Origin of the sequence: Thalassospira profundimaris, assembly GCF_003326795.1 — a bacterium.
Classification (GTDB): domain Bacteria; phylum Pseudomonadota; class Alphaproteobacteria; order Rhodospirillales; family Thalassospiraceae; genus Thalassospira; species Thalassospira profundimaris_C.
This window is the reverse complement of sequence record NZ_JPWI01000001.1, coordinates 115,344-945,821: the sequence shown is the minus strand read 5'-3', so window position 1 is coordinate 945,821 and position 830,478 is coordinate 115,344. Positions and strand designations below refer to the sequence as shown.

Genomic DNA, 830,478 nt, shown 5'->3' with positions numbered 1-830,478 from the left:
CAACCTTGACGGGCCGCTTTTCCATATCAACCTAAAGTATGATATCTTTAACACTTCCCTATAGTGATAAACTGGACCAAATCAAACGCAGAAGCCTGAGAAATCTCAACAAAACAGGCCCAATAGCCTTTCCAGGGGAAAAGGGAGAGACGTTCATGAATCACGCCTCCGCAATGTCAGAAAAAACAATCTATGCGCGAATAGGCGAAACAAAAGTTCTCTTTGATCAGCATGCAGATCGCATTGCCGAAAGCCTGATCACGGAGCTACTTGGAACAGGACAAAGCAGCGCGGATAAAACAGCGCCGCAAAGCCTTGTGCCTGACCTTGCCCAGCGTTTCCGTACCATGGCGACCACAACCTCGGCAGATGCGTTTAACCAGTGCTTTGGCGATCACGTATTGGCGCAGGTATCCGGAGACCTGACACCGGACATCATTGTTCTTGCCTATCACAAGGCAGCTGCAAACTGCACTTCGCTGGCAGCGGCCACGAAGGGAATTCGCGCGACACCGGCACTCACTGATGCGGCACACAGCCTGTTGATGGCCGATATGGCGTCCCTGATGGCAGCCCAGCAAAGACAGATTTCTCAACAACGGGCATCTTCGGAAATACAGTCAATGTCCGAAATCATCGAACGTGAAACGGACAATATCATCTCCGAAGTCGGTTTTCAGGCCGGGCGCACCAATGACGTTGCGCAAACCATGGAAAAAGATGCCAGCGAATTGTCACAGCTGGTCGAACGGATCACGTCAACTACTGAAATTGCCAGCAGCAATGTCGCTACTGTGGCCTCGGCAACCGAAGAATTGCAGGCATCCAGCCACGGAATTGCGGATCGCATTCATAAAACCAATGACATTGCGGGTCAGGCCGTTATCCGCGCACAGGAAACATCCCAAACGATGAACAGCCTGTCGGAAACGGCAAGCGAGATCGGCAAGGTTGTCGATATCGTCAAACGCATTTCTGACCAGACCAAGATGCTTGCGCTTAATGCCACCATCGAGGCCGCACGTGCCGGTGATGCGGGCAAGGGATTTGCCGTTGTCGCAAACGAGGTCAAGAACCTTGCGACCCAGACCGAAAAGGCAATTCTGGATATCAACTCCCAGATCACCGCAATCCAGGGGGCAACTTCGGAGGCCGTAACCGCGATCGAGGGTATTGGCGGTGCAATTGACGAAGTCAGTCAGCTGTCTGCGGATATCTCGGCTTCTGTTGAACAGCAAACAGCTGCAATTGCCGAGATCTCGACCAGTGCACAGGAAGTGTCGACGCATATGCGCGGCATCTCCAGCGATATCGAGCTTGCCAGTGAAAAATCACAGAACGCCAGTGAAACTGCGGAAAACCTGCGCGTTCTGGCGTCAAACATTCGCAATGATATCAACGAAATGGAAAGCCGGTTCCGTACGGTGCTGCGCAACACAGAAAGTGCCAGCCGTCGCCACGAGGAACGTGTCCCGATTGCGGTTGATATCAAGGTGGATTTCGGTAGCGGCGATATCCGAAACGGCGTTACCGCTGACATGTCGCTGGCCGGGCTTCTGGCCCGCATTGACGCGAGCGAGAAAGATCGCAACAAATCGATCACGATCACCATGGCCGATGGTACGACCCTGCATGGTATCGTAAAGGCCGTTTCGGCCCTTGGCACCCATGTTCAGTTTACCGAACTTGATGATCAGGCCAATCAGGTCATCCTGAGCCACCTTAAGAAAACCCACGATCACGACAACAAGATTGCCGACCTTGGCAAACAACTGGCACTTGATCTGGCAAAGGTTCTTGAGACCGGCCTTCGCAATAACGAGATCAGGCACGAAGACCTGTTCAACCCGCACTACGAACCGGTTGACGGCAGTGACCCGAAACAGTTCATGACACCGTATATTCCGTTCACGGATCGGAACTTCACACCGCTTCAGGAAGCGATTCTTGAAAAAGACAAGCATATCGTCTTTGCTGCGGGTGTGGATTCAAACGGCTATCTTCCAACCCACAACAAGATTTACAGCCAACCTCAAAAACCCGGAGAAGCGGCTTGGAACATGGGCAATTGTCGCAACCGGCGAATCTTTGATGACCGCGCCGGTCTGATGGCCGCACGTAATACCAAGCCACATCTGCTTCAGACCTATTTCCGCGACATGGGGGATTCTGTGGTCTTTATGAAGGAATGCGATGTCCCGATCATTGTTAATGGCGAACAATGGGGGAATCTTCGCATCGGATACCGCGCGTAAACTGAACACCGTTCAAGATGCGAGCAAACAAACGGGCGGCCTGATAATGGGCCGCCCGTAAAATTTTGTGCATCACGTCACAACGCAGTGATCTAGCGGAAGTCAAACAGTTCCTGATGAAAGGCCCGTCTGTTCAAACCGGCTGCGACAAGATCATTCTTTATCGCCAAACCAAACGCGCTTGGTCCACAGAACCAGACATGGGCCTGCTTCCATTCCGGCACTTCACCACGCAGTTTTTCACCGGTCAGGAAACCATCCTGGGCATCGCGCCACTGATGCAGGCGAACACCCGCCTTACTGGCCAGGGATTCTATTGATGCCATCAATTCGGCGTCACATTCCGGGGCAACCTGAAAGAAATCAATCTCAAAGGATTCCGGTTTTTCTGCCAGGGCTTCCAGCCATGCAACAAAGGGGGTCAGACCGATCCCGCCCGAAATCCATATCTGACGTGCATGTTTGCGATCAAGAGTGAAGGTTCCATAGGGTCCTTCAAGGACCACTGCATCACCAGATTTCAGTGTATCGGGCAGCTTTTTTGTATAATCGCCCAGTTCCTTGGCAATAATGGTCAGGCGAGGGTCATCCTTGTGCCATGCAGATGCAATGGTAAATGGATGTATCTCGTCACTGGCGCCAAAACGGGCAAAGGCAAACTGACCAGCCCGATGCCCCTTCCAGCCACCATCTGTTTTGATCCTGATTTCGAGCGATCTCATTTGCGGGAAGTAATTCAGCTCTGTGACTTCGCCACCAGATTTCCGGTCCCTGCCAATCCGGCCTGTTAGAACGATAATCGCGCAAACCGTTCCGACTGCGAGCATTCCTGCCATGACATATCCGACAGGTGTCGCCCAGTTGGCAAAGTCAAGCAGCACCACGCCATGATAGACAAGAACCAGATAAACCGGCGCAAGGAGCGTGTGTGTTTTTGCAAACCAGCGATACGGGACCCACTTGATCAGCGCGACAATGATCAGCACCACCGCGATGTAAAACGCCCACTCGCCAACACTTTCAGCCAGACCGCGTTGTGCCCCGAAAAAGGACTGCCCCCAGTGCAGGGTCCCTTCATCCGGTCTTGGGCCACGGGGGCCGCGCTCATAAAGACCAAGCGCCGAAGCCCATTTGGGTGCCATCCGCCAGATCCAGTGGATGATGGATAAGGCCAGGGCAGTGATCCCCAGCCATTTGTGCAATCGATATGCCTTGTCCAGCCCGCCCAGCCGCTGGGACAGCAAAACCGGGCGTACCGCAAGCAACATGATCAGGCTCATCAACCCGATCGCCAGCACACCGGTATATTGCACCATATAACCGCGCAAACCGATAAAGGTCGTCGCCTGGAAGACATCGGGATTCGAAACAAACCAGACACCGGTCAGCACCAGCAGGAAAGTACCAAACGCCGTTTCAATTCGCCTCATTACCGACCTCCATCCACCGGTTCGCGTGCTGAACGCAGGAACAGGCGCACCGTGAAACACCAACAAGCCTGATTTTATCACGCTTGTTGGGTCTCAACCTTGCGATGTATCACTTTTGGGTCGGCAAGACAGAAGCAGGATCAGCTATGTGAGTGCAGGATCGCCTCGGCAATTTCGCGTTCAATTTCAGCGGGATAATCATAGAATCCCGGCTTGAACGACGCTGCCCCGCCCGATGCCAGCCAGTCAATGCCCCGGATCAGAATGGCCGAGAACGGATCAAACAGATCCTTGCCCGATCCGCCCATGCCAGGAGCAAGATTGAGCAGGCTGCCACGGTTCAGCAGATAAACCTCGCGGCTGTTATCAAGCTCGAACCGTTCGATATAACGGCGCATCTTCGTCTGTTTCTGGGTATCAAGCCACGCCACATCGATCTCGGTATTTGAATGACCGACATTGACCAGAATGGCACCACGACGGCACTGTTTGATCTGTTTTTCGCCGAGAATGCCTGAAAGTCCGGTCGCTGTTACAATGATCGCACATTCCTTGATACCGTCTTCAAGGCTGACCACGCGGCATCCGTGATGCTGGGCTTCAAGGGCGCGCACCGGATCACGTTCGGCGACCGAAACCACCGCACCAAGATTGCGTGCACGTTCGGCCACACCACGCCCGACCGGACCAAAACCGATGACAAGAACCGACCGCCCATAAAGCGCCAGACCCGTCACGTTGGAAAAGACCGGCCACATTTCCTGCGCCACATGGTGACGGTTATGCAGACGATCCTTGATCGCGATATCGTTCCAGTTAAAGACCGGGAAGGAATAATCAAGTTTCTCGACGCGATGCACACCGGTCGTGGTGGCTTCAAGCGCGCCGTCAACCTTATGACCCTTTTGCACAAAGGCCTCGATCAGCTCGCCGCCCATATCAGCAACAATGTCTGCCGGTTCAGACGACAGGATATCGATACTTTTGGCATATTCATCGGGCGTCATGCCCGAAAATGCATGAACCTCGACCCCGTTGGCCGCCAGATAGGCTGCGGCCACATCATCGGTGCTGTCCGGGTTGCACGCACCCACCTTGACTTTCGCACCCGCCTTCACGAAGGGCAGCAAGGTCGGGATGGTGTCTTCAAGCACATGCTGGAAACTGACGATTGTCTTGTCGCGCAGATCACGTTTGGCGACATAGTTTCCATATTTTGCTGTTACCGGGCAGATGACTTCACGCCATGCAAGCGTTTCGTCATTGATCTGCTGGGCAAGGGTAGCGTCCTTGATGCGACTGGTCATTATTGTATCTCTTGAAACTTCGTGGGCGATAAAACTTCCCACTAGTTAATAGCAGCCTGACCGGATGGAAAGCATTTCTGACCATCCGGTCAAACTTCGATACAGTTTGTCGCAAACAGGCCGATTAATCGCGGGCCGGAATATTCAGTCCGCGCTGTACCGCCGGTCGTGCAAGGCCACGTTCAAGCCATGCCGGAACATTTGAAAGCGTGTCATATTCGACCAGATCACCGGCCTCATAAAATCCGGTCAGGTTGCGCACCCAGCCCAGAATCGCGATATCGGCAATGGTATATTCATCGCCCATGATCCAGTTGCGCCCTTCAAGACGGGTTTCGAGCACACCAAGAAGACGCTTTGACTCATTCACATAGCGGGTAAGCGGTCGCTTGTCCTCGATCTCCTTACCGGCAAATTTGTGGAAGAAACCAAGCTGTCCAAAGATCGGCCCGATTGCCGCCATCTGGAAATAGACCCACTGGATCGTCTCGATCCGTTTGACCGGATCAGATGGCAAAAACTTGCCCGTCTTTTCCGCAAGATATTGCAAGATCGCGCCGGATTCAAAAAGACCGATCGGTGTACCGTCAGGCCCATCAGGATCAATGATTGCCGGGATTTTACCGTTCGGGTTCAAGGACAGGAATTCAGGCGTCCATGTCTCGTTCTCGCCGATATTGATCAGGTGGGGTTCATATTCAAGACCGGTTTCCTCAAGCATGATGGAAACCTTGACCCCGTTCGGGGTCGGCAATGAATAGAGCTGAATGATATCGGAATTCTTCGCAGGCCAGCGTTTGGTGATGTCGAATGCGGAAAGGTCAGCCATCTGATGTTGATCCCTTTTTGGTTTCGCTTGCAAGCCATCGAACGTCAAAACGGTCCGGCTAACAAGCAATTACATATGATCAGGATTTAGCAGATCATGTCCTTTTCGCCAGCCCCTACCGGGTATTTTGGAACATTTCAAAACGGATCAGGCCCGTTTGAATACACAAACGGGCCTGGCCGGATTGCGACATCGCGACGATTACCGCGTCACGGTCGAAAATCGGAATCCTCGATCACACCTTACCAGGCGCGATATTTCAGGAATTTGCCATCCAGGGTGATAACGACGCGATCGCCTTTGGGATCTTCCTTGCGCTCGATATACATTTCGTAATCAATCGCGCTCATGATGCCGTCACCAAACTTCTCATGGATGATTTCCTTGATCGTTTCGCCGTAAACACCAACGATTTCATACAGTCGATAAATCGCCGGATCAGTCGGAACGGCCTGATCCCAGATTTTCATCGGGCATTCCTGAATGACTGCCGATGCTTCTGGTGGCAGGTTGAACAAGGCCACAAGCATATCCGCCTTGTCCTTTGGTGCGGAATTCATGCCAAAGCAGACCGAAGTGGTCCAGACCGGCGACATGCCGATCTTGCTTGCAATCTCTTCCCAACCAAGGCCTTTGGCTTTCTTGGCTTCAAGGATCATTTCTTTGACGTCAGCTTTTTTCATGGCTTTTCTCCACTTCTGATACAGCAGGTTGTTTTGATTAATCGGCACTGTTGACCGCACGCTTGCGCGCACCGGATTTGCTGCCTGTTTCTGATGAAATGACTGCCCCGGCATTTGCTCCGAAACGGACAGTTTTGGGTGCAGCTTGCTCGTCACCATCCTGTTTTCCGGCAAGTTCGCGCGACCGCGTCGCCAGGAACTCCACCAGATGATTTCGGATATCGTAGTAATCCGGATGATGAATGATATTTGCCCGTTCGCGCGGGCGTTCGATTTCGACCTGAACGGACTCTGCCACCCGTGCATAGGGACCGTTGGTCATCAAAAGGATGCGGTCCGCAAGCAGGATGGCTTCATCGACATCATGCGTGATCATGAAGACCGTCTGATCAGACCCCGACCAGATCCGGATCAGCTCATCCTGAATGCTGCCACGTGTCAGCGCATCTAGTGCGCCGAACGGTTCATCAAGCAAAAGCAATTCCGGCTGGATGGCAAAGGCACGGGCAATCGAGACGCGCTGACGCATCCCGCCCGACAATTGCGACGGCTTGCGAAGCTCCGCCCCGCCTGCCAGACCGACCATCTCAAGATATTTCATGGAATGATCGTGAACCTGTTTCTTGCTCCAGGATTTGTAGCGGGCCTGTACGGCAAAGGTCACGTTCTTGAGGGCCGAAAGCCATGGCAACAGGGAATAGTTCTGAAATACGATCCCGCGATCCAGACTGGGGCCCGCGACCTCTTTGCCATTCATGATGACAGCGCCGTCGCTGGGTTCGTCCAGACCTGCAAGGATATTGAGGATCGTTGATTTGCCACAGCCGGAATGGCCGATGATGCAAACAAACTCGCCCTTTTTGATGCCAAGATTGACGTTTTCAAATACGGTCAGGCCTTCACCACCTTTGGGTGCCTGAAAACGTTTGGTAAGGTTCTGGACGCTCAGGAATGGTGTCGACATATCAGGTCTCCTTATTCCTGGTACTGCACAAGACGTGCGCAATAGGCGAAGGCGGTATCAAGCAACATGCCGACAAGGCCGATCATGAGGATCGAGAACACCACACTGGTCAGATCAAGGTTGTTCCATTCGTTCCAGACGTAGTAGCCAATGCCGGTCCCACCGACGAGCATCTCGGCTGCCACAATCACCAGCCATGCGATCCCGATTGAAATGCGCATACCGGTCAGAATGGTCGGTGCAGCCGCTGGAAGAATGACAATCCATGCGGTTTTAAGTGCGCCAAGCTCATGGGTTCGCGCCACATTCACCCAGTCCTTGCGCACGCCCGCCACACCAAAGGCGGTGTTGATCAGCATCGGCCAGATCGAACAGATGAAGATGACGAAGATCGCCGACGCCTGACTGTCCTGAATGACAAACAGGGCCAGAGGCATCCACGCCAGTGGCGAGATGGGCCGTAGAACCTGAATGAAGGGATCAAGCGCCTTGTACATCAAGGGCGACATCCCGATCAAAAAGCCGATCGGAATGGCCAGTGCTGCGGCAAGGAAATAACCGGTCAGAACCCGATAAAGCGAATAGCCGATCTGGATGCCGATCCCCTTGTCGTTGGGGCCTGCATCATAGAAAGGATTGCTGAGTTCTTCCCAGGCCTTGCCAATCACTGCCGAGGGCGGTGGCACAGCTGCCTTCGGCTCTGCCCCACCCATCAGAAGTTCATATTCTGTCAGTTCGCCAGAAAGATTTTGTTTCGGGCTGGCGGCCTCCCAAAGGCCGAGGAAGACCGCCAATAGCACGAGTGACAAAACCAAAGCCCTGGCATTCAAGGATGCCAGCATATCAGCTTACCCCTTTGCCAATCGCAAAGCTGTTGACGTAGGCTTCGGGCTGATCGGGATCAAAGGTCTTGCCCATGATCGTGTAGCTTTTGTAGGTCGAAGTCGGCGCTTCATACCCAAGGTCTTTCATCACCTTGGCGCAATCGGTTGCGACATAGACCTCTTCGGCGATTTTCTTGTAATCAATATCGCCTTCGATATAACCCCAGCGCTTCATCTGGGTCAGGATCCAGACACCCATCGAATGCCATGGGAACGGATCGAAATCGATGCGATCAGGAACGTTTTTAACCTCGCCCAGACCGTCGGCATAACGCCCGGTCAGGACCTGTTCGATCACCGGAACCGGCTGGTTCAGATAGTTGGCCGGTGCGATTGCAGCCGAGATTTCCTTGCGGTTTTCCGACTTGGCTGCGTATTGGGTCGCATCGACGATGGATTTCAAAAGCGCGCCATAGGTATTTGGCAGTTCTTCTGAAAACGCCTTGGAGCATGCGAATGCGCAGCACGGATGGCCTTCCCAGATATCCTTGGTCAGGGTATGCAGGAAGCCGATTTTTTCCCAGACGGCTCGCTGGTTGAACGGATCAGGCGACAGGTAGCCGTCAAGGTTACCGGCACGCAGGTTCGCAACCATCTCGGGCGGCGGAACAACGCGGATCTGAATGTCTTTGTCCGGGTCCAGACCATGTTCGGCGACATAATAGCGCAGCAGGAAGTTGTGCATCGAATATTCGAACGGCACACCGAACTTGAAGCCCTTCCACTGTTTGGGATCGCGCTTGTCAAGATGGTCATTGTGCAGAACGATGGCCTGACCGTTGATGTTTTCAACAGCGGGCATCAGGAACGGGGTTGCGGTCGACCCCGCCCCCATCGAAATCGCCAGCGGCATCGGGGTCAGCATGTGCGACGCGTCATATTCATTGTTCAATGACTTGTCGCGGGCAACGGCCCATCCGGCCGTCTTGATGACATCAACATCAAGACCGTATTTTTCATAGAAGCCCATCGGCTGCGCCATGATGATCGGTGTGGCACAGGTGATCGGAACAAAACCGATATTGAGCTTGGATTTCTCGGGCGTACCAAGATCATCAAGGATCGCTGCCTTGACCTTGTCGATCGGCAGAACCGATGCCAATGCTGCCATCATGGTGCTGCCACCAACCATCTTGGCAAAGGAACGACGCGAAATTTCGTTATGCCCGAAGACCGAACGCACAATTGCGCTGTCAATTGCGCGGTCCAGAATTTCTTCGCTGCTTTCCGGCGATTTGGCCGCCATGTCGCTATGCGCTGGCATGGTCGCCAGATCGTGTTTTACGCCATGATCATGATCAGCATGTTTATGCCCGCCGGACGCGCATGCCTCACAGCCGCAAGATTTGCTATGACGCAGGTCGCTATCGCCACTAAATGGATCACCCAGACTTTTAACTGACATTTTGATCACCCCCTGTGTTGTTAAGCTGCCCACATCAGACAGCACCAGACATTCAATCGGGGTAACAGCAATCACTGTGCCAGTTTGCTGCGGCGCGGCATTCTTGTTGAAAACACTGGACTCGCGGGAGAATCGCGGGCAATCTCAACACATACGAAAAATCGTAATTTACGATAATTCGTAGATTAATTACGAATTATCGTAGGAAATTCGTATGACCCTCGACATAAACCAGTCAGTCTCAATGTCTTTGGAGCCACTGCATCTGCATGCTCTGCTGGCGCATACACATCCGACAATTCTGGTTCATCCGAAAACCGACAGCATCGTTTTTGCCAATGAGGCTGCGGCAAAATTGCTGGGACGCAGCATTGACGAGCTGAAGTCATCACGAATGAGCGCACTGCACAAAGGTCAGGTGCCAAGTCTGGTCGTCTTTAGTCAGGCAGCGCTCTATCACGGTTTCGCCTGGACCCGCGGGCTGGACCTGACCCGACCGGATGGCACCGAGCTCAAACTTGAACATGAAGCCCGCGCCATCATGCTTGGTGACGAGGAATATCTGACCGTAACCATTTCCGATCTTGATGCGCGCCATCGCCGCGATGTCGATTCCGAGGCGGATGACTATCTTCGTGAAGGCATATCTGAATGGCGTCGGGCAGAACGCTTTTTCCGCGAGATCGAACGTGAAAACCAGCTGATCCTCGGGGCTGCTGGCGAGGGTATCTATGGTGTCAATTCAGACGGTGTCACAACCTTTGTGAATCCCGCAGCCGAGCGCATGCTGGGATGGACAGCAGAGGAACTTGTCGGCAAGGAAATCCATTCGATCATTCACCATTCCCATATGGATGGCGAACCCTATCACGCGCAACACTGCCCGATTTACAATGCATTCCGTGAAGGCATTGTCCGCCGGGTTGATGATGAAGTGTTCTGGCGCAGCGACGGAAAACCGATCCGGGTTGAATATACATCGACCCCTATTCGTGATCATGGGCTTGTGATTGGCGCCGTGATTGTGTTCCGCGACATTACTGAACGTAAAATCGCCGAAGAAAAACTGCATGCCGCCCTGGCCGAGGTCGACCGGCTGCGCGAACGGCTTGAGCTCGAAAACGCCTATCTTCAGGAAGAAATCCTGTCGACCAACAACCACCATGAAATCATCGGACAGTCAGATGCCATTCAGGGCGCGCTCAAGCAGATTGATCTGGTCGCCCCGACCGACGCCAACGTTCTGATCACCGGCGAATCCGGCACTGGTAAGGAGCTGATCGCGCGCGCCATCCATCAGGCAAGCACACGGTCTGATCGCGTTCTGGTGCGCGTCAACTGTGCGGCCATTCCCCATGAACTGTTTGAAAGCGAGTTTTTCGGCCATGTCCGCGGTGCCTTTACCGGGGCCATTCGCGACCGCGTCGGGCGATTCGAACTGGCAGACGGCGGGACACTGTTTCTTGACGAGGTTGGCGAAATCCCGCTGGAGCTACAGGGAAAGCTACTTCGCGTTCTGCAAGACCAGAAATTCGAACGCATCGGCGAGGAACGCACCCGCGAGGTCAATGTCCGCCTGATTGCCGCCACCAACCGCGACCTTAAGGAAGAAGTGAGACAGGGACGTTTCCGCGAAGACCTTTATTTCCGGCTGAACGTCTTCCCGATTGAATGCCGTCCGTTACGCGAACGCCCCGACGACATCCCGCCACTTGCCGCCCACTTCCTGCGCAATATCTGTCAGCGCCTGAATATCGCCCAGCCAACCCTGACCAAGGGACAGGTTCATGTCTTGCAAAATTATGGCTGGCCGGGAAATGCGCGCGAACTTGAAAATGTTATCGAGCGCGCCGCCATTCTGGCCCATGATGGCAAGCTGCATTTTGACCTGCCCGACGTCACCTCACGGGATGGCAGAAAACCGCCCTCCTCGCCCAAGGCGGACAAGGATGCGACGCCCGAGAAGACCATTATGACGCGTGAGGACCTGCGGCAAACCGAATATCACAATATCATCCGCGCCCTGACCGAGACGCGCGGCAAGATTTTCGGGACAAACGGGGCCGCCGCCTTGCTGGACATTAAACCGACCACGCTGGCATCGCGTATCAAGAAATTCAAAATTGATCGCCGCGACTTTGCCCCGACTGAAAATGATCCTGCCAGGTAATTACGAAAACTTCCGATCCGCCGGTTGCCAGCACAACCGGTTTGGCGCAGCATGTCGCCACCCAAGATACAAGATCAATAAATCCGGCTGGTGGACATTGCCCCTTAAGACAACCGGACAAACCGGTTTCCGGCAAAAATCCGCAGGCAAAGACAGGGAAGAACAAAAATGACAGCATTTTTGCAGATTGGTGCGCTGCTTGCGATGGCTGCAGTCGCAGGCGTTCTGGTGATGGGCATCATTTCGATGGCACGGGGCAAGGATGCACGCAAATCAAATAAACTGATGCAGCTTCGCGTCCTGCTTCAGGCGGTTGCCTTGCTGCTTTTGTTCATCCTGTCATTGATGGCGCTTGGCAAATAGGCATCTGCCATTCACGACTTATCCACCCACAAACGATACGAATATAACGGACAGCACATGGTTCAATTGACACGCATCTACACAAAATCCGGCGACAAGGGCAAAACGGCCCTTGGCAACGGCACGCGGGTTCCCAAAAACTCCGTCCGGGTTGAGGCCTATGGCACCGTTGACGAAACCAATTCCGTGATCGGTGTTGCCCGCCTGCATGCCGACGGCGAGATTGATGCCATGCTGGCGCGAATCCAGAACGATCTGTTTGATCTGGGTGCCGATCTTTGCACGCCGGGCGATGGCAGCGATGATAACCCCGAACAGCCTGCCTTGCGGATCATCGCCAGACAGACCGAACGCCTTGAAAACGAGATCGACCAGATCAATGCCGAACTGGATCCGTTGAAATCGTTCGTTCTGCCCGGGGGCAGTGCGCTTTCGGCACAGCTTCACGTCGCGCGGACAGTTTCACGGCGTGCGGAACGGCTTATTGTCGAACTTGCCGGAATCGAGACCATCAATCCGGAGTGTGTGCGCTATATCAACCGGCTTTCGGACCACATGTTTGTCCTGGCCCGCCATGCCAATAACGGTGGCAAGGATGATATTTTGTGGCAACCCGGACTGACGCGCTGACGATTTTTTTTGGATAAATCCCTGTTAATCGGCGGATTTGTGCCGTATCAAGGTCGCGAAGGGCATCAAAAATTCAGTGAAGAAGTTGTCGTTAACGTCAACACCTTTACGTAAATTGACAACCTGCGTAGCACCCCCTATTGTGCATCGCGGGGAAAACAGTAACATGCGGGCCCGCAGCGAACTGCCCCGGCAGGGCGCCAAAGCCCATAGTTTCGACAACAAAACGAACAGGTCTGTCATGAAGGTTCTTGTCGCCGTTAAGCGCGTTGTGGATTACAACGTCAAGATCCGAGTCAAACAGGACCAGTCTGGCGTTGAATTGAACAACGTCAAAATGTCCATGAACCCGTTTGACGAAATCGCCGTTGAAGAGGCTGTCCGCCTCAAGGAGGCAGGTACTGCGACCGAAGTGGTTGCTGTATCGCTCGGCGTTAAACAGTGCCAGGAGACCCTGCGCACCGCCCTTGCCATGGGTGCCGATCGCGGCATTCTGGTCGAAACCGAGGATGAGCTTCAGCCGCTTGCCGTCGCAAAACTCCTGAAGGAAGTCGTTGCCAAGGAAAGCCCGGATCTTGTGATCCTCGGCAAACAGGCAATTGACGACGACGCCAACCAGACTGGCCAGATGCTGGCTGCTTTGCTGGATTGGCCGCAGGGCACTTTCGCATCCAAGGTTGCCGTTGCTGACGGCAAACTCGACGTTACCCGTGAAGTTGATGGCGGTCTTGAAACCGTCAAGCTTGATCTTCCGGCAATCGTCACCACCGACCTGCGTCTCAACGAGCCGCGTTATGCGTCGCTGCCAAACATCATGAAAGCCAAGAAAAAGCCGCTCGACACCCTGAGCCCGGCCGACCTTGGTGTTGATACCGCGCCGCGCCTGAAAACCCTGAAAGTGACGGAACCGCCGGCACGTCAGGCAGGTGTCAAAGTTGCCGACGTCGCAGAGCTTGTCGACAAGCTCCGCAACGAAGCAAAAGTAATCTAAGCGGGGATCAATCAAATGAGCATTCTTGTTATTGCCGAACACGACAATACCGAACTTAAGGGTGGCACGCTGAACACCGTTGCCGCAGCCCAGAAGATCGGTGGCGACATTGCCATCCTCGTTGCTGGTGAAAACTGCCGCGGTGTAGCCGAAGCAGCCGCAAAGGTTGCCGGTGTCTCCAAGGTTCTGGTTGCAGATAACGCCGCCTATGGCCATTTCCTGGCTGAAAACATGGCCGGTCTTGTGACCGAACTTGCCGAAGGTTACAGCCACATTCTGGTTCCGGCTTCGACCTCGGGCAAAAACTTCATGCCGCGCGTTGCAGCATTGAAGGACGTCGCGCAGATTTCCGACATCACCGATGTCGAAAGTGCCGATACCTTTGTCCGTCCGATCTATGCCGGTAACGCGATGGCGACCGTTCAGTCGTCTGACCCGCTGAAACTGATCACTGTTCGTACCACGGGCTTTGATCCGGTTGCAGCCGAGGGCGGCTCTGCTGCCATCGAAGACGTTGCTGTTGTTGCCGATGCCGGTAAATCCAGCTTCGTTGGTCAGGAACTGACCGAGTCGGAACGTCCGGAACTGACCGCAGCCAGCGTTGTCATTTCTGGCGGTCGCGGCATGGGTTCAGGTGAAAACTTCCACCTGATCGAGCCGATTGCCGACAAACTCGGCGCTGCCATTGGCGCTTCGCGCGCTGCGGTTGATGCCGGATACGCTCCGAACGACTGGCAGGTCGGTCAGACCGGCAAAGTTGTTGCACCGCAGCTATACATTGCTGTAGGCATTTCAGGTGCTATTCAGCACCTTGCCGGCATGAAGGACAGCAAGGTCATTGTCGCGATCAACAAGGACGAAGAAGCGCCGATCTTCTCGGTAGCTGATTACGGACTTGTCGCTGACCTGTTCGAAGCCCTTCCCGCTCTGGCGAGTGAACTCGACAAATAATCTGATCCCAATTAGGGTCAAAACAGTGAATTCTATTGTTTTGACCCTAGGGGACGAGTGGGGAACAAATGGCTTCGTTGGAAGATATCAAAACCATTGGCGTGATCGGCGCCGGTCAAATGGGCAATGGCATTGCACATGTGATCGCGATTGCCGGTTACGACGTCCGAATTCTCGACATCTCGCAAGATGCCCTTGATAAGGCCATCGGCGTGATGGACAAGAACATGGACCGCCAGGTCAAAAAAGAGCTGATTACCGCAGCGCAAAAAGACGCAGCTCTTGCCCGCGTCTCAACCGGAACGGAATACAGCTTCCTTTCGGATTGCGATCTGGTGATCGAAGCGGCAACCGAGAATGAAGAAATCAAGAAACAGATCTTCAAGGCTCTTTGCCCGGTTCTTGGCCCGGAAGCCATCATCGCGACCAACACTTCCTCGATCTCGGTGACCCGTCTGGCGTCCTATACCGACCGCCCAGCGAAATTCATGGGTATGCACTTCATGAACCCGGTGCCGCTGATGAAGCTGGTGGAGCTGATCCGTGGTATTGCCACCGATGAGACCACCTATCGCACCATTCATGAACTGACCAAGAAACTGGGCAAAGACACGGCAAGTGCGGAAGATTTCCCGGCTTTCATCGTCAACCGTATCCTTCTGCCGATGATCAACGAGGCGATCTACACCCTTTATGAAGGTGTGGGTAACGTCGAATCCATCGACACGGCAATGCGTCTGGGTGCGAACCATCCGATGGGTCCGCTGCAACTGGCTGACTTTATTGGTCTGGATACCTGTCTTTCGATCATGCATGTCCTGCATGACGGTCTGGCAGATACCAAGTATCGCCCTTGCCCGCTGCTGGTCAAATATGTCGAAGCCGGATGGCTTGGCCGCAAGGTTGGCCGTGGCTTCTATGACTATAGCGGTGATGAGCCGGTCCCGACCCGCTAGGGACTGCTTTAAAACATTCGCATTTTCAAATTAAAAGCCGTTGTGAAAATCAGCGGCTTTTTTTGTTGCAATCGATCCGTCAAGCCACTGGAATACAGCTCTTGCAACCCGCACAGATGTGATGCCGGGATCAAATGACAAAAGAAGTCTGGAGGCAGTCCAAGCATGTTTCTCGGGATTGATGTTGGTACATCAGCCGTCAAGGCACTGCTGATCGACGAAAACTCGGCAACCGTCGCCGAGACTGATATCCCTTTGTCCGTTTCCAACCCGCACCCGTTCTGGAGCGAACAGAACCCGGCGGACTGGTGGGACGCGACCCTGCGTGCCATCGACGCATTGCATCGCCAAAATCCCGGTGCGCTTGCCGTGACACGCGCCATTGGCCTGTCAGGGCAAATGCATGGTGCAACATTGCTTGGCGAAGACGATATGCCGCTTCGTCCTGCGATCCTGTGGAATGACGGGCGCGCCAAGAAGGAATGTGACGCGCTTGATGCTGCCCTGCCCGATCTGGGGCTTCGGGCCGGTGTTGCCACCATGCCCGGCATGACTGCCCCCAAGATGATCTGGCTTCAAAAGCACGAACCCGAGCTGTTTGCAAAGGTCAGAACCATTCTGCTGCCCAAGGACTATATCCGGTTTTGCCTTTCGGGTGACAAGGTCACCGAAATGTCCGATGCCGCAGGTACGCTTTGGCTTGATGAAGAAAGCCGCAGCTGGAACGAAGCCGCTATCGAGGCTTGCGGGCTTTTAATGGACCAATTGCCCAAACTTGTCGAAGGATCGGATGTCACCGGCACATTGCGCCGTGACCTTGCAGATCGTTGGGGCATGACTGCCGGGGTGATCATTGCCGGTGGCGGCGGCGATGCCGCAACCGGGGGGATCGGTGTCGGTGCTGTGCGTCACGGGGATGGCTTTATCTCGCTTGGGACGTCATCGCAGATCTTTGTCGCCTCGGACAGATACCGACCCAAACCCGAAGAACTCCTGCACAGCTTCACCCATGCCATTCCGGGTCACTGGTTCCAGATGGCGGTCCTGCTTAATGGAGCCAGCTGCCTGCAATGGGTGGCAAGGCTTCTGGGTGAAAGCGATATTGGCGCTTTGCTTGCAAGGGTCGAGGCCCAGCACAACGCACCATCGGATATTCTGTTTTTGCCTTACCTCAACGGTGAACGTACACCGCACAATAATCCCTATGCCCGTGGCGTGTTTTTCGGACTGGGCAGTGACACAAACCGCGAAGCCATGGTGCAATCGGTGCTTGAGGGCGTTGCCTTTGCGCTCAGCGATGCGCAATCACGGCTGCATGCTGCCGGAACCCGTTGTGAATTGCCCGGTGTGATCGGTGGTGGCGCACGCAGCCGATACTGGATTCAGCTGATTTCGGACATTATGGGCACCCCGCTCGCACGTTACGAGGGTGCGGCAAAGGGCCCGGCATTTGGTGCAGCACGTCTTGCCCGACTGGCTTTGACACAGGAACCTGTCGAAGATGTTTGCAAGAAACCGGCGATCGAGGAAGTGATTGAGCCCGATCCGGCGCGGCATGCCTCCTATCAGCCCCGCTTTGCCAAATTCCGCCGTCTTTATGCCGCACTGGCAAGTGAATTTACGCCATCCTGACAATAGGGATCCTATATGAAATTGCACTTCTTGCGGAGATCTGTCGCTGCAGTTGACGTTTTTACCTGCAAAACAACCAATTTAATCCGCAAGCTTCTTTAAACCAATGATCTAGTGCCAATATCATTGTGAGGTATTAGTTTTCTACCATTTGGATAGACCATGAGTATTGTCGTTGTTGGAAGCTCAAACATTGATTTTGCTGCGCGCGTTGCAAAATTTCCACAACCCGGCCAGACCGTTGCAGCAAAGGAATACATATCCGGCCCGGGTGGCAAAGGATGCAATCAGGCACTTGCCGTTGCGCGGCTGGGGGTTTCCCCTGTTTTCATATCCAAAATCGGCGACGACGCACTGGGCCGACAACTGATTGAAACGCTTGCCGCCGAAGGGCTCGATACCAATCATCTGATCATGGCTGACGCAGCTCAGACCGGGATAGCATTGATTTCAATTGATGAGTCCGGTGAAAACATGATCACTGTGGTCGGCGGTGCCAATATGACCATGACCCGTGCGGACCTGCATGACAAACAGGAGTCTCTGCGCGATTGTAACTATCTGCTTTTACAGCTGGAATGCCCGGTGGTGGCAGTGGATTGCGCAATCAAATATGCCCGCGAAGGACGCGCGAAGGTCATTCTTGATCCGGCTCCGGTGCAGGATCACATGGTGATGCGCGACCTGCTGGCATTGACCGATATTGTCACCCCCAATAGCAGCGAATGCCGCGTCATGACCGGTATTGATCCGGTTGACACCAAAAGCGCACAGCAGGCAGCCAACGCACTTCATGAAATGGGCCCAAAGACCGTCATCATCAAAATGGGCGGCGATGGCGCATTCTATTCCGCCGATGGTCAATCTGGAGATGGCCAGTCTGGAAATAGTCAGTCAGGAATGGTGCCGTCCTTTTCGGTCAACGCCATAGACACGGTGGGTGCAGGTGATTGCTTTAACGCGGGACTTGCGGTTGCCCTGCATGGTGGTCAGTCATTACCCGATGCCGTGCGTTTCGCCTGTGCGACCGGCGCACTTGCCACCACGCGCAACGGTGCGGCCGATGCCGCACCAAATATCGAACAGGTCCTTGCCCTGCTTGAAAACAGGGCGTAAGGCCTGTGGTCAACACGCGTTACGAGGTCTGATCAATCAGGTCATTGAAATAGGAAATGACATCGGGTGCATCCCATTGCGCGATGCCTTCGAGTTTACCGCGAATAACACCGTTGCCATCAATCACAAAGCTGGTCGGAAGACCGCGTGCCCCCATCTTGCGCGCGGTCGCACCGCGCGGATCAAGCACCACATCAAGATTGTCGATTCCATTCTTTTCAAAGAATTCCGTAACGGCAGCGGCACCACCGCGGTCCTGACTGAGTGCCAGAACACGGAACGCCTTGCCATCCATCTGCGCAGCAAGACTGTCGAGTTCTGGCATTTCCTTGACGCATGGAACACACCATGTCGCCCACAGATTAACCAGAACAACCTTTCCCTTCAGGCTGTTAAGCGGGATTTCCCCATCTTTTTGATCGACAAATGTGATCCCGTCGGGCAAAGAACCGTCATCAGACGGGGCAACCATCTTTGAAAGTTCTTGCGGGAATTGCGTATCTGCAAAGGCAGGGGTTGCATAAATGCCCGATATGGCGACAATCACGCCAAGTTTTACGTAACGAAGCAATGTCTTCACAACACTCACCTTTCCAAGACTGCGGATCAAGATGACCGACCAAAACGCCACCGACCAGAAAAACGCCAACTCCCTGTGGGGAGGTCGCTTTGAAGCAGGCCCGTCAGCCATCATGGAAGAAATCAATGCTTCCATCGGTTTTGACAAACGCCTTTATGCCCAGGACATTCAGGGCTCCAAAGCCCACTGCGCGATGCTGGTCAAGCAGAACATCATCCCCGCAGAAGATGGCGAAAAGATTACCAATGGTCTAGACCAGATCCTTCAGGAAATCGAGAGCGGGCAGTTCAAATTCTCGAGCGCGCTTGAAGATATTCACATGAATGTCGAAAGCCGCCTGCGCGATCTGATCGGTCCGGCAGCAGGTCGTCTTCATACCGCACGCTCGCGCAATGATCAGGTCGCAACCGACTTCAAACTCTGGGTTCGCGATGTTGCACTTGCCGATCTTGAGGCCGGTCTCAAGGGCCTTCAGGAAGCGCTGATTACGCAGGCCGAAACCCATGCCGAAACCATCATGCCGGGCTTTACCCATCTGCAGGCAGCCCAGCCGGTGACCTTTGGCCATCATCTTCTGGCCTATGTGGAAATGTTTGGCCGTGACCGTGGCCGTGTCGCCGATTGCCGGACGCGCGTAAATGAAAACCCGTTGGGTTCAGCCGCCCTTGCAGGCACACCTTATCCGATTGACCGTCACATGACGGCAAGCGCGCTTGGCTTTGATCGTCCGACGGCGAACTCGCTTGATGCGGTATCGGATCGTGACTTTGCACTCGAATATCTTAACGCAGCCTCGATTGCTGCGATGCATCTGTCGCGTCTGGCCGAGGAAATGGTCATCTGGTGTTCGGCACAGTTCCGCTTTATCGGCATGTCCGACAAGTTCTCGACCGGCTCCTCGATCATGCCGCAGAAACGTAACCCGGACGCCGCCGAACTGATCCGTTCGAAAATCGGACGTATCGTTGGTTGCTATAATTCCCTGATGTTGTCGATGAAGGGCCTTCCGCTGGCCTATTCCAAAGACATGCAAGAAGACAAGGAACCGGTTTTCGAGGCCCACGACCATCTGGGTCTGTGCGTTGCTGCCATGACCGGCATGGTCGCTGACATGAAAGTCTTTGCCGATAACATGCGCGCCGCTGCCGGTGCCGGTTACACCACTGCAACCGACCTTGCCGACTGGCTGGTGGCCGAGCTTGGCATGCCGTTCCGCGATGCCCATCATGTGGTTGGCGCAACTGTGAAGCTGGCCGAGTCCAAGGGATGCGATCTTGATCAGCTGCCCCTTGAAGACCTTCAGGGGATCGAACCAAAGATCACCAATGCAGTTTATGACGTCCTGACCGTCGAGGCATCTGTTGCCGCCCGCCAGAGCTTTGGCGGCACCGCACCGGTGCGCGTCAAGGAATCGGTCAAGGCTGCAAAGGAAAGGTTTATGAAATGACCCCTGCTTTGCTTAAACGCGGCATCGTGATCACACTGGCAGTCATGCTGGGTCTTTCGGTGGTAGCTTGCGGCAAAAAAGGCCCGCTTGAACCGCCGACCGAAAAAGGCAACGAATATCCAAGGGACTACCCCGCCAAATGAACCATTTTGAATATATTGATGGCGTGCTTCACGCCGAAGGCGTTTCGATCCCCGAAATGGCGGATAAAGTTGGTACGCCGTTTTTCTGCTATTCGACGGCAACGCTTGAGCGCCACTACAAGGTTTATGCCGACGCGTTCGAGGGGCTTGATGCCACTGTATGCTTTGCTGTGAAGGCAAACTCCAATCAGGCTGTGCTGAAAACACTGGGCAATCTTGGTGCCGGTGCCGACGTGGTATCGGTTGGTGAAATGCGCCGCGCCCTGCGTGCAGGAATTGATCCCGCCAAGATCATCTTTTCGGGCGTTGGCAAGGCAGACGCAGAAATGCGCGAAGCTCTTGAGGCCGACATTGCGCAAATCAATGTCGAAAGCATCCCGGAACTGGTTGAACTGAACCGTGTTGCCATCGAAATGGGCAAAAAGGCGCGCATTGCGCTACGCATCAATCCGCATGTCGATGCCAAAACCCACGAAAAGATCGCGACCGGCAAGGCCGAAAACAAATTCGGCATCGACTGGACCCGCGCGATCGAGGTTTACCGTGATGCCGCAGCCATGGATGGTATCGAGGTTACCGGCATTGCGATGCATATCGGCTCACAGTTGACCGATCTGACCCCGTTCCGCGAGGCATTCACCCGTCTGGCGGGGCTGGTCGAGCAACTTCGTTCCGAAGGCATCCATATCCGCAATCTTGATCTGGGTGGCGGCCTTGGCATCGCCTATCAGGGCGAAACGCCGCCGCTTCCCGATGCCTATGGCCAGATGGTGCGCGAAACGGTCGGTCATCTTGGGTGTCACATCACCCTTGAGCCCGGTCGTCTGATTGCCGGCAATGCCGGGATCATGGTGTCGCGTGTCATGTATATCAAAGACGGCGAAGCAAAGCGTTTCGTCATTCTTGATGCCGCGATGAATGACCTGATCCGTCCGACGCTTTACAGCGCCTATCACGAAATCATCCCGGTTGAAGAACAGGGCGAAGAAGACGTGCAGGCAACTGTCGACGTCGTCGGCCCGGTTTGCGAAACCGGCGACACATTCGGCAAAGACCGCAAATTGCCAGATGATCTCAAGGCCGGTGATCTGGTCGCAGTGATGTCAGCAGGTGCCTATGGCGCGGTGATGTCCTCGACCTATAACACCCGTGCATTGACGCCCGAGGTACTGGTCAAGGGCAACAATTTTGCGATTGTCCGCCCCCGTCAGGAAATCGATCAGCTGATCAATATGGATCAAATCCCTGCATGGCTCGGTAACGAGTAAGCTTGCGCCATTCCATATGAATGATTTTCAGGTGGCCCGTATGATGCGGGCCACCTTTTTATTTCCACGCATCCGATGGAATAGCTTGACCCGCACCTGTGAAACCCCAAGTTTTAAAGGGAAAGCGTTGCAATCAGATTTGCAACATGTCGGCAATCACGGACAACCAGACGCATGTCGTTGATACCACCCTATCCCGAGATCGAAAGTCATGTGCGCAAAACGCGCATGATCCTGATTTGGGAATCCGTGTGGCCATGCCTGATACCGGCACTTTCGATTGTGCTTCTGACAGTCGGACTTACCCTTACCGGCGCGTTCGAGTTCCTGCCTGCGACCGGGCACATCATCTTGCTGTCTGTACTGTCGGTCGCAACCATGGTCGCCGTGGTAGCACCCTGGCGAAATTTCCGCTGGCCAACCCGCCGCGATATCCTGCACCGGCTCGAAGTCGAAAACAGGCTGGAGAACAATCCGCTCCAGAGTCTCGAAGATCATATCCACGAAACCGATGATCCGCTGACCAGCTTCCTTTGGCAGCGCCAGTTGGGTTTGCATGAAGCGGCCCTTAAACATTTGCGCCTGCCCCGTCCTGTCCCCGCTGTTACACGGATTGACCGGTTCGGGCTGACCGCCATTCCCGTACTGGTGCTCTTTGTTGGCCTGTTCGCCGGACATAATCATTTCCCGGAACGGTTTTCAAAGGCCTTTAGTCCGTTGCAACGCCTTGGTGCAGCTGATTTCAGCGCGACCCTTTGGGTGACGCCGCCAGCCTATACCGGACAGGTTCCAAGGGTCCTGCGCTTTGCGGCAATTGGTACGGAGAATGGCACGGTTCCATCAAACGATGGCAACATCACAGGAAACACGACCACGAGTGACGTGATGTCTGTGCAGGTGCCCGCCGGGTCAACACTTGATGGCAGCATATCAAGCATCTGGCAGCCGACCCTGAGCGCGCCGGATGGAGAACGCGCATTCACCGAAAGCAGCGAAAACAGCTATGTGCTGTCGACTGCCATAGAACAATCGGGGGAGTGGCGCATATCGGTCTGGGGCAATGATCGTCTGACGCTGAATATTGAACTGGTGCCCGACAACGCCCCAAGCCTGTCTTTTGTCAGTTCCCCCGTCGTGACGCGCCGCGATCATGTGCGTCTGGATTATCTTGCCAATGATGATTATGGACTGGCGAAGCTTGATCTTGTGATCACCCCGGCACCGGATGACGGATCACTTGATCAATATGGCCCGATTGATCAGATCGTCATCGACATCCGTGGCGAAGGTATCAGCGAAACCGCAATGCCGACCCGTATTGAAGGTCCGCGTTTTCTTGATCTGGTTGCCCATCCCTGGGCCGGTCTTCCGGTCAATATCCAGATGGTGTCCCGCGACAATGCCGGTCAGACCGGGCAAAGCGATATCCGGTCTTTGATGTTGCCCGAACGTGAATTCAACCATCCGGTCGCGCAGAAACTGATTGCGATCCGGCGCGGCTTGTTGCGCCACCCGGATCGCGCCCTTGAAATGCATCAGGCAATACTGCCGGTTCTTTATGCTCCACAGGCATTCAACGGTCATATTGGCGTCTTCCTTGCGCTGTCGGTTGCCGAAAACCGGCTGTCTGCAAATCTGGGGAACCGCGACGTTCATCAGGATGTCGCCGGGCTTTTGTGGCATATCGCCGAGGAAGTCGAACGCGGAAGTTACGGGATTGCGGAACGCAACCTGATGGAGGCCGAGGAACGCCTGCTTGAAGCCTTACAAAATCCCGACATTACCGAAGGCGAAATTGCCCGGTTGATCGAGGAATATCGTCAGGCGCTAAATGAATATCTGGCCGCCCTGACCCGCGAAAGCACGCAATCACCAGAAGAGCAGCCACAGGCCTCCGCCGCCCTGGAGCAACAGGACCTGTCGCGCATCATTGATCAGATTGATGCCCTGATGCGTGCAGGGGCGCGTGATCAGGCCCGTCAGCTTATTGATCGTCTGCGCGAGCTGATTGAAAATATGCAGGTCACGACCGGCGAAGGCGGAATGGACATCACATCCACCCTGCGCGAGATGCTTGACGGTATGCGCGACCTGGCCCGCCGACAACAGGACCTGATGAACGAAGGCGACAATTCATCGACGCAGAATGGCCCCGCCCCGCGCGCCAATCAGCAACAGGGCCTTGCCAATGACGCCAGCGAGATCATGAACAGCCCCGGCATCGATCAGTTTGGTGAGGTCAGCGGCATGAACACCGTCATAGACGCCATGCGCGGCGCGGCAGAGGCCCTTGGGCACAATCGGTCCCATGAGGCCCTGCAACTCCAGCGACAGGCCATGGAGGCCCTTCAACAGGGCATTGGCGAGATCAGCCGTGCCCTTGAGGGCCTAAGCCAGTTGGCCCCGATGCTCGAAGACCTAGAAGGAACCGGGCGTCGCGATCCACTGGGCCGTCCGGTGGGTGGTGATGGCACCACCATTATTCCGGATGTGAATACCCTTGAACGGGCCTGGCGGATTTTGCAGGAACTTCGTCGTCGATCTGGCGACCCGGATCGTCCGCAGATCGAACAGGAATATATCGACCGGTTGCTCAAACGGTTCTGATTCCCGAAACCCGGTCTTCGAGGACAATCGATTTCGCACAAAAAAGGCAGCGATGAAACGCTGCCTTTTTTCATTTTAACGGGTCGCTGTCCTTACGGTTCGACCGCTTCACGCGGATCAAGGAAGGTGACCTGCAATCGGGTGGCCGTCGGGTTCGGACGACGGATTTTGGTTTCGACCGTCATGCTTTCGCCAACGGGCAGCATTTGCTGTTCCATCGGCATCTCGGCCCCGGCCGTCACCTTTGTCTCGTCATAGATCAGCGGAACCTTTTTGCGCTGTACCACACGGTCCAGCGGATCAAGAAGTTCGATCAAAAGATACGGTAACGGACGCGGTTCTTCTGCGATATTGACGATCTCGGCGCGGACGACAAGAACATCAATCCCGTCTTCATCTTCACGGGTCGGCGGCAATTCGCGAATATCAAGTCCTTCGCCCACATGCGGCACATCAAGGCCGATCATGTCATAGACCTTGGCTATCGGCGGCCACATATTGATGACGTAGTCCTTGGCAAAATAACCACCCGCGCCGATCCCACCGATCAGCAACAGGAAGATGATCCAGCCAATAATACCCTTCTTCTTTTTCGGTTCCGGCTTGGGATTGTTCCGAATCAGTTGCTGGGGAATGGGGGGCGGATCAGGAATTCTGTCAGCATTTTCAAAGCCCGGATCAACCTGACCACTTCCCATCTGATCAGCATTGAAATCAGCACCGAGTGCGCCTTCCTGATTGAAGGGTGGCGGAAGATCATTTTCCGGCGCGCTCGCAGCCTGGGGAGCAGGCTTCTTTGCCCCCGGGGGGTCCTGATGCCAGCTGTTGCCGCAGCTTTTACAGCGCACGGTTCGGCCCTTGGGACCGATTGCTTCTGTCTTAACTGAGTATTTCTTTGAACACTCTGGGCAAGTAATGATCATTGCAAACCTGGCATTTCGATGACAGCGGCATCAAACATGGGGGGCAACAAGACGTACGCAACTGACGATCCCCCAAGCACGTCAGCGGTGACTTACACTATATGTAAATAGCCGCGATTTAACAGACTGTTAAGTACAGATAACAGAAGCTGCCCGGATTTGGGTGTCTAATCGTTGCGTAACGGCGGTGAACATGGCATCCGAAATCATGAGAAAACCGGGTAAACCGGATCAGTCATTTTCGATATTGTCAGGTCCGATTGGCATTTCGCGCTTGTCAGAACCTAGAGAAACCCTTGATCAAATGCCATGGCACAGGCCAAGGTAGACCGTCATTCTGCCATATGGAGCACCGATTTTGACCGAGGTTGTCAGTTTCAGGAATGTCGGGGTCCGATACGAATCCGGACCGGAAATTTTGCGCGACCTGAATTTTTCTTTGGGTCGCGGCAGTTTCCATTTCCTGACCGGCGCATCCGGTGCAGGCAAATCGACACTGATGCGCCTTTTATATCTTGCCCTTCGGCAGACCCGGGGTGAAATCAATATTTTCGGACGCGACAATATCCGCATCCCGCGTGAAGACCTTCCTGCGATTCGCCGCAAGATCGGCGTGGTCTTTCAGGATTTCCGCCTGATCAATCACCTGACGACATTCGAAAACGTTGCCTTGCCGTTGCGAGTTGCCGGGGTCGAGGATTTGCAAATCCGCAAGAATGTCACCGAGCTTCTCGAATGGGTCGGGCTTGGTGACCACATCAATGCACAGCCATCGCGTCTTTCGGGCGGCCAGCAACAGCGTGTGGCGATTGCGCGCGCGGTCATCGGTCGTCCGGCATTGCTTCTGGCCGATGAACCGACCGGGAACGTTGATGACCGAATCGCCATGCGTTTGCTGTATCTGTTTGAAGAACTCAACAAACTGGGCACCACCGTCCTGATCGCCACCCATAACCGCCAACTGGTCAGACGTTTCGGTCATACGCAATGGTTGCTCGAAGGCGGTACACTGCATGACGTAACGCATAGCGGCTGACCACCATCACGACAAGATCAACCAGATCAACAGGACCAAACCACGATCATGGCATTTCGCGCACCCCCATCGCATCTTCCACTTGAAAGCGACTCTTCCTCGCGCTTTTTGCCGAGCATCGTCGCTTTGATGGTTGCGCTGCTGACCTTTTCGATTGTGGGCCTGGCAGCCCTGCATGACAGTGTCGGTCAATGGTCCGGCCAGATCGAAGGCAGCCTGTCCATTCAGGTTCCCCCGACCGAACTTGCAAACCGGACACCGGAAGAACGCGAAGAAGCGCTTCAGAAAACTGTTGATGCCATCATCGACGATGTTTCCAACCTTCCAGGCATTGCCCGGATCGAGGAGCTGAGCCCCGACACCATGGCGGCCCTCCTTGAACCATGGCTTGGCCCCGATGAAGTGGTGAGCGAACTTCCCATTCCGCGTATTATCGAAATCACTCCGGAAACCGGTTTCAACTACGATGCGCTTGAAATGCGTTTGGGGGAAATCGCGCCTGAAGCTGTGCTTGATGATCACCGCATATGGATCGAAAGAATTGCCGACGTCGCCTTTTCGGTCGAACTGGCCCTGTCGCTTCTGATCGTGGTGCTGTTTGGCGCGACCATGCTTTCGGTTGTATTTGCGACCCGTTCGGGCCTTTCGATCCATCATCGCATCATCGAATTGCTGCATCTGATCGGAGCCCAGGATAGCTATATCGCCAAACAGTTCGGTCGCCACAATCAGCGACTGGCATTTTTCGGTGCGCTGATCGGCTTGTTGATAGCGCTTCCTGTTTCTGCATTGATTGCCTGGCTTGGATTGCGTGCAGGCTGGCCAATCCCGTCACTTGTCCTGAGCCCGATCTTTATCGCCCTGATCGTGGCCATTCCGTTTATTGTTGCGATGATCGCCGGGATCACCGCAACCCGCACCGTTTTGCGTGTTTTACACCGGATGTTGTAACGGATCACAAGGCTCCGTATAGTCCGGTGACTGACCTGCTTCTTGTTTGAGATCATGGCCTTGGCCATCTCAGGAGATCCGAATACATGCCCGCGCATCGCTACCGAGGCACCCATTGATGAGCAAGCCCCCGCTTAGTGTGCAGCACCGTCGCCGTTTTCGACGGTTTCGCTTTTTGCTTTCGACGCTGATCTTGTGCGGGCTTGTCTGGGCCGCAGGATTTGTCTGGTATGTCAATTCGATCCCGGTTTCTGTTGAAAATCCAAATCAGCGTACCGACGCAATTGTCGTTCTGACCGGTGGCAGTGAACGCCTTTCGGAAGGACGCCGGTTACTGACCCATGGCCTGGCAGAAAAACTGTTCATTTCCGGGGTCTATCGCGGGGTCGAGGTGGACGAGCTTTTATCCGTCGGCAAATCCGATCCGCGCCTGATTGCCTGCTGTGTGGTTTTGGGGCATGTCGCCGAAAACACGCGGGGAAATGCGATTGAAACCGCTGTGTGGGTCTATGAGGAAGGCTTTAAAAGCCTTCGGATTGTTACCGCCAACTATCACATGCCACGATCACTTCTGGAATTCAGAAGCCTGATGCCGGACGTGGATATCATCCCCCATCCGGTCTTCCCCGATAACGTCAAAATTGAAAACTGGTGGCGTTTCCCGGGCAGCACAGCGTTGATCGCCAGTGAATTCAACAAATACATGTTTGCAAGCCTCAGGAACTCGTTACTGCATTGGCTGCCTGATGGTGACCGGCCGTCTTTGCGCAACCTTGAAGGTGATCCCCCCGGACCGCAGGAATACTCCGCTTCGAATGCTTCGGGCAAAAACGGTTGAACAATCGGCATTTTCCAATTGCAATATAGCTGTTACAAAACAGCAAATATCAAGATCATGTGAGTGGGTTAAAGCCCAAGGCGTATGAAGGACTTTTCTGAATGAGAACCCTCCGCGCGTTATTGTTTAACGTGTTGTTTTTCGGCGGCACCGCGATTTTATGCCTCAGCCTGATTCCGCTGATGCTGTTTGGGCGCAAAGCCAACCAGTTTGTCGGCCATGCATGGTGCCGACTGGTGCAGTTCATGCTGCGCTATTCCGTTGGCATGCGCAAACGCATCACCGGGCTTGAAAATCTGCCGGAAGGGCCCTGTATTCTGGTCGCCAAGCATCAATCGGCTTGGGAAACCCTGACGTTCCATACTGTGGTGACGGACCCGGCCTATATTCTGAAAAAAGAACTGACCCGAATTCCTGTTTTCGGCCAGTTTCTGACCCTTTCAGGTCAGATTGCCGTTGATCGCTCGGCAGGTGGTTCAGCCCTTAAGGACATGATCAAGGGGGCTGAGAAGGCACTTAAAGAAAACCGTCAGGTCGTGATTTTCCCGGAAGGCACGCGAACCCCACCCGGTTCAAGTCGCCCTTATCATCCGGGCATCTATGCCCTTTATAAAGCCTTCCCCGAAACCAAGGTCATTCCGGTCGCACTGAATTCCGGCATGTTCTGGGGGCGTCACAGCTTCATGAAGTATGGCGGTCTGGTCACGATGGAATTCATGAAACCGATTGAGCCCGATCTTGATCGCAAGACCTTCATGAAGGAAATCAAAACCCGCATCGACACCCGCACGCGCGAGCTTGAAACCGAGGCACAGCGGGAATTCAATCTGCCAATGCTGACATCCGACGATATCGCCGCCGAGGAAGCAGAACAGCAAGCAGCCATTCAGAAAGAAGCTGATCCGGACAAGGTTTCCTGACAGCTGTTCTGTTTAGAAAGCGGATATCAAAATTCAAAAAGGCCGGTGATGCATTGAGCATCCCGGCCTTTTTATTACTCAGATGACAGGCTCCTAAGTGCGCTTTTTGCGCGTCGCCTGCCAGATACCGAAGGCAATCAGAACAATCCCGCCCAGATGATACATATGCAATTCTTCACCAAGGAAGATGATTGCAAGCACGCTGGCAAAGACCGGCATCAAATACAGGAACACGCCGGCATTGGCCGGGCCAACAACCGAAACGCCCTTGTTCCAGAACAGATAGCCAAGGAATGCAGGACCGGCACCGATATAGAAGATCTTGAGCATGTCAGGCCATGCCGGATCAAGATGGGTAAAGAACGGTTCACCATCGACCACAAGCGACCAGACATAAAGCGGGGTCAGGAAACACAAACCGATCAGTGCAGAGACGAAAACAAGGCTGAGCGGATGCACCCCCTTGGGGGCGCGTTTGAGCAACATCGAATAGGCCGCCCATACCATGGCCGAAATCATTGCGAAGACATCGCCCGAGACAAAGTCCATCCGCGCAAAAACCGACAGATCGCCCTTGGCAATAATGGTTGCTGTCCCGGCCCCGGCGACAAGCACACCGACCCACTGCCCCAATTTGGGTTTGTCTGCACTCAGCACCGATGCAAACAGCAACACCCATACCGGTGTTGTCGCGTTCAGAAGACCGGTATTAACCGCCGTCGTATTATAGGCCGCCAGATAAATCACGACCGAAAACAGGAATACGCCCGTAAAGCCGATCAGGAACATCGACATCTTGTGCTGTGCCATCAGTCTGAGGTCACGGCCAAGATATTTGTAGCACACTGGAAACAGCATGACCGCCGCCACCACCCAGCGCCAGAATGAAAGTGCCTCGAACGGGACTGTTGCGTTCACGCCACGCGCGACAACATGGTTTGACCCCCACATCATTGCGCATGCGATCAGCATCAGATAGGCGACTGTCATCGGCGTCTGGTCACCGGCCGAGCCGGTTGTTACCGTCGTTGCATTACCCTGTGCCATCAGATACCTGCACCCATATTGATTTCGCCATATTCGCGGCGAACAAGATCCATCAGGTCATGCAGGGGTGGATCAACAATCCCCATTTCATCAAGATGCAGCACGGTATTTTCCAGATATTCAAGGTTGGGGCCAACTCTTCCATGTGCCGCAACAATGATCTCGACCGCTGTACGCACCGGAAGGTTCCCGGCATATTGCTGATGGGTCGGATCGGCTACATAGGTATGAGCAATCACTGTGCGACCGTCTTGGAGTTCGACTTCGACATCGGCCGGAATATAGGTGTTGGTGACAAGCTCGCGCTCATCAAGATAGGCCTTCACCGCATTCCAGTTGTCCGGCGCAATACAAAATGCATTGCCCACACATTCCCCACCGGAATTCAGCCCAAGAACAAGCCCCGGATTTTCCGGTGTGCCACGATAATGGTGGGAATAAATACAGAATGACCGGTGATAACCGCGCAGAAGCGCGCGCGAGCGTTCCGTGAAGTCAAATCCCGGTCGCCATAACAATGATCCGTATCCAAACACCCATTTTTCGGTGGCGTCGCTCACCATTTCCTCCGGTCGCGTTTCTTTGTGGTTTCTCGGGTTACGTGAAACTAGCGCTTCATGATCACCAATGCCACCCCAAGTGCCGCAATTCCAAACCCGGTAAAGCCAAGCATGCCAAGATGCTCGTCAAACAGAACCCAGGCAAAGAAAGCAGCGGTTGGCGGCACCAGATAAAACATGCTGGCAACCCGGGTTGCTTCGCCCTGCTTGATCAGAACCATCAGCAACATGATCGCACCAATCGACAGAACAAGCACAAGCCATGCCATCGCCAGAATGAAATTCATGCTCCATTCAACGGTCAGATCATCCTTGAACAGGGCAACAACACCAACGAACGAGGCGGCAGCCATATACTGGATGACAGTGCCACTCATCAAATCCATGCCGGTGCAGAAACGCTTCTGATAAAGCGTCCCCGCCGTCATCCCGAACAGGGCCAGAACGGCAAGACCGATGCCCAATGGCGTAATGCCGATCCCGTCGCCGATCTTGGGCAACAGAACAAGTGCAACACCGATCAGACCAAGAACAAGACCGCCCCACTGGCGCGCTGAAACCCGTTCGCCCAGAAGACTGCCGACAACCGATGCGGTTACAACCGGCTGCAGCCCGACAATCAGGGCCGCAAGGCCGGATGGCAAACCGGTATCAATTGCCCAGAACACACCGCCAAGATAAATGCCGTGCACCAGCATGCCCGCGGTTGCGATGTGGGATGCCTCGCGCAGCGATTTTGGCCATTTGGCCTTCATCAGCATGACAACCGGCACCATCAGCACAATGACAATGGCAAATCGGACGAAAAGGAAAACAAACGGGTCGGCGTAAGGAAGGCCGAATTTCGCACCGACAAATCCCGTGCTCCAGAGAAACACAAAGACAAACGGCATGATCCGGCCGAACGCCGGATGATTGGTGGCAGACATGACTATCCCCTTTAACCGGCAGGCGGTGCTATTTGGGGCGCATCACCAACCGAATGACAGTCTGCGGGCCGCGGACCGTCGGTATCTTATTCTGTGGTCTTTTTCTTGCCCTTCTCATCGCTTTGGCGGCTTTCGCCCTCGGCAGAGAAGTTGGTGAAATACTGACCGGCATCAACGATCCCGCGGCGAATCTCGCGCGTCCGGGTAAACAGATCAAACAGCTTCTCGCCTTCGCCCCAGCGAATGGCGCGTTGCAACGCCATCAGGTCTTCCTGAAAACGGCCAAGCACTTCAAGAACGGCTTCACGGTTGTTCAGAAACACGTCACGCCACATGGTCGGATCGGATGCCGCAATACGGGTGAAGTCACGGAAACCGGTTGCCGAAAACTTGATGACTTCCTGACGCAGGGCATCTTCAAGATCGGTCGCAGTCCCGACAATGGTATAGGCAATCAGGTGCGGCAAATGTGACGTAATGCCAAGAATGCGGTCATGATGGTCTGCATCCATGCATTCGACATACATGCCACATGCTTCCCAAAGGGCTTTGACCTTTTCTTTGGCAGCGTCACTTTCTCCCGGGATCGGGGTCAGGATGCACCAACGTTCTTCGAACAGCTCCGGAAAACCCGAGTCCGGACCGGAATGCTCGGTCCCTGCAAGGGGATGTCCCGGAACGAAATGGACACCCTCGTCAAGATGCGGAGCGATGTCACGAATGACTGATTGCTTGACGGACCCGACATCAGAAACAATCGCGCCCTTCTTCAATGCACCGGTAAGCTGTGCGCCAATGGTCTCGTTGGCACCAACCGGCGCACAGATCATCACCAGATCCGCATCACCAACCGCGTCCTTGATGTCGCAATAGGCCTCGTCGGCAATGCCAAGTTCAAGAACCCGGTCGCGGGTCGCCTCAGAGCGAACCGCACAGGTAATCTTGTTGGCAAGGCCGTCACGCTTGATGCGACGGGCCATGGACGAGCCGATAAGGCCCATGCCGATAAAAGCGACAGTTTCAAACAACGGTTGGGATGCAGTTTTGGTCATTTTACTGGTTCACAAAGTCTTTGATGGTCTGAAGGCAGATTTCCATTTCTTCCTTCGTGCCAATGGAGACACGAAGCATCTGCGACAAACCATAGGCACCGATTTTGCGCGGGATCACGCCACGGGCCATCATGAAATCATTTGCGGCATCGGCATCCTTGCCTTCAACCGTCGGGAATTCGATCATCACGAAGTTGCCGTAGCTCGGATGGGCCTTAAGACCGCTGATCGCATTGATTTCATCACGGAACCACGCAAGCGTTTCCGCGTTGTGACGGACGCACTCATTAACGAAATCATCGTCCTCAAGCGCCGCGACACCGGCTTCCTGGGTCGGAAGCGGTACGTTGAACGGGTTGCGCAAACGCTGAAGGACATCGGCGATTGCCGGCGGTGCATAGCACCAGCCAAGGCGAATGCCACCAAGACCATAAATCTTGGAGAATGTCCGGGTCATGACGGTGTTATTGCCAGCTTTTACAAGCTCTTCACCCGCGCTGTAATCTTCCTGACCGGTCATGAATTCGGCATAGGCCGCATCAACCACCAGAACGATGTCTTCGCGAAGACCGTCACGCAGACGCTTCATCTCGGCATCGGTGATATAGGTTCCGGTCGGGTTGTTCGGGTTGGCAACAAACACGATCTTGGTCTTGTCGGTTACCGCTGCCAGCAAGGCATCAACATCGGTGGTCATGTTGGTTTCCGGTGCCGTTACCGGCGTTGCGCCAACACCCATGGCGGCAATCGGATACATCAGGAAACCGTGCTGCGAATACAATACTTCATCACCCGGACCGGCATAGGCACGGATCAGAAGGGTCAGCAATTCATCAGAACCCGCACCACAGACGAGCTGGTCAAACTCAAGACCGTATTTCTCTGCCAGCTTATGACGCAGCAGATCACAGCCACCATCCGGATAGCGATGCAGACGGCTTGCCGTGTTGCGCAGGGCTTCCATTGCTTTGGGGCTTGGGCCAAGGGCACCTTCGTTAGACGACAGCTTGATCACGCGCTGATCACTGTCAGCACTGGATTTGCCGCCCTTGTAAGGCGCAATATCAAGAATACCGGGGCGTGGGGTGGGCGCAGACATAACGTTTATTCTCCCAGAGGAAGCAGCAGCCATGATCGGCCTGCCAAAAATTGTTAACTCAGTGCGTCTTCTGATATCGGCACCGCATAGGCGCCAACCACATGCAGACTTTCGGGTGCAAGTCCCCGTTCATCCAGTGTGGTCTGAAACGCATCAGCGCGATTACAAAAGAATCCCGGCACATCAACAAGAACAAAACGCCGATCTGCAATCGTATCGTCAGAAAAGCCAAGGATTGTCGCCCCGTCGATGCCATCCGCAATTTTTTTGCGCACTGTATCCATCGAGATTTCCTTGGACAGGCTGACCACGAACAGAGTCCGGTCATCACCGCTGTCTTCAAGATCGATTGCCGCCAGAACAAAGCCCTCGGTCTGTTCGCCGCGCCCGACAGGACGTCCACCAAAGGGCAGTTTCGAAACAACCTTGACGGCGGTTTCGTCCGTCAGAAGCGTCCACCATGGCATCGGCTCGCCAAATTCGGGCTTCGGGAACACACCGACAGCTGCCCGTCCGTCTTCAAGCGCACCAAATGCTTCGCGCGGGGTGTCATATTCAATGATCTCGTTCAGGCAACCGAAATTCAGACGTGCAAGTTCCCAGCAATCCTGCCCATCTGCATTGCGACACAGGGCCACCGTATAAGGCGCTTCAAGACGCGTACCTGCAGCAATCATTTCACGCCATATCTGTATCAGTGCCGTTTTGGGAAACGCACCATCGTGACGATCAACCAGCGTACGCATGATCCGGGCTTCACGGGCCGGACGATAAGGCACTTTGACTTTGCCACCGGCAGCAATCACCCGATCCTTATAGGCCCCGACAGCCTGGACAACTTTGGTGCGCCGAATGATCAGGGATTGCAGGGCCTGATCGATCTCGTCGATCTCGCCACGCAACCCGTCAAGGTCAAGATTTGCCAAATTTTCGTCGTTACACGCCATGATTCACTCTTTTGTAAAACGGCGCACAGTATTAGGACAGGGCCGCAGAAATGCAAAGAAAAGATTGACTAAACCGGGCCCGCTTCATAGCTAGAACAGGCGAATTTTCCGCAAACCGGGCAACAAATGCAAAAACACCAACCCGATTATGCGAAAAATCATGATTTAAAGGGAAACCAACGTCCATGAGCACCGCCGCCAACAAAGACAAGCGCCCGCCGCTTCCCGGCCATCACATGGTTCTGGGCGAGACGGACAAGCTGCGCCTTGATAGCGGCATTGAATTTGGTCCCTTTACACTGGCCTATCAAACCTATGGCGCATTGAATGCCGACAAATCGAACGCGATTCTGGTCTGCCATGCCCTGACGGGTGACCAGTATGTTGCCGATGACGTTCACCCGATCACGGGCAAGGAAGGCTGGTGGCGCGAGATTGTCGGCCCCGGCAAGATCATCGACACAGACAAGTATTTCGTCATCTGCAGCAATGTCATTGGCGGTTGCCTTGGCAGTACCGGCCCCAAGGACATCAATCCGGAAACCGGCAAACCCTGGGGGCTTGATTTCCCGGTGATTACGATTGCCGATATGGTGCGTGCCCAGACCATGCTGATTGATGCGCTTGGCATCGACACGCTGTTTGCGGTGATTGGCGGGTCGATGGGCGGCATGCAGGTTCTGGAATGGTGCAAAAGCTATCCGGAGCGCGTTTTTGCCGCAGCGCCGATTGCCACATCGTTCCGCCATTCGGCACAGAATATCGCCTTCCACGAAGTCGGGCGTCAGGCTGTCATGGCCGATCCGGACTGGTGCGGGGGCAATTACCTGCTGGAAGGCAAGAAACCGGCGCGTGGTTTGGCAGTTGCGCGCATGACGGCACATATCACCTATCTGTCGCAACCTGCCCTACATCGCAAATTTGGTCGCAAGCTTCAAAATCGCGGTGCGATCACCTATAGCTTTGATCATGATTTTCAGGTCGAAAGCTATTTGCGCCATCAGGGCAAAAGCTTTGTCGACCGGTTTGATGCCAACAGCTATCTCTATATCACGCGTGCGATGGACTATTTCGACCTGTCAATCGAACATGACGGACGATTGGCTGATGCTTTTACCGGCTGCAAGACGCGCTTTTGTATCATCTCGTTCTCAAGCGACTGGTGCTTTACCACCGCCGAAAGCAGAACCCTTGCCCATGCATTGAATGCAGCATCTTGTAATGTCAGTTGTGTCGAAATTGAAAGCGACAAGGGTCATGACGCCTTCCTGCTTGATGAACCCGATTTCCACATGGTTCTTGCCGGCTTCATCGAAGGTGCCGCCGAAAGCCGGGGGCTGAAATAATCATGAACCACACCGTATCAAACGCCAACGCTGCCACAACGCATAACGATCGCATTCGCGTTGACCTGCAATTGATTGCCGACATGGTTGAACCGGGAACCCGCGTTCTTGATATCGGGTGCAGTGACGGTGAACTGCTTGGCTATCTGACCCGGACAAAGAATGTCGATGGTCGCGGGTTGGAAATTTCAAACGAGGGCGTGCGCAATTGCGTTGCCCAGGGACTTCCCGTGATGCAGGGCGATGCCGACCGTGATCTTGGCGATTATCCGGACGGGGCATTTGACTATGCTATCCTCAGCCAGACATTGCAGGCGACCCACCGCCCCAAAGAAGTCCTGTCCGAACTTCTGCGCATCGGCAACAAGGCAATTGTGTCTTTCCCGAATTTCGGCCACTGGCGGGCACGGTTTGATCTGATGTTCCGTGGAAGAATGCCGCAGAACCCGAACCTTCCGATCATGTGGTATGAAACACCCAACATCCATTTTTGCACCGTGCGCGACTTTGTCGCCCTGTGTGCGGAAATGAATCTGAAGATCGAAAGATCGATGGTTCTCAATGAAAGCGGGTCTCGCGTTTCAATGGACAGCCATTCGGGCTTTGCCAATTTCTTTGGCAATCAGGCCCTGTTCATGCTGAGCAAGTGATGCTTGCCCGGTAGCCACGCCAATCAACGCCGTGACGCAGGTTTCGGCGTTTTCTTTTGCCATCACAATCGCCGCCCATCCCCGTCTGATGATGATCACGCTTCATCGATGGGGACAGAAGATGTTTTGCACATTCAAACGCGTCATTCGGAACGGTGCCCTTATCACCGTGATCGGCCTGCTTGCCGCCTGCAGCCAAAAGGCCGAAACACTGAAACTTTCGGTCACTCAATTTGGAACTGCGACCGAAGCCGCCTTTGATGAATATGATGCGGCCTATAGCACGCAGTTTGCAGCCTTCCCGAAATCCGAAAACGCACAGCGCAACGAATTCGTGAGCAATATGGCGGCCTTCACCGGGCAAGTCACGCCAGCCAATATCGATACGCTGCTTGACCCTGATGCAGTGAAAATCTCCCCGAATATTCAGGATGAATGGAACGCAACGCTTCGCCAACTGCGATCCCAGTATCAGCAATTCGTCGCCATTTTCGATAATATCGAGGCCGGTTCAGCGCTTGGTGCATCGGCCGTTACCCAATCAGGTCCCATACTGGAAAAGCTGCGCGCGCAACTGGCAACCATCACCGGCGATTTCGCCCGTAATCCGCCGAAATTCCTGTCACGACGCAGTACCCTGATTGCCGAACTTAATACAATCCGCAAGGACGACGTGAACGAGCCCGAGGCACAAAACCTGTATTACCAGATTTGGTGGCAGAAATGGCGCGACCTGATCGCAGCCGAGAAAATCATGCAAACAGAAACCCTGCGCGAGTTTCTGACCGCCACCAAACTTGGCAACAGCTTGCAAGTCCAGATCGACAATTACGCAAAGCTTGACGTCGCAGCCCTTCTTGGTGCCGTCGAACAGGGCATCACCCTTGCCGATCATATTCACAAGTTAAGCCCGCAAGAACTGATCGCCGAGGGCACGGGTCTTGTCGAAACCGCAACGCAGTGAAACCGGGGGAACATCAAATGACAGATAATATCAGCACACTGATCACCACGGCCGAGCAGGCCTGTCAGCAGGCACTGATCACCTATCAATCAGCAAGCATCGATCAGAAGGTCGCGACCAAGCCAAAGCTTGATCAGGCCGCCGAACTGATCGTTACGCTGCAAGCCAAGCAGCTGCAGGGTGCAATTGTGGTCAGTGATCAGGATGTCGCAGACATGCAGGAGCTTCGCCAGAAGGTCAATGATGCCGCAACGCTTCAAACGGCACTCTCGTCATTGGTGTCACTGCTGTTGAAATTTGTCTAGGCATTCCGCGCAAACAGGCACGAAGGATCAGTTCCACCGATCCGCATCGGCATCGTCAGATGCCTTGGCCTCAACCCATTTATCACCGCCGTCTGGCGTTTCTTCACGCTTCCAGAACGGCGCACGGGTTTTCAGAAAATCCATGATGAAGTCACAGGCTTCAAACGCCGCCCGACGATGCGCCGATAAAACAATCACCAGCACAATGCGTTCACCGGGCATCATTTTGCCGAACCGGTGGACAATGCGAATACCATCAAGCGGCCAGCGACGGGCGGCCTCGTCGGCGATCTTTTCAAGTTCGCGCTCGGTCATGCCCGGATAGTGATCCAGCGTCAGGCTTGATACCTGATCCCCGCCATGAATATCGCGCACCAGACCAACAAAGCTGACAGCAGCCCCGATATCGGCCCGGCCATCCGTCAGCGCAGAAAGTTCGGCGCCCGGATCGAAATCATGTTGTTGAACAGACACGCGTGACATGGCCATGGCCCTGATTTGCGAAGATTAATCGAGATGCTTGAGCCCGGTACGCAGATAGATATAGCCGGTCTGAACCGTCACAATCCCGGCGATCCACAGCAGCACATCACCAATCATGATCGACGGGATCATGTCAGGCGATGCATCCCCGACCAGAAGGAAACCGATCGCCAGAATCTGGGCGGTTGTTTTCCATTTCGCAAGCACCGTGACCGGAAGCGGCACCTTGAGTTCGGCCAGATGTTCGCGCAAACCCGAGACCATGATCTCGCGGCACATGATCACAACAGCTGGTAAAACAGCCAGACCGGCAATCCGTTCAAACGACACCATCATCATCAGGGCTGCGGCAACCAGAAGCTTGTCGGCAATCGGATCAAGAAAACGACCGAGAGGCGAAACCACATTCATGCTGCGCGCAAGATAACCGTCAAAGAAGTCCGTCACACCGGCAAAGGCAAACAGCACAAAGCCGATCCAGTTCCCGACCGGGCCGTCGATGTAAAAAGATGCCACCAATGCCGGGATCACAATGATGCGCGACAAAGTCAGCAGATTGGGAATCTGGGTTTTCATGGACGGGCCTGTTTGCGGGTATATGGTCGACAATTTCCACTAAGGGGTCTGTTTCAACCCCAAAGCCGCGCAATTATTAAAGCCTTGGGTCCGGAACGACAAGGGCCGTGTTCAATTGCAATAAAACTGAGACACGGCCCCTGGTCGATCACCTAGTCGGTGATCGCATCTTTGTTTTCACGTCCGATGCTCAGGACCTGATACAGAATGATCGCCGCCAATGTTGCCGTTCCAATCCCGCCAATGGCAAACCCGCCAAAGGTCACCGTAAAGTCGCCACCACCGAAAATCAGGGTAATGCCAACCGTAAAGAGATTGCGCGGATCAGAAAAATCAACCTGGTTATCGACCCAGAGACGCACCATTGCCGCAGCAATCAATCCGAAGACCGCAACACCGAGCCCCCCCAGGACCGGTCCCGGAATAGTGTGCAAAAGGGCCCCGAATTTGGGTGAGAAACCAAGCAGAATGGCGATTGCCGCGGCAATGACAAAAATCAGGGTCGAGAAAACACGCGTGACAGCCATAACCCCCATATTTTCAACATAGGTGGTCACACCTGTTCCACCGCCCGACCCGGCCAGCATGGTCGCCAGACCATCACCAACAAAACCGCGACCGATATAACGATCCATGTTCTGTTTGGTCATGCCCCCGATTGCCTTGATATGACCAAGGTTTTCCGCAACCAGAATGAAGGCCACCGGCGCAATCATGACCATGGCCGAACTTTCAAAACGCGGCGCGACAAAATCTGGCATGCCAAACCACGAGGCCTGTGACAGTTCGCTGAAATCGACTGCTGGCATCAGTCCGAGGCCATTCCCCAGAACCAGAACAAGCCCGTATCCGGCCAAAATACCGACCAGAATCGAAATTCGGCGCAAGGCAATCGGTGCATAGACCGAAACAAGCGCCACGGACAACAGGGTCAGAAGTGCGACCAGCATATGCATATTGTCGCCCGTGATGCCTTTAATCCCGACCGGTGCAAGGTTAAGGCCGATGGCCGCCCCGACTGCCCCTGTGACCGCAGGTGGCATCAGTCTTTCAACCCAGCCTGTTCCGGTTGCCATGACGATCAGGCCGATGACAACATAAAGCGCACCGGCTGCAATGATCCCGCCCAAAGCCCCGCCAATATCAGGGTTGGGCCCGGTTCCGGCATAGCCGGTCGCAGCAATTACCACTGCGATAAAAGCAAAGGACGAACCCAGATAACTCGGCACACGACCCGCAGTGCAGATAAAGAAAATCAGGGTTCCGATACCGGAAAACAGGATAGCCAGATTTGGATCAAACCCCATCAGAAGCGGACCGAGAATTGTCGCACCCGACATGGCAACAAGGTGCTGCAAGCCCATCGGGAACATCACCCCCCACGGCAGGCGTTCATCAGGCATGACTGTAGAAGACCGGGTCAAAGACCAGGAAGGAAAGTATCGCATCTGTTTCCTTAATCTGAGATCGTTAATCGCACGAAGCGTGCTGTCGATGTGGCAATATGCACGCGGTATTACCCGGCTGCTGCCAAAAAGCAACATCTCCGCAGCAGGTTTTATTTATTTTCGTGGAAATGATCGTAAATCTTTCGCGCCAAAGCCGCACTGATGCCTTCGACCGCTTCCAGATCCGAAAGCCCGGCATCGGCAACACCGCGCGCTGATCCGAAATGATGCAACAGTGCCTTCTTGCGCGCCCCCCCGACGCCCGGCACCGAATCCAGAACGCTTTTGCCAATCTGCTTGGCGCGCTTGGCGCGATGGGTGCCAATCGCCCAGCGATGCGCCTCGTCGCGCAGGCGCTGAATGAAATAAAGCACCGGGTCTTTCATATCGAGACGTACGGGGGCCTTGCCCGGAATATGAAGAACTTCCTTGCCGGCATTGCGATCAACGCCCTTGGCGACACCGACCAACATGACGTCCTCGATCCCGAGGTCTTCGAGCACTTCACGCGCCACACCAAGCTGGCCCAGACCACCATCAATCAAACACAGGTCCGGCCAAGTGCCGTTTTCGCGGTCCGGGTCTTCTTTTTGGGCGCGGGCAAAACGACGGGTTAAGACTTCGCGCATCATGGCAAAGTCATCACCGGGCGCAATATCGCCCTTGATGTTGAATTTGCGATAGGCGTTTTTCATAAACCCTTCGGGTCCGGCGACAATCATGCCCCCGACCATATTGGTGCCCTGGGTGTGGGAGTTATCGTAAACCTCGACCCGCTCGGGCGTGCTTTCAAGATCAAGCTTGTCAGCAAGATCTTCAAGCAGCTTGCGCTGGGTTGCACTTTCGGCCATGCGACGACCCAAGGCGTCCTTGGCATTGGTCATGGCGTGTTCGACCAGTTTGCGCTTGCCGCCCCGCTTGGGCACAAGAAGCTCGATCTTGCGGTTGTTATTAATGCCCAGTGCATTTTCGACCAGTTCCTGCCCTTCGATTTCGTGGGACAGGAAAATCTGTTTCGGGGCCGGTTTGTCGGCATAGAACTGCCCGACAAAGGCCGACAGGATTTCCGGGATTTCGGCGGACTGTTCATGACGCGGAAAATAGGACCGGTTGCCATAGTTCGATCCCGAGCGGAAGAAGAAGACCTGCACACAGCTTTGCCCGCCTTCCTGATGCAAGGCGATGACATCTGCCTCTTCAACCCCTTCGAGATTGATGTCCTGATGGGACCGGATCTGGCTAAGCGCGCGGATACGGTCACGATACATCGCTGCCTGCTCGAACTCCATACGTTCGGAGGCCGCCATCATGTCGGCTTCAAGCTGCTTGAGAATTTTCTGACTGCGACCGGTCAGAAAATCGCGGCAGATATCAACAAGACCGTCATATTCCGGCTTCGAGATACGATCAACGCACGGGGCCGCACAGCGTTTGATTTGATACAGCAAACAGGGGCGCGAGCGGTTTGAAAAAACCGCGTCCGTACAGGACCGCAAAAGAAACGCGCGCTGCAGATGGTTGATCGTATTGTTTACCGCCCAAGCCGACGCAAAGGGACCAAAACAGCTGCCATCCTTGGCACGTGCGCCACGATGTTTAACGATACGCGGATAATCGTGATCCTCGGTGATCAGGATATAGGGAAAGCTTTTGTCATCGCGCAAAAGGATGTTGTAGCGCGGCTTGAGCTTTTTGATCAGGTTGGATTCAAGAAGAAGGGCTTCGGCCTCGGTATGGGTGGTGATGATTTCCATCCGGACCGTCTGGGCGACCATGCGCGCAATCCGGATAGGCAATTGCATGATCCGGGTATAGGCCACCACCCGTTTCTTGAGGTTCTTGGCCTTGCCGACATAAAGGACGCGATCCTTGTCATCAAGCATCCGGTATACGCCCGGGGCACCCGGCATGGTTTTAAGCGCATATTTGATTGCATCAACGCCGCGCGCCGCCCCGCCCTGGATTTTGTCGCCATCAAGGGACAAACCGATTTCCCGTTTCGGGGTCTCATCCCCGGTCGGGTTTTCGGAGGGAACTGGTGGCTTCATAAAGGCACTCCGCAATCACACAAATACATCCAAAGTTGTGACGGTCGTCACAATCAGGCCGGGCCTTGGAACATACCTCAAAAGATTAACATCGCAACAGCGCGACAGGGAATCGCCCCGGAAAAAAGATGTCCACCAAGACTGTGGATAACTATGTGGGTAATAGGGGGGCTACTTCCTGCACCCCTTGAGAGTCTTAACGTTCTATGAAGTGCCCAAATATTGAGCAAAACAACTAAGTTATTGATTTATTTCACTAAAATTACTGTCAACCTGAAATCATTCGGTAATAGAGTCGTAAAAATCGAATATTTTCCTTTGAATCCCGCTCCCCAGATGCTTGTGCATAAGGACAGATGCGATTCGCCCCAAGGGAATCACAGAGTCCCTTGTCCTTACCGTCTGAAAAAGTAAATTTTTTGCTGGAAATCGGCGTTAATTAGCGCGCGATATTGTGCCGTTCGATTTCGACCCCGACAGCCGCGACGTCTTCAAAAACATCGAGCTTTTCAACCCGAACGATCACCTTGCGCACCCGTGGATCAGCAAGACACATATCCGCAAGTTTTTCCCCAAGAGTTTCCACAAGGTTCACATGGCCATCCTGACAAATACGTCGGGTGCCAACCACCAGATCCTCGTAACTCAGTACGGTTGTAATATCGTCATTCTGAACGCCGTCGCCTTCAAGCACGGCCAGATCAAGATTGATCCGCACACGTTGCGGGGCTTCCTTTTCGTGATCATAAACCCCGATCGAGGTATGGATCACCATATCGCGGACAAAGACACGGCGCAGGTTGCCTGCCCGGTCTGCATGGGGCAGATCGGCAAATGGCAATGTCGTAATCTTGGCATCCTGTTTCAGGCCTGCGGTCATATTCCGGTCTTCCTTGTGCTGCTTTCGGGCATGGAAACTGTGTCCACTCCCTGCCCGTCCGGCCGATATCGGGCATCCACACCAGATATCATTCTATTGGCTTGTCATCTTTGCCACTGGGCGCCCAATCAAGATGCTGCCCGCCGTCAAGGGCTAACATTTGCCCGGTGATGGCGGGCGCGGCAAGGAAAAATCGAACCGCATCGCAAATCTCTTGCGGGTTTGTCCCGACTTGAAGGGGGGTTTTCGCGCATTGCTGATCGAAAACTTCCTGTGTTTGCCGACGACTAGGCAATGCCGGACCCGGTCCGATGCCATTAACACGAATTTTTGGCGCAAGTGCCAGTGCAAGCGTCTGGGTCAAGGTCCAAAGCCCGGCCTTGGACAGTGTATAGGTCATGAAATGCGGGTTCAGGTTCCAGACCCGCTGGTCAAGAATATTGATGATCGCGCCCTGTGCATCGTCGGGAAGACGCCTGGCAAATTCCTGCGACAGCACAAATGGCGCACGCAGGTTGGCCTCCATATGAAGGTCCCAGCTTTCACGGGTCGCACTGTGCACGTCATCATATTCAAAGGTTGATGCATTATTGATCAGGACACCAACGGGACCAAGTGACGCCTGTGCTTCACGGACAACGCGATGGGTATCTTCCTCGCGGCCAAGATCAGCAGAGATGACACAGGCACGCTGACCAAGGGCACGGATTTCATCGGCAAGGGTTTCGGCATCCTTGCGCGAGTGGTGACAATGCAGCGCCACATCATACCCGTCTTTGGCAAGATCAAGCGTCAGCGCACGCCCGATCCGTTTTGCCGCCCCCGTAATCAAAACCGTTTTGGGCATCTGTGCGCTCATGGCTGTGCTGATCCCTTTATCGTCCCGTCATATTGTTCAAACTGGTGACCTATGCCGCGACAAGCTGGAAGACATAGACCAGATAGGCAATCACAAATGCAACACCGGTGATGCGCGAAATCTTGCGAAACGCATATGCAATCCCGATCAAACCAACCGTCACCGCCAGCATGATCCAGATATCGGAATTCAAGATTTGCTCGGGAACCGGGATTGGTGCAATCAGAGACACGCCACCGATGATCACCAGAAGGTTCAAAAGGTTGGACCCCAGCACGTTACCAAGCGCCACATCCGAATGCCCGCGGAATGCCGCCACAACCGATGCCGCAAATTCGGGCAGAGACGTTCCGAATGCAACAAGCGTCAGGCCGATCACGGCTTCGGAAACGCCGAACTGACGCGCGACGGACACACCACCGTCGACAAGCCATTCCGCCCCGAACATCAGGGCAACAATACCGACAACCGTCGCAATGATCGGTTTGAGCCAACCAGTCGGAACCTCTCCGACTTCGTCAACTTCTTCTTCGTGCAGCTGGCTGGCATCGCTTGGCATGTTCTTGTCATGCTTGTAGGTGAAGTACCAGATCGCCACCAGAACGCAGAGCATCAAAGCCCCCGCCCAGCGATCAATGGCGCCAAACATGCAAAGACCAATAAACAGAACAGTCCCAAGCAGCATCGCCCCGCCATCGCGGACCACGGTTACCCGGCTTGCCGCCACGGGCTTGAGAACTGCCACCGCACCAAGAATGAGCAATATATTGGCAATATTGGACCCGACCACGTTGCCCATCGCAATGTCGGCCGTTCCCTTAAGCGACGCATTCAGTGACACGACAAATTCCGGTGCGGACGTTCCGGCTGCAACGATTGTCAGCCCCACAATCACTTTTGACACGCCCAGCAACAGGGCAAGCCCAACCGCACCACGAACGATAAACTCACCGCCAACGGTCAGAAGGACAAGACCCGCAATGATCTGAATGTAGGGAATGAACTGTTCCAAGATACGTTTGCTCTTATTGACTGTCGTTTACATTGGCCCGGATCAGGCCCGCGGAACATGGCATTTGACATCACGAATAGCAAGTGATCTGGCCATGACAATTGTCACACAATTTACTCGCCCGGCCCGGCGCGCCCTAGAGAAAACCAGTCACTGCTGCCTTGAAACAGATCAATCCGGTACGGGTTAATTGCCATTGAACCGGCAAATTTCCACAGGACTGTGTGTGCTATTTCAGTTATCCTGTTAATCTCGTTATTTTCAAATATTTATCTGCTTTGCCGGATTGATTCTGACCATGCATCACAGCGTCCTGTTCGAGCTGTTTCTGATCCTGACTGCGGCTGTGGTTGCCGTGCCTATTGCGCACCGCCTGCGCGCCAATTCGATCATCGGATTTCTGATTGGCGGCTTTTGTATCGGGCCGTTCGGTTTGGGTCTGATTACCGAACGCGAAGACATTTCGACCGTTGCCGAACTTGGTGTCGTGTTCCTGCTCTTCATGATCGGGCTTGAACTCTCACGCGAACGGTTGCGGGTCATTGGTGGCAGGTTTGCTGCCCTTGGCCTTTTCCAGATTCTGGTATCGATGGCAGCCATCATGGCTGTGCTGGCCCTGATTGATTTGCCGCTGGCTGCATCGCTTGTGATTGCAGGTGCGCTGGCTTTGTCCTCAACGGCAATCATCCTCAAACAGCTTTCTGATGACCGGCAATTAAATACGCGTTTTGGACGCGCAGCCCTTGCAATCCTTCTGGTACAGGATGTTGCGGTTGGTCCGTTCCTGATCATGGTTCAGGCAGCCGGTGATGCCGGAACAGAAACCAGCCCCTGGATCAGTATCCTTTCAGGCTTTGGCTCTGTCGCATTGCTGCTGGTTGTCGGGCGGTATCTGTTGCCACGCCTCTTTCGCTATATCGCATCTCTCAAGAACCCGGAACTGTTTGCGATTGGGACCCTGTTTGTCGTTCTCGCCGCCAGTACGCTGACCGAGCTTTCCGGGCTTTCAATGGCACTTGGCGCCTTTATCGCGGGCGTGATGCTCGCCGAAACGGAATTCCGTCATCAGATCGAAGCCGACATCGCGCCGTTTCGCGGTGTGTTCCTGTCGCTGTTTTTCATGTCGGTCGGCATGTCGGTCAATGCCAATGTCGTCTATGAGCAGTTTGGCAGCGTCATTTTGTGGCTGATCGGGCTGCTGATCATCAAGACGGCCGTTCTGTTTGTCCTGTCCCTTGCCATTCGGTTTGAACGCGGATCCGCACTTCGTGTTGCCATGAGCCTGGCGGCTGGTGGCGAGTTTGCCTTTGTGATGTTCTCTCTTGCAGCGCAAAACGGTGCGATCCCGCGTGATTTGGCGGCCATATTGATCCCGGTGGTCGCCATTTCCATGGCGCTCACCCCGACTTTGATTAACCTTGGGCACCGGATTGAGGAAAAGCTTCATCCCAAGGAAGACGACCAGCTTGGTCCGATTTCGGATGAAACAGACGGAATTCATCAACATGTTTTGGTGATTGGCAGTGGCCGTGTTGGTCGCGTTCTGGCGCGCCTTCTTAAAACCCGTAACATTCCCTTTATCGTTCTTGATAGCGACGCCCAACAGGTCTCACGGGGTCGTGCCGAGGGACTACCTGTCTTCTTTGCCGATGGATCACGCCCGGAAACATTCAGGGCAGCCCACACCGACGAGGCCCGCATTGCCGTTGTTGCCATGGGTAATCCGCATGCGACTGAAAAGACCGTTGCGCTTTTGCGGCAACATTATCCGCATCTGAAAATCTTTGCCCGTGCCCAGGACATCACCCATATCGGCCCCCTGTCACGTAGCGGTGCAGATGCGGCCATCCCGGAAGTACTTGAAACCGGCCTTCGGCTTTCGGATCACGTCTTGTCGGCCTGTGATGTGCCACAGGAAGATATCGACGCCGAAATCGCCAAGTTCCGCCGTGCCGACATGTTGTTGATGAACGAACTGGCCCCACGGACCCAGCGGAAAAAGGTTCCTGAGGCCCCCGCGGCGGCAGAACCGGCATCAGTTGCGGAAACCAGCCCCAAAGCAGATGCCAGGTCGGAAAACAAACCCGAACCGGCATCACAGCCCCCGGCAAAGAAAACGGGACCGCGCAGGGTTGCCGCCAAGAAGACCCCGACGCGTAAAACACCGGTAAAGTCCACAACGGCCAAGAAAACAACCTCGACAAGTTCAGGTCGGGCACCCAAGACAAAGCCCGAAAACGATCATTAAAGGCAAAACCCCCGCTGCCATTGGCAACGGGGGTTTTGTTTTTTCTGAAACCGGATAGATGATCTTTGCTCAGATCAGAGATCAGGCTGCGGTTTCTGAATCCAGCGCATAACCGGCGGCACGAACCGTACGAATGATATCGCGGGTGCCTTTGACATCATTGAGCGCCTTGCGCAGACGACGGATATGAACGTCAACCGTGCGGGTTTCGACATAAATGTTCGGTCCCCAAACAGCATTCAAAAGCTGCTCGCGGGAGAACACACGCCCCGGATGCTCAAGGAAATAGCGCAGAAGACGGAATTCGGTCGGGCCAAGATGGATGGCCTTGCCGTTGCGGCTGACACGGTGTGCTGCGAGATCCATTTCGATATCGGAATAGACCAACTGCCCTTGTGGTTGCGCCGGACCGGACCGACGCAGCAGCGCACGAATACGGGCAAGCAACTCGCCAATTGCGAACGGCTTGGTGACATAGTCGTCAGCACCGGTATCAAGACCACGGATACGATCGCCTTCTTCGCCACGTGCGGTCACCATGATGACCGGCAAATCGCGGCTTTCGGGCTTGCGACGGATCTGGCGGCAGACTTCAATCCCCGACATTACCGGCAACATCCAGTCCAGAAGGACAAGATCGACATGCGTTTCCGCAAGGATTTTCAACGCTTCGTCACCGTCACCGGCTTCGACTACCTGCATCCCCTCACGTTCGAGGTTGTAGCGCAACATGGTTACGATTGCAGCTTCGTCCTCGACGATAAGAACCGTTGGGTCCATCTTCCTATGCTCCAGTGTCACTCATTCGGTTCGACGACAGCAAAGTTCGCTGCATCATTTTTTGGCCGGTCAATTGCCGGCAGGTCTTCGCCTTTGATCCGGTAATAGATCGTCTCGGCGATATTGGTTGCATGATCGCCAATACGTTCGATGTTCTTGGCGATGAAAAGCATGTGGGTCGATGCCGTGATGTTGCGCGGATCTTCCATCATGTAGGTCAGCAATTCGCGGAACAGCGAATTGTACATATCGTCGACTTCCTGATCGCGGGCCCAGACACGCTCGGCCTTTTCGGCATCGCCTTCGATATAGGCGTCCAGAACGTCCTTGATGATTTCCTGCGCCAGCTTGCCCATGTTCGGGATCACCTGAACCGGACGGATCGGCGGAATCTGGTTAAGAACCTGCGCGCGTTTGGCGATGTTTTTCGCCAGATCACCGATACGCTCCAGATCGTTTGACAGCTTGAGTGCGGTCACGACCTGACGCAGGTCATCGGCCATCGGCTGGCGCAAGGCCAGAAGACGCACGGCGAAATCCTGAACTTCCTGTTCGAGAATATCGATACGGTGATCCGACAGAATGACTTTTTCAGCCAGTTCGGAATCCCGTTTGACAATCGAACGGATCGCAGAGATCAGCTGACTTTCTGCAAGCCCGCCCATCTGCGAGATGATGTTGTTCAGACGGGTCAGTTCCTCGTCGAACGAACTTACGATATGTGTTTTGTCGTCAGCCATTTATGCGTGCTCCTCGTGTCGCTGCTTAACCGAAGCGACCGGTAATGTAACCCTTGGTGCGTTCGTCTTTCGGGTTGGTGAATATCTGATCTGTTTCACCAACCTCGACCAGCTTGCCAAGGTGGAAGAATGCGGTCCGCTGCGATACACGTGCAGCCTGCTGCATGGAGTGTGTCACGATCACGATGGTGTAGTTCGAACGCAGCTCGTCAATCAGCTCTTCGACCTTTGCCGTAGCAATCGGATCAAGTGCCGAGCACGGCTCATCCATCAGGATGACTTCAGGGCTGACCGCAACCGCACGCGCGATGCAAAGGCGTTGCTGCTGACCACCGGAAAGGCCGGTTGCCGGTGACTGCAGACGATCTTTGACTTCCTTGAGCAGGCCCGCACGTTCAAGCGAGGTCATGACGATTTCGTCAAGTTCGTCACGCGAATTGACCAGACCATGGATACGCGGTCCATAAGCAACGTTGTCATAGATCGATTTCGGGAACGGGTTCGGCTTCTGGAACACCATCCCGATACGTGCACGCAGCTGAACAACGTCGATGCGCTTGTCATAGATGTCACGACCATCAAGGGTCACTTCACCATTGATGGTGACACCATCAATGGTGTCATTCATGCGGTTCATGCACCGCAGGAAGGTTGACTTGCCACAGCCCGACGGACCGATCAGCGCGGTTACCTGGCGTTCAACGATATCAAGATTGACGTCAAACAGGGCCTGGTTATCGCTATAGAAAAGATTAAGGTCACGTGCCGTCATTTTCGGGCTTGAGACCGACGGCTCTGCCGTCATTGCGCTCTGGGATACAGCAGCCATTTTACCACTTCCGTTCAAATTTTTTGCGCAGATACACAGCCAATCCATTCATCAGGATCAGGAAGGCCAGCAACACCATAATCGCAGCCGAGGTTTTCTCGACAAAGGCACGTTCCGGGCTGTCGGCCCACAGATAGATCTGGACCGGCAGAACCGTCGCCGGATCAAGTGCACCACCCGGAATGTCGACGATAAACGCCACCATACCAATCATCAGAAGCGGTGCTGTTTCACCAAGTGCCTGTGCCATACCAATGATGGTACCGGTCAGGATGCCGGGCATTGCCAGCGGCAGGACATGGTGGGTAACGGTCTGAACCGGTGATGCACCAAGACCAAGGGCCGCCTGACGGATCGATGGCGGAACCGCCTTGATCGCCGCACGCGATGCAATGATGATCGTTGGCAAGGTCATCAGGGCCAGCGTCAGACCACCAACAACCGGTGCCGAACGCGGCAGATGCATGACGTTAAGATAAACCTCAAGCCCCAGCAGACCGAACACGATCGACGGAACAGCTGCAAGGTTGTTGATATTGACCTCGACAATTGTCGTGAAGCGGTTTTTCGGTGCAAATTCTTCAAGATAAACCGCTGCAAGAACCCCGATCGGGAACGACAGGGCAAGCGTGACAAGCAACGTATAGAACGAACCGACCGCAGCCCCCCAGATACCGGCAAGTTCCGGTTCACGGGAATCCCCGCTGGTAAAGAAGCGGGCATGGAACTGCTTTTCAACAGCACCGGATGAAACCAGTGTGTTGTACCAGCTGATTTCCTTGTCATTCAGGCGACGGCTGCCTTCATCAACATCGGCATCGATATAGCCTTTGTTGAGCATGTCGAAATCATCGCCCGAAATCAGCCAGACCTTGCGCGTCTGACCAATCAGGTTCGGATTTGCCAGAACCCGTTCACGCAGATCATAGGATGCGCCACCCGAAACGACGTCATACAGGTCGCGCTTGTCGCGACGGCTGGTGACTTCCGGGAAGCGGTCACGCAATGCCTGTTTGATCAGACCATCGAAGTTGGCCTTGCCGATCACTGCGGGGTCGCCGGTACCTTGCGGATCGATTTCAGCCGGGTCGAAATGAATTTCAAGCTGAACATAGGTCTGGAAGAACGCACTATAGCCCTTCGAGCCAATAGAGAACCCCAGAACGAACAGGGCCAGAAGCGCAATACCGATTGCGCTTAGTCCATAAATCTTGAAACGGCGTTCAGCTGCGTAACGCTTTTTGATGTTCCGCGCGATCTTCGGACTATCCCAGTCAACGGGCTTGTGCATTTTATCCGAAATCACCTTTGCAGCGGCTCTGTCTTCCATGAGGGATGCCATATCAGTCATATTTCTCGCGATACTTCTGAACTACCTTAAGGGCAAATACGTTCAGGCCCAAGGTGACAAGGAAAAGAACCAGCCCCAACGCAAAGGCCGAGAGGGTTTTTGCACTGTCAAATTCCTGGTCACCGACCAGAAGCGTGACAATCTGGACAGTCACAGTGGTCACAGCCTGAAGCGGGTTCACAGTCATGTTCGCGGCAAGACCGGCTGCCATCACAACAATCATGGTTTCACCAATCGCACGCGAAACCGCCAGCAGAACCGCCCCGACAATCCCCGGCAGCGCCGCCGGGAAAATGACATGACGGATGGTTTCAGATTTGGTTGCGCCCAAACCATAAGACCCGTCACGCAAGGATTGCGGCACCTGTGACATCACATCATCAGACAGCGACGATACGAACGGAATGATCATGACACCCATGACAAGGCCCGCTGCCAAGGCACTTTCCGAGCTGACATCAAGACCAAGGATCGCACCGTTATTGCGAAGGAACGGCGCAACGGTCAGGGCAGCAAAGAAGCCATAAACAACCGTCGGAACACCCGCAAGAATTTCAAGCGCCGGCTTGGCAACCGCACGGAATTTCGACGATGCATATTCGCCCATATAAATGGCAGAGAACAAACCGACCGGCACCGCAACGCACATGGCGATGATCGTGATCAGTAGTGTACCGACAAAAAGCGGGATCGCGCCGAACGCACCGTCGGATGCAACCTGATCTGCACGGATCGCCGTTTGCGGGCTCCATTCCAGACCAAACAGGAAGTCAACCGGGTTGATCTTGCTAAAGAAGTGCAGGGCTTCGAACAGCAACGAGAAAACGATACCGACCGTCGACAGGATCGCAATCGCCGAGCAGGCAATCATCACCCAGCGGGAAATGCGTTCGACATTGTTACGTGCCCGCAAATCCGGCGAGATTTTACGATAGGAAAGCGACACCCCGATCGACGCACCGGTCAGCATTACAACGACCAGTGCCGCATTTGCAATCGACTGCAGATTTGCCAGACGATGCCCGGCATCGATGACTTCGGGTGAGACAGTCAGATGCTGGCCATTATCCGCTGCGATCAGTGAAATACTGTTCAGGGCAAGCGACAGCTGTCCGGAGTCACCGGTAATTTCAGAAGGCAGTTCGGCAATGATCATCGCTTCGATGATCGATCCCTGGAAGATATGCCAGACAAGCAGCAGCAACAATGCAGGCAGGCCGCACCACAGGGCCACATAGGTCCCGTAATGAGCCGGAAGAGAATGAAGATTGCTGTACCGTCCGCCCGAAAGGGCCACGGCCCGCTGGCGTCCGAAATAGAAGGACAATGCACAAAGTGCAGCAACCGCGAGCAACAGGAAAGACAGGGACATTACGTTAAATCCGTTTGCCAGATGAACCTGTAGGAATCAGATGAGAGGCCAATAGGACAAAAACAATAAATTAATCAAGCGCGGAAACAAAGAAACCGATGGCAGCATTAGCCGCCATCGGTTGAAAGATCACGTTACATGCTCAGCGGCGAAAGGTTCGTCGCAGCATTACGGACAGCTTCACGCTCGCTCGCGGCCATCGGGATCAGGCCACGGTCAGCAAGGTAACCTTCGTCACCGAATGCTTTTTCCGAGGTGAATTCAGCCAGATATTCTTTGATGCCCGGGATGGTGCCGACATGTGCGTTCTTTACGTAGAAGTAAAGCGAACGCGATACCGGATAGTCACCAGCCGAGATTGCTTCGAAGGTCGGTGCAACACCAGCAATCAGGGAACCCTGAAGCTTGTCGCCGTTCTGGTCAAGGAACGAGAAACCGAAGATGCCAAGTGCATCATGGTTTGCTTCGAGCTTCTGAACGATCAGGTTGTCGTTCTCACCAGCTTCGACATAGGCACCGTCTTCACGCACACCAGCGCAAACTGCTTTGTGCTGATCTTTGTTGGATTTCTTGAGGTCGGCAATAACAGCGAACTCGTCGCAAGCTTCTTCAAGTACCAGCTCGGTGAAGGCATCACGGGTACCGGAGGTCGGCGGCGGGCCGAGAACTTCGATTTTCACGTTCGGAAGGCTCGGATCAATTTCCGACCAGGTGCTGTAGAAGTTATCAACCAGCGACTTGCCGTCTTTGGAAGGAACGGTTTTAGCCAGAGCCAGGAAGATCTGTTCTTTGGTCAGATCCAGCAGCGGAGCTTCGTTCGAGTTCGACAGAACGATACCGTCGAAGCCGACTTTGACTTCGGTAACTTCAGAAATGCCGTTCTTGGCGCAAGTTTCAACTTCGGACTTCTTGATGCGACGCGAAGCGTTGGTGATGTCCGGATGCTGTTCGCCAACACCTGCACAGAAAAGCTTCAGACCACCGCCAGAACCGGTCGATTCAATAACCGGGGTTTTGAACGAGGTGGTTTTACCGAATTCTTCTGCAACTGCGGTTGCAAACGGGAAAACGGTGGACGAACCAACGATACGAATCTGGTCGCGTGCCTGGGCAGCGCCAGCAAAGGCAACGCTCATCAGCGCCGCAACAGCAAGAGTCTTCTTCATGGTATATTCCCCAATGGTTGTTCCACTTCGGAACGGTGCAACGATCTGCGAGGCGGACTCTAACGCTGGGTGCTTACGGTATTGTGTCGCTTTTGTTAACGTTATGTGACAACGTATCAACGCGGTCAAAATTCGATATATAATCAATATAAAACAATGACTTGTATGATTTCGCCCGACACCCTGAAACGCCGGTTTCTTGACCTTCCCCGGCTCTTTTCTGTTGTTTTACGACAGACTGTAACAAAAACTGTCACAATCGCTCATCCCGAGGTCGGCCTGCCCGGTCGCTGCTGCCGTGCGATGGATAAAATCCCGCCAGCCTCTTTACATGTCCGCCATTCCAAGCAACTGTGCATTCAGGGACAACAAATACGTCGTGCCCGTTTCTGGTGCGGCCATAACAGGAGAACGACATGAGCAATGCCTCGATTGACGAGATTCAGGAACTGATCCAGAAACTGTCCGGTGAACTCGGCGAAATGTCCGAAGCGGCTTCTCGGCATATCGATGATCTGCATGTCGCTGTAAATAATGTGGCATCCCACGTTCTTGCGATTGAGGCGATCCTCGCCCTTGTCGCCAAGAAAGTCGAAATTGATGATGCTGCCGCCATCGAGTGGATTCGCGAGAAGACCGCGGCCTATGCCGAAGACAGCAGCGAAGGTTCCGCGGCCGAGGGCATCGCGCAAAGCCTGTTGGGCAAAGACGTCTAGGCACGTCGCGCCACAAGAAATACCCGCGAAAATAAAAAGACGACAGGTTGGCCTGTCGTCTTTTCTGTTTTTGGACCCGAATACCGCCGGTCTTTATAATGCCGGTGTAACTTCCGCAAAACGGTCCTGAAGCTTTGCAGGAACCGGCCCACCTGCTGCCCAGTCAAGAAGCTGGACGGTGTGAATGACTTTCAGATCGTCTGTTTCGATCTGAACCATACATCCGATATTACCGGTCGCAACCAGATCAGGCCGGGTTGCACGGATATTGCCGCGCTTGCGTTCCTGAAGCTTGCCCGCGATTTCAGGCTGCAACAGGTTGTAAACACCAGCAGACCCGCAGCAAAGATGGCCTTCGGCAATCTCGACCACATCATATCCGGCCTTTTTCAAAAGATCGCGCGGCGGACGCGTGATGTTTTGGCCATGTTGCATCGAACAGGCCGAATGATAGGCCACCCGCGGACTTCCATGCGATGCCTTGGCAAACACAGCACCATCAACATCAAGCTCTGCCAGATATTCGGTGATGTCCTTGGCCAGTTCCGACACCTTGGCCGCCTTGGCTGCATAGGCCTTATCAAGGCGCAGCATATGACCGTAATCCTTGACTGTCGTGCCACAGCCCGAAGCCGTAATCACAATTGCATCAAGGCCTTCGCCTGCGATTTCCGCACTCCAGGCATCAATATTGCCCTTGGCCTGATGATGCGATTTATCTTCCTTGCCCATATGATGCACAAGCGACCCGCAGCATCCGGCACCCTTGGCAACAACGACTTCGATCCCGAGGCGCGTCAATAGACGAACTGTCGATTCGTTGATCTCGGTTTCAAGGACCTGTTGCGCACATCCCGTCAGGATTGCGACCCGGCCCTTGCGCGTTCCAATGGCCGGAATGATCTGTGGCTTGTCGACCCAGCTTGGCGGCGGCATATGTCGCGCCCCCATTTTCACCATGCCCTTGAGACGTCCGGGCATGAGGCCCGCAAACGGTGCCGCCAGCTTCGCCCCGATCATTGAAAGACGGAACAGGGTCGGGTTTGGCACAACAAGCGCAAGTAATTTGCGCAGCAACCGGTCCCCAAGGGGACGCTGATAGTTTTCTTCGATATGGGCCCGCGCATTATCGATCAGATGCATGTAATCGACACCGGACGGACAGGTGCTGGTGCAGGAAAGACAGGACAGGCAACGATCAAGATGTTTGACCACCCGATCTGTTGCCGGTTTGTCATTTTCCAGCATATCCTTGATCAGATAGATCCGCCCGCGCGGACTATCGAGTTCGTCCCCAAGGGTCACAAAGGTCGGGCATGTTGCCGTACAGAACCCGCAATGCACACATTTGCGCAGGATCTGCTCGCTTTCGGCAATCATCGGGTCCGCAAGACGGGCGGCGCTAAAATTGGTCTGCATTATACCTGCCCCCCTTCCGTAATATTCAGGTGCATCCGTCCCGGATTAAGGATACCGACGGGATCGAAATTATCCCGAATTTTGCGGTTAATCCGCGCCAGTGCAGGGTCTTCGGGATGGAAAACCGGCACCTCTGCACGCAGATCGGCAGGTGCGCGAACAAGAACAGCCTGACCATTTTGTGATTGGGCAATCTGACGCACTGTACCGGCCATCGCATCCGATCCGTCCAGACGCAGCCATATTTGCGCCCCCGCCCAGTCCATCATCACCTTGCCGCCAGTCCGGGCGGCAAGCTTTGCGGCAAGAACACCACCGGATGCTGGCGGGCCTGATACGCGCCACAGCATCCCTGACGAACCGCCATAGGGTGCAACATCCGCAACCACCTTCCAGAACGTTGCGCTATTTGTCGTATGCAACTCTTCGCTGGCACCAAATTCGGCCAACAGTTTGCGCAGGGCTTCGCAGCGCCAAGCAACAGACGGCGCCGGTCCCTCGACCCGAAGTGCAACAAGGCCGGTGCCCATTGCAGACGCGACATCAATGCCGAACCTCGCCACATCTTCGGCCGCAACCCATGCCGCCGCCGAGACTTCGTTTTCACTGCCCATCGCACGGTTCATTGCCATTCCGGCACGCTCAGGATCATTGCAGGCAATCAGAACAGTCCGAGCTTTCTCGTCGCACGGCATCACCTTCATGGTGATGGTATGCATCACACCAAGTGTCCCGAACGATCCCGACATAAGTTTTGAAAGATCAAAACCGGTGACGTTTTTCATCACCCGTCCGCCGGATTTGAAATCCTCGCCGCGACCACTGACGGCCTCAAACCCCAACAGGTGATCGCGTGCGGCTCCAACCTTGATCCGGCGCGGTCCCGACAGATTGGTTGCGATCAGACCGCCAATCGTCCCGGCATTCTGCGCGACATCATCGGCAAGGAGGGCTGGAAAATTTCCGGTCTCAAAGTGGAATTGCTGATTCTTTTCGCGCAGGATCGCCTGAATTTCGGCAAGCGACGTTCCTGCACGGACAGAAAGCACCAGTTCTTCGGGCTCGTAAAACAGGACCCCGGTCAATTTTGACAGATCCAGAACATGGTCGGCAGCAACCGCATGCCCATATGCCCGTTTGCTACCCGATCCGATCACTTCCAGCGGCTTTTTGGCATCAACAGCCCAACCAATGGCATCACGCAGCTGTTCTGGCGTGGTGGGGGATATGACTTCCGTCATTGTGGTTCTCTCTCTTCCTCTCTTGATCCTTGCCGACCGGACTGCGGGAACCGGTGACAGGATTTTTCTTGTTGTTTATCGGCCGGGCCTAGAAGCGCGGAATATCGGGGAACTTGTTTGCAACTTCACGCGCATGCAGGGTTTTGAGTTCGCCGCAACCATGCAGGGTCGGGAATACCTTGCCGGGGTTCAGAAGCTCATCCTCATCAAACGCCAGTTTCAGACGTTCCTGATGCTTCATGTCATCTTCAGTGAACATTTCGGGCATCAGATCGCGCTTCTCGACACCAATGCCGTGCTCGCCAGACAAAACGCCCCCCACTTCAACGCAAAGCTTCAGGATATCTGCGCCGAATTCTTCGGCACGTTCCAGTTCACCGGGCTGATTGGCATCAAACATGATCAGCGGATGCAAATTGCCGTCACCGGCATGGAAAACATTGGCAACGCGCAGGCCGTGGCGCTGCGACAGGACCTGCATACCGGTCAGAACTTCGGCAAGGCGGGCACGCGGGATGGTACCGTCCATGCACATATAATCGGGCGAAATACGGCCAATCGCGGGAAAGGCGTTCTTGCGGCCTGACCAGAACAGAAGGCGTTCTTCCTCGCTTTCGGAAATACGCGAATAGACAGCACCGCAATCCCTGGCGATCGCGCCGACCTTTTCGATCAGGTAATCGACTTCGACTTTTGGTCCGTCAAGTTCAACAAGCAGCAATGCCTCGACATCAAGCGGGTAACCCGCATGAACAAAGTCCTCGGTCGCCTTGATCGCCGGGGCATCCATCATTTCAAGACCGCCAGGAATAATGCCATCCGCAATGATCTTGGCAACGCAATTGCCACCGGCCTCGCTGCTATTAAAGCCCAGAAGCAATGCACGCGCGGTTTCCGGTTTGCGCAAGATGCGTACCGTCACTTCGGTCACGATCCCCAAAAGGCCTTCGGAACCGGTGATGATCCCCAAAAGGTCATATCCGCTCTGATCAAGGCCCTTGCCACCGATGCGAAGGATTTCACCTTCGATCGTGACCATCTCAAGACCAAGGACATTATTGGTCGTAAGGCCGTATTTCAGGGAATGCACACCACCTGAATTCTCGGCAATATTTCCGCCAATTGAACAGGCAATCTGGCTGGACGGATCGGGTGCGTAATAGAACCCTTTATGTTCAACTGCACGCGTGATGCCCAGATTGGTCACGCCGGGCTGCACCACAGCCGCGCGATTATCCCAGTCGATCTCGAGCACGCGATTGAATTTCATCATACTAATGGTAATCGCATCCGCCATCGGCAATGCCCCACCAGACAAACCGGTACCGGCACCCCGCGGAACAACGCGAATTTTATTTGTATGACAATATTTCAGAATGGCTGCGACCTGCCCGGTATTCTCGGGCAGGACCACAATCATGGGCAGCTGGCGATAGGCCATCAACCCGTCACATTCATAGGGCCTGAGCTGATCCTCATCGACGATCACGCCACCAGTTGCCGGAACAATTTCGCGCATGGCGGCAATAATGTCCTTGCGTCGCGCAAGTGTGTTCGGGTTCGGCTCAGGCATCCTAAGCATCGGTCGTTTACTCCTTCAATTCGACCAGCAAGTCCTTGCTGTCGACCTGTGTACCGGCCGGTGCGTGGATTTTTGCCACCACACCGTCCTTTTCCGCATGAACTGCGGTTTCCATTTTCATGGCTTCAAGCGAGCACATCACATCCCCAGCCTTGACCTTCTGGCCTTCGGCAACATGCACCTCGACCACAAGACCCGGCATCGGGGCCGCAATGTGAAGTTTGTTGCCATCTTCGGCTTTTGGTCGCGCCTTGCCGGACGCAGCCAGTGTCTTGTCGGCAACCTTGACCGTCCGCGGCTGGCCGTTCAGCTCGAAGAACACCGTACGATGGCCTTCCTCGTCACCGAATTCCGACGTCGCCAGATAACGGATCACAAGGGTTTTGCCCTTTTCCAGATCAACCGAAATTTCCTGGTTCTGGGTCATCCCGTAGAAAAAGACCGGGGTCGGCAGAATAGAAACGTCGGCGTGGTGGCTTCGGTATTCGGCATAGTCAAGGAACACCTTGGGATACATCACATAGGATGCAACCTCGGCATCGCTGATATTGCGGTGTGTTTTCTTTTCGACTTCCTTGCGGGTCGCTTCGAAGTCGATCGGCGGCAATGACTTGCCCGGGCGATCCGTAAGGGCCTCGGCACCTTTAAGAACCTTGCGCTGCAGGGCAGGCGGGAAACCACCAACCGGCTGACCAATTTCACCGCGGAAGAAGGAAATCACGCTATCGGGGAAGGCAATGTCCTTTTTAGGATCAAGAACGTCTTCCTCGGACAAACCGGACGTCACCATCATCAGCGCCATATCGCCAACAACCTTGGAGCTTGGCGTGACCTTGACGACATCGCCGAACATCTTGTTGACTGCGGCATAGGCCTTCGACACTTCGGGCCAGCGATCCTCGATCCCCAATGCACGGGCCTGCTGACGCAGGTTGGTATATTGGCCACCGGGCATTTCATGGACATAGACGTCCGAAGTACCGCTGCGGATATCGCTTTCAAAGCCGGCATAGTAACGACGAACCTGTTCCCAATAGGTGGAAACTTCCTTGAGCGCCTCGGTCTTGAGGCCCGGATCGCGTGGCTGACCGATATAGTTATTGGCAATCGAACCAAGGCTGGGCTGTGATGTCAGACCCGACATGGAATCCATCGCCGCATCCACCGCATCAACGCCTGCATCAATCGCGGCAATCACGGTTGCAGCCGAAATACCACTGGTGTCATGGGTGTGGAAATGGATCGGGATATTGACCGTGTCCTTAAGTGCCTTGATCAGTTCGGTCGCCGCCGCCGGACGCAAGACCCCTGCCATATCCTTAAGACCCAGAATATGCGCACCTGATTTTTCAAGCTCGCGCGCCATATTCACATAGTAATCAAGATTATATTTCGGGCGGTTCTTGTCATAGATATCGCCCGTATAACAGATGGTCGCTTCGCACAGCTTGTCGGTTTTCAGAACCGATTCCATGGCGACTTTCATGTTCTCGACCCAGTTCAAGCTGTCAAAGACACGGAAGACATCCATGCCATGTTCAGCCGCCTGCTTGACGAAATAATCAACCGCATTGTCGGGATAGTTCGTATAGCCAACCGCGTTTGATGCGCGCAGCAACATCTGGGTCAGGATGTTGGGAACCCGTTCACGCAGCTTGACCAAGCGATCCCACGGGTCTTCCTTCAGGAAGCGCATGGCAACATCAAACGTCGCCCCGCCCCAGCATTCCAGCGAAAACAGTTCCGGCAGGCCATGCGCATAATAGGGCGCAATTTCGAGCATGTCGTAAGTACGCATACGCGTAGCAAGCAGTGACTGATGCGCATCACGCATCGTGGTATCGGTAATCAGGACACGTTCCTGATCCTTCATCCAGCGCGAGAACCCCTCTGCCCCCAGCTGATCAAGCTTTTGCTTGGTACCGGGCCGGATTTCGCCAAGATCGATGGATTTCGGCATCACCGGATCATGCAGATTGGTCGGAACAATGCGGCCTTCAACTTCCGGGTTGCCGTTCACAGCAACTTCACCGATGAAACGCAGAAGTCGGGTCGCACGGTCACGACGGCGCACGAACTTGAACAGGTCGGGCGTTTCGTCAATGAAGCGCGTGGTATATTCACCCGCACGGAATTTCGGGTGATTGATCAGGTTTTCAAGGAAGGCCAGGTTGGTTGCCACACCGCGAATACGGAATTCACGAAGGGCACGGTCCATGCGATCCACGGCCTCACGCGGGGTGCTGCCCCAGGCGGTGACCTTTTCGAGCATGCTGTCATAGAACGGTGTGATCACAGCACCGGAATAAGCCGTACCGCCATCAAGACGAATACCAAAACCGTTGGCCCCGCGATAAACCTTGATGATCCCGTAATCGGGAACAAAGTTGTTTTCCGGGTTTTCGGTGGTGATACGACACTGAAGCGCATGGTCACGCAGCTTGATCTTGTCCTGCCAGGGAATGCCGGTTTCCGACGGGAAACCAATGCGTCCGCCCTGCGCAATCAGGATCTGCGCCTTGACCAGATCAAAACCGGTTACGCATTCGGTCACAGTATGTTCGACCTGAATACGCGGATTGACCTCGATGAAATAGAATTTGGATGTATCAACATCCATCAGGAATTCGACGGTCCCGGCATTCACGTAATTGGCAGCCGTCCCCAACCGGATAGCGGCATCACAGATTTCCTGACGCTGTTCATCATTGAGGTATGGCGCGGGTGCGCGTTCAACAACCTTCTGGTTACGGCGCTGAACCGAGCAATCACGTTCATACAGATGAACAAGGGTTCCATGCGTATCGCCCAGAAGCTGAACTTCAACATGGCGGGCGCGACGGATCAGCTTTTCAAAATAGACCTCGCCATTGCCAAAGGCGGCTTCGGCTTCGCGCCGCGCGGCAAGGACCTGATTGGAAAGATCCTTGCCATTTTCGATGACGCGCATGCCACGACCACCACCGCCCCAGCTTGCCTTAAGCATCAGCGGATAGCCGATTTTTTCGGCAATCCGGGTTACTTCCTTCATGTCTTCGGGCAAGGCGCTTGATGCCGGCATGACCGGAACACCCGCACTTTCGGCCAGATTACGCGCAGAAACCTTGTTACCAAGGAGACGCATCACATCGGAATCAGGGCCGATAAACTGAATCCCGGCCTCGGCACAGGCATCGGCGAATTCCGGGTTTTCCGAAAGGAAGCCGTATCCGGGATGGATCGCATCCACATCGGCGTCACGTGCAACCCGAAGAATGTCTTCGATATCGAGATAGGCGCGAATGGGTTTGTTACCCTTGCCCACCGCATAGCTTTCATCAGCCTTGAAACGGTGAAGGGCAAAACGGTCTTCGTCCGAGAAGATCGCAACGGTGCGAATGCCAAGCTCGTTGGCAGCTCGCAAAACACGAATCGCTATCTCGCCACGGTTGGCGACCAGAAGTTTACGGATACGCTTAGGTGCAGAACGCGTCATTGACACCGGGCTCCTACCACATTTTCCTGGCAGGAACGTGCCTGTGCGCGCCTGCCAAAACCAAGTGAAACGCCACGATATGGTCCCGGAATGCGCTGCGGTGCGGGATGCCTGCAACGCCATACCTTTTGTGGCGGAACAAGATGCCTGCACGTTGAGATCTTGTGCAATGCATCCAGAGCTTTTGGCGCCCGGTGGGCAGGCGTCGGTTCTGGTATATGCGCATTGCCCTCTCCCTGTCAAAGCATGATCTCTGAAATTGGTAATACCAATTGAACAAAAACAAGACCAGTCGCTTTTCACCATGTGGAACGAAAAACACTGCCACAACACCCATGCGGCCTGAAAAACCGTGATCTTTCGGGGACTTTTGTGACAGATATGCTATTGTCCGCCCCACGAAAAAGACCCCAACCCTGAAACGGTTACGCCCATGCCGAAGCTGAATCTTCGACTAAAGTTCCTGCTGCTTTCCATTTTGCCGCTGGTGCTTGCTGCATCCGCCATCTCATGGCTGGTCTTTGCGCAGGCCGAAAGACTGGCAGAAGCAGAAATCAGAACCTTTGAACGCAATATCCTTGAAGCCCGCAAGGAAGAGCTCAAAAGTTATCTCGAACTGGCGATGGCATCGATTGACCACATCTATTCGGTGGCAAGCCCGCTTGATGCGGTTTCCAAGGAACGGGTCAAGGCCATCATCGAAGACCTGTCCTATGGCAAGGATGGCTATTTCTTTATTTATGACCGTGATGGAACGGCACTTGTCGAACCGCCCCAACCCTGGCGGGTTGGCCGGACCTATTGGAATTTGCGCGACATTAACGGCAACAGCGTCATTCAGGGTTTGATATTCAACGCCGAAAAGGGCGGCGATTTCATGCGCCATGTCTGGGAAAAACCATCGACTGGCGAACCCACCGAAAAGATCACCTATTCCCTGATGCTCGACAAATGGGACTGGATGATCGGCACAGGCATCTATATCGACGACATTGCCGAACAGGTCACCGAAATCGAGACCGAAGTTTCCACCCATATTCGTGAAACCACGATTTCGATCATCGGCGTGACAATCCTTGCCGTCCTTCTGGTTGGCATATCAGGCACAGTTGTGACCCTTTCGGAACGCAAACTTGCTGATGCCAAGCTCAAGGAACTGACCCATCGCGTGGTTGATGTTCAGGAACAGGAACGCCTTCGGGTCTCGCGTGAACTGCATGACGGCATCAGCCAGATACTGGTATCGGTCAAATATTCAGTCGAAACCGCCATCGCACGCATTGGGCAAGCACGTGAAAACGCGGTCGAACCGATGGAAAAAGCCGCCAAACGATTGCAGGACGCCATTCACGAAGTCCGGCGAATTTCGCGCGACCTGCGTCCGGCGGTTCTTGACGATCTTGGTCTGAAACCGGCCATCGAAAGCATGTGTGCAGAGCTTCAGGATCGGTCCGGTATCCTGATGGAAGTGAAAATCGACAATATCGACAACCAGCTTGATATCGCCAAGAAGACCACCCTTTACCGTGTATTGCAGGAAACCCTGACCAATATCGAACGTCATGCCGACGCAACCGTGATCAAAATATCGATCAAACGCGAAGGCCCCAGCGTGGTGATGCGCATTACCGATAACGGCGTCGGCTTTGAAACCAATCGCTATATCCGTAACCGTGATCCGCGCGCCGGGATCGGCTTGCGCAACATGCGCGAACGCATGGAATTCCATGGCGGCGGGCTTTCGGTACGCTCAGAACCCGATGACGGAACCAAAATCACTGCATTTATTCCGGCATCCAGCCAGAATGGTCTACCCGAGAGATCAATCACCGGTTAATCTGGCCTTGCAATCACCGTTACGCGACAGGACCAAGTTTCGATCAATGAACAGTGCCAATCAAATCTATTCCCCGGATCGCCCATTACGCATTCTGCTATGTGATGATCATGCCCTTGTGATGGACGGAATTCGTTCGCGACTGGAATGTTTTGACCATATCAATATCATTGGCGAAGCCAGCAACGGTGTTGAAGCCTTGTCACTCGCGGCCGAACTTCGTCCTGATATCGTGCTTATGGATATTTCCATGCCGGTAATGAACGGCCTCGAAGCGGCCGAGAAATTCCGTGAAACCCTGCCCGATGCCAAGGTCGTCATTCTTTCGATGCACGAAAACCCCGAATATCTGCGTACGGCCCAGCAGGCAGGTGCTAAGGGCTTTATCCTGAAAGACGTATCGTCAAATGACATGGTCCGGGCGATTGAAACCATCGCCAATGGCGGCGAAGCCTATAGCTCGACCTTTGACGGCATCAGTGCGGGCGAAGGAAGCAGCAATGACGGTGTGCCGCTGACAACACGCGAACGAACGGTTCTGCGCCTTCTTGCCAAGGGAGCGAGCAACAAGCATGTTGCGCGCGAACTTGATATCAGTGTCCGCACTGTCGAAACACATCGCAGGAACATCAAGCGCAAGCTTGATATCGACAGCTCTGCCGGTCTTGTGCGCTATGCCATCGAAAAAGGTCTGGTGACGCTCGATACCAATCCCTGAGTCCTTGACTTTACAGGCACAATTGGACGCTGGTCGACTTTAGATTGATTTCACAACGAGATACGGTACATTTAAGACTGGTTTTGATTGATTATATTTTTCAATCATCAACCAGTCCGGGTACAGACCCCGTTTAAAAGGGTGGTGTTTGTGAACCATACAGCAAACCATGTTTTCCGACCCGACCTTGCCCGTTGTCGCGACTGCGGTGTGCGCAAATTTGCCCTGTTCAACAATCTGACAGACGAGGATTTCAAGCTCGTCCACATGCCTGTTGAAGATATCGCCCTTGCCAAACGTGACATCCTATACAACGCAGGGGATCTGGCACAGTCGATCTACACACTGCGTAGCGGGTTGATCAAACTGGTCCATTATCTGCCCGACGGAAATCAAAGGGTGGTGCGACTTGTCCGTCCGGGGGGCACCATCGGCCTTGAGGCCATTGTCAGTGAATGCTTCACTCATCATGCCGAAGCCATTCAGGACAGCCGTCTTTGTCGTATTCCGATCGCTGTTATTGAAAAACTCGATAGTGAAAGCCCGAGACTGCATAAACAGGTCCTTAACCGCTGGCATCAGGCTGTCATGGATTCAGACAACTGGCTCACCCAGATGTCGACCGGTACGGCGCGCGAACGTGTTGCGCGCCTTTGCCTGTTTTTAAATGATTCGGAAACCGGTAACTGCCAATTGCCCGGACGCGAAGATATCGGCGCGATGCTTGGTATCACCACCGAAACAGCCAGCCGGATCATTGCTGATTTCCGGCGCATTGAGCTGCTCGACTTCCAGGCGCGCAACATCTTCCATCTTGATGTGGACGGGCTAAGAGATGTTGCAGGAATGGATGAAGACGGCTCTGCAAATCAGGTTTGATCATCCATCAGATCACCGAACAGCCTGCTGCAATACCGTCTGAAATGCCGAATTCGGGCCACAGGACAATGAAAGTCTTTGATATTCTTCCGGGGTATCGATCCGGCGTTGCTCTTCGCGACGACGGCGGTCAATGTCGCGTAACCGGCGTTTGAAATCCCGACCATATTCCGACAAAAGCCGCCTGATCGCCGATTGTACGTTTTCGGCAGGCATCGGGAACATCGCGCCCACCTTGCCGACAACATCATTCACCAGATCATCAAGCGCAGCACGGATGTCAGCCTCCATGCCGCGATTGACTTTTACATGCTCGCCCTCGTGGGCGTAGACGGCATTATATTCGCATGATCCGCGTTCAAGTTCCGATGCGATATAAACCAGATGCTTGACGACATTGACCTTCGGGTTGACCCGCACCGGATCAAGACAATAGCGCCCCAACCCGACCTCACGCGGTTCAATGCGCATATCAAAAGATGCCTGCATTTCATATTCGGTCAGCCCCGCGACAACATATTTCGAACCACCCCCGGCACGACTGTTTAGCCATCGCACCGACCGGTGCCGGTCGAGCATCGGGTCCTTGTGGTTAAACTCAAGTGTCGCCTGTGGTGCGCGGACAGGCGCACAAGATCCTTGCGCCCTTGCCGATGACATGCTTGCCCATATGGTCAAACATACAATCAGCCCCCAAAGCCAGCAGCCTGGCCAATAAAGGCTCTTTTGACAGCAAACCGTCAAACAGCATCCCCGTTTTCAAACAAAATGACGGTCATCGCAAACTCAGCCATGTCGCGTGATATCAGACATGACTGACACGGTCGGCACAACCGACGCAAAGCGGCGTGGTCGGATCAAATTCCAGGCGTTTCTTCTCGATATCTTCGCCGCAATTATGACAATGACCATATTTGTCATCATCCATCCGCTTAAGAGTCTTTTCAATCCGGTCCAGTTCCGCAGCCCGGCGACGTTCCTGTTCCAGATGCATTTGCTGGTTTTGAAGCGCATCCATTCGCGACAACCGCCCGACCGCCTGTTGATCAAGTTCAACCGGCTTTCGGTAATCTTCGGAATGGGTTGAATGCGCCAGAATATCTGCGCGCCTTTCTTCAAGACGCACACGCAACGCAGCCAGATCAATATCTTTACGGTCCGTCATGCGAAACCTCGTGAACTGTTGTTGTTCTTCTTTTGATATATGGGGATCGCCGGGGCCGTTTCGCCATTCCCATATGCAGAATTGCCCCGTTATCCAGCCAGCCTCAGGTGCAATTCCCGCACGCATCGACCAGTTTTTCCATGGCGGCCTTTGCTTCGTCATCATCAAGCCCTTCGGCCTTGATGTTTTTCTGGATTTTACAGCAAAGAGCCGGGCCGCCCGGAAACGGTTTGTCTATCCAGAACGGCGCCGTGGTGCCAAAATATCCCGCCTGATCGAGGAAGGAGACACCATAATAATAGGCAGCCCCGACCGAGTTATAGAAGGTCGGATCATCAATGAAACCGCCATCGGGTGTCATGGATTTCGTAAGGCACCAGTCCAGAACCAGACCGATATCGGCAGAGGCGGCTTTTTGAGTATCGGCATCAACACTCGACCAGCCCAGATCGAAAATTTTGGTCACATCGTAATTGTTGTGATTGTTGAAATCGCCATTGTGTTTCCAGCCAAAAGGATAGGCATCATCGCGGATCGCAAGGGTGGTCTGGAAAATCTCTGTCCACAAATCCACCTTGCCGTGCTGATAGGAAATATTATGGAAGGTCAGGCTAAGGTCGCTGCTTTTCAGGACACCCTGATCAAGGGTGTCAAACCATCCCCCCCAATATCCGCTTTCTCTGTCCTGCCAGTCATCGAGCCACTTTTTATAGGTATCGATATATTCCTGTGTCAGATCAAAGCCCTTCACATTGCTTTGAAAATAGTCACGAATTTCGCTTTTGAAACACATCTGCGACAAGGCGGCAGTAACAGCGCCAAGCGCATCACGCCGGTCCAGACCATCGGCATAGATCTTTGACGTCTTCTGACCTTCAAGCCACGCCACCATCTTGGACGGCGTTCCAATGGGTGCCAAAAATGTCAAAGGATATTCGGGGGCCTGTCCGGCATCTGCCAGTGTATTGACCGCATCAATCATCGCATCGACCTTAAGGAACCACTGATCGTAACAGGGGCCCCAGGAACCATCACTTGCGACCTGTTGCTCTGCCCAATCCTGATCCGGATTTTCAAGGGATTGCGCAAAGGCATCTATCTTGTTTGAAAGCGTTTCCCAGTCGGCGGTGTACATCAGATACCATTTGCATTCGATCATCTGCTGATCAGATGCCGCCATGCTGTTACCAGTCTGCTGAATTTCGATCAGCTTGTCCTGCAACGGCGCAAGCTTTGTCGCAAAGGCTTCTTGCTGCGCGAGATAATCCGGATCGAACGCACAGAATTGTTCTTCGATCAGTTTGGTAAAATCGGTCATGGGCTTTTTGCGCCTCCCCTTTACGCATCGAGCCCTCAGCATGACAAAAAATCACTCAATGCCAAGGAATTATACCACCCCTGCGACAAGGAAGGTTCTTTGGCCTGACTGATTTTGATCTTGAGAGACGCACCGAGCGCATCATCATTCTTGAAGGAGCCAGTTTCGAATGATGCGCAATGCCTGATCGGGATCCGTATCGACAATCTTTGCCGCAACATTTGCCTTCTTACGATCAATCATCCCCTCGATCCCGGCAACATTGATGCCATCGGCATCAATATCGACCGGAGCAAAAGAAGACGTTGCAGATGTTGAATTCAGACGGTCACGCAAAGCATCATCTGATCCCGGCTCATATCGCGGGATGGGAGCCAGAGGCTTGGGCCCTTTCATAAAAGATGCCCCATGATCCTGCCGATTTTTTTTGTCACTTTGTGCCATGGCACATCTTTTACCAGATCAGTTCAAACTGCCTTACATCAGATATATGGCGACTCGCTTAAGGAATTAAGCCGTTCATTCTCGAAATTTCACGGCGCAAACGCCAGATACCTAATTTAGATGTAATTAAACTTTGGTAGAATATGTATGTTCCAGACAAGACAACAGCGCTTACAGGCTCAACCACAGGCACCAAAGAAACCGACCCTCTGGTTTTTTCGATTTCGCATGAAAACCTCTCAAACCTGCGGCATTTCGGACCAAGGGAACTTCCCGGGATCGATACAACCCATTGCAAGAAATAAAAAGAACCAATCAAACTTGTAAATTGTCTTCATAGGGGAATGTTCAGATTCTGTCATTTTGGGGTTTATCAAGCGCATTGGTGTATTTACCTTCTTATCCACTCAGGGTATTCACCACCTTTGAATAGCTTTATCGATACCTTTGATCAAAGGCAGGCAACGCCACGGGGGCTAAGGGTTTTTTGAAACAGTTTACGTACATTTTGATCGCTGCACTGGGAGCTTTGTTCATCAATCTCCCCGAAACGCGCGCTGTCGAATTTGGCGAGTCCCCTACCCTTGCAAAGCGGGTTGCCGAGGGCAAGCTTCCCCCCGTTAATGATCGTCTGCCAACCACTCCGATGATTGTCACCCCGAATGACAAAATTGGCGTCTATGGCGGCACTTGGCAAATGGCCCAGCGAAGCCAGCGCGATCAGGCACTTCTGATCCGCAATATCGGATATGAGCCCCTTCTGCGCTGGACACCGCAATGGACTTCGACCATTCCGAATGTTGCTCTCTCATTCCAGCCAAGCAGTGATGCGACTGAATTCTTTTTCCGTCTGCGTCCGGGTATGCGCTGGTCTGATGGTGCCCCCTTCACTGCCAAAGACATTATTTTCTGGTATGAAGATATCCTGCTGAATCCGGCCTTTCCGAACGCCGTGCCCGAGTGGCTGACAGCCGGTGGAAACGCCGTGAAAATTGACGAAGTTGACGAAAACACCGTCGCATTTCGTTTCAGTACCCCTTATGGCCTGTTTCCGACAGCCCTTGCGCGCCCCGAAGGGGTGGAGCCGGTAAGCTATCCGGCCCATTTTCTCAAACCGCTTTTGCCGAAATACAATCAGAACGCAGACGCGGAAGCGCGCGCACTTGGCTTTGACGGATGGAAAGAACGCTTTGTCAGTGTGTTTGGTAATCCGGGCACGATTGACGATCCGTCTCGCTGGCTCAATCCGGATGTCCCCACATTAAATGCCTGGGTCCTCACGGGCGTGTACGGAACGGATGATCCCCTGATTGCCAAGCGCAATCCCTACTACTGGAAAATTGATCCTACCGGTCGTCAGCTTCCCTATATCGACGAGGTATCATTTACACTTGTTCCGTCAAAAAGTGCCGCAGGCGACGCGGCAATTGCGGGCAAAGTGAATATGCAGGAACGCCATGTCAGCACGCGTGCAGACGAGGTGCTTTCTGCCAATGAGAACCTGCAGCCTTTCACGCTGATTGAAAGCGATATGAACACCCTGACCTTGTCTTTGAACCTCAATGACAAGGATCCGGTATTACGCAATATCTTCCAGGACAAGAATTTCCGGATTGCGCTTTCGCATGCCATTGATCGCGACGACATCATTGCACGCTTTGTGCCCGAGGCGCTGCCTCATCAGGCGGCACCACGCCCGGAAAGCCCGCTTTATCACACAGTTCTGGCACGTCAGTATATTCACTATGACCCTGCCCTTGCCGCGGACTACATTGCACGAACAGGTTTGCGCCACAAAGATGAGGACGGCTTCCTGCTGAGACCGGATGGCAAGCGCCTGTCATTTACCATCGACACCGAGGGGGCTGACCGTTTTGCAATCCTTGATGCAGTGATCCAGTATTGGCGTGAACTTGGTATAGATGTGAGGGCGCGCAACCTTCCGCGTGAAGAGTTTGTGTCTCTGCGCGAACTCAATGATCATCAGGCAAGCGCCTGGGGTGGCGATGGTGGTCTGGATGCGATGGTGATCCCCATTAACTATCTGCCGATGTCCCCGGATTCTTCCTGGTTCGCAACCGGCTGGGCCAACTGGTACGTCAATCCGGAAAGCCCTGATGCCATCACGCCCCCCGAGACCGTTCAAAGGCAACTTGCACTCTATAATCAACTCAAAGAAACCGCGAACGCTCAAAAACAAACTCAACTGATGCGTGACATCCTCGACATCAGCGTAGATCAGTTTTACGTTATGGGAATTGCTCTTCCGCCGAACCGGAAAGGCGTGGTTGCAAAAAACTTCCACAACGTTCCCAAAGTCATTCCGGCGGCCTGGAGCTATGCGACGCCGGCACCGACCAACCCGAGCCAATATTATATTGAGCCAAACTAACGGGATGCGCGGGGCCGGGTTCTCGGTCAGGGGAGACGACTACGCGTGAAGAAGCTGTTAGACCGACTGATCGGCAGCCTGGTATTCAAGATCGCACTCGCGATCGTCATCGTGGAAACCATTCTGCTCGGATTGTTCGGTGGCTATTATATCCAGTATTTCGGCGCCGAGATTGATCGCCGCATCGCGGAACAAATCAGTACGCCCGGCCGCCTGATTCAGGATGAACAGCTTAAGGTCTCGATCCTGAGTGATGCCAGTCAGATGAAGCTTCTTCTGGGTGATCACTTGCTGCAGGCCATGGCGGTCGGCTTTGACGGCACGATTTATCACGCCATTGATCCCTTTGTGATTGGCAGTTCCATTTCGACTATTCCGGGATTTCCGGCGGAACAACTGCGCGCCGATATGTCGAAGCCGGCATTGTTCACAACCGATGACAGAGACGGTCACAGCATCGTCTCGATCACACCGCTTTTCAGTCTGAACGCCAATCAGCCCTTTATGTATGTCTATCTCAAGGTCTCGACCAAGGGGCTTGAGGCAAGCCAGCGACAGATGCAATCCGTGCTTCTGATCGGTTCGGCGCTGTGCATTTTGCTGACCTCGGCTTTGATCTTTCTGTTTACGCAACAAACCGTTCTGCGACGTCTGATTACGGCTGCACAATTCGTCAACAAGATCCAGCTGGGTAAGCTGAGCTCACGCCTGACACCGATGGGCCGTGACGAAATCGGTACGCTTGAACGTGGCCTGAATGCCATGGCCGAAAGTCTTGAACGCCGTACCCAGCAACATCAGATTGCACAGGATGCACTGCGCGACAGCGAAGAACGCTTCCGTGACTTCACCCTGTCTTCGGCAGACTGGTATTGGGAAATGGGTGCAGACCTCAAGATCGCATTTGCATCCTACAAGTTTTATCAGCTGATCGAAGAAATCAACGGGTCCCCGCAAGGGCAGTCATTTGACCGGCTTGGCCTGACATCCGAACACCCGGAAGGCTGGCATTACCTGCAACGCAGACTTGATGCCCATATGGCATTCCAGAATGTCGAATTTTCATGGACCTCGCGCAAAGGCGAAAAGCACTATGGACGCATCAACGGCGTTCCGGTCTTTTCGCTTGATGGACGTTTCAATGGCTATCGTGGCACAGGCAGCAACATCACAGCCCAGCATCGCGCGAGTGAAGAACAGCAAGCCCTTCAGCGCCAGCTCGCAACGTCCCAGAAGCTTGAAGCTGTCGGTCAGATGGCTGGCGGGGTTGCCCATGAATTCAACAACTGCCTTGCCGGCATCCTGAGCTTTGCCGAAGTTGCCCGCGCAAAAATCGATGACAAGGAACGGGTGAAAGAATATCTCGATCACGTGATTTCACTGGGCGAACGTGCAACCAGTGTCGCTGATCAGCTTTTGATGTTTTCACGCCGCCGGATTGATCAGCCGACAAATATTCGGGTCCAAAACATCTTCTCGGAAATGGAGAAGTTGCTTCTTACCCTGCTCGAACACCGGATCGAATTGCAGATCTGGACGGACAAACCGGACCTTTATACCCGTGTCGATCCGACTCAGCTTTCTGCCTGTATCCTCAACCTTGCGATCAATGCCCGCGACGCAATGCCAGATGGCGGCACATTGCAGATCTCATCGCGCAGTGTTGATATCCCGCCCTTTGCCGAACGCAATCCCGACGAGGACGAGGACAGCTATCCCGAAGACGTCGCAGGCGAATTTGTTGTCATAACGGTTCAGGATACCGGGACCGGCATTCCCGATGACATTATCGGCAATATCTTTGAGCCCTTCTTCTCGACCAAGGAGCCCGGCAAGGGCACGGGACTTGGGCTTTCGATTGTTCATAGCTGGGTCGAAGAATCCCACGGCTTCATCAATGTCGAAAGCGTCGAGGGCGAAGGTACGACCTTCTCTGTTTATCTGCCACGCTCTGAACCGGGGGTCGAGACAACCCTTCTGGTCGATGATGCCGCCGGGATGCCCGGCAACGGGGAGCGCATCCTGATCGTTGATGACGAACAGGCACTTCGGACAACCGCACGCATCATTCTTGAAGATGCGGGTTTCAGAACTGAAACGGCAAAAAGCACGGAAGAGGCGCTTGAAGTTCTTGGCAAGGCCGAACAGGACGATCCGTTTGACGTTATTCTGACCGATGTTGTCATGTCTGGTCGCTCCGGTCCCCAGCTGATTATGGAAGCCCTGCGCACGAATCCCAGATACAGCGTTGTATTCATGTCGGGCTATCCCGCACGGTCTCGCAAGGAACTCGACAATCTGCTGGGCAACTACATCTTTATCAAAAAGCCTTTCCGCCCGACCCAGTTGCAAAAAGCCATTCATGACGCCATTGCGCTGCGTTCCGAACGCCAGCGTAGCTAGACGTCCAGTCGCCCGGGATATGTTCCGATATCCCGGCATTCGGGATGGCATGCCCGAGTCCACAACCGACAGACCCCTGAAGACACCCCGATCATCACCCGAAGGTTAAAAAAATCTTTACGGGGATATTCGATCTAAACACTTGCATTACATACGGTTACAGGTGCCCGGGACAGCCTGCACCTTGGCGCTGTGACAACCGTCACTTTTCCGGACGCAATTAATCCCTACCTTTAGATCAGACAGAATTAATGATGTTCTCTTCGATGGGCGATCTGCCCTTTTGGAAAGGATGACGAGGTCAAGATGATCGGTTCGGTACAAGGTTCAGGGCTCGGCACAGCCGCACAGGCCGTCAATGATGCCATCACCCCCAATGGCGGAGCCGATCCGTCGTTGCCATTTGCCGCCGCCGAAGGCGCGATCAACAAGGCAACCGGTCTGGCCAAGGTTATCGGTTCCATCGTCACAGAACATCAGCCGCTTCAGACCAGTGGTCATCGCGGCACCAGAGTTAATATCCTAACGTGATTTTTCCCTCTCGTTAGCTTCCTCCAGGGGTGGTCAAAAGCCACCCCTTTTTGTGCCTGCACCTCCTGAGCCCCCAACTCTCGCAAACATGACAAATCCTGTACCGCATGCTAATGTCATGACCGGCTTTAGATTTGGACGGTACAATGGTCGCCAACAGAATTGGTACTGGCTCTTCCCAAACGGGACTTCATGATGCGCGTGCCCGCCCTCAGGGCGCTCCGGGTGTCGGTGGTCGTGTGTCGGCGAATGCAGAACAGCCATCGTCTGAAAGCTTCATCGCATCCCAGCTTGCCCGCCTGCGCAACCTGATCGCCACAGACCAGATTGACCACAATGCGCGGCGTGGCACATATCTGAACATCCTGCTCTAAACTTGCCGGGAAACGCGGCAGCCACGTGATCTTGATGAACAAATTTAAAAGGCGGACCAGATGGCCCGCCTTTTTTGCTGCTCGTATGTCGCAACACCGACAAAGAAAAGTGCCCCGTACCGAAGTACGGGGCCAGTTCAATTGTCCAGGTGTGTTGGACAAGGGAGCTTGCGCAAAAGCGTGATCAGATCACGCAGTTGCCTGGTTTTCGCTCTCGGAGCGAATAGGATGTTCCAGCTTGTCGACGATCTCTTTCGGCACGATCTGCCAGAAGTGGCCGCGTTCACGATCCCAGTTATCAAGGATCGTACGTGCATAACCGCTTTCGGTTTCTGCAACATGCTCTTCGATGAGCGAACGGCACTGTTCGTCCCAATACTGGGTTTCAATGCGCTGGTAGAGGATGGAACCATCATTAACGACATCGGCAAAGGTACCATTGACGTCATAGATGAAGGCCATGCCACCGGTCATACCGGCACCAAAGTTTTCACCAACCGAACCCAGGATGACTGCGGTACCGCCGGTCATGTATTCACAACCGTTCGAACCACACCCTTCGACCACAACGGTCGCACCGGAGTTACGGACACAGAAACGTTCACCAGCCTGACCGGCAGCAAACAGCTTGCCGGCAGTCGCACCATAAAGAATGGTGTTCCCGATGATGGTGTTTTCGTTGGTCTTGAGCGGGCTGGAAGGACGCGGACGCAGAACAATCGTCCCGCCCGACAGACCCTTGCCAACATAGTCGTTGGCATCGCCCTGAACTTCGATCTTCAGACCCTGAACTGCAAAGGCACCAAGCGACTGACCAGCCGAACCACGCAGACGTACATGCAGATGGCCCGGTTTCAGACCGGTCATGCCGTATTTCTGCGTGATCAGTGACGACATCCGGGTCCCGATCGCACGCTGGGTGTTCTGGATGTTGTACTGAAGCTGCATCTTCTCGCCGTCTTCAAGAAGCGGACGGGCATCCTTGATCATCTGTGCATCAAGGGTATCCGGCACTTCATTGCGACCTTCGATGGTGCAGAAGCGAGCATGATCACCGGCATCTGCCTGTGCAAGCAGCGGGTTGAGGTCAAGGTCAACAAGGTCTTTCGCGCCACGGTGAACCTGCTGAAGCAGGTCCGAGCGACCAATCACGTCTTCAAGCTTGTCATAGCCAAGCTCGGCCAGAACGTCTTTGACTTCCTCGGCCATGAAGGTGAACAGGTTGACCAGCTTGTCTGCCGTACCAACGAACTTGGCACGCAGTGCCGGATCCTGGGTACAGACACCAACCGGACAGGTGTTGGAATGACACTGACGGACCATGATGCAACCAAGTGCGATCAGGGACGCGGTCCCGATACCGAATTCCTCGGCACCAAGCATCGCACCAATCACAACGTCACGACCGGTTTTGAAACCACCGTCAACGCGGAGTTTGACCTTGTCACGCAGGTTGTTGAGCGTCAGGACCTGGTTGACTTCCGACAGGCCCATTTCCCACGGAACGCCTGCATATTTGATCGAGGTCTGCGGGCTTGCACCCGTACCACCGTCATAGCCGGAAATCAGGATCACGTCGGCTTTTGCCTTGGCAACACCGGCAGCAATCGTACCAACACCCGAACGCGACACCAGTTTCACGCAAACACGGCAACGCGGGTTGATCTGTTTAAGGTCATAGATCAGCTGTGCGAGATCTTCGATCGAATAGATGTCGTGGTGCGGCGGCGGCGAAATCAGGGTCACACCCGGCGTCGCATGACGCAGCTGTGCGATTTCAACCGTAACCTTGAAGCCCGGAAGCTGACCACCTTCGCCCGGCTTTGCCCCCTGTGCGACCTTGATCTGAATTTCTTCGCAGTTATTCAGATATTCAGCCGTCACACCAAAGCGACCGGACGCAACCTGCTTGATCGAGGAACGCGCATTGTCGCCGTTCGCACGCGGACGGAAACGTTCACGCGATTCACCACCTTCACCGGAGTTCGACTTTGCGCCGATACGGTTCATGGCAATCGCCAGTGCTTCGTGGGCTTCGGTCGAAAGTGCACCATGGGACATGCCCGGGGTCACGAAACGCTTGCGGATTTCGGTAATGCTTTCGACCTTGTCCTGATGAAGCGGATTACGGTCACTGCGGAAATCCAGAAGATCGCGGAGATGCAGCGGTTCACGCGAACGCAGACCTTCCGAGAACTTGCGGAACGTGTTGTAGCTGCCCGTAGTCACAGAGGACTGCAACGTATGGATCAGCGGACCGGTCCAGACGTGGCGCTCGCCACTGCGACGGTATTTGTAAAGGCCACCAACCGGAAGGGTAACGACATTGCCGTTAAACGCTTCCTTGTGCTGGGCAATCGTGCGACGCTGGATACCCTGAAGACCGATACCTGAAATACGCGACGGCATGCCCGGGAAGAATTCAGCCACCAGCGAACGCGACAGGCCGATACTTTCAAAGTTATAGCCACCGCGATAGGAACTGATGATCGAGATGCCCATCTTTGACATGATCTTGAGAAGACCCGCATCGATTGCAGCCTTGAAGCGCTGCATGACTTCGGCAGTGCTGACCACATTCGGGAACAGACCGCGTGCATAACGGTCAAGCAGACCTTCCTGCGCCAGATAGGCGTTAACCGTCGTCGCGCCGACACCGATCAGAACGGCGAAGTAATGCACGTCCATGCATTCTGCCGAACGAACGTTCAGCGAGATATAGGTGCGCAGCGACGTCTTCACGAGATGGCTGTGAACGCCACCGGTCGCAAGGATCATCGGAATGGCAGCACGCTCTTCGGAAATCGCTTCATCGGTCAGGATGATATGCAGTGCGCCACCACGAACGGCTTCTTCTGCTTCACGCTGGATCCGCGAAATCGCATCACGCAGGGCAGACTGGCCACCGGTAATATCAAAGGTGGTATCAATCTCGACTGCCGTATCACCCATATATCCGCGCATCGCCTCATATTCGGCGTTGGTCAGAACCGGGCTTTCAAGTTGAAGCAGATCGCACTGGCTTTCGTCTTCTTCCAGAACGTTGCCAAGGTTGCCCAGACGGGTTTTCAGGCTCATGACGCGCGCTTCACGAAGGGAATCGATCGGCGGGTTGGTCACCTGCGAGAAGTTCTGGCGGAAGAAGTGATGCAGCCCGCGATAACGATCCGACAGGATCGCAAGCGGAGTGTCATCGCCCATCGAACCGATGGCTTCCTTGCCTTCTTCGCCCATCGGATGAAGGATCAGTTCAAGATCTTCATGGGTCAGACCCATCGCCTTTTGCAGACGCAGCAGACGTTCCTTGTCGATATGGGACGGTTCGGTTTTTTCCGGTGAAATCAGGTCATCAAGCACCTTGGTGCGACCAACCCATTTCGACCAGTCACGGCGATTTGCCAGTTTGTCCTTAAGCTCGCCATCGTGATACAGCTTGCCCTCGGCAAGGTTCACCGCAATCATCTGACCCGGGCCGAGGCGGCCTTTTTCGACACAGCTTTCCTCGTCGATATGAACCATACCGGCTTCGGAACCTGCAATCAGAAGACCATTGCCGGTAACCGCATAACGCAGCGGACGCAGACCGTTACGGTCCGTACCACCCATAAGCCACTCACCACCATATGCCGCAAGTGCAGCAGGGCCGTCCCACGGTTCCATGACCGCGTTGCAATAGGCATAAAGGTTTTTATAGCTGTCTGGCGTAGATGCCTTTTTCGACCATGCTTCCGGAACCATCATGGTTTTCACCATCGGGAGGTCACGGCCCGCACGGATCATCAGCTCGAACACGGCATCAAGGGCTGCCGAGTCAGACGAACCGGGCTGAATAACCGGCTTCAGGTCATCGATGCTGTCGGCAAACACTTCGTGCGCCATACGTGCTTCGTGACTTTTCATCCAGTTGACGTTACCGCGCAGCGTGTTGATCTCGCCGTTGTGGGCAAGAACACGGAACGGCTGTGCCAGCGGCCAGCTCGGGAAAGTGTTGGTAGAATAACGCTGATGATAGACGCAGAAGCTTGAAATAAAGCGTTCGTCACGAAGATCCGGATAGAAGGTATCAACGTCTTCTGCAAGGAACATGCCCTTGTAGATGATCGAACGGCAGGACATCGAACAGATATAGAAGTCCTTGATCGCTTCGGACAGCACGGCCTTTTCGATACGGCGGCGGATCGCATACAGGTCGATCTCGAACTTTTCTTCATCGACGTCATCACGAACACCAATCAGGACCTGTTCGATTTCCGGACGGGTCTGGTTTGCCTTTTCACCGATGACCGACACATCAACCGGCACCTGACGCCAGCCAAGAATACCGTAACCCTGTTTGAGGATTTCGGTTTCAACGATTGCACGGCAACGTTCCTGGGCCGACATGTCGATACGCGGCAGGAAGACCTGACCAACGGCAATCAGGCTTTCCGGGGCTTCCTGGTTGATCACCTTAAGGTAAGCCTTGAAGAAATCCTGCGGGATCTGAAGATGGATGCCTGCGCCATCGCCGGTCTTGCCATCAGCATCAACAGCACCACGGTGCCAGATTGCCTTCAGGGCTTCGATACCGGCTTCGACGACCTCGCGGCGCGGTTTGCCGTCAATAGCACCGACAAGACCCACACCACAGTTGGCATGTTCTTCGGCCGGGTCATACATGCCACTGGCTTCGAGATGGGCCGCGTTTTTCTCAAAACGGGCGATATCTGCGGCACCGCGGCTCTGAACCATTTTGTCCTGAACGATCTTGTTCATAACTTCTCTCTCCTAATGCGGCAGCGGGCTTAAGCAGCAGCTTCTTTGCGCGCCAGCAAATACTCATCAATCCGGTCAGCCGCATCGCGGCCATCGCGGATAGCCCAGACCACAAGCGAAGCACCACGGGCGATATCGCCAGCAGCAAATACGCCATCAAGATTGGTCATCATGGTGCGGAAGTCGATTTTGACTGTCCCCCAACGCGACACACCGAGTTCCGGTGCATCAAACAATGTTGGCAGATCTTCCGGTTCAAAGCCGAGCGCAAGAATGACCATATCGGCATCCATGGTGTAGCTCGAACCTTCGATGATTTCCGGGCTCTGACGGCCACCGGCATCGGGTGCACCAAGACGCATCTTCACTGCGCGAACACCGGTAACGGTATCATCACCGACAAAGGCTTCCGGGTTGGTCAACCAGACAAACTCGACACCTTCTTCCTCGGCATTGGCAACTTCACGCTGGGAACCGGGCATGTTGGCGCGGTCACGGCGATAGAGACATTTAACCGATTTGGCACCCTGACGGATCGCGGTACGAACACAATCCATCGCGGTATCGCCGCCGCCAATCACAACAACATTCTTGTCCTTGGCATTAAGCGTGCCGTCTTCATAAGCCGGAACCGTGTCGCCAAGACCATGACGGTTGGACGTGGTCAGATATTCAAGTGCGGGATAGACATTGCCCAGACCGGCGCCCGGCAGCTTGAGTTCGCGGGCCTTGTAAACACCGGTCGCGATCAGAACGCTGTCATGTTTCTTGCGCAGGTCATCAAGGGTTGCATCACGGCCAACCTCGAATTCGGTGTGCATGATAACACCACCTTCTTCAAGAAGCTTGACCCGGCGTTCAACGACGTCCTTTTCCAGTTTGAAGCCCGGAATACCATAAACCAGCAACCCGCCCATGCGGTCATAGCGATCATAGATATGGACTTCATATCCCTTGAGACGCAGCTGCTCGGCTGCAGCCATGCCACCTGGACCACCACCGATGATGCCGACCGACATACCATTTTCCTTGGCCGGCTTCGGGGCTTTGACCCAACCGTTCGCAAAGGCGGTATCGGTAATGTATTTCTCGACCGAGCCGATCGTGACCGCACCATGGGTTGACTGCTCAATTACGCAATTGCCTTCGCACAGACGATCCTGCGGACAAATGCGGCCCGTAACTTCCGGCATGTTGTTGGTTGCCGACGAGATAGCGTAAGCCTCTTCAAGGCGACCTTCGGTGGTCAGGCGCAACCAGTCAGGGATGTTGTTGTAAAGCGGGCAATGGGCCTGGCAGAACGGCACACCGCATTGGGAACAACGCGACGCCTGATCGGCGGCATTGGTATCCTCGAATGCTTCATAAATTTCGTTGAAGTCTGTCCGACGTTCGGACGCCTCTCTTTTGTGCGGATATTTTTGTTCAAGATGAACAAACTTCAGCATCTTTTCTGTCATGACGGCCCTCTGGAAGGGTTTTATGTTGCGGGTTTCGGACTGTATACGTGCCAAACACGCAAGAATCTAGCACAAAATGCATCATAGGTCAGTTTTACTGACATAAATATCCGTACATTTTTTCGGGTCTTCCAGAATTCGCCACCGGAATGCCCTGAAATAAAGTTTCAATAGTACCGAAATGGTACTATTTATGCATTTCGCCGAATCAGGCTAAACTGCTATAAGCGATCAGTTTTTGAAGCGAACAGGCACAGAGGCCGGCGTGACCCTACAGCACATTATTCTTCTGGCAGTCGTTCAGGGGATCACCGAATTTCTTCCCATCAGCTCATCAGGTCATCTTATTCTGGCACCGGCCCTGACCGGCAGCCCGGATCAGGGTTTGTTGGTAGATGTGGCTGTCCATGTCGGCACCCTGGCAGCCGTTTTGATGTATTTCTGGCGCGATGTCTTTGCCATGCTCGGCGGATTCGTTCGGCTGTTTACCGGGCGGATCAATGCCGGTGCGCGCCTTGCAATCCACATTGTGCTCGCCACCATCCCGGTTGTCGCTGTCGGCTTTTATCTCAAGGTCTCCGGCATCGAGGAACAGTTGCGTTCGGTCGAAATCATTGCCTGGACCACGCTTGGCTTCGGGATTTTGCTCTGGATTGCCGACAAGGTCGGCATGACGATCAATCGTCTTGAACATATGCGCTGGGGCGGTGCGTTATTTATCGGTCTCGCACAGGTTCTTGCGCTGATTCCGGGTACCAGCCGTTCCGGCATCACCATGACAGCCGCACGTTTCATGGGGTATGAGCGCTCAGACGCTGCACAGTTTTCGATGCTGATGTCGATACCTGTGATTTTGGGTGCCGGACTTCTGGCCGGGATTGACCTTCAGCAAGCAGGTAATATCGCCCTCAATGAAGACATCCTTCTGGCCGCCGGTCTTTCGTTCCTGACAGCTCTTATCGCGATTGCCGTTTTGATGAACTGGCTCAAGCGGTCAAGCTTCACACCCTTTGCAATCTACCGCGTCCTGCTTGGGGGCGGTCTGCTGGTCTGGATTTACCTTTATAACGGCGCACCGTTGCCATTCATCGGCTGACGGTAAAATCCGGCATTGTCAGATCATCCCGTCTGGCTTGATCAGTCTTGCCAGATAGGACCACCTGACAGGACGATCTGCGCACGTGCCGGGTCTTCTGGTGCGTAGTCACTATCGTCAACAAAGCGCATCAGGAACGGTTCGTGGGATAACAGGAATTCAAGCGCGCCAAGCTGAACCTCGTTTGAGGCGATACCTGCGCGCAGATCATCAAGCCCCATGCCTGTTTGGGCAACAAGCCCCTGAAGCAGTTCATCATCGCCCGCAATATGGGCAATGGCGCGAATGGCCAGTGTTTCAGCAGCTTCCTTGTTCATTTTGTTCAGGCCCGATAACTATTTAAACCATTTTGCCTTGGCCATTGCCCGCCAGACCACCAGTCCGGCCACAACAATCACACCAGCAGCAATTCCGCCAAGACCGTTTCCGGCCACCAAAACCAGCCCCCAAAATCCGACCGTGCCAAATCCGATGGCAAGGCTGAGAAATGCCGATTTGGTCAAGGTGTCCTGACTCTTCTGGGCGGCTTCTGCGCGTTTGATTTCATCAACGATTTCATACCAGGCAAGTTGTTGCCAGCGGGAATATTTCAATCCCTTCCGCGGCCCTTTGCGCAGGAATTCGTCGAGCTGCTTGACGATATTGGCAGCACGCTCTTCGGGGGCAACATATTTGCCGATCCGTTCTTTTTTGCGCGGGGCATCGTCTTCATTCTCGATCATATTCACTGCTTCTCTTCCGTCCTGATCTGCGAAACCGCACCATGCCCAAAGGCAAAACCTATCCTTAACCGATTTAAATCAGGTAAACCCCGTTTCCCCTGTGGCGACCGTCACATCGGTCTTCACTTTCGGGCGATAAACGCAGCGGAAACCATATTGATCGCCGCAGCCCGAAGCTGGCAGCAAATTTCTGCGTATCGATATCCCGATCAACTGACGTGATATCAATAACTTCGCAAACATCGGATCGAACATCCCGCACTTCCGGGCAGGCAAACCCTGTAAACAGGCGGACACCCTTCACACATAAAAGATTACTCATGTAAACTGGACAAACAGATGCTGCGAAAGCTTGTGATTGGCGGATGCCTGCTTGTTATGTTGTCGATCCCGCCCTCAGCCGGATTTGCCGCTGGTGATCGCGATGTGGAAATCGTTGCATCCTGCAGTTCGTGGCCTCCTTATGTTGTGGAAGGCACACGCCCAGGCGGGATTCTGGTCGAATATGTCGAGGATTTGCTGGGTTCGTTCGGTTATAGCCCGAAGATCGAGGTATATCCCTGGAAACGGGCGATTGACGCCGCCCGAAGCGGCAAGGTTGATGTCATATTCTGCGCCGAGGCCGGTCAGGCCAAGAATTATGAACTGGAATATGAATTTCCGATCCTGATCAGCGACACGGTTTTACTTTCTCACCGCGACTACCCGCTTGAAGCCGGTCAGCTTTGGGATCACCGTATCGCGGTTGGCGCAGGGTACTGGTATGGCGACGTATTTGAAAGTCGCCGTCAGGATGTTGACGCCATCGAAGTCGTCGATGATCTGTCGATCCTTCGCATGGTTGCAAACAAACGCGCCGATGGCGGACTGATGGAAAAGGCCGTCGCCGATACGCTCATGCATACCTATCCGGAAATCGGGGAACTGCTTGAAATCAGTTCCCGGCCGGTTGCGACCCAGACCTTTTATTTTGCGATATCACCGGCCACAAAAATAGACACACGTCGCCTGCGTCGCCATCTGGCAATCACGAAACCGCGACCCATCCTGCAACAGATTAAAACAGATACGAATTAGGATCAGGACCATCCGGCTATGCAAGCAGGATGGTTAGGCACATGGCACTCAGGCAACGACCAGTGCAGTAACGGCAATAATGCCAAATGCGATCAGATGGATCATTTTCAATCTCCTGAATTTGCGTAGCGCAAATATCGCCCAAACAGGGCTTTAAGCCCTTCAAAGGACGGCGAGCATCGGGTTTACAACCCAAAACAGGTTATTTGATGGCACAATCAAGTCCGTTTGATGCCCAACAGCCAGTCTTCGCAGTGCTATTTCATTCCGGGAGATGGTGCGGGCGGCCGGACTTGAACCGGCAAAGCCTTTAGGGCCGGCGGATTTTAAGTCCGCTGCGTTTACCAATTTCGCCACGCCCGCAAAGCGTGTCGCATCCGGTTTGCAACCGGTGAAACAGGGTTCTAGCGCGGCTTTTGAAATGGTGCAACATCCTATTACCGCTTTCTCTGACACCCGCCGATTTACCTACGGTGCGCTCTGTTCATGCAAGGAATAGGGCAGGATTGCCCGCCTTGCTCCTTATTCCTTGCACTTTTGCAGCGCATCATGAGTGATCTTCAGCAATCACCGCGCTGCGTTTTATGCACTGGCACCTGAAAACGGCCCTTGCCGCCACGGTATGCATCGCAACGGCAGCCTTGTATCACTACCGTGGTCAGCTTCCCCGATTTGTGACACTGGCTTTTGCCGGTGAAACCGGTGCGCGCCCCGATTCCGTGATCTTGCGCAGTGAAACCCTGAACCGCGCGGACAATCGCCGCCGTCACATGAACCGTCTTTATAACAAGATGGATAACGACCTGTATGAAAGCACGATTTCGCCGCTGCTGTTTGACGATTTTGTCGATCCGGCGGACGAAACTTCGCCCTCTCTTTATCTGGACACAGACGAAAACCCGACAGTCGAAGTGTTTGGGGGGCGCGCGGCACTCAAATCACTTGCAGGTAAAATCGATTTCGACAGCGCAGCGGGAACATTCCCCACCCAGTCACGCACCGTGCGCGTCCCGATCAGCATCTGGGTTGTTGGCAATCACACCGATCTGGAAAACCGCATCACCCGTTCGGGCTACGATCCGGGGCTGAGCGGCGATTCTGTCTCGATTGATAGCGGGGTGGATTATCTCGTCGATGAGGGTCTGGTTGTCGGGCTTGGTGTCGGGTGGGGAAACACCCTGGGTGAGTCAGGCTCCCGCCAGTTACGCTATCGCGAAAGCAATCTGGCCCTTTCCCCCTATTTCGTGGCCCGCATGACTGACTGGTTGAACCTTAGGGGCAGCTTCAGCTTTGGCAAAAGCATGATCAGCCAATCGGCGATCGAAAGCCCGCCCGTCAATATTCGATATGCCGAAAGTCTCGAAAGCAGCACAATCTCGAACTCGATCGGCTTTGCATCAAAATATGATTTTGGCGGCCTGCCCTTTAGTCTGCAGCTTGATGGCGACATGATCACCGCCCATGAATATGTCGAAGCCGCCCGCGCAACAGATGGCAGCATGATCGCTGCGAATACGGCGACCACCCGCTTGTTTGATGCGGCATTGGAAGCGCGTTATCGCTTTGATCTGGGCAATCACAGGATCACCCCCTTTGCCGGGCAGGAAGAAACCATTTCGTTGCTCAATCAGGATTACGGCCGCAGCGGATCGACACGCTATTATGGCGGGTCGGACTATCGATATGATCCCCTGAACCTTGATCTTAGCCTTACCGGCTTTCGCGAGATGGCAACAGATAACCAGCCACTGGAAGGCATTCGGTCCGAACTCGCCCTGACCCGGGATCTGCCGCACAGCTACGTCACGCTTCAACCCTATGTCACAGTTGAAAGCACCAATCTGTATCTTGATACAGGGGGTGGCATCACCCAAAGCTGGGGGGCGATGCCCGGACAGCTCAGCTTTGAGGTCCGCCGCAAATTCACCTACGAAGTCCGCCACAGTGACTATACCGGACTGCTTACCATCGACTTTCCTTTCTAGATCTACTGTTTTCACCGGTATTCTGCGCCAAACCGCATCTTGCTATTGGCGTTCCCCCTTGTCACAGGTAGGGTGCAAACAGAAACACTGATAACGCCATTTCCAGCAGGTTTGCGCCATGAACAAGCCCGATCGCACCAACCAGTCCGTCGCGGATGACAAAACCATTACCCCGCCGGTCTTTGATCGGGATTTCCAGAAACAGTTCATCGACCTTTTGCTGTGGCGGCGCGATGTGCGACGGTTCCGCACCGATCCGATCCCGCAAGACGATATTAATGATCTGATCAAGGAAGCTTGCCTGGCACCATCGGTTGGCAATTGTCAGCCTTGGCGCTTTGTAAAGGTCAACGACCCGGAACGCCGCAAGGCCATTCGCGACAGTTTCGAACGTGCCAATAATGAAGCCTTGAACGATTATCATGGCGAACGCGCCAAGATGTATGCCTCCCTTAAACTGCAGGGCATGGATCAGGCCCCGGTACAGCTTGCCGTCTTTGCCGACGAAGAAACCGAAGCCGGTATGGGGCTTGGCCGCAAGACCATGCCTGAAATGCTTGATTATTCAGCTGTGGCCGCGGTGCAGTTGCTCTGGCTGGCGGCGCGCGTCAAGGGTATCGGGGTTGGCTGGGTTTCCATTCTGGAGCCAGAAGTGGTTGGCAAGACACTTGACGTTCCGCAACACTGGCGTCTGATCGCCTATCTTTGCATCGGCTATCCGGAAGAAGACCACATCGTTCCGGAGCTTGTTCGCGAAGGTTGGCAGGATCGCATTGATCCGGATGCCCTGACCCTTGAACGTTAACTCTGCCAAAGCTCAAACCATCAATACCGAAATCAGAATTCCCAAAACAAGGATATCAGGATGTCTGCCGATAAAGGCCAACCCAATGCCCCCGAACAGCCCGCAAAAAAGGGCCTGTCAAACGGCGTCTATTTCAAGATCATGGGCTACTTGCTGACCGCAGGATGGGTTGGCTTCATTCTGGCGGCATCGGGCGGCGACACCAGTCATCCGCTGTTTGACTATATCTTTGTTGTGCCGCTTGCTGGCTGGATCATCGGCATGATCGTCGCCCGCATCATCGCGAAGAAAACCGGTGCAGATCGCCCGTAGAATGCTTTATGCGCCCTATCAAGAATAACAAAAGGCGCCCGTTTGTGGCGCCTTTTAACATGATCAGTCATCGTGCCTTTGATGATTGTGACGCTCGTCGCGGTATCGATCATCATCGGAAAACCCGCCAAGGGTCATAATTCCAATCCCCAGACTGATCCCGCCAAAAGTGATGAACAGCCCGAAGAACAGCAGGAATATAAAGATCGGCGCATCACGCGACGACATTGCAAGACTATAGATACCGCCAGTATCGAAAAACAGAACCAGCCCGCCAAACACCAGCGCCCCGAACCCGCCATAGGCCGTATGCTCAATCATAAAGCGCACAATTGAGCGGGCTTCGCGTGCGGCCTTGCTGTTGCGTAGATCGTCTTCGGGCCCGTGATCAGGCTCGTTTTGAATTCCAGCCATGTTCTTTCCCTTATCAAGGTCAGAACAATTCTAGACAAACTTCCCCGATGAAACTTTGACCAAACGCAATTGGGCGGCAGTCAATCTGCCGATGCGTTGACATGCCCGGTATCTTCGATGACGTCGCGACCACTTTCAATGATCACAAGGCGGATGCGCTCGGATGCCTGATTGACGTCGTCGGGATTTTCACCACGTACCACCAGTGTCGTCCCGAGCCTTCCTTCACGCAGGAAAGGATAGGAACCGATATCGGTATGCGGGAAGTCCCCCTGAATCTCTGCCAGAACCTTGGCGATTGTGCCTTCGGGGATATAGCCGCCGACAGAACGCGACACCATCGGCTTGCCACCGATCAGCTGGTGTTTGATCCCCTGGAACATGGCCTGCATGATCATGGGTACACCAGCCATGACATAGACATTTTCCATTCTGAATCCCGGCGCCTTGGAAATCGGGTTTTGCACAAGCTCCGCGCCAACCGGAACATGCGCCATGCGAAGACGCGCCTCGTTGAGGTCCTCGGGCTTTTCATAATGGCTTTTAAGAAGCGCGTGCGCCTCGGCATTCAGTTCGTTTGCCACACCAAAGGCCTTGGCAACACATTCAGACGTAATGTCATCATGGGTCGGGCCAATGCCACCAGTGGTAAAGACATAATCAAACCTGGCCCGGCATTCATTGACGGTTTCAATGATGGTGTCCTCGATGTCAGGAATGACACGGGTTTCGGCCAGACGCACACCGATCTTGTTCAGCTCCTCTGCCAGATAAGGCAGGTTCTTGTCATGGGTACGGCCAGAAAGAATTTCATTGCCGATAATAATCAAACAGGCACGGACCGGATCAGACATCACTTCCCCACAACTTCAATCTTGTTTTCCGACAACAAACGTTACGTCACCGTATGGCGCAAGGTTCACAGAAAATCGCGTAACATCGCAACCAGCGGCACATCCGCAGGCGGCATTGGATAATCCCCCAGACGCACCGGGCGCACCCACTTCACCTGCTGACCTTCCATCGGCGTGATTTCGCCTTTCCAGACGCGGCACAGATAAAGCGGCATCATCAAATGGAAATCGTCATAGGTAAACGAGGCAAAGGTAAAGGGCGCAAGGCAGCTTTCGGTGATATCAATACCGAGCTCTTCTTTAAGCTCGCGCACAAGAGCCATCTCCGGGGTTTCACCCGGCTCGACCTTGCCACCGGGAAATTCCCACAGGCCCGCCATGGACTTGCCTTCCGGGCGCTGCGCAATCAGCACACGATGATCAATATCGACCAGCGCAACCGCACTGACGAACACTGTTTTTTCGGGTGTTTTACCCTGGCGCAAGTCAACCGACATGCAGCCTTTATCTGGTTGTTGTATTGTCATGGCACTGTTGTATCGCGGGCTTTGGTCTTCGCCAAGTATAGAAAAAGTCGCACCGCGAACTTTGATAAAAAGCAAAAAACGTCAAACTGTTATCTTTCAGCTACCGTACAAGAGTTACATGCTTGCCCACCCATCAAACAGGTATCTGAATGTCTCCATCCGTCCCTGCCAGCAAACCGCGCAAACCTGCTCCGCGCCGGATTCTGGGATTTGCCGCCAATTCCATTGTCGCCGTTCTGTTGCTGGCGGGCTGTGACAAGCTGGGTGCCTATAACAAATGGCAGGCAGGCGACTTTGCCCCCGACATTGCTGATCTGGCTTATGGTTCCGGGGACCGTCAGGTGCTTGATCTTTACCTGCCTGCGACGACGACAGGCCCGGCACCACTTGTGATCTGGTTTTATGGCGGGTCGTGGGATTCAGGCGACAAGGCGAAATATGCCTTCATCGCCAAACGCTTCACCGATCTGGGATATGCGGTTGCCATTCCCGACTATCGATTGGTTCCCGATGTGCATTTCCCCGCCTTTGTCGAGGATGCAGCCGCCGCCATCGCCTTCATGAAAAACTATGCCGTTTCCCACCCGGAACGGTTGCGAGATCGCCCTGTCATCCTCGCAGGCCATTCTGCCGGTGCATATAATGCCGTTCAGGTGGTTGCAGATCGCACCTATCTTGAAAATGTCGGGCTTGATGAAAACCATATTGCCGGGATCATCGGCCTGTCTGGACCTTATGATTTCTATCCCTATGACGTTGAAGCAACGCAAAAGGCCTTTGGCCAAACGCCTGCCACTGTCAGTCAGCCCGTCGAGATGAACCTTGCAAAAATGCCGCCGCTATTGCTGATCACCGGCAATCGCGATCATACGGTGTTTCCGCGCAACTCGCGCAAACTGGCTGAACTTGCCCCCGACGCCAAGCTGGTTGAAGTCGACGAAACCGGCCATGCCGGCACACTGATCGCGCTGGGATTTTATCTGACAACCAATGTCTCGGTTCTTGATCCGGTCAAACAGTTCCTTTCCGATCACTTGCCGACATCGAAGTGATGAAAATTCGAATTTAACGCGGCATCACGTCAATATCGGCTGGCGCCTGATCACTGAAATAACGGTCATACGCAGCTTCATACCCGGCTTCAAGTGCACGCGTGTAACTTTTGGTATCAAACAACGGGCAGGCTTTGAGTTGCACTTGCAGCTTTTGTTTAAGTGCAGCTGTCTTCTCCGGGTTCAGTGCAAGATCAAGAGCAATTGCCTCGTATTCTTCTTCGGTTTGAGCAACCAATTCAGGCAAATTTGCAGCAGTCAGAATACTGGCTGCAACCCGCGCGGCGAACTGCTTACCCGGCAAGGTTACAATCGGCAGGCCAGCCCAAAGCGCATCACTTGCCGTGGTATGGGCGTTGACGTTGAATGTATCGAGAAAGAGGTCCGCGTGCTTTTGACGAGCAAGATGTTCTTCCTCGGAAACCATTCCCGCAAAGATCAGACGATCCGGGTTAACCCCACGCAGTTGCGCCTCTTTCTTAAGGTTATGGACCGCTTCGTCACTGCCTTTAAACAGCCACAACACGGAACCATCAACCTTCTGAAGCAAGCGCATCCAGATATCAAACTCACGCGGAGAAATCTTGTAACAGGCATTGAACGAACTAAAGACAAAACCAGTATCCGGCAGGCCGAGATCACCACGGGATTGCGTGTTTTCATCGAACTTGCGTTCGTTGTCATTTGGCTGATAGCAATGGGGCATATAAATGAGTTTCTCGACGTAGGCGTCTCGATACTGATCGGGAATAACAGTATGATCGGCAATCATATAATCAATGAAATCGGCCGCCAACGTACCCGGATAGCCAAGATAATTGATCTGGACGGGTGCAAGACGATGGGCAAACAACCGGGTTCGCCCATGATCGGTATATCCCTTCAGATCAACTGCAATATCAAACTGTTGTTCCCTGGCATGACGCACAATCTCTTCGTCCGAAGCACCATGAACTTCCCAGTTTTTATCGATCATTTTTTGAAGTTTATCCCGCCGCCAGCCACTCTTGACCGCCCCATAGCTATAGGCATGAATTTCAAATCTGTTTTTGTCATGCGCTGCCATAACTCCCATCATCAGTGAAAGAGTCGCATGATTGTGGAAGTCTGCTGAAAAATAGGCGACCTTCAGTCGTGCCGGACGATTGGCGGGACGCTGTATTGCCGGGAAACGATTGAGAACAGACAGCTCCAAGGCATGAACTTCCGAGCGTTTTCTCTGAGCATAGGGATCATCTTCGCAATGAAGCATTGAGAACGGCGACATGGAGTTTCCAACTTCACCAACAGGTTGCTTGTCCTTGAGCTCAATCTCTGACGCCGACCAGTCACACAACTTCGCCCGAATGTACAAATACTCCCCCAAGGCCCGCAAATTGTTCGGCATCAGTTGCAAGACTTTTACATATGCCTGTTTTGCAAGATGCAGTTTTTCCCTGCGATAAAACAGAATGGCCAGATTGTTATATGCATCTGCAAAATTGGGGGCGTGTTTGATCGCGCGCACGCAGAACTGCTCTGCCTCTTCAAACCGCTGCAAAGATATCAGAATGCCGCCAATGCTATTGCACAGACCGCCATTGTTCGGATCAAGCAAACTGGCATTCTGAAAAGCAGTTAGCGCCTGCTCCAATCTGTTCTGCGCATGGAAAAGTGTCCCGATATTGATCCATGCCGGACCCTGGTTTTTATCAATTTCGAGAGCGTTGCGCAGACACCGCTCTGAATCCGCCGGATTGTTGGATCTGAAATACGCCAGTCCCAAAAGATTCCACACCGCAGCATTGCCGGGAATCTCCTTAACAAGCTGCTCGGCCTTGGCGATGCCTTGCGCATATTCCCCTTTTTCGATCAGGTTCTTTGCAGCCACATAGGATATTTGCGCTGCGCTAGAATTCCCCGAAACATTCGATTGCAGTTTTTGAAGCGCAGCTTTTGCCCGCGTGTTTTTGGGGAAATCCTGAAGAAACAATTCGTAAAGCTTGATCGCTTCGCCAATCTGGCCTTCAGCAGCCAGTTTCTTGGCACGCCTGGATACCTGATCGAATGAAGACACGTTATTTACCTCTCTACGAATTTACCATCACGGTAGAGCCTAGGCGGCTGGGTGTTAAGGAACAATAAGCGTCCGCTAGAACAACCTGCTGAGCAAAATACACCTTTAAAACAAAAAAAGACGCGCAACCAAACAGAAGCGCGTCTTTTAAATGCTTATTTATTCGCAATCAGGCGAGCTGACCGTGGCAATGCTTGTATTTCTTGCCAGAACCACACGGGCACGCCTGATTGCGTGCAACGCGGCCCCAGGTTGACGGATCGTTCGGATTTACAGTGCCCGATGCCTGACGCGACTGAACTGTCGCATTTTCGCCGTCCTGTGCGTCACCTTCAAGCTCGTCTCGGTTTTCATGCATTTCCGGCTGCGGGCGGCGGGCTTCAAGGTCTTCGGGACGTGGTGTCGACTGCAATTCAACATGCGACAACATCTGGGTTACACGTTCACGCAGATTTGCCAGCATGCCCTCAAACATGTTGAAGGCTTCACGCTTGAACTCGTTAAGCGGATCACGCTGGCCATAGGCACGAAGACCAATGCCCTGACGCAAATGATCAAGTGCCAGAAGGTGTTCTTTCCACGACTGATCAAGAAGCTGAAGCACAAGGCTTTTTTCAACCTGGCGCATGATATCGGCACCATAATTGGCAACCTTGGCCGCCATCTTTTCGGAAGCAGCACGCTCAAGACGTTCACGCATCACTTCCTGATCGATGCCCTCTTCCTTGACCCATTCGGCAATCGGAAGATTAACACCAAGAAGACGCGTGGTTTCTTCGTGCAGGCTCGCGACTTCCCACTGTTCCGGGTAAACTTTTGCCGGGCAGAATTTTTCGACCAGTCCCTCGATGACTTCGGCGCGCATGTCTGCAACGTCTTCGGCAACATGTTTGGCCTGCATAAGATCTCGGCGCTGTTCATAAACGACCTTGCGCTGATCATTCATGACATCGTCAAATTTAAGGACATTCTTACGAATATCGAAGTTACGTGCTTCGACTTTCTGCTGGGCTTTCTCAAGCGCCTTGTTGATCCAGGGATGGTAAATCGCTTCACCTTCCTTGAGACCGAGTTTCTGAAGCATGCCATCCATCCGCTCGGACCCGAAGATACGCATCAGGTCATCTTCAAGCGACAGATAGAATTTCGAACCACCCGGGTCCCCCTGACGACCGGAACGGCCGCGCAGCTGGTTATCCACTCGGCGGGATTCATGGCGCTCGGTCCCGATCACAAACAGACCACCTGCCGCCAGAACCTTTTCCTGATCGGCTTTGACTTCGGCTTTGATCTTTTCAATCGCCGCAGAACGCTTGGCTTCGTCGGTGACATCCGCCAGCTCGTTCTCGACGCGCATTTCAACGTTACCGCCAAGTTTGATGTCGGTACCACGACCAGCCATATTGGTGGCAATCGTGATCGCACCGGGTGCACCGGCCTGTGCAACGATCAGGGCTTCGCGTTCATGCTGCTTGGCATTGAGAACTTCGTGCGGAATTTTCTTCTTTTTCAGAAGATCGGACAGAATTTCCGATTTCTCGATCGACACAGTACCAACAAGGGCCGGTTGACCGCGTTCATGGCAATCGGCGAGCTGTTCGGAGATCGCAATCCACTTTTCTTTGGCCGTCCGGTAAATCTCGTCATCGGCATCCTTACGGGCAATCGGGCGATGAGTCGGAATTTCAACAACTTTCAGGTTGTAGATTTCCTCGAATTCCTCGGCCTCGGTCATTGCCGTACCGGTCATGCCGGCAAGGGTCGGATACAGGCGGAAATAGTTCTGGAACGTGATCGACGCCAGCGTCTGGTTCTCGTTCTGGATCTTGACCTTTTCCTTGGCTTCCAGTGCCTGATGCAGGCCATCGGAATAACGGCGACCTTCCATCATACGACCGGTAAATTCGTCAATGATGACAACCTTGTCGTCCTTGACGATATAGTCGGTATCTTTCTGGAACAGCTTGTGAGCACGAAGCGCCTGATTGACGTGATGGACAAGGTGAACGTTGGCAACATCATAAAGTGTGCCTTCGGTCAGAATACCCATTTCCATCAGAAGCTGTTCGGCGTGCTCTGTCCCGTCTTCGGTCAGGGTCACGGCACGTGCTTTTTCGTCTTTTTCAAAATCTTCTGCGGTCAGTCTCGGGATCAGAACATCAATCGCACGATACAGTTCCGAGCTGTCTTCGGCCGGGCCGGAAATGATCAGCGGGGTACGTGCTTCGTCAATCAGGATCGAGTCGACTTCATCGACGATCGCAAAATTGAACGGACGCTGAACCATATCTTCAAGGCGGAACTTCATGTTATCGCGCAGATAATCAAAGCCCAGCTCGTTATTGGTCGCATAGGTAATGTCGCATGCATAGGCCGCACGGCGCTGATCATCGGTCATGCCATGCATGATCACGCCAACACTCAACCCAAGGAAGCCATAGACCTCGCCCATCCATTCCGCATCACGGCGGGCCAGATAGTCGTTGACCGTCACCACATGAACGCCCTTGCCTTCAAGCGCATTCAAATAAACCGGCAAGGTTGAAACAAGCGTTTTACCTTCACCGGTTTTCATTTCGGCAATTTTGCCCAGACACAGCACCATCCCGCCAAGAAGCTGTACGTCATAATGACGTTCACCGCGAACGCGCTTGGATGCCTCGCGGATGGTGGCAAAAGTGTCGGGCAGGATGTCGTTCAAAGTCTCGCCATTCTTGAGACGTTCGCGCAGCCAGTCCGTGCGGGCGCGCAGTTCATCATCAGACAGCTTCTCGACATCGGGTTCCAGGGCATTGATTTGCTCGACCGTGGCCCGCAGGGCTTTGACTTCACGATCGTTAGCTGAACCGAAAATTTTCCGGGCAATGGCGCCGAGCATTAATACGTTCCTGAACAAATGAATAAAGACACGAATGAGCAGCGGCAGAAAGCCGAGCCCGATCACAGATAGAACCCTGTCTGCCATCTGTCAACGGAACGAACCAATATCACTAATGTTGGGTCGGAAATTACCGTCCCACGGCAATGAATTCGCCCGATGATGTAACCTGCCCCTTGCGAATACCGCGCTCCCTGCACCTTCTGGCTTGAGAAACGCACAAAAAAAACGTACTATTTTCCCTGTTATTTTAAACTTCAAAGAGCATGTAGCTCAGTTTTGGCAATCAGGAGTGACCTGATCACCCTGCCAAAGACATCCTCAGGAGGAGGAAATGGTAGATTTCTCCGCGCTTAATCCGTTTCGACAGGGCCAATCGGCCCTTGGCGACGCGCGTCAGGCTCATGGCAAAGCCGCCCCGGCAACCGGTCAGGATTCAGCGCCGACCAATGGTGATGCGCGTACGCGCATTGATCCGGTCGCCCTTTCCGACGATGCACTGGCCGCACATAACAATAGCCAGCAACTGACACCTGCCAGCGGCAAGGCGCTTTCGGGTAAAGCACTGACAACCGAAGAGCTGTTTGAACGCGCCCTTGATGTGTCGCTTGAAATGATCCGCGGCAGCGTGCAGGAAATGTTTGCCCTTTCCGGCATGAGCGAAGAAGACGCAATTGCTGCGACTGATGCCATGTTTGATGGCATTCGCGACGCCGCCAAGGGTCAGGACCAGTTCGAGTTTTCTTTTGACCAGGCCATTGCAAGCCATAGCAAAACCGCCATTTCCTATGCCGGTGCAAATGGTGCGGCAGTGGGCGTTTCTGAATCGGCCATGATGGCCGTTCAGTCACTTGATATCAGTATTGATAATGAAACCGGCGAATTCTCGTTCAATTATCAGGCCGCCAAGATCGAAGTGGTTCGCACCGAAGCCGTCGCAATTGGCAACAGCATGGGTGCCGCCCTTGGCGCACTGGGTGCGGTCATGGATGGACTGGGTGGCGGATCGCTTGTCGATATGCTTGGCAACCCGGCCAATGCGGAGAATGGCGGTCTTCTGTTTGATATCAACGACAACGGAGTCGCCGAGTTCATCCGCGAATTGATGAACGCAACCACTGGCACGACTGATCAGGAAAACGACGGCACGACCCCGTCGGCCAATCCGTCGACAGGTCAGTCGATTGCCGCCGAACGGCTGGCAGCACTTAATGCCCAGATCACCGAACAGTTTATGGAACAGGCAACCCTGATCGTTCGCAGCATCAGTCAGGCCACCCCGGATGAGGGCGCTGGCAACAATCAGCTGAAGCTGACCGTCGACATGATGATGCCGATGGGCCTGTTTGGTCAGGGTGGCAATAACGCGACCTTCACTTTCCCGACAGGTGAAACCGTGCCGGTGATTGATCCGTCACAGGAACAGGATGTTCTGATTTAACTGCAACGGGATGTCAGGATCTGGCATCCCGCAGCCCTTCAGGAAGGAGGCGCTGAATGTTTGACCACGCACCCCTTACAAATCCGACTGCACATCAAAATGCAGCGACAATAGCCACGTCTCAGGCCGCGGCCCAAAGTGCCGTGTCAGACGCAATGTCGGCTGACAATCGGGCGACAGATAACACCAACCTTTCCAGCCAGCGCTCCATTGTCGATCAGATTGACCTTAGCATCGAGGCCAACCGTCGCCTTGAACAAGCCCTTGGCGCGTTCCAGCGACCGGTGTTCGAGATCCAGACCAGCGCCCTTGATGTCGTCAATGCCATCAAACCGGCAATGGACGAGGCCCAAACGCGAATGAACCGCGAAGCCTTTATTGTGCTTGCCATGATGGGGGTTCCGCCCGCCAAGGCCCGCGCAATGGCAAATGCCATGACTGGTGGCGCGCCAGAGGACATGGCCGTTATAAGCGGCAATGGATCACGCGGTTCGGTTCAGGAACTGGCTCTGAATATCACCAAGGGTGCTGCACAGATCAATTTTGGCGCGTTATCTGTGTCATCTCGCAGTATCGAAATAGATATCAGCGCCTTCGAAGCAAAATTTTCCAAGGTTGCCGGTCAGGCCAGTATCTCGATCTCTGAATTCGAAGCTCATATCGAAATGGTCCGTATTGAAATTGCCCAGGCATTTCAAAAGGACCCGCTGATCCTTGATCTCGATGGCAACGGCATCGAGATCACAAGCCTTCAGGACGGACAGAAATTTGACATTGATGGAGACGGCACGGCTGAACAAACCGCATGGATACGCGGTGCTGATGCGCTTATTGCCCTTGATCGCAATGGTGATGGCAAAATCAATGATGGCCGTGAACTGTTTGGTGACCAGAATGGTGCCAAGGACGGATTTGCCGAGCTTGCGAAATACGATGACAATCTTGATGGTCTGATCGATCAGCAGGACAGCGTATTTTCGTCGCTTGTTCTGCTCCGTGCTGATGGAAGTCAGCAAAAACTGTCCGATGCGGGAATCAGGTCCATATCGCTTTCCATGATCACGCCGCTTGATCAGCGTCTGATTGGCGGCGATCTGGTCGCAGGCTCGCAGTTTGAACGTGATGACGGATCAGTCGGGCAGGTTGGCGAAGTCTTCTTTGACGTAAAAATCTGAACCATTCCGATCAAACTTCATAAATCGGTTACAGCACCGCGACAGCGAAATCCGAGCCGGGAAGAATGCCGCAAAGCAGGCTGTTCGCGACGGCTTGCTATATTTCTGCATTTGAATGTTAGGCTTTCACATTTTAGACAGAATGCTTTGCGAAAAAGCCCGACTTCCACGGCGAAGCCTTGTGTATCACCCGCTTATGTGATTTACCCGTGGAGAGAGGCACTGGGCGAGAAGCCCGCGAAATCAAAGTCTGGAGAAACTATGCTGCGCAATACCCTTCTTGCCGCGTCGCTGGCATCCGTCATTTTTGCTTCCCCTGTCATGGCACAGGACGCTGCACCGAAAGAAGATCCGGTTCTGGCGACAGTTAATGGCGAAGAAATCCTGGAATCTGAAGTCCGCGCGACCCAACAGGGCCTGCCGCAACAGTATCGCCAGCTTCCTTTCGAGATGCTCAAAGCTGATCTGTTAACCCGCGAAATCAACCAGCGCCTGCTGATGATTGCAGGCAGTGATGCCGGTCTAGCCGATGACGCAGAAGTAAAGGAACGCGTCGAAGCACTTGAGCGCCGTGTGATTGCAGAAACCTATCTTGATCGCGCACTTGATGATGCCGTCACCGAAGACGCCATCAAAGCAAAGTATGACGAATTCATCGCAAGCAACACGCCGGAACCACAGGTTCATGCGCGCCACATCCTGCTTGAGAACGAAGAAGACGCCAAAGCAATCATCGCTGAACTTGACGATGGTGCAGACTTCGCCGAACTCGCCAAGGAAAAATCGACAGGCCCGTCCGGCCCGAACGGTGGCGACCTTGGTTTCTTCAACCGTGCTGACATGGTTGAACCGTTTGCCGATGCTGCATTCTCGATGGAAGCAGGCACCTATTCCAAGGAACCGGTTCAGACCCAGTTCGGCTGGCATGTGATCAAGGTTGAAGAGAAAAAAGAAGGCACCCAGCCGACGCTTGACGAAGTACGTCCGCAGCTGACCGCCGAAGTTACCCGTGATGCCATCAACAAGATCGTTGACGGCCTTCGTGAAGATGCCGACATCGTCAACAATGTCGAAATCGAAGCGGCCAAAGCAGCAGAAGAAGCTGCAAAGAATGCTCCGGCTGAAGAAAAGAAGAACTGATCAGTTCGGTTTGACATCGACTGATCTGCAATTCACTTGAACCAAACGGGGTGTGGCCAATGGCTTCACCCCGTTTGCGTTACCGATACTGATCGGCATTAATGCATTCTGCTGCTTGCTTTTCGTCACCATTGCGGCAGGATGAAACAAACTCGTCCATTTAAGGAACTTGCACTGATGGTTGCGACTTCGCTTTCACCGCTTGCCCCCGCAGCATTCCCCGAACTTCCCGCCATTGCCGGTGTCAAATTGCACACTGCAACACTTGGCATTCGTTACAAGGGCCGCCCGGATGTTCTGTTCGCAGAACTTGAAACCGGCACCCAGGTTGCAGGTGTTTTCACCACATCGACCACCGCATCTGCGGCTGTGCGATGGGGACGTGAAGCACTTAAGGGCGGAACGGCGCGTGCATTCTTTGTCAATGCGGGCAACTCGGTCGCCTTTACTGGCAAGGCAGGCGAAAAGTTCGTCGCTGACAAGGTTGAATGTGCATCCAGGGCGCTTGATTGTGCAAAGAACGAAATCTTTACCGCATCGACCGGTGTGATTGGTGAACCGACGACAGCCACCCGCATTACCGATGCGATGGATGATCTTCTGGCAAATGATGCGAGCTGGCTTGATGCGGCCAAGGCGATCATGACCACTGACACCTTCCCCAAAGGTGCGTCTGCAACCGCAATGATCAATGGCACCAAAGTCACCATCGCCGGTATTGCCAAGGGTTCGGGCATGATTGAACCGAACATGGCGACCATGCTGAGCTTTGTTTTCACCGATGCCGCCCTGCCGCACAGCGTTCTTCAGGCGCTGCTGTCTGATTGCAATAATCGCAGCTTCAACGCAATCACGGTTGATAGCGACACCTCGACCTCGGACACCCTGTTGCTTGCTGCAACCGGCAAGGCGGGGAACGGGTCGGTATCTGATGCAAATGATCCGGCAATTGCCGAATTCAAGAACGCGCTTGAAGGTGTGTTGCGCGACCTTGCCCATCAGATCGTTCGGGATGGTGAAGGCGCGACCAAATTCATCACCGTCAATGTCACCGGTGCCGTAAACGAAAAAGAAGCCAAAATTGCCGCCAAGGCGATTGCCAACTCGCCGCTGGTCAAAACAGCCATCGCGGGCGAAGACGCCAACTGGGGTCGTATCGTTATGGCCGTTGGCAAATGCGGCGTAACGGCAGACCCGAACAAGCTGACCATTTCCATCGGTGGCATTGCACTTGCCAAAAATGGTGAACGCGTTGCCGATTATGACGAAGGCCCGGTCGAAGCCCATATCAAAGGCCAGTATATCGATATCGAAGCTGATCTTGGCTTTGGCGATGGGGCGGCCACTGTATGGACCTGTGATTTGACCCATGGCTATATTTCGATCAACGCGGATTACCGCAGCTGATCAAAGGAAGTCCGGAACAGAAACCAGAACGCCGCCCCAAATCCGGGCGGCGTTTTGCGTCTTGAGGCATTGCTGGTTGTCCCGACAATCACTTCCGGCGGGGAATATTTCCGTTCAGAACCAGTCCCACATTCGCACCTTCAAGCTCAACCTCGCTCAGATCGGTATCACCAAAGGCAACACCGGCGACATTGGCCTTGGTAAGGTTCGCGCCCTTCATTTGGGCTTCCTCAAAGACCGAGTTCCGCAGATCCGCCTGCTCAAAGATCGTGTTGGTCAAATCCGCGCGCCAAACAGTTCCGGTCTTGGCCCCCTTTTTATCGCGCTGATCAACACCGCCAAATTTCACGCCCTGAAATACGGCTTCCGTACAGTCGGAATTGGTCATACGAACACCATCCAGAGCCGCACCATTCATACGGACCTTTTGCATGTTTGCATCGCGCATCGAACACATCGCCAGGATCGTATCAACGAACAGGGCGCCACGCAGAATGCATTTGTCAAAACACGCACCCGACAAATCCAGCCCTGAAAAATCCAGACCGGTCAGATCACGGCCAATCGCGATCATGGGTTCACCGCTTTTGCCACCGGTGGCAAGCCATTCACTATGACCATTTACCAGATCACGAATATCGTCGGCCAAAGGCGCTGTCGGAGTGCCCCCACCAATCGAATAGGATGTATTGGCCTGACTAAGGTCAACACCGGTCATATCCACATTGCGCAGGTTCGCACCGCTCAGATCGGCACCGACAAGCTCGCACCCTTTGAGCTTGGCCCCTTTGAGGTTCGCATTACGCAGCTTTGCCCCGTTAAGGTTACAGCCCGTCAGGTCGGCCCCTTCAAGGTTGACCGCAAACATGTTGGCATCACTCATATCAGTATGTGCAAGCCGTGATCCCGACATGTTTGTGCCTGAAAGATTGGCCCCCCACATCATGGCACCTTCAAGGTCCGCGTTGGTCATATCGGTCGTCCGTTTGACCGGACGTTCCTGGGAACCTTCAATGACCACCATAATGCCGGCCCGCAGATCAATACCGGTCAGATTGGCATTGCGCAGTTTGGCCCGCGCCATGTTTGCACCGCGCAGATCGGCACGCAGGAAACTTGATCCTTCCAGATCGGCTTCGACAAAGTTGGAGCCAAACAGATCACAATAATCAAAACAGACATTATGTGCGGTCGCCTGGATGAAGTTCGCCCCCGGAAGAACGGCCTCCTGCAAACTGATTTTGCTCATTTTGATGCGGGACAAATTGCCGTTACGCACTTGCATGCGCTGACCGCCCGGCTTTTGGTTCAGATAAAGCTGATGCAACTTGATCGCATTAATCAGCTCGGCACGTTCTGTCATGTGACCGATATTCCCCCTTAGCGAGATCACATTGCTTTGTATCTTTCTAATAAACTTCAACAACTGATCCCAACGCAACGCAAATCGCATGGCGCTAATACTTAAAGTCGTTCTAGCGAAGGATATTGGATTTTGCATCCCCCCCTGATGGTCAGGAGCCTTTGGCAGGTTTCGATATCTGATCAGGAACCGTTGGGCGGGGCGCCCTTAATTCCGGCCTCAGTCAGATCAACTTCGTCCAACACGGTTTCCGCTGGCCCCTTTGAACCGGGTTCACTCAAATCAGAGCTCCAAAGACCGGCATGCGAAAAATCTGCTGTGGTCAGATCAGCCTGCCAGACATCCCTGTTTTCTGCCCTTTGGCATCGCATTGATCATCCCGCATTGCCGCAAACAGACCGTTTGCACACGGTTTTTCTTCTCTGCTTCCTTTGAATTGCAGCCGTAATCTTGTTCTGAGCGGCAAAAGCGCCCATCTGCAAGACAGCAAATGATATGAATTGGCCGCATGCATCAGATCCTTTTTGTCGATGACGACGCAAACATCCTGAGCGCACTCAGACGTCGGCTGCGCAGTGCGCGACCGGATTGGGATTTGCATTTCGCTGCAAGCGGTGCAGAAGCCCTGTCTCTTGCCAAAGACCGGAATTTTGACGTTATCGTTTCCGACATACAGATGCCGGAAATGGACGGAATTACGCTTCTGGAAAAGCTTCAGGATACCCATCCTGATGCCGTCCGGATCATTCTGACGGGACATGCCGACAACGCGTCCTACCTGCGAACCATTGGTCCGGCGCATCAGTTCCTCAGCAAGCCCTGTGACAATGAAAGCCTGATTGAAAGCATTGAAAACGCACTTGGTCTGCGCCAGCTGCTTCAAAGTCCGGAGCTCAGGACACTGGTTGCGGAATCCAAAAGTCTGGCATCACCGCCCGACACCTATATCCGGCTCGAAAGTGCATTTTCCAATCCGGATTATTCCCTTGAAAGCATTTCAAAGATCGTTGAATCCGATATCGCACTGACGACGGAAGTTCTCAAGCTGACCAATTCGTCCTACTTCGCCGTGACCCAGAATGTTGCATCTGTTTCCCACGCTGTCCGCATGCTGGGCATGGAAACGCTCAAGGCGCTTGCACTGTTTGTCGGTCTCTATCGCGGTTTTGATGGCCCGCCCGGTCAGGCAGCCAACCTGAAACGCCTGTGCCATCGCAGCCAGCAAATAGGCGTCACTGCCGCCCTGATTGCCGAATATGAAAAACTTCCCCGCGAAATTTGCCATGCCGTTCCAAGCATCGGGATGCTAAGCCACATTGGCACCCTGATCTTGTATACGAACCGGGCAAATGAAATGGATGCCGTAACCAAACGGGTCGAGGCCGAAGGCATTTCCATTGATCAGGCCGAAACTGAGCAATTCGGTGCCGGACACGCCGAAATCGGGGCTTACCTTCTTGGTCTTTGGGGTTTTCCTGCACCGGTCGTTCAGGCTGTTGCTTATCATCATCGACCGATGGATCTCCCACACAAGGAGATGAATGCACTGACATCAATCTATGTCGCGCAACATCTGGCACGTGAGATCGCCGATCAGGACAAGGGGCGTGCTGTCGAAAACCTCATCGACATGGACTATCTTTCCCTTATCGGCAAGGCAGACCGTCTCGAAGAATGGAAAAATATCGCCCGTATTGTGTCCCTGAAATATAGTGAACTGACCAACAACTAGAAAATAAATTCACCCTACGGTTGCGCCCTGTTTTCTGGGGATTCCATGTAAATGCCGAAGACCCTCCTCATATGCGGACTATGATTTGGGTAGATTTCACCCCATCTATCATTCATGGAACACGCATAAGAGGCATATCATGAGCATCATCCTTTTTGTTGATGATGAAACAAACATTCTGGAAGGCTTGCGCCGTCGGCTTCATTCAATTCGGCCGGACTGGAAGCTGACCTTTGCCCAGAACGCAGAAAGTGCAATTGCACAAGCCGATGAAATGGAACCTGATGTTGTCATTTCGGATATGCGTATGCCCGGAACAGACGGCGCAGAACTCCTGACCGTGATGCAGAAAAAGCATCCCCATACAGCACGGATCATTCTTTCCGGCTTTAGCGAACAGGAAGCCATCCTGCGCACAGTCGGCCCTGCTCACCAGTATCTGGCGAAACCGTGCGACGACCGTCTGCTGCTTGAAACCATCGACAATGCGCTGGATTTACGCAACTTGCTGACCAATCCGGATTTGCGTGCGCTGGTTGGGGGGATTGATACACTTGCCTCACCGCCAACGACATACAGCAATCTGGTGCGCGCACTTGAAGACCCGCTTGTCAGCAATGACACCCTGACATCAATTGTGTCCTCCGATATCGCACTGACAGCCGAGGTCCTGAAACTCACCAATTCGGCCTATTTTGCCATTCGTCAGAATATCACGTCGGTTTCGCAGGCAATCCGCATGATCGGGATTGACACACTCAAGGCCCTGGCACTTTTTACCGGCCTGTTTCGCAGCTATGACGGCCCGAAAAGCGATGCAACGCGGATGATGCAACTGTGCCAGCGCAGTCAGCAACTTGGCGTTCTGGCCACATTGATCGCCGAACAGGAAAAACTTGATCGCGAAATCATCAGCGTGATGGCCGCCATCGGCATGCTAAGCCATACCGGCAGCCTGATCCTTTATGCATTTCGCGCGCGCGAAATGACCGAAGTCATCAAGCGTGTCGAAACCGAAGATATCCCGATCTATGTCGCTGAATATGAGCAGTTTGGTGCCGCACACCCTGAAATCGGAGCCTATCTTCTTGGCCTGTGGGGGTTCCCCAGTGCAATGGTTCAGACCGTGGCTTATCACCATCGCCCGCAAGACACCCCGCACCGTGAAATGAACGCGCTGACGACAATCTATGTTGCGCAACATCTTGCCCGCGAGGTCGCCGTCGAACTCAGAACCGGCAAGGCCCCCGAAAGCCGGATCGACCTTGAATATCTTGACCGTCTGGGTAAGACCGACCGCCTGCCCGCATGGCGCGAAACCGCGCTAAAGGTCGAGCAAAAGTACTGCGAACTTGCGAAATAGGGGAGGCAGACATCATGGAAGATCCCGTTGTCCTTTTCGTCGATGATGATGAAAACTTGCTGATGGGTTTGAAGCGCAGGTTACGCGGCAAGTTCAATTTTGACACGGCTATCGGCCCCCTTGAAGCCATCGCCAAGATCAAGGACGGCGCCCGGTATGCTGTTTGTGTGGCCGACATGCGCATGCCGGAAATGGACGGTGTGCAATTATTGGCCGAGGTCGCAAAACTGAGCCCCGATACCGTCGGTATGATGCTGACTGGCAATGCCGATCAGAAAACCGCTGTTGAAGCCATCAATCAGGGCCGCATATTCCGTTTCTTCAACAAGCCCTGTGAAGATGACGAACTGATTACCGGTGTGAGCGCCGGGTTACGGCAATATCAGTTGATCACCGCTGAAAAGGCCCTGATCGAACAAACCCTTGCCGGCAGCGTCAAGGTCCTGACCGAAGTTCTGGCACAGCTTAATCCCACAATCTTTGGCAAGGCCATGCGCGCCAAAAGATGGTGTGACAGAATTGCCGGGCCGATCGGTTATCCCCATCCGTGGGAATTGGGGTTGGCCGCCCTGCTTGCCCCGATTGGTTATGTTTCGCTGCCGCCTGATATTCTCGCACGCCTTGGCGAGGACAAGGCACTTCAACCCCTTGAACGCGACGTCGTTCGCCGAACCCCGGAAGTTGCCCGCAACCTGATTTCCCATATCCCCCGTCTGGAACAGGTCGCACAGATCGTCTATCTGCAATATCGCGACTATGACGGTTCGGGCTTCCCTGCAGATGGGCCACAGGGACAGGATATTCCGCTTGGGTCCCGCATTCTGCGTATCTTGAATGATCTTGGCAAAATTGTTGAAAGTGATCTGGTCGTTCAACAGCATTTCGAAGAATTACGCCAGAAGCCCAAGCGCTATGATCTGGCATTGCTCGATAAAATCGAACTGGCATTGGCCGATATCGATCCATCCTACGACCAATCCACCTTCCCCGAAGGAACAGAGCACGACATCTATCTCAAACATCTTCGGATGGGGGATTTTCTGATGACGGACATCGAAACCCGCGACGGTCACGTTTTACTGACGCATGGAAACTATGTTTCCGAGGTTCAGCTCCAGCGCCTGCGCGTTTTCCAGAAGCTCCATCAGTTTCATGAACCGATCCGCATTCGTCGTGGCGGTGGCGGTACAGGTGCCGAAGAATGATCCTGCAGCACATGCGCGATGAGAAACACCATGACCGATGATCAGGGCAATATCGAACCACCCAAAATTCTCAGCGGCGGCGACGAGGTGGTCACAAATGATGGCCTGCTTGAAGAAGCCCTGAAAATTCAGGCCCCTGCCGAAATACAAAAGCGGTATATGACCCTGTTCAACGAACAGCGCCGCCGCAAAAAGGAAATCACCCAGCGCCTGAAAACCATTCTCGACACGGTGGTCGAAGGGATTCTGATCGTTGATGCCACCGGCATCATTCAGGATTTCAATAAATCCGCAGAAGAAATTCTGCGCGCGCAAGGCAACGAACTTCACGGCACATCGGTCGATGTGATCTTTATTGATCGCAAAATGACGGTCCGCCACAGGTTGCTGAACCGCTGCATCAATATCAGTTCCGGCGTTCTGAAATATGACTATACCGAAACCATGGCCCAGCGCCTTGATGGCGACAGCTTCCCGATGGAAATCATCGTAAGCCCGGCCAATTTCAGCTCGGAAATGAGCTATCTCTATATCTTCCGCGACATCACCCGGCGCAAGCAGGCCGAAGAATCCCAAAAGAAGCTTGAAGAAGATCTGCGTGAAGCTCTCAAGCTTGAGGCGATTGGCCATCTTGCAGGCGGCATCGCCCATGAAATCAATACGCCAAGCCAGTATATCCGCGACAATCTGAAATTCCTTAATGACAGTTACGGTGCCTTGTCGCGGGTTCTGGGACTGGCCTTGCAGACATTGTGGAAAAACCGCGACCGCCTGCCCGCCAACACCTTCGAGGAATTTGCCAGACAATTGCGTGATTCCGATCTGGAATTCCTGCTTGAAGAAATTCCCCACGCCACACAGCAATCCCTTGATGGCATCAATCAGGTCGCACGCATTGTCTTGTCGATGAAGGAGTTTTCGCACCCCGGCGGAACCGAAAAAACCACAACCGACATCAATCGCGTTCTTTCAAATGTCATCGTAATTTCGCGCAACGAATGGAAGCATTACGCCGACGTCATCGAGAAGTTTGATCCCGAAATTCCTCATATCCCGTGCTATATCAACGAGGTCAACCAGGTCTTTCTCAATCTGATCGTCAATGCGGTTCAAGCCATTCAGGAAGCCGGGCGCAAGCCGTCAGAAGGCATCATTACGGTCAAAACGACCTCGCTTGATGACAGTATCCTGATCAGCATTTCTGATAATGGCACCGGCATTCCCAAGGAAAACAGATCCAAAATATTCAATCCGTTCTTTACCACCAAGGAAGTTGGCAAAGGCACGGGACAGGGATTGTCGATCACGCACGACATCGTCACCGTACGTCACGGTGGTCGCATCTGGTTTGAAACCGAAATGGGCAAAGGAACAACATTCCATGTCCTGCTTCCGGCCGAAGATCGCAGTGGAAAACCGGCGACCGAATAGCGCCGAGCCCCGAAACCGGCGCCTAGCGCGGTGCAAACAGGATAATTCCCGCACCAAGCAAACAGACAACAAGCCCTGTCACATCCCATCGGTCCGGGCTGGTCCGTTCCACCGCCCACATCCAGAAGACCGACGCCGTAATATAAACGCCGCCATAGGCCGCAAAGGCCCGCCCGGCAAACTCCGCCTCAACCCGGGTCAGAAGCCAGGCAAAGACGACAAGCGACGCAATACCGGGCACAATCCACCAGACAGACTTTCCGGATCGCAACCACGCCCAAAAGGCAAAGCACCCGGCAATTTCCGCAAAGGCTGCAAAGATATAGGCCGCAATGCTGTGCATTGATTTTCCTGTTTGATCTGAAAATCAGAATGCCGGGCGCAAATCACCGGCATATTTGCCCGCCCAGTTGGTCAGGACAGGTGTCAGATAGTTCTTAAGGATTTCTGCCTTGGCATCGTCAATCACGCCATGTTTGCGCAAAAGTGCCCCCATCGCAACCTCGGCCCCGCGCTGGGTACCATCATCGATCTTAAGGGCAACACCCAGCCCCTGTTTGGGGAAAGCCGCACAATAAACGCCTTCGGCACCAACCTTGACCAGCGCATCCTCGCCGCATTCTTCCATGATACCGGTACAGAACCGACCGGTCCCCGCCACCATGAAGGGGGCATTTGCACATCCCTTGCGGATGCGTTTGATTGCAGCAATGCGTTTTTCATCAAGTCCGGCCGGATCAGCCATGCGTGCCATCGCAAGACCAAGATCACGCAAACGCATCCCGATCACCGGAATACCACAGCCATCAATACCGCGCGGGGTCGATGACAGATCACAATCCCCCATTTCCTCAAGCACCCTGATCAGGCGCTGCTGTGCCGGATGGGCTTCCTCGATATAGCCTTTGGGGTCCTCACCCATCTGCACAATGGTGCTCAGGAAACCCGAATGTTTACCTGAACAGTTGTTGTGCGCCTTGGTCAGGGTGACGTGATCCGATGCCTGTTTGATCCCGGCCGCTGCACTTAGCGAATAATGCGGTGCGCATTCCAGCGTATCGACCGAAAGCCCCAATTTCTCAAGCCAGGCCTTGACCGTCTGCGCATGTTCTTCTTCACCATTATGGGACGAGCAGGCCAAGGCAACGTGCTTGTCTTCAAGCCCGAATGCCTCAACCGCACCGCTTTCAACAAACGGAATTGCCAGCAACGGTTTGATCGCAGATCGCGGATACATCAGGGCATCAATATCCCCACCCTGATCCACCACGGTCCCGTCCGCTTTCATCACGACATAACGGCCGCGGTGGAAACTTTCGACCATTTCGCCACGGGTGGCTTCGACAAGGATCGGGTTGGCAGCAATTGACTGGGTCATCGGGATGCTCCGGCAGATGTGGGACTGTTCTTCCTATGCCTGAAACTTGGGGTCAAAAGCAAGCATCGCCAATCCGGCATCTGGAAACGCACCCGCGCCCATAAGACGGATCACGGCACTTTGGGCATCGGAATGGCCGTGTGATTCTTGTATTCCTTTAAAACCAGACTGGATTGAACATCGCGCACATTTGGCATTGAAAGTAACTTGTGAGTTACGAAATCACCGAAACTTTCGATATCGCGCGCCACCGCCACAAGAAGAAAATCCTGCCGTCCGGTCATCGCCCAGCAGGATAGAACTTCTGGCAGATCATTCATCGCACGGGCAAAATCCTCGGCACCGGCTTCGGTGTGGCTTTGCAAACGGACCTGAATTGTTGCCAGCACGCCGAATCCCAATTTCTTGCGATCGACAAGGGCGACCTGCCCCTTGATAATCCCGGATGCCTCAAGCTGTTTGACACGGCGCAAACACGGAGATGGCGACATACCGACCAATTCGGCCAGTTGCACATTGCTGATCCCGGCATCCTTTTGCAGGGCTTGCAAGATGCGAATGTCGGTCGCATTCAAAACAACATCGGTCATTTTAAACCTCAAATCATATCAATCAGGTCATGATATGACGATCATAGCGCATATCAACACCCTATTGGCCATAAAATGACATTAAAATTGATGTAAAATGATTCTCATAAACGGCACAAGAACCCGAATGAGGACGGCCATGGATCAGGGAAAAAATCTTCGTGGCGATTACAGCCACATCAATAATGACTACACCATACAGCAGGACTGGGGCACATATACCGAAGCCGAACACGATCTTTGGCGTCGTCTTTATGCCCGTCAGTTACGCATCCTGCCCGGCTATGCGGCAGAAGACTATATCAGCAATCTCGCACGTCTGGATGCCGCCGATCAGATTCCGCATTTCAACCGCGTAAGCGAACAGCTTCATGCCGCAACCGGTTGGCATCTGGTCGCTGTTCCGGGCCTTGTTCCCGATGATGTATTCTTTGACCATCTTGCAAACCGGCGTTTTCCGGTCACGGTCTGGCTGCGCAAACCCGAAGAAATGGACTATCTGGTGGAGCCGGACATCTTCCATGACTTCTTTGGTCATGTACCGATGCTGTATGATCCGGTCTTTGCCGATTATCTGGCCGCTTATGGCGCAAAAGGCCCCGAGGCCATTGCCATGGGGGGTCTTAAGAACCTGGCGCGCATGTACTGGTACATGGTCGAGTTCGGCCTGATCATGACCGATCATGGATTGCGGGCCTATGGCGCAGGGATGCTGTCATCCCAGACCGAGACCATTTATTCCGTCACCGATCCGACCCCCAACCGCGTGGCCTTTGATCTCGAACGGGTCATGGCGACCGACTATGCAATTGATGATTTCCAGAAAACCTATTTCGTTCTGGAAAGCTACGATCAGCTGTTTGATGCGATGAAAGTCCCCATGGCACCTGTCTATGAACGGCTGGTCGATAAACCCGCCATTGATCCGGCAACAATACTGCCCACCGACCGGCTCTATCATGTGCATGGCAATGCCGACAGCATCATTGCACTTGGGCAGGAACCCCGCAAACAGGAACCCCGGAGACAACAACGCCCTGCATAAGGCAGGGCGTGGCAGTCAGATCAATTTAAACGGACAGATGCCTAGCAAGCACTCATGGAATGACCCAGCACCCGATTAAGCTGTTCAAGCACCACAGTCGGGCTGGCATCCTTGCTGATGAAGTCAGCCGCGCCCAATGCATCCGCCTGGGCGCGCGTATCTGCGTCATAATGGGCTGAAAAGAAGAATACAGGCACATTCACCGCATCAGGATAACGGCGACGAATTTCGCAAAATGCCTCAAAGCCGCTCATGCCCGGCATTTCAATATCAAGAATGATGGCACGGGGATAAAGCCCGTCAAGTTGATCGATCAGATCGTCGGCACAATCAAAACCGGCCACGTCATATCCGGCCCGACGCAACACTGTTTCGAGTGCGGCCTTGGCACTGGGGCTGTCGTCAGCAAATGCAACCAGTCCATCAGGACCAATTTGCGACGGCATGGCGCTAAGCGCGTTCATGGATGGCGATACTCCGAGATTTGGGACAGCCCCAAACTGACAGATGAAAATGTCAAATTGGTTAAACCTGCCGATTTTTTGCCACATAGCTTTGCGATCAGGCATCGTGCCGCCAAAGTATAAGACGACTTGTCGCGGCAGCACAGGACACCGCAAAGGGTGTGCACTGCGGAAAAATCGAATGAATTCTGACACATGACGTTACGGAAACATCACCTTTGATCTGGTATCTAAGTCGAAATAGGTATTTCCATGCCTATTTACGGAATTAATGTCAGATGCTATAAACCGGCCTGTCGCGAATGTGACCGGGAAATATCGTCGGGAATCCGGTGCGGCCAGACGTTAATGCGTTATTGCCAAACCCGGAACTGCCCCCGCAACTGTAAGTGCATAAGGCGGTCAGCCCTTTGCACGAGTCAGAATACCGATAATGTTTCCCTGGTTTGAAATGGGCCGGGCGGGGTGTACCGGGTACTGGGAATCCGTAGTAAAATAATATTTGGGAACGTTCCGTCATCTGGCAGTCATCCCCATATAACGCCAACCAGACGGAAAGAAACCAAGCCGGGAGAAACCATGTCCGACCCGCTTAAACTTGCATCCGAGTTTCCATCTGCTGATTACGCAAGCTGGCGCAAACTTGCCGAAGAGGCCCTTAAAGGTGCCCCCTTCGAGAAAAAGCTTGTGACCCAGACGCTTGACGGATTCGCCGTACAGCCGATCTACACCAATGACGATCAGGATGATGCAACCCGGCTGATCCACGAAGTTCTTAATGCCTCGGTCGAGCCGCGCGAAACGGTGACCGGTTGGGACATCCGCCAACTGCATGCCCATCCCGACCCCAAACTGACCAATGCCGCCATTCTCGAAGATCTTGAAAATGGCGCGACTTCTATCACACTCAAACTTGATGCCGCTGCCCGTCAGGGGCGCGAAATTTCGTCGGGTGAAGTCGGCGTTGACGGGGTTGCCATTCATTGTCTGGCGGACCTTCAACTGACCCTTGATGACGTTTACACCAATCTTGCGACCATCGGTCTTGATGCGGGTGCGGCTGGCGTTCCCGCTGCGGCCCTTCTGGCCGCCCACATCGCCAATGCCGAGGGCGCGGATGAAGCAGCCCCGGCCTTTAATATTGATCCGATTGGCACTCTTGCGGCAACCGGCGCCCTGCCCTGCAACGCAGAGGATGCCATCAATCATGCGGCGTCTGTTGCCTGCGAACTGATTGATCTTTTCCCGCTGGCAACCGCGATTTCGGTCAATGGAGCACCCTATTACAATGCAGGCGCCACCGATGGTCAGGAACTGGCATGTTTGCTTGCCTCGGGTGTGACATATCTGCGTGCCCTGACCGATGCCGGTATGGCCGTTGATCAGGCCGCCGGTGCCATGGTCTTTAATGTCGCAATCGGCACCGACTTCTTTGCCGGGATTGCCAAACTGCGTGCGCTTCGCATGATGTTGAGCCGCGTGCTTTCCGCATCCGGCGCACAGGACGCAACGATTTCCATCAATGCGGTGTCTGCCGAAATGTCGCTTAGCAAGGTGGATCCCTGGGTCAATATGCTGCGCACCACCGTCACCAGCTTTGCTGCCGGTCTTGGCGGTGCGGACAGTGTTACCTGCCTGCCCTATGACCACCTGATCGGTTTGCCCGATGGTTTTGCACGGCGTATCGCGCGCAATACCCAACTGATCTTGCAGGAAGAAAGCAATGTTCATCGCGTCATTGATCCGGCTGGCGGATCATGGTTCATCGAAAATCTGACCAAGGAACTGGCGCAAACGGCGTGGAGCAAGTTCCAGTCGCTTGAAGCAGCCGGTGGCATCATCAAGGTCCTTGCCAGCGGTTCGCTGAAATCTGAAATCGAGACTGTCTGGCAAACGCGCGAAAAACGTCTGGCAACGAGACGCGATCCGCTGACCGGCGTTTCGGAATTCCCCAACATCGCCGAAGCAAAGGTCAAATGTGATCTGCCCGACCTTGAGACCATCCGGGCTGAGGCCAAGGCACGCCAGACCAAATATGACGGCACGGTTGGCAAAGACCTTGCATCCATGATGGAGGCCGCCCGTTCCGGTGCGACCATCGGTCATATCTTTACCGACCTTTATGGTACCAGCGCCGCGGCGCGCGTTGCGGCACTGACGCCTCATCGTCTGTCGGAAAGTTTTGAAGCGCTGCGCAAACGTGCTGATACGCACAAGGCAAAATCAGGCAGCTTCCCGCAAGTCTTCCTTGCCAATCTGGGCAAGGTTGCCCAGCACACCGCACGCGCAACCTTTGCCCGTAACTTCTTTGAAGCAGGCGGGATCGAAGCCATCACCAATAACGGCTTTGAAGACGCCGATGCGGCCGCAAGTGCATTTGCCAATAGTGGCGCAAAGATCGCCGTGATCTGCGGATCTGATCCGCAATATGGCGAAATCGCCGGTAACGTTGCCAGGGCCCTGAAATCGGCCGGTGCAACATATGTCTATCTTGCCGGTCATCCGGGCGAGGCGCGCGCTGATTACGAAGCCGCCGGAATTGATGAATTCATCTATGTCGGCGCAGACGTTCTGGCGATCTGTGGCACGGCCCTTGATCACCTTCTTGGCAAACGGGGGGAGAAATAACCATGTCCCGCATTCCTGATTTCTCCGACCTTCCGCTGTTTGACGGCGCATCTGCCGGGGCCAAGGACCCGTTCCAGTCCGCCCCCTGGACAACGCCAGAAGGCATTGACGTCAAACCGGTTTACGGCCCCAAGGATCTTGATGGCATTGATCATCTTGCCACCATGCCGGGCATGCCGCCATTTTTGCGCGGTCCCTATCCGACCATGTATGTGCAGCGCCCCTGGACCATCCGCCAGTATGCCGGTTTCTCGACCGCCGAAGAATCCAACGCCTTCTATCGCCGCAACCTTGCCGCCGGTCAAAAGGGCCTGTCGATTGCCTTCGACCTTGCCACCCATCGCGGCTATGACAGCGATCATCCCCGCGTAACCGGCGATGTCGGCATGGCCGGTGTTGCGATTGACAGCATCTATGACATGCGGACGCTCTTTGATGGCATCCCGCTTGATCAGATGTCGGTTTCCATGACGATGAATGGTGCGGTTCTTCCGGTGATGGCGCTTTATATTGCGGCCGCCGAAGAACAGGGTGTGAAGCACGAACAGCTTTCGGGCACCATCCAGAACGACATCCTCAAAGAATTCATGGTGCGCAACACCTATATCTATCCGCCGAAACCATCGATGCGGATCATTTCGGACATCTTTGCCTTTACCTCGCAAAACATGCCGAAATTCAACTCGATCTCGATTTCCGGCTATCACATGCAAGAAGCGGGTGCGACCGCTGATCTTGAACTGGCCTATACCCTGGCCGATGGCATCGAATATGCCCGTGCGGGTCAGGCTGCGGGTCTTCCGATTGATAAATTCGCGCCGCGCCTGTCATTCTTCTGGGCGATTGGCATGAATTTCTTCATGGAAATTGCCAAGATGCGCGCAGCCCGCATGATCTGGGCAAAACTGATCAAACAGTTTGATCCGCAAAACCCCAAGTCGCTTTCGCTGCGTACTCATAGCCAGACTTCTGGCTGGTCGCTGACCGCGCAGGACGTATTTAACAACGTCATCCGCACCTGTGTCGAAGCCATGGCTTCCACACAGGGCCATACACAGTCGCTGCATACCAATGCACTGGACGAGGCACTGGCATTGCCGACTGATTTCTCGGCCCGGATTGCGCGTAACACCCAGCTGTTCCTGCAACAGGAAAGCGGCACCACCAATGTTATCGATCCGTGGGGTGGTTCATATTACGTCGAACGCCTGACCCGCGATCTGGCGGAAAAGGCATGGGCCCACATCGCCGAGGTAGAGGAACAGGGCGGCATGGCCAAGGCGATCGAAGCCGGCATTCCCAAAATGCGCATCGAAGAAGCCGCCGCCCGCACACAGGCCCGGATTGATAGCGGCCGTCAGACACTGGTTGGTGTGAACAAATACCGTGTGACCGATGATCGCCCGGTTGACGTGCTTCAGGTCGACAACGCCGAAGTCCGCCGCCAGCAGATCGCAAAACTGGAACGCCTGCGGGCTGAACGTGACAATGGCGTGGTTGAAAATGCGCTGACCGCACTGACCAATGCCGCAGATAGCGGCACGGGCAACCTGCTTGAACTTGCCGTTCAGGCCGCACGTGCAAAATGCACTGTGGGCGAGATTTCCGATGCGCTTGAAAAGGTCTATGGCCGTCATCAGGCTGTTATTCGCTCGATCTCTGGCGTTTACAAAACCGAAGTCGGCGCTAATAACGAAGCACTGGCCAAGGTTGATCGCCTGATCACGGAATTTGAGGCCAATGAAGGTCGCCGTCCGCGCATCCTGATTGCCAAGATGGGACAGGACGGGCATGACCGCGGCCAGAAAGTCATCGCCACGGCCTTTGCCGATCTTGGCTTTGATGTGGATATCGGCCCGCTGTTCCAGACCCCTGAAGAAGCCGCCAAACAGGCCGTTGAAAACGACGTGCATATCGTTGGTGCAAGTTCATTGGCCGCTGGCCACCTGACCCTTGTGCCGCAGCTTCGCGCCGAACTCGACAAGCTCGGTCGTGACGACATCATGATCGTTGCTGGCGGCGTGATCCCGCCACAGGATTTCGACAAGCTTTATGAAGCCGGTGCCGAGGCGATCTTCCCGCCCGGAACGGTCATTGCCGAAGCTGCTGGCGACCTGCTAGAAAAGCTGAACCAAGCGGGCGAGGAAGCAGCCTGATCTGGTTGCTTCTTCCTGCATCTGCCCATACCCTGACGGGTATATGGCATTGATTTGGCATTCATGAAGGAAGCATCGGTGAAAGAAACACTGCGCACCATACCCGCAGGCACGGGCGGCAATATCAGCCCGCGCAAGGCCTTGCGCAGACGTGTTCTGTCCACCGATGAACTGGTGGATGGTGTTCTTGCCGGTGATCGTACCATCCTGTCTCGGGCGATCACACTGGTCGAAAGCCGCAACCCAGGCCATTTCGAACAGGCCCAAGCGGTTCTTGCCCGCCTGATGCCCCATACCGGCGGCGCCCATCGCATTGGCATCACGGGTGTTCCCGGTGTAGGCAAATCCACCTTTATTGAGGCCTTTGGCAAGAACCTGACCCGCGCAGGCAAAAAGGTCGCGGTTCTGGCGGTTGACCCGACCAGTGCGCGATCAGGTGGCTCTATTCTGGGCGACAAGACCCGGATGAACGAGCTTTCGATTGATCCCAATGCCTATATCCGCCCGTCCCCCAGCAGTGGCTATCTGGGCGGGGTCAATCGCATGACCCGCGAAACCATCTTGCTGTGCGAGGCGGCCGGATTTGATGTTGTTCTGGTCGAAACCGTCGGAGCCGGACAAAGCGAAACCATGGTCGCGCAGATGACCGATTTCTTTCTGGTGCTGATGCTTCCCGGCGCCGGGGATGAGCTGCAGGGCATCAAGAAAGGCGTACTTGAAATCGCCGATCTGATTGCGGTTAACAAGGCCGATGCAGATCCGGCAAAGGCCCGCGAAGCAAAACGTGAGTATTCCTCAGCTTTGCGAATTCTGCAGCCCACCAGCAAACACTGGCGTCCGCAATCAGTGATGGTTTCCGCCCTGATCAATGACGGGCTTGATAACATCTGGGACCTGATCAACCAGCACCGCGTGGTGATGGAAAAGGAAGGCGAGTTTGCTGCCAAGCGCGCCCGTCAACAGCGCGACTGGATGTGGACCATGCTGCGCGACCGGTTGCTTGAAACCTTTACCCACCGCGATGACGTTGCATCACGCCTGTCCGCACTGGAAACTGACGTCCTTGCCGGTACCACCAATCCGACCGCCGCGGTCGAGGAATTGCTGGGCCTGATTAAAACCAATCCCGCACAGACAAAATAAAAGGCCGCACCACTTCCTGTACGGCCTTTGAAAATCTGACAGCAGCTCAGCGCTATTTCTGATCTGCTTCTTCCTTGAGCTTGTCCTTGAGGATTTTAAGCTTTTCGACCGCGTCATTGATTTCGCGATCAAGGTGAGCAAGGCCTTCGCGTTTTTCACGCGGCATTGCTTCAAGTTCGTCCAATGCTTTTTCAACGATATAGAGCATAGTCAATCCTCCTGCTGGCTTCTCGGCACATCCCGAAAAGCTGACTTGCATCTTGTCGGGCTGACACGCTTTGATTATAGCACCAAGCATGTGCCAACCGGGATTTCATTTCAAAGACATAGATCAATCCGGCGCAAACCTGATGCCTGCGCTTGTGATCATTTCCCTTGAAATATCGCGATACGGAATAACCCCTTAACGGGTCAGGAGGCAGTCTGTTCCAGACGATCTTTGAGAACCTGAAGACTTTCTGCAGTCGATTTCAAAACCGCTTCAAGGCCGGAAAGTTTCTCGCGGGCTTCGCGCGAAACGGCTTCGACTTCATCAAAGGCACTTTCAAAAATATACAGCATGCTTTTCACTCCTGCCCGATGCGATCATCGGGCGCTTCATTGTTGTTTTTGATGCTGTAAATTTACTGCGCAAATTCGCTGGAAAGGTGTCAGCAATGCGCTTTTTCCGCCTTATTTTGCCAATCCTCCCCCGCATGGTTCAATGCTGATCTGTGATTTTTCACCGGCACGCTTGACCCATATATGATAAAAGCCGCCATCCGATTTCATGAAACAGGACATCCTGACGATGACGCATCTGGTGCTTGCACCAATGGAAGGACTTGTTGACTGGCGCGTGCGGCAATTGCTGAGCACGACCGGCGGGTTCGACCTGTGCGTGACCGAATTTATCCGCGTATCGCAAAACCTGTTTCCGGCCCATGTGTTTCATCGCTATTGCCCGGAATTGCTAAATGGCGGCAAAACGCTGTCTGGTGTGCCTGTTCTGGTTCAGTTGATGGGCCACGATCCGGAACTGATGGGTGAAAATGCGGCCTTTGCGACCACACTTGGCGCGCCGGGCATTGATATCAATTTCGGCTGTCCGTCCAAAACCGTGAACAAACGCGAAGCCGGTGCATCTCTTTTGAAATGTCCGGACAATCTGTTTCACATTGTCTCAGCCGTTCGTCGTGCCGTTCCCGCCGACATTCCCGTCAGTGCAAAGGTCCGGTTGGGCTTTAGCGACAAGGAACTGTTTCTTGATATCGCACGCGCGGTTGAGGCCGGTGGTGCACAACACCTGACGGTGCATGCGCGGACCAAGCTTGAAGGTTACAAACCACCCGCCCATTGGGAATATCTGGCGCGTATTCGCGAAGCCATTTCCATTGGCATGACCGGGAATGGTGAAATCTGGGACGTTGCGGATTATGAAAAATGCCGCGACATATCGGGCTGCGACAGCTTTATGATTGGCCGGGGGGCCATTGCCGCCCCTGATCTTGCCAACCGGATCAAGGCCTTTGAAGGCGGGGCACATGTCCCCAAGCAAAGCTGGGCGGATGTGTTGGCGATGTTGCTGGCCTATTGTGATCTGATGGATTTGGACGGGGCGCCCGAACACCATCAGGCCGGTCGTATCAAGCAATGGATGGCGCTGATCCGCAAAAGCCATGCCCAAGGGGCGACCTGCTTTGACGAAATCAAACGCATCAATGCCATTGATGACCTGCGCGCCAAGCTGTGCCACGACATGTCGCTTCCGGAAAATCAGCAGCAAGACGTTCCAATCGCTGCGGAATAGAGGTCCGGCTTAATCTGGCTGAAAAGCAAAACGGGGTAGTCACAAACCACCCCGTTTTTTTGTTAGCGTAAAATTGCGTTCGATCAGCTGCCAAATCCGAAATCATCGGCATCAAGTTCATCCGGGTCGTTAATCCCCATCAGGGTCACAGACGCATCATTGCCAAGTTCGATGACAACATTGCCGTCAACATCGAGATGCATGTCGTCCTGGATCTGGTTGAAGTTATTGTAGTTCCATTCAGACAGATCAATGATGTCTTCGCCCGGCGTGAAGTCGGTGATGATGTCATGACCGTCGGTTTTACCGATCTGGAACGTATCCCAACCCGTTCCACCGGTCAGGGTGTCATCCCCGGCACTGCCATAAAGATGGTCATTACCGGCACCACCAAGCAACAGATCATCCCCGGCATTAGACCAGAGCGTATCGTTACCATCGCCGCCATCAAGGGTGACATCGCCATAGCTTTCGATCTCGCTGGTCAGATCAATGATGTCATTGCCATCACCGGCCTCGATCACCTCGATACCGCTGATGCGGACATTCGAAGCACCATCACTGACAGAGTCACGCAGGAACAAGGCATCATCGCCGCTGGTCATCTTAAGGGTGTCGACACCCTCGCCACCGATAAAGACATCATTGGACTGGTTGTAACCGCCCAGATTGACATATTCGCCGGTACCATCGTCGCCACCTTCATCATGGCCCCAGCCGTTGCCATTGTGGTTGTCATGACCCCAGCCATTGTCGTGCTGATGACCGTCTTCGCTTGGCGAACCGTCATTGAGCGCGTACCAGCTGTTGCCCCAGGTATCATCGGCATTGTATTGCAGAACGTCATCACCGGCCCCGCCATTGAGAACGTCCGTACCATCGCCACCGATCAGGGTATCTGCACCCGATCCGCCCCACAGGCTGTCGTTCCCTGCGCCGCCGTCGATAACGTCATCGCCCGCATTGCTCCAGACAATATCGTCACCGGTACCACCAAGGATCGTCACATCACCATAGCTGTGGGTCTCGCTGGTCAGATCGATGATGTCATCGCCGTTACCGGCATCAATCACTTCGACATTCGAAATGCGCGGGCTGGTGCCCGGATCGGTAAAGGTGTCATCAAGGAACAGGGCATCATTGCCGCTGGTCATCGACAGGGTATCGGTACCGTCGCCACCATCAATGATATCTTGCGAACGGTTATAGCCCGAAAGGTTAACCTGTTCGTTGGAACCCGCCATATTCGGATCGCCAACATTCTTGGCAGCGTAGCTGCTGCTCCAGGTCGCATCTTTCTGATATTCGATGGTGTCATTACCGGCACCGGCATCAATCAGGTCCGAACCGGTGCCGCCATTGATCGTATCATTGCCTGCACCACCCCAGATGGTGTCATCCCCGGCGTCCCCGCCAAGCACGTCATTGCCATCCAGACCCGACAGCAGGTTCGAACCATCATCACCAAACAGGTAATCATTAAAGTTAGAGCCAATCAGGTCTTCGATCGAGGACAGGATATCATTGCCTGCACCGCCGACAGCCGAGCCACTTTCAAGACTGACCGCCACCGCCGAGGTCGCATCGGCATAGCTTGCGGTATCGCGACCAGCCCCACCGACAAGCGTGTCATGCCCGGCCCCACCAATCAGGGTGTCATTCCCGGCATCGCCATACAGCTTGTCATCGCCATTGCCGCCGATGAGCGTATCGGCATCATCACCGCCATAGAGCCTGTCATTGTTCTCGCCGCCCTCAAGGACGTCAGAACCCGCACCGCCATACAGGGTATCGTCGCCGGTACCGCCCGAAATGGTATCGTTACCTGCTTCGCCATACAGCTTGTCCTGACCCTGTCCACCGATGATGGTGTCATTGCCGTCACCACCCCAGACCCGGTCATCACCCGAACCACCGTCAAGCGTATCGTTGCCCGTACCGCCAGTAATGGTGTCCTGACCGCTGCCGCCTTCGACAAGGTCATCGCCCTCGTCACCGCCAAGAACGTCATCACCATCGCCACCATAAAGGCTGTCATTGCCTTCCATGCCGGTCAGCGTGTCCTGACCATTCAGGCCATAGACCGTGTCATCACCCGAAAGGGCCGCGATCGTGTCATTGTTGCTGGTGCCATAAAGCAGGTCATCATACGGGGTCGGGCCACTTGAAGCCTCGATACCGACAAATACGTCTGCATTGAGCTGGCTGATCGTGATGCCGACAAGGGTAAGCGTCCCCTGACCATTGAGATCAATGACCGTGTTGCCATTCACCTCGGTCATCAGCCCCTGAAGTTCGGCCCAGTCATCAACATCAAGTGCTGCCAGGTTGATCTGATCTTCGTTCGGGTTGAAGCCGTGTACGACCTTGTCGCCGGAATTATTGGATACAAGGATCTGATCCGCGCCATTGCCGCCGGTATAGGTGTCATCACCTGCACCGCCATCAAGCGTATCATTGCCATCACCACCCAAAAGGGTATCGGCACCATCGGTTCCGGTCAGGGTATCGTTACCGGCACCACCATCCATAAGGTCGTTGCCAGCACCGCCCGACAGAACGTCGTCACCATCACCACCGCGCAGCGTATCGTCGCCGTCACCGCCCAAAAGCGTATCGTTGCCAATGCCGCCATCAAGCGTGTCATTACCGGCATCACCCGACAGAAGGTCATTGCCTGCACCACCTGCAATGCTGTCACTGTCATCGCCACCATAAATGACGTCGTCGCCGCCTTCACCGTCAAGGCTGTCATTCCCGGCCGAGCCATAAATGGTATCGGTTTCATCGCCACCGGTGATGGTGTCATCACCTTCCATGCCGTCGATGTAATCGTCACCGCCGCCGCCATCCATGACGTCGTTGCCGCTGCCACCAACAAGGGTATCGTCACCAGCACCGCCCGAAATCACATCGTGGCCTTCGTTACCATCAAGGGTATCGTTGCCATCACCACCCGAAACAACGTCATTGCCGCTGCCACCGGTGATGGTGTCATCGCCCGTACCACCCGAAAGGTTGTCGTCACCTTCCATGCCATTGATGGTGTCATTCCCGGCACCGCCATCAACAACGTCATTCCCGGCAAGGGCGTCGATATAGTCGTCTTCGCTGGTGCCGATCAGGACATCGTCAAACGGCGTTGCGCCACCGTCATTTTCGATGCCGACAAACATATCCGCCGAAACATCATTCAGGCGCACGCCCAGCAGCGTGACCGAGCCTTCTGCGCCCAGATCAATGACCGTGTTGCCATTCACTTCGGACAGAAGCGGTGCCAGTTCCGACCATGTGCTGATATCCAGTGCATCAAGCGAAATCTGGTCAACGCTGGTGTTGAAGTCGGTTACCACCTTGTCACCGATCAGGCTGCTGACTTCAATAAGGTCAGCCCCCGAACCACCGGTCAGGGTGTCGTCGCCTTCGCCGCCGTCAAGCGTGTCATTGCCTTCGCCACCGATCAGGCGGTCCGTACCGGCACCACCATCAAGGACGTCATCACCTTTTTCGCCGTTCAGGTAATCGTTGCCGTCGCCACCCATCAGGGTATCGGCACCGTCACCGGCCCAGATGGTGTCATTACCCAGACCGCCATCAATGGTGTCTTCACTGACATCGGCTTCGACGTTATCGAACGTATCGTTACCGTCGCCCAGATCAACTTCGTTGTTCTGGCTGTTGCCATAGACATAGTCGTCATGGGCCGAGGCGATAACTTTTTCGAAGTTGGCAAGGATATCACCCGCGGCATCGCCGCCATATGCACGACCGGCTTCACCCGGTGTCTGGGCATTGGCATCGGTTTCGCCAAGGTAAATCTCAACGCCCGCGTCCGAACCTTCGTAGCTCAGCGTATCGCGGCCTTCACCACCATCAAGGTAGTCGCCACCGGCACCGCCTTCGATGGTGTCGTCGCCTGCGCCACCCAGAATGGTGTTGTCACCACTCGAACCGGTCAGAACATCATTACCATCCGATCCGATGACATTCTCGATGCTGCTGATGCTGTCTGTTCCGGTTTCAGCCGAGGTCGCGGTACCGGCACCCAGATCAACCGTGGCACCGTTTGCGCCACTCATATCCAGGGTGTCTTCACCTGCACCGCCCGAAAGGGTGTCGTCGCCAGCTGCCGCGATCAGGGTATCATTGCCGGCCCCGGCATTGACAACGTCATTGCCTGCACCGTCATCAATAATGTCAGCACCGTCGCCAGCAGAAATGGTGTTCACACCATCGCTGCCGGTGATCGTGTCATTCGCCGCCGAGCCGATAACATTTTCAAAGCCCGAAATCGTGTCATTACCGGTTTCGGTCGAACTTGCAGTACCAGCACCAAGATCAACAGTCGCGCCGCTGGTCGCCTCGGTCAGATCAAGGGTATCGTCCCCTTCGCCACCGGCAAGGGTATCATCGCCCGCACCGGCAAAGACGGTATCGTTGCCTGCACCACCATCAACAATGTCGGCACCCTCACCCGCATTGATGACATCGCTGCCATCACCGCCATCAAGGGTGTCATCGCCCAGACCACCTTCAAGGCTGTCGTCGCCTGCGCCACCTTCAAGAAGGTCATCACCGCCATTACCGACAAGGATGTCATTGCCCAGACCACCGGTCAGGGTGTTGGTGTCATCAGAACCGGTCAGGGTATCGTTACCGCTTGAGCCGATCAGGTTTTCAATGCTTGAAAGCTTGTCGGTTTCGGTTGCTCCGACGTTGGCTGTGCCGGTCAACAGGTTGGCATTTACCGCACCGGTTGCGTTGCTGTAATCGGCAGTATCGTTGCCGTCGCCACCGCGAAGCGTATCATTGCCCGCACCACCTGCCAGCGTGTCGTCACCCGCACCACCGTCAAGGATGTTGGCCTTGCTATCACCGGTGATGGTGTCGTCGTAATCCGAGCCGGTGACATTTTCGACCTGATAGATCGCATCGTTACCGGCACCACCTGTTGCGGTGTAACTGCCCAGATCGACGTTAACGCCTTCAGTCGCGTCGTCATAGATAACCGTATCAACATCAGCACCACCGACGATGGTGTCGTCACCGGCACCGCCACGAAGTTCGTCTTCGCCCGTACCGCCAAGCAGCGTGTCATTGCCAACACCGCCATTGATCACGTCATCGCCATAGCCGCCATCAAGGAAGTCGTCGCCAGCACCACCGTGGATGTTGTCATCGCCCAGTTCACCGCTGATGGTGTCGTTGCCTGCGTTACCCCACAGGGTATCGGTGCCCGCACCGCCATTGATGGTGACATCGCCATAGGAAATCGTATCGCTGGTCAGATCGACAACGTCATTGCCGTCACCGGCATTAATGACCTCAACCCCGTCAAGGCGTGCGCCATCGGTGGTCGTCTCATCAACAATGGTGTCAAAGCTGATGGAACGGACGAAGAAGTCGCTGCTGTCCGAACCGCTGGTGCCATCGGCATAAGGTTCGCTTTCAAACGCGATGTAACGGAATTCAACCGGGTTGCCCGCAGTGTCGGTGACCGAAATGGTTGCCGTGCCAAGGCCGCCGCTGGTGTAATCGATGGTCGATGCATCAAGCGTACCCGAAGCAACCAGATTGCCCTGGGCATCAAAGGCCTGCCAGGAACCGACTTCACCGCTGGCTTCGTTGGCGTAAAGGTTGGAAATCTGGACCGTTGCCGTGGTGGCATCTGCACCAAGATCGACAACAACCGCTTCGCTTTCGCCGGTCGTGCCGTCGTGGTTGATCTGGCTGCCTGCCGGGCTGCCGCCATCATTGCCGATGCCGTTGCCGTTAAAGGTCACGGTGTCATCGGCCGCAGCAAGGTTCAGCTTGCCGTTTTCATCAACAAACGACGTTCCGAAATCAAAGGCATAAAGGTTGGCATCCGACCATGCGGCCTGAACGTCTGCAGTACTTGCCGATTCTGTCAGACCGAGCGTGCGGGTTTCAACCGTCGGCGTGGTGGTCTGGCCATCACCAAGTTTCGAACCATCAAGGATCAGCGCATCGCTGCCACCGGTCATGTTGAGGGTATCCTGACCCTCGCCCCCGATGAAGGTATCGTCGGAGATATTCTTGCCGCTGATACCGGCCAGATCACCCGTACCGTCAACACCCGGGCTTCCGGTGTTTTCGGTGGTATCACCCGTGCTTGCCGCACCGTCGGCTTCGAAGTTCAGAACGTCGTTACCGGCACCGCCATCAAGGGTGTCATCACCGGCACCGCCCGAAAGCGTGTCATTATCAGCCCCGCCCGTGATCGCATCATCACCGGCACCACCTTCAAGGGTATCGTTGCCCGCACCGCCGTCGATGCTGTCGCTGCCGGTACCGCCATCAATGGTGTCCGAACCGTCATTACCCAACAGGGTATCGTCGCCTGCACCACCGGTAACGGTATCATTACCTGCCAGCGCATCGATGGTGTCGTCGCCATCCGTGCCTTCAAGCACATCATCATACGGCGTTGCGCCATCGGTGATGTTGGTAAAGTCATCTGCGCTCAGATCGCTCAGGCCCACACCGACGAGGGTCACAGTCCCGCCCGCTGGCAGGTTCAGAACCGCGTCCCCATTGCCGTTTTCACTGAGCAATGGAACAAGATCGGCCCAACGTTCGATGCCAAGATCATCGATTGAAAGCTTGTCTTCACCACGGGTGAAATCGCTGACAACATCATCATCGGTGCCATCGGCAAAGACAAATGTGTCCGCACCCGCGCCACCCCAAACAGTGTCATCGCCTGCACCACCATCAATGGTGTCACTGCCCGCACCGGCATTGATCACGTTATCGGCGTTCGAACCTGTGATCTGGTCATCACCGGCACCGGTGGTGACATTTTCAAAGTTCGAAATCTGGTCATTTCCGGTTTCGGCCGACGTTGCCGTACCTGCCCCCAGATCGACAACCGCATCACCCGATGCACCCGACATATCAAGGGTATCGACACCGTCGCCACCATCAAGGCTGTCATTGCCCGAACCGGCGACAACCGTATCATTTCCGGAACCTGCCATGACAAGGTCACTACCGGCACCATCGGAAATCACGTCATTTCCGGCACCACCGTCAATCAGGTCGATGCCGTCGCCGCCATCAATCGTATCGGCACCATCGCCGGTCGTGATGGTATCGTTCGCCGCACTGCCCGTAACGGTATCATCGCCCGAACCGGTGATCAGGTTTTCAAAGCCCGAAACAATATCCGATCCGGTTTCACTGCTATCGGCTGTACCATTTTCAAGGTTAACCGCAACATCCACACCAACATCGGACATGTCCAGGGTATCAGTACCCTCGCCACCGATCAGGGTGTCATTACCGGCATCACCGACAACCGTGTCATTGCCTGCACCGGCATCAACGATATCGTTACCTGCACCTGCATTGATGTGGTCGTTGCCGTCACCGGCATTGATTTCGTCATTGCCCGCACTGGTCCAGACGGTGTCATCGCCGGTTCCGGCATTGACCGTCACATCGCCATAGGCATGAACCTGACTGGTCAGATCGACCACGTCATCACCGTCACCGGTATTGATGACTTCAACATCAACGATGGACGGATTGGCGGCACCATTCGCATGGTCGCTATCAAGGATGATGGCATCGCCACCACTCGTCCCGACCAGCGTATCAACGCCCGCACCACCGTCATAGACATCGTCACTGACGCCAAGACCTTCGAGACCGGCAACATCACCGGTGCCATCAACGCCCGGGCTTCCGACATGGTCGGTGCTGTCGCCTGCCTGACCGGTGCCATCGGCACCGAATTCAAGCACGTCATCACCATCGCCGCCGTCAAGGGTGTCGGTGCCGTCGCCACCGCTTAGCGTGTCATTTCCGGTGCCACCATCAATGGTGTCATCACCTTCGCCACCGCCCAGCGTATCATTGCCACCGCCGCCCGACAGGGTGTCATCGCCGCCACCGCCATCAACGGTATCGTCGCCACCCGAACCACCAAGGCTGTCATTGCCTTCGGTCGGAACGTTGTCGATGCCTTCAAAGTCGCCCGGCCCAAGGTCTTCGACCGCAACACCGGCAAGCGTCACCGTACCACCAGATGGTAGCGTAATCACCGCGCCATCCGGACCGTTCGACAGCATGTCGCGCAATTCGGTCCAGCTGGTCACACCGCTATCGGGCAGGGCAATCTGGTCTTCACCGACGGTGAAATCACTGACCAGATCATCATCCGTACCATCGGCAAAGCTGAAGGTATCTGCGCCTGCACCACCGGTCAGGGTATCATCGCCAAGACCGGCATCAATCCGGTCGTCGCCCGCACCGCCATCAATGGTGTCATTGCCAGCGCCGCCAAGCAGACTGTCATTGCCGGCACCACCATCAATGACGTCATCCCCGGCACCGCCATCGACAACATCGTCACCGGCACCCGATGCTATGGTATTTGCACCGTCGCTGCCCGTGATGGTGTCGGCACTGTCACTGCCTGTTACATTTTCAAAGCCTGAAATGGTGTCATTGCCGGTCTCGGTCGAGGATGCTGTGCCCGCAGCAAGATCAACAACCGCGCCGTCGGCGCCCGCCATATCGAGGGTATCGATACCGTCATCCCCGGCAAGGGTATCATCGCCCGCACCGGCCAGAACCGTATCGTCACCTGCACCGGCAATAACGGTGTCATTGCCCGCACCACCATCAAGGGTGTCATTTCCTGCGCCACCGTCAATGACGTTGACCGCGTCCGAACCGGTGATGATGTCATCACCACCAGAACCCGCCACATTTTCAATATTCGCGACACTGTCAGAGCCAAATGCATCGGACTGTGCCGTGCCTGCACCCAGATCGACATTCACACCATCGGCATCGGACAGATCAAGAAGGTCAATGCCATCGCCACCATCAATGGTGTCGTTGCCAAGGCTGCCTTCGATGATGTCATTGCCCGCACCGGCATCAACAACGTCGTTGCCCGCACCATCATGGATCACGTCATCGCCGTCACCGGCATTGATTTCATCATTGCCCGCACTGGTCCAGACCGTGTCATTACCGGTCCCGGCATTCACCGTCACATCGCCATAACCATCGGTCTGGCTGGTCAGGTCAACAACATCGTCACCCGCCCCCGTATCAATGACTTCGATGTCGCTGATCGCTGGGGCGTTGGAACCATCTGCATGGTCGGCATCAAGGATAATCGCGTCTGCGCCCGATGTGCCAAGAAGCGTATCAACGCCTTCACCGCCATTGAACTGGTCATCGCTGATTCCAAGACCTTCAAGACCGGCAACGTCGCCGGTGCCATCGACACCCGGGCTGCCCACGTGATCGGTGCTGTCACCGGCATGACCGGTACGGTCGGCTTCGAACTGCAGAACATCGTCGCCGTCGCCACCATCAAGCGTATCGGAACCGCCACCACCGCTGAGCGTGTCATTGCCACTGCCGCCACCGACGGTGTCATCACCATCGCCACCGCCAACAGTGTCGTCGCCATCGCCACCATCGATGGAATCATTGCCGTCACCGCCATCAACCGTGTCGCTGCCGCCACCGCCCTGAAGCGTGTCGTCACCACCGCCACCGTCAACGGTATCGTCGCCATCACCGGCATCAACCGAGTCATCACCGTCGCCGCCACCCAGGGTGTCTTCACCCGGTGTTCCGACATTATCGATGCCTTCGAAATGATCCGGTGTCAGATCATCAACCGCGACACCCGCAAGGGTCACCGTGCCGCCAGATGGCAGAGAAATAACCACACCATCCGCACCATCAGACAGAAGCGGCTGCAACTCGGTCCAGGTCGAAATCCCCAGATCCGGCAGCGAAATCACATCCGCGCCAAGATCAAAGTCACTGACCAGATCGCTGTCTGTTCCGTCTTCAAAGACAAAGGTATCCGAACCGGCACCGCCCGAAAGCGTGTCATTGCCATCACCCGCAGCAAGGGTGTCGTCCCCGGCACCACCGGCAAGAACATCATCCCCGGCGCCACCATCAATGACGTCGTTACCTGCGCCACCGTCGATAACGTTGTCGCCATCCGAACCGGTAAGGGTATCGGCATCATCCGACCCGGTAACATTTTCAAAGTTGGCAATCGTGTCCGAACCGGTATTGGCACCACTTGCGGTGCCTGCGGCCAGATCAACCGTGACGCCACCAGTCGTGCCCGACAGATCAAGGGTATCGACACCCTCGCCACCATCAAGATTGTCGTTCCCGGCATCAAGGGTCACGGTATCGTTGCCTGCACCGGCATCAATGGTGTTGTTGGCGTCCGATCCGGAAATGGTGTCATCGCCATCAGTCGCGATGACGTTTTCAAATCCGTCGATGCTGTCTGTACCGGTTGCATCGCTGCTTGCCGTGCCTGCGCCCAGATCAATGGTCGCGCCATCAGCACCAGAAAGATCAAGGGTATCGTCGCCGTCGCCACCGATCAGGATATCGTCGCCTGCACCGGCTGCAATCGTGTCATTACCAGCACCACCGTCGATGGTGTCTGTGCCTTCGCCGCCATTGATGATGTCGTCATCGGCACCGCCATCGATAACATCGTTACCGGCACCACCATTGATGTTATCGGCACCTTCGCCACCGGAAATGACGTCATCGCCGTCATTTGACCAGATGGTGTCGTCCCCGGCACCACCATCAATGGTGACATCGCCATAGGAATGAACATTGCTGGTCAGGTCGACCACATCGTTGCCATCACCGGCATCAATGTTTTCGATATCGACGATGGCCGGATTGGCCGCGCCATTTTCGTGATCGCGATCAAGGATGATGGCATCGTCACCGGCACCTGCAACCAGCGTGTCATTGCCTTCGCCACCGACAAAGCTGTCATCAGAAAGGTTCTTGCCGGAAATATCGGCGACTTCGCCCGTACCATCCGTGGTCGGGCTGCCGACATGGTCGGTGGTCTCGCCGTCTGCAGCAACGCTGTCACCTTCGAACGACAGAACGTCGTCACCTGCACCGCCATCAATGAGGTCGGCACCTTCGCCGCCAGCAAGGGTATCATTGCCTGCACCGCCCGAAAGCGTATCGTTACCCGCACCACCAGCAAGAATATTGTCACCGGTCGAACCGGTCAGGGTGTCATCCCCTGCACCACCGGTCGCGCCTTCGATACCATCAAGGGTATCAGTGCCGTCGGTTGCGGCACCCGTGCCGTTTTCAAGATCAACAACAACGCCATCTGTCTGGTCGGAATAATCGACCATATCGTTGCCTGCGCCACCGATCAGGGTGTCGTCACCGGCGCCGCCCGAAAGCGTGTCATTGCCTGCACCGCCATCAATGACGTTATTGGCATCATTGCCTGCAAGCGTATCGTCGTGATCCGACCCGATCAGGGTCTCAAATCCGTCAATGACGTCATTCCCCGCACCACCGGTCGCGGTTCCGGCATCAAGATCGACAGTCACGCCGCTTTCTGCCCCTTCATAGGACAGAACGTCTTCGCCTTCGCCACCGATCAGGGTGTCGTCACCGCCATTGCCATAGACGGTGTCATTGCCTTCGCCGCCATCAAGAATGTTGGCATTTTCATCGCCAATCAGGACGTCATCACCGTCACCACCGGTGACGTTTTCGATGCTTTCAAGGGTGTCATTGCCTGCTTCACCGGTCGCGGTGCCCGCGCCCAGATCAACAGTCACGCCTTCGGTCGTATCGGAATAATCGGCCGTATCACTGCCATCGCCGCCGCGCAGCGTGTCATCGCCTGCGCCACCGATCAGCGTGTCATTGCCTTCATTACCGTAAATGTCGTCATTGCCCGCCTTGCCATCGACAATGTCGTCGCTTTCAAGGGCGTGGATCTCGTCGCTGATCTGGCTGCCGGTAATGTTGTCTTCGAACTCGGTGCCGTAAATTACGTCATAGCCAAAGAAGTTCTCGGGCCCAAGATCATCAACCGACACACCTTCAAGCGTGATGCTGTCATCGCCAACCGTGATGACGGCATTGCCGTTCTCGTCGTCAAACATCTGATCACGCAGGGTTGCGTAATCCTCGATGCCATAAGCCGACAGGTCGATCATGTCTTTTTGGACGTCAAAGTCGGTTGCGGTGTCATGTCCGCCGCCCGGCTTCAGAACGATCATGTCTTCGCCAGCACCGGTGATGATCACGTCATCGCCCGCCCCGCCAAACAGGGTATCGTTGCCCGAACCACCATCAAGGGTATTGATGCCGTCACTACCGATCAGGGTATCGGCATAATCGGTCCCGATAACACGTTCGAAGTTGCGAACAATGTCATCGCCCGCTGCACCGGTCGCATATTCCTTGACCAGATCGACGGTGACGCCGCCATCCACATTGGAATAATCGACCGTATCGAGATCGCCATCGCCACCATCAAGGATATCGTCACCGGCATCGCCATAGACCCAGTCGTCGCCCGTGCCGCCTTCGACAATGTCATCGCCGTCGCCACTGCTGATGGTGTCGTCGCCTGCTTCACCCAGAAGGATGTCGCCACCGGCACCACCATCAATGATGTCATTGCCGTCGCCGCCACTGACTTCATCGACACCGTCGCCAGCATCAATCACGTCATCGCCTGCGCCCGCGTCAATCGCGTCGCCACCTGCACCCGAGGAAATGGTATTGCTTGCCGCGTCGCCCTTGATGACGTCGTTGTAGTCCGAGCCAACAACATTCTCGATGTCATTAAGGCTATCGGTGCCCTGACCGGTTGCGGTCCCGGCATTAAGGTCAATCTGGACGCCCTGGGTCGCGGTGCTGTAATCAACGGTGTCAGAACCTTCGCCACCGTCGATCACGTCATCGCCACTGCCACCAACAAGGGTGTCATCGCCGTCAAGGCCGGACAGCGTATTGTTCTGATCGTTGCCGATCAGCGTATCGTCATGAAGCGTGCCAATGACATTTTCAACGCCATCAAGAACGTCATTGCCGTCGCCACCGGTCACCGTCCCGTTTTCGAGGTCGGCAACAATGCCGGCACCCTCGGTCGAATAATCGACCGTATCGTTGCCATCGCCACCGACAAGGATGTCTGACCCGGCACCGCCAACCAGCGTGTCGTTTCCTGCGCCCCCATCAAGGGTGTCATTGCCGTCACCACCGATCAGGCGATCATTGCCAAGACCGCCGTCGACCGTATCGTCACCACCCTGCGCATTGATGATGTCATCGCCGTCGCCACCGATCATTTCATCGGCATCATCCGTACCAAGACGAACATCCACACCGATGAAGTTATCGGCACTCAGTTGCGATGCGCTCACGCCCTTGAGCGTGATGGTGTCGCCACTTTCAAGATTGATGGTCAGATCGCCATTGGCATCGGTGCCAAACAGTTCTTCAAGCGCGTCATAACCGGCAATATTGAAGCTGGTCAGGTCAATGGCATCCTGACCGACATTGAAGTCGGTAATGGTGTCATTGCCATCGCCCGGATTAAAGATGACCTGATCGGAACCGCTGCCAAGGGTCAGCGTGTCATTCCCCGCACCGGCATCAAAGGTGTCATCACCCGCACCGCCGATGAAGGTGTCGCTTTGGCCGCCACCAATAAAGGTATCGTTGAACTCGGACCCACGGACAATCTCGATCCCGTCAAGGGTATCTGTTCCGGTGGAAGTTCCGCTGACGGTGTCATTGCTGGTGTCGACGGTCACACCCGATTCAGAATCGATATAGCTTGCGGTATCAAGGCCGTCGCCACCGATAATGGTGTCATCGCCCGCACCTGACAGAATGGTGTCGTTTCCGGCACCGCCATCAATGATGTCAGAACCGCTTCCGGCCGAGATGGTGTCATTACCAGCACCACCTTCGATCAGGTCATCACCACTCCCCGACGAAATGACATCATTGCCATCACCGCCCTGGATGGTGTCGGCACCCGCACCGGTGCTGATGGTGTCATTACCGGCACCACCATCGACCAGATCGGCGCCATCCCCTGTGGTGATCGTATCGGCACCTGCCCCACCATCAACGGTATTGTCGCCATCACCGGCATCAATAACATTGCCGTTATCATCGCCAAGGATCAGGTCATTACCATCACCAGTGGTGACATTTTCAATATTGGTGAAGGTATCGGTATCGGTGCCATCGGTCGCGGTACCGGCATTGAAATCGACGGTCTGATCACCATCAAGATCAGACAGATCAAGGGTATCAACACCTTCGCCACCATCAATGGTGTCGCTGCCTGCACCGCCGCGCAGCGTATCATCACCCGCACCACCAAGCAGCACGTCATCACCGGCACGACCATCAAGAAGGTCGTTGCCCTGACCACCCTTCAGGGTGTTGCGATTACCATCCCCGCGCAACGTGTCGTCACCGACCGAGCCGTCGATATTTTCAAAATTGGAAATCGTATCACCAGTGCTGGTGACCCCGGTTTGCAGATCAACGGAAACACCGCCTTCATCCGCAAAGGAAAGCGTATCTTCACCCGCGCCACCATCAAGGATGTCGCGCCCTGAACCGCCAGCAATCCTGTCGTTTCCGTCGCCACCAGACAGGATGTCATCACCTGCACCGCCAGTGAGGGTGTCATCGCCGGCACCAGCCAGAACCGTATCGTTACCCGATCCACCGGTAACAACGTCATCATGGTCTGACCCGATGATCTGTTCGATGCCGCTAAAGGTATCTGTACCGGTGTCGTCACCCGTCGCGATATTCGTCTGCAGATTGATATTCAGGCCGGACTGCGCATCCGAGTAATCAAGCGTATCTGCGCCTTCGCCACCAATATAGGTGTCATCGCCAAGTTCACCGACAAAGCTGTCATCACCGGCACCGCCATTCAGGACGTCATTGCCAGCGCCACCGATCAGCATATCGTTCCCGGCACCGCCAAGAATAACGTTTGCCGCCTCGTCACCGGTAATGGTGTCGGCATATTCGGTGCCGGTTACATTTTCGAAACCGGAAATCGTATCATCGCCATCGGCACCGCTTGCCGTGCCGGATGCAAGGTCGATGGTCTGGCCGCCGGTCGCATCGGAATAATCAAGCGTATCGGTACCATCGCCGCCCGAAAGGGTATCGTTGCCTTCTCCACCGGCAATCAAATCATCGCCGCCCCGACCATCAATGATGTCGTCACCCGCCCCACCGGTCAGGGTGTTGGCACTGTCTGAACCAGCAATACTGTCATTGGCATCGGAGCCGGTAACATCTTCGACATTGCTGATCAGGTCAGTACCGTCAGCTTTTTGCGTGGTTCCGGCCTCAAGGTCGACATCAACACCTGTGGTGCTGTCGCTGTAATCAATGACATCCTGACCGGCACCACCGTCGATGACATCGTCACCTGCGCTGCCTCTGAGAACGTCATCGCCACTGCCAGACAAAATAGTGTTGTTTGCGTCCGAACCGGTGATGGTGTCTGCGCGCGCAGAACCAATAACGTTCTCGACATTAAGGACCGTATCACCGGTTTCAGCGTCTGTTTCACCAGTGCCGAGATTGATCTCAACACCGTGTTGTTCTTCGCTATAGTCAACCGTATCGATACCGTCGCCGCCATCAATCAGGTCACTACCCTTGCCACCGTCAAGAAGGTCATTGCCTGCACCACCAAGAAGCGTATCGTCGCCGTTGCCACCTGATAGTGTATCGTCGCCATCCTCACCAGACAGAACGTTGTTAAACTGGTTACCCGTGATGGTGTCATTAAAATCGGAACCAGTAAGGTTCTCGATATTTTCAACCTTGTCGGTGCCAAGACCGGTTACCGTACCTGCCTCAAGGTCCGCGACGATGCCGCCCGTCGCATTACCATAATCCACCGTATCAATACCTGCGTGGCCACGCAGAATATCGTCCCCACCAGTTGCAATGATAGTATCATTGCCTGCACCGGCATTGATGTTGTTATCACCACTATCCCCGGCAAGCGTATCATCATGCGCAGAACCGACGATATTCTCGATACCAGACAGGGTATCGTCACCCGCGGCACCGGTTGCGGTCTGTTCTTCAAGATTGACCGAAACACCACCTTCGGCGTTGGCATAGCTGACCGTGTCGCTGCCTGCACCACCAACCAGGGTGTCATCGCCGTCCAGGCCTTCGAGAACGTCGTCGCCCTCGCCCCCGACAAGCAGGTTGTCACCACTTGAGCCCGTCAGGTGATCGTTGCCTGCACCCGACACAATATTTTCAATGTTACGGAGACTATCGCTTCCACCACTGCCTGTCGCGGCACCGGCATTCAGATCAACATTAACCTGTCCGGTCTCGTCACTGTAGTCAGCGGTGTCAATGCCATCACCACCGTCAAGGATATCATTGCCATCGCCGCCGATCAGCGTGTCATCACCAGCACCGCCGAAAATACTGTCGTTATCTTCCAGACCATAGATCGTATCGTTACCGTCAAGGCCCGACAGCGTATCCTGACCATCGGTGCCAAACATGGTGTCATCACCACTGGTCCCGACGATATCGCGCACGCCAATAAAGTTGTCGGCGGTGATATCATCCAGACCGACACCCTGAAGAACCATGGACGTGCCTTCACCGAAATCGATGACAAGGTCACCGTTTTCGTTTTCAGACATCATTTCATAGAGTTCACCATAGGTATCAATACCAAGTCCGGTGATATCGATCTGGTCTTCGCCAACCGCAAAATCGGTAACGGTATCGGCGCCATCATTCGGTCTGACAACGTAAACATCGGCCCCCGCACCACCGGTCAGCGTGTCATCGCCCGCACCACCGGTAATGGTGTCCGCACCACCACCCGCCTTGATGATGTTATTGCCATCATCACCAGTGATCGTGTCGGCAAAATTCGAACCGGTTACGTTTTCAACACCACTGATGGTATCGGTACCATCTGCACGCGTCGCCGTTCCTTCGGACAGATCAACGCTAACCGCATCACCTTTTTCGTAGCTAACGGTATCAACACCATCGCCGCCTTGGATGATGTCGTCGCCTGCGCCGCCGATCAGAAGGTCGTTGCCCGCACCACCATCAAGTACATCATCGCCTGCACCGCCACTCAGCGTGTTATTGGCATCATCACCAATCAGCGTGTCATCGTGGTCAGAACCGGTAACATTTTCGATGCTGGCAAGGGTATCATTGCCATCAGCGCCAGAAGCCGTACCAGAAGAAAGATCAACCGTTACCCCGCCTTCGGCAGCACTGTAATCTGCAAGATCGATCCCGTCGCCGCCGACAAGCGCGTCGTCTCCGGCGCCACCGACAAGCTTGTCATTTCCGACACCGCCAAGAAGGACGTCATCGCCTGCGCCACCAGCAATCGTATCATCGCCAGCATTACCGCTTAACGTGTTTGCGCCATCATTACCCGTGATGATGTCTTTCTGGTTTGACCCGCTGACATTCTCGATATCGATAAGCGTGTCTTCACCGGCAATACCGCCCGTACCGGTTTCCAGATTGACTGTGACCGCGCCGGTTCCTTTGTAGTCAACTGTATCCTGACCGTCGCCACCATCGATGACGTCGCTGCCCTGACCACCCGAAAGTGTGTCATCGCCATTATTGCCATAGATGGTGTCATCGCCCGCACCACCGTTGATGGTGTCGTTGCCACCAAGACCATCAATGATTTCCTCGTGCGAGGTTCCCTGCAGAACATCATCGCCGTCGGTTGCACCAAGACTGTCAATATCAACGAAATTGTCTGCACCGAGATCATCTGGCGAAACACCGGTCAGGACCATTGTGCTGTCATTGACAGTGATAACGGCATCGCCATTTTCATTGGTCGAGATCAGTTTCTTCAGCGCTTCAAAGTTCGGGATTCCAAATCCGCTAAGATCAATCTTGTCTTCAGCCGGATCAAAGTCGGTTACGACCACCTCGTCACTGATATTGCTCAGAACAAAGGTATCTGCACCTTCGCCACCGGTTACAACGTCACTGCCTGCACCGGAATCGATGATGTCATCACCGGCACCACCATCAATCGAGTTGGCAAGCACGGAACCTGTCAGAACATCGTCATGTCCGGACCCGATCAGGTTTTCAATATCAATAAGCGTGTCGTCGCCATCGGCACCCGTTGCAGTGCCTGCAGCAAGGTCGACAGTTACACCACCTGATGCATCCTCATAGGTAACGGTGTCATCACCGGTTTCACCATTAAGGATGTCATTGCCTTCGCCACCAGCCAGCGTATCTTCGCCAACACCGCCAAGAAGTTCGTCATCACCACCGCGCCCTTCGAGCACGTCATCACCCACGCCACCGCGCAGAGTATTGGCGTTTTCATCCCCCGAAATCGTATCGTTGTAGGAAGAGCCTGTTACGTTTTCAAAGTTTGAAACAATGTCGGTATCCGTACCGGCTGTCGCCTGATTGGCTTCCAGATCGACAGTCACACCGGTGGCCAGGTCCTGATAGCTCAGCGTATCGGTACCTTCACCACCATCAAGAACATCACTGCCCGTACCGCCAGTGATCGCATCATTACCATCACCACCGGTGATGGTGTCAGAGCCGCTGCCACCCGAAATGACGTCATTGCCCGATCCACCATCGATCGTGTCATTTCCGGCACCACCGGTGACGGTGTCATGACCAGCCTTGGCATTGATCACATCACTGCGGCTTGTGCCTTCAAGAATATCTTTCTGTTCGGTCCCTTCAAGCGACCGGATACCGGCAAAATTGGCATAGGTCAGACTGTTTGGATCAACACCTTCAAGGGTGATGACCGCATCGCCAACCGTAATGGTCGCATTGCCTGCGGCGTCTTCACCAATGAAGTCGGCAATATCGGAAAACAGCTCAAGCCCGTCGATGCCCTGGATATCAATGACATCGAAAGCCGGATCAAAATCGGTAACGACATCATTGCCGCTATCTGGCGAAACGACAAAAGTATCCGCACCCGAACCACCGGTCAGTGTGTCATCACCGGCACGACCATCAAGCGTGTCATTCCCGGCACCGCCGACAAAGATATCATCGCCATCACTGCCCAGCATCGTGTCGGCACCGGACGATCCCTCGATTTCCTCGAACCCGGAAATCAAATCGACAAAATTGCTGCCGGTAACCGTTCCTGCTTCAAGATCGACAGAAATTCCCGGGTTCAGCGTATCGTCCACGCCGGAATTATAGCTTAGGGTGTCCGTACCTTCGCCGCCGATCAGGGTATCAATACCACCACTGCCATAAACGGTATCGTCGCCAGCGCCGGTATCAATGATATTCCCCTGGCTGTTCCCATAGACAACGTCATTTCCCGAACCTGAAACAACATTTTCGATGCTCGACAGTGTGTCCGTACCGTCACCAGTTGCCGCACCGTTGACAAGGTCGACCTGCACACCGCCGTCAACATTCGAGTAGTCAACGGTATCAAATCCGTCACCCCCCAAAAGGGTGTCATCCCCGCCACCGCCAGCCAGCGTATCGTCACCGTTTTGGCCAGACAGGATGTTGTTGCCATCATCACCGGTGATGATGTCGACGTTCCCGGTGCCGACAACATTCTCGAAATTCGAGATTTCCGAGACCCCGGAATCAGTCACCGCCGTGCCGGTTGCAAGATTGACATTCAACCCGTTCTGACTGCCAAAGCTGATTGTGTCGTTACCTTCGCCACCGTCAACCGTGTCATTGCCACCGATTGCGCGCACAGAATCATCGCCTGCGCCGGTTGAAATGACGTTGTCATCAGAACTGCCAATAACCGTATCGTCGCCAGCCCCGGTAATGACATTCTCGATGCTGGAAATGCTGTCTGTTTCGCCTGTACCGGTATCGCGTGCGGTCCCCGACGTAAGGTGAACTTCCTGAGCGGCATCGAACGCGCTCAGGTCAAGCGTATCGGATCCTTCACCACCAATAATCGTGTCGTAACCGTCTTCACCGACAAACAGGTCATCGCCTGCGCCACCATCGAGGGTGTCGTTACCGCCGCGTCCGACAAGCGTGTCATTACCGTCACCGCCGCTCAGGACGTTTACGCCGCTATCGCCATAAATTTCGTCGTCATAGCCCGACCCGATGGCATTTTCGATACGATCAAGAACGTCATTGCCATCAGCACCGGTTGCGGTCCCGGCTTCAAGATCGACCTGAACACCGCCCGTCGCACCGGAATAGTCGACGGTATCGATACCTTCCTGGCCACGCAGGGTATCGTTCCCCGCACCACCCGATACCGTATCATCGCCATAGCCGCCCGAAACAACGTCGTCGCCGTCGCCACCGCCAAGGGTGTCGTTACCGCCATACCCGTAAATGGCATCGCTGCCATCGGTACCGCCTTCAACATCGTCATTTTCGGATTCAAAGATGCGACCGAAACCGCGGAAATCATCTGCGACAAGGCTGTCACTGCTGACACCTTCAAGGGTCAGCACACCCTGATCACCGAAATCGATAACCGTATTACCGTTACCATCATCGGACATCATGGTTTGCAGGGTCGCGAAATCCTGAATGCCGAGCCGCGACAAATCGATAATGTCTTCAGAACCTGAGAAATCGGTAATGGTGTCATTGCCGAAATTCTCGGTCAGTTCAAAGTCATCATTGCCAGAACCACCGGTCAGGGTGTCATCCCCGGCCCCGCCCGTCAGCGTGTCGATGCCCGCTCCACCTTCAAGAACGTTATTGGCATCATCACCGGTAAGGTGATCGTCGTAATCGGAACCAACAACATTCTCGACCATCTGGACGACGTCATTGCCCGCGCCACCAGTCGCGGTTTCACTGGACAGATCGACCGTGACCGCACTTGTGGCATCGCTATAGCTGACCGTGTCGGTTCCGCTACCACCCTGAATGTGGTCATCACCGGCACCACCGCGCAGGAAATCATTTCCCGACCCGCCAGCCATGACATCATTGCCGTCACCACCGATCAGAAGATCGTTGCCCGAGCCCCCTTGAAGCACATCATTGCCGTCACCGCCATCAAGGCTGTCATCCCCGTCACCGCCCTGAAGCACGTCATTCCCGGCTTCGCCGCGCAGAACGTCATTGCCCTCTGCCCCCTGCAGAAGGTCGTCGCCGACATTGCCTTCAAGCGTATCATCGCCGCCATTGCCCTGAAGAGTGTCGTTTCCGGCACCGCCCCCGAAGACATCGGCCTCATCGCCGCCCTGAACCAGGTCATCGCCCGCAGTCGGTGTATTATCAAAGGCCGTCGCACCGGTATCTTCGCCACCATCGGTTGCTGAAGAACCGTCATTGCTTTCGGAAGCCGTCTCGCCGCCTTCCGATGTGGCACCGGTATCCGTACCGGCACCGTCACCCTCAGTGGTTTCACTTTGTGCTGTTGTGTCTGTTCCGCCGGTCTGATCCGTGCCGCTTTCGGCGTCTGCGCCACCGGATGCAGAACCATCGGACGCACCCGTTTCATCAATTCCGCCAGGCGACGTATCACCGGATCCGGAATCGGCATTGCTTTCCGAACTGCTGCCATCGGTGGCACCTGTGCCGGTGGTATCTGCACCAGCCTGCGCACCAGACGTGCTGTTGTCTTCTTGCGCGGTCGCGCCATCACCACCGGAACTTTCCGTCCCGGAAGATGTGGTATCCGACCCATCGCCACCAGCCGTCGTATCCGATCCGGACGCACCATCCGTACCGGTATCACTGCCGCCTGTTGTGCCTTCGCCCGCGCCCAATGTATCTGAACCATCAGAGCCGGATGTCGTATCTGATCCGCTTGCGCTATCCGTTTCGGTTTCGGAAGCGCCAGTATCAGAAGTCTCTGTGCCGGAACTGTCGGTGCCAGACGTCTCTGTCCCCGAAGTGTCCACACCGCTGCTGCCACCCGTGGTATCGGTCCGGGTGTCGGAACTGTTATCCGACCCGTCCGAACCGGTCCCGGTTTCTGCCGCGGCACCACCATTCGTGCTGTCTGTGCCGGTATCACCTGCATCGGTATCACCGGATGTGGTATCGCCAGAACCCGTCTCGCCGGCAGATGAACCGGAATCACCTGTCGATGAACCATCGGTCGCCGTGGAACCATCCGAACCCGCGCCACCGGTCGTATCGGTGCCGTCCGATCCGGTCACACTGTCCGAACCACTTCCACCTGCTGTCGTATCGCTACCAGACGAACCTGACGCCGAATCACCGGCGCTCCCATCCGTCGCACCCGCGTCAGAGGAACTGCTGCCCCCGGTCGTATCGCCAGAAGACGTATCGGTTCCCGATGTTGCGCCCGAATCCGTGCTGCTGTCACCAGTGGTGCTGTCTGTTCCGCCGGACGCCTCACCACCCGTGTTGCTGTCACCTGATGTCGTATCGCCCGTGCTGCTCGAACCATCAGATCCGCTGCCATCCGCGCCAGTTCCGGAACCTGTATCCGACCCGCTATTGCTTTCGCCCGTGCTGCCAGAATTCGTCGTGTCGGTCTGATCCGACGCCCCGCCATCGGCTGCACCCGTTTCCGAACCACCAGCACCTGAATCACTAGTGTCAGAGCCATCGGTTTCAGAACCGGTTGTTCCGGTATCGGTGGTGTCCGTGCCCGTCGATCCGCTGGTCGTATCGGTTGAGCCTGCACCTGTATCGGTGTTGCTGGTATCCGTTCCGCTATCCGTTGCACCACTATCTGTGTTGCCCGTATCGGATACACCACCACTGGCACCACCATTCTCAGCATCATCGGCGCTCGGCGTTGTGCTGTCTGACGTATTTTCCTGAGCGGCACCGGAATCGAGATCAACCCTGACACCCTGTTCGGAGCCGCTGTAGTCAATGGTGTTTTCGCCAGTTCCACCATCAATGACGTCATTCCCGTCACTGGCTTTGAATGTGTCGTCGCCAGCACCGCCACCTAGCGTGTTATTGCCCGCATCCCCGACCAGAACATCATTGCCCGATGTTCCCTGAACATTTTCGATAGCGTCAAAGGAAACGCGGTTTGCTCCGAAATCATCGGTCGCAAGGCCCTGACCAAGATCGACACGCATGCCATCCGTGGCACCATCAAGCGACAGGGTGTCTTCACCTGCACCACCGTCAATGCTGTCGACACCACCGCCAGACGAAATCACATCGTCGCCATCCGATCCGACAATCGTGTCGTCACCAGACGTTCCGTCAATGACATTACTGGTGTCTTCTGCGGCTGCGTCACTACCGGTATCAGCAGTGGCACTGTCATCGGAAACGACAGTTACCGGGGAAATCTGCGGTGCTTCGACAATGGTTGCGCCTGCAAGCTGCGCCTTGCTGACACCCTGCAAAATCAGGACATCACCGCTCGCAAAGGTCACGACCACATTGCCAGCACCATCATCAGCAGCCAGCAACATCAGGTCATTGATGCTGTTCACGCCAAGGTCGGTAAAGGCCAGTTCGTCTTCTTCAACATTGAAATCGGTGATGGTGGTTTTTTCAAAGCCGCTTTCAAGCACAAAAGTGTCGCGTCCTGCGCCACCTGTAACAACATCCTCGCCTTCGCCCGACTCAAGGATATCGTCGCCTTCGCCACCGATCAGGGTGTTGTTCGAACCATCGCCAACCAGAACATCGTCATAGGCACTGCCGATGACGTTCTGCACATTGGTAAAAATCTGATTGGCAGAGGAAGGGGAATTGCCATCGCCCTGTGAACCGGACCCGGAATCAGAATTAGCCGCCGCAGATTCATCCTCTGCGCGGCTATCAAGGACCTGTTCAATATCCGTACCGGTGATACCGGTACCATCATCTTGATTGGCGGGCGAAGCCAAGACACGTACTCCCTACATGGGAATTTTGATTTACCTGATCCCGAAACAGCGTATAGGGCCACGGAATCGATTTATACAGTAGTATAAATAACTCCTCACAGGCCATCAACTGCTGATAGCTTGAAAATCAAACTATTTTAGTTTTTTTTCATGTTTTCTCGGGATTTGGAAGCCCAAAATACAACCTGTCAGATTCTGTCAGGTTGTATAGGTCACCCGACACACCTGTCCGGCGTACCGAAAAACTCATTGCTCGCGGAAAGCGCGCTCGAAACTGGTCGTAATCGGGGAGAACAGATAGGCAAGGATCGTTCGCGAGCCTGTTACGATCTCAAGCTGGGCGGGCATGCCAGGGGACAGGATCATGCCTTCATGCTCGGCAAGACTGTCTGCATCGATCTCGACCATGGCCTGAAAATACGATCTTCCTTCCGAATCGGTCAGCCGGTCCGGGGACACATCGGTCACCACACCCTTGACCGGCGCGAACCAGCGCTGGCTGAATGCGGTCACACGGATATTCACCGAAAGCCCCGTAGAAACCACATCAATATCATTGGGTGAAACGCGGGCCTCAATGACCAGCCGGTCATCAAGCGGCACAATTTCAAGAACCTGTGCTCCGGGCGGAATGACCCCGCCAACCGTGGTGAATTGCATATTGGTTACGGTCCCGTTGCGCGGGGCCTTGATATCGGACCGCACCAGAACATCCTCGGCCGAACGCAGACGCTCATTCAGATCGGAAATCTCGCTTTGCACATCGCGCAGTTCGGTATTGATCGACTGCAAATGATCACGCATCAACTGCGACTGACTGGCTTTAACCTGCTGGATTTGCTGCTCGATCCTTGCGATATCAGCCGAAAACCGTCCGATATTGCCAAGCGTTTCAACCAGCCGGCTTTCGAGCTGAAGCAACCGTGTTCGCCGGGCATAGCCAAGATCGACCATCGGCTTGACCATGGCGAGCTCTTCCTTGACGATCCCGACTTGCTGCTCGGACGCGGTTTTTTGCTCACGCGTGCCAACGATCTCGCGGCGCAATTCCTTGATCCGCTCGTCATAAAGTTCGAGCTCGCCCTTGAAGGCACTGCGACGACTTTCAAACAGGGTACGTTGCGAGTCGGTAATCGAGAAATAGCGCGGATCTTCAAGCGCAGGCGGGAATACCAGATGGTCTTTCTGTTCGCGCTCTGCGATCAGTCTGGTTTGCGTCGCCAGGGAATTGAGATACCGGTTATTGAGCAGATCAAAGCTTGCACGTGACCGGGTATCATCAAGGCGAATCAGAACATCACCGGCCTTTACCCGCGCACCGTTGCGCACCAGAATTTCGCTGATGATGCCTCCTTCAAGATGCTGCACGCTCTGGCGTCCGGAAAATGGCGCGACCACGCCACTTGCAGTCGCGGCAGAATTGACCTCGGCGGTTGCCGCCCAAAACATCACCGATCCCATACCCAGAAACAGAATCAGGAAACCAAGCCGGACAAGCGGTTTGACATCGGTATCAAGTTCACGTGCGGTTGGTAGCTGAACCCCGGACATCAGGCACCACCCTGTCGACGTTTGGCCGATCCTTCAACCACGCGCAATTGCGGCCGTCCCCGACGCGGTGCATCAGGTGTATCGCCAGCGGGATTTTCCGTCACTCTGGCCCGGCGTGCTGCTGCCCGCTCGGCTGCTGCGCGTTCGGCATCTTCGCGCACCTTGCGCATGCGCATCGCGGCCTCTTCACGGGCACGCGCGATGGCTTCGGCCTCGGTCATTTTGCGTTTGGGGGCTGCTGCCTTGCGATTTGCTGTATCGGGGCGTGCGGCCTTTGGTTTCGCGGTCTCCTGACGGCGCGGACGCCCCTTGCCTTCAGGGACCTTGGCTTCAGGGACCTTGGCTTCAGGGGGCCTGGTGGTTTTGGGGACTTCGGCGGCTTCAGGCTTCGCCTCATCCGTCCAGCTCACCGACTTTTTCTCAAGCCCGGCTTTGGCCGGTTTATCTGCCTTGGGCATGACCGGTCGCATGGTCATCATCGTGCCGCCCGGAGTTGGTTGCGGTTTCATTTCGGGCTTGATCCCGGCGGCCTGTTTGGCTTCCTGGGCACGCCCCGATCCGACTTCACTGCGCCCGCCGAAATCTTCGATTTCGGGCATTTCCGGTTCTTCAAGACCAAGCTTGTCCATCGCACTTGCCGGATGCTGACCGGCGGCCGAATTCTTTTCGACAATCGGTCGAGGTGCATCGGGATTGGGAACTTCGATCTGTTTGGGCGTGATACGCATCTGACCATCTTGCAAGGCTGCGGCCTGAACCGGTGCGGCATCCGCCAATGGATCAGGCAGGTCGGAACTGCGCCGCATCGGTGGCAAGCCACGGGCAATATCCTCGGTCTGGACCGCCGGTTTGCCCGGTTGCGCCTGAGCCTTTACCGGGACAACCTGGATTTGCCCGTCGGCAAGCGCAAGGATCGCATCCGCGCGCGCCAGAATCGCGCGTTCATGACTGACGATAAAGGTCGTAATGCCGTTGCGACGCAGAACATCAATCAGATTGCTGATATGCTGAACCCCGATGTCATCAAGGGCCGTTGTCGGCTCATCAAGCAGCAACATCCGGGGCCGTGAGAAAAGAGCCGCTGCCAGAGCAATCAGTTGCCGTTGCCCGCCTGAAAGGTTACGCCCGCCACGATCAACGCGCGTGTCATATCCATCGGGCAGATCAAGGATAAACTGATGCGCCCCGGCCAGTTCGGCGGCCTGAATGATGTCCCGCATCTCTGCATTGCCAAGCCGGGCAATATTTTCGGCAATCGTCCCGGGGAACAGGAACGGGTTTTGCGCCAGATAGCCAATCTGGGCGCCGATTTCCGAACGATCCGCGCGCGATGCCTCGACATCGTCAAGCTTGACCGATCCCGATCCGGGCAACCAGATGCCCATGATCAGCTTCAAAAGGGCTGTCTTTCCGACGCCATTAAACCCGGCAATCGAGATGATTTGTCCGGGCCCGGCCTTGAACGAGAATCCCTTGAACAGGACGTTGCGGCTATTGGGTGGTGCGAAAACAAGACGATCGACACTGACCGCCATCCCCCGTCCACGCGGCATTGGTGCCGGGACGGTCGGGCGTTTTTCAAGCAGGATTTTGTTTAACCGTTCAAACGAATTGCGCGCTGCATTCCAGCTGCGCCAGGCATTCACAGCCCCGTCAAAGGGCGCAAGCCCGCGCATGCCAAGGATCATGGATGCAACCATGATCCCGATCGTGATGCTTTCGGACAGAACCAGATAGGCCCCGACCCCGATAAAGCACACCTGCATGGCAAGCCGGATAAAATGCGAAAGCGTGGTCGATGTCCCGACCCGACGGCTGGCCTGCCCTTCCCAGTATAAAGAATCTGACTGATCGGCCTGCCAGCGCTGGCGGGCCGACTGGGTCATGCCCATGGCTTCCATCGCCTCGGCATTGCGGACATAGGTTTCTTCCTGCGCAATACCGCGGTTCTGGCTTTCTTCGGACCGGTCGACGGAAATCTTTGCTGCGGCTTCGTTGGCAATCGCAATCGCGATCAAAAGCACCGCCCCGCCACAGGCCACCAGACCAAGACGGGTATCAAAAATAAAGACCACCCCGATATAGACCGGTGCCCACATGAAATCAATCAGTGCAAAGGGCCCGCTTCCTGTCAGGAAGCCGCGCAATCCATAAAGATCGCGCAATGGACGCTGGCGCATCGGGGCACCGCGTGCGGATTGCTGGACCACATGGGCAAACAGGTCCCCGCCCAGACGCAAATCCAGTGCCGTACCAACCCGGATCAGTACCCGCGACCTGAGCTGTTCCATCGAGGCAATGAACAAAAGAACAAGCCCGATACCCACCGTCAAAAGGGCCAGCGTATCAACACTTCGGCTTGAAAGGACGCGGTCGAATACCTGCATGGAATAGATCGGGATCACCATGTTAAGCATGTTGATCACCATCGAGAATCCGCCCACGAGCGCGATCGACCGCCAGAACAACCGTTCAAGCGGGGTGCGATCCCCCTCACGCCCCGCATCCGCTTTGCGGGTTGGCCGGATTTTATCGAACAGGCCCATTCAATCCTTCCGTTTTGCCATCCTTGGCACTGACTTTATCATAGCATGACACCGGTTTCCGGCATCTGGCTATCACGCATGGCAAACGCCCCGCGCAACAAAGATACGACGGGCAACCTAGCCAATGGCATACTGCCACTATTCTAGTGGAATATATAAGGATGTGTTAAAATTTCGCCGCAAATCCCTTTATTTCATTGCTTTATCGTCAATCAGTAACAGTTTGCAATCGTGTTTTCGGCATGGCGAAATGACCCTTCGGGATTCCGCAGTATTGCCTGTCATAGATCAATACTCTCAACGCTTTATCTGCAATAATCGACGAACGGATCAACACGGCCCGATTTGCGCAAGGACCGGTAACATCCCTATCTATAGATCAGAACGCTATTCCCGCGTTGAACGCAAACGGTAACCGGATCAGTCCGATACCCGCCACAGATATCCAAGACTCGCAACATGCGGAGAAACCATGTCAGATGATACCCCGCAGCTTCCTGATTTCATTCAGCGATTTCTCGCCATTCAACCGGGCGGGATGTCCCATGCCGGGACATTGATGGCCTGCATGATCGGCGTTCTTGCCGCCTGTGCCTGGATGCTTGGCGGATTATCAATGATGATATCGGCCGGAATTGCGGTTGCGATGATGCTCGCCCTGACCCCGATGATCTCGCCCGATATCCTGATGAAAATCCTGCGCGCCAGCCCCCTTCCGGCAAAGGATTATCTGGCCATTCACGAAATGAACCATCTGCTTTCGGATCGTGCAGGACTGGATCACAGACCGAACCTGTTCATTCTGCCCGGCAAGGGGGTCAATGCGATCACGACCGGCACGGATGATCACACCACAATTGCCATTTCAAGTGACGCCTTGCACAACCTTTCCCCGCGCCAGATGCGTGCCATTCTGGCCCATGAGGTCGCACATGCATGGCATGGCGATACCCGCATCCTTCTGATCACCGACGTCCTGTATCGTGCGACATGGACAATCGCACTGTTTGGTCTGGCGATTTTCATCTTTGGTGATTTCAATCCGCCGGCATGGATGATTGTCGTGTTTGGTGCCGTTCCGACCATCAGCTTTCTTCTGCAACGTGCGGTCATTCGGGATCGCGAATTTGCCGCCGACCATGGGGCAAGCGACCTTCTGAATGGTCCCGAAGACATGATTGATGCGCTGTTGCACATTGATCAGATCAACCGCACCCGCCTGCGCATCATCCCCTATCGCAGCACCCAGCCCCCCAGCCTGCTTGATACCCATCCGTCGGTCACCGCCCGGATCAAGGCACTGCGCGCACTCAAGCCCGGCACATGGCAGAAATTCTTTGAAAACCGGAAGATGCCCGAACAATAATTCCGCTATGCAAGCATCCAATGACATAGAAGCAACCGACCTTGGCCCCTGCCCGGTCTGTGGCCGTCCGATGATTGCCGGGCCAAGTGTTGATCGCCATCACTGGCGTCCGAAATCCAAGGGCGGCACCGAGACAGAGTGGCTGCACCGGGTCTGTCATCGCATGATCCACCGCCTGTTTGATGAAGCGACCATTGCGCGCGATTATGATGATCCCGCAAAGCTCAAAGCCCATCCCGACATCATCAAATTCATCACATGGGTCCGCAAAAAGCCCGCCGATTACGTGGACTGGCCCGAAAATGCCGGGCGCTATGGGCGCAATCGCGGCAAGCGACGATAGCTTCGATCTTCCATTGGCAAAAGAAATGCCAATTTAATCATTTACCTGCCAGACTGCGCGCTATACACGACCCGATCTTCGGGCTGGCAATGACATTGCCCGCACTCGATTAACTGTGCTTTCAGGAAAAACCGATGCCAAGCTTTGACATGCTCAATGAACTGATCCCGGTCTTTGTCACGCTGTTCGTGATCATTGACCCATTGGGCCTTGTTCCGGTTTTCATTGTCCTGACACAGGGCACAAGTGCCGCCCATCGTCGCCGCATGGCAATCCGCGCCTGTCTGACCAGCTTCTTTATCCTCGCGGCCTTTGCCCTGATTGGCGAAGGATTGCTGGGTATTTTCGGCATTCACATGCCAGCCTTCCGGATTGCCGGGGGTACGCTTCTGTTTTTGATCGCGCTTGAAATGCTGTTTGAAAAGCGCAGCCAGAAACGCAATCAGCGCGCAGAACAGGTTCAACAGGAACTTGAAGAAGATCACGACGCGGAAAAAACCGAAAAGACCAAATCAAAGGCCAGCGCCAACGCGTCAACATCCGGCCACACGATACCGGATGACGAAGCGGACGATATCTCGATTTTCCCGATGTCGATCCCGTTCCTGTCGGGGCCCGGTGCGATTGCATCGGTCATGCTTTTGATGGGCAAATTCGAAGACAATATCGCCATGCAGGCAAGTGTCATTGGCGTGGTTGCCGTGGTGATGGCAATTGCCTTTGTCTTCTTCCTGGCTTCAAACGTCGTTGCCAAACGCCTTAGCCCGACGGTCGCGACCGTGGTTTCACGCCTGCTTGGCATGATCCTTGCCGCCCTTGCCGTGCAGTTCATCATTGATGGTGTGAAGCAGGCATTTTTCTGATTTCAGATACCTGCTGCACACCGGATTCAGGCTGCGGCCAGTCCTGCATGGGCCAATGCGGCAATCAGGTCGGTTCGCGTTACGATGCCGATGATCTTGCCATATTCAACAACCGGCACGGCATCACATGCCCCATCGGCCATCAATGGCAACAGAGCCGCAATCGGTGTGCTGGCCGTGGCGCGGGGTTCGGTCACCGACATTATTTCGATGGCCGTTACCGGCGCACCGCGTTTCCGGTCAATCAGGCGTGCCATTGCCGACATAAGGCCACGATCAAGACGCAGCGCGTCTTCGCGGGCACGGCGGATCAGATGTATCTGAAAGATAACCCCCAAATATCGCCCGTCTTTTTCGACCACCGGCAAGGAGGTAAAACTGTGACGCCGGAAAAGATCGGCAACATCGCCAAGGGACGTATCGGACTTAACCGTTACCAGATCGCGCGACATGATATCGCCAGCAGTCAATGGCCCGGTCCGATGCGACGCAACCTGTAGCTCTGCTGCCCCGATCAGGCGCGCCAGATCTTCAACACCAAGGTTCAGGCTTTGGCGATATTGCTGCAAAATGGCATTCAGCTCCCCCTCATTGAGCCCAAGCCGTTCAATCGGCGGGCGGTCGGATGTTTGGTGAATGCTTTTGTCATCGAAATGACGCAGCGGATATGACCGCCCCGTTGCGCGCGCATAGATCATCGCAATCACGACCAGTGCTGTCGTAATCGCCGCGACCGGCGTCAGGGCAAACCGGAAACCCAATTCGCTTGCGATATCAGGGCCAAGGGCTGCGACCATTGCAACGGCCCCGCCGGGCGGATGGACTGCACGTACCAAAATCATCGCCGAAATGGCAAGTGCAACAGCCAGCGCCACACACAGGACCGCATCATCAACGACCATACAAACGGCAATTCCGGCCAGTGCCGACACACTATTGCCGACAATGGCCGACCATGGCTGGGCCAGCGGACTGTTGGGCACTGCAAACAGCAGCACCGATGTCGCCCCGAATGGGGCAATCAGGTACAACCCGGCATCGTGCAGATCGAAGAATGACAGCAGAAATCCTGCCACCCCCAAACCGATCAGGGCGCCAATTCCGGCACGGACGACCTCGAAAGGTGTGCTAAAAGGCATCGCGGGCATAAAACCGCGAAGGTAATTGTGTTTCATCGGAACGTTTCACAACCCGGCCAAAAATTGAACAGGTCTGTAGTGTTTAATTATTATAAATAGCGTTCTGTCCTCGTACTTAGAAACACCCTGCCCGTCAATCGCTACACCACGTCACAAACCACTCCCGAAAAAAAAGGAGGGTACATAACCCTCCTCCATTGACGACCTGAGTGTCTTTAATGTTGATCAGTCCCAGCGTTTTGCAGCACGCAGGATGGCATCGGTTCCGATCTGGTAATGGTCATAAAGCGCGATACTATCGCCGCACTGGCCAAAGCCGTTCACGCCAAGCGGTGCAACCGCATGCCCACGGACCGAACCCAGCCATGCAAGGGCAGCCGGATGACCATCAATCACTGTGACAAGACGGGCATCAGATGCCAGCGGCTTGAGAAGGTTTTCCACATGGGACATCTCGCCCGTTGACTTGCCTTCAAGCCGCGCACGTTCCAGGTCCTGCCATTCATTGTAAAGCCGGTCGGTAGACGTCACCGCCAACAAGCCCAAGCCCGGATGATCTTCCGAAAGCTTTTCCCACGCCGCCATGGCTTCGGGTGCCATCGCCCCGCAATAGGCGATTGCCATCTTGCAATCCTTGCCCGGCGCGCGGAGCCAGTAACCGCCTGAAACGATTTCCGATTTGGTGGCATCGGAAAGTTCGCGTTCGGGCTGTGCCAGCGGCTTGGTCGATAGCCGCAGATACACCGATCCGCCCTTCGGGGCCTGCATATGATCAAAGGACCACCCCATGATGGTTGCAAGCTCGTCGCCAAAGCTTGGCTCAAAGCTGGTCAGGCCCGGCTGCCCCATCCCGATCATCGGGGTTGAAATCGACTGATGCGCGCCACCCTCGGGGGCCAGCGTGATACCACTTGGTGTTGCCACGACCATGAACCGCGCATCCTGATAGCAGGCATAGTTGAGCGCATCCAGACCACGCGCAATGAAAGGATCATAAAGGGTGCCAATCGGGAACAGGCGCTGCCCGAACAGACTGTGCGACAGACCAAGGGCCGCCAGATTCAAGAACAGGTTGTTTTCGGCAATGCCAAGTTCAACATGCTGACCTTCGGGCGATCTGATCCATTTCTGGGCTGAGGGCACCTTGCGTTCACGGAACTCATCGGCCAGTTCTTCGCGCCCAAACAGGCCACGCTGGTTCACAAAACCACCAAGGTTGGTCGACACCGTCACGTCGGGTGATGTGGTGACAATGCGATCAGCAAGGGCAGAGTCTTTCATCTTGGCAAGTTCATTAAGGATTTTGCCAAATACTTCCTGGGTGCTGGATGTTTCCACCCGCGCATAAGGCATTTCCGGAATGGTGATGACTTCGGCCATCTTGTGGCGCGGGGCGCGATCATTGAACGGCGCGTTCTTGATATAATCGCGCACACGATCAGCACTGACATCAAGGCCCGCCGCCATATCCCATTCCTGTCCGTCGGCGATCTTGTTCTGAAGCTTGAAGGCATCCATCTGCGCGACATTCATAAGCCCGGCATGGTTGTCCTTGTGGCCCTGAAGCGGGGTGGCATAGCCCTTGACGGTATAGGCAATGAACACGGTCGGTTTGTCATTGGGAACGGCATCAAAGGCATTAAGAACCGCCTCCATGCAATGGCCGCCCAGATTGGTCATCAGATCATGCAGGGCATCATCATCATAATCGCCAAGCAGGCTTGCCAGTGCATTATCACCGGGCATGTCAGACAGGATTTGCTTGCGCCATGCCGCCCCACCCTGGAAGGTCAGGGCCGAATAGATGTCGTTTGGCGCATCATTAAGCCATTTCTTCAATGACTTGCCGCCCGGCTTGGCAAAGGCATCGTGAAGCTTGCGACCATATTTGATGGTGATCACGTTCCAGCCAACGGCCCGGAAGAACCGGCCGATCACGCGGAACAGATGGGCATCAATCATGCCATCAAGGCTTTGACGGTTATAGTCAATCACCCACCAGACATTGCGAATGTCATGCTTCCAGGTATCAAGAAGCGCCTCATAGATATTGCCTTCATCAAGTTCGGCATCGCCGACAAGGGCAACCATGCGGCCGGGCACTTCGCCCTTGGGCAGCATGTTTTTGTAACGCAGGTAATCCTGCGTCAGGGCTGCGAAGTTGGTGACCGCCGCGCCAAGACCAACCGAGCCAGTGGAAAAATCAACCTGATCGCCATCCTTGGTCCGCGAAGGATAGGACTGCGCGCCGCCGAATGACCGGAAATTCTCGAGCTTCTCCCTGGTCTGGCGGCCAAACAGATAATTGATTGCATGGAAAACCGGACTTGCATGCGGCTTGACCGCAACCCGGTCCTGCGGACGCAGAATATTGAAATAAAGGGCCGTCATAAGGGTTGTCATGGATGCACAACTGGCCTGATGACCACCAACCTTGATGCCGTCACGTTTCGGACGCAGATGGTTGGCATTATGGATCGTCCAGCTTGATAGCCAGCGCACCTTTTTCTCGATCTGACCGAGCATCTCCAGATCTTCGGCCTTCACGTTGCCGGTGCTGGTTGCTTCGATAATTTCACCGATTTCCGGGGCGGCATCCTGTGCTGACATTTTCCTGATCCCTTTTTCACGCCTGATGTTCCGGGTCTCTTTCGGGCTCGTCTCTGAACCCGCAATATTCCGGTATTGAATTACCGATTTTTAAGTCACCACTGCGGAAATCAAGGGATACCAACATCATTTCACACAAGATTCGTCACTTTTGGTTCAAATGTGGAATCGGCTGCGACATTCCCGGTCAAACATTCGAATTTCCCGTCTGAAACAATATTTCGTGGTCGCGAATCGCCGATATCAACAGTGCGATTCGTCTCTCTGCAGCCTGCGCGTAACGAGCTCTGGGACACAGGGCATCGGGGGATATCCACCCCCGGCAAGCTTGACCTGACCGGTATGGTGCCCATTCCTGAGGATTGCCTGCGGTCATCTCGCCTGCCGTCGGGATATTGCGGAGATACCGTCCCACCCGCAAGAAATGGCCAGGGCTGAACATCCCCCGATTGTGTAGTGATCGAACCATCCGTATAGTCCTGTCCTCAATTCACTCCATACCACTCTGTTGTCCCGGATTTCTCTTGGCTTTTTCCACTTTCATTACTGCATTACCCGACGCGTTCAGACACGGTGTGCTCACAGCACTGCTTGCCGCTTTGCTGAATGCGTTATCCGGGTTTGGTCCGGCACGGGCTGATGAAAGGGCCCCGCAACAAGCACGCCCGGTTCTTGAGATCAGACTTCCCATAGATCAGCGGTCAGACTATTGCAAAGGGGTCACACCATGGGACAGACATTCGGAATATCATGTTGAATTGTTGCGCCTTGCAATACGGCTAAGCGGCAGGGACATCACAATCACACCGGTTTGCATGGATTATCCGACCGAGGAACGCCGGGTATCAATGCTGCTTGCCAACGATCCGATCAATACCGTCCATTTTGGCACCTCTCAGGATCGCGAAGACAAGTTGCTAGCAGCCTATGTCCCGATTTATCTGGGGACGACGGGGCTGCGGCTTTTCATGGTGCTCAATGAAAATCTGCCTGCCCTTGAATCCGTCAGATCAATGGATGACCTTCGGAAATTTTCGATGGGTCAGGGGCTTGGCTGGCCGGACACGAAAATCCTGATCGAAAACGGCTTTTCGGTCTCGGACGGACGCTATAACACCTTGCACAAGATGCTTGATGCCAAGCGGTTTGATCTTTACCCCCGCGCCTTCTGGCAAATTCTCGGGGAATGGCGCTGGATGAAGGAACAGGCACCAAACATCAAGGTCTCACCGGAAATCGGGCTTTATTATTCCCAGCCGATCTATTTCTTTTTCGCCCCGGGGGAACCGGAATTGCGCGATGCCATTCAAACCGGACTTGAACGCGTTTATTCGAACGGCTTGATGTTTGAACTTTTGAAGAACCATCCCGAAACCGCCCCGTCCTTTCATCTGATTGATCTGAGAAAACTCCGCGTCATTCTAGGCACAAACAAAAATTTGCCGGAGAAATCAAAAGAAGTCCTGAAAACATACGGCCTCTTTGACTAGCCCCCTGCACCAGACACCCCGAGAACGGCAAGGATGCCCCTGACGCCACGGGGGATACTCATCTGGTCAAAGAGCCAGCCTGCCATCGGGCAGACCGGCTCTCATTTCCTTTCCGGGCGTCTGATCGGGAAGTCGGGCCCGCGGCCTTATTCAGCGGCAATCGCCATTTCGCCGCCATCAAGCGCATTGGCAAGATCAGCCAGAATATCGTCAATGCTTTCAAGTCCGGCCGAAAGGCGGATCAGGCCATCAGTGATCTGATATTGCGCACGCTCTTCGGCAGTATAGGTCGAATGGGTCATGGATGCCGGATGCTGGATCAGGGTTTCGGCATCGCCCAGGCTAACCGCACGGGTGATCATGTTAAGGCCGTTCATCAGCTTGCGGCCTTCTTCGATCCCGCCTTTAAGCTCAAAGGCAATCATGCCGCCGAAACGATCCATCTGCTTTTTCGCAAGGTCGTGCTGCGCAAAGCTTTCAAGGCCCGGATAAAACACGCGATCAACCTTCGGATGGGAATCAAGGAACGCTGCGATCTTCTCGGCATTGTCGCAATGGCGCTCCATACGCAGCTCAAGCGTCTTAAGCCCGCGCATCACAAGATTGGCATCCTGTGCCGACAGAACCGCACCGGTCATGTCCTTAAGCCCAACCAGACGGACTTGCGTCATATCTTCAAGCGAGCCAATTACCGCACCGGCCATAAGATCACCATGACCGCCCAGATATTTGGTGGCCGAATGCACCACAATATCAGCACCCAGTTCAATCGGGCGCTGCAGATAGGGGGTGCAATAGGTGTTATCGACAACCACCTTTGCACCGTGTTTATGGGCAATTTCGGAAATGGCTTCGATGTCGACCAGACGCATATTCGGGTTGGCAGGCGTCTCGAAATAAACAATCCTGGTCTTGTCCGAGATCGCCTTCTCCAGTTCAGCCGGATCGGTCAGATCAACATGGGTATGCTTGATGCCGAACTTTTCCAGACCATGACGGAAATAGGCAAATGTGCAGCCATAAAGAGTGCGATCAACAATGATCTCGTCACCCGGCGCGATAAAGGTCCAGAAGACCGAGGTGATCGCCCCCATGCCCGATGCGGTCGCAAGCGCTGCTTCACCGCCCTCAAGCACCGCCAGACGCTTTTCGAGAAGATCAAGGGTCGGGTTGGCAATGCGCGAATAGATGAAGCCCTGCTCGTCACCGGCAAAGAACCGCCCGCCCTGCTCGGCTGTTTCGAACGCAAAGGTCGAAGACATATATACTGGCGGGTTCAGCGCACCATTGTGGCTTTGCGGATCATAACCATGATGAATCGCACGGGTGGCAAAACCGGTTTTGGCGACATTGCTGTGGCGGCTGTCATTGGCAGACATGTGAGGCTCCTGAAAATGCGTTTATTCTGCCCTCACATCCGCAATCCCCGTGCCAGATTGCAAAATCCCCGATTTTCAAGGCTTTGCACCATCAGCGCAAAAATTTAGTGTAAATAATTATTTACACATCTCATTCCCAATTCGCACTTTACGGCAAATACACTGGAAATCAGACGCTTGATCACGTATACTTTTCGTTACAGTGTAAACATATCGGTACAGACATGCGATTTGAAATACGCGGCGAAAACAGACTGGGCATCACACGTGACGTGGTCAATGTCCTGACCGATCAGGGGCTGGATATCCGCGCGTTTGAAGTCACCACCCACTACATCTATGCCGATATTCCGGCCATTCAACCGGGTCGTTTTCCGCTTTTATCCCATGCGCTTAAACAGATCCCCGGAATATCCGACATTCACGAGATCGACCGCCTGCCGACCGAACGCCGCCGCGCACAGCTTCACGCGACCCTTGCCGCCCTTGGCGATCCGGTGATTGCCGTTGATGCCAATGGCTTGATCGCACAGGCCAATCCGGCTGCACAATCCATTGCAGGCACCAATGACAAGCCTCTTCGGGATCAGGATATTTCCAACATCCTTGCCGAACCATCAATTGAAGATTTACGCCAAAGCGGTTTTCACCTTCCTGAACATGAAGTCACTTTAGGCGGTCAGACCTATTTGCTTCAGGTCGAACCGATTGGTCATGTCGATGATGGATCGGACACAGGAGATGACGAACCCTGGGGCGGGGTGATGGTGTTTCACCGCGCTGCACGGCTCGGCCGGGTCATCACCGCCCTTCAGGATCGCAGCCATACCGGCTTTGACGACATCATCGGCACCAGCCGTGCTATGACACGGGTAAAATCGCAGGCCCAAAGGCTTGCCAATATTGATGCCCCCCTTCTGATCCTTGGCGAAACCGGTACGGGCAAGGAGCTTTTTGCCCGCGCCTGCCACCGCGCAAGCGCGCGTGCCGACCAACCGTTCCTTGCCCTTAACTGTGCCGCCATGCCCGAAGGTCTGGCTGAAAGCGAACTGTTTGGCTATGCCGCAGGCGCCTTTACCTCGGCGCGCCGTGGTGGCAAGCCGGGCCTTCTCGAGCTGGCCGATGGCGGCACGCTGTTTTTGGATGAAATCGGTGAACTGACCCCCTATTTGCAGGCCAAGCTTCTGCGCGTTTTGCAGGATGGCCGGTTCCGGCGCGTTGGCGGGACCGACGAAATTTCCGTTGATGTCCGCATCATCAGCGCCACCAACCGCGATCTTGAAGCCATGTCCCATGACGGCACCTTCCGCGAGGATCTTTATTTCCGCATCAACGTCCTTGGCATCACCCTGCCCCCGCTCCGCGACCGGGTCGAGGACATTGATGATCTTGCCAAATTCTTCATGGCCCGCACGGCCCAGCAAACCGAACGACCGACCCCGCATCTTGCCCGGGACGGGCTTGACTGGCTGCGCGCCCATGACTGGCCGGGCAATGTGCGCGAACTGGAAAACACCCTTTTTCGCGCCGTCGCCCTGCTGGATGGCGATGTGCTTGGTGCGCGCGATCTGACCAGTGCGGCCACCGGCACCATGACGATACCCGATACAGCGGCACATTCCGAAAGTACTGCCCCGTCTGACGCTCAAACTGCCCCGGCCCATGGGCCCGACCTGATCACCCAGGCCTTGGCGCAGGATGACTTCAATGCCGGACTGAACATGCTGGAACGCGAAATGCTGATGCGGCTTTATCCGGATTATCCAAGCTCGCGCAAGCTTGCAGAGCGGCTTGGCGTTTCGCACACATCAATTGCCAATAAACTCCGCAAATACGGCATTGGCCCCTAAAAACCCGGCAGATTACTTGCCCGCATATTTCAGATGAATAAGCGGATAGGGCCGCCCCTGCCCGTCAAGGGCCGAACGCCCGGTGCGCACAAAGCCCAACTTTTCATAAAAGCCGATGGCCTGCGGATTTTGCTCATTCACGTCGGTTGTCATGGCAGGATGAAGCGCAAGACCATGGTGCACAAGTGCTGCACCAATACCCTTGCCACGACAGGCCGGGTCGATAAACAGCGCCTCCATATGACCGCCATCAATCAGCATGAAACCAAGTGGATAATCACGCGCATCAACGGCAAGCCAAAGCGGCGCATCAGGCAAAAATCCGCACACAAGATCGTCAATCGCAAGACGATCCTCTGGCGTCAGGAAATCATGGGTGGCATCGACGGCCCCCCGCCAGATTTCAACAATGCGGTCACCCTCACCGGGTCTGGAAGCTCTGATATTCATCATTGCGGCACTTTAATTCGGCATTTGTCACCCCACAAGCAAACCTTTGAGGCAACACGTATTTTACTCCCCACCAACGCCTGCAACGATCATTGATCACACCTCTTCTTGCCAGTTTGGTTGCAGTGCGGCATGATCCTTCCAACTTAACAAGAGGAACAAACTCCTCACCCACAGGGAGAAGAAATATGCTGACAGGAAAACGCGCACTCGTGACCGGATCGACCAGCGGCATCGGCCTTGCCATGGCAAAGGCACTTGCCGGTGCGGGCGCGGATGTGATGCTCAATGGCTTTGGCGATGCCGATGCGATTGAAGCCACCCGCAAATCGCTTGAAACAGAATATGGCGTGACCGCCTTCTACAACGGTGCCGATTTGTCCAAGCCTGATGAAATCGAAGCCATGATGCAGGATGCCGAGGCCAAATTTGGCGGCGTTGATATCCTGATCAACAATGCCGGCATTCAATACACTGCCAATGTCGAGGATTTCCCGGTCGAGAAATGGGATGCGGTGATTGCGATCAACCTGACATCGGTTTTCCACACCACCCGCCTTGCCGTGCCCTATATGCGCAAGAAAAACTGGGGCCGGATCATCAATACCGCGTCTGCCCACGGCCTTGTCGCCTCGGTCCAGAAGGCAGCTTACGTTGCCGCCAAGCATGGCGTGATTGGCCTGACCAAGGTCACCGCCCTTGAAACAGCCGAAACCGGGATCACGGCAAATGCCATCTGCCCGGGCTGGGTGCGCACCGAACTGGTCGAACGCCAGATCGAAGCCCGCGCCAAGGAAGCCAACATCTCCATCGAGGAATCCGCAACCCGGCTGGTTTCGGACAAACACCCGTCAAAACAGTTCGTCAGCCCCGAACAGATCGGCCAGACCGCGCTGTTCCTGTGCTCGGACGCCGCATCGCAGATGACCGGCACGCATCTGTCGGTTGATGGTGGCTGGACCGCACAATAAGCCTTTTCCTTACACCCATCAAAAAGCCCCTCGGCACCTAATGCCAGAGGGGCTTTTCATCTTCTGCCATGGCGAAAGGATCAATCCTTTGGCGTGCAGGTCATGCCATTGCGTTCAGCATTGGCGAGGCAATCGGTTTTCTTGGTATAGCCCTGCGTTGATGCCCCGACAATATTGCCGTTCCGGGCCGTCCGCCGCCACCGCCAGCCATCCTTGCCTTCATAAATTTCCCAGCGGTCCCCGCGTTGATCGGTACATTCAGACATGCGTCACCTCGTTTGCTGCGTTTTACCCGTTGCAAGGATGACGCCCGACCAGATGGCTTGTGACGCAAAAACTTACTGCCCCAAATACCGCCCCAGATGCTCGACCAGCATCCTGATCTTGGGGCTGAGGTGGCGGTTGGTTGGATAGATCGCCCAGATGCCTTCATCTGACGGCTGATATTTGGTCAGGACCGGGATCAGATCGCCACTGGCGATCCAGGGATCGACGTAATAATCGGGCAATTGCACGATGCCGATACCTTTAAGGGCAGCATCCAAAAGCGCCTGCCCGCTATTGGCATGGATGGAGCCATGAATGCGGATGGTGCGCTCGCGTCCATCTTCTTCAAAACGCCAGTAATCCAGCGTCCCGACAAGACAGTTATGGTGATTGAGCTCCGAAAGGGAGTGCGGTTCCCCGCGCTTGGCGATGTAGCCGGGTGCGGCACAGGCATAAAGACGGCGGGTGGATAACTGCTGGGTCATCAGGCTGCCGGTCGTGCCTTCCAAACGGCCCAGACGGATCGCCATGTCATAGCCCTCAAGCACCAGATCAAGCTTCTGGTTGGTAAAGCGGCACTGGACTTCAAGATCGGGATAGCGCGCCACAAAATCATTCACCAGCGGCGCGATCACCGTTTCCCCATAGGTTGTCGGCGCGGTCAGCTTCAGCTTGCCGCGTGGTACTTCGGTCAGGTTGCCAATGGCGCGCTCCGCCTCGCCCAGACCATCAAGCAACTGACGGCAATGCTGGTAGTAAATCTGTCCGGCCTCGGTCACGCTGACCTTGCGCGTGGTACGGTAAAAAAGCTGGGTGCCCAGCTTTTCCTCAAGGGCGGTGACCTGTCGGCTGACCTGGGCCACCGAAATACCAAGCTGCCTGGCCGCCGCTGTAAAGCTTTGGCGTTCCGATACGGCGATAAATTCGCTGATCCCGTCCCAGGCATTCATGGCAATCGGCCCATATTATTACAACACAGTAAAAGTCATTTACCAAAATACCGGATTATCAGGATAGGAGAAATAAATAGACTGATGCCATTATCATTTCTTTTGCCGGAGGAGCGTCATGAGCGCCGAAACCATTACCTGTAAAGCCGCCATCGCATGGGAAGCGGGCAAGCCGCTGTCGATCGAAGAAGTTCAGGTCGCCCCGCCCAAGGCTGGCGAAGTGCGCATCAAGATCGTTGCCACCGGCGTTTGCCACACCGATGCCTTTACCCTGTCGGGTGACGATCCCGAAGGCATCTTCCCGGCCATCCTTGGCCATGAAGGCGGCGGCATTGTTGAATCCATCGGCGAAGGTGTCACCAGCGTTGCCGTGGGTGATCACGTGATCCCGCTTTACACCCCGGAATGTGGCGAGTGCAAATTCTGCAAATCGGGCAAAACCAACCTGTGCCAGAAAATCCGCGTCACCCAGGGCAAGGGCCTGATGCCTGATGGCACCACCCGCTTCTCGCAGAATGGCAAGCCGATCTATCACTATATGGGCTGCTCGACCTTCTCGGAATACACTGTATTGCCGGAAATCTCGCTTGCGAAAATCAACAAGGCCGCCCCGCTTGAAGAAGTCTGCCTTCTGGGTTGCGGGGTCACCACCGGCATGGGTGCCACCGTGAATGCGGCAAAGGTTCAGCCAGGTGATTCGGTTGCGGTCTTTGGCCTTGGTGGCATCGGTCTTTCGGCCATCATCGGCGCCCAGATGGCCGGTGCCGGTCGCATCCTTGCCATTGATCTGAACGAAAAGAAATTCGAACTTGCCAAGCAGCTTGGCGCAACCGATTGCATCAACCCGAAAGACCATGACAAGCCGATCCAGGACGTCATTGTCGAAATGACCGATGGTGGTGTCGAGTGGTCGTTTGAATGTATCGGCAATGTCAATGTCATGCGTTCGGCGCTTGAATGCTGCCACAAGGGTTGGGGGGAGTCTGTCATTATCGGTGTTGCCGGTGCCGGTCAGGAAATCTCGACCCGTCCGTTCCAGCTGGTCACCGGTCGCGTCTGGCGCGGCACCGCATTTGGCGGCGTCAAAGGCCGTTCGCAACTGCCGGATTATGTTGAACGCTACCTTGCCGGTGAGTTCAAACTGTCTGATTTCATCACCCATACCATGAAGCTTGAAGACATCAACGAAGCGTTCGACCTGATGCACGAAGGCGAAAGCATTCGTTCGGTTATCCATTACTGATCATCGATACTTTGATTGAAAAACTGCGCCATTGCCGGAAATCATCCGGCAATGGCCGATCAGAAGGAGGCCCGAATGGGTATTGAAAACGCGTCAAGCAACAAGGTGTTTGGTGGCTGGCAAAAGCAATATACCCACCCGTCTGCGGTGCTGGGCTGCGACATGCGCTTTGCCATCTACCTGCCGCCGCAAGCCGGTAACGGCACCAAGGTCCCGGTCATGTACTGGCTTTCGGGCCTGACCTGCACCGATGAAAACTTCATGCATAAGGCAGGTGCGTTTCGCGTGGCTGCTGAACTCGGCATCGCCATCGTTGCCCCGGACACCAGCCCGCGTGGCGATCATGTCCCCGATGACGAGAACGAGGCCTATGATTTCGGCAAGGGTGCGGGCTTTTACGTCAATGCCACCCAGGAACCCTGGGCACGCAATTACCGCATGTATGATTACGTGACCAAGGAACTGCCCGCCCTGATCAGGGATCACTTCCCGGTCAGTGACGATGCGGTGATTTCCGGTCATTCGATGGGCGGTCATGGTGCATTGATGATTGCCCTTCGCAATCCCGGCACGTTCAAATCCGTCACCGCCTTTTCGCCGATCACCAACCCGATCAATTGCCCGTGGGGCCAAAAGGCACTTGGCAATTATCTGGGTGATGACAAATCGGCCTGGAAGGCATGGGACAGCTCGGAACTGATGAAGGCCGCCAGTGCTAGCGACGCCCAGACACCGGCACTGGTTGATCAGGGCGATGCCGACGGCTTCCTTGCCGAACAGCTTAAACCAGAGGCGCTTGAAGCTGCGGCCAAGGCATCAAACTATCCACTGACCCTTCGGATGCAGGATGGCTATGACCATAGCTATTACTTCATCTCGACCTTTATCGAAGATCATATACGCTTCCACGCCAAGCATCTTGGTCTGAGCTGATTGCACCCCGATCTTCGGTTTCCCCGGCACGTCGCCAGATACCGTTCTCCCCCCCTTGACGTGTCGGGGGCCTTATTCAGGCTCATGAAGTTAATCGAAACTGCGTGCTTCAATCGCGTCGGCAACATCATCGGCCATTTTAAGGGTCCGGATGATCAAGGGCACGATCATCGCAAGGATGGATCGATCAAGGCCGCGCGCGCGCTGGGCATCGCGGATTTCCGATGCCACCGTGGCGATGACCGGGATAAAACGCAGCACCATTGAAATCGCCAGACTGACCTTTTCCGGGTTCACGCCCAGCGGTTTAAGCGGACGCATGGCACGCTCAAGGGATGCCAGCATGTCGGATGTTTTGGTGGTCAGCGTCACAAGCGATGCAAACATCACAATGGCGGCAATCCGGGTAATGACCAACAATCCCGCCTGCCAGTCATTCAGCCAAAGCTGCACGGCAAAAAAGATCGCAAGCAGCCAAAACATCGGCTTGATCTGGGCTGTCATGGTCGCCCAACCGAACCCCGAAATGCGATAAAGCACAATCACACTGACCAGAACAAGGCTGACCACCGGCCAGTCGGGGATCAGGAACACACCCGTACCAAGGGCAACCATGGCAAGGATCTTTGCCCCGGCCTGTGCGCGATGGAGCACAGAGTTCCCGTCCCTGTAAAGGCCTGCGATCATGCCATCATCTCGCGATATTTCGAAATGGCGTTGGCCGGAATGTCATCAATAACGATCCTGCCGTTTTCAAACACCAACACCCGGTCATAACCGGCAATCAGATCAAGATCATGGGAAACCGTGATCACCGTCTGATCCAGATCGGCAATGGCGTGTTCAACCCGGTTGCGATTGCGCAGGTCAAGCAAGGTGGTCGGCTCGTCCAGCACAATATAGCGCGGCTCCATTACCAGAACGCCGGAAATGGCCAGAAGCTGTTTCTGCCCGCCGCTAAGCAGATGGCTCGGATGGGTTTTGAAATCCGACAGATCATAACGCGCAAGGATTTCATCAATGCGCCGGTTGATCTCGTCCTTGGGCAGTTTCAGGGCCTTGAGCCCGAAGGCCAGATCTTCTTCAACCACCGGATAGACGATCTGGTTATCGGGGTTCTGGAAAACAAAGCCAACATGGCGGCGGACCTTGCGGCCATCCTTGACCGGATCAAGGTCATCAATCAACACCCGTCCGCTGGTTGCTGTCTGAAGCCCGTTCAGAAGCCGCACGAAGGTGCTTTTGCCCGATCCGTTGGCCCCGATGATCCCGATGCGCTTTTGGCTAAGCGTGAGGTCGATATCCTCAAGGGCGCGACGTGCATCAAATTGCACAGATACATTTTCAAAACGGATCATGGGGTTGGCTGTCCGGCGTTCTTCGGGAAAGGGTGCTGGTTTAAAATGAGCGGAGAACGGGCGCAAGCAGACCGCAACGGCGATCTCTGCTTGCGCCCATAAGATGTCAGGCTGATTTCGAAATCAAGGGATACGAGCGACGCACCGCAAGACATGCAGCGGTTGCAATCGCCACCTTGATCGCATCACCGATCAGGAAGGGTGCTGCGCCAACTGTTGCCTGCCAATAGCTGATATCTGCGGCCACCGCGACCCAGGCATTGCCAATGGCATAAAGGACAACGATCCCGCCAAAGGCAATCGAAACCGCCGCGTTAACGACATTCAGCCGGTTCCAGAATTTTTCGATCAGAAGGCCGATGACAAAGGCCGAAATGGCCCAGCCAAAAATAAACCCGCCGGTCACCCCGACCATCACGCCAAAGCCGCCACGGCCACCCGAAAGCAGTGGCAAACCAAGTGCCACCAGCACAAGGAACAGCACAATCGAAAGCCCGCCGCGACGTGCGCCCAAAATGGCACCTGCCAACATCGGCCCCAGTGACTGGGCGGTTACCGGCACACCGGTAATCGGAAGTGTGATTGGCGGAAACAGGCCAAGAACAGCGGTCAGTGCCGCAAACAAGGCGATATAGACGATATCTTTGGTCTTCATGTAACGGTTCCCATTCCCGTTATAAAGCATCCCTGCATCAACCCCTTGCGCAAGGACGCCTTTCGTTAACCGGTCCGCCCGACCGGCTCAACGCGATATGGGATAACCGCAAATCTGAACGACGCCAAGCAAAATGACATCGCCATCACCGGGATCGGCACACCCGTCCCGGTGATAAGCAATGGAATTCAAATGCTTAGTCCTGATCGCCTTCGACAAAGGTTTTAAGCCGCATAAGCGCGGATTCCCACCGTCCGGCAACCTGATCAAGATAGGCGCGCGCCTGCGCAAGCTGTTCGGGGCAAAAGGCATACTGGCTTTCGCGCCCGACCTTTTGACTTTGCACAAGACCCGCCGTTTCAAGAACACGCAGATGCTTGGTCACCGCCTGACGCGTCATATCGGCATCGTCAGACAGTGCCGAGATCGAACGCGGCTTGCCATCCGCCAGACGATCAAAGATCGCCAACCGTGTCGGATCGCCCAAAGCGGCAAACATGACCGAAAAACCACGGTCATGCTTGCCATATGCAGGATTATGTTCAGTTTTCGACATGTTTCTTGATGTTTTCCAACTGGGCGCCCCAGCCATGTGTATTGGCCCGCAACGCATCAGCAATGCGATGGGGTGGCAGATTGTCAAATCCGGTTTCGCGCACCCGAACCGATGTCTGACCATCAGATTCTTCAAGCCAGAATTCGACAAGTGTTTCGGGTTCACCGCTGTAATCCACATCCGGATCAACCGCATATGGATGCCATGTATAGGCGAAATAGGATGGTTCCTCCATCGCCTTGATCGTGGAGTTCCACGGTACGTGGGTAAAACCTTCGATGGTGATCTTGCCCGAAGATACCTTGCCCACCTTAAACGGTCCCTCGATATTGATCCCGAACCAAGCGCCGAATTCCTTTGAATCGGTCAGGGCCTTCCAGACACGTGAACGGGACGCTTTGATTTCAATCGACTTCTCAATGGTATTTGACATAACGCAACCTCCTGGTTGCATTTAACCTGCCAGAAGACTTCCAGTTATGCAACCGAAAAGTTGCATTTAAATTTTGAACCCAAAATGCACAAACGCCCGACCGTCTCCGGCCGGGCGATGCGTGCTCCCGTCATCCTTGGGTCAGTGCCGCTGTCAATGCAACTGGCAAGCCCGTGCAGCTTTCCTTATATCCCCATATCAGGATGCTGCGGATTGGCGGAGCCCCCCTGTCTCGATGATGAAATTCTTGACGTCTTCAAGACCGTCCATGGCCTTGAGATTGGTAAACAGGAACGGACGATCGCCGCGCATTTTCCTGGCATCGCGGTCCATCACGCCCAGATCGGCCCCGACCAGTGGTGCCAGATCGGTCTTGTTGATCACCAGCAAATCGGATCGCGTAATGCCCGGCCCGCCCTTGCGCGGGATTTTGTCGCCTGCCGAGACGTCGATGACGTAAATCGTGATATCGGCAAGCTCCGGCGAGAAGGTGGCCGACAGGTTATCCCCGCCAGACTCGATAAAGATCGCCTCAAGCCCGGCATGCTTGGCCGCCATGTCTTCGACCGCTGCCAGATTGATCGACGCGTCTTCGCGAATGGCCGTATGCGGGCAGCCACCGGTTTCAACACCGGCAATACGATCTGCTGCCAGTGCACCCGAACGGGTCATGAATTCGGCGTCTTCGCGGGTATAGATATCATTGGTGATGGCCGCGATATTGAATTCATCGCGCATGGCCTTGCACAGGCGCTCCAGAAGTGCGGTTTTGCCCGAGCCAACCGGCCCACCAATTCCGATACGAAGGGGAGAGCTCATGATCTAAATAGCCTCGTATATTGGGTTTCGTGTTTCATCGATGTCCAGTCAACAAGCGGCGCCGCAGCACCGAGATCAGACAGATCAGCGCTCATCGCATGATCAACGGCAATCGAAACTGCCTGATCAAGGGATGACAGGGACCGGACACCATCGGTCTGACCAAGCGGCACAAGACGCACCGCACTGGAAACAAGGTTTGCCGCCATGGCATGCAAATAGGCGGTCAAGGCATCCTGCAATGGCACTTTGACCTCTGCGGCCGCAATGCCCACGGCCACCGGATAGGACGGTAAGCGATCATCGCCACGCATGCGGCTGGCCCAGCGCGTCAGAACACCCTCGCCCCAGACCTTTTCAACGGTCGAGACAAAGGCACGCCCCTGCGCGGTTGCCTCCAACGCCATTTCAGATGTGCCGCGCCAGCAATCGGCCTCAACGCCGATGTCAAACAGGGCTTCTTCCTCGCCTGCAAGGGCCGCACGCCATGCTGCACAGAACAGCACCGCATCAATCCGCCCGGCCCCGAATTCCAATACCCCTTCAACCCAGTGGATCAGCGTATTGGCCGAGCTGACCCGACCGTCTTCCACCGCATATTCCACACCATGGGAATAGGTATAGGCACCGACCGGAAATGACGGACTAAGCCATGTCATCAACCGCATCAATCCAGCGGGGTTAAGGGTCAGGGTTTCAGTGGTCATGCGGTTTCCCTGCGGTATGGACGTGGGAATGGCTGTGATCACCGTGGCTGTGGGAGTGGTTGTGTCCATGACCATGCGAATGACTATGGCCATGCTTGTGATCACGACCATGATCTTCATGATCGAAGTGATCGTTGCCATGGCTGTGACCATGTGCGCCGCCAAGCCCGTGATAGGCCCCGTTCAGCGGATTGAACGGGGCGATTTCCTGGTCGACCACCCCGCCGAGCCCGGTAATCATGTCACGCATCACATGATCATCGATAATGCGCAACCGCCCGTCTTTAAGGACCTCGACCGGGGTATGACGGTTGCCGATATGCCAGGCCAGCTTGGCCGCGGCAATCGGACCGGATGCGGTAATGGTCAATACCGGCTCGTCGGCGGCGCGCACCACAATCACCCCGCCATCGACAAGGCGCAAACGATCCCCGTCCGCCAGACGCACCGCATGCGGCAAATCAAGCAGGAAGGGTTCGCCCGCATCATCCATCAGACGAATGCGCCGGCGGTGCCGATCCGAAAAGGCCAGGGTTACCGTCCCGCGTACCTCCATCAGTTCAGGGGCCGCATCGGAACGATCAACCGGGATATGTTCAATGGCGTGACGCATAAAGCTTATCCGATCAGAACAGGAAGTAACGCTGTGCCATCGGCACAACATCAACCGGCTGACAGGTCAGAAGTTCCCCGTCTGCGGTCACCTGATAGGTTTCCGGATCGACTTCCATGACCGGAAGCGCATCATTAAGCTTCATGTCCTTCTTACCGATATTGCGCGTATTCGATACGGCCAGCAATTCCTTGGAAAGGCCGAATTCGGCGGCAATTCCGGCATCAATGCCAGCCTGTGACACGAACGAGAAACTCGACTTCGCAAGCGCATTGCCATAGGCCCCGAACATCGGGCGGTAATGGACCGGCTGCGGCGTCGGGATCGAGGCGTTCGGATCGCCCATGGCCGCAGCAATAATCATCCCGGCCTTGACCACCATATCGGGCTTGGTGCCAAAGAACATCGGCTTCCAGACGACAAGATCGGCGATCTTGCCAACTTCGATGGAGCCCACATGTGCCCCGATGCCCTGCGCAATTGCCGGGTTGATGGTGTATTTGGCGACATAGCGCTTGGCGCGGAAGTTATCATTCCCCTTGCCCGCATCTTCGGGCAAGGCACCGCGCTGTTTCTTCATCTTGTCGGCTGTCTGCCAGGTACGCGTGATGACTTCACCCACACGGCCCATGGCCTGACTGTCTGACGAGATAATCGAAAACGCGCCAAGATCATGCAGAATATCTTCGGCGGCGATGGTTTCGCGGCGAATACGGCTTTCGGCAAAGGCCACGTCTTCTGGGATTTTCGGATCAAGGTGATGGCAGACCATCAGCATGTCCAGATGCTCGTCAATGGTATTGACTGTAAACGGACGGGTCGGGTTGGTCGAACTTGGCAGAACGTTGGCCTCGCCGCAAAGCTTGATGATGTCTGGTGCGTGCCCGCCACCGGCACCTTCGGTATGGAAGGTGTGAATGGTGCGGCCCTTGAACGATGCGCGGGTATGCTCAACAAAGCCGCTTTCATTGAGCGTATCGGTATGGATCATGACCTGAACATCAAGGTCATCGGCAACCGACAGGCATGTATCAATGGCGGCTGGTGTCGTACCCCAGTCTTCATGAAGCTTAAGGCCACAGGCGCCTGCCTTGATCTGTTCGATCAGCGATCCCGGAAGGGTCGCATTGCCCTTGCCAAAGAAACCGATATTCATCGGAATCCCGTCTGCAGCCTGCAACATCCGGGCAATATGCCAGGGACCGGGCGTACAGGTAGTTGCGTTGGTCCCGGCAGCCGGGCCAGTGCCACCGCCCAGCATGCTGGTCACGCCGGAATAAAGGGCATCTTCAACCTGCTGCGGGCAAATCCAGTGAATGTGGGCATCAATACCGCCAGCGGTAATGATATTGCCTTCGCCCGCGATGATCTCGGTGCCCGGACCGATGATGATATCGACACCGGGCTGCACATCGGGGTTCCCGGCCTTGCCGATCCCGGAGATACGACCACCGGTGATGCCGATGTCAGCTTTGACGATGCCGGTATAATCAAGGATCAGCGCATTGGTGATCACGGTATCAACCGCACCTTCGGCGCGCGTTGCCTGCGACTGGCCCATGCCATCACGGATGACCTTGCCACCACCGAATTTGACTTCCTCGCCAAGGGTGGTGAAGTCCTTTTCGACCTCGATGATCAGGTCGGTATCAGCCAGACGGACCTTATCGCCAACGGTCGGGCCAAACATGGCCGCATAGGATGGACGATCAATTTCATATGCCATGTATCGTTCCCCCGCTTAGAGCTTGCCGTTGATTTTGGCGTTAAAGCCATAGACCGTGCCGGACCCGGCATATTTCACCAGATTGACCTCGCGCGACTGACCCGGCTCAAAGCGCACCGCCGTCCCGGCCGGGATATCAAGGCGAAAACCGCGTGCGGCCTCGCGGTCAAAATCAAGCCCCGGATTGGTTTCATAGAAATGATAATGCGATCCGACCTGCACCGGACGATCACCGGTATTGGCAACCATGATGGTCTTGGTTTCGCGCCCCTCGTTAAGAATGAGGCTGCCTTCCTTGGTAATGATTTCACCTGGAATCATGATAGCGCCTCCTTAGCGAATGGGTTCATGAACGGTCACAAGCTTCGTCCCGTCGGGGAAGGTTGCTTCGACCTGGATTTCGTGGATCATCTCGGCAATGCCATCCATGACCTGATCACGCGAAATCACGGTGGCCCCGTCGCGCATCAGATCGGCAACAGATTTGCCATCACGCGCGCCTTCAACGACATAGTCGGTGATGATCGCGATCGATTCCGGGTAATTAAGCTTTACCCCCCGTGCAAGGCGGTTGCGTGCGACCATGGCCGCAACCGAAACCAGCAGTTTGTCCTTTTCGCGTGGCGTCAAATTCATGCCTGGCTACTCCTTGGATCCACCGTTCTAAATCTCCCACAAACGCGGCAAACGTTCGGGAAGCCCCCTTGTTTTATGGCGGAACTGCTTCCACCATCCGCCATATACCCGGCGCAAATACATCGGATCACGTGCCATAAAGCGCGTGATCACAATTCCCTTCATCGCGGTCGCGGCACACAGGACTTCGCCCTTTGCCAGCCCCGTGGATGCCTGTTCAAGACAGTCGCGCGCCGCATCAAGATGATCTTCTGCCCCATGCCCGACCAGAATGGCCGTGGCATTGGCGCGTGCCCCGTCAAAACCCGCCCCGTGATCCAGAATGCGCAACACATCACCTTCAAGATGAAGCGCGTCACGCCACACCGGGCGCCCTTCAATCGACACATCCCATGCGTCGCGCGCCAATCCGGTTTTGAACACTTCACCCCGTGCCAGACGCCCGAAAACCATCATTTCACCGGACATAACCATGCCTGATCCCGATGCGGCAATGGTTGTCTTGCGACGAAGCCGCGCCTGATCAAACAGGATGCTTTCGTGAGGCAACCATTCAAGCCAGCCCCCATCTTCAACCGTCAGATCAACCGACATCTCGCAATCGGGCCCGACCGAGCGGTAAATCTTTTCGGCGGCCTGTGCGGTAAAAAGTGCGGATGCGCCAGCCTCGACCTTGCCGGCAAATGCCAGTTTGTCGCCGCCGACCATGCCGCCAGATGTCGTTACCAGCACCGCCGTCGAAAGGTCCCCGGCCACCGGGCGCGGAAACAGGATTTTCATCGGGTCGCGGTAATAAAGATGATCAAGGGCGGCATGCCCGCCCTGATGGGCAGGACCGGAACCCTGACGGAATGTCACCTCTGCGCGGCCATCAGTAATGATGCGCGCGGGCGTTCCGGTCATTTGGGCATCTGCATTTTGGGCTGCAGATATCGGGGTTTCGAGTTTACGAAGCTGCACTAGGCCACCTGATCAATGAGGTCCCGTTATTGGGCCTGATACCGTTTTCCGGTAATTCCAAGGGGCGTAACAGCAAGATACGGGCCAACCATCAAATCCATGCCGGAACACGGATTTTGATGGCTATTGGTCTGATCAATCACGTGAAAGTTGCGCAAATTTTTGGCAAATGCTGATCAAACAGTCAGATAGGCCCGCACTTTTTCACGATCAAGCGTGTCCTTGGCACCGGACAGAACGACCTCGCCGCGCTCAAGAACAACAATCTCGTCGGCCAGTTCGTGGGCGAATTCGAAATATTGCTCGACCAGCAGGATCGCCATGTCACCGCGATCGGCCAGCTGTTTGATAACGCGCTGAATATCCTTGATGATCGAGGGCTGAATACCCTCGGTCGGCTCATCCAGAACCAGCAACCGGGGGCGCGTCACAAGCGCGCGCCCGATAGCGAGTTGCTGTTGCTGTCCCCCTGAAAGGTCACCACCACGCCGGCCCAGCATGTCACGCAGAACCGGGAACAGTTCAAAAATCTCGTCGGGGATATGGCGCATGGCACGCGGAAGTGCAGCAAACCCGGTTTCAAGATTTTCCTTCACGGTCAAAAGCGGAAAGATTTCGCGACCCTGCGGGACAATGGCAATCCCGTTGGCCGACCGCCGCCATGACGGATCGCGCGAGATATCCTTGCCTTCCCATTTGATATTGCCTTCGGTAATCGGATGCTGGCCGACAACCGCGCGCATCAACGACGTTTTGCCAACCCCGTTACGACCAAGAACAGCGGTTACCTTGCCGGTTTCGGCACTGAGCGACACTTTACGCAGGGCATGGGACGCGCCATAGAACAGATCAATATTGCTGACATCGAGCATGTTTTGGCTCCCCTAGCGACCGAGATAAACTTCAATGACCCGCGGGTCTTTCTGCACATGATCAAGCCGCCCTTCGGCCAGAACCGACCCTTCGTGCAGAACAGTTACCTTGCAATCAAGGTCGCGGACAAATTCCATGTCATGCTCGACCACAACGACTGAATATTCCTTGGCAATCGTGCGCAGAAGCTTTGCCGTTTCCTCGGTTTCGGAATCGGTCATCCCGGCAACCGGCTCATCGACCAGAAGCAATTCAGGCTCCTGCATCAAAAGCATCCCGATCTCAAGCCACTGTTTCTGGCCATGCGAAAGGTTGGCGGCCATTTCATCGCGCTTGTCTTCAAGCATGATGGTGATCAGGGTCTTTTCGATCTTGGTTTTTTCGGCTGCGCTTAAGCGATGGAACAGTGCCTGAAACACGCCGCGCCCGCCGGAACAGGCCAGAAGCAGATTGTCAAAAACCGTATGACTTTCAAACACGGTCGGCTTCTGGAACTTGCGCCCGATCCCCAGATTGGCAATCTCGGCCTCGTCGAGCTTGGTCAAATCGATCTCGCTTTTAAATAAAACATCGCCGGTATCAGGGCGTGTTTTACCCGTGATGATATCCATCATCGTCGTCTTGCCCGCCCCGTTCGGGCCAATGATCGCGCGAAGCTCGCCCGGTTCGACATAGAATGACAGGTTGTTCAGGGCACGGAACCCGTCAAAGGTCACCGAAACCCCGTCGACATAAAGAATGGTTTCCGCCCGTGCCGATTTGACCTGCGGCTCGTCCGAGGCATTTGTTTCCATGACAGCTGCTTCGCTCATGCCTTGCCTCCTTCATTTGCGCGGCGTTTTCGCCAGGTCGTTAACAACGATTGCCGGTCCGCCGCCCCGAATGCCGGAACCGCACCGATCACCCCTTTTGGCAGGAACAGGGTCACAGCAATGAACAAACCACCCAGGAAGAACAGCCAGAAGTCCGGCATAACCCCGGTAAAGAAGGTCTTGGCATAGTTGACGATAAAGGCACCAAGTACTGCACCATAAAGCGTGCCGCGCCCGCCAACCGCGACCCAGATGACGATTTCAATCGACAATGCCGGGGCAAATTCACCCGGATTGATGATACCAACCTGCGGAACATAAAGTGCACCGGCAATGCCCGCCATCACGGCCGACACGGTAAAGACAAACAGCTTGTAATATTCAACCCGGTAACCGGTGAAACGCACCCGGCTTTCCGCATCGCGAATGGCAATCAGAACCTTGCCCAGACGCGACTGGGTAATACCGCGCGCCACGATATAACACGCCCCGAGAAACACACAGGACGCCACAAACAAGCCGGCACGCGTGCCATCCGATTGCAACGAGAAACCAAGCAAATCCTTGAAATCGGTCAGACCGTTATTCCCGCCAAAGCCCATGTCATTGCGGAAGAAGGCCAGCAGAAGCGCATAGGTCATCGCCTGTGTGATGATCGAAAGATAAACCCCCGTCACGCGCGAACGGAATGCAAGGAAACCAAACACAAAGGCCAGAAGTCCCGGTACAAACATCGCCATGACAATGGCAAACCAGAACATGTCAAAGCCGTACCAGTACCAGGGCAGTTCCTTCCAGTTCAGGAACACCATGAAGTCCGGCAGGATCGGATCGCCATAAACCCCGCGATCCCCGATCTGACGCATCAGATACATCCCCATCGAATAGCCACCCAGCGCAAAGAACGCGCCATGCCCCAGCGACAGGATGCCACAGAAACCCCAGATCAGATCAACGCTGAGCGCCAGAAGCGCATAGCACAGATATTTCCCCAAAAGGCTGAGCATCCAGGTCGGCACATGGAAGGCCGATCCTTCGGGCACCAGAAGATTGCCCATCGGCACAAGGATCGCCGCAGCAATCAGGATGGCCAGAAGGATCATGCCGCCACGATCTTGCAGGAGCCAGCCAACAACCGGCGTCATTTTGTATTTTTGACGATAATCGGTCATGGATCAGGCCTCCACCGCGCGGCCCTTAAGGGCAAAGAGCCCCTTGGGTCGTTTCTGGATAAACAGGATCAGCGCAATCAGGACAAAGATCTTGGCAAGAACTGCACCCGCCACCGGCTCAAGGAACTTGTTGACGATACCAAGGCTGAATGCGCCAAGCACCGTCCCCCAAAGGTTCCCGACCCCGCCAAACACGACCACCATGAAACTGTCGATGATATAGGTCTGACCAAGGTTCGGACTGACGTTTGAAATCTGGCTGAGTGCCACACCGGCAATCCCGGCAATTCCCGAGCCCAGACCAAAAGTCAGTGCATCGACATATCCGGTACGAATGCCGACCGATCCGGCCATGCGACGGTTCTGGGTGACCGCGCGCATCTGAAGCCCGAAGGCAGTATATCGCAGCACCGCGGCAATGCCCGCCACCACGATCACACTGAACAGGATAATCCAAAGCCGGTTATAGGTCAGAACGAGACCGGTCGAGAATTCAATCGCCCCGCTCATGAAATCGGGTGCGGTAACCTGCTGGTTGGTTGCCCCGAAAATCGAACGAATGGCCTGTTGCAACACAAGACTGACGCCCCATGTCGCAAGCAGCGTCTCAAGCGGCCGACCATACAGGAAGCGGATCACACAGCGTTCGATTACAACACCTACCGCACCCGCGACCAAAAAGGCCGCAGGCACCGAAATTGCCAGTGACCAGGCCGAACCAGATGGCAGGAACGGTGCCAGTGCCTGCTGCACCACAAAGGTGGTATAGGCGCCAATCATGATCATTTCGCCGTGCGCCATATTGATGACACCCATCACACCAAATGTGATGGCAAGCCCGACCGCGGCCAGCAACAGAACAGAACCAAGGCTGATACCGCGATAAACATCGCCGACCGTCTGCCATGTCGACAGACGCCGCTCGACAGATTCAAGTGCATCCTTTGCCGCTTCGACGACTTCCGGCTGATACCCTTCGGCTTCGGCACTGGCGACAAACTGCGACAGAACAGCACGAATTTGCGGTGTGGTTTCACTGGCAAGAACAAGGATCGCCGCCAGACGTTCATCCGTTGTTTCCCCGGCTGCCAAGGCCATGGTGGCCTCGGCCAGTTGCATCCTGGCCAACAGGGTTTCATCTTCTTCACGGTCAATGGCGCGCAAAAGCAGCGGCAACATCGCCGGGTCCCGGGCATCCATGATCTGCTCGACTGCTGCGGTTCGCACCGCAAGGTCCGGGCTAAACAGGTTCAGGGTCGCCAAGGCGTCGCGCAGCGCACCGCGCAAACGGTTATTCACCTTGATCTTGGAAAGTTCCTTGGAACTGCTTTCACCGGATTCTTCGCCACTGACGATGTCGATATGGGTGTAAACCTTGCCCTTTTTGGTGGCGATGACGACATGCTCGTCACTGTCACGCACATAAAGATCACCATCAAGCATCGCCTTAAGGATCGGAGCGACGCGCGGATCGCCATCAGCGGCCATCTGTTCGATCACGGCAACCTTTGTGGTCGCACTTTTATCATTAAGCTGTTCGGCAATATTTCGAAGTTCTTCGTCGCTGAATGCCTGCGCCATGTTGGGTGCGACAGTCACAAACGCCATCAGGCATGCAAGCACAGCAATCATTTGGACCGCCGCACATCTTGCCTTGCTCGCGAAGAACGGAGAACGGCGCAGCACTGAAAAAATGTCATTGCGCATGATCACCAAACCTTTGAATTCAAACTGGAAAATTAGCTAAAGAAAGGATCAGGCATAAAAGTCGCCTGATAAAGAACGGGCCGGTCGCGCAAGCACGACCGGCCCATCCGGAACCAATTAGTACATCGGTTTTTCACAGTTGCCGCAGACCCACGGATAGGTCCAGTCGGCGGTCAGCTTTGCGCTTTCCGGAAGGAAGTCCGACCATGCATCGCCAACGACGGTGCCTTCGGTTTCCCAAACGATGTCAAACTGGCCATCATCCTGGACTTCACCGATCAGAACCGGCTTGGACAGGTGATGGTTGGTGTTCATGACAGCAACACCGCCGGTCAGGTTGGCAACTTCCTGGCCATACATTGCCTGGCGAACGGCATCAACATCGGTGGTACCAGCCTGTTCGACAGCCTGTTTCCACATGTTGAAGCCGATATAGGTTGCTTCCATCGGGTCGTTGGTTACGCGTTTTTCATCGCCGATGAATGCATGCCATTTTTCGATGAAGGCAGCATTGGCATCGGACTCGACCGACTGGAAGTAGTTCCAGGCAGCAAGGTGACCAACGAGCGGCGCGGTATCAATACCAGCCAGTTCTTCTTCACCGACCGAGAATGCAACAACCGGAATGTCTTCGGCCTTGATGCCCTGGTTGGCGAGTTCCTTGTAGAACGGAACGTTCGCATCACCGTTAATGGTCGAAACAACGGCGGTTTTCTTGCCAGCAGACGCGAATGCTTTTACATCAGCAACAATCGACTGCCAGTCGGAGTGACCGAACGGGGTGTAGTTCTCCATGATGTCTTCATCGGAGATACCCTTGCCGTTCAGATACGAACGCAGGATTTTGTTGGTCGTACGCGGGTAGACATAGTCAGTGCCCAGAAGAACGATACGCTCTGCACCACCACCATCTTCGCTCATCAGGTAATCAACAGCCGGAATGGCCTGCTGGTTCGGAGCGGCACCGGTATAGAATACGTTGCGCGAGCTTTCCTCGCCTTCATACTGAACCGGATAGAACAGCATGCTGTTCAATTCTTCAAAGACCGGCAGAACCGATTTACGCGAAACCGACGTCCAGCAACCGAAAACAACCGAAACCTGATCTTTTTCGATCAGTTCGCGTGCTTTTTCAGCAAACAGCGGCCAATCGGAAGCCGGGTCAACAACAACAGCTTCAACCTGCTTGCCCAGCAGACCGCCATTCTTGTTCAGATCGTCAACCAGCATCAGGACAGTGTCCTTCAGCGTGGTTTCGGAAATCGCCATCGTACCGGAGAGAGAATGCAGCACACCAACTTTGATGGTATCTGCTGCCTGTGCGGCTGACATGGCCATTGCCGACCATGCCATGGCCCCAGCGCCAACGAGCGCTTGAAGCTTCTTATTCATTTATAGCCTCCACTGCGAGTTTATTGCACCGCAGTGATACTTGCTAAAACCGTGCCAGATTCTTTCGGCAGTAGAATAAAATCAAGAATCGCCGGTTTTCCACGCAATATGCGTCTATTTTACAGCCGGTTTAGGGAGAATATTTGCGCAAACTGCATTTTGTATGATTATTTTTCAATCATAGATTAAATAATGAACATTTTTTAATCACATTGACGCCGCAATCTTTGCCGCTTATCTGAGGGACAGAAGTTTTGCTGCCACTGCGATTATTGCACCACAATTCTCCCCGTCGGGAGCAGCTTCTCGCCTCGCCGGTTTTCCGGCGAGGCGTTATTATTCCGCAGCCAGCGTGACACGATCCGGGGCAATCGAATCAATCACGGTCCGGATCTGATCGCGCAACCACACAAGTCCGGCATCCTTGTCCGTCCAGATCGCCCAGTTCATGGTCACAGGCGGGAACATGACATCAATCGGCATCGGACAGAAAGACAACCCGAATAACGGCGCATACTGATTGGCGATCCGGCATGGTACGGTTGCAACAACCGGGCTGTTGCGGGCCGCGGCAAGAAGCGGCATGAAATCGGGTGCTGCCAAAACCACATTCAGATCAATGCCAAGCCCCTGCAAGGCAACACCAACACATCCGGCAACATTTTCGGTCTGCGACAGCACCGCATGGCGCGATGCCAGATATTCCGCACGCGATACCGGAGCACTCAAACCGGTCAACTCCGGATTGAAACAGCATGCGACCTCGGAATTAAACAGCACTTCGCCGTGATATCCCGATTGCAATTGGCTTTTGCAGCCAATTGCCAGATCAATCTCGCCATTATTGATCATGTTATCAACATTGTCCGACGTGATCGGCCGGCTCAGGATCTTGATTCCCGGTGACACGCCCTGCAAATGACGGAGCAATTCCGGCAAAAGGATCATTTCCATTTCGCCGGTTACACCCAGACGAAAAAGCCGTTCGGCCTTGGCCGGATCAAAACAATCCGTTGCCTGAAGCGCATTTTGCGCCTGAGACAGCGCCGTGCGTACTGGTCCTGCCAGCGCCCGCGCCTTCGCCGTCGGTTGCATTTTTTGTCCGACACGCACAAACAATTCATCGGCCAGCAACATGCGCAGGGTCGACAAATTGTGGCTCATCGCCGATTGACCAATGCGCAGCTTCTCTGCCGCCTTGGTCACGCTCATCTCTTGCATCATTGCGTCAAACGCAATCATGAGATTGAGATCAAAAGACCTTAAATTGAAATGATCAATATTATCCATGACTGGCATCGATTTGATTACTGACTGAGCCCACTATAGCTTTTCCCCAGAAGCTTACAACCCGCTGGTTCCCCACCAGCATGATTTGAGGGAAAAGAAAATGTTATCACGTCGCGAAATACTTAAAGGGACGCTTGCCGCTGGTGCCGTCGGTGCAATCGGCAGCACGGTTTTCATCCCGCTTGCCGCCAAGGCAAAAGCCCCGCTTGTCGGCACACAGGCCCCCGGCTATTACCGCCTGATGGTCGGCGATATCGAAGTCACGGCCCTTTCTGATGGCACCGGCCTGTTTCCGATGGCCGATCTTTACGTCAACACCACGCCCGAACAGGCACGCCTTGCCCTTGCCAATGCATTTCAGGGCACGCCAACCCGTCTTTCGGTCAATGCCTATTTGCTGAATTTCGGTGATCGGCTGGTACTCCTTGATGCCGGCAGCAGCGATCTGATGGGGCCGGCACTGGGCAAGCTTCCGGCCAACATGATCGCATCGGGCTATCATCCCGATCAGGTTGATGATGTCGTGATCACCCATATTCACCCCGATCACACGGGTGGCCTGATGCTGGGTGGCAACAAGGTCTTTCCCAATGCAACAGTTCACGTGCCCGAAGCCGACAAGGCCTTCTGGCTGAGTGCCGAGAACAAGGCAAATGCCCCCGAGGACACCAAGGGCTTCTTTGATCAGGCGGTCGCCGCCCTGACACCCTACATCGATAGCGGCAAACTCGAACAGTTCGCAGCCGATGCCCCGGCCATTCCGGGCATGGTCAATACAACGTCCCGTCCCGGCCACACGCCGGGTCACAGCGCACTCTGGATCGAAAGCAAGGGCGAGAAGTTTGTCTATTGGGGCGACATCACCCATGGCGATGTGGTGCAATTTGACGATCCCAATGTTGCCATTGCCTTTGATGGCGATACCAACATGGCCATCAAATCCCGCGAGGCTGCCTTTGCCGAAGCGGTAAAGGAAAAGTATCTGGTGGCCGGATGTCACATTGCTTTCCCGGGTATCGGTCACGTCCGCGAGGACGAAACCATGTATGACTGGGTGCCAATGAATTACCGCGCGGACGTCTAGGGCCACAAACTGATCCCCCAGCCCCGCTGGCCCTGATCAGCACGGTACGCAAAAGGGCGGCCGCATCACGCGACCGCCCTTTCTGCTGAATAACCGGGAAAGGAAAGAACCTATTCCGGCATGCCCGCACGGATCCACTGCCCAAGCTGGGCACGCTCCTCGTCGGTCATTTCTGTCATATTGCCAAGTGGCATGGCGCGTCCGATGACAGCCTGCGCCAGAATGCGCTGCGCATTGGCTTCGATCTGGGCAATATCATCAAACATCACCCCCGCCGGAGCTTCGTCAAACCCTTCATCGCGCGGATTGGCCGAATGACAGCTGGTGCAACGGGTTTGCACAATTGCCAATGCGTGATCCCGGCTAATGATGTCCTCATCTGCAAGCTTGATCGCTTTCGGATCATAAGATGCAAACATCGCAAGAATGGCCATGCCTAGGGCTGCTGCTGGCAACTGCCAGACAATCGCCTTGCCCGTCCCGCCAGCATTGCGCGTGTTAAAGAAATGCCGCACCAGCCCACCAATAATCAGGATCAAGCCGACAATCACCCATGACTGATCATGGGAAAACAGCATCGAATAATGGTTGCTGATCATCATCAGCAAAACCGGCAGTGTCAGATAGTTGTTATGGGTTGAGCGCTGCTTGGCCTGAAGTCCCAGTTTCGGATCGGGCTTCTCGCCCGCCATCAGGCTTGCGACCACCTTTTTCTGGTTCGGGATGATGATGCGAAACACGTTGGCAGCCATGATTGTACCAATCATCGCCCCCACATGGATAAAGGCACCACGACCGCTAAACACGTGGGTAAACAGATAGCTTGCGACCATGATCAGAATGAAAAGGGCGACCGCAAGTGTATCGGTGCGCTTGCCGATCGAACTTTTGCAGATAATGTCGTAAATCACCCAACCGGCAAACAGGCTGCCAAGACCAATCAGGATCGCATCCATCTTGCTCAGCGCCAGAACGCTCGGGTCAATCAGATAGCTTTCCGCACTCCAGTAATACATCGTCACCAAAAGTGCGAAGCCGGTAATCCAGGTAAAATAGGCCTCGTATTTGAACCAGTGCAGTTCGGGTGGCATGGTGCTAGGTGCGACCATCCATTTATTGACATGGTAAAACCCGCCGCCATGGACCATCCATGCTTCGCCATAGACGCCTTCATCCATGCCCGGACGCTTGCGCAAGCTCAGATCAAGCCAGACGAAATAGAACGAAGACCCGATCCAGGCGATGCCCGTAATCAGATGCGCCCAGCGCAGGATCAGATTGATCCAGTCCTGAAACAGAATATCCACGGTGTCTGAAACCTCCGTCTCGCCCGGCAGCAGGTCATGTTTCGCTGCGCGCGGGCCGCCCCTCTGATGGTCGTAATCCGGTCCGCATATCCCCATGCAGTCCGGAACCATTCAAATCAATCTCTTATCTTCTCCTAACATAGGCGTCCCACCGCCTCTATTATTAAGGGGTCGAGCATAATCGAAATGACTTTCAAACCATTCTTTAAAATGGCACAGTCCCAACTCTGAAATTGAATATAGAACGATAATAAACGCCAGAATTCACGTCACGTCAGGAGCTTCCCGCACCATGTCCGACTTTGAGGACATCCAGATTTTTGTCCGCGTTGCCGAACTGGGCAACCTTTCTGCTGCAGGCCGCGAGCTTCGCCATTCAGCAGCCGTCGTCTCGAACCGGATTGCCCGCCTTGAAGAACGCCTTGGTGTAAGGCTCCTTAACCGCACCACGCGCCGCGTCAATCTGACAACAGAAGGCGACGTTTATTACCGCCATTGCCTGCGCATTCTCAGTGAAATGCAGGAGGCCGAAAACGCCATTGCCAATCAGAAAAACACCACACGCGGTCCCGTAACGCTGACCTGCCCGGTGGCATTTGGCAATAAATATGTCGCGCCGATTATTCCGAAATTCGTCGAAAAGAACCCGGATGTGCAGATACGCCTGCATCTTTCCGACCGGCTTCTTGATCTGTTGCAAGACAAGGTCGACCTTGCCATCCGCATTGCCGAGCTTAAGGAAAGCTCGCTGATCGTGCGCAAACTTGCCAGCAATAAACGCATGCTGGTCGCAAGCCCGGATTATCTTGAAAAGAACGGCACGCCAAAGGTTCCCTCTGACCTGATGAACCACAATTGCCTGCTTCTGCGTTTTCCGGGCTCGCGTCAATATCAATGGACACTAACCGGCCCCGGTGCGGATGACGCCCCAGCAACCCTTGCTGTTTCCGGCTCGATGGATTCAGACAATGGCGAAGTCCTGACCCGCTGGTGCCTTGATGGCCATGGCATTTCCCTGAAATCACACTGGGAAGTCGGCGATTATATTCGCGAAGGCAGGCTTAAGGTCGTCTTGCCCGACTATCAGCCACCGTCACATGCGGTCTATACGCTTTATCCGGAAAACCGGTATTTGCCGACCCGCGTGCGCGCCTTTGTTGATTTTCTGGTATCCGAATTCGGTGGCACGCCACCGTGGGAGCGATAACACCCAAAACAAAACGCCCCGGCAATTTGCACGGGGCGTTTTCGATTTGGTCACGATCCGGGGAATCAGCGTTTGGCCTGATCCAGATATCCCGACAGAACGGCTGCAACATTCAGCCCGATGACGTCATGGGCATAACCGCCTTCCATGACGAAAACGGTCTTAAGTCCCAACCGCCCGATCATCTGACCGATCCGGTTGAAATCATCGGTCTGGAGTTTGAAGTCACAGATCGGCTCTGCTTCATGGGCATCGACACCCAGCGCAATCACAAGGGCTTCTGGCTGCCAGGTGACGATCTTTTGCATCGCCTTGGCAAAACCCTGTCCCCAGGCCCCGAAATCACTGCCACCGGAAAGCGGGATATTCAGGTTCGCGCCCTGCCCGTCATTGCGACCGGTTTCATTGGCATAGCCCATGAAGAACGGGAACTGGTGGGTCGGATCGGCATGGATCGAAATCGTCAGAACGTCGCCACGCTCATAGAAAATATCCTGCGTACCGTTGCCGTGATGGTAATCGATATCAAGGATCGCGACCTTTTTTGCGCCCTTGGTAATCATCTGCTGGGCAGCAATGGCGGAATTATTCAGGAAGCAATAACCGCCATAACGGTTGGCATGGGCATGATGCCCCGGCGGGCGGGTCAGGGCAAAGGATGCTTCGCCATCATTCCATGTGGCATCCGCCGCCGAGGTGACGGTCTGCGCCCCCCAATAGGCCGCCTTCCACGTACCTGAGGTGATCGGGGTGTCGCTTGAAATGGCAAACTGCCCCAGACGCGCACTGATATGTTTGGGATGACCACCGGAAAAACCTGCCGTCGGCCAGACATAGGGAAAGGCATCACCGCTTTTTCCGGCCTTAGTCCATTCGTCCCAGGCCGTTTCGATGAAATCAAGATAATCAATGTCGTGAATGGCGCGGATGGGGTCCATGCCGTGGTCGGCCGGATCAACCAGCTGCGCCTTGACCGCATGGGCAACCGCATCTCGAATAATCGGAATGCGCCGGGCATTTTCAAAACAGGGCACCATCCGTCCATGATGCATTTCGCCTGCCCCGTCATGGGCATCATGACGGGAATTAAAGAAGACGCGCATGGCCCCGTTTCCTTGTCTCAAGAAGACCGCAAGGCGTCAGGATTGACCCCCTGCCTATGTGTTGCCCCGCGAAAGCGGCTATTTCTTGGCGGTGTAAAGAAGCTTCTCGATGGTATCAAGAAAGCCGCCCAGATGCTTGCGCAGATTTTCCGATTGCTCTGCCAGACGCCCGGCCATATCGCGCGTGGTATCGGCAGCAACACCGGTGCGCCCGGCCATATCCGAAACGACGGTGATATTATCGGTGACTTCCTGCGCACCGCTTGATGCCTGCTCGACATTGCGCGTGATGTTTGACGACAGGTTGGCCTGCGTTTCGACATTGCCCGAAATCGTATCGGAACGAACGGCAAGATCATCAATCACGCCGGCAATTTCGCGGATCGCGCCAACCGATTGCTCGATCGCGTTCTGGATATCCTGAACTTTTTCCTCGATGCTTTCAGTTGCCTTGCTGGTCTGGTTGGCAAGACCCTTGACCTCGTTGGCAACAACGGCAAAGCCCTTGCCCGCTTCACCGGCTCGCGCAGCTTCGATGGTCGCGTTCAGCGCCAGAAGGTTGGTCTGGGCCGCAATATCACGAATGAAGCTGACAACTTCGACAATCTCGCCTGCGGCTGCTTCCAACTCGCCGATACGGCCATCGGTTTCCTGGGCAAGACCATTTGCACGATTGGCAATTTCAACCGACTCCCGGGCCTGCTCCGACACTTCGCGGATCGACCGGTTAAGTTCTTCGGACGCCGACGAAACCTCGGTCACGTTGCTTGCTGTCTGGCGCGCAGCCGCCGCGACATTGGTCGAACGTGTGCTGGTTTCATGGGCAATGGTATTGGCTTCGCCCGATGCATCGGCAAGGGCGGAAGCCGCATGGGCGATATCATCAACAGCCGCGAACGAGCCACTTTTGAATTCACCAAGGATTTCCGAGAAACCGGAAAGCTTCTGTTCAATCGAGGCGGTTGCCGCATTGATGCGCTTGGCTGATGACAGATATTCACCAACAAGGCCGGTCTCGACAATACGGCGATAGTAACGGTTTTCCGACACAGCGCCCATTGATGCCGCACTTTCGCGCAGGAAAGCATCATTGCGGTCGATTAACCGGTTGATCGCGATAAACAGGTCACGCATGTCGGGATGACTGTCGACATTGGTAATACGGGCTTCGTAATTACCATCAGCGGCTGCCAGAACAACGTCCAGCGCCTTTTTGATACCTGTTTTCGAACCACCAAATATCGCCATTGCGAACCTCTAACCTTCGATTTGGGATGCGCCCCTAGAGACCTTGAATATATTGATCATATGCCACACCGGCATCCGAGAGTTTCCGGGCAAGCGCGTCATAGGCGGCATTCATGCCTTCCTTGCGATTGCTGGTGCTCTCCTCGATCTTGCGGAGCTCCGCATAAAGCGGAATAATTTTGTCACTCAGAACCTTGGGATCGGCGACCCGGCGGTTCGAATGGTATCCGATCACCTTGTGATTGGCGTCGAATGTCGGCGTTACGTGGGCATAGACCCAGTAATGGTCGCCCTTCTTACCCATATTCAGCACATAGGCAAAGATCTCTTTGCCCGAACTGATATGATCCCAAAGCAACTTGAAAATGCAGCGCGGCATATCCGGATGGCGGATCATTGAGTGCGGTTGACCAAGAACTTCTTTCTCGGTGTAGTCCGACAACCGAAGAAACACCTCGTTAGCATAGGTAATATGACCTTTAAGGTCGGTTTTGCTAACAATCAGCTCTTCTGGCTTGAAATGGCGCTCCTTTCCGGATGGTTGCACGCCCGAACGCTTCTCGCTCACCTTGTCACCCCGTATGGTCTTTTTTCTGCTGCACTCACGCCTGACATGCAATCAGACTCGGCAGTTCCATTATCATGCAAGCATAGTTCAGCGAAGAAAAAATGTAAATTTTTCATACTCTTCAATCAGAAGTACCGGTCTTGCTTCTAACAATAATTACAAACTGATCTGAGCTGACCGTCCAATTGCCAAGGCTGAAACCATTCGAATATCTTAAAATCATTACATATCGAACCAATATATTAAGCCCGCCCTCCACAAAATTAGCAGGCCGGCACAGAACCACAAGATCCACCAGGGTGATATGCATCTCAGCCTGCAACTGAAAAAAAACAGGACAAAGTGATCCGCCCATCGCAAAATTGCGAAACGACTCGGTCTATTGTCTTGTTATCAGTGGCGACTTCAGGAAAAACACATGCCGCAAGATCTTCGGAACTTTCCGTTTCGCGTGGTCATTCACGAGCGACATTCCGCCCAGGGGGTGCTGGACTGGCTCGACAAGAATGTCCGAAGCGATATGTGGACCATGGGCATTCGCAATATCGAACTGCCCCGGTCAGACCAGTCGGCCCCCTTTGTCGATATGGTGATCTATTTTGCCCGTCGCGATGACATGGAACTGTTTCGCGAACGCTGGGCAGGCAAGGCGCGCGAAAACAAGGTCAAGCTGCATGGCTGGCGTGCGGCGATCTATGCCCTGCTTCATCCCCGCACGGAAATGGTCGCCTATGAGAAGTCCGAAGCACCAAGCCGTATCCGCCCGAAAAAAACCTCATAAGAAAAGCCCCGCGCAAGCAAATGCACGGGGCTTCGTCTCAGCCGATCTGTAAAGATCGGTAATCCGGCTTATTTCGGCAGTTCGGCATCAATGCCCTTGATGTACCAGTCCATGCCAAGCAGCATGCCATCATCAGCAACTTCGCCTTCTTTCACACGCAGTTCGCCTGCCTGATCATAGATCGGGCCGGTGAACGGGTGGAATTCACCCGAAGAAATTTTGGCTTCGGTTGCTTCTGCCAGTGCTTTTACGTCGTCAGGCATGTTGGTGTACGGTGCCATGTCGACCATACCGCTGTCGATGCCGCCCCAAGTGTCGATCGACGTCCAGGTGCCGTCAGCAACGGCCTTGGCGCGTTCGACATAATATTTGTCCCAGTTATCAACAATCGCGGTCAGCTGAGCTTTCGGCGCGAACTTGATCATGTCAGAAGCCTGACCGAAACCAAGAACGCCACGGTTTTCAGCAACCTGAAGCGGTGCCGGGCTGTCGGTGTGCTGAACCATGATGTCAGCACCCTGGTCGATCAGCGCCTTGGCAGCGTCGCCTTCCTTGCCCGGATCATACCAGGTGTTCGCCCAGACGATTTTCACTTTGACGTCCGGGTTCACCGACCATGCGCCCATCATGAACGAGTTAATGCCACGGACAACTTCCGGAATCGGGAAGGAACCGACATAACCAACGATGTTCGACTTGGTCATTTTACCGGCGATAACGCCAGCAACATAACGGCCTTCATAGAAACGTGCAGCATAGGTCGACAGGTTGTCGGCACGCTTGTAGCCGGTTGCATGTTCGAACTTCACGTTCGGGAACTGCTTGGCAACCTTTTCGGTCGGGTTCATGTAACCGAACGAGGTGGTGAAGATCAGGTTATGGCCGGTCTGGGCCATCTGACGGATCACGCGCTCGGCATCGGCACCTTCCGGAACGCTTTCGACATAGCTGGTCGAAGCGGCATCGCCAAGCTCGGCTTCGATGGCCTGACGACCGATGTCATGGCGATAGGACCAGCCATGGTCACCAATCGGACCAACATAGACAAAACCGACTTTAACGTCTTCGGCCTGGGCGGTACCCATGCCGGTTGCGAGGGCACCAACAGCTGCAACAGCAGCAATCGTGCGCTTCATGAACTTTGCATTCATTCGTAGAGGTCTCCCTGTTAATCAGCAGATCAGGATTTAAACACAATCCACTAAGCAATCAATGACACGTTCACACCGAAACCAAGACTCAGTCAAACCGATCACACTTCTGATCGATTAGCTTCAATCGACTTGTGTGAGTTTTGGTCCGGTATGATCTTTCCTCCCGATGGGCCGGAACATCATTTGGCGTGTTCCGGTCCCCCAAGCAGACCGGCCCTAATGGGCCGGCCGGAACGCCTGACCGATACAGGCAGGCGCATTCAGTCTGATTTTCGCACGGTCACTGGAAATAATCACCAGCACGATAATCGTCGCAAGATATGGCAGCATCGACATGAACTGGCTGGGCACATGAATGCCCGCACCCTGTGCATGAAGCTGCATCACCGAAATCAGGCCAAACATATAAGCCCCGGCCAGCAAACGGCCCGGACGCCAGGTCGCAAACACCACAAGTGCCAAAGCAATCCAGCCACGACCGGCTGTCATGTTTTCAGCCCACATCGGCGTATAGGACAGCGAAAGATACGCACCGCCAAGACCGGCCATCGCCCCGCCAAACATCGTGGCAAGGTAACGGATCTTGATCACGGAATAGCCGATGGCATGGGCCGAATGATGCGAATCCCCGACCGCCTTAAGGACAAGACCCGCGCGCGATTTTGCAAGGAACCAGCCAACCCCGATCACAACCGCGATCGAAAGATAGACCAGAAAATCCTGCCCGAACAGGATCGGACCGATGATCGGAATGGCGCTAATACCCGGAATCGAAAGACCCGGCAGCGGCTCAATCGCAAAACCGACGAATTTCGACCCGACCAGGGCCGAAAACCCGATCCCGAAAATGGTCAGCGCCAAGCCCGTCGCCACCTGATTGGCCATCAGCGTCAGGGTCAGAAACGCAAAGATCAGCGACATCAAAACACCGGCAATGACGGCGGCAGCAATCCCAAGGATCGCCGATCCACTTGAGGCAGTCACCGCAAAACCGGCAATCGCACCGACCAGCATCATGCCTTCAACGCCAAGGTTCAGAACCCCGGATTTTTCGGTGATCAATTCACCTGACGCCGCAAGCAAAAGCGGGGTCGATGCGGTAATCACTGTCAGAGTAAAGGGAACAAGCCATTCCATTATGCGGTTCTCCCTTTGGCCGCGATTGAACCGAAACGAATGCGATATTTGGTCAGAACGTCACAAGCCAGCAGGAAGAACAGCAAAATCCCCTGGAAAAGACCTGTGACCGCATTGGGCAGACCAAGCGTAATCTGGGCAAGCTCGCCGCCAAGATAGGTCAGCGCCATGATCAGCCCCCCGAACAGAATTCCCACCGGATGCAACCGGCCAAGGAAGGCGACAATGATCGCAGTAAAGCCATAACCGGGCGAAATGGACGGCTGCAACTGACCAATCGGACCGGAAACCTCGAACAAACCGGCCAGACCGGCAAGTGCACCGCCCAGCAAAAGGGTAAACCAAACCATGCGTTTCTGACGGAAACCGACATGGCGGGCAGCCTGCGGGGCCTTGCCGACAACCCGCAGCTGGAACCCGATCACGGATTTTGACAGCAACAGCCATCCGGCAATCACGACAAACACCGCAACCGCCGTACCAAGATGGACACGCGTGCCGTCATAAATGATCGGAAGCAGCCCGGCATCCGGGAACGGACGTGATTCCGGGAAGTTGAACCCTTCGGGGTTACGCCAGGGCCCATGCACAAGGAAGCTCAGGAACAGTGTTGCGACATAGGTCAGCATCAGGCTGGTCAAAATTTCATTGGCATTGAATTTGGTGCGCAGCAATGCCGGGATTGATGCCCAGAACGCCCCGCCAATCGCGCCAAGCACAAACATCGCCGGCAGCAAAAGCAGGCTTTCACTGTCATGGAAATAAAGGGCAAGACCACCACCAAAGATCGCCCCCATGGTCAGCTGGCCTTCGGCACCGATGTTCCAGACATTGGCCCGGAACCCCATGGCAAGACCAACCGCAATGATCACAAGCGGCGTTGCCTTCACAAACAGCTCGGAAATCCCATAGCTGTTATTGATCGGCAGGATGAAGAACGTATAAAGCGCGTCGAACGGGTTCTTGCCCAGAAAGGCAAAAATGATCCCGCCAACGACCAGCGTCATGAAAATTGCCAGAACCGGCGACAGATAAACCATCGCCTGTGAATGCTGACGACGGGGTTCAAGCCTGACCAACGCGACCTCCTTCTAATGCAGTGTCGTTCGCCGGGGTGGCGTTGCCATCAAGATCATGAAGGCCCCCCATCAACAGACCAATTTCTTCGATGCTGACATCGGCCATCGGGCGCGGTTTGGACATCTTGCCTTCTGACATCACCACGACCGAATCACAAATGGCAAAAATCTCGTCCAGATCCTGCGAAATCACCAGAACCGCAGTTCCCTTCGCCGCCAGATCAAGCAACGCCTGATGAATGGCGCTGGCTGCACCGGCATCCACACCCCAGGTCGGCTGGGAAATCACCAGAACGCCCGGATCCTGAAGGATCTCGCGACCGACGATGAATTTCTGAAGGTTGCCGCCCGAAAGCGATCCGGCCTCGGCCCCCGAACCGGTGGTGCGGACATCAAATGTCTTGATGATGTTATCGGCAAAGGACCTTGTCGGGACTTCGCGGATCAGGCCGCGTGCGGCAAGCGCCATACGGCGAAACGCCGTCAGGAACCCGTTTTCCGAAAGACTCATATCCGGAACGGCACCGTGACCATTACGTTCTTCGGGAACGAATGCCGCGCCAAGGCGACGACGGCGACGCGGACCGAAATGGGCAACCGACGTGCCATCAATCTTGATGCTGTCAGGTGCGGCTTCATGTTCGGTTTCACCGGCCAGTGCCTGAAACAGTTCGTTCTGACCATTACCGGCGACACCGGCAACACCCATGATCTCGCCACCACGCACCTTGAGACTGATATTCTTAAGATGCGTGCCAAATTGCTCGTCACTGATCAATGACAGGTCGGAAACTTCAAGTCTGACATCGCCAAATTCGCGATCCTTGCCCCGGTCAGGTGCCGTCAGTTTCTGGCCGATCATCATTTCAGCCATCGATTTCGCGGTTTCCTCGCGCGGGTCACATCCGCCGACCACCTTGCCGCCGCGCAAAACCGTCGCGCGCTGGCACAGGGCTTTCACTTCATGCAGCTTGTGGCTGATATAAAGGATCGCACAGCCTTCATCGGCCAGACGACGCAGCGTCTCAAACAGCTTTTCGACTTCCTGCGGGGTGAGAACCGAGGTCGGCTCATCAAGAATAAGCAGCTTGGGATTCTGCAACAGACAGCGCACGATTTCGATGCGCTGACGTTCACCGACCGAAAGCGTATAGACATGACGATCAGGATCAAGCGGCAGGCCATAGGTCTTTTCGACCTCAATCACTTTCTGACGCAGCACGGCCATATCGCGCACATCATTCATCGCAAGCGCGATGTTCTCGAGCACGGTCATGGTTTCAAACAGTGAGAAATGCTGGAACACCAGACCAACGCCCATTTCACGCGCATCATGCGGACTATGGATCGTAACCGGCTTGCCTTCCCAAAGCAGTTCGCCCTGATCGGCCTGAAGCACGCCATAAATGATTTTCACAAGCGTACTTTTGCCTGCGCCGTTTTCACCGAGCAGCGCATGGATTTCGCCAGGCTCGATACGGAAACTGATATCGTCATTGGCCAGACAGCCCGGAAAGGCCTTGGTCACACCGCGCACTTCCAACTGCGCAGGTGCCGCCCCCTTCATTGCTTCTGCCCCGGCATCACCGGTCATTGACGTCACTGTTGCCACCCCTATTTAGCGATATGATTTACAAGGCATTTGCGGTTTTACCGCAGAACGGATTGCAATCAAACGGTCTCAATATGCGATCTTGTCGGTTTTGGCATCCCACGCGGCGAATACTTCGCGCGCCTCGGGTAAATCGACATGAACAATTGGCAAGGAACGATCATGGATCGGCTTTGCCACTTCATCATACAGGAACTGATCATCAAAACCGATGGCAGCAGCATCTTCGCGGCCATTGGCATAATAGATCTTGTCAAGACGGGCCCAATAGATCGCCGAAAGGCACATCGGGCAGGGTTCGCAACTGGTATAGATTTCACAACCCGCAAGATTGAATGTGCCCAGTTTTGCACAGGCCGCACGAATGGCGCTGACCTCTGCATGGGCAGTCGGGTCGTTGTTGGATGTGACATTGTTCCATCCCTCGGCAATCACTTCGCCATTGCGAACAATGATTGCGCCGAACGGACCACCGCATCCCTCTTCCATTTTTTGCCGCGACAAATCCACGGCGTGGCGCATATGGCCTTTGGCGTCACACACAGCCAAATCTCCTTTACGAAACCCCTGATCTGGTCACCAGATCACCTGATTGGGCCGTCATTTCGCGGCCCTTTATCATTAAAAACACCTTCAATGAAGGTTTTAAAATCAACCGACCCCGTCTGATGCGGCTTTGGTCGTCTGATTTTGGGTCATCTGTGCTTCGCGCACAGACAACAATTGCGCGGCAACGGATGCCGCAATCACCACCGGCTGTTTTCCGGTAATGCCTTGAATCCCAATCGGGCAAGTCAAACGACCGATTTCAACTGGACCCAACCCCCGATCAGAAAGCCGTCGAATGAAGCGCGCGCGTTTGGTTTGGCTGCCAATCATGCCAACAAAACCAAGGTCATCGCGCATCAATGCCGCCCGGCAGATGTCAAAATCCAGCGCATGGTTATGGGTCAGGATCAGAACATGCCCGCCTGCCGGTATGTCGGCAACGTCAAGTTCGGGCCTATCACTTTGGCAAATATGAAGGTTTTTACCCTCGATCCCCGCCAGATAGTCTTCGCGCGAATCGACAAGATGGATGTCAAACGGCAAGGGCGAAAGTGCCGCAACCACCGCCTTGCCAACATGCCCCGCCCCGAAAACCCAAAGCGGGGACAGCGCATCATCAAGGCGCAGACATAATGTTTTAACGCCGTTGATGGCAACCATCCCGCCGCGCTCGGTCCCGAACCCGCCCGAAAGCATCGCGGCCTGTGCGCTTTCTGCCCCGGCAATCTGCCATGCACCAACAGCTGTCGAAACCGGCATCATCAACCAGCGCCCCGATTGCGAAACCGGCTGGTCGGCAACCGCTGCCAATGCCGCGCAAAGTGCTTCTTTCTTGGTTTCATCAAGCAGATGAAAACCAACCTCGACCGATCCGCCACAGCACTGCCCAAGCCCCGGCCCCAACGGAAAACGGACAATCTCGGCCGTCGGGATCGACGTCATGTCACCCGCAAGGCATTGGCGCACCCGCAAGGTCACCTGATGTTCAAGATTACCGCCGCCAATCGTGCCCGCAAGGCCATCGCTTGCAATCAGCATGAAGGCACCAACTTCGCGCGGCGTCGATCCCCTGATCGCAGCAACGGATACCAGCATCACCGGGCCGGGCGCAGACAGAAGGTTGATATGATCACGCAGCGACAGGGTCATGACCTTATTCCCCTGCAACCGAAACCGGCTGACCTGATTGCTCGATCATGCGTTTGGCAATATCGGCCACGGCATACAGAACCGCTTCGGGTGTTGCCGGGGTATCAAGGTTCGGCACCACCTTGTGTCCGGCAACCGACGCCACCGCATCGGCAATCGCACGATGCACTGAAATAGCCAGCATCAGGGGCGGCTCACCAACCGCCTTGGACCGGTGAATGGTTTTTTCGACGTTTCGTCCGGACGACCAAATATCAAGCCGGAAATCTTCCGGACGATCCGAACATGCCGGGATTTTATAGGTCGATGGCGCATGGGTCCGGAGGTTGCCCTTGTCATCCCACCAGAGTTCCTCGGATGTCAGCCACCCCATGCCCTGAATGAAGCCACCTTCAATCTGGCCACGGTCAATTGCCGGGTTCAATGAGCGCCCGACATCGTGAATGATATCAACCCTTGTGACCTTGTATTCACCGGTCAGGGTATCAATCAGAACCTCGGAACAGGCCATGCCATAGGCAAAGTAATAGAATGGCCGACCCGACGCGGTTTCACGGTCATAATGGATTTTCGGTGTTGCGTAATAGCCGGTCGCCGATAGCGATACACGCGCCAGATAGGCCTGTTTGATCAGATCGGCAAAGGCAAGCTCGGCCGCATCCCCGACAATAATTTTGCCCGGCACAAAGCGCACAGCCGCCTCGGCGACACTAAATTTCTCGGCAGCAAAGGCAATCAGCCGGTTCTTGATCGTCATTGCCGCATCGCGTGCTGCCATGCCGTTCATATCCGCCCCGCTTGATGCCGCGGTTGCGGACGTATTTGGCACCTTTCCGGTATTGGTGGCTGTGATTTTGATCTGATCAAGATCGATCTGGAATTCTTCAGCGACGACCTGGGCAACCTTGATGAAAAGGCCCTGTCCCATTTCCGTCCCGCCATGGTTCAGATGCACCGATCCATCCTGATAGACATGGATCAGCGCGCCTGCCTGATTAAGGAAAGTGGTGGTAAAGGAAATCCCGAATTTCACCGGCGTCAGCGACAAGCCCTTTTTCAGGACCGGGCTTTGTTCGTTGAACACTTCGATCTCTGCCCGACGTTTACGATAGTCACTGGCTTTGAGGATATCGTCGGTCAGTTCGGGCAACACATTGTCTTCGACCACCATGTGATATGGCGTCGTATTACGATCCGTCGTGCCGTAATAGTTGGCAATACGCACATCCATCGGATCGCGTCCGACCAGCATGGCAATTTCGTCGATGATGCGTTCGATTGCGACCATGCCCTGCGGTCCGCCAAACCCGCGAAACGCGGTATTGGACACAAGGTTGGTCTTGCAGCGGTAGGATCTGATTTCGACATCGCCAAGGTAATAGGCATTGTCGGTATGGAACATCGCGCGGTCAGCAATGGCGGCTGACAAATCAGCCGAAAAACCGCAATTGGTCGCATACTGGATATCAAGACCGCAAATCCGTCCGTCATCATCAAAGCCGACATCATAATCGACAATGAAGTCATGGCGTTTGCCGGTCATGACCATGTCATCATCCCGGTCCAGACGGAACTTGGCCGGACGTCCGGTTTTGACCGCAACGATCGCCGCCAGTGCCGCCCATTGCGATGCCTGCGTTTCCTTGCCACCAAACCCGCCGCCCATACGGCGGACTTCGACCGTTACCGCATTGGCCGGACGACCAAGCACATTGGCAATATTGTGCTGCACCTCCGACGGATGCTGGGTCGAGCAATGCAAAAGAACATCACCGTCTTCCTGCGGAATGGCAAAGGTGATCTGCCCTTCCAGATAGAAATGATCCTGCCCGCCAATCTCCATCCGCCCGGCCCGGCGATGCTTGGCCTTGGCAAGGGCCGATTTGGCGTCTCCCTGCTTCATCACATGCGGGGGTGCTACGAATTGCTGTTTTTCAAGCGCCTCTTCAATCGACAGAACCGCTGGCAGTTCTTCATATTCAATATCGGCAAGCTTGGCCGCCGCACGGGCCTGCGCACGGGTTTCGGCCGCGACACAAAATACCGGCTGACCATAAAACTGCACGATACCATCGGGTAAAACCGGATCGTCATGGGTATGGGCCGGGGACACGTCATTGACACCGGGAACATCTTCGGCGGTCAATACGCACACAACACCGGGTGCCGAACGCACCTTGGACAGGTCCATGCGCACAATCTTGCCGTGCGCGATGGTCGCAGCACCGGGTGCCAGATGAAGCGTGCCATAGGGCTCGATGATGTCATCGATATAGACCGCTTCGCCCGCCACATGTTTCGGACCGCTGTCATGTTTGGAACTGGACCGCACCCCGCCCGACAAACCGGCGGTCGGCGCTATCACCTCATCCATATCGGTTTTGGTAATCTGATCAGACATGGGCTGCCTCCTTGCCAACAAGGCGGGTGGCAATTTCGGGCGCTGTGGTTTCAATGAACAGCTTGGTCAAAAGGTTCTGCGCGACCAGCATGCGATATTCTTTTGAGGCCCGCATATCGCTCATTGGTGCGAAATCCTTGGCCAATGCCAGTTGGGCCGCGTTCAGGCTGGCTTCGTTCCAGTCCTGCCCGATCAGGGCCGCTTCGCATTTGGCAGCCCGCATCGGGGTTCCGGCCATACCGCCAAAGGCCGCCCGGAATTCTGCTACCTTGCCTTCAACAATCTTGATGGCAAACGCCCCAAGAACTGCGGTGATATCCTGATCAAAGCGCTTGGAGATTTTGTAGGCCTTGAACGCAACACCCTCTGCCGGTTTGGGCACAATCACGCTTTCGACAAACTCGCCCGCCTGACGGTCCTGCTTGCCATAGGTGATAAAGAAATCTTCCAGTGCGACTTCGCGTCTCACATCGCCCATACGCAGAACAATCTTTGCCCCCAGCGCAATCAGGGCGGGCGGGGTATCGCCAATCGGCGACCCATTGGCGATATTGCCGCCCACAGTTCCGGCATTGCGGATTTGCCGGGATCCGATCCGGCGCACCAGTTCCCCAATATCAGCAGCAACCTTGCCCAGCGCATCATGCGCGCGGCTATAGGTCACACCGGCCCCGATGATCAGGGCATCTTCGGTTTCCGTAACCGATTTCAGGTCGCCGACATCGCCAATATAAATGATCGGGTCCAGCCGTTTGAGCATCTTGGTCACCCAAAGCCCGACATCCGTGCCACCGGCCAGAACCGTTGCATCGGGATGGGCAACCAGAAGACCGGCCAACTCATCAGATGTGCGCGGCGCATAATAGCGCCCGGCAGCATGTTCGACAGCAAGCGTCCCGGCATCATCAACCATGGCACTTAGCCGAGTTGCAATGTCTGCACGGCGCTTTTGCTCAACCGCGTCATTGGCTGCAATGCCGCCTGCCTTGCGGGCTGCCTCGATAATCGGACCATAGCCGGTGCAACGGCACAGGTTCCCGGCCAGCGCATCATTAATCGCACCCCGGTCATCCTCGCCACCATCCAGCCACAACTGATAAAGGCTCATGACAAAGCCCGGTGTGCAGAACCCGCATTGCGACCCGTGGGTGTCAACCATGGCCTGCTGCACGGGATGAAGGCTGCCATCTTCGGATTTCAGATGTTCGACCGTCAAAAGCTGTTTGCCATCAAGGGTCGGCACAAACTGGATGCAGGCATTGACCGTGCGATAAGCCATCCCACCCTTGCCATCGGGCTCACCCAAAACAACCGTACAGGCGCCACAATCGCCCTCGGCACAGCCTTCCTTGGTACCCGGTTTGCGCTCGGCCAGACGAAGATACTCAAGCACCGTCATCTGCGGATCGACGTCACGCAAACTGCGCTCTTCATCACCCAGAAGAAAACGGATATCAGAACGGAAAGATCCGGTCGCGTTCGCCATGGTCAACCTCAGCTTCCACGATATGTGGAATAGCCAAATGGCGACAGCAACAGCGGCACATGATAATGCGCCTGCCCGTCGGAAATGCCGAACCGGATCACCACCTGATCCAGGAATTTGGGCTCGGGAAGCTTTTCGCCAATGGCGTCGAAATAGTCACCTGCGTGGAACACCAGCTGATATTCACCAGGTTTGAAAGAGGCACCGTCAAGCATCGGCGCTTCGGTGCGGCCATCAACATTGGTCACAGCTTCGGCAACCAGATCATCATGACCATTGCCAAATCTGTGCAGCTCAATGCGGATTCCAGCAGCCGGACAGCCTTTTGCCGTATCCAGTACATGGGTAGTCAGTCGTCCCATGCCGGGCCTCCTCTCTCTTATTCTTAATTTTGTGGTCGATCGCTTCTCCCCGTGGTCGGCATTCTGGTTATGAATTTCTGTGCCGAACCAATTTTGAGCGATTTAAAAAGGGTCGCATTACCACCCGCCCGGGGGAAAGAGGCGATAAAGTGAAACTATATCAATAATTCTTTGAAAAACGAATGTAACTGTTTCAGGCACTATAGTATGTAACAAAGGCAGAAGCCTTGGAAGACCGCGTAAAACGTGGCCCACACCACCTTCCGTCCAGGAACATTATCAAAACAGCCTTGATAGTGCGGCACTTATCCGGTCCGGCCAGCATAAGGTTTATCCCTTGCTGCCCGGTGACCTATGGTTAATGCTACACCAAACGTTCCGCAGGACAAAGCCGGGCGTACAAGAATTCAGGAGAAGGTTCAGATGAACGACCAGACATATGCGCGTGACTTGATCGGTTATGGTGAAAACCCGCCCAAGGCCAATTGGCCCAACGGTGCACGCGTGGCCGTCCAGTTCGTCCTGAACTACGAAGAAGGCGGTGAAAACTGCGTGTTGCATGGTGACAAGGCCTCCGAGGCATTTCTGTCGGAAATCGTCGGTGCCGACATGCGCGAGGGTGTCCGCCATATGAGCATGGAGTCGATCTATGAATATGGATCGCGCGTTGGCGTCTGGCGCATTCTGAACCTGTTCCGCGAACGCCAGATCCCGATCACCATCTTTGCCGTTGCCATGGCCCTTGCCCGCCACCCGAAAGTCGGCGAAGTCGCCATGAAGGACGGTCACGAAATCTGCTCGCACGGTTATCGCTGGATTGACTATCAATATGTCCCCGAAGACATTGAACGCGACCATCTTCACAAGGCGATTGATATCATCAAGGATGTCACCGGCGAACGTCCGCTTGGCTGGTACACCGGCCGCACCAGCCCCAACACCCGTCGCATCGTCGCCGAAGAAGGCGGTTTCCTGTATGATGCCGACGATTACAGTGACGAACTGCCGTTCTGGAGCACCCAGACCGAAAAGCCGCACCTGATCGTGCCCTATACCCTTGATGCCAACGACATGCGCTTTGCCGCCCTTCAGGGGTTCAATTCCGGCGAACAGTATTTCCAGTATCTCAAGGACAGCTTCGATACGCTGTACGAAGAAGGCGCGCATACGCCGCGCATGCTGTCTCTGGGCCTTCATTGCCGACTGGTAGGCCGTCCGGGTCGCTTCGCCGCTCTGAAACGCTTTGTCGACTATGTCCAAAGCCACGACAATGTCTGGTTCGCCCGCCGGATTGATATCGCCCGTCACTGGCGCGAACATCATCCGTTTGGCGGCTAGGAACCGGGACTGAAAGCCAAGATCAAAATGACAGACACCAGTCAATCACAGTTCACCACCCGCCCGCCAAGCACATTGGCCGAAAGCGCCTTTGTCTCGCTTTATGGCTGGGTCTATGAACATTCACCATGGGTTGCCCATCAGCTTTATGAGCGCGGCATCACCGAGGCACTTGATACACCCGCGAACCTTGCCGATGCCATGGCCGCCGTGGTCAATGGCGCGGTTGATCGCGACAAGCTTGCGCTTTTGCGCGCCCATCCCGATCTTGCCGGGAAACTCGCCCTTGCCGATCTGACCGCATCCTCGCAAAGCGAACAGACGGGGGCCGGACTTGATCAATGCAGCGCAGACGAACTGGCCCGTTTCACTGAACTGAACGACCAATATAAACAGAAGTTCGGCTTTCCGTTCATCTTTGCCGTCAAGGGGTTCCACCGGACCGATATTCTTGCGGCCTTTGAACGGCGGGTCAAAAACGATGTCGAAACCGAATTTAACGAGGCGATCAATCAGGTTCATCGCATTGCCAGACTGCGGCTCGAAGCCCTGTAGGCCCGACCCGATCCAGCCCGGCACGCCCGACCGCCCGACCGATTGATTGATTGATAACCGTATAATAAACGACCATTTCAGGATTTTACGACCATGAGCCATCAGGAAAATCACGACGCACCGGAATTTGCACGGAAGTTCGTCAACCTTGCCGATGAACGTCTGGGTGCAGAAGCCATTTTTGCGACAGATGATTTCTTTGCCGACAAGCAGCGCATGCTGCAAACCGCCGATGCGGTGTTTTATCCTGATCGCTATGACGATCACGGCAAATGGATGGACGGCTGGGAAAGCCGCCGCAAACGCGTCGAAGGCCATGATTACTGTGTGGTGCGCCTTGCAACATCGGGCCGCATTTATGGTGTTGATATCGACACCAGCCACTTTACCGGCAACTTCCCGCCAGCTGGCTCGCTTGAAGGCTGCTATTGCCCGAATGGCGATCCGGCAGATGACGCCAAATGGGATGAAATCGTCGCCCCGATGGGTCTCGGTGCCAGTGCCCATCACTATGCCGATGTAACCTCGGATGCGATCTATACCCATGTGCGTCTGCACATCTATCCCGATGGCGGTGTCGCCCGTCTGCGCGTTTACGGTCGTCCGAACCGCGACTGGACAGAAATGGCCACCAAGGGCGAACAGGTCGATCTGGCAGCGATGATCAATGGCGGTGTTGTTGTCGGCTGGTCCGATGCCCATTACGGTAATCCGAACGCCATTCTGGCACCGGGCCGCGGGGTCAATATGGGCGATGGCTGGGAAACCCGCCGCCGTCGTGAACCGGGCAATGAATGGCTGATTATCGAGCTTGGGCATCCCGGCGAGATCGAAAAAATCATCGTCGATACCTGTCACTTCAAAGGCAACTATCCTGACCGTGTGTCGATCCAGGGGGCCTATGTTGACGGCGAAAAGGACAAGTCGCTGCGCGCGCGTTCCATGTTCTGGTCGACCATCCTGCCCGAAAGCAAGATGCAGGCAGACCATATCCATGAATTTGATGCCGCCAGCCTGACCGTCAATGGTCCGGTGACCCATCTGCGTGTCAATTCGATCCCCGATGGCGGTATCAGCCGTCTGCGCATCCTTGGCAAGCCCACCACCAAATAAGGATCGCACAACGATGAAGCTCTCAGTCGAACATCTGACGCCAGATGCCTTCGCCCCGTTTGGCGAGGTGATTTCGATTGCCACCGCACGCGACAGCTATCCGATCAATCTGGGCACCACCACGCGCTTTCACGACATTTCACGTGTCGATGTCGCTGACGAAGGCGGTGCCCCGATCATCAGCATCTTTCGCGGAACGCCCCGGCCCAAGCCGATTGAAATCAAAATGATGGAACGCCATCCGCTGGGATCACAGGCCTTCATGCCGCTTGCGGGTCAGAAGTTCCTGATTGTCGTGGCGTCGGGGACCGATACCCCCAAACCGGAAAACCTGCGCGCCTTTCTGTCGGATGGGACACAGGGGGTGACCTATGCCAAGAATGTCTGGCATCACCCGCTTCTGGTGCTCGAAGAAGACAGCGATTTTCTGATCGTCGATCGTTCGGGTCCGGGCAACAACCTTAACGAAGTTGACCTGCCACTGGTCGACGGCGAAGTCATCACGCTGGATTGGGCATAGGCCCGAAACATCACGTTGCCAGGTGATCAAATCCACCGGCAACGCAAAATTCAATGACGCAGGGCATGACGTGCCCTGCGTTTATTTTTATCCGTCAGTTGATTGGCGAAAGCAGATCCGGGTTGGTGACAAGGTTCCGCACCCCATGGGCGTGGCCTTCGTCAAACGGGTTATCTTTCAACCATGTATCAACCGATGCAATGCCCAGCTTGACGACATCGGGGCGCACACTCCAGGTTACCTGAAAGGGCGATCCCTTTTCGTTATAGCCAGGCCCGGTGGTTGATCCGGCATAGATCACCGGATCGCCAAGGTCGGTCGGCAGACCGGGCACCTGATTAAGGCCATCGACCTCCCTGATTTCAGCCATCCTGGCGAAATCGGCACCCCCTTCTGATACCAGCACGGCAACAACGGCCTCGACCCGCAATTGCGGATTATTGACCGCGTCACTCAGGCAGGTGCCAAGACCATTGCCAAGACTTGCCTGTGCGGTCGAATAGACAAAGTGGATTTCGATGGTATCACCCGGTTCGAGATCACCATGTTCACTGGCTCCAACCGCCATGCCAATCGGGGCCAACTCCGCCTCGGTCAGTTTGCCATCGTATTTGAAGCCCGTGCCAAAGCCATGCCCGTCACCATTACCGGCAAAGGTGGTATATGAACCTCCCTTATGCTCGGCATTTTCATGGAAATGGATATCACACAGCGTCATTTTGCTGACATCGGGTGCGGTGCCAAATACGCGGTGGTTGCTACCTGCCATCATACCAATATCGCGTGGTGACTGGGGCCCAAATCCCTTGCCCTGCGTTGCCGCAGCCAGAGCCGCGCGCTGTCTGGCAATGACATCGTCAGATACAGCATGATGGCTGGAATCCGCGAATGCTGCGAAGGACACCAGTGCAGCAGTCACACCAGTCAAAAGAAACGTCCTGAACATTGTTTTTCTCTCTCCAGAGGGCGCTGGCAAATAGGTAAGGGCCGCTGGCAGGGTTACAATAGACGGAAACCTGAATGGGAGAAGGATAGTACTGCTCAGTCTATATTTTTTACTAATATTAAATTGCAAATTATAGCTGACAATCGGTCCATCATGGATCGATCCGATCCGGGCAATAACCTTAACGAGGTCGATTTGCCACTGGTCGAAGGTGAGGTCATTACGCTGGACCGGGCATAAACCTAGCCCCTGATCTGGCCCACCCCGATCAAACCAAGATCACGCAGATAATAGTGCAAATCGGAACTGTTGCCTGCGACATATTCGGCACCGGCGTCAAGCAAACCATCACCATCACGCTCGGATCGATGGGCCCCACCAAGAAATCCAACCGCCCGCATACCTGCGGCCTTTGCGGCAATCACACCTGACGGGCTGTCTTCAATCACAAGGCAGCTTTCCGGTGACCACCGGCATGTCTCCGCTGCCAGCAGGAAAACGTCCGGCGCAGGTTTGCCCCGTGCCACTTGCTCGGCCGAAAAAATCCGGTTTTGGAAAAATCCATCAAGCCCGGTCAGGCCAAGACACAGATCAAGCCGTGCGAGATCACTGCCCGAGGCAAGTGCAAAGGGCACAGAAAGATTTTCCAGCAGATCTGGCATGCCCGCGACAACCTCAAGATCGGTCTCGAATATGCGGGCAAGTTCAGCTTCACAACGTTCCTGATAAGCAACCGGATCAATATTCACGCCAAAGCGTGCATTAAGCTCTGCCACCATCTCGCGATAGGCAACACCGCCAAAGCTGCGCGCAATTTCCGTCGCATTCAGGGTGATACCATATTCCGGCAACATCCGTTCATCGACCGCAAAAGACAGAATTTCACTGTCAATCAGGACACCGTCACAATCAAAAATGATATTGCCGATCATTGTGCCGGCTGCACATTTCCTGCGCCATTCAGATCAAGGGCCAGCAACCGTTTCTGAATGGTTTGCGAAAGCACCGGCCCCGCCCCGGCCTGAAGGGCACGCTGATAGGCCGCACGCGCCATCTCGGCCTTGCCCATGGCAAGGGCATTATCGGCAAAATGTGCAATATGCTCGGCCGTCGGCATCGCCTTGTTCACCCGGATAAACACCTCTTCGGCTTCCTGATAACGTCCCTGCCGATACAGGATCAGCCCATAGGTATCAAGTGCACCGGGATCATCGGGGGCCACCGACAATGCCTGTTTTGAAAGACGTTCTGCCTCGGTCAGGTTTTCACCGAGCACCGCATAATGATAGGCAAGCCAGTTCGCGGCCCCCATATTGCCCTGTCCGGCAGCATGATAAGCCTCGGCCGTCATGGTATCGTTATAGGACTGAATAACGCTTTCAATCGCGACCTGATCAAGACCATCCACCCAGGTCAGACCGACCCGAACCGCCTTGCAGCCTTGCGCATTGGCCTGACTGCACATGGCAACGGCCTCTTCCACCGCGCCCAGCACGGTTGCCTTGGGGCCCGCAGCATATTCCTTGCCATTGGCATCACGCGCCATGGCCTTGAAATCAATCATCGCCCGATAGCGATCATCAAGCTTCTGTTCGGTCGGCGCGGCAAACATGTCCTGGGGTTCCCAGTTCGAACCGGTATCGCCACAGGCCGCGAGACCAAGCATCAAACCAACCCCCGTCAGGGCACGAATGGATGAAACACGAAACTGGCAACGCGTGAACAAGACAGTCATTCCCTATATTTCAGCAAGAAAGCCGGTCACCATCATACCCCAATTGCGTAATTACGGGGTTAACATCCTGATGACAGACGAAAAAGCCGCCGGGATCATCCGATCTCCGGCGGCTTTAACATATTGGCGTAAAACGCCATTTTCAGAGCAACACACCCAAAGGCTTAGGCGCGGCGTTCTGCGATCATCTTTTTGATTTCGGTGATCGCAAGGGCCGGGTTCAGGCCTTTCGGGCAGGTGTTGGTGCAGTTCATGATCGTGTGGCAACGATACAGGCGGAACGGATCTTCGAGTGCATCGAGACGTTCACCGGTATATTCGTCACGCGAATCAGCCAGCCAGCGATATGCCTGAAGCAGAACAGCCGGGCCGAGGTAACGGTCAGAGTTCCACCAGTAAGACGGGCACGCGGTCGAGCAGGAGAAGCACAGAATGCATTCCCAAAGACCGTCAAGCTTGGCACGTTCTTCACGCGACTGCAGACGTTCACCATCCGGCGGGGTCGGGCTGTCGGCTTTAAGCCACGGCTCGATGGAAGCGAGCTGTGCATAAGGCTGCGACAGATCCGGCACCAGATCCTTGACCACCGGCATATGCGGCAGCGGATAGATTTTTACTTCGCCCTTGATGTCTTCGATCGGCTTGAGACACGCAAGCGTGTTACGGCCATCGATATTCATCGCGCACGAACCGCAAATGCCTTCACGGCACGAACGGCGGAAAGTCAGGGTCGCGTCGATCTCGTTTTTAATCTTGATCAGCGCGTCCAGAACCATCGGACCACATTTGTCGAGATCAATATCGTAGGTATCGGTACGCGGGTTATCGCCGCTATCCGGATCAAAACGATAGATCTTGAACGAACGGACATTCTTCGCGTCAGCCGGAGCAGAGAACGATTTGCCCTCTTTCACGACCGAATTGGCGGGAAGATTGAATTCTACCATCTCTCAAATCCTCTCTTGCCGCGCCTTAATAGACGCGCTCTTTCGGCTCGATATACGACACTTCATCGGTCAGGGTGAAGTTGTTGACCGGACGATAGGTCAGATCAACGCCATAACCCTTCTCGGTGTCGACAGTGGCGATCGTGTGCTTCATCCAAACTTCGTCATCGCGCTTCGGATAATCTTCGTGGGCATGTGCACCACGCGATTCATGACGCGCTTCTGCCGAATTCATGGTTGCTGCGGCACAGGTCATCAGGTTCTCAAGTTCGAGAGTCTCGACCAGGTCCGAGTTCCAGATGAGCGAACGATCCGAAACGCCGACGTCGGGAAGCGTCTTTGCGGTCTCGGAAAGTTTGCCAACGCCCTCTTTGAGGATTTCCGAGGTACGGAACACGCCGCAGTTGCCCTGCATGACGCGCTGCATTTCCAGACGGATATCCGCAGTCGGACGCGAACCTTTTGCCCAGCGCAGACGGTCGAAACGTGCAATCGCCTCGTCGCCATCGGTGGTTTTGAGTTCCTTGAACGGTGCCTTGGTATCGACCACTTCGGCGGCATGAAGACCACATGCACGGCCAAAGACAACAAGATCGAGCAGCGAGTTGGTGCCCAGACGGTTTGCACCATGGACCGACACGCAAGCTGCTTCACCAGCCGCCATCAGGCCCGGAACGATTGCGTTCGGGTTGTCAGCGGTCGGACGCAGAACTTCGCCCTTATAGTTGGTCGGAATACCGCCCATGTTGTAATGGACCGTCGGAAGAACCGGAATCGGTTCCTTGGTCGCATCAACACCGGCAAAGATTTTCGCGGTTTCGGTAATACCCGGCAGACGTTCCCACAGCACTTCCGAACCAAGATGTTCAAGATGCAGGTGGATATATTCGCCGTGCTCGCCAACACCACGACCGTCACGGATTTCCTGTGCCATACCACGCGACACGACGTCACGCGATGCAAGGTCCTTAACGGTCGGCGCATAACGTTCCATGAAACGTTCGCCTTCGGAGTTGGTCAGGTACCCACCTTCGCCACGTGCGCCTTCGGTGATCAGGCAGCCCGAACCGTAAATGCCGGTCGGGTGGAACTGAACGAATTCCATGTCCTGAAGACCAAGACCCGCACGGGCCACCATGCCATGACCGTCACCGGTACAGGTATGTGCCGAGGTGCAGCTAAAGAATGCACGGCCATAACCGCCAGATGCCAGAATGACCATCTTGGCATTGAAGCGGTGCAGCTCGCCGGAATCCAGATCCCAGGCAACCAGACCTTTGCACGAACCGTCTTCATCCATGATCAGATCAAGGGCGATATATTCGACAAAGAATTCTGCTTTGTGCTTCAGGCACTGCTGATACAGGGTATGCAGCATCGCGTGACCGGTACGGTCAGCAGCAGCACAGGCACGTTCAACCGGCGCCTTGCCGTGGTCGCGGGTGTGACCACCGAACGGGCGCTGATAGATTTTACCGTCTTCGGTACGCGAGAACGGCATGCCGTAATGTTCAAGTTCATGAACCGCCGGAACGGCGTTACGGCACATATATTCGATCGCGTCCTGGTCACCAAGCCAGTCGGAACCCTTGACGGTGTCATACATATGCCACTGCCAGTGATCCTCGGACATGTTGCCAAGCGATGCACCGATACCGCCCTGGGCAGCAACGGTGTGCGAACGGGTCGGGAAGACCTTGGTGATACATGCAGTTTTCAGGCCGGCTTCAACCGTACCGAGCGTCGCGCGAAGACCCGCGCCGCCTGCACCCATAACGACGACGTCGTAGTTATGGTCGATAATTTTATATGATTCAGTCATTGGCTCAGGCTCCGGCAAAAACGATACGCAGGACTGATACGATGGCTGCCACAGACAGGAAGGCTGCGACGGCTTTGATCAGCATCAGCGAAATCACTTCTGCTTTACGGTTATGCACATAATCTTCGATCACGACCTGCAGGCCATGCGTGAAATGCACAGCAACGCTGACGATCATCAGGATCATCATGGTCGAATGGAAGTACGAGCTCAACCAGGCGTGAACGGCATCATAATCGGCCGTGTGCCCTGCAAGAATCGAAAGAATGAACCAGATACCGAGCGGAAGGTTTGCAGCAGCGGTTACGCGCTGGGTCCACCAGTGCGAAGAGCCACTTTTAGCAGAACCGAGACCGCGAACACGGCCTAGATCGGATTGCATCTTCATGACAAGTTTGTCCCCTCTTGCCCGGCCTTAGGCCAGACCGATGATCCAGGTGATGATGGTCAGCACAACTGCCGCGCCAAGGACGATCGGGTTGCCTTTGGCGGCACCCTCATTCGTCAGGCCGCGACCAGTATCCCAGACAAGGTGACGGATACCGTTGCAAGCGTGGTAATAAAACGCCGCTGTCCAACCGAACAGCAGCAGCAGACCAAACCACGAGGTGAAAAATCCGTGATAGCCGTTAAAGGCTTCACGACCAGCGCCGGCACCAATCAGCCAGGACGCCAAAAATACGAAACCAATGGCAAGGCCGACACCCATCGCACGGAACGTGATGGACATCTTTGCCGTCATCGGAAGCCGGTACACCTGCAAGTGCGGAGACAGCGGCCGATTGGCTTTGCTCATAGCGGAATTGCCTCTTCTCAAAGTAGCTGGCGGGAAAGCAGGGTTTATTTACCCATGCAGCGGGTTTGAGTCAATCTGAACCCCTTTAAAATCCAAAGAATTCAGAACCAAAACGCCGTTTTGCCTCCGTTAAACTACGTAGGTTGACCTCTCAGACGCCGTAAACGCCCTGCGGGAAGGGCATGATGTGTGACACAGGATCACGCATCAGACGTGTGTACGACGTAACGTGGATTTAGCAATCGCACAATTAGACCTTCTTACGCAAGGAAACTGCCCCTGGATCGGGTCTATTTTATTGCAAACACATATGGATGCACGAACGCCCGATCAAGATCAGCACGCCCGACGCAGCGAAATTAGCCCCGACATCACAAACGAACGGTTAAGCAAGCGCGCATGCCAGGATCGCGCAACGCCCCGATCAACGCGGCATCAGAACCGTATAGTCGAAATCAAGCAGCACATCAGGATGATATTTCCCGTCCCCGGTACGCAGCGGAAAATCGCTTGCTTGCCGGTCACGCACCGCCACAAGACGCAGACGCAACGCACCAAGATCGCGACGCCCGGGCAGTTCGAATTTCCCCAGCACTTCGGACCAGGCAAAGACCGTATTCCCGGCAAAGGCCGGATTGGCATGCGTCCCGGCATTGATCGCGGCAATCCTGAAGGCATTGCCAAGCCCGTTAAATGAAAGCGCGCGCGCCAGCGAAATGATATGGCCGCCATAAATCAGGCGCTTACCAAACCGGCCGTCATTTGCTGCGATCTGATCGAAATGGACCTTGGCGGTATTTTGATAGAGTCGCGTGGCAATCTGATGCTCGGATTCTTCAAGCGTCATACCATCGACATGGTCGATTTTTTCACCGACATAATAGTCATCCCAACGATGCGGTGACCCGGCCAGCCGGGTTTCATAGGATGTCATATCCAGACCAACCGGAATCTGGAATGCCTCGGGGGCGACCACACCGGGCAGTTCGGGCAAAACGGCTTGCGGTGCCGGGGCTGCTTCATCGCGTTTGCGCACCATGACCCAGCGATTGTAATCCAGAACCATCTCGCCGCGCTGATTGCGCCCGACCGAATTGACATAGACAACACCGGTCTTACCGTTGGAATTCTCTTTAAGCCCCGTCACGGTCGAAACCGACGTGACCGTATCGCCCGGATAAACCGGTACGCCAAACACACCCCCGGCATAGCCAAGATTGGCCACCGCATTGAGCGACACATCAGGCACGGTTTTGCCAAACACCATGTGAAAGGCCAGAAGGTCATCAACCGGGGCTGACCGGAACCCGATGGCGCGCGCAAATTCATCAGACGACTGCACTGCAAAACGCGGCCCGTAAAGCCCGGTATAAAGCGCGACATCACCGCTTGTGATCGTGCGCGGGGTCGCGTGGCGGATTTCCTGTCCGATCTGGAAATCCTCAAAGTAATTTCCCGGATTGGTCTTTGACATTCCTGGGCCTCCCTGAAAGGCGAAAGTTCCTTGAAGTTCCGGTTCGCGCCGCCTTGCTGGTCTTTGTCGACCTGTTTTCTTTATCGGGCGCGAACCCCGGATATCCTGCGCTTAGGCAGCGTCCATTTCTGCAATCAGATCGGCCATCACCACCAGCTTCTTGGCCGATACAACATGCAGGTTTTCAATCAGCTTGCCATCCACCACGACAACGCCCTTGCCTTCGGCAGCCGCTTCTTCATGGGCAGCAATGATCTTGCGGGCCCAGGCGATTTCGCTTTCGGCCGGGGCAAAGGCCGCATTGGCTGATGCAATGGTTTTGGGATGGATCAGGGTTTTGCCATCAAAGCCAAGCTCGCGCCCCTGTCTGCAGGATGCGTCAAACCCGTCATCATCGGACAGATCAAGATGCACACCATCAAGGATCGCCAATCCGTAGGCCCGTGCCGCCAACAGGCAAAGACCAAGGCTTGTGATCATCGGCAAACGGTCTGGCGTATGCGCACAGTTCAAATCCTTGGCCAGATCGGATGTCCCCATCACAAACCCGCCCAGACGCGGATGCGCACCGGCAATTTCCTTGGCATTGAGCATCGCAAGCGGCGTTTCCATCATGCACCAGATGGTCATGCCTTCATGCGCACCTTCGGCCTCCATGATATTGGCGACCTGACGGACGGTATCGGCACTTTCGACCTTGGGAAGCAGGATGGCATCGGCGGCGGTTTTTGATGCCGCCACAATATCGGCATAACCCCACGGGGTGTTCAGGCCATTGGTTCTGATCTGGATTTCACGTTTGCCATAGCCGCCTTCGGCAAGGGCAGCGACAATCTGATCGCGCGCCACATCCTTGGCATCAGGCGCAACCGCATCCTCAAGATCAAGAATAAGACCATCCGCCGGAAGGCTCCTGCCCTTTTCAAGGGCACGGGCATTCGATCCCGGCATATAAAGAACAGAACGGCGCGGACGTGGGGCAGCAGCCATCAGGTTTCTCCCGTTTGATAATATTCGTTCAATATTTCAGTTTAATTTTTACGAAAATTACCCAAACTTGTTTTGCACTGCAAGTCACTTTTTGCACTGCATCATGACAAAATCCCGGCCCGCCCTCAGAACAGTAGACCGACATTAAGCCCGCTGCCGCCATGTGAGGCATCCTGATCAATCGTCACAACCGCACTGCGCCCGGCCACCAGCTTTACGCCTTCGGGTATGTGATCAAGGGCAACACGCACTGGCACACGCTGGGCCAGACGGACCCAGCTAAAGGTTGGTTTGACCTGTGCCAGTCCGGCGGAACTGCCTGAGCGTTCACTGTCCTGAATGCCGCTTGCGATGCTGACAACATGGCCGTCAATCGGGCGGTCCTCGCCCATCAGACTGACTTTTACACGATCCCCGATGGCAATGCGCGGCAGCTTGTTTTCTTCGAAATAACCCGCAACATAGAACGAGCTGCTATCGACAAGGGCGGCAATCGCGGTCCCGACACCAACATAGTTACCCGGACGCAACGAGAAGTTGGTCACGATCCCGTTGACCGGGGCAACAACACTTGTCCGCGACAGGTTAAGCTGCGCCAGATCAAGGTCCGCCTTGGCCAGATCAAGATCGGCCTGCGCGGTTGCAAGGCTGGTTTTGACCTGTTCCTTTTTCTGGATCGAGACAACATCACTATCAAGGCCACTATAACGTTTGACTTCACGGGCAGCCTGATCGCGGGCAGCCTTGGCACTTTCATGTTTGGCGCGCGCCTGATCGACCGCGACCTGATAGCGGCCTGCATCTATGGTAAACAGAATGTCGCCTGCCTTGACCTGCTGGTTATCTGATACCTTCACCTCGGCGACCAGACCTGCAATATCAGGCGCGATCGAGACAACATCCGCACTGACACGCCCGTCACGGGTCCAGGGTTCGTTCATATAGTAATCATAAAGATGCACACCGCCTGCGACGGCCGCAACAACCAGGACAAGCGTGAAACCGGCACGCAGGGTTTTGGTTATGATGGTTTTCATATCGTCACCTATTGAATAAAAAGCGCCGAAAATCCGGTCAGGATCAGCACATAAAGCGCAAGGTCGGTAAGCGCAGGATGAACGGTTATCTTGTAAAAACCGATCCGCGTCAGACCGATACGGGCCACAGAAAGACAGGCCCATGCTGCCAGTGCCAGACCCAGCAATGCCGGGACAAACAGGCCATAGATATTAAGGGTCGGAGTGATCATGCGATTTCTCCCATTCTTGGGGACAGGGACGTGGTCGAAGCCACCTGCCCTGCCATGCGATCAAGCGTCGGCGCATCCGTTTTCGAAAGCATCCGGCGCAGCGCGACAAGCGGGATCAACAGTTTCTGACGTTGGGTTGCGTCGACCAGGTCATTGGCAAGACGCAGAATGCTATCAACCTCGGACAAAATCCTGGGGTCCGGGGCGCGGTCGAAATCATCAAACCGGGCTTCGAAATGCCGCGCGATATTGCGCAACAGAACGTCAAGCCGCGCCCTGATCATCGGATCAACAAACAGCCGGATACGACGCAGATCATAAAGACTTGCCGCAATCGAGACTTCCGGCATCACCCGGATCAGGGTTTCACGCTGGCTTGCCGCCATCGCAAGACGCGGCAGGATCAATCCCTGACGGTCCAGAAGACGGCGGATCATCACCATACGCGCAATATTCAACGTCCCGCGGGCAATCCCGGCAATATCGCGCCAGTTGGCATGGACCAGACCACGGATAAAGCTATCCACCGGCACCACGCGTACAAAGGCTGTAACAATTGCCGCAACCCCGAAGCCTGCCAGCGACGCAATCCCACCGCCCAGCAGTAATGAAACATCACTGCTATAGGCCGTATCGACATTCAGGATCATCACCACATTGACCAGCATCGCCAGACCAAAACCATAGGTCTGCTGCGTTGCCATCAGCACACCAAGCAAGATGAAGTAAGGTGCAAATGCCATTACCAGCAACGCAAAGCCGTCAATACCGGGCAGGATGACAAGGCTATAGACCAGCACCACTGCCACCGCCAAAGCGGTATAGCGAATGAAGCCCTTAAGGGCCGACACCGGGTTATCAAGAAACGACATGATGCTGGAACCAACAGCCGCCATCATGGCGGCCGTAGCCCCGCTTGGCCAACCCGACAGGATCCAGAAACCACAGACAATCAATGTTGCGATAACCGCCGTCAGGCCACTGCGAAAGGCTGCGTCATAATCCCGGTGCAATGCCCCGGCGCGCGCACTTTCCTGCCAGCGATCCAGAACATCTGCCGGAACATCACCGGCGCGAATACCATCCCAAAGGGTACGGCAATCATCATGAAAATCGATCAGACGATGCAGCCGGTTGGCAAGATTGATCTGAAGCAGCCCGGCCCAGTCCCGCGATCCCGCAACCCGGTCGGCAAAGGCATCAATTTCGCGATGAAGCTGCCAGATACGGGCGCGATCATGGGTCGGGGCGGAAATATGGGCCGAAATACCCGCAAGGATGCCTTTGACATCGTCGGGCAGATCGCCCTGTTCGGTCTTGAGCGCCACCAGCCGGTCATGAATGGCATATAAAACCGGCAACAATGCCGCGACCACACTTTGCAGCGCCTGCAACTGGCGGGTCCGTCCTGAAAAACCGGATTTCTCATAGCCAAGATGCAGGGCCAGACCATGCAACTCGCCAAGGTCAGCCGCAATGCGTGCGCGGTCATTTTGCAATGCCTCTGCATCGGTTTGGGGATCAAAGCTCTGATCGGCAAGCTTGGCGACATCGCCCATCCAGCCATCAATACGCGCGGCAATCACCGGCCCGATATGACGGGGGAAAACGGTGTGGCTGACCACGGTGGCACAGACGATGCCAAGGCTGATTTCCTGAAAACGGGCAATCGCGGTTGCAAACACCGCTGTCGGATCGCCAACACATGGAAAGCCGACAATGGCCGCCGTGTACCCTGCCAGCATGAAAACATAGCTGCGCGGTGTACGATCCAGACGCGACAGGAACAGACATCCCCCGACCCAGATCGCCAGAACCAGTGACAACAGGATCGGCGCACTGACAAGATTGGGAACAAGGACCACAGCCGCAACCGCACCAAGAACGGTGCCCAGCACGCGGTAGATCGCCTTGGAGGCCAGAACACCTGACAGCGGATGGGCAACAATATAAACCGTCGCCATCGCCCAGACCGGACGGTCAAAATCAAAGGCAAGTGCGATATAAAGGGCCAGGATCGATGCGGCAAAGGTCTTGACCGAAAACAGCCAGTCCGATGCCTTGGGCCGCAGTGAAAGGATCGTGCCTAACATGCGTCATCCTCCCTGCGGCACCTTGTCGCGCAGTGCCAGCTGATCAAGCAGCGCACGCATGACATCAAGTGTGATGCCCAGATTTTCCGATGGAATATTGGCCGTCAACTCCCCGCGCAGCTCGCCCAGCAATTTTTCAATCTCGGCGGCTTTCTGCTTTCCATCCTCGGTCAGGGCCACCATTTTCGCCCGACGATCGGTCGGATCGCAAACACGCGAAATCAGACCATCACGTTCAAGCTGATCAATCACCCGGACAAGTGACGGACCTTCGACACCGATTTCCTCGGCAATGATGCCCTGGCGCACCGCACCGCGGCTGCGATGCAGAACAATCAGCGGCATGACCATCGTTTGTGACAAGCCATGGGCAACAAGCGTGCGGTTGACTTCGCGCTGCCAGCAACGGGCCACACGCATCAGCGCACTGCCAAGGGTCAGATAAGGGGTTTCAAGGTCAATGTTTTCCATGACCCGGATGATAACAGAAAATTAGATAGGATTCTAACTATTATCATTCTATCAGTTATGCAACACAGTCATGGCTTGCCCTGTGCAACAGGCACAGCACATTTAACCACTTGAATTAAAATGATTTAATTCCTGGGATTACCGAAAATGCCGGTCATGAGAAGCCCCGTAACATTGGGCACCTCGTTCAGGGCCCGCCCGTTTGACAGGAACACCACCACCGTATCCTGATCGGGGAACCATGAAAATTCGGCGGAATAACCAAAATAAATCCCGTCATGCCCCCAGACCGGACCCCAGTCGCTTGACCCGATCATCAACCCATAGCCATAAGACCCGCTTCCGGCAAAGGCCGTATCGGTCGTGGCACGTTTAAGGGCATTTGGCCCCAGCAAGACCCCGTCGACAAACAGGGCACGGGCAAATTTCACCATATCCCCGGCGGTCGAAATCACCCCGCCATCAGCAAGCTGATCACCAACATCATAATCGGTCACATCTTCAAGTTTGCCATCACCATTGGCATCATCAAAGCCATGCGCCAGAAGATCCGGGCGCGGAAACCGGCCAAAGGATGTATTGGCCATTTCGGCGGGCTCAAAGATGCGGCGGTTAAACACGCGCTCGATATGGTCCCCCTCGACCGCCTCGATCATCACGCCAAGCAAAATGAAATTGCTGTTTGACGGCGCATAGCTTTTTCCCGGCTCGAAATAGGCATCCCGATCCGCCATCAGGGCCAGAACATCCTTGTTGCGCCAGCCATGCTGGGGATCGCGCCCGACCAGCTGGAAAAAGAACTCGCCATCCAGATAATCAGGAATGCCCGAACTGTTGCGCAAAAGATCGCGAATGGTTGCCCTGTCCGCATTGGCAATCCGGCCCTGATATTCCTTGGGCAACCATTTGCCGATGGTATCGGCCAGATCAATGCGCTTTTCCGATGCCAGTTGCAGGGTCACAACCGCTGTCATCATCTTGGTCAGCGAGCCGATATAAAACTGCCGATCCACGGTCATGCCGATATCGGGCGCCACGGTCGCATAGCCACTTGCCGCATAGCGCACCTGTCCGGTGCCATAGCCGATACCAATCACCCCGCCGGGCAAACCGGCATGTTCAAGATATTGATGCAGGAAAATTTCAAGCGTATCAGCCGGATTCTTGCCGCGATCCTGCGCTTCTTGCGCATCGGCAAATACAGGCACCCCGATCATCAGGACCATTGCGGCAAACCCGGCAATCGCGCGTTGCGCGCGCGCAAATGCCCGACCCATATGCCCGGTCCCCTTGATCCCTCTCATTCGCCCTATCGCTCTAAGCATCCCGATCCATCTTTGCAATCCATGCCACAAGGGCGGCTTTCAAATCCCCGGTTTGCACCGAAATACTGTCTTCGCATTCGCCTTCTTCTGGCCCGTCATGGCTTGCGGCGATCTCGCAACGGGTTTTACCCACAGTGAGGATATGGGCATTCATCGCCATTTCCCAACCACTTGACGCGCCCGACATCACGTCTTCGACCTCGCCAAGCACCCGCCTTGCCCATTGCGGCGCATTCTGGATATCAAGCACGATCAATGCGGCAATCCGGTCATGACCGGCATCACCGGCCTTGCGCCCCGGCCAGTCGGGCACCATTGGCATCGGCAAACGGTCGTTTTGTGTGCTCATCCTTTGATCCCCTGTCGCCCCTACCGCAACGGAAAGGCCGTGTTGATCCGGCCATCGCGCAGCAACCCTATGGCAATCGTGAATGTCTGGTCGGGATCATCCCCGACACAGAAAATCTCATGCGCCCCGTTTGTGTCCGGGCGGTTCGGGCCACATTGCCACCAGCCGGGCGATCCGGCCGGACAATCCATACGATTGGCATGGGCATGCAGGATCGATGTCACGATCTGATCGTGCGAACAGCTATCGGGAAAGATGCTGGAAAATTTAACCGGCTCGCGGCCGGACAGACTGGCAAAACGGACCATCCCGGCATAGATGCCATTGTCATTGGCAGGCTGGGTGATCTCGATCCCGGTAATCGAGGGGGGATTGATCCCGTTTGGCCGCGCATGAAACCCCGACGCCTTGCCGTTTGATTTCACTTCGCCGCAAAACACATGATCAAGATTGATCGCCGGGTCCGTCTTGCTCCAGTGCGGATTGCTCGGGCAAAGCTGCCCTGCCCCGGCACCATCTTGCAAGATGACCAGAAACAGCATGGCCATCATCAAACCCGTGATCTGGCGACCTGAAATCAGCATGGTAACAGCCCCTCGCCCGGTTAAATGCCTTTTCAAAGCTGCGAGAATTCAAGCCCGATCCGCAGCGCAAGCACACTGGCGGGCTCAAAGCGCATCGGCACCCCGCCAAGCTTGCCCCCGTGCCATTGCGCCTTGGTCAGAACAAACGCGCCCAACGGCAAGGGATGGCTGCCCCGGAAATTCACCAGTGCACGGATTTCCTTGGGCTTCCTGATTGCCTCATCGCGCCACAGGCAATGATAGGCAAAAAGCGGCGTTCCCGACCGGCGATCAAGGAACACAAATGGCACCTCGTAATGGCCCCAGCGCGCGTAATAAAGGCTTTCCATCCCGACACTGGATGTCAAAAACTGGGTCTGGATTGCGGTTTCGGCCAGCCGGGTAATGGTTGCACTATCGGATGCCCGTCCGCCAATCAGGCCACTGCGCAATCCCGGATGGATCAGATGGACCTTGAACGCCACCGCACGCTGGAACGGTTTGGCATCCTGGTCCACCCGTTCAAGGCGCCGGACCAGCCAGGCACTTTCAAGATATTCAAGGTAGCGGCGCAACGTGTTTTTCGCGATATCAAGCTCACGCGCCAATGTCTCGATCGAAAATTCCGACCCGGTATTATAAGCCAAAAGCGCAAAAAGCCGATGCAGGTCCGACGGGCTTGAAATGCCATGCAGCCCGGGCAAATCGGAATGAAGCGATCGGTGAATGGCCCCGGCTTCGCCATTGGCATCGTGGAAGCCGCCTTCATTGATGTAATCTTCAAACAGGTCATTAAGCGCGATAAGCCCGTCTGGCACATCGGCAGTATAGCGCCCGACATTGGGCGTTTCGGGCAAAACATCGCTGGGCGCAATGCCCTTTTGTTCAAGATATTCGGCAAAACTGAAGGGCGGCAAAAACAGGCTTTGAATATGTCCGGCACTGCCTGCACCGGGTGCCAGCGCACTGACCGCAACAACGCGCAACATCGGATCAGCGACAATAAGGCGCGCAAGGCGATCTTCCCAATCGCGCTGATAGGACACCTCGTCAATAAACAGCCATAATGGATGATCGGCCGAAATCCCGCGCATGGATCGCAAAAGCTTTGGCAGACGCGGCAGATCAATTTCAAGAAACAGCGGATGTTCAAGCGAGATATAGCAAACATGACGGCGCGGGGTGTCGGCATTCAAAAGGGCCGCCACTGCCTGACGCATCATCACGGTTTTTCCAACCCCGCGCGGGCCGGTCAGAACCACGGCCTTTTGCCCGTCATGCTTTTCAAGCGCCAACCAGAACCGCTTGAAAAAGGCGCGCTGCGGAAGTCCCTGCACCAGATCATCGGTCACACCATCCCACCATGGATTATCCAGCACCAGTCTGTGCAGAAAATCCTGTTCTCCCGGATGCTCGATCATGGTCGCCATGTGCAATTCCCCAAAAGCCACGCCCGAATATATGGGCATTTTTCCCGACTTTGCCGGGAAAACCTTTAAATTAGGTATAGCGATAAACGCTATTTGGGGAATTTTCCGCAACGAACTGCAAATAAAAGAAAAACCGGACCACACAAGTGATCCGGTTTTCTGTTTGACGGCGATTTCATACCGTTAGGGTCGAAACCCTGACGCGAGGGGGGATTGGGGAAAGCTGAAACCGCCGTCAATCTTTTGAACCTTCAGAACAAGGGATCAGGCCCTTGGTACGTCGGGTTTATCTGCATCATCATCGTCCTTTTTGGCCGCTTCCGATGCATCATCCTTTTTCATCTTTGCCAGTTCAGAGGCGACGTCATAATCGCCAGACGCCACAAACCCCTCCATCGAACCGGTGCGACGTTCCAGATCATCAAACTGCGCGCGCAGTTCTTCCATCCAGCTTTCTTCGTAATCAACACCCACAGTCGGATTGTCATTTACGTCCTCGCCTTTGGTCGCACGGGCTTGTGCCTGATAACGGCGCGATGACCCGCGCAACTTGCCGCGCAATCCGTCAAACCATTCCGGGTGATGCACATAGGCCCACGCAAGGCCAAACAACAGCAAACCAACCGGGAAACTGAAAATCAGGATCAGAATAAACGCAGCCAGAACACCCTTGCGCGGAATACCAAATGCTTCGGAAATTCCCCGTGTGGTACGGCCGATCACGCCATGACACTTTTTGCCTTCGTGACTGTGGTTTGCGAACCGGCATCCACCATGCGAGCGCTTCTTGTGACCGCGCTCAAATCCGTTTCCGGCAGCAGCTTGCTGGGCAGTCATATCCTGTTCCTCCATTCGGCAACCTCGGCATCTAACAGGCGTTCAAGTGTTTCGACACGGGATTCAAGCTTCTCTGCCCGTTTTTTGAGCCCCGCTACCATTTCCTGTTCACGGGCAATCTGTTCCGGGCTTTGTGCGCGCTGCTCTGCCTTAATCCGCTTCCAGACCGTGATGTAATGAAACACCACCCAGACCGGGCCAACAACGGCAACGAATACAATCAAGGGTACGGCAATCGCCCACATATCTGACAGCTTTTTCCTGGTGCTGGCTTATGCGCCGAAACACATAAACCGATGATTATTTATCTTTCTTCACACGTGCCTTGAGTTCCTTGAGATCATCCTCGATCCCGAGCTCGGCCTCAAGGTCTTCGAACTGTTCTTCAAGGCTCTGCCCGCGACCAAGGTCCCAGGAGTCTGCACTTGCTTCAAGCTCGTCAATCCGGCGTTCCATCTGCTCATAGCGCAGCAGGGCCTCGTCGATCTGACCGGAATGAAGCTTCTCTTTCATTTTTACACGCTTTTCGGCCGTCTGCATGCGGATTTCGACCGTACGCTGCTTGCCCTTGGCTTCATTCAGCTTGTTCTGCAGCTTGTTCAGATCCTCGTCAAATTTGCCAAGGGTCTCTTCAATCACTTCAAGCTCGCGCTCAAGAACAAGGCTCTGATCGGCCAGACGACGGCGCGCCATCAGTGCCCCCTTGGCAAGATCATCACGGCCCTTGGACACCGCAAACTCTGCCTTGGTGTCCCATTCAACCTGACCGTCATGAAGCTTCTTGAGCTTGCGCTCAACTTCTTTCTTGTCAGCAATCGCCTTGACCGCAGCCGAACGAACTTCGACCAGGGTATCTTCCATTTCCTGAATCATCAGGCGCACCATTTTCTCCGGATCTTCGGCACGATCCAGAAGCGCGTTGATGTTGGCATTTACGATATCGGACAAACGCGAAAACACGCCCATTGTCTGATCTCCTTGATTAATCGGGGGACGCAAAAATTCTGTTCTCTCTATTTCAAAAGCCGTGCCAGTTTTGAAATGCATTAAAATCAATAACTTACAAATTCCTCGCTTTGGAATATTACTTTTATCGCGACATTAATAGCGTTTTTCGATAACGTTTTTCGCGAAATGGATAATTTGCAACCCATTCTGGGCGAAGACCCCGTTTTCCTGGCGGCCCTTGAACATGTTTCGCGTCTGGCGCCGATTGACCGGCCATGCCTTGTTATTGGCGAACGCGGCTCGGGCAAGGAACTGATAGCGGCCCGCCTGCATTACCTGTCACGTCGCTGGGGCGGCCCGCTGGTCAAGGTCAATTGCGCCGCCCTGTCCGAGACCCTGCTTGATACCGAATTGTTTGGTCACGAAGCCGGGGCCTTTACAGGAGCAACCAAACGCCATATCGGGCGCTTTGAACGCGCGCACGGCGGCACCATCATTCTTGATGAAATCGCCACTGCCAGCCCGGTGGTTCAGGAAAAGCTTCTGCGGGTTGTCGAATATGGCGAGATCGAACGTGTTGGCGGATCAGACGTCATTGATGTCGACACAAGGGTCATTGGTGTGACAAATGAAAATCTGCGCGAACTGGCCAAAACCGGGAAGTTCCGCGCCGATCTGCTTGATCGTCTGGCCTTTGACGTCATCGCCGTACCACCGCTCCGCCAAAGGTCTGATGATATATTATTGCTCGCCGAACAGTTCGCGCTCGATATGACCAAACGCCTTGGCCGCACGGTTTTCGCGGGTTTCTCCCGTCCTGCCGCCGAACAGCTTTTGCGTTACGACTGGCCGGGCAATATCCGTGAACTGCGCAACGCGGTCGAACGCAGCATCTATTTGGCCGAGGACGAAGAAACGCCGCTTGCCACCATCACCCTTGATCCGTTTGACGGCATCTGGACCGAGACTGACCGCGAAACGCCGACATCCGAAACAGATATCGACCTTCCGGAACCAGACCCGAATGTTGATTTCAAAACGCAGGTCGCCAAATTCGAAATCAGGCTGCTGAAACAGGCCCTTGCCAGAAACGCCAATAACCAAACCGAAGCCGCCAAAGCACTTGATCTGAACTATCACCAGTTCCGCCGGTTACTGGAAAAGCACGACCTGATACCCGCAAAGTAACCCAACCAAGGACCAGCGGGATAGCGGCCCTACCCTTAATCTGCCAACGACCGTGCAATCACCATGCGCTGAATGTCGGATGTACCTTCGTAAATCTGACAAACCCTCACATCCCGGTAAATACGTTCGACCGGGAAGTCTTTAAGATAGCCATAGCCACCGTGAATCTGGATCGCGGCCGAGCAGACTTCCTCGGCGATTTCGGATGCAAACATCTTGGCCATGCAGGCCTCGGTCAGACAGGGTTTGTGATCATCGCGCAGCTCGGCCGCCCGATGGACCAGAAGCCGTGCGGCATCGATCTTGGTTGCCATATCGGCAAGACGGAATGCCACGGCCTGATGTTCGATGATCTTTTTGCCGAATGTTTCGCGTTCATTGGCGTAATCGCGCGCGGCTTCAAACGCCGCACGCGCCATGCCGACCGACTGGGCCGCAATACCGATACGCCCGCCTTCAAGATTGGCCAGCGCGATTTTATAGCCCTGCCCTTCTTCACCCAGCATATTTTCGCCGGGCACCCGGCATTCGACAAAGGTGATCTGGCAGGTATCCGATGCGTTTTGGCCCAGCTTTTCCTCAACCCGTGACACCACATAGCCCGGTGTGTCGGTTGGCACGATAAAGGCCGAAATGCCCCGCTTGCCCGCATCCGGGTCAGTCACGGCAAAGACTATTGCCAAATCGCCCTCGGAACCCGAGGTGATGAATTGCTTGGATCCGTTGATGATCCAGTCATTGCCATCACGCACGGCACGTGTCTTGAGCGCACTGGCATCCGATCCGGCCTGCGGTTCGGTCAGGCAGAACGCCCCGATCTTTTCGCCCTGCGCCATCGGGACCAGGAATTTCTGTTTCTGTTCTTCGGTACCGAATTTCAGGATCGGCATACAGCCGACCGAATTATGCACCGACATGATGGTGGACGTGGCCCCGTCACCGGCGGCAATTTCTTCGAGCGCCAGGGCATAGGCGACATGATCCATGCCCGCCCCGCCATATTCATCAGGGACCAGCATGCCCAGAAAGCCAAGCTCGCCCAGCCCGGCAATGGCCTCGGCCGGGAAGGTATGATGGGCATCCCATTTTGCGGCATTGGGTTTGAGTTCATTTTCGGCGAACTCGCGCGCGGTATCGCGCACCATGATCTGATGTTCTTCCAACCGCATGGCGGCACTCCTCCCATTTGGGCGATGCACCGGCCATGCGATCAGATCAGATTTTGATCCCGTGGATCAGGCCGGGCTTATTCTTCGCCCTGAACAAACTTGTCCTGTTTTGCGTCGAAACGCCACAGGATGCCTTCTTTCATGCCGTACCACCAACCATGCAGGTTGAGATCGCCGGCCTCGACCCGTTCCTTGATGAACGGGAACGTCATCAGGTTTTCAAGCGAATTACGGATCGAATGACGCGACACCTTGTCAACATCCGGTCCGTGATGCAGGCAGCATTTCGCCATGCTGACCCATTCACCGATAAAGTCGCGCTCCGGCACCTTGCCAGCCTCGCCATGCTCGACCAGCGCCTGAATACCACCACAGGCCGAATGCCCCAGAATGACGATATCCTTGACCTTGAGATCACGAACCGCGAATTCGATTGCCGCCGACGTGCCGTGATAGTTTTCATCGGGCTCATAGGGCGGCACAAGGTTTGCGACGTTACGCACCACAAACATCTCGCCCGGTTCTGCATTGGTCAGGATGGCCGGATCGACACGAGAATCCGAACATGCAATCAGCAGAACTTCCGGCCTCTGACCCATATTGACCAGATCTTCCACCCGTTCAGGACGCTGTTCGTAATACATCGCCTTGAAGCTTTTAAACCCGGCAAGCATCCGGTCGACTGTCGGTTTGGACATCAGCGAATTCCCTTATCCTCGTCAATCACTCTGGCGACAAAATAAGGTGAATTCGCACAAGTTGGTAGTTCTCATTTGATCCAATTTGAATCGCTCTAAACAACCTGTTTTCGCGTCCGCAACCAGTGTGCAACATGCCTTCCTGAACCTTGCGCAACAGGCAACGGCACAGCATCATGCCCAAGCAGCCCGTAAACACCCCTGATCAAAACTCTGCCTGTTTCGGAAATCCCTCCCCGATTATTTGGTCAAAAGCGCTGGAACTAGAAGCGATCTGCGCGCAGAACCTGACAATCACTGATCGCGACAACGCCGATATGACGGTCAACCACCTCAAAGGCGGCTTCGAGCATGGCGTCAAGTTTCTCGGCACGGATGATACAAACAACCTGCACCATGCCGCCACCGCGCGTCACGGTGTCATCGCGGCGCCAACTCCCCGAACGCCCCGAACCACCAAGAACGGGCAGAACCGAATATCCGGTCACCCCTGCCCCCTCAAGCGCCTGACGCAACCTGCTTTCCATAATGGCCTCGATAATGATCGCCACGCGCTTGGCATCATGTTTTTCCATATTTTCAGCCTCCGTGAATAGCGCTGGCCATCGCAAGGTAAAGCGGAATGCCAAGCGTCAGGTTGAAGGGGAAGGTGACGCCAAGCGACAGCGTAAGATAGACAGACGGATTGGCTTCGGGCAGGGCCACACGCATGGCAGCTGGAACAGCTATGTAGCTGGCCGACGCCGCCAGCACCATCATAAGCACGGCACCACCAAGCGACAGGCCGATCATCAGGGCAAAGGCCAGACCAAGGCAGGAACCGATCACCGGCATCAAAACTCCGAACGCCAGCGGCCCCGGGCGCAAGACCGCCCGCCCCTGTTTGAGCCCACGCCCCGCAACCAATCCCATATCAAGCAGAAACAGACAAAGGACACCCTGAAATGGCGAGACAATCAGGGCTTCGATCTTGGCCATGCCTTCGGCCCCGGTGATCCAGCCGATCACAAAGCTGCCCACCAGAAGAACGATGGAGCCGTTAAGCAGGATTTCGCGGATCAGTGTTGCGTCCATCCGGCCCTTGCCACCCGATGATACAAGCCACAGTGCCGAGAAAATCGCAGGCGCTTCCATCGCCGCGGCAACCGCAACCATATAGCCCTCAGCAGCGATCCCGGAACTTTGAAGAACGGAGGTCGCGGCAACAAAGGTCACAATCGAGATCGAACCATAATGCCCGGCAACTGCTGCCGCATCAGTCCGGCTGAGTTGCGATATCCATCGCAACAGGGCAAAGGCAATAAAGGGCAGCACAAAGGAAAGGATGACGCCTGCCATCAGTGACATGCCCAGTGTCAGATCGATGCCGTTGTTTGATACCGCGACACCGCCCTTAAAGCCGATCGCAAACAGCAGATAAAGGGAGATCCCCTTGGCTACGGCTTCGGGGATTGTCAGATCGGATCGTGCGAGGGCGGCAAATACCCCCAGAACGAAGAAAAGCACGATGGGCGACAAAAGGTTCTGCGCCGCCAAGCTCAGCACGTCTTGCATGGCTGTTCCTTACGTATGAAAACCCGATGCATCGCAAGCAGAACCGATCTTGCAGCTGAGCCTGCGATAAAATCGCGATCCCGATAACAGAATCGCGATTTTATGTCACCCGAAAGGCCTATGATCCTCAATCTTCTGTTTGATCTGGTTCACATCTGCTCAAAGAAGCTCAACCGCCACAGCAGTTGCTTCGCCCCCACCGATGCAAAGCGACGCAACACCCTTGGTCCCGCCATGGGTTTTAAGGGCATGGATCAGGGTGACCAGCAACCGCGCACCGGTTGCGCCAATCGGATGACCCAGCGCACAGGCACCGCCATGCACATTGACCTTGCCGTGATCAAGCTCCAGATCACGCATGGCCGCCATGGCAACAACCGCAAAGGCCTCGTTGATTTCCCAAAGATCGACATCGTCCTTCGACCAGCCTGCCTTTGCCAGCACCTTCTTGATTGAATCAATCGGGGCCGTCGTGAACCAGCACGGTTCCTGGGCATGGGTCGCCTGACCAACAATCTTTGCAAGCGGCTTGAGCCCGCGTTTTTCGGCTTCAGACGCGCGCATCATGACAAGGGCGGCTGCACCATCGGAAATTGATGCGGAATGGGCTGCTGTGACCGTGCCATCCTTGGCGAAAGCCGGACGCAGGGTCGGGATTTTTTCCGGCTTGGCTTTTGGCGGCTGTTCGTCGGCATCAATCGTCACTTCGCCCTTGCGGGTGGTGAAGCTTACCGGGGTGATTTCATCGGCAAAATAACCGGCAGTGGCCGCATTCTGCGCCCGGGTCAGCGAGGTGACGGCATAATCATCCTGGGCTTCGCGGGTAAAGCCGTATTTTTCGGCTGTCGCCTCGGCAAAGGTGCCCATGGAACGGCCTTTTTCATAGGCATCTTCAAGCCCATCAAGCGCCATGTGATCATAGACCATGTCATGACCATATTTATGACCGGACCGCATTTTCGGCAAAAGGAACGGCGCATTGGTCATGCTTTCCATGCCACCAACCACCATGACGTCGGCACCACCGGCAACCAGCGCGTCATGGGCAAACATCACGGCTTTCATGCCTGATCCGCACATCTTGTTGATCGTGGTTGCACCGGCCGACCGCGGAATGCCGGCATTCCATGCGGCCTGACGCGCCGGTGCCTGCCCCTGACCAGCAGGAAGCACGTTCCCCATGATGACTTCATCAATGTCATCAGGCGAAACACCGCCGCGCTCAAGCGCTGCTTTAATCGCAACACCGCCAAGTTCGGCGGCAGTCACAGTGGCGAAGTCACCCTGCAAACCGCCCATGGCGGTACGGGCGCACGATACGATAACAATCGGATCAGAAGTGGTCATGATGGGGGTCCTTGAAGTCTTTCGGGGGATCTTTGACTTGAATATGTGAGGCCGGGGTAAAACCGCAATTACGCGGTTTCACCAAACAGTTCACGGCCAATCAGCATACGGCGGATTTCGCTCGTACCGGCGCCGATTTCATAAAGCTTGGCATCACGCAGCAACCGGCCCGTCGGATATTCGTTGATATAGCCATTGCCGCCAAGGGTCTGAATGGCTTCAAGCGCCATCCAGGTGGCCTTTTCCGCCGCGTAAAGGATCACACCAGCCGCATCCTTGCGCGATGTTTCACCGCGATCACAGGCTTTGGCGACCTCATAGACATAAGCGCGGCAGGCATTCATGGTCGTATACATATCGGCGATCTTGCCCTGCATCAACTGGAACTCGCCAATCGCCTTGCCGAACTGTTTGCGTTCATGGATATAGGGCACAACCACATCCATGCAGGCCCGCATGATCCCGGTCGGGCCAGCAGCCAGAACTGCACGTTCGTAGTCAAGGCCGCTCATCAGAACGCGCACGCCGCCATGCAGCTGACCCAGGATATTTTCTTCGGGCACTTCGCAATCTTCAAACACCAGCTCGCAGGTGTTTGAGCCCCGCATGCCCAGCTTGTCGAGCTTTTGCGCAGTCGAGAAACCCTTGAAGGTCTTTTCAATGATAAAGGCCGTAATGCCCTTGGGACCGGCATCAAGATCGGTTTTGGCATAAACCACCAGCGTGTCGGCATCCGGGCCGTTGGTGATCCACATCTTGTTGCCATTGAGGATGAAACGATCCCCCTTTTTCTCAGCGCGAAGCTTCATGGATACAACGTCCGAACCAGCCCCCGGCTCGCTCATCGCAAGTGCGCCGATATGTTCACCGCTGATCAATTTGGGCAGATATTTGGCCTTTTGTTCGGCCGTGGCGTTGCGCTTGATCTGGTTGACGCAAAGGTTGGAATGCGCGCCGTAAGAAAGGGCAACCGAGGCAGAAGCACGGCTGATTTCTTCCATGGCGATCACATGTTCAAGATAACCAAGGCCGGTACCGCCATCTTCTTCGGGAACGGTCATGCCCAGAAGACCCAGATCACCGAATTTGCGCCACAAATCATTGGGGAACTGGTTGGTTTGATCGATCTCGGCAGCGCGCGGGGCGATTTCGGCCTCGGCAAATGAGGAAACGGTTTCGCGGATCGCATCTGCGGTCTCGCCAAGATCAAATTTCAATCCGGGAAATTCGAAAAATGCCATGGTGACGTTCCTGCCCTGACTAGGTTTGATTATTAAGTAAAATTGATCAATCTTTGGAATTATGCAGCGCTATCCAATAATTCCGGCGGCAGCTTCATGACCTTGAGCGTCTGAAGCGAGGTGGCGCACAGAACCGGTTCGTTATTCCTCATACCAAAGATATCGATGCGGGTAACAATGATCGACCGACCGCGCGAGACGACCTCGCCGACCGCACGCAACTGGTCACCCTGACCGGGTGCGACGATATTGAGCTTGTATTCGATGGTCAGCATCCCCTGATCGGCCTCGACCAGACTCCAGCCGGCAAATCCACCGGCGATATCGGCCAGACCGGCAATCAGCCCGCCATGAAAATAGCCATTATGCTGGATCAGGTCGGCCCGCGACGGCACAACGACTTCAACCCGGCCCGGTTTGACATCGGTGACACGTGCCCCGATCGACAGATTATAGGGCTGCTGGGCAAAGCGCTTGCGCACTTCGGCATCAAAATCGGGATTTTGCGGTTCGAACTGAGCCATGTCGCGGTCCTGACAATAAAGCAATCCACCCGTCTCCGGGGGCACCTGAGGGATGCGACTCTCTTGTAGTTAACGTTAACGTTAACGTCAAATCAAATCCGCATAGCTCTACCAATTTATCCGGGACCGAAGTCATCCGGCATCAAGCGTCAGGTTCAATGAGCCGGGCATCATAACACCGGGCACCGGGCCCGGGCATCGGGCGTCGGGCGTCGGGTGGCTGGTGCCAAGTGGCGGACGGTCGGATACAGAGTGCTGAGTGCTGAGTGCTGAGTGTGAGTGACGAGTGGTGAGTGGTGAGTGGCGAGTGGTGAGTGGTGAGTGTTGCGTATCGACTGTTGAGTATCGAGTGCCAAGAACAGAGTGTTGAATACCGGTTGCTGAGTGTCCGGTACTACCATGGCGGCGCGTGCCGAGTGCCGAGCGACCGACGCCCCGCCCTGTGCCGGGTACCCAATACCAAGGGATATGGGTATTGAGCGTTGGGTCCTGCATGCCGGAGCCGGTTGGTTGGGGCTCGGGCGGAAAGATGGAAGGCTTCGGATGTTTGCGGCACGCGGATAATAGAGGATCGCTGGCAGCTGACGGTTGACATGGTCTGCGCACGAAGGGTTTTTAGCGGAACCAGCCTATGATCGACGGCTAACGGCGGGAGGTGTGTGGCGGCTTACTGACGGCTGAGGATTGTCGGCTGGCAGCTGGTCGCCCGTATCACAAACCTGTTGGCGCGGACATTGCCCGTCAAACCAAGACGTTTGTCTTGCAGACGCAATTGCACCACCGACCAAAGTCCGGTCGGGCGATAGCAGCGCGGAAAAGCTGGATTAATTGGTGCTCTCGCCCCAGCGCTGGATGCTGGCTTCGAGCATGTCTTTCATCGCATCTTCGGTAACCAGTTTGAGAACGGCCCGGTTAATGCGTCCCCGCAAGGCGCCGGTATTGCAGGCGGATTTATGGGACATGGTCAGATAGAGATTCTCGGTACTGACCGGGGTATCGTAACTGCGGATATTGGTGATGCGCTGACGCGCAGCAAATGCCTTGCCGGGGAATTCTTCATAGATCAGATATTCACCGCGATTATAGGTCAGCATCTTGAGCCCCTGTTCAAGGCTGGGGACTTTGGTGATGCTGAGATTTTCGACCGCATAGGCATCAAATTCCTGACCGAAACTGTTATCGATCACAGTCAGACCTTCGAGTCCCTGAAGATCGGACCATTGCCGATAGTTGAGATCAAGATTGTCCAGCGTCCAGATGACGGTTCGCGTCCCCTGAAAGGCGGGGAAAAAATAGTCCATATATTCAAGACGCGCCGCCGTCAGGAAAGCACCGGCAATCATATCAAGCGTGCCTTCCTGCATATTGTGCTGTACCCGGCTCCAGCTTCCGGCCTGAATGACGTCGATCTCCACGCCTGCGAGTTCGCCAACCCGTTTCAGGAAGTCTGCGGCAGCACCATCAAGTGTGCGGCCATCCCCGGATTTCCAGAGATAGGGCGGATAGTCCGGATTGCCCGACGCAATAAGGCGAGTGCAATCGCGCGAGCCATCCGCATTCAAGGCATAGTGTCCGGCCTGATCATCTGCATAAGCGGCATCAATCCCGGATATCCAGGTCAATGCTGTGGTCAGGATAACCAGGATCCTTCTCATGCAGGGTCAACTCCTTGTTGCCTCGGCTGTCGCAACTCGAACTATACATATGTGGGTATACGCTACGTAAATTTCCCCACTAAGGATAGGTTCTTTGACAAAATTCTATATCTGTCGGGTCCGAAAACTCAATCAAAAGTAAAAAAGCCGACTGAAAACAGCCGACTTTTCCACAATCTGAAATCCTGATTCCGATGCAGGTTCTACATCAGAGCAGGCAAAATTACGCCGAACGGCGTTTCATGCCCTGGCTGCCACCGCGGCCTTCGGAACGGCGCGGGCGATCACCAAAATCGCGGCGAGCACCATCACGGGCACCGGCACCATCACGACCGCCTTCACGCGGACGGAAGTTGCCGCCACGATCACCGCCACGCGGCTTGTCAGCAAAACGACGTTCTTCACGGTTGCCACCTTCGCCACGGCCTTCGCCGCGCGGACGGAAGTTGCCACCACGATTGCCACCGCGTTCTTCGCGATCACCGCGCGGCGCACGATCATCATTGTCAAAACGCGGTTTGCGATCATTGCGGAAGTCACGGTCATCACGACGCGGACGATCCGCGAAATCACGACGGGCACCATCACGACCAGCATCACGACCAGCATCACGCGGTGCGCCATCACGGCCACCAAAGCCGCGTGCTGCGCGTTCGCCTTCGCCACGGAAACCACCGTCGCGGAAGCCGCCATCACGGGCACCGTCACGACCGCCGCCGAAACCACGACCGCGACCAGCATCACGACCACCTTCACGGGCGCCATCACGACCACCGCCAAAGCCACCGCGACCACGGCCGCCATCACGACCGCCGCCAAAGCCGCCGCGACCGCCACCGCCACCGAAACCACGGCCACGACCACCGTCACGGCCACCACGACCACCTGCGCCAGCACCGCTTGAACGCGGCGGCGGGGCAGCATGGAATTCGTGATCTTCGTCGATGTCGACTTCCTGTTTGATCAGGCGTTCGATGTTGCGAAGCAGACGAATGTCACGCGGCTCGCAGAACGAAATTGCAGTACCTTCGGCGCTGCCACGACCGGTACGACCGATACGGTGAACATAGCTTTCCGCATCCTGCGGCAAGTCATAGTTCACAACATGGGTGATACCCGGAACGTCGATACCACGTGCAGCAACGTCGGTTGCAATCAGAACCGGGAACTGACCATTACGGAAGTTGCGCAGGATCTTTTGACGGATGCGCTGCTGCTTGTCGCCATGGATGGCATCGCTGTCGATGTCTTCATCGCGCAGCTGGAAGGACAGCTCGTCGGCATCTGCCTTGGTTTTGGTGAAGACCAGAACACGTTCTGCATCATCACGCTTGAGCAGCTGTACCAGCAGTTTGGTTTTGTCGTGACGTTTCACGAACATGCCAACCTGGGTCACGCGCTCGGTCACGCTGGACTGCGGAGCGGTTTCGACCTTGACCGGATCCTTGAGAAGACGGTCGGTCAGGTGTTTGACTTCCGGCGGCATGGTTGCCGAGAACATCACCGTCTGGTGTTTGTTCGGCAGCAGTTCAGCCACGGTCAGAACGTCTTCGGAGAAGCCCATGTCAAGCATACGGTCGGCTTCATCAAGGATGAAGACTTCGACATCGTCGAAACGAACCGTGTTGCGCGACATGTGGTCAAGAAGACGACCCGGGGTCGCAACCAGGATATCAACGCCACGGCGCAGTTCCTGAATCTGCGGGCCCATCGGCGAACCACCATAGACAACAGAAGAAAACAGGCGGATGCCTTTTTTGAAATCACGCAGGCACTGGCCGATCTGGGTTGCAAGTTCGCGGGTCGGCGCAAGAATAACAGCGCGCGGCTGACCCGGTTTCGGGCGCAGCGGATTTTCAGCAAGACGCTGCAGCAATGGCAGGCAGAATGCGGCAGTTTTACCACCACCCGTATGGGAGATCCCCATAAGGTCATGCCCTTCGAGAAGTGCAGGAATCGTCGCAGCCTGGATTTCGGTCGGCGCGGAGAAACCGGCAGCTTCAACATTGCGCAGCAGGGGCTCGATGAGTTTGAGCCCTTCAAAATTCGTCATAAAGGATAGCCCTTCGTTTATCCGGTCGGCGCCATGTTCACGCCTATGGTGCCTGCTCAAACGCAGTCGAGACCGGTGCATGGCAAAGCAGCCACTGCGTCGGACCTGCATGAGAGGCAAATGATGTGAGGCCACGACGTCATCACGTCGTAACCGCCCTCGCCTTTTTCATACAGTTCCTGACAGCTGATTCTGTCTTTGCAAGCGAAGGAATGAGCCGGGTGATACAGGTGTCTGGATCAGAAGTCAATCAAAGCCCGCGCCGGGCAGCCATGCAAAAACGCGCAGTAAAAAAAAGCAGATCACAAAAACGTCACGCCCGACTTACGGTTTCGTTTACATTTTAGCGCCAATAATTCAATCGCCACAATCGCTTGTAAGGGGAAAGTTATGCGGTTCCGGGTTGTTACGGGAATTTTTTCCATTCCCGCTATTTGTCTTCTTGTGCTGCTTGCGATCATCGCGACAGTCGCGCTGAATTATCAAACCAGCCTTCGAAACGGCAAGTTCGAACAGATTTCGCATCTGACCGAAGGTGCAGTGACCATCGTTAACAGTTATGTCGCCAAAGCCAAAAGCGGCGAAATGACTGAAGACGAGGCAAAGACCGCGGCACTCGCCATCCTGAACGCCTATCGGTTTGACGGGGCCAACTATATCTATGCGTCTGATTACAGCCACTGCATGGTGCTTGATCCGCTCAGCCCCGAAGATGTCGGAAAATGTAATCCCGACAGCAAGGTGCGTAACATGATCGTCGATACTGCCAAGGCAGGCGGCGGCATTATCACCTATGAAACCAAGAAACCCGGTGAAGGTGACAAGCTGATCGAAAAGGCCGCTTACGTCCGCCCGATCAAGGACTGGAACTGGGCGCTTGGTGCCGGTGTCTATATGGATGACGTCCAGACCGAATTCCTGCGCATCATTCAGCATATTGCGATTATTTCCGTGATCGCCATCGTGATTGCCGGTGTTCTGTCCTGGTTTGTCGGCACCCGGATCACCAAAAGCATCGTCGGACTGAACAGCGCCATCCGCACGATTGCCGAAGGCGATTACAAGGCCCCGGTCGAAACCGAGTCCCGGTTTGTCGAGATCGGTGACATGGCAGCCGGTGTTCTGGCATTGCGTGACAAATCCGCTCAGGCCCAGCAGCTTGAGGCGGATGCTGCGATCCAGAAAGACCGCGCCGAACAGGAACGGCGCAGCAATATCCGCGAGATTGCCCAGAAACTTGAAAGCGAAGTCGGCGGGATTGCCGGTGCTGTTGACCATTCGGTTCAGCGCAGCAATGAACTGGCGATCAGCATGGCGCACAATGCCGACGGCATTCTGGGACAAAGCCAGCAGGTGGCATCTGCGGCCGCAAACGTATCGCAGAATGTCGATGCCGTTGCTGCCGCGACCGAGGAACTTTCATCCTCGATCACGGAAATCAACGTTCAGATTTCCCAGATGTCGCACACGGTCGAACGGGCAACCGATGAAAGCCAGAGCGCATCGAACGATGTTGCCGGCCTGTCCGAGACGGTCGACAAGATCAAGGAGATCATTGGCCTGATCAACGATATTGCCGGTCAGACCAACCTGCTTGCGCTGAACGCCACCATCGAGGCTGCGCGTGCGGGTGAAGCCGGAAAAGGCTTTGCGGTTGTGGCAAACGAGGTCAAAAACCTTGCCACCCAGACGGCAAAGGCGACGGATGAAATCGCCGCCCAGATCAATGACATTGTTGACGGCACCGAACGTGCGGTAACCGGCATTTCGCGGGTATCTGAGACCATCGAACAGGTCCGCACGGCCTCGACCGCCATTGCAGCCGCCATCGAGGAACAGGGGGCGGCAACACAGGAAATCTCGGGCAATGCAAACCGCAGTGCGGATGGCGTCAAACAGATTTCCTACAGCGTTGATGAAACCATGAAGAACGCGCAAAGCACGACCGATGATGCCGAGGAACTGAAATCGGCATCGGCAGAACTTTCCAGCCGTTCTGCCGAACTGACCCAGATCATCAAGCGGTTTTCTGGCGATCTTCTGAAACAGGCCGGGGATTGATCCCGCCCGACATCAAAAGACTTGTCGTAGAAGAAGGGCCGGACGATTTTTCGTCCGGCCCTTTTCATGTCCGATATTGTCCGGAATCCCGGGCACGCCCGATGATCATTCCGCCGGAAGGTCATTTTCCTTTCGGAACGGGTGGGCCGGATAAACACCGAGAATACGGACTTCGTGCGAGAAGAATTGCAGTTCTTCAAGCGCGTGGCGCAGACCAAGCTGTTCGGGATGGGCTTCGACCTCGGCAAAGAACTGGGTCGCGGTGAAATGGCCTTCGACCATATAGCTTTCAAGCTTGGTCATGTTGATGCCATTGGTGGCAAAACCGCCCAATGCCTTGTAAAGGGCGGCGGCAACGTTGCGAACCCGGAAGACAAAGCTTGTCACGACCGGCGAGCCGTCATTGGGGAGTTCAAGCGGTTCGCGGGCCAGAATGATAAAGCGCGTCGTGTTATGGGCGGCGTCTTCGACCTCGGTGCGCAGAACATCAAGGCCGTAAATTTCAGCAGCCAGAACCGGTGCAATGGCGGCAATCGATTTGTCGCCGCGATCGGCGACTTCCTTGGCACAACCGGCCGTATCAGGGCCGACCACCGCATTGACGCCCAGCTCCTTGCGCAGCTTGCGGCATTGACCAAGGGCGTGAACGTGGCTGTGGATTTCCTTGATGTCTTCGATCTTCGCACCGGGTACTGCGACCAGCGCATGGTTAATGCGCAGGAAGGTTTCACCGATGATATGCACACCCGATTCCGGCAGGATGTGGTGAACATCGGCCACGCGTCCGGCAAGGGTGTTATCAATCGGAATCACCGCCAGTTCGACGTCGCCTTCTTCCAATGCGCTAAAGGCGCCTTCAAAGGTCCTGTAGGGTACTGTCGTTGCACCCGGAAAGGCACGACGGGCTGCCTGATCTGAATAGGCACCGTGCATTCCCTGAAAAGCGATCCTTTGTTGCGCAGTCATCTGGCTGTTTCCTGAAGTGATATTAAAGACTTGTTTTGGCCGCCCTCAACAGACGGCGGCCTGATAGAAAACCCCAATTGGGGCCCAAACTCAATTCAATGTTTAGGCCTTGCCACCCAGAACCTGCCGGGCACGTTCAAGGTCTTCGGGGGTATCAACACCCAGCGGCACACCATCGACCAGCGCCACCGCAATCACCATGCCGTTTTCAAGGGCGCGCAGCTGTTCAAGCTTTTCGCGACTTTCAAGTTCGGCGGGCGGCAGGGATACGAAACGGTCAAGGGCCGCACGGCGATAGGTATAAAGACCGATGTGATGATAAAGCGGACCATCGCCATAGGGTGCGGTTGCGCGCGTGAAATAAAGCGCGCGCGCCACACGGCCGTTGCCAAAGGCCGCGACCGCCTTGACCACATTTGGATTGGTGCGTTCTACATCGCGGGTGATTTCAGCAGCCAGCGTTGCAATATCGACCGCCGGATCATTGAGCGGTTCGAACACGGCACGAATATCCGCCGCATCAATGGTCGGCAGATCACCCTGCACATTGACGACTGCATCATATTTGCCTTCGGGGTCGAAGGTCTGAAGGGCCTGATGAACACGATCCGAACCGCTTGGCAAATCCGGGTCGGTCAGAACCGCGATGCCGCCAGCGGCTTCGACCGCATCGGCAATTTCCTGTTCAGCACAGGCAACAAGGACCGGGCCGATTCCGGCCTCGGTTGCGCGACGCCAGACCTGAACGATCATGGGTTCACCGCAAATATCAGCCAGCGGTTTGTTCGGCAGGCGCACAGAGGCCATACGGGCAGGAATTACAACAACGGGATTGCGCGGCGTCGACATTTTGGAGCTCCGGTCAGGCATAATTTCCGTGTGTTTGATCTTGCGCAAAGCATGCCGTAACGGCGCGATGGCAAAACACGGCTGAGAATCGGCCCGACATTAGCCGGTTTTTGGGGGATGGCGAAAGACGGAATCGCTTTTCGAAGGTCACTAGACGAAAGTTTTAAAGCATCCGTTTTCGCCTTGGTGTTTAAGAAAGGTTGATGCAAATCTCTGAAACGTATAGTTTCCCACCGACCAGTTTTGCCTGCGGTGACGTTTGTGATTCTCAAAATTGAGGATTGTCAGGGAGTGCATGGGCGAACTGACCAAGATTATAATTAGAAACCTGAGAGTGATTAGGCTGTAACGGGGTCCCGTCATGAACACGATGGAAATCAACAAGATCGTCGCCGGAGTCATCTGTGCCGTACTTCTGGTAATAGTTGTCGGCAAAATTGGGGGCGCGCTGGTTCATCCCGATGAACTGGAAGCACCGGTTTATCCCTTCTCCGAGGATCTGATGGCGGGTGCGAGTCCCAATGCCGCAGCAGCATCGGCCGAGCCGGCCGGACCGGAGCCAATTCTTGCCATGTTGGCATCGGCTGATCTTGCCGAAGGCGAGAAGGTCTTCAAGAAATGCGCATCCTGCCACGATGTCGAAAAAGATGGCCCGAATAAAACCGGCCCGAATCTTTATGGAATTGTCGGTGCGGCCTTTGCGCATAAAGGCGACTTCGCCTATTCGGATAGCATGGCGAACCATGGCGGTTCCTGGGGCTTTGAGGAGCTGAACGAGTTCCTTTACAAGCCGCGCGATTACATTGACGGCACCAAAATGAGCTTTGGCGGCCTGAAAAAGGCATCGGACCGTGCTGCGGTCATTGCCTGGCTGAACAGCAAGTCTGACAGCCCGCTGCCATTCCCTGATCCGGCAGCTGCTGCTGAACAGGGTGCTGCAGAGGAAGCAGCTGCGCCTGCTGAAGGCGAAGCCACCGCGCAGTAACGGCACGGTCAAAAGTTTGAAACTGACAGATTTATCTGATCAGAGATTGATTTTTCACAGGGGACAGGTAACTGTCCCCTGTTTGCTTTTTATGGCCCGTTGCAGGCCATGAGCGACAGCATCCCTTTATGGCGGGCCAGTTGATGGCGCGCATTCTCAGGCCAAACTCACACAGGACTGCGCTTTGATGGAAAATCTCGACCGCTTTCTGGAAATCGCCCACAAACTGGCAGATGCTGCCCGCCCGGTTGTGCGCAAATATTATCGCACCCCGGTTGCGGTTGATGTGAAAGCAGATGACAGCCCGGTGACGATTGCCGATCGCGAAGTCGAACGGACCATGCGCGATATCCTGAATGCGGAATTGCCCGATCATGGCATTTTGGGCGAGGAACATGGGCGCGAGAATGTCGATGCCGAATATGTCTGGGTGCTTGATCCGATTGACGGCACCAAGTCATTTATTTCCGGCAAGCCGAGCTTTGCGACCCTGATTGCGCTTTGCCACAATGGCAAGCCGGTCATGGGCCTTATTGATCAGGCGATTACCGATGAACGCTGGGTCGGTGTGATGGGACAGCCAAGCACCATGAACGGAACGGAAATCAGCGCGCGTGAATGCGAAACGCTGGCCAGTGCGACCTTCTTTACCACCGCACCCGAACTGTTCCGCGACAAGGCTTTTGATGCCTATCAGGCGGTTTCAAAACAAAGCCGGGTCGCAATGTATGGCGTTGATGCCTATGCCTATGGACTAACCGCACTTGGACTTGCCGATACGGTGGTTGAGATCGGTCTTCAGGCCTATGATTTCTGTGCGCTGGTGCCGGTTGTCGAGGGTGCTGGCGGTGTCATGACCGACTGGTCAGGCAAGGAGCTTACGATTGAAAGTGCCGGTGACGTGGTTGCCAGTGGCGATGCGCGCTGTCACGCCGAGGTTCTTGCCACCATCAAATCCGCGATGGCCTGATCATCTTCTGCCCCGGACATCGGCCAGACAGCAGGGGAAACCGTCGGAGTAATTGTTATTTCACGGTTTTTCGGGCACACTTGCGCGATGCAACAACCAGTCGGATCGGGCGATGTTTGAGTGGGTGATCATCCTTTTTCTGGGATCGGGTCTGGTTTACGGGCTTTTTTCGCGCCGCTTGCAACGGCGTAATATCTCGTCCCCGATGATGATGGTTTTGTCCGGTGCGATCATCGCATTGCCGCTTGGCATCTGGCATGAAGCACCGATGACGGCACTGAGTGGCAGCATTCATTTTGCCACGACATTCGCCGAGATGACCCTTGCGATCATTCTGTTTCTTGATGCTGCGGTTCTGAATTTCCGCAAGGAACGGGCGGCCCAGACCCTTGCGACACGTCTTTTGCTGGTCGGGTTGCCACTGACCATTGTTGCGACCTGGGCCTTTATCGTTGGCATTGATCCGACCATCGGTCTGATCCCCGCCCTTATTCTTGCACTGATTGTCAGCCCGACCGATGCCGCCCTTGGCCGTCCGGTGCTTGAAAATACGGATGTACCCGAAGCGGTGCGCCAGGGGATCAATATTGAAAGCGGGCTGAATGACGGGCTGGTGCTGCCGGTTTTTACCACGGCGGTTTTGCTTGAAGCCAATCTCTTGAGCAACGGGCATCAGGGCTGGGTCAAGGATGCCTTGCTTGAAATTTCCATCGGGGCGGGCATTGGCATTGCCTGCGGCTTTGTGCTTGGCAAGATCGTCAACCGGGCCGTGACGAAAGACACAATCATTGACCGGTTTGAACGCCTGCTTGGCGTTCTTGCCGCCCTTTTGATCTATCTTCTGGCTGAACAGCTTGGCGGGAACGGGTTTGTCGCGGCCTTTGCCGGGGGGCTTGCGCTTAATATCTCGAGCGACCGGGTGCGCGACACGATTGAAAGCTTTGGCGAGGCCGAGGCAGAGCTTCTGACCATGCTGACCTTCTTTGTCTTCGGGATGATTGTTGTCCCTGCGGTCTATGAAAACTGGACCTGGACGATGCTGATCTTTTCAATCGCAAGTCTTGTCATCCTGCGGCCGCTTTGTGTGTGGATCTGCATGATCGGATCGCCCTATAGCCTTGGCGAGAAGCTTTATATCGGCTGGTTCGGGCCGCGTGGCATTGCGTCCGTGATCTATATGCTGATCATGGCGACACTGGTCAGTCCGGCCCATTTCATGCCGCTATTTGCCGCAGGCACCATGATCATTTGCATCAGCGTTGTCGCCCATGGCATCAGCGCCGCACCGGCATCAAATGCGCTTGTGCGCTATCTGTCGCGCAAATCCTGATCCGGGCAAGTGGGGCGGCGGGCAATCGGGCCCCTTGCCTATAACCTCTCACATTCACGTTTGACGCCCAAGCCCTTCGCCGGTTCTGGATCGATGGCCTGGCTATTGCTGGCTCAGGGCCAAACGTGCGCCAAGGGCGATGAACATCGTGCCCAAGGCGCGTTGCAGCCACATGCCAAGTGCATGCATCTTTTGCGCCTTTCGCCCTTTGCGTGCCTTTATCCGCATGGCGGCGGCTGCCACCATCAGAACAATGGTGCTTTCAACCAGAAGCCCGATCAGATTGACCATGCTGCCGAGCACCAGAAACTGCAGGGCCCCGTCGCCCTGCGCCGGATCGACAAATTGCGGCAGGAAGGCCATGAAGAAAATCGCGACCTTGGGATTAAGCACATCAATCATCACGCCCTGCCGCCATGCCTGAAAGGCGGTCATTGGTCTGGTGGAAATCGTGATTTCGGGGGGCGTTTCAGCATCCCCGCCGCCCGATGACTTGCGGGCAAAGCTTGCGCGCAGCGCCCCGATGCCCAGCCACACCAGATAGGCCACCCCCACCCATTTGACGATGGCAAAGGCAAGGGCCGAAGTTGCAAGGATCGCCGACAGGCCAAGGGCCGCAGCCAGCACATGAACAAAGGCCCCCGATACCACGCCAAAGGTCGAAAACAGCCCGATCTTACGCCCATGCACAGCCGTTTGCCCGACGATATAGGCCATATCAGGCCCGGGCGAGATATTGAGCAAAAAGGCCGCAATCAGAAACGGCGTATATTGCACCAGAAGATCGGTCATCAAAGCTGCTCACGGGCGTAATAGATCAGATCAATCTCAAGCACCTTGCCACCGGCCTCAAGCACCATGTTTGAAACCTGTCCGCGATGGTGGGTCTGATGGTTGAACATATGCCCCAGAATCAGATCGCGCGGCATGGTATAGGCTCCGGCCAAAACGGACTGATAGGTCAGATCGGATGCGATGATATCCGCAGTCAGACCATCGGTGAAATCAAGGATTGCCTGATCCTGTGTGATGCGCGCTTCGCGCAATTCATCGAAATCGTCAAACAGGATGGTATCAAGCGGCATGGCAACCGGATCGCCAACCAGACGCGACAACCACAAACGATCACCGACCAGAATGTGGTTTAACGTGCGCATGATCGATGGAAAGAACGCCCGGCGCGGCGCATCAAGTTCGGATGCAGGCAGGGCTGCACAGGCCTCATAAACATGCCGGTTGGCCCAGGCGTTATAGCTGGCCAGTCGCTGAAAATAGGCGACACTGTTCATTCTGATCTCCGCTTGCGGGCGCATATGACGCGCTCAGGGCTTCACACTGCCAGGATTGGTGGCCGGGTTGATCGCCGGTTTGGTCGCCGGGGCGACGGCAACCTGTTCAAGAACGGTGGCTGCCGGTTTTGGAACACGTTTGGTCAGAATAACCACATTGCCGACCAGTGTCAGGCCAACACCCCAGATGATATGCGACGTCCAGTGGAAATCCTCAAACCAGGTCGAGAGCAACAATGCGACAACCGGGAACATCACCGAACTGTAAGCCGCCCGGTCCGGACCGATCCGGCCCAGAAGTGTAAGATAGAAACCAAAGGCCAGAACAGAACCAAACAGCGCCAGATAGACCAGTGCGGCGATGAAGCCCGGGCTGGTGTCAAAGGTGACCGGAATACCGGCAAGCCCGATATAGGCAAAGAGCAGGATCGAGCCATAAAGCATTCCGAAGGCATTGGCCTGCATAACCGGCACACCGCGTGCATGGTTGCGTGCGGACGCCATATTGCCAAGGGACGCGATATAGGCCCCGACCAGCGACACCAGAAGGCCGATGCTGCCGCCACTTGCCAGATCAAAGGCAGCAAGATCATCGGCAAAGACCAGCGCAATCCCCGAAAGCCCGATCATCGCCCCGATCAGGGTGCGGGTTTCGGGACGGCGGCGGAAAAAGATCACGCCATTGATCATGTTCATGATGACAATGGTCGAAAACACCACGGCCAGCAGACCTGATGTCAAATGCACACTGGCGACATAGATCAGAACATAGTTCAGTGAAAACAGGCAAACGCCCAGAACAGCCATGAAGAAATGGTCACGCAGGGAAAAGCGCATCGGCAAACGACGGACCAGACACCATGCCATCAAAATCAGTGTCGCCAGCGCAAAGCGCAGGGCCACTGCAACTTCGGGCGCAACAGAAAGCTGATACTGAATGGCAATCCAGGTCGAACCCCAGATCAAGACGACTGCCGCATAAAGACCGAACATGGCCATGGTGCTCCAAAAGAATTGAAGCGGCAATTTAGGCCATATTTCAATCCGCACCAAACCAGCTTTTTTGATCCATGCATTAGGTGAGCTAATCCAAACTCACCCAAATTAATGCATGGGGCGTCAGGTTTTGGCGACCTTGTCTTTCGGATTGTCCGGTTCGGTCTTTTTGCCGGATTTTCGGGTTTTTCGGGCTTCGCCGGTTTTGGCAGTTTCGGTAGTTTCAGCAGGTTCCGCAATTTCGGCTGCTTCGGCTTTTTCAGCAGCTTGCGTAGTTTCGACGGCATCTGCGGTATCAGCGGCTTTTCCGGTTTCGGCCAGGTCGTCAGGAGCGGCCTTGTCGCTGACAGACGGAGCGCGTTGTTGGGCATCATCTTCGCCATGGGTCGCGGGGGTTGGTTCCGCCGGATCGGAATTGTCATCGTGGCTCAGGGATTTGACGGTGCTTTCACCGCGCAGTGCCAGGTTCTTTTCCGCGCGCTTGCGCTTCTGCCAGTCCTTCCAGATTTCAAGAAGTTCCGAACGCGACTGGAAGATCGGAATACGGCGTTTGGGTTTGGCTTTTTGCTGCTCGACCGCAAGGCCGACCTCGATCACGCCATGTTCGTCATCGGTCCGGCGTACGATCAGCTCGACCGTGCCATAGGCAACGCGATCGCCCAGTTCGACATCCCCGGCAAGATCACGTTTCAGGATATCGGCCACGGTCAGTCCGGCATCGTCTTCATCGACCGCAAAACCGTAAAGGCGACCGATATCGGAAATATGGGTATCGGGCGGGAAGCTGAAATCCCCGAACAGCTCGACATCATTGGCCCCTTCGGCCGGACCGGCAAACAGCTGATCGAGCAGTTCGACATGACGGGGCGGGGTGATGATATAGACCTGATCACCGGCCTGAACAGGGCCCGCACTGTGCGGGCGCAGCGACGCCCCGTCACGCAAGATCAGACTGGGCCGTGCCCAGCGCGGAATGCGATGGCCGGTGGCAACCGCACTGGCTTCATGCACGCGATACACAACGATTTCCTGATTGGCATTGCCCGGCAATTCAAGATCGATACGATCCACCGGCCCGTGGCGCGGCGGCACGATGATGCCAAGCCACTTGGCAACGGACCGGATTGTCCAGCCCTGCAACAAAAGCGATGTGATCACGACAATGAAGGCGGTGTTGAATAGAAGCTGCCCTTCGGGCACCCCTTCGACCATCGGCACAATCGCAAGCAGGATCGAGACCGCCCCACGCAAACCGACCCACGAAATAAACGCCGTGTCATTGCGCGAGAAATTGAAAAACATCAGGCACAGCCACACCGCCACAGGCCGCGCAATAAAGACAAGAACAAGGGCCAGAACCACACCGGGAATGATCACCGCGCCAAATTCGGACGGGGTTGCCAAAAGGCCGAGCGTGACAAACATCGCGATCTGGGCAAGCCAGGTGGTGACATGCTGAAAACGCCGGACGCCGACGCTCATATTCATCTTGCTGTTTCCGGCAAACAGACCGGCGACATAAACCGCCAAAAAGCCGCTGCCGCCCAGAATACTGGTCGCGCCAAACAGGCTTAGCGCACAGGCCATGGTAATGATCGGCACCAGTCCCGGTTCAAGCTTGATGCGGTTGATCATCTGAACCAGTGCATATCCACCTGCCAGACCAAACACCGCGCCAAGGCCGATCTGAAGAACAAAACGTTGCAGCAGTTCAAGGGCAATATTTTCGCCCCCGCCAAGAATGATCAGCTCGACCAGTGAAATGGTCAGAAAGACTGCCATCGGGTCGTTCGAGCCCGACTCAACTTCGAGCGTGCTGCGCGTGCGATCACGCAGATTGATGCCCCCGACCCGAAGCAGGAAAAACACCGCTGCCGCATCCGTCGAACTGACAATCGCGCCAAACAGAAGGGCCACCAACCATGGCACATCAAGCACCAGCCAGGTTACCGCCCCGATCACGCCCGTGGTAATCATCACCCCGAAGGTGGCCAGCACCAGTGATGGCCAGGCGGCTATTTTTAACGTTCTGAGCTGGGTTTCAAAACCGCTGTCAAAAAGGATCAGGGCCAGCGCAATCGAACCGATAAAATAGGCCAATGGCGCATTGTCAAACATGATGCCGCCAATGCCGTCTTCGCCCGCGCCAAGACCGACAAACAGGAACACCAACAGCAAAGGCGCACCGACCCGGAAACTGACAAGGCTGGTAAAGACTGCGACCACAACCAGAATCGATGCAATCAGGATTACCAGATTCATCGATTCAATCATGTTGGGGGCTCCTTGATCAGGTGTCTGGGACTGGGTTCGGCTGGCTACTCACAAAACAATCATCGCATCAGATATTTAGGAAATTATGACTGCGTAACCCCATAAGCGGTTTTTTCGCAAAATAAATCAATTTCCCGCCATGTGATCAGTCTGTTTCCAGTTGCGCCGGAACAAACATTGTTTCTTTTGCCGTAGACAGGGCAATTTCCGGCAAAACTTCGACAACGCCGGGCATTTCCTTGATCGTGTCAGAAACAAAACTTTCGAGATGTGCCGTGTCACGCAGGCGAAGCTTGACCAGAAAATCAAACCGCCCGGTCATATGATGGCATTCAAGTACCTCGTCAGCCTTGATGAGGGATTTGACCAGTTTCTTGTTTCCCTTGGCCGGATCGGTCCTGAGCCAGACCATCGCGGTCAGCGAACGGCCAATGGCGTTCGTATCAACCGCAATCTTGTAGGCTTGGATAATCCCCTGTTCGCGCAGTTTGCGCACACGATCATTCACCGCAGAAACCGACAATCCGACCTTCGTTCCCAGTACCGAATAGGATAGCGATGCATCTTCCTGCAGGATGTCGATCAATTTGCGATCAATGGCATCCATGTAATTTCCCCCTGATGGATTATTGTCGACGGCCTTGAGCTTACACGAAAACCCGTCTTGCGCGAACTGTTCGCCAAATCTGCAAGGTCTGCCATGCACAAATAGTATGACAAATCGCAGCCCGCAGACTGGATTTTTTCTAAAATCGCGCTTATTCGTTGAGGATAATGGTTTTTTCACGCGCCACCTCAGACAATGCGGCCTTAACGGGCGCCCTGTTGATGATTTCTGCCGCACTCTGTTTTGCGGCCATGGCGGTGCTTATTCGATATGTCACCCGTGATGTTCATCCTTTCGAGGCCGCATTTTTCCGCAACTTTTTCGGCCTGATCCCGATGTTGCCCTGGCTGTTTAGCAACGGTCCGGGCGGATTGAGAACCGAACGGTTCAAACTACATTTCCTGCGCGGGGCGCTTGGTTTTGGGGCCATGTCCTGCCTGTTTACAGCACTTGCCATCACGCCCGCAGCCCAAGTGATTGCCATCAACTTTACCCTGCCGATCCTGACCACGGTGCTGGCCGCGATCATTGTGCGCGAAACCGTTCGTGCGCGTCGCTGGAGTGCTGTTGCCATCGGCTTTGTCGGAGCAATGATCATCATCCGGCCCTTTGGACAGGATTTTGAAACCGGCGCGATTCTGGCATTGCTGGCAACACTGTTCATGGCAGCAGCAATGACGACGGTCAAAATGCTGTCTCGAACCGACAGTGCCAATGCCATTGTCACGTGGATGGGGCTGGTCATGACGCCGCTGTCGTTGCCGCCAGCGATCTATTTCTGGGAAACGCCCAGCCTGTGGCAGTTATTCGTCATGCTTCTGATTGCGATAGCGGGCACCGCAGGCCAGCAGTTACTGGTGCGCGCCTATCGCACCGCCGATCAGTCCTATGTGATGATTTTCGACTTCCTGCGCCTGCCCTTTGTTGCGGCCATGGCCTTTGTGATGTTTGGCGAGGTCGTCGATTTCTGGACCTGGGCCGGGGCAGCATTGATCATTGGATCGGCACTTTATATCGCGCGGCGCGAGGCGGTTCTGGCCAAGCGGGCAAAAACAGCCACGCGACTGCCAACCACAGCGCCCGCCGACCCGCAAGCCATCCCCGCAACCAAGATTGATCTCGCCGATCCAGCCACATCGCAAACGGGGGAAAAACCCGATGCGTGATCGGTTCAACGCCCTTCCCCCCTATTTGCAGGCCACTGTCTTTGGGTTGATGGCATCAATCAGTGCAGCAATCTTTTCGGTGTTTGTCCGTCTGGCCACGGAACATATTGATCCGCTTCAGGCGGTGTTTTTCCGAAATCTGTTCGGCCTGATCCTGATTGCGCCGCTGGCATTGCGTAGCGGTATCGCGCCGCTCAAGACCAAGCGTCTGCCGATGTTTGTGCTCCGTGCAGTTTTGTCGATGGGGGCGATGAGCTTCTGGTTTTCGGCAATCGCGATCATGCCGCTGGCCGAGGCCACAACACTGAACTTTACCGTGCCGCTGTTCGGGACTGTCCTTGCCGCGATCTTTCTGGGCGAGAAAGTTCGCAAGTATCGGGTGGCCGCCCTGTTGGCCGGTTTTTGCGGGGTATTGATCATTATCCGCCCGGGCAGCGAGACCATGCAGCTTGCCAGCCTGTTGCCAATTGCCGCTGCCATCTGCATGGCCAGTGCCGGACTTACGATCAAGTCACTTTCGCGCACGGAAAACCCGACCACCATCATCCTTTATATGATGGCCCTGACCACACCGATGACATTGATCCCGGCCCTGTTTGTCTGGGAAACGCCAAGCTGGACGGCAATCGGCCTGATGGCGGCAGGTGCGTTCATGGCCAATATCACCCAGATCTGTAACACCAATGCATTCCGGGTTTACGATTACGGCTTTGTCATCGGGTTCAATTATTTGCGCCTGCCCTTTGTTCTGGTCATCGCGCTTGTGATGTTTGGCGAAGTGCCTGAAATCTGGCTTTTGCCCGGTGCGGGACTGATTATCGGATCGGCCCTGTTCATTGCGCGCCGCGAAGCCAAGCTTAATCGTGAAGCCAACCGGATCAAACGCGGCCCGTCTTCTGCGGCCAGTGATCTTGACCCGCCGCCGTCGCGCAACTAGGCGCCCATATCCCAAGCACAAAGGTCCCCAAAGATGCCAAGTCCGGTCACAGCATGGTTTGAACGCCAACCTGCATCAATCCGGGCCAGTTTCTTTGCTCTTGCAGCGGCGATCCTTGCGGCCTGCTTTACCCTGACCATCCGGTTTGCCACCGCGGAAATTCATCCCTATCAGGCGGTATTCTTACGCTTTGCCTTTGGCCTGATCATGATCGCACCGATGGTGATGAAATCCGGTTTATCCAGCCTGCGAACCACACGCCTGCCCCTGTTCGGTTTGCGGGGCATCTTGTCGGCAGCCGAGATGAGTTTGTGGTTCATGGCAGTGCTTTATCTGCCACTGGCCGAGGCAACCACACTTAATTTCACCGTTCCGCTGTTTGGGACCATTCTGGCCGCCCTTGTCCTGCGCGAAACGGTGCGTGTTCACCGCTGGCTGGCAGTTGTGGTGGGTTTTGTCGGTGTCGGATTGATCATTCAACCCGGATCAGATGCCATGCAACCGGCAAGCCTTTTGCCGATTGCAGCGGCCATGTGCATGGCCTGTGCGGGGATGATCACCAAACAGCTGGTCAGCACGGAAAGCACCACGTCACTTCTGTTCTATCTGATGATCATTACGACACCGGTATCGCTGATCCCGGCCCTGTTTGTCTGGCAAGTGCCCAGCTGGACGGCTATCGGCCTGATGGCGGTTGCCGCTTTGATGATGAATGTGATGCAAATCTGTAACGTCAAGGCATTGCAACTGGCTGATTACAGCTTCTTTGTCGGGTTTTCCTATTTGCGCCTGCCGATCATTGCGATCCTTGCCCTGATCCTGTTTGGCGAGGTGCCCGATATCTGGATTATACCGGGTGGTGCACTGATTATCGGGGCCGCAATCTATGTCGCGCTACGTGAACGCAAACTTGCCAAATCCTGATCAGGTTTGCGTTCACAACCCTGACCTAGCCATCATAGCCGCGAAGCTTGTTGTACCGTTCTATCTGTGCCGGGCTTAGAATGGCTGGCGTTTTGAGATGCGTGGCAAGATGAATGAAGCGAAGTCTGCTTTGGCGGTCTGCAATCGCCTGCAAAAGCGCCTTTAGCACGGGTTCCGTCAATCCACCCACCTTAAAGGCATCATCAAGTGCACGTTCTGCCGCGATCAGATTGGCACCTTCTTTGATGGCATCCATTTTCATCTGCTCATACAGCGCCACAATGGCGGCCTTCTGATCTGCTGAAAGCGAAATGTCGTCAGACAGTTCCAACAGATGCGCAGGCCCGGGTATGCCATTCAGCTCCGCGGCCTTTGCCATCCCCCATCCGCCGCCTTTTTGCAGCTCTGAAATGTCGTCAGCTGACAGGCTTTTAATCGAGCGATCCTGCTGTCCGGCATAGGGGGATGCCGGTGCCGCAGCATTTGCATGGTCGCTTTGACGCTGGCCATGACCATGGGCGGATTCTTGTGATTGGGCAGATAACGGAACGGTCAGGCCCAAAACGATCAAAGCAGTTCGGGCCTGTCGGGAAAGGATAAACATGGCATCACCTGTTAATTTCTGAGTGCCTCAAGCTTGACCTGCGCGCCGCGATCTATACATGATATATATCATGTCAGTATCGATTTTTGATCTTCTCAACCGCTTTGAGGGCAGGTTGTCCGATTTCGCCGCAACCGAGGTCCTGTTTCGCAAGGGCGATCCGGTCGAGCATCTTTTCCTTGTTCTTAGGGGCGAAGTGCGACTGGCACGTTTTCTTGAAAATGGTGACGAGATCGTCCTGCAGCGCGCAGGGCCCGACAATGTTCTGGCCGAGGCATCCCTGTTTTCACAACATTATCATTGCGACGCCATCTGCCATCAGGATGCGCAGGTCAAGCGGATCCGCAAATACGACGTCGAATCCCATCTTTCCCAAAACAATCAGATGGCTGTATCGCTTGCAACGCATCTGGCCCGTGAAGTACAGGCAACCCGCCTGCGCGCGGAGATTCTGCGGCTGCGCACGGTCGCCGAACGGCTTGATGCCTGGATCGCCTGGCATGACGACGTCCTTCCCGAAAAGGGAACCTGGCGCATGATCGCCCTTGAAATCGGCGTCAGTCCCGAGGCGCTGTATCGCGAACTTGCGCGCAGAAGATAACCATCCCCACCCCATAGTCTGGTGCAACGAGCAGCAGGAAATCGACGCTTGCCCGTTAAAGATATAATTTGGTATATAAATACCAATTAATTGCACATGCGCTGAACAAGGGAGACACCAAGCCATGCAGATCAAGGGTTCCATCGCCATTGTAACCGGGGCCGCATCAGGACTTGGGGCCGCGACAGCCGAAACTTTGGCCGGGGCTGGCGCACGGATTGTTGCCTTTGATCTGAATGAAGACGGCGCAAAAGCCACGGCTGAAAAGCTGGGCGGTGTCGGATTTGGCGTGGATGTTTCAAACGGTGCCAGCGTCGAAGGTGCTGTTTCCGAAGTGGTACGTTCCGTTGGTATCCCGTCCATTCTGGTCAATTGCGCCGGGATCTTGCAGGGCGAGCGCATTGTCGGACGCGAAGGCCCGGCCGATCTGGACGCCTTTGCGCGCGTGATCAATGTCAATCTGATCGGCACATTCAACATGATGCGTGTGACCGCCACCGCCATGAGCCGCAACGACCCGTCGCCCAGTGGCGAACGCGGGGTGATCATTAACACCGCCTCCATTGCCGCCTTTGAAGGCCAGATCGGACAGGCTGCCTATTCCGCATCAAAAGGCGGGGTTGCGTCCATGACCCTTCCGGCCGCGCGCGAGCTTGCCCGTCATGGTATCCGCGTTGTTGCCATTGCACCGGGCATGTTTGGCACCCCGATGGTCACGGCCCTTCCCGACGAGATGCAGCAGGCCCTTGCGGCCAATATTCCGTTCCCCAAACGGCTCGGCGATCCGGCTGAATATGGCCGACTGGCCATGCATGTCTGTGAAAATGAAATGATCAATGGCGAGACCATCCGGATAGATGGCGCGGTTCGCCTCGAGCCGAAATAATCCCACACCCACGGCCCGATTTCACCGCAGCCATAGACACCCTGCCGTCCCCTACCGGCAGGGTGTTTTTTTTGATGCTAGCTGGAGGATGCCTTGTCGCAGAAGGTCGCAAGATCGATATCCTTCTGCGTGACACCCCCGGCATCATGGGTGGTCAGGGTCACATTTACCTTGTTGTAAACATTGAACCATTCGGGATGGTGATCCATTTTGTCTGCCATCAGGGCGACACGGGTCATGAAACCGAACGCGGCATTGAAATCCCCGAACATATAGACCCGGCCAATAGACAGGCCATCATCGGCAAGTTCCCAGTTCGGCAGGGACTTCAGGGCAGTTTCAATGGCGGATTTTTCAAGTTTGCTCATTCTGGTTTGCCTCGTATTTCTTGGGGTGGCGAAAGATCATTGGACCACAAAAGAGACCCTAGCCCAACAGGCGGTGTACCCGTTGGCGAAGGACCGGCAAAAGATCGGCTTCAAACCACGGATTCTTTTTCATCCATGCGGTGTTGCGCCAGCTTGGATGGGGCATCGGCAACAGGTTGTCAGACAGATAATCGGCAAAGCGATGCACGGTTTCTGTCATGGTTTTGGCCCGACGCGGACCAAGATAGCGTTGTTGCGCATATTGCCCGATCAGAAGGGTCAGTTCGATATCGGGCAGATGGGCCAAAAGCGCATCATGCCAGGCCGGGGCACATTCTGGCCGGGGCGGCAAATCCCCGCCGCGTTCAAACCGGCCGGGATAGCAAAAGCCCATCGGCATGATGGCAAGTTTGGCCGGGTCATAGAAATCATCCACCGACAGATCCAGCCAGTCGCGCAGACGATCACCCGATGCATCATTCCAGGGAAGCCCGGTTTCATGGACCTTGGTGCCCGGCGCCTGTCCGATGATCAGAATACGCGCGCCCTTGGCCATGCGCACGACCGGACGCGGGCCAAGCGGCAATGTATCGGCACAGATGCGGCAGGCCCGGACATCGCCCAGAAGGCTATCAAGTGCCGCATCCCCGGCCGGCGGGTCAATTTCGGGAAGATCTCCACGCAAACCCGTCATGGGTTACTTCACCTCGGAATCGTCGATCACCCATTCTTCGGTGGCCGCCGCCGCATACCATTCCTTCATGGCGGGCAATTCAAGGATGGCCTGCATATAGGCATTGCCAACCGGATCAAGATCCACGCCATAGGTCTTGAAACGCGTCACCACCGGCGCATACATGGCGTCCGCAATCGAAAAATCGCCAAACAGGAAATCACCGCCCTGCCCGTACCGGGTGCGGCACATTTTGAAGATTTCACCGATGCGGGCGATGTCCTTGTCCACGCCGTCCTTGCGACCAAGGCCGGGCAGGCTTTTGCGGCAATTCATCGGCATGTGCGTGCGAAGGGGCCCAAACCCGCCATGCATTTCAAGCGACACGGAACGCGCAATCGCCCGTACATCCATATCAAGCGGCCAAAGCAGCGTATCGGGGCGGCTATCGGCGATATATTCAAGGATGCCCAATGCCTCCCAGATGGTTTTGCTGCCATCAAAATATACCGGGACCTTGGCGGTTGGCGAAAAGACCGGCGCCTTGGCCGCCCATTCATCGCTGCGCAACGCGATCAGGCGTTCTTCGAAATCAATCCCGGCGACTTTCAGGCCAAGCCAGGCGCGGAGCGACCAGGAAGAATAGTTTTTATTGCCGATATAAAGAACGGGGCGCGTTTCCATGCGGGTGTCTTTCATGTTGGGGGGGCTATGACACTGGGTCAAACACTATCAGCGGTTTAAAAGCCGGGTTCAAGTCCGCTTTGATGAAATTGACCTACCGGTTCCAGTGCCCCGAACGTCCTTATTATCCGGGGAAATTTCATATCCGTCTTGCCCCGGATCGATCTTTCAGGATCGGGGGCCATATACTGATCCTGTTTGCGGCTATTTGTTTTCCGGAATTGCTCTGGACCGGTGGCAGCCGTAAGATCAATCATCAAATCCTGTCCGGGGGCGGATGTTTAACCCCGCCTCCTCGACACAACACCATCCCACGTCACCAGCAGGGAAGACTTAAATTGTTCGATCACATCATCGCACGCGACAGTTCCACCAACCCGATCACCATCACCCCGATTGTCGAAAGCGAGTTTGAAAGCTGGCTTGCCGATCAGTCCGAAACGACCAAGGCATGGGTGGCGGCAAACGGTTACGAGGCAAAGCGCGGAACGCAGCTTGCCCTGCCGGGATCGAATGGAGCGTTCGGATCGGTCCTGATCGGCTATGTTGATGATGCCAAGGCGATCTGGGATTTCGCCGGACTGCCGACCAGCCTTCCCGAAGGGGTCTATGGCCTTTCTGATAGCATCAGCGACAATGCCGCCCTTTATGAAAAGGCAGCGCTTGGGCTTTATCTTGGGGGCTATCGTTTTGATCGCTATCGCAAGGATGACGGCAAGAAGGACAAACGCGCAAAGATCGCCCTTCACGACATCGAAGCCGCCAAGCGCGCAGAAAACACTGCACGCGGCATCGGACTTGCGCGTGATCTGATCAATATTCCGGCCAATGACATGGGCCCGGCAGAGCTTGAAGCCGCCGCACGCGCCCTTGGCGAGGAATTCGGCGCCAGGGTCAGCGCGATTGTTGGCGATGACCTTTTGAAACAGAATTATCCGGCCATTCACACGGTCGGGTATGGCAGTGACCGCGATCCGCGCCTGATTGATCTGGTATGGGGCGATGCGGACGCACCGAAAATCACGCTGGTCGGCAAGGGTGTGTGTTTTGACACCGGTGGCTATGACCTTAAACCGTCAAGCAACATGCTTTTGATGAAAAAGGACATGGGTGGCTCGGCACAGGTTCTTGGCCTTGCGCGCATGATCATGGCGGCCAACCTGCCGGTGCGGTTGCGCGTTCTGATCCCCGCAGTTGAGAATATGGTATCGGGTCGTGCCTATCGCCCGAGTGACATTCTCAAAACCCGCAAGGGTCTGACTGTTGAAGTCGGCAATACCGATGCCGAAGGCCGTATTGTGCTGTCTGATGCCCTGACCGAGGCCGCGTCGGAGAACCCGGAACTGATCCTTGATTTCGCGACCCTGACCGGGGCGGCGCGTGTGGCCCTTGGTCTTGGTCTGCCTGCCCTGTTTTCCAATGATGATGATCTGGCCAATGGCCTGATGGAAAATGGTCTGGCGCTTCATGATCCGCTGTGGCGCTTGCCGCTGTGGGATGAATATCGCCCGCAGCTTGATAGCAAGGCAGCGGACATGAACAACATTTCCGGTTCGCCCTTTGGCGGGGCGATCATTGCCGCCCTGTTCCTTGACCGCTTTGTCGAAGGGGCAAAAAGCTGGGCACATATCGACCTGATGGCCTGGAACCCGACGGATCGTCCGGGACGTCCGACCGGTGGCGAAGCACAGGGAATCCGCGCAGCCTTCAAGCTGATCGAGGATCGTTTCGGTAAGTAAACCAAACCGTAAATTGCATATTTTCCAATAAGACCTTTGACATATGCACAGGGGTCAGGTAGACAGATTACGTATTCGTAACAAATTAATTGTTGGGCACAAGCATGTCGATCGAGATCAAACCGTCTCAGGCACTCGACCTTTGGCGTATCGCGATTGTAGAAAGTGTGCGTCGGGATTCTCCCGATCTTTCTGCCCGACAGATGGCTTTGTTGCTGAATGTTTACCTGACCCCGGCCCCGCATACGGTACGCGGCCTGTCAGAAGCGCTTAACATCTCCAAACCTGCCATTACCCGCGCCCTTGATCGCCTGAGCTCGCTTGGCATGGTCAAACGCAAGGTCGATGAAGAAGACCGCCGTTCGGTTCTGATCCAGCGGACGGTCAAGGGATCTGTCTTCCTGCGTGAATTTGGCGATATCATCGTATCGGCTGGCCTCGAGACCGAATAAACGGATCGCAAAAGACGGGTTTCGCCGCCCGCAAAACGATCAAAATGCCCCGATCAGCGCAGTCTGGTCGCCCAGAAAATACAAAATCTGGCAGTTAGGGCAGCAATTCTTCCCCATTTTGAATTCAAAAAATCTGATATGGCAAAAATCTGCTATATACAGACCAGTCGGTTTGTAAGCGCAGCAAATGTCAGATGTGCCACATCCAGATATTTTATTTTTCTTTCAGATAGTTAGGCCGGATTACGCATATTAGGAATGCAAAATTTCCGACCTTTCCGCCCCTGAAAGGTCGAAAGCGCATCCTACCTAGAAACGGGAAGCTGCAACGCTTACCGGCATCTCGATCAGCGATAAAAGGCCTGCCGCAACGATCAAAATGGCCCCGGATACACGTGCAACCACGTTATTGCCGCCGCGTTTGATCAGCCAGGGCATGATGCGTGCAGCGCCCATCGCGTAAATCATTACGAAACTGTAATCAAGAACAACAAAGGTAGCCCCGAGAGTCAGCAACTGTGGTGCAAGTGGTGCCGCCGGATTGACAAATTGCGGAAACAGCGCCCCGAAAAAGGCAATCGCCTTGGGATTTCCCGCCGCAACAAGGAAGCCTTCGCGGAAAAGTTTTCGATGGCTGACGACTTCACAGGCACCGGAAATATTCATTTCGATATCGTTCTTATCGTTTGATTTCTTGGGCTTACGGAAGAATGACAGCAATCCGATCACCAGCAAGAACACCACCCCGCACCATTTGACCACCCCGAACGCCACCGTCGATGTCGCCAGAACCGCACCCAATCCGACGGCCGCAATCACCATCTGGATCATGTTGGCGGTGACATCACCAAGAGCGGTCATCAGGGTCGGTCGCGCGCCATAACGCAACGCATGGGACATGCCGATCAGAATGCTCGGCCCCGGTGTGAGGACCAGCAAAAAGACAAGGAGGGTGAAACTCAGCCAGACTTCGAACGACATGGAGATGCTCCGGGACTTTGACCGAACCGGAATATCACAGACATGCCATGGCACAATTGCGTCCTGCGCAACTGGCCCATGCGTCATCGGTCAGGGACGGGTCAGGCAGAAAGATCAGCGCGGCTTGGCGTCGCCCGGCCAGAAATCATAGAACATGCGCACCTGGACCGAACGGAGTGTATCGGGCGGCAGAAAAGTCTGCCCTGTTTGCAGAAGCTTGTTCTGAAGGGCCGCGAAATAACGGTTGGGTACAGGCGCAAACGGGCTGAATGGCAGTTCGGGAACGATTTCCTCGCCTTTTTCCTTAGCGGCTTCGACTGCTTCGGCCTCGGCTGCAAGTTCTTCTTCGGTCTTGGGGGGCGGAGGTGGCAGCAGACCTGGTGCCGCATATTTGAAGGACCGTTTGCCCGGCTCACGGGTTTCAAAACGCTGTTGGGTATCGCGATACATCAAGCGCTGCAGATCGACCAGAAAGCCGTTAATAATCTTGGGCAGGTTATGTTCAATCACCGGCACAGCCTGTTTGGACTGCGCTTCAAGCCAGATATTGAGCACAATCTGGCGAATGGCACCGGATTTCGGCAGTACAATGGTCAGCGATACAGGATCGGGAATAATGACCGTCTCGGGGATTTCCGGCTTGGCGTTCTTTGCCGGTTCCTCGGTCGCCGGTTCGGTCTTTTTGCTGCTGGCATGGGCAGGACCAGACAGGGGTGCGACCACAAGGATCGCCAGAAGCATGGTCAAAAACATGACCTTGCCCCAGAAACACACACTGTTTGACCATTTGCTCATAGGCGACAGCATATTCACTTTACTACCCTGTTTTCATTCCCTTTTCCGATCCTGTTCTAACAGGTTTGATGGCGCTTTGTCGTTATCAGTTACTGACAAAATCTGTCCCGGCGGCCTTAAGATCAAGGGCCGCCGCCAAAAGCGCCTTGGTATAGGGCTGTTGCGGGTTATCAAAGACATCCGTCGCGGCACCGCTTTCGACCAGTTTTCCACCCTGCATGACCATCACGCGATGAGACAATGCCCGCACAACCCGCAAATCATGACTGATAAACAGATAGGCCATCTTGTGGCGGGCCTGCAAATCACGCAGCAATTCGACAATCTGCGCCTGCACGGACATATCAAGCGCCGATGTCGGTTCATCCAGTACGATAAAGCGTGGTTTCAAAACCAGTGCCCGGGCGATTGAAATGCGCTGTCGCTGGCCACCGGAAAATTCATGCGGGTAACGATCCATGGCATTTTGCGGCAGATCGACTTCGTTGAGGGCCTCGGCAATACGGGCTTCGCGTTCGGCAGGTGTCAGGTCAGGCTCGTGAATTTCAAGCCCCTCACCGACAATCTGGGCGATCGACATGCGCGGGCTAAGCGAGCCGAACGGATCCTGAAACACGACCTGCATGTCACGGCGCAGCTTGCGCAAATCGGCACCGGCATATTTGCGGATATCCTCGCCCGCAAACTTTATATCACCCTCAGATTTCAACAGACGCAGGATGGCCATGGCAAGGGTTGTCTTGCCCGATCCGCTTTCGCCCACAATCCCAAGGGTTTCCCCCTGTTTAAGCGACAGGGAAATGTTGTCGACTGCATCAAGATAGCGTTCCGGACGGCCCAGAATCCCCTTGCGGCCAATCGGAAAGCGCACCTGAATATTGCTGGTTTCGAGCAGCTCCGTGGCATTTTCCGGCAGTTCCGGCGCGTTGCCGCTGGGAACGGCTGCAAGCAGCTTTTGGGTATAGGGATGTCTGGGATGTTCAAAAAGACCATGTCCGACACCGCGTTCAACGATCTCGCCATCCTTCATCACGCAGACGCTTCTGGCCATTTTCTGAACAATTTGCAGATCATGGGTGATCAGCAGCAACGCCATGCCAAGCTTGTTCTGCAGGTCCTGAAGCAATTCAAGAATCTGGGCCTGAATGGTGACATCAAGGGCCGTGGTCGGCTCGTCAGCAATCAGCAGTTCCGGTTCATTGGCAAGCGCCATGGCGATCATGACACGCTGGCGCTGACCGCCGGAAAGCTCATGTGGAAGCGCCTTGAGCCGTGACGCCGGATCAGGAATACCGACCAGATCAAGCAATTCCAGAATACGCGCACGCGCCTTGGCCCCACGCAGGCCCTTGTGGAGAAGCAAGACTTCGCCGATCTGCTTTTCAATATTGTGCAGCGGATTAAGCGACGTCATCGGTTCCTGAAAGATCATCGAAATCCGGTTGCCACGGATCTTGCGCAAGGTCCGCTCTTCGGCACCGACCATTTCCTGACCGTCAAATGTGATCGAGCCCGATGGATGGGTCGCGCGTGGATAGGGCAGCAATTGCAGGATCGAAAGGGCGGTGACCGATTTGCCCGATCCGCTTTCGCCGACCAGTGCCATGGTTTCGCCGCGCCCTATCGAAAATGACACCCCCTTGACGGCATGCACATCGCCGAAATTGACCGAAAGATTGCTGACATCAAGGAGCAGCTGGTTGGCTGATTGCTCTGTCATTTTACAGGTTCCTTAGGGTCAGGGCCTATGAATTTGGCTTGAATGGTCGATAAGATTTGTGCGGATACGCGAAGCGAAACCGCCGACAGATAAGTATCTTTCAAGGTTTTGCGACAACGTAGCCCGTGCAAATCTGATCGATCTGAATGACAAAGTTTATATTTGCAAACTCCGACGTCAAATCCCTTGTACGGGATACCAACCCGCCCGGCGGGATTTTTCTTGGATTTCACAAATATAAACTTTGCCATTCCAATCAAATTCATAGGCCCTGACCCTAAAATGTCTTGCGCGGATCGAACGCGTCACGGACAGCTTCGCCGATAAAGATCAGAAGACTGAGCATCACCGCGATGGCAAAGAAGGCCGTCATGCCAAGCCAGGGGGCTTGCAGGTTGTTCTTGCCCTGCGAAAGCAATTCACCAAGTGATGGCGATCCCGGTGGCAAGCCAAGCGACAGGAAGTCGAGCGAGGTCAGAGCAACGATTGAGCCATTCAACACAAATGGCAGGAAGGTAATGGTCGCGACCATCGCGTTGGGCAGAACATGGCGATACATGATCCGGTAATCGGTCATGCCAAGCGCCCTTGCCGCACGAACATATTCAAAATTGCGCGCACGCAGGAATTCCGCACGTACAAGCCCGGTCAAACTCATCCAGCTAAACAGCACCAGAATGAACAAAAGCGTCCAGAAACCCGGCGCAAACAGGCTGGCAAGGATGATCAGAATAAAGAGTTGCGGCAGGCCACCCCAGATTTCGATCACGCGCTGGAAGCCAAGATCGACCCAGCCCCCGAAATAGCCCTGTACCGCACCTGCGGCGATGCCGATCACGGAACTGATCGCAGTCAGTGCAAGACCAAACAGGATCGATATCCGGAAGCCATAGATCAGACGCGCCAACACATCACGCCCCAATTCATCCGTGCCGAGCAGATGGCGCGAAGACGGTGGCGCTGGTTGCGGTTCGCGCATTTCAAAATCGATGGTGTCATAGGAAAACGGGATCAGTGGCCAGATGGCAAAGCCATGATGGTCGATCTTGCCCTGAATATAGGGGTCATAAAAGTCGGTCTCGACATCGAAATCGCCGCCATAGGTGGTTTCCGGATGGTCGGAAAAGATCGGCATATACCAGTTATCGTCATATTTGACGAAGATTGGCTTGTCATTGGCGATCAGTTCGGCAAACAGGCAAATCACAAATAGCACGGTAAAGATCACAAGTGACCAGTAGCCGCGCTTGTTGGACTTGAAGTTTGCCACGCGACGACGGTTAAGTGGCGAAAGAACAGCACCAAACATGATCAATTCCCCCGCGCATCAAAGTCGATCCGCGGATCAACAAGGTGGTAACTCAGATCACTGATCAGGTTCATGATCAGACCAAACAGCGTGAAGAAATAAAGTGTGGCAAACATCACAGGATAATCGCGCGTCATCACCGCGTTAAAGCCAAGCAAGCCTATCCCGTCGAGCGAGAAGATTACCTCAATCAGGACCGATCCGGTAAACAGCATCCCGACCAGCGCACTGGGGAAACCGGCAATGATCAGCAGCATGGCGTTGCGGAAAACATGGCCATACAGCACACGCTTTTCCGTCAGACCCTTCGCACGGGCGGTAACGACATATTGCTTGTTGATTTCATCAAGGAACGAATTCTTGGTGAGCATGGTCAGCGTGGCAAAACCCGAAATCGTCAGTGCAACGATCGGCAATGTCAGGTGCCAGAAATAGTCAACGATCTTGCCCCACAAGGATAGCTGTTCCCAGTTTGTCGATGTCAGTCCGCGTAACGGGAACCAGTCCAGATATGTCCCACCGGCAAAGATCACGATCAGCATGACGGCAAACAAAAAGCCCGGAATGGCAAAGCCGACAATGATCGCCGCCGACGACCAGATATCGAAATTGGAGCCATCGCGCACCGCCTTGGTAATGCCAAGCGGGATCGAGATGATGTAAATGATCAGCGTCGACCAGATGCCCAGCGATATCGAAACCGGCATTTTGTCCAACACCAGATCGACAACGTCACGGTCCTGAAAATAGCTTTGGCCGAAATCAAAGGTCAGATAGTTTTTCATCATCATCCAGAACCGTTCATGTGCAGGCTTGTCAAAGCCAAATTGCACTTCAAGTTGCTTGATGATTTCGGGATCAAGCCCCTGCGCCCCGCGATAATTCGATGTCGATGAGAAATTGTTGCCTGATTCCGATGATGATGCGGAACCACCGCTATCACCACCCTGATTGGTGATACGCGCTGTTGATGAAACAGCCGTTCCCTGAAGCTGGGCAATGACCTGCTCGACCGGGCCGCCCGGTGCAAACTGGATGATCGCGAAGTTCAACAACATGATGCCAAACAATGTGACCGGGATCAGAAGAAGACGCCGCAGAATGTAGTTCAGCATGGCCTAGTTCCCCCCCATCGGCAATTTCGCAGCCTTGTCCGGGTCAATCCACCAGCGCATGACCGATTCCCCTTTCAGCGGCACCGTATCGGGATGACCAAAGATGTTCCACCAGGCGAGACGTTCGCCACCAAGGTAATATTGCGGGATCACGTAATAGCCCCACAAAAGGACACGATCGAGCGCATGGGTCGCTGTGACCAGCTCTTCCCAACTGTTTGCCGATGCAACCTTGTCGACCATGGCATCAACAACCGGGTTTTTAATCCCGGCGAAATTGCGCGAACCTGGTTGATCGGCGGCTTCGGAACTCCAGAAAACGCGCTGTTCATTGCCCGGCGTCAGGGATTGTTGCCACCAGAAGGTGATGGCTTCGAAATCGAAGGCTTGAATACGGTTGACCCACTGACCGGTATCAATCAGACGGATGTCCATCTGAACCCCGAGCTGTTTGAGACGGGCTTTCATGACCAGAGCGATCTTTTCAATCCCCGGTTGGCGAATGACCAGCTCAAACCGGAAGGGCTGCCCGGTTTCCTTGTTGACCAGAACCTTGTCGCGGACTTCCCATCCGGCTTCGTTGAGAAGCGTCATGGAATCGCGCAGCGCCTTGCGGCGACCATCGGGTTCATCGAAGTTTGGCAGCTTGAAGGGCTGGGTAAACAGTTCCGGTGGCAACTGATCGCGATAAGGTTCAAGCAATGCCAGTTCGTCACCGGTCGGAATGCCGCTTGAAGCCAGATCCGAATTGACAAAATAACTGTCAGTCCGCTTGTAGGCACCATAGAACATCGCCTGACTCAGCCATTGAAAATCAAAGCCATATTGAAGCGCCTTGCGCACACGCCAGTCGGAAAACAGAGGCAGGCGATTGTTCATGACATAGGCTTGCATACCAACAGGCAGATGATCGGGCATGAATTTTTTCTGAATATCACCGCGTTCGACCGCTGGCGTGTCATAGGCCGTACTCCAGTCGCGCGATGAATGTTCGGAACGCACCATATATTCACCGGCCAGAAAGGCCTGACGCTGCACCTCGGGGTCGAGATAGGTGTCATAACGGATGGTGTCGAAATTACTCTGGCCGCGATTGACCGGCAAATCCGCCGCCCAGTAATCCTTGACCCGTTCATAGGTAATGCGGCGGCCTGCCTCGATGCTTGCGACCTTATAGGCACCACTTCCGACCGGGATTTCAAAGGTGGTTTTCGAGAAATCCTTACCTTCCCAGAACTTCTTGGGCATGATCGAGATGCCCGCCGCCGTCATCGGTGTTTCGCGGTTGTTGCCGGGCTTGAAGGTGAATTTGACCGTCAGGTCGTCAATCGCCTCGGCCCCCTCGATCTGGGAGAAATACTGCCGATAGACGGGGCTGCCTTTTTCAACAAGGACTTCATAGGAAAACACAACATCATCAGCAGTGATTTCGCTGCCATCCTGAAAACGCGCACGCGGATCAAGATGGAAGATGGCAAAGGAGCGGTCCTGGGGCACTTCGATGCTGCGCGCGATCAGGCCATACATCGCATAGGGTTCATCGGCACTGGCCACCATCAGGCTGTCATAGATCAGACCAAGCCCCGCCGCCGAGGTTCCCTTGAGCGTGAAGGGATTGAGCGTATCAAAGGCAACGATGGATGACTGGATCAGGGTGCCACCCTTGGGCGCATCGGGATTTACATAATCAAAATGCTGGAAATCCGGGCCGTATTTCAGATCACCATATAGCGATATGCCATGATACGTGGTGGTCAGGGGATCAAGTTCGGCTTCCTGGACTTCAACCGTTGGTGCCGGATTGATAACTGGCTTGTCGGCATCTTGTGCCTGGACGGGTGCGAACGGTATTCCGGCCGAAAATGCCATGACACCAATTGCAACAAGCATTGATGAAACCACCCGGCGAACAGAATACATGCGCGACGGTTTCGTGTTGGCGACATACGCGATCATGTGACGAATCGTCTTTCCCCTGAAGCAAACTGGTTGCGAATCTTGTCACTATCTGAGACGCAGCAGGCAGACTTTCCCGGACATAATGACCATCAGAAAAGCACCACCCGACTGTATTATTTTTTTCTACTCCTCATAATGAGGAATAAAATGGTTCAATTTCAAGGCATCATGATGATTGTGATGCCTTTTGCGCCAGTTTTCGCCGTTCGGTTTCAATTTTGATTTCACCCATCAACCAATTGCGAAAGGCCCGGACCTTGCGCCTTTCCAGTCGCCCCTGCGGATAACAGAGTGAATAGGCATAGGGACTGTCGACCGGCAAATCGAACGGCACGGTCAAACGGTTGGTCACAACATATTCCCCGATCATTGCCGGGTCGGAAATGACCACACCGAACCCGCTTGCCGCAGCCTCCATCGCCATATCGAGGGTGGCAAAGACCGGCCCGTGATCCGCATCGACCCCGGCAACCCCGGTCCCGTCCAGCCAGATATGCCAGTCTTCACGCTGTGCCGAACAATGCAAAAGGGTTACTCCGGCAAGGTCTTCGGGGGTTTTGAGTTGTCTGGCCAGATCGGGATGACAGACCGGCAAAAGCCGCTCGCCGGTCAGGAATTCATGGACCAGTTGTTCATCCTGGGTGTCGGCAAAGCGCACGGCAATGTCGACCTCGTTGAAATCCACCGGGGCCTTGTCATCATTATAGGTGCCCAGTTGTACCTGAAGATCGGGATGCTCCATCTGAAAACGCCCCAGCCGTGGCACAATCCAGCGCATCGAAAAAGTCAGCGGGGCAAGAACGGAAAGCTGTGTGTCGTCCGCCCGGTCTTCGACCTTGGCCACCGCATTTTCAATCGCGTCAAAGGCCGGGGTCAACCCGTCAAGAAGGTTCCGCCCGGCGCGTGTAAGTTTCAGGCTTCGATGATGGCGCTCAAAAAGTTTACGCCCCAAAACGTCTTCAAGATGCTGCACCTGTCGACTGATTGCACCTTGGGTCACGTTAAGCTCATGTGACGCTTTGGTGAAACTTTCAAGACGACCGGCAACTTCAAAGGCACGGAGCGCATTTAGCGGCAATGGACGGCGTTTCATGACAACGACTTTGCATGATAAAAACTCATGTAATGATGACAAAAGATGGTTTGAGCGCAAGTATTTTTCGGCGTAACTCTGGGTTCAAGGAAATCAGACACACGCATGACAGATGCAAGGCCGCTGAAATACCGAGAGCAGGCCTCGATTGAAAAGGAACAGAATCATGGTCGCGATCACCAAAGAAGCAGGCGCATTTGTCGCAACCCGTCGTCATCACAATACCGTCAGCCTGATGGATTTGCCGCGCGAATGGTACAAACGCCATGACCTGCGCAAGAAGCTTGGCCTGATGGATGCCCGTATGCTGCGCGATATCGGCTGGAACGTCTATGACGCCCGTCGCGAAGCTGCAAAACCGTTCTGGAAAGCGTAAGTCGCGTAAGTACGGAACAAACCCCGCGCCCCGGCGCATAACAGAGTATGTATCATGTCTGCCCCCGTTTTCCGCTTGCAGGGGTCCCTTTCATTCCCCCTGCAGGTGCTTGATGCTCTTCTGAGCATTCTGAAGGTCCCGAGCCCGAAATAAGGTTTGGAATTCTTCTTCTCCCTGAACGCAATGACCAACACCCCCCGTTGGCAACCGCGTATGAGATTGCCGGTCACTCCCCTGGTGACCGGCAATTCTTTTTTGGAGTCTGTTTTCGGTGCACGCGCGTTCTGCGGCTGACCTATTTCTTGTCCGGGTAGCGCAGATACATCAGGTTCGCCGCATTCAGGACCGAATACATCACGGCAAATTGCGCGTTGAACTCGAACTTTTCCGGTTTTGGATCAAACATCTCGTAAATATCCCGGATGGATCGCTTGCCATCAATGCGCGACAGGATCGCCGGTGATGCGGCAGGCATGGTGCGGGTCACCGAAAGCCCGGTAAAGGTGATCTTGATATTGCCCGATTTGGCAACCGATCGCGCAAGGGCAGCACCATCCACACGGGTAAAGAACGGAATGGCATCTTCGTCCGGGACCGGCGGTTTGACCTTGTTCTTTGCCTTGACCACATAAAAGATGTGCTTGGTGATATTGCCTGCCATCAGTTCGGCAAGGGCTGCGCGTTCACGGAACGGCACATGGACGGCCTTTTCCAGAACATCATGGCGCGAACAATAGGTGGTCGGGTCATAGCGCATCGGCTCGATAAAGCTTTGCAGGCGCAAACCGGCCTGTTCAACAAAATCAAACACCTCGTCAACGCGATAGGCACGATCCTGCTGATGGAGCAACAGGTCATAGAAACCGGCATCACCGCCATGGATATGATCGCCGATAAACGGATTGCGTTTAAGCCAGTTGGTGCCAGGCAATGAATTGAAAAGCGCCTTGCCGAAATGAAGTCGGCGTGCGCCGCCAGCCTCGGCATTGAGGCGCTCCATCATTTCCTGCATGTGATAGACGCCCTGACGGCCAAGCTCGCCATAGACCATAAGCCCCATACCGCCATTGGGTTTGAGCGCATCGGTCAGCGTACGCAACCCCGCATCGGGATCAGGCAGATGATGCAGCACCCCGCAGCAATCAATATAGTCAAACGGACCATATTCCTTGGCCAGATCGACGAAGGAGCCCGTAACAAAGGTAACATTCTTTTCAAGGTTGCGGCGCTTGATGCGGGCTTCGGCAATCTCGCGCGAGCTTTCGGACAGATCGATATAGACGATTTCGGCCTTTGCCTTGCGGTCCCGGGCCTGCTGGGCCAGCATGACAAGCGCATCCCCCGTTCCGCCACCAGCAACCAGAATCTTGATCTTGCCCTTCGATGACGGATCGCGCCCGCCAAAGACGAAATGAACAACCTCGTCCCAGTTGCCGGGCGATCCGGTGACCAGCCTTTTGTCTTCGTCTTCCGGGTTGCGTGCCGGATAGGGATATGTCTCGTACTGGTCACGCGTCTTTTCAGACGATTGCACAGCATCGGCGCTCTTTTTGTCGTCGGGCATTACCGCAAATTCCAGCAGAGAAGTGGTTGGGACGTCACCATCCTATACCAAGGAATTAATTAATAAAATCCGCCAGTTCACTTGGCATCGGGCATCATGATGACAAGTTTGCCGGTCGCGGTGCGATTGCGGATCGCCTCAAGGGCCAGCATGGCCTCTTCAAGCGGGTATCTGGCCGAAATCATTGGTGCGATTTTCCCGCTTCGCAGGAGTTCCAGCAGTTCACTCATACCCTTGCGCGCGGTGTCGGGATTTTGGTCAAGATAGGCCCCGAAATAGAACCCGATGGCCGAGACATTCTTGACCAGAAGGATATTGGCCGGGATTTGTGGCACCGTGCCACTGGCAAAACCGATCAGCAACATCCGCGCCCCCGGCGCAACACAGCGCAGGCTTTGATCAAACACATCGCCGCCAACCGGATCATAGACCACATCCACCCCGGCAGGTTGGCCAAGGCTTGCGGCGATCTCGCGCACCCGATCACGGATATTCTCGACCTTGTAATCAATTACGTGATCAGCGCCATGATCCCGCGCGATCTGGCATTTATCGGCCCCGCCCGCCGTTGCAATCACCCTGGCACCAAGCAATTTGGCGCATTCGACTGCCGTCAGACCAACGCCCCCCGCCGCACCGTGGACAAGAACAATATCGCCCGGCACGATGTTGGCGCGATATTTCAATACAAACCAGCTTGTTCCATAGGCAATCTGAAATGCTGCCGCCGCATCAAAATCAACATCATCAGATAACGGGATCACGGTTGCGGCATCGGCAATCACACATTGGGCGAAACCACCCCAATCGGGCAGCGCCATGACCCGGTCCCCAACCGCAATACCGCGAACATCGGGGCCAATCGCCCGGATGGTTCCGCTGACTTCAAAGCCGGGTGAAAACGGGCCATCGGGGCGCTTTTGATATTTGCCTTGCAGGATCAGGGTATCGGCGAAATTGACACCACAGGCCGCAACATCAATCACCACCTGCCCCGGACCGGGGACCGGATCGGGACAGTCGATCAAATGTGGTTCTTCGCCAAATGCCTTGCAAATCCATGCCTTCATGCCGGTTCCCTGTCTTTTGCCTATTGCGCGCAACAGTTTGACGCGCACCATCCGCACAGACAAGCCGACATTGGGCTAAATCGCTTATTAAGAACCCATTCGGGATAAGCGAGAGTACGCATGCACCCCGAAGGCGGGGCAACGTTAAATCCGTAAATGGAAGGACAGGATTGGACAGATACGTCCGCAAAAATGCCGGGATCAGAAAATCCGCTGGCGTTTACGTTTGCGGGTCAGCAACAAAAGGATGAAGGACGGCACGATCAGAACCACCAGTGCAGGGGCCAGCAGAACCGGAACAAATATATTGTCCCATACCCAGGAAGAAATGTAGCGCTGGACGACGGATTGCAACAGGTTCAGGCTTCCGGCATCGAGGCGATACCAGAGCTCGCCGGCCGCAACCAGACGAAAGCTACCTGTTTGAAGTGCCGTAATGGAATCGTCTACCAGCACCGCAAGGCTGGCAAACAGCAAGACCCATCCCAACACTCTAAAAACCCACATTGTCCTCTCCAGACGCCCGCGCACGGGGTTTATATTAGCATACACTGTCCACAGCCTAGCTTCTCTGCCCCATGGACGTAAAGGGGTGAGACGTCGCGTGCAAAGACAGTGCAAACCAAAATCCTAACGTGAAACCTTACGGCCCAGAGATCAACAAGAAGTAAAGATCACGCCAAAGCCCGGCTTACCAAGGGTTTGCACCGGTCAATCCACCATTACTCGCCCGGTTTTGCCTTTGGAATCAGACGGATTTCACGAAAGTGAAAAAAGAGGCTTATTGGGCCTTGTCAAGCAAGGTCGGGTCGGCTAATGTCCGCCCGCTTTCGCGATATATACAAGATCGCATGTGGAGAGGTGGCCGAGTGGTTTAAGGCGCACGCCTGGAAAGCGTGTTGGGGTGTAAGCCCCTCAGGGGTTCGAATCCCCTCCTCTCTGCCACTGACCAAAATCCCCGAAAATTTCAGACCTGAACACGCGCATGACATCCTGCGAGATAATGTTGTTTGTCTATTGCTCTGACACGTCCTTGTCGGAAACGGCGGCCAGCCATTTCCGCAAAAGCCCGTCAAGCTGGCCCATTTCATCGGAACTCAGACCTTCAAGCAAGCGGTGCTGATTGGCAACGTGGTCGGTGACCGCGGCATCAATCATCTCAAACCCGAGTGGTGTGAGGGCAACAACAAAGCCACGACCGTCTTCCGGGTTGCGCTGACGCGTGATCAGACCAGCCTCTTCCAGCTTGTCGAGCCGATTGGTCATGGTGCCCGATGTCACCATCGTCCATTCGATCAGTTGCGACGGGCTTAGCGCATAGGGCGGACCGGACCGGCGAAGGGTGGCGAGCACATCAAAGCTTGCGCCATTGAGATCGTGTTGCCTGAACACACGATCAAGCTCCATCATCAGGATATTGCGCAACCGCCCCAGACGACCAATGACCCCCATCTGGGTGACGTCAAGGTCGGGGCGTTCGCGGCGCCATTGCGCAAGAATACGGTCAATTTTGTCGGTGCTGCTTTCCATGGCTTGAGGATATGCCGAAAATTTATCTTGACGTCAAGATTTCTGAATATATCTTGACGTCAAGATAAATGGAGATGCCACCATGAATAGAACAACTGACTTATTGCTTACGGCGATTGCCCCGGTGATCTGGGGCAGCAGCTATATCGTTGCGACGGAAATGCTGCCGCATGGCTATCCGTTGACCGTTTCGCTTTTGCGCGCATTGCCCGCCGGATTGATCCTGTTGCTGGTGGTGCGCCAGCTTCCCGGTGCGGGATGGCGGGGCCGGGTTTTCATCCTTGGCGCCCTGAACTTTGCGGTTTTCTGGGCCATGCTGTTTGTTGCGGCCTATCGCCTGCCGGGCGGGGTTGCGGCAACCCTTGGTGCCATTCAGCCACTGCTTGTACTGTTTCTTGCGCGCTATACGCTGGGCAACACCATCACGATGCTGGGCATTCTTGCCGCAGTTTCAGGCCTGATCGGGGTTGCGATGCTGGTCCTTGGTCCGTCGGCAAGCCTTGATCCGATTGGCATTATAGCAGCCCTTCTGGGTGCGCTTTCGATGGCGGCGGGCACAGTCCTGACCCGGAAATGGCAGCCGCCGGTTTCACCCCTGACCTTTACGGCATGGCAATTGACTGCGGGCGGTATCCTTTTGATCCCGGTTGTCCTGATTGTCGAGCCGGGCTTCCCGATGCCGACGCCCACCAATATTGCCGGTCTGGTATGGCTGGGACTGATCGGGGCGGCACTGACCTATTTCCTGTGGTTCCGCGGCATTGCCCGGCTTGGTCCGACCACGGTGACAAGCTTTGGCTTCCTGAGCCCGACCAGTGCGGTTCTTCTGGGCTGGATCATTCTGGGCGAACAGTTATCGCCGCTTCAGATTGCCGGTGTTGTTGTTGTCCTGATCAGTATCTGGCTTGGACAGCGTGCGGCACGACCCAAAACGGATAGCGTCCCGAATACACGCCCCCTTGCTGCCACCCCCAAATCATAACGCACCACCAAAACACCATTCAGAAAAGGAACGCCCCATGACCAACACCGCCCCACATAATCGTAAAATCGTTGTTTTTGGCGCCACCGGCGATGTCGGCCGCGAAGTCGTGACCGAAGCCCTTTTGCGCGGATATCAGGTCACGGCCATTGCGCGTGATGCCGCAAAACTTTCAGCCCTGCCCGAAACGGTTATCCGTCAAAGCATCGATATCCTTGCCGATCCCCAACAGGTGACAAAGGTATTGGCCGAACATGATGTTGCGGTCAGTTCACTGCGCCCCGCCCCCGGTCAGGAAAGGCTGTTGCCGGAAATGACCAAGGTGCTGCTGGATGCGGCGCGTCAAAGCCGGAAGCCGATCTTTGTGACCGGCGGGGCGGCAACCCTGAAACTTGCCGATGGCAGCGGCCATACGGTTCTGACCGCGCCGGACTTCCTGCCCGACAGCGTCCGTCCGATTGCCGAGGCCTGCGAACAGGTTGATGCCCTGTTTGATCAGTATGACGATGTACAATGGACCTGCCTGCGTCCACCCGCCATGCTGATTCCCGGCGAGAAAACCCGTCATTATGTGCGCGGCACCGACACGCTGGTCCCCGATCATGATGGCGTTGCGCGGATATCCTATGCCGATTTTGGTGTGGCGATGGTGGATCTGGTCGATACCAATGACAGCCCGCAACAACGCCTGACAGTTGGCTACCAGAATAAGGCAAAAGCCGCCTGATCAACTTGGCGTGGTCCTTATATAAACATCAATGCAAAACGGGCGGTTCGATGGAACTGCCCGTTTTCAATTCCGGTCAGCCGGATTTCGACGCTGCCTTGATCCGGGCAAAGACTTCATCAAGGGCGGCATGAATCGCAGATGTCCCGTTTTCGCGTACGAAGGCCCTGGCGACCTGTTCGTTCAGACCGCCCGGTGTGGAGTGACCATCGACCAGTTGGGCAAAGCTTTGATCCGGTGATCTGGTGGTATTTTCAGCAAGACCGGCAAACAATGCGGCCAGATAACGTCTGGCATCGGCATCATCCGATCCCTGCCCAACCATCCAGTCGGCCGCACTTTCAAGCACCGTGAAATAGGTCGCCATCAGCGCACTTCCGGCCGCATAGCCGTCAAAGGCATCGATGGTTTTGGCGGCAACCGCCCCGCCAAGCTTTTCAAACAGCTCGATGACGTCGGGTGATCCCGGATAGACCGCCGTCACACAGGCATGATGTTCGACCGACGGCAGGGGAATCGCGCGATCAATTTGCGCATCGGTGCCAAGCCAGATTTTGATATCATCAATCGGGATGGTGGCGATCAGACTGACGAGCTTTTTGTCATCTGGCACATGCAGCTTTTCAAGCACATCGCGCGCAATTTGTGGCAGGACGGCAAGGAAGATCAGATCAGACTGATCAATGATCGCCTGATTATCTTCAAGTACACGGACGATATCAAAGTCGTCGGCAAGCTTGCGCGAGACGGCAGCGCTTCGGTGCGAAACGATAATTTCCGTCACCGTATAGTCCGAGGACAGCAATCCGCGGATCAAGGCATCACTGATGGCACCGGTGCCAATAAATCCGAGCTTCATCTGAAATCCCCTTTATGAAAATCCACGTCAAAGTCACCTGTGGCAAAGTCGTCGATCAGCTCAGGGGTTCGGGGCCGCGCACCTGTTCCGTCATAGGCGGCAATCACCCGGAATTCAGGCCCGTCCGAGGTCGAATGGCTTTCATAAAGGCAGAACCGGTCGATGGTGAAAACCCGCGAACTCAGATCAACGTGATCGGCAACCGCCTGTTCGATGGTGGCGCGCGCCGCATCGCGGTTTCGGCCCAGCGTGATATGCGGGGTGAATTTGCGAGCATCGAGTTCCGGACAATCATCAAGGGCCAGAAGGGCATTTTCAACCCGATGGGCCAGACGGCGCATCACTGGCTGATCTTTCACACCCGCCCAGAAGATGCGGATTTTGCGGCTTGAGGCAAAGACATTGAGCCCGTCGACCTGAAGATCAAACGGTTCAAAGGCCACATCGGAAAGGGCCTGATCAATCTCGGCGGCCAGACCGGGATCCACATTGCCGATGAATTTAAGGGTGATATGCATGTTTTCCGGGGTCTGGGCATCCAGCCCCTTGATCCCGCGCGCAAGCGGATAAAGCTCGGCTGCGATATCGCCGGGAATTTCCACGCCGACAAACAAACGCATGATGGGGTATCCAATTCTATTCTGGTGGCACGGCGAGAACGGAAACCGATGCTAGCCGGTGGAACGGCCGGGCAGCGGAAGAATATCATCCTCGCCATCGATCTGCGGGAAATTGCCCGACGCCCAGTCGGCCTTGGCCTTTTCGATCCGTTCCCTGGTGCTGGCAACAAAGTTCCACCACAGGAAGCGATGCCCAAGCGGCAATCCGCCCAGCAACATCACCCGGCAATCATTTTGGGCAACGATATCGGGGATTTCTTCGGGGGCGATATAGACAAAGCTTTCCGGACCATAGGTCTCGCCATCAATGGCGAGACTGCCCGAAACGACATAGACCGCCCCTTCCTGATTTTCGCCGGGAAGCAGCAATTGCGCGCCTTCATCCATGTGAACATCAAGATAGTAAAGCTTGGACTTGACCGGCACCGGTGCGGTTTTTCCAAAGGCCTCACCGGCGATCAGGCGCATGTGAAGTCCGGCATCCTCGATGATCGGAAGGTCTTTTTTTGCGACATGATAGAAGGCCGGATCAGACTCTTCCTCTTCCTCGGGCACAGCGACCCAAAGCTGCAATCCGTCAAGTTCATGGACGGAATTGCGGACGGCTGGCGTTTCACGTTCGGAATGGGTGATACCACTGCCGGCATTCATCCAATTGAGGTCACCCGGGGTGATTTCAAGATTGCTGCCCAGACTGTCGCGATGAAGGACCGCTCCCTTGAACAGATAGGTCACAGTTGCAAGACAGATATGAGGATGCGGGGGAACGTCGATGCCCTGACCGGGCTGAAATTCGGCCGGGCCCATATGATCGAAAAACACAAACGGGCCAACTGACCTTACATCACGATGAGGCAGAACGCGGCGCACGGAAAACGCACCAAGATCGGCTTCCTTGCCAGTGATAAGCTTAACCATGCGCCGCCTCCTTATATATGGATTGGGAACAGCCCGAAACGGGCTGCCCCGATTAGTGTTCTGTTCGGATCGTGCTGATCACGGGCACGGATAGGGCCATTTCTGATGGATGGCTTCGATTTCGCTCAGAACATCTTCTGACAGCGTAATCTTTGCCGACCCGATATTGGTCTTGAGATGTTCCATGCTGGTCGCGCCAATGATATTTGCGGTCAGGAACGGGCGCGAATTGACATAGGCCAGCGCCATCTGGCAAGGATCAAGACCGTTATCCTTGGCAAGTTTCACATAGGCCTCGGTCGATTTGATGCCGTTTTCTGTCTGGTAACGCGTGAAATATTCGGGCCATTTGGCTACGCGGGTCCCTGCGGGACGGGCTCCGCCCAGATACTTACCCGAAAGCGCCCCGCCACCGAGCGGTGAATAGGCCAGAAGACCGGCATTTTCGCGGATCGAGCATTCGGCCATACCGACTTCATAATGACGGGTCAGAAGGCTATAGGGGTTCTGAACCGAAACCACACGTGGCCAGCCATTTTTTTCGGCCAGCTCAAGGAACTTCATCAGACCCCACGGGTTTTCGTTCGAAAGCCCGATATGACGCACCTTGCCCGCCTTGACCAGCCCGTCGAGGGCTTCGAGGGTTTCCTCGATCGGGGTGAATTCCTCATCGGCGTCATGGACATAGCCAAGCTTGCCAAAGAAGTTGGAATTACGATCCGGCCAATGGAGCTGATAAAGATCGACATAATCGGTTTTCAGGCGCGACAGCGATCCGTCAATCGCCTCATTGATCTGTGCACGGGTCAGACGCGGCCCGTTTCGGACATAGGAAAAACGATCCGCCGGACCAACGATCTTGGTGGCAATCACCAGATCATCCCGACGCCCGCGTTTTTCGAGCCAGTTGCCAATGATGGTCTCAGTACGGGTAAAGGTCTCCTCCATTGCCGGAACCGGATACATTTCGGCGGTATCAATGAAATTGACTTCGTTTGACGTGGCGTAATCAAGCTGTTCGAAGGCTTCGTCCTGCGTATTCTGCTGGCCCCAGGTCATCGTACCCAGGCAAATAACACTGACATCAATGTCAGTACGTCCCAATCGACGGAATTCCATAGATCAATCCCCTTTTGCATCCCGACGCCAAACGGCTGCACATCTTGTGTCTGACGGGATGCGACTTTTCACAATGGTATGAATATATCCCGTCAAAGACGTGATGAAACCGCCTGACGCAAAAAATCTTTATTGCGTATGGATTTAACGCGCAGTTTACAAGGATGTGAGGCCAACACGCGCCTAGACAAACAGGGTCAGAACCCCGGTATAGCCATAAAAGCGGTCATTGCAGATTTCGCCATTGCCATAAAATCCGGTCAATGGCAGGTCACCCAGTTCATCGCGGATGATCATCATCTCGCGGCTTTCGGTGCCAAACAGGTGCGGCCCACGGGCGACACAGCTGCAATAAAGGGCACCGCGCGGTTTGCCCGGCAGGCGCTTTTGCAGTTCCGAAAGCATCCGTCGCAGATCCTGTTCGGCCGCCGCCCCGTCGCGACGGACAAAGCGGATGGCGTCACCTGCCTGCACATCGCCACTAATCGCGATCATATTGTTATGGGGATCAATCCCCATCAGATTGCGGACGACAAAATCACCGGTATCGGATCCCGGCACCATCAGGGCTGCGTGATAGCGCCCCGAGACAATAGAATGTTCACTGCCATCGGCATCAAGTTCTTCTTTAAGCACATCAAGGGCGGGACGATCATCAAGGGTGGCAACAATCCCTTCGCGTCCCTCGGTGACGCGATGCACCGGGCCAACCGGGGTGCAGGCCTGACTGATGCCGACCTGAACTGTCGTTTTGCCATCAAACAGAACACCTGAAAGGCCGCCATCAACAACCCGGCCTGCAATCTGTGGCGCGCCGCGTTCACCCGACGCAATCCCGCCGACCAGATAGGTCGAGCCCATCCTTGCCAGTTCCGAGAGTGTGGCAAGGCTTGCAGGCGCAGACGGATCTCCATGCACCAGACCAAAGATCGGCTGCAGGCGATCAATCGCCCTTTGCAATTCCGGTGCATCCAGGTCGCTATCCGTTTTAAGCGGCTCAAAAATATGAAACTCGTCATTGGCAAAGGGCGCAATCATCACCGATGCAGCCGGAACCCCGAAATAGGCCCGCCCCGATCCACACACTCCGACACCGGCGGTACCGACCCAGTGTTCAATAGAAAGCCGCGACCGAAGAAAGGTCAGAATACTGCCGATATCGTCGGAAAGGGCTTCGGAGACATACAAAAAAGCCAGGGCCTGAGACGGCAATGGCTCTTTTTCCAAGAGTTCGGCCAGCTCGGAGGCGACAGAGGCCCAGTTTTCCCCGCTGGCATGTGCAGCCCGAAATTCCGCCGTCATGCATTCTCCCGCTTTTGACTGATCAGATGATCCGGGTCTTGCGCCCGCTTTCTCCGGTTACGGCATATGCCGTGTGATATGGCTTTTCTATATCTAAGCATTGGCCCAACTCTTCGACAAGGGCCATGCTTGGAGAAGACCCGAACCATCGGCATCAATGATCAGGAAATGTGTTTGCGCAGCAAGTCCATAGCCGCATTAAGCTGTGTCATCCGCTGATGGGAACCATAATTACTGTCGGGATGGTGGATGGCGGCAAGAACACGGTATTTGGCCCGAACGGCGCGCATATCAGGCCGGGCATTTGGTGCAAACCCCATGACATGCAGCGCTTCGTTAAAGGTCGTCACCCCGCGATCAAGCGGATCAAAGGCAAGGTTATCGACGATCTGACGCAGTCGTTCGAGTTCCTCGCGCGATTGCAAAAGTTCGACGGGGGGTTCTGCCTGACGTTTCTTAAGGGCGCGCGCTTCTTCAAGGGCCGCGCGTTCCGCAGCCAGAACATCGGATTTCTCGACGCGCATATTCACATCACCCGCATCGAAATCAATGGCCATTTTCAAAGCCTTGCGCACCGTGACCACGGCAAATCCCGGTGGCAGGCGCAATTGCAGACGCGGCTTGCGACGCCAGGGGCGGCCTTCGGCCGGGCCGGATTTCAGGACAATGGTTTCGCGGTCGCCCTTTGGCGGGTCGCCCGGATCTTCGTAATCATCAATCGCCTTTTGCGGCACGATCAGCATGACCGAACGGGCCAGATCGGCGGCATTGACCCCGCGGCGCTCGGCCAGTTGCAAGACAGCATCACGAAAAATCGACGAACAGGGGATGGTGTAGGATTGTTTGACGCCAGATGATGCGGTCACGCCGGATGCCTCTGATAAATTATTGATTTAATTCAATAAAGCGTAGATCCTTTGCAGGATACCCGCCCGGTTTTTCATCGTTTTGCCCATGAAAAACATCCTGTATCGCAAAGTGTATCTGTCGGTTCTGCTTGCTGCAACTGCATTTGCAGTCAAATTCGAATCGCTTCCGATTCATCCACAGGAGAAATTGCGACTCGAAACAGGGCCCCGGAGTCGGAAAAAATGATTCAAGTCCCTGATATTGCGCCATTCTCGCCGAATCACCAGAGAATCCAACGGCCGACTCGGTAAAAACTTATTCAACAAACTTATCCACAGGAGATGGTGCATAACAGATCACAGCACTTGGTTAAATTGTTGAATCAAATGGGTAATTCATATGAATCACCGGTTTGGCATGCCGTCCGGAATGGAACCTTCTGGTTCCGGTCATCCGAAATCCGGGACCCGAAAATACAATGCCCGATCAGAAAACAACATACGCAGTTATGAGGCGACCAATTCGAAACATAACCGAAAGTAAATGGTATGTTAATTTTACAGTAATCGGGGTGTTTTTGGCCGTAAAACGGCCTGTTCGGCGGATTTTTCAGTGAATCAGCATCCTGGAAAATTCTCCGTAACCAATTGTTATTATTTATATTTATGGCCATAGACCTACAATATATCGCGCACCTCCCATCAGCCCGCATATTCATTTCGGGTTGTTGATGGTTTTTGCCTACATATGCAGTTTTTAATCACCCCGCACGGCCAAAATTGCGTGTGACGAAGGTGAGTGCGCACATAAAATCCGGCGCAAAGCCGCACAAACCCTTGGAATACCGCAAATCCCGATCACGGCTGGTTTGACGACCTTGGAACGATCCGAATTTCAGAGCATGGACTAAACGTTAAGCAGACGACTGCCGCACAAGACGGAAATCCAGCCTTTGCAAATCAGCACACAAGTCAATCAGGCCATATTCATTGGCAGCAGACATGAAAAAGCCCCGTCACATCAAGGGTGACAGGGCGTTCCGGGTATCTGGGTTCCTTAGGATGCACCATCAAGCAGATTGATAATGTCTGGCAGGATACGTTCGACAATCACGCCCACCCCATCGGCATTGGGATGCATCCCGTCATCCTGATTAAGCGCAGGGTCGGCTGCTACGCCATCAAGGAAAAATGGATATAAATCAATATCATATTGCCCGGCAAGATCCGGATAGATGCTATTGAACTCATCACCATAGGCCGTCCCCATATTGGGTGGCGCCATCATGCCCGCCAGCAGGATATCAATATCCTGGGCGCGCAGCTTTTCGATAATACGGGCCAGATTGTCGCGCGTTTGGGATGGCTCCACGCCGCGCAAGGCATCATTGGCGCCAAGTTCAAGCAGCACCGCATCGGGCTTATCGACCAGCGCCCAGTCAAGGCGGGCCAACCCCGCCGCCGAGGTATCTCCGGAAACCGAACTGTTGATCACCCGGACATCCTGCCCGGTATCCTTCAAGGCATCCTTCAGGGCTGCTTCGAGTCTGGGTGCAAAGCCCTCTTCATGGGAAAGCCCATAACCCGCCATAAGGCTATCCCCAAATAAAACAATGGTTTGCGGCTGATTGTCCGCTGCAGATACAGATGAGGATGCAGCAAAGGTGGCAGCAGCAGCAAGGAAGGCCGCCATCAGAGCGGCGCTTAAGCGACGTGCGACGGCCTTGATCGCAGTGAACTCGATTACAGTGTGATCTTGCCCGAAAGCCAAATTCATAACAAATCTCACCCCATATGCTGTCATCATAGCGGCACCTTGCCGCACCGGTTACCAACCGGTTACCCTGTGACAGCGCATTCAGATCATTAGAAATCTGAACCAGAAACGTCCTGATCCGTAAGCTTATGTAACCTGCTTTGATGATCTTGCAACGGACAAGCCCGATAGGACCCGAAATGACTGTGACCGAAACCACCGCGATCCCGGAACAAAATGATGTTTCTTCGGGCAGCAACCCTCAACAGACAATTGATGTGCGTAACCTGAAGCTTCGGCTGCAGGGGCCCGCAGGGATTGTCGAGATTCTGAAGGGCGTTGACCTGTCGCTGAATGCCGGAGAACGTGTCAGTCTGGTCGGGCCATCCGGATCGGGCAAGACATCGCTTTTGATGGTTATTGCGGGATTGGAACAAGCGCAGGAAGGTGTGGTCAATGTGTGCGGCAACGATTTACGCGCGCTTGATGAAGACGGGCTTGCCCTTTATCGCCGCCACCATGTCGGCATCGTGTTTCAGGACTTCCACCTGATCCCGACAATGAGCGCACTTGAAAACGTTGCACTTCCGATGGAATTCGCCGGACGCAAGGATGCCTTTGAAAAGGCCCGTGCCGAGCTTGAACTCGTCGGGCTTGGTCATCGCACCGATCATTATCCCGGCCAATTGTCGGGCGGCGAGCAACAGCGTGTTGCCCTTGCCCGTGCCCTTGCCACCGATCCGGAACTTTTGCTGGCCGATGAACCGACCGGCAACCTTGATGGTGCGACCGGTGAAACGATTATCGAATTGCTGTTTGATCTGACCAAACGCCGCGGATCGACATTGCTTTTAATCACCCATGATCCGAGCCTTGCCGAGCGCTGCGACCGGACGGTGATGCTGCGTGATGGCGAAATCGTTTCGCAACTGGAATCGCGGGCATGAGCAACAATCAGTCTTTATCTCCAAGCGATGACCGCCTTTGGTCGATTGCCTGGCGGGTTTGTCGTCGGGAATTGCGGGGAGGTCTTTCGGGCTTTCGCATTTTCCTTGCCTGTCTGGCACTGGGTGTCGGGGCGATTGCGGCGGTTGGAAACGTTTCGGAATCCGTTCTTTCGGCGCTGGAGCGCGACGGGCGCAAGCTTTTGGGCGGCGATGTTGAACTGCGCCTGACCCATATGGAAGCAACAGGCGAACAGCTTGACTGGCTTCGGGAAAATAGCGAACGCATTGGTGAACTTGCCACCATGCGCACCACGGCCTATGGCCCAGATCAGCGTCGACTGGTTGAGCTCAAGGCCGTTGATGATGCCTACCCGCTGTTTGGCGAGATGGAACTTGCTGACGGGATTGCCTTTAAAGGTGTCCTCGACAAACAGGACGGACTTTGGGGTGCCGTGACCGAGGCCGGTTTGCTTGAACGGCTGAAAATCCAGATCGGCGACACCGTCAAGCTTGGCGATATCGATGTTCAGATCCGTGGCGTCATTGCCAAGGAACCTGACAAGGCCGTCGGATTTTTCAATTTCGGCCCGCGTCTGATGGTGTCCAAAGCTGCCCTGATGGAGACCGGTCTGGTCCAGCCCGGAAGCCTGATCCGCTATTATTACGCTTTGGATTTGAACGATAATGACACGCCAACCGCCTTTCGTGAACGGATTGAAGACCGCTTTGAAGATGCCGGATGGCGTATCCGTGATACTGCCAATGCCAATCCGGGATTGCGTCGTTTCATTGAACGTCTGACCCTGTTTCTGACGCTGGTGGGCCTGTCGGCCCTTCTGGTCGGCGGCATTGGTGTCGCCAATGCGGTGCGCAGCCATATCGAAAGCAAAACATCCGTGATCGCCACCCTGAAATCAATCGGGGCATCACACGGACTGGTGTTGCGGATCTACTTCCTGCAAATCCTTGTTCTGGCCCTGATCGGGATCGGCATCGGGCTTTTGATCGGGGCAATCACCCCGGCAATTGTCGCCCCGCTTCTGGCCGGGCGTCTGCCGATTGACGTGACCCTTGGCCCGGCTTTGCCGTCGCTGATCATCGCAACCAGCTTTGGCGTACTGACCACCTTGGTCTTTGCCCTGCCATCGCTGTTACGCGCCCGCGAAATCCCGGCGGCCCGACTGTTCCGCGCCAGTGCCGGACTGTTTAACGGAAGCCCGGTGCGCAAGCGTGACCTGCCCTATATCGGCATACCACTGGTGCTGTTGCTTGTCCTGACGGTGCTTACCGCGACAGACAAGGTGATTGCCCTTGGCTTTATTGCCGGGTCAGCTGCCGCCGTGGTGATTTTCACCTATGCCGGGCGCAGCATTGTATCTCTTTCGAAACGGTTTATTGCCGGGCGCGATGCGTTTTCGCGGCTGGCACTAGCCAACCTGCATCGGCCGGGGGCCAGCACGGTTCCGGTTGCCCTTTCACTTGGACTGGGGTTGACCTTGCTGGTGACCATTTCCGGGATCGAAGGCAACCTTGATAACGAGATCAATGAGAACCTGCCTGAATCTGCGCCGGCCTTTTTCTTCCTTGATATCCGGCCCGACCAGATTGATCAGTTCCGCTCCGAGCTGCTCGAGCAGAAAAATGTTTCGGATATCGAACAAACGCCGATGCTGCGCGGACGTGTTACCGCGATTGACGGGGTGGATGCCAATGATGTCGGACCGGGCGATGATCGCTGGTTCCTGCGCGGGGACCGTGGCCTGACCTTTGCCGCGACCCCGCCCCCCGAAACCAAGCTGGTGCGCGGGGAATGGTGGCCGTCTGATTATGATGATGCCAGCAAGCCGCTGGTGTCGATCAGTGCCGATATTGGCAATGCATTTGCCCTTGAGCCCGGTGATACCATCACGGTCAATATTCTGGGCCGCGACATCACCGCCGAAATCGCCAACTGGCGCGAGGTTGAATGGCAAAGCCTGCGCATGAATTTTGCGATGGTGTTTTCACCGGGCCTGATCGACAAGGCACCCTATAGCCTGATTGCGACGGCTCATATGCCGCGCGAAATGGAAGAACCGGTTGATCGCCTGATCGGGCTGGACTTCCCGAATGTGTCGGCCATCCGCGTGCGTGAGGCGCTTGAAGCCGCCAACGCCATTCTGGCCGGGATCGGAACCGCGCTTAATGCAACGAGCATGATTGCAATTGTCGCCGGTGTTCTGGTGCTGGCAGGAGCCGTTGCCGCCGGGCGTCGCAAACGCATCTATGATGCTGTGGTGCTTAAGACCCTTGGCGCAACCCGGGCCAACATTCTTTATGCCTATGCGCTGGAATACGGGATTTTGGGCCTTGCGACCGGGGTAATTGCCGCCCTTGTCGGATCGGTTGCGGCATGGTCGGTACTGGTTCTGGTGATGGGGGCCAACTGGGTTCTGTTGCCAATGACCATCTTTGGGCCGATCGGCATCGGGTTGTTTGCCACCCTTGCGGCTGGCTTTGTCGGCACCTGGCAGGCCCTGCGCGTTCCGGCAGCCCCGCTTTTGCGTAACGAATAATCCGGACAGATCCGCACACATACGAAAACAGGGCCGATCTGATGTGATCGGCCCTGTTTTCATTTTAAAATCATTTTGATACCAAACCAAAATCCGGCTCAGTCCTGCATCATGCCAGATCGCGCAACGCGCGCCGGACGACCTTGCCGGTTGTTGTCATTGGCAATTGATCAAGGAAGGCAATCTCGCGCGGATATTCATGGGCCGCCAGACGGGTTTTGACGAAATCCTTGATGTCGCTTTCAAGCTCGGCCGTCTGGGCATAGCCATCGGCAAGCACCACAAAGGCCTTTACGATCTGGCCGCGCTGGTCATCAGGCTTGCCAATCACACCTGCCATGCGGATTGCAGGATGGGCGATCAGACAGTCTTCGATCTCGCCCGGTCCGATGCGATAGCCCGCCGAGCTGATGACATCGTCATCGCGCCCGACAAAGCGAATATAGCCATCGGCATCGACACAGCCCATGTCACCTGTCAGAAGCCATTCACCGACAAATTTGTCGCGGGTGGCTTCGGGATTGCGCCAATATTCAAGAAACATCACCGGATCAGGCGCGCGTACTGCAATGCGGCCCATTTCACCGGGTGCCAGAACATTTCCACCCAGATCAATCACTGCCACATTGTGGCCTGGCACCGGACGCCCCATGACACCGGGTTTGGGCGCCATGATCGACTGACAGGAACTGACAACCATATTGCATTCGGTCTGACCATAGAATTCATTGATCGTGACATCGAAAACCCGACGCCCCCAATCAAGAAGTTCAGAACCCAATGTTTCACCACCGCTTGCAATAGAGCGAAGATTACAATTGAATTTTTGCGCCAGTTCGTCACCCGCGGCCCGCATCATCTTTAACGCGGTCGGCGGCAGGAACGTATTGCGCACGCCGTATTGCGCAATCAGTTCTAAGGCAGCTTCGGGCGTGAACTTTTCAAACCGGTGGGCAACGACCGGAACGCCGTGATGCCAGGCTGGCAGCAACACATCAAGCAACCCGCCAATCCATGCCCAGTCGGCGGGCGTCCACATCACATCGCCGTCCTGGGGGAAGAAATCGTGCGACATTTCAACACCGGGCAGATGCCCCAGCAATACACGGTGGGCGTGAAGTGCACCTTTGGGCTGACCGGTAGTGCCCGATGTATAGATAATCAGGGCCGGTTCATCAGCACGGGTTTTGACAACATCGAACGCGTCACTGGCCTCTGCCGAAAGTGCCTTGAAGTCAAAGCAGCCATCAGGCGCACCATCAATGACATAGACATATTCAAGTGCGGGCAGCAGATCGCGGATTTCAGCGATCTTTGCAGCCCCTTCCTTGTCCGTCACAAGAGCCTTGGCCGCACAGTTGCCCAGACGATATTCCAGCGCATCCACCCCGAACAGGGTAAAGAGCGGCACGGCAATCCCGCCCATTTTATAGGTTGCAATATGGGCAATCGCCGTTTCGGGACTTTGTGGCAACAAGATGCCCACCCGGTCCCCGCGTCGTATGCCATGACGACGCATGACATTGGCAAAGCGATTTGAAAGACGTTTGAACTGGGCGAAGGTGTAATCGCGACGCGATCCATCGCGCCTGCGGTGCATCAATGCCAGGCGATCCGGGTCATCGGCCCATTTATCGCAAACATCGACGCCAATATTAAAGTGAGACGGCACATCCCAGACAAAATCCGAGCATACCGTCGCGTAGTCATTACGACTGGCCAGCATGTTTCCTCCCTGAATTTACCGCTGTTCTTTGTTTTTGGCTGCGGCAAATGTTGGGCAACATGATAGTGCTTTTTCCATCCAGATTGCACCGATTTTGTTTGCATCTGGCGATCTGGTCAGGATGGCGGATCCAGAAGGAAGGTAAAGTTCGACACCTGTCCGCTATCGGTCCGCGCACGGGTGTGACAGCCCAGACAGGTGGCATCCGCCTGATCCTGCATAAAGCTTTCAAGCGTACTGTTGGTCAGATAGCGCGGCACTTCGCCAACCCCGAATGTTGCTCCGCCCGGATTACCGATCCATTGCGTGCCCAGCAGCATGTAATTTTGCCAGACCGTGCCTTCGAGTTTACGTTGCCAGATAAAGTTGGCCTCGGCCGTTCCTGAAAACAGTCGCCAGCACCGTACAATGTCGGGGCCTTTTACCGGTTCCCCGGATGCCATGCGCGCAAAGGGTTGCTGATCAGCCCATTTCACATTTCCGCGGGTCGGCTGATTGGCAGCCATGCCTTTTTGCGTCTGGTGACCGTAAAACGCGTAGGCCTGATCGTCTTCCTGGATATCCGGGGCAAGGCACCCGTCCGCAAAGGGATTATCGGTAATAATACTGTTGGGACGACGGGCATTTGCCGCCAGGGGTACATTATTGACATGCTCGAAACTCGACCAGATCCAGCGATCACCATTGCCACTGGCCACGCGCTGTACCAGATGCAAACCGACAAGCGCGACCGTCACATCCAGACATTGGGGTTTCCCGTCAAGCGTCTGATCCATCCCCAATGAAATGCGGGCCGGACGGGTGTAATAACCCTGCCCGGACGGGGATACGGCATTTGCCCCGTCAGGCAGCACCCGCCAGGCAAATTTCAGCAGTTGTGCGCCCATATCGCCCGGTGCGGACGGGGGAATGACGCTATCCTTGGCATCTGCGGGCTGGCCGACTTTTGCCGGTTCGACCCGCGCAAGGGTTGTTGATGCAGGGTCAAACAGCTTGCCTTTGGGAAATTCGATAGCATTGCCCGACTTGGCAAAGGCGGCACGACCAGTTTTCTGATCAAGGTCGTTGTCCTGGATATAACGGGCAGCAACCGGATTTATGCGGGTTTCAAACAGCACGAAATTTCCAGCCTGATCGACCAATGCATCACCGGTCGTTTGCAGATAGCTTGCCAGCAACAGGGTTCCTTCGGGCAGATCATCTGCACAAGTCGGGTTCGGATAGGGAACCTCGGAAAACAGGTCGCGCCTTGTGGGGAAGCTTTCCCACAAGGCGGGCTGATCGGGCTTATCAAGCGGCGTCATCAGCGCGGTAAAGCCCTGCCATGAAAACCGGTCAAACGGTCGCTGGGCGTGATAAGCCAGAAAGCGATATACGAAGCTTGCATCAAATTCCGGCACATCGACCGGGGCAACATCGCAAGGCGCGTCAATGGTACCGCTGGCACAAAATTCCGCACCGTCGTAGTTTTCAGCAAAAACAGGGATATCGCCGCGCGCAGAACTTGCGGTGAATTTGGAATTCTGGGCCTGGGCAGGCAACAATATCGCTGTCTGGCCGAATGCCAGCCCCAGCAACAATGATATGTATTTTACCGCCTTGGTGGTCTTTGACATGCCAGATCGGACCTTTTCCATGTCGGGGGTGCATATCAATGTCCCCATTGCCGGACCATCATAGACCCGTTTGCCTGCCTTGTCCTGATTATGGATTTTCACGATCTTGTCAAATGCAGGGTGAACAAGATCACATGTGGATAGCTGTGACGATTGCACTTTCCGCCAAACCGTTGCTTTTCACGGAAATCCTGCCATATTTTGACCATCGCAGAATTGTAGAAATGATTCTGCCCACAATTGGATCAAAGAGGGATTTCAATGGCTTTTGAAACGCGTCAACGCGGCTATGACGTCTCGGTTGGCCGGTCGGCGGCCGAGATCGATGAAGGTCTCCGCGCCTATATGCTGCGTGTCTATAACTACATGGCATCCGCACTTGCCTTGACCGGTATCGTGGCAATGGCTGTGTCGACCAGCCCGGCCCTGATGCAGGCAATTTTCGGCACCGGACTTATGTGGATTGTCATGCTGGCCCCGATCGGGCTGGTGTTCTTCCTGAGCGCACGTATTCATAAAATGAGCTTCGGCGCAGCACAGGCGACTTTCTGGGTCTATGCCGGACTGATGGGCTTGTCCCTTGCTTCGATCTTCCTGGTCTATACCGGTGAGTCGATTGCTCGTACCTTCTTCATCACAGCAGGTACCTTCGGTGCGATGAGCCTTTATGGCTACACCACCAAGAAAGACCTGTCGGGCTGGGGTAGCTTCCTGTTCATGGGCCTGATCGGCATTATCATTGCCAGCGTGGTCAATATCTTCCTTGGCAGCAGCATGTTGCAGTTCGTCATTTCGGCTGCTGGTGTTCTGATCTTCACCGGTCTGACCGCCTATGACACCCAGCGCATCAAGGAAGCGTATCACGAGCATGATGACGCAACCACCGCAGGCAAAAAAGCTCTGTTCGGTGCCCTGCAGCTCTATCTCGACTTCGTGAACCTGTTCATTATGCTTCTGCACTTCTTCGGTAATCGCGAATAGAAGTGCCACGGCATTCGCAGTCAAACCCCCCGCAGACAGCAGCTGCGGGGGTTTCTTTTTGTCTGATCCGAGCTGACCATGACGGGGCGCATCGCAATATGATCAGGAGGCGATTTCTTTTTCCGGTCCCTCGCCGCCGGTCGCATCCATGATCGCCTTGCGATGACCAAGCTGGGAAATGATGTTTTCGGTACGGGTAAAGCCACCCGATGCCGCCCGTGCAGCGCCCTTGGCCCCGGCATCCATGAATGCCTCATAGGATTGCGAGAAGCCCATTCTTGCGCTTGAAAGCATCTGGACGTCCTTATGCACGGTTCCGTTGGTCAGATAGACCGTCGACAGTGCAAACATCGTCCGTCCCCAGATATAGGGATTGTCACGTCGCGCACAGATTTTTAGGGCCGCCTGGAATACCGGCACGACCTGGGTATCGGGGATGGTGACATCATTAATGATGGCGGCCGATACAATGGCCTCGGCCAGACCATAGGCCGTAATTGCATAAAGTGGCGCGTGGGCCCGGTTATTGACCATGGTCAGCGCCCGGCGATATTGCGCTGCCCCGCTTTCAATCATTTTGGCGTCTTCGCTATCCTTGCCGCTTGCCACCATGGCCTCGGCAAGTTTGCAGATCGCAAGCGCCCGGTCGACCGGAGACCCCAAAGACAGTTCAAAGCGCCGTTCAAGCATCTTCCAGATACCGATCGCAAGGGCGGGCGAGCGGGCTTTGAGATTGGCAATCAGCGACCAGTTCACCAATCCGGCATACATCGCCAGAAGGGCTGTGGATTTTGCATCGACTCTGGCAAAGTCACTGATCTGGGCAACAAGATCCTCGGTGCGCAATTCCCTGACAACCGCCACTCCCTTTTGTTGCGGAAGTGCCTCGCCCAAAAGTCCCGAGGAACTCCGTGCTTTGGCCTGTGGCACATCACCTGGACTGTCACCGGCATCGCTCAAAATCTTGCGGATGTGGGGTTCAAGCACGCGAAGCGCGCTGGCGCAGTAACTTCGATCCCCGGTTTCCGTCAGAACAAAAGCCCCGAAGGCATAAGCTGTTGCGACACCTTGCCCCCCGGCTTCGAAATATTCGCCACGATTGATGCGTTCCTGAAAATCCTCGAGGTAGCTGGTCAGGCGCGCAATCTGCAACAGACGCTGTTCCCCGCCCCGCGATTTAAAAAGCAGTTGTGCGGCAAGAAGGATGCGAAGCGCATCACTAACATCACGATGATCAACCTGCCGGAAACTGTGGGTCAGTGGCAGCATCAGATCATAAAGCGATGAGGTCAGCGCATCACTGACCAGATGCAGGTCAAAACCGCCAAACGCGTTTTGCTGCCCCCAGAAAATGGCATCTGCATCAACCCTGCGACCCATATTCAGGACATTGAGCTGGGCTTCGCGCATGGCCTGAAAGCCGTCAACGGTATCCGGATTGGGGGAGAAGAACTGATCAAGCATGACCGAATTGCTTTCAGGCACATCGACCAGACTGCGCGCAACCATTTCGGCAAAAGGATCAGAGGGCTGAAAACCCCCTTCGGTACTGGCGTCCGGGCGGCCAAATCGGGCAATCGCATACAGACATAAAGGCTCGGCACCCGGCGCGTTTTCATACGCAGAATCGGTGACGTCCCCTGAAGTTTCATTACCGGTGATCAGCGACTTGATCACCAGGCCAACCATTGACCAGAAACCAGCCATTATTGCCCTTTTTCGCACCGCATAAAGTTGATCGACAACTTTAATAGATACCTGAGTTTCTTAATTGACCATTGTCATCGCTGTGACGCGAATGGTCAATGCCGCAGCCTGGTTTTTCGGACATACCCAAGTATAGATTTGGCGATTTTCAAGGGATAACCCCTTACGTCATCAAGTCAGATTTTCTAGTTCCAGGGACGATTTTTACGACGTGTCGTGCGCGATGACCGGACAGAGGTGCCCGCCGGTCCCCATGGCCCCTTCTTGGGGCCGGGTTGCGCTACCGGTGACTGCTGACGCGGGCTCGCGCCATTGACCATGGCCTGCAACCGGGCGATGCGATTGGCCATATTGGGATGGGTCGAAAACAGATTGTCCACGCCCTTACCCGACAGCGGGTTGGCAATATACATATGTGCGGTCGCCGGGTTGCGTTCAGCCTGCATGTTCGGAATGGTGTGCACGCCTTTATCGAGCTTGGCAAGCGCACTTGCCAGCCACAAAGGATGACCGCAAATCTCGGCTCCGATACGGTCGGCGTCATATTCGCGGGTCCGCGAGATTGCCATCTGCACGATCATCGCCCCCATCGGGGCCAGAATGGCAATCAGGATCATGCCGATCCCGCCCAGAGGATTGTTATTTTCACTGCGGTTGCCGCCAAACATGCCCGCAAACATTGCGAAATTGGCAAGGGCCGAAATGGCACCGGCGATGGTGGCCGTGATGGTCATGGTCAGGGTGTCACGATTTTTGACATGGGCGAGTTCATGAGCCATCACACCGGCGATTTCGTTACGATCAAGATGCTGTAACAAACCGGTCGTGGCCGCCACCGCCGCATTTTCCGGATTGCGACCGGTTGCAAAGGCATTGGGCTGGGGATTTTCAATCACATAGACCTTGGGCATCGGCAGTCCGGCATTGCGCGCCAGATCACGCACCATGGAAACAAGTTCGGGCGCAGATTGATCATCGACCTGACGGGCATTGCGCATCCGAAGCAACATGGCATCGGAATTCCAATAGGCGAACACATTCATCGCACCGGCAAACAAAAGTGCAATGATCATGCCCTGTTGCCCGCCGATCATCATGCCAACAGCACCAAACAGCGCGGTCAAACCCGCCAGCAACAAACCTGTACGCACATAGTTCATGGTCGAACACCCTTTTTGGCAAACCTTTCGAACGACAGATAAGGCAAAGTTTGGCAATGGCAAGCACCCGGCAAACTTGTTCTGTTTGTTTGCCGTCGCATCGAAAACTTATTCGTTAGTGTGGGAAGATTATTCCCGCCAACCCTTTGAACAAGCAAAATGATTATGGCGTTTTCACCTGCGTGACCAACATCACAGAACGAATACCGCAGATATTCAGGGAGTCCCCTGATTACACCCATAAGTGGTCTTTTTATTGCATACGCAATTTAAGATCTCATTGCAGGAGGTGTCTTATGGTCGAGTTTCAAGGAAAGATGTCCATCGTTGGCGCACGGTTTCTGACCATGCCCAGACCGATTGATCCACAAACCGGTGAATACAGTACCAAATTCTCGCTTGAGGAATGGAAAGCTCTTCAAACCAAACATCAGGAAGACTTTGAAACCTATCAGTCCAAAGCTGAAAGCCAACTGAATACCTGGCTGGACGATAACGGCGACGCAAAGGTCACACGCGCCTATTATCTTGATGATCAGCTGGTCGCTGTATTTGGCGAAGATAACATCAATGTCTCGAATGGCATGAATTACGCCTTGGAATACGGATACGCGCAGAGCGACGGCGAAAATCTTGGATATTCCGGGGACCAGTTAGCCAGATATGCCGAAAATCGCGTCGAATTTGCGATGCGTCGTGAATATGGCGACAGACTGACCGTCAAGGAAGGCCCGGCAGGAACGCTCGGCACACTGGCCGATTATCGCGAAGACCTGTTTGGCGGGGACCGCTGGCCATCAGCAGACAATATGCCACCACCGCGTGAAATTGACTGGGATGCTCCATCACCGGCACAGGCCGGTACATGGCAGGGCCCCCTGGCCCTGATTGATACCCAGGCATTTCTCGACATGCGTACGATGCGGATTGAGGCCTAACAGGAAAGTAAAACAGCCGGACCGGCGGGGTCGGGGGAAAAAGACGGTCCGGCTGTTTCTGCAACGATGTCGTTTACTCCGCAGGCTGGTGTGCGTCAGCCTCATTGAGTGAACGAACTTCGTTGCGCCGGCCAATCATGCGTACAAGGACATAAAAGACCGGGGTCAGGATCAGGCCAAATATCGTCACGCCCAGCATGCCCGAGAACACGGCAATACCGATGGCGTGGCGCATCTCGGCACCGGCACCACTGGACAGAACCAGCGGCACGACACCCATGATGAAGGCCAGAGACGTCATAAGGATCGGGCGCAGGCGCAGACGGCTGGCCTCGATTGCGGCCTGAACGGTGCCACGTCCCTGATGTTCCAGTTCGCGGGCGAACTCGACAATCAGGATGGCGTTCTTGGATGCCAGTCCGGCAAGCACAAACAGGCTGATCTGGGTGAAGATGTTATTGTCCCCACCAAACAGATAGACACCAAAAACAGCCGACAGGATGCTCATCGGAACGATCAGGATCACCGCAAGCGGCATGGTCAGGCTTTCGTACTGGGCAGCCAGAACCAGGAACACCAGAAGGATACAGATCGGGAAGATGAAGATCGCTGTATTGCCCGCCAGAATCTGCTGATAGGTCAGTTCTGTCCATTCATAGGACATGCCCGGCGGCAATGTTTCATCAAGGATCTTGGTGATTGCTGCCTGTGCCTCGCCACTCGAATAACCCGGGGCGGCGTTACCATTCAGATCAGCCGAACGAAACGCGTTATAGCGCATCGCTGTATCCGGCCCGAACGTTTCCGAAACGGAAAGAACTGATCCAAGCGGCACCATATCCCCATCCGCATTGCGCGTTTGCAGACGCAGGATGTCCTCGGGGCTTGACCGATAGGGTTTGTCAGCCTGTGCGATGACCTGATAGGTCCGCCCGAACGCGTTGAAGTCATTGACATACATCGAACCCAGATAGACCTGCATGGTCCGGAAGATTTCATCGACCGGCACGCCAAGCTGCTGGACCTTGGTACGATCAAGGGTCGCCTGAAGCTGGGGCACATTGATGTTGTAGCTTGAAAACACACCGGTCAGTTCCGGTGCTGCCCATGCCTTGGCAAGGACCTGTTTCATGGCATCATCAAGGGCGCGATAACCCTGATCGGAACGATCCTGCACCTGAAGCTTGAAGCCACCGACGGTTCCAAGACCCTGAACCGGCGGGGCCGGGAAGATGGCGACAAAGGCCTCGTCAATCGCCGCGAATTTCTGTTGCAGCTTGCCCGCGATGGCAAGCCCGGACAGATCATCGCTTTTGCGTTCGTCAAAATCGGTCAGCGTGACAAACACGATGCCCGCACTGGAACTGTTGACGAACCCGTTGATCGAAAGCCCCGGGAAGGCCACGGCACTTTCGACACCGGGTTCCTTAAGCGCGATATCAGACATCTCGCGAATGACATCTTCGGTCCGGTCCAGCGTCGAACCCTGCGGAAGCTGGGCGAAACTGACCAGATATTGCTTGTCCTGAAGGGGGACAAAGCCTGTTGGCAGGATCTGGAAACCCTGATAGGTCAGGGCGAGCAGGCCGACATAAAGCGCCATCATGATGGTCTTCATGCCCAGCAGGCGTTTGACACCACCAGCATACATTTCGGTACTGCGGTTAAAGAAACGGTTGAACCCACGGAAAAACCAGCCAAAGACAAAGTCCATACCGCGCGTCAGCCAGTCTTTGGGCGCGTCATGACTGCGCAGAAGTACTGCCGACAAAGCCGGGCTGAGTGTGAGTGAGTTGATGGTTGAAATGATGGTGGCAATGGCGATAGTCAGGGCAAATTGCTGATAGAACTGGCCGGTCAGGCCGGAAATAAAGGCAATCGGCACAAACACACCGGTAATCACCAACGACGTCGCAATGATCGGTCCGGTAACTTCGCGCATGGCCGCAACCGTCGCATCGCGCGGAGACAGACCACGTTCGATGTTACGTTCAACGTTCTCGACCACCACAATCGCATCATCGACCACGATCCCGATGGCCAGAATCAGACCAAACAGCGACAGCACGTTGATCGAGAAGCCCATCAACAGCATCAGGGCAAAGGTCCCGATGATCGAAACCGGCACAGCAAGTAACGGGATGATCGATGCACGCCATGTTTGCAGGAAGATCGTCACCACGATCACCACAAGCGCAATGGCTTCAAGCAGGGTCTTGATAACCGATTTGATCGAACCACGCACAAACACGGTCGGGTCATAGACAATCGAGTAATCCAGATCGTCAGGGAAGTTTTGCTTAAGCTCTTCCATGGTTGCGCGCACATTGCTTGAAATATCAAGCGCATTTGAGCCGGGCGATGCAAAGATCGGAATCGCCACCGCAGGCTTGTTATCGAGCAGGGAGCGCAGCGCATATTGCTGGGCTTCCATTTCGACACGGGCCACATCGCCAAGACGCGTGATGGTGCCATCATTTTCACGCTTGATGATGATATTTTCGAATTCCTCGGGGGATTCCAGACGGCCGCTGATATTGATCGGCAACTGGAACTGCACACCACTGTCATAGGGCGCACCACCAATAATCCCGGCAGCGACCTGAACGTTCTGGCTCTGGATTGCAGAAACAACCTCACCAGCAGTCAGGTTGCGTTCGGCCACCTTGTCAGGGTTGAGCCAGACACGCATGGCGTAATCACCCGACCCGAACAGGCCGACCTGCCCGACACCACTGATACGTGCCAGACGGTCACGCACATTAAGCGTCGCATAGTTGCGCAAATACAGCATGTCATAGCGTTCATTGGGTGAACGCAAATGCACGACCATGGTCAGATCCGGCGACCGTTTGGACACCGTCACACCAAGCTGGCGCACGATATCGGGCAAACGCGGTTCGGCCTGCGACACACGGTTCTGGACTTTTTGCTGGGCCAGATCGGGATCGGTTCCGATTTCAAATGTCACGGTCAGCGACAGGTTGCCATCGGTTGTGGCCAGCGAGTTGACATACAGCATCCCCTCGACCCCGTTGATTTGCTCTTCAAGCGGGGATGCAACGGTTTCAGCAATCTCGGCGGGGTTTGCGCCGGGAAACTTCGCTTCGACCACGATCGACGGCGGCACGACTTCGGGATATTCCGAAATCGGCAAACGCCACATGGCAATCAGACCGCCCAGCAATATCAGCACGGAAAGAACGCCGGCGAAGATCGGACGGTCGACAAAAAATCTTGATAGGTTCTGCATGAAAGTCAGCCTTGCTTAAAGCGCCAGCACACATCCGTCAGGATGCAGCGGCCTGCAGAATTTCGGGAACGACCGGCACGCCCGGACGGACCTTCATGATGCCATTGACAATCACAAGGTCGCCTTCGTTCAGACCCGATGTCACAATGCGCATGCCATTGATTTCAGAGCCCAGAGTAACCTGACGATAGGCAACCGTATTGTCGGGTTCGACGACATAGACGAACTTGCGGTCCTGATCGGTGCTGATGGCTTCGGGCGAAATCATGATGACATCCTGTTTGGCAAGGGTACCGACCTCAAGGGCGGCAAAGGTGCCTGGCAAAAGATCGCCATCAAGGTTGTCAAACAGGGCACGGGTCCGGATCGTGCCGGTGCGCGGATCGATGCGGTTGTCAAAGCTGTGAACAAATCCCGACACCTGACGCCCGTTGGACAGGGTCATGTTGACCGGGATGCTGTGGGCGGCTTCAGCGATTTTGCCGCCATCACCGATGCTGTCAAAGAAGGTCTGCTCATCAAGGTCAAAATCGGCATAGATTTTACCGGTTGAAACAATCGTGGTCAGGACCGGGGCATTCGGCCCGGCATTGACCTGATTGCCAATGGTCAGTTCGACCCGGCTGACCCGGCCGCTGATCGGGGCTTTGACATAGGCGTGATCAAGTTCGATCTCGGCCAGTTCAAGATTGGCCTTCGCACGCGTCACCTGACTTTGTGCGACGCGATGGGTGTTGAGGCGTTCGTCATAGACGCGCTTGGACACTGTGCCATTGGCAACGAGCTTTTCTGCACGCGCCTTTTCCTTGGCAGCCAGCGACAGGTTCTGTTCGGCAGCGGCCAGTTCGGCACGTGCCTCGTTAACGGTTGCCTGATAACTGCGCGGATCAATCACCGCCAGAATATCGTCCTTTTGAACCAGCTGTCCGTCTTCAAAGCGGATTTCGACAATCGCACCACTGACCTGCGGGCGCAGCTGGACTTCCTCGACCGCGCTCAGGCGGCCGGAAAAGTTATTCCAAAGCCGCACAGAGCTGCTTTTGACGTGAGAAACAGTAACCGGGGTTGCCATCGGGGCGGACTGAACCGCCACTTCATCGGCAAAGGAGCCCGAGACATGCAAGCCATATCCACCGGCGGCAGCGACCAGCGCCAATGCGGCAACTGGCAGCAGAATTCTGCGTTTTGATCGAGACTGCATCTTTTCTTCTTCCAAATGGGTTGCGCCGCACACACGCGGCCCGTTTGAAGGGTAGATGCATACCGTTCGGTTTGTTCGCAAGGGGAAGAAGGCAAAAAAATGGCTATTTTTTATTTTTATACTGTTTTGTCAGGAGACATCAACTGACATGAATTGCAATTAACTATCTGAATTTACATTGCAAATTTAGAATTCGGCAGATCCCTTCACGCAGATCAGACCGAACAGTATCCAGATCATTAAATACCTTGCCATAGGTCAGCAAACCATGGACATACTGGAAAACAAGGCGGGCCAACAGGGTGACATCACCGTCTTCGCCCAGCATGCCCTCGCCTTTCAGCCCGCGCACCATCGAGGCCAGATATTTGACCTGTTCGCCTGCAAGTTCGCGGGAGCAATCCTGGATTTCCACATCTTCCGGACCGACTTGGCCGCCTGCGGTAAAGATCGGGCACACACAGACTTCACTTTCGCCCGGAACGGCATGTCTTTTCTGTTTGTCGCAGACCAGCTCGATATAACGATTAAGCTGTTCAATCGGGGGAACTTCCGGGGAAAAGACTGCGCGAAGCTCGTCTTTGCCTTTTTCCCAATGATGGCGTGCGGCGGTCGCAAACAGCGCGGCCTTGCTGTCAAAGTGATGATAGAACGCGCCTTTTGTCACCCCGGCATGCTTGCAGACATCGCTGACACCGATGTCGTGATAACTGCGTGTTGACAGCAATTCGATGGCTGTCTCAAGCAGCTTGATCCGGGTTTCCGCGGCGTTCCTCATGGCTTTTACCTGTATATTGATTATGTGTCACATATACGTACCGGTTGGTATTTTTCAAGGAATCCCGTCCGGAACATTGCAAGATCATCATATAATCATGGCAGGAGGATGACAGGAATGTTCGTAAATTCAAATATTTAAGTGGCTACATGAACCAGACACATAGCAGCCATCGCTGGCGGTATTTTATTATGCTCCCTGTCTCAATCTCCGCCCCGAAGAGTTATTCAAAGGCCCCGCAAAACAAAAAGAGGGCGCAAAAAGCGCCCTCTTTGTTACGTTCTCAACGACAGGCTTGTCAGGGTTCAAGCCCCGATCAGCGCCCTGATCTGACGGTTGGCCACGGTGATCATCGAAAGATCAATCTGCCCGGCCGCACGCAACTCGTTGATCAGTTCATCACAACGCGCACAGCCGCGCTGATGAGCATCGGCCCATTTATCAACAAGATCCGAACCCGAACTGCCTTTTTTGCCATCGGCAAGAACCGCACGGGTCAGTTCGCGCTGATGCCCGAACAGATCATCAATCACAGCTGCACGTGCCATTTTCTGCCAATAGGTTTCGGCTTCGATGGACTCGGCTGCGGCGCGCATCAGACCAAGCTGGAAACGTGTTCCAACGGCGAAATAGGTCGATGCGACCTCAATCACGTCACGACCGGTTGCCTCGGCGATCCGGACCACGTCACAGATCGCAACCATCTGGGCAACAGATGCAATGCGACGTGCGAGTTCTTCGGGAACGCCCTGTGCCATCAAAGACTGGGCTTTCTGTTCGAGTGCGGTTCTGAAACCGGCATCCTCCGGGACAATTTCGTCAAAGGCCGAAATCACCTTGGATACCGCAGGACGGAACATCTCGATCTTGGCACCAACGTTAAGTTCCTCGCAATTGCGCAGGAACCACTGGGTGACGTCATTGACCATGCGGTTGATGTCACGGAACATGCTGATCTGCAACTTGGCCAGCACCACGTTATCAAGCGCCTCGATCCCGGCCCAAAGTTCCCGCAGACCAAAGACGGCGCGCGTAATCAGATAGCCACGTGACACATCCACCGCCGAAAGACCGGTCGCCTCCATCATGTCATGAACAAACGTGCCGCCAACGCGGTTAACCAGACTGTTGGTCGCCACGGTGGCAATGATTTCACGTTTCAGACGATGACCCGAAATCGCATCCGCATATTTCTTGCGAAGCGGTGTCGGGAAATACCGCACCAGTTCCTCGACCAGGATCGGGTCATCCGGAAGATCGGACTCCAGCACCTCGTCATAAAGCCAAAGTTTGGCATAAGGCATCAACACCGAAACTTCGGGACGCGTCAGACCTTCATGCGCACTGGCACGACGGGCAAGTTCCTCGTCATCGGGAAGATATTCGATCTCGCGGTTAAGACGCCCTTCGCGTTCCAGCATCCGGATCAGACGCACCTGCGCATCAAGCAGGTCCGAGCTTGCCGCATGGGCATTGGAAATGGCCTGACTTTGCAGATAGTTATCGCGAAGAACCAGATCACCAACTTCGTCGGTCATTTCGACCAGAAGCTTGTTACGCTGTTTTTCGGTCATATCGCCCGCAGCAACCACTTCGCCGACAAGAATCTTGATATTGACCTCGTGATCCGAGCAGTTAACGCCTGCTGCGTTATCAATGGCATCCGTATTCAAACGGCCACCGGCATGGGCATATTCGATACGCCCGCGCTGGGTTGCACCAAGGTTTGCCCCTTCACCGACGACCTTGGCGCGAAGTTCGCGACCATTGATGCGGATGGCATCATTGGCTCGGTCACCGGCATCGGCATTGGTTTCGTGACTTGATTTGATATAGGTTCCGATACCGCCAAACCACATCAGCTCCACATCAGCTTTCAGGATCGCCTTCATCATGTCGGCTGGCGTGACCTTGCCGCTATCAAGACCAAGAAGCTTGCGAACTTCGGGTGACGGATCAAGGGTCTTGGCCTTGCGGTCAAAGATATCGCCGCCCTTGGACAGGAGCTTTTTGTCATAGTCGGTCCAGCTTGACCGCGGCATATCAAACAGGCGTTTGCGCTCGGCAAAGCTTTTGGCCGTATCCGGGTCCGGATCGACAAAGATATGCATGTGGTTAAAGGCAGCGACCAGCTTGATCTGTTCAGACAGAAGCATGCCATTGCCAAACACGTCGCCGGACATGTCACCGACACCTGCCACGGTAAATGGTGTGGTCTGGATATCCTTGCCCATTTCGCGGAAGTGACGTTTGACCGATTCCCACGCGCCCCGGGCGGTAATGCCCATTTTCTTGTGGTCATAGCCCTGCGAGCCACCCGATGCGAAAGCATCATCAAGCCAGAAGCCGTAATCACGGGCCACACCATTGGCAATATCCGAGAAGGTTGCCGTGCCCTTGTCGGCCGCAACGACCAGATAAGGATCATCTTCATCGAGACGGCGAACACGTTCTGGCGGAATGATGTCGCCACCAACGATATTGTCGGTGATGTCGAGCATGCCGCTCATCAGGATTTTGTAGCAGGCAATACCTTCTTCGAGGAATGCCTCGCGCGAGCCATCGGTCGGCGGGCGTTTCACAACAAAACCGCCCTTGGAACCAACCGGAACAATGACTGCATTCTTGACCATCTGGGCCTTGACCAGACCCAGAATTTCGGTGCGGAAATCTTCCTGGCGATCCGACCAGCGGATACCGCCACGGGCCACCGGACCACCACGCAGATGGACGGCTTCGACCCGCGGGGAATAGACAAAGATTTCACGCCATGGACGGGGCAACGGCAAATCCTCAATCATGCCGGAATTGAATTTGACCGACAGATAGGGTTTGGGATTTCCATCCGCTCCGTACTGGAAGAAGTTGGTGCGCAGGGTCGACTGAACCAGATTGAGGAAGGCCCGCAAAATGCGGTCCTCATCCGGGTTCATCACATCTTCAAGGCGCGACACGATATCGCCTTCGATGGCTTCGACTTCCAGTGCCATGCCCGGATCGCGATCCGGGTCGAACTTTGCAACAAACAGCGACACGATGGCAGACGCCAGTGCCGGGTTGTTGGCAAGTGTGCGCGCCATGTAATTCTGCGAGAAGGCAGATCCCATCTGACGGGTATAACGGGCATAGGCCCGCAGGATCACGACTTCGCGCCAATGCAGGTTGCCCAGCAGAACCAGACGGTTAAAGGCGTCGTTTTCCACTTCGCCATGCCACATGCGGACAAACAGTTCCTGGAACTTGTCGCGCACATCATGCAGGCTGAATTCACCATCGACAACCACACCGAAATCGTGAATGCGGACATTGGTTTCCACATCGCGCGGACGGACTGTAAACGGGTTCTCGGTGATGACCTTAAGCCCCATATTTTCAAGCATGGGCAAAACATCAGACAGCGGAACCGGCGCACCGGGATTGTAGATTTTGAAGCGCAGTTCGTTTTCGGCGGCCTCGATCGGACGATAGAGGTTCACGCGAAGGTCATTGGCCTTGATCACATCTTCGATGCGTTCGATATCAAGTGCAGCACTTTCGACCGTGAAGCGTTCGCGATAGTCGCTTGAGAAGCTTTCACCATAGCGACGATAGAGCGCAAGACCGCGTTCCTCGCCCATTTCACGAACAAGGACCTGACGAAGCGTATCCGTCCAGTCGCGCGCCACCTCAACCAGCTGACGTTCGATTTCGGCAACGTTATATTCCGGCAATTCACCCGGATTGGTTTTGACCAGCAGATGCAGACGCGCAAGCGGGCTGTCCCCGATCAGGGTGTAGTGTGCTGTCACCTTGCCGTCAAAGGCATCTTCGATGACCTTCTGGAACTTGAACCGCAGCTTGGTCGAGAAACGATCGCGCGGGCAGAACAGCTGACAGGAAACGAACCGTTCAAACGCATCGCGACGGACAAACAGGGCAATGCGCTGACGTTCCTGCAAATGCAGGATGCCCATGCAGATGTGATAGAGGTCATCAAGCTCGACCTGGAACAGTTCGTCGCGCGGGAAGGTTTCAAGGATATTGACCAGCGCCTTGCCATCATGGCTGGCAGGCGGGAAGCCGGCGCGCTTGACCGTTTCGGCAAGTTTCATGCGCAAAAGCGGTATCAGGCGCGGGCTCAGGTTATAGGCGACCGAGGTAAACAGGCCGACAAAAAGGTGCTGACCAACGACCTTGCCCTTGGCGTCGAACTGTTTGACGACGATGGTATCAAGATGCACCGGACGATGGACGGTCGATTGCTTGTTGGCCTTGGTCACCATCAAAAGGTTGGGGCTGGTGACGAAGTCCTGAACTTCAGGCGACAGATTTCCGATCTGGCGCAGTTCATCGAAAATATGCGTTCCTTCGCGCGACAGGATGCCGAGCTGATTTTTGACTTCGACATCAGCAGCCGTTTTCTTGCCCGACGTCTTGAAGCGGTATTCGCGATAGCCAAGGAAGGTGAAGTGATCATTATGGAGCCAGCCAAGGAAATCCTTGACCTCCCGACGGTCTTCTTCGGCACCACCACCGGTGGTTTCACCGATTTCATCAAGAACTTCGGAAACCTTTTTAAGCATCGGCTGCCAGTCACGCACGGCAAGAGCCACATCGGTCAGGGCATTTTCCAGACGCTCGTGGATCTTGTCGAGAACCGCCTGATCGGTCTGCTCGTCGATCTCGACATGCATCACCGATTCACGCGGGTCTTCTGAATCCTCAACCCCTGCAACCGATTGGAGTTCGCCGTTCTGATCACGTGCGATGCGCATGATCGGATGGATCACCAGATGCACCGTCAGATCAAGTTCATGAAGAACCGACGTTACGGAATCGACAAGGAACGGCATGTCGGTATTGCTGATCTCGATCACGGTGTGATCGGACTTCCAGCCGTGCTCTTCAAGATCGGGGTTATAGACCCGGATTTTGGCGGCATCGGCCGACGGGCGCTTTTGCGTGAATTTATAAAGCGTCAACGCCGCGCCATAAAGCGAGTCGACCGAGCGACCCGCCATGTCGTCAGGCGGAACATCCTTATAAAAAAGGCGAACGAATGCTTCTGCATCCTTCGCCATCTTGCCTTTTATGCGTTGCTGGATTTGTTCGACAACTTTGTCGATGACTTCCCGTTTCGGGTCGTCTTTGCGGGCTTTCATGTCCAATTTCCCTTTTTCTCAGTTCTGTTTGCCAGAACCGAAACACCGACCTTTGCGGACGGCATCACACACCACGGATGTCACATTTTATTATTTGGGCCGAAACCCGAAAGAAATCGGCGGAAACCGCTATTGGATGACACAGGATTCCAAAGACTTCTTCCAAGGCTACACATAGCTGATCAAGTGCCTAAAAACTATGCTTCTGCACAAAAAAAATTCATTTAACCAACAAGCTAGACTGGGCAAGTCTGATTAACTGTTAGGCATTCCCGTCACAGAATTTTGTCCTTTATTGCGTCGCAAAATGACCTAAACTCATAGAAACAGCCCCACACAAAAGAATCCTTCGCACACGCACACCACCAGGCCGGAGACACACCATGCTTGAAGGCAAAAAGGGACTTATCGTTGGAATTGCCAATGACCTATCCATTGCCTGGGGATGCGCACGTATTTTCCGGCGTGAAGGGGCCGATCTTGCCGTTACCTATCTCAATGACAAGGCCGAAGCGCATGTGCGTCCGCTTGCCGAACAAGTCAACGCGCCAATCATCGCCAAACTTGATGTCCGCGATGAACAGCATTGTGACATGTTGTTTGCCGAGATCGAAAAACAATGGGGAAAGCTTGATTTTCTGTTGCATTCCATTGCCTTTGCCCCGACCGAGGACCTCCATGGACGGGTCGTGGATTGTTCGCGCGACGGGTTTCTGGCGGCAATGGATATTTCCTGCCACTCCTTTGCCCGGCTGGCCAAACGTGCCGAACCATTGATGCAGGATGGCGGCACACTTTTGACCGTGACATATATGGGATCGGAACGGGTTGTCGATCATTACGGCGTCATGGGACCGGTGAAAGCCGCCCTTGAAAGCATGACCCGCTATATGGCAGCCGAACTGGGCGCTAAAAATATCCGCTGCCACGCCATTTCGCCCGGCCCCCTTTTAACCCGCGCCGCATCAGGCATCGCCGAGTTTCAGCATCTGATGGATGAAACAGCATTACGTGCGCCATCAAGGCGACTGGTGACCATTGATGAAATCGGTGAACTGGCCGCCTTTCTGGTCAGTGACCGTGCGCAGTCGCTGACCGGCGATGTGGTTCATATTGATGGCGGCTATAACATCATGGGCTAAGCGATCGCAAAGCGCCTGTAAGGAGGCCTAGCGGCGCTTTATCGCATCATCTGCCATCGGGGCGACCCGCTTGATCTGACGGGCCAGTGCCAGTTTGTAATCCGCATCGCGGTCATTTGCCGCTGAAGCAAACAGATCGGGCACATCACCCCCATTGATCGCGACCATCCGGCTTTCGGTATCACTTTGGGTTTCGATCCGGCCCTCGACCAGATGGCGCAGGTCAAACCCGGCCTGTTTCAGGGCTGGTGCGATCAATAAGGTCCGATGGCAATCAAGCGGGTCCTTTTCCGCACACATCAGGCAGATACGGTATTTCGCAGCCCCGGCAACAAGCCGTTCGATCCCGGTTTTGAAATCCGGCGTCTTTGCCATCAGATCATAGTCAAGCTGGCCATCGGGATAGAGTTCCGGCACTTGCGGCTTGCCGCCCATCACATCGCCCATGAAAACATAGGCAATACCGTTTTCGCGCAGGAACGGCCCGAAACTGTCGGCATCAAACGCCGTCCAGTAACTGGATCGCCTGAAGGTTCTGATATCGGCAACCGCCGTTATGCCATGCGCCTTGAACAGCGCAAGCAAACTGTCACGGTCATGCCCGGCATAACCGACCGTAAAAATGATCTGATCGCGCTCAGCGATGTCATGTGGATTGGGCCCTGTCATCACACCAAGACACCCGATTGACGGACAAAAGACAACCCTTATCAGCCCTTCTAGTTCGCATTCGAGGCAACCCGCCTTGCATGCACAAGCTGATCAACCAGATGGGCATCAATCGGACGGGAATAGTAGAAGCCCTGCACATTGTCACAGCCGATCAAGCGCAGACAATCAAGCTGCGATGCGTTTTCAACACCTTCGGCTGTGGCCTCCATCCCGGCCATATGAGCAAATTCAATAATCGCCCGAACCAGTTCGCGGTCCCGCATCGAAATGTCGATCTGGTCAATGAAGATGCGATCAATCTTGATGATATCGACCTCAAGATTGCGCAGCCGCCCAAGCGATGAAAATCCGGTACCAAAATCATCGATCGCAATCATCACACCGATGTCCTTGAGCTCGCCCAATATGCGTTCGCTGGACTCACCACTGGCCATGACGGTTTCGGTGACTTCCAGAACCAGCCGCGCCGGATCAAAACCGGTTTCGTTCAGAATGGCCCGCACACGCTCGACATAATCGGGATCATCAAACTCAAGAACCGACACATTGACACTGATGCCGACACCGGGCCAATGCAGGGCAGCCTCGCAGGCCGAACGCAAGGCCCATGCACCGATTTCTCGAATCATGCCGGTTTCTTCGGCGATCGGAATGAACAGATCAGGTCGCACATCACCAAGTTCGGGATGCTCCCAGCGTGCCAGAGCCTCAAAGCCCAAAAGCGTCTCGTCCGGAAGAGCATAAAGCGGCTGGAACTGTAATCTGAGCTGCCCTGCACCGGCATCAAGGGCCGCACGCAGATCATGCTCAATCCGTCTTTTTTCCCGGTTGGCAGCATCCATTTCCGGATCGAAGGCGACATAACAGTTCCGCCCTTTGGCCTTGGCGCGATAAAGCGCCACATCGGCACGACGGATGAGTTCGTCACGCCCGAGATTACCATCCGGATCAAAGGCCACACCGATACTCATCCGTACCGGGATCAGACGCCCGTTGACCTCGACCGGGGCATTGCCCGAAGCAAACAGATTTTCGCAGAAGGCCTCGGCATCAGGCAAATCCGCAATGTTGGTCAGTAACAGGGTGAACTCATCCCCGCCAACCCGTGCGATAATGCTGCCCGGCAGTACTGCAGCACGGAGACGACCTGCGACCGCACGGATCATGACATCGCCCCCGGGATGCCCCATGGTGTCATTGACCTGTTTGAAATGATCAAGATCGATGAATAACAGCGCAATGCCCGGTACATCGCGATCATCACGCATCAAAACGTCATCAACGACATCGTTAAAGCAGGACCGGTTGGGCAGCCCGGTCAGGGAGTCATGACGGGCCATGTGATACATCTGACGTTCGGCCAGACGCTGTTTGCGATAGCGAACCCGAAGCTGAAGCGCAAAAAAACCGATCAGGATCAGCAGCAACAAACCCAATGCCGCCAGCATCGGCAGAAGATAGGAAAAGACTGCACTTCCGGGCCGATAGGGTGACCAGAAAAAATGACCTATGGTCTGGCTGTTCATATCGACCAGACGGTTGGAGGCTTCATGGTCCTGGGTGCGATCAATGACCGAGAACCGCAATCCGTCAAAAAGGAATTTCCGGCCCGTCTCTGTCAGGAATTTGCCATCAAGATAACGCACCGAGACGAACACATATTCCTCACCGGGCACCTGCGCAATGTCACCGGAGTCCGAAACAATTGCCTTGGCACTGACAATAGTTGGTCGACCATCAACAAGCGCAACATCGACCGCACCGGGGGTCTGCAAATAGGCCCCTGCATCAAGCTGGCCATCATTCTCGCGCATACGGGTACGCAGGATATCGACCAGGTGCAGGATGGTCGTTTCCGCCTTGGAATAATCGAGCGCATATTGCGGGTCATCGACAATATAGGCATGAAGCAGGCGATCATCCGGGGCGAGAACAAACAGCGCGTTGTGATCGAAATATTCCTGCATCCAGATGCCAAGATTCCATTCAATCCATTCTTCGTCACCGGCCCGCACGGCATTGAGGGCATCATCCCAAACCGTGACACTTTCCTGATCATGGGCAATCTGGTTGCGCAGATCGGCGATCACGCGCTCAAACAGGTGATTCTGCCGCTCATAAGCGACGCGGTCGGCTTCCTGGGTTGTCCAGTACAAAAGACCAAGACCGCCAAGGTTAAGCAACAACGCACAAATGACTGCGGGCAAAGTCCGCGTCAAAACGAAATTCTTGTTTGAAAAGAAACCGTGAAACTGCACCAATAATCCTTCATCAAGCGCAGAGAAAAAGCCTACCCTTTTGGATAATATCTGCTTCTTTTCAAGTTTGCGATGACGGACTGGTTTTCAATAGCACAAAGCGTTCCAGCGGGCAGAAATTCGCGATTTACCAGAAAATACTTACCGGAAATGGCCCAACGAATCGGCAATAAAAAAGGCCGCCCTTGCGGACAGCCTTTTTAGAACTTTCATCATGGAGCGGGCGAAGAGATTCGAACTCTCGACCCTAACCTTGGCAAGGTTATGCTCTACCCCTGAGCTACGCCCGCATCATCATGAAAGCGATGTGCAAAGAAACCGTCTGATGGAGCGGGCGAAGAGATTCGAACTCTCGACCCTAACCTTGGCAAGGTTATGCTCTACCCCTGAGCTACGCCCGCATCATCATGAAAGCGATGTGCAAAGAAACCGTCTGATGGAGCGGGCGAAGAGATTCGAACTCTCGACCCTAACCTTGGCAAGGTTATGCTCTACCCCTGAGCTACGCCCGCATTCATCAGTTTGTTTCCTGCCCCTGTGGAGCGGCGCGGATAATAGCCCAACAAAGAGCGATTGCAACCCTTTTTTCCACGAAATCGTAACATTGCAAATTTTGGCAGTTTTCCTTGACTTTATGAGGTCGAATTGCCGAAATCCGACCGGCCTCGCGCAAATTTGCGTCAGGTTTTGAAGTTGGGTATCTTCGCGCGTCACATCCACAAGAGAAACAGCATGAGCAATCCATCAACCGTACTTTTCGATCAGCTGGCAAAACTGGGAATCGAAACGACGACTCATGAGCATGTTCCGCTTTTCACGGTCGAGGATTCGCAAAATCTCCGCGGCGATCTTCCCGGGCTTCATTCCAAGAACCTGTTTGTCAAAGACAAGAAAGGTGAATTGTGGCTGGTCGTCGCCGAGGAAGAGACCGAGATTCGCATGAACCACTTGCATAAGCGGCTGGGGTGTGCGCGTCTGTCATTTGGCAAACCTGAATTGCTGATTGCAACACTTGGCGTCAAACCGGGTTCGGTAACGCCCTTTGCGCTGATCAACGACACGGACAGAAAAGTCAGACTTGCCCTTGATGCCAAATTGGCCAACGGCAATGTTTTGAACTTTCACCCCTTGCGCAATGACAGAACCACGACAATTTCGTCAGCAGACCTGTTGAAATTCATCACATCTCTGGGGTACGAAGCTTTGATCATTGATTTCGAAGCCGATCTGGAATCAGCGGGCGCTAACTGAATCGCGGACATCCGGGGTAAGTCCTTATAAATACAAACATTTGATTATAGTAATAAATCTATTTCACATCTATGCCTCTTGTCGTCCGGGCAACGCGGCATCATCTAGAAATCAGTTTTAGTGAGTGAACAATAATGTCGATTATTCTTGACGCGAATGCGCCTGAAACGGCCACCAATCCGAACCAGGCATCCGATCTGATCAAGGACAGCAGTGTCGAAACTTTTGTCCAGGATGTTATCGAGCCTTCAATGGAAGTGCCTGTCGTCGTCGATTTCTGGGCCCCCTGGTGCGGCCCGTGCAAAAGCCTGACGCCGGTGATCGAAAAGGTTACCCGAGAAGCTGGCGGTCGCGTCAAACTTGTCAAAATCAACATCGATGAAAATCAGGAACTGGCGATGCAATTGCGCATCCAGTCAGTTCCGACTGTTTATGCCTTTAAGGGCGGTCGTCCCGTTGACGGCTTCCAGGGAGCACAGCCCGAAAGCGAAGTCCGTGCATTCTATGAACGCCTTGCCGGTGGTCCGATTGAAAGCCCGATCGAGGCCCTTCTTGAACAGGCCGCCGCAGCCCTGACCGAGAGTAATTTCGAAGATGCCCACGGGCTCTATGTCAGCGTTCTCGAACGCGAGCAGGAAAACGAAACTGCAATTGGCGGCATGATCCGCTGCATGGTGGGCATGGGTGAGACCGAAGAAGCCCGTCACTTCGTCGACAACATGTCTGAAGTTGATCGACTGAAAGCGCCAATTTCGGCCGCAATCAGCGCGCTTGAACTGGCTGAAACCGGTTACAGCAGCGAAGATCTTGATGCCGCACGAGCCAAGGTTGCAGCAGACCCGACCGATTTGCAGGCCCTGTATGACCTTGGCATGGCATGCTTTGCGACCAACAAACGCGAAGAAGCCGTCGACGCCATGATCAAAATCATTCGTACCAATCGCGAATGGAATGAAGATGCAGGACGCACTCAGCTCCTGAAGTTTTTTGAAGCCTGGGGTCCGATGGATCCCGCCAGCGTCGCCGGACGCCGTGCCCTATCGACGGTCTTGTTTTCATGAGCATATGCGGTCCTTTTGATCCTGCGTTTTCGGATCTTCCTGATGTCATGCCGGTTTTCCCGCTTAGCGGTGCGCTTTTGCTGCCGCGTGGCCATTTGCCGCTGAATATTTTCGAGCCGCGCTATATCAATATGGTGACGGACGCATTGGGTCAGGACCGCATCATTGGCATGATTCAGCCCCGCCCTGACCAGCATAACAGCTATTTCATGGACCCTGATCACCCGGCCATCTTTTCAACCGGGTGCGCCGGGCGTATCACCGCCTTCAGCGAAACCGACGATGGTCGTTTTTTGATCACATTGACTGGCGTCTGCCGTTTTAATGTTGTTGAAGAACTGCCCAACAATGATGGCGGCTATCGCGCTGTACGCGGCGATTTTGCCCCGTGGAAGGACGATCTCGACATTCCGGCAGATGACATGCCGATCAATCGTGATCGCCTGCGCATGGCGCTTGAGGCCTATTTTGCCCAGCATTCCCTGCGGTCCTGTTGGGATACACTGGCCGATAGCGACGATGAAATGCTGATCACCACCATTTCGATGGGCTGCCGGCTCAGCCCGCTTGAAAAACAGGCTTTGCTCGAATGCACAACCCTGTATGATCGCGGCGATATGCTGACTACGTTGCTTGAAATGGCGGTCCATGCGGGCCCGAAACATATGCATGGCAGCACCAACTGATTGTTAAAGGCCGTTGCATTACGGCGTTATAACCCAAAGGCCGAATTGATGACTGCGACTCACAGCCCGGTAGACCCGAAACTGCTTGAAATCCTTGTCTGCCCGGTGACCAAGCAGGCGCTTGAATATGATCGTGAAAATAACGAGCTGATCAGCCCGAAGGCCGGTCTGGCCTATCCGATCCGTGACGGTATCCCGATCATGCTGCCCGACGAAGCTCGTCCGATCGAAGATTAAGGCGGTATCTGTCCATCATGTCACAGGACGGCTTCACTCCGGAATTCACCCCCGTCGAGATTAATTATCTGCGTGATGACCGTATTCTTGAGGTCATATGGGATGATGGCGTATCAACACGTCTGAGCGCCGAGCTGCTCCGCGTTGAAAGCCCGTCGGCCGAAGTTCAGGGCCATCATCCGTCCGAGAAAAAGATCATCGCCGGACGCCGTCATGTCGGCATCATCGACATCTCCCCGGTCGGTAATTACGCGGTACGGATCAGCTTTGATGACCTGCATGATAGCGGGCTTTACAGCTGGCACTATCTGCGCGAATTGCATGAAAAGCAGGACACGCTCTGGTCGGACTATCTTGCGGCTCTTGAAGCCCGCGGCCTGTCCCGCGACCCCTGATCATCCCCTAATCGATCATTCCCGAATTTTGCATATAAAAACGGCCCCGTCGGGCAGGACGGAGCCGTTTTAAATCTGGCGGTTTCCGGCAAACCGGCGCCGTCAGACGATATCAGAAGCGATAGCCAATACCGACACCAAAGACCCACGGATCAAGGTGCGCTTTTGATGTATTGGCACCGTTATTGATGCTGATATCCGTATCGAGGAAGATTTTCTTCACATCGAGGTTCACTGACCAAGGGCCGGAAATCGCGTAGTCAAAACCTGCCTGGAAGGCATAGCCGAAGCCATCTTCATATTTGACCGAGTTGAACTGCCCCGGTTTGGAATCATAGAAGAAGGTATAGTTGATACCGGCACCGACATACGGGCTCCAACGGCTTTCGGGCATGAAGTGATATTGCAGCGTCAGGGTCGGCGGCAGCAGACGAACCGAGCCGGCGTCAAGGTTCGGGTTCTGCCAGGTCAGGTCATGCTTGGTGGTTGCTGCGATCAGCTCAAGCGCAAGATTGTCGGTCAAGAAGTAGGAAAAGTCGACCTCCGGAACCACATCGTTGTTCAGATGACCTTCGCCTGTATTGAGGGTGTCATCATAGGTATCCTCGTCCGGAACAAGCGCAATCCCGCGGGCACGGATGACAATGTCACCAGCCTGCTTGGATTTGAATTCTGCGGTCTGCGCATGGGCTACATTGCCAGCAAGCAGGGCCGCCGCCATAAGCCCACCCAGTGCGGTTGCACCAATCGTTTTCTTCAAGAATGACATCGTCTGTCCCCTTTTGCGTGTATCAGATCGGAGGGGACATTGCGCCTTTCCAATTGCTGACTTGTTGACACAAATCAACATTCGCACATAAAAAACGACAGTATTTTGAACGATTATAACTGAATGGGGATCAGTAAATCAGTTTAAAGCGATTTACCCTGCATCAATTTTGGCAAGGTTCCGGCATAGCCCATCGCATGAGACATGAAGGTTTTCTTGAGCGGCGGGATTTTCTGAACCACAGCCAGACCAATATCGCGCGCCCAACGGATCGGGGCGATATCGTTTGAAAACAGCCGGTTGGTCAGATCGGTCACTGCCAGCATCACCGTGTTGTCAAACCGGCGCCATTGTTCATAGTCACCAAGCACATCGGCACTTCCAATATCACGGCCCAAACGACGGGCATTGACCAGAATTTCGGCAAGCACCGCCACATCGCGAATACCCATATTAAGGCCCTGCCCGGCAATCGGGTGCATGCCATGCGCCGCATCCCCGATCAGGGCGATCCGGTAATCGGTATAGTGATAGGCATGCTGAAGACCGAGCGGATAGCAAAAACGCGGGCCGACAACTTCAAGATCACCAAGATAACCGTCAAAGCGCCGATGCAATTCATCAACAAAGGTCTCTTCATCGAGATTGACCAGATAATTGCCAAGCTCCGTACTTTCCGTCCAGACAATGGAACAGCGATTATCGGTCATCGGCAGAATGGCAAAAGGACCGGCTGGCAGGAAATGCTCGACGGCCAGACCGTTGTGCGGCTGCTTGTGCTTTACGGTGCAAACCACGGCACTTTGCTTGTAACTCCATTCATAGGTCTTGATACCTGCCCATTTACGCAGCATCGAGTTACGCCCCTCTGCCCCGACAGCAAGCGGCGCACGAACCTGACGACCATCTGCCAGCGAAATGGTCATGCCGCCCTGATCACGCGCAATCCCGGTGACACGCGCCGGTGCGATCATTTCAATCAGGTCGCTTTTTGCAATCGCTCGATATAACGCACCGCGGGTGACAAGATTTTCTACGATATAGCCCAGCGGTTCGTCACCGACATCATGGTGATCATAATGCAGGAAAAGCGGGCTTTGGCCGTCGGCAATGCGGATATCAAGGATCGGCTCGGCCTCGTCAGCCATGTGTTCCCAGGCACCGACCACTTCGAGCACCGCCTTTGAAGCCGCTGCAATCGCGCAGGTCCTGCCGTCATAATTGGCACTGAGGATGGTTTTCGGGTCAGCATAGTCAATCACTACCGAATTCATCCCGCCATGGGCAAGTGCCAGCGCCATGGCAGCACCATTAAGGCCCCCGCCCAGAATGACGACATCGGTATGAAGTACCTGTTGATCATGCATCTTGAATATCCTGCTTCAGCCAGCCTCGCCCGTCCCGCTTTCATACGACCTTTGATCACATGCCAGCGTTGACCTGACGCAACATCTGTAACCGCCATCGGTTACAGCCATATTTACCCCGGCCACTACCGGCCCACAACCCACCCCGTCCTGTTGTGGTCGCAAATTGTCATCCGATAAGCATTACGGAGATCTGCGCCGCTACGGATCACAAGCAAATTTGACCTGGATAATCGCAGAAACCCGCCCGGTTTCATGCTGCTGATCCGATGGCACTCCTGATTGCCGGAATGGCGTGGGTCACTCATCACCTTGAGCCACAACAGCTTTTTGCTGTGCTATCTCTTTGATTAAAAAATATGCACATTTTTTAAACAGAAACAGATTCTGTGCATATTTTAATCCTGCATTTTCATTACATCACTGCCGGGAAATCCGGAAAACACTCTATTTTATCATTATAAAACAAATACTTAGAAGTTTTATTTTGAGTCTGGCACGATTCTTGGTTTGGAAGCTGTGACTGCGAAATCGTGATTACCACGTTGGTACTCAACGGATATGCCGGGAGGTCGCAATATTATGAAACTTGTTACTGCTGTCATTAAGCCGTTCAAACTCGATGAAGTCCGCGAAGCGCTCAGCGCGCTTGGCGTTCAGGGTCTGACGGTCACCGAAGTAAAAGGTTTTGGCCGTCAGAAAGGCCAGACCGAAATTTATCGTGGTGCTGAATACATGGTCAGCTTCCTGCCGAAAGTGAAGCTGGAAGTCGCCATCACGGATAATCTGGTCGATCAGGTTGTCGAAGCTATCACCAAAACTGCTCAAACCGGGAAAATCGGGGACGGTAAGATTTTCGTTCTTGATGTAAGCCAGGCGGTCCGTATCCGTACTGGTGAAACCGGCGACGACGCCCTGTAAGTCCAGAGACAAGGGGAGACATTATGACTATTTCCATGAAGAAAACCGGCCTTGCTGCTGTGGCAGCTACCGCCCTTCTGGCAATCGCTTCTCCGGCCTTTGCTCAGGACGCAGGCGTTTCGGCCGAAACCCAATATATTCTTAACAGCTTCAGCTTCCTGTTCAGCGGCGCGCTGGTCATGTGGATGGCTGCTGGCTTTGCGATGCTGGAATCCGGCCTCGTTCGTACCAAGAACGTATCCACCATTCTGTTCAAGAACATCGGTCTGTTCTCGGTTGCAGGTATCATGTACTACCTCATCGGCTACAACCTGATGTATATGGATGTTTCCGGCTGGATCGGTTCGCTGAGCCTCTGGAGTGCTGATGATGCCGCTGCTTTGGGCGGCGATTTCTCTGGCGGTTATTCCGCAACGTCTGACTGGTTCTTCCAGATGGTCTTCGTTGCAACCGCAGCTTCGATCGTTTCGGGCACTGTTGCCGAGCGTATCAAACTGTGGCCATTCATGATCTTCGTCGTTGTTCTGACTGGCGTTCTCTATCCGATCACCGGTGCATGGACCTGGGGTGGCGGCTGGCTCTCTGAAATGGGCTTTGCTGACTTCGCCGGTTCGACCATCGTTCACTCGGTTGGCGGCTGGGCTGCTCTGACCGGTGCGATCATCCTTGGTGCACGTAAAGGCAAATATGGCGCAGACGGTTCGGTTCACCCGATGCCGGGCTCCAACCTTCCGCTTGCAACCCTTGGTACCTTCGTCCTTTGGCTCGGCTGGTTCGGCTTCAACGGTGGTTCCCAGCTTGCTATGGGTTCTGGTGCTGATGTCATCGCGATTGCCAACATCTATGGCAACACCACGATGGCTGCTGCCGGTGGCGTTGTTGCCGCAGCGATCCTGACCCAGATCCTTTACAAAAAGGTCGACCTTACCATGGCACTTAACGGTGCACTGGCTGGTCTGGTCTCGATCACGGCTGGTCCGGACACCCCGACCATCGGTTCTGCCATCATCATCGGCGCAATCGGCGGCATTCTGGTTGTCATCGCAGTTCCGCTGCTCGACAAACTGAAAATCGACGACGTTGTTGGTGCGGTTTCGGTTCACCTTGTCTGCGGCATCTGGGGCACGCTTGCTGTTCCGTTCACCAATGACGGTGCATCATTTGGCGTACAGCTGACCGGTATCGTCGCAATGGGTGCCTTCACCATCATTGCCTCGGCCATTGTCTGGCTCATCCTGAAGTTCACCGTTGGTATCCGTCTCTCGGAAGAAGACGAAGCCATGGGTTCGGATGCTGCTGAACTCGGTCTGGAAGCTTACCCGGAATTCGGCAAGGGTTCCCAGCGCTTCTAAGCGATTTGATTTCCTGACGGGTATCGGGCTTGCCCGGTACCCAGCCTGTCAGACCAACTGGCCCGCCCTGGATTTTCCCACGGCGGGCTTTTTGTGTATTGCTGCCTTTTTGGGCAGCCTTTTGTTCATTGCGAAGGCAGAACCCCTTTTTCTGCCCAAACTCGCCTTCCATTCCCTGACGATCAAAATACCTCCCAAGACCTTGCTGCTGCTGGCTTGCATCCCCCTTGTGCATCCGTTGGCACGAAAATTGATCTTGGCAGCTCCGAACCAGAGTCCGGCGGCCCCGACAAGACCGGACCGAGAGGAAACGCTATAAAGGGGGATGCCTGATGGAGGCTTTCCAGACTGCCTCGGACGTATTTTTCGTCCTGATGGGCGCTATTATGGTGCTCGCAATGCATGCCGGTTTTGCTTTTCTTGAAGTCGGCACAGTGCGCAAGAAGAACCAGGTCAACGCCCTGGTTAAGATCATTGTCGATTTTGCGGTTTCGACGATTGCCTATTTCTTTGTCGGCTACAGTATCGCCTATGGTGTTGATTTTCTTACAAGTGCATCGGTTCTGAGCGGCCATACTGCAAGTGACGGCGTCCCGGCCTTTGCATCAAGCGGCTATGATCTGGTCAAATTCTTTTTCCTGCTGACCTTTGCAGCAGCAATTCCGGCGATCATTTCCGGAGGCATTGCCGAACGTGCACGCTTCTATCCGCAGCTTTTTGCCACTGCCATTCTGGTCGGCCTGTGCTATCCGCTGTTTGAAGGCATGGTCTGGAACAATAATTTTGGTTTCCAGGACATGATCGAAACAGCATTTGGCGCGCCCTTCCATGACTTCGCCGGATCAATTGTTGTCCATGCGGTTGGCGGCTGGATTGCACTGGGTGCGGTTATCAGCCTTGGTGTCCGGCGTGGCCGCTATACCAAATCCGGCGGCTTGATCGGGATTCCACCATCAAACATTCCGTTCCTGGCCCTTGGATCATGGGTTCTGTGTGTTGGCTGGTTCGGCTTTAATGTCATGTCGGCCCAGTCGGTTTCGGGCATCACCGGACTTGTTGCCGTCAACTCGCTGATGGCAATGGTTGGCGGCATCCTGACAGCCCTTATTGCAGGACGAAACGATCCGGGCTTTGTCCATAACGGCGCCCTTGCCGGTCTTGTTGCGGTCTGTGCCGGATCAGACGTCATGCATCCGATCGGTGCGCTTGTCACCGGCGGGTTGGCAGGTGTCCTGTTTGTCTGGGGCTTTAACCAGTGTCAGGCGAAATGGAAAATCGATGACGTTCTTGGTGTCTGGCCCCTGCATGGCATGTGCGGACTGATGGGCGGTATCGCTTGTGGTATCTTTGGTCTTGAAGCCCTTGGCGGCATGGGTGGCGTTTCTTTTGCAGCCCAACTTGCCGGATCGCTGAGCGGTGTTGTCTTTGCCACCATTGCAGGCTTTGTCGTTTACGGCGTGATCAAGAAAACCATCGGCATTCGTCTTTCCGAAGAAGACGAGTTTGACGGTGCTGATATCTCGATTCACAAGATCGGGGCCTATCCCGAGGATGACCTCCGCGCGAGCTAGGACCGCACAAAACATCATCCCCAAATTTCCCGAAGCCCGGAAAGCCCGTCTTTCCGGGCTTTTTGCACCTTCGTGCCCTGTCTCTTAAATCTTTCTTTGCACTTTTGGCATAGGGGTAAAGTCAGGGGAATTTACCCATATTCTGCATAACGGCTCCGTGGATCATGACGGGGCACAGATCAAGCTGGAATGACGACGACCATGTTTAACGAACGCCTCGATCAATTGCCTGCCTATCCGTTCCCGCGATTGGCAGCCCTGCTTGACGGTATTGAACCCGGTCAATCCCCGCTGGTGATGTCAATTGGCGAACCTCAGCACGAGCCGCCCGCCATGATCACCGAGGCGATGGTTAAATATGCCAGCCTTTGGCACAAATATCCGCCCGGTTCCGGCACGCCCGAACTGCGCGACGCCATCAAGAACTGGCTTGATCGCCGCTATAACCTGCCGACGGGCATGATTGATCGTGATGATCATGTTTTGCCCGTCGCCGGTACACGCGAAGCCCTGTACCTGATCGCCACCACTGTCATTCCACAGGATCAGCCGGGCCCGAAGCCCAAGGTCTTGCTGCCCAACCCGTTCTATCAGGTCTATTGTGGCGCAGCCGTTTTGAATGATGCCGAAATGGTACCGCTTGCCGCGGGCCCGGAGACCGGCTTCCTGCCCGATCTTGATCTAATTGACGACGCAACCCTTGATGCCTGCCGTCTGTTTTTCCTGTGTTCGCCCGCCAATCCACAAGGATCGATTGCCTCGCCGGCCTATCTTGAACGGATTATTGGTCTTGCACGCAAGCATGACTTCGTTCTGGCGATGGATGAATGCTACGCCGATATCTATGACAGCGAGGCACCGGTTGGGGCCCTTGAAATCTGTGCAAGTCAGGGTGGAAACATGGACAACATTCTTGTGTTCCACAGCCTGTCGAAACGATCAAGCGCGCCGGGCCTGCGGTCGGGGTTTGTTGCCGGTGATGCCAAAATCGTCAAACGCTTTACCGCACTTCGCAGCTATTGTTCGGCAACCATTCCGATGCCGATCATGGCGGCATCAACCGCGCTTTGGAATGACGATGTCCATGCCGAGGAAAACCGCGATCTTTACCGCGCCAAGATTGATGTTGCCGCCGAAGTCTTTGGCAACCGGTTTGGTTTCTATCGCCCGCCGGGGGGATTCTTCCTGTGGCTTGACGTGGGCGATGACGAAGCCGCAACCAAAAAGATCTGGAAAGAGGCCGGGGTAAAGGTCATTCCGGGCAGTTATCTTTCGATCACGGACAAGGATGGCAACAATCCGGGCAAGCAGTTCATCCGCATTGCCCTTGTTCATGATCTTGCAACTACACGCGATGGGCTTACGCGGATTGCCGCGGCGCTGGAAAGCTAAGCCTTTCGCGCCAAAGCAGTCATTAAACCCAAACAGGACCTAACCAGAACGGATACCCAGATGAGCAGTCAGTCGAACATTCTTGGAACCGCCTTCATGCCCGGCAGTCTTGTGACCTGGCTAAAGCGCAGCGGTTTGCGGATTTGCGGCCTTGGTCTGGTGTTTCTGGCCATTGCCCTGTTCATCATGCTGATTGGCTTCCATCCGGGCGATCCGTCCTTTAATCATGCAACCGACCGCGGCCCCATTTTCAACCCGCTGGGTGTTATTGGCGCTTATGGCGCGGATCTGATGTTGCGCACCCTTGGTCTGGCGTCGGCCCTTCTGAGTGTTCTGATGCTTGGTTGGGGCTTGCGTCTGATTGCGGTCAAACCGTTTAGCTGGATGTGGGTACGGTTTCTGGTATTGCCGTTGGCCTTGCTTTTGGTGGCGATTTCGGCGGCGGCTATTCATCCGGGCATGCACTGGCCGCTGACCGTGGGACTTGGCGGTTTTGCCGGTGATCTTCTTCTTGCGAAACTGCAGACCGGATTTGCCATGATCGGCGTACCGGGTGCACGCGCAATCATTGCCTTGGCGTCAATGCTTCTTGGCATGGCCCTGACCATCTTTTGCATGGCCTATTCGCTTTCGGATTGGGCTCGTCTGGGCGGTGCTCTGTCCTTTACCGCAGGCAAGGTGATTGCGGGTATCCGTGCCGTCATTCCGACCGGCAGCAACGATGAACCGGTTGCCAAACGTGCACCGGGATCACGGCAGGAACCGTCGCTTGATAAATCGAAATCCAAACTGGGTTCTGTTATCTCCACCCGTCGTTCCGAGCCGAACATGGAACCGGACGATGACGGAGACGACGCGTTTGACGATGATGATGGTATCGATCACGAACCACCTGTTCACATTGTCGCCGCCCCGGCAGCCAAGCTGCAGCCGAGCCCGAAGGCCGCAGCCCAACGTCAGGCATCCTTTGATCTGGGATCGGACGAATATCGTTTCCCGCCGCTTGATCTGCTTGGTGAACCCGATCCCACCGATGCCAATCAGATCGATCAGGAAGCCTTGGCACAGAATGCCCGTCTGCTTGAAACTGTGCTTCAGGATTTCGGCGTAAAGGGCGAGATCGTTCAGGTTCGCCCGGGCCCGGTTGTAACACTCTACGAGCTTGAACCGGCAGCCGGTGTTAAGTCTTCACGCGTCATTGGCCTTGCCGATGATATCGCCCGCTCCATGAGTGCGATTGCCGCCCGTGTTGCCGTAGTGCCCGGGCGCAACGTTATTGGCATTGAGCTCCCAAATGCACGGCGCGAAACCGTACATCTGCATGAAATCCTGGCCTCCAGCGATTTTGAAAAGAATACCGGCAAACTGAATATGAGCCTTGGCAAGGATATTGGCGGCACCCCGGTGATTGCCGATCTTGCCAAGATGCCGCACTTGCTGATTGCCGGTACGACCGGCTCGGGTAAGTCGGTCGGTGTGAACGCAATGATCCTGTCATTGCTCTATCGCCTGAAGCCCGAAGAATGCCGCTTCATCATGATTGATCCGAAGATGCTCGAACTGTCGATTTATGACGGCATCCCGCATCTTCTGACCCCGGTTGTGACCGATCCGCACAAGGCAGTTGTTGCCCTGAAATGGGCGGTGCGCGAAATGGAAGACCGGTATCGTGCCATGAGCCAGGTCGGCGTGCGTAACATTGCAGGCTATAACAAGCGCATCAAGGAAGCCTCCGCCAAGGGCGAGCAGCTTACCCGTCGTGTTCAGACCGGCTTTGACCCGGAAACCGGCAAACCGATCTTTGAAGATCAGGAATTGCCGATGGAGCCGTTACCATTCATCGTCATCATCGTGGACGAGATGGCCGACCTGATGCTGGTGGCAGGCAAGGATGTCGAAGCATCGATCCAGCGTCTGGCACAGATGGCCCGTGCGGCGGGTCTGCATCTTATTATGGCTACCCAGCGCCCGTCGGTTGACGTGATCACCGGTACGATCAAGGCCAACTTCCCGACACGTATTTCCTATTCCGTGACCTCGAAAATTGACTCGCGCACCATCCTTGGTGAAATGGGTGCCGAACAGCTTCTGGGTCAGGGGGATATGCTTTACATGGGTCAGGGTGGTCGTTTGCAACGTGTCCACGGCCCGTTCGTCTCGGACGAGGAAGTCGAAAGCATCGTCAAGCATCTGCGCGATCAGGGCGACCCGTCCTATCTTGAAACCGTCACCGAAGAACCCGAAGAAGACCCGATGGCCGCCTATATGGGTGGCGGCAATGCAGGTGCAGGCGGCGGATCGGATGATGATCTTTATAATCAGGCCGTCGGCATTGTCCTGCGCGAGAAAAAGGCATCTACAAGCTTCATCCAGCGCAAACTTTCAATCGGCTATAACCGTGCCGCGCGCATCATCGAACAGATGGAAGAAAACGGTGTGGTTTCCGCCGCCAACCATGTCGGCAAGCGTGAAGTGCTGATGGAAAATATGGATGGCAGTCCTTACGAATATTGATCGGGATAAATCCCGTTTTCCATGGACGCACCAACAATAAAAGGCAGGCTGAAATTCAGCCTGCCTTTTAATAATGTGTATCTTCCGATATTCAATATACGAAACCGGTTAAGTGACCAGAAAATTTGCACCCCCGAACAAGTCGCGGCCCTTATTTCCCGATCAGTTAATGGTTATCCGCAACGAAGTCCCATTCCCAAAGACCCTGCAGCCGCACTGATTTCAAGATCAGAACGAGGTACTTCGTGACACAGTCCCATACTATTTGATCCGGCAGCCGCAAGGATATCTGAATCACCATTCGACACGCCGCAAGCCCCGCCGCCATAGGTGAATGCCGCTGCTTCCATGCCGGAATCTTCGTTTATCCCCGCCTCCATGGACAGAGCAATTGCCCCACCGTGGGCCATCCATGCCGCCATCGAGCTCCGGCTCACATCTTCCATCCGTTCCATGTTCACTATCCCTGAATATTGTGAATAAAAATCGCCTCAGGATTGAATATTAACAAATACAAATTGTCAACGAGTACAGATCAAACCAGAGAATTTGTTTCATTTTCAACAAACTGGTTATCGCCTGAAGTTGTATCCCATCAATAGGAAGGAAGGCAGGCCATTGCGGACCTGCCTTCCTGATACCGGACATGTAACCGTGGGTATTGCGAACCCCGAATTCTTCATGCGTGGCACATCTCATAGCCACTACGCACGCCTTTATCAAAGGAGTGCGATTGCCGTTAAATGCAACTGTGTAGCTTGCCGAAGCTGTTACTGACCAATGCTGTAACAGGTTTGTGGTGAGCGCGTCAGCATGGCAGACTGCAATTCCTGACCCTGATCAATGCAAACCGGGAATTGCTGCGAATACTGGGCAGCCTGAATTTCATGCTCGATACAGAACGGAAAATGACCGGAATATTGTCCATTCGCCATTTCCTGATCGATGCTGTAGCAGGTCTGAGGCGAGCGCGTCAGCATAGCTGACTGCATTTCTTGGCCCTGATGATCATCGGCATTGGCAACCGGCGTCGCAATCGCACCTCCGGTTTGGGCCCAGATATCCATCGGACCTGTCGTCACGTTTTCCATACGGCTCATACTCGTGTTCCCTGTTTTTTTCGAAAGCAGACGTGCATTTTGATTGAATGGCAATTCCGGAAATTAGTCAAATGGTTGCGGCAACTTCTGGTGATAAAACTGACAATATCCCCAACTTTGTGACGCAACAGCACACGGGATGGTTTCCTGATCACGGGGATCGATGCAACAGTCAACACATCCTGAATGGAAAAAGGCGGGCTCAAAGTGACCCGCCTTCTCTATCATTTCAAAACTGTCCGGCGCTGACTACCAGCCCTATGTGCCGGGCCCAAGACCACCGACAGGGATTGCAACAGCTTGAAGCTCGACTCAACACCTGCAAGAAGGCCAACTACCAACCGTAAATGTCGTAGCCTAACGTTCGATGGAACAAGCTATGCGAATACCCATAGTCAGCGCAGCCGAACTCAGTTCTGCACCCAGACCCAAACAAACTGTGCCAATTGTAATGGCGGCAGCATTCATTTCCAGAGCCGGTTCGTGCGAGAAAATTGCATCAGCGGTATAGGCCACAGCATACAATCCCTCGTCGGTGGCAATCGCTGTTTCCGTCATGCCGACAATAGCACCACCCGATTGTGCCCAGGCATCAAGGGACGTTGTTGCAGCAATATTCATCTGCGTCATTTTATGTTCTCCCAAAGGAACTCGTTAAACACAACGAGGGAAATTAGAGATTTGCAACCGAACAAAGTCAACCGGGGATTTAACTCTCACACTCCGGACAAACACCAAAACCAATACGAAAAATTTATAAATCAGCAACTTGCAGAGGGAACCTAAATAGAAGGGCAGATCAATCTGCCTGCCTTTTCTGAAATCTTTCCGCCGAAAGCACCGCCCGTAACCAGGGGGCTTCATGCGGAAAAATCCCAGTTTCAGGCTTGATGTCACGATATGGTTTTGAAACTTGGAACAAAAAACGGGCTCAAACGAAGAGCCCGTTTTAAACGCAATTTCAGACCACGGGTCCGCTCTCAGGTATCCTGCAGGAATGGCACCAAAAGTAACGAAGTCACCTGTGCCAGTTTCTGCCAGCTGCTGTTAGTTACCAGCCGCCACGGCACTGAATCGAATGGGTATATGCTGCCGACTGCAGCTCGGGCTCCCAACCGCCACCGCCGCGACACACAGCAATCGAAGGTCCTGCTGCGTTCAGTTCAGGTTCCCAGCCACCACATGTAAAACCAACGGTAACCATAGCTGCATTTAATTCTGTCTCGGTTGCCGGTGCACAAACCCGGGCGAAGCTTGGCTGCGCACTTGCAAGGGTTGCGTCTGTTGAGCCGGAAATATCTGTCATCGCACCGTTGAAAGCACCACCTGACTGTGCCCAGACATCAAGTGACGTGCCCGTCGAAACTTGGTTCATGGTCATTGACCGTTCTCCCGTAGAAATTCAATAAAGTCAGCCCATTGAATTAGCTACCCGCCGCAGCCCAATGTCAATTAAAGATTTAATTGCATCTATACACATCACCCAAAGGGAACATCATGCAAGCAGAAGAACCGGCCTGACCTTTGGCGGTGAACCAATTTCCAGCAAAGCCTGTCCGATCCCCGAAAGACCCTGCATCAGACCGTGCTGAAGCATGACATCGCTGGCTGCCAATCCGATCTGCCCGCTATCAAGCCTTGAAATCCATGCCAACAGACGTTGATTAAACACCGTCTCAAGATTATCGGGGCCCAATCCCATATCCATTGCATAGGCCAGCATGGAAAAACGTCCGGCATGGCCACAACACAGATTATCGCGCCCACCGTCGGGTACCGACAATGTCGCAGCAATCGCCATATCAATTTCAGCCCGGATCATCGGATCATCAAGGATATGCAAGGTCGCCATTCTGGCAAAACCGATGCCAACTGCACCATGGCACCATTGCACCGGATCAACCCGATTTGCATCATCCCGAAGATCCGGCCAGCCTTTCAGGTCAGGATCAAACAACCCTCTTTCATAGGCCAAGCCACTGTTGGCAAGATCAAGGAAAGCTTTGTCGCCTGTCGCCTGATAAAGTTTCAAAAGAGCATAAACGACGCCCGCAGCCCCATGCGACATCCCCGCAAGTGTGGTTGATGAAACGCTTTTCCACATCGTCGGATTTTCGGGGAAATGCCGGCCACACCGGACAGCACGTTCAAGCACCCCGGAATTCCCCGTCGCATCATAAAGTGCCAACAAAACAAGGATAGCCCCGGCCGAGCCACTAATCACATCCAACGCCTTGTCTGATGCAATTGCCTGATCATCAAGCCGTGCACATAGTCGAACCGCGTCTTCAAGCAGGTCCGGCATTTCAAGAAGATCCGCACATCGCGTCAGAACATAAACAAGTCCGGCAACACCTTCGAATCCGCCGATTGCCGTGACCGGCCTTGGCATTGTACTGGCATTTCCCAAGGCCATTTGACGCGGGGCTTCCAGTGTCGCCACGGCCAGATCGCGCCATTTCCCCACAGGATCAACACCGTAACATTCAGCAAAAAACAGTGCCTGTCCCGCTGTCCCGCCATAGAGCCCCTCATCCATGACCCGTGCTTCAAGGCCCTTGCCATCACCGGTAATATCAGCCGTTATCCAGCTGGCACTTCCATCCATCATGATGGCCTGAGATGCCACAATATCGGCAATTTGAAATGCCTTGGTTCGGGCCACATCCTTGATGTTCTCGACCGTCTTGTCATTTTGCCAGGGACGGCGCGATGGCAGGAAAGCTTGTGAGGTTGCCAGGAAAGATTGCCGAATAATTGCCCGTTCCTGCGCAGCATTGCCGGTCACCAGATCAATACGCGTTTCGATGGTTGGCAAAACCGACCGTTGCGTCAGTTGATCGGTCAGAAATCGGCCATCAGCCCAGATACCATCCTGATCGGTTTTTCCGGTAAATAGCGGAACGTCCAGACGGGCCAGAGCTGTTCGTTCAGCCCCAAGCAATGCCCATCCCGGATAATTTTCCAGATCCCAGCGCGCCTTGCGACACAGCCGTTCGAAATTCAGGCTCCAGACAAACCCGTCCTGCTGGTTTTGTGGCTGGCGCGATGCCCGTTCAAGCTCCTGATAATAGGCTGTCGGGCGCAAGACATGACGGATTGTTGCCCCGGCAAAAGCGGCAAGCGGACCATCACTGGCAACCAGTTCGTCCTTGTGAGCACTCAAAAAGGCAACCGCATCATCAAAACCCGACAAAACATCGTCAAGGAAGTCGGCTATATCGGGGGCTTTGCCACCAATGGTCAGTGCGATCCCCGAAAGCAATTCTTCACGTTCGACCTGATCAAGGACCATCTGATCCTGATTGATGTGACGCAGGGTGGGAACTTTGACCATGCATGTTTGCGCCACCGCCAGTCCGCCATCGTCAATCCAGTGGCCCGCAATATTTTTACGTTTGGGTAACAGGCCGACCGCATTCACGCCACCATCAAGGCGATGTTGTGCCAGTTCCTTGGCGTGCAAGGCGTGATCGGCCCCGTAAAACAACCGCAGTTCCGGCTGAAACAGGGTTTCAAGGTCAATAACAACCGGGCGCCCATCCGCAATCAGGAAATTTTCATGATGCATGTCACTGCCCTTAAGACAGTACATCAATGCCAGTAATTGCCCGGCCGCCCGATAGAAACCCGATCCCTGATCCTGTGAAAGATCGGCATTGGCTTTGACAAAGCCCATCCAGCCATACCCGTCGCGCGCCCAGGTCTTCGGGGCGCAAAGACGAATATCGGAACCGGCCTTTTCAAACCAGTCTGACAGCTCCTTCCATGCGCATTCTGCGTCAACCGGGCGGGGCTTATAGACAATTTTGGCATCATTTTCGAAGGTCAGGATAAGAACCGTACGACCATGATTATGCGGATCAGAAATACCCGCCGTAATTTTGGCAACCTTCCGGGCATCCGCCAGCTCAGGGAATTGTCCGGCCAATGCAGGAAGATCGTTTTCAAGCCGTTCAAGGAATTCGCGCGTTGCCCCGATCCAGTGATCCGTCACGGTTGCCAGAATCCGGATCAGAACCGGACGCGCCGCAATCAGGTTACGCAACGGACCACTGCATAACGCCGTTTTGAATGCACCATATACGCCGGTTCCCGCCGCCTGATCGGGTGCGATACCGACTGCCTGACGATAGCTTGTGAAACTTTCGAAAAAGGCACCTTCGGCAAATTTCGACAGACGACTGACAAGCCCGAGGGTCAGGTCATCCTGTGCCTGTAATGTCAGGGGACTTGGTGCCCGGTCACCAAGCATTCTTTGCGCTTGCACCACCGCAGGCCAGATCAGATCAGCAAATGGTACTGTTTCAGCGATATCGCTTGGGCATTCTGTATCCGTGCCCTGCCCGCCTGCCATCATTGCATCGAGAAACCAAATTGCCGTCGGAACCCAATCTGGTAACGCTTCGCCGTCCCTTAGACGAACATTGCCCAGAAACGGTGTAACATCACGTTCACTCAGCCCATCGCGCGCAAGCCTGCGTGTAAACAGATCATGGTCACCATTGCTGGCAAATTCACACCATCTTTTCAGATATTCAGCCTGAGTTTGATCTGTCGTGACTGACGAACCGTCCGTCATCGAATTGTCTGCAGGAACCGGAACGTATTTTCCCGACAACCTTTCATCAATCGTTGCCGCCCGTGCAACGATTGTGGTCCAAAACGGATCGGTTTCCATCAGTTCCCCTTGACCTTTACGCGATTTAACGCCCTGATAGTTCAAGCTTAAGTCCAAATGACCCGCAAGAAAAGTTTTGTGAAACATGTACTTGGTTCCGATCACAAAAGAAAACATTGAACGCTATATCGCGTTCCGCCTTGCAATCTCGGATGAGGAACAAAGGAACTATTTCGCCAGTATCGATTTGGCAGCTGTCATTTTAGCCAATGGCAATGAATACGCCTTGCAGGACGAAAGCGGACGGATCCATGCATCGGTCATCATCTCGCGAAAACCGGGCCCCGGAGATAGTCTTCTGGTACTGTTTTCGATCGAGATTGCCGAAAAGGATTCTCGGAAACTGACCGAATGTCTCCATCAGGTTTTGGAAAAAGAAAACGGCCGCCTTGCCAGTCACGACACCCGCTATCGCATCTATAACCCGCCCGAAACCGTGTATGTTAAAGCCGATATGGAAAACTGGGGATTTGCTGAAGTTCCCGGAAGTTTCCGATATGAACGTGCCCCGGGCGCCCCGCGCGCTGGCGAGTTTCCCCATACAGATCGGGCAGTCGAAAAAGGCTATGAGACGATCCTGCTTGATGATGCCTATATCAAAAAGCATCCCGATATTTTCGAAACCCTTGCGGCCATTTTCAACCGGGCTTTCGAGAACCGGGCTTCGGTCAACCAAACCACCGCAGAGCGATTCGAAACCAACTACAACAAGGAAAATAACGGCATGATCATCGCCAAGCTTGGCGATGAAGTCACTGGCTGTATTACCTTGACCCATATGGGAAATTCGGTGCTTTCACCGCAATATTGCTGTCTGCGCCGTCATTGGGGTACGGGATCGGTTGACCTGATGTGTCGCCATCTTGCCGAGTATGTTGCGAAACGGTGGAATGTTCCGATCATTGGCTATGCCGAAGTAAACAATGCCGCGTCATGGAAGGCACTTGAACGCTTTGGCCTGACACGGGTTGAACAATATATGGTGTGGGAACGGGTCGTTGCAGCCGGTGAACGTTTCAAGATTTGATCGTCTGAACGACCCGGGAAATAGCAATTTTTCCCTTCTCCATCCCGGAAACAAGACCTTTCATATCGCCAGAATCAAGGATTTTCGCAGGCTTGAAAGGTGATCTTCTTTTTCCTCACTTTAATAATTTTTATTTTAAGTATTTGGCATAGATCAGTGCAACCATTCCCCGAATCCGCGAAATAACCTGCAACTTTTCAATTTTGTTCCGTGCATTTCACCAGAAATGCGACACATCGCCATTGGAATAGGTGCCAAATGAAGTTGTCTGATTATTCGTTCGCGTGGAAGTTGCGCGGTGTAATTATACTGGTTGCCATCGCACTGGTCGTAATGGCGGTCATTAATCTGATGTCCTTGCATGGTACCATGCTCGGCGACCGACAGGTCACACTGCGCTACACAGTGGATCAGTCGGCCAGTATTCTTGAAGATTTCGCCAAGCGCGCAAAATCTGGCGAGCTTTCAGACGACGAAGCCCGCACACGCGCCCTTGAGATCATCTCTGCCCAGCGATTTGACGGCGACAATTACGTATTTGTCACCGATCTTGATGGCACGATGGTCATGCATCCGATCAATCCGAAACTTGCCGGGAAAAGTGCGGGGACAGTCAAGGACCCGACGGGCGCAACACCGGTTGCCGACCTTGCCAAAGCCGCCAAAAACCCGGATGGTGGCTTTGTTTCCTATGTCTGGCCGCATCCAAGCACCAAAAACAACGAACCCAAGCTGGCCTTTGCCAAAAAAGTTGATGGTTGGGACCTTGTTGTCGCAGCGGGCATCTACACCGATGATGTCGAAGCCGCATTCTGGTCACGGGCCCAGACCGATATCCTTACGCTGGTCGCGATGATGATCGTCATTGGTGGCCTTGGTTTTGCGGTTGAACGCAGTACGACCGAGCCAATGCGCAACATCACTGCAGCCCTGTCACGTCTGGCCGATGGTGACTTGTCAGTTGAAAACAACGCCATCGAACGCAAGGACGAGATTGGGGATCTTGCCCGCGCACTTGAAGTATTCCGCGCCAACCGTGAAGAAGCCGACCGCCTGCAGAAGCAACAGGATGCAGCAAACGCAGCCCAACTCGCTCGGGCCAAAAATGTCGATAGCCGGATTGCGCTGTTTGAACACGAAGTTGAAAGCAACCTGACCACAGTGAATGCCGCGCTTGATCAGCTGCGCAGCACAGCCACCAGCATGGCCGCACAGTCCGATCAGACCACGGCTCAGGCAGCCAATGTTGCCGCCGCAACCGAAGAAGCCGCAACCAATGTTGATACCGTGGCGTCGGCTGCCCAACAGCTTGCCGCCGCGATTGATGAAATCACCATCCAGGTTGCGCGCAGTTCCGATATTGCCCAGTCCGGTGCGAACGAGGCCGATGACGCCAGCGCCATTTTTGCCGAACTGGCCAGTGCATCGGACAAAATCGGTGAAGTCGTCGAACTGATTCAATCAATTGCTGAACAGACCAACCTGCTGGCCCTGAACGCCACCATAGAAGCAGCACGCGCGGGTGAAGCCGGCAAAGGCTTTGCAGTGGTCGCCGCCGAGGTCAAAAACCTTGCGAACCAGACAACCCGTGCAACCGAAGACATTGCCGGTCATATCAATGGCATTCAGGACAGCACCCAGGGTGCCTTGGGCGCAATCGAACATCTGTCATCGCGGATGAAAGAACTCAATGAAGTTGCGGGCGGGATTGCTGCTGCCGTAAGCCAGCAGGATGCTGCGACCGGCGAAATTGCCCGCAACGTTTCCGAGGCCGCATCTGGTACCAAGGAAGTTGCCATCAACGTGGACGGCCTGCGTCAATCAGCAGAGGATGAGCGTCATGCATCGACCGATGTTCTTACCGCATCCAACAGCCTGAGCGACAAATCACAAACGCTTCTGGTTCAAATCAAGCAGTTCCTTGAAGACATCAGGGCAGCCTGATCACCTGTGAAGGCATTAAACCGGCTTAATATGAAAAGCGGTCTGAAAATCCAGACCGCTTTTCTGCTGTAATCAGAAGTCAATACCGTCCGAACTGTCCCTGAGCTCGCACGGATTAAGGGTGAAAGCAACTCGGTACACGGGTTGGAAGCGCTGCAGAAATTTCATAATCCTGCATATCGTCTTGATCCCCACGAGAAGAAGTATCCTCAAGTGACTTGGCACCACCTGATGCCTGCCATCCCGCCAATTTCTCAGGCTCCAAAGACGTTACGTTTTTCATCTGTTCAATCCCTAATAAACGCGGTGAGAGTGCCGCAATTGATGGATAACTGGTCAATTTTGATAATTAATGATTGATAAGTAAAGAGCACAGAGAAATCATAAATACTCACATCACCGTAACGAACTGACGTCCGCCTTATACTGTGATTCGTGATGGGCACCGATCTGTTGTGCAACAACGGAAAGCATCATTTACCCCGACAAACATTATGACAAACGACCTTCCGAAACGGTATTTCCTGATCGTGCTGTCCTTGACCTTTTGGCAGATTACCGCCCAGATATCCTGCAAGTTTGTTGTAAACAGGAACTGGAAAAACCAAGCATCATGCAGTTTGTTGCTGTCACGAAAGACAATATAACGCCTTATGTCACGTTACGTCGCGAAATCGCCGGCGAAGAAGAGCAGCAGCAGTTCCAAACAACTGATTTGGCTGCGGCCATTCTTGATAAAGGCGAGGAATATGCTCTTCTTGATGACGATGGCGTGATGCAGGCTGCTGTTTCAATCCGGAACGGAAACGCCCTCGTTAACGACCGTTGCATCATGATTTCGGTCGAAGCCAGAGACAAGACACCAAAGACAGAGTTCAGAATGCTGTGCAAAGTTCTTGCCGCGACTGCACAAGATATTGTCGAATCTGACACGCTCTATCGCGTTTACGACCCGATAGGATCAGCCTTTCCAAAAACGGATATGATGGAAATAGGGTTTTGCGAAAACGTGGCGAGCTTTCGCTATGAAAGAAAACCGGGACCACCTCAGCCCGGCGAGTTTCCTCATGCCGACCGCGCGACAAGGCGTGGATACCGATCAGTCCTGATAGACGACGATTATGTCGCATCTGATCCCGATATCTTTGAAAAGCTTGCCGATATTTATAATCGTGCCTTTTCCGGTTGCGATCTCGTGCGCCCAACAACACCGGAACGGATGCGCAAAAGTTATGACACCGAGGCCAACAAGACAATCATCGCCAAACTTGGGGATGAAGTAACAGGAAGCATTATGCTCACCAATCTGGGGAGTTATGTTCTATCCCCCCAATATTACAGCCTGCGTCGTCACTGGGGGACAGGATCGGTTGATCTGATGTGCCGACACACCGCCGAGTTTGTTGCGGAACACTGGAACCTACCCATCGTTGGATATGCCGAAGCCACAAATGCAGCATCCTGGAAAGCACTTGAACGGTTCGGACTGTCCAGGGTCGCCGAATATTGCGTCTGGGAGCGCAAGGTCCTAGCAGGAGAACGACTGACTGTCTGAACCGTTGTTACCGTCGAGGTCAAAAACCTTGCCAGCCATAGCAACGGCCTTCAGGACAGTACCCAAAGAGCCTTGGGCACAATCGAACATCTGTCATCGCGGATAAAAAACGTAACAAGGTTGCGGGTGGGAATGCTGCAACTGGCGAGATCGCCCGCAATGTAGTCGGCCTGCTTCAATCAGCAGAGGATGCGCGTCATGCAACAACCGATATTCTCACCATATCCAACAGCCTGAGCGACAAATCACAGGCATTGCTGACCCAGATCAGGCTATTTTTTGAAGACATCCGGGCTACCTGATCGCATTGGCTCAGAGCAGGCCAAATTTGAAGGAGGGCTGATCAAGTCCGCCTTTTCCATGACTTTCACTTGACCTCGAAACCCGTTAACGTCTTGATAGATAATCACTGATTCCATTTTCATCAAAAGAGTACATCCGTGACCCGTACGCTTCTTCCAGTCTCTCCGGACAATGTAAAACGCTTTGCCGATCTGCGCCGGACGGTCAGCACGGAAGAAGTCCGGAATTACATGGCCACTATTGATTATGAGGCCGTCGTCCTGCGTGAAGGCACAGATTACTTCTTTGAAGATGATGCGGGACAAATGACGGCGGCCGTCTCGATTGTCCGCAACAATGACAAGACCGACACCCCGAATATTCTGATTTCGGTTGATGTGCTGCAAAAGGATCCCCGCACCCTGACTGATGCGGCTTGCGACGCCTTGCGATCTGTCGAGGACACCTACGAACAATCGACAATCATCAAACTGATCCCGCCTGAAGATGTAGCGTTTGTCGAACAGGACCTTCAGGCACTTGGTTTTGAAAAAAAAGCCAGCAACTACCGATATATTCGACCGGCAGGACCGGTAGAACCCGATCAGTTTCCCCATGCGCAACGCGCCCTGGACAAGGGATACACATCCATCATTCTTGATGATGATTTTATCAAGAAAACGCCCGATATCTTTGAACAACTCACCGACATCCATAACCGTGCTTTCGCCAGTTGGGAAACAACGGTACCGACCGCACCGGAACGCATCCGTGCCCTTTATGAAGGTGGTGCGAATGTGTTTTTCATCGGCATGCTTGGTGATGAGATCGTTGCCAATGTCGTCAGCTTGAATCTCGGCTCGCATGTTCTTTCGCCGCGTCTTGCGACCTTGCGCAAGCATTGGGGCAGCGGCGTTACCGACCTTGTATCACGTCATCTGATTAACGATGCTGCCAAACGCTGGAATCTTCCGGTTTTGGCCTATGTTGATGCACGTAATGCCGCATCATGGAAGGCGCTTGAACGATTTGGATTCGAGCGCGTCCATGAAACGATCCAATGGGAACGACACATTCCAGCAGGCAACCCGTTTCGAATTTGACTGGAACGTGACCATAAAAAAAGGCGGGCCATATCAGCCCGCCTTTTTGAATTCTGTGATCTGAGGATCAGATCGACTGGTTGATCCAGTCAACAAGTGCGCTTTTCGGCAACGCGCCGACTTTCATCGCCGCAACTTCGCCGCCCTTGAAGATCATCAGGGTCGGGATGCCACGAACACCGTATTTCGCCGGGGTGTTCGGGTTTTCGTCGATATTCACCTTGGCGATCTTGAGCTTGCCGCCCAGTTCACCGGCGATTTCATCGAGATACGGCGCAATCTGTTTACACGGACCGCACCATTCAGCCCAGAAATCGACCAATACCGGGTCGTTGGAACCCAGAACGTCGGAATCGAACGAACCGTCGGAAACTTTAATCGTGGTCATACTTTCAGATCCTAGTTGTTACGAGGCAAGGGGTATTCCCCGTTAACCTCGATCCGCTGTATGAGGCCAAGGTAGGCAGCACGAATGCAAACGTCAAGCGCATTGGGTGATCAGCGGTCATGTCACCCGCGCTATGCCTTGTGTTCTGCAGAGTCGATTAGATTAGCTAAATGTCAGAATATGATCGGGAAGTTCGACCATCCATGGTCCGTTTGTCCAAAGAATGAAACAACGCACCTTTTTTCCCGGATACATTTGCGCCAGTGCCGCACGGTAAATCGACATCTGTCGACGATAGGCGCGTGGCGTTCCTTCGACATCACGCGGCGGCGGACGATTGGTTTTATAATCCACAATCATCACATCATCATCCCGCACGACAAGCCGGTCAATCTGGGCTGAAACAACATCCCCGCCGACAATCCCGACCAGTGGCACCTCGGCCCGTGATCCGGATGCAAAGACCGGGGCGAAGTCCGGATTGTTGAAAATGGCGATGGTTTCATCGGCAATCTCGGCTTGCTGATCGGCTTCAAGTGCGTGAACGGGTTGGGCCAAAAAACGCTCCGCAGCTATACGGCGCGCATCAATGGGCAAGTCTGGCAACAATTCCAGAAGCTTGTGAATTAAAATTCCACGCTTGAAGCTTTGCCCCTGATCCCCGCCCAATGGCGATTGAACAGCGGGTTCTTCCTCAAGCGGGCGACTTGGTGCCAGTGGTTTGGGCGGAAAGGCCTCTTCGGGGGCAATATTGCGGATCAGGCTGCGCCTGAGTTTTTGTTGACTATCCGAAACGATATCGACTTTATCCGGCTTTGGCAGCTCGGACTGATCGGTTTCCCAAATCCAGCCTTCCCCGTCCCAACCAGACCCTGAATAGGTTGCCAGATCAATCCGGGCGGGTTTGGCGTAGCCTTCCATCGCCTGCTGGCACAGATTGTACCAGCAATGTTCGGGTGCCTTGCGCCGTCCTTGCCAGCCACAGATATAAAGCCGATCTTCCGCACGGGTCAGGGCGACATAGAGCAGGCGGTTATATTCCTGATCGCGCTTGACCGCGATGGCATCGCGCAGACGTGACACTACATCGGTTTCCAGTGCCACGCGCGGCAACCAGAACATCAGATTCTTGTCTTCCTGCCAGAACAGGTTCGGGGCCTGTGTCGGGACCTGCATGGTATCGGGCAGGAACACAATCGGCGCCTGAAGGCCCTTTGCCCCATGCACCGTCATGATGCGGACTTCATCACGTCCGCTTTGTTCAAGGTCACGCTTGATTTCCGCATCACCGGCCATCAGCCAGTGCAGGAAACCTTGCAAGGTCGGGGCATGATCGGCCTCATAGCCCATGGCAAGGTTCAGGAATTCGTCAATCGGGTCATTGGCCTCGATCCCCAAACGCCCGACCAGACGGGCACGGGCACCGCGCGCATCCTCGCCACGACCACCCAGCAATTCGGCATAAAGCTCAAACGGGCGCTCGTAATCCACCCGGCCAAGCCATTTGAACAGAAACGCGTAAGCACGGGCAAAGATTGAACCCTCATCCACCGCGCCTGCCTTTTCACGCAACGCATGCCAAAGGGTTCTGGGACGGTTATGGGCGATTTCAAACAACTGATCATCATCAAGCCCGACCAGCGGACTTTTAAGCAATTCCGCCAATGTCAGATCATCTTCGGGCATCAACAGGAAGCGGCCAAATGCCACAAGGTCCATCACTGCAAGCTGATCGGTGATCTGCATACGGTCGACACCTGCGACCGGAACGTTGCGCTCCTTAAGCGCCTTGACGACCTCGTCAACGAAGGCAGTACGACGGCGCACCAGGATCATGAAATCGCCCGCCCTCACCGGGCGACCACGCGATGTCAGGATTTCCTTTTCATCAATCGCATGACGAATACGCCCAGCAATCACCCGCGCCAGACGGATTTCCGGGTCTTCGAGACGCACGATCCGGGTTGGTGGCGTCCAGGGGTCTTCGGATGCACGTTCCTGTGGTTCCACGGCGGGCCAAAGCTCAATCCGGCCGGCCTGCCCGACACGAAACGGACTATGGGCGACATCCGCACCATCATCGCCAACGCCCTGCCTTGCCACCGGTCCGGCAAAGACACGGTCGACCGTGCCCAACACCGCATCGGTAGAACGGAACGAGATATTCATTGGAACTTCGCGCCAAACGGCGGCGATTTCAGTTGCCCGCTCCCGGAAATAACGACGCATTTCGGCGAACTTTTCCGGATCAGCGCGCTGGAAGCTGTAAATAGATTGTTTCGTATCCCCAACGGCAAAGATAGTGCGCGGTTTTTCGGCGTGACGCGCAGCATCTTCAAAGAAAACATCTGCCAGAATACTGACGACTTTCCACTGCTCCGGGTTGGTATCCTGCGCCTCGTCAATCAGGATGTGATCAAGGCCTTCGTCGAGTTTGAACAACACCCAACTGGCCATTTTACTGTGCTGTTCAAGCAGTCCCAGACTGGTCAGGATCAGGTCATCATAATCAAGACGGGCATGAAGCGCCTTTTTGGTGGCATAGCGATCAAGCATCGCATTGCCGATGGTGATCAGGGCCGATGTCGCGCCTGCCATGGCCGCGGCCTTGCGTTGACGGTCAATTTCGATCAGACGTGCGCATTCCTGTTCAAGTGCATCAGCCCCCATCGGATGATTTTCAGCCGCTGTCTTGGTGATCAGTTTGGCGCGCGGTTCGCCCGCGGTAGTGAAGAACACGCTGCGATAATCACTAAACACCGCAAGCCGGTCTTCGACCGTGGTTTTTTCCAGAAACTGCGCGAGCGCAGGCACACGGGCCTGATCGGTTTTGGTTCCGGCTTCAAGCGCGGCAAGACCGCGCATCAGACCATCGCGATCAAAGGCATCATCAGACAGCGCCTTGGCAAGAATCGCTTCCTCGCTCAATCCGACCGGCACGCCAAGCGCCTTATAGACCGCATCGCGCATCCGGTTTGCGCCGCCCAGATTGGCCAGCATCCGTTTAAGACGCCCGCGTTCACGGGCCAGTTCGCCCATCACTTCACCAAAGGCACCTTCGCGCACCTGACCGGTCACCACCGACAGCGCCTTGGCCAGATCTTCATCGCGCCCGGTTCGGGCAAAGGCCAGAACTTCTTCCTGCACATCGGCCATGGTTTCGGCCGCTGTGCGGTCATCCATGATTTCGAAATGCGGGGCAAGCCCCGCTTCGAGCGGAAAACGACGCAACAGCGACTGACAGAACGCGTGGATGGTCTGGATTTTCATCCCGCCCGGCGCATCCAGAACGCGGGCAAAGAGCTGACGCGCACGAATGGTTTCATCTGAACCGGGCGATGCCCCGGCGAGATTGGCAAGATCGTCATGAAGTTCGCGATCTTCCATCGTCGCCCAACGGCCCAGCCGTTCATTGACACGGTTGGCCATCTCGGCCGCGGCGGCCTTGGTAAAGGTCAGACACAAAATCCGGTGGGGTTCGGTGCCCGAAAGCATCAAACGCAACACCCGGTCCGAAAGCACCTTGGTCTTGCCCGCACCCGCCGACGCCGACACCCAAACCGATGCATTGGGATCAGATGCGTCGCGTTGCAGGATATTGGGATCAGTACCGCGCATTTCGGTCATGACGGATCCCCTTCCCCAGCATCATGCATATCATCAGTTTCATCGGCATCTTCGCTGCCCATCCATTCCCGCAGGCGCGACAGATGCACATAATCCGAATATTTCGGCGCGTGGTCGGGATGCGGCACGCTGAGGTACGGCGTATCGGGATCGGCGAAGGCCGCCGCCAGACCATTCACCCCGTCAATCGCCTCATGGGCCAGTGCCGCCGGGGTGGTTTTCATGCGTACTGTATTGATCTCGACAATCTCGCCGGCCGGATCACCGCCGGACAGCTTCCAGAATGCCATGCTGGCCGGCGGTCCGGCCGGCACATCGCCAAAGCCACCCTTTTCGGCAATGGCGGCCTCAAGTGGCAATTGCGGGGCAAAGCCATTGGCAACGTCACCCTGACTGGGCGGCGCACCGGTTTTATAGTCAATGATCGCAATCCCGCCATCGCGAAGCTGATCAATGCGGTCGGCACGAGCATAGACCTGAAAACCACTGCTGGTATCAAGGGTGCCTGCCTGTTCAGTATAGGACCTGCGCACCGCATCGCGCCTTGTGGCTTCGGTCTGGATAAACCATTTGGCGATACGTTCAAAACGTGGCCACCAGAATGCCCAAAGCCCCGGACGGGCTGCCAGCGGCTTGAAGACTTCGCGCCCGATGATCAGCAATTCATGTTCCCCATCGGGCGGCAGATGATCGGGATGACGCGCAATGAACTGATCCAGTGCATCATGGATCAGATTACCGTAATCGGCCGCACCGGGATCTTCATCCACCCCGTCAAGCTTGCGCAGGCCCAGAATATGACGGGCATAAATCGCATAGGGGTCACGCATCCATGTTTCGATCTGGGTCACCGACAGGCGTTGCGGACGGGCAGAAACAGGTGGCTTGGGTGCTGGTCGTCCGATCCGGATTTTCATGTCATCGGTCGGCTCATCAAGGGTCTCGGCCAAGGCACGCCAGTCGCTCGCATCGGGTTTTTCCATCAAAACGCCCGATTTCCGAAGAATGTTTTCAATCCGTAACAACCACCGTGACGGCACGGTCGGCGTGCCTTCGATACGCAATGCGCGGGTCATCACCACATCGGGCGAACAGAACAGCTGCTGGAAATCATGGGCCGATTGCCCGACCCGGTGTTCGGGGGCGGGCAGGCCGAATTTGGTCCGCATGGGGCGGCTCATCCATGGATCGGCACCGGCTTCGGGTGGCCAGACACCTTCATTCAGGCCGCCCAGAATGGTCAGATCGGCCTGCTGCATCTGGGCTTCGACCGTTCCCCAGATAAACAGGCGCGGATGTTTGCCATAACGCGGGCGTACCGCGCGATCAGCCATCAATGCATCAAGAAACGCGCCATAACGATTGCCAGGCATCGGCACGAACTCGCCAAGCGCATTAAGCAATTCATGGACGAAATCCGCCAGTGCCTCGCCCGCTTCGCCACGCCACAGACGATCTGCACCGGATTGGGTGTCGCTTGCCGCCAATGCCTCGGCAGCCGTGATATGGCAGCGCAGGGCATGAACCGGTGACAGGGCCTTGTCCGCATTCAGGTCCGAAAGACTTTCAAGACAGGCCGCACAACGCGCCACCAGATCAGATAGCCGATCATGATCATCGCGCAGACGTTCAATTCGGGCGGGTGCACTTTCCGACCCGCTTGCTGTCAGGCGTTCGATCCCCTCGTCACGCCAGCCATCAAGGGCGGTTTGCAAACCATCCAGTCCGGGTCCCGGACGCGCCCCACGCAAGACCTCTTTTTCCAGAAGCCGGGTCAGAACACGGAAGGTTTCTGGCGACAGACCCGCGGCCGACAATGGGTGTTTCAGCAATTCCAGCAACGGAACCGGTGCGAATTCTTCCTGAACCGCACGCACGACAAGACGCAGATAAATGGCAGGCGCCGTGTCATGGAGCGGGATACCCGCCGAGTCATCAATTTCAACTTCCCACCGCCGAAGCTCGGTCGCGACACGGCGCGCCAAACCACGATCCGGGGTTACCAGCGCACAGGTCTTGCCCGGATGTTCAAGGGCCTCGCGCATCATAAGGGCGATTGTGGTTGCCTCTTCACGGGCACCCGAACAGTCCACGCGCAACACACCATCCAGTACATCCGGGCCAAAGCCCGTAATATGACGCCAGTGATGCGTGGTTTTGGCCGGACGCAGGGCTTCGCGGGCCAAACGGCGGCGTTCGATGGTGGCCTCGGTTTCATCTGTCACAGCCGGCCAAAGCAGAACACTGTCGGCGTGTCGTCCGATATGGCGCAATGTCTTGCCCAGCAAATGCTGCGGATGGGTGGCGTCTTCGCGGATGGCGGCCCAGTCTTCGTGCGTAAGTCCCTTCATCAGGCCGGGCAGAACCACCCGCCCCATCGGCATCCCGAGAACCGCACGCATCAAATCGCGCAATGCCGGGAACGGACCGGTCGACCCGACAATCAGCACCGGAGTTTGCGGCGGATTGGCCGCCCAAAGATCAATCTGCGCCTTGATCAGGGCATTTCGACGCATCGCCCGGTCACTAACATCCTGTGACGCCAGAATACCCGGCCAGTGCAGGGTCAGGATTTGCAGGAACTCAAGGGTCAGTTGCCAGTGTTCGGCGAATTCTTCGGGCACCAGTCCTTCGAGGTCATCAAAGGCACAGTTTTCCGTCTGTACCTGATCGAGAAAACGAGCAAGCTCGCCTGCCAACCGGGCTGCCTGATCGGCGGTCGGTTTTTCACCGCGATGATCGGGCCGGTTCATGATCAAACGAGTCAAAAGCAGTTTTCGTTGCAGATCCGGAATGGCAGGTTGGAGGTCAAGAGCCGCCTGCTCCCCACCCGCGCCATAGATCGCCAGTTCATCCTCATCCGCCTCGCCAAGTGGCCGGATGGTCGGAAGCAACGTGACCGCCCCGTTTGATTGCCGCAGGAAGGCATCGCGCATGACCTTGGCCGAACGACGGTTGGGCACCATCAAAACATAATCAGGCAACGCATCAGGCTGATCAGCCGTTTCAGCCATCAGCTGTTTGGCAATCAGATCGGCAAAGGCTTCGCCAGGCGGGATAAAGAACAGATTTTGACGGAGCGCATCTTGGACGCCAAACGGGTCCGCGCCATCGTCGGGATATTCCGGTGCGTCCATGTAATCAAACAGGTCCGCCATTACTTGCCCCCGGATGTGGCTTGTTTGCTGCGCTCAATTTCAAGCGCCTTGGCTATCACCGGTTCGGATTCCGAAACCGCTTCGGGCGTGCCGATATGGAAATACCCGCCATCATGGACAAGCCCGTAACACCGCCCGCACGCCAGCGCCTTGTCATAGATAACATTCAGCGAAAAGGCCCCGTCGGGCGTGTTTTCAAACAGACGCGGCGACAGGACCTGCACGCCGGTAAAGAAATAGGGCGCGCTTGCTGCTTCCCCGCGACGTTTCAACCGCCCGTCGACTTGCCAAAAGAAATCACCAGCACCGTCATAGCCATACCCGTCCGCCACCGGATGAATTGCCAGAAGCGCATCCATATGGTCGGGATCAAAGGCGCTGATCATACGATCAAACAAGGCATCCCGCCCCTCGGTCCAGAAGACATCGGCATTGGCAATCAGGATGGCATCACGGTCCAGCATCGGCAGGGCCTTTTTGACCCCGCCGCCGGTTTCCAGAAGGTCGGCTTCGGGCGATGTGATGACCATGGGTGCTGCCCGTGTCGCGACGTGATCGACAATCATCTGGCCAAGGTAATGACAATTCACTACCGCCTGATCAAATCCGGACGCGGCAAGCTTATCAAGCACATGATCAAGCATCGGCTTGCCCGCCACCGGCACCAGTGGTTTGGGCATATTATCGGTAATCGGGCGCATCCGTTTGCCAAGTCCGGCGGCCAGTACCATTGCCTGTGCGCTTTTTGGGGTGCCGGTCATGAATGCGCCTCGCGGGTTAAATCTGTTGTGGTCTTTGCAAGATCTGGGGCCTTGCGCGCCGGATCGGGGATATGGGTTTGCACCCATTCTTCGAGTGCGGGCAAATGATCGGCTGCCCCGCGCAGGATTAATTCCCAGCAACGCGGGATATAATCAAAATAACGGGTTTTCCCCGCCTTGACCGCAAGCCAGCCGAACCGGCCCAAAATGCGGAAATTGCGCACCATCGAGGTCGCGACATAAGACATTTCGAATCCAGAACGATCAATGTCGGGGAAAGCCGCCAGATAGAACTGCTTCATCCGGGCTTCAAGGTCCGGGCCGATATCATGGCGGACATCGCGCAGAAGCGAGACCAGATCATAGGGCCGCGTGGCAATTGCCGCGTCCTGAAAATCAATGATGCCGCAATCATCCCCACCATCGCCATTTTCAACCAGCATCAGGTTATCGACATGATAATCGCGATGAATGATCACCTCGCCCGCCTGCCAGCACATTGGCAGCACTTCATCAAGCAACCGGTCAAATGCCGTAATCGCCGCAATACGCTTGCCCTCGTCACCGATGATCAGTGGCAAATAGTCGTTCTTGAAACTGGCCAGCATCTTGCGGAAATTATCCGGGCCATATTGCACCAGCCCGCAATTCGCCATCCCGCCTTCATCACAAAACCGGTGCAGGGTGATCAGTTGTTCGACCGCACGCAGGTAAAGCCCGTCCTGACCTGTGCCATCCATGATGCCACCCGCCTGAAGCGCACGGGTAAAGGTGATATCACCAAAATCCTCGATCAGGACCAGACCGCGTTTTTCATCCGAGGCGTGGATTTCCGGCACCCGCCAGCCCGCACGTTCAAACAGCGCCGTTGTGTGAAGAACCGGGGCAACCGATGCCTGGCGTTCGGGATCATCATAAATCCCGTGCGGATCGACATGAATCTCGTATGGCGGGAAATCCATCAAAAGGGCCGTGTCATGACGGCGTTCAAGACGGAAATATTTGCGCGCCGACGCATCATCGACAAGGGGCGAGACCTGTGCATTCTGCCAGCCACAGGACACCAGAAAATCCTGGCGTTCGAAATTGCGACGTTCCTGATCGGGGGTTGCGCGGCTCATGCCTGATCCCTTGACAACTGATCAATGCGTTTAATCCAGTCATCCCCGCTTGGCTCAAGGATAAACACCCGCCCATCAGGGTTCGATCCGGGTTCGATATGAATATCAAGCCGGTTTTCCGGGGTCAGATATTCCAGCCGGTCGGGCCATTCAATCAGGCTGACGGCGTCGGCAAAGGCATCCTCGATATCCAGTTCATGGATTTCTTCGGGATCGGACAGGCGATAGAGATCAAAATGCCAGACCGGCAGACGATCAAGCTCGTAAATCTGGACCAGCGTGAAGGTCGGGCTTGGGACTTCTTCATGGGGGTTATTGGCAACCGCACGGATAAAGGCCCGGCAAAACGCACTTTTCCCCATCCCCAATGTGCCATGCATCAGGATGACATCGCCGGGTTTGGCGACGGCTGCAAGTTGGGCGGCAAGGGCTTCGGTCCCGGTTTGATCGCTGACAGTGACTGTCTTGCTCATGATGTCCGTTTATCGATTTGGCGACAGGATGCGTTTATGTCCTCTTTTGTAGGGTGTGAAGCCCACCATTCGCAATGATTTTACGTGGTCGTGATCAGGCACACAGCATTTCCAGCCAAACAACCCGAATTCGCCCGGTTTACATTGCGATATATGCCCCCAGATGTTATTTCGCGATGAACAGATTTCCCGCACACCGCCGGGCCGAAGATCGAACCGAGCCCAAATTTGATTTTATTTGGATGGAATGAATATGTCAGACGCATCACACAGCACAGATATTGCCATTATTGGCGCAGGCCCGGTTGGGCTTTTTGCGGTTTTCGAAGCCGGTATGCTGGGGCTTAAATCCCATGTGGTTGATGCGCTTGAAATGGTCGGCGGCCAGTGCAGCGCGCTCTATCCGGAAAAGCCGATTTTTGACATCCCGGCCCATCCGCACATTGCCGGTCAGGACCTGATTGACCAGCTTGCCAAACAGGCGGAACCGTTTGAACCGACCTATCATCTGGGCCAGCAGGTCATCAAACTTGAAAAACGCGATGATGGCCGTTTCACGCTTGAAACCAATACCGGCACGGTCATTGATGCGGGTGCGGTTGTAATTGCCGCAGGCTGCGGGGCCTTTGGCCCGAACAAGCCCCCGATGGAGGGCCTCGAAGATTACGAAGGGTCGGGTGGCGTTCAGTATTACGTCAAACGTCGTGCCGATTTCGCAGGCAAGAAAGTCGTGATTGCCGGTGGCGGTGATTCGGCCGTTGACTGGGCATTGTCGCTTCATGACGTGGCTGAAAAAGTCATGGTCGTGCACCGTCGCCCGAAATTCCGTGCAGCACCCGATAGCAGCGCAAAGCTTCAGGCACTGGCAGAAGCTGGCAAGATCGAAATGGTCATCCCCTATCAGCTTAAGGGCCTTAAGGGCGAAAATGGACAGCTTTCCCACGTTGTTGTCGCAACGCTTAAGGGCGAAGAGCTCGAACTTGAAGCCGACCATCTTCTGCCGTTCTTTGGCCTTGCCATGGAGCTTGGCCCGATTGCCGATTGGGGACTGAACCTTGATAAAAACCATATCGGTGTGACCCAGGCGACCATGCAGACGTCGGTTCCCGGCATCTTTGCGATTGGCGATATCGCGACCTATGAGCACAAACTGAAACTGATCCTGTCGGGCTTTGCCGAAGGGGCCAGCGCGATCCATGCCGCACGTTCCTATCTGTTCCCGGACAAGGAATTCCACTTCGAATATTCGACCACCACGGGTGTTCCCAACGAATAATCGAAGCCCGTCATAGCCTGTATTTAAGGAAAGCGCACCATGACCACAAACAAACCGACCCATTCCGGCGGATGTCTTTGTGGCGCGGTGCGCTTTGTTGCTTCCGGTGATCCAATTGGCGGCAATCATTGCCATTGCGGCATGTGCCGCAAGGATAGCGGTTCGGGTGTTTCAAGCTTTGTCTGCTTTCCGACCAGTGCCGTCACATGGAATGGCATGCCAACCGATTATGAAAGCTCGCCCGGTAAGTTCCGTGGATTTTGCCCGAAATGCGGATCAAGCCTGACCTGGCGGAATGGTGCCAAAGACAGCGAGATTGATTTCCGCCTTGGCAGTTTTGATGACCCCCGTCCGTTCAAGGCCCGCAAACATCTGTGGATGAGCACCGCCCTTGAAAGCTTTGCCGGAATTGATCCCGACATCGAACATCTCGACTGAGTTCGATCAGATCGAAACGCCAAGATGTTTGGTCAGAACATCGACAATCATGCCGTGATCTTCGTGTGATGCCAGCCCCGAAACTGTAATGGCGCCAATCACCCCGACACCGGCAACCCGGATCGGAAAGCTGCCGCCATGATCGGCAAAATCGGCGAAATCAACCCCGTGATCGGCAAGGGTTTTGCCCTTGGCCTTAAGCGCCAGCCCGAAACGCATCGAACTTTCATGTTCGCGCAAGGTCAGATTGCTTTTGCGCCGCGCCCAAGAATCATTGGCCGGCTTGGCACCCGGAAGGGCTGCATGAAACAGTGTGCGGTCCGGGGTGCGGATATCAATTACCACCGGGGCGTTTTGCGTCTTTGCCACCGCAAAGAGTTTGGTACCAATCGCCCAAGCTGTATCCTCATCAAAGCGATCAAAGATCAGTTTTGCTTCCTGTCTGGCGAGAAGGTCGAGATCCATGGAAGGCTCCTTGGGCAGATATGTCGCAAAGTGTCGGTTTGAACCATCCATACCCCAGCAAAAGGGATACTGGAAACAGCAAAGAAAAAAGGCTGCATCAACAATATGATACAGCCTTTGTTTCGATATCGTAATTTCGGTCTATTTTTCGTCGCCCATCTTGAGCGCATTGATAAAGGCCGACTGCGGAATTTCGACCTTGCCGAACTGACGCATCTTTTTCTTACCGGCCTTCTGTTTTTCCAGAAGTTTACGTTTACGCGAAACGTCACCGCCGTAACATTTTGCCGTCACGTCCTTACGGAGTGCTGATACGGTTTCACGGGCAATCACCTTGCCACCGATGGCGGCCTGAATGGCGATACGGAACATCTGACGCGGGATCAGGTCTTTGAGACGCTTGCAGATCTCGCGACCACGATATTCAGCCGCCGACCGGTGCACCATCAGCGCCAGCGCATCGACCGGTTCCTCGTTCACAAGGATGGAAACCTTGACCAGATCGCTTTCGTCATAACCGGCAATCTCGTAATCGAAGCTTGCATAGCCGCGCGAAATCGATTTCAGACGGTCATAGAAGTCAAAGACAACTTCGTTAAGCGGCAGTTTGTAAACCGCCATTGCACGGTTACCGACATAGGTCAGATCAAGCTGGATACCACGACGTTCGGTGCAAAGGGTCAGAATACCGCCAAGATATTCGTCCGGAACCATGATCGATGCCTTGATCCACGGTTCTTCAATCGTCTTGACCTTGGTGACGTCGGGGAAATCTGCCGGGTTATGCAGCAGGATTTCTTCGCCCTTGGTCATGGTGATCTTGTAGGAAACCGACGGTGCCGTCGTGATCAGATCAAGCTCGAACTCGCGTTCCAGGCGTTCCTGAATGATTTCAAGATGCAGAAGACCAAGGAAACCACAGCGGAAACCAAGTCCAAGTGCGGTCGAGTTTTCCGGTTCGAACTGGAAGGACGCGTCATTGAGATGCAGCTTTTCAAGCGCATCGCGCAGCACTTCATATTCGCTGGTATCAACCGGGAAAATACCACAGAACACCACCGGAATGGACGGTTTGAAACCGGCCAGCGGCTTGGCGCAGGGGCGTTTTTCTTCGGTAATGGTGTCACCGACTTCGCATTCGGCAACGGTTTTCATACCGCAGTTGATAAAGCCAACCTCGCCCGGGCCCAGTTCATCAAGCGCCAGCGGTTTTGGCGTAAAGACACCAACACGTTCAATCGTGTGGCTGACCTTGGCGTTCATGAAGCGGACTTTCTGCCCTTTTTTGAGCGTCCCTTCCTTCACACGCACCAGAATCATCACGCCGAGATAGGTGTCATACCAGCTATCAACCAGCAAAACTTCAAGCGGCGCGGTCGCATCACCGGTCGGTGCCGGCAGACGATGAACCAGTGCTTCGAGCACATCGGGAACGCCAAGACCAGTCTTGGCTGAAATCATCACCGCATCTGACGCATCAATGCCGATCACTTCCTCGATCTGTTCCTTGACCTGGTCGGGTTCGGCCGCCGGAAGGTCAACCTTGTTCAGGACCGGAACGATTTCGTGGTTATTTTCAATCGCCTGATAAACGTTGGCCAGTGTCTGTGCTTCTACGCCTTGCGCAGCATCGACCACCAGAAGCGATCCTTCGCACGCGGCAAGCGAGCGCGACACTTCATAGGCAAAGTCAACGTGGCCGGGCGTATCCATCAGATTGAGCGTATATTCCTGCCCATCCTTGGCGGTATATTTGAGACGCACGGCCTGCGATTTGATGGTGATGCCACGTTCACGTTCGATATCCATCGAATCGAGAACCTGATCGGCCATTTCACGTTCGGTCAGGCCACCGGTCAACTGGATCAGACGATCGGCCAGGGTCGATTTACCGTGGTCAATATGCGCGATGATCGAAAAGTTACGAATGTTCTTAAGGTCAGTCATTTTGGCTGCTTCTGGCACTAAAATTGGCTGGCATTTCGCCGCGTGGCACATTTGTTTCGAAACGGTGTGATCACCCGAACCGGGCTGATACGTTCGGCGCAATCAGCAAGCTGTCCTGTTGCGTTCCGCCCCGGTCTGCGCACCCAAAGGCCGCGACTCAGAGGCCGGATCACATCCGATTGCCGGACTGGCATGAACAGGAAAACCCGCCTTGCGTGATCGCCATATCATTCGGAAAACTGTCTTTTCAATTTCCCGGATCAATCACCAGCGGGTTTATAGGGGTTTTTGCCCGGAATTAGAAGCGTTGTGTTGTGTTTCGCCCCCAACGAATTCACATGTCTGGCACGCAGGCCTTTTGATCAAACCGGTGCCGATTGGTACCAAACACATCAAAGAACTGCCAAACTGGCGTGGATAAACACTTTTTCTTGGTTTGCCCCCATGAATTCATCTGTTTGTCATCTTTTCAACCACACGAAAAGAACATAGGTTTCAAGGGTGGAAACCGGAAACCATCCTGACAGGGATACGCTGAAAACATGTTCATGACATCCATCGAGCCATCCCTGTCCCAGCGCAGTCTGGTTAAACTGCGCAAAAGGCTCGCAGCCCTGACCCTGACGGGCGTGTTTGTCTTGCTGTTTTCGTTCTTCTTTATTCAGAAAACGCTTTATGACAGTGCAGTTGATCACGCCCGCGCCGAGCTTGAGGCAACGGCATATCGGCTTGGTCTGATGCTGTTTCAGCATCAGGATATCGATCTGCAACAGATTGTTGATGACAATTCCACCATCACCATCGGCGTCCTTGATGAAGAATTTCATCAGATCAAGGGCTTTATCCCGCCACATCTGATTGGTGATCTGTCGGACTTTATTCGCGAACAAAAAGCTGATCGTGCGTCCCTGCTATGTGTTCACAATCAGCAGGTCATGATCTTGGCTTACAGCAAGCTTCATGACATTGACCGTATTGTTGTTGCCTATACCCCGCGCAGTGTGATGATGGAAAACTGGCGTCAGGCCATCATTTTGCATGCCCTGATGTTTGTCATGGCGCTGGTCATCATGAGCGGCCTGTCATTCTGGCTGTGGCAGCGCCTGAAACGCCAGCATCTGCGTGCGATCAATCTGACCGAGCATTTCAGCGAAACCGAAAACACCCTGTCACAATGCGGCTGTGCGGTGATCAGCTGGCCGGTTGACAGCAAGGATGGAAAGCTCAGCACCCAGTTGAACTGGCCGGAAATCCTTGGCCCGACTGACGAGACAGTGCGTCCGTTAATGACCGACTTCCTTGATCGTCTTTCACCGTCATCGCGCGCGAAGCTCAAAGGCCCACTGATTGATAACAACTGGCCGACCGAACGGATCGGAGCAATGGTCGATCTTCGGGTTACCGCCCAGCAGTCACAGCGTTTTTATCTGATGGCGCAACGCCTTAAGGATAATGACGCCGACATCATTTCCGTGCTGCTTCTGGAAACTGCCGAGCAACAGGAATTATGCCATCCGTTTGAGACCTATCTTCGGCATACACCGGAACCATCAATTGCCGTTGATCAGGATGGCATTTTGCGTGGATTCAGCCCGGCACTTGAAGAGCTGATTGGTCCGAAACTTCATGACCTGACCGGCATGAATTTCTTTAACCTGTTCGAACACGAAGACCAGCAATCGGCGATGACAGCCTTTGGCCAGAGCGGCGGGCCCATCATGATCGGGGATGGGCAAACAATCTTGCGGGTACGCCATCATGACGGATCGGTACGCTGGCTGGCCTGGCGGGGTATTGGGCCGATTGACGGCATGACCTTTGCCAGTGCACGTGACGTGACCGAGTTTGTCGAGAATGCCAACAAGCTACGCGATACCCTTGATCAGCTTAAACGCAGCAACGAGGATCTTGAACAATTCGCCTATGTCGCGTCTCACGACTTGCAACAACCCCTTCGCATGGTGGCAAGCTATACCCAGCTTCTCAAACGTCGTTATGGCGGCACGCTTGATCAGGAAGCTGACGAATATATCGATTATGCGGTTGATGGCGCCAAACGGATGCACAAGCTGATCAGCCATCTGCTTGAATATGCCAAAACCGGCACCAGCGAAGACCTTACCGAGATTGATTGCAACCTTGTTCTCAACGAGGCACAGGCAGACCTTAAGGCCGTGATCAGCCAGGAACACGCGACAATCACCCATGATGATCTGCCCACGATCAAGGGGGACCGGATCGCCCTTTCGCGCCTGTTCCAGAATCTTCTATCCAACGCCATCAAATATCGCCGCCCGGGAGTCCCCCCGCATATTGAAATTACGGTCGAACCCGATCCGGTACTGGGCGACTTCTGGCGGTTTTCGGTTCGGGACAACGGGATTGGCATCCATCCGGAACATGCACAACGCATTTTCCGCCTGTTCCAGCGCCTGCATAAAGACGAGTTTTCCGGAACCGGGCTTGGATTATCGCTGTGTCGCAAGATTGTCGAACAGCATGGCGGACGCATCTGGCTTGATACCAGCCGCCCGGTCAGCGATCCGGGCACAACCATCATTTTTACCCTGCGTGTCAATCGACCCGAATAACCCCCGACCATAACACCCGACCGATCACATCTCGCAGGCAAAGGATCCGTGCACCTTTTGCGAGTCCTGAGTGGCAAGCATATTGCTTGGATAAGCTGGTATCGGAGCAGCCGGGTAAAAGCTGCCCTGTGGTGGCCAAAGGAGTAATGCATGTTCACAATACCCGCCCTATCACGGTCGCGAATATCCGTTCTTGTCACCATGCTGGGCGTGCTCACGCTGGGCGCGTGTGGTTCTGACATGCGGACCATGAATGACAGCCACATGCAAAAGCTGGCCTACTTCTTTGCCAATCACGAACCGGGTGAGCCCTTGCCACGCGGTTGGAGACGCCTTGATGGCGCAGAAATCAATTACCGTTTTGCAAACGAAACATATGCCGTCTATTCCATTGACGAAGACGAACAGCTTCTGGTCATGCATCTTTATGACAATGGCGAAGGCCGCCTTGAAGCCAATGATGATCGCGAAAGGTGCGTGTGGAACACCATGATGGATCAGCTGGCCATCGAATGCGATGACACCGATATGGAATGGCACATCTTTACCAATGGCCCGGACCTGATCGCACTTGATCTTGATGAAGATGAATATGCCATCTTGCGAAAACGCCCCGGTCGGTAAATTTGACCCGGTCGGGCCAGATATATGACCAACCCGTAACTCATCCCAAACAAAAGCGGGCTGCCCCTGGATAGGCTGCCCCTGGATAAGGGCAGCCCGCTTTGTTATCGGGGATGTGGAAGACGCCTAGGCGCGCAACGATCCACCTGTTGCCTTTTCAACCGCATCAACAACCTTTTTGCTGACCGCTTCAATTTCTTCGTCGGTCAGGGTTGCCTTGGTCGGCTGCAAGGTGATCGAGAAAGCGAGTGATTTCTTGCCATCTTCGATACCTTTGCCTGCATAAAGGTCAAAGATTGTAACCTCGGTGATCAGGTTACGGTCTGCACCACGCGCAGCCTTGATGATCGCCTCGGCCTTGACGTCGCTATCAAGCAGGAAGGCAAAGTCACGCTCGACCGACTGGAAGCTTGATGCGTTCAGGGATGGGCGGGCAGTGCCTTTTTTCTTTGGCATCGGAATGTTTTCAACAAACAGTTCGAACGCCACGACACGGCCTTTGACACCCAGCGCCTTGAGCACTTTGGGGTGCAGTTCACCGAAATAGCCAAGAACGTTTTTCGGACCCAGCTGCAGGGCCGCCGAACGACCCGGATGATACCAGGCCGGTGCACCTTCGGTGTTGACCTGAAGGTTTGCGGCATTGGTCCCAAGTGCATCAACCAGTGCTTCGACATCGGCCTTGACGTCAAAGACGTCAACGTCACGACGCGAACCGGTCCAGCTGCGCTGGGTGGTCGAACCTGCACGAAGGCCCGCCGCCACCAGACGCTGATCACCCGGCTGGTCACCAAAGAATTCCGGACCAACCTCAAACAGTGAAAGATCGGCAAAACCGCGAGCCTGATTGCGGCCGGCTGCTGCGATCATGTTGATCAGGGCGTTCGGACGCATGACATCCAGATCGGAACTGATCGGGTTGGCAAGGAACAGGCCTTCCTTGAGTTCGCCAAACAGTTTTGCCCAGCGTGAATCGGTGAAGGACCAGGTCACGGTTTCATAAAGACCACGCGACGCCAGAATGCGACGGGTCAGACCAACACGTTTCTGCATCGGTGACAGAGCCGGGACCGGAAGACTCGTTTCACGTTCAAGCGGAACAGTCGGGATTTTGTCATAACCGACGATACGCAGAACTTCCTCGACCAGATCGGCTTCACCGATGATGTCCGGACGCCAGGTCGGGGCAACAGCGGTAATGACCGGTGCCGAACCACTGACCTCAAAGCCAAGAGCGGTGAGGATTTCAATCGCGCGGTCGGCATCAACAGCAACACCGCCCAGCTCAAGAATCCGGTCGATCCGCAAATCAAAGGCATTGCGCGGATTGGGAACGTCGCCTGCCTTGACGACGTGGGAGACTTCACCCCCACAGATCTCGGTGATCAGATGGGTGGCAACTTCCATGCCCCATGCGACCGACTGCGGATCAACGCCACGCTCGAAACGATAGCGCGCATCGGAATTGACCTGAAGCTTGCGACCGGTTTTGGCGATGCTGATCGGGTCAAACAGTGCGCATTCGACGAAGACATTGACGGTTTCTTGAAGGCAACCGGTTTCTTCACCACCAATGATGCCACCGATGCCAAGTGCCTTTGCCTGATCGGCAATGACAACCATGGAATCGGAAAGCTCGTATTCCTTGTTATCAAGGGCAGCAAGCTTTTCACCGTCGGTCGCGTAACGAACATTGATGTCACCCGACAGTTTGTCGGCATCAAAAACGTGCAGCGGACGGCCAAGATCGTGGGTCACAAGATTAGTGATATCAACCAGCGCCGAAATCGGACGCAGGCCGATGGCCTCAAGACGGGCTTTGAGCCAATCCGGGCTTTCGCCATTTTTCACGCCACGAATATAGCGACCGTAGAATGCTGGAACTGCATTGTTTTCAGCGATCTCGCCGGAAATGGTGACGCCAATCGGGCTGTCAAACGAACCGGCAACCGCTTCCTGACGCGGATCGGCCTTAAGCGTGCCGATGCCTGCTGCTGCCAGATCGCGGGCAATACCGCGCACACCGGTGCAATCGGGACGGTTCGGGGTCAGGCCGATTTCAATGATCGGATCATCAGCACCGAGAACGCCTGCAACCGGCGCACCGATTTCTGCATCTTCGGGCAGTTCGATGATGCCGTCATGGTCTTCACCCAGGCAAAGCTCACGGGTGGAGCACATCATACCCTGGCTTTCGATGCCACGGATCTTGCCCGGCTTCAGCTTGGAACCATCAATCGGAATGATCGCGCCCGGCTGTGCCAAAGCAACCTTAAGACCCGTGCGCGCATTCGGCGCACCACAGACGACCTGGATGATCTTGTCACCGGTATTGACCCGGCACAGTTTCAGGCGGTCGGCATCCGGGTGCTGACCTGCTTCTTCGATATAGGCGACACGAATGTCAGCAAGAGCTGCTGCACGATCAGTGACATTTTCGATTTCAAGACCGATATCGGTCAGTTTTTCGGCAACCACCTTGATCGAAGCATCGGTATCAAGGTGCTGTTTCAGCCAATCAAGTGTGAATTTCATAATCTCAGCCCCTTACCATGTTCGGTACATCCAGCGGCACGAAACCATAATGTTTCAGCCAGCGCAGATCGGTATCGAAGAAGGTGCGAAGATCAGGAATGCCGTATTTCAGCATGGCGATACGTTCGATTCCCATACCAAAGGCAAAGCCCTGATATTCATTGGGGTCCAGACCACAAGCCGCCAAGACGCGCGGATGAACCATGCCGCAGCCCAGAATTTCGAGCCAGTCATCGCCTTCACCAATTTTCAGCTCGCCGCCCTTGCGCGAACAGCCGATATCCATTTCGGCACTCGGCTCGGTGAACGGGAAGAAGCTCGGGCGATAGCGCACCGGCACATCATCAAGTTCGAAATAGGTTTTGACGAACTCAAGCAGGCAGCCCTTCAGATGACCCATATGGGTTTTCTTGTCGATCACCAGACCTTCGACCTGATGGAACATCGGGGTATGTGTCATATCGCTATCGGAACGATAGGTGCGACCCGGCGCGATGATGCGGATCGGCGGAGTTTTGCTCTGCATGGTTCTGATCTGCACCGGCGAGGTATGGGTACGCAGCACAAGGCGCGAGCCATCTTCCTGTTCGGGCAGATAGAAGGTGTCCTGCATTTCACGCGCCGGATGTTCCGGCGGAATGTTAAGCGCAGTAAAGTTATGGAAGTCGTCTTCAACATCCGGCCCTTCGGCCAGAGCAAAGCCCATCTCGCCAAAGATCGAGACAATTTCATCAATCGTCTGGCTGATCGGATGAATACGGCCCGCCGTTTCATCCGGGCGCGATGACAGGGTGACGTCGATCCGTTCACCCGAAAGGCGTGCCTCAAGGGCCGCATCTTCGAGGGCGGTTTTGCGGGTGTCGATTGCGCCTGCTACCTGGTCTTTGACAAGGTTCAGCGTCTGACCAAATTCACGACGCTGATCCGGGTCCATCTTGCCAAGGTTTTTCATAAGGCCGGTAATACGGCCTTTCTTGCCAAGGGCGCTGATGCGGACTTCTTCAAGGGCAGCAAGATCAACTGCCTTTTCGACTTCCGACAGAACCTCTTCGCGCAATGCTTCGATGTTTTCCATAACTTCCGACGCTTTGGCTTGGGTTTAAAAATTACAAAAAGAAAGGGGACGGCCAATATGGCCGCCCCCGATCAAATCAGGCAAGTGCCGATTAAACCTTTTAACAAAGGTTTATTAGCCGAGTGCAGCCTGCGCCTGGGAAACCAGAGCTTTGAAAGCTTCCGGCTCACGTACTGCGATGTCAGCAAGCACCTTGCGGTCCAGTTCAACGCCAGCCTTTTTGAGGCCATTCATGAACTGCGAATAGCTCAGACCGTTCTCACGTGCGCCAGCGTTGATACGCTGGATCCAGAGCGAGCGGAACTGGCGTTTCTTAACGCGACGATCGCGGTATGCATACTGCAGACCTTTTTCCACAGCCTGAACGGCGGTGCGGAAAGTATTGTTGCGGCGACCGCGGTAACCCTTGGCAGCCTTAATAACCTTGCGGTGACGAGCGTGAGAAGTCACGCCCCCTTTTACACGAGCCATTTAACTCTCCTTCAACCTTAACCGTACGGCAGGAATTTTTTGACGATGCGGGCATCTGCGTCACAGAGGATCTCCGTGCCACGAGCCTGGCGCTTCATCTTGGTCGGTTTCGCAGTCAGAAGGTGGCGCTTGTTTGCCACGTTGTGACGGACCTTCCCGCTTGCAGTCAGGCGAAAGCGTTTTTTCGCACTCGATTTAGTCTTCATCTTGGGCATTTTTCTATCCTTGCATAAGCAATGAAAACGAAATCCCCTTCGGCGGCTGGGCATGCCCTGAAGGACCATTACAGTTCTTCCAGCCTCACCACCTGTTTTGGGGACGGGTGGTTATAGACTCCGGGATAGCCTTTTTCAAGGGCCAATTCGCCCCTTTCCCCTTGCATTTTGCGGCCCAGACCCGCCATTGTGCCTTTGTCTGGCATATTTGCCTGTCCGCCCGCATCCCGGTTTCAGCTATCTGACTGATCACATGTCACAAATTACGTCTATCATTCTGCCATTCTTTGCCCTGATCGGCCTTGGCTGGCTCGGCGGGAAATTCAGGATCGTCACGCCTGAAGGCATGCGTGGCATCAATGGGTTCGTCTTTTATTTTGCCCTGCCCGCCCTGTTATTCCGCGCCCTTGCCACCCGTACACCGTCTGAAATCTGGCAACCTGACATCCTTTTGGCCTATGGCGGGGCAACACTGGTTGTTTATGGCCTGACCCGACTGGTTGCAGCCAAATTCTTTGATCTCGACCCAACCAGTCAGACACTGTTTTCCTTTGCCGGAACCATGTCCAATGTCGGCTTTATGGGCTTGCCGCTGATTATCGGTTTGCTGGGCCCCGAGGCCACCGTGCCCCTGATTGTGGCCCTTGCCTTTGACTTGATTGTGATGCTGTCACTTTCGCTTCTTTTACTTGAGGGTGCAAAACATGCGCAGGGCAGAAACTCCCTTGGCAAAATCATTCGCGGAACGCTGACCAATCCGGTCGTTCTGGCCATTATTGCAGGCGTGATTGCCAGTTTGCTTGACCTCAGCTGGCCCGAGGGCGTCGACTATCTGCTTGAATTGCTTGGTCGAAGTGCGGGACCGGCGGCACTCTTTGCCATTGGCGTTGCCCTTGTCGGTCGCCCGATTGCCGAAAAACGGGCAGAGCTTGCTGCAATGTCGATTGCCAAACTAGTGATCCATCCGCTGATTGTTTTTATCGGATTCTATCTGGTCGGGACCGTGACCGGCCTTGAAGCCAAAGCTGTTTTCCTGCTTGCGGCCCTGCCAACAGCGGGCAATGTCTTTGTCGTTGCGACGACTTATGACCGGTATATCGTACGCAGTTCATCGATTGTGCTGGTAACGACAGCCCTTGGTGTCATCACCTTTTCGATCTTCTCGCTGTATATCGATCCGATTATTGCATTGCTTGACAGCGTTGCCCCCTGAACCACAGAAAAGGCGCGACGCTCAAAACTGTCACGACCCGCTCCGCTTGGTCTCGGCGCAATTTTATTTTGCTGATCGCATCGGAAATTGTCGCTTGGCCGTGAAAAACAGCTAAACAGCCGTTTTGATGGTATGTGCGCGGCCGATCCATTTCTCGATTCGGCTCATCAGTTTTTCACGGTTAATCGGCTTGAGAACGAAGTCATTGCCACCTGCGGCCACACCGCCACGCAAGTCTTCTTCGCCCTGACGGGCGGTGACATAAATGATCGCACAGGCCAGATCGGGGAAATGGGTCCGCACATTAAGTGCGGTTTCAAACCCGTTCATGTCAGGCATCATGATATCCATCAAAATGATGCGCGGACGTTTGGTCTTCAAAAGTTTGAGAAGATCCTTGCCAGAGGAAACACCCTGAAACGTGAACCCGCCGCTCTCGACGATTCGTTTCAGCAAGACCAGACTTTTCGGGTCATCGTCGACACCAACGATCAGAAGATCATTTCCTGCTGGCATGGCATTCCCTCTTTGGCTTGGACCTTTTGGGGCAGAACGGCAAAACGCCGCGTCTTAACGCGGCGCCAGCACCATAATCATAATACGGCCTTCCATCTTTGGCATCATTTCCGGTTTTGCGAGGTCTTCAAGATCCCCCGAAAAACGCTGCAACATGCCAAGACCGAGATCCTGGTGAGCCATTTCACGTCCGCGGAAGCGCAACGTAACTTTCACCTTATCTCCACCGCCAAGAAACTTCTGCGCAGCACGCAGTTTGACATTGTAGTCATGGGTATCGATGTTCGGACGGAGCTTGATCTCCTTGACCTCGATAACCTTCTGTTTCTTTTTGGCCTCGTTCTGCTTCTTGCTTTGTTCGTATTTGAACTTGCCGTAGTCGATCAGCTTGCACACAGGCGGTTCGGCATTGGGCGCAACTTCGACCAGGTCGAGTCCGACTTCCGCTGCCATTTCAATGCCTTCACGCACCGTCATCGGCTCCGACATATTGCCTTCGGCGTCGACAACACAGATGGAACGGGCTTTGATATCCTCATTGACGCGCGGACCTTCCTTGGTCGGCTGCATCGGTTTGCGTGGTCGTGCTATGGATAATCTCCTATGGTAATCAAACAAATCGGTCAGAAACAGAAACGACGAAAGACACTGCTTGATCAAACAGTGTTTTCGTTCCAACCTGACCTAGCATATCCGCATGCGTTCAGAAAGCAATGTTTTTAGGCAATTACACTGGTCGCAAAGCGCCATTTTCCGGGCCTTTCATTCAGGAGCACCGATAACGCCACCCGCACCGATTTCCTAATCGGTCAGATCAAGGCGGCGCCGGACTTCATCCATCACCCGATTTACGGTCAACTGCCGCAGATCGCTCTCGCGAATAACGCTTACCGCGTCTTTTCCGATCCCGCGTGGCGCGCTGAGTTTCGGATCGGACTCGTTCGAAAACAGCACGATCGAAGGTGCAGCTGCGGCGGCTGCGATATGCATCGGCCCGGTATCATTCCCGATTGCCAGAACCGACCGCGCTGCAAGTGATGCAATCTCTAGAAAACCGGTACGCCCCATCAGATTGCGGGCCTTTGGGCACATCTGATCAATCTTGTTGAGCACCTCGGCTTCCTTATCGGTTCCAATCAGAACCGGCGTCAGACGATAATCGGCAAGTTTCTTGGCCAGAAGACCAAAACGTTCGGCAGGCCAGCGTTTTGCCGGACGATGTGGTGCACCGCCCGGACAAATCAAAACAAACGGGCTTCGAATGCCGAACCGTTCCAGATCAATATCCGGTCCTTCAAGGTAAGGAGCAGGCACATCCTTGATACCTGCATCCAGAAGTTGCTCCGCCATGCGGTCAATTGAATGCATGGAATCACGATGCGGATTGGCATGGGGATGCGAACATCCCCGGGCAATACCCGACCATTCCGGCTTCGGGCCCGGCCAGAACAGTTTGTAATAAAAGCCGCTGCGATCTGACGTTTGAAGATCATACACCCGGTCAAACTTGCCATTCCGCAGAAACCGCCGCAGCGCAAGAACTTCGCGCGGCTGGCTCAACTTCGGACGACGATCAATCGCAATCGAATCAAAATAACCACTCGCCTTCATCAGATCGACATAGGGACGCGTGGTCAGAACGGTAATATGCGCATCCGGATGGGCGGCACGAATTGCCGCAAACGGCCCCATCGCCAGAACAACGTCGCCAAGCGCGGACAGTTTGATCACAAGGATACGCTGGCGGGGCAGGTCTGCAGCTTGGAGAGAGCTTTCATCTTCGATGACCGACATCGGAGTTTCCTGTTCGCTTTCGATTTTCTGGTCGGTCATACCGCGTTCCTGATAACGCGCTTGAGCGCCTTGGCATAAACACGCAAGGTTCTTTCTGCCATTTGTTCGAGCGAGAATTCCTCGATCACGTGATTGCGGCCCTTGGTCGCAAGGATCGCCCGTTTTTCCGGAGTCAGGCTAAGAACCTGAATAAGGGCACGCGACAGCTGATCAACTTCATTCGGGCTCACCAGCCAGCCGGTTTCACCGGGCAGCACCGTTTCCATCGCACCACCATGTGCGGTTGAAACCACCGGTCGTCCCATTGCCTGTGCTTCGGATGGAATGCGCCCGAATGCTTCCGGCTCAATTGACGGACAAGCCACCACATCGGCCAGCATATAAGCTGCAGGCATATCAGCACAGTGATCGACGATATGGACAACATCCTCGAGACCAAGTTTGCGGGTAAGCTGCAACAGTTCTTCTCGATACGCCGTACGCCCCTGATCCGATCCGACAATCAGACAACGCACCTTGCGGTGTCCCAGTTCTTCAAGAACGGCCGGTAATGCCTGAATAAGGAAGCTGTGCCCTTTCCAGCGCGTAATTCGACCGGGCAGCATGATCACATACTCTTCACCGTCCAGACGCCATTGGGTCGAAAGGGCTATCAACCGTTCCTGGCTGACATTTTCCGGATTGAAAAGATCGATATTCGTACCGCGTGGAACGATGTTAAGGCGCTCCGGGTCAACCTTGTAATATTTGTTGATGTGATTGGCGATATGCTTGGAAATCGCAATCACCTGATCACCCATGGTCATGATTGCGTTGTAGCGACGCTTGAACGGGTTGTTGTGTCCTGAATAGGTACCATGGAAGGTTGTCACAAACGGAATACCCGTCTTGCGCGCAGCGAAATAGGCGCTCCAGGCCGGAGCACGTGACCGGGCGTGAATAATATCAACGCCTTCTTCGCGAATCAGCTTGACCAGCGCATCGATATTACGGCGCATGACCAGAATATTCTTGGATTTTAACGGCAGAGTGATGTGTTTAGCACCAAAACGCGCCAGCTCGCGTTCCAGACGGCCGCCCTGGGACGCCACAAGTGCCTTGCCACCGCCATCAACAATGGCACGTGCAATATCGACAGTTCCGCGTTCCACACCACCGGCATCAAGTTCGGGCAGCACCTGCAAGATCACGGCAGGACGATAGTCCCCGTCTTGCGCTTGGGGCTCGGTTCGATAGACTGTTTCTGTCATTACTTCTGACGCGCTCATGCAACTCCAACCATCAACACCCAAGGATTCCGCCCCGGATGACCCATGACATGCCGACGCCACAGCGTAAAAAGCCCGAATATCTTAACCGGACTGACGGTTTGAAAATCGCATACCATCACGTACCGGGCAAGCCATCTGACGTACAGGCGCCTGATACTCCCGGGGTTATGTTCCTTGGTGGCTTCATGTCGGACATGACCGGCACCAAGGCAACCCATCTTGAAGCGCACTGCATTCGGCAGGGGGTGGCTTATACCCGCTTTGACTATTCCGGTCACGGACAATCGTCGGGTAAATTTGCCGATGGAACAATTGGTAAATGGGCCAGTGATGCCATTGCCGTTCTTGACGAAATCACATCCGGACCACAAATCCTTGTCGGTTCATCCATGGGTGGATGGATCATGCTTTTGGCAGCCCTTGCCCGCAAAGAACGGATAGCAGGACTTGTTGGCATCGCAGCCGCACCTGATTTCACCGAAGACCTGATGTGGGCGCAATTTAGCGACGATCAGAAAAAAGTGATCATGGAAAAAGGGGCATTGATCGAGCCAACCGAATATGGCGACGATCCCTATACCATCACCCGCGCCCTGATCGAAGACGGGCGCGAGCAGCTGTTATTGCGCAAACCGATTGATCTTGCCTGCCCGGTACGCTTGGTACAGGGAATGCAGGATCCTGATGTCCCCTGGCAAACAGCCATTCGCCTGACAGAGGCGCTGGCAACAGATGACGTTCGGGTCGATCTGATCAAGTCAGGAGATCACCGCCTGTCTGAACCCGACCAGCTTGATGTCATCACCAAGCATCTTGATGAAATGATTGCAAAGACAGCAGGCTAGCCTGCTGTCCTCTCAGATTGAAAGTGTTTGGCAACCAGATCAGGCGAGAACAACGTTCTCGTCCCTGATTTCCACCGCGACCGGTTCAAGTGCATCCCCCGTGCAAGGACCAGACACACATTCCCCGTCTTCGATCCGGAACCGCGCACCGTGGGTGGAACAGATGATTTCCTCACCGAAATCGCTGATGAATTCATCAGGCTCCATATCAAGCGGTACACCGATATGCGGGCAACTGTTTACATAGCCGAAAACATCACTCCCGCTTCGAACCACAAAAATGCCGGTTCCGCCAAGATTGATGCCCTTGGCACCGGTGGCATCAAGATCACGCAACGCACATAAAACCGTGCCGGATTCCGCAAGACTGGTCACGGTGCAACCCCGCCCATTTCACAAATCGCAGCCCATGACGCATCATCAATCGGCATCACAGAGAGACGCGATTGTTTAAGCAATGACAATTCGGCAAAACGCGGATCAGCCTTGATATCGGCAAGGCTGACCGGCGTCTTCAGCGGCTCGACCGTCTTGAAATCGACCTGAACAAATTTGCCGGTGGCATCGCTTGGATCGGGATAGAATTCGCGCACCACTTCAACAATGCCGACAATGCGTTTTTCATTTACCGAATGATAAAAGAACGCCTTGTCTCCGATCTTCATGGTGCGCAAGTTCTTGGCAGCCTGATGATTGCGAACTCCATCCCAGCCTTCGACATCTTTCCTGACCTGGTCGTCCCACGACCAGCTTCCCGGTTCGGTTTTAACCAGCCAGTATGCCATGGATCAGAACACCTTCTTGAACGGGCGAATGACTACGGATTCAAACAGACCCGCCTTGGCATAGGGATCATTGGCTGCAAATTCGCGAGCATCCTCGATTTTATCAAACTCGATGATAAAGACCGAACCGTTCATGCCTTCCATATCAGGATCAAGGGTCGGACCGGCCGCCACGATACGTTCGGCAAAACCGCCTTTGATATAGGCCAGATGGTCTTCGCGATTGGCTTTGCGAACATCAAGATGACCGGGCTTATCAACACAACGGATATAGAAATGCATGGACTGTTTCCTGCTTCTTTATGGGATCAATGACCATAAAGTGACAGAACAACACGACATTCTCAAGCCGAACCAATCGGCAATAACCTGCTTATGAACAAGGGGCTGACAGAAATCAGCCGTTACTTTCAAGCTCGTCACGGAACGGACGCTGCAAGAGGGCATTAATCGTGCTGCGCAGATCAGCATCATGGTTTGCCACCTGATCAACAGCCGCACAAATCGGCATCTCCACACCATATTTGGCGGCCACTGCAGTAATCGAGGCTGCGGTATGAACACCTTCGGTCACAGATCGGCGTTCCGAGAGAATATCCTGCGCTTTACGACCTTCGCCAAGTGCGACACCAAAAGTGTAATTGCGCGAAAGTGTCCCCGTACAGGTCAGGGTCAGGTCACCAAGGCCTGCCAGCCCCATCATGGTTTCAACCCGACCACCCATGGCGACAGCCAGACGTGACATTTCGGCAATCCCGCGGGTAATCAGGGCCGCACGCGCATTATCGCCAAGCTTCAGGCCCGCCACAACGCCACTTGCAATCGCAAGAACGTTCTTGATCGCGCCTGCCACTTCAACACCGGCCACATCGGTACTGAAATAGGGACGGAATTCCGGCGTACCAATCAGATCGACCAGACGTTTGCCCAAAACACGATCCTCACAGGCAAGTGTAATGGCCGCTGGCAACCCGACTGCAACTTCCTGGGCAAATGTCGGGCCCGACAAAACAGCAACCGGCACATTGCCAAGCGTCTCATTGACCACCTGCGCCATCAGCGCACCGGTTTCCTTTTCAATTCCCTTGCAGCAAATCACCGCCGGAAGTTCGTCTGGCCAATGGGCGGCAAAGCGTGTCAGGGTTTCGCGCAAATGCTGCGCCGGGGTTACCAGAAGTACCGCATCGGAGTCCCGAATGCCGTCATAGTTTGTGGTTGCACGCAGTGCACCGGGCAACTGGACACCGGGCAAATAAAGATCATTCTCGCCGTTTTTGTTGATCCGGTCGGCAAGATCAGGATTACGCAAAATCAGTTCGACATCTTCGCCAGCCCGCACTGCCTGTACGGCAAGGGCCGTTCCCCAGGCACCGCCACCAACAACTGTAATGCGCTTTTTCATGATCATTGTTCCGGCAAAAGTGAAGTCGTTCTGGATGGTCGCAGACTTGCGCGATTGTCCCTATGCCTTGACCCCCGCACCGGGACGCTTGGGTGCCTCGGGGTCGAGCGGCCAGCGCGGACGTGGTTTGAAATCAAGATCGTCGCGCTCGCCCAGACGGAACCGTTCCAACCCGGCCCAGGCAATCATCGCGGCATTATCGGTACAAAGATCAAGCGGTGGGGCAACAAGCGTCATCCCTGCCTGATCTGTGAGTTCGGTCAGGCGTGTGCGCAGATATTTGTTCGCAGCAACCCCGCCCGCAAGAACCATGGTCTTGCCTGCCGGATAGTCGCGCATGAATTCAAACACCGCATTGCGCGCCCGATCAATAAGGGTATCGCCGACTGCGCGCTGGAAGGATGCGGCAAGATCGGCTTTGACTTCTTCGGTCTGTTGTTCGACCGGGAAACCGTCAAGATAGGTCCGGACTGCCGTTTTCAGGCCCGAGAACGAGAAATCACATCCCCGACGACCACGTAACGGACGCGGCAAGCCAAACCGGTTCGGATCACCTTTCGCAGCAATCTTTTCCAGTGCCGGTCCACCGGGATAACCCAATCCCATCATCTTGGCGGTTTTATCAAATGCCTCGCCAACCGCGTCATCAATGGTGGTGCCGATACGCTTGTATTTGCCAACACCCTCGACAATCAGAACCTGACAATGCCCTCCTGAAACCAGAAGCAGCAGATACGGGAAAGCCACATCATCGGTCAGACGAACCGTAAGCGCATGACCTTCAAGATGATTAACCGCAAGGAACGGTTTCTGCGCGGCAAAGGCAATCGCCTTGGCGGTCATGGTGCCAACCATCACCCCGCCAATCAGGCCCGGACCACCGGTACAGGCCACCGCATCAAGATCATCAAATTCGACACCGGCATCATCCATCGCCTCGGCAACCAGACGATCAAGATGTTCAAGATGGGCGCGTGCGGCAATTTCGGGCACAACCCCGCCATAGGGACGATGATCGTCAAGCTGGGACAAAACACGGTTTGCCAGAATTTCGCGCTTGTCATTGACGACAGCAGCGGCCGTTTCATCACAGCTTGTTTCGATACCAAGTACGATCATGTGTTTGATCCGCTTATGCAGGTCTGCCGACAGGTTCGGCAATCGGAATCCATAATATGTCTGGCGATGATGTAGCGGAAACTTTGTGTTCTTTCCACCCCCGACGGGCGCAAGTGCCATATGCAGTTATCGCGCTTCACGCATGACCAGACCAATTGTTCCCGACAATCATCCTTTGGCATCCTTTGCCCGCACTGGACATAAGTCAATGAAACCGCCGGGAAATGCACTAGGATCAACCGTATCACATATGTGATTTTCGGGGTTTGAACCACCGCCAACCCTTGTTTTTAAACGATTTTAAGACTAAGACTTCAGCCATGACAGATACAGCTAAACTTTGCATCGGTACCCGTGGTTCTCCCTTGGCACTCGCCCAGGCACACGAGGTACGTGACAAACTCGCAAAGGCCCATCCGGAACTTTCCGCCGAGGGGGCCATTGCCATTACCGTGATCACCACGACTGGCGACAAGATACTTGACCGGGCCTTGTCTGAAATCGGTGGCAAGGGCCTGTTCACCAAGGAAATCGATGACGCCCTGATGGGCGGCGAAATTGATCTGGCCGTGCACAGCATGAAGGACGTTCCGACAGTTCTTCCTGATGGCATGATCCTGCCAACCATTCTGCCACGTGAAGATGTCCGCGATGCGTTTATTTCGCTGAAATATAAAAGCTTTGCTGAAATGCCGGCCGGATCTGTTATCGGATCGGCGTCGCTGCGCCGTCAGGCGATGATCCTCAATAAATATCCCGATCTGAAAGTCGTGACATTCCGTGGCAATGTTCAGACCCGTTTGCGCAAACTGGGCGAGGAACAGGTTGATGCCACCCTGCTTGCAATGGCTGGCCTGAACCGGTTGGGACAGCCCGAAATTGCCACCGCACCAATTGCCGAAGACGATATGCTGCCCGCCGTCGCACAGGGCGCCATCGGCATCACCATTCGCCAAACCGATACGCAAACCAGAGAATGGCTTGACGCATTACATTGCGAAAAATCTGCCATCCGCGTTGCTGCCGAACGTGCAGCCCTTAAGGCCCTTGATGGTTCGTGCCGCACCCCTATTGCAGCACTGGCAGAGTTTAATGATGATGGCAGCCTGCGTTTGCGTGTTGCAATTGTCCGTCCCGATGGTAGCGAACGACTTGATACCGAACGCCTGATCGCCAAGCCGGATATGGACAGTGCCGCCGCGGCCGGAACTGATGCCGGTGAAGAACTGAAACAGCGTGGTGGGCCAGACTTTATTTCGGCCTGACCCCGGCAATGACGGGAAAGCAGATGGGACCCTTGGTGTTAAATACCCGGCCCGAAACCGATTCTGCCGACCTTCTGGCCGCGCTTGAAACACGCGGCTTTCGTCATTTATCGGCACCGATGCTTGCCATCTCTTTTCCGGCAACCGACACGCCGTTTGATATCAGCCCCTATCAGGCACTGATATTCACCTCCGCGAATGGCGTTCGTGCCTTTGACCGGCTGACCAATGATCGCAGCCTGCCTGCGCTTTGCGTCGGGGATGCAACCGCGCGCATGTGTCGGGAACTTGGCTTTGCCACGGTTCAATCCGCCAATGGTGACATTCACGATCTGGCTGCACTCATTCGCCAAAAAATTGATCCGTCATCCGGGCCGCTTTTTCATCCAGCCGCTCGCAAGACTGCCGGTGATCTGGGCGAGATGTTGCGCAATGACGGATTTCAGATCGACCGGCAGACCGTCTATGAAGCAATCGCCAGTGACGAACTTTCGCCTGATGTGCTGACTGCACTTCGCCATCATCATATTGACGTCATTTTATTTTTCTCTCCCCGCACTGCGGAAACCTTTGTTAAGCTTGTGCACAGCTATAAGCTTGAAGATGATTTGTCAGGCGTGAGTGCAATTTGCCTCAGTCCGGCGGTGCAATCGAAGATCTCAGACCTTACATGGCATAGAACGTACGTTGCATCACAACCGACACAAGAATACCTTCTTTCCTTATTAGGGTCCGTCGTAACGGCTTGCCGTACCTGACGCCGTTCTGGGAATAACCGCAAACTGCAATGGTCCGATCGTGAAAACACCAGAAACGCCAAAAACCAACGCTTCCACCAAATCGACCGAAACGGAAAAGCCGTCCGAAACCATTTCCGTTGATAGCAAGGGAAATGCCAGCCCGGACCCCAAAAAGGCGGATGCAGCCCCCGCAGCAAAGCCCGGCATGTCGACTGATGCCGGTGCAAAAAAGCCCGATACGGATAAAAAACCGGCCTCTGATCCAAAACAGGATGGCGCAAAATCCGCAGCGGAACCGGTAGCACCTGTGAAACGCAAGGGTGCTGGCGGCAAGGCGCTGGTTCTGTTCGTTCTGATCATTGTCGGGGCTTTGGCAGCAGGCTGGCTTACACGCGCAATCTGGTGGCGCGATGCCCAGCCGCATCTGGCGCAATATGTGCCTGATGAAATTCTTGCTGAAATTGCCCCGGACGGCTTTGATACAGATAATCCGTCAAACAATGACGTCACCGTCACCAACGCACCGGTACCCGAAAGCAATCAGGACACTTCAAACGCCATTCCGGCACCAAGTGAAGATGCCACCATGGCAGAAAAGGGCGACGGCGAAGTCACGACGGGCGATACGCTTCCCGACGTTACGGAAACGGATTCCCAAATCGCGGACAGTACAACACTCCCCGATGGTGCCGTTGTCCTTGACCCGGACCTGACCGAACGTCTGTCGCGCCTTGAAGGCACGATCAATGCCCTGCGCGAACGCCTTAACAGCGAACGTGGCGATACGCTGAACAATACGGTCGCCCGCCGCATGGCCGAAATCGAAACCCGTACGGCACCGATTGAAGAACTGGCCCGCGTTGAAAGCGAACTTGCCGGTGTCGCCAATGAAATGCGCGAACTCTCGGCCCGCCTTTCGACCATGGAAGAAGAAGTCCGTGCAACCACAGGCCTGCGTGTTGAAAGCCGCGGACAGGCAATTGCCATGGCTGTGACCATCCTGCGTGATGCGCTTCAGCGCGGTGGACCATTCATGATTGCCCTTAATCAGCTTGAACGCAGTGCCGGGGATGACGCGCTCATTCTCGAACAGATCGAAACCCTGAAACCGCTAGCCGAACAGGGCGCACCGACCATCGAAAAACTGCGTCAGTCCTTCCCGGTCATGGCACAGGATGCGGTTGCAGCCGCAACTGATGATCATTCGGGCAGTGTTCTGGATGCGACATGGGCCAATATCAAGAAACTGGTCCCGATCCGTCGCGTTGACGCCGCCGGGGAAGAATCCCTTGAAGGCCGTCTTGTTCTGGCAGAAAACGCCCTGGCACAGGATGACCTTGATGGCGCAGTCGCAGCCCTTCAGGGTGTTGAGGGCGAACATGCCCAGGCCGCTGTCAGCGACTGGCTGAGTGCGGCGGAACATCGTCAAACCCTGAACGCGGCCATCGCGACCTTAAGCGCCCACGCCATCGGCCTTCTGACCGGGGCGGAGGGCAGCCAATGATCCGTCTTCTGACCTTTATCCTCATCACCGCTGCGCTGGTTTTCTGCACCGTCTGGTTTGCTGATAATCCCGGCAATATGACGATTGTCTGGCTGGGTTATCGCTTTGACGGGTCAATCGGCATGGTTGCACTCGGCCTTCTTGCCCTGACTGTTGTGCTGGTTCTGGCATGGCGCGGCTGGACGATGATTGCCAATTCGCCGGGCTGGATCGGGCGTCTTCTGGGCAGTCGCCGCCGCAAAAAAGGCCAGCAGGCATTGACCATGGGCCTGCTTGAACTGGCATCGGGTGATGTGCGTCAGGCGCTTAAACATACCCGTGCGGTTGATCGTTACCTTGAAGACGATACGCTGACGCGCCTGTTGACCGCACAGGCCGCCGAGCTTGATGGCAATAACGATGCCGCCAAACGCCAGTTCGAAGCGATGCTTGAAAAACCGGACTCGGCATTCTTTGGCCTGCGCGGTCTGTTGCAACTGGCCCTTAAGGCCGATGATCGCGAAGCCGCCCTTGATTATGCCGAACGCGCCCATCGTTTGCGCCCGCGCAACCCGGCTGTGATAGTCACGCTGTTTGATCTGCTGCTGACATCGCGTCGGTGGGATCGAGCGCTTAGCCTTCTGGTTGATGCACAAAAGGCATCTGTTTTCGGTGAACAGGAACTCACCCGCCGCCGTGCGCTATTGATCACGGCCAAGGCCGAAGACGCAATTGCGGCCAGTGAAAATGCCGAGGCCATCAAACTTCTGCGCAAGGCACTGAATGCTTCGGCGGATTTTACCGGGGCTGCCGTGTTGCTGGCCGGTCTTTATCGCGATATCAAACAGGATGCCAAGGCCCGCGAAGTCGTCACGCAAAGCTGGCGGGTTGCCCCGTCGGCCGCACTTGGCGCGATTTACCGTGAAACCCTGACCGGCAATCCGCTGGCACAGGTGAAATCGGTCGAAAAGCTGGTTGCGACCAATCCCGACCATGTCGAAAGCCAGATCGTTCTGGCCGAAGCTGCCCTTGAAGCCGACCTTTGGGGAATTGCCCGCAGCAATCTTGAAAAGGCCATGGCAAGCAAGGCCGAAGCCCGCCATTACCGTCTTCTGGCCGATCTGGAATTGCGCGAAAATCAGGATGGTGCGAAGGCCCGTGACCTTCTGATCAAGGCAAGCCACGCCAACCCCGATCCCGATTGGCGGTGCGGAGCCTGTGGTGCGGAAACAGATCGCTGGGTGGTGTCCTGCCCGTCCTGTCATTCATTTGGCAGTGTCGATTGGCGTGCACCACTGCGCGTCCATCAGGACCCGGCAGCCAAGCCTGCAACTGACGCAACAAATTCCAAAGAACCTGTTGCGATTGAGCAGGATGGTACCCTTATTGATCATAGTAACGATGATGACGCCGCGACAACCGGGCAGCCATCAAAGGGCAGTCAACCCGCGCTATAATCATCGCAAACCGACCTAAAACAAAACCCCGGGGAAATCCCCGGGGTTTTTCAGTTTGGTCTCAAGCGCGCCTAGTGGCGGAAGTGACGCATGCCGGTAAAGACCATGGCAATGTCATGTTCATCCGCTGCGGCAATGACTTCTTCATCCCGCATGGAACCACCCGGCTGGATCACTGCCGTTGCACCGGCCTTGACCGCAGCCAGAAGACCATCGGCAAACGGGAAGAACGCATCGGACGATACGACCGAACCCTTGGTCCGCAGTTCAGCTTCACCGGCATTCTTGCCAGCTTCTTCTGCTTTCCAGGCGGCAATGCGCGAGCTGTCAACGCGGCTCATCTGACCGGCACCAACACCAACCGTCTTGCCGTCTTTGACATAGACGATGGCGTTTGATTTGACGTGCTTGCCAACGCGGAAGGCAAACAGAAGATCATCAAGCTCCGCCTCAGTCGGCTTGCGCTTGGTGACAACTTTCAGCTCGTCACGTTTAACACGACCGGCATCGCGGTTCTGAAGCAGGTAGCCGCCCGCCAGCGAACGCAGGGTCATGTCTTCGCCTTCCGGATCGGCCATGCCACCGGTCACCAGCAAACGCAGGTTTTTCTTGGCGGCCAGAACTTCCTTGGCCGCATCATCTGCGTCCGGGCAAATCACGACTTCAGCAAACAGCTTGGCGATTTCTTCGGCAGTTTCTTTGTCCAGGGTACGGTTAACCGCGATGATGCCACCAAATGCTGAAACCGGATCACAAGACAGCGCCTTGTTATAGGCTTCGATCAGGGTCGCACCCTCGGCAACGCCGCACGGGTTGGCGTGCTTGATGATCGCCACCGCCGGTTTTTCGTCAAACTCGGAAACCAGTTCAAACGCGGCATCGGTGTCGTTCAGGTTGTTGAACGACAGTTCCTTGCCCTGAAGCTGGGTCGCGGTTGCCACACCCGGACGGTTTTTACCGTTGGTATAGAACGCGGCCTGCTGATGGGGGTTTTCACCATAACGCAGGGTCTGTTTCAGTTCGGCTGAAACATTAAGACGCTGCGGGAAGGTTTCACCAAGCTGACCGGCAAACCAGGTTGAAATGGCCGAGTCATAGGCACCAGTCCGGGCAAAGGCCTTGGCAGCCAGAACACGGCGGGTTTCTGCGGTGGTTGCACCGTTATTTTCTGACATTTCCGCAACAACGCGGGCGTAATCAGACGGGTCAACAACAACCGTGACCGATTCATGGTTTTTGGCCGCCGAGCGGATCATGCTCGGTCCGCCGATATCGATATTTTCGATGCAGGTGTCAAAATCGGCACCCTTGGCAACGGTTTCTTCGAACGGATAAAGGTTCACGCAAACCAGATCGATCGGGGAAATGTCGTTATCTTTCATCGCCTGCATGTGGCTGGAAAGAGAACGGCGGCCCAGAAGGCCGCCGTGAATCTTCGGATGAAGAGTCTTGACACGACCGTCCATGATTTCGGGAAAACCGGTGTGATCGGCAACTTCCTTGACCGGAATACCAGCAGCTTCAATCGCCTTGGCGGAGCCGCCAGTCGACAGGATTTCAACGCCCTGTTCATGAAGGGATTTGGCAAATTCGACCAGACCGGTCTTGTCGGAAACGGAAATAAGCGCGCGCGCAATACGAGCAGTCATTGGGTTCGCTTTCATGCATCAATGTGATGAAGGTTGCGGACCCATTGATGATATATCGGCCCTCAAAGCATCATCTTGCATGGCTGCTCGTGCATGCGAATGTGACAATGTTGCGGGCAAGACCGGCCTTTTAACGGGACCAGAATGATGTCATTCCGGTCCGGGCCGACACATGATCAATGAGTCCGAACCATGTTTCGCGCGGAGCTTTACCATGTGCAGCGCAAAATGTGGACCCCGAATTCTTGCATGGCGGCTTTTAACAAAGCCGCCACCTGAGCCAAGTACCCGTAACGAAAACGGGGTGGCACTCTGGCCACCCCGCTTCATTCTTGCCAAGTTCAGGATCAGGCAACGTTTTTCTGAACCCCAAGGGTTTCAAGGGCTGCTTCAAGCGATGCCTTCTCGTGGGCGGCATAAAGGGCCAGCTCATCGGCAACCGGCGCGCCAAGACATTGCTCGAACACGTCCTGATTGGATTGTTCGGCATAGTTTTTCTGTTCGTCACTGCCAAGATTCGACTGGAAGATGCCCGCCGCACTGACCGGCAGGAAGTCTTCGTAAATGATCGGATCGGCACGCAGATATCCCTGATCGACCAGATCATTCACCGACGCTTCAAGATCGACATTTTCCACCGCATTGCGACCAGCCTTGGTCACGCTATAGCGGAAGAATGCAAGTTTCTCGACGCGGAGTGTCTCGTAATCATCCGGGAAGGCCGCAAAACGTTCTGCCAGTTCGGTCTCATAATCGCGCGCATTCGATCCGCCCGCACTGACCTGAACCGCATGACGGACAGATGCCAAAAGGGTGTCATAAAGCTTGCGTCCCTCGGCGGTCAGGGCAATCCCGCGCTGCTCGATCTCGCCAAAACGTGCGGTATGGGTACCAGCCGTCCCCTTTGCGCTGCCGCCGACAAAATAGACCTGTTCTTCAAGCGCCTTGAAGCTGGTCTGTCGCAGAAGGATCGGGCAGTTACGGGTGGGCGGGCCTTCAACAATGGCCTTGGGCGAAATGCCGCGTTTGGGCATATCACGCTGAACCGCATCGATATCAAGGGTTCGCGGGGTCAGGTGATTGATATGCGGCCCCTTGAAGCAGACAACATCGGCAATCAGACGATGGGCATCATGAAGCTTCTGATAGGTTTCAAGCGAAACCGTCGCATCACTGTGCCAGCGGAATGTTTCCAGTGCCTCGGCAACAAACTGTTCGGCCTGAATGCGATCAAGACCGCCATTCTTTTCTGCCAGATAAATCAGTTTCAGCGCGTCCGGGGTAAAGATTTCGCGCTCCGCTAGGATCGCTTCGGCCTCGGTGCGAAGGCCTTCATCCTCGATCAGTTCAAGACGCAGAAGGGATGTGAAAACACGAAACGGATTACGGCGCAGGGCTTCGTCATCAATCGGGCGAAAGGCCGTTGAATGCACCGGAACACCTGCCACCGACAGATCGTAATAGCCAACCGGATGCATGCCCATCACCGCAAACAGGCGGCGCATGTTAAACAGCTCTTCGGGTTTACCCAGACGGATCGCGCCATGACGTTCAAGATCAATGCGACCAAGCTCGTCATTATGTGCAAGACCGTCTCGGAGCTCCGGATCGGCTGAGAGCTTTTGCCGATTGATGTCAGAAACCAGCTCCATCAGCGTGCCATATTGCGGCACCTCTGCGCGATACATGTCCGACATCGCACTGGAAAACATCGAACGGATTTCATCAGGATGGACAAATGCGTTTGCCGACATGTGGGCCTCCAAAAGACGGATCGTGCAAGAAACCGGAATGGCCAAACGCCTCGGTCATTCCAATTTGTCATTCTGAACGCAAGATATTGTCCACTTTTGGCAATGACAAACGACAATTCCGCACGAGTTCATTCGCCCACGGAATGAATATCACACCAGTCGACGTCACATGAATTTGGGAATGTGGAAGCAGCGACCCTAAACGGAACCGCTGGCCTGTTCGGTACCGCTATCGTCCGATGCATCGGCAAAGATCGACTTTACGCCGATTTCCGGTGGCTGGAATTCCGGAACAAGCTGACTGATCAGCTCAAGGGTTTTGTGGGTGTTGCGATTGGTTGCGCTGTCTTCCAGTGCGTCAAACACCTGCCGGATCAGGGCATAATCGACAACACGCGGGCTTGCCAGCATCACACCGTCAGTCTCGGTCGGTGCGGGTGGTTCGCTGTCATGAAACAGTTCTTCATAAAGCTTTTCCCCCGGACGCAGGCCGGTCACCCTGATCTCGACATCCTTGCCCGGTTGCAGCCCTGACAACAGGATCATCTGACGTGCCAGATCAATGATTTTGACCGGCCGCCCCATATCAAGAACAAAGATTTTCCCGCCATCGGTCACACCATGACGTCCCAGCTCGGCTGATTGCAGAACAAGCTCGACCGCCTCGGCAATCGTCATGAAATATCGCGTAATACCTTCGTGGGTCACGGTCAGCGGCCCGCCAGCTTCAAGCTGGCGACGGAACAACGGTACAACCGATCCGGTCGAGCCAAGAACATTGCCGAACCGTACCGTGACAAAGCGCGTTGGTCCGCGCTGATCCGCCGGAAGGGTTTCAAGCGCCTGGCAGTAACATTCGGCCAGACGTTTCGATGCCCCCATCACATTGGCGGGGTTCACAGCCTTGTCAGTCGAAATCAGGACCATGGTCGAAACACCTGCCGCCCGGCAGGCTTCGGCAACATTTCGTGTGCCAAGCGTGTTGGTCAGAATGCCTTCATTGGGGTTATGTTCGACCAGTGGCACATGCTTGTAGGCCGCAGCATGGAACACGATTTCCGGGTGATAGCGATCAAAAACCTGACCGATCCGGGTCCGGTCACGGACATCACCCAGAATGCTTTCGCGCGGCAAATCGGGGTATTTTTCCGCCATCTCCATATCGATGGCATAAAGATTATATTCCCCGGCATCGACAAGTGTGACGCTGGCCGGACCGTAAGATGCGATCTGGCGCACCAGTTCCGACCCGATAGAACCACCCGCACCGGTAATCAGAACCCGCTTGCCGCCAATCATCTCGCGCACACGGTCGCGATCAAGGCGGGCCTGCGGACGCCCCAAAAGGTCTTCGATGGCAACAGGGCGAATTTGCAGCGGATCAGCCAAACCTTCGCGCAAATCACCAAGCTTTGGCAGGCGGGCCAACGTCATGCCAAAACGTTCGGCAATCTCGACCCATTTGACATTGTCTTCATGGCGCAGCGCATCACCGGTCAGAACCAGTCGGCGCGGCAGGCCATGCTTGCTGATTTCAAGCTTGTTGATGACCTCTTCAAGCTTGTCGACCGTTGCAAGAACATCCACGCCATGCATGTTACGCCCGACACGCCCCTCGGTCAGTGACACAATACCGACAACCTTGAACGGCGTGTCTGAGGAACGCTCGGTTTCACGAATAAAGGCCTCGGCCTCGTCACCTGCGCCAATCAACAGGACCGGCAGACGCGTCGTTCCCTGACGCACCAGTGCCCGCGCAGTCGATTTATCCTTGGCAATTCGATAGGTCAGGCGCGCCCCGCCCAGCAACGCCATCAACAGAAACCATTGAATGATCGGGGCCGAACGCGGCATCCAGTCAAGGCGCGTGGTCAAAAACAGCACAAGGAACAGGACCGCAACTGCGACCGAAACGGCCTTGGCAATACGGGTCAGATCATTGAGTGACGCATAGCGCCAGATGCCGCGATAAAGACCGAAATACCAGAATGATGCCGCCGCAATCAGTGTAAACAGGCCTGCCGAAAACAGAATGTTTTCCGTCGCATAGAAACGCACGCCATCGCCAACCCGCAGATACAGGGCCAGCGGAAATGAAATTGCAGCCATGAAAACATCATGGGCAAAGGCAATATGGCTTCGCTGTAAAATGCGCGACATGCGGTTCCTAAACGGCAGTTTTCTATTTAGTCAAAGGATATACCCGCTTGATACCGCGCGGATAAGGCTTTCTTTTCGCGCCCGCCCGGAAACAAGTCAAGCAATGCGCATCCGCGTCACCGCAATCACGGCTCCGACCGGCCTTTGACCGGCATGCGAACCATCATGCCAACCAGTGACAGGACAATGATCATCGCGGCAATTACCCGCATCCAGTCGGGTGTTTCACTTTGCGCAAAACACACCCCGATCAGGATCAGGTTGCTGATCGCGATCATGGTGGAAACCCGTGCATGGGAAAATCCGCGCTGGGTGGCTAACTGATAGAAATGTTCGCGATGGGCCTGCCAGATTTTTTCGCGACGTAACGCTCGCTTGATCAGGGTAAAGGTCGCATCAAACAGGTAATAGGACGGCAGGATAAGCGCCACCACCCACGCCCCCTGGGATGCCAGATCCAAAAGCATCCAGCCCAGAACAAAGCCAAGCGGCACCGATCCGACATCGCCAAGAAACAGCTTCGCCGGATGCCAGTTCCAGATCAGGAACCCGATCATGATCGCAAGGATGCCAAGCCCGATATAGCCAAGCCCGATAAACTGCGGCAGCGGCACCAAAAGTGCGAGAATGAAAACGCCAAGTCCTATTGATCCGGCCTCAACACCGGAAATGCCGTCAATCCCGTCCATGAAATTAAACAGATTGATGAACCAGACCCAGGCAAACACCACCAGAACATGATCAAGCCATATCGGCACAATCCCGCCCAGAACCGGCTTGTCGATGGCAAAGACACCAATAATCACCGCAACGAATTGCAGGGCAAAACGTACCGCCGCCGACAGATCATGGCGATCATCAAGCCAGCTTAACAAACCAAGACCGGCTGCTGCGGCCAGCATCAGCCAGTGGCTGATCGCCGTAACGCCGGTATGGATAAAGACAACAGCAACCAGAATGATCAGAAGCGGGGTAACCGCCAATCCGCCACCGCGCGGGGTTGGCACCGCGTGACTGGACCGATGGTTGGGCATATCAAGGATCGCCTTGCGCCGCAGATAGTTCAGAACCACCCAGGTCAGCAACATCGAGCCAATCAGAAAGATGCTCGAAAAGGTCGCAAGTCCGGCGAAAGTCATCGTTTGGGCGCCCCTGTCCCTGATCGGTGTAAACTGATCCGTCTGGATTAGCCGGACAGCCCCCTGATCGCAAGGTTTTTCACCCTCAAATCAGGGCCGGATACAGGTTAATATGACCTGTCACACAAGGCTGCCATGCCGTTCAAACACACGCTTGATGCTTTACACTTGGCCATGGCGGCCTTAACTACACGAGACAACACGAAACCGGAGATATCCCTTTGACAGAACGTCGTTCCCGTCCAGCACTACGCAATGCCCCGCGCAAACAGCCGGTCGAGGCACCCGATCCGCGTATGCTTGCACTTAAAACATTGCAGGAATTGCGTGGCGGCGAAGTGACCCTGGACGAACTTCTGTCAAAGCATGGCTATGGCATGCCATCACTTGATCGCAATTTCCTGCGTCAGTTGCTTGGGACCACGCTGCGCCATCTGGGCGAAATCGATGCTGTTCTGGCCCCGCGCTATCAGCCGCCGCAAGACCGCGTTGCTGCGCGCCTGACCAACATCCTGCGTCTTGGTGTGGCACAGCTGTTCTTTATGGACACGTCTGATTACGGTGCGGTCGACAGTACGGTCAATCTGGCCCGTGATGCGGGACTGCACAAATACACCAAACTGATCAACGCAGTCCTGCGCGGATTGCAGCGTGACGGCTTTGAATGGCCCGAAGGTGTCGAAGACTGGCAACTTAACATCCCGGCATGGCTGCGCGGATCGTGGAAGAAAGCCTATGGCGCCGAAACCGCACAGGCCATTGCCGAGGCAAGCCTTGGCCACGCCATGCTCGACCTGTCGATCAAGGATCGCAGCACCTCTGCCGAGTGGGCCGAAAAGATGGATGGCCTTGTTCTTCCGACCGGTTCGGTCCGCCTTGAAAGCGGTCGTCGTATTCGCGACCTTCCGGGTTATCGCGATGGCGACTGGTGGGTGCAGGATGCCGCCGCTGCCATCCCGGCAACCCTGTTTTCGGCCTATAAGGGCAAGACGATCTATGATCTTTGCGCCGCACCGGGCGGCAAAACCATGCAGTTGGCATCGCTTGGTGCCAGTGCGATTGCGGTTGATAAATCCGAAGGCCGCCTGAAACGCGTTTTTGAAAATCTTGAACGCGTTGCATTGGGGGCGGCAGTTGTCACCGGGGATGCCACCGATCTGGCCCCCGACACCCCGCGTGCTGATGCAGTTCTTCTGGATGCGCCCTGTTCGGCAACCGGCACCATTCGCCGCCATCCTGATATTTTGTTGCGTCAGAATGACAAACTGATGCGCTCGCTTTTGCCAATTCAGACCAAACTGCTTAATCAGGCCGACAAGCTTCTGAATGTTGGTGGGGAGCTGATCTATTGTACCTGTTCGCTGCAACCCGAAGAAGGCGAACATCAGGTCAAATCATTCCTGGCCGATCATCCGAATTATGAACGCAAACCCATCACCGCCACGGAACTTGGCGGCTGGGACGAGGCCATCAACGATGCCGGGGAACTGCGTGTTCTGCCAATCCATATGCAGGATTTTGGCGGCATGGACGGCTTTTTCTGTGCCCGGCTTGTCAAAAAGGCCTGATTTCGAGTCAGAATAACCGCCAAACGCGCAAACAAGGCAGCCATGAGTCCCATTCGGGTGACAGGGCGTCCGATTTGGGTTATGAGAAGCCCGAATTTCCCATATCCCGCATTGCTTCAGGACCCGTGACGCATGACCACGTCGAATATCAAAATCGCACCTTCGATCCTTTCGGCCGATTTCGCCCAGTTGGGCGTTGATGTCCGCGCTGTTGACGCAGCTGGCGCCGACTATATCCACATTGATGTGATGGATGGCCATTATGTGCCCAACATCACCATCGGCCCGGACGTGGTCAAGGCACTGCGCCCGCATTCCGACAAGGTGTTTGACGTGCATCTGATGATTGCGCCGGTCGATCCCTATATCGAAGCCTTCGCCAATGCCGGTTCCGATATCATCACCATCCACGCCGAAGCAGGCCCGCACCTGCATCGTTCGCTTCAGCTGATCAAGTCACTGGGCAAAAAGGCCGGTGTGTCGCTGAACCCGTCGACGCCGGAAAGTGTCATTGAATATGTCATGGACATGGTTGATCTGGTTCTGGTCATGACCGTGAACCCGGGCTTTGGTGGTCAGAAATTCATTCCGAGCCAGCTTGAGAAAATCAAGCGCATCCGCAAGATGATCGACGCGACCGGGCGTGATATCGACCTTGAAGTCGATGGCGGTGTGAACCCGGAAATCGCCCCGCAGGTCATCGCTGCTGGTGCAAACGTTCTGGTCGCAGGATCGGCAACCTTCAAAGGCGGCCCGTCCGAATATGCCAACAACATCAAGGCAATCCGCGGCGCGTAAATCGTAGAACGCTGATCGCCTGAAATGACAAAAGGCCGGAGCATGATGCTCCGGCCTTTTTCATATCTTGATATGGACCATCGCCGATCAGAAATCGATACAGCGGCCCTTGTTTTCCCAATCGCCAAAGCGTGTTGGTTCCGGGCCTTTGGGACCACCGATTTCCCGGGCCTTGGCAGCGGCTTCCTTGAACGCCTTTGCTTCGGCCAGTGCATTGATCGCATCTTGCGACAATTGCGGGGCAACGTCGGCACCAGCGATCTCGCCTGCCTGATCTGCCGGATTGGCATCGGCTTGCGGTTCGGCCTTTTCTTTGGGCGCGACATTATGAATGACGGTCTCGCGGAACTTTCCGGCCATCCGGTTTCTCCTGCTTTGCACGCTTGCGCGCTCTTGAATTCACATTTGCCAAAGAAATAGCGTCATCAGTCCCGGCCCGCAAGCTTTGGTCCGGCGCATCCGAACCGCACAAAACGCATGGGATTTCAGTCCTTTGGAATCAAACACTGAATCGCGATCCGCGCTTTGGCAAAATTTTGGGGAAAACAGACTCTTTCCGTGGGAGCCCAAAGCCGCTATTTCAGGCAGACGAGCAAAACAAGGAGAAACCATGCGTCCAATTCCCCAGCGTATCGCCGAAGAACTTTCGGTTCGTCCGGAACAGGTCATTGCCACCATCGAGATGCTTAATGAAGGCTCGACCGTTCCGTTTATCGCCCGTTACCGCAAGGAAAAAACCGGCGGGCTTGATGATACTCAGTTGCGTACGCTGGAAGAACGTCTTCGCTATTTGACCGAGCTTGAAGAACGTCGCGCATCGGTTCTTGAAAGCATCCGCGAGCAGGAAAAACTGACCCCGGAACTGGAAGCCGCGATTAACGAGGCTGACACCAAGACCCGCCTTGAAGACCTTTATCTTCCATACAAGAAAAAGCGTCGGACCAAAGCCCAGATCGCCCGCGAAGCAGGTCTGGAACCGCTGGCCGACAGCCTGTTCAATGACCCGACCCTTGATCCGGAAACCGAGGCTGCGAAATTCGTCGATGCTGAAAAAGGCGTCGAAGATAGCAAAGCCGCCCTTGATGGTGCCCGTCAGATTCTGATGGAACGCTTTGCCGAGGATGCCGATCTGGTCGCCAAGCTGCGTAACCATCTGTGGAACGAAGGCGAAATCACCGCATCGGTCGTCGAAGGCAAACAGGCCGAGGGCGCAAAGTTTTCCGACTATTTCGAGCATTCCGAAAAAATCAAAACCTGCCCGTCGCACCGTGCGCTGGCCCTTTTCCGGGGTCGCAACGAAGATATCCTTCAGCTGAAACTGACCCTTGGCAAAGAGGATGAAGATCGTCCGCGCAGCCAGCCGGGCCGGGCCGAAATCATGATCGCTGCCCATGTCGGCATTGCCGATAAGGGCCGTGCGGCGGATAAGTGGCTGGTTGATACGGTGCGCTGGACCTGGCGTGTCAAATTGTCGCTGTCGATCGAGCTTGATCTGTTTGGCACCCTTCGCGATAGCGCCGAAGAAGGTGCGATCAAGGTCTTTGCCGACAACCTCAAGGACCTTCTTCTGGCGGCACCTGCGGGTCAGAAAGCCACCATGGGTCTTGATCCGGGCGTTCGCACCGGGGTTAAGGTTGCCGTTGTCGATGCCACCGGCAAGCTGGTGGATACCGCTACTGTCTATCCGTTCCAGCCGCGCAATGACGTCGAAGGTGCGATCAACACGATGGCGGCCCTTGCCGCGCGCCATCAGATCGAACTGATCGCCATTGGCAATGGTACGTTCTCGCGCGAGACCGATGAACTTGCCGGTCAGATGCTGAAACGTTTCCCGGCCCTTAAGGCCACCAAGGTCATCGTCAACGAGGCCGGGGCGTCGGTTTATTCCGCATCCCAGTTCGCCGCCGAAGAATTCCCTGATCTTGATGTGTCGCTACGTGGTGCGGCCTCGATTGCGCGCCGTTTGCAGGACCCGCTGGCCGAACTGGTCAAGATCGAACCGAAATCCATCGGTGTCGGTCAGTATCAGCACGATGTGTCTGAAACCAAACTGGCACGATCCCTTGATGCCGTGGTCGAGGATTGCGTGAACGGGGTTGGTGTTGACCTTAACACCGCATCCATCCCGCTTTTGACCCGCGTGGCGGGTCTGACCGAAACGCTGGCCCGCAATATTGTCGGCTATCGCGATTCAAACGGGGCGTTCCAGTCGCGTGCCGATCTAAAAAAGGTCGAACGTCTGGGGCCAAAGGCGTTTGAACAGTGCGCAGGCTTCTTGCGTATTCGCGGGGCACAGAACCCGCTTGATGCATCGGCCGTACACCCGGAAGCCTATCCGCTGGTCGAAAAGATCAGTGCCAAGGCATCCCGGCCGCTGGCAAGCCTGATTGGCGACTCGGCCTTTATCAAAACGCTGCGTCCCGAAGATTTCGCCGACGAGACTTTCGGTGTGCCAACCATCCGCGACATCATTGCCGAGCTTGATAAACCCGGTCGTGACCCGCGTCCGGAATTCAAGACCGCCAAATTCGCCGAGGGCGTAAATGAAATCAAGGATCTGCGCACCGGCATGAAGCTTGAAGGTACGGTGACCAACGTTACCAATTTTGGTGCCTTTGTTGATATCGGCGTGCATCAGGATGGCCTTGTCCATATCTCGCAGCTGGCCGATAAATTCGTCGATGACCCGCGTCAGGTGGTCAAGGCCGGTCAGATCGTTTCGGTCACCGTCATGGAAGTCGACGCACCGCGCAAACGTATCGGTCTTTCGATGAAATCGGCCCCGGATTACGAAGGCACGCGTGAACGCCGCAATGACACTGCCGGGGGTGCCCCGCGCGGTGGCCATGGTGGCGGACGCCCGCAACAATCATCGGGCCCGCGCAACAACACAGGCAATGCAAATCGCGGCAATGGCGGAAATTCCGGCGGTGATGCCGGAGGCGCGATGGCAGCTGCCCTTAAGGCCGCGATGGAACGTCGCAAATAACTGCAATCAACCATCGGGATGATCTTTCAAATGGCGGGATGGCCTGGGCTGTCTCGCCATTTTCATATTCAGGCACCAGGACCAACGGGATGAATTGACAGAAAGCGGATTAAAACCCATTTTGAGCACTCACCAAGGGGAGCCCCGTCAGGGGGCTGAGAAACTGCCGTGAGCCATCAGCGCAGTGACCCGTTGAACCTGATCCAGTTCATACTGGCGTAGGGACGGTGTGAACGCGATTTTCCGGCGTTCTCCATCTTTCCGACTTCGAACTGGGTCTCCAAACGCACTTGAATTTGCTGCATTGGAGCCTCGACATGACGACTGATCTTTCCTCAACCGCCACCGCCCTGTTTGAAAAGATGCGTGCGACCAATCCGCTGGTCCATTGCATCACCAACTATGTCGCAATGAACTATGCCGCCAATGTCCTGCTGGCAGCCGGTGCATCGCCCGCGATGGTGCATACCCCCGAAGAATCCGGTGAATTTGCCGCAATTGCCGGTGCATTGACGGTCAATATCGGCACCCTGTCACCCCACTGGGTCGAAGGCATGATTGCCGCGGCCCAATCCGCCAATGCGGCCGGAAAGCCCTGGGTGCTTGACCCGGTGGCGCATTTCGCGACCCGGTATCGCCGCGACGTTGTCGCAGAATTGCTGAAACTGAACCCGACCGTCATTCGCGGCAACGCGTCCGAAATCATCGCCCTTGCTGGCGGACAAAGTGCTGGACAGGGGGTCGATAGTGGCGATCCCGTTGAACAGGCCGAAGGCGCTGCACGCGCCCTTGCCACAGCACAGAAGGCCGTTGTCGCAGTAACCGGCGAGATCGATTTTGTCACCGATGGCACCCGTGCGGTTCGTATTGCCGGTGGTTCGCCGCTGATGCCGAAAATCACCGCCATGGGCTGTGCGTTGACCGGACTTGTTGGGGCCTATGTCGCAATTGCCAAAGATCAGGCGTTTGAGGCCACTATTGCCGCCCTGACCAATTTTGCCGTTGCCGGAAGCTTTGCCTCACAATCCGCAAACGGCCCGGCATCTTTCATGACGGCCTTTGTTGACGGGCTTCATAGTCTTGACGCCACAACCTTTAACGACACTGCACGCATTGAGGCCCTATGAAATCCTTTGATCTGTCGCTTTATCTGGTGCTTGATCCCGATCTGTGCCGCACCCATTCGATGGTTGAAACCACCATGGCGGCCATCGCGGGCGGTGCAACCATCGTTCAGCTTCGCGATAAAAAGGCCGGGACCGAGGGGCTTATTCGCATTGGCCGGGAACTGATCAAAGCCATGGCTGGCACCGGAGTCCCGCTTATCGTCAATGACGATATCGAAGCCGCAATTGCGATTGGCGCAGACGGGCTGCATGTCGGTCAGGATGATTTGCCATCACAAATGGCCCGTGAACGACTGGGACGTGACAAGATCATCGGCCTTTCGATCGAGGATGAAACGGTCGCACGCAAGGTCGACCCGGGCATTGTCGACTATGTCGGCATCGGCCCGGTCTTTGCCACATCAACCAAACCCGACCATAAACCCGCCATCGGATTTGATGGTCTGGCCGATCTGGTAAAGATCGCCGGTCTGCCTTCTGTTGCGATTGGCGGCCTGAAAAAAAATCATGTCGAACCGGTCTTTGGCGCCGGGGCCAATGGCATTGCGGTTGTATCGGCCATTTGCGGCCAACCCGACCCCGAAGGTGCTACCCGTGCCATCGCCGATGCGATTGCAGCACTGAAATAGCCCATCGATATCAATATCCTAAAGACAGGGTCGCGATTGCGCCGACGATCCTGAACGCTTTCACCCCCTGCCCGATCACCCCGTCTGGCAGGGGGTGATTTTGGGGTACGCGCATGGCTGCCCCTCGCGACTTGCACGAAACCGCACGGAAATGCCTCAATTGCGCCGCTAATTCTCCGGCTTCGGGGTGCATCTTGGTTTCATGAGAACGATGCACACAAGCGCGAGGGATGTCATGTTGAAATCTATGCGCAGCAAAAAGCCGGTTGCGATTGCCCTGATCTGTATCCTGACAGGAACAACAGCCGCTGTGGCTGCAATCCGGATTGCGCCGAAACCGACAACTGATAGCGTTACAATCAATTCTGAAAAACCGGCCGGTGAAGTCATCCTGACCCATCAGGACGGGACAATCGCGCTTGATCGGGACTGCCATACCTTTCCATGCAAGCTTGATATCTCGTCGCTGCCAACCGGCGAATATGCCGTCATGATTCGCAATGGCACCGATATCGAGCATCGCAATGCACTTTATAAGGAATAGGATGTCACGCCTTAACGGCGTAACCGGGCCCATGTGACTCGACACCCGAAATTTTTCGACAAATACCCGGAACGTTTCGGTCGCCCGACTGTTTAGCCTTCAGAAGGCGCAACACCATAGCCCTGCTTCTGCGACCTTGTTCCGTGTAATTACCCCTCAGTTTCCCTGCAATTTCCAAGGGGTGCATTGCATAAACGGCCCATCGACCTAGATAAAGGCCCAGAGGCATCCTCCCTGCCCGGGGAAATGATCCCTGCAACAAAGGTTTCCAACAGGTTGCACGGGATTTTCACTTTCACCCAAGGTGCAAAAAGGGATATGTTGCGTTACCGCACAGACCAATAATGAAAGTCGAGGAACTGTATCATGGCATTTGAACTCCCAGCACTTCCGTATGCATATGACGCGCTTGCACCGGTCATGTCGTCTGAAACCCTTGAGTTTCACCATGACAAGCACCACAACGCATACGTTGTGAACGGCAACAAGCTGCTCGAAGGTTCGGGCCTTGAAGGCAAGTCGCTCGAAGAAGTCGTTGTTGCATCCTATGGCGACGCTTCCAAAGCAGGCCTGTTCAACAACGCTGCCCAGCACTGGAACCATATCGAGTTCTGGCAGATGATGAAGAAAAACGGCGGCGGTAACATTCCGGGCGAACTGGAAAAGAAAATCGTCGAAGATTTCGGCTCTGTTGATGCCTTCAAGGAAGCCTTCATTCAGGCTGGCGTTACCCAGTTCGGTTCGGGCTGGTGCTGGCTGGCAATGGACAAGTCGGGCAAACTGGTTGTGACCAAAACCCCGAACGCGGAAAACCCGCTGGTTCATGGTCAGACCCCGCTGCTCGGTTGTGATGTTTGGGAACATTCCTACTACATCGATTACCGCAACGCGCGTCCGGACTATGTCAAAGCCTTCCTCGACAGCCTGGTTAACTGGGAATATGTCGCAGAGCGCTTCTCCAAAGCTGGCTAATCAGCCCCCGCTTTGAGACAGAATTAAAGAAAACGGCTCCTTCGGGGGCCGTTTTTTTTCACCAGTTAGAGCATCCACCCCAAACGTGACCGACGAAAATACCCTGAACTGTAAATAAGGACAGCCGTTGAAACGGCATAAACCTTAAACCCGGATTATCCGGGAAGGAGTCCTTAAAAATGAAAGGCAACAAAAACGGATTTTGGCAAACAATCCTCTGGCTGACACGAACCGCTATCCGAGCATTCAAGTATTTTCACCTTGCCGACAGTCTGGTCGATTTCTATTGGCGAGAATTGCTGATGTTACTGATCGATTGCATACTGTAAGCAATCGGCGGATTACAAAGAAACCCCGCCGGTGAACCGACGGGGTTTGAAGCGAACTTGATCAAACGCGTGATCAGATGTCGAATTTTATGCCCTGAGCCAGCGGCAGCTCTCGGGAATAGTTGATCGTGTTGGTTGCACGGCGCATATAGCCTTTCCAGGCGTCCGAACCGGATTCACGACCGCCACCGGTTTCTTTCTCGCCGCCGAACGCGCCGCCGATTTCTGCACCCGACGGGCCGATATTGACGTTGGCAATGCCACAATCGGAACCAACAGCCGACAGGAACAGTTCGGTTTCACGCACATCGGTCGAGAAGATGCAAGATGACAGACCCTGTGGCACACCGTTCTGAAGCGCAATGGCTTCTTCAAGGGTTTCATAGGTCATGACATACAGGATCGGTGCAAAGGTCTCGTTGCGAACGGTCTCGGTCTGAGCCGGCATTTCAACCACAGACGGGCTGACATAGAAGGCGTTCGGATATTCGGATTCCAGCACGCGTTCGCCACCATGAACAACGCCACCGTCTTTCTTGGCATTGGCAAGGGCAGTCTGCATGTTGTTGAAGCTGTCTTCATCGATCAGCGGACCAACAAGGGTGCCATCGGCAAGCGGATCACCGATTTTGACCGACTTGTAGGCAGCAACGATTTTCGGAAGCAGCTGATCCTTGATGTCCTTGTGAACGATCAGACGACGAAGCGAGGTGCAACGCTGACCACAGGTACCAACAGCGGAGAACACAACCGCGCGAACGGTCATATCAAGATCGGCCGACGGGGTTACGATCATGGCGTTGTTGCCGCCAAGTTCCAGAATGGTGCGGCCAAAACGTTCGGCAACACGCGGGGCAACTTCGCGGCCCATGCGGGTCGAACCGGTTGCCGAAACCAGTGCCACGTCGTGGCTGTCGGTCATGGCTTCGCCGATCTTGCGATCACCGATGACGATCTGATGCAGGCCTTCTGGCGCATCACCGAATTTCGCCAGTGCCTTTTCAAAGATTTTCTGGCAGGCAAGGGCGGTCAGCGGGGTCTTTTCCGACGGTTTCCAGATCACGGCGTTACCGCAAACCAGCGCAAGCGCGGTGTTCCAGGACCAGACCGCAACCGGGAAGTTGAACGCCGAAATCACGCCAACGACACCCAGCGGATGCCAGGTTTCCATCATCTTGTGGCCCGGACGTTCGGATGCGATGGTCAGACCATAAAGCTGACGCGACAGACCGACTGCGAAATCGCAGATATCAATCATTTCCTGAACTTCGCCGAGACCTTCCTGATAGATCTTGCCGCATTCAAGCGACACCAGACGGCCCAGCGGTTCCTTGGCAGCGCGCAGTTCTTCACCCAGAAGACGGGCCAGTTCACCGCGACGCGGACCCGGAACCTGACGCCATGCACCGAATGCCTTTTTGGCATTGCTGATGATGTCGGTCATCTCCGCCGGATCGGTTTCAGCAACAACCGCAATCTCGGACCCGTCAACCGGGGTCTGAACCTTAAGGGTGCCATTGGCGATCTCGGCGTCAGTCAGACCAAGCTCGGTCAGGATGGATTTGAAACTCACAGTAAAACTCCCTTCTTTTTAAACTTTCCGGTGATCACCACCGGCCATTCCGTTTGATATCGTTCCGCGATCTATGTGACTTGCGCCACCTTGGGCAGAAGCTTGGCAATGATGGCAAAGGCCTCATCAACCTGATCGAACGGAATGGTCAAAGGTGCCAGCAGGCGCACCACATTGGCGTGTTCACCACTTGGCATTAACAATAGCCCGCTTTCACGCGCCAGTTGCAACAGGCTTTGCAGACGATTGGGCGACGGTTTGCCGTCATCTGCAATCATCTCGAAGGCGCGCATTGCGCCAATTCCGCGCATATTGCCGATCACATGCCCGCCGGGCAGATCGCGCAACCATGCGATATGGGTCGCGTATTTTTCGCCAAGCTGCTTGGCACGACCCAGAATGTTTTCAGCTTCGAGCACCTCGAACACACCGGTTGCCGCCGCACAGGCAACCGGGTTGCCCGAATAGGTCCCGCCAAGACCGCCCGGTGCAAGTGCGTTCATCACATCCTCGGCCCCGGTGATCGCCGCCAGCGGGAAACCACCGCCAATCCCCTTGCCCATGACAAGGATATCGGGGGCCACACCGGCATGCTCGATGGCAAACATCTTGCCCGAGCGCGCAAACCCAGACTGGATTTCATCGGCAATCAGAACCATGCCGTTTTCATCACACAGACGACGCAACGCCACAAGGAATTCGCCGTCACAGGCGCGGAAACCGCCCTCACCCTGAACCGGTTCGATGACGATGGCCCCGACCGATTTCGGATCGGCAGAAACCGCAAACAGTTTGGCGATGGCATTCATCGCATCCTCAACCGATACACCGGTTTCCGGGCAAGGATATGGCAGATGCCAGACCGGCCCCGGAAGCGGCCCAAGACCGGTTTTATAGGGCTTTGTCTTGCCGGTCAGTGCAAGGGTCGCAAGGGTTCTGCCATGAAACGCCCCTTCAAAGGCGATCACCCCGGTCCGGCCGGTAAAGGCACGGGCCAGTTTCAGGGCGTTTTCCATGGCCTCGGCCCCGGAATTGGTCAGCATCGACTTTGCCGGGCCTTCAATCGGGCAGTTTTTCGCCAGCCAGTCGGTGACCGCGACATAGGGTTCATGGGGCAGCGCGTTAAAGCAGCTATGGGTAAAACGGTCGCACTGGGCGATCACACGATCCATCACAACCGGGTTGCGATGGCCGACAGTCAAAACACCGATCCCGCCAACGAAATCGATATAGCGATTGCCTTCGCTATCCCAGGCTTCAGCATTCAGTGCGCAGTCAAGATAGACAGGATGCACATTACGCACCCCGCTCGAAACCGAGACGGTCTGACGATCACGAATGGAAGCGCCAAGAGTTCCAGCAGTTTTGTTAGCATCATCACGGGGCATTGGGGCCTGCTCCGACCATTGGTTTAAGTATCTGATTTCGCATATTCGTTACGAAATCGAATTAAATAACGTTAAGTTCGAGAACCGGGGCATTATCCCGGATACGCTCATAGCCGAAGACCGACAGATCAAGGGTCTGATAGCCGCCCGTGGTGACGAGCTCGGCAATCCCGCGACCAACCGCCGGGCTTTGCTGCAACCCGTGGCCCGAGAAACCATTGGCAAAGACAAAGTTCTTCACATCGGTATGACGGCCAAGGATCGCGTTCTGATCAAGCAGGTTATAGGAATAGTGACCGGCCCAGGCATTGACGACCTTGATCGCCTCAAACCGTTCACAACGCTCATACAGGCCCGGCCAGATGATGTCGTCAAACAGGCTGTGATCGACTTCGAAATCCCAGCATTCCGGATCACGATCCTTGGGCGGGGCGATCCCGGTGATGAAAAACTCACCTTCAGGACGGACATAAAGCCCGCTCGGATCGATCAGCATCGGACAGGTCGCGGTAATGTCGGCAGCATCGCGGCAGTTAAATACGAAAATGCAGCGTTTGCGCGGTTCGACCGGAATTTCAAGACCAGCCATTTTTGCAACCCTGGACCCGCCGGTTCCGGCCGCATTGATCAGGGTGCCACAGCCAAACCGACGCCCGTCTTTCAGGACAACACCGGTAATCTGATCGCCTTCGCGGGTGACTTCAACGACTTCGCCGTCGATATATTCGGCACCGCGACTGCGGGCCTGTTTGCGGAAAGACTGCATCAGGGAATAGGCATCAAACCAGCCTTCGCCCGTGCGGCCCCAGCAGCCAGCCGACAGATCGGATGTATTCATCCACGGATATTTGGCGGCCAGTTCATCGGGTTCCATCCAGACGATATCAGCACCAAATTCGGTCTGGGTCGCGTGGTTCTGCTTGAGGATGTCACGGCCCTGATCGGTTGCCAGAATAAGATAGCCCTTTTCATGCAGGGCAATGTCGACTTCGGGATCAAGGTCGCGCTTCAGATTGCGCAAGAACTCGATGCCATAAGCCGACATTTCGATATTGACCGGGGTCGAAAATTGCTGACGGATCGACGCCGCCGAAAGGGTCGTCGAACAGAATTCGTAATTGGGATCTTTTTCGATCACCAGAACCCGGCCCTTGAAATCATCCCGGCCGGTCAAATGCCATGCGATGGAGCTGCCAATAACCGCACCACCGACAATGATCACATCATAATTTGCGTCAACAGAACCCATTCTCGCCTTCTACCCGATAAATTGTTGAAGCCTTCCGGCCACTTTCATCCCGGACATTTTATGGTTGGTGCGCTGGATGCAATCCCTGTCCGGAACGGGGAGACATCCTTCCGAAACATTACAAACTGATCACATTCCAGCGCGATGGCCCTTGGCCTGAACGCTTCATATGGTGGCGCGAGGAGGCTTGGAACCGTTTAAAACGTTACGCCTTGGCTGAACAGCAAACAAACGATATATTCGCACCATATCATTCCATTTTGTTATGAACCGGAATTTCCATGCGCCGCTTCCTGCCATCCCTGACTGCCTTGCAATTCTTTGAAAGTTCGGCCCGTCATCTATCCTTTACCCGGGCAGCCGAGGAACTTAACGTCACGCAAAGCGCGATCAGCCGTCAGATCAGAACGCTTGAGGAATATCTGGGACGCGATCTGTTTCGCCGGGTCAAAAAGCGCCTGAAACTGACTGCTGCGGGCGAAGCCTATGCCGCACAGGTGCGCGATCTTTTGGACCGGGCAGAGGCCGCAACGCTTCAGGTCATGGCCTATTCCGATGCGGGCGGGATGCTCAATGTCGGGACGTTGCCAACATTTGGTGCGCGCTGGCTTGTGCCACGTCTTGGCGATTTCAAGGCAACCTGGCCGGATATCCAGCTTAATCTGATCACCCAGACGCGCGAGTTCAATTTCGACCGCGAAGGCATCGATATCGCGATCCATTTCGGCGATGACAATCTGCCCGGATGCGTGTTTCACCGCCTGATGGGTGAAACCCTGATTGCGGTTTGCGCGCCCAAACTGCTTAAGGAAAATGATGATCTGCCGATTGCGCGCGAACGCGTGCGCAACTGCACGCTTTTGCAACATTCCACCCGTCCACGCGCCTGGCAGGACTGGCTGGCAGCAACCGGCGTTGCCGTGGTCGACGAGCTTGCCGGACCAAGGTTTGAACATTTCCACATGGTCATTCAGGCCGCCGTCGCCGGGCTTGGATTGGCGCTATTGCCGGAATTTCTGGTGCGCGAAGAGCTTGAAAACGGGCGGCTCGTTGCCCCCTTTGATGTCTCGATCCCCAATCATCACGCCTATTACGTTGTCTATCCCAAGGAAAAGGAAAACAACTTTGCCGTCCGCGCCTTTCGCGACTGGCTGGTTGCGACCTGCAAGGCCGAACAGGAAGAACGCGGATCATCATCAGGCAACGCCGCCTGATCAGACCGCCTGACTGACCAGAACATGTCCGCCCTTGGGATCATCAATCGCGCGGATCGGACTTTTGAACACCGCTGACAGCAAGTCGGGCTGCATGACGTCTGCAACTTCTCCCTGTGCCACGATCTCGCCGGACTGCAAAACAGCGACCCGGTCGGCATAGGCCGTGACCTGATTGAAATCATGCAGGATCATCAAGACCCCGACATTGTTGTCGTGGGCTTCACGTCGTGCAACAGCCAGCAATGCGTGTTGATGGGAAACATCAAGCCCCGCTGTGGGCTCATCAAGCAAAAGGAACCGGTCAGAACCACACTGCGGGTCATGCACGGCATCTGATGTCACATCAAATCCACCCATTCCCCAGATTTGCACCAGGGCACGGGCCAGATGGACCCGCTGTTTTTCCCCGCCGGACAAGGCCGGATAGGGCCGATCTGCAAGATGATTGATATCGGCAACAGCAATCGCACCGGCCACCAGTTTCTGATCAAGCTGGCGCGTCGAGATTTTCCGAAACGGCGCACGGCCCAAGGCAACCACATCACGCACACCGAACGGGAATGTCATTGAGGCGGCTTGCGGCATTACCGCCCGCCTTTGCGCAAGGTTCAGGGCCGACAAGCTGGATATATCCTGCCCATTTTGCATGACGCACCCTTTGGCTGGTTGGTATTCACCTGCCAGCACACGCAGCAATGTGGATTTCCCGGCACCATTGGGGCCCAGAATTGCCAATACTTCCCCCGGCGCCAAAGCCAGCGAAATATCACGCAGCAAATGGCGGCCACGCGCCACAAAGCTCACGTCCTTTGCCATCAGGCTCATAATCTGCGCCTTTTCTTTTCACGCATCAGCAATCCAAGGAAGAACGGCCCGCCAACGATCCCCGTTACCAGACCAATCGGCAATTCTGCCGGCAATACAATGATACGGGCCACAGCATCCGCCCCGGTCAGCATGATCGCCCCGCAAATTGCAGATGCAGGCAACACATACCGGTTATCCGGCCCGGTCACCAGCCGCACCAGATGCGGGGCCACCAACCCGACAAACCCGATAATGCCTGACACAGCAACCGCTGCACCCACAACCAATGCCGTGGCAACGGTTGCCCGGCGTTTAAGATGTTCGACCTCGACACCAAGATGGCGTGCCTCGGCCTCGCCCAGCAAAAACAGATTAAGCGGTGTTCCCAGCGTCAGCAAATAGACGATGCCCAGGGTCATAATGATCATGGCGGGCATATCGGTCGGGCCGTTTCCGGCAAGCGCCCCCATCTGCCAGAATGTCAGACTGCGCAACTGCGCATCATCGGCCATATAGGTAAAGACACCAACACCGGCAAATGCCATGGCATTGATCGCCACCCCGATCAGCAACATGATTGCGGCATCGGTTTGTCCATCCTGGCGGGACAGAACCCGAATAACCGCCGTTGCAATGACCGCACCGCCAAATGCGGCAACCGGCACACCATAAGGCCCGATCACCGTATAGAAACTGCCCAAAATGATGTGACCGGCAACAATCATGGCCACCGCCCCCAGAGCAGCGCTGGCAGACACCCCAATGATACCCGGATCGGCAATGGGATTGCGAAACAGGCTTTGCATCACCGCCCCGGCAAGACCAAGCCCGCCGCCAATCACAATGGCCCGCAGAATACGGGGCAAGCGCAAGGTATCAAGAACACGGGCATCAAATGCATCAATACCAATGCCGGAAATACCGATACGATGGGCCAGATGCGCAAGCACATCGCCCGACGCGATCGGCGCACCACCAATCCCGAGTGAAATCAGGACCGCACTTGCCAGCACCAACATCATGAGGACAAGAACCACCACAGGTCGACGAACCGGCCCGAACTGCCGCAGCGATGATGCCATCAGCTTCACCGTTTTCATCGACCTTGTTCTTGCTTGTGCAGAAATGCCGCCACATCGCGGATTTCAGACGCGGATTCCGGCCCGAACCCAAGTATCGTTGACGATGAAACTGTCAGAACCCTGCCATTTGCCACGGCCTTGTTCAGCCCCAGAACCGGATCGGTTTTAAGGCCTTCGAAGCCGCCATATTGATCAACGGTCGATTGCGGCAGCAATACATAATCAGACTGATCTGCGGCGATGACTTCGGCTGATACCGGTTTGAAGCCGTCAAATTCTGCCATCGGATTTCGACCGCCAACCAGATCAATGATTTCTGCAGCTGTCGTATGGTTCCCGGCCGAAAGCGGCTTACCATGACCAACCGCCATCAGGAATATGATACTTGGGCGGTTCGGCTCGACTACGGCCCCCAGATCGGCAATATCGGCACGAATCTTTTGTGTAAGTGTTTGCGCCTCGACAACACGCCCCAGCGCCGCGCCCGCAATGGCAATCGCATCGGGCAGATTTTTCATCTCGTCGAGTGATGGCAGTTTGACAATCGGTATCCCCAGATCGCCCAGTTCCTGCAACACATTTTCCGGACCTGATTTCTCGACTGCGACAATCAGATCGGGCTTCAGGCTGATGATCCCCTCGGACGCCAGTTGGCGCATATAACCAACCTTTGGCAGGGCTTCGACCACCTCCGGTCGGGTACTGGTGGTATCGGTCGCAATAACGCTGTCACCGGCACCAAGCGCAAAGACAATTTCGGTCGCCGGGGCCCCGACCGTGATTACACGGCCGGGACGCTCGGTGCCATGGGCATTCGCACCAAGCATGGCGAAGCTGAAAATGGCACATAGAATTGTGGTAAAGCTGCGCATCATCTACCCCGCAAGAGCATGCTCTTTGGCGTTAAAACGCGGCAGCTCTTCTGCAAGCTTCTGCCATTCCGGATTCTCGGGATCCTTGGGTGCACGTTCGCCGCAGAAGATCGCAAAGTTGTTGAGATCTGCGTCATAAAGCTCGACCGTGGTGATCACACCTTCGCGGACAGGTTTACGGACAATCCATGCCTCGGCAATCATGTCCATACGCAGATGCAGGGTGAAACGCGGGTCCATGACATTGATCCAGTCCCCCATCTCGCGGATGGTTTTGACCGGACCGGTATGGATCTGGATGGCACCGGCATTGCCAACAAACACCATGATCGGCAAACCGCTTTCCGATGCTGATTCCAGCATGGTTTTAAGCGCATCATTGCTCAGCCGTTCGGCAAATTCTGTCCCGACAAGACGCAGTCCCTGCTGTCGTCCGACATTGAAATCTTTCAGCAACCCGTGGAACTGATGCACATCGGTCATCTTGCGCCAATGGGCTCGAAGATTATCCACATCGACCTCTTCATCCTTGCGCGTCACGGCTTTGGGCAACGGCGGCAGGGTTTCGATCCCCGGTTCCTGATTTTCCGCGCGGAATTCATCGACCAGCGCGTCATATCCGGCTTCGTTCGATTTGGCGGTCAGGAAAATCTTGTGGATCGCCTGGCCTTCATGATCAAAAAACTGCAGGCTGCGACGACGTCCTGCGCGCGGATTGTTGGTTTCTACCGCAAATCCATGGCCCCAACGCCCCAGAAACAGGCGAAGGTCTACATCACCATTCAGCACCAGTCCCATTTCACCATTGATGCTGACCGCCCCGAACGTTCCGATCTTTTCATGAACCACACTTGGATTGCGGGTCAGAATCTTGACCTCGCCCAGTTCTTCAAGACGTTTGATCAGGTCACCCCAATCCACATCCAGACGAATAACGTTTTTCCCGGTACCGGCTGCAACCAGTTCACCCTCGGTCAAACCAAGTTCTGATGCGATATCGACGGCATATCCTTTGGCTTCTCCGGCAGAAAAGGCCGCCCAGGCTTCCTGTGGTGTTTTGAAATTGTTTTCATTCATGGCGTTTTTATACCTCCTGAAAGATCAGACGATGCAAGACACGCATCGTCTGATCCTCGTGCGTTAGAATTTCATGCTTGCGGAAATTTTGAAGTTGCGGCCCGGCTCATAAAGCCCCTGATCAGCAACCTGATAATTGTGATCAAACAGGTTATCGATCCCGGCATTGACCGTCAGACCCGGAACGGTTTCGCTTGCATCCCAGCGGGCAAACAGATCGAAGGTTGCATAACCGGGAACTTCGCTGCCCGAAGCAATGCGGGTCAGGCGATCAACCATATTGGCGCGGCCGCCAAGTTCGACACCGTAATCCTCGAAGCGATACCCGCCCGATACAGCAACCTTGTCGGCCGGAATATTGGCAAGATTTTCACCGGTACGGGTGTTTTCCCCACGCAAACGCGATGCGGCCAAACCGGCAAAGACAACACCGGTGTCATAACTTAGCTCTGCTTCGAAACCTTTGATTTCAGCTTCGGGAACGTTGACACTTTTGGTTTCGGAACTACCGAAAGTCGCACCTTGCTGTTCGATGTAGTCTTCGATTTCGTTATGGAAATAGGCAACTTTGGCGCGGAAAGCGTCGCCCGCCGTCAGAAGGTTGTCAGACTTGAAGTTTGTCCCGAATTCCCAGGTCTTGGCCTTTTCAGCTTCCAGATCGGGGTTGGCGACAAAATTGTTGCCCGGGAAGTGATAACCGCTGGCATACATTTCGGTCATGGCCGGAGCACGGAACGCTTCGGCATAACTGACATAGGGCTGCATCCAGGACGTCACACGGTAGCTTGCCGAGAAGCGCGGGGAAATCGCGCTGTCCTCACGCGACCGCTGACCTTCCGCCGACAGGTCATAGGAGTCAAACCGCACACCTACGGTCAGATCAAGCGCGTCGGTAACTGCAAAGGCATTATCGACATAAACGCCATAGATAGTCATTTCCGCATCGGGAAACAGGTTGGCTACAGCAACGCCGTTACGACGGCCTTCCTGTGAATCCTGATAAAGCTCCCCGCCAACCGTTACTGCCAGTTCACGACCGGCCAGATCAAAGCGCGACGTGTTGTTGCCATCAATGCCGATGGTATCAAGTGTGCGTTCATCATGACGACCGTCGCTGACACGCTTTTCATCCAGATCCGTACGCATGCCATAGGCATTTACGTTTGCATCAATCCAGTCGTTACCCAAATCGTGATAGCTGTATCTCAGGACCAGCGAGGATTCTTCGCTTTCGCGATCCACAAGATAGTTGCTGGTGCTGTTTACAGCTGCACCACTATCCGGGGCAGCAGGCAACTGGTGATCATCGCTATAGCGCTGAACGCTCAGGGTCAGACGGCTCGCATCATTGATGTCGATCCCGCCCTTGAACATGCCATTGATGTAATCATCATCGGTATATTGCTGCTTTACGCCATCACCGGATTCAAAATTACCCGTGCTTTCGCGGGTGACGCTGACCAGAATGTCGGTATTGTCGGTCGGGCGACCATAGGCCATGCCATTTGTCGTCAAACCGTGATCAACAGACGCATATCCAACCTTGACCCGCGCACCAATTTTCTGGCCCGGATCAAGCAGATCATTGGCGTCCTTGGTAGTGAGTGCAATGACACCCCCCAATGCACCGGTGCCCTGCATGGTCGATGCCGCACCACGATAGACTTCGACCGATTTAAGGACTTCCGGATCGAAGAAGAAACGACCTTTGTGGCCCACACTCATATTGGCGCGGGCACCGTCAACACGCACAACCACACGGTCACCGGTCAAACCGCGAATGATCGGCTCCTGAACCGTGCTGCGCGGGCCACCATAAATCTCGACGCCGGGCATTCCGCGCAAGATGTCGCTCAGATCGGATGGCTGACGTCGTTCCAGTTCTTCTTCATCGACAACCGAAATTGATGCCGGTGCGTCGATGACCGATGTTTCAAGCTTGTTGGCGGTAATCGTGATTGCATCAAGTGCAATGCTGTTTTCGGCAATCAGGACCGGTTGGTCGGTGGTTGCAGATACATCTGCGGCATCGGTGCCCGATATATTCGTAGCATCTTGCGCATATGCAGCAGTGCCAAGCGCAAATGTTGATACTGTCGCCATAAGCAAGCGCACAGACTTGTTGAAAGCCATAATTTTCCCCTGTAAGGCAGCTTTGGTACCGATTTCGGCTGGCTGGCTGGCTTGTGCGGGGCACTGGCGCGCTGGCTGGCAAATCTGGTCAGATTTGATTGTGTGGCGTTAGTTAGACGCCTTATTTCGTCAGGATTAGCTTGTTGTTCGACGTCATACGAAGGCGGTATTCGTCTCCCTGATGGATAATAATGACCTCGCGGTCAGTTCCCATCAGTTCTTCCACCTGAATATGTTTCGCCTGAGCTGGAACGCCCGGTTTTTCAATCCTGCCTGTGATGTCAGGCATCACAAACTCCTTGTTTATGCACCGACTATATTAATAATGATTTGCATTCCTATATGCAATTGCGAATGAAAGTCAACTGCGCAGTTGCGCCAAAACATGAATGCGGGTCAATTACCGTCCCATTATGTGACAAAGGCCACATTTCCGGGTTGGAAATATGGCCTTTTGCATAAGAACCCTGAACTGATGGCGGTGAGGGAATACTACCTAGTTGCTGACGCCGATCTTCTCGGACGAACCGGCACGCATTGCAGCGACAAGCTGGACTGCAACCACGATGAACAGGAAATAAAGCGCGACCTGCCAGTCGCCCAGAAGATCATGAAGGGCGCCAAACAATACCGGACCAATCGCCGCAAACAGATAGCCGACGGATTGCGCCATCCCTGAAAGACGGGCGGAAGTTTGCGGATCAGCCCCGCGCATCCCCACCAGCGTCAAGGCAATGCTGATCATGCTGCCCTGACCCAGACCAAGGCATACTGCCCAAAGATAGGGAAGCTCGGTCGTGGCAAACACAAAGCCCGGAATCGCAATGATCAGCGGGATGTGCAGCACCAGCATCGCCAGTTTCTTGTTGGCAATTTTCGAATAGATCAGCGGTGCCGCAAAGGCCGCAGGAATACCAAAGACGTTAAAGATCGACAAAAGTGTTGCGGCCTCGGCCTCGGTAATGCCGTGATCGATGAAAACCTTCGCAAGCCAGGCAACCCCTGTGTAAAACATCAGGGACTGACAGCCAAAGAACAGCGCCAGCCACCATGCTTCTGTATTTTTCCAAAGCGATATTTTGGCATTCATCGCCGGTGCCGGGGCCTTGTGGCGGTAGCGCAACATCGGCAACCAGCAGACAAAGGCAATGGCTGCAAACACCGCCCACACACCCAGTGACCAGCGCCAGTCCCCATCTACGGCATTCCGTATCGGAATAGAAATGAATGCGGCAATGGTCGCGCCACTCGACATGGTAAAGGTGTAAAGGGCGGTCACAAAGGCAACATGGGTCGGGAAGCTGCGCCGCACCAGCGACGGAGTCAGCACATTCATCACGGCAATCGCAGCACCCAGAATGATCGTCCCGATCACCATGATGTCATAGGCTCCGCTGGCACGAAGCCCCTGCCCAAGGGCAATAAACAGCAACATCGTAAGAAGCGTTGCCTCAAGCCCGAATTTTTGTCCCAGTCGCGGTGCAAAAATCGACAGAACCCCGAAACTCAGAACCGGCAATGTGGTCAAAAGACCAAGCTGGGTTCCCGACAGCGACAAATCCGTTCCGATGATCTCAGCCAACGGACCAAGCCCGACAATACTGCCACGCATATTTGCGGCCAGAAGCAAAATGGCAAACAAAAAGCCGATATGCGCGCCAAGCCGGTGAAATCCGCGCCCGGCGTCGCTGTGCTGGTCGGTTGATGGGGCCGTCTTGTCAGTCATCGGAAAACTCCGTCTGGATCAGTCATGATCCGGGTTACGTCGTGATGGTGGCACGATCAGAATACGTAAATTCAGGAATGCATCAGACCGCCCTTATACAAAAGCGGTCACCCCCCACAGAACCCGAAGGGCAATCAGAACAAACAGAATGGCAATGATACGCTCGATCCAGGACGCGTGATCGCGCAACCAGGGCAAGACCGCCCCGTGCGATAACCCGATCGCCACAAGGCAATACCACGCCGCATCAATTGCTGCGGCGGTAAAGGCCAGAATGAACTTGCCGCTCCATTCAAATTCAGGCGACACGAACTGGCTGAACAGCGCCAGAAAGAACAGGGCAATCTTGGGATTAAGGAAGGCGATCATAAAGCCGTCACGTGCGGCCTGCCCGACCGAGCCGGAAAGCGCACCGGCACCCTCGACATTGAACTTCTCGCCCGATCCCGCTGCCCGCCATGCCTTGATCGCAAGCCAGATCAGATAAAGCGCGCCAAGGATACTGACCGCATTGTGAAAGACCGGCACTGTCTGAAACAGGATGCCAAGGCCGGTCATGGTGATCACGGCATAAAAGCCGATGCCCAGTCCATGTGCCAATGCACAGGCAAAACCCGCCTGACGCGATTGCCCGACAGAATAGCGCAGAACAACTGCCAGGCTTGGACCCGGCGTCATCGCACCCAGAACGCAAATGGTTGCAACAGACAACCAGGCGGCAAAGCTCATGACGTTTCCCTTTGGTGGCGCAGGTTTCAAACCCGCCTCGTTTAGCTGCAAAGCTAGCGGCTTGCCAGAACCGTTTCAACGGAAATGAACTATCGCTATGATGGCGCCCTGCGTCACCGCGCATATGGTTGAACAATTCCCGCAAATCACGGTTTTAAATGATGTTTCTGCTGCTCAAGAACGCCAATATTTTCGCCCCTGCCCCGATGGGCATCAATGATATCCTGATCTGTAACGATAAAATCATCGCCATCGCCCCGGATCTGGTTGTGTCGGTTCCGGGCGAAATCAAAACCATTGATCTTGGCGGCAAGCTAACAGTTCCGGGCTTTATTGACGGTCACGCCCATCTGATCGGGGGTGGCGGCGAAGGCGGATTTGCGACCAGAACCCCCGAAGTCGCGATTGGCAACCTGATCGAAGCGGGCATTACATCAATCTGTGGCCTGCTGGGCACTGATGCCGCCACCCGTCATATCGCATCGCTTTATGCCAAAACCAAAGCCCTTCAAACCGAGGGCATCTCGGCTTGGTTCTTTACCGGGGGCTATCGGGTGCCGTCCCCGACCCTGACCGGGAATATCGGCGATGACGTGACTTTCCTTGATGCCTGTATCGGTCTTAAGACCGCGATTTCCGATCATCGCAGCAGCCAAAGCACCATCGAGGAGCTTGCCCGGATCGCATCACAGTCGCGCATCGGCGGCATGACGTCGGGCAAGGCCGGGTCGGTTGTGGTCCATCTTGGCGATGGTGACGGGCATTTTGATCCTTTGATTGGCGTGATTGAAAATACTGAAATCCCGATTGCCCAGTTCATCCCGACCCATGTCAACCGCAAGCGCGCCTTGCTTGATGCCGCCAGGGACTGGGCAAAGCGGGGTGGCAACATCGATTTCACCACCGGGATTGATGCTGAACCCGATCCGGCCGGATCCGTTAAAACATCGACCGGCATTGCCGAATGCCTTGCCGATGGCGTGCCCCTTGATCGCATTTCGATGACCTCGGATGGCAATGGATCGCTTCCCGATTTTGATGCGCAAGGCAATATGATCGGCCTGACCGTTGCCGGATTTGATACCATACCGCGCGAATTTGCCGATCTTGTCGAACGCGAAAAGCTTGATATCACCACCGCACTTGCACCGATCACGCTCAATCCAGCCCGCATGCTGGGGCTCGATGGCTTCAAGGGACAGCTCAAGACCGGCTTTGATGCCGACATTCTTGTTCTCGACGATGCCCTGGCACCTGAGACGGTGATTGCACGTGGCAAACCGGCAATGATCAGCAAGGAACGCCTGATCAAGGGCACGTTCGAGGCTTAAACACTGATATTTCATTGAATTTGACTGTAAAAAGGCATCGAAACCGGCATATCCCCCCCGGAGCGGTGCCTTTTTCTTGTCATATATGCCCGAATTAACGCGCAATAAGGTCAAACCCCGCTCGTATTTACCCGTCAAGCTTTTGCCAAGACACAGGCAAACCAATGACCTGTGCCAAAATGACGGAAAGGACACGAGAGATGCGACAGACAGCCGTTACTCTGGCCGTTGCAAGCGCATTGGGGCTTTCAGCTTGTAGCGGATTGAATGACCGTAATCAGAAGATGCTCAGCGGTGCTGCAATTGGCGCCGGTGTTGGTGCTGTTGGCACCGTCATTACAGGTGGCTGCGTCACCTGTGGTGCCGTGATCGGCGGTGCCATCGGCACAGGTGCCGGTTACATCATGCATGAAAACGAGCAGGCCCGAAAATGATCAGAAAAACTATCCTTTTGACCGCAGCGCTCGGTCTTGCAGCGCCAATCGGCATTTCCACCCCGGCAAAGGCCGATCCACCACCATGGGCACCAGCCCATGGTTATCGCGCCAAGCAACATAAACACCATGGCGACAAGCACCGCTATAACTACCGGCCACGCGAAGATATCTTTGTCTCGAATGGAAGCTTCCTGCGCTGCAACCGTGACACAATCGGCGCACTGATCGGTGCCGGATCGGGTGCTGCACTCGGTTCGACCATCGGCAAAGGTGATGGACGGACTGCGGCGATGATCGGTGGTGCCATTCTGGGCATGCTGGGTGGCTATAGTATCGGCCAAAGCCTTGATCAAAGTGATCTGGCCTGTACCGGTTATACCTTGCAAAATGTACCGGACGGACGGTCTGTGCGCTGGATCAATCCGGATTCGGGCAACAGCTATAATGTTATGCCCACCCGCAGCTGGCAAAACACCAGCGGACGCTATTGCCGTGAATATAGCGCAACCGCCGATATCGGCGGAAGACAGCGCGAAACATACGGCACCGCATGCCGTCAGCCCGATGGATCCTGGCAAATTGTGTCATAAAGACGCGTCTTTACGTCGATAGATCAATTGGGAATTTCTCCCGTGAAAGCCCGGCACAGCCGGGCTTTTTTCATACTTTTCATCCAATTTTTGCATCTTAAAGTCACTTGAAATCAATGCCTTATTCGTCGTGCATATACCCTTTTCGTAATTTGATTTACGTTAACGTCACTTTGTATTACAGTCAGACAACAAACATAAAAAAATACAATCAAATATGAGGGAGGCGTTCGTGGATGACATCCTCGACACCGTAAAGGAAAAGCTGCCACAGCTGCGCGGTCTTAATGCCGTTGTTGCGTTTGACTGCGGCGATGACGGACATATCGTTGTCGATGCCACCGGTGATGAGCCGGTGATCAGCGACGATGATCTGTCGGATGCGGACTGCATTCTGAAAATCAAGAAAGCCAACCTCGAAAAACTGATCGCCGGAAAACTCGATCCGATGCTTGCCTTCACTTTGGGCAAACTCAAGATCAAGGGATCCATGGGAGTAGCGGCAAAACTGTCATCCATGCTGGACTGACAAGGGCCGAAACGATCCGTTCTGCGGGGGAAACATGCGGCAACGCATCTGGAAACGTAGCGTATCAGCTTTGATCACGGGTATTTTCACCCAATGTGCCGTTCTTTCGATGGCATCTGCGGGGGAAGTCCTGAATTTCCGCGTTCTCAAGGACGGGGAACCCATCGGCTATGAAAAAGTCGAAATCACGCCGACAGCATCTGGTCGCACCGTCAGGGTTGAGACTCTGACCGACGTCAGCGTGCTGTTTCTGAAATTCCATTATGACCACCAGCGCACCGAGCAATGGCACGATGACAAGCTGGTTTCGGTCGAAATCACCACCAATGATGACGGCACACACTACACCTGGCAGGCAAGCTATGATGAAGACTGCTATCAGCTCGCTGGCAAAGGTGTCGGGAAACGGAATGCCTGTGATGGTGCCTGGCCACTCAGCCTGTGGTCCGAGGACATCACGGTAAAAACCGATCTCTATAGCGTCATCAATGCCGAACCTTACGGGGTTCAAACCCGAAAGGTCGGTACAGAAAATGTGACGGTCGAAAACCGGGAAACACCGGCGACCCATTACATCATGTCGGGCGATATCGAGCGTGACCTTTGGTATGGTCCCGACGGGAAACTTCTGAAAACAAGCTTTAAAAGAAAGGGTTACGACATCGACTTTATCCGGGTTGATGCGATGACCCTTCAACAATAAAAGCGGGCGTTTTGAATCAAGAATTTGAAGCGTTAAAAGATTAAGGGAGAAACAGATGTCTAAGCTCAAGATGAGCTGCCTTGCGGGGGCAGCTTCGGGTACAGCAATTCTTTGTGCACTGGCGACCATCGGTACTGCACATGCATCGGGTTTTCAGGTCCGCGAAACCAGCGGCACCCTGCAAGGCTCAAGCTTTGCAGGCATGACAACCCTGTCAACCGATGCCTCGACCATGTCCTACAATCCCGGCACCGTCGGCCAGTATGATGAAACGACCTATAGCGCCGGTGTCACGGTTATCCGCCCGGTTGCCAAGGCGAAAAACACCCTTGCAACTGACGGGTCAAGAACAAGCATTGCCCAGACAGGTGGCGGCTACAAGGATATGGCACAGGATGCCGCAGTGCCAAACGCACATGCCGTCTGGAAACTGAATGAGAATATCAATCTTGGTGTTTCCATTACCTCTCCCTGGGGGTTGGTCACTGACAACGATTCCGATTTCAGCGGACGTTTCTTTGGGACAACTTCGAAGATCAAGACCGTCAATATCAAGCCCGTCGTCGCATACCGGTTTGACAATGGCCTGAGCATCGGTGCCGGTCCGCAAATCCAGCGTTTCGAAGCCCGTTTGGACAAGGCTGTTGCCTCACTTGCTGGTGCAAAAACAGAAGGCAACTCATCACTTAAGGGCGATGATGTCGGCTATGGCTGGACAGCTGGTTTGAACTGGGAACTGACCGAAGCCACCCGTCTTGGCCTGTCCTATAACTCCGAGGTCGAGCACAAGCTTGAAGGCACGATCAAGTTTGACAGTGCCGCCAAGGGTCTTTTGACCCCCTATACGGACCGTAATGCCACAGCCAAAATCACAACCCCGGAAGCCGTCGCATTCGGGATGTCTCACGATCTCAATGATCAGTGGACTTTGATGGGTGATGTACAATGGACCAACTGGAACTCGGTCGGCGAACTGGTGTTCAACTATGATGGTCTGATCAACAGCAACCTCGCCACAAGCGGCAGCACCACCGAATATTACAACTGGGGTACGTCCTGGTTCGGGGCACTTGGTGCGCGGTACCAGTATGATGAAAACTGGGCCTTTACCGGCGGTGTTGCCTATGACGAAACCCCGATCAAGACCCGCAACCGCAATGTGCGCCTGCCGGATTCCAATCGCTACTGGGTATCGTTTGGCACCAGCTACAAGGTTGCTGACTGGGTCGCTTTCAATCTTGGCTACACGCATATCTTCGCTGATACGGCACGCGTCGATCATACCTCGGCAGCACTTGGTAATTATGCAGCCGATTACGAGGCCAGCGTCGATATCATCGCTCTGCAGGCGAATTTCAAATTCTGATCTGCTATAATGCTTGGCACGGGGTGGCAGTTGCCACCCCGACCGGGCTGCTTTTTTTTGCCCGCAAAGTGACGTTAACGTAATGGAGTTAACGCAAGTGAACAAAGTAAACGTCCAAGAAGCTCCCATCCTGATGAATGGCGTTGATATCAGCACGCCAGTTCACACACGTCGGGTCCACGAAATTTTTGATAGTGCCGCGGCGCGTTTTCCGCTGCGGCCCTGCCTGGATTTTTTGGGCCGGATTTATGATTACAAAACCATCGCCGATCAGATTGATCGCGCTGCCGAAGGTTTCAAGCAGCTCGGCGTGCGCAAGGGGGACAAGGTTGGTCTTTGTCTGCCCAACACGCCTTATTATGTCGTGTGCTATTATGCGATCCTGAAATGCGGCGGCGTGGTGGTAAATTTCAATCCGCTTTATGCCAAACGCGAGATTGCCTATCAGATCGAGGATTCCGGCTGTCGCCTGATGGTGACGCTGAACCTTAAACAGATCTATCCCAAGGTCGCGGCATGCCTTGATGAAACCTGCCTCAAACGCATCGTTGTTTGCGAAATGAGCAGCATCCTGCCACCGGTTAAAAGCGTTCTGTTTTCACTGTTCAAACGCAGTGAACTGGCCGACGTACCGACCGACTTGCGTCACATCCCCTATGACCGGGTGATTGGCTGCAAGCCGATTGATACGGTGGTTGACGTCGCAGTCAATGACCTGGCTGTTCTGCAATATACCGGCGGCACCACCGGACGCCCCAAGGGCGCGATGCTGACCCACGCCAATCTCAGTGCCAATGTCGATCAGCTGACACGCTGGATGCCGGACGCCAATCCGGGACATGAAGTCACCCTGTGTGTTTTGCCGTTCTTCCATGTTTTTGCCATGACCGTGGCGCTGAATACATCAATCAATCTAGGGGCAGAGCTTGTTCTGCATCCCCGGTTTGAACTGGGAGCCCTTCTGAAATCGCTTGATAAAAAAAGAGCGACAATCTTTCCCGGCGTGCCAACCATCTATACCGCGATCAATAATTCGCCCGAGACCCCAAAGCACGATCTGTCTCATATTCGTTGTTGTATCTCAGGGGGTGCGCCCCTTCCGGTCGAGGTCAAACACCGGTTTGAAGAAATCACCGGGTCAAAGGTGGTCGAGGGATATGGCTTGTCTGAAGCAAGCCCGGTTTGCAGCTGTAACCCGGTCAAAGGGGAAAACAAGGAAGGCTCTATCGGGCTTCCAATGCCCTGCACCGAGATCGAAATCCGTTCTCTTTCCAACCCGGAACTGGCCATGCCTTTTGGTGAAAAAGGCGAGGTTTGCATCCGCGGACCACAGGTCATGCCCGGTTACTGGCAAAACGAAACAGCAACCCGTGAAACCTTTATCGATGGCTGGTTGCGGACCGGTGATGTCGGTTATCAGGATGATCAGGGATATACATTCCTTGTTGATCGCCTGAAGGATGTCATTCTGTGCAGCGGATACAATGTCTATCCGCGCGCCATCGAAGAAGCACTTTATCTGCATGACCAGATTGCCGAAGTCACCTGCATCGGCGTGCCAGACAAATATCGCGGACAAGCCCCCAAGGCTTTTGTTCGCCTGAAAGACGGTGTCACCGGGATTACCCCCGATGATCTCCGCGCGTTTCTGGACGACAAGATTTCAAGAATCGAAATGCCACGCGAAATCGAAATTCGCGAAGAGCTTCCAAAAACCATGGTCGGCAAACTGTCGAAAAAGGAACTGGTCGAGGAAGAACGTCTGAAGAGAGAGGGGAAAACGTCTTGAAAAAACAGTGCGTTAACGTCGCATCACACACAACGGAAAAAATCCAAGTGACGTTAACGTAAACCAATTGACGTTAAGATAAAAATATATACGATAAGGGGCGAAAGATGACCAAACTTGATGACCGGTTTTATACCGTTCCCGAACTGGCGAAGGATTTGGGGATTACGCCGCGCACCATCCGGTTTTACGAGCAAAAAGGCCTTGTAAATCCGCAACGTGCAGGTGCCACCCGGATCTATACCCGCCAGGACCGCGCAAAACTGTTGATCATTCTGCGTGGCAAGCGACTGGGCTTCAGCCTCAATGAGATCGCTGATTACCTTGATCTCTACGGGGCAGACCCGACACAGGCAGAACAGATCAAAATGCTGCTTGGGCGCGTCCGGGAACGGATTTCTGATCTGGAAGAACAACGCCAGGCACTGGACATCACGTTGGATGAATTGCGCGATATCGAACAACAATCGATTGATGCGCTTGAAGAAAAAGGAATCGATCCGGTTTCGTAACAAGTTCCCCGGATCAGAGGACAGCTCAGGAAGGAAGACATAGCCATGACCAACGCCGTTATTGCCGGATATGTCCGGTCGCCCTTTACCCCGGCCCGCAAAGGGGCCCTTGCCAAGGTTCGTCCCGATGACCTGGCGGCACAGGTCGTTAAAGGTCTGGTGGAAAAGACCGGCATTGATCCCAATGCCATCGAGGACCTCATTCTTGGCTGTGCTTTCCCCGAAGGCGAACAGGGTTTCAACGTTGCCCGCCTGATTACCTTTATTGCCGGTCTTCCGCGCTCGGTCGCGGGTGTCACCGTCAACCGTTTCTGCGGGTCATCCATGCAGTCGATCCATCAGGCCACCGGAGCGATCGCCATCGGTGCCGGTGATGCATTTATCTGTGCCGGTGTCGAAAGTATGACACGCGTTCCGATGATGGGCTTCAACCCGCTGCCGAACCCTGAACTTTATAAAGCCATGCCAGAAGCCTATATGGGCATGGGCGATACGGCTGAAAATGTCGCGGCAAAATACAGCCTGACACGCGCCGATCAGGAAGCCTTCGCCGTTGAAAGCCACAAGCGCGCCGCAGCGGCACAGGCTGCTGGCAAGTTCGTTGATGAAATCATCCCGATTCAGACCAGGGACGGTGTTGTCTCTGAAGACGGCTGTATTCGTGGTGAAACCACCGCCGAAAGCCTTGCCGATCTGAAACCGGCTTTCCGTGCCGATGGTATCGTCACTGCGGGCACATCTTCGCCGCTGACCGATGGTGCATCTGCGGTGCTGGTATGCTCCGAAGAATTCGCTGCCAAAAACGGCCTGACCCCGATTACACGTATCAAATCGGTTGCCGTTGACGGCTGCCTGCCAGAAATCATGGGGATCGGCCCGGTGGGTGCGTCGAAAAAGGCACTGGCACGCGCCGGTCTGACGGCGGCCGACATTGATGTCACCGAACTGAACGAAGCATTTTCGTCCCAGGCAATAGCAAGCATTTCCGATCTCGGTCTTGATGCTGCCAAGGTCAATATTGATGGCGGTGCGCTGGCCATCGGTCATCCGCTGGGTGCTACCGGTGCACGTATTGTCGGCAAGGCCGCAGCCATCCTGAAACGTGATGGCGGCAAATATGCGCTGGCCTCGCAATGCATTGGCGGGGGTCAGGGGATCGCGACCATTCTGGAGGCGATGTAATGACCACCATCAAACAGGTCGCCGTTATCGGCGCCGGCGTGATGGGCGCGGGGATCGCTGCCCATATCGCCAATTCAGGAACTCCTGTCCTGTTGCTTGATATCGTTCCCGAAGGTGCCAAAAACCGCAATGCGGTTGCCGAGGGTGCGGTTGCCAAGATGCTTAAAACCGATCCGGCACCGTTCATGTCCAAACGGGTCGCCAAGCTGATCACCTGCGGCAATATCGAGGATGACCTTGATAAGATCGCCAAATGTGACTGGATCATCGAAGCCGTCATCGAACGCCTTGATATCAAGCAGGACCTTTATCGCAAGATTGATGCGGTCCGTGCCCGTGGATCGGTTGTGTCGTCGAACACCTCGACCATTCCGCTGGCCACCCTGATTGGCGGCATGGATGACAGCTTTGCGCAGGATTTCATCATCACCCATTTCTTCAATCCGCCGCGCTATATGCGTCTGCTGGAACTGGTTGGATCGGGAGTCACCCGTGATGGCGTGATTGACATGGTTGCCGATTTTGCTGATCGCAAACTGGGCAAGACCTGTGTCACCTGCCATGACGAACCGGGCTTCATTGCCAACCGTCTGGGCGTTTACTGGATTCAGGCCGCCATGGTCGAGGCCATGGACCGCCAACTGACCGTCGAAGAAGCCGACAGCGTGATCGGTCGCCCGTTTGGTATTCCCAAGACCGGCGTGTTTGGCCTGATGGATCTGGTTGGTCTTGATCTGATGCCCCATGTGCAATCAAGCATGGCGGGCCTTCTTGATAAGTCCGATCCATTCCACGCCATTTATCGCGAAAGCGCGCTGGTCAGCAAACTGATCGCCGATGGCTATACCGGTCGCAAGGGCAAAGGTGGTTTTTACCGCCTGAACCGTGAAGGCGGGGAAAAGATCAAGGAATCGGTTGATCTTCAGTCTGGTGAATTCTCCAGGTCCGAAAAGGCCCGCTTGGGTAGCGTTCGTGCCGCTGGCAAGGACCCGCGCAAGATGATGGAAGCCGATGACAAGGGCGGCCAGTATGGGCGCGCTGTCATGGGCAAGACCCTTGCTTATGCAGCTTTCATTGCCGAGGCAGCAGCCAATTCCATCGTCGATGTCGATGATGCGATGAAGCTGGGTTATGCATGGAAAACCGGCCCGTTCGAACTGATCGACGCCATTGGGGTTGATGCCCTGATTTCGATGCTTGAAGAAGACGGTGTTGAAGTCCCGGCATTGCTCAAAAAGGCTTCTGGCAAATCGTTCTACAAGGTCGAGGATGGTGATCTTTACTATCTTGGCTTTGATGGCAACTACGCCAAGGTTACCCGCCCGGATGGGGTTCTTCTGCTTGAAGACATCAAACGCAAATCCGAACCGGTTGCCGGTAACCGTGCTGCATCGCTTTGGGATATTGGCGATGGCGTCGCCTGCCTTGAATTCCATACCAAGATGAATGCCCTTGATGCCGATGTTCTGGGCGCCATCAAAACGTCTATCCGGACTGTCAAAAAGCAGTTCAAGGCGATGGTGATCTATAACGAGGCCAGCAATTTCTCGGCCGGTGCAAATCTTGGTCTGGCCTTGTTTGCGGCCAATATCGCCGCATGGCCGGAGATCGAGAACCTTGTTGAAACCGGTCAGGAAACCTACAAGGCGCTGAAATATTCGCCGTTCCCGGTCGTGGGCGCACCAAGTGGTCTTGCCCTTGGCGGCGGATGTGAAGTTCTGCTTCATTGCGATGCAGTTCAGGCACATGGTGAAACCTATATCGGGCTGGTTGAACCCGGTGTCGGTCTGATCCCGGCTTGGGGCGGATGCAAGGAAATGATCCGTCGCTGGGCCGAGAACCCGAAATTCGTCAAGGGTCCGATGGCCCCGAGCGCCAAGGCATTCGAGATCATCTCGGTTGCAACCGTTGCCAAATCGGCGATGGAAGCCAAGGAAAACCTGTTCTTCCGCGAAACGGACGGCATCACCATGAACCGCAACCGTTTGCTGGCTGATGCCAAGGAACGGGCACTTTCGATGGTCGATGGTTACGAAGCCCCCGAAGAATTCACCTATCGCCTGCCGGGCGAAGCAGCCCGTGTCGCCTTTGAAATGGCGGTCGATGGTTTCCATCGTCTGGGCAAGGCAACCGATTATGACCGTGTGGTTGCCGGTGAACTGGCGCGGGTTCTTGCCGGTGGTGACACCGACGTAACCGAAGAACTTTCCGAAGACGATATTCTTGAACTGGAACGCGAAGGCTTCATGCGTCTGGTCCGTAACGAAGGCACCATGGCCCGGGTAGAGCATATGCTTCTGACCGGCAAGCCGTTGCGCAACTAGGCAGGTCCAGGAGGAAACAGAAATGGCTGAATATAAAGCACCCCTGCGCGATATGCGCTTCGTCCTGACCGAGCTGTTTGATTACAACGACATCAATCAGATGCCCGGTTGCGAGGATTTCACCCCCGACGTCGTTGACGCGGTTCTCCAGGAGGCCGCCAAGGTCTGCGAGGAGGTCCTGTTCCCGATCAACCGGTCGGGCGACGAGGAAGGCTGCACCTGGGATGACGGGGTTGTCACCACCCCCAAAGGTTTCAAGGAAGCCTATCAGACCTTTGCCGAAGGCGGCTGGACCGGTATTGCCTGTGATCCATCCTATGGCGGTCAGGGCGCACCAAAATCCATCAATGCCTTGGTCGAGGAAATGATCTGTTCGACCAACCTGTCCTTCGGGATGTATCCGGGCCTGTCGTTTGGTGCCTATGCCGCCCTGCATAGCCACGCTTCGGACGAACTCAAGAACAAGTATCTTCCAAAAATGGTCGAAGGCACCTGGTCGGGCACCATGTGTCTGACTGAACCGCATTGCGGTACCGATCTTGGCATCATCAAGACCAAGGCCGAACCGCTTGATGACGGGTCCTATGCGATTTCCGGCACCAAGATCTTCATCTCGGCGGGTGAACACGACCTGACCGAAAACATCATCCATCTGGTTCTGGCAAAACTGCCCGACGCCCCCAAGGGCACCAAGGGTATTTCCCTGTTCCTTGTCCCGAAATTCATGGTGGGCGATGACGGATCGCTGGGGGATCGCAACGCGGTGAAATGCGGTTCCATCGAACACAAGATGGGCATCAAGGCATCATCGACCTGTGTCATGAACTTTGACGGTGCCATCGGTTATCTGGTCGGCGAACCCCACCAAGGGATGCCCGCCATGTTCACCATGATGAACCAGGAACGTTTGTCGGTTGGCATTCAGGGTCTTGGACTTGGCGAGGCGGCCTATCAGGGCGCACGCGCCTATGCCAAGGATCGCCTTCAGGGCCGCGCACTTACCGGTGCGAAATCCCCCGACAAGGCAGCGGACCCGATCATCGTGCATCCCGATGTGCGTCGCATGCTTCTGACCGCCAAAGCCACCAATGAAGGCTGTCGCGCGATGGGCATGTGGGTTGCCCGCGCCCTTGATACGGCCAAGCATCACGCCGACCCGGTCAAACGTGAAGAGGCCGACGAGTTCGTTCAGCTGATGACGCCAATCGTCAAGGCACTGTTCACCGATTGGGGCTTTGATAACACCAACCTTGGTGTGCAGGTCTTTGGCGGTCACGGTTACATCCGTGAATGGGGCATGGAACAATATGTTCGCGACGCCCGCATTGCCCAGATTTACGAAGGCACGAACGGCATTCAGGCCCTTGACCTTGTCGGTCGCAAAATGCCGACCAAGGCCGGTCGTTACCTGCGCCGCTTCTTCCATCCGGTTCAGGAATATATCGAAGCCAATGTTTCCAAGGACGGGCTTGGCGACTTTGTCCAGCCACTGGCAAAGGCCTTCATGCGTCTGCAACAGGCCACTGGCGAACTGGCGCAACGCGGCATGAAAAACCCGAATGAAGCCGGTGCCGCTGCAACCGAATTCCTGCGTCTGTTCGGTCTGGTGGCCGTCGGCTTTATGTGGGCCCGCATGGCCGAGATCGCATTGGCCAAGCAGGATGACGACCCGGAAGGTTTCTATAAGGCCAAGCTGATCACGGCAAAGTTCTATATGGAACGCATTTTGCCGCAATCAGGTGCCCTGTTCAGTCAGATGATGTCGGGTTCCTCGACCATGATGGCATTGGACGAGGAGCTGTTCTGATCATGGCACCGGGCCGCACATATCGTCAGATCGCATCACTGGACGGAGCAGCGTCGTGAACCTGATTTTCCGACTAATCCGTGTTGTGATCCTGTCCTTGTTGCGGCCCCGCCTTTATCCGCTTGATCCGTCGAGCTTGCAGTTTCGCGCCTGGCCGCTGGACCTTGATATCAATGTCCATATGACCAATTCGCGGTATTTCGCCCTGATGGATCTGGGCCGGACCGAACTGATTGTGCGCAATGGTATCGCCAAGCAGGTGTTCAAACACAAATGGCAACCGGTTGTTTCGGGCACCACCATGCGGTTCAAACGCGCGATCAAGCCGTTTCAGAAATTCTCGCTCGAAACCCGGGCACTCTATTGGGATGACAAGGGTTTCTATCTGGAACAACGCTTTGTCGCCAAGGGCAAGACACTCGCCCTTGGTGTCGTAAAGGCCGTCTTTGTTGGCCCCCAGGGCATCATCCCGCCCGAGGAAGTCTGTCGTCGGGTCGGTGCGGATCAAACCTCACCGATCATGCCCGACTGGCTATCCGGATGGCCGGATATGGAAAGTGCAATCGAAGCCCGACTTGCGATCTAGGGCACGCGATCAATAAAGCGGAAAACACCGCGGGAGGAAGTCACATGACGTCAAATGAAGCTGTATTGCTGAATATGTCCGACGAGATCGCAACGATCACACTGAACCGGCCGGACCGGATGAATGCCCTTGATCAGTCGATGGTCCAAGGATTGTCCGACGCCCTTGATCAGATCGAAGCCGGGATTTCGCAAATCGGTGCGGTGATCATCGAAGGATCGGGGGGCACCTTCATGGCGGGCGGTGATGTGAAATTCTTCCATCAGATGTCCCAATCCCCCGCCAACGAAGCCCGGCCAGTCATCGAAGCCATGATCAATCGCGTTCATGACATCATCACCCGCATCAACGCCCTTCCCTGCCCGGTTATTGCCAAGCTTGAAGGGGCGGTTGCCGGATTTGGCATCAGCCTGATGAATGCCTGTGATCTTGCGGTCGCCGCCGAGGAAACGGTTTTCACCCTTGCCTATATCCATATCGGCACCTCGCCCGACGGCGGATCGACCCATTCACTGACCCGTCTGGTCGGCATGAAAAAGGCCAAGGAAATTGCCCTTCTTGGGGATCGTTTCAGTGCAGACGAAGCCCATGATTGCGGCCTGATCAACAAGGTTGTGCCCGCCGATCTGCTGGCATCGGCAACAGCAAAATATGCAGCCCGTCTGGCATCCGGCCCGCGTGGTGCGATTGCCCGGACCAAGGCACTTCTTAATGCCGCCCCCGAGGCCGGTCTTTCCGATCAGCTCGCAGCCGAAGCCAAAGCCTTCGCCGATTGCGCCATAAGCAACGATTTCCGCGAAGGCGTCACCGCCTTTGTCGAAAAACGTCAGCCCCGCTTTGGCAAATCATAAAAAGAATTCAGGGAACAGAAGTAATGGCCACACTTAAAGGCAAAACACTTTTCATCACCGGCGCATCGCGTGGCATCGGCAAGGAAATCGCCCTTCGTGCAGCGCGCGACGGGGCCAATGTCGCCATCATTGCCAAAACCGATGAACCGCATCCGAAACTGCCCGGCACCATCCATAGTGCTGCCGCCGAGATCGAGGAAGCCGGTGGCAAGGCGCTCCCGCTTAAGACCGATATCCGCGAAGAAGACCAGATCGCCGAGGCCGTTGCCAAAACTGTCGAAACATTCGGCGGCATCGATATCCTGATCAACAATGCCAGCGCGATCAATCTGACGCCGACTTTGCAGACACCGATGAAACGCTTTGACCTGATGCATCAGGTCAATACGCGGGCAACCTTTGCCTGCGCGCAGGCCTGCCTGCCGCATCTTTTGAAATCGGATAACCCGCATATCCTGACCATGTCGCCACCGCCGAACCTGTCACCGCAATGGTTTGCCAATCACACGGCCTATACCATTTCGAAATACGGCATGAGTCTGGTCACCCTGGGTCTGGCTGCCGAATTTGCCGATGAAGGGGTTGCTGTGAACTCGCTTTGGCCCGTCACGGTGATTGAAACCGCGGCGCTAAACATGATCCCCGGTCTGGAACAGGGCCGCGCACGCACGCCGCAAATTCTGGCCGATGCGGCGCATGCGATCCTGACGGCACCGTCACGGGATGTGACTGGCGGGTTCTTTACCGATGAGTCCGTCCTTGAAGCCATCGGCATTACCGATTTTGAACCCTACAACCTGACGCCGGGCAAAGCGCCCTATCCGGACTTCTTCCTTGAGCTTGATCGCAATGGAAAGAACGACCCGCAGGTTGCCAGGCTTCTTACGAAACTGGGCAGTTTTCACAAGGCTGCCTGACGATTTGGCGTCGGGGAAGTGTGTGCCCCGACGTCTGGTAGGGGCCTGATTTGACGAACGTGGATGATCCACACGGAAAATCGGGCTCTCTCGCCCGCTGAACTAAACCCGCCCTTTGGGCGGGTTCTTTTTTGGGAAAATGCCGTCAGCCACACATAAAGACACCGCCACATGACGGGCGGTGCCTACCTTCGCAGAAACGCATTAACGTTGAGGGTAAAGATGAAAAAGCGTAAGGCGCGAAGGATTTACCGGGTTACGAAGCCCGGCGTTCAAGTGCCCGCTTTTCCAGAGATTGGCGCGGCATCTCGCAAGCCTTAAGACTTGGTGTCGGCAACATCATCTGTACCGAAAGAGCCATGGCAAGGTCACGATGATCACTGTCCTGATCAAGGAACCGGCTTGACCAGATGCCATCACGGTTGGCCGAAAGAAACGCACAGCGCAACATCGAAAACGACGCCGAACCATAGCAATCCTGCTGACCGGTCACACGTGCCAGCCAGTCGGCAATCGCGTCATGTGCTGCCTGATCAAGAATATCCTGCATATTTGCCCGATCATGGGCCGCAACGCTGTCAGCCGCCAGTGCTTCGCGCAAGGCATTGATCATGCGCTGATTGGCCTGTGCGTCGGACAATCCGAAAGACCGAAGCCAGGCGCGCGCGGTGTCTTCAATCAGACGGGTCATCGCCGCCGACTCAAATGCGGCATAGGAAAAACCCTGTGATGCAACGGTCATGTCGGTCATGTATTCGGCCCTCCGGGCAGTAAACGATCATCGGCAATTAACGCTTCGTTAAGAATAAGCTTCGCCGAAAAAACGCGGGATAATTTGCTCGAATCTGGGCGTTTTTGTGGCGCACAAGATTCCATTAAAACAATTACTTGGTCGGACTGTTGGTCCGTTCAGGGCCCGTTGACATCCCGCCCTGCCATGATCTGGTCCAACGGCTTGACCGGCCAGGACAGGATCAGGATTTTTTCATCCCGGGTCAGGCTTTCAATCCCCAGACGCGCAAGTTTTTCATAGATGATCCCGATTTCAATCGTCGTGCGCGCATCCGGTTTGCGCACCGGAAGCAATGCCGAATGCAGCGCATTGGCATAAGGATCCTCGATCAGGCGCATCAGGCCGTCCTTGACGTCACCCCCGGCAAGCTCCGAACCGATCCGGGCAAGTGCGCGCAGCTCATCTGGGCTGTCATATTCTTCCGGTGTCAGGAAAAGCTTCATCCGGCGTGCCAGCTTGCCAATCGCAAGGCTGCTTGAATAATGGGTCAGCCAGGGCGACAGAACCAGACCGGCCAGAATGGGCGACAGCCACCAGAAAAACGCCGTGTCGACAAATACCGCGATCGCCCCCCAGATGAGACCGATCACAATGATCGTCCGATGGGTTTTAAGGGCCGCCTTGAATGGCACACCGGCATCATCGCGTTCCTGCGCATCCCAGCCAACCTGATTGCCGGTCAGAACCGAAAACACGAACTGAGAATGCAGCATCATCATGATCGGCGCCTGCAAGGCGGAATAGACGGTTTCCAGCAAACCACTGACCAAAACCATAACGCCACCGTACTTTTTGCGGTCCCGTCCCAGACATACCATCAGGATCGAGATGATCTTGGGCAGAACCAGCATGCCAATGGTAAAGATCAGCAGCACCAGCATTTCAAACGACCGGTCCACCGGCCATTGCGGGAACATGGTGAAATGCCCCGGGAAAAAGCTATAGGTCAGTTGCGTGTTTTGCAGGGTCGCAATGGTCGAGCTGAGCAACAAAAGCAGCCAGAGCGGCGATGAAACAAAGCTCATCACCCCCATAAAGAAATGCAAACGGCTGAGCGGTTTGAACCCGTGCGCCACCATCAGGCGTGCATGCTGCATATTGCCCTGACACCAGCGACGGTCGCGAATGGCAAAGTCAATCAGGTTCGGCGGCAGTTCTTCCCAGCTGCCTTCAAGCTGCGGGATCAACCAGCACCGCCATCCGGCCTTGCGCATAAAGGCCGCCTCGACAAAATCATGGCTCAGGATATGGCCACCCATTGGCGGTTTGCCCGACAGAACCGGAAGACCACAACATTCGATAAAGGCCTTGGTGCGAATGATCGCATTATGGCCCCAATAGTTCGAACTGCCCATGCACCAGAATGACAAACCTGCCGACATGGTCGGCCCATGCACGCGCGAAATGAACTGCAAAATGCGCGCAAACAGGGTCTGGCGTCCGGTCGGCTGCGGCGGACTTTGAATGATCCCCGCATCTGGGTTGTTTTCCATCAGATAGGCCATATTCACCATGGCCTCGCCCGACATCACACTATCGGCGTCAAACACGATCATATGATCGTAATTGGCCGCATAGGTTTCACAGAATTCCTTGAGATTTCCGGATTTGCGTTCGGTATTCTCGGTCCGGCGGCGGAAGAATATCTTGCCGCGCGCATTCAGGTCAGTACAGGCCTTCGCCCATGCCAGTTCCTCGGCAATCCAGATATCGGGATCACGGGTATCAGACAAAACAAAGAAATCAAACGCATCAATTTCGCCGGTCTCGGCCAGACTTTCGTAACTGGCGCGAAGCCCTGCAAAAACGCGATTGGGGTCTTCGTTATAGACCGGGATGACGACAACGTTTTTGGATCGCAGTGACCCTTTGCGCACAATCGGTTTAAGCCGCTTGAGCGTAATCGCATCAAGCTTCAGACCACGCAGGATCAATCCGACAATCCCGGTAAAGAAGGACAGCGAAATCCAGGCAAAGTTGATGGTAAAGAACGCCACCACCACCATTTCCATGATGGTCAGCTGATCCGCACCCAGAACATCGGCCATCAACCATGCAGCATAGGCCGTTGCGGCAATCGAGGCCCCGAACAAAAACAGACGTCGTTGACCAACGCCCGGTCCACGCAACTGGACGGTCGGATCACATATGGTTGTCTGGGTCTTGTCATTTGCCGGGTCAGAAATCTGACTCATCTGCATTTACCTGATTGTCGAGTCATTCATAAAGGCACGGGATCACGGGCGGGCCGGTTCTGGTTTAAAAGACCCAGGGCATGGTCCATGTTTCGCTCAGGACCTTGTCCTTGTGCAAAAGGAACACCCGCAAATTGCTTGATGCGGCATCACTGTCATCGACCAGATCAAAGAACACGCGCACACCGCCATTTTCCGGATCGGGCATCACGCGGATATTTTCAAGCTTGCCTTCCGATGCGCTGACATCTGCGTGCAGGTTCTTGGTATCCTTGATGAAATAATCCAGATCACCACCGGCAAAATTCAAGACGAACCGCGCCCGGCCCGCGTCATCATCGCCTTGCGATGCAATTCGCATCAGGCGTGTGTCGGTGGCCTGTGCCAGATCATGCAATCCACCACCGTCGCGCATTGCGGTGATGCTGTATTCCATTGTCATCTCACCGCCTGCAACCGGTTTGGTTTCAGGCACCCAATAGGCAACGATATTATCGTTGGTTTCAGACGGGCTCGGAATTTCGACCAGCTCGACATGGCCCTTGCCCCATTTGCCCTTGGGCTTTACCCAATATCCGGGCTGGCGATCAAACCGGCGATCAAGGTCCTGATAATGGTCAAAATTCCGGTCGCGCTGCAAAAGCCCGAACCCAATGGGATTTTCATCCAGAAACGAGCTCATCTGAAGATGAACCGGGTTATCAAGCGGTCGCCACAACCATTCGCCGCGCCCGTTATTGATCAGAAGCCCGTCACTTGAATGCACCTCGCCGCGATAGTCATCAAACGACCGGCGACGCTGTTCACCAAACAGGAACATGCCATTAAGCGGCGCAATACCGATCTTTTCCACACCATCGCGGAAAAACAGATTGGCTTTCACATCGGCCTGACTGCGCGTACCCGGTTTGATGTCAAACCGGAAGGCACCGGTAACGCGTGCACTGTCGAGAAGGCCATAGACCGTGATCGTCTGATCGCCCTTTTTGGGTTCGACGATCCAGAATTCCTTGAAGACCGGGATTTCCTCGCCGGTTGGTCCGGCAAGGTCAATCGCAAGGCCGCGCGCCATCTGGCCAATCGACTGTCCTTCGCCCTGAAGGCGGAAATAGGACGCGCCAAGGAACCGGGTCAGTTCATCGCTGCTATCAACGTTGGATAACGGATAGCGCAGACGGAAACCGGCATAGCCCTGTGTCGAGAAATCATTGCCCGACAGGCCCGTCTTGCCGAAATCAAACAGACCGGCCGAAAACGGAATGACCTGTACTTCGCCGTCGCGCACCAGATTGATCGCAACCGGCACATCATACATGTTGCCCGGATGGAACAGCTCGAGCGAGAAGTCCGAATTATCGGGATTAAAGAAGGCGCGCTGCGACTTGAAGCGGATCTGGTCGTAATCATCAGAACCCAGATTGGCCAGAACATCGGGCAATTCGCGATGCGGATTTTCAAACGGTGCCTTGGCCAGATTACGCGCCCGATCAATCACCATTTCCGGATCAAACATGACCGGTGCGCTCACGACAGGTTTTTGCTCATCCTCGGGCTGTGGCGTGCCCGGTACTGCATCATTTTCCTGGCTATCGGTTACGGTTACGGCTTCATCACCCGCATTCTGCGGTGCTGCTGTTTCCGGTGCTGCAGCGGATGCAACAGGCCCGGACGCGTCTGATACCGATGCTGCCGCCGGATCAGTCGTTACAACTGCAGGGTCATTGGCCTGTGCATATGCCGGCAATGACGCGCCAAGCAAAACAGTTCCGGACGCCAAAGCGACCAGAAAAACATGTTTTAGGGCCAGCGCTGTGCGCTGAGGAAAATATTGCGTCATGCCTGTATACGCTACCAACCATTGGATTTTTTCGATTTGTTGATTGTGCTTGTGCACAAAAAACAGGGCAGGAATGTGTCGCCATCAGGGAAAGAATCCGCAAAGCCCGAACTGGCACTCCGCCATGACAGAATGCTCTATACCCGGATGTCGATTGCACGAAACGCCATTTTTGCATGGGCTATCCCCCTGAAATGCGGTGATTTGCATCTTGACAGAATCAGGAAATCCTCAGGTGCCCTTTGGCCTGACTCGCAACAGTTCAAAAAAGAAAAGGCCGGCCCATTTCTGGGCCGGCCGGGTATTCAGATGACTGCGAATGCCGATCTGAAAATCTGTTCTGTAATCAGTAGCCAACCGCGCAACCATCCTTGCGCGGATCAGAACCAGCCACATATCCGGCATCGGTCTTGGCAATCAGCTGAGCGCCCCCAAAACCGAAATTGGTGCTGTCAGGTGCCTCGACCTTGATCGCATGCCCCTTGGCCTTCAGGGCCTCGATCACATCAGCACCGACCGAGGCTTCAACAGCGACCTCAAGCCCCGAAAGAGCCTGCCAGCGCGGTGCATCAACAGCCGTTTGCGGATCCTGTCCCCAAAGCTGGGTGCGCAAGGTCATTTGCAAATGCCCCTGTGCCTGCATCGGTCCGCCCATGACGCCAAAGCTCATGACCGGGTTGCCGTCATCGCCCATCAAAAAGGCCGGAATGATGGTCTGGAACGGACGTTTTCCACCTTTGACGAAGTTGGGGTGACCATCTTTAAGGCTGAAACCGTGACCCCGGTTCTGCAGACTGATCGAGGTTCCCGGCACCACAACACCGGACCCGAAGCCCATATAGTTCGACTGGATAAAGGACACCATCATGCCGCTTTCATCCGCCGCAGTCACATAGACCGTCCCGCCATGCTTTGGTGCACCGGCTTTGAAATCCTGGGCCTTGCTGGCATCAATCAGGGCGGCACGGGATTTCAGATAGTCATCGGACAAAAGATGTTCGACCGTGACATCGGTCATGTAGTCAAGATCGGCGACATAGGCCCGCATATCGGCAAAGGCCAGTTTCATCGCTTCGATTTCAAGATGCAGCGCCTCGGTGGAATCGGGTTCATAATCTGCGATATTGGTATGACGCAGGATCCCCAGCGCGATCAGGGCTGAAATCCCCTGCCCGTTTGGCGGAATTTCATGCAGCTTCACCTTGCCAAACGATTGCGAGATCGTCCCGACCCAGTCAGCCTGATGATTGCCAAGATCCTCTTCGGACAAGGCTGCACCATTTTCACGGGCAAAAGCCGCAATTTTCGATGCAAGCTTGCCGCGATAGAAACTCTCGCCCTTGGTTTCGGCGATATCGATCAGGCTTTCAGCAGCAGCCTTGTTGACAAACAGCTCGCCCGCCTTGGGGGCCTTGCCACCGGGCAGGAAGGCCTCGGCAAAGCCCGGCTGCTTGCCCAAAAGATCACCACCCTTTTCCCAAAGGGTCGCGATGATGGGGGATACTGCAAAGCCACGCGATGCATATTCGATGGCCGGTTCGAACAGCTTTTCAAACGGAAGCTTGCCGAATTTCTCGGAAATCGCACGCCATGAAGATACAGCCCCCGGTGTGGTGACCGATTCCCATCCGCGCTGTGGCATCGTGTCCTGGCCTGCAAAGCGTTCCGGGTTCCAGGCCGCAGGGGCCCGACCCGACGCATTCAGACCATGCAGTTCCTTGCCATCCCAGATGATGGCATAGGCATCGGAACCAAGCCCGTTGCCGGTCGGCTCGACCACGGTCAGGGCAATGGCCGAGGCCAGCGCCGCATCGGCAGCATTCCCGCCCGCCAGCAACATGCGAAGACCGGCCTGTGCCGCAAGCGGCTGGGATGTGGAAACCATGTTGCGCGCCAGAACCGGTGACCGGCGTGAGGCATAAAGCGCGTCGTGACGAAGTTTCATTGGAGTCTCCTGATCGTGGGCTTAATCGCCGTCTTGTTCATCGGTGGCAGGACGGTCTTTTTTACGCATCTTCAGAACCGAGCGAACGCTGAAGATAACAGACAGCAGGGCAGCAGCCAGCAAGACCGCCGAAATCGGACGGGTAAAGAATACAGTCCAGTCACCGTCACTCATCAGCGCGCGACGCAGGTTGGTCTCAGCGATCGGACCAAGGATCACACCAAGCACCAGCGGTGCCAGCGGGTAATCAAGCGACTTCAACCCGTAACCGACCAGACCGATCGCACCAAGCAGATAAAGGTCAGACACCCGGTTATTGAGCGCAAAGGCCCCGATCACACAGCAAATCATCACTGTCGGCACAATGAACTGCTTGGGAATGTCAGTCACGCGCAGGAACAGACGCATCGACAGCACACAAACCACCAGCATCATCAGCGAGGCCACAATCATGGCAACGAACATGCCATAGGCCAGATCCGCATTATCCATGATCAGACGCGGACCCACCGAGATGCCATGCACCATAAGAGCCGCCATCAGGATCGCATCAACCGCCGATCCCGGAATACCCAGGGCAATCATCGGGATCAGCCCGCCACCCGCCGTGGCAGAGTTTCCAGCCTCGGATGCGATCACGCCGTCCGGGTTGCCCTTGCCAAATTCCTCAGGCGTTTTGGAGCTGCGCTTGGCCTGGTCATAAGCCAGCAGGTTGGCAATTGATCCACCGGCACCCGGCAAGGCACCAATAAACACACCGATCAGCGACGAACGTACCAGATTGACCGGATGCATCAGAACTTCGCGCATCACAGCCCAGGTCTTGAATTCGATCACGTCGGGGATCAATGCCCCCTTGGTGTCTTTTTTGCCGTGATCCTCAACCTCGCCCATCAGCTGGCTGATGGCAAAAATACCGATCAGGACAATCAGGAACGGCAGACCCGGCATCAGGATGTCGGACTCAAATGTAAGACGCGGGCGACCCATCATCGGATCCGGCCCGATGGTCGCAAGACCAAGACCAATGACACCGGCAATCAGACCACGCATCAACGAGTTGCCCACAAGGCTTGCAACAATCGTCAGGGCAAACACGATCAGCGAGAAATATTCCCACGGACCAAGTTTAACCGCGATCAGCGCCAAAGGCGGGGCGGCAACAATCAGGATGATGGTGGAAATCACTGTCCCGAAAAACGAAGCCCAGACACCAAGTGAAAGGGCGCGTCCCGGCTCCCCGCCGCGTGCCATCGGAAAGGCATCGAAGGTCGTGGCAACCGAACTTGGCGTTCCGGGAATACCCAGAAGAGCCGCACTGATCAGACCCCCGGTATAGCCCCCGACATAAACCGACAACATCACCGAAACCCCCTGAAGCGGGTCCATGGTAAAGGTCAGCGGCAATGTCAGGATGATGGCCATGGTCACGGTAAAGCCGGGAATGGCGGCTGCGACGATCCCGGCCACGGAACCGATCAGCATGTAAATCAGGGTATCGAATGCGAAAACCTGATGGGCACCGGCAAGAAATGCATCCAACATGATCGTAAACTTCTGTTAGCCCGCGAACAGCACGCCGCGCGGGAGAAATACGTTAAAGACTTCTGCAAACAGCAGGTTCAAGCCAACCGAGAAAATCAGGGCAGCGACCACGGACTGAATGAAGGTCTTTTTCGAAATGCCTGCGATCATCAGCTGGGTGATCAGCAGAAAGACAAATGTCGCCAGCGAGAAACCGGCAAACGGCAAGACGGCAAGATAGGCAACCAGCAAGCCGAACAGGGCGAAGGAGATCCTGCGAACCTTGACCCAGCCACAAAGTGCTGCGGCAAGACCATCAAGCTGTCCGGCTTTGCGAATATCCATGACCGCGCGAATCGCTGAAATCAGGCACAGGCCTGCCAGAACGGCAAAGACCAGTTGCGGGAATGACCCGGCCCCCAGCGGTTCCCAGCGTGACGTCGGCAACTCACCCGCGCGCATCGACAAATAGACCGAACCCAGCCCGAAAACGACGTAGGAAACCAGCCGTGCAAATTCGGTCCTAGCACGAGAAGCAGCGGGTGCAAGTGCACCCGCTGCTGCTGATTTCTCAGACCCGCTCGTCATCCTGCGAGCTTGCCAACCAGACGATCAACCGTCTCGGACAGTTTGCCGAGATAGGCTTTGTAAGCGTCCTGACCAAGGAAAACAGCTTCGGAGCCAACATTCTTGATTTTGGTGCGAACGTCTTCGTTCTGCATGACTTTTTCAAGGTGGGCTTCAAGAGCGTCAGCAACATCCTGCGGGGTGCCCTTGGGCAGAACAACACCACGGGTCACAGCCAGATCAAGATCATGGCCCAGTTCCTTGAAGGTGCGAACATTCGGCTCGTCTGCGGTACGTTCCGGCATACCGACGGCAGCAAAGATCAGATCGCCATTTTCAACAAACTGACCGGCAGAGGATACGTCACCGATGGCAACATCAATGTTACCGCCAACCAGTGCACGGATACGCTGACCGGTACCTTCGTAACCGACATAGGAGAACTGGATGTCGAACGCATCTTCGATCATCGCCATGTGAAGATGCGGAACACCGGCAAGGGTCACACCGGCGCGAACCGCACCCGGATGATCCTTGGCAAAGGCGACCATTTCTTCAAAGGTCGAGAAGTTCTCGTTCTTGGAGAAGGTCAGATACTGCGGCGACGAGGTCACCAGCGCGATCGGCATGAAGCTGTCCCAGTTCAGGTCGGTGATGCCTGTACCATTGGAAATCAGCAAACCTTCGTGGATCTGGGAAATGGTATAACCATCTGCCGGGCGTTTGGCGAATTCGGCCAAACCGATATTACCACCAACACCGGGCATGTTGATGACAGGCACTGCCTGACCAGTTTCCTCAGCAAGACCCTGTGCGACAAGGCGCATCAACGTGTCGCTACCGCCACCCGGGCCCCACGGAACAATGAATTCGATCGGTTTTTCGGGATAGTCCTGTGCCTGCGCTGGGCCTGCAATGGCGGCTGCCATCAGACCGGCGGCAACGGCAATCTTGCGGAACATCTCAGTGCCTCCTGATAAATGAACTGGATCAATCGAAACCAATTATTTTTTGGTTCCTTCATTTTGTCGACATATTGTTGTCATCGTAACTTTGTCTTCGCAACCCCAAAAACGCTAAACCACGTATTTTTCGCCTTATACGTGGCTTTTTTACGCAAAATCGTTGCCAAACAGTCCCGTCTGGCGTTAGTACAAATAGCAAATAACCGCAAAAATTGGTTTGGATTGGTTCGAAATGATTGAAATCGAAGGCACCATGAGCCTCTATCTGGTCTGGGGCGCTGCAATGCTGTTTGCCGGCGTTGTCGGCGGCATTATGGCGGGCTTGCTGGGCGTAGGCGGCGGGATTGTTATTGTCCCGGTGCTCTATCACTTTTTGACAACCATGGGTGTTGACGAGTCGCTCCGCATGCAGGTTGCAGTCGCCACCTCGCTGACGACAATCATCGCAACCGCCATTTCCTCGACCCGCAGCCATTACAAAAAAGGCTCGGTCGATATTGCCCTGTTGAAACATTGGGGCCCGGCCATTGTTGTCGGCGTCATCATCGGTACGGCCATTGGCGGCCTTGCCGATGGCCGGGTTCTGACCATTGTCTTTGCCGTTGTGGCTCTGCTGGTTGCCGCCAACATGATACTGGTCAAGGACCGTGAAACCGACGAGGCGAAAAACCCGCCCAAATCTGTCTGGGCGGTTCTTGGCGTTCTGGCGGGCAGCCTGTCTGCCATGATGGGGATTGGTGGCGGTACCATTTGCGTCCCCGTCCTGAATTTCCTCGGCTATGACATCCGCCGCGCGGTCGGAACGGCGGCGGCGATCGGCCTGATCATCGCCCTGCCCGGTACAATCGGATATGCCATGTCAGGTATCGGCGTAGACGGACGCCCGCCCTTCTCGATCGGTTATGTGAACGTTCTGGCAGCGGCCCTTCTGATCCCGATGACGGTTCTGTGCGCCCCGATTGGTGCGCGCATCGCACATACCATCCCGAGACGGGCACTGCGCATGTGTTTCGGCCTGTTTCTGGCGGTAACCTCTTTGCGGATGTTCTACGATCTGCTTAACTGACATCCAGGATCAAGACTTTCGATCCGAACCAGTCCTCTGGGAAATGGCACCTCGCAAGAATAGGTGCGGATTGGTTCGGAAACAGGGAACGCCATAAAAAAAGAATAGTGACCATGAATGACCTTGCGACCCACGGATTGGCTGAAAAGCTTAAATCCGGTTTTGCCCGCGGTGAATATGTCAAAGACGGCCGGGTAATCGCCGAACGCAATCTGGCCGAACAGCTTGACGTCGGACGCCGGGCGCTGCGCAAGGCGCTTGATCTTCTCGAAGCAGAAGGCCTGATCTGGCGTCGACAGGGACAAGGTACTTTCGTCGGCACTCCGCCCACACCACGTCTGCGCAAGCTTGAAGGCATTGCCACCAAAACCAGCCCCTTTGAAATCATGGAAGTCCGCCAGGAAATCGAACCATCCATGGCACGCTTTGCCGCCCTGCGCGCATCGCAGGCCGATATTGATGCGATGCGGATCATGGTAGATAACGCCGCCCGCGCCACCACTCAGGGCGAATATGAAAAGTGGGACGCAGCTTTCCATCAGAAACTGGCGGAATCGGTTAAAAACACCCTGTTTCTGGCCGTGTTCGAAGCCGTCAATGCCGTGCGGCGTGATGCGGCATGGGCACGACTGCGCGAAAGCAGCCATTCCGACAGCCTGATCAACGATCTGAGCGCCCAGCATCGTGATATTGTCGACGCCATCGAACAGCGTGACCCCAAATCAGCCGAAGACGCGATGCGCCGCCATCTGGCACAGGTCGAACAGGCCCTTAAGCAAAGCTAGGCCCCAAGGCGACATTGCCCCCCCCAAAAAACAGGCCCGCAATTTGACGGGCCTGTTTGATTTACGATCCGGGTTGGCTCAGGGTTGCGGTGCAAAGTCCGCAAAAATGCCGTGATAACTTTTACCCGGTGGCTTGGCATAGGCCCCTGCCTTGCTGGTCCGCAATCCCAGCATAGCCATGGCTTCGATCATTTTGACCGCCGCACTGACCCCGTCAATAACCGGCACACCAAGTTCCGCATGCAGGCGATCTGCAATGTCGGTCATACCCGCACAGCCCAGAACAATCGCCTCGGCATAATCATTACGAAGGCAAAGCTCGGCCTGTTTTTTAAGCGCGTCATAGGCCACGGCCGCATTTGCACCCTCGAAATCAAGGGTTCTGACACCGGCCGCCCGTACCACGCATTGCGATGCCGCCCCGTATTTCGACACCAGATGTTCAAGCGGACGCACCGAAACCGGCATCGGGGTCACAATCGCAAATCGTGACGCCACAGCGGCCGCCATACGAAGGGCCGCCTCGCACAATCCCATGACCGGCGCTGTCGTCAGGCATCGGGCAGCATCCACCCCCGTATCGTCAAAGCACGCCACCACATATCCGCCAACCGGATCGGTCAGCTGTTCGGGTGCTGCTTCCAGATCACGGATCACGGAAAGCAATCCGACACTGGCAAAGGCCTCGTCGTAATATCCTTCGATGCTATCGGGGCCAAATTGCGGATTAAGGGCAATGATACCGGTCTGTGCTGCCACAATCCTTTGCGCCTGATCGCCGACCTTTTTGGTAAATCCCGCCGAAAGGTTGGGATTGATAACAGCGATACGGCTCATGCTTTTTGCCCTTTGCGACGACGCATCAAAAGCACCGATCCCAACGCAATCCCGATCACCAGGAACGAGAATCCGGTTGTCACCGTGCCCAGCGCATAAAGAACCGGCGTGGTCACGTTTGTCGTCATGCCATAAATCTCAAGCGGCAGGGTATTAAGCGACCCGGCCGTCATCAGGGTGCGGGCAAACTCGTCATAGGAAAGCGTGAACGAGAACATGGCAACGCCAATCAGGCTCGGCCCGACCATCGGCAACACCACATACTGGATCGTCTGCCAGTTGCTTGCCCCAAGATCGCGCGCGGCTTCTTCATAAGACGGATCGAACCGGTTAAATACCGCAAACATGATCAGAAGCCCGAACGGGAAGGTCCATGTCAGATGCGCCCCAAGGGCGGATGTGAACCATTGCGGTTGCCATTCAACGATATTGAACAGCAATCCGATCCCCAGCGAAATCAGGATCGATGGCACAATCAGACTGGCAATCGCCAGATAGAAAATGATGCTGTCACCCCGGAACCGGCGACGAAATGCCAGACCAGCCATGAATGAAACCACGACAGTCACAATCATGACAATCAGGCCGAGTTTGAGCGATCTGGTAAAGGATCCGCCAAAATCGCCCACCGCCTGCCGTTCAAACAGGTTGCCAAACCAGTGGAATGAAAACCCGTTCATCGGGAAGGTCAGACCACCATTCTCCCCCTGGAAGGACAGAATGAAAATGGTCAGCATCGGCCCATAAAGGAACAGGACGAACAGGGTGAAAAAGGCTGCCAGAAAATAGAAACTTGTCGGACGCCGTTCACGCGTTTTGGCCATGATCACAGCTCCTTCCGGATATCAACAAGGCGCAAAAGCCCGACCACAATCAACAATACCGTAATCAGGAGCACGACCGCACTGGCCGCCGCTGCGGGATATTGCAAAAGCCCGATCTCGTTGGAAATCTGCAAACCGACCGACGCACTTTGCCCGCCACTCATCAAACGGACCGTGATGAAATCGCCCATCACCACCGTGATCACAAAGATTGATCCGATGGCAATGCCCGGCTTGGACAGCGGCACAATCACCGAACGCAGGGTTTCAAACCCGCTAGCACCGGCATCACGCGCCGCCTCAATCAGGGAACGATCAATACGCATCATGGAATTGAAAATCGGCACGACCATGAACAGGGTATAGAGATGCACATCTGCCAGCACGACTGCGAAATCGGAAAACAGAAGGAACTCAAGCGGTTGATCGACAATTCCCAGATTGAGCAGTGCCGAATTCAAAAGACCATTGCGGCCAAGGAACGGAATCCACGAAATCATGCGGATGATGTTTGATGTCCAGAACGGGATCGTGCATAGCATGAAAAGCACGATCTGCCAGGTCAGACTGCGCACATGGAACGCCAGAAAATAGGCAACCGTAAAGCCGATCGACAGGGTAAAGACCCAGGTCAGCGCGGCATATTTCAAAGTATTGAGATAAATCTTCCAGGTCACGGAAGACCCCAGCAAATAGCTGTAATTATCCAAAATGAAGTCTGGCAGGATCCGGTATTCGTCATAGTCCCAGAAACTGACAATCACGATGGTCAGCAACGGAATGACAAGAAAGATCGCAAAGATCGCCGCCATTGGCGTGATCAGAAAATAGGACGATCGTTTGGACGTATCAAAAGCCATTGCCTGTCCCTAAAAGCTCTGTCCCTGAAAACCTGCCGCATGAACGGAATAGTCGGGCAACTGAAATTCATTAACCGGGGGTGCCGGGCGCGGCCAGAGCCGCGCCCGATCAATGTCTTTTCTCGCGCGCTTAGGCAGCGATGAATTCGTTCCACTTGCGGACCATGTGTTTGTTCTCGTCCATGACAGAGTTCCAGCACGCGACCGAGCCCATACGCTCTTCATAGGAACCGCCATCGCGAACCGCGCCGGCTTTCTCCATAACCTTGCCTTCGGGGCTGAGGATATCGCCCTGTGCAGCCTTGCCTTCCATCCAGAAGCCCCATTCGTCTTCGGACATGAACTTCTTCGCGGTTGCCGGTGCGGCGCTGTAGTAACCCTGACGGTTAAGATACGCACCAACCCAGCCCGACAGATACCAGTCGATATATTCGTAAGCAGCTTCAAGCTCGAGACCCGAAAGATGCTTGGCAAGACCGATGCCGCCGCCCCATGCACGATAGCCTTCCTTAAGCGGCTGATAGGTGCACGCGATGCCTTTGGAACGCACGGCTGCAACTGCCGGGGACCACATGGACTGAATGACAACCTCGCCAGACGCCATCAGGTTGACCGACTCATCGAAGCTCTTCCAGAAGGCGCGGAACTGACCGGCTTTCTTGGCATCGATCATGACAGCAATGGTCTTGTCGATTTCTTCCTGGGTCATGTTGCCCTTGTCGCCATAGGTGACTTCGCCCATGGCTTCACACACCATCGCCGCATCCATGATGCCAATCGACGGAATGTTGAGGATCGATGCCTTGCCCTTGAATTCCGGGTCAAGCAGATCGGCCCAGCTGGTGATCGGACGACTGATCAGGTCCGGACGAATGCCAAGCGTATCGGCATTGTAAATGGTCGGGATCAGGGTCATCCACTGGGTCGGAGCCGACGCAAATTTGACGCTGTCTGCACCTTCGACAAAGCCGACGGTATGCGGGGCAGTACCCTGTGCAATTTCTGAATCCGGGGTCAGCTTGCCATCGATGAACAGCTTGGAAATATATTCGTAGTTTTTCAGCTTGGTGGTGTCCATCGGCTGCATGGTGCCAGCCGGGAAGACCTTCTTACAAATCCAGTATTCGATATCGGCGATATCAAACGAGTTCGGCTGGGTGACCGCACGCTGGGCAACGGCATCCGAATCAAGGGCGGTCATCTGAAGGGTGAAACCAAGGTCTTCCTTGACCTTGTCGGCAACCGCGTTGATGTTCGAAACGCCCGTACCGAACTGGCGCAGGGTCACATTCTTGATGTTCTGCGCCCAGATGGTCGGGAAGCCGGTGATGGCACCAGAACCGATGGCTGCACCCGTAACAGCGGCTGCACCCTTAACAAAACCGCGGCGCGATACACCGGTATCGCTCAGCAAATTCTTCCTGGATTTCTTGGTCTCGATCGTCATGTGAAGCACTCCTGATAGATTGTTTTGGTTTGGTTGGTTATTTAGGCCAGAACATGTGCATGTTCGGGCTTCCAATAGGCGATGAATTTGTCCTGTCGCCTGACTGGCGCCTGCCGAAATTCGCTTTCGGTCTTCATCAGGGTTATTTCCTTGCCGTCGCTTGTGGTAGCAACGATCCTTACCCAAAGGCCGAGATACTCGACCGTGGTGATCTCGACAGGGATTTGCCCGTTTTGGGCCTCTTGCGGGGCCGTTTCATCCAGACCGATCAGGTCGGTACGGATGGTAAATTCAAGTTCCTCGCCCGCCTTGCCATCGGCAAAGCCCGGCAGGAAAAAGCTGTCCGGTCCACGCGCAAGCAGGGTGCCTGCCGGACCAGATTCAGAAACGGTGCCTTTGAAGATGTTCTGCCCGCCCATGAAATTGGCAATGAAGCGCGACCGCGGCTGATTGAAGATTTCCTGCGGCGTGCCTTTCTGGCGGATGATGCCGTCTTCCATCACGACAACCATGTCCGACAACGCAAGCGCCTCGTCCTGGGCGTGCGTGACATGGACAAAGGTAATGCCCAGTTCCTGCTGAAGGCGGCGCAACTCGTCGCGCATCCGTGCCCGCAGGAACGGATCAAGGGCCGAAAGCGGCTCATCAAGCAGCAAAACAGACGGTTCGGTAATCAGCGAACGGGCAAGCGCAATGCGCTGCTGCTGACCACCAGAGAGCTGGTCGGGCTTGCGATCTGCAAATTGCTCCATCTGGACCCGGGCCAGCATCTCTTTGGCCCGATCTTTACGATCCGATGGGGAGACACCTTGCATCTTGAGGCCAAAGGCAACGTTCTCCGCACAGGTCATGTGCGGGAAAAGCGCATAATTCTGAAACATCATTGCGGTGCCGCGTTTGACCGGTGGCAGTTCGGTCACATTGCGATCCCCGATCAGAAGATCGCCCTCGCTGATCACTTCGTGACCGGCAATCATGCGCAGCGTCGTCGACTTGCCACAGCCCGACGGGCCGATCAGACAGCAATACGCCCCTGCCGGAATTTGCAGGTCAATGGATTTGACCGCCTGCGTGCTGCCATAGAATTTACTGACAGCAATTAGTTCGATGGCTCCGTTGCCCTTCATCCGCTCACCCGTCACCGCATGCAAAATTGTTAACAATCCTGTTGTCGATTGCAGGCAAAATGCGTGCCAATTGTTTTTATTGGCAGTTTTATGCGGGAGTCACCGGTAATCGGGCTGTATAGGGCAGAGACGTTGCATGTTTTATGCCCATTAATTGTTCAAATTTTACGCATACCGGTTTTGTTGGGCATTTTACATGCAATTATTTGGCAAGATCAAAATCCGTCGGACGCGATTTTCTGTTGTCTAGATCGTCAACAATTTTGTAGAAAGAAACCATCGCGCGAAAACATGAACGACGGAAAGCATCGTCACGATGGCCAAGGCCGAAGAAACCGGCACCTATAAAGGCAGCGGGAAGCTGCGCCCGGAGGAAATGATCTATCAGGAAATGCTCGACGCGATCCTTGATCGCCGTCTCGAACCGGGCATGAAACTGGTGGAAGAAGATCTGGCCCAGACCTTTGGCGTCAGCCGTGCGCGCATTCGTGCAACATTTCTTCAGCTGGCCCATGACAAGCTGATCAATCTTGTTCCCAATCGCGGTGCCTTTGTTTCCGAACCGACCATTGACGAAGCCATCGAAGTCTTTTCCGCCCGGCGCATGATCGAGGACGGCGTTGCCCGCAAGGTTGCCCTTGGCATGACCGACGAACGCGCAGCCCAGATCAAAAACCATCTTGATCGCGAACATGATGCCCATCATCGCGGCGATCACCGCGCCGCCATCATCCTGTCGGGCGAGTTCCATCTGCTTTTGGCTCGCCTGACCGGCAATCTGGTGATCGAGGAATTTCTTGAACGCCTGATCCTGCGCACATCACTGATCATTGCGATGTATGAAAGCCCGCACCCCGTTGATTGCTCGCACACCGAACATGACGAACTGCTCAAGGCGCTGACAAGTGGTGATCCGGATATTGCCGCAGCGGAAATGTCACGCCATCTTGATGCCATTCGTGACCGCCTGCAGCTTCAGCGCCCCAAACCGGGCAAGACCGATTTCGCCAGCATCTTTGGCCGCACGCCAAAATCGGCAGCCAGCTGACCACCAAAAGCCCGCCATCCCGACACTGTCACCGATTGCAGTGATCCACACCTGTCAATCGTCACGCGTCATTTGCGATGCGTATCAGGTGATTTCCTTTTCGGCCTTGTTGGGTATTTCAGGTCTCAAGGTAAAAGTCTGATGATTGGGAAAGGCGCGAAAATCCCGCCTTTCCCTGTCGCGGTCAGACCGCCAGTGACTTCTGCCAATAGGCATAAAGGCCTTCGATGTCACCTGACGTCAAAAGCGTCATGGCCGCCCTGATCTGATCAAGATCCCAATGCCACCATGCCATTTCCAGAAGTTTTCTGATGTCGTCATCGGAAAATCGTTTGCGAATAACCCGCGCAGGATTGCCGCCAACAATGGAATATGGTTCGACATCCTTTGTTACCAAGGCGCGCGAACCAATCATCGCCCCGTCCCCGATCTTGACACCTGGCATGATCATCGCTTCTGCCCCGATCCAGACATCGTGGCCGATAACGGTATCACCGGCAGGCTGATAGGCACTTTGCGCATCGGAAAATGCAGGCTCTTCGTCCATAAAGAAGAATGGAAAGGTCGATATCCAGTCGTTCCGGTGCCCCTGATTACCCGCCATCATAAAGACAGCCCCCGTACCGATGGAACAGAAGCTGCCGACAATCAGTTTGTCGACATCATCGCGATCCGGCATCAGGTAGCGGGCACAATCATCAAAGCTGTGACCATGGTAATAGCCGGAATAATAGCTGTAACGCCCAACGACAATATTCGGATTGGTAACCTGTTCGGATAGGAGCTTGCCCTTGAACGGGCTTTGAAAATAGTTCGTCATGATAAATCCATTTTACGCCAGCACTTGGCTGGCGATGTCGCCTGCGTGGACAGGCAGCACTGTGACCGACATAATGTCGGCCGCGAAAATGGAGCAGATTGCTGTGTTAACCGACTGAATTAATTATTACAAGTCGTATCGGCCATAAGATTGTATAAAATATTCGACGCACTCTCCGTGCTCTGTTAATGTCTGCCCATGCAGCTTCCGCAGCGGCGCCGCAGTATTATAATATTGTATGATGTTTACATCTGTGGTCCGGGAAACTAAGCTGCGCTCAGTTTATCAAGGCTGCGCCATTTGGCCTGTCCGTTCGAGGCAATCCACGCATAGGAGTCGCGGATTGGTTTCGATCATCCGGACAGGTCAAAGAGCATTGCGCACGCCCCGTCAGGCACAGGACATAACCCCACAGGAGACCCACATGCTTAGTGGACAGCATTATATCGCAGGCGAATGGATCAACGGCCCGGATGTCTTCCAGGCTGACAATCCGTCAACCGGCGAGAAGCTCCCGACCAAATTCCAGCACGGCACCGAAGAAATCGTCAATCAGGCGGTCGAGGCCGCACAGGCTTGCGCCGAAGAATTTGCTTCGATGCTGCCGGCAAAACGCGCAGAATTCCTGCGTGCGATTGCAGATGAAATTGATGCCCGTGGCGATGCCATCACCGAGATCGGCAATCTTGAATCTGCCCTGCCTGCTGCACGCCTGACCGGCGAGCGCGGCCGTACCGTTGGCCAGCTGCGTTTCTTTGCCGACTGGATCGAAGAAGGTTCATGGTTCGAAGCGCGCATTGAAACCGCACAGCCTGATCGTCAGCCGCTGCCAAAGCCTGACATCCGTGTGATGAACAAGGCACTGGGTCCGGTTGGCGTGTTTGGCGCGTCCAACTTCCCGCTGGCCTTTTCGACCGCAGGCGGTGATACCGCATCCGCCCTTGCTGCGGGTTGCCCGGTGGTCTTCAAGGGCCATGCCGCCCATCCCGGCACGTCCGAACTGGTTGCCAAGGCGATTGAAGCTGCCGTGATCAAAACCGGCATGCCCAAAGGTGTGTTCAGCCTGATCCATGGTGGCACGCGCAAGGTCGGTCAGGCACTGGTTGCCCATCCGCTGATCAAGGCTGTCGGCTTTACCGGTTCGACCGGTGGCGGCCGTGCGCTGTTTGACATCGCCGTTTCCCGCCCGGAACCGATCCCGTTCTATGGCGAACTTGGCTCGAACAACCCGGTCTTCCTTCTGCCCCAAGCCATGGGCGAAAAGGCTGCCGACATTGCCAAGGGCTGGGTCGGATCGCTGACCATGGGTGTTGGCCAGTTCTGCACCAATCCGGGTCTTCTGATCGCACTTAAGGGTGCTGATCTTGAAACATTCGTTGAAACCGCCGCAGCCGAACTTGGCCAGGTTGGTGGTGCGGCGATGCTGACGGATCGCGTCTCAAGCGCCTATCACGAAGTGACCGACGCCATGAGCAAACATGCCAGCGTCACCTGCCCGCTGAAACGTCGCGATAGCGATGGCAAATTCGAAGGCAGCCCGGCGATCTTCCGCACCACCGCTGCCAACTGGAAAGCCAATCCGGAACTGGCCGAGGAAATGTTTGGCCCGGCGGGTATCATTGTCGAATGTGACTCGGTTGCCGAAATGGTTGCTTTGTCCGCAACCCTGATCGGTCAGCTGACCGCCACCATCCACATGGTTGATGCCGATGCCGATACCGCAGCCGCCCTGCGTCCTGCACTTGAAAAATGTGCTGGTCGTATTCTGATCAATGGCTGGCCGACCGGTGTTGAGGTCTGCCATTCCATGGTTCATGGCGGCCCATACCCGGCAAGCACGGATTCGCGCGCAACCTCGGTCGGGTCGCTGGCGATCAAACGCTTTGTCCGTCCGGTTTCCTATCAGGCCTTCCCGGATGCATTGCTTCCGGCACCGATCAAGGATGCGAACCCGCTGAACATCCCGCGTCTGGTCAATGGCAAATGGCAGATGCCGAACTAGGCACCTGCTACCCACAAAACAAAAAAGGGCGCGTCCAGATCGGGCGCGCCCTTTTTCATTGATTAAACCCACCGGTCAGTCCGGGGGCTTGGCCAGCCGGTCACAAAATCAGCTATCGCGCGGAACGCCTTCGATGCCCTCGCTGCCACGGTGATATTTGAAGGTCCCGGTTGCTGTTCCAATCACTTCGCCATCAGCGTTATAGGCCTTGGCCTCGGTAAAGACGATCTTGCGTCCGCCGCCCTGTCTGGTCGCGACCACGCGCACCACACCCTTCTTTGCCATGCCAAGGAAATTGGTGGTCAGCGACAATGTCAGCGTCTTGCGGACATTGCCCGGCACCGAACAGAAGCAGACAGAATAGCCAGAAGCGGTATCAAGCAAGGTCATCAAAACACCCCCATGAAGAATACCGGCGCGGTTAAGATGGTGGTCTTGCAGCTCAAGCTCGATCACTGCATGATTTTCCGCCCATTCCACCAGCCGATAACCAAGATGGCCCTGCAAGCCGCTGCCATGGGCCTGTTCAAAGGCAAGATTTTCGTCAATTCCGGTCATGTGGCACTACCCTGTGATCAATTTATGCCAGCTATAGCAGATATACCTGTGATGCGAAAACCTGTCGGTGAGTCGCAGTGATATCGGTGGAAACCTGTCTTGAAAATGCCGCTGCAAGGTGATTTGCGCAATCTCATTGCGCAGTGCAACATTGAATAATCATTCATTTACAATGCACTAACTACATCGTTCTCCAAACAAGAACGGGATAGCGGTGAAACGAGAATAGTGCGCGCATCCGCCGTTTGGTATCACTGAATTCATCGCAAAGACAGATGATGTCGCAAAGGATCAGAGCCATGACCACGATTGCTTACAAAGACGCAACCAGCATCGAACGTGAAGTCCGTACCGGCTGGTTCACCAGCTTCCTGCAGGCCCTTCAGGTTGCCGTAATCATGAAAGCATCCCATGCCAAAACCCACGCAGAACTGACTGCGGACTGGAACAAGGCATGGCGTCAGGTTCAGGGTTAATTACCCTGTTTGAGGCGGGTGCGACGATCTGCGCATCACCGCACCCTATCATGCCTCTTGACGCTTCGGGCTGAACCACCGACAACGGTTCCATGCAAAAGTTTGATATTGTAACCATCCGGCTTTTCGTCGCCATCGTGCGTGCGGGAAGCATCAATGAAGCCGCCAGACGTGAACATATCGCGACGTCGGCTGTATCCCGACGCATTGGCGAACTTGAAGCCATGCTGGGTGTCAAACTGCTGCGCCGCTTGCCGCGCGGGGTCGAACCGACCGAAGAAGGCGCGATCTTCGCCCGATACGGCGAAAAGCTTCTGGGCGATCTGAACCATCTTTCCAACGAACTTCGCGACTTCAATATCGGTGAAAAGGGCAAGATCTATCTTGCGGCTGTCACCTCGGCCATTCTGACCGGACTGCCATCCTTTCTGGCCGATTTTGAACGCGACTTCCCCCACATCACGGTTGATGTCCGCGAACTGACATCGCGCGAAAGTGCCGAGGCCGTTCGTGAAGGCCGTGCCGATCTGGCGATTCTGGCCGATAACAGCCCGCTTGGCGATCTGGCCCATGATGTGTTTTGCGATGATCCGATCTGGGTCGTCACCCCAAAGGGCCATCCCCTTATTCCCGATACCGCCAATCCGAAACCGGTCAAATTCACCGAAGCCGCCAAATACGACATCATTTCCCTGCATGAAGGCGGGGTCATTGATGACCTGATTTCCGAGGCTGCCTCAAGGATGAAGATCGACATGCATCCCCATATCAAGGTGGTGCGTTTCGGGTCCCTGCGACAGATGATTGCCGCAGGCCTTGGCATCGGATTTTTGCGCAAAAGTTCGGTCGCGGGCTATATCGGGCATATGAATATCGCCGGTGCGCCGATTGCCGATGACTGGGCCAAGCGCCAGTTACTGATTGCCCATGACGGCGATGCGACACTGACCAGTGCTGCCCGCCTGTTCCGTGACTATCTTCTGAAAAAATCTGCGGAAACCAGTTTCAAGCCGGTTCTGGGGTAAATCCCGATATCTCAGGCTGATCTGGCCATCCGTTCGGCCCAGATATCCCCGCCAGTCGGGCCAAGTGGCACCGCAAGGCCGCCAAATCGTGCTACATGACGCTTGGCCTCGGCCAGAACCAGATCAGACAATTCCGCCCATTGACCAACCGGCGGCAGGATTTCAATTTCCTCGCCTGCACGGGCATTAATCAGTTCGGGCAAATCCTGACGCGCATGTGTACCGCCACCGGCCAGCATCGGGACAATCACCGCCTTTTTGCGCGATGCAATCGTCCGCCAGTCTGCAAGCGACGGATCACCTTCGATATTGCCAATACAGATTTCGGCCCCACCGCACAAACGCCCGACCTGATCGCCAAAGCGAACTGTTTCAGGCAGGGCTTCTGTCAGCGTCTTAAGACCATGGGGCACCAGAAACACAGATGTTTCGCCTGATGCCCAACCACGTCTGGCCATTGCGACCATGGCTTTTTGTGCGACCAGATCATCAAATCCCGGCAGATTAAGCGCCGGCGGAAGAATGACCGCATCGCCAAGCCCAGCACGTTCAAGATCGCGCGGCAATTCTTCAAACACCAGATAGCCTTCGCTGAAAAACAGCGGAAAGACGATCAGGCGTTCGGCATTACCCGCATGCACAAGCCCGTCAAGCTGCTCGGGAAGGGACGGCTGGCTGCGCATATAGCCATGTGTCACCGGACCATTCCAGTCAGGCGCGACTGATCGGGCAAGATCACCTGCCGGATCACCGCCATTGCCGCTATTGCCATGCGACACCATCATCAATGTTGGCATTTCAAAATCAGACATCTCGTCCAACCCGCTATGCGTCCTTATGGAAAACCTAGTATCCCATACGCAAGATGCAAGCTTCCGGATTGCTACAAAATCGCAAACACCACTTAATTTCCGCAGTGTTACCTATTGCACCAGATCCCAGTGCGGCTGTCCGCCAAACCTGTCATGCATGAAATCCACCAGCAAACGGATGCGCGATGAAAGCTGTCTGCTGGGTGGATAAAGAAGATACAGGAAAATCTCGGGCGGAGTGTAGTTGCATAAAACTGTGACAAGACGGCCCGTCTGCAACTCCGCCCCGGCGATGAAAGTCGGCAACTCCACAAGCCCCAAACCGGCAATCGCCGCATCGCGGAGCACCTCGGCATTGTTACAACAAAACACGCCATTGACCTGCACGGATACCGGCCCGTTTGGCCCGGTCAGTTTCCAGGTCGATCCGCCAGGCAGATTGCCGTAATGCAAACAGGGCAAGGTCGCGAGGTCACTGATATCTGTTGGCTCGCCATTTTTGTGCAGAAAATCGGGTGATGCACAAATCACGCGCCGGATCGGGATGATTTCGTGATCAATCAGGGCCAGCGTTTCGGTTGGCCGACTGATGCGCACGGTCATATCAAAACCGTCTGCTACCGGATCAATGAAATGATCGTTCAAGGCCAGCTCGACACGGATTTCAGGATACATGCGCGCAAAATCGACAAGTGCAGGACCAAGATGCAGGGTTCCGAACGACATCGGCGCATTGATGCGAATATCACCTGCCGGTTTTTCCTGATTTTCGCGAATGGATTCCTCGGCCTCATCCAGATCGGTCAGAATGGCTTTGGCGCGCTGATAAAAGGCCCGACCACTTGGCGTAACCGATACGGTGCGTGTTGTGCGGTTCAGCAACTGCACACCAAGATCATCCTCAAGGGCGACCACCGCACGGTTGACCTGTGATCGTGATTGCCCGATGGCCCGTGCGGCTGCGGCGAAGCTTCCCTGCTCAACCACGCGAACAAAGCTTTGCAGACTGACCAGTTTATCCATGGATAATCTCTCTGTTCCGGGTCGTTACGACACAGGTCGCGCACCACAATGACATGCCAGATTGTCGCATATAATGCAACACTGTGGGCATAATTACGTTAATTGTCTCATTTTATGAAAAGGGTAATCTGTCTCCAACAGCAAACAACCTCGTTGGAGGCAAACATGATTATCAAAGTAGATGCAAACACCCGTGGCCGCGCACAGTTTGGATGGCTTGATTCCAACCACACCTTTTCGTTCGGTCACTATTACGATCCCAATCGTATGGGTTGGGGACCGCTTCGGGTGATCAACGAAGACCGTGTGATTCCCGGTGCCGGTTTTGACACCCACGGCCACAAGGATATGGAAATCATTTCCTATGTTCTTGATGGCGCCCTTGAACACAAGGACAGTATCGGAAACGGATCGGTGATTCGTCCGGGTCGCCTGCAGCGCATGACCGCAGGTACCGGTATCCGTCATTCAGAATATAACCACTCCAAAACCGATCCGGTTCACTTCCTGCAAATCTGGGTTATCCCCGAAGCTGCCGGACTGGAGCCGGGCTACGAGGAAAAGGAAATCGCACGGCGCGATACCGGTTCGGGTCTGAGCCTGATTGGCAGCCGCGATGGCCGTGAGAATTCCATCACCATTCACCAGAATGTCGATCTGTATGTTGCGCACCTTAACGATGGCGAGACCGCACAGCACAGCATCGAAAAAGGCCGCATCGCCTGGATTCAGGTGGCCCGCGGCAGTCTTAAAGTAAATGGCGAAACCCTTAATGCCGGTGACGGTGCCGCAATCAAGGATGAAGACGAACTTGTCTTCTCTGATGCCGACAATGCCGAAGCCCTTGTTTTTGACATGGTGGCCTGAGCCGCGAAGACCGCGCTCCCCCCATATTCAGGAGAATTATCATGACCTCGCTTACCAGTGACAAACCCCGTTCGATCATCCCTGCCATTGGCAATGTTACGTCCGCCCTTCAGCCGCTTGCCCCTGTGATTATCCGTGTAACCACCGGCCTTCTGATGGTTCCGCACGGCGCACAGAAACTGTTTGGTGCCTTTGGTGGCTACGGCCTTGAAGGAACGGCTGGCTGGCTTGAAAGCATCGGCTTTGCTCCGGGCTTCGTCTTTGCCCTTCTGATCGGCCTTCTTGAATTCGTTGGCGGCCTGATGCTGACAGTCGGTCTTCTGACCCGTCCGGTTGCTGCTGCTGTTCTGGTCTTTATGGCTGTTGCCGTTTCGACCCACCTGCCAGCCGGCTATTTCTGGAACAATGGCGGTTTTGAAATGCCGCTGATGTGGGGCTTGCTGGCCCTGACCGTTCTGATCCAGGGCGGTGGCAAATTCTCGATCGATCGCAAGATCGGCTACGAGTTCTAGGCCTCGTCTCCCTTAACCGCAGACTTCAAACGGGTTGCCTTGAAAGCAGCCCGTTTTTCTTTTTGATCCTCATATGGGGATATTGAAATTCTCGGAAACAGACAAAGATTAGGATCAACACATTTGGTCTTCATCACAGAGCATGTCAGCAACACTCATGAACACCGCCAGACAAAGCAATAGCCAGAATGACATCGAAATTGCCGACGGCCTGCAGCGATGCAAGGGAGACAACGCCCATCGCAAAGCCAATGACCAGAAACGTTTTCTGATCGTCGATGACAGCATCGAGGTGCGGTTTTCCATTCGCCGGATGTTGCGCAGTGCCGGGGCAACCCATGTGGATGTCGCCGAAAATGGCGAAGCGGCCCTGCAAATGATGACCCAGATGGCGCGCAAGCAATCCTCCTATGACGTCATCATTCTTGATTACATGATGCCGACCATGTCGGGCATTGAAACGCTCTATGAAATCAAGCGCCGCAACATCAAGAATTCCGATCAGACCCGCAAGATCATGCTGACCGGGTTTTATGATCAGGATGTGGTGCGCGAAGCCAAATCGGTTGGTGCTGCTTTTGTCCTGTGTAAACCTTGTGACGCTGCAAGCCTTACTGCCGCCATTTCATAATTCACCACGGACGCAACATGCCCGAAAACGCTTCGATCATATTTGTCGACGATGATCCCAATGTTCTGCGCGGATTGCGTCGACGCATGATGGGACAACGCCCGAGCTGGTCGCTGCGTTTTTATGAAAGTGCCGAACAGGCCTTGGCGGGTATGGATGAACAGGAAGCCGACGTGGTGATTTCCGACATGCGCATGCCATCGATGGATGGGGCCGAGTTCCTGCGCATTGTCTCCCGACGGTTCCCGCAAACATCGCGCATCTTGCTTTCTGGCTATGCCGATGAAGTCGCCATTCAGAACGGCACAGCCGCGACCCAGCATTTCCTGACCAAACCATGCAAGGATATCGACATCATCCATGCGGTCGAACGAGGCCTGATCATGCGGCGATATCTGCGTGATCCGTTGCTGGTTGACTTTCTGGGCCGGATTCCCGACGACCTTGTATGGCCTGCAACCTTTCAGCGTCTGCATACAATCTTGCAATTCACCGGCCCCAAAAGCCGCGACGAACTGACTGAATTTGCCTGTGATTTTCCGGTTCTGACCGCGCTTGGCCTTGAACTGGCGCGTCGCGAGAAACTTGTCGAACCCGACAGTTTCCCCGACCTGATCGGGCTTGTGAAACTACTGGGCATTGAAACCATCAAGGCACTTTGCATTCTGTGGTCCGAGCTTGGTCAGCCTGACAGTTTTGATCCAGATGAAATGGATATCGCGCTGCATCGACCGCTTGTTCTTGGTCAGATGGCCGCAAATATCGCCCGTTTGCAGAAACTGCCCTTTGAAACGGTCGATCAGGTTCGTGCCGCTGCCTTGCTATGCCATATCGGTGAAATCATCATTGAACGTGTCATGCCTGAGGGCTATCAGGCCAGCCGTGAGCGGGCCGATCGTGATGAATGCGACATCATTTCCGCCGAAATTGCCGAAATGGGGTTTGCCCATCCTGCTGTGTCGGCCTGTATCTGTGCCTATTGGGGTTTCCCGCATGAAGTCGTGGAAGAAATTGCTTTCCACCACCGCCCGGAAGCCGCACCAACCCGGAACTCACGGGCATTGCTGATTGTCTATGCGGCACAACATTTTGCCCGCATCGCAGGCGTGGACGGCGAAAAACGCGCACGTAAATATGATCTTGCCAGCACCTTCATATCCCGCTGTGGTGCCGAGAATATCTGGCCGATCTGGCAACAGGCCTGCATTGAAAACCACATCCCGCGCATTCACGACCCGTCGTAATCAGGATCCAGGGTAGCTGCCCCTGGATCCACGTCGTTCTCACGATATCAGTCTGATTAAAGAGGTGTGGGTGATCTAGCGCAGCAACGCGCTCAGATCACCCGGTCCCTGGGTATCGTTTGGTGCGGAATGCCCGACATAGGACGGATTGAACTTGGGCAACCGGATCACAAACTCTGCACCGTCGATATAGTCGTCGGACAATGTCAGATCGCCGCCGAAATCGTCCTGGATCAGCTTGCGGCAAATCGGAAGCCCCTGCCCGGTGCCAACCCCGCGCTCTTTGGTCGTAAAGAAATAGTCAAAGATGCGGTCGCGCAATTCTTCGGGAACACCCGTTCCGTTATCGCGCAAACGGATATAGACATTGTCTGCATCAGAGGTCACAGACAATTCAATCCTGCCCCTGCGCTGACCGGTTTCCCGAATCGCCTGCGATGCGTTGACAATCAGATTGATCAGCGCCTGAGACAGATGGTTGCGCCGCCCATTAACCTCGGTCACATCCGACTGGATGTTCACATCAAGATCGGCAATGTGTTTAACCTGGTTGCGCGTCAATGTGATGGCGGTTTCAATTTCCTCGGTGATGGAAATCAGTTCGATCACATCATTGGCCGGATGGGCAAATTTGCGAATGCCTCTGACAATTTCGGCAATCCGTTCCAGCCCCTGAATGCTTTCATCAATGGCAAGCGGCACTTCCTGTACCAGAAATTCGATCTTGTTTTCATCATAATCAAGCTTTGCCGACGGATCGGCCTTGCCACGCCGGACCGCATCAACCAGACCGGAAAAACTGTCCGACAGGAATTCAAGATTGTTCTGGATATATTGTGCAGGCGTATTGATTTCGTGTGCGACACCGCCTGCCAATGTGCCCAATGCATGCATTTTGGAATAGTCGGCAGCCTCTTCGATGACTTCCTGTTCCTGGCGGGCTTTCTGGGCTGCGATATCGGCGGCAAAAACGCGCTGGCGCTGCCGGATCATGAAACCGCCCAGAACCGCAATCGCAACAACCCCGACAAAGAAAAGATAGGTCAGGATTTCGATATTGCGCTTAACGCTGCGAATGTTTTCGGCATTGTAGACCGATACAAAATTCGTTGTTCGCACCACGGCCTGTTGCAGTGGTTCACCCATCGGTTCAAGCAAACGGTAAAGTTCTTCAAGCTTGGTTTTCAAACCATCGGCATTTGCCATTGCCCGGTCAATTTCATCAATCCGGTCCTGCAGACTATTGATGGAAGCGGTGACCTCGGGAACGGAGAACAGCACTTTGAAACCTTCGCCATCGCGTAAAAGGAAAACGCGACTGACCAGGATTTCATATTCAAGCATGATTTCTTCGAAGGCATCCTCATCAAGCCCCGACCGGCCAAATGCAGCTTCGATATCACGCTGAATCAGAAAATACTGGCGCTGGATCTGAAAAACAGCCCAGACGAAATTCTCGCGATAGGTGAACCGCTCGTCTTCAAGCTGTCGGACAATGGCCGCTGACAGGACCGCATACAGACCGACAAACAGGACCAGTACGATGAACATGGTCCTGCCTGACCGGTTGGAAAGAAAGTCCTTAATTCTTTGCATCAACCGACTTCACCTGCCAGACGGAATATGACCAATAGGTATCGGTCTGGAAGCGGACATCCTTGTCATAGGGAAACACGACCCAGAACGGACCCTTTTCCCGGACGGACATTTCGGCGTCATTAAGGTGATAGGCCAGAATGGCCTCGTCACTGCGCAACACATTGGTCGGCACGATGACGCTGTAATCATTCAGGGCTGCAACACGCACCAGTTCGGCATCAAGCCCGTAGGTATCAAGCAGCAGCTTGAACGATACGCCCTTGAACTTCTGGACACCGTTGGTCCAGGGGGTCGATGTGTAAAACTCGCTTGCCGGCATTTCCATGAGCTTGTCCATGGAAATCCTGACCACCTCGCCGTCGGGTTTTGTCACTGTCAGAGTGCCACCGGCAAAGGCCGGCATCGCAAAAAAGCCAACCATCGTGACCACAAGTGCAACCAACTTCACATAGCGCATTTGTTTCATATCCATGCTCCCTTACATGCTTCAAAAGTGGCCCCAGCATGTTGATTTAACAATAACTAACGGGTGATTTTATGCAATCAGTCAATCACCCCTAGGCACTTATCTGCGTCTTTGTTCTGGCTTCCCAGACATCAAGTGGCACCGGGCTGCCCAGATGGAAGCCCTGCATTTCGGTAATGCCATAGATTTGCAGTTTTTGAGCGACCTTGTCGTTCTCGATCCCCTTGGCAGAAATCGAAAGCCCCATTTTCGAACAGACCTGTGCGATCCATTCGACAAAGGCATCGTCAAGGAAATCAGTCATCATTCCGGCCACCAGATCACGATCAAGCTTGATCCCGGCAAAGATTTCGTGACGCAACAGTTCCAGCGAATTGTTCCCCGAACCGAAATCATCAATCAGAAGCGCAATCCCCCGTTCGCGCAGACGCGCTGCACTTGCCAGAAGATCATGGTCATCGGGCGCCACCTGATATTCGGGGACCTCATAGGTCACAACAACGCCACGCATCCGCATTTTTTCATAGAAACGGATAACCAGATCGAGAAATTCCGGCGTCTTGAGCGAATAGGCCGAAAGGTTGACAGCCAGATTGCAGCTTTCCCCCAGAAGGTCGCGATAGCGCGGGGCCTGATCGATCATGATCGCCATCAACTGGCTTGTCAGACGGTTGATCACCGGATGATCGCGGCAGGCTTCGAAAATTTCATCAATGCCGAACTCTTTTTCCAGCGACGGAATCCGGCACAGAACTTCCACCCCGCACAGACCAAGGTCACTGGCACGGAAACGCGGTTGCAGAACGGTATAGAAATCAGAGCGGTCAATGGCGGCATTGACCATCATGGGGGTGACACCTTTGCGCGGCTTGGGAACCGGCTTGCTGGTCATGATCACGCGGTCAATAGCGTCTTTCAGAACAGCAACCGAAACCGGTTTGGCAAGAACGCGCGTCACCATTGCCTGATTGATCGCCTCGCGCAGTGAAATGCTTGAAACATTGCCAGACAGCAACATGCGACTGACCATCGGCGCCATGCGCGCGGCCTGTTTCAGGAAGGAAATCCCGTCGAGAGTAGGCATCACCAGATCAGCAATAATCAGGTCGGTCCGGTCGCGATTCTGCGACAACCAGTCCAATGCTTCCTGCCCATCTGAATAGGTGACGAATTCAAAGCTGGTCGAAAGGGTGCGACGCACCGCTGACAACAGCTTTTCATCATCATCAACCATCAAAATGACGGGACGTTTTTTACTGACCACATCCATAAATGGACAACTCCGGTATGCTCTGAAATCTAGGATATCTTGTTGGGCCCTCCAGCAAATTTGCAGCTTGTTTACAAGCCGGGGCTTTGAAGGATCACAGAATAGTGTCAGACTGGCTTTGTCCAATATCCCCATTTGTGGAGGGCACTTTTTAATGACTGAAAAACCGCCGGTGCGGATTGCCTTTGTTGACGATGACGAAAACCTTCTGTCATCTCATCGGCGCAACTTTGCGCGCTTGCGACCCGGCTGGGATGCGGTCTATTTCAATGATCCCTTCATCGCGCGCGATGCCATTTCTGCTGATCCGGCTATTGGTGTCGTTATCCTTGATATTCACATGCCCGGCATGTCGGGGCTGGAACTGGCCGCCGAATTGCGCACACTGCGCAGTGATCTGATCATCGTGATGCTGACGGGATATGCCGATCTGCAATCAGCACTGCTCGCGGTCAATGAGCTCGGCGTCTTTCGGTTCTATCCAAAACCAACCAACCTTCAGACCATTCTCGAGGGATTGGAAGGCGAGATCGCAGCCCGTCAGGGCCATGTTGAAGAAACCCTGCCGACCGACTTTCTTGATCTGTTTGAACTGGGCGTGGTTGCTATTGATGACACGCTTTCGATCCTGCATATGAATGCCCAGGCGGCTGAACTGATGCGCGGGTCATCGCTTGTGCGGTCAAGCAGTCAGGGGCGCCTGATCATTGAACCGGTGCCCGACGGACTTGGCGGTTTCCTGAACCCGCCATCAAACATGGCCCCGCGTGACCATCAAAGCTATTCGGTTGAGCGCGACGGGGAAAAGCTTTCGGTTCTGGTGCGACGCATCCCCAAAAAGACCGCTGGCACAGCAACCTTCATGGTTATTCTGGTCGATCCGGCAAAACAGAAACCGCCTGCGATTGATGATCTGATGGATTTGTTCGGACTGACCCGGTCAGAAGCCAAACTGACCCAGAAACTGGCCGAGGGACTCGCCCTTGATCAGGCCGCCGAACTTGTCGGGATATCGCACAGTTCGGCCCGAACATATCTTAAGACCATCTTTTCCAAGACCGGCGTCAATCGCCAGCCGCAACTGATGAAGACGGTCCTGTCTTCAATCCCGTCCCTGCGCTAACCTTTCGGAAAATCAATAGAAACAATATCCTATCGATCAAGGACCATTACATATTTACTTGAAAATGCCCCAGACTCATCTACCCTGAGTTATATTGCTTGAGGAAACCATACAGGTGTGGGGGCATCACGGTTGGTCAGGGACAGACACAAAGCTGATGATATATCGGTTTGTCTCCGCCCGAATTCCAACTGTCATTCCGTTCTGAAACGCGCTTTCGATATCATCGTTGCGACGGTCGTCCTTCTGGCTTTGGCACCTGTCATGATCATGATTGCTGCTGCCCTGCGCATGCTTGGCTTTAACCGCCCGATCTTTACCCAGCATCGGGTTGGCAGGAATGCGACGATCTTTACGATCTACAAGTTCCGCACCCTGCGTGATCAGACCTGTCGTCCGGTTTCCCCCATCATCACCAAATCGGCCGATCTTTTGACCACCAGACTGCGCATCAGCGGGCTTGATGAATTGCCGCAACTTTTCAATGTTCTGCGTGGCGAGATGTCACTGGTCGGCCCGCGTCCGCACAGCCTTGCCGATCACGCATTGTTTTCGTTCACCCTGCCCGGTTACGAAAGCCGCCTGACTGCAAAACCCGGCATCACCGGCTGGGCGCAAATTAACGGGTGGCGCGGTCCTGTGAACGACCATCAACAGTTACGCGCCCGGATTGCCCATGATCTTGATTATATTTCTCGCCAGTCTGCTCGGCTTGATGGCACCATTTTGCTGGCAACTGCCCTGTTGCCATTTCAGAACCGTGCGATCCCCAATGATCCCGCCCATGAAGGCACATCCGACCAATCGCCTGATCTGCAACATGACTTGCAACATGACTTGCAACATGACCGGCGGTTTGCCTGATGCCACACTGCGCCAACACAGACTTCAGACCTTGCCGTTTGGCATTTATGGTGATCTGCGTGGGCGCCATGTTCTGGGGCAGCCCGCCAGTACAGGCGCAATCAACAGACAGCACCGCAAACCGTCACACAGTCCCCGAAGATCAGCGCCACATCCGGCTCGGCCGCTTCGTTCTGACACCGGAAATCACCAGCCGTGCGCAATATGACGACAATATCTTTCTGACCGAATCCAACCGGCAATCCGATGTGATCACCACCCTTGCCCCAAGACTGGCACTTAGCGGTGACTGGCCGTTTTTTCAGATGCATCTCGCCATGGGCGGGGAACTTGGCTTTTTTGCCAGATCTGATGACGACAATTATCAGGATGCAGACCTTAAGGCTGCCGGAAGCCTTGATCTTGGCACGTCATCGCTTGACGGGGCGATTGACTGGCAACGTCGTCATGACCCGCGCGGCAGCAACGATGTCTCAACCGCCGCACGGGAACCGGTGATCTATCGCGATGTGCGTGCCCATATCGGCGGACGCTATGTCACCAGGGGCTGGCGATATGAGTCGCGCCTGTCCCTCCGGCGGGTTGAATTTGATGACAGCACGGCAATCAACGGAACCCTGATCCGCAATGATGATCGCAATCGCCTTGAAACCCGTGAAACCATCCGTGCGCTTTTGCCCCTTGATCTTGGGCGCGAAGCCTATGGCGAGATGACGCTTAATCAACGGCAATATGACAGAACACCCGATGATAGCGGCCTTAATCGTGACTCGGCCGGATTTCAAATGCTTGGCGGTATGCGGTTTGATCTGACCGACCTGATCAGGGCCGATCTGGCCGCAGGCTGGATGAGCCAAAGCTATGTCGATCCGTCCTTTGGCAATATCAACGACTATACATTGCGCGCTGATATCGACTGGTCAGTGACACGTCTGAGCCACCTGACCCTGAATGCTGCCCGAACCGTTCGGGAAACCACGGTCACCGGTGCCAGTGGTATTCTGGCCTTTGATTTCGGGATCGGGATATCCCATGAACTGCGCCGCAATCTTCAGATCGGGTTGAATGCCACCTATAGCGATGAAGATTTTCAGCAAGTCACCCGTCAGGACCGCATCGCGACATTCGGCCTGAATGCGGATTATCACCTCAACCGTTTTGCCAGAATCAGCGGTGCAATTGATCACGATATCCGCCAATCCAATAGCAGCGGCGAAGATTACCGCCGTTTGCAAAGCCTGATCAGCCTGAAGTTGGAGATGTAAATGTCCACCAGCCTCAACCGCGCCATCACATCAATCATCATCATGCTGACCATCCTGTCGGGGATGTTCGCGATGACGGCTCATGCAATCGCACAGACCCTCTATGCCCTTGATAGTGGCGATACACTGCGCATTACGGTGTTCGGGGAGCCCGATCTTTCGGGTGACTTCACAATTGATGCGCAAGGACGGTTGAACCTGGCACTGATCGGGCCGGTTGTTGTCCGTGGTCAGACCGCCGATCAAACGCGCGCCCTTATTCACGATGCCTATCAGGACGGATATTTGCGCCATCCCGATGTTACGGTCGAAGTCATTGCCTTTCGCCCGTTCTTCATCGTCGGCGAGGTCAATCAACCCGGATCATATGATTATGTGCCGGGCATGAATGTTCTCAATGCCATCGCCATCGGGGGTGGCATGACCTATCGAGGGGATGAAGACGATATCGAAATCCTGCGCGGCAATGATACCGCCCGTGTTTCCATCCCGGCCAATCTGGCAACCATCGTCATGCCCGGCGATATTGTTCGCATCGCCGAACGGTATTTCTGAAAATACTGCTATTTTCCAATTATACAGAAGATCATACTGCTTGGATCGCAGTAAATCCGTCACTTTTTAGAATTAATAAACAATACGTCGAATTTTATGACTGTTTGTCAACTTGGCATCTTTACCTTGGCCCCGAATTCATGATGAAATCGAATTTGCGCATCCACCGCGCCAAAAATGAATAACGCAAATCACGTATTTTGCCCCACCATACGGAGTTCTTCAGACATGTCCGGGAAAACAGAAATGCGCCACGGCGGTCGTATTCTGGTTGATCAATTGGCCCTGCACGGCGCGGAACGCGTCTTTCTGGTGCCAGGTGAAAGCTATCTTGCCGTCCTTGATGGTCTGGTTGACCATCCCGCGATTGATCCGATCATTTGCCGTCAGGAAGGCGGTGCCGCCATCATGGCCGAGGCCTATGGCAAACTGACCGGAAAGCCCGGCATCTGCATGGTCACGCGCGGCCCCGGTGCCACCAATGCATCGGCTGGCGTGCATGTCGCCCATCAGGACAGCACACCGATGATCCTTCTGGTCGGGCAGATCGGGCGCGACATGGTGGATCGCGAAGCATTTCAGGAAGTCGACTATCGCAAGATGTTCGAACCGCTCGCCAAATGGGTCGGGCAGATTGATGACATCAACCGTATCCCGGAATATATCAGCCACGCCTATCACATCGCGACATCGGGGCGCCCCGGCCCGGTGGTTCTGGCCCTGCCAGAAGACATGCTGTCCTCAAGCTCCGAGGTAGCAGACGCCAAACCCTATGTCCCGATCGAGGCCAAAACAGCCCCCGAAGATGTCGCACGTTTCCGCGATGCACTTTCCAGGGCCAAACAACCGATCATGATCGTTGGCGGGGGCAGCTGGACCCGGGAAGCGACGGAAAACCTTAAATCGTTTGCATTTCGAAACAATGTTGCCATCGCGACATCCTTCCGCTGTCAGGACTATATCCCCAACACGCACAGCCACTTTGTCGGCGATGTCGGCATCGGGATCAATCCCAGGCTTGCCGAATTCATCCGTGACAGTGATCTGGTGATTTTGGTCGGCTCGCGCATGGGGGAAATGACCAGCAGCGGCTATAGCCTGCTTGATATCCCCTGCCCGAAACAGAAGCTGGTTCATGTCTATGCCGGGCCAGATGAACTGGGTCGGGTTTATCGCCCGGATGTCGCGATCAACGCGTCACAGCGATCCTTCCTGCGTGCCATTGCGATGATGGAGCCGGTTGATGGGTCTGCCCGTGACGAGATGATTGAAACCGCCCATGCGGCCTATGTCGCCTTTTCCACCCCGCTTGATACGCCGGGCGATGTCAAGATGGCCCATGTGATTGCGGAATTGCGCGACAAACTGCCCGACAATGCCATTGTCACCAACGGGGCGGGAAATTATGCCGCCTTCCTGCATCGTTTCTTCCGCTATCGGGAATATCGCACCGAACTGGCCCCGACATCGGGTTCGATGGGTTATGGCCTTCCGGCGTCAGTGTCGGCCAAGCTTGCCCACCCCGATCGCCCGGTGGTCTGCCTTGCTGGTGACGGGTGCTTTTTGATGCATGGGCAGGAATTCGCCACCGCCGTTCAATATGGCGCAAACATCATCACCATCGTCGTCAATAACGGTATGTTCGGCACCATCCGCATGCATCAGGAACGCAACTATCCCGGTCGCGTTTCGGGCACCGAACTTCATAACCCGGATTTTGCGGCCTATGCGGTGGCCTTTGGCGGGCACGGCGAAACCGTCACGCGGACCGAGGATTTCGGCCCGGCCTTTGACCGTGCGGTTGCCAGTGGCAAACCCGCGATCATCGAAGTCCAGGTCGACCCACAGGCCTTAACCCCGATCAAGACCCTTGATCAGATACGGGCAGGCAGCTGAGTCGCGCTACTGAGTTCTGAGGATTTTGGGCGGGATCAGCGTTTGGAAATGCTGATCTCGCCGCTTTCAAGGCCTGCTTTAAGCGCATCAACGGCGATGGCAAGCTTCTCGTCAATCACATGCAGATAGGCCGTCCAGTCTGAAAGCTTCTTAAGCTCTTCCTTGCCATCTGAAATGCCACGAAGCCCGATCAGCGGCACATCAAATTTGTGGCAGGCCCGCAGAATGGCAAAGCTTTCCATATCGACCATATCGGCATCAATCACGTCATAGGCCGCCCCCGACACCACATTGGCCCCGGTCGACAAACGGGCTTCGGGGATGCCCGGAATGCGCAGTTCCATGCTGATCTCGGCAGGCAGATTCACAAACGGCGTACAGCCCTTTTCAAAACCCAGAACCGATGCGTCCATGTCGCGATAGGATACGGAAATCGCCTGATAAACCTCGGCCTGTTCCAGGGTCCGCGACCCGGCCGAGCCCAGTGTGACCACAAGATCGGGCAGATCATCGGAAAGTTTCAGCTCGGTCAGTGCCGCGGTCAGATTAATCGCAGCCTCCACTGGCCCAACCCCGATCATCAATGGCGTAAAACGCGCTTTGAGGTAGTCGCCATACTCCGCCGGTGCCGCCATACAAAACAGCACGTTATGGCCAGAAAGGTTGTGAAGGTATCCGCGCATCTCTGATCTTCCGGATTTTTAAATCAATAACTGCACCTTAAGGGCAGGCCCACGTTTTCGCAGCCCCAAATCAGGCAATGACTTTAAATTTCCTGATCGGGTCAAGCCACCGCAGAACGGTTTGGCGCAAACAGCTTGGCAAGGAACCCAAGGCCCAGAACAAGCGCAAGCCCGTCAAAGAAGGCCATGGTCAATACGCCAATTGCTGCAAACCCGGTATTTTCAAGAAGCGGCTCGAAGCACTGATCGTTGATTTCCATGAGCAAGCCGATGATAAGCAGATAGGCTCCGTAACGCTCGGAAAGTTCGTTCAGAATGTGCTGCTTTTCAGCCACTTCTGCGCCGTAACCACGTTTTGTGAGCATTTCTCGCATTTCGAGGAAGACCCCGAACGCGACCAGAATAACCGCAACGTCTTCTTCAAGTGTCACATCCGCATCGAAAATGCCGACTTCAAATGCAAAAGACAGGGTTGCGAAATGTGCCCAGCCGGTCATCACAACCATAGCCATGACCAGAATGGTCCAGATCGCCAGCGAGACCGGATGAGTGGTGAAAACGAAAAACAGCTTCTTCATTGTATGCCCCCAAACATCAAACCACCCTTTTCCAGTTGGTCCGGCACAGGGCAAACTCATCACATTGATTCCTAGCTGAGCGGAACCGGCCGATAAAGCAACTTTTTGAAAATCGGTTATATTTGGCGGGGAAGAATGGCGCACCCGACAGGATTCGAACCTGTGGCCTTTGCCTTCGGAGGGCAACGCTCTATCCAGCTGAGCTACGGGTGCGCAATATAAGGTGCCACGACTGGATCAAGTGGCCCGAGTGCGATGGGTGATACAGGTTTTGGCCCGAACGGGCAAGGGTTTTTGAACCCTGTCCGATCATGTCAGTATCACCGTATCGGGTTAAGGTAACCTTGCCGCCAGAACAGCGCAATCAGCTTTCAACATCACGCCGGTCATAGGGGTCGCGCACGATCCAGGTGCCGTTCCATTCACGGTCCTGTTCGCGGCGTTGCAGGCGTTCCATCCGGTTCATCATCAGCTGGGCGGCAAAGTCGCTGTGATCAAATTCCAGAACCGCCTCGTAAAGCGGTTTGGCCTTGTCAAACGCCCCTTCGCGGTAATGGGTCATCGCGGTTTCATATTTGGACCGCCAGTCGCGCCGTTCGTCGGAAAGCTGACCGCCAGGGGCAAGAACCTCGTAGAGGTAAACCACATGCTCCGTGCCCAGAAGCACCACATGATCAAGATCGCGCATTTCGATCTCGCCTGCGGCCATATTGGCGGTTTCATGGGATGCCAGAATGCGCGTGCCATAAACCCGGTTGGCCTTTTCCAGACGGTTGGCATAGTTCACACAATCGCCAACCACCGTATAGGCCCGTGATTTATCCGTACCGATCGATCCCACAACCACCTCGCCGGTTGCAATCCCGATCCGGATATCAAGACCATGATCACCAATCAGATCGGCATATTTGGTCTTGAGCGCGTTAAAGCGCGCAACCTGTTCAAGCGCGGCCTGACAGGCATGACGGGCATGGGCATTTTCCCCGCAAAACGGCGGGCCCCAAAAACCGATCACCCGGTCACCGACGAAATTGTCGATGATGCCGCTATGGTTTGAAATCGGTTCGGTCATTGCGGTCAGATAGTCATTCAGGAAATCGACCAGTTTTTCTGGCGGCGTATGTTCGGCCAGCCAGTCAAACCCGGTCAGATTGACGACACTGACGGTCATTACACGCTTTTCGGAGTTTTCAAGCGCGGTTTCCTGATTGATCAGATTGTTGATCACCTTGGGATCAACATATTTGCCAAACCGTTCGCGCATCCGGAACCGCACCCGCAATTCGCGCGACATGCGGTTAAAGGCATCGGCAAGACGGGCGAAATCCCCCTTGCCCTTGAAATCAAGGCTGGTGTCGAGCTTGCCCGACTGAATATCGTTAAGCGCATTGGTGGTTTTGCGGACAGCCACCACCACCGCATGGGCCATATAATAGGCCAGCGACACACCGATAATCACCGCGCCCAGCATCATGATGAATTCGGCCTGAATCAGGAAATCCTCGCTGCGCGAAACACTTTCGACCGTATCAGCGGCATATTTTTCAAGGCGCAAGATCTCGTTGCGCAGATCAAGGACGATATTGCGATGAAGGCCACGGACGATATTTTCCTGCCGCTGGGCATCCATAAGGTCGCCATCCCCCACCCGGCTGAGCAACCGTTCCATACCCAGTGAAAACTGCGCGGAAACATCGGCGAATTCACGCATCCGCACATCAAGATCAAGCAAGACCCCGTTTTCAAAATGGCTTGATGCCTGCGCCCGGCCAAGGGCAGCAAAGGTAAAGGTCTTGCGGAAGGCCTGCTCGATCTGGGCTTGCTTGGCCGCAATCTCGATCTCGATACCATTGAGAAGCGGCGCATGCGGTCCGTCATTTTCGACCACGCGCATATAGCGATCCAGAAGCGAAATCTGTTCAAGCTGACGGACGCGAACATCGGAAAGCGCATCCTTGACCGGTGTGACATAGCGCGACACCGCTTCAAGATCGCCATTAATGCCAAGGGACTGGATCACCGAGAAACCGGTCGCCACAAAAAGCCACACGACAAAAAAGGCCGCGACACCCAGGAACTTTGCCCGAATGGTCCTTAGCATGCCGGTCCTGATCCTCCGAAAATCCGTTTATTGCTGGCATATCGGGGTTCCAACGCGTTTAGACAACCCGCGAAATGCCCCGCAACCGATTAAAAATGCTACCTGATCACCGATCAACGGTCAAAAAGCAATCATGATTGCGTGCAGGAATAATTTTCTGCGGAAGTGCGTGCAACCCAGCGGCGGATATCCCCGATCACCACCGGCCCGTTCAGATCACGCAGCAACATGTGATATCCCGCATCATACAGGCAACGGTGATAGGACACCAATTGTGTCTGGGATAAATCACGATCAAGGGCCGCGACCGCGTCAGGCGGAATGACCTGATCCTGCTTGCCTGACAGCAACAGGGTCGGAACCCTGATGTCGCGTGCCCGCCTGCGCGCCAGATCCATCAGGTCGGCAATACCGGCAATCAGATCAACCCGAACCGCAGACATCATATGGGGATCGCGCGACAAACGGCGAAGCATCTCGATATTGTCAGACGGCCAGATATCAAGCCCCCTCCCGGTCAGGGGTAACCAGGGCAGGCTGTGCGAAATGATGGCAAGCGGGGCGGTCTGATACCATGGCATCATGTCACGGTTCCAGACTGCGGGCGCCACAAGGATCAAACCATCCATCAGATGCCCGCGACTGGCCGCGGTCACAATGGCAACCGCACCGCCCATCGAATTCCCCAGAAGATAGATCGGCGTTTGCGGATATTTTGCCCGCAAAAGCCCCAGGGCATCGCTGGCATCATTGACCATGGTATTGATGCCCGCCCAGAACGGACGCGACGGACTGCGCCCGAAACCGCGCTGGTCAAAGGCATAAACCGCAATCCCCGCCGGGCCGATGGCATCGCCCAGCTCCATAAAGGCATTGGCGTAATCCCCCATCCCGTGCAGGGCAAGGATCACCGCATCGGGATGCTCGATATCACCCCAATGTTGCAGGGCAAGCCCGGTACCGTCACTGGTGCGAAAAACATCTGGCCCCAGCGCAGTTGTGGCAACCGGCGGCCCCGCAGGTTTGATCGTCGGCGCACAGGCCGTCAGACCCGTCATCAAAAGACAGGTCGCACAGAAGCGCCAAAGCGATCGGATCATCAAGGGGAACACCAACAAAACAAACGGGTAAGCCGATTTCAAAAATCTGTTCAGACAGTTAAGGCCAAAATGAAAAACCCCGCAAGAAATTGCGGGGTTTTGTCAAAATCATGCCAGCAAGGACAGACGGCTGATGCTAATCACGCAGCCTGTCCGGCGCGGAGCTTGTCATTATCGCGGGTCAGCATCAGGAAGATGTCTTCAAGATCGCCTTCCTCGGTTGACAGATCCTTGATCGCAAGACCGCTGCCCTGAACGGCCTGAAGGATTTCGGCCATCTGGGTGTTGCTCGGGCGATAGTGAAGGGCGATCTGGTTTTCCGATTTCAGTTCTCCCCCCCACGGGGCAAAGACATCGGGCACGGCATTAAGCTCGTTATTCACCGTCAGAACCAGCGTCTTGTGATCAATCCGGCGCAGCAGGGTGCGCTTGTCTTCATGGGCAATGACATTGCCCTTGTTGATGATCGCGATTTCATCACAAAGTTCTTCGGCTTCTTCAAGGTAATGGGTGGTCAGAATGATCGTCACACCGGCTTCGTTAAGCTTTTTGACATAGGCCCAAAGCTGCTGGCGCAGTTCGATATCGACACCGGCGGTCGGTTCATCAAGAACCAGAACCGGCGGGGTATGAACCATTGCCTTGCCGACCAGAAGGCGGCGACGCATCCCGCCCGAAAGCGATCTTGCGTGCGAGTCTGCCTTGTCAGACAGGCCAAGAGCGGCCAGAATCTCGTCCGTGCGGCGTTCCGGTTTGGGCACGCCATAAAGACCTGCCTGCAATTCCATCACCTGACGCGGGGTGAAAAATGCATCAAGGTTCAGTTCCTGAGGCACGATCCCGATGGCACAGCGTGCGGCACGCATCTGGGCTTCGATATCATAGCCCCAGATTTTTGCCGTCCCGCTGGTCTTGGTGACAAGACCGGCCAGAATGTTGATAAAGGTAGATTTTCCGGCCCCGTTCGGCCCCAGAAGGGCGAAAAACGAGCCACGGGGAATTTTCAGCGAAACATTATCAAGGGCCAGTTTTTCACCATTTGACCCCTTGTAGATCTTGGTCAAGCCTTCGACTTCGATGGCATAGTCGGGCATTGCTGTCATAAGTCAGTGATCTCCACTCTTTTCCGCGTCGTCTGTTTGCGCTAAGACGATGGGGCGCCAAGCGTATGCGGAAGTATTGATTGAATATGCCCAATCGGTATCATTCCCGGGAAACCGGGGTCAATGCAAAGCACAGCACGCGGCCAATCCCGATGGTCACACAAGCCTGAAACAGGCAAACTTGGAACTGGATATATGAAGATCACCGAAGAAATCAAAGTCGGCACCCTGAATGTTGCCTGCGACGGCGGTAAAGGTCACCTCGGCCACCCGACGGTTTACCTCAATCTCGAGGACAAGGGCGAGGTGGTCTGCCCGTACTGCTCAAAAAAATATATCTTCGACAAATCCCAGGCTGATCACGCAGCACATTGATCTGCCGCACTCGTAAACGAGTACAAGCATTGCGCGGGGGCCTTTGCGCCCCTATCTGACGCAAGCTCTGCGGATTAATCATCTGTCGTCTGCCTTTGCTGCTGTGAATGCTTTCACGGCCAATTCCACGGGGAACTTCCATGACGTCTTCATCGCCTACGCTCAACAGCTACCGCGCTCTGCCGGATCCGGACGGACATTTTGGCAATTTTGGCGGCCGTTTTGTCGCCGAAACCCTGATGCCGCTGATCCTTGAGCTCGAACAGGCTTACAAAGACGCCAAAAGCGACCCTGCCTTCAAAAAGGAGATGGATTACTATCTCCGTCATTATGTTGGCCGTGCGAACCCGCTTTATTTCGCCGAACGCCTGACCGAGGAACTCGGCGGTGCAAAGATCTATTTCAAGCGCGAGGACCTCAACCATACCGGCGCGCACAAGATCAATAACTGCATCGGCCAGATCCTTTTGGCCAAGCGCATGGGCAAAACCCGCATCATCGCCGAAACCGGCGCCGGTCAGCATGGTGTTGCCACCGCGACCGTTTGCGCACGCTTTGGCCTGCCCTGCACGGTTTACATGGGTTCCAAGGATATCGAACGCCAGTCGCCCAACGTGTTCCGCATGCGTTTGCTCGGTGCTGAAGTCAAACCGGTTGTCTCGGGTTCCTGTTCGCTGAAAGACGCGATGAACGAAGCGCTTCGCGACTGGGTGACCAATGTCGAAGATACCTTCTACATCATCGGAACAGCGGCCGGTCCGCATCCCTATCCGGAACTGGTTCGTGATTTCCAGTCGGTGATTGGCAACGAAGCCAAGGAACAGATCCTTGAAGCCGAAGGCCGCCTGCCCGATCAGGTCATTGCAGCCGTTGGTGGCGGATCAAATGCCATTGGCCTGTTCCACCCGTTCCTTGATGACAAGGATGTCGAAGTGGTTGGCGTCGAAGCCGCCGGTCACGGCATTCATACCGGCAAACATGCCGCCAGCCTGTCGGCCGGCAAGCCGGGCGTTCTGCATGGCAACCGCACCTATCTTCTGATGGATGACGATGGCCAGATCAAGGAAGCCGACTCGATTTCGGCCGGTCTTGATTATCCGGGCATCGGCCCGGAACACAGCTGGCTCAAGGATATCGGGCGTGCCCGTTACGAGCCGATTGGCGACAAGGAAGCCCTTGCGGCCTTCAAACTGTGTTCGGAACTTGAAGGCATCATTCCGGCACTGGAATGCAGCCATGCCATCGCGCAGGTGATGAAAGAAGCACCGAAAATGGGCAAGGACAAAATCATCCTCATGTGTCTGAGTGGCCGGGGTGACAAGGACATCTTTACCGTGGCCGAAGCACTGGGAGTTAAATTGTGAGCGACGCTATCATCGGCGGCAAGGACCGCATCGCCAAACGTTTTGCCAAGCTCAAGGAAGAAGGCCGCGCAGGTCTTGTGACCTTTATCACCGCAGGTGATCCGGACCCGGAAGCATCGTTTGAAATCCTCAAAGCCCTGCCCGAAGCAGGTGCGGACATCATCGAACTGGGCATGCCCTTTACCGATCCGATGGCCGATGGCCCCGCCATCCAGGAAGCATCAAACCGTGCGCTGGCCGCAGGCATGCATATGCGCAAGACCCTGTCTTTGGTTCGCGGTTTCCGTGATCAGGATCATGAAACGCCGATCATTCTGATGGGCTATTACAACCCGATCTATATCTATGGGGTTGCCGAATTCCTTGAAGATGCACGCAATGCCGGTGTTGATGGCCTGATCGTTGTTGATCTGCCGCCCGAAGAAGATGCCGAACTCTGTGTCCCGACCGTCGAAAAGGGACTTTCGTTCATTCGCCTGACCACCCCGACCTCTGATGACAAGCGTCTTCCGAAACTTGTTCAGAATACGTCGGGCTTTGTTTACTATGTCTCGGTTGCCGGCGTCACCGGTGCCGGATCGGCCAGCAATGATCAGATTATCGAAGCGATGGCACGTCTGCGCCGTCATACCGATCTTCCGATTGCGGTCGGCTTTGGCATCAAGACGGCAGAGCAGGCCGCCGATGTTGCCAAACAGGCCGATGCCGCCGTGGTCGGATCGGCAATCGTATCAAAAATTGCCGAAAGTCTTGACGAAAACGGCAAGGCCACCGATAAGACCGCCTCTATGGTTACCGGCCTTGTGCGCGAGCTTGCAAACGGGGTCAGAAACGCGCGCAAATGAGCGCGGCGTTTGTAAAAGAACCGATATAGACAGAACCAAGGATCAGTATCCGATATGTCGTGGCTGACTGAATTCGTCCGTCCAAAGATTCAGAAACTCGTTCGTCGTCCAGATGTGCCAGAGAACCTTTGGCACAAATGCAAATCGTGCGAACAGATGATCTTTCACCGTGATCTGGCAAAGAACAATCATGTTTGCCAGCATTGCGGACATCACATGCGGATTTCCGCCAAGGACCGTCTTGAGCTCCTGTTTGATGGTGGCAAATACCAGACCATCGAACTGCCGAATGTTCCGGTCGATCCGCTGAAATTCCGCGATCAGAAAAAATACACCGAACGCCTCAAAGCCGCACAGGCCAAAGCAACCTACAAGGATGCGCTGGCGGTGGCCCATGGCGAGGTCGGTGGTCATCCGACCGTCATTGCCGTTTTCGACTTCTCCTTCATGGGCGGGTCGATGGGCATCGCGGTTGGCGAAGGCATTGTTGCCGCGGCCGAACTGGCAACGGTTCAGGATGCGGCACTGATCATCGTTCCGGCATCGGGCGGTGCCCGTATGCAGGAAGGCATTCTCAGCCTGATGCAGATGGCGCGTACCACGGCCGCGATCGAAAAGGTCAAGGAAAAGGGCCTGCCCTATTTCGTGCTCCTGACCGATCCGACCACCGGTGGCGTTTCGGCATCCTTTGCGATGCTGGGCGATATCCAGATTGCCGAACCGGGCGCACAGATCGGCTTTGCCGGTCGCCGCGTGATCGAAAGCACCATCCGCGAAAAGCTGCCCGATGATTTCCAGACTGCCGAATATCTTCTGGAACACGGCATGGTTGATATGGTTGTCCCGCGTAATGAACTCAACGCGACCTTTGGCCGTCTGATCGACATGATCCGCCGCACCAAACCGGGTGCAAGTATCGTTCCGATCAAGGATGCCAAAGGCAAGGCTTCCAAATCCAAGACCCCGAGTGCGGATAAGTAACTTGGCCCGAAGCGACGCAATTCTTGCTCGCCTTGGCAAGCTGCACCCGAAAGTCATTGATCTTTCGCTAGGGCGGATTACCCGGCTTCTTGAAAAGCTGGGTAATCCGCATCTTTCGTTGCCGCCGGTAATCCATCTGGCGGGCACCAACGGCAAGGGCTCCACCCAGGCATATCTGCGCGCCATCTATGAGGCCGCCGGATTGCGGGTACATTGTTCGACATCCCCGCATCTTGTGCGGTTTCATGAACGCATCACCCTTGCCGGTGAAATGATTTCCGAAGACGCCCTTTGCGACCTGCTTGAAGAAGTCGAGACGGTCAATAACGGCGAATCCATCACATTTTTCGAAATCACACAGGCCGCAGCCTTTCTTGCCTTTGCGCGGGTTCCGGCCGATGTGCTCATCCTTGAAACCGGGCTGGGCGGGCGTGTTGATGCATCGAACGTGATTGATAAACCGGCGACCACCGTGATCACGCCGATCTCGCTTGATCATCAGGGCTTCCTTGGCGACACCATCGCCAAGATCGCCTTTGAAAAGGCCGGGATCATGAAACCGGGCGTGATCAGCATTCTTGCCCCGCAGATGCTTGAAGCCTTTAACACGCTTGTCACCCGTGCCAACGCGATCAATGCCCCGGTATTTTGCGACTTTGAAGTTTCAGAGGAACGCGAAGACGGCTTTACCATGCGCATTGGCACCAATCACATTGATCTGCCGCTTCCGGCTCTTCCCGGGCGGCACCAGTTTGTGAATGCGGCCACCGCCATCGCGACCGTCCGCCGGGCCAAAATTCCCGGCTGTGATGGCCGGAATGTCGATATCCTTGCCACGGGCCTTAAAAACGCCAGATGGCCTGCACGGCTTCAAAAACTGACCTCAGGGCCGCTTTTTGATCTTCTGCCCGATGGCTGTGAGCTTATTCTGGATGGTGGCCACAATATTGCTGCTGCCGGGGTGATTTCCGACTGGCTGTCGCGACAGGAAGGTGGCGATACGGTCGTCATGATGGGCATGCTTGATAACCGCGATGCCACGGCGTTCCTTGAACCGCTTGCCGACCGGATTACCGCCCTTGCCGGTGTTCCGATCCCCGGCGAACATCAGGCACATCTGCCCGTAACCCTGCGCGATGCGGCAATGTCATGCGGGATCAAATCCGCCTATGCCTGTGATGATTTCAAGGATGCGGTGTCCGCCTTGCTGACCACCTGTCCCCGTCCGAAACGGGTTCTGATCCTTGGATCGCTGTATCTGGCCGGTTTGATTCTGGAAAATCATTCCTGATCAGGAATATATAAGAATTTTCTTAATCAATCTGTCAATATCACCGTCCAACATCAAGTGACCAGCCGATTCAAGGATGATTGCATCCGCCGATGGCAGATGGTCGAGATAGGCCTGAAAATGCTCAAAACCGACGATGCGGTCATCCCGGCTGTGACAGAAATGCATTAATTTACAATCTTCTAAAGTACAAACTTCATCTTCTGTCAAAGTGAATTCGTCTATTTCCCAGTCTGTTAGCCCCCAAAACGGTGATGCCACAATGAAAACGGCCGACAGGCTCTTGTTTTCACGCCAGATATCAGGGTTCCGCGCCAGATATTGCAAGATCACCGACCCGCCCAGCGAATGTCCGACCAGAACTGCACCTTTGCTCGCCTTTGAAACCACCCTATCAACCCCCGAAAGCCAGGCGTCAATGCCGGGACGTTCAGGATCGGGCATATCGGGAGCAATCAGATCAAATCTGGTCCCCAGCCGGGATGTCAGGCGTTCAATCAGTCTGCTACTGCCATTGTCACCGCCTTGCGGCCCGGCACTATGAATGAAAATCAGATCGCGGCGCATCACGCTATCCTCGCCTTGTTCCGGTTCAAAGGGGGACGGATTTAGATGGTCTTGCCAGACAGTCTGGTCAAATGGTCTGGTAAATTGTCTGGTCGACTAGATATCGGGCAGCTGGACCTTGCCGCTGCGTGGTCCGCCATCACCACCGCCGCCATCCGTCCGGCGAAGGCGCAGGTTTCCGGCCTTGTGAACGCGGCGACGATCATCCTTCACCGGCGGCGGAAGACCATTGCGATCCCCCGATCTCGTAGTGTCCGATGAATTGACAAGACCGCCATATTTGGCGCTATCGCGCTTGACCTTCTGGCCTGTAACCCAGGTATAGCCAAGGACATAAAGCAGAAATCCGCCAACCCCGATGGTCAGCGTCAGGAATTGCAGGACCGGAATGAAACTGCCAAATACCTGCCCGCCGCCATAAATCATGAAGATGCAAAGGGCAGCAACCGGTGCCAGGGCCAAAAAGAAGATGCCGCGCACCTTGTGGCGGATCGGCCCGTAATGCATCAGCATCGCATAAAACAGATACATCAGGGCGACAAACACCACGAGTTTGATCAGCAAGATGAAGTGATCAAAATTGGCAAGCCGTTGATTGCGTTCGTAAATCCCGAAAACCGTGAACAGGCCATGGACGATCAGACCGAAACTGCCAAAGGTCAGAATAAAGCGCAGCCAGACACTGGCGCGAAAAAAGCTGCGCCATCCTGTGTCACTCGGGTTCTTGCCACGGCGACCTGATTTGCTTTTTTTGCCTTTCCGGCTGGCAAGCTTCATGTCTTCTGAAAGCTCGCGCGCCGGACCCGCAGTTTCCACGCCAATGCCCTTGGGGCTGAATATCGGCTTCTCTGTTTTCCGGGCCACGCACCCGTTCTCCCATGTCCCTTGGGATTAACTTATTTGCTACCATAGCAATCCCGAACAAAAGTGATAAGCACAAACAGACAACCTGAAATAAATCTTCGGGAATCCGTGTGTTACCTTATATATTTCGGGTCCGGAACATTATCAAATTCCGCAAACAATCATCATACAAATATGCTGACAAAAACTGTCAGCAGGTCGGGTCTTTTTGGGTCATCAGGTCAGGCTATACTCGACTTGGCTGTCCGGATCGGGCATTCTGCGGACCATCATTTTCCCTCAAGACAAGAGCACGAAACGCATGACTGATTCTGCCCCGTCCAACACCAATACCTCTGCCGGCTCCCCACCGCGCCGCGTCGTACTGGTTGACGGTTCCGGCTTTATTTTCCGCGCTTTCCATGCCCTGCCGCCGATGACCAGTCCCGATGGCACCCCGGTCAATGCGGTTTACGGCTTTTGCACCATGCTGATGAAGCTGCGCGAAGATACCAAGCCCGACCATATGGCAGTCATTTTTGACACCAAGGGCAAGTCATTCCGCAATGATTTCTATCCGGATTACAAGGCACACCGTCCGCCGCCCCCCGAAGAACTGGTTCCCCAATTTGGTCTGATCCGCGATGCGACGCGCGCCTTTAACCTGCCGTCAATCGAGCTCGAAGGATATGAGGCCGACGATCTGATCGCTACCTATGCCCGTCAGGCCGAAGCACAGGGTTCTGACGTGATTATCGTGTCTTCGGACAAGGACCTCATGCAGCTTGTCACCGACCGGGTGCAAATGTTTGATGCGATGAAGAATCGCACCATCGGCGCTGCTGAAGTGATGGAAAAATTCGGCTGTGCACCGGACAAGGTCATTGATATTCAGGCCCTTGCTGGCGATTCCGTCGATAACGTGCCGGGTGTCCCGGGGATTGGCGTTAAAACCGCCGCCCAACTTATTGATGAATATGGCGATCTTGATTCTCTACTGGAACGCGCAGGCGAAATCAAACAGCCCAAGCGCCGCGAAAAGCTGATCGAGAATGCCGAACTGGCCCGTATTTCACGTGATCTGGTCACCCTTAAAACCGATGTGCCGGTGGTTGAGGACCTTGATGATTTCGATCTCAAAGAACCCGATCCGGAAGTTCTTTTAAGCTTCATCGCAAGTCACGGCTTTAAATCACTGCTTTCTAAAGTAAAAGCCAAGTTCGGCGGCGATGTTGAATTTGACAGCCCGACCCAGCCCGGCATTGGTGTCAATGATATCAAGGTCGAAAAGGCCGAATATGAACTGGTGCAGGATGAAGAACGCCTAAAACATTGGATTTCAAAGGCCGAGTATCTTGGCACCGTGGCGGTTGATACCGAAACCACGTCCCTTGATGCCCATCAGGCAAAACTGGTCGGCGTGTCGCTTTCGACCGAGCCGGGCAATGGTTGCTATATCCCGCTTGGCCATGTCAGCGGCGAAGCCCAGGGCGGCTTTGACTTTGGCGACAATCCGTCTGAGAACAAGGGCGCACCCAAGCAGATCAGGCTTGAACGCGCGATCGAGCTTCTCAAACCGCTTCTTGAAGATCCGGGTGTGCTCAAGGTCGGTCAGAACCTGAAATACGATATGATCGTTCTGGCCCGTCACGGTATCAATGTCGCACCGATGGATGACACCATGGTGCTGTCCTATGTGCTGGACGGCACCAGCCACGGGCATGGCATGGATGAACTGGCCGAACTGCATCTTGATTACAAGCCGATCAAGTTTTCAGACGTTTGCGGATCGGGCAAAACCCAGATCACCTTTGATCAGGTCCCGCTCGACAAGGCGCTCGATTACGCCGCGGAGGATGCCGACATTACGCTCCGCCTGCATCGTTTGCTCAAACCGCGGATCGCACAGGAACATATGGCCAAGGTCTATGAGACGCTTGACCGTCCGCTGGTGCCGGTTCTGGCCAAAATGGAAAGCCTTGGCGTCAAGGTCGATGCCGAAATCCTCAAAAGCCTGTCCGAGGACTTTGCCAAACGCATGGCAAGCCTTGAGGTGACTATTCATGAACTGGCTGGCGAGCCGTTCAATCTTGGCAGCCCCAAGCAGCTTGGCGAAATCCTGTTTGACAAAATGAGCCTTCCGGGCGGCAAAAAGACCAAAACCGGCGCATGGCAAACCGGTGCCGACGTGCTGGAGGGACTGGCAGCCCTTGGTCATGATCTTCCGGCCAGGCTTTTGGAATGGCGTCAGCTTTCCAAGCTCAAAAGCACCTATACCGACGCCCTGGCCCATCATATCAATCCGAAAACCGGGCGCGTTCACACCAGTTACGGTCAGACCAACGTCAATACCGGGCGTTTGTCATCCAACGATCCGAACCTGCAAAACATCCCGATCCGCAGCGAAGAAGGCCGGAAAATCCGCACCGCCTTTATCGCCGAGCCGGGGCACAAGCTTATTTCTGCCGACTATTCGCAGATCGAGCTGCGCCTTCTTGCCCATGTTGCCGAGATCGAAGCGCTTCGCGAAGCCTTCAAGAATGGCGAGGATATCCACGCAGCAACCGCGTCCAAGGTCTTTGGCGTGCCGATAGAAGGCATGGACCCGATGGTCCGCCGCAAGGCAAAGGCGATCAACTTTGGCATCATTTACGGCATCTCGGCCTTTGGTCTGGCCAATCAGCTTGGCATTCCGCAAAAAGAAGCCAAGGCCTTTATCGATGCCTATTTCGAGATTTATCCGGGCATCCGCACCTATATGGACGAGGCCAAGGCATTCGCCACCAAACACGGCTTTGTCCGTACGCTGTTTGGTCGCCATATCCATATCAGCGGCATCAATGACAAGAACGGCATGCGCCGAAGCTTTGGTGAACGCGCTGCCATCAATGCCCCGATCCAGGGCGGGGCTGCCGATATCATCAAACGCGCAATGATCGCGGTTCCCGGCGCACTTGTCGATGCCGGGCTCAAGACCCGCATGCTGTTGCAAGTCCACGATGAATTGATCTTTGAAGCCCCGGAAGACGAGGCCGAAAAAGCCATCAGGGTCATCCGTGACGTCATGGAAAATGCCGCCCATCTTTCTGTCCCGCTGATCGCCGATGCCGGCATTGGCGACAGCTGGGCCGATGCGCATTAATCTGTCCACACAGATCAGAACCCAAACGAAAAGGCCGGGCAATATGCCCGGCCTTTTTTAGATACGCCTGTTTGTTTCCCGGGCCTAAAGACCCAGCACTTCACGCATGGAATAAAGGCCCGGTGCCTTGCCCTCGGCCCATTTGGCGGCACGAACCGCGCCCTTGGCAAAGACTTCGCGTGAGGATGCCTTATGGGTGATCTCGATCCGCTCGCCTTCGCAGGCAAAGACAACCGTGTGATCGCCCACCACATCGCCGCCACGCAGCGTTGCAAAGCCGATGGTGCCGTCTTCGCGCGCACCGGTAAAGCCGTCACGGCTGCGCACGGCGACATCGTCAAGATTAACGCCCCGGCCCTTGGCCGCTGCTTCACCAAGACCCAAGGCCGTGCCGGACGGAGCATCGACCTTGTGTTTATGGTGCATTTCAACGATTTCGATATCGGCAACATCCTTATCAAGGATGCTGGCAACCTTTTCGACCAGCGCAAAGGCCAGATTAACCCCGACACTCATATTCGGGGCAAAGATGATCGGGGCCTTTTGGGCGGCGACCTTTAATTCGTCTTTTTGGTCACCCGAAAGTCCGGTGGTGCCAATCACAAGGATCGTGCCGGTTTCGGCAGCCAGTTGCGCATGTTTCATGGTGGCAGCCGGTGCGGTGAAATCAATCACCGCATCAACGGCTTCGAACAATGCCTTGGCATCATCGCCGACCAGAACGCCGCTTTCTTCAAGACCGGCAATCAGGGTGATGTCCTTGCCGACGAACGGGCTTCCGGGCAGATCGGTGCCACCGCCAACCTCAAGGCCCTTGGTCCGGGCGGTTTCATTCACCAGCATCCGCCCCATACGGCCCGCACAACCAACAATCCCGATCTTCATTTCCGGTCTCCTAGTCACAAAGCTTGCAATTCATGACCCTGCTTTAGCACAAGCCCCGGGTCGCGCAAAACAAAACCCCCGGCGGGTCTGCCGGGGGTCCTGAATTTCAGGTGGAAAAACGACAACAGGACCTAGTCGGTCAGGTCTTTCCAGATTTCCTTCATCTTGGAAAAGAAGCCTTCGCTTTCCGGGCTTGAGCCTTCTTCTCGGGAAATCTCGTCGAATTCCTCAAGCAGTTCTTTCTGACGTTCTGTCAGATTGACCGGCGTTTCGACACTGATTTCAACAAACATGTCACCACGGGCCTGCGACCGCAGGATGGTCATGCCCTTGCCGCGCAGACGAAGCTGCTGGCCCGATTGCGTCCCGGCCGGGATATTGATCCGGGTGCGCGTGCCCTCGATCGTCGGAACTTCAATGGTTCCGCCAAGGGCCGCCTTGCTCATCGGGATCGGGATCCGGCAATAGAGGTTCGCACTTTCGCGCTGGAAGAAGCGATGATGGGCGATATCAAGGAAGATATAGAGATCACCCGGAGGTGCCCCGTTGGTCCCTGCTTCGCCTTCGCCTGCCAGACGGATGCGTGTGCCATCCTCGACACCGGCCGGAATGGTAACCTGAAGGGTCTTTTCCTTTTCGACGCGACCAACACCGTGACAGGATTTGCACGGATTCTTGATGATCTTGCCTTTGCCATGACAGCTCGGGCAGGTGCGTTCAATGGTAAAGAAGCCCTGCTGCGCGCGGACCTTGCCATGACCATTACAGGTCGGGCAATTGACCGGCTGTGATCCTGCTTCGGCACCGGTGCCGTCACATTCTTCACAGGATACCGATCCGGGAATGGTGATCTCGGCCTTTTTGCCTTCGAACGCTTCTTCGAGCGTGATCGCCATATTATAGCGCAGGTCCGCCCCGCGCGACGATCCGCCGCCGCGACGTCCGCCGCCCATGGCCCCAAAGATCTCGTCAAAGACGTCGGCAAAACCGCCGCCACCGAAACCACCACCAAAGCCGCCACCGCCACCGGGGCCGCCCTGTTCAAAGGCTGCGTGACCGAAACGGTCATAGGCTGCACGTTTTTCGTCGTCCTTGAGGACTTCGTAGGCTTCGTTGACCTGTTTGAATTTTACTTCGGCTTCGGCATCGCCCGGGTTCTTGTCCGGGTGATACTGCATCGCTTTTTTACGATAGGCGCTTTTCAGCTCGGCTGCGCTCGCCCCTTTGGCGACACCCAACAGCTCGTAAAAATCTTCTTTCGCCATCTGTAACTCCGAAATACGGTCGGGCCGTTCCCGCAATCCTTTGCGTCCGGAACGGCCCGATTTTTCTTTACAGGGCGTCGTTCAAGACGACCTCTGCGGTCGTCTTACTTGTCTTTTTTGTTGTCATCGACTTCTTCGAAGTCGGCATCAACAACACCGTCATCGGCCTGCGAAGCAGATGCACCGGCATCGCCTTCGGCACCTTCTTCGGCCTGCTGTGCCTGATACATGGCTTCGCCAAGTTTCATTGCAGCCTGCTGAAGTTCGTTGACCTTGGCGTTGATGGCGTCGGCATCTTCACCGTCCTTGGCATCTTTCAGAGCCGAAAGGGCGTTTTCGATTTCCGATTTGGTTGCATCGTCAACCTTGTCACCATGCTCCGAAAGGTTCTTCTCGGTGGCGTGAATGACGGCTTCGGCCTGGTTGCGTGCTTCGACAAGTGCCTTGCGCTTTTTATCAGCTTCGGCGTTGCTTTCCGCGTCCTTGACCATGTTTTCGATTTCGTCGTCCGAAAGACCACCAGATGCCTGGATGCGGATCTGCTGTTCCTTGTTGGTCGCCTTGTCTTTGGCAGACACATTGACGATACCGTTGGCATCAATGTCAAAGGTCACTTCGATCTGCGGAACGCCACGCGGTGCCGGCGGGATACCAACCAGATCAAACTGGCCAAGCATCTTGTTATCGGCAGCCATTTCACGTTCACCCTGGAAGACGCGGATCGTCACGGCCGTCTGGTTATCTTCAGCGGTCGAGAAGGTCTGCGACTTGCGGGTCGGGATCGTGGTGTTACGGTCGATCAGGCGGGTGAAGACACCGCCAAGCGTTTCGATACCAAGCGACAGCGGGGTCACGTCAAGCAGGAGAACGTCTTTGACGTCGCCCTGAAGAACACCACCCTGAATTGCTGCACCAAGGGCAACAACTTCATCCGGGTTCACACCCTTGTGCGGCTCACGACCAAAGAACTCTTTAACGCGTTCCTGAACCTTCGGCATACGGGTCATGCCGCCGACCAGAATAACGTCGTCGATTTCACCTGCGGTAATTCCGGCATCCTTAAGCGCGGCCTTACACGGGGTCATGGTGCGTTCGATCAGATCACCCACCAGACCTTCAAGCTTCGCACGCGACAGCTTGATGTTGAGGTGTTTCGGACCCGATGCATCAGCGGTGATGAACGGCAGGTTGACATCGGTCTGCATCGACGAGGAAAGCTCGATCTTGGCTTTCTCCGCAGCTTCTTTCAGACGCTGCAGGGCAAGACGGTCTTTGCGCAGGTCGATCTGCTGTTCTTTTTTGAACTCGTCAGCAAGGTAATCAATGATCTGTTTGTCGAAGTCTTCACCACCAAGGAAGGTATCACCGTTGGTCGATTTAACTTCAAAAACGCCATCGCCGATTTCGAGAACCGACACGTCGAAGGTACCACCACCAAGGTCATAAACAACCACGGTGCCACCGTCTTTCTTATCAAGGCCATAAGCAAGCGCTGCTGCGGTCGGCTCGTTGATGATACGTTTGACTTCAAGACCCGCAATCTTGCCGGCGTCTTTGGTCGCCTGGCGCTGGGAATCGTTGAAATATGCCGGAACGGTAATCACGGCTTCGGTTACCGGCTCACCCAGATGGGCTTCTGCGGTTTCCTTCATTTTCTGAAGAACCATGGCTGCGATCTGGCTCGGGGCCATTTTCTCGCCGTTGACTTCAACCCATGCGTCACCGTTTTCGCCAGCAACGATTTTGTACGGGACGAGGTCTTTGTCTTTTTCGACTTCCGGGTCACCGTAACGACGACCGATCAGACGTTTGATCGCAAACAGGGTGTTTTCCGGGTTGGTGACAGCCTGGCGTTTCGCCGGCTGACCGACAAGGCGCTCACCATCATCGGTGAAAGCGACCATTGACGGGGTGGTACGGGCACCTTCGCTGTTTTCAATCACGCGGCCTTCTTTGCCATCCATGACTGCAACGCACGAGTTTGTGGTGCCAAGGTCGATACCAATAATTTTGCCCATAGTAAGTTCCTCTTTTAGCGGCCGGTCCGTCCCGCAGCCTCCGATCTGAAGCGCCGCGCAGGACCTCCTGGGACCAATGGTTGTAATACACGTAATTTTTCTGGGGTCTCTTCATGACCCCGCGCACCTATATATGAAAGTCCCCACAAAGTCGCAAGCGGTCAAAGAGGGGAATCTTGGCTGTTTTTGGCATTCAAAGTGCAATTTTTATCCAATGACGGGCAATATCACCAGGATCACCACGCAAATCTGGCAATTTCGCCCCTGTTTTGAGCCCCCAAAGCGCGCTTTTCAAATCGATCATAACCGGATTGCAAATCCGTCAAATCACGGTGCCCTAACCGAAATATCGGCAGGATTACAACGGGTATGACGCAATACCGTCTCAAGCTTTTGCGCCAGATCGGCCTTTTCATCGGCCCCCAGAAAACCCGCAATTTCAAGACTTTTGCCATGGGTTCGTAAAAACAGCGCGCATTGATCATCTTCGCCACGTTCAAGAATCACGCGCAGCCAATAGGGCTGAAAGTCAAATTCCTGGCGCTCGCCATGCACCGAAATGCGGGTCACCCGAAGGTTGCCATCACGCAGTTCGATGCGTTCTTCCTGACGGGCGGACCGGAAACTGAAATGAAAGGCCAGCGACAGCAACAAAACATCGACACCCAGAAACCCGATCACCGGCCAGGCCCCCACCGACCAGAAAACAAGCCCCATACTTGTGGTGAAAGCCGCCACGATCAGGATGATATTGCGCGCAGCCCGGCGCGACAGCGACCGGGGCGGAAAAAGATCGACCCGATAAAGGGGTTTAGCACTGCGTGGGACTGATGCCATTTCACTTCCCAACACTGAGGCGTAACATTTTTCAAATTGGACGCAGTTCGACAAATTGGCGTGCAATATCTTTTATATTACTCAGCCAGTCGCTAGATTGACGACCTACTTATCCAGTTTCGCGGCGAGAACCATGACCAAAGTTAGCTATATTATCACACTCTATAACAAAGAAGCGTTCATTCGCCCGGTTCTGGACTCTGTTCTGGCGCAAACCGGGGACTTCGAGCGCGAAATCATACTGGTGAACGATGGCTCCACCGACCAGACATTGCCACTGATTGAAACATATGCTGCAAAGCACGCCATCATCAAAATCATTACGATCGAAAATTCAGGACCTGCAGTTGCCACAAATACCGGAATAGAGGCCGCGACTGGCGACTTCATCAAATTCGTCGATGGTGATGATGTATTGTGCCCGAATTCCACAGAGCTCCTTATGAAAGCACTGAAGGAGACGGGTTATGGACTGGCACATTCATTGATCAAGGAAGTCGATGCCACTTCGGAAATCTATCAGACCCCGTCGGCAAATCTGACCTCATACGACATTGAGAAATTACCAAATGCCCTAAGCATGATGGTCGAGAAGGCACGCTTCAACCTCAGCTGTGTGCTTGTAAACACTGCTCTGGCCAAGGATGTTGGAGGATGTGACAGCCGATTTTTCATTCAGGACTATTCATTCTGCCTTCGCATGTCACGCATCACTAACTTTGTGCAAGTTCCCGTTGTTCTGGCATATGCACCAAAGGAATCTGCAAGCCGTGTGTCAGGTTTTGGTGCCGGTGCACAGGTGCTGCATGATCTCAACATGGCTCTGGGTCATTTTATTGCCGACTTCCCTGACTTACCGGTCGGCATTCGCAAGAAGCTATTGCAGCGGGCTACAAGCCGGGCATGGCGTTGGGCAAAGCGGCAGGAAAAGAAGTCGATATTTTCAATCGAGTTCCTGAACTACATTCTGGCCAAGTGCGGTTTCAATACTTCGAACCCCGAAAAACTGGTTTTTGCAAGTTGTGAGACATTTCGCAGAACCACCAGCATCAGATTCCCGCAGCACATAAGCAACCGATAACAAAAGGATGTTCGAATGGCCCGCCCGATGAACAAAGCCGCCATCGAAGAATTTTTCCAGCGTCTGTCTGATGCCGACCCGGAACCCAAAGGCGAGCTTGATTACACCAATCCCTATACGCTTCTGGTTGCGGTTGCCCTTTCGGCTCAGGCGACCGATGTCGGTGTCAACAAGGCCACCAAAAAGCTGTTTCAGATCGTCTCGACCCCGCAGGATATGCTTGATCTCGGTGAAGAAGCCCTGATTGATCACATCAAGACCATCGGGCTTTATCGCGGCAAGGCCAAAAACGTCATGGCAGCGGCCAGAATCCTTGTCGAAAAGCATGGCGGCATTGTCCCCAACGATCAGGAAGCGCTTGAAGAACTGCCCGGTGTCGGCCGCAAGACCGCCAATGTGGTGCGCAATATCGCCTGGGGCGAACATACCATGGCGGTTGATACCCATATTTTCCGTCTGGGCAACCGGACCGGCATGGCCAATGGCAAAACCGTTCTGGCCGTGGAAAAGGCCCTGCTCAAGAAAGTGCCATCGCGCTTCATGACTCATGCCCATCACTGGCTGATCCTGCATGGGCGCTATATCTGCAAGGCACGCAAGCCGCGCTGTGGCGACTGCATTGTCAATGATCTGTGCAATTTCAAAGACAAAACGCCTGCCGGGGCTTAACTCGGCAGGCGTTTGGTTTCACAAATTTCAATCGCGCTTATGACGGATCAGAAGACCTGATCAAAGGTCGCGGGGGCCGGGGCAACCACCTTGGCACCATCGGGCTGGATTTGCATGATGGCATAGCCGCGTTCGGACTGGCCGTCTGCGGTTAGCCGGAAAATACCATCAACGCCGACAAATCCGTTTGGATTGGTCAGGGCGTCTTGCGACATGTTGTTTTCATCGCGCGCCATCAGGGCGGCCAAGGCCGCACTGTCATAGGCAAGGCTTGAGATACGCGGTGGCTGATTGCCAAATGTCCGTTCAAACCGGCTGGCAAACAGGGTCCAGTTTTCCGGGTTGGGGGCGGCAAAAATCCCGCCCTTAAGGGCTGGCTCAGCAAACAGACCCGGATCGTTCCAGCCAAAGGTCCCGATAAACTGCACCACCGACGGATCAATATCGAAATAGGCCAGAAGGGCTGATACCTGGCGCAAATCCCCGCCGGTCGCCGGCAGGATCAGGGCATCAAAATCAAGTTCGCCAAAGGTGTCTACCCCTTCCAGACGGCGCAAGGCACGCTTTGCCCCGGCACTGCCATCGGCTTCAAGCTGGGCCTTGTGGGCGCGCAGATTGGCACGACGGGCATCATAATTGGCAAAATCGCGGATGGTTTGCTGCAACCCTTCCGAACCGGGCTGATAAAACGCCACCCGGCCAAGGGTTCCGCCAACCCGCGACACAACTCCATTAAGCGCACCGGCAATCTGGCGACCATAGTCATTTTGCGGCAGCAATGCCGCAAACCGGAAATGCCCCTGACTGGTGGCATAGCCCACCGCACGGGCAATCTGGTCTTCGGGGATCAGACCACTGACCCAGACACCGCTTTCGGCAACCCGGCGATTATTGGAAAAGGCAATAACCGGCACATTGGCCGCTTTGGCAACTTCACTGGCCCCGCTAACCGATTCGGAGAACAGCGGACCGAGGATCATTTTTGCACCGGCATCAATCGCCTGACGCGCCGCATTCTGCCCGCCCTGATAGGTTCCGGCAGTATCAATCGGCATCAGGACAAAATCGTCCCCGGCAATGTCAAACATCGCAAGTTCAGCCGCATGGCGCATCGCCCGACCCAGATCGGCATGCTGCCCCGAAAGCGGCAACAAAAGTGCGACGCGCTTTTCAAACATCGCCGCATCATCATTATAAAGGGTCGGAAGCTGCACCCCCTCGCCCTCGGGCAGGGCCGCATCGCTTGGCCATGGATTGGCATCCGGAATCAGGCCCTGATCAGGCGCGCTTGTCGGATCAACCGACGGCTGGTTGGCCGTTTCGACCGGGGCACCACGTTGCGTACCAAACAGGTCCGTGATACTCGTGGTCGCATTACATGCGGCAAGCCCGATAGAGAGGACAACAACAGATGCCGTCCGGCGTGCAATCCGGCCCCAGGCCGAACCCCGATTCAGATTCTGCAACGCCTGACGCGGCAGCGCCTCATTCTGCATCCGATTCTCTGACGGATGACGTTTCGGACAACCCACTCTCACCTCCCGATAAGTCGTTTCGCACGCAGGGTAATGCGCGTGACGAAGCAAGTAAACATGATGAAAGTCATTTGCCACTTTCATCTGGTCTTTATCTTGTTGCTACTCCAATCGGAAATTTGGGCGATATTACGTTCAGAGCACTCGAAATCCTCAAACGTGCTGATGTTATTCTGTGCGAGGATACCCGCACATCGGGAAAATTGCTGTCGCGCTATGGGGTCAAGACCAAGCGAATCGCCTATCACGAACATAATGCCGCCAAGATGCGTCCGGAAATCATGGAGCGCCTTGGCAAGGGTCAGGGACTGGCACTTATTTCCGATGCCGGAACACCCCTGATCAATGATCCAGGTTACAAACTGGTGCGGGATTGCAAGGCCGAGGGCTTTAACGTTACCGCAGCCCCCGGCGCGTCATCGCCAATTGTCGCCCTGATCCTGTCGGGACTTCCCAGTGATCATTTCTTTTATGCAGGTTTCCTTCCGCCCAAAACCATGGCCCGGCAAAAGGAACTGGGACGCTTTACCGCCATTCCGGGCAGCCTGATCTTTCTTGAAAGCCCCAAACGTCTGGCCGCAAGCCTTGCCGATATGGCAAGCGTGCTGGGCGGCACGCGCGAGGCCGCCGTCACCCGCGAACTGACCAAGATGTTTGAAGAAGTCCGTAACGGCACTCTTGATGAACTGGCCGCCCATTATGAAGAGGCCGGTGCCCCCAAGGGCGAGATCGTGATTATTGTCGGACCTGCCGATGCGAGCGACAACGAACCAAGTGCCGAGGATATCGATGCCCGGTTGCTTGAGCTGATCAAAACCCACCGGACCAAGGATGCCGCCGATATCCTTGCCCGGGAAACCGGCCTTAAGAAGCGCGATCTTTATAATCGTGCGCTTGAACTGGCCAAGGCGGACTAGCCATGCCACATCCCCGTCCCTTGCATGATCAGACATCACATCGCAAGCGGGCGGAAAAGGCCGGACGGCGCGCAGAAGCCGTTTGTGTCTTCTGGTTGCGGCTTAAGGGATACCGCATTCTTGCCACCCGCCATCAAAGCCCGGTCGGCGAGATTGATATCATCGCCAAACGCGGCAATGTCCTGATCGCGGTCGAGGTCAAAAACCGTGCTGATCGCGACACCGCCCTTCGATCCTTGCGCCCCAAACAGCAAAACCGGATTGCGCGCGCACTTGAAAGCTATGCCGGTCAGATCGGACATAGCGGTGATTTGCGGTTTGATCTGATGATTGTGCGCGGTTTTGCCCGGATCGAGCATCTTTGCAATGCCTGGCAGATGGCCTAGACGCCCGATCCCTGGGCAAAACATCACCGGTCGCGATCACGGATGCATTCTGGCCCCTTTGGTAATCTTGTCGACGATGCGTTTGTCGGTGTGAATACCGATGCCGACAAATTTCGCCTGTTCGGGATCGACGCTGGCAAATACATCGCGGTTGGCCGCGTCGTGACCGGTGGCAAACATTTCTTCGATATAGGCTGATGCACACACGCCACGTTCAAGCACCCGGCGGTGAATTTTGGCCATGGTCGCCCCGTCAGCGGCCAGCACGATCGCCGGTTGTCGCGACAGCGGATTATAAATATTCTGCTTCGCATCAATATAGGGTTCGCCGATGATATCGGGTGTCTGGGCGACAATACCGCTCATCAAAAAGGCCGTGACATTAAGCGACTGCCAGGCTTCAAGATCGTTGCGCAAGACCAGCGCGACTTTGGTGTCAAACATATGCATCCTCCAACGGGGCAGATAATCAGGTGATGAAAGAAGCAGTAAATCAAAGCACCGATCCCGGTATTGAACGTTTGTGCAAAAAGCGCGAACGCTTTATCGCCGCCCCGACCAGCGACGGGATCGAACGGATCGAAGCACAGTTTTACGGCAATATGTTCAGCCCGCATCGCCATGATACCTATGCGCTTGGCATTACCATGCAGGGGGTTCAGACCTTTAATTATCGGGGCGAGTTTCGCGCGAGCAATCCGGGCAATGTCATTATCCTCCATCCTGACGAGCTGCATGACGGCGGGGCGGGGACCGATGACGGTTTGCAATACCGGATGCTGTATATTGAACCGGCCTTGTTGCGATCGGGACTTGACCGGGAGTCCGATCCCCTGCCCTTTGTTGGCGAACCGGTGATCAATGACCGGGTTCTTTGGGCCATACTTGCCTCTGTGCTTGGCGAACTTGAAAGTGATGTTGATCCCTTGTTGCGTGATCAGTTTGTCGCCGATATCGCCCAGCGCCTGTCACAGCATGCCAGGGCGCCACTTAAACAGCCGCGCTTTAATGCCGCCGATCGGATGGATCAGGTGCGTGCCTTTCTGGAAGACAATTTTGACCGGCCCGTTCAGTCAAACGAACTTGAACAGATTGCCGGTATGGACCGGTTTCGCCTGATCCGGCATTTCCGGGCCCGGTTTGGCACCACGCCCTATCGCTATCTGATGATGCGCCGCCTGCAAAAGGCCCGGGCATTGATGGCACTGGGTCAACCCCTTGCCGGAATTGCCGCGGAAACCGGATTTTCCGATCAAAGTCATTTCAACCGGCATTTTCGTCAGACCTATGGCGTTTCACCGGGTCGCTGGGCCAGTCTTCTCGGGCAAAACGCACATTGAGCCCGCGCGAATGGGCCAATTTTGTAAAAAATGCATTTTTGCTGATAAACCGTCCCGGATTTTAAAACTCTTTAACCCCAAGGCGCGATGATTGCCCGAAGGACAGAGGGAATTGGGGCGAGACATCACCATATGTCGTCACGAACAGACAACGATTGGCGGGCCAATGCCAAACCGCCGGATCATACGACACGGTATATGCACATATTCAGGCATCTGGTGATCGGGGCAATCTGCCTTCTGCCGCTTTCGGGATGCACGTCACTGGTGATTGGTGCGGGGGCCACGGCCGGAATTGCCGCCATGCAGGAACGCGGTCTTGATGGTGCGGTCAGTGATTCGGCCATTACCGCAGAAATCTGGCAGAAATTTCTGTCACAGGATGACAAACTGTTTCTGGATGTCGAGATCGAGGTCGTCGAAGGCGAAGTTCTTTTGGCCGGACGGGTTCCGTCCGTTACAGATCAGCTCGAAGCTGTGCGCCTGACCTGGCAGGTTGGTGGTGTAAAGCGGGTGATCAATGAAATTGATATCGGATCGGGCAAGTCTTTGATGGATAGCGCAGGCGATCTTGTGATCACGACGCGCATCAAGGCAGCCCTGATGTTTGACGGGGATATTTATGCAATCAATTACAGCATCGAAACCGTAAACGGCACCGTACATCTGATGGGCATTGCCCAGAATGAACGTGAACGCGAACGTGTTATCTCTCATGCGCGCGAAACCAGCTATGTCAAACGCGTGGTCAGTCATATCCGCCTGAAAGATGACGCCAACCGGCAAGGAACCTGATCGATTAGTACCGTAAGCCACATCATCGCACCGACCGATCCGGATCGCCAATGGCTTGTCGATTATGCCAAGGGCCTGAAACCGGATGCCAGTGTTGCCGAGGCGGCCCTGCATTTTGCCCGGCTGAACCAGTCAGCAGACGGGCGCAAACGCGATATCGCACCCTATTTGCACCATCTTGACGATCTGGCCGAACAGCTTCGGGCCGAACTTGCGCGCGCAACCCTGCAACCTGACTTCACGACCCTGTCGGATGCCGCGCGCATGTCGGTTGATGACAAGGAAGCCGAACCAACCATCGAACAGGTGGTCAAAGGCCTTCAGACCGTTATCGCCGAACGCAACGGTTTTCAGGGCGATATGGAAAATTACGATGACATGGCCAATGCCGATCTGTTGCAGGTGATCGAACGCAAACGTGGTCTGCCGGTTGCCCTGGGTCTGCTCTATATCCATGCGGCCCAGCGCTGCGGGATTGCGATGACCGGTATTGATTTTCCCGGGCACTTCCTGTTGCGGGTGCAGGCCAATGGCAAACGGCGGATGATTGATCCGTTTCATGGCTGCATCACCCTTGGCCCCGCCGAATTGCGCGAACTTTTGAAGTCCTTTAGCGGTCTGGATGCCGAACTTGAACCCAAACACTATCGCCCGTCATCCGACGTCGATATTTTGTTACGACTTCAAAACAACATAAAGGTTCGTGCCCTTCGCGCCGGGGAACTGGCCCTTGCGACACGTGTGATCGAACATAGTTTGCTGATTGCCCCGGAACATGAAGGACTTTGGCATCAGCTCGGCGCACTTTATGCCCGACAGGATCAGGACCATAAGGCGCTTGGCGCGTTTGAACAATTCGTCATGCGCTGTGAAGACCCGCTTCATCGCACCCGGATCCAGGCGGTGATCGAAGAATTACGCGAACGTCTTGATCAGGAAACCGCCAATCAGGATGATCCGAAAGCCATTCCGGCACGCCCGGAAAATTCCGGTCCCGCTACGGCAGAATCCGATCAAAAATCCAATGCGCCGATCCCGCTTTTTCCGGATCGGGATGCCTGAAGCCACCTGTTTCTGACGCGGATTTTGCGCCGCCTTCCGTGAAACCGCCTTCTGCACGCTATTTGTCGCCGGGCCGTGATTCAGCACCGAAAATGACGTATTTTTACATTTAAGATTATTTATTGTTATCTATACTTAGATAAATAAACATGTTCGATAAATCCTAAACCCAAACAAACTGGTTCGTTTGGTTTTCCGTGCGCATCCAATCCGAGGAAACTCCCGCTTCAAAGTCATGTAAAAATGCTTGTTCCGGTATTTTCTGCCTGTTTTTCGGATACAGGACAGGATTTACATAAGAAAAGACTGAATGATTCCCAAACCCGCAGAAACAGGGGCTTTGATCCTGGCCCAACGACCGGCAGACCGGTCTGACCATCCGGTGATTGGTACGACGACAAAAATGAAACCGCAGTCAGATCGAATTTCACCCCCTGTCTGCCCGGAAAAACATCTTTTGTAGTTTTTCGGTTCCTAACGACAGGTTAAACAACCGGGGACGAAACGGTCGCAACACTTGCACCGGGTTCTGCAATGCATATACTCCGCGCCAGTCAGTTTTCCGACGCCCGATCATGCATTCTGCCCGATTGGCGCGTCAGTGCGGTTCACCGGGCTTTGCGGTGCCGTTCAAACCGAACATATTGCAGGAATTGAACTACATGAACGACACCACAATCGACGTCGTTGGTATTGGCAACGCCATTGTTGATGTCCTTGCCCATTGCAAGGAAGAAGACCTGACCCGCCTGAACCTTGTCAAAAACGCCATGACCCTGATCGATGCGGAAACCGCCGACAGCCTTTATGCCCAGATGGGTCCGGGCATGGAAATGTCTGGCGGTTCGGCTGGCAACACCATGGCGGGTATTGCCGCCCTTGGTGGCAAGGGTGCCTATATCGGCAAGGTGCGCGATGATCAGCTCGGCCAGGTTTTCCGCCACGATATCCGCGCCATTGGTGTCCAGTTCAATTCCGCCCCGGCAACCGCAGGGTCACCGACCGCGCGTTGCCTGATCTTTGTTACCCCGGATGGTCATCGCACCATGAACACCTTCCTTGGTGCCTGCACCGAGCTTGGCCCGGAAGATATCGACGAAGATCTGATCAAGTCGGCCAAGGTTACCTATATGGAGGGCTATCTCTGGGATCGCCCCGAAGCCAAGGAAGCCTTTGTCAAAGCGGCCAAAGTCGCCCACGAAGCCGGCCGTCAGGTTTCAATCAGCCTGTCTGATTCCTTCTGTGTCGACCGTCATCGCGACTCATTCCGTGATCTGGTCCACAATCATATCGACGTCCTGTTTGCCAACGAAGACGAAATCAAATCGCTTTACGAGGTCGAGACCTTTGAAGAGGCGCTGGCCGAAGTGCGCAAGCATTGCAAGGTCGCGGCTTTGACCCGTAGTGAAAAGGGTGCGGTAATCGTCGCTGAAAACGAACTTTATGAAATCAGCGCCGAACCGGTTGCCAAAGTGGTTGATACCACCGGGGCTGGCGATCTGTTCGCATCGGGCTTCCTGTATGGCTACACCCAGGGGCATGAGCTTCCGGTTTGCGGTCAGCTTGGCGCGATCTGCGCATCCGAGGTTATTTCGCACATGGGCGCACGCCCTGATGCCGATCTTAAGGAACTGATTGCCAAGGCAATCTGACCGGTTTTCGTGACTGATAACAGTCACGTCCAAAGATTTAACGGGACGGCAACAATCGACTGCCGTCCCGTTTTTCATGCCCAAGGATACGGGTTAAGCGCAGATTTCCGGGCATTTCAGCGCAACACAAACATTGACTTTATACAAACTTTAGCGCAAACAGCCCGCATTGCAGAAAAATCAACCCCGCATGGCGCGCACAAAGCTGGTCATTCGCCTCTACATTGGCTATGACAAGGCGGCCTTCGGGCAAGATATATGAAGCCCGGACCAGTAAACATTCAGCATGTGCCGCGTTCTTGAATGGATTGCGCGGAAGTGATGACCTTGTTGATCGAACGATATCGGTCATATGGCTGCTGAATATCTACTGGCCTTGAAACGTTTTACAGACCGATGCGCATGGGCAGCCCCCGGCGCGCGGCATTTTTATTTCTGGAGTCCGCGCCCATGAGCTTGCGCAATATCGCCATCATCGCCCACGTTGACCACGGCAAAACCACGCTGGTCGATTCCATGTTCCGTCAGTCCGGTGTCTATCGTGACAACCAGCGCGTTGATGAACGCGCCATGGACAGCAACGATCTGGAACGTGAACGCGGCATTACCATTGTCGCAAAACCGACCGCCGTTCAGTGGGGCGATACCCGCGTGAACATCGTCGATACCCCGGGCCACGCCGACTTCGGTGGCGAGGTTGAGCGTATCCTTTCCATGGTCGAAGGCGTGGTTCTGCTGGTTGACTCTGCCGAAGGTCCGATGCCGCAGACCAAATTCGTTCTGGGCAAGGCCCTGAAACTTGGTCTGCGCCCGATCGTTGTCATCAACAAGATCGACCGCCCGGATCAGCGCGCCGAAGAAGTTCTCGACGAGATTTTCGATCTGTTCGTATCGCTTGAAGCATCCGACGCGCAGCTCGACTTCCCGGTTCTTTACGCATCCGGTCGTGATGGCTGGGCAGCAGAAAGCCCGGAAGGCCCGAAAGAAAACCTGACCCCGCTGATGGAACTGGTTCTGAGCCATGTTCCGGCACCGGACGTCGATGAAAATGCACCGTTCGCCATGCTGGCAACCATGCTGCATGCCGATAACTTCCTTGGTCGTATTCTGACCGGTCGTGTCTATCAGGGCCGTGCGAAACTCAACATGCCGGTGAAGGTTCTTCGCGGCGATGGCACCGTTGAAACCGGCCGTCTGTCCAAACTGATGGGCTTCCGCGGCCTGGAACGTGTCCCGCAGGACGAAGCCGTTGCCGGTGACATCATCGCGATTGCCGGTCTGACCGAAGCAACCGTTGCCGATACCATCTGTTCAACCGACGTTAACACCGCGATTGAAAGCCAGCCGATTGATCCGCCGACCCTGGCGATGACCTTCTCGGTCAACAACTCGCCGCTGGCCGGTCAGGAAGGCGACAAGGTTACCTCGCGTATGATCCGTGCGCGTCTGGAACGTGAAGCCGAAGGCAACATCGCGATCAAGATCGGTGAAACCGCCGACAAGGACGCGTTTGAAGTAGCCGGTCGTGGTGAACTTCAGCTCGGCGTTCTGGTTGAAACCATGCGTCGTGAAGGCTTTGAGCTTTCGATTTCGCGTCCGCGCGTTCTGTTCAAGGAAATCGACGGCGTCATGTCCGAGCCGTTCGAAGAAGTCCAGGTTGACGTTGACGAGGAATATTCCGGCGTCGTCGTCGAGAAAATGAGCCTGCGCAAAGCCGAGATGACCGACATGCGTTCGTCGGGCGGTGGCAAGACCCGTATCATCTTCATCGCGCCGTCGCGTGGCCTGATCGGCTATCACGGTGAATTCCTGACCGATACCCGCGGTACCGGCGTCATGAACCGCGTGTTCCATTCCTATGGCCCGGTCAAGGGTGCGATTGCCGGCCGTCGTAACGGTGCGCTGATTTCCAACGATCAGGGTGATGCAGTGGCCTATGCCCTGTTTAACCTTGAAGATCGTGGCATCATGTTCATCGAACATGGCGAACGCGTCTATCAGGGCATGATCATCGGTGAACATAACCGTGACAACGACCTTGAAGTGAACGTGCTCAAGGGCAAGAAGCTGACCAACGTCCGTGCATCGGGCAAGGACGAAGCAGTTACCCTGACCCCGCCGCGTCGTATGTCGCTTGAAGAAGCCCTGTCCTATATTCAGGACGACGAACTGGTCGAAGTCACCCCGCAGAGCGTGCGTATCCGCAAACTGCATCTTGACCCGAACGTTCGTAAGCGCGAAAGCCGCAAGAAAGAAGGCTGATCCTTCTTTTGCGATGAAATTCAAAAAGGCCGGTCCGATGGATCGGCCTTTTTTCATGCGCACCGGATACCTTTGCCCCACGAAACTGCCCCATGAAACAGCGGGTAGATGGGTTGGCTATTCATTAACCTGTTTGCACTAGCTTCGTGACCACGTGTTTCAGGTTGGGGGAAGTCGATGCACAGCACAGAAAAACGAAGCTGGGGTGAGGCCTTTGGCGCCTTCATTCATCCACGTGTCATCACCATGCTGTTTCTGGGGCTGTCGGCTGGCATTCCCATTCTTCTGATCTTCTCGACCCTGTCGATCTGGCTGCGTGAAGCGGGTGTGGATCGTTCGACCGTGACCTATTTCAGTTGGGCCGCCCTTGGCTATTCTTTCAAATTTGTCTGGGCACCGCTGATTGACCGGCTGCCTTTTCCGGTCTTGCATGGCCTTCTGGGCCGACGGCGCAGCTGGCTGATCATTGCGCAGGGCTGCATCATTGCCGCCATTCTATGGATGGGGCTTACTGATCCGGCCGAAAACCTGACCATGATGGCCTTTGCGGCAGTTGCCCTTGGCTTTGCCTCGGCAACCCAGGATATCGTTATCGATGCCTATCGCATCGAGGCCGCTGATACCGACCTTCAGGCGATGATGAGCTCGGCCTATATCGGGGGCTATCGCATCGGCATGATTGTCGCCGGTGCCGGCGCACTGACCATTGCCGGTCTGTTTGAGGCCGAAGGAACCTATCAGCACTTTGCCTGGACCATGGCCTATGGCTGTATGGCGCTTGCCATGTGTGTGGGCGTGATCACCACCCTTCTGGTGCGTGAACCCGATGCCCCGCGAACGGACAGCAAGTATTTCCACGAAACGTCAGACTATCTTCGTTTCCTTGCGATGTTTGCTGTCACCGTCATCGCCTTCATCCTTGCCAATCTTTATGCCGGGGATCTCACCGATCCGCTCAAGACTACCCTGAGCGACGCGGGCATGATCAGGGAGCTGTCGGGCTTTATTGCCGGAACACTGAAACTTGGCATTGCCATTGCGGTTGCCATCCTTGTCGCCTGGCTGACCACCCGCGTCGGCCTGACCCCGACCGGCATGGTGCAGGAAACCTATATCTCGCCGGTAAAGGACTTTATTGACCGCTATGGCAAGACCGCGATCATCATCCTTGCCCTGATCGGGGTCTATCGTATTGCCGATATCGTCATGGGCGTGATGGCCAATGTGTTTTACACAGATCTTGGCTTCTCGAAGGAAGAGATCGCCGCCGTCTCAAAGACCTTTGGTCTGTTCATGACAATTGGCGGCAGCTTCCTTGGCGGGGTGCTATCGGTGCGCTATGGCGTGGTGAAAATCCTGTTTCTTGGCGCATTGCTGTCAGCCATTACCAATATCCTGTTTGCCTTCATGGCCCATATCGGGCCGGACACCACGATGTTTGTCGTCGTGATCATGGCTGACAACCTTTCGGGTGGTCTGGCGACTGCGGCCTTCATCGCCTATCTGTCGGGGCTGACCAACATTTCCTTTACCGCCATGCAATATGCGATCTTCAGCTCGATCATGACGCTGTTTCCGAAAATCCTTGCCGGGTTCTCGGGCACGGTGGTCGATGCGGTCGGCTATAGCTGGTTCTTTGTCGGAACCGCGATCATCGGCATCCCGGTATTGTGGCTGGTGGTGCTGGCCGGACGCATGACCGAGGTCAAGGACCCGGCAGCCCGACCGGCTTCAGACGCCGACGCGTAATCACACATTGCCCAAAACAAAACCGGACGCCCAATGAGCGTCCGGTTTTTTTTAAATCTGGTCTGCGTTACGGGGGTTACCCGCCTTTTACTGACCTTTTCACGCGGCCTGTTCGGCCTCGTCCTGGGTCAGGAGCGCGTAGATCGCGTCGGCTGAGCCAGCCCCGCGCAGTTTGTCGCACATGCCCTGATTACGCAGCAGACGGGAAATCCGTGCCAGCGCTTTCAGGTGATCGGCACCGGCTTCTTCTGGTGCGATCAGCATGCAGAACAGGTCGACCGGGTGTTCATCAACTGCATCGAACTCAATCGGGTTCTGAGCACGGGCAAAGACCATGTAGAGCCGGTCAAGATCGTTGAGCTTGCCATGCGGAATCGCGACACCACCGCCTACGCCAGTGCTGCCAAGTTTCTCACGATCAAGCAGGACAGAGAAAATCTCGCTTGCATCGCGTCCGGTAACGTCGGCTGCTTTTTCGGCAAGTTCCTCAAGCACAGCCTTTTTCGCACCGGACCGCAGTGCCGGAATGACCCCGGACGGGGTAAGAATAGATGATATGTCCATTTTTCGCGTTGCGTTGTTTGGCTCGGAATCTGTGTTCGTCACGCGCCACCAGCATCTTTATCGTTTGGGTCTAGCCAACCGATATTGCCATCAGAGCGACGGTACACAACATTCAATCCGCCATGTTTGCCATTCCGGAACATCAGTGCCGGAATGTCCCCCAAGTCGAGCCGCATGACAGCTTCTCCAACAGAGAGCGTATCAATGCGATCCGGTGTCTCGGCAACAATCACCGGTTCATAGCCGTTTACGTGATCGTCATCCGAATGATCGTCATCTTCTTGCGCGATTACATAGTGAATCGCATCCAGACGCGCCTGCTCGTGATGGTCCCGGCTTGCGTGATGATCACGCAGGCGCCGTTTATAGCGCCGCAACTGCTTGGTCACTCTGTCGCAGGCCGATTCAAAGGCGGGATAAACTTCATCCGCCGATGCCTTCGCCTGCACCATCATGCCCTTGCCAACATGGACCGATATTTGTGCCACGTAGAGATGCGCCTGTTTGGTGATGGTCACCGTGGCTTCGATCGCGTGATCGAAATATTTCTCTACCGCAGGGTCCAAGGTCTCGACGACGTGCTGCCGAAGCGCATCACCAACGTCAAGTTGCTTACCGATAACCGTAATTTGCATGGATCGCCTATCCCCAGTTGAGTGACTTCCCAGTACATATGGATGTTTGGCGCCCCTCAATCAGGAGGCCGCACCATATTCCCTCGTCATTGCCAAGTCAAGATATGGGTATGTTTCCTTTGATTGCAGTACGTTACAGTGCATTTTTTCGTATAAACGATGCTAGGAAGCACGTGATTTTTTTTCGCGACGACGTTGAACGGACGAAGGAATGCGCATCGCCTCCCGGTATTTTGCCACTGTTCGGCGGGCAATGTCGATCCCTTCCTTCCCGAGCAGCTCAACGAGTTTGTCATCAGACAGAATCTTTTTCGGATCTTCATTATCAATCAATGACTTGATCCGGTGTCTCACAGCTTCGGAAGAATAGGCATCTCCGCCATCCGAAGACGAAATTGCCGTCGTGAAGAAGTATTTCAGCTCGAACATGCCGCGCGGCGTCGACATGAATTTGCCATTCGTGACACGCGAAACCGTACTTTCATGCATTCCGATGGCTTCGGCGATATCGCGCAGGATCAGCGGACGCAGATGCGATACCCCGTGGCTGAAGAACCCGTCCTGCTGGCGCACGATTTCGCTCGCCACCTTCATGATGGTGGTAGCACGCTGATGCAGCGCCTTGACCAGCCAGTTTGCAGTTTGCAGCTTTTCGCTCATGAAGCTGCGTTCTTCGCGGTCGCGCAGGCCCGATCCGATCTGGGCGACATAATCCTCATTGACCAGAACACGCGGCAGGGCCTCGGAATTAAGCTCAAGATGCCAGTTGCCGTTGCCCGCTGATCGCATCAGAACATCGGGGATCACCGGCGTTGCCGCCTCGCCATCCGCGGTTCGCCCCGGACGCGGATCAAGGGTCCTGATTTCGGCAATCATGTCATGAAGATCATCGGCATCGACGCCGCAAACGCGGCGCAACCGGTCAAATTCGCGCTTGGCCAGCAAATCAAGATTGGCCAGCAAGGCCGCCATCGCCGGGTCATACCGGTTTTTCTCGCGCAGCTGCAAAGCCAGGCATTCCGCCAGATCACGGGCAAAAATCCCGACCGGGTCAAAGCCCTGAATGACGGCAAGAACCCGTTCGACTTCGGCAATCGGGCATTCAAGGGCCTCGGAAACCTCGTCAAGATCGCCGCTGATATAGCCGTTTTCATCAAGCATATCGATCAGATAGCTTCCGATCATGCGCGACATGGCATCGGCAAAGGCGATGTTGAGCTGATCATCAAGCGACTGGCGCAAGGTTGCTTCATCGGCAAGTGTCTGTTCGAGTCCCGGCAGATCATCGCTGCTGCCTGATCCGCCAGATCCGCCGGTCCCGCTGCCATAGGGCGAGGCATAATCGTGATTGCCCGCAACCGGTTCGCCATTGCGCGAGATTTCACCTTCGCCGCCATAAAGCGCGTCGCTTGAAACATCCAGCGGGCCATCTTCGCTGCCCATGGTTTCACTGGCCGTCAGGCGGTCAGTGCCAAGACGGTCTTCGCGGTCAGCGAAATTGTCAATCGACCGGCTATCAATCCCGTCATCACCATTGCCAACGGCCCCGTCGCCGGTTTCGGCAAAGGTCTGGCCGGGATCAGCCCGCTCAAGCAGCGGGTTTTCCAGAAGCTCACTGTCGATGAAATTGGAAAGCTCGATATTATTGAACTGCAGCAGCTTGATCGCCTGCTGCAGCTGGGGCGTCATGACAAGAGACTGGGACTGACGTAAATCGAGCCGCGCCTTCAGGGCCATTTATACATTACCCCGTGTCAATCCGATCATCCCCCCAAGACCACTATCTTTGTCCGGTGTCTTTATCAGAGGCTGAACCGATCGCCCAGATAAACCCTTCGAACATCGTCATTTCTGACGATTTCATCAGGACCACCTTCCATCAAAACCCGACCATCATGCAAGATATATGCCCGGTCGATAATGTCGAGAGTCTCGCGCACATTGTGGTCAGTAATCAAGACCCCAATGCCACGATCTTTCAGATGACGAACAAGATCACGGATATCCCCCACGGCAATCGGGTCAATCCCGGCCAGCGGTTCATCAAGAAGAACAAAGTTCGGATGGGCGGCAAGGGCGCGTGCAATCTCGCAACGGCGGCGTTCCCCGCCCGACAAAGCAAGGGCCGGAGTGCGACGCAAATGCTCGATGGCAAATTCCGCCAGAAGGTCTTCAAGATTCTGTTCGCGCTTGATGCGGTCATCCTCGACCACTTCAAGCACCGCCATGATATTCTGTTCAACCGTCATGCCCCGGAAAATCGAGGCTTCCTGCGGCAGATAGCCGATTCCCATGCGGGCGCGCTGATACATCGGCATCGCCGTGATATCGCGCCCATCAAGCGAAATCGTCCCGCGATCAGAAGCAATCAGGCCGGTAATAATATAGAAACTGGTCGTCTTGCCCGCCCCGTTCGGCCCCAGAAGGCCAACCGCCTCGCCGCGCTGGACAGACACCGATACATCCTTGAGAACCGGGCGCTTCTTGAAGCTTTTGCCAAGATTATGCGCCACAAGGCCCTTGTTTGCGGTAATCAAACGCGGACCACCTGCGGCCCCCGCCCCTGAGGATGCTTGCGCACCGGCAGACGCGCCTTGCGTCTTTGCGTCATCGGATTTTACGCCCTTGCGCGACCAGAACAAATTCCCGACCTTTCCTCAGTTACCGGTCCCGGCATCGGCCGGGCTTTTATTTTCATCTTTTTCAGGAACCAGAAGACCCCGAACACGGGACTTGCCACTGCCATTGCCATCTGCTGTCAGGCGACTGACGCCGGTATTGAGATCGACAACGGCGCGGTCCCCGTTCAACTGGTTCTCTCCGCGCGTGATCTTAACCGATCCGATCAATGTGGCGATACCTGTTTTCGCATCATAAACGCCTTGATCGCCCACAACAAAGTCGGTGGCTGTGCGAATATTCACATTGCCTTGACCATCGATGCGACGCAACTCATTTGCGCCCCCCTCGGCGGCATCAAACCGTGCGGTCAGGGTATCACCGCGCAAGGTACGATCTTCGGATATTGCCACCGCATTGCCACGCGCCACCGCAATCCGTTCCGTTTCCCAATATTCAAGGCTGTCACGTGCGGTCAGGGTTTCCTTTGGCGTGGTATATTTCAGATTATCCCCGGTCAGAACCACAACCGCCTCGTCAATGTCATAGACCGCCTTGTCGCCGGTTGCGACATCGGTATCGGAGGACAGCTTCACATTGCCAATCGCAATGATGCGGTAAATCTCGCTATTGCCGTCACGATCACGATACAGCGCCTGAAGTTCGTCGGCATCAACCCGCGACGTGCCGCGTTTGGCAATCGCATTGCCCCGCGCAATCAGAATCTGTTCATCGCGACGCCATTCAATGCCGTTATCTGACTCGACTTCCAGACCACCAGCACCATTTTGCGCCAGCCCGAGCGGGTTGGCCTGCGCACGATCTGACAGGCCCGACAGGCCAAGAACCGCACCACCAAGCATCATTGCCGCAACAAGCGTTCCGGTTTTTCGGCTCAGAAGCCCCATTGCGATCATGACTTCCCTTTCAATGCGCTATCGAAAATCACCAGTTTGGATTTTCCCAAAAAGCGGATCACCGCCCCCTTGTTTTCCAGCTCGAACCCGGAATCGGATTTGATCGTGCCAAACGGTCCCTGACCATCGACCGGAACCGTACCGCTTGCACTGCCGGAATTCATAGCAATTTCAGCTTCTTCGGTGTGAATTTCAAAGCCGTTATCGTGATACATATTGACCGTACCAACAAGGTCGAGCATCCCGTTTTCTTCGGTATAGAATCCCTCATTGGCGGTCAGCGCGATCCAGGATCCGTCTTCAAGCGTGATATCGGCTTGCGGCGCATCAAGATAGACATGCTCGTTGCGTTCCCGGGTTTCGGGGGATTCGACCGCCTCGCGCGCCGTCACGGTAAAGGGCTGCTTTTTGCCATCCACACCAAAGAAGCGCGGATTGCTCATGGCAACATTTTCCATCAGGTCTTCGGGTGATGTCGAAAATCCAAGGCGGAACCCGCTATCCTGAACCTGTTCGATCTGCGGCCACAACACCACCAGCGCCATCAGCGTCAGGGCAATCAGCGGCAAAACGAATTTCAGCATGGTCACAATCATCCGCCGGAACGGATTGATGCGAACTTCGCGCCGACCGGAAGGCAGCCGGTCGCGCGAAAGGCCTTCGGCCCTTTGGGATGCGACCTTTGGTGTGCCTTCAGTGCTCATTGCCTATGCCACCCCTGAACGCAAAAGATCATGGATATGCACAAGGCCGACCGGAATGCCGGCCGCATCCAGCACGAAAAGGGCGGTGATGCTGCGATCATTCATGATTGCAAGGGCTTCAACCGCCAGGGCATCGACATGGGTGACTTTCGGTCCGGCCGTCATCACGTCACCGACCTTCATCGCCACCAGATTATCGGCCATGTGGCGACGCAAATCGCCATCGGTCACAATCCCGATCAGCTCCCCGGCATCGCCCAGCACACCGACACAGCCAAAGGAATGACCGGTCATGGTCACCAGTGCCTCGGACATCAGGGCATCGCGCGCAATCAATGGCAGGCTGTCTGCGCCATGCATGACATCATGAACATGCAACAACCGCTGACCAAGCTTGCCGCCCGGATGGAAGGTACGGAAATCATCGGCACTAAAGCCGCGACGTTCCATCAATGTCACCGCCAGCGCATCGGCAAGGGCCAGCATCGCCGTGGTCGAGGTCGTCGGCGCCTGCTTGTTCGGGCAGGCTTCCGGGCTTGCCGGCAGCACCAGCGGACAGTCCGACTGCTTGGCAAGCGAGCTTTCCGATTTGCGGGTCATGCCGATCAGCGGCACGTTAAACCGGCGGGTAAAGGCAATGATATCGGACAGTTCCGGGGTTTCACCGGAATTCGACAGCGCCAGAACCGCGTCATCCTTGCCGATCATGCCAAGATCACCGTGGCTGGCTTCGGCCGGATGGACAAAGAAGGACGGGGTGCCGGTCGAGGCAAAGGTCGCCGCGATCTTTTTGGCAATATGACCGCTTTTGCCCATGCCGGTAATCACCAGACGGCCCTTAAGGCCTTCGATCAGGTCGATCGCCTTGCAGAAATCGCCATCAAGCGAGTCTGCCAGTTCGCGCAGCGCGGATGCTTCGATATCAAGAACCCGGCGCGCAATCGCAAGATCGGCCTCAGAAGCCGGAACCGGTGTATTTTTGGTGGTGGGAGCGTTCGGGGTCACTGTCATCTGTTTCTTGTTTGCGTTTCCTGCCCGGAGATAGGGCAACCGGTACTTTTTGCAAGACCAATGCGCCAAAACTATGAACCTGCCGGGTGTGGGGGTCAATTCTATTGACCCCCCATACACCGCCAATCTTCACAGGCGGTTAACCGCACGGACTAATGGGCAAAAATATCGGTTTCTTCCCAGCCCGACAGATCAAGCGTCGCGCGGGTCGGCAGGAAATCAAAACAGGCCTGGGCAAGCTCGGTACGGCCTTCACGGGCCAGACGACGATCAAGCTCTTCCTTGGCCTTGTGCAGATAAAGCACATCGGATGCCGCGTAATCGATCTGTTCCCTGGTCAGCTCGGGCGCACCCCAGTCGGAGCTTTGCTGCTGCTTGGAAATCTCGACCCCGACCAGTTCACGCAGAAGGTCCTTGAGACCATGACGGTCGGTATAGGTACGGATCAGCTTGGAGGCGATTTTGGTGCAATAGACCGGCGCACAGCGCACACCGAGATATTTGTCCATGACCGCAATGTCAAAACGTCCGAAATGAAACAGCTTCAGGACCGACGGATCGGCCAGCAGTTTTTTAAGGTTCGGCGCGCTGTAATCTTCTCCATCGAACTTGACCAGATGGGCATCACCATTCCCGCTTGAAAGCTGCACGACACACAAACGGTCGCGGTGCGGGTTCAGGCCCATGGTCTCACTGTCGATTGCCACGACCTTGCCAAGGTCAAGATCGTCCGGCAGATCTCCGAGATGGAGGAAATTGGTCATCGCGGTTCTCCAAATGTCAGAATTTGCCTGTTCTTAACACAGCAAACCGGGTGCCGCATCGCAAAAGTCATACCAATTGCAGGGTTTTTCCTTTGTCCGAACACGCATTCATCAAAAAAGCTGAACTAAATTAATCGAAGAAAACCACCAAATAACAAAATTTGTCACGAACTGACACAAAGGTCCGCCCAGTAAGTGCAACAACGGCTCCTAGACTTTATTGAAAGGAGCCTAACATGACCTCTAGAAACCCAAACATTGAAATGATTCGGAGATCAATTCTCCTCGTGGCACTTAAAGGTGCTATCGCAACTATTGCCCTCTCCACGTTGACTATCTTTGGCGACTTTCCATCCGGAATTCACCTCCCAATTTTGGCTGTTGGCCTACAACTTGGTTTAACTGCTTCCATCGGATACTTTGCCTGTCAATGGCAACACAAACCCAAACAGAAATCGAGCCATTATGCATCTGATTTGATTGCGAACTTATGCGCCGTATGGTGCGTTTTTATTGCGTTCGGAATTATAATACACAGTGCTGAAGTCGCCTCCGCAATCAAAAGCTTGAACTGAAGCATCTTCAGCATAAGACAACAGCATTTCACAAGCGAAGAAGATATAGCGACAAGGATTGACTTACCCCAAAACGACAATACCCCAGCACATCAGAAATGTGCTGGGGTATGGTGCCCAGGAGAAGACTCGAACTTCCACGACCTAATGGCCACTGGCACCTGAAGCCAGCGCGTCTACCAATTCCGCCACCTGGGCATAGGGGCATCTGGTTTGTTCGGGCGGTGTCCGCCGGAACGGGGCGGAATATACGCGGTCAGCTTAAAGTGTCAACCAACTTTTTGATGGTTTGGTGAAACTAAATCACCTGACCCGGCCCTGGACCGAAAACACAAGGGTTTCCCTTGGAATTTCGGTCATTCGCGATCACGCCGAATGGTCGAACAAATAGCCCAGAACACCATTCAACCGGTTCCGGCCCTGCCGGGTGGCGCGAAGACCCGCAGAATCACAGACCAGATCACCCGAAGCAATCAGGGTTTCAAGCCGTTCCGACTCCAGCACATCGCGCGGTCCCTTGCCGATAATCCGTTCAAACCGCGATACCGGAATGGTTTCATTCAGTCGCAAGCCCATCATCACCATTTCAAGCAGGCGTTCATCGGCCTCAAGCACGGTTTCTTCCTGCGTGCCGTGACCATGCTTTTCCACCCGGTCGAGCCAGATTTCCGGCGCACGGTGGCGACGTACTGCCATCGGAACGGTACTGCCATCAGGCTGGGTCACCGCTTCGCGGCCATGCGCACCCGGCCCGATGCCCAGATAATCGCCATAACGCCAGTAAACGAGGTTATGACGGCTTTCCTGCCCCGGTTTGGCATGGTTGGAAACCTCGTAACAGCGATACCCCGCCGCCTCGGTTTCTTCCTGGGTGATTTCATACAGTTCGGTGGCAAGGTCTTCGTCAGGCACCACCAGCTCACCGCGCTGATGAAGCGTATAGAATTGTGTGCCCGGCTCGATGGTCAGCTGATAAAGCGAGATATGACCATTGGTGATATCAAGCCCTTCGCGCAGCTCCTTGCGCCAGGCCTTGGGATCATGTTCGGGGCGGGCATAGATCAGATCGAATGAAAAGCGATCAAACACCTCGGTCGCGACATCAAGGGCGCGCAGCGCCTCCTTGGCCGAGTGCACACGCCCAAGGAATTTAAGATCGCGGTCATTAAGTGCCTGAATGCCGATCGATACCCGGTTGATACCATTGGCGGCAAAGGCCGAAAACCGGTCGATCTCGACCGTGCCCGGATTGGCTTCAAGGGTGATTTCAAGATCGTCGGTGACCCGCCAATAGGTCTTGATATCGGCAATAAGCGCCCCCGCCGTTTCCGGGTCCATCAGCGATGGTGTACCACCACCAAAAAAGATCGAACCGACAACACGGCCCGGATGGCGGGCCGCCCCGATGGCAAGCTCGGCCCGGAGCGCCTTGCGCCAGCGGGCGTGATCGACACTGTTCGCCACATGACTGTTGAAATCGCAATAGGGGCATTTCGACAGACAGAACGGCCAGTGGATATAGATGCCAAAGGGCACGGTTTCGGCAAAAGATGCGGACACGCGGAACTCGATCCTGATTGCTGGAAAAGCAGGGCATTTATATCCCTGATACCCGGATAAACTAACACGCACCGCCGATCATGACATCAGCGATGCGTGCATATGTTCAATGCAGGCGCCAAAAGGCCCGGATTATTTAAACCTGATTATTTAAAGCAGGCCTTGACCATCTGGGCAAAGGCATCGGCACGGTGGCTCATTTCATGCTTTTTGGCCGGGTCCATTTCACCAAAGGTCTGGTCATATCCCTTGGGCTGGAAAATCGGATCATAGCCAAAGCCGTGACGTCCGCGTTTCGGCCAGACGATTTCGCCTTCGACCCTGCCTTCGAAATTCTCGACATGCCCGTCTGGCCAGGCGAGTGACAGCGCGCAGATAAAGGATGCGCGGCGGTCGGGATGGTTGCCGATCCCGTTCTGGACTTTTTCCATCGCCATGTCGAAATCCTTGTCCGGCCCGGCCCAGCGCGCCGAATAGATGCCCGGCGCACCATCAAGGGCAGAAACCGCAAGGCCGCTATCATCGGCAAGGGCCGGAAGATTGGCCCCGTTGGCCGCCGCCACCGATTTCAGCTGTGCATTGCCGATAAAGGTCTTTTCGGTTTCTTCGGGTTCGGGAAGGTCAAGTTCTCCGGCCGAGAAAACCTCGATCCCGAAGGGTGCTAGCAATTCACCGATTTCCTTGATCTTGCCTTTGTTGTGACTGGCAATGACGAGTTTTTTTTCCGTAAAGCGACGGGCCATTTTTCTGCCTGAGATTCGGTAGGGGTCAGATGTGAAAAGCGGCAGGTATGGTTCCTGCCGCGGAAAGTCTCGCTTAACTTAAAGACCAAGGGCCTCGCGCTGCTTGGCAAACAGTTCCTTGCAGCCTTTTTCGGCCAGCGCGAACATCTTGTCATAAGACTGGCGATCAAACGGCACGTCTTCGGCAGTGGCCTGAACTTCGACAATGCCGCCATTGCCCGCCAGCACGAAATTGGCGTCCGCCCCGGCATTGCTGTCTTCGGCGTAATCCAGATCAAGCACGGCTTCGCCGTTATAGATCCCGCAAGAAATCGCTGCGACCGGCTGGGTCAGCGGGATTTCCTTGATCAGGCCAAGACGACGCACGCCCTGAAACGCCAGATGGGCCGCAACATAGGCACCGGTGATCGACGCGGTGCGCGTACCGCCATCGGCCTGAATGACATCGCAATCAAGGCGCATCTGCATCTCGCCCATGGCTTTCATATCGGCCACCGCACGGATCGAACGACCGATCAGGCGTTGAATTTCCTGGGTGCGGCCCGACTGGCCACCACGCGCAGCTTCACGCTGCATGCGCGAATCGGTGGCACGCGGCAGCATGCCGTATTCTGCGGTGATCCAGCCCTTGCCGGTATTGCGCATCCAACCGGGAACCTTGTCCTCGACCGTGGCGGTACAGATGACATGGGTATCGCCGAATTTGATCAGGCAGGACCCTTCGGCATATTTGGAAATGCCGGTTTCAATCGTTACGTCACGAAGCTGATCGGGGGTACGGCCGGATGGGCGCATGTGTGAGAACCTCTTGGTTACAGATCTTGTGGTTGCAGCTCTGGCACCGACGGATGGATCGCAGATGCAAACAGGCTTGAAATTTGGCCCAAAGTAAGATGACACCCGCCAAAGGTCCAGCAGTTTCCCGGCCCTGATCGACCCGGATTCGCCCAAAACCCGTCAGGAATACAAACAACGTTTTCAAACCAAGTACTTGAAACCGGTGTGCCTTCCGGCTTTTGCCCTGCAAGGGCGCAATTGACGTATACCCAATGCCTGACTAAATTCTCCCTGAGCTTGAAACAGCTTTGTCTCGACCCGCAGGCTTGGAACACATGGCCCATTTTGACGATACATTGCTGGGCGACATGAATGCGCGGTCACGTGAAGTGTTCCGCCAGATTGTCGATGCCTATGTCGAAACCGGCGAACCGATCGGTTCGCGGTCGATTGCGCGACGCATGTCCGAAAACCTTTCTGCTGCGACCATTCGCAATGTCATGTCCGATCTTGAAGAGATGGGGCTTCTGGTTGCGCCGCATATTTCGGCCGGGCGCCTGCCCAGTGAAAAGGGATTGCGGCTGTTTGTGAATGCGCTGATGGAGGTTGGCGACCTTCCCAATGCCGAACGTGACCAGCTGACCAAGAATTGCGAACAGGCGGGCTATTCGCTTGATCAGATGCTGGGCGAGGCAACATCAATGCTTTCGGGCCTGTCGCGCTGTGCCGGGCTGGTGGTTGCGCCAAAGACCGATGGCATCCGCCTCAAACAGATCGAATTCGTTGCCCTGTCACCGGGCAAGGTGCTTGCCGTACTGGTGTCGCAAAATGGCAGTGTCGAAAACCGAATCCTTGATGTTCCGGTCGATTTGCCCGCCTCGGCATTGACAGAAGCGGCGAATTATCTAAATACCCGGTTGGCTGGGAAGACACTTGATGACGCAAGAGTGCTGATCACGCAGGAACGTGATCGCCTCAAGCAGGAGCTTGATGAACTTTCCGCCACACTGATTGATGCGGGCCTTGCGACATGGGCTGGCGGGATCAAGGGATCGTCCCTGATTGTAAAGGGCCAGTCCCAGCTGCTTGAAAATATCGATACAATCGAACAGCTTGAGACCGTTCGCCGCCTGTTTAACGTGCTTGAGGCCCGCGATCAGATGATTGAATTGCTCGATGTGACGACGGATGCCCAGGGCGTTCAGATTTTCATCGGGTCCGAGAACAAACTGTTTGGCGGATCGGGTCTTTCGATGGTGATTTCACCCTATCAGAATGCTGAAGGCAGCATTGTGGGTGCAATCGGGGTTGTCGGACCGACCCGGATCAATTATGCCCGGATTATTCCGCTGGTCGATTACACCGCCAAACTGGTCGGTCGACTGATTGGATAAATCGCGGCGCTGCGTGTCAGGCCGCATAACGTGAAAGTACAAGGTTAGCCATGTCGGAAACCGCAAAAAACACTCCGGAAGATCTGCAGGATGTAAATGCCGCAGAAGAAACCGCATCTGAGGACGTCGCAGCAGAGGCGACCGGCGCAGAAAGTGAAGAAGTTGTCATCGAAGACCCGATTGCCGCCCTTCAGGCCGAGGTCGCCGAGCTGAAAGACCGTCTGCTGCGTCAGGCCGCCGAGGTGGAAAACACCCGCCGCCGCGCCAAGAAAGACGTCGAGGATGCCGGCAACTACGCGATCACCAAATTCGCCCGTGACCTTCTTGATGTGGGTGACAACCTGCGCCGCGCCCTTGATGCGGCCGGTGACACGTCACAAGCCGACCCGGCGATGAAAACGCTGTTTGAGGGCGTTGAAATGACCGAACAGGCCCTGCAGAAGGCTCTTGAAAAGAACGGGATCGAAAAGCTTGAGCCGCTTGGCGAAAAGCTTGACCCGAACCACCATCAGGCCGTGTTTGAATTGCCGCACCCGGAATATCCGGATGGCCATGTCGCACAGGTCATGCAGGCCGGTTACGTCCTTAAGGGCCGCCTTCTGCGCCCGGCAATGGTCGGTGTTACGAAAAACCCGGCCGGAAGCAATCCGTCAAAGGATGATACGCCCGGCGGCAATGTCGATACCTCGGCATAACGACCAGAAATTCAGACAAACCGGTTTTAGCGGATCGGGTTTAGCAAGCACCCCTGCCAGACATACTTGGCGGGGGTGTTTTGTTTGCATTAGGCTGTCGGACAAAAGTACGCTGCCAATCAAGGAATATTCACATGCCGCTCCGCCCCGATCTGATTGAAATCCTGCGCGACGAAGCCGCTCCGATTGTCATTCTGACAGGTGCGGGGATTTCCAAGGAAAGCGGTCTTCATACCTTCCGCGACCCCGATGGCATCTGGGCGAAATACGATATTTCCGAAGTCGCAACGCCCGAGGCCTTCGTTAACAATCCCGATCTGGTGCATTATTTCTATAATGACCGGCGCGCCGGATTGCGCGACCCCGCCATCGTGCCAAATGCCGCACATCTGGCACTTGCACGCCTTGAATCCGAATGGCCGGGGGATGTTTTGCTGGTCACCCAGAATGTCGATGATCTGCATGACCGGGCCGGATCAAAAAACCTGATCCATATGCATGGCGAGCTTCTTAAAATCCGCTGCAACCATTGTGATCTTCTGACAGGCTGGGCTGATGATCTGGCCCGGGAAACCCCGTGCCCGTCCTGTGGCAAGGCGGGGGGCTTGCGCCCGCATGTGGTGTGGTTTGGCGAAATGCCCCTTGAGATGGAACGTATTTATGACGCCCTTGGCAAATGCGGGCTTTTCATTTCAATCGGAACATCGGGCAATGTCTATCCGGCCGCCGGGTTTGTGCAGGTCGCCCGTGAAGAAGCCGGGGCCGAAACGGTCGAGCTCAATCTTGAACCCAGTTCCGGCGCAACCCTGTTTGATCATAGCGCCTATGGGGCGGCAACCGATCTGGTGCCGGGATTTGTCACGGCTTTGCTCAAGGACTAGAAATTCACAAGATCGCGAAACTGACGCTCGCCTTCGCGGCTAAAACGTACTATACGCGACTCCACCCCCCGCCTGGCCCAGCCCAGATCGTAAAACCGGTCGAGCAATGCCGCGCCGAATGATCCGGCCAGATGGGATTGCCGTGCACTCCAGTCCAGACATTCGCGGCAAAGCGGTCGGCGTTTGCTGCGCAAGGCATCAAGATCAATACCGAATTCCCCGGCAAATGTGATCCCGGCTGCGGTCAGGGCAACACCGTTCAGGTCACTTTCAATCAGATTGCGCTTTGTTAGCCCCTCAAACAGCGCAACCCCCATATCCCCGGCCAGATGGTCATAGCAAACGCGTGCATGGCGCAATTCCGGATCCTTGGGGCCGGTCCGCACCCGGTTATGTCCGACCCGGTTGGCAATCCCCATCAGCACTTCAAGCGCCTCGACAATATCGGGGCCGGAAAGGGTGAAATAGCGATGCCGCCCCTGCTTGCGCGGGGTGACAATCATTCCGGCCTCAAGCTTTGCCAGATGCGAGCTTGCAGTTTGCGGCGTTACACCGGCTTCTTGCGCCAGTTCGGTTGCGGTTAATGCCCGACCACCCATCAGGGCGGTCAGCATGTTTGCGCGCGCCGGATCACCAAGCAATGCAGCCACGCGGGCAATATCGGGTCCTTCTTTCATAGTTCGATGGTAATCGAAGCATCTATGACCGGCAATCGCGATAATGGTCCTGTCACCTGATCTCCTGAAAGGACGTTGTCATGATCACCTGTTTCATCCGCTATGAAATCGATCCATATAAAAAGGATGCCTTCATTGAATATGCCCGCAACTGGGGACAGGCCATTCCGCGCTGCGGGGCCGACCTTGTCGGGTATTTCGCACCGCATGAAGGATCGGTCTCAACCGCCTATGGCATCTACCATTTGCCCGATCTGGCCTCATATGAAGCCTATCGTGCCCGGTTAAAGGACGATCCGTTGGGTCGGGAAAACTACGAATTTTCCCAACGTGAAAAATTCATCCTGCGCGAGGAACGCCAGTTTCTCAAAATTGCTTCCACCCCGCACACGGAGCTGATCAAACCATGATTGCCGTCATCTTCGAAGTCACGCCCCATCCGGCCCGCTATGATGATTACCTTGCCATCGCAGCCGATCTCAAACCGGTGCTTGAGAAAATGGATGGTTTCATCTCGGTCGAGCGGTTTCAAAGCCTGACCACGCCGGGCAAGGTTCTGTCACTATCGTTCTGGCGCGACGAGGAAGCAGTCAAGGCATGGCGCAATATCGGTGAACATCGCACGGCACAGAGCAAAGGCCGAAATACGATATTTGAAGATTACCGGCTGCGCGTGGCAGGCGTGATCCGTGATTATGGCATGCATGAACGCGATCAGGCGCCTGCCGACTCCCGCCATCAGCATGAAAGTCCCTAGATCATAAGTTTTTTTGATCAGGCCTCTGCCGGTTTCGGGGATGCTTCGTCATCCCCGACCTCTTCGGCGTCGTCAATCTGCTGTGGTTTGGCACCGCCTTTGTAATCAAGCAGCATCACCGCCAGAATGACAATCCCCGCCCCGACAAAAATGACCGGTACCGGCAACATGTCAAAAAAGATCAGATCCATCGCCACCGAGAACGGCAGGGCCGTATAGGCCGCTGGCGACACCACACTGGCATCGGCCACCCGCACGGCCCGCAGAACCATGTAATTGGTCATCATCGCAAAGAAACCGGCCCCCGCCGAATAGGCCCAATCGGCAAAAGACGCCGGCTGCCAGGAAATCAGGGCAATCGGAACCCAGATCACAACTGCGATGATCTGCGGCCAGAACAGCATGGAAAAATTGGTTTCGGTGCGCGTCATGACCTTGGCAAACAGGGTCTGGGCCGAGAAGCAAAAAGCCCCGAACAGGGCCGCAGCAACGCCAAGCGGCACCCCGAAACCATCCATGCGCGGGGCGCACATTACCCAAACCCCGACCAGTCCGAGCAGGGTGGCAATCATTTTACGCGCTGTCAGCTTTTCACCGAGAATCACGACGGCGAGCAAGACTGTCAGCAATGCCTCGATAAACAGATAGGCATTGACCTCGGCGATGCTCATCTGGCGCAGCGCAAAGAACACGAAGAACAGCGACCCGTACCACAATATTCCGCGCGCAATATGGGCCATCGGGCGGCGAGTCCTGATTGGACGCACGCCAATAAACATCAGAACGATCAGGAACACCGCAACTGTGGTGACTGCACGCATGGCGATGATCTGTGCGGTCGGGACATCATGGGACACCAGCTTGGCACAGACATCGACAAAAACGCCCGAGGCCATCGCAGCAGTCATCCATAAAACGCCGCGGACATTTCCGCTCAGGCGCATCAGCGTCCCGGTCATGATCGTTTCCAATTTCATGGGTTATTTGGGGGTTTCCGGCAGTCAGGGAGACTGGCTTACGGGGTGGCGCAAGGAGACATCGGAAAATCTTCGGCCGGAAACCCTTTATGCAGATGATACTGCCCGCTTGTTTGGAAAAATACGAATGAAAGGTTTTCAGCCATTGTTGAGTTTTTTTTGCCCCTTTTTAACATCAGTCCTGATAGACAATATTGACGAAGGAAACTGTTCGTATGGAAACACAAAATGCGCCGGAAATTGCCCCCCTTACGCGCACTTGTCGCTTTTGAAGCCACCGCCCGCCACCAAAGCGTAAAAGGTGCAGCCGAAGAATTGCACGTCACGCAAAGTGCCATCAGCCATCAGCTGCGCCAGCTTGAGGAAAACCTTGGTGTTGTGCTGTTCACCCGCAAAGGTCGGGGACTAAGCACGACCAAATCGGCAGAACTTCTTTTGCCGCGCCTGACCGAGGCCCTTGACGGCATTGCCGATATCACCAGCGAAGTCGGCCCGGACAAGGGCAAGGCAATCCGTATCGGCGCGCTTGCAACCCCGGCATTGACCGTATTGCTTTATGAACTTGATAACCTGCGCGACCGGCTGCCATCTGATATTCCCGTCCAGTTCCGCAAGATCGAGTTTGATGACGGGCTTGATCCGCTTGAAATTGATCTGGCTCTTCAAATCGCGCCCAAGGACCTGCCCGGTCCGGAAGACTGGGTAACCGAACTTCTCACCCCGGAAGTCTATACCGCCTTTGCCGCCCCTGAATGGCTGGCAAAGCGCGGCTTTGATGCGTGTCATATCAATGTTTCGGAACTGGGCCCACGCGATATTCTGCTGATTGACAGTGACAGCGAACAGTTTGCCCAGATCGAACAATGGTTCAAGGATGCCAGCTTCTCGCTCGCCGATTGCTGGACCTTCAGCCACCATATCTGGGCACTCGAAGCCGCACGTGCCGGACAGGGCATCGTTGCAAGCACCGATGTCGTTGCACGTAACTATGTCGAACGTGGCGAGCTGGTTCCGCTGAATTTCCCGGATTTCATTTCGCACTGGTGGTATCGCCTTCTGATCCGGCCTGCACGCCAGAAAGACCCTGTCGTGATCGAAGCCGCCAAATGGATCAGGGAACTGATCAATCCCAAAACCGCGTCACTGGCGCGAAAGAAGTTTATGTAAGCAATTTGTCAATTGCCCTTAAGATTTCGTAAGGGTAGGCTCGGGTAATAAAAACGGGCAAAGCTGCACAAAAACGGGGTACGTGGGGGGAAGATGACATCCTTGGTGTCGGTCGTGGTCACGACCTATAATTGGCCTGAAGCACTTTCTCTGGTGCTGAATTCGCTTGCCGATCAGAATGATCGTAATTTTGAAATCATCATTGCCGATGACGGATCAGCAGGTCCGACCACACGTGTGATCGAAAATTTTGCAGCAACCTGCCCGGTTCCGGTCAAACATTACTGGCATGAAGATAGCGGTTTTCGCGTCGCCAAGGCGCGTAATGGCGCCATTGCCATGGCCGAAGGCGAACTTGTCATCTTTATTGATGGTGACTGCTGTGTCATGCCCGACTTCATCACCCGCCACCGCAAGGCAGCCGAGGCCGGATGCCTTGTTTCAGGCAAGCGCGTTTTCATCAAGCAGCGCCTGACCAAAACCCTTCTCGAACGCAAATGGGCCTTTCACAAATGGCCGCGCGCAGCCCTTTTTGCCGTATCGCTTTTCGGATTCTGCAATCGACCGTTCCAGTTCATTCGCCTGCCCCATAAAGGCCCCTGGCTTTGGGAGCATGAAAATTGCTGGCGCAAGGCGCAGACCTGCAATCTTGGCGTTTTCAAAGCCGATATTGATCGTATTCACGGCTTTGATGAAGCATATGAAGGACATGGCTGGGAAGATTCCGATTTTGTCCTGCGCCTGTTGCGGTCAGGCCTGCGGCGCAAGAATGTCGAATATTGCTCGCCGGTGCTGCATCTGTTCCATGATCGCAAAATTCCAGCGCGTCATCAGGGCGGCCTTGTATCCAACTGGCATCTGTTTAACGAACACCTGCTAAATGATCATGATCGTTTCCTGCCATCAACCGTCGTTGCCCGGGCAGAAACCCCTGAATCGTCTTCTTTATTCGCATCCGCAAAAGAAATTGCCTGATTTTCGACCAAGGATGCATGTGGACCCCCTTGGAAGCTGCGGCAATTCGCGATAAAAGGTCGGCATCATTCTCCTTCGGGTGCATTTTTGCATCTTCGAAGCCGAACACAGCCGTCCCGGATACCGGGGCATGCCTTTATAGAAGCGAAAGGGATTTTCCCAGATGGATCTCAGCAAGATTGCCGTCGGCAAAGATGTTCCGTGGGACGTAAATGTCGTCATCGAAATTCCGCAGGGCGGACCGGTCAAATACGAAGTAGACAAGGATTCCGGAGCTGTCTTTGTTGACCGTTTCCTGCATACCTCGATGTATTACCCGGTCAATTACGGTTTCATTCCCAACACCCTTGGCGAAGATGGTGACCCGGTCGACGCGATGGTCATGTTCCGCGAGCCGGTCGTTGCCGGTTCGGTGATCCGTGCACGCCCGATCGGTGTTCTGATCATGGAAGACGAAGCCGGTCAGGACGAAAAACTGATCTGCGTTCCCCATGACAAGATCGACCCCTACTATACCGACATCAAATCCCACGAAGATCTTCCGCAGATCTTCCGCGACCAGATCCAGCATTTCTTCGAGCGTTACAAAGACCTCGAAAAAGGCAAATGGGTAAAGGTCACCGGTTGGGAAGGCGCTGAAAAAGCTGCCAGCCTGATCGAAGAAGGTGTCGCACGCCTGGCCAAGTAAATTTGGCAAAATAGTCGGCCCTGCACGATTATAATAATTGCAAACAACGCTCTGTTCGAACGACAGAGCGTTGTTTTTTTGACTTTTTGTCAAAATAGACGACAATGCAGTGTGTTTTGGGGCTCTCATAACGTATCGGAATTCGATCCGTGCCCGATGAACAGAACGACCACCCTTCCAGCATCATAAAAATCATAAGTGCCGACATCACGACGCTGGACACAGATGCGATTGTCAACGCCGCCAATCAGGCCCTTTTGCCCGGCGGGGGTGTTTGTGGTGCCATTCATGCTGCCGCCGGACCGGAACTTGCCAGGGCCTGTGCCCCGCTTGCGCCCTGCCTGACCGGACAGGCATGCATCACAGCGGGATTTGGTCTGAACGCACGCTTTGTCATTCACACGGTTGGTCCCGTCTGGCAGGGCGGAAACCGTAACGAGGCCACCCTGCTTGCTGCCTGCTACCGCAACGCAATTCTGATCGCAGTGCGAAACAACCTCAAATCAATGGCGTTTCCGGCCATATCCACAGGAATTTTTGGCTATCCGGAAAACCTTGCCGCCGACATCGCCGTATCAACCATTTGTGAGGTGACTGGCGAAATTGCCGCAATGCCACAAATTTACCTTTGTTGTTTCTCATCCTCGTCGCGCAATTGTCTCGAAGACGCACTGCGCAGATACCAAAAAGGCACGGACTGAATGCAAAGCGACGCCATTGCACATGAAATATCCCAACCGCTTGAAATTACGGCTTCGGCGGATGGTGTGCTGCGCGTGGGAGATCACGAATTTCGCTGTGCATTCGGGGTGAATGGCATCATTGATGCCCACAGCAAGACCGAGGGCGACGGCAAGACACCGGCCGGACGCTGGAAATTGCGCTATGTGATGTATCGCTCTGATCGCAGACCCTGCCCGAGAACAAAACTGCCCGCAACCACCATTTCCTTCTCGGACGGCTGGTGCGATGATCCCGATCACCCGTCCTATAATTGTCCCGTAAGACTTCCGTTTAGCGGAAGTCACGAAAAACTGTGGCGCGACGACAATCTCTATAACATCGTTGTCGTTCTTGGTCATAACGATGACCCGCCGGTACCGGGAAAGGGGTCGGCGATCTTCATGCATATTGCCAAACCCGACTATAGCGGAACCGAGGGATGTATTGCCCTTTCAGAACAGGATCTGGAAACACTTCTGGGTCTGGTGCAATACGAAACCTATATCTGCATCTCACAGTGAAATCATGCACTTGCCGTTTGGGCAGCGACACCCTAGGTTCAAGAGCTGAATTAATTCACGGGACAAGTCATGATTGAAGACGATTATCTGTATAAAAAGGGCGGAATGTCTGGTTTCGGGGCACGTCTGAAAGGTATTTTCGGATCGCGCAAATTCTGGATTCGCAGCCTTGCCGTAATCGTTCTGATCGCGCTGGTCTATTATCCGGCGGGCATGGCGCTTGTACATCGTATTGATGACAATCCCGATTTTACCGGCAATTACCAGGGTGGCAGCCATGCGGTCAGCACCGCTGCCGGTCTGATCGACCGCGAGGTCAACCAGAACCGCTGGACCGCGAACGACCCGTTCTTCCTGCCCGGTAGCGCACTCGACAATATGCCGAACTTCCAGACCGGCATCATTTATGCCCTGTCGCGTTTTTCGATTGAACTGTCCGATCAGATCGGGCGTACCCGCGGATCAAGCCAGGTTGACCCCGATCTTGATGATGCCGCCGGACTTTTGAAATTCCGCGGCGACAAATGGGTATTTGATCCGACCGTCTCGCTGCTGCCCGGTGTGACATCCGAACAGCAATACCGTCAGGCCATCCGCGCACTTGAAAATTACAACAAGCGCCTGACCACCGGCGAGGCCGTATTTGAACGCCGCGCAGACAATCTTCAGGAAACCCTGAACCGGTTTGCCAATGATCTTGGTTCGGCATCGGCCCTGATTGATGACAAGGTCGATGCACCGTCCCTGTTTGATCGCACCGCCGATGACGTATTCTATGCGACCAAGGGGCGCCTTTATGCCTACAGCCTGATCCTGCGCGATCTCGGAACCGATTTCGAACAGATCATCAATGAACGGCAAATTGCGCCAGCCTGGGCAGAAATGATCGGATCGTTGCAATCAGCCGCCGCCCTTGATCCACTGGTTGTGGTGAACGGGTCAGCGGACGGGATCATTTTCCCCAACCATCTGGCGGGATTGGGCTTCTATCTGTTGCGCGCACGCACGCAGATGCGTGAAATCAGCAGCATCCTGCAGCGTTAAGCGTCATTGCGCCCCGATCTGACCGTACGGGGAATACCTGACTTGCGCGCTGCGACTTGATCTTTTCCGCTTTTTGCCCCATTTAGGGGCTAACCTAATGAAATGCAGATTGTTGAGCGGGCAGCATAAGCCCCGGCAATCAGAGTGAGAGGACAAGCCGACCATGTTCATTCAAACCGAACCGACCCCGAACCCGGCGACACTCAAGTTCCTGCCGGGCGAAGAAGTGATGGGCCGTCTGGGCACCGCGAACTTCGTCAAAAGTGACGAAGCCGTCAAATCGCCGCTTGCACGCAAGCTGTTTGAAGTTGATGGCATCGCCGGTGTCTTCCTTGGCGGTGATTTCATCACGATCACCAAGGACGATTCCAAAGACTGGCAGACCCTGAAACCGCAGATTCTTGGCGGTATCATGGAACATTACACCTCCGGCCAGCCGGTTCTTGACCAGAATTCCGATGCCGCAACCGGTGCCAGCACCGCTGCCGAAGGCGACAACGAACTGGTCAGCCAGATCAAGGAACTGCTTGATACCCGTGTGCGTCCGGCTGTGGCCCAGGACGGTGGAGATATCGTTTTCCACAAATTCGAAGACGGCGTTGTTTACCTTGAGATGCATGGCGCATGTTCGGGCTGCCCGAGCAGCACCGCGACCCTCAAAATGGGTATCGAGAACATGCTGCGTTATTACGTGCCAGAAGTTCAGGCCGTCGAACCTGTAATGGCTGACTGATCTTTCCGAGTCGTTAAAAAAATCTTTAGCCCGGCGCAAACTTTTGCCTGCGCCGGGCGTTATTATTTTGCGTAAACGGGAAGGTTTACGCGGCGTTTTCAACTTGTGGAAATATTGCCCGTTGCGATCTTTGGCGCTGGAAGGCATAGATATCGTCCACTTGGGATGGACAGTGTTACTGATCCTGGAGATACAAGAATGACTAGCGCAAAAACAGGAAATTACCGGAAAATTGCGCTTGCTTCGGTCACCGGAGCAATCGGCTTACTGTATGTTGGCATTTTTGCCGGAATTGATGTGTCTCCGACCCCCGCCGGGTTCGGGATCGATATTCCTGCAGCCAGCCCGAAAGAAGTCACGGTCACAAAGAAAAAGCCCGTTTATCGCCGGGGACCTGAGGTTGTTGCACTTAACCAGTATTTCAACAGCATCGGTTACGACCTGAGTGATATGACGGAAGTACCCCGCGTCTATATCAAGCGCGTCCCCAAGGGTCTTGGGGAACTGGCATCCGTTGACGAGCGCAAGACGCTTTTCCTTCGAATCATGTTGCCGCTGGCCATGCGGGTGAATGAAGAAATTGCCACCCGTCGTGACCGCCTGATGGCCATCCAGGCCAAAGGCATTTCCGGCACTCCGGTCAGTGCGGCCGATCAGCAATGGGTTGAGCAGCTCATGAAACGTTATCGCGTGACCGATGGCGGCATCACGGCTCTGCTTGAACGTATTGATATTATCCCGACCTCTCTGATCCTTGCCCAGTCGGCCGAGGAAAGCGGCTGGGGCACGTCGCGCTTTGTCCGTGCAGGCAATGCCCTGTTTGGTCAGTGGGCGTGGGGTGACGAAGAAGGGATCGTTCCCAAAGATCGCGAGGAAGGCAAGAATCACGTCATCAAGTCATTTGGCAGCCTGATGGACAGTGTGCGCGCCTATGCCCGTAACATCAATTCCCATCCGGCCTATCAGGCCCTGCGCGAACGCCGCGCGGTTCTGCGGGCCGATGGTGACCTGATCAATGGTTGGGACCTTGCCGAAACCCTGACCAAATATTCAGAACGCGGCGAAGAATATGTCGATAGCCTTCATGCCATCATGCGGGCCAATGGCCTCAATGAGCTGGATGGTCTGACCTTTGCGGCTGGCGATGTTCCTCCGCCGCCAAAAGTTCTGGCCTCACTTGACTGATCACGGTCGACTGGATGGACCAACAGATAAGCAAAAGGGACCCGAACGGGTCCCTTTTTTACTTCGTCGCACGACAGTGTCAGGTGGCAGTCGGAAATCTTATCGCTCCCCGCGATAGATCCAGCCCTTTTCGGACTTCAGCAACCGGATTTCGTTCTCGACCGTACGCCGGTCACCGGGCTTGAACTCGCCTTCCTTCATTGTCAGCATTTTGGTTTTCACCAGATCAATCGCGTCACTGACCGTATTGCCAACATCATCCATATTTCCGGCAGCCTTGCCCCTTTCGCTGACATCATCGGCAAAGTCGGCGATTGAACGATCAAAGACCAGCTCATAGCGCACCATCACAATAACCTCGTCATCTCCTTCGGAAATGCTGTTGGTTTTGGTGACATTTTCCACATGGCCGACCTTGGCATAGGGATCTTCGCGGAAACGTTCGATCACCGCTGTGGTGATCTCGTCGGCATTCGGCCCGCTGGCCTGTTCGTCTTCACAGGCGGCAAGAAGCGGGAAAAACATGAAAACAGCGAGAAATCGGGTCAGCTGGCCCATACGGCATTTCCTATTTTTTGTGCAATAATGGCATGACATGTTGGTCATATGCCCAAATCATGTGGCAAAAATCGGGTCAAATTGCCTTTGCCACCATATGGTATCACATAAGATATCCATCCATTATTTCAGAAACGCCGTGTCTGGTCAGGACCATATTTCGATCAAAATCGATATCCATGCTGATGCATAATCCCGAACTATGCTCTGGACAGGATACCAAGCTTGATCATTTATGAATCAAGGCATTGCACCCAAGGCTTCTGGAACTGAATTGTGATTTTTGATCTGATCATTGCATTTGCGACTGTCTGCGTTGCAATAGTCCTGTCGATGCGTTCTGTCGCCTATTTTCCCTTATGGCGTGCCGTTGTTACCCCGCTTGCATCAATCATTGGCAGCGGTTTTTTGCTGCTTGGTCCGATCCTGAATATCGGATATGGCGGCTATGCGCCGCTGATCATGCTGGTTCTGTGTTTTGTCGCCTATCTGTTTGGCGGTGCGATCCGCTACAATATCGCATCGGGTGAAAAGGCCATTCAGGATGGCGACTTTGGCCCGCTTGCGATCCGGATCGAAACCCTGTCCTCCTGGGCGCTGGCCTTTGCCTATATCATCTCGGTTTCCTATTACCTCAATCTTCTGGGTGCCTTTGCGCTCAGTCTCACACCGTTCAAATCCGGTTTTGACGCCAAACTTCTGACCACCGCAGTTTTCATCACTATCGTTCTGGTCGGATGGTCGCGCGGTTTCAAAAGCCTTGAGAAGATGGAATATGTATCGGTCAGTTTGAAACTGGCGATCATTGCCGGGTTGCTGGTCGGTTTGATGGCGCATTTCGGCCATCGGGCGCTTGATGACGCCCTTATTTTCAATCCTGAAAAAGTTACCGGCTGGTCCGCTGTCACGCTGACCTTCGGATTATTGATCACCGTCCAGGGCTTTGAGACATCGCGTTATCTTGGATCGGAATATGATGCCAGAACCCGCATCAGATCGATGCGTCTGGCCCAATGGCTGTCGACGGCGATCTATCTGGTTTACATCCTTTTGATTTCATATGTCTTTCGCCCCGATCAGATGTCGCCATCTGAAACCGGCATCATCGACATGATGAAGATTGTCGCCCCGATCCTGCCCTTCCTTCTGGTCGCAGCCGCGCTGGCATCGCAATTCAGTGCGGCAGTTGCCGATACCAGCGGATCGGGTGGTCTGTTTGCCGAACTGTCGCGCAAGCGTATCAGCGAGCGCCAGGCCTATTTGCTACTGGCTGTGATCGGCATTGCATTGACCTGGTCGGCCGATATCTATGCGATTGTCAGCTATGCCTCGCGCGGTTTTGCCATCTATTACGGCTTGCAGGCGGGCTTGAGTACGGTGATCGCGGCCAAACAACAAGCTGGCTGGCATCGGGTCGGATTTTACGGGTTGCTCGCCGCATTGGCCGCCGTCATCGCAGTTTTCGGTCAATCCGTCGAATAGCGCCTGCATCAACGCAGCATAGAGACAAAAATGGCGGAGACTGAAAATCAGCTCCGCCATTTTGCAAAAATCGTCAGATCTTTGCCTTAACCGTGCTCGGCCTCATGGGCAGCAAGGGCGGCAAGATTGACAAGATCATTCACGGTCGAGCCCATCTGTGCGATCTGGGCCGGTTTTTCCAGCCCGATCATCACCGGACCAACCACCGTACCCCCGCCAAGCTTGTCCAGAAGCTTCGATGCCGTCGTTGCCGCATGAAGGGCCGGCATGACAAGCACGTTGGCCGGACCGGACAGGCGGCAGAACGGATAAAGCTTCAGCAATTCGGTATCGAGCGCGACATCGACCGCGATATCACCATCGAATTCGAAATCGACATTGCTGCGTTCAAGGATGCCAACAGCTTCGCGGATACGGTCGGTATCGGGGCTGTAGGGGTTGCCAAAGGTCGAATGCGACACCATCGCCACACGCGGCTCATGACCAAGCTGACGGGCCTTCTCGGCAGCCTGGATGGCGATCTCGGCCAGTTCTTCGGCATTGGGAAGGTTGTGCACGCGCGTATCGGCGATAAACACCGTGCGGCCCTTGGCGATCGCAATCGAAAGACCCATCGGGATTTCGCCCTGCTTGGCATCGATCACGGTTGCGATATCGGTAAAGCTGCGTGCAAAGTTGCGGGTCAGACCGGTGATCAGACCATCTGCATGACCCTTTGCCACCATGACGGAGGCAAAAACGTTACGTTTCTGGTTCACCATGCGCTGGCAATCACGCCACAGATAGCCTTTGCGCTGCAAGCGTTCATACATGAATTCGGCATATTCGGCATTGTGACCCGAAAGTGCCGCATTGTTGATTTCAACACCTTCAAGGCTTTCGATGCCAAGTTTCTTGGCACTTTCATGGATGCGATCTTCGCGTCCGATCAGGATCGGCGTGCCATAGCCCGAATTGCGATAGGCCACAGCTGCACGAATGACCGTTTCTTCCTCACCCTCGGCAAAGGCGATGCGTTTCGGATGCGCACGGACATAATCGGAAATCAGCTGAAGATGGGCGGCCGTCGGATCAAGACGACCACGCAGCTGGTTTTCATATTCTGCCATATCAATGATCGGGCGACGGGCAACGCCACTATCCATTGCCGCCTGGGCAACGGCCTTTGGCACCGCAATGATCAGACGCGGGTCAAACGGAGCCGGAATGATATATTCCGGACCATATTGCAGACGACGCCCGGAATAGGCCGCCGCCACTTCGTCAGGCACATCTTCACGCGCCAGCGACGCCACCGCATGAGCCGCAGCAATTTTCATTTCCTCGTTGATCGTCGATGCCTGAACATCAAGTGCACCACGGAAAATATAGGGGAAACCGAGCACATTGTTGATCTGGTTCGGGTAATCCGAACGCCCGGTCGCACAGATCGCGTCATTGCGGATCCCCGCGACTTCTTCCGGGCTGATTTCCGGGTCCGGGTTGGCCATGGCAAAGATGATCGGCTGTTTGGCCATCGATTTGACCATCTTGGCCGTCACTGCCCCCTTGACCGACAGACCAAAGAACGCATCGGCACCATCCATGGCTTCTTCAAGCGTACGGGCATCGGTTTCTGCCGCATGCGCCGATTTCCACTGGTTCATGCCATCTTCGCGACCTTTATAGATCACGCCACGCGAGTCACACATGATGACATTGTCCGGCGACACACCCATGCTTTTGACCAGCTCGCAGCAGGCAATCGCCGCCGCACCGGCACCATTGATGACAAGCTTGATGTCCTTAAGCTCGCGCCCGGTCAGGTCGCAGGCATTGATCAGGCCCGATGCCGCAATGATGGCCGTGCCGTGCTGGTCATCATGGAAGACCGGAATATCCATCACTTCGCGCAGGCGCTGTTCGATGATGAAGCATTCCGGTGCCTTGATGTCTTCAAGGTTGATGCCGCCAAACGAAGCCCCAAGGAAACGCACGCAATTGACGAATTCGTCGACATCCTCGGTCGAGACTTCAAGATCAAAGCCGTCAACATCGGCAAAGCGCTTGAACAGCACAGCCTTGCCTTCCATCACCGGCTTGGAAGCCAAAGCCCCAAGATTGCCGAGACCCAGAACCGCAGTCCCGTTGGAGATGACCGCAACAATGTTACCCTTCGAGGTGTAATCATAGGCAGTGGCAGGGTTTTTCGCGATTTCAAGACACGGCACCGCAACGCCCGGTGAATAGGCCAGGGACAGGTCGCGCTGGGTGGTCAGCGGCTTGGATGCGGTGATTTCGATTTTGCCGGGGCGGCCGCTGGAATGAAACAGCAGCGCTTCGCGGTCACGAACCTTGATTTCTTTATCTGACATTATGTTTTCACTGACGCTTGCGTGGTAAGTTGGAAAGCAATCTGCATTGCGTGTGTAGTTTATCCTGATCGACATAAATTCGGTGTGGGACCGTCATGTCGGACCGCCCAATAAATCAGGCTTCGCGCCCCGGGTCAAAGGCGACGTTAACGGCAACCGCAAAATTACGTAGCGTTTTCTGTATGTTGCGATGCAACAATACACATCCTTACCTGTATATTTTGATCCTGTTTTCGCGATTGCCAGTTGACCGCGGGACCGATCATGACAAATCTGTTGGCAAATAGACGTGATTTTTCAGTGACCTAATTGCGCGATCCCGATCCTGCCATCCGGGCATAAAACACGTTGCAGCGCGCAATAAAGGACGGATTTCAAACGGAAAAACACCTTTTCCACGATCCGGAAAAACTCAAGGGAAACAGGGCGATGCAACCGCTTCTACGGGTTCTGACCATCATCGGAATGACAATCTGCGTCGCGACACCGGGCGCGATGTCCGCAACCGCTGGCGAAACCGTTTCATTCCCCTTTGATCCGGCCACAGGTGAAAGCCGCCTGTATGATGTGGTCAAAACCCGCGAAACCCGGCGCAATCTTCAAAGTGATCAGACAAGTACCAACCGCCTGACCATGTCGATCCCGATAACCGTGACGGGTAAGGATGATCAGGGCTTTGAAATGCGGGCGTCCTATAACGACATCGCCATTACCGCACCGGATGCCGATGACCCAGCCTATCGCCTTGCCACCGGGCTTGCCAGACTGACAGAGGGGTTCGGTTTTGAATTCCGTACAACCGATACCGGCGTTCCGGTTGCCCTGACCAATATGGAGGCGGTCAAAACCGATCTTCTGCCGCGGGTCTTTGCCAAACTTGATGATGTGATCGCGCATTATACCGATAATCCGCGCATGGCCGCGACCCTTGATCCGGTGCGACAGGCCTTTGCCAATATGTCAGCCGGGGCCGGGGTTCAGATCACCCTGCGCGATGTCTTGCCGGTCTTTTCGGTCACGGGGATCGAATTGACCCTTAACGAACCGCTTGCCATCCATCGGGAAATACCGTGGGAGCTGACCGGATCGAACCTTGTGGTCACTGGCGAGATGAAAATAACCGCGATCAATGAGGATCAGGCGACCATCGCGCTCAGCCAAAGCTACACCCGTGAAAGTGTGCGCAACGGCATTGCCTTTTTGCTTTCGCAGATGGCGGGCATGGACAAGGCATCAATGGAACGCACCACCAAACAGCTCCGCGCCTGGGAAGATTACGACATCCAGACGACGATTACCGCCACCCTGCCGCGATCTGGCGGATGGCCGACCCAGATCAACCATCACCAGACCTTTATCGCCGCCGGTCAGACGCAAACAACCCGCCTGAGCTACAGGCTGGCCAACTAAACGGCCTTTTGGTCGCTATTTCGCGACATGCAGATGGATGTTGGTGGCCCCATGTTTTTCCAGAATGGCTTTTGCCGTTGCTTCGGCACCTTCCATCGACGGATCAAGACGCACCCACAGGATCACGGAGCCTGCATCAACTGCACGGGCAAAATCCTCGGTATGCGGGGTGGATGTGACTTCATCAATGAATTCACGAAGGGCAACCGCGCCAACCCCTGCCCCGATCACAATGGCTGCCGGGGCGGTTGCCGCCCCGCCAAACAGGGCAATGGCGCCCGATGCCACCAGCGGCACTTCATATTTCACTTCACCGACCAGTGCGGTCAGCACATCTGACCAGGACCGGCCGTCTGATCCGGCGACATCAATCGATTCATGGGAACTCAGAACCGAAAGATCGGTTCGCGCAAAACCACTGCCCCGCAGTGCATTCACGGCAGCATCAAAGCTGTCTTTCGTATCGAACAATCCGACCAGTTCCGGGGCCTGCGAGGTGGTCTGTTCTGCTGCCATTTTGCGCTCTCCTTGGTGACTGTTTTCCGCTACAAGAATGTCAGTACACATCGACAGTCCTGTCCGGTGCAATACATATATATTTTACGGAAATTCAGGCGTTGCAATGGCATAGGTCAAAAACTATGACTTCGCACTTTGCCACCTCTCGTCAATGCCTTCAGGGTTTGCTATCACAGACGTCATGAACAACATCGCTGATACATCCGACACCACACCGACCGCGCCATCCTTTTCCCGTGAAGGCGCAACACCAATGATGATGCAGTTCCTTGAAATCAAGGAACAGTATCAAGACTGCTTGCTGTTTTATCGGATGGGCGATTTTTACGAGCTGTTTTTTGACGATGCAGTCAAAGCCGCCGAAGCCCTTGATATCGCCCTAACAAAACGCGGCAAGCATCAGGGTAACGAAATTCCCATGGCCGGTGTTCCCGTCCATAGTCACGAAACCTATCTTCAGCGTCTTATTCGCAAAGGGTTCCGTGTTGCCGTCTGCGAACAGATGGAAGACCCGGCAGAGGCCAAAAAACGCGGTGCAAAATCCGTGGTCAAACGCGGTGTCGTTCGCCTGATCACGCCCGGTACCCTGACCGAAGACAGCCTTCTGGATGCACGACGCCACAATTATCTGGCTGCCGTTTCGGAAGTGCGCGGCAAGGTCGGTCTGGCCTGGCTTGATATGTCGACCGGCGACTTTTTTGTTCAGCCCTGTGATATGGCAGGCCTTCCGGCCGCCCTGGCACGGCTTGATCCGGGTGAAATCCTGTTTTCGGAAAAGATGCTCAACCGCGCAGACGTGTTTGACATCTACGCCGAATACAAAAACATCATCACGCCGCAGCCAACCGCGCGCTTTGATGCCGAAAATGCCCAGCTGCGCCTGAAAAAGCTCTATCAGGTCGAAGCCCTTGATGCCTTTGGCGGGTTCGAGATTGCCGAACTTTCCGCAGCCGGGGCGCTGATTGATTATGTCGATCTGACCCAGAAAGGCCAGATGCCGCGTCTGTCGCCCCCGACCCGTGTGGCCGAGGGTGCGGCGATGGAAATCGATGCCGCCACCCGCCGATCACTGGAACTGATCCAGACCCAGTCGGGTGAGCGCAAGGGATCGCTTCTTTCAGTCATTGACCGCACCCGCACCGGGGCCGGGGCACGGTTGCTGGCTGCCCGTCTGTCGGCGCCTCTGACCAATGCCGAAGAAGTCAATAAACGCCTTGATCTGGTTGAATATTTCCATGATCGCGATGCGCTGCGCTCGGACCTGCGCGCCGCCCTTGGGGAATGCCCCGACATTGAACGTGCGTTGTCGCGTTTGTCGGTTGGTCGTGGTGGTCCGCGTGATCTGGCGGCGATGCGTGATGGTCTGTCCTGTTCCTTTGCGATTGGCAATCTGCTGGCCAAGCCCGATGGCGGCAATGATGGCCTGACCACCCAGCCAGAGGCACTTGGCGATCATTTGACCGCAATGGGCCATCATGGCGATCTGATTGATCTGTTGCGTCGGGCAATGTCGGAAAACCTGCCGCTTCTGGCCCGTGATGGCGGCTTTATCGCCGGGGGATATCACCCGCCGCTTGATGAATTGCGCATGCTTTCAAGCGAAAGCAAAAAACTGATCGCCAATCTTCAGGCCCGCTATACCGAGCAGACCGGGATTTCAAATCTTAAGGTCAAACACAACAACGTTCTGGGCTATTTCATCGAAGTATCGGCCAAGACCGCCGACAAGATGATGGAAGAAGACGAGTTCATCCACCGCCAGACCATGGCAAATGCGGTGCGTTTCACCACCGTCGAGCTTTCCGAACTTGAAAGCAAGGTCTCCAAGGCAGGCGACCAGGCGCTTGCCCTTGAGCTTGAACTGTTCGAGGAACTGGTTGCCGCCGTTCTGACCAAGGCCGACGCCATCGCCAAATGTGCGCAGGCATTGGCCGGTCTTGATGTATCTGCCGCCCTTGCCGAACTGGCCCGTGATCAGGGCTGTGTGCGCCCGAACATCGATAACAGCCTTGCCTTCGACATTCGCGGCGGTCGCCATCCGGTGGTCGAAGCGGCCCTGCGTGAAAATGGCGACTCACCCTTCGTTGCCAATGATTGCCGCCTTGAAGATGAACAAAGCCTGTGGCTGATCACCGGTCCGAACATGGCCGGTAAATCGACCTTCCTGCGCCAGAATGCCCTGATTGCAGTTCTGGCCCAGATCGGCGCATTCGTTCCAGCGGCCAAGGCCCATATCGGGGTGATTGACCGGCTGTTTTCGCGCGTCGGTGCGGCCGATGATCTTGCCCGTGGCCGATCGACCTTCATGGTCGAGATGGTTGAAACCGCATCGATCCTTAATCAGGCTACCGACCGGTCGCTTGTCATCCTTGATGAAATCGGGCGCGGCACGGCGACCTTTGATGGCCTGTCGATTGCCTGGGCTGTGGTTGAAAACCTTCATGAAATCAATCAATGCCGTGGCCTGTTTGCCACCCATTATCATGAACTGACCGCGCTTGCCGCCAAGCTTGCCCATCTGTCCTGTCACACCATGCTGATCAAGGAATGGCAGGGCGAGGTTGTGTTCCTCCATGAAGTCGGTGCGGGCAGTGCGGATCGTTCATACGGCATTCACGTCGCCCAGCTTGCCGGTTTGCCAAAACCCGTGATCAAGCGTGCCGAACAGGTTCTGAAAACCCTTGAAAAGGGCGAACAGGGCGGGGCGGTTTCCAAGCTGGCCGATGATCTGCCACTGTTTGCGGTGGCCATCGAACAGGCCGCAAAGGAAGAACGTGCGAGCACCCCTTCCCTGTCGGATGGTCAAAAGGCCCTTCTGGATGCGGTTGCCGATCTTGATCCCGATAACATGACCCCGCGCGAAGCCCTTGATGCACTTTATCGGCTGCGTGCTTTGAAAGACTAGGCAATCAAAACTGTATCTGGCAAAGCTGGATCTGGCGCATGAAAAACAGGCACCTTGCCCTTATATGAGGCAGGTGCCTGTCTTGTTTTGACTAGCAAGCAGCACGATCTAACAGCCCGGATTTCGGCACAGCACATGCATAGGGTGCGGTCGCAATAAATTGTCGTTACTATGTTATTGGCTTTAATCGGCACTCAGACCGCAAGCAGGCGCAAGGAAACCGACCAACGTGACCTACAAGATCAAGAAGCAGCGCGAAATCATCGACCGGAAGACAGTCTTTGCCGAGCTTGAAGCGATTGCAAATGACCCGGATCTGAAAAACTTCAAACAGCGCACCGCAGTTCTCAAAAAGCTGAAATCGGTCATGGAGGCCGGTCGCACTGTCATTCGCACCCGCTTTGAAGCCAGCAATTCCGGTCAGGAAACGGTCTTTTCCAACAGCTTCCTGATGGATCAGCTGGTGCGCCTGATCCATGATTTTGCCATCAGTTTTGTCTATCCGCTGCATAATCCCACCAATGAACAGCGCATGTCGATTGTCGCGGTCGGCGGTTACGGGCGTGGCGACATGGCACCGCATTCGGATGTCGATATCCTGTTTCTGTTCCCCTACAAACAGACCGCCCATGGCGAACAGGTGGTTGAATTCATTCTTTATATGTTGTGGGATCTGGGTCTTAAGGTCGGTCACGCCACCCGGTCAGTTGATGATTGCCTGCGCATGGGCAAACAGGACATTACGATTCGCACCAACCTTCTAGAAAGCCGGTTCGTCTGGGGCGATGAGGAAACCTATAATCTGTTTCGCACCCGATTCATGGATGAACTGGTCAAGGGCAGCGGTCTTGAATTCATTGAAAAGAAACTCAATGAACGCGATGACCGCCATGTCCGGATGGGGGATTCGCGCTATGTGGTCGAACCAAACGTCAAGGATGGCAAAGGCGGCCTTCGTGACCTGCACACCCTGTTCTGGATCGGCAAATATCTTTATCGTGTCAATTCACCGATGGAGCTTGTCGATCTTAAGGTCCTGACCCGCAAGGAAGCACAAGGCTTCCTCAAAGCCCAGAATTTCCTGTGGGCTGTGCGGTGCTGGTTGCACTATCTGTCTGATCGCGAAGAAGACCGTCTGACCTTTGACACGCAGCGCGAAATTGCATCCCGCCTTGGCTATACCGATCATGCCGGGGCCTCGGGTGTCGAGCGCTTCATGAAACACTATTATCTAATGGTCAAACATGTCGGCAACCTGACGCGCATATTCTGTGCCGCCCTTGAAGAACGCCATCAGCGTCGCCCGCTGATCCGTTTCCCCGGCAAGCTGTTTGGCACCAAGGAAATTGACGGGTTCGAATTACGCAATGAACGACTGACCGTTGAAAATCTCGGCGTTTTTGAAGAAGACCCGATCAAGATTTTGCGCCTGTTCCTGGTCGCCCATCAGAACGGGGTCGGCATCCATCCCGAAACCCTGCGCTGGGTGACGCAAAGCCTGAAATTTGTCGATCACAAATTGCAAAATGATCCGGTTGCCAACGAGGTCTTTCTTGAAATCCTGACCCACCGCAACAGCCCCGATATTGCCCTTCGCAAGATGAACGAGGCCGGGGTTCTTGGCCGTTTCATCCCCGATTTCGGGCGTGTCGTTGCCCAGATGCAATATGACATGTATCACACCTATACCGTGGACGAGCACACCATCCGCGCCATTGGCATCCTCAACCAGATCGAAAATGGCGAACTGGCCGGAGACGCCCCTGTGGCCACCCGGATCATGGGCAAAGTCATCTCGCGGCGTGTGCTTTATGTTGCCGTCCTGCTTCATGATATTGCAAAGGGACGAGGCGGTGATCATTCCGAGCTTGGGGCCGAGGTCGCCGAAAAGCTCTGTCCGCGTCTTGGCCTTTCACCGGCCGATACCGAAACCGTTTCCTGGCTGGTCAAGGCCCATCTGTGGATGAGCCTGACCGCCTTCAAGCGTGATCTCAATGATCCGACCACGATCAAGGCCTTTGGCGATCTGGTGCAGTCACAGGAACGTTTGCGCTTGTTGCTATGTCTGACCGTGGCCGATATTCGCGCGGTTGGCCCGAATGTCTGGAATGGCTGGAAGGCAACGCTTTTGCGTGAGCTCTACTTTGCCACCGACGATCTTCTGTCGGGTGGCCTGAACGCCGACAGCCGCGATTCGCGTGTTGCCAATGCGCAGATGGCCCTGCGCGAGGCACTGGCCGATTGGCCAACGGACGATATCGAAGACTTCATTGATCGCGGCTATCCGTCCTATTGGCTCAGTTTCGATACCGATGTGCATGTCAAACATGCCTATCTGACCCGGGATGCCAAGAAAACCGGTGCCGAGATCACCGTTGATGTCCGCATTGATACCGAAATCGATGCCACCGAAATCACGGTTCACACCACCGACCATCCGGGTCTGTTTTCCCAGATTGCAGGAGCCATGGCCCTGTGCGGGGCCAACGTTGTTGATGCAAAGATTCTGACCCTTGCAGATGGCATGGCGCTTGATACCTTCTTTGTTCAGGACACCAATGGCGAGGCGTTTAACGACACGGCCAAGCTCGAAAAGCTGCGTGAAACCCTTGAACAGGTGATTTCGGGCCGCCTGCGTCCCAGTCATGAAATCGAACGTCGCCAGACCAAGGACAACTCGCACCGCACCGCCGTCTTCAAGGTCGAACCCAACGTCATCATCGATAACAAGGCCAGCCGCACCCATACGGTGATTGAAATCACGGCACGCGACCGTCTTGGCCTGCTTTATGACATCACGCGCGCCTTGCGTGACCTGTCATTGCAGATCGCATCAGCCCGCATTTCCACCTTTGGCGAACGCGCGGTTGACGTCTTTTATGTGAAGGATGTGTTTGGCCTGAAAATCGATAGCCGGACCAAATTTGTCCAGGTCAAGGAAACCCTGACGCAATCGATTCAGAATAATTAAGACCCGTGAAATACAAACCGGATTGATCCAGCACCCATATGGCGTCCTTGACGCCACCACGGTATGGATCAATCCGGTAGTTCCAATCTCCGCGATCAGAACGGTATCTTGTCGTATGGAGAATTGTGACGGACGAGGAAGGGTAAAAACCAAATCCGACATCGTGACCTGTTATTCACGATGTCGTTGTCCTCGGAGTGCAGCAGGTTGAGGTGGATCCCCTTATTTCCCCGCCCGTCCAATAATGAGGCTCGCGTCCCAACGAATCCTCAGCGAATTGGAATTTAGTCCCTCAGCAACATGTTTTCTGTGACGACTGTCACAACCGGCAAAAAAATGCCCCGGTTCAACGACTTTCATATTTCTGTGATATAGGTTTGCCCGGTTTGCGACGCCTCATTACGACTTCTTCACCTTCACCTGTCAGATTTTCATCCAGCCAGCTTGATAATTGCCGCAATTGGCGATCATCACAGCCAAACCCGACGACTCCTTGAGACGGAACGCTTTCGAATGTCGCTTGTACGCTCCATTGCCACGGTAAGTGGCTTTACCCTGTTGTCCAGATTGCTGGGCTTTTGCCGCGACATTCTGATTGCCGGTATGCTGGGGGCCGGGGGCATGGCCGACGCATTTTTTGTTGCGTTCAAATTCCCAAACCTGTTTCGCCGTCTGTTTGGCGAAGGAGCCTTTTCGGCGGCTTTCATCCCGCTTCTGGCCGGTGACATTGAAAAGCGCGGCATGGAGGCCGCGCGCGAATTTGCCGCACGCGCCATGTCGATGCTGGTGTTGATTACCGGTTTTCTGGTTGCAATCATTGAAATCATAATGCCCTGGGCGATGTATGTCTTCGCGCCGGGCTTTGCCCAGGACCCGGAAAAATTCGCGCTCGCCGTCGAATTGTCGCGCATTACCTTCCCCTATCTTGCCTTTATTTCTGCCGTCGCGCTGATGTCGGGTGTTTTAAACACCCTTCACCGCTATGCCGCCGCCGCCGGGGCGCCGATCATTCTCAATATCTGTCTGATTGCCGCCCTGCTTGGCCTGACACCGATGACCGAAACCCCGGCCCATGCCCTTGCATGGGGGGTGGCCGCCGCCGGTGTTGCCCAGTTCATCTGTCTGGTCATTGCCTGTAAACGCGCGGGCTTTGCCATCAAATGGCAGATGCCCAGGGTCGATGACCGGGTCAAACTGCTTGGCAAACGCATGATCCCGGGCATGATCGGGGCTGGCGTCTATCAGTTGAACCTCCTGATCGATACCATGCTGGCATCGCTTGTTTCCGACGGGGCGGTGTCCTGGCTTTATTATGCCGACCGCGTACAACAGCTCCCGCTCGGGGTGATCGGCATTGCAATTGGCACCGCTCTTTTGCCGACGCTTTCGCGCCAGTTGCAGGGGGCTGATCCCAAAACCGCGATGTATAGCCAGAATCGCGGCATTGAAATCGCACTTCTGCTCACCCTTCCGGCCGCGGTTGCCCTTGGCGTCATGGGATTGCCCGTGATCAATGTCCTGTTTGAACGCGGGGCCTTCGGGGCCGAAGAAACCCGCATGACCGGCCTTGCCCTGATCGTTTTTGCCTTTGGCCTGCCAGCCTCGGTTCTGGTCAAGGTTCTTGCACCGGGCTTCTTTGCCCGTGAAGACACCAAAACTCCGATCCGCATCGGTATTTCCTGCATGATCCTGAATATCGTTCTGATCATCGCCCTGATGCCATGGTTCGGCCATCTTGGCATTGCTGCCGCGACCTCTGTTTCGGTTTGGGTCAATGCCGGATCACTGGGCTTCCTGCTTCATCGCCGCGGCGATCTTGTGTTTGATGCCCGACTGGTCAGACGGTTGCCGCGCATCTTGCTGGCATCGGTTCTGATGGGGGCGGCATTGTGGTTTGCCATTGATGTCTTCTGGGACAATGATGCGCTTTCGGTCATGCGGATCACCATCATGACGGCCTGTGTCATTGGCGGTTTGATGATCTATGGCCTATCGGCCCAACTGCTTGGTGCAACCAACCTTTCCGAGCTCAAGGCGACCTTCAAACGCGGAAAAGCCCCCCGCACGCAATAAATCCGGCCAATTCCCGACAAGCTGCTTGACCTCATCGCGCCGGGCGGCTTAACTCCGCGCTGCTTGCTTGCATGCTCGTCCGCCGGCGGGTGTCCAAAACCTGGCGGAGTATGCAGGCTTTATTGATCATCACTTGAAATGGACGACAACGTTATGGAACGTGTGTTTTCGGGCGCTCAGCCCACCGGTAACCTTCATCTTGGCAACTATCTTGGCGCAATCCGTAACTGGGTTGCCTTGCAGAAGCAGTATGACTGCATCTTCTGTGTTGTTGATATGCATGCCATCACGGTCTGGCAGGACCCCAAAGAGCTGCGTTCCAACATCCGTGAACTTGCTGCCAGCATGATTGCGTCGGGCATTGATCCGGAAAAACATGTTCTGTTCAACCAGAGTCAGGTTTCCGCCCATGCCGAACTGGCCTGGATCTTTAACTGTGTCGCGCGCATCGGCTGGATGAACCGCATGACCCAGTTCAAGGAAAAGGCCGGCAAGCATCGCGAAAATGCTTCCCTTGGTCTGTATGCCTATCCGAGCCTGATGGCCGCAGACATTCTGGCCTATAAGGCGACCCATGTTCCGGTTGGCGAAGACCAGAAACAGCATCTTGAACTGGCCCGCGATATCGCGCTGAAATTCAACAATGATTACGGCGTTGAAGATTTCTTCCCGCAGCCCGAACCGCTGATCCTTGGTCCAGCAACCCGTGTGATGTCGCTGCGGGATGGCGCGAAAAAGATGTCCAAATCCGATGCATCGGATATGGCGCGTATCAATATGACGGATGATGCTGACACGCTGTCCAAGAAAATCCGCAAGGCCAAAACCGATCCGGAACCACTGCCGAGTGAAGCAGCCAGTCTTGAAGGCCGCCCGGAAGCCAAGAACCTGATCACCATCTACGCGGCGCTTACCGACAGCACGGTTGATGCGGTTCTGGCTGAACATGGCGGCACGCAATTCTCGGGCTTCAAACAGGCGCTGACCGATGTGGTTGTCGAAAAGCTCGCCCCGATCACCGAGGAAATGGCACGTCTTAAAGCCGATCCCGCCTATATCGACAGTGCACTGGCAAAGGGTGCGGAGCGCGCCAATGCCATCGCCCAGCCGATCCTGCGCGAGGTCAAGGAAATCGTCGGCTTCCTTAACAGCTGATCAGATCACCGTTTGAAATGACAAAGCCCGCTTGTGCATCACAGGCGGGCTTTTTTAAACGCGGCATTGCCAAGGACGATCAGATGGCATTGCCCGTCGATTGGGGCTGGTTTTGCTTTTGCATGGCCTGATATTTCTTCAACCCGTCCATCATGGTCTGACTGAACCATGCACCGACCGGTTCTTCTGTCCCGATATGGCTTGATGCGCGTTCCATCAGGGGGTGCATTTCGGCTGCGTCCTCTGCTGCGCTGTTGGCCGTATTGTTTGTCGCATTATTCAAGCGCGTATCGCTACTGTGGCTGACCGGGCGCGCTGTCATAGTCCCCTGATCGGCGACCGCATTGCTGCTGGCAACGGCTTCTGCTGCCATGGTCTGTGCCTTGTCACGCCCAAGGGCTGCGTTAAACCGTGCTGCCATTTCGGCAGCGGATAACGGTTCTCCGCCGCCAAGATTTGACCGATCTTGAGTGCCCGGATTGTTCACCTTATCCAACACACCATTAAGCGATGATTGTTTAGCCGAGGCACCCGACACACGCTTTGATTCACGCGCTTGGTATTCAGCCATCTCAGAAGAAATTGCCATTGTATTTGCTTCACGACTCAGGCGTCCGCCATTTTGCGCGCGTGCCCATACCGTATTGCCGCCATCATTGCTAAATGTCGGGCGACGAAGGCCATCACTGGCAGATGAGTTTGACGCAATGGTCTGTTTGACGTTCGATACCGGGTTAGTGGTTCCCGCTGAGGCCATGGCAACGGCCAGTTCTGCGGGATCATTGGCGGGCAGCCGGCTTGCGCTTTCGGCCTGACCAAGCTGGGGCTCGGATTGCGGCTGCATTTGTACAGCTTGCTGTGCCTGCAGCACCGGATTTGCTATCGGTTGTACCGATGCCGCGCTTTGACCCCAGGGCAGATTCAGATCACTTGCCTTGATGCCATAGGCAGCTGCGTTCGAGACAGTATTGGCCGATGCCAGAATGGTCTGGTCAACCGGGGTGGTGGGTGCAGTTTGCACAATCGTTTCCTGCTCTGCCGCTGAGGTGCTTGCAAGACCGGATGGTGCTGTTTGCGGCCCGGCCATCCAGGGAAGAACCAGATCCCCTTGATAGGTACCGTCAAAGGCTGCGACATTGGTCGGTGTTGCGGGGTTTTCGGACGCATCGGCAATCGCCGTCCCGGCATCGCCGGAACCACCACCAAAGCTGTCCCCGACAAAGGCCATGACGTGCGCGCCGGTATCTTCACCGGTCACAGCATCAACCACGGCATCAATTGCCGCCCCGGCAAGGCCAAAGACCCCGCCAAACAGCCCGCCACCAACGACACGCGCACCGTTACCCAGTTCGTCACCGGTCAGCGACCGGTAAATCATCCCGACACCGGGAATATGTTGCAGGGGATTAATTACATCAATCACATCGCTGAATTCAAAGCCGTCCTTGCCGAACATATATTCGGAAAAGCTTCGGCCTTCCGATGTATCGGAAAGCTGGTCAGCCGCATTGGACTGGGCAAACTTGTTGCCTGCCACATCCCCCGCGACGCCCGGAACGCTACCGGGCGAAATTTGCCGCCAATTTGCACCAATCGACATGATTGTCCTCCTTTTGCCAGATAATTTGCAAAAGGAGTGCCAATTTGGGATTTAATTAACTAATTGAAAAATAAGGATTTTATTCTTAGTAGATCCGACGCATTCCTGCCTGTCGGAATCTTCTGCCGGGTACCCTAGAACAGATGCCCGGCCCGCTCTTTCTTGGTCTGAAGATAGAATTCATTATGACCATTGGACGGGAATTTGTGCGGAACACGTTCCGACACTTTCACCCCCCAGCTTTCAAGACCCGACATCTTTTCCGGGTTGTTGGTCAGCAAACGCACCGTTTCAAATCCCAACTGGCGCAACATTTCGGCCGCAGGGCGGTACACACGTTCATCGGCATCAAAGCCAAGCTCTTCGTTGGCATCAAGTGTATCAAAACCACGATCCTGCAAGGCATAGGCCCGCAGTTTATTGACCAGTCCGATGCCACGTCCTTCCTGACGCAGATACAGCACAATGCCACCCTGCCCGCCCCGCGAGATTTCTGAAATCGCGCCACGTAATTGTGGTCCGCAGTCGCAGCGCAGTGATCCGATCAGATCACCGGTGAAACATTCAGAATGCAGGCGGATCAGAACCGGCTTGTCCTTGGCCGGTTCGTCAATCACGATTGCCAGATGCTCCTGCCCGCCATCTTCGGGACGAAACGCAATCACGGTTGCATTTTCGGCATTTTCCAGCGGCACGCGGGCTTGGCTGACCTCGCGCAGACTTGCTGCCGAGGCATTTTCATATCCATTGATGCTTTCTGATTGCAGCACCAGCAAATTCTGGGCACGCGCAAGGTTTTCAAGCTGATCGGGCGCAACCGGTACGGTTACGACAGCAGGCAAAAGACGGGCAAGTTTGGCCAGACGAATGGCGGCACTTTCGGCCATCGAAACCGGGCGCCAGTCGCCCTTTGGCAATGCATCAAGATCAAGCAACGGATTGGCGATCTCGCCCAGACGATCGGCATTGATGCCTGATCGATCCGCACTGACAAAGGCGATAAACGGATCATTCTTGCATGCCCGCCCCAAGGATTTTGCCCGAACGCGCGGAATAACAATTGCCGGAGCTTCGCCTTCGCGGGCAATATCACACAGGCGATCAAAACCGATCTGCGACAGGGGTTCTGCGGCAATCACGGCAACGCTGTGGGCTTCACCATTGTCATGGCCCTGCACCAGGACGATCTCGCCACGGCGCAAATCGGCCACGGCGCGCGACACAGTCACCAGATCGGTGGCCGGGGTCAGATTGCTGTTATTTTGGGCCGGGGCGGCAGAACTTTGAGTCATCGTTATCTTGTCTTTGTGATCACAACATCGCGATCCGGTGGGTATGGGGCTGGATAAGGACCCGGATTACTTAATATAACCGCATTGGTCTGTCTGGTTCGTTTCCAAGTGCTGCGCAAAATCGCAGGAAGATAAACATCTTTCAAGATTTTACGACAAAACTGTCCGGATAAACCGACGACGTGACTGTATTAAGTAAACTGGGTCCTGCACAGGGTTAAAGCGAAAACAGTTTGTTCTTGAAAATGCACTTTAAGGCGCTGATCCTAGGTTATGTACTTTATATAGGGCGGGCTGGCCCGGATGTTCCAGAAAAACAAGAATGTATCCGGCAGTAAGGCAGGCCCAATATATAGACCGGATCGCGCAAGCAGCAAGGGATGGTGAATGTCGACAGGTAAACAGGTTCTTGTGGTCGAAGATGATGCAGCGCTCAGCCAGTCATTGACCGAACAGCTCCGACTGCATGAAGAGTTTGAATGCGTGGTCGCCAAAAGCGGGACAGACGCGCTTGAAGCCGCCAAGGACTCCTATTTTGATGTGATCCTGCTTGATGTCGGATTGCCCGATATGGATGGTCGCGATGTGTGCAAGCTCATGCGCCGGGCCGGTGTAAAATCACCGATCATCATGCTGACCGGTGCCAATAGCGATTCCGATACCATTCTTGGCCTTGAATCGGGGGCCAATGACTATGTCACCAAACCCTTTCGGCTTAATGTCCTGCTTGCGCGCATTCGTGCCCATATCCGCCAGCATGAACAAAGCGAGGATGCCGTTTTTGTGATTGGCCCCTACAGTTTCCAGCCAAGTGCGAAAATCCTGATCGAAACCGCAACCGAAAAGAAGGTCCGCCTGACCGAAAAGGAAACCTCGATCCTGAAATTCCTGTTCCGGGCTGGTGACAAGCCGGTCACCCGCGAGACCCTTTTGGACGAGGTTTGGGGCTACAATGCCGGGGTTACGACGCATACGCTTGAAACCCACGTCTATCGGTTACGTCAGAAAATCGAAAAAGATCCATCCAATGCCGCAATCCTGATCACGGAGCCTGGCGGTTACAAACTGATCCCGTAACCCGAGATTTCAGCCGTTAAACAAAAAATCCCGTTTTTACGGGATTTTTTTGTCACAAACCGTCGACCCGGACGTCTATGAAATCGGCCTGATTATCCACAGGAAATCGAAAAATGTCGATTTTCGGATAAATTTACAGGATTTAAGCTCTCAGGCACGTGATATTTACTATTTTTAAGATTAAACCCTCAAAAAATACGCCGATTTAAGGCTGTTTTGAGCATTTAATAGCCGCGAGACCCGAAAATTGCCGTACCAACCCGGATATGGGTGGCGCCAAGCCGGATTGCGGCCTCGTAATCGCCGCTCATGCCCATGCTTTTGATTTTCAATCCGTGACGCTCGGCAATCTTGCCAAGCAGTGCAAAATGCGGTGCCGGTTCTTCATCGACGGGGGGAATGCACATCAATCCCCGGATCGGAAGTTTCAGCTCATCACGACACATTCTGATAAATTCATCGGCATCGCCGGGCGAAATTCCGGTCTTCTGATCTTCTTCGCCGGTATTGATTTGAATGAACAGGTCGGGGCAAAGCCCCGTATTGTCGCGATGCTTGGCCAATGCATTGGCAAGTTTCGGGCGATCAACGGTCTCAATCACATCAAACAGCGCAACCGCATCCTTGAGCTTGTTGGTCTGAAGCGGCCCGATCAGATGAAGTTCGATATCGGGAAATTCTGCGCGCAGGCCCGGCCATTTTCCGGCCGCCTCCTGCACCCGGTTTTCGCCAAAGACGCGCCTGCCATCAACAAGTGCCTTGCGAACATGATCTGCTTCATGATTCTTGCTGACACAGACAAGGGTGACCTCGGCCGGATCGCGCTTTACCGCAGCACAGGCAGTGTTGATATTGCCCTGAATTTCAGCAAGATTTTCGGCAACATCGTTCTTGCCGGGTGACAGATCATTATCGCTCATGGATGATGGGCCTTTAAACGGTGGCAAAGAATGCACGCCCCAAACGTGCAGAACCAGGATTGTATCAATGGATGACACCCTGATAAAGCAGGCGCGCCAACTCAATTTGCGCAATGGCGGGCCAACAGGTGTCATTGCGCCGGTAATTCTGATTACAGATGATCTGCGTTTGCCCGATCCGGTGGCAGCAATCAAGCAATTACCGCCCGACAGCATGGTTATTTTTCGCCATTACGATCATCCCCATCGCGCCCGCCTGGCCGCAACATTGCGCCAGATATGTCGGGCGCGCCACATCCCGTTTCTGGTGGCAAATGACCTTTCGCTGGCCCTTACGGTTTCGGCAGACGGGCTTCATCTTCCGCAATATCGCATCCTGCAAACGCCGCATATCTATTGGCAAATTCCACGTGATATCGTCGTGACATCGGCCTGTCACGACATGCTGACGCTGAGACACCTCGCATTACTCCCGGCCAGATATCGCCCCGATGGTGTCTTGATCTCGCCGGTATTTCCAACCAGAAGCCATCCCGGCGCACCAACCCTTTCGCACAGAACGGTTTTGCACATGGCGAGTATCTGCAAACATCTGGGCATCACCCCGATCGGGCTTGGCGGGATTAATGCAAAAACATGCAGAAATCTGCGGTCCTCATCCCTTGCTTCTTTGGCCGGGATAGGGTTTTCTTCTGGCTGAAACCGCCCAAATCCGGTTGATCGGAGAACCACTGCAAAATGCCCCGCCATCTGCACCCATCGCGCAAAACATTCTCGCGATTTGCCTCCAGACACGCCTTTCAGTTTGGCTTGCCCAATGTCAGCACCGCTTTAATTCAGCAATCTGACGACAGTCCTGTTTATTTTACGCGCGTAAATTCCCTTTTGCGCCAACAGGTTCTTGGTACTGCCAAAGGTGTCAATATCAAGTCGGATGCTTTTCGGTTTCAGGTACTTCCACGTGCAAAATGGGCAGATACCGATTTTTCCCGAAATTCCGTACTGTTTCTGGTGCCTGATGATGCGCTGGGCGATTGTGTTGGCATGACACTTTTCCTCAAGGCCCTTCGTCTGCTTTATCCCTCGATCAGAATTGGGGTGCTAAATAGCGGTGCGGCCTCGGACATCTTTGCGCTGGTCCCCGATATCGAGATTTATCAGCTTTTTATCTCCGCCAAACAACTTGCCCGGTTCGACCATGTGATTGACCTGAGCGAGATGGAGGGCTGGAAAGATATCGCGACCATGCCGGTTAATCCGGAAGAAGCGTTGTGCGAAGCCTTTGATATCCCGCTCAGTCCTCTGCCCCCCCGCAAAGTTGGCGCTGGCCCTGAAATGCAGATCGGGATTGTGCCGATGGCATCATCGCCATTACGAACTTTGCCAATTGATCTTGTGCGCAAGATCACAACATTTCTCGATCAGAAGAACACAAGGATAACAATCGTTCTGAATGCCTATCAGGGGGTGATGAAGGCCTATAAGGCAGCCCTCGGAGATTTCGAATCAGAAAACGTCCGGATGATTGATGGCTTCAAAACAATCGGTGATCTGGTAAATTTCGTTTCAGAGCAGGATTATATGGTGGTTGCCGATAGCGGCCCGGCCCATATCACCAAGCTGTTTCAAACCCCCGGTCTTGGCATATATAGCTCTGCCTCGGCCAATATTCTTCAGGGACGGCATCAGAATTTACAAAGCTGGCAAAGTGATTTTGTCGGTCCCCATTGCGCCGCGCCATGTGGTCTTGCCAAAGTGCGGGCAACAGCAGATGGAAAAATCGGCTGTATGGGAAGCTTGAACCTGTCTGCAGCTGAACTCGGCCAATTACCCCAAAAAAGCGATCCGGCTTTGGCCATCGCAATGGTGACAGATCACCCGGTACCTTGTGTTGTACAACTCGACCAGCAAGCACCTGATATTCTTGAAAAACTCAAAACCGACCTGAATCTGAGCTGAACACCAGATCGACGTTCATATCCCCATTGATGGCGTTCAAACAAAAGAAGGGGTGGCCAAAGCCACCCCTTCTTCGTCTGTATCCAATTCCGAAGAATTAGAAGTTCAGAACCAGACCGGTTACAGCGCCGTAACCGTCATTGTCTGCGATGCTTGCGCTATCAGCTTCGTCGTCGAACCAGAAGATCGAGGACTTCCAAGTCACGCCTGCGCCAAGGGTGTAAGCAAGACCAAGATCAACGGTGCTGACTTCGCCGGTGCTGGTTGCCGAGGTGGAACCAACTTTGCGGTTGCCGTATTCAGCATAACCATAGGTCAGGGAAACTTTGGCAGCATCCATTGCATAGGAAACGCCTACGTCATATGCGTCGGTGTCACCAGCAGTTTTGGAGTTCTTGCCCTGTGCGTAATCGTCTTCGATGTGACCCCAGGAAGAACCAACGGTGAAGTTGCCAAAGCCAACATTCGCACCAACACCGTACCAGTTGCCTTCGCCCTGGTTTTCGCCAACAGCAGAAACACCGAAGGAAATGCCATCGAAGTCAGCCTGGTAGCTCGCGCCAGCAGAAACGATGTTGTCGCCACCGGTTGCGGTGTCGTTGTTGTTCGAACCGCTGTCGTCAGCATAGGAAACGCCAGCCTGGAAGCCACCGAAATTCGGGGTGAAGTAGGTAACGCGCTTCTGGTCGCCGCTCGACGGAACGGTGTCAATCAGGTATGCGTCAACCCAGTTGGTCAGGTCGCCGTCGTTAACACCTACCGGGCCAACAGACGGTGCGGTGATGCCAAGCGAATCAGCAGCCGAGTCGTCTTTACCCAGTTTGAACTGACCGAAACCGCCGTTTACGAACAGGTACTGTTCGTCGATCTGGTCGTCAGAGGTTTCACCTTCAAGCTCGATGACCGCACCAACTTCGATGCCGTTATCAAGGGTGGTTTTACCTTTGAAGTGAACTTCGGTATCGGACTGGAAGGCGTTTTTACGCTCACCAATGTCCTGGTCAGCAAAGCCAGCCCACTGCTCCATGTAACCACCAACTTCAAGCTGGATTTTCTCAGAAGCCTGAGCGTTGCCTGCGACAGCTACAGCGACAAGTGCGCTGGAAGCAAAAAGAATCTTTTTCATCTTTACCCTCAAAGAATGACGTTTCGGGAATGAAGGGTTGAACCGAGCGGCCCTTCAATCTGTCGAGGGCCATAAAGCCAATTAAATGACTCATGGTCAATACACTTAACTAACCATTGGTCATTTAAATATCGCAGTGTTGCATTTATGACACGATATTCGACAATATATCGCTATTTTCATGGAGATATTTCGGATCTCATTTCACATTAACGGAGACATTAGTCACTTAATTCAGGACAAAGGAGATGTGGAAATGATCATTTACACGATAAATATACATTGGTCATTAATTGTGCACGACGAAATCTCCCACAAGACAGATCTTAGCCTGCTGCACAACAGACATTAAAAGAGCCCCCCTCGCTGTAACCTCCATCAAACCAACAAAAAAGCCCCTGAAACAGGGGCTTACCATGGCGATCATATCTGTAAGGTTGCACCTTCAAACTTTTGGCAGACCACACTGTTCCTAAGCCTTGCGGGCAATCGAACTGACGAAGATCCGACAAAAAAAGAAGGAGGTGGAAAATCCACCTCCTTCAATTCTTCAGCTAATCCCGTAAGGATTAGAAGGAGAGAACGAGACCGGTGATTGCACCGAAGCCATCGTTGTCATTTGCGGTCGCAGCACCTTCGTAGTCGAACCAGAATACGGACGACTTCCAGGTAACGCCAGCACCGAGGGTGTAAGCAAGACCAAGGTCAACACCGTTGAACTCGTCCTGACCGGTGGTCGAGGTGCCGTCTTCCATTTCAGCGTACATGTAGGTTGCAGAAACGGTAGCAGCGTCCATTGCGTAGGAAACGCCGAAATCAACGCCCATGTCGTCGTCTTCGGTGGTGACTACGTTTTTGCCTTTACCGAATTCAGCTTCGCGTACACCGTAGGAAGCACCAACGGTGAAGCCGCCGAAGCCAACTTTACCACCGACATGGTACCATTCGCCTTCGCCTTTGGACTCACCAACAGCAGCGATGGAGATCGAAACAGCGTCGAAGGAACCAACGTATTCTACGCCAGCAGAAACAACGTTATCGCCTTCGTTCTTTACGTTCTCGTCAGAAGCTTCCGAACCATCGTCGTCGGTGTAAGATACACCAGCGCGGAAACCGCCAAGCGACGGGGTGTAATAGGTGAGTTTGTTGTCGTCACCATCATCCCAAGCGTTGTCCGGGGTTTTGTTCAGGGAGACGTAGTTAACCATGTCGCCATCGTTAACGCCAGCCGGGCCAACGTTCGGAGCATTGATGGTCATGTCAGCTGCTGCGCCATCTTCCTGGCCCAGTTTAACCTGACCGAAACCACCATTGATGAACAGGTACTGTTCGTCGGTGTTGTTCGATGCTTCGCCTTCAGCTTCGAATTCGATTGCTGCACCAACTTCGATGCCGTTATCGAGAGTGGTCGAACCTTTGAAGTGAACTTCGGTGTCGGAGTTGAATGCGCCAGCGCTTTCGAATTTGCTGTCCTGCGACGCACCACCGATCCACTGTTCCATGTAACCAGAAACCGACAGGCTGATCTTTTCAGAAGCCTGTGCCTGGCCTGCGAAAGCAACAGCGACGAGTGCGCTGGAAGCTACCAGAATCTTTTTCATCTTTTCCCTCAACGTCTTTGCAAATGCGGAGACCGCACAACAAAATTTAGGTGAGCAGCTTTTTTGTTTTTACCGCTCGGTTCGACGCTATGGAGCCAGCATTTTTCCGTTCCGTCAACGATACTGTGATCAAAATGCGACATTTTTCACATCATGTTGCACAAAAACCACACATGTTTTTATTTGCCCTGCGCCCCATCCGCCTTATAGTGCGGGCAACTGATGAACGACTCTCGTTATTAAGGGCTACACCGTGAACAGTTCTTTCGCCAAAATCCTATGCATTGCGACACTTTCTGCATTCTTGGCAGCCTGTGCTGGCACACAAGCTGACTATGACAGTTTCCCTGGCTCTGCACCGGGCGACCAAAAAGTAAATGGCCGAAAAGCAACACGTGCTGACCTGAAAAAAGAAGGCACACTGTTTGGTGAAGATGGCCTCAATATATTTGGTGGCGAAGACAACAAGCAGAGCGGTGGCGGTTCTGGAATCGGCGTCAACAGCTTCCTGTGGCGGGCAACGCTTGATACCCTGTCCTTCATGCCGTTAAATTCTGCCGATCCGTTTGGCGGCGTGATCATTACCGACTGGTATGCACCGGCCGAAACACCCAATGAACGCTTTAAGCTGACCGCATATATCCTTGGCACTGCGCTGCGTTCTGACGCCATCAAGGTTTCGGTATTCCGTCAGGTCAATGTTGGTCCCAACCAGTGGCAGGATGCCGTGGTTGAGGGAGGAACTGTTACATCGCTCGAAGACGCCATCCTGACCCGTGCGCGTCAGTTGCGTATTGACAGCGCCAATGTCCAATAAGGTCAATGACCGGACATACTTTATATATATCACCTGAATATAACCCCCATTCGCTGGAACGTGACTGGGGGTTCTTCATGCGTGCGCAATACCCCGAGATCTATGCCGGTTTGGCTCACAGCCTTGATGACATGCGTCTGACACTGTTTGCCCGCATCGCGAACATTCTTGCCACGACCGGAAATGAACAAAACATCCAGGCCGATACAGGCAAAGTAGCCGCAAAGGTCACAACGGATGCAATCGCCAAGAGCAGTGCGTCTCTCTATGACGAAGTAGGCCTCGACACCCTGTCACTTGCCTTACTGGCCGACGTTCCCATCCACCGGCCCCTGCACCTGACCCATAACAGTCTGGTCGGACAATGGCGCTGGTTGCGACAGGTGTGGCGTCATTGCGTCCCCTTGACCTATCCATCCCGACCAGATACGGGCTTGGAAAAGTTCGCGCCCCACCCTGAAATCGTTGAAGCCATCCGGCATGGCCGCAACAATGCGGCCATTGCCCTGCTGCGGCAAAGCTTTCAAAAACTCGACTCCGGCCAGAGCGACAAAACCTGCATCCGCTATCAAACTTTCCTTGCCAATCTAACTCTGTTTTGCCCTTTTATCGGAACCGAACTATTGTGGCGACAAGGCCTGATCACGGCCGTCAAAGACAGAAGGCTTGATTAAATGAAATTGCGCGCGGTTTTTCCGGTTTTTGCACTCATCACCCTGACAGCACTAGGCGCCTGTGGTTTCCGGCCGCTTTATGCCACCAAGGGCGACAGCTACAATACCGCGGCAAACATGGCACTTGTTGATGTCGCTGTAATCGATGACCGCGTCGGCCAGATAACCCGGAATGCCTTGATCGAGACCCTGACTCCACGCGGTCAAAGCGCCAGTCCACTATATGACTTGAAGGTAAACTTGAGCGAGTCGACCAGTGAACAGGGCTTCACCAAGGACAATGAAGCAACCATTGCCGACTATCTGATCACTGCAACTTACGAGCTGGTGCGCAGACAAGATTCCAAAATTCTGCGCCAAGGCAATGTACGAACCCGTACCAGTTACAACATCGTTGAATCCGACTTCGCCAGCATCGAAGCAGAAAGTGCCGCACAGGCAGATGCTGCCCGCACTCTTGCCCAGCAACTTGCAAACCAGGTCGCCATTGGCTTGCGGTCTCAGTAATTGCCCGGTCGGTGAATTCGTAAATTAATGCGACACCCCATTGCTTTAACCAAGGCGCTTCATGAAGCTTAAAGCAGCCCAAGTTGAGAACTTTTTGCGTGCCCCCGATGCCAAGGCGCAGCTTATCCTGATCTATGGTGAGGATGAGGGCCTTGTGCGTGAACGTGCCGTGAAACTGGCCAGGACCGTGGTCGAGGATCTCAAGGATCCGTTCCGGGTTGTCGAGCTTGGCATTCCCCAGCTTAAGGAAGACGCAGGGCGCCTCCGCGACGAGGCCGCCGCCATCAGTTTTGGCGGCGGACGCCGCGTCATTCGAATCCGCGACATTGGCGAAGCGCAGGCCCCCTTGATTGCTGATTTTCTCGCTGATCCTGCCGGTGATGCGCTGATCGTGATCGAGGCCGGCAGTCTGGCATCAAAATCCAAACTGCGTCAGGCGGTCGAGAAGGCCGGCAATGGCATGGCCCTGCCCTGCTATGCCGATAGCGGGCGTGATATCGAAGGCCTGATCCAGTCCATCATGGAAGAACACAAGCTGCGCATTGACCGCGATGCCACACGGTATCTGGTGGCCAATCTTGGCTCTGACCGCATGATTTCGCGCAGCGAGCTCGAAAAGCTTGCCCTATACGCTCTCAAGGAAGGTCAGGTGACGCTTGCAGATGCCATGGCCTGTGTCGGTGACAGCTCGGCCCGCCATTATGACGATGTCATTCAGGCTGTTTCACAGGGTAATGTCGTCAATCTTGATGCCGCCCTGACCCGTCTGGTCGAGGAAGGCCTCAATCCTGTTGGGGCACTGCGCATGATGATCAGCTATTTTCAGAAATTGCACCTGGTCAAAGGTCAGGTTGCCCAGGGCATCAGTGCCGATCAGGCCATGAAATCCCTGCGCCCGCCCCTGTTTTTCAAGGCTGCAGACCAGTTCCGCGCCAGTCTGAATAACTGGGCGGTCAATAATCTGCAACGCGCCCTGCAAATCTTGCTCGAGGCCGAAAAGGATTGCAAAAGCGGTCTGGCCATCCCAGAGACCATTGCCCATCGTGCGATGATCAAGGTCGCGGTCGCCCGTCAGAAACAGGGCCGTCGCTAGCTACACGCTAGCAGCCTGTAAGCCAAGACTAGACATCCCCGTTCTTTAAACACTATCTTTTAATGCTGCATTGCAGCATTTTTGTATGTAGCAAGTTCTCCTACCCATCTCACGCTTGCCTCCCAATTTACCTCCTCTTCGGTATAGCAACCCTGTTTATTGCCCGGCGGCTTCCCATCTCAATCGGTTAGATGCCTGAAAAGCACACATGCTGGTCGATTATAAACACAGCACTTCCGGGACAGAACGGTACTTGGCAAACAGGTGAGAGAAGGACACCAAAATGAGCAATGCACTTCGTCGCACATTTGCAGCTGGCGCATTTGGCAGCGCAATGCTGGCGCTTCCGCTACCGGATTGGCAGGAACATCAATCCTGCCTGATGATGCTTTCAATAGCTGCCCGCTTGAAAAGGCAGAGATGGAAACCTGGTTTCAGGGCAAGGAAATCACACTCAATGGCAAGGTGATGGCCGCCAATAGCGCCGCCTTTCCGACGAAAAACACCAATTGCGACTTCTTTAAATGGTCTGCACAAATGTTCTTGTGGCTGACATCCCCTGCCGAGCTGAAATCGACCGGCGACATGACCTATCTTTTCGATGCGGACGGCTTCTATGATATCTCGCCAGAAAATGACAAGGGTGTCCGCAGATTTCTGAAGAATGACAGCCCGATCAACAATTTCCTGATTCGTGTCAACAAACAGGATCAGAGCGTCCCGACAACCATCGGTGAAACCGGTCAGGCTGGTGGTGGCGGTATCCTGATTTCGCAGGCCGGATCGCTTGTTTATTACGGGATCCATACCAATACATTCTATGGCGCATTTCTAACAGGTCAGAAGGCTGGCAAGATCAGTCTTGGCACCTTCCCGACAACCGAGGAAGACAAGACCGCTGTCGTCGAATACGCCAAGGCAAACGGCCTTGATGCCTCGGCCGCAATGGCGCTTGCCATCGAGCTCAAGACGTCATGGATTGATGTCAGCACGGTTCCCGATCCCGATAACTACATTCAGGTAAAGGCAGAAGTCCCGAAATATGACACCAGCGTTCCGACCCAATGGACATTGGTTGGCACGGAAACCAAGACGCTCGCGCTGACAGGGATGCATATTGTCGGCTCTGTACAGGGCCATCCGGAAATGATCTGGTCAACGTTCGAGCATAAAAACAATACGCCGAACGGTACATTCTATTATCAGAGCGGAGCAAACGCCGTTACAGAAGCCAATTTTGATGCGTCTGCCTCTGGCTATACATTCTATGCCCCCGACACACCTGTAAACGGTGTGAATGTTGAAACCGCCCATACCGACAAGCATGGCAATATTGTATTGACCCCACCGGCCACCCGAATCGTTCCAACATCTGTGGTACGCACCAACCCATGGGGAACGTCCGGATCAGATGCCAACAGTGCCACGGTCAATGCGCAAATTATCTCGATGAACAACAATGTTCTGGGCAATCTCGTCTCGGGTGATATCAGGGAAAATTATGTACAGATCGGCTCAGTATGGACATCAAACGGGATCATCCCCGAAAGCCCGCTTCCCGATCAAACCAACAGTGACGTCGCCCTATTGGCACCTCAGGTCGGCTCGTCACGGCTGGCCAATACCACCATGGAAACCTATTTTCAGGGCACGCAAATGGGAAACTGCTTCCTCTGCCACAATGCCGGCGGGTCACCTGCCCCGGATGGCAGCTTCGGTGACGAAGAACTCAGCCACATCTTCTTTGATCTGGCACCGTTAAGATAGCGTGATCGATCACAGGCAATCCAACTTGAAAAAAAGCGGGCCACCCAATGAATGGCCCGCTTTTGTGTTTCACGTGGAACAAATGCCCTGATCAGCTTACTTGATCAATTCATCGAGTTCATCTTCATCCACTTCATCACTTTCGATCGGATCATCGCCTTCAGGCCCGTCGATCACGATATCATCGAGATCAAGATCATCATCCTGGCCGTTGCTTTCCGGCAAAGTCGCATCCGCGATATTTTCAAGTTCCGCTGTCAGGCTGTCATCGGCTTCTTCGTCCTCGATGAACATCGAGTCGAATTCATTCTCATCCGAATTCGCCGAGTCGCCGAGATCATCCTCGCTGGCAAGGTCAGTGGTCTTGCCATGTGTCAGGCGCTGCAAGATATCGTCAAGCTGCTCAAGCGTTTCATACCGGATCGAGATTTTTCCCGATGCACCGTCAAAATCGATATTCACCGCCAACCCCAACATGTTGCTAAGGTCGCGTTCCAAAGCCACTGTATCTGGGTCTTTGTTCGAAGATGCCCCACCCGATGATTTTTTCGGACGCGATGCCTTGCCGCCATCGGTTTTGACCAGTTTTTCAGTCTGGCGAACATTCAGGCCCTTCTTGACGATCTGCCCGGCCAGTTCGACAGCATTTTCCGCCCCCAGAAGGGCGCGGGCATGACCGGAGCTCAGCACCTTGTCAGACAGCATCTGCTTGATCGGTGCCGGCAACGCCAGAAGGCGCAGACTGTTGGCAATGTGGCTGCGGCTTTTGCCAAGCGCCTGGCCAAGTGCCTCCTGCGTGTGGGAAAACTCGCTCATCAGGCGGTTATAGCCTTCGGCCTCTTCAAGTGGCGAAAGATCCTGACGTTGCAGGTTTTCAATCAGGGCAATCTCGGCGGTTTCCCGATCGTCGAAATCACGCACAAGAACCGGCACTTCATGCAGTTGCGCACGCTGGGCTGCCCGCCAGCGACGCTCGCCAGCGATGATTTCATAGGTTGTTTCACCGGTTGACGATGCCCGGACAAGAATCGGCTGAATGATGCCCTTCTCGCGGATCGAGGCAGCAAGATCATCAATCGCCTCGTCATCAAAATTGCTGCGCGGCTGAAACGGTGACGGTTTGAGATCGGTGATCGCAATCAGCTGTGTCGTCCCGCCCGGTCCCGGATGACCCGCCGTGGCACTGTCCGGACCGCCAGAAACCGCAACGCTGACATCGTCGTCTTCTTCGCCCAGAAGTGCAGACAGTCCTCTTCCCAAACCGCGTTTCTTTGCGTCGCTCATGCTTTCACCCCTTCGCGTTTCAGGACTTCACTGGCCAGATTAAGATAGGCCCGTGATCCCGGACATTTCATGTCATAGACCAGCACCGGCGTACCGTGGCTTGGCGCCTCGGACACGCGAACATTGCGCGGGATCACCGTGCGATACACCACATCACCAAAATAATCGCGCACATCATTGGCCACCTGTGCCGACAGGTTGTTGCGCTTGTCATACATGGTCAAAACGATGCCCTGAATCTCAAGTTCGGGATTGAATGCCTTTTTGACACGCTTGATCGTGCGCACCAGATGACTGATGCCTTCGAGCGCAAAGAATTCGCACTGCAAGGGCACCAATACCGCGTCCGATGCCACCAGCGCATTCAGGGTCAAAAGCCCCAAAGACGGCGGGCAATCAATCAGCACGTAATCAACATCCTGCGGCAGTTTGGCAAGCGATTCCTTAAGCTGCATTTCACGACGTTCGAAATCAACCAGCTCGATCTCGGCCCCGGACAAATCCATGCCCGACGGCACAATGGTCAATCGCGGGATCGCCGTATCCTGACGGGCTTCCTCAAGCGAATTGCCATTGATCAGCACGTCATAGGAACTGATCTGGCGATCCGATGGCCGCAGGCCCAAACCGGTGCTGGCATTGCCCTGCGGGTCAAGATCAACGATCAGAACACGCTGATTAACGGCGGCCAGTGCCGTGGCGAGATTGATGGTCGTGGTGGTTTTACCAACACCGCCCTTCTGGTTGGCAACCGCGATGATACGCGGGCGATGTCCCATGCCCTGAGACTGGCCCTGTGATTGGGTCGAAAGCGGCAAGTCAATTACATCAGTCACCGGCCAACTCCTTTTAAGATCATCACGACACCATCGGGATCGACCAGACTGGCATGCGTGGTTACATCAAATGACCAACCGGCATCGCGTGCGTCCGCCAGCTCATCTTCAAAGGCACGTCCCTTCAGCAGCACATAATGGCCACCGGATTTCAGATGTCGTTGCCCCAGCTCCAGCAGCTTTGGCAAAGGGGCAAAGGCCCGTGCGGTAATCACATCGGCGTCGCGCGGTGCAGCGGCTTCAATGCGTTCGCGGGCAATTTCGGTTTGACCAAGCACACCACAGACCCGTGCCGCTTCCATCAGGAACACTGTCTTTTTGGTATTGGATTCCATCATGGTGACATTTCCGGCACCCAAAATCGCCAGGACAATGCCCGGGAACCCTGCCCCGGAGCCAAAATCAACAATTTTACCCTCTGCAGCAACATCCTGCAGATACGGCCAAAGCTGGGCAGAATCCTGTAAATGACGTCCCCAAACGTCTTCTGCCGTGCTGGCGCCAACGATATTAATGCGTGGCTGCCACTTAACGACAAGGTCTGCATAGTCGCTCAAACGGTCCAATGTTTCACGTGAAACATTCAAATCGCGTTCAAACCACGTTTTTACGGGTGCGGAAATGGATTGCATAAATGATTTATACGTCCAGTTTGAAAAACACACCAGACTTGATTTTTTAACTTTTGCGATTTTCATCGCGTCGAAACCGATGAAAACACGAAAATCACCAAAAATGTTTCACGTGAAACATTGCGGCAAGGCTTTGTCACCCGCACGCGAACAGACCTTGCCTCCGTAGACAGATTTTCGGATCAAGAATATGCCCCCTTCTGAATTACCCCGATCCAGAATCGGTATCGGCACGGGCAACCCGTATCAACATCGACATCAGCATCACTATTGGAACCGAAACCGGAATCAAACCACCCCGGGCCCTAACGGTGACACCGATACCCCGATGAAAGAGTGTGGCAAATGTTTCACGTGAAACATTGTCGTTGTGCCCTTCTATCCTTGTTGCCTTGTACTCGCCGTGGGTCAGGTGATTTGGGTGTTTTTGCATCCCGGTGTCAGCACTTCCCGACCTGCTGCACAAAGCCTCCCGCCCCGTCGCCTTGTTACCCGCTCTGCAATTTGATGAAGCTTATGGCGCGCAGCGGCCACGAAAAAACCCGGCTGCGTTGACAACCGGGTTTTGGCAAATTTGCTTTGGTTTGAACGGAGTCAAGGAAGTAGCGCCAGAGACACTTATCAGAGACACTGCCAACGACGCTGTCAGAAACAATGTCCTGACAATTGCCCGCAAAAGTATCAGGCGCTTTTCACCGCCTTCTCGCCTGTCTTGTGCTTATGGCTTTTGATATGACCGAGCAATGCGGTGACTGCCGCCGGGGTGATGCCCGGAATGCGTGACGCTGCCCCGATGGTCTCGGGCTGGATTTCCTTGAGCTTCAAGCGAATCTCAGCCGACAGGCTTCCGACCGCATCAAAATCAAGACCACGCGGCAAGCGTAATTCCTCGTCACGGCGGAAGGCCGCAATGTCAGCGGACTGTCGATCAAGATAGCCCTTATATTGCGCATCAATCGTCACCTGTTCCTTGATCGCCGGATCAAGCGCAGCAAGCTGCGGCCAGACCTTGGATAGCGTATCGAAATCAATATCGGGATAGGCCAGCAGGTCATAGGCCGACCGGCGCACCCCATCCTGATTGATCCGGATGTCGAACTTCGCCAGGCCATTTGGCGTTTCGTTCAGCGCAGAAACCTGATCCTTTGCCGATTGAAGGGCGGCTTTTTTGGCGCCCCAAACCTGCTCTCGGGTTGAGGCAATGCAGCCGATATCAAGGCCCCGATCTGTCAGGCGCTGATCGGCATTATCGGCGCGCAGCATCAGGCGATATTCGGCGCGTGAGGTAAACATGCGATAGGGTTCACGCGTGCCCAGTGTCACCAGATCATCGATCATCACACCGATATAGGCATCGGCCCGGTCAAGCACGAATTCACGTTCACCGCCATCGGCGACGAGTGCCGCATTAACACCGGCAATCAGGCCCTGCCCGGCAGCTTCTTCATAGCCGGTGGTACCATTGATCTGACCGGCAAAGAACAGTCCCGCGACCTTTTTGGTTTCGAGCGTATGACGCAATTCGCGCGGATCAACGAAGTCATATTCAACTGCATAGCCGGGACGGAAGATCTCGACCTTCTCAAGACCCGGAATGGTCGCCAGCATGGCGAGCTGAACTTCCTCGGGGAGCGAGGTGGAAATACCGTTCGGATAGACGGTCGGATCGTCGAGCCCTTCGGGTTCGAGGAAAATCTGATGCTGGTTCTTTTCCGCAAAGCGGACGACCTTGTCTTCAATCGACGGGCAATAGCGCGGACCACTGCTTTTGATCTGGCCGCTATACATCGGCGCGCGATGCAGGTTGGCACGGATGATTTCGTGGGTCGCTTCGGTGGTCCAGGTCATATGACACGGAATCTGCGGCACCGTGATTTCGCTGGTCAGGAAGGAAAACGGATCCGGCGGATTGTCGCCCGGCTGTTCCTGTAAACTGGCCCAGTCAATGGTGCGGCCATCAAGACGTGCCGGTGTTCCGGTTTTTAATCGGCCCAGTTTGAAATCGTATTTTTCCAGCGTTTCGGAAAGCCCCATTGCCGGGGCATCACCGATACGACCGGCCGGTGTGGTTTTCTCGCCAATGTGAATAAGTCCGCGCAGGAACGTACCCGTGGTCAGAACCACCGCACCGGCACGATATTCAGCACCCTCACCCGTGATCACACCAGCAACACGGTTATTCTCGTCAATGATCAGGTCTTCGACGCCACCTTCGAGGATCGTCAGATTTTCCTGATTGGCCAGAATGTCCTGAACCGCTTCACGATAGAGCTTGCGATCTGCCTGGGCACGCGGGCCGCGAACCGCCGGGCCCTTGGACCGGTTGAGCATCCGGAACTGAATCCCGGCGCGGTCAATCGCACGCCCCATCACACCGTCAAGCGCATCAACCTCGCGGACCATATGCCCCTTGCCCAGACCACCAATCGCCGGGTTACAGGACATTTCGCCGATGCGATCGGCGCGATGGGTGACAAGGGCGGTTGCCGCCCCCATGCGCGCAGCCGCTGCCGCGGCCTCACAGCCAGCATGGCCACCGCCAACAACAATCACATCAAAACGGGTTTGCGACACATTCTGTGACATCGAATTCCTCACTCAATCCCTGCGCTGATCCGCTGGCAGGCTTGAACCTTGTCCGGTTCGAATACGCTTATTCTGTCCAGAAACTGGACCAATGTTTCACGTGAAACATTTCTAGGGACTCTTCCCTAATCTTATTTGCCGATACAGAAATCCCCGAAGATAATATCGAGCAAGTCTTCCACATCGACACGTCCGGTAATCTTGCCGATCTCGCGCACTGCAAGGCGAACATCCTCGGCAGCAAGCTCTGCGATTTCGGTCTGCAATCCGCGATCAAGATGATCGCTGGCACTTTCAAGTGCGCGCCGGTGTCTCAGCCTGGTCAAAGGCACAGGTCCGGCAAAATCGAGCCCCTCTTTTACGCGAGTTTCCAGCAGTTGCAAGAGGGTTTCGACCCCCTGCCCGGTCATGGCCGATATGGCCAAAACGGGAAGCTCAAGACCAGCCCCTTCAACCGAGACGCCCTGCCAGACGGCGGGCAAGGCATCCTTGGCGCTGTCATCGACCTTGTTGATCAGAATGATGGTCTTGTCATCAATCAGGCGGGCGGCCTCGGGATCGATATGGGGCCAGTCGGCGCGATCGACAACGACAAGCCGCAAATCGGCATTTTCGGCCCGTTCGGTCGCACGCCGCACGCCTTCGCTTTCGATCACATCAACGCTTTCGCGCAGGCCTGCGGTATCAACCATCGTGACCGGGAACCCGCCCAGATCAAGATGAACCTCGATCATGTCGCGTGTGGTTCCGGCAATCTCGGAGACAATGGCGGCATCACGCCGGGCCAGCCGGTTAAGCAGGCTGGATTTTCCGGCATTGGGCGCACCGAGAATAACGATCTGGAAGCCTTCGCGCAGGCGTTCGCCACGGCGGTTATCGGCCAGATGGCGTTTGACCTCGTCATTCACGCTGCGCAAATCGCCATGCACCACCGGGACAATCCCGTCAGGCAAATCTTCGTCGGGAAAATCAATATCGGCCTCGATATGGGCCAGTGCCTTCATCAGGCGCGCGCGCCAGCCTTCATAGAGCGTGCCAAGCTCACCGGCCATCTGGCGCACGGCCTGTCGGCGCTGGGCGGCGGTTTCGGCATCAATCAGATCGGCAATGCCTTCGGCCGAGGTCAGGTCCATCTTGCCATTTTCAAAGGCCCGCCTGGTATATTCACCGGGCTCGGCAATGCGCAGGCCGCTCTGGCGCGACAGACAATCAAGCACCCCTTCGATCACAGCGCGTCCGCCATGGACATGCAGCTCGACCACATCTTCGCCGGTAAAGCTGGCCGGACCGGCAAAATAGATCGCCACCGCATCATCAAGCCGTTCGCCCGATAACGGATCACGGATCGGCGCATAGACCGCATGGCGCGGCTTGGGCAAGGCATCGCGCCCCAGAAGTGCACAAAGCGTCTGCCCCGATAACGGTCCCGATAACCGGATCACCGCGACGCCTGCACGCCCGGCCCCGGATGACAGGGCAAAGATGGTTTCTCGGCTTGCAATCATGTTTTGTCCGTTATTCCAGTTATTCAAGTAAGGGTGTGCCGCCAAGCTGCTTTCCCTGCGGCACGTCATCAAATCTTGCAGTCGATATCGTTCAGACCGGCCAAAAGGTCAACATATCGCAGTTTTGGCAAACAGGGTTTTAACAGCCAAAACAAAACGGCCCCTCTTTCGGGACCGTTTGCATTGTTACTGATCGGGGCTGAGCTGCAATCTTCCGACCACCTGCCCGCCAACCAGATGATCATCAAGGATGGCGTCGATATCCTCGGTCGTCTCGTAGCGATACCAGGTGCCTTCGGGATAGATCACCATCACCGGGCCCAGTTCGCACCGGTCAAGACATCCGGCGGTATTGATCCGGGTCATCGGAATGCCGAGTTCCTTGGCGCGGACTTTCATATAATTACGCAACTTGGTCGCGCCCTTGGAATTGCAACAGCCCCGCTCATGGCCAGCGGGGCGTTCGTTCTGACACACAAACACATGTGCCTGATAGTAGTGGTCACTCACTTGGATCAGTCCTTGTTACCGCTGCTGCCCGGTGTGCTGTTGAACTGGCCCCAGAAGGCTTTCTGAAGCTGTTCCCAGTTCTGGATGCCCTGCGGCAGCCAAGTATTGAGCATGGTTTCCGGGTCCATTGCCGCCAGATTGGCTTTCATCCGGTCTTCGATCTCTTGCATCATCGCCTTTTGCATCGGCTGGACATCAGGAAGACCAAAGAAGGTGCGGGCCTCCTCGGGGGTGCAATCAATGTTTACCGTTACTTTCATCGCCCTGATCTCCTTTTGTTTCTGCTTGTTTGTCTGCGTCATTATGGCGACTGAACCGGCCATCTCAATCACAATAACCATATTGGCAGCATATTGGATCATTTACCGGCAATATCACGGATTTGAGACAAATATTACAGCCATTTGCCTTTATGTATGACGCCGTTACCCTTAGAGTCGTTCTAACAGCGTTGCCGGTCATGAGATCATGAAGACGGCCAAGCCACAACGATAACGCCATCCCGGCCGCTTGCGGTCAAACCGGTGGCACAGGACACGACATGGAACTCGCACGGAACAATCTTGGGTCGGAAACCAGCCCCTATCTTTTGCAGCACCGCGATAACCCGGTGCATTGGCAACCCTGGAGCACCGAGGTTCTGGCTGCGGCCAAGGCCGCCAACAAGCCGATCCTGCTATCTGTGGGCTATGCCGCCTGTCACTGGTGCCATGTCATGGCCCATGAAAGCTTTGAAGATGACGGCATGGCCGCCCTGATGAATGATCTGTTCATCAATATCAAGCTTGACCGCGAAGAACGCCCCGATCTTGATGCGCTTTATCAGAATGCGCTGGCCCTGCTGGGTCAACAGGGTGGCTGGCCGCTGACCATGTTCCTGACACCGGATGGCGAACCATTCTGGGGCGGGACCTATTTCCCGAAAGAAGCCCGCTATGGTCGACCGGGTTTTGATGATGTGCTGAAAACCGTGTCGCGGATTTTCACCGACAAACCCGACGATGTCCGTCACAACGTCACCCAGATTTCCAATGCGCTGATCAAGATGAATAGCGGGGCTAACGGATCGGTGCCAAACCTTGAGATGATTGATCGCTGCGGGCATGGCTGTTTGCAGATCATGGACGGGGAAAATGGCGGCACATCGGGTGCGCCGAAATTCCCGCAACCCAGCCTGCTGTCGCTGATCTGGCGGACCGGTGTCCGCACCAAGGAAAACGAGCTTCAGCGGATCGTCAAACACAGCCTTGATCGCATGTGTCAGGGCGGGATTTATGACCATCTGGGCGGCGGTTTTGCCCGCTATGCGGTTGATGATCAATGGCTGGTGCCGCATTTTGAAAAGATGCTTTATGACAATGCCCAGCTGATTGATCTTTTATGTGATGTCTGGCGCGTTGATCCCAATCCGCTTTATGCCAAACGGGTTGAAGAAACCATCACCTGGATCTTGCGTGAAATGCGCATTCCCGGCGGGGCCTTTACCGCAAGCCTTGATGCCGATAGCGAAGGTGTCGAAGGCAAATTCTATGTCTGGTCGGAAACCGAGATTGACGACCTTCTGGGCCAGGATGCGCCACTTTTCAAGAAATTCTACGACGTTTCGGCACTCGGGAACTGGGAACATAGCAATATCCTCAACCGCACGGCGTCGGGGCTTGGCCTTGCCGATGATGCGACCGAGGAAAAGCTTCGCGAGTTGCGTGAAAAGCTGCTTGTGGCGCGGGCCAAGCGCATTCGTCCGGGCTGGGATGACAAGGCGCTGACCGACTGGAACGCCATGACGATTGCCGCCTTGGCCGAGGCGTCATTGACCTTCCACCGTGCGGACTGGCTGGATTACGCCAAGCTTGCCTTTAACTTTGTCACCAGCAGCCTGATGAAGGGTGACCGCTTCCTGCACAGCTATCGCGATGGCAAGGCCCAGCATGCCGGAATGCTCGAAGATTACGCCCATATGATCCGCGCAGCCCTGCGGCTGTTTGAATGCTTTGGCGAGGATGCCTATCTGCGTGATGCGATTGCCTGGTCGGAAACGGTCGAAACCCTGTTTGCCGATGCCAAGGGCGGCTATTTCCAGTCCGCTTCGGACGCCAGTGATCTTGTCGTGCGCCAGAAAACCTTCATGGATAATGCCGTGCCATCAGGCAATGCCATCATGGCCCAGAATCTGGCAAAGCTCTATGCCCTGACCGGTAACAACACATATCGTGATCGGGCGGAAATCACGCTTTCGGCCTTTGCCGGACGGATTGGCGAACAATTCCCCAATATGCCCGGATTGCTTCTGGCGGCTGAGATGTTGCAAAACCCGGTTCAGATCGTGCTGATCGCCCGGGATCGCTCGCAGGCCTATCTTGACATGCGCCGGGCCATTTTTGGCTGCTATCTGCCCAACCGGGCGATTACCATTCTGGGCGATGGTGATCCCCTGCCCGATGACCATCCGGCCCGGGGCAAAACCGCGATTGACGGCAAGGAAACCGCCTATGTCTGTCAGGGACCGGTCTGTTCGGCCCCGGTGACAAATGCCGATGACCTTGCCAAACTGCTTGCCGATCTGCCAAACAGGGCGGCATAAGGAAACCCAAGGATAACCGCGCCACCACCGCGCTAACCACAGCACCGCATTTACAATCACGAAAGACCCCGACATGCCCCAGATTTCCATAAATAGCCCGGTCGGCGCGCTTACGATTTTCGAGTTTGACGATCAAATCGTTGCGCTTGATTGGGGATTTGTTGATGAAATGGAAACCAGCCCGGTTCTGGAAGAAGCCAAAAAGCAGCTCAATGCCTATTTTGCCGGTCAGCTTGAAAAATTTGATCTTCCCCTGGCACCTGACGGCACCGATTTCCAGAAGGCGGTCTGGGCAGCAATGTGCGACATCCCCAAGGGCAAGACCGCGACCTACAAGGAACTTGCCACGGCGGCGGGATCGCCCAAGGCCTTTCAGTCGGTCGGATCGGCCTGTGGCATGAACCCAATCCCGATCATCATTCCCTGTCACCGGGTTCTTGCCAGTGGTGACAAACCGGGCGGCTATTCCGGTCAGGGCGGGCTCGAAACCAAGCGTGATCTGCTCAAGATCGAAGGTGTAGAGCTTGTCATTGGCGATGATCAGGGCAGTTTTGATCTTTAGAACCCGGATCGCCCCACGGGGTTTTGCGGCCCGTGTTTTCATCCTGCGAAATACATAACTCGCCTGCTGCAAATCGGGCTTTTCTGACCTAAACTCAATCCATTGACGAAACAGACGTTCAAAAGAACGAAACAATGGGAGGTCACAAATGACCAAAGCATTCCGCTTTTACGAAACAGGCGGCAGCAATGTGTTGCGCTTTGAGGATGTGGAAGTTGGCGAACCGGGTGCGGGCGAAGTCCGCCTGCGCCAGAAGGCCGTCGGCCTGAACTATATCGATATCTATTTCCGGTCGGGTGTTTACCCCGCCCCCTCGATGCCATCGGGTCTTGGGCTTGAAGGCGCTGGCGTGATCGAGGCGATTGGTGACGGTGTCACCGATCTGGCGGTCGGGGACCGCGTTGCCTATGCCGCACAGCCGCTTGGTGCCTATGCCGAAGCCCGCGTCATGCCGGCCAAGGGACTGGTCAAAATCCCCGATGATGTCAGCTTTGAACTGGCGGCGGCTGCAATGCTTCAGGGCATGACCGCGCAATATCTTCTGCGCCGGACTTATAAGGTGCAAAAGGGCGATACGATCCTGATCCATGCTGCGGCTGGCGGGGTTGGCCAGATTGTCTGTCAGTGGGCCAAGCATCTTGGGGCCACGGTGATCGGCACGGTCGGATCACAGGAAAAGGCCGAGATCGCCAAGGCCAAAGGCTGCGATTACCCGATCCTCTATCGCGAGGAAACGGTCTCCGAACGGGTCAAGGAAATCACCAATGGCCAGGGTGTTGAAGTTGTTTATGATTCCGTTGGCAAGGATACGTTCGAAGACTCACTTAAATGCCTCAAACGCCTTGGTACGATGGTCAGTTTCGGTCAGTCATCCGGCGCAGTTCCGCCCATCACACTGGCACAGCTTGCCCCGGGCGCGTTTTTCCTGACCCGTCCGAGCATCTTCACCTATAACGCCACCCGCGAAGAGCTTCTGGCAAGTGCCGATGAGTTGTTCGAGGTGCTGAAATCCGGCGTGGTCAAGATCGACATTACCGCAACCTACCCGCTGGCCGATGCCGCCCGTGCCCATGACGATCTCGAAGGCCGCAAAACCAACGGTTCCATCGTCTTTACGGTCTGATCAAGCCGAAACTTAACAAGAATAGTTCGATTGAATGTTAGGAAGCCGTTACTGTTTAGTAACGGCTTCCTTGTTATGGAGACCTTAGATACCTATCAAAAAATCCATATAATTCAATGTATTGAGTGATTTTTCACCTTTCGTATATAAAAATGTTTTGATATCTCTATAAAACCGGTAGTTAAATCTAGACTTTATAAATCAATCCAAACCCGCAGGGTTATGTTTAGGACAATCGTTGATGTCGACTTCAGAAATTAGAAATTCTGTAATAAGCGCTTTCAATTCGGGAAAATCTTCTCAAGATCCGTATCAACACTGGTTCATTGAAAACGTCCTGCCGGTCGAAATTGCCAAAAAAGTATGTTCCCTTCCGATTCTGGCACCTGTTCTTGATGTTAATGCAGGGACACGCGAAGCAAACAATTCAAGTCGCCGGTATTTTGATCAGGAAACGATTTCTAAATACGAAACAGCAAACGACATTGCGCAGGCGTTCCATTCTCGCGAGGTTGTCGATGCTGTCGAAGACGTTTTTGGAGCTGATCTGAGCGAAACACGCATCAGGCTTGAATTCGCACAAGATCGCGATGGTTTCTGGCTGCAGCCCCATACAGATATCGGTGTGAAGCGTTTTACAATGCTTCTCTATCTATCGGACGAGCCCGGACACGAAAAGCTTGGAACGGATATCTACAAGGATGCGGAAACACATATAAAGGCATCCCCGTTTCTTCCGAACTCGGCATTGATATTTGTCCCTGCAAGCAACACCTGGCATGGCTTCGAAAAAAGAAGCTTTTCCGGGGTCAGAAAATCATTGATTATCAACTACGTTACCAAGGATTGGCGCGCTGTCGAGCAGCTTCCCTTCCCCGATGAATACGTTAAGTAACAATCATCACGTTCACTTGCAAAATCAAATAGCCAGCTAGATGACAGCTTCTTTGTCATCGCTATGTACTGCGCGGACATCACGGGCAATGGCGTCAAAGCGCGCAGACAGGCCGTCACTGACTTCGCGGCACGGGGCAATCACCGCCTCGGCCCAGTCGACATAGGCCAGGATCTGTTTTTCATCCCAGCCAATCGGGGTATCGGTCAGCATCGCCCCGACATTGGCGACTTTATCGGCCAGTCGGACCAGCTTGGCTCCCGGGGTCAGGTTGGGGGCATTTTCGACCTGTTTTGCCTTGCGATCATCGCGTGGCAAGGCCTTGTCGTCACTGACCTCAAGAACAATGTCGGCAATGGCGTCGTTAAAGCAGGCGGCGATTTCGTCGCGGGTCGCCCCGCAATCCTCGATCACATCATGAAGAATTGCCGCACAAAGGATGGTTTCATCCGTATGGGGTTCGCATTCAACAATCAGGCGGGAAACCTCAATCGGGTGATTGATATAGGGTTCCTCGGCCGGGCCCTTGCGCCGCTGATCGCGATGGGCGCGCGCGGCAAAATCAACGGATTTGAGTAAAAGCTGCATCAAGCGCAATAAAATAGTGAACGAAGAACCCCAGATTCACATGGCTTATGCGTTGTTTCAAGCCTTCATGTCCTATCGACTTCGAAAATCCCGTCCCTACATACAAAACAGAGATGTTTTTCAATCAGGAGGGCCTGGCATATGTCACAGGACATGCGACTGAAACTGACCTTGCGCAATGAAAGCAGCCAAAACCCCCTGCATCTGAGCTCGTTGGCACCAAGCAGTGGCTGGCAAACCGATCCACCGCACCATCTCGATATCGGCGATGAGGCCACCTGCGAGATTACCACCGCCAGCGAACTGGCCATCACCATGCGCTACGGCACCCATCATATCGGTTTGCATCTGGGCAATGGCGCATTCAGCTTTGAACCGGGGGATGCGCGGGTGGAAGGCCAGAAACTGGATGGTCACACCGCCGAACTGACACTGATCCTGGCCTGAAGCGACGATGACCGGGCTTGGGATTGCCACTCCGAAAAGAGCCGGGCATAGATATATTCATCACCCCAACGCCCGTTAAAACAATCATTTTCGATCAGATGCGCCTCGCGACGAAAACCAAGCCGTTCAACAACGCCGGATGAACCGGCATTCTGCGCATCAAGCCGTGCAAAAATCCGGTGAAACCCGAAATGCGCAAAGCCCAGATCGACGATTGCCCTAACCGCCTCGGTGGCATAGCCGCTGCCAGCAAAATCCGGGTTGAAGATATAGCCAACCTCGCCCTGACGGGCATTGATACTGGCAAGTTTCAAAAGAACCTCGCCCAACACAGCGCCATCTTCCCGCCGTGTGACCGCAAGGGTGAAAACATCGCCATCCTGCATGAATTGCGCACGCAGCAGATCGGAAAACTGTTGCTTCAACGCATCGCCCGCAGGCGGGTCGCAATAAAGATAACGATACACCGCAGGCAACGCGTGATAGGCGGTGTAGCCCTCAAAATCAGAAGACACAAACGGGCGAAGGAAGAGACGGCTGGTTTCGATCAGGAACGGCGGCAAGGACAAATTCATTTTAAAACAGGTTGTTATTGATTGGGCGCCCTATCTAGGCAGCCTTTTTCAATGCGGCAAGTCGGCCCTGTGACCTTGATCATGCAGGTCCCCTTTCCAATCATCAGACAATAAAAAACGGGGCCCACCGGACCCCGTTTAATCATCAGACAATTATCTGTATCCGGCCATTTACGCCGGATGTCGATTATCCGTTCATGGAATCGAAGAAATCGTCGTTGTTCTTGGTCGATTTGAGTTTGCCCAGAAGGAACTCCATCGCGTCCTGCGGACCCATCGGGTTGAGGATACGGCGCAGGACCCACATCTTGGACAGAACGCTCTTGTCGACAAGAAGCTCTTCCTTACGGGTACCCGATTTAAGGATATCAATCGCCGGGAAGATACGTTTGTCAGACAGTTTGCGGTCCAGAACCAGTTCGGAGTTACCGGTACCTTTGAATTCTTCAAAGATAACCTCGTCCATGCGCGAACCGGTATCGATCAGGGCGGTTGCGATGATGGTCAGCGAGCCGCCTTCTTCGATGTTACGTGCCGCACCAAAGAAGCGTTTCGGACGCTGCAGGGCGTTGGCATCGACACCACCGGTCAGGACCTTGCCCGAGCTTGGCACGACGGTGTTATAGGCACGGGCAAGACGGGTGATGGAATCAAGCAGAATGACAACATCATGCTTGTGTTCGACCAGACGTTTTGCCTTTTCAAGCACCATCTCGGTGACCTGAACGTGACGCTGGGCCGGTTCGTCAAAGGTCGAGCTGATAACCTCACCCTTCACCGAGCGGTCCATATCGGTCACTTCTTCCGGGCGTTCATCAATCAGAAGAACGATCAGATAGGCTTCCGGATGGTTTTCCTCGATCGCGTGCGCAATGTTCTGCAGCATCACGGTTTTACCGGTACGCGGCGGAGCGACGATCAGGGCACGCTGACCTTTACCAAGCGGCGACACCAGTTCGATGACGCGGTTGGTGGTGTCCTTGTTGCCTTCCTGGTCGCATTCCCGTTCCATGCGCAACGGCTGATCGGGATAAAGCGGGGTCAGGTTGTCAAAGTTGATGCGATGACGGACTTTTTCCGGCGCATCAAAGTTGACCTTGTCGACCTTGAGCAGCGCGAAATACCTCTCGCCTTCCTTGGGCGATCTGATCTGCCCTTCTACCGTATCGCCGGTCCGCAGACCAAAACGCCGTACCTGGCTCGGGCTGACATAAATGTCGTCGGGCCCGGCAAGATAGTTTGCCTCCGGGCTCCGCAAGAAGCCGAAACCATCGGGCAGCACTTCGAGAACCCCCTCGCCAAAAATGGCATGGTCGTTCTCGGCCAACTGTTTGAGAATGGCGAACATCAGCTCCTGTTTGCGGAGCGTGCTGGCATTTTCGATTTCGAGTTCCTCAGACAGGGCAAGCAGCTCGGTCGGAGATTTCTTTTTGAGTTCCTGAAGATGCATATGTGCGTTTAATGATCTGTGGTTGCCAGATAAGAAAGGATATGGGCGAAGATTTTGGGATAGGATAAGAAGTGCGGTTGACCGTCAGGCAAGGCGCTCAGGATTGCTGGGGCGTGCGGACGGTTCCAAACCTTGTAGTTGCAAGAAAGGCAGGACTTTTCATGTTTCTGGATCGAAACACCCCCGATTGATAACCTCGAACGCCATAATAGTCAAACCGTGTTTCACGCAATGCAGCTATTTTGCAGCCGATGTTGTTCAAAAAGCACGTTTCTGTTGCCAGATCGCGGATATAGCGGCGTAAAACCAGCGATTTACGGGGTCCGCAAACAGTTCGACTGTCTTCAAAGTCCTGCCATAACTCCCGCCATAACTCCCGGCATAACAATGTGCAAGCGGCCCTAGCCTGCCTGAACCTTGTGAACGGAACTCAGGAACTCTTCGACCTCCTGACGCAGATCAAGCGCAACGCCGGTCACACTTTCACACGCCACCAGAACATTCTCGGCCGCCTGTCCGGCCTGATCGGTTGAAGCCCGGATTTCATCGATATTTCCCGATACCTCACTGGTCCCGTTCGAGGCCCGTTCGATATTGCTGGCAATTTCCGATGTTGCCGCCTGTTGCTGATTAACTGCAGCCGAAAGAGAGGCCGAGGTGGTGTCGATATCACCGATCCGCTTGCCAATCCGTCCAAAAGCCGCCACCGCCTGTTCGGTTGCATCTTGCAGATTGCCCATCTGGCCGGTGATTTCATCGGTGGCCCGCGATGTCTGGGAGGCAAGATTTTTGACTTCATTGGCAACCACGGCAAAACCCTTGCCCGCTTCGCCAGCACGCGCAGCCTCAATCGTTGCATTAAGAGCAAGCAAATTGGTCTGTTCGGCAATATCGCGAATAAGACCGATCACTTCGCCGATCTTGGCCGCTCCGGTTTGCAAGGCATCGGCAATGGTATCAGCCGCACGGGCATCACGGGCGGCATCAGAGGCAATATCGGCTGCGGCAGAAATCTGGCGCGAAATCTCGAGAATGGAATTTGCCAGCTCCTCGGTCGCCGAGGACACAGCCGCAACATTTTCCGATGCAGTATGGGCATTGCTTGCCACCACACCGGCCCGTTCGCGGCTAGTGCTGATCACGGTGGTCATGTTTTCGGATGTCGAGCGCAAATCATCGGTCGAGCGGCCAATATCGCCCAGAAGCTTGTCGACCCTGCTTTCAAACGCCTTTGCCAGTTTTTCGATCTGTTCGGTCTGGGCAATGCGCCGGGTCTGATCGGCTTCGCGCTGCTTGCTCATTTCCCGGTTCTGTTCAAGATTCTGTCGGAAAATCTCGACCGAACGGGCCATATCGCCCACTTCATCGCCCCGATCCTGACCGGTGATCGTGCAATCAAGATTGCCGGATGCCAGTTCGGTCATGCTTTCGGTCATTTTCCCGATCGGAACGGTGATGCTGCGCCCGACCGCAAGCACAAGCGTACAGGCCACCGCGATCACGATCACCAATCCGGCAAGGGTGGCATAGAAATAGGTTTCGGCTGTCATCAGCTTGTGTTCGGCAAGCCCGTTCAGGCTTTGGGCAATGTGATCTTCGATCTGTTTATAGAGATTGATCTTGACCGTGACCTTGGCAAACCAGTCATCGCCGCGAATGTCACCTGTTGTGCCACTTTCCGGGAAATCAAGCGCCAGCGCGCGCAAATCCTCGACCTCCTTGATTGCCGGGTCCTGTAAGGTCTGATCATAAAATGCCCGGATGTCGGCCGGGGCGAATTGGGCAAAAACCGCGAGATAGGCGCTCTGCAAGGTCACCAGTTCAACAAACCGGCGATAAAGATCAGGGGCGAATTCGCCCTTGCCAAAGCCTACCGCCCCGGCCGCACGTTCAAGACCGGCGCGTTCCTTGGCCTGCATGAAATTGTTATAGGCAGCAATGACCCGCAGGATTTCCGGATCATTGCTCAGCCCGCCCATGACATTGACGGTCGACAGCATCCCCGAAATGATCGAACTGTAAAAACCAACCGTTTCACCCAGTTTCAGTTGCAGATCATCGACCTTTTGCCGGGTGGCGGGAATCTGGTCCATCAGGGTGACAAAGCGGTTGATATCGCGCCCAAGAGACGGGTCGTAATCAGCCAGGTCAAAGGAGGCGATCACAGTGCGCAAGGCATCCATACTGTCATCGGAAAGGTCGCGCTGCGCGGCCAGTTGCGGTCCGAATTGTGCCCCGGACGATCCGATATATCCGGCCGATGTTCCCCGTTCCTTTTGCAATTCGTGAACGGTCGCGCCGAGATAACCGGCAAACTCGGTCAACGCACGGATTCTCGACAGTTCATCCATTTGCTGGAAACGGCCACTGACAATCACAATTGCCAATATCACCAACCCGGCCACCGGCGGGACAAGTGACAGGATGATTTTTGGTCCGATACGGATAGAACTGAACATGCTGGCCCCCGAAGATACTGATTTCGATGGCCGCCAGAAATTACCCACTCCCGGGCAAGCAAACCCTTTCCGGTCCTGTGAAAGGCCGGGCGGGTTGCTTTACAATTTTATCGGGTGAAGCTGTCACATTTCCCCCATCAGGTTGATATTGGGGTGCAGCGCGGAAAATCAAGTTTTCTTGATATGCCAAAATCAACGGACCGGAACAGAACGGTTTTCAACCGCCGATCCATTTGACATGACAGGCCATCAGCGCAGTGCGGCGCAGTTACGCATGGCGTTCGCGAATGATTTCAAGCATGCGGCTGAGCTGATCGTCACTAAGCCCGGCAATCCGTTCGGAAAGAAGATTGGCAAGCTCGGTCGCTTCGGGTTCAAGTCCCGCCGTATCAACGGTGATTTTCGGGTGTGAAAGCTGTGCCAGGCGCTTGATATCGTCGACCTCGTCCCAGACCAGATTGAAATAGCCGCAAATCTGCTGCACCAGGCCGGGGCTTGGCCGACCGCGATGGCCATGTTCAAGCGCCGACAAATAGGCCGGTGATAACTGCAAGGCCGTTGCCATATCGGTCAGGGTGACATTGTTGCGGGCCCGTAATTCCCGAATGCGATTGCCAAAAGGTGTCACGGGCGTCTCCGTTTCAACAAAACATAAAAGGCCCCGGCACCACCATGCTGGATCTGGGCCTGATTGATGGCAAGAATACGATTGCGCAGGCGCGGCGCACTGAGCCATTGCGGGGTCCGCTGACGCAACAACCCGGTACGGCCATATTCATCAGCCCGCGATCCCTTGCCCGTGATCACCAGAACACAGCGTTTTCCGGCCTGCCAGCTTTCCTCGATAAAGGCATTAAGCGCATTATGAGCAACGTCCTGGGTCATGCCGTGCAGGTCGATGCGACCATCAATGGTCATCTTGCCTTTCTGGAACTTATTGGCCGTCGAGCGGTCAATCCCGTCGGTCACGCCGGGCTTGAGATCAGCCAGCGTCTGCTTTTTGATCTGCGGGCCACGATCAGCATTGCGGGCCGACGGCAAATTGCGCGCCGCCCGGTTTTCCTCGGACCGTTCAAGGTTTTCAGCCAGATTGTCGGGCAACTGGATGGCCGTATCGCTGGTATGGATGTCATCATCAGGTGCAAACATGGCATCATCACCCTTGCGCCTTTTGGTGCGCAAGGGTTTGACATCACGTGTAAAGACCTCCCACAGGGTCTTTTCCGCGTCACTGACGGTACGGCGTCGTTTATTTGTTTTCTTTTGTGTCATCCACCAGAACGATATGCAGTCGGCGCGGTCCATGTGCGCCAAGCTGTATCGTCTGTTCGATATCGCCCGTTCGCGAAGGTCCGGTCACCCAAAGGAATGTTCGCGGCATATTGCCGTGTCCTTCCTTTTCGCGCAACCGCGCCCATACCTCTTCATAGGTTCCGACGATATCAGATGCCTTCAAAACAACGATATGGGTGTCTGGCAGCATGTTGAGCGTATAGGGCGTGCCTGCCCCGCTGCGCAGCATCAGGCTTCCGGTTTCGGCAACACCGCCGAAGCTTGGCGTCACCGAAACAGCGTCTTCCGGACCGGCGATCCCGGTTGAAACTTCGAGTGCCGTATCACTCCAGGGCAACCCGGAAACCGCAGAATCCGGGGATGTTTTAATCCGTGCGGGTAAATTGTGATCAGCAAGGAAACGGGCCACTTCGCGCGGAATGTCATTATCGCTGACCACCATGGCAACGGTCGCATTGACACTTTTTGCCATTTCCTCAAACAGTTCGACCTGCTTGGGATGGGCAAGCTGGGCACGCTTGGGCACCACCGGATTGGCTTTGGGCGATGACAAACGTTCGGTTACGGAAACCGGCGCAGCTTCGCCCGCGCCCCGGCCAAGACTTTTGCGAATCCGGCCCAGAATCGCATCGCGCGAGGAGGTGTTGGACGAGGTGCTCATTTCGAACCTCCCTGCTGTTTTTGTTTTTCGGCCCAGAGTTCCTTGAAGGTTTTGCCCTCGGGCGCCGGAAGATCACGCATGTCGGTCCAGCCCCCGGCAAGCGGCAATTTGGCGATCTTGCCCTTGCCGCCTGACATTTTGCCCAGAACCTTTGAGGCAATCCCGGTGACGGCCCGATAAAGCTTTGGTTTTGAAGCAAAAAACGCCCACGTTTTGATACCGTAACGGAATGAGGACGGGCTGAGATGTTTTTCGAATTCCCGTTCACGCCAATGACGCATCATTTTGGGCAGCGGGATCCGCATCGGACAGACTTCTTCGCATTTCCCGCAGAAGGTCGAGGCATTGGGAAGATGCCCGGCTTCGTCCACGCCAATCAGCGATGGAGAGAGAACCGATCCCATCGGCCCCGGATAGACCCAACCATAGGCATGACCGCCCACCGCCCCATAGACCGGGCAATGGTTCATGCAGGCCGCACAACGGATACAGCGCAACATGTCCTGGAACTCGGTGCCCAGCATGTTCGAGCGACCATTATCAAGCAGGATCACGTGATATTCTTCGGGCCCGTCAAGATCGCCATCGCGTTTCGGGCCAGTCGAAAACGTCGTATAGGATGACATTTCCTGACCCGTGGCCGAGCGGGCGAGAACGCGCAGGATACTTGACGCATCTTCAAGGGTCGGCACCACCTTTTCAAGGCTGGCAATCGCAATATGAACCCGCGACAGGGTCTGGGTCAGATCGCCATTGCCTTCGTTGGTGACAATCACCGAGGTGCCGGTTTCGGCAATCAGGAAGTTCGCCCCGGTAATCCCGATATCTGCGGCAAAGAAATGTTCGCGCATGACTTCGCGCGCTTCATCAAGCAATTCCCGCGGTTCGACCAGTGACCTGTTGGGATCGCGCCCGGTATGGGTTTCGCGGAAGCTGTCAGCGACCTGTTCCTTATGAACATGGATGGCCGGTGCGATGATATGGCTTGGCGGTTCGTGCCTGAGCTGAATGATATATTCACCAAGATCGGTCTCGACGACTTTGAGATCCTGTTTTTCCAGGAAGTCATTCAGCCCGATTTCCTCGGAAATCATCGATTTGCCCTTAAGGACCGATTTGGCGTTCTTGTCGCGGCAAATCTTTGCCACCACTTCACGGGCCTCGGCGGCATCGGCACACCAATGGACATGACCGCCATTGGCCTTGACGTTTTCTTCGAATTTCAAAAGATAATGGTCAAGATTTTCAAGCGTGTGGTTCTTGATGTCCCGGGCCTGATCGCGCAGCGCCTCAAATTCCGGCATTTTTGCCGCGGCCGCAGAACGCTTTTCCTGAAAACCGGATTTCAGACGACCAAGGGCACGTTGCAGGCTTTCATCGCGCAACGCGCCATGGACGTTTTCCTTGAATTTCGGGGATGTTGACACATTCATGATGCTTACTCCCCACCCGTCTTGGAATTTGATCCGGCAATTGGCGGGGCGGCCATGGTCATATCGGCCAGCACTTCGGCAACGTGGCGAACTTCGACATCCGATCCTTCACGCGCAAGCTTGCCCGCCATGTTCATCAAACAGCCCATGTCCCCTGCCAGCAGGGTTTTGGCCCCGGTCTGTTTGATATCTTTGGTCTTGTCACCGACCATCTTGCCGGAAATTTCGGGATATTTGACACAGAATGTCCCGCCAAAACCACAGCAGGTTTCAGGTTCGGAAAGTTCGGAAATCTCAAGCCCTTTGATGGAATTGAGCAATTTGCGCGGCTGTTCCTTGACCTTGAGCTCACGCAGGCCCGAACAACTGTCATGATAGGTGACCTTGCCCTCGAAACTTGCCGGGACCGCATCGACCTTCATCACATCGGTCAGGAAGGAAACCAGCTCGAACGTCTTGTCAGACAGGGCCTTGACCTTGTCGGCCATGGCCGGATCATTGGCAAACAGTTCGGGGAAATGCTTTTTGATCATGCCGGCACAGGACCCGCTGGGAGCAACGACATAATCATAATCGGCAAACATATCGATCAGCGGCCGGGCGACCTTGCGCGCCGATTCATTGTCACCGGAATTATAGGCCGGTTGCCCGCAACAGGTCTGATCCATGGGCACATCGACCTCGCACCCTGCTTCTTCAAGCAGCTTCACTGCCGAAAAGCCGACCGTCGGCCGGAACATATCGACAAGACAGGTCACAAAAAGACCAACGCGCGGTTTTGAAGGCGTCATGGCGTATCCTCTCTCGGGCTTTTGGGCCATTGACGGATGTTTTGTGCGGGCAGGAATCCGTCTGGCCGAAATCTCTTATAATTGGTATTACCAATTTCGGGCGGACAGGTCCAGACCAAGAACATTACGACTGTCATTATTTACAGAGCACGACACATCAAACCCGGCCCTGCACTTGCAGGAACCGGTATGGCATCGTGCCCGGTAAACCCGGTAAAAAAGTACCTAGTTCTCGTCGATCAGCTTTTTGAGAAGATCGATCATTTCGGCCTTTTTGTCGGCGCCAATGCGATCATCAAGCTGTTTTTTGTGGATCTCGCCCTTTTCAAGTACCCGCGCATACAGCTCGCGTCCCTTGAGGGTGATATAGCTGGCATAGGAACGACGATCACCTTCAACACGAATGCGTTCGATCAGGTCGTCATCTTCCATCTGGCGCAGCGACAGGGTCACTCCGGACTTGTCCCGTCCGGCAGCGCGGCAAATCTCGACCTGGGTAATACCGGGATTTTCATGGATCAGGACCAGAAGCGTAAAATTCCCCGGTCGCAGGGAATCGTTCCCGAGAATCTCCGAGAAATCCGAGAATGCTTTTTCATAGGCGCGGCGCAAATAAAATCCGATGAAATCTTCAAGCGGACCCAGCGCGACATCGTTGTTTTTAGCCAAGTTTTTAATCTCGTTCTATTGAAAGACACGGAAATCGGACCCGATCAACGCCATGTCTTTTCGAATAACTTCGTTACTTCGAAATATCAACTATATCCCGCACACCGGTCTGGGCCATAGCATTCGTCAGCTCTGTCTGAAGCATGGTGAATGCTTCTGCCGCACCATCCTGCCCAAGTGCTGCAACACTATAGAGAAACGCCCGTCCCATCAGCACAAAATCAGCCCCGGCCATCAGGGCCTTGAGAACATCTTCGCCGCTTCTGATCCCGCCATCAACAATCAGCGGGAAATCAGGCCCGACCGCATCGCGGATCGGTCCGAGCGCATCAAGGGTTGCCGGTGCACCATCAAGCTGCCGCCCGCCATGATTGGAAACCACAATGGCATCCACGCCCTCACTTGTGGCCCTTTGTGCGTCCTGTGGCGACAAAATCCCTTTCAGGATCAGCTTGCCCGGCCATTTCGAACGGATATCGGCCAGAAGATCCCAATCCAGCCGACCAGAACTTTGCTTGGCCATCAGGCTGGCAAGCGATGTGGTACTCGCCCCCGGTTCGGCATAGCGTTCAAGATTGGCAAAGCGCGGTGCCCCATGACGCAAAACGCCAAGCGACCATTTCGGGTGACTTGCGAGTTCCCAGATGAATCGCGGCGTGATTTTAAGCGGCAAGGCAAACTGGTTGCGCAAATCGCGACGTCTTTTGCCCGGACGCGGCACGTCGGCAGTAACAATCAGGGTATCATATCCGGCGATGCGGGCCCGTTCGATCAGATCATCAACGATTTCCTGCGAACTGCCGACATATAGCTGGAACCAGCCGGAATTCGGCGCACAGTCGTGCAGGTCTTCAAGCTTGGCGGTCGACGGGGTCGATGCGCAATAGGGCACACCGGCCTGCTCGGCCGCGCGGGCAAGAAACCGGTCAATTCCCGGCCAGGCCAGTCCGGCAAGTCCAACCGGGGCCACTCCGTATGGTGCCGCCCAGGACTTGCCGAGAAACCGGGTCCGGGTTGACAGATCCCCATCAACATTGATCAGGGCGCGTGGTTCAAGGATACGGTTGATAAAAGCCGCACGGTTGCGCCCCAAACCGGTTTCGGTCCCCGCCCCGCCATCAATAAAGTCAAAGGCAAAGCGCGGCATTCGCCGCCGCGCTTTTTCCCGTGCATCATCAAATGAAACAAGTCGCGACATGATATCAGCCCTTGCCAACACCATGCGATGTCGGACGGGACGCGAAATCACGCAATGCGTCGGCATCGGCAACAAAACCAAGTCCCGGTTTTTCCGGCAGGGTGATTGTCGAGCCGACACGATCGGGCAGGTTGCCATAGAGCGCGCGGCACATTTCGACCGATATCAGATGCCATTCCACCAGACCGCCATTTGCCATGCCCGCATGCAGATGCATGTTATGGAACGGGAAGGCACCGCCATTTGCCATCGTGACATTGTGGGCCTGGGCCAGGGCTGCAACTTTCGCACCGGCTGTCAGACCGCCACAAATCGCGACATTGGGCTGAATCACGTCAACCGCGCCAGCTTCAAGCAGGTCACGGAACCGGAAAAGCTGACCTTCATTCTGACCGGCCGCAGTCCGCATTCCGGTCTGTTCTCGCAAGTCACGCATACGTTTCACATCATTGTCACGCAGCGGTTCTTCAAAGAAGGTCACATTATAGTCTCGCAAACGATCAGCAAGATAACGCGCCGACGACGCATCCAGGCTGCAATTTGCATCAATGAAGAGGTCGCAATCGCCAATTGCCTCGCGCACAATGCGGACACGCTGGATGTCTTCGTCAATGATTGCGCGTACCGATGCGCCATCATTGCGTTTCTTAAGGGCATGATGGCCGACCACCATCTTGAAACGTTCGACACCATCATTTTTAAGATGCTTTGCCGCATCAGAAAGCTGGTCACGATCAAAGGAGCCAAAACCAAAGGTCACATAAAGCGGTACTTCGTTGCGTGCACCGCCAAGCAGACGCCAGCAGGGCTGATCGACCACCTTGCCAAGAATGTCCCAAAGTGCGAGATCAACCGCCGAAACAACGTGGCTGGCGTAACCGGTCTGGCCACGCGGGCTGAGCAGCCAGTATAGACGTTCGGCAATATGTTCGCGGTTGAGACTGTTCAGGGAAACGATGTTCGGTTCGACAAGTTCACTGATGATCCCGGCAATGACTTCCTCGTCGGTAATAGCGGTAAAACCATGCCCCACCACCCCGTCTTCGGTTGTAATCTCGATCACAACACAAGACAGTGCCGTTTCAACATCAACCGGTCCAACAGCAAGGTTTACCGGGATATAGGCCGGGATGGCCTTAACGGATTTGATGGCAAGGTTCACGTTTCTTCTCCTTGATTTATAAGGCTTTTGTTCGGGTTTCTGCGACCCGAAAACGATAAGTTTGAAATAATGTATAACTAGATAGTTGACTACTAGAATGTTTATAGTCAATCTAATTTTAATGATCGACACCAGCGAGAATGTGCGATCACAGAAAAACCCTGGGAGGATCCAAAATGCGATTTATGACCAAGACAGCCATTGCAGCCCTGATCGGAATTTCGTTCGGCGCAGCTGCCTTTCCGGCCCAAGCCGAGTTTCCTGAAAAGCCGGTAAAACTGATCATTCCGTTCCGTGCCGGTGGCGGCAGTGACGGTCTGGCCCGTGCCGTTCAGGCAGTTATCGAAAAAGAAAAACTGCTGCCAGCGCCGGTAGTTGTTGTGAATGCCGATGGTGCAGCAGGCACAGTTGGTACCCGTCACGTGCTTGAATCAAAGCCGGATGGCTATACTGTCCTGCAGATTCATCAGGAAATGTTTGCCGCCGCCGCCCTTGGCCGCGTGAACTATAGCCCCGCCGATTTTGAACCGGTCATTCAGGCCAGCCAGGGCTGCATGTTTGTTGCTGTGCCAATCGATTCCGAATTCAACAGCCTTCAGGATATGCTCGACTACGCCGCGAAGAACCCGGGCGACCTGAAACAGGCCGACGATATCGGAAGCGCAACGCACTTCCCGTCTGCACAGCTGATGGCGGCTTCCGATACCAGCTGGACGATTGTTCCGACGGGCGGAACGTCAAAACGCTTTGCCGCATTGAAAAGCGGATTGCTTGATATGGCATTCATGTCTGCATCCTGGATCACGCGCGGCAAGGAAGATCTGAAACCGCTGGCGGCTCTCGGCAACGAACGTTTTGACGATGCCCCCGATCTGCCAACCGCCAAGGAACTCGGCTTTGATGTCGAGGCCTGCCTGAACCGCCGTTACTGGGTTCCGGCCGGAACCCCGCAGGAAAATATCGACAAACTTGCCGATGCGATTGAAATCGCCCTGCACAGCCCGGAAGTTGCGGCCTATCTCGAGAAAAATGGTGAAACGTTGTCCATCAAACGCGGACAGGAGCTGAAGGATGCGGTTGCGCAGGACTATCAGCGCTATGTTGACGTGGTGGAGATCGTCAAGAAGTCTTCTGCCAAATAGAAACCCTTTGTAAAAGGCGTTCCCTGTTCGCAGATGACACCCCGCCCCGATCAATGATCGGGGCGAAATTGGAGTAGTCCAATGTACCGCTTCCTCACTCAGAACGCGGTAGCGATTGTTTTCCTACTTCTGGTCGCCGCTTTTGCGGCGGCCAGCCTTTACGGAAGCAGCCTGCTACCCCCTGCCAGCTACGAACCGCTTGGCAGCGCCGCTTTTCCCAAAGCCCTTGGACTGATCACTCTTGGTCTGGTTGCCTTGCAGGCGATCAGTCTGATCAGAAATCATTCCGGCACTGAATCCCCAATGGATCCGGAAAGTGTCACCCGGTCCTTTTCCTGGAAGAAATACCGCAAACCGGCGCTGATGCTGGCGACCATGGTGCTCTACCTTGCGGCCATGTCCTATGCCGGGGTTGATTTCCGCATTTCAACATCGGTCTTCCTGTGTCTGGCCATGTGTCTTCTGGCCCGACCCGACAGTCCGAAAAAGGTTCTTTTGATTGCCGGAAGCAGCATCGTGCTTGCCGTCGTGCTCGACCTTGTTTTCAAGCATCTGTTTTATATCGATATCTAACGTCCCGGCACAGATTGCAGGGTCAGGAGTATCTCAATGCTCGACGCATATATTTATGTCTTTACGTCCGGTCTGATCTGGATTTTTGCCGGAGCCGGGATCGGGATATTTGTCGGTTCAATCCCCGGCCTGTCTGGTGCAATGGTTATTTCACTAACCTTGCCGATGACTTATTTCATGAATGGCAATGATGCCTTGCTGTTGCTTGTATCGATGTATATCGGCGCAACAACCGGCGGGTTGATCAGTGCGACCCTGATGCGGATGCCCGGCACAGAAGCCGCAATCATGACCACCCTTGACGGCTATCCGATGGCGGCCCGCGGCGAACCGGGACGGGCATTGGGTCTTGGCGTTCTGGCATCTGTCTTTGGCGGTATTTTCGCCTGGGTGATGCTGGCTGTTCTTTCGCCGCCCTTGTCGGCAATCGCAGTTAAATTCGGGCCCTTTGACATCTTTGCCATGACGGTTGTCGCGCTCAGCCTGATTGCCGCAGTATCACAGGGCAGTCTTCTGGCCGGCCTGATATCGGCGGCCTTCGGCGCAATGCTTTCCCTGCCCGGAATTGATCCGATTTCTGGCTCCATCCGCCTGACATTCGGCTTTTCGTCGCTTGATAACGGTTTGACCCTTTTGCCGGTTATTCTTGGCATGCTGGTTCTGGGACAGGTCCTGATTGATTGTGAAGGTGTTCTGAGCGGCACCAAGGCAGGCAAGGCAAAAGCCCGCGTTTCCATGCATTGGCGCGATGTCACCAATTATCTGATGACCTATATCCGGTCCTCCTTTATCGGCACCTGGATCGGCATTTTGCCCGGCGTTGGCGGAACAGCTGCATCTGTTGCGTCCTATTCCGTGGCCAAGGCAGCCTCCAAAACCCCGGAAAAGTTTGGTAACGGTGCTGAAGAAGGCATTATTGCTGCTGAAACTGCAAACAACGCGGGTACGGTCGGCGCGCTCGTACCGCTGATCACCCTTGGCATTCCCGGGTCAGTGATTACGGCGGTTTTGCTTGGGGCGATGGTCATTCACAACCTTAATCCCGGCCCGCTGCTTTTCGCCGAAAACCCCGACGTTGCCTATACCATCATTGCCGGTGCCCTTGCAGGCAACCTTGCGATGTTTCTGATCATGGTGGTCGCAACACCGTTTCTGGCCAAACTTGCCCATATCAACAAAGCCTACCTTCTCGCGCCCATTGTTGTGTTCTGTATGATCGGGGCTTTTTCGGTCTCAAGCCGGTTCTTTGATATCGGTGTCATGCTGGTATTTGCCTGCCTGGGATATGTCATGACCAAGGCCCGGATCCCCACGGGAGCCTTTATCATCGCCTATATCCTGACCCCGATGGCTGAACAGAATCTCAGATCCGGACTGGTAATTTATGACGGCAGCTTCTTGCCACTCATTACCAATCCGGTATCGGGCATTCTTCTTGCGATTGCGGTTCTTTCGATTGTCTGGAGCCTGCGCAGCGAATTGAAATTGCGTAAAAAGCAGAAGGTATCGTAATGCCAGATCCTGTTCCAACATTCGGACTGATCGTACCACCGCGTGAAGGCCAGATCCCACCCGAAGCACAGCATATCTATCCGGATATGAATTTTATCGCCCGCGGTCTTGGTCTGGTGGAAATGGCCCACAAGGATTACGACCGGGTCATCGCCGATACTGCAGATCATGCCATTTTGCTTGCTGCATCGGGTGCAGATGCGGTCAGTCTGATGGGAACGTCGCTAAGCTTTTTTAAAGGCCCGGATTTCAATGAAAAGCTGATTTCAATATTGAAATCAGCAACCGGGCTGCCTGCCACCACGATGAGTCAGGCGATCATTGATGGTCTGGCCCGGTTTTCTGCCAAAAAAATTGCCGTTCTGAGCGCCTATGAAGACGATGTGAATGCCAAGCTATGCGACTATCTGTCTGTCTATGGTATCAGGGTAATGAAAATCGCGGGCCTCAATATTCGCAATATTGCCGATCTTCCGCATATTTCGGGCGAATATCTGATGGCGCGGTGCCGGGAATTGCTGATGCAAAGCGGGGAATGCGATGCCTTGCTTATTTCATGTGGCGGGTTGCGGACGATTGATCTGGCACCGACCCTTGAAAAGGAAACAGGAATTCCGGTGGTTTCAAGTGCCGTGGCGGGACTTTGGGCAACGGTCAATCTGATCGGTGATCAGAAACACCGCGACGCATTCGGCATGCTGTTTGCCGATCCGTCACAGGACTGATTCCAGCCGTTTCCTATTCATCAAGACCCGAGAGATCTATACATCCCAGGCCGTTATTTCCAAGATCGAGCATCGCCCGGATGAACCCGTTTTCGGGGTTGGCTGAAAGTCCGTGGGAGCGGCGATTTTCAACAAAGAAACCGTCAGTTTTAAAAAGATCAAGCTGTCTTTGCAGGCCGGATATGTCGTCATCGGGAACATCGCCACTTATGGCAATGTAAAGGTAGCAACTGCGATAGGGCACCACGCCGTCAATCTCGGGAAGATCTTCCCCCCTAGCCTCGTCATTGGCCTGGTCAATGTAATAGCGCAGCACATTGCCACCAATTGCAATCAGATCAACACGATCTGCCCGCATCATCGGCAAAAGAAGCTCTTCACGCGGTACAATAACCAGTCTTTGTGCCCCGCGCGCGCGCAAATAGGTTTCACGCGCCGACCCCATCAGGACACCGATGCGAGCATCCTCAAGGATGTTGGAAAATCCCCTTTCCGCCCAGCCATGCATTGCGAAACCATAGAGATTCCATATCGTCCGACTGACCGGACCAACCCATTTGAAACTGTTTTCACGATCCTGCGACCGGGTCATCGGATAAATGACATGACCGCTTTCGTGATCGGCTTCTTCAAGCTGTCGTTTCCAGGGCATCTGATCGACAAGTCCGACCTGCAATCCGGCCTTGTCAAAAAGTTCGATTACAAGACTGTCAAAATATCCCGGTTCACGCCGACCGGCTGACCGGCTGCGTGCATTTTCGGAAAGATGAATGACATAGTGCCCGTCAAATGGAGCATGATCACTTTGCGCATGTGCTTCACCCCTGTTCTCATGGGCGAAAGACACAGATAAATCTGGAATTGGAATAAAAAGAAAACAGGCGGCCAGAACAAGTGAACTGATGCATTTGGCAATATGCCGGTCGCGGAAACGGGATTTCAGGCTATTTCGCCTCCCCATATCACGCCTCTTGTTTCTTTAACCAAAGGGCGTCTTTGACCTTGCTTTCGATATAGGCCTGATGGGCGGCAAGTTCTGCCTCACTTATGACATGCGGACGCGGTTCAAGCCGGTTTGATTTCGGACCAAGAACGCGTCTTCCATTGCCCTGATCATTGCCATCGCCATCCTGTGCGTTGGGATCAAGTGACAGACCATGCTGACGTCCGCCCAGAAGTTCAAGATAGACCCGGGCAAGCAGATCGGAGTCAAGCAGTGCCCCGTGCAGGGTACGGTTGGAGTTGTCGATCTTGAAACGGCGGCACAATGCATCAAGGCTGACCGGGGATCCCGGAAACTTTTTGCGCGCCATCTGCACCGTATCAAGCGCACGGTCCATGGCAATGCGCGGCTTGTTCAACCATTCAAGTTCCGCATTCAGGAACTTCATGTCAAAGGCGGCATTGTGAATGACCAGAACCGAATCCTCGCCAATGAATTCGATAAAATCATCGGCAACCTCGGCAAAGACCGGCTGGTCTTTCAGGAAGTCATCGCCAAGCCCGTGAACGTCGAAGGCCTCTTTGGGCATCGGGCGCTCGGGATTGATATATTGGTGATATTGCCGCCCGGTCGGCATGTGATTGATCAGTTCGATACAGCCAATTTCCACCAGGCGGTGGTCTGCATAGGGATCAAGGCCGGTGGTCTCGGTATCGAGGACAATCTCACGCATAAAATCTGGGTCCGATGGTCAGCTTAACTGGTCAATAATGCCTTGAATATATTGAAAAGTCACCGCACGTCCCAACCCTGTCGGGATGACATAATCGCACCGTTTGCGCTTTTCAATATCGGGCATCTGTTTGGACAGAATGGCGGAAAATTTTTCATCCGTCATCCCTTGTCGTGCAAGAACACGCTGACGTTGAACAAACCCCGGCGCGGAAACAACCGCAACGGCATCACAGCGTTGTTCACCGCCCGTTTCATATAAAAGCGGGATATCCAGCACCACCAAAGACCGTCCCAGCATCTGCTGGCTGCGCAAAAAGCGGATTTCAGCCGCCCGCACCAGCGGATGCAGAATCGCTTCGAGTTTTTTAAGAACTTCCGGATCGGAAAATGCCCGTTTGCCGAGTGCCTGCCGGTCAATCCTGCCATCTTTGATAATATCGGGAAAAGCCGCCGCAATCGGATCAAAGGCAAGTCCGCCCGGTGCCATCAGGATATGGGTGGTTGCATCGGCATCATGGACCGGCACGCCAAGAAAACGAAACATCGATGCCGCCGTCGATTTTCCCATCCCGATCGACCCGGTTAAGCCCAATATCACCATAACAGGATTACCTTTATATGCTTAATCAGGCGAAAGAACGAAATCGCGCAGTTCCTGGGTAACTTCCGGATCAATGCCGAACCAGCGATGAAATCCCGGTCGGGCCTGATGAAGCAACATACCAAGACCATCGACAATCGGGTTGCCGCGCTCACGCGCCTGGGCAAGAAGATCCGTGACCAGTGGCGCATAGACAATATCGGTGACAAGGGCCGATGTCGGCAAACCATCAAGGTCGATATCGAGTTTCGGCTGCCCGACCATGCCAAGACTTGTCGTATTGACCAGAAGCGCGACGTCGGAAAGGGCTTCGGGTGACACGGGCCAGTCAATGACCTTGAGACGCGGATCGTTGAATTCGCGTGTCACATCCTCGGCCCGTTTGCGGGTGCGGTTGGCAATCCTGATTTCGGGGCTTTCTTCGTCAAGAAGAGCGACCAGAATGGCGCGCGATGCCCCGCCCGCGCCCAGCACCACCGCCGGACCGGATGTAAAATCGATCCCGGGGGCTTCCTGACGCAGGTTTTCAATAAAGCCGAACCCGTCGGTATTATCACCCAAAAGCCTGCCATCCTTGGCAAAGGTCACGGTATTGACCGCCCCGATGCGACGTGCCCGGTCCGAAAGCTCGTCACATTCGGGCATGGCCATTTCCTTTTGCGGGATGGTGACATTGACCCCGGAAAAGCCCAGATTTCGAAGCGACATCAATGCTGCCTGAAAGTTTTCCGGCTCGACCGGCAGGGGCATGTAACTGCCATCAATCCCGTATTTCGCAAGCCAGTAGCCATGCAGGCGCGGCGATTTGGAATGCGATACCGGCCATCCCATCACACCGGCCAGACGCGAGGTTCCAGAAAGGGTACGGTACGGAATACGGGCTGTCATGATGCGATAGTTTCCTGCCTGACGGGAGTTATTCGGGTTTTCGTTTTGTTTTAAATAATGTGCCAAACCGCATGGATGCCCGCCTGAGCGGGCACGACGAAAAAGAAGATTTTTCCAAAACCGTCACTCCCGCGAAGGCGGGAGTCCACAAGGCTTGGCAAAGTGCTTTTTATGCCTTGAGCACGCCATGATCGCGCAAGAAACCGATCAGTGGCAATAACGGCAAGCCAAGAACCGTGAAATAGTCGCCGCGCACTTCGGTAAAGAGCTGCGCACCAATGCCTTCAAGCTGATAGCCGCCAACGCAATTGAAAATCTCTTCACCGGCGGCATCAAGATAATCTTCAAGCCATTCATCGCTGAAATTGCGCATCGTCAGATGGGCGGTATCAATTGTGCCCCAGATGCGTGACCCTTCCTTATATATAACAGCGGCTGAAACCAGCTGATGGGTTTTACCCCGCAGGGCCAAAAGCTGTGCTCTTGTATTGTCACGGTCGCGCGGCTTGTCAAACCAGATGCCATTGCATTCAAGCATCTGGTCAGCAGCAATCACGATGCCGTCAGGCTGCTGACGATACATGCGCAGCGCCTTCATTTCCGCCAGTGTTTCAGCGGCTTCGGCCGCACTGGCCCCTTCGGCCTTCATCGATTGTTTATAGCCTTCCTCGTCAATCATCGAGGCGACTGCTTCGCAGGCGACACCTGCATTAGTCAGCATGGCGTGACGGGTCTTGCTGCTGGAAGCCAGAATAAGCCGATGGTTCATAAGTCTTTATATCCTGTTCGAAAGTCCGTTAGTGACCGCGCCGGTCATACATGGTTGCCAGGATCATGGCAGCGGTTTCTTCAATGGATCGGCGGGTGACATTGATAATCTTCCAGCCGCGATCGGTAAAATAGCGTCTTGCCTGATGGACTTCATCGCGCACGGCCACAGGATCAACATAATCACCGCCCTCGCCGCGTTCGATCTGACGAAGGCGGTTTTTGCGGATCGAAACCAGCTGATCAACATCCTTGATCAGGCCGACCACCAGCGGCTTCTTGAGCTTATCAAGTTCAGGCGGCAGCGGACATCCGGGCACAAAGGGAATATTGGCCGTCTTGATGCCACGATTGGCCAGATAGACCGAAGTTGGGGTTTTCGATGTTCGCGACACACCGACAATCACTACATCGGCCTCTTCAAGATCCCAGCCTGATTGCCCGTCATCATGAGATAGGGTGTAATCAATTGCCTCGATCCGGCTGAAATATTCCTCGTCCATTTTATGAAGGGCGCCGGTACGACCCCGCGATTGCTGGCCAAGATAACCGGCCATCATGGTCACGGTATTATCAAGGACGTGACTGTGAGGCACCTGAAGCCTGCGACAGCCTTCTTCGAGTTTGCGGCGAATGTCGCTGTCAAACACGGTGTAAAGGACAATGCCGGGATTGCGTTCAATATCGGCCAGAACACGGGCCAGCTGGGCGTCGGTTCTGATCAGCGACCAGACATGTTCATGGGCACGCACATCGGGAAATTGCGCAATACAGGCGCGCGCGACACCGTCAACAGTTTCGCCCGTTGAGTCCGAGACCAGATGAAGATGAAAAATATTGTCTGTCTCGACCATATGCTGTCCGTTTTTTGATCACTTTTCGCAATGCAAGCCCGCTTTATCCACTTTTTGCGCGCCAAGCGATTTTTCCAAGTTTTTTAAAACCCGGATTTGGGTGTTCGATATTCCGATCACTAACCGGACGGATAAGGTATATTAGCCCAACCCGGAGTTAAGCAATCGGAGTCGGGCCTGTGGACAATTGTGGATAACGGGAGCGACTCCGGCCCGATTTTTTCCACAGGAATTATCCTCCCCCTCATACAAACTTTCTCAAGGCGTCTGTCCCGACCGGGATAAGTAATTATTTTTTCCCGTAATAGCAGGGATAAGAAGGCAAAAACCAGTGTTATTCACCTTATCCCCGTTATTCAAAATCGGCTTTTCCCAAGCTCAGGTCTGGGAGTCGTTCGGAGTCGTACACAGTTTTCCCCAAACCCGTTTGAGATGAATCATTTTTCCCGAGTCGGAATGTGAATAAACTGTGCACTAAATTTAATCCCTGTTATCCACAGGTATCCACCTACAAACAACATCCTTTTTTATTAAATAAGGTTTTGTTAGGCAGAACGTGGAAAACGTCCTGGCTCAGTTCCCAGGACAAAATTCACGGAAACGAAACTGGCCACCTGGTCCTCGGGTCAAAGACCGGAACCAGATAAAAAAGCGATCGGGACAGACGAACAGGAAACCAGATGCTCAATACCACGAAGACTTTCTTGCGCGCCCTTAGCGGTGAAACCTTGCCGGTGCCGCCAATCTGGCTGATGCGCCAAGCAGGTCGATATCTGCCAGAATACCGTGCAACCCGTGGAGAAGCAGGATCATTTCTTGATCTTTGCTATAATCCCGATCTTGCCTGCGAAGTTACGTTGCAGCCACTCAGGCGCTATGACTTCGATGCGGCAATTCTGTTCTCCGATATCCTCGTTATACCGCAGGCACTTGGGCAGCATTTGGCATTCAAGCAGGGAGAAGGCCCACAGCTTGAGGCCATCCGCGATGCTTCGGGCCTTGGCAAACTTTCGGTCGAAGGCATCCATGACACGCTTGGACCGGTCTATGAGACGGTCTCGAAGCTTTCGGCAGCCATCCCGTCGCACACGGCCCTCATCGGCTTTGCTGGCGCCCCATGGACCGTTGCGACCTATATGGTCGAAGGCAAGGGGTCCAAGGATTTTGCCAATATCCGTCGCTTTGCCTATGGCGATCCGGACGGCTTTGCCCAGCTGATCGACATTCTGGTTGAGGCCACCACACAATATCTGCTCAAACAGGTCGAAGCCGGGGCCGAATGCATCCAGCTGTTTGAAACCTGGGGCGGTGTGCTTTCTGAAACCGGCTTCAAGCGCTGGGTGATCGAACCGACCAGACAGATTGTTGCCAATTTGCGGGCGGTCCACCCGGATTTGCCGATTATCGGCTTCCCGCGCGGGGCCGGTTTACATCTGATTGATTTTAAAAACCAGACCGGTGTGACCGGTGTTGGCCTTGATAGCGGGGTTCCGCTTGATTGGGTGGCAGAAAATCTTCAGAAACTGGGCCCGGTACAGGGCAATCTTGATCCGATGTATCTGATCACCGGTGGAGATGCGATGCTTGCCGAGACCAGACGGATTCTTGATACGCTGGGCAACGGGCCGTTTATCTTTAACCTTGGTCACGGCATTACGCCTGAAACGCCGCCGGAAAATGTCGAGAAACTGGTGAAGTTTATCCGCAATCAATAAGCATCAAGTGCAGACAATGACTGCATTTTATTTCGTGATTATTGAAATCAATCAAATCGATTGGAAAATTCAATGCGTATGATGGGTTAAATCCGTTGCGTATCCACCCTGTTTGACCAATATAGGGCACGGAGCGGGACGGGTTTATCCATTGACGAGATTTCCGGTTGGACGGAACTGGTCAAAACGCCATGTAAGGATAATCCTATGTCCGAGACGACGCGCAAGAAACGCGCCATTGTTCTTTTCAATCTTGGCGGCCCGGACAGCCCGGAAGCCGTCGAACCGTTTCTGTTCAATCTGTTCAATGATCCGGCGATCATCAGCCTGCCCAATCCGTTCCGGTTTTTGCTGGCCAAACTGATTTCGCGCCGTCGCGCACCGATTGCCCGCGAGATCTATGATCATATCGGCGGAAAGTCACCGCTTCTGGAACTCACCCGGGAACAGGCGGATGCCTTGCAGGCAGCCCTGAATTCCGAAGATGACGGCTATGAAAACCGTTGCTTTATCGCCATGCGCTATTGGAAACCGTTTGCCGATGAAAGTGCGCAAGCGGTCAAGGCATGGGGTGCCGATGAGCAGATATTGCTGCCGCTTTATCCGCAATTCTCGACCACGACCAGCGGATCATCGGTCAAGGACTGGAAACGGGCCTGTCACAAGGTTGGCCTGACTGCACCGATCAAGACCGCCTGTTGCTACCCGACCAATCCGGGCTTTGTCGAGGCATCAGCCGAGATGATCCGCGAAGGTTATGACCGGGCATTGGCCAAAACGGTCGAACTTGGCATTGATAAGCCGCGTGTCCTGTTTTCGGCCCATGGCGTGCCCAAGGCAGTGATTACCAAGCGTGGCGACCCCTATCAGTCGCAGATCGAAAAAACATCGGCCGCCGTGGTCGAAAAGATGGCGATCGAGGGACTGGACTGGAATGTCTGCTATCAAAGCCGGGTCGGTCCGATGGAATGGATCGGTCCGTCGACCGAACATGAAATCGAACGGGCCGGACGCGAAGGCAAGGCCATCGTTGTTGTGCCAATTGCCTTTGTCACCGAGCATTCGGAAACCCTGGTCGAACTTGACATCGAATATGGCGAACTGGCCCATGAAAAGCAGGTTCCGGTCTATGAACGTGTGCGCACGGTCTGTTCCCATCCGAAATTCATCAATGGCCTTGTTTCGGTTGTGAAACAAACACAGCATGAACTCGATAAAAAGGGCTCTGATGATTACACGGTGGAAAGCCGTGGCTGGTGGTGCCCGGATGAACATTCCTGTGCAAATGCCAAACAGCCGGGTCTCAAGTCCGCCGGGGCATAGGTAAAAATGCAAATGATTTCAGGCCGGTTCCGTTTTGGGACTGGCCTGTTTGCTGTTATGGTTTGAAAAATTCCGCGCTACGTTTGGTAAAGCCAACAGCATCAGACCGTTCAGTCAGAGAAGAGAGAGATGGATACATACAGCATTGTAAAATCCCTGCATGTCATCAGTGTCATTGCCTGGATGGCGGGGCTTCTCTATTTGCCGCGGCTTTACGTCTATCACTGTGAAGTTGAACCGGGCTCGGAAGCCAGCGAGAAATTCAAGATCATGGAACGGCGTCTTTTGCGCGCCATCATGAACCCGGCAATGATTGCAAGCTGGGTATTTGGCGGATATCTGATCCATGTTGCCGGTGTGATGAGCGACGGCTGGTTCCATGTGAAGCTGTTATGCGTCGTGCTGATGACGATTGCCCATATGATGCTGGCCCGTTATCGTCGGGCATTTGAAGCCGACGCCAATACCAAATCCCAGAAATTCTATCGTATTTTCAACGAAGTACCGACGGTCCTTATGATCATTGTGGTCTTTATGGTGATCGGGCGTCCGTTCTAAACAGCATTGCCTATTCGGCATAGCGTCTAAATATTACGATATGAAAATAAAAAGGCCGCCAAACTGGCGGCCTTTGTTTTGGTATCGAACCAAGTAGAGAACAGATTGGGTCAATCAGGCATTCCCAGCCGGCTGACCTTCCATCTGTTTTGCAAATTTCTTGCGGAAAAGATCAGCAAAATCAATCTGCTGCATCATCAGCGGCGGGAAGCCGCCATCGGCAGTCAGGTCTGCGATGATCTTGCGCACATAGGGGAACAGCAGGCGCGGAACTTCGATCATCAGAACCGGCAGACGGTGTTCGTCGGCAACATTCAGGGTGACCACACAGCCATACTGAAGTTCTGCGATGAAAGCGACTTTATCGCCAACGTCTGCTTTGACATTGATCTTGATGGTCACTTCGTGAAGTTTCTGATCCTGGGTGGTGCGTGCCTCGACATCGACATCGATGTTGATTTTTGGCTGCTGCTGCAGGGCAACGCTTTCCGGTGCATTCGGATTTTCAAACGAAAGATCCTTGATGTACTGGGTATGGATCGTAATCGGATTGCCGGCTGGCTGCTGCTGTGCGCCGCTTTCTGCACCGGTGGTATTCTCGGCCATTAAAGTCTAGCTCCCTTGAGTCTTCGGTCTTGGTCAGAAAAAAGCCTTCAGGCTGGTGATTTGCGCAAGCGGTCCCGACGAGGATGTTGATTACCTTGCGGGGCTGTGGTCACAAACCGGCTGAACTGCTTGTTTCTGACGCCGTGCAATTACGGCAGATCAATTGGCCTAGCACGGATAACAGCCACGGGCAAGCCAATCAGATTGTCTGCAAAGCCCATATTTCTGCGGTTTTAAGTGATGGTCAGGCTGCGCGGGTTTTGAAATTACAGGCAGAATCACAAACAGAATCATAGAAGGCTGGCCGTTTGAATTGGCCAGCCTTGTGAATTTGTGATTTTACGGTGAAATTGCCGTCTAGCTGCGCGGTGGCAGATTTGGCGGAATACCGGAATCTGTCTTGCTGTTCATATCCCGGTCAGACGGTGTGTCATCGTTGCGCGCACCGTTGGTATTGCTGCTGACATCTTCGAAATCGCCATCAATGATCGGACCGGCACTGCGACGGCCAGTACCCCGGCCAGCACCTGTTCCGGCACCCATGCCACTGGTATGACTGCTGCGCCCGGCACCAAAACCGGCACCGCCAAAGCTGGTGCGGATATTGCCCGACTGGACCAGTTTCATGATGACCTTTGCCCCGACCAGCTGGCGCAGGGGCGGAACCAGAAGCAGGAAGCCCATGGTATCGGTGACAAAGCCCGGCGTCAGAAGCAAGACACCGGCAATCAGGATGCAGATGCCATCAAACATCGGACCGATGGGCATTTCGCCCTGATCCATCTGGCTTTGGGCCTTGGCAAGGGTTTGTAATCCCTGTGCGCGCATCAGCGACGTTCCAAGAATAGCCGTCAGAATGACGATGCCGATGGTTGGCCACAAGCCAATCAGTTCGCCAGCCTGAATAAAGACCGCGATTTCAATGATCGGCATTGCGACGAATATCGCCAGGACATAAAAACCCATTTTTTCTCCGTTCCTTGCGCCTTTGACCGCAGATTTTCCGGTAATTGGATCGTATTTTAACGTCATTCCTGACGCTGTGCTTAAACAATTGCAGAAAACAACTTGGATTTCAGTGATTTCCTATTACTCTGCAGTCTGTATTGGTCGGGAAACTAGTGCCATAACGCGACAAAAATGCGGCAGAGCGCCAGTATCATCGCCATATGATGGTGAAGACGATCACACGACAGAGCGTGATCATCGGTTGCCCTTGCATTTGGTTGGGTTCATACCATCTCTCGACCACGGTTGTGATATAAATCCGGCCTGTTTGAAACCACTAGGATCAAGAGATCGGTCTTGCAGTATTTCGATATCTTTTTATTCGCACTGATTGCTGTTTTTCTTGTGCTGCGTTTGCGGGGTGTTCTTGGCCGCCGTACCGGCAACGAAAAACAGGGGCCATCCAATATTTTTGGCCGTCAGTCCCATGAACAGGATGCCAATGGCGCGCAGAAGGATGCGACCGCGCCCAAGACGGACAATGTCTATCGTTTGCCTGATTCTGCAAACGAACAGGATGCGACAGATGTTCCATCAGGCACCTTTGCGACCTTGCAGAAGATTCAGAAATTCGATCCGAGCTTTACCCAGCAGGACTTCCTGAATGGCGCGCGCATGGCGTTCGAAATGATTGTCGAATATTTTGCCAAGGGCGACAAGGATGGCCTCAACCCGCTGCTTTCGGCAGAAGTTTACAAGAACTTTGCCGCAGCAATTGATGCCCGCGCCCAAAAGGGCGAGCATGAGGAAACCACCCTTGTCGGCATCAAAAGTGCAACCATTCATGATGCCAGCCTTGAAGGGCGCACGGCATATGTCACGGTCAAATTCGTCTCCGAGGAAGTCTCGGTCATTCGCAATGACGAAGGTGACGTGATTTCCGGTGATCCCAATCAGGTGATCGAGGCCGAAGACCTTTGGACTTTCGCGCGCAATATCGAAAGCCGCGATCCCAACTGGCAACTGGTGGCAACCGAAACCCCGGAAGAAGAAACCACCGACTGACGGGTTTTTTGCGAGATCAGAAATTCTGGGTGATCCGGGCAACCGGGTCGCCTTTTTTATTGTCCGGGCTGGCAAGCCCGATGGCAAGTGCCTGCGGTTATCGGCTTGTTAAGCATGTTGCGGGCAAGATTGGTGCGTTCGTGCGCCGCAATCTTGCCGGTGCTGTCTGCCTTGCCAAGTCATGCCAATGCCATGCTAATGAACGGGTTCTATCTTGAAGCGACGTCTGGTTCTTTCCCGCAGTCTTTCCATTATCTCTGTTCTTGTTGGTGCCGGTGCTGCCCTGATCTGGATGTTCTGGCCGCAAATTACCGGCCAGTTCGAAGCACCCCCCAAGCCGGAAGATGAACTGAGCCTGCGCCCGGCGACTTTCACCATGCTTGATGGCTGGCAATCCGATGACATGCGCCCGGCCATTCGTGCCTTTGCGCGGTCCTGCAAGGCGATGCTGCGGCGCGATGATGACAAGATGGTCGGACCTGATGGGCGCATGGGAACCATCGGGCAATGGCGCAATGTGTGCGAAATGGCGGTATCGCTCGATGTTGACGCCCTGCGCAAGGAAGATGCGCGCGCGTTCTTTGAAAGCGATTTCAAACCCTATCTCAGTGGCAATGCCAATAATCCCGAAGGCCTGTTCACCGGCTATTACGAACCGGAATTGCGTGGCAGCCTGACCCGTGAAGGCCCATATCAAACCCCGATCTATCTGAAACCCGACGATATGATTTCGGTCGATCTTGGCGATTTCAGTGAGGAGCTGAAAGGCAAGAAACTGGTCGGACGCCTGACAGGCAGCAATCTGAAACCCTATTTTGACCGGGCTGCCATCGAACAAGGGGCGCTTTCGGGCCGCGATCTTGAAATGGTCTGGGTTGATGATGCGGTTGATGCCTTTTTCCTGCAAATTCAGGGGTCCGGACGGGTTGTGCTGCCCGATAACAGCGTATTGCGCATCGGATATGCCGCCACAAACGGGCATCCCTATTTTGCGATTGGCCGCGAGCTGATTGAACGCGGGGCTTTGACCCGAGAAACGGTATCACTTCAGACCATCCGCAAATGGCTTCACGACAATCCCGGCGAGGCCGACGGGGTAATGAATACCAACGCATCCTTTGTGTTTTTCCGCCCGCTTCAGACTGACCCGAACGATCCGACAGCAGGTCCCCTGGGGTCACAGGGGGTTGCGCTCGAACCGGGTCGGTCCCTGGCGGTGGATCGCCGTTTCCATGCCATGGGAGTACCGGTGTGGGTTGAAACCCGTGATCCGATGAATGCGGACCGGTCATTTAACCGCATGATGATTGCCCAGGATACTGGCGGGGCGATCCGGGGGCCGGTGCGCGGCGATATCTTTTTCGGACCGGGCGAAGATGCCGCATTGTTTGCCGGTCATATGAACCGCAAGGGTCAGAAATATGTTTTGCTGCCCAACAGCATTGATCCGGCGAGCTGGGAACCGAAAGCAACGCAATGAACGGTCAAGTCTGACCAGATTATCATTTGAAGCAGGGTTCAGAGGTCATCACATAGCACTTGATCCGGTTCGATCTTGGCAAACCAGAAGGAAAAGCACTTTATGCTCCGTCACATTGTACTTTTGCAGGTCGCTGATCACATCCCGGCAGATCAGGTAGATGCCATCATTGACCAATTGGCAAAAACCGCCATGTCCCTTCCTGGCACAAAGGCCTTTTGTGGCGGCAAAAAGAAGATTGGAAGCGGTCTTAGCCAGGGTTTTACCCATGGCTATAATATCGATTTCGTCGATGAAGCCGCGCGGGATGCCTATCTGGCGGAACTTGATGGTGACCGGGTCGGCAGCAGATTGTCCGAAATCACCGTCGGGGGGCTTGGCGGGATTTTGGTGATGAATATTGATATCAGCAATATCCAGACCCCGGATAAAACCCCCGATCAAAAACCGCAATTGCGATGGGTTTGATCGGATAGATATAGTTATCTGATCTTGTTTTCAAGATAACTTGGTCTTCTGACCGGAAAACGTCGTCATAAGCTTTCCACCAAAGACGTTAATAACAAGTCCGGCCATCACCAATGCCGCCGAGATCATCTTGATCGGACCAAAATCCTCGCCCAGAACCAGGGCCGAGGTCGCCATGCCGACAATCGGTACCAGCAGGGTAAAGGGGGCGACCAGCCCGACCGGCAAGCTCGAAAGCAACCGTCCCCAGATCGCAAAGCCGACCAGTGTCACCGGATAGGCCAGATAGAGGATCGAGCCAACACCGATCCAGCTGATCTGATCGCTCAGTGTGGCCAGATTTGCGCGGTCTTCGGTTGCAAAGGACAGAATGGCCAGCGGGATTGGCGGAATCAGGCTGGCCCAGACGACAAAGGACAGCATCTGAACCGAACCGGCCTGTTTCATGATGATATTGGCCACACCCCATGCGGCGGCGGCTGCAACCACCAGAACAAGGCCGATGGCGGTAATTGATCCGTCGGAGACAAACATCAGCAACCCGACCCCGAAAAAGGCCACCAGCATGGCGACATAGCGATGCGGGCCGATCTTTTCGCCCAGCACAAACATGCCCAAAATCAGGGTAAAGAAGGCCTGGAGTTGCAAGACAAGGGATGAAATCCCGGCCGACAAGCCCAGATCCATGCCCAGAAACAGCAGGGAAAACTTGATACAGCCCAGAACCACACCAAAGCCGACCACATATTTCCAATGACATTTCGGCCGCGGCAGGAAGAACACAGCGGGCAAGGCGGCAAAGGCAAAACGCAGCGATGACAGCAGGATCGGTGGCATTTCACCCAGCCCGAGCTTGATCACGGTAAAGTTCGCACCCCAGATGGTGACGACCAGTAGGATTGCGAAAAACTGCCCGAGTGACATCTGCGTTCAGACCTTGCGATAGTTTCGTGGGGGAAGGTCACGCTATGCCTGTCTGAACAGATCGACAATCAAAACAATGTCATGGCGACAATTTTGCGCAAACGGTTCTGCCTCATCGTTCTGCTAAAACGCTTGTCAGCGCCCCAGTTTCAGTGCCGGGGGTTGTGGTGGTTCGAGAACAGTGTCGGTAAACAGATTGGGAAAGAGCTTTTCTCTGAACTGTATCGGGAAATTGATCCTGACTGGTCCCTTTTGGGTATCGGAAATAAGGAAGCCGGTTTCGATCAACTGGCGAATATCGCCCTGAAGTGCCCGGCCAGTCAGCGGCTTTGAACCACCAGCAATAAAATAGGGAATGTCACCTCTGGCGACTTCACCATGGCGCAATACTGCTTCGACAATCTTTGCAGCCCGTTCCGCCCCAATGACATCTCCTGCCAAAACAGGCATGCGTTCATTCAAGCGATCAAAGTCAAACATCGTTGATGTAAACCTGATCTGATCAAGCATTACGGTCAGAAACCATTCAGAGAACTCTCTGAGTGCGGCCATAGAGAGGTTTCCTCTGCCATCTCTGTCTCCCTGTCGCTGAATATCTGCTGCTGCCAGTCTCGTTTTGTATTCCTCTTTGCTCTGCAGGCCACGTGCTAGTCCGCGTGAAATCGACCATAGGCCATTTGCGCCAACACCGGCTTTCAAACACATCGCATGTGACATCAATCGGCCAACGCGGCCATTCCCGTCTAAGAACGGATGAATATATGCAAATCTGTGATGCGCAGCAGCGATACTTACCACCCGATTAATTGGTGATTTGGCTGCCAGTTTATAGCGCGTATGGAAATGCTTCATAAAGGCATCAACCCTAGTGGATGTCGGTGGAATATGTGCTCCGATAACAACATCATCCTCTTCAACCTTGCGGAATTCTCCGGGTTCAACAAACCTGTCGTTATGTCCTTGCTTTTGAACAACACGCAGGGATTCCGGCAATGCCTTGTAAAAGTTAAGATGGATGTCACGAATGAACTCACTTGAAACGCAATCATCAAGTTTGCCGTCAAAATAGAGTTGGTTGATCCAGTCTTGCACTTCGACATGAACCCGGGCCTCTACAATATGCGGCACTCTGTCGTTTTCATTCTTCTCAGCAATTGCTTTCTCAATGTCCGCCGGACGGGTATGGTGACCCTCAATGAGATTTGAATAATAGCTGTTCATGATCCCGACAAACGTTCGCAATTGACGTATAGACGCTTCAGGAAGCCCCATACCAAGCTTGGCAGACTCAGCCTGAATTTCCATTGCGAGATCAGCCAGTTCAGTTGGCATGCTGTCTTCTATGAACGCTGGTTCAATGCGCGCAACGTCTTCGATAACCATCTTGTATTTTCCTATACTCGATGCGTATTGATGCCTTGAATTATATAGATTATTTGACGTAATTAAATACATACTTCCGATACATACTTCCGATACATACTTCCGATACGTACTTCTGGTACACATGTCTCTTGCCTACTTCCTTGCCTGCTGTTGGGGGCAACCCCTGAGTTAAACCATAACGAAAAACACCGGATAGCTGGGCCATCCGGTGTTTCTGAACGCATTTTTATCTTGGTGAAGGTCAGGTTCGCATTACTGCGCGGCAACCACGCCTTCGTCGCTGGTACCGGCACCCGATTTGCCGCAGCCCGAAACGCGGGATTTGCGCAGGCGCTGGCTTTCGGATTTCAACTGACCGCAGGCAGCAAGAATGTCGCGGCCGCGCGGCCAGCGGATCGGCGCTTCATAGCCGTTATCAAGCAGGATCTGCGCGAATTTCTTGATGTCGTTGGTGGGCGTGCATTCATAATCCGAACCCGGCCATTTGTTGAACGGGATCAGGTTGAATTTGCAGTGAATGCCCTTGACCAGCTTGGCCAGCGCGCGGGCGTGCTCAGGCTTGTCATTGACGCCCTTGAGCATGACATATTCCATCGTGATCGGACGCGAATTGGACATGCCCGGATAGTTCCGGCAGGCATCCATAAGCTCCTTGAGCGGGTATTTCTTGTTGATCGGCATGATTTCATTGCGCAGATCATCATCAGGCGCATGCAGCGAAATCGCCAGACCGACACCAAGTTCCTCGCCACAGCGTACGATTTCCGGAACCACGCCGGATGTCGACAGCGTCACACGGCGGCGCGAGATCGAAATACCTTCGCCATCCATGGCAATGCGCAGGGCATCGCGGACATTTTCATAGTTAAACAGCGGCTCGCCCATGCCCATCATGACGATGTTGGACAGACGACGAATGCCATTGGCCGGGGTCGGCCATTCGCCATAGCTGTCGCGTGCCACCATGAACTGGCTGACAATTTCGCCCGGTGTCAGGTTGCGCACCAGAAGCTGGGTGCCGGTATGGCAGAATTTGCAGGTCAGCGTGCAGCCGACCTGTGATGAAATGCAGACAGCACCGCGATCTTCGTTGCGATCGGGGATATAGACCGTCTCGGCCTCGTTACCGTCATGGAACTTCATTAGCCATTTATGGGTATCATCCGAGCTTTTCTGATCAGCTGTCAGAACCGGACGCCCGACATAGAAATCCTGCGAGATACGATCACGCAGCTTTTTGGAAATATTGGTCATATCGTCGATGTTGGTCACACCGCGGTTATAGATCCAGTTCCAAAGCTGTTTGACGCGAAACTTGCTTTCACCCATGTCGGCCATGAGTTCGGTCAGTTCTTCGCGGGTAATCCCGACCAGATCGCGCCGACCGTCGGCAGCCTGCCCATTGGCGGCGCGCGTAACGAAGTCGGACAGCGATGGCCCGTCCTGCGTCGCAGGGGCATCGGTCTGGGGTGCGTTTTCGGTCAGGACGTCGGTCATCCCGGGGTCTCTCTCTTGGTTCTTGTGGTCTTGCGGGTCTTGTCTGGGGGCTATGCGTTTTACGCGATCGCGTGACTATACCAGAAAAGATGCAAAAATGCTTGGCCCCGCATATAGCGGGGCCGGGCGAAATTAGAAACGATAAATTTCACATTGCTGCTATCGCGCATATGCAATCAGGGTTGCACATAAAAGGGACGCAGCATCACCTATCGGTTTGCAAAACGCGATCAGTTGACCGGCTTGGTGTTGCAAGCCTTTGAAATAGCGTTATAGGCGGCCGTAAAGCCCGACAGCGAATAGGTATCGGTGGTTTTGGTATCACGCGTTGAATAGCCAACCACGACCATGTTCGAACCCGATTTCATGGCACTGACAAGCTTGCGGTCGGTTTCAGCATCAACCGCCCAGGCTGAATCCGCATGGGTAAACAGGCTGAATTTCTTGGAATCGATTCGAAGATCGACCGTGCTTTTGTCCTTGTAGGTGTAACCGGTAATGAAGCTGACTTCATTAAACAGTTTCAGACCCGGACGGTGAGTTACCATCACGTAAATCTTGCCGCGCTGGGTATAGTCACCTTTGGCCGATGTCGGCTGGCTGCCCATATAGCAGACTTTCTGACCTTCTTCGGAATAGGTGTAAGCTTCCCATTTGCCAAAAACGTCAATCAGCTTGGGCGAATTCTGGGCCTGCGCGCTGGTGGCAGGAATGCTGATCGCAATCACTGAGATAAAGGCTGACAGGGCAGCGGCAATCGAAGTTCTGACGAGACGATGGGCGTGTTTTTTCATGAGGTCGCGTATCGTGTCTGAAGTTTCGGGACAGACCCAAACGGGCCAGGAAGGAGGTAATAAAGCCATCAGATATGGCAAATTTATGAGGTTGCCTGACTGAGTCTGCCGACAAAAGGTAAAGATTAAACCAAGATGATCAGCGCGATCTGCGAATTGGCAGGCTGGCGGGTGATTTCCGGTCCTATCCGTTGGCGAGATTCAGTTTTACAACCTGATCAAGGCAATCCTGAACCGAAATTACGCTGTTTCCACGGCGCATACGGGCCAGCATGTGAGCCAGTTCACGTGGTTGTCCTTCTGCCTTGGGAACAAAAAAGGCATCAAAGGAACATTGTTCGGAACGATATTGCCAGACGCGGATTTCGCCTTCGCCGCGGACCATTTCCGGTGTGCCGATTCTGGCTTCAAATGCGTCTTCTGACAGGCCCTTAAGCGTTTCGCTCGGGATTTGCTTGAACGGGATAGCAGCGGTTTTGCCCGGTTTGGTATTTTCAGGCTTCTTGCGGACAACCGGTCGTGATGTCTTGATCTGGCCGCTTTCTTCAAGCTTGCCATAGTTGGTATTGGTGGTGCCCGGCGGCACGGCATTGCCGCCACAGGCACTTAAGCCCACGGCAATCAGGGCCAGAATGCACAACACCCCGAACGGACGGATGATGTCCGATCGGGGTGTCTGTATGGTCAAACCAACTGCGCGCACGGGACTTAGGAATCTTCCGATTTGCGCGGAATGGTGATCGCCGCGGTGGTACCGGCGCGCGACAGGCCATCGTCGCTGCCCTCGACATAGTCGAGTTCACCCTTGATGCGGGCACCATTTTCGATCTGCAACGATCCATAAGTGATCTTGCCGTTGATTTCGGCGGAATTGATCACGGTGACGCGACGTGCGGTCAGGTCACCTTCGAACTTGCCACTGATTTCTGCTTCGTCAACCTGTGCCGACCCGATGAAGGAACCGCCTTCGGACACTTCAAGACGGGTGCATTCCTTGATCTGGGCTTCGACAACGCCCTCGACGACCAGAACGTCACAGGAACCGATTTCACCCTTAAGCGTGATATCGCGACCGACCGTCAGCTTTTTGCCCTCGGCATTGCTGGCCGCACTTGCAGGACGGCCCGAATTGCCACGGGTCGGGATTTCAAGCGGGCGTTTCGGGATTTCCGGGCGGAAGCTGGTAGAATGCGGTTTACTGGACATTTGCGGTTCATCCTTTGTGCGCGGCTTGGTGAAGAGCTGCGGCTCAGTACGTTTTTCTGTTTTTACGGCACTGCCAGAGGCGTGCTCGGATGCGATCTCTGTCGACCTGGTCGTGGTCCCGGAAAGGGTGCCTGATCCATCCTTGACAGATGTATCGGACGAAGCCGCATTACTGTCGACTGTTTTATTGGCTTTTTTCTTCCCAAACATTGGATGACCAGATCCTTGTATTGCAGTTTCGGTTCAGCAATCCGCTCTCCGTCTGCCTTGTGCGTGCCGTGTCATGCGGCGGTGTTCCAGCGTTATGCACTTTGGGGCACAAAGGTGCCAAGGCGAACAGAATAGTGGACCATAAAGGCTGTTGCGATAATCGGCGCGACCAGATTGACCACCGGAATGGTCATCAGGAATGTCAGGCCGATACCGGCAAGCCAAAGCTTTTTCTGGCGACTTTTGCGAATGGTCTCAACCGTGCGTGCATCATAACGGCGTGCCGCAACCAGTTCAAAATATTCGCGCGACAAAAGATATCCGTTCATCGTGTAGAAGGCGATGACATAAAGCGGACCAGCCAGAAGAAGTGGCAAAATCAGAATGTTAAGCGCAAGGGCCGTCAGCGCGAATTTCAGGCCGCTGATCAGGGCCTCGGAAATCGGCTGCGGACGGGTTTCGGGCAAGGTCGGGTAATGCTTGTCTTCGACCGCATCGGCAATCTGATCAAGCAACAGGCTTGAAATCAGAACCGTGGCTGCGGGAAACAGCAAAATCACCAGCAACATCAACCCGATGCCAAGCAGCCAGTCGACCGCACTTTCAAGCCAGCCGCCATCGGTGAAGAAGGTAATGGAATTCAGGCCAAGCCAGATCAAAACCCAAAGACCGATAATGGTGGCCAATGCACCGGCAACACCAATCAGTACGACTTTGCGAAAACGCGGGTCGGAAAATTGTGCGATGGATTTCAGAAAGTCATTGATCATCGAACGTGTCGGTCCTGTCGTGTCATTTGGCGAACTTTGCCTGCAAGGGAATCATGCCTGATGTTCCTATGCAATTAAAATTAACAGCCCGTGAAATCTGCGCAAAAAAGCAGAAAATTTCCCAAATCCGGCCGGGTCGGGACCCAAACCAAGTTTTCCGTCTTATCGTGGCGTTTGGGCAAAAAAAAGGCGTCCGGCCAGGGGGGAGAACCGGACGCCAGCGCTCCGATGATCTGGAGCGTGAGGAAAGGTAGGGGAGACCTCTTCCTCACACCGGGTTCCCATCATTAAGGGGAACCTTGTGACAGACTCACATATAGGAAGCTCGCTGCCCCTCCGCCATAGCATCCGGGCCGAAATTTGCCCTGCCTCACGAATGTTTGAGTGATTCTGAACAATGGCCGGTTTCATTACGAAACCCCAATGGCGACAAGGGTTTGAATCAAAAAATATTTAACAGTAACCGGCCCGAAAGCCGGTCTGTCTGATCGGGCAAGACAGATGAGAAATTTTTATGATCAGTTGCCGCTTTGCGGCCAGATACGCTTGAATTTGAACAGGGCCGGATCAAGCGCAACGCCCTCTTCGGTGTTGAAAAGCGTTACTGTGGTTTCAATCCCGGTCGGATCGGTGACGATCCACTGGCGCAGCTGCATCGGTTTTTCGGCAAAGACCAGCGTCACACTGCCTGCACCCGGATCGGTTTTACGGACCAGTTCAACGCGGATGGTTTCGGCGGTGCGCTGAAAATTGACGACTTTGACCTTGTCGGTCAGCGAGATATTCTCCGCCAGAATGATACCGGCCGGGGTTTCATCAATGTCGAAATAGGTCGGCGCATTGATTTCCTTGTCATAGTAAATGAAATCATGCCCGGTCGAGACCAGAAGGATTTGTGCCGGCGGGTTATATTCAAACCGCATCTTGCCCGGACGTTCCATGAACAATTCGCCCTCGGCGGCCCCGCCATCCGAGGAAATCTGTACGAAATCGGCCTTGAGCGTGGTGATATTCGCCAGATAGTTTTCGATCTTGCTGATCATTTCCGGGCTGATTTTGTCAGCCGACTGGGCGTGCGCGGCCTGTGGCAGGAAAGCGACGCTGGCAAGGGTTCCAAGACCGATGGCAGTGGCAAGGACACTTGCAGCAATCAAGGACCGGCTTTTCTTGCCGATATTTTGCAAATGTGCCCTGGAATTCTTACGCGAAAAAGTCATGTGCCTGTCCGGTCTTCAAAACAAATAATTGATGGCGATTGCGGAAGATGAATGGCGGATGATAAAAATCCTGCCAAATGTAATCGCAACATCTTACATATCGCATCATTTGGCCGGGAAGGCCAGCCGGGTCAAGCCATGCCCGCAAATGATCACAATTGGCCGTTTTGGGCCATAATTGTCGACATGCAGGTCAGGGGCAGCACCGTCCCGGTGAACAGGAGAACGCGTTTAATGAGCCGTATCGTCGCCATCCAGATGGATCCGATCGAATCAATCGATATCAAAGGGGACTCCACCTTTGTCATGGGCCTTGAAGCCCAGGCGCGCGGATATGAACTTTTGCATTATCATCCCGATGACATGTTCTATGACCGCGGCCGCATCAAGGCCGAAGTTCGCCCGATGACCCTGCGCTACGAGCATGGCAATCATCATGATCTTGGCGCGTCCAAGGTCATTGATCTGGCAAAGGAAACCGACGTCATCCTGATGCGTCAGGACCCGCCGTTTGACATGAATTACATCACGGCGACCCATTTGCTTGAGGCGATCCATCCGGAAACATTCGTGGTCAACCATCCGGGCCATGTCCGCAATGCGCCAGAAAAGATCTTTGTCACCGAATTCCCGGATCTGATGCCGCCAACCCTTATCACGCGATCGGCTGCGCGCATCCGTGAATTCCGCGAAGAATTCCACGACATCATCGTCAAGCCGCTGTTTGGCAATGGCGGGGCGGGTGTTTTCCATCTCAAACCGGGGGATGAGAACCTTAATTCCCTGCTGGAACTGTTTGCAGCCCAGTCGCGCGAACCCTTGATGGTTCAAGCCTATTTGCCTGATGTGCGCAAGGGCGACAAACGCATCATTCTGGTTGACGGCAAACCGGTTGGCGCGATCAACCGTGTTCCGGCCGAAGGCGAGGCGCGATCAAACATGCATGTTGGCGGTGTTGCCGAGAAATCGCTTCTGACCCCGCGCGAACTTGAAATCTGTGATCGGATCGGGCCGGAGCTTAAAAAGCGCGATCTGATCTTTGTCGGGATCGATGTGATCGGGGATTATATGACTGAAATCAACGTCACCTCGCCGACCGGCTTGCAGGAAGTGAACCGCTTTGACGGATCGAAGCTTGAAAGCCTGATCTGGGATGCGATCGAGACGCGCCTGTCCTAAGTGAACGGCTTTTTCGAAATCAAGGGGCAAGTGATCCGGGTCGCTTGCCCTTTTTTGTTTCGATTGCTTTTCTGGACTTCAACAATCCGTTCAGGATGTGGTCAGGTTTTATGTCCATCAACACGGAACCGCCTTACCGACTGAACGTATAAGTGACGTAGCACTTCGGCAGATGACAGGGACAGATGACAGCCAGCACGCCATCACCAAGCACTGATACCGACCTGTTCGGGCCGTTCCTGTTTGCCCGTGGCGGCACCGGTCAGATATCGCGGATCGCCGCACTTGTGGTTGCGCCCGAAGGGCTCGACATTCCCGAATTTCGCACAGATTCCGGCCAGCCTGTTCTACCGGAATTGCTGGCGACACTTTATGGGCGCTGCTATTGGCGGTTTGAGTTCGAGCTTCCCGCCAATGCGGATGCCTGTTATTATTTCGGAAGTGAAACGTATTCTGTCTGCACGGATTTTACCGGTGATCTGCGGATTGGGTTTGTGTCCTGTAACGGGCAGGAAGACGGTGATCTTGACCGGCCGCTTGAAGACCGCAATGCATTGTGGATTGATCTGGCCAGACAACATCAGGACAGGCCTTTTGCGTTGTTGCTCCATGGCGGGGATCAGATTTATGCCGACGGGGTGTGGGAGTGCCATCCGGGCATCATTGCCTGGGACAAGGCGCGCCGCCGCCAGAAACTTGCCACGGCATTTGCCGAAGACATGCGTGATGCGGTTCTGAAATTCTATCTTGATCATTATCTGGCGATCTATGGGCAACCCCAGATCAGTCATATGCTTGCCCGCGTGCCGTCGCTGATGATGTGGGATGACCATGATATTTTTGATGGCTGGGGCAGCCACAAGAAATGGTTTCAGGGATCACAAGTGGCGCGTGGCATGTTTGCCTGCGCGCGGGCGGCATTCTGTTTGATGCAGCTTGCAACCAGTCCGGATACCGGTCCGAAAACCCTGCCTGCAATGGTGCTTGACCGGGATGGAAGAAGCCTTGGCTGGCGGGTGGATTATCCGGGGCTGAGCCTGGTTGCGCCCGATCTTCGATCCGAACGGACGCCCAATGACATTATCGGTGATCACGGCTGGCGCGATCTTCCGGGTGCCCTTGAAACCATACCCGATGGCAACCGCATCCTGTTGATGTCGAGCGTGCCGGTGATTGGTCCGCGCCTGTCACTGGTCGAGATGTTTTTGCATCTGTTGCCCAGCGCCCAGAAATATGAAGACGATCTGCGTGACCAGTGGCAAAGCCGATGGCACCGGCGCGAATGGTGCCGGTTCCTTGAATTGCTTGAACGCATTGCCAATGATCATGATCATGAAATTACCCTTCTGTCGGGGGAAATCCATGTTGCAACCCGCGGGACTTTTGAAACAGCGGGTAAAACCCTTCATCAACTGGTGGCCTCGGGCATTTCCCACACCGCCCCGCCGGTGATGTTTGCAAGGGTGTTGGGTTTGCTTGCATGGATCGGGGATCATCCGTTGCCGGATCGCCCGACCAGACTAAAACCGCTGCCGGGGCGCAAAGGAACCTATTGTGCAGCGCGAAATTACCTTACACTGGCCCGCAAGAATGAACGCTGGGATGCAAACTGGCATCTTGAGGGGATCGGCGAGACACCGGATCTGACGATATAGGGCGTTACAAAATCCGTAACGTTCAATAACGGCAAGGGATTTTGACCATGATGCAGCTTTACTATTCTCCAACGTCACCTTTCTCGCGCAAGGTACGTGTTGTTTTGCGTGAACTGGGTCTGGAAAAACAGGTCAGTGAAATCCTGATTGATCCCTGGACCGATGCCGCCCTTCGCGCCCATAACCCGCTGGCCAAGGTTCCGACCCTGATCCTTGAAGACAGGATGGCGGTGTTTGAATCAGCGGTGATTTGCGATTATCTTGACCAGCTGGCCCGATCAAAAGGCCAGTCCGAAGGCGTGATCCCCCAAAGCGGGGGGGAACGGCTTAATGCCCTGAAATGGCAAGGACTTGCTGATGGCATGATGGCGGCGACGGGACGCCTTTTTGCCGATTCAAAGCGCGATGAAACAGATCGTTCCGATTTCGTAATGGAACGTCAGGCAGCCGCAGTACAAAGCGCAATTGATGCCATCTTGGACGGCCTGCCGCAATTGCGGACCGAAGCGCCACATATTGGCACATGGTCGGTTCTGGTCGGGCTTTATTACATTGATTTCCGCTGGCCCGAACGGCGATTTGACATTCCGGTCCGGGTGCGCGACTGGATGGCGATCATGTCCGAACGGGAATCTTTGACTGAAACTGTGTTCCATTTGCCCCATGACACGGATTGACAGCGATCAGAAGCCAATTGCCTGCGATCAGGTCATGGGTTAAAGCCATCGTGAAACCTGCCTGATCGCGCTATAATGCGATTTGGCCCCATTCGATGAAAAGAGCCTTCATGACCGAACCGACAATCACCAAAGCCATGCGTGAACGCGCTTGGGCCCGTGCCGCCCGCATTGACGGCGAGGACGCCCGCATTGTGCGCAAGCATGAAGCCAGCGGCATCACCATGAAAAAGGAAAGCTTTGGCAAGTTTCGCAATTTCGGCTGGACCGTTGTGAACGAAGAAGCTGTACCCTGCCGCAAGGAATTCCTGCCGCCGCGTGATGGGGCGGATAAAAGCGACGACTGATCGTTGCGAGGCCCTTTTCCTGTTTTTACTGCTGCCTGTCGGGCAAATGTGATGGGCCGTGAATTGACATTTGATCTGCCAGACGGCGCAATGGGTGCAAATCCCTTGCGCCTTTTTCTTTGATCATACTGGCAGGATGACATGTCAGAAAATGCTGCCTTGCCGCCATCGGGCATCTGCGACATCGCGTTTGTGCCCCTTGAGACCATCGCACCTGATGACATTATCGCCCATATGTCCGATCCGCGAATGGCAACGCATATGCCGTTGCTTGACGGGCCGTGGGATCAGGACAGCTATCAGCAATTTATGGCCCATAAATCGCAATATTGGCAGCGTGATGGGCTGGGGCATTGGGCAATCCTGTGCGATGGCGACTATGTCGGCTGGGGCGGGTTTCAAAAAGAGGGTGAAGACTGGGATTACGGGCTGGTTTTAAGGCCACAGAATTTCGGACTGGGCATGGTGATCACCCGCAAGGCGCTTGATCTTGCCCGTTCGGATCGGCGCATTTCCTCTGTCACGTTTTTACTGCCGCCAACCCGCACGAAACTGGGGGCGTTAAAACGCATGGGGGCTGTGTTTGACGGGCAGGTTAGCCATGAAGGGGCAGTTTTCCTGAAATACCGGCTTGATACTGCTTAGCCGGATCAGTTTTTCTGACGGGGTCGCAGCCTAGCGTTCCGGTTCCTGCGAAAGACTGATCAGATCGGCCAGAAGTTGTTGGGCGTTGGAGCTGGCAACCAGACTTTCGAGTTGATCCTGGGTTTCCTTCCAGACCGGAAAGGCGCGCACCAGAAGCGCCATGCCGTCCTTGGTCAGGCTGATCAAACGGCCGCGTTTGTCCTTGGGATCCGGGGTGATTTCAACAAGTCCGCGTCGTTCCAGCGGTTTGAGATTGGCGGTCAGCGTGGTGCGATCCATCGCCAGAAGATCGGCAACATCTTTCATATGTGGTGGTGCGGGCCGGTTCAGCGACATCAAAAGCGAATATTGCCCGCTGGTCAGATCAAGCGGGCGAAAGGCATCGTCAAACCGCCGGGCAATCGTACGTGCCGCCCGCCTGACATGCAGGCAAAGGCACGAGTCCCGCACCATAATGGTATCGGCAAACGGGATCTTCTGATCGCTGTGGTTGAAATCTTTTTTTGACATGGAATAATTATGTTGATATCAACGTATTTGTCAAACGGGAAAATCATAAAAGACTAATCAATCATCCGGTTTGAGTGTCGCCGCCGATCCAAATTCATTCTGCCCGGCAAGGAGGATGCCCCATGCAGAAAATAAGCCCCTTTTTGTGGTTCAACGGCAATGCCGAGGAAGCCGTCAATTTCTATGCTACGGTTTTTCCGGGCACGAAAATTGGCAAGGTCATGCGTGGCACGTCTGCCGGACCCGGTCCGGAGGGACAGGTTCTGACCATCGGATTTGAGTTGTTCGGACGGCAATTTACGGCCTTCAACTACCCGTCGGAATTCAAATTCACCGAAGCCGTATCCTTTGTCGTTGATTGCAAGGATCAGGCAGAGGTCGACTATTACTGGGATTGTCTGTCCGAAGGCGGCGAACCACGCGATTGCGGCTGGGTCCGCGACCGGTTCGGCCTGTTCTGGCAGATCACCCCGACCCGTCTGATTGACCTGATGACCGATCCCGATCCCGGGATCGCTGCGCGGGCGGCCACGGCGATGATGACCATGCAAAAAATCGATATTGCCAAGCTTGAACGTGCCTGTGCCGCAGGGTGAGGCTGCTTATCCCTCGTTCGTCAAACATCTGACCCCCTCGTGTCACCAACAAAGGATATGTCTGATGAAACATGCGACCAGCAAAGACTATCAGGAGATCAAAAACGTTTTTGACCGCTGGATTGAAGCGGCCAGTAACCGGAATGTTGATGCCATCATGGAACTTTATCACGACGATATCTGTTCCTATGACGCGGTCGGGCCGCTGCAAATTAACGGGCGGGCCGACTATTATGCCCATTGGCAAAGCTGCATACCCGATCAGGGCGACATGATTTTTCAATCACAGGAACCGGTTATCCGGGCGTCTGGCCATCTTGCGGTGGCACATTTCCTGATCCGGTGTGGCATTCGTAACCCGGATGGCAGCGAACAGGCCAGCTGGATGCGCGCCACCAGCCATCTTGAAAAGCAGGGTGGGCACTGGCGCATCATGCATGAACATTTTTCCGTGCCTTTTGATTGTGACAGCGGTGAAGCCCAGTTCGGGCTGGAGCCGTGACCCTTGCGACCACCTTTTTTACAAGGAATACCCCAATGAAACTGATCACTTATCTGAATTTTGATGGCAACTGCCGTGAAGCATTTGAGTTTTACAAATCTGTTCTGGGCGGTGAATTGATCATGATGGCCTATGGCGATACGCCGATGGCCGGAGACATGCCAGACCATAATGACAAGATCGCCCATGCCTGCCTGATGGGGGATGGCTGGCATCTGATGGCATCGGACTGCCCGCCTGGTTACTTCAGTCCGATGCAGGGCATGAATGCCTCGCTTCATTTTGAAAAGCCCGACGAAGCAAAGAAAATTTTCGATGCGCTTTCGGTCGGTGGCACGGTGACCATGCCGTTTGAGGAAACCTTCTGGTCGCCGGGTTATGGCATCTTTGTCGACCGGTTCGGCACGCCTTGGATGATCAATACCGAGATGCCCGCCGATGCGCAGGCAGGATCCGCCTAGTCCGCTGTTGATAAACGATTTGTTGCCCTGATCCCCGTTTCCCGTCAAAGTAATGCAACTTGTGGTTACGGGGATCAGCCAGCATGACAGCGCGGGTTACGACAGTTGCCTTTGCCGGAATTGAAACGATTGCCGTCGATGTTCAGGTGCAAATGGCAAGTGGCCTGCCGGCTTTTACGGTGGTAGGGCTGCCTGACAAGGCCGTTTCCGAGGCCCGCGAACGTGTGCGATCCGCCCTTTCCGCGATGGGACTGGCTTTGCCGCCCAAACGGATCACGATTAATCTGGCGCCAGCCGATTTGCTTAAGGAAGGATCGCATTTCGATCTGCCGATTGCTCTGGGCCTTCTGGCCGAAATGGATGTGATCGGCCATGAGGATATCGAGCGGTTTCTGGTGCTCGGCGAGCTTGGCCTTGATGGCAGTATTACCAAGGTTGGCGGGGTTTTGCCCGCTGCAATGGAAGCCGGGATGTGCGAATGCGGGATTATTTGCCCGCATGATAACGGGGCCGAAGCCCTTTGGGCCGGTGATCTGGAAATCCTCGCGCCCAAGACGCTGATCAGCCTGATCAATCATTTCAAGGGAACGCAGATCCTTGCCCGTCCGGTCCGCCATGAGGACGGCGAAATCAGCGAATTTCACGGCGACCTGCGCGATATCAAGGGACAGGAAAGTGCCAAGCGCGCGCTTGAGATCGCAGCCGCCGGTGGCCATAACCTTTTGATGTCGGGACCACCCGGATCGGGCAAATCCATGCTGGCCGCCCGCCTGGCCGGTATTTTGCCCGATCTTGATGCCAGACAGGCGCTTGAAACCACGGTGATCCATTCGGTGTCAGGATTGCTGCCTGCAGGCGGGCTTATTCGCACCCGCCCCTTCAGGCAACCGCACCATTCAGCATCCATGCCCGCCCTTGTCGGGGGTGGTCACCGGGTCAAGCCGGGCGAGATTTCACTGGCCCATAACGGGGTGTTGTTTCTTGATGAATTGCCGGAATTTCAGCGCAATGTGCTGGATGCCCTGCGCCAGCCGCTTGAAACCGGGCAGGTTTCCGTGGCGCGCGCCAATGCGCATGTGACCTATCCGGCACGGGTGCAATTGGTTGCGGCGATGAATCCGTGTCGTTGCGGCTATCTGGGCGATAATGATCTGGCCTGTACCCGTGCGCCCAGATGTGGCGAGGATTATCAGGCAAGGTTATCGGGGCCGCTTCTCGATCGCTTTGATATTCAGATCGAGGTCCCGGCGGTAAAGCCTGAAGAGCTTGATTTGCCAGACAATGGTGAAAGCAGTGCGATCATTCGCGAACGGGTGTTTATGGCCCGTGAACTGCAAATGTTACGATACAAAAACGAAAACATATCGACCAATGCGCTGGCCGATGGCGAAGTCCTGCAAGAAGCCGCGGCTTTGGATGCTGACGGGCGCGGATTGCTTCAGGATGCGGCGCGTCAGATGAAGCTCTCGGCACGCGGCTATCACCGTATTCTTCGGGTGGCCCGCACCATCGCCGATCTGGCCGGAAGTGCGGGTGTCAAACGCGGCCACATTGCCGAGGCGCTGAATTACCGGCAGATGGTTTATCGGCGCTAATCCATCATCGTTGGTGCTTTTTGCACCCTTGTCGCAAGACATTTGAAAGCGCTTGCCGCCTTGCCAAATCTTGCGTGCCGATCATTGGTGACCTGGGTGCGATCATATGCGCGACAGGCCGTTCTGTTTTCGGATGATATTGATCAGACCGCGCAAGCCCGGATGATTGTTGTGGCGGCTGCTGTAATACATATGGAAGGGATCATCAGATGATGCATAGTCTTCCAGCACGATTTCAAGCTGTCCGCTGGCAAGTTCATCCGCAATCCGTGATTCCAGCAGATAGGCCAGTCCAAGCCCGGCCTTGGCGGCCGAAATCGTGGTCGCCGTGTCCTGAATGGTGATGTGGCCGGGCACGCGATAGCTTTTCTGATCCTGGCCGGTGCCAAGTTCCCAAGGAAAACGCGAATTGTCACCCAGAAGAAGTTGCAGGCATGTGTGATTGCGCAGATCTTCGGGGGTATCGGGTTTTCCGTGCCGTTCAAGGTAGTTTGGTGCGCCTGCCACCACCCAGCGCTGGGGTCCGCTGAGGGCGACGGCAACCATGTCTTCCGGGACCAGATGCCCGTACCGGATGCCGGCATCATATCCTTCTGCGACAATATCAATCGGCCGGTTTTCAACAACAATGCCGAGGCTGACGTCGGGAAAGGTCTTGGCAAATTCAGGTAGTGCGGGGGCGATGAGAAGGTGTGCGGCATCGGAAAAGGCGTTGATGCGAACCTCGCCAAAGCTGGCGGCACCGGGCGCATCAAGCGTCTGGAGTGCTTCATCAAGCTTGTCAAACCCCTCTGCAAGCTTGGTTGCAAGGTCCTGACCCAGTTCGGTTGCCACGATTGCGCGGGTGGTTCGATTGATCAGCTTTACGCCAAGGCGGCCTTCCAGACGGCGGATAGCATGACTTGCCGCCGACGGTGAAAGCCCGAATTCAATGGCCGCAGCCTTGAAACTCTGGCGGCGGACAATCGCTAGAAACAGGCGTAGATCGGCAAACTCTGCGCGGTCGATTCCAGCCAAGTTGAACCCTATTCACTTTGTGGATGATTTCAATTCATGAGAAACCACACCACACCGGTCCGTGCAACAAGTAATCTGACCAAAAGTCAGACAATTTAGCCGGAGGAATACGATGAGTGATATTCAGGCAATCAGGATTCCAGACCTGATGTCGCGGCGTGTTTTGGTAACCGGGGGCTCAACCGGGATCGGGGCCGAGATTGTCCGGGGGTTTGCCGCACAGGGTGCCAAGGTTGCCCTTCATTACAATGAAAGCCGTGAAGCAGCACTTGCCCTTCAGGCAGAGTTTCCTGAACATGTCTTTCCTGTTCAGGGCGATATGAGTGTAACGGGTACACCAACGAAAGTTGTCAGGGAAGCCGCCCGGATGCTTGGCGGGCTGGATGGCCTGATCAATAATGCCGGTGGCATGCTCGGACGTGTGCCCACGACCGAGGTCGAACCCGAGCATCTTGACCGTGTCTTTGCCCTGAATGGCAAATCGGTCTGGGAAGCCACGGTGGCGGCGTATCCTTACCTCAAAGCGTCGGAAAACGGTTTTGTGGTCAATACGACATCAATTGCTGCGCGCAATGGCGGCGGCGGTGGTGCGGTGTTGTATGCGGCGGCAAAATCCTTTGTCAGCAGCCTGACACGCGGACAGGCAAAGGAATTTGTGGCAGACGGCATTCGCGTGAACGCTGTTTCGCCGGGTCTTATCCAGACGCCGTTTCATGACCGCTATACACCGCCTGATGTTCTTGCCGCGCAAAGCGCAACAGTACCGATGGGCCGCGTGGGCCGACCGGATGAATGTGTCGGGGCGTTCCTGTTTCTCGCCTCGAACGCCATGGCGGGCTACATCACGGGCCAGATCATCGAGGTCAATGGCGGCCAGTTAATGCCTTAGGAGCAACAATACATGAACTACAGAAAATTTGGTAAGACAGGGCGCACGGTCTCGGAAGTCGGTTTCGGTGCCTGGGCCATTGGTGGCGCCTGGGGCGATGTTTCAGAGGCTGACGCGCGTGCGGCCCTGCATGCCGCCCTTGATAACGGCACGACCTTCATTGATACCGCCGACGTTTATGGTGATGGCCGGTCGGAAAAAATCATCGCCGATGTCATGAAAGAACGCGGTGGCGAACGTCCGTTCATCGCAACCAAGGCCGGACGTCGCCTCGATCCGCATGTGTCCGAGGGCTACAACAAGCAGAACCTGACATCATTTGTTGAACGCAGCCTTAAGAACCTTGCGACGGATTGTCTTGATCTTGTGCAGCTTCATTGCCCGCCGACAGAGGTTTTCTATCGCCCGGATGTGTTCGAGGTGATGGAGGAAATGGTTACCGCCGGGAAAATCCGCAATTACGGTGTTTCGGTCGAAAAGGTCGAAGAAGGTCTCAAAGCCATCGAATATCCCGGCGTCGCGTCGGTTCAGATCATTTACAACATCTTCCGCCAACGCCCGTCCGGACTTTTCTTCCGCGAGGCAAAAGCAAAGAATGTCGGGGTCATCGTCCGTGTGCCGCTGGCATCGGGCCTTTTGACGGGAAAGATGACAAAGGAAACCGCCTTTGCCGCTGATGACCACCGGGCGTTTAACCGCAACGGCGAGGCGTTTGACAAAGGCGAAACATTCGCCGGTGTGCCGTTTGATGTCGCGCTTGAGGCTATTGAGGAAATCCGCCGACTGGTTCCGGACAATATCACCATGGCGCAGTTCGCCCTGCGCTGGATTCTGATGGAAGAGTCGGTTGGTGTTGTGATCCCGGGGGCAAAGAATGCAGCCCAGGCAGCAGCGAATGCGGCGGCAAGTGATGTTGCGCCACTGTCGCCGGAAGTGATCGGCGAACTGCGCAAAATCTATGAGCAGCGCATCGCCCCGCACGTCCATCATTTGTGGTGATCAAACGTTTCCATCGGCTGTGAAGAGCCATGATGCAGATAAAGGGGTACCAAGCCGTTGGTATCCCTTTTTTGCGTTTTCGGACGGCAAAAGCGGGGCCGTGTCGTTGAGTGATCGACAGATGGTTTGTTGCCGGTAGTTCAATAACGGTTTTTAAGCGGCATCCTGCTGTTGCAGGCCGGTAATCATGCCGATGATTTCGTTTTTATCTGTCTTGGCGGTTTCGCGAATGCCGATCTGCTGGCCGCGACGCAGTACACAGATGCGATCGGCCAGGCGGAAGACCTGATCAAGGCTGTGGCTGATGATCAGAACACCGATATTGCGGGCCTTGAGCGATTCAACAATTTCCTCGACCTTGGCGGTTTCGGCAACCCCAAGGGCTGCGGTCGGTTCATCCAGCAGGATGACCTTTTTGGCCCAGCGGGTCGCACGGGCAATCGCCACCCCCTGACGCTGCCCGCCCGAAAGATCGCGGATGGTCGCATGCGGACTTGGAATGCGAACATCAAGTTCGTCGACCAGCTTCTGGGTTTCGGCAATCATGGTCTTGCGATCCAGAAGGCCAAAACGATTGGTGATTTCGCGCCCCAGGAACATGTTCATATAAACGCTTTGCTGATCGGCAAGGGCAAGGTCCTGATAGACCACCTCGATCCCGTGGGATCGGGCGATTTCGGCACTGGCCATCGAGACAGTTTCATCCTCGATCGTGATCGTGCCGGAACTCGGCGCATACACGCCCGATATGATCTTGATCAGGGTCGATTTTCCTGCGCCATTGTCCCCGACAAGGGCGACGATCTCGCCGGGATGGATATCAAGCGAGAAGTTTTCGATGGCCGTTACGGCACCGAAATGCTTTTGAATGTCTTTAAGGCTCAGGACCGGTTTTTGGCTGTTCATCCCTAATCTCCTATACCGGCCAGGCGGCTGTTTCGCCAAAGCTGTTTTCAATGGTTTCGACAACCGGATTACCGGTCGAAATGCCCGATACACCCACCACATAGGCGCGTGTGACAAAGGCCTGCCCGCGGAACCCGAACACGGCGGTATCGCCCGGTTTCGGGGCCTTTGGCCCGGTGGCATCAATCATCGCGTAATAGTCGATCATGGAGGGTGGCGGGACTTCAACGGACCGAAGTGCGGTGCTTGCGGTGGTCGGTTCATCGGAAACGATGGCCTGCACGTCATAATCGGGGAAGATCGGATCAATATAGAACCCGCCGCCAAAGCAATATGCCTTGCCACCCGAAAGATGCGAGACCTCGGTCAGATAAAGAACCGCTGGCAGTTCGGGCAAATCTTCAACCACATGCAGGGCGGTGGTGCCATGAATGCCGTTGCCCGGTTCGCACTGGGTCGCGCCTGCTTCGGCAAGACCGGCCAGAAGCACCGATGACGTGGTGCCCGGTGCATTAATTTCGATATCAGAACGACCACGTTTTGCCAGTAGGTCGGCTGCCTTGGCAAGCGTACCCAGATTTTGGGTCGGCAGGACCTTGCGGCTGTCATGATCAAATAGCAAGGCGGGGAATGTGGTGATACCGGCAAAGCGCCCGCCATCGAGATCATCAAGGAAATCAGCAACTTCTGCGATGTCATCCGCAGCAAAGCCGCCTTCATGGCCGCGATAGAATGTATCCCCCTCGGCATGGATGCGGGCCAGAAGATCCTGAACATAACCGGCCTTTTTGGCCGCCGATGCGGCTTCACGGGCCTTGATGTCGTTAAAGACGGTCCAGTAATCCGGGCGGAACCGTTCGGCTGCGGCGTCGGCTTCGAACTTTGCTACCTGTTGCAAATGGCCAAGATGGCCAACCCGCAATCCGGCATTATGGGTTGCACGCGCACACGCCATGTCGACCGCGACAGACCGGTCAATACCGCCACGCATGACCGCATGCGAGAACGAACTGGCGCGTCCGACCTGCTTGGTCATGGCAAAGATTTTAAGGCCGTGCTTGTCGGCTTCGGTCTTAAGGGTGCGGGCATTGGCCTCGACCGCATCAAGATCAAGGATATAGGCATTTGCCGGAACCTTGCCGTCGCGGTGAAGGGCCATGGCGGCTTCGATGAATTTCGGGTTGCGGCGACGCAATACATCAAGAAACATTTTTTGCTCCTGCGTTCTGGATTACCGCGCTTTTTCGCGCAACGAGACAGCAACCGCCGCCAGAATGATAAGACCCCGGACGATCATCTGATCGGAAACGGAAAGCCCCATCAGGATCAGCCCGTTATTAAGCATCCCCATCATCAGTGATCCGATCAGCGCGCCAATAATCGTGCCCTTGCCGCCATGAAGAAGCGTGCCGCCAACAATGACTGCGGCAATCACTGTCATCAGATCAGATTCCCCAAGGGTATATTTGGCGGCCTGCAAGCGCCCGGCATACAGCAGTCCAGCAAGACCGGCGAGCGCACCCGAAAGGGTCAGGACATAAAGGCGAATGCGCGCGACCTTGATGCCTGAAACGCTGGCAGCGCGCGGATTGTCACCGGTTGCCAATACATGCGCGCCAAAACGGGTTTCACGGTAGATGAAATGTCCGATGGCAACCGCCATCACCGTCCACCAGATCAGGGACGGAATGCCAAGGAAGCTGCCCGAGCCAAAGAAACCGGCGAAATCAAGATCCATAACCGGGATCGAGCGCAAATTGGTCATGGATCGCGCAATCCCGGCAAACAGCCCCATGGTCGCAAGGGTCACCAGAAACGATGGCAAACGGACAAAGGCAACGACTGCACCATTGACTGCGCCTGCGACAATACCGGTCGCCATGCCGGCAAGAATACCGGCTGTCATGCCATATTCATTCATCACGACGGCGGCTGCCAGCGCAGACATGGCAACGATGGAGCCAAAGGAAAGGTCGATCTCGCCAGCCGAAAGCACAAAAACCAGACCAATGGCAAGGATGGTCGCCGGTGCGGTTTGCAACACAATGTTCGAAAGGTTTCTGACCGACAGGAACCCGTTATCACCAAGAGTTACGGCAAAGAACAGGAAGATCGCCAGAAAGCCGAAATAGACGACATATTGCTGCAAGTTAAGACCAAGTGCGACGCGGATAGCAGCGGGTTTCTGTGCAGAGCCAGATTGGGGACTGGACACGGAAGTCTCCCTCCTAGGATGTATTCAGGGAATGCAGGCACACCAGTCGGGTACGCCTGCATGCGCGCTTATTTCAGGCTGTCGGCAATGGTTGCCGGGGCCTCTTTGGACAGAGACTGTTTCCATCCATCAAGAATGTTGTCTTTGGTGACTGCAAGCGAATCCACAACAAGAAACGGTGGTGCAGATTTGCCATTGGCGGCATTTGCCGCCGCCGCACGGGCAGCTGTTACACCAATGTTATAGGCCTCATCGGCAACAATGGCGGCAAAGTTCCCACCGGAAATCATATCGAGTGCCGCCGGTTCATTCAGATCAAGGGTCACGATCTTGGTGTCCTTGTTGCCCATCGAACGAAGCACGGCCAGGGCTCCGAGTGCCGGTTCGGCCCAGGTGACATAAATGCCATTAAGATCGGGGTTCTGGATCAGCATGCCATGGGCGATTTCTTCGCCAAGGGCGGGATCGGCAATTCCGGCTTCGGCGGTGATTGACATGTCTGGATAGTCTTTTTCAATCGTGGTCTTGAAGGCATTGTCACGCTGATTGGTGACGTAGAAGTCGGCATCGTGGAAGATATAACCAACCTTGCCTTTGCCACCGAGTGCAGTCGCCATTGCATCGGCTGCCTTCTTGCCCATCTGGAACAGGTCATCGGATACGATTGTCACGTAGTCCTTGCCGTGGACATAGCCGGTCGGTGCGTTATCGACAAAGGCCAGCGTTACACCGGCATCGCGTGCCGGGTTATAGACCGCAGCAGCACTTGCCGGGTCGACCGGCAAGGACAGGATGATGGACGGGTTTTTGGCCATCACGGTTTCAACATCGGCGCGCTGACGGGCGGTATCAAAACCGGCATCGGTTTGTGCAATGATTTCAATACCAAGGCGCTTGAATTCATCCTGTGCGCCACGATTGACAGCATCGGTATATTCGCTCATTTCATGCCAGACGAGGGCCGCGGTGAGATTGCTGCCCTTGATGGCATCAATTTCCGCATCATCAAGCTGAATGCTTGCAGCCGGGGTAGGCTGTTCGCCGTTCGGGCCGACGGTTTGGGCAGATAACGGACTGGTGACGGCAATCGAAACCAGGATCGAGGCAAGCCAAGGCGAAAAGGTTTTGAGGGATCGCATGTCCGAACTCTCCGAAAAAACGTGGTTTGACGAGGGGCCGCCCGCCCGGGGCAGACGACCCGCTGCAAAGTCTGTTTCGCCCTAGTTCAGGGTCTTGATCACGGATTCCGGTGCTTCGCGGTTAAGCGATTCTTTCCAGCCTTCAAGCACATTGGCCTTTTCGACTGTCAGTGCCGGGGCCACGATAAAGGCCGGGGTTTCTTCACCCAGAAGCGCCTTAAGGCCGGTTGCCGCCATTGCGCGGCCGAGTTCATAGGCCTTGTCGGCAACAATCGCGGTGACATTGCCATCGCGTACCATGTCAAGCGCGACCGGTTCGGACAGATCAAGCGTCACGATTTTGGTGTGTTTGTTGCCACTCGCACGAAGGGCGGCCAGAACGCCATCTGCCGGTTCGGCCCAGGTGACATAGATGCCGTCAAGGTCCGGGTGCTGAAGCAGCATGGCAGATGCCAGTTCCTCGGCGCGGGCCGGGTCGGTAATGCCCTGTTCTGCAACGATTTCAATGCCCGGATAGTCTTTTTCGATTGTAGTTTTAAAGGCATTGTCACGCTGGTTGGTGACGTAATAGGTGGCATCGTGGAAGATCCAGCCAACCTTGCCCTTTTCACCGATATCCCTGGCAAGGGCATCTGCGGCCTGTTTGCCCATCTCGAACAGGTCATCGGTGACGATGGCGGCATAGTCGCTGCCATGTTCGTAGCCGGATGGCAGGTTCGACAGGAAGACCAGCTTGGTATTATTGGCAACCGCCTCGCGGAAGGCTGCAGCCGAGGTCACCGGATCAAGCGGCAGGGCAAGGATCACGTCGGGTTCAGCGGTAAGGGCGGTTTCAATGTCACTGCGCTGACGGGCGGCATCAAATCCGGCATCGGTGGTCACTGCGATTGAAACGCCTGCCTTGGCGAACTCATCGGTGGCACCAGCCGAAACCGCATTGATGAAATCAGACGAGGTATGCCACAGCAAAGCGGCCTTGAGGCCCTTTTCCTTCAGGCTGGCAAACTCGGCGTCCGACAGGGTGATTTCGGCACTTGGCGTTGCGGTTTCGCCGTTCGGACCAACGGTCTGGGCATGGGCGAGTGCGCTTGTCATCATGATACCGGCGATCAGACCGGTTTTAAGCAATCCCTTGATCAGCATGAGCCATTCCTCTGATAGATAATGTGTTTTTTGTCTTGTTTGGTCTTGTTTTTGGTCGGTTCTGGTGGTGGTAAGCTGTCGCCTGGTCTCAGTCTGCAACTCCGCAATAACGTGCCATAAAGCAGGCAAAGGCGACGATGCCTGCAAAATATTCTTCGATATCAACGCGTTCTTCGAATGTGTGGCAGTTGCGGATATCACCGGGCGCGCAATAGACCGCCGGTGTGCCCAGCTCGTTGACAAAGAACGGGGTTTCCGACCAGAACGGCGCGCCTTCAATGGTGCCCCGTCCTGCCATCGCACCAGCGACAGCCTCAGACAAAGCGCGCACTTCGGGCAAAGTCGGGTCGATCTCGGCGGCTGATCCACCAAGCGGATGATCACGTCCGGCCGGATAGCTGATCGCAACTGCAATATCGGGATCAACGATGGCGCTGCGAATGACGTCTTCCATTTCGCGGGCCGCATCATCCAGGCTTTCGCCCGGCAACAGTTTGCGGATCAGCGACAAAGAACATTCTTCCGGAACCGCAATGAAACCGCCGCCGGTCAGTCCGGTGATCAGAAGGAAGCCCTCGCCGATCAGGTCGTGATGCCCGCGCGATTTCAGGTCATCCGAATGCGACCACAGTGCGGACATGACGGAATGTGCAGCTTTCAGTGCATCCTTGCCCAGTTCCGGCACCCCGAAATAGGCCGATTTCCCGGTGATTTTGATATCGGCGATGTAAAAGCCGATCTGGGCCGGATAGACCGCAAGACGAGTTGGTTCGACATAGACTGTAAAGTCAGGCTTGGCGATCTCGCCCGCTTTGATGCGGTTGGTGTAATCCTTGACCCCGGCCGAGATGCCCGATCCGGGCTGACCGCTTTCTTCATCGCCGACATAGGCAAAGGCAAGATCGCCTTTAAGCCGGATACCCGCTGCATCCAGAAGGCTGAGTGCTGCAAGCGATGCGCAAATCCCGGCTTTGAGATCACCGGATCCCCGGCCCCAGACTTCACCGTCGATCAATGGCGCACCAAACGGATCTTCGCGTTCTGTACCCTGCCAATGTTCGCGCCAGCCATCGACATGGACCGTATCGGTATGACCGATAAACAGAAGTCGTTTCGATGTGTTATCGGAATGACTGGTGGTCCCTTTGCGCTCTCCCCAGATATTGGGGCGACCGGGTTCAAACTCGGCGGTTGCGATGGCTTCAATACCGCGCTTTTCCATCTGGCTGGCAAGATAGGCGACGAAGTTGGCTTCGTTTCCTGTAATGCTTTCAGCCCCGATGGCCCCCCGGAACAGGTCAAGCGCATCATCGCGATCAAGCAATTTGGCCAGTCTGGTGTGCAGGTCGGATGTCTGGGTCATTTCCCGGCTCCTTGCAGCGATACCGAGCTGGCCGGGGGCAGGGAAATGCGCCCGTCCGGGGCATCAGCCCCGAAAAAGGTATTATGAAGATGGCCAAGCCCGATGGCCGCAGCCCCGATGATGGCGGCGCGCTGATGCAGGTTGCTGGGCACGATTTCGACCGGTTGGGGCATGATCTGGATCAGGAATTTTTGGGTGCGCGCAATCAGTTCCGGACGATCACCGATGGAACCGCCAAGAATGATCTTTTCCGGATTGGCGATGGCGGCAATTGCACCCACCCCAAAGGCAAGATAGCGGGCCGTTTCATCAAGAACCTGACTGGCGGCTACTTCGCCGCCATTGGCGGCATCAAAGATTTCGGGCACTTTGACGTCACGTCCGGTCAATGCCTTATAACGCTGGACCATTCCGACCGAGGCCACAACACGTTCATAAGCTCCGGCCCGAATGGACTCGCTATCAAACGGGTCTGCACCGAATGGCAGGAAACCAAGTTCGCCAGCCGCATTCCGGGCGCCCCGCACCAGTTCGCCATTCACCATCAGGCCGCTGCCGATCCCGGTGCCCAATGCAATAAAGGCCAGATTATCAATGCCCTGGCCTTCACCGAGCCAGTTTTCACCCAGAACAGCCAGATTGACGTCATTTTCAAGCATGACATCAAAGCCGAACGCCTCCTCAAACGCGGCAAAGACATTCATGTCTTCAAAACCGGCAATATTTGGCGCCAGCAGAACCCGACCGGTTTTCGGGTCCGGGGCACCGGGCACGCCGATAACTGCAAGGCGGATGCGGTCGCGGTCGATCTTCTGGTTGCGGGCCGCTTGCCAGCACAGTTCGGCAATCTGGTTGACCAGATCCTGACCGCCACGGGGATCGGTGGGAGCGACTTCCTCGGCAAAGACCTGACAGGCCAGATCGGCAATGGCGACGCGAACCTTGGTGCCGCCAAGATCAACTGCGGCAATGAAGGCAGCGTCAGGGATCAGTTCATAGGTAACAGCAGTACGACCGATATGGCCGCCGGTGCGCCCGGTTTCCTGTACCCAGCCGGCTTCTTCAAGCTGACGGACAATTTCGGAAATCGTCTGTTTTGACAGACCGGTTTGTTTGGCAATGGATGCACGCGAAATCGGACCATTCTGGACGATGGTCTCCATTACTGCACGCTGGGAAAACTTCCGGGAAATGCGCAAAGTTTCGCTCACCGGCCTCTCCTGATGATCTGATTTTTATTTGGTTTATTTAATTCGTTCTGTTACCGAACTATCTATATCAGAAGAAGGGATGTCAAGCATGATATGCGCGGAAATCACATATTCATGATGTGCAGGTTGAATTTTATCCCTGGAAAGATTCTGTATAGTGTGTTGAAAAGTATGAAGATTAGTCGTCAGCCCGATCAGGCGGAGATGTGATTCTCCGCTTGAGACGGTCGGAGCCTATACCGACCAGCTGAATTTCAGTGTGCCGTTCAAATCAAGTGATAACACCCTGCTCTATTCCACCACGCCGGTTACAGACAATGTGACCCATGTCGTCCAGGCCGAGGCCGGCTATTCCGGAAATTATACGATGGATGGCACAACGTTCGGATTTGGCGGCACCATCGTTGCCAGCCCCGGTGGCCTGACATCGCGAAATGAGGATCAGTATTTCAATACCAGTCGTTCGGGGGCAAAGGCCAATTACCTTATCGGCCGGGGGGCCTTTTCCTTTGCCACGCCCTTGCCCAATGATTTCAGCCTGCATGGATCGGTCAATGCACAATTGGCATCCGGTAATCTTCTGGGAAGCGAACAGCTCATGATGACTGGTTCATCTGCGGTGCGCGGCTATCAGGATGGCAAAATTTATCGCGATGAGGCAATTGTTGGCCGGTTTGAGTTGCATGCTCCGTCCTTCGGGCTTGTCGATTTGCTGCCCGGACTGTCGCAAAATCTGGCCGATATTGATCTTCCGGCTCAGGACAGCCTGACATTTCTGACATTTGCTGATCTGGGGGCTGGCCGGAACAAGTTTCCGATTGCTGGCGAGGATTCCACCGTCACTGTTGCATCAGCCGGACTGGGCCTGCGTTATTTCCTCGGACCGTTAATCTCGGTCTCGGCGGATTATGGCTGGGAGCTTGCCGATAACGCAGACGTCATTACCGACCGTTCCAGCCGACTTCATTTGCAAGTGACAATTGGCTATTAGCTATTAGCTATTAGCTATTAGCTATTAGCCCTGTCTAGCTGTTCGCCCGGTTTCGGCGCAGCTGATCGATGATGCGGGCCTTGTGCGGGTCGGTATGGAATGAATCCGCGACGATCATGATCCCTTTGGTGCCGTCTTTGGCCTCGATCATGAAAAGTGTTGCATCATCGCCCGGATCGGTACCGTGATCGGTGCTGTTGGAATGGACAAGTCGCAGTTCGTCGGCGGCATAAAGATGACCGGTGCCGTCGCTGCGCACACCATCGCGTTCGCACATGAAATGATGGGTAAAGCCGTGTTCTTTGGCATTTGCCTGAAGATCGGCAAGGGTCATGGGAACCTCCGTGATCGAAATTTCCTGATACAGGTAAAACGTCACAGATGTCAGGAATGTTCCGACACATGACAGGTGCGCGACAGATCAGGACGGACGACGGCGCAAATGATCGACCAGATCGGCCTTGTCGGGATCGGTATGGAAACTGTCAGGGACAATCAGCATGCCGCGTGTGCCGTCGGCGGCCTCAATCATATAAAGGGTGGCGTCATCGCCGGGATCGGTGCCGTTATCGACCCCACGACTGTCAAGGATCGTCAGGTCATCGGCATGGTATTTTGCCTGTTTGCCATCACAGAACACATGATTGTTACGGGCACTGAACAGATGGATGAAACCGCGTTCACGGGCCATATCCTGCAATTCGATCAAATTCATGATGGTGCTCCGATCCGTGCTTGAAGGGACTGGTACAGTCTAGCAGAAATTGACCGCAATGTTATTGCGCAAGCGCAAAGCCACAGATTACGGCATCTGGCCAAGCGCCATTTTCATGCCTTCGTGGCTGGCGACAAAGCCAAGCCGTTCATAAAACCGGTGGGCATCCTTGCGGGTTTTATCGGTGGTAAACTGGATCAGTACCGCGCCAAGTGATTTCGAAATCGAAATGGATTCTGTTATCAGTTTTTCACCGATCTTCTGACCGCGCACCTTGCTTGAGACCCGAACCCCTTCGATCTGGGCGCGCAATTGTCCGCGCCGCGACAATCCGGCAATCAGGGTCAGCTGCAGACAGCCGACAATCTCGTCGCCCAGAATGGCCAGAAAATATTTGTTGGGCAAAGCGTCGGTCGATTGGGACTCCATCGCATCAAAGGCCTGATAATAGGCATCGGGCAATGGATCGGCTAATTCCTCGCGGGTTTTGCCTTTTTCATCGTCGGCCAAAAGCGCAACGATGGCAGGTAAATCTTCGCGGGTGGCATAGCGAAACGTGAGGTTGGTGCTGTCTGACATGGGGTCCCTTTCATTGGTGGCCGGGCATCATGGCCGAAAGGAAGCTTTTGCGGCAAGGGTGATTGAACCGGCAAAAGTTATCACATCGCGTGGGGGCCATCGCCAAACGGCAATGACGCCGCCCGATACAAAGGATCAGGCGACGTCATTTGCCAGTCTTTCAGGAATTTGGGCCAACGCAGATACGGGGTTGGGGGGCTATCTGCGCAGTTTATTGATCCCTGATTGCGGCATCCGGGTGAAAATCACGCCAGTCCGCCATTGGCACGAATGGTCTGACCATCAACCCAGCCGGAATCGCGCCCGGCCAGGAAGGAAACGACACCGGCGATGTCGTCCGGTTGCCCAAGCCGCTCCAGAGGCGGCATCTTGGCAAACTGGGCGATCTGTTCATCGCTTTTGCCATTGAGGAACAGCTCGGTCGCAACCGGACCCGGGGCAACGGCATTGACCGTGATATGACGACCACGCAATTCCTTGGCATAGACTGCGGTCAAGGCCTCAACCGCGGCCTTGGTGGCGTTATAGACTGCATAGCCTGGTAATTTCAGATGCAGGGCGGTGGTCGAAAAATTGATCACCCGGCCATGATCGCGCAGATGTTTGGCCCCTTCGCGCAGCATATTGAAGGTGCCGCGCACATTGATATCCATCATCGCGTCATAGGTGGCGTCATCCATGTCGGCAATCGGCTGGGTGGTCATGACACCGGCATTATTGACGATGACATCCACCCCGCCAAATTCGGTGATGGTCTTGTCAAACAGGGCGGTGACCGCATCGGGGCGGGCAATATCGGCCCCGATTGCGATGGCCTTATGCCCGTCGGCTTTCAGGCTTTGGGCCAGTTCCTCGGCCGGGATGGCAGAGTTGGCATAATTGATAACCACGGCAAAACCATCAGCGGCAAGACGTTTGGCAAGGGCAACGCCGATCCCGCGTGCGGCTCCGGTGATGATGGCGGTTCTGTTTTGATTGGCAGACATGAAAAGTCTCCTTGGATGGGGTGACAACCTCAAATGTGATGAGCGCACTATGCCCCGGATGACTTTTCGGATAATTACCCTATATTCGAATTGACTGTTCGAATTTCATCAACAATTGGAATCTGTGATGGACCGGTTCGAAGACATGCGCAATTTCGTCCGGGTGGTCGAGCGCCAAAGCTTTACCAAAGCCGCGGGCGATCTTTTGATCCCGCGCGCCACCATGACCAATTCGATCCAGCGCCTTGAAGATCGGCTGGGGACGCGGTTGCTTGAACGCACGACACGCACGGTAAAGCCCACCCATGATGGTGAGGCCTATTATCATCGCTGTGTGCAGATTCTGGCCGATCTTGACGATGCCGATACCAGCTTTACCAATCCCGATCCGAGGGGATTGCTTCGGGTCAATCTTCAGGGGACCCTTGCCAGAACCTTTATCATTCCCGCCATTTCCGAATTCAAGGAGCGCTATCCGTGCATCAATCTTGTGATTGCCGATGGCGACCGGTTTGTCGATCTGGTCCATGAAGGGTTTGATTGCGTGTTGCGCAGTGGCGATCTGGCCAGTTCATCCATGATCGGGCGGCGTTTGACGCTTTTGCGCGAAGTGACCATCGCAAGCCCCGATTATCTTGCCCGCGTTGGCATTCCCGAAACCCTTGATGATCTTGAGGCGCAAGGCCATCAGATGGTTTGCTTTCTTTCGGGGGCAGATGACAAGCCAATCCCGCTTGATTTTGTGGTTGCGGGCAAGGTGCGTGAAATCTCCCTGCCGCCCAGCATTTCGGTCACCGGTGCCGATACCTATGCCGCCTGTGCGGCGGCCGGGCTTGGCCTTGTTCAGGTGCCGCGCTATCGCGTTGCCGATGATCTTCGATCCGGGCGGCTTGTCGAAGTTCTGCCCGAATATCCGCCCGAACCGATGCCGGTTTCCGTTCTTTATCCCCAAAACCGGCAGCTTTCAGCACGTGTGCGGGTCTTTGTCGACTGGCTGACAGAGCTTTTTGCCAGAACCGAATTCTGATGACCCGGATTTAGCAGGCGTCACCGGATTGCGTGTGAAGGGTTTTGATCCGGTTTCGCAATGAAACCAGATGGGCCTGCCAATACTGGGTCATCATCGGTTTGAAGCGGTTGTCGTTCAGACCGTTGCGCGCCGGATGGGCGGCAGACAGCTTTTCCAGACCCAGATGCTCAAGCGTGATGCGGGTTTGATCGCCTGCCGGGGCAAAGCGGATATCGACAATGGTGGCGGGTTCATCATCGGTGGCAGCTGGCCAGCGCCAGTCAAATGTCAGCCGTTTGCCCGGTTCGAACCTGGTGACTTTCCCGGCCTCGATGACGAAATCCGGTCGGCGCTTGTCGGCTTCCTGAATGACATAGGTCCCGTCCTTTTGCGCAAACTGCATGATACCCGGCCGGATACCGATCAGCCGGTTGCGCGGGCCCTGCTTCCACCAGTGATCAATATCGGTGATGAAGGTCTCAAAGGCGGTCTCGGGATCGCATTCAACACGAAGGGCAACGAAGGTCTTGGTCGACATTTAAAATCCTGTCTGAACGGGGCTGGCAGGCAATGCCTGTTCTTTTCAGAAAAGGCATCGCCCGACAAGTGAAACCGCGCAGGACGGGATATGGCCCGTCATTTCAGGGCGGGTAAAGCCGGTTTAATAACCGGTTTTGCGATTGACCAGCCCGCGCGGGGTTTCGCCGCGGTTGATGCGATCAATATTTTCGGCAATCTGATCAACTGCTTCCTCGATCCGGGTTTCGGCCGCGATATGGGGCGTGATGCGGATTTTCGGGTGATCCCAGAACGGATGGCTTTTCGGTAGCGGCTCGGTCACCGCAACATCAAGGAACGCACCACGCAGATGCCCGGTATCAAGGGCGCGCAGCAGATCGGCCTCGTTGATCATGGCCCCGCGTGCGGCATTGATGATCGCCGCCCCCTTGGGCAGGAACGACAGGGTCGAACTTTCCAGCACATTTTCGGTTTCCGGCGTGCGGGGCAGCAGACAAATCAGGATATCGGACTGGCCCAGAAATTCGGCCAGCGTTTCCTTGCCGGCAAAGGTGGTAATGCCCTCGATTGCCTTCATCGACCGGCTCCAGCCTGAAACGGTAAAGCCAAGATTTGAAAGCGCTGTGGCGACTGCCGCCCCCAGCGCCCCCAGCCCCATGACCCCGACCCGGCATTTGGAAATGCGCGCGACCGGATGTTGGGTCCAGTCTGCTTTGGCCTGCTGGGCGTCATAGACATCGAAATCGCGCATGAAATGCAGGGCGGCATAAAGATGATATTGCACCATCTGATCGGCCATTCCGGCATCTTCAAGCCGGATTACCGGCAGATCAACCGGCAAACTTGGCGAAGAAACAACATGATCCACCCCGGCCCCCAACGAGAAAATGGCCTTAAGGCCCGTCAGGGTTTTGATCAATCCCTGTGGCTGTTTCCAGAACAGGGCATAGTCAATCGTTTTGGGGTCGTAATTATCATCGCCGGTGACAATTGCAGCACCCGGTAGCCGCGCCGTCATGGCCTTTTTCCACGCGGCATCTTCGCCAGCGGCAGAAATAAGGATATTGGGGGCGCTATTGGCGGCTGACATGGGGGACTCCTGATATTCGGGTTGTCGGTTTTGTTATGGGTGGCGCATCTGTTGCAGAACTTAGAACGCGCCAGACCGCAAAGCGTTCCCTTGCAAATTCTGGCGCGTCTATTGATGGCAGCTAATTGACTGTCTGGTCAATCACTTGGCTACCTGTTCTGACCAGCTCTCGGTCAGATAGCTCAAGAACACCTGGAAATCTTCTGAATAGGATTGCTGCAATCAGTGGCATCCAAAGCGTTAAACTTGGATGCATTTTCAACATAAAGTCAAAAATAGAGAATGTCGGAACCCTTCAACATGCGTTCTGCTTGGTGAGAAACCCTAAAGATTCTCGATATCAATTTTCGATTTCACGGGCTTGAATAGGGCGAACCCTACCCATACCTAAGAATAGGTGGTTGTATTGGATGGTCTGCACTCGACCAAAGATCTCCTGTTTTGGTTGTCACTCATTGTTAAGGGGGAGGGAAATTCCTTGGCTTTCAACTTTTTTAAGAATGGCGTCAATGCGCTTCAAGGACAGCAGATATATGAAGCTCTGGGTCGGTCCATGGCTATTATCGAGTTCTCTCTTGATGGTACAATCCTAACAGCCAACCCCAATTTTCTGGCTACAATGGGGTACGAATTGAACGAGATTACCGGCAAGCACCATTCGATATTTGTCTCATCCGAATACGCCAAAAGTCCCGCCTACAAGGAATTTTGGAAAAAGCTTTCAAGCGGTGAATTTGAGCGTGATGTGTTTCAGCGTATTCGCAAAGACGGCGAAACAGTCTGGCTTGAAGCAACCTACAACCCGATCCTCAATGCGGCCGGCAAGCCGGTTAAAGTCGTCAAGTTTGCCACGGACATTACAGCTCGACGCAAAGAGCGCGCTGCATTGGAGGGTATGCTCAATGCAATTGATCGCTCCCAGGCAGCTATCGAATTTGATCTCAATGGCAAGATTCTCAAAGCCAATAAGAACTTCCTCAGCACCATGGGATATGAAGAGAAAGAAATAATCGGAAAACACCACAGCATGTTTGTTGAACCGGGATATGAGGGTTCATCCGAGTATAAAGATTTCTGGAACAAATTGAGAAAGGGCGAGGTTCAGGCAGCCCAGTTCAAACGTATTGGTAAGAATGGCAAGGAAGTCTGGCTGGAGGCCGCCTACAATCCGATTTTCGATCAAAATGGTGCCCCGGAAAGGGTTGTTAAACTTGCTACGGATATCACCGAACAGGTACAGCTTCTGATCGATCTCAAAGCAATGATCGATACCAATTTTGGCGAGATTGACGAGAATATTATCAATCTCGACACGGCGGCAGCAAGCGGTGCATCGGCAGCAGCGCAAAGCTCCAATTCCGTGCAAACCGTTGCCGCCAGTGCAGAGGAACTGTCAGCCTCAATCGCCGAAATTTCTCGCAGCATGGCACAGAGCCGGGATGAGACTGAGCGCGCGTTTTCCCAAACCGTAAATGCTAACCAATCGACGCAAAAAATGGCGGATGTGGTCTCTGCAATGACCGGCATCGTTGAGGTCATTCAGGGCATTGCCGGACAGATCAATCTGCTTGCGCTCAACGCCACTATTGAATCCGCCCGGGCCGGCGAAGCCGGAAAGGGATTTGCAGTGGTCGCCAACGAGGTCAAGAACCTTGCCAATCAGGCGGCAAAAGCTACCGACCAGATATCGGCCGAAATCAACGGTGTACAGGAAATCTCGAACGAAGTTGTGCAGTCGCTTGAAACCATTCGCGGCTCAATTGAAACCGCACGCGACAGTGTGACAAGCATATCTGCATCGGTCGAAGAGCAGAGTGCCGTGACCGAAAGTGTGTCGGAAAACATGCAGACAATGGCCGTATCGGTTGAAGAACTTGCTCAAAGACTGTCCGAGATTCAGACGATTTCCGGCACGGTTGGAGGTTCTGTCACAAAAACCCGTGAAGCTGCTGAAGTTCTGGCGCGGTAAGTTTTGTTCAATCGAACCGATAAGCCTGATCTCTAAGGAATCCAACTTGCTTCGACAGGGTCGATACCCCGAACAGCTGGCGTTCGGGGTATCGACTGTCTTTCCCTGATGTCTGACAGGTATGTATGTTACCCGCGATTTGATCGGATTCTCTGGCCTAATGGGCGAAAATCATTGCCGGGTCGCGGAATGTCTTGAATTCAAGACCATTGCCCGCCGGGTCCTCGACAAAGAAGGTCCCCTGTTCACCCGGTTCGTCCTTAAAGCGGATTTTCGGTTCCAGAAGGAACGGCACATTGGCTGCTTTCAGGCGGTCGGCCAGATCATGCCAGGTATCCCAATCGAGAACCGCCCCAAAATGCGGGATCGGCACCGCATCGCCATCGACGGTGCCTGCGCCCTTGTTCTGACCGGCTTCCGGGCGGACATGGGCCGAGAGTTGATGACCAAAGAAATCAAAATCAATCCAGGCCTCGGTCGAGCGCCCTTCGGCACAGCCAAGGATATCGATGTAAAAGGCGCGGGTATCGGCGATTGATTTGATCGGGAAGGCCAGATGGAACGGGGGCAGCGACATGGATATCTCCAGGGGTTAGGACCTATATAATCTAATGCTTGGTTGTTAGAGTCATTTTAAATCAGCATAATACTGCGATCAAAATCAGAAGTTCTGCATATATCATCAGGAAATCTATTGTTATGGCGCTGCGTCCGACCACCCCGCCGCTCAATGCATTGCGCGCCTTTGAGGCCGCTGCACGCTTGGGCAGCTTTGCCCGTGCTGCTGATGAGCTTTCGGTCACCCCGGGCGCGATCAGCCAGCAGGTCGCCAATCTGGAAGCAAGCCTTGGCATGGTGCTGTTTGATCGCAATGGCCCGAAACTGAGCTTGCGCGAAGCCGGACGCGCCTATTTACCCAGTCTGCGCCGCGCTTTGGACGAGATCGAGGCTGCCACCCTTGACCTTGTCACCCACGGGGCGGGCGAACGGCGGCTGGTGATCGGGGCATTGCATACGCTGGCCAGCAGCTGGCTAATCCCCAGATTAAAACGGTTTCAAAACGAACATCCTGATATCCGTCCGGTGATCGAGACCCTGGCGCTTAATTTCGCCACTCCGGAACGCAGTCCCGACCTTGCAACGCGCCAGATGGATGTCGGGCTTTATTTTGGTGACGGCATGTGGCCGGATACCCGCGTCGACAGGCTTTTTGATGAAATTCAGGTGGTTGTTGCCAAACCGGGCACCGTCGCAGCCGATGATCGAACGGATTTGAATGCCCTGATCGCGGGACAAACCCGCCTGATCCACACCACCCGGCCCAAGGCCTGGCACGATTGGGGGCAAGCCAATAGCGTTGCCATATCCGGTGCGCCCGGACCGGGGTTCGAGCATTTCTTTATGCTGATCGAGGCCGCCAAGGCGGGCATGGGAATCGCCTTGTTACCAAGGGTTTTGATCGAAGGACCACTTGCCGAGGGCAGCCTTGAAATCGTCAGCGCGGCCAGCTTGAAATCCAGCGGCGCATACTATCTGATCACGCCGGAAAGCCGTCAGGACGTGCTGGAAGTGCGCGCCTTTCGTGACTGGATACTCGGCTTGGAAAGTGAATCCGATTTGTCAGAATAGCTCCATAAGCATCTGACAAAAATATATAATTATCAAATTCTGATAATCGTAAGTACTGCGATGTATGCTATTCAGTAGGATATAGCCACAAAAGCATAATAAATGCGAGGACTCCTAAAGAAATGCGTTATCCAGCCGCTGCAACTCTGTGTTCAAATCCATTTACGTTTTTGATGTTTTTGGATCGCGTTACGACCGTCATAAGTCAGTTGAACTTGTGGGTGGTCCTCAGAAGGCTTCTGTGGAATTCGAATCCATGGCTCAAAAGTGTATCTTAGACGATATCTGAGATCGTCAGGTTTTAGTCCATACTCAACTTCGAATTCTAACGAGCCCGTAAGGTCTGGCTCAAATGGTAAGTTAGGTATGCCCGCAACCCGAAAGGTTGCAAGTTGTCCTGCTGGAACTGATGCTTGTGTTTCGCCTCTTGGCATTGACCGGTTTGTTCTGCCATTTAATTCAAAGTCAGCACGAACAACATTAAAGAACAGCTCTCGAGAGGTGGTATTTCGAAGGCGGACAAGTAACGGTATAAAAATAGTGTCTTCTTCGGATATTTCGATGCCCAGTGGTTCTGAGGATTGAAAGTGTAAACCTTTAAAAACTCTGTTTCGCCTAACTAAAAACTGTATGCCAGCAACAATCCAGATTGTAGCGGCGCTAGCGCAGAGCCCAATAAGTATTGACCAATGCGGATTTTCTTTAACCCAAGATAACCACCCGGTCACTGCGCCGATAATAGCGGGCGTAATCAAAAGTGTCCCAAGGAGCTGTATGTCACTAGGGATCCCGATTGCGGTTAAAATTCTGCTGAGCCATTTGAGCATGGCTCAATGTTGCCACAAGTCTCAAAAAATATGTCGAGTTTTTATAAATTTCTTGAGTGCAGGTTGTTGTGGGATATGGATTATCTTTCCGAAAGAGTTTAATGACCAAGATAGACGCTGTGCAGTAGGTAATCTTTCTTCGGACCGGTGATGTTTATTTTTGTTTCGAAATGACCCGGCCCGTTCCAGATCATGCAATGGTGATAAAAGTCATCGCCACAGGGATGAATGTCACGTGCGCACAGGCCATCAGTCGCATCCTCGCCAAATTGCAGCAACACATAGCGATTGCCGAAACTCAAAGGGTCGCGAAACAAAAGCTCTATTGCGCCCAAGTCCTCGTGCAGGACGAAATCATATTCGCGATAGCCATCAAAACGTTGGCCGTCCGGACGCGTCAGAAACCCTTCCTCGCGATAGCGCAGAACATTGGGCTTGTCGGGATCGAGCGCCTGAAAGGTCACATCCCCAACAAACTGCCCGACCTCGCCCAGATCACGCATTAGGGACCATTGCCCGGCAAGGGCGGCAAAGATATCGGATGCTTTGGGCATGGGTGTTGTCATGGCATTACTGGCTGGTTCTGATCGGGACAAAAAAGGCAGGGTCGCGATGCGGTGCCCTGCCTTTTTGATGGTGTCTTGGTAAATCAGGCTTTGGGCAACATCAGGCCAAGCTTGGTGCCACCGATGATATGCACATGCAGATGTGGCACATCCTGACGGCCATGGTCGCGGGTATTGGCGATCAGGCGGTATCCGTCTTCGACCACGCCAGCGGCCTCCGAGATTTTGCCGATTGCGCGGGTATAGGCGATGATTTCGGCGTCCGAGGCGTTCAGTGCAAAGTCGTCATAGGACGTATAGGCACCCTTGGGGATGACCAGAATATGGGTCGGGGCCTGGGGTGCTATGTCATTGAAGGCCAGAACATGGTCGTCTTCATAGACCTTGGTGCACGGGATATCGCCGCGCAGGATTTTGGCAAAGATGTTTTCCGGATCGTATGGTTTGACGGCCATCTTGGGGCTCCTGATCGATGTATTCTGATTATGGGTGCCATATTGGACAGGCTTGGCGTCAGGTGCAATTTCGATTTTGACAAAGCAGGAGCATTTTCCAAATTTTGTCATTCCAGGCGGAAAAATGCACAGATCCGCAATCCTTGATGCCAAAAAGCGAGATGCCCGCTTTCGCGGGCATGACGGGGATTGGAAAAAGGTCCGGGAAGGCCAGACTGATTAGTCGCCCTTGCGTGATGCTTTCTCGGTGATGCCCGAAATGCCCTGACGCTCGGCCAAGATCTGCCAGACATCTTCGGGCTTTACCCCCTGATCGGCCCAAAGAACCGTCAAATGGTACAGAAGGTCCGCGCTTTCCGATGCGACCTTGTCCGGGGTTTCGGCAAGGGCTGCAATCACGGTTTCAACGCCTTCTTCGCCGACTTTCTGGGCGATTTTGGCTGTGCCCTTGGCAAACAGTTTGGCGGTATAGCTGGTGTCCGGATCGGCCCCCTTGCGAGCGGCGACAGTGGCATAAAGCGCATCAAGGATGTGTTGATCAGCCATAACTTACTCCTCGCGCACCGGAATGCCAGCGGCCTTCATGTGGTCTTTGACCTCGCGGATGCGATAGGTGCCAAAATGGAAGATCGAGGCCGCCAGAACGGCCGATGCGTGGCCCTCGGTGACGCCTTCGACCATGTGGTCCAGCGTGCCAACACCACCCGATGCAATCACCGGCACATGAACGGAATCGGCAATCGTGCGGGTCAGCGGAATGTTAAAGCCCGACTGGGTGCCATCGCGATCCATCGAGGTGACAAGAAGCTCGCCCGCGCCATATTCGGTCATTTGTTTTGCAAACGAAACGGCATCAATGCCCGTGGCTTCACGCCCGCCATGGGTAAAGATTTCGAACTTGTCCGGGCCGGTCGATTTGGCATCAATCGACACCACAATGCATTGCGATCCGAACTTGCGGGCCGCTTCGCGCACGAAATCGGGGTTTTTGACCGCCGCGGTATTGATGGAAACCTTGTCCGCCCCGGCCAGCAGAAGCTTGCGGATATCTTCAAGGCTACGCACGCCACCACCGACGGTGACGGGCATAAAGCAGGCCTCGGCCGTGCGGGCCACCACATCAAAGATGGTGTCGCGGTTATCAGATGATGCGGTGATATCCAAAAAGCACAGCTCGTCAGCGCCTTCGGCATCATAGATGCGGGCCTGTTCGACCGGATCACCGGCATCAATCAGATCAACGAAATTGACCCCTTTGACGACGCGGCCGTCCTTGACGTCAAGACAGGGAATGACACGGGTTTTCAACATGGTCGGTTTCCTGTTTGGCTCGGTTACGCAAGGGCTGCGATGGCTTGGGCAAGGTCGATGCGCCCGTCATAAAGCGCACGGCCCGAAATCGCGCCGTCAATGCCAGCACTCGTATGCTTTTTCACTGCGATCAGATCATCAAGTGACGATACCCCGCCCGATACAATCACTGGGGTCGAAATTTCGGAGGCCAGTGCGACCGTGCTTTCGATATTTGGGCCGCCCATCGCGCCATCGCGGTCGATATCGGTAAAGATGATGGCGGCAACACCGCAATCCTCGAACTTTTTGGCCAGCTCAAGGGCGGTGACTTCGGACGTTTCCGCCCAGCCTTCAACCGCGACATAGCCATCACGGGCATCAATGCCCACAGCAACCCGGCCCGGCCATTTCGCACAGGCTTCCTTGACGAAATCGGGATTGCGAAGGGCGACGGTGCCTAGGATGACGCGCGTGATGCCTTTATCCAGCCAGTAATCAACGGTTTCCATGGTTCGGATGCCGCCACCCAGCTGGGTCTGTGCCTTGCCATTAACGGCGGCCAGGATCGAATCAACTGCCGCACCATTGACCGGCTCACCGGCAAAGGCCCCGTTCAGATCAACAATATGAACCCAGTGACAGCCTGCCTGAACGAACTCGCCTGCCTGTGCGCCGGGGTCATCGTTAAATACGGTTGCCTTGTCCATGTCGCCGCGCAACAGGCGCACACATGCACCGTCTTTCAGATCAATTGCGGGATAAAGATTCACTGTTCAGGGTCCTGTAATTTCTTGGTGTAGTAGTAACCTTCGACCATCTTGCCGTCGATCATCGCGTAATAGGGATTGATGCCCCAACGGACATAACCAAGCCCGTTATAAAGCGCGATGGCGGCCTTCTGGGTTTCGCGAAGGTCCAGTTTCAATACGCTATAGCCCGCTTCACGGGCGAAATATTCAATCGAACGCACAATCGCCTTGCCATTGCCGCGCCCGCGCGCCCACGGGGCAACGAAATGGCCGGAAATCTGGGCGGAATGACGTTGCGCTTCAAGGTTGGCCGGGGTTTCAATCAGCTGGGCCGCGCCGGAAATCACGCCATCCACGCGCGATACAAACAGATGCCGTCCGGGCATCAGCAAAACACCGCGCCAGTATTTTTCCATATCCGGGCGATCTGGCGGCGTGAGCCAGCCAAAGCCGCCCCCTTCGACAATTGCCTGGGTACAGGCATCGACAATGTCGGAAAGCTCGCCTGCCGAAAGTTCGGTCACGCGTTCGGCAACAACACCGGGCTGAATGGTATCAGATGGTGCGATCATGGCTTCCATCCCAGGAAGTTACCAATGATGGTAAGCCCCGTTTTCTGGCTTTTCTCCGGGTGGAACTGGGTGCCGATCATATTGTCACGTCCGATCATCGCCGTCAGGTCGCCGCCATAGGATACCGATGCCAGACGTTCGGCCGGATTGGCGACATGCATGTGATAGCTATGCACGAAATAGGCATGATCCCCGTCCGAAATACCCTTCAGGACCGGGTGGGCCTTGCCCGCCGGATCAAGCACCAGTTCGTTCCAGCCCATATGCGGGATTTTAAGAGCCGGGTCGCTGGGTTCAATCGCCACAACCTTGCCCGCAATCCAGTCAAGGCCCGCGGTATCTTCAAACTCACGGCCAACCGAGGACATCAGCTGCATGCCGACACAGATGCCAAAGAACGGTTTGCCGCCCTTAATCACCTGTTCGGTCAAAACATCAACCATGCCCGTGACGGCATCAAGGCCCGCCCGGCAATCGGCATAGGCACCGACGCCCGGCAGGACGATATGGCTGGCGTTGCGGACCTTTTCCGGGTCATCGGTGACAATGATCTCGTCAGAAAAGCCGGTTTCGCGGGCGGCACGCTCGAACGCCTTGGCAGCCGAGCGCAGATTGCCTGAACCGTAATCAATAATCGCAACACTCATGGGTAGGATGGGCTCCCGGTTGAGGGGGTGGAAACAGCAGTCTGCGCGATATGCGGGACGCGCTGACGTGATGTGTTCAAACGTTCAAAACAGCGATGCTCGGCATCGCTTTCGTTCTTTCCGGCAACAATATCGGTCATTTTCCAGCCCTGCGCGGCAAGCTTGCGCCGACGCAGATCATTGGCAATCAGGCCAAAGCCGATCCCGGTCACAAGGGCCAGGGCAAAATCCATTTCCGGCCCGCCATCAAAGAACATGACGGCAAAGCTGCACAGAAACGACACCGCGACCAGACCAAGGAAGCCCAGCCACAGCCGATGATACAACGCCCAAAGACCCGACAGCAGAAAGGCCCAGAAATTGAACCCTTCGCGGATCAGGATGGCATTTTCCATCGGGTCGGCATCGCCGGGATGGGTATGGACTGTGTAAACCTTCATCGAAAACCGATTTTCTGGTCCCGGCAGTGCAGGACACTGCCGGTATTGTTCGATCTTGAACCGATCAGATCACATCAGATCAAAGCGACCCGCCAAGAACACCCTTGGTCGACGGAATGGCATCGGATTTGCGCGGATCGATTTCGATCGCATCGCGCAAGGACCGTGCAAGCGCCTTATAGGCACTTTCGATGATATGGTGATTGTTCTCGCCATACAGGTTCTCGACATGCAGCGTAATGCCGGCTGCCTGGGCAAAGCCCTGGAACCATTCGCGGAACAATTCGGTATCCATATCACCCAGCTTGTCGCGGGTGAAATTGACATTCCAGATCAGATAGGGGCGGCTTGAAATATCAAGTGCCACACGGGTCAGGGCCTCGTCCATCGGAAGCAGGCAGCTGCCATAACGTGTGATGCCCTTTTTATCGCCCAGTGCCTGTGCAAAGGCCTGACCGATTGCGATGCCGCTATCTTCGGTGGTGTGATGGAAATCAATATGCAGGTCGCCCTTGGCCCGGACTTTAAGGTCCATCAGGCTGTGACGCGAAAGCTGTTCGAGCATGTGATCAAGGAAACCGACCCCGGTCTCGACATCATAGACGCCGGTCCCGTCAAGGTTCAGTTCAACCATGATCTGGGTTTCGTTTGTATTACGCTCAACGCGGGCCTTGCGCATGCAAAGCTCCTTTCCTGCAGGTATTGATGCATATGATGGGACGTATGTAGCAACAAACCCACGGAAAAGCCAGTTTAAGTGGCTAAGTAATGGCCGCAAAATCCCGAATTGGTTGCCGGTTTGATCCTCAATCGGTGATGGGGAACCTGATCGGGCTTATTTGCTTGATAGATGATTGATGCCATCCCAGTCTTTTGGCGGCGGATTGGTCGTGAAAGCCCGGCAGCGCGCGATATAGATTTCAACCAGTTTCGGGGTTGTGGCATCGGCAATGTGGGCGCTGAAAGCAGCATGGGCTTCGGCCCATCTGTGATCGAGGTAAAGCGCCATACAGGCATCCCATGCCGCGATCTCAATCTGCTGTTCGGCAATGTTACAAAGTCTGTTGCTGGTATCGGATTTGTCCCCGATCAGCTCGTAAATCGCAAGTGGCGATGACGTGCCAACGGGCATCACAAGATCCACATAGCGCAACAGGAAATTATCAGATGCGCGGCGGGCAATGGCGTCACTGGCCAGAATACGTGTGCCATACATCTTGTTCAGTCCCTCGATCCGCGATGCCAGATTAACCGCCCCGCCAAGGGCGGTATATTGCAGCCGATGTTCCGATCCCACATTGCCGACAACCACCCGATCCGTATGCAGGCCAAAGCGGGTATAAAGCGGGAACAGCTTAGACTCCTGCGAGATGGAATTAAGCTGCCGCCCGGCCAACCGACAGGCAAGAGCCGCCCGGCAGGCATGATCAACATGGTCGGGATCATCCGACGGTGCATTCCAGAACGCCATGATGGCATCACCGATATATTTATCGATGGTGCCATTGCCGTTGGCCGTTATCTGGTGCTCCATGGCGGCGAAATAGTTCGACAGTTCCCGGGCAAGCTCGGTCGGGGAATAGTTTTCGGTCTTGGCGGTAAAGCCTTCGATATCGGTGAACATGATCGAAAGATCACGGGCCTCGCCGCCGATTTCGACCGGATTGCCGTTGGAAACTATGGATTTGACCAGATCGGTCGGCACATAGGCCCCAAAACTTTTGAGGCTGACCTTCATATTGGCAATCGCCGATGACAGTGCGCTGACCTCATAGATATGCGATGTCATCCTGAAATCGCCGCCAAGATCAAACCGGCCGATTTTTTCGGCCTCGGCAGCCACGATATTGAGCTGGCGGCTCATCATCCGGGAGATAACCGCAATCAGGATGATGGTGAAAATAAAGATCGCCCCGGAAATTTTCAGCACATATTTGGTGGTTGCCTTGATCGCGCCGATAAATTCGTCTTCGGGAACGATAAGGCCCAGAACCGGCGCCATGCCGAAGAGTCCCGGCACGATTGCCGCCGAGGCAAGGTATTTTTTCCCATCTTTTTCGTCGACAAACTCAAAGAAGACTTCGGGCTTCTGGCTCCATTTCAAGATGGCGTTGGTGACAATCGGGTCACTGGCTTTCTGGTTGCCGACCGTGAAAAAGGATGAATTTCCGTCGATGCCCTGCGGACCGGCATAGGCGATGACCCGATTTTGAAAACCAAGCAGAAACACCCGGCCTTCTGCGCCGATGCGGATATTGCTAAGAATTTCAGTGACCTTTTCCAAAGTCAGGTCCGCGCCGACAACACCCATCAGACTGCCGTCAGGGTTAAGCACGCGCTTGGCAAAGGTCACACCGGGTTTGCCGGTGCTGTTGAAGGTGTAGAACGGGCTGATAAAGACATCATCATTACCCTGTGCCCCCTTATACCAGGCCCGGTTGCGCGGATCATAGGTGACAGCGCTTTGTTCCTGGCCCGTGACCTTTCCCCAGCTTGACTGATACAGAAAAGTATCAAGCATGCCGCCCGAATAGTCATAATCAACCGACCGATAGACAATCTTGCTTTTATCGGGAATGACACTGTCATGCGGACCAAAGGTTTTCAGGCCTTCGGGGATTTGAACAACCTGAAAAAACCGTCCATCATTCTGAAACCCGAAAAACAGACCATAAATCTGGGAATGGCCATTGATCTGGCTGGCCATGATTTCACCACCGCGCGGTTGGGAAATGGCATCCGGGAACGCATTGACCAGATCGGCGGTGGTGGCAACGATTTTCCTGACCGGTGTGATGACATTGACCAGACTTTCGACCGTGATTTTTCGCGCGGTCTCCATCTGATTATGGGCTGTCTGAAGTGCAAGGGTACGGTTGCTTTCATACAGAAATGCAACGGTTATTCCCAACATCAGGACCGCAATGGTTGTGAAGGCTGCGGTAACACCGATCTGAAGCCTGATTTTCACCTGATATTCTGCCCTTGTTATGCGACCCTGACTAAGGCCGCCTATGTCATGCAGCTATATCAACAGATTAGATCACATCGGGCCGAAAACAATATCAGGTTGATCATGTGGCATAAAAATATATCAAGGGTTGTTTTGACGCATTCTAAACAAAGTCGAATTTATCAACGTCAAACAGGCCACGATCCGTCATTTTAAGATGCGGAATAACCGGAAGGGCAAGGAAGGCAACCTGAAGGAACGGTTCGGGCAAGACACATCCAAGATCCTTGGCAGCCTTGCGCAACGTGATCAGGTCCTTTTCGACCACTTCGAACGGCTCCGTGCTCATCAGTCCGGCGACGGGCAATGGCAGTTCGGCGGTAACCTTGCCTTCGTTGGCAACCGCAAAGCCACCGCCCATTTCAATCAGGCGGTTAACGGCCGCGGCCATATCGGCATCACTGGCTCCGACCACGGTGATGTTGTGGCTGTCATGGCCGACCGAGGACGCAATTGCCCCGCGTTTCAGGCCAAAGCCCCGCACAAAGCTGCGCCCGATATTGCCATTGATGCCATGGCGTTCGACCACCGCGACCTTGATCACGTCATTGGCCAGATCGGGCTCAAGCCCGTTATCGCCGATCTCAAGCGTTGCCTCGTCACGGAAGGTCAGGATAAGACCCGGCTTGACCTTGATCACCGGTGTCTGGTTCTGACCGGGCTTGGGATCGCAGGCAAAGGCTGCGGCTGTCACGGGCGTTGCCTTCATCGAGGTCAGGCCGACCGGTGCGATGGGTGTGCGGGTTGCAAACAGATCATCGGTCACAAGGCGACCCCCGGCGATGACGTCGCTGACATCGCAGGTTTCAAGGTCATCAAGAATGGCAATATCGGCCCGCCAGCCCGGTCCGATCAAACCGCGATCGCGCAGGCCAAAAATGCGGGCAGCCGAATGCGAAGCCGCCCGATAGGCATGATGGATCGGGCAATTGCGCGCCTTAAGATGACCGATCAGGCGGCGCACAAGGCTATCAAGATGGCCTTCTTCACCGATATCAAGCGGATTGCGATCATCGGTACACAGCGCCACAAAGCTTGAACTGTTTTCATCAAGAATTTCAGCCAGGGCTTCAAGATCTTTGGAAACCGATCCTTCGCGGATCAGGATCGCCATGCCCTTGGCCAGTTTTTCGCGGGCTTCATCGGCGGATGTGGCTTCATGGTCGGTGCGAATGCCAGCGGCCATATAGCCATTAAGATCGCGGCCGCGCACCAGCGGCGCGTGGCCATCAATATGACCATCCTGAAAGGCTTCAAGCTTGGCCATGATGCCCGGATCAAGGTTCAGAGCGCCGGGATAGTTCATCATTTCGGCAAGACCAACGACCTTTTCATGGGATCGGAACGGCAACAGGTCTTCGATCTCAAGACGCGCACCAGCGGTTTCAAACGCCGTTGCCGGTACGCAGGATGACAGATTGACCCGCACATCCATGATGGTCTGTTCGGCGCAATCAAGGAAATAGCGGATCCCTTCCGCACCAAGCACATTGGCGATTTCATGGGGGTCACACAGGACCGTCGTCACACCATGCGGCAAGACGCAGCGATCAAATTCAAGCGGGGTGACAAGCGAGCTTTCAATATGAAGGTGCGTGTCGATAAAGCCCGGAACCGCAAATTTTCCGGTGCAATCAATTTCGGTTTCACCAGCATAGCTGTCATGGGTGCCGACAATCCGGTCACCGACAATGGCGATATCGGTTTGGGTGACCTTGCCGGTGATCACATCAAGAAGCCCGATATTGCGCAGGACCAGATCGGCCTTGACCCTGCCCTGACCGGCAAGGATGCATTTGCCAAGATGGGTTTGCGAAAGATCGGTGCTGCTCATGGTTTCGGGTCCTGTTTTCTTGAAATTCTTTTCTGATGGTCAAGGGTAAAGCATGTCGTGGCTGTGTGCTTTGAATTTTTTATGCCTCTGGGCGTTGAAACTGTGTTTGGGTCACAGCAAAGGTGATCTTGGGGGCAACGGGTGGCTTCTGCCCTTGACCGGGGCGTCTGCCGTGCTAACTCTTGGGCGAAGCAATCGACGAGATTCAAGGATAATTCATGAGCGAACAACAAAGCTGGCATGGCACGACAATTCTGTCGGTGCGCAAGGGCAATGAAGTCGTGGTGGCCGGTGATGGTCAGGTCTCTCTTGGCCCGACCGTGATCAAGGGCAATGCCCGCAAGGTGCGCCGCATTGGTCAGAAAGGTGAAATCATGGTTGGTTTTGCCGGGGCGACCGCAGATGCCTTTACCTTGCTTGAACGGCTTGAAGCAAAACTTGATCGTCATCCGGGCCAGACCATGCGTGCCTGTGTCGAACTTGCCAAGGATTGGCGCACCGATCGTTACCTGCGCAAGCTTGAAGCCATGATGGCGGTAGCCGACAAGGATGTTTCGCTGGTTCTGACCGGTCAGGGTGACGTTCTTGAACCCGAAGACGGCATTATTGCCATCGGTTCGGGCGGGAATTATGCGCTTTCGGCGGCCCGTGCCCTGATTGATATGGACATGAGTGCCGAGGAAATCGCCCGCAAGGCAATGGCAATTGCCGGCGAGATTTGCGTCTATACCAACGGCAATGTCCTGCTTGAAAAGATTGAAATCGAGGATGCGAAGTAAGGCGCTGGAGCAATCCGGGCCCTGTCACGGCATTCGTCGCAATAAGATACGGAATAAATCATGACCCAACATTTCAGCCCGCGCGAGATTGTCTCCGAACTTGATCGACATATTATCGGTCAGAAGGACGCCAAGCGTGCAGTGGCCATTGCCCTGCGTAACCGGTGGCGCCGTCAGCAGCTTGACGACACCATGCGCAATGAAGTTCTGCCCAAAAACATCCTGATGATCGGTCCGACCGGTGTCGGTAAAACCGAAATTGCGCGCCGTCTGGCGAAGCTTGCCGATGCGCCCTTTATCAAGATCGAGGCGACCAAATTTACCGAAGTCGGCTATGTCGGGCGTGATGTTGAACAGATTGTGCGTGATCTGGTTGAAGTTTCCATCGATCTGACCCGCGAAAGCATGCGCAAGAAAGTCCGGGCCAAGGCCGAAATGCAGGCCGAGGAACGCATTCTGGACGGGCTGGTCGGCGAAAATGCATCGCCTGATACCCGCCAGAAATTCCGCAAGATGCTGCGCGAAGGCGAACTTCAGCAAAAAGAAATCGAAATCCATGTTCAGGAAAGCAGCTCGGCCTCGATGCCGACCATCGATATTCCGGGCATGCCCGGTGCCCAGATGGGGATGCTGAACCTCAACGATATGTTCGGCAAGGCGTTTGGCGGCAATACCAAGCCCAAACGCATGACCGTCGAAGAAGCCTTTGACCGCCTGATCGACGAGGAAGGCGACAAGCTTCTGGATATGGACAAGGTCACCGCCGAGGCGATTGAAAATGTCGAACAGAACGGCATCGTCTTCCTTGACGAGATCGACAAGATCACCGCGCGTTCCGAACGCGGTGGCGATGTATCGCGTGAAGGTGTGCAGCGTGACCTGTTGCCGCTGATCGAAGGCACGAATGTTTCGACCAAGCATGGTACGGTCAAGACCGACCATATCCTGTTCATCTGTTCGGGGGCATTCCATCTGGCAAAGCCGTCGGATCTTCTGCCGGAATTGCAGGGCCGTCTGCCGATCCGGGTTGAGCTCAAGGCACTGACCGAAGGCGACTTCCGTCGCATCCTGATGGAGCCCGAAGCATCGCTGATCAAGCAATATGTTGCCCTGATGAAGACCGAGGAAGTCACACTCGATTTCACCGATGACGCGATTGATGAAATTGCCCGGATTTCGGCCAATGTGAATGAATCGGTCGAAAATATCGGCGCACGCCGCCTGCATACGGTTCTGGAAAAGCTGCTCGATGATATCAGCTTTACCGCGACCGACCGGGCGGGCGAAACCTTCAAGGTCGATGCCAATTATGTCCGCGAACAGGTCGAAGACCTGTCAAAGGACACCGATCTTTCGAAATTTATTCTGTAATCGAAACGTTCGATTGATCCAGATACGCAAAAGGCCAGCACGATGTTGCTGGCCTTTTTGTTTGGTCCTGTTGACCGGGATCAGGCGGAATGCAGTTTCCGGACATTGTCGCCGGTTTTGGCCGGCAGATAGACCGTAAAGACCGAACCGACACCCTGTTCGCTTTCGATCTGCATGGTGCCGCGATGGCGCTGGACAAGGTGTTTGACGATGGCCAGACCAAGGCCCGTACCGCCAACTGCGCGCGATCGTGCGGTATCAACCCGGTAAAACCGTTCGGTCAGGCGTGGCAGATGTTCGCGCGCAATGCCGTCGGAATGATCGCGGATGGCAACAGCCATGATGCGGTCATGGCGGAAACGCGCCAATGCACCGGGCGGGTTTTTGACAAGGCTGATCGTGACTTCGACATCGGTATTGGAATGGCCATATTTGATGGCGTTTTCCACCAGATTGACAAAGACCTGGGTCAGTTCCTTTTCCTCGCCGATCATCTCGGTATTTTCGAGTTCCTGGGTCACGCGGATATTCATGCCCTTGGTCTGTGCCTTCATGGCAAGGCTTTCGGCAACCTTGCTGATGACTTTGCCCACATCGCAATCGCTTGATGGCGGGGTATGTTCATTCAGCTCGATCCGGGCAAGGGAAAGCAAATCTTCGATCAGATGTTGCATCCGCTGGGCCTGATCGCGCATGACCGGCAGGAACTGGTTGAGCGCGTCGGGGTCATCCTTGGCCGGGCCTTCAAGGGTTTCGATAAAGCCCAGAAGAACCGAAAGCGGCGTGCGCAGCTCATGCCCGGCGTCGGTCGCGAAATCGGCACGCATCTGTTCAAGTTTGCGAAGCTCGGTCAGGTCCGAGAAACTGAGCACAAAGTTGCGATCCCCGGTGGCGGCAGGCAGGCGCGCTGTCAGCACGTCATAATGACGATGCGCGTCACTGGCCAAAACAAATTCCGCATGTTTCATGATTTCGCGTTCATTGGCGACGTCATCAAATGAATCAAGCAGGATCGGATCGCGAATAAAACGTGTCAGGTCTCGACCGGTCTCAAGATTGTGAAACAATCCCTTCGCCGCCTGGTTAAAGCCGGTCACCACCCGATGCCGGTTGACCATCACCACCGGGTTTGGCAGGTGATCAAGGATTTCGGCGTCCGTACTGGTTTGCGCTTCAAGAAGGGCAATACGATCACGGAAGGCACCGGCAATCTGGGTATAAAGTGATGACAGCTCGGACGCGGCGGCAAATGTAATATGTTGTGGCGGGGTGCCCTTGAACCGGTCACGCAGATCGGTGGCATAGCGCGCAACCCGGCGCAGATCGCCGAAATATATGCGCAACATCGCCGTAATCCCGATCCAGGATAGCGTTGCCGAGACAATCGCCGTGCCCCAGCCAAGCAGCTCCATCGCCGCAAGGACGACAAAGACAACGCCAGCCGGAAAGGCAATGGCCAAAGCTGTAAGGATCAATTGGCGAAAGCCCAATTAACGCTCCTGTTTACGGGGTGAATCTGGTTCTATACGCGCGTATATAAAAGTGGACCTAAAATGGTTATGGGCCAGTAAAGATCAAATAAAAGTTTGATGACAGTTTTCAAGTTGTTCGACGGATTGAAAAAAACCGTCGAAACGTCGTTTGCATGTGCTCTATCAGAAAATCAGAAGGCTTGAATATGAAAAAGGCCTCCGGTGATGGAGACCCTTGTCTAATCCTGTCTGAAAATGTGTCGGTCTCAGAGGATTTCGGCCCCTTCATCAAAACCGAGCCGCGGACTGCGCGCATGAAGCTTTTCACGATTGCCATACCCGATATTGAGCAGGAAGTTGCTTTTGACCGGGGTGCCGGCAAAAAACTCGGCATCCACCTTGGCCTGATCAAATCCTGACATCGGACCACAATCCAGACCAAGCCCGCGCAGTGCCATGATGAAATAGCCAGCCTGCAGGGAACTGTTGCGAAATGCGGTGGCCTTGATCACCTCATCCTTGCCGGCAAACCATGACCGCGCATCGGTGTGGGGGTAAAGGGCGGGCAGCTTCTCGTAAAATTCCATGTCCTGGGCGATGATGGCGGTAACCGGTGCGGTCATGGTCTGATTGACATTGCCCTCGGCCAGGCAGGGTTTCAGGCGTTCCTTGGCTGCTTCGGACTTGACGAAGGTGACGCGCATCGGTTCGCAATTGCCGCTGGTCGGGCCCAGCACCGTCAAATCCCAGGCCTGTCTGAGCAAATCCGTATCGACATCGCGATCCTGCCAATAGCTGAATGTGCGGGCGTTGCGGAACAAAAGACCAAAAGCATCAGAACTAAGCATGGGACCTCTTGGGGTTGGAGTTATTGGTTTGTATTAAAGGTAACCCCGGTCGTCCAATTCGCAACCATCTATATGAAATATGGAAAAACAAACGGTTCGCTGGTATTTTTGCTTTTGCAAAACGATCCCGGCAAACGGGACGATGCCCCCGGATAATGACAAAAACAGCAAAGCCGGGGTACAGGACCGATCCGCACACAAGGTCCTGTCTGGAGTGGTTGGTAGAAAACTGGAAACAGATATGAATTTTAAGGCCAAAGGCCAAAGGTCGTTATCGGCAGCTGGTCTGATACAGTCCGGCACCATGCTGCGCAGCGCGGTGTTCGGCATGTCATTTGCCGTCGGGTTAACATTCGGCATCGAACCGGGCAATGCCCAGTCAGTCGAAACCGGAACCGGCACGTCCTCAGACGTGCAAACAGAGGCACCGGTAGCCAGTTCGGCGGCAACACCCGCCGGTGATGAGGGCAATGTGGCCGCACCGGACGCCCCGGTGGCCGAGGCAGAACCGGAGGCGGAACCGGCAACCGAACCGCAGATGGCGACGGCACAGCAAGATGCGTCCGAACCGGCTGTTGCGGCCCCCGGTGGTGATGCGAGTTCGGCAGTGGTCTTTATGTATCACCGCTTTGGCGAGGGTGAATATCCCTCTACCAATATTCGCCCGGAACAGTTCAAGGAGCATGTCGCCGAGCTCACCAATGGCAATTACACCGTGATGGGGTTGCCACAGATTGTCGAGGTGCTTGAAAATGGCAAGGGCCTTCCGGATCGCACGGTCGGGATCACGGTTGATGATGCATATCGCTCGGTTTACGAAACCGCGTGGCCGATCTTTCGGGCCAACAACATGCCCTTTACGGTGTTTGTTTCAACCGAACAGCTCGATGACGGTTTTGCCAATTACATGACCTGGGACATGGTGCGTGAAATGGTCAAGGCCGGTGTCACCATTGGCGGTCATAGCCAGCACCATTCGCATTTGCCCGATCTTGATATCGAAGCCGTCAAGGCCGAGCTTGCCCATGCGGCCGAACGCTTTAAGGCCGAGCTTGGGTTTGTGCCCGATATCTTTGCCTATCCCTATGGCGAGGCGGATGCCGATGTCATCAATGCTGTCAAGGAAGCCGGATACAAGGCCGCCTTTGGTCAGCAAAGCGGTGCGATGAGCACGGAATCCGACTTTATGTATCTGCCGCGTTTTGCATTAAACGAGCATTATGGCGCAATGGACCGTTTCAAGCTGGCGGCAAATTCATTGCCGCTGCGTGTTAGCGACATTACGCCGGGTGATTATACCCTGACGCGCAATCCGCCGGCATTCGGCTTTACGCTTACGGATCCGACGCCCGATATTGCCTGCTATCCGTCAGATGGTCAGGCAACCATGACCCGACTGGGCGATGAACGCGTTGAAATTCGTCTCGACGGACCGGTGGCATCGGGGCGTTGGCGGATTAACTGCACGGCGATGGGGCCCGAGTCCCGTTGGCGGTGGTTCGGGATGTTATATACCGTGCCATGATGGGGACCGGATTTGGTCCGTCATAAACCTGTTGAAAGCAGGGTGAAAAATCAGCGCCGCGACCCTTTGGGGGACGCGGCGTTTCCATTTCGGTTTTGGGCGCTTGCGTCCCATAATGAGACAATGTAGGTTAACCACACTTTTAAACCGTAATTAATTGGTAATCACAGTGGCGGCAGGCAAAAATATCCTTCTGATCATCTCGGGCGGCATTGCGGCCTATAAGGTTCTTGAGGTGATCCGTCGGCTCAGAGACCGCGAAATCAATATTCGCGCCATCCTGACCAAGGGCGGGGAACAGTTCGTTACACCGCTTTCTGTCGCAGCCCTTACCGAAAACAAAGTCTATCAGGATCTGTTTTCCCTGACCGATGAAGCCGAGATGGGGCATATCCGCCTGTCGCGTGAGGCTGACCTTGTGCTGGTCGCCCCGGCAAGTGCCGATATTCTGGCAAAAATGGCAACCGGTCAGGCCGGTGATCTGGCAACAACCGCCCTTCTTGCCACCAACAAACCGGTGATGATTGCACCGGCCATGAATGTCGAGATGTGGAACCATCCGGCAACACAGGCCAATATCGCAACGCTTGAAAGCCGTGGCGTGATCCGGGTTGGGCCGTCTGCGGGTGATCTGGCTTGTGGTGAAACCGGTTCGGGCCGTCTGGCAGAACCGGCCGAGATCATCGCAAATGTGCTTGATTTCCTTGATGGTCAGTCCGCGCCCAAGCCGCTTGCCGGGAAAAAGGCCGTTGTCACCAGCGGGCCGACCCACGAGCCGATTGATCCGGTGCGCTATATCGCCAACCGGTCGTCTGGCAAGCAGGGCCATGCGATTGCGCAGGCGCTTTGCAATGCCGGTGCGGATGTGACGCTGGTGAGCGGTCCGGTATCCCTGCCCGATCCGGCCGGCGTAAAAGTTGTGCGCATTGAAACCGCGCGCGAGATGCTGGCTGCGGTCAAAAACGCCCTTCCGGCTGACATCGCCATTTGTGCCGCAGCGGTTGCCGACTGGCGCACGGCCGACGAAGCCGGACAGAAGCTTAAAAAGGATGGATCGGGCGTTATTCCGGACCTCAGACTTTCGGAAAATCCCGATATTCTGGCGACCATCAGCAAGGCCGGTGCGTCGCGCCCGGGGCTTGTGATCGGATTTGCCGCAGAAACCGAAAAGGTCACCGAACATGCGCGTGCCAAACGGGCACGCAAGGGCTGTGACTGGATCCTTGCCAATGATGTGGCCCCGGAAACCGGGACTTTTGGCGGGGATCAGAACGAGATTTTCCTGATTTCAGGTGATGATGCGACGACCGATGAACATTGGTCGCGCCAAAGCAAAACCGGCATTGCCGAGGTCCTGTGCGCACGGATCATCAGACATTTTTCCTGACACGACCCTGATCGTGCAGGCAATAACGCATATCCCGGTTCAGACCGGGCCATAAACAAGGATGGAATATGTCGGCTCTTAGCGTTGATTTGAAACAGCTGCCCCACGGGGCGGATTTGCCGTTGCCCGAATATGCAACCGCCCAGTCCGCAGCCGTCGACTTGCAGGCCGCAATCGCGGGCAAGCTGGTTCTGGCACCGGGAAAACGGGCTCTGGTCGAAACCGGTATTGCAATTGCCCTGCCCGCCGGGTTCGAGGCACAGGTACGTCCGCGTTCGGGGCTTGCTGCCAAGAACGGGGTCACGGTTCTGAACAGTCCGGGTACGATTGATGCCGATTATCGCGGCGAGATCAAAGTCATCCTGATCAATCATGGCGACGAATCCTTTGAAATCGAACGTGGCATGCGCATTGCCCAGCTTGTGGTCGCCCCGGTGACACAGGTGGTATGGCGGGCCGTGGATGATCTTGATGAAACTGCGCGCGGCGCGGGCGGTTTCGGATCGACCGGGACGGCAAGTCCGGTCAAATGATTTGCACCTGCTGGGCCGGTTTGCGGTTTGGCAGGGGTTTGATGGTTGCTCTGACGAAACCAGGTTTGCATGTCATCTGGGGGGATGGCCGGACCACAAGGGGAGTAAGATGAAACGATGCTAAAGCTTTCAAAAAAGATGCTGTTTGCGATCGAGGCGGTCGTGGATATTGCCTATAACGCGGCGGGTGAGCCGGTCCAAAGTCGAGATATCACCGCGCGTCAGGGCATTCCGAAACGTTACCTTGAACAGACCCTTCAGCAGTTGGTGCGTGCCGATATTCTGGTGGGTGTGCGTGGACCGCGCGGCGGTTATCGACTGGCGCGTGAACGCCGCCGCATCACACTTGCCGATATTGTTTCGGTCATCCGGTCGATGGAAACATCCGATGATCCGATCGAGGATCCGGCAGGATCGCCGCTGGGCAAGGAAGTTGTGCGTCCGCTTTGGCGTGAATTGCAGGACGAAATGATGAAGCAGCTTGAAAAAATCACGGTCGAGGACCTGTGCAACCGTGCCCGTGATGCGGGTCTGCGCAGCGGGATCGAAGAGTCCCCTGATTTCATCATTTAGTCTTCTGGGCTGGCAGCGGAGTGGTGTATTCTTATTCAACAGGATTCCGCTGCAATTTTCGATAAACTACAGGCATCAGGAATGCCGTCTGCCAGCAGATTTGTAAAAATTTCTTCTATCCATTTGACCTTGTGGGATAGCGATATAAATACAAATACATCGTGTGCTTGATGGCAAAAATACAGAAACGTGCGAGGAAAACATGACTGAGTTTCGCGGCAAGATTTACGACAGCATCATTGACACCATTGGCGCAACGCCGCTGGTGCGCCTTTCACGTCTGGCCGAAGCCGAAGGTGTGAAAGCCGACCTGATCGGCAAGCTTGAATTCTTCAACCCGCTGGCCTCGGTCAAGGACCGTATTGGTCTGGCGATGATCGAGAATGCCGAGAAAACCGGCAAGCTTAAACCGGGCGCAACCCTGGTCGAGCCAACCTCGGGCAATACCGGCATTGCGCTGGCATTCGTTGCAGCGGCCAAGGGGTACAAGCTGATCCTGACCATGCCTGAAAGCATGTCGCTTGAACGTCGCAAGATGCTGATGCTTCTAGGTGCGCAGATTGACCTGACCCCGGCAGCCAAGGGCATGAAGGGTGCGGTTGCCCGTGCTGAGGAACTGGTGGCCGAGATTGATGGCGCTATCATGCTCCAGCAGTTTGACAACCCGGCAAACCCGGAAGTTCATCGCAACACCACGGCCGAGGAAATCCTTAAGGATACCGCCGGCAAGGTCGATATCTTTGTTGCCGGTGTTGGCACGGGCGGCACGCTGACCGGTGTTGGTGAAGTGTTGAAAAAACATAACCCGAACATTCAGATTGTGGCGGTTGAACCCGAAGACAGCCCGGTCATTTCCGGTGGCGCACCCGGCCCGCACAAGATTCAGGGCATTGGTGCCGGTTTCATTCCGGGCAACCTCAATACCGATGTGATTGATACGGTCATGACCATTGGCAACGAGACCGCCTTTGCCACCGCACGCAAACTGGCTGCGGTTGAAGGCCTTCCGACCGGTATTTCGTCAGGTGCGGCGGTGGCTGCGGGTATTGAACTTGGTCAGAAGCCGGAAAATGCCGGCAAACGCATCGTGGTCATCATCCCGAGCTTTGCTGAACGTTACCTGTCGACTGCCCTGTTCGAAGGTCTGCAATAAGTTCTTTTGCCAGACGACCAAATATAACAAATTCAAAGGTCCGGCGTATCGCGCCGGGCCTTTTTTGCTGTGTGGCCTTTGCCCGCTACTGGATGTTGGATGCCATCGTCCCAATCTGAAGGATAGGGCAGAAACGGGACATGTGCATGACGTCAAATGATCGAAAAATCAGGCATTTCAAAGTATCCGGATGGATCGGGATGCTGTGTCTGGTTGTGGCTGTTTTTTGTTTCGATATCAAAACAGTAAGGGCTGATCACGGCGAGCACAGCCTTCGGATCGTTGTTGCCGATGATGTTCTGGTCGATTATGAGAAATTCCGGGACGGTCGCGATCCGCTTGCCATCACATCCTTTGACGGTCCGCACAGCCGCCGTGATGTCGTTGAGGTCGTTCTGATCCAGCAGGCCCTGAAAAAGGGCGGCTGGCGCGGCGCCATCAATCTGATTGCCGGCGGAAATTATGCGCGCATGATGCAAATGATCGCAGATGGCGAAGCAGACCTTACCGGTTCTTCGACATGGTTGCGCGACATTGAACATAAAGGGGACAGGATTTCCCCATCCGGGGCCGTGATTCCCAATGGCCGGTTTGAAGCCGGGTTCTATATGCGGGCAGACAGCCCCAATCGATCGAAAATTCGCAGTTTACGAAGCCTCCAGCGACTGCGCGGGGTGTCAAACCGGACCTGGAAACCCGATTGGCAGGCCTTGGGCAAGCTGGGTCTTGTTGATTTACTGCATGTGCCAAACTGGGAATTGATGGTGCAATTTGTCGCCGAGGGCCGGGCAGATTTCCTGTTGGCACCGTTCCAGCCAGGCCCGAAAATGGAGCTTGTGGTCAATGATGTGCATTTACTGCCAATCGAAGGCTACAAGATTGCCCTTGATGGCAGCCGTCATTACGCCGTAACGCGGGTTACGCCCTATAGCCACGATCTGATTGTTGCAATCGATCAGGGATTGCTGGAACTGCAAAAGATCGGCCGGATTGATCAGGCCTATCGCCAGTCCGGTTTTTTCCATCCGGCAGTGAAAAACTGGACAATGATTGGCTCAGACGGGTTCGGGCAATCGGGGAATTCGATGGAAAATCAAATCTTTTCCTTGAGAGATGTGACGGGCAGGCTATATCCAGAAGCTAGGTTCTGACCCTAGTTCCCTTGATCCGTCCTGACAGGATAGTTTGACCGCGTGACCGATTTCGATTTCAGCGAAAATGAAGTGCAGCGCTATGCCCGCCACATCGTTCTTAAGGATGTGGGCGGTACTGGCCAGATGAAACTCAAGCGTGGGCGGGTTCTGATCGTCGGGGCCGGTGGCCTTGGGTCGCCGCTTGCGATGTATCTGGCCGCGGCCGGTGTTGGCACAATCGGCATTGTTGATGCAGATACGGTCGAGCTTTCCAATCTTCAGCGCCAGATCGCGCATGACATGAAGGATATTGGCAGCCCCAAGGTCGATAGTGCGAAATCAACCATGCTTGATATGAACCCGGAAATCACGGTTCACGCCCACAATACCCGCCTTGATGCGTCTAATGTCATGGAACTGATTGCCGGTTATGACGTCATTGCTGACGGGTCGGATAATTTCGAGACGCGCTTTTTGCTTAATGACGCCTGTTATCTGGCGGGAAAGACGCTGGTATCGGGCGCGGCTCTTCGTTTTGACGGACAGGTATCGACGTTTAAGGCCCATCTGGGCGCGCCACATCCGTGCTATCGCTGCATTTATCATGCACCGCCGCCCGAAGACGCCATTCCATCCTGTGCCCAAGGCGGCGTTCTGGGATCGGTTGTCGGCATGATTGGCGGTATTCAGGCGACCGAGGTGCTCAAGGAGCTGATGGGGATCGGCGATGGCCTTTCCGGGCAGCTTCTGATCATTGATGCCCTGTCAGCATCGTTTCGCAAGATCCGGGTGCCGCGTGATCCCGGCTGCCCGACCTGTTCAGAAAACGCCACAATCAAGGACCTTTCAATCCATGAGCACTGAGACGGAAAGCCCGAAAAAACTCTCGCTGGTGGTGTTTTCCGGCAGCTTTGAAAAAGTTCATTACGCACTCGTAATGGCATCGGCGGCTTTGGCGACCGGGCGTGACGTTACCCTGTTCTTTACCATGGATGCCAGCCGTGCACTGTTTGCGCCCTCCGGATGGCGGCATTTGCGCACCGAGGCCGAAGGGGCGACCGCGACCTCGATTGACCTGAGCTATTCGACCCGCGGGATCGGCAGTTTCGAAGAATTGCTGTCAGCCTGTGCGTCGTTGGGCGCGAAATTCATGGTTTGCGAGATGGGGTTGCGTGCGCTGGGTTTGGAAAACGAAGCCACCCGCGATGAACTTTCCATTGAAACCGGTGGTGTCGTAACCTTCCTTAATGACGCCAAGCAGAACGGCGAGATGCTGTTTATCTGATCGGGCGACACGGGAATCCGTTCCTGATCCCCTGCAGAAAGACCGGCCTAGCTTGCCATAAGCTTGATGCCAAGCCCTGCAAGGCACAAGCCGACTGCCCGTTCGATCCATGTCTTGATCGCCGCCATGCGGGCCTGCACTGCAGGGAGTGTCAGGGCTATCGCGACCAGTGCAAACCAGATCATGTGGCAGGCGGCGATATAAAAGCCATATCCGATTTCCTGCAGTATCGGGGTGTTTGGCGAAATCACCTGACTGAACAGCGATACGATAAACAGCATGGTCTTGGGGTTCAGCGCGTTGCAGGCAAATCCGGTCCAGAAAGCATGGCGATCCGCGTTGTTCCGGTTTTGATCCGGCTTCGGTGCATTTGACATTGTGGTTACCCGGATATTCACATTTTTCAGATGCCTGCGGCGACCAAAAATTACGCGAATATCTGGCCACAGGGCCGACATTCCAAGCCAGATCAGATAGCCTGCACCCAGATATCGCAGACTGTTCAAAACCCAGACATTGCTGGCAAAAACAACACCCAGTCCGATCAGGGTATAGGTCAGATGTACCGAAACACCGCTACCGATCCCGATGGCACACAGAACCCCGGCCCGCCTGCCCCGCGCAAGTGCGATGCGTGTGACCATGGCAAAGTCCGGGCCCGGACTGATGACCGCAAGAAGGGTGATGATGCCAACGGCGATGATTTCCATCGACAGGAACTGATTTGATAATTCGGGCATGGATGTGATCCTGACTGGGCTGAAAAACCGTTTGATCTGTGAGCAGATTGAGTATCAAACTGGATCAATCGTCAGAAAATCGAAAAATACCGGGAAATATTGTGAGTAATATTCACAAAAAACGCAGCCTACCTCCTTTGGCGGCCTTGCCGGCCTTTGAAGCCGCAGCACGCCATCAAAGTTTTTCACGCGCGGCCGAGGAATTGCACCTGACCCATGGGGCCATCAGCCGGGCGGTGGCCCAGATTGAAGAACGCATGGGGGTTGATCTGTTTGTCCGTCGCAATCGCCGGGTCTGGCTGACCGCGGCGGGCGAAAGGCTGTTAAAGGCGACGGGAAGTGCGCTGGACGGGCTTGATCAGGCGGTTGAGGATATCCACCGCCATGCCGGAACCTCGCCGATCCTGACGGTATCGTGCGAGCCAAGCCTTGCCATGCGCTGGCTGATGCCGCGGCTCGGGGCATTCCGTCAGGCTAATCCCGATCTTAATATCGATTTGCGTCTTGCTGGTGGCCCGGTAGATTTGCTGTCTGATGGTTGTGATCTTGCCATTCGCAGGGCCGATTACGGGATTTCGGAAGACTATATCACCACGCATTTATGGGCCGAATATGCCGGGCCGGTGTGTGACCCTGATTGCTGGGAAAATATTCTTGATCGGGATTTATCCAATGCGCGCTGGCTTCACAGTCGCACCCGGCCTGATGCATGGGATGACTGGAAGCGTGCCAGTCATCTGAATGTATCGCCAGCCAGCGAGCAATATTTCGATCACTTCTTTTTTGCCCTGCAGGCGGCGGTGAATCGTCTTGGTACGGCGATTGGCCCCTTGCCGCTGGTCTATGATGATCTGGCGACCGGGCGGCTGATTGCCCCGCATGGTATGGAGCCGACCAGTTTTGACTATGTGCTGATCACGCTCGATCCACCCAAACGCGACCCGCGCATTACGGTGTTTTTTGACTGGCTGACGGGCGAAGCCGGGGATATGGGCGATGGCAGGTTGCCGGACCAATAGGGCGGATTTGGGTGCGGATATAACCGACTGGCTCAGAAATCCTCGCCTTCGCGGAATGCGGCAAGATCATCAATCCGGCGATAGGGCAGCAAGGTTTGGAGCTGTTCGGGGTTCGCCCCGCTCATCAATTCATGCAGATGTCGGGCAAGGACTTCACCGACATGTCGTTGCGGCTGATAGTAATAGGCCAGTTTTTGCTTTGACAGCATACGAAACGGCATGCCGCCAAAACCGACAACCCCGATGCCATCACGGATGGTATCCATGCCAAGTTCCATCAGGGCTTCAAGCGCCCCGATCATGGTCATCTGGCTGGCGCAGACAATGGCGGTGGCGTCGCGTTGATGGCCAAACAATTTCGTGGTGGCTTCGCGTGCGGCCCGCACCGAAACGTCCGATGGCATCCAGATCAGGCTATCGGGATCAAACCCGGCATCAACCATGGCCCGGCGGGCCCCGCGTTTGCGATAGCCAAAAAAGGTCAGGTCCTCAGGCGGGTCGATCATGCCGATCTTGCGGTGGCCATCCTCGATCAGGCGCGTGATCGCGTCATAGGCGGCCTGTTCATCATCATGATCGACAAAGGCATGCGGTGTCAGAAGTTCGGTGCGGCCAAAGCTGACAAACGGAAAATCATGCTGAAGGCAGTATTTGGCACGTTTGTCCTGAAGGGTGGTGCGTGAAAACACCACGGCATCGGCCATGCGTTGGGTATGGACCTTGCGCACCGGTTCAAGGGGATCCTCCCCGCTGGTTTGTGCCAGAACCACCAAAGAATAATGATCGGCCTCAAGCCCCTGTGCCAGGCTTTCGACCTGTGCCAAGAAGCCCGGGTCGCCGTAATCGCCGACTTCGGGTGAGTAAAGGATAGAACAGACCTGCATGGTTTTGCCGGTACGCAGCATGACGCCCCTGGCATCGGGGCGATAGCCGATTTCCTCTGCGGCTGCCTTGACCTTGGCAACGGTGTCGGATTTGACTTCCGGTCCGTCTTTTAGCGCGCGCGACACTGTCGTAACCGACAGGCCAAGGCGGTCGGCAATCGTGCGCAGGTTAGGGCGAGAAGCAGGCATGACAGGTCCGTTCTTATGTTCTTTCGGACAATCTAAGCGTCCGGCGCATCCTATGGCAATGCGTTCTGTGTAATCACATTGCGCATAAATTCATAGGACGCCTTTGGGGTGCGTTTGAGAGTCTCATAATCCACATGAACAAGCCCGAACCGCTTGTCATAGCCATAAGCCCATTCGAAATTGTCCAGCAAGGACCATGGCATATAGCCTTGAACATTCGCACCTTCGGAAACTGCGCGCAAAAGGGCATCAAGATATTCGGTGTAATAGGCAATGCGATCCTGATCGTCGACATGACCGTTATGGCCGGGGACATCGGTAAAGGCACCACCATTTTCAGTCACGAAAACCGGCGGATTTCCGTAATTCTCCTGCAGGATTTTCATGGTGCGATAGAAGCAGTCTCCGTCAATTGCCCAGCCCATTTCGGTGCGCCGGAAATATTTTGGCGGTTCGACGTGCTGGAACGGCCATGCCTTGCCTTCGGCAGCCTGGATATAGCTCGGGAAATACTGGTTAAGGCCCTGAAAATCGACATCGGTTCTGATGGCTTCCAGATCGCCCGGCCGGATATGTGGTTCCATCCGGTCGAGAATCAGTTCCGGATAACGCCCGTAATAGACCGGATCAAGAAAGGCACCATTCCATTTGGCTTCGAAAAGCTCGATCAGATGGGCATCCTGTTCGCGACGATGCGGCAGGGTATAACCCTTGTGCATCGGCAAGACGAATCCGACCGGCGCATCGGGATAATGATGTTTGATGATGCGGGTGGCGCGCGCATGACAGAGATTAAGATGATGGGTCACTCGCATTGCGGCACGCGGATCGGTGATGCCCGGTGCATGCCGGCCTTCTTCATGGCCCACCCAGGCGACAACATTGGGTTCGTTGAATGTGACCCACGATTTGATGCGGTCGCCCAGACGTGTCACCAGCAATTCGGTATAATCGCCAAACCAGTCGACAATGTCGCGATTGGTCCAGCCACCGCGATCCTGTAACGCTTGCGGCAGATCCCAGTGATACAGGCACAGCCAGGGATCAATGTCACGTTCAAGCATGCCGTCAATCAGGCGGCTGTAAAAATCGATACCGGTTTCATTGACCTTGCCCGTGCCTTCGGGCAGGACGCGCGGCCACATGACCGAAAACCGGTAATGCCGTGCCCCCAACCCCTTGATCAGATCAAGGTCCTCGGCCCAGCGATGGTAGTGGTCGCAGGCAACGCGACCATTGTCGCCATTGGCGACCCGGCCCGGAGTGGCGCAATATGTGTCCCAGATGCTGTCGCCGCGTCCGTCGTCATCAGCACCGCCTTCGATCTGATAGCTTGAGGTGGAGACACCCCAGCGAAACCCGTCGGGGAATGATTTTGTCATGGTTGTTTCCTTACCCTCAGCGGATGTTCTTGTTGAATGCATCCAAAATCGTAACGTTTCGAAAATTCAGGCAAAAAAATATATTCGCCGCTCTCTCATCCTAATATCATTGGGTTTTGTGGATTGACAAGGGTGAATAAAGTGCTTATCAAAAAAATCGTAACGTTACGATTTTCCGTTTAAGAAGAGATCGGGCGTGAACGTATCCAATAGGGAGGAACATCCGTTATGACGAAATTTTCCAAAGTCGCAGCCATTGCGGCATTTCTGAGCGCAGGTGTCTCTGCCGGTGCGCTTCACGCCCAGACAGCAGAAGTTCTGCATTGGTGGACATCGGGCAGCGAGCAGGCCGCTCTTGCCGAAGTGCGCAAGGTGTTTGAGGCAAGTGGTGGCAAATGGGTTGATACCCCGATTGCCGGAGGCGGCAATGCCCGTGCTGCCGCAGTGAACAGGATGCTGGGTGGTGATCCGGCGGCTGTTTTTCAGTTCTCCATCGGTCAGCAACTGCGTGAGCTGGCTGATCAAGGGCTGCTTGCCAATGTCGACAAGATCGCAAACGAAGAACATTGGGACGACAAGTTACCGCCACTGATTGTCAAGGCGGCGAAATATGATGGTGAATATATCGCAGCCCCGATCAACATCCATGGCGAGAACTGGATGTTCTATAACAAGGCCGCGCTTGAAAAGGCAGGCGTGGATGTTCCCAAAAGCTGGGATGACTTCGTGGTGGCTGCGCAAAAACTGAAAGATGCCGGCATTATCCCGATCGGGCTGGGTGGTCAGCCCTGGCAGGAACGCATCATGTTCAACAGCGTTCTTCTGGGCGTTGCCGGGCGCGAATTTTATGCCGATCTTTACAGCACGCTTGATGATGACCTCCTTGATTCCGATACCATGCGCAAGGTGTTTGAAACCTTTGCAGCTCTTAAACCCTTTGTCGATGAAGGCAGCCCCGGCCGTAACTGGAACGAGGCCACCAGCATGGTGATCAAGGGGAATGCAGCCTTCCAGTTCATGGGGGACTGGGCCAAGGGTGAAATCATTGCCGCCGGGATTGAACCGGGTACGACAGTCGGATGTTCCTTCGCCCCGGCAATTGATACGGCCTATATCATGACGGTCGATGCCTTTGCCTTCTCGGCAATGGACGGGGAAGAAGCCACACCGGCCCAGGCGAAGATGGCCCATGTGATGCTTGAGCCCGATGTGCAGATCGCCTTTAACAAGAAAAAGGGATCTATTCCGGCCCGTCTTGATGTGCCTGCGGACAGTTTCGATAGCTGTGCCCAGACCGCGATCAAGACCCTGCAGGACAAGAAAACCCACCTTGTCAGTACCGGTCTTTTCGGGGTGCCAAGTGCGGTTTCGGGTGCAATTGATGACAGCATCTCGAATTTCTGGAACAGTACGGATATGAGCCCGCAAGAGGGTCAGGCGAAGTTCCATCAAGCGATCTCCAACGCCAAGTAAGGCGAAAACTCCAGAGACTTTGCAGGGATGCGCCGCTGCAACCCCAAATATGCGGGGCAGCGGCGCCTTTACAAAGAAGCGAGAATGTCTATGGCCGATCCGGCACAAGGTGTGTTGCAGCGTTCTGTCGCACAGGAAGAAACGCAAAAAGAAGGCAGGCGGCGCTGGCGTCCTCAATGGACAGCAAGAATGGCGCTGATCCCTGCCATGATGATTACCATTTTCTGTTTCTACGGGTTCATCATCTGGACATTCGTGATTTCGCTGACGCGGTCACGTTTGCTGCCTGTCTACAAATTCACCGGCTTTGATCAATATGCCCGTCTGTTTGCCAATGAACGGTGGTGGACAGCGATGCAGAATCTTGCGATTCACGGCTTCCTGTTTATCGGTGGCTGTATCGTTTTTGGCTATTTACTGGCCATTCTGGTCGATCGGGGTGTGAAGGCCGAAGGACTGTTTCGCACTGTTTTCATGTTGCCGCTTTCGATGTCATTCATTGTGACCGGCGTGATCTGGCAATGGGTGATGAATCCCGGTCTTGGTCTTCAGGAAGCGGTGCGGGCGCTTGGCTGGGCCGGGTTTGAATTCAACTGGATCGTGCGGCCCGACCGGTCAATCTACACGCTTGCCATTGCGGGTATCTGGCAACAGGTCGGGTTATGCATGGCGCTGTTTCTTGCAGGCCTTCGCAATATTGATCCCAATATCTGGAAGGCCTCGCGTGTGGATGGCATTCCGGTCTGGCGGGTCTATTTGCATATCATCACACCGATGTTGCGCACGGTGTTCTTCACGGTCTTCATTCTGATGAGCGCGATTGTCATGAAGGCCTTTGATCTGGTCGTTGCCCTGACAGGGGGCGGTCCGGGCTTTTCATCTGACCTTCCTGCCCGTTTTGTGGTTGATCACATTCTAAACCGTCAGGAACTTGGGCTTGGTGCGGCGGGGGCGTTTGTCCTGCTTTGTACCGTGATCGCCGTAATCGCACCCTATATCTATTTCGAGCTGCAAAAAGAGCGCAGCGGGCGGGGGCACTGATCATGCGATATAATCGGCTTGCCCTTTACGGATTGCTCTGTGTGGCGGCAATCATGATCTTGTCCCCGGTTTTCATCATGATTTCGACATCGCTGAAATCCATGGATGAAATCCGCAATGGCAGCATCTTTACCCTGCCCGTCGATCCCGGATTCGCGGCATGGAGCAAGGCGTGGTTTGGCGATTGTGCCAAGACGCTCGGCGAGGGCTGTGGCGGTCTTTCGTCATCCTTCATGACGTCGGTCAAAGTCGTTATCCCGGCCCTCATCCTGTCGGTCGGGCTTGGGGCGATCACCGGCTATGCCCTGGCCGCATGGAAGATGAAGGGTGCGAATGTGATGTTCGCGGCCCTTCTGGTCGGCATGTTCATTCCGCCGCAGGTAACCCTTTATCCCCTGATCATCATGATCCGTGAATTGGGGATATTTGGCACCATTCCCGGACTGATCCTTGTGCATGTGATCTGGGGTGTTGCCTTTACCACCATGATGTTTCGCAACTTTTTCAAGACGGTTCCGCAGGATTTGCTTAAAGCCGCCCGCATTGACGGTGCCGGGTTCTGGCGGTTGTTCTGGCATGTGATGTTGCCAATATCGTTGCCGATCCTTGGTGTCGCGATGATTTTGCAATTTACCTATATCTGGAACGATTTCCTTCTGGGTCTGACCTTTGGGGGACGTGCGGGACAGCCGATGACGGTTGCACTGAACAATCTTGTCGGATCGCAATTCGGCGAGAAGGAATACAATGTTGATATGGCTGCGACCATGCTGACGGCCTTGCCGACACTTGCGGTTTATCTGCTGTCGGGGCGGTTGTTTGTGCGCGGGATTGCCGCGGGCGCAGTGAAAGGATAACGGGAATGAACGGCGTTGAACTTCGTAATGTTACCAAGGCCTATGCCGGGCTGACGGTGATGGAAGATATCAATCTTGAAATTGCCGATGGCGATTTTCTGGTGCTGCTTGGCCCGTCAGGATGTGGCAAATCGACCCTTCTGAACATGATTGCCGGGCTGGAGCCGACAACCGATGGTTCTATCCATATCAATGGGCGCGACGTCACAAGTCTTGAACCGGACGAGCGCGACATTGCGATGGTGTTTCAGTCCTATGCGCTGTATCCGACCATGTCTGTGCGCCGGAATATCGGTTTTGGTCTGAAAATGCGGGGCATGCTCAGGGATGAGATCGACAAACGCGTCGCCGAGGTCGGCGATCTATTGCAGATCACGCCGCTTCTGGATCGCAAGCCTTCTCAGCTTTCGGGCGGGCAGCAACAGCGTGTGGCGATTGGCCGGGCCTTGGTACGCGAACCGTCTGTGTTCCTGTTTGATGAACCGCTTTCCAACCTTGATGCCAAATTGCGTGCCGATATGCGCATCGAGCTCAAACGCCTGCATGAACGGCTTGGCCGGACGATTGTGTATGTGACGCACGACCAGATCGAAGCCATGACGCTTGCCACCAAGGTCGTGGTTCTCGACAAGGGCGGCATTCAACAGGTCGACACGCCGGAAAATGTGTATCGCAGACCCGCAAACCGGTTTGTTGCAAGCTTTGTCGGCGCCCCGACGATGAACTTCCTTGATGGCAAGCTTTCGCAAAATGGTGACGACATTGTCTTTGACAGCGGTGCGGGATGTTTGCCGCTGGTCAATGTCCCGGCCGAGGCGCGTGATCTGATCGGGCGTCCGATGACGCTGGGCGCGCGCCCCGAACATATGCTGTTTGATGAAACCGGCATCTCTTCGCGCGTTTTATTGGCTGAGCCGACCGGGCCGGATCAATATGTCCGCCTCGCGGTTGCCGGGTCGGAACTGACTGCGCGCAGTGGCCCCGAACAGATTTTCAGATCGGGGAGTGATACCAGAATCCTGATTGATGGGGCGCGAATGACATTGTTTGATTCGCAAAGCGGTCAGGCACTTTTGACGGCGTGACATGCTGAAATGAAGCGGAACTAGCCTGGATGGGAATGAAACCAAGACTGTTTTCGTTCTGCATCAGGTAAAGCAGAACGCAGCGGCGGGGCATGATTGCTCCGCCGTTTTGCGATGGCGGTTAACGTTGCATCATCGGTTCGGCAAGGGCGCTGTCAGAAAAAAGCGGATATCTGCTGGATGCCTTGGGCAGCTGATAATGCCACCATTCATGGTCGTAATATTCGAACCCGGCACTGACCATGATGCCCAACAACAGCAAACGGTTGGCTTCAGCCTGTCTGGAGATCAGTTCGGATCCGTGATAGGACCGGCTATGCATTTCGTCAAACCCTGCCCCCATATCCAGTTCCTTGCCGTTTTGATCAATCAGGGTTAGATCAATGGCCACACCACGACCATGTGGCGATCCGAAATCCGGATTGGCGACGAAATCGGGGTTGGGCGAATGGTTCCAAAGGGCCCGTTGGGCTTCCTGGGGCCGGAATGCATCAAGAATGCGCAGCTTGACCCCCTGACGCTTTGCCATGGCCGCGGCCTTTTTCAGGCATGCAGCCGCATCCGCATGAAGATAGCAGGCAGGTCGTGTATAGATTGGTGCCCCGGTGAAATTCCGATCCGTGGCATAGACGATATCAATTTCGACATCATATTCAGAAGGCGTAATTTCGACCAGCGCCATCGCCGGAGGCTCCCTGTTCTTGTCGTTCACCGATTACATAAAGAAGATGCTGACTGGACAGCCGCGCTCATCAGATAGCGCAGATCATAATGCATCGCAAACATCGTCGCGAAGTCCGGAGACATCCGGCCCAACGATTTTGGCCATTGATACCGCCTCAACGTCGCTTTCGACGGCGGTTCTGGTCAATGGTGTGGTCAAGGGCGAGCTTTATGAGGATATGGAACGCGGTCAGGCCGAGCATCTGATGGGCTTTATTGCTCGCACGCTCGAAACCGCCAAAGTCACAATGGCCGATCTTGACGGCATTGCGGTTACGGTCGGACCGGGTGCCTTTACCGGAATGCGCATCGGTCTTGCAACTGCGCGCGCCTTGGGTCTTGCCCGCAAAATTCCGGTTGTCGGGGTGAGTTCACTCGAAGCTGTTGCCTATGGTGTGTCGGAACGCGATCAGCAGGGCCGCAATATCCTTGTTGCCCTTGATAGCAAGCGAAACGAAATTTTCGCCCAGGCCTTTGATGGCAAAAAACGCCCGCTTAGTACGGCTGAATGTGTTGCCCCGCGTCAGGCCCTGATGATGGCACCACCTGGTGATACCTTGCTTGCCGGGGATGCGACCCCGCGTCTTCTGACGGCTGCGGCCCATGCGCCAGATGCGTTTTATGACTGTACGGCACCCGGACTGCCGCGCGCGGGAAATGTGGCACGGATTGCGGCTGAACGTTGGGAAAGTGGTGAAAACCTTGCGCCGGTACCGATGTATCTGCGTGCGCCTGATGCAAGACGTATCGAAGATCAGGGACCGCGTAAAAAGGAATGAACCCGCATCCCTCAAAGAGTGTGGCCAGCACAATTGAATTGGTGCCTCTGACCGCCGCCTTTGCGTCCGTCGCGGAGCAATTGCATGCGCAGGGATTTGAGGATTGCTGGGATGCCGATGCCATCATCCGGTTGCTTGATGTGCCAGGGGCATTCGGAATTTTGGCCTATGCGCCCGGTAACGAGGCGGAAAACCGTGATGATATGCCTCTGGGCTTTGTTCTGATCCAGACAATGCTTGATGAGGCCGAAATCAATACCATCGTCGTTGCCAGGGAAGCCCGCCAATGCGGTGTTGCGCGCAAGTTACTGGCAGGGGTTGTGGATCGCCTTGGGGATAATGGTGTTGGTCGGCTGTTGCTTGAAGTGGCCGAGGATAACGCGCCGGCCATTGCCCTTTATCGACAATGCGGTTTTACCGACATCGGTCGACGCAAGCGATATTACCGGCGAAAGTCGGGCCGCGAGGTCGACGCGCTGGTGATGGAGCGGGGTCTTGGATCTTGTGTTCTGGGTTGGGGCGACTGACGTCAGAACATCAAATCGGCAAAGTTTATTTTGTCGTCATGGCCTTGCGCAAGTTGGACGCATTTTAATCTGTTATATCCACATAAAGGGTGTGGTTTTACACATCAACCTGTTGTACTGTAAGCCTGCATTGGAACTGGCGGTTTACCTACGCCTTGCGGATGGTTAACCGGAAAGTGCCCGGTGTATCGGCAATTTCGACCAATTCGATGACTTCGTCGCCCATCTCGGTGACCGAGCGCGGAACGTTTTTCAACGGTTCCCCGGCACCCAGAGTGACCTCAAGTACCTGACCGGGTGTCATGGTTTCAAGTTTGAGGCGGGTCCGGACAAATGTCATCGGGCAGACATCAGACGTGATGTCTATTTTATGGTCGGGATTTTTGATGGCCATTCCGGTCTCCTGACTTGGTGCGCACTTGTGAAGTAGCGCTCTTGTATGCAGGTGGCAAGGGGCATAGGAAAGAGCCGGTTTCAAGCGATTAGCAGATGCTTTGGCATTTCCGATTGCGAATTGACGAATTTATCGCGAATTGAACCTTGCGATATGTGGCGGATTTTTCAATATTTAGCCACAGAGATTAGAGAGCCTAGGGGTTAAGTCCTGGCTGGGGACAGGCGGAACCGGAAACGGAAACGAGACAAGACAATGCTTGCAGAATCAACCATCGAGCAGAAATGCGTCGACGCGGGCCTTAAAATGACAGGACAACGCCGGGTTATCGCCCGCGTGCTGTCAGAGTCCGAAGATCATCCTGATGTGGAGCTGGTCTATCGCCGGGCAACCGACATCGATCCCAAGATTTCAATCGCAACCGTGTATCGCACGGTGCGCCTTTTCGAAGAAGCCGACATTCTTGAAAAGCATGACTTCGGTGACGGACGTGCGCGTTACGAAGAACTTACCGAAGAGCATCATGATCACCTGATCGACATGCGTTCGGGCGATGTCATCGAGTTTTCCAACGAGAAAATCGAGAAGCTTCAGGAAGAGATTGCCAAGGAACTTGGTTACAAGCTGGTCGGTCATCGTCTTGAACTTTACGGCGTTCCTTTGAAAGACGAAAAATAAGTCCGGTTTTCAACCGCACTGTTGATTGACGAAAATCAGAGCCACTTGCGCATTTGTGCAAGTGGCTTTCATAATTTTGTTACGTGTTCTTCACAAACCCTTCACTCGCCCTTCACGCAAATCGCGCGCAAAATCCGGGCAGATGAACAAAAGGGTGTTGTCATGCGCGACGAAAGACAGCTTCAACGGCTTGAGGTCCGCCTTGCGGAAACCGAGGATGAAATCCTCGCCAGCCAGAAACTTCGCTATAAGGTCTTTTATGAAGAGCGCGGCGCAAAGCCGACCGCCGAAATGGCCGCCGAAAAACGCGACTTCGACCATTACGATCCGCTGTGCGACCATCTTCTGGTGCTTGACCATAATCGCGGTGCCGGTGCGGATGCGGTGGTGGGGACCTATCGCCTGCTGCGTCAGTCGGTTGCCAACGAACATGGCGGTTTTTACAGCGCGGACGAATACCATATCGAAAGCATGCTTGCTGCGGTAAAGGAAACCGGCGAGATCATGGAACTTGGCCGTTCCTGTGTCGAGGCGGATTACCGCACCATGCCGACCCTGCAACTGCTGTGGCAGGGGATCGCGGCCTATGTGTTCAAATACGATATCAAGCTGATGTTTGGCTGTGCATCCTTTCATGGCACCGATCCGGATGCCTTCAAGGATGTCCTGACCTATCTGCATCACAATCATCTGGCACCCGAAGACATGCGCCCGCGTGCCATCGAGGAACGCTATGAACCGATGGCCCGTGCCGAGATTGACGGCATCGATCAGCGTCAGGCATTGCGTGACTTGCCGCCGCTGATCAAGGGCTATCTGCGACTGGGTGGTTTTGTCGGCGATGGTGCGGTGGTTGATCATCAGTTCAATACCACGGACATCTGCATTGTGTTACCGACTGAAAAGGTAACTGATCGCTATTACAAGCATTACGAACGGACCGCGAGGGTATCGTGAACTGCTATGTGTGCGCCGCTATCCGGCTGATGGCCTATATGCTTCTGACACTTGTACTGTTGCCGGTACAGATGGTGGCGATCGCATGCCGTTTGCGTCTGGCAGATGAATTGCCGCGTTTTTATCACGCGCTGTGCCTGCGTATCCTTCATATCGAGGTGCGGGTATCGGGTGTTGATCTGATGGATGGGCCCGGTGTGATTGTTGCCAATCACGCATCCTATCTTGATATCCCGGTTCTGGGCGCGCTGACGCGTGGCAGTTTCATTGCCAAGACCGAAGTGGCGAGCTGGCCGGTATTTGGTGTCCTTGCCAAATTGTCGCGTACCACCTTTGTTGAACGCCGCGCGGTGCGTTCGCGTGAACAGAACCAGCAGCTTGGTGACCGTTTGCAAAATGGCGACAAGCTGATCCTGTTCCCCGAGGGAACCAGCAATGATGGCAACCGGGTTCTGCCATTCAAATCGACTTTGTTTGCATCGGCCGAACGGGCCATGCCCGACGGGTCGCCCGTAAAATTCCAGCCGGTCTCGATTGCAGCCACCCGGCTTGATGGTGCGCCGATTGGTCGTGACTTGCGGGCATTCTATTCCTGGTACGGGGATATGGACTTGGCTCCGCATTTGTGGCAGTTTCTCGCGCTCGGCAAGGTGACGGTTGAAATTGTTGTCCATGCGCCTGTGACGCTGGCGGATGCAGCAGGATCGCGCAAGGAACTTGCCCGGATTTGCGAAGCCCGCGTTGCCGAAGGACATCAGGCAGCTTTGCGTGGTTTGCATCAGGGTGTTCCGGTCCAGCTGATCGACAGCGGTTTGTCCGGAGAACTGATCGGATGTTCGCCTTTGGCGATCATTTCAGAAGATTTTCGACTGTTTGGTCCTGATCGACAGTTCGGCTCCTGATCATTTTGCCGTATAATGCACCGGTTGATGTGAAATTGGGTTTCACCTGACCGGAAATTCAGATAACGAGATGTCCGAAAGTTCCGGCCTTGCGACTATGCGGAACTCAAGCGCGGTGTGACTTATTCACACCGCTTTTCGGCGTTTTGAGAGAGCGAAACGGATCTTACGTGACTGAACCGAAGAAACTTTTTGTAAAAACCTATGGCTGCCAGATGAATGTCTATGACAGCCAGCGCATGCAGGACGTCTTGGCGCCGCTGGGATACCAGTCGGTCGACAGCGCCGAGGGCGCAGATATGGTAATCCTCAATACCTGTCACATTCGCGAAAAAGCGGCCGAAAAGGTGTTTTCCGACCTCGGGCGTGTGCGTAAGCACAAGGAAGCCAAAGAGGCCAGTGGCGGTGACAAGATGATCGTCGCCGTCGCCGGCTGTGTCGCACAGGCCGAAGGGGCCGAACTGATGCGGCGCGAACCGATGGTCGATATGGTGTTCGGCCCGCAGACCTATCACCGCCTGCCGGAAATGGTTGCGCGCGCCAACCGTGCGATTGGACGCAATCGCATCATCGATACCGATTTCCCGGCCGAGGAAAAATTCGATCATCTGCCCGCACAGGTTTCAAACCAGGGCTATTCGGCGTTTCTGGCCATTCAGGAAGGTTGCGATAAATTCTGCACTTTCTGTGTCGTGCCCTATACGCGCGGGGCGGAATATTCGCGTCCGGCGATGGATGTTATCGGTGAAGCCAGACAGCTTGTCGCGCATGGCACGCGGGAACTGACCCTTTTGGGGCAGAATGTGAATGCCTATCACGGTGAAGCCCCCAATGGCGGGGAATGGTCGCTGGGTCGTTTGCTCCGCGAACTGGCCGAGATCGACGGGCTTGATCGCATTCGTTATACGACCTCGCACCCACGCGACGTGGATGATGATCTGATTGCCGCACACCGTGATCTGAAAAAACTGATGCCGTTCCTGCATCTGCCGGTTCAGGCCGGATCGGACCGTGTTTTGCAGGCGATGAACCGCAAGCATGACAATGCCGATTATCGCGATATTGCAAAGCGTCTTAAGGATGCTTGCCCGGATCTGGCCTTGTCATCGGACTTTATCGTTGGCTTCCCCGGTGAATCCGATAAGGATTTCGAAGACACCATGGATATCGTGCGCGATATCACCTTCATTCAGGCTTTCAGCTTTAAATACAGTCCGCGTCCGGGTACCCCGGCCTCGGCGATGGAGCTGCAGGTGCCTGAAAAAGTCAAAACCGAACGGATCATGCGTCTTCAGGCGCTTCTGGCTGAGCAACAGCTTGAATTTAACCGCAACTCTGTCGGCAGGGAGATGGATGTCCTGCTGGAGCGCCGTGGTAAATATGAAGGCCAGCTGGTTGGCAAAAGCCCCTATATGCAGCCGGTTCATGTTTCCGGACTGCCGGAAACCGCATTGGGTCAGATCGTAAGGTTGAAAATCACGGAAGCGCTGCCTAATTCCCTTGGCGGCGAACTGGTCGATGCCACCAATAACGGCCAGAAATCGGAAAGGAACGTTGCGTGAGCGGCACCCCGACTAAGAACAAACCGACAAACAAACCAGCGGCCAAAGTAAAATACGCCCCCAAGGATTCCGATCAGATCGAGTTTCAGGACAACGCCCTGGCCCAGCTTCTATACGGGCCACAGGCGGAAAACCTGACGCGTCTGTCCGAGCGCACCGGCGTTCAGGTATCAAGCCGCGGTCTTGTTGTCATGCTGACCGGTGAACCGGCCAAGGTTGCACAGGCCAAAAAAGTTCTGTCGCAGCTTTATGCGCGCTTGCGCGACAAGGAAATCGATCAAATCGATGTCGAAACAGTGGACGGGGCCATTCGTCTGTCCGAACCGGATGACACCGATCCGTGGAACGGCCAGACCAAGGATATGTTTGGCGGGTCGCGCCTGACCATTCAGACCAAAAAGCGCCGGATTTCGCCGCGCTCCAAACGTCAGAAGGATTATGTCGAGGCGATCCTTGATAACGAACTGATCTTTGGCATTGGTCCGGCCGGTACGGGCAAGACCTATATTGCGGTCGCGATGGCAGTACAGGCCTTTATCCTGGGTCAGGTGGATCGCATCATCCTGTCGCGCCCGGCTGTTGAAGCTGGCGAGCGGCTTGGCTTTTTGCCCGGTGATCTCAAAGACAAGGTCGATCCGTATTTGCGCCCGCTTTATGATGCGCTCCATGACACGCTTCCGGGTGATGTCGTGATCAAACGCATGGAAAGTGGCGAGATCGAAGTGGCTCCGCTTGCCTTCATGCGTGGGCGTACGCTTTCACATGCCTTTGTCATTCTGGACGAAGCCCAGAACACCACCCCGATGCAGATGAAAATGTTCCTGACCCGTTTGGGCGAAGGGTCGCGCATGGTGGTGACCGGCGATTTGACCCAGATCGATTTGCCCGATGGCACCAAATCGGGTCTGCGTGATGCGCTTGAAACCATTGGTGATGTCAAGGGCGTGGCGACGATCAAGTTTGATCAGCGCGACGTTGTGCGCCACCATCTGGTGACCAAGATCGTTCAGGCCTATGACGCGGCCGATGCGTTGCGTGATCGCCTGAAAAAGGGCTATCGTGGCGAAAAGGATACCGCGAACAAGGATGCGGACAATGACGGCACCGCTTGATCTGGATCTTGAGGTCGAGGCCGGCGACTGGCAGCAGGACGAAATCGAGGCGATTGAAGCTGCGATTGTTGCGGCCCTTGACGGTGCGCTTGCCGACGGCGCGCTTTGGGATGATGACGGCGTTCCGACTGATGGTACAGAGGATGAAGGCGACGGTGCGTCGCTTTTATCGGTTGCCCCGGTGATCGAGATTGGTGTGCGTTTGTCTGATGATGCATCGGTCCGGATCCTTAATCGCGATTACCGCGACAAGGACAACCCAACCAATGTTCTGTCCTTTGCGGCCCTTGAAAGTGCAGATGATGCCGATGCCTTCATGATGGCTCCGGACATGCCGCTGATGCTTGGCGATATTGTGATTGCGCGTGAAACCTGCGCGCGCGAGGCTGTCGAACAGGACAAATCACTGAAAAATCATCTTGTTCATCTTGCCGTTCATGGCACGCTGCATCTTGTCGGCTACGATCATATGGTTGATGATGAAGCCGAAGAGATGGAAGAACTTGAACGCCAAATTCTTGCTGGCCTCGGGATTGATGATCCCTATGAGCCGATTGAAGATGCGCCGGTTTAGCCGAAAGGCTTGTTTGAATTAAAGGATGTCGAAACCGACCCATGAACGACATAAGTCAACGCGACGACGACCACGACAGTATGCGCCCTCGCACAGGCGAGGAAGCAATTCAGGAGTCAGAAACCGGCTCCTTATGGGATAATGTGGCCTCGGCCCTGGGGTTCAAGCGCGGAAAGTCGCGCAATGGCGAGGCCTCGCTTTCCGATACGCTCGAAGAACTTGCCGAGCGGACCGAAGAAGACGACGAACCGGTTTCGCTGCACGAACGTTCGCTTTTTGAGAACATCATTGCGCTACGCGACATGACGGCAGAAGACGTTATGATCCCGCGTGCCGACATCGTGGCGGTGCCCAAAACCATCGAGCTTGAAGCTCTGGTCGAGGTCATGGTCAAAAAGGCGCATTCGCGGTTGCCGGTTTATGGCGATACGCTTGATGACATTGCCGGCATGGTTCACATCAAGGATGTTCTGGGCTGTGTGGCCGCAGATCGCGAATTCAGTCTTCAGGCCCTGTTGCGGCGCGTTCTGTTTGTATCGCCTGCGATCCGGGTTCTTGATCTTTTGTCGGAAATGCGGTTGTCGCGCACGCATATGGCGCTGGTGGTCGACGAGTTTGGCGGTATTGACGGTCTGATCACGATCGAGGATCTGGTCGAGGAAATCGTTGGCGAGATTGATGACGAACATGACATCGACCAGACGCCGAAACTGATCCGGCTTTCGGATGGCTGCTATATTGCCGATGCCCGTTTTGAGGTCGAGGACCTTGAAGAAAAACTGTCCTTTAGCTTGCTTGATGAAGATGAGGACGAGGATATCGATACCCTTGGCGGTCTTGTCTTCTCGCTTGCCGGACGGGTTCCGGCACGCGGCGAGCTGATTGAACATCCCAGCGGCATTCAGTTCGAAGTTCTTGATGCTGATCCACGCCGCATTCGCAGATTGCGCATCCATATGGTGCGCCGGGATGCGCCGACGCCATCAGAAGAAACCAAAAATCAGGAAAAGACGGATGATTAAAACGATGGCGACACGTCTGGCGGGGCTGTCAGGCTGGCGCAGGCGTTTTGTCTGGTTGTTCTCCGGGGCGGTTGCGGTTTTGGCGCTGCCGCCTTTCTTTTTAATCCCCGTTTTGCCGGTTGCCTTTGCGATTTTGCTCTGGAGCCTTGAGGGAGTCCGTTGCAACAAGGGCGCACTTTCGGCGGGCTGGTGGTTTGGAACCGGGCATTTTGCCGCCGGTTTCTATTGGGTCAGTCATGCCTTTCTGGTGCAGCCGGAAATCTATGGCTGGATGATCCCCTTTGCGCTTTTGGGACTGGGCGGAGGGTTGGCAATTTTCCCGATGCTTGCCGTCTGGGCAACATGGCGCCTGACCGATGGCCTGATCCGGCGCGCGGTGTTGCTTGCCGTCTTCTGGTCGGTGGCGGAATATGCGCGCGGGCATATTCTGACCGGGTTTCCTTGGAACCTTCTGGGCCATATCTGGGCCGTTGATGCGGCTCCGATGCAATTTGCGTCCGTCGTCGGGGTCTATGGCCTGTCCTTTGTGACTGCGCTGTTTGCAACGCTTCCTGCCGCTGTCATTGGGGCAAAGCCCGGCAAGCTGGCCGCTCTTGGTGGTGTCTTGATCGCAGTGCTTTTGTGGGGTGGCGGTGCTGTTCGTTTGTCGCTTTCCGGGCCAGATCGCTCTGATATGCCGCTTTCAGAACTGCCTGCAGATGTTCCGGTGGTGCAGATCGTTCAACCCAATATTCCCCAACGCGACAAATGGCGTCCTGAATTGCAGCGCCAGCATTTCACTAGGCTGGTGGAAATGTCGCAGCGTCCTGCGGGCATGAGCCCGACGCAAAAACGTATTGTGATCTGGCCTGAAACAGCAGCGACATTCTTTGTCGAGACCCAGACCATCGCACGCCAGCAAATGGCCGAGACCCTGGGGCCAAATGACATCCTGATTACCGGGGCGCCAAGGACCTATCCGCGCGACACCGACGAATACAAGGTCTGGAATTCCGTTCAGGTGATTGATGCCAGAAGCAATATCATTGCAAGCTTTGACAAATTTCATCTGGTGCCATTCGGGGAATATGTTCCGTTCCGCTCGATCCTGCCATTTCCGAAACTGACAGCCGGGCGGACGGATTTCTCGGCCGGACCGGGGCCGCAGACATTGTCGGTGGCCGGAATGCCAAGTTTCTCGCCGCTGATTTGCTATGAAGTCATCTTCCCCGGATCGGTAACCGATCCGGAAAATCGGCCTGAATGGCTTTTAAATGTCACCAATGATGGTTGGTTTGGCGATAGTGCGGGTCCATATCAGCATATGGCGGCGGCGCGTTTTCGGGCTGTGGAGGAAGGGCTTCCTTTGGTGCGGGCCGCCTATACGGGAGTATCTGTTTTCTTCGATGCCTACGGACGTAAACTGGCCTCCCTCCCCTTAAGTGCAAGTAATATCTTGGTTCACCCCCTTTTGAGTGATAAAAACCATACTACAGTATATTATTTGTGGCGCGATATTCTATTTTACGGTATTGTTACCTTCTTCGCCGTTCTCGTTATGGGATATACTCGACGATCAAAATCCCTTTAGGCGGCTGTTAAAAGCACCGAACCGTCCAGAGATTGTCCCATCTAAATAAGGACGGGTAGGTCGGAGTGAGAGAAGGAACAACCTTATGTCGCCCAAGGATGAAAGCGCGATGGTGAAAAACACCCGTGGTCGTGGCCGTGGCCGGACCGCAAGTGGCAAACCAAATCCTGTAGATATTCACGTTGGCGCGCGCGTTCGCCTGCGCCGGACCCTGCTTGGCATGAGCCAGGAAAAGCTGGGTGAGGCCATCGGCCTGACATTCCAGCAAGTCCAGAAATATGAACGCGGTGCAAACCGTGTCGGTGCATCGCGCCTTTATGACTTGTCCCGTGTGCTGGAAGTCCCGGTATCGTTCTTCTTTGATGATATGCCCGAAGAAGTATCGTCGAAATCGGTCCATGAACGCCGCGAGATGTCCGAAAGCCCGGATCCGTTTGACAATGATCCGATGAACCGCCGCGAGACCCTTGAACTGGTGCGCGCCTATTACCGGATTACTGACCCCAACCAGCGCAAGAAAATCTTTGAGCTGGTCAAATCCATGGGGGCTTTGCAGGTTGGCGACGCTGATCAGAAATAATCGCGCGCCTTCATACTGTTAATATCAGGCGCATCTCGCAAGATAACGGGATGCGCCTTTGCTTTTGGCGCAAGAGAATGCCGGTGCTATGCAATTTGCCGGTTACTCTTTTGCGTCAATGATGCTTGACCTGCAAAAAGTGATCAGGCAAAAGCGTCATGCAGCTGTAAAACAGCACCGAATATGTGGACGGATTTGGACCGCTTGCCACCACACAAAAAAAGGCTAAGTGGGCGCTATCGATACCGATCCGGTGTTGAGAGCCCTCCGGTCCAGTTTTGGAAACCCATTACCGGAGAAGGTCTTAATGTCTCTTTCCGAATATCTTTTTACCAGTGAATCCGTCTCGGAAGGTCATCCGGACAAAGTCTGTGACCGCATTTCCGATTCCATCGTTGATGCATTCCTTGCCGCTGACGAGGATTCGCGCGTTGCCGTCGAAACCCTTGCAACCACCAACCTGGTGGTTCTGGCAGGTGAGGTTCGCGGCCCTGAAAGCGTGACCAAAGAGGTCATGATCGAAAAAGCGCGCGAAGCCATCCGTGCCATCGGTTACGAGCAGGAAGGCTTCCACTGGAAGACCGCAGAAATCCAATGCCACGTGCATGAGCAGTCTGCTGATATCGCTCAGGGTGTTGATTCCGCAGGCGAGAAAGACCTTGGCGCAGGTGACCAGGGCATCATGTTCGGTTACGCATGTAACGAAACCGACGAATTGATGCCGGCACCGATCCAGCTCTCGCACCGTATTCTGCGTGCCATGGCCGAAGATCGTCATTCCGGCAAAGCACCGCAGTTCGGTCCGGATGCCAAAAGCCAGGTGACCCTTCGCTATGTCGATGGCAAACCGGTTGGCGCAACCTCGGTTGTGGTTTCGACCCAGCATGCCGATGGTCTGTCGCAGGCTGACGTCCGTGCGCTGGTTCTGCCCTATATCGAAGCTGCCCTGCCGTCTGGCTGGATGCCGTCTGATGAAGAAATCTACATCAACCCGACCGGCCGCTTTGTGATTGGTGGTCCGGATGGCGACGCCGGCCTGACTGGCCGCAAGATTATTGTTGATACCTATGGTGGTGCTGCACCGCATGGTGGCGGCGCATTCTCTGGTAAAGACCCGACCAAGGTTGACCGTTCGGCTGCCTATGCTGCGCGTTACCTTGCGAAAAACGTGGTTGCTGCCGGTCTTGCAGAACGTTGCACCATTCAGCTGGCTTACGCGATTGGTGTTTCCAAGCCGCTGGCGCTTTATGTCAACAACCACAATACCGGTAATGTTGACGAGCTGAAGCTTGGCAATACCCTGCGTCAGCTGATGGATCTCAGCCCGCGCGGTATTCGCGAGCATCTTTCGCTTTGCCGTCCGATTTACACCCCGTCTTCTGCTTATGGTCACTTTGGCCGTCAGCCGACTGCAGATGGTGGCTTCTCCTGGGAGCGCACCGATCTGGTCGGGGAACTGAAATCGGCATTCGGCGCCTGATCCACAGGCACCAGCATTGCAAAAGTGCGATTTGCCAAATTTGCACGACGTGATATGAGGCGGGCGGCCCGGAATATTCGGGTCGCCCGTTTTGATTTGTGATCCGGCTCGTTTGGCCCAATGATCACATTGACCGAGTTTTGTCCCGACCCTGATTGATCAACTGATACGACCATGCGCAACAAAGAACGTCCGATTCCGACCCCTGATCGTCCGAACTTCTATGGCCGCCGTGGAAGCCGCCCGTTAAAGGATTCCCGCAAGGCGCTGGTCGATACCCTGTTGCCAAAGATCGGCATCCGTTATCCCGAACAGGACGGTGTTGATCCCAAAAGCTATTTTGACAGCACACCTGATCAGTTGTGGCTTGAGATCGGCTTTGGCGGGGGCGAACATCTTGCCGGTCAGGCACAGGCCAATCCGGATGTCGGTATCATCGGGGCTGAACCGTTCATGGATGGTGTTGGCAGCCTGTTGCGCCACATTGACGAACGCAACCTGACCAATGTGCGCGTGGTTGCTGATGATTCGCGCCCGTTGCTCTATAAGCTTGTTGATGCCTGCTTTGACCGTGCGTTTCTTCTGTTTCCGGACCCCTGGCCCAAGAAACGCCATGCCGAACGACGCTTCATCGGCCCCAGGAACCTCGCCCTGCTTGCCCGCCTTCTCAAAGATGGTGCCGAGTTCCGGGTTGCCAGTGATGATATGCAGTATATCTCCTGGACCTTGCAGCATATGCACAACCACCCGGACTTTGAATGGCTGGCCGAAGGGCCCGATGACTGGCGCACGCCGCCCCATGACTGGGTCAAAACCCGTTATGAACAAAAGGCGCTGCGTCAGGGTAAGAAGTGTAACTATCTTCGCTTCCTCCGTAAGCCGCGCGCTGCCTGATTGTGCCAGCTTTTCCCGCGGATTGTGTTGAACCGGGGAGTCGGCGGCAATAGAGGCAGAAAGTCCCCTGTCTGTCACACGCAAGCCCTTCTCGGGGCAGCTGTGCGACCATGACATGGCTGGGTCACTGACGAAGTCCGGCCCTTTACTGTTTCATGAAGATTGGCTGTGATGGCCGGGTTTCGGGCGTGGCATGGCTCGATTTGAACGGTATCCTTCGGCCTGACTGCAATTCGTGCCGATAATCCAATAGTTTGTCCGATGTGATCAGGTTTACATCCTGAAGCGGTCCGGCACGAAAAACATCAGGATTTGTCCGGCTATGGATCGGTGATGTGCTTGGCTGGCTGTGTCGCGCTGAATCCTTGGGTTGAATGGCGTGGGGGCCCTGTATCCTCACTTGATTTCTGCGCAAACCGGCTGTATAAAGCGGCCAAGCTTTTTGTAAATTCTGACAAAGAGTGGGCCTCGCGCCCGCTCTTTTGTGCTTTTTGGGGTATGGCATCGCTATATGGCTGAGCTGATTGGACAACAGTTAAAAGATCCGTTGATGGCGAAAATCACGGCAATTATCGAGCCGTCGATTAATGCGCTCGGATTTGAACTGGTCCGTGTTTCCATGACGGGACAGGACCACAATATCCTGCAAATCATGGCAGATCGCCCGGACGCGAAAGGCAGCATCAATGTTGAAGATTGCGCCCAGATCAGCCGTACGGTTTCTGCTCTTATGGATGTCGAAGATCCGATTTCGGGTGCCTATCACCTTGAAGTCAGTTCTCCGGGGATCGACCGCCCGCTAACCCGTGCTCCGCATTTCGAAGTGTGGAAAGGGTTCGAGGCAAAGGTCGAACTGGTGATGGCCATCAATGGTCGTCGCCGTTTCAGCGGTCTGCTGGATGGAATTGAAGATAATGCGGTTGCCATGATTGTCGATGGTGAACGTGTCTTGTTGCCGTTGGCTGATATCGCAAAGGCGAAATTGGTTCTGACGGATGAATTGATCGCGCATGTCACCGGCGAACGCCGTGCTGACGACAACGCAGAATAGAGGTTGGATATGGAAGCAACTTCGGGAATGCCGCGGCCGGAACTTTTGCAGGTCGCTGATGCCGTTGCCCGTGAAAAGGGCATTGATCGTGACGAGGTTCTTGGTGCAATGGAACAGGCCATCCAGAAGGCTGGCCGTTCCAGATATGGCCATGAACACGATATTCGTGCCCATATCGACCGCAAAACCGGCGAAATCAAACTCGCACGTTTCATCGAGGTAACCGATGATATCGAGAACGATTTTACCCAGATGTCACTCGAACAGGCGCGTATTCGCGACGAGAATATCAATCTGGGTGAATTCCTGATTGATCCGCTGCCGCCGATTGACTTTGGCCGTATCGCTGCCCAGACCGCAAAACAGGTTATCGTTCAGAAAGTTCGCGACGCAGAACGCGAACGTCAGTTCGAAGAATACAAAGACCGCACCGATGAGGTTATCAACGGTGTCGTCAAGCGTGTCGAGTTTGGCAACGTCCTTGTTGATATCGGTCGCGCCGAGGCAATCCTGCGCCGCGAAGAACTGATCCCGCGTGAAACCGTCCGTCAGGGCGATCGCGTACGTGCACTGATCCTTGATGTGCGCCGCGAACAGCGTGGTCCGCAGATTTTCCTGTCGCGTACCCATCCGACCTTCATGGCAAAACTGTTTGCCCAGGAAGTTCCGGAAATCTATGACGGCATCATCGAAATCAAATCGGTTGCCCGTGATCCGGGTTCGCGCGCCAAGATTTCGGTTCTGTCTTCTGACAGCTCGATCGATCCGGTCGGTGCCTGTGTTGGTATGCGCGGTTCGCGTGTTCAGGCCGTGGTTGCCGAGCTGCAGGGCGAAAAAATCGACATCATCCAGTGGTCGGAAGACCCGGCAACCTTCGTTGTGAACGCCTTGGCTCCGGCCGAAGTCACCAAGGTTGTTCTTGATGAAGAAACCAACCGTATCGAAGTCGTCGTTCCGGACGATCAGCTGAGCCTCGCAATTGGCCGTCGTGGTCAGAACGTGCGTCTGGCATCCCAGCTGACCGGTTGGGATATCGACATTCTGACCGAGGAAGACGAAAGCGAACGTCGTCAGGAAGAAGCGCGCAAGCGTGCGGAAATGTTCATCAAGGCACTTGATGTTGATGAAGTTATCGCCCATCTCCTGGTCGCCGAAGGCTTTACCTCGATCGAGGAAGTCGGTTACGTGCCGCTGGCCGAACTGGCAGAGATCGAAGGTTTCGAAGAAGAAATCGCCGAAGAGCTGCGCAACCGTGCACGGACCTTCCTTTCTGAAGAAGCCGAGCGTCTGCAGAAGCGTCGTGAAGAGCTCAAGGTTGCCGATGATCTGGTCGAATTCAATGGCCTGTCGCTGGCAGTTGTTGTTCGCCTTGGCGAAAACGACGTCAAAACCCTTGAAGACTTCGCTGATCTGGCCAGTGACGAGCTGATCGAATATATCGGCGATGCCGACAACATGACCATGGATCAGGCAAATGACCTGATCATGGAAGCCCGTCGCAAACTTGGCTGGTTCGAAGGTCTTGAAGACGAGACTGACGAAACTTCCGAAGACGCGGTCGAAGGCGAAGAGGCTTAAAGCCGATCGGAGGACACCATGTCGCATCGTAAAGGCGGCAAGGTAGCCGAGGTTCCGGAACGCCGGTGCATTGTCACCGGCGAAGTCCGGGACAAGGAAGATCTTCTCAGGGTTGTGATCGGGCCGGATGGTTCGGTTGTTCCCGACCTTGAGGAACGGCTACCGGGACGGGGATTATGGTTGTGCCCGTCGCGGGATGTGGTAAATACCGCCTGTGCAAAAAACGCTTTTGCCCGGGCAGCACGGCAAAAAGTCGTGGTCGACGCCGCGCTTGCAGACCGGATCGAGCAGCTGCTGACGCAGAAATGCCTTGATCTGCTGTCGCTTGCGCGCCGCGCCGGTCAGGCTGTCGCCGGATTTGAAAAGGCCCGCGCCCAGATAGCTGAGGGAGCGGCTCTGATATTGGCAGCACGCGATGGTGCTGCGGACGGAAAATCCAAGATCGAGGCCAAGGCCCGGGATCTGCCGATTTATTCCGTTCTGGATGCTGCTGAAATCGGCGCGGCTTTTGGCCGTGAAAAAGCAGTACATGTGGCTGTTGCACCAGGTGGTCTGGCCAAACGGCTGGGTCGCTCGCTGAAGCGGCTAGAAGGATTTCGCGCAGTCTGACATCAGATATGCGCCGGACGGACAGGACAGGATCGGCATTGGAAGTCGATCCCGCAGGAAATGAGGAAGTTGGACGGATTATGAGTGATCGCGATCAGGAGAAGAAACCGCTGAGCCTCAACAGATCGAAGCTTGAATTGAGCAAGACGGTCGAGGCAGGGCAGGTTCGTCAAAACTTCTCGCATGGACGGTCCAAATCTGTGACCGTCGAAGTGCGTAAGAAGCGTACATTCGAAAAGAACGAATCCGGCCGCTTCCGTGAAGTGAAAAAGGATATCGTTGCAGAGCAGGCCCCGGCTGAAACCCCGGCACCGGAAGCCAAAAAGGAACCGGTAGAAGAGCCGAAATCGCGCCCGGTTGTCGAAGATCATGGCAACCTGACCGATAGCGAACGTGCTGCCCGTATGGCTGCTTTGAAGGCCGCTGAAGAGCGCCGCAAGCAAGAAGAAGCTGACGCCGAAATCCGTGCGCGCGAAGAAGCTGCCCGCAAGGCTGCAGAGGAAGAAGCCCGCAAGGCCGAGGAAGCAAAAGCTGCCGAAGCTGCGCCGGTCGAGGAAGAGCAGTCCAAGGACAAGGCTGAAGTTTCTGTCGAAGACGTTGAAAAGCAGCTTGCTGCATCGACGGCAAAAGGCAAAACCTCCAAGCCGAAACCGGCTGCGACTCCGAAAGCCAAGGAAGAAGAAGTGATCATGGGTGAGCCGGCAGAGCCGCTGGTTCCCGAGGAACGTCGTCGTTCTGCGCCTGCAACTGCGAAGCCGAAAAGCCGCAAGGAGCAGGACGAGGAAGATGCCCGCAAGGCAGCCCGCAAGCGCGCCGAAGAAGAAGCAAAAGGTGCTGCACGTGCCAAGACCGACGATGGTCGCCGCCGTGGCAAGCTGTCGATCGCCAATGCAATGACCGGTGATGAAGGTGGCCGTCGTCGTTCCATGGCATCGATCAAGCGCCAGCAGGCCAAAGCCAAGGCCCGTGCAATGGGCCCGCAGAAGCCGAAAGAGAAAATCGTACGTGACGTTATCATTCCGGACGTTATTACCGTTCAGGAGCTGGCCAACCGTATGGCTGAACGCGCTGCAGACGTGATCAAGACCCTGATGAGCATGGGCGTTATGGCGACCATCAACCAGAGCCTTGATCCCGATACCGCACAGCTTGTGGTCGAGGAATTCGGCCATAACGTCAAACGTGTTTCGGATGCCGACGTTGAAGAGGCACTGGTTGTTGCAGATGACAGCGAAGAGCAGCTGCTGGGTCGTCCGCCGGTCGTGACCGTTATGGGCCACGTTGACCATGGTAAAACCTCGTTGCTGGATGCTCTTCGGGCAACCGATGTTGCCGGTGGCGAAGCTGGCGGCATTACTCAGCATATCGGTGCTTATCAGGTCACCATGGCAACCGGTTCGAAGATCACCTTCATCGATACCCCGGGCCACGCAGCATTTACCGAAATGCGTTCGCGCGGTGCCAAGGTAACCGATATCGTGGTTCTGGTTGTTGCTGCTGATGACTCGGTTATGCCGCAGACCATCGAAGCGATCAGCCACGCAAAGGCTGCTGGCGTTCCGATGATTGTTGCGATCAACAAGGTCGACAAACCGGGTGCCAACCCGTCGAAAGTTAAAACCGAACTGCTTCAGCACGAAGTCGTGGTCGAGGAAATGGGCGGCGACGTCCAGGCTGTCGAGGTTTCGGCCAAGCAGCGCACCGGCCTGACCGAACTTGAAGAAGCCATTCTTCTGCAGGCCGAGGTTCTTGACCTCAAAGCCAACCCGAACCGCGTTGCGGATGGTGTGGTTGTTGAAGCCCGTATGGAAAAAGGTCGTGGTCCGGTTGCAACCGTTCTGGTTCAGCGCGGTACGCTGCGTACGGGTGACATCTTTGTCACCGGTGCCGAGTGGGGTCGTGTCCGTGCCCTGGTTGACGATCACGGTACCCGTGTTTCCGACGCCATTCCGGGTATGCCGGTCGAGGTTACCGGTCTGAACGGTGTTCCGTCTGCAGGTGATGACTTCGTGGTTGTTGAAAACGAAGCCAAGGCCCGTGAAGTTGCCGACTTCCGTCAGCGTCGCATCCGTGAAACTCAGGCTGCTGCGATGAAGAAATCCGCACTCGAGAACATGTTCTCGCAGAGCGGTGAGGTCAAAGAACTTCCGATCGTCATCAAGGGTGACGTGCAGGGTTCTGTCGAAGCCCTTATCGGGACGCTGCAGAAACTTGGTAACGAAGAAGTTTCGGTTCGCGTTCTGCATAGCGGCGTTGGTGGTATCAACGAATCTGACGTGACGCTGGCCCGTGCATCCAATGCACTGATCATCGGCTTTAACGTGCGTGCGAACCAGCAGGCCCGTGAACAGGCCCGTCGCGACAACGTTGATATTCGTTACTATTCGATCATCTATGATGTTGCTGATGACATCAAAAAGATGCTGTCGGGCATGCTGTCTCCGGAAGTTCGCGAGAAATTCCTGGGTTACGCACAAATCCGCGACATCTTCACCATTTCTGGCAACAAGATCGCCGGTTGTATGGTCACCGAGGGTATCGTCAAACGCGGTGCGGGTGTCCGCCTGCTGCGCGACGATGTCGTTATCCATTCTGGCGAACTGTCGACGCTCCGTCGCTTCAAGGACGAAGTCAAAGAAGTCCGTGAGGGCTATGAATGTGGCATGTCCTTCGCCAAGTATAACGATCTGCAGGTTGGCGATGTGATCGAGTGCTTCGAAAACGAGGAAATCGCCGTCGAACTGTAAGACGGTGAGGAACTGAAATGGCGAAGCAACCAGCCAAGGCACCAAGTCAGCGACAGCTCCGAGTGGCGGAAGAAATCCGCCAGGCGCTGTCGCAGGCGTTGGAGCGCGGAGATATTTACGATCCGGATCTGACACGTCGCCCGGTAACCATTACCGGCGTCAATCTTTCACCGGATATGCGCAATGCTATGGTATCCTTTACCCCGCTTGGCGGCGGTGAGGCCGAAACGTCGCTTAAGGCGTTGACGCGTCAGAAAGGACACCTGCGCAACCATGTGGCCCATACGGTCCACATGAAATTTGTGCCTGCATTGCGTTTTGTCGAAGACAAAAGTTTTGATGTCGCCGACCATATTGGCGCCCTGCTGCGCGACCCGCATGTCGCGCAGGATCTGGTGGATGACCGGTCTGGTGACCAGGAAGATGAGGACGACTGATGGCGCGTCGCCGTCGCGGTATAAGCATTAATGGCTGGCTGGCGGTCGACAAGCCCCTTGAGATCACCTCGTCAACGGTGGTCAACCAGGTGCGTCGTCTGCTTGATGCCAACAAGGCCGGACATGGCGGGACGCTTGACCCGCTGGCATCCGGCGTACTGCCAATTGCCTTTGGCGAAGCAACCAAAACGGTTGCCTATGTCATGGATGGCAGCAAAAGTTATCGTGTGACGCTGAAATTCGGCGAGGCACGCAGCACGGACGATGCCGAAGGCGAGGTTATTGAAACCTCTGACCATCGTCCGACTGAAGACGAAATCAAGGCCGTGCTGGGCGAGTTTATTGGCGAAATCCAGCAAGTGCCGCCAAAGTTTTCGGCGATCAAGGTCAATGGCAAACGTGCCTATGATCTTGCGCGCCGCGATGAAGATGTGGTGTTGAAGCCACGTCCGATTCTGATCAAGGATCTTCGACTGGTCGAGATGCCGGATCGCGATCACGCCGTGTTCGATGTTGTGTCGGGCAAGGGTGCCTATATGCGATCTTTGGCGCGCGATATTGCGCTGCGCCTTGGTACTGTCGGCTATATCGCCGCGCTTCGCCGGACATCGGCGGGGCCATTCTCGGAGGAAAACGCCATCCCGTTGCAGGAATTGCTCGAGATGGACCCCGAAGAGGTGATGAAGAAAATGCTTCCGGTTGAGACCGCGCTGGACGACATCCCGGCGCTGGCCTTGACCGAAGTCGAGGCGCAACGCCTTTCTTCCGGGCAGCCTGTCGGGCTGTTGCCGGTGGCAAAGCGCAATGCTCTCGAAAACCCCGTCGTGCAGGACGAAATCGTCTGTGCCATGCTCCATGACCGCGCAGTAGCGTTGGCGGAGATCAATGGTGGCGAAATCCGGCCTGTACGTGTTTTTAATCTCTAAAGGCGAAAGGATGCCTGATGTCGATTACTGCTGAACGCAAAGCTGAGCTGATCAAAGAATACGCTCAGAAAGACGGTGACACCGGTTCCCCCGAAGTCCAGGTTGCAATCCTGAGCGAGCGGATCAAGAACCTCACCGAGCACATGAAAGAACATAACCACGACTTCCATAGCCGTCGTGGTCTTCTCATGATGGTTGGTCAGCGTCGCCGCCTGCTGAAGTATCTGCAGCGCAAAGACCAGTCGCGTTACGAGAGCGTTATCGAACGCCTCGGTATTCGCCGCTGATTTCAAACTGCGGCGGAGGGAGACCTCCGCCGTCGTTTTTTATTGTTCCGGTGGATCGGGACACGAGAAGCAGGGTCGGATGGGCCGACCCGATTGCTTGCGCCGGACCCATTAATTATGAAGCTGTTATGAAAGCCTCATAATTAATGTGTTCGGAACTCGTGTAGTATTCCGGGTCCGCCAGAGGTTTGTAAGAGGAAGAGAAAATAATGTTTAATGTCGTCCGTAAGGAAATGCAGTGGGGCAATGCCAAACTGGTTCTCGAAACCGGTAAGATTGCTCGTCAGGCCGATGGTGCCGTCAAGGTAACCTATGGTGAAACCGTCGTTCTTTGTACCGCTGTTGGCGCCAAGCAGCCGCGCCCGGATGTCGACTTTTTCCCGCTGACCGTCAACTATCAGGAAAAAGCATTTGCCGCTGGCAAAATCCCGGGTGGTTTCTTCAAACGTGAAGGCCGTCCGTCGGAAAAAGAAACCCTTGTTTCGCGTCTGATCGACCGTCCGATCCGTCCGCTGTTCCACCCGCAATACCGTAACGACACCCAGATCGTTTGTACTGTCCTGTCGCATGACATGGAAAATGATCCGGACATCGTTTCGATGATTGGTACCTCGGCGGCCCTGACCATTTCCGGTCTGCCGTTCCTCGGTCCGATCGGTGCAGCACGCGTCGGTTACAAGGATGGTGAATACCTTCTGAACCCGTCGAGCGAAGCCATCAAGGAAGGCGATCTTGACCTTGTTGTTGCCGGTACCCGTGACGGCGTGATGATGGTTGAGTCCGAAGCATCCGAACTGTCCGAAGAAATCATGCTCGGCGCTGTCAAATTCGGTCACGAACAGTTCCAGAGCGTTCTCGACCTGATCATTGATCTGGCCGAAGAAGCAGCCAAAGAACCGCGTGACGTTGCAGAGCTTCCGGAAGGTTACGACGCACTGGTCGAAAAAATTGCCGGTCTTGGCACCGAAGGCCTGACCGCGGCTTATGCCAATGTTGTCAAACAGGAACGTTCGGCTGCTGTTTCGGCGGCCAAAGCTGCCATCGTCGAGAAACTTGGTGATGAAGTTCCTGATGAACTCAAAGGCAAGGTTTCCTCGATCATCAAGGATCTGGAAAAAGACATCGTTCGCGGTGCGATCCTGAAAACCGGCAAGCGTATCGATGGCCGTACCGGCGCAGACGTTCGCCCGATCCTTGGCGAAGTTTCGGTTCTGCCGCGCTCGCATGGTTCGTCGCTGTTCACCCGTGGTGAAACCCAGGCACTGGCTGTCGTTACCCTTGGTACCGGTCAGGACGAGCAGATCGTTGACGCGCTTGACGGTGAATACCGTGAAAGCTTCATGCTGCATTACAACTTCCCGCCCTACTCGGTTGGTGAAGCTGGTCGTATGGGTTCGCCGGGCCGTCGTGAAATCGGTCACGGTAAACTGGCATGGCGCGCCCTGCATCCGCTGATGCCGGGTAAGGACGCCTTCCCTTACACCACCCGTATCGTTTCCGAAGTTACCGAATCCAACGGTTCTTCTTCGATGGCAACCGTTTGCGCAAGCTCGCTTGCGATGATGGATGCGGGTGTTCCGCTGGCACGTCCGGTTGCAGGTATTGCAATGGGCCTGATCAAGGAAGAAGAAGACTTCGCAGTTCTGTCCGACATCATGGGTGATGAAGATCACCTTGGCGACATGGACTTCAAGGTTGCCGGTACCGAAAACGGTATTACCTCGCTTCAGATGGATATCAAGATCACCTCGGTAACCCCGGAGATCATGCAGATCGCTCTGAAACAGGCACGTGACGGTCGTCTGCACATCCTTGGCGAAATGGCCAAGGCTCTGCCGGAAGCACGTGGTGAAGTATCGGGCAACGCGCCGACCATCACCCAGTTCTCGATCCCGAAAGACAAAATCCGTGACGTCATCGGTTCGGGCGGCAAGGTCATTCGCGAAATCTGCGAAGAAACCGGCGCCAAGGTCGATATTGAAGATGATGGTTCGATCACTGTCGCACATACCGACGGTGCAAAAGGCAAGCAGGCTGTGGATTGGATCAAATCCATCGTTGCGGAACCTGAATTGAATCATATCTATGATGGTAAGGTTGTTAAGGCCGTTGATTTCGGTGCGTTCGTTAATTTCTTCGGCGCACGCGACGGTCTTGTTCACATCTCCGAGCTGGCACCAGAGCGTGTCAAACAGGTTTCGGACATCGTGAAAGAAGGCGACCAGGTTAAAGTCAAGGTCATCGGTTTCGATGACCGTGGCAAAATCAAACTGTCGATGAAGCGCGTCGATCAGGAAACCGGTGCCGACCTCGAAGCAGGCGAAGCCGAATAAGCAAAACGGTATGCCGGACGACGACAATAACAATACGTCGTCCGGCACTCTGTGCGATGCAGAGGCATCGCAGGCAAATGCCGAATGGGAGAGACGAATTTGAAAGCCCTTAAACCGCTCGTCATGTCGGGTAAAGAAGTCTTGCCAGTTATTGAAGGTGGCAAAGGCATTGCTGTATCGACGGGTAAAAGTTCCGGCGCATGGGCTGCTGCCGGCGGTATCGGGACTTTTTCCGCTGTGAATGCCGACTCGTATGACGAGAACGGCAATCTGGTCCCGGTCGAATATGCAGGAAAAACCCGCGGTGATCGCCATCAGGAACTGATTGCGTATGGTATCCGCGGCGGTATTGCGCAGGCCCAGATCGCACATGAAATGCGCAACGGCGAAGGCCGTCTGCACATGAACGTGCTGTGGGAAATGGGGGGTGCTGAACCCATCCTTCATGGTGTTCTTGAAGGTGCCAAAGGCCTGATTCACGGGGTAACCTGTGGGGCTGGCATGCCTTACAAGATATCCCAGATCGCCGCGCAATATGGTGTTCACTACTATCCGATCGTGTCATCGGCACGGGCGTTCCGTGCCTTGTGGCTGCGTGCCTATAAAAAGATTCCGGAATGGCTTGGTGGCGTGGTCTATGAAGATCCATGGCGCGCTGGTGGCCATAACGGTCTTTCGAATTCCGAAGACCCGCTGGTGCCCGAAGATCCGTTCCCGCGTGTTGCGGCCCTGCGTGAATTCATGAATTCCGTCGGCCTTAATGATGTTCCGATCATCATGGCCGGTGGTGTCTGGTTCCTGCGTGATTTCGAAGACTGGATCGACAATCCGGAAGTTGCCCCGGTGGCCTTCCAGTTCGGTACCCGTCCGCTTCTGACCCAGGAAAGCGAGATTTCCGCTGAATGGAAACAACGCCTGACCGGTCTTCAGAACGGTGATGTGTCGCTGCATAAATTCAGCCCGACCGGCTTCTATAGCTCGGCTGTGCGCAACGACTTCCTTGAAGACCTGCATCAGCGTTCTGATCGTCAGGTACGGTATTCCCGTACGGCCGAAGCAGACCTGCATGTCGGTATTCCGCTGGGACGTCGTGGTCGCCCGATCTATGTCCGTGAAGACGATGCCGATAAGGTACGTGCATGGCTTGAAGCCGGCTATACCGAAGGTATGCCGACCCCGGACGAGACCATGGTGTTTGTGACGCCAGACAGTGCATTGACGATCAAGAAAGACCAGATCGATTGCATGGGTTGTCTGTCACAGTGCCAGTTCTCCAACTGGGAACAGCATGAAGGTACGACCGGCAAGCGTGCCGATCCGCGTTCCTTCTGCATCCAGAAGACGCTTCAGAACATTGCCCATGGTGCATCGGTCGAAAATGAACTGATGTTTGCAGGCCACAATGCCTACAAATTCGGTGAAGATCCGTTCTATGCCAATGGCAATATTCCGACCGTCAAGGAGCTGGTTGATCGCATCATGACCGGCGATTGATCAGTCAAATCGCATACTTATTCGAAAAGGGCCGGTTTTCCGGCCCTTTTTATTTGGGGCGGTCTGGTTTCTACATCTTATTGTAGTTGATCAAAATCAAAGAATCGTGCGCCCGGGTTCTCTAGTCTGATCATGGAATTTAACGGAACCGCAATGCCGGTTTTACCAATGATAGGGGCAAAGACATGAGAACCACTTCGCGTCCATATACCGACGCCTTGAACCGGCTCAAAGATGCCAATCTGCGACCAACCCGTCAGCGACTGGCGCTTGCGCGTCTGCTGTTTGAAAACGGACATCGGCATGTAACGGCCGAACAGCTTCATTCCGAAGCCATGAGCAATAGCATCAAGGTATCACTGGCAACGGTTTACAATACCCTGCATCAGTTCACCGATGCCGGTTTGCTCAACGAGATCGTGATTGATCCGGGCCGGTCCTATTTCGATACCAACACCTCACCGCATTACCATTTCTATTGCGAGGAAGACGGGCTTCTGTCCGACATTCCCGCAGACTCGGTACAGATCAACAGCATTCCGAGCATGCCAAACGGTACCGAACTAGCATCGGTTGATCTGGTCTTCCGTCTGCGCCGCAATTGCACGGAACAGGATGCAGCCTAAGCCGTCAGGCGTTTGAATTTGATCTGTGACCACATCGTCTGTTGTGGTGCGTAACAGACAGATGAAATCCGCGATTGACCCGGTGCAATTGCCCCTGTGACGGTTGACGATCCGGAATTTCAGGACACATAAGAAGGCGGCGGGATGAAATGTCCCGCCGCCTTATTTTTACGTCTTTCGCGTGGTTATGTGACAACCGATCGCGAACAATAACAAAGGACAGCGCACATGGCGCTCAAGGGTACACGGACCGAGAAAAACCTGCGCGCAGCCTTCGCCGCAGAAGCCCAGACCAACCGTCGCTATCTCTATTTTGCCCAACAGGCCGATATTGAAGGTCAGACCGAGGCAGCCGAACTTTTCAGAACCGCCGCCGAGGCCGAAACAGGTCATGCATTTGGCCATCTGGAATTTCTGGAATCCAGCGGTGATCCTCTGACCGGAAAGCCGCTTGGCACCACCCGGCTTAATCTGGAAGCAGCCCTTGCCCAGGAAAAGGACGAGGCAGAGACAAGCTATCCGGAAATGGCCCGCATCGCGCGCGAGGAAGGCCTTGAAGATGTCGCTGCATGGTTTGAAAGTGTTGCCCGCGGCGAAGCCGCCCATGCCGAGCGTATCGAACGCCTTTTGAACCGGCTTTCAGGCCATCAGGACTGATCACACAGCAATGGCCACATCGCCAAAATGTGATTTGCGGTTTGTTGCGAAACTACCGACTTTCCGAATGAACCCGATATCTGAACCGCTTGCAGGAAGATCTGATGTTTATCGTATCGCTCAGCTACAAGGTGCCACTCGAACAGGTTGATGCCCATATTGACGGGCATATTGCATGGCTGAAATCAGCCTATGCCAAGGGGATGTTTCTGGCATCCGGGCGAAAGGTGCCGCGCGATGGTGGTGTGATTCTGGCACGTGGCGACAGGGCAGCCCTTGAAGAAGAACTGACCCGCGATCCGTTTCATCAACATGATCTGGCCGATTACACCATCACTGAATTTGATCCGGTCATGGTTGCCGACGGGCTTGAGGCGCTTCGGGCCTGACGCCATTGGAAATGAAATAGAAAAGGGGGCATCGCCCCCCTTTTTTTGGGCGAATCAGCCTTCAATCAGCGCCGGACTGGATGAGTTATCCTTCAAGGCGACGCCTGAAAGACCAAGTTTCCGGGCCTCGCTCATCAGATAGGCAATCTTGTCGGCCGCCTTCTCCGGGGCCAGCCCGGCCGGGCGGATGTTTGAGACACAGTTGCGATCCGCATTGGATCGACCGGGTTTTGGGGCCCATGTCAGATAGGCCCCAAGGGAGTCTGCACTCGACAATCCGGGGCGCTCGCCAATCAGCATCACGGTCAGTTTTGCCCCAAGGGCGGTTCCGATTTCATCGCCCAGTCCGACACGCGACTGGGTTGCCAGCGTGATCGGCGCAATCGACCAGCTATCACCCAACCGTTTAAGGATCAGCGACAGCGTATTGGCGCCGTGATCATGGGTCGCCCGCGCCGACAGGCCATCGGCCAGAATGAAGGCGACGTCATAGCGCGCCTTGTGCGTGGTCAGCGTTTCGCGTGAAGCATCGTCAAGCAGACGGCCCAGATCGGGGCGTTGCAAATAGGTTGCCCGGTCCGGTGCCGCGGAATGGACATCAAGGATCGTCTGATCAAGGGATGCAAGCTGTGCGCGCACACCACTGGCATCAAATGCCATATGCACCGAATCACGGGCGCGTGCATGGGCCATCTGGAATTCAAGCAACCTTTCGGTCGGCAAACCATCCCCGACCCGGCCAAGACCGATACGGGCATCGGTATGGATACGCAATGCATTCCATGGATCAAGGCCGCTCGGTATTTTCTTGTCAGAAAGCTTGCTCATCACGCGGCCCCCGACCATGCCAGAAGGTTCTGGGCGGCTTGCCCGTCAAGCTGTGGACGGGTGCGGCCATTCTGATCAAGGATATCCATCTTGCGCAGCCATGCGGCAAATTCCGGGGCGGGTTCCAGCCCAAGTACCGACCGCAGATACATCGCATCATGGAAGCTGGTACTTTGGTAATTAAGCATGATGTCATCCGCACCGGGTACCCCGATGACAAAGTTGCATCCGGCAACGCCCAGCAGGGTCAGGAGGTTATCCATATCGTCCTGATCGGCTTCGGCATGGTTGGTATAGCAGACATCACAGCCCATCGGCACGCCAAGCAGCTTGCCACAGAAATGGTCTTCAAGCCCGGCGCGGGTGATCTGTTTGCCATCAAACAGATATTCCGGCCCGATAAAGCCGACCACCGTATTGACCAGAAGCGGGGAATATTTGCGGGCAACCGCATAGGCACGGGTTTCGACCGTTTGCTGATCAAGTCCTTCGTGGGCATCGGCCGACAATGCCGCACCCTGCCCGGTTTCGAAATACATGACATTATTGCCAACCGTGCCACGTTTAAGCCCCTTGGCGGCGTCTTCGGCCTCGGCCAGCATGGCCTGCGTGATACCGAAACTTTCATTGGCCTTCTGGGTTCCGGCGATGGATTGAAACACCAGATCAACCGGGGCATTGCGCGCCATCACGTCAATCGCGGTCGTGACATGGGCCAGCACACAGGACTGGGTCGGGATATCGATCCGCTCGCGAACCTCGTCGATCAGTTTTAAAAGATCGATCATCGCTTCGGGGCTGTCAGTTGCGGGATTGATGCCAATCACCGCATCGCCGCTGCCATGCATCAAACCATCAAGGATGGATGCCGCGACCCCGGCCGGATCATCGGTCGGATGGTTGGGTTGCAGGCGCACGGCCAGATGGCCGGGCAGGCCGATGGTATTGCGAAAGGCAGTGACCACGTGGCATTTCCTGGCCACGGCGATCAGGTCCTGATTGCGCATCAGTTTGGAGACCGCTGCGACCATTTCGGGCGTCAGGCCGGGTGCAAGGTTGCGAAGAACGTCGGGCGTGGCGTCATCGCCCAGCAACCAGTTGCGAAATTCCCCGACGGTCAGTGATGATACTGGCGCAAAGGCATCGGCGTCATGACCGTCAATGATCATGCGCGTGACATCGTCATCCTCATAAGGAACCAGTGCCTCGTTCAGAAAGCGTTTAAGCGGCACATCAGCCAGCACAAAGCGTGCCGCAACCCGTTCTTCGTCCGATCCTGCCGCAAGTCCTGCAAGCACGTCGCCGGACCGCAGCGGGCTTGCCTTAGCCAGCAGGGTCTTAAGATCGGGAAAGGTAAAACGTTCGAAACTGAATGGTGCGCCGGTCTGCAAGTTCTGCCTCCTGAAGCATCGATCACGTCACATGATATTTTTGTTTGTATTATCATATGGTTACCCGGCAGGATCGGAAACCCTGCCGGGCGGTGATCATCATGCTTCTATGGAAACAGAAAATTCCCCAAATGCAAAGTTTTTAATCAGAAAGAAAATCGCGCCTGCCTATTGGGCAGCACGCGCAGATTCTGATTGGGGATTGCGCAGGATTGCGGTGTTGTGACGGCTGTCGGTCTCGTCACTTGGGCCGCGCAAGACGATATGGCGATGGCCCAGAGAGTTCAGTTCGACATGGCCATCTACCTGATAGACATCGCGTAACAGATCGCGATCAATCACATCGGCACAGGGGCCATAGGCGACCATTCTGCCATCGCGAATGGCCATGGCCTGATCGCAATATTGCAAGGCGTGGTTGAGGTCATGGATCGCGATCAGGACGATGATGTTCTGGCCCTTGGCAACATCGCGCATGAAAGACAGGACTTCCATCTGACGATGCAGGTCAAGGGCCGAGGTCGGCTCGTCCATCAAAAGGATTTTCGGATCGCGCACCAGTGTCTGGGCGATGGCAACCAGCTGGCGCTGCCCGCCACTCAGTTCGCCCAGATTGCGCCCGGCCAGATTGGCAATGCGCAAGGCGGCCAGAATGTCGTCAATCCGGCTGAGTTCTTCGGCACGCACGCGCAGGCTTGAACCCTGCTTGGCGGCCAGAATGATCGACTCGTAAACCGACAAGACCGCGGTTGATCCGGTATCCTGTGGCATATAGCAAATCGTGTTGCGATCCTTGGTCGCACTGCCAAGATCAACCGTGCCATCGCCCTTTGCCAATCCGGCAATGCGTTTGAACAGGCTTGATTTGCCGGCCGCATTCGGTCCGATCACGGCCGTCACGGTACCGGGCTGAATGACCGGTGTTGTGATCCCTGAAACCACCTGCACCTTGCCATAGCGGGTGCCGATATCATCAAGACGAAGCGTTACCATGATTTCCTCCGACTTGCGAAAATCAGCGAGAAGAAGAAGGGCACGCCAACAAGGGCAGTAATCACCCCGATCGGAAGAATTGCACCCGGTATCAGAAGTTTGGACAGAACCGATGTCGCCGACAGGATCAAGGCCCCGCACAGCACCGATGCCGGCAGGAAGAAGCGTTGATCTTCACCAACCAGCATGCGGGCGATATGGGGGCCGACCAGCCCGATAAAGCCGATGGTACCGACAAAGGATACCGGGATTGCTGCCAGCATGCTGACAATCAGCATGGTCCGTAAACGAAGCCCCTGCACATTGACGCCAAAACTTTCGGCCTTGGCATCCCCAAGACGCAGGGCGGTCAATGCCCATGCCTGACGCACGAACAGCGGCAATGCAATCACAACGGCACATGCGGTGACCGCAACCTTGGTCCAGGTGGCCTTGACCAGACTGCCCATGGTCCAGAACACCACAGCGGCCAGTGCCTGTTCGCTGGCAAGATATTGCAAAAGTGCCAGAAGCGCGTTGAAGGTAAAGACCAGCGCAATACCAAGCAAAACGATGGTTTCGACTGTTACCCCGCGCAGGCGGCTGAAGAAATGAATGATCAGTGCCGTTCCCATTGCCATGACAAAGGCATTGATCGGAATGATGAAATCAACAAAGGCTGGCAAAAGTGCAACACCGAGAACCAGCGCCAAAGCGGCACCAAACCCGGCGGCAGCAGAAATACCAAGCGTAAAGGGGCTGGCAAGCGGGTTGGCAAGGATGGTCTGCATCTGTGCGCCTGCGGTCGACAGGGCAGCACCGACCGTCAGCGCCATAAGCGCAATCGGCATGCGGATTTCCCAGATGACCACGCGCATCTGGTCGGTGGCCGACCAGGGATCAATCAGGGTGGCGATCACATCGCTTAGCGGATAGTTCGCAGGTCCGGTTGCCAGATCAATGGCAAATGACAATACCAAGGCCCCGCTCATTGCAAGCAGGATTAAAAAACGCTGCAAGGAGCGCGCTTTATAATGCGCGCTCCCGGCTTCGATACTGACGTGAGTGGTCGACATTAGTTTGTGACGCTATCGCTTGCAGAAATGAAGTAACCCGGCTGGTAGTCGAGCGGCAGGAACCGTGTATGCAGTTCCTTGAAGGTTGCTTCCGGGTCGATGTCGGTAAACAGGTCCGGATGGAACCATTTGGCCATCTGTTCGATGACAACAAACTGGTACGGGCTGTTATAGAACTGGTGCCAGACAGCATGGACCTGACCGTTTTGAACGGCCTTGATACCGGTAAATGCCGGACGTTCCATCAGGCCTATCAGCTTGCGGCGGGCTTCAACCATGTCTGCATCCGGACCAAGGCCAACCCAGGCACCACCGGGGACATAGGCTTCCCAGCTAGCACCGGTACCAACGAACTGATCGGGGTTGGATGCCACAACCTGCTCGGGGTTGATGGTGCCAAAGGTGCCCGGAATGATCGCCGCGGCAATGTTTACGCCACCGGCCATCTCGACCATCGTGCCAAAGTTTTCGTTGCCGAATGACATGCAGCATTCTTCGGAGTAACCGGCTGCACGTTCGATAAAGACTTGCGGCTTTGCCGGGTTTGCCTTGGCCAGACGATCAGTGATGCGTTTGATGCTGTCGGAACGGAACTTGATGAACTCGGCAGCGCGATCTTCCTTGCCGGTCAGCTGACCAAGGATTTTCATGCTGGTTTCGGTGTTTTTCATCGGCGCTTCGCGGAAGTCGATATAGACCAGCGGAATGCCAACGGCAGCAAGCTTGTCATCATAGCCGCCATCTTCGGTGGCACCCTTGGCTTCAAGGTTCATGATGACAACATCAGGCTTGAGCGAAATCGCCTGTTCGACGTCAAAGGTACCGTCCTTGATGCCACCAAAGGTGGGGATATCATCAATGCGCGGATATTTCGCAGCATAGATGTCATAGGTCTGCGGATCGGCTTTTTTAAGATCATCTCTCCAGCCGACGACACGTTCGAACGGATCTTCGCTATCAAGCGTTGCCAGACCATAAATCAGGCGACCTTCGCCCAGAATGACACGTTCAACCGGCAGATTGATGGAGACTTCCCGCCCGGTAACATCTGTTACCTTGATGGAATCAGCAGCCTGTGCTGTACCCGCGACCAGCATTGTCAGAGCTGCAAGTGCACCCGAAAATTTCATTCCCGTTCCCTTATTTTAGGATTGCCTGACGACGGATTTATCAGTTATTGAGAATGCAAATCAATATGTTTCGCAATGAAAATGCAATTCATTATCTTTTTAGGGGAAAATACCCCGTCGAAAACAGGTAAGGAACGCCGTTTTCTGCCGCGTAACGACAGAGAGAGCATCTAGATCATGAATCAGGCCAGCAACTACAACTTGCGGGAAGAGATCAGGGAATACTGGTCGATGCGCGCCGCCACATTCGACGAACAGCCCGGGCACGAGATTTTTTCCGAGACAGAACGCAATGCCTGGCATGCTCTGCTTGAACGACATTTCGGCAAGGGCGAAGGTCGTCAGGCCCTTGATCTGGCCAGCGGGACCGGTGTGATCAGTCATCTGATGCATGATCTTGGCTTTGCGGTCACCGGCATGGACTGGTCCGAAGCGATGCTTGAAAAGGCACGTGCGAAATCAAAGCTGCGCGGATCAGATATCCGGTTCCTGCTCGGCGATGCCGAACACACCCTTGAAGATGATGACAGCTATGATGTGATCATTACCCGTCATCTGGTCTGGACGCTGGTTGATCCGGCGGCGGCCTTTGCCGAATGGTTCCGGATTCTCAAACCGGGTGGAAAGCTTTTGGTGGTGGATGGCGATTTTGTCTCGCCGACCTGGGCAACCAAATTCAACAAGGTGATGGCTGGCTTCCTGGAATCCATCGGGTTGCGCAAACCCGTCGAAGCGGTTGCCCATATGCAGACCCACCGCGATATCCTGGCGCGTGTCCATTTTTCCGAAGGCGCCCGTGCCGATGAAGTTTCATCAATGCTGGCACAGGCCGGATTTGATCCGATCCGGATTGATTTCGACCTTAGACAAATTCACAGCGCCCAGAAGAAACATATCAGCTTTGCCAAGGGGTTGGAGCGCGGTGCCCAGCATCGCTATGCCATCTGCGCGCAGAAGCCGCTTGCCAACTGAGCGGCTTTTGCCCGGTTGCGATTCATCGCACTGGCTCGGTCACGACTTCGGTCCTGACCGAGTTGGCAAGAAAGCAGGCATCATGGGCACGGTGATGAAGATCGTTCTCAAGGGCGATGTCGGGTGTCTGCCCGCCATAGGTGACTTCGGGGCGAAGTGTGACTTTGGTGATCATGGTCTTGCCATCGACCGTTTCCATCACCCCTATGGCCTCATCAGCATAATGATCAATCACCAGCCCGGCATCGGATGCGAAATGCAGGAAGAACAGCATGTGGCAGCTTGAAAGGCTGGCGACAAAGGCTTCTTCCGGGTCGACATTTTCAGCAAGCGAATAGGGCAGCGGCACGACATGCGGTGACGATGATGCCGGAACTTCGACTCCGCCATCAAACTGCCAGACATGGCCACGGCAATAGCGCCGGTCGGTAAATTTTTCGGATTTCTGGCGGTGCCAGATAACCTTTGCGCCAAAGCTGCTCATGCGGGGCTCCTGCTTGTCAGGGTTGATCAATCGGGATCAGGGTTGCTGTGGTTATCCCGATATGGGTGGCAAGGATGTCGCAAGCGGTGGTGACGTCATGTGCCGCCAGCGCATCAAGAATCCGGTTATGTTCGTCATAAAATGCACTGCGCGGGCGTGACCCTGCCGGTTGCAGCGCATAGGCGCGTTTTGCCTCGCCGCGCATGTCAGCAATCATTGCAAGCAGCCGTTCATTGCCGCAGGCCCCATACAGCGTGCGGTGAAAATCCCGGTCGAGTTCGGCAAGGATTTCCGGGTCTTCTTCTTCAAACAGGTCTTCATTCAGGCGCCGCGCCTTGCGAAGTGTACTAGCCGAAAGGTTCGGGGCAGAAAGCGTCAGTGCGGTGGTCTCAAGGGCGATGCGAATCTGGCAGAGCTCAAGAACGTCTTCTGTGCGAAGTCCCGTGACGGCAAGGCTTCTGTCCGGGCGTTTTTCAAGCAGGCCCGATGTGCGTAACCGTTCAAGGGCATGGCGCACGGGCTGGCGGCTAACGCCAAAACGTGATGCCAGTTCTTCCTGTTTGAGCACTGTTCCCGGTGCCAGCAGGCCCGATTGAATTTCGCGTTCAAGTGTTTGGGTGATAATGTTTGTATCCATGGATCCAAACTATGAGAATGCCAAAACAACGTCAAGCTTGTTGCAAGGCAATTTGGGTATTAATCTATAGGTTGAATTTGGCCGGGTTTCGGGTCTTTTTTTGGTGTGTATGGCCGGGATGTGGCCCGAAAATGGGGGGTAATAATGCGCCCAAAACCAATCAGTTTTCAGGCAGTCACCCGTCAGGATCGACACCATGTGATGGATATTGTCGAGCAGGCGATCAGCAAGGCGCATGGCTGGATTGAAGACAGTCAGCTTTATTCCAACAAGATGGCAACCATCCGCTTTGTAATGGATGGTCGGCAATGCGATGCCTTTTGCGACTTCCTTCGTTCCAGCGACATAGAGGTCGATTGTGTCGGTGGTGCGCAATCCATGAAGGCAGATCCCGTGTTTCTGGCCGAGATCCCGGCGACGATCCAGTTGACCTTTATCCATGATCAACCCGATCTGCGTCAGGTGATCCCGGCGGTTCCCGGTTAGGGGCGTTAGCCGTACCTGAAGTAACAGGCTACTGAGCAGGAATGGCGCTGGCCTCGATCATCTCGGCGGCACAATGATCACTGATGAAATCGATGATCCGGTCATGGGTGCCGTCGATATCCTCGTTCACAATCCCATGGCGTTCGGATTTGATCATCTGAACATCGATTTCCGGGGCATTGGTTGCAATCCGGCGGATCATGGTTGCACTGGCCGGATCAACCACCTGATCGCCATCGCCCTGAAGGATCAATGTCGGGCAATCAATATCAGGCAGGCGTTTTTGCATCTCGGCAACGGCCTGACGCAATTGATGCAGACCACCAATCGGAATGTTGCGGTAATTGATGTCGGGATGTTCGGATTCATTTGGCCGAAAACTGAGCATTTCCTGTGCCGATGGCATCCATCCCATCAGCTTGTTGGCGCCATACAGCAGCGGCACAAACATCAGATTGCGGTTGCGGAATTTAAGGGGTGTCCCGGCCAGAACCAGCCCGGCCAGCTTTTCGGGATGATCCGCAGCATGGATAGCCGATAGCGCCCCGCCGGTCGAAAAGCCGACGATGATCACCTGATCGCAGAAAGGTGCAAGGATTTCATAACCGCGCCGAACCGATTCCAGCCAGTCGGTCCATTTGCGCTTTTGCAATTCATGCGGCGATGTTCCATGTCCGGCAAGCCGAACCCCCATTACCGCATAGCCAAGTGCGGAAAGCTTTTCGCCAAGCGTGTTGAGTTCCGCAGGCGAGGCCAGAAAACCATGCACCAGCAATACACCACAGGCAAACCGGGTCTGTCCGTTGGGCAACAAAAGATAGGGTCGGCTATCGGCCGTGGCTGTTTCCTGTTGATTGATGGCGTCGTATTTCGGGCCCTTGTATTTTGCGCGGTTCCAGGACCACGCACGAATTTCATCGTCAAACCGGCGATGGGCGATATCAACGGCGCTTAAGTGATCGACCTCTACCCGGGCCCGTTCAAGCGCCTGCCAGGCTGCATGGATCGGAGCCATTTCATTGGCATAGACCATGATCGGGTTATCCATGCGGATCTGGTCAAAATTGGCGTCCTCCTGCAATTTTGGCAGGAAGCAATATTTCTGATCCTTGCGTTCGATCAGGCCAAGCTGAACCGCGCTATCAATGAAGAACCGGATTTGCGGGCAATTGAGTTCAAAAATACCGATATAGTCGGCCGGGTTCTTCATGCCGCGATGCAGGTGAACGTCTTCGGCCTGCTGGATATTCTTGATGGCCAGATAAAGGGTGCGGTCAAAATGGCTGATATCGACTTCAGTCACGCCATCAGCCAGCCACATCATGATCAGTCGTGACGCCAGATGACTGACATTGATCGTCAGATTGGAATACATCACCGCCATGCAATGATTGCGCAGCGGTTTGATATGCCGGGTGATGGCGTATTGGGTGACCCGGTCTGTTATTTTCTCAAGTGTGCTGGCAGGCCGGAAAAGATCATCAATTGATCGGGCCCGTTCCACGCGTTTGGCCAGCATGCGCCGATCCAGCCAGTTAAATTGCAGGCGCGGATCGACCGGATCGCCAAGGCGGATGTCCATATCGGTCTTCTTGAACATCAGGTTGCCTTCAATGATCAGTTCTTCGGCCATTTTCGGGCTGAGCCCGCCGGTAAACATGTCAGCCGCCCAGGCCAGAAGATTCTGATCAACGCGCAGCGGATGGAACGTGATATTGGCGGGAAACATCAGGGTTGGCTTGGCAAGGGTGGTGCGAAGATCGTCCTCTTCACGTTCAAGAATCCCGGCCCAGCGGGAAAGTTCATCGCGATGGCCCTTTTCGATCAGCGTTGAAAGCCCGATTTTGAAACCGTCAATACACAGACCCAACAGGGCCGCACCGGTATGATGGGCGCGCCTGGTATCGGCAGTGCGCGAATAAACGCTGTAATCAGGGCGCTTGGGGTGCGGGCGTTCCGCAGCAAGAACACGGCGATCCTTGACCATGCCGCCTTCGGGAAACACGACGACCTTGCCGCCGCGCAGGATTTCCTCGGCCAGAAAGGGCAGCAGTCTTTCATAGTCGTTGGGTACGCCGCCAAGGGCGCGCAGATAGCGCGAGAATGTGTTGTCCTGGGCAAAAAACTCGCCCGATGCGATGGACCGGCAATAGACGCCGGTTTCAAGCGCGATCAGGAATTGCGGGATAAAGGTTTCAAACCGGGCGAAATGGTTGAACATGAAAATATCGCCCTGATCCAGATGATCGCGCGGCCCGTGCATTTTGATGCTGATGTCGATATTGGCGCGAAGTGCGGTCATGGCGCGAATGGTCCACTCGCACGTTTTGGCATTGATCGCGAACTTTTCACGTTCGATATCGCGAAATTCAGTCGTCATGTGATGCGATACCCGGTTTGGCCTAGGACCATGTTTTCAAGGACGTTTTATCGGTTCTGTGCCGATGGTTTTGTTATTTTGATATGTGTCTTATCGCGGGTTTTGGGAAGGCCTGATACAGCTAATTTGCGAAGAATTAATGCCAAACAGCTTAGTCTTTCCTATAATCACATTACTGCATGACCACCATTTTGCAGTTCTGTTCATCCAGTTCCGGCCATCCTGACGATCTTGCCGGTTGTCTGTTTGCCCCGACAGACGGATGGATCGATTTCCGCCCCACATCATCCCGGAGCCTCCGTGCCAAAAGCTGCCCCTGATCCGGAAACATCTGACGTGCTGCAAGACCTGCCACAAGATCCGCCACAAGATTTGGGCGGGTCAAAGGCCGCATCACAATCGATTTTTTCCGACCGCAATTTTTTGCTGTTTCTGGTCGGGCAATGCATCTCGACCCAAGGGTTGTGGATTCAGAAAATTGCCATGTCCTGGCTGGCCTGGTCGCTGACCGGATCGGCATTCTGGACGGGTCTGATCGCGGCATTGAATTTCGCCCCGGCCTTTTTTCTGGGGCCGATTTTCGGGGTGATGGCGGACCGGGTTGATTTGCGCCGCACGGCGATGATCCTCAATCTTGGGCAGGCGGGAATTTCATTCTTTCTGATGGGTTTGTCCCATGCCGGGATGATGACCCTGCCATGGATGGTGATTCTGGCGGCATCCATGGGGATATTGGGCAGTGCGATGACGCCGGTGCGCTTGTCATTGGTACCGGTCATTGTTCGCCGGGAATTCATGAGCCGTGCGGTTGCCTATGCGGCAATGAATTTCAATATCTCGCGGCTTGTCGGTCCGGCGATTGGCGGGGTTGTGATCGCAACATGGGGGACGGGCGTTGCTTTTATGCTGAATGCCATCAGCTATCTTCCGATGGTGTTTGTCCTGTCGGTTGTGACCATTCATCTTGAACGGGCACCCGATGCCAAAAGCAGGCGAATCTGGGCAGCCCTTGTTGATGGGGCGCGTTATGCCATTTCCCATCCGATGATCCGGTCTGTTTTGGCGTTGTCCTGTTTTGTATCGCTGGTCGGAACGGGAATGATCGAACTGATGCCGGTTTTTGCCGAGGCGGTCTATGAACGCGGGGTTACCGGGCTTGGCATGATGGCATCTGCGGGCGGGATCGGGGCGGTGGCATCGACCTTTATGCTGTCGCGGGTGAAATCAAATGCTGCTGATTTTCAACGTATTACCATTGTCGGTGCCTTTGCTGCGGCGATGGGCATGTTCGGTCTTGGCTTTTCGCCATGGTATGAGCTTGCCGTGGGCTTGGTGGCACTGACCGGCTTTGGCCTGACGGCTGTCGGGGTCGGATCGCAAACCGCGTTGCAGTTGACGGTGGATAACAAATTGCGGGGCCGGGTCATGAGCTTCTGGAGTGCGACCAGTTTTGGTGGTATGGCCCTGGGAGGGACCATGCTTGGTGCGATATCCGAAGCAGGAAACATTCAATATACGGCGCGCGGCTCGGGGGCGTTGATCCTGTGTGCGGCATCTGTCGGGCTTTGGCGATTGTACCGGATCGGTGCACTTGGTCGCAGGAGTTCGGATATTTCCGATGCAGTGCGGTAAAGGATTATTAAGGCATGGCCCCCTATGGTGAGCCAATGTGAGTCATTTGGGGAAAATTTCAGATGCGTTTTCTGGGAATTGTCGGACTGTGTTTGGTGCTTTCTGCGTGTTTTAGCACGGGCAATTCCGCAACCCAGATGACCGGCCCGATGCCAAGTGATACGGTCACCACACTTGCCAGTGTCAATGTGCCGAGCTCGCGTCTTAATCCCTTTGCGCCGACCGACAAGTTCCTGCAATGCGTGCCCTATGCCCGTGAAGTATCGGGGATCGAGATTTATGGCGATGCCTGGACCTGGTGGGCGCAGGCCGGAAAACAGAATTTCCAGCGCGGCAATCGCCCGCAGGTCGGTTCCGTTCTTGCACTTCGCAAGACATCCCGTCTGAAACTTGGTCATGTTGCCGTGGTTTCGGCCATCCTTGATAGCCGAAAGATTCTGGTCAATCACGCCAACTGGGGCAGTGATTCGCGCACGCGCGGCAAGGTCCATTACCGTCAGCCGGTGGTCGATGTTTCAGCGAAAAACGACTGGTCGGAAGTCCGCATGATGAATACCCAGGGCACGTTTGGCAGCGTTTACCCGGCACATGGTTTCATCTATCAGCCGCAGGAAACTGCACAGGCCAACTAGGCCGTGCTGGTTGCGTGTTTCCCTTTTCCATATTGCTTTAAATAAAATGGCGAAGCTCCCATGGAAGGAGAGCTCCGCCAGTTGAACCCATGCGGGCGGCACGGGTTCGGGGGTTGAACTTTGTGCCTGAATGGTCAGGCGGCAATCGGCCCAAGGGCTGCGAACAAGGCGCTGTCGCTGTTTTCTTCGGGGTTTGGCGTGGTCAGAAGCTTTTCGCCATAAAACACCGAATTGGCCCCGGCCATCAGACACATGATCTGGGCTTCGCGATTAAGATCGGTGCGTCCGGCCGACAGGCGCACGGTTGATCTCGGCATGATGATGCGTGCAGTCGCCACCATGCGAACCAGTTCAAGCGGATCAATCGGATCACGCCCGGCAAGCGGAGTACCTTCGACCGGCACCAGTGCATTGATCGGCACACTTTCGGGATGGGGATCAAAACCCGCTAGGACCTGAAGCATTGATGCACGATCACGGATGCTTTCGCCCATGCCAATGATCCCGCCACAGCACAGATCAATCCCGTGTGACCGGACGGAAGCCAGCGTATCAAGCCGGTCCTGATAGGTTCGGGTGGTGATGATCTGACCATAGAATTCCGGACTGGTATCAAGGTTGTGGTTATAGGCTTTAAGCCCCGCATCCTTGAGCTGTTTGGCATGACGGGGTTCAAGCATGCCAAGGGTGACGCAGGCCTCCATGCCAAGGTCATCAACCCCGCGCACCATTTCAAGAACCGCGTCAAAGGCCGCCCCGTCACGCACACGACGCCATGCCGCCCCCATGCAAAACCGGTCTGCCCCGGCATCTTTGGCGCGTTTGGCCAGTTCAATTACTGATGCCGGGTCAAGAAGCTGTTGCTTCCCCAGCTTGACCTCGCGGTGGTGGGCGGATTGCGGGCAATAGGCGCAATCTTCGGGACAGCCGCCGGTCTTGATCGATAGCAGGCTGGCCTTTTGAACACGGGACGGATCGTGATGGGCGCGGTGAACGGCATTTGCCCGCCCGACAAGGTCAAGAAGGGGGCTTCGATAAATCGCCTCGATCTCCTCGACGCTCCAGTCATGGCGCAGGGTGCCGTCAGCAGGCGGGTTCGCATTGCGCGCACGGGGCTGGGGCGAAGTCGTGTTTGAGTGTGCACCCGTCATCGGTCAGGCCGCCTTGTTCAGGCTTTTAAGGTGGCGGATGGCGGCAAAGCCAACGGCAACCAGCGCAATCTTGAGGATGTCGCCAAGGATGAAGGGGGTAAAGCCAAGGGCAACGACCTTTTCCGACGGCACAAAGGCCGAAAGCCCCGCCAGTCCAAGAAGATAGACCGGCACCATACCGACCATCATGACAGCAAACTGACCGACTGCGCTGCGCCCACGTGCCAAGGCCCCGACCAGACCGGCCGCTACCAGATATCCGGCGAGATAACCGCCCGTCGGACCCATCATATAGGCAATGCCGATGCCACGTTCCGGTGTTCCGGCAAAGACCGGCAGGCCCGCAGCCCCGGCGGCAAGATAGGCCAGCAGGGTGGCTACGGCCATGCGCGGACCGGTCGCAACGGCAATGGCCATGATGGCCATGGTCTGCAACGTCATCGGTACCGGCCAGAACGGAACAGTGATCTTGGCACTTGCCGTGATCAGGGCGACGCCCGCCAAAACCATCAGGGTGTTTTTCGTCCCGTTCAGGACAGGATTGTGGAGTGCAGTGTTGCTTTCCGGGGTGACGGAATTGACCATGATGACGTGTTCCTCCGGCTATGTTCTAAAATTATCTATAAAATTGAATCTGATCTATTAATTACGCCGCCATTGGATCGTGAAATCAATCCAAAAATCGCAAAATCAGCAAATTTGTTGCAGGTCCCTAGGAAGTTTTAGATAACTAACTGAAAATAAATAATAAAAATTATCTATAAAATGTTGGAATATAGATGCAAGAATGGCGCGATTGATACCAAAGGCATCCAATCGGTAATCATCAGACCAGAAAATTTGGATTTTTGATCAGATCGCAGACAGCTTGCGACTGTTTTTGCCGGGCTTGGTGCCAATCCATTTGACATGGCGGGCAAGGGTGGCGGCAGCGACATCAAACTGATGTTCGCGCAGGGCGCGCAGGATGGCGCGGTGGTCCTGATCGGTCGGGGCTTCCCATTCCATCCGGAAACCGGAAAACAGGAACCGCGCACTGGCGGCATGAAGATCATCAATGCTCGCCATCAGGCGCGGCATGTTGCACGGCTCAAGAATGATGCGATGGAACGCCTTGTTGGCGTCTTCCCATGCCCGGACATCCTTGGCGTTTTCACCGGCGCGATTGATATCCTCGGCCTCGTCAAGGATCGCGCTGGTCAGATGCGGGGCCGCATGACGCAGGGCCAGAACTTCAAGCGATGCCCGCATTTCCGCGACTTCGCGGACTTCGGCGATGTCAAAGCTTGCGACACGCACACCGCGTCTGGGTTCGCTGACCACCAGACCCTGTGCCTCTAGGCGGCGAAAGGCTTCGCGCACGGGCACGTGGCTTGCGCCAAATTCCTCGGCAAAGTGATCCTGACGCAGTTTGGTGCCCGGCGCGATATCGCCGGCAATGATGCGATCAGCAAGGGTGCGGGTGATCCGCCCGGTAACGGTGGTGTCGGTCTTTTCTGTCATGATTTTATAGATAATTTGATGCGCGATATTTGTCACTGGAAAGTTCATGCCAGCGTCGGGCAAGCAGGAAAAATTTAAGACCGGGAATGAAAAAAATCCGGACCCCGACAGGTCCGGATTTGTGCTCGGGGCTGCTTATAGTGGTGCCGGATTATTCGGCGGCCAGATCGCAATGTTCGTCTGGCATATCGGCAAAGGCATCGCGCAGCGCATTTGACCATGCATCGGAAAGGGCGCGGAAACCCTTGTCATCGGCCTCGATCCGGCGCAGTTCGGAAAACTGGCAGGCATCATCGGGCAAAACGGCCAGATCAAGTGGCATGCCGACCGACAGGTTCGAGCGCAGGGTCGAATCCATCGACAGCAAAACCGCCTTTACCCCGTCCTGAATCGGGGTTTCGGGGGTGATGACCCGATCAAGGATCGGTTTGCCGTATTTATGTTCGCCAATCTGCAAATAGGGCGTATCGGCTGTGGCTTCGATAAAGTTGCCTGCCGCATAGACCAGAAACAGACGCTGCTCGCCACCCTTGCGCTGACCACCCACCATGATCGAGGCCGCACTGCTTTCGTGATGCTGCTCAAGGGTGTCATGGTATTTGTGCTGAACTTTCTGCATGGCTTCGCCAACAAGCTCGGCAACGCGGAACATGCTGGGCGCACTCAGGATGCAGTTACCCGGTTCGGTGTCGGGATCATCAATGGCTTCATGCAGGGTGCTCATCACCGCCTGGGTGATGGCCAGATTGCCTGCCGACAAAGCCACGATGGCGCGATCACCGGGCACTTCCCATGTGAACATTTTGCGATAGCGCGAAATGTTATCAAGGCCCGCATTGGTCCGCGTATCTGAAAGGAAAACCATCCCTTCGTTCAGCATCAAACCGACACAATAGGTCATTTTTCGTCTTGGTCCGGTTACTGTTGTGATTGCGCGATGACGACTGTTACATCCAAATTTTCGTTCGCGCCACCAGTATGTACACCCCGTATAGGTGTAGCCACCTGCCCATCAAGTCCAGCCCCCAGTCGAATATAATAATCTGTCGGACAACAACGGTTTGCCGGATCAAACCCAACCCAGCCGAAATCAGGCAGATGTAATTCCGCCCATGCATGGGATGCCTCATGGGGCTTGCCATCCTGATCGGCAAACAGATAGCCCGATACATAACGCGCCGGAATATCAAGATGGCGGGCGGCTGAAATCAGGACATGGGCATGGTCCTGACAGACCCCCTTGCCATCGGCCAGTGCGTCAGCCGCGGTCGTGTGAACATGGGTCGTACCCGGCGCATAAGCGATGGCATCGGAAACTGCTGCGGAAAGTGCATGGGCGCGATCAAGAAGGGACGCGTCCCTGGTCTTTTTGGCAACTTTTTCGGCCAGCTTGCGGATGGCAGCGCTGGATTTGGTCATCGGTGTCGAGCGCAGGAAAACAGTCGGAAAGGCTCGTTCCTTGTGACCGCGAAGCACGCCTGCAGTGTCGGTGGTTTCGACCTCGCCGCGTACGACAATCTCGATCTCGTCGACCGGTCCGCCTGCCGTCAATGTGCTGATGATATCGCCATTGCCGTCGGTAAATTCCGTCCCGATCAGGCAACCCTCGGCAGTGATCGACCAGTTAAGGATTTTCTGACCTTCAAATTGTGCCGGTGTCAGCTTCAGGCTTTGCACAACATGACGGGCCGGGGATTCATAGCGGTAATGGGTTCTGTGTTCGACTGTCAGGCGCATCTTACTGCCCCCCGAAATAATAGGCTTCGGCAATGGCACTTGAAAGCGCACCGTTGCGGATCTGGAAGTCAGTGAGGAATTCGTGCAGACCTTCCGAGAAAATCTCGTCCATCGCACTTTGCGTCAGAAGCGAATACATCTCGACGGCCTGCCCGTGAACGTCATGGCGTTGACCATAGTGACGCGCCAGCCGTTCCAGATGCTGTGTGATCTGTTCGGCACAATGGGCCAATGATCGCGGACTGAACGGATTAAGGATCAGGAAATGCGCGATGCGATGCGGGGAATAATCATCGCGATAAACCCAGTGGAATGCACGCAGTGACGATGCCGCACGTAAAACTGTGGTCCATTGATAATTATCCACACCATCGCCAACCATGCTGGTTTCAGGCAACAGCACGTAATATTTCACGTCCAGAAGACGGGCAGTGTTATCGGCCCGTTCGATAAAGGTGCCCAGACGGATAAAGTCATAGCCGTCATTGCGCAGGATGGTGGAATCAGTTGCGCCACGGAACAATGACCCCTGCTTTTTCACCCAGTCGATGAATTCCGGCAGCTCGTTCTTGGCCAGATTATGCATCGACGGACGGCGAAGTTCCATCAGGGCATTGTTAAGCGCCTCCCACATTTCTGCGGTGATCGCGGTACGCATGGCACGTGCATTGGCGCGCGCATATTCAAAACAATTGATGATCGAAGACGGGTTATCCCGATTGAAAATCAGGTAATTGGCGACTTCTTCCTGACGCAGCGGTGCATCAGGATCATATCCGGCAAGACATCCGGACGCCGAAAGAACCGATTCCCATTCCGAACGGTTGCCATCGCCAACAGCAGGCATCAACGCCATGCGATAGCCCATCTCCATCAGGCGGGCCATGTTTTCGGCCCGTTCGACATATCTCGACAGCCAGAAAAGGTTGTCTGCGGTACGACTAAGCATCTTTCAACCCTTTCCCTTGTTAATCACTCATGATCCAGGTGTCCTTGACCCCGCCGCCCTGCGACGAGTTCACGACAAGCGATCCTTCACGCATGGCAACACGGGTCAAACCGCCCGGTGCAAGGCGAATGTCATCTCCGACAAGGCAGAAAGGCCGGAAATCGACATGGCGCGGTGCGATGCCGCTTTCAACAAAGGTCGGGCAGGCAGACAGCGCAAGCGTTGGCTGGGCAATGAAATCACCCGGATCGGCCTTGATGCGTTCGGCATAGGCCGCCTGTTCTTCCCTGGTTGATGCCGGACCGACCAGCATGCCATAGCCACCCGAACCGTGAACTTCCTTCACGACCAGCTCGCCCAGATGTTCAAGAACATATTTCAGATCATCGGGCTTGCCGCATTTCCATGTCGGAACGTTATTAAGGATCGGTTCCTGCCCCAGATAGAACCGGATCATGTCTGGAACATAGGTATAAACCGCCTTGTCATCGGCCACACCGGCCCCCGGTGCCGAACAGATGGCAACCCCGCCCGAACGATAAACATTCATCAGTCCGGGAACACCCAGAACAGAATCCGGCCGGAAACACAGCGGATCGATATAGGCATCATCAATCCGGCGATAGATCACATCGACCCTTGCCGGGCCGCGGGTGGTCCGCATATAGACCCGGTCGTCGGAAACAAACAGGTCCTGACCCTCGACAAGTTCAACACCCATCTGGTCAGCAAGGAACGAATGTTCGTAATAGGCGCTGTTCATCGCACCGGGTGTCAGCACGACGATATTGGGTTCGCGGTCACATTTGGGCGGTGCGATGCTTTTGAGCGTCTTGAGCAACATGTCCGGATAGCTTTCAACCGGCTCGATGCGCAGGTTTTTGAAAAGCTCGGGGAACATGCGCATCATGATTTCGCGGTTCTCAAGCATATAGGACACGCCAGACGGGGTGCGGCAGTTATCCTCAAGCACATAGAAATCTTCGGGCCCGGTGCGCACGATATCGACACCAACGATGTGGCTATAGACCTTGCGCGGGGGATCGATGCCAATCACAGCCGGTTCAAAGGCGTCGTTCTTGAACACCAGATCGGCGGGAATGATCCCGGCCTTGATGATTTCGGCATTGTGATAGACGTCATAGAGGAACGTGTTGAGCGCCCGTGCGCGCTGTTTGACGCCGCGATCAAGTTTGCGCCATTCGCTTGCGGTGAAAATGCGCGGGATCAAATCGAACGGAATCAACCGTTCCGGGTCTCCGCCCTCGCCGTAGACGGCAAAGGTAATGCCGATTTTTCGAAAGAGAGTTTCAGCTTCAAGGCGCTTTTGTTCGAGTACCTCGGGGCCGTTTGCTTCCATCCAGTCAACCAGTGCGCGATATGGCTCGCGGACCTGGTCGTCCATTGTCATCTCGTTGAACATGCATACTCCCCTTTATTACCCTTCGATTAAAGGCGTGGCGGGGCTTGGCGGTCAAGGATGTTCAGGGTTGAAATGACAGATTTTTCGGCAAAATTCTCTTGTGCTGAAAAAATGAACTTGGTGCATAGGGGCTTTGTACAAAAAACGGGCGGGTTTTGCGCCCGCCCGATCCGGTTTACGCCTTGGCCGGGCGTAATACGTGGGTATGGTCGGCGGCATAAAGCCGGGAATCGGTGAAATCCTTGCGGCCAAAGACCTCGCCCACCATGATCAGGGCGGTACGCGTGATGCCGCTTCCCTTGACCTTGTCGCGGATGTCGCCAAGGGTCCCGAAGATATATTTCTGATCGGGCCAGGTCGCGCGATAGGCAATCACCACCGGGCAGTTTTCGCCATAATGCGGGATCAGATCGCGCACCACATTGGCCAGATTGTTGATCGACAGATGGACTGCCAGTGTCGCGCGTGATTTGCCCAGTTCGGCAAGACTTTCGCCTTCGGGCATGCTTGATGACCGCATGGCAGTGCGGGTCAGGATCACGGTTTGCGAAATATCGGGAAGGGTCAGCTCTGCACCGATCTCGGCTGCGGTTGCGGCATAGGCTGAAACACCCGGCGTAATGTCATAGGGAATGCCAAGATCATCCAGACGACGGATCTGTTCGGCGATTGCGCCATAAATCGACGGATCACCTGAATGGACACGCGCCACATCCTGACCCTTGGCGTGGGCGGCCTCGATCTCGGCGATGATTTCATCAAGATTCATCGGGGCAGTATCAATCACGCGGGCACCTTCGGGGGCGCTTGTGACGATTTCCTCGGGCACCAGTGATCCCGCATAAAGACAGACCGGGCATTTTTCAATCAGACGTAAACCGCGTACCGTGATCAGGTCCGGAGCGCCGGGACCGGCACCGATAAAATGAACAGCCATTATTGTGCCCCGCCTTTCTTGGAAGTGTCGTTTCTGGAAGTGTCAGTGCTGCTATGAACCGGGGCCTTGGCCGCATCCGGGCCCTTTTTGGCATAGCCGCGCGGCGTATAGACCCATTCATTCTCGCCACGGGTGATATGGCGGCTGTTGCTTGATCCGACCAGAACCGTGGTCAGCATATCAACCATGTCGACTTCCAGTTTCGAAAGCGGAACAACCGTTATTTCCTCGTCCGGGCGGCCAAGCTGACGGCCAAGAACAACCGGCGTGTCAGCCGGGCGGTGTTCAAGAAGGATATCACGGGCCACGGCCAGCAAATCACGGCGGCGCTTGGAAACCGGATTATAGAAGGCAATGACAAAGTCGCCCTCGCCTGCGGCCTTGAGGCGGCGCAGGATATCTTCACGCGGGGTCAAAAGGTCGGAAAGCGAAATCGCACAGAAATCATGGCCCAGCGGTGCGCCAATGCGCGATGCTGCGGCCTGAAGGGCGGAAATGCCCGGCGATACCTGAACCGCAACCCGGTTCCAGTCAGCGCGATCTTCACGATCCAGCAATTCGAACACCAGTGTTGCCAGTGCATAGATGCCCGCATCCCCCGACCCGATCAGGGCAACATCCTTGCCGGTGGCAGCAAGTTCAAGGGCGTGGCGCGCACGGGCTTCCTCGGCCCCAAGATCGGAATGATGGCATGCCTTGCCATCAATCAGCGATCCCAGAAGATCAAGATACATCTGATAGCCGACGATATCGGTCGCACGTCCGATCAAAGCAGTGGCTTCGGGACTGCGCCAGCCGATCTGCCCCGGACCGATGCCAACGATGGACAATTTGCCCTGTGCCGTGCCGATGGTGTCAGGAATGATGTCGTCCTGTGACAGCGCAACCGCACAGGTGGATTTCCCGGTTTTGTGTTTGGGGACGATCAGTTTGCCGTTTGGCCCGACGGTGGCAAGTGCGGCCCCCTCGGCCACGCCATGACAGCCGGTTTCGGCAAAGACCACATCGGATGGCGTGACAAGACGGTCTGCCTCGGCCTCAAGGGTCTGGGCATCAAAGAACCGGGCCGGAACGCCAAGGCGGCGGGCCAGTTCATGGACGCAAGCTTCGTCGGCCTTGAGATCAATGGAACTGACACAGGCAATTGCCTTGGGGCTCAGGCACTGACCGGCCAGTGTTTCCATCACAAGGTCATAAAGATCATCAACCGGGCAGCCGCGTTCACAGCCAACCCCAAGGGCCAGAACAGGCGGGTGATAGGTGATTGCGGTTTCCGCACCATCGCTGATGGCGTCATCATCAGCCCCCTCGCGCGCGGTGGCGGTGATCAGAACACTGCCATCCTCGCTTTGGGCGATGGCACTGTTGGTCAGCCATGCCGCCGATCCGGCTTCGACCTCAATCCGGGCAGAGGCCCCGGCCAGAAGGGCCGCCGTGGCCGGTTTGACCGTTTCGGGTGTGCCCAGTTTCCAGCCCGCAGGCGGTTCATCAAGGGCAAGGCCCAGCATCGCATCGCCCGGGGTGGTGATTGCGGCCTTGCCGCCCAGCCGTTCGGCCAGATCGCGGGCCAGCCGGTTGCCACCGTGATGCCCACCCAAAAGCGGGATGAAGGTATCGCCTGCTTCGTCAACGGCAATGACGGCGGCATCCTGCCACTTGCCAGCCAGAAGCGGCGCAAGGGCGCGGATCAGAATGCCTGCGGCACAGACACCAATGATGACATGATCAGACGAGAATGTTTGTTGCAGATGCGCAATGGTATCATCAAAGGCAACATCAACATCCTTGACCGACACGCGGGTCCGCAAGCCATGGACACTCGCACCCTGAAGGTTCGATGCGATCTTGCGCGCAGTCGGAAGGGCGCGCTGCGTCAGGCAAATGACGGCAATCGGGGCGATCGGGTTGGTCGGCAATGCCGGGCTGTTCGAGCTGTTCTGGGCGGTCATCGCCATGCGTCTCCGCGACGGTGGATCAGGATCATGGAAAAATAGGGGGCCTTGGCATCGACCGGAAGATCGCCAAGCGGCACCATTTTCTGGGTTTCCAGGGTTGCACGTTCGATATAACGCGCCCGGTCCGTCAGGCCGAGCTCGTTGATCACGTCGCGCACCTTGGCAAAATGGCGGCCGAGTTTGATGATGGCAGCTGCATCGGTATTGGCAAGCTGTGCGCGCAGGCGATCAGCATCCAGCGGGCCGGGAATGACTTGCAATACGTCATTCTTGGCGGCCAGTGGTGCGCCAAGCTGGGCGGCACAGGCCATCATGGAACTGACACCGGGAACAGTTTTGACCGGATAGCCGGCCTCGGCCAGACGGCCAAACAGATACATGAAGCTGCCATAGAAGAACGGATCGCCTTCGCAAAGTACCGCAACGGTTTTGCCGTCAGCCAGATGCTTGCCGATTTCAATCGCGGCGGCGTCATAGACCGGGTCGGCGGTTTTGCCCATTTCGATGCGGATGGCAATTTCGATCCGGCCTTCGGGAATGTGCGGATCGACAATCTGGCGGGCAAGGCTGACGCCGTCTTCAAGGGCAGGATAGGCAATCACATCCGCCTGTTGCAGGATTTTATAGGCCTTGAGCGTGATCAGATCAGGCTCGCCCGGTCCGATACCAAGCCCATAGGCCGTTCCGGCAACCGGAAGGCGCTCTGCGGGAAGGTCCGCACTGCTCATGCTTTTACTCCGAGGTAATGGGTGACAGGGGCAAGGTTGCTCCAGCCCTTGAACGTGCCGCGCGGGACAAGTCGGGATACCGACAGGCGCGACAGCGTGCCACCTTTTTCATTGTAGAAACGTAATAATTTTTCTTCGCCTTCAAGCGTGACCGTATTGGCGACCAGCCGCCCATGGGTCGGAAGCAGATCCCAGCAGGCATCGAGCAAACCATTGCTGGTGATACCACCGCCAATAAAAATGGCATCGGGTCGCGGCAGGCGATCGGCAAACATGATTGCGTCTTCAATTGTGCTTTGTTCGATCACAAGTCCGGGGACACCAAGGCGCAGGGCATTTTTCCTGATCATTGCACAACGTTGGGCATCGCGTTCAATCGCAACCGCCTGACCGCGCATGCGTATCCATTCGATGGAAATCGAACCGCACCCGGCCCCCAGATCCCACAATATGCCACCGGCAAAGGGTGCAAGCGATGACAGGGTTTGGGCACGGATTTCGGATTTCGTGATCATGCCGTCATGAATAAAGGCATCATCGGGCAAGCCCGGTCCCGTGGGTAACGGATTGGCCTTTGGCCCGGCTTCGAGATCAATCATGATCAGATTAAGCGGATCGACGGCCTTGACGTCTGGCATCGATGTGGCGGTGGATTGCCAGGTGCGTGCCGTCTGGGTGGTGATCCGTTCTTCCGGACCGCCAAGCCGTTCACACACCGACATGCGGCTTTGATCAAAGCCTGCTTCGCACAGCATGACCGCGACCAGTGCCGGGGTCGATCCATCGGCACTTAGGGCAATCAGTTTGCCATGCGGGCGCAAATGGGCGCGCAAGGTTTCCGGATCACGGCCATGAAGCGTGATCACATCGCATTCCGCCAATGGCCAGCCAAGGCGCGATGCCGCCAGAGAAATGCTTGATGGCGACGGGATCGCATATATCGGTTCGGGTCCGAAATATTTTATCAGTGTATTGCCGACCCCGAAATACATCGGATCACCGCTGGCCAGAACTACCGGGTTCTGATCAAGGCAATCCTCGATCAGCGGCAGGTTGGCTTCAAACGGGGTGATCCATTTGTTCAGGGTGGCGGTGTTTGATCCGGGCAGCATGGCAATATGGCGGCTGCCGCCAAAGATAACGGTGGCATTTTCAATGATCTTGCGGGCCATCGGCGACAGGCCGTCATAACCGTCTTCACCGATCCCGATGACTGTGATGCGGCCCTTGAGCGGGGCTTGTTCGTTCATGGCATGCCCCCGTTCCTGCGATCAAGGGTGCCATCGGGTGTGGTCGCGTCATCGCGCGCCAGACGAGCCAAAGCATTGACCGTTGCTGCCGTCACAGCACTGCCGCCAAATCGACCGCGCAAGGTGACAAAGGGAATATCCCCGGCATGGTCAATCAGCGCATCCTTGCTTTCAGCCGCGCCGACAAACCCGACCGGCATGCCGATGATGGCGGCGGGCTTGGACAGGCGTCCTTCATGGATGGCTTCAAGCACATGGAAAAGGGCCGTCGGCGCATTGCCGATGGCTATTATTGCGTCTTCGATATGATCTGCCCATGCCTCGACTGCGGCGGCTGACCGGGTTGTACCGAGCCGGTTGGCAATGTCATGGGTCGTGTCGTCATTCAGGGTGCAGATAATCTTATTTTCTGCAGGCAACAGGCGGGAAATGATACCCTGGCGGACCATTTCCGCATCACAGAGAACGGGTTTTCCCGATCTTAGCGCTGCTGTTGCCGAACCGACCAGATCGCCGCCAAAGGCGATCCGGGCCGCCATTTCGACCATGCCACAGGCATGTATGATGCGGATGGCAACAGGCTGTTGGTCATCTGAAAAGCGCGCAAGGTCAGCCTCGGCCTTGATGGTGGCAAAGCTTTTGGCATAGATTTCCTGCGGATCACGCAGATAGTCAAACATTGCCGCGCCTTTCAGAATCCCGGGATCGACCGGTCAGGAACCGGTCGATTTATTCACGTCATCATGGGAATGGCTGTGCCCGTGATCATGGTCATGACTGTGATCGTGGCTATGATCATGTTCGTGTCCATGATGATGGTGCCCATGACCATGGTGATGATGGCCGTGGCTATGACCATGGCTGTGTCCGTCCGTGCCGATCCCCATCACATGGTGGTGGTGGCCAACCTGCGGGGTGCCAACATCGCCTTCAAAGCCGATGATCTGTTCGCGGTATTTGCACAGCTGACAGTTCATATTGTTGTCGCCGGTGTCGATCTCGGCAAGGCGTTCGGCAAAGCTTTCAAGCACCATCGGGTGGTCTTTAAGATAGCCTGCCTTGATGAATTCAACATCGCCAAATTCGGCGGCAACTTCATCGGTGTGGGTATAGATGCGGTCAATCAGGATACCGGCGAACAGGAAATAGGGGAAGACGACGACGCGCTTGTATCCCAGTTTCATCGCTTCGCGCAGACCCGCATTGACGCGCGGATGGGCAACGCCGGAATAACTGATTTCGGTGCGGCCAAAGCCCATACCTTCCTGCAGCATGCGGGCAACTTTATAGACGTTTGAATTGGCATCCGGATCGTTGGTGCCACGCCCGACAACCATCAGAAGCGTTTCCTTGCGTGACACGCTGTCATCGGCATCGGCCATCGCTTCCTCGATACGGTCTTTGGCCGCACTCAGAAGTTTGGGATCAATGGCCAGATCGCGGCCAAACAGGACTTCGATATCCGGATTTTCATGGGCGAAATTGTTCACTTCGCTTGGCAGGTCATTTTTGACGTGACCGGCAGCAAACAGCATACCCGGAAGGGCATAAATCTTTTTGTGGCCCATGGCTTTGAGCTTTTCAAAGCCGTCACGAAGGATCGGGTGGGCAAATTCGAGAAAGCCGCTTTCGACATCATAGTCGGCCAGATGGGTCTGTTTCATCGTTTCAACCATGGCGTTGAACTGTGAAACGGCGCGTTCGTCGCGCGAACCGTGGCCGCAAATCATTACTGCGCCTTTGGGGGACATAAAAGGCTGCTCCTTTGTCTCTCTTTTGGTGTTCTTCGCGATGCTTTTGCCATCGCGGTACCCGATGCCACCCCCGTTTTCACCGATTGGCTTGCGGAATGCAAGCGGCAGGTAACAGAAGATGGATCGCAGGCCGCATCGGGGGCGAAAATACTACTTATTGTGGGCGGGGTATCTGTTGATATCGAAGATGTTGTAGGGGGCGTTTGGCTATGGGGATGTCTGTATACCGGCTGGTGATCGCAAGGGGGGCTGACGTGACCGAAACTTCGGTCACTGACTTGTTGGTATGATGAAATTAAAAATCGTATGAAAATGTTCTAGCAAACCGGATCGGGAATGGCAAATCGTCTTGTTGATAGAATGACTTATCCACAGGACTTGTCATTGGCATTGACGGTTGGCTGTGCAGGACGCACATTGCGCCGATGGAACCTGATCTCGTCGATTTTCTTATTCCGGTTTCCGGGTTTTCCGGGCCACTTTTCACAATACTGGTGCTGGCACTGGTGTTGGACGCCATCTTTGGCGACTTCCCCTGGCTGTTTTCGCGCATTTCTCATCCGGTTGTCTGGATTGGCAACCTGATTGCGTGGTTTGAAGCCCGCCTTAACCGTCCGGGTCGCAGCCATGCTGATCTGATCGTTCGCGGGACTGTAACAAGTTTGGCGGTGATTGCCGCAGCCGGGTGTTTTGGCGGGGTGGTTCAGCTGGTTTCGACGCTGGGGGATGTCTTCCGGGGATTTGAAATTCTTCTGGTCGCAGTTCTGATTGCCCAAAAGGGGCTTTATCAGCACGTCAAAGCCGTCTCGACAGCGCTTAGGAAAGATGGGCTTGCAGGCGGGCGCAAGGCGGTTTCAATGATTGTCGGGCGCGATCCGGACAAGCTTGATGAAGCTGGTGTCAGCCGGGCCGCGATTGAAAGCTGTGCTGAAAATTTCTCGGACGGTGTTGTCGCGCCACTCTTCTGGTATGTGGTTGCCGGTCCGATTGGCATTTGCGTCTATAAGGCGATCAACACCCTTGATTCCATGATCGGTCACCGCAACGAACGGTATTTGTATTTCGGGCGTTTTGCCGCACGCCTTGATGATGTGGTGAATTTTATTCCGGCCCGCATTGCCGGGGGGGTGATTTGTCTGGCTGCTGTTCTTGGGGCAAAGACCAGTGGCAAAGCCGCATGGCAGACACTTTTGCGCGATGCAGGCAAGCATAAATCCCCAAATGCCGGATGGCAGGAAGCAGCCTTTGCCGGGGCGCTTGATCTTGCCCTTGCCGGACCCCGCCAATATGGCGACGAGATCGTTGATGACCCCTATATCGGATCGGGGCGGCGTGATGCCACGGCCTCGGACATCGATCGGGCATTGTCGCTTTATACCGGGGCCTGCCTGATCAATGCGGCCTGGCCGGTTGTGATCAAGCTTCTTTGGGTCGGGTTATGAGTTCCGGGCAACTCATTGATCAGTGTGTTCTCGGCGCAGACTTCGTAAACGGGGTTTTTCAAAACCGGTTCAATGGCGAAATCCTGGGTCGGTTCGGATCACTTGGCTTTTCCGATTGGTGGCTGACCGCCGGGTGTCTGGCGCAAACCATCTGGAACCTGAATGCCGGACGGCAGTCGGAAGCCGATATCAACGATTACGACATTTTTTATTTCGATCCCGATACGGACTGGGAGGCCGAAGATCGGGTGATTTCCCAAGCCGCGGCACTCTTTGCCCATTTGCCAGTTCGCATTGAAGTCCGAAATCAGGCGCGCGTGCCGATCTGGTATCCGGAAAAGTTCGGTTTTGACTATGGCCCGGTCCATTATGCCAGCGACGGGATCGACCGTTTTGCCTATCAGACAACGGCAATAGGACTGCGAAAAGACAGAAATGGCAGCTTTCGCATCTATGCCCCGTTTGGGCTGGAGGCTGCGATGTCAGGCCAGATTATACCCAATCCGGTTTTGCCAATCCGCAAGGTCTATGAGGCGAAAGTCGCGCGCTGGAAGAAAATCTGGCCGGACCTGGTCATCGGGCCATGGCCCGATGACGTCAAAGCCGTTCCATAAGGTCGTCTGAAAGTCAGACCTTATTTTTTGCCGTCATTCATGCGCGCAATGGTCGAGGTGGTTGAAAACCCGTCTTCAAGATTGGCCAGAACCACCTTGCCGCCATAGCCATGCACGATATCGGCACCCACCACCTTGTCGATGGTGTAATCGGCACCTTTGACAAGGATGTCAGGCTTGATCGCCTCGATCAGTTTGATCGGTGTGTCTTCACTGAAAATCACGACGCCACTGACTGTTTCAAGGGATCCCAAAACAGCAGCACGGGCAGCTTCGGATTGAACCGGGCGGCTTTCGCCTTTGAGACGTTTGACCGATGCATCGGAATTAAGCCCGACAATCAGGCGGTCGCAATTTGCGCGTGCCTGTCGGAGCAGGCTGAGATGGCCGGGGTGCAAAAGGTCAAAGCAGCCATTGGTAAAGCCGACCTTGTATCCCTTGCGACGCCAGCGCTCTGCGCGATCCACCATACGATCAAGCGGCATCAGTTTGGCCTCGCCAATCATCAGATCATGGTGGTGCAGGGCCGATACCAGCTCATCAGGATAGACTATCGCAGTGCCGATTTTACCAACCACGATACCGGCGGCAACATTGGCAATGCGCGCCGCATCGGCAAGACTTGATCCCGCCGCCACGGCCGAGGCAAGGCAGGCAACCACCGTGTCACCCGCACCCGATACGTCAAACACTTCGCGGGCCTCGGTTGGCAGGTGAATGGCCTCACCCCCCTTGGTGACAAGGGTCATGCCATCCTGGCTTCTGGTCAGAAGGACATTATCAATGCCGCATTCGGTGATGATTTTGGTTGCCGCAGCAATCGCATCTTCGTCACTATTAACCGCAATGCCGGTCGCGGCCTGTGCTTCGGCGCGGTTCGGCGTGACCACGGTGGCACCGCGATAGATGCTGTAATCATTGCCTTTCGGGTCGACAATGACCGGCTTCCCGGCCTTGCGTGCCGCATTGATGGCGGCGGCAACCACGTCGGCGTGCAAAACACCCTTGCCGTAATCAGACAGAATGATCGCTTCAACGTCTGGTGCCAGCTGCCCTGCAAGGGCTGAAAGGTTGCTGATTGTCGCCGGGGCAATATCGGATGTGGTTTCGTTGTCAGATCGCAACAATTGCTGTCCGCTGGCGATATAGCGGGTTTTGATCGTGGTCGGGCGGTTGCGTTCGGTCTGGATATAGGGCTCAACACCCTTGTCATTGGAAACATACTCCATGACTTCCCGGCCCGGCAGATCATCCCCGACAAGTGTCAGAAACTGAACAGACGCGCCAAGGGCTGTGGCATTGCGGGCGACGTTGCCCGCACCGCCGAGCATCGCACTTTCGCGTTCGACCCGGATTACCGGGATCGGGGCTTCGGGCGAGATACGGTTAACCGATCCATAGACAAAGCGATCAAGCATGACATCGCCAATGCAAAGAACTTTGGCGTTGGTCAGTTGTTCTACCTGTCGGGCCAGATGGCTAAGATCGGTCATGCTGTGGTGTCTTTGTTCTGTCTGGGTATTTTATAAATCAGGTGTCTGGCGAACTTATCGCTTGGTCAGGCCAAGGGTGTGCTCAAGGGCACCGACCAGCATCTGACCAAGCTGGATATGCATTTCCTGAATGCGTGCCGTGGTGTTGCTTGGCACAATCATCAGCGGATCACACAGACCAACCATATCGCCGCCGGTTTTCCCGGTCCAGCCGGTCGCAATCAGTCCCATTTCCCTGGCCTTGGCCAGCCCAAGATTGACGTTCTTGCTGTTGCCCGATGTCGAAATCCCGATTGCAACATCGTCGGGGTTGCCGAGTGCTTCGATCTGGCGCGAGAACAGGTAATCGAACCCGAAATCATTGCCGATTGCGGTCAATGCCGAACTGTCGGTGGTCAGGGCAATAGCCGGAAGGGCGCGACGATCATGGATATAGCGAACCGTAAATTCGGTTGCGATATGCTGGGCATCTGCCGCAGAGCCACCATTGCCGAAAAACAGCAGTTTGTTGCCGTCATTCAGCGCATCGGTACAGATTTCGACCAGTTCAATGAACGCATCGCGGGTTGCTTCGCGGGTTTTGTTGACCAGATCAAGATGCTCGTCAAATTCGGCATCGAAAAAGGCTTTGATATCCATCGCGCGTCAAAATCCTGCAGTAAGTCGTCTTAACCGTGTTTCACAATCAGATCGCGGAAATACTCAATGGTTGAGCCAAGACCGGTTTCCAGTGCTACTTTCGGCTCCCAGCCCAGTGTATTGCGGGCAAAGGTAATATCGGGTTTACGCTGAAGCGGATCATCAGCCGGCAGATCCTTGAAGATCAGCCTGGATGACGATGACGTCATGTCAATCACACGTTCTGCGAGTTCGCGAATGGTGATTTCATAAGGGTTTCCAAGGTTCATCGGGCCGGTCACTGATTTATCGGTCGCCATCAGACGCACGAAGCCTTCAATCAGGTCAGTATAGAAACAGAAGGAACGGGTTTGTTCGCCGTCTCCATAGATGGTGATGTCTTCACCCTGAAGTGCCTGAATGATGAAGTTTGAAACCACGCGGCCATCTTGTGGATGCATGCGCGGGCCATAGGTATTGAAGATACGGGCAACCTTGATATCAAGGCCGTGCTGGCGGTGATAGTCAAAGAACAGGGTCTCTGCGCAGCGCTTGCCTTCGTCATAGCAGGCGCGCGGACCGATCGGGTTGACATTGCCACGGTAATCTTCGGTTTGCGGATGTACTTCCGGATCGCCATAGACTTCGCTGGTCGATGCCTGGAAAATCTTTGCACCAACCCGCTTTGCAAGGCCAAGCATATTGATCGCACCATGCACGCTCGTCTTGGTCGTCTGGACCGGGTCGTGCTGATAATGGATTGGCGATGCCGGGCAGGCCAGATTGTAAATCTCGTCGACTTCGAGATAGAGCGGGAAGGTCACATCATGACGCATCAGTTCGAAATGCGGATTTTCAAGCAGATGGATAATGTTGTCTTTGGTGCCGGTATAGAAATTGTCGACGCAAAGAACGTCATTGCCTTCTTCAAGCAGACGTTCACACAGATGCGACCCAAGAAAACCTGCGCCACCCGTTACCAGAATGCGTTTGCGTCGCCACATATTGTTCTTTGACCTATCGCTCAGATGTTAAATCGGGCTGAAACTAGCAGCTTGGATGGCGGAAAGCTACGACTTATCTTTTCGCCAGATGTTTGAAAATGTCCGATTTTCACGTTTGGTTTCAATAGATATGAATGATAAATACATAACCTGTTAATCGACAGGCTCTATTATGAAACGGGCTTGGTATCGGCATTGGTTCCGATAAAACAATAATCTGGTTTTTGCATTAATGTCTGATAGCTCACTTCCATCACCCGAGGCCTTTCTCGTCGACTATGTGCGGCGCCTTGAGCGGCGCAAGGACGGTGTCGGTGCTATCCATGTGCATTTCTCGAAATTGCAGGCATTCAACCGGCGTGATCACCATATCCGCACGGCGATTGTTGCCTTTGAAGAAATCGTGCCGGAAGTCACCGGTCGCATTTTTACCCTGTCGAATCAGGATCTGATTTTCATTTTCGATGCCGCGGAAATGGACGAGGTCAATGCCGTCATTTTCCGGCTTAAGTTCCTGTTTAATGATGATCCACTGATCAGCGATGGCAAGGATGAAAGCGGCGCACCGGCCACTTTCACCGACTATTTCGATGTCGGCCAGCAATATAAGGAATTCCTGCATCTGACCCAGATGCTGGTGCGATCAAACGCCAACCGGCCACGCGTCGTCAGCAAGGCAGCAGAACGCCATAACGATCACCCGGACTATGGGGATGATCGTGCGCCGCTGACACCTAAAATTCTTGGCCGTATTGATGAATCCCTGCGCCGGGCAGATCTGTCCAATCTGATGCGCCGACAGGCGATTTGTGCGGTGGTCGGCGATGCCAACCCGACGCCGGTGTTTCATGAATTGTTCATTTCAATCAAGGATTTGCAGGAAACGCTCCTGCCCGATGTCAATGTTCTGTCGAACCGGTGGTTGTTCCAGCATCTGACGGAAATTCTTGATCGTCGCATGCTGTCGCTTTTGACGCGGTCCAATGATGCATCCGTGACCGGTTCGGTCAGTATCAATCTCAATGTGTCGACCTTGCTATCACCTGATTTCCTGACCTTTGACAGCAATGTCAAAGCCGGTCAGCGCGGCACCATTGTTCTTGAACTGCAAAAGATCGATATTTTCGCCGATCTGGGTGCGTTCTTCTTCGCGCGTGATTTTTGCCGTGATCGCGGGTATCGCATCTGTATTGATGGTATCAGCCATCTGTCGCTTCCCTATATCAACCGTAACAAGCTTGGCGTTGATATGATCAAGATGATCTGGGATCCGGAGATGGAAAGCATGGACGAAGAGCATCGCGAAGCCATGCGGGCTGCGGTTGCTGAATCTGGTGATACGCGTGTGATTCTTTGCCGTTGCGATGATGAACGGGCCATCAAGTTTGGCCATTCAATCAATATCACCATGTTCCAGGGCCGCCATGTCGAGCACCTGATGAGCGAGCGGACAAAAAAATAGCGCCGGTTGCCTCCGGCGCTATCCTGTCGATAACATCACTTATCGCATCGCCTGGAAAAGTTTACGCCTCTTCCTTGCCATCAATTCCGGCTTTTTCAAAGGTTGCCATGCCGTTGTGGCATTCGGCTGCCGAACGCAGAAGCGGGATGGCAAGTGCGGCACCTGATCCCTCGCCAAGGCGCATGCCAAAATCAATCAGGGCCTTTTTACCAAGCTTGTCGAGCAAGCGGATATGCCCCGGCTCGGCTGAAACATGACCGACAAGGCAGTGATCGAGCGCATCAGCACGCACCGCAGCAAGAACAGCAGCCGCCGCACAGGAAACATAGCCATCAAGCAAAACCGGCACCCGTGAATAACGCGCAGCAATAATCGCACCAGCCATGGCGGCGATTTCACGACCGCCGACACAGCGCAACACATCAAGCCCGTCATGCATCTGGTTTTTATGCAGGATGATGGCATCGCCAACCACGCGGGTCTTAAGTGTGAGTGCGGCATCATCAATCCCGGTGCCCCGGCCTGTCCATTCGGCCGGGGTTCCGCCATAAAGCGCATGTGCAATTGCGGCGGCCGCGGTGGTATTGCCAATCCCCATTTCACCCGGAACAAACAGATCAAGGCCCTTTTCGATTGCGCTCATGCCAAAGGCCATGGCTTCTGCGCAGCCTTCATCATCCATCGCCGGTTCCTGGCTGAAATCATTGGTCGGGATTTCAAGGGCAACTTCCATCACCCGCAATTCCGCATCAACCGATTTGCAAATCTGGTTGATGGCCGCCCCGCCATTGATGAAGTTTTCGACCATCTGCTGGTTCACACTTGGCGGAAAGGCCGAAACTCCCTGCGCGACCACACCGTGGCTTCCGGCAAAGACCGTAACGCGTGGACGCGACATGCGCGGACGCGATGTTCCCTGCCAACCTGCAAGCCACAAGCTGAATTCTTCCAGTCGCCCAAGCGATCCGGCCGGCTTGGTCAGGGTCGGTTCGCGTTCGAGTACCGCTGCCTGTGCGTCGCTATCCACACCGGGCAATTCAGCCAGAAGGGTGCGGATCTCATCAAGGTTTTGGGGCGGGTGCTTGGCATTGAACATATTGGTCTCCGGCTGGCGGCATTTCGTCGAAAGCGTGTTCCGCTTGGCTTCTGAGATGGTAAGGACTAGGTTCAGAAACCAATCAAATGGTGCGTCTTGCTGTTCATCAGGTTTCTGGTTTCCCGGTGCGGGGCAGCTTCCATCAGATGGCAGGATGACAGGCGCCGGGGAAATCGGCCTCAAACTAGGCCCATGTGCAACAGAATGCCAGTTCGAATATCGGAATTTGACGGTGCCCGAAGATCATAACCAAAACGAAACAAATATGCAAAGCACAGATCAACCGGATGCGAAGTCAAAGGAATTTGGCCACGAAACCATCGCAGATACGTCTGTTCTGACCGACTTCTGGCGGGCCATGGCTTTGCTGAGCCGGGTGCCGGTTTACCATATTGATGACTTTCGTCCTGTCATGATTGCACGATCAGTCTGGTGCTGGCCGCTTGTTGGTCTGGTGCTGGCCGGATTTGCTTTGCTTCCTGCCATGCTGGCCCATTACCTGACCGGAAATGCGGTCATATTTGCAATCTTTGCAGTTGCGTCCATGGTGCTATTGACCGGGGCCATGCATGAAGACGGTCTTGCCGATTGCGCAGACGGTTTTGGCGGTGGTGTCGATCAGGCCCGCAAACTGGAAATCATGCGCGACAGTACGGTTGGTACTTATGGCGTGGTTGCCTTGATACTTGGTCTGGCATTGCGTCTGACCCTGATTATGGCGGCTGCGGATATGGGCCAGGGGGCGGTTATTTTCCTGGTTGTTGCAGTAATTTCACGTGCCGCCATACCGGTTATGATGCGTATCCTGCCTCCGGCGCGCGATAATGGTCTGGGCAAGGGGGCGGGACGGCCCGACGGGCTGCCGATCCTGATCGGACTTGCGATTGCGACTGTGATTGTTCTCGTCCTTTCCGGCATTGTTGCAACGCTTGCGGTTAGTTGCGGCGTTGCCCTTGCCATTTGTCTGGTCCGGCTGGTTGCCAAATGGCAGATTGGTGGGCAAACAGGCGACGTTTTGGGCGCAACGCAAATCTGTGCCGAGCTGTTTGCCGGTATCGGATTTATCGCGGCGATGACCATGGCATGATGGTAAGATGACAGCGTTTGCGATCCTTCATCGCCAAAGCCCGATTGGTCTGAGGAATATATGATCAAAGCTGAAACAACGCGCTGGTGGCTGGTGCGACATGCCCCGGTCGAGAACCCGGAACGTCTGGTTTACGGCCGCAGCGACATGCCCGCTGATTTGTCTGATGAAAAGAAATTACGTGCAGTCGCCCGCCATTTACCGCGCGATGCGGTCTGGGTCACAAGTCATCTTTCCCGGACTCTTGATACCGCGCTCAAGCTTCAGGAAGTTATTGACGAAGACGTTGTGCCAACGCGCGAAAGCGGCTTTTCCGAACAGCATTTCGGCGCATGGGAACTGCAGCACTGGAATGATCTTCCCAAAGGTGAAACCACGCAGTTCTGGACCGATTTCGCCCGTCAGCAACCACCCAATGGCGAAAGCTTCGCCGATGTGGTCGACCGGGTTGGTCCGATTTTCAATCGTCTGAACCGATACTGGGCCGGGCGCGATATCGTTGCGGTCATTCATGGCGGAACGATCCGGGCGATCATGGCCAATGCCCTTGGCTTGTCGCTTGAGGCGGCCCTGTCATTTCATATTGATACGCTGAGCCTGACCAAGCTTGAATATATTGACGGGGTTGATCAGCCCGGCTGGCGGATCACCGGGGTTAATCAAACTTACTAAAACCGGAAACTGTGGTGTCACCATCTCGGCCCTGCAGAACCAGAAAAGGCATCTATCCCGTTTGAGATGATGCCGTTTCTGGCTCTGGCCGGATCGATTTCCGGATGGTCGCGTTCAGGCCGATTGTAGTTCTGCTTTTGGGGAAAGATCGTCAAAAGCCTGTTCGGCCAGATATCGATCGAGTAGATCTGCCGAAATGTCATACTTTTCGCAGATCGCGGTCACGTCCTGAAGATAGGCCTCGTAATAGGGCATCGGACGGCTGCGCGACTTGTTGCGCAAATTGGCAACATTCGGAAAATCTTCGGACAATGCCGTATTTTCAATCACCTGAATAACATTGTCGTCGATAATGGCTGCTGGCATGCCGCAATAGGTCTTGCCGCAGGCCGAGAGCATCTTGCTTGCGGTCGGAACCGAAATGCCCGGCTGGGCCAGCAATTCGTTCAGTTCCTCTTCGCCGAAATCGGAAATCGACATCAGGGTAATCAATGTCGGAAGGTCGCGGACAAGCAGCGACAATGCATTCACACGGATGCCTCGGGAATGGGACCAGATAATGGTTCCAATCACGCCCTTGGAGGCATCAAGCGCAAAGATGTTGCGAACATCACGCCGCGAAAGCGTGATCTCTGAATCCGTCGCATATTCGTGCAAAAAGGTCTGAAACGCGCGATTTTCAGAGTTCAAACGTTCAAGCAAGCCAAGCCACATATCCTTTCGGGACGATGTAACCCAGCTTGGCGTGTTCGGTTTTCGGATTTTCGATAGTTGTGCAGAAACTGCCATCTGATTATGAAAAATTCCAGTTAACCCCAAGATTCAGTTGCCACATTTTTTCTGTGGCACACCGGGTTATGATGGTTTTTGTCCCGGCGATCCCACTGGAAGGTGATTTTGTCTCACTCTAATTCCAGCGTGATAATATTATGTTCTCTTAAAGGAGGGCTCCCCTCAAGAAGACAATTCTTACAAATACTGACCTTTCGATTAGGGTGCTTCGCCAATTGGAGAATGCCCTTTGGGTTCGGAACCAAACCTGTTAGGTTCGGCGCACCGTTCGGTGATGGGAAATCGGTGCGATGCCGATGCTGCCCCCGCAACTGTATCGGGTTGGGTGATCCAGATGGACGCAAGGTCGTTCATCAGCCACCGGGAAACCGGGAAGGCGGATTGCTTTCATGCCCGCAGCCAGGAAACCAGCCGAAGGTGTCACCAGTCAAAAACCGGTGGCGACGCAATCGGGCCTCGGTGGGAGGCCATGGCGAGGAACAGACAATGACCCAAAATGACCCGCTTGGCGGGACGCACCTGATCCTTGGTGGTGCACGATCGGGTAAAAGTCGGTTTGCCGAAAACATCATCAATCATGCCGGTGGCGGGATTTATGTCGCGACGGGCCGGGCATGGGATGATGAAATGGCCAACCGCATCGACCTTCACAAACAGTCGCGTGGCGATCTTTGGCAAACGATTGAGGAACCCCTTGATCTTTGTGGCACGCTTGCAACCTGCAACCGAACGGTCGCAAAGCCGGTTCTGGTTGATTGCCTGACCTTGTGGCTGACCAATCTGATGCTTGAAGATCGCGACATTGATGCGGAATTTGATCAGCTTTGCGAACTGATCCCGACATTGAAGATTCCGGTTTTGCTGGTATCAAACGAAGTCGGTTTCGGCATTGTTCCGGAAAATGCAATGGCACGGACCTTTCGTGACCATGCCGGACGGTTGCATCAACGCATCGCTGAACTGGTTGATCGGGTGACACTGGTGGTCGCAGGCATCCCGATGCAGGTCAAATAACAAGTTAATATATTGATTTTTAAGGATTTATAAGATGGCGCAATTGGGAAAAATCCCGGCAACGGTTATCACCGGTTTTCTGGGTGCGGGCAAGACAACCATGATCCGCAACATGCTGGAAAATGCCAATGGCAAACGCATCGCCCTGATCATCAATGAATTTGGCGATCTTGGTGTTGATCGTGGCATCATCAATGGCTGCGGCATCGAAGGTTGTGCCGAGGATGATGTCGTTGAACTGGCAAACGGGTGCATTTGCTGCACGGTCGCAGATGATTTCCTGCCGACCATTCGCGGGCTGATTGATCGCGAAACACCGCCTGATCACATCGTGATTGAAACATCTGGTCTGGCTTTGCCGAAACCGCTGGTCAAGGCGTTTAACTGGCCGGAAGTCCGGTCGCGTGTGACCGTGGACGGGGTGGTTGCGGTTCTTGATGGCGCGGCCCTGCGCGACGGTCTGTTTGCCCATGACCATCATGCGGTTCAGGCACAGCGCGAGGCTGATGAAAATCTTGACCATGAAAGCCCGCTTGAAGAACTGTTCGAAGAACAGCTTCATTGCGCGGATATGGTGGTTTTGAACAAAACCGATCTTCTGACCGACGAAGAACGCGCCAAGGTCGAAGCCGACATTCGGGCAGAGCTGAAAAGACCATCGGTCAAGATCATCGCAACCGAACATTCCCGCGTTGAAAACGCCATTCTGCTGGGGCTTGGTGCCGCTGCCGAAGATGACCTTGATAGCCGCCCAAGCCATCACGACGATGGTCATGAGCATGATCACGATGACTTTGAAAGCTTTGTGGTGTCGCTTGATGCGGTCAATGATCCGGCTGCCCTGGAAAAGCGCCTGGTCGATGTTGTCCGCCAGTTTGATGTTCTGCGTATCAAGGGTTTCCTTGATATCCCCGGCAAGCCGATGCGCCATGTGGTTCAGGGTGTTGGCGAACGTTTCCAGCGTTACTTTGATCGCCCGTGGGCAGAAACGGAAAACCGCCGCTCCGAGCTGGTGGTGATCGGTCTGCATGGACTGGATCGCGCCGCCATCGAGACCGCGATCAAGGCGGCCTGAGGCCGTCTTTCCAAAGACAGATCAATCTGATCGATACCGGGTGTTTTGCATCCGGTATCGGTGCCTTTGACGACGTAAAAGACGGAATTTCAAATGCATCTTTTGGCAGCTCAGCCCGGAATGGTTACCGATGGCAGCGAGGCGGTGGACCTTGGTCAGGAACCGGGGGATGTCGTGATCCTGTCTGCTGCCGAGTCCGAGCTTGCCTGTCTTGCCGGGGCGCAGGCGCGGTTGATCGATGCCTTTGGTGATGACGTTCCATCCTTGCGTCTGGCCAGCCTTTTGCAGCTTGGCCACAATATGTCGGTCGATCTGTATGTCGATGATGTATTAAGCGATGCCAAATTCATCATTGTGCGCATTCTGGGCGGGCGCGGTTACTGGGAATATGGCGTCGAGCAACTGGTTGCCATGGCGCGCGCCAGGGACATTCCATTGGTTCTGCTGCCGGGTGATGATCAACCCGATGCCGAACTGCTTTCGCTTTCGACGCTCAGAGGCAGTGAATATCAGCATATCTGGCGCTATCTGATTGAAGGTGGCCCGCAAAATGCCGAGAATTTACTTCGCCTTATATATGAAAAGTTAAATGTAAATGTGAGCTGGAACTGGTCCCCAGCCGCCCCTTTGGTCAAGGCGGGTGGCTATTGGCCGGGAAAATCCCACGCAAATCTTGATGAAATCCGGTCAAACTGGGTTAAAGATCAACCGGTTACACCGGTAATCTTCTATCGATCCCTCGTTCAGGCCGGGAATCTCGACGTAATTGACGCACTGGTTGAAGAACTTTGTATCAACCATCTCAATCCATTGCCAATTTTTGTCGCCAGCCTTAAGGACCCGGTGGCAAGTGCGCTGGTTAGTGACTGGTTATCGGAAACATGCGCGGATTTGATCCTCAATACCACCGGGTTTGCGCTTTCCGTTCCGGGTTCGGAACGACTTGACGGGCCGTTTGATGCGGTCGATGCGCCGGTCTTTCAGGTGGTGCTGTCGGGTGGCAGCGAAGAAGCCTGGCGCGATGGCGTGAACGGCTTGGCCGCACGGGATATTGCGATGAATGTCGCCCTGCCCGAAGTTGACGGCCGTATTCTGGCACGTGCCATTTCGTTCAAGGGATCGGCGGGCAAGGATGACCTGACGCAGATTGATCTGGTCAAATATATCCCGGTACGAGATCGCGTGGCCTTCACGGCCAAACTTGCCGCCAACTGGATCAGGCTGCGTACCACTGATGCCCCGCACCGCAAGATCGCCATGGTCATGGCGAACTATCCCAACAAGGATGCCCGTCTGGGAAATGGTGTCGGGCTTGATACCCCGGCTGGCATGATTGAAACCCTGCGTGCCATGCAGGCAGAGGGGTATGAGCTTACCGATGTGCCCGATAATGGCGACGCCCTGATTTCGGCGGTGAAGGCCGGACCGACCAACGATTTCAAATCCCTTGCCGGACGTGACATACGCGTGACCTTGCCGATGGCAAAATACCGGACCGCGTTTGAGGAATTGCCAAAATCCATTCGGGATCAGGTGACGGATGCCTGGGGCGACCCGAAGACCGATCCGTTTTATCTGTCCGATCAGGACAGCTTTGCGCTATCGATCCTGCCGATGGGCAATGTGGTGGTCGGGTTGCAGCCTGCGCGTGGCTATAACATTGATCCGCTTGAAAGCTATCACTCGCCCGATCTGGTGCCGCCGCATAACTATTTCGCCTTTTACATCTGGCTGCGCCATGTGTTTGGCGTCGATGCGATCATTCATTTTGGCAAGCACGGCAATATGGAATGGTTACCGGGCAAGTCACTGGCATTGTCCGAGGATTGCTTCCCCGAGGCGGTCTTTGGCCCAACCCCGCATTTCTATCCCTTTATCGTCAATGATCCGGGCGAAGGCACGCAGGCCAAACGCCGGGCACAGGCCGTGATCCTTGACCATTTGACCCCGCCCCTGACGCGGGCGGAAAGCTATGGTCCGCTCAAGGATCTCGAAGCACTGGTGGACGAATATTATGACGCTGCTGCGGTCGATCCGCGCCGTCTGGTGATCCTCAAACGCGATATTCTTGAGCTTGCCATTCGCATTGGCCTTGATCGTGATTGCGGGATCGAAGCCGGTGAAGACGAAGAAAGCGCGTTGGCCAAGCTTGATAACTATCTGTGCGAGCTCAAGGAACTGCAAATCCGTGATGGCCTGCATATCTTTGGAAAGGCCCCTGAGGGTGATCTTCTGACCGATCTTCTGGTCGCGCTGGCGCGCTTGCCACGCGGTGCTGATACGGGACCAAAGGCGTCGCTGCATCGGGCAATCGCCAGGGATATTCTTGCCGATCCGCAATTTGATCCGCTTGATTGCGCATTCGCTGAATTCTGGCCCGGTGCCAAGCCCGATATTCTTGCCGCCTATGATGATCAGGATATCGGGCCCTGGCGCACGACGGGTGATACGGTCGAACGCATCGAACTTCTGGCCCGTGATCTGGTCAATGGCACCCTCACTGCTGATCCGGCATGGGATGCGGTGAATGATGTTATTTCCGATATCGAAACAAATATTCGCCCGGCCGTAACCGGTTGTGGTGCGGCCGAGATTTCCGGCATTCTGCGCGGCCTTTCGGGCAAGTTTGTCGAACCGGGACCATCGGGGGCGCCAACCCGCGGACGGCCCGACGTGTTGCCGACCGGACGTAATTTCTATTCGGTGGATACCCGCACAATCCCGACGCCAGCGGCCTGGCAACTGGGATGGAAATCGGCAGAATTGCTGCTTGAACGGCACGTGCAGGATCACGGGGAATGGCCCAGTGCCCTTGGACTTTCGGTTTGGGGGACCAGCAATATGCGCACGGGTGGTGACGATATTGCGCAGGCCCTTGCCCTGATGGGGGTACGTCCGACATGGGATAGCGCGTCACGCCGTGTGACCGGGTTTGAGATCATGCCGGCATCGCTTTTGGGCCGTCCGCGTGTTGATGTAACCTTGCGCATATCGGGGTTCTTCCGTGATGCGTTTCCGGGCTTGATTGACCTGTTTGACAGTGCAGTACGCGCGGTGGCCGATCAGGCCGATGAAGCTGAGGACATCAACCCGATTGCCACGCGTATCGCGCGGGAGACGGCAAAACTAAGCGATCAGGGCATGGGTGCCGATCAGGCCCGCCAGCAGGCCGGTTTCCGCGTGTTCGGATCAAAGCCCGGTGCCTATGGTGCCGGTTTGCAGGCGATGATCGACGAACAGCTGTGGGAAGACGAAGCCGATCTTGCCGATGCCTATCTGGCATGGGGCAGTTATGCCTATGGGAACGGGGCCGAGGGCATTGCTGCGCGCAAGCTGTTTGAAACCCGTTTGGCGAATGTTGATGCGATTGTCCATAATCAGGATAACCGTGAACATGATCTGCTTGATTCCGATGACTATTATCAGTTCGAAGGCGGAATGACATCGGCGGTGCGCAATCTGTCGGGTAAACAGCCTATTGTTTATCATAGTGACCATTCCCGCCCCGAAAGCCCCAAAATCCGCACGCTGGAAGAAGAAATCGCCCGTGTGGTCCGGGCCCGTGTGGTCAATCCCAAATGGATCAATGGCGTGATGCGCCATGGCTATAAGGGCGCGTTCGAGATGGCAGCCACAGTGGATTATCTGTTTGCCTTTGCGGCAACGGCGCGTTGTGTGGCTGATCATCATTTTGATCTGGTTTATGATGCCTATCTTGATGATCCAAAGGTTCGCGACTTTATCGAACAGTACAACCCAGATGCCCTGCGCGACATTCGGGATCGCCTGCGCGAAGCAATCGAACGCGGCCTTTGGCAGCCGCGCCGCAACAGCGTTGCCACCGAACTGATGGACCGCCCATAGGTGTGGTCGACTAACTGACGGGATTCACAAGAAATTTACCAAGGGAACATTGTCAGGAGTTGAAACGTTACGTTTTCGCACCATATCTCGATTAACCAACTGTTAATAAGTTGTGAGGGACGGGGCACACCTTTCGGATCGTCAGCACGGGAAGCAGGACGATCGAAAAGATAGGAGGCCGCGATGGAGAACAAGACCAACGTTCGTTTGCCTGACTATTTGCAAACTCCCTTGCCTGCCCACAAAGGGCACGCAGATATCATTGACTTCCTGCTTGCAGATTGTGACATGCCCGACTGGTTGCGGGCCGATACGCACGGACAGGGGCGTTATCGCCCGGCCCGCGGGGCCATTCGCGCCGTTCTTGACGTGCGTGAACGCTTTAACGGCCAGCACCGCCCGGTCAGCTTTGAAGAATTTCATGCCGGTATGACCGAACTTGCCCATCATCTGCCCGGCCCGGACCAGACCCGGTTCGAAATTGATGCCAAGGTTCAGATTTATTGGCGCTACCTGCAAGGTGTTGAACGCCAGGTCTGGCGCACGGCGATTTCGGTTGCCCATGTCGCCCTTGATCATTTTCCGGTGGTCCGGGAATTCAGAGCCCTGATCGAAGAGGTGGTTGTCAGCCGCGACTGGCTTGAACGCAGGCTTGAGGTCGTCGAACACAGTTTCCAGACCCCGGTGACATCGCACAATGAAACCGTGCGCAAAGCCCTGATGCGGCTGAAACGCATGTCACCGGGTGACCGTCTGCAATTGTTTAACAAGGCCCGGATGCGGCGCCCGGAATTGCGCAATATCGATATGCGCGAACCCGATAAGTGGGCTGATCTTGTCACCGGTGATCTTGGTCTGTCACCGCGCGAAGGCACGATCTGCTAAGGAAATATCGTTCCGGAAAGACAGTTTGGTTTGTGGGTGGGGAATGCTGCCAATGGCAGCAGAAGGGTGCGGTCTTTGGGCCGCACCTTTTCTTGTGTGCATGGTCCTGGGGTGTAAGGGTTGTCTTGCTTGCCGCGGGCGGGCAAAGTGAGGCGGTCATATTCCGGGGCCATCAATGAACGACGCGAAAAGATTGTTTTCCTTTGTCTTCTGCCTGTTTGGCGTCGCCATTTGTCTGATGCCTGTGGCACAAAATGCGCGGGCCACAGAAAACAATGGATGGTTTTCCGTGCCTCATGGGGCTTTTCACTGGCAGCTGCAGGGTGAAATTGCTGTCGATCCGGCCAGCATTGCTGTGATTGGTGCTGATCTTGATGAAACAACCGCGCTTCAGGTGGCGAAATGGCGCAAGGCGGGACTTTATCCGGTTTGCTATATCAATGTCGGCGCACTTGAAGACTGGCGCGACGATTATCATCAGTTCCCGACGGATGTGGTTGGCAATGCCTATTGGGGTTGGGACGGCGAATACTGGCTTGATATCGGCCATTATGAACGCTTTGCCGATATCATGACGGCCCGGTTTGACCGGTGCCGGCAAAAGGGATTCTTGGCGGTAGAACCCGATAATATTGACGGTTACGAAGCCGATCAGTCAAACAGGACAACGGGATTTAAGCTCACACGTGAAGATCAGGTGCGCTATGTCGAATGGCTGGTTGATCTGGCCCATGATCGCGGTCTTGCCATCGGACAGAAAAATGCCTCCGAACTTGTCGATGATCTGGTGGACCGGATGGATTTTGCGCTGCTTGAATCGGCATTCCGGCTTGGCTTCATGGATGAATTTGATCCCTATATTGCACAGGGAAAGCCGGTCTTTGCCGTGGAATATTTTGAAGAGGGGGCGGATCCGGCCCTATTTTGCCCGGCAGCCCGCAAGCATGGTTTTCAGGGTGTGATTGCCGGGCTTGAGCTTGATCAAACACCGCAAAACTGCCCTTGATCCCGCATGCGCTTTCGCCGCATTGTGGGGGCGCACTTCAAAGGGATGAAACCATGACCGATAAAAGCCAGCCAGACATTGATATCAACGCGCGCCATGATGAAAAAATGAAGAAAATCAAGGCTGCGCGCGACAAGATGATGGCCCAGAAGATCGATAAAAAGGGCCTGATCATTGTCCATACCGGCAAGGGCAAGGGTAAATCATCCTCGGCCTTTGGCATGGCGATGCGCTGTGTCGGCCATGACATGAAGGTCGGTGTGGTTCAGTTCATCAAGGGCGGCTGGGAAACCGGCGAGGCAAAGCTGCTTAAAAAGTTCCCCGATCTTTGCGAATTCCACGCCATGGGCAATGGCTTTACCTGGGAAACCCAGAACCGTGCGCAGGATGTCGCACTGGCGCGTGAAGCCTGGAACAAGGCGCTGGAAATGCTGCGTGATCCAAGCTTTGCCATGGTCATCCTTGACGAGATCAATATCGTTCTGCGCTATGATTTTCTGCCGCTTGACGATGTGCTTGAAGCGCTTTCAAACAAGCTTCCCGATCAGCATATTGTCCTTACCGGCCGTAACGCGCCCGATACCCTGATCGAGGCTGCTGATCTGGTGACCGAAATGACCATGATAAAGCACCCGTTCCGCGAACAGGGCATCAAAGCCCAGATCGGTGTCGAGTTCTGATCAATCTGGCGCGATATCGCCGTTATTGGGGAACAAGGTGAAAGTTTTGAAACCGGAATGAACGTGCAATCTGTTCCTGCCCTGATGCTTCAGGGGACCGGATCTGATGTCGGTAAATCCATGCTGGTTGCCGGATTGTGCCGCGCCTTTGCCCGGCGTGGCCTGCGCGTGCGCCCGTTCAAACCGCAAAACATGTCCAACAATGCCGCTGTCACCGATGATGGCGGCGAGATTGGCCGTGCGCAGGCGCTTCAGGCCCGTGCTGCCGGGGTTCCAACCACGGTCCATATGAACCCGGTCCTGCTGAAGCCACAAAGTGATATCGGCGCGCAGGTTGTCGTACAGGGCAAGGTTCTGACCAGTGCCAAGGCGCGCGATTACTATCGTCTCAAACGTGATCTTTTGCCCAAGGTCATCGAAAGTTTCGAGGTGATGGCGCGTGATGCCGACCTTGTCCTTGTCGAAGGGGCCGGGTCACCGGCGGAAGTCAATCTCCGGGCGGCTGACATCGCCAATATGGGCTTTGCCGAGGCGGCGAAAGTCCCGGTCATTCTGGTGGGCGATATTGATCGCGGCGGGGTCATCGCATCCATCGTCGGTACCCATGCGCTTTTGTCCGACGATGATCGCAGATGGCTAAAGGGCTATGTGATCAACAAGTTCCGCGGTGATGTGTCGCTGTTTGCATCGGCAACAGGGATCATCGAACAGGCATGCGGGCTTAAAGGTTACGGTATCGCAACATATTGGCAGGGCGCGCATAAGCTCCCCGCCGAAGATGGCGTGGCCCTTGAAAAAGCGGGCAAATATCAGCGTCGCACAGATGGAGGTGCGACGGACAATGGTGCCAATGGCGATGGTGCGGCCGGGCGCGTGATTCGCATTGCCGTGCCACATCTGCCGCGCATTGCCAATTTCGATGATCTTGATCCGCTGGCGGCCGAGGATGATGTCGACCTTCTGGTGATCAAACCCGGTCAGGTGATCCCTGCCGACTGTGACCTGGTGCTTTTGCCCGGCTCAAAGTCGACCATGGCGGATCTGCGTTTCCTGAAAGAACAGGGCTGGGATATCGACATTCTTGCCCATCACCGGCGCGGCGGCTTTGTCGTCGGGATATGCGGCGGCTATCAGATGCTGGGCCGGATGGTCCATGATCCTGACGGGGTCGAAGGCAAAGCGGGAAGCGAGGCGGGCTTGGGTCTTCTGGATGTCGAAACCGTCATGGCCGGTGACAAGACACTGCGCAAAACCGATGGCCTGACAACATCGGACGCCGTTCGAGGGCCACTTGAGTGCGGGATCGCGGTCAGCGGCTATGAAATTCATATGGGCCAGACCGAGGGACCAGATCGCATGCGGGGCTGGCTGGCACTTGACGGGCTTGATAGCCCCGATGGCGCGATCAGTGCCGATGGCCGGGTGTTGGGATGCTATCTGCACGGGCTGTTTGGCAGTGATGCGTTTCGGCACGGCTTTCTGGCGGCGATTGGCGGGGATAATGACCCGCGCCAAAGCAGTTTCGATGCCGGAGTCGACGCCGCCCTTGATGAACTGGCCGACCATCTTGAGGCCTGTCTTGACCTTGACGGGTTGCTTGAACTGGCAAAAAGCCGCGGCAAATAGCACCGCTTTCAGGTTTCTGATCGCAAGTCTTGTCAAAAGCGTGAAAATCGCACGACATTTGCGTTGAAGGCCTTTACTTCCGTCCTGTTGCGTGGTTTGACAGATTTTGCAATTCCGGTTCTGAAATGAACTGTGTGAATTGCCGTTTTGCCAATATCTGAACACCGCTGGCGGGTCTTTGCAAAACGTTCATCCTTGGTCGGGTATCTTCACGTTTATGCGTCAGTTATATCATTTTTGGCTTTCACCATATTCGCGCAAAGTGCGCCTGGTTCTGGCCGAGAAAAAACTAGATTTCGAATTGAAAGCCGAACCGGTTTGGGAACGGCGCGACGAGTTTCTGTTGCTCAATCCGGCCGGTGAAGTCCCGGTGCTTGAGGATGAGGACGGAACGGTTCTGTGTGACTCGACCGTGATTTGCGAATATCTCGACGAGATTTCTGACGAAGAACCCAAGCTGCTGGGTTCAAACCCCAAGGAACGCGCCGAAATCCGCCGTCTTGTTGCCTGGTTTGACGGTAAGTTTAACCGCGAGGTCACCGATCATCTGCTTGGTGAAAAGCTTCTGAAACGGTTCTTTTCCACCGGCACCCCAGATACCAAGGTGCTGCGTGCCGGTCGGACCAATGCCGCCTATCATCTTGATTATATCGGCTGGTTGTTTGAACGCCGGAACTGGCTTGCCGGGGATCATCTGACCATGGCTGATCTTGCTGCTGCCGCACAGATTTCCGTGATCGACTATATGGGCGATATCAACTGGTCCAAACATCCGCGCGCCAAGGATTGGTATATGCGGATCAAAAGCCGTCCGTCCATGCGTGATATTCTGGCTGATCGTCAGGCCAGCTTCCCGCCATCCAGTCACTATGCGGAACTGGATTTTGAATGACGAATTCATCCAATCTTGATGAATTCTATCCGGTCGGTGGGCTAAATACGGCAAGTTACGATCTTCGCGCTGATCTTGATCGCAAAATTTTCGAAGATCCCATTCCATTCTATACACGCCTTGCCAAAAGCCTTGCGGGATCGCTTGGCGTGCTTGAGCTCGGTTGCGGCACCGGACGGATCAGTGCCGCGATTGCCGATCTTGATATTGCGGTCGAAGGACTGGACCTGTCCCCGGCCATGCTGGATCAGGCACGTGCCAAATATCCCGATCTTGTCTGGCATCCCGGCAATATGTGCGACTTTGATCTGGGCCGGGTATTTGATCTGGTCATCATCCCGTTTCGCGGGCTTCAGGAAATCACCGATGTCCATGATCAGCGCCGTGCCCTTGCACGGGCCTTTGCCCATCTCAAACCCGGCGGGGTCATCGCACTTGATCTGATGGATCCTGATTTGCGTTATTGCCTGCCCGAAGGCGATCCCGATTTTGTCGAATTGCCGATCTTTCCGATGCCCGACGGGGTCGGAAAGCCAGACAGCCAATTGCGGATCACGGCGATGGAGCGCACCAACGATCCCCTGACCCAGCGATTTAGCGAACATTGGCGGTTCGAGGAAGTCGGTCCGGATGGCGTGGTTCTTCGGCGCGAAGACGCCTGGCATCATTTGCGCTGGGTGACGCGCAGCGAAATGCGATTGATGCTGGAACTTTCCGGGTTTGTTTCGATATCGGAATTTTCTGATTTCAAGGGCAGTCCACCCAAATATGCCACCAATCAGGTCTGGATGGCAAAACGGCCGGACTGATGTCCGGCCGCTTGAATTCTGATCCGGCTTCCGACTGATCAGTTGCCAGCAAACTTTTTCGATGCTGCCATTGTTTCAAGGCGTTCTTCATCGGTCAGCGGCACCAGACCGTTATCGACAAGAAGACCTTCTGCGCCAATCACGGTTTCCGAAACATAGGTGGTGATAAAGGCATTGAGCGACCTGACAAGCTGTTCATGGTCGTCCTTGACGTAAAGATACAGCGCACGCGACCCAGGATAACTGCCATCAAGGATGGTTTCGTAATCAGGTCCGATGCCGTTGATCGTGATGCCCTGAAGCTTGTCACGGTTTCGTTCAAGATTGTTAAAGCCCATCACCCCAAAGGATGTCGGGTCTTTTTCAAGCTTGCTGATGACAAGGCGATCATTTTCACCTGCCTCGATATAGGCCCCGTCTTCGCGGATGGTTCGGCACAGCAACCGGAAGCTGTCAGGATCGGATGATTCAAGACTTGCGATATCGGCAAAGGTTGAACAGCCCTTATCGAGCAAAAGCTGCCCCATAAGGTCGCGGGTGCCCGAGGTCGGCGGCGGGCCGTAAACGCGGATTTTCAAATCCGGCAATGACGGATCGACATCAGACCATTTGACATTGGGGTTGGGCACACTGGCGCCATTGACCGGGATGGTACGGGCAAGGGCCAGATAAAGCTGGCGGGCAGTAAGTTCCATGGTCGGCGCTTCGCGCGATCCCAAAAGAACGATGCCGTCATAGCCGATTTTGATTTCGCTGATATTGCGGACCGAATTGGCCGCACAAATTGCGGTTTCCGAACCGGAAATCGGACGTGATGCATCAACGATATCGGGATATTGTTCCCCGATCCCGCCACAAAACAGCTTGAAGCCACCGCCAGAACCGGTGCTTTCAACAACAGGAGCCGGTTGACCGGTGGTTTTGGCAAAATATTCCGCGACCTTGGTGGTTAGCGGAAAGATTGTCGACGAGCCGACGATACGAACCTGATCACGTGCCTGTGCCACAGAGACAGCAGAAACAAGTGCGACAGACGCGGCAAGGGCAGTCAAGGCAAGCGTACGACGCATTACGTCCCCCAAAATGGTGTTCGGTCAAAATCCGGTATGATTCTCTACCGGACATATACAAGGAAACTGACCACAGCAAACCTAGTTTGATCCGGTGTGAACATCCATCTTCTCTATATTCGCTTTTGCCGCATCAGCGACAGGGGTTCCGTTTGAATTTTCTATGACATTTAGCCAGTCACGACGTGCCAGATCGTTTTTCCCGGCAATCCGGTAAAGCTTTCCGCGTTCAAAAAGTGCCTGAACATTCCCCGGTTCAAGATTGAGCGCATTGTCAATGTCGGTCATGGCAAGGTCATAGCTTTCAAGCATCCGCCAGGCCGATGCCCGGTAAATCAGGACATCTGCCTGATCGGGTTGCAGATCAAGCGCCTTGTTCAGATCATCAATCGCATCCCAATATTGCCCGGCAAGCCCAAGCGCCATGGCACGATCAACCCAAAGCTGCGGGTTGTTGGGCACCAGTTCAAGCGCACGACTTTGATCGCGCCATGCAAATTCAAGATTGTTTGCCATCATCCATGCCTGTCCGGCCTGTGCCAGCATCCCGGCGACAACCCCCGGCTCGGCGGTGCTGTCCTTGGCCAGCGCATCCAGTCTGGTTGCGGCTTCTTCATACTTGCCAAGCGATATCAGTGCGACCGCAACGCAATGACGTGCGGGTTCACCGCCACCCATGTCGCGCCAGGCGATTGCACTTTCAAAACCGTCTTCGGGTTTAAGCTGGGCCAGCTTGATGCAGTCCTGATATTGCTGCTTTTCCTCAAGCGTCAGGGTGCCGTTGCTGTCCGTCTGGGCATGAAGATCCGGTGCTGTCCAGATGCCAGCAAACCCCGCCAGCAGAAGAACGCCTGTCGCGCGTGCAAATGTGGATCGGCCGCAAAGATGTGACATGGTTTCAAAAGCTCCGTTTCTGGCAAAACCGGGTCGCCGACAGCATAGGGGATGATGCCCCCGCACCGCCATGCCTGAATGCCCCGATGCCCCAAAAAACAGGATGAAAACGGCAAGATAATGATTGTCTGATCCATTCGACTGTGCAGTACCGAATTCCGGTGCAGACCAAAAGGTTTTGTATCGCGCCGTCCGCGCCGTTACTGTGCGCATTATGAGATCATGCGTAAGATACAGGTGCCTATATGACCAATAAGCTGTTTTGTTTCGGGTTGGGTTTTTCCGCACGTCTGGTTGCCAATCAATTGCAGGGCGAAGGCTGGAAAATTGCCGGAACCACCCGAAATGCAGACAAGGCGAAACAGCTTGAGGCAGACGGGATCGAGCCATTTATTTTTGGCGATGATCAACCGGTTGCCGATATCAAAACCGCCCTTCGCGGGGTGACCCATGTCCTGGTTTCTGCCCCGCCCGGCGGGCAAGGGGATCCGGTGATCCATCATCATGGCAATGATCTTGCGGCATTGCCCGAAGGCACATGGATTGGCTATCTGTCGACGACAGGTGTCTATGGGGATCGTGACGGTGCAGAAGTCAGCGAAGAAGACGAACTTTTGCCCAGCGGCAAGCGCGGTCGACGTCGGGTGACTGCGGAAAAGGCATGGTTTGATCTGGGCCGTCGTCATGGATTATGCGTGCAAAGTTTCCGTCTGGCGGGGATTTACGGGCCGGGCCGCAATGCCCTTGAAACTGTTCGTGCCGGTCGTGCGCGCCGGATCATCAAACCCGGTCAGGTTTTTTCGCGTATCCATGTCGAAGACATCGCCCAGACCGTTTTGGCATCAATCAAGCGCCCTGATTGCGGGGCTGCCTATAATGTCTGCGATGATGATGCGGCCCCGCCCCAGGACGTGATTGTTTATGCCTGCGGGATGCTTGGCATTGATCCGCCTGCAGAAGAAGATTTTGCCACCGCCAGGCTCAGCCCGATGGCAGCAAGTTTTTATGAAGACAACAAGCGGGTTTCGAACGCACGTATCAAGGAAGAACTTGGTGTCAAGCTTCGCTATCCCGATTATCGGGCCGGTCTGATGCCACTTTATGATGAAATATTGGCCCGATTGGAATCCCGCGAGGAAATTGATTAATCTCGGCGCATTGTTGACCCGCATGACGCGTCGTATATAACCCAAGAGCCTGCGGACACTCATATCGTTCTCTGTTCGTGCACAATATGAATGTCCACAGGATAACATCGACCGGGTGGTCAGGCCTGACTGGCCCGGAAGGCATCTAACGCTGGCATGTCTCGCGGAAGGTCTTCTGCGCATATTGTCATCGGCAAGGAGAAAGCAAGCATGGATCGTCGTATCGTAACCGTTTTCGGTGGCACCGGATTTGTCGGACGTCACATCGTCAAGCGTCTGCTTGAACGTGACTTTATCGTTCGTGTCCCGACCCGCAGCTTCGAGCGCGTCAAAAAGCTCAAACCGATGGGCTATCTCGGTCAGGTCGTTCCGGTCCATTGCGATGTGCGCAATGAAGACAGCATCAAGGGCGCAATCGAAGGGTCCGAGGCCGTCATCAACCTGCTTGGCATTCTGTACGAACGTGGCAGCAACAATTTCCTCAACATCCATGTAAAAGCCGCGAAACGCATCGCCGAAGAAGCCAGGGCATGTGGCGTAAAGACCATGGTGCATATGTCCGCACTTGGTGTGGATAAAAACAGTGCCGCCAATTATGCGACATCGAAACTTGCCGGTGAAAATGCCGTGCGCGAGGTCTTCCCGAATGCGGTGATCTTCCGTCCGTCGGTCATCTTTGGCCCGAATGACAATTTCCTCAACAAATTCGCAACGCTGGCGCGTTTTTCGCCCATTTTGCCGGTGATTGGCGCGCCGGGCCTGCCGAAAGTCGATCTTGGCGAAGGCAAGGTTGATATTCTTGGTGACGGTGGCCCGAAATTCCAGCCGGTCTATGTCGGCGATGTTGCCGATGCGTTTGTCGCAGCTGTTTGTGACCCGTCGCTTGCGGGCAAGACATTTGAACTGGGCGGGCCGGAAACCTATTCCTTCATGGGTCTTCTGCGCGACATGCTGCGTATCACCCGTCAACGCGCCATTCTGATGCCGGTTCCGTTCTGGCTGGCCTCGATCAAGGCGTTCTTCCTGCAATTCCTGCCGGTGCCGCCGATGACACCCGATCAGGTCCGGTTGCTCAAGGTCGATAATGTCGTGTCCGAAGGTGCGGCGGGTTTTGCCGAACTGGGAATTACCCCCAATAGCCTTGAAGCCGTGGCACCGTCCTATCTGAAACGGTTCTGCCCGCCACGCAAATCCGGCGAGTTCCGCCGTTTTGTCTGAGGCAGCCCAGATCTTGAATACGGAAAACCCCGCCAGTTTTCGGCGGGGTTTTGCATTTCAGGGCAGCGCTTGATTTACGCGCGGTCCTTATCGGTCGCCCAGACCCAGTGCGCGTCCCCGTGCATTTTCAAGATGCTGGCGCAGGCAAATTGCGGCCTGTTCAGGATCGCGCTTTTCAAAGGCTGCGATAATGGCAAGGTGATCGTTCATCACATTCTGCAACAGGCTTTCTGTCAGTCGGAAACGTTCCTGTCGGATCAGGCGAATTTTGACGGAATTGACCTTGTAGATCTTTGAAATGATTTCATTATCAAGTGAATCAATGATCGTATCGTGAAGCGACCAATCCACCGCCTGGGCATGCTCAAGCAGTTCCGGGGTGATGCCGTTTTCACGGGCTGACTCCAGAACATCTTCATGGGCCTTACGCAGTTTGGCCAGCATCTTGTCGCTGGCCTGCACTGTGAATAACCGGGCTGCTTCGAGTTCAAGAAAAATACGCAGCTGAAACGCATTGCGCACCAGATCAAGGTCGATATGGGCGACTTGCATACCGCGCTGGGGAACAGTGGTGATCAGACCATCAGCCTCAAGGCGGGGGATCAGTTCACGGATGGCACCAAGCGGCATATCGGTAATTTCGACCAGTTCACGTTGCGAAATAAACTGACCGGGCCGGATGTCACGGGCCAAAAGATGTTCGGTGAAGCTGTTATAGGCTTCGCTTCGCCGACTCTGTCTTGCTGGTTGCCGCTTGTTTTCGCTCATCAATCATTCCTGGTTGCGAACAGGGTATCGTAAGTATTTGTGATCCACTCATACTGTTCCTGTGTCAGTTCGACAAGCGGTGCGCGCACGCGTGACCACTGGGCAGAGTCGGTGATGTGGCCAACAAGCGCCTTTACTGCTGGTGTCACCGGCAATTCGACAAGGGCATTTACAAGTGGTGCCAGACGCTGATCGGGGGTTTCGCCATCCAGAAGCGGGATCAGAAGGTCCGGTGCAAAGTTGGCGACACCACTGATTGCACCCGATCCGCCAAGCGCAATGGCTGCGCCCAGAATGCGTTCATCGCCGATCAGGATGTGACGGTCTGCAAACCGGTCGAGCAGGGTTTTGGCATTTTCCCAGTCACCTGATGAATCCTTGACCCCGGCAATCATGGCAGGGTGGCTTTCAATCAGTGCCGCGATCATATCGGGGCAGATCGGGGCGGCTGTAACCTGCGGGATATGGTACAGAATGACCTGAAGACGGGTGTCGCTGATGGCATCAAGAAACTGTCTGAACCAGGTGATCTGACCGGCATCACTGGACCCTTTGAAATAATAGGGTGGTGTGACCAGAACATATTTGCTGCCAAAAGAATCGGCCGTTTTTGCGGCGGCAATTGCATCGCCAAGTGCGGATTCGATGATGCCAACAACGATCTGGGCCGGTTCAATACCCGATGCCAGAAGGGCTTTGTGCGCAGCAACTTTTTCATCACGCGAAAGGTGCGGACCCTCACCGGTTGTCCCGCCAAGTGTGAAGGATGAACATCCCTTGGCAATCAATGATTTGGCATGTTTGCACAGCAGATCGGTGTCGATCGCACCGGTGCTGGTAAAGGGCGTTGTGATCGCAGCCGAGATGCCGAATTTGTCTGTTCTGGTGACGGGCATGACACATTCCTGTTTCGAGCCATTTGACATGGCGCAGTGTTTATCGGTATTGAAACAGTTGTCTATCACTAACATGTTAGTTATACAATAGGTGTCGTGTCAGTGCAGATGTTGTTGATTCTCATCTGTGGAAAGACCTAAAAACAATAACGACACATCAGAAAAACAGACACTTAATGTCCTTTAGGGAGGATCCAATGACCAAAACACCCATGGCACGCAGTCTGGTAAGAATTGCATCGGCCGCAATTTGCACATTTGCGATTGGCGCAACATCTGCCTTTGCGGCGGACGCGGTCAAGCTGCGCATTTCAACGCCTGCTGTTGAGTCCGACTGGCATGCCAAGATGCTGACTGTCTTCAAGGACGAGCTTGCAAAGACCGCGCCGGGCGAATTCGATGTTGAAATCCATCTCAATGCCAGCCTGTTCAAACAGGGTACAGAGCCCGCAGCAATGCAGCGTGGTAATCTCGATATGGCGATGATTTCAGCACAGGATATCGCCAAGCAGATTCCGGCATGGTCGGTTTTCACCGCCGGTTATCTGATCCGTGATCCGGAACATCAGAAAAAGGTTTTCAACAGCGACATCGGGAAGAAGTTCTATCAGATGGTCGCAGATGACATGAATATCGAGATTCTTGATGTCGGTTATCTTGGCACGCGTGAGCTTAATCTTGCCAATGACAAGAAAATTACCACCCCGGATGACCTCAAAGGCGTGAAACTGCGCATGCCGGGCTCCGATGCATGGTTGTTCCTTGGCAATGCGCTTGGCGCAGATGCAACTCCGCTTGCATTTGGCGAAGTTTACACGGGCCTTCAGACCGGAACGATTGATGGTCAGGACAACCCGCTGCCGACAGTCAAGGCCGTCAAATTCTATGAAGTGACCAAACAGATCGTTCTGACAGATCATCTGGTCGATGCGGTTTTCCTGTCGATGGCTAAAAACACCTATGATGACTTGTCTGCAGATCAGCAGAAAAAGGTGAAGGACGCCGCAGCAGTTGCAACCGCCTATAACAACAAGATGCGTATTGAAGACGAAAAGTCGCTGATTGATTTCTTCAAGAAAGAAGGTCTGTCGATTTACGCGCCTGACGTTGCCGCATTCCGCACCAAAGTCCAGAATGCCTATCTGGAAAGCGAGTTTGCCAAGGATTGGCCGGAAGGCATCGTTGAACAAATCAATGCGGTGAAGTGATTAGATCGTGCGTGATCTGAGCAGACCCTTCAAAAAAGGTGCCGAAATCATCGCGGTGGCATTGTTTATCGCGATGTTCGGGACCTTTCTTCTACAGATTTTTGCGCGTTATGTTCTCAATAGCCCGCTGGGCTGGACGGTCGAGCTGTGCATCATCCTGTATATCTGGCTGGTGTTCTGGACGTCTGCTTTCTTGCTGCGTGAACATGACCATGTATCGTTCAATATGCTGTTTCTTGCCGCTCCGACACGGGGGCGGCGGGTTATGGCAATTCTTGGTCTTGGATGTATTGCGGCGGCCTTTATTGCCGGATTCCCGGTGATTGTGGATTACGTCATGTTCATGCGGATCGAAAAGGCGCCTGTTACGCGCATCACCCTTGACTATGTCTATGCAATTTTCCCGGTCTTTATCGTCGCGCTGATTATCCGGAGCCTGATTTCCTTGTGGCGTCTGATGCGCGCCAAAAGCTATGGCCAGGAAATTGCGGCAATCGCTGGCGATCCGACACAGCCGGACCAATCGCTTTGTGATCCGTTTGTGACAAAGGAGCCAAAGGCATGAGTATGGCTTTTTTGATCAGCCTTGGCGGCTTCCTGTTGCTTGGTGCGATTGGGATGCCTATTGCAATCGCGGCCTTTGCGGCGTCAATCGGCTATATGTTTATTTCCGGACAGGATGTCGGTCTGGTCGCTGAACAGGCCTTGAACGGTCTGTTTAACAGTTATGTTTTGCTGGCCGTGCCCCTGTTTATCCTGGCGGCCAACTTCATGAATGCCGGAACGATCAGTGACCGGTTGCTGACATTTTGTATTGCGATTGTCGGGCGTTTTCGTGGCGGGCTTGCCCATGTCAATGTGCTTGCCAGTGTCATTTTCTCGGGCATGTCGGGGTCGGCAATTGCCGATGCGGCGGGAATCGGGCGCGTTATCATTGATCTGATGACCCGAAATAACCGTTATCCGGGCGGCTATGCCGCAGCCCTGACGGCGGCATCGAGCGTTATTGGTCCGATCATCCCGCCTTCGATCCCGATGATCCTTTATGCACTGATTTCGGGATCATCGATCGGTTATCTGTTCCTGGCCGGGATTGTGCCGGGACTGTTTCTGGCCTTGGTCCTGATGATCCTGAATGTCGCGATTGCCCGCAAACGGGATTTCAAACGTGATGATGTCGTACCATTGCGCGAAATTCCGCGCGTGACGATGCGCGCTTTCCCGGCGCTGATGTTGCCGGTGATCCTGCTTTACGGGATTTATGGCGGTATCACCACCCCGACCGAGGCTGCGGCAATTGCAGCAGTTTATGCGCTTATACTTGCCGCACTGTTTTACCGGTCGGTCAGTTGGAAGGATTTCTATCTTCTGGTGCTCGACGGGGCCAAATCGACCTCGGTCGTGGGGCTGATCATCGCGTCGGCTTTGGTGCTGAACTATCTGGTGGCAAGTGAAAACCTGCCTGCCCTTGTCGCGGACGAGCTGGCCGCGACCAACATGTCGCCCCTGGTCTTTATGCTGGTGATCAATGTGATCATTCTGGTACTGGGATGTCTGTTTGATGCGACGACACTGCTCTTGATCGTGGTGCCGCTTTTCCTGCCAACCGCAGAGCTTCTTGGCATTGATCTGGTTTATTTCGGTGTCGTGATCACGATTAACATCATGATCGGTCTCATCACGCCGCCTTATGGCATTTTGCTGTTTGTTCTGAACGGTGTTACGGGCATTCCGTTACGCGACATCATTCGTGAAATATGGGTATTTGTCGCAGCCTTGATCGGGGCATTGATCGTGCTGGTGCTGATCCCTGACATGGTTCTGTGGTTGCCCCGCCTGTTTGGTTATACAGGCTAGAAGGCAGGCCCTGCAAAATCAGCGGCCCCAAATAAAAACCCCTCCGCCGGGCCAGCCGACGGAGGGGTTTTCTTTGTTGAAAAACAGATTTAGCCTGCCCGGACGCGAGCGACAAAGCCGTTTGCTTCTTCCTGAAGACGCTGGGCCTTGGTCAGAAGCTCCTCAGCCGTGCCACGGGCATCGCCCGAAAGTGTCTGAACGGCCTCGGCAGAACGGGAAACTTCGGTCATGTTTGCCGAAACATCGCGAACGCCACGGGCTGCTTCCTCGGAACCACTGGCGATCTCGGCGGTGGCGGAACCCTGTTGACGCATGGCAGCCGCGATAGAGCTTGAAATCGTGTCGACTTCGCCGATCGTGGTTGCGATGGCCGAGATCATCTCGACGGCGGATGCGCTGACGGTGCGCATTTCGTCGATCTGGCGGCTGATATCCTCGGTCGCACGCTGGGTCTGGGTTGCAAGGTTTTTGACCTCGTTGGCAACCACGGCAAAGCCCTTGCCGGCATCACCGGCACGTGCAGCCTCAATTGTGGCATTCAGCGCAAGAAGGTTGGTCTGATCGGCAATTGTGTTGATCAGATCAATGACTTCACCGATTTTCTCGGCCGTATCGGAAAGCTGGCGAACGGTAACATCCGAACGGCGGGCTTCCTCGACAGCAGAACGTGAGACTTCCTCGGCTTTGCCAACCTGGCGTTCGATTTCGGCGATTGATGCCGAAAGTTCCTCGGTCGCAGACGAGACCGAGCTGACATTTTCCGACGCATTGTGCGAGGCATTGCTGACATCGGTTGCCCGGACAACGTTTTCACCGGCATTCGATGCCATATGATCGACCGCATTGCGCATTTCGGTGATCTGGGTCAGAAGGTCGGAGACAAGTCCGTTGACCGAACTTTCAAAACCGTCAGCCATTTCAAGAAGGGCAGCACGACGTTGCTGTTCGGCACGTTCCTCGTTGGCCTTGTTCTGGGCCCGGAGTTCTTCGGCCTCCAGCGCGTTTTCGCGGAAGGTTTCGACCGCACGGGCCATGGCCGCAATTTCATCTGATCCCTTGTCGGCAACCGGTGTGCGCAGATCGCCATTGGTCAGACGATCCATGGCACTGTTCAGGCCAATCAGCCGGGCCAGAAGGTTGCGCTGGACATAAAGCCAGATGATCAGGATTGAAATGATGATGGCCGCCGCTGCAACAATCAGCATTACGGTTTCGGCAACCGTGATGGTCTTGCTGACATCGGCATTGGCAGCATCAATCTTGCTGCGCATTTCGTCCAGCAACTGATCGGCTGTTTCCCCAATACCATTGGCAATGGTTGTGGTTTGCTCAAGCAGATCGGCAAGGACAACCTGTTGTTCAAGACCGCGCTGACGCAGGGTAAACAGGTTCTTCTCACTGTTGGGATCAAGTCCGGCCGACAGGGTTTTGAAGTTTTCTTCCGAACGGGCCTTAAGGTCATCAACCGGAATTTCGGCAATGCTGGCACCCATCTGCGTGATGATCGGATTGGACCAGAATTTGACACGATCAAGGCCGTCAATATCAGTGGCTGAACTTGCAATTCGGGCCAGATCGGGGATCTTGAGGGCCAATGCGCGAAGCTCGGCCATGTTCTGTGCGGTCAGGGCGTCTTCATCAATCAGCTGATCGAGAAGATCAAAAATCTCGCCTTCCCTGTCTGCCTTGCCAACCAGACTGTAAAGTTCACCGGCATTGTTGGTCAGCGTCATGTTGGCGTTGGTCGAGAGTTCACGCGAACTGACTTCAATCGCACCAGCAGCACGGATGATTTCATCAAGCATGGCCGCAAGTTCGTCCCGATTGGTAAAGACCCCACCCATGGTCTCTTCCAGACGGCGGATATTGACGATCATTTGCCCGGTCTGATCCGAGAATTGCTGCAATATCTCGTTATTCACCCCCAATGCCGCCAAACCGGAAATATGATCATTCATCTGGTTTTCGACAGCATCAAGCGTTGCGGTCGCAGCAACAACTTCGTCATGGCTGGTCGCACTGGCAACCGCGCGTGCAATACGAATGATCGCATCGCTGCTGACATAAAGCTCCTGCCCGTTGACAAGGGCAGGAATCGCTTCTGCAGTGACGACCCGTTGCTGGGACTCAGTCATACGAAAAGAAAAAACCGCCAGTGCGGCGGCACAAACAGCAAGTAGAGCAATGGGGACAATCGCCGCCATTAGCCTACCGCGCAAACCAACTTTGCCGGTCATGATATTCCCACTCATGGATTGTTTTGATTTATATGAGCCAAGCGCCATCTATGGCCGGTAACTTGTCTCTGACGGTTATTTCCGTCCTTGGGAATATTATTGAAGCAAAGTCGGAAGCGGTCTAGTGGTGTTTGTGTTGCAATGTTGCGAAATTAGTTTTCATCAAGAAACTTTTGAACGCTTTTAAGTATAACTTCCCGGGTGTGTGCTTGCGTTACTGGTGCGGCACCCGGCCGTTCAATCATGATCACCGGCAGGCCAAGATTGCGAGCGGCCTCGATTTTGGCAAATGTCGCCGTGCCGCCACTATTCTTGCAGACGATCACATCAATCCCGTGGCGTTCAAGAAGTTCGGTCTCGCTTTCGACGCTGAACGGGCCACGGGCAAAAAGCCATTCCCCGTATGCCAGATCAAACGGATCGCGCGGGGCATCAACCGTTCGTACCAAAAGCCAGGTCTTTTCAAGGCCTTCAAAGGCATGCAGGTTCTTTGCACCACTGGCGATCAGGGCGCGTGTGCCATGGTCGGGCAGAATACGGGCGGCTTCTTCGATGGAACGGACCGGTATCCAGTTGTCTTTGGGCGTCTTTTCCCAGCCGGGGCGGTAAAACTGGATGCAGGGCATCGCAACTGCGTGGCAGGCTTGCGCGATATTGCTTGAAATCCGGGTGGCATAAGGATGGGTCGCATCAATCACCAGATCAATCTGCTCGCCTTTGACATAGGAAATGATGCCTTCCGGTCCGCCAAACCCGCCAATCCGCACCGGAACCCCGTCCGGGAGGCTGGGTGCACTGGTGAGACCGGCAAGGGATAGTTGCAGCCGGATGTCGCGGCCGAATTCATGCATTAGGTCCTCGGCAATGCGATTAGCGTCCCCGGTACCGCCAAAAATCAGAATATGCTTCGGGCGTTTGGCAGGGCGGGAAAGCGACATGGGCAATGACCTTGTTATGATATGTTCAGTGTACGGATGCAGATCAGGCAGATGTGACCGGTTTGAAACGGTCAAAATCACCAACACCATGACGCGCAATGATCCGGCCTTCGCGGTCGGTTACCAGGATCTCGACGGCACTTGCGCCATCAAGGGTGGCACGTGCCGATTCAGAGGCCTGACGCGCAATGGTGTCTGCAATATCAACGTTTGCGGCCTGACAAAGTTCCAGAACCTGTTTTGCCGTATTGGCGCAGCGGGTCTGATCCTGAAGATCGGAACTGCCGCCTGACAGTTTGACGGTCTCTGCAAGCCGGTCAAAATCGACCTGTGACCGGCTGCTATGAAGGTCAAGATGCCCTTGGGCAAGCTTGACGAGTTTGGCAAAGCCACCGGCAATGCTGACAAATTCCACCGGGTTCTTGCGCAGATATTTCAGCATCCCGCCGACGAAGTCGCCCATATCAAGAATGGCTTCTTCGGGAAGGCCATAAAATGCGCGAATGGCGGCCTCGGATGTTTTACCGGTTGCGCCCGCGACATGGATGCGCCCGGTGGCGCGCGCTACATCAATGCCGCGATGGATGGAATGAATCCATGCTGAACAACTGAACGGGATGACAATCCCGGTCGTGCCCAGAACCGATAAACCGCCGACAATACCCAGCCGTCCATTCCATGTTTTGGTGGCAATTTCCTGTCCGCCGGGAATGGAAATCTCGATCTCGACATCAGGTGCGGCGCCGAATTTTTCGCAAAGCTCGGTGATTTGACCAACCATCATTTCGCGTGGCTTGGGATTAATCGCGGCCTCGCCGGGGGGCAAGGGCAAACCCGGTTTGGTGATGGTTCCGACCCCGTCCCCGGCATGAAAACTGATACCGGCCCCGGGTTTTCCGATGCGCAGGGTGGCAACGATTTCAGCCCCATGGGTGACATCGGGGTCATCACCCGCATCCTTGATCACGCTTGCACGTGCCCAGCCATCACCCTTTTCGGCTTTGACCAGCGCAAAAGACGGGGTTTCACCGCGCGGCAAGGTAATGGTGACCGGATCGGGAAACGTACCGGATAGCAGGGCCTGCCAGGCAGCGCGGGTGGCGGCGGTGGCACAGGCCCCCGTTGTCCATCCCTTGCGCAGCGGTCCTTCCGGTTTTCTGACCATTCCTCGATTTTTTCCTGTCACTCTGGCATTGGTTCCCGGTATTGATGGCGCGAAGTTCCTGCCATCGCGGGAATTTTAATTAAACATATTAAATTGTGTTATTCTTTTAATAATACGACAAAATATCGGAAATATGTTGGACGTATCGTTTGATTGTTGTTTAACATATCCTCTTGAAACGGTCCTGCACAGATGGACCGAAATTCACGGAACAGAAGTAGCGCGTAATGACGACTCTTGGTCTTGATTTTCCGGTGTTTGAACCGGGTTGGGTATGGCTGGTTGGTGCGGGTCCCGGGGATCCGGGCTTGCTGACACTTCATGCGGTCAATGCCATGCAACAGGCTGATGTCGTTGTTTATGATGCGCTGGTTGATGAACGGATACTCAATCTACTGCGTGCGGATGCCAAACGTTTATATGCGGGCAAACGTGGCGGACGTCCGTCGTCAAAACAGACCGATATTTCATTGCAACTGGTCGATCTTGCCAAGCAGGGCTTGCGTGTCCTGCGCCTTAAGGGGGGCGATCCGTTTGTCTTTGGGCGCGGCGGTGAAGAGGGCCTGACCCTTGTTGAGCACAATGTACCCTTCCGCGTGGTGCCGGGCATTACCGCCGGGATTGCCGGGGCGGCCTATGCCGGTATTCCGACAACCCATCGCGATTGCAATTCATCGGTGACCTTTGTCACCGGCCATGGATCAAGTGGCGAGGTTCCCGACAACATCAACTGGGCAGCCCTTGCCAAGGGGGCACCGGTTCTGGTGATGTATATGGCGATGAAGCATTTGCGCCGGATTTCCTCGGAACTGATGGCCAATGGCCGTGCCGGGGATGAGCCGCTTGCGGTTATCAATCAGGCGACCACAGCCGATCAGGGTATATTGATCACCACGCTTGAAAAGGCGGCCGATGATGTTGAACGTGCCGGTGTTGAACCGCCCGCGATCTGCATTCTGGGCAAGGTTGTCGGTTTGCGGGATCGCCTGAACTGGCTGTCGCCGCAAGACGATGTCAAATCGGTTCGCAATGTGCCGTTCGAACAGGTACTTGAACTGATTTCGACCCCGTCTGATCCGCTAAAAGACTAGGTCACTCCCCTTATTAAATCCATTCCAGTGGATTGATATATATCGTTGTCCGTCAGGCGCGTGCTTGTCACAATCGCCGCAATCGAATTGACCCGGATGGATCATGGACGAACAACAGGTATTGATCCGCATCCTTGAAAGCGGCTGGGCACAATGTGCCGAAATCCTGCGCGATGATGGCGGGGTGATTTTGTCTGCGCTGATTGCCGGGCTTGTCGGCAGTGTCACCCACTGTGTCGGCATGTGCGGGCCTTTTGTGATTTCGCAGGTCACCAGCCGGATGGAACAGGTTCCGCTCGAAAAAATGAGCGAGCTGCGTCGTCTGACCGGGGCGGCTCTTTTGCCCTATCAGTTCGGGCGTTTGACCACCTATTGCCTGCTCGGCGTGCTTGCGGGTTTCTTTGCCGATGGTATCTCGGCATTGACCAGTATCTGGTGGATCGGGCCGGTCCTGCTGGTGCTTGCCGGTGCGTTCTTCCTGATTTTCGGGATCATGGGGTTGCTGCCCCATCTGGGTGGTCTGTTGCCGACTTCTGGTGAAACGCGGTGGTGGAACCGCCTGTTTGGTGACCGCTTGCGACCGCTTTTTGCCGCGCCGTTTGGCATGCGGGGATATGCACTTGGCATCATGCTGGGTTTTATCCCGTGCGGGCTGGTCTATGGTGCGCTGGTTCTGGCTGCGGCGACCGCAAGTGCGCTGAATGGCGGGGTGGTGATGGTGATCTTTGGTCTTGGCACAGTGCCGATGCTGTTTGTCACAGGCTTTATCGGCCAATACGCTGCCCAGCGGTTTCGCAGCCTGATGGTGCCGGTCGGGCGCGGATTGATGATTGTGAACGGGGTGATCCTGTTTGCCCTTGCCGCAAAGGCAATTGCCTGATCAGGACACCGGATATGTTAAGGAAAGTTGTCATATTTACAGGATTTTGTAACGTGGTGTGAGCTTTCCCACAGCTGCTGCCCTTGCAGGATTGCACAGGGCATTTATAGTGCCCCGATAGTTTGGGATGCTTAAAGGCCGGTCAAGTGCGGTCAAAAGAAAAGAGGTAGGACGCGTGAGCAAAAAGACGCTTCTGGCAATTCTGGCGATTGCCCTGGTTCTGGGGATTGGTCTGACCTATCGCCTGATGATGATGGGGACAGAAACCCAGTCATCGGGAATTGCATCCATCGGTGGATCGTTCGAGCTCGTCAATCAGGACGGCAAGACCGTGACCGAGAAGGACTTTGCCGGAAAATATATGCTGATCTATTTCGGCTATACTTTTTGCCCGGATGTCTGCCCGACCGAATTGCAGGTCATGGGCAATGCGCTTGACCAGATGCCGGCTGACCTTGCCAATGAAGTGACACCTGTCTTCTTCACCGTCGACCCCGAACGTGACACGGTCGAGGCCATCAAGGCCTATGTGCCGCATTTCCATGACAGAATGGTCGGCCTGACCGGAACCGTCGCCCAGACGTCGGCGGCGGCAAAAACCTTCCGGGTATATTACGCCAAGGCCATTCCCGAAGGTGAACCGGAAAATACCGACGCCTATCTGATGGATCATTCGTCCTTTGTGTATCTGATGGATCGCAATGGTCAGTTCATTCGCCATTTCAACTATGGCACTGCCCCCGAAGAAATGGCCAAGGGCATCACCGAGGCGGTAAAAAAGAACGGCTGATCAATCGACCGGCAATGTTATGATCGGAATGCTATGATTGGCAGGCGGGGTGGATTATTGTCCCCGATTTCGCCGCCTGCCTGTCCATCCGTGCCGGAGACCCCGCCATATGCCCCGTGAAAAAGCAGACCCCGTTTCGGGCATTCTGATTGCAGCACCATCGTCCAATAGTGGCAAGACCGTTGTCACGTTGGCTTTGTTGCGTGCCCTGACCCGTCAGGGGCACAAGATTGCAGCGGCGAAAACCGGCCCTGATTATATCGACCCGGCATTTCAGGCCGCAGCCTGTCGCGGAACCTGTATCAATCTTGATCCCTGGGCAATGGGCCGTAAGCAGGTCGCATCGCTGGTCACAGGCCACGCCACCGGCAAATCGTTTGTGATGTGCGAAGGCGTGATGGGGCTGTTTGACGGGGCGGCAAATGGCGAAGGATCAACCGCCGATCTTGCCGCACAAACCGGCTGGCCGGTGGTTCTGGTGGTCGATGTCAAAGGACAGTCTGCCTCTGCTGCGGCACTGATTTCGGGATTTGCCAATTTCCGCAAGGATATCAATGTTGCTGCCGTGATCCTCAATCGGGTCGGAAGCTCCCGCCATGCTAAGATGATCATTGATGCCTGTGCCAGGCATCTGCCGGACTTGCCAATCATCGGGGCGGTTCGCCGGTCTGATGAGCTTACCCTTCCCGAACGTCATCTTGGACTGGTGCAGGCCGGTGAACATCCCAAGCTCGATGCATTCCTTGAGCGTGCCGCAGATATCATTGCCGAGGATGTTGATCTTGATGCGCTGACCGGGCTGGCAGAGCTGACAAAGCCATCTGATCCGCAAGACGGTGATGCGGGCAATCTTGATGATGCCCCCCTTATCGCCCCGCTTGGGCAACGGATTGCTGTGGCGCGTGATCAGGCCTTTGCGTTTTGTTATCCTCATATTCTTGATGGCTGGCGTCGTGCCGGGGCATCTGTCACGTTCTTTTCACCGCTCGCGAACGAGGCCCCCGACCCCGAATGCGATGCGATTTATCTGCCCGGCGGGTATCCCGAACTTCATGCCAGCACACTTGCCGCAGCTGATATCTTCAAGGCCGGAATGCATGAGGTGGCTGCGCGGGACGTTCTGATTTATGGGGAATGCGGGGGCTATATGACCCTCGGGACGGATTTGACCGATGCTGACGGGACGACACATCAGATGCTTGGTCTTTTGCCGCTTTCGACAAGCTTTGCCACCCGACGGCTTCATCTTGGTTATCGCGAAGCCAAAATCGGTATTCCGACACCGTTCGGACCGGCGGGCATGACTGTGCGCGGGCATGAGTTCCACTATGCGACGACACTTTCCGAAGACGGGATACCGTTCTGTCGCATGCGCACTGCGCTGGGTGGCGATCTTGGTCCGGCGGGTCTGGTTCAGGGGCGGGTATTCGGGTCGTTCTTCCATGTGATCGCGCAGAGTTGAACATTTGCGCCGATGTCGTGAGTTCGTGTGATGCATCGGGCTGTATTACCCTGTATCATGCTTAACAGACGGCCCGCATGAGAGAGACAATGACTGATAACAATCCCGTCACCCTTCCGGCAGACCCATTCTGGGAAACCAAAAAACTTGCAGAAATGACACAGGATGAATGGGAATCCCTGTGTGATGGGTGTGGTAAATGTTGTCTGCACAAGTTGCAGGACGAATATGACGACTTTGTCTATTACACCTCTGTGGCCTGTCGTCTGCTTGATTGTGAAACCTGTCAGTGCAAGGACTATCCCAACCGGACAGTTCATGTTCCCGATTGCGTCCAGCTGTCGAAGGAAAATGTCGAAACACTGAACTGGATGCCGTCAACCTGTGCCTATCGGCTGCTGTCGGAGGGTAAAGGTCTTCCTGACTGGCACCCGCTTGTAACGGGAAATCGCGAGTCTACCTTTATTGCCGGTATGTCTGTGCGCGGCATGGTGATTTCCGAAGATGATGCTCATCCCGACCTGACGCGTTATATCGTCAAGTGGCCTGCCTGATCCGATCGAGTAAATCAATGGCTTGTCAGAGCGTGTGACTCGTCTGGTTTGAAGCACTTGGCTGATGCTGCGGCAACACCACAGAGCCGGTTGGCCTTCTGATAGCCGTTTGACCAACTGTGTCTGGCAACGTCTCTGAAATAAACAAGTCCCGTCTGGTACTTTTGCAACCGGGCGATAAGTTCCTGCTGATGTTCTGAAATTCCCCATATGTCCTGCTTCCGGTTCCGGGTTGTGTCACCGTTCCGGACCGGTATCGGGACAGCTATTCAAAATCAGTAGTTGAACTATTCAAAAGTATATGTATTTTACGAAGATCAATTATTCATAAAGTGAATGGTTGATCAAAGTGATCGGCCAAAGGAAATTGCTCGTAAAGAAAGCCTGATAGAGAATTATCGAGGCAAGAGCATCGATCACGATGAGGAATCAAGCGGATATCAAACAGAAAATCTAACATAAACAAATAGTTGTGAATGATTTTTGGAAAATGACAGCAATACGGAATATGCATCAGGATGCATGTCGTAATCCGCTGTAATTGAGATGATATTCGAAATTCCCAGATGAATCTTACCGTCTTCAAAGCAATGAATTCCGTAATTGCACCATGCAAATGGGACAGTTGTCGAAGTTTCAGGAGCTATACGAAGGTGGTGTTTGTGTTGGTTGACCCCGTTTGAAACGGCCAGGGATGGCTCGGGAACAGCGGAACGGAAGGACATTAAAGTGGGTTTTGGTATCTTCAGGAACGATAAACACGCGCAGGCCGAAACACAGGTCGCCGCAGCGTTGAGTCGTTCGATGGCGCGCATCGAATTCGATGTGAAGGGTAATATTCTGTGGGCAAATGAAAATTTCCAGAAAGCCATGGGCTATTCGCTTGAGGAAGTTGTCGGCAAGCATCACTCCATGTTCGTCCCTGAGGAAATCGTGCATTCGGCCGAGTACCAGTCATTCTGGAAAAAGCTTGGCAATGGCGAGTTTGCGTCAGGAGCCTTTCCGCGCAAACGCAAAAACGGCGAACTGGTGTGGCTGGAATCAACCTATAACCCGGTTTTTGATGACAAGGGCAAGTTGATCAAGGTCGTCAAATTTGCAAGCGACATCACCGAGCGTCGTAACGAGCGCGCCCTTCTGCAAAGTGTGTTCGCAGCCATCAGCGCATCGCAGGCGGTGATCGAGTTTGACCTTGAAGGCAAAATTCTGAAGGCAAATGAAAACTTCCTGTCGCTGCTGGGATATCGCCTTGACGAGATCGTCGGCAAGCACCACTCGATGTTTGTCGAACCGCAACATCGCAACTCGTCGGAATACCGGACCTTCTGGCAGAACCTAAATCAGGGGAAATTCCAGGCCGGTCAGTTCAAACGCATTGGCAAGGGCGGCAAGGACATCTGGATCGAGGCAACCTACAACCCGGTTCTGGATGCGGTTGGAAACCCGATCAAGGTGATCAAGTTCGCCATCGATATTACCGAACAGACCAAGCTTTTGCTTAATCTGAAACAGATGATTGATGGCAATTTTGCCGAGATCGAAGGCAATATTTCCAAACTTAACAGCCGTACGGCTCAAAGCGTTGATGTTTCGAACGGGACGATGGAACTCACCAAATCGGTTGCGGTCAGTGCGGAACAGATGGCGGCCTCGATTGCCGAAATTTCGCATAGCATGACCCAGTCCCAGACCGAAACCGAACGTGCCTATGACCAGACCGAAACCGCCAATGCAATGACCGAGCGCATGACCGGGGTTGTTGATCAGATGGGCAGTATCGTCGAGGTTATTCAGAATATCGCAGGGCAGATCAACCTGTTGGCCTTGAACGCAACCATCGAAAGTGCGCGAGCAGGCGAAGCAGGCAAAGGCTTTGCTGTGGTTGCAAACGAGGTCAAAAACCTTGCCAATCAGGCAGCACGCGCGACAGAGGACATTTCAAAAGAGATCACCGGTATTCAGGCGATCTCCAACGAGGTTGCCGAAGCCCTTCAGGTCATCCGCGGGTCGGTCGCAACGGTGCGTAATGATGTGACGAATATTTCGTCGGCTGTGGTGCAACAAACCGCCGTTACAGACAATGTCAGTGCCAATATGCGCAACATGGCAAACACCGTCGAAGAGTTGAGCCGCAATTTGCAAGTGATCCGGACCACAAGTGACGATGTGGCATCCTCGGTTTACAAAACCCGTGAAGCGGCCGAAGTTTTGGCGCGATAAGTATAAAATATCGCTATATTTCAAAATCTTGCAAAAGGCAGAGCCACCCGGTTCTGCCTTTTGCAGTTCTATGACAATTTGCGTATGACCGTTGACCGATTTTCAGAACGTCTTGCTTTGCTGCGTGCAAAATCGCAAGAATAGCCGCCGGATTTTGGCGGGCTGTGTGAGGCAGACAGGCGGGACGGTCAGGTTATGACAAGCGATTACATGCGCATTGATGTTCTGGGTGTGGGCGAGGCGTTCGACCCGAACTTTGCAAATTCGTCTGTTGTGGTCACAGCAGATGACTATCGTTTGCTGATTGATTGCGGGGCAACCATTGCCGGTCAGCTGATGGGGAAGTTTTCCGACCCTGATGCGATTGATGCGATCTATTTTACCCATATGCACCCTGATCATATCTTTGGTCTGATCCCGGTCATGCTGAACTGGCGCGATGATGGCCGGTCAAAGCCGCTTCATATCCTGTGCAGCCCGCAATTGCAGACCCATCTTGAAAAACTGATGGAGCTTGGTTTTACCGGTTTGGGGTCAGCCTGGCCGTTCACCATCATCTGGCATTCGATTCTCGAAACCGACATGATCGGGCCGTTCGAGTGCAAGTTCGCAAGGTCGGATCACAGTGTGCAGAACCACGCCATCTTGCTGCGCTATGCCAATAAGGGATTTGCCTATTCCGGGGACGGAAATGTCACGGCGGATACCGCGGCCCTGTTTACCGGGGCGGATCTTGTGTTCCAGGAAACCTATCTGACCCGTCATGATCCGCAACATGCGGCCCATTGTGATCTGGAAACCGTCCTGCAACTGGCATCCGATATGCCCGGTGCACGGTTCTGGCTTTATCACATCAAGCGTGACGTCCGCGCCGAGATGGCAAGGATCATTCAGGGCAATGATCAGGTCCGCATGGCGGTTCCGGGCGAAGTCATCGAAATCCGCTAGGCCAGCGGCTCGGTTTCAGTCGATTTATGAAGACAATGCAGCACCGCATAGGGAGCTGTCAGATGCGGCAGATGGCCGCGTGCCTCGATAATTTCAAGCACGGCATTGCGCAAATGCGCTTTCAGATAGCTGCCGACCTCAATCGGTACGGCCGGATCATTTTTGGGCTGGATCACCACGGTCGGAACGGAAATCTCGGCAAGCAGATGACGGAAATCCGACTGGAAGATAAAGCGGGCTGTCTGGATCGCGACATCCGCAGGCATATTCAATAGCCCGGCGGTAAATTCCAGAACAAATTCCGGCAGGGGTTCGCCGACAATGATCGGGGCAAACCCGTTTGCCCAGGCCTCATATCCCGAATGCATCGCATCAAACAGACCATTCAGATCATCTTGTGAAAAACCGCCATGATAGCCGTCGTCGTTAAGGTAACGCGGTGATGCGGCAATCATGAAGATGCGCCGAAACAGGTCCGGGCGCATTTGGGCGGCAATCAGCGCGACCATGCCGCTGACCGAATGGGTCAGGATCTGACAGGATGTGATGCCCTGTTCATCAAGCAGTGCAAGAAGATCATCGGCATAGGATGTGATCGATACATGCCGGGTGGCGTCGAAATTACGTCCACCATTCGGGCCTGCCCCGGCAAGGTCATAGACCCCGACATCAAACTGTTTGAGCAATTCGGGCAACAACAGGCGCCAGCTACGATGATCGGTTCCAAATCCGTGTGACAACACAAGGACCGGCGCATCCGAAAGCCCGGCAGTATTGCGAATAAGCCGCCAGTTATGGAGTTCGGAATACGACTTGGCCGATGAAATATCGGATGTGGACGTCATGTTGCGGGAACCAGACCGGTGCAAAAAGAAGGTGCCTGCCAGGGCAGGCGCCTTTGTGATTCATTTGGCAGGAAGATCAGTGAACCGCGCGCGGTTCCATATCGTGCTGTCGGATGGCCGCGTCGGCAACCGCGTGGCTTTCAAACGATGCGATATGGGTGCCGTCGGCGGTAAAGACACCAAAAACCATCTCGTCACTGTCTTCTTCGGCATTGGGAACCTGCCGGATATAGGCAAAGTCATGAATGCCCAACATGGCGAAATCAACATTCGACAACAGGCCGGTATCCTGCGCGTCGCGCTGGGTGATCTCGGTATCGTGGTTTGCTGTGCGGTTTGTCATTTGAACCACTCCTTTATTAGGCCTTGCCGTTATTATCTTCGGCAGTACCGTCTTCGTCTTCAACCTTCATGTCGATGGTCCGTGACGGAACCGCTTTCTTCTTGCTTGATCCGATTGCAATTTCGCGCACCACCGGTTCAGGCAATGGTCTGTTCAGGTCGACATGAAGCAGGCCGTTATCGAGATGGGCACCGACAACCTCGATTCCTTCGGCCAGAACAAAGGACCGCTGGAATTGTCGCGATGCGATACCACGATGGATATAGACACGCTCGCTGTCATCATCGGTATGCTTGCCGCGAATGATCAGCTGGTTATCTTCTGTGGTTACGGACAAATCTTCTTCGGCAAATCCGGCAACCGCGACAGTGATGCGCAGTTTGTTTTCGGCAATTTGCTCGATGTTATAGGGTGGATAGCCTTCGGCCTTGGTTTTTGACACCTGATCAAGAACGCGTTCGATCTGATCAAAACCCAGAAGCAACGGGCTGTTAAACATAGAAATTCGCGACATTGGCAGCACCTCCTCGGTCAGAGCGAGTGTGATTAATCTTCAGACCCCACGCATCGTGCGTTTCGGGCATCCGTTTGTCCGACCCGACGTCTTCGGCACCGAACGTATCCATATATTGGAATAAATGTGATTTTCTGCGTGATAGTCAAGACTTCCCTGCTGCATTGCGTTCGCCGCCAGATCCCGAAAAACTTATGCACAGGAAGCCCACAGGCCGCTTTGGCAGGATTGATACGAGTCACTGCTTGAGCTGTGTAAGATCGGGCATGGCATCAAGCGCATAATAGGCAACCGACTGATCCTTGCCGCGCAGCGCCACTTCATGCAAAACCGCGTTTTCCGGCAAGGGAATCGGACCAAGATCAAACAGGGTTTTTGAAATCACCAACGGCACACCATGTCCCTTGGTTTCCGCTTCAAGACGGGCGGTGGTGTTGATGGTATCGCCAATCGCACTGATATTTTCGCGACCCGGCGGGCCCATTTCCCCGACAATGGCCTTGCCCATATGCATGCCGATCCCGATGCGCAGCTTGTGCGGAAGTTCGGACGCCAGATGTTCGTTCAATCCCTCGATCCGGCGCAACATTTCAGCCGCCCCTTCGAATGCCTGAAGAATGGTGCCTTCGATGTCATCGGTCTGATGGCCATAAAGTGCCATCAAGCCATCGCCGGTGAACTGCGCGTAATAGCCACCCGTGCTGCGCAATGCCTCGGTCATTTCGGCAAAGAACTGGTTGAGGATGAACAGGACATCATAGGGCATCTTGCGTTCGCCAAGCTTGGTCGAATCACGCAGATCAATAAACACGCAGACAACCTGTCTTTCGCTGCCCGACAACCCGCCCGGACGCCGGCCATCGCGTGCGGTGGCGTTGGGGGGCATCAAAGGTGCAACTGCCAGATCATTTTGCGGTCTGATCTGACAGGCCAGTCGCATGCCCCGCGGTGCCTGAATGCTTTTCAGGGCAGCGGCCTCGATCTGGCCCGGTGCGGCAAGCTGTTCAAGACCCGACCCGCAATGAAGCCGACAGGTCGTGCAACGCCCGTGACCGCCACAAACCGATGCCATTGCAATGCCGGCATCGCGCAAGGCTTCAAGGGCCGTGGCACCGGGCGGGACCCGAACTGATCGTCCATTGGGCAGGCTCAGCATCGGTCCGCGCTTGACCCTGTCAATCGTCTGTCTGATCTGACGAATGCCAAACGGGCAAAATGCCAGTGCAAGGGTCAGGATGGAGCACGGGATCAGCGCGTTCTCATAGAAATTGATTGCTGCCTGATTGACGTCGGCCGCTTCAAGCACACCAAACACATATTTACGGCCACCTTCTTCGACCCGGCGAATGATCTCGGCACTTGCAGCGGCATATCCGGCCAGTGCGAGTGTCGGGATCAGGATCGAAACTGTGGCCAGAACATTGCGCCATCTGGGATAGAACGGTTTGACCCGAAGCCAGAAATGAATCCCGATGCAACCATGTGCCCAGACGACAATCACCGTGATGGCCTGAAGGATGCCCTGCATCGGGACAAAAACGGCAAGATCAAGCAGGACACGCTCATAGTTCGATTCAACGTCGAACCCCAGATCAATGATCCTTGTCGCTATCAGGTGGCGGAACATCAAAAACGGAATCGAAAGCCCAAGGATCATCTGGGCCCATTCCGATTTGCGCAGACGCAGGGAACGGCGACCGGTCAGTCGGCTTGCAGCCAGAACAAAATGGGTAATCAGGGCCAGAAACAGCAGGATTTCAAGCGGCGGGAATTGCCAGATTTCGGTACTGAATTCGCTGAACGATTCCATCAGTTCCGGTGAGACAATCCCGGCTATGTGATTAAGCAAATGGGTCAGGACATACGCAAAAAGTGTCAGTCCTGAATACAGTCGCAGATTCTGGATCATCGTGTCTCGCCGGTTTGCTCGAAATCTGTTTACTGCCTTGGTAACAGAATGCATTAGTTGCTTGGTCTGTTTGTAACTCTCGTCCCAGTGTGCTGTGCAATCATAAACACGTTATGTCAGGAACGCGCCCCAAATGTCTCTTTCAATAAATAACAGTTCCAAAAAAGATCAACTTAATGTTGCTGTTGCCCAGATTGCCCCGGTCTGGCTTAACCGTGAAGCCACACTGGCGAAGGTATCGGACGCCATTTCCGATGCAGCTGCGCAAAATGCACAATTGATCGGTTTTGGCGAAACGGTTTTGCCGGGATATCCGTTCTGGATCGAACGCACCGACGGGGCGCGCTTTAACGACCCGGTTCAAAAGGACCTGCATGCGCATTATCTTGATCAGGCTGTTGTGATTGAACGCGGTGATCTTGATACGGTCTGTGCGCAGGCCCGCGACCACGGGATGGCGATCTATCTTGGCATTTATGAACGACCGATGGACCGTGGTGGCCACAGCGGATTTTGCAGTCTGGCCTATATTGATGAAAATGGTGCCATCGGATCGGTTCATCGCAAATTGATGCCAACCTACGAGGAACGCCTGACATGGTCGCCCGGTGATGGCAACGGGTTGCGCACCCATCCACTTGGTGCCTTCCGGGTCGGGGGCCTGAATTGTTGGGAAAACTGGATGCCGCTTGCGCGTACCGCCCTTTATGCCGATGGCGAGGATTTTCACTTTGCCTGCTGGCCGGGGGGAGAGCGCAACACAAGAATCTCACCTTTCCTGGCACAGGAAGGGCGTTCCTACGTGATGTCGGTTTCGGGATTGATGCGGGTTTCCGATTTCCCGGACGACACACCGTATCTTGAACAGATTCTGGCCGGAAACGGACAGGCTGATATGCTGACCAACGGCGGGTCGTGTCTGGTTGCACCTGATGGCAGTTACGTGATCGAGCCGATCGTTGGTATCGAAGTGGTCAAAACCGCAACAATTGATCACGCGATGGTACGTCAGGAACGGCAGAATTTTGATCCGGTCGGTCACTATTCACGTCCGGACATTCTGAAACTTGAAGTGGACCGCCGTCGCCAGACAGCGGCCCGTTTCAGGGACGAATAACTTTGAGACCCGATGTTCAGGCTGCTTTGCGTGCGCGCTTGCGGGTCAAGAAATTCACAATCGATCGGGCAAATTCAGGGCTGCTGATCGGTGTCTCAAGCGACGTCATCGCAGCCTTGTGCACATCTTCGGGGATCAGATCATGGCGGGATTCCAGCAAGGCCTGCTCGTAGGGGCGCATGAATTCCGGATGGGGCTGGATCGATGCGGCATTGCTGCCATATTGCAATCCGGCATAGGGGCAGAAGTCCGAGCTTGCCCAAACGGTTGCCCCTTCGGGAAGCTCAACCACCTGATCCTGATGGAAGGCATTGATGCGCAAGGTGTCCGGGCTGTCTGACAGCCAGTCTGCATTTGCGTTGTCGACATTATATTCGTGAACGCCAACGCCCCAGCCCTTGTCGGATTTGACGACCTTGCCACCAAGGGCGGTTGCAAGGATCTGGTGACCAAAGCAGATGCCAAATACCGGCTGCCCGGCATTGACGGCCTCGCGCAGGAATTCTTGCAGGCGGATCATCCAGGGCGCGTTTTCATAAACGCCATGTTTGGAGCCCATAACCACCCAGCCATCTGCTGCGTTAATTGAATCCGGAAAAACGTCTTCAAGGACCGTCCAGGTTTCAAATTCGAGACCGGGGTCTACATCACCAAGGAGTTTTTCAAACATCTTGGGATAGCTTTTAAACTCGTCGCGAAGTTCTTCCGGGGCGAACCCGGGTTCAAGAATGCCGATCTTCATGCAGAAACCTTTATCGACTTCAAAGTGGCGCTGTTGCTCAGTTATGGGATTTTAGCGCCAAACACAAGCCCGGTGCTGCGAGAATTCGCGCGAATTTTGATCATAAATGCGAAACCGCCCGGCGTTATGCGCGGGCGGTTGCATGCTCTGCGATCAACCAACTGTGGGAGGGGTCGCCTGATCGCAGATCGTCCCCGCCCCCAAGGAGCTAACGGGAGCTAAGGGAAGCTATCGCGGGGATTATCGAACTCAGGGGGTTACGCATGAAGCCGCAAGGCCCGTGCGCCTGCCATGCCCGCAAGCATGGTAACCACAAAGATGATGGTATCGGTCTGGCCAAAGGCCAGTGCGCTTAATGCCGGACCCGGGCAATAGCCAACCAGTCCCCAGCCAATCCCGAACAGGGCACCGCCAAGGATCAGTTTGGTGGTGATGTTTTTATTGGTCGGCAAATTCATGCCCCCGCCACAGACCGCATCCGAACGTTTCTTGGCAAACTGGAAGATCGGGGTTGCCACAATCAGACCGCCGCCCATGACAAAGGCAAGGCTCGGATCCCAGCCACCATCGGCAATCGCCCAGATATCAAGGAAGCCAAGAACCTTCTGCGGATCGATCATGCCCGAAATATAAAGCCCGGCCCCGAACAGGGTGCCGCAAATCAGCGATACAAGAATACGCATCATGCTCCTCCCATCAGATGGCGGGTGACAAGAACGGTCAGGAAACCGGCAATCATGAAGGACAGGGTCGCGACCAGCGAGCGCAGCGAAAAGCGCGACAGGCCACAAATACCATGGCCACTGGTGCAGCCGCTGCCGATTGTTGTACCAACACCAACCAGAAGACCGGCTGCAATGATGACCGGAAGCGGGCTGGTGACGACGCTTTGGGCTTCGATTGATGTACCCGTCATCAGGGCAAGCGGGCCAATGATCAGGCCAAGGACAAAGGCCAGGCGTTCAACAAGGGTTTTGTCACCCTTGGCCGGTGCCAGAAGGCCACCGACAATACCGCTGATGCCGGCAATGCGACCATTGAGCAAAAGATAAAGCCCGGATGCCAATCCGATGAGTCCACCGCCCAACAGGGCTGAGACAGGCGTAAAGTTTTCCATCAGACTTTCCATAGTGAAATGAATTTACATTAAAATATGCGAATGAATTGATTTTATCAATCAGATTCGATTTGTTCGGCCCGTTTCCTTTGTCAAAGGTCGCGGCTTTGCCGGTTAATTTTCCGACCGGATCCGTGCTTTGACCAGACACGGGTCTTTTTGCCGGTCATGCCGGTGACCGGGCAGTTTTGCATGGATTTATTCCCTGTGTGTGCCGTTTGCGCGACGCAGATCACCAATTGTGACGAGGCAAAAGGTGTCATGTAATGTAATTCGCTGATTTTGTTTGATTTTATCCCTCTTGCCAAAGTCAGGGATTCAGAAGATACAGCAGTATCTTTGGTTGTGGTTCATGGCGGTTCCGCCAGACCCTTTTCGGATTTCAAAACATAGATGAGCAAGGATCGTCTGTCGGCCAGTCGGCGTCTTGATGTGGCATTGGCACTGGTGGCACAGGGTGACTATGTCGCGGCCATTGATGTGGCCCGTGCGGCTTTGTCTGCGGACATGGAATGGGAAGAAGCCCATTTCACGCTTGGCGATATTTATGAACGCGCCGGTGAAAAAGAAAACGCCATTGAAGCTTACCGTCAGTATCTGATTCTCGATCCGGTCGACCGCATGGGGGCCGAGGTCCGCCTGACCCTGCTTGGGGCTGCGGCGATGCGTGATCGTTTGCCACCTGATTATGTCCGCGCGCTGTTTGATGATTATGCGCCGCGCTTTGAAATCAGTTTGCGCGATCGTCTGGCCTATCGCGGGCCGGAATTGCTTCTCGAAGCGGTGCGTCCGTATCTGCCTGCCTTGTTGCGCCCGCTTGAGGTGCTTGATCTTGGTTGTGGAACCGGTCTGGTGGGCGAAGTTTTTGCCGGTCAGTTTGATGCCATTGACGGCATTGATCTTTCACCGCGCATGATCAACCGGGCGCGCACCAAGGGCATTTATCGTACGCTTGTGGCCGGTGACATTACCGACATGCCCGATGATCTTGGGCAGGAATATGGTCTGGTGATTGCGGCCGATGTTCTGAACTATCTTGGTGATCTGGCCCCGGCTTTGCGTGCGGCACATGCGCGTATGAAGTCTGGTGGCTGCATGGTGCTGACCCTTGAACATGGGGACACCTTCCCGTTCGACCTTGGCCCCGGCCAGCGGTTCCGCCATCATCAGCGCGCGGTCACCGAATGGATGGAAGAATGCGGTTTTGAGATCGTCTCGGATGCGCTTGGCGTTCTGCGTCAGGAAAAGGGCAATCCGGTCGAAGGCCGGATTATCGTCGCCCGGACCATCAGCGAATTTACGATGCTTGCCAGTGATCTGATTGCGCCGGGCGACCCGGATCAGGCATCGGGCCAGACGTTGCATTAACCTGATCCGGCCAGATACGGTTACTTCGGCATATCGCCGCGAATGATATAGGCCAGTGCCTGCACGACCTGTTCAGGTTCGCGCGCGACACCGTTGGCCGCACCATCAACTTCCTTGAGCGCGTGGTCGTGTTCTGCCGGATGCAGGGTGATATATGGAATGCCCATGGCTGCCGCATAGCCTGCATCAAAGGCCGCATTCCATTGCTTGTATTTTTCGCCAAAGCGAATGACGGCAAGATCCGATCCTGACAACAGGGTTTTGGTCCGCATGGCGTTAAGCTGTGCGCCTTTGCGGTCATGCCAGAACTTGTTTTCCTCTGGCCCGAAAACGGCAACACCGCAATCATCGGAATCTTCATGCATGGTGATCGGTGCAACCAGTTCGACAGGAAGCCCCGCTTCCTGGACGCCAGCGGCAATCCGTTCGCGCCAGTCGCTGTGAATTTCACCCGATAAATAGACGGTCCAGACTTTGGTCATGTTTCTATCCCTGTTTGATCTTGGCGATGGGTCAGATGCCCATACGGACTGTTCGATATCGCATCCTAGTGCAACATCGCTCTGGTCTCTACCGGGTGGGGCAGATTTTGGATCAATTACCGGAAAACGGGAGCTGGTGTGAAAACAAGCCCGAAACGACAAAACCCGTCGCCAAAGGCAACGGGTTTTGAATGGTGGAGCTGATCAGGATCGAACTGACGACCTCTACAATGCCATAAAACAGAAAGCCCAGCAAATCAGCGGGCTTGAGGCAAAAACTGGCGGAAAGTCGGTTCCAATAAAATCAACAACTTACGGACCTTGCGAAATCGTTTCGTGTGCATGCTCACGAAACGGTCGAATGGTGCTATCTGCGTGGAGGGGTTTGCAATGACCTCCAAGCAGGTGAATTTTACCGGTGGTCGGATTTCGATTAAGCGGGATGTTGGAGCTGTTACCGAATACGTTCTGTCCATCCATCTAACGCAGGTGGAGTTGGCGGAGTTACTCGGTTCTGTTGTCAATGTACGAACTTTGACGACACAGGCCCAGAGGGCGCAAAAGCGGGCGATCCAGAAGGAAGAAAAAGCCCGGAAGGAAGCAACAGATAAGCAAATCTCTGATTTTCTTGAACTTGGACGCGCTCTTGTGCGCGACCATGATCGGCATCATGCGCTTGGAATGCCTTACGGTAAAATCCTCAGGCAGTTGGTTCGTGATTATGGCGTGTCACAGCAACGCGCCGTTTCGCTAATCACGTTTGCCAGAAAGCAGGATCGGCAAGAGCGCGACAGCCAGATCATCAACCTTTTCAGTGAAGGAATAAGCAAGGCGGAAATCGCCCGTAATGTCGGCTGTTCGGTTCCTACCGTAACGAACGTAATTGCGGTTCATGAGCGCCGCCAGTTGCAGCTTGGAGGTGCCAAATGATCCGCACCAACACTGCTTATTTGCTCCAACAGGTGACCGAAGCCGGGTCAAGAGCCTTCTCGGGAGACCGCGCTTTAGCGCGGCGGAAGGCTCTTGATGCGGCTGAGGTTGCCATAGCGTCCCGCAAGGGTGGCAGGAAAGAACACGAAGCGAAGCGCAGTGTTCCTTCTCCTGCAACCCTGCCCGTTGGCGAAACGCGGGGGTTCGGGGGCAAGGCCCCCGACCTAGGTTCGCATGCGCGCACGAGTAATAACTCTTGGTGCTGCGCGGGGTGGTTGGCCATTGTCGCCAGTGTCAGGAAGTCGAAGTGGGACGGTGAATTGCACCCGGTTTGCGCTGGTAGCGTTGGTCCCGCTTTCAATAGAGCCGTCTGCTTTAAAAAGAGATACGACCTTAATTCCGCCACCAGCCTTAGTGCTGGCGTTGTCGCTTGCTGTAACAGCGACGTCAAACGCGACAGGCATGATTACGTCATAACGGTTGGTGTCGCTGTGGTACTCGCCGATCAAGATGCCAGCGGCAGGAAAATCTTTGCCGTCTGGGAGTGGCGGGTTTGCGCTAGCCCCAGTGTCGCCACGTTCGGCAGAAAACTCACTCAGGGCGTCAACGATCTCTGTGAGGGTGTCTTTCACAAAATCTTTCAGCGTAAGCATTTGGGCGCCTTTACCGTTGGGCTGCATCTCAGCCAGTGGATACTCGCGCAAAGTGTATCGGTTGCGAACAACCGCGCCCAGAGAAATGTCAGGGGGGCGGTTTTTGTATCACGCCCCCCTCTGGTGACAGGGGGTAAGATATGAAGCTGATTTACGCGGGCTTTGACGGCCTTGATGTGACGTTCAAGGGGTTCATCCCACCAAAGGCGGTTGAAGCCCTTGAGGCAGGCAAAGAAGCGTCTCAGGAACTCAAACAGGATCAGTATGTCGAGATCGGCAAATTCAAAGGCCATGTTGGGCAGGCCGGTCTTCGTGCTGGCGGATATTCCTACATCGTTGATACAGGCGATCTCGGTTTCAAATGGTTCATGTCCAAGTCACAGAACCGGGAAAACTGGGGCATTCGGGTTTCGTGCAAAAGTGCGACTTTGGCGGCGTTTGGGTTCGAACAGACCGTTGCGCGAATGTATGCAGAGCTTGAGGCCATCGGTGCGACGGTAACCGATGAAAGCATCAGTCGCGTTGATTTTGCGATGGATTGGAGGGTGCCGGGTGACTTCAGGATCAGTCCTGAACGGTTTTCAATGCATGGCACAACATCCAGCAAGCGTAGCGGTGATGATTGGCAAGACGCATGGCAAGGCCAGCGTTGCACTGGTTTCACGATTGGGAAGATGCCGGGGCGGCAAATCTGCATCTATGACAAGCGCCTCGAAGTCATAAAGAAGCAGAAGGGCTATTGGTGGCCGATCTGGGATATTGACCGTGAGGAACTTGATAGCAGCGGCGACCGTATCTGGCGGATCGAAATTCGTGCGGGGAAAAAACATCTCTACGAACAGTGGGCATGCCGTCGCTGGGAGGATTTGCGCCGTGTGCTGGGTGATGTGTTCAAAGATGCGATGTCCCAGATACGTTACAAGTCGCGCACATGGGGCGAACACGAGAACGTCACGCGCATTGAAGATGACCCGATCTGGATCGCTGCGAAGGACTGCATAACCAGCGATCTGTCCGATTGGTCCAGCAATGCCACACCGGGCGTTATCAAGCAGGTTATGGAAGATCAGCAGCGCCAGACCATCACGGCGCAGCTTGTCGGCTTGTCCGCAAATCTGGCCGTCTTGACCGGCATGGATGAAGACGAAATTTCGGCCGATCTACCCAGCCAGATAGCAACCCTGATCACGCAGCATGTGCGTGGGCCAAAGGCCAAAGACTTCAAACGAAAAATGCGAAAGGTCACGCGACGATACGAGATCATCGACAGCGATGGTGTCGTGCGTGGTGGCCGTTCCGATACGCGATACGGGCAATGCCCGGACAAGGTTCCCGAAGTGGTTTCGGGAAGTCCCGCAGGTGCATAGAGCACACGGGATCAAACTGCCGGGGAATGTCCCCGGGAAACTCCCATGCCCTACGTTAACGTTACGTAGGGAGGTGGGACACATGAAAGGAAACCAGAATGGTTAAACAAGTTCGTGATCTACCGGAAAATGATGCCATCGCAACGATGGGTGCAAAGCTGCGTGCGGCGCGTGATGAACTCGGGTTTTCCCGTGCCAAGGTGCAGGATGAAACCGGCATTCCTGCCAAGACGCTTGAGCATTACGAAGCCGGATCGTCGGAGCCGACGCTGACCCGTCTCAAGGCACTTTGTGATTTGTACAAACTGCCTTTCGGTGAAATGGCAGGGGCCGAGGAAGCACCCAAGGAAAGCTCCAAAGAGGCTGTTGGGGAAACTCCCATGGAAGAACAATCAGTTCCAAAGGAAGTTGCCGGGGAATTGCCGGTTGTTGAGGCAATGCTTGAAGAGTTGGCTGCGTTTCGAGTTGCCGGGTTCGATGGTTCGCAGCGTCGCGCCATGGCTCTGGTAAGCGAATTGAATGCAGCAATGAAACGTCTTGAAAGTGACGAACTGGAGGCGTTGGCCGAGACACGAGGTCTGTTTGAAGGTGATCGCCCTACCGCAGACGGTATTTTCGGCCTGTTTGTCGAGGATGTCGATGAAGCGCAGCGTTTCTGTGGTTTGGTCGAAGAGCGCATTGTTGATACGGCAATTCTTGGGGCTGATCTTTACGCCATCGACCGTGAAGCATTGGTCACAGTTGCCGACGAAATCAAAGACGAATTCGACATCGAAGAGCCGCGCTATCTCGGCTGGTCCGATTGCTGGGGCGATTACGCCGAGTTCGTGCCTCTTATCCGTGAACCTCTGCGCAAGCTGGCCTTGATGGGAAAGGGGGTCAATTTCACCGATCCGGGGCAATTCCCGGCGCGGGAACTGGAAGTTGCGGCCTGATCGCATAACGGCGCGGGTGATCCAATGCCCGCGCCACTCATTCAAACCGAGGAGTTGAAACGATGAATGCACCAATGAGCAAAACCGCAATCAGAAAGCAAGAGCACCGTCAGAAAACGACATTTGGTGTGGCTGGAATGATGTTCTGCGATGTGATTGATCATGATCAGATTGTCGTGGCCAGGGCAATCTTGCGTGCTGCGCAGCAAGTTGCAGAGTATGCGGATATCAACCCGATAGATTTTCTGACCGATGCGATAACAGCCCGTGCAGTGGACTATGCAAAGCGGGGTTTCATCAATGCGGATCAGGCAGAGGCAGCGACATTGCCCCTAAGTTTCTTTGCAGACCAGTACCTTGGTGAGCAGGAGGAGCGGCGCAATGTTTAGTGAAGGGATCGAACAAATGGGGCTTTCGTTTGCCAGTTGGCAATCTATGCGAGAAATGCCGTTGACAAAATTGGTCAAATTCGGCACCTTCAAAAAGGTAATGAATTTACACCATGTTGAGGTTTTGATGTCGCGGCGTAAGAATGCTCAAATTCCATTGGGTGAACTGCTCACCAAGGCTCGTTTAGAGCAGGGTCTGAGCCGTGCACACGTTGCGAAAGAGGCAGGTGTTAGCGAGAACTCGCTAGTTCGTTACGAAAAGGCTGGTTTGGAAGATGATGGACAGTTTCCGCCAAGTCCAAAGTTGGCGGCTCTGTGCTTTTCGTTGGAGATCAGCCCTTTGACGGCTCTTCTAAGCTGTTTGGGCGAGGAAGAGTACGCCGACTATTACATGAAGACACATGAGGATTGGCTTATGGATCATCCAGCTCATAACTATGTGTCGGAACAATGGTTTGCTTTGCTGCGGGATAATCATTTGCTGCGCGAAACTGTTCGCGTGTTTGTGGACCCTGACACAGCAAAAGAGAAGTTCGGTTCCGACGGTGTGGAATGGATTAAAGAGGAGGCAAAAAAGGTAATTGAAGCCGAGGATGCATTTGAGCAGAAAATGCTGGAACGAAAAGTTTTCCGGCCAAATATGCACGGTATGGGCATACCGGGGCCCGTTCGTAGTTCTGAGGAGGACCCTTTCGACTATGCAGCACAAAGTCATGACTACACCGGTAAGAAAAACGGCCCGGATGGGTGATCCGAGCCGCTTCTAATCTGTCAACCACTCAAGCTGTTGGAGCAGCTTGAACTAACCTAAAAGGATTAATTCATGAGTAGTCTCAACGCCCATGATCCTAACGTTTCCAGAGTGACAGCGCAAGTACTTGATAAGCTGTTGACCTTGCATGAGGTCGCAGCCCGTCTTGGTGTTTGCTACGAAACTGCACGGCAATTGGTGAAGCGTGGTGAGCTGGCATGCATCCAGCGACCCGGTTGCACCATCCGTGTGCCTGCATCGTCCCTGTCCGAATATCTGGAGCGTTACACATGCCCCGCAAGGAAGAACCACCCCGTCTCGTCAAGCTCAAGAACCGTGAAAACTGGTATATCCGGTATCGGGGTGAGACAAAGTCTACGGGCACAGCAGATCGCACGGAAGCTGACCAATGCTTGATAGAGGTCGTCAACCAACTCGAAGCCCCGTCCAGCACTGCGACCGTTTCGGAGCTGCTGGAAAAGCGGTTGGCGGACATTCAGGCCAAGGGACGCGCACGGGCGGAAAACACGCCCTACTATCACAAGCACCTGCACGAGCATTTCGGGAAACTGTTGCCGGAGCAGATCACATCCAGTCGCGTTTATGCCTATTGGAAGAAAAGAAAACACCGTCCCGGCGGTTTGCGGGCGGAGCTCATCGAGCTCCGCACCACCCTGAACTATGCCTTGAAAAAGGGGTGGATCGAAGTGGTGCCGGAAATCGACACACCGGGCAAAGCTCCCCCACGCGAGAAGTGGCTAACTCAAGAGCAAGCCTATCAGTTGTTGGAAGCCGCAGGGCCACAGCATTTGAAGGTTTTCATACTGGTTGCGATGTCAACCGCAGCCCGGAAATCGGCAATCCTGCAACTCACATGGGATCGGGTAAATCTGGATCGTCCGCATATCGACTTTCAGGACCCGGACAGGGAAGTTACCGGGAAGCGACGGACGGTTGTCCCGATCAGCGAAGCTACGGCAAAGATGCTTTTGGATGTGAAACGGTATGCGCAAACGCCCTATGTGGTCGAGTACAACGGGAAACCGCTGGCCGATATCAAGAAGTCGTTCCGGCAGGCATGTGTGAATGCGGGGCTCGATCCGGTATCGCCGCATGTGCTGAAACATTCGGTGATTTCTTGGTTGGCGATGGCCGGGCATTCAGTCGATCAGATTTCGGATATGACCGCGACGACACGGGAAACCGTGACGCGGGTGTATCGGAAATGGTCGCCGGAGTATCTGTCTTCGCTGGCCGAAACGCTGGCTCCGAGGGCGGATATCGTGAGCATGTTCACGAAACCGGCAAATTGAGCAAACCCGGAAACAACAAAACCCGTCGCAGAAAGCAACGGGTTTTGAATGGTGGAGCTGATCAGGATCGAACTGACGACCTCTACAATGCCATTGTAGCGCTCTCCCAACTGAGCTACAGCCCCACTTTGTCCGCGTCGCAGATTTGCCTGAGCTTTCTCTGCGGCGCGGCGCATATTTAGAAGGTTCACCAAATGTTGGCAAGACCTATTTTCAAAATTTCTTAGCGGTCGTCGTCATCAGATTCGACATGCTCGTAGACTTCGCCAAGATCATCGTCGTCTTCGCCGAGATCAGAGGCATCTTCAAGAATATCGTCATCGAGATCCGCATCGACATCATCGTCAAGATCGGTGACGTCATCGATATCTTCGTCTTCTTCCGGTGCCGGTTTGGCAACCGCGGCTTTCTTGACCTTGGTCACGCCATCAGGTGTTTTGCATTTCGGGCAAACAACCGGGCTACGGTTCAGGTCATAATACTTGGTACCACAGGCGAGGCAGTGACGTTTCTTACCGCGTGCTGACATTACGGCAAATCCTCTTAATTACCGTTATCATCTAAGAAAAAGACTTTCTGTCGCGAAGTGCTGCAACGCAGCGCAAAGCGTAATGTCTGAAAGGCCCAATTGCCATCTTGTTGGCGGCTTGTCAAAAGGAAATTGATCCTTTTGTCCTTTGATCCGTCAATGATGTGAAACAGGCCCGCAATCCGTGCAATCATCCCGTCAAAATTTGGCTTCGATACTGGTGCCTGATAACCGCTTGTGCTAGAGCTTTGGGCGCGCAATCTGAAGACGCCTGAGCGCCTGAAATCACGGCAACACGTCTCGGCTTTTCTGGGTGGCGGCACAAGGGATGATAAAACAATTTACTGACAGGTATGGCTAAATGAGTTCTTCGCAGACCAAACGCCCGCTTTCCTCGGCCAAGACCGGGCCAATTTCGGGCGATATCCGGGTACCGGGTGACAAATCAATTTCCCATCGTTCCCTGATGTTTGGTGGTCTGGCAATTGGTACGACCAAGGTAACGGGCCTGCTTGAAGGCGAAGACGTTCTGGCGACCGCAGACGCCATGCGCAAACTCGGTGCCACCGTTACCCGGGATGATGACGGGACCTGGCATGTGACCGGTGTTGGTGTCGGTGCGCTTCGTGAACCTGATAGCGTGATCGATATGGGCAATGCCGGGACCGGCATTCGTCTGATGGCGGGAATCGTTGCCACCCATCCGATCACGACGTTCTTTACCGGCGATGCATCGCTGTGCAAACGCCCGATGGGCCGTGTGGCCGATCCGCTTTCGGAATTTGGCGCACAATTCATTACCCGTGACCGTGGCCGCCCGCCGATGGCCGTTATTGGCACGGACGAGGCAAAACCCGTGACCTATACCCTGCCGATGGCCTCGGCCCAGGTGAAATCGGCTGTGATGCTGGCAGGTCTGAATACGACTGGCACCACGACCGTGATCGAACCCAAACCGTCGCGTGATCACACCGAACGCATGCTGCGCCACTTTGGCGTCGATGTGGATGTGAAGGTCAATGACGATGGCGGTCGCACCGTCAGCCTGACCGGTCCGGTCGAAATGAAGGCGGCTGATATTGTTGTTCCGACCGATCCAAGCTCGGCAGCATTTCCGATGGTCGCCGCCCTGATCAACCCGGACTCCCGCGTGATCATCCGGGACGTGTGCCTGAACCCGTTGCGCACCGGTCTGATCACCACCCTGATCGAAATGGGTGGCGATATCACGATCACCAATGAACGCGAGGAAGCTGGTGAAACCATCGGTGATCTGGTGGTGACCGGCAAAAACCGTCTTAAGGGGATCGTTGTTCCGGCCGAACGCGCGCCGTCAATGATTGACGAATATCCGGTGCTTGCGGTGGCTGCTGCCTATGCCGATGGCGAAACCCGCATGTGTGATCTTGAAGAGTTGCGCGTCAAGGAATCTGATCGTCTGGCTGCGGTGGCAGCAGGCCTTGAAGCCAATGGCGTGATCCACCGGATCGAAGGCGACGATCTGATTGTTACCGGTGGTGTTGTCCCCGGCGGCGGCATGGTTGAAACCCATCTTGATCACCGCATCGCGATGTCGTTCCTGGTTCTTGGTCTTGGCGCGGAAAAACCGGTTTCGGTTGATGATGCCAATCCGATTGCCACAAGCTTCCCGAACTTTGAAAAACTGATGGGCGATATGGGCGCAAAATTTGCGCTACATTCCTGATCGATCTGTCCCAATATATAAAAGTCGATATCAAGCCACCGATGGGCCACCCATAGGCAGGACCCGTTAATACAAGCAGGGAGCGAAGCATATGATCATCGCCATTGATGGGCCGGCAGCGTCCGGCAAGGGGACTTTGGCGCGTCGAGTCGCGGACGCAATGGACTATGCCTACCTTGATACGGGCCTTTTATATCGGGCCACCGGTGCGAAAGTTTTGGCCTCAAATGCCGACCCGGAAGACGAAACTGCCGCGGTTGGCGCGGCCAAAAATCTGAGTGCCGATGATCTGCAGGGCGAAGAGCTCCGCAGCGAGGAAGTCGGCACCGCTGCGTCAAAAGTTGCAGCGATTCCAAGGGTTCGCGAGGTATTGCTTGATTTCCAGCGCAGCCTTGCAACCACCCCGCCCGGGGGCAAGCACGGGGCGGTTCTTGATGGTCGTGATATTGGAACGGTCGTTTGCCCGGAAGCCCCGATCAAGTTTTATCTGACCGCTTCGGTCGAAGAACGCGCAAACCGTCGGTTCAAACAGTTGCAGGAAAAAAATCCCGCTGCTATATACGAGCGCGTTCTCAAAGAGCTTGAAGAACGGGATGCCCGAGACAGTGCTCGCGATGTCGCACCGCTCACCATGGCAAAAGACGCAATCCATATCGATACGGACCGTCTGAATGCCAATGCAGTGTTCGATGCCGTTATGGCGCATATCCGCACCCATATGGGCGAGGATGACTGATCAAAGGGCGTTTTAACCGTCAGGCGATGAACGATCCCGAGGTGCCGGTCGTAATGACCTGTCCCTAAGGTGAACGACTTGTGCGTTCACCTTTTCGTGTATGGAAGATACGTCTTCTATATATGTCCGGGTTTGGGCAGTGACTGACAATATCGCCGCGATTTTGCGGCAAAGACCACCGGATACAACCGGTTGGCCAGAATATAGTGACGATACTCGAAAGGAAGTCTGGTTTATGACCACCGCTGAAGAAGCACAATTCTCGACTGGCGAAGATTTTGCCGCCCTGCTGGCTGAAACCCTTGGTTCTGAAGACGAAGGTTTTGTTGGCCGCGTAATGACCGGTTCGGTCGTTAAGAAAACTGACGACGATGCAATCGTTGATGTCGGCCTGAAATCCGAAGGCCGCGTTCCGCTTAAAGAATTTGGCGCAGGCGAAGTAAACATTGGCGATACCGTTGATGTTTATGTCGACCGCTATGAAAACAAAGATGGCCTGATCGTTCTGTCGCGCGAAAAAGCGCGCCGCGAAGAAGCCTGGGTTGAGCTGGAAAAACAGTTCTCCGAAGGCAAACGCGTTGACGGCACCATCTTTGGTCGCGTTAAAGGCGGCTTCACCGTTGACCTGTCGGGTGCAGTTGCATTCCTTCCGGGCAGCCAGGTTGATATCCGTCCGGTCCGTGACGTTACCCCGCTGATGAACAACCCGCAGCCGTTCCAGATCCTGAAAATGGATCGTTCGCGCGGTAACATCGTGGTTTCGCGTCGTGCAGTTCTCGAAGAGACCCGTGCAGAACAGCGTGCTGAACTGATCCAGAACCTTCAGGAAGGTCAGGTTCTTGACGGCGTTGTCAAAAACATCACCGATTACGGCGCATTCGTCGATCTCGGCGGCGTTGACGGCCTGCTGCACGTTACCGACATCGCTTGGAAACGTATCAACCATCCGTCCGAAGCGCTCCAGATCGGCCAGACTGTTAAAGTCCAGGTCATCCGCTTCAACAGCGAAACCCAGCGTATCTCGCTTGGCATGAAGCAGCTTGAAGCTGATCCGTGGGAAGGTGTTGAAGCCAAATACCCGGTCGGTTCGAAATTCGAAGGTCGTGTCACCAACATCACCGATTACGGCGCATTCGTCGAACTCGAAGCTGGTGTCGAAGGCCTGGTCCACGTTTCCGAAATGTCCTGGACCAAGAAAAACATTCACCCGGGCAAAATCGTTTCGACCTCGCAGGAAGTCGAAGTCATGGTGCTCGACGTCGATGCACAGAAGCGTCGTATCTCGCTTGGTCTCAAGCAGTGCACCTCGAACCCGTGGGATGCCTTCCTTGCAGCTCACCCGGTCGAGTCCGAGATCGAAGGCGAAGTCAAGAACATCACCGAATTCGGTCTGTTCATTGGCCTTCTGGGCGGCATCGACGGTATGGCTCACCTCTCGGACCTGTCATGGGACCGCGCTGGTGAAGAAGTCATCAAAGAATACAAAAAAGGCGACATCGTCAAAGCCAAGGTTCTTGACGTTGACGTTGAAAAAGAACGCATCTCGCTTGGCATCAAACAGCTTGCTGGCGATCCGTTCAAAGAAGCAGTTACCGGTATCAAGCGTGGCGAAACCGTCACCTGCGAGATCACCGAAGTCAATGACGGCGGCATCGAAGTTGCTGTTGGCGACACCGAACTGAAAGGCTTCATCCGTAAAGCTGAACTGGCGCGTGAGCGTTCGGAACAGCGTCCGGAGCGCTTCGCAGTTGGTGAGAAAGTCGACGCACGCGTTACCGCAATCGACGCCAAAACCCGTAAAGTTTCCCTCTCTGTCAAAGCTCTTGAAGTTGCTGACGAGAAGAAAGCAATGGCGGATTACGGCTCTGCTGACAGCGGCGCATCGCTCGGCGATATCCTCGGCGAAGCTCTGCGCAAAAAGCAGGAAGGCGGCGAATAAGCCACCCTCCAAGGAAATACAGTCTGCTTTCTGGCAGACTGAAAAGACGGGTCGCACATTGTGCGGCCCGTTTTCTTTTGGCCAATCGGTGTGCCGGAACGGCGGTGTGCCCCGGACTGATGCGCAATTGCGCGATACCTGCTAGCGCCCGGAATTGTCACGCTAAATCGTATATCATCCGAGTTTTGACCCCGGATTGGTGTTCGGCACCGGATTGTTGGTCATTTTTAGCGAAAATTTTGATTTTAAACGCTTTTTGTCCTTGCCTTCTGCGCCGAGAAAAACCATTTGAAAAGGCAGCTTTAAGGAGACACTCCTTTCTAAGTATTTGATCGAACAATTATAACCGGGACACCCCTGATGGCGCTGGATGCCGATATTCTGCTGGATCGACGTCGCTTGAAGAAATCAGTCTTCCGCTGGCGCGTGGTGGCTGTGATTGCCGTGCTTGCTGTGATCATCATCGGTCTTGCCGGGACCGGTGTTCAGAACAGCGTTCTGGGCGGACTCGGGCCAAGGATTGTCGAGGTCAATATTGAAGGTGTGATTACCGAGGATCCCTATCTTCTTGATGCGCTGGCTGCCATCGAGGAAGACCGCGATGTTGTCGGTGTGATTGTCCATATCAACAGTCCCGGCGGCACCATGGTTGGTGGTGAAACTCTGTTTGAGGCGCTGCGCCGTATCGGGGAGACCCGACCGATCGTTGCCGAAATGGGCACGGTTGCCGCATCGGGTGGCTATATGACTGCGATTGCCGCCGACCATATTGTGGCGCGCCGGGGCACGGTGACCGGATCGATCGGGGTGATTTTCCAGTCGATGAATTTCTCGGGCACTTTGGAAAAGCTGGGTGTCGAGCCGCTGACAGTTAAGAGCGGACCGCTCAAGGCAGCACCGAATCCGTTCGAACCGGTTGATGATGCTGCAAAATCGGCCATGCAGGGCCTGATTTCCGACATGTTTGACGTGTTTGTCGGAATGGTCGCCGAACGACGTGATATGTCGCTTGATACTGTAAAAACCTTGGCGGATGGCCGGGGCTATACCGGACAGCAGGCCCTTGCCAATGGATTGATTGATGAAATAGGAGGCCGTCGTGAAGCCTTGCGCTGGCTTGAAACCCAGGCCGGTGTCACGCCGGAAGCGGACGTTGTACCGCTTGAAATCGAGTACCCGGAGGACGATTTGATGTCCGCACTGTTTGAGGGAAACCTTGGAAAAGTGCTGTCATCTGAGGGGCTTAAACTTGACGGTTTGCTAGCTGTCTGGCAACCTGAGTGATAGTTACCAATAAAATAATCTAATCCGCGGTTGAGTGATACTGTCAGCACGAACAGGATGGGGCCTGGAAATGACGAAATCTGAACTGATTGCCCGGCTTGCTGAATTGAATCCGCATCTCTATCAGCGAGACGTCGAACGGATTGTTGCAACGATCTTTGACGAAATCACCGACGCGCTTGCCCGCGGAGACCGGGTCGAGCTTCGCGGTTTTGGTGCCTTTTCTGTCAAACAGCGTGATGCACGTGTCGGTCGCAACCCGCGCACGGGTGATGCGGTCCCTGTCGGCGAGAAAAAGGTTCCCTATTTCAAGACCGGTAAACAGCTCCGCGAGCGTTTGAACTGATTTCCGTTTGCGCGATGATTGATCGGCGATCCGGTCTGGCCGGATGGCTTGTGCAAAACCTGCCATGATGCAGAATTTCTGTGTTGGTGGTGACTTGGCTTTTGCCTGCTGTTTGCGCCATACTGTCGCATCGATCCCCGAACGTGACCTGTTGCCTGATTTCGGGGATGTCCGGTTCGCCGGACATCTGCCGCCATCCCGTCAGGCACAAGGAGCCAAGAATGCGTATCCTTTACTGGATTATTTCTATCCCGCTTGCGGTTCTGATTGCCGTCTTTGCCGTGTCCAACCGTGCGCTTGTGACCCTGTCGCTTTGGCCTTTGCCCTATGAGGTCGACCTGCCGCTGTTTCTGCCGATCATGGTCGCCCTGCTTCTCGGGCTTGGCATCGGCTTTGCCTATGAATGGCTGATCCATGGCAAGCATCGCCGGGCCGTCCGCCGAATGGATAGCGAGCTCAAGCGTATCAAGACCGACGATGCGCCCCCCAAAGCTGATCAAAAGGCACTGGGTCATAGCTGACACCGCAAAGGGCTCCTTTCAGGGGCCCTTTTTATTGATCGTTCCGATCTTGTGTTTGCCTCATGCATGGGCCCATGCACCGGAAAGGGACTATTTGACATTGGCCTTTGTGGATAAATCGGCTAAGCCATGTCCGGTCCGCGCACCTGATTGTGGGCCATGACCCAATTGCAAGCCGCCGGAGGACATCATGACCCAGACCCTTTCCCCAAAAGACCGTATCTTCTGTGCCATCGATACCACAGACCTTGATCACGCAATTGACCTGGCGTCAAAGCTGTCTGGCGTGATTGGCGGGGCCAAACTGGGCAAGGAGTTCTTTGCAGCCCACGGTCCACAGGGTGTGCGCGCGGTTGCCAAGGCTGGCATGCCGATCTTTCTTGATGTCAAATATCACGATATCCCCAATACCGTGGCCGGTGCCATCCGTGCGGTTACCCCGATGGGGCTCAGGATCGTCAATGTCCATGCCACAGGCGGCATCGAGATGATGAAACGTGCGGGCGAAGCAGCACGCGAAGCGGCCGACAAGGCCGGCGTCGAAGTGCCCTGGGTGATTGCGGTGACTATCCTGACCAGCATGGATCAGGGTGATCTTGATGATGTTGGCCTCAAGGGTCCGATTGATGAGCGTGTCGTCAAGCTGGCCGAACTGACCCGCAAGGCCGGACTTGACGGTATTGTATGCTCGGCACAGGAAATTACCCCGGTGCGCAACGCCCTTGGTGCGGATTTCAAGCTGATTACACCGGGTATCCGTCCGGCATGGGCATCAAGTGATGATCAGAAACGGATCGTCACCCCGGCGGATGCGGTTGCCATGGGAAGCGACGTTCTGGTGATCGGTCGTCCGATCACCAAGGCCGATGATCCGGTCGAAGCCGCCAAGCGCATCGTCGCCGAGCTTTCCTGATCTTCAGCCTTTCATCGCGTTATTCAAAGGCCCGGCATCGTTCGGGCCTTTTTCATGTTGATCGGGAAATGTCAGCCGTGAATGTTGCGCATGCGGCCATGCGAATTTGGCGATGGTTTCGCGGATCGATTTATCTCAGAATTGAATCGTTTCAAAAATTGGCGCAATATGCCCATCTCGCAGTTGCACAAAATCCGGGTCCAGCAGGTCGACACGGATTTATCTGGATAATTCTGACATGATCGACATCGCCACCACCCGGGGATTTCCCGGAAACTTGCCGATTCTCGCCCTTGCCCTTGCATCCTTTGGCATCGGCACGACCGAATTCGTCATCATGGGCCTGTTGCCCGATGTCGCACTTGATCTGGGTGTCAGCATTCCGGATGCCGGACTTCTGGTGACAGGGTATGCGCTTGGCGTGACCTTTGGCGCCCCGTTCCTGGCCATCGCAACGGCCCGGATGGAGCGCAGACGCGCACTTTTGCTGCTGATTTCCATCTTTATCCTCGGCAATTTCCTGTGTGCCGTAGCCCCGGATTACTGGACCCTGATGGCGGCCCGCGTCGTCACGGCATTTTGCCATGGCGCTTTCTTTGGTCTTGGTGCGGTTGTGGCATCAAACCTTGTCGCACCCCATAAACGGGTTCAGGCCATTGCGCTTATGTTTTCGGGGCTGACACTGGCCAATGTGCTGGGCGTTCCATTCGGGACCGCGCTTGGTCAGGAACTCGGATGGCGTTCGACCTTCTGGGCTGTTGTGGCAATTGGCGTCATTGCTGCGGCGGCACTTTATGTTGCCCTGCCGCGCAGGATTGCGGCATCAACCGGAAGCCTGTGGGCCGAAGCCAGATCACTTGGCAAGGTTCAGGTGCTGTTTGCGATGCTGATTTCTGTTCTCGCCTCGGCCAGCTTGTTCAGCGTCTTTACCTATATCACCCCGATGTTGCAGGAAATCACCGGTATCACCCCGCGTCAGGTCACCTATGTCCTGTTGCTGTTCGGGGTTGGTCTGACGGTTGGCAATTATATTGGCGGGCGACTGGGTGACTGGCGTTTGATGCCTGCCATCATCATCGCTTTTGTGCTGTTGATCGTGATCCTTGCCATGTTCACTGCAACCCTGACCGAAATGATTCCGGCGGTGATCACGGTGATGCTTTGGGGGGTGGTTGCCTTTGCACTCGTTTCTCCGCTTCAGATGCGGGTGGTGAACGAAGCATCCGAGGCCCCCAACCTGGCCTCGACCCTTAATCAGGGGGCCTTCAATCTCGGCAATGCCGGGGGGGCATGGTTTGGTGGTCTTGCGATCACGCACGGCGTTTCCTATCAGCATATTCCATGGCTTGGTGCCGGGATTGCGGTTCTCGCACTGCTGTTCACGGTCTGGAGCCATTTGCTTGATCGTGGTGATGAAGTCTTTGCCGAAAGCGGTGCCAATGCCTGCTAGGTTCTGAAGTCATCAGACAGAAACACAAAACCCGTCAACCGCAAGGCTGACGGGTTTTCTTATGGGCTTGCGGATTTTTCGGTCGGTTTATCCGACCCAATGACGCATCTGATCCCATGTCTGGCTGATGGTCGGGCCATATTGATCAATGATCAGCTTGATCGAAATCGCAATCGATGTGACGACCAGTAGCGGACGGACCAGACGTGCACCGACCTTCATCACCAGATGTGATCCGATCTGTGCGCCGATCAAGGCGCCAACTGCCATCACGGCACCGACGACCCAGACAACCTCGCCACCGGCAATGAACATCACAAGGGATGCAAAGTTCGAAGTGAAGTTCAGAACCTTGGTATGTGCGGTTGCCTTGGTCATGTTGAAGCCAAGCAGGGCAACAAAGGCGATGGAGAAAAATGATCCGGTACCCGGACCAAAGAACCCGTCATAAAACCCGATGCCAAATCCGGCGGTAAAGGCAAAGGTCGCCTTGCTGATCAGCTGATGGGCGTCTATGTCGCCGACCCGTGGCGAAAACAGGAAATAAAGCGCAATCAGGATCAGAAGACCGGGCAGGATCGTCATCAGAATGCCCGGATCAAGCATCTGCACCAAAATCGTGCCAAGCGACGATCCGGCAAAGGTCAGAACGATGGCCAGAATCATATCGCGCGGATTGACGTGACCCTTGCGAATGAAATTAAGCGACGCGGTAAAGCTGCCAAAGCTTCCTTGCAGCTTGTTGGTCGCCAGTGCCTGCGCCGGGCTTACCCCCGCCCAAAGCAGGGCCGGAATGGTGATCAGTCCGCCACCCCCGGCAATAGCATCAATACAGGCGGCAAGGGCGGCAACGCCAAACAGGATCGCTAGAAGATCAAAACCAAATTCCATGGGGCGGCTTTCGTAAATAGGTCATCGCGCAAAGGGTGGGGCAAGGCGCGATTTGAAATCCCGAACGCAGGTCTGACATGGGGTGTCAACGACGCCGGGCGTCGCCATCATATGGTTTTGTGGATCGGCGTCCAGTCGAAGATGACCGCCTTGTTGCGCCCGTGATACTCTATGGCGATCAGGTCGTGACCGGGGAAGTGATCGGGGGAAAGGGTGATGAAGATCTGGCTTTTCGGATTGGCGTTGATATTGGGCGCGATAAGCCCGGTCAGTGCCCACGAAATCAAGAATTGCAAATGTGACGAGGCCTGCTTCACCGACGAGATTTCCCATCTGGCCTGTGATCGCGACAAGGTGCGATTTTCGGCCAAGGGTCTGCCCGATCCGTCCCATCCTGTCATGACCGGCATTACCGCCAGCAATCAGCAATTCCCCGCCGCCCATGATTTTGAATTCGAAATTCTGCAACATCCCCAACTGGCATCCCGACCAACCATGACCGAGGCCGGGCCAGTTGGGGTTGCCATCAACGGGGTGCCGATTTTTGATCCGTCGACACAAGGTCCGGTCAATCCGCAAACCGGCAAACGTCCATCGGCCTTTACCGAGGGCGAGCTTGATGAATGCGGCGGTCATGCCGGGCGCGGCGATGACTATCATTACCACATCGCGCCAAGATGCCTGATCAATGACCTTGGTCGCCAATGGATCGATATCGATAAAAAGCCGGTTGGCTATGCCATGGACAGCTTCCCGATTCTTGCCCTTGGCTGGTTTGAACCCGCCAATTCGGTCGAGTCTCTGCTGGATGCCTGTCGTGGCATGAAAGATGACAAGGGATCCTACTTCTATAATGTCAAAACCACGCCGGACTGGAATGTTCTGAATTGTCTTTCGGGCACGCCACGCGGATTTGCCCGGGATCGTTGGACCATGCGCCGCGACCGCACCGGACAGGATATTGTCGGTCTGCCGATTCCCTTTGAAATCAAAACCGCGTCGTCACAATCGTTTCGCGGGGATGTTTGCCGGGTGATGACCGGGACCTTGCGCGGTGAACAACTTTTGCAAAGTAACGGCACGACCAAACGGATTGATCGTCAGGACGGCGCGCTCTTTTACTGCAATGCCGCCTGCTATGGCCTGTTCTTCGAGGCGGACCGCGCATCTTCCATTCGCGGTAGGGCAATCTATTACGATTATATTGATGATGCCTGCCCGGCGGGTTTTGACCTTGCCTCGCTTGCGATCTTTGAACCCTATCTTGGGTCTGCCCAGTCGCGCAAGGGTCCGGCCGGCACTGGCAAGGCCGGGCCGGGGCCAAAACCGCGTCCCGATGGACAAAAGGGGAATGGTCCGCCACCACGCAATTGAAATTGGTCCTTATTTTGCGGTGGATTCTGGTCTAGAAAGTGGGACGCTTTCATTTAGACGAGTTCCAGATATGCCCGAATTGCCAGAGGTCGAAACAGTTACCCGTGGCCTGACCCCCGTGATGGAAGGCCATGTCGTCGACCATGTGGTGCAACGTCGTCCCAATTTGCGCTTTCCGTTTCCCGACGGTTTTGTCGACCGGATGGCCGGGCGCAGGATCAATCAGCTGACCCGGCGGGCGAAATACATTCTGGGCTATCTTGATGACGGACAGGTTCTTTTGATCCATCTGGGTATGTCGGGCCGCATGACCATCCATAACGACCCGGCAATCGAAGTCCCCGCGCCGGGCAAGCATGACCATGTCGATTTTGTCATGCAGGATGGTGCAGTTGTGCGCTTCAATGATCCCAGACGCTTTGGCGTCATAACATTGATTGCTGCCGATGAGGTCGCCAGCCACAAGATGCTGGCCGATATTGGCCCCGAACCGTTGGGCAATGCCTTTAACAGTTCAGTCCTGGCAGAGGGACTCGCACGTCGCGGCAGTCCGGTCAAAACCGCCTTGCTTGATCAGAAACTGGTCGCAGGACTTGGCAATATATATGTGTGCGAAGCCCTGTTCCGGTCCGGTATCGCACCGGACCGTCTGGCAAAGGATTTGAAGCCCGGCGAGATTGATCGCCTGTATCGCGAAATCCGTCTGGTTCTTGAAGACGCAATTGCCGCCGGGGGCTCAAGCCTTAAGGATCATCGTCAGACCAATGGCGAGCTTGGCTATTTCCAGCATAATTTCCGTGTCTATGGCCGCGAGGGCGAGACCTGCGTTGCAGATGGCTGCGGCAGCACAATCGAGCGGATTGTTCAGGCCGGGCGGTCGACCTTTTTCTGTCCGACCTGCCAGAAATAGGGTGGGGTTTGTTCCCGTCCGGTGCTCTTTTGTCGTATCTGACACCCCCGATGGTTTGATCGCAGGCATCTTTTGATCCAGATCGCGGATGCTTTTATGCAGGTTCGGTTGCGGCGCGTGATCGAATTCGGTAAAACAGTATCAAAATATGGTTTCAGACGAATCGACCCTCAGAAAACCGGGTTGATCGCGTATAAAGGATCACTGGCATGTCATATGAAAACATCATCGCCGAGAAAAAAGGCAATGTCGGGCTTATCACCCTGAACCGCCCGCAGGCACTTAATGCCCTGTGCGCTGCCCTGATCACGGATATCGGTGCGGCCCTTGATGATTTCGAATCCGATGAAAACATTCGTGCCATCGTCATTACCGGATCGGAACGGGCCTTTGCTGCCGGTGCTGACATCAAGGAAATGGCCGACTACACATATATGGATGTCTATAAGAACGACTTCATCACCAAGGGCTGGACCCGTGTGGCCAGCTGCCGCAAGCCGACCATTGCCGCTGTCGCCGGATTCGCGCTGGGCGGTGGCTGTGAACTGGCGATGATGTGCGACATCTTGATTGCCGCAGATACCGCCAAGTTCGGTCAGCCGGAAATCACCATCGGCACCATCCCCGGTGCCGGCGGGACCCAGCGCCTGACCCGTGCAGTTGGTAAGGCCAAGGCAATGGAAATGTGCCTGACGGGTCGGATGATGGATGCCGAGGAAGCCGAGCGTTCCGGACTGGTCGCGCGAATCGTCCCGGCCGACTCGCTGCTTGAAGAAGCGCTTAAAACAGCTGAAAAGATCGCTTCCTTCTCGGGGCCGGTATCGATGAAGGTCAAGGAATCGGTCAACAAGGCCTATGAAATGACCCTGACCGAAGGTCTGATGTTTGAACGCCGTGAATTCCATTCGACTTTCGCACTCGAAGACCGCGCCGAAGGCATGAAAGCCTTCTCTGAAAAGAGAAAAGCCGATTTCAAGCACCGTTGATTGTGCAGTGATCGCTACAAGTTGACCCCTGATTCCGGTGCTGCATATCTGTGTTGCACATCAACAGAGTCCTAAACCGCAGAAAATAGGGCGTCGACGCGGTATCGGGGGTTGACGAGGGTTTCGGACAGAGCTATAAGCCGCGCTCCGAATTACGTAACATTTGTTTGAAGAGACAGGTTCGCAATGGCTCACCATAAATCGGCCAAGAAGCGCATTCGCCGCAACGCCGCCCGTGCAGAAGTCAACGGTGCACGTATCGGTCGCATTCGTACCTTCGTTAAGAAGGTCGAAGCTGCGCTGAACGTTGGCGACAAAGATGCTGCTCAGGCTGCGATGAAAATCGCCGAGCCGGAAATGGCGCGCGGCGCACAGCTCGGCGTTCTGCACAAGAACACCGTTGCTCGCAAAGTTTCGCGTCTGACCGCTCGTATCAAGGCGCTTTAATTTATCCCTTACGGGATGGCGAGTCGAAGGCCGCTCCTCTGGTGCGGCCTTTTCGCTGCCCGGATTCCGGAGAATCACCTTTTGTTCCATGATTCCGCGGGTGGAAGAAACCGCAGAAAATAAGGAACGTTTTGGTGCCGTAATCCTTTTAACGTTCTGTTAAAGATCGCCTTGCCTGATGTGGGTCGCATCAGTACAGTGTTTGGACTTCGCAGGCCGCGCAAAGCGGCCCGAGACGAAGAACCAAAAAAACAAAAGGCGCGAGTACGCTTCCACGATTTTGCGGAAGACCAGCGTGTTGATCACAACCGTGATGAACGCGATCCAGTACCATTTTGTCTTTTGCAGATTTGTTTGTGTGGAATTTTGGGATATCGGGGAAGGTTCAAACAGTGCAGCACGCCGTGAGGGGAACGCAATCGGCACTCGGGCAATCCGGTGGGGGGATGCAGGGTGACCAGCAGGCAGCACTTGATGATCATACAGTTGCAATTTGGCAGGTCGTTCGCGAAAAGCTGCGCGCCGAGTTCGGTGCAACAGCCTATCGCTACTGGCTTGAGCCGGTTGCCCTGATCGGTGTTGAAGCAGGGGTGGCGCGTCTTGGTGCGCCAACGCGCGCCATGCGTGACTGGGTCACCCAGCATTATCTCGACCGTATTCAGGCCTTCTGGCACGCCGAAGATGCCAATGTGCATTTCGTCGAAATCAACATCATTTCCGGTTCCGGCAACAGCACGTCGACTGTAACGGCAGATACCCCGGTGTCTGCATCGGTTTCCGGTAACACGATGTCGGTCAGTGCACAGGCACCGAAAACGGTTTCCGGTTCCAATACCAATTACCGTACCGAAAGCCAGCCGCCGGCATCGGGCCGCACCGCCATTGCCAGCATGTCTGATGATGGTATTTCGGCGGCCCTTGATCCGCGCTACACGTTCGATAACTTTGTGATCGGCAAGCCGAACGAATTTGCCTATGCCGCGGCCCGCCGTCTGGCAGAGGCCGAATCGGTGCCGTTCAACCCGCTGTTCCTGTATGGCGGTGTCGGTCTTGGTAAAACCCACCTGATGCATGCGATTGCCTGGCATATCCGCCGCACCCAGCCGCATCGCACGGTGATTTACCTGTCGGCCGAGAAATTCATGTATCGTTTCATCCGCGCACTGCGCGACAAGAATACGGTCGATTTCAAGGACCAGTTCCGCTCCGTCGATGTTCTGATGGTTGATGATGTCCAGTTCATCTCGGGCAAGGATTCGACCCAGGAAGAATTTTTCCACACCTTTAACGCGCTCGTCGATCAGGGTCGCCAGATCATCGTGTCTGCCGACAAATCGCCGTCTGACCTTGAAGATATCGAAGAACGCCTGCGTTCGCGCCTTGGTTCCGGTCTGGTTGCTGATATTCATGCAACCACCTATGAGCTGCGCCTCGGCATTCTCGAATCCAAGGCAGAACGTCAGGGGGTCGAACTTCCCCAGCGCGTCATGGAATTCCTTGCGCACAAGATCACCGCAAACGTGCGTGAGCTTGAAGGTGCGCTGAACCGTGTGATTGCCCATTCGCAGCTGGTCGGTCGTGAAATCAGCCTCGAGATGGTTCAGGACGTTCTGCATGACGTTCTGCGTGCGTCCGAACGCCGTGTCTCGATCGAGGAAATCCAGAAACGCGTGGCTGAACATTTCAACATCAAGGTCTCGGACATGCATTCGGCCCGCCGTGCGCGCGCAGTTGCCCGTCCGCGTCAGGTTGCGATGTATTTGTCCAAACAGCTGACCACCCATTCCCTGCCGGAAATCGGACGCAAGTTTGGTGGGCGTGACCACACCACGGTCATGCATGCGGTCCGCAAGATCGAAGAACTGCACAGCTCCGATCCGTCGCTTTCTGAAGATATCGATCTTCTGCGCCGGATGCTCGAAGGTTAGGTATTCCTTGCGCCACATCACGTTGTTTTTTGGCTGTGATGTGGCGGGAAACCGCCTGGTTCTGCGGATGGATTTCCGGGCTGCGATGGTGGTAAATTTCCCCCGAAACACATAAGCGAAACTGCGAGTCGCGCAGTATGCGCCGCTTTGCGCGTTTTAGGCGCAAATTGGCCCGGCGACTCCTTTTATTTGCTTGGGTTTAAGCCGTAAAAATCCTTCGATTTCGTGCCATGCATGTTATAATGCGCTTTCCTTGCCCGGAAGGGTGGGGGTCAGGTGAGAAAACTGATTAAAAATCAATTTGTTAAACTAATACTGACAGACGGATAGGACGGGCATGAAGCTGACCATCGAACGCGCGGCTCTGTTGAAATCGCTGACCCATGTTCAAAGTGTTGTTGAACGACGCAACACCATCCCGATTCTGTCCAATATCTTGCTGCGGGCAGAGAATGATCGTCTTTCCCTGACCGCAACGGATATGGACCTTGAAGTCGTCGAAACCACGACGGCCGAAGTTTCCGAAGCCGGGGCGACAACCACACCGGCGCATACGCTGTATGAAATTGTCCGCAAACTGCCCGAAGGCTCGCAGGTGCAGATCGCGCTTGAGCCCGGTGCCGGTCGTCTGACCCTTGCTGCTGGCCGGTCGAAATTCAATCTGGCTGTTCTGCCGGTTGATGATTTCCCGGTCATGTCGGGGGGTGATCTTCCGGTGACCTTCGGTCTTGCTGCTGCTGAATTGCGTGGCCTGATTGATCGCGCTGAATTCGCGATCTCGACCGAGGAAACCCGTTATTACCTTAACGGTATCTATTTCCATGCCACCGACGCCGAAGGCACCAAGATCCTGCGCGCGGTTGCAACCGACGGGCACCGTCTGGCCCGCGTCGAGGCACCGCTTCCTGATGGCGCGGAAAACATGCCGGGCGTCATCGTGCCGCGCAAAACCGTTGGCGAGCTGCGCAAGCTGATCGAGGAAACCGGCGAGGCGGTCGATATCGCTCTTTCGGATACCAAAATCCGTTTCGGTTTCGGCAATGCGATCCTGACGTCCAAGCTGATTGACGGCACCTTCCCGGACTACGAACGTGTGATCCCGTCGGGCAATGACAAAACCCTTGATATCGAATGCAAGGCCTTTGCCGATGCGGTTGATCGTGTCTCTGCGATCTCGATTGAAAAATCGCGCGCGGTAAAGGTCGTTCTGTCGGGCAATACCCTGACCCTTTCGGCTTCAAGCCCGGAACATGGGACTGCGTCCGAGGAACTTGAAATCAATTATGATGCCGAGGACATCGAGATCGGCTTTAACTCACGCTATCTGCTCGACATTGCCAAGCAGGTTAAGGGCGATACGCTTAACCTGCTGATGTCGGACGGCTCAAGCCCGACCATTCTGCGTGATACCGATGACCTCTCGGCATTGTATGTTCTGATGCCGATGCGTGTTTGACGGTAAGCACGATACGCTGTGGCTGTTCTTGCCAATAACCTCATGCCAAAAGACGGTTCGTCCATGACAAACCGTCTTGCCGTATCCCGTATCCAGCTCAGCGAGTTTCGCTGTTACGAAAGCTTGCGACTGTCGCTAAGTGGGGCGCCGGTTGTTCTGACAGGGCCCAATGGGGCGGGCAAGACCAATCTGCTTGAAGCTGTTTCCTTGCTGGCACCGGGCGGCGGATTGCGCCGGGCCAAGCTGGGTGAAATCGCGCGCAGTGTCCCGCCCGCCGACAATGGTGCGACCCGAGCCTGGGCGGTGGCTGCTGATCTTGAAACGCCGGACGGCGTGTTTCAGGTCGGATCGGGCCTTGATCCGGCAGCCCTTGAGCAGGGGCGTGAACGCCGTGCAGTCCGCATCGACGGTCAGGCCCAGCGTGGTCAGGCTGCATTGGGACGGGTTTGTGCCGCTGTCTGGCTGACGCCACAGATGGATCGCCTGTTTCTGGACGGGCCTTCGGCGCGCAGGCGTTTTCTGGATCGGCTGGTTTACGGCCTTGATCCCGATCACAGCAGCCGCGTTGCTGCCTATGAGCATTCCTTGCGCTCGCGCGCCAAGCTGCTCAAGGAAGGCAAGGGTGATGACAAATGGCTGGCCTCGATCGAAGATTCGATGGTCCGTCACGGCATTGCGGTTGCGGTTGCGCGTGCTGAACTTCTTGCCCGTTTGAGCCGGGCCGGAACCATGGCCATCGGGCCATTTCCCGCCGCGCGTCTGGCGCTGGCGGGCGATCTTGAAGACTGGCTGGAAAAATATCCGGCCATCGAGGTCGAAGACAGAATGCGGGCTGCATTGCGCGACGGACGTGCGCGAGATGCGACCTATGGCGGGGCGATAGTCGGCCCTCAACGCAGTGATTTGCTGGTTTGGCATGATGCCAAGGGACAGTCGGCAGATCAATGTTCCACCGGGGAACAAAAGGCGTTGTTACTGTCGATCATTATGGCCAATACCCGCCTGCAGACAAAGGCACGCGGGGCTGGCCCGCTGCTGTTACTTGACGAGGTGGTTGCGCATCTGGATGCAGAACGCCGCAAACACCTGTTTGACGAAATCGTGGCGCTTGGCGTCCAGGCCTGGATGACAGGTACGGACCGGGCGCTGTTTGAAGGTTTGGACGGTCGTGCGCAATTCTTCCGCGTGGAGAATGCCACATTGTCTTTGGAAACCAATCCGTGAATGCCGAGGTTGTGACGCTATGACCAACGAAACAGAAACTCCGAACATTGCCGAACCGGCACAGGAGTACGGTGCAGAATCGATCAAGGTTCTCAAAGGCCTTGAAGCGGTGCGCAAACGCCCGGGCATGTATATCGGGGATACCGATGACGGAACCGGTTTGCACCACATGATCTATGAGGTCGTCGATAACGCAATCGACGAAGCCCTTGCCGGGCATTGTGACACGGTCTGGGTCCAGCTGAATGGCGACGGATCGGCCACCATTCGCGATAACGGCCGTGGCATTCCGACCGACATGCACAAGGAAGAAGGTGTTTCTGCCGCCGAGGTCATCATGACCCAGCTCCATGCCGGCGGTAAGTTCGACCAGAACTCCTACAAGGTTTCCGGTGGTCTGCACGGGGTGGGTGTTTCGGTGGTGAACGCGCTTTCCACCCTGCTGAAATTGCGCATCTGGCGTAATGGCAAGGAACATTACATGGAATTCTCGGGCGGTGACGCGATCAAGCCGCTTGAAGTGGTTGGTGATGCGCCGCTGACGGCTGACGGGACGCCGCTTTCGGGCACCGAAGTCACCTTCTATCCCGACGGTAACATTTTCACCCAGCTTGAATTCGATCTTGCAACGCTTGAGCATCGCCTGCGTGAACTGGCCTTCCTGAACTCGGGTGTGATCCTCACACTTCGTGATGAACGCCATGGTGAACCGGTCGAAACCAAGCTGCATTACGAAGGTGGTATTCGCGCCTTTGTCGAATATCTTGATCGTAACAAGACACGCCAGATCGAAGAATCCATCGTCATTGAAGGCGAAAAGGACGGCATCACTGTTGAAGTCGCCCTGCAGTGGAATGACAGCTATCACGAAACCACGCTCTGCTTTACCAACAACATTCCGCAGCGTGATGGCGGGACGCATATGGCCGGTTTCCGTGCCGCTTTGACCCGACAGATCAACAACTATGCCCAGGAAAGCGGTATCGCCAAAAAGGAAAAGGTTGCCCTTTCCGGTGATGATGCCCGCGAAGGCCTGTCCTGCGTGATCTCGGTCAAGGTTCCTGATCCGAAATTCTCGTCCCAGACCAAGGACAAGCTGGTTTCGTCTGAAGTCCGCCCGGTTGTTGAAAACATCGTCAATGACAAGCTCCAACAGTGGCTCGAAGAACATCCGCAGGACGCACGCAAGATCGTCACCAAGGTGGTCGAAGCTGCATCTGCCCGCGAAGCAGCCCGCAAGGCCCGCGAACTGACGCGCCGCAAGGGTGCGCTTGATATCTCGTCCCTTCCGGGCAAACTTGCTGATTGTCAGGAACGCGATGCGTCCAAAGCCGAACTGTTCATCGTGGAGGGTGATTCCGCAGGTGGTTCGGCCAAACAGGGCCGTGAACGTGGCTTCCAGGCGATCCTGCCGCTGCGCGGCAAGATTCTGAACGTTGAACGCGCACGCTTTGACAAGATGCTTTCAAGTCAGGAAATCGGCACCCTGATTACCGCGATGGGTACCGGGATTGGCCGCGATGACTTCAATATCGAAAAGGCCCGCTACCACAAAATCATCATCATGACCGATGCTGACGTCGATGGTGCGCATATCCGGACCCTGCTTTTGACCTTCTTCTATCGCCAGATGCCCGAACTGATCGAGCGCGGCTATCTTTATATTGCCCAGCCGCCGCTTTATCGTGCCAAACGTGGCAACTCGGTCCAGTATCTCAAGGACGACCGCGAGATGGAACAATACCTCACCGCGCAGGGTACCGAAGAAGCGGTTCTGACTCTTGCTGGTGGTGTGCAGGTTGCCGGTCCTGATCTTGTCCGTATTGTTGAACTGGCCCGCAAGGCCAAGGGTCTTCTTGAACCGCTTTCGATCAAACTTCCGATCTCGGTTCTTGAACAGGCAACCCTTGCCGGTGCGCTCAACCCCGCCCTTCTTGATGATGATGGCAAGCGCGCCGATGCAGCACAGATTCTTGCAACGCATCTTGACAGCCTTGAAGAAGATTTTGATCGCGGCTGGCATGGCGAAGCGCCAATGGATGAAATTGTCATCTGGCGGATGTTGCGCGGCGTTGAACAGCGTCACGTGATTGATGGCAATATCCTGCGTTCTGCCGAAGTCCGTGCGATTGCCGGTCTTCTTGGTGAATTGCGCGAAACCTTTGAAAAAGGTGCGGAATTCGTGGCCAAGGACAAGACCTGGAAAATCAATGGTCCGGTCGATCTGGTCAATGCGGTCATGGAATTCGGTCGTCGCGGCATTTCGATCCAGCGCTATAAAGGTCTGGGCGAAATGAACCCCGATCAGCTGTGGGAAACCACGCTCGACCCGAATGTTCGCTCGCTCCTTCAGGTCAAGGTCAACCATGCCGACGAGGCTGAGGAAGTTTTCTCGACCCTGATGGGCGACATCGTCGAACCGCGCCGCGACTTCATCCAGTCCAACGCACTCAAGGTCGCAAACCTCGACGTTTAAGACCGATTCTTGTGTGAATTGACTCATAAAACTGGAACCATGGCTGTGAACTTTTGCAGCCATGGTTTTTTTTTGGATATGGACTGATAACCTGGTCCGAAGAATCACCCTCGAACTCCAAGTCGTCAAAAAAGGTCGCCATGAAGTGGCTTCCTGAATAGTATCTGCTCGTCAGGCGGGGTATTGCCCCGTCGGAAAATATAAAAACAAATACCAATTCGGGAGGCGCGGACAACAGGCCCAAAGGTCGTTGATCCGTGGAAAATAACGCAATGCGTTTGAGGCCAGCGATTTCGTTTCGCGCTGTGGTCCGACTGGTTGCCGGTATCGTGGCACTTGCGACATACGGTAAGGCGGATGCGTGTGAACTGAGCATTCTGACGTCCTATCCGTCGTCATTCTACAAGCCGTTTATTGACCTTTTTGTTCAGCAAACGGGCGCAGAAGGCGTATGCGTTCAGAACAAGAACACCATTGGCCTGATCTCCCATGTACGCGAAAACCGCCGACCGGTTCCCGATATTGTCTGGGCCAGTTCGCCTGTCGCGTTCGAGCTTCTTGACCAGCAAGATGCCTTGGCCAGATTCCCCGAAAAGGTATCAAAACCGATTGGGGGTGGAGGTATTCAGCCAGATGCACCTGACGGATCACGGTTTGGTTTTGCACTTTCGACGATCGGAGTGATGTCTGGGGCGGATCAGCCGTTTGGAAGCACGGCAATTGAAATCGCCGATCTGGCGTCACCGGACTATTACGGTCTGCTGGGCATGAGTTCACCATCACGCAGCGGCACCACCCACCTTTTTGTCGAAAGCCTGTTGCAACAATATGGCTGGCAGGATGGATGGGCATTGCTGTCGCAAATTGGCGGGAACTTGGCCACGGTCACTGCGCGCAGTTTCGGGGTCCGCGACGGTGTGGCACGCAAACGGTTCCGATACGGGATCGGAATTGATTTTCTGGCCCAGTCTGAACCACAAACAGGCGATGCCTTGTCATTTCAGTCCTTTTCTCCCGGCTGGTATTTTCCAGCCAGTGTGGCGGTGACAGGACTGGGGGCGAAAAATGCGCGGTCCCTTGAATTTGTTGATTTCCTGCGTGGTGATGCTGCCCAGAGATTGCTGTTGCAACCCGAAATCCGGCGTATCCCGATTGATCCGAAATTGTGGCCGCAGGCGGGCTTCTCACCGTCTGAAAACAATCCGGCACAGGGGCTTGACCTGAAACTGGCCGCACGGCGCATGGCGGTAGTCAATGCGCTTTATGATGACATGATCACGCATCGGTTGCTTGAGCTTCGGAAACTGTGGCAATCGTTGCGCCGGCTGGAAGCCACTCCGGTGATTGCCCAGTCTGATGCGACCAAACCATTGTTAAGCGCCGTACGCGACGCATTGGAAACTGTCCCTGTTGCGGCCTTTATGGCCAATGAACACAGTTTTGAACGGGTGTTCTCCGATGCCATTCCATCGGAAAACTCGGTCGTTGGCAGGCTTCGCGTGCAGGACAGCTGGTCAAACGATTTCAGTCAGCGTTTCAAATCGGCCCGTGAATTGATTGCGCGAATGGACTCGTTTCAAAGCCATCTTGATACGGGCGCAGTGAAATGAAGTGGCGTCCGAACAGTCTCAAATCCAAGCTGACCTTGTCGATTTTTGTCATCGCCAGTGTTTCTGTGATGGCAACCGTGATTTCCAACCTGACACTGGGCGGCGTCAGCCAGACAGTTGCCGATCTGGCATCGGAAAATCTTTCGGTTACCGCGACCAGTGCCCGCTTTGCCGAGATCGGTCAGGAAATCAGGGTTGATACTCCGCGTTTAGGCAGTGCCACGACCCAATATGGTCGACAAGAGGCCCTTAACAATCTGGAAGGCCATTTCAGGGACCTGAAACAGCTCAGCGACGAACTTGCAATCTATGCGCCGGAACTGACTGAAAAGCTGACGGGGTTGCTGGATGCCTTGATGAGCAATGTCGAAAAGCTTGATGCCAATGTCGCGGGCAAATTTACCATGCGCGACGATCTGGGCCGACAGGTGGCAAGGATCAACCGGCTGCATAGTGACTTCTTGCTTGAAGTCGATCCCTTGCTGATTGATGCCAATTTTAACGTGACATCGGCAATTGATCGCAGCTTTGCGACACCGGGACAGGAAATTCAGGCCGATGCAGTCATCAACGAAGTTCGTTTTACCGAGGCACTTGGTCGTTTGCACGCAGCGTGTAATCTGATTGTTGGTTTGATGTTGCGCGCGGTTGGCGAAGATGACTTCGGGGCGATTGAACAACTTCGGCTCCGGCTTCTGGAAAGCATTACAGAGGCCAACGAAAATCTTCCAGCTTTGCAGCAAAACAGCAGTTCCATCACCCTGCTTCAGATTTGGCGTGAAATTGCATCTTATGGGGATAGTCCGCGTGATCTGCTTGAATTGAAGCTGCGTGAAACGGCGTTGCGCCGTCAAAATACCCAGCTTCAGAATGAAAGTGCCATCTTGCTTGAGGCATTGGGCGGGCTTGTTGCCGATACGGTGCGCGAAAGTGGTCAGCGGACAGAAAGTGTATCGCTTCAGATCAAACAGGAAGTGCGAAACGGGCAGTTGTTCGGTGTCCTTGCCGGTGTTGCCACTGTGGTATTGTTGATCCTGTTTTCGGTGTTCTTTATCCGTGGGCAGTTGTTGCAGCGATTGATGCGTGTCTTGTCTTCCATGCAGATCATAGCCGACGGTAATTTTGCGCACCGGGTTCTGGTTGATGGCAAGGATGAGATCGGACAGCTTGCTGATGCGGTGCGATTGTTCCGTCACAAGTCCCAGGAACTTGAAACCCATGCCGAGGTGCTTCAGGAAACCAACAGTGAATTGCGCCACGAAATTGCCTTGCGCCATCAGGCCGAGCAGGATTTGCGCGAAACCCAGGCTGAGCTTTTGCAGGCAGCCAAACTTGCTGCGTTGGGGCAGTTATCTGCAAGTATCGCCCATGAATTCAATCAGCCACTCGCCGCCCTCAGTTCCTATAACCACAATGCCGAACTGTATCTGGAGCGTGGCGAAATCGAAAAATGCCGCGAAAAGCTGGAAGATATCGACAGGCTGGTCAAACGTCTTTCAAAGACATCGAACCATTTGAAAAGCTTTGCCCGCCGACCGCAAGAAGCCGTTACACGCCATAGCGCGGTCGAGGTTTTGGAAAACGCATTGTCGCTGTTTGACGAGCGGGTGACGCGGGGCAATATCAAACTTGTTCGTGATTATCCCGAAGGCCCGGTTCATGTGCTGACCGATCCGGCAAAGCTTGAACAGGTCTTGGTCAATCTGATCAGTAACGCGATTGATGCGGTGGAAAATCAGGAAACGCCGACCTTGCATCTGGTGATCAGTGAAACCGACCGTCGGGCGATCATTTCGGTGGTGGATAATGGCACCGGATTTGCACAGGAAGTCAGTGATAAACTGTTTGAACCCTTCTTTACGACCAAGCCACCGGGCAAGGGGCTGGGGCTTGGATTGTCGATTTCATTCAACATCATTCGTGACCTTGGCGGCCGCTTGCAGGTTTTGCCGGGGACCGGTGATCAGGGTGGGACGACCGCAACTGTGGAGCTGTTTAAAACGTGACCGATAACAGTGTAAAACCACCTGTCCTGCTGATTGACGACGAAGCTGAAATTCGCCGTGCCTGGGAAGAAACCCTGCATTTGAATGACTTCACCCCGCATCCGTTCGAAGACGGGGCGGCGGCAATTGCGACCCTGGATGCAGGTTGGCCGGGTGTGGTCCTGACAGATCTGCGAATGCCGGGGATGGACGGGTTTGGCGTGCTGGATGCGGTTAAACGCATTGATCCGAAAATCCCGGTTATTATCGTGACCGGGCACGGTGATATTCCAATGGCAACCAAGGCGGTCAAAGCCGGGGCCTATGATTTCATCGAAAAGCCCGCTGACCCTGACACTTTGCTTGCGGTTATGGCGCGTGCAGCCGAACTCCGCCGGCTGGTTCTGGAGAACCGCCGTCTGAGCAATAGCAGTCCGGACGGTTACAAGATCGAAAACCACATCATGGGCAACCACCCGAAAATCGAGCGTCTGCGCGCGCAAATTGCGGTCGTTGCCGGGGCGGATGTCAACACGGTGATCTATGGAGAAACCGGTACCGGTAAGGAGCTGGTTGCCCGCGCATTACATGAATTGGGACCGCGCAAGGACGGGCCGTTCATCGCGATCAATTGTGGTGCCCTGAACGAAAACCTGATTGCCAGCGAGTTGTTTGGTCATGAAACCGGGGCGTTTACCGGTGCTGATCGTCGCCGTATCGGCAAGCTCGAACAGGCCAGCGGCGGAACACTTTTCCTTGATGAAATTGAAAGCATGCCGCTTGGCCAGCAAACCCAGCTTTTGCGTGCCTTGCAAGGGCAGGTGATTGAACGGCTCGGCGGCAAATCCCAGATCAAGATTGATGTACGTGTGGTTGCTGCCGCCAAGGAAGACCTCGAACTGGCATCCGAGGAAACACGGTTCCGTGCTGATCTTTACTATCGGTTGGCGGTTGCGTCCCTGACCATTCCGTCCTTGCGAGAACGTGGGGATGATATCGCACTTTTGTTTGTGCACTACGTGACCAAGGCCTGTCGCAAGCACGGTTTGACAATCCCGGAAATCAGCGAGATCAATCTTGACGAGCTACGTGGAAAGTCATGGCCAGGGAATGTGCGTGAACTGGTAAATGCAGCCGAACGCTATGCCTTGCAGCTCGAAAATGCCGGGATGGTATCCGATCCGCTAGATAGCGGGGTCATGTCATTGCCGGATCAGATTGATGCCTTTGAGAAAAAGGTCATTGTATCTGCCTTGCGGCGTTGTGGCGGACGGGTTCAGGAAACCGCTGATTATCTGTCGATCCCGCGCAAGAAACTGTACCTTCGGATGCAGTACCACACGATCGACAAACGCACATTTTCCAGCACCGAATAACGGGTCGTTTGTGACACGTGACTTTTTGAAAATGTGTCAATATTGACCCAAATAGTATTTTGGTGTGCTGGGGGTTATTAAATTTTCCCATATTTTTCAGATATTTATAGCAACATGCGGAAAGTACGTGTTCTGGCATAGGCGTTGCTCTTGTTTGGTTACCGACATTGTCGGTCAATGAACAACCAAATAGGGAGGAACCAGTGTCTAAAATGGTTCACAAGACTCTGCGCCACCTGGGGACAGGTGTTGCGATCGCGGCAATGCTTGCCACAGCGACGGCCCATGCCGCCGACGACAAGCTTGTCATTGTTACGTCGTTTCCGTCTGACCTGACCGACGTTTTCAAAAATGCCTTCATGAAGGAAAACCCGTCGATTTCCGTCGAGGTCGTCAATAAAAGCACCTCGTCAGGCGTGAAGTACCTGATTGAAACGGCACAGAACAACCAGTCCGATATCTTCTGGGCGTCGGCACCGGATGCTTTTGAGGTGCTGAAAGAAAACAGCCTTCTGGCGAAGTATGAATCATCTGTCGGCGGCGTTGCCAGCGAACTGAACGGTTACCCGATCAACGATCCGGATGGCTACTATTCCGGTTTTGCCCTGTCGGGTTATGGCTTCATGTGGAACGAACGTTACATGGACGCCTACAAACTTCCGGAGCCGACCGAATGGGAAGATCTGGCAAAACCGGTCTATAACGGTCATGTCGGTATTTCTGCGCCGTCGCGTTCCGGTACCACGCACCTGACGATTGAAACCATTCTTCAGGGCGAAGGGTGGGAAAAAGGATGGCAGACCATCCGCGATATTTCCGGTAATGCCAAAACCATCACCGAGCGCAGCTTTGGCGTGCCGGACGGCGTGAACAGCGGTTCATTCGGCATCGGTATCGTTATCGACTTCTTCGGTTTCTCGTCGATGGCATCGGGCTTCCCGGTTGATTTCCGTTATCCGAGCGTCACCGCACTTGTTCCGGCCAACATTGGTGTGATCAACAACGCCCCGAATAGCGAACCAGCCAAGAAATTCATCGACTTCCTGATGTCTGAAACCGGTCAGGGCCTGTTGTTCGATCCGAAAATCATGCGTCTTCCGGTCAATAAAAGCGTTTATGCAAACGCACCGAAGGGCCTGCCGAACCCGTTTGACGGCTCGATCAAGTCCGAAGTCAAATTTGACACTGCTGTTTCGCAGGGACGCTATAACGTTGTGAACTCGCTGTTCGACGTCATGGTGACCTATCGTCTGGAAGACCTGCGTGCAGCAGTTGTTGCCATCCAGGAAGCCGAAGTTGCCCTGGCTGAAAACGGTTCTGCCAATGCCGAGGCAACCAAGCTGATCGCCGAAGCCAAGGCACTTCTTCATACGCTTCCGGTTGACGAAGCAAAGGCAAATGATCCTGAATTTGCTGCAATTTTCAAAACCAAGCGTAAGAAGCAGACAGACAAGGTCGAAGGCCGTCAGGCTGAGATCGAGCAGGAATGGGACAACCAGATTGTTCAGAACTATCAGAAAGCAGCCGAGCTCGCGAATACGGCTCGCTTCATGTTCTAGGCTGTACTGACCTCCCTGGTGTCATGTAGCGCCACCACGCAGCCGCTGGGGGTATGCGCGGGGCCTGCATGATGCTCACCCTCCCTGCCAGAGAATTTCATCACATTGACCTCTCTGGCAGGGGCCTAATTTCCCGACATTGGAGAATACTCATGTCCTCCGCCGCTATTGCGCGACCGGTGCGTTTTTCTTCGCTTGGTCCATACATGGTCGCTGGGATTGTGGTCCTGTTCCTTGGGGCATTCCTTCTGGTGCCGGTCCTGAAAGTTATTCAGGTGGCATTCCAGGACCCGTCCAGCGGTTCGTTCACGATGGTGAACTTCCAGGACTTCTTTAACAGTTCGCTTTTCCGCCAGTCCTTCTTCAACTCGGTCTATGTGTCGGGTATGTCTGTCGTGTTTGCGTCGGCATTTGCGTTGCCACTGGCCTATTTCACGACCCGGTTCAATTTTTCCGGTTCGGTCATTATCCAGACGCTGGCCTTTGTGCCACTCATCATGCCACCCTTTATTGGGGCTGTGGCCATGCAGTTGCTGTTTGGATCGAATGGCAGTGTAAACCTTTTGATGCGCGACTGGTTCGGGTTCGACATTCCCTTCATGGAAGGTCTGAATGGGGTCATCTTTGTTCAGTCGATCCACTATTTCCCGTTCATCCTGATCAATCTGAGTGCCAGCCTTCAGAACATTGACCGTTCGATGGAAGAAGCAGGCCAGATGCTGGGTTCAAGCGGCTTCCGTCTGTTCCGCCGAATTGTCTTCCCGCTAGCCATGCCTGGCTATATCGCCGGTGCGTCGCTGGTGTTCGTCAAGGTTTTTGACGATCTGGGGACGCCGCTTTTGCTGAACGTCAACACCATGCTGGCCCCGCAGGCTTATCTGCGTATTTCGTCGATCGGTATCTCTGACCCGATGGGATATGTGATTTCCTGTATCCTGATCGTCTTCTCGGTCTTTGCGATGTGGGTGGCGTTCCTTGGCATGCGCGGCAAGGATTACTCGACCACGCAAAAAGGCGGTGGCGGCCTTTCCAAGCGCGATCTGCGCTCACATGAAGCCATCCTTTGCTATGTTGTGATTTTCTCGATCCTGGGGATCGTTCTGGCCCCGCATCTGGGCTTGTTGCTGCTGTCATTCGGCTCTGTCTGGTCCTTTAGTGTCCTGCCCGACAGCTTCACCACCAGCCACTATGGCACGGCATTTACCTCTGCCTGGACCTTTATCAAGAACACACTGATCTATGCCGGTCTTGCCGGGGTTATTGATATCGTTCTTGGAACGGCGATTGCCTATGTGGTGATGCGCACCAATGTGATTGGTCGTAAATGGCTTGATTACCTTGCGGTTTCGGCCCTTGCGGTTCCGGGCGTCGTGCTTGGTATCGGTTATCTGCGTGTGTTCTATGGCGTGAATATGCCATTCACCGATCAGCCAATGGCAACCTGGTGGGGGATTATTGTTATTGCCCTTGCTGTACGCCGTTTGCCTTATGCGCTTCGTTCTTGCACCGCTGCCTTGCAGCAGGTTTCCCCGTCGCTTGAAGAAGCATCGGAAAACCTTGGTGCATCCAAGTTCCGTACAGTTCGACGCATTGTTGTACCGCTGATGGCAAGCGGCCTTGTCGCTGGCTTTGTCACCAGCTTCTCGACCGCAGCGGTGGAACTTTCCGCAACCATCATGCTTGTTTCGACTGAAAATGACGCACCGCTTGCCTATGGACTTTATCTGTTCATGCAGTCGGCTGCCGGGCGTGGTCCGGGTGCGGCACTGGGTGTGATGGCTGTGATCATTGTTGGTCTGGCGACCTATCTGTCACACCGCATGGTTGACCGTGCGCGTCAACAGCGCAGCAGCATGGAACAAGCCACAGGGGACGTCGCATGACCGTCACAAGCAATCCTTCCAATAATCGTCGCGCGGAGGCCGACACCATGACCACGATGCAAACCTCACCGGTTCAGATCGACATTGAAAATCTTTCCCTGTCATTCGGTAATACCGAAGTTCTCAAAGGGGTCAATCTTGCCATTCGTCCAGGCGAATTCTTTGCTTTTCTCGGGCCGTCGGGTTCGGGAAAATCCACGCTGTTACGTGCCATTGCCGGATTTGGTCCGACCCCTAAAGGTCAGATCAAACTGGATGGTCAGGATATTGTCGGTTCCGTTCCCTGGCAGCGTAATGTCGGCATGGTGTTCCAAAGCTATGCACTTTGGCCGCATATGACGGTTGCCAAAAACGTTGCCTTTGGCCTTGAAGAACGCAAGGTCCCGGCATCCGAGATTGGCCCGAAAGTCCGTGCTGCGCTGGAACTGGTTGGCATGGGTGATTATGCCGAACGTTTCCCGTCACAGCTTTCGGGCGGGCAGCAGCAGCGCGTTGCACTTGCACGTACCATCGTGGTTGAGCCGCGCGTTCTGCTTCTTGACGAACCACTTTCAAATCTTGATGCCAACCTGCGTGTGCAGATGCGTCAGGATTTGCTCAAACTGCAACGTCGTCTTGGCATTACCACCATCTTCGTGACCCATGATCAGGAAGAAGCCAACACCATCTGTGACCGTATTGCGGTAATGGCAGATGGCGTGGTTCAGCAAATCGGTCGCCCCGATGAAGTTTATGACAATCCGGCCAACAGCTTTGTTGCAAAGTTCCTTGGCACGGCAAACATCCTCGAAGGCGAGGTCGTCCCGTCTGCGGATGGCAGGAGCTTCGATTGCGGTGCCGGCCTTCGCATTCCCGTTAGTGCAGACGAAGCAACCGGCAAGGCACGGTTGGTGGTGCGTCCCGAAAGTATCGAGTTTGGCAGCGACAGTACGAAAGACCCCCTGTCGGGCTCGGTTGTATCGGCCGAGTTCCTCGGCGGAATGGTACGTTATGCCGTTGATGTCAATGGACAGGAACTGTTGGTCGATGAACGCCACACGCGTGGCCAGAAGCGGATGGAAAAGGGGAAACAGGTTATCTTGAAGCTTGATCCTGCTCAGGCGGTTCTGATCCGCGACTGATTTCGAAAAGCCGGGGCACTGAACGTCATGATCGTTCAGTGCCCATTTTTCATGACCCGCTTCACGAAGATTAGAAAATGTCTGAAACCAAACTCCCGACCATTCTGCTTATCCGCCACGGTGAAACCCAGTGGAACATCGAAGGACGCTTGCAAGGTGGGCAGGATACCCCCTTGACCCTGAACGGTTTTCGCCAGATTTGCGCCGTTGCAGAGAACACGCGTGACATTTGGACAAAGTTGTCTGCAACCGGCACCGTCAGTTACATCTGCAGTCCGCTTGGTCGCGCCCGCCAGACAGCCTCGATCCTCGCTGATTCCTGGGGAATCCGGTATTCGGCATTCCAAAGTCATGATGCGATTGCGGAACGTAATTATGGTGCATGGGAAGGTATGACTTTGTCGGAAGTTTCCCGGATCCGTCCAGCAGAGTTTGGCGCCCACCAGCGCGATCTATGGGACTATCAGGTCCCCGGAGGAGAGAGCAAAAGTCAGCTTTGCGCAAGAATTGAACGCTGGCTTGCCCGGCTCTCTACCGATCAACCACATGTGGTCGTTACCCACAGCGGGTGTTTTCGTTTGATTCGCGGGCTTTATGTTAGGGCTTCGAAGACGGAAATGGATGCATACCGTGAACCGCAAACAACGTCGTATTTGCTCAGTGACTCTAATGCTCGTGAATGCGTGATGCCGATAGAGTTGACCAAAAGATTCGACCTGAATTCCGAAGCCCTGACCGTCCAGATTTAAAGTCAGTATCTTTTCGGATGGTTTTCGGATGCCAGAGGTTCGGCGTCTTGAACACCGTATATTCACATCATCCTTTGAGCCAAATAGCATGATTGATCGGTGCAGCAGGGAATATTGAGATGATCAAGTACTTCCAGCACCGACCTTTCCCGCGACCATTCTTTCAATCAGGCTGGTTTGTCTTTGCAGGCATTTGTGCAATTCGAACCGGTTTGTGATTGTCTTGCGCGCATTTTCGCGCAAATGCGCAAGCCGTTCCTGATTCTCAAGGCAATACGCCATTTTTTCGGCAAGGCTGTCGCTGTCCCAGAAATCGGTCAGAAGGCCGTTTTGCTGATCGCTGATAATATCGTGACAGGGGCCGGTATCCGATGCGATGAGCAATGCCCCGCACGCCATGGCTTCAAGTGCGGACCATGACAGCACAAACGGATATGTCAGATAGATATGTGCCGAGCTGATCTGATAGACCCGCACAAGCTGGTCATGGCTGATCTGACCCAGAAAATGAATGCGTGACGGATCAAGACCGGTTTCTGCCATCATGACATCGCGCCATTTCTGCCCGTCGCGGCGCACCTGTCCGTAACTGACGCCATCGCCCCCGGCGACGACGAACTGCACCGACGGATCGCGTTTTGCAAGTCTGACTGCGGCATGCATAAAGGTCGGGAACCCGCGATAGGGTTCAAGATCGCGCGCGACATAGGTAATCACCCTGTCCTCGCGCGTAAGAACCCGGCCATCTGGCAATGTGAAGCTGGCCTGTGCATTTGGACGGCATCGATGGATATCGATCCCGTCATGGCACACGCCGATCTTGTGGTGATAGGCATCTGGAAAGGCCGATTTTTGCCAGTGTGTCGGGCTGATCGCCGCATCAAGATGATCAAGGCTGGCAAGTTGCGCAACATTGCGCAGGCGTAATTGCGTGCGCTTTTGCAGGGGAACCTGATCATTCGGGTCAAACCCGACATCGCGGCCACTGGCATGATAGTAATGTTCGCAATAACCGATCAGCGGTGTCGCCGGCAGCACATCGCGGGCAAACATCATGCTGCCCCATCCGATATGCCCGTAAACGATATCGGGCGGTCCTTCTTCGCGAACAAGTGCATCAAGGGTGGTCGCCGCCCTGAGACCGACTTCCTGATGATATTGTCCAAATGGTGTTGTCGGTGCCGGTGGCGTGACGCGTTGCCGGAGGATGCGGATGCCAGGCAGTCGAACATTCATTGCTTCGCACAGGAAGGAAACCTGCCATCCGGTATTGGCCAGATGGCAGGCAAGATGAACAAACTGTCCCGGTCCATGACGATGGACGAAGACTATTTTCATCGACGGTTTCGAACCTCGTTTACTTCAATCATGCCATTGATGGGCACACCGCCATATCGAAGTGTCTGGGTCCAGAACTCCTCAAGGCGTCGCAAGGTTCGCAGGGCTGTTTCCATTTCCTGCTGGTCTTCAAGATTGTTGGCCAGCGCGTCGTGATATTCTTCGTGAAATTCATGAAGGGCACGGCACAATTCACGACCCTTCGGGGCAAGCCTGATCCGTGCAGAACGTCTGTCACGTGCCATTACCTGCCGTTCAACATAGCCCGACTCAGCAAGCTGTTTGAGGTTATAGGAAGCGTTCGAACCCATGTAATGGCCGCGATCAAGAAGATCACGAACAGAGAGTTCATCATCGCCAATTGTGAATAACAGCGCCACTTGTGCGGGGCTGATGTCATCTTTACCGAGTCGAATCAGATCAACCCGAAGCAAGTCTGCAAATCGTCGATAAATGCGCTCGACAGTATTTGCCAGTTCAAGATGAGTGACGGTCATGGTGTTCGATCCGTTATCTGGTCCCAAGCGAGATTTGATGCCAAAGCAATATGCCAAGGCACAATTTTCGTTTTGGGGAAGACAACAGGACGTTGTTCTTGAACGATTTTCCGCACGCCCTTACTTCCCACAGTTATGCTCGTATTAAAGAAGTAATTCTAAAGTATTTTTATTTTTGAATTACTTCTGAGTTATTAGTTTTTACATTGTCCAACCATCAACATGAGATCGACATATTTAAATTTATTGTAGATCATCATGTCATCGCAACTATGTGATTAGATTGCGGAAAAACTATGACTTTTGAGTAATTGGATGAAATTCGATGCATTTTGGTCGGAAAAAGCTGGCAAAACCTTTGGAAAACAAGGATGCCAGACCAGCACTCGACGTGCAGTCGGTAATCCGCGAAGCCCGATATACCTTTGTGCGGGGGTTGGGCTGGGCCGGGGTCATGAGCGGCTTTATCAATGTGCTGCAATTGACCGTGCCGCTTTTCATGCTTCAGGTGCATGATCGCGTTATCAACAGTCAAAGTACCGATACCCTGATCCTGCTTCTGGTGATCGCGATTGCCGCAATCATCCTGTTCGGGATTCTCGACTTCTTGCGCGCACTGGTTTTTCAGGAAATGGCAAAATCCCTGCTGCGCCGTGTCAATCTGCCCGCCATTTCTGCGGCAATGCGCGTCGCCCTTGAAAAGGGATCGCTGCATGGCACGCAGGTTCTGCGGGATTTGTCCGATCTTCGAAACTTCATCAATGGTTCGACAATCGGCGCACCGCTGGAAGCCCTGTGGTCGCCGATCTTCCTGTTGGTGATGTTTGCCCTGCATCCCTATTACGGCATTGCCGGGCTGGTCGCCGTTCTGATCCTGATCGGGTTCAGCTTGCTCGGTGATCTTCTGGTCCGGCAGGTCACCAAGGAGGGAACCGATGCCAATCTGCGCAATATTGGCGATATCGGGGCCACTGTTTCCAATGCCGAGGCGATCGAGGCCATGGGCATGATGCCGGCGCTGGCCATGCGCTGGCGGCGTGAACAGATACATGCAAGCGAGCTTCTTGATGTCGGCAATATGCGCAGCAAGGGCATGTATTCCATGACCCGAACGGTGCGATTCGGCATGCAGATCGTCATTCTGGCGATGGGGGCTTATCTGGTGATTATCGGTGAAACCACGCCCGGCGCCATGATCGGGGGGACGGTGATCATGGGGCGGTTGCTTTTGCCCTTTGACAATGTGACGCGCGACTGGCGGGCATGGGTGGGGGCAATTTCGGCCTGGAAACGCATTCGCTCGATGCTCGAAGAAACCCAGTCAGAACGTGAAATCAAACCAACCCCGCGTTCCGAAGGTCCGCTTCTGGTGGATAATCTGGTCTATGCCGTGCCGGGATCAAATGTGCCGGTGTTGCGCGGGGTCAGTTTTGAACTTTTCCCCGGTGAAATCCTTGGCGTGGTTGGCCCGTCTGCGGCGGGTAAATCAACCCTGTCGCGGTTGCTTGTCGGGGCGGCCAAACCGACATCGGGCGGGGTCTATCTGAATGGGCATAATGCCTATTTGTGGGAGCGCGGATCGTTTGGCGACATGGTGGGCTATTTGCCGCAATCGGTGTCGCTCTTGAACGGGACAATTCGCGACAATATCAGCCGGATGCGCGATTCAAACCCGCGCAAGGTGATCAATGCCGCACGCGCCGCCGGTGTGCATGAAATGATCGGGCGTCTGCCGCTGGGCTATGACACACCGATTGGGGCGGGTCGCCATACACTTTCAGGCGGGCAGCAACAGCGCATTGCACTCGCACGTGCCCTTTATGGCTGGCCGCGTCTGCTTGTCCTTGATGAACCCAACGCAAATCTTGATGCCGAAGGCGAGGCATCCCTGATCCGGGCCGTGCGGCAGGCCGCCGATTCCGGGGCGATGGTGGTGCTGATCGCCCATCGTCAGAGCATCATGCAATACGCCCATAAATTGCTGGTGATGCAGGACGGTCGGGTCAAACAGTTTGGCGAACGGACAGACATCATCCGCAACATGTCCAATGAGGGCGACGGGATCAAAAACATTCCCGTCATCGCCCATAAGCAGGAAAGCGGAGGTGCAGCATGAGCCGTGTCATTGATGTTGATAATGAAGGCGCGCTGATCCCGGTCGATGATCCGCAGGTGCCATGGCACCAGATCCTGACCGAAGAACGCGAAGCATCCCGCCAGAGTCTGCGCAAACCGATCCTTGCCGGGATTGCGGTCATTGTTCTGGGCTTTGGCGGTTTTCTGACCTGGGGATTTACAGCCGAGCTTGACAGTGCGGCGGTGGCCAACGGATCGGTGATCGTTGATTCCCGCAAAAAGACCGTCAACCACTATGAAGGCGGTATCCTCAAACAGCTTGTGGTCGAGGAGGGGGATCGGGTCACGGTCGGGCAGACCCTTGCGCTGCTTGATGGTACGCGCAGTGAATCAGAACTCGGTCAGTTGCGCGGCGAACGCTACGGTCTTCTGGCAAAGCTGACCCGGCTGCGCGCCGAGCAGCGGGGCGACAGGGAAGTCATTTTCCCGACCGAACTTACGCAGAATGCCGAAAGCTATGTCGCCGATATTCTCCGCGATGAAAAACGCCTGTTTGCCAAGCGTCAGGAAGTCTATGCCGCCAAGCTTGATGCCCAGGCCAAACAGATCGAACAGTTCGAAGCCGAAGCCCAGGCGCTTGCTTCCCAGATCAAGGCGCGCACCCGGCAGGAAAAGCTTGTCGCAGAACAGCTTCAGGGCATCCGCCAGCTTGCCGAAAAGGGCTTTGCCACCCGCACCCAGCTGGTTGAAATTGAAAATAACTGGTCGGATCTGGTCGGGGATATGGGTGAATTCAAAGCCCAGAAAGCCGCAGCCCAGCAACAAAAGGCCGAAGCCGAGATCAATCTGGCTTCAATCGAGATGGAATGGCAAAGCGATATCGCAACCGAAATTCAGGAAGCCCAGTTGGCGCTGAATGACGTGACCCAGCGTATCCGTGCCAGCCGCGATGTTCTGGATCGTCTTGAAGTCAAGGCACCGCAATCGGGAACCGTTGCCAATATCCAGATCAGGACACCGGGCGGGGTCATCAGCCCGGCCGAGCCGATCATGGATATCATCCCCGAAGACGAACCATTGGTGATCGAGGCGCGCATCAATCGACAGGATATCGACTCGGTCCATGTCGGCTCAAAGGCGCAAATTCGACTGACCGCCTATAGTCAGCGCAAACTGGCCCCGCTGGCCGGTGAAGTTCGCTATGTCGCGGCCGACCAAACCGTTGATGAGCAACGTGATAGCTCATATTACATCGTGCGTGCGGCCATCAATCCTGATGAGTTGGCAAAGCATGAAGACATCAAATTGCGCCCGGGCATGCCGGCCACCATTCTTGTGCTGAAGTCACCGCGCAAGGCGATTGATTATCTCATCGACCCGATTGCCCAGAGCATGGAAAAGGCATTCCGCGAGGAATAAGACAGCCGAAATCAAGCCCTTTGCCATCAAGGCCGTTCCTGAAACTCAACGGGGACGGCCTTTTTACTTAAAGTATTGATCGAAATTTGAAGTAAATAAAGAATAAAATAGAACAAATAATAATCAAATAAGCGAGTTACTTTTGAAGTAAGTCACAATATTGACAAAATAAAAACACGACAATACCCTCCACATACTAAATAAAAAAATATAGGGTTTCTGAGTGGTCGTTCAGGGCGACTTTCAGTTTGCCCTGAGGGAACGGCCATCCTCTCGCGAGGGAAATATCCCCGCGATGTCAATAATGTTGGGACACGAAGGAGGATTACATGGCAACTCTCGAAGGCGGCGCCTTTGATGATGCGCTTCTCGGATCTCGTTTCAGTGACGTCATCTTTGGACGTGGCGGTGACGATACAATCTTCGGTCAAGGCAATGACGACGTTCTGTTCGGCGAAGAAGGCGATGATGCCTTGTTCGGCGGCTCGGGCGATGACATTGCCATTGGCGGCGAAGGAAACGACTTCCTGTTTGGTGGATCGGGAGACGATGCATTGATCGGGGATGCCGGCAGCGACCTTTTGATGGGTGGCTCTGGTGAAGATGTTCTGTCCGGGGGGGCTGATTCCGATGCCCTGCTTGGCGGTTCAGGCAACGACGTGCTCGATGGCGGATCCGGTAGTGATCTGCTGATCGGTGGCGCTGGTGAAGACATCGTACTCGGTGGCGAAGGCGATGATGTCATGCTGGGCGGTTCTGGAGACGATGTTCTTCAGGGCGGTGCCGGTGATGACGTCATTCTTGGCGGTTCGGGTGATGATGTCATCGATGGCGGTGCCGGTGACGACATTCTTTCCGGCGGTTCTGGCGGCGACACATTCGTGTTCTCCGGCGGTGGCGGCAACGATGTTGTTCTCGACTTCCACGCTGGCGACGACATGCTTTCCATTAGCAGCAATATCAACGACACCGGCATTGAAACCGCCGATGACGTTGCTGCCCGTGCAACGCAGGTTGGCGCGAACACTGTCATTGACCTTGGTAACGGGGATTCCATCACCCTTAACAATGTCGATGCGGAAGACGTACAGGACGATCCGGACAGCTTCTTTAGCGTCCAGTAATCCGACGAGTTGCGTCCGCAGCCATTGCTGCGGGCGCTTCGTCCCCGACTTCAAGTAAAGCGAAAGATAGTCATGCTTGAATTTGCCTCGTCCGATGCTGTGCGGACGACCGGCGAAGCGCCGGACGTTTGCCTTTTGAACCCTGATACGCTGCTTTTGATCTGGGATACACCGACCCGATTGTGGGAGGTGCCCAAGCTCGAAACCACCGATCACAAAGCAATTTCGCCCCAGGCGACCTTGCGTCTGCCGCTCAATGGTGGCGGGACCCGGTTGCTGCGCGTTATCCGCCGTCCCAAGGACGAGCCGGTGTCGTTTCTGGCTGAATCGGGAACGCTCGGGCGAAAGGACGAAGTCACAATCGAGCCCGATGGCGATTTCGATTTTGTAAATGCCCAGTCCCTGATTGATGACGTCACCCCGGCCGGGCGTCTGTCGCTGGTTGCCGCCCTGTTTGGCATGTGGGCCAGCATGTTCCGTCTGCGCCTGAGCAAAAGCTACAACAGTTTTCTCAACCATCTGGTCGCGGAAATCGTCGAACGTCCGCAGCGCGCCAATGCGCTTGCCAAGCTGACCGATGACAAGATGCTGCTTGCCGCCGGATTGCCCGAAGCCTTTAGCGATCTTGAAGCCGTCTATATCGTGTCCCCGACCGGCTTCCGGCGTCTGGCCCAGACACCCCATGTCAGTGATCGCGGCCAGAACGGCCAGAACCTTGTTTACATGATTGCGGATCGTGCGGGCACCGAAGACGGGGCCTTTGTGGTTGCGACCGGTGTGCGCACCCTTGCCATCCGGAAATTGTCCGGCACCGCAAAGATGCCGTCACTTGCCCGCTGGTGGCAGGCACGCGGCAAGTCCGATGCCGATTTGCGTGAATATATCATCGGGGCACTGGCGCGCTCCGGCCCGACCGCAAGCAAGGCCGCAATTGAATTTCAGATCCGTTGTCCGCTGGCAAGTCAGCGCGTTGCCGGTGGCGGGTCGCTGCCAAGTGGCGAGGTCGACCTTGCCGTGACGACAGCGCGTGGCACGCTGATCGGGGGCTGGTATCGTGATCCGGTCGATATGATTGCCGGCATTGATCTTCTTGATAGCAATGGTATCGCCCATCCGTTCGGCGATGGTTTCTATCGCTATACCGGCAATGTCCAGGACGAGGATCGCACGGTTCCGGCCACCGGATTTGTCGGCTTTTATCAGGATATCCAAAGCCCGGTTCCGATCCTTCAGCCCCGAAGCGTAATGCGCCTGACATCGGGCAATCGCCATCTGATGGTGCCGCCCGCACAGCCGATTGACCCGGCCGAGGCGCGCGCCCGCATCTTGCGCGCTGTTCCGCCGCAACATCTGACCAATGAAATTATCGAAAACTGTCTGGCGCCGGTCATTGGCGATTTGCAGCAAAAGCTGATGAATCTCGCCAAAACCGACCGCGTGATCGAGCTTGGCCCCCAGCATCCAGACCCGCATGCCTCGATCATTGTGCCGCTTTATCGTGTGCTTGGTTTCCTGCGGGCCCAGATCGGGGCTTTTGCCTGTGATCCATGGCTGGTTGCCAATTGCGAGCTGATCTTTGTCCTTGATTCCCCCGAACAGGCCGAAGAATGCGAACATCTGCTGCGCGGGCTTCATATCCTTTACGGCATCCCGATGCGGCTTGTGATCATGTCACGCAATGGCGGTTATGCACGGGCCTGCAATGCCGGTGCGCAGCATGCGCGTGCCCATTTGCTGGCAATGCTGAATTCCGATGTGATCCCGCATATGCCCGGCTGGGTAGAGGGACTGGCATCGAAAATGGGCGGGCCACAGGAAGTCGCCGCCGTCGGGCCAAAGCTTCTGTTTGAAGATGGCTCGATCCAGCATGCCGGGATGTATTTCGCCCCCAATGAAAGCGGCAAGTGGTTGAACTACCACTATCACAAGGGCATGCCCGATCAGTTCCGTGACGCCAATATTGAACGCTCCGTTCCCGGTGTCACCGGTGCCTGCCTGATGATCCATCGGGATGCTTTTGAAGAAGTCGGCGGCTTTACCGAGGATTACGTGATCGGGGATTTCGAGGACAGCGATCTGTGTCTGAAAATCCGCAAGGCCGATTTTGACATCAAATATATCCCCGATGTCAGTCTCTATCACTTCGAACGCAAATCGATCTCGACCCATGTCGATTACATGCGCGGGGTGGCTGCCGAATATAACGGCTGGCTGCATGCGTCACGCTGGCGCGAGATGCTCGAAGACATCCACGCCAATGGCGTTTCGCAAAACAAATCCCCCACCAAAACCAGCCCCGAAACCAGACAAGGAGCCGCGGCATGAGCCAGGTTCTCGCCCTGTCCGAACATCAATATCCGCCCAAAATGCCGGTCGATGAAACCCGTCTGGAATGGCTGTGTCAGCAGGTGATTGCCAATCGGTTCCTGCCGGTCCCGCCCGAGGAAGAAGTCTTTGTCGGCGATGGCGATTACCGCACAATCGGTGCCGAATTCCTTGGTCATTTTGTGCGTCGTGCCGGTTTGTCACCGACCGATGATGTTCTTGATATCGGTTGTGGCATTGGCCGTATTGCCGTGCCCCTGACACAGTTTCTTGATCCCGCGCAGGCGATTTATCGCGGTCTTGATCCGGTGCGTAGCGGCATTGAATGGTGCAAACGCTCCATCACACCGGCTTATCCCAATTTCCGCTTCGAAGCGCTTGATATCCATAACGATCTTTATAACCCCGAAGGGGCGATCAGCGGACGCAGCATGCGGCTGCCTTTTCAGGACGGAACATTCGATTTCACTGCAATGATCTCGGTGGCAACCCATCTACCGCCACAAGAAATCGAAACCTATTGTTCCGAGGTCTTCCGCGTGCTGCGTCCCGGTGGTCGTCTTTTCATGACGGCCTTCATCATTCGCGATACCGACGATCCGGCAAAACCGGGATGCGATGCCCGCCTGACCAGCTTTGAAAAGGCCGAAGGTCAGCCATCCTGGCATCTGCGCGGGGAAAATCCGATGGCCGCCGTCGGCTTCGACGAGGCCTTTATCGAAGACGTCCTGAACCACACCGGCCTTGAGCTGGCGACCAGAAGTTTCGGCGCATGGCGCGGGGATGGCGGTGATCACTATCAGGACATTCTTGTTGCCCAAAAACCGCGGAGGTCCGCATGAACCCGCGCGTCATGGTGCTTGCGCACAATCACCCCGATCTTCACCCCGGCGGCACAGAGATTTTTGCCCATGATCTGTTCCACGCCTACAAGCGCGCCGAATGCGACGCCCTGTTTGTGGCGGCGACCAACGATGTCCATCGCGAACGTCGGCCGGGCACCAGTTTTCAGGCAATCAATGATGCGGGCGATGAGATGCTGTTCTGGGCGGGTCACTTTGACCGGTTCAACATGTCGCAAACCGATCTTTATGCGGTTGCCCCCGATTTTGCCCGCCTGCTCAAAAGCTGGGATCCCGACATTGTTCACATCCACCATCTGGTGTTGTGGGGGATCGAATTGCCGATGCTGATCCGGCGGGTTTTGCCCCATTGCCGGATCGTCATGACCTTGCATGACTATTATCAGATTTGCCCCAATGACGGGCTGATGGTCCATCGTGACACGCGCAAACGCTATACCAAACCCGATGCCATCGGTCGTCTGTGCGGACTGGACGGATTTACATCCGATCAGCATGTCATGCGCGCGGTCAATATCCGCAATCATCTGCGTGTTGTTGATCAGTTCGTCTCGCCCAGCGCGTTCCTTAAGGATCGCTATGTTGACTGGGGCATTGATCCCGACAGGATTGTTGTGATCAACAACGGTCGGCCACCGGTTGCACCTGCACCAAGACGCAATATCGGAACCGGCATGCCAAATGTGTTTGGCTATTTCGGCAATCTCAATCCCTGGAAAGGGGCCGATGTCCTGCTTGAAGCCAGCCGGAAGCTGGTTGAGGCGGAAACCGATTTCGCGTTGCGCATTCACGGTGATGTGCTGTTTCAGACCGTCGCCTTTACCGAAAAGATGCACGACCTGTTTGCGAAAAGCAGCCATCACGTTCAGCACATGGGTGCCTATGAACGCGATGAAATCGCCGATCTGATGGCGCGTGTTGACTGGGTCATTGTCCCGTCAATCTGGTGGGAAAATGCCCCGCTGGTCATTCAGGAAGCCTTCCAGCATGGCCGCCCGGTGATTACCAGCGGCATCGGTGGCATGGCCGAAATGGTGCGTGATGGTCACGATGGCATTCATGTCCGCCCCGATGACCCGGCCGAACTTGCGCGCGTCATGAAGGACTGCGCAACCAATCCCAAACTCTGGAAAAAACTGTCGGGGCAGGTCCGCGCGCCCGCCCTGATCGACGACGTCGCGCAGGAACATCTCAAGATGTTCCGCAAGATGGTTCGTCCCGATTTCGTCGCGGCCTGATATCCACCAAGGAGATGATTATGGCACTCGCCGAGAAACAGCCAGCCAAGACAAACGCCCCGAAACCGGGTGCCGGTCACGATGCGTCTGCCAATGACGCACAAGATGCGCTGACGCTCGAAGGGCGGGTCGATGCAATTGATCAAAGCCGTCTGTTCGGATGGGTGTGGTGCCCGCAGCAACCCGATGCCCGCATCGAAGTCATTATCCGCCTGAACGGTCATTCCCTGTTGCGGGTGACGGCGGAAAATGAACGGGTCGATCTGCGCCGCAACGGGATTGGCGATGGCAAACATGCGTTTGAAATCGAATTGCCCGACGCCGCTCTGGCCAGTCCGGATACCATCAGTGTCTGTGCATTGATGCCCGGCTCACGTGATGAAGTTGATCTGCGCATTCCCTCGCAAAGCGAACAGCAAGCCCACACCGCCCTGAATGCGCCGCTTGGTAAAATTCTTGATCGGCTCGACCGTCTTCTGGCCGCCCAGCACATCTTGCAAAACGGTCAGCGCGAAGCTGCCAAACGGCTGATTGGTGCGACCAAACGCATGGATGAACTGGCCTCTGCCGATGACGGCATCGAAGCCGGGGTAAAACTTGTCCGCACCGGACAGGAAGAACTTTCAAGCCGCGTTGACGAGCTTGAAGTCTTTCTTGTGCGTTTCGACAAATCGCTGGGCGGTTTTGACGAACGTCTGTCGGCGCTGACTGCGCGGCACACCAATGATCTCAAAACACCGCTTCTGATCCTGTCATGCCTGATCGGTGTGACGACCGGATTGGCAATCGGCGCGATTGTCTGGTGATCCCATGAAAATGACAGGTAGCACTTTGTTTTCAATATATGTTTTCAGAATTCATGAGGCCCGCAAATGACGGAAAATCAAGGCATGCCTCTTGATGGCAGAACGGTTGTCGCCGCCCTGATTGACGAAAGCCTTGCCCTTCTGGTCGGGGTGGGGAATGCGCTTCCGGCAACAATTGCCATTTATCTCAACAGTCAGTCTGACGCCAAGGTACAGGCATCCGTGATCAGCTGGCGACGCAATGAAACCGATCCTGAAAATGCCTATGGTTTCGTGGCCCTTGTCCCGATGAAGGATGTGGCACCGCGCCGTTTGAAAACGGCCCTGTTTCAGGGGGCGGGAAAGCCGCGCGAATACCGGATCGAAAACCGTCAACAACGGGTCGAGGCCATCCTGTCATCAATTGCCGATCAGTCAGGACCGGCATTTGCAACCGTGATTGATGGCGTGATCGAAGCATTGCTTGCCGGCGATCCCGACAAGAAGCGCCTGAAAAAGGTCGCCGCCCTTGTGCAGACCGCAGCGCGCAGCAACGGCTTTATCGAGGTGCTTGGCGGCCTTGAAGAAGGCGACATCTATATTCAGGGCTGGTCAAGCGACTTCCCGGTCGGGCGAACCCGTGTGATTGCGATTGAAGATGTTCCGGTTCTGGCTGAACTGACCAGTGCCGATTTTCAGCGCGATGATCTGGGTGACGAGGCATCGGGTGTAACCGGCCTGATGCTGGGCGACAAGCCGATCAATCCCGGCAAACTCAAACGTGTCTATTTCCGGGGCCGCGAAGGCTGGTACGGGATCGAGGTCTATCAACAGCGTGTTCTGGTCGCACCCTCGGATGTCCCGGCCCATATCCGTTCGGTTCTTGACCGGGTTCGCGCACCGGAAAATATCCTGACCCATCTTCAGATGGCTGCCCATCGTTTTGATGGCCGCGATACGGTTTCCGAACTGGATCGTCCCGTCCGGATCGGCATTGATTTCTCGTTGCTGATCGAAGGCAGCGGTGTGCTGATTTCGGGCTGGATGCTTGATCCTGACCGGGCTGTGGAAAACGTTTTCTTGCGTGTGAATGGCGAGGTGGTCCGCATTGATGATCGCTGGACCAGACAATCGCGTGCCGATGTTACCAGCGCCTTTGCCAATGATCCGATGTTTTCGGGGCTCAATCCGGCGCGCAACAATCACGGTTTTCTGGTGTTCTGTCCGCTTGACGATACGCCGCCCTCCGATCAGCCGGTTTATCTGGAACTGGGGATCAGCGATGCCTTTCCGGCATATTGTCCCCTGAACCCGACCCGTTCATCGGCCCGTCAGGCCCTGTCGCGTGTCCTGCCGTCACTTGATCCGCGTTCGGTGACCGCATCAAACAGTATTGAACGTCAGTTCGGCCCGATGCTTCAGGGCATGACATCGCAAAACCCCTATGCGGTGGATATCCATGATATCGGCGATTTTGACGAAAATTCTCCGGTAACGCTGGTCGTCGGTGTCGATGATACGATCAATGATATTGGTGTCACCATCGCGCTGCTGGGGCTTGATCAGGCAACCCGCAATCTGCCGATTGTCATTGCAGGCCCGGTCGAAAGTTTCGATCAGGTCGGCAGCGACATGTTGCGTCTGGCGGCCTTCTACAAACTCAATACCCGCATCGTCTTTGCCGAAGGCGTCGAGGATTTCTGTGACGCGCTTGAAGTCGGGATTGCCGCAACCAGTTCCGAAACGGTTGGGCTGGTATCTGCCCATATTCTGCCGCGCTATAACGGATGGTTCGATCAGCTTTATGCCGCCTATCGCAAGCGCGGTGGCAAGGCGCTGGTGTCACCCACCATCCTGTTTGAAGACGATTCCGTGCGCTGGGCCGGAACATGGATCGAGGCCGATGCCAAGGGTGATCAGTATTTGTCGGATCGCTATGTCGGCTATCCCTGTGCTGTTCTGGACGGGGCCGAACCCAGCGAAGTCACCGCAGGCACCATTGAATGCTGCATTCTGCCGCGCAAGGCCATCGTCGATATTGGCGGTTTCACGCGCGGCTATATCGGCCCGGCCGAGAAAAATCTCGATCTGGCGCTCAAGCTGCGCATGGCCGGAACCCCGTCATTCTGGATTCCCGAAATCGAAGTCCTGGGCAGCGAGCAATCCATAAGCAACGCGCCCGCCTGGGAAGAACTGTCCCATCGTCTCGACCGCTGGGCATTTGATCGCCGCTGGTCGCTGGTCGTCTCAAACTTGCGGAGTCATAACAATGCCGTCGAATGATTTGCGTGTTCTGGTTATTTCGCATGGTCACCCCAGCATGTCTTTGGGCGGGGCAGAAGTCGCCTCCTACAACCTGCATAAGGGACTCAATGCCATTGACGGGGTCGAAAGTTTCTATCTGGCCCGGGTCGGCAATCCTGTTCCGCGCCATGGCGCATCGGCATTGATGAGCCTGCGTCAAAAGGACAATGAAATCCTTTATCACGCCGAAAACTATGATCACTTCCTGCTGTCAAATGGCAGTACTGATGAAATTGATCGCGATTTCCTGCGCTTCGTAAAGGATTACGAACCCGATGTGGTGCATTTCCATCACTATCTGGGCCTTGGTCTTGAGACGATCTATGCCATCCGTGAAGCACTTCCGGAAACGGCGATCTTCTTTACGTTCCACGAATTCCTGACCATCTGCCACAACCATGGCCAGATGCTCAAAAGCGGCGGGACCAAGCTGTGCAACCGGGCAAGCCCGATTGAATGCAATGGCTGTTTCCCCAACATCTCCCCGGCATCCTTCCTGCGTCGTGAACGCTTCATCAAGGCGATGCTTGAACTGGCTGACCACTATGTGTCGCCCAGCGAATTTCTGGCCAATCGTTTTATCGACTGGGGCATGAAGGCCGAAAAAATGTCGGTGATCGAGAACGGTCTTGATATCGACGAACGGGCAAAAGACCGCCCGCTTTCCAAAACCCAGCCGCGGCGGTCGCGCTTTGCCTTTTTCGGGCAGCTGACGATGTTCAAGGGGGCCGATATCCTGCTTGATGCGGTCGGGCGTGTGCCCGATGACATCTGGGGCGATGATGCCCGTCTGATGATCTTTGGCGGCAATCTGGACCGCCAGCCACAGGACTATCAGGACAAGGTCCATGACCTGATCGAAAAGGCCGGTGACCGGGTGCGTTTCTATGGCGCCTATCAGAATACGGAAATGCCCAAACTGATGGAACTCGCCGACTGGACAATCATTCCGTCCATCTGGTGGGAAAACTCGCCCGTCGTCATTCAGGAGGCATTCTTCCACGGGCGACCGATGATTTGCTCGAATATTGGTGGAATGGCCGAAAAAATTACGGACGGCGTCAATGGTCTGCATTTCCGTGTCGGCAGTGCCGAAGACCTGGCCGACCGGCTGATCGAAGTTCTAAGCGACAACAAACTCTGGGATCGGATGCGCGAAGGGATTCCGCGTGTCACGACCTATCAGGAATGCGCAGAGCAACATCTTGCGCAGTATCGGGAGGTTCTGAAAACGCGCCTGCTGTCTGCAAAGGCTGCCGCGGAACACAGCGTGGCAAGCACGGCCTGAATTCGGAACAAAAACGTGATCAACCAAGGAGACACAATATGGCGCGCGTTCTCGTAATGATCCCGTCGGGCGAAGTCTACGACCACGACTGCGTCCGGTGGTACAACTATCAGGATGTTCAGCGGAGCATCAACCATTACCACAATATCGGTGATGCCTTCGTTTTCGATTCATCGTTGAAACTGATGAACTATGACAAGCTCGGTGTTCTGCCGATTGCCGAACCAAAGATGGAAGATATCGACCGTCTTCGCGAGGAATATGACTATGTGTTCCTGCGCGGGTCGAATTACATCCATTCGGAAATGGATTGGCGCAATACCATTGATGTTCTCAAACGCTTGAAATTGCCGGTTCTGGGCTTTGGCATTGGTGCGCAGGCACCGGTCAAAGGCAAGCTCGAGCTTTCCGAACAGACCAAAACCGTTCTGCGCATGATGGCGGACTCAACGACCTCTATCGGGGTGCGCGGGGCTTATACCGCACAGGTCCTTTGGGATCTGGGGATTACCAATGTCCGTATCGTTGGCTGTCCGACCGCCTTCCGCCAAAACAATCCCGACATGCGCATCAAACTGCCGTCGCTTGATAGTGTGCGCAATGTCGGCATCACCCTGCGCCGCGAAGTGTCACCGGCCTATGCGCAGGACATCAAGCGTTACCTGACCTTCCATCGTGATCTGGTCAAGGAGCTTGCTGGCAGGTTTGATGACATCACCCTGATGGCTCAGGGTGAACCCGAAGAGAAAAAACTGGTCTTTGGCAGCAACATGCAGCGCGAAGAAGCGATGCAGGCGCTGAAAAACAATGACTGGGTCAGGAACTGGTATCTCGACGACACGATGGAACGTCTCTATCGCGAAAAGCTGTTCTATTCCGACGTGGTTGCCGATTATGAAAACCTCGTCCGTCAAAAGGACTGCGTGCTGGGCTATCGTCTGCACGGCAATCTGATGGCGTTGTCGAATGGTGTTCCGTCGATTTATTTCACCTATGACAGCCGGACGGTCGAATTCGCCGAAACCTATCAGATCCCGTCCTATGACGTGTTCTCGACCAAGGAATTCGTGCTTGAAGATTACTGGAATCAGGATCTTTTCGACAAGTTCAACCGCGCCTGGTTCCAGACCTATCGCGAGATGGCGACGTTCCTGAGCGAAAACAACATCGATCACAAGATGCTCAATGTCATGAGCAGGGATGCGCAGCCCGAACGAAAGGTTGCGTGACGACACCGGGTATTGCCGCCATGGCGACCCCGGCGCGGGAAGGTCATGGCGGCTGTGCTTGTCCAGTATGTCCAGATCAGAATGGGCAACATCAACAAGGAGACACGGCAATGACTGTACTTGTAACAGGTGGCGCTGGTTATATCGGTAGCCACGCGGCACTCGCACTGCTTGATGGCGGACGCAATGTCGTCGTGCTTGACAATCTCTCTCAGGGGCATCGCTGGGCGGTGCCTGCCGGGGCGGCTTTTGTCGAAGGTGACTGTGGTGACTATGATCTGGTGCGTCGGGTGATCGCCGAACATGAGGTCACGGCAATCATGCATTTTGCCGGTTCGATCATTGTGCCGGATTCCGTGATCTATCCGCTGGAATATTACTATAACAACACGGTCAATTCCCGTGCGCTTGCCCAGGCCGCTGTCGATAGCGGGATCAGGCATTTCATCTTTTCCTCGACCGCGGGCGTTTACGGTGAACCCGAAACCACCCCGATCCTTGAAGACTTTGCGCTCAAGCCGATCTCGCCTTATGGCACATCCAAGATGATGACCGAAAAGATGCTGGCTGATGCCGCGATTGCCCATGATCTGCGCTATGTCGCGTTGCGTTACTTCAATGTTGCCGGTGCTGATCCGGCGGGCCGGTCGGGGCAGACTTCGCGCAAGGCGACCCATCTGATCAAGATCGCCAGTCAGGCCGCAACCGGTGTCCGGCCGAAAATGGCCATCTATGGCGAGGATTACGAAACCCCCGATGGCACCTGTATCCGTGACTATATTCACGTCACCGATCTGGCCAATGCCCATGTGCTTGCGCTTGAATATCTTGAAAAGGGCGGCGAAAGCGATGTGATGAATTGCGGGTATGGGCGCGGTTTCTCGGTCCGCGAGGTCATTGATGCCGTCAAACAGGTCTCGGGCGTTGATTTCACCGTCGATCTGGCCGAACGCCGTGCCGGTGATCCGGCAGCCCTGATTGCCGGGGCCGACCGCATTCGTCAGAAACTTGGCTGGAAGCCGGTCCATGACGATCTCACGGCGATTGTCCGGCACGCCCTTGACTGGGAAGAAAGCCTCAAGGGCCGCGAAGTCAGTGCGGCCTGACAAGCCGCATCCTGCATTCGATACATGCGCAAGCGGTTCGCACAAATGCTGGCAAGTGGCCCGGCGCGATATGACCCGGTGCGGTATGTTCCGGCCTCAACTGGTGCTCACCGACCCGGCAGGAGATACCAAAATGACCCGATCCTTCCTGACTTGGACAAGGTCATGCCGTGATGCGCGAAATGTGTCTTGCAAGGAACACAGCATGGCACGCTGTCTGGGCTTCCTCCCGGCCCCGAAAGTCGCAGAGGCGGCGTGACATTGCTGACGTGACGCGTGGCACTGCCCCAGAAGTGCTACGCGTCGCCCTTTTCCTTGTTGTTTTATCACCCTGTCCTTTTATGGCCTGTCAAAGGGGTAAGCTGTGCCCGGATTTCAATATTCCAGATCATCTGTCGCGCTGTCGGCCTTTGTCGCGGGGTTGCTGATTGGCGGTCTTGCCGGCTGGACGCCAGCCGCAGCCGATACCGAAATCACGGTCTCGGGCCCGGAAACCGTGATGTTTGACAGTGATGTCGATGGTTGTGACAACCATCATCTTCCTGACTCACCGGCCCGCGCCTTTCGCAATGATCAGGGCAAAATGGTGCTGTTTGCCCCGAATTTTCAAAACCGGGCCTTTGTCGGTTACGGCTTTGACAGCCTGAAACCCGATTGCGACAGCCGCTTCATGGCCGCAGGCAAGGCCGACCCGGCATTGCTTGATGATCGCACCTGGCTTCAGGCGATCTATACCAGCAACGGGCGCGATGTTTATGCGCTTGGCAGTGCAAGCTTCATCCCCTACCGCCATGACATGCCGTGTGAAGGCCGCACCCAGCGCACCGATTGCTGGATCAACGGTCTGGTGACCCTGAAATCAACCGATGGGGGCAAGACGTTCAGCTATTTTGGTGATCCGCCCCGTCATGCCCCCTTTCCGCCGCCCCGGCCCTATCGCGATGATCGCAAACGCGCGCCAAGCTATGTGACCGTGACCAATATCGTTCAGTGGCAGAACTACCTTTATGCCATTGTCTGGCGACGTGCCGATAGTTGGGAAAACTCGCGAAACTGTCTGGTGCGCGCCCCGGCCAATGATCCGGGCCGGTGGGATATCTGGACCGGATCGGGGTTTGAGCAGGCCGCCACCCTGACCGATCAGGGCTGGTCGGTTCGCCAAACCGACTGCGCGCGCGTCGGGCCCAAGGGGGTATCATCCATTCGCGGTCTGGTCCGCGATGAAAACTCCAACCGCTTCATCGCGATCTATCAGCACCGCATTCGCCAGAGCAGTAAGAACAATACCGGCAAGGACGATATCGCAGGATTTTTCTATTCGACCTCGACAGATCTGACCCGCTGGTCCGATCCGAAATTGCTCTATCAGCAGCCCCTGCAACCCGATGCCGGGCCGGGCGAAAGCTTTTCGGCCTATCCGTCGATCATTGATGATGACAGCACAGACCGCCTGTTTGGCACGGTCGATGATCAGGCCAGCCTGATCTTTGTCCGTCTGGTGCCCAAACCCTTCAAGGACCGCTGGCGCGTGCCGCGTCAACTGATCCGTGTTCCGATCTCGATCAGGGAGTAACGATCAATGCCTGTGGAATTTGATGAATTTGATATCGACGGACCGGTTCTGTTTGTGCCCAACCGCCACCGGGACAAGCGCGGCGTGTTTGCCGAGACCTTTCGCAATGATGATTTCCGCGACGTGATCGGCGAGATCGATCTGGTTCAGGAAAACCAGATCATCAGCACCCCGATCAATACGCTTTGTGGCCTGCATTTTCAGACCAGCCCCTATGCCCAGGGCCGTCTTGTCCGGGTGACACAGGGCGCAATCCTGTATGTTGCCGTCGATATCCGCCCGCGATCAGAAACGTTTGGACGGCATCTGAAGATCGAGCTGAGTGCAGAAAACTGGTATCAGCTCTGGATCCCCGAAGGCTTTGCCCAGGGCTTCAAGACCTTGCGTCCCGAAACCCATGTCACAACCAAGGCTTCGAACTATTACAGCCCCGAACATGATTTCGGCATTGCCTGGAATGATCCCGATCTTGGCATAGACTGGGAATTGTTCGGACAACAGGTCGTCCTTTCGGAGCGCGACCGTCATTTGCCGCGTCTGGCCGATCTGGCCCCCGATATGCTCGGCGCCATGCCCCCGATCAGGGGCTTTGCCGATGCGCAACGCTTTGGCGCGAGTGCGCGCTAGCCACGCCCGAAAACCTCCCCTGGTCATTGATCACAGCATCACCGTTCAAAGCGGGGTAGTTTCGGCTGCCCCGCCATTTGTATTCGGGCCTGTCCGCTTTGACGAATATTCGCTGTGAAACCGGCGGTTAAAGTATTTTCTTAACGGCTTGGCGTTTTACTGGTGGGGAACAATATAAAACACGGGCAATGAACGGAATTTCGGCGTGGCAGAAGACGACGACGAACAACAAAGCGGCGGACAATCAGCAGCACAAACAGCGATGAAGCGGATTGCCGAGCGCGAGCTGCGCACCATTCGGCGGCGTATCCGGCGGCGCAGAACGTTTCTGATTGCCTTTTTCCTGTCGGTCACCGGCTTTGCCATTCTGGGGATTGGATATTCGATCCAGTCCAGCCTTGATCTGAGCCGCAACATGATCCGAAGCCCCGAAATCCGTATTCTGGGCTATGACGGTGCGCTGCTCGAAACCATCAAGGGCCATTACAGTCAGGATGTCTCGCTGACCACCTTGCCCGAACGGGTGCAAAACGTGTTTGTTGCGGCGGCTGATCCGAATTTCTATGACCATTTCGGGGTGTCAGGATCGGATTTCGCCCGCATTTTCAGTGGCGCGGAAGGCTCCGGCTCGACCATCACCATGAAGGTCGCGCGCAGCTTCTTCAAAACCAAGGCCAACAGTGCGGGTCGCCATTTTCAGGAACTGCTCGTCGCACTCTGGCTGGAATGGAGCTTTAGCAAAAAGACCATCCTGCGCAGCTACCTTGAACGCAGCTATGTCGGGCGCGGCATTTTCGGTATCACGGCGGCATCGCGCATCTGGTATGGCAGCCCGTCCGAACGCATGAGCCTCCATCAGGCAGCCGTTCTGGCTGCGGCGATCAGCGATCCGAAAAAATTCAATCCGCTGTTCAATCCGCATGAAACCGCTGCCGAGGCCAATGAAATTCTGGCCAAGCTCGCCCAATACAAATTCATCGAGGGCAACCGCGTTTCGGCCCTGACCCTTGTCTTGCCCAAGCTCGATGTCCAGATCGAGGAAAATGTCCTGTCGGGCTATGTGGTCGATATGGTGCTTGAAGAAGTCGCCGATCTTGTCGGCTATACCAGCCGCGATATCGATGTCGTCACCAGCATTGATCTCAAGGTGCAAAACCTTGCGCGCGATGTGGTCCGGGAAGTCTCGGAGCTGCGTCTTAAACCGCGCGGGGCCAATCAGGTCGGCCTGCTGTCCATAAGCCCCGAGGGCCGCATTCGTGCGCTGATCGGTGGTTCGGACTATTCCCCGTTTCAGCGCAACCGCGTGACCGAAGTCCGTCATCCAGCCGGACGCATGATCAAGATCGCCACATATTACTACGCGCTCAATGAAAACAGCGACCCGGCGCAATGGGTGCGCGATAACCGCATGGCGGTAGGGGGCTGGCGGCCGATCAACCCCGATCACGAATATCAGGGACAAATTTCACTGCGCGAAGCCTTTGTCCGCGATGTGAATACGGTGCCGACCAATCTGGCCGACCATTACGGGCTGCTCAATGTCCGTCAATATGCCCATAATATCGGGATCAAAAGTCCGCTTTCGACCGATATCCGCACCGTGGTCGGTCTTGATCCGGTCACGCTCAGCGACATTACCGCCATTCATGCCTTGCCGCAGAATGCGGGAAAACCTCCGATGATCACCCTGATCAACACGGTTTCCTACACCGACGATCCCAAGGCACAACCGATCTATCAGCGCGTTGATCCCGAACAGGAAAAACGCCTGACCGACGAGGCCATTCAGGGATCCTATGTGCTCTATGCCAGTGTGACCGACCCGCAGGTCCGCCTTGACCGGCCCTTTGCCGGTTATGGCACGGTGGCCGGTGGCGGTACCGATGCATGGTATGTCGGTTTCTCGTCTGATCTGATCACCACGGTCTGGGCGGGCAATGATGAACGTGAACGCATGGATGTCCGCGGTGAGGTAGAACTTGCGTCTTTGTGGCGGTTATTTATGCTTGATGCACATGAAGGATTACCCATCCGCTCGATGATCCGTGCGTCGTCGCAACGTCGCCGTGACAGTGATGGTGTAACCGACCTGTGGAAACAGGGTTTGAACGGCAAAAAATAAAACAACAGTCGCAAAGCGGGGAGACGGGGGACTCCCTCCTCGGTTGGGACATATAACAATACCGGCCTGTCTGATTTCGGGCTGCCGGTAGAAATAAGAAACGCCGGAATGTCCGGCGCACCCGCAGGGCTGGCAAAGTGGATCACCACTTTCGCGTCAACGGGTTCGCATGGCATGACCGGTCCAGACCGATAGGTGCATTTGTGGCCCAAAGAGAATTCAAACGACGAACCAGCGTTCGCAAGGGATCGACCGGTTCGAAGCCAAAGAAAAAGCGCGTCAGCAGCGCAGGCAAACGCAAGGGAAGTCTTTTTGCGCGTCTGGGGGATATGATCCCCGGGCCAGAGGCGATTGCAAAATTCATCGTTCTGGGCAGCATTTGGGTCATGGTGCTGGGCGGGGGTGTTGTCGCCTATTACGGCTATGGCCTTCCCGACAAGGTCAGCTTTGATGTTGCCAGCGAACGCAAACCATCGATCCGAGTGATCAGCATTGATGGCGCAACCCTTGCCACCTATGGCAACCGTTATGGCACTCCGGTCGAGGTCCGCAATCTTCCCGATTATGTCGGTCAGGCCTTTGTCTCGATCGAGGACCGCCGGTTCTATGACCATTTCGGCGTGGATATTGTCGGCATCCTGCGCGCGACCTGGGCAAACCTGTCCTCGGGACGTCTGGCCGAAGGTGGCAGCACCATCACCCAGCAGCTGGCAAAGAACCTGTTCCTGTCGCCGGAAAAAAGCTTTGGCCGCAAGATCGAGGAAGTCCTTCTGGCGATCTGGCTGGAATTCAAATTCGACAAACAGCAAATCCTGTCGCTCTATCTTAACCGCATCTATTTCGGTTCGGGCCTTTACGGGATTGATGCCGCATCACGCTATTATTTCGGGACCGATCCGCGTCGTCTGAACCTTTATGACGCGGCTGTACTCGCCGGTCTGCCAAAGGCGCCAAGTCGCTATAACCCGATGGTCGATCCGGTCAAATCGGCCGAGCGGGCCAATATCGTGCTTGATGCAATGGCCTCGACCGGTGCCCTGACCAATGCGCGTGCCGAACGCGCCAAACAGACCCGTGTGCGCACCGCGCGCAAGGCCGATGCCGGGCCGGGTGTGCGCTATTTCTCGGACTGGGTGCTTGATCGGGTGCGCGATTATGTCGGCTATGTCGATCAGGATCTTCTGGTCCATACCACCCTTGATTCCCGTCTTCAGGAAATCGCCGAATTCAATCTTGAACGTGCACTTGAAAGCAACGGGGCCCGGGCCAAAAATGTGACACAGGGTGCCCTTCTGGCAATGACGCCCGATGGGGCGGTGCGCGCCATGGTCGGCGGACGCGACTATTTCGAAAGCCAGTATAACCGTGTGACACAGGCCCGCCGTCAACCGGGTTCGGTCTTCAAGCTGTTTGTCTATCTTGCCGGGCTCGACAAAAGTCTCGGTTCGAACGACTGGATGCGCGATGTGCCGATCACCATCAATGGCTGGGAACCGCGCAACTTTGATCGCCAGCATCACGGCACCATGTCGATCCGTGATGCGGTGGCGACGTCAAACAACTCTATTGCCGTCCAGATGGCGATGGAAGTCGGTCTGGGCACCGTGGTCCAGAAGGCGCGTGACATGGGGGTTTCATCCCCGCTTACCGCTGAACCCAGTCTGGCACTGGGCACCAGCGAAGTCTCGATGCTTGAGCTGACCGGGGCCTATGCCATTGTTGCCAATGGCGGTTTTGCTGTCTTCCCGCATGCCGTCAGCAAGATTATCGGCAAGGGCGGCGAAGTTCTTTATCAGCGCAGCGATGAATTCCCGGGCCGTCTGATGAACCCGCTCCATGCCGGTGAAATGAACAACATGCTCTCGGCCGTGATTGCCAAGGGCACCGGGCGCAATGCCATCATTGACCGTCCGGCTGCGGGTAAAACCGGCACCACGTCGGATTACCGCGATGCATGGTTCATCGGCTATACCTCCGATCTGGTGGCGGGCGTCTGGGTTGGGAATGACAATGGCAGTCCGATGGACGAAGTCACCGGCGGCGGGTTGCCCGCAACGCTCTGGCATGACTTCATGCTCCATGCCCATCAAAACATCCCGGTTCGATCACTTGGCAAGGCCGCCCTGGCGCGCTCGAAAAAGGTCGGCGAAGATGAAAGCTGGCGCGACTTCACCAAGGGCTTCAGTGCGAGTAGCAAGAAAGAGTAAATCTTTTCGAATTATCTGATTTGTATGTACTTAGGTGGTTGTTAGATTTCTTGAGCGCGTGGGAAAAACGACTTTAAAATATCAGGACCATCTACTGCGCCGAAGTAGCAGGCAGACATATCTTCTGGGTCAAAAACAAATAGCATGTCATCTGACCTGCTGAGTCCTTCTACAATCTTTTTTGCAAAAGAGTTTGTGTCTAGGCTTGAGCCTACGAGGATAAAAGATGTCGGTTCGGCCCAGAAGCCGTTACTTCCTGTGTGAAGGTTGTCAATTAGCTTCTCGTAACGATCATCGTAAGTTTTACCGTTGACCGTCTTACTCGCAATTCGAAAAGTTACGCAGTAAGTAGACATCGTGATTCGCCCTTTCAATATTAACCACAGGTTGTATTAGGGTTCTATTCCTTGTGTTTTGTCAAACTTTGCTAACTAAAAATAATCGATAGGCCATCGTAGTCTGATCGCTTGGGAATGCCGCCTTGACCCGACCACAAAAAAAGACCGGCATCGATGAACGAGCCGGTCTTGAGTTTGGTTTGCTATTGGTCGGGATCTGTCAAATCCGGGGGGCCGGATCTGGGGGGAGAAGCCCGACCATAAACTGCATCCCTTGGGGAGAGATGCAGTCAGGGAGTTCTCACCTGTCGGTGCGCGACGCTAAGCTGGAGTGGACAGCTTGCTTGCAGCGGCCGAGTGGCGCTGAGGGTGACGCAGCGCCGCGGTGAGGGTATCAGGCCGCGACGGCCTGATCTGTGAGCGCCTCAAGGAAGGAAAGACATTCCTCGAGCTGCGAAATCTCGATAAATTCGTTGGGCGTATGGGCCTGTTTGATGCTGCCCGGACCGCAAATGATTGACGGGATATTGCCCTGTTTTTCAAACACGCCACCTTCGGAGCCATAGGACACCTTGCCCGAAATTTCGGGGATGATGTTGCGCACAAGCTCGAATGCCGGGGCATCAGTGCAATCACCCATCCCCGGATAGGAAAAGATCTTTTCCCATGTAAAGCCGGTCTCGGGGGCTTTGGCCTTCATTTCCGCATCCAGTGTCGCCATCACAGTATCGCGAATTTCGGCAATCACCGCTTCGGCGTCATGTTCGGGCAGATGGCGGATTTCAAAGGTGAATTCACAATAATCCGGGGTGACGTTGGTCGCCGTGCCGCCGCCAATCGTGGTGGTCAGCATGGTGCTGTGCGGCACGGTGAAATCGTGGTCAAACGGGCCGTTTTCTTCGAATTCGCGGGCCTTCTCGGCAATCAGGTTGATCGCACGGGTCGCATATTCGATGGCATTGACATGGTTGGGCGCAAACGAGCTGTGCCCGGCGGTGCCGGTAACGCCCACCCGCATCGAATATTTGCCTTTCTGGCCATTGATGACTTTCATGTCGGTCGGCTCACCAATCACCGCCAGACGCGGCGGGGTATCCATCGCGGCGAGATGATCGACCATCGAGCCAACACCGATGCAGCCGACTTCCTCGTCATAGGACAGGCAAAGATGGAACGGGATTGCCAGATCGCGTTTGACCAGATCGGGGATCAGGGCCAGCACACAGGCCGAAAAGCCCTTCATGTCCGCTGCCCCGCGACCAAACAGCTTGCCGTCACGCTCGGTCAGCTCGAATGCCGGGCTGATCCAGGTGGTCTCAAGGGCAGGCACAACATCGGTATGACCCGAAAGCGCGATGCCCGGAACCCCTTTGGGACCAATGGTCGCAAGCAGGTTGGCTTTCTCGCCGGTTTCATCATGGAACAGGGTCGATTCAATGCCATATTCCGCAAGATAGTCGCGGACAAAATGGATCAGACCGAGATTCGAGTTTTTGCTCGTGGTGTCGAACGCGACCAGCTTGCCAAGCATATCGATGGCACTGTGGAGGCGGGACATATTGGTTTTGGACATTTTAAAATTTCTCGTTTCTCGGATCAGGAAGCGGACGTGGCGTTATTGGCAACGTCACGCTTTTCGCGCCATTTTTTCCATTCGCGGCGAATGGTCAAAACAACGAACAGAACGGTCAGGACAAAGAAGCCCCAGGAAATCCATGACTGGAAGAAGACGCCAAGATCACCGCGCGAAATCGCAAGCGAACGACGCATATTGTCTTCAAACATCGGGCCAAGGATGAAAGCGATCAGGAACGGTGCTGCCGGGATATTGAGCAGCATCATCAAAAAGCCGACCACGCCCATCACCAGAAGAACCGTGACATCAAACGGGCTCGCCCCGATGGAATAGATGCCATAGACGCACAGGATCAGGATGCAGGGCAGAAGCAGGGTCTGCGGAATGCGCGAGATCTTGGTAAAGGCATTTGCCGTGACCTTGCCTGCAATGAACAGGAAGACCGAACTGAACAGGATGCCGATAAACAGCGCATAAACCTCGCCGATATTGTTCTGGAACAGAAGCGGGCCGGGGGTCAGGCCATGGATCATGAAGGCACCCAGCATCACACCGGTAATCACATCACCCGGTACACCCAGCGCCATCAGCGGGATCATGGTCGCACCGCACGCACCGTTATTGGCCGATTCCGATGCTGCAACACCTTCAAGCTCACCTTCGCCGAACTTGTCGCCATTCTTTGAAGTCCGGCGGGCCTCGCTATAGGAGAAGAACGCAGCCGTTGACGGACCGATACCGGGAATGGCGCCCAGAACAACACCGATCAGCGACCCGCGGCAGATCGATTTGATTGATCCGCGGAATTCCGAAAGGGTCAGGCGGTTATCACCAAGCTTAAGCGCCGCATTGTTTTCTTCCGGGCGGAAGACAACCATCTTGATCAGTTCGGGCAGGGCAAACAGACCGATCAGAACCGGTACCATGCCAAGACCCGATTTCATGTCTTCAGACAGCGCAAACCGGTAGGATCCGTAAATATCCTCGCCCACGGTTGCCAGCAAAAGACCAAGGCAGGCGGAAATAATCCCGAGAACAAGCGAACGACCGGAAATACTCGCAACAATCGTCAGCGAAAATGCCATCAGCATGAAGAATTCCGGCGGGCCAATGCGCAGCGCAAATGCCGCCAGCGGAATGGCCAGGAAGAACAGCGAAATGTTGGAAATGAAATCGCCAATGCAGCTTGAAATCAGCGCCATGTTCAGCGCCTTGCCACCCTTGCCCGCGCGGGCAAGCGGATAGCCGTCAAGAACCGTACAGGCCGCGGACGCGGTGCCCGGCGTCTTGATCAGGATGGCGGAAATCGACCCGCCATAGGTCGACCCTTTATAGAGCGCAACCAGAAGAAGAATACTGGTGACGGGCGGCAGATAGAACGTAAAGGGCAGCGCAAGGGTCACGGCCATCGTACCGGTCATGCCCGGAATGGCACCAATGATCACGCCAGCCCAGATTCCGGCAAACATCGCCAGAAAGTTCGGAAGGGTCGCGACCGCGTCGAAGGCATAAAGCAATTCATTCCACATAACGAAGGGGCTTTCGATCAGATCAGGGTTACGAGGTCAGAAAGGCTGCCGGAAAGACGGCCGGAAAACAGCATGCCTTCGGGGAAGGGCGTATGGGTGACTTCGGTAAACAGCAGATAAAGCAAAACCGGGAAAACAAGGGCCAGCCCGATCATCCAGAATTTGCGGTCAAAATTGCCGGTCATGACAAACAGCACGCCCAGCATCAGAATGGTTGCCGGGACAAAACCGACCATCGGCATGCCAAAGACAAAGGCGGCAAACACGATCAGGACCGCAACGAAGCGCGCAATCAGTGTCTTGTGGCTGATGATCCGGCTGCCAAGGCCGGTGACCTGCTGGCGGCTGGCTTCGCGCATTTTCGGAAAGGTCAGAACAACCGCCAGAATGCCCATGACAAGGCCGATAATGGCCACCACGCGCGGCCACATGTCAGGCGGCGGGGCAAAGCCCGGAATGAAAGACGGAACCTTCACATAGATCGGGATCAGAACGAACAGGACGATGGCAAAGAATGCCGTGGCAAGCAGCCCTGCATAGAAATCGCGATTTTGGTTCATGGTTCCGTCTCGCATTAAAGTCTTGGATCAAAGGACGTTCGAAAACGCCTTACTGGATGTAGCCGAACTTTTTGGCCATGCCGTTGTAAAGCTCGAACTGGCTTTTGACATAAGCAGACGGATCTTCATCGCCAATAACCGAGGTCGAACCGCGTTTCGCAGCAAGATCAAGCCACTGTGCGTCGGTCGCAACTTTGCCGAGGATTTCGGTCCATTTTGCAACGACGTCTGCAGGCAGGTCTTTCGGTGCGTACAGACCGCTCCAGCCGCCAACCTGGCCAGCCTGGGTGTAACCCAGTTCTTTGGCGGTCGGGACATCGGGAAGGGCTGCCATGCGTTTCGGCGAATAAACCATCAGCGGACGCATTTTACCGGCTTCGATATGGGGCATCAGGGAGCCGGCAGCAATTGCGAGGAAGTCAACATGACCGCCAAGAAGGGCAGCGGCCAAAGCAGAGCCGCCTTTGTATGGCACGAGGGTGGAAGCGGTCAGCGGGTCAAGACCAACGTCAGACAGAAGTGCCTGAACAGAGAAGCCGTCAATCGCGGTGGGGCCGGATGCGGCATAGGTGGTCGCGCCATTGCTGTCCTTGATTTTGGCAATCAGGTCATCAATGGTCTTGATGTCGGAATTGGCATTCACAGCCAGAATCATCGGGGTGGATTCAAGAATACCCAGGAAGGTGTAAGCGTCCCAGCCAACCGGGCTGTCAGCATAAACGGCCGGATACAGGGCCATGCCAACGCGCGACAGCAAAAGGGTGTAACCGTCCGGCTTCTGTTCGGTGACAAATTTTGCACCGCTCATGCCGCCGTTGCCGGTTTTGTTAACAACAACAACCGGCTGGCCGTCGGTGTAATTGCGTGCGGTTTCTGCAAGCGCACGGCCGGCAAGATCCGATGCACCACCAGCACCATAAGGCACAACAAGGGTGATGGCTTTTTCAGGATAGGCATCAGCCTGGGCAGTCGAAATCATGGTGGTCGTCGCAAGGATGGCGGCGGCTAGGCCGGCGGCTTTTTTGAGCTGTCGAAACATTTTCATGTCTCCCTGGATAGTGGTGGCAGGATTGCCGGAGCTCTGTCTTTTGTTTTTGTATCCATTATCCATAGACAAACTATAACTGGTGACGCAAAAAATTAATTTCAGTATAACTAATTTACATACTGAACGCGTCCGGGCAGTTCGCCCCCTTTATGGACGGCGGCTGTATCGGGTGTTATCCGACTCAAGCCGCCATTTGTGGCGGGCTTTTGCGGGGGCCGGAATGCTTCCGGGTTTGTCTCAATCGGGAAAAGTTCCGTGGTTCCCGACCCTTAGCCGATGCCTGTGGCATTGTTTGCAGCGGCGTTGTGCTGCCAACCAGATGATCGGAGTTGCGATTATGAACCTGCGTGAACTTGAAAGCTTCAATGCTTTTATGACCTATGGTTCTGTCACCAAGGCAGCCCGGGCGATGAATATCAGTCAGCCGATGGTCAGCCGTTTGCTCAACAATTTCGAAAAATCCGTCGGATTTGTTCTGTTTAACCGCAAGCGCAACCAGTTGACCGCCACAACCGAGGCCCAGCAATTCCATGCGACCGTATTGCGCTCGCTTAATGCCTTTCGCGAAGTCGAAACCCAGGCCCGCGCCATTGCCAATGATCAGTTGGGCTCGATCCGGATTGCGGCCCAGCCGATCTATGTGGACACCTATCTGATCGATGTGGTGGCCAAATTCAAACAGGCCCACCCCAAAGTCTCGATCAGCATCACCGATACCGGTCTTGAAGGGATGCTCGATATGATCTCGACGCGCGAATGCGATCTGGGGATCGGCATCACCCTTGATCTGCAGGACCCCAATGTTCTGGTCACGCCGCTTGCGCAATCACGCGCGGTTTGTCTGATGCCGGTCGATCATCGTCTGGCCGGGTTTGAAACGATTGATATTGATCTTTTGCGTGGCGAAAACTTTGTCGAGCTTTCCATCGGTTCGCCGCTGCGCACCAAGATCGACTATATTTTCCAGATTGCCGGCTGGCCACGCAAGATCGCGGTCGAGGGCCGCACGATCCGCACCGTCTCGCGTCTGGTCGAACGCAATGTCGGCATTGCCGTCAGTGATCCCTTTGCGGCCCTTCTGGTCGACCACGGCAAGGTCGTTGCCCGCACACTCACCCCGGCCATTGAATGGGATGTTGCGCTTTTTACCTCTACCCGTGAACTCAGCGCAGTGGAAAAAAGCTTCCTTGGTTTCCTGCGCGCCGAACTGCCCCGCCTGCGCGAAAGCGGCTGTGTGGTCTAGCTGTAAACATTTGTTTACAGCTGTTGGGCGACCTTCAACAACGTTGTCAGGAGACTGTCAGGGGCGAGGTCGGGCTATTATTAATTTCAATCTAATAATGGTGCGAATTATTCATTATCGCTTATCAAAGGCCAGCTTGGCTGCAAGGCCGAGAAACACGCAGCCGGTAAAAATCTGGAAGCCGCGTGCGATCCGGGCAGAGCGTGAAAAAACCTGTCCAAGCTGCCCGGCAAAACTGCCAACCAGACAATTAATGATCGTCCCGCCAATATTAAGGATCAGGCCGAAAATCACGAACTGCACCAATACCGATCCGCGTGACGCATCAACAAATTGCGGAATGAAGGCCAGCACAAACACAATGATTTTCGGGTTCAGCAAATTCACCACAATCCCGTCACGCCATGCCGCGAAGGCGCTGGAACGTTTGGTTTCTGCCGGATCAAGCTGTTGATCCCTTGACCGGAAGGCCCCGATTGCCAGCCACACCAGATAGGCTATCCCCGCCCAGCGCAAAACCTCCAGTGCGACCGGATGGGCCGCGACAAGGGCGGCCAGACCCAATCCGGCCAGAAGGGTATGGATCATCGCCCCGGTGGCAATCCCGAAACTCGCGGCATTCCCGGCCTTTGGCCCTGATTTGATGCCCTGCCCAAGACAAAACAGCATGTCATTGCCCGGCGTCATGTTCAGCGCCAGCGCGGTCGGAATGAAAATCGCCAGTGTTTCAATCGGGATCAGCATGGGTGGGGCTCCATAAACTGTGTTGTTGCAGGCCTTTGCGGCGTTTTGGGGTGTTTCAGGCGTCGTAACTTGGTGTCTATTGCAGGTAACAGGTGCGGCCTTGTGCGACGGTCATCTGCGATGGTGATCGGTGATCCGTTTGGCGGCCGGGATGCTGTGTGCCGTGTTCGCAGTGTTCGTCGTGTTTTTGTGTTCAGCGGGGGGTGCCATGTTTGCCGGTAACACCTTTGCCGGTAACACCATTGTCCCACACCGCACTCTAGCTGCCCGCACCATAGCGATGCAGGCCGGAACCGTTGCGTTTCAGCCAGTGCTGCTGTTTCTTGGACGGGCCATACAGGTCTTCGACCACGGCCCAGAACCGTGCCGAATGGTTCAGTTCCTGAAGATGGGCGACCTCGTGGGCAACCACGTAATCAAGCACATCTTCCGGCGCGAGCACGAGTCGCCAGCTAAAGGACAGCGTACCGTTCGACGAACAGCTGCCCCAGCGGGTGCGGGTGTCCTTAAGCGATATGCGGGTGATTTTCTTGCCGATTTTCTCGGCATAGGCATGGGCACGTGGCGCGATTTCAAGTTTCGCCTGCTTCTTGAGCCAGTCGGTCACGCGCCGGTTGGTATGTTCGGGCAAACCCGATACCCAGATCACTCCGGCCTCGGCCCAGACTCCGCGTTTGGCGTCGGGAACGGTGCGGATGGCATGATCATGACCGAGGAAGGGAATCCACGCACCGGGCGCAAATTGCACCCGTTCGGGCAGGCGCTGAATATGGGCGGTTACCCAGTCGCCATGCTGATGAAGCATGGAAATCGCGGTTTTGCGCGATACGCCATTTGGGACAACGATCTCGACCCCGTCAAAGGCCGGATCAATGCGCAGCTTGAGTCGCGATGCGCGCGCACTCGGGCGCAACCGGACCGGAAGCGGGCCGATTTTGGGCAGGTCGATTTCTGTTTCTTCGGTAGCTTTGAGCATTCGGAGCGGTTTTTTCCAAAAGCGGGGCGAAAATTTACGGGTTTTTGTGCCTTTTTGACATCAACCCCATCTTGGGTCTTGCCCCCTAGTAGTGTTTTCCTATACTCCGCGCTCAAGGTCTAGAGCATAATACTTTAGATCTGATCCACTTTGCCGGAGGCATGGTTTTGTCGAGCAAGGAAAGGTTCGCCGAGCGTAGCGGGGCTACGGGCAAGAACCTTGACGCTGCTGGACAAAACCATGTCCCGGCCCGGAGGGTTTGATTTTGGCGGCCTTTGGCGACGTTACATCGCTTGAACGATGCGCCGCATCGTCCTGCACGCTGTGCCTTGCCAAACGACGCGCCAAAATCAAACAAAGTGCATCAGATCTAAAGCATTATGCTCTCGGGCTCTTTATGCAAGATGTACGACATTTTGCATAAAGAGCCGTCGGAGCGCCTAACAGGCGATTCGGGGCCCGACGCAATCAGTGGATTGCGTCTATGACAGGAAGCGTCGCGAAAATGCGTCCCTTCCTGAACTGTATCGATAAACGAAAGGCGTCACTCCAATGAGCGATCAGGTCAAAAAGGTGGTGCTTGCCTATTCAGGCGGGCTTGATACCTCGATCATCCTGAAATGGCTTCGCGAGCAGTATAACTGCGAAGTCGTGACCTTCACCGCCGATCTCGGCCAGGGCGAAGAGCTGGAACCGGCCCGTAAAAAGGCTGAGATGTTCGGCGTAAAACAGATCTTCATCGAAGATCTGCGCGAAGAATTTGTCCGCGATTACGTCTTCCCGATGTTCCGCGCCAACGCTCTTTATGAAGGCGTTTACCTGCTCGGCACCTCGATCGCGCGTCCGCTGATTGCCAAGCGCCAGATCGAAATCGCCGAGGAAGTCGGCGCTGACGCCGTTTCCCACGGCGCAACCGGCAAAGGCAACGACCAGGTTCGTTTCGAACTTGGCTATTATGCCCTTAAGCCGAATGTAAAGGTCATCGCGCCCTGGCGTGAATGGAACCTGAATTCGCGTACGGCTCTTCTGAACTTTGCCCGCGAACACCAGATTCCGATTTCGGCCGACAAGCTTGGTGGTGACGAGCCGCCCTATTCGACCGATGCCAACCTTCTGCACATCTCGTACGAAGGCAAGGCGCTGGAAGATCCGTGGGTCAAGCCGAACGAAGGCATGTTCGAGCGCACCGTTTCCCCGCAGAACGCCCCCGATGCGATCACCACGATCGAAATCGAGTTCGAACAGGGTAACCCGGTTGCGGTCAATGGCGAACGCATGAGCCCGGCAACCCTTCTGACCAAACTGAACGAAGTTGCTGGCAAGAACGGCATCGGTCGTCTGGATCTGGTCGAAAACCGTTATGTCGGCATGAAGTCGCGCGGCGTTTACGAAACCCCGGGCGGCACCATCCTGTCGGTTGCACATCGTGCCATGGAAAGCATCACCCTTGATCGTAACGCCGGTCACCTCAAGGACGAGCTGATGCCGCGTTATGCCGAGATGATCTATAACGGTTACTGGTGGTCGCCGGAACGTCAGGCCCTGCAGCGCCTGATCGACGAAACCCAGCGTACCGTGAACGGCGTTGTTCGCCTTGATCTTTACAAGGGCAACGTCACCGTTACCGGTCGTAAGTCGCCGAACTCGATCTACTCCGAAGAGCATGTCACGTTCGAAGCCGACACCGTCTATAACCAGCGCGATGCAGAAGGCTTCATCAAACTGAACGCCCTTCGTCTGCGCCTTGGTTTTGACCGCGACGGCGTGAAGTAAGTTTTCCGCAAGAGATTGCGGATGGGGAAGCGAGGGGCATTTTTGCCCCTCGTTTTCGTTTCCAAGCCCAGCTATAAAGCAGCCCATGCAGCGCTATAAATGTACCGTCGAATATGATGGCCGCCCTTATCACGGTTGGCAATACCAGGACGAAGTGATTTCGGTTCAGCGGGTTTTCGAGGCCGCAATCGAAAAATTCGCCGGTACGTTCGTGCGCGTTTATGTTTCAGGCCGTACCGATGCCGGGGTGCATGCGCTGGGTCAGGTCGTGCATTTTGACCTGCCAAAATACTATCCGGCTGAAGCGGTGATGAATGCGATCAACCATCACCTCAAACCTGATCCGGTTGCGATCAAGGAATGCGAGGAAGTCACAGAAGACTTCCATGCGCGGTTTTCATCCAAGAAACGTTACTACATGTATCGCATCATCAATCGCCGTGCGCCGCTGACCTTCGAGGCGGGGCTCGCATGGGGGATTTACAAACCTCTTGATATTGATGCGATGAATGAAGCGGCCCGGCATTTGATCGGTACGTTTGATTTCACCACATTCCGGGCCACCGAATGTCAGGCCAAAAGCCCGATCAAGACGCTTGAGAAACTTGAAATCAAACGCAGTGAAGAAAATCCGCTTGAAATCCGGGTCTATACCGAAAGCCGGTCCTTCCTGCATCATCAGGTCCGCAATATGGTCGGGACCCTTGTGCTGGTTGGCAAAGGGGCCTGGAAGCCGATTGACGTCAAAACCGCCCTTGAGGCCTGTGACCGCCGGGCAGGCGGCCCGACCGCACCGGCCGATGGCCTGTATTTCGTCAAGGTCGATTACTGACGGCGGACATATCCGCGACCATTCCCATACATCTTAAAACGCGTGGCCCAGGGGCTGCGACGTTTGTCACGCCTTGCGTCAAGCTGTCTGAGAGCGGTTTGGGCTGATGGCTGATTGTGGTAAACTATTCAAACGTATAATTATTTATACGTAAAGATTAATTGTGTTATTTTAATTTTTATAAGGATTCAAATCCCGGCGCCAAGACCTTCGAGAAATGTGAACAATAAACCATTCACTGGCATGCCTCATTTTACCGGTGATGGTGAAAAGTGAGAAAGCATGTCCAAAAGTCTTATCCTGAAAGTTGCGCTTGCCGCTGTTCTCATCCTTATGGGCGGGATCATTTTGCTCGGTGTTCTGATCATGCAAAGGGTCGATCAGAAGGTGTCGGCAGACAGTGTGTCATCACAGAAGCTTAATCTGCGGATTGCCGCGATGTTGCTTCAGGATGCAAATCCTGATTTCAGGATGACGATCAGCAAGGATGGTGAAACATCCAATCTGGTGATGAGCGAAATTCCCGATCTGTCATCCCATGAACTGATTGATCGTATCGGGACGGCAACCGGCGAAACCGCCACGGTCTTTGCCTATGTCCCGGCCGAACAGGATTTTGTTCGTGTTTCCACCAATATCATCAAACCCGACGGCAACCGTGCAGTTGGTACCATGCTTGGCAAGGGCAGTGCTGCATATCAGCCGATCATGTCGGGTAAAACATTTCGCGGTGAGGCCCTTATTCTGGGCACTGAATATATCACGCAATACAGCCCGATCATGACTCCGGCGGGCGATGTTCTGGGTATCCTCTATGTCGGTATCAAGAAGGCAGACGTTGCCGCAGTATCAGATGAGATCGTCTTTCGTATCGCTGTGGTCGGACTGATTGTTGCCGTTGCGTCGGCTGGGCTGCTGTTCCTGTTGCTGCGCTGGCAGCTTGGACCGCTTCGGGTGCTAAGCCAGACGATTTCGCGTTTTGTCGACCGTGATTTCAAACAGGAAGTTTCCTTTACCGATCGCAAGGACGAGATCGGCTCGATTGCCAATGGTCTGGTGCGCTGGCGCGAAACAGCAGCCAGAATCGACGAGGCCGAGGAAGCCCGTGCGGTGGCAGAACAACGTGCCGAACAGGAACGTCTTGAACAGCGCAACCGTCTTGCGGTTGAACTTGAACAATCGATTGGCCAGATCGTGAGCTCGGTGCGTGAAGCCACGGGCGGCATGTTGAAATCGACCGCAAGAATGCGGGACTCTGCCAATCATTCGGTCAGTCAGAGCCAGAAGGTTTCCGATGCCGCCAATGATTCGGCGCGCAATGTGCAAACTGTTGCTGCTGCCACCGAAGAACTGTCTGCGTCGATCAGTGCGATTGGCGGGCAGGTCAGTGAGTCAACATCAATTGCCGAAACGGCGGTGGGTGAAGCATCTCGGGCCAATGAAATGGTCGGTGGTCTGGCCGAGGCCGCAGAACGCATCGGCGAGGTGGTCAGTCTGATCAATGATATCGCTGCCCAGACCAATCTTCTGGCATTGAACGCAACGATTGAGGCCGCCCGTGCCGGTGAGGCTGGCAAAGGCTTTGCCGTGGTTGCACAAGAGGTCAAAAACCTTGCCAACCAGACGGCCAAGGCGACTGATGAAATTGCCCAGCAGATCGGGGCGATTCAGGACGAGACCAAGGTGACAGTCGAAGCGATCGAGAAAGTGACCCAGACGATCTCGTCGATCAGCGAAATCGCCAATGGCATTTCATCGGCCGTGAACGAGCAAAACTCGGCCGTAAACGAAATTGCCAACAGCGCGACCAGTGCGTCATCGGGATCGACCGAAGTCGTCGCCAATATCGATGAAATCCACGAAGCAGCCACCGAAAGCGGCGCTGCCGCGGGGGAACTTGATACAACGGTCGCGGCCCTTGCCAAACAGATCGACACCCTTCAAGGCACGGTATCGGACTTCCTCTCGCAACTGCGCGCGGGCTAGTTTAGACACAGCCGACAGAATGAAAAGGTGGGCCTTGGCCCACCTTTTTTGCTGCGCTTTGCGCATCTGTACGATCAGGCGTAGCCGAAGAATTTGAAGATTTCTGTATTGGTCGGAAGTGTCACTTTCTCGATGTCAGGATATTCCTGACGCCAGACTTCGTTGGCGTAGTAGTTTCGGTAAAATGCCGAATCCTTGTTGGCCTCTTTCGTTGATTTTGTCAGCTCGCGAAATATGCTGGCCGGGTTATCAAGATAAGGTTTCAGGTTCTCGAATACCTGTTTCTGGTCTGTGACAAAGTCTTCAAACTTGATGACGGTAAAGCCGATACCGTTTTGTTCGAGCTTGGTCATCAAATTGCGATAGGAGCGCAGTTTGGCGACATAGAGCTCAAGCGGCTTGTAGGTTTTTTTCGGCAAGTTATCCCGACCGACGGTTTCCCAATCCATCTTTGAAAAATCAACCAGATTGTCGGGCATGGCCGAGAGCAAATGATACGGCTTTTGAAACAAGCCGATGAGCCAGGACAGCGGATTGCGAACGGTAAATACGAAATGGACGTCATTCCCGATGTCATTGACGTCAAAATATGTTGCCGCATGTTTCCACTGTTCGAGAACCGGGCGTCCTTTGAAAGCAGCATCAATCAGCTGCTCTTTTCCCTTCGTCGAAATGCCAAGGCTCATCATAACCGCAAGGTTTTTACGGGCTTCCGGTGAGACCTCAGCCAGAACACTTGGCAGAATGACAGACTGGGAATTGCCCCGGATAACAGACATCAGGGCATTCGTTCCCGTGTTGCGTTCGCCAAAGACCTTGATTTTCATCCCAGTTCCTTTGTGCCATTTGCTTTTTGCGACATCTCGTTACAGCGAATCTCATTGAGAACACGGTAATGACAAGCGGTTAACAAAGACATGCATGCTTTTTCATCGTTGATCCCGCAATAAAGAAAGTTCTTATCCAAACATCCAGTGCCACAGGAACGGGATGGTCAGGGCGGTGGCCATGGTGTTCAGGCCCATGGCAAGGCCGGAAAATGCGCCTGCGGTTTCATTGACCTGAAAGGCGCGTGCGGTTCCGATCCCGTGTGCTGCAACACCCATGGCAAAGCCGCGTGCGCGCCAGTCCTTGAGCCGGGCAAGATTCATCACCGTCGGGCCAAGGGTTGCGCCAACGATGCCGGTTGCAATCACGCAAACGGCGGTCAGGGCCGGTACGCCGCCAATTTCCTCGGCAATGCCCATGGCAACCGGGGTTGTCACCGATTTCGGGGCCAGCGATGCCAGGGTTTCGGGGCTTGCGCCCAGTGCCCATGCCAGAATGACGGTACTTGCACTGGCGACCAGTGATCCGAACAGAACACCGAACGCGATCACCGGCAGGGCACGTTTAAGCGTCGCGGTCTGGCGAAACAATGGGACGGCCAGGGCCACGGTCGCCGGACCCAGCAGGAAGTGCACGAACTGTGCGCCTTCGAAATAGGCGGCATAGGGCGTGCCGGTCAGATGAAGCACAAGCGCAATCAGGGCAATGGCAATCACCACCGGGTTACATAGCGGGTTACGGTTGCTTTTCTGATAGAGCCAGAAGCCGATGGCATAGGCGACAAGCGTAATGGTCAGGCCAGTCAGCGGCTTGGTCGACAAATAAACCCAAAGCTGGGTGATATCGGTCTCGTTCATTGCGCGTCCTCCGCCTTTTCAACCGTTTCCTGTTTGGGGAGCAATTTCGACATCAACAGTGCGGTCAAAACCATTGCCAGCAAGGTCGAGATGATCAGGGCCGCAGCAATCGGCAACCAGTCGCCTTTCAGACGATCAATCTGGGTGACAACGCCAACACCGGCCGGGACAAACAGCAACGAAAAATGGATCAGAAGGTTGTCGGCGGCATCTGTCAGAATCTTTGGCGGTTTTCGTTTGATCAGAAGGCCAAAGAATAACAGAACCAGCCCGATGACCGGGCCGGGAACCGGCAGGTCAAAAAGCTCCGAGACCACCTCGCCAAAAAGCTGGCAGACAAGGATCAGGGCAAATGCAGCAATCATGAACGACCTCCCCACAGGTGTTTTGATTTGATGTTATCTGCAACACATAATGCCTGTGAGGGTGTTCGACTTTTATTAATTACGAAAAACGCCCGTGCCGGACCGGCACAGGCGTTTGAAATTGCGGTGATTTATACTGCGCTCAGGCTTGCCGACATTCGGTGCTTGAGGCCAAACAGGTTCCCGCTTGCGCGGGAACGACGGGGTTGGTGTGTCGTCATGCCCGCGAAGGCGGGCATCCATGCCTCATGCGATCACAGGATTTCCAGAACATTTTCCGGAGGACGGCCCAGAACCGCCTTGTCGCCATTGATGACAATCGGGCGTTCAATGGCGCGCGGATGGGCGCAGAGCGCCTCGATCAGTGCGGTGCCGGTCAGATCGGCTATGCCTTCTTCGCGAGCTTCTTTCTGGCGCAGGATGTCTTCGGGCTGCAGGCCAAGTTTGGCGAGGATATCGGAAAGTTCCTTTGGGCTTGGCGGGGTATCAAGATAGGTGATGATTTCGGGTGTGATACCCTTTTCCTCGATCAGGGCAAGGGTCTGGCGCGATTTCGAGCAGCGCGGATTGTGATAGATGCGGACCATCTTGGGGGCTCTCCGAATCAAAAACTGAATGTCCCTTGATAGCGGGCATTTGCCGATCAGGCAATTCCGGCGCCGTCAAACCGGGTGCGATCAAATCCCGTCGATCATTGAAAGCAGATCATTCAGCTCATCAAGGTCACTATTGATGATACGGGTTGCGGTGTCATAGCCAAATCCCTGCCGGGCAAGAGCGGCCATGTCCTTTTCCCGCTTTTCCTCGCGGATATCGGGTCTGCGCCATGGGCCAAGACGACGGCGTCTGGCATAGGCAGCGGCGGCGGCAATATTGGGATCGGTGCCGCGGACTTCTTCGTAGGCGGCCTGATCGGCCTCGGCCCGAAGATCGCGGATGGCGTCATCGATCTGATCCGATGCGATGCCGCGTGCGGACAAATCCGCGGCGATGACGCGCATGGCCTTGCCCTTGCGCAACAGTGATCTGGCACGGCCGTGTGCATAGGCGTCATCATTGATGAAACCGGCCTTCTCGCAGGCAGAAAGAACGGAATTCATCCATCCGATGGCCTCATCGGGATCGGTGCCATATTCGGCAACAGACAGGCGGATTTTACCGCGCATCAGTTTTTCAAGCCGGGCACGGGACGCGGCAAAGCGTTCAAGATACCAGGTGGCATAATTCATCAGATAGTCACGGGTGACTTTGCGCGGACGTTTGGGGTCGCGCTTTTTGTCTTTGCTATTTTTACCGCCAAAACTGGTAAAACGGGCATTTCCCGCAGGCTTTGTGTCGGTGCCTGACGCCAGTGTTTCCGGGCTTTGATGCTGTTTATCGACCATATCAGCCAAAATGAATGAATACGCACCCTTGCAAGGAGACCCCCACTCTCCCTATTTTACGCGCAATTGTCTGCATTTTTCCGAAGGAAGTTCTATGAAAGAGTTAGCCCCACGTCAGATGGGCGCGGTCAACTGGCTTGGTCTTTGGACACTCTATGCCAAAGAAGTCCGTCGGTTCCTCAATGTGCATCTGCAAACCGTCGGTGCACCGGTTATCACCAGTTTGCTGTTTCTGGCCGTCTTCCTGCTGGCCTTGGGCCGGGCGGTTGAAACCGTAAACGGTATTCCGTTTGCCACCTTCCTTGCGCCGGGTCTGATCATGATGACCATGGCACAGAACGCTTTTGCCAATACATCGAGCTCGATCATGATCTCGAAGGTACAGGGCAATATCGTCGATGTTCTGATGCCGCCGCTTTCAGCCGGTGAAATGGTGGCTGGCTTTGCCTTTGGTGCGGTGACCCGTGGCATTGTGGTCGGTCTTGCGACTGCGATTGGCATGGCGCTGTTTGTCGATGTCAGCATCCATAATATCTGGGCGATCCTGTATTTCGGGATTTCGGCATCGCTGATGCTGGCTCTTCTGGGGATTGCCGGGGGTGTCTGGGCCGAGAAATTTGACCATATCGCCGTTGTCACCAACTTTGTCGTCACCCCGCTTTCGTTCCTGTCCGGTACTTTTTACAGTGCCGAGAATTTGCCAGAAGCGGGCAAGATTCTGGTTCATTTCAACCCGTTCTTCTACATGATTGACGGGTTCCGTTATGGCTTTACCGGGATTTCGGATGGCACGGTCATGACCGGTGTCATCGTGCTTGCGGTGGTCAATGCGGTGCTTTGGGTACTGTGCTATCGCATGATCAAAAGCGGCTACAAACTCAAGGCATAATCGCCTGCCAAAGCCGCCATTGGCGCAAAATCACATCAAAAGGACAGCATTCAAAAGTGGATGCTGTCCTTTTTCATTTCCGCTCTCATTCTGTTATCGCAGGTCTAAGGGGTTTTTGGGACGTTGACAGGGTCAAGGAATCTCTTGATACTCCCCGGCTTCCCGGTATTCTGCCGGTGTTGACCAACTGGTCAACAAACCAATTTTTACCCTAATCAAGGAATTAAAGAAGTGATTACTCCCGTCATGCCGACCTATGCGCGGGCCGATTTGGCCTTTGAGAAAGGTGAAGGACCTTATCTCTATGCGCAGGGCGGCCGACGATTCCTTGATTTCGGGTCGGGTATTGCCGTCAATACCCTTGGCCATTCGCATCCGCATCTGGTTGCCAAGCTGACCGAACAGGTTGGCAAGCTTTGGCATACCTCGAACCTGTACCGTATTCCCGGTCAGGAAAAGCTGGCCGAGCGTCTGGTTGCCAATACCTTTGCCGATACGGTGTTTTTCTGTAACTCCGGTGCCGAGGCCAACGAGGCGGGCATCAAGATGCTGCGTCGGTATCAGCATGTATCGGGTAATCCGGAAAAGAACCGCATTCTGGTCGCGACCAATGCGTTCCATGGCCGGACCCTTGGCACGCTGACCGCAGGTTACAGCGACAAGTACCGCGAAGGTTTCGGACCAATGCCCGAGGGCTTTGATCGCGTCGCCTATGGCAATCTCAATGAATTGCGCAATGCGATTACGCCCAATACCGGTGGTATCCTTCTGGAGCCGATCCAGGGTGAAGGCGGCATTTGCCGTCCGCCGGAAGGCTATCTTGAAGGGGTGCGCAAGGCCGCTGACGAGTTCGGCATGCTGGTGATGTTTGACGAAGTCCAGACCGGTGTTGGCCGTACCGGCAAGCTTTATGCCTATGAGTGGTCGGACATGACCCCGGATATCATTTCCTCGGCCAAGGGCCTTGGCGGTGGTTTCCCGGTCGGGGCACTTCTGGCGACGGAAAAGGCCGCTGCGGCCCTTCCGGCGGGCATGCATGGCACGACCTTTGGTGGCAATCCGCTTGCCATGGCAGCCGCCAATGCGGTGTTGGACGAAGTTTTGAAACCCGGCTTCATGGACCATGTTCTGGACATGAGCCAATTGATCCGCGATGGGCTTGACGCCATTGCCCGGAAACATCCGGGCTTCATCGAGGAAATCCGTGGCATGGGTCTGTTGTTGGGCATGAAGACTGTCCCGACCAATGTCGATGTTGTCGCCAAACTGCGCGAGCTGAACCTGTTGACAGTTCCGGCCGGCGATAATGTGGTGCGTATTCTGCCGCCACTCAACATCACCAAATCCCATGTTGACGAAGCGCTTGCTGCCATTGAAGCAGCAGCCGCAGCTCTGGCGAAATAAGGGCGCAGGAAGGAAGACTTAGCTATGACTGATATCCGCCATTTTCTTGATCTCGACAAACTGCCGTCGGGAACATTGAAAGATATTCTCGCCCTTGGCGATTCCGAGAAGGCCGGTAATGCCCCGTTCGGTGCAAAGCCGCTTGCGGGCAAGACGCTTGCGCTGATTTTTGAAAAACCGTCGACCCGTACACGCGTTTCGTTTGAAGTCGGGATGCGCCAGCTTGGTGGCGATGTGGTTATTCTTGATGCGGAAAGCAGCCAGCTTGGCCGCGGTGAGACCATTGCCGATACGGCACGCGTCCTGTCGCGTTTTGTCGATGCGATCATGATCCGTACGACGGATGAATCGAAGCTTTTCGAAATGGCGAAATATGCGACGGTTCCGGTGATCAACGGCCTGACCGATCAGAGCCACCCGTGCCAGATCATGGCCGATCTGATGACCATCAAGGAACATAAGGGCAAGCTTGAAGGCCTGAAATTCGCCTGGATCGGCGATGGTAACAATGTGTCGGCATCCTTTATTCATGCGTCGCCGAAATTCGGCTTCTCGCTTGATCTGGCCTGCCCGGCGGGTTATCGCCCCAATCAGGGCCTGATTGAAAGTGCCAATGCCGAAGGTGGCAAGGTGCGCATGACAGATATGGATAGCGCCCTTGAAGGTGCTGACGTGGTTGTGACCGATTGCTGGGTTTCGATGGGTGACGAGGATTATGACGCCCGTATGGAGGCCTTGGCACCTTATCAGATCAATGCAAAAACCATGGCACAGGCCAAGGATGATGCGATCTTCATGCATTGCCTTCCTGCACACCGGAATGAGGAAGTCACCGACGAGGTGATTGATGGTCCGCAATCGGTCGTCTTTGACGAAGCTGAAAACCGTCTGCATGCGCAGAAAGGGGTTCTGCTATACTGCTTTAACGGCTTGCCTTCCTGAGTCTTGCGCCTAAATAAGACGCAACGAAATTGAAAAGGGCGGCTGTTGCCGCCCTTTATTATGGCAGTGGGCAGGGGGTAAAGCACCTCGACTCACGGGGTTGGTATTGTTATACGGCCCCAAACATGCAAAACACCGGAAGCCGAACATGCAGATCGCAGTCGATTTTTGCCAGCCTTTCACGCTGGATCATTCCAATATCCGTGGCCGCTTTGCGCGGCTTGGACCGACGGTGCAGACCATTATCGGCCAGCACAATTACCCGCCGCTTGCCAATCATCTTCTGGGCGAGATTATCGGGCTTGCGGTGCTGCTGTCATCGTCGCTGAAATATGAGGGGCTTTTTACCCTTCAGACGTCGTCAGACGGCCCGATCAGCATGATGGTGGTCGATGTTGACAGCGACGGGAATGTGCGTGCCTGCCTGCGCGTCGATGAGGCCCGCCTGAATGCCATGATCGCCGAGGAAGAAGGCGGCGAGGATGCACTGCGCGGCAAGGTCCTGAAACTGATGGGACGCGGCCATATCGCCTTCACGGTCGATCAGGGTGGCAGTCATGACCGCTATCAGGGCATTGTTTCACTGGAAGGCGAAACGCTTTCGGAATGTGCCGAGGCCTATTTCCGTCAATCCGAACAGCTTGAAACATCATTCAAGCTTGAAGTTCATTCTGGCGAAACCACGGCGGATTGGTGGGTTGGCGGCTTGTTCCTGCAGAAAATGCCGGTTAGCGCGTCGGGCGATGCCGCAAACCCGGAACAGGCCGAAAAGATTGCCGAAGACTGGAACCGTTCGACCATTCTGATGGCCAGTGCGACCGAAAACGAACTTGTTGATATCTCGCTTTCGGCCCATGACCTGATCTGGCGTCTGTTCCATGATGAGGAGCCGCGTGTTTACGAACAGGCGAACCTTCAGTTCAAATGCCGTTGTTCGCGCGAGAAAATCGAAGGCGCGCTTGCGTCCTATCCGCTTGAGGAACTGCTTTCGATGCGCGAAGAGGATACCGGCGAAGTTGGCGTTTCCTGCCAGTTCTGCAATGCCCATTACGGCTTTAGTGAAGCAGACCTGCGCGCCCTTAAGGCAGAGAACACGCCGTCGGAGTAATCCAAAGGCCCTTGTTAAATTTCAGGCAGTTAGGCCGTCATAGCCTTGCCTTAATCATCTTGCAACGTCACCATGGCTATAAACGCCGTGGTGGCGTTTTGTTTTGGCACTTTATACGTTGTTTTCGGCATCTGAATAAAAGGCAGGGGAGTTTGAAGTCATGAAGCTTTTGTCCATCAATGGTCTGCGTACCGTGGTTGCGGGTGCGGCACTTGCCCTGATGGCAGCCTGCACCAGTGCACCGGTGGCAAATTATCCCGATGTGACATGGCGGCATCTGACGCCGATCATCTTTGCCGCAGGCCCGATTGAAAAGGTTGCTGCCTGGAGCAATACCGAAGACGGATCGATTGCATCAGACCTGCCATTCAGCCTTGGCAATATGGCGATGAACTGGCCCGATGACCGCATCCAGACTGCGGGCACCAGCGATATGCTGCGCTATTCCGTGACCGAGGCATCCGTGATCTCCAGCGCCCTTAAAACCACCAAGGGCATCAAGGGGGTCTTTACGGATGACCAGTCCGACAAGATCGAGCTGAAAGTCGCTGCCAAGCTTGAACTTCTTGATGCCAATGGCGTTCAGAAGGGCGAAGTACAGGCAATGGCCGCGCGGTCGCGCACGCTTTCGGAATCGATGTCGGTCTCGGAACGTGAGCAGGCGATCTATGACGCGACCGCTGCCTTGCTGATGGATCTGGATCGCGAACTTGAACGCCAGATCAACGCCAATCTTGGGCGTTTTATCCTGCATTGATCGGGATCAGAATAATTGTATGACAAAAGCCCGGCAGATGAACTGCCGGGCTTTTTATTTGTCTGATGATTGAAGTTCGCGCTGACCTAGCGGAACATCATCACCGGCACATGGCAGGACCGGACCATTTCGGTGGTGGTGCTGCCAATGATCAGGTTGCGGATCCGCGAATGGCCATAGGCCCCCATAACCAGAAGACCGATGTCATCGGCCTCGATCTTTGCCTTGATCACGTCTTCGGGCTCGCCCGATGCAAAGCCGGCATCAACGCTATAACCTGAATTGCGTAGAATGGCGGCAGCCTGATCAAGCTTTTCCTGCAGGATATCGGTGGCTTTGCCAACCGACAGAAGCGTGCAGGGCAGATCGGCAAACAGTTTGCCCGCTGCAATGTGGCGCACGGCCTTCATCACACTTTCGCCGCCATCAAAGGCAATCAGGAACTTGTTGATCGGCTTGAACGCGCGGGATGCGACCAGAACCGGTTTGGTGGCGGCACGCACCACACGTTCAAGGTTTGATCCCAGATGCAGCTTGGCGAAATCGGCGGCTTCACCGCGTTTGCCAACCACAATAAGGTCCGCATCGCCTTCAAATTCGGCAATGGCTTCGACCAGATCACCGTGGCGCAGCTTGGTGCCGACATTGGCAAGACCGGCTTCTGCAAGTCCGGTTTTGGCGTCTTCAAGCAGCAGGCGACCGCGTTTGAGTTCGAGCTTGTTTTTCTGCTCGTCAAGCTCGGCCAGTTCATTGAGCAGGGCGGTACGTGCGCCAAGCTTGAGATTGCCGCTCAGATCAGCGGGTTCCGAGCTGACTGAACGACGACCAAGCACATGCATCAGTTCAACCGATGCATCGGTGCGTTCGGCCACCCAGCGCGTCAGGTCACAGACACTTTGCGAATAGCCCGAGCCGTCAATCAGTGCGATCAGATGTGTCATGGATCGTTTCCCTTTTTCCGGTCAGTGGCCTTAATGGCCCATCAGGCGTTCAAGCGCGCCGGGCTTGTCGTGGATGGCCAGTTTATCGACAATTGTCTCGCTGGCTTCATTGAGACCGATCAATTCGACCTCGGCCCCTTCACGGCGGAATTTGAGCACGACCATATCAAGGGCGGCAACACTTGAAATGTCCCAGATATGCGCGTGGCTGACATCAATCGTCACTTTATCAAGGGCTTCGCGGAAATCGAATGCCTTGGTGAAGTCTTCGACCGAGGCAAAGAAAATCTGGCCACGGACTTCATAGGTGCGATGGGTACTATCAGCCGAAAGCGTGCTGGTGATGCGGAAAATCTGCGCGATCTTCCAGGCAAAGAAAATGCCCGAAAGCAGGACACCGATCAGAACACCGATGGCAAGGTTGTGCGTGCCGACAACCGTGATCACGGTGGCCAGCATCACGATGGACGAGCTGCGCGGATGTTCGCGCAGGTTTTTGATCGACGACCAGCTGAATGTGCCGACCGATACCATGATCATGATGGCAACAAGGGCCGCCATCGGAATGATCGCGACCAGATCGCCAAGCACCACAATCAGGATCAGAAGGAAGATACCGGCAAGGAAGGTCGAAAGCCTGCAACGGCCACCGGATTTGACGTTGATTACCGACTGACCGATCATCGCACAACCGGCCATGCCACCGATGAAACCGGTAAAGAAGTTGGCGATCCCCTGACCATAGCATTCACGCGTACGGTTCGACGTCGTGTCGGTCAGATCATCAACGATCTGGGCAGTCATCAGACTTTCAAGCAGACCGACCGCCGCGACCGCCGCCGAATAGGGCAGGATGATCAGGAAGGTATCAAGGTTCAGCGGCACGTCCGGCAGATAGATCGCCGGGAAGGCATCAGGCAGGGCGCCCATATCGCCAACAGTGCGCAGACCACCATCAATGAACAGCGAAATGATGGTCAGAACGATGATGCAAACCAGCGGCGACGGGATGATTTTGGTGATGCGCGGGAACAGGTAAATGATGCCAAGACCGCCCGCGACCATCACATAGGTCATGTTCGACACACCGATCAGTTCGGGCAACTGGGCCATGAAGATCAGGATTGCCAGGGCGTTCACAAAGCCGGTCATCACCGATTTCGAAACAAAACGCATCAGATTGCCGAGCTTGAACGCCCCTGCCAGCATCTGGATCAGACCGGCAAGAATGGTCGCCGCCAACAGATAATCAAGCCCGTGCTCACGTACCAGCGAGCCCATCAGAACCGCGGTCGCCGCCGTTGCCGCCGAAATCATGCCCGGACGCCCACCAAAGATCGCGGTGATGACCGCAATCGAGAAGGAGGCATAAAGCCCGACCTTGGGGTCAACACCGGCGATGATCGAGAAGGCAATGGCTTCCGGGATCAGGGCAAGGGCGACCACAAGGCCCGAAAGCACGTCGCCGCGAATGTTGCCAAGCCACTCAGCCCGCAAACGCGGAAGCAAATCGGTATTCACAGACTCTCTCCAGTCACTATTTCGTTTTGTCACGCCATGCGGCGGACAAGCAATTCATTGGCATTTCAGAAAATTCTTTGGGCGGATCGCTGTTTCATCACTGCCGCGCAGACAACATGGGCACCGAAATTTTTCAGGCTGGTCGCAGGCAGGAATTTATTGAAACAGTTCTTACATCGGCCCGGTGTCCGTCACAGGAAGATCAATATTGCTGCGTCGCAGCGGGGGTTTTCTTATAGCAATTCCATAATTGACACAACCGGCAATTTCCCGGCGGCAGGTTTGCAAGAGGTCAGGAGGCAAAGCCGACATGGTCGGGGAATGGCATTTTATTTGCCCAATCGGTCAGATCCAGCGGCGCTGTTTTGTTTTCGCTGCGGTAGTTCCGCGGAGCGGTACCAATAACCTGTTTGAATGCGGTGCTGAAGGCGCTTTCCGAGGTGTAACCCAGAGACAGGGCAATCGTCGCGATTGTTTCATTGGTGTCGCGTAAAGCTTGTTCAGCGAGGCGCATGCGCCAATTACGCAGATAGCCAAGCGGCGTGACGCCAACCGTTTTGCGAAAACGTTCTGCAAATCCGGTGCGGGACATGCCGACTTTATGAGCGAGCTCTTCGAGTTGCCATTGGTAAGCCGGATCGTCGTGCATCAAGTGCAAGGCAGGTGCGATGTGTTTATCGGCCAAACCCCGCAGCCAGCCCACCGGGATCATGTCACATTGTTCGATATAGGCACGCAAGGATTGTACGAAAACAAGCTGCGCCAGTTGCGTGCTGGCGATCTGGCTGCCGATCTTTTCGTTTGCCATTTCCCGTGCAAGATGCTGAAGCAACCAGGTGATCGTCCCCGCCGCACTGTTGCTCGCCGGGATCAGGAGTTGTTTTGGCAGGGCATTGACGAGGATATCTCGACCGATCTGATTAAAATCAATATGGCCACCGATTAAATAGAAATCGATGTCCTGGCCGATCGTCAAGATATTGTCAGCTTTTTCCCCTGATTGAAAAACGGAACTGATTTCAACAGGGGTCACATCAGGATCGCTGAAGATGGTGAATCCAGTCGCGCCATTTAACAGCAAGACATCACCGCATTCGAGCGTAATGAGACCCGGATCATCGAAGAACCGCAATTGAGCACAACCTTCGACAATGGCGATGAATTTCAACTTGGTTGGTGGTGGAAACGAGAACCCCCAGGCGCCACCAATCTTCAATCCGCCCGAAAGAATGGCAGTTGCATTGACAAGCTTCAGAGAGCTTGAGAGTGGATCACCTATCATTTGTACGATCTCGAAAGTTTAATGTACCAATTATTATTAATAGTACAATTGAGATGCATTACAAAGGGGCTTGTTCACAAAGGAGATCCCTAGATGACAGAACAGGCACCACTTCAGAGCAAATTTGGCGCAGCTTCGACGGCTGCTGAAATTATCCAAGGTCACAATCTTTACGGAAAAGTCGCGGTGGTGACGGGCGGTTATTCCGGCATCGGTTTAGAAGTTGCCAGACTTATGGCCCAGGCCGGTGCGAAGGTTATTTTGCCCGCCCGCAATCCTGAAAAGGCACAAACTGCAATCGAGCCTTATGCGGATCTGAACATGGAAATTGTTCCGATGAACCTGATGGATCCAGAGTCAATCACGGCATTCAGCCAATGGTTTGCGCAGACGGGTCAGTCCTTGGATATTTTGATCAACAATGCGGCCATCATGGCTTGTCCGTTGATACGTGATGACCGGGGGTTTGAAGCACAGTTTTCAACCAATCATCTTGGACATTTTCAGCTGACTGTCGGTTTGTGGCCTGCGTTGCGAATGGCAGGTACGTCGCGCGTGGTGACGGTTTCTTCACGCGGCCATTTCCGTGGTCAGGTCGATTTTGACGACCCGAACTTCATGTCCCGGGCATATGACCAATGGGAAGCCTATGGGCAGTCAAAATCTGCGAATGCGTTGTTTGCGATGGCAGTTGATCGGCGTGGACAATCAGATGGTATCCGGGCGTTTTCGCTGCATCCGGGTGGAATTGTCAGTACCAATCTGGCCCAGTTCATGACGGATGACCAAATCAAGGCAACAGGGTTTGTCGACGATAACGGAATACCCATCATCGATCCGGAAAACGGTAAAAAGAATATATACCAGGGGGCGGCAACCACAATGTGGTGCGCTATCAGCCCTGAGCTTGAAGACAAAGGCGGGGTTTATTGCGAAGATTGCAACATTGCGCCGATAACAATTACGGATCAGGGCGTACGTAAAGGTGTGCGGCCCTGGGCATGTGACGCCGACATTGCCGAACGTCTTTGGAAGCTTAGTGAAGAATTGACCGGCTTTGGTCTTTCGTAACGCGCTTGTCGATGATGGAAAAAGCCCGATGCGCAAGGGCCTGCCCTGTTCAGGGGCCTTTGTCGCATGCGGGACAAAGGCCTTGAATGGCGAGGTGCCCTGTTGGGTTTGGTCAAACCGTCGGGACTGTGCCGCCATCAATAACATATTCTGTACCAGTGATCGCGCCCGCGCGATCAGAGGTGACAAAGGCGATCAGGTTGGCGACTTCTTCGGGGCTGGCCGGACGGCCAAGCGGGATCCCGCCCAGCGAGTCCATGATGATCTTTTTGCCGCCTGCATAGTCAGTCCCGGCTTGGGCTGCCAGTCGCTCGGTCAGGCGCACGGCGGCTTCTGTTTCAATCCAGCCCGGTGAAACCCGCACGACCCGGACACCTTTGGGCGAGACTTCTTTCGAGAGGGACTTGCTGTATGTCGACAAGGCGGCCTTTGCCGCCGCATAGGCGGTTGTCGATTCCGGTAGCGGCAGTTGTCGTTGAATGGAGGAGACGTGAACCACCACGCCATGCCCCTGTTTGATCATGTCGGGAACAAGCTGTCGGTCCAGACGCACCGCGGGAAACAGGTTCAAATCAAGTTCCTGATGCCAGTGCATATCTGAAAGGGCGCCAAACCCGCCAGCAGGAGAAGATGACCCGCCGAGCATGTGGACAATAATATCAACCCCGCCAAGCCGTTGCCGTGCCGCTTCGGCGACTGATATGCATCCTTGATCCGTTGTCAGATCGGCGGCGATAAACGCATCTTCGGGAAGGGTTTCGGGGCGGGAACGTGCGGCAGTGATCACGTTTGCGCCAAAGTCGCGGAACAGTTGGAAGGTTGCAGCGCCTGCACCTTTTGTGCCGCCGGTTATCAGGACGCGTTTTCCGGTGAGTTTCAGAAAATCTGTCATTATTCTACACCCATCTCGGTGATCTTGCCGTCTTTGACGTGGAAGAAATAATCGAGTGTGACCGGACTGTTGGGGAAGGTGCCACTGACCTTGGCGCGCACGGTGACCCTGTCGCCATTTGTGTTTGCCTCGATCGGTTCGGCAACATGGTTGTACTTTGCCTTGGCCGCCAGCCACCAGGTGCGTATTGCGCCCGTGCCGGTATGGTTTTCACCTTCGTCATGAACAATTGCGTCTGATGAGAAAATGTCGGTCAGAAGATCGGCGTTTTGGCCTTGATCAGCACTGAAATAGGTTTTCACGGCATTAGGCATATCCATCATCTGTCTCCGTATTGGTGATTGATTGTTCGACAGATAGTCCTGAAATATTGTATCAACAATAAGGATAATTCTTCATGTAGTGATGAATGGATCGGGATAATGGATCGTGTCGTATTGAACGATCTGGATGCTGTAATGGCAATTTCCAGACGGGGAACGTTTCGGGCGGCGGCGGTTGACATGGGCGTGTCGACGACTGCACTCAGTCATGCCATCGGGAAGCTTGAGGCGGGTCTTGGTGTTAGATTGTTCAATCGCACAACAC

Annotated in this window: 735 protein-coding genes, 8 tRNA genes, 2 pseudogenes and 3 riboswitches (1 of these 748 cut by a window edge); of the genes and pseudogenes, 347 read left to right on the top strand and 398 right to left on the bottom strand. The window is 54.8% G+C overall.

Annotated features, from left to right (window positions below; genetic code table 11):
- The first annotated feature begins 155 nt into the window (after positions 1–155).
- A complete protein-coding gene (locus TH30_RS04315) occupies positions 156–2,255 on the top strand; it encodes a methyl-accepting chemotaxis protein (protein ID WP_114096802.1) in 2,100 nt (699 codons plus the stop codon).
- Positions 2,256–2,347: 92 nt separating this feature from the next.
- Here TH30_RS04315 and TH30_RS04310 read toward each other — a convergent pair whose 3' ends face one another.
- The 7 genes from TH30_RS04310 to TH30_RS04280 all read right to left on the bottom strand — a co-directional run bounded on the left by TH30_RS04310 (position 2,348) and on the right by TH30_RS04280 (position 9,757).
- The gene (locus TH30_RS04310) at positions 2,348–3,685 is read right to left on the bottom strand and encodes a ferredoxin reductase family protein (RefSeq protein ID WP_114096801.1); all 1,338 of its coding nucleotides are present in this window, start codon (positions 3,683–3,685) and stop codon (positions 2,348–2,350) included.
- 140 nt (positions 3,686–3,825) lie between these two features.
- Positions 3,826–4,992, bottom strand: a complete 1,167-nt coding sequence (locus TH30_RS04305; protein WP_114096800.1) for an adenosylhomocysteinase — start codon at positions 4,990–4,992, stop codon at positions 3,826–3,828.
- A gap of 124 nt (positions 4,993–5,116) precedes the next feature.
- Positions 5,117–5,821: a glutathione S-transferase N-terminal domain-containing protein gene (locus tag TH30_RS04300; protein ID WP_114096799.1), complete on the bottom strand. Its 705-nt coding sequence runs from the start codon at positions 5,819–5,821 to the stop codon at positions 5,117–5,119.
- 242 nt (positions 5,822–6,063) lie between these two features.
- Positions 6,064–6,504 (bottom strand): cyanase, encoded by a 441-nt coding sequence (gene cynS, locus TH30_RS04295; protein ID WP_114096798.1) that lies wholly within the window; start codon positions 6,502–6,504, stop codon positions 6,064–6,066.
- A 37-nt stretch (positions 6,505–6,541) separates the two neighbouring features.
- On the bottom strand, positions 6,542–7,468 hold the full coding sequence (locus TH30_RS04290; protein ID WP_114096797.1) for an ABC transporter ATP-binding protein: 927 nt from the start codon (positions 7,466–7,468) through the stop codon (positions 6,542–6,544).
- A gap of 11 nt (positions 7,469–7,479) precedes the next feature.
- Positions 7,480–8,310 carry a nitrate ABC transporter permease gene (gene ntrB, locus TH30_RS04285; protein WP_114096796.1) on the bottom strand — a complete coding sequence of 277 codons (831 nt, stop codon included), beginning with the start codon at positions 8,308–8,310 and terminating at the stop codon, positions 7,480–7,482.
- A gap of 1 nt (position 8,311) precedes the next feature.
- Positions 8,312–9,757 carry a CmpA/NrtA family ABC transporter substrate-binding protein gene (locus TH30_RS04280; protein WP_114096911.1) on the bottom strand — a complete coding sequence of 482 codons (1,446 nt, stop codon included), beginning with the start codon at positions 9,755–9,757 and terminating at the stop codon, positions 8,312–8,314.
- A 214-nt stretch (positions 9,758–9,971) separates the two neighbouring features.
- Here TH30_RS04280 and TH30_RS04275 point away from each other — a divergent pair, with 214 nt between their 5' ends.
- The 8 genes from TH30_RS04275 to rbsK all read left to right on the top strand — a co-directional run bounded on the left by TH30_RS04275 (position 9,972) and on the right by rbsK (position 18,566).
- Entirely contained in the window at positions 9,972–11,927 is a 1,956-nt protein-coding gene (locus tag TH30_RS04275) for a sigma 54-interacting transcriptional regulator (protein ID WP_114096795.1), read from the top strand.
- Positions 11,928–12,095: 168 nt separating this feature from the next.
- Positions 12,096–12,290, top strand: a complete 195-nt coding sequence (locus TH30_RS04270; RefSeq protein WP_114096794.1) for a twin transmembrane helix small protein — start codon at positions 12,096–12,098, stop codon at positions 12,288–12,290.
- Between the two features lie 57 nt (positions 12,291–12,347).
- The gene (locus TH30_RS04265) at positions 12,348–12,920 is read left to right on the top strand and encodes a cob(I)yrinic acid a,c-diamide adenosyltransferase (RefSeq protein WP_114096793.1); all 573 of its coding nucleotides are present in this window, start codon (positions 12,348–12,350) and stop codon (positions 12,918–12,920) included.
- 241 nt (positions 12,921–13,161) lie between these two features.
- Positions 13,162–13,911, top strand: a complete 750-nt coding sequence (locus tag TH30_RS04260) for an electron transfer flavoprotein subunit beta/FixA family protein (RefSeq protein ID WP_101245387.1) — start codon at positions 13,162–13,164, stop codon at positions 13,909–13,911.
- Positions 13,912–13,926: 15 nt separating this feature from the next.
- Positions 13,927–14,862, top strand: a complete 936-nt coding sequence (locus TH30_RS04255; protein ID WP_114096792.1) for an electron transfer flavoprotein subunit alpha/FixB family protein — start codon at positions 13,927–13,929, stop codon at positions 14,860–14,862.
- A gap of 68 nt (positions 14,863–14,930) precedes the next feature.
- A complete protein-coding gene (locus TH30_RS04250) occupies positions 14,931–15,818 on the top strand; it encodes a 3-hydroxybutyryl-CoA dehydrogenase (RefSeq protein ID WP_114096791.1) in 888 nt (295 codons plus the stop codon).
- Between the two features lie 165 nt (positions 15,819–15,983).
- Positions 15,984–17,450, top strand: coding sequence for a xylulokinase (gene xylB / locus TH30_RS04245; protein ID WP_114096790.1), 1,467 nt, complete (start codon positions 15,984–15,986; stop codon positions 17,448–17,450).
- A 162-nt stretch (positions 17,451–17,612) separates the two neighbouring features.
- Complete coding sequence (gene rbsK / locus TH30_RS04240; protein WP_114096789.1) at positions 17,613–18,566, top strand: ribokinase; 954 nt, start codon at positions 17,613–17,615, stop codon at positions 18,564–18,566.
- A 19-nt stretch (positions 18,567–18,585) separates the two neighbouring features.
- Here rbsK and TH30_RS04235 read toward each other — a convergent pair whose 3' ends face one another.
- On the bottom strand, positions 18,586–19,146 hold the full coding sequence (locus TH30_RS04235; protein ID WP_114096910.1) for a TlpA disulfide reductase family protein: 561 nt from the start codon (positions 19,144–19,146) through the stop codon (positions 18,586–18,588).
- Positions 19,147–19,177: 31 nt separating this feature from the next.
- On the opposite strand from TH30_RS04235, the gene argH reads away from it, so the two are divergent.
- The 4 genes from argH (at position 19,178) to TH30_RS04220 (ending at position 24,611) form a co-directional block, all read left to right on the top strand.
- Positions 19,178–20,593 carry an argininosuccinate lyase gene (gene argH, locus TH30_RS04230; RefSeq protein ID WP_114096788.1) on the top strand — a complete coding sequence of 472 codons (1,416 nt, stop codon included), beginning with the start codon at positions 19,178–19,180 and terminating at the stop codon, positions 20,591–20,593.
- On the top strand, positions 20,590–20,736 hold the full coding sequence (gene lptM / locus TH30_RS22060; protein WP_181850149.1) for an LPS translocon maturation chaperone LptM: 147 nt from the start codon (positions 20,590–20,592) through the stop codon (positions 20,734–20,736). The genes argH and lptM overlap by 4 nt, the downstream gene beginning before the upstream one ends.
- Positions 20,733–22,004 carry a diaminopimelate decarboxylase gene (gene lysA, locus TH30_RS04225; protein WP_114096787.1) on the top strand — a complete coding sequence of 424 codons (1,272 nt, stop codon included), beginning with the start codon at positions 20,733–20,735 and terminating at the stop codon, positions 22,002–22,004. The genes lptM and lysA overlap by 4 nt, the downstream gene beginning before the upstream one ends.
- A 174-nt stretch (positions 22,005–22,178) precedes the next feature.
- A complete protein-coding gene (locus TH30_RS04220) occupies positions 22,179–24,611 on the top strand; it encodes a DUF4175 domain-containing protein (protein ID WP_114096786.1) in 2,433 nt (810 codons plus the stop codon).
- A gap of 92 nt (positions 24,612–24,703) precedes the next feature.
- Here TH30_RS04220 and TH30_RS04215 read toward each other — a convergent pair whose 3' ends face one another.
- The gene (locus tag TH30_RS04215) at positions 24,704–25,534 is read right to left on the bottom strand and encodes a DUF3426 domain-containing protein (RefSeq protein ID WP_114096785.1); all 831 of its coding nucleotides are present in this window, start codon (positions 25,532–25,534) and stop codon (positions 24,704–24,706) included.
- A gap of 358 nt (positions 25,535–25,892) precedes the next feature.
- Here TH30_RS04215 and ftsE point away from each other — a divergent pair, with 358 nt between their 5' ends.
- The 4 genes from ftsE to TH30_RS04195 all read left to right on the top strand — a co-directional run bounded on the left by ftsE (position 25,893) and on the right by TH30_RS04195 (position 29,279).
- Positions 25,893–26,570 carry a cell division ATP-binding protein FtsE gene (ftsE, locus tag TH30_RS04210; protein ID WP_114096784.1) on the top strand — a complete coding sequence of 226 codons (678 nt, stop codon included), beginning with the start codon at positions 25,893–25,895 and terminating at the stop codon, positions 26,568–26,570.
- 48 nt (positions 26,571–26,618) lie between these two features.
- Positions 26,619–27,521: a cell division protein FtsX gene (locus tag TH30_RS04205; RefSeq protein WP_114096783.1), complete on the top strand. Its 903-nt coding sequence runs from the start codon at positions 26,619–26,621 to the stop codon at positions 27,519–27,521.
- 118 nt (positions 27,522–27,639) lie between these two features.
- Positions 27,640–28,359 carry a YdcF family protein gene (locus tag TH30_RS04200; protein WP_114096782.1) on the top strand — a complete coding sequence of 240 codons (720 nt, stop codon included), beginning with the start codon at positions 27,640–27,642 and terminating at the stop codon, positions 28,357–28,359.
- Between the two features lie 101 nt (positions 28,360–28,460).
- A complete protein-coding gene (locus TH30_RS04195; RefSeq protein ID WP_114096781.1) occupies positions 28,461–29,279 on the top strand; it encodes a lysophospholipid acyltransferase family protein in 819 nt (272 codons plus the stop codon).
- A gap of 93 nt (positions 29,280–29,372) precedes the next feature.
- Here TH30_RS04195 and TH30_RS04190 read toward each other — a convergent pair whose 3' ends face one another.
- The 6 genes from TH30_RS04190 to TH30_RS04165 form a co-directional block, all read right to left on the bottom strand.
- Positions 29,373–30,326 carry a DMT family transporter gene (locus TH30_RS04190; RefSeq protein ID WP_114096780.1) on the bottom strand — a complete coding sequence of 318 codons (954 nt, stop codon included), beginning with the start codon at positions 30,324–30,326 and terminating at the stop codon, positions 29,373–29,375.
- Positions 30,326–30,889 carry a gamma-glutamylcyclotransferase gene (locus TH30_RS04185; protein WP_258548602.1) on the bottom strand — a complete coding sequence of 188 codons (564 nt, stop codon included), beginning with the start codon at positions 30,887–30,889 and terminating at the stop codon, positions 30,326–30,328. Before TH30_RS04185 ends, TH30_RS04190 begins: the two co-directional genes overlap by 1 nt.
- A gap of 44 nt (positions 30,890–30,933) precedes the next feature.
- Positions 30,934–31,815: a DMT family transporter gene (locus tag TH30_RS04180; protein ID WP_114096778.1), complete on the bottom strand. Its 882-nt coding sequence runs from the start codon at positions 31,813–31,815 to the stop codon at positions 30,934–30,936.
- An 86-nt stretch (positions 31,816–31,901) separates the two neighbouring features.
- Entirely contained in the window at positions 31,902–32,867 is a 966-nt protein-coding gene (locus TH30_RS04175; RefSeq protein WP_114096777.1) for a prephenate/arogenate dehydrogenase family protein, read from the bottom strand.
- 1 nt (position 32,868) lies between these two features.
- A complete protein-coding gene (hisC, locus tag TH30_RS04170; RefSeq protein ID WP_114096776.1) occupies positions 32,869–33,966 on the bottom strand; it encodes a histidinol-phosphate transaminase in 1,098 nt (365 codons plus the stop codon).
- A 53-nt stretch (positions 33,967–34,019) separates the two neighbouring features.
- Positions 34,020–34,913, bottom strand: coding sequence for a chorismate mutase (locus TH30_RS04165; protein WP_114096775.1), 894 nt, complete (start codon positions 34,911–34,913; stop codon positions 34,020–34,022).
- 185 nt (positions 34,914–35,098) lie between these two features.
- Between TH30_RS04165 and metX the strand changes: the two genes are divergently transcribed.
- The 4 genes from metX to TH30_RS04145 all read left to right on the top strand — a co-directional run bounded on the left by metX (position 35,099) and on the right by TH30_RS04145 (position 38,178).
- Complete coding sequence (metX, locus tag TH30_RS04160; RefSeq protein WP_114096774.1) at positions 35,099–36,259, top strand: homoserine O-acetyltransferase MetX; 1,161 nt, start codon at positions 35,099–35,101, stop codon at positions 36,257–36,259.
- Positions 36,260–36,261: 2 nt separating this feature from the next.
- Entirely contained in the window at positions 36,262–36,909 is a 648-nt protein-coding gene (metW, locus tag TH30_RS04155) for a methionine biosynthesis protein MetW (RefSeq protein ID WP_114096773.1), read from the top strand.
- A gap of 121 nt (positions 36,910–37,030) precedes the next feature.
- Positions 37,031–37,873 (top strand): hypothetical protein, encoded by an 843-nt coding sequence (locus tag TH30_RS04150; RefSeq protein WP_114096909.1) that lies wholly within the window; start codon positions 37,031–37,033, stop codon positions 37,871–37,873.
- A 17-nt stretch (positions 37,874–37,890) separates the two neighbouring features.
- The gene (locus TH30_RS04145; protein ID WP_114096772.1) at positions 37,891–38,178 is read left to right on the top strand and encodes a hypothetical protein; all 288 of its coding nucleotides are present in this window, start codon (positions 37,891–37,893) and stop codon (positions 38,176–38,178) included.
- A gap of 27 nt (positions 38,179–38,205) precedes the next feature.
- Here TH30_RS04145 and moaE read toward each other — a convergent pair whose 3' ends face one another.
- From moaE to TH30_RS04110, 7 genes are all read right to left on the bottom strand, one after another.
- Positions 38,206–38,661, bottom strand: coding sequence for a molybdopterin synthase catalytic subunit MoaE (moaE, locus tag TH30_RS04140; protein ID WP_114096908.1), 456 nt, complete (start codon positions 38,659–38,661; stop codon positions 38,206–38,208).
- A gap of 24 nt (positions 38,662–38,685) precedes the next feature.
- Positions 38,686–39,237: a CDP-diacylglycerol--glycerol-3-phosphate 3-phosphatidyltransferase gene (gene pgsA, locus TH30_RS04135; protein ID WP_114096771.1), complete on the bottom strand. Its 552-nt coding sequence runs from the start codon at positions 39,235–39,237 to the stop codon at positions 38,686–38,688.
- 152 nt (positions 39,238–39,389) lie between these two features.
- Positions 39,390–40,640: a uracil-xanthine permease family protein gene (locus TH30_RS04130; RefSeq protein WP_258548601.1), complete on the bottom strand. Its 1,251-nt coding sequence runs from the start codon at positions 40,638–40,640 to the stop codon at positions 39,390–39,392.
- Between the two features lie 155 nt (positions 40,641–40,795).
- Positions 40,796–42,733 carry an excinuclease ABC subunit UvrC gene (gene uvrC / locus TH30_RS04125; protein WP_114096769.1) on the bottom strand — a complete coding sequence of 646 codons (1,938 nt, stop codon included), beginning with the start codon at positions 42,731–42,733 and terminating at the stop codon, positions 40,796–40,798.
- A gap of 439 nt (positions 42,734–43,172) precedes the next feature.
- Positions 43,173–43,613, bottom strand: coding sequence for a dihydroneopterin aldolase (gene folB, locus TH30_RS04120; protein WP_114096768.1), 441 nt, complete (start codon positions 43,611–43,613; stop codon positions 43,173–43,175).
- Between the two features lie 88 nt (positions 43,614–43,701).
- Positions 43,702–44,472, bottom strand: a complete 771-nt coding sequence (locus TH30_RS04115; protein WP_258548600.1) for an SDR family oxidoreductase — start codon at positions 44,470–44,472, stop codon at positions 43,702–43,704.
- Between the two features lie 49 nt (positions 44,473–44,521).
- Positions 44,522–45,484: a calcium/sodium antiporter gene (locus TH30_RS04110; protein WP_114096767.1), complete on the bottom strand. Its 963-nt coding sequence runs from the start codon at positions 45,482–45,484 to the stop codon at positions 44,522–44,524.
- A 298-nt stretch (positions 45,485–45,782) separates the two neighbouring features.
- Here TH30_RS04110 and TH30_RS04105 point away from each other — a divergent pair, with 298 nt between their 5' ends.
- A complete protein-coding gene (locus tag TH30_RS04105; RefSeq protein ID WP_258548599.1) occupies positions 45,783–47,732 on the top strand; it encodes a cation:proton antiporter domain-containing protein in 1,950 nt (649 codons plus the stop codon).
- Between the two features lie 81 nt (positions 47,733–47,813).
- Here TH30_RS04105 and phoB read toward each other — a convergent pair whose 3' ends face one another.
- The 6 genes from phoB to TH30_RS04075 form a co-directional block, all read right to left on the bottom strand.
- A complete protein-coding gene (gene phoB / locus TH30_RS04100; RefSeq protein ID WP_101245355.1) occupies positions 47,814–48,512 on the bottom strand; it encodes a phosphate regulon transcriptional regulator PhoB in 699 nt (232 codons plus the stop codon).
- 17 nt (positions 48,513–48,529) lie between these two features.
- Positions 48,530–49,252, bottom strand: coding sequence for a phosphate signaling complex protein PhoU (phoU, locus tag TH30_RS04095; protein WP_114096766.1), 723 nt, complete (start codon positions 49,250–49,252; stop codon positions 48,530–48,532).
- Between the two features lie 25 nt (positions 49,253–49,277).
- Positions 49,278–50,081: a phosphate ABC transporter ATP-binding protein PstB gene (gene pstB, locus TH30_RS04090; RefSeq protein WP_114096765.1), complete on the bottom strand. Its 804-nt coding sequence runs from the start codon at positions 50,079–50,081 to the stop codon at positions 49,278–49,280.
- 1 nt (position 50,082) lies between these two features.
- Entirely contained in the window at positions 50,083–51,432 is a 1,350-nt protein-coding gene (gene pstA / locus TH30_RS04085; RefSeq protein ID WP_114096764.1) for a phosphate ABC transporter permease PstA, read from the bottom strand.
- Positions 51,425–52,804 (bottom strand): phosphate ABC transporter permease subunit PstC, encoded by a 1,380-nt coding sequence (gene pstC, locus TH30_RS04080; RefSeq protein ID WP_114096763.1) that lies wholly within the window; start codon positions 52,802–52,804, stop codon positions 51,425–51,427. Before pstC ends, pstA begins: the two co-directional genes overlap by 8 nt.
- A 134-nt stretch (positions 52,805–52,938) precedes the next feature.
- Positions 52,939–53,970 carry a PstS family phosphate ABC transporter substrate-binding protein gene (locus TH30_RS04075; protein ID WP_114096762.1) on the bottom strand — a complete coding sequence of 344 codons (1,032 nt, stop codon included), beginning with the start codon at positions 53,968–53,970 and terminating at the stop codon, positions 52,939–52,941.
- A gap of 416 nt (positions 53,971–54,386) precedes the next feature.
- On the opposite strand from TH30_RS04075, the gene TH30_RS04070 reads away from it, so the two are divergent.
- Complete coding sequence (locus TH30_RS04070; protein ID WP_114096761.1) at positions 54,387–54,686, top strand: hypothetical protein; 300 nt, start codon at positions 54,387–54,389, stop codon at positions 54,684–54,686.
- 93 nt (positions 54,687–54,779) lie between these two features.
- Here TH30_RS04070 and glcF read toward each other — a convergent pair whose 3' ends face one another.
- The 4 genes from glcF to pyc form a co-directional block, all read right to left on the bottom strand.
- Entirely contained in the window at positions 54,780–56,105 is a 1,326-nt protein-coding gene (gene glcF, locus TH30_RS04065; RefSeq protein ID WP_114096760.1) for a glycolate oxidase subunit GlcF, read from the bottom strand.
- Complete coding sequence (gene glcE, locus TH30_RS04060) at positions 56,105–57,346, bottom strand: glycolate oxidase subunit GlcE (RefSeq protein ID WP_114096759.1); 1,242 nt, start codon at positions 57,344–57,346, stop codon at positions 56,105–56,107. The genes glcF and glcE overlap by 1 nt, the downstream gene beginning before the upstream one ends.
- Positions 57,347–57,434: 88 nt before the next feature.
- Positions 57,435–58,919, bottom strand: a complete 1,485-nt coding sequence (locus tag TH30_RS04055) for an FAD-linked oxidase C-terminal domain-containing protein (protein ID WP_114096758.1) — start codon at positions 58,917–58,919, stop codon at positions 57,435–57,437.
- 16 nt (positions 58,920–58,935) lie between these two features.
- Positions 58,936–62,403 carry a pyruvate carboxylase gene (gene pyc / locus TH30_RS04050; RefSeq protein WP_114096757.1) on the bottom strand — a complete coding sequence of 1,156 codons (3,468 nt, stop codon included), beginning with the start codon at positions 62,401–62,403 and terminating at the stop codon, positions 58,936–58,938.
- A gap of 433 nt (positions 62,404–62,836) precedes the next feature.
- On the opposite strand from pyc, the gene TH30_RS04040 reads away from it, so the two are divergent.
- From TH30_RS04040 to TH30_RS04030, 3 genes are all read left to right on the top strand, one after another.
- The gene (locus TH30_RS04040) at positions 62,837–64,240 is read left to right on the top strand and encodes a cache domain-containing protein (RefSeq protein ID WP_114096755.1); all 1,404 of its coding nucleotides are present in this window, start codon (positions 62,837–62,839) and stop codon (positions 64,238–64,240) included.
- A 46-nt stretch (positions 64,241–64,286) separates the two neighbouring features.
- Positions 64,287–64,958, top strand: a complete 672-nt coding sequence (locus TH30_RS04035) for a response regulator transcription factor (RefSeq protein ID WP_114096754.1) — start codon at positions 64,287–64,289, stop codon at positions 64,956–64,958.
- Between the two features lie 150 nt (positions 64,959–65,108).
- The gene (locus tag TH30_RS04030; protein ID WP_114096906.1) at positions 65,109–65,837 is read left to right on the top strand and encodes a Crp/Fnr family transcriptional regulator; all 729 of its coding nucleotides are present in this window, start codon (positions 65,109–65,111) and stop codon (positions 65,835–65,837) included.
- Between the two features lie 12 nt (positions 65,838–65,849).
- On the opposite strand, the gene TH30_RS04025 is transcribed toward TH30_RS04030, so the two are convergent.
- The 4 genes from TH30_RS04025 to TH30_RS04010 all read right to left on the bottom strand — a co-directional run bounded on the left by TH30_RS04025 (position 65,850) and on the right by TH30_RS04010 (position 68,716).
- On the bottom strand, positions 65,850–66,497 hold the full coding sequence (locus TH30_RS04025; protein WP_181850148.1) for a hypothetical protein: 648 nt from the start codon (positions 66,495–66,497) through the stop codon (positions 65,850–65,852).
- Between the two features lie 145 nt (positions 66,498–66,642).
- The gene (locus TH30_RS04020; protein WP_114096753.1) at positions 66,643–67,002 is read right to left on the bottom strand and encodes a TraR/DksA family transcriptional regulator; all 360 of its coding nucleotides are present in this window, start codon (positions 67,000–67,002) and stop codon (positions 66,643–66,645) included.
- A 103-nt stretch (positions 67,003–67,105) separates the two neighbouring features.
- Positions 67,106–68,320, bottom strand: coding sequence for a hypothetical protein (locus TH30_RS04015; protein WP_114096752.1), 1,215 nt, complete (start codon positions 68,318–68,320; stop codon positions 67,106–67,108).
- Positions 68,321–68,464: 144 nt separating this feature from the next.
- Positions 68,465–68,716, bottom strand: coding sequence for a hypothetical protein (locus TH30_RS04010; protein WP_258548598.1), 252 nt, complete (start codon positions 68,714–68,716; stop codon positions 68,465–68,467).
- Between the two features lie 535 nt (positions 68,717–69,251).
- Between TH30_RS04010 and TH30_RS04005 the strand changes: the two genes are divergently transcribed.
- From TH30_RS04005 to TH30_RS03990, 4 genes are all read left to right on the top strand, one after another.
- Positions 69,252–71,156, top strand: coding sequence for an ABC transporter substrate-binding protein (locus TH30_RS04005; protein WP_114096750.1), 1,905 nt, complete (start codon positions 69,252–69,254; stop codon positions 71,154–71,156).
- Positions 71,157–71,201: 45 nt separating this feature from the next.
- On the top strand, positions 71,202–73,559 hold the full coding sequence (locus tag TH30_RS04000; RefSeq protein ID WP_114096749.1) for an ATP-binding protein: 2,358 nt from the start codon (positions 71,202–71,204) through the stop codon (positions 73,557–73,559).
- A 306-nt stretch (positions 73,560–73,865) separates the two neighbouring features.
- Positions 73,866–74,090: a hypothetical protein gene (locus TH30_RS03995; RefSeq protein ID WP_114096748.1), complete on the top strand. Its 225-nt coding sequence runs from the start codon at positions 73,866–73,868 to the stop codon at positions 74,088–74,090.
- 146 nt (positions 74,091–74,236) lie between these two features.
- Positions 74,237–74,464, top strand: coding sequence for a hypothetical protein (locus TH30_RS03990; RefSeq protein WP_114096747.1), 228 nt, complete (start codon positions 74,237–74,239; stop codon positions 74,462–74,464).
- Between the two features lie 189 nt (positions 74,465–74,653).
- Here the strand turns inward: TH30_RS03990 and gltB are convergent, their stop codons facing one another.
- Together gltB and TH30_RS03980 are read right to left on the bottom strand one after the other, a co-directional pair.
- Positions 74,654–79,219: a glutamate synthase large subunit gene (gltB, locus tag TH30_RS03985; protein WP_114096746.1), complete on the bottom strand. Its 4,566-nt coding sequence runs from the start codon at positions 79,217–79,219 to the stop codon at positions 74,654–74,656.
- 29 nt (positions 79,220–79,248) lie between these two features.
- On the bottom strand, positions 79,249–80,679 hold the full coding sequence (locus TH30_RS03980; protein WP_114096745.1) for an NAD(P)-dependent oxidoreductase: 1,431 nt from the start codon (positions 80,677–80,679) through the stop codon (positions 79,249–79,251).
- A 265-nt stretch (positions 80,680–80,944) separates the two neighbouring features.
- Between TH30_RS03980 and TH30_RS03975 the strand changes: the two genes are divergently transcribed.
- Positions 80,945–81,775 (top strand): undecaprenyl-diphosphate phosphatase, encoded by an 831-nt coding sequence (locus TH30_RS03975; RefSeq protein WP_114096744.1) that lies wholly within the window; start codon positions 80,945–80,947, stop codon positions 81,773–81,775.
- Positions 81,776–81,816: 41 nt separating this feature from the next.
- Here the strand turns inward: TH30_RS03975 and TH30_RS03970 are convergent, their stop codons facing one another.
- From TH30_RS03970 to TH30_RS22055, 3 genes are all read right to left on the bottom strand, one after another.
- Complete coding sequence (locus TH30_RS03970) at positions 81,817–82,092, bottom strand: DUF3572 domain-containing protein (RefSeq protein WP_114096743.1); 276 nt, start codon at positions 82,090–82,092, stop codon at positions 81,817–81,819.
- An 18-nt stretch (positions 82,093–82,110) separates the two neighbouring features.
- Positions 82,111–82,497, bottom strand: coding sequence for a hypothetical protein (locus TH30_RS03965; RefSeq protein WP_258548597.1), 387 nt, complete (start codon positions 82,495–82,497; stop codon positions 82,111–82,113).
- Positions 82,498–82,575: 78 nt separating this feature from the next.
- Positions 82,576–82,752 (bottom strand): hypothetical protein, encoded by a 177-nt coding sequence (locus TH30_RS22055; protein WP_181850147.1) that lies wholly within the window; start codon positions 82,750–82,752, stop codon positions 82,576–82,578.
- An 84-nt stretch (positions 82,753–82,836) separates the two neighbouring features.
- Between TH30_RS22055 and TH30_RS03955 the strand changes: the two genes are divergently transcribed.
- Positions 82,837–83,574 carry a substrate-binding periplasmic protein gene (locus tag TH30_RS03955; RefSeq protein WP_114096740.1) on the top strand — a complete coding sequence of 246 codons (738 nt, stop codon included), beginning with the start codon at positions 82,837–82,839 and terminating at the stop codon, positions 83,572–83,574.
- Between the two features lie 275 nt (positions 83,575–83,849).
- On the opposite strand, the gene TH30_RS03950 is transcribed toward TH30_RS03955, so the two are convergent.
- Positions 83,850–83,937, bottom strand: a tRNA-Leu gene (locus tag TH30_RS03950).
- 221 nt (positions 83,938–84,158) lie between these two features.
- On the opposite strand from TH30_RS03950, the gene TH30_RS03945 reads away from it, so the two are divergent.
- From TH30_RS03945 to TH30_RS03935, 3 genes are all read left to right on the top strand, one after another.
- Positions 84,159–85,559 (top strand): autotransporter domain-containing protein, encoded by a 1,401-nt coding sequence (locus tag TH30_RS03945; RefSeq protein WP_114096739.1) that lies wholly within the window; start codon positions 84,159–84,161, stop codon positions 85,557–85,559.
- A 118-nt stretch (positions 85,560–85,677) separates the two neighbouring features.
- Positions 85,678–86,364 (top strand): 5,6-dimethylbenzimidazole synthase, encoded by a 687-nt coding sequence (gene bluB, locus TH30_RS03940; RefSeq protein ID WP_114096738.1) that lies wholly within the window; start codon positions 85,678–85,680, stop codon positions 86,362–86,364.
- Positions 86,365–86,424: 60 nt separating this feature from the next.
- Positions 86,425–86,676, top strand: a complete 252-nt coding sequence (locus TH30_RS03935) for a hypothetical protein (RefSeq protein WP_114096737.1) — start codon at positions 86,425–86,427, stop codon at positions 86,674–86,676.
- A gap of 63 nt (positions 86,677–86,739) precedes the next feature.
- Here the strand turns inward: TH30_RS03935 and TH30_RS03930 are convergent, their stop codons facing one another.
- The 3 genes from TH30_RS03930 to mutT all read right to left on the bottom strand — a co-directional run bounded on the left by TH30_RS03930 (position 86,740) and on the right by mutT (position 88,441).
- Positions 86,740–87,090, bottom strand: coding sequence for a hypothetical protein (locus tag TH30_RS03930; protein WP_114096736.1), 351 nt, complete (start codon positions 87,088–87,090; stop codon positions 86,740–86,742).
- Positions 87,091–87,170: 80 nt separating this feature from the next.
- Complete coding sequence (locus TH30_RS03925) at positions 87,171–87,944, bottom strand: competence/damage-inducible protein A (RefSeq protein ID WP_114096735.1); 774 nt, start codon at positions 87,942–87,944, stop codon at positions 87,171–87,173.
- Positions 87,945–88,009: 65 nt separating this feature from the next.
- On the bottom strand, positions 88,010–88,441 hold the full coding sequence (mutT, locus tag TH30_RS03920; protein ID WP_114096734.1) for an 8-oxo-dGTP diphosphatase MutT: 432 nt from the start codon (positions 88,439–88,441) through the stop codon (positions 88,010–88,012).
- A gap of 179 nt (positions 88,442–88,620) precedes the next feature.
- On the opposite strand from mutT, the gene TH30_RS03915 reads away from it, so the two are divergent.
- Positions 88,621–89,523, top strand: a complete 903-nt coding sequence (locus TH30_RS03915) for an alpha/beta hydrolase (protein WP_114096733.1) — start codon at positions 88,621–88,623, stop codon at positions 89,521–89,523.
- Between the two features lie 13 nt (positions 89,524–89,536).
- On the opposite strand, the gene TH30_RS03910 is transcribed toward TH30_RS03915, so the two are convergent.
- Together TH30_RS03910 and secA are read right to left on the bottom strand one after the other, a co-directional pair.
- Positions 89,537–91,579 carry an O-linked N-acetylglucosamine transferase, SPINDLY family protein gene (locus TH30_RS03910; protein ID WP_114096732.1) on the bottom strand — a complete coding sequence of 681 codons (2,043 nt, stop codon included), beginning with the start codon at positions 91,577–91,579 and terminating at the stop codon, positions 89,537–89,539.
- Positions 91,580–91,748: 169 nt separating this feature from the next.
- A complete protein-coding gene (secA, locus tag TH30_RS03905; protein WP_114096731.1) occupies positions 91,749–94,457 on the bottom strand; it encodes a preprotein translocase subunit SecA in 2,709 nt (902 codons plus the stop codon).
- 334 nt (positions 94,458–94,791) lie between these two features.
- On the opposite strand from secA, the gene TH30_RS03900 reads away from it, so the two are divergent.
- From TH30_RS03900 to argJ, 4 genes are all read left to right on the top strand, one after another.
- Entirely contained in the window at positions 94,792–95,898 is a 1,107-nt protein-coding gene (locus tag TH30_RS03900) for a hypothetical protein (protein WP_114096730.1), read from the top strand.
- Between the two features lie 56 nt (positions 95,899–95,954).
- Positions 95,955–97,073 (top strand): hypothetical protein, encoded by a 1,119-nt coding sequence (locus tag TH30_RS03895; protein ID WP_114096729.1) that lies wholly within the window; start codon positions 95,955–95,957, stop codon positions 97,071–97,073.
- A gap of 261 nt (positions 97,074–97,334) precedes the next feature.
- The gene (locus tag TH30_RS03890; RefSeq protein WP_114096728.1) at positions 97,335–98,213 is read left to right on the top strand and encodes a peptidylprolyl isomerase; all 879 of its coding nucleotides are present in this window, start codon (positions 97,335–97,337) and stop codon (positions 98,211–98,213) included.
- Between the two features lie 177 nt (positions 98,214–98,390).
- On the top strand, positions 98,391–99,620 hold the full coding sequence (argJ, locus tag TH30_RS03885; RefSeq protein ID WP_114096905.1) for a bifunctional glutamate N-acetyltransferase/amino-acid acetyltransferase ArgJ: 1,230 nt from the start codon (positions 98,391–98,393) through the stop codon (positions 99,618–99,620).
- Positions 99,621–99,708: 88 nt separating this feature from the next.
- Here the strand turns inward: argJ and TH30_RS03880 are convergent, their stop codons facing one another.
- Positions 99,709–100,983, bottom strand: a complete 1,275-nt coding sequence (locus tag TH30_RS03880) for a pentapeptide repeat-containing protein (RefSeq protein ID WP_114096727.1) — start codon at positions 100,981–100,983, stop codon at positions 99,709–99,711.
- 508 nt (positions 100,984–101,491) lie between these two features.
- Between TH30_RS03880 and TH30_RS03870 the strand changes: the two genes are divergently transcribed.
- From TH30_RS03870 to TH30_RS03855, 4 genes are all read left to right on the top strand, one after another.
- Positions 101,492–102,715: a response regulator gene (locus tag TH30_RS03870; RefSeq protein ID WP_114096725.1), complete on the top strand. Its 1,224-nt coding sequence runs from the start codon at positions 101,492–101,494 to the stop codon at positions 102,713–102,715.
- A 139-nt stretch (positions 102,716–102,854) separates the two neighbouring features.
- A complete protein-coding gene (locus TH30_RS03865; RefSeq protein ID WP_114096724.1) occupies positions 102,855–104,078 on the top strand; it encodes a response regulator in 1,224 nt (407 codons plus the stop codon).
- A 14-nt stretch (positions 104,079–104,092) separates the two neighbouring features.
- A complete protein-coding gene (locus tag TH30_RS03860) occupies positions 104,093–105,283 on the top strand; it encodes an HD domain-containing phosphohydrolase (RefSeq protein ID WP_258548596.1) in 1,191 nt (396 codons plus the stop codon).
- Positions 105,284–105,313: 30 nt separating this feature from the next.
- A complete protein-coding gene (locus TH30_RS03855; RefSeq protein WP_114096723.1) occupies positions 105,314–106,714 on the top strand; it encodes a two-component system sensor histidine kinase NtrB in 1,401 nt (466 codons plus the stop codon).
- A 22-nt stretch (positions 106,715–106,736) separates the two neighbouring features.
- Here the strand turns inward: TH30_RS03855 and TH30_RS03850 are convergent, their stop codons facing one another.
- From TH30_RS03850 to TH30_RS03840, 3 genes are all read right to left on the bottom strand, one after another.
- Complete coding sequence (locus TH30_RS03850) at positions 106,737–107,057, bottom strand: YnfA family protein (RefSeq protein WP_114096722.1); 321 nt, start codon at positions 107,055–107,057, stop codon at positions 106,737–106,739.
- A gap of 24 nt (positions 107,058–107,081) precedes the next feature.
- Positions 107,082–108,092, bottom strand: a complete 1,011-nt coding sequence (locus tag TH30_RS03845) for an asparaginase (RefSeq protein WP_114096721.1) — start codon at positions 108,090–108,092, stop codon at positions 107,082–107,084.
- A 110-nt stretch (positions 108,093–108,202) separates the two neighbouring features.
- Entirely contained in the window at positions 108,203–108,682 is a 480-nt protein-coding gene (locus TH30_RS03840; protein WP_114096720.1) for an Lrp/AsnC family transcriptional regulator, read from the bottom strand.
- Positions 108,683–108,821: 139 nt separating this feature from the next.
- Between TH30_RS03840 and phhA the strand changes: the two genes are divergently transcribed.
- On the top strand, positions 108,822–109,727 hold the full coding sequence (gene phhA / locus TH30_RS03835) for a phenylalanine 4-monooxygenase (protein ID WP_114096719.1): 906 nt from the start codon (positions 108,822–108,824) through the stop codon (positions 109,725–109,727).
- Between the two features lie 41 nt (positions 109,728–109,768).
- On the opposite strand, the gene TH30_RS03830 is transcribed toward phhA, so the two are convergent.
- Positions 109,769–110,191, bottom strand: coding sequence for a response regulator (locus TH30_RS03830; RefSeq protein WP_114096718.1), 423 nt, complete (start codon positions 110,189–110,191; stop codon positions 109,769–109,771).
- Positions 110,192–110,513: 322 nt separating this feature from the next.
- Positions 110,514–110,621: riboswitch (cobalamin riboswitch) on the top strand.
- 149 nt (positions 110,622–110,770) lie between these two features.
- Here TH30_RS03830 and TH30_RS03825 point away from each other — a divergent pair.
- From TH30_RS03825 to meaB, 3 genes are all read left to right on the top strand, one after another.
- On the top strand, positions 110,771–112,819 hold the full coding sequence (locus TH30_RS03825; protein ID WP_114096717.1) for a methylmalonyl-CoA mutase family protein: 2,049 nt from the start codon (positions 110,771–110,773) through the stop codon (positions 112,817–112,819).
- A 2-nt stretch (positions 112,820–112,821) separates the two neighbouring features.
- Complete coding sequence (gene scpA, locus TH30_RS03820; protein WP_114096716.1) at positions 112,822–114,975, top strand: methylmalonyl-CoA mutase; 2,154 nt, start codon at positions 112,822–112,824, stop codon at positions 114,973–114,975.
- A gap of 78 nt (positions 114,976–115,053) precedes the next feature.
- Positions 115,054–116,118, top strand: coding sequence for a methylmalonyl Co-A mutase-associated GTPase MeaB (gene meaB, locus TH30_RS03815; protein WP_114096903.1), 1,065 nt, complete (start codon positions 115,054–115,056; stop codon positions 116,116–116,118).
- A gap of 52 nt (positions 116,119–116,170) precedes the next feature.
- Here the strand turns inward: meaB and TH30_RS22050 are convergent, their stop codons facing one another.
- Both TH30_RS22050 and TH30_RS22045 read right to left on the bottom strand, forming a co-directional pair.
- Positions 116,171–116,326 carry a hypothetical protein gene (locus TH30_RS22050; RefSeq protein WP_181850146.1) on the bottom strand — a complete coding sequence of 52 codons (156 nt, stop codon included), beginning with the start codon at positions 116,324–116,326 and terminating at the stop codon, positions 116,171–116,173.
- A 203-nt stretch (positions 116,327–116,529) separates the two neighbouring features.
- Complete coding sequence (locus TH30_RS22045) at positions 116,530–116,679, bottom strand: hypothetical protein (RefSeq protein ID WP_181850145.1); 150 nt, start codon at positions 116,677–116,679, stop codon at positions 116,530–116,532.
- Between the two features lie 229 nt (positions 116,680–116,908).
- Between TH30_RS22045 and TH30_RS03810 the strand changes: the two genes are divergently transcribed.
- A complete protein-coding gene (locus TH30_RS03810; protein WP_114096902.1) occupies positions 116,909–117,907 on the top strand; it encodes a tRNA dihydrouridine synthase in 999 nt (332 codons plus the stop codon).
- A gap of 83 nt (positions 117,908–117,990) precedes the next feature.
- Here the strand turns inward: TH30_RS03810 and TH30_RS22500 are convergent, their stop codons facing one another.
- From TH30_RS22500 to TH30_RS03795, 3 genes are all read right to left on the bottom strand, one after another.
- Positions 117,991–141,576, bottom strand: a complete 23,586-nt coding sequence (locus TH30_RS22500; protein WP_114096715.1) for a M10 family metallopeptidase C-terminal domain-containing protein — start codon at positions 141,574–141,576, stop codon at positions 117,991–117,993.
- Positions 141,577–141,822: 246 nt separating this feature from the next.
- The gene (locus TH30_RS03800) at positions 141,823–143,127 is read right to left on the bottom strand and encodes an HlyD family type I secretion periplasmic adaptor subunit (protein WP_114096714.1); all 1,305 of its coding nucleotides are present in this window, start codon (positions 143,125–143,127) and stop codon (positions 141,823–141,825) included.
- The gene (locus TH30_RS03795) at positions 143,127–145,673 is read right to left on the bottom strand and encodes a type I secretion system permease/ATPase (RefSeq protein ID WP_114096713.1); all 2,547 of its coding nucleotides are present in this window, start codon (positions 145,671–145,673) and stop codon (positions 143,127–143,129) included. Before TH30_RS03795 ends, TH30_RS03800 begins: the two co-directional genes overlap by 1 nt.
- Before the next feature lie 472 nt (positions 145,674–146,145).
- On the opposite strand from TH30_RS03795, the gene TH30_RS03790 reads away from it, so the two are divergent.
- From TH30_RS03790 to TH30_RS03780, 3 genes are all read left to right on the top strand, one after another.
- Entirely contained in the window at positions 146,146–147,039 is an 894-nt protein-coding gene (locus tag TH30_RS03790) for a M48 family metalloprotease (RefSeq protein WP_114096712.1), read from the top strand.
- 7 nt (positions 147,040–147,046) lie between these two features.
- Positions 147,047–147,382 (top strand): HNH endonuclease, encoded by a 336-nt coding sequence (locus TH30_RS03785; protein ID WP_258548595.1) that lies wholly within the window; start codon positions 147,047–147,049, stop codon positions 147,380–147,382.
- 134 nt (positions 147,383–147,516) lie between these two features.
- Complete coding sequence (locus TH30_RS03780; protein ID WP_114096711.1) at positions 147,517–148,245, top strand: MarC family protein; 729 nt, start codon at positions 147,517–147,519, stop codon at positions 148,243–148,245.
- Between the two features lie 26 nt (positions 148,246–148,271).
- On the opposite strand, the gene TH30_RS03775 is transcribed toward TH30_RS03780, so the two are convergent.
- Together TH30_RS03775 and TH30_RS03770 are read right to left on the bottom strand one after the other, a co-directional pair.
- Positions 148,272–149,420: an HPP family protein gene (locus TH30_RS03775; RefSeq protein WP_114096710.1), complete on the bottom strand. Its 1,149-nt coding sequence runs from the start codon at positions 149,418–149,420 to the stop codon at positions 148,272–148,274.
- Between the two features lie 189 nt (positions 149,421–149,609).
- Complete coding sequence (locus TH30_RS03770) at positions 149,610–151,994, bottom strand: transketolase (RefSeq protein ID WP_114096709.1); 2,385 nt, start codon at positions 151,992–151,994, stop codon at positions 149,610–149,612.
- Positions 151,995–152,752: 758 nt separating this feature from the next.
- On the opposite strand from TH30_RS03770, the gene TH30_RS03765 reads away from it, so the two are divergent.
- Positions 152,753–153,484, top strand: coding sequence for a type 2 periplasmic-binding domain-containing protein (locus TH30_RS03765; RefSeq protein WP_147251920.1), 732 nt, complete (start codon positions 152,753–152,755; stop codon positions 153,482–153,484).
- A gap of 146 nt (positions 153,485–153,630) precedes the next feature.
- Here the strand turns inward: TH30_RS03765 and TH30_RS03760 are convergent, their stop codons facing one another.
- The gene (locus TH30_RS03760; protein WP_114096707.1) at positions 153,631–154,863 is read right to left on the bottom strand and encodes a methionine gamma-lyase; all 1,233 of its coding nucleotides are present in this window, start codon (positions 154,861–154,863) and stop codon (positions 153,631–153,633) included.
- A gap of 224 nt (positions 154,864–155,087) precedes the next feature.
- Between TH30_RS03760 and TH30_RS03755 the strand changes: the two genes are divergently transcribed.
- Positions 155,088–156,713: a sigma-54-dependent transcriptional regulator gene (locus TH30_RS03755; RefSeq protein WP_114096706.1), complete on the top strand. Its 1,626-nt coding sequence runs from the start codon at positions 155,088–155,090 to the stop codon at positions 156,711–156,713.
- A gap of 12 nt (positions 156,714–156,725) precedes the next feature.
- Here the strand turns inward: TH30_RS03755 and TH30_RS03750 are convergent, their stop codons facing one another.
- Positions 156,726–157,166, bottom strand: coding sequence for an acetyltransferase (locus TH30_RS03750; RefSeq protein WP_114096705.1), 441 nt, complete (start codon positions 157,164–157,166; stop codon positions 156,726–156,728).
- Between the two features lie 185 nt (positions 157,167–157,351).
- Between TH30_RS03750 and TH30_RS03745 the strand changes: the two genes are divergently transcribed.
- Positions 157,352–158,134, top strand: a complete 783-nt coding sequence (locus TH30_RS03745) for a 3-hydroxybutyrate dehydrogenase (protein WP_114096704.1) — start codon at positions 157,352–157,354, stop codon at positions 158,132–158,134.
- An 80-nt stretch (positions 158,135–158,214) separates the two neighbouring features.
- Here the strand turns inward: TH30_RS03745 and TH30_RS03740 are convergent, their stop codons facing one another.
- Both TH30_RS03740 and TH30_RS03735 read right to left on the bottom strand, forming a co-directional pair.
- Positions 158,215–158,400: a YegP family protein gene (locus tag TH30_RS03740; protein ID WP_114096703.1), complete on the bottom strand. Its 186-nt coding sequence runs from the start codon at positions 158,398–158,400 to the stop codon at positions 158,215–158,217.
- Positions 158,401–158,472: 72 nt separating this feature from the next.
- Positions 158,473–159,351: a LysR substrate-binding domain-containing protein gene (locus tag TH30_RS03735; protein WP_114096702.1), complete on the bottom strand. Its 879-nt coding sequence runs from the start codon at positions 159,349–159,351 to the stop codon at positions 158,473–158,475.
- Between the two features lie 118 nt (positions 159,352–159,469).
- Here TH30_RS03735 and TH30_RS03730 point away from each other — a divergent pair, with 118 nt between their 5' ends.
- Positions 159,470–160,594: an S-(hydroxymethyl)glutathione dehydrogenase/class III alcohol dehydrogenase gene (locus tag TH30_RS03730; protein ID WP_114096701.1), complete on the top strand. Its 1,125-nt coding sequence runs from the start codon at positions 159,470–159,472 to the stop codon at positions 160,592–160,594.
- A 75-nt stretch (positions 160,595–160,669) separates the two neighbouring features.
- A complete protein-coding gene (gene fghA, locus TH30_RS03725) occupies positions 160,670–161,527 on the top strand; it encodes an S-formylglutathione hydrolase (RefSeq protein WP_114096900.1) in 858 nt (285 codons plus the stop codon).
- A gap of 90 nt (positions 161,528–161,617) precedes the next feature.
- On the opposite strand, the gene TH30_RS03720 is transcribed toward fghA, so the two are convergent.
- The 18 genes from TH30_RS03720 to TH30_RS03635 form a co-directional block, all read right to left on the bottom strand.
- Positions 161,618–162,214: an energy-coupling factor transporter transmembrane component T family protein gene (locus TH30_RS03720; protein ID WP_114096700.1), complete on the bottom strand. Its 597-nt coding sequence runs from the start codon at positions 162,212–162,214 to the stop codon at positions 161,618–161,620.
- The gene (locus TH30_RS03715; RefSeq protein ID WP_114096699.1) at positions 162,211–162,885 is read right to left on the bottom strand and encodes an energy-coupling factor ABC transporter ATP-binding protein; all 675 of its coding nucleotides are present in this window, start codon (positions 162,883–162,885) and stop codon (positions 162,211–162,213) included. Before TH30_RS03715 ends, TH30_RS03720 begins: the two co-directional genes overlap by 4 nt.
- Before the next feature lie 106 nt (positions 162,886–162,991).
- Positions 162,992–163,540 carry a biotin transporter BioY gene (locus TH30_RS03710; protein ID WP_114096698.1) on the bottom strand — a complete coding sequence of 183 codons (549 nt, stop codon included), beginning with the start codon at positions 163,538–163,540 and terminating at the stop codon, positions 162,992–162,994.
- Positions 163,541–163,736: 196 nt separating this feature from the next.
- Positions 163,737–164,096, bottom strand: coding sequence for an ArsR/SmtB family transcription factor (locus tag TH30_RS03705; protein ID WP_114096697.1), 360 nt, complete (start codon positions 164,094–164,096; stop codon positions 163,737–163,739).
- Positions 164,083–164,529, bottom strand: a complete 447-nt coding sequence (locus TH30_RS03700) for an SRPBCC family protein (RefSeq protein WP_114096696.1) — start codon at positions 164,527–164,529, stop codon at positions 164,083–164,085. Before TH30_RS03700 ends, TH30_RS03705 begins: the two co-directional genes overlap by 14 nt.
- 198 nt (positions 164,530–164,727) lie before the next feature.
- Entirely contained in the window at positions 164,728–165,348 is a 621-nt protein-coding gene (gene ureG / locus TH30_RS03695; protein ID WP_114096695.1) for an urease accessory protein UreG, read from the bottom strand.
- On the bottom strand, positions 165,345–166,055 hold the full coding sequence (locus TH30_RS03690; protein ID WP_114096694.1) for an urease accessory protein UreF: 711 nt from the start codon (positions 166,053–166,055) through the stop codon (positions 165,345–165,347). Before TH30_RS03690 ends, ureG begins: the two co-directional genes overlap by 4 nt.
- Positions 166,045–166,668 (bottom strand): urease accessory protein UreE, encoded by a 624-nt coding sequence (locus TH30_RS03685; RefSeq protein ID WP_114096693.1) that lies wholly within the window; start codon positions 166,666–166,668, stop codon positions 166,045–166,047. Before TH30_RS03685 ends, TH30_RS03690 begins: the two co-directional genes overlap by 11 nt.
- Before the next feature lie 13 nt (positions 166,669–166,681).
- A complete protein-coding gene (gene ureC / locus TH30_RS03680; RefSeq protein ID WP_114096692.1) occupies positions 166,682–168,394 on the bottom strand; it encodes an urease subunit alpha in 1,713 nt (570 codons plus the stop codon).
- Positions 168,395–168,409: 15 nt separating this feature from the next.
- Positions 168,410–168,715: an urease subunit beta gene (locus TH30_RS03675; protein WP_101245282.1), complete on the bottom strand. Its 306-nt coding sequence runs from the start codon at positions 168,713–168,715 to the stop codon at positions 168,410–168,412.
- Between the two features lie 12 nt (positions 168,716–168,727).
- Positions 168,728–169,030: an urease subunit gamma gene (locus tag TH30_RS03670; RefSeq protein WP_114096691.1), complete on the bottom strand. Its 303-nt coding sequence runs from the start codon at positions 169,028–169,030 to the stop codon at positions 168,728–168,730.
- 27 nt (positions 169,031–169,057) lie between these two features.
- Complete coding sequence (locus TH30_RS03665) at positions 169,058–169,933, bottom strand: urease accessory protein UreD (protein WP_258548594.1); 876 nt, start codon at positions 169,931–169,933, stop codon at positions 169,058–169,060.
- Positions 169,934–170,166: 233 nt separating this feature from the next.
- Positions 170,167–170,862: an urea ABC transporter ATP-binding subunit UrtE gene (gene urtE, locus TH30_RS03660; protein WP_114096689.1), complete on the bottom strand. Its 696-nt coding sequence runs from the start codon at positions 170,860–170,862 to the stop codon at positions 170,167–170,169.
- Between the two features lie 12 nt (positions 170,863–170,874).
- Positions 170,875–171,675 carry an urea ABC transporter ATP-binding protein UrtD gene (gene urtD, locus TH30_RS03655; protein ID WP_443082630.1) on the bottom strand — a complete coding sequence of 267 codons (801 nt, stop codon included), beginning with the start codon at positions 171,673–171,675 and terminating at the stop codon, positions 170,875–170,877.
- Positions 171,672–172,847 (bottom strand): urea ABC transporter permease subunit UrtC, encoded by a 1,176-nt coding sequence (urtC, locus tag TH30_RS03650; RefSeq protein WP_181850144.1) that lies wholly within the window; start codon positions 172,845–172,847, stop codon positions 171,672–171,674. Before urtC ends, urtD begins: the two co-directional genes overlap by 4 nt.
- 3 nt (positions 172,848–172,850) lie before the next feature.
- Positions 172,851–174,479, bottom strand: a complete 1,629-nt coding sequence (urtB, locus tag TH30_RS03645; protein ID WP_258548593.1) for an urea ABC transporter permease subunit UrtB — start codon at positions 174,477–174,479, stop codon at positions 172,851–172,853.
- Between the two features lie 192 nt (positions 174,480–174,671).
- The gene (gene urtA / locus TH30_RS03640; RefSeq protein WP_114096687.1) at positions 174,672–175,946 is read right to left on the bottom strand and encodes an urea ABC transporter substrate-binding protein; all 1,275 of its coding nucleotides are present in this window, start codon (positions 175,944–175,946) and stop codon (positions 174,672–174,674) included.
- Between the two features lie 336 nt (positions 175,947–176,282).
- On the bottom strand, positions 176,283–177,188 hold the full coding sequence (locus TH30_RS03635) for a LysR family transcriptional regulator (protein ID WP_258548592.1): 906 nt from the start codon (positions 177,186–177,188) through the stop codon (positions 176,283–176,285).
- A gap of 148 nt (positions 177,189–177,336) precedes the next feature.
- On the opposite strand from TH30_RS03635, the gene TH30_RS03630 reads away from it, so the two are divergent.
- Entirely contained in the window at positions 177,337–178,320 is a 984-nt protein-coding gene (locus TH30_RS03630; RefSeq protein ID WP_114096685.1) for an MBL fold metallo-hydrolase, read from the top strand.
- A gap of 110 nt (positions 178,321–178,430) precedes the next feature.
- Here TH30_RS03630 and TH30_RS03625 read toward each other — a convergent pair whose 3' ends face one another.
- Positions 178,431–179,627, bottom strand: coding sequence for a urate hydroxylase PuuD (locus TH30_RS03625; RefSeq protein ID WP_114096897.1), 1,197 nt, complete (start codon positions 179,625–179,627; stop codon positions 178,431–178,433).
- A 292-nt stretch (positions 179,628–179,919) separates the two neighbouring features.
- On the opposite strand from TH30_RS03625, the gene TH30_RS03620 reads away from it, so the two are divergent.
- Positions 179,920–180,834 carry a LysR family transcriptional regulator gene (locus TH30_RS03620; RefSeq protein WP_114096684.1) on the top strand — a complete coding sequence of 305 codons (915 nt, stop codon included), beginning with the start codon at positions 179,920–179,922 and terminating at the stop codon, positions 180,832–180,834.
- Positions 180,835–180,899: 65 nt separating this feature from the next.
- On the opposite strand, the gene TH30_RS03615 is transcribed toward TH30_RS03620, so the two are convergent.
- From TH30_RS03615 to TH30_RS03605, 3 genes are all read right to left on the bottom strand, one after another.
- Positions 180,900–181,937: a histone deacetylase family protein gene (locus TH30_RS03615; protein WP_114096683.1), complete on the bottom strand. Its 1,038-nt coding sequence runs from the start codon at positions 181,935–181,937 to the stop codon at positions 180,900–180,902.
- Positions 181,938–182,015: 78 nt separating this feature from the next.
- A complete protein-coding gene (locus tag TH30_RS03610) occupies positions 182,016–183,185 on the bottom strand; it encodes a methyl-accepting chemotaxis protein (RefSeq protein WP_114096682.1) in 1,170 nt (389 codons plus the stop codon).
- Between the two features lie 34 nt (positions 183,186–183,219).
- The gene (locus tag TH30_RS03605) at positions 183,220–183,753 is read right to left on the bottom strand and encodes a PAS domain-containing protein (RefSeq protein ID WP_114096681.1); all 534 of its coding nucleotides are present in this window, start codon (positions 183,751–183,753) and stop codon (positions 183,220–183,222) included.
- 418 nt (positions 183,754–184,171) lie between these two features.
- Between TH30_RS03605 and TH30_RS03600 the strand changes: the two genes are divergently transcribed.
- Complete coding sequence (locus TH30_RS03600) at positions 184,172–184,534, top strand: hypothetical protein (RefSeq protein ID WP_114096680.1); 363 nt, start codon at positions 184,172–184,174, stop codon at positions 184,532–184,534.
- 68 nt (positions 184,535–184,602) lie between these two features.
- Here TH30_RS03600 and TH30_RS03595 read toward each other — a convergent pair whose 3' ends face one another.
- The 9 genes from TH30_RS03595 to uraH all read right to left on the bottom strand — a co-directional run bounded on the left by TH30_RS03595 (position 184,603) and on the right by uraH (position 195,463).
- Complete coding sequence (locus tag TH30_RS03595) at positions 184,603–185,670, bottom strand: BMP family ABC transporter substrate-binding protein (RefSeq protein ID WP_114096896.1); 1,068 nt, start codon at positions 185,668–185,670, stop codon at positions 184,603–184,605.
- Between the two features lie 234 nt (positions 185,671–185,904).
- Positions 185,905–186,825 (bottom strand): ABC transporter permease, encoded by a 921-nt coding sequence (locus tag TH30_RS03590; protein ID WP_114096679.1) that lies wholly within the window; start codon positions 186,823–186,825, stop codon positions 185,905–185,907.
- Positions 186,825–187,904 (bottom strand): ABC transporter permease, encoded by a 1,080-nt coding sequence (locus tag TH30_RS03585; protein WP_114096678.1) that lies wholly within the window; start codon positions 187,902–187,904, stop codon positions 186,825–186,827. Before TH30_RS03585 ends, TH30_RS03590 begins: the two co-directional genes overlap by 1 nt.
- The gene (locus TH30_RS03580) at positions 187,891–189,498 is read right to left on the bottom strand and encodes an ABC transporter ATP-binding protein (protein ID WP_258548604.1); all 1,608 of its coding nucleotides are present in this window, start codon (positions 189,496–189,498) and stop codon (positions 187,891–187,893) included. The genes TH30_RS03585 and TH30_RS03580 overlap by 14 nt, the downstream gene beginning before the upstream one ends.
- An 87-nt stretch (positions 189,499–189,585) precedes the next feature.
- Entirely contained in the window at positions 189,586–190,059 is a 474-nt protein-coding gene (locus TH30_RS03575; RefSeq protein WP_220150265.1) for a nucleoside deaminase, read from the bottom strand.
- A 108-nt stretch (positions 190,060–190,167) separates the two neighbouring features.
- Complete coding sequence (gene xdhC / locus TH30_RS03570) at positions 190,168–191,214, bottom strand: xanthine dehydrogenase accessory protein XdhC (protein ID WP_114096676.1); 1,047 nt, start codon at positions 191,212–191,214, stop codon at positions 190,168–190,170.
- Between the two features lie 4 nt (positions 191,215–191,218).
- Positions 191,219–193,615: a xanthine dehydrogenase molybdopterin binding subunit gene (gene xdhB / locus TH30_RS03565; RefSeq protein WP_114096675.1), complete on the bottom strand. Its 2,397-nt coding sequence runs from the start codon at positions 193,613–193,615 to the stop codon at positions 191,219–191,221.
- On the bottom strand, positions 193,608–195,101 hold the full coding sequence (xdhA, locus tag TH30_RS03560) for a xanthine dehydrogenase small subunit (RefSeq protein WP_114096674.1): 1,494 nt from the start codon (positions 195,099–195,101) through the stop codon (positions 193,608–193,610). The genes xdhB and xdhA overlap by 8 nt, the downstream gene beginning before the upstream one ends.
- Before the next feature lie 8 nt (positions 195,102–195,109).
- Positions 195,110–195,463, bottom strand: a complete 354-nt coding sequence (gene uraH, locus TH30_RS03555) for a hydroxyisourate hydrolase (RefSeq protein ID WP_114096673.1) — start codon at positions 195,461–195,463, stop codon at positions 195,110–195,112.
- Between the two features lie 423 nt (positions 195,464–195,886).
- On the opposite strand from uraH, the gene puuE reads away from it, so the two are divergent.
- The 4 genes from puuE (at position 195,887) to TH30_RS03535 (ending at position 198,989) form a co-directional block, all read left to right on the top strand.
- Positions 195,887–196,801, top strand: coding sequence for an allantoinase PuuE (puuE, locus tag TH30_RS03550; protein WP_114096672.1), 915 nt, complete (start codon positions 195,887–195,889; stop codon positions 196,799–196,801).
- A 27-nt stretch (positions 196,802–196,828) separates the two neighbouring features.
- On the top strand, positions 196,829–197,356 hold the full coding sequence (gene uraD / locus TH30_RS03545) for a 2-oxo-4-hydroxy-4-carboxy-5-ureidoimidazoline decarboxylase (RefSeq protein WP_114096671.1): 528 nt from the start codon (positions 196,829–196,831) through the stop codon (positions 197,354–197,356).
- Positions 197,357–197,449: 93 nt separating this feature from the next.
- Positions 197,450–198,469, top strand: coding sequence for an allantoicase (gene alc, locus TH30_RS03540; RefSeq protein ID WP_114096670.1), 1,020 nt, complete (start codon positions 197,450–197,452; stop codon positions 198,467–198,469).
- A gap of 13 nt (positions 198,470–198,482) precedes the next feature.
- A complete protein-coding gene (locus TH30_RS03535) occupies positions 198,483–198,989 on the top strand; it encodes an ureidoglycolate lyase (RefSeq protein WP_114096669.1) in 507 nt (168 codons plus the stop codon).
- A gap of 94 nt (positions 198,990–199,083) precedes the next feature.
- Here the strand turns inward: TH30_RS03535 and TH30_RS03530 are convergent, their stop codons facing one another.
- From TH30_RS03530 to pspA, 20 genes are all read right to left on the bottom strand, one after another.
- Entirely contained in the window at positions 199,084–199,935 is an 852-nt protein-coding gene (locus TH30_RS03530; RefSeq protein ID WP_114096668.1) for a delta-class carbonic anhydrase, read from the bottom strand.
- Between the two features lie 242 nt (positions 199,936–200,177).
- Positions 200,178–200,867 carry an HAD family hydrolase gene (locus TH30_RS03520; RefSeq protein WP_114096667.1) on the bottom strand — a complete coding sequence of 230 codons (690 nt, stop codon included), beginning with the start codon at positions 200,865–200,867 and terminating at the stop codon, positions 200,178–200,180.
- Entirely contained in the window at positions 200,864–201,670 is an 807-nt protein-coding gene (locus TH30_RS03515) for a tetratricopeptide repeat protein (RefSeq protein ID WP_114096666.1), read from the bottom strand. Before TH30_RS03515 ends, TH30_RS03520 begins: the two co-directional genes overlap by 4 nt.
- A 164-nt stretch (positions 201,671–201,834) precedes the next feature.
- Positions 201,835–202,617, bottom strand: a complete 783-nt coding sequence (locus TH30_RS03510; RefSeq protein ID WP_114096665.1) for a succinate dehydrogenase iron-sulfur subunit — start codon at positions 202,615–202,617, stop codon at positions 201,835–201,837.
- 25 nt (positions 202,618–202,642) lie between these two features.
- Positions 202,643–204,439, bottom strand: coding sequence for a succinate dehydrogenase flavoprotein subunit (gene sdhA / locus TH30_RS03505; protein WP_114096664.1), 1,797 nt, complete (start codon positions 204,437–204,439; stop codon positions 202,643–202,645).
- A gap of 4 nt (positions 204,440–204,443) precedes the next feature.
- A complete protein-coding gene (gene sdhD / locus TH30_RS03500) occupies positions 204,444–204,827 on the bottom strand; it encodes a succinate dehydrogenase, hydrophobic membrane anchor protein (protein WP_114096663.1) in 384 nt (127 codons plus the stop codon).
- 27 nt (positions 204,828–204,854) lie between these two features.
- Positions 204,855–205,235: a succinate dehydrogenase, cytochrome b556 subunit gene (gene sdhC, locus TH30_RS03495; RefSeq protein ID WP_114096662.1), complete on the bottom strand. Its 381-nt coding sequence runs from the start codon at positions 205,233–205,235 to the stop codon at positions 204,855–204,857.
- Between the two features lie 424 nt (positions 205,236–205,659).
- The gene (locus TH30_RS03490) at positions 205,660–206,709 is read right to left on the bottom strand and encodes a MaoC family dehydratase (RefSeq protein WP_114096661.1); all 1,050 of its coding nucleotides are present in this window, start codon (positions 206,707–206,709) and stop codon (positions 205,660–205,662) included.
- 111 nt (positions 206,710–206,820) lie between these two features.
- Positions 206,821–207,699, bottom strand: coding sequence for an HpcH/HpaI aldolase/citrate lyase family protein (locus TH30_RS03485; RefSeq protein ID WP_114096660.1), 879 nt, complete (start codon positions 207,697–207,699; stop codon positions 206,821–206,823).
- A gap of 125 nt (positions 207,700–207,824) precedes the next feature.
- Entirely contained in the window at positions 207,825–208,736 is a 912-nt protein-coding gene (locus tag TH30_RS03480) for an efflux RND transporter periplasmic adaptor subunit (RefSeq protein WP_114096659.1), read from the bottom strand.
- Positions 208,737–208,744: 8 nt separating this feature from the next.
- On the bottom strand, positions 208,745–208,948 hold the full coding sequence (locus TH30_RS03475; protein WP_114096658.1) for a DUF1656 domain-containing protein: 204 nt from the start codon (positions 208,946–208,948) through the stop codon (positions 208,745–208,747).
- The gene (locus TH30_RS03470) at positions 208,945–211,041 is read right to left on the bottom strand and encodes an FUSC family protein (protein WP_114096657.1); all 2,097 of its coding nucleotides are present in this window, start codon (positions 211,039–211,041) and stop codon (positions 208,945–208,947) included. The genes TH30_RS03475 and TH30_RS03470 overlap by 4 nt, the downstream gene beginning before the upstream one ends.
- A 3-nt stretch (positions 211,042–211,044) precedes the next feature.
- Positions 211,045–211,512: a MarR family winged helix-turn-helix transcriptional regulator gene (locus tag TH30_RS03465; protein ID WP_114096656.1), complete on the bottom strand. Its 468-nt coding sequence runs from the start codon at positions 211,510–211,512 to the stop codon at positions 211,045–211,047.
- Between the two features lie 125 nt (positions 211,513–211,637).
- Positions 211,638–212,789 (bottom strand): serine hydrolase domain-containing protein, encoded by a 1,152-nt coding sequence (locus tag TH30_RS03460; RefSeq protein ID WP_258548591.1) that lies wholly within the window; start codon positions 212,787–212,789, stop codon positions 211,638–211,640.
- A 40-nt stretch (positions 212,790–212,829) separates the two neighbouring features.
- Positions 212,830–213,186, bottom strand: a complete 357-nt coding sequence (locus TH30_RS03455) for a hypothetical protein (RefSeq protein ID WP_114096655.1) — start codon at positions 213,184–213,186, stop codon at positions 212,830–212,832.
- 20 nt (positions 213,187–213,206) lie between these two features.
- Positions 213,207–213,770 carry an EndoU domain-containing protein gene (locus TH30_RS03450; RefSeq protein WP_114096654.1) on the bottom strand — a complete coding sequence of 188 codons (564 nt, stop codon included), beginning with the start codon at positions 213,768–213,770 and terminating at the stop codon, positions 213,207–213,209.
- Between the two features lie 32 nt (positions 213,771–213,802).
- Positions 213,803–215,179 (bottom strand): ATP-binding protein, encoded by a 1,377-nt coding sequence (locus TH30_RS03445; RefSeq protein WP_114096653.1) that lies wholly within the window; start codon positions 215,177–215,179, stop codon positions 213,803–213,805.
- 264 nt (positions 215,180–215,443) lie between these two features.
- Positions 215,444–216,016, bottom strand: a complete 573-nt coding sequence (locus TH30_RS03435) for a hypothetical protein (RefSeq protein ID WP_258548590.1) — start codon at positions 216,014–216,016, stop codon at positions 215,444–215,446.
- Complete coding sequence (pspB, locus tag TH30_RS03430; protein ID WP_114096651.1) at positions 216,013–216,261, bottom strand: envelope stress response membrane protein PspB; 249 nt, start codon at positions 216,259–216,261, stop codon at positions 216,013–216,015. The genes TH30_RS03435 and pspB overlap by 4 nt, the downstream gene beginning before the upstream one ends.
- 55 nt (positions 216,262–216,316) lie before the next feature.
- Positions 216,317–216,982, bottom strand: a complete 666-nt coding sequence (gene pspA, locus TH30_RS03425) for a phage shock protein PspA (RefSeq protein ID WP_114096650.1) — start codon at positions 216,980–216,982, stop codon at positions 216,317–216,319.
- 168 nt (positions 216,983–217,150) lie between these two features.
- Here pspA and pspF point away from each other — a divergent pair, with 168 nt between their 5' ends.
- Positions 217,151–218,152, top strand: a complete 1,002-nt coding sequence (pspF, locus tag TH30_RS03420) for a phage shock protein operon transcriptional activator (RefSeq protein ID WP_114096649.1) — start codon at positions 217,151–217,153, stop codon at positions 218,150–218,152.
- A 35-nt stretch (positions 218,153–218,187) separates the two neighbouring features.
- Here the strand turns inward: pspF and TH30_RS03415 are convergent, their stop codons facing one another.
- The 9 genes from TH30_RS03415 to TH30_RS03375 form a co-directional block, all read right to left on the bottom strand.
- Positions 218,188–219,321: an acyl-CoA dehydrogenase gene (locus tag TH30_RS03415; protein WP_114096648.1), complete on the bottom strand. Its 1,134-nt coding sequence runs from the start codon at positions 219,319–219,321 to the stop codon at positions 218,188–218,190.
- A gap of 77 nt (positions 219,322–219,398) precedes the next feature.
- Positions 219,399–220,019 carry a carbonic anhydrase gene (locus tag TH30_RS03410; RefSeq protein WP_114096647.1) on the bottom strand — a complete coding sequence of 207 codons (621 nt, stop codon included), beginning with the start codon at positions 220,017–220,019 and terminating at the stop codon, positions 219,399–219,401.
- 263 nt (positions 220,020–220,282) lie between these two features.
- Positions 220,283–220,594, bottom strand: a complete 312-nt coding sequence (locus TH30_RS03405; protein ID WP_114096646.1) for a P-II family nitrogen regulator — start codon at positions 220,592–220,594, stop codon at positions 220,283–220,285.
- Positions 220,595–220,598: 4 nt separating this feature from the next.
- Positions 220,599–221,573, bottom strand: coding sequence for a sodium-dependent bicarbonate transport family permease (locus TH30_RS03400; protein WP_114096645.1), 975 nt, complete (start codon positions 221,571–221,573; stop codon positions 220,599–220,601).
- A gap of 159 nt (positions 221,574–221,732) precedes the next feature.
- Complete coding sequence (locus tag TH30_RS03395; protein ID WP_114096644.1) at positions 221,733–222,920, bottom strand: acetyl-CoA C-acyltransferase; 1,188 nt, start codon at positions 222,918–222,920, stop codon at positions 221,733–221,735.
- Between the two features lie 68 nt (positions 222,921–222,988).
- Positions 222,989–224,161, bottom strand: coding sequence for an isovaleryl-CoA dehydrogenase (locus TH30_RS03390; protein WP_114096643.1), 1,173 nt, complete (start codon positions 224,159–224,161; stop codon positions 222,989–222,991).
- Between the two features lie 59 nt (positions 224,162–224,220).
- Positions 224,221–224,685, bottom strand: a complete 465-nt coding sequence (locus TH30_RS03385) for a PaaI family thioesterase (protein WP_114096642.1) — start codon at positions 224,683–224,685, stop codon at positions 224,221–224,223.
- Positions 224,686–225,509: 824 nt separating this feature from the next.
- Positions 225,510–226,340: a substrate-binding periplasmic protein gene (locus TH30_RS03380; protein WP_114096641.1), complete on the bottom strand. Its 831-nt coding sequence runs from the start codon at positions 226,338–226,340 to the stop codon at positions 225,510–225,512.
- A gap of 223 nt (positions 226,341–226,563) precedes the next feature.
- The gene (locus TH30_RS03375; protein WP_114096640.1) at positions 226,564–228,393 is read right to left on the bottom strand and encodes a DEAD/DEAH box helicase; all 1,830 of its coding nucleotides are present in this window, start codon (positions 228,391–228,393) and stop codon (positions 226,564–226,566) included.
- 390 nt (positions 228,394–228,783) lie between these two features.
- Between TH30_RS03375 and TH30_RS03370 the strand changes: the two genes are divergently transcribed.
- Positions 228,784–230,454 carry a methyl-accepting chemotaxis protein gene (locus TH30_RS03370; RefSeq protein ID WP_114096639.1) on the top strand — a complete coding sequence of 557 codons (1,671 nt, stop codon included), beginning with the start codon at positions 228,784–228,786 and terminating at the stop codon, positions 230,452–230,454.
- A 105-nt stretch (positions 230,455–230,559) separates the two neighbouring features.
- On the opposite strand, the gene TH30_RS03365 is transcribed toward TH30_RS03370, so the two are convergent.
- Both TH30_RS03365 and TH30_RS03360 read right to left on the bottom strand, forming a co-directional pair.
- Positions 230,560–231,420, bottom strand: coding sequence for a prephenate dehydratase (locus TH30_RS03365; protein WP_114096638.1), 861 nt, complete (start codon positions 231,418–231,420; stop codon positions 230,560–230,562).
- Between the two features lie 102 nt (positions 231,421–231,522).
- Positions 231,523–232,269 (bottom strand): 3-deoxy-manno-octulosonate cytidylyltransferase, encoded by a 747-nt coding sequence (locus tag TH30_RS03360; RefSeq protein WP_114096637.1) that lies wholly within the window; start codon positions 232,267–232,269, stop codon positions 231,523–231,525.
- A 361-nt stretch (positions 232,270–232,630) separates the two neighbouring features.
- Between TH30_RS03360 and TH30_RS03355 the strand changes: the two genes are divergently transcribed.
- The 3 genes from TH30_RS03355 (at position 232,631) to TH30_RS03345 (ending at position 235,554) form a co-directional block, all read left to right on the top strand.
- A complete protein-coding gene (locus TH30_RS03355; protein WP_114096636.1) occupies positions 232,631–233,254 on the top strand; it encodes a c-type cytochrome in 624 nt (207 codons plus the stop codon).
- 187 nt (positions 233,255–233,441) lie between these two features.
- On the top strand, positions 233,442–234,224 hold the full coding sequence (hisN, locus tag TH30_RS03350) for a histidinol-phosphatase (protein WP_114096635.1): 783 nt from the start codon (positions 233,442–233,444) through the stop codon (positions 234,222–234,224).
- Between the two features lie 112 nt (positions 234,225–234,336).
- Positions 234,337–235,554 (top strand): cation:proton antiporter, encoded by a 1,218-nt coding sequence (locus TH30_RS03345; RefSeq protein WP_114096634.1) that lies wholly within the window; start codon positions 234,337–234,339, stop codon positions 235,552–235,554.
- Positions 235,555–235,656: 102 nt separating this feature from the next.
- Here TH30_RS03345 and TH30_RS03340 read toward each other — a convergent pair whose 3' ends face one another.
- The 5 genes from TH30_RS03340 to TH30_RS03320 form a co-directional block, all read right to left on the bottom strand.
- A complete protein-coding gene (locus TH30_RS03340; protein WP_114096633.1) occupies positions 235,657–236,346 on the bottom strand; it encodes a LysE family translocator in 690 nt (229 codons plus the stop codon).
- Complete coding sequence (locus TH30_RS03335; protein ID WP_114096632.1) at positions 236,346–236,843, bottom strand: DinB family protein; 498 nt, start codon at positions 236,841–236,843, stop codon at positions 236,346–236,348. Before TH30_RS03335 ends, TH30_RS03340 begins: the two co-directional genes overlap by 1 nt.
- A gap of 33 nt (positions 236,844–236,876) precedes the next feature.
- Positions 236,877–237,836, bottom strand: a complete 960-nt coding sequence (locus TH30_RS03330; RefSeq protein WP_114096892.1) for a DMT family transporter — start codon at positions 237,834–237,836, stop codon at positions 236,877–236,879.
- Between the two features lie 126 nt (positions 237,837–237,962).
- A complete protein-coding gene (locus TH30_RS03325) occupies positions 237,963–240,113 on the bottom strand; it encodes a potassium/proton antiporter (RefSeq protein WP_258548589.1) in 2,151 nt (716 codons plus the stop codon).
- A 145-nt stretch (positions 240,114–240,258) separates the two neighbouring features.
- A complete protein-coding gene (locus TH30_RS03320; protein WP_114096631.1) occupies positions 240,259–240,720 on the bottom strand; it encodes an Lrp/AsnC family transcriptional regulator in 462 nt (153 codons plus the stop codon).
- A 167-nt stretch (positions 240,721–240,887) separates the two neighbouring features.
- Between TH30_RS03320 and TH30_RS03315 the strand changes: the two genes are divergently transcribed.
- Genes TH30_RS03315 through TH30_RS03305 form a run of 3 tightly spaced genes read left to right on the top strand, consistent with a single transcriptional unit; the run spans position 240,888 to position 243,747 of the window.
- Positions 240,888–241,886, top strand: a complete 999-nt coding sequence (locus tag TH30_RS03315) for a DMT family transporter (protein ID WP_114096630.1) — start codon at positions 240,888–240,890, stop codon at positions 241,884–241,886.
- Positions 241,879–242,823 (top strand): DMT family transporter, encoded by a 945-nt coding sequence (locus tag TH30_RS03310; protein WP_114096629.1) that lies wholly within the window; start codon positions 241,879–241,881, stop codon positions 242,821–242,823. Before TH30_RS03315 ends, TH30_RS03310 begins: the two co-directional genes overlap by 8 nt.
- Before the next feature lie 33 nt (positions 242,824–242,856).
- Positions 242,857–243,747 carry a DMT family transporter gene (locus tag TH30_RS03305; protein ID WP_114096628.1) on the top strand — a complete coding sequence of 297 codons (891 nt, stop codon included), beginning with the start codon at positions 242,857–242,859 and terminating at the stop codon, positions 243,745–243,747.
- Positions 243,748–243,772: 25 nt separating this feature from the next.
- Here TH30_RS03305 and TH30_RS03300 read toward each other — a convergent pair whose 3' ends face one another.
- Entirely contained in the window at positions 243,773–244,351 is a 579-nt protein-coding gene (locus TH30_RS03300) for a hypothetical protein (RefSeq protein ID WP_114096627.1), read from the bottom strand.
- 70 nt (positions 244,352–244,421) lie between these two features.
- On the opposite strand from TH30_RS03300, the gene TH30_RS03295 reads away from it, so the two are divergent.
- Together TH30_RS03295 and TH30_RS03290 are read left to right on the top strand one after the other, a co-directional pair.
- Positions 244,422–244,952, top strand: a complete 531-nt coding sequence (locus TH30_RS03295) for a Crp/Fnr family transcriptional regulator (protein ID WP_181850142.1) — start codon at positions 244,422–244,424, stop codon at positions 244,950–244,952.
- Positions 244,953–245,076: 124 nt separating this feature from the next.
- Positions 245,077–245,838 (top strand): SDR family NAD(P)-dependent oxidoreductase, encoded by a 762-nt coding sequence (locus tag TH30_RS03290; protein WP_114096625.1) that lies wholly within the window; start codon positions 245,077–245,079, stop codon positions 245,836–245,838.
- Positions 245,839–245,915: 77 nt separating this feature from the next.
- Here TH30_RS03290 and TH30_RS03285 read toward each other — a convergent pair.
- From TH30_RS03285 to TH30_RS03275, 3 genes and pseudogenes are all read right to left on the bottom strand, one after another.
- Positions 245,916–246,212, bottom strand: a pseudogene (locus tag TH30_RS03285) (4a-hydroxytetrahydrobiopterin dehydratase); the annotation flags it as partial.
- 52 nt (positions 246,213–246,264) lie between these two features.
- The gene (locus tag TH30_RS03280) at positions 246,265–246,900 is read right to left on the bottom strand and encodes a uracil-DNA glycosylase family protein (RefSeq protein WP_114096623.1); all 636 of its coding nucleotides are present in this window, start codon (positions 246,898–246,900) and stop codon (positions 246,265–246,267) included.
- 3 nt (positions 246,901–246,903) lie between these two features.
- On the bottom strand, positions 246,904–247,563 hold the full coding sequence (locus TH30_RS03275) for a glutathione S-transferase family protein (RefSeq protein WP_114096891.1): 660 nt from the start codon (positions 247,561–247,563) through the stop codon (positions 246,904–246,906).
- 338 nt (positions 247,564–247,901) lie between these two features.
- On the opposite strand from TH30_RS03275, the gene TH30_RS03270 reads away from it, so the two are divergent.
- Complete coding sequence (locus TH30_RS03270; RefSeq protein WP_114096890.1) at positions 247,902–249,302, top strand: leucyl aminopeptidase family protein; 1,401 nt, start codon at positions 247,902–247,904, stop codon at positions 249,300–249,302.
- Positions 249,303–249,406: 104 nt separating this feature from the next.
- Positions 249,407–249,754: a MarR family transcriptional regulator gene (locus TH30_RS03265; protein ID WP_114096622.1), complete on the top strand. Its 348-nt coding sequence runs from the start codon at positions 249,407–249,409 to the stop codon at positions 249,752–249,754.
- Positions 249,755–250,063: 309 nt separating this feature from the next.
- Here the strand turns inward: TH30_RS03265 and TH30_RS03260 are convergent, their stop codons facing one another.
- From TH30_RS03260 to TH30_RS03225, 7 genes are all read right to left on the bottom strand, one after another.
- Entirely contained in the window at positions 250,064–250,735 is a 672-nt protein-coding gene (locus TH30_RS03260; protein WP_114096621.1) for a LysE family translocator, read from the bottom strand.
- 114 nt (positions 250,736–250,849) lie between these two features.
- Positions 250,850–251,488 (bottom strand): hypothetical protein, encoded by a 639-nt coding sequence (locus TH30_RS03255; RefSeq protein ID WP_258548588.1) that lies wholly within the window; start codon positions 251,486–251,488, stop codon positions 250,850–250,852.
- 127 nt (positions 251,489–251,615) lie between these two features.
- The gene (locus TH30_RS03250) at positions 251,616–253,250 is read right to left on the bottom strand and encodes an ABC transporter ATP-binding protein (RefSeq protein ID WP_114096619.1); all 1,635 of its coding nucleotides are present in this window, start codon (positions 253,248–253,250) and stop codon (positions 251,616–251,618) included.
- A gap of 277 nt (positions 253,251–253,527) precedes the next feature.
- Positions 253,528–254,559, bottom strand: coding sequence for an ABC transporter permease (locus tag TH30_RS03240; RefSeq protein WP_114096617.1), 1,032 nt, complete (start codon positions 254,557–254,559; stop codon positions 253,528–253,530).
- Positions 254,560–254,561: 2 nt separating this feature from the next.
- A complete protein-coding gene (locus tag TH30_RS03235) occupies positions 254,562–255,674 on the bottom strand; it encodes a microcin C ABC transporter permease YejB (protein ID WP_114096616.1) in 1,113 nt (370 codons plus the stop codon).
- Positions 255,675–255,677: 3 nt separating this feature from the next.
- A complete protein-coding gene (locus tag TH30_RS03230) occupies positions 255,678–257,630 on the bottom strand; it encodes an extracellular solute-binding protein (protein ID WP_258548587.1) in 1,953 nt (650 codons plus the stop codon).
- 169 nt (positions 257,631–257,799) lie between these two features.
- Positions 257,800–258,726: a LysR substrate-binding domain-containing protein gene (locus tag TH30_RS03225; protein ID WP_114096615.1), complete on the bottom strand. Its 927-nt coding sequence runs from the start codon at positions 258,724–258,726 to the stop codon at positions 257,800–257,802.
- Between the two features lie 166 nt (positions 258,727–258,892).
- Between TH30_RS03225 and TH30_RS03220 the strand changes: the two genes are divergently transcribed.
- Positions 258,893–259,102 (top strand): DUF1127 domain-containing protein, encoded by a 210-nt coding sequence (locus TH30_RS03220; protein ID WP_114096614.1) that lies wholly within the window; start codon positions 258,893–258,895, stop codon positions 259,100–259,102.
- A gap of 295 nt (positions 259,103–259,397) precedes the next feature.
- On the opposite strand, the gene TH30_RS03215 is transcribed toward TH30_RS03220, so the two are convergent.
- From TH30_RS03215 to TH30_RS03205, 3 genes are all read right to left on the bottom strand, one after another.
- Positions 259,398–260,666 carry a class I SAM-dependent methyltransferase gene (locus tag TH30_RS03215; protein WP_114096613.1) on the bottom strand — a complete coding sequence of 423 codons (1,269 nt, stop codon included), beginning with the start codon at positions 260,664–260,666 and terminating at the stop codon, positions 259,398–259,400.
- Positions 260,667–260,743: 77 nt separating this feature from the next.
- The gene (locus TH30_RS03210) at positions 260,744–261,736 is read right to left on the bottom strand and encodes an NADPH:quinone oxidoreductase family protein (protein WP_114096888.1); all 993 of its coding nucleotides are present in this window, start codon (positions 261,734–261,736) and stop codon (positions 260,744–260,746) included.
- Between the two features lie 201 nt (positions 261,737–261,937).
- Positions 261,938–262,243 carry a hypothetical protein gene (locus tag TH30_RS03205; RefSeq protein WP_114096612.1) on the bottom strand — a complete coding sequence of 102 codons (306 nt, stop codon included), beginning with the start codon at positions 262,241–262,243 and terminating at the stop codon, positions 261,938–261,940.
- Between the two features lie 348 nt (positions 262,244–262,591).
- Between TH30_RS03205 and TH30_RS03200 the strand changes: the two genes are divergently transcribed.
- Positions 262,592–262,681: transfer RNA gene (locus TH30_RS03200), tRNA-Ser, on the top strand.
- 69 nt (positions 262,682–262,750) lie between these two features.
- On the opposite strand, the gene TH30_RS03195 is transcribed toward TH30_RS03200, so the two are convergent.
- Positions 262,751–263,266 carry a MarR family winged helix-turn-helix transcriptional regulator gene (locus TH30_RS03195; protein ID WP_114096611.1) on the bottom strand — a complete coding sequence of 172 codons (516 nt, stop codon included), beginning with the start codon at positions 263,264–263,266 and terminating at the stop codon, positions 262,751–262,753.
- An 82-nt stretch (positions 263,267–263,348) separates the two neighbouring features.
- On the opposite strand from TH30_RS03195, the gene TH30_RS03190 reads away from it, so the two are divergent.
- Entirely contained in the window at positions 263,349–264,248 is a 900-nt protein-coding gene (locus tag TH30_RS03190; protein WP_114096610.1) for an EamA family transporter, read from the top strand.
- Positions 264,249–264,285: 37 nt separating this feature from the next.
- Positions 264,286–264,975: an NAD(P)-dependent oxidoreductase gene (locus tag TH30_RS03185; protein WP_114096609.1), complete on the top strand. Its 690-nt coding sequence runs from the start codon at positions 264,286–264,288 to the stop codon at positions 264,973–264,975.
- A 76-nt stretch (positions 264,976–265,051) separates the two neighbouring features.
- On the opposite strand, the gene TH30_RS03180 is transcribed toward TH30_RS03185, so the two are convergent.
- From TH30_RS03180 to TH30_RS03150, 7 genes are all read right to left on the bottom strand, one after another.
- The gene (locus tag TH30_RS03180; protein ID WP_114096608.1) at positions 265,052–265,834 is read right to left on the bottom strand and encodes a pyrroline-5-carboxylate reductase; all 783 of its coding nucleotides are present in this window, start codon (positions 265,832–265,834) and stop codon (positions 265,052–265,054) included.
- Complete coding sequence (gene thpR / locus TH30_RS03175) at positions 265,831–266,454, bottom strand: RNA 2',3'-cyclic phosphodiesterase (RefSeq protein ID WP_114096607.1); 624 nt, start codon at positions 266,452–266,454, stop codon at positions 265,831–265,833. The genes TH30_RS03180 and thpR overlap by 4 nt, the downstream gene beginning before the upstream one ends.
- Before the next feature lie 51 nt (positions 266,455–266,505).
- The gene (locus TH30_RS03170; RefSeq protein ID WP_114096606.1) at positions 266,506–267,372 is read right to left on the bottom strand and encodes a pirin family protein; all 867 of its coding nucleotides are present in this window, start codon (positions 267,370–267,372) and stop codon (positions 266,506–266,508) included.
- Positions 267,373–267,450: 78 nt separating this feature from the next.
- The gene (locus TH30_RS03165) at positions 267,451–268,491 is read right to left on the bottom strand and encodes an NADP(H)-dependent aldo-keto reductase (RefSeq protein ID WP_114096605.1); all 1,041 of its coding nucleotides are present in this window, start codon (positions 268,489–268,491) and stop codon (positions 267,451–267,453) included.
- A 183-nt stretch (positions 268,492–268,674) separates the two neighbouring features.
- Positions 268,675–269,793: an FIST signal transduction protein gene (locus TH30_RS03160; protein WP_114096604.1), complete on the bottom strand. Its 1,119-nt coding sequence runs from the start codon at positions 269,791–269,793 to the stop codon at positions 268,675–268,677.
- A 161-nt stretch (positions 269,794–269,954) separates the two neighbouring features.
- Complete coding sequence (locus tag TH30_RS03155) at positions 269,955–270,659, bottom strand: J domain-containing protein (protein WP_114096603.1); 705 nt, start codon at positions 270,657–270,659, stop codon at positions 269,955–269,957.
- A gap of 1,039 nt (positions 270,660–271,698) precedes the next feature.
- Positions 271,699–272,418: an arylesterase gene (locus TH30_RS03150; RefSeq protein WP_114096602.1), complete on the bottom strand. Its 720-nt coding sequence runs from the start codon at positions 272,416–272,418 to the stop codon at positions 271,699–271,701.
- A 179-nt stretch (positions 272,419–272,597) separates the two neighbouring features.
- Between TH30_RS03150 and TH30_RS03145 the strand changes: the two genes are divergently transcribed.
- Both TH30_RS03145 and TH30_RS03140 read left to right on the top strand, forming a co-directional pair.
- Positions 272,598–273,344, top strand: coding sequence for an ABC transporter ATP-binding protein (locus TH30_RS03145; protein WP_114096601.1), 747 nt, complete (start codon positions 272,598–272,600; stop codon positions 273,342–273,344).
- On the top strand, positions 273,341–275,899 hold the full coding sequence (locus TH30_RS03140; RefSeq protein WP_114096600.1) for an ABC transporter permease: 2,559 nt from the start codon (positions 273,341–273,343) through the stop codon (positions 275,897–275,899). Before TH30_RS03145 ends, TH30_RS03140 begins: the two co-directional genes overlap by 4 nt.
- A gap of 109 nt (positions 275,900–276,008) precedes the next feature.
- Here TH30_RS03140 and TH30_RS03135 read toward each other — a convergent pair whose 3' ends face one another.
- The gene (locus TH30_RS03135; RefSeq protein WP_114096599.1) at positions 276,009–277,625 is read right to left on the bottom strand and encodes an acyl-CoA synthetase; all 1,617 of its coding nucleotides are present in this window, start codon (positions 277,623–277,625) and stop codon (positions 276,009–276,011) included.
- A 116-nt stretch (positions 277,626–277,741) separates the two neighbouring features.
- On the bottom strand, positions 277,742–279,343 hold the full coding sequence (locus TH30_RS03130) for a hypothetical protein (RefSeq protein WP_258548586.1): 1,602 nt from the start codon (positions 279,341–279,343) through the stop codon (positions 277,742–277,744).
- A gap of 159 nt (positions 279,344–279,502) precedes the next feature.
- Between TH30_RS03130 and TH30_RS03125 the strand changes: the two genes are divergently transcribed.
- A complete protein-coding gene (locus TH30_RS03125) occupies positions 279,503–280,222 on the top strand; it encodes a Bax inhibitor-1/YccA family protein (RefSeq protein ID WP_114096598.1) in 720 nt (239 codons plus the stop codon).
- 102 nt (positions 280,223–280,324) lie between these two features.
- Here the strand turns inward: TH30_RS03125 and TH30_RS03120 are convergent, their stop codons facing one another.
- The gene (locus TH30_RS03120) at positions 280,325–281,929 is read right to left on the bottom strand and encodes a hypothetical protein (protein WP_114096597.1); all 1,605 of its coding nucleotides are present in this window, start codon (positions 281,927–281,929) and stop codon (positions 280,325–280,327) included.
- Positions 281,930–282,114: 185 nt separating this feature from the next.
- Positions 282,115–283,089 carry a zinc metalloprotease HtpX gene (gene htpX / locus TH30_RS03115; protein ID WP_114096596.1) on the bottom strand — a complete coding sequence of 325 codons (975 nt, stop codon included), beginning with the start codon at positions 283,087–283,089 and terminating at the stop codon, positions 282,115–282,117.
- Between the two features lie 296 nt (positions 283,090–283,385).
- Between htpX and TH30_RS03110 the strand changes: the two genes are divergently transcribed.
- Positions 283,386–284,027, top strand: coding sequence for a hypothetical protein (locus TH30_RS03110; RefSeq protein WP_114096595.1), 642 nt, complete (start codon positions 283,386–283,388; stop codon positions 284,025–284,027).
- A 73-nt stretch (positions 284,028–284,100) separates the two neighbouring features.
- Here the strand turns inward: TH30_RS03110 and TH30_RS03105 are convergent, their stop codons facing one another.
- From TH30_RS03105 to TH30_RS03090, 4 genes are all read right to left on the bottom strand, one after another.
- The gene (locus TH30_RS03105) at positions 284,101–287,280 is read right to left on the bottom strand and encodes an efflux RND transporter permease subunit (RefSeq protein ID WP_114096594.1); all 3,180 of its coding nucleotides are present in this window, start codon (positions 287,278–287,280) and stop codon (positions 284,101–284,103) included.
- 37 nt (positions 287,281–287,317) lie between these two features.
- Entirely contained in the window at positions 287,318–288,481 is a 1,164-nt protein-coding gene (locus TH30_RS03100) for an efflux RND transporter periplasmic adaptor subunit (RefSeq protein WP_114096886.1), read from the bottom strand.
- 163 nt (positions 288,482–288,644) lie between these two features.
- Positions 288,645–289,259, bottom strand: coding sequence for a TetR/AcrR family transcriptional regulator (locus TH30_RS03095; protein WP_114096593.1), 615 nt, complete (start codon positions 289,257–289,259; stop codon positions 288,645–288,647).
- A 305-nt stretch (positions 289,260–289,564) separates the two neighbouring features.
- Positions 289,565–294,400: an NAD-glutamate dehydrogenase gene (locus TH30_RS03090; protein WP_114096592.1), complete on the bottom strand. Its 4,836-nt coding sequence runs from the start codon at positions 294,398–294,400 to the stop codon at positions 289,565–289,567.
- 383 nt (positions 294,401–294,783) lie between these two features.
- Here TH30_RS03090 and fabI point away from each other — a divergent pair, with 383 nt between their 5' ends.
- Positions 294,784–295,542, top strand: a complete 759-nt coding sequence (fabI, locus tag TH30_RS03085) for an enoyl-ACP reductase FabI (protein ID WP_114096591.1) — start codon at positions 294,784–294,786, stop codon at positions 295,540–295,542.
- A 27-nt stretch (positions 295,543–295,569) separates the two neighbouring features.
- Here fabI and TH30_RS03080 read toward each other — a convergent pair whose 3' ends face one another.
- The 5 genes from TH30_RS03080 to TH30_RS03060 all read right to left on the bottom strand — a co-directional run bounded on the left by TH30_RS03080 (position 295,570) and on the right by TH30_RS03060 (position 298,984).
- On the bottom strand, positions 295,570–296,211 hold the full coding sequence (locus tag TH30_RS03080) for a DUF488 domain-containing protein (RefSeq protein ID WP_114096590.1): 642 nt from the start codon (positions 296,209–296,211) through the stop codon (positions 295,570–295,572).
- Positions 296,212–296,261: 50 nt separating this feature from the next.
- Positions 296,262–298,472 (bottom strand): putative bifunctional diguanylate cyclase/phosphodiesterase, encoded by a 2,211-nt coding sequence (locus TH30_RS03075; protein WP_147251919.1) that lies wholly within the window; start codon positions 298,470–298,472, stop codon positions 296,262–296,264.
- A gap of 215 nt (positions 298,473–298,687) precedes the next feature.
- Positions 298,688–298,762, bottom strand: a tRNA-Gly gene (locus TH30_RS03070).
- 36 nt (positions 298,763–298,798) lie between these two features.
- A tRNA-Gly gene (locus tag TH30_RS03065) sits at positions 298,799–298,873 on the bottom strand.
- A gap of 36 nt (positions 298,874–298,909) precedes the next feature.
- A tRNA-Gly gene (locus tag TH30_RS03060) sits at positions 298,910–298,984 on the bottom strand.
- A 220-nt stretch (positions 298,985–299,204) separates the two neighbouring features.
- On the opposite strand from TH30_RS03060, the gene TH30_RS03055 reads away from it, so the two are divergent.
- The 5 genes from TH30_RS03055 (at position 299,205) to TH30_RS03035 (ending at position 302,102) form a co-directional block, all read left to right on the top strand.
- Positions 299,205–299,723, top strand: coding sequence for a prolyl-tRNA synthetase associated domain-containing protein (locus tag TH30_RS03055; protein WP_114096588.1), 519 nt, complete (start codon positions 299,205–299,207; stop codon positions 299,721–299,723).
- 134 nt (positions 299,724–299,857) lie between these two features.
- Positions 299,858–300,784, top strand: a complete 927-nt coding sequence (trxA, locus tag TH30_RS03050) for a thioredoxin (protein ID WP_114096587.1) — start codon at positions 299,858–299,860, stop codon at positions 300,782–300,784.
- Complete coding sequence (locus tag TH30_RS03045; RefSeq protein WP_114096586.1) at positions 300,781–301,470, top strand: LON peptidase substrate-binding domain-containing protein; 690 nt, start codon at positions 300,781–300,783, stop codon at positions 301,468–301,470. The genes trxA (TH30_RS03050) and TH30_RS03045 overlap by 4 nt, the downstream gene beginning before the upstream one ends.
- Positions 301,471–301,518: 48 nt before the next feature.
- Positions 301,519–301,707, top strand: coding sequence for a Trm112 family protein (locus TH30_RS03040; RefSeq protein WP_101246487.1), 189 nt, complete (start codon positions 301,519–301,521; stop codon positions 301,705–301,707).
- Positions 301,708–301,724: 17 nt separating this feature from the next.
- Entirely contained in the window at positions 301,725–302,102 is a 378-nt protein-coding gene (locus TH30_RS03035) for a gamma-butyrobetaine hydroxylase family protein (RefSeq protein WP_114096585.1), read from the top strand.
- A 112-nt stretch (positions 302,103–302,214) separates the two neighbouring features.
- On the opposite strand, the gene TH30_RS03030 is transcribed toward TH30_RS03035, so the two are convergent.
- A complete protein-coding gene (locus tag TH30_RS03030; protein WP_114096584.1) occupies positions 302,215–302,871 on the bottom strand; it encodes an OmpW/AlkL family protein in 657 nt (218 codons plus the stop codon).
- A gap of 143 nt (positions 302,872–303,014) precedes the next feature.
- Positions 303,015–304,238 carry a UbiH/UbiF/VisC/COQ6 family ubiquinone biosynthesis hydroxylase gene (locus TH30_RS03025; protein WP_114096583.1) on the bottom strand — a complete coding sequence of 408 codons (1,224 nt, stop codon included), beginning with the start codon at positions 304,236–304,238 and terminating at the stop codon, positions 303,015–303,017.
- A gap of 582 nt (positions 304,239–304,820) precedes the next feature.
- On the opposite strand from TH30_RS03025, the gene TH30_RS03020 reads away from it, so the two are divergent.
- The 5 genes from TH30_RS03020 (at position 304,821) to TH30_RS03000 (ending at position 311,988) form a co-directional block, all read left to right on the top strand.
- On the top strand, positions 304,821–305,159 hold the full coding sequence (locus TH30_RS03020) for a P-II family nitrogen regulator (protein ID WP_007088725.1): 339 nt from the start codon (positions 304,821–304,823) through the stop codon (positions 305,157–305,159).
- A 23-nt stretch (positions 305,160–305,182) separates the two neighbouring features.
- Positions 305,183–306,511, top strand: a complete 1,329-nt coding sequence (locus TH30_RS03015; RefSeq protein WP_114096582.1) for an ammonium transporter family protein — start codon at positions 305,183–305,185, stop codon at positions 306,509–306,511.
- A gap of 332 nt (positions 306,512–306,843) precedes the next feature.
- On the top strand, positions 306,844–308,082 hold the full coding sequence (locus TH30_RS03010) for an ammonium transporter (protein WP_114096581.1): 1,239 nt from the start codon (positions 306,844–306,846) through the stop codon (positions 308,080–308,082).
- A gap of 189 nt (positions 308,083–308,271) precedes the next feature.
- Positions 308,272–309,474 carry an aminotransferase class I/II-fold pyridoxal phosphate-dependent enzyme gene (locus tag TH30_RS03005; protein WP_258548585.1) on the top strand — a complete coding sequence of 401 codons (1,203 nt, stop codon included), beginning with the start codon at positions 308,272–308,274 and terminating at the stop codon, positions 309,472–309,474.
- A gap of 60 nt (positions 309,475–309,534) precedes the next feature.
- Positions 309,535–311,988, top strand: coding sequence for a DNA translocase FtsK (locus TH30_RS03000; protein WP_114096580.1), 2,454 nt, complete (start codon positions 309,535–309,537; stop codon positions 311,986–311,988).
- Positions 311,989–312,161: 173 nt separating this feature from the next.
- Here the strand turns inward: TH30_RS03000 and TH30_RS02995 are convergent, their stop codons facing one another.
- From TH30_RS02995 to lanM, 5 genes are all read right to left on the bottom strand, one after another.
- Entirely contained in the window at positions 312,162–312,443 is a 282-nt protein-coding gene (locus TH30_RS02995) for a hypothetical protein (RefSeq protein WP_114096579.1), read from the bottom strand.
- Between the two features lie 315 nt (positions 312,444–312,758).
- Entirely contained in the window at positions 312,759–313,088 is a 330-nt protein-coding gene (locus TH30_RS02990) for a hypothetical protein (RefSeq protein WP_147251918.1), read from the bottom strand.
- Between the two features lie 357 nt (positions 313,089–313,445).
- A complete protein-coding gene (locus TH30_RS02985; protein ID WP_114096577.1) occupies positions 313,446–313,718 on the bottom strand; it encodes a hypothetical protein in 273 nt (90 codons plus the stop codon).
- Positions 313,719–314,139: 421 nt separating this feature from the next.
- Complete coding sequence (locus TH30_RS02980) at positions 314,140–314,469, bottom strand: hypothetical protein (RefSeq protein WP_114096576.1); 330 nt, start codon at positions 314,467–314,469, stop codon at positions 314,140–314,142.
- A 114-nt stretch (positions 314,470–314,583) separates the two neighbouring features.
- Positions 314,584–317,769 (bottom strand): type 2 lanthipeptide synthetase LanM, encoded by a 3,186-nt coding sequence (gene lanM / locus TH30_RS02975; RefSeq protein ID WP_181850141.1) that lies wholly within the window; start codon positions 317,767–317,769, stop codon positions 314,584–314,586.
- Between the two features lie 85 nt (positions 317,770–317,854).
- Between lanM and TH30_RS02970 the strand changes: the two genes are divergently transcribed.
- The 4 genes from TH30_RS02970 (at position 317,855) to TH30_RS02955 (ending at position 323,680) form a co-directional block, all read left to right on the top strand.
- Complete coding sequence (locus TH30_RS02970) at positions 317,855–318,796, top strand: GNAT family N-acetyltransferase (RefSeq protein WP_181850140.1); 942 nt, start codon at positions 317,855–317,857, stop codon at positions 318,794–318,796.
- A 258-nt stretch (positions 318,797–319,054) separates the two neighbouring features.
- The gene (locus TH30_RS02965; protein ID WP_114096573.1) at positions 319,055–320,740 is read left to right on the top strand and encodes a methyl-accepting chemotaxis protein; all 1,686 of its coding nucleotides are present in this window, start codon (positions 319,055–319,057) and stop codon (positions 320,738–320,740) included.
- Between the two features lie 613 nt (positions 320,741–321,353).
- Positions 321,354–322,295, top strand: coding sequence for a hypothetical protein (locus TH30_RS02960; protein WP_114096572.1), 942 nt, complete (start codon positions 321,354–321,356; stop codon positions 322,293–322,295).
- Between the two features lie 440 nt (positions 322,296–322,735).
- Positions 322,736–323,680: a GNAT family N-acetyltransferase gene (locus TH30_RS02955; protein ID WP_114096571.1), complete on the top strand. Its 945-nt coding sequence runs from the start codon at positions 322,736–322,738 to the stop codon at positions 323,678–323,680.
- Positions 323,681–323,747: 67 nt separating this feature from the next.
- On the opposite strand, the gene trxA (TH30_RS02950) is transcribed toward TH30_RS02955, so the two are convergent.
- The 6 genes from trxA (TH30_RS02950) to tsaE form a co-directional block, all read right to left on the bottom strand.
- Positions 323,748–324,068, bottom strand: coding sequence for a thioredoxin TrxA (gene trxA / locus TH30_RS02950; protein ID WP_101246499.1), 321 nt, complete (start codon positions 324,066–324,068; stop codon positions 323,748–323,750).
- Positions 324,069–324,230: 162 nt separating this feature from the next.
- Positions 324,231–327,695 carry a double-strand break repair helicase AddA gene (gene addA, locus TH30_RS02945; protein WP_114096570.1) on the bottom strand — a complete coding sequence of 1,155 codons (3,465 nt, stop codon included), beginning with the start codon at positions 327,693–327,695 and terminating at the stop codon, positions 324,231–324,233.
- Positions 327,692–330,853: a double-strand break repair protein AddB gene (gene addB / locus TH30_RS02940; protein ID WP_114096569.1), complete on the bottom strand. Its 3,162-nt coding sequence runs from the start codon at positions 330,851–330,853 to the stop codon at positions 327,692–327,694. Before addB ends, addA begins: the two co-directional genes overlap by 4 nt.
- Positions 330,853–331,614, bottom strand: a complete 762-nt coding sequence (locus tag TH30_RS02935; RefSeq protein WP_114096568.1) for a nucleotidyltransferase family protein — start codon at positions 331,612–331,614, stop codon at positions 330,853–330,855. The genes addB and TH30_RS02935 overlap by 1 nt, the downstream gene beginning before the upstream one ends.
- Positions 331,611–332,735: an aminoglycoside phosphotransferase family protein gene (locus TH30_RS02930; protein ID WP_114096567.1), complete on the bottom strand. Its 1,125-nt coding sequence runs from the start codon at positions 332,733–332,735 to the stop codon at positions 331,611–331,613. Before TH30_RS02930 ends, TH30_RS02935 begins: the two co-directional genes overlap by 4 nt.
- Positions 332,732–333,208, bottom strand: coding sequence for a tRNA (adenosine(37)-N6)-threonylcarbamoyltransferase complex ATPase subunit type 1 TsaE (tsaE, locus tag TH30_RS02925; protein ID WP_114096566.1), 477 nt, complete (start codon positions 333,206–333,208; stop codon positions 332,732–332,734). Before tsaE ends, TH30_RS02930 begins: the two co-directional genes overlap by 4 nt.
- A 253-nt stretch (positions 333,209–333,461) precedes the next feature.
- Here tsaE and TH30_RS02920 point away from each other — a divergent pair, with 253 nt between their 5' ends.
- A complete protein-coding gene (locus tag TH30_RS02920) occupies positions 333,462–334,484 on the top strand; it encodes an NAD(P)/FAD-dependent oxidoreductase (RefSeq protein WP_181850139.1) in 1,023 nt (340 codons plus the stop codon).
- A 39-nt stretch (positions 334,485–334,523) separates the two neighbouring features.
- Positions 334,524–334,922 carry a GFA family protein gene (locus TH30_RS02915; protein ID WP_114096564.1) on the top strand — a complete coding sequence of 133 codons (399 nt, stop codon included), beginning with the start codon at positions 334,524–334,526 and terminating at the stop codon, positions 334,920–334,922.
- 6 nt (positions 334,923–334,928) lie between these two features.
- Here TH30_RS02915 and TH30_RS02910 read toward each other — a convergent pair whose 3' ends face one another.
- A complete protein-coding gene (locus tag TH30_RS02910; RefSeq protein ID WP_114096563.1) occupies positions 334,929–335,387 on the bottom strand; it encodes a heme-degrading domain-containing protein in 459 nt (152 codons plus the stop codon).
- A 141-nt stretch (positions 335,388–335,528) separates the two neighbouring features.
- Positions 335,529–337,334 carry a translation elongation factor 4 gene (lepA, locus tag TH30_RS02905; protein WP_114096562.1) on the bottom strand — a complete coding sequence of 602 codons (1,806 nt, stop codon included), beginning with the start codon at positions 337,332–337,334 and terminating at the stop codon, positions 335,529–335,531.
- A 542-nt stretch (positions 337,335–337,876) separates the two neighbouring features.
- Here lepA and TH30_RS02900 point away from each other — a divergent pair.
- Both TH30_RS02900 and TH30_RS02895 read left to right on the top strand, forming a co-directional pair.
- Complete coding sequence (locus tag TH30_RS02900) at positions 337,877–339,925, top strand: sensor histidine kinase (protein ID WP_114096561.1); 2,049 nt, start codon at positions 337,877–337,879, stop codon at positions 339,923–339,925.
- Positions 339,926–340,075: 150 nt separating this feature from the next.
- Complete coding sequence (locus tag TH30_RS02895; RefSeq protein ID WP_114096560.1) at positions 340,076–340,549, top strand: hypothetical protein; 474 nt, start codon at positions 340,076–340,078, stop codon at positions 340,547–340,549.
- A 126-nt stretch (positions 340,550–340,675) separates the two neighbouring features.
- Here the strand turns inward: TH30_RS02895 and pheT are convergent, their stop codons facing one another.
- From pheT to rpmI, 4 genes are all read right to left on the bottom strand, one after another.
- Positions 340,676–343,084 (bottom strand): phenylalanine--tRNA ligase subunit beta, encoded by a 2,409-nt coding sequence (gene pheT / locus TH30_RS02890; RefSeq protein WP_114096559.1) that lies wholly within the window; start codon positions 343,082–343,084, stop codon positions 340,676–340,678.
- A 4-nt stretch (positions 343,085–343,088) separates the two neighbouring features.
- Positions 343,089–344,159 (bottom strand): phenylalanine--tRNA ligase subunit alpha, encoded by a 1,071-nt coding sequence (gene pheS, locus TH30_RS02885; protein WP_114096558.1) that lies wholly within the window; start codon positions 344,157–344,159, stop codon positions 343,089–343,091.
- A gap of 114 nt (positions 344,160–344,273) precedes the next feature.
- Positions 344,274–344,630, bottom strand: coding sequence for a 50S ribosomal protein L20 (gene rplT, locus TH30_RS02880; RefSeq protein ID WP_114096557.1), 357 nt, complete (start codon positions 344,628–344,630; stop codon positions 344,274–344,276).
- Positions 344,631–344,647: 17 nt separating this feature from the next.
- Entirely contained in the window at positions 344,648–344,845 is a 198-nt protein-coding gene (gene rpmI, locus TH30_RS02875) for a 50S ribosomal protein L35 (protein ID WP_044829755.1), read from the bottom strand.
- A 253-nt stretch (positions 344,846–345,098) separates the two neighbouring features.
- On the opposite strand from rpmI, the gene TH30_RS02870 reads away from it, so the two are divergent.
- A complete protein-coding gene (locus TH30_RS02870) occupies positions 345,099–346,058 on the top strand; it encodes an AEC family transporter (protein ID WP_147251916.1) in 960 nt (319 codons plus the stop codon).
- Between the two features lie 111 nt (positions 346,059–346,169).
- Here the strand turns inward: TH30_RS02870 and TH30_RS02865 are convergent, their stop codons facing one another.
- The 4 genes from TH30_RS02865 to TH30_RS02850 form a co-directional block, all read right to left on the bottom strand.
- On the bottom strand, positions 346,170–346,574 hold the full coding sequence (locus TH30_RS02865) for a response regulator (protein ID WP_114096555.1): 405 nt from the start codon (positions 346,572–346,574) through the stop codon (positions 346,170–346,172).
- Positions 346,575–346,628: 54 nt separating this feature from the next.
- Positions 346,629–347,144 carry a translation initiation factor IF-3 gene (gene infC, locus TH30_RS02860; protein WP_114096554.1) on the bottom strand — a complete coding sequence of 172 codons (516 nt, stop codon included), beginning with the start codon at positions 347,142–347,144 and terminating at the stop codon, positions 346,629–346,631.
- Between the two features lie 231 nt (positions 347,145–347,375).
- Positions 347,376–348,368 (bottom strand): glycosyltransferase family 9 protein, encoded by a 993-nt coding sequence (locus TH30_RS02855; RefSeq protein WP_404969459.1) that lies wholly within the window; start codon positions 348,366–348,368, stop codon positions 347,376–347,378.
- 35 nt (positions 348,369–348,403) lie between these two features.
- The gene (locus tag TH30_RS02850; protein WP_114096552.1) at positions 348,404–349,618 is read right to left on the bottom strand and encodes a glycosyltransferase family 4 protein; all 1,215 of its coding nucleotides are present in this window, start codon (positions 349,616–349,618) and stop codon (positions 348,404–348,406) included.
- A 56-nt stretch (positions 349,619–349,674) separates the two neighbouring features.
- Here TH30_RS02850 and TH30_RS02845 point away from each other — a divergent pair, with 56 nt between their 5' ends.
- Positions 349,675–350,484 (top strand): alpha/beta fold hydrolase, encoded by an 810-nt coding sequence (locus TH30_RS02845; RefSeq protein ID WP_114096551.1) that lies wholly within the window; start codon positions 349,675–349,677, stop codon positions 350,482–350,484.
- A 39-nt stretch (positions 350,485–350,523) separates the two neighbouring features.
- Here TH30_RS02845 and TH30_RS02840 read toward each other — a convergent pair whose 3' ends face one another.
- The 5 genes from TH30_RS02840 to tsaD form a co-directional block, all read right to left on the bottom strand.
- Positions 350,524–350,859, bottom strand: coding sequence for a Rieske (2Fe-2S) protein (locus TH30_RS02840; protein WP_114096550.1), 336 nt, complete (start codon positions 350,857–350,859; stop codon positions 350,524–350,526).
- A complete protein-coding gene (locus tag TH30_RS02835; RefSeq protein ID WP_114096549.1) occupies positions 350,856–351,269 on the bottom strand; it encodes an EVE domain-containing protein in 414 nt (137 codons plus the stop codon). The genes TH30_RS02840 and TH30_RS02835 overlap by 4 nt, the downstream gene beginning before the upstream one ends.
- A 3-nt stretch (positions 351,270–351,272) precedes the next feature.
- On the bottom strand, positions 351,273–351,551 hold the full coding sequence (locus TH30_RS02830; protein ID WP_114096548.1) for a YciI family protein: 279 nt from the start codon (positions 351,549–351,551) through the stop codon (positions 351,273–351,275).
- A 115-nt stretch (positions 351,552–351,666) separates the two neighbouring features.
- Positions 351,667–352,671: an NAD(P)H-dependent glycerol-3-phosphate dehydrogenase gene (locus TH30_RS02825; protein ID WP_114096884.1), complete on the bottom strand. Its 1,005-nt coding sequence runs from the start codon at positions 352,669–352,671 to the stop codon at positions 351,667–351,669.
- Positions 352,672–352,731: 60 nt separating this feature from the next.
- Positions 352,732–353,790 carry a tRNA (adenosine(37)-N6)-threonylcarbamoyltransferase complex transferase subunit TsaD gene (gene tsaD / locus TH30_RS02820; RefSeq protein ID WP_114096883.1) on the bottom strand — a complete coding sequence of 353 codons (1,059 nt, stop codon included), beginning with the start codon at positions 353,788–353,790 and terminating at the stop codon, positions 352,732–352,734.
- Positions 353,791–354,110: 320 nt separating this feature from the next.
- On the opposite strand from tsaD, the gene hemC reads away from it, so the two are divergent.
- Genes hemC through TH30_RS02800 form a run of 4 tightly spaced genes read left to right on the top strand, consistent with a single transcriptional unit; the run spans position 354,111 to position 358,735 of the window.
- Positions 354,111–355,055, top strand: coding sequence for a hydroxymethylbilane synthase (gene hemC / locus TH30_RS02815; RefSeq protein WP_114096547.1), 945 nt, complete (start codon positions 354,111–354,113; stop codon positions 355,053–355,055).
- A 23-nt stretch (positions 355,056–355,078) separates the two neighbouring features.
- Positions 355,079–355,813, top strand: coding sequence for a uroporphyrinogen-III synthase (locus tag TH30_RS02810; RefSeq protein ID WP_114096882.1), 735 nt, complete (start codon positions 355,079–355,081; stop codon positions 355,811–355,813).
- Between the two features lie 40 nt (positions 355,814–355,853).
- Positions 355,854–357,299, top strand: coding sequence for a COG4223 family protein (locus TH30_RS02805; protein WP_114096546.1), 1,446 nt, complete (start codon positions 355,854–355,856; stop codon positions 357,297–357,299).
- Positions 357,296–358,735 carry a heme biosynthesis protein HemY gene (locus TH30_RS02800; protein ID WP_114096545.1) on the top strand — a complete coding sequence of 480 codons (1,440 nt, stop codon included), beginning with the start codon at positions 357,296–357,298 and terminating at the stop codon, positions 358,733–358,735. The genes TH30_RS02805 and TH30_RS02800 overlap by 4 nt, the downstream gene beginning before the upstream one ends.
- A 71-nt stretch (positions 358,736–358,806) precedes the next feature.
- Here the strand turns inward: TH30_RS02800 and purH are convergent, their stop codons facing one another.
- The 4 genes from purH to TH30_RS02780 all read right to left on the bottom strand — a co-directional run bounded on the left by purH (position 358,807) and on the right by TH30_RS02780 (position 365,437).
- Positions 358,807–360,384, bottom strand: coding sequence for a bifunctional phosphoribosylaminoimidazolecarboxamide formyltransferase/IMP cyclohydrolase (purH, locus tag TH30_RS02795; RefSeq protein WP_114096544.1), 1,578 nt, complete (start codon positions 360,382–360,384; stop codon positions 358,807–358,809).
- Between the two features lie 347 nt (positions 360,385–360,731).
- Positions 360,732–362,138, bottom strand: a complete 1,407-nt coding sequence (gene hglS / locus TH30_RS02790) for a 2-oxoadipate dioxygenase/decarboxylase HglS (protein WP_114096543.1) — start codon at positions 362,136–362,138, stop codon at positions 360,732–360,734.
- 198 nt (positions 362,139–362,336) lie between these two features.
- Positions 362,337–364,298 (bottom strand): polysaccharide biosynthesis protein, encoded by a 1,962-nt coding sequence (locus tag TH30_RS02785; RefSeq protein ID WP_114096542.1) that lies wholly within the window; start codon positions 364,296–364,298, stop codon positions 362,337–362,339.
- Between the two features lie 125 nt (positions 364,299–364,423).
- Positions 364,424–365,437, bottom strand: coding sequence for an MraY family glycosyltransferase (locus TH30_RS02780; RefSeq protein WP_114096541.1), 1,014 nt, complete (start codon positions 365,435–365,437; stop codon positions 364,424–364,426).
- Positions 365,438–365,658: 221 nt separating this feature from the next.
- Between TH30_RS02780 and TH30_RS02775 the strand changes: the two genes are divergently transcribed.
- A complete protein-coding gene (locus tag TH30_RS02775) occupies positions 365,659–367,005 on the top strand; it encodes an RsmB/NOP family class I SAM-dependent RNA methyltransferase (protein ID WP_114096540.1) in 1,347 nt (448 codons plus the stop codon).
- A gap of 132 nt (positions 367,006–367,137) precedes the next feature.
- Positions 367,138–367,803, top strand: a complete 666-nt coding sequence (gene rpe / locus TH30_RS02770; protein ID WP_114096539.1) for a ribulose-phosphate 3-epimerase — start codon at positions 367,138–367,140, stop codon at positions 367,801–367,803.
- An 87-nt stretch (positions 367,804–367,890) separates the two neighbouring features.
- Here the strand turns inward: rpe and TH30_RS02765 are convergent, their stop codons facing one another.
- Positions 367,891–368,163, bottom strand: coding sequence for a DUF1674 domain-containing protein (locus TH30_RS02765; protein ID WP_114096538.1), 273 nt, complete (start codon positions 368,161–368,163; stop codon positions 367,891–367,893).
- A 250-nt stretch (positions 368,164–368,413) separates the two neighbouring features.
- Here TH30_RS02765 and TH30_RS02760 point away from each other — a divergent pair, with 250 nt between their 5' ends.
- From TH30_RS02760 to TH30_RS02740, 5 genes are all read left to right on the top strand, one after another.
- A complete protein-coding gene (locus TH30_RS02760) occupies positions 368,414–370,792 on the top strand; it encodes a Tex family protein (protein WP_114096537.1) in 2,379 nt (792 codons plus the stop codon).
- Positions 370,793–370,917: 125 nt separating this feature from the next.
- Positions 370,918–371,034, top strand: a riboswitch (TPP riboswitch).
- 75 nt (positions 371,035–371,109) lie between these two features.
- The gene (gene thiM / locus TH30_RS02755; protein WP_114096536.1) at positions 371,110–371,919 is read left to right on the top strand and encodes a hydroxyethylthiazole kinase; all 810 of its coding nucleotides are present in this window, start codon (positions 371,110–371,112) and stop codon (positions 371,917–371,919) included.
- Complete coding sequence (thiE, locus tag TH30_RS02750; protein WP_114096535.1) at positions 371,916–372,548, top strand: thiamine phosphate synthase; 633 nt, start codon at positions 371,916–371,918, stop codon at positions 372,546–372,548. The genes thiM and thiE overlap by 4 nt, the downstream gene beginning before the upstream one ends.
- Positions 372,549–372,783: 235 nt before the next feature.
- Positions 372,784–373,092, top strand: a complete 309-nt coding sequence (locus TH30_RS02745; protein ID WP_258548584.1) for a hypothetical protein — start codon at positions 372,784–372,786, stop codon at positions 373,090–373,092.
- A 366-nt stretch (positions 373,093–373,458) separates the two neighbouring features.
- On the top strand, positions 373,459–374,064 hold the full coding sequence (locus TH30_RS02740; protein ID WP_114096533.1) for a superoxide dismutase: 606 nt from the start codon (positions 373,459–373,461) through the stop codon (positions 374,062–374,064).
- A gap of 402 nt (positions 374,065–374,466) precedes the next feature.
- Here the strand turns inward: TH30_RS02740 and amaB are convergent, their stop codons facing one another.
- From amaB to TH30_RS02725, 3 genes are all read right to left on the bottom strand, one after another.
- Positions 374,467–375,966, bottom strand: a complete 1,500-nt coding sequence (amaB, locus tag TH30_RS02735) for an L-piperidine-6-carboxylate dehydrogenase (protein ID WP_181850138.1) — start codon at positions 375,964–375,966, stop codon at positions 374,467–374,469.
- A 71-nt stretch (positions 375,967–376,037) separates the two neighbouring features.
- Entirely contained in the window at positions 376,038–377,354 is a 1,317-nt protein-coding gene (locus TH30_RS02730; protein ID WP_114096532.1) for an aspartate aminotransferase family protein, read from the bottom strand.
- A gap of 61 nt (positions 377,355–377,415) precedes the next feature.
- Positions 377,416–378,603 (bottom strand): NAD(P)/FAD-dependent oxidoreductase, encoded by a 1,188-nt coding sequence (locus TH30_RS02725; RefSeq protein ID WP_114096531.1) that lies wholly within the window; start codon positions 378,601–378,603, stop codon positions 377,416–377,418.
- A 281-nt stretch (positions 378,604–378,884) separates the two neighbouring features.
- Between TH30_RS02725 and gcvA the strand changes: the two genes are divergently transcribed.
- On the top strand, positions 378,885–379,817 hold the full coding sequence (gene gcvA, locus TH30_RS02720; protein ID WP_114096530.1) for a transcriptional regulator GcvA: 933 nt from the start codon (positions 378,885–378,887) through the stop codon (positions 379,815–379,817).
- On the opposite strand, the gene TH30_RS02715 is transcribed toward gcvA, so the two are convergent.
- From TH30_RS02715 to TH30_RS02680, 8 genes are all read right to left on the bottom strand, one after another.
- On the bottom strand, positions 379,818–380,645 hold the full coding sequence (locus tag TH30_RS02715; RefSeq protein WP_114096529.1) for a heme ABC transporter ATP-binding protein: 828 nt from the start codon (positions 380,643–380,645) through the stop codon (positions 379,818–379,820).
- Positions 380,642–381,727 (bottom strand): FecCD family ABC transporter permease, encoded by a 1,086-nt coding sequence (locus tag TH30_RS02710; RefSeq protein WP_258548583.1) that lies wholly within the window; start codon positions 381,725–381,727, stop codon positions 380,642–380,644. Before TH30_RS02710 ends, TH30_RS02715 begins: the two co-directional genes overlap by 4 nt.
- Positions 381,724–382,581 carry a heme/hemin ABC transporter substrate-binding protein gene (locus tag TH30_RS02705; RefSeq protein ID WP_181850137.1) on the bottom strand — a complete coding sequence of 286 codons (858 nt, stop codon included), beginning with the start codon at positions 382,579–382,581 and terminating at the stop codon, positions 381,724–381,726. The genes TH30_RS02710 and TH30_RS02705 overlap by 4 nt, the downstream gene beginning before the upstream one ends.
- 3 nt (positions 382,582–382,584) lie before the next feature.
- Entirely contained in the window at positions 382,585–383,658 is a 1,074-nt protein-coding gene (locus TH30_RS02700; RefSeq protein WP_114096527.1) for a hemin-degrading factor, read from the bottom strand.
- Positions 383,659–383,721: 63 nt separating this feature from the next.
- Entirely contained in the window at positions 383,722–385,791 is a 2,070-nt protein-coding gene (locus TH30_RS02695; RefSeq protein WP_114096526.1) for a TonB-dependent hemoglobin/transferrin/lactoferrin family receptor, read from the bottom strand.
- 121 nt (positions 385,792–385,912) lie between these two features.
- On the bottom strand, positions 385,913–386,080 hold the full coding sequence (hemP, locus tag TH30_RS02690; RefSeq protein WP_114096525.1) for a hemin uptake protein HemP: 168 nt from the start codon (positions 386,078–386,080) through the stop codon (positions 385,913–385,915).
- A gap of 207 nt (positions 386,081–386,287) precedes the next feature.
- Positions 386,288–387,517, bottom strand: coding sequence for a CynX/NimT family MFS transporter (locus TH30_RS02685; protein WP_114096524.1), 1,230 nt, complete (start codon positions 387,515–387,517; stop codon positions 386,288–386,290).
- A gap of 93 nt (positions 387,518–387,610) precedes the next feature.
- Positions 387,611–388,246, bottom strand: a complete 636-nt coding sequence (locus tag TH30_RS02680; protein ID WP_114096523.1) for a LysE family translocator — start codon at positions 388,244–388,246, stop codon at positions 387,611–387,613.
- A gap of 158 nt (positions 388,247–388,404) precedes the next feature.
- On the opposite strand from TH30_RS02680, the gene iadA reads away from it, so the two are divergent.
- The 14 genes from iadA (at position 388,405) to TH30_RS02610 (ending at position 403,170) form a co-directional block, all read left to right on the top strand.
- On the top strand, positions 388,405–389,577 hold the full coding sequence (iadA, locus tag TH30_RS02675) for a beta-aspartyl-peptidase (protein ID WP_258548582.1): 1,173 nt from the start codon (positions 388,405–388,407) through the stop codon (positions 389,575–389,577).
- A 200-nt stretch (positions 389,578–389,777) separates the two neighbouring features.
- Positions 389,778–390,011 carry a hypothetical protein gene (locus TH30_RS02670; protein WP_114096878.1) on the top strand — a complete coding sequence of 78 codons (234 nt, stop codon included), beginning with the start codon at positions 389,778–389,780 and terminating at the stop codon, positions 390,009–390,011.
- A complete protein-coding gene (locus tag TH30_RS02665; RefSeq protein WP_114096522.1) occupies positions 390,008–390,604 on the top strand; it encodes an RT0821/Lpp0805 family surface protein in 597 nt (198 codons plus the stop codon). Before TH30_RS02670 ends, TH30_RS02665 begins: the two co-directional genes overlap by 4 nt.
- A gap of 232 nt (positions 390,605–390,836) precedes the next feature.
- Entirely contained in the window at positions 390,837–391,133 is a 297-nt protein-coding gene (locus TH30_RS02660; protein WP_114096521.1) for an SCP2 sterol-binding domain-containing protein, read from the top strand.
- Between the two features lie 34 nt (positions 391,134–391,167).
- On the top strand, positions 391,168–391,836 hold the full coding sequence (locus TH30_RS02655; RefSeq protein WP_114096520.1) for a DUF6134 family protein: 669 nt from the start codon (positions 391,168–391,170) through the stop codon (positions 391,834–391,836).
- Positions 391,837–391,891: 55 nt separating this feature from the next.
- Positions 391,892–393,202, top strand: a complete 1,311-nt coding sequence (locus TH30_RS02650; RefSeq protein ID WP_114096519.1) for an OmpP1/FadL family transporter — start codon at positions 391,892–391,894, stop codon at positions 393,200–393,202.
- 97 nt (positions 393,203–393,299) lie between these two features.
- A complete protein-coding gene (locus tag TH30_RS02645) occupies positions 393,300–394,991 on the top strand; it encodes a long-chain-fatty-acid--CoA ligase (protein ID WP_114096877.1) in 1,692 nt (563 codons plus the stop codon).
- A gap of 107 nt (positions 394,992–395,098) precedes the next feature.
- Positions 395,099–395,503, top strand: coding sequence for a MerR family transcriptional regulator (locus tag TH30_RS02640; RefSeq protein WP_114096518.1), 405 nt, complete (start codon positions 395,099–395,101; stop codon positions 395,501–395,503).
- Positions 395,504–395,548: 45 nt separating this feature from the next.
- Entirely contained in the window at positions 395,549–396,685 is a 1,137-nt protein-coding gene (locus TH30_RS02635) for a thiolase family protein (RefSeq protein ID WP_114096517.1), read from the top strand.
- Positions 396,685–399,009, top strand: a complete 2,325-nt coding sequence (locus TH30_RS02630; RefSeq protein WP_114096516.1) for a 3-hydroxyacyl-CoA dehydrogenase/enoyl-CoA hydratase family protein — start codon at positions 396,685–396,687, stop codon at positions 399,007–399,009. Before TH30_RS02635 ends, TH30_RS02630 begins: the two co-directional genes overlap by 1 nt.
- A 22-nt stretch (positions 399,010–399,031) precedes the next feature.
- The gene (locus TH30_RS02625) at positions 399,032–400,816 is read left to right on the top strand and encodes an acyl-CoA dehydrogenase C-terminal domain-containing protein (RefSeq protein ID WP_114096515.1); all 1,785 of its coding nucleotides are present in this window, start codon (positions 399,032–399,034) and stop codon (positions 400,814–400,816) included.
- Positions 400,817–400,871: 55 nt separating this feature from the next.
- On the top strand, positions 400,872–401,402 hold the full coding sequence (locus TH30_RS02620; RefSeq protein ID WP_114096514.1) for a thioesterase family protein: 531 nt from the start codon (positions 400,872–400,874) through the stop codon (positions 401,400–401,402).
- Between the two features lie 44 nt (positions 401,403–401,446).
- A complete protein-coding gene (locus tag TH30_RS02615) occupies positions 401,447–402,253 on the top strand; it encodes an enoyl-CoA hydratase/isomerase family protein (protein WP_114096513.1) in 807 nt (268 codons plus the stop codon).
- Between the two features lie 23 nt (positions 402,254–402,276).
- A complete protein-coding gene (locus TH30_RS02610) occupies positions 402,277–403,170 on the top strand; it encodes an SDR family oxidoreductase (RefSeq protein ID WP_114096512.1) in 894 nt (297 codons plus the stop codon).
- 256 nt (positions 403,171–403,426) lie between these two features.
- On the opposite strand, the gene TH30_RS02605 is transcribed toward TH30_RS02610, so the two are convergent.
- From TH30_RS02605 to TH30_RS02575, 7 genes are all read right to left on the bottom strand, one after another.
- A complete protein-coding gene (locus TH30_RS02605; RefSeq protein ID WP_114096511.1) occupies positions 403,427–403,921 on the bottom strand; it encodes a hypothetical protein in 495 nt (164 codons plus the stop codon).
- A gap of 158 nt (positions 403,922–404,079) precedes the next feature.
- Positions 404,080–406,158, bottom strand: a complete 2,079-nt coding sequence (mdoH, locus tag TH30_RS02600) for a glucans biosynthesis glucosyltransferase MdoH (RefSeq protein WP_114096876.1) — start codon at positions 406,156–406,158, stop codon at positions 404,080–404,082.
- Positions 406,159–406,222: 64 nt separating this feature from the next.
- A complete protein-coding gene (locus tag TH30_RS02595) occupies positions 406,223–407,995 on the bottom strand; it encodes an OpgD/OpgG family glucan biosynthesis protein (RefSeq protein ID WP_114096510.1) in 1,773 nt (590 codons plus the stop codon).
- 346 nt (positions 407,996–408,341) lie between these two features.
- Positions 408,342–409,940 (bottom strand): gamma-glutamyltransferase family protein, encoded by a 1,599-nt coding sequence (locus tag TH30_RS02590; protein ID WP_114096509.1) that lies wholly within the window; start codon positions 409,938–409,940, stop codon positions 408,342–408,344.
- 21 nt (positions 409,941–409,961) lie between these two features.
- On the bottom strand, positions 409,962–411,485 hold the full coding sequence (locus TH30_RS02585) for a tripartite tricarboxylate transporter permease (protein WP_114096508.1): 1,524 nt from the start codon (positions 411,483–411,485) through the stop codon (positions 409,962–409,964).
- A gap of 15 nt (positions 411,486–411,500) precedes the next feature.
- Entirely contained in the window at positions 411,501–412,052 is a 552-nt protein-coding gene (locus TH30_RS02580) for a tripartite tricarboxylate transporter TctB family protein (RefSeq protein ID WP_114096507.1), read from the bottom strand.
- Positions 412,049–412,993, bottom strand: a complete 945-nt coding sequence (locus TH30_RS02575; RefSeq protein WP_114096506.1) for a tripartite tricarboxylate transporter substrate binding protein — start codon at positions 412,991–412,993, stop codon at positions 412,049–412,051. Before TH30_RS02575 ends, TH30_RS02580 begins: the two co-directional genes overlap by 4 nt.
- Positions 412,994–413,228: 235 nt before the next feature.
- Here TH30_RS02575 and TH30_RS02570 point away from each other — a divergent pair, with 235 nt between their 5' ends.
- Entirely contained in the window at positions 413,229–414,062 is an 834-nt protein-coding gene (locus TH30_RS02570) for a sulfite exporter TauE/SafE family protein (RefSeq protein ID WP_114096505.1), read from the top strand.
- A 113-nt stretch (positions 414,063–414,175) separates the two neighbouring features.
- Complete coding sequence (locus TH30_RS02565) at positions 414,176–414,847, top strand: FadR/GntR family transcriptional regulator (RefSeq protein ID WP_114096875.1); 672 nt, start codon at positions 414,176–414,178, stop codon at positions 414,845–414,847.
- A gap of 78 nt (positions 414,848–414,925) precedes the next feature.
- Here TH30_RS02565 and TH30_RS02560 read toward each other — a convergent pair whose 3' ends face one another.
- The 5 genes from TH30_RS02560 to TH30_RS02540 all read right to left on the bottom strand — a co-directional run bounded on the left by TH30_RS02560 (position 414,926) and on the right by TH30_RS02540 (position 419,942).
- Complete coding sequence (locus tag TH30_RS02560) at positions 414,926–415,684, bottom strand: aspartate/glutamate racemase family protein (protein WP_114096504.1); 759 nt, start codon at positions 415,682–415,684, stop codon at positions 414,926–414,928.
- Entirely contained in the window at positions 415,681–416,508 is an 828-nt protein-coding gene (locus TH30_RS02555) for an ABC transporter permease (RefSeq protein ID WP_114096503.1), read from the bottom strand. Before TH30_RS02555 ends, TH30_RS02560 begins: the two co-directional genes overlap by 4 nt.
- Before the next feature lie 2 nt (positions 416,509–416,510).
- A complete protein-coding gene (locus TH30_RS02550) occupies positions 416,511–417,368 on the bottom strand; it encodes an ABC transporter permease (RefSeq protein ID WP_114096502.1) in 858 nt (285 codons plus the stop codon).
- 130 nt (positions 417,369–417,498) lie between these two features.
- The gene (locus TH30_RS02545) at positions 417,499–418,815 is read right to left on the bottom strand and encodes an ABC transporter substrate-binding protein (protein ID WP_114096501.1); all 1,317 of its coding nucleotides are present in this window, start codon (positions 418,813–418,815) and stop codon (positions 417,499–417,501) included.
- A 41-nt stretch (positions 418,816–418,856) separates the two neighbouring features.
- Positions 418,857–419,942, bottom strand: a complete 1,086-nt coding sequence (locus tag TH30_RS02540) for an ABC transporter ATP-binding protein (protein ID WP_114096500.1) — start codon at positions 419,940–419,942, stop codon at positions 418,857–418,859.
- A 316-nt stretch (positions 419,943–420,258) separates the two neighbouring features.
- On the opposite strand from TH30_RS02540, the gene TH30_RS02535 reads away from it, so the two are divergent.
- Positions 420,259–420,990, top strand: a complete 732-nt coding sequence (locus TH30_RS02535; protein WP_114096499.1) for a GntR family transcriptional regulator — start codon at positions 420,259–420,261, stop codon at positions 420,988–420,990.
- A gap of 184 nt (positions 420,991–421,174) precedes the next feature.
- Here the strand turns inward: TH30_RS02535 and catB are convergent, their stop codons facing one another.
- Complete coding sequence (catB, locus tag TH30_RS02530) at positions 421,175–421,810, bottom strand: type B chloramphenicol O-acetyltransferase (protein WP_114096498.1); 636 nt, start codon at positions 421,808–421,810, stop codon at positions 421,175–421,177.
- A gap of 424 nt (positions 421,811–422,234) precedes the next feature.
- On the opposite strand from catB, the gene TH30_RS02525 reads away from it, so the two are divergent.
- The gene (locus tag TH30_RS02525; protein WP_114096497.1) at positions 422,235–423,812 is read left to right on the top strand and encodes an aldehyde dehydrogenase (NADP(+)); all 1,578 of its coding nucleotides are present in this window, start codon (positions 422,235–422,237) and stop codon (positions 423,810–423,812) included.
- A gap of 108 nt (positions 423,813–423,920) precedes the next feature.
- Here TH30_RS02525 and TH30_RS02520 read toward each other — a convergent pair whose 3' ends face one another.
- Entirely contained in the window at positions 423,921–424,370 is a 450-nt protein-coding gene (locus TH30_RS02520; protein ID WP_114096496.1) for a PaaI family thioesterase, read from the bottom strand.
- Positions 424,371–424,669: 299 nt separating this feature from the next.
- Between TH30_RS02520 and TH30_RS22040 the strand changes: the two genes are divergently transcribed.
- A complete protein-coding gene (locus tag TH30_RS22040) occupies positions 424,670–424,846 on the top strand; it encodes a hypothetical protein (RefSeq protein WP_181850136.1) in 177 nt (58 codons plus the stop codon).
- A 92-nt stretch (positions 424,847–424,938) separates the two neighbouring features.
- Positions 424,939–425,871, top strand: a complete 933-nt coding sequence (locus TH30_RS02515; protein WP_114096495.1) for a LysR family transcriptional regulator — start codon at positions 424,939–424,941, stop codon at positions 425,869–425,871.
- A gap of 11 nt (positions 425,872–425,882) precedes the next feature.
- On the opposite strand, the gene TH30_RS02510 is transcribed toward TH30_RS02515, so the two are convergent.
- Complete coding sequence (locus TH30_RS02510) at positions 425,883–426,683, bottom strand: sirohydrochlorin chelatase (RefSeq protein WP_114096494.1); 801 nt, start codon at positions 426,681–426,683, stop codon at positions 425,883–425,885.
- Between the two features lie 111 nt (positions 426,684–426,794).
- Positions 426,795–427,706: a LysR family transcriptional regulator gene (locus TH30_RS02505; protein WP_114096493.1), complete on the bottom strand. Its 912-nt coding sequence runs from the start codon at positions 427,704–427,706 to the stop codon at positions 426,795–426,797.
- A gap of 165 nt (positions 427,707–427,871) precedes the next feature.
- On the opposite strand from TH30_RS02505, the gene TH30_RS02500 reads away from it, so the two are divergent.
- From TH30_RS02500 to TH30_RS02485, 4 genes are all read left to right on the top strand, one after another.
- Positions 427,872–428,573 carry a pirin family protein gene (locus TH30_RS02500; protein WP_114096874.1) on the top strand — a complete coding sequence of 234 codons (702 nt, stop codon included), beginning with the start codon at positions 427,872–427,874 and terminating at the stop codon, positions 428,571–428,573.
- Between the two features lie 41 nt (positions 428,574–428,614).
- Positions 428,615–429,085 (top strand): DoxX family protein, encoded by a 471-nt coding sequence (locus TH30_RS02495; protein WP_114096492.1) that lies wholly within the window; start codon positions 428,615–428,617, stop codon positions 429,083–429,085.
- Between the two features lie 157 nt (positions 429,086–429,242).
- On the top strand, positions 429,243–429,716 hold the full coding sequence (locus TH30_RS02490; RefSeq protein WP_114096491.1) for a response regulator: 474 nt from the start codon (positions 429,243–429,245) through the stop codon (positions 429,714–429,716).
- Positions 429,717–429,733: 17 nt separating this feature from the next.
- The gene (locus tag TH30_RS02485; RefSeq protein WP_114096490.1) at positions 429,734–430,960 is read left to right on the top strand and encodes a response regulator; all 1,227 of its coding nucleotides are present in this window, start codon (positions 429,734–429,736) and stop codon (positions 430,958–430,960) included.
- 75 nt (positions 430,961–431,035) lie between these two features.
- On the opposite strand, the gene TH30_RS02480 is transcribed toward TH30_RS02485, so the two are convergent.
- The 3 genes from TH30_RS02480 to TH30_RS02470 form a co-directional block, all read right to left on the bottom strand.
- Positions 431,036–432,511, bottom strand: a complete 1,476-nt coding sequence (locus tag TH30_RS02480; RefSeq protein WP_114096489.1) for a sensor histidine kinase — start codon at positions 432,509–432,511, stop codon at positions 431,036–431,038.
- Positions 432,512–432,542: 31 nt separating this feature from the next.
- A complete protein-coding gene (locus tag TH30_RS02475) occupies positions 432,543–433,025 on the bottom strand; it encodes a putative pterin-binding protein (protein WP_114096873.1) in 483 nt (160 codons plus the stop codon).
- A gap of 91 nt (positions 433,026–433,116) precedes the next feature.
- Positions 433,117–434,295, bottom strand: a complete 1,179-nt coding sequence (locus TH30_RS02470; RefSeq protein WP_181850135.1) for an EAL domain-containing response regulator — start codon at positions 434,293–434,295, stop codon at positions 433,117–433,119.
- Between the two features lie 154 nt (positions 434,296–434,449).
- Here TH30_RS02470 and TH30_RS02465 point away from each other — a divergent pair, with 154 nt between their 5' ends.
- The 5 genes from TH30_RS02465 (at position 434,450) to TH30_RS02445 (ending at position 439,998) form a co-directional block, all read left to right on the top strand.
- Entirely contained in the window at positions 434,450–435,418 is a 969-nt protein-coding gene (locus tag TH30_RS02465) for a DNA-binding response regulator (protein ID WP_114096487.1), read from the top strand.
- A gap of 132 nt (positions 435,419–435,550) precedes the next feature.
- Positions 435,551–436,282, top strand: coding sequence for a sugar transferase (locus TH30_RS02460; protein WP_181850134.1), 732 nt, complete (start codon positions 435,551–435,553; stop codon positions 436,280–436,282).
- Between the two features lie 68 nt (positions 436,283–436,350).
- Positions 436,351–437,547: an outer membrane beta-barrel protein gene (locus tag TH30_RS02455; RefSeq protein ID WP_258548603.1), complete on the top strand. Its 1,197-nt coding sequence runs from the start codon at positions 436,351–436,353 to the stop codon at positions 437,545–437,547.
- Positions 437,548–438,102 (top strand): polysaccharide biosynthesis/export family protein, encoded by a 555-nt coding sequence (locus TH30_RS02450; RefSeq protein WP_114096484.1) that lies wholly within the window; start codon positions 437,548–437,550, stop codon positions 438,100–438,102.
- Between the two features lie 228 nt (positions 438,103–438,330).
- Positions 438,331–439,998 carry a thiamine pyrophosphate-binding protein gene (locus TH30_RS02445; protein WP_114096483.1) on the top strand — a complete coding sequence of 556 codons (1,668 nt, stop codon included), beginning with the start codon at positions 438,331–438,333 and terminating at the stop codon, positions 439,996–439,998.
- 35 nt (positions 439,999–440,033) lie between these two features.
- On the opposite strand, the gene TH30_RS02440 is transcribed toward TH30_RS02445, so the two are convergent.
- From TH30_RS02440 to TH30_RS02415, 6 genes are all read right to left on the bottom strand, one after another.
- The gene (locus TH30_RS02440; RefSeq protein WP_114096482.1) at positions 440,034–440,681 is read right to left on the bottom strand and encodes a 5'-methylthioadenosine/S-adenosylhomocysteine nucleosidase; all 648 of its coding nucleotides are present in this window, start codon (positions 440,679–440,681) and stop codon (positions 440,034–440,036) included.
- Positions 440,682–440,782: 101 nt separating this feature from the next.
- Complete coding sequence (locus TH30_RS02435) at positions 440,783–441,259, bottom strand: hypothetical protein (RefSeq protein WP_114096481.1); 477 nt, start codon at positions 441,257–441,259, stop codon at positions 440,783–440,785.
- A 136-nt stretch (positions 441,260–441,395) separates the two neighbouring features.
- Positions 441,396–441,472: transfer RNA gene (locus TH30_RS02430), tRNA-Arg, on the bottom strand.
- A gap of 151 nt (positions 441,473–441,623) precedes the next feature.
- On the bottom strand, positions 441,624–443,360 hold the full coding sequence (locus TH30_RS02425) for an adenylate/guanylate cyclase domain-containing protein (protein ID WP_114096480.1): 1,737 nt from the start codon (positions 443,358–443,360) through the stop codon (positions 441,624–441,626).
- A 131-nt stretch (positions 443,361–443,491) separates the two neighbouring features.
- A complete protein-coding gene (locus TH30_RS02420; RefSeq protein WP_258548581.1) occupies positions 443,492–444,460 on the bottom strand; it encodes an alpha/beta hydrolase in 969 nt (322 codons plus the stop codon).
- Between the two features lie 140 nt (positions 444,461–444,600).
- The gene (locus TH30_RS02415; RefSeq protein ID WP_114096479.1) at positions 444,601–445,563 is read right to left on the bottom strand and encodes an ABC transporter ATP-binding protein; all 963 of its coding nucleotides are present in this window, start codon (positions 445,561–445,563) and stop codon (positions 444,601–444,603) included.
- A gap of 195 nt (positions 445,564–445,758) precedes the next feature.
- Here TH30_RS02415 and TH30_RS02410 point away from each other — a divergent pair, with 195 nt between their 5' ends.
- From TH30_RS02410 to TH30_RS02390, 5 genes are all read left to right on the top strand, one after another.
- Positions 445,759–445,938 (top strand): zinc-finger domain-containing protein, encoded by a 180-nt coding sequence (locus TH30_RS02410; protein WP_101247009.1) that lies wholly within the window; start codon positions 445,759–445,761, stop codon positions 445,936–445,938.
- 140 nt (positions 445,939–446,078) lie between these two features.
- Positions 446,079–447,302 (top strand): tryptophan synthase subunit beta, encoded by a 1,224-nt coding sequence (gene trpB / locus TH30_RS02405; protein WP_114096478.1) that lies wholly within the window; start codon positions 446,079–446,081, stop codon positions 447,300–447,302.
- Positions 447,299–448,147 carry a tryptophan synthase subunit alpha gene (gene trpA, locus TH30_RS02400; protein WP_114096477.1) on the top strand — a complete coding sequence of 283 codons (849 nt, stop codon included), beginning with the start codon at positions 447,299–447,301 and terminating at the stop codon, positions 448,145–448,147. Before trpB ends, trpA begins: the two co-directional genes overlap by 4 nt.
- A 54-nt stretch (positions 448,148–448,201) precedes the next feature.
- Positions 448,202–449,128 carry an acetyl-CoA carboxylase, carboxyltransferase subunit beta gene (accD, locus tag TH30_RS02395; RefSeq protein WP_114096476.1) on the top strand — a complete coding sequence of 309 codons (927 nt, stop codon included), beginning with the start codon at positions 448,202–448,204 and terminating at the stop codon, positions 449,126–449,128.
- Between the two features lies 1 nt (position 449,129).
- The gene (locus tag TH30_RS02390; protein WP_114096475.1) at positions 449,130–450,419 is read left to right on the top strand and encodes a bifunctional folylpolyglutamate synthase/dihydrofolate synthase; all 1,290 of its coding nucleotides are present in this window, start codon (positions 449,130–449,132) and stop codon (positions 450,417–450,419) included.
- Here the strand turns inward: TH30_RS02390 and TH30_RS02385 are convergent, their stop codons facing one another.
- Positions 450,420–450,986, bottom strand: a complete 567-nt coding sequence (locus TH30_RS02385; protein WP_114096474.1) for an alpha/beta fold hydrolase — start codon at positions 450,984–450,986, stop codon at positions 450,420–450,422.
- Positions 450,987–451,082: 96 nt separating this feature from the next.
- On the bottom strand, positions 451,083–451,850 hold the full coding sequence (locus tag TH30_RS02380) for an MFS transporter (protein WP_114096473.1): 768 nt from the start codon (positions 451,848–451,850) through the stop codon (positions 451,083–451,085).
- A gap of 301 nt (positions 451,851–452,151) precedes the next feature.
- On the opposite strand from TH30_RS02380, the gene polA reads away from it, so the two are divergent.
- Positions 452,152–454,971: a DNA polymerase I gene (gene polA, locus TH30_RS02375; protein WP_114096472.1), complete on the top strand. Its 2,820-nt coding sequence runs from the start codon at positions 452,152–452,154 to the stop codon at positions 454,969–454,971.
- Between the two features lie 84 nt (positions 454,972–455,055).
- Here polA and dapB read toward each other — a convergent pair whose 3' ends face one another.
- From dapB to TH30_RS02355, 4 genes are all read right to left on the bottom strand, one after another.
- The gene (dapB, locus tag TH30_RS02370) at positions 455,056–455,856 is read right to left on the bottom strand and encodes a 4-hydroxy-tetrahydrodipicolinate reductase (RefSeq protein ID WP_114096471.1); all 801 of its coding nucleotides are present in this window, start codon (positions 455,854–455,856) and stop codon (positions 455,056–455,058) included.
- 131 nt (positions 455,857–455,987) lie between these two features.
- Positions 455,988–457,121 (bottom strand): molecular chaperone DnaJ, encoded by a 1,134-nt coding sequence (dnaJ, locus tag TH30_RS02365; protein WP_114096470.1) that lies wholly within the window; start codon positions 457,119–457,121, stop codon positions 455,988–455,990.
- A gap of 104 nt (positions 457,122–457,225) precedes the next feature.
- On the bottom strand, positions 457,226–459,139 hold the full coding sequence (dnaK, locus tag TH30_RS02360; RefSeq protein ID WP_114096469.1) for a molecular chaperone DnaK: 1,914 nt from the start codon (positions 459,137–459,139) through the stop codon (positions 457,226–457,228).
- A gap of 327 nt (positions 459,140–459,466) precedes the next feature.
- Entirely contained in the window at positions 459,467–459,976 is a 510-nt protein-coding gene (locus TH30_RS02355; RefSeq protein ID WP_114096468.1) for a DUF2244 domain-containing protein, read from the bottom strand.
- A gap of 97 nt (positions 459,977–460,073) precedes the next feature.
- Between TH30_RS02355 and TH30_RS02350 the strand changes: the two genes are divergently transcribed.
- Entirely contained in the window at positions 460,074–461,057 is a 984-nt protein-coding gene (locus TH30_RS02350) for a glycosyltransferase family 2 protein (protein WP_147251915.1), read from the top strand.
- A gap of 27 nt (positions 461,058–461,084) precedes the next feature.
- Complete coding sequence (gene nth, locus TH30_RS02345; protein ID WP_114096871.1) at positions 461,085–461,726, top strand: endonuclease III; 642 nt, start codon at positions 461,085–461,087, stop codon at positions 461,724–461,726.
- Between the two features lie 47 nt (positions 461,727–461,773).
- Here the strand turns inward: nth and TH30_RS02340 are convergent, their stop codons facing one another.
- Positions 461,774–463,222, bottom strand: a complete 1,449-nt coding sequence (locus tag TH30_RS02340) for a penicillin-binding protein activator (RefSeq protein WP_258548580.1) — start codon at positions 463,220–463,222, stop codon at positions 461,774–461,776.
- 110 nt (positions 463,223–463,332) lie between these two features.
- On the opposite strand from TH30_RS02340, the gene rsmI reads away from it, so the two are divergent.
- Positions 463,333–464,178, top strand: coding sequence for a 16S rRNA (cytidine(1402)-2'-O)-methyltransferase (gene rsmI / locus TH30_RS02335; protein ID WP_181850130.1), 846 nt, complete (start codon positions 463,333–463,335; stop codon positions 464,176–464,178).
- Between the two features lie 2 nt (positions 464,179–464,180).
- On the top strand, positions 464,181–464,564 hold the full coding sequence (locus TH30_RS02330) for a YraN family protein (RefSeq protein WP_114096465.1): 384 nt from the start codon (positions 464,181–464,183) through the stop codon (positions 464,562–464,564).
- A gap of 36 nt (positions 464,565–464,600) precedes the next feature.
- Here TH30_RS02330 and TH30_RS02325 read toward each other — a convergent pair whose 3' ends face one another.
- The gene (locus TH30_RS02325; RefSeq protein ID WP_114096869.1) at positions 464,601–465,008 is read right to left on the bottom strand and encodes a DUF2000 family protein; all 408 of its coding nucleotides are present in this window, start codon (positions 465,006–465,008) and stop codon (positions 464,601–464,603) included.
- 32 nt (positions 465,009–465,040) lie between these two features.
- Between TH30_RS02325 and TH30_RS02320 the strand changes: the two genes are divergently transcribed.
- The 6 genes from TH30_RS02320 to TH30_RS02290 all read left to right on the top strand — a co-directional run bounded on the left by TH30_RS02320 (position 465,041) and on the right by TH30_RS02290 (position 473,424).
- Positions 465,041–465,904, top strand: coding sequence for an AraC family transcriptional regulator (locus TH30_RS02320; protein ID WP_114096464.1), 864 nt, complete (start codon positions 465,041–465,043; stop codon positions 465,902–465,904).
- A 132-nt stretch (positions 465,905–466,036) separates the two neighbouring features.
- The gene (locus TH30_RS02315; RefSeq protein ID WP_258548579.1) at positions 466,037–466,699 is read left to right on the top strand and encodes a BON domain-containing protein; all 663 of its coding nucleotides are present in this window, start codon (positions 466,037–466,039) and stop codon (positions 466,697–466,699) included.
- Between the two features lie 168 nt (positions 466,700–466,867).
- A complete protein-coding gene (locus TH30_RS02310) occupies positions 466,868–467,761 on the top strand; it encodes a SirB1 family protein (protein WP_258548578.1) in 894 nt (297 codons plus the stop codon).
- A gap of 662 nt (positions 467,762–468,423) precedes the next feature.
- A complete protein-coding gene (locus tag TH30_RS02300; RefSeq protein WP_114096867.1) occupies positions 468,424–469,413 on the top strand; it encodes an adenosine kinase in 990 nt (329 codons plus the stop codon).
- A 450-nt stretch (positions 469,414–469,863) separates the two neighbouring features.
- Positions 469,864–471,675: a translational GTPase TypA gene (gene typA / locus TH30_RS02295; RefSeq protein WP_114096461.1), complete on the top strand. Its 1,812-nt coding sequence runs from the start codon at positions 469,864–469,866 to the stop codon at positions 471,673–471,675.
- 177 nt (positions 471,676–471,852) lie between these two features.
- The gene (locus TH30_RS02290) at positions 471,853–473,424 is read left to right on the top strand and encodes an AmpG family muropeptide MFS transporter (RefSeq protein ID WP_114096460.1); all 1,572 of its coding nucleotides are present in this window, start codon (positions 471,853–471,855) and stop codon (positions 473,422–473,424) included.
- A gap of 99 nt (positions 473,425–473,523) precedes the next feature.
- Here TH30_RS02290 and ptsN read toward each other — a convergent pair whose 3' ends face one another.
- The 12 genes from ptsN to rph form a co-directional block, all read right to left on the bottom strand.
- Positions 473,524–473,988 carry a PTS IIA-like nitrogen regulatory protein PtsN gene (gene ptsN / locus TH30_RS02285; RefSeq protein WP_114096459.1) on the bottom strand — a complete coding sequence of 155 codons (465 nt, stop codon included), beginning with the start codon at positions 473,986–473,988 and terminating at the stop codon, positions 473,524–473,526.
- Between the two features lie 38 nt (positions 473,989–474,026).
- Positions 474,027–474,623, bottom strand: coding sequence for a ribosome hibernation-promoting factor, HPF/YfiA family (gene hpf, locus TH30_RS02280; protein ID WP_114096458.1), 597 nt, complete (start codon positions 474,621–474,623; stop codon positions 474,027–474,029).
- 162 nt (positions 474,624–474,785) lie between these two features.
- A complete protein-coding gene (gene rpoN, locus TH30_RS02275) occupies positions 474,786–476,360 on the bottom strand; it encodes an RNA polymerase factor sigma-54 (RefSeq protein WP_114096457.1) in 1,575 nt (524 codons plus the stop codon).
- Between the two features lie 65 nt (positions 476,361–476,425).
- A complete protein-coding gene (lptB, locus tag TH30_RS02270; RefSeq protein WP_114096456.1) occupies positions 476,426–477,265 on the bottom strand; it encodes an LPS export ABC transporter ATP-binding protein in 840 nt (279 codons plus the stop codon).
- 15 nt (positions 477,266–477,280) lie between these two features.
- The gene (locus TH30_RS02265) at positions 477,281–478,159 is read right to left on the bottom strand and encodes an LptA/OstA family protein (protein WP_114096455.1); all 879 of its coding nucleotides are present in this window, start codon (positions 478,157–478,159) and stop codon (positions 477,281–477,283) included.
- On the bottom strand, positions 478,156–478,863 hold the full coding sequence (gene lptC / locus TH30_RS02260; protein WP_114096454.1) for an LPS export ABC transporter periplasmic protein LptC: 708 nt from the start codon (positions 478,861–478,863) through the stop codon (positions 478,156–478,158). Before lptC ends, TH30_RS02265 begins: the two co-directional genes overlap by 4 nt.
- Before the next feature lie 3 nt (positions 478,864–478,866).
- Positions 478,867–479,874 carry a KpsF/GutQ family sugar-phosphate isomerase gene (locus tag TH30_RS02255; protein WP_181850129.1) on the bottom strand — a complete coding sequence of 336 codons (1,008 nt, stop codon included), beginning with the start codon at positions 479,872–479,874 and terminating at the stop codon, positions 478,867–478,869.
- Between the two features lie 152 nt (positions 479,875–480,026).
- Positions 480,027–480,638: a ribonuclease D gene (locus TH30_RS02250; protein WP_114096453.1), complete on the bottom strand. Its 612-nt coding sequence runs from the start codon at positions 480,636–480,638 to the stop codon at positions 480,027–480,029.
- A 686-nt stretch (positions 480,639–481,324) separates the two neighbouring features.
- A tRNA-Leu gene (locus TH30_RS02240) sits at positions 481,325–481,411 on the bottom strand.
- A gap of 168 nt (positions 481,412–481,579) precedes the next feature.
- Positions 481,580–482,773 (bottom strand): radical SAM family heme chaperone HemW, encoded by a 1,194-nt coding sequence (gene hemW, locus TH30_RS02235; protein WP_114096451.1) that lies wholly within the window; start codon positions 482,771–482,773, stop codon positions 481,580–481,582.
- 146 nt (positions 482,774–482,919) lie between these two features.
- Complete coding sequence (gene rdgB, locus TH30_RS02230; RefSeq protein WP_114096450.1) at positions 482,920–483,516, bottom strand: RdgB/HAM1 family non-canonical purine NTP pyrophosphatase; 597 nt, start codon at positions 483,514–483,516, stop codon at positions 482,920–482,922.
- Between the two features lie 78 nt (positions 483,517–483,594).
- A complete protein-coding gene (rph, locus tag TH30_RS02225; RefSeq protein ID WP_114096449.1) occupies positions 483,595–484,311 on the bottom strand; it encodes a ribonuclease PH in 717 nt (238 codons plus the stop codon).
- A 317-nt stretch (positions 484,312–484,628) separates the two neighbouring features.
- Between rph and hrcA the strand changes: the two genes are divergently transcribed.
- From hrcA to TH30_RS02210, 3 genes are all read left to right on the top strand, one after another.
- Complete coding sequence (hrcA, locus tag TH30_RS02220) at positions 484,629–485,687, top strand: heat-inducible transcriptional repressor HrcA (RefSeq protein WP_114096448.1); 1,059 nt, start codon at positions 484,629–484,631, stop codon at positions 485,685–485,687.
- A gap of 50 nt (positions 485,688–485,737) precedes the next feature.
- On the top strand, positions 485,738–486,382 hold the full coding sequence (gene grpE / locus TH30_RS02215) for a nucleotide exchange factor GrpE (RefSeq protein WP_114096447.1): 645 nt from the start codon (positions 485,738–485,740) through the stop codon (positions 486,380–486,382).
- 134 nt (positions 486,383–486,516) lie between these two features.
- On the top strand, positions 486,517–487,263 hold the full coding sequence (locus TH30_RS02210; protein ID WP_114096446.1) for an NAD-dependent deacylase: 747 nt from the start codon (positions 486,517–486,519) through the stop codon (positions 487,261–487,263).
- On the opposite strand, the gene TH30_RS02205 is transcribed toward TH30_RS02210, so the two are convergent.
- Complete coding sequence (locus tag TH30_RS02205) at positions 487,260–487,940, bottom strand: ArsR/SmtB family transcription factor (RefSeq protein ID WP_114096445.1); 681 nt, start codon at positions 487,938–487,940, stop codon at positions 487,260–487,262. The two genes, TH30_RS02210 and TH30_RS02205, sit on opposite strands and share 4 nt — an antisense overlap.
- A gap of 80 nt (positions 487,941–488,020) precedes the next feature.
- Between TH30_RS02205 and TH30_RS02200 the strand changes: the two genes are divergently transcribed.
- The gene (locus TH30_RS02200) at positions 488,021–488,350 is read left to right on the top strand and encodes an NIPSNAP family protein (RefSeq protein ID WP_114096444.1); all 330 of its coding nucleotides are present in this window, start codon (positions 488,021–488,023) and stop codon (positions 488,348–488,350) included.
- A complete protein-coding gene (locus TH30_RS02195; protein WP_114096443.1) occupies positions 488,347–488,697 on the top strand; it encodes an antibiotic biosynthesis monooxygenase family protein in 351 nt (116 codons plus the stop codon). Before TH30_RS02200 ends, TH30_RS02195 begins: the two co-directional genes overlap by 4 nt.
- A gap of 17 nt (positions 488,698–488,714) precedes the next feature.
- On the opposite strand, the gene TH30_RS02190 is transcribed toward TH30_RS02195, so the two are convergent.
- Complete coding sequence (locus TH30_RS02190; protein WP_114096865.1) at positions 488,715–489,656, bottom strand: DMT family transporter; 942 nt, start codon at positions 489,654–489,656, stop codon at positions 488,715–488,717.
- A gap of 246 nt (positions 489,657–489,902) precedes the next feature.
- On the opposite strand from TH30_RS02190, the gene TH30_RS02185 reads away from it, so the two are divergent.
- The 8 genes from TH30_RS02185 (at position 489,903) to TH30_RS02150 (ending at position 496,710) form a co-directional block, all read left to right on the top strand.
- On the top strand, positions 489,903–490,841 hold the full coding sequence (locus TH30_RS02185) for a LysR family transcriptional regulator (RefSeq protein WP_114096442.1): 939 nt from the start codon (positions 489,903–489,905) through the stop codon (positions 490,839–490,841).
- 93 nt (positions 490,842–490,934) lie between these two features.
- Entirely contained in the window at positions 490,935–491,816 is an 882-nt protein-coding gene (locus TH30_RS02180) for a glycosyltransferase (protein ID WP_114096441.1), read from the top strand.
- Positions 491,817–491,979: 163 nt separating this feature from the next.
- Positions 491,980–492,504 (top strand): inorganic diphosphatase, encoded by a 525-nt coding sequence (ppa, locus tag TH30_RS02175; protein WP_114096440.1) that lies wholly within the window; start codon positions 491,980–491,982, stop codon positions 492,502–492,504.
- A gap of 149 nt (positions 492,505–492,653) precedes the next feature.
- Positions 492,654–493,205 (top strand): macro domain-containing protein, encoded by a 552-nt coding sequence (locus TH30_RS02170; RefSeq protein WP_258548577.1) that lies wholly within the window; start codon positions 492,654–492,656, stop codon positions 493,203–493,205.
- A complete protein-coding gene (locus TH30_RS02165; protein ID WP_114096439.1) occupies positions 493,206–493,748 on the top strand; it encodes a L,D-transpeptidase family protein in 543 nt (180 codons plus the stop codon).
- A 69-nt stretch (positions 493,749–493,817) separates the two neighbouring features.
- The gene (locus TH30_RS02160; protein WP_114096438.1) at positions 493,818–494,792 is read left to right on the top strand and encodes a DUF2333 family protein; all 975 of its coding nucleotides are present in this window, start codon (positions 493,818–493,820) and stop codon (positions 494,790–494,792) included.
- 163 nt (positions 494,793–494,955) lie between these two features.
- Positions 494,956–495,525: a NifU family protein gene (locus tag TH30_RS02155; protein WP_114096437.1), complete on the top strand. Its 570-nt coding sequence runs from the start codon at positions 494,956–494,958 to the stop codon at positions 495,523–495,525.
- 198 nt (positions 495,526–495,723) lie between these two features.
- Positions 495,724–496,710, top strand: a complete 987-nt coding sequence (locus TH30_RS02150; protein ID WP_114096436.1) for a glucosaminidase domain-containing protein — start codon at positions 495,724–495,726, stop codon at positions 496,708–496,710.
- A gap of 99 nt (positions 496,711–496,809) precedes the next feature.
- Here TH30_RS02150 and TH30_RS02145 read toward each other — a convergent pair whose 3' ends face one another.
- Complete coding sequence (locus tag TH30_RS02145) at positions 496,810–497,268, bottom strand: hypothetical protein (RefSeq protein WP_114096435.1); 459 nt, start codon at positions 497,266–497,268, stop codon at positions 496,810–496,812.
- Between the two features lie 276 nt (positions 497,269–497,544).
- Between TH30_RS02145 and TH30_RS02140 the strand changes: the two genes are divergently transcribed.
- Entirely contained in the window at positions 497,545–498,750 is a 1,206-nt protein-coding gene (locus TH30_RS02140; RefSeq protein WP_114096434.1) for an APC family permease, read from the top strand.
- Positions 498,751–498,836: 86 nt separating this feature from the next.
- On the opposite strand, the gene TH30_RS02135 is transcribed toward TH30_RS02140, so the two are convergent.
- Positions 498,837–501,104: an NADP-dependent malic enzyme gene (locus TH30_RS02135; protein ID WP_114096433.1), complete on the bottom strand. Its 2,268-nt coding sequence runs from the start codon at positions 501,102–501,104 to the stop codon at positions 498,837–498,839.
- 429 nt (positions 501,105–501,533) lie between these two features.
- Here TH30_RS02135 and TH30_RS02130 point away from each other — a divergent pair, with 429 nt between their 5' ends.
- Entirely contained in the window at positions 501,534–502,514 is a 981-nt protein-coding gene (locus TH30_RS02130) for a hypothetical protein (protein ID WP_114096432.1), read from the top strand.
- Between the two features lie 15 nt (positions 502,515–502,529).
- On the opposite strand, the gene TH30_RS02125 is transcribed toward TH30_RS02130, so the two are convergent.
- Entirely contained in the window at positions 502,530–503,030 is a 501-nt protein-coding gene (locus tag TH30_RS02125) for a hypothetical protein (RefSeq protein WP_114096431.1), read from the bottom strand.
- A gap of 184 nt (positions 503,031–503,214) precedes the next feature.
- On the opposite strand from TH30_RS02125, the gene mutS reads away from it, so the two are divergent.
- The 4 genes from mutS (at position 503,215) to trpS (ending at position 512,137) form a co-directional block, all read left to right on the top strand.
- A complete protein-coding gene (gene mutS, locus TH30_RS02120; RefSeq protein ID WP_114096430.1) occupies positions 503,215–505,938 on the top strand; it encodes a DNA mismatch repair protein MutS in 2,724 nt (907 codons plus the stop codon).
- A gap of 229 nt (positions 505,939–506,167) precedes the next feature.
- A complete protein-coding gene (locus TH30_RS02115) occupies positions 506,168–508,909 on the top strand; it encodes a [protein-PII] uridylyltransferase (protein WP_114096429.1) in 2,742 nt (913 codons plus the stop codon).
- A 513-nt stretch (positions 508,910–509,422) separates the two neighbouring features.
- The gene (murJ, locus tag TH30_RS02110; RefSeq protein WP_114096428.1) at positions 509,423–510,982 is read left to right on the top strand and encodes a murein biosynthesis integral membrane protein MurJ; all 1,560 of its coding nucleotides are present in this window, start codon (positions 509,423–509,425) and stop codon (positions 510,980–510,982) included.
- Positions 510,983–511,135: 153 nt separating this feature from the next.
- Positions 511,136–512,137, top strand: coding sequence for a tryptophan--tRNA ligase (gene trpS / locus TH30_RS02105; protein WP_114096863.1), 1,002 nt, complete (start codon positions 511,136–511,138; stop codon positions 512,135–512,137).
- 79 nt (positions 512,138–512,216) lie between these two features.
- On the opposite strand, the gene TH30_RS02100 is transcribed toward trpS, so the two are convergent.
- Both TH30_RS02100 and ribA read right to left on the bottom strand, forming a co-directional pair.
- The gene (locus TH30_RS02100) at positions 512,217–513,737 is read right to left on the bottom strand and encodes a hypothetical protein (RefSeq protein WP_114096427.1); all 1,521 of its coding nucleotides are present in this window, start codon (positions 513,735–513,737) and stop codon (positions 512,217–512,219) included.
- Positions 513,738–513,871: 134 nt separating this feature from the next.
- Positions 513,872–515,029, bottom strand: coding sequence for a GTP cyclohydrolase II (ribA, locus tag TH30_RS02095; RefSeq protein WP_114096426.1), 1,158 nt, complete (start codon positions 515,027–515,029; stop codon positions 513,872–513,874).
- Between the two features lie 387 nt (positions 515,030–515,416).
- Between ribA and TH30_RS02090 the strand changes: the two genes are divergently transcribed.
- Positions 515,417–516,106 (top strand): response regulator transcription factor, encoded by a 690-nt coding sequence (locus tag TH30_RS02090; RefSeq protein ID WP_114096425.1) that lies wholly within the window; start codon positions 515,417–515,419, stop codon positions 516,104–516,106.
- 224 nt (positions 516,107–516,330) lie between these two features.
- On the opposite strand, the gene TH30_RS02085 is transcribed toward TH30_RS02090, so the two are convergent.
- Positions 516,331–517,026, bottom strand: coding sequence for a YggS family pyridoxal phosphate-dependent enzyme (locus TH30_RS02085; protein ID WP_114096424.1), 696 nt, complete (start codon positions 517,024–517,026; stop codon positions 516,331–516,333).
- Between the two features lie 67 nt (positions 517,027–517,093).
- Between TH30_RS02085 and TH30_RS02080 the strand changes: the two genes are divergently transcribed.
- Together TH30_RS02080 and TH30_RS02075 are read left to right on the top strand one after the other, a co-directional pair.
- Entirely contained in the window at positions 517,094–517,726 is a 633-nt protein-coding gene (locus tag TH30_RS02080) for a thiamine phosphate synthase (protein WP_114096423.1), read from the top strand.
- A 38-nt stretch (positions 517,727–517,764) separates the two neighbouring features.
- Positions 517,765–518,985: a glycosyltransferase family 9 protein gene (locus TH30_RS02075; RefSeq protein WP_114096422.1), complete on the top strand. Its 1,221-nt coding sequence runs from the start codon at positions 517,765–517,767 to the stop codon at positions 518,983–518,985.
- A 97-nt stretch (positions 518,986–519,082) separates the two neighbouring features.
- Here the strand turns inward: TH30_RS02075 and TH30_RS02070 are convergent, their stop codons facing one another.
- Both TH30_RS02070 and TH30_RS02065 read right to left on the bottom strand, forming a co-directional pair.
- Entirely contained in the window at positions 519,083–520,111 is a 1,029-nt protein-coding gene (locus TH30_RS02070; protein WP_114096421.1) for a porin, read from the bottom strand.
- Positions 520,112–520,680: 569 nt separating this feature from the next.
- A complete protein-coding gene (locus TH30_RS02065) occupies positions 520,681–521,712 on the bottom strand; it encodes a porin (RefSeq protein WP_114096420.1) in 1,032 nt (343 codons plus the stop codon).
- Between the two features lie 253 nt (positions 521,713–521,965).
- On the opposite strand from TH30_RS02065, the gene TH30_RS02060 reads away from it, so the two are divergent.
- From TH30_RS02060 to TH30_RS02040, 5 genes are all read left to right on the top strand, one after another.
- Positions 521,966–522,529, top strand: a complete 564-nt coding sequence (locus TH30_RS02060; protein WP_258548576.1) for a DUF3576 domain-containing protein — start codon at positions 521,966–521,968, stop codon at positions 522,527–522,529.
- 77 nt (positions 522,530–522,606) lie between these two features.
- Positions 522,607–523,203 (top strand): hypothetical protein, encoded by a 597-nt coding sequence (locus tag TH30_RS02055; RefSeq protein ID WP_114096419.1) that lies wholly within the window; start codon positions 522,607–522,609, stop codon positions 523,201–523,203.
- Positions 523,204–523,710 (top strand): hypothetical protein, encoded by a 507-nt coding sequence (locus tag TH30_RS02050; RefSeq protein WP_114096418.1) that lies wholly within the window; start codon positions 523,204–523,206, stop codon positions 523,708–523,710.
- Between the two features lie 61 nt (positions 523,711–523,771).
- Entirely contained in the window at positions 523,772–524,803 is a 1,032-nt protein-coding gene (holA, locus tag TH30_RS02045; protein ID WP_114096417.1) for a DNA polymerase III subunit delta, read from the top strand.
- A 357-nt stretch (positions 524,804–525,160) separates the two neighbouring features.
- On the top strand, positions 525,161–526,570 hold the full coding sequence (locus tag TH30_RS02040) for a hypothetical protein (protein WP_114096416.1): 1,410 nt from the start codon (positions 525,161–525,163) through the stop codon (positions 526,568–526,570).
- 96 nt (positions 526,571–526,666) lie between these two features.
- Here the strand turns inward: TH30_RS02040 and TH30_RS02035 are convergent, their stop codons facing one another.
- The 7 genes from TH30_RS02035 to TH30_RS02000 all read right to left on the bottom strand — a co-directional run bounded on the left by TH30_RS02035 (position 526,667) and on the right by TH30_RS02000 (position 534,183).
- Positions 526,667–527,854 carry a ParB/RepB/Spo0J family partition protein gene (locus TH30_RS02035; protein WP_114096415.1) on the bottom strand — a complete coding sequence of 396 codons (1,188 nt, stop codon included), beginning with the start codon at positions 527,852–527,854 and terminating at the stop codon, positions 526,667–526,669.
- Positions 527,851–528,633, bottom strand: coding sequence for a ParA family protein (locus TH30_RS02030; protein ID WP_147251921.1), 783 nt, complete (start codon positions 528,631–528,633; stop codon positions 527,851–527,853). Before TH30_RS02030 ends, TH30_RS02035 begins: the two co-directional genes overlap by 4 nt.
- 53 nt (positions 528,634–528,686) lie before the next feature.
- Entirely contained in the window at positions 528,687–529,322 is a 636-nt protein-coding gene (gene rsmG, locus TH30_RS02025; RefSeq protein ID WP_114096861.1) for a 16S rRNA (guanine(527)-N(7))-methyltransferase RsmG, read from the bottom strand.
- 681 nt (positions 529,323–530,003) lie between these two features.
- Entirely contained in the window at positions 530,004–531,908 is a 1,905-nt protein-coding gene (gene mnmG, locus TH30_RS02015) for a tRNA uridine-5-carboxymethylaminomethyl(34) synthesis enzyme MnmG (protein WP_114096412.1), read from the bottom strand.
- 131 nt (positions 531,909–532,039) lie between these two features.
- The gene (gene mnmE, locus TH30_RS02010) at positions 532,040–533,413 is read right to left on the bottom strand and encodes a tRNA uridine-5-carboxymethylaminomethyl(34) synthesis GTPase MnmE (protein ID WP_114096411.1); all 1,374 of its coding nucleotides are present in this window, start codon (positions 533,411–533,413) and stop codon (positions 532,040–532,042) included.
- Positions 533,414–533,599: 186 nt separating this feature from the next.
- Positions 533,600–533,923 carry a (2Fe-2S) ferredoxin domain-containing protein gene (locus TH30_RS02005; RefSeq protein WP_114096410.1) on the bottom strand — a complete coding sequence of 108 codons (324 nt, stop codon included), beginning with the start codon at positions 533,921–533,923 and terminating at the stop codon, positions 533,600–533,602.
- A 5-nt stretch (positions 533,924–533,928) separates the two neighbouring features.
- The gene (locus tag TH30_RS02000) at positions 533,929–534,183 is read right to left on the bottom strand and encodes a DUF6489 family protein (protein ID WP_114096860.1); all 255 of its coding nucleotides are present in this window, start codon (positions 534,181–534,183) and stop codon (positions 533,929–533,931) included.
- A 281-nt stretch (positions 534,184–534,464) separates the two neighbouring features.
- Here TH30_RS02000 and TH30_RS01995 point away from each other — a divergent pair, with 281 nt between their 5' ends.
- The 4 genes from TH30_RS01995 to TH30_RS01980 all read left to right on the top strand — a co-directional run bounded on the left by TH30_RS01995 (position 534,465) and on the right by TH30_RS01980 (position 539,084).
- A complete protein-coding gene (locus tag TH30_RS01995; protein ID WP_114096409.1) occupies positions 534,465–536,504 on the top strand; it encodes a thioredoxin domain-containing protein in 2,040 nt (679 codons plus the stop codon).
- A gap of 73 nt (positions 536,505–536,577) precedes the next feature.
- Positions 536,578–537,066: a methylated-DNA--[protein]-cysteine S-methyltransferase gene (locus TH30_RS01990; RefSeq protein WP_114096408.1), complete on the top strand. Its 489-nt coding sequence runs from the start codon at positions 536,578–536,580 to the stop codon at positions 537,064–537,066.
- A gap of 148 nt (positions 537,067–537,214) precedes the next feature.
- Complete coding sequence (locus TH30_RS01985) at positions 537,215–538,189, top strand: quinone oxidoreductase family protein (protein ID WP_114096407.1); 975 nt, start codon at positions 537,215–537,217, stop codon at positions 538,187–538,189.
- A gap of 241 nt (positions 538,190–538,430) precedes the next feature.
- A complete protein-coding gene (locus TH30_RS01980) occupies positions 538,431–539,084 on the top strand; it encodes a 2OG-Fe(II) oxygenase (protein WP_114096406.1) in 654 nt (217 codons plus the stop codon).
- Between the two features lie 36 nt (positions 539,085–539,120).
- Here the strand turns inward: TH30_RS01980 and TH30_RS01975 are convergent, their stop codons facing one another.
- A complete protein-coding gene (locus TH30_RS01975) occupies positions 539,121–539,672 on the bottom strand; it encodes an HD domain-containing protein (RefSeq protein WP_114096405.1) in 552 nt (183 codons plus the stop codon).
- A 141-nt stretch (positions 539,673–539,813) separates the two neighbouring features.
- On the opposite strand from TH30_RS01975, the gene TH30_RS01970 reads away from it, so the two are divergent.
- Positions 539,814–540,119: a hypothetical protein gene (locus tag TH30_RS01970; RefSeq protein WP_114096404.1), complete on the top strand. Its 306-nt coding sequence runs from the start codon at positions 539,814–539,816 to the stop codon at positions 540,117–540,119.
- On the opposite strand, the gene TH30_RS01965 is transcribed toward TH30_RS01970, so the two are convergent.
- The 11 genes from TH30_RS01965 to TH30_RS01915 all read right to left on the bottom strand — a co-directional run bounded on the left by TH30_RS01965 (position 540,086) and on the right by TH30_RS01915 (position 551,810).
- A complete protein-coding gene (locus TH30_RS01965) occupies positions 540,086–540,694 on the bottom strand; it encodes a GNAT family N-acetyltransferase (RefSeq protein WP_114096403.1) in 609 nt (202 codons plus the stop codon). The genes TH30_RS01970 and TH30_RS01965 overlap by 34 nt on opposite strands.
- 187 nt (positions 540,695–540,881) lie before the next feature.
- Positions 540,882–542,144 (bottom strand): transcription termination factor Rho, encoded by a 1,263-nt coding sequence (rho, locus tag TH30_RS01960; RefSeq protein WP_114096402.1) that lies wholly within the window; start codon positions 542,142–542,144, stop codon positions 540,882–540,884.
- 401 nt (positions 542,145–542,545) lie between these two features.
- Positions 542,546–544,603 (bottom strand): methyl-accepting chemotaxis protein, encoded by a 2,058-nt coding sequence (locus TH30_RS01955; RefSeq protein WP_114096401.1) that lies wholly within the window; start codon positions 544,601–544,603, stop codon positions 542,546–542,548.
- 268 nt (positions 544,604–544,871) lie between these two features.
- Positions 544,872–545,231, bottom strand: coding sequence for a helix-turn-helix domain-containing protein (locus TH30_RS01950; protein WP_114096400.1), 360 nt, complete (start codon positions 545,229–545,231; stop codon positions 544,872–544,874).
- Positions 545,228–545,875, bottom strand: a complete 648-nt coding sequence (locus tag TH30_RS01945) for a Smr/MutS family protein (protein ID WP_114096399.1) — start codon at positions 545,873–545,875, stop codon at positions 545,228–545,230. Before TH30_RS01945 ends, TH30_RS01950 begins: the two co-directional genes overlap by 4 nt.
- The gene (locus TH30_RS01940) at positions 545,853–546,557 is read right to left on the bottom strand and encodes a LutC/YkgG family protein (RefSeq protein ID WP_114096398.1); all 705 of its coding nucleotides are present in this window, start codon (positions 546,555–546,557) and stop codon (positions 545,853–545,855) included. Before TH30_RS01940 ends, TH30_RS01945 begins: the two co-directional genes overlap by 23 nt.
- Positions 546,554–547,990, bottom strand: coding sequence for a LutB/LldF family L-lactate oxidation iron-sulfur protein (locus TH30_RS01935; RefSeq protein ID WP_114096397.1), 1,437 nt, complete (start codon positions 547,988–547,990; stop codon positions 546,554–546,556). Before TH30_RS01935 ends, TH30_RS01940 begins: the two co-directional genes overlap by 4 nt.
- A 5-nt stretch (positions 547,991–547,995) precedes the next feature.
- Positions 547,996–548,781 (bottom strand): (Fe-S)-binding protein, encoded by a 786-nt coding sequence (locus tag TH30_RS01930; RefSeq protein ID WP_114096396.1) that lies wholly within the window; start codon positions 548,779–548,781, stop codon positions 547,996–547,998.
- Between the two features lie 225 nt (positions 548,782–549,006).
- Positions 549,007–549,450: a MarR family winged helix-turn-helix transcriptional regulator gene (locus tag TH30_RS01925; RefSeq protein WP_220150264.1), complete on the bottom strand. Its 444-nt coding sequence runs from the start codon at positions 549,448–549,450 to the stop codon at positions 549,007–549,009.
- A 73-nt stretch (positions 549,451–549,523) separates the two neighbouring features.
- Positions 549,524–550,648, bottom strand: coding sequence for an alpha-hydroxy acid oxidase (locus TH30_RS01920; protein WP_114096859.1), 1,125 nt, complete (start codon positions 550,646–550,648; stop codon positions 549,524–549,526).
- 4 nt (positions 550,649–550,652) lie between these two features.
- Positions 550,653–551,810 (bottom strand): mandelate racemase/muconate lactonizing enzyme family protein, encoded by a 1,158-nt coding sequence (locus TH30_RS01915; RefSeq protein ID WP_114096394.1) that lies wholly within the window; start codon positions 551,808–551,810, stop codon positions 550,653–550,655.
- Between the two features lie 176 nt (positions 551,811–551,986).
- Here TH30_RS01915 and TH30_RS01910 point away from each other — a divergent pair, with 176 nt between their 5' ends.
- The 4 genes from TH30_RS01910 to TH30_RS01895 all read left to right on the top strand — a co-directional run bounded on the left by TH30_RS01910 (position 551,987) and on the right by TH30_RS01895 (position 555,762).
- The gene (locus TH30_RS01910) at positions 551,987–552,952 is read left to right on the top strand and encodes a tripartite tricarboxylate transporter substrate binding protein (RefSeq protein WP_220150263.1); all 966 of its coding nucleotides are present in this window, start codon (positions 551,987–551,989) and stop codon (positions 552,950–552,952) included.
- Between the two features lie 81 nt (positions 552,953–553,033).
- Positions 553,034–553,525 carry a tripartite tricarboxylate transporter TctB family protein gene (locus TH30_RS01905; RefSeq protein WP_114096392.1) on the top strand — a complete coding sequence of 164 codons (492 nt, stop codon included), beginning with the start codon at positions 553,034–553,036 and terminating at the stop codon, positions 553,523–553,525.
- A gap of 36 nt (positions 553,526–553,561) precedes the next feature.
- Positions 553,562–555,037 (top strand): tripartite tricarboxylate transporter permease, encoded by a 1,476-nt coding sequence (locus TH30_RS01900; RefSeq protein WP_114096391.1) that lies wholly within the window; start codon positions 553,562–553,564, stop codon positions 555,035–555,037.
- Positions 555,037–555,762: an arylmalonate decarboxylase gene (locus TH30_RS01895; protein WP_114096390.1), complete on the top strand. Its 726-nt coding sequence runs from the start codon at positions 555,037–555,039 to the stop codon at positions 555,760–555,762. The genes TH30_RS01900 and TH30_RS01895 overlap by 1 nt, the downstream gene beginning before the upstream one ends.
- 13 nt (positions 555,763–555,775) lie before the next feature.
- On the opposite strand, the gene TH30_RS01890 is transcribed toward TH30_RS01895, so the two are convergent.
- From TH30_RS01890 to TH30_RS01865, 6 genes are all read right to left on the bottom strand, one after another.
- Positions 555,776–556,609 carry a substrate-binding periplasmic protein gene (locus TH30_RS01890; protein WP_258548575.1) on the bottom strand — a complete coding sequence of 278 codons (834 nt, stop codon included), beginning with the start codon at positions 556,607–556,609 and terminating at the stop codon, positions 555,776–555,778.
- A gap of 115 nt (positions 556,610–556,724) precedes the next feature.
- Entirely contained in the window at positions 556,725–557,438 is a 714-nt protein-coding gene (gene dnaQ / locus TH30_RS01885) for a DNA polymerase III subunit epsilon (RefSeq protein WP_114096388.1), read from the bottom strand.
- Between the two features lie 18 nt (positions 557,439–557,456).
- The gene (coaE, locus tag TH30_RS01880; RefSeq protein ID WP_114096387.1) at positions 557,457–558,041 is read right to left on the bottom strand and encodes a dephospho-CoA kinase; all 585 of its coding nucleotides are present in this window, start codon (positions 558,039–558,041) and stop codon (positions 557,457–557,459) included.
- Between the two features lie 21 nt (positions 558,042–558,062).
- Positions 558,063–558,929, bottom strand: a complete 867-nt coding sequence (locus tag TH30_RS01875) for a shikimate dehydrogenase (protein WP_114096858.1) — start codon at positions 558,927–558,929, stop codon at positions 558,063–558,065.
- A gap of 169 nt (positions 558,930–559,098) precedes the next feature.
- A complete protein-coding gene (locus TH30_RS01870) occupies positions 559,099–559,698 on the bottom strand; it encodes a Maf family protein (protein ID WP_114096386.1) in 600 nt (199 codons plus the stop codon).
- 28 nt (positions 559,699–559,726) lie between these two features.
- Positions 559,727–560,551, bottom strand: coding sequence for a pyruvate, water dikinase regulatory protein (locus tag TH30_RS01865; protein ID WP_114096385.1), 825 nt, complete (start codon positions 560,549–560,551; stop codon positions 559,727–559,729).
- A gap of 680 nt (positions 560,552–561,231) precedes the next feature.
- Here TH30_RS01865 and hemE point away from each other — a divergent pair.
- The 3 genes from hemE (at position 561,232) to hemJ (ending at position 564,147) form a co-directional block, all read left to right on the top strand.
- Positions 561,232–562,266, top strand: a complete 1,035-nt coding sequence (hemE, locus tag TH30_RS01860) for a uroporphyrinogen decarboxylase (protein WP_114096384.1) — start codon at positions 561,232–561,234, stop codon at positions 562,264–562,266.
- Between the two features lie 207 nt (positions 562,267–562,473).
- On the top strand, positions 562,474–563,589 hold the full coding sequence (gene hemH / locus TH30_RS01855) for a ferrochelatase (RefSeq protein ID WP_114096383.1): 1,116 nt from the start codon (positions 562,474–562,476) through the stop codon (positions 563,587–563,589).
- A gap of 129 nt (positions 563,590–563,718) precedes the next feature.
- Positions 563,719–564,147 carry a protoporphyrinogen oxidase HemJ gene (hemJ, locus tag TH30_RS01850; RefSeq protein ID WP_114096382.1) on the top strand — a complete coding sequence of 143 codons (429 nt, stop codon included), beginning with the start codon at positions 563,719–563,721 and terminating at the stop codon, positions 564,145–564,147.
- A 114-nt stretch (positions 564,148–564,261) separates the two neighbouring features.
- Here the strand turns inward: hemJ and secB are convergent, their stop codons facing one another.
- Entirely contained in the window at positions 564,262–564,753 is a 492-nt protein-coding gene (gene secB, locus TH30_RS01845; RefSeq protein WP_114096381.1) for a protein-export chaperone SecB, read from the bottom strand.
- Positions 564,754–565,110: 357 nt separating this feature from the next.
- Positions 565,111–565,719, bottom strand: coding sequence for an FxsA family protein (locus TH30_RS01835; RefSeq protein WP_114096379.1), 609 nt, complete (start codon positions 565,717–565,719; stop codon positions 565,111–565,113).
- 339 nt (positions 565,720–566,058) lie between these two features.
- Here TH30_RS01835 and TH30_RS01830 point away from each other — a divergent pair, with 339 nt between their 5' ends.
- The 3 genes from TH30_RS01830 (at position 566,059) to TH30_RS01820 (ending at position 568,714) form a co-directional block, all read left to right on the top strand.
- Entirely contained in the window at positions 566,059–566,766 is a 708-nt protein-coding gene (locus TH30_RS01830) for a Tim44/TimA family putative adaptor protein (RefSeq protein ID WP_114096378.1), read from the top strand.
- Positions 566,767–566,980: 214 nt separating this feature from the next.
- A complete protein-coding gene (gene mltA / locus TH30_RS01825; protein WP_114096377.1) occupies positions 566,981–568,246 on the top strand; it encodes a murein transglycosylase A in 1,266 nt (421 codons plus the stop codon).
- 102 nt (positions 568,247–568,348) lie between these two features.
- Positions 568,349–568,714, top strand: a complete 366-nt coding sequence (locus TH30_RS01820) for a Dabb family protein (RefSeq protein ID WP_114096376.1) — start codon at positions 568,349–568,351, stop codon at positions 568,712–568,714.
- Between the two features lie 30 nt (positions 568,715–568,744).
- Here the strand turns inward: TH30_RS01820 and TH30_RS01815 are convergent, their stop codons facing one another.
- From TH30_RS01815 to TH30_RS01775, 8 genes are all read right to left on the bottom strand, one after another.
- Positions 568,745–569,638, bottom strand: a complete 894-nt coding sequence (locus tag TH30_RS01815) for an EamA family transporter (RefSeq protein ID WP_114096375.1) — start codon at positions 569,636–569,638, stop codon at positions 568,745–568,747.
- Between the two features lie 135 nt (positions 569,639–569,773).
- Positions 569,774–571,021: a Fic family protein gene (locus TH30_RS01810; protein WP_114096374.1), complete on the bottom strand. Its 1,248-nt coding sequence runs from the start codon at positions 571,019–571,021 to the stop codon at positions 569,774–569,776.
- A gap of 255 nt (positions 571,022–571,276) precedes the next feature.
- Entirely contained in the window at positions 571,277–572,521 is a 1,245-nt protein-coding gene (rlmN, locus tag TH30_RS01805) for a dual-specificity RNA methyltransferase RlmN (protein WP_114096373.1), read from the bottom strand.
- A 230-nt stretch (positions 572,522–572,751) separates the two neighbouring features.
- Positions 572,752–573,315: an invasion associated locus B family protein gene (locus TH30_RS01800; protein ID WP_114096372.1), complete on the bottom strand. Its 564-nt coding sequence runs from the start codon at positions 573,313–573,315 to the stop codon at positions 572,752–572,754.
- A 184-nt stretch (positions 573,316–573,499) separates the two neighbouring features.
- Positions 573,500–574,003 (bottom strand): hypothetical protein, encoded by a 504-nt coding sequence (locus TH30_RS01795; protein ID WP_147251914.1) that lies wholly within the window; start codon positions 574,001–574,003, stop codon positions 573,500–573,502.
- A gap of 20 nt (positions 574,004–574,023) precedes the next feature.
- Positions 574,024–574,521, bottom strand: coding sequence for a bactofilin family protein (locus tag TH30_RS01790; RefSeq protein ID WP_258548574.1), 498 nt, complete (start codon positions 574,519–574,521; stop codon positions 574,024–574,026).
- 302 nt (positions 574,522–574,823) lie between these two features.
- On the bottom strand, positions 574,824–575,501 hold the full coding sequence (locus TH30_RS01785) for an EI24 domain-containing protein (RefSeq protein WP_114096369.1): 678 nt from the start codon (positions 575,499–575,501) through the stop codon (positions 574,824–574,826).
- Positions 575,502–576,019: 518 nt separating this feature from the next.
- Positions 576,020–576,718, bottom strand: coding sequence for a LolA family protein (locus TH30_RS01775; protein ID WP_114096367.1), 699 nt, complete (start codon positions 576,716–576,718; stop codon positions 576,020–576,022).
- A 234-nt stretch (positions 576,719–576,952) separates the two neighbouring features.
- Here TH30_RS01775 and gshB point away from each other — a divergent pair, with 234 nt between their 5' ends.
- From gshB to TH30_RS01750, 5 genes are all read left to right on the top strand, one after another.
- Positions 576,953–577,897 (top strand): glutathione synthase, encoded by a 945-nt coding sequence (gshB, locus tag TH30_RS01770; RefSeq protein ID WP_114096857.1) that lies wholly within the window; start codon positions 576,953–576,955, stop codon positions 577,895–577,897.
- A 185-nt stretch (positions 577,898–578,082) separates the two neighbouring features.
- On the top strand, positions 578,083–579,552 hold the full coding sequence (locus tag TH30_RS01765; protein WP_114096366.1) for an alkaline phosphatase D family protein: 1,470 nt from the start codon (positions 578,083–578,085) through the stop codon (positions 579,550–579,552).
- A 47-nt stretch (positions 579,553–579,599) separates the two neighbouring features.
- Entirely contained in the window at positions 579,600–580,229 is a 630-nt protein-coding gene (locus TH30_RS01760) for a glutathione S-transferase N-terminal domain-containing protein (protein ID WP_114096365.1), read from the top strand.
- Positions 580,230–580,339: 110 nt separating this feature from the next.
- Positions 580,340–580,576 (top strand): hypothetical protein, encoded by a 237-nt coding sequence (locus tag TH30_RS01755; protein ID WP_114096364.1) that lies wholly within the window; start codon positions 580,340–580,342, stop codon positions 580,574–580,576.
- A gap of 141 nt (positions 580,577–580,717) precedes the next feature.
- Positions 580,718–581,221: a GNAT family N-acetyltransferase gene (locus TH30_RS01750; RefSeq protein ID WP_114096363.1), complete on the top strand. Its 504-nt coding sequence runs from the start codon at positions 580,718–580,720 to the stop codon at positions 581,219–581,221.
- Positions 581,222–581,251: 30 nt separating this feature from the next.
- Here the strand turns inward: TH30_RS01750 and TH30_RS01745 are convergent, their stop codons facing one another.
- The gene (locus TH30_RS01745) at positions 581,252–581,731 is read right to left on the bottom strand and encodes a MarR family winged helix-turn-helix transcriptional regulator (protein ID WP_114096362.1); all 480 of its coding nucleotides are present in this window, start codon (positions 581,729–581,731) and stop codon (positions 581,252–581,254) included.
- Between the two features lie 122 nt (positions 581,732–581,853).
- On the opposite strand from TH30_RS01745, the gene TH30_RS01740 reads away from it, so the two are divergent.
- The 4 genes from TH30_RS01740 to TH30_RS01725 all read left to right on the top strand — a co-directional run bounded on the left by TH30_RS01740 (position 581,854) and on the right by TH30_RS01725 (position 584,885).
- On the top strand, positions 581,854–582,327 hold the full coding sequence (locus TH30_RS01740; protein ID WP_114096361.1) for a VOC family protein: 474 nt from the start codon (positions 581,854–581,856) through the stop codon (positions 582,325–582,327).
- Between the two features lie 64 nt (positions 582,328–582,391).
- On the top strand, positions 582,392–582,829 hold the full coding sequence (locus TH30_RS01735; protein WP_114096360.1) for a YybH family protein: 438 nt from the start codon (positions 582,392–582,394) through the stop codon (positions 582,827–582,829).
- A 35-nt stretch (positions 582,830–582,864) separates the two neighbouring features.
- Complete coding sequence (locus TH30_RS01730) at positions 582,865–583,290, top strand: VOC family protein (RefSeq protein ID WP_114096359.1); 426 nt, start codon at positions 582,865–582,867, stop codon at positions 583,288–583,290.
- A gap of 83 nt (positions 583,291–583,373) precedes the next feature.
- Positions 583,374–584,885 carry a YifB family Mg chelatase-like AAA ATPase gene (locus TH30_RS01725; RefSeq protein WP_114096358.1) on the top strand — a complete coding sequence of 504 codons (1,512 nt, stop codon included), beginning with the start codon at positions 583,374–583,376 and terminating at the stop codon, positions 584,883–584,885.
- A 102-nt stretch (positions 584,886–584,987) separates the two neighbouring features.
- Here the strand turns inward: TH30_RS01725 and TH30_RS01720 are convergent, their stop codons facing one another.
- A complete protein-coding gene (locus TH30_RS01720; RefSeq protein WP_114096357.1) occupies positions 584,988–585,902 on the bottom strand; it encodes a LysR family transcriptional regulator in 915 nt (304 codons plus the stop codon).
- Positions 585,903–586,014: 112 nt separating this feature from the next.
- Here TH30_RS01720 and TH30_RS01715 point away from each other — a divergent pair, with 112 nt between their 5' ends.
- Entirely contained in the window at positions 586,015–586,791 is a 777-nt protein-coding gene (locus TH30_RS01715) for an SDR family NAD(P)-dependent oxidoreductase (protein ID WP_114096356.1), read from the top strand.
- A gap of 12 nt (positions 586,792–586,803) precedes the next feature.
- On the top strand, positions 586,804–587,790 hold the full coding sequence (locus TH30_RS01710; protein ID WP_114096355.1) for an aldo/keto reductase: 987 nt from the start codon (positions 586,804–586,806) through the stop codon (positions 587,788–587,790).
- 153 nt (positions 587,791–587,943) lie between these two features.
- Here TH30_RS01710 and TH30_RS01705 read toward each other — a convergent pair whose 3' ends face one another.
- From TH30_RS01705 to TH30_RS01675, 7 genes are all read right to left on the bottom strand, one after another.
- A complete protein-coding gene (locus tag TH30_RS01705) occupies positions 587,944–588,696 on the bottom strand; it encodes an ATP-binding cassette domain-containing protein (protein WP_114096354.1) in 753 nt (250 codons plus the stop codon).
- Positions 588,697–588,706: 10 nt separating this feature from the next.
- Positions 588,707–589,906, bottom strand: coding sequence for an alanine racemase (locus TH30_RS01700; RefSeq protein ID WP_114096353.1), 1,200 nt, complete (start codon positions 589,904–589,906; stop codon positions 588,707–588,709).
- Positions 589,907–589,927: 21 nt separating this feature from the next.
- Positions 589,928–590,911, bottom strand: a complete 984-nt coding sequence (locus tag TH30_RS01695) for an ABC transporter permease (protein WP_258548573.1) — start codon at positions 590,909–590,911, stop codon at positions 589,928–589,930.
- A gap of 68 nt (positions 590,912–590,979) precedes the next feature.
- Positions 590,980–592,050, bottom strand: a complete 1,071-nt coding sequence (locus tag TH30_RS01690; RefSeq protein ID WP_114096352.1) for a substrate-binding domain-containing protein — start codon at positions 592,048–592,050, stop codon at positions 590,980–590,982.
- A gap of 81 nt (positions 592,051–592,131) precedes the next feature.
- Positions 592,132–593,193, bottom strand: coding sequence for a substrate-binding domain-containing protein (locus TH30_RS01685; protein ID WP_114096351.1), 1,062 nt, complete (start codon positions 593,191–593,193; stop codon positions 592,132–592,134).
- Positions 593,194–593,281: 88 nt separating this feature from the next.
- Complete coding sequence (locus tag TH30_RS01680; RefSeq protein ID WP_114096350.1) at positions 593,282–594,556, bottom strand: M20 family metallopeptidase; 1,275 nt, start codon at positions 594,554–594,556, stop codon at positions 593,282–593,284.
- The gene (locus TH30_RS01675) at positions 594,553–595,767 is read right to left on the bottom strand and encodes an ROK family transcriptional regulator (protein WP_114096349.1); all 1,215 of its coding nucleotides are present in this window, start codon (positions 595,765–595,767) and stop codon (positions 594,553–594,555) included. The genes TH30_RS01680 and TH30_RS01675 overlap by 4 nt, the downstream gene beginning before the upstream one ends.
- A gap of 259 nt (positions 595,768–596,026) precedes the next feature.
- Here TH30_RS01675 and TH30_RS01670 point away from each other — a divergent pair, with 259 nt between their 5' ends.
- Complete coding sequence (locus tag TH30_RS01670) at positions 596,027–596,758, top strand: ShlB/FhaC/HecB family hemolysin secretion/activation protein (protein ID WP_114096348.1); 732 nt, start codon at positions 596,027–596,029, stop codon at positions 596,756–596,758.
- Between the two features lie 34 nt (positions 596,759–596,792).
- Here the strand turns inward: TH30_RS01670 and TH30_RS01665 are convergent, their stop codons facing one another.
- The 4 genes from TH30_RS01665 to TH30_RS01650 form a co-directional block, all read right to left on the bottom strand.
- Entirely contained in the window at positions 596,793–597,092 is a 300-nt protein-coding gene (locus TH30_RS01665) for a phosphoribosylpyrophosphate synthetase (protein ID WP_114096855.1), read from the bottom strand.
- Between the two features lie 87 nt (positions 597,093–597,179).
- Positions 597,180–597,473 carry a phosphoribosylpyrophosphate synthetase gene (locus TH30_RS01660; protein ID WP_114096347.1) on the bottom strand — a complete coding sequence of 98 codons (294 nt, stop codon included), beginning with the start codon at positions 597,471–597,473 and terminating at the stop codon, positions 597,180–597,182.
- An 87-nt stretch (positions 597,474–597,560) separates the two neighbouring features.
- Positions 597,561–598,052 (bottom strand): GNAT family N-acetyltransferase, encoded by a 492-nt coding sequence (locus TH30_RS01655; RefSeq protein ID WP_114096346.1) that lies wholly within the window; start codon positions 598,050–598,052, stop codon positions 597,561–597,563.
- 245 nt (positions 598,053–598,297) lie between these two features.
- Complete coding sequence (locus TH30_RS01650) at positions 598,298–599,038, bottom strand: SDR family oxidoreductase (RefSeq protein WP_114096345.1); 741 nt, start codon at positions 599,036–599,038, stop codon at positions 598,298–598,300.
- Between the two features lie 127 nt (positions 599,039–599,165).
- Between TH30_RS01650 and TH30_RS01645 the strand changes: the two genes are divergently transcribed.
- Positions 599,166–600,065: a LysR family transcriptional regulator gene (locus TH30_RS01645; protein ID WP_114096344.1), complete on the top strand. Its 900-nt coding sequence runs from the start codon at positions 599,166–599,168 to the stop codon at positions 600,063–600,065.
- 10 nt (positions 600,066–600,075) lie between these two features.
- Here the strand turns inward: TH30_RS01645 and TH30_RS01640 are convergent, their stop codons facing one another.
- Complete coding sequence (locus TH30_RS01640; protein ID WP_114096343.1) at positions 600,076–600,585, bottom strand: SRPBCC domain-containing protein; 510 nt, start codon at positions 600,583–600,585, stop codon at positions 600,076–600,078.
- A gap of 123 nt (positions 600,586–600,708) precedes the next feature.
- Positions 600,709–601,656 (bottom strand): 2-hydroxyacid dehydrogenase, encoded by a 948-nt coding sequence (locus tag TH30_RS01635; RefSeq protein ID WP_114096342.1) that lies wholly within the window; start codon positions 601,654–601,656, stop codon positions 600,709–600,711.
- 478 nt (positions 601,657–602,134) lie between these two features.
- Here TH30_RS01635 and TH30_RS01630 point away from each other — a divergent pair, with 478 nt between their 5' ends.
- On the top strand, positions 602,135–603,625 hold the full coding sequence (locus TH30_RS01630; protein ID WP_114096854.1) for a methyl-accepting chemotaxis protein: 1,491 nt from the start codon (positions 602,135–602,137) through the stop codon (positions 603,623–603,625).
- A gap of 157 nt (positions 603,626–603,782) precedes the next feature.
- Here TH30_RS01630 and TH30_RS01625 read toward each other — a convergent pair whose 3' ends face one another.
- Positions 603,783–604,202 (bottom strand): VOC family protein, encoded by a 420-nt coding sequence (locus tag TH30_RS01625; protein WP_114096341.1) that lies wholly within the window; start codon positions 604,200–604,202, stop codon positions 603,783–603,785.
- 122 nt (positions 604,203–604,324) lie between these two features.
- On the opposite strand from TH30_RS01625, the gene TH30_RS01620 reads away from it, so the two are divergent.
- Entirely contained in the window at positions 604,325–605,254 is a 930-nt protein-coding gene (locus TH30_RS01620) for a LysR substrate-binding domain-containing protein (RefSeq protein ID WP_114096340.1), read from the top strand.
- A gap of 152 nt (positions 605,255–605,406) precedes the next feature.
- Here TH30_RS01620 and TH30_RS01615 read toward each other — a convergent pair whose 3' ends face one another.
- The 12 genes from TH30_RS01615 to ade all read right to left on the bottom strand — a co-directional run bounded on the left by TH30_RS01615 (position 605,407) and on the right by ade (position 615,650).
- On the bottom strand, positions 605,407–606,081 hold the full coding sequence (locus tag TH30_RS01615) for a hypothetical protein (RefSeq protein WP_114096339.1): 675 nt from the start codon (positions 606,079–606,081) through the stop codon (positions 605,407–605,409).
- 98 nt (positions 606,082–606,179) lie between these two features.
- On the bottom strand, positions 606,180–606,635 hold the full coding sequence (locus TH30_RS01610) for a DUF6314 family protein (RefSeq protein WP_220150262.1): 456 nt from the start codon (positions 606,633–606,635) through the stop codon (positions 606,180–606,182).
- A gap of 95 nt (positions 606,636–606,730) precedes the next feature.
- Positions 606,731–607,102, bottom strand: coding sequence for a histidine triad nucleotide-binding protein (locus TH30_RS01605; RefSeq protein WP_114096852.1), 372 nt, complete (start codon positions 607,100–607,102; stop codon positions 606,731–606,733).
- A gap of 219 nt (positions 607,103–607,321) precedes the next feature.
- Complete coding sequence (locus tag TH30_RS01600; RefSeq protein WP_114096338.1) at positions 607,322–607,648, bottom strand: phosphoribosyl-ATP diphosphatase; 327 nt, start codon at positions 607,646–607,648, stop codon at positions 607,322–607,324.
- 3 nt (positions 607,649–607,651) lie between these two features.
- Complete coding sequence (hisF, locus tag TH30_RS01595; protein WP_114096337.1) at positions 607,652–608,413, bottom strand: imidazole glycerol phosphate synthase subunit HisF; 762 nt, start codon at positions 608,411–608,413, stop codon at positions 607,652–607,654.
- 23 nt (positions 608,414–608,436) lie between these two features.
- The gene (gene hisA, locus TH30_RS01590) at positions 608,437–609,165 is read right to left on the bottom strand and encodes a 1-(5-phosphoribosyl)-5-[(5-phosphoribosylamino)methylideneamino]imidazole-4-carboxamide isomerase (protein WP_114096336.1); all 729 of its coding nucleotides are present in this window, start codon (positions 609,163–609,165) and stop codon (positions 608,437–608,439) included.
- The gene (locus TH30_RS01585; RefSeq protein WP_258548572.1) at positions 609,162–609,716 is read right to left on the bottom strand and encodes a GNAT family N-acetyltransferase; all 555 of its coding nucleotides are present in this window, start codon (positions 609,714–609,716) and stop codon (positions 609,162–609,164) included. The genes hisA and TH30_RS01585 overlap by 4 nt, the downstream gene beginning before the upstream one ends.
- Positions 609,713–610,363 (bottom strand): imidazole glycerol phosphate synthase subunit HisH, encoded by a 651-nt coding sequence (gene hisH / locus TH30_RS01580; RefSeq protein ID WP_114096334.1) that lies wholly within the window; start codon positions 610,361–610,363, stop codon positions 609,713–609,715. The genes TH30_RS01585 and hisH overlap by 4 nt, the downstream gene beginning before the upstream one ends.
- Complete coding sequence (locus tag TH30_RS01575; RefSeq protein WP_114096333.1) at positions 610,360–610,803, bottom strand: DUF2628 domain-containing protein; 444 nt, start codon at positions 610,801–610,803, stop codon at positions 610,360–610,362. The genes hisH and TH30_RS01575 overlap by 4 nt, the downstream gene beginning before the upstream one ends.
- Before the next feature lie 79 nt (positions 610,804–610,882).
- Entirely contained in the window at positions 610,883–611,482 is a 600-nt protein-coding gene (hisB, locus tag TH30_RS01570) for an imidazoleglycerol-phosphate dehydratase HisB (RefSeq protein ID WP_114096332.1), read from the bottom strand.
- A 156-nt stretch (positions 611,483–611,638) separates the two neighbouring features.
- Complete coding sequence (locus tag TH30_RS01565) at positions 611,639–613,774, bottom strand: cache domain-containing protein (RefSeq protein WP_114096331.1); 2,136 nt, start codon at positions 613,772–613,774, stop codon at positions 611,639–611,641.
- 145 nt (positions 613,775–613,919) lie between these two features.
- Positions 613,920–615,650: an adenine deaminase gene (ade, locus tag TH30_RS01560; RefSeq protein ID WP_114096330.1), complete on the bottom strand. Its 1,731-nt coding sequence runs from the start codon at positions 615,648–615,650 to the stop codon at positions 613,920–613,922.
- A gap of 218 nt (positions 615,651–615,868) precedes the next feature.
- Between ade and hslV the strand changes: the two genes are divergently transcribed.
- Complete coding sequence (gene hslV / locus TH30_RS01555) at positions 615,869–616,429, top strand: ATP-dependent protease subunit HslV (RefSeq protein ID WP_114096329.1); 561 nt, start codon at positions 615,869–615,871, stop codon at positions 616,427–616,429.
- Between the two features lie 60 nt (positions 616,430–616,489).
- Positions 616,490–617,800, top strand: coding sequence for an ATP-dependent protease ATPase subunit HslU (gene hslU / locus TH30_RS01550; protein ID WP_114096328.1), 1,311 nt, complete (start codon positions 616,490–616,492; stop codon positions 617,798–617,800).
- Positions 617,801–617,880: 80 nt separating this feature from the next.
- Here hslU and TH30_RS01545 read toward each other — a convergent pair whose 3' ends face one another.
- Together TH30_RS01545 and TH30_RS01540 are read right to left on the bottom strand one after the other, a co-directional pair.
- Positions 617,881–619,290 carry an ATP-binding protein gene (locus TH30_RS01545; protein ID WP_114096327.1) on the bottom strand — a complete coding sequence of 470 codons (1,410 nt, stop codon included), beginning with the start codon at positions 619,288–619,290 and terminating at the stop codon, positions 617,881–617,883.
- A gap of 248 nt (positions 619,291–619,538) precedes the next feature.
- Positions 619,539–620,120, bottom strand: a complete 582-nt coding sequence (locus TH30_RS01540; RefSeq protein ID WP_114096326.1) for a malonic semialdehyde reductase — start codon at positions 620,118–620,120, stop codon at positions 619,539–619,541.
- Between the two features lie 241 nt (positions 620,121–620,361).
- On the opposite strand from TH30_RS01540, the gene TH30_RS01535 reads away from it, so the two are divergent.
- The 8 genes from TH30_RS01535 (at position 620,362) to TH30_RS01500 (ending at position 627,709) form a co-directional block, all read left to right on the top strand.
- Positions 620,362–621,645: a polysaccharide deacetylase family protein gene (locus tag TH30_RS01535; RefSeq protein ID WP_114096851.1), complete on the top strand. Its 1,284-nt coding sequence runs from the start codon at positions 620,362–620,364 to the stop codon at positions 621,643–621,645.
- A gap of 169 nt (positions 621,646–621,814) precedes the next feature.
- Positions 621,815–623,032, top strand: a complete 1,218-nt coding sequence (gene coaBC, locus TH30_RS01530; RefSeq protein ID WP_114096325.1) for a bifunctional phosphopantothenoylcysteine decarboxylase/phosphopantothenate--cysteine ligase CoaBC — start codon at positions 621,815–621,817, stop codon at positions 623,030–623,032.
- A gap of 68 nt (positions 623,033–623,100) precedes the next feature.
- Entirely contained in the window at positions 623,101–623,565 is a 465-nt protein-coding gene (dut, locus tag TH30_RS01525; RefSeq protein WP_114096324.1) for a dUTP diphosphatase, read from the top strand.
- A 117-nt stretch (positions 623,566–623,682) separates the two neighbouring features.
- Positions 623,683–624,138: an RrF2 family transcriptional regulator gene (locus TH30_RS01520; RefSeq protein WP_008888834.1), complete on the top strand. Its 456-nt coding sequence runs from the start codon at positions 623,683–623,685 to the stop codon at positions 624,136–624,138.
- A 202-nt stretch (positions 624,139–624,340) separates the two neighbouring features.
- Positions 624,341–625,291, top strand: a complete 951-nt coding sequence (gene cysK, locus TH30_RS01515) for a cysteine synthase A (protein WP_114096850.1) — start codon at positions 624,341–624,343, stop codon at positions 625,289–625,291.
- Positions 625,292–625,437: 146 nt separating this feature from the next.
- Positions 625,438–626,442 carry a type 2 periplasmic-binding domain-containing protein gene (locus tag TH30_RS01510; protein ID WP_147251913.1) on the top strand — a complete coding sequence of 335 codons (1,005 nt, stop codon included), beginning with the start codon at positions 625,438–625,440 and terminating at the stop codon, positions 626,440–626,442.
- A gap of 42 nt (positions 626,443–626,484) precedes the next feature.
- Positions 626,485–627,288, top strand: a complete 804-nt coding sequence (locus tag TH30_RS01505) for a HesA/MoeB/ThiF family protein (protein ID WP_114096322.1) — start codon at positions 626,485–626,487, stop codon at positions 627,286–627,288.
- Complete coding sequence (locus TH30_RS01500; protein WP_114096321.1) at positions 627,278–627,709, top strand: DsrE/DsrF/DrsH-like family protein; 432 nt, start codon at positions 627,278–627,280, stop codon at positions 627,707–627,709. Before TH30_RS01505 ends, TH30_RS01500 begins: the two co-directional genes overlap by 11 nt.
- A gap of 47 nt (positions 627,710–627,756) precedes the next feature.
- Here TH30_RS01500 and TH30_RS01495 read toward each other — a convergent pair whose 3' ends face one another.
- The gene (locus TH30_RS01495) at positions 627,757–628,449 is read right to left on the bottom strand and encodes a LysE family translocator (RefSeq protein WP_114096320.1); all 693 of its coding nucleotides are present in this window, start codon (positions 628,447–628,449) and stop codon (positions 627,757–627,759) included.
- A 101-nt stretch (positions 628,450–628,550) separates the two neighbouring features.
- On the opposite strand from TH30_RS01495, the gene TH30_RS01490 reads away from it, so the two are divergent.
- Positions 628,551–629,468: a LysR substrate-binding domain-containing protein gene (locus TH30_RS01490; RefSeq protein ID WP_114096319.1), complete on the top strand. Its 918-nt coding sequence runs from the start codon at positions 628,551–628,553 to the stop codon at positions 629,466–629,468.
- A 32-nt stretch (positions 629,469–629,500) separates the two neighbouring features.
- Here the strand turns inward: TH30_RS01490 and TH30_RS01485 are convergent, their stop codons facing one another.
- Positions 629,501–630,541, bottom strand: coding sequence for a LacI family DNA-binding transcriptional regulator (locus TH30_RS01485; protein WP_114096318.1), 1,041 nt, complete (start codon positions 630,539–630,541; stop codon positions 629,501–629,503).
- Between the two features lie 50 nt (positions 630,542–630,591).
- Positions 630,592–631,923, bottom strand: a complete 1,332-nt coding sequence (locus TH30_RS01480; RefSeq protein WP_114096849.1) for a GH1 family beta-glucosidase — start codon at positions 631,921–631,923, stop codon at positions 630,592–630,594.
- Positions 631,924–632,151: 228 nt separating this feature from the next.
- On the opposite strand from TH30_RS01480, the gene TH30_RS01475 reads away from it, so the two are divergent.
- The 4 genes from TH30_RS01475 (at position 632,152) to TH30_RS01460 (ending at position 636,379) form a co-directional block, all read left to right on the top strand.
- Positions 632,152–633,396: an ABC transporter substrate-binding protein gene (locus TH30_RS01475; RefSeq protein WP_114096317.1), complete on the top strand. Its 1,245-nt coding sequence runs from the start codon at positions 632,152–632,154 to the stop codon at positions 633,394–633,396.
- An 84-nt stretch (positions 633,397–633,480) separates the two neighbouring features.
- Positions 633,481–634,437 carry a carbohydrate ABC transporter permease gene (locus TH30_RS01470; protein ID WP_258548571.1) on the top strand — a complete coding sequence of 319 codons (957 nt, stop codon included), beginning with the start codon at positions 633,481–633,483 and terminating at the stop codon, positions 634,435–634,437.
- Positions 634,438–634,439: 2 nt separating this feature from the next.
- On the top strand, positions 634,440–635,294 hold the full coding sequence (locus TH30_RS01465; RefSeq protein WP_114096315.1) for a carbohydrate ABC transporter permease: 855 nt from the start codon (positions 634,440–634,442) through the stop codon (positions 635,292–635,294).
- Between the two features lie 5 nt (positions 635,295–635,299).
- Positions 635,300–636,379 carry an ABC transporter ATP-binding protein gene (locus tag TH30_RS01460; protein WP_114096314.1) on the top strand — a complete coding sequence of 360 codons (1,080 nt, stop codon included), beginning with the start codon at positions 635,300–635,302 and terminating at the stop codon, positions 636,377–636,379.
- A gap of 121 nt (positions 636,380–636,500) precedes the next feature.
- Here the strand turns inward: TH30_RS01460 and ddpX are convergent, their stop codons facing one another.
- Positions 636,501–637,061: a D-alanyl-D-alanine dipeptidase gene (gene ddpX / locus TH30_RS01455; RefSeq protein ID WP_114096313.1), complete on the bottom strand. Its 561-nt coding sequence runs from the start codon at positions 637,059–637,061 to the stop codon at positions 636,501–636,503.
- 139 nt (positions 637,062–637,200) lie between these two features.
- Between ddpX and tsaB the strand changes: the two genes are divergently transcribed.
- Both tsaB and TH30_RS01445 read left to right on the top strand, forming a co-directional pair.
- Entirely contained in the window at positions 637,201–637,881 is a 681-nt protein-coding gene (gene tsaB / locus TH30_RS01450) for a tRNA (adenosine(37)-N6)-threonylcarbamoyltransferase complex dimerization subunit type 1 TsaB (protein WP_258548570.1), read from the top strand.
- Between the two features lie 41 nt (positions 637,882–637,922).
- The gene (locus TH30_RS01445; protein WP_258548569.1) at positions 637,923–638,408 is read left to right on the top strand and encodes a GNAT family N-acetyltransferase; all 486 of its coding nucleotides are present in this window, start codon (positions 637,923–637,925) and stop codon (positions 638,406–638,408) included.
- Between the two features lie 148 nt (positions 638,409–638,556).
- On the opposite strand, the gene TH30_RS01440 is transcribed toward TH30_RS01445, so the two are convergent.
- A complete protein-coding gene (locus TH30_RS01440; RefSeq protein ID WP_114096310.1) occupies positions 638,557–638,802 on the bottom strand; it encodes a sulfurtransferase TusA family protein in 246 nt (81 codons plus the stop codon).
- A 255-nt stretch (positions 638,803–639,057) separates the two neighbouring features.
- Between TH30_RS01440 and TH30_RS01435 the strand changes: the two genes are divergently transcribed.
- The 23 genes from TH30_RS01435 (at position 639,058) to TH30_RS01325 (ending at position 663,267) form a co-directional block, all read left to right on the top strand.
- On the top strand, positions 639,058–639,480 hold the full coding sequence (locus tag TH30_RS01435) for a Fur family transcriptional regulator (protein ID WP_114096309.1): 423 nt from the start codon (positions 639,058–639,060) through the stop codon (positions 639,478–639,480).
- Between the two features lie 162 nt (positions 639,481–639,642).
- Positions 639,643–640,437, top strand: a complete 795-nt coding sequence (gene olsB / locus TH30_RS01430; RefSeq protein WP_114096848.1) for a l-ornithine N(alpha)-acyltransferase — start codon at positions 639,643–639,645, stop codon at positions 640,435–640,437.
- Entirely contained in the window at positions 640,434–641,339 is a 906-nt protein-coding gene (locus TH30_RS01425; protein WP_114096308.1) for a lysophospholipid acyltransferase family protein, read from the top strand. The genes olsB and TH30_RS01425 overlap by 4 nt, the downstream gene beginning before the upstream one ends.
- Before the next feature lie 170 nt (positions 641,340–641,509).
- Positions 641,510–642,901 carry a tRNA (N6-isopentenyl adenosine(37)-C2)-methylthiotransferase MiaB gene (gene miaB / locus TH30_RS01420; RefSeq protein ID WP_114096307.1) on the top strand — a complete coding sequence of 464 codons (1,392 nt, stop codon included), beginning with the start codon at positions 641,510–641,512 and terminating at the stop codon, positions 642,899–642,901.
- Positions 642,898–644,013: a PhoH family protein gene (locus tag TH30_RS01415; RefSeq protein WP_114096306.1), complete on the top strand. Its 1,116-nt coding sequence runs from the start codon at positions 642,898–642,900 to the stop codon at positions 644,011–644,013. The genes miaB and TH30_RS01415 overlap by 4 nt, the downstream gene beginning before the upstream one ends.
- Positions 643,997–644,587: an rRNA maturation RNase YbeY gene (gene ybeY, locus TH30_RS01410; RefSeq protein ID WP_114096847.1), complete on the top strand. Its 591-nt coding sequence runs from the start codon at positions 643,997–643,999 to the stop codon at positions 644,585–644,587. Before TH30_RS01415 ends, ybeY begins: the two co-directional genes overlap by 17 nt.
- An 80-nt stretch (positions 644,588–644,667) precedes the next feature.
- The gene (locus TH30_RS01405) at positions 644,668–645,609 is read left to right on the top strand and encodes a hemolysin family protein (RefSeq protein ID WP_114096846.1); all 942 of its coding nucleotides are present in this window, start codon (positions 644,668–644,670) and stop codon (positions 645,607–645,609) included.
- A complete protein-coding gene (lnt, locus tag TH30_RS01400) occupies positions 645,602–647,179 on the top strand; it encodes an apolipoprotein N-acyltransferase (protein ID WP_114096305.1) in 1,578 nt (525 codons plus the stop codon). The genes TH30_RS01405 and lnt overlap by 8 nt, the downstream gene beginning before the upstream one ends.
- A 109-nt stretch (positions 647,180–647,288) precedes the next feature.
- Positions 647,289–647,759: a helix-turn-helix domain-containing protein gene (locus TH30_RS01395; RefSeq protein WP_114096845.1), complete on the top strand. Its 471-nt coding sequence runs from the start codon at positions 647,289–647,291 to the stop codon at positions 647,757–647,759.
- 307 nt (positions 647,760–648,066) lie between these two features.
- On the top strand, positions 648,067–649,239 hold the full coding sequence (gene metK / locus TH30_RS01390; RefSeq protein WP_114096304.1) for a methionine adenosyltransferase: 1,173 nt from the start codon (positions 648,067–648,069) through the stop codon (positions 649,237–649,239).
- A 174-nt stretch (positions 649,240–649,413) separates the two neighbouring features.
- Positions 649,414–650,133, top strand: a complete 720-nt coding sequence (gene trmB, locus TH30_RS01385) for a tRNA (guanine(46)-N(7))-methyltransferase TrmB (RefSeq protein WP_114096303.1) — start codon at positions 649,414–649,416, stop codon at positions 650,131–650,133.
- Positions 650,134–650,683: 550 nt separating this feature from the next.
- Entirely contained in the window at positions 650,684–651,184 is a 501-nt protein-coding gene (rimP, locus tag TH30_RS01380; RefSeq protein ID WP_114096844.1) for a ribosome maturation factor RimP, read from the top strand.
- Between the two features lie 9 nt (positions 651,185–651,193).
- Entirely contained in the window at positions 651,194–652,762 is a 1,569-nt protein-coding gene (gene nusA, locus TH30_RS01375) for a transcription termination factor NusA (RefSeq protein WP_114096302.1), read from the top strand.
- Between the two features lie 18 nt (positions 652,763–652,780).
- Positions 652,781–653,371 (top strand): RNA-binding protein, encoded by a 591-nt coding sequence (locus TH30_RS01370; RefSeq protein WP_114096301.1) that lies wholly within the window; start codon positions 652,781–652,783, stop codon positions 653,369–653,371.
- An 80-nt stretch (positions 653,372–653,451) separates the two neighbouring features.
- On the top strand, positions 653,452–656,118 hold the full coding sequence (infB, locus tag TH30_RS01365) for a translation initiation factor IF-2 (protein ID WP_114096843.1): 2,667 nt from the start codon (positions 653,452–653,454) through the stop codon (positions 656,116–656,118).
- A gap of 17 nt (positions 656,119–656,135) precedes the next feature.
- A complete protein-coding gene (gene rbfA / locus TH30_RS01360) occupies positions 656,136–656,555 on the top strand; it encodes a 30S ribosome-binding factor RbfA (RefSeq protein ID WP_114096300.1) in 420 nt (139 codons plus the stop codon).
- The gene (gene truB, locus TH30_RS01355; protein WP_114096299.1) at positions 656,555–657,481 is read left to right on the top strand and encodes a tRNA pseudouridine(55) synthase TruB; all 927 of its coding nucleotides are present in this window, start codon (positions 656,555–656,557) and stop codon (positions 657,479–657,481) included. Before rbfA ends, truB begins: the two co-directional genes overlap by 1 nt.
- A 17-nt stretch (positions 657,482–657,498) precedes the next feature.
- Positions 657,499–657,768 (top strand): 30S ribosomal protein S15, encoded by a 270-nt coding sequence (gene rpsO, locus TH30_RS01350; protein ID WP_101246771.1) that lies wholly within the window; start codon positions 657,499–657,501, stop codon positions 657,766–657,768.
- A 209-nt stretch (positions 657,769–657,977) separates the two neighbouring features.
- Entirely contained in the window at positions 657,978–660,101 is a 2,124-nt protein-coding gene (gene pnp / locus TH30_RS01345; RefSeq protein WP_114096298.1) for a polyribonucleotide nucleotidyltransferase, read from the top strand.
- 99 nt (positions 660,102–660,200) lie between these two features.
- The gene (locus TH30_RS01340) at positions 660,201–661,595 is read left to right on the top strand and encodes an NAD(P)H-dependent flavin oxidoreductase (protein ID WP_114096842.1); all 1,395 of its coding nucleotides are present in this window, start codon (positions 660,201–660,203) and stop codon (positions 661,593–661,595) included.
- 185 nt (positions 661,596–661,780) lie between these two features.
- The gene (gene irrA / locus TH30_RS01335) at positions 661,781–662,221 is read left to right on the top strand and encodes an iron response transcriptional regulator IrrA (protein ID WP_114096297.1); all 441 of its coding nucleotides are present in this window, start codon (positions 661,781–661,783) and stop codon (positions 662,219–662,221) included.
- Positions 662,222–662,449: 228 nt separating this feature from the next.
- Positions 662,450–662,878, top strand: coding sequence for a rubrerythrin family protein (locus TH30_RS01330; protein ID WP_114096296.1), 429 nt, complete (start codon positions 662,450–662,452; stop codon positions 662,876–662,878).
- Positions 662,879–662,982: 104 nt separating this feature from the next.
- Positions 662,983–663,267 carry a YciI family protein gene (locus tag TH30_RS01325; protein WP_114096841.1) on the top strand — a complete coding sequence of 95 codons (285 nt, stop codon included), beginning with the start codon at positions 662,983–662,985 and terminating at the stop codon, positions 663,265–663,267.
- 54 nt (positions 663,268–663,321) lie between these two features.
- Here the strand turns inward: TH30_RS01325 and eutC are convergent, their stop codons facing one another.
- The 5 genes from eutC to TH30_RS01300 all read right to left on the bottom strand — a co-directional run bounded on the left by eutC (position 663,322) and on the right by TH30_RS01300 (position 668,664).
- Positions 663,322–664,095 carry an ethanolamine ammonia-lyase subunit EutC gene (gene eutC, locus TH30_RS01320; RefSeq protein ID WP_114096840.1) on the bottom strand — a complete coding sequence of 258 codons (774 nt, stop codon included), beginning with the start codon at positions 664,093–664,095 and terminating at the stop codon, positions 663,322–663,324.
- A complete protein-coding gene (locus TH30_RS01315; RefSeq protein ID WP_114096295.1) occupies positions 664,095–665,486 on the bottom strand; it encodes an ethanolamine ammonia-lyase subunit EutB in 1,392 nt (463 codons plus the stop codon). Before TH30_RS01315 ends, eutC begins: the two co-directional genes overlap by 1 nt.
- Positions 665,487–665,654: 168 nt before the next feature.
- Positions 665,655–666,479 carry an ABC transporter ATP-binding protein gene (locus TH30_RS01310; RefSeq protein ID WP_114096294.1) on the bottom strand — a complete coding sequence of 275 codons (825 nt, stop codon included), beginning with the start codon at positions 666,477–666,479 and terminating at the stop codon, positions 665,655–665,657.
- Positions 666,473–667,534 carry a FecCD family ABC transporter permease gene (locus tag TH30_RS01305; protein ID WP_114096293.1) on the bottom strand — a complete coding sequence of 354 codons (1,062 nt, stop codon included), beginning with the start codon at positions 667,532–667,534 and terminating at the stop codon, positions 666,473–666,475. Before TH30_RS01305 ends, TH30_RS01310 begins: the two co-directional genes overlap by 7 nt.
- Entirely contained in the window at positions 667,534–668,664 is a 1,131-nt protein-coding gene (locus TH30_RS01300; RefSeq protein ID WP_114096292.1) for an ABC transporter substrate-binding protein, read from the bottom strand. The genes TH30_RS01305 and TH30_RS01300 overlap by 1 nt, the downstream gene beginning before the upstream one ends.
- Before the next feature lie 177 nt (positions 668,665–668,841).
- On the opposite strand from TH30_RS01300, the gene TH30_RS01295 reads away from it, so the two are divergent.
- A complete protein-coding gene (locus TH30_RS01295) occupies positions 668,842–669,636 on the top strand; it encodes a class I SAM-dependent methyltransferase (RefSeq protein WP_114096291.1) in 795 nt (264 codons plus the stop codon).
- A 22-nt stretch (positions 669,637–669,658) separates the two neighbouring features.
- On the opposite strand, the gene TH30_RS01290 is transcribed toward TH30_RS01295, so the two are convergent.
- Both TH30_RS01290 and TH30_RS01285 read right to left on the bottom strand, forming a co-directional pair.
- Positions 669,659–670,120: an OsmC family protein gene (locus TH30_RS01290; RefSeq protein WP_114096290.1), complete on the bottom strand. Its 462-nt coding sequence runs from the start codon at positions 670,118–670,120 to the stop codon at positions 669,659–669,661.
- Between the two features lie 16 nt (positions 670,121–670,136).
- Positions 670,137–670,757, bottom strand: a complete 621-nt coding sequence (locus TH30_RS01285; protein ID WP_114096289.1) for a GntR family transcriptional regulator — start codon at positions 670,755–670,757, stop codon at positions 670,137–670,139.
- Positions 670,758–670,901: 144 nt separating this feature from the next.
- On the opposite strand from TH30_RS01285, the gene TH30_RS01280 reads away from it, so the two are divergent.
- A complete protein-coding gene (locus tag TH30_RS01280; RefSeq protein ID WP_147251912.1) occupies positions 670,902–671,243 on the top strand; it encodes a hypothetical protein in 342 nt (113 codons plus the stop codon).
- Positions 671,244–671,271: 28 nt separating this feature from the next.
- Here TH30_RS01280 and TH30_RS01275 read toward each other — a convergent pair whose 3' ends face one another.
- Positions 671,272–673,623, bottom strand: coding sequence for an alpha/beta fold hydrolase (locus TH30_RS01275; protein ID WP_114096287.1), 2,352 nt, complete (start codon positions 673,621–673,623; stop codon positions 671,272–671,274).
- Between the two features lie 300 nt (positions 673,624–673,923).
- On the opposite strand from TH30_RS01275, the gene TH30_RS01270 reads away from it, so the two are divergent.
- Both TH30_RS01270 and TH30_RS01265 read left to right on the top strand, forming a co-directional pair.
- Entirely contained in the window at positions 673,924–675,255 is a 1,332-nt protein-coding gene (locus tag TH30_RS01270; protein ID WP_258548568.1) for an MFS transporter, read from the top strand.
- A 62-nt stretch (positions 675,256–675,317) separates the two neighbouring features.
- Complete coding sequence (locus TH30_RS01265; RefSeq protein ID WP_114096286.1) at positions 675,318–675,887, top strand: CHAP domain-containing protein; 570 nt, start codon at positions 675,318–675,320, stop codon at positions 675,885–675,887.
- 134 nt (positions 675,888–676,021) lie between these two features.
- On the opposite strand, the gene bioB is transcribed toward TH30_RS01265, so the two are convergent.
- From bioB to TH30_RS01200, 13 genes are all read right to left on the bottom strand, one after another.
- Positions 676,022–677,038, bottom strand: coding sequence for a biotin synthase BioB (gene bioB / locus TH30_RS01260; protein ID WP_114096285.1), 1,017 nt, complete (start codon positions 677,036–677,038; stop codon positions 676,022–676,024).
- A 3-nt stretch (positions 677,039–677,041) separates the two neighbouring features.
- On the bottom strand, positions 677,042–677,623 hold the full coding sequence (locus TH30_RS01255; RefSeq protein ID WP_114096284.1) for a biotin transporter BioY: 582 nt from the start codon (positions 677,621–677,623) through the stop codon (positions 677,042–677,044).
- A 267-nt stretch (positions 677,624–677,890) separates the two neighbouring features.
- A complete protein-coding gene (locus tag TH30_RS01250) occupies positions 677,891–678,541 on the bottom strand; it encodes a GntR family transcriptional regulator (RefSeq protein WP_114096838.1) in 651 nt (216 codons plus the stop codon).
- Positions 678,542–678,692: 151 nt separating this feature from the next.
- Entirely contained in the window at positions 678,693–679,442 is a 750-nt protein-coding gene (locus TH30_RS01245; protein WP_114096283.1) for a proteasome-type protease, read from the bottom strand.
- 17 nt (positions 679,443–679,459) lie between these two features.
- Positions 679,460–680,278 (bottom strand): transglutaminase family protein, encoded by an 819-nt coding sequence (locus TH30_RS01240; protein ID WP_114096282.1) that lies wholly within the window; start codon positions 680,276–680,278, stop codon positions 679,460–679,462.
- Position 680,279: 1 nt separating this feature from the next.
- Positions 680,280–681,227, bottom strand: coding sequence for an alpha-E domain-containing protein (locus TH30_RS01235; RefSeq protein WP_114096281.1), 948 nt, complete (start codon positions 681,225–681,227; stop codon positions 680,280–680,282).
- 19 nt (positions 681,228–681,246) lie between these two features.
- Entirely contained in the window at positions 681,247–682,650 is a 1,404-nt protein-coding gene (locus TH30_RS01230) for a circularly permuted type 2 ATP-grasp protein (RefSeq protein ID WP_114096280.1), read from the bottom strand.
- Between the two features lie 175 nt (positions 682,651–682,825).
- Positions 682,826–683,587: a precorrin-4 C(11)-methyltransferase gene (gene cobM / locus TH30_RS01225; protein ID WP_114096279.1), complete on the bottom strand. Its 762-nt coding sequence runs from the start codon at positions 683,585–683,587 to the stop codon at positions 682,826–682,828.
- Positions 683,587–685,536 carry a precorrin-3B C(17)-methyltransferase gene (gene cobJ, locus TH30_RS01220; RefSeq protein ID WP_309471186.1) on the bottom strand — a complete coding sequence of 650 codons (1,950 nt, stop codon included), beginning with the start codon at positions 685,534–685,536 and terminating at the stop codon, positions 683,587–683,589. Before cobJ ends, cobM begins: the two co-directional genes overlap by 1 nt.
- Positions 685,533–686,270 (bottom strand): precorrin-2 C(20)-methyltransferase, encoded by a 738-nt coding sequence (cobI, locus tag TH30_RS01215; protein WP_114096277.1) that lies wholly within the window; start codon positions 686,268–686,270, stop codon positions 685,533–685,535. Before cobI ends, cobJ begins: the two co-directional genes overlap by 4 nt.
- Positions 686,267–687,520, bottom strand: coding sequence for a precorrin-6y C5,15-methyltransferase (decarboxylating) subunit CbiE (gene cbiE, locus TH30_RS01210; protein ID WP_114096276.1), 1,254 nt, complete (start codon positions 687,518–687,520; stop codon positions 686,267–686,269). Before cbiE ends, cobI begins: the two co-directional genes overlap by 4 nt.
- Positions 687,517–688,200 (bottom strand): precorrin-8X methylmutase, encoded by a 684-nt coding sequence (locus tag TH30_RS01205; protein WP_114096275.1) that lies wholly within the window; start codon positions 688,198–688,200, stop codon positions 687,517–687,519. Before TH30_RS01205 ends, cbiE begins: the two co-directional genes overlap by 4 nt.
- Before the next feature lie 33 nt (positions 688,201–688,233).
- Positions 688,234–689,271 carry a sirohydrochlorin chelatase gene (locus TH30_RS01200; RefSeq protein WP_114096274.1) on the bottom strand — a complete coding sequence of 346 codons (1,038 nt, stop codon included), beginning with the start codon at positions 689,269–689,271 and terminating at the stop codon, positions 688,234–688,236.
- Between the two features lie 428 nt (positions 689,272–689,699).
- On the opposite strand from TH30_RS01200, the gene cbiB reads away from it, so the two are divergent.
- Both cbiB and TH30_RS01190 read left to right on the top strand, forming a co-directional pair.
- A complete protein-coding gene (gene cbiB, locus TH30_RS01195) occupies positions 689,700–690,716 on the top strand; it encodes an adenosylcobinamide-phosphate synthase CbiB (protein ID WP_114096273.1) in 1,017 nt (338 codons plus the stop codon).
- Positions 690,713–691,330, top strand: a complete 618-nt coding sequence (locus TH30_RS01190) for a nucleotidyltransferase family protein (protein ID WP_114096272.1) — start codon at positions 690,713–690,715, stop codon at positions 691,328–691,330. Before cbiB ends, TH30_RS01190 begins: the two co-directional genes overlap by 4 nt.
- Positions 691,331–691,350: 20 nt before the next feature.
- Here TH30_RS01190 and rfaE1 read toward each other — a convergent pair whose 3' ends face one another.
- Genes rfaE1 through TH30_RS01175 form a run of 3 tightly spaced genes read right to left on the bottom strand, consistent with a single transcriptional unit; the run spans position 691,351 to position 694,445 of the window.
- Complete coding sequence (gene rfaE1, locus TH30_RS01185) at positions 691,351–692,823, bottom strand: D-glycero-beta-D-manno-heptose-7-phosphate kinase (protein WP_114096271.1); 1,473 nt, start codon at positions 692,821–692,823, stop codon at positions 691,351–691,353.
- A gap of 54 nt (positions 692,824–692,877) precedes the next feature.
- Positions 692,878–693,462 (bottom strand): D-sedoheptulose 7-phosphate isomerase, encoded by a 585-nt coding sequence (locus TH30_RS01180; RefSeq protein ID WP_114096270.1) that lies wholly within the window; start codon positions 693,460–693,462, stop codon positions 692,878–692,880.
- Between the two features lie 29 nt (positions 693,463–693,491).
- A complete protein-coding gene (locus TH30_RS01175; RefSeq protein WP_114096269.1) occupies positions 693,492–694,445 on the bottom strand; it encodes a UDP-glucuronic acid decarboxylase family protein in 954 nt (317 codons plus the stop codon).
- A gap of 232 nt (positions 694,446–694,677) precedes the next feature.
- Between TH30_RS01175 and TH30_RS01170 the strand changes: the two genes are divergently transcribed.
- Positions 694,678–695,907, top strand: a complete 1,230-nt coding sequence (locus TH30_RS01170; protein ID WP_114096268.1) for an EAL domain-containing protein — start codon at positions 694,678–694,680, stop codon at positions 695,905–695,907.
- Positions 695,908–695,968: 61 nt separating this feature from the next.
- Here the strand turns inward: TH30_RS01170 and cobT are convergent, their stop codons facing one another.
- A complete protein-coding gene (gene cobT / locus TH30_RS01165; RefSeq protein WP_114096837.1) occupies positions 695,969–697,003 on the bottom strand; it encodes a nicotinate-nucleotide--dimethylbenzimidazole phosphoribosyltransferase in 1,035 nt (344 codons plus the stop codon).
- A gap of 265 nt (positions 697,004–697,268) precedes the next feature.
- On the opposite strand from cobT, the gene cobS reads away from it, so the two are divergent.
- Entirely contained in the window at positions 697,269–698,090 is an 822-nt protein-coding gene (gene cobS, locus TH30_RS01160; protein WP_220150261.1) for an adenosylcobinamide-GDP ribazoletransferase, read from the top strand.
- Positions 698,091–698,150: 60 nt separating this feature from the next.
- Entirely contained in the window at positions 698,151–698,762 is a 612-nt protein-coding gene (locus TH30_RS01155; RefSeq protein ID WP_114096266.1) for a histidine phosphatase family protein, read from the top strand.
- Positions 698,763–698,876: 114 nt separating this feature from the next.
- Here TH30_RS01155 and TH30_RS01150 read toward each other — a convergent pair whose 3' ends face one another.
- Complete coding sequence (locus TH30_RS01150) at positions 698,877–699,551, bottom strand: hypothetical protein (RefSeq protein WP_114096265.1); 675 nt, start codon at positions 699,549–699,551, stop codon at positions 698,877–698,879.
- Positions 699,552–699,794: 243 nt separating this feature from the next.
- Positions 699,795–699,984, top strand: a riboswitch (cobalamin riboswitch).
- Positions 699,985–700,040: 56 nt separating this feature from the next.
- Here TH30_RS01150 and cobU point away from each other — a divergent pair.
- The 9 genes from cobU to TH30_RS01105 all read left to right on the top strand — a co-directional run bounded on the left by cobU (position 700,041) and on the right by TH30_RS01105 (position 711,405).
- On the top strand, positions 700,041–700,568 hold the full coding sequence (gene cobU / locus TH30_RS01145) for a bifunctional adenosylcobinamide kinase/adenosylcobinamide-phosphate guanylyltransferase (protein ID WP_114096264.1): 528 nt from the start codon (positions 700,041–700,043) through the stop codon (positions 700,566–700,568).
- Positions 700,569–700,602: 34 nt separating this feature from the next.
- A complete protein-coding gene (cobW, locus tag TH30_RS01140; RefSeq protein ID WP_114096263.1) occupies positions 700,603–701,643 on the top strand; it encodes a cobalamin biosynthesis protein CobW in 1,041 nt (346 codons plus the stop codon).
- A 93-nt stretch (positions 701,644–701,736) separates the two neighbouring features.
- The gene (gene cobN / locus TH30_RS01135; RefSeq protein ID WP_114096262.1) at positions 701,737–705,507 is read left to right on the top strand and encodes a cobaltochelatase subunit CobN; all 3,771 of its coding nucleotides are present in this window, start codon (positions 701,737–701,739) and stop codon (positions 705,505–705,507) included.
- A gap of 183 nt (positions 705,508–705,690) precedes the next feature.
- Positions 705,691–706,392 (top strand): hypothetical protein, encoded by a 702-nt coding sequence (locus TH30_RS01130; RefSeq protein WP_114096261.1) that lies wholly within the window; start codon positions 705,691–705,693, stop codon positions 706,390–706,392.
- 175 nt (positions 706,393–706,567) lie between these two features.
- Positions 706,568–707,398, top strand: coding sequence for an endo alpha-1,4 polygalactosaminidase (locus TH30_RS01125; protein ID WP_258548567.1), 831 nt, complete (start codon positions 706,568–706,570; stop codon positions 707,396–707,398).
- A 53-nt stretch (positions 707,399–707,451) separates the two neighbouring features.
- Entirely contained in the window at positions 707,452–708,078 is a 627-nt protein-coding gene (cobO, locus tag TH30_RS01120) for a cob(I)yrinic acid a,c-diamide adenosyltransferase (RefSeq protein ID WP_114096835.1), read from the top strand.
- Positions 708,079–708,135: 57 nt separating this feature from the next.
- The gene (locus TH30_RS01115) at positions 708,136–709,704 is read left to right on the top strand and encodes a cobyric acid synthase (protein WP_114096260.1); all 1,569 of its coding nucleotides are present in this window, start codon (positions 708,136–708,138) and stop codon (positions 709,702–709,704) included.
- A 217-nt stretch (positions 709,705–709,921) separates the two neighbouring features.
- On the top strand, positions 709,922–710,596 hold the full coding sequence (locus tag TH30_RS01110) for a glutathione S-transferase family protein (RefSeq protein WP_114096259.1): 675 nt from the start codon (positions 709,922–709,924) through the stop codon (positions 710,594–710,596).
- The gene (locus TH30_RS01105) at positions 710,593–711,405 is read left to right on the top strand and encodes a class I SAM-dependent methyltransferase (protein WP_114096258.1); all 813 of its coding nucleotides are present in this window, start codon (positions 710,593–710,595) and stop codon (positions 711,403–711,405) included. Before TH30_RS01110 ends, TH30_RS01105 begins: the two co-directional genes overlap by 4 nt.
- A gap of 38 nt (positions 711,406–711,443) precedes the next feature.
- Here the strand turns inward: TH30_RS01105 and TH30_RS01100 are convergent, their stop codons facing one another.
- Together TH30_RS01100 and TH30_RS01095 are read right to left on the bottom strand one after the other, a co-directional pair.
- Positions 711,444–712,475, bottom strand: a complete 1,032-nt coding sequence (locus tag TH30_RS01100) for a substrate-binding domain-containing protein (RefSeq protein ID WP_114096257.1) — start codon at positions 712,473–712,475, stop codon at positions 711,444–711,446.
- A gap of 81 nt (positions 712,476–712,556) precedes the next feature.
- Positions 712,557–713,369, bottom strand: a complete 813-nt coding sequence (locus tag TH30_RS01095; protein ID WP_114096834.1) for a tetratricopeptide repeat protein — start codon at positions 713,367–713,369, stop codon at positions 712,557–712,559.
- A gap of 245 nt (positions 713,370–713,614) precedes the next feature.
- Between TH30_RS01095 and TH30_RS01090 the strand changes: the two genes are divergently transcribed.
- Both TH30_RS01090 and TH30_RS01085 read left to right on the top strand, forming a co-directional pair.
- On the top strand, positions 713,615–714,517 hold the full coding sequence (locus TH30_RS01090; protein ID WP_114096256.1) for an SDR family oxidoreductase: 903 nt from the start codon (positions 713,615–713,617) through the stop codon (positions 714,515–714,517).
- 210 nt (positions 714,518–714,727) lie between these two features.
- Positions 714,728–715,735, top strand: coding sequence for a complex I NDUFA9 subunit family protein (locus tag TH30_RS01085; protein ID WP_114096255.1), 1,008 nt, complete (start codon positions 714,728–714,730; stop codon positions 715,733–715,735).
- A gap of 87 nt (positions 715,736–715,822) precedes the next feature.
- On the opposite strand, the gene TH30_RS01080 is transcribed toward TH30_RS01085, so the two are convergent.
- Entirely contained in the window at positions 715,823–716,503 is a 681-nt protein-coding gene (locus tag TH30_RS01080; RefSeq protein WP_114096254.1) for a GntR family transcriptional regulator, read from the bottom strand.
- Complete coding sequence (locus TH30_RS01075) at positions 716,503–717,399, bottom strand: dihydrodipicolinate synthase family protein (RefSeq protein WP_181850128.1); 897 nt, start codon at positions 717,397–717,399, stop codon at positions 716,503–716,505. The genes TH30_RS01080 and TH30_RS01075 overlap by 1 nt, the downstream gene beginning before the upstream one ends.
- Before the next feature lie 197 nt (positions 717,400–717,596).
- On the opposite strand from TH30_RS01075, the gene TH30_RS01070 reads away from it, so the two are divergent.
- Genes TH30_RS01070 through TH30_RS01060 form a run of 3 tightly spaced genes read left to right on the top strand, consistent with a single transcriptional unit; the run spans position 717,597 to position 720,464 of the window.
- Entirely contained in the window at positions 717,597–718,607 is a 1,011-nt protein-coding gene (locus TH30_RS01070; protein ID WP_220150260.1) for a sialic acid TRAP transporter substrate-binding protein SiaP, read from the top strand.
- 7 nt (positions 718,608–718,614) lie between these two features.
- Positions 718,615–719,172, top strand: coding sequence for a TRAP transporter small permease (locus TH30_RS01065; protein ID WP_114096251.1), 558 nt, complete (start codon positions 718,615–718,617; stop codon positions 719,170–719,172).
- A complete protein-coding gene (locus tag TH30_RS01060; RefSeq protein WP_114096250.1) occupies positions 719,169–720,464 on the top strand; it encodes a TRAP transporter large permease in 1,296 nt (431 codons plus the stop codon). Before TH30_RS01065 ends, TH30_RS01060 begins: the two co-directional genes overlap by 4 nt.
- 89 nt (positions 720,465–720,553) lie before the next feature.
- Here TH30_RS01060 and TH30_RS01055 read toward each other — a convergent pair whose 3' ends face one another.
- The 3 genes from TH30_RS01055 to TH30_RS01045 all read right to left on the bottom strand — a co-directional run bounded on the left by TH30_RS01055 (position 720,554) and on the right by TH30_RS01045 (position 724,804).
- The gene (locus tag TH30_RS01055; RefSeq protein WP_181850127.1) at positions 720,554–722,599 is read right to left on the bottom strand and encodes a methyl-accepting chemotaxis protein; all 2,046 of its coding nucleotides are present in this window, start codon (positions 722,597–722,599) and stop codon (positions 720,554–720,556) included.
- Between the two features lie 254 nt (positions 722,600–722,853).
- On the bottom strand, positions 722,854–723,639 hold the full coding sequence (locus TH30_RS01050; RefSeq protein ID WP_114096248.1) for a cobalt-precorrin-6A reductase: 786 nt from the start codon (positions 723,637–723,639) through the stop codon (positions 722,854–722,856).
- Positions 723,640–723,682: 43 nt separating this feature from the next.
- Complete coding sequence (locus TH30_RS01045) at positions 723,683–724,804, bottom strand: cobalt-precorrin-5B (C(1))-methyltransferase (RefSeq protein ID WP_114096247.1); 1,122 nt, start codon at positions 724,802–724,804, stop codon at positions 723,683–723,685.
- Positions 724,805–725,031: 227 nt separating this feature from the next.
- On the opposite strand from TH30_RS01045, the gene cobA reads away from it, so the two are divergent.
- From cobA to TH30_RS01010, 7 genes are all read left to right on the top strand, one after another.
- On the top strand, positions 725,032–725,895 hold the full coding sequence (gene cobA / locus TH30_RS01040) for a uroporphyrinogen-III C-methyltransferase (RefSeq protein ID WP_114096246.1): 864 nt from the start codon (positions 725,032–725,034) through the stop codon (positions 725,893–725,895).
- Positions 725,896–725,998: 103 nt separating this feature from the next.
- On the top strand, positions 725,999–726,775 hold the full coding sequence (locus TH30_RS01035) for a sulfite exporter TauE/SafE family protein (RefSeq protein WP_114096245.1): 777 nt from the start codon (positions 725,999–726,001) through the stop codon (positions 726,773–726,775).
- Positions 726,776–726,950: 175 nt separating this feature from the next.
- Positions 726,951–727,565, top strand: a complete 615-nt coding sequence (locus tag TH30_RS01030) for an SCO family protein (protein ID WP_114096833.1) — start codon at positions 726,951–726,953, stop codon at positions 727,563–727,565.
- Between the two features lie 109 nt (positions 727,566–727,674).
- Complete coding sequence (locus tag TH30_RS01025) at positions 727,675–729,027, top strand: cobyrinic acid a,c-diamide synthase CobB (RefSeq protein ID WP_114096244.1); 1,353 nt, start codon at positions 727,675–727,677, stop codon at positions 729,025–729,027.
- Positions 729,028–729,116: 89 nt separating this feature from the next.
- Complete coding sequence (locus TH30_RS01020) at positions 729,117–729,581, top strand: YcgN family cysteine cluster protein (RefSeq protein WP_114096243.1); 465 nt, start codon at positions 729,117–729,119, stop codon at positions 729,579–729,581.
- A 729-nt stretch (positions 729,582–730,310) separates the two neighbouring features.
- Positions 730,311–731,801, top strand: coding sequence for a methyl-accepting chemotaxis protein (locus TH30_RS01015; protein WP_114096832.1), 1,491 nt, complete (start codon positions 730,311–730,313; stop codon positions 731,799–731,801).
- A 195-nt stretch (positions 731,802–731,996) separates the two neighbouring features.
- Positions 731,997–732,749: an MBL fold metallo-hydrolase gene (locus TH30_RS01010; RefSeq protein ID WP_114096242.1), complete on the top strand. Its 753-nt coding sequence runs from the start codon at positions 731,997–731,999 to the stop codon at positions 732,747–732,749.
- Here TH30_RS01010 and TH30_RS01005 read toward each other — a convergent pair.
- From TH30_RS01005 to TH30_RS00990, 4 genes are all read right to left on the bottom strand, one after another.
- Entirely contained in the window at positions 732,746–733,594 is an 849-nt protein-coding gene (locus TH30_RS01005; RefSeq protein WP_114096241.1) for an alpha/beta fold hydrolase, read from the bottom strand. The two genes, TH30_RS01010 and TH30_RS01005, sit on opposite strands and share 4 nt — an antisense overlap.
- 76 nt (positions 733,595–733,670) lie before the next feature.
- Entirely contained in the window at positions 733,671–733,937 is a 267-nt protein-coding gene (locus TH30_RS01000; RefSeq protein ID WP_114096240.1) for a DUF1150 family protein, read from the bottom strand.
- Between the two features lie 16 nt (positions 733,938–733,953).
- A complete protein-coding gene (locus TH30_RS00995) occupies positions 733,954–734,451 on the bottom strand; it encodes an Hsp20 family protein (RefSeq protein WP_114096239.1) in 498 nt (165 codons plus the stop codon).
- Between the two features lie 238 nt (positions 734,452–734,689).
- Positions 734,690–736,360 carry an adenylate/guanylate cyclase domain-containing protein gene (locus TH30_RS00990; RefSeq protein WP_114096238.1) on the bottom strand — a complete coding sequence of 557 codons (1,671 nt, stop codon included), beginning with the start codon at positions 736,358–736,360 and terminating at the stop codon, positions 734,690–734,692.
- A gap of 133 nt (positions 736,361–736,493) precedes the next feature.
- Here TH30_RS00990 and TH30_RS00985 point away from each other — a divergent pair, with 133 nt between their 5' ends.
- Positions 736,494–737,477, top strand: a complete 984-nt coding sequence (locus tag TH30_RS00985) for a carbon-nitrogen hydrolase family protein (protein ID WP_114096237.1) — start codon at positions 736,494–736,496, stop codon at positions 737,475–737,477.
- Positions 737,478–737,493: 16 nt separating this feature from the next.
- Here TH30_RS00985 and TH30_RS00980 read toward each other — a convergent pair whose 3' ends face one another.
- The 3 genes from TH30_RS00980 to TH30_RS00970 form a co-directional block, all read right to left on the bottom strand.
- Complete coding sequence (locus TH30_RS00980) at positions 737,494–738,219, bottom strand: glutamine amidotransferase-related protein (protein ID WP_114096236.1); 726 nt, start codon at positions 738,217–738,219, stop codon at positions 737,494–737,496.
- Between the two features lie 257 nt (positions 738,220–738,476).
- Positions 738,477–738,902 carry a DUF6691 family protein gene (locus TH30_RS00975; RefSeq protein ID WP_114096831.1) on the bottom strand — a complete coding sequence of 142 codons (426 nt, stop codon included), beginning with the start codon at positions 738,900–738,902 and terminating at the stop codon, positions 738,477–738,479.
- Positions 738,902–739,336 carry a YeeE/YedE family protein gene (locus tag TH30_RS00970; protein WP_181850126.1) on the bottom strand — a complete coding sequence of 145 codons (435 nt, stop codon included), beginning with the start codon at positions 739,334–739,336 and terminating at the stop codon, positions 738,902–738,904. The genes TH30_RS00975 and TH30_RS00970 overlap by 1 nt, the downstream gene beginning before the upstream one ends.
- Before the next feature lie 393 nt (positions 739,337–739,729).
- On the opposite strand from TH30_RS00970, the gene TH30_RS00965 reads away from it, so the two are divergent.
- Complete coding sequence (locus TH30_RS00965) at positions 739,730–740,704, top strand: methyltransferase domain-containing protein (RefSeq protein ID WP_114096234.1); 975 nt, start codon at positions 739,730–739,732, stop codon at positions 740,702–740,704.
- 20 nt (positions 740,705–740,724) lie between these two features.
- Here TH30_RS00965 and TH30_RS00960 read toward each other — a convergent pair whose 3' ends face one another.
- Positions 740,725–741,186 (bottom strand): YtoQ family protein, encoded by a 462-nt coding sequence (locus tag TH30_RS00960; protein WP_114096233.1) that lies wholly within the window; start codon positions 741,184–741,186, stop codon positions 740,725–740,727.
- 390 nt (positions 741,187–741,576) lie between these two features.
- On the opposite strand from TH30_RS00960, the gene TH30_RS00955 reads away from it, so the two are divergent.
- A complete protein-coding gene (locus tag TH30_RS00955; RefSeq protein ID WP_147251911.1) occupies positions 741,577–742,116 on the top strand; it encodes a hypothetical protein in 540 nt (179 codons plus the stop codon).
- A 224-nt stretch (positions 742,117–742,340) separates the two neighbouring features.
- On the opposite strand, the gene TH30_RS21950 is transcribed toward TH30_RS00955, so the two are convergent.
- Positions 742,341–742,769: a hypothetical protein gene (locus TH30_RS21950; protein ID WP_147251910.1), complete on the bottom strand. Its 429-nt coding sequence runs from the start codon at positions 742,767–742,769 to the stop codon at positions 742,341–742,343.
- A gap of 140 nt (positions 742,770–742,909) precedes the next feature.
- On the opposite strand from TH30_RS21950, the gene TH30_RS00945 reads away from it, so the two are divergent.
- The 6 genes and pseudogenes from TH30_RS00945 to TH30_RS00920 all read left to right on the top strand — a co-directional run bounded on the left by TH30_RS00945 (position 742,910) and on the right by TH30_RS00920 (position 747,524).
- Positions 742,910–744,136 (top strand): hypothetical protein, encoded by a 1,227-nt coding sequence (locus TH30_RS00945; protein ID WP_114096230.1) that lies wholly within the window; start codon positions 742,910–742,912, stop codon positions 744,134–744,136.
- A 98-nt stretch (positions 744,137–744,234) separates the two neighbouring features.
- A complete protein-coding gene (locus TH30_RS00940) occupies positions 744,235–745,071 on the top strand; it encodes a helix-turn-helix domain-containing protein (protein ID WP_114096229.1) in 837 nt (278 codons plus the stop codon).
- Positions 745,072–745,145: 74 nt separating this feature from the next.
- Complete coding sequence (locus TH30_RS00935) at positions 745,146–745,460, top strand: hypothetical protein (protein WP_114096228.1); 315 nt, start codon at positions 745,146–745,148, stop codon at positions 745,458–745,460.
- Positions 745,453–746,211, top strand: a complete 759-nt coding sequence (locus TH30_RS00930; RefSeq protein WP_114096227.1) for a helix-turn-helix domain-containing protein — start codon at positions 745,453–745,455, stop codon at positions 746,209–746,211. Before TH30_RS00935 ends, TH30_RS00930 begins: the two co-directional genes overlap by 8 nt.
- 72 nt (positions 746,212–746,283) lie before the next feature.
- Positions 746,284–746,484, top strand: a pseudogene (locus TH30_RS22645) (helix-turn-helix domain-containing protein); the annotation flags it as partial.
- A gap of 17 nt (positions 746,485–746,501) precedes the next feature.
- Positions 746,502–747,524: a tyrosine-type recombinase/integrase gene (locus tag TH30_RS00920; protein WP_258548566.1), complete on the top strand. Its 1,023-nt coding sequence runs from the start codon at positions 746,502–746,504 to the stop codon at positions 747,522–747,524.
- A gap of 49 nt (positions 747,525–747,573) precedes the next feature.
- On the opposite strand, the gene TH30_RS00915 is transcribed toward TH30_RS00920, so the two are convergent.
- Both TH30_RS00915 and TH30_RS00910 read right to left on the bottom strand, forming a co-directional pair.
- Positions 747,574–747,649, bottom strand: a tRNA-Ala gene (locus TH30_RS00915).
- Between the two features lie 98 nt (positions 747,650–747,747).
- Entirely contained in the window at positions 747,748–748,053 is a 306-nt protein-coding gene (locus tag TH30_RS00910) for an FYDLN acid domain-containing protein (protein WP_114096224.1), read from the bottom strand.
- A gap of 361 nt (positions 748,054–748,414) precedes the next feature.
- Between TH30_RS00910 and aroA the strand changes: the two genes are divergently transcribed.
- The 8 genes from aroA (at position 748,415) to TH30_RS00865 (ending at position 756,947) form a co-directional block, all read left to right on the top strand.
- Positions 748,415–749,758, top strand: a complete 1,344-nt coding sequence (aroA, locus tag TH30_RS00900) for a 3-phosphoshikimate 1-carboxyvinyltransferase (protein WP_114096222.1) — start codon at positions 748,415–748,417, stop codon at positions 749,756–749,758.
- A 91-nt stretch (positions 749,759–749,849) separates the two neighbouring features.
- Entirely contained in the window at positions 749,850–750,494 is a 645-nt protein-coding gene (gene cmk / locus TH30_RS00895; RefSeq protein ID WP_114096221.1) for a (d)CMP kinase, read from the top strand.
- A gap of 235 nt (positions 750,495–750,729) precedes the next feature.
- On the top strand, positions 750,730–752,433 hold the full coding sequence (gene rpsA, locus TH30_RS00890; protein ID WP_114096220.1) for a 30S ribosomal protein S1: 1,704 nt from the start codon (positions 750,730–750,732) through the stop codon (positions 752,431–752,433).
- Positions 752,434–752,793: 360 nt separating this feature from the next.
- Entirely contained in the window at positions 752,794–753,717 is a 924-nt protein-coding gene (gene sppA / locus TH30_RS00885; RefSeq protein WP_114096219.1) for a signal peptide peptidase SppA, read from the top strand.
- 70 nt (positions 753,718–753,787) lie between these two features.
- Positions 753,788–754,063 carry an integration host factor subunit beta gene (gene ihfB / locus TH30_RS00880; protein WP_101246842.1) on the top strand — a complete coding sequence of 92 codons (276 nt, stop codon included), beginning with the start codon at positions 753,788–753,790 and terminating at the stop codon, positions 754,061–754,063.
- A 221-nt stretch (positions 754,064–754,284) separates the two neighbouring features.
- Positions 754,285–754,584 carry a LapA family protein gene (locus TH30_RS00875; RefSeq protein WP_114096218.1) on the top strand — a complete coding sequence of 100 codons (300 nt, stop codon included), beginning with the start codon at positions 754,285–754,287 and terminating at the stop codon, positions 754,582–754,584.
- 190 nt (positions 754,585–754,774) lie between these two features.
- Entirely contained in the window at positions 754,775–755,497 is a 723-nt protein-coding gene (pyrF, locus tag TH30_RS00870) for an orotidine-5'-phosphate decarboxylase (protein WP_114096217.1), read from the top strand.
- A 238-nt stretch (positions 755,498–755,735) separates the two neighbouring features.
- On the top strand, positions 755,736–756,947 hold the full coding sequence (locus TH30_RS00865) for an MFS transporter (protein ID WP_114096216.1): 1,212 nt from the start codon (positions 755,736–755,738) through the stop codon (positions 756,945–756,947).
- Positions 756,948–757,034: 87 nt separating this feature from the next.
- Here the strand turns inward: TH30_RS00865 and TH30_RS00860 are convergent, their stop codons facing one another.
- Complete coding sequence (locus TH30_RS00860) at positions 757,035–757,838, bottom strand: TSUP family transporter (RefSeq protein WP_114096215.1); 804 nt, start codon at positions 757,836–757,838, stop codon at positions 757,035–757,037.
- Positions 757,839–758,054: 216 nt separating this feature from the next.
- Between TH30_RS00860 and TH30_RS00855 the strand changes: the two genes are divergently transcribed.
- The 15 genes from TH30_RS00855 to TH30_RS00785 all read left to right on the top strand — a co-directional run bounded on the left by TH30_RS00855 (position 758,055) and on the right by TH30_RS00785 (position 778,922).
- Positions 758,055–759,212, top strand: coding sequence for a YHYH protein (locus TH30_RS00855; protein WP_114096214.1), 1,158 nt, complete (start codon positions 758,055–758,057; stop codon positions 759,210–759,212).
- Between the two features lie 70 nt (positions 759,213–759,282).
- On the top strand, positions 759,283–760,122 hold the full coding sequence (gene mutM, locus TH30_RS00850; RefSeq protein ID WP_114096213.1) for a bifunctional DNA-formamidopyrimidine glycosylase/DNA-(apurinic or apyrimidinic site) lyase: 840 nt from the start codon (positions 759,283–759,285) through the stop codon (positions 760,120–760,122).
- Positions 760,123–760,331: 209 nt separating this feature from the next.
- Positions 760,332–761,108 carry an enoyl-CoA hydratase gene (locus TH30_RS00845; RefSeq protein ID WP_114096212.1) on the top strand — a complete coding sequence of 259 codons (777 nt, stop codon included), beginning with the start codon at positions 760,332–760,334 and terminating at the stop codon, positions 761,106–761,108.
- Positions 761,109–761,294: 186 nt separating this feature from the next.
- Positions 761,295–761,555: a 30S ribosomal protein S20 gene (gene rpsT, locus TH30_RS00840; RefSeq protein ID WP_101246850.1), complete on the top strand. Its 261-nt coding sequence runs from the start codon at positions 761,295–761,297 to the stop codon at positions 761,553–761,555.
- A gap of 392 nt (positions 761,556–761,947) precedes the next feature.
- Complete coding sequence (dnaA, locus tag TH30_RS00835) at positions 761,948–763,483, top strand: chromosomal replication initiator protein DnaA (RefSeq protein WP_114096211.1); 1,536 nt, start codon at positions 761,948–761,950, stop codon at positions 763,481–763,483.
- Positions 763,484–763,820: 337 nt separating this feature from the next.
- Complete coding sequence (gene dnaN, locus TH30_RS00830) at positions 763,821–764,939, top strand: DNA polymerase III subunit beta (RefSeq protein ID WP_114096210.1); 1,119 nt, start codon at positions 763,821–763,823, stop codon at positions 764,937–764,939.
- Between the two features lie 63 nt (positions 764,940–765,002).
- Positions 765,003–766,163, top strand: coding sequence for a DNA replication/repair protein RecF (gene recF / locus TH30_RS00825; protein ID WP_114096830.1), 1,161 nt, complete (start codon positions 765,003–765,005; stop codon positions 766,161–766,163).
- 19 nt (positions 766,164–766,182) lie between these two features.
- Positions 766,183–768,639, top strand: coding sequence for a DNA topoisomerase (ATP-hydrolyzing) subunit B (gyrB, locus tag TH30_RS00820; RefSeq protein ID WP_114096209.1), 2,457 nt, complete (start codon positions 766,183–766,185; stop codon positions 768,637–768,639).
- Positions 768,640–768,911: 272 nt separating this feature from the next.
- The gene (locus TH30_RS00815; protein WP_114096208.1) at positions 768,912–770,249 is read left to right on the top strand and encodes an ABC transporter substrate-binding protein; all 1,338 of its coding nucleotides are present in this window, start codon (positions 768,912–768,914) and stop codon (positions 770,247–770,249) included.
- The gene (locus TH30_RS00810) at positions 770,246–772,255 is read left to right on the top strand and encodes an ATP-binding protein (RefSeq protein ID WP_114096207.1); all 2,010 of its coding nucleotides are present in this window, start codon (positions 770,246–770,248) and stop codon (positions 772,253–772,255) included. Before TH30_RS00815 ends, TH30_RS00810 begins: the two co-directional genes overlap by 4 nt.
- Positions 772,252–773,610: a sigma-54-dependent transcriptional regulator gene (locus tag TH30_RS00805; RefSeq protein ID WP_114096206.1), complete on the top strand. Its 1,359-nt coding sequence runs from the start codon at positions 772,252–772,254 to the stop codon at positions 773,608–773,610. Before TH30_RS00810 ends, TH30_RS00805 begins: the two co-directional genes overlap by 4 nt.
- 212 nt (positions 773,611–773,822) lie before the next feature.
- Positions 773,823–775,169 (top strand): extracellular solute-binding protein, encoded by a 1,347-nt coding sequence (locus tag TH30_RS00800; protein WP_114096205.1) that lies wholly within the window; start codon positions 773,823–773,825, stop codon positions 775,167–775,169.
- Between the two features lie 152 nt (positions 775,170–775,321).
- Positions 775,322–777,052 (top strand): ABC transporter permease, encoded by a 1,731-nt coding sequence (locus TH30_RS00795; protein WP_114096204.1) that lies wholly within the window; start codon positions 775,322–775,324, stop codon positions 777,050–777,052.
- Positions 777,049–778,173, top strand: a complete 1,125-nt coding sequence (locus TH30_RS00790; protein ID WP_220150259.1) for an ABC transporter ATP-binding protein — start codon at positions 777,049–777,051, stop codon at positions 778,171–778,173. The genes TH30_RS00795 and TH30_RS00790 overlap by 4 nt, the downstream gene beginning before the upstream one ends.
- A gap of 77 nt (positions 778,174–778,250) precedes the next feature.
- Positions 778,251–778,922 carry a histidine phosphatase family protein gene (locus tag TH30_RS00785; RefSeq protein WP_114096203.1) on the top strand — a complete coding sequence of 224 codons (672 nt, stop codon included), beginning with the start codon at positions 778,251–778,253 and terminating at the stop codon, positions 778,920–778,922.
- Positions 778,923–779,045: 123 nt separating this feature from the next.
- On the opposite strand, the gene TH30_RS00780 is transcribed toward TH30_RS00785, so the two are convergent.
- Complete coding sequence (locus tag TH30_RS00780) at positions 779,046–780,260, bottom strand: glycosyltransferase (RefSeq protein ID WP_114096202.1); 1,215 nt, start codon at positions 780,258–780,260, stop codon at positions 779,046–779,048.
- Positions 780,257–780,757 carry a MarR family winged helix-turn-helix transcriptional regulator gene (locus TH30_RS00775; protein WP_114096201.1) on the bottom strand — a complete coding sequence of 167 codons (501 nt, stop codon included), beginning with the start codon at positions 780,755–780,757 and terminating at the stop codon, positions 780,257–780,259. The genes TH30_RS00780 and TH30_RS00775 overlap by 4 nt, the downstream gene beginning before the upstream one ends.
- Positions 780,758–781,082: 325 nt before the next feature.
- On the opposite strand from TH30_RS00775, the gene TH30_RS00770 reads away from it, so the two are divergent.
- The 15 genes from TH30_RS00770 to TH30_RS00700 all read left to right on the top strand — a co-directional run bounded on the left by TH30_RS00770 (position 781,083) and on the right by TH30_RS00700 (position 803,043).
- Positions 781,083–782,873 carry a type I secretion system permease/ATPase gene (locus TH30_RS00770; protein ID WP_114096200.1) on the top strand — a complete coding sequence of 597 codons (1,791 nt, stop codon included), beginning with the start codon at positions 781,083–781,085 and terminating at the stop codon, positions 782,871–782,873.
- The gene (locus TH30_RS00765) at positions 782,870–784,252 is read left to right on the top strand and encodes an HlyD family type I secretion periplasmic adaptor subunit (protein ID WP_114096199.1); all 1,383 of its coding nucleotides are present in this window, start codon (positions 782,870–782,872) and stop codon (positions 784,250–784,252) included. Before TH30_RS00770 ends, TH30_RS00765 begins: the two co-directional genes overlap by 4 nt.
- 329 nt (positions 784,253–784,581) lie before the next feature.
- A complete protein-coding gene (locus tag TH30_RS00760) occupies positions 784,582–785,376 on the top strand; it encodes a calcium-binding protein (RefSeq protein WP_114096198.1) in 795 nt (264 codons plus the stop codon).
- Positions 785,377–785,448: 72 nt separating this feature from the next.
- Positions 785,449–787,701 carry a glycosyltransferase gene (locus TH30_RS00755; protein ID WP_114096197.1) on the top strand — a complete coding sequence of 751 codons (2,253 nt, stop codon included), beginning with the start codon at positions 785,449–785,451 and terminating at the stop codon, positions 787,699–787,701.
- Positions 787,698–788,543 carry a class I SAM-dependent methyltransferase gene (locus TH30_RS00750; RefSeq protein ID WP_114096196.1) on the top strand — a complete coding sequence of 282 codons (846 nt, stop codon included), beginning with the start codon at positions 787,698–787,700 and terminating at the stop codon, positions 788,541–788,543. Before TH30_RS00755 ends, TH30_RS00750 begins: the two co-directional genes overlap by 4 nt.
- Entirely contained in the window at positions 788,540–789,802 is a 1,263-nt protein-coding gene (locus TH30_RS00745; protein ID WP_114096195.1) for a glycosyltransferase family 4 protein, read from the top strand. Before TH30_RS00750 ends, TH30_RS00745 begins: the two co-directional genes overlap by 4 nt.
- A gap of 20 nt (positions 789,803–789,822) precedes the next feature.
- The gene (locus TH30_RS00740; protein ID WP_114096828.1) at positions 789,823–790,608 is read left to right on the top strand and encodes a hypothetical protein; all 786 of its coding nucleotides are present in this window, start codon (positions 789,823–789,825) and stop codon (positions 790,606–790,608) included.
- A gap of 66 nt (positions 790,609–790,674) precedes the next feature.
- Positions 790,675–792,870 carry a hypothetical protein gene (locus TH30_RS00735; RefSeq protein ID WP_114096194.1) on the top strand — a complete coding sequence of 732 codons (2,196 nt, stop codon included), beginning with the start codon at positions 790,675–790,677 and terminating at the stop codon, positions 792,868–792,870.
- A complete protein-coding gene (locus tag TH30_RS00730; protein WP_114096193.1) occupies positions 792,857–794,179 on the top strand; it encodes a glycosyltransferase family 4 protein in 1,323 nt (440 codons plus the stop codon). Before TH30_RS00735 ends, TH30_RS00730 begins: the two co-directional genes overlap by 14 nt.
- Positions 794,180–794,217: 38 nt before the next feature.
- Entirely contained in the window at positions 794,218–795,408 is a 1,191-nt protein-coding gene (locus TH30_RS00725; protein ID WP_114096192.1) for a polysaccharide pyruvyl transferase family protein, read from the top strand.
- A 110-nt stretch (positions 795,409–795,518) separates the two neighbouring features.
- Complete coding sequence (gene galE / locus TH30_RS00720; RefSeq protein ID WP_114096191.1) at positions 795,519–796,514, top strand: UDP-glucose 4-epimerase GalE; 996 nt, start codon at positions 795,519–795,521, stop codon at positions 796,512–796,514.
- A gap of 364 nt (positions 796,515–796,878) precedes the next feature.
- Positions 796,879–798,087 (top strand): hypothetical protein, encoded by a 1,209-nt coding sequence (locus TH30_RS00715; RefSeq protein WP_114096190.1) that lies wholly within the window; start codon positions 796,879–796,881, stop codon positions 798,085–798,087.
- A gap of 6 nt (positions 798,088–798,093) precedes the next feature.
- On the top strand, positions 798,094–798,714 hold the full coding sequence (gene rfbC / locus TH30_RS00710) for a dTDP-4-dehydrorhamnose 3,5-epimerase (protein ID WP_114096189.1): 621 nt from the start codon (positions 798,094–798,096) through the stop codon (positions 798,712–798,714).
- A 205-nt stretch (positions 798,715–798,919) separates the two neighbouring features.
- Positions 798,920–800,836 carry a transglycosylase domain-containing protein gene (locus TH30_RS00705; RefSeq protein WP_114096188.1) on the top strand — a complete coding sequence of 639 codons (1,917 nt, stop codon included), beginning with the start codon at positions 798,920–798,922 and terminating at the stop codon, positions 800,834–800,836.
- Positions 800,837–801,039: 203 nt separating this feature from the next.
- The gene (locus tag TH30_RS00700) at positions 801,040–803,043 is read left to right on the top strand and encodes a transglycosylase domain-containing protein (RefSeq protein ID WP_114096187.1); all 2,004 of its coding nucleotides are present in this window, start codon (positions 801,040–801,042) and stop codon (positions 803,041–803,043) included.
- Between the two features lie 41 nt (positions 803,044–803,084).
- On the opposite strand, the gene TH30_RS00695 is transcribed toward TH30_RS00700, so the two are convergent.
- The 5 genes from TH30_RS00695 to TH30_RS00675 form a co-directional block, all read right to left on the bottom strand.
- Entirely contained in the window at positions 803,085–803,399 is a 315-nt protein-coding gene (locus tag TH30_RS00695) for a hypothetical protein (protein WP_114096186.1), read from the bottom strand.
- Between the two features lie 376 nt (positions 803,400–803,775).
- A complete protein-coding gene (gene argE / locus TH30_RS00690) occupies positions 803,776–804,954 on the bottom strand; it encodes an acetylornithine deacetylase (protein WP_114096185.1) in 1,179 nt (392 codons plus the stop codon).
- Between the two features lie 23 nt (positions 804,955–804,977).
- On the bottom strand, positions 804,978–806,486 hold the full coding sequence (locus tag TH30_RS00685; protein ID WP_114096184.1) for a tripartite tricarboxylate transporter permease: 1,509 nt from the start codon (positions 806,484–806,486) through the stop codon (positions 804,978–804,980).
- 17 nt (positions 806,487–806,503) lie between these two features.
- Positions 806,504–807,046: a tripartite tricarboxylate transporter TctB family protein gene (locus TH30_RS00680; RefSeq protein ID WP_114096183.1), complete on the bottom strand. Its 543-nt coding sequence runs from the start codon at positions 807,044–807,046 to the stop codon at positions 806,504–806,506.
- A gap of 49 nt (positions 807,047–807,095) precedes the next feature.
- On the bottom strand, positions 807,096–808,085 hold the full coding sequence (locus TH30_RS00675) for a Bug family tripartite tricarboxylate transporter substrate binding protein (protein ID WP_114096827.1): 990 nt from the start codon (positions 808,083–808,085) through the stop codon (positions 807,096–807,098).
- 346 nt (positions 808,086–808,431) lie between these two features.
- Between TH30_RS00675 and TH30_RS00670 the strand changes: the two genes are divergently transcribed.
- Positions 808,432–809,337 (top strand): LysR family transcriptional regulator, encoded by a 906-nt coding sequence (locus TH30_RS00670; protein WP_114096826.1) that lies wholly within the window; start codon positions 808,432–808,434, stop codon positions 809,335–809,337.
- Positions 809,338–809,451: 114 nt separating this feature from the next.
- Here the strand turns inward: TH30_RS00670 and TH30_RS00665 are convergent, their stop codons facing one another.
- Both TH30_RS00665 and TH30_RS00660 read right to left on the bottom strand, forming a co-directional pair.
- Positions 809,452–810,081, bottom strand: coding sequence for a LysE family translocator (locus TH30_RS00665; protein WP_114096182.1), 630 nt, complete (start codon positions 810,079–810,081; stop codon positions 809,452–809,454).
- A 259-nt stretch (positions 810,082–810,340) separates the two neighbouring features.
- A complete protein-coding gene (locus tag TH30_RS00660) occupies positions 810,341–811,057 on the bottom strand; it encodes a M48 family metallopeptidase (RefSeq protein WP_114096181.1) in 717 nt (238 codons plus the stop codon).
- 552 nt (positions 811,058–811,609) lie between these two features.
- Between TH30_RS00660 and TH30_RS00655 the strand changes: the two genes are divergently transcribed.
- The 3 genes from TH30_RS00655 (at position 811,610) to TH30_RS00645 (ending at position 815,648) form a co-directional block, all read left to right on the top strand.
- Positions 811,610–812,830 carry an argininosuccinate synthase gene (locus TH30_RS00655; RefSeq protein ID WP_114096180.1) on the top strand — a complete coding sequence of 407 codons (1,221 nt, stop codon included), beginning with the start codon at positions 811,610–811,612 and terminating at the stop codon, positions 812,828–812,830.
- An 85-nt stretch (positions 812,831–812,915) separates the two neighbouring features.
- The gene (truA, locus tag TH30_RS00650) at positions 812,916–813,662 is read left to right on the top strand and encodes a tRNA pseudouridine(38-40) synthase TruA (protein ID WP_114096179.1); all 747 of its coding nucleotides are present in this window, start codon (positions 812,916–812,918) and stop codon (positions 813,660–813,662) included.
- 282 nt (positions 813,663–813,944) lie between these two features.
- On the top strand, positions 813,945–815,648 hold the full coding sequence (locus TH30_RS00645; protein WP_114096178.1) for a methyl-accepting chemotaxis protein: 1,704 nt from the start codon (positions 813,945–813,947) through the stop codon (positions 815,646–815,648).
- 74 nt (positions 815,649–815,722) lie between these two features.
- Here the strand turns inward: TH30_RS00645 and TH30_RS00640 are convergent, their stop codons facing one another.
- The 5 genes from TH30_RS00640 to TH30_RS00620 form a co-directional block, all read right to left on the bottom strand.
- Positions 815,723–816,475, bottom strand: a complete 753-nt coding sequence (locus TH30_RS00640; protein WP_114096177.1) for a hypothetical protein — start codon at positions 816,473–816,475, stop codon at positions 815,723–815,725.
- A 132-nt stretch (positions 816,476–816,607) separates the two neighbouring features.
- The gene (locus TH30_RS00635; protein ID WP_114096176.1) at positions 816,608–817,333 is read right to left on the bottom strand and encodes an LrgB family protein; all 726 of its coding nucleotides are present in this window, start codon (positions 817,331–817,333) and stop codon (positions 816,608–816,610) included.
- Positions 817,330–817,698 carry a CidA/LrgA family protein gene (locus TH30_RS00630; RefSeq protein ID WP_114096175.1) on the bottom strand — a complete coding sequence of 123 codons (369 nt, stop codon included), beginning with the start codon at positions 817,696–817,698 and terminating at the stop codon, positions 817,330–817,332. The genes TH30_RS00635 and TH30_RS00630 overlap by 4 nt, the downstream gene beginning before the upstream one ends.
- 254 nt (positions 817,699–817,952) lie before the next feature.
- Positions 817,953–818,285 (bottom strand): arsenate reductase (glutaredoxin), encoded by a 333-nt coding sequence (arsC, locus tag TH30_RS00625; RefSeq protein WP_114096174.1) that lies wholly within the window; start codon positions 818,283–818,285, stop codon positions 817,953–817,955.
- Between the two features lie 90 nt (positions 818,286–818,375).
- Positions 818,376–819,083, bottom strand: a complete 708-nt coding sequence (locus TH30_RS00620) for a regulatory protein RecX (protein WP_114096173.1) — start codon at positions 819,081–819,083, stop codon at positions 818,376–818,378.
- 94 nt (positions 819,084–819,177) lie between these two features.
- Between TH30_RS00620 and TH30_RS00615 the strand changes: the two genes are divergently transcribed.
- From TH30_RS00615 to TH30_RS00595, 5 genes are all read left to right on the top strand, one after another.
- Positions 819,178–819,972 (top strand): ABC transporter permease, encoded by a 795-nt coding sequence (locus TH30_RS00615; protein ID WP_114096172.1) that lies wholly within the window; start codon positions 819,178–819,180, stop codon positions 819,970–819,972.
- A gap of 246 nt (positions 819,973–820,218) precedes the next feature.
- Positions 820,219–821,376, top strand: a complete 1,158-nt coding sequence (locus tag TH30_RS00610) for an aspartate aminotransferase family protein (RefSeq protein WP_114096171.1) — start codon at positions 820,219–820,221, stop codon at positions 821,374–821,376.
- A 24-nt stretch (positions 821,377–821,400) separates the two neighbouring features.
- Positions 821,401–822,318, top strand: a complete 918-nt coding sequence (gene argF / locus TH30_RS00605) for an ornithine carbamoyltransferase (RefSeq protein ID WP_114096170.1) — start codon at positions 821,401–821,403, stop codon at positions 822,316–822,318.
- Positions 822,319–822,466: 148 nt separating this feature from the next.
- Positions 822,467–823,426, top strand: a complete 960-nt coding sequence (hslO, locus tag TH30_RS00600; protein ID WP_114096169.1) for an Hsp33 family molecular chaperone HslO — start codon at positions 822,467–822,469, stop codon at positions 823,424–823,426.
- Between the two features lie 160 nt (positions 823,427–823,586).
- Positions 823,587–824,183: a hypothetical protein gene (locus tag TH30_RS00595; protein WP_114096168.1), complete on the top strand. Its 597-nt coding sequence runs from the start codon at positions 823,587–823,589 to the stop codon at positions 824,181–824,183.
- An 86-nt stretch (positions 824,184–824,269) separates the two neighbouring features.
- On the opposite strand, the gene TH30_RS00590 is transcribed toward TH30_RS00595, so the two are convergent.
- The 3 genes from TH30_RS00590 to TH30_RS00575 all read right to left on the bottom strand — a co-directional run bounded on the left by TH30_RS00590 (position 824,270) and on the right by TH30_RS00575 (position 827,927).
- The gene (locus TH30_RS00590) at positions 824,270–825,124 is read right to left on the bottom strand and encodes a universal stress protein (protein ID WP_114096167.1); all 855 of its coding nucleotides are present in this window, start codon (positions 825,122–825,124) and stop codon (positions 824,270–824,272) included.
- Positions 825,125–825,154: 30 nt separating this feature from the next.
- Positions 825,155–826,645: a SulP family inorganic anion transporter gene (locus TH30_RS00585; protein WP_114096166.1), complete on the bottom strand. Its 1,491-nt coding sequence runs from the start codon at positions 826,643–826,645 to the stop codon at positions 825,155–825,157.
- A gap of 292 nt (positions 826,646–826,937) precedes the next feature.
- Positions 826,938–827,927: an AraC family transcriptional regulator gene (locus TH30_RS00575; RefSeq protein ID WP_114096164.1), complete on the bottom strand. Its 990-nt coding sequence runs from the start codon at positions 827,925–827,927 to the stop codon at positions 826,938–826,940.
- A 93-nt stretch (positions 827,928–828,020) separates the two neighbouring features.
- Here TH30_RS00575 and TH30_RS00570 point away from each other — a divergent pair, with 93 nt between their 5' ends.
- Positions 828,021–828,998, top strand: a complete 978-nt coding sequence (locus TH30_RS00570; protein WP_114096163.1) for an SDR family NAD(P)-dependent oxidoreductase — start codon at positions 828,021–828,023, stop codon at positions 828,996–828,998.
- Positions 828,999–829,110: 112 nt separating this feature from the next.
- Here TH30_RS00570 and TH30_RS00565 read toward each other — a convergent pair whose 3' ends face one another.
- Together TH30_RS00565 and TH30_RS00560 are read right to left on the bottom strand one after the other, a co-directional pair.
- Positions 829,111–829,890 carry an SDR family oxidoreductase gene (locus TH30_RS00565; protein WP_114096162.1) on the bottom strand — a complete coding sequence of 260 codons (780 nt, stop codon included), beginning with the start codon at positions 829,888–829,890 and terminating at the stop codon, positions 829,111–829,113.
- On the bottom strand, positions 829,890–830,210 hold the full coding sequence (locus tag TH30_RS00560; RefSeq protein ID WP_114096825.1) for a nuclear transport factor 2 family protein: 321 nt from the start codon (positions 830,208–830,210) through the stop codon (positions 829,890–829,892). Before TH30_RS00560 ends, TH30_RS00565 begins: the two co-directional genes overlap by 1 nt.
- Positions 830,211–830,312: 102 nt before the next feature.
- On the opposite strand from TH30_RS00560, the gene TH30_RS00555 reads away from it, so the two are divergent.
- Positions 830,313–830,478, top strand: the 5' portion of a protein-coding gene (locus tag TH30_RS00555) for a LysR family transcriptional regulator (RefSeq protein ID WP_114096161.1). Its footprint extends 770 nt past the window's final position; 166 of the gene's 936 nt are visible here — the first part of the coding sequence; it begins with the start codon at positions 830,313–830,315; its stop codon lies beyond the right edge, outside the window.

Bases quoted from the DNA above. Each gene is read 5' to 3' on its own strand.
- TH30_RS03380 (WP_114096641.1), bottom strand. From the start codon at position 226,340: ATGAGAAGGATCCTGGTTATCCTGACCACAGCATTGACCTGGATATCC.
- TH30_RS02970 (WP_181850140.1), top strand. From the start codon at position 317,855: ATGTACTTGGTTCCGATCACAAAAGAAAACATTGAACGCTATATCGCG.
- hisN (WP_114096635.1), top strand. From the start codon at position 233,442: ATGGAAAATCTCGACCGCTTTCTGGAAATCGCCCACAAACTGGCAGAT.
- hemE (WP_114096384.1), top strand. From the start codon at position 561,232: ATGCTCAATACCACGAAGACTTTCTTGCGCGCCCTTAGCGGTGAAACC.
- TH30_RS03445 (WP_114096653.1), bottom strand. From the start codon at position 215,179: ATGGCGACCATGATCGAGCATCCGGGAGAACAGGATTTTCTGCACAGA.
- moaE (WP_114096908.1), bottom strand. From the start codon at position 38,661: ATGTCACGCGTGTCTGTTCAACAACATGATTTCGATCCGGGCGCCGAA.
- TH30_RS02205 (WP_114096445.1), bottom strand. From the start codon at position 487,940: ATGAAAGAAGGACCCGATATTGCCCGCGTGGCTGCATTGCTTGGTGAT.
- TH30_RS02705 (WP_181850137.1), bottom strand. From the start codon at position 382,581: ATGCGCAGCTTTACCACAATTCTATGTGCCATTTTCAGCTTCGCCATG.
- rpe (WP_114096539.1), top strand. From the start codon at position 367,138: ATGACCACGTCGAATATCAAAATCGCACCTTCGATCCTTTCGGCCGAT.
- TH30_RS01865 (WP_114096385.1), bottom strand. From the start codon at position 560,551: ATGGTCGAGACAGACAATATTTTTCATCTTCATCTGGTCTCGGACTCA.
- bioB (WP_114096285.1), bottom strand. From the start codon at position 677,038: ATGACGGGTGCACACTCAAACACGACTTCGCCCCAGCCCCGTGCGCGC.
- TH30_RS00995 (WP_114096239.1), bottom strand. From the start codon at position 734,451: ATGTCGCGAATTTCTATGTTTAACAGCCCGTTGCTTCTGGGTTTTGAT.
- TH30_RS03140 (WP_114096600.1), top strand. From the start codon at position 273,341: ATGAGCAACAATCAGTCTTTATCTCCAAGCGATGACCGCCTTTGGTCG.
- TH30_RS01470 (WP_258548571.1), top strand. From the start codon at position 633,481: ATGTCTATGGCCGATCCGGCACAAGGTGTGTTGCAGCGTTCTGTCGCA.
- TH30_RS00755 (WP_114096197.1), top strand. From the start codon at position 785,449: ATGCTTGAATTTGCCTCGTCCGATGCTGTGCGGACGACCGGCGAAGCG.
- TH30_RS03780 (WP_114096711.1), top strand. From the start codon at position 147,517: ATGCCAAGCTTTGACATGCTCAATGAACTGATCCCGGTCTTTGTCACG.
- TH30_RS01095 (WP_114096834.1), bottom strand. From the start codon at position 713,369: ATGTCACATCTTTGCGGCCGATCCACATTTGCACGCGCGACAGGCGTT.
- TH30_RS04055 (WP_114096758.1), bottom strand. From the start codon at position 58,919: ATGCCTGAGCCGAACCCGAACACACTTGCGCGACGCAAGGACATTATT.
- TH30_RS00910 (WP_114096224.1), bottom strand. From the start codon at position 748,053: ATGTCAGCACGCGGTAAGAAACGTCACTGCCTCGCCTGTGGTACCAAG.
- phoU (WP_114096766.1), bottom strand. From the start codon at position 49,252: ATGGCTGACGACAAAACACATATCGTAAGTTCGTTCGACGAGGAACTG.
- TH30_RS03205 (WP_114096612.1), bottom strand. From the start codon at position 262,243: ATGTGGGTTTTTAGAGTGTTGGGATGGGTCTTGCTGTTTGCCAGCCTT.
- TH30_RS02490 (WP_114096491.1), top strand. From the start codon at position 429,243: ATGAACACCGCCAGACAAAGCAATAGCCAGAATGACATCGAAATTGCC.
- TH30_RS01985 (WP_114096407.1), top strand. From the start codon at position 537,215: ATGACCAAAGCATTCCGCTTTTACGAAACAGGCGGCAGCAATGTGTTG.
- dut (WP_114096324.1), top strand. From the start codon at position 623,101: ATGTCGGCTCTTAGCGTTGATTTGAAACAGCTGCCCCACGGGGCGGAT.
- TH30_RS01000 (WP_114096240.1), bottom strand. From the start codon at position 733,937: ATGACAAACCGCACAGCAAACCACGATACCGAGATCACCCAGCGCGAC.
- TH30_RS02480 (WP_114096489.1), bottom strand. From the start codon at position 432,511: ATGTTCATCGTACTGGTCCTGTTTGTCGGTCTGTATGCGGTCCTGTCA.
- TH30_RS01875 (WP_114096858.1), bottom strand. From the start codon at position 558,929: ATGACAGCCCGTATTCCGTACCGTACCCTTTCTGGAACCTCGCGTCTG.
- cynS (WP_114096798.1), bottom strand. From the start codon at position 6,504: ATGAAAAAAGCTGACGTCAAAGAAATGATCCTTGAAGCCAAGAAAGCC.
- alc (WP_114096670.1), top strand. From the start codon at position 197,450: ATGAGCCATCAGGAAAATCACGACGCACCGGAATTTGCACGGAAGTTC.
- TH30_RS02540 (WP_114096500.1), bottom strand. From the start codon at position 419,942: ATGAAGGGCAACGGAGCCATCGAACTAATTGCTGTCAGTAAATTCTAT.
- purH (WP_114096544.1), bottom strand. From the start codon at position 360,384: ATGACTGCTCGTATTGCGCGCGCGCTTATTTCCGTTTCCGACAAGACC.
- hemC (WP_114096547.1), top strand. From the start codon at position 354,111: ATGACAGATACAGCTAAACTTTGCATCGGTACCCGTGGTTCTCCCTTG.
- TH30_RS01035 (WP_114096245.1), top strand. From the start codon at position 725,999: ATGGACGAACAACAGGTATTGATCCGCATCCTTGAAAGCGGCTGGGCA.
- TH30_RS02785 (WP_114096542.1), bottom strand. From the start codon at position 364,298: ATGTCGCGCATTTTACAGCGAAGCCATATTGCCTTTGCCCATGATGTT.
- TH30_RS04165 (WP_114096775.1), bottom strand. From the start codon at position 34,913: ATGGCGTGTAACGACGAAAATTTGGCAAATCTTGACCTTGACGGGTTG.
- TH30_RS03180 (WP_114096608.1), bottom strand. From the start codon at position 265,834: ATGAAGCTCGGATTTATTGGCACCGGTGCCATCAGTGATGCCTTGATC.
- TH30_RS04275 (WP_114096795.1), top strand. From the start codon at position 9,972: ATGACCCTCGACATAAACCAGTCAGTCTCAATGTCTTTGGAGCCACTG.
- pnp (WP_114096298.1), top strand. From the start codon at position 657,978: ATGTTTAATGTCGTCCGTAAGGAAATGCAGTGGGGCAATGCCAAACTG.
- infB (WP_114096843.1), top strand. From the start codon at position 653,452: ATGAGTGATCGCGATCAGGAGAAGAAACCGCTGAGCCTCAACAGATCG.
- TH30_RS03580 (WP_258548604.1), bottom strand. From the start codon at position 189,498: ATGACCGGTGATGCCGGGGCAGAAGCAATGAAGGGGGCGGCACCTGCG.
- TH30_RS02100 (WP_114096427.1), bottom strand. From the start codon at position 513,737: ATGTCGATTGGTGCAAATTGGCGGCAAATTTCGCCCGGTAGCGTTCCG.
- TH30_RS01175 (WP_114096269.1), bottom strand. From the start codon at position 694,445: ATGTGGCGACGCAAACGCATTCTGGTAACGGGTGGCGCAGGTTTTCTT.
- secB (WP_114096381.1), bottom strand. From the start codon at position 564,753: ATGGCCGAGAATACCACCGGTGCAGAAAGCGGCGCACAGCAGCAGCCA.
- TH30_RS01920 (WP_114096859.1), bottom strand. From the start codon at position 550,648: ATGTCGCGACTTGTTTCATTTGATGATGCACGGGAAAAAGCGCGGCGG.
- uraD (WP_114096671.1), top strand. From the start codon at position 196,829: ATGACAGACACCAGTCAATCACAGTTCACCACCCGCCCGCCAAGCACA.
- pspF (WP_114096649.1), top strand. From the start codon at position 217,151: ATGGATAATTTGCAACCCATTCTGGGCGAAGACCCCGTTTTCCTGGCG.
- holA (WP_114096417.1), top strand. From the start codon at position 523,772: ATGAAGCTTAAAGCAGCCCAAGTTGAGAACTTTTTGCGTGCCCCCGAT.
- addA (WP_114096570.1), bottom strand. From the start codon at position 327,695: ATGACCGAAATGCGCGGTACTGATCCCAATATCCTGCAACGCGACGCA.
- mdoH (WP_114096876.1), bottom strand. From the start codon at position 406,158: ATGAGTCAGATTTCTGACCCGGCAAATGACAAGACCCAGACAACCATA.
- TH30_RS02080 (WP_114096423.1), top strand. From the start codon at position 517,094: ATGGATGACACCCTGATAAAGCAGGCGCGCCAACTCAATTTGCGCAAT.
- TH30_RS03325 (WP_258548589.1), bottom strand. From the start codon at position 240,113: ATGATTGAATCGATGAATCTGGTAATCCTGATTGCATCGATTCTGGTT.
- TH30_RS02320 (WP_114096464.1), top strand. From the start codon at position 465,041: ATGAAAGAAGCAGTAAATCAAAGCACCGATCCCGGTATTGAACGTTTG.
- TH30_RS01605 (WP_114096852.1), bottom strand. From the start codon at position 607,102: ATGGCCGTCAAACCATACGATCCGGAAAACATCTTTGCCAAAATCCTG.
- galE (WP_114096191.1), top strand. From the start codon at position 795,519: ATGACTGTACTTGTAACAGGTGGCGCTGGTTATATCGGTAGCCACGCG.
- TH30_RS02575 (WP_114096506.1), bottom strand. From the start codon at position 412,993: ATGTTCCGCAAGATTGCCGTTGCCGCCGGTCTGATGGCAGCCGCCATT.
- TH30_RS01940 (WP_114096398.1), bottom strand. From the start codon at position 546,557: ATGAGCACCTCGTCCAACACCTCCTCGCGCGATGCGATTCTGGGCCGG.
- TH30_RS00660 (WP_114096181.1), bottom strand. From the start codon at position 811,057: ATGCTCAAAGCTACCGAAGAAACAGAAATCGACCTGCCCAAAATCGGC.
- sppA (WP_114096219.1), top strand. From the start codon at position 752,794: ATGGCGCTGGATGCCGATATTCTGCTGGATCGACGTCGCTTGAAGAAA.
- TH30_RS02130 (WP_114096432.1), top strand. From the start codon at position 501,534: ATGCAACCGCTTCTACGGGTTCTGACCATCATCGGAATGACAATCTGC.
- TH30_RS04195 (WP_114096781.1), top strand. From the start codon at position 28,461: ATGAGAACCCTCCGCGCGTTATTGTTTAACGTGTTGTTTTTCGGCGGC.
- TH30_RS02485 (WP_114096490.1), top strand. From the start codon at position 429,734: ATGCCCGAAAACGCTTCGATCATATTTGTCGACGATGATCCCAATGTT.
- lptC (WP_114096454.1), bottom strand. From the start codon at position 478,863: ATGAGCACTGAAGGCACACCAAAGGTCGCATCCCAAAGGGCCGAAGGC.
- TH30_RS01330 (WP_114096296.1), top strand. From the start codon at position 662,450: ATGGCGCTCAAGGGTACACGGACCGAGAAAAACCTGCGCGCAGCCTTC.
- TH30_RS03005 (WP_258548585.1), top strand. From the start codon at position 308,272: ATGACGACGACCATGTTTAACGAACGCCTCGATCAATTGCCTGCCTAT.
- TH30_RS02340 (WP_258548580.1), bottom strand. From the start codon at position 463,222: ATGCAGAATGAGGCGCTGCCGCGTCAGGCGTTGCAGAATCTGAATCGG.
- pyc (WP_114096757.1), bottom strand. From the start codon at position 62,403: ATGACGCGTTCTGCACCTAAGCGTATCCGTAAACTTCTGGTCGCCAAC.
- ureG (WP_114096695.1), bottom strand. From the start codon at position 165,348: ATGAGCTCTCCCCTTCGTATCGGAATTGGTGGGCCGGTTGGCTCGGGC.
- TH30_RS01500 (WP_114096321.1), top strand. From the start codon at position 627,278: ATGAGCACTGAGACGGAAAGCCCGAAAAAACTCTCGCTGGTGGTGTTT.
- TH30_RS03120 (WP_114096597.1), bottom strand. From the start codon at position 281,929: ATGGCTGGTTTCTGGTCAATGGTTGGCCTGGTGATCAAGTCGCTGATC.
- TH30_RS03395 (WP_114096644.1), bottom strand. From the start codon at position 222,920: ATGACCACTTCTGATCCGATTGTTATCGTATCGTGCGCCCGTACCGCC.
- TH30_RS00680 (WP_114096183.1), bottom strand. From the start codon at position 807,046: ATGAACCAAAATCGCGATTTCTATGCAGGGCTGCTTGCCACGGCATTC.
- TH30_RS00740 (WP_114096828.1), top strand. From the start codon at position 789,823: ATGGCACTCGCCGAGAAACAGCCAGCCAAGACAAACGCCCCGAAACCG.
- TH30_RS00725 (WP_114096192.1), top strand. From the start codon at position 794,218: ATGGCGCGCGTTCTCGTAATGATCCCGTCGGGCGAAGTCTACGACCAC.
- metK (WP_114096304.1), top strand. From the start codon at position 648,067: ATGTCTCTTTCCGAATATCTTTTTACCAGTGAATCCGTCTCGGAAGGT.
- TH30_RS01475 (WP_114096317.1), top strand. From the start codon at position 632,152: ATGACGAAATTTTCCAAAGTCGCAGCCATTGCGGCATTTCTGAGCGCA.
- murJ (WP_114096428.1), top strand. From the start codon at position 509,423: ATGTCGCTTGTACGCTCCATTGCCACGGTAAGTGGCTTTACCCTGTTG.
- TH30_RS04305 (WP_114096800.1), bottom strand. From the start codon at position 4,992: ATGACCAGTCGCATCAAGGACGCTACCCTTGCCCAGCAGATCAATGAC.
- TH30_RS01710 (WP_114096355.1), top strand. From the start codon at position 586,804: ATGAACTACAGAAAATTTGGTAAGACAGGGCGCACGGTCTCGGAAGTC.
- TH30_RS01725 (WP_114096358.1), top strand. From the start codon at position 583,374: ATGACAGCGCGGGTTACGACAGTTGCCTTTGCCGGAATTGAAACGATT.
- xdhB (WP_114096675.1), bottom strand. From the start codon at position 193,615: ATGTCTGATCAGATTACCAAAACCGATATGGATGAGGTGATAGCGCCG.
- ntrB (WP_114096796.1), bottom strand. From the start codon at position 8,310: ATGCTGGCATCCTTGAATGCCAGGGCTTTGGTTTTGTCACTCGTGCTA.
- grpE (WP_114096447.1), top strand. From the start codon at position 485,738: ATGTCGGAAACCGCAAAAAACACTCCGGAAGATCTGCAGGATGTAAAT.
- cobO (WP_114096835.1), top strand. From the start codon at position 707,452: ATGACCGATAAAAGCCAGCCAGACATTGATATCAACGCGCGCCATGAT.
- thpR (WP_114096607.1), bottom strand. From the start codon at position 266,454: ATGCGTTTGTTTGTCGGCGTGGAAATTCCCGGCGATATCGCAGCCGAG.
- rpmI (WP_044829755.1), bottom strand. From the start codon at position 344,845: ATGCCCAAGATGAAGACTAAATCGAGTGCGAAAAAACGCTTTCGCCTG.
- iadA (WP_258548582.1), top strand. From the start codon at position 388,405: ATGATGTTTCTGCTGCTCAAGAACGCCAATATTTTCGCCCCTGCCCCG.
- cobN (WP_114096262.1), top strand. From the start codon at position 701,737: ATGCATCTTTTGGCAGCTCAGCCCGGAATGGTTACCGATGGCAGCGAG.
- TH30_RS01250 (WP_114096838.1), bottom strand. From the start codon at position 678,541: ATGACAGAAAAGACCGACACCACCGTTACCGGGCGGATCACCCGCACC.
- TH30_RS02160 (WP_114096438.1), top strand. From the start codon at position 493,818: ATGATTGAAGACGATTATCTGTATAAAAAGGGCGGAATGTCTGGTTTC.
- irrA (WP_114096297.1), top strand. From the start codon at position 661,781: ATGAGAACCACTTCGCGTCCATATACCGACGCCTTGAACCGGCTCAAA.
- TH30_RS03880 (WP_114096727.1), bottom strand. From the start codon at position 100,983: ATGACAGAACGTGCCGAGCTGATTAATGCGATCAAGTTGCATCAGCTT.
- hisB (WP_114096332.1), bottom strand. From the start codon at position 611,482: ATGCGCAAGGCCCGCGTTGAGCGTAATACAAACGAAACCCAGATCATG.
- TH30_RS03665 (WP_258548594.1), bottom strand. From the start codon at position 169,933: ATGACCGGAACGCCCGCGCGCATCATTACTGATGGCCGCGCAGAGGTG.
- TH30_RS01815 (WP_114096375.1), bottom strand. From the start codon at position 569,638: ATGTCACTCGGGCAGTTTTTCGCAATCCTACTGGTCGTCACCATCTGG.
- TH30_RS03185 (WP_114096609.1), top strand. From the start codon at position 264,286: ATGACCAACACCGCCCCACATAATCGTAAAATCGTTGTTTTTGGCGCC.
- TH30_RS03290 (WP_114096625.1), top strand. From the start codon at position 245,077: ATGCAGATCAAGGGTTCCATCGCCATTGTAACCGGGGCCGCATCAGGA.
- TH30_RS01075 (WP_181850128.1), bottom strand. From the start codon at position 717,399: ATGCCCGTCACCAGAACAGACAAATTCGGCATCTCGGCTGCGATCACA.
- TH30_RS04015 (WP_114096752.1), bottom strand. From the start codon at position 68,320: ATGACCGATTTTACCAAACTGATCGAAGAACAATTCTGTGCGTTCGAT.
- TH30_RS03355 (WP_114096636.1), top strand. From the start codon at position 232,631: ATGAACACGATGGAAATCAACAAGATCGTCGCCGGAGTCATCTGTGCC.
- TH30_RS03405 (WP_114096646.1), bottom strand. From the start codon at position 220,594: ATGGAAAAACATGATGCCAAGCGCGTGGCGATCATTATCGAGGCCATT.
- TH30_RS03730 (WP_114096701.1), top strand. From the start codon at position 159,470: ATGAGCGCCGAAACCATTACCTGTAAAGCCGCCATCGCATGGGAAGCG.
- TH30_RS02685 (WP_114096524.1), bottom strand. From the start codon at position 387,517: ATGACTGACAAGACGGCCCCATCAACCGACCAGCACAGCGACGCCGGG.
- TH30_RS03255 (WP_258548588.1), bottom strand. From the start codon at position 251,488: ATGTTTTTGACCATGCTTCTGGCGATCCTTGTGGTCGCACCCCTGTCT.
- TH30_RS00655 (WP_114096180.1), top strand. From the start codon at position 811,610: ATGAGCGATCAGGTCAAAAAGGTGGTGCTTGCCTATTCAGGCGGGCTT.
- TH30_RS04010 (WP_258548598.1), bottom strand. From the start codon at position 68,716: ATGAAAGGGCCCAAGCCTCTGGCTCCCATCCCGCGATATGAGCCGGGA.
- TH30_RS01045 (WP_114096247.1), bottom strand. From the start codon at position 724,804: ATGGTCAGAAAACCGGAAGGACCGCTGCGCAAGGGATGGACAACGGGG.
- TH30_RS02265 (WP_114096455.1), bottom strand. From the start codon at position 478,159: ATGATCGCAATGGGGCTTCTGAGCCGAAAAACCGGAACGCTTGTTGCG.
- uraH (WP_114096673.1), bottom strand. From the start codon at position 195,463: ATGGGACGACTGACTACCCATGTACTGGATACGGCAAAAGGCTGTCCG.
- TH30_RS01245 (WP_114096283.1), bottom strand. From the start codon at position 679,442: ATGACCTATTGTGTCGGTTTGATGCTGAACGAAGGGATGGTTTTCCTT.
- TH30_RS01495 (WP_114096320.1), bottom strand. From the start codon at position 628,449: ATGCCCGAATTATCAAATCAGTTCCTGTCGATGGAAATCATCGCCGTT.
- infC (WP_114096554.1), bottom strand. From the start codon at position 347,144: ATGCAGCCGACCAAGGAAGGTCCGCGCGTCAATGAGGATATCAAAGCC.
- TH30_RS03275 (WP_114096891.1), bottom strand. From the start codon at position 247,563: ATGGAAACGCGCCCCGTTCTTTATATCGGCAATAAAAACTATTCTTCC.
- TH30_RS01465 (WP_114096315.1), top strand. From the start codon at position 634,440: ATGCGATATAATCGGCTTGCCCTTTACGGATTGCTCTGTGTGGCGGCA.
- rph (WP_114096449.1), bottom strand. From the start codon at position 484,311: ATGCGCCCATCCGGCCGTACCCCCGATCAGCTTCGTGACGTAACGATT.
- TH30_RS03710 (WP_114096698.1), bottom strand. From the start codon at position 163,540: ATGAAGACCAAAGATATCGTCTATATCGCCTTGTTTGCGGCACTGACC.
- bluB (WP_114096738.1), top strand. From the start codon at position 85,678: ATGAACAAGCCCGATCGCACCAACCAGTCCGTCGCGGATGACAAAACC.
- TH30_RS01020 (WP_114096243.1), top strand. From the start codon at position 729,117: ATGACTGATAACAATCCCGTCACCCTTCCGGCAGACCCATTCTGGGAA.
- hisC (WP_114096776.1), bottom strand. From the start codon at position 33,966: ATGTCTGCGCCCACCCCACGCCCCGGTATTCTTGATATTGCGCCTTAC.
- TH30_RS01910 (WP_220150263.1), top strand. From the start codon at position 551,987: ATGCGATTTATGACCAAGACAGCCATTGCAGCCCTGATCGGAATTTCG.
- TH30_RS03810 (WP_114096902.1), top strand. From the start codon at position 116,909: ATGACGCATCTGGTGCTTGCACCAATGGAAGGACTTGTTGACTGGCGC.
- TH30_RS02415 (WP_114096479.1), bottom strand. From the start codon at position 445,563: ATGACAGCAATGCCCGACTATGCCATCGAAGTCGAAGGCTTGACCAAG.
- TH30_RS01600 (WP_114096338.1), bottom strand. From the start codon at position 607,648: ATGGCTGATCAACACATCCTTGATGCGCTTTATGCCACTGTCGCCGCT.
- TH30_RS03450 (WP_114096654.1), bottom strand. From the start codon at position 213,770: ATGCTGATTTCAGGTCGCCAGATCACGGGTTTGATGATGGCCATGCTG.
- TH30_RS02990 (WP_147251918.1), bottom strand. From the start codon at position 313,088: ATGAGCCGTATGGAAAACGTGACGACAGGTCCGATGGATATCTGGGCC.
- TH30_RS00845 (WP_114096212.1), top strand. From the start codon at position 760,332: ATGTCATATGAAAACATCATCGCCGAGAAAAAAGGCAATGTCGGGCTT.
- TH30_RS01750 (WP_114096363.1), top strand. From the start codon at position 580,718: ATGTCAGAAAATGCTGCCTTGCCGCCATCGGGCATCTGCGACATCGCG.
- pstA (WP_114096764.1), bottom strand. From the start codon at position 51,432: ATGACTGATATGGCATCCCTCATGGAAGACAGAGCCGCTGCAAAGGTG.
- TH30_RS01255 (WP_114096284.1), bottom strand. From the start codon at position 677,623: ATGGTCAATTCCGTCACCCCGGAAAGCAACACTGCACTCCACAATCCT.
- TH30_RS02960 (WP_114096572.1), top strand. From the start codon at position 321,354: ATGCAGTTTGTTGCTGTCACGAAAGACAATATAACGCCTTATGTCACG.
- TH30_RS01905 (WP_114096392.1), top strand. From the start codon at position 553,034: ATGTACCGCTTCCTCACTCAGAACGCGGTAGCGATTGTTTTCCTACTT.
- TH30_RS03515 (WP_114096666.1), bottom strand. From the start codon at position 201,670: ATGACTGTCTTGTTCACGCGTTGCCAGTTTCGTGTTTCATCCATTCGT.
- TH30_RS04280 (WP_114096911.1), bottom strand. From the start codon at position 9,757: ATGTCAGTTAAAAGTCTGGGTGATCCATTTAGTGGCGATAGCGACCTG.
- TH30_RS02155 (WP_114096437.1), top strand. From the start codon at position 494,956: ATGTTCATTCAAACCGAACCGACCCCGAACCCGGCGACACTCAAGTTC.
- TH30_RS02475 (WP_114096873.1), bottom strand. From the start codon at position 433,025: ATGAAACAAATGCGCTATGTGAAGTTGGTTGCACTTGTGGTCACGATG.
- TH30_RS02560 (WP_114096504.1), bottom strand. From the start codon at position 415,684: ATGAGCCGTATCGCTGTTATCAATCCCAACCTTTCGGCGGGATTTACC.
- cysK (WP_114096850.1), top strand. From the start codon at position 624,341: ATGACTGAGTTTCGCGGCAAGATTTACGACAGCATCATTGACACCATT.
- cobW (WP_114096263.1), top strand. From the start codon at position 700,603: ATGGCGCAATTGGGAAAAATCCCGGCAACGGTTATCACCGGTTTTCTG.
- puuE (WP_114096672.1), top strand. From the start codon at position 195,887: ATGAACGACCAGACATATGCGCGTGACTTGATCGGTTATGGTGAAAAC.
- TH30_RS02065 (WP_114096420.1), bottom strand. From the start codon at position 521,712: ATGAAAAAGATTCTGGTAGCTTCCAGCGCACTCGTCGCTGTTGCTTTC.
- urtD (WP_443082630.1), bottom strand. From the start codon at position 171,675: ATGAGCGAAGCAGCTGTCATGGAAACAAATGCCTCGGACGAGCCGCAG.
- TH30_RS03385 (WP_114096642.1), bottom strand. From the start codon at position 224,685: ATGGCTCAGTTCGAACCGCAAAATCCCGATTTTGATGCCGAAGTGCGC.
- TH30_RS02135 (WP_114096433.1), bottom strand. From the start codon at position 501,104: ATGTCAGATAAAGAAATCAAGGTTCGTGACCGCGAAGCGCTGCTGTTT.
- TH30_RS01730 (WP_114096359.1), top strand. From the start codon at position 582,865: ATGAAACTGATCACTTATCTGAATTTTGATGGCAACTGCCGTGAAGCA.
- fghA (WP_114096900.1), top strand. From the start codon at position 160,670: ATGGGTATTGAAAACGCGTCAAGCAACAAGGTGTTTGGTGGCTGGCAA.
- TH30_RS03775 (WP_114096710.1), bottom strand. From the start codon at position 149,420: ATGAAACACAATTACCTTCGCGGTTTTATGCCCGCGATGCCTTTTAGC.
- ade (WP_114096330.1), bottom strand. From the start codon at position 615,650: ATGAGCAGCACCGATCTTTCGCAAACCCATCTTGGCAAATGCATCCTT.
- TH30_RS03915 (WP_114096733.1), top strand. From the start codon at position 88,621: ATGTCTCCATCCGTCCCTGCCAGCAAACCGCGCAAACCTGCTCCGCGC.
- hpf (WP_114096458.1), bottom strand. From the start codon at position 474,623: ATGCAAATTACGGTTATCGGTAAGCAACTTGACGTTGGTGATGCGCTT.
- TH30_RS03760 (WP_114096707.1), bottom strand. From the start codon at position 154,863: ATGTCTGCCAATGACAGCCGCCACAGCAATGTCGCCAAAACCGGTTTT.
- TH30_RS01285 (WP_114096289.1), bottom strand. From the start codon at position 670,757: ATGGATACAAACATTATCACCCAAACACTTGAACGCGAAATTCAATCG.
- TH30_RS02590 (WP_114096509.1), bottom strand. From the start codon at position 409,940: ATGAAACTTCGTCACGACGCGCTTTATGCCTCACGCCGGTCACCGGTT.
- TH30_RS02915 (WP_114096564.1), top strand. From the start codon at position 334,524: ATGACCACAAACAAACCGACCCATTCCGGCGGATGTCTTTGTGGCGCG.
- TH30_RS03530 (WP_114096668.1), bottom strand. From the start codon at position 199,935: ATGTTCAGGACGTTTCTTTTGACTGGTGTGACTGCTGCACTGGTGTCC.
- lanM (WP_181850141.1), bottom strand. From the start codon at position 317,769: ATGGAAACCGATCCGTTTTGGACCACAATCGTTGCACGGGCGGCAACG.
- cbiE (WP_114096276.1), bottom strand. From the start codon at position 687,520: ATGAACGAACAAGCCCCGCTCAAGGGCCGCATCACAGTCATCGGGATC.
- TH30_RS03110 (WP_114096595.1), top strand. From the start codon at position 283,386: ATGGTCGAGTTTCAAGGAAAGATGTCCATCGTTGGCGCACGGTTTCTG.
- TH30_RS02855 (WP_404969459.1), bottom strand. From the start codon at position 348,368: ATGTCGGTCATCGAAGATGAAAGCTCTCTCCAAGCTGCAGACCTGCCC.
- dnaJ (WP_114096470.1), bottom strand. From the start codon at position 457,121: ATGGCGAAAGAAGATTTTTACGAGCTGTTGGGTGTCGCCAAAGGGGCG.
- TH30_RS01700 (WP_114096353.1), bottom strand. From the start codon at position 589,906: ATGTTTCTTGATGTATTGCGTCGCCGCAACCCGAAATTCATCGAAGCC.
- TH30_RS22050 (WP_181850146.1), bottom strand. From the start codon at position 116,326: ATGCTCTATATCGTTGAAAAAGCATTGGACGAACTTGAAGCAATGCCG.
- tsaD (WP_114096883.1), bottom strand. From the start codon at position 353,790: ATGATCGTACTTGGTATCGAAACAAGCTGTGATGAAACGGCCGCTGCT.
- TH30_RS02665 (WP_114096522.1), top strand. From the start codon at position 390,008: ATGATCAGAAAAACTATCCTTTTGACCGCAGCGCTCGGTCTTGCAGCG.
- TH30_RS00875 (WP_114096218.1), top strand. From the start codon at position 754,285: ATGCGTATCCTTTACTGGATTATTTCTATCCCGCTTGCGGTTCTGATT.
- TH30_RS03230 (WP_258548587.1), bottom strand. From the start codon at position 257,630: ATGATCGCGTATGTCGCCAACACGAAACCGTCGCGCATGTATTCTGTT.
- TH30_RS01835 (WP_114096379.1), bottom strand. From the start codon at position 565,719: ATGGGTTTTTATGTCCTGGCGATATTCGTCGCAATGCCGATCATTGAA.
- TH30_RS03785 (WP_258548595.1), top strand. From the start codon at position 147,047: ATGCAAGCATCCAATGACATAGAAGCAACCGACCTTGGCCCCTGCCCG.
- trxA (WP_114096587.1), top strand. From the start codon at position 299,858: ATGTCGATTATTCTTGACGCGAATGCGCCTGAAACGGCCACCAATCCG.
- TH30_RS02455 (WP_258548603.1), top strand. From the start codon at position 436,351: ATGTTCTGGGGCAGCCCGCCAGTACAGGCGCAATCAACAGACAGCACC.
- TH30_RS02895 (WP_114096560.1), top strand. From the start codon at position 340,076: ATGTTCACAATACCCGCCCTATCACGGTCGCGAATATCCGTTCTTGTC.
- TH30_RS01060 (WP_114096250.1), top strand. From the start codon at position 719,169: ATGAGTATGGCTTTTTTGATCAGCCTTGGCGGCTTCCTGTTGCTTGGT.
- TH30_RS00990 (WP_114096238.1), bottom strand. From the start codon at position 736,360: ATGATCCAGAATCTGCGACTGTATTCAGGACTGACACTTTTTGCGTAT.
- TH30_RS01370 (WP_114096301.1), top strand. From the start codon at position 652,781: ATGTCGCATCGTAAAGGCGGCAAGGTAGCCGAGGTTCCGGAACGCCGG.
- TH30_RS03055 (WP_114096588.1), top strand. From the start codon at position 299,205: ATGAGCAATCCATCAACCGTACTTTTCGATCAGCTGGCAAAACTGGGA.
- urtE (WP_114096689.1), bottom strand. From the start codon at position 170,862: ATGCTCGATGTCAGCAATATTGATCTGTTCTATGGCGCGTCCCATGCC.
- lepA (WP_114096562.1), bottom strand. From the start codon at position 337,334: ATGACTGACCTTAAGAACATTCGTAACTTTTCGATCATCGCGCATATT.
- trmB (WP_114096303.1), top strand. From the start codon at position 649,414: ATGCGCAACAAAGAACGTCCGATTCCGACCCCTGATCGTCCGAACTTC.
- rfbC (WP_114096189.1), top strand. From the start codon at position 798,094: ATGCCTGTGGAATTTGATGAATTTGATATCGACGGACCGGTTCTGTTT.
- TH30_RS01820 (WP_114096376.1), top strand. From the start codon at position 568,349: ATGCTCCGTCACATTGTACTTTTGCAGGTCGCTGATCACATCCCGGCA.
- rplT (WP_114096557.1), bottom strand. From the start codon at position 344,630: ATGGCTCGTGTAAAAGGGGGCGTGACTTCTCACGCTCGTCACCGCAAG.
- TH30_RS22045 (WP_181850145.1), bottom strand. From the start codon at position 116,679: ATGCTGTATATTTTTGAAAGTGCCTTTGATGAAGTCGAAGCCGTTTCG.
- TH30_RS01405 (WP_114096846.1), top strand. From the start codon at position 644,668: ATGCGCCCTCGCACAGGCGAGGAAGCAATTCAGGAGTCAGAAACCGGC.
- TH30_RS21950 (WP_147251910.1), bottom strand. From the start codon at position 742,769: ATGCTTACGCTGAAAGATTTTGTGAAAGACACCCTCACAGAGATCGTT.
- TH30_RS01650 (WP_114096345.1), bottom strand. From the start codon at position 599,038: ATGTCTGCCAATCAAAACAGAACCGCCATCATCACCGGAGCCGCACGC.
- TH30_RS01945 (WP_114096399.1), bottom strand. From the start codon at position 545,875: ATGACACAAAAGAAAACAAATAAACGACGCCGTACCGTCAGTGACGCG.
- TH30_RS01435 (WP_114096309.1), top strand. From the start codon at position 639,058: ATGCTTGCAGAATCAACCATCGAGCAGAAATGCGTCGACGCGGGCCTT.
- TH30_RS02050 (WP_114096418.1), top strand. From the start codon at position 523,204: ATGAAATTGCGCGCGGTTTTTCCGGTTTTTGCACTCATCACCCTGACA.
- TH30_RS03685 (WP_114096693.1), bottom strand. From the start codon at position 166,668: ATGCGTCACGCCATTGAACATATCCCGGTTGATCGTTCCGATGCGGCC.
- TH30_RS03370 (WP_114096639.1), top strand. From the start codon at position 228,784: ATGCGGTTCCGGGTTGTTACGGGAATTTTTTCCATTCCCGCTATTTGT.
- mutM (WP_114096213.1), top strand. From the start codon at position 759,283: ATGCCCGAATTGCCAGAGGTCGAAACAGTTACCCGTGGCCTGACCCCC.
- TH30_RS01205 (WP_114096275.1), bottom strand. From the start codon at position 688,200: ATGTTTGACTATCTGCGTGATCCGCAGGAAATCTATGCCAAAAGCTTT.
- TH30_RS03455 (WP_114096655.1), bottom strand. From the start codon at position 213,186: ATGAGCACACAAAACGACCGTTTGCCGATGCCAATGGTGCCCGACTGG.
- TH30_RS03220 (WP_114096614.1), top strand. From the start codon at position 258,893: ATGGTCGCGATCACCAAAGAAGCAGGCGCATTTGTCGCAACCCGTCGT.
- TH30_RS03145 (WP_114096601.1), top strand. From the start codon at position 272,598: ATGACTGTGACCGAAACCACCGCGATCCCGGAACAAAATGATGTTTCT.
- TH30_RS02470 (WP_181850135.1), bottom strand. From the start codon at position 434,295: ATGGATGTGGTCAGTAAAAAACGTCCCGTCATTTTGATGGTTGATGAT.
- TH30_RS02085 (WP_114096424.1), bottom strand. From the start codon at position 517,026: ATGAGCGATAATGATCTGTCACCCGGCAAGAACGATGTTGCCGAAAAT.
- TH30_RS03535 (WP_114096669.1), top strand. From the start codon at position 198,483: ATGAAGCTCTCAGTCGAACATCTGACGCCAGATGCCTTCGCCCCGTTT.
- TH30_RS02445 (WP_114096483.1), top strand. From the start codon at position 438,331: ATGTCCGGGAAAACAGAAATGCGCCACGGCGGTCGTATTCTGGTTGAT.
- TH30_RS04215 (WP_114096785.1), bottom strand. From the start codon at position 25,534: ATGATCATTACTTGCCCAGAGTGTTCAAAGAAATACTCAGTTAAGACA.
- TH30_RS02710 (WP_258548583.1), bottom strand. From the start codon at position 381,727: ATGAAAACGGTGAAGCTGATGGCATCATCGCTGCGGCAGTTCGGGCCG.
- argE (WP_114096185.1), bottom strand. From the start codon at position 804,954: ATGTCCAAAACCAATATGTCCCGCCTCCACAGTGCCATCGATATGCTT.
- TH30_RS00815 (WP_114096208.1), top strand. From the start codon at position 768,912: ATGCGTTTGAGGCCAGCGATTTCGTTTCGCGCTGTGGTCCGACTGGTT.
- TH30_RS02000 (WP_114096860.1), bottom strand. From the start codon at position 534,183: ATGAAAGTAACGGTAAACATTGATTGCACCCCCGAGGAGGCCCGCACC.
- TH30_RS02650 (WP_114096519.1), top strand. From the start codon at position 391,892: ATGTCTAAGCTCAAGATGAGCTGCCTTGCGGGGGCAGCTTCGGGTACA.
- arsC (WP_114096174.1), bottom strand. From the start codon at position 818,285: ATGGTCCGCATCTATCACAATCCGCGCTGCTCGAAATCGCGCCAGACC.
- TH30_RS00665 (WP_114096182.1), bottom strand. From the start codon at position 810,081: ATGCTGATCCCGATTGAAACACTGGCGATTTTCATTCCGACCGCGCTG.
- TH30_RS01085 (WP_114096255.1), top strand. From the start codon at position 714,728: ATGGATCGTCGTATCGTAACCGTTTTCGGTGGCACCGGATTTGTCGGA.
- TH30_RS03795 (WP_114096713.1), bottom strand. From the start codon at position 145,673: ATGGGCCTGTTCGATAAAATCCGGCCAACCCGCAAAGCGGATGCGGGG.
- TH30_RS01790 (WP_258548574.1), bottom strand. From the start codon at position 574,521: ATGTCCAGTAAACCGCATTCTACCAGCTTCCGCCCGGAAATCCCGAAA.
- TH30_RS04220 (WP_114096786.1), top strand. From the start codon at position 22,179: ATGTCGTTGATACCACCCTATCCCGAGATCGAAAGTCATGTGCGCAAA.
- TH30_RS01295 (WP_114096291.1), top strand. From the start codon at position 668,842: ATGAATCAGGCCAGCAACTACAACTTGCGGGAAGAGATCAGGGAATAC.
- TH30_RS01615 (WP_114096339.1), bottom strand. From the start codon at position 606,081: ATGCTCAAATGGCTCAGCAGAATTTTAACCGCAATCGGGATCCCTAGT.
- TH30_RS02435 (WP_114096481.1), bottom strand. From the start codon at position 441,259: ATGAAGAAGCTGTTTTTCGTTTTCACCACTCATCCGGTCTCGCTGGCG.
- TH30_RS02090 (WP_114096425.1), top strand. From the start codon at position 515,417: ATGTCGACAGGTAAACAGGTTCTTGTGGTCGAAGATGATGCAGCGCTC.
- TH30_RS00640 (WP_114096177.1), bottom strand. From the start codon at position 816,475: ATGAAAATCAAGGTCTTTGGCGAACGCAACACGGGAACGAATGCCCTG.
- TH30_RS04075 (WP_114096762.1), bottom strand. From the start codon at position 53,970: ATGAAGAAGACTCTTGCTGTTGCGGCGCTGATGAGCGTTGCCTTTGCT.
- urtC (WP_181850144.1), bottom strand. From the start codon at position 172,847: ATGACCGATTATCGTCAAAAATACAAAATGACGCCGGTTGTTGGCTGG.
- TH30_RS02425 (WP_114096480.1), bottom strand. From the start codon at position 443,360: ATGCTAAGGACCATTCGGGCAAAGTTCCTGGGTGTCGCGGCCTTTTTT.
- TH30_RS03965 (WP_258548597.1), bottom strand. From the start codon at position 82,497: ATGATCGAGAATGAAGACGATGCCCCGCGCAAAAAAGAACGGATCGGC.
- pspB (WP_114096651.1), bottom strand. From the start codon at position 216,261: ATGTGGGCGATTGCCGTACCCTTGATTGTATTCGTTGCCGTTGTTGGC.
- mnmG (WP_114096412.1), bottom strand. From the start codon at position 531,908: ATGTCACAGAATGTGTCGCAAACCCGTTTTGATGTGATTGTTGTTGGC.
- TH30_RS02250 (WP_114096453.1), bottom strand. From the start codon at position 480,638: ATGACCAATTTCCTCCATCTCGGAGATCTGCCGGACGATCTTGACCTT.
- TH30_RS01230 (WP_114096280.1), bottom strand. From the start codon at position 682,650: ATGTTCAACGAGATGACAATGGACGACCAGGTCCGCGAGCCATATCGC.
- truA (WP_114096179.1), top strand. From the start codon at position 812,916: ATGCAGCGCTATAAATGTACCGTCGAATATGATGGCCGCCCTTATCAC.
- TH30_RS02465 (WP_114096487.1), top strand. From the start codon at position 434,450: ATGACTGAAAAACCGCCGGTGCGGATTGCCTTTGTTGACGATGACGAA.
- TH30_RS03735 (WP_114096702.1), bottom strand. From the start codon at position 159,351: ATGAATGCCTGGGACGGGATCAGCGAATTTATCGCCGTATCGGAACGC.
- TH30_RS02210 (WP_114096446.1), top strand. From the start codon at position 486,517: ATGCCGCTCCGCCCCGATCTGATTGAAATCCTGCGCGACGAAGCCGCT.
- TH30_RS01480 (WP_114096849.1), bottom strand. From the start codon at position 631,923: ATGACAAAATCATTCCCCGACGGGTTTCGCTGGGGTGTCTCCACCTCA.
- urtB (WP_258548593.1), bottom strand. From the start codon at position 174,479: ATGATTGCTGTGCTTGCATGCCTGATGGCGTTTGTGACTGTCGCACCC.
- polA (WP_114096472.1), top strand. From the start codon at position 452,152: ATGACTGATTCTGCCCCGTCCAACACCAATACCTCTGCCGGCTCCCCA.
- TH30_RS02180 (WP_114096441.1), top strand. From the start codon at position 490,935: ATGACATCCTTGGTGTCGGTCGTGGTCACGACCTATAATTGGCCTGAA.
- lnt (WP_114096305.1), top strand. From the start codon at position 645,602: ATGATTAAAACGATGGCGACACGTCTGGCGGGGCTGTCAGGCTGGCGC.
- hisH (WP_114096334.1), bottom strand. From the start codon at position 610,363: ATGAGTGTTGCGATTATTGATTACGGTTCAGGCAATCTGCGCTCGGCT.
- TH30_RS04130 (WP_258548601.1), bottom strand. From the start codon at position 40,640: ATGCCTGATGAACGCCTGCCGTGGGGGGTGATGTTCCCGATGGGCTTG.
- cobJ (WP_309471186.1), bottom strand. From the start codon at position 685,536: ATGACCGCCCAGAACAGCTCGAACAGCCCGGCATTGCCGACCAACCCG.
- pheT (WP_114096559.1), bottom strand. From the start codon at position 343,084: ATGAAATTCACACTTGATTGGCTGAAACAGCACCTTGATACCGATGCT.
- trpS (WP_114096863.1), top strand. From the start codon at position 511,136: ATGGAACGTGTGTTTTCGGGCGCTCAGCCCACCGGTAACCTTCATCTT.
- TH30_RS01280 (WP_147251912.1), top strand. From the start codon at position 670,902: ATGCGCCCAAAACCAATCAGTTTTCAGGCAGTCACCCGTCAGGATCGA.
- TH30_RS00940 (WP_114096229.1), top strand. From the start codon at position 744,235: ATGGTTAAACAAGTTCGTGATCTACCGGAAAATGATGCCATCGCAACG.
- TH30_RS03840 (WP_114096720.1), bottom strand. From the start codon at position 108,682: ATGACCGATGTTGTTTTGAATGCGACCGACATTCGCATCTTGCAAGCC.
- thiE (WP_114096535.1), top strand. From the start codon at position 371,916: ATGAAATCCTTTGATCTGTCGCTTTATCTGGTGCTTGATCCCGATCTG.
- TH30_RS01235 (WP_114096281.1), bottom strand. From the start codon at position 681,227: ATGCTTAGTCGTACCGCAGACAACCTTTTCTGGCTGTCGAGATATGTC.
- TH30_RS03955 (WP_114096740.1), top strand. From the start codon at position 82,837: ATGCTGCGAAAGCTTGTGATTGGCGGATGCCTGCTTGTTATGTTGTCG.
- TH30_RS01010 (WP_114096242.1), top strand. From the start codon at position 731,997: ATGACAAGCGATTACATGCGCATTGATGTTCTGGGTGTGGGCGAGGCG.
- TH30_RS01300 (WP_114096292.1), bottom strand. From the start codon at position 668,664: ATGAAATTTTCGGGTGCACTTGCAGCTCTGACAATGCTGGTCGCGGGT.
- TH30_RS03970 (WP_114096743.1), bottom strand. From the start codon at position 82,092: ATGAACAAGGAAGCTGCTGAAACACTGGCCATTCGCGCCATTGCCCAT.
- cobA (WP_114096246.1), top strand. From the start codon at position 725,032: ATGACGACTCTTGGTCTTGATTTTCCGGTGTTTGAACCGGGTTGGGTA.
- TH30_RS04185 (WP_258548602.1), bottom strand. From the start codon at position 30,889: ATGGTGAGCGACGCCACCGAAAAATGGGTGTTTGGATACGGATCATTG.
- TH30_RS02985 (WP_114096577.1), bottom strand. From the start codon at position 313,718: ATGACGCAGATGAATATTGCTGCAACAACGTCCCTTGATGCCTGGGCA.
- ppa (WP_114096440.1), top strand. From the start codon at position 491,980: ATGGATCTCAGCAAGATTGCCGTCGGCAAAGATGTTCCGTGGGACGTA.
- TH30_RS02730 (WP_114096532.1), bottom strand. From the start codon at position 377,354: ATGCCCCGTGATGATGCTAACAAAACTGCTGGAACTCTTGGCGCTTCC.
- TH30_RS00675 (WP_114096827.1), bottom strand. From the start codon at position 808,085: ATGTTTCGACAGCTCAAAAAAGCCGCCGGCCTAGCCGCCGCCATCCTT.
- TH30_RS02070 (WP_114096421.1), bottom strand. From the start codon at position 520,111: ATGAAAAAGATTCTTTTTGCTTCCAGCGCACTTGTCGCTGTAGCTGTC.
- TH30_RS04025 (WP_181850148.1), bottom strand. From the start codon at position 66,497: ATGTCATCGGCAAGGGCGCAAGGATCTTGTGCGCCTGTCCGCGCACCA.
- gltB (WP_114096746.1), bottom strand. From the start codon at position 79,219: ATGAACAAGATCGTTCAGGACAAAATGGTTCAGAGCCGCGGTGCCGCA.
- TH30_RS02625 (WP_114096515.1), top strand. From the start codon at position 399,032: ATGGCTGAATATAAAGCACCCCTGCGCGATATGCGCTTCGTCCTGACC.
- TH30_RS04180 (WP_114096778.1), bottom strand. From the start codon at position 31,815: ATGTCTGCCACCAATCATCCGGCGTTCGGCCGGATCATGCCGTTTGTC.
- TH30_RS03125 (WP_114096598.1), top strand. From the start codon at position 279,503: ATGGCTTTTGAAACGCGTCAACGCGGCTATGACGTCTCGGTTGGCCGG.
- TH30_RS03210 (WP_114096888.1), bottom strand. From the start codon at position 261,736: ATGAAGGCATGGATTTGCAAGGCATTTGGCGAAGAACCACATTTGATC.
- TH30_RS02935 (WP_114096568.1), bottom strand. From the start codon at position 331,614: ATGACCGGCACCCCAAAAAGCGCACAGGCAATGGTACTGGCCGCCGGA.
- TH30_RS04250 (WP_114096791.1), top strand. From the start codon at position 14,931: ATGGCTTCGTTGGAAGATATCAAAACCATTGGCGTGATCGGCGCCGGT.
- TH30_RS01810 (WP_114096374.1), bottom strand. From the start codon at position 571,021: ATGGTTATCGAAGACGTTGCGCGCATTGAACCAGCGTTCATAGAAGAC.
- TH30_RS04260 (WP_101245387.1), top strand. From the start codon at position 13,162: ATGAAGGTTCTTGTCGCCGTTAAGCGCGTTGTGGATTACAACGTCAAG.
- pspA (WP_114096650.1), bottom strand. From the start codon at position 216,982: ATGGGCGTGTTTTCGCGTTTGTCCGATATCGTAAATGCCAACATCAAC.
- TH30_RS02035 (WP_114096415.1), bottom strand. From the start codon at position 527,854: ATGAGCGACGCAAAGAAACGCGGTTTGGGAAGAGGACTGTCTGCACTT.
- TH30_RS01715 (WP_114096356.1), top strand. From the start codon at position 586,015: ATGAGTGATATTCAGGCAATCAGGATTCCAGACCTGATGTCGCGGCGT.
- TH30_RS03330 (WP_114096892.1), bottom strand. From the start codon at position 237,836: ATGTTCGGTCTTTATGCGGCAGTCGTCTTGATCTGGGGTTCGACCTGG.
- TH30_RS01685 (WP_114096351.1), bottom strand. From the start codon at position 593,193: ATGCTGATCAAGGGATTGCTTAAAACCGGTCTGATCGCCGGTATCATG.
- TH30_RS03015 (WP_114096582.1), top strand. From the start codon at position 305,183: ATGACTATTTCCATGAAGAAAACCGGCCTTGCTGCTGTGGCAGCTACC.
- TH30_RS02825 (WP_114096884.1), bottom strand. From the start codon at position 352,671: ATGAAAAAGCGCATTACAGTTGTTGGTGGCGGTGCCTGGGGAACGGCC.
- TH30_RS01180 (WP_114096270.1), bottom strand. From the start codon at position 693,462: ATGGATATCAAAGCCTTTTTCGATGCCGAATTTGACGAGCATCTTGAT.
- gyrB (WP_114096209.1), top strand. From the start codon at position 766,183: ATGACCAACGAAACAGAAACTCCGAACATTGCCGAACCGGCACAGGAG.
- TH30_RS00920 (WP_258548566.1), top strand. From the start codon at position 746,502: ATGCCCCGCAAGGAAGAACCACCCCGTCTCGTCAAGCTCAAGAACCGT.
- TH30_RS03860 (WP_258548596.1), top strand. From the start codon at position 104,093: ATGGAAGATCCCGTTGTCCTTTTCGTCGATGATGATGAAAACTTGCTG.
- metX (WP_114096774.1), top strand. From the start codon at position 35,099: ATGAGCACCGCCGCCAACAAAGACAAGCGCCCGCCGCTTCCCGGCCAT.
- TH30_RS01460 (WP_114096314.1), top strand. From the start codon at position 635,300: ATGAACGGCGTTGAACTTCGTAATGTTACCAAGGCCTATGCCGGGCTG.
- TH30_RS00745 (WP_114096195.1), top strand. From the start codon at position 788,540: ATGAACCCGCGCGTCATGGTGCTTGCGCACAATCACCCCGATCTTCAC.
- olsB (WP_114096848.1), top strand. From the start codon at position 639,643: ATGCGCGACGAAAGACAGCTTCAACGGCTTGAGGTCCGCCTTGCGGAA.
- TH30_RS03830 (WP_114096718.1), bottom strand. From the start codon at position 110,191: ATGAACGCGCTTAGCGCCATGCCGTCGCAAATTGGTCCTGATGGACTG.
- TH30_RS03935 (WP_114096737.1), top strand. From the start codon at position 86,425: ATGTCTGCCGATAAAGGCCAACCCAATGCCCCCGAACAGCCCGCAAAA.
- TH30_RS03090 (WP_114096592.1), bottom strand. From the start codon at position 294,400: ATGAAAGCCCGCAAAGACGACCCGAAACGGGAAGTCATCGACAAAGTT.
- TH30_RS01275 (WP_114096287.1), bottom strand. From the start codon at position 673,623: ATGACGACTGAATTTCGCGATATCGAACGTGAAAAGTTCGCGATCAAT.
- TH30_RS03305 (WP_114096628.1), top strand. From the start codon at position 242,857: ATGCCAAGTCCGGTCACAGCATGGTTTGAACGCCAACCTGCATCAATC.
- TH30_RS01980 (WP_114096406.1), top strand. From the start codon at position 538,431: ATGTCGACTTCAGAAATTAGAAATTCTGTAATAAGCGCTTTCAATTCG.
- xdhC (WP_114096676.1), bottom strand. From the start codon at position 191,214: ATGACCCTGTCGCTGCGTGATCATATCAACCTTCTGTCTGCGCCCGGC.
- TH30_RS03595 (WP_114096896.1), bottom strand. From the start codon at position 185,670: ATGAAGCGCACGATTGCTGCTGTTGCAGCTGTTGGTGCCCTCGCAACC.
- TH30_RS03800 (WP_114096714.1), bottom strand. From the start codon at position 143,127: ATGTCCGGGGTTCAGCTACCAACCGCACGTGAACTTGATACCGATGTC.
- TH30_RS03250 (WP_114096619.1), bottom strand. From the start codon at position 253,250: ATGACAGAGCAATCAGCCAACCAGCTGCTCCTTGATGTCAGCAATCTT.
- glcF (WP_114096760.1), bottom strand. From the start codon at position 56,105: ATGCAGACCAATTTTAGCGCCGCCCGTCTTGCGGACCCGATGATTGCC.
- TH30_RS00810 (WP_114096207.1), top strand. From the start codon at position 770,246: ATGAAGTGGCGTCCGAACAGTCTCAAATCCAAGCTGACCTTGTCGATT.
- TH30_RS01290 (WP_114096290.1), bottom strand. From the start codon at position 670,120: ATGAGCAGCTTTGGCGCAAAGGTTATCTGGCACCGCCAGAAATCCGAA.
- TH30_RS04255 (WP_114096792.1), top strand. From the start codon at position 13,927: ATGAGCATTCTTGTTATTGCCGAACACGACAATACCGAACTTAAGGGT.
- hemP (WP_114096525.1), bottom strand. From the start codon at position 386,080: ATGCCTGACATCACAGGCAGGATTGAAAAACCGGGCGTTCCAGCTCAG.
- TH30_RS03715 (WP_114096699.1), bottom strand. From the start codon at position 162,885: ATGATCCGTTTTGAAAATGTATCTGTGCAATTTGATGCACGTCGCGCC.
- rpsO (WP_101246771.1), top strand. From the start codon at position 657,499: ATGTCGATTACTGCTGAACGCAAAGCTGAGCTGATCAAAGAATACGCT.
- TH30_RS01645 (WP_114096344.1), top strand. From the start codon at position 599,166: ATGGACCGGTTCGAAGACATGCGCAATTTCGTCCGGGTGGTCGAGCGC.
- TH30_RS03340 (WP_114096633.1), bottom strand. From the start codon at position 236,346: ATGACCGATCTTCTGGTGCAATATACGCCGTTTCTGATTGCGGCCTTT.
- TH30_RS02145 (WP_114096435.1), bottom strand. From the start codon at position 497,268: ATGGGCCAGCTGACCCGATTTCTCGCTGTTTTCATGTTTTTCCCGCTT.
- TH30_RS01635 (WP_114096342.1), bottom strand. From the start codon at position 601,656: ATGTCAGCCGCCAATAGCGCCCCCAATATCCTTATTTCTGCCGCTGGC.
- TH30_RS01895 (WP_114096390.1), top strand. From the start codon at position 555,037: ATGCCAGATCCTGTTCCAACATTCGGACTGATCGTACCACCGCGTGAA.
- TH30_RS01535 (WP_114096851.1), top strand. From the start codon at position 620,362: ATGAATTTTAAGGCCAAAGGCCAAAGGTCGTTATCGGCAGCTGGTCTG.
- TH30_RS02300 (WP_114096867.1), top strand. From the start codon at position 468,424: ATGAACGACACCACAATCGACGTCGTTGGTATTGGCAACGCCATTGTT.
- TH30_RS04175 (WP_114096777.1), bottom strand. From the start codon at position 32,867: ATGACCAAAACTGCATCCCAACCGTTGTTTGAAACTGTCGCTTTTATC.
- TH30_RS01150 (WP_114096265.1), bottom strand. From the start codon at position 699,551: ATGGCAGTTTCTGCACAACTATCGAAAATCCGAAAACCGAACACGCCA.
- TH30_RS03790 (WP_114096712.1), top strand. From the start codon at position 146,146: ATGTCAGATGATACCCCGCAGCTTCCTGATTTCATTCAGCGATTTCTC.
- TH30_RS04020 (WP_114096753.1), bottom strand. From the start codon at position 67,002: ATGACGGACCGTAAAGATATTGATCTGGCTGCGTTGCGTGTGCGTCTT.
- TH30_RS02030 (WP_147251921.1), bottom strand. From the start codon at position 528,633: ATGGGACATCGCCCGCGTATCATCGCGGTTGCCAACCAGAAGGGCGGT.
- gshB (WP_114096857.1), top strand. From the start codon at position 576,953: ATGAGCCGTATCGTCGCCATCCAGATGGATCCGATCGAATCAATCGAT.
- TH30_RS02440 (WP_114096482.1), bottom strand. From the start codon at position 440,681: ATGCGCGGATACCTTCACAACCTTTCTGGCCATAACGTGCTGTTTTGT.
- TH30_RS01990 (WP_114096408.1), top strand. From the start codon at position 536,578: ATGCCCCAGATTTCCATAAATAGCCCGGTCGGCGCGCTTACGATTTTC.
- TH30_RS02505 (WP_114096493.1), bottom strand. From the start codon at position 427,706: ATGGATAAACTGGTCAGTCTGCAAAGCTTTGTTCGCGTGGTTGAGCAG.
- TH30_RS02500 (WP_114096874.1), top strand. From the start codon at position 427,872: ATGATTATCAAAGTAGATGCAAACACCCGTGGCCGCGCACAGTTTGGA.
- trpB (WP_114096478.1), top strand. From the start codon at position 446,079: ATGACGTCTTCATCGCCTACGCTCAACAGCTACCGCGCTCTGCCGGAT.
- TH30_RS03435 (WP_258548590.1), bottom strand. From the start codon at position 216,016: ATGACTGCCCAGCAAGCTGCTGCCGGAAACGGATTTGAGCGCGGTCAC.
- TH30_RS02725 (WP_114096531.1), bottom strand. From the start codon at position 378,603: ATGGGTTCTGTTGACGCAAATTATGATGTGATCATTGTCGGTGGTGCG.
- cmk (WP_114096221.1), top strand. From the start codon at position 749,850: ATGATCATCGCCATTGATGGGCCGGCAGCGTCCGGCAAGGGGACTTTG.
- TH30_RS02920 (WP_181850139.1), top strand. From the start codon at position 333,462: ATGTCAGACGCATCACACAGCACAGATATTGCCATTATTGGCGCAGGC.
- cobI (WP_114096277.1), bottom strand. From the start codon at position 686,270: ATGAGCAGTGCGGACCTTCCCGCAGAGCGCCTTCCGGTTGCCGGAACG.
- TH30_RS00965 (WP_114096234.1), top strand. From the start codon at position 739,730: ATGAGCAAGGATCGTCTGTCGGCCAGTCGGCGTCTTGATGTGGCATTG.
- mutT (WP_114096734.1), bottom strand. From the start codon at position 88,441: ATGTCGGTTGACTTGCGCCAGGGTAAAACACCCGAAAAAACAGTGTTC.
- TH30_RS00735 (WP_114096194.1), top strand. From the start codon at position 790,675: ATGACGGAAAATCAAGGCATGCCTCTTGATGGCAGAACGGTTGTCGCC.
- TH30_RS00790 (WP_220150259.1), top strand. From the start codon at position 777,049: ATGACCGTCACAAGCAATCCTTCCAATAATCGTCGCGCGGAGGCCGAC.
- TH30_RS01610 (WP_220150262.1), bottom strand. From the start codon at position 606,635: ATGCCCAAAGCATCCGATATCTTTGCCGCCCTTGCCGGGCAATGGTCC.
- TH30_RS00935 (WP_114096228.1), top strand. From the start codon at position 745,146: ATGAGCAAAACCGCAATCAGAAAGCAAGAGCACCGTCAGAAAACGACA.
- TH30_RS03480 (WP_114096659.1), bottom strand. From the start codon at position 208,736: ATGAAAACCATCATAACCAAAACCCTGCGTGCCGGTTTCACGCTTGTC.
- hemH (WP_114096383.1), top strand. From the start codon at position 562,474: ATGTCCGAGACGACGCGCAAGAAACGCGCCATTGTTCTTTTCAATCTT.
- hglS (WP_114096543.1), bottom strand. From the start codon at position 362,138: ATGTCGGCAAACGCATTTGTCCATCCTGATGAAATCCGTTCGATGTTT.
- TH30_RS03465 (WP_114096656.1), bottom strand. From the start codon at position 211,512: ATGGAAAACATTGACCTTGAAACCCCTTATCTGACCCTTGGCAGTGCG.
- TH30_RS03865 (WP_114096724.1), top strand. From the start codon at position 102,855: ATGAGCATCATCCTTTTTGTTGATGATGAAACAAACATTCTGGAAGGC.
- TH30_RS04035 (WP_114096754.1), top strand. From the start codon at position 64,287: ATGAACAGTGCCAATCAAATCTATTCCCCGGATCGCCCATTACGCATT.
- TH30_RS00645 (WP_114096178.1), top strand. From the start codon at position 813,945: ATGTCCAAAAGTCTTATCCTGAAAGTTGCGCTTGCCGCTGTTCTCATC.
- TH30_RS02580 (WP_114096507.1), bottom strand. From the start codon at position 412,052: ATGACGAGCGGGTCTGAGAAATCAGCAGCAGCGGGTGCACTTGCACCC.
- metW (WP_114096773.1), top strand. From the start codon at position 36,262: ATGAACCACACCGTATCAAACGCCAACGCTGCCACAACGCATAACGAT.
- TH30_RS04150 (WP_114096909.1), top strand. From the start codon at position 37,031: ATGTTTTGCACATTCAAACGCGTCATTCGGAACGGTGCCCTTATCACC.
- rdgB (WP_114096450.1), bottom strand. From the start codon at position 483,516: ATGGCCCGTCGCTTTACGGAAAAAAAACTCGTCATTGCCAGTCACAAC.
- TH30_RS03670 (WP_114096691.1), bottom strand. From the start codon at position 169,030: ATGAATTTGACGCCACGCGAAAAGGACAAACTGCTGGTTTCGGTTGCG.
- TH30_RS02290 (WP_114096460.1), top strand. From the start codon at position 471,853: ATGCACAGCACAGAAAAACGAAGCTGGGGTGAGGCCTTTGGCGCCTTC.
- TH30_RS04265 (WP_114096793.1), top strand. From the start codon at position 12,348: ATGGTTCAATTGACACGCATCTACACAAAATCCGGCGACAAGGGCAAA.
- TH30_RS02325 (WP_114096869.1), bottom strand. From the start codon at position 465,008: ATGTTTGACACCAAAGTCGCGCTGGTCTTGCGCAACGATCTTGAAGCC.
- uvrC (WP_114096769.1), bottom strand. From the start codon at position 42,733: ATGAAGCCACCAGTTCCCTCCGAAAACCCGACCGGGGATGAGACCCCG.
- TH30_RS01170 (WP_114096268.1), top strand. From the start codon at position 694,678: ATGTCTGATAGCTCACTTCCATCACCCGAGGCCTTTCTCGTCGACTAT.
- TH30_RS01080 (WP_114096254.1), bottom strand. From the start codon at position 716,503: ATGAGCGAAAACAAGCGGCAACCAGCAAGACAGAGTCGGCGAAGCGAA.
- mnmE (WP_114096411.1), bottom strand. From the start codon at position 533,413: ATGATTGCAAGCCGAGAAACCATCTTTGCCCTGTCATCCGGGGCCGGG.
- TH30_RS02570 (WP_114096505.1), top strand. From the start codon at position 413,229: ATGATTGAAATCGAAGGCACCATGAGCCTCTATCTGGTCTGGGGCGCT.
- TH30_RS00785 (WP_114096203.1), top strand. From the start codon at position 778,251: ATGTCTGAAACCAAACTCCCGACCATTCTGCTTATCCGCCACGGTGAA.
- typA (WP_114096461.1), top strand. From the start codon at position 469,864: ATGAGCTTGCGCAATATCGCCATCATCGCCCACGTTGACCACGGCAAA.
- TH30_RS01745 (WP_114096362.1), bottom strand. From the start codon at position 581,731: ATGTCAAAAAAAGATTTCAACCACAGCGATCAGAAGATCCCGTTTGCC.
- TH30_RS02410 (WP_101247009.1), top strand. From the start codon at position 445,759: ATGAAGATCACCGAAGAAATCAAAGTCGGCACCCTGAATGTTGCCTGC.
- TH30_RS02255 (WP_181850129.1), bottom strand. From the start codon at position 479,874: ATGACAGTGACCCCGAACGCTCCCACCACCAAAAATACACCGGTTCCG.
- TH30_RS02830 (WP_114096548.1), bottom strand. From the start codon at position 351,551: ATGCATTTCTATATCCGTTGTGTTGATAAGCCCGGTCATCTTGATGTT.
- TH30_RS03900 (WP_114096730.1), top strand. From the start codon at position 94,792: ATGGTAGATTTCTCCGCGCTTAATCCGTTTCGACAGGGCCAATCGGCC.
- gcvA (WP_114096530.1), top strand. From the start codon at position 378,885: ATGCGCCGCTTCCTGCCATCCCTGACTGCCTTGCAATTCTTTGAAAGT.
- TH30_RS02520 (WP_114096496.1), bottom strand. From the start codon at position 424,370: ATGACCGGAATTGACGAAAATCTTGCCTTTGAACAGGCCCATGGCAGC.
- TH30_RS00695 (WP_114096186.1), bottom strand. From the start codon at position 803,399: ATGTCTACTTACTGCGTAACTTTTCGAATTGCGAGTAAGACGGTCAAC.
- TH30_RS03000 (WP_114096580.1), top strand. From the start codon at position 309,535: ATGAGCAGTCAGTCGAACATTCTTGGAACCGCCTTCATGCCCGGCAGT.
- TH30_RS03825 (WP_114096717.1), top strand. From the start codon at position 110,771: ATGTCCGACCCGCTTAAACTTGCATCCGAGTTTCCATCTGCTGATTAC.
- TH30_RS03990 (WP_114096747.1), top strand. From the start codon at position 74,237: ATGGTCGCCAACAGAATTGGTACTGGCTCTTCCCAAACGGGACTTCAT.
- TH30_RS00595 (WP_114096168.1), top strand. From the start codon at position 823,587: ATGAAGCTTTTGTCCATCAATGGTCTGCGTACCGTGGTTGCGGGTGCG.
- rpsA (WP_114096220.1), top strand. From the start codon at position 750,730: ATGACCACCGCTGAAGAAGCACAATTCTCGACTGGCGAAGATTTTGCC.
- TH30_RS02585 (WP_114096508.1), bottom strand. From the start codon at position 411,485: ATGTTGGATGCATTTCTTGCCGGTGCCCATCAGGTTTTCGCATTCGAT.
- TH30_RS00985 (WP_114096237.1), top strand. From the start codon at position 736,494: ATGTCTCTTTCAATAAATAACAGTTCCAAAAAAGATCAACTTAATGTT.
- TH30_RS01115 (WP_114096260.1), top strand. From the start codon at position 708,136: ATGAACGTGCAATCTGTTCCTGCCCTGATGCTTCAGGGGACCGGATCT.
- TH30_RS04300 (WP_114096799.1), bottom strand. From the start codon at position 5,821: ATGGCTGACCTTTCCGCATTCGACATCACCAAACGCTGGCCTGCGAAG.
- TH30_RS03335 (WP_114096632.1), bottom strand. From the start codon at position 236,843: ATGAACAGTGTCGCCTATTTTCAGCGACTGGCCAGCTATAACGCCTGG.
- TH30_RS03190 (WP_114096610.1), top strand. From the start codon at position 263,349: ATGAATAGAACAACTGACTTATTGCTTACGGCGATTGCCCCGGTGATC.
- TH30_RS04205 (WP_114096783.1), top strand. From the start codon at position 26,619: ATGGCATTTCGCGCACCCCCATCGCATCTTCCACTTGAAAGCGACTCT.
- TH30_RS00630 (WP_114096175.1), bottom strand. From the start codon at position 817,698: ATGATTGCTGCATTTGCCCTGATCCTTGTCTGCCAGCTTTTTGGCGAG.
- dapB (WP_114096471.1), bottom strand. From the start codon at position 455,856: ATGAAGATCGGGATTGTTGGTTGTGCGGGCCGTATGGGGCGGATGCTG.
- TH30_RS02200 (WP_114096444.1), top strand. From the start codon at position 488,021: ATGATCACCTGTTTCATCCGCTATGAAATCGATCCATATAAAAAGGAT.
- TH30_RS00590 (WP_114096167.1), bottom strand. From the start codon at position 825,124: ATGACACATCTGATCGCACTGATTGACGGCTCGGGCTATTCGCAAAGT.
- TH30_RS00750 (WP_114096196.1), top strand. From the start codon at position 787,698: ATGAGCCAGGTTCTCGCCCTGTCCGAACATCAATATCCGCCCAAAATG.
- TH30_RS03010 (WP_114096581.1), top strand. From the start codon at position 306,844: ATGGAGGCTTTCCAGACTGCCTCGGACGTATTTTTCGTCCTGATGGGC.
- TH30_RS03375 (WP_114096640.1), bottom strand. From the start codon at position 228,393: ATGACGAATTTTGAAGGGCTCAAACTCATCGAGCCCCTGCTGCGCAAT.
- TH30_RS01575 (WP_114096333.1), bottom strand. From the start codon at position 610,803: ATGAAGGTTTACACAGTCCATACCCATCCCGGCGATGCCGACCCGATG.
- TH30_RS02980 (WP_114096576.1), bottom strand. From the start codon at position 314,469: ATGACCATGAACCAAGTTTCGACGGGCACGTCACTTGATGTCTGGGCA.
- TH30_RS01800 (WP_114096372.1), bottom strand. From the start codon at position 573,315: ATGAAAAAACACGCCCATCGTCTCGTCAGAACTTCGATTGCCGCTGCC.
- TH30_RS02930 (WP_114096567.1), bottom strand. From the start codon at position 332,735: ATGAGCCGCGCAACCCCCGATCAGGAACGTCGCAATTTCGAACGCCAG.
- rpoN (WP_114096457.1), bottom strand. From the start codon at position 476,360: ATGGCCCTGAAGGCGCGGCTCGATTTACGTCAGTCCCAGTCTCTTGTC.
- TH30_RS01130 (WP_114096261.1), top strand. From the start codon at position 705,691: ATGGAGAACAAGACCAACGTTCGTTTGCCTGACTATTTGCAAACTCCC.
- TH30_RS03135 (WP_114096599.1), bottom strand. From the start codon at position 277,625: ATGCTGGCCAGTCGTAATGACTACGCGACGGTATGCTCGGATTTTGTC.
- TH30_RS03930 (WP_114096736.1), bottom strand. From the start codon at position 87,090: ATGGCTGGAATTCAAAACGAGCCTGATCACGGGCCCGAAGACGATCTA.
- TH30_RS00955 (WP_147251911.1), top strand. From the start codon at position 741,577: ATGACCTCCAAGCAGGTGAATTTTACCGGTGGTCGGATTTCGATTAAG.
- TH30_RS03415 (WP_114096648.1), bottom strand. From the start codon at position 219,321: ATGCGGTTGGAAGAACATCAGATCATGGTGCGCGATACCGCGCGCGAG.
- TH30_RS03365 (WP_114096638.1), bottom strand. From the start codon at position 231,420: ATGACTGCGCAACAAAGGATCGCTTTTCAGGGAATGCACGGTGCCTAT.
- TH30_RS03630 (WP_114096685.1), top strand. From the start codon at position 177,337: ATGTTATCACGTCGCGAAATACTTAAAGGGACGCTTGCCGCTGGTGCC.
- nth (WP_114096871.1), top strand. From the start codon at position 461,085: ATGAACAAAGCCGCCATCGAAGAATTTTTCCAGCGTCTGTCTGATGCC.
- TH30_RS01510 (WP_147251913.1), top strand. From the start codon at position 625,438: ATGACGTCAAATGATCGAAAAATCAGGCATTTCAAAGTATCCGGATGG.
- ihfB (WP_101246842.1), top strand. From the start codon at position 753,788: ATGACGAAATCTGAACTGATTGCCCGGCTTGCTGAATTGAATCCGCAT.
- TH30_RS01050 (WP_114096248.1), bottom strand. From the start codon at position 723,639: ATGTCGCTTTCCCGCCCTGCCAAACGCCCGAAGCATATTCTGATTTTT.
- ribA (WP_114096426.1), bottom strand. From the start codon at position 515,029: ATGACTCAAAGTTCTGCCGCCCCGGCCCAAAATAACAGCAATCTGACC.
- TH30_RS01640 (WP_114096343.1), bottom strand. From the start codon at position 600,585: ATGTCGACCAAGACCTTCGTTGCCCTTCGTGTTGAATGCGATCCCGAG.
- TH30_RS03105 (WP_114096594.1), bottom strand. From the start codon at position 287,280: ATGCAGAACCTATCAAGATTTTTTGTCGACCGTCCGATCTTCGCCGGC.
- TH30_RS03610 (WP_114096682.1), bottom strand. From the start codon at position 183,185: ATGGCGATATTTGGTGGTTCGAAAACAGGTATCAAAAAGGCGCTGGAC.
- TH30_RS01975 (WP_114096405.1), bottom strand. From the start codon at position 539,672: ATGCAGCTTTTACTCAAATCCGTTGATTTTGCCGCGCGCGCCCATCGC.
- xylB (WP_114096790.1), top strand. From the start codon at position 15,984: ATGTTTCTCGGGATTGATGTTGGTACATCAGCCGTCAAGGCACTGCTG.
- TH30_RS03700 (WP_114096696.1), bottom strand. From the start codon at position 164,529: ATGTCAAATACCATTGAGAAGTCGATTGAAATCAAAGCGTCCCGTTCA.
- TH30_RS02680 (WP_114096523.1), bottom strand. From the start codon at position 388,246: ATGAGCTTTGCCGCCTGGTTGTCTGTTGCAACCATTTGCGTTCTGGGT.
- TH30_RS01965 (WP_114096403.1), bottom strand. From the start codon at position 540,694: ATGAATTTGTCCTTGCCGCCGTTCCTGATCGAAACCAGCCGTCTCTTC.
- TH30_RS03320 (WP_114096631.1), bottom strand. From the start codon at position 240,720: ATGGATGCCATTGATCGCAAATTGATCGACATCCTGCAGGAAGATGCA.
- dnaQ (WP_114096388.1), bottom strand. From the start codon at position 557,438: ATGCGTGAGATTGTCCTCGATACCGAGACCACCGGCCTTGATCCCTAT.
- TH30_RS03345 (WP_114096634.1), top strand. From the start codon at position 234,337: ATGTTTGAGTGGGTGATCATCCTTTTTCTGGGATCGGGTCTGGTTTAC.
- TH30_RS00775 (WP_114096201.1), bottom strand. From the start codon at position 780,757: ATGACCGTCACTCATCTTGAACTGGCAAATACTGTCGAGCGCATTTAT.
- TH30_RS03235 (WP_114096616.1), bottom strand. From the start codon at position 255,674: ATGCTGAACTACATTCTGCGGCGTCTTCTTCTGATCCCGGTCACATTG.
- TH30_RS03315 (WP_114096630.1), top strand. From the start codon at position 240,888: ATGGTTTTTTCACGCGCCACCTCAGACAATGCGGCCTTAACGGGCGCC.
- rbsK (WP_114096789.1), top strand. From the start codon at position 17,613: ATGAGTATTGTCGTTGTTGGAAGCTCAAACATTGATTTTGCTGCGCGC.
- cobS (WP_220150261.1), top strand. From the start codon at position 697,269: ATGCAAAGCACAGATCAACCGGATGCGAAGTCAAAGGAATTTGGCCAC.
- TH30_RS01310 (WP_114096294.1), bottom strand. From the start codon at position 666,479: ATGGTAACGCTTCGTCTTGATGATATCGGCACCCGCTATGGCAAGGTG.
- TH30_RS00560 (WP_114096825.1), bottom strand. From the start codon at position 830,210: ATGGATATGCCTAATGCCGTGAAAACCTATTTCAGTGCTGATCAAGGC.
- TH30_RS03035 (WP_114096585.1), top strand. From the start codon at position 301,725: ATGTCACAGGACGGCTTCACTCCGGAATTCACCCCCGTCGAGATTAAT.
- TH30_RS03390 (WP_114096643.1), bottom strand. From the start codon at position 224,161: ATGGCATTTTTCGAATTTCCCGGATTGAAATTTGATCTTGGCGAGACC.
- TH30_RS01760 (WP_114096365.1), top strand. From the start codon at position 579,600: ATGATGCAGCTTTACTATTCTCCAACGTCACCTTTCTCGCGCAAGGTA.
- TH30_RS02630 (WP_114096516.1), top strand. From the start codon at position 396,685: ATGACCACCATCAAACAGGTCGCCGTTATCGGCGCCGGCGTGATGGGC.
- TH30_RS03240 (WP_114096617.1), bottom strand. From the start codon at position 254,559: ATGTTTGGTGCTGTTCTTTCGCCACTTAACCGTCGTCGCGTGGCAAAC.
- TH30_RS00570 (WP_114096163.1), top strand. From the start codon at position 828,021: ATGACAGAACAGGCACCACTTCAGAGCAAATTTGGCGCAGCTTCGACG.
- TH30_RS02910 (WP_114096563.1), bottom strand. From the start codon at position 335,387: ATGGATCTCGACCTTCTCGCCAGACAGGAAGCAAAACTGATCTTTGAT.
- TH30_RS03745 (WP_114096704.1), top strand. From the start codon at position 157,352: ATGCTGACAGGAAAACGCGCACTCGTGACCGGATCGACCAGCGGCATC.
- TH30_RS02740 (WP_114096533.1), top strand. From the start codon at position 373,459: ATGGCATTTGAACTCCCAGCACTTCCGTATGCATATGACGCGCTTGCA.
- recF (WP_114096830.1), top strand. From the start codon at position 765,003: ATGACAAACCGTCTTGCCGTATCCCGTATCCAGCTCAGCGAGTTTCGC.
- TH30_RS03600 (WP_114096680.1), top strand. From the start codon at position 184,172: ATGCCGCAAGATCTTCGGAACTTTCCGTTTCGCGTGGTCATTCACGAG.
- catB (WP_114096498.1), bottom strand. From the start codon at position 421,810: ATGACGAACTATTTTCAAAGCCCGTTCAAGGGCAAGCTCCTATCCGAA.
- accD (WP_114096476.1), top strand. From the start codon at position 448,202: ATGTCGTGGCTGACTGAATTCGTCCGTCCAAAGATTCAGAAACTCGTT.
- TH30_RS01485 (WP_114096318.1), bottom strand. From the start codon at position 630,541: ATGCCTGCTTCTCGCCCTAACCTGCGCACGATTGCCGACCGCCTTGGC.
- TH30_RS01585 (WP_258548572.1), bottom strand. From the start codon at position 609,716: ATGATCGCACCATCTGATACCATTCAGCCCGGTGTTGTTGCCGAACGC.
- pgsA (WP_114096771.1), bottom strand. From the start codon at position 39,237: ATGAAAACCCAGATTCCCAATCTGCTGACTTTGTCGCGCATCATTGTG.
- TH30_RS02150 (WP_114096436.1), top strand. From the start codon at position 495,724: ATGACTAGCGCAAAAACAGGAAATTACCGGAAAATTGCGCTTGCTTCG.
- sdhD (WP_114096663.1), bottom strand. From the start codon at position 204,827: ATGAAGATGCAATCCGATCTAGGCCGTGTTCGCGGTCTCGGTTCTGCT.
- TH30_RS03615 (WP_114096683.1), bottom strand. From the start codon at position 181,937: ATGCGCGTCTTCTTTAATTCCCGTCATGATGCCCATGACGGGGCAGGC.
- TH30_RS04040 (WP_114096755.1), top strand. From the start codon at position 62,837: ATGCCGAAGCTGAATCTTCGACTAAAGTTCCTGCTGCTTTCCATTTTG.
- TH30_RS00635 (WP_114096176.1), bottom strand. From the start codon at position 817,333: ATGAACGAGACCGATATCACCCAGCTTTGGGTTTATTTGTCGACCAAG.
- TH30_RS01055 (WP_181850127.1), bottom strand. From the start codon at position 722,599: ATGACTGAGTCCCAGCAACGGGTCGTCACTGCAGAAGCGATTCCTGCC.
- TH30_RS02780 (WP_114096541.1), bottom strand. From the start codon at position 365,437: ATGACTTTCGCCGGACTTGCGACCTTTTCGAGCATCTTTCTGATTGGC.
- TH30_RS01755 (WP_114096364.1), top strand. From the start codon at position 580,340: ATGACCGAACCGACAATCACCAAAGCCATGCGTGAACGCGCTTGGGCC.
- TH30_RS04200 (WP_114096782.1), top strand. From the start codon at position 27,640: ATGAGCAAGCCCCCGCTTAGTGTGCAGCACCGTCGCCGTTTTCGACGG.
- TH30_RS01240 (WP_114096282.1), bottom strand. From the start codon at position 680,278: ATGCGCCTGACAGTCGAACACAGAACCCATTACCGCTATGAATCCCCG.
- TH30_RS00685 (WP_114096184.1), bottom strand. From the start codon at position 806,486: ATGTGGAATGAATTGCTTTATGCCTTCGACGCGGTCGCGACCCTTCCG.
- TH30_RS03890 (WP_114096728.1), top strand. From the start codon at position 97,335: ATGCTGCGCAATACCCTTCTTGCCGCGTCGCTGGCATCCGTCATTTTT.
- TH30_RS00975 (WP_114096831.1), bottom strand. From the start codon at position 738,902: ATGCGTATTCTTGTATCGCTGATTTGCGGCACCCTGTTCGGGGCCGGG.
- addB (WP_114096569.1), bottom strand. From the start codon at position 330,853: ATGGCGGACCTGTTTGATTACATGGACGCACCGGAATATCCCGACGAT.
- TH30_RS03265 (WP_114096622.1), top strand. From the start codon at position 249,407: ATGTCGATCGAGATCAAACCGTCTCAGGCACTCGACCTTTGGCGTATC.
- TH30_RS02845 (WP_114096551.1), top strand. From the start codon at position 349,675: ATGACCCATGACATGCCGACGCCACAGCGTAAAAAGCCCGAATATCTT.
- TH30_RS02195 (WP_114096443.1), top strand. From the start codon at position 488,347: ATGATTGCCGTCATCTTCGAAGTCACGCCCCATCCGGCCCGCTATGAT.
- TH30_RS03300 (WP_114096627.1), bottom strand. From the start codon at position 244,351: ATGTTTATCCTTTCCCGACAGGCCCGAACTGCTTTGATCGTTTTGGGC.
- TH30_RS04270 (WP_114096794.1), top strand. From the start codon at position 12,096: ATGACAGCATTTTTGCAGATTGGTGCGCTGCTTGCGATGGCTGCAGTC.
- TH30_RS02850 (WP_114096552.1), bottom strand. From the start codon at position 349,618: ATGACAGAAACAGTCTATCGAACCGAGCCCCAAGCGCAAGACGGGGAC.
- TH30_RS00565 (WP_114096162.1), bottom strand. From the start codon at position 829,890: ATGACAGATTTTCTGAAACTCACCGGAAAACGCGTCCTGATAACCGGC.
- hslO (WP_114096169.1), top strand. From the start codon at position 822,467: ATGCAGATCGCAGTCGATTTTTGCCAGCCTTTCACGCTGGATCATTCC.
- TH30_RS00615 (WP_114096172.1), top strand. From the start codon at position 819,178: ATGAAAGAGTTAGCCCCACGTCAGATGGGCGCGGTCAACTGGCTTGGT.
- TH30_RS03720 (WP_114096700.1), bottom strand. From the start codon at position 162,214: ATGATCGCAGGCCTTTACAGGGACGGGAACTCTGTGCTCCATCGCGCA.
- TH30_RS01900 (WP_114096391.1), top strand. From the start codon at position 553,562: ATGCTCGACGCATATATTTATGTCTTTACGTCCGGTCTGATCTGGATT.
- hslV (WP_114096329.1), top strand. From the start codon at position 615,869: ATGAGCGAACAACAAAGCTGGCATGGCACGACAATTCTGTCGGTGCGC.
- hisF (WP_114096337.1), bottom strand. From the start codon at position 608,413: ATGTTGAAAACCCGTGTCATTCCCTGTCTTGACGTCAAGGACGGCCGC.
- TH30_RS03470 (WP_114096657.1), bottom strand. From the start codon at position 211,041: ATGTTAGGCACGATCCTTTCACTGCGGCCCAAGGCATCGGACTGGCTG.
- TH30_RS02565 (WP_114096875.1), top strand. From the start codon at position 414,176: ATGAATGACCTTGCGACCCACGGATTGGCTGAAAAGCTTAAATCCGGT.
- TH30_RS01740 (WP_114096361.1), top strand. From the start codon at position 581,854: ATGCAGAAAATAAGCCCCTTTTTGTGGTTCAACGGCAATGCCGAGGAA.
- hemJ (WP_114096382.1), top strand. From the start codon at position 563,719: ATGGATACATACAGCATTGTAAAATCCCTGCATGTCATCAGTGTCATT.
- TH30_RS01620 (WP_114096340.1), top strand. From the start codon at position 604,325: ATGGCGCTGCGTCCGACCACCCCGCCGCTCAATGCATTGCGCGCCTTT.
- TH30_RS00980 (WP_114096236.1), bottom strand. From the start codon at position 738,219: ATGAAGATCGGCATTCTTGAACCCGGGTTCGCCCCGGAAGAACTTCGC.
- argH (WP_114096788.1), top strand. From the start codon at position 19,178: ATGACCGACCAAAACGCCACCGACCAGAAAAACGCCAACTCCCTGTGG.
- TH30_RS04070 (WP_114096761.1), top strand. From the start codon at position 54,387: ATGAGCAATGCCTCGATTGACGAGATTCAGGAACTGATCCAGAAACTG.
- truB (WP_114096299.1), top strand. From the start codon at position 656,555: ATGGCGCGTCGCCGTCGCGGTATAAGCATTAATGGCTGGCTGGCGGTC.
- argJ (WP_114096905.1), top strand. From the start codon at position 98,391: ATGGTTGCGACTTCGCTTTCACCGCTTGCCCCCGCAGCATTCCCCGAA.
- rimP (WP_114096844.1), top strand. From the start codon at position 650,684: ATGGCGAAAATCACGGCAATTATCGAGCCGTCGATTAATGCGCTCGGA.
- folB (WP_114096768.1), bottom strand. From the start codon at position 43,613: ATGACCGCAGGCCTGAAACAGGATGCCAAGATTACGACATTGCCATTT.
- TH30_RS01935 (WP_114096397.1), bottom strand. From the start codon at position 547,990: ATGAATGTGTCAACATCCCCGAAATTCAAGGAAAACGTCCATGGCGCG.
- TH30_RS03030 (WP_114096584.1), bottom strand. From the start codon at position 302,871: ATGTCATTCTTGAAGAAAACGATTGGTGCAACCGCACTGGGTGGGCTT.
- TH30_RS01025 (WP_114096244.1), top strand. From the start codon at position 727,675: ATGCCCCGTGAAAAAGCAGACCCCGTTTCGGGCATTCTGATTGCAGCA.
- TH30_RS02495 (WP_114096492.1), top strand. From the start codon at position 428,615: ATGACCTCGCTTACCAGTGACAAACCCCGTTCGATCATCCCTGCCATT.
- TH30_RS01665 (WP_114096855.1), bottom strand. From the start codon at position 597,092: ATGACCCTTGCCGATCTTCAGGCAAATGCCAAAGAACACGGCTTTACC.
- TH30_RS02900 (WP_114096561.1), top strand. From the start codon at position 337,877: ATGTTCATGACATCCATCGAGCCATCCCTGTCCCAGCGCAGTCTGGTT.
- TH30_RS02765 (WP_114096538.1), bottom strand. From the start codon at position 368,163: ATGGCCGGAAAGTTCCGCGAGACCGTCATTCATAATGTCGCGCCCAAA.
- TH30_RS03095 (WP_114096593.1), bottom strand. From the start codon at position 289,259: ATGAGGAACGCCGCGGAAACCCGGATCAAGCTGCTTGAGACAGCCATC.
- TH30_RS02800 (WP_114096545.1), top strand. From the start codon at position 357,296: ATGATCCGTCTTCTGACCTTTATCCTCATCACCGCTGCGCTGGTTTTC.
- TH30_RS01680 (WP_114096350.1), bottom strand. From the start codon at position 594,556: ATGACCCAGACATCCGACCTGCACACCAGACTGGCCAAATTGCTTGAT.
- pyrF (WP_114096217.1), top strand. From the start codon at position 754,775: ATGACCCAGACCCTTTCCCCAAAAGACCGTATCTTCTGTGCCATCGAT.
- TH30_RS03510 (WP_114096665.1), bottom strand. From the start codon at position 202,617: ATGGTAGAATTCAATCTTCCCGCCAATTCGGTCGTGAAAGAGGGCAAA.
- TH30_RS03310 (WP_114096629.1), top strand. From the start codon at position 241,879: ATGCGTGATCGGTTCAACGCCCTTCCCCCCTATTTGCAGGCCACTGTC.
- TH30_RS00670 (WP_114096826.1), top strand. From the start codon at position 808,432: ATGAACCTGCGTGAACTTGAAAGCTTCAATGCTTTTATGACCTATGGT.
- TH30_RS03740 (WP_114096703.1), bottom strand. From the start codon at position 158,400: ATGTCTGAATGTACCGATCAACGCGGGGACCGCTGGGAAATTTATGAA.
- TH30_RS03045 (WP_114096586.1), top strand. From the start codon at position 300,781: ATGAGCATATGCGGTCCTTTTGATCCTGCGTTTTCGGATCTTCCTGAT.
- dnaK (WP_114096469.1), bottom strand. From the start codon at position 459,139: ATGGGCAAAATTATTGGTATCGACCTTGGCACCACAAACTCGTGCGTT.
- TH30_RS03225 (WP_114096615.1), bottom strand. From the start codon at position 258,726: ATGAAACGCCGTCCATTGCCGCTAAATGCGCTCCGTGCCTTTGAAGTT.
- TH30_RS03485 (WP_114096660.1), bottom strand. From the start codon at position 207,699: ATGGCTGCTGCCCCACGTCCGCGCCGTTCTGTTCTTTATATGCCGGGA.
- TH30_RS04190 (WP_114096780.1), bottom strand. From the start codon at position 30,326: ATGGCACAGGGTAATGCAACGACGGTAACAACCGGCTCGGCCGGTGAC.
- TH30_RS03025 (WP_114096583.1), bottom strand. From the start codon at position 304,238: ATGCATGATCAACAGGTACTTCATACCGATGTCGTCATTCTGGGCGGG.
- TH30_RS02595 (WP_114096510.1), bottom strand. From the start codon at position 407,995: ATGACGCAATATTTTCCTCAGCGCACAGCGCTGGCCCTAAAACATGTT.
- scpA (WP_114096716.1), top strand. From the start codon at position 112,822: ATGTCCCGCATTCCTGATTTCTCCGACCTTCCGCTGTTTGACGGCGCA.
- fabI (WP_114096591.1), top strand. From the start codon at position 294,784: ATGCTTGAAGGCAAAAAGGGACTTATCGTTGGAATTGCCAATGACCTA.
- TH30_RS03280 (WP_114096623.1), bottom strand. From the start codon at position 246,900: ATGACGGGTTTGCGTGGAGATCTTCCCGAAATTGACCCGCCGGCCGGG.
- TH30_RS22055 (WP_181850147.1), bottom strand. From the start codon at position 82,752: ATGTTCGATCCGATGTTTGCGAAGTTATTGATATCACGTCAGTTGATC.
- TH30_RS04105 (WP_258548599.1), top strand. From the start codon at position 45,783: ATGCATCACAGCGTCCTGTTCGAGCTGTTTCTGATCCTGACTGCGGCT.
- TH30_RS00795 (WP_114096204.1), top strand. From the start codon at position 775,322: ATGTCCTCCGCCGCTATTGCGCGACCGGTGCGTTTTTCTTCGCTTGGT.
- TH30_RS01395 (WP_114096845.1), top strand. From the start codon at position 647,289: ATGGTGAAAAACACCCGTGGTCGTGGCCGTGGCCGGACCGCAAGTGGC.
- TH30_RS02550 (WP_114096502.1), bottom strand. From the start codon at position 417,368: ATGGCTTTTGATACGTCCAAACGATCGTCCTATTTTCTGATCACGCCA.
- TH30_RS01190 (WP_114096272.1), top strand. From the start codon at position 690,713: ATGAGTTCCGGGCAACTCATTGATCAGTGTGTTCTCGGCGCAGACTTC.
- TH30_RS03490 (WP_114096661.1), bottom strand. From the start codon at position 206,709: ATGTCAAAGACCAATCCGGGAAATTACTTTGAGGATTTCCAGATCGGA.
- cobT (WP_114096837.1), bottom strand. From the start codon at position 697,003: ATGTTCAATGCCAAGCACCCGCCCCAAAACCTTGATGAGATCCGCACC.
- TH30_RS03400 (WP_114096645.1), bottom strand. From the start codon at position 221,573: ATGCAAGACGTGCTGAGCTTGGCGGCGCAGAACCTTTTGTCGCCCATC.
- lysA (WP_114096787.1), top strand. From the start codon at position 20,733: ATGAACCATTTTGAATATATTGATGGCGTGCTTCACGCCGAAGGCGTT.
- TH30_RS03855 (WP_114096723.1), top strand. From the start codon at position 105,314: ATGACCGATGATCAGGGCAATATCGAACCACCCAAAATTCTCAGCGGC.
- TH30_RS01785 (WP_114096369.1), bottom strand. From the start codon at position 575,501: ATGATCAATGACTTTCTGAAATCCATCGCACAATTTTCCGACCCGCGT.
- TH30_RS01660 (WP_114096347.1), bottom strand. From the start codon at position 597,473: ATGAATTTGATCGAATTGCAGGATATGGCCCGTGAACGCGGTTTCATC.
- TH30_RS00960 (WP_114096233.1), bottom strand. From the start codon at position 741,186: ATGACCAAAGTCTGGACCGTCTATTTATCGGGTGAAATTCACAGCGAC.
- TH30_RS03750 (WP_114096705.1), bottom strand. From the start codon at position 157,166: ATGATGAATATCAGAGCTTCCAGACCCGGTGAGGGTGACCGCATTGTT.
- TH30_RS02995 (WP_114096579.1), bottom strand. From the start codon at position 312,443: ATGGAACGGATGGAAGATGTGAGCCGGAGCTCGATGGCGGCATGGATG.
- TH30_RS04145 (WP_114096772.1), top strand. From the start codon at position 37,891: ATGACAGATAATATCAGCACACTGATCACCACGGCCGAGCAGGCCTGT.
- TH30_RS02810 (WP_114096882.1), top strand. From the start codon at position 355,079: ATGGGACCCTTGGTGTTAAATACCCGGCCCGAAACCGATTCTGCCGAC.
- TH30_RS03850 (WP_114096722.1), bottom strand. From the start codon at position 107,057: ATGCACAGCATTGCGGCCTATATCTTTGCAGCCTTTGCGGAAATTGCC.
- TH30_RS01955 (WP_114096401.1), bottom strand. From the start codon at position 544,603: ATGTTCAGTTCTATCCGTATCGGACCAAAAATCATCCTGTCACTTGTC.
- TH30_RS02760 (WP_114096537.1), top strand. From the start codon at position 368,414: ATGCGTCCAATTCCCCAGCGTATCGCCGAAGAACTTTCGGTTCGTCCG.
- cobU (WP_114096264.1), top strand. From the start codon at position 700,041: ATGACCCAAAATGACCCGCTTGGCGGGACGCACCTGATCCTTGGTGGT.
- rbfA (WP_114096300.1), top strand. From the start codon at position 656,136: ATGGCGAAGCAACCAGCCAAGGCACCAAGTCAGCGACAGCTCCGAGTG.
- pheS (WP_114096558.1), bottom strand. From the start codon at position 344,159: ATGGAAAACATCGAAGCATTGCGCGAAGAGGTTCTGTCGGAAGTCGAA.
- ptsN (WP_114096459.1), bottom strand. From the start codon at position 473,988: ATGGACATATCATCTATTCTTACCCCGTCCGGGGTCATTCCGGCACTG.
- sdhC (WP_114096662.1), bottom strand. From the start codon at position 205,235: ATGAGCAAAGCCAATCGGCCGCTGTCTCCGCACTTGCAGGTGTACCGG.
- sdhA (WP_114096664.1), bottom strand. From the start codon at position 204,439: ATGACTGAATCATATAAAATTATCGACCATAACTACGACGTCGTCGTT.
- mutS (WP_114096430.1), top strand. From the start codon at position 503,215: ATGAACAACATCGCTGATACATCCGACACCACACCGACCGCGCCATCC.
- hrcA (WP_114096448.1), top strand. From the start codon at position 484,629: ATGGCCCATTTTGACGATACATTGCTGGGCGACATGAATGCGCGGTCA.
- TH30_RS03870 (WP_114096725.1), top strand. From the start codon at position 101,492: ATGCATCAGATCCTTTTTGTCGATGACGACGCAAACATCCTGAGCGCA.
- TH30_RS03770 (WP_114096709.1), bottom strand. From the start codon at position 151,994: ATGTCAGCACAGGATGCCGCCCCGGAAATCGGTGAAATTATCGAAGCA.
- TH30_RS02385 (WP_114096474.1), bottom strand. From the start codon at position 450,986: ATGCGCCGCGATCTGATTTTCATTCATAGTGCCGGGCCGCAAGGCGGT.
- TH30_RS00860 (WP_114096215.1), bottom strand. From the start codon at position 757,838: ATGGAATTTGGTTTTGATCTTCTAGCGATCCTGTTTGGCGTTGCCGCC.
- TH30_RS02190 (WP_114096865.1), bottom strand. From the start codon at position 489,656: ATGACCGGGACGCTGATGCGCCTGAGCGGAAATGTCCGCGGCGTTTTA.
- TH30_RS02835 (WP_114096549.1), bottom strand. From the start codon at position 351,269: ATGGCATACTGGCTGGTTAAAACCGAACCGGGAAGCTGGTCGTGGGAC.
- TH30_RS00760 (WP_114096198.1), top strand. From the start codon at position 784,582: ATGGCAACTCTCGAAGGCGGCGCCTTTGATGATGCGCTTCTCGGATCT.
- TH30_RS02670 (WP_114096878.1), top strand. From the start codon at position 389,778: ATGCGACAGACAGCCGTTACTCTGGCCGTTGCAAGCGCATTGGGGCTT.
- TH30_RS02055 (WP_114096419.1), top strand. From the start codon at position 522,607: ATGCGTGCGCAATACCCCGAGATCTATGCCGGTTTGGCTCACAGCCTT.
- TH30_RS03995 (WP_114096748.1), top strand. From the start codon at position 73,866: ATGATCGGTTCGGTACAAGGTTCAGGGCTCGGCACAGCCGCACAGGCC.
- TH30_RS03260 (WP_114096621.1), bottom strand. From the start codon at position 250,735: ATGTCGTTCGAAGTCTGGCTGAGTTTCACCCTCCTTGTCTTTTTGCTG.
- htpX (WP_114096596.1), bottom strand. From the start codon at position 283,089: ATGAACTATGTGCGTACAGGTTTGTTGCTGGCGGGTTTGACCGCGCTG.
- TH30_RS02330 (WP_114096465.1), top strand. From the start codon at position 464,181: ATGCCACATCCCCGTCCCTTGCATGATCAGACATCACATCGCAAGCGG.
- TH30_RS03675 (WP_101245282.1), bottom strand. From the start codon at position 168,715: ATGATTCCAGGTGAAATCATTACCAAGGAAGGCAGCCTCATTCTTAAC.
- ybeY (WP_114096847.1), top strand. From the start codon at position 643,997: ATGACGGCACCGCTTGATCTGGATCTTGAGGTCGAGGCCGGCGACTGG.
- rfaE1 (WP_114096271.1), bottom strand. From the start codon at position 692,823: ATGACCGATCTTAGCCATCTGGCCCGACAGGTAGAACAACTGACCAAC.
- TH30_RS03410 (WP_114096647.1), bottom strand. From the start codon at position 220,019: ATGTCCAAACCGACAGTCGACCGGATGCTTGCCGGGTTTAAAAGCTTC.
- cbiB (WP_114096273.1), top strand. From the start codon at position 689,700: ATGGAACCTGATCTCGTCGATTTTCTTATTCCGGTTTCCGGGTTTTCC.
- TH30_RS01540 (WP_114096326.1), bottom strand. From the start codon at position 620,120: ATGCTTAGTTCTGATGCTTTTGGTCTTTTGTTCCGCAACGCCCGCACA.
- TH30_RS00770 (WP_114096200.1), top strand. From the start codon at position 781,083: ATGCATTTTGGTCGGAAAAAGCTGGCAAAACCTTTGGAAAACAAGGAT.
- rlmN (WP_114096373.1), bottom strand. From the start codon at position 572,521: ATGACCGACGTCCTGACCGAAAACGCACCCCAGACCGATGCCCCTGCG.
- TH30_RS03590 (WP_114096679.1), bottom strand. From the start codon at position 186,825: ATGGAATGGCTTGTTCCCTTTACTCTGACAGTGATTACCGCATCGACC.
- TH30_RS00945 (WP_114096230.1), top strand. From the start codon at position 742,910: ATGAAGCTGATTTACGCGGGCTTTGACGGCCTTGATGTGACGTTCAAG.
- TH30_RS02695 (WP_114096526.1), bottom strand. From the start codon at position 385,791: ATGGCTTTCAACAAGTCTGTGCGCTTGCTTATGGCGACAGTATCAACA.
- TH30_RS03705 (WP_114096697.1), bottom strand. From the start codon at position 164,096: ATGTCGAAAACTGAACATAATCCTGCATATGGCAAGCATGACCGTGGT.
- TH30_RS02605 (WP_114096511.1), bottom strand. From the start codon at position 403,921: ATGACCGACATGACCGTTGCATCACAGGGTTTTTCCTATGCCGCATTT.
- cobM (WP_114096279.1), bottom strand. From the start codon at position 683,587: ATGGCTGTTCATTTTATCGGTGCCGGTCCCGGCGCTCCGGACCTGATC.
- TH30_RS03360 (WP_114096637.1), bottom strand. From the start codon at position 232,269: ATGTCGACGCCGCGCAATCCCGTTGTTGTAATTCCTGCCCGTATGGCC.
- TH30_RS03755 (WP_114096706.1), top strand. From the start codon at position 155,088: ATGCGATTTGAAATACGCGGCGAAAACAGACTGGGCATCACACGTGAC.
- TH30_RS02185 (WP_114096442.1), top strand. From the start codon at position 489,903: ATGCGCCGGAAATTGCCCCCCTTACGCGCACTTGTCGCTTTTGAAGCC.
- TH30_RS03100 (WP_114096886.1), bottom strand. From the start codon at position 288,481: ATGCAGTCTCGATCAAAACGCAGAATTCTGCTGCCAGTTGCCGCATTG.
- TH30_RS02555 (WP_114096503.1), bottom strand. From the start codon at position 416,508: ATGGCCAAAACGCGTGAACGGCGTCCGACAAGTTTCTATTTTCTGGCA.
- TH30_RS00610 (WP_114096171.1), top strand. From the start codon at position 820,219: ATGCCGACCTATGCGCGGGCCGATTTGGCCTTTGAGAAAGGTGAAGGA.
- TH30_RS00575 (WP_114096164.1), bottom strand. From the start codon at position 827,927: ATGATAGGTGATCCACTCTCAAGCTCTCTGAAGCTTGTCAATGCAACT.
- TH30_RS03150 (WP_114096602.1), bottom strand. From the start codon at position 272,418: ATGAATTTGGCTTTCGGGCAAGATCACACTGTAATCGAGTTCACTGCG.
- TH30_RS03195 (WP_114096611.1), bottom strand. From the start codon at position 263,266: ATGGAAAGCAGCACCGACAAAATTGACCGTATTCTTGCGCAATGGCGC.
- TH30_RS03620 (WP_114096684.1), top strand. From the start codon at position 179,920: ATGTCCGACTTTGAGGACATCCAGATTTTTGTCCGCGTTGCCGAACTG.
- TH30_RS00780 (WP_114096202.1), bottom strand. From the start codon at position 780,260: ATGAAAATAGTCTTCGTCCATCGTCATGGACCGGGACAGTTTGTTCAT.
- rpsT (WP_101246850.1), top strand. From the start codon at position 761,295: ATGGCTCACCATAAATCGGCCAAGAAGCGCATTCGCCGCAACGCCGCC.
- TH30_RS02965 (WP_114096573.1), top strand. From the start codon at position 319,055: ATGAAGTTGTCTGATTATTCGTTCGCGTGGAAGTTGCGCGGTGTAATT.
- TH30_RS03925 (WP_114096735.1), bottom strand. From the start codon at position 87,944: ATGTCTGATCCGGTCCGTGCCTGTTTGATTATTATCGGCAATGAAATT.
- TH30_RS02525 (WP_114096497.1), top strand. From the start codon at position 422,235: ATGCTTAGTGGACAGCATTATATCGCAGGCGAATGGATCAACGGCCCG.
- TH30_RS03845 (WP_114096721.1), bottom strand. From the start codon at position 108,092: ATGACCCAGTCAATTGCTGCCAACCCGATCCTTGTCGAAGCCACCCGT.
- TH30_RS03895 (WP_114096729.1), top strand. From the start codon at position 95,955: ATGTTTGACCACGCACCCCTTACAAATCCGACTGCACATCAAAATGCA.
- ddpX (WP_114096313.1), bottom strand. From the start codon at position 637,061: ATGGCGCTGGTCGAAATTACGCCTTCTGAATATGATGTCGAAATTGAT.
- eutC (WP_114096840.1), bottom strand. From the start codon at position 664,095: ATGAGCAAGCTTTCTGACAAGAAAATACCGAGCGGCCTTGATCCATGG.
- TH30_RS04115 (WP_258548600.1), bottom strand. From the start codon at position 44,472: ATGAGCGCACAGATGCCCAAAACGGTTTTGATTACGGGGGCGGCAAAA.
- TH30_RS01090 (WP_114096256.1), top strand. From the start codon at position 713,615: ATGACCAATAAGCTGTTTTGTTTCGGGTTGGGTTTTTCCGCACGTCTG.
- TH30_RS02355 (WP_114096468.1), bottom strand. From the start codon at position 459,976: ATGGCATCAGTCCCACGCAGTGCTAAACCCCTTTATCGGGTCGATCTT.
- trxA (WP_101246499.1), bottom strand. From the start codon at position 324,068: ATGACCACGATTAAAGTTTCCGACGGTTCGTTCGATTCCGACGTTCTG.
- pstC (WP_114096763.1), bottom strand. From the start codon at position 52,804: ATGTCCCTGTCTTTCCTGTTGCTCGCGGTTGCTGCACTTTGTGCATTG.
- TH30_RS01105 (WP_114096258.1), top strand. From the start codon at position 710,593: ATGACGAATTCATCCAATCTTGATGAATTCTATCCGGTCGGTGGGCTA.
- tsaE (WP_114096566.1), bottom strand. From the start codon at position 333,208: ATGAGCAAGACAGTCACTGTCAGCGATCAAACCGGGACCGAAGCCCTT.
- TH30_RS01735 (WP_114096360.1), top strand. From the start codon at position 582,392: ATGAAACATGCGACCAGCAAAGACTATCAGGAGATCAAAAACGTTTTT.
- TH30_RS02700 (WP_114096527.1), bottom strand. From the start codon at position 383,658: ATGAATGAAAACAATTTCAAAACACCACAGGAAGCCTGGGCGGCCTTT.
- phoB (WP_101245355.1), bottom strand. From the start codon at position 48,512: ATGGACCCAACGGTTCTTATCGTCGAGGACGAAGCTGCAATCGTAACC.
- glcE (WP_114096759.1), bottom strand. From the start codon at position 57,346: ATGACGGAAGTCATATCCCCCACCACGCCAGAACAGCTGCGTGATGCC.
- urtA (WP_114096687.1), bottom strand. From the start codon at position 175,946: ATGAATAAGAAGCTTCAAGCGCTCGTTGGCGCTGGGGCCATGGCATGG.
- TH30_RS01705 (WP_114096354.1), bottom strand. From the start codon at position 588,696: ATGAACAGCCAAAAACCGGTCCTGAGCCTTAAAGACATTCAAAAGCAT.
- TH30_RS02610 (WP_114096512.1), top strand. From the start codon at position 402,277: ATGGCCACACTTAAAGGCAAAACACTTTTCATCACCGGCGCATCGCGT.
- TH30_RS01325 (WP_114096841.1), top strand. From the start codon at position 662,983: ATGTTTATCGTATCGCTCAGCTACAAGGTGCCACTCGAACAGGTTGAT.
- TH30_RS00620 (WP_114096173.1), bottom strand. From the start codon at position 819,083: ATGGTCGATAAACAGCATCAAAGCCCGGAAACACTGGCGTCAGGCACC.
- TH30_RS00855 (WP_114096214.1), top strand. From the start codon at position 758,055: ATGAAGATCTGGCTTTTCGGATTGGCGTTGATATTGGGCGCGATAAGC.
- TH30_RS02640 (WP_114096518.1), top strand. From the start codon at position 395,099: ATGACCAAACTTGATGACCGGTTTTATACCGTTCCCGAACTGGCGAAG.
- TH30_RS02545 (WP_114096501.1), bottom strand. From the start codon at position 418,815: ATGACGATCGAGACCAAGAAATCCAGGAAGAATTTGCTGAGCGATACC.
- TH30_RS03215 (WP_114096613.1), bottom strand. From the start codon at position 260,666: ATGCCCGACGACAAAAAGAGCGCCGATGCTGTGCAATCGTCTGAAAAG.
- TH30_RS01970 (WP_114096404.1), top strand. From the start codon at position 539,814: ATGTCACAGGACATGCGACTGAAACTGACCTTGCGCAATGAAAGCAGC.
- TH30_RS01110 (WP_114096259.1), top strand. From the start codon at position 709,922: ATGCGTCAGTTATATCATTTTTGGCTTTCACCATATTCGCGCAAAGTG.
- TH30_RS01765 (WP_114096366.1), top strand. From the start codon at position 578,083: ATGACAGCCAGCACGCCATCACCAAGCACTGATACCGACCTGTTCGGG.
- TH30_RS02125 (WP_114096431.1), bottom strand. From the start codon at position 503,030: ATGGCAGCAGAACAGACCACCTCGCAGGCCCCGGAACTGGTCGGATTG.
- TH30_RS02515 (WP_114096495.1), top strand. From the start codon at position 424,939: ATGCAAAAGTTTGATATTGTAACCATCCGGCTTTTCGTCGCCATCGTG.
- TH30_RS01200 (WP_114096274.1), bottom strand. From the start codon at position 689,271: ATGTCCCCCAAAGGCGCAGTAATGATTTGCGGCCACGGTTCGCGCGAC.
- TH30_RS01305 (WP_114096293.1), bottom strand. From the start codon at position 667,534: ATGTCGACCACTCACGTCAGTATCGAAGCCGGGAGCGCGCATTATAAA.
- rho (WP_114096402.1), bottom strand. From the start codon at position 542,144: ATGCATCTTCAGGAACTCAAAAAGAAATCTCCGACCGAGCTGCTTGCC.
- pstB (WP_114096765.1), bottom strand. From the start codon at position 50,081: ATGGCTGCTGTATCCCAGAGCGCAATGACGGCAGAGCCGTCGGTCTCA.
- TH30_RS03520 (WP_114096667.1), bottom strand. From the start codon at position 200,867: ATGATCGGCAATATCATTTTTGATTGTGACGGTGTCCTGATTGACAGT.
- coaE (WP_114096387.1), bottom strand. From the start codon at position 558,041: ATGGTGATATTGGGCTTAACCGGGTCGATCGGGATGGGAAAATCGACG.
- xdhA (WP_114096674.1), bottom strand. From the start codon at position 195,101: ATGGCGAACGCGACCGGATCTTTCCGTTCTGATATCCGTTTTCTTCTG.
- TH30_RS00730 (WP_114096193.1), top strand. From the start codon at position 792,857: ATGCCGTCGAATGATTTGCGTGTTCTGGTTATTTCGCATGGTCACCCC.
- TH30_RS02165 (WP_114096439.1), top strand. From the start codon at position 493,206: ATGCAAAGCGACGCCATTGCACATGAAATATCCCAACCGCTTGAAATT.
- TH30_RS02615 (WP_114096513.1), top strand. From the start codon at position 401,447: ATGACGTCAAATGAAGCTGTATTGCTGAATATGTCCGACGAGATCGCA.
- TH30_RS01690 (WP_114096352.1), bottom strand. From the start codon at position 592,050: ATGCGATCCCTCAAAACCTTTTCGCCTTGGCTTGCCTCGATCCTGGTT.
- TH30_RS02635 (WP_114096517.1), top strand. From the start codon at position 395,549: ATGACCAACGCCGTTATTGCCGGATATGTCCGGTCGCCCTTTACCCCG.
- TH30_RS04310 (WP_114096801.1), bottom strand. From the start codon at position 3,685: ATGAGGCGAATTGAAACGGCGTTTGGTACTTTCCTGCTGGTGCTGACC.
- TH30_RS02535 (WP_114096499.1), top strand. From the start codon at position 420,259: ATGGCCAAGGCCGAAGAAACCGGCACCTATAAAGGCAGCGGGAAGCTG.
- TH30_RS00800 (WP_114096205.1), top strand. From the start codon at position 773,823: ATGGTTCACAAGACTCTGCGCCACCTGGGGACAGGTGTTGCGATCGCG.
- TH30_RS01655 (WP_114096346.1), bottom strand. From the start codon at position 598,052: ATGTCAGACAGCACCAACCTCACGTTTCGCTATGCCACCCGCGAAGAT.
- TH30_RS01265 (WP_114096286.1), top strand. From the start codon at position 675,318: ATGCGTTTTCTGGGAATTGTCGGACTGTGTTTGGTGCTTTCTGCGTGT.
- TH30_RS01520 (WP_008888834.1), top strand. From the start codon at position 623,683: ATGCTAAAGCTTTCAAAAAAGATGCTGTTTGCGATCGAGGCGGTCGTG.
- TH30_RS02745 (WP_258548584.1), top strand. From the start codon at position 372,784: ATGTTGAAATCTATGCGCAGCAAAAAGCCGGTTGCGATTGCCCTGATC.
- TH30_RS03980 (WP_114096745.1), bottom strand. From the start codon at position 80,679: ATGACAGAAAAGATGCTGAAGTTTGTTCATCTTGAACAAAAATATCCG.
- TH30_RS04290 (WP_114096797.1), bottom strand. From the start codon at position 7,468: ATGTCGACACCATTCCTGAGCGTCCAGAACCTTACCAAACGTTTTCAG.
- TH30_RS03475 (WP_114096658.1), bottom strand. From the start codon at position 208,948: ATGATCACTCCGACCCTTAATATCTATGGCCTGTTTGTCCCGGCATTG.
- TH30_RS02510 (WP_114096494.1), bottom strand. From the start codon at position 426,683: ATGTCTGATTTTGAAATGCCAACATTGATGATGGTGTCGCATGGCAAT.
- TH30_RS01930 (WP_114096396.1), bottom strand. From the start codon at position 548,781: ATGACGCCTTCAAAACCGCGCGTTGGTCTTTTTGTGACCTGTCTTGTC.
- TH30_RS02865 (WP_114096555.1), bottom strand. From the start codon at position 346,574: ATGCCAGCAGGAAATGATCTTCTGATCGTTGGTGTCGACGATGACCCG.
- TH30_RS03460 (WP_258548591.1), bottom strand. From the start codon at position 212,789: ATGGGTCGGGCATTTGCGCGCGCGCAACGCGCGATTGCCGGGTTTGCC.
- TH30_RS03635 (WP_258548592.1), bottom strand. From the start codon at position 177,188: ATGATTGCGTTTGACGCAATGATGCAAGAGATGAGCGTGACCAAGGCG.
- TH30_RS03160 (WP_114096604.1), bottom strand. From the start codon at position 269,793: ATGACGGCGGAATTTCGGGCTGCACATGCCAGCGGGGAAAACTGGGCC.
- TH30_RS01775 (WP_114096367.1), bottom strand. From the start codon at position 576,718: ATGACTTTTTCGCGTAAGAATTCCAGGGCACATTTGCAAAATATCGGC.
- TH30_RS02315 (WP_258548579.1), top strand. From the start codon at position 466,037: ATGTCGTCACGAACAGACAACGATTGGCGGGCCAATGCCAAACCGCCG.
- TH30_RS03170 (WP_114096606.1), bottom strand. From the start codon at position 267,372: ATGGTTAAGCTTATCACTGGCAAGGAAGCCGATCTTGGTGCGTTTTCC.
- dnaN (WP_114096210.1), top strand. From the start codon at position 763,821: ATGAAGCTGACCATCGAACGCGCGGCTCTGTTGAAATCGCTGACCCAT.
- TH30_RS01070 (WP_220150260.1), top strand. From the start codon at position 717,597: ATGACCAAAACACCCATGGCACGCAGTCTGGTAAGAATTGCATCGGCC.
- TH30_RS03690 (WP_114096694.1), bottom strand. From the start codon at position 166,055: ATGACCACTGAAACCCTGACCCTTAACCCCGCTGGATTGATGCGGTTG.
- TH30_RS00765 (WP_114096199.1), top strand. From the start codon at position 782,870: ATGAGCCGTGTCATTGATGTTGATAATGAAGGCGCGCTGATCCCGGTC.
- TH30_RS04315 (WP_114096802.1), top strand. From the start codon at position 156: ATGAATCACGCCTCCGCAATGTCAGAAAAAACAATCTATGCGCGAATA.
- TH30_RS02075 (WP_114096422.1), top strand. From the start codon at position 517,765: ATGCCCCGCCATCTGCACCCATCGCGCAAAACATTCTCGCGATTTGCC.
- TH30_RS01625 (WP_114096341.1), bottom strand. From the start codon at position 604,202: ATGTCGCTGCCCCCGTTCCATCTGGCCTTCCCGATCAAATCAATCGCC.
- TH30_RS02655 (WP_114096520.1), top strand. From the start codon at position 391,168: ATGCGGCAACGCATCTGGAAACGTAGCGTATCAGCTTTGATCACGGGT.
- TH30_RS02450 (WP_114096484.1), top strand. From the start codon at position 437,548: ATGTCCACCAGCCTCAACCGCGCCATCACATCAATCATCATCATGCTG.
- TH30_RS03945 (WP_114096739.1), top strand. From the start codon at position 84,159: ATGCACTGGCACCTGAAAACGGCCCTTGCCGCCACGGTATGCATCGCA.
- TH30_RS22040 (WP_181850136.1), top strand. From the start codon at position 424,670: ATGACCACGATTGCTTACAAAGACGCAACCAGCATCGAACGTGAAGTC.
- TH30_RS00865 (WP_114096216.1), top strand. From the start codon at position 755,736: ATGATCGACATCGCCACCACCCGGGGATTTCCCGGAAACTTGCCGATT.
- argF (WP_114096170.1), top strand. From the start codon at position 821,401: ATGACTGATATCCGCCATTTTCTTGATCTCGACAAACTGCCGTCGGGA.
- TH30_RS03295 (WP_181850142.1), top strand. From the start codon at position 244,422: ATGTCAGTATCGATTTTTGATCTTCTCAACCGCTTTGAGGGCAGGTTG.
- TH30_RS00930 (WP_114096227.1), top strand. From the start codon at position 745,453: ATGTTTAGTGAAGGGATCGAACAAATGGGGCTTTCGTTTGCCAGTTGG.
- phhA (WP_114096719.1), top strand. From the start codon at position 108,822: ATGGATCAGGGAAAAAATCTTCGTGGCGATTACAGCCACATCAATAAT.
- thiM (WP_114096536.1), top strand. From the start codon at position 371,110: ATGACGACTGATCTTTCCTCAACCGCCACCGCCCTGTTTGAAAAGATG.
- TH30_RS03040 (WP_101246487.1), top strand. From the start codon at position 301,519: ATGACTGCGACTCACAGCCCGGTAGACCCGAAACTGCTTGAAATCCTT.
- TH30_RS01870 (WP_114096386.1), bottom strand. From the start codon at position 559,698: ATGAACCATCGGCTTATTCTGGCTTCCAGCAGCAAGACCCGTCACGCC.
- TH30_RS01005 (WP_114096241.1), bottom strand. From the start codon at position 733,594: ATGACGTCCACATCCGATATTTCATCGGCCAAGTCGTATTCCGAACTC.
- hslU (WP_114096328.1), top strand. From the start codon at position 616,490: ATGACCCAACATTTCAGCCCGCGCGAGATTGTCTCCGAACTTGATCGA.
- TH30_RS01440 (WP_114096310.1), bottom strand. From the start codon at position 638,802: ATGGCCATCAAAAATCCCGACCATAAAATAGACATCACGTCTGATGTC.
- TH30_RS03165 (WP_114096605.1), bottom strand. From the start codon at position 268,491: ATGGAATTCCGTCGATTGGGACGTACTGACATTGATGTCAGTGTTATT.
- secA (WP_114096731.1), bottom strand. From the start codon at position 94,457: ATGCTCGGCGCCATTGCCCGGAAAATTTTCGGTTCAGCTAACGATCGT.
- TH30_RS03080 (WP_114096590.1), bottom strand. From the start codon at position 296,211: ATGACAGGGCCCAATCCACATGACATCGCTGAGCGCGATCAGATCATT.
- TH30_RS00970 (WP_181850126.1), bottom strand. From the start codon at position 739,336: ATGGAAAACTTTACGCCTGTCTCAGCCCTGTTGGGCGGTGGACTCATC.
- TH30_RS01995 (WP_114096409.1), top strand. From the start codon at position 534,465: ATGGAACTCGCACGGAACAATCTTGGGTCGGAAACCAGCCCCTATCTT.
- aroA (WP_114096222.1), top strand. From the start codon at position 748,415: ATGAGTTCTTCGCAGACCAAACGCCCGCTTTCCTCGGCCAAGACCGGG.
- TH30_RS02870 (WP_147251916.1), top strand. From the start codon at position 345,099: ATGTCACAAATTACGTCTATCATTCTGCCATTCTTTGCCCTGATCGGC.
- rsmG (WP_114096861.1), bottom strand. From the start codon at position 529,322: ATGCAATCCATTTCCGCACCCGTAAAAACGTGGTTTGAACGCGATTTG.
- lptM (WP_181850149.1), top strand. From the start codon at position 20,590: ATGACCCCTGCTTTGCTTAAACGCGGCATCGTGATCACACTGGCAGTC.
- TH30_RS03020 (WP_007088725.1), top strand. From the start codon at position 304,821: ATGAAACTTGTTACTGCTGTCATTAAGCCGTTCAAACTCGATGAAGTC.
- TH30_RS01155 (WP_114096266.1), top strand. From the start codon at position 698,151: ATGATCAAAGCTGAAACAACGCGCTGGTGGCTGGTGCGACATGCCCCG.
- nusA (WP_114096302.1), top strand. From the start codon at position 651,194: ATGGAAGCAACTTCGGGAATGCCGCGGCCGGAACTTTTGCAGGTCGCT.
- TH30_RS01125 (WP_258548567.1), top strand. From the start codon at position 706,568: ATGAACGACGCGAAAAGATTGTTTTCCTTTGTCTTCTGCCTGTTTGGC.
- TH30_RS01100 (WP_114096257.1), bottom strand. From the start codon at position 712,475: ATGCGTCGTACGCTTGCCTTGACTGCCCTTGCCGCGTCTGTCGCACTT.
- TH30_RS02715 (WP_114096529.1), bottom strand. From the start codon at position 380,645: ATGAGCCTGATGGCAAAGGACGTGAGCTTTGTGGCGCGTGGCCGCCAT.
- ureC (WP_114096692.1), bottom strand. From the start codon at position 168,394: ATGGCATATGAAATTGATCGTCCATCCTATGCGGCCATGTTTGGCCCG.
- TH30_RS02420 (WP_258548581.1), bottom strand. From the start codon at position 444,460: ATGATCCGATCGCTTTGGCGCTTCTGTGCGACCTGTCTTTTGATGACG.